Genomic DNA, 922,746 nt, shown 5'->3' with positions numbered 1-922,746 from the left:
CCGCACGCTGCATTCCCATGGCGTCGGGCTTGTGTACTCCGTCATTTCCCCTTGCCGTTCTCGCTAGCCGTTTCCCCCTGGCTTCTCCCTCTGTCGTCACACTCCAGTCGTTTCCCTGTCGGATTCAGCGCCCCCTTTCAGCGCCCCCTTTCAGCGTCCAACCGCTTGCATCGAGGAAACGACATCCTCTCTGTTCTTGTCTGGCTCAACGAGGCCTCAGCCTGTCCTGCAGCGTCGCCAGCGTCAGGCGCGCATCGTCCAGAAGTGCCTGTTGCTCATGACGATCATGATGCGCCTCACCGGCCGCTGCCAGTTGCAGATTCAGATACTCGACACCGCTGGTGAAGCGATAGAACGCCTTGTGCGAGGCCACGGCACGGAATGCCTCGAGCTGATCTCCGGGCACCTCAAGCGGTCTGCCGGCGATGACCTCGGGCTCAGCCTCGCGAAGTGTCGCAAGCAGTGGCCTCACGGCAGCATTCCACTCGTGACGACGCGGTAGATGGCGTGCAAGCAAGAATCCGACGAGGCCGCCAAGCACTATCCCACCAAGGCCCCACAGCAGTTCACTTGTCATGTTGGTGTCTCGGTGCATCCATCAGTGATCCAGCATCCTGGTAATAAAGCATGAGTCCTTCTGATACTAACGCGCTAGTGCGCACGGAGTGTAGCGCCTTGACGGAATCCTCCATTCCCGACATCCGTCATGGGACCTTCGTCCTACAAGATCGGCCTGCTGCAGCGGACGATCACGCCATCAGCGCCAGGCGTTCAGGGACCGGCTCAGCGAGCCTGCCCGCGACTCACTGCGCCCGCCCTCCCCACAGAATCAGCGCACTGCCCAGCAGGCAGACCAGCGAGCCGAGCAGATCCCAGCGACCCGGCACCTGTTGCTCCACCAGCCAGAGCCAGAGCAGCGAGGTGACGATATATACCCCACCATAGATGGCAAAGGCTCGCCCCGCCTGATCGACATCCACCAGCGACAGCAGCCAGGCAAACGCACCGAGGCTCATCATGCCCGGGATCAGCCACAAAGGGCTGCGATCCAGTTTCCACCACGCCCAGAAGGCGAAACAGCCGGCAATTTCCGCCAGTGCCGCCAAGGGATAGATCCATACGATTGCCATGACGATATCCTTGCAGGGAAAGATGACAGCGCCTCATCACCTGTCGTGATCAGACGACTCCCCTGTACGAGAAAAAGCGAATAGGATTGACCTGCGGCTGACAGGAACCTCGGGGCCACCCGGACGCCAACCGCTTCCCACGAAAACAATGCCAGGATTGGCGACGTCTTGCGGCGCAGCATAGCGCGACGCGACGTGATGACAAGGAACCTGCAGATGACTCGGCCACGTCTGATCATCAACCGTCTGGATGCGGATCGCATTCAGCGCCTGATCGATAGCCAGCAGCATGATGACGAGCTGGCAACCCGCCTGGAAAGCCGCCTGATTCAGGCGGAGATCGTGCCACCGGATGACTTCCCGAACAATCACGTCAGCATGCGCAGTCATCTGCGCCTCACCGGCTCTCGCTCTGGCCATCATGAACTGATGCTGCGTTATCCAGACCCCGCAAGCGAGGAGTGCATTCCGTTCGCCTTCGGCTCCACCGCGCCTTCCCTTCAGCCGGCCATAGCCCCGCTATGCATCATGTCCCCCCTGGGGATCGCCCTGCTGGGACTGGCTGTCGGCGAGCAGATCACCCTGCCCTGCGAGGATGGCCTGAGCGACATCATCCGTGTCGATGCCATCCTGCATCAGCCAGAGGCCTGTGGTCAGTTCCACCTCTGAATTCGCCGCCAGCGCTGTCGCCTTCTCGCCCGCGCTGGCGCGGCAGACCCCAGACCGGCCAGGCTGACAGCCGCCCTGTGCCCTGCCGGCCGACACGATACGCTATGATGAAAGTCAGCAGGGTTGCCGGACCTTGCTGCATCACGCCAATGCTCTCTGACCTCCCCACGCCACCTATCCCGCTGCGCACGCGCCAGCCGGGCACTCATCATGTCTGTCAGGAGATCTTCACATGGGCATCTCATCGCACTCGCACATGGGTCTTGGCGCTCAGGCGCGCCTCAAGGAATCGCTGGCCCACTACTCGGCCAGCCATCGGCACCCCGACAATATTCGTCTGCATCTCATCTGTGTACCGCTCATCTTCACCGCGACGCTGATCCTTGTCTGGCGGCTGCTGGGGGGCCAGGGGATGTCCAGCGAACCCGGCGCGGGACTGTGGATGCTGCCCGGCGGCCTGCTGACCCTCGCTGCGCTCGGGTTCTATGCCCGACTCTCGTGGCGCGCATCGCTGGTGATGCTGGTCTGGAGCCTGATCAGTCTTGCCGCGATGTTCGCGATGCTTGGCCTACGCTGGCCAGTGGTCCCGTTGATGGTGGCAATCTTCCTGCTTGCCTGGGTCGGTCAGATCATCGGCCACCGTCTCGAGGGGCGAAAACCCGCATTTCTCGATGACCTGCGCCAGCTTCTCATAGGCCCGCTGTTCGTACTTGTCGAACTGTTTCCCGACCTGCGTGACTGGCTTCTCGCATCCAAATCCTCCTCTGACGACGCCTGAGTCCGCCCTCTGCCATGCAAAGGTCTGCAATGCAAAGGCCTGAAACGCAAACGCCTGAAAGCAACGCCCAGCGATCCGGAAGGATCGCTGGGCGTTTGCGTTTCAGAGTGTCACGAATGAGCCGTAGTCCGAATCATCGCATGGCCCGCCGTACCGGCACGGCTCACTGCGCCGGATCGAAATCCTCGAGACGGAAGGCCATCAGCGGTGCAGCACCTGCCGCGATCTGGGCTTCCAGCGCGACGGCGCGCGGCAAGACCCGCTGGACGAAGTAGTTGCCCATGGCCAGCTTGCGACGGTAGAAATCCTCCCCGCTGGCACCCGATGTCGCCAATCCCTGTACCGCGGCACGCGCCATGCGCAACCACAGATAGCTGTAGACACACAGCCCGGCCAGGTCGAGGAAATCGCAGGCCGCCGCCCCCAACTCCTCGGGATTGTCATCCGCGCGGGCCAGCAACTGCTCGGCGACACGCTCCAGACGCGCCAGTTCCTGCTGGCAGGCCTTGGCGAACGGCCGGGTCCGCTCGTCGTCATCCTGTCCCTCAAGCTCGGCCCTGACCTGCTCGGCAAAGCGTGCCACGTACGCCCCGCGATTGCGGTAGAGCTTGCGTCCGACCAGATCCATCGCCTGGATCCCATTGGTGCCTTCGTAGATCATCGCGATGCGGGCATCGCGCACGTACTGCTCGGCACCCCACTCCACACAATAACCATTGCCGCCATAGAGCTGTTGCGCCATGACGGTGGCATCGAAGCCACGATCCGTCAGCAGCGCCTTGGCGATCGGCGTCAGGAATTGCACCAGTGCATCCGCATCAGCCTTCACCGCTTCATCGGCGTGATACTTGACGCGATCCAGCTGCTGACCGACGAAGACGGCAAAGGCCCGCCCGGACTCATTCCAGACACGGGTTTCCAGCGCCATGCGGCGAACATCAGGGTGAACCAGAATCGGATCAGCCGGCTTGTCTGGTGCCTGTGCGCCCGTCGGTGCGCGGCTCTGCAGACGTTCAGCAGCGAAATCCATCGCACTCTGATAGGCCACTTCCCCCAGTCCCAGCCCTTGCAGGCCGATGGAGAGGCGCTCGTAGTTCATCATGGTGAACATCGCCGCCAGCCCCTGGTGCGGCTCGCCGATCAACACCCCTTCGGCACCATCGAAGTTCATCACGCAGGTCGCGCTGCCCTTGATGCCCATCTTGTGCTCGATGGACCCACAGCTGACCGCATTCGATGCCGCGGGCTGTCCCTCGGCATCGAGCAGTTGCCTGGAGACCAGAAACAGCGAGATGCCGCGGGTGCCGGAAGGCGCATCCGGCAGCTTGGCCAGCACCAGATGCACGATGTTGTCGACCATGTCGTGCTCGCCACCGGTGATCCAGATCTTGGTGCCGGTAATGCGATAACGTGGCAGCCCCAGCAGTGGGTCATCACCCTCGAGGGGCTCGGCACGAGTGCGGATCATGCCCAGGTCCGTCCCGCAGTGAGGCTCGGTCAGACACATGGTGCCCAGCCAGTCGCCGGCATACATGCGCGGCAGAAAGACCCGCTTGACGGATTCAGGGGCATGACTGTCCATCGCCAGACAGGCCCCGGCATTCAGTGCCGGGTAGAGCGCGAAGCTGGTATTGGTGGCGTAGAGCATTTCCTCGAAGGCCACGGTGAGCATCTTTGGCATTCCCTGACCGCCGTATTCAGGGTTGCCACCCAACCCCATCCAGCCACCCTCGGCGAGCACCCGATAGGCTTCCTTGAAGCCCTTGGGCGTGGTGACACGCCCCTCTTCGAAGCGCGCGCCCTCGGCATCACCACTCAGGTTCAGCGGCAGCAGCTCTGCCTGGGTCACGCGCGCGCCTTCCTCGAGTATCGCCTCGGCCAGTTCCGCATTCACCTCGGAAGTGGCCTCCATGGTCGCCCATTCCTGCTCGGCCGCGAATACCTCGTTGAGCACGAAACGTGCATCCTTGAGCGGTGCCTGATACTTGGCCATGTGACTCTCCTTGCAGGTCTCTTCCGACGACGTCTTGCAACGGCGTGGTTCGTGATGGCGTGCTGTCGGCCGCGAGCCTTCCGTCGTGACACTGCGCCGCTGGAGCGCTGACAGGGTCCGACCCGCGATTCAAACGATTGCTTGAAACAATAGGCGCAATCGCTGTCTGCGTCATCTCGACCTTGGCCCAAGGCGTACCGCGCGACGCTCGCTGCGAGCCACGAGACCTCATGACGCAAGACGCCGCCCCGGCAGGAACCGGGGCGGCGTCTTGAGTACTTGATTACTTGAATGCTCGAAGCCTCACCTCTCTCAGGCAGTGTTCACCTGGGCCAGCGGCGTCGGGTGCTTGCCATCTTCCCAGCCAAGGCTGCTGTCGGCCGTCGGCGAGAACCACTTGAGGGAATCATGCAGGCTGACGACATCCCCGACGATGATCAACGTCGGCGGCTTGAGCCCCTGCCCCGCCACCTGTGCCGGCATCTCCGCCAGAGTCGCCACATGCACGCGCTGACGCGCGGTAGTGCCCTGCTCCACCAGAGCGATCGGCGTGCTGGCCGCCAGACCATGGTGGATCAGCTGCTCGCAGATCAGCGCCAGACTGCCCAGCCCCATGTAGAACACCAGGGTCTGGGCGGGGCGTGCCAGCGCCTCCCAGTCCAGGTCACAGCTGCCATCCTTGAGGTGCCCGGTGACGAAACGCACCGACTGGGCATGATCGCGGTGGGTCAGCGGAATCCCGGCGTAGGCGGCGCAACCGGAGGCCGCGGTGATACCTGGCACCACCTCGAAACTGATCGCGGCATCCGCCAGCGTCTCGAGTTCCTCACCACCACGCCCGAAGATGAAGGCATCGCCTCCCTTGAGGCGCACGACGCGATGGCCAGCGCGCGCATAGTCCACCAGTGCCTGATTGATGCCTTCCTGGGGCACGCTGTGGTCACTGCGCGCCTTGCCGACATACAGCCGGCGGGCTTCAGGCCTGGCCAGTGCCAGAATCTCGTGACTCACCAGCCGGTCATGGATGATCACGTCGGCCTGCTGCAGATGACGCAATGCCTTGAGGGTCAGAAGCTCCGGGTCGCCGGGGCCGGCGCTGACCAGCGCCACCTGACCATGCGTGCCGGTGAAGCGATCCTCCTCCTTCACCGGCAACACCGCCTCGCCCGCGACCAGCCGGGGCGGAAGACGCACGCTGGAGTCCGCCGGATGACGCGGCGCAAACACCATGACATGCTGCTCACGCGCGTGGCGCAGGATACCGCGGTCCCGGCCCTCGCTGCCCGTGACGACCAGCCACAGCTGGCCGGGTGCAGGCACCGGCAACAGCGTATCGGCCACTTCCCAACCCTCTTGACCGCACAGTCTCTCCAGCGCCGGCATTCGGGCATCGCCGTAGACACACAGATCCGCCCCCAGGCCGGCAAAGCGCTCGGCCAGCGCCAGCGCCTCCTGGCCACCGCCGATCAGGCACAGCTGGAGTCGTGAAGGATCACAAGAGAGATTGAGAAATTCCATGGGCATATCCACAAACGGGGCGAGGCTGGGTAGCAGCCTTCGATGAACGGCATTTTAGAGCATAAGAAACACTCTCTAAAATAACCAATAAGCATAACGACCCCGAAGGCACGTTGTAGCAGAGCCGCAGACGAAAAACCCCCGCTTCCGGCAGGAAGCGGGGGTTCGGGGCGCGAGCGGAGCTGCGCGGCGGGCCTCAGACGTTGAGGGTGTCCACACCGCCCATGTAGCTGCGCAGCGCCTGCGGCACGCTGATGGAACCATCCGCATTCTGATGGTTCTCGAGCACCGCGACCAGACAACGTCCCACCGCCAGGCCGGAGCCATTCAGTGTGTGTACCAGCTGCGGCTTCTTCTGTCCTTCGACACGGGCGCGTGCCTGCATGCGACGTGCCTGGAAGTCTTCGCAGTTGGAGATGGAGGAAATCTCGCGATAGGTATTCTGGCTCGGCAGCCAGACTTCCAGGTCATAGGTCTTGGCCGCCGCGAAGCCCATGTCGCCGGTGCACAGCGTCACGGCACGGTACGGCAGCTCCAGCGCCTGCAGGATGGCCTCGGCATGGCCGCGCATCTCTTCCAGCGCGTCATAGCTCTTGTCCGCCTCGACCACCTGCACCATCTCGACCTTGTCGAACTGGTGCTGGCGAATCATGCCGCGGGTATCGCGACCATAGGCACCCGCCTCGCTGCGGAAGCACGGCGTATGCGCGGTGAACTTGAGCGGCAGATCGCTGGCGTCGAGAATCTCGTCGCGCACCATGTTGGTCAGCGGCACTTCGGCGGTCGGGATCAGGAAGAATTCGCGATCGTCATTGAGCTTGAACAGGTCTTCCTCGAACTTGGGCAGCTGGCTGGTGCCCATCAAGGAATCACGGTTGACGATGTAGGGCACGTAGAACTCTTCGTAACCGTGCTCGAGGGTCTGCTTGTCGAGCATGAACTGCACCAGCGCACGATGCAGGCGTGCGATGGAGCCGTGCATGATGGCAAAGCGTGAACCGGTGATCTTGGCGGCGAGCTCGAAGTTGAGCTGCCCCTTGAGTTCCCCGAGGTCAACGTGATCACGCACCTCGAAATCGAACTCACGCGGGGTGCCCCAGCGATGCAGCTCGACATTGTCATTCTCGTCGGCGCCTTCCGGCACGTCCGCGTTGGGCAGGTTCGGGATGCTGGCGGCCATGGCCTCCGCCTTGCTCTGCAGCTCGGAGAGCTCTTTCTTGGCGGCGTCGAGGCGCTCGCCCAGATCACTGACTTCCGCCAGCAGCGGTGCGATATCTTCACCGCGAGCCTTGGCATTGCCGATGGACTTGGAGCGAGTGTTGCGCTCGTTCTGCAGCGATTCGGTCTCGATCTGCAGATCACGGCGACGCGCTTCCAGGGCGGCGAAGGCCTCGGTATCCAGCTGATAGCCACGACGTGCGAGGCGCTCGGCGGTCGCGTCAAGATCGGCGCGCAGAAGTTTCGGGTCCAGCATGTGGGAAGGCTCTCTCGTCAGTTCACTCAGGCCGCATCGCGGCACGGTAAGGTCATGCGCACTAGTCTACCTCAGCCACGCCCCGCTTCGCAGCCGCCGCAATGCCGAGGCAGCCACCCGGGGGCAGGCCGTCGCTCACAGCAGGGCGCGGGCGAGCTTCATGCCGAGCGCCACCATGCCCAGACAGGCCACCACGCTCACCGCGACGTAGATCAGCCCTGCCAGCATGCGGCCGCTGATCATCAGATTGAGCGCTTCGAGGGCGAAGGTGGAAAAGGTGGTGAAGGCGCCGGTGAAGCCGGCCACCATGATCGCCTGCCAGACAGGCGCAAGCTTGAGCTCCTGGGTCACCCAGATGAACAGGAAGCCCATCAGGCAGCTGCCGAGGAGATTGACCCCGAGCGTCCCCCAGGGGAACCCTCGACCCGCCGTTCCCGTGATCCAGCCACTGACCAGATAACGTCCAAGAGCGCCGATGGCGCCGCCCGCTGCTACTGCCAACCAGGTTCCCATGTCTCGCATCTGCCTCATGTCATGAGCCGCCAACGGCTCGTCCAGCTGTCGAAATACAAAACCATGCCTCAGGTACGCAGCCGCACCTGAGGCATGTCATTGACTGCCAGTGTAAGAAAATCGCGGAACGCGGGGAACTCGGGTCACGGGAAAGACGGGTTCAGCAAAGCATGACTCGCCGCCCGTGATGACCGACGGACATGGAATCAGTTCAGCTCGCTTCTCAGCCCATCCAGCACTTGCTGCCACCGATGGTGGGCACCGTCCTTGCCGCCCAGTTGCTCAAGCCCGCGTGCCGTCCAGGTGCCGGGCGTGCCGATGCGCGAGGCAAGCTCGCCCGGCGGGGTATCGGGGTGGGCTTCCATCAGGGCAAGGGCATCACGCATCTGGGTCATCAACAACTGGCGGGCCTGCGGCCCGGTGATGCCGGGGACAGTCTGGAACCAGTCAAGCAGCGCCTGCTGCTGGGCCAGCTGCCAGGCATTCACGCAGACTGCCAGCATGCTGGCCTCGAAGGCGGCCTCTTCCTCGAAGGCAATCACCTGCCGGACTGCCGGACTGAGCAGGTCCCGCGTGAGGGGGTCTTCCGGATAGAGCGTGAGCGCGCTCTGCCCCTCGGACACCGCCAGCCCCGTCATCACGCGCACCACCCTGGCCGGCGCGAACCAGCGCTGCAGGTTGGCGAGTGAGACACCGGCCGCCATCACCATCAGATGATGGTCCTTGCTCAGAGCGCGGCTTTCACGCAGTTCCATGGCCAGCGCTTCCAGCTGCTGCGGTCGGACCCCGACCAGCACGCAGAGGCTGGCTTCGCACACCGCGACGTTGCTGGCGTGGCGGACGGCACCGAAACGCCAGCCCAGGCGGTGGCTGCGAACATCATTGCGCGGCGAGAGGTGGAACTCCAGATCATGCCGCGAGCGCCCATCGCGCAGGCAGCCTCGCGCCAGCGCGACCAGAAGAGACTCCGCCAGTTCTCCCACGCCCAGCACCCCCAATCGCGTAGGAGGCTGACGGGATTCGCGATGGCAGGTGGAGGTCGAGGGATAGGATGACGATGCCATGGAACGGCTCCTGCTGAGAGAAAGGAAACGAGCAAACCACAAGGGTGTCGGTCGATGGTGCCTCTGCCGATATCCTGCATCGGTAGCTCCTTCACGGCAGAGGATGCGGCAAGGGGGATTGCCTCGAGAAGCTCCCGCATGAAGGGGCGTGCCACAACGAGACGTGGCGGGAACTTCCCGGCGATCTAGCCCCTTTCTAGCGTAGTCAGTCCTGACTCGGATGACCGGATTATCCTGACGGAACAGCGCAGGATGCCCCTTGAGGCTGGGGCCACGCCTTCAGCTCAGGTAAGCTTAGGCACATCGGCCCACGTGGCCTGCCTGACGCGACTCACTGCCCGAGCGAGATCATGACCGAACGCCTGCTGGATACGCCTGCCCCCGTCGATGCCCTCTACCTGGACTTCCTGGCCGCCCTGCGCGATGCAGGCTTTGCCGGTGACATCAGTCCGGACTACGCCAACCGTACCGTGTTGTCGACTGACAACTCACTGTATCAGGTACTGCCTCAGGCCGTGGTCTATCCACGTCATGCCGAGGACATCCAGTGCATCGCGCGGCTGTCCAACGACCCCCGCTTCGCGGCGGTCACCCTGGCACCACGTGGCGGCGGTACCGGCACCAATGGCCAGTCACTCAATGATGGTGTGCTGGTGGATGTGTCGCGCCACATGAACCGCATTCTCGAGATCGATGTCGAGAAGCGTCGCGTACGGGTCGAGGCCGGGGTGGTGAAGGATCAGCTCAATGCCGCGCTCAAGCCGCATGGTCTGTTCTTCGCCCCGGAACTCTCGACCTCCAATCGTGCCACCATCGGCGGCATGATCAATACCGATGCGTCCGGCCAGGGGAGCTGTGAATACGGCAAGACTCGTGACCACGTGATCAAGCTCGACAGCGTGCTGCTGGATGGCACGCGACTGGCGAGCCATGCCATCGACGATGCCGAGCTCGAGGCACTGTGTGCGCGTGAGGATCGCGTCGGTGAGATCTACCGCACCGCGCGCGCCATCGCCGATGAGCGTGCCGAGGAAATCGCCGACATCTTCCCGCCGCTCAATCGCTGCCTGACCGGCTACGACCTCGCCCACCTGCGCGAGGCCGATGGGCGCTTCAACCTCAACAGTCTGCTATGCGGCGCCGAGGGCACGCTGGGCTTCGTGGTCGAGGCCGAGTTGAATGCCCTGCCCATCGCGCCCTGCTCGACGCTGATCAACCTGCGCTACGCGAGCTTCATGGACGCGCTGCGCGACGCCAAGACGCTGATGGCGGTCGAGGGCAACCGTCCGACTTCCATCGAGACGGTGGATGACACCGTGCTCAACCTGGCCATGCAGGATTTCGTGTGGGACAGCGTCGAGGAATTCTTCCCGGCCAGTGCCGAAGGCACCCCGGCCATCGGCGGCATCAACCTGATTGAATTCAATGCCGACAGCGAAGCGGCACTGGACGCCAAGGTGGCCGCCTTCAGCGAGCATCTGGCCAGTGACACCAGCGTCGAGCGCCTCGGCTTCACCGAGGCGCGTGGGCGTGCGCAGATCAGTCGCGTCTATGGCATGCGCAAGCGCTCGGTGGGCTTGCTGGGCAATGTCGAGGGGGAAGCCCGTCCGCTGCCCTTCGTCGAGGACACGGCCGTTCCGCCGGAGCATCTGGCGGACTACATCGCCGAATTCCGCGCCGCTCTCGATGCCCGCGGCCTGCGTTATGGCATGTTCGGGCATGTCGATGCCGGCGTGCTGCACGTACGCCCGGCACTCGACATGAAGGACCCCGCCCAGCAGGCGATGATTCGCGAGATCTCCGACGAGGTCGCCGCCCTCACCCACAAGTACGGTGGCCTGCTGTGGGGCGAACACGGCAAGGGCGTGCGCTCGGAATATGCCCCCCGCTTCTTCGGCAGCCTCTATGGGGCGCTGCAGGACGTGAAGGCGGCCTTCGATCCACGCAATCAGCTCAACCCGGGCAAGATCACCTCGCCCCGCCTGTCAGTGACGCTGGTCGACGACGCTGGCGCCAGCGAAGGTGAGAGCGACAAGCGTGATCACGCTGACAGCGCCGTCGAGGCCTTCGACCCCCGCTTGATGCGCATCGATGACGTGACCATGCGCGGCGATCTCGATCGTCAGATCGATGAGCGCGTGTGGCAGGAATACGCCAGCGCCGTCTACTGCAACGGCAACGGTGCCTGCTACAACTACGACCCCAACGACGCCATGTGCCCGTCCTGGAAGGCGACGCGTCAGCGCATCCATTCGCCCAAGGGACGCGCCAGCCTGATGCGTGAATGGCTGCGCCTGGAAGGCAATGCCGGACGGGACGTGATCGCCGAGGCGCAGGCCGCCCGGACGCCGGGCCTCAAGGGGGCCGGCCTGTGGCTGGCGCGTCTGCCGGCGCGTATCGGCGCTTCGCTGAAGGCACGTCGTGGTGGACAGACGCAGACTGGCGCTCAGGAGGCCGGCTTCGATCAGCAGGTCTATCAGGCGATGGCCGGCTGTCTGGCGTGCAAGTCCTGCGCGGGCCAGTGTCCGATCAAGGTCAACGTGCCGGATTTCCGCAGCCGCTTCCTCGAGGTCTATCACCATCGCTATCAGCGTCCGCTGCGCGATTACCTGATCGGCAGCCTCGAGTTCGTGCTGCCGTGGGCCGAGCGCGTCACGCCGCTCTACAACGGCCTGCTGTCCAATCGGCTGGTCAGTCGTCTGCTGGAAGGCCCGATCGGCATGGTCGATGCCCCACGCCTGTCGCGCGCCAGTCTGCGCAGACAGCTCAAGAGCTGGGGCGTCTCGGAGGCGACCCCGACCCAGCTCGGCCGCCTGACCGAGTCCCAGAAGGCCAGAAGCGTGATCCTGGTGCAGGACGCCTTCACCAGCCACTTCGAGGCCCAGCTGGTGATGGACATCATCGAGCTGCTGTCACGACTCGACATTCGGGTGTTCGTCGCGCCCTTCGCCCCCAATGGCAAGCCGCTGCAGGTACAGGGCTTCACCGGCGCCTTCCAGCGCACCGCGCGCGCCCAGGCCAAGCGTCTCAAGGCGATCGCCGATTTCGGCGTGCCGCTGGTCGGCATCGACCCGGCGATGACCCTGACCTATCGTCAGGAGTATGTGAAGACCCTCGGCCCGGACGCCGTGCCGGATGTCCTGCTGCTTCAGGAGTGGCTGATCAGCCTGCGCAAGCTGCTGCCGGTGGGTGTCACCAAGACGGTGCTGGGCAAGATGGACCCGGGCCTGACACTCCTGAGCCACTGTACCGAGAGCACCAATGCGCCGGGGTCCGCCAAGGCCTGGCAGCAGGTATATGCCGCCTTTGGTCTCAGCCTCGAGACACTCTCCACCGGCTGCTGCGGCATGTCCGGCACCTATGGTCACGAAGCGCGCAATCTCGAGACCTCACGTGCCATCTATGAGCTGTCGTGGAAGGCGGTGGTCGAGGACGAGGCCAATCAGGGCAAGCTGGTGGCCAGTGGTTATTCCTGTCGCAGCCAGAGCAAACGCTTCTCCGAACGTCAGCTGCCGCATCCCCTCCAGGCGCTGCTGCCACTGGTGCGTCGCGCGCAGTGACAGCCAGGGGGCCCAGTGGCCGTGCAGGAGGAATGACATGAGGGGAGCGCGATAAGGCAACGCGACGTTGCATACCACGGAATCAATCGCTAGTCTGCGCCCTTCCGGCCAGCCGTGATGTTGGCATCTGGCCGAGACAAGACGATTCGATGAGCGGTGACCGCGTCAGTGGCACCGCTCATTTTCGCTGACTCCAAGGAAGCTTCCCGATGACGGAACCCGCACTGGCCCTGACCCTGATCGGTCTGATGGCTCTCGGCTGTCAATGGCTGGCCTGGCGCATGCGTCTGCCCGCCATCCTGCCGCTGCTGATCGTTGGCATCCTTGCCGGCCCCGTCACGGGCTGGCTCAAGCCGGATGAACTGCTGGGAGACCTGCTGTTCCCGCTGGTCTCGCTGGCAGTGGCGGTGATCCTGTTCGAGGGCAGTCTGACGCTGGACTTCAAGGACCTGCGGGGACACGGGCACATCGTCAGACGACTGGTGACCACCGGGGTGGTGATCACCGGCGTGATCGGCACCGTGGCGGCGCATTATCTGCTCGACATGCGCTGGGAGATGGCCGCCGTGCTCGGGGCACTGCTGGTGGTGACAGGCCCGACCGTGGTGATGCCATTGCTGCAGACCCTGCGCGCGCGCGGCAACCTGACCCAGATCCTGCGCTGGGAAGGCATCATGATCGACCCGGTGGGCGCGCTGCTGGCGGTACTTGTCTATGAGTACGTCGCACTGGGCATGACCGGCAATGCGGTGTCACATACCCTGGTGCTGTTCGCCCAGACGGTGGGCCTCGGCCTTGGCATGGGCGCGCTGGGCGGCTGGTGCTGGGGGCTGGTGCTGCGCCACTTCTGGCTGCCCCAGAAGCTGCACAACTTCGGCACCCTGATGGTGATGCTGGGACTCTTCGCCATCTCCAATACCCTGTTCCACGAATCCGGACTCCTGACCGTGACCGTCATGGGGGTATGGCTGGCCAACATGCGCGGCGTGCCTACCCAGCAGATCATCGAGTTCAAGGAGACGCTCACCGTCCTGTTGATCTCCGGGCTGTTTCTACTGCTGGCGGGGCGCCTGACCGTCGAGCAGCTTTCGCTGCTGTCCTGGCCGGCGTGGGTCTTCCTGGCCGTGTTGATGTGGGTCGCGCGCCCGCTGACTGTCTGGCTGTGCACCCTGGGCAGCGAATTGACGCTGCGCGAGAAGGCGCTGCTGGCCTGGCTGTCTCCTCGCGGTATCGTCGCGGCCGCCGTGGCCTCGCTGTTCGCGCTCAAGCTCGAATCCCAGGGCATCGAAGGCGCCGAGATGCTGGTCCCGATGACCTTCCTGGTCATCATCGGCACGGTGGTGATCCAGAGCTTGCTGTCACGCCCCATCGTCAAGGTACTGGGTGTCGGTGAGCCACCGCCCTCGGGCTTCCTGATTCTCGGGGCCAACTCGGTGTCGCGCCTGGTCGCCCGCGAGCTGGTGGATGCCGGCTTCTCGGTACGCCTGACCGATACCAACTGGGACGCGGTACAGGAAGCCCGCATGGCAGGCCTGCCGGTCTATTACGGCAACCCGCTGTCCGAGCATGCCTCACAGCATCTCGAGTTAACGGGCATCGGCCATCTCATGCCCCTGTCGCCCTATCGCGAGCTCAACAGCCTCGCGGCGCTGCATTTCGAGCACATCCTCGGCCACGGCCGGGTCTTCCGGCTCGCCGAGGACAATGGCAAGAATGCCAAGCGCCAGCAGGACCAGGCGCTCGGCCACCTGCCGCTGTTGTTCGATGGCCAGGTCACCTACGCCAAGCTGGCCAGCCTGCTGTCACAGGGGGCGGAGTTCCGGCGTGCCCGCATCAGCGAGAACTTCAGTCTCGAGGACTATCGCCGGATTCATGATGACCGCCTGCTGACCCTGTTCTGCATCAGCAGCCAGGGCCGGATTCGCATCGCCAATTCCGCCGTCGCACTGGAACCCAAGGCCGGTGAGACGCTGATCAGCCTGATCTATGCCGACTCGCCTGAGCTGACCCGACCGGCACAATCGAAGGTGGACAAGGCCGAATCGAGCAAGTCATCCCAGGCCGCAGAAGGGGCAGGCTCTGACGCGAGTTCCTCCACCCGCTCCACCGCGAATCCCGGCACCGCCACGGGCTCCGGCCCCCTACCCGCCAGCCGTCTCCCCGGTGGCCGAGCCTGATGACGGCTTGAATGCATCTCGAAAACGGCATGCGCGCAGACAGCACGGCGCCCGGAGATGATGCCAGCCCCCTGACCACGAGGCCCGCTTCCGGCGGGCCTCGTGGCGAATGGCGCACAGCCGCGAAGCGGGATTCACAAAAAATGCCTAAAACGTTAGTGGCAGACTCCGACAGCCGCCCAAAATGCTGGTAGAGTACGCGCCAGTTTTGGCAGCCCTGTCCGGCAGCCAGCGCTATTGCCTTGTCCTCAACGTAACACCTACGCATTCAGGAGCTGCTTGATGCAGATCGTCATGGGCCTGGTGGGCGTCTTAGCCCTCCTGGGGATCGCCTTCCTATTATCTGAAAACCGACGCGCCATCAGCTTGCGCACCGTACTGGGGGCCTTTGCCATCCAGGCATTGCTGGGGGCATTCGTACTCTACGTTCCCGCCGGCAAGAGCATGCTGCTCGGTCTCAGCGAAGGGGTTCAGGCCGTCATGTCCAGCGCCAACGTGGGCATGGACTTCCTGTTCGGTGGCCTGGTCAGCGACAAGATGTTCGAAGTCTTCGGTGGTGGTGGTTTCGTGTTCGCTCTGCGCGTACTGCCGATCATCGTGTTCTTCTCGTCATTGATCGCGGTGCTCTACCACCTGCGCGTGATGAACGTCGTGATCAGCGTGCTGGGTGGCGGCCTGTCGAAGATTCTCGGCACCAGTCGTCCCGAATCGCTGTCCGCCGCGGCCAACATCTTCGTCGGCCAGACCGAAGCACCGCTGGTCGTGCGTCCGTTCATCGCCGGCATGACCCGCTCGGAACTGTTCGCGGTGATGACCGGTGGCCTGGCCTCCGTGGCCGGTTCCGTGCTGGTGGGCTATGCCTCGCTGGGCATTGACCTCAAGTACCTGCTGGCAGCGTCCTTCATGGCAGCCCCGGGTGGCCTGCTGATGGCCAAGATGCTGATCCCGGAGACCGAATCCAAGACCCAGAGTGTCGAGGAAGCCCTGGGCAAGGACATCGATCGCCCGACCAACGTCATCGATGCTGCCGCGTCCGGCGCAGCATCCGGCGTGCAGCTGGCCATCAATGTCGGCGGCATGCTGCTGGCCTTCATCGCCTTGATCGCGCTGGGCAACATCATCATCGGCTGGGTCAGTGGATTGTTCGGCTATCAGGACATCACGCTGCAGCTGCTGCTGGGCTACGCCTTCGCGCCGGTCGCCTGGGTCATCGGCGTGCCGTGGCATGAAGCCATCCAGGCCGGCAGCTTCATCGGTCAGAAGCTGGTGCTCAACGAGTTCGTCGCCTTCGCCGACCTCGCCAGCCATCAGATCAAGCTGTCCGAGCATTCCGAAGCGATCATCATCTTCGCGCTGTGTGGCTTCGCCAATCTGTCCTCCGTGGCCATCCTGATGGGCGGCCTGGGACTGATGGCACCGAACCGCCGCAGTGACATCGCGCAGATGGGCATGAAGGCGATTCTCGCCGGCACGCTCTCCAACCTGATGTCAGCCAGTCTTGCCGGACTGTTCCTGTCGCTGTGACGCTCATCGCAAGCCTCGCATGCGAGTGAGACACGCCGTCAGGTGACCTCTCGACAACGCCCGCCCAGTGCGGGCGTTGTCGTATCCAGCCCGCGTCACGAGCCAGCGAACGCCAGACCGGCAGACGACGGGGCCTGCCGATTGACTCCCTGTCGCCCTCCCCAGACAATAGCTCGGGTAGAAGCCTGGGTGCTCGGGAATCGGGTGAAAGCCCCGTACTGCCCCCGCAACGGTGATCGCAACGCTCATGCCGGTCGAGATGACCAGCCACTGCCTCCGGGACGTCCTCGTGACGACCCTCAAGGGAAGGAGGTGGGAAGGCGCATGAGGGGGTGAGACGTTCCAACAGGACGTCCGCCAGGCGTCAGTCCGGAGACCGGCCCTCGCTTCCACACTGGTTGATGCGGAGGGCCTCACCAGTGGCAAATTCGTCGGGATGTCCTTTTTCAAAGGGGCACGCCGCGACGATGTGCATCCACGCACCCTGTCACGCCTGTCCTCCTCATTGCGTCTGACGCTTGAGGATCATTCATGAATACTTACAAGACCCGTGGTCGCGCGCACGCGCAGGCCAAGTACACCCTCGTGGGCAGTCTGCTGCTGCTGACACCTCCTGCCCTGGCGGCACAGAAGACCACCGCCCCTTCATCGGATAGCCTGGAGACCGTTCAGGTCACCGCCAATCGCATCCCCCAGCTGCAGAATGATGTGCTGGCCAGCACCGACGTCATCACGCGTGGCGAGATCGAACGCCTGCAGGCCAGCTCGCTGGTGGACCTTCTGCAGTCGCGCAATGGCATCGAAGTCGCGCGCAGCGGTCCGATGGGGAGCCAGACCAGCCTGTTCATGCGCGGCACCGAGTCCGACCACACCTTGATCCTGGTCAACGGCCAGCGCATCGCCAACAGCGCCGATGGCCTGGCGCACTTCGAATTTCTGCCGCTGTCTGCCATCGAACGTGTCGAGATCGTGCGGGGGCCGCGCGCCAGCGTCTACGGCGCCGATGCCATCGGCGGCGTGATCAACCTGATCACGCGTGGCGGCAGCGAAGTCGGCCAGCACGCGGAAGTCACGCTGCGCGCCGGCAGCGACGGCACCTTCCGCCAGAACGCCCAGTTCAGCTCGGTGGAAGATGACACGCGTCTCTCCGCCAATCTCCATCATGATGAAAGCGATGGTTTCTCCGCCCGCGATACCGGCAGTGAAGATGATGGCTACGAGGCCACGGGCGCCGAACTGCGCCTTGGGCACGACTTCGGCCAGCGAGCCACGCTGTCTCTCGGCGTCGCCAAGACCGACACCGACTACGATTACGACGATTGCTACGACAGCAGCTTCAGTGCCTCTGAAGACTGCAGCGGAGAAGGTAGCCAGCTGGTACTGGATGCCAGCCTGCTGACCCACCTGAACCCGAACTGGGACATGACGGTCAGCGTGGCGCGTACGCGCGACGAGTACGAGAACACTGAAGCCGGCAGCGATGCCGGGCGTGTCGCCAGTGCCCGCAACGAGATCGGCCTGCGCCACGACTTCTACACCGACCTCGGCACGCTCAGCCTGGGGGTGGATCACCGCGAGGAAAGTCTGGACGCCGATGGCCCCTACTTCACCGCCGACGGCTATGAAGTGGACAGCCGCTATGCCACGGGGGTCTATGGCAGCTGGCAGCTCCAGCAACAACGCCATCACGTCACCACCAGCCTGCGGTATGACGATGACAATCGTTATGGTCATCAGATGACCGGTGGCTCCAGCTATGCCTATGACCTGACTCAGACACAGCAGCTCGGCGCCAGCTACTCGAGCGCCTTCAAGGCCCCCAACCTGATCGATCTCTACAGCCCTTACGGCTCAGGCAACCCGGATCTGGATGCCGAGACCTCCACCACGGCCGAACTCTTCTGGCGTCTGCAGGAGCAGCGGTGGCATGTGGGCGTCAATGCCTTCCAGACGGATATCGACAATCTGATCAGCTACGAAGGCGCCGACTTCACGCCAATCAATATCGACCGCTCACGCATCCGTGGCATCGAGCTGAGCAGTGGCTGGAAAGGTGACGCGCTCAGCGTCAATCTCGCCATGACCTGGCAGGACCCGGAAGACCGCGAGACAGGAGAGCAGCTGAAACGTCGGGCCAAGCGCTTTGCGCGCCTGGATGCCGATTACGCCCTCGCCGACTGGAGCTTCGGAGCAACGCTGCGTGGCAGTGCCAGCCGCAGCGATACCGATGCCGATACCTACACGGATACTCGCACCGCCGGCTATGGCGTCTTCGACCTGCGCACCAGCTGGCAGGTGATGCAGAACGTCAAGCTGAGCGCCAAGCTGGAGAACGTCTTCGATCGTGATTATCAGCTGGTCAACGGCTACAACACCCAGGGGCGTTACGTCGAAGGCGGCGTGACCTTCTATTTCTGAGCACCTATGACTGACGACGGGCCACACTCCTCACTGCGCCGCCCCGAGAGCGGCGCAGTGACAATGACTGACGGAGCACACGCATGACGGACCGCAATACCCGCCACAAGACGGCAATGGAAAAGCTCAAGTCACATGTCGACGACAAGGTGGCACAGGCCAATGAGGAGCGCGGCCAGCTGCTGGTCTTCACCGGCAACGGCAAGGGCAAGACGACCGCTGCATGGGGCACCATCACCCGGGCACTCGGCTATGGCTACAAGGTCGGTGTCATCCAGTTCATCAAGGGACTGTGGGAGTGCGGGGAGCGTGAGCGCCTTGCAGAGGATGCCAATCTGGAAGTCCACGCCATGACCACCGGCTTCACCTGGGACACCCAGAATCGTGACGCCGATACCGCGGCCTGTCAGGCGGTGTGGCAGGAAGCGAAGCGCCTGATGCGCGATGAAAGCGTCTATCTGGTCGTGCTTGATGAACTGACCTACATGGTCAAGTTCGGCTACCTGCCATTGGAAGAGGTGATGACGGCGCTGGAAGGTCGCCCCGAGGAGCAGACCGTCATCATCACCGGACGCAATGCCAACGGCGAGATCGTTGCCTGTGCCGATACCGTCACCGAGATGACCGAGATACGTCACGGCTTCAATCATGGCCTCAAGGCGCGCCGCGGCATCGACTTCTGAGCAGCTCGACCCACGTCACCGCGCTGCGCGCTGCACCGAGATGGCATGGCAGATCTGCGCCATCGCCTCGACGCTGCGCGGCCCCGGACGGCTGACCGGGTCCGGATCCAGTCCGACAAGCGCCACCGAGGCCAGCGGGCCACCCCTGGCTCGCCAGGCTGCCTTCCAACGCTCACGGGGGGCGCCTGCGGCCACCGGATGCAGAATCAGCCGAGGCCCTGCCAGCCACAGCGCTTCACGGCGTATCTGAGGCACCACGGTGGGGGCGTCAGACAACAACGGCTCTCCCCCGCAGCGGCGAATCAATTCATTGACCAGATGCCCTCCTGCCAGAGTCGTCATCGGGCTCTCGCCCAGCTGGAAGAAGACCGGCAAGGGCGCGTCGCCCTCCATGCCATCGCGTGCCTCCAGATGACTGATGCGCTTCTCGATACGCGCCACGTAGGCCTCTGCCTCGGGCCGGGTGCCCATCAACACCCCCAGGCGCTCGATATTGGAGAGTACCTGCGCCAATGTCCTGGGCTCGCTGAGGAAGGTCGTCAGCCCCAGCGCCGCCAGGCGCGCCTGCATTTCCGCGGACAGCCCGCTGCCCCACGCCACGATCAGCGCGGGTCTGGCCGCCAGCACCGCCTCCAGATTCGGCCCTTGATAGCTCGCGACACGCGGCAGCGTCTTGACCTGTGGCGGGTAATCACTGCCCTGGCTGACGGCGACCAGATGTGCAAGCCCTCCCGCCGCCGCGACCAGCTCCGCGGCATGGGGCGCCAGGGTGACCACACGATGAGCGGGCCGGGAAAGCGTCACCGTCTCGCCACCATCATCCACGACGGAAAGACTCGCCGCCCAGGCGAGCGACGGCATTGCGGTGAGCAGCAACGCTGACAGTCCCCCGAGGAGCGCGCGTCGCCCCTGAGATAGCGTGACGGTATTGATGGTATCGCTCCTGTATGACCGCGACGTCCCTGACGCCATGAGATGCCTGATCGAGGCACACGATCGCTTCAGCGCGTCTCGTGCGAAGTGCTATCGTGATCCACGCGATGTCGGACGTTCACGCCATCATTCTGTGTCAATATCGACATATGAAAATATCACCATATGACAATATCGCCATGTGCCAAAAAGGAGTTTCCATGCCCCGCATCCTGCCATCCGTAACTGCCGACGCGAGTTCAGGCGTCCAGCATTCCTTCTTGCGGCTAGGGCTGGTGCTGGCACTGAGTGCCGTCAGCGCCGTGAGTACGGCACAGGCTGACCAGACACCTGCACCGGCGCTTGTCCATGTCAGTGCCAGTGCCAGCATCGAAGCCGCGCCGGACAAGGCCAGCATCGAGGCGCGTCTCTGGGAGAAGACACCGGCCAGCAAGGTGGACGACAAGGCACCGGACAGTCAGAAGCAGGGAGAAGCCGCGCGCCAGGCCCGCCAGACACTGGAAGGCCGCATGAGCACGCTGATCCAGGCACTGGAAAGCGCCGGTATCGAGAGTCGCCTGATCAAGGCGGGCAGCCTGACCCTGCGACCGGAGCGCTATTACGAGCGCACGGCCAATGATCAGAACCCGCAGCAATGGCAGCGTACCCATCTCGAGCGCCCGATCAGCATTTCGCTGAAGGATCTGGACCAGGTGCCGGAGGTGATCGACCTGCTGTTGGGAGCGGGGGTGAATCAGTTGGCGGGCGTGCAATATCAGCTCAGTGATCGTGCAGCACTCGAGGACAAGGTACTGCAGCAAGCCCTGACCAAGGCACGCCACAAGGCCGAACTGATGGCCGAGACGCTGGGAGCGACACTGGGTGATGTGCAGTCGATCAATGAATCTTCCCAGAGCCCTCGCCCGCCGATGATGACCATGCGCGCCGACATGGCAGAAGCCAAGAGTGGTGGCAACGAGTATCGTCCCGGCGAGCTGTCACTGGAAAGTGATGTGCAGGTCAGCTGGGGACTGACATCAGCCGACTGAGCGTCGACACCCCGAACGCCACTCTCAAGACGCCAGCCGCTTGTCCAGAGCCGCTGGCGTCCACGCGTGACGGAAGCTCGGCCTATCTCGAGAGTGACGCCCCGCGATTCACATCCCCTCGGGCGCTGACTTACGCCCGGCCACCAAGCTCCGTCTCGATGGCGGCAAGCGCTGCCATGGGATTCTCGGCCTGAGTGACCGGACGCCCGATCACCAGGTGGGTGCTACCAGCCGCCATTGCCTCGCCCGGCGTCATGGTGCGTCGCTGATCACCGGCCTGGGCAAAGCTCGGGCGGATACCGGGCGTCACCTTGAGGAAGTCCGGCCCACACAGCGCCTTGAGACTGGGTGTCTCGCGCGCCGAGCACACCACACCGTGCATGCCGCTTTGCTGGGCAAGGCTCGCCAGACGCTCGACCTGGGCCAGTGGCGTGACATCCAGACCGATACCCGCAAGATCACTCTGCTCCATGCTGGTCAGCACGGTCACGGCAATCAGGCGCGTCTCGAGCTGGCGCGTGGCCAGTGCACTGGCGGCGGCTTCCATCATGCGCGCGCCACCACCGGCGTGCACGTTGGTCATCCAGACACCGTGCTCGGCAGCCGCCAGCACGGCCTGCGCGGTGGTATTGGGAATATCGTGGAACTTGAGATCCAGAAAGACCTCGAAGCCGCGCTGATGCAGCGCCTTGAGGATGTCCGGCCCCACTCGCGTGAACAGCTCCTTGCCCACCTTGACGCGGCAGCGCGTCGGATCCAGCTGGTCCGCCATGGCCAGTGCGGCGGCCATATCCGGGTAATCGAGGGCGATGATCAGGGGGGAAGTCGTGGCAGGCATCCGGGCTCCGGGCAATGAGACTAGGCGCGATGACAGGGGGTCATGGGCTCGGGGCAACATTATAGCGCCCACCAACGCACCTGTAAGCTCAGAGAAAGCCGAATCGAATCAGCTCGCTATTCGCGCTAGCACTTTCGCGCGTTGAGCGCTGAAGCGCCCCCAGGGATGAGGAATCGTTTAATTCTTAATGACTACAAAACTCATCCTTCAGCCACAGTGATTCACGTGCTGGGCACAGGGCATCACGGCCTGACCGGACGCCCCGACAATCATCATGAAACAAGGAAAAGCTCATGAAAACTCTGATGGGATCACTCGTCGTCGCAGGCCTGATGGCTTTCACCCCTCTGACGCAGGCTGCCGAGATGAACATCAACACCGCCACCCCTGAGCAACTGACTCAGCTCAAGGGCATCGGTGACAAGAAGGCACAGGCCATCGTCGCCTGGCGCAAGGCCAACGGCCCCTTCACCAGCATCGATCAGCTGGCTGAGGTCAAGGGCATCAGTGCCAACACGCTCGAACGCATGGAGACCACACTGACGCTCGACAAGACCGGCAACAGCGCCATAACGACGGGTCAGCCGGTCAGCGACAAGGTCGCACCGACGGTCAAGACATCCGGTGAGGCGACGCCCAGGGAGATCACCAGCAACCAGAGCTGACCAAGACGGCCGAGGTCAGGTCTCGACTCCCGCCACCCTGCAGGTGGTGAGAATCCACCGGCGAAAGACCAGCCTGGCCAGCGGCAGGGGAGTTCCGACAAAAGCAGCGCCGCAGACTTCCTGCGGCGCTGCTTCATCGTCGGGGTCAACACGACGGTGTCCGAGAAGCACGGCTTACATGAGGCGTTGCTTTCCTGCCACGAAAAAAAGCCGACCCGAAGGCCGGCCAGCGGGGTTTCCCCCTCCCCTGACGGTGAATCGGGCACCTGCATGCCCGATTCTGGCAGTGAAGCCATCCCTGGCTTTCCCCTTCCCCAAGGGGCTTCCTCAAGCGCCTGCCTCTGCCGGCAACCGACGCCTTGCAACTCCTCCCTGACCAGACGGTGGCCTGCGCCGCTTTCCGACACCTCGAAGAGTATCTCCCCCGAAGCATGATGCCCCATGCGGCATCCTCGTACGCCGCCCGTCTCGACATGAGCACTCTATCGCGATCATCGGCAGGCGAAGATGACATGCGTCAATTTCGAGAGCCTGGGTGGCATCACGCCGCTGCCTTCATGATCCACGTCAATTCATGGGCACTCCGCTCCCATGAATCAGTCCCGGAATGACACGCAGCAGACCCGAAACGCAGCAGACCCGAAACGAAGAAGGCGCCTTCGATCATCATCGAAAGCGCCTTCCTGATCAGCGACAGGGAGACCCCTGAAGCGGCATGCGGCATCAGTGCGACTTCATCGACGCACCTTCTTGTCTTCCACTTCGGTATGGCTCACCTCAAGCCCCAGCGGATGGCCTGCTGCCAACTCGGCCCGAGTGGCATCGCGGACCTCCAGTACCTCGACATCCCAGCTGAGCGCCTGGCCTGCCAACGGGTGATTGGCATCGACCTTGACCTGCTGATCACCGACTTCCAGTACGGTCACCGAGCGCTGCCCTTCGGGAGTTCGCGCCTGGAAGCGCATGCCCGGTGCAAGCTCCCCCGGGCCGAAGGCATCACGCCCGAAGTACTGGACCAGCCCCTCATCCCGCTCACCGAAGCCTTCCGCCGGTGTCAGGTTGACGACCTTGCGGTCGCCGACATCACAGCCCTCAAGCGCGCTCTCGAGCGCTGCCAGAATATTGTCATGGCCATGCAGGTAATCCATCGGCTCACGCTCAAGGGAGCTATCCAGCACAGTGCCATCAGCGGTGCGCAGGGTGTAATGCAGGCTGACGACCTGCTGGGAAGTAATCGCCATGGGAACCACTCCAGAAGAAAGGTGCAATACGGTCTCGCGGATCAAGTCGGATGAGACAGGACGACAGCTCAGCTTTCGCTGCGCCGCAGCTGACGACTGGAAAGCTCGACACGCTGTTGCTGATTGATCAGATTGAGCAGCACGATGACGCGCTCATCGCCCTTCGCGCTCTCGAAGACGCCACTGAGCGAACTCAAGGGACCATCGATGATCTCGACCTGCTCGCCGGCCCGGAAATAGACATTTTCCGGCGGTTGTTCCTGGCGTAGCTCGCCGCTGGCGATCAGGGCTTCCACCAGAGGCGTCGGCACCGCCGTCGGCGTGTTGCCGAAGCTGACCAGCTTGAGCACGCCACGGGTCGAGCGAATCGGACGCCAGTTGTCATCCATCTGATCGAGGCGTATGAACAGGTAATAGGGGAAGAGCGGCTCTTCGACCCAACGCAGCTTGCCGCCGCGCTTCTTTTCCACCTCCAGTAGAGGGTGGAAGACGTGAAATCCCTGATTGGTGAGGTTCTCCGCCGCACGGAAGGATTCCCCGCCCTTGCACTGGATCAGATACCAATGCGCCTTGGCAGCTTCTCGGGCTTCACTCATGATGACCTCTCATTGCCTGCCTGCCCCACTCATGCGTGTCTCGACCTGCATCATGCCTGTCGGCTGACCGGCAGGACAATGCATGGCTCTTGCCCTCAGGCAGTGCGACAATCCGGCCATGAATGACGCAAGCGGCAGATAGCCGCTCACCGTGCGTGTGACACGCGCGGCCACACCCTCTGCATGGACAGGCAAGGCTTTGACTTCAAAGGATTTACGCTTACTCGTTGGCCGTCATGGTATCACGTTCCTGATGGGCTTCGCCTCCGGGCTGCCACTGCTGCTGACCGGTAGCGTGCTGCAGGCCTGGATGACGGATGCCGGTGTCTCGCTTGACGCCGTGGGCCTGCTCGCGCTGGTCGGCCTGCCCTATACCCTCAAGTTTCTGTGGGCGCCATTGCTGGACCGCATCATGCCGCCGGTGCTCGGCCGGCGCCGTGGCTGGTTGATGATCGCCCAGCTGGCCCTGACCGCTCTCATCGCGCTGCTGGCCCTGCAGGACCCGCACATGTCGCCGCTGACCATGGGGGCCATCGCCCTGGCGGTCAGCTTCTTCAGCGCCACCCAGGACATCGTGATCGATGCCTATAGGCGCGAGCATCTGCCAGACAACGAGCTGGGGCTGGGCTCCAGCTTCTATGTCTATGGCTACCGCATCGGCATGTTGATGGCCTCAGCCGGTGGTCTGGTGCTGGCCGACATGATCGGCTTCCGCGTGACCTACCTGATCATGGCCGCGACCCTGGGCGCCTGCATGCTGGTGACCCTGCTGGCACCGGAGCCCGAGGCTCAGGCCGCGCCGCGCGCCCATCATCTGCATGAGATCCTGTGGGACCCCATCCGCCACTTCATGAAGCGCGATGGTGCCATCTGGCTGCTGCTGTTCATCCTGCTCTACAAGCTGGGCGATTCCGTGGCCGGCAATCTGACCACGCCCTTCTACAAGGACATCGGCTTCAGCAACTCCCAGATCGGCGCGACCGTGAAGCTGTTCGGCCTGTGGCCGTTGCTGGCCGGCACCTTCTTCGGCGGCCTGATGATCATGCGCATCGGCATCTATCGGGCGCTCTGGTGGTTCGGCATCCTGCAGATGGTGTCGACTGCCGGCTTCGTCTGGCTGCATCACGTCGGTGATTCGCTGGCGTGGCTCGCGGCTGTGGTCGCCTTCGAGAATCTGGCAGCCGGCATGGGCAGCGCCGCCTTCATCGCCTTCATGGGCGCGCTGACCGACAAGCGCTTCACCGCCGGCCAGTACGCGATGCTCTCATCGATCATGGGCCTGCCGCGCGTGGTGATTGCCGCGCCCTCCGGCTATCTGGCCGATGCGGCCGGCTGGGACAGCTTCTTCTGGATCTGCACGCTGGCCGCCATACCGGGCTTGTTGCTGTTGCTGCGCTTCCGCCACTGGGGCGCGATGCTGGCCACGCCACACAAGTCACCCGCCATGTCGGGCGAGTGACAACGTCGCGCAGGCAACCTGGAAAGCCCGAAAACAGCAGGAGAGCCCGAAAACAGCAGGTAGCACCACGAAACCCAGCAAGAAAGAATGAGGCAAGTCAGTCGGCGTCGTTGACACTGTAACAGCAGGTAAACGATGCTTATGCGGCATAGTGCATAAAGATAACAAGCTGCACCGCAGGCCCAGCTGGCGCCAGGCGGTGACATCAAGCACAGGGAGCCCGTCATGCCCATCACCACCCGGATTCACGAAGGCATCATGATCACGCCGCCTGCCCAGCTGACAGGCGAGCTCGCGCGCTATTTCCGCCAGGAGATGCTGGCGATGATTCCTGAGCACACCGGCACGCTGGCGGTGGACCTCAGCCATGTCGAGGCCATCGATGCCGATGGGCTCTCGGTACTGGTCAGTCTGCATGATGCGCTGTCCCCGGCGGCGCTGGTGGTGGTCGAACCCTCGCCGGTCATGCAGGCAGAGCTGGAGCGCGTGCGCCTGTTCGAGCTCTTCGATATCTACTATCAGCGCGACCCGCTGCTGGAGTCGAGCGGTGACACACGGACAGGGCCTTCTCGTGAGGTAGCCTGATGAAACGCGACCTGGCTCGGCCCACCTCCCTTGTCTGCTCTCTTCGATGCCTGCTGGGCGTCGCGATCACGGCCGCCCTGATGAGCGGCTGTACGCCGATCATGCTGGACGACACTCCCGCCGAAGATCACTGGCAACAGGCGACCCACTGGCCGCTGGAGCTGCCTGCTCCTCATGCCGATGATCGCTTCATGCAGCTGCCCGCAGGCGATGACCAGCGGCTGGCAGCGGGCGATCGACTGAGCGTCAGGGTTGCCGGCAGCGAACTCTTCGATGGCAGCTATGAGGTAGATCATGACGGACGCCTGCGCCTGCCGTGGCTCTCACCGGTCGAGGCCTCCAACAAGACCATCGACGCCCTGGCGGATGAGATCACCCGGCGTCTGGTGCAGGAAGAGCTGATTCGCCCGGGGCTGGCGCATGTCAGCATCCGGCTCGAGGAATGGGCGCCGTTGGCCGTTGCGGTATCCGGCGCGGTGTTCTTCCCGGGCGAGGCGGTCATCAATACCCGTCTGCCGGAAGAGCGCATGGTGCGCCGTGACTTCGCCGGCGGCGATGCCAGTCAACAGCGCCGTCTGTCGGCGGCCTTGACCACGGCCGGCGGTATCCGCCCCGATGCGGACCTGAGCCATATCGAGCTGATTCGCGACGGCCAGACACAGATTCTCGACATGCGCGGCCTGATCGACGGCGAGTATGCCGCCAATCCCTGGCTGCGTGTTGGGGACCGGATCCACGTACCCTCCAGCGGTGCCTTCCAGGCCGCGCTGATGCGCCCCTCGCCGCTCACCGCGCCGGGCATCGTCATCTATGCCTCCAACCTGACCACCCCTGCCAACAACAACAACGTCAGCAATTACACGGTGTTGCGCTCGCAGGTGCCCTACGGCGTACGCATGCTGCAGGGCGTGATCAATGCCAACTGCGTCGGCGGCATCCAGGCGACCTCCGGGTCACGCCGCGCGGTGCTGATCAGTACCAACCCGATGACGCATCAGCCGGTCGTGGTCGATCGCGGTATCGATGCCCTGTTGGCCAATCCGGCGGATGTGGGCGTCAATCCCTATCTGATGCCCGAAGATGTGGTCGGCTGCTATGACTCCGGCGTCACCAATATCCGGGATATCGCCAGAACGCTGACTGACCTGCTGACGCCGGCCACTCTGCTATAACGTTTCGCCCGCCCGTTGCCGCGATGCGGCGATTCACTCCCACGTGACAAGGATGTGCATGACAGAGTCCCGCGCCTCGGATACGCCGAAAGCTACAGCGAAGCCCTCACTGGGACGCCGGATACTCGGCGTCCTGCTGGGCTGGGCGGCGCGCGGCTCCAGCATGCGCCCGCGCACCCGCCGCGCGGCCTACCTGTTGCTGGCGACCGCCATCCTGAGTGTCATCTGGGGGTTGACCATCGCCTTCATCGCCGTGGCACCTGTCACCTACACCACCAGCTGGACGATGATTCTGCCGGGCACCGGCTCCGGCCTGTCGGTGAACTTCGAGAGCATCGGCCAGGCCAGCACCAGTGCCAATTCGTCCTATTCGAGTTCCTCGCTGGACCCCAAGGTCAACTACCGCGCCATCGCCGAGAGCCCTGCCGTGCTGGAACGTGCCGCCAGCACGGTCGACATGCATCCTGACGATTACGGCAAGCCGAAGATAAAGTTGACCGACCAGACCGCCCTGATCGCCTTCCAGACCAGCGCACCGAGCGCCAAGGCCGCGCTTGAACGCGCCAATGCGCACATCGATGCCTTCAATGAGGTGATCGAACAGCTGCGCAACGATGAACAGGCGCGACGCGAAGCCGTCATCCGTCGCTCGCTCGAGACCTACGATCGCACGCTCAAGGACACCCAGCGCAAGCTGCTGGACTTCCAGTCCACGTCAGGCCTGGTCTCCATGGAGCAATTCAAGGAGCTGACACTGAGTGTCGAGGAGTTCAAGGACACCCTCGAGATGCGGGATGGCGAGCTGTCGGCGCTGAATGCCCGCCTCGCCACCCTGTCCAGCCGACTGGGGCTCGATGCCAGTCAGGCGGGGGGCGTGATCGCACTGCAGCGTGATGCTCGCTACCAGGCGCTGCTGACGCAGGCAGCGGAGCAGGCGGCCAGTCTCGATGAAGCGCGCGGCAAGTGGGGCGAGCGCAACCCGGAAGTCATCAATCTGGCCGCGGGGCTCGCTTCACTGGAACGCTCGCTGGCCTCACGCATGCGGGAGTTGCTGCCCCGCCAGACCTCACGCAACCAGAATGCGCTGCGGGCCGCCGCCGGCCATGCCAACCAGGACAGTCTGGTCGGTGAGCTGATCACCCTGGACACCCAGCGGCGCGGCGTGATCAGCGAGCTCGAGACCGGACGCGCCAATCTGGCAGCTCGCCAGCAACGACTGGACAACAGTGTCGCCAAGGCAGCCCAGCTGCAGGACCTGCTGCGCGAGCAACAGGTCGCCACGGCGGTCTACACCACGGCACTGGCCAAGATCGACATCGGCCAGATCGACCCCTTCGCCAGCTACCCGATGCTGCAGATCCTCGACCCGCCACCACTGCCCGAGAAGGCTGACTCGCTGGGCATCAAGCTGGCCATCGTCGGTGCGCTGGCCGCGAGCGTCTTCAGCATCATCGGCCTGATCCTCCTGTGGATCAGAAAACCCTACCTGCTGCGCTTGCAGCAAAGCGTGTGAGCCGCCGATGTTTTCCCTGAAGGCCGGGCCAGAGGCGGATGTCCGCCCCGAGACCCCGGAAGAGCGCATCATCTGGTTCTCGATCACCGCGACCTACCTGTTCTACCTGATCGGTGGACTCTACGTACTGGCCCCGGTGCTGGCCTGGTCTCTGGTGATGCGCGCCGCCTGGCTGCACCTCAAGGGCCGTCAACGCTTTCCGCGCCTCCCCTGGCCACTGTGGGTATGGATCATCGGCATGCTGGTGATGGAATTCTCGCTGCTGGCCGGCCATCTGATCGAGAATCTGGGCACCGGCAAGCTGATCAAGTCCTCCATCGGCTGGGCCAAGGGCTGGGCGCTGCTGGCGGTCTTCCCGATCATCGGCTGCCTGGCGATCCGCCCGGCGGTGATCATCCGCGCGGCCATGCACGTCTGCCTGCATACCATGCTGTTGCTGCCGGTGTTCGTCGGCGCCTGGCTGGCAGGGCTGCCCCAGGTGCCCTTCGTCTCGCCACTGCAGGCCATCGGGGGGCCGGGACCGGAATTCTTCGCCGTTTCCCTCTACGAGATCGACCCCGGCAGCGGCATGCCACGCTGGCGACTCTTTACCCCCTGGGCACCGGCGGTGGGCTTCGTCGCCAGCATCTACTTCGCCTGCGCCCTGCTGGAAAAGCACCCCATCTGGAAGGCGATCGGCATCGGTGGCAGCGTGCTGATGATCCTGATGTCCGGCTCGCGCATGGCGCTGGTGTCGCTGGTATTGATCAGCGCCGGGATGTTCCTGCTCAAGCGCCTGCACAAGCCGTGGCTGTGGTTCAGCTTCTCCGGCGTGAGCTTGATCGGCGGCTTTCTCGGCGCGCCGATTCTGGAAGCCATCGACAACTTCATCGCCGCCTTCAAGGGCTCACGGGCGGACTCGACCCGCGTGCGCGCCGCGCTCGGGCGCATCGCGGTGGATCGCTGGCGCAACGAGGCACCGTGGTTCGGTCACGGCATCGTCGAGCGCGGCCCGCACCTGGTGGAGTACATGCCGATAGGCTCGCACCACAGCTGGTATGGACTGCTGTTCGTCAAGGGCATCTTCGGTCTGTTCGCGCTGTTGATTCCGATGCTGGTCAGCCTGCTGCATCTGCTGCGCTTCGTGGTCGGCCGGCCTGTCGTGCAGCTGGGACTGATCATGGTCGGGCTGCTGTTCGTCTACTCCTTCGGCGAGAACCTGGAGATCCTAGCCTATCTGATCTGGCCGGGACTGATCCTGATCGGCAAGGCACACCAGCTGGCGAGCCTGCCCGCCAGTGAGGGGCATATCCACAACAGGGGGCCGGTGGATGTGGAGGCATCTCATCCCGAGCCCGATGCCCACCCCGCCAGCGCAGGCAACGGTGATGCAGCGAAATGACCCGATAGTGGAACAGGACTGCGTCAGATCACGCCAATTCATCAGTACATTGCGCTAGAGTGGCTACACCAGCCGTTCAAAAGCATGACTGACAAGACCAGATGCCTTCAAAGGGCACCACAAGCCAGGGAGCCAGGCGATGGGTGTGATCACGCGACTCAAGACACGCCTGTCAGGTGGCGGAGACGGTGGCAACGGCCGCCTGATCCGCAATCTGGCCTGGATGGGCATGTCGCAAGGGGTGCACCGCATCGCGCGATTGGGCGCGACCCTGGTGGCGGCGCGCATGGTCGCGCCGGAGTCCTTCGGTATCGCCGCCATCGTGCTCACCGCACACGAGATCATGCACGCCATCTCCAATGCCGCCGTGGTACCCGCCCTGGTGCAGGCCGGTCGCGAGGGATATGAACGCCTGTGCCGCGATGCCTACTGGTTTAATTGGGTGGTGTGCCTTGGCCTGATGGCGCTGCAGATGGCACTGGCCCCGCTGCTGGCCTACCTCTATGACGCTCCCGATCTGACCCTGCCGTTGATGGCGCTGGCGCTGATCTTCCCGATGCTGCCCCCCGCCGCCATCAACGCGGCGCGCATCCTGCGCAGCAACCGCCTGCACATCACGGCCCGCATCGAGATGGGCCAGAGCATCGGCGAGGCACTCGGCGTGATGCTGCTGGCCGCCATGGGAGCCGGGTTCTGGGCGCTGATCCTGCCCAAACTGATCGTGACGCCCATCTGGACATTGAGCTACCGCTGGTGCGAGTCATGGCGCATCGATGAGCGCCCCTCCACGCTGTGGTCGCGTCCGCTGATGCGCTTCGCGCGCCCGATGATGGGCGTCGAGGTGGTCTCGGTGCTACGTCAGCAGATGGATTACCTGCTGGTCGGCGCCCTGTTCGCCATGGACGTGCTCGGGGTCTACTTCTTCGCCTTCAATGCCGGACTCGGTATCAGCCTTGGCCTCCTGCGCGCCTACTCCACCGCCATCTTCCCGCAGCTGTGTGGCGACATGACCTCGCGTGAGCGACTGGCGCGCATGCACCACGGCATGCGCCTGTTCGCGCTGGTCGCGGTGCCCGCCATCATCGCCCAGAGCCTGCTGGCGCCCTGGTACGTGCCGATCCTGTTCGGGGAGGCCTGGGTCGAGCGTGGTGCCCTGCCGATCCTGATCCTGATCTGCCTCTCGGCCCTGCCGCGCATTCTGCTCGACAGCTGCGGCCAGCTGCTGCGCGCCCAGGGCATGCCCGGGGCAGACCTCAAACTGCAGATCTTCATGACGCTGATGCTCGGCGCCGGCATGTTCGCTGGCGTGCCCTTCGGCATCAACGGCGTCGCGGCCGGCATTCTGGTCGGCATCAGCCTGGCCGCCCTGCCCGGCTATCTGTGGACACGCCGACTGATCCTCGCTCAGGACGGCTTGATGACACATACATCGACCCAGCCACCAGACTCGCCAGACACACTTCACGCAGCATCCACCGCATCGCTTTCCCCAGACAGGGACGTCCAGGAGGCCAGACCATGACCCCGACCTTTTCGGTCATCATGCCGATCTACAACGTCGAACGTTTCGTCACGGCCGCCATCGACAGCGTGCTGGCGCAGGAGGATGGCGATCTTGAACTGCTCATCATCGATGACTGCTCCCCCGATGGCAGCCGGGCGATCTGCGAAGCCTATGACGACCCGCGCATCACACTGATCTCTCATCCGGTCAATCGCGGTCTGGCCGGGGCCCGCAATACCGGCGTGCGCGCCGCACAGGGCCGTTATCTGGCCTTCCTCGACTCCGATGACATCTGGGAGCCCGCGAAACTTGCGCGCCACCGCGAGCACCTCGAGGCACGCCCCGAGGTAGGCCTGTCCTTCTCGCGCTCGGCCTTCATCGATGCCGACGGCGCACCGCTGGACTACTACCAGATGCCGAGCCTGACCGACATCACGCCGGGGCTGCTGTTCTGTCGCAACCCGGTGGGCAACGGCTCAGCGCCAGTCATCCGCGGCGAGATTCTCGAGGCCATCGCCTTCGACTGCGAGGTCAAGGGAGGTGGCGTGCTGCCCTGCTACTTCGATGAAAGCCTGCGTCAGAGCGAAGACATCGAGTGCTGGACACGCATCGCCCTCAAGACCGGTACCACGGTGGAAGGCATTCCCGAGCCGCTGACCCGCTACCGCCTCAATGAAGGCGGGCTTTCCGCACAGCTGGAGCGCCAGTACCAGAGCTGGCTGGCGATCGTCGAGCTGACACGCGCCTATGCGCCCGACTTCATCGAACAATGGTATCCCCGCGCCCAGGCCTACCAGCTGCGCTATCTGGCACGCCAGGCGATTCGACTGCGTGACGGCAAGGCCGCCTGGGATTATGTCCGCCGCGCCATCAAGGCCTGGCCAGGCATCTGGAAGGCCGAATTCGGCCGCACTGCGGCCACGGCAGGCGCCGCACTGATGCTGCGCGTGATGCCCGAGCGCCTTTATCTGCGCTGTGAAGGGCTCGCCCAAGGCATCATCGGCAAGGCCCAGAAGAAGAAAATCGACAATGATCCACGCCCACGGTCCGTCACGCCAGAACGCCAGCAGGACGCTCACGAAGCGGAGTCGCCATGATGAGTCAATCCATCGATCAGACGCTTTTCACCACTGAGCACGTCAGGACACTGCCTCACGTCAAGGTGCTGGGCGTGCCCTTCGTCAACACCAGTCTCGAGACCTGTCTGCGCCTGCTCAAGAGCTGGATCAGCGACCCGCAGCCGCGCACGGTCAATTTCGTCAATGCGCACTGCCTGAACGTGGCACAGCATGATCGGTATTACCTGCAGGTACTGCATGACAGCGACCTGCTGCTGCCGGATGGCAGTGGCGTGAAGCTGGCCTGCCGCATGCTCGACCAGGAGCTGGAAGCCAACCTCAATGGCACCGACCTGCTGCCGCATCTGTGCGACATGCTGGTCGAGGATGGCAAGCGGCTGTTTTTGCTCGGGGCCGCGCCAGGCGTCGCCGAGCGGATGGCGGAGAAACTCAAGGAGCGCTGGCCAGATCTGGAGATCAGTGGCGTGCACCATGGTTTCATCGGGCCGGAAATCATCGAGGACGTTCTGGCACAGATCAATCAGGGCACTGACCTGCTGCTGGTGGCGATGGGCGTGCCCGCTCAGGAAAAATGGATCGCTGCACACCGAGAGCGCCTCCAGGTGCCAGTGGTGATGGGCGTCGGCGGTCTGTTCGACTTCTATTCCCAACGCATTCCGCGTGCGCCAGGTGTCGTGCGCAAGCTTGGCATGGAGTGGGCCTGGCGTCTGCTGATGGAGCCACGCCGCATGTTCAAGCGCTATGTGCTTGGCAATCCGAGCTTCCTGCTGAGCGTGCGCAAGTATGGCGAGGAGGCCATCCCCGGCCGAGGCCTGTGGATGAAGTCACGCTCCAACTGGCGACATTTTCGATGGCGAGTGAGCAACTGGCTGACCCCACGCGCACGCCGCACGATGGACATCGTCGGCGCCAGCGGTGTGCTGCTGGTGCTGTCACCGTTGCTGCTGGGCACTCTGCTGGCCATTCGCCTGGAATCCCCCGGGGCCATCCTGTTCGGACAGGAGCGCATCGGTCGGCATGGCAAGCCTTTCAAGCTGTGGAAGTTCCGCTCGATGTATATCGACGCGGAAGAGCGCCTGCGTGAACTGCAGGCCGCCAACGAGAGTGAGGGCGGTGTGCTGTTCAAGATGAAGCAGGACCCGCGGATCACGCGGGTGGGACGCGTGATCCGCAAGCTGTCCATCGATGAACTGCCGCAACTGTGGAACGTGCTGCGCGGCGAGATGGCGCTGGTGGGGCCGCGCCCCGCGCTCGCTCGCGAGGTGGCGTTGTATGAGGCTCGCGCCCGCATGCGCCTGGATGCCACCCCGGGGCTGACCGGCCTGTGGCAGGTGTCCGGACGCTCCGATCTGTCCTTCGAGCAACAGATTCATCTGGATCTCTTCTACCTGCACCGTCAGGGCATCAAGGAGGACATCAAGCTGCTGTTGCGCACGATTCCTGCCGTCCTGACCAGTCGCGGAGCCTATTGATGCGTGATACCCACCTCGCCACGCGCCCTGCAGCGCGTCACTCTCACGATGCATGCCAAGGAGGTCTGCGATGCATGTGATCCTGTTGGCAGACCGCCTCGGTCAGGAGATCGCGCCGATTGACCGCCGTTATTCTCCGGCCCTGCTGCCGATTGCCGGCCGCAGCGTGCTGGAACGCAATCTCGATCTGCTGGTCGGGCGCGGCGTGACGCATATCAGTCTGATCATCGCCCGTGACCCCGAATGGTTCCGGGCACGACTCGCCGATGGCTCACGCTGGGGGATCGAGCTCGACATCCTGCCGATGCCCGGGGAGCGCGACCCGCGCGAGCAGCTCAAGCGCCTCGGGGCCATGGCGGCCCTGCCCGCCCCGGTACTGCGCGCCGATGTACTGCTGATGCCGGAGTGGTTCATGCCCGACAGTCTGGACATCAGTGAGCTGGCCATGACGCTTGAGGCACCGCTTTGCCTGCCATCCTCTCTCAAGGACCCGGCCCTTGGCCGACTGCATTGGCGTGACGTGCGCGACAACTCCCGGCTGGGGCCAGCCCTGCTGGGCTCGCTGTCGCATTACCACGCCCTGGTGATGCAGGCTCTGGCGACCGACGACACACGCCTGTCACCCCATGGGGAGCGCGGTGTGCTGCCCGGCGAGCAGGACCTGCACCACGTCTATTATGCCGCCGGCGCGACGCGCCTGGATGAATCGCGCCTCAGCGGAGGCTTTGCCGGCATCACCACCCATGTGGAGCCCGGCGTGCTGCTGCAGGGACGCTGCTGTGTCGAGCAGGGCAGCTATGTGGAAGAAGGCGCCATGCTCGAGGACTGCGTCATCCTGCCCTTCACCCGTGTGCATGGTGGTCAACAGATGACCGCCGGCATCCTGTTTGAAGGGGAGGCACTCGATGAGCGCGCGCCCCACTGGTTCAAGGACCGACGCCAGGCGGGAGCAGCCTCTCAGCGTGGCGTGGCCTATCGCAACCCGGCACGCCCTCAATGGCAGGAACGTCTCCTGGCCGGCTTGATCAGCGTGGCGGTCCGACCTCTGGGAGCGCGCCACAAGGCTCTCGTGCATCGTCTGCGCCAGGTACAGAACGGTCACATGCGCTTGCTGGGCATACTGCCGGAACATGCCCCGCCCCCACTGGACCGAGTCGGCGTCAGCAGCGCCGGGGCTCTCCAGCCTCCTGACTGGCGTGCCACGCCGGACGCCTTCGCCGCGACGCTGGAGGCCATTCAGGTCGGGCAGACCCCGGGCCTGCGCGCAGCCTTGCGGGAAGCCTGGCGGCTGCGCCAGCAAGGCAAGCAGCAGTGATCGTCCCCCTACATGCTTCTCCCTGAGCCCGCCTCACGATACGAGGCGAGGCACAAAAAAACCCCGCAGTGCCTAAGCACTGCGGGGTTTTTCCTTCGGGCCTCGTCATACGGGACCTTGGCACACGAGGCCTTGTCATGTGAGCGCTTGCGATCACTCGCCAGGCAGCATGAGCGCCCCTTGACACCGGCTCAGCGGTGCTTGGCCAACCAGGCAAGTGCGCCTTCGCTGCGCTTCCACTGATCGCGCATCAGGGTGCGATACTGCCAGGCCTCGCCTCGCGTGCCGGGCTCCGGCGCTTCCACCGCCAGACTCACCGGCCGCGGGTGCTCCGCCACCAGCAGGCTGATCAGATGGGAGTTGGCCTCGCGCACGATCACCAGTGCCTCTTCGGCATCCGCCTGACGTCCCAGACGATAGAGTGCCAGCACATGCCCCATCAGAATGCCCAGCAACGGCATTTCATCCTCGAGGGCACGGCGTGAGATATCGTGCTCCGCCAGGGTGACGGCCTCATCATCGCGGCCTTCGCGCAGCAGCTGATCCAGCACCAGCTCGCGCAGACCGAGACTGTCTTCCTCGTCCAGCTTGAGCAGGCGCTCCGCCAGCTGACGTGAGCGCTCGCGCTCACCGCGCTCCATGCCGATCACCAGTCCCAGGCCACAACGCAGCAACTGGGCGTTGTCACCATCCTCCCAGCGCAGCAGGCCGCCGGCCTGTTCGATCTGGTCGAGCCAGCGCTCGAAACGACGCGCCAACGGCACGAAGAAGGTGTCCGACATCCACGGCAGACTGCCGAAACGACTGGCCAGCGCCAGGATCAATCCCTGACAGACCGCAGGAACATCCAGCCATTCGGGACTGGCACACAGCTGTTGCAGCCACTCGTTGGGGTCCTGGGTTTCCCACGGGTCGACATCCAGCGCCAGCGCTGCCTCTTCCTCGATCCGCGCCGGGAATACCGCTTCCCAGAGTCCCAGTGTCACCGCCTGCTCGGCATTCTGACGAAACAGCAGACTGCCGTCGTCCTGAGTCTCCAGCGCCAGACGCGACGGGTGCTCGATCACCTCGAACAACGCCTGCAGCGAGGCCAGTGAATCCGAGAGTGACTCGTCGGAATTGACCATCTGCTCGGCGAGCGTCGCACGCGGGTTCTCGGCCAGATCAGCCAGGAACTCCAGCTGCCCCGGTTCGATATCCTTCTGCTTGGAGAGACGCCGCCACCAGAAGCGTGCACGTTCCTGCGCCTCTTCCGGCTGCCCTTCATGCAGCAGCAGCATGGCTTCGATGTAGGCCAGCGTCGGCGAGTCCGGCAGGGTCTGCTGCGCGCGGACGAAGGCGGCTCGCGCCGAGCCGAGGTCATCACTGTCCAGATGCAGCAGGCACTGATGCTCCAGTGCCACGCCGCGCAGGAAGGCGGGACCACGCTCCAGCACCTCATCCAGCAACAGAGCCTTCTTGCGAGTGAAGCCGCGCTCCTGATAGAGATCCAGCAGCAGCTCGAAGCCAGGCTCGGCCTGCTCCGGAAGGCGCGACCAGTCACTGGTGTCAAACAACGCTTCCATGATCTGCTGGGCACGCCCGCGGCTACCGGCCTCGGCACTGATCAGTCCCGCCTCCAGCAGCGCCTGAGCCGGCGCGAGCCGCGAAGCCAATGCGGCCTTGAGCTGCTCGCCCTTGAACTCGCGCAGCGACAGCATCCACATCAGGTGCTCCGGTATCGGCGGCAACTGGACCTTGTCACAGCACTGCTTGTACTTGCGGCCGGAATCGCACCAGCAGGGCTCGTTGCGACCGGGCGGTGCCAGCGGCTCGCAGGCGAAATCGAGGCGTACCAGCGGCGTCTGGCTCCACAGCACCGGTGCCAGTGCTACCGCCAGCGCCTCATCACCACCGCTGTAATTCACCCCCTCCGAATGCGCCCACTGCATGAAGGCAGGAAAAGATTCATCAGAGCGGATGGCATCAAGTGCCCCACTGGCGTAACTCAAGAGCCGTTCGACCCACTCGGCAAGCATGGCATCTCCCTAGAAAAAACGTTTCACGGCCCCGCGGACATGGCGCCCGACGGGGCCTGCGAAGCAGGAGGCGGAGTCTATCACGATGATGCCTCACGCCTCATCGTTCACTCCCCCAGTCGGGAGACACAGCGATGACCGGCCGCCTTGAGCTGCTCGGACAGGCAGGCGATGTGCGCCGGACCGACCTCGCAGCAGCCGCCGACGATACGCAGTCCCCGCTGCACCCAGCCCAGCGCATGGGCCGCATACTGCTCGGGCCCGAGATCCTCGCGCGCCTTGAGGTCCTTGACGGTACCGCCGGGCTTGAGCGCCGCGATCGACGTGAAGCCGTTGGCATAGGCGCCCGCCGGCAGCGAACTGCCAAGCAGCGTGTCAAGGCTACCCTGTATGGCCTCCGGCGCACTGCAGTTGATCAGAATGGCATCCACGCCGAGCGCTTCCAGCATGGCGACGGTGTCCGCCAGCGGCTCACCGCTGCGCAGGGTCGCATTCAGATCGTCCTTCACGGTCAACGAGACCCACACCGGCAGGCCACTTTCCAGCGCTGCAGTGGCAGCGGCCTGTGCCTCGTCATGCGAGGACAGCGCTTCGCAGAGCAGCACATCGACCAAGGGCGCCTGCAGCGCCACCAGGGTGCGATAACTGGCCAGCGATTCTTCCTGATCCGGTGCGACATCGGGCCGGTAGGTCGCGACCAGAGGCGGCAGACAACCGGCCACGCGGATATCCGTCTCGCCACTCAGGGCGATGGCATCCCGCGCCGCCTTGCCAGCGGCCGCATGCACGGCGCCGATGGTCTCGCCGACTCCCGCCAGCGTCAGGCGTTGGGGCGTGGCCGTATAGGTATTGAGCGTGATGACCCGGGAGCCGGCACGAATGAAATCCAGATGCAGATCACGCACCAGCTCGGGCTGATCCAGCATGACCTGGGAGGACCACAGCGGTGTCGGCTCACGACCGCTGCGACGCACCAGCTCCTGCCCCATGCCGCCGTCCAGCAGCACGACATCCCCGGCGCGCGCCCCTTCCCCTGCTGGCGCCCCCGTTACTGCGACTTGTTCCACACGACCTCCTGAGCGATTCGATGTCTCTGCAGCATCTGAACTGATGAACTGGCGGCCTACGCCTGGCTGTCAGCCGCGGCGAAATTCTAGCATGGTCAGGCGCGTGACGGCGTGCCGCTCACTGGAGCGAAATGGGTCGCCAGTGCTACTGTTAGCAGCGCCTTTCGCCAGCGATCCCTTGCGCTGCCCCTGCCTGCCCCGCAAGCCCATGCCGCGTCTCGCGGACGTGCCCCATTGATTGAAGGAAGTCTGTCTTGTTGCTGCCGAGTCTCTTTCGTCCCCGCGCCAACCCAGCCAATGATGCACCCCAGGTGCGTCTTGAGCGTGAAGGCCGGGACGAGATTCGCCGCATCACCCAGGCCGTCGAGCGCGTGCCATGGTCAGTGAGCCTGATGCAGATCCTGTGGACGGCCGGCCCGGTGACGCTGATCGGTGCCTGGGGGGGCTATCTGCTCGGGTATGGAAAGGAACCCACCTTCGAGAACTACATCTTCTTCATCTCCTACACCGTCATCACCGGTGTCGCGGGGATCGTGGCCAACATCGCCCACAACCTGACCAGTTCTCGCCGCTATGACCGCACCGAGGCCAAGATCGAGCGCGTCATCGATACCGTGCCTGAGCTGATCCTCGCCACGCGCAACCTGATCGTCGAGAGCCTGGAAGGTGATGCCCGTCGCCGCGAAGCCGCTGCCATGCTGCTGCGCAAGCAGGATCTCGCACCGGAAGGCGTGGAACTGGCGGCGCTGGAGCTGCTGGATGATCGTGACGCCGCCCGCATCATCAGTCAGATCGACGTCTATCGTCGCATCGGTCTGCACGCCCGTATCCGCGACATGAACACCCTGAACCGCGAATGGCTCGAGCCCCAGTTCAATGAGCTGGCGGAGCTGGCGCCCGAGGCCATCGGCCTGCTGCGTGAGCGCTTCGAGGGCCGAGCGCCGGATCTGCACAAGGGCGTGCCTCGTGACGAGAACTTCATCGAGCGTGTGCTGGCCGCCATCGAGCAGGACAACGACCTGCTGATGACGATGCAGGACGTGGAGGAGATGCTGATCCTGGCCTTCGAGTTGATCAGCGGACGCAAGATCCCGCTGCTGACCTTCGAATATCGTGGACGCTGGAAGCTGGCTCGCACGCTGGACAATCTCGAGCACGCCCGCTCCCGCTACCGCATCCGCCAGGCGACGGGGCTTTCACGTCTCAAGGCCCTGACGGTCTATCTGGCGGAGCAGTCCGGCACTCTGGTGGAAGATGCCGCTTCCGGGCTCAGGGCCGAGGTACTGCTGGAGCGCTCCACCCAGGCCATGGACGCGCTCGCCGAGCAGGTGACGCACCTGGCGATCGCCGTCAACGAGGGTGACCGTGAACACCGCAGCGCCCTGCGGACGCGCGCCGACATCCTCACCAACGCCATTCGCCTCTACAAGACGGTCACCAGTGCCTATGAGCAGGTCGGTCGCAGCCACGCCGTCTTCCTCAAGATGTCCAAGCGCTGGGAGAATATCTCCTCGCAGATGTCCGACGATGCCACCCGCCTGCGTGTCGGGCCGGGGCGGCGCGGTCTGCGCATCCAGGAAAAGACCATCGCGCTGGATGACGAAGCCAAGGCGGAGGTCTGCAAGCACCTGGCGGATCACCTCAGCAAGAGTCACATCAAGCGCGTCGACAGCGAGATCGCCTCTCAGGCCCGCGAGACGATCCTGCGCGTCGGCGTCGACAAGGCAAAGGCCATGGCGATCGAGATCGCTCTGGCGCTCGAACCGCACATCCACCTCTCACGCCCGGCCGTCCAGCGCGCCATCAATGGCTCGAATGCCGCCTACTTCGGCCAGCTGGAGCCCAACCAGTCCGCCGCCGCCAAGGCGGCACTCGGCAGTGCCATGGTGCGCGAGATCGACGACGACCTGTCACGTACCGCCGAATCGCTGGCCATCGCGCTGGTGCGTCACTATCGCGTTGAACTGGAACCGCTGGCGATCGACTTCCTGCGCGACACCTTCGGGGCGCGGGAGGCGACGCTCAACATGCTCAGCAACTACCAGCCGGCGGATCACCACCCGATCAGCTACCTCTCCAACCGCCCGCCGCTGATCCAGACCGCCAACCGCGACTGGTATCGTGCGCTCGTTCAGGCACGCCGTGCCCTCGACGACGATTGATCCCCGCGCCGTGCCAGCGGCATACTGTATGGATCACCATGCAACGTGCCACTGACCGCCAGGATGACCGATGCGCCTGATCATCGCCGAAAAGCCCAGCCTCGCCCGCGCCATCGCCGAGGCCCTGCCCGGGCGCAGCAGCAAGCGCGACGGCTATATCGATGCCGGAGACACTCGCGTCACCTGGTGTATCGGCCACCTGCTCGAACAGGCGCCGCCGGACGACTATGACGAGCGCTTCAAGCGCTGGTCACTGGATCACCTGCCGATCATTCCAGCACAGTGGAAACTCAAGCCACGCAGTCAGGCACGCGGCCAGCTCAAGACCATTCGAGAACAGCTCAAGCTGGCAGACGAGGTGATACATGCCGGCGACCCGGATCGCGAAGGCCAGTTGCTGGTGCAGGAAGTGCTCGAGCACATGCGCTGGCGTGGGCCGGTCAAACGCCTGTTGATCAGCGACATGAACCGCCCCGCCGTCACGCGTGCCCTCAACAAGCTGGATGACAATCAGCGCTGGCAACCCCTGTACGAAGCCGCGCTGGCCCGCCAGCGCGCCGACTGGCTGTATGGCATGAATCTGACACGCGCCTGGACATTGACGGGCCGTCAGGCCGGCCATGATGGCGTGTTGTCGGTGGGGCGCGTGCAGACACCGCTGCTGGGGCTGGTGGTGCGTCGCGACGAGGAGATCGAAGCCTTCGAGCCGCGTGCCTTCTTCCCGTTGTGGATCGAGGCCGGCGTGGCGACCGGCAGCTTCAAGGCCTGGTGGCATGCCCCCAGTTCCCCGTGGCTGCAACGACTCGCGGCCAAGGGCACTCGACTGCCACTGGATGACAAGGGCCGCCTGCTGGACAGCCGCCCCGCCGAGCGCCTCGCCCGCCATCTGGCAACACTGAAGACCCCGGGCGATGGTCACGTCGAGAGCGTCGAGGCCAGCGACAAGTCCCAGCCCGCGCCGCTGCCCTACTCGCTCTCGGCGCTTCAGGTCGATGCCGCTCGCCGCTATCGCCTGCCTGCCCAGAAGGTGCTCGACACCTGCCAGGCCCTCTACGAGCGACATCAGCTGATCACCTACCCGCGCTCCGATTGCCGCTACCTGCCTCGCGAGCATCATGCCGGCATGGCCAATCTGATGATCAGTGCCTGCAGTGGCGATGAAGAGCTTGAGCGTTTCAGTGGCGGCGCGGATTTCAGCCTGCGCTCACGGGCCTTCAATGACGCCAAGGTCAGCGCCCACCATGCCCTGGCACCGACAGGGCGCGAGCCGGACTACGCACGCCTGTCGCGTGACGAAGCCAACCTCTACCGCATGATCACCCGCAACGTGCTGGCCCAGTTCTATCCGGCCTACCGCTATCGTGAGGTCAAGGTCGAGCTGCGTTTCGCCAAGGAGCCCTTCCGCGCCAGTGGCCGCAGCGTCATCGACGAAGGCTGGAAGGTGCTGTTCCAGCGCGCGGCACAGGCATCCGACGACAAGGCCCCGGCAGACGACAAGGCCCCGCTTCCTCTGCCCGCCTTGCAGGAAGGCGAGCCGGCCTGCGTGCTCGACTGCGGTATCGAGGAGAAGGAGACCCGCCCGCCGGAGCCCTTCAATGATGCCAGTCTCATACAGGCGATGATGAACATCGCCCGCTACGTGGAAGATGACGCGGTACGCCGGACGCTACGTGATGTGGATGGCCTGGGCACCGAGGCGACACGTGCGGGCATGCTGGAGACACTGATCAATCGCGGCTACCTGGTGCGCGATGGCCAGGCCATGCGCTCCACTCGTATCGGTCGCGCCCTGATCCATGCGCTGCCGGACGCCGTCTCCCGCCCCGAACGTACCGCCCTGTGGGAACAGCGCCTGAGCATGATTCACGAGCAGGGCGATCCGGCAGCGCCATTTCTGAGCGAGCTGGTCGATGACCTGCGTGCCCTGCTGGCTGATAGCTCGGCCAGCCGCCTGAGCGCTGCACTGGCCAGTGTGGGTGGCGCGACACCGCGCAAGAATTCCGGGGCACGCAAGGGCAATGGTGCGCGGCGCAAGAGCGGAACCTCTCGACGCAGCAAGACCGGCACGAGCAAGACCAGTACGAGCAAGACCGGCACAAGTAAGGAAGCCGGCTCCGGCAGCACCCGACGCTCGAGCGGCACTCGCAAGCCGGCCGGCTCCCGCCGCAAATCCCCCAGCCAATGAGCCACTTCGCCTCTGTGCCCGCTCACCCATGATGAGAAATCACGCATGACGACTTCCACGCCGGCTGACGACAATCACACACTCTCGACGGCTTTCGATTCACTTTCCCAGCGTCCTGCCGCTGCAGGCGATTGGCTGTGGATCGTCGGCCCCGGGGCCATCGGTCGATTGCTGGCGGCCACGCTCGCTCATGCCCGCCTGCGCGAAATGGCAACGCAGGGAAGGAGCACATTGCCAAACCTTCTGTTGGTGGGTCGCCGGGCATCCGACAGCGAGATGGTGACGATCGATACGACCTCACCAGAAGGCCAATCTGTTAGCTCAGAGATAACTTATACCTCGATTGACCAGCTGAGAACCTTGCCATATCCACCACCTGCCGCGATCTGGCTGGCCACCAAGTCACATGCCATCGAGTCCGCCTGGGCACACGTCGCGCCGCTGATAGACTCACGGACACCAGTTACCTGTTGGCAAAACGGGCTGAGCGCACAACCCTGGCTGGCGGAGCAACATCCCCAACTGCTGTGCGCCAGTACGACCGAGGGTGCCTGGATTCCAGAATCGACCACACCTGCCACGCACACCCTCCCAGAACGCCTGGCCGTGCAACACGCCGGCCATGGCCAGACCTGGCTGGGCGCCTGGTCATCGCAGGCCGACCCGGCCTCCTCCTCCTCTGCCATGGCGGCCGCAGAAAGGCAGGTTGCCTGGCTGCAGGCGGCTGGCCGTGAGTGTCATGTCAGTGCCGACATCGGCACTCGCCTATGGCACAAGCTGGCGATCAATGCCGCCATCAATCCACTCGTGGCACGCTTTCGGATTCGCAATGGACAGCTGCGTGATCGTCCCTTTTCCCTGATGGTGCGCCAGGCCGTCGACGAGATCACTCGGGTGCTGGAAGCCGAGGGTATCGCCCCGCCACCGAATGGCTGGCAGACCCTGGTCGACCAGGTCATCCGTGCCACGGCGAACAACCGTGCCTCGATGCTTCAGGATGTGCTGGCAGGTCGCACCACGGAAGTGGAGGCCATCCTTGGCCCGTTGCGACACGCAGCTCTCCATCACGGGCTGTCACTGACCGATGACCTGCCTTTGCTCGAGCAACTCCACACTCACCTGAGCAGTCAACAACCCTGAGCGGTTAAGCGCTGGATCCACAGCCCCTCCTTAGCCATAGCCTCAGACCTGTGACTGCTGACCCGCCTCGACATCATTCTCTGGCATTTGGCCAAAAAAAGACCCGCCTCGCGAGAGACGGGTCACAAGCAACAGCCAAGCTGTCGAGAGAGAGCAGCAATGTTCGGTCTTGCGCGTCAGGCCACCGATTGCCGTATGGCAACCCGCTGACCTGGCGAAAATCAGTGGTGGAAACGCTCGGACGCTTCGCGCGCCAGCTCACGAATGCCATCCCAGTCGCCTGCATCGATCAATTTCTGCGGCGCCACCCAGCTACCACCGACACACATCACGTTCTTGAGTGCCAGATAGTCACCGGCATTGTTGAGCGTGATGCCGCCGGTCGGGCAGAAGCGTGCTTCGCTGATCGGGCCACCGAAGGACTTGATGGCATTCACGCCACCCGCGGCCTCGGCCGGGAAGAACTTGAAGCGGCGGTAGCCGTACTGCCAGCCGGTCATCAATTCGGACACGGTCGCGACGCCCGGCAGCATCGGCACACTGCTGGTCACGCCATACTGATAGAGCGCTTCGGTGGTACCCGGCGTGACGACGAAATCGACGCCCAGCTCTTCCACCTTGCGATACTGTTCCGGCGTGAGCACGGTGCCGGCACCGATGCTGGCATTGGGCAGCGCTTCACGCATGCGGCGAATCGCCTCGAGAGCGCAGTCAGTCCGCAGGGTGACCTCGAGAACGGTCAAGCCGCCTTCATAGAGCGCCTTGCCCAGCGGCACGGCGTCCTCGATGCGCTCGACGGCGATCACCGGCAGCACGGAGGCCTTCTGGCAGATGCTGTCGATCTCGGTCGTGCGCGTCGAGGGAAGTTGTTTTTCGAAGCTCATGGCGTTCTCCTTGCGCCGCAGCGCTGATGTTGTCTAGTACGCCACGGCGCTGATGTGGTTGATAGCGCCGTGGCCGATAGGATCAGGGGGCCCAGTACAGCGCCAGGGGCGCGGACAGGAAGGCGCGGATCGGCAACTCGCTGACGGCCTCGACATCGCCCAGTGCACGTGACAGCACGGCCTGCTTGTCGGTGCCGGTCAGATGCAGCACGGTACGGCGCGTCTGGCGCAAGCGCTCGAGGCTCAGGGTGATGCGCGCCTGCGGGACGCTGGGGGCACGCATCGGCACACAGCAATCACGGCTGGTCAGCGCTTCCTGCAGGCGATCCCCATCCGGGAACAGCGAAGCCGTGTGACCATCGCCCCCCATGCCGAGAATCACCGCGGAGGCCGGCCAGGAGAGTGCCGCGATGCGAGCACTCACTTCCTCGCAACCCGCCTCTGGCTCTGCTTCGGCGTTGGTCAGCGGATGGAAGGTCGCGGCAGCGGCTGCGCCCTTCAACAGATGCTCACGTACGAAGCGGGCATTGCTGTCGTCGGCGTCTTCACTCACCCAACGCTCATCCGCGAGGGTGATGTCCACACGCGACCAGTCCAGCGGCTTGTCACGCAATGCGGCGAACAACGGCTTGGGCGTCGAGCCCCCGGAGACCACCAGCAGTGCGCGAGCCTCAGGCGCCGCCAGGTCAGCGGTCAGTGCTGCCGCGAGATACTCGGCCAGCGACTCGGCAGTCTGCTGGCGCGGGTCCTGGGTGGTGCTCTGTGTCATGTCGACAGCCATCTCAATACTCCTCATACCAGCTGCGACCATCACGCGTGATCATCGCGATGGAGGAGACCGGCCCCCAGGAGCCCGCCGGGTAACGACGCGGCGTGGCAGCGCGCGATTCCCAGCCATCGATGAGGGTATCGACCCAGCGCCAGGCGTGTTCGATCTCGTCACGACGCACGAACAGATACTGTTGGCCCTTGATGACCTCGAGCAGCAGACGTTCGTAAGCTTCCGGAATCCGGCGCTTGGGGAAGGCGCTGTTGAAGTCGAGATCCAGCGGACCCGGACGCAGGCGCATGCCCTTGTCGAGGCCGGAGTCCTTGGTCAGCACCTGCAGCGAGATGCCTTCGGAGGGCTGGAGACGAATGATCAGCTTGTTGGCCGCCAGCGAACGCTGGTCCGGATCGAAGATGTAGTGCGGCTGCTGACGGAAGTGGATCACGATCTGTGACAGCTTCTCGGGCATGCGCTTGCCGGTACGCAGGTAGAACGGCACGCCTGCCCAGCGCCAGTTGGACACTTCGGTCTTGAAAGCCACGAAGGTCTCGGTGGAGGACTCGGTATTGGCGCCCTCTTCTTCCAGATACCCCGGCACGTGCTGACCATCGACGGCACCCGCGATGTACTGACCACGTACCAGATCAGTGTTCAGACGCTCACCGGTGATCGGGCGCAAGGCCTTGAGCACCTTGACCTTTTCATCGCGAATGGCATCGGCGTCCAGATTGGACGGCGGGTCCATCGCGATCAGGCACAGCAGCTGCAGCAGGTGATTCTGCACCATGTCACGCAGCTGACCCGCCTGATCGAAGTAGCCCCAGCGTCCCTCGATACCGACCTTCTCAGCCACGGTGATCTCGACGTGGGAGATGTGGTTCTGGTTCCACTGATTGCCGAACATCGGGTTGGCGAAGCGCAGTGCAATCAGGTTCTGAACGGTTTCCTTGCCCAGATAGTGATCGATGCGATAGATCTGCGACTCGTGGAATACCGCGCCGATGGCATCGTTGATGACACCGGAGCTTTCCAGGTCGGAGCCGATCGGCTTCTCAACCACGACACGCGAGTTCTCATCCAGACAACCGGCGGCCTGCAGGTTGTTGCTGATGTCACCATAGATGCGTGACGGCACGGAGAGATAGATCATCAGCGGGCGCGGCGAAGGCTTGCCCTTGGCGTCAACCCGCCAGTCGGCGATGGCCGAGTAACCTTCCACCGTGCTGAAATCCAGCGCGGCGTAGCTGATACGGGCGAGGAAGCGCTCGATGGCAGCCTTCTCGAAATGCTCCGGCTTGACGCGCTCCTTGAGCGAGGCCTGCACGGTTTCCTTGAAGGATTCGAGGCTGACGTCCTGACGCGCCAGGCCGATCAGGCGAGTCGCCTTGTCGAGCAGACCATCGCGATCAAGGTGATAGAGGGCTGGATACAGCTTGCGCTTGGCGAGGTCGCCCAAGGCGCCGAACAGGGCAATATCCACGCCCGGAATGGTGTCGGAACTCATGCAGCCGATTTCTCCCGTCGAAACTGCCCTGCATGCCTGGCTGGCCGATACGGTGGTGCCCTCCCTGAATCTCCGATGGCGCGACGCGAGGGGCGCAGCACGCAGGATTTCAAGAGGCATGTGGGACACCGGGACGGCTGTGGCGATACATGGCTGGTTATATTAACAACAAATGTAGCGATAACGTCGCGCTCTCTCAAGACAAATCGCCCAACAAGTAGGTAAACTTACCTAAAAGTGGTAGCCAGCGGACGTTTCACTGAGCTTGGAGCATCGTCCGAGGCAAAGGGATGCTTGGCCTGCCAGACGAGTGAGGCTAGGATGCCCAGATTACGTAGTTATTTCACTACACAATGGCAAGGTAATCGGCGAATGGCAGTACACGACCTCATCAACCGCATCCGCGAACGTCTCGACGACCTCAATCGTTCAGAGCGCAAGGTCGCTGACGTCATTCTGACAGATCCGTCGGCCGCCACGGGAATGAGCATCGCGGCACTCGCTCAGGCCTCGCTGGTCAGCGAGCCGACCGTCAACCGTTTCTGTCGCAATTTCGACGCCAAGGGCTTCCCGGACTTCAAGATCAAGCTGGCCCAGAGTCTGGCCGGTGGCACGCCCTATGTCTCGCGCAGCGTCGAGCAGAATGATGACGCCGAATCCTATGGCGACAAGATACTTGGCGCCACGGTTGCCGCTCTCGATGATGCGCGCCGCGCCCTTGATGCCAAGCGCATCGAACGTGCGGTGGATTATCTGAGCCAGGCCAAGCAGATCTGCTTCTTCGGCCTGGGGGCTTCCGGGCCGGTGGCGGCAGATGCCCAGCACAAGTTCTTCCGTTTCAATCTGCCCGTGATGGCCTATGAAGACGTGCTGATGCAGCGCATGGTCGCGGCCGCCTGCCATACCGGTGACGTGATCGTGATCATCTCCTATACCGGCCGCACGCGGGAACTGGTCGATATCGCCAGGCTGGCGCGCGGCAACGGTGCCGCCGTGCTCGGCATCACCGCGCCGGACTCTCCGCTGGCGCGCGAGTGTACCGAGGTGCTGGAAGTCATGGCACCGGAGGACACCGACATCTACATGCCGATGACTTCGCGCATGATCCATCTGGCTCTGATCGATGTGCTGGCGACCGGCGTGACGCTCAGGCGTGGCGTGGACTTCCAGCATCACCTCAAGAAGATCAAGGATAGCCTCAAGGACACCCGTTTTCCGCCGGAATCCTGACGGTTCAAGCAGCGGTGGACTTGCACCGATGCCGCCAAGGCACAACAATACGCGCCATGAACCTGCATGCGGCCGCTGGCTGCATGATCTCCCATGTCGTGAATGCCGAGGAAGCCCTCATGCGCTGGTTGGCCACTGCTGCTCTGACCCTGTTCTCTGCCCTGCCTTTCAGCATCAGTCTGGCGCAAGCCGAGACCTTCAAGTTCACTGCCATTCCCGATGAAGATGAGTCGCGTCTGGTGGAGCGCTTCGACAAGGTCGCCGACTACCTGGAAGAGAAGCTCGGGGTGGATGTCGAGTACGTGCCGGTCAAGTCCTACAGCGCCGCGGTCAGTGCCTTCCGCAATGATCAGATCCAGATGGCATGGTTCGGCGGCCTCACCGGTGTCCAGGCCCGCCAGCTGGTGCCGGGCTCCCAGGCGATCGCCCAGGGTGTGGAAGATGCCGCCTTCCGCAGCTATTTCATCGCACGACGTGATCTCAAGCTGGCCGGCGATGCACAGACGCCGCTGGAGACGCTGCCCGAATCCGTGGAAGGCCACTCCTTCACCTTCGGTGCCAAGACCTCCACTTCCGGGCGCCTGATGCCGGAATACTATCTGCGCGAACAGTTCGATGACGCCCCCGAGAAGGTCTTCTCGCGCGTCGGCTTCTCCGGTGATCACTCACGCACCATCGCGCTGGTTGCCGCCGGCACCTACGACGTGGGCGCCGTGAACTACGCCGTGTGGGAAGCCGCCGTCAAGGATGGCAAGGTCGATCCCGCCAAGGTCCAGGTACTGTGGGAAACTCCGGCCTACCCCGACTATCAGTGGACAGTGCGCGGCGATGCCGACAGCCACTACGGTGCGGACTTCACGCAGCACCTCACTCAGGCGCTGCTGGACATGAAGGATCCGGACCTGCTGGAAAGCTTCCCGCGCTCCGGCTTCATCCCGGCCAGCAATGATGACTACGCCCCGATCAAGACGGTTGGCGAGCAACTCGGTCTGCTGCGCTGAGTCATGACCCAGGCAACACCCTCTCCCCTGCTGCACCTATCACGACACCACCTCGGCCATGGCGCCGAGGTGGTGTTGCGCGATCTGGACGTTCATCTCGAGCATGGCGAGCGCGTCGCTCTGCTTGGCGCCAGCGGTGCGGGCAAGTCCACGCTGCTGGAAGCCTTGCGCAGCGCCCTGCACGAGCAGGGTACGCCTGCAGCCTGGTGCCCTCAGCGTCAAGGACTGGTGCCTCAGCTCTCCGTGTATCACAACATCTTCATGGGCAGGCTGGATCAGCAATCGTCGCTGACCAACCTGCTCAATCTGCTGCGCCCCAGGCCCGCTCATTGGCAGGCAGTCGCCGCCGTATGTGAACCTCTGGGCATCGCCGGCCTGATGGAGCGATCGGTCGAGGCGTTATCCGGTGGACAGCGTCAGCGGGTGGCCATCGCCAGGGCACTTTATCAGGGACATGATCTGTTTCTCGGGGACGAGCCTGTGGCGAGCGTGGACCCGCATCAGGCCAGCCAGCTGATCCACTGGATTCACTCTCGCCATGCCACCAGCGTGGTAGCGCTTCACCAGAAGGAGTTGGCACTCACTCACTTCACTCGTGTCATCGGTCTGGGCAAGGATGAGAACGGCAACGGCAAGGTGCTGCTCGACGCCAATACCGACGACCTGAAGCCGCAAGACCTCGACTGCCTCTACCCTGCCGCCAGCAGTGAGCCACTTGATGTCGACTGAACCCGGCCTCGCGCTCTCTAGACTGCGCAAGCCGCCACGCTGGTGGCAGGCGCGCAGTGAAGGCTCACACCTGCTGCGGCTCGGTATCGGCCTGCTGGCTGCCATGCTGATACTGGCACCCTTCGGTGATCTCTCCATTACCTCACGGGAGCCATGGCAGGAACTTGGCCGCATGCTGAATGGCCTGGTGATGCCGGCCCCCAGTGCACTGGAATCACCAGTGCATGCCTTGATCCTGACGGTGGCGTTCGCCTTATGGGGGACGCTGCTGGGGGCGCTGCTGGGACTGCCCCTTGCGCTGCTCTACTCCCGCTCACGAGCATTGCGCGCTGTCTGCGCCAGTCTGCGGGCCGTGCATGAGCTGTTCTGGGCACTGCTGCTGCTGCAGGTATTCGGCCTGTCCGCCATCACGGCGCTGGCCGCGATCACCATCCCCTACGCGGCAACCTTCGCCAAGGTCTACGCCGAGATACTGGAACAGGTTCCCCAGGCACCGCGCCGCGCTCTGCCTGCCACCACATCACGCCTGATGTGCTTCGTTTATGCAGAACTCCCACTCGCATGGTCGCGATTGGCGAGCTACACCCGTTACCGTTTCGAGTGCGCGCTACGCGCCAGCGTCCTGCTGGGCTTCGTCGGCTTGCCGACGTTGGGCTTCTATCTGGAAAGTGCTTTCCGCGAAGGTCGCTACCATGAAGCCGGCGCCCTGCTGTGGATCTTCTACCTGCTGATCGCGACGCTGCCATGGTGGGGACATCGTCGCCTGCTGCCCCTTCTGGGAGTCGCCAGTCTCTGGTGGCTGGGGCCATGGCCGGACGTGAATCCGACACTGCTGTGGCGCTTCCTCAGCCACGACATCTGGCCAGCGCCGCTGGTCAATGCCAGCGTCGATTCACTGATCTCCGGCCAGCTACTTGCTGATCTGCTGGATTGGGCGAGCCATCTGCCCCACCTGCTGTCCGCGCTGGGCAACACCCTGCTGCTCGGTCTGCTGGGCACCGCAGGCAGCCTGCTGATCGCCATGCTGCTGTGGCCATTGGCCAGCCGACATGTGGGCAATCGCGCCTCCCGACAGGCCACTCAAGGGCTGATGATCTTCCTGCGCACCACCCCTGAGCTGATGCTGGCCTTCATTCTGCTGCTGCTGCTGGGCCCCTCGCTCCTGCCTGCCTGGCTGGCATTGTCCCTGCACAATGGCGCCATCATCGCCTTTCTGTGTGCACGACATGCCAACCAGATCCAGCTGCCGCCCGGCAAGCCCCGCGGACGACTGGAAAGCTGGCTGTATGAGATCAACCCGAGAGTCGCGCCCGGCATGTTCGCACTGCTCTTCTATCGCGCCGAGACCATCATTCGCGAGACGGCGATTCTCGGCATGCTCGGCGTGGCAACGCTGGGCTTCCACATCGATTCGAGCTTCGAGTATCTGATGTTCGACCAGGCCTTTGCATTGCTGCTGCTGACCGCAATACTCAATATCTTCGTGGACAGCGTCGCGCGCCGTCTGCGTCCGACGCATGAAATCGCCGAAGACAGCTGCGTTCGCTGACCTCACTCCTTGCTGACCTGCATTCGATTCATGTGCAAGCAGTCACTTCCCTCACACCCGGCCTGCCGCGAGCTTCCCATGACGACATCCGCTCAGACGAAGACAGATTCTGCCGCACAGGCCAGACGTGAGGCGCAGCGCATCACCCTGATCGGCGCGGCGCTGGATGGGGTGGTGGGCATCGCCAAGCTGATCGTCGGCAAGCTGGTCGGCTCTCAAGCCTTGATGGCCGATGGCATCCATTCACTGTCAGACCTGGTGACGGATGCCTTAGTGTTGGTGGCCACTCACTTCGGCCGTCAGGCACCGGATCGCTCGCACCCCTGGGGGCATGAACGCATCGAGACGCTGGGCACGCTGGTGCTTGGCAGCTTGCTCATCGCCGTGGCGGGTGCAATCGGCTGGGAAGGCGTGCTGCGCAGCTGGGAGCTGATATTCGGCACGCTGAGCATTCCGCTGCCAGGTGCCCTGGGCATCGGCGTCGCGGTGATTTCCTTGATCGCCAAGGAAGCCATCTTTCGTGCAACGCTCAAGGTGGCTCGCAAACAGAAGTCCAGACTGCTGGAAGCCAATGCCTGGCACTCACGCAGCGATGCGCTCTCGACCGTCGCCGTGCTGGTGGGCTTGATCGGCACTCAGCTCGGAGCGGGCTGGATGGATGGAATAGCTGCCATCATCGTCGCGGTGATGGTCGGCAAGATCGGCGTATCGCTGGCGTGGGAAGCCTCGCGGGAATTGATCGACACCGCTCTACCACGCGAACAACAACGCGCCATGAGTGAATGCCTGCTGTCATTGCCGGAAGTGCGTGGCGCACATGATCTTCGCAGTCGCACGCTCGCCGGTCGTATCGTGCTGGAAGTCCACCTGCTGGTCGCGCCACGCATCAGCGTCTCCGAAGGTCATGCCATCGGCCATCACGCCGTGGCACGCCTCAAGTCAGAATTCCCCCAGCTCAGCGATGTGCTCTACCACATTGACCCCGAAGACGATTCACATATCGGCCAGGCGGGCACGACACATCCCACGCTCATGCAGCCACTGCCGCTGCGCAGCGAGATCATCACTGCACTTGATGCCTGCTGGCAGTCACACCCTGTATGGCAAGAACGCAGCGGGCTGATGCTTCACTATGTCAATCATGTCACCACACCCCCCTCTGCTCCCTTGAGTGCTCCACATGTCGATGTCCAATTGGAGGTTGCCGAACAGGCATTCACTTCGCTCAGCGAATGTAACCTGGCACCTTCCTCACGCAACACGACAGTCGATGGACTGCAACGCCTGGCGAAGGACATCCGCTGGCTGGGAACGGTAAGACTCAGCATCATTTCGCGCGCCCAAGAGGCCGAAACGTGAGTTACACTTTGCGATACACAGCAGTCTGCCCAGCGGTGCAGTGCCTCATCGAACCCACTGGTGACGATGATGTTCGTCACCTTGCCCATCTTCAGTGATCATACAAACACCCAAGGAGCACGCCATGAGCAACGCATCCGGCGAAATGCACAAGACACGCATCATCAATGAACTAAAAGGTTTCATTCGCAAGCTGCTGCAAGACCCGAAGATTCTCGAGCAGTCACTGGTGGTGGCGCGAGCGCGCCTCAAGGAAGGGGCAGAACAAGGAAAAAACGAGCAAGCGGTGCTGGCCATCATCGCCAACGAGATTTCTGACACTACCAGCATCCATATCCCGGAAGATCCCACAGAGCATTCCGATGCAGACAAACTGTTCCTGGAGCTGCTTAAGGATGTAGTGGAGGAAGAAGAAGCGCTTTATTGAGCACAATAAAAAACCGCCCTAAAGGGCGGTTTTTTATTAAACAGATTCATTAACCACCTGTTGCAGTAACGGTACCACCGGTAGGACAACCCTTAGGAGCATAATCAGAGTCAACGTCGGTAGCGCAAGTCCAGCCACCATCAGCAGAACGCTGCAATTCGATGGTGTCACCTTGAATTGAAGGATTGCTGTTGGTAAATTCGAACTGAAGATACGCAGACCCATCATCCTCTTGGTTAACAGTCACAGTACCCAAATTACCTGCCGCATTAGGGGCAATACCAATGTAACCCGCATCAGAAGAGGTGGTAGATATTTCTAAACCGCGCAAAATTACATCTTCCGCAGCAGTTTGAGCACCACGAAGCGTAGCTAAACCAGATGCGGCTTCAGAACGAGCGACATAATCTTGATAACGCGGTATCGCGATGGCCGCCAGAATACCGATAATCGCCACAACGATCATCAGCTCAATCAGTGTAAAACCAGCTTGTTGCTTGCGTGTCATGGTATGACTCCCTTGCCTTTGCGTAGTGAGATCAGGTCGTACGTCCTGAAACCCCGGTTACTGTCCCTGAACATCAAACTGTTACTTAGGGTGACATGCCGTGTCGAGCGTTGCGACTCTGTATCAGCATCCCACCATTGTTAGCATAACATTTTGATATCACGGGGTATCGACCGGACGGGACGATTGATACCACAGCCACAGTTCAGGTGCCATTGCCATGTCGCAAGTCGCTTTCAAGGCGGCGCTGACGGCTGCTTGTGAGTTACAATAGATTACACTCAGTCACATTGCAAGCAACACCATGAAATTCTTTCTGCCCACCAAACCAACGCAGCTCAACGCTCACTGCAACTGCCTGACTACATCAGACTTCCCCTCCTTGATGGCAGTCTGATGACAAGACGGCGTTCAAGGGCCAGTTTTGATCTCTCCTTTTTACCCTCCCTCTTTTGCCCTGCAAGTCAGCCTCTCAAGACACGCCATCAGTGGATCTTCTCCTGGCCACCGCTCGAACATCGCCGAGTCCGACTGAGGCACTGACGGCTGCCTCCAAGCCTCTAGCTCGGGAGTGGGCTGGTAAAGTGAGGGTGCCGGCATATCTGCCAAGTGCCAATCAGGCTACACTGGAGACAACATCAGCACTCTCGCAACTCACCACGCTGGCAAGAGATTGCAACAATATTGTGGGCTGTCAGGTATCGCGGCGCTCATCGACACGAGCCGCAGGACAGACTTCCAGATTCGCCACAGGACATTTCCATGCCCCAGACTGATCAGACGTTGAAGGGATTTGCCGCTCGCCTGGTGGAATCAGGCTTGCTGGAGCCTCAGGCTGCCTTGCTGGCTGAGCAGGAGGCCAATGAGGCTGGCGAGAGTCTGCTGCTGCATATCATTACTCATGGCCTGGCTCCGGCACGTGAGGCCACCTCGGTGGCGGCATGGGAATACGGGCTGCCCTATGTGGATCTCGATGCAATACGTATCGATTCCCTCCCGAGCATTGATGAGCTGCCAGAGAAGGTACTGCGCAAACTGGGGGTACTGCCACTCTATCGACGTGAACATCGTTTGACCGTCGGTGTACCCTCCCCATCGACACTGACTCACCTTGATGAATTGCAGTTTGCCACCGGCCTGTCGATTGAGAGCGTGCTGGTCGCAGCTGATCAGCTGACGCCGGCATTGGAGCAGTACTTGGAAGCCGGTGAAGAAAGCGCCATGGATATGCTTGGCGGTGAAGGTGAAGCCCTCGATGGCTTGGAGTTCGAGGGCGAGGAGGATAACAATAACGATCTTGCCATCACGGCCAACAGCGACGATGCGCCGGTGGTGCGCTTCGTTCACAAGGTACTGCTGGATGCCATCAAGCGTGGCGCCTCGGATATCCACTTCGAACCCTACGAATCCACCTATCGCATTCGTTTTCGTATCGATGGCATGCTGATCGAGAATACTCGCCCGCCCTTCAACATGCGCAACCGTATCTCGGCGCGCTTGAAGGTGATGTCGCGCATGGATATCTCCGAGCGGCGTCTGCCTCAGGATGGCGCCATCAAACTGCGACTTTCCAAGTCACGCTCCATCGATTTTCGTGTCAACACCTTGCCAACCGTTTACGGGGAGAAGTTGGTACTGCGTATCTTGGACCCCAGTTCCGCCAAGATGGGGATCGAGGCGCTGGGCTTCGAGCCCGAACAGCGTGCCATGTTCGAGAAGACACTTGCCGAGCCTCAGGGCATGATTCTGGTCACCGGCCCTACCGGTAGCGGCAAGACCGTCACCCTTTATACCGGCTTGAACATCCTCAACACGCCTGAGCGCAATATCTCGACCGCGGAAGACCCGGTCGAGCTCAAGGTGGAGGGTGTCAATCAGGTCAACGTATTGCCCAAGATTGGACTCGACTTCGCTTCGGCACTGCGTGCCTTCCTGCGCCAGGATCCCGACGTGGTGATGGTCGGGGAGATACGGGACAAGGAAACCGCGGAAATCGCCGTCAAGGCCGCGCAGACAGGCCACCTGGTGCTCTCGACCCTGCATACCAATTCTGCCCCTGAAACGTTGACGCGCCTCAGCAACATGGGGATCGCGCCCTTCAACATCGCAAGCTCGGTTTCCTTGATCATCGCGCAACGTCTAGCGCGGCGTCTGTGTCCCCACTGTCGTCAACCTGCCGAGATCCCCCAGGAAGCCATGGCCTCGATGGGCTTCAGCGCAGAAAATGGCTTCAGTGCGGAAGATCTGGAAAATGCCACCATCTATCGTCCGACGGGTTGCAGCCAATGCACGTTAGGGTACAAGGGACGCGTCGGCATCTATGAAGTGATGCCCATCTCTGATGAGATGAGCCGCTTGATCATGCGGGAAGGGACCGCGATAGAACTGGCAGACCAGGCGCGCAAGGAAGGGTTGTCGGATCTGCGCCGCAGCGGCCTGCGCAAGGTCATGGCGGGCATGACCTCGCTGGAAGAAGTCAACCGTATCACCAAGGATTGATGACAATACGCTGGAGCGTTGACAGCACCGATGTGAACAATCTACACCAGCGCTGACTTTTGCTCAGTCATCAGGCACATTGAACATGGATTACCTCCCACCGCGATGAGCAGGTCACTCATGCACTGCTGCCAACAGTGTAAATCGCAGCAAAGGGAAGGAGCAGCCACTGGCATGCTCACAAGCAACATGAGTCTCGCGAGTCAAGACGGGGACTCTCATTCATCAGGGAATGACAACCGACATGGCGACGATCAAAACTGCCAAGAAAGACAAGAAAAAGGCGGGCATAGAAACCTGGCAATGGACAGGCAAGAATTCGCGTGGTGAAAAGGTCAAGGGCGAATTGATGTCCGCCAATGTCGATCAGGTGAAGAATACGCTGGCTAGCCAGGGCATCGTCGTCAAGCGTTTGCGCAAGAAATCCGCCCTGTTCGGTGGCAGCAAGAGAGTCAGCGGCAAGGATGTCACCATGTTTGCTCGACAGATGGCGACGATGATTCGCGCCGGCGTCCCCGTCCTGCAAGCCTTCGGTATTGTCGCCGAGAGCATGAAAAGCCCTGGCATGCGCCACCTGGTGGAAGATCTGATGAACCAGGTCGGCGCGGGCGCCAGCTTCTCGGAAGCGCTGCGCAAGCACCCACAACATTTCGATAATCTATTTACCAACCTGGTCGCCGCAGGTGAGCAGGCCGGTGCCCTCGACAAGATGCTTGATCGCGTCGCGACCTATAAAGAGAAGATCGATTCACTGATAGCTCGAGTAAAAAAAGCACTCTATTATCCTGCAGCTGTTATTTGTGTCGGCTTTGGCGTCACAGCTATATTGTTGATCAAGGTCGTGCCCCAGTTCGAGACACTTTTCAAAGGGTTTGGAGCAGAACTACCAGCATTCACACAATTAACCCTCACACTTTCAGAATTTGTGCAATCTTATTGGTATGTGATTTTGGGTGCATTTATTGCAATCGCCATATTCATATCACAAGGCATGAAGCGCTCAGATAGGTTTGCTTACGGTATGCATCGCTTCATGCTGAAAGTACCGGTGCTAGGCGACATCCTTGATAAGTCGGCGGTGGCACGCTACTCACGCACTCTCGCCACCACCTTTCAGGCTGGCGTACCCTTGATAGAATCTCTTGATACTGCTGCCGGCGCGACGGGCAGCAAGGTCTATGAGCGCGCCATCGCTCAGATCAAGGAGGATGTCTCCACGGGTCAGCAGCTCAACTTCGCCATGCGTAACACGCAACTGTTTCCCACACTGGCAGTTCAGATGGTGGCTATCGGGGAAGAGTCAGGTGCCTTGGATGCCATGCTCAACAAGGTGGCCGACTTCTATGAAGAGGACGTCGACAACAAGGTCGATGCCCTTACTTCATTGCTAGAACCCTTGATCATCGTGGTGCTGGGCACCTTGGTCGGCGGACTAGTAATTTCTATGTATCTGCCAATATTTGAGATGGGCAACGCTATCTGATACTGCACGGCCAGTTGCTTCATCATGACAGGCGGCCGCGACACCCGAAGGGGCGCGGCCGCCTCATTTCCAGTCCAGCTCTTCTGACAAGGATGTTCCGTGGATTCTCTCACCTCCCTCTCCCCCGCTCTTCAGGCCTGCCTCGCGGGGATTTTCGGCCTGTTGATCGGCAGTTTTCTGAATGTAGTGATCACACGCCTGCCGGTGATGATGATGCGTCAGTGGCGTGCAGAAGCACGTGAAGCGCTGGAACTGGAGCCGGAAGCGTCGCCACGTTTCAATCTGTTGGTGCCTGCCTCACGCTGCCCTGGCTGCGACACCCCAATCAAATGGCATGACAATCTCCCTGTCATCGGCTGGCTGAAACGCCGCGGCCGCTGCGCGAGCTGCAATACCCGTATCAGTGCACAGTATCCACTGGTGGAGCTCGCCGGTGGCGCGCTCGGCGCTTCCATCGCGTTGATCTACGGCCTGGAAGCACAGAGCCTGTGGATCTTCGGCGCCTGTCTGACGCTGCTGGTGTTGTCCGTGATCGATTTCCGCACCCAGCTGTTGCCTGATGCCATCACGCTACCGTTGCTGTGGGCCGGTCTCGCCTACCAACTGCTTTTCCAGCCATTGATGCTGCCCAGTGCCGTGATTGGTGCCATGGCCGGCTATCTGGTGCTGTGGAGCTTCTACTGGCTGTTCAAGCTGGTGACTGGCAAGGAAGGCATGGGCTATGGCGATTTCAAGCTGTTGGCGGCACTGGGCGCCTGGCTGGGCTGGCAGTGGTTGCCACTGCTGTTGATCCTCTCTGCGGGACTCGGCGCAGTACTCGGCATCCTGTTGCAACTGCTGGTACCGCGCCTGCGGGGAGCCCCCATGCCATTCGGCCCTTATCTGGCCGTGGCAGGCTGGATCGCGCTGTTGTTCGGCACCCCGCTGATGAGCCTCTACCTCAGCGTGATAGGTGCCTGATGACGACTGCGCTCAATCAAGGCCCCATCATCGGGTTGACGGGCGGTATCGGAAGCGGAAAATCCAGTGTGGCACGGATGTTCGGAGAGCTCGGCATCCAGTGGGTGGACGCCGATGATGTCGCGCGCGAGATCGTGCGTCCCGGCGAAACCGCACTGGCCGAGATCATCGCCCACTTCGGCGAGTCGATCGTCACGGCGCAGGGCGAGCTTGATCGCGCCGCGCTGCGCGAGCGGATCTTTGCTGCCCCCGAGGAGCGTCAATGGCTGGAGCGCTGCACCCATCCGCGTATCCGGGAGCGCATCGTGCAACACCTGGCGGCCATGACCAGCCCCTACCGTCTACTGGTCTCTCCCCTGCTGTTCGAGTCCGGCCAGGACAGCCTCGTCTCACGCACCCTGGTGGTGGATGTCAGCCAGGATGTTCAGCTGGCGCGCACGCTGAGCCGCGATGGCGTCAGCGAAGCGCAGGTACGCGCCATCCTCGCGGCCCAGCTGCCGCGCGAGACACGACTGGCCAAAGCCGACGATGTCATCGACAATAACGGCAATCAGGCGAGCTTGCGTGAGCAGGTCGCGGCCTTGGATGTCCGCTATCGCTCGCTGGCCGCCTCCAATGCATCATTTCAGGAGCTTCCCGATGTCTGACTCCGCGTCCTCACAGCCCCACAAGGCGCCCTTGTCCGTTGCCTGCCCGCAATGTCGAACCCCCGTGGCCTGGAGCGCCGCCAGCGAATTCCGCCCCTTCTGCAGCAAGCGCTGCCAGCTACTGGACCTCGGCGCCTGGGCTGATGAGTCCCACAGCATCGCCGGCGAGCCGGCCATGGACGAGACCAGCATCGACGAGATGGTGGCACGCATGGAGCGCGACATGAATCAGCAGTAGCGCTCGAGAGAGCCCTGCTGGTTCAGACTGGCTCAAGCTCGACGCTCAAGATGCTCGCCAAAAAAAGACCCTCGAGGCTGGCCTCGAGGGTCTTTTTCATTCAGGCAACTGCCATCAACGCGCGATCGTCACTTCCAAAAGTCACGAATCGACGCAATCCCCTGGGCGCCGACGGCGCGCGCATGGTCACTGTCGTAGCGCGACATGCCCCCAAGGGCATAGACCGGCATGCAGGCCTGCTCGACCAGCTCCTGGAAGTCATGCCACCCCAGTGGTGCACGCTCAGGATGGGAAGGCGTGACACGCAGCGGTGAAAGGCTGACGAAATCACAGGTCACCCGTCCCGCCTGATCCAGCTGTGCCTGGTCATGCGTCGAGGCGGACAACCACTTGTTGGCCGCGATCGGACGCTCGCCCTTCTCTGCCAGCTCCGCCAGACGCACGCTGGTCAGGTGGATACCGTCCGCATCGACCTTGTCGAGCATGGAAGGCTCGGCATTGAGCAACAGACGCGCACCACGTGCATGACAGATCGCCAGCGCCTTCTCGGCCCGTGCAATGTACGCCGCCTCATCGAGTTCCTTGGCACGCAGCTGTACCAGGCGCACGCCATCTTCATCCAATGCACGGATCAAGCGTGTCTCGAAGATTCCCTCATCAGCCTCTTCCGGCGTGATCAGATACTCGCGTGGCAGCGAGACCGCGCGCAGAATCGGCAGATTCGCAGCCGGGAAGGCGTATTTGTAAAGGTCCTCGATCTCGACCCAACGCACTGCCTGCCCTTCGCGGCCAAAGGGCTCGCCATTGAACTGACGCGTTTCCCACACATCCAGCAGGATATGCTTGTCCGGGTATTCGTGATGAATGCGGATCAGCGGCTGAGCACGCGTGATCTCGACCCCCAGCTCTTCGCACAGCTCACGCTTGAGCGCTTCCAGACCGGTTTCGTAGGGCGCCAGCTTGCCACCCGGAAACTCCCATAAGCCGCCCTGATCCACCGTCGAGGGACGGCGTGCAATCAGGACCTGGCCCTGTTCGTTTAAGATGGCGGCAGCCGCCACGTGAACCCTTCGCTTCGGCATGATGCCTGTACCTTTGACTCGCGTTGTACATCCGACTCCACCCTGATGAGGCGAAGCCTGCGGGAGATGTTGCATTACCGTTTCAGCGTAAGCCTCTGCCCTCAGGCATCAGCTACGATAATCGGCATTGATCGAGACGTAATCGTGGGACAGATCCGATGTCCAGATACGCGCCTTCTGCTGGCCACGCCCCAGGCGGATACCGATCACCAGCTCTTCCTCGGCCATGGCAGCACTGCCGGCAGCCTCGGTATAGCTGGCGGCTCGTCCGCCCTGCTCGACGATGCTCACGCCGTTGAGCGTGATCGCAACGCCGTCAACCTCAAGATTTTCCAACGGCGCCCGTCCGACGGCCGCCAGAATTCGTCCCCAGTTGGCATCACTGGCGTAGAGAGCCGTCTTGACCAGTGGCGAGTGAGCCACGGTGAAGCCGACCGCACGCGCCTCTTCCACGGAGCGCGCTTCCTCCACCTCGAGGGTGACGAACTTGGTCGCCCCTTCACCATCACGGATGATGGCCTGCGCCAGCTCGAGCATGACGTCGGCCAGCGCAGCCTCGAAGGCGACCAGATCCTCACCCTCGACCCGAGCGGCCCTGGCCGTGACAGCCAGCATGCACGCATCATTGGTCGAGGTATCGGAATCCACCGTGATGCTGTTGAAGCTTCTGACCACGACCCGGCGCAGCATCTCATCCAGCGCAGACTGATCGATGGCGAGATCCGCGTCAGTGGCCACGAAGCCCAGCATGGTCGCCATGTTGGGGCAGATCATGCCAGAGCCCTTGGAAACCCCGGCAATGGTGACACACTCGCCATTGGCCAGCGTCACGCTACGCCAGCTGCCCTTGGGCCGAGTATCGGTGGTCATGATGCCGTGTGCCGCGTCGGACCAATTCCCCTTGCCCAATGCCGCGAAGGCCGTCGGCAGTGCGCCGGTCAGACGATCCATCGGCAAGGGCTCACCGATCACGCCGGTTGAGAACGGCAGAACGGCCTGTGCATCACAACCCGCGACATCGGCCAGGAACTCACAGGTAGCAAGCGCGTCTGTCATGCCCTGCTCACCTGTCCCCGCGTTGGCGTTGCCGGTGTTGATCACCAGATAGCGCGGCCCATCGATCTCGGCCTTGAGATGTCGACGCGCGACATGCACCGGTGCCGCACAGAAGGCATTGCGCGTGAAGGTTCCCGCGAGACGCGATCCTGCATCGAGCGCCATGATCACCAGATCACGTCGCCCCGGCTTCTTGATACCGGCTTCAGCAACCCCGATCTGCAGGCCGGAAATTTCCGGCATGTCTGCGGGGAAAGTGGAAGGCCCTACCGCCATCGTTCACGTCTCCAGTCGCGTTGTCCTGTCACTACACGGCATCGCGGGACAGACGGTGCTGCTCCGCGATGCATTCGATACTCAGTACTGAAAAGCTATGCTCAACGCTGAAAATCTCAGCTCAGCTTGCCATGGCACTGCTTGTACTTCTTGCCGGAACCGCAGGGGCACGGATCATTGCGGCCAACCTTGGGGACATCACGGCGCATCGGCTCATTGTCGCCCTGCGCCTGCGGTGCCGCACCGTACTGCGCCTCGACGATCTCCTCGGCAGCCTGAACGCTCTCATCGCTGACGGTGTCATCTTCCACGCGACGCGTCTCGGCACTGGCCTGCTCGCGCTCGAGATTGGCACGCCGCTCCTCTTCCAGCGTGTCGACCTCTTCCTGACGACGTACCTGGACGTGACTCAGAATGCGCACCACGTCAGCCTTGATGTTGACCAGCAATGACTGGAACTGTTCGAACGCCTCGCGCTTGTATTCCTGCTTGGGATTCTTCTGAGCGTAGCCACGCAGGTGGATACCGCGCCGCAGGTTGTCCATCGCCTGCAGATGCTCTTTCCAACGCGTATCGAGCACCTGCAGCATGACCTGCTTCTCGAAGCGGCGCATCAGCTCGGGACCGACAGCCTCTACCTTACCGGCATAGAGTTCCTCGTGTGCCGTCTGCAGTCGTTCGCGCAGAGTCTCTTCATGGAAGTGCTCATCCTCTTCCGCCCATTGCACGAGCGGCAGGTCGAGGTTGAAGTCCGTCTTGAGGTCATTCTCGAGCCCCGGAAGATCCCACTGCTCCGGCAGGCTCTGCGGCGGCACGCGCATGGAAATGGCGTCGTCCAGCACTTCACGGCGGATGCCGGCGATGTTCTCGGCGATCTCGTCGGCTTCCAGAATGTCGTTGCGCTGCTCGTAGATCACGCTGCGCTGATCGTTGGCGACATCATCGTACTCAAGCAGCTGCTTGCGCACGTCGAAGTTGCGACCCTCGACCTTCTTCTGCGCGCGCTCGACGGCATTGGAGACCATCTTGTGCTCGATCGCTTCGCCCTTCTCGAGCCCCAGCGCGCCCATGAGGCGCTGCACGCGATCGGAGCCGAACAGGCGCATCAGGCTGTCTTCCAGCGACAGGAAGAAGCGCGTGGAGCCCGGGTCACCCTGGCGACCGGCACGACCGCGCAGCTGGTTGTCGATACGACGCGATTCGTGACGCTCGGAGCCGATCACGTGCAGACCGCCCGCCGCCAGCACGGCTTCGTGACGCTCCTGCCAGCCATGCTTGATCTCGTTGATCTGCTCTTCGGTCGGCGCTTCCAGCTCGGCAAGCTCAGCTTCCCAGTTGCCGCCCAGCATGATATCGGTACCACGACCCGCCATGTTGGTCGCGATGGTCACCGCGCCCGGACGACCCGCCTGGGCGATGATGGCAGCCTCACTGACGTGTTGCTTGGCATTCAGGACGTGATGCTTCACGCCAGCCTTGTGCATCATCTGGGACAGCAGTTCTGACGTCTCGACTGACGCCGTACCGACCAGCACCGGACGGCCTTCGGCGACCTTCTCGCGGGCATCCTCGATGATGGCGTTGAACTTCTCTTCCGCGGTCAGATAGACCAGATCATTCATGTCCTTACGCGCGATGGGCTTGTTGGTGGGGATCACCATCACGTCGAGGTTGTAGATCTGACGGAATTCGAAGGCCTCGGTATCGGCGGTACCGGTCATGCCGGCCAGCTTCTCGTAGAGACGGAAGTAGTTCTGGAAGGTGGTCGAGGCCAGCGTCTGGCTTTCCTTCTGGATCGCCACGCCTTCCTTGGCCTCGACGGCCTGATGCAGGCCCTCGGACCAACGACGACCTACCATGGTGCGGCCGGTATGCTCGTCGACGATCACCACCTCGCCGTTGTGGACGATGTAGTCGACGTCCCGCACGAACAGATTCTGGGCACGCAGCGCGGAGTGCACATGATGCAGCAGACTCAGGTTCTGGGCGGCGTAAAGAGAGTCTTCCTCGCCGAGCAATTCCTGGGCACGCAGCAGTGACTCGACCTTCTGATGGCCCTGCTCGGTCAGCTCGACCTGCTTCTGCTTCTCATCGAGAGTGAAATCGCCACTCTCCGGATCTTCTTCGTCGGTGCATTGCACGAGCTCACGCGCCATGCGATCGATGATCTTGTAGAGGTCGGTATTCTCCTCCACCGGACCGGAAATGATCAGCGGCGTGCGCGCCTCATCGATCAGGATGGAGTCGACCTCATCGATGATGGCGTAGTGCAGCTTGCGCTGGACCTTGTCTTCCAGCGCGAATGCCATGTTGTCGCGCAGGTAATCGAAACCATATTCGTTGTTGGTGCCGTAGGTGATGTCGGCCTGGTAGGCGGCACGCTTGTCCTCGTTGTTCTGGCCGGAGAAGATGACGCCCACGCTCAGCCCGAGGAATTCATACAGCGGACGCATCCAGTTGGCATCACGCGTGGCCAGGTAATCATTGACCGTCACCACGTGAACGCCTTCACCAGCCAGGGCATTCAGGTAAACGGCGAGTGTCCCCACCAGCGTCTTGCCTTCGCCTGTCTTCATCTCGGCGATGCGCCCTTCATGCAGCGCGATGCCGCCTACCATCTGGGTATCGAAGTGACGCATGCCCATGATGCGCTTGCTGGCCTCACGCACGGTGGCGAAGGCCTCCGGCAACAGCTTGTCGAGGTTCTCGCCTTGCGCAAGGCGCTCACGGAATTCAGCCGTCTTGCCCGTCAGCGCCTCATCCGACAGTGATTCAAGACTTTCCTCGAGGGCATTGACGGCATTGACCCGCTTGCGCAGTCGCTTCACCTCACGGTCGTTCTTGGAGCCCACTACCTTGGTCAGAAATTTACCCAGCATCATCTATCCCTGTCCGTGCCCGGTGGGCACGCCTTCTAGAATCTTGAGATATACGCGTGCGCTTCACGCGCCAGAAGCATCCCGCAGATGGCAACTGGCAAACGGCACACGCGAAAAGGAAACGACATCACCATCACCGGCGCCGAGGGCCAGGTGACGGGCAGACTCTCTCAGGACACCAGAGGTGGTGCGCGCGGGGACATGGCATTCGCCAATCCGCGCAGCAGTACGCGAGCACAGGAGACAAAGCGTCGTTGACGCGAAAGATTGGGACTTCTCTGAGCACCGGGACGGATGAGTCGGCGCAGTGAACGCAGGCTCTGGCGGCGGCTCTCGGCGCGAATCACGCCCGGCGCCAGCAATTGGATGCTGGCCAGGGTCAGATTGACGCGCTCGACCTGCGCAGCGCTCAAGCCTGCGGGGAACAGACAGCTGATCAGCAGGCCGGCCAGCAGCCAGCGCGGTGCCGTGCGCACCGACCAGCGACGCGCGCTGCCGCTACCGGAAGCCGGCAACGGTCTCGAGCGTGCTATGGCGTCGTCATGGCTCATGCTGTTGCCGGACTCCTGCTCATGATAGATTGCCGGAAACCACTGAACCGGCATGCAAGCCCATGAGTATAAAGGCTAAGCGTTTCCGCGCCCAGCCCGCGGCGCGCCTCTTGAACGGCAAGGGCCAGCTTGGCAACGTCATGCGCCAGGCGCGAATGCTGGAGCAGGCCCAGTGGCATCTGCGTGAGGCCCTGCCCAAGGACATGCAGGAGCAGGTCTTCGTCGGGGGCTATCACGAAGGAACCCTGACACTGATCACCAATCGTGCCTCCTGGCTGACCTGGCTACGTTATGAGCAGCGCAGGCTGATCAGCGTCCTGCGCGAGATCCCCGAGCTTGCCGCACTCACGCGCCTCAACTTCAAGGTCCGCCCCGTTCGTCCTGTCTTCGTACCGGCTCAACAGCCCAGGCATCTCCCTGCTGCGGCAGCGGAGCATCTGTTGGACTGTGCCTCCCACACCCGGGATGAACACCTGCGCCGCTCGCTTGAGCGTCTGGCAGCACATGCTGATGATCTGCAGGACCCCCCGTCTGGCGACGATTGATGGTGGTGCGACATCCCTCTCTCTTGCGGGCGACCGTCGCGCCGGCGCTATTTCATGAAGACAAACAAGCGCGCCGCCCATGAGGGCGGCGCGCTTGTGATCGTTTCCATGCTTCGGCTGGCAAGGACCGAAGTCTGACATCAGGCTGGACGGGCTAGGTCACAGTCAACTTTCTTCAGGTCGTGCTTGTCACCATCTCGTGATCAGACGGCAAGTGCCGGTGAGGCGTAGGAAATCGGCATCGCTTCGGCATTGTCGAAGGTCACGATCTCGTAGCTGTCTGCATTCTCGAGCAGGGCACGGCACAGCAGGTTGTTCAGGCCGTGGCCTGACTTGTAGCCACGGAATTCCCCGATCAGGCTGTGGCCCAGCTGATACAGGTCGCCGATGGCATCCAGCACCTTGTGCTTGACGAACTCATCGTCATAACGCAGACCTTCGTCGTTGAGGATGCGGTAATCATCCACCACGATGGCGTTGTCGAGGCTGCCGCCCAGCGCGAGGTTCTGGGAGCGCAGGAATTCAAGATCACGCATGAAACCGAAAGTACGAGCGCGAGACACTTCCTTGACGAAGGAGGTCGTGGAGAAGTCGACCGTGGTGGTCTGCTTCTGCTGCTCGAACACCGGGTGATCGAAGTCGATGGTGAAGGACACCTTGAAGCCGTTGTGCGGCAGGAAGGTCGCGACCTTGTCGCCATCACGCACTTCGATCTCGCGCTTGATGCGGATGAACTTCTTGAGCGCGGACTGCTCCTGGATACCCGCGGACTGGATAAGGAAGACGAACGGACCGGCGCTGCCGTCCATGATCGGCACTTCCTGCGCGGAGAGCTCGACGAAGCAGTTGTCGATCCCGAGACCGGCGAAGGCGGACATCAGGTGCTCGACAGTCATCACCTTGTCCTGACCGTTGGAAACGGCAGTACACATGGTGGTGTCACGCACGCCCGTGGCATCGGCACGGATGTGTGCATGCGGCTCGAGGTCGGTACGCACGAAGACGATACCCGTATTGACCGGAGCCGGGCGCAGGGTCAGATAGACCTTGTCACCGGAGTGCAGACCAACGCCTGTTGCGCGGATCGTATTCTGAAGCGTTTTTTGTCGAATCATAGGAGATAGCCAGTCAGCCTGAATTTGGAAACAGTGTTCATGATAACAGCAAAGCAGGTATTCAACAAATTGTCACCTACCGCTGATAGGGAAATTCAACATTGCCACGGGGGCACCATTCAACCCTTCAAGACGCTGACTGGAGCCATGTTGACTATGAACGCGCAAACCCAAAACAGTTCTCACTCTCAGCGACATCAATCGATAATCAATGTGCAAGAACTGCCAGGTTCCTCCCTCTCTTACGCAGGCAACCGCCGTGGCGGATGCCTGCCTTTCCTCTTCAGCCTGACTGTCATGCCGTCCATCTGAATCGCCTGCAATGCCTTTCGCGCCTCCCAGAACGACTTCACCCACCCGGGTCGCCCCGGGTGGGTGAAGAAAGGCAAAGCGCCTCTATCTGACCGCGCTGTCACCAGAAGATGTCATGGACACCCTGTCGACGTGCGCTTACCTCTCAATCCGCCTGACGGCGCAGGAAGGCCGGAATGTCGAGATAGTCATCCATGTCGCGATTCTTGCGCGGTTCTGGCTTCTTGGCTGCGGCCTGCTGCTGCTCTTCCTTGGCCTGACGGGTGACCGTCGGCGTCTGGAGGCTGCGATAATCAGCCGGCTTCTCCACCGTGCGCTTGGCCGGTGCGGTTTCACGCGCAGCCGGCTTCTCGACACGGCCATCGAGACCCGCCGCCACGACGGTGACACGCAGCTCGTCGCTCATGTCCATGTCGATGGAGGTACCCACCACGATGGTCGCGTCCGGAGAAGCGAACTCCTGCACGGTGGCACCGACATCGTTGAACTCACCGATGGAGAGATCCGGGCCTGCCGTGATGTTGACCAGGATGCCGCGCGCGCCGTGAAGATCGATATCCTCAAGCAGCGGGCTGCGAATGGCCTTCTCGGCCGCCTCGCGAGCGCGGTTCTCACCGACGGCATCACCGGTTCCCATCATGGCCATGCCCATCTCGGACATGACGGTGCGCACGTCGGCAAAGTCGACGTTGATGATGCCCGGGCTGGTGATCAGCTCAGCGATGCCCTGGACAGCGCCCAGCAGTACATCGTTGGCCGCACTGAAGGCACTCAGCAGGCTGGCGCTCTTGCCGAGGACCGAGAGCAGCTTCTCGTTGGGGATGGTGATCAGGGAATCGACATGCTCGGACAACTCCTTCATGCCCTGCTCGGCCGCCTTCTGACGACGCGGCCCCTCGAACGGGAAGGGACGCGTCACGACCGCGACCGTCAGGATGCCCAGCTCCTTGGCTACCTGTGCCACGACAGGAGCGCCCCCGGTACCGGTACCACCCCCCATGCCTGCGGTGATGAAGACCATGTCGGCGCCTTGCAGCAGCTCGACGATACGCTCGCGATCTTCCATCGCCGCCTGACGACCCACTTCCGGGTTGGCGCCAGCGCCGAGACCCTTGGTGATCTCGCTGCCGAGCTGAAGGACTGTCTTGGCGGCCACGCGCTTGAGCGCTTGAGCATCGGTATTGGCGCAGATGAATTCGACGCCTTCGATATTGCTCTCGACCATGTGATTGACGGCGTTACCACCGCCGCCACCAACACCGATCACCTTGATGACCGCGCTGCTGGAGGGTGCGTTATCTACCAGTTCGAACATATGCCCTGTCTCCTGGATCACAGTCTTTCTGTAATCCCTGTCAGAAATTTCCCTTGAACCAGCCCTTGATCCGCTCCAGCGTGGAGGTGTCGTGCTCATGGCCGTGAACGCGTCGTGCGGCAGATTCCTCCCTGCGCACCGCGACCGCAGTCGAGGATGGCGTATGCCGCTCCTGTTTCATCCCGTAATGTAGCAAACCCACACCCGTGGAATAAATCGGATTACGGACCACATCTGCCAGTCCACGCACATTCTGCGGGCAGGCAATGCGAACCGGCATGTGGAAGATCTCCTCCGCCAGTTCCACCACACCTTCCATGCGTGATGTACCGCCCGTCAGTACCACACCCGCTGCCACGAGATCTTCATAACCACTGCGACGCAGCTCATCGCGGACCAGGGTGAAGAGTTCCTCATACCTGGGCTCGACCACTTCCGCCAACGCCTGGCGGGACAGATCACGGGCCGGTCGATCACCGACACTGGGCACCTTGATCGTCTCGTCGCTGGACGCCAGCTGTGTCAGAGCACAGGCATACTTGACCTTTATTTCTTCAGCGTACTGGGTCGGCGTACGGAGTGCCATCGCGATATCATTCGTTACCTGATCTCCCGCGATGGGAATCACGGCCGTATGACGAATGGCACCTTCGGTGAACACCGCGATGTCGGTCGTCCCGCCACCGATATCCACCATGCAGACTCCCAGCTCGCGCTCATCCTCGGTCAATACCGCATGACTCGAGGCGAGCTGTTCGAGAATGATATCGTCGACTTCAAGACCACAACGACGAACGCATTTCTCGATATTCTGTACGGCATTCAACGCCGCCGTGACCAGATGCACCCGCGCTTCAAGGCGCACACCGGACATCCCGAGCGGTTCACGAATACCTTCCTGACGATCAATGGCATATTCCTGCGGCAGCACATGTAGAATCCGCTGCCCCTCGGAGATTGCCCGTGCACGCGCCGAATCGATGACTCGTTCGATATCGGACGGTGTCACTTCACGATCCTTGATCGCGACCACACCATCGGAGTTCATCGAGCTGATATGACTGCCGGCAATCCCCACGTATACCGAGTGGATATCGCAGCCCGCCATCAATTCAGCTTCCTCCACCGCGCGCTGGATCGATTGCACGGTCGACTCGATATTGATGACGACACCCTTCTTCATGCCGCGTGAAGGATGTGAACCGATACCCGCAATTTCGATGCCACCATCGTCGGTCGGTTGCCCCACGATCGCGACCACCTTGGAGGTTCCGATGTCCAGCCCGACCACCATATCCTGTGATTTGGAATGTCCTGCCATAGGTCGGGCCAGCTCCTTGATTCTGGTTCGTCATGAAAAAAATAGCGCGATCGGCGGCGGCAAGAATGCCAGAAACCACCCAGTCAGGTTAACGCTCCGTTTAACCCGAAGATGAATTTGCCTTCATAGTATAGAAGTCACCACTAACGGCACACCAGCCTGAAAATACCAGGAGGCGCAAATCCCCGCTAGAATAGGCGGGATTGTCCCGAAATGAAACTGGAGATAACTCCATTTCACTAATATCAGCGCCTCAAGACCTTCGTTCTGAAGTGTCGCCGATTCTCCCTCAACCGTTGCTTTCTTCCAGTGCTGTCGTCTCGCCATGCCACGCCACGGCTACGCCGTTGGGATAGCGGAGGTCAATGTAGCGAATCTGCGACGCCTGACCACCCAATTGACGCTGCCAGGCTGCCATGAAGCGAGCCAGACGGGCCTCCCTGTCATTGCGACCCAGCATGACCCAGACGCTGTCATTGACCTGAAAACGCCAGGCGCCACGTGGCTCGAGACGCAACTGGGAGACATTGAGCCCCAGACCGCCCAACTGGCTCTGCAGCGCGTCCAGCTCGGCCAGCACCTCGGAACCGCTACCCTTGGGGCCTGCCAGATTCGGCAGATTTCCCAGCTGGGTGACAGGGGCTGCCTTGAAGGCCTCGCCTCTCACGTTGATCAACTCACCGTCATTCCAGTAGGCCACCGGCTGCTGCTCGAACAGCTCGAATTCGAGTGTATCCGGCCAGCGACGCGAAATGCTCACCTCACTCAGCCAGTCGATCGCCAGAGCGCGACGCCGAACTTCCCCCAGCGGGACAGAGAGCCAGCTTTGTCCGCGAATCAACGGCGCGATATGGCGCTGGAGATAGGCGGCGCTCACGTGTTCGAAGTCACCCTTGATGGTGACTCGCTCGATGGGGCGGTCCAGCCAGGTCCACAATGCCTGGCCACCCGCCACCATCAGTGCCGCTCCCAGCACCAGGCCGAACAGTGCACCTGCAGAGCTACGCGCCGCCATGGGTCAGTGTTCGCTCTGTGGGCAGGCGGACGCGGCGACGTCATGACGCTCGGTCAGCGTCGTGTCGAGAATCCGCAGTACCAGCGCCGTGAAATCCAGCCCCACATGCGCGGCTGCCTGTGGCACGAGGCTGTGATCGGTCATGCCCGGCGAGGTGTTGACTTCCAGCAGCCAGAAGGCGCCGTCCGCATCTTCCATCACATCGACACGACCCCAGCCCTCGCAGCCCAGCACGTTGAATGCCTTGAGCGAGAGAGTCGCCAGTTCGGCTTCGCGCGCAGCCTCCAGACCGCAGGGCAGCAGGTAGCGAGTGGTATCGGTCAGGTACTTGGCATCGTAATCGTAGAAACCGCTGTCCGCTTCGATGCGAATGGCCGGCAACACCTCGCCGTCCAGCACCGAGACCGTATATTCCGGCCCCTTGATGAACTGCTCGGCCATGACGACACCATCGAAACGACAGGCATCCTGCCAGGCGGCCTTGAGAGCGCCAGCCTCCTCGACGATATGGATGCCCAGCGTCGAGCCTTCGTGCACCGGCTTGACCACTACCGGCGTACCGAGCGTCTCGAGCACATTCTGCCAGTCAGTGTCCGCCGCCAGCCGACAGGAGCGTGGCGTCGGCAAGCCTTCGACATCCCAGAGCTTCTTGGTGCGCAGCTTGTCCATCCCCAGCGCGGAGGCCAGCACGCCACTCCCCGTATAGGGGATGCCCAGAAGCTCAAGCGCCCCCTGCAGAGTGCCATCCTCGCCACCACGTCCATGCATGGCGATGAAGACGCGGTCTGCGCGCAGCGCCTCCAGACCGGCCAGGCCATGGGCCATGTCGTACCCCTGCACATCGAGGCCGGCCCCTTCCAGGGCCGCGAGCACCGCCGCACCACTCTTCAGCGATACCTCACGCTCGGCACTCACGCCACCGAACAGCACCACGACGCGACCATAGCGTGTCGCCATTTCCGGCTTCACCGCGGTCATAGCGCCACCTCGGAAAGCTTGAGATCCGCACCGGCCAGTGACAGGGCGATGCCACCGACATCACCCGCCCCCTGGGTGATCAGAATATCGCCCGGGCGCAGCACATTGTTGAGCAGACTCGGCAACGCACGCTTGTGCTCGACGAACAGCGGATCCACCTGCCCACGCTGACGGATCGAGCCGGCCAGAGAGCGGCCGTCGGCCCCCGGAATCATCGCCTCTCCTGCGCTGTAGACATCCAGCAGCAGCAGGGTGTCGACCTCGGACAGCACTCGCACGAAATCCTCGTAGAGATCATGGGTGCGCGAGTAACGGTGAGGCTGATAGGCCATCACCAACCGACGCTCCGGCCAGCCGGCACGCACGGCACGGATCACCATTTCCACTTCTCGCGGGTGATGGCCATAGTCATCGACCAGCATCACGCTCTGCTCGCCATTGGGTGCCGCAAATTCACCATGCACCTGGAAGCGACGCCCCACACCGGCGAAGCTGGCCAGCGCACGCGCTATCGCGTCATCGCTCACGCCGACATCGGTGGCGATCGCGATGGCCGCCAGAGCGTTGAGCGCGTTGTGCTCACCCGGCATGGCCAGCGTGATCTCCAGTGGCGCATGCCCCTCCGGACGCAGCGCAGTGAAGCTCAGCTGACCGCCGCCCTGGCGGAAGTCGCTGATGCGATAATCGGCATCCTCGCTGAAGCCATAGGTCACGAACTGGCGCTGCACGCGCGGCAGCAGCTCGCGGACATTGGCGTCATCGAGACACAGCACCGCCAGGCCGTAGAACGGCAGGTTGTGCAGGAACTCGATGAAGGTGTCCTTGAGGCGATTGAAGTCACCCTCATAGGTCGCCATGTGGTCGGCATCGATGTTGGTGACCACCGAGATCAGCGGCTGCAGGTGCAGGAAGGAGGCGTCGGACTCATCCGCCTCGGCCACGAGGTATTCCCCTTCCCCCAGGCGTGCATTCGTGCCGGCGCTGGTCAACTTGCCACCGATGACGAAGGTCGGGTCCATGCCGCCCTCCGCGAGCAGCGTAGCCGTCAGGCTGGTCGTGGTGGTCTTGCCATGCGTGCCGGCAATGGCGATCCCCTGACGGAATCGCATCAGCTCCGCCAGCATCTCGGCACGACGTACCACCGGCACCCGATGGTCACGCGCCCAGGCCACTTCCGGGTTGCTGGTATCCACTGCCGTCGAGACCACCACCACATCGCTGCCTTCCGCGTTGACAGCCGCATGACCGATCGCCACGCGCACACCACAATCCCGCAGGTGCGCCGTCACGGTGGACTCCTTGAGGTCACTGCCGCTGACCTCATACCCCATGTTGCTCAGTACTTCAGCGATACCACACATACCCACGCCGCCGATGCCGACGAAGTGGATGCGACGGATGCGGCGCATGCCGACACCACGATCAGAATTCCTAGCGTTCAAGGCGAGTCTCCATGCAGCCTGCCAGCATGGTCGCTACCGCGTCGAGTTCCGCACTTTCGCGGGCGCGAGCGGCCATGCCAGTGAGTATCTTGGGATCCAGCAATTCCCCCAGCGTCTCGGCGAGACGCTGGGCATTCAGCGTATTCTGGGGAATCAGACGCGCCGCGTCGGCCGTGACCATCACCGCCGCATTGACGGTCTGGTGATCATCCACGGCATGCGGGAACGGCACGAAGATGGCGGGTCGTCCGGCGGCGGCAAGCTCAGCGACCGTCAAGGCACCCGAGCGACACACCACCAGATCCGCCCAGGCATAGGCCTCGGCCATGTCGGTGATGAACTCGCTGACCTCGGCCGTGACACTGGCGGTCTGATAGGCGGCAACGGTCGCCTCCTGCTTGTCACGCCCGGCCTGATGGCGCACCAGGGGGCGCGAAGACTCCGGCAACAGTGCCAGCGCCGGCGCCAGCTGCTCGTTGAGTGCCTGGGCGCCCAGCGAGCCCCCCATCACCAGCAGGTGAAGCGGTCGCGCGCGCATGGCCTGCTCCCGGGAAGCGCCCTCGGTGTCTGCCGTCTGACCGACGGCGGCGATCTCGTCGCGCACCGGATTGCCCACCACCTGCGCAGCGATGGCAGCAGGGAAGGCACCGGGAAAGGCGGCGTAGACCCGCGTTGCCATCCGAGCCAGCACCTTGTTGGTCAGTCCGGCGATGGCATTCTGCTCATGGATCACTAGCGGAATGCCCTCCAGGCGTGCTGCCAGTCCGCCAGGACCGCTGGCAAAGCCTCCCAGCCCGACGACCAGCACCGGCTTGAGTTCACGGATGATGCGTCGCGCCTGCAGAACGGCGCGGGTCAGGCGGAACGGGATCGCCGCATAGCCGGCAAGCCCCTTGCCACGCAGTCCAGCCACTTCCACTCGATGCAGCGGATACCCCGCCTCCGGAACCAGTCGGTTCTCGATGCCACGCGGACTGCCCAGCCAGTGGATTTCATGACCCTGGCTGGCGAGAGCACGCGCCAGCGACAACGCCGGTATCACATGCCCCCCCGTCCCTCCTGCCATCATCAGCACGATGCCGGCAGAGGGCGTGTCAGCAGGGGCGTCAGAGGTCTCGGGGCGCGAGGCATCAGCCGCAGGCACTGCAGAAGAAGATGACGTCATGCCTTGGCTCCTTGCGTGGTCTCGGGCGACTTGCCGGTCTTGCGCCGCGCGGGACTCTTGCCGCGCGTCAGCAGACGAACTTCCGTATCGATTCGCATCAGAATGGCGATCTGTATGCAGCTGACGATCAAGCTGGAGCCCCCATAGCTCATCAGCGGCAGCGTCAGCCCCTTCGTCGGCAGCAATCCACTGGCGACCCCGATGTTGATGAAGGCCTGGGCCCCCAGCACGAGGGCGATACCGTAGCCGAGGTAGGCGCTGAACGGCAAGCCGGCAAGCTCGGCACGTCGGGCGATCTTGAAGGCCCGATAGATCAGGAGCGCGAACAGCCCGACGACCGCCGTGGCACCGATCAATCCCAGTTCCTCGGCCAGTACCGCGAACACGAAATCGGTATGCGCTTCGGGCAGATAGAAGAGTTTCTGCACGCTGTTGCCCAGCCCCATGCCGCTCAGGTGTCCTCGCCCGAAGGCGATCAGGGCCTGGGTCAGCTGATAGCCGCTGTCGTACATGTTCGCCCACGGGTCGGTATAGGTGGTCAGGCGCTCCCAGCGATAGGGTTCGGCGATCGCCAGCGACCAACCGCCGCCGATGGCCGCTGCCAGCAGGACGATGAAGCCCCACCAGGCGACCCCCGCCAGCAGCAGCATGCCCATCACCGCACCGCCCATCACCACGATGGACCCGAAGTCAGGCTCCAGTGCCAGCAAGAGAATCATCAGCATCAAGGGCATGCAGGGCAGCACGAGACCATTGACGACACTGGCGCGCACCTTGTCGAGACGCCGATCCAGATACCCCGCCAGCCACATCATCAGGCACAACTTGGCGACCTCGGAGGCCTGCACCCCGCCGATCACCGGCAAGGGAATCCAGCGCTTGGCGCCGTTGATCTCACGCCCGACCACCAGCACGACCACCAACAACACGAACCCCAGCATCAGCATCGCGAAACTGCGTTGCTGCCAGGCCGACATCGGTATGCGCAGCGTGCAATAGGCCGCCACCAGCCCGATCAGAATGAAGATGCCGTGACGCATGCTGTAGTAGAAGGCGTTGCCGTCAAAGCGCTCGCTGGAGATCTCGCTGGAAGCCGAGGTAACCATCACCCAGCCGATACACAGAATCGCCAATGCCGCGAAGACCAGCCAGCCATCCACTGGCTGCTGCTCGGTACTCATCGCCTGACGCACTCGACTGGCCTTGTCACCCATCCGCTTCGCCCTCGTTGCCCGCGTCCATCACATGCTCCGACACCCAGTCACGAAACGCATCGCCGCGCACCATGTAATTGGGGAACTGATCGAGACTGGCGCAGGCAGGTGACAGCAGCACGCAATCTCCCGGCCGAGCGACTCGCTGAGCATGGGCCATGCCTTCCGCCAGCGTCGCGACCCGGCTGACGCGAAGGCTATCCTCCAGCGCCAGCGACAGGCGTTCTGCATCCTGTCCGAAAAGCACCGCCTCACGCGCGAAGCGTGCCAGCGGCGCGGCCAACGGCGTGAAGTCCGCGCCCTTGCCCTGGCCACCGGCCAGCAGAATCAGCTTGCCATCGAGTGTCGGACCGAGACCGGCGATCGCCGCCAGCGTCGCGCCGACGTTGGTGCCTTTGGAATCGTTGATCCAGCGCACGCCTGCCACGTCAGCGATCAGCTCGCCCCGGTGCGGCAGCCCCGCGAAGTGCTCGAGCTCGGCCACCATGGCCTCCTGCGCGAGACCGATCGCCGTGCCCATCGCCAGCGCCGCCAGCGCGTTGGCCTGATTGTGACGCCCGGCCAGACGCACCTGCGCGGCAGGCATCACGCCATGCAGGCCTTCGGATGCCACGTGACACAGCATGAGCGTGCCGTCCTGCTCCACCAGACGCCATTCAGCCCCTTCACTCAACTCCTCGCTGTCATCACCAGAGTCGCCCTCATTCAGGCGTACGCTGAAGCTTGCGCGCGCCACTGCATCCTCCTCGGCCGGCCAGCTCCAGGCATCGTCGGCATTGATGACCGCCAGGCCCGCCCCGCGGAAGATGGCACGCTTGGCGGCCTGATAGCCGCGCATGCCGTCATGGCGATCGAGATGGTCTTCGGAGAGATTCAGGAAGCAGGCGACATCTGCCTTGAGCTCGGGCGTGGTCTCGAGCTGAAAGGATGACAGTTCCAGCACATACAGTTCGGCATCGGGCTGCTCGCGCAGCAGCGTCAGCGCGGCGGTGCCCAGATTGCCACCGACCGCCACGTCACGGCCTGCCCGCTCGGCCATCCTCGCCACCAGCGTGGTGACAGTGGACTTGGCGTTTGAACCGGTGATGGCGATCAGCGTCGGCCGCCTGCCCTGCGCATCCCGGGCCTGGCGTTCATCGAGTGCCCGCACGAACAGCGCGATCTCGCCGATCAGGCGCTCGCGTACCGGGTCAAATACGGCCTGACGCGGGTCGATGCCCGGACTGAGCACCACCTCACCAAAGCGTGACAGATCCAGCGCTTCCAGCGGCCCGAGATGGACCTCGGCCTGCGGTGCATGCTCGCGCAGATTCTCGAGCCCCGGCGGTGCACTGCGGGTATCGGCGACGGCAAAATCGATGCCACGATCACTCAGATGGCGAGCGATCGCCTGTCCGGAGACACCAAGACCGACCACCAGGGTCGGTCCTTCGGCAGGCACCGGCGAGGCCGGTGCGTGGGAGGTGACAGAGAGGGTCATCGCGAAAGCGTCCTCAGCGAACCTTGAGTGTGGCCAGGCCAAGCAGCACCAGCACGACGGTGATGATCCAGAAGCGCACGATGACGCGCGGCTCCGGCCAGCCCTTGAGTTCGAAGTGGTGATGCAGCGGCGCCATGCGGAAGATGCGTCGTCCGGTCAGCTTGTAGGAGCCGACCTGCAGGATGACCGAGACGGTCTCCATCACGAAGACGCCCCCCATGATGAACAGCACGATTTCCTGACGCACGATGACCGCGACCACGCCCAGTGCCGCACCGAGAGCCAAGGCGCCCACATCGCCCATGAAGACCTGGGCGGGATAGGTGTTGAACCACAGAAAGCCCAGGCCGGCGCCCGCGATGGTGGCACAGAACACCGCCAGCTCGCCGGAACCGGCGATGAACGGAATGTGCAGATACTCCGCGAACTTCAGGTTGCCCGAGGCGTAGGCGAAGATCGCAAGCCCCATGGCCACCAGCACGGTCGGCATGATCGCCAGCCCATCGAGGCCATCGGTCAGATTGACGGCATTGGAGCTGCCGACGATCACGAAATAGGTCAGCACCATGTAGAAGATGCCCAGCGGGATGACGACATCCTTGAAGAACGGCACCAGCAGTGCTGTCTCGGCAGGCGTGGAAGCCGTCAGGTACAGCACCACGGCCGCCCCGATGCCCACCACCGACTGCCAGAAATACTTCCAGCGCGCCGGCAGGCCACGGGGATTCTTCTCCACCACCTTGCGGTAGTCATCCACCCAGCCGACCGCACCGAAGCCCAATGTGACCGCCAGCACCACCCAGACATACAGATTGGTCAGGTCGCCCCACAGCAGGGTCGAGACGGCCATCGACAGCAGGATCATCACGCCGCCCATGGTCGGCGTACCGGCCTTGGACAGGTGGGACTGAGGGCCATCATCACGCACGGCCTGGCCGATCTGGCCATCCACCAGCTTGCGGATGACCCAGGGGCCGAGCCATAGGCACAGCAACAAGGCCGTCAGCGTGGCCAGCACCACACGCAGGGTCAGATAATTGAAAACCGTAAAGGCGCCATTGAATTGGGCCAGAAACTCAGCAAGCAGCAGCAGCATGACTCACATTCACCTTGATGCGTCGACCTTGAGCGCGGCAACGACATGTTCCATGCCTGCGCTACGAGACCCCTTGACCAGAACACTGGCCCCGGTGGGTAGATGGGTACGGGCGTAAGCTTCAAGCTCCGCCCGCTCCTTGAAATGCATGCCACCTGCGCCGAAGGCCTCGGCAGTCGCTCTGGCCTTTTCACCACAGGTGGCAACGAAATCGATACCGAGCTTGCGGGCGTAGGCGCCCACCTCGGCGTGCAGCCGCTCGGCGTCCTCGCCCAGCTCGCCCATGGCGCCCATCAGGCACCAGCGCGGAGCAGGAAGGCTCGCCAACAGCTCCAGCGCGGCCAGCATGGCCCCAGGGTTGGCGTTGTAGCTGTCATCGAGCAGACGAGCCCCATTGTGTCCTTCCACGACCCCCAGGCGACCCGGAACGCTCTCGGCGCTCTCGAGCCCCTCGATGACCAGCTGGCTGTCCACGCCCAGCGCCAGACAGGCAGCGGCTGCCGCCAACGCATTGGCGACATTGTGCCGTCCCAGCAGGGCAAGCTGGACCCGCCCCAGCGAGTGGCCGTCAAACGTCAGTTCGAAAGCATAACGCCCGAGCTCATCCGCGCCTAGCTTGCGTGCCTGCAGGCGTGCCGAACTCTCCGCCAGGTCCGCGACGCTGAAGTCGATGATATCCACCGCCTGCCCCGTCACTGCCAGCGCCTGCCAGAGCGTGAAATAGACATCATCACGATTGAGTACCGCCACCGGACGGCGCCCCCCCAGCGGACTGAGTCCGGCAAGAATCTCGCCCTTGGCCTGGGCGATCTGCCCCATGCCACCGAATTCCCCGACGTGAGCACCGGTGACATTGGTGATGACCGCCACCTGTGGCCGTGCCAGCGCGGTGGTCCAGGCGATCTCACCGAGATGATTGGCGCCCAGCTCGACGACGCCATGCTGATGCGCATCGTTCAGGCGCAGCAGCGTCATCGGCAGACCATAGTCATTGTTGAGGTTGCCCTGTGTGGCAAGGCTCTCGGCGTCGAAGCGCGCGGCATCACGCACCAGGATGGCATGCACCAGTCCCTTGACGCTGGTCTTGCCGCTGTTGCCGGTCACGGCGATCAACGGCCGCCCCCAGGCTCGCCGACGTGCCGCCGCCAGCAGACCGAAGGCGAGCCGCGTGTCAGGCACCACGATCTGCGGCAACGGGTCATCCACCGGATGCTCGACCAGCGCCGCGATCGCGCCATTGTCACGAGCCTGAGCCAGGAAGTCATGGGCATCGAAACGCTCGCCCTTCAGCGCCACGAAAAGCGGCGCCCGCTGGCTGGACAGCTTGCGGGTATCCGTCTCGATGGCCCCCAACGACCGGCCGACCAGCGCCGAAGGCAGCCGAGCCGAGAGCAGCTGAGCCACCTCATCGAAGCACTCCAGGCCAGGAGACTGCACTGACGCACTCATGCGTCGCTCTCCAGACCTTCCTGAGTGGAGAGCGCACGACGCTCGAGCGCCGCCACCGCATGTGCGACATCCGAGAACGGCAGACGCTCGCCCGCCACTTCCTGGTAATCCTCGTGGCCCTTGCCGGCGATGAGAATCACGTCATGTTCGCCTGCATCACGGATGACCTGGGCAATGGCCTCGGCGCGCCCGGCGATTTCCCGGGCGCGCTCCCGGGCCTGGATGCCATCCATCATCTGCTGACGAATGACAGCGGCCTCTTCACTGCGCGGGTTGTCATCGGTAATGACGACGCGATCGGCGCCCTGCTCGGCGGCCGTCGCCATCAGCGGGCGCTTGCCGGTGTCGCGATCACCGCCACAGCCGAGCACGCACCACAGGCGCGCATCATCACGCGCCGGCAGATGGGCACGCAGTGCCGTCAGCGCGGTCTCGACCGCCTCCGGGGTGTGGGCATAGTCCACCACCACCACGGGCGCGCCCTCGCGGGTCAGGCGCTGCATGCGTCCCGGCACCGGCGTCAGTCGCGGTGCCGCCGCGAACAGGTCCGCCAGCGAATGGCCGAGACCATGCAGGATCAGCATCGCCAGCAGGGCATTGTCGAGGTTGAAGCGCCCCATCAGATTGAGGCCGAGCTCACGCTCACCGTCAGGTGTCGCGATCACGGCCACCTGCCCCAGCGGCTCGGGGAAGACGTCCAGCACGCGCAGGGTGGCCACCTCGTCACGCCCCATCGCCAACACGCGCACACCGCGCTGCATGCCGGCCAGCATCAGACGCGCCAGCGCATCATCGGCATTGAGCACCGCAAGCTTGAGTTCCGGTCGCTTGAAGAGCTTGGCCTTGGCCGCGGCATATGCCGCCATGCTGCCGTGGTAATCCAGATGATCACGCGACAGATTGGTATAGCCCGCCACCGTGAAGCGGCAGCCGTTGACACGGTCCTGGTCCAGCGCATGGGAAGAGACTTCCATCGCGACCAGTTCCGCACCGGCCATGCTCAGGCCCTTGAGCGCCGCCTGGACGGCGAGTGCATCCGGCGTGGTGCGCTCGCCGGCGACCAGCGCGCCAGGGCGGCCGATCCCCAGCGTGCCGATCATGCCGGAGGGGATGCCGAGCGCCTCGGCAAACTCGGCAATGTAATGGGTCACGGAGGACTTGCCGTTGGTGCCGGTCACGCCGACCAGGGTCAGTGACTCCGGCACGCCAAAGGCCTGTCGTCCCAGCTCGCCGAGCTGCGCGCCGAGCCCCTCGAGCCAGACGACACGCTCGTCTGCGTGAGACTCAGGCGAGACTTCCCCCTCGGAAGACTGCTGTGCCACTACCAGCGCCGCGCCCTTCTCGAGGGCGGAGGCAATGTAATCGCGACCATCGCTGCCGATACCGGGTACCGCGATGAACAGCGACCCCGGCGTCACGTGGCGACTGTCGATCGTCAGATGCCAGTCGTCTTGCGCCATCACGAGTGCGGTCAGGCGACTATCGCTGAACACGCCGGGCCACAGCGCCATGAGCGCGCCAAGCAGCTCGCTGGCTGTCGCCAGTGGCCGTGCCAGAAATTCGCCCAGCGGCTCTGCCGAGGCCTGCTCGGCCAGATCTTGCGATGAAGTCATGCTGGAAGACCTTCCTTGTTGCTGAAGCTGGGACGTATTCGCTACACGAAAGAAATGGATGTCACGCGCCGCGCCCGGCATGCATGGCGGCAGATGTCACCGCTCACTCGCCGACGGCGCTGTCAGGTGGCACATCCAGAAGACGCAGCGCCTTGCCGACCACGCGACCGAACACCGGAGCCGCGACTAGGCCCCCGTAGTATTCCTCGCCCTTGGGATTCTCGATCATCACCACGGTCACGATGCGCGGGTCGGACACCGGCGCAATGCCGGCGAACAAGGAGCGATAGGCCGTCTTCTGATAGCCACCGGAGGTCACCTTACGCACCGTACCCGTCTTGCCCGCGATACGGTAGCCCTCGACCACGGCACGCTTGGCGGGACCATTGGGCTGGACGATCTTCTCCATCATCCCGAGCAGGGCATGGGAATTCTCGGGCGAGATGATCTGATCCCCCACCGGCGGGGTATTCACCTTGAGCAGCGACGGCGCCAGCCGGCGACCATCATTGGCCAGCGCGGTGTAGGCGCTGGCCAGCTGCAAGGCCGAGACACTGATCCCGTACCCGTAGGACATGGAGGCCCGCTTGCTGCGCGACCAGTTGGTCGGGGCCGGCAGAACTCCTGTCGTCTCGCCCGGGAAGCCGGTGCCCGGTGCCTGCCCCAGACCCAGCTCATAATAGCGATTCCATACCGCGTCATCCTCGAGGCTCAGCGCCATGCGGCTCATGCCAATGTTGGAGGAGTGATAGAGAATACCGGCCATGTCGAGCTTGCCGTAATTGCGGAAATCGCGAATCGTGAAGCGGTCGACCCGCATGTAACCCGGCGTGGTGTCGATCACCGAGTCCGGCTGATACTTGCCGGAGGCCAGACCTGCACTCATCGCCAGAGGCTTCATGACCGAGCCCGGCTCGAAGGCATCGGTGATCGCACGGTTGCGCAGACCGGCAGGGTCAAGCCCCGCACGATTGTTGGGGTTGTAGGACTTCTGATTGACCATCGCCAGCACTTCTCCCGTGCGCGCGTCCATCATCACCAGGGTGCCACCGTCGGCACGGTGCTCGGCCACGGCGGCCTTCAGCTCACGGTAGGCCATGTACTGAAGACGCAGGTCGATGGAGAGGGTCAAATCACCACCAGGCTTGGCTTCGCTGATCAGGTGCAGGTCACGCACCAGGCGCCCCTTGCGGTCCTTGAGCACGCGACGCTTGCCCGGCGTACCGGAGAGGTAGGAATTGTAGGCAAGCTCAAGCCCCTCCTGGCCCTTGTCATCGACATTGGTCACGCCGACCAGCTGTGCGGAGACCTCGCCCGAGGGGTAGTAACGCTTGTATTCCTGCTTGTGGTGGACACCCGGAACATCCAGGTCGATGGCGGGTTGCGCCTGAGGAGGGGTCATCTGACGCTTGATGTACATGAAGCCCTTGCCGGCATCACGATATTGGCGCACACGGCGGATCAGGTCGTCAGGCTGCTGGCCGAGCGCGCGTGCCAGCAGTGACAGGCGCACCGGATCATCCGGCACCAGACGCGGGTCCGCCCACAGCGTGATGACCGGCGTCGAGATGGCCAGCGGCTCGCCACTGCGATCGGTGATCATGCCACGGTGCGCGTTGATACTGTCGACGCGCAGAGTGCGCGCATCCCCTTGATCCTGAAGGAACTGCTGATCGAAGAGCTGCAGATAGCCGATACGCCCCACCAGGGCCAGGAGCCCTGCGAACACGATACCCAGCATGATGCGATAGCGGGCGGACCCCATGGGCCCACGCGCACTCTTGCGTGCCCCGGCGGCGGCAGAACCAGCCGTCTTGCCGCGACTGGCCGCGCCGGGTGGCGCAGTGCGTGCGCCGCGGGAGCGAGGGGCCTTGGGGTCCGAGGAAGGAGGTCGACGTGTGGCCATCAGCGAATGACCTCGACATCATGGACATCCGGTACGCGCATCTCGAGACGCTCGGTACTGATGCTCTCGATACGCGCAGGGGCGGACCAGGCACTTTCCTCAAGCAGCAGGCGCCCCCAGCGAGCACGCGCATCATCACGCGCCGCCTCGAGCTTCTGGAGTTGCGCGTATTGGCCGCGCGAGAGATGGGAGCTTACGACGACAGCAGCGGCGGATCCCAGCAGGCAGATCATCAGCACCACGAAGCACAGATGACGCCAACGCATCTGGAACCTGATCGGCCAGTTCCCTCTCCAGCTGCCCTGCTGCTTGCGTCCCGCCATGCTGACTCCCTTATCACTCTGAACGCGGTGATCTGCACCACGATTTATCCCTGCGGGACGACCCGTCGATCCATGCATGCAACACCCGATGGCTGACGGCTTGCCCTGTTCATCGCCGCAACATGCCGGCCACTCATCACTCGTGATGACCAGCGGTACCATCAGGCGACGACCGACGCATTATGTCAGCTTGTGGCGTTGGTCGTTAAGCGTTGCGAGGCACCGACACACATGTCGCACAACGCTACGTCCCCTTGCGAGCGCGCCTGCCAAAAGGCAGGCGCTGGGATGACCACGATACACGCCACGAACCGGGCGTTATTTCAGCTTCTCGGCGATGCGCATCACGGCGCTGCGTGAGCGTACGTTCGCCTGCACCTCGCTTTCGGAGGCCTTCTGAGCCTTGCCGACCAGCTTGAGGCGCTTGTTGAGCTGATCTTCGCGAATGGGCATGCCACGCGGCGCCTGATCGCCACGCGCCTTGTCGCGCATGAAGCGTTTGACGATACGGTCTTCCAGCGAATGGAAGCTGATCACCACCAGCCTTCCCCCCGGTTTCAGGGCTTCCAGGCCAGCATCCAGGGCGCGGGTCAACTCATCCAGCTCGCCGTTGACATGGATGCGGATCGCCTGGAAGACACGCGTCGCCGGGTGCTTGTGCTTCTCCCAGTTGGGATGCGCGTCCTTGATCAGGCTGGCGAAGTCACCGGTCCGCGTGATGGGACGCTCGGCGCGATGCTCGACCACCGCACGTGCAAGACGCTTGGCATAGCGCTCCTCACCGTAGGTCTTGAAGACCCACGCCATGTCCTCGGCACTGGCACGTGACAACCACTCAGCGGCACTCTCGCCACTGGTGGGGTCCATGCGCATGTCCAGCGGACCATCATTCATGAAGCTGAAGCCACGCTCGGCATCGTCCAGCTGCGGCGAGGACACGCCGATATCCAGCAAAATGCCATCGAGCTGACCATGCACGCCTTCCCGCTCGGCATATTCGCCCAGGCGGGCAAATTCACCGGCGTGAATGGAAAAACGGGAATCCTCGATAGTGGCGGCTTCCGCCAATGCCTGGGGGTCGCGATCACAGGCGATCAGACGTCCACCGTCATCGAGACGCGACAGGATCAGGCGTGAGTGACCGCCGCGCCCGAAAGTACCGTCGAAATAGACACCGGAGACGTCCTGAATCAGCCCATCCACCGCGCCATCGAGCATGACACTGACATGCGCGAAGCGATCCGCAGCTTCGGATTCGGCGGCTGACATGGCAGCGGCTGATTCGGGAACGGAGGGAGCGCTGGGCTTGGACATGACGAAATTCGGGACCTTGGCACGCGTTGCGGGCAGTAAAGGCGGACGCCAGTCGTCTGGCGGTAGACCGCAGGAAAGCAGAGACATTCGCATGATTATCGATGGCACAATCGACAACCGGCGCCGGTCACGACTTCATGTCCGCCGCCATTGCAAATGGCCAGCCACGGAGCACGGAGCGGACGGCGCCGGTCATGCGGTGTCACATGTCAGCCCTGAACTGCGCGTTTCGCATCACAGGGCTGACATCTTCAATATTAGGCGGGAGACGGCCGATAAGCCGGGTCTTGTCGTGGACAGTCATTCATCTAGGCCCTGAATCACTTCAGGGCTCAAGCAACCAACCCGCCCCCACTGCGGGCAGCAGCATAGGGGGCCTATTTGGTCTTGCTCCAGGTGGGGTTTACCTCGCCGCGAACTGTTACCAGACGCGCGGTGCGCTCTTACCGCACCCTTTCACCCTTACCGGTCAGCCGAAGCTGACGTAGGCGGTCTTCTCTCTGCTGCACTTGCCGTCGGCTCACGCCGCCCAGACGTTATCTGGCACCTTGCCCTATGGAGCCCGGACTTTCCTCCCCCAGCTCACGCTGGCGGCGACTGTCTGGCCATCTCCCAAGCGCGCAAGACTATCAGTGTCACATCGTTTCCACAAGCTGGCGCTGCAGTGCACCTGGCCCGGAGGAACGCCGAAAAGCCAGATATGCCAAGCACTTGGAAAACACCTCTCGCTTACGCTTCTCGTGGTTCCGCCGCATCCTTCAGGGCTTGTGCCTTGGCATACCAGACCTTCTTGCGCCCGCCGACCAGACGAGTGGCGATCGCCGCCATCTGCTTGACGCCGACCCCCTCTTCCCACAGCACCTTGAGAAGCGCATCACCCTCGACGCTGGCAGCCTCGTCGCCCTCACGTGCCGGAGCCCCTTCGATCATGACCACGAATTCACCGCGCGTCTGATCGCCATCCGCCTCCATCATCGCCAGCAGCTCAGCAGCCGTCCCGTCCAGGAAGGTCTCGAAGGTCTTGGTCAGCTCACGTGCCAACACGACTCGGCGCGCCCCGAGAACGTCGTGGATATCCTTCAACAACGCCTGGATACGGTGAGGCGACTCATAAAGCACATGCGTCGCGCCATCCTCACGCAGTGCCGTGAGGCGCGCCTGACGTGGTCCACCCTTGTGAGCGAGAAACCCCTCGAAGGTGAAGCGATCCGTCGGCAGGCCAGCAGCGCTGAGCGCGGTAATCAACGCGCAGGGGCCGGGAAGCGGGACTACCTTGAAGCCGCGCTCCCGCAGCGCCCGCACCACGATGAAGCCGGGATCGGAGATCAGCGGCGTCCCGGCGTCGGAGACCAGCGCGACACGCCGCCCCGCCTCCAGGGCCTGGCACAGCTGATCGACCCGCCCGCGCTCATTGTGGTCATGCAGTGACATCATGGGGACTTCCAGCCCCAGATGGCGCAGCAGACGGGCACTGTGGCGGGTGTCCTCAGCCGCGATCAGATCCACTTCGCCCAGCACCCGCGCGGCACGTGGGCTGAGGTCATCGAGGTTACCAATCGGCGTGGCGACCACGTACAATACGCCTTCAGAAGACTCAGACATTCAATGCTTCGACTCGTTGAACTCAGTGGTAGATATGGACGTCAGAGACAGCCGAGTGGCCTGACCACCTGCGGCAGACATGCCCGCACGAGCAGCCACTCCGAGACCCGTCTCATTCGTCATTGCAGTATTCATCCGTCATTACAGCAGCGGCGACGCGGGCCACGGCCTCCTCGCCCATCAGCCAAGGGACCGTCGTACATGGGCCAGACATGGAATCGTGCGCCTGACAACGTGCTGCGCACTGCGTCAACCATTCGGCACAAGAGCTTGCGCCTCCCACGCACCAGCCTGCGCGGACTGGCCGGCATGGCCATCGCGGCACTGCTGCTGGCCGGGTGTGCCGGGCAGTCCTCCCGTCCCAGCGGACCGGGGGCGGACGCGCTGCTGGCTCAAGCGGAGCAACAACAGGGCCAACAGGCCGCCGGCACCCGACTGCAGGCCGCCGATATCCTAGCACGCAGCGGCGACAACGCGCAGGCGATCACCATCACCTCGGACATCGACCCCGCGAGTCTGGAACCCCAGCAACGCGTGCAATGGGCCCTGTTGCTGTCGCGCATCGCCCTCGAGCAGCAGGATGGCTGGAACACGATACTCGCCACGTCCGTGCTGGAAGACGACATCACGATGTCCAGCGACGATCAGCGCACGCTGCGCAAGCGTCGCGGCCTGGCGCTCGGCATGGTCGGCGAACCTCTGGCCAGTGCCCAGACGCTGATTGCCCTGCAGGCGGACACTGATGACCTCAGCATCAATGACACCCTGTGGGAACAGCTCACGCGCCTGTCTCCCAGCCAGCTTGGCGAGCTGGCCAGCGCCAACGCCATTGCCAGCGGCTGGACGGACCTGCTGCGTCTGCAGCGGCGCTTCGGCGGCAACATCGACCAGATGTTTTCCGCCATCAACGACTGGGCGGATGCCAATCCGCAGCATCCGGCCGCACGCCAGATGCCGCAGGGCATCCTCGATCTGCGCGAGCTCTCCGGCCAGGAGGTCCGCAAGATCGCGGTCTTCCTTCCGCAGTCCGGCCCATTAAAGCGTATCGCGCAGGCAATTCGTGAGGGCATCGAGGCACGCCATCGCAGCGCCATCGACAATGCCGAAGCCACGCCGCAGCTGAGCTTCTTCGATACCTCAAGCGCCGATCTCAAGACATTGTATGCCCGCGCGACCATGGAGGGAGCTCAGGTCGTGCTAGGCCCGCTGGACAAGCAGCTGGTCAGCCAGCTCGAGACCCAGAGCAGCCTGCCGCTGCCAACCCTGGCCCTCAATTACGGCACCCATGAGCGCAATCAGGCCGACAATCTCTTCCAGTACGGCCTGTCCGCCGAAGACGAAGCGCGCCAGGTCGCACTGCGCGCCTCACTTGACGGTCATCGTGGTGCCGCAGCCATGATTCCCGACAATGCCTGGGGTCAGCGCGTCTACAGCGCCTTCCGTGATCGCTTCGAGCAGGAAGGTGGCGACATCGTTTCCATCGAGCGCTACAACCCCAAGGGCCCGGTCAGTGAAGCGGTCAAGGATCTGCTTTCCGTCTCCAGCCAGGATCAGGCGCGCATGAAATCCGCCAAGAAATCCGGCAGCAAGTATGGCCGCGCCCACTCCGGCAACATCGACATGATCTTCCTGCTGGCGCTGCCAAGCTACGCTCGTCAGGTGCCGCCGATGCTGGACTTCTACTACGCGGGCAACCTGCCGATCTACGGCACCTCACACCTTTATGAAGGCTCCCCCCAGCCCGCTCAGGATGGCGACCTCAATGGCGTCAATTTCGTCGACATCCCCTGGGAAGTGCCGCAGGCCTCCTCCGGCGGCAAGGCCACTCTGCCGGAAGCCGATACCTATCGCGCCCTGTCGGATGCCTCTCCGCGCATGCTCAAGCTCAATGCCATGGGCGTCGATGCCTATCGCCTGGCACAGCGCGTTCCGCTGATGCTGGCCGGTGCCGGCGGGGAACTCTTCGGAGCGACCGGCAGTCTATTCCCGCGTCATGATGGACGCATCGAACGCACGCTGCCGTGGGCGGAGTTCAGAGGCGGCGTACCACGCCCGCCGCTGAAAGGCGCCAGCAGCCGCACCGTCGAAGCCTACACGCCCTGACATGGCGCGCCCTGGAACGGCCGGGCAGGAGCCACCACAGCGTCGCGCGAGAGCGCGCGGTGCCGTGATCGAAGCCGAGGTCGAGAAATGGCTGTCAGCCAGAGGTCTCGTGCCTGTCACGCGCAATTCGCATGCCAAGGGCGGCGAGATCGACTTGATCATGCGTGATGGTGACACCCTGGTGTTCATCGAAGTGCGTTACCGCGCCAGCTCCCGGTTCGGCAGCGCACTGGAAAGCGTGACCGCCACCAAGCAACGCCGGCTGATCAAGGCCGCGCGTTTTTATCTGGCCCATCACGGGCTATCATGTTCCTGCCGCTTCGACGTGGTCGGCGTGGAGGGTCCTCCCCCTCTCGCCATTCACTGGATACGCCACGCATTCGAAGCGTTCTGAAGCCAACGACCAAGAGCCATCATGGATTTCCAATCTCGTATTCTCGGCCACTTCAACGCCAGCATCGACACCAAGACATACGCCAGTGAAGTGCTGCCGCCCTTCATCGAAGCGGCGAGTCAGATGATGGTCCAGAGCCTGGTCAATGACGGCAAGATTCTGGCCTGCGGCAACGGCGGCAGCGCCGGTGACAGCCAGCACTTCTCGTCAGAGCTGCTCAATCGCTTCGAGCGTGAACGCCCGAGCCTGCCGGCCATCGCCCTGACCACCGACACCTCGACGTTGACGTCCATCGCCAACGATTACAGCTACAACGAGGTGTTCTCCAAGCAGATTCGCGCCCTGGGCCAGCCCGGCGACATCCTGCTGGCCATTTCCACCAGCGGCAACTCCGCCAACGTGGTACAGGCCATCCAGGCGGCCCATGACCGCGACATGCGCGTGGTGGCACTGACCGGTCGTGACGGTGGCGACATGGCTTCCCTGCTGGGCAGCGAAGATTGCGAGATCCGCGTACCGGCGACCTCCACCGCGCGCATTCAAGAAGTCCATCTGCTGGCCATTCATTGCCTGTGTGATCTGATCGATCACCAGCTGTTCGGCAGCAACGAATAACGCCTTGCGACACACGGCGCTCACCAGGAGATTACGGCATGACGCCAAAGTACCTGCTTTCCCTCATGGCCACCGCCGGCTTTCTATCCCTTGCGGGCTGTACCACCGTGGCCGACCTGACTCACAGTGGTCCCATTGACGAGGACTACGGTGATCGCACTCTGGGCGCTCAAGTGGAAGACGAGAGCATCGAGACCAAGATCGAAGTCAATCTCGGCAAGATCGATGCGCGCTTCAATGACGCCCATGTCAACGTGAATGCCTACAACGGCATGGTCCTGCTGACCGGGCAAGTGCCCAGCGATGAGCTCAAGCAACGCGCCGCGGAAGTCGCCAAGGATGTCCGTCGCGTACGCCAGGTACACAACGCCCTGGAAGTCAGCGCCAATGCGCCTACCAGCCAGCGCGTCCAGGACACCTGGCTGACCACCCGCGTCAAGGCGACTCTCGCGGCCGATGCCAACATCGATTCCGGGCGCATCATGGTGCTGACCGAGAATGCCAGCGTCTACCTGATGGGCATCGTGACCCGTTCGGAGGCCGACCAGATCGTCAGCAAGGTCTCGGAAGTCGGTGGCATCCAGCGTATCGCCAAGGTCTTCGAGTATCTTGATTGACGTAGACCGCACTCCCTGACGTATGGGTGAAAACGACGACGCCCCACAGGCCTGGCCTGTGGGGCGTCGTCGTTACCAGCCCAAGAGGACTGAAGAGGAGTGTCCGCTTACTTGATGACTCGCAGCGACGGACGCCCCTTGCGGGGAGGCTTCGGCTGATCATCGCCGCCATCCTCATCGGAAGAGGAGATGCTGCCGCCCTCCTGCTCCTCGGCACTCGCGACCTCATCGGCCGCCGCATCACCCCGTGACGCCTCCTCACCCTGCTCATCATCAGCAGCGCTGCTGGCACCACCGACACTGGCCAGAGTCGGACGTGAAGGTGCCTGAGCCTCCTCACCGGAGGTCGCCTCATCCGAGTCTGCCTCACCGAAGGCCAGGTCATCCGCACCCGGCATGACAGGCTCATGCCCGAACACCATGCCAACGCCATTCTCGCGAGAGTACAGCGCCACCAGCGCCGGTGTCGGCACGCTGACGTGCATCGGCTGACCACCGAAACGGGCATTGAAGCTGACACCCTCATTGGCGATGAGCAGATCACGCACGGCACCCGGCGCGATGTTCAGCACGATCTGGCCATTTTGCACGTGTTGACGCGGCACCTGAACGCCATCCTGCTCGGCATCCACCACGATGTACGGCGTATTGTCGTTATCCAGCAGCCACTCGTAGAGCGCACGTGCCAGATAAGGGCGACTGGAAAGCATGAGAGAACCTCTTGAACTGCAATGGATGTCACGATGACCGACGTCCTGCGACGCCGAGCTACAGCTTGCGGGCACTGACACCACGTGACGGTCGAGACACCTGACCTCGGCCCCTCCCCGCCTCATGATCCGAGCCCGGAACCCACCCCGGGGTGGGTTCCAGCGACTCAAGCACCCCTTTCGGGATTGCTCAAGCGAATCAGATACGCATCTCGCGCTCTGCCTCGGAGAGAGACGCCTTGAAGGCATCACGATCGAACAGACGCTCCATGTAGTTCAGCAGCGGCTTGACCTGCTTCTCCGGCAGCTCGATGTTCAATGTCGGCAGACGCCACAGAATCGGGGCGATGCACGTGTCGACCAGAGAGAACTCGTCGCTCATGAAGAACGGCATGTCATCGAAGATCGGCGCGATTCCGATCAGGCTCTCGCGCAATTCCTTGCGCGCCTTGTCGGCTTCCTTCTTGGTGCCGTTCTGGATGGTTTCCATCATCGGCACCCACTCGCGCTCGATGCGGTGCATCCACAGACGGCTCTGGGCGCGCGCCACCGGATACACCGGCAACAGCGGCGGATGCGGGAAGCGCTCGTCCAGGTACTCCATCATCACCTTGGACTCGTAGAGGACCAGGTCACGGTCCAGCAACGTCGGCACACTGTTGTACGGGTTCAGATCAGCCAGCTCGGCCGGACGGTTGTCATCATCTACATCAATGACATCGACTGCTACACCCTTCTCGGCCAGCACGATCCGTACACGGTGGCTGAAGTGGTCGTCACCACCGGAGTAGAAGGTCATCGATGAACGCTTGGCCACAACACCCATGAAACTGTCCTCGCATCTGTTCGAGCCATGCCCGCGTCAGCTTTTGGCCTGACGAACGGGAATAAGTTTCCTCTGGGCGCCTCATCAACTGCGTGACGCGCCCAGAGGGTCAACCTTGCGTCACCCGCAAGCGACGCAAGCGGGCGCACGACCGATCAGCCGTGCGCCCGTCACTGCCTGCACGCCATTATCAATGAGCGCCACTCCGGGAGCCATCAATGAATGTCGCGCCAGTATTCCTTCTTGAGAAGATATGCCAGCAGAGTAAAGATCAGGATGAATATTAACACCTTGGGGGCCATGCTCTCAGCCTTGAGTCGCGATGGTTCGCCCACATAGGCCAGAAAGTTGGTCAGATCCCACACGGCCTGGTCGAATTCCTCTGCTGTCATGCTGCCCGGCGAGGTGATCTCCAGCACGTCGCAGGAGTCATAGTGCCCCGTTGCCGGGTTCAGCTCCGCGCCCGGAGGCACCAGGTCGCTCTGGGCGCAGACCTTTTCCTGAACGCCCTGCAATGTCTCCAGCACATTGGGCATCGCCACCAGCGGATAGACAGCATTGTTGACACCCCAGGGGCGCTCGGGATCGCGATAGAAGCTCTTCAGGTAGGAGTAGATCCAGTCCGTCCCGCGCAGACGCGCCTCGAGAGACAGATCCGGTGGCGGCGTACCGAACCAGCTCGCGGCGTCCTCAGCCTTCATCCCGATGCGCATGGTGTCATTGATCTTGAGTTCTGGCGAGAAAATCAGATATCGCTCGACCAGATCCTCGGGCATCTCCAGGTCCTCTGCGGCACGCGAATAGCGCTGATACTGCAGGCTGTGACAGCCGAGGCAATAATTGGTGTAGAGCTGCATGCCGCGCTGCAACGAGGGCTTGTCATGCAGATCCGGCTGCATCGACTCACGCACTGCCTCGCCCCCTGCCGCGCTGACAGCTCCCGCCCCCAGCAGGCCGGCCACCACCACGCCTGCAGCCAGTACATGCTTCAGCCAGTCCCTTGACCCACCCTTTTGCCCGCTCATCGGCCTGTCACCCTGTCCGGCACCGCTCGCGTCTTCTCGAATCGCGTATACAGCGGCATCAGTATGAAGAAGGCGAAGTACGCCACCGTCGCGATCTGCGCGATGATCGTGCGCTCGAACGTCGGCGGCATCACGCCAAGCACCCCCAAGGTCACGAAGCTGACCACGAACACGAGTATCGCGATACGCGACAGCCAGCCCTTGTAACGGATGGAGCGCACAGGAGAACGATCAAGCCATGGCAACACGAACAGGATGGCGATCGCCAACCCCATCACCACCACGCCCCAGAACTTGGCATCGACCCCGAACAAGGGATAGTTCACGGCCCGCAACATCGCGTAGAACGGCGTAAAGTACCAGACAGGGGCAATATGCTCAGGTGTCTTCAACGAGTTGGCCGGTTCGAAATTGGGCGTCTCGAGGAAGTAGCCGCCCCCTTCCGGGAAGTAGAAGATCACGGCACAGAACACGAACAGGAACACACCGACACCCACCAGATCCTTCACCGTGTAGTAGGGATGGAACGGAATGCCATCCAACGGCTGACCCGCCTCATCCTTCCTGTCCTTGATCTCGATGCCATCCGGATTGTTCGACCCCACCTCATGCAGCGCCACCAGATGCAGCACCACCAGCCCGACGATGACCAGTGGCAAGGCGATCACATGCAGGGCAAAGAAGCGATTCAAGGTAATGCCGGACACCAGATAGTCGCCACGGATCATCTGCGCCAGATCCGCTCCGATGACCGGGATCGCCGTGAACAGCGAGATGATCACCTGCGCCCCCCAGTAGGACATCTGCCCCCAGGGCAGCAGATACCCCATGAAGGCCTCGGCCATCAGCGCCAGATAGATGCACATGCCGAAGATCCACACCAGCTCACGCGGCGCTCGGTAGGAGCCATAGATCAGCCCCCGGAACATGTGCAGATAGATGACGACGAAGAATGCGGACGCCCCCGTGGAATGCATGTAACGGATCAGCCAGCCATATTCCACATCGCGCATGATGTATTCGATCGAGGCAAAGGCCCCTTCGGCGGTCGGGGTATAGCTCATGGTCAACCAGATACCGGTAATGATCTGATTGACCAGCACCAGCAGCGCCAGCGAGCCGAAGAAATAGAAGAAATTGAAGTTTCTGGGCGCGTAGTAGCCTGTCAGATGGTCCTGCAGCATCTGGGTGGCCGGAAAACGATCATCGATCCAGCGCATGATGCCTCGCGACGCCTTGGCACGTTCTGGATTCCCCATCACACAGCCTCCTCATCGACGCCGATCACCAGCACCTGCTCGCTTTCATAATGATGCGGCGGCACCTCGAGATTCGAGGGCGCCGGCACTCCGGTGAACACGCGACCCGCGAGATCGAATTTCGAGCCATGACAGGCACACAGATAGCCACCCGGCCAGTCAGCGCCAAGATCCGCGGCACCCATCTCGGGTCGATAACCCGGCGAGCAGCCCAGATGGGTGCAGATTCCCACCAGTACCACGTACTCGGGCTTGATGGAGCGCAGGACAGCATCCACATAGGCTGGCTGCTGGGGACGGCGTGATTCGGGGTCCTGCAACTCGGCGTGCGGGATGGCCCGGATGTCATCAATCATCTCGGGGGTGCGACGCACCACCCATACCGGCTTGCCGCGCCACTCGATGGTCATCTGCTGACCCGGTGCCAGGCGCGAGATATCCGCCGTGACAGGTGCACCTGCCGCTCTTGCCCGTGCGCTCGGCTGCCAGGAAGCCAGAAAGGGCGTCGCGATGCCAACGGCGCCTATCGCCCCCACGACACTGGTCGCACTGACGAGGAAGCGGCGCCGCCCTCGATTCACACCTCGATTAGCCATATTGTTATTGTCTCCCGAACACCACCGCATGCTGCCAGACCATTCCCTTGCCGGGCACTTGACGCTTGACTGTATTAAAGGGCAAGAACCCACCGCTCACAACTCAAGAAAATCACTTTACCAGAAGCGGCTTTCTTCAATTGCGCTCGCACCACGCGCTTGACGCCCCTATCAAGATCGCAAAAAAAACGCCCAGCACCCTTTCGGGTACTGGACGTTCTTGTGGTCGACGCCTGTTCTCTTAACGCTTGGAGAACTGCGGACGACGACGGGCCTTGCGCAGGCCGACTTTCTTACGCTCGACTTCACGAGCATCACGAGTGACGTAGCCGGCGGCACGCAGTGCCGGACGGAAGTCCTCGTTGTAAGCCATCAGGGCACGAGTGATGCCGTGACGGATGGCGCCAGCTTGAGCGGAACCACCACCACCGGCGACAGTGACGTAGACGTCGAACTGTTCGGTGGTTTCGGTCAGCTCGAGCGGCTGGCGAACAACCATGCGACCTGTCACACGACCGAAGTAGTCGTTCAGGTCACGCTGGTTGACGGTGATTTTGCCGGTGCCCGGCTTCAGGAAGACGCGCGCGGTAGAAGTCTTGCGGCGCCCGGTACCGTAGTGCTGCTGTGTCATGGCGATGCTTCCCTCAGATGTTCAGTTCTTGCGGCTGCTGCGCAGCGTGCGGATGCTCGGCGCCAGCATAGACTTTCAGCTTGGACTGCATGGCACGACCCAGCGGGCCCTTCGGCAGCATGCCCTTCACCGCCAGCTCGATCACGCGCTCAGGCTTGTGCTCGATCATCTGGTTGAAGTTCATGGAGCGCAGGCCGCCCGGGTAACCGGTGTGACGGTAGTAGGTCTTGGCTTCTGCCTTGCGACCAGTCACAGCGACTTTCTCGGCGTTGATGACGACGATGTAGTCGCCAGTGTCAACGTGCGGAGTGTACTCGGCTTTATGCTTGCCGCGCAGGCGACGAGCAATTTCGGTAGCCATACGGCCCAGCGTCTTGCCGGCTGCGTCGACGACGAACCAGTCACGCTGGACGGACTGCGGCTTGGCAGTAAACGTCTTCATGGATGAATCACCTATAGTCGGGTCTTGCACTTGAGTGCGCGACCAATCCCTATTTTTCTTGGTTGTCCGACGCCTGGCAGTCAGTGGCAGGCCGCTTGCGCGGTCACCGCCGACTCGACTCCAGACTGCCCACGCCCATCAAGGGTGATTGACCCAGGACGACTCGTGGACCGGACAACAATTCGAGCGAGCGCGCATTGTACATGCCAGACGCCCGCACCACAAAGGCTATTTCGTCTTCCGACATCGCCTCATGGCTTGTGAGGCAGCGCCAGGTATTCACGCGACTGCATTTCCTGCAGGCGTGACAGGGTGCGCTCGAATTCGAAGTCGAGGTTGCCGCCGGTGTAGAGCTGCTCGACCGGTGTCTCGGCACTCATCAGCAGCTTGACGCCACGGTCATAGAACTCATCGACCATATTGATGAAGCGGCGCACCTGATCATCGCTGTCACGCCCCATCTGCGGCACCTCCGACACCAGCACGGTGTGGAACTCGCGCGCAAGCTCGATGTAGTCATTCTGGCTGCGCGGGCCATCGCACAGCTCATCGAAATGGAACCACACCACATCCTCGTGGCGACGCAAGGCATGCAGCACGCGGTGATTGATGCTCAAGCCTTCATCGGCATGACCTTCGGCTCCGGCAATGGAGCGGAACTCACGCGCCAGTCTGGCACCGCTCTCGTCACCCAGCGGACTGTGGAACAGCTCGGCATGCTCCAGAGCGCGCAGGCGATAATCAATACCCGAATCCACATTGACCACGGTGCAATGGCGCTTGACCAGGTCGATAGCCGGCAGGAAGCGCGCACGCTGCAGGCCATCCTTGTAGAGATCATCCGGCACGATGTTGGAGGTCGCGACCAGTACCACGCCCTGCTTGAACAGCTCCTCGAACAGGGTGGCGAGAATCATGGCATCGGTGATGTCCTTGACGAAGAATTCGTCAAAGCAGATCACGCGCGCTTCCACGGCAAACTTGGCCGCCACCAGCGTCAGCGGGTTCTTCTCGCCCTTGTAATGGCCAAGCTCGTTGTGGACGCGCTGCATGAAGCGGTGGAAGTGCGTCCGCATCTTGTCCGCGAAGGGCAGACTCTCGTAGAAGGTATCGACGAGATAGGTCTTGCCGCGCCCCACGCCACCCCAGAAATACAGCCCCATGATGTCCGGGGTCCTGTCGACGGCGGCCGGCCGCGACGGCTTGCCGAACAATCGACGCACCTTGGAGCCAAGCCCGCCATTGCCCGTGACATCTTCGACCTTGTCAGGCGTCTGGCGCGGAGTACGCACCAGATCGTCATAAAGGCGCTGCAGGTGACGAACGGCATCTTCCTGGGCGGCATCGTAGGCAAAGTCATCACGCTTGAGGTCTGCCTGGTACTTCTCGAGGGGCGTAGGTGCTGGCATGGAGAAACCCGGTGCAGGCCAGATTCAGCACTGGGCTGCATCTGGCGCGAAGTGAAACGAGGTCACGCCTGCGCCAGCATGGCTGACAATCAGGCAAGAACGAAATTGCGCGGCATTATACGCCCTGAGTGCAACTTTACCCACCACACCCGACGGGAAGTCCTGCTTCCCAGGCCCTTCAGTGCCATGACGCGCCTCGATGGCGAATGGCGCCCTTGCTTCGGGGCGACCAAGGTCTCTCTCATGACGAATTGACGTGACGCGCCAACCCATCGATATAATGGAGTGCGTACGCTTTTGAAATACAGGCACTCTTTGCCTCATGGCCAGCGTCGCTGGACACACTGCAAGAGTCTGGACATTGGCAGCACATCATCGTGATGGCCTGCCCCGGCGGTGAAGATCACCGCAGTCGTGACACAAGGAGAGCGACGTGAACGAGAGCAATATTGACTGGATCCTGGCCATCGCCTGTTTTCTGGCTGGCATCGGTATCGGCGCCTTGTGCTACCACCTCCTGAATGCCAACGTGGCCCGCAATCAGAAGACCCGCCAGAAGCTGGCGGAGCGTGAGCTGGAACTGACCCAGTTCCGTGACGCCCTGAATGATCATTTCTCCAAGGCCAGTGATCTGACGGATCAGATCCAACGTGCCGGCAACGAGCTGCGCCAGCACCTGGCCAGCGGTGCCTCTTCACTGTGCGATGACAGCCAGCTCAAGCGCCGCCTGCTGGATACTGACACCACGCTTGAAGAAGACATGGGCGAGAAGGTCGACCTGCCACGTGACTATGCCGACAATCGCGGCACGCTGTCAGAGGATTTCGGTCTCAAGCCACAACCCGCGGAAGGCGAAGCGCAGAGCGCCAACCCGCCGCGCATCTGAGCAACCTCCTTCTGCCGTGAGTTCCCTCACGGCCATTGGACACGACAACGGCCACCTTCCAGGGGTGGCCGTTGTCGTTGGCAAGGATCACTCAGGCCGTCACAGGGCGACCATGAGCTGACTCAAGCAGGGTTGTCGATATCCACGAAGCGATGCTCGACGCCATGCTCGGCCGCCAGCCACTCGCCCAGCGCCCGAACCCCATCGCGCTCGGTCGCATGATGCCCTGCCGCCAGGTAGGTCACCCCCTCTTCGCGCGCACTGTGCGTGGTCCGCTCCGAGATCTCACCGGACAGGAAGGCATCGACTCCCGCCTCGATGGCCAGACCGATATAGTCCTGCGCCCCTCCCGTGCACCAGGCAATGCGCTTGATCGGCCGATCATGCCCGGCGATCACGAGCACCTCTCGCCCCAGACGACGACTGAACTCGACCCCCAACGCGGCACTATCCAGCTCACCGCCTGCCGCAAGCTCATCTGCGAGACGCCCGACATGCACCAGTCCACGCCCGGGGACGCCATCCAGGCATCCTTCACTGACCAACCCCAGGCGCTCGGCCAGCTGGACATTGTTGCCCAGCGTCGGATGGGCATCCAGCGGCAGGTGATAAGCCGCCAGATTGATGTCGTTCGCCAGCAGTGTCTTGAGACGACGGCGCTTCATGCCCGTGATCCGAGCGGGTTCGTTCTTCCAGAAATAGCCGTGATGCACCAGCACCATATCCGCCTGCCATACCACGGCTTCATCCAGCAGCGCCTGATTGGCGGTAACGCCCGTCAGCACTCTGCGGACCTCGCGCCGCCCCTCGACCTGAAGTCCATTGACGGTGTAATCCTTGAAGGCCTGCGCCTCCAGACAGCCATCCAGCGCCTCGACCAGCACGTCACGATCAGCCATTGAGCCTCCAGCAGTCAGATTCATCGAGTGTTACACTGGCTGCCATTGTAACGGCGCAGCCTCACCATGTAAGCGCATGGCAGCTTCGCCGGGTACCGAGACATGGGTGACACGTCTTGAGCACGTCATCAATCTTCCTCTTCACCCTCCGCCTGCCAGCAGCAACCCTGCGGATGGCGACCGCCCCACGGCGGTTGCCCTCTGGAAAGCTGACGGCCCGGCAGGACCACGGATCATTCACCAGGACTCCTGATGCCTCAGACGCGACGCCCCCTTCGCAGTTCATTGCTCCCCCTTCTCTGGCCAGTGGTCACCGGAGTATTGCTTGCCATCGTGGTGCTGGATCGCTTCCCTGAACTTGGACATTCCGAGCCGGCGCCCGAGGTTGGCCAACAGGGCGGCCAACAGGGCGGCGCGATCGTCTCTCGAGATCAGCAGGTGTTGCCATCTCCCGCCTTGACCCTCTCCGCCGAGCAGCGCGAGGAATCCGCCAATCCGGTACTGCGCGAGGCGCCACCACTGCAGCGCAACAGCGGGCCGGCCAGCTACCAGACCGCCGTGGACGCCGCCGCCCCCGCCGTCGTCAACATCTACTCTTCGCGCAAGATCGAGGACGACAGCAAGCACCCGCTGATGTCCGACCCCTTCTTCAACCAGTTCTATGGAGAAAATGCCTTGCGCAGCCAGCGCATGCTGTCGAGCCTGGGCTCCGGCGTCATTCTCTCGAGCGACGGCTATATCCTGACCAACAACCATGTCATTCAAGGCGCGGATCAGATACAGGTCGCCCTGCGTGATGGCCGCGAGACACTGGCCAAGGTGGTCGGGGTCGACCCCGAATCCGATCTCGCGGCGCTGAAGATCGATCTTGAAGATCTGCCGACGGTGGCGATCGCCGACTCGACTCAGGTCCACGTCGGGGATGTCTCGCTGGCCATCGGCAACCCCTTCGGAGTCGGTCAGACCGTCACCATGGGCATCATCTCGGCCACCGGACGCAACCATCTTGGCCTGAATGCCTACGAGGACTTCATACAGACCGATGCCGCGATCAATCCCGGCAACTCCGGTGGAGCGTTGATCAATACCGATGGCTCACTGGTCGGCATCAATACTGCCATCTACTCCCGCTCCGGTGGCTCGCAGGGCATCGGTTTCGCCATCCCCGCCAACCTGGCACGTGACATCCTCGAATCACTGGTCGATCACGGCCGGGTGATTCGCGGCTGGCTGGGCCTGGAAGTGCAGGAGCTGACGCCGTCGCTGGCGCACTCCTTCGGCTTGAGCGCTCCGCAAGGCGTGGTGGTCGCCGCCGTGCTGCGTGATGGCCCCGCGGCGCAGGCCGGCCTGCGTCCCGGTGACATCCTGACGGCAGTCGCCGGCAAGCGCCTGATCGATGCACGCCTTGCCATGGCCGACATCGCCGCGGTCAAGCCGGGCGACACCCTGCAACTCAATCTGTTGCGGGATGGCAAGCCCATGGAGGTCAGCGTCAAGGTCGGTGAGCGGCCGATTCCCGATAGCACGCCCTCTCCTGCCGCCGCAGCTCCGGGCGTCTCATCCCCCGGCTGACAATGGCCGCCGGACTGGCCAACGGCTTTCACGCAAGAACCAGAGCCAGAACCAGAAAAGCCCGCCACGGAAACCGTGGCGGGCTTTTTCATGCTCATGAACTACACCATGCTCATGAACTACGCTCACTCGATGATGCGATTCTCGGCACTACGGGCGTGAGCGGTCAGCGACTCACCCCGCGCCAGCACCGATGCGGTACGCCCGAGGATGGAGGCACCTTCGGCCGAGCACTGGATCAACGAGGAGCGCTTCTGGAAGTCATAGACCCCCAGCGGCGAGGAGAAGCGCGCGGTACCGGACGTCGGCAGCACGTGATTCGGGCCGGCACAGTAATCGCCCAGTGCCTCGGAGGTGTGGGAGCCCATGAAGATGGCGCCCGCATGGCGGACACCTTCGACCCACGCTTCCGGATCCGCCACCGACAGCTCCAGGTGCTCCGGCGCGATACGGTTGGTCAGTTCCAGCGCCTGCTCCGGCCCGCTGACGCGAATCAGGGCGCCACGCTCGCGCAGCGAGGTCTTGATGATCTCGGCACGCTCCATGGTCGGCGCGAGACGTTCGATTGACGCCTCGACCGCAGCGAGGTGCTCATCATCCCAGCTGATCAGGATCGCCTGGGCATCCTCGTCATGCTCGGCCTGCGAGAACAGGTCCATCGCCAGCCAGTCCGGATCGGTCACGCCATCGCTGACCACCAGAATCTCGGACGGTCCGGCGATCATGTCGATGCCGACCTGACCGAACACCGCCCGCTTGGCAGTGGCCACATAGATGTTGCCGGGACCGACGATCTTGTCGACGCGCGGCACCGTCTCGGTGCCATAGGCCAGTGCCGCGACGGCCTGGGCGCCGCCGATGGTGAAGACCCTATCGATACCCGCCAGGTGAGCCGCGGCCAGCACCAGTTCATTGACCACGCCATCGGGGGTCGGCACGACCATGATGATCTCGCGCACACCGGCGACATGCGCGGGGATCGCGTTCATCAGCACGGAAGAGGGATAGGCGGCCTTGCCTCCCGGGACATAGATGCCAGCGCGATCCAGCGGCGTGACCTTCTGCCCCAGCAAGCTGCCATGCTCATCCTTGAAGGACCAGCTTTCCGGCTTCTGATGCTCGTGATAGACGCGCACACGCTCCGCCGCGACCGCCAGCGCCTCGCGCTGATCCGCCGGCAGATCGGCGTAGGCCTTTGCCAGACGTTCGGCGTCGATCACCAGCTCCGACATGCTGGAGACACTCAGACGGTCGAAGCGATTGGAAAACTCCACCAGCGCGGCATCGCCTTCCTGCTTGACGCGCGAAAGGATGTCGGTGACACGATGCTGTACCTCGGCATCGGACACCCCCTCCCAGGCCAGCAATGCATCCAGGCGGGCAGTGAAATCGGTATCGCGGCTATCGAGCCGGTTGATCAGGGTATCCATGCGAACCTCTTGTCATGTCATTGGCAGTGAGGGCTGAGCCGGACGGGCGCTGCTGCCAGATCGTCTCTGCGATCTTGAGTGATGTCGTTGCTGACGAGTCCCGCCGTGTGACACGAGGCCGGGACCTGGTCATTCATGCGTCGCGACGTGCTTCCACCGCCTGACGCAGGCGGTCGATCAACGGCTTGAGGCGATCATGCTTCATGGTCATGGCAGCCTTGTTGACCACCAGACGCGTGCTGATGTCGGTGATCAGCTCACGCGGCTCCATGCCATTGGCACGCAGGGTATTGCCGGTATCGACGATATCGACGATCTCATCGGCCAGATTCATCAACGGGGCCAGCTCCATCGCGCCATACAGCTTGATGACTTCGGCCTGGATGCCCTGCTCCGCGTAGTAGCGACGCGCGACATCGACGAACTTGGTGGCGACGCGACGTCGCGCGCCCTGCTGCTGCTGACCGACGACCCCGGCCGTCATCAGACGGCAGGCCGCGATCTCCAGATCCAGGGGCTCATAGAGACCTTCGGCGCCATGCTCGAGCAGCACGTCCTTGCCGGCGATGCCAAGATCAGCCGCTCCCAGCTGCACATAGGTCGGCACATCGGTGGCGCGAATGATGACCAGCTTGACGTCAGGCAGATTGGTATCGAAGAGCAGCTTGCGACTCTTGTCCAGATCTTCCAGCGGTTCGATGCCGGCATCCGCCAGCAGCGGCAGGGTTTCCTTGAGGATACGCCCCTTGGAAAGGGCGACGACCAGTTGCTTGCTCATGGGGTATTCGCCCGTGCTTGTGCGTAAGAATTCAGCAGACGCTGCCGACCTGCGATGGCCGGCAGCGCATGGAGGCAGGACTCGGCTCAACCGGCGGAGCGGCGGATGATCACGCCCAGCCCTGAGAGCTTCTCCTCGATGCATTCATAACCACGATCGATGTGGTAGATGCGGTCCACCATGGTTTCGCCATCGGCGACGATGGCCGCGATCACCAGCGAGGCCGAGGCACGCAGGTCCGTGGCCATCACCGGAGCGCCCGACAGGCGCTCGGTACCGGTCACCACCGCCGTGTTGCCTTCCAGGGCGATGTGCGCGCCCATGCGGTTGAGCTCCTGCACGTGCATGAAGCGGTTCTCGAAGATGGTCTCGATCACGGTACCGGTGCCTTCGGCCACGGCATTCAGCGCCACGAACTGGGCCTGCATGTCCGTGGGGAATGCCGGATACGGCGCCGTACGGATATTGACCGCCTTCGGACGCTTGCCCTGCATGTCCAGCTCGATCCAGTCATCCCCCGTGGTGATGGTGGCACCGGCTTCTTCCAGCTTGGCAAGCACCGCATCGAGGGTATCGGCGCGCGTGCGGGTGACGCGCACCTTGCCACGCGAGGCCGCTGCCGCGACCAGGAAGGTACCGGTCTCGATGCGATCAGGCATCACGGAGTATTCGCAACCGTGCAGCCTCTCGACCCCTTCGATGACGATGGTATCGGTGCCGTGGCCGGTGATCCTGGCGCCCATGGCGATCAGGCATTCGGCCAGATCGACGACTTCCGGCTCGCGTGCCGCGTTCTCGAGCACGGTGCGCCCATCGGCCAGGGTCGCGGCCATCAGCAGATTCTCGGTACCCGTGACGGTTACCACGTCAAAGACGATGCGAGCGCCCTTGAGGCGGCCACCCGGCGCCTTGGCACGGATGTAACCGTTCTCGACCGAGATCTCCGCGCCCATAGCTTCCAGGCCACGGATGTGCAGATCCACCGGGCGCGAGCCGATGGCGCAACCGCCCGGCAACGAGACTTCGGCACTGCCGAAGTGAGCCAGCAGCGGGCCCAGCACCAAGATCGAGGCGCGCATCTTCTTGACCAGCTCGTAGGGCGCATGACAGTGCTCGACCTTGGAGCCGTCCAGCTGCACGGTCATGTTGTCGCCCATCACCGGCTCGACTCCCATGCGCCCGAGCAGTTCCAGGCTGGTGGTGATGTCTTGCAGGTGCGGCAGATTGCTGATGGTCACGGGACCTTCGGACAGCAGTGTCGCTGCCAGGATGGGCAGGGCCGAATTCTTGGCACCACTGGCCCAGACTTCCCCGTTGACCGGCCCGTTGCCGGTGATAATCAGCTTGTCCATGAAATGTTCCGATCAGCTCTGGGCGTTGCCGACGGCAGCATCGTACTGCGCCGGGGTATAGGTACGAATGCTGATGGCGTGAAGCGCGCCAGAGCGAATCTCGTCATTGAGTGCGGCGTAGACCAACTGCTGGGCCTTGACGCGACTGAGGTCAGCGAAGACCTCGCCCACGGCGACGACCTGGAAGTTGCATCCTTCACCCTGGATATGAAAATCGACGTTCTCGATTCGAGCCTCGAGCAGGGCCTTGACATCATTCGGTTGCATGACGGGCGATGACTCCTTCGCGGTACATGTCCGGGCCAGGCACATTACGCTGCGCTTCGACCTGGGAGATATGACCGCACATGGTAATCAAAAGCGCGCGGGAACGCGATTGGCGGCAGCCTCCTGCCTCCCACGTTCCCGCGCGCAGTGGTGGTGATCGAGCGGCTGGGCAGCCTGGCCGGAGCACGATCAGACAGCATCGACCTCAGGGCGAGGCGCCGAATCCGACGCCTGATCCGTGACCTCCAGTCCCGGCAACAGGACATCGAGGCCAGAGACGGAGGCCAGACGCTTGAGCGCAGGCGATAGACGCAGATGCGTGACATGCCCCGAATGGCGCGCCAGATGACGCTGCCACTCCAGCAGGACACTCAACGTGGCGGTGCTTGCGCCACCGACGCCACAGAGATCGATCTCGATACCCTCTGCATGCTGCCCGAGCCACTTGCAGCCCACTTCAGCGAGCTCGGAGGCGTGATCGAAATCCGGCTGACCACTCAGCGTCAGGCAGCCATCGCCGGCGCTCAGGGTCACGTCATCATCATCGAAGAGTGTTTTCATGGTCATATCGCCAGTGGTCAGGCTCAGCTGTCGCTGTCGCCCGCGCTCTCCCCGCTGTCCTTTTCCAGGTCGACATCCGGCTGCCAGCCCTTGATGACGGCATCGATATCACGGCCATTGTCACGCATGGCCTGGTCGAACTGATTGCGGAAGGTCAGGCCCAGATTGACGCCATTGACGATCACGTTGACCACTTTCCACTCGTCATTGCGCAGACGCATGGAATAGGCCACCGGGTACACCTTGCCCTTGGTGTCGATCACGTCCATGTAGACGGTGTCCTGATCTTCATATCGACGCTCGCCTTCACTGTCCTTCACTTCGAGCTTGGCGTAGTCAAAGCTCACCAGGCCCTTCGCGTAGGTACCGATCAGGGTGTCATGGAAGACCTTGGAGAATTCGGTACGCTGTTCCGGAGAGGCACCCTTGAAGTACTTGCCCATCACGCTTGCCGCGATGTAGCGGTAATCCACGACCGGCTCGAGGGAGTTGTCGACCAGCGCTTCCAGCTCGTCGACGTGATCCTTGTAATAGCTTTCGCGGCTGTCGATCTTGGTGGTCAGGCCTTCGACGGTATCACGCAGCAGCACGTCCGGCTCCTGGGAAGCGGCAGAGGCCAGCGGGCTCATCGCCATCATGGCAGACAGGCTCAATACGCTCAGTGGACGAATCAGCTGCTTGAGGATATGGGTCATCGGATTTGCTCCTTGAAAATGTGCATCGCGCCAACGGCGAGTCAGGCCTGCGTCAGCTCTTCGAGAAATTGGAGACGAACTGCTGAATCAACTCTTCCAGTACCAGTGCCGACTGGGTATCCCGGATGGTGTCGCCATCCTCCAACGTTTCCGGATCCCCCCCGGTGGTCAGGCCGACATATTGCTCGCCCAGCAGACCGGAGGTCAGGATGGCAGCCGTGGTGTCCTTGCTCAACTTGCCCTTGAGGCTGCTGTCCAGCTTCATCGTGACACGGGCGTCAAACCACTTGGGATCCAGCTCGATCTTCTCGACACTGCCGATCGCCACGCCCGCCATGGTCACCTTGGACCGCGGCTTGAGGCTTCCTATCCCTGAAAAGTTGGCATTGAGCACGAAGGTGTCATCCGCCTGCTGGAAGGTGACGCCACTGACGCGCAGCCCGAGGAACACCATGCCCAGAAAACCGGCAAGTACGAACAGGCCCACGCCGAACTCGACCATGCGGGTACGTTTCATCCAATATCTCCAAACATGACGGCTGTGAGGACGAAATCGAGTCCCAGCACCGCCAGCGATGAATAAACCACAGTACGTGTGGTCGCGCGTGAAATGCCTTCCGAGGTCGGGATCAGGTCATAGCCCTGGAAGACAGCGATCCAGCTCACCACCAGCCCGAAGACCAGTGACTTGACGACGCCGTTCATGACATCCCCGACGAAGTCGACATTCGATTGCATGCTGCTCCAGTAGGCCCCTTCGTAGATGCCGAGCCAATCGACACCCACGAGCTTGCCACCCAGAATCCCCACGACGCTGAAGCCGATAGTCAACAGCGGCAGGGACACGAAACCGGCCCACAGCCGCGGAGCGACGATCCGCTTGAGGGGATCCACGCCGATCATTTCCATGCTGGTGAGCTGCTCGGTCGCCTTCATCAGGCCGATCTCGGCCGTCAGGGCAGAGCCGGCGCGCCCGGCGAACAGCAGCGCCGCCACGACCGGGGCCAGCTCGCGCAGCAGCGACAGCGACACCATCTGGCCAAGCGCCTCCTCAGCACCGAACCCGACCAGAATGGTATAGCCCTGCAGGGCCAGCACCATGCCGATGAACAACCCCGACACCAGCACGATCGCCAGTGACAGCACGCCGACGAAGTGCATCTGACGCACCCAGAGGGAGAACCCTTCACGGGATGGCAGGCCGACGCCCGCCTGCGCCAGCAGCATGCCGGCGCGGCCGATGGCAGAGATCACCTCGATGGTGCTGCGCCCCAGCGAGGTGATGGCCCCCAGCGGGCCACGATTCAGACCGCTCATGCTGATTGCCCTCTCTGTGAAGTGCCACTGGCCGCTTCTCTGCCATCGAGAATGTCGCCGGCGAAATCCGGCGCGGGATAGTGGAACGGCACCGGTCCATCCGGCTTGCCGTGGATGAACTGGGCCACGCGCGGGTCCGCCTCGGCGTTCAGGGCTTGTGGCGTGCCCTGCGCCATGACCTTGCCATCGGCGATCACATAGACGTAATCGGCGATGGTCAGCGTCTCCTTGATATCGTGAGAGACCACCACCGCCGTCATGCCCAGCGCATCGTTGAGGCGACGGATCAGATTGACCAGCACGCCCATCGAGATGGGGTCCTGACCGGCGAAGGGCTCGTCGTACATGATCAGGTCCGGATCCAGTGCGATGGCGCGTGCCAGCGCGACACGCCGCGTCATGCCACCGGAGAGCTCGGCGGGCATCAGTTCACGCGCCCCGCGCAGCCCGACGGACTCGAGCTTGATCAGCACGATGTCGCGGATCATCGCCTCGGGGAGATTGGTATGGACTCGCAACGGGAAGGCCACGTTCTCGAACACGCTGAGATCCGAGAACAGCGCACCACTCTGGAACAGCATGCCCATGCGACGACGCATGCGGAACAGTTCGCGCCGCGACAGGGCATGCACATGGTGACCGGCGATATCCACACGCCCGGCGGACGGGGTCAACTGCCCCCCGATCAGCTTGAGCAGCGTCGTCTTGCCGGTACCGGAGGGCCCCATGATGGCGGTGATCTTGCCACGCGGAATCTTCAGGTCTATCCCGGAGAAGATCTCGCGCTCTCCACGGGTGAAGCGCAGGCCTTCGACACGAATCAATGCGTCGTCGAGGTCGATGTCAGCGGAGCCACGGCGAGAGGATGGCGATGCATCAGCGCCGGCCGCAGCGGTCGCTGTAGCAGCCTGACCGGGTAATTCAGTCATAGAAGCATCCGCTGTGAGGGAGTCACGACACTGGCCATGGGCAATCCGTCGCCTGGCACTGTGCCGCGAGTCCGAATCTTGGAGTTCATGGATCACGTCATTCGGGAATCAAGTTAGTTAGCGAACATCGTATCCGAACCCGCCCCCTCACTACCAGTCCGTTGCAGGGTCCATCGCATCCCTCAGATGCGATCCCTTGCCTTGCAATGCCTTGGGGGGATGCGTTTAATGGCGCGGTCACTGGCGACAAGCCGCTGCCCTGCCTCCTGCCCCGAGAGTTCCGATGCTATATCCCATCCTCGCTGTCATCCTTGGCCTGATAGGTCTTGTCTGGAGCGCCGATCGCTTCGTCGAAGGCGCCGCCGCTACCGCATGGCGAGCTGGCATGAGCAAGCTGCTCATCGGGATGACCATCGTCTCCATCGGCACTTCGGCGCCGGAGATCGTGGTCTCGATCATGGCCTCGCTTGACGGCACCCCCGACATCGCCACCGGCAATGCTCTGGGGTCCAACATCGCCAACATCGGTCTGGTGCTGGGCGTCACGGCGCTCATCGCTCCCATCCCGGTGCATTTCGGCCTGGTGCGCCGTGAACTGCCGCTGCTGCTGGCCGCGACGGCACTGGGGGGCTACGCCCTCTCCAACAGCGGGCTCGAGCGTCTGGATGGCATCCTGCTGCTGGCACTGCTGGTGTTCACGCTTGTCTGGCTGTTCAAGGTCGACTCGCCGAGTGACGCCGAGAGTCAGGATGACGTCCCCGAGATGAGCGCCGGACGCGCCATCTTCTGGCTGCTCTTCGGTCTGGCGGTGTTGATCGCCAGCTCACGCGCGCTGGTATGGGGCGCGACCGATATCGCCCAGGCACTCGGCGTCCCCGAACTGATCATCGGCCTGACCGTCATCGCCATCGGCACCAGCCTGCCGGAGCTCGCGGCCAGCGTGGCCAGCGCACTCAAGCGCCATCACGACATCGCCATCGGCAACGTCATCGGCTCCAACCTCTTCAACATCCTGGCCGTCCTGCCGGTACCGGGCCTGCTGGCACCGGGGCCGGTGGATGGCAGCGCCATCAGTCGCGACTACCCGGTGATGCTCGGCCTGACCCTGATGCTGGCCGCCCTGCTCATCTGGCAGCGTCGCGGCCGCATCGGCCGTGGTCCGGGGCTGGTGCTGCTGGCCTGCTACCTCGGCTACACGGCTTGGCTTGCCATCAGCCTGACTCGCTGACGCCTGTGGGCGGACAGGCCGGAACGATTAGGCCATCCGCCCCGTGTCAGCATCACGCCCGAGCCGTTGCAGCGCGTGAGTGACGCCTCTCTCACGTACCTTGAGTCCTGGCCACACACAGGCAACAATCTGAACATGACCAAGTCCTCCAGAATCCAGCCCGCCACCTCCGACATGTCTTCCACTGCCGATGATTCGCCCTCCAGCGGCCGCGATCACGCCGCCATGCAGGCGGATTTCCGCGCCAGCGCCCGACGCACCTTCGCGATCGAGGGCGCCGCCATCGCGGCACTGGAGCACCAGCTGGATGCAGAGTTCGATCGTGCCTGCCAGCTGATGATGGCGACCAAGGGCCGGGTGATCGTCACCGGCATGGGGAAATCCGGCCATATCGCCAGCAAGATCGCGGCGACTCTGGCCAGCACCGGCACGCCGGCGTTCTTCGTGCATCCCGGCGAAGCCAGCCATGGGGATCTCGGCATGATCACCTCGTCGGACACGGTGCTGGCACTGTCCAATTCCGGTGAAACCGCCGAAGTCACCGCCCTGCTGCCACTGCTCAAGCGCATGGGGACGCCGCTGGTCTCGATGACCGGCAAGCCCGGCTCGACGCTCGCGCGTGATGCAGACGCACACCTGGACACCAGCGTCGCCCAGGAGGCCTGTCCGCTGAACCTGGCACCGACGGCCTCCACGACCGCCGCACTGGTGATGGGGGATGCGCTGGCCGTGGCACTGCTGGAAGCCCGCGGCTTCACCGCCGAGGAGTTCGCACTCTCTCATCCCGGTGGCAGCCTTGGGCGGCGACTGCTGCTGCGCGTCCAGGACGTCATGCATCAAGGCGATGCCCTGCCACGCGTGGCGCTGGGCAGCCCGCTGCGCGATGCGCTGCTCGAGATCACCCGCCAGGGCATGGGGTTCACCTGCGTGATCGACGAGGACGAGCATCTGGTCGGCGTCTATACCGACGGGGATCTGCGCCGCACCCTGGATCAGCACGGCGATCTGCGTGCGCTCAAGGTCGATGACGTCATGACGCGCGGTGGCAAGACCATCCGCTCCAGCATGCTGGCCGCCGAAGCGGTGCGCATCATGGAAGAAAACCGCATCAGCGTTCTGGTAGTCTGTGACGAGGATGAGCACCCGATCGGCGCCATCCACATGCACGGCCTGCTGGCCAGCGGCGTGATCTGAACTCCCCCGCGGGATTGCTGTCTCTGCACGACAGTCCCATGAGTCTGGCGAGGGCAGCACGCAGCCGTTGGCGGTCGTCGCCTACAGGAATGCGTCACGCATGCACGGAATGCGAGGAGAAAGACCATGAATGACATCACTTCCCTGGCGGAGGACTACCCCCAGGACATCATCGACCGCTCACGTCGCGTGCGCCTGCTGGCGCTGGATGTGGACGGCGTGCTGACGGACAACCGGCTGCACTACGATGCCAATGGCGTGGAAACCAAGAGCTTCCATGTCCAGGATGGCCACGGCCTCAAGCTGATCCTGCGCAGCGGTATCCGGGTCGCCTTGATCACGGGTCGCAGCTCGCCGATGGTGGAACGTCGCGCCAAGGAGCTGGGTATCCAGGACGTCATTCAGGGCCGCGAGGACAAGCTGGTCGCGCTGACCAACCTGTGTCGCGAGCACGATATCGCGCTGGATGACGTGGCCTACTGCGGAGATGACCTGCCGGATCGCGAAGCCATTCGTCGCGTCGGTCTGGGGGTCAGCGTTCCCAACGCCATGCCCTATGTGATGAGTGAAGCCAATTGGGTGACCACGCGTCAGGGCGGTGATGGTGCCGTGCGCGAGATCTGTGATCTGCTGCTCAAGGCACAGGGCCACTGGGCCTCGGTGCTGGATACCTATCTGCAGGAGTCGCGCGCCTGATGCCACGTCTGCCCCGTCCCTCTCCGCGCCTGTGGCTGATGCTGCTGCTCCTGCTGGTCGGCGGCGTCATGGCCCTGATCGAGCAGCGCAACAGTCTGGAGTCGACAGTGGATGTCGACGCCAGCAGTGATGAGCCGGATTACTATCTCGAGGGGGCTGACATGACGCGCTTCGATGCGCGGGGAGTGTCGATCCAGTCGATGACCTCCCCGCACATCGAACACACGCCAGGCGATGACGTGACGCGTGCGCAGGCACCGAAGATCCGGACCAACGACAGCGAAGACCGTCGCTGGTACGCCACGGGTGACAGTGGCGTGTTGAGCGCCGGCGGCGACACCTTCACCCTCGAGGGCAATGCCAGACTGCGCCAGCCTTCGGACGCCTGGACACTGGACACCGACGTGCTGCATTACAGTCGTGAGCAGAACCGTGCCTGGAGTGACGTGCCGGTGGTGATCACCCAGAATGGTCAACGCGTCGAGAGTGACCGCTTCAGCGCTGACCTCTCTCAGGATTCCGCCCAGCTGGAAGGCCGCGTCCGCAGCACCCTGCAACCCGGCAAGGGCAAGAGCGATGCCGCCCGGGAAGCCGAGACTCTCGACACCGGCAATGACACCACCCGTGACGATGATGGCCGCGTCTCCAGCACCTTCGATGCCGCGCCGGCCCAGGATCAGTGAGCGCGCCCCTGCATGCGCCGAATCCTCTCCCCCCGATTTCCGCTTCACGATGGCCTGAGTGATCGTGAAGCCTTACCAGTTCTGCCAAGGAGCACTCCATGACTTCAACGACTCTCACGCCCTTGACGGTCTGGCGCCAGACACTCAGACCCGGTGTCATGGCCCTTGGCCTGGCACTTGGCATGACGACGCTTTCCCCGACCGCACTAGCGCTGGACAGCGATGCCAACCAGCCGATCAACATTGCCGCCGACTCACTGTCACTGGATGACAAGGCCGGCACGGCCACCTATACCGGTCGCGTGGAAATGCGCCAGGGCAGCATGAAGCTGGATGCCGCGCGCGTGGACATCAGTCGCGCCGACAGCGGCGAGATCTCCCTCGTCAAGGCCACCGGCCAGCGCGCCTACATGGAGCAGAAACCCGATACCGACGAGCGACTGGTCAAGGGCTGGGCGAATACCATTCGCTACCACGCGCTGGAGCGCCGGGTGGAACTGGTCGGCGATGCCCGTCTGGAGAAAGGCGACGATACCTTCGAAGGTGGCTACGTGGAATACTTCCTGGACAAGCGCCAGGTCAATGCCAGCAATGGCACCGATGCCTCATCCTCCGAGGGGTCACGCGTCCACATGACCCTGACGCCACGTGGCGCCAATGCCAGCAAGGATCAATGAGCATGACTGCTGCCAGCCCACGTACCCTCAGCGCTCGTCATCTGGCCAAGGCCTACAAGGGTCGCAAGGTCGTCAAGGACATCTCGCTGGAAATCCGCCAGGGTGACATCGTAGGCCTGCTGGGCCCCAACGGGGCCGGCAAGACGACCTCGTTCTACATGATCGTCGGCCTCGTGCGCTCGGATGCCGGTAGCGTGACCATCGATGACCACGACCTGTCCGGCGCCGCCATGCATCAGCGGGCTCGCGCCGGCATCGGCTATCTGCCCCAGGAAGCCTCGATCTTCCGCAAGCTCTCGGTGTCCGACAACATCATGGCGATCCTCGAGACGCGCAAGGACCTGGATCGCAACGGACGCAAGGCACGCCTGGAGGAGCTGCTCAACGAGTTCAGCATCACGCATATTCGTGACAGTGCCGGCATGAGCCTTTCCGGCGGGGAGCGCCGCCGCGTGGAGATCGCTCGCGCACTGGCCACCGAGCCGGACTTCGTGCTGCTCGATGAGCCGTTTGCCGGCGTGGACCCCATCTCGGTGGGCGAGATCAAGAGCATCGTGCGCCAGCTGCGTGACCGCGGCATCGGGGTGCTCATCACCGACCACAACGTGCGCGAGACACTCGACATCTGCGATACCGCCTACATCGTGGGCGATGGCCAGATCATCGCGCATGGCGACGCCGACACCATCCTCGCCAACCAGCAGGTGCGTGATGTCTACCTGGGCCATGAGTTCAAGCTCTAGCCCGAGAGTGCCGTCAGCCTGACGAGAGCCGTCCGACCTCTTCTGCTCTCACCAGCACCCTCCAGCACCCGCCACTTCCTGCTTCACTGTCGGGGCCTCGTTCCCCGCCCCCTCACGCAAGCGCCTCGACAGGCGCTTGCGTGATCTCCCCGTGAACCCTCCTGCTCTGCCACACCTCACTCGAATGCATGACGTCCATACCACCTTGGTGGCAACATGGCATGCAAGTTGCTTGAATATTCTCGACTGCCCCTTGTCAGTGCCCCGACCCACGGTATAGCGTAGATGCACGTTCCTTTGCCGTGAATGACAGACCCCATGAAACCCACCTTGCAGCTTCGACTCGGCACTTCCCTGACCATGACCCCGCAACTTCAGCAAGCGATCCAGCTGCTGCAGTTGTCGACGCTGGACCTGCGTCAGGAGATACAGCAGGCGCTTGAGTCAAACCCCATGCTGGAGCTTGACGAGGAATACGAGTCGCTGGATGTCGCGGAGACACAGGACAAGAGCGAGATCTCCACCTCCGAGACCAACAGCGAGATTCCTGAAGAATACCCTCTCGACAGTGACTGGTCGGACCTCTACCAGGATCACGCAGGCAGCCTGACCAGTTCCGGCAGCGGAAGCTCGAGCGAGGACGGGCCGGACTTCGATCGCAACACCAGTGTCGAAAGCCTGCAGGACCATCTGCGCTGGCAGCTGGCGATGACGGACCTCGATGCGCGTGAACGCCAGATGGCGGAGAGTCTGATCGATGCGGTGGATGGGGCCGGCTACCTGAGCATGAGCCTGGACGAACTGGTCGATGGCCTGCGAGGTCAGGGACTGCCCGGCCTCAAGGCGTCGGAACTCGAGCAGGTCCTGCTGCGCCTTCAGCAGTTCGATCCCACCGGTGTGTTCGCTCGAGACCTGCGCGAATGCCTGCTGCTTCAGCTGGCCCTGCTGCCGGACGATCTGCCATTGCTGGCCCAGGCCCGCCGTCTGGTGCGGCAATTCCTCGAGGCACTGGGCAATGACGATCGCAAGCTGCTCAAGCGTCGCCTGAGCCTGGATGATGATGAGCTGGATCACGTCATTCGTCTGGTACGGGCGCTCGACCCGCGCCCGGCGTCCGCCTGGGGCGAGCCTGCCAGTGATTACGTCATCCCGGACCTGCTGGTCCGTCATACGCGTCACGGCTGGCAGGTCGAGCTCAACCCGGAAGCGCTGCCCAAGCTGCGTATCCAGCCGGAATATGCCGCCCTCATCAAGCGGGCCGACAAGTCCGCGGACAACACCTTCCTCAAGGACAATCTTCAGGAAGCCCGCTGGCTGATGAAGAGCCTGTCCTCACGCAATGACACCCTGCTCAAGGTGGGCCGCGAGATCATGGCGCGCCAGATCGACTTCCTCGAGCAGGGGGAAGAAGGCATGAAGCCGCTGATCCTCGCCAACATCGCGGAAGTGGTCGAGATGCACGAATCCACCATCTCGCGGGTGACCACCCAGAAATATATCCACACCCCGAGAGGCGTGTTCGAACTCAAGTTCTTCTTCTCGAGTCAGGTGGGTGGCAGTGGCAACGGTGACGCGCATTCCAGCACCGCGATCCGCGCGCGCATTCGCAAGCTGATCTCGGAAGAACCGGCGCGCAAGCCATTGTCCGACTCACGCCTGGTGGATCTGCTGGCCAGTGATGGCATCGAGGTAGCGCGCCGGACGGTCGCCAAGTATCGCGAGGCCATGGGCATCCCCTCCTCCAGCGAGCGCAAGCGCTTGGCGTGAGTCTCGACAACGGATACCCGCAAGCCAGCGGGCTCCACACGTCGGAGCGCTGAAGCTCGCCCCCTTGCACCTGCCATCCTGGCATCATCTGCCAATCGGTCGTCTGAATACCGGTTGGCAATGCCTGTCCTTGCGACTGCGTGAGTGACTTCACGCCCCCAATTGCCTATTTTTCCAGCCACTTTTCTCCAGAGTGCTTTCTTTTTCCCTCACATCCCACGGACAGATAGCCAGGGGTCGCCACCGACTCCTGCCACACGAACGTCGACGTAAATGCTGACATTGGCCACAAACGGCCGGTTTCTCGAGCCCCATTCCGTCCGTGATGCGAGGCGATGCTCATGAAGAACCTGCTGATATCCCTCGCTGGGTTGAAGACAAGCCTTGCCCCACGATGCAGCGCAGCGTTGATCTTTGTTCAAAGCTTGGGCATTGTCGGGGTAGACGCTCGGTACACCGGCACCGCCGCTCTCGCCAGCAGATGATCGCCACGAGACCATGGCCGGAGTCAGAAAGTGGCCGCGCGTTCAATCAGGGTTTGCTCGCAGTCAAAAAGGGTTACAATTCAAAGGCAACCCGCTGGATAAAGGAGCGTGTCCATGCAAGTGAATATCACCGGGCATCATGTGGAACTCACCGATCCTCTCCGCGATTATGTCAACGAGAAGCTCGCTCGCCTCGAACGGCATTACGACAACATCACCAATGTTCAGGTGACACTGTCGATCGAGAAGGAACGCCAACAGGCTGCCTGCACCCTGCACGCCGCTGGCGCCGACCTCCATGCCCTGGCAGAAGACCCCAACATGTACGCTGCCATCGACGCGCTCGCCGACAAGCTGGACCGCCAGCTGGTCAAACACAAGGAAAAGTCCCAGGCTCGCTCTCAGGGCACCGGGACCCGTTGACCTTCTGCCATGACACTTGATCAGATCCTTCCCCCCGAGCGCACGCTCTACGGCGTCCCCGGGGGGAGCAAGAAGCGGGTGCTGGAATTCTTCAGCACCTTCATTGCTCAGAACATTCCCAGCCTGGACAGCCAGGAAGTCTTCTCGCGCCTGATCGGGCGCGAGAGACTGGGTTCGACGGGTATCGGCCACGGCGTGGCCGTGCCACATGCACGCAGTCCACACTGCAAGACCCCCATCGCGGCGTTCATGAAGCTCGGTGACCCCATCGACTTTGACGCCATCGATGGCGAACCCATCGATCTGCTGTTCGTGCTGCTGGTCCCCGAGGAGGCAGATGACACCCATCTCACTCTGCTCGGCCAGGTGGCGGAACTGCTCAACTCGCCCACCAACCGGGCAGCATTGCGCCAGGCAGACAGTCAGCGAGCATTGTTCGATGCCCTGACCTCGGCCATCGCCGAATTGCCGGCGCGCTGAACCTGCAAGCCCGGACTCGCTCCGGGCTTGTCGCTGACTGGCCTCAGGCACCCTCCGCTTTCACCTCATGCTGACCTCGCCCTGGGAGAGCACTCCATGAAGATCGTGATCATCAGTGGTCGCTCCGGTTCCGGCAAATCGATTGCCCTCCAGGCGCTGGAAGACATTGGCTACTATGCCATCGACAATCTGCCCGGCATGCTGCTGGCACCATTGGTCGAGCAGCTGGAAAAGGACAGCCCCACCCGCCGGCGCATCGCGGTCTCCATTGACGCGCGCAACCTCCCCGATGCCCTGAGTCGCTTCCCCGAACTGCTCGACAGCGTTCGTCAGAGCGGCATGGATGTGCAGGTCGTCTACCTGACCACGGACTCCCGTGTCCTGCTCGAACGCTATTCCGCGACCCGCCGCCGTCATCCGCTGACCCGCGACAATGACCGCACGCTGGCCGAGGCCATCGAGATCGAGCAGCAGACACTGGCCCCGATTCGTCAGAAGGCGGATCTGGTCATCGACTCGACCAACCTCAGCGTGCATGACCTGCGCTCGCGCATCACCGAACAGGTCGCACAGCACAGCTCTCGTCATCTGACACTCACCTTCGAGTCCTTCGGCTTCAAGCATGGCGTGCCGACCGATGCCGACATGGTGTTCGATGCCCGCTGCCTGCCCAACCCCTACTGGGACATCAATCTGCGCAGCGATACCGGTCGTGATGACAGCGTGGCGGAATTCCTGCAGCGCTACCCGGACGTCAAGGCAATGCAGGATGACATCGCCGGCTGGCTGGAACGCTGGCTGCCCGCCTATCAGGCCAGCAATCGCAGCTACCTGACCGTTTCGGTGGGCTGTACCGGCGGCCAGCATCGCAGCGTCTATCTCTGCGAGCAGCTGGCCGAACATTTCGCCAAGCAGCTTCCTGAGGTGCGTCTACGCCACCGGGAACTGGGGATCCATACGGCCCTGGCGATCAGCGATACCCGTCAGGAGTCACACGATGCCCAGTCGTGAACTGGTTCTGACCAACAAGCGCGGGCTGCATGCTCGCGCTGCCACCAAGCTGGTCAACTGCTGTGCGCCCTTCGAGGCCACGGTCATGGTCAGTCACGGTGAGCGACGCGCCAACGCGGCCAACGTCATGGCGCTGCTGATGCTGGCAGCCCCGTGTGGCACGGCGCTGATCATCGATGTCGAGGGCGAACAGGCAGATGAGGCCCTGTCTGCGATCGAGTCCCTGTTCGAGGCGCGCTTCGAAGAGGAAGAATGACGCCGCCGCACGCCGTCTGACATCCCCCGCCCGCCGGCTTTCTGACACTTTTTCCGCGCTGATTGCCCTATCGATAAGAAACAGTGTTTTCTTTTGTCGACGCGCCCCCCTGCGCCAATGGTAGAATCAACGCTGTCCTTCATGTCGACAGGGGAAGCCGACAGATGAGCAAGACGTCACGCAAACTCAAGCCAAGACTTGATCGCCTGTCACAGGCACTGGAAAGTGGCGAGCTGGATCAGGCAAGGCGCATGCTGAATCGCGGCCTGGCACCGGTGGACGTGGCCCACTTGCTGGAATCCTCCCCCCCCAAGGAGCGCAACCTGCTCTGGGAGCTGGTCGACGCCGAACTTCAGGGCGATGTGCTCCAATACCTTGGCGAGGATATCCAGAGCGACTTCCTCAAGGACATGGATGCCGAGGACGTCCTGGCCGCCACCGAGAATCTGGAACCGGATGATGTCGCCGACATCCTCCAGCGGCTTCCGAATGCCGTGATTCTCGAAGTCCTCGACTCCATGGAGGCCCAGGAACGCCAGCGGGTCGAGACGGTGCTGTCCTACCCCGAGGACACTGCCGGCGGCTTGATGAACACGGACACCATCACCATCCGTCCAGACATCACCCTGGATGTCGTGTTGCGTTACATCCGCCGTCACGAGCGACTCCCCGATTCCACCGACACCCTGCTGGTCGTCTCGCGCCGCGATGAATTCATCGGCGCCCTGCCCATCAACCGCCTGCTGGTCTCTGACCCCGGCGTCACGGTGCGCGAGGTGATGGATACCGACAGCGTGGTGATTCCGGCATTGATGCCGGAGAGCGAGGTCGCCTCGCTGTTCGAGAAGCATGACCTGATCTCGGCGCCTGTCGTCGGCGGTGATGGCAATCTGCTCGGGCGCATCACCATCGATGACGTGGTCGACGTCATCCGCGGCGATGCCGAGCACCAGGTCATGTCGATGGCGGGGATGGACGAGGATGAAGATACCTTCTCCCCGGTGATGCGCACCTCCTGGCGTCGCGCCATCTGGCTTGGCATCAACCTGCTGACCGCCTTCATGGCGTCCGCCGTGATCGGGATGTTCGAGGGCACCATCCAGAAGATCACCGCGCTGGCGGTACTGATGCCCATCGTCGCCAGCATGGGCGGCATTGCCGGCTCACAGGCACTGACGGTACTGATTCGCGGCATCGCACTGGGACACGTCAAGAGTGGCAACGTGCGCTGGCTTCTCAAGCGCGAAATCATCGTCGCGGGACTCAATGGCCTGCTATGGGCGGTGGTGGTCGCCGGGATCGCCATCGTCTGGTTCGGTGATGTCCAGCTGGGGGCCATCATCGGTGCCGCCATCATGATCAATCTGTTGATCGCGGCCGTGACCGGGACATTGCTGCCGATACTGCTCAAGAAGCTCAATATCGACCCGGCCCTCTCCGGCAGCGTGATCCTGACCACCGTGACCGACGTGATCGGCTTCATGGCCTTCCTGGGCCTGGCGACCTGGCTCTATCTGTAATACGCCTGATGGATTCCAGTGACTGCTCCAGAAAACAACACGGCCGCTCCCAAGGGAGCGGCCGTGTTGTTTTCTGGACTCTCGCGCAGAGACAGAAGTGTCAGCGATCAGCCTTCCACCTCATCGTCTTCACCTTCGGACATGCCGGCAACGGTCATGCCATCGATCAGCCAGCTGCCAGAGTGGATGCTGCCCCGGGTATCGACATCATCACCGACCGCCAGCAGATTGGCGGCCATGTCACGAAGATTGCCGGCGATCGTGAACTCCTCGACCGCGTGCTGGATCTCGCCATTCTCGACCCAGAAGCCCGAAGCGCCACGTGAGTAGTCACCGGTCACGCCGTTGACGCCCTGCCCCATCAGCTCGGTCACCAGCACGCCGGTGCCCATCTGCTTGAGCATCTCGTCACGGGAGGTCAGTGGCGCGGTGATGCGCACGTTGCGCGCGCCGCCCGCGTTGCCGGTGGTCTGCATGCCCAGGCGACGAGCACTGTAGGCGCTCAGCATGTAACTCTGCACCTTGCCGTCGGCAAAGTAGACATTGTCACGCGTGGCGACACCGTCGTTGTCGAAGGCGGCACTCGACATGCCACCCACCTCACGCGGCTTCTCGCCGAGGGTGAACCAGTCAGGGAACAGCGGCTGACCCAGGCTGTCGCACAGGAAGCTGGACTCACGATACAGCGAACCACCCGCGATGGCGGACAGATAGTGCCCTACCAGGCCTGCCGACATCTGCGGGTCGAACATGACCGGCATGCGCCCCGTCGCCACCTTGCGCGCGTTGAGGCGTGCCAGCGTGCGGCGTGCAGCCTCACGCCCCACATCCTCCGGGGAGCGCAGGTCGGCCGGGTTGCGCACGCTGGTGTAGTCATAGTCACGCTGCATGCCCTGTTCATCCCTGGCGATCAACATGCAGGACATCGAGTGTCGGCTGCCGCACTGACTGGCCAGGAAACCGTGGCTGTTGCCGTAGACCTGCACACCTTCCCCACTGGAGAAGCTGGCACCTTCGGATTGCGCGATGCCTTCCACTTCCAGTCCGGCACGCTCACACGCCAGCGCCAGATCCGTCGCGTCATCGACGCTGATCGCCCAGGGGTGATGCGCCTGAAGGTCCGGGAAATCGGTGGCCATCAGTTCGGCCGGCGCCAATCCGGCAAAGCTGTCCTCGCCGGTGTAATGAGCGATGGAGACCGCTTTCTCGACCGCGGCACGAATCGAGTCGCTACCGGCGTCGGAAGAGGTCGCGCTGCCCTTGCGATTGCCCAGATACACGGTCACGCCGATCCCCTGATCACGCGACAGTTCGACGGTTTCGACTTCTCCGTCACGCACCGAGATGCTGACGCCCTGATCGACGCTGGCGCCCACCTCACAGGCATCGGCTCCCAGACTGCGGGCCAGCTCGAGCGCTTCGCTGACGCGGCGCTCCAGCAGTTGTTGCTGAGCAACGGCATCAAAGGCCTGGCTCATGTTGTTCTCCTTCTGAGGAGACGGGGCGCTGGCAGTGCTATACTGCCGCAAATTTCCCCGACTCGTTGGAATTGGCATGCGTAAAGAAAGACCTGAGGAGCTCGTCGAGCGTCCCAGCAAATCCCAGATGAAGCGTGAAATGATCGAGCTTCAGGCCCTCGGCAAGAAGATCATCGACATGCCGGCCGGTCAGCGCGCCAAGTTCCCGCTCTCCGATGACATGCTGGCCGCCATCGATGAGTGCGGACGCATTCGCAGTCATGAAGGCCTGCGCCGTCACATGCAGTACGTCGGCAAGCTGATGCGCAAGGAAGACCTCGAGGCCATCAACGCCGTCTTCCAGAGCATGGAGCAGCAGAGCATCCGTCGGGATGCCTCCTTCCAGCGCCTGGAGCGCTGGCGCGATCGCCTGATCGAGGACGACGAAGCCTTCGTGATCTTCGTCGAGGACTACCCGGAGGTGGACCGCCAGGCACTGCGTCAGCTGATCCGCAATTCACGCGCCGAGCGTGATGCCGGCAAGCAGCCCAACAGCGCCAAGAAGCTCTTCAGGCTGCTGCGTGCCGAGCTCGATCTGTAATTCTGACACCTCACGCTTCATCGACGCCGCCGCGGCCCTGCCACGGCGGCGTCGTCATATCGCTTCTCTGCTGATCAAGCGCACCGGTTCATGACTGGGTGCCACCGACCGTCAGCTCATCGAGCTTCAGCGTCGGCTGGCCGACTCCGACCGGCACCGACTGACCGTCCTTGCCACAGACCCCGACCCCGGTATCCAGCTCGAGATCATTGCCGATCATCGAGACGCGACCCATGGCTTCCGGGCCGTTGCCGATCAGGGTCGCGCCCTTGACCGGTGTGGTCACCTTGCCGTCCTCGATCAGATAGGCTTCGCTTGCGGAGAACACGAAGCGCCCGGAGGTGATGTCCACCTGGCCACCGCCGAAGCTGACCGCATAGAGGCCGCGCTTGACGCTCTTGATGATCTCCTGCGGGTCACGATCCCCACCCAGCATGTAGGTGTTGGTCATGCGGGGCATCGGCAGGTGCGCAAAGGACTCGCGACGCGCATTGCCCGTCGGCGCCATGCCCATCAGGCGGGCATTCAGCTTGTCCTGCATGTAACCGGTGAGGATGCCATCCTCGATCAGCGGCGTGTACTGACCCGGCGTGCCTTCATCGTCCACCGACAACGAGCCACGGCGGTCTGCCAGCGTCGCATCGTCGACCACGGTGACGCCGCGCGCCGCGACCTGTTCGCCCATGCGTCCCGCGAAGGCGGAGCTGCCCTTGCGGTTGAAATCCCCTTCCAGACCATGACCGACCGCTTCGTGCAGCAGCACACCCGGCCAGCCATTGCCCAGCACCACCGGCATCTGCCCGGCGGGCGCATCGACGGCCTCGAGATTGACCAGTGCCTGACGCACGGCTTCCCGCGCGTAGCGCTCGGCGACGTTGTCGTCACGCAGACGGGTCAGCGGGAAGCGCCCGCCGCCACCGGCACTGCCACGCTCACGACGGCCATTGCGCACCGCGATCACGCTGATGTTGAAGCGCACCAGCGGACGCAGGTCCGCGGCCAGGGTGCCATCACTGGCACGCACCATCACCACCTCGTAAAGCGCCGACAGAGAGGCCGAGACCTGACTGATGGAAGGGTCAAGGCCGCGGGCGATGCGGTCCGCTTCCTTGAGCAACGCGACCTTGTCCTCGGCACTCAGGCCATTGAGCGGGTCGATGCCGGAATAGAAGGACGGTGCCTCGGTGATGATCGAACGGGCGACCGTGCCATTGCTGCCACTGCGTGAGATGCCGGCGGCAGTGCGACCGGTGTCGGCAAGCGCGGCGGCATCGATCTGATTGGAATAGGCGAAGCCTGTCTTCTCTCCCGCCAGTGAGCGCACGCCGACGCCACCATCGATGTTGTAGCTGGCGTCCTTGACGACACCATCTTCCAGCACCCAGCTCTCCTGCCAGATACGCTGGAAGTAGAGGTCGGCATAGTCGGTACCCGGACCCATGGCATGTGCCAGGCCGGCATCCAGATCATCCAGGCTGAGTCCGCCCGGGGTCAGCAACAGGGCCGCGGCATCGTCGAGCACGCGACCGGAACTCGCATTTTGCGTCATTCGGCACTTTCCAGAGTAATGTTCGGGTCGCCCCAGGGGCCTGATACCCGATAGTGAATTTGCGTCACCTTGTCGATGAAGCGACCGAAGATCTTGTCGGCCACGAACAGCGCACCGCCCACGGCGGGGGCGCCTGCCAGCACGGCGGCCAACGGCAGGTTCTGACTGACCGGCACCGTGATGGCCATGTGTTGATCAAGGGTACCGCGAAGCAGGTCAACCTGCCCGTTGAGCGTCACGGTGGTGGACGGCGCCTCGATACGCAAGGGGCCATCGCTTTCCAGACGCCCCGCAAAGAGAGTCGCGGCGCCCCGCACCTTGTCGAAGGCCGTGCCCTTGTCGGTCACATCCGAGAAATCCAGCGACAGACGACGCAGCAGATTGTCGACGTTGACCAATCCCAATAGCCGCGCGGACGCCGAGCCGAGATTCAGGAAACGTCCGTCGTCCAGCTTGACCTCGAGCCGCCCGTTGGAGCGCGACAGCGCAAAGTCCTGCGGCGCCCCCGGCCAGGCCAGCTTGGCCTCGGCGCGTGCGCGCTCGGCCTCGATGCCGCGTGGCTGGGACAACCGCTCCAGCAGCCCGCCCAGATCGCTGCCATCCGCGGAAAGACGAGCGCGCGTCAGACTGTTGGCACCGGCATCCTCCCAGGTGATGTTGCCCTGGGCCGTCATGTCGCCCACGGTAATGGCGAGGGGGGACACCACCAGCCGCTGTTGATCCGACTGCCACTCTGCACTGATGGGCCCCAGCTGCTGCTCGCGCCAGATGAGACGTGCCAGGCGCAGGCTGCCTGCCGGCAGCTCGGCCAGCGCCGCTGGGTAGGGAGTCGGCTCGACCCCGGTGGCCACGGCCTCGGTGAAGTTGCTTGGCGCAGGCTCGGGGGTTTCCCGGGTCTGTGGCGGCCACAGCGCGTCGAGATCAAGATGATCGAGATCCAGAATCAACGGCCGCGCGGCCCCGGACTGCCAGACGAGCACCCCACTGGCGAGCCTGCCCTCCAGAGTGGCCGCCAGCCCCAGCGCTTGCTGTTGAGAGCTCTGACGAGGCGCTACCTCAAGCGTCATCGGGCCGGTACACCGATCCTGGATCATCAGACAATCGGTGGCAACGCGCAGCCGCGACAGCTCGCTGAGTGCATCGCCACCGCTGCCACTGGCTCCATCATCGCCACTCGCGCCGGATAGCGCCCCGCCCCATGATGACCAGAGCTCAGGTGCCAGCGTCGGCGTCCGCCAGGCGATATCCCACCCCGTACGGGACGGCCATTGCGGGTCGCTCGGCCAACGTTCCAGCCACAGCTGGCCGGTCATCGGCACCTTGCTGCCATCATCACGCGTATTGCCGCCTTGCCAGCGAGCGCGTGCACGATTGGCGAGCACGACATCGCCACCGCCCTCGGCGAGCCCGACCTCCACCGACAATGCCGCGGTTTCATCACGCGCCTTGCCGAAGGGGGCCGGCAGATTGATGGCCGCGCCCTTGAGATCACTCGACAGCTGCAGGCTGGCTCCCTCCTCGGGCAGCATCAGACGCGCCTGATAATCGAACGTGCCGCCCAGCGCACGCGGGCTATCTCCCTGATTCAGTGCGGCACGGCTATCCTGCGCCGCATCACCGAGCAGCGTCTCGGGAGCCCCCAGCCAGCTCAGCACCGGTGCCAGCGGCGCCTGGCCACTGAAGGTCACCGCCCCCTTGCTGGCCGAATCCGCCTGACCGATATTGAGTGCCGCCTTGACCGCGCCACCGAACAGCTGCCCTGACAGGTCGCCGGTCAATTGCTCGCGCTGTCCTTCAGGACGCGTGGGGTCATGCACGAATGCCAGCGGGCCGCGAATGCCGGCGATCTCGATGCCCGGCCCGGGGAAGGCCAGGCTTGCCGCCTGCCTCTCACCGACCTTGCCCGTCACCTCCACCCGCGCCTGCTCGGCATCTTCAAGCGGTACGCGAATCTTCATGGCCGCCGCCACGGAGCCCTTGCCCTGCCACTCGGCCAGCAGCTCCGCGGTGTCCTCGAGCGGTGCATGCGATAGCAGATCGAACAGCGCCTCGACACTGCCCGTGACATCCCCCTGGATATCCAGGGTGTCATCGTGCATGTCGACCTTGGCCTGATCCACCGACAGACGCTGCGCGCTACCCAGCGCGACCGGCCGTGAGTACGCCGACTCGACACTGGCCGTGAGATCATTGTCATGCAGTTCGAGATTGCCCTTCACGCCGTCAAGCGCGGGCCAGCCCTCGACATAGCCGAGCCGCCCGTTCTCGATGGCAAGCTCGAGATCCATCGCGTCCCCAGGGCCGTAGCCATTCTCGCCATTGTCCTCATCCCAGACCTGCTCCAGATGCAGAGAACCCTCTGGCACGACACCTGCCACATCACGCGTCAGCCATTCACGCAGGGAGGGGTCCAGTACCTTGAGCGGCAACCAGTCCGCCAGCGGGATGCTGCGAGCATCCACATCCTGCATGTCCAGATCCAGCTGGAAGCGGTCCGCATCATCCGTGGGAATCTGCAACCCGAAGCGTCCCGTCACCCTGGCGCCATGACGCGAGATATCCAGACCACGCCCGCTGATCTGGCTGCCGGCATCATCCACCTGCCAGTCCACCACCCCCTGCGCGGACTCCAGTGACCAGCTGTCACCGAAGACTTCCGGGAAATGGAATCGCATGCCGGGGGCTCCCTGGAAGGTGACACTGCCCTGCATGCCCCCTTCATCACGACTCCGCGCCGTGACCCACGCCGCCAGCGGCCCGAGCCCCGGAGCGCCCTCCCAGGGTTCCACCTCGGTATCCGTCAGGCCAAGCGCCAGCGTCATGCTCAGCGGGGCTTCAAGGCCGATATTGGCCAGTGACAGGGACAGTCCGGTGGCGGTGCCACGCGGATCGAGTGACTCAAGTATCTCGCCCAGCTCGCCCAGCTCCAACACATTGCGCCAGCGCGCCACCCGCGCCAGATCGAAGCGGCCGGTCACAAGCGAGACACTGCCATCGGCAAGATCCCCCGACAGGGAGATACGCTCAGGGAGGCTGGCAAGCGCGGCCTGCAATCGAGCAGGCGGCTCCTGTGAAGCGGAATCTGAATCCGATGGAGAATCCGAGCGCTGGGCCACCTGTGCCTCACCGTCACTCACGACGGCGTCATCGAGCTGCGAGGCTCCCACCGAGAGCTGATTGAGCCACGCCTGCCAGCGATCCCCGCCCGACAGATCCCGCAGCCACTGTCCCCGCGCATGGATGTCCTTGAGGGCCAGCATGGCGCCATCGTGATCCAGCGTCAGGCGATTGAGATCGAGACGCAGGCGAGCATCTTCCAGCCGTGCCTCTCGCCAGCGCGCCCACAGCGTGGCGTTGCCATCAGCGTCACGCAGCATCAGGCTGTCGCGCTCACCGATCAGGCGCCCGACACTGGCCAGTGCACCGGCATCCAGCTCCACCTGCAGCTGCGCGGAATAATCGGCGAGCCCCGCGTCGCCGGGCAGTACTTCCAGCACGGCACTCACGCCGGCCTGGGGCGACTCCCCTACGCGCAGCTGCCCCTCCAGATGAGCGCGTTCACCATCACCGGCCAGCAACAATTCGGCCGCGTTCAGATTGAGCGTATCGTTGCGTCCATGCAGCACGAGACGCACATCCTCGAGCCTCACGCGCTGACGCGCCAGCAGTGCCAGGCCCTGCTCGAGCTGTTCCAGGCTCATCTGCCCCTTGGGCTCGAGGGCTTCAGGCGGGCGCGGCGGCCCCGGCCAGCCCCAGCTGCCATCGTCATGCTGATAGAGGTGAACGATGACGCCAGTGGCGGTCGCACGGTCAAACACGGGCGCCAGATGGCGCAGGGAGGACAGCACATCAAGCCGCGATTCGAGATGCTCCACGCTCAACAGCGGGGCCGCCTCCATCTCGTCGGGCCGAAAGAGGTTCAGACCGGAAAGCTTGATGGCCGGGTCGAGATAGTCCATTCGCCCGTCAAGCGATGACATCCCGACATTGGAGTGGGTCTGGGTGGCGATGAAGTCGCTGATCGCGTCACGGCGAGATTCCAGCGTCGTCAGCCACCAGCGCAGGCCACCGATCACGATCGCCAGCACCGCCAGCAGCACCGCCAGCGCCATCAAGAGCCTTCGCCCCCAGCGCCGCCGCCGTGAAGGCGAAGGGACGGGAGACGAGGCTTGATGAGATGACGGAGCATCACCGACCGTGGCGGCCGACTCCGTCGGTCCATCCGCCGCTGTCAGCTTGTCTGACTCAGCGGGTGGCACTTGCGGCTCATCCGAGGAAGAGGTCACACGCGGATCTCCGAGCAAACATGATGACACGCTACCTCACGCCTACGCAGGAGGGAGGCACCCGACCTCGAGGGCCATGCATCGCCCTGCTGTGTCAGCAGGGGGAACGAGTGTATCAATGCACCGATGGCGAGACTCCATCGGCGGGAACACAGATGGCGGGCACCTTACATGAGAACGATGTCATATTGCTCCTGAGTATAATGCGCCTCGACCTGGAAACGGATGGTCTTGCCGATGAAACTCTCGAGGTCCGCCACCGAGGCCGACTCTTCATCCAGCAGACGGTCCACCACGTTCTGGGAGGCCAGCACCATGTAGGTATCCGGACTGTAGGCACGCTCTTCGCGCATGATCTCACGGAAGATCTCGTAGCAGACCGTCTCCGGCGTCTTGAGGGTGCCGCGCCCCTGGCAGGTCGGACAGGCTTCGCACAGCACCTGCTCCAGACTCTCGCGGGTACGCTTGCGGGTCAGCTGCACCAGCCCCAGTTCGGTCACGCCGGTCATCTTGTTCTTGGCGTGGTCCCGCTCCAGCGACTTCTCGAGCACTCTGAGCACCTGACGCTGATGCTCGGCCTCTTCCATGTCGATGAAGTCGATGATGATGATGCCACCCAGGTTGCGCAGACGCAGCTGGCGGGCTATCGCCGTGGCCGCCTCGAGATTGGTCTTGAAGATGGTCTCTTCAAGATTGCGATGCCCGACGAAGCCACCGGTATTGACGTCGATGGTGGTCATCGCCTCGGTCTGGTCGATCACCAGATAGCCGCCGCTCTTGAGCTGGACCTTGCGCCCCATCGCCTTGTGAAGCTCATCCTCGACGCTGAACAGATCGAAGATCGGCCGCTCGCCGGGGTAATATTCGATGCGCCCTTCCATGTCCGGCATGAATTCGCTGGAGAACTCCTTCAAGCGCAGATAGTTCTCGCGGGAATCGATGCGCACACGCTCGATCTCGTCTCGCATCACGTCACGCAGGGTACGCATGAACAGTGGCAGATCGTCATAGATCACGCTGGGCACGGCGGCAGTCAGACGCCGCTCGCTGACCTTGCGCCACAGCCGCAGCAGGAAATGCATGTCCTGCTTGAGCTCCGCCTCGCTGATGCCCTCGGCGGCCGTGCGCAAGATGAAGCCCCCCGGAGCGTCCGGGTCGAGCTCGGTCAGGCAGCGCTCGGTCATCTCCTTGAGCCGCTCACGCTCGACATCGCTCTCGATACGCTGCGACACCCCGGTGTGGGGAGAGTCGGGCATGTAAACCAGATAGCGGGACGGTACCGACAGATGTGTGGTCAGACGCGCGCCCTTGGTGCCGATGGGGTCCTTGGTGACCTGCACCACCAGCGGCTGACCTTCGCTGAGCAGCTCGCGGATCGACAGCTGCTCATCATGCGGGGTATGCGCGGGCATCACCTCCTGCGCATGGATGAAGGCGGCACGTTCGAGACCGATGTCCACGAATGCCGCCTGCATGCCGGGCAACACGCGCACCACCTTGCCGCGATAGATATTGCCGACGATACCGCGCCGACCGCTGCGTTCGATGAACGCTTCCTGCAGAACACCGTTCTCGACGACCGCAACGCGGGTCTCCATCGGTGTCAGGTTGATCAATACCTCGCCACTCATAGCGCAAGTCCTTGTAAAGTCGTTGCTTGCGATTATGACATAGCAAGGCAGCCCCCGGCTGTGGTCTATCGACTAACGATGTCACCGGCGGCTGATTTTCCACAATCCCCTCGGCGGCCCCCTGCCCGCCCGCCCACCGTCACGACTGCCAGCAGGCAATGCCCCTGGCCATGAGCAAGCGGGACGTCTCGTGCAATGGCAGCCCGACCACCGCGCTGTAACTGCCTTCAAGATGGCTGACGAAGATGGCGCCCAGCCCCTGGATCGCGTAGCCGCCGGCCTTGTCCGCGGGTTCTCCCGTGGCCCAGTACCGCGCGGCCTCCTCACGATGGATGGCGCGAAATGTCACGCGGCTCTCGACCAGCTCGCTCTCGCAGCACAGGGATGGTGACGGCTCGTTCGAGGCGGACGCCTGCTGACGATGGCAGAGCGTCACCGCGCTCAGGACCTGATGACGACGACCGGAAAGCGCCATCAGCATCTCGCGGGCATCCGCTTCATCGCGAGGCTTGCCCAGAATCCGGCCATCCAGCGCCAGGGCGGTATCGGCTCCGAGCACCACCGCCTCAGCCTCCCCCTTGTCCAATCGCCTGAATCCGGCCTGTGCCTTCTCACGCGCCATGCGCATGACGTAGTGCTCCGGCGACTCATCGGGACGAGGTGTTTCATCGATGTCGACCGGGGCCACCTCACACTTGACACCGATACTGGCCAGCAGCTCACGCCGACGCGGCGAGCCGGACGCCAGGACGAGACGTGGCGGACGTCCGGGAATCTCGGGCGCTACGGGGGTTGCGACACTGGACGACGACACTGACATGTCTCCCTCCTGGGCGGGTTTCTTGATCATGAGACAGCAGAAAGCCGCCCGAAGGGGCGGCTCTCATGCGTACGACATGCTACAGGCTCACGCCGTCAGTCGACGACGCAGCATCTGCAGCAGGGTGTAGAGCCAGGGCCACAGCGCACCACCGATCACCGCCGACAGCAGGAAGGACAGGCTCACTGGCCCGGCACCGAAGATGCTGCGCAACCACTGGTCCACCAGCTGCGCGATGCCCAGCACCACGATCACCAGCAAGGCCTGCTGCAGCAGTGAGTAAGCGCGGATGCGCTGGTAGAGCAACACGCCCATGAAGGCGGTCAGCGAGAGCACCAGCGCATTGTGCCCCAGCGGTGCCCCCTGCAGGACATCCAGCGCCAGGCCGAACAGGAAGCCATGGAAGACACCGACACTCTGCGGCGAGACGATGCACCAGTAGACCAGCATCAGACCGAGCCACTGTGGACGCCAGATCAACCACACATCCGGCAATGGCATGACCTGAAGACACAGGGCCAGCAGCAACGAGAACCAGCACAGCAAGGTGGTCTGGGGACGAAAGGCCATCAGTTGTTCTCCCCTGGCGCATTGGCGCTCTGCTGCGCCTCGGCATCCGCCGCGTCCTCCTCATCCGCGTCCGAAGCGGGCGCGGCGAGGTTGTCCTTGGGCAGCTCGTCAAGACTGTCATCCACGTAGAGGCTCTCCACGTCGACGGCGGGTGGCATCTGGATCAGGAAGTTGCGCGAACGCTCAAGCTGGGCAATGGGTTCGGCACTGACGCGAGCGAAGGGCTTGCCGGGGTCATGATAGACCTCGGTGACACGTGCCACCGGCAGGCCGCGCGGAAAGCGCAGCGCGAGCCCGGAGGTCACCAGCAGGTCCCCGACACGGATATCCGCGGTATCCGGCACGTGCAGCACATCCACCTGATCGATCTTGCCGCTGCCCTGGGCAATGAAGCGCAGGCCATTGCGATTGACCTCCACCGGCACGGCATGACTGGCATCACTGATCATCAGCACGCGACTGTTGTAGGCCGACGTGGAGATGACCTGACCGACCAGCCCGTAGGCATCCAGAACCGGCAGGCCGATGCGCACGCCATCCTGCTCACCGCGATCCACCACCATGCGATGGGAGAACGGATCAGCATCAAGCGTCAGCAACTGGGACGTGATGTAGGGGATATCGCTGCGCTGACCGGCATTGAGCAATTCGCGCAGACGGGAATTCTCGGCAGACAGGCTCGCCATGCGTTGCACACGGCTGGACAGATTGAGCAGCTGCTCACGCAGTGCCCGGTTTTCATCGGCGAGCTTCTGCTGGTCGGCAAACACCAGTGCGCCCCAGCTGAGGCCCTCTGTAGGCAGACTGACCACCCATTGCACAGGGGAAACCAGTGTCGCCATGCTGGCACGCACGTCGACCATCCAGCTGAAGCGATCTTCGGCAAACATCAGCGCGAAGGACAGCACCGCACACAACAGCATGCGATAGCCGGGCACGGGGCCACGCGTGAACAGGGGTTTGATAGCACTTCCTCCGACAGGCCGGGACCAGCCGTACAGCACACAGCATGCCCGGCCCCGGACGAGGTCAATCGCTCGACAGCAGCTCGAAGGTGTGCTGATCGATCATTTCCAGCGCCTTGCCACCGCCACGCGCCACGCAGGTCAGCGGGTCTTCGGCGATGATCACCGGCAGGCCCGTCTCTTCCGCGATCAACTTGTCGATGTCACGCAGCAGCGCACCACCGCCGGTCAGCACCAGACCGCGCTCGGCGATGTCGGATGCCAGCTCCGGTGGAGACTGCTCGAGCGCGCTCTTGACCACCGAGACGATGGCCGCCAGCGGCTCCTGCAGCGCATCGAGAATCTCGTGGGAGTTGAGCGTGAAGGAGCGTGGAATGCCTTCGGCCAGATTGCGACCGCGCACGTCGATCTCGCGCAGCTCGCCGCCCGGGTAGGCACAACCGATCTCTTCCTTGATGCGCTCGGCCGTCGCTTCACCGATCAGGCTGCCATAATGGCGACGCACGTAGGAGGTGATGGCTTCGTCGAAGCGGTCGCCGCCGATGCGTACCGACTCGGAGTAGACCACGCCGTTGAGCGAGATGATGGCGATCTCGGTAGTACCACCACCGATGTCGACCACCATGGAGCCCATGGCTTCCTCGACGGGAAGACCAGCACCGATCGCGGCCGCCATGGGCTCCTCGATCAGGTAGACCTCACGCGCACCGGCCCCTTCGGCCGATTCCTTGATGGCGCGGCGTTCGACCTGGGTCGACATGCACGGCACGCACACCAGAACGCGAGGACTGGGCGTCAGGAAGGTGCTCTGATGCACCTTGCGGATGAAATGCTGGAGCATCTGTTCGGTGACGGTGAAGTCGGCGATGACGCCGTCCTTCATCGGGCGGATGGCCGTGATATTGCCGGGGGTACGCCCCAGCATGCGCTTGGCATCGGCACCGACAGCCGCGACGCTGCGGGCATTCCCGGATTGGCGAATGGCAACGACGGAGGGCTCGTCGAGCACGATACCGCGACCGCGCACATAAATGAGCGTGTTGGCGGTACCCAGATCGATCGACAGATCGCTCGAGAACAGCCCACGTAAACGTTTAAACATGGAAGTTGATCACCTAGTCCAGACCGGAACCCTGTGCAGACGCGAACGGTACCATTGCCACCCCATGGCGGCAAGCTGACACGCCTGCCAGCGCGCCGCAGATGTGGTACATTTCACGCCGAATCACACTGTGACAGCGCAACGGGCGAGCAGTTGCCTCACCGCTGGCCAACGCCAGGTCACCGAGCAGACTGCACTCGCCGTTACCTCAAGCCTCACGAAGCCAAGACAGGGAAACTTCCATGGCCCTTGAACATTCAGATGTGCTGCGTGCCGCTCACCTCGCACGCCTGGGTCTTGCCTCGCAGGATGCCGAAGCCTATGTCGCGGATCTTGATCGGATTCTCGCCATGGTCGACCAGCTGCAACAGGTCGACACCGACGGCGTCGCTCCCCTGGCGCACCCGCTGGAAGCCACGCAACGCCTACGTGCCGACGAAGTCACCGAGTCAAATCAGCGCGAGCGTTTTCAGCAGGTGGCTCCGGCCACAGAACAGGGGCTGTATCTGGTACCGCGCGTCGTCGAGTGATCACGCCTGGCCGATCCCTCACGTGAGGTGAGAGACCGCCAGACCTGATACCACGCCACGCGGCACGCCCCGTCCGCCCCCGGAATTTCCGCGTGCGATGCCCTTTGCATCGTGTGCACAGATGGAATCGAACATGTCATCGTCCATTGCACTACATGACAAGACGCTCAGTGAGCTGGCGCAAGGCCTCGAGGCCGGCGAGTACACCAGTCGCGAGCTGACGGAAGCCTTCCTGGCCCGTATCGAACGCCTCGACGGCGAGCTCAACAGCTACATCACCCTGTGCCGTGAAGAGGCGCTGCGCGAGGCCGATGCCGCGGACGCCAGGCGTGCCGCCGGCAATGCCGCACCGCTGACCGGCGTGCCGATGGCCATCAAGGACATCTTCTGCACCGAGGGTGTGCGCACCAGCTGCGGCTCGAAGATGCTCGACAACTTCATCTCCCCCTACGACGCCACCGTGATCGAGAAGCTCAAGGCGGAAGGCGTGGTGATGCTGGGCAAGACCAACCTCGATGAGTTCGCGATGGGCTCCTCGAACGAGAACAGTTACTACGGTCCGGTCAAGAACCCGTGGGACCTGTCCGCCGTCCCGGGTGGCAGCTCCGGCGGCAGCGCCGCTGCCGTCGCCGCAGGCCTCGCCCCGGCGGCACTGGGCACCGATACCGGTGGCTCCATCCGCCAGCCGGCCGCCTTCTGTGGCATCACCGGCCTCAAGCCGACCTACGGCCGCGTCTCCCGCTACGGCATGATCGCCTATGCCTCCAGTCTCGATCAGGGTGGCCCGATGGCACGCTCCGCCGAGGACTGCGCGCGCCTGATGAACGTGATCGCCGGCGCCGACCCGCGTGACTCCACCAGCGTGGTACGTGGCGTGCCGGACTACGTCGAAGGCCTGGACTATGACCTCAAGGGCCTGAAGATCGGCCTGCCGAAGGAATATTTCGGCGACGGCCTGTCAGCGGAGGTCGAAGCCTCCGTGCGTGCCGCGATCAAGGTCTTCGAGGATGCCGGTGCCAGCGTGCAGGAAATCTCCCTGCCGCATACCCACCTGGCCATCCCGACCTACTACGTGATCGCACCGGCCGAGGCCTCCTCCAACCTGTCGCGTTACGACGGCGTGCGTTTCGGCCACCGCTGCGCAGACCCGCAGGACCTGGAAGACCTCTACAAGCGCACCCGTGAAGAAGGCTTCGGCGACGAGGTGAAGCGCCGCATCCTGATCGGCACGCACACCCTGTCCGAAGGCTTCTTCGATGCCTACTACATCAAGGCCCAGAAGGTGCGTCGCCTGATCCGCCAGGACTTCCTCGATGCCTTCGACCAGGTCGATGTGCTGATGGGGCCGGCGGCACCGACCCCGGCGTTCGATCTCGGCGCGCACAAGGACCCGCTGTCCATGTACCTGCAGGATCTCTACACCATCGCCATCAACCTGGCGGGCATTCCGGGCATCAGCGTGCCGGCCGGTCTGGCTGGCAAGCGCCCGGTGGGTCTGCAGATTCTCGGCCCGCACTTCGGTGAGCAGACCCTGCTGGGCGTCGCGCACCAGTTCCAGCAAATCACCGACTGGCACCGCCAGCGCCCGGAATTCGGACAGGAGCAAGCCTGATGCAATGGGAAGTCGTAATCGGGCTTGAGGTTCACGCTCAGCTCGCCACCCAGTCAAAGATATTCTCCGGCTCGTCCACCACCTACGGTGCCGAGCCCAACACCCAGGCCAGCGCCGTCGATCTCGGCCTGCCGGGCACCCTGCCGGTGCTCAACGAGCAGGCCGTGGCCATGGCCGTGCGCTTCGGCCTCGCCGTCAATGCCGCCGTGGCCGGCCGTTCGGTGTTCGAGCGCAAGAACTATTTCTACCCGGATCTGCCCAAGGGCTACCAGACCAGCCAGATGGATCAGCCCATCGTCGGGCCGGGTGAACTCGAGATCCTGCTCGAGGATGGCACGCGCAAGTCGATCCGCATCCACCATGCCCACCTCGAGGAAGACGCCGGCAAGTCGCTGCACGAAGACTTCCAGGGCATGACCGGCATCGACCTGAACCGTGCCGGCACACCGCTGCTGGAAATCGTCTCCGAGCCGGACATGCGCTCCGCCAAGGAAGCGGTGGCCTACGTCAAGGCGATCCACGCCATCGTGACGTACCTCGGCATCTCCGATGGCAACATGGCCGAAGGTTCCCTGCGTTGCGACGTCAACGTCTCGGTGCGCCCCAAGGGGCAGGAAGCCTTCGGCACCCGCGCGGAGATCAAGAACGTCAACTCCTTCCGCTTCATCGAGCGCGCCATCCACTTCGAGGTGGAGCGTCAGATCGAGCTGATCGAGGACGGCGGCAAGGTCGTGCAGGAAACCCGCTTGTATGATCCGGATGCCGACGAGACGCGCAGCATGCGCACCAAGGAAGAAGCCAACGACTACCGCTACTTCCCGTGCCCGGACCTGCTGCCGGTGGAAGTCGACGACGCCTACATCGAACACCTGCGCCAGACTCTGCCGGAGCTGCCGGCCGAGAAGCGCGTACGCTTCGAGGGCGAACTGGGGCTGTCCGCCTATGATGCCAGCGTGCTGTCCGCCAGCCGTGAGATGGCCGACTTCTTCGAGGAAGTGAAGGATGTCTGCGGCGACGCCAAGCAAGCCGCCAACTGGGTGCAGGGCGAACTGGCCGGGCGTCTCAACAAGGAAAATCTCGACATCACCGTGAGCCCGGTCTCGGCAGCCCAGCTGGGGGGCCTGATCAAGCGTATCGTCGATGAGACCATCAACGGCAAGGCCGCCAAGCAGGTGTTCGCCGCGCTGTGGGATGGCGAAGGCGAGAGCGCCGACGAGATCATCGAGTCACGTGGCCTCAAGCAGGTCACGGACACCGGTGCCATCGAGGCAGTGGTCGACCAGGTGATCGCCGACAATCCGGCTCAGGTGACCCAGTATCAGGAAGCCGAACCGGACAAGCGTGGCAAGATGATCGGCTTCTTCGTCGGTCAGGTGATGAAGGCCTCACGCGGCACCGCCAACCCGCAACAGGTCAACAAGGTGCTCAAGGAAAAGCTGGACAGCCTCAGCTGATCCTGCGCCTCTGAGTCATCCTGTCGCTGCATGCAACGGCCAGTCACGGGCATCCCGAGGCTGGCCGTTGTCGCTCAAGGACTCAAGGCATTTCCAGTCAATCGTCGCTTCGCGAAGGAAGTTCTGATGGCAGATGATGTCGGTGCGCGCCTGCGGGCGCTGCGTACGCTGCGGGGCATCTCGCAACGCGAGCTGGCCAAGCGCTGTGGGGTGACCCATTCGAGCCTGTCACTGATCGAACAGGGCAAGGTCAGCCCCTCGGTCAGCTCACTGTCCAAGATTCTCGCCGCCATTCCCATGAGCATCGGTGATTTCTTCACCATGGAACTCGAGAACACCGCCAAGGTGTTCTATGGCGAAGAGGAGCTGACGAACGTGGGCAGCGGAGAGGTGGTCTTCAAACTGGTCGGGGCCAAGCGTCAGGATCGCAATCTGTCGTTCATGATCGAGACCTACCCGCCTGTCAGTGACACCGGCCGCGAGATGATCACCCATCAGGGAGAGGAAGCCGGGGTGGTCATCGCAGGCGAGATCGAGATCACCATCGGCAGCGACACCCGGGTATTGAAAGCCGGTGAAGCCTACTACTTCGATACCAATGTGCCGCATCGCTTTCGCAACATCGGCGAAGTCGAGTGCCGTCTGGTCAGCTGTGCGACGCCGGCACGCATGTTCTAGACCTTGCGGCAAACACTTGCGGCAGATGACAACAGAAAAGAGGCCACGCGATCGCGTGGCCTCTTTTCGTGCTGCACGGTGTTTCCGCCAACGCGTGACAGCCCGGTTCGGCCCGGTTTCAGTTCAGCTCAGCGCGATCCAGACACTCTTGAGCTGGGTGTATTCCGCCAGCGAGTGATGGGACTTGTCGCGGCCGTTGCCGGACTGTTTCACGCCGCCGAAGGGCATGCTCTGATCGCCCCCCGCCCAGTTGTTGACGAAGACCTGGCCGGATTCGAGACGATGGGTCATGCGCATGATGCGGCCGATGTCCTGGCTCCAGAGCCCCGCCGCCAGTCCGAAATCACTGTCATTGGCCAGCGCCAGCGCCTCCTCTTCGGTCTCGAAACCGAAGACCGACAGCACCGGCCCGAAGATTTCCTCACGGCCGATCACCATCTCGGGCGTGACGCCATCGAAGACCACCGGACGGATGAACAGCCCCGGCCCGGCAACGTCTTCGCCGCCGGCACGCAGCACCGCCCCCTCCTCGATCCCCTTGCGGATGTAGCCCATCACGCGCTCATGCTGGGTGCTGTCGACCATCGCCCCCATGAAGCTTGTCGGGTCCAGCGGGTCGCCCGGCTGCATGCGCTCGGCAGCCGCCACCACCTTGGCGACGAAGGCGTCGCGGATCGAGTTTTCCACCAGCAGGCGAGAACCGGCGATGCAGACCTCCCCCTGGTTGTAGAAGATGGCGGCAGCGGCACTCTCCGCCACGCGATCCAGATCCGCGCAATCGGCAAACACGATGTTGGGGCTCTTGCCACCGCACTCCAGGAAGACACGCTTCAGGTTCGACTGTCCGGCATACTGCATCAGCTGCTTGCCGACGGCGGTGGAACCGGTGAAGGCCAGACACTCGACGTCCATCGACAGGGCCAGCGCACGCCCGACGGTATGCCCGAAGCCCGGCAACACCTGGAAGACGCCACTCGGGATGCCTGCCTCACGTGCGAGTGCCGCCAGACGCAGCGCTGACAGTGGTGACTTCTCCGACGGCTTGAGGATGACACTGTTGCCCGCGGCCAGCGCCGGCGCGATCTTCCAGGCCGTCATCATCAGCGGGAAGTTCCACGGCACGATGGAGGCCACCACCCCCAGCGGCTCGCGCAGCACCAGCCCCAGCACCTGCTCGCCGGTCGGCGCGACCTCGCCGTACAGCTTGTCGATGGACTCGGCCTGATGGCGGATCGAGCCGATCGCTCCCGCCACATCATCCAGCGCGCTGGTGATCGGCTTGCCCATGTCGAGGGTATCCAGCAGCGCCAGCTCATCCTGGTGTGCCTCCATCAGGTCCGCCAGCCTGAGCAGCACGCCCTTGCGCTCGACAGGCGCCATGCGCGACCAGACACCTCTCTTGAAGGCGGCGCGGGCATGCCGGACGGCGATCTCGGCATCGGCGCCGTCACAGCTGGCCACCTTCGCCAATCGTTTCCCAGTGGCCGGATTGAGGCACTCGAAGGTCTCGCCGCTGACCGCCGGCACGAAGTCATCATTGATGAAGGCATTGCCTTGCAGTTGCGGCGTCATACGGGCGGCGAGCGCCTGCCAATCGGTCAATGTCCGGGGACGGCTCATGATCAGGATTCCGAAGTCAGGTAAGAGGGGGCAGGTCACACGAGAACGCAGGAGAGGCAGCCAGCGCCGTGTCATCCTGCAGCGTCTGCAGGCGCGCGGGACGCGGCTTCGTCGTCATCTTCACGACGGCTGACGAGGTGTCTCCTGAACGGATGATGCTTGCCTGGACCTGTCCCGACAGGCCGCGGCAAATCCTTCCAGAATCGCCTGATACAGCGGATGCTGACGTGGCTTCCATTCGGGATGCCATTGCACCGCCAGCGTGAAGGCTCCCGCTGCGATGATCGAGATCGCCTCCACCAGACCATCCGGAGCGACCGCTTCGACACGCAGCCCTTCGCCCAGCCGCGCGATCCCCTGCTGATGCACGGAATTGACCCGCGCCTCAGGCGCGGCGTACAACTCGGCCAGCCGTCCGCCCGGCAGGATGCTGATGCCGTGGGAGGGGGCGAACTGCACGTCGAGATCGCCCTCGGGCTCACGATGATCCCTCAAGCCGGGCACGTTCTGCACCGCCTGATGCAAGCTGCCACCGAAGGCGACGTTCAGCTCCTGAAAGCCGCGACAGATACCCAGCAACGGCAGTTGCAACTCAAGCGCCAGCGGTACCCAGGCCATGGCTGACGCATCTCGTGCCGTGTCTTCATAGGTATTCTCCGGCGCGATGGCCTCGCCATACCGCGCCGGATGCACGTTGGAATAGCTGCCCGTCAGCAGCAACCCATCCAGTCGCGCCAGCAGCGCTCTGGCCGAGTCAGCCATGACGTCTTCCCATACCGGGATCACCAGTGGCTCCAGCCCGAATTCGCGCAGGGCACTGACGTACTTGTCAGTCACCATGTGCGCCGGATGGCCTTCAATCGTGCGACGGCAGGCGATCACACCCACCAGAGGGCGAGACGTCATGGGTTCTCCTTCAGGGGCCGCTCATGCACCCCGGTCATTTGGTATGTTTTATTCAACATCGATTGAACTGACATCCTTGCCACTCAGGCACGAAGGCAATCTCAAGCAAGGGGAAACCACGGGACAAAGATCGAAAGAAAGCGCCTCAGCTGATGATACTGCCTCGAGGGTACAGCGGGTAAGCGCTGTGAATTATTTGACAACACGGGATGGCGTGGCGATATATGATGTGCCACCACCCGCTCACAGGACCCCCCATGAACAGCCTTCACGTCGATGAGGCCAGAGAGTTTCTGGACCGCCATCCGGAAATCGAGAGCATCGACCTGCTGATCAGTGATATCAGCGGCATCCAGCGCGGCAAGCGTATCCCGCGCGAGAATCTGGAAAAGGCCTACGAGCAGGGCATCAACCTGCCAGGCTCCGTCTTCGCGATCGATATCGCCGGCAACACCATCGAAGAGACCGGTCTGGGCCTGGAGACCGGGGATGGGGATCAGGTCTGCCGCCCGATCCCCGGCACCTTGATGCCAGCCCCCTGGCTGCGCGGCGGCAAGCAAGGCCAGCTGTTGATGAACATGCGCGATGACAGGGACGGTCCCTTCTTCGCGGACCCCCGCAATCAGCTGCAGAAACAGGTCGATATTCTGGCTGGGATGGGGCTGACCGCCGTCGTCGCGCTGGAACTGGAGTTCTATCTCGTGGATCGTGAGCGCGATGACCTGGGCATGGTGCAGCCGCCCTGCTCTCCGCTCACGGGTGAGCGCGCCACGGAAAGCCAGCTCTACTCCATCGGAGAGCTGGATGAATATGCCGACTTTCTGGAAGAGATCCAGGATGCCGCACGCATCCAACAGCTGCCGCTGGATACCGCGCTCAAGGAGTGCGCCCCGGGTCAGTTCGAGATCAACCTGATTCATCTCGACGACGTCATGAAGGCCTGTGACAGCGCCGTCCTGCTCAAACGCCTGATCAAGGGTGTCGCCCTGCGTCATGGCTTCGACGCGACCTTCATGGCCAAGCCGTACGGTGATGAAGCCGGCAATGGCATGCATGCGCACCTGAGCCTGGTGGACCGCGATGGACACAATGTCTTCGCAGACCCCGGCGAGAATCCTCTGGGCACCGAGACCCTGCGTCACGCCATCGGCGGCCTGCTGGAACTCATGCCCGCCTCCATGGCGCTGTTTGCCCCCAACCTGAATTCCTACCGCCGTTTCCAGCAGGGCCTGTACGTACCGATGGCACCCACCTGGGGATTCGACAACCGCTCGGTCGCCATCCGCATTCCCTCCGGCCCCAATGAGGCGCGTCGGCTGGAGCATCGGGTCGCCGGGGCTGACGTCAATCCCTACCTGCTGCTGGCGACGCTGCTGGCCTCCATCATCCATGGCATCACCCATCGGATCTCCCCGGGTGAGCCGGTGACCGGCAATGCCTATGATCAGTTCGAGCCCAGCCTGACCAACAGCTGGCCCGAGGCCCTGACGCTGCTGGAGGAAAGCGCTCCCCTCACGGCCGCTTTCAGCGAGCGCTTCCTGAATGTCTTCATTGCCGGTCGCCGGGCGGAGCGCGAGGCCGCGATGCAGATCATCAGCCGTCTGGAATACGACTGGTACCTGCGCAGCATCTGAGGCGCCTCACCCCGGACACGCTTGCCCAGTGGGCATTCCGGCCGGAGCGCGCCCACTGGCCCTGACCTCCCGCTTCGAGTGCGTCAGAGGCCGAGCCTGTCGCGTGTCTGGTAGTACCAGGCTCCTACGGCTGACAGCGGCACTCGCAACAGTCGTCCCCCGGGGAACGGCAGATGCGGCAGGTTCGCGAAGGCATCGAAGCGACCCTCACGCCCCCTCATCGCCTCGCTGATCAGTCGTCCGGCGAGGTGACTGCAGGTCACGCCATGCCCGGAATACCCCTGGGCGTAATAGACATTGTCATTGAGCACGCCGAACTGCGGCAGTCGATTGAGCGTCATCAGGAAGGTTCCGCTCCAGGCATAGTCGATCCTGACGCTGGCCAGCTGCGGGAAGACCTTGAGCAGCTTGGGCCGAATCAGGGCCTCGATATCGGCGGGGTCTTCACCGCCGTAGTTGACACCGCCCCCGAAGAGAAGACGGTTGTCGCGAGTCAGGCGGTAGTAATCCAGCAGATAGTTGCAGTCCTCCACCGCCATGCCATTGGGCAGCAGCCCGCGCGCCACGTCATCCGCCAACGGCTCGGTGGCGATGATCTGCGTGCCGCAGGGCATCGACTTGCCCTCGAGCTCCGGCAGCACACCGTGAAGATAGGCATTGCCCGCCATCACCACACGCTCGGCCCGGATGGCGCCAGCGGCCGTCCTGAGCACGACCGGACTGCCATGCTCGAGACTCACCAACGGGCTATGTTCGAAGATCACCCCGCCGAGGGACTCGAAGGCCGCGGCCTCGCCCAGCACCAGATTGAGCGGATGGAGATGGCCGCCGGAGTGGTCGACCAGGGCGCCCGTATACCCTTCGGCGCTCACTTCACGCTGGTAGGCATCCCCTTCCAGCAATTCGAGACTGGTATTGCCATAGCGCTCCCAGAGGGCCTTGTGCTCCTTGAGTCCCTTGAGCTGACGCGCGTTGCAGGCGGCAAAGAGGTTGCCGTCGCGCAGATCACAGTCGATGGCATAGTCAGCGATGCGATCCCGAATGATGCGATTGCCCTCAAAGGCCATGTCGCCCAATGCCTGCGCCGTCCGTGCGCCGAAGCGCGCCTCGATCACGTCCATGTCGCGACTGTAACTGTTGACGATCTGCCCGCCATTGCGACCCGAGGCCCCATACCCCACGCAGGCGGCCTCCAGCACCATCACCTTGAGCCCCTGCTCGGCCAGGTGCAGTGCCGCCGAGATTCCCGTGAAGCCAGCGCCGACCACGCAGACATCGCAGCTGACCTCACCGGACAACGGCGGGCGCTCGGGGGCGGCATTGGCGGAAGCGGCATACCAGGAGGCGGCAGGCTCCAGGGGGGTAGTGGCACTCATGACAGCATCCTTGTGGTAGACCAGATCAACCTGCGAACAAGACATCTTGCAGATACACACCATGAGCGCCGGACTGACGCGTCATGCCCCTCACTGACGACAACCCTTCTTCCGCCCGCCTCTTCCCCTGAACCTCGGGAGGCCACGACGGATGTCGTGGCCTCCCGGTATCCGTCGGCGTACCGCAGGGGGTCTAGACACGCAGCAGCAGGTGCTCACGCTCCCAGGAGCTGATGACCTGGAAGTATTCCCCATGCTCGGCACGCTTGACGGCCAGATAACTCTTCACGAAGCGCTCGCCGAGGATGTTGGCCAACGGCGTACAGGCATGCAGAGCATCGAGTGCCGGGCCGATATCGTCCGGCAGGGTATTGCCGCCCTCCCAGGCCGAGCCGACCACCGGAGGGCGCGGCTCGATCCGCTCCATCATTCCCAGATAACCACACGCCAGCGAAGCGGCCATCACCAGATAGGGATTGGCATCGGCGCCCGCCAGACGATTCTCGACCCGCGTACCTGCCGCGTCCGACACCGGCACCCGCAGGCCCACGGTGCGGTTGTCCAGGCCCCACTCGACATTGATGGGTGCGGAGCCGCTGGTGTCATTGCGCATCAGACGCCGATAGGAATTGACGTTGGGGGCGAAGAACGGCATCGCGGCGGGCAGATAGGTCTGCAGGCCCCCGATGAAGTGACGGAACAGCGTGCTCGGCTGACCCGACGCATCGGCAAACAGGTTATTGCCTGACTCGACATCCACCAGGCTCTGGTGAATATGCATCGAACTGCCCGGCTGATAGGCCATCGGCTTGGCCATGAAGGTCCCGTACATGCCATGTCGCAGCGCCGTCTCCCGCAGGGTGCGCTTGAACATCACCACCTGGTCGGCGAGAGAAAGAGCATCCCCATGCTCGAAATTGACCTCCATCTGCCCCGCTCCCTCTTCATGGATCAGGGTGTCGAGATCCAGCCCCATCGCCTCGCAGTAGTCATACATCTCCTCGAACAGCGGATCGAATTCATTGACCGCATCGATGGAGAAGGACTGACGGCTGCTCTCCTGCCGACCGCTGCGGCCGATGGGCGGTTCCAGCGGATAATCGGAGTCGGTGTTGGTCTTGACCAGATAGAACTCGGCCTCCGGCGCCACCACCGGCTGCCAGCCCTGTTCGGCATACAATGCCAGTATCCGTTTGAGCACATAGCGTGGCGACAGCTCAACCGGCTCACCATTCAGGTAATAGCAATCGTGGATGACCTGTGCGGTGGGGTCTTCCGCCCACGGCACCAGATAGAGCGCGTTCACGTCCGGAATCAGCTGCATGTCCTGTTCGGCCGGATTCCAGAAGCGGCTGTCTTCATCATCCGGATAGCCTCCCGTGACGGTCTGGATGAACAGCGAATCCGGCAGGCGTGGCCGCCCGCCATTGAGGTACTTGCGCGCAGGCATGATCTTGCCCTTGAGAATGCCGGTCAGATCCGTGACCAGACATTCCACCTCGGTGATACCGTGAGCGGCGAACCATTCCTGCAGGATCGCGTCATCATCTTCATGACCCGGCTGCTCGTGACCCACGTGATTGACACTCATAACACCTTCCTTGAACACCGCAGGCAGCGCCTGCGGTCAATGACGAGATGCCCGCGATCGACGAGACGCCGACTCAACGGGCCTGCACTTCCGACCATAACTGCTGGAAGATCTGCAACTGCTCACCGGAGAGACTCGGCGAGAAATGCAGACGCGCCATGTCATCCTCAGAGGGCTGGATCGGTGGCTGGGTCAGCACCTCATCCAGATACGGCCTGGCGGCGGCATTGGGGCTGGCGTAGTAGTTGTAGTTGGACAACTGCGCACCGACCTTGGCGTCCAGAAGGAAGTTGATGAAGGCGTGTGCCAGCTCAGGATGCGGCGCCTTGGCGGGAATCATCATCGAATCGACCCACTTCTCGGCACCTTCATCCGGAATCATGTACTTGATATCGGCGAAGGACTCCGGATTCTCGGCCAGATAGAACAGATAGTCGCCGTTGTAGGACAGCGCACCATGCGTGACCTTGCGTGCCAGCTGTTGCAGGGCCGGCGTGCCATCGGAGAAGCCGCTGAAGTTGTCGCGATGCTTGGTCTCGATCAGCAATCTGGCCGCCTCACGCCAGGCATCCATGCCGGTACAGTCATAGCCATGACCGAGATAGGCACAGGCCGCCCCCATGCTGACCTGGCCATCGCCCATCAGGCTGAACGGATATGAGGCATTGACGGCGGGATCAAACAGCAGTGACCAGCTCTTGGGGGCATCCTTGAACGTGCTGGCGTTGTAGACCAGCCCGGTGACTCCCCACTGATACGGGACGGTGTAGTTGGCTCCCGGGTCAAAGCTCGGGTCCTTGAACTGCGCATCGACATTGGCCAGGTTGGGCACTTTCGCCTTGTCGATCTTCTGGACCAGGCCGGTGTTGATCAGGCGCGGCACGTAGTAATTGGACGGCACGATGATGTCGTATTGGGACACCCCGCCGGCATTCAGCTTGGCCAGCATTTCCGGCAGGGAGTTGTAATAATTCTCGACCACCTCGACATCGAAGGCCTCTTCAAAGGCGGTGATGATCTCCGGGTCCATGTACTGGGTCCAGTTGAAGAGATACAGCTTCCTGTCTTCAGCCTGGGCGGCGCCTGCCAGCAGCAGACTGCCGATGGCGACCGCGAGACGCAGCGTGTGAGTTGTCATTGTGATGCTCCGTTCAGTCGATGAGAAAGGTGGTGAATGCCCGCCCCCGATACCGGCATGCCTGCCTGGTCAGGGGCGGGGTACGACGAGTGACCCTCCAGCGAAATCATGAAGCGCTGCGCCGGCGTGCCAGCGCAAGACTCACGATCGCCGCCAGGGCGACCACCGCCATCATCAGGGTGGCGATGGCATTGATCTCCGGTGTCACACCCTTGCGTATCGCGCTCCAGATGTAGATGGGCAAGGTGGCGCTCTCCGGACCTGACGTGAAGAAGCTGATCACGAAGTCATCCAGCGACAGCGTGAAGGACAGCAGGAAGCCCGAGATCAACGCCGGCTTCAGGGTCGGCAACATGAAGAACTGCACGCGCTGGCGCGGCGTGGCATAGAGGTCCTTGGCCGCCTCGAACAATGTCGGATCCAGACCGACGAAGCGTGAATAGACGATCAGCGCCACGAAGGGAATCTGGAAGGTGACATGCGCGATGATCATGGTGCCCAGCCCCGGTGACAGCAGCCCCGTCAGCGCGTGGAGCTCGACGAAGAAGGTCATTTCCGAGATCCCGAACACGATGTCCGGCAACACGATGGGCAGATAGATCAACACGATCAGCCACCCCAGCTTGCGGTGACGATGGCGATACATGCCATAGCCGATCAGCGTGCCGATCATCAGCGCCAGCAGTGACGAGACCACCGCCAGCAGCAGCGAATTGCCCAGCGCCGACAGAATCGCGTCATTGCCCAGCAGGCGCCGATACCAGCGCAGTGACACGCCGGTGAAGCTGGCGGCACTGTTGGAGGCATTGAAGGAGAACAGCATCACCACGATCAGCGGCAGATACAGAAAACCGAGCGTCAGCCACCAGAAGCCCCGCAATCCCTTGTGAAGTCCGCCGCGCGTCATATCACCACCTCTTCACCGCCACCCAGGCGCCTGCCGATGCGACGCATGGCATAGAGTCCGATGAAGGTCGCGATCAACATCAGGATCGCCCCCGCCGCCCCCAGTGGCCAGTTGGCACTGCCGGAGAACTGATTGGCGACCAGATTGCCCAGCATCATGCCCTTGCCACCGCCGAGCAGTTCCGGAATCACGTACATGCCGAACGCCGGGATCGCCACCAGCACCACCCCCGCCAGCAGCCCCGGCAACGTCTGGGGGAATACCGCATGCCAGAAAGCCTTGAGCGGCGAGGCGTAGAGATCCTGCGCCGCTTCCACCAGCGAGAGATTGAGCTTCTCGAAAGCGGCATACAGCGGCAGCACCATGAAGGGCAGGAAGTTGTAGACCAGCCCCAGCGTGACCGCGAAATTGGACGGATAGAGCCCCATGTTGGGCGCGATCATGCCCATGGCCTCGGCCAGCTCCGCCAACGGCGTGCCCGGCGCCAGCAGGTTCATCCAGCCGAAGGTGCGGATGACCTGATTGGTCCAGGACGGCACGACTACCGCCAGCAGCATGATCGGCCGCCAGCGCTGGTCTGCCTGCGAGATGTGATAGGCGATCGGATACGCCACCAGCACCACCAGCACGGTGGAAAGCACGGTCTGCCACAGCGAACGCCCCAGCGTCATGAGATTGCCCGGGCTCCAGCCGAGAAAGCCCTGACCCGCCAGCTGCGTAAACGAGGTCAGCGACAAGGGCATCTCCGGCAAGCCATAGGGGCCATTGCTCATGAAGGCCACGCTCATCAGATAGAGACTGGGCAGCACCAGGAAGATGATGATCCACAGCGCGCCGGGGGCGACCGTCAACAGCAGGTGGCGTGACTCGGCCACCACCGCGCGACTGCGTGCCGTGGGCAAGCTCCCGTGATAGGCCATCGTCATGCCTCCAGCGTGATCAGGTCTTGCGCGGCCACCACCACATCGACGTGGTCTCCCACGTCCGGCAACTGGCCGCCCCGATTGTTGACCACCACCTGCAAGGTGACACCCGCCACCTCCACGCGATATTCGGCATGGCTACCGCGGTACAGTCGCTCCTGTACTCGGCCCGGCAGATGATTTTCCAGCACGTCGTAGCGTTCGAATTCGCTGGCGGGACGCCGCCGCAGATCCAGCGTCTCGGGGCGCAGCAGCAGCAACCCGCCGCTGCCCGGTGCCTGCGCCGTCAGCATGCCCAGCGGCGTGGTCAGCCGGACGGCGTCATCGCGGCTGTCATCGCGAGCCGTGATCTCGAACAGATTGGCATGCCCCATGAAACGCGCCACGAAGGCATTGACCGGGCATTCATAGATCTCGCGCGGCGTCCCCACCTGCTGGATACTGCCGCTGTCGAGCACCGCGATGCGGTCCGACATCACCATCGCTTCCTGCTGATCATGGGTGACGAACACGAAGGTCATGCCAAGGCGCTTCTGCAGACGCAGCAGCTCGATCTGGATCTGACTGCGCAGCCCGGCATCCAGCGCCGACAGCGGTTCATCCAGCAGCAGCACATCCGGCTCGCAGACCAGCGCCCGCGCCAGCGCGATACGTTGGCGCTGACCACCTGAGAGCTGGTCGACCCGGCGATCGACCAGACTCCCCAGCTTGATGAACTCGGCCATCTCGGCGACCTTTGCCTCGCGCTCGCCACTCGGCATGCCCTGCATGCGCAGACCGAAGGCGAGGTTGTCACGCACGCTGAGATGCGGGAACAACGCATAGGACTGGAAGACCGTATTGACGCTGCGCTGATGCGGCGGCACATCGGTGACATCGCGCCCGCCGATCACCACCTGCCCCTCATCCAATGCTTCCAGCCCCGCCAGAATGCGCAGAAGCGTCGTCTTGCCACACCCGGAAGGCCCCAATAGCGTGAAGAACTCGCCGGGCTGAATGGCGAGATCCACACCATCAAGCGCCGCCACCTCGTTGCCGAAGCGCTTGTGCAGTCCCTTGAGCTGAATGGATGACGCGGCACGGCACTGGAACCGGGGCTGGCCAGCCTCCGACGACTCTCTCGTGTCTCGCTCAGGCGCCATACCCTCGTTGCTGTCCACTGCGCTCATCGCGCCTCCCTTGCGATTACTCACCAGTCGTGTCCCGCTCATGGGCTGTCGGGATGATCAACGATGTCAAATGTGCAGCACCTTCATCATGGCTTCGGCCTAGAGCCGATCACGCAGCGTGTAGAAGCTGGTCGCCAGGACCAGCAGAGGAGTTCGCAACCAGTGTCCACCCGGGAAGGCGCGGTGGGGCATGGCGGCAAAGACATCGAAACGTTCCGCCTGGCCGGCAATCGTCTCGGCGATCAATTTGCCCGCCAGCCCTGCAAGCGACATGCCATGCCCCGAGTACCCCTGGGCGTAATAGACATTCGGGGCAAGACGCCCGAAGTCCGGTGCCCGATTCATGGTGATGGCCACGTCACCGCCCCAGCGGTAATCGATCCCCACCCCGTCAAGCGCCGGAAACAGACGGCGAATCTTGCCGTCCATGCGCGTCTTGAGGTGGCGCGGCTCTCGTCCGGTATAGCTCACCTCCCCCCCGTAGAGCAGGCGCCTGTCAGCAGAGAGACGGTAGTAGTCGAGCACGAAGTTGGCATCGGAAAGGGCATCATTGCCCGGCAACACCTGCGCGACCTGTGCTTCGCTGAGCGGTTCGGTGGCCACGATATAATTGGCGACGCGCATGATGCGCTCATCCAGCCGCGGGACCAGGCCATCGAGATAGGCGTTGGTCGCCACCACCACGAACTCGGCACTCACGCTGCCCTGCGCGGTATGCACACGCGCACGCCCTGCCTGCCCACCGGAGCCATTGGCGACGATGCCACTGCCACTTCGGCCATGCTCGAGCTTGAGCACAGGACTCTGTTCACAGATCGTAACGCCTGCCCGCTGGGCAGCACGCGCAAGCCCGAGGGTGTAATTCAGCGGATGCAGATGGCCACCCTCTCCATCATGCAGCGCCCCGGGATAGGCATCGGTAACGACTCGCGCTCGCAGGGCATCCCCCTGCAACCACTGCAATGCATGGTAGTCATGATCGCGTGCCATGCGCGCCTGAAATTCCTGCAATTCGCGCACATGTCGCGGCTTGACGGCAGCATGCAGATAGCCGCGGGTATAATCACAGGGGATCCGGTGCTTCTCGATCAGTGCGGTGGTGAGACGAACCGACTCGCGACTCATCTCCCAGATGGCATGCGCCTGCTCACGGCCGAGAGCCTTCTCGACCGTGGCGATGTCGGTGCCAAGTCCCGGCAGGATCTGGCCGCCACTGCGTCCCGAAGCCCCGAAGCCGATGCCGCGCGCCTCCAGCAGGATGACCGAATAGCCACGCTCAGCGAGATGCAGAGCCGCTGAGCAGCCGGTGATACCGCCGCCGATCACGCAGACATCAGCGCGCCGTTCCCCGGCCAACGGTGGACAGGGTGCAAGCGTCACACGCTGACTGGCCCGGTAGTAGGAGCGGATGTCATCACGCCCACGCTGCGCTTCCTGGCGGTCTCGCCGCGGCTCGTCTGTCGCGCCTGATCTGCAGCCGACCATGCCCCTCCTTACCCGCTACTGTTGAGTTTATTCACCGACCTGGGAAATATTTGCGTTATTTACCACACGTCATCGGCAAATACTGCATATTGATTGCCCCGCGAGGTATAAATTTTCAACACGCACTGTTTTACACCCCTTTTGACGCCCCACAATGGCGCACGCCCCCTGAGGTCATCAACGTCAGACTTCCGAGACCAGAAAAGCAAAAACCCCGCAGCCTGAGAGGCTGCGGGGCTTGGTGACAGACCCTCCACGCATTGGCGTGAAGGGTGCTCGGAGAGTGATCCACTCATGTCATGTCGAGCGACGACATACCGGACAGGCGGGGTCACGCTTGAGCCCCATGCGTCGCCACTCACCGGTCAGGCCATCGAAGGTGGCGAGCCCTCGATGCACATGCCCGGCACCACTGATCAGCTTGAGCGCTTCCAGCGCCTGGAAGGCCCCGATGATGCCGACCAACGGCGCGATGACCCCGCTCTCGGCACAGGTCAGCTCTTCATCGCCCTGCTCTTCCGGCGAATACAGGCAGCCGTAACACGGCGCATCTGCCTCACGGCGATCAAACACCGCCAGCTGACCGGAGAAACGAATCGCGGCACCTGACACCAGCGGCGTGCCTGCCGCCACGCAGGCGGCGTTGATCGGGAAGCGCGAACTGAAACGGTCAGTACAATCGAGCACCACGTCCGCGGCGGCAACCTGCTCGGCCAGCGCCTCGCCCTGAAGGCGTTCGGACAGGGCGATCACCTCGGTGTCGGGATTGATCGCCGACACCGAGCTGGCGAGCGAGCGCGCCTTGGGCTGGTCGATGTCCGCCTCTCCGTGGGCGATCTGACGTTGCAGATTGGAGAGCTCGACATGGTCATCATCGGCCAGCACCAGCGTGCCGATACCGGCTGCCGCCAGATAGAGCGCCGCCGGGCACCCCAGACCGCCAGCCCCGATCACCAGCACCCGCGCGGCCAGCAATCGTTGCTGACCCGCGATATCGACCTGAGGGAGCAATATCTGACGCGAATAGCGCAGCAGTTGCGAATCTTGCATGGAAGGTGAGCCGTCTGTCTGTGAATGAAGTGAGTGCTTTGGCCGGCCGCCGGGACTGAGCTCTAAACCCTGAGCCCTGCCGCTGGCATCAGGGGCTCGTCACTTGGCGTCGAGATCCTCGATGTCCGGCACATGCAGCGAGAACTGCTCCTTGACCTCTTCCATCACCACATAGCTCTTGGATTCCTTGACCCCGGGCAGTGTCAGCACCACATCCCCGAGCAACTGCCGATAGGCGGACATTTCCGGAATCCGGCACTTGAGGATGTAATCGAACTGCCCCGAGACCAGATGACACTCCTGGATCTGCGGCAGCTTGGAGACGGCACGGCGGAATTCATCGAAGACGGAGGGTGACTGGGTCTCGAGGCTGATCTCGACGAAGACCAGCAGATTGGCCTTGAGCGCCTTGGGGTCCAGCACGGCCTTGTAGCCGCGGATGATGCCGGCACGCTCGAGGCGTTTGACTCGCTCCAGACAGGGAGTGGTGGAGAGTCCCACCTCGGAGGCGAGGTCGACATAGGAAATGCGCGCATTTTCTTGCAGGCAGCGCAGGATCTTGAGGTCAATGCGGTCCAGAGAACGTGATTTCGCTTTCATTATAATAGTTTTCCCAGCAGGGTGACTTGCAGCAGGATCATCCTTACTCCTGTCTTTCGTGCAGTCAGGCAACCCGAGAACGCGGGGGTAATCAGGCGACCTTTCCAGTCATGCATCGCTTATTACTACCATACCCGCCCGACAGGAGATACGCCCGCACAGGCAGGCCTGCGACGAGGATTCCACGCAGGCTCCACTGAAAGCAGGGGTTTCCTCTGGCAAGTCCGGGCCGGCCTGCATTCCCGCCCGCCGGGGAGGCGTCAGCCAATGCGCCCCAGCGTGATGCGCTCTCGCCCACCGAGGTCTTCCAGCGTTTCCACTTCCAGAAAACCACCGGCGCGCAGCGCCTCGCGCACTTCCTTGCCCTGGGCCAGGCCATGCTCGAGCATCAGATGACCGCCCGCGGCCAGATGGCGGGGCGCGGCCTCGATCAGATGCAGGAAGTCTGCCAGCCCCTGCTGGCGCGCCACCAGTGCCGAGCGCGGCTCGAAACGCACGTCACCCAGTGCCAGGTGCGGGTCATCATCGGCCAGGTAAGGCGGATTGGCGGTCACCAGCGCAAAGCCGGTCTCGGGAACGGCGGAGAACCAGTCACTGCGCCGGAATTCGACGTTGGGAATCGCGAGATGCTCGGCATTGTCACGCGCAAGCTGCACGGCCTCCTCGATGAGGTCCACCCCCAGCACCTGCCACTGCGGACGATGACGAGCGAAGGCCAGCGCGATGGCGCCGGTGCCGGTGCCGAGATCCAGCAGCGTGCCTTCGGGCGCCTCGGCCAGCTCCAGCGCGCACTCCACCATCACTTCGGTATCCGGGCGCGGAATCAAGGTGGCAGGAGAGCAGCGCAGCATCAGGCCATAGAACTCACGGCGGCCAAGCAGGTGGGCGACGGGGTGTCCTTCGGCTCGGCGTGCCAGCAGCGCCTCGAAGCGAGCTACGCCCTCGGCGCCCGCTTCCGTCTCGAGATCGCGATCCCCCCAGGTATAGAACCAGGTGCGATCGCGCCCCATCACCTCTCCCAGCAGCAGCTCGGCATCCAGACGCGGAGATTCGCTGCCCGACTCACTCAGACGGGCAGCCGCGGCTGCCAACGTGACATCGATTCTCACCTCATTGCTCCTGCAGTGCCGTCAGCTGGTCTGCCTGATATTCGACGACCAGCGGCTCGATCACCTCGTCCAGCTGACCGGCGATCACTTCATTGAGCTTGTAGAGCGTCAGATTGATACGGTGATCGGTCAGACGCCCCTGGGGGAAGTTGTAGGTGCGGATGCGCTCGGAGCGATCACCGGAGCCCACCAGCTTGCGACGGGCATCGGAAGTCGCCTGTGCCTGGCTGTCCACCGCGGCCTGCTTGAGTCGCGCTGCCAGCAACGACATGGCGCGCGCACGGTTCTTGTGCTGACTGCGCTCGTCCTGGCACTCCACGACCACACCGGTGGGCAGGTGGGTGATGCGAATCGCCGAATCGGTGGTGTTGACGTGCTGCCCCCCGGCCCCGGAACTGCGGTAGGTATCCACTCGCAGGTCGGCCGGATTGATGTCGATGTCCCCGACCTCATCGGCCTCAGGCATCACCGCCACGGTACAGGCGGACGTATGGATGCGGCCCTGGGATTCCGTGGCAGGCACGCGCTGCACGCGGTGCGCACCGGATTCGAACTTGAGGCGCGAGTAGACCCCCTCGCCCTTGACGCGGGCGATGACTTCCTTGAAGCCACCATGCTCACCGTGGCTTGCGCTGACGGTCTCGACCTTCCAGCCCTTGAGCTCGGCGTAGCGGGAATACATCTTGAACAGGTCCCCCGCGAACAGCGCCGCCTCATCACCGCCGGTGCCGGCACGCACTTCGAGGAAGACGTTGGCCCCATCATCCGGGTCCCGCGGGATCAACAGCTGGGTGATTTCTGCCTCCAGCACGTCAAGCGCTGCATCGCTCTCGCGGACTTCCTCACGTGCCATCTCGCGCATCTCGGCGTCGCTGTCATCGCACATGCCGAGGGCGGCCTCGCGATCTTCCTTCAAGGCGCGATGGCGCTGCCATGCCTCGATCAATGGCTCAAGCTCGGCATACTCCCGCGACAGGTCACGGAAGCGGGCCTGATCCCCGATCACTTCAGGCTCCGACAGCAAGGCGGAGATCTCCTCGAAGCGGTCATGGAAGGTGTCGAGCTTGGTGATGAGGCTGTCTTTCATGAAGGGTCCTGTGATGAATCAACCGGCGCGAGCAGCAGCTCCTGCGCCGTCTGAAGAATATCCTGTCGATCGTCGCCTGACGCCTGACGCAGCGCCAGGGTCGGGTGATGCATGAAGCGGTTGGCCAACTGACGGGCCAGTTGCGCCACGACTTCCTGCGGGTCACGGCCCTGATCAAGCTCGGCCAGCGCCTGTGCCTCGCACTCTGCACGCAGTTGCTCGCCGTGGCTACGATAACGCTTGATGACTTCTCCGCCACTGCGCACACGCTTGCGGTGCTGCCAGGCACTGACACCCTGCCGGATCAGCTCTTCGGCCTGGGCAGCCGCCAGCTGGCGATGACGACGGTTCTCCTCGATGACTTCCTGCAGATCATCCACGGTATAAAGGAAGACATCATCGAGATCCCCGACCTGCGGTTCGATATCGCGCGGCACGGCGATATCGACCATGAAGACCGGCTTGTAACGGCGTTTCTTGAGCGCACGCTCCACCATGCCCTTGCCGAGGATCGGCAGCTGAGCGGCGGTGGAGGCTATCACGATATCGGCATTCTCGAGGGCATGCGGAATGCCTTCCAAGCCGATGGCGGTCCCGCCCAGCTCATCAGCCAGCGACTGGGCGCGCGACACGGTACGGTTGGCGATGCACAGGTTGGCGATGCCCGCTTCCTTGAGGTGGCGCGCCACCAGCTCGATGGTGTCTCCCGCCCCGATGAGCAGTGCATTGGCTCGCGAGAAGTCATCGAAGATATGGCTCGCCATGCTGACCGCGGCATAGGCCACCGAGACGGGGTTCTCACCGATTCCCGTCTCGGTACGCACCTGCTTGGCGACCTGGAAGATATGCTGGAAGAGCTGCTCCAGTTCCCCCCCGAGACCGACGGTACCGCGGGCGAACTGATAGGCATCCTTGAGCTGACCGAGAATCTGCGGCTCGCCCAGCACCATGGAGTCCAGGCCGACCGCCACGCGAATCAGGTGGCGGACCGCCTCCTCACCGAGATGTTGATAGCTGCAGCGCTCAAGCTCTTCAGCCGGCAGGCCATGGTATCGGCTCAACCATGCGAGAACCGAGCGCGCACCGTCCTCGGTCACACAGTAGAGTTCCGTGCGATTGCAGGTCGAGAGCACCGCCGCCTCGGAAACTTCCGGCAGACGCTTCAGCTCGGCCAGCGCAGCCTCGAGCTGTGTCGGCGTGAAGGCAACGCGCTCGCGGACATCGACGGCGGCGGTGCGATGATTGATGCCAAGGGCAAGAAGGGTCATGGAGTCAGTCAGTCGTCAGGGTCTGGCCGGCAGGGCTCGCATCGAGGACAGGCGGCTGTCGCTTGGAAAACCTCCGCAATGAAGGGGCCGGCACCTGGCCACCTGCTTGCAGATCTCGTTTGTCAAAGCGGCTGAAATCGTAAAATTAGCGTGCTCATTCTATCACAGCGCCTACATCACGCGAGCCTGCAGGGCGCGGCCAGCGATGAGGAATTTCCATGGGCTTGGCAGTCTGATGCTATCACCTCCCGTCCGCCATGTTGATTCAGGAAAACGCCGAGCGAACAGGCGCTGCCCTTGCCTCCATGACAGGCACCGCCGATGCTATCCCCGTCCGCCTTCAGCCGTTATGCTGGAGCGATCAACATCCCCAGGGTGTGCTGCTGAGGCCGAGCGCAGGTCGGGCCGGAATTTCCAGCAGGCACACGCTGCCAGGCCACCTTTTACGGGTTTCATGACGGCGTGGGCGCGACTCCGGCCGGAACGTGCCGACTGGCCGAGATCCTTCCACCGCTGACTGCGAGGTTGCATGCACGTATCGACTGCCGCTGAACACTCCCCTCGCGGGGCGGCCCACGCGAGCCCTTCCGAGCGCCTGACGGGCACGGCACGGCTGGCTGACAGCCGCTGGACACGCTGCCTGCTGGCCAGTGTGCTGCTGGGTCTGGCCGGCTGCCAGTCGCCGGCCACGCAGGCTCCCTTCGCCTCTCAGCCGGACCCGCTGGATACCGCCCCATCCATCACCAGTGGCCTGGATGCCAACAGCCTCAATCAGCTGCTGGGCGCGGAGCTTGCCGGCCAGCGTGGCGACTACCCCAGCGCCGCCGATGGGTATCTGGCCGCCAGCCGCCGCTTCGATGATCCGGAACTGGCCCGGCGCGCCGTGCTGGCCGCTCGCTACGCCGACAATCCTGCCCTGCTGGAGCGTGCCGCCCAGCGCTGGCAACAACTGGATGATTCCGCGACCGAGCCGGGCATCATCCGCGCCCGCCTGGCCGTGGAGCGCGGCGACTGGATGACGGCACTCGAGCAGCGTCTCGCGGTAGAGACCGCCGGCGGTACCGGCAACGTGACCACCTTGGCGGAGCAGTCCATCGATGCCGGCGCGGATCTGGAATCACTGCTGTCACGGCTGCTGGAGCATGTCGCGCAATATCCCGCGCAACCGGGCCCGCGAATTGCCGCCGCGCTCTATGAAGCGGCGCTTGGAAATGAGTCCGACGCTCGCAGGCGCCTGATGGCGATGGAAGGCGAGTTCCCCGAACTGGCCGAAGTGTGGCTGGCTCGCAGCGAGATAGAGCGCGACGCAGGCCGCCTGAGCGCCTCACGTCAGGCGGCCGAGCGTGGCCTGGCCATCGCCCCGAATGACAGTCGCTTGATCCTGAGCGCCGCCCAGACCGAGCTTGCCGGTGGTGACATCGAGGCCGCGCGCCTGCGCATTGATGACCTTGTCAGCCGCCATGCCAACGCACCGCGCCTGCGTCTGGCACTGGCCAGCCTCTATCTGGACGCCGACTCTCCCGAGGACGCTCGTCGTCTGCTGCTGCCGTTGCTTGATGACACGCCGGTCCCGGATGCCGCCTATGCCCTGCTCGGGCTGGCGGCAGAGGCCAGCGGTGAGATCGACAACGCCATCCTCTATTACCGACAGGTACCGGATGGGGAGCGCTACGTCTCAAGTCGCGCGCGCGCCGCGCAGCTGCTGGTGGAGCATGATCGCAGCGAGGAGGCACGCCAGTTCCTTGCCGTCGAGCGCCTGCGTCATCCGCGTCACGCCATGACATTGCTCAGCTTCGAGATCGACCTGCTGGATGCCCAGGAACACTACGCCGCCGCCGACGAGCTGCTCGACGGCAGCATCAAGGCTCGCCAGAAGACACTCACCAGGGCACGCAGCGAAGGTGACGGCGAAAGCGCTGCCGTGACGGAGAACGAACTGGCCAGCCTGCTGTTCCTGCGCGGCATTCGTCGTCTCGATGACGGGCGTCTCGAGGAGATGGAGCAGGACCTGCGTCAGGTCATTGCACTGGAGCCCGAGAATGCCAGCGCCTACAACGCTCTGGGCTACACCCTGCTGGTAGAGGATGCGGACCGCCGCGCCGAAGCGCTCGAACTGGTTCAGCGCGCCCATGCGCTGAAGCCGAATGACCCTGCCATCCTCGACAGCCTCGGCTGGGGGTATTTCCTCACCGGGGATGCCGCCCAGGCATTGCCCCCGCTGGAAGCGGCCTGGGCCCAGCAACAGGATGCCGAGATAGGCGCACACCTCATCGAGGTGCTGTGGTCACTCGAGCAGCAGGATGAAGCACGCAGTCTGGCCATCGAGCTCAGTGAGCGTTTCGAGGAGGCCAGCGAGCTGGAAGCCCTGTTCCAGCGCATCCCGGCTCTGCGGCCGGTCGTGGATGCGCCCTGACAGGACAGCCCGGCACTTTCTGTCCATCGGCGAGTCCATTATTCTGACTCGCCGATGGCGCCATCGGTTGCCCATCGACTCTCATTCCGCCATCCGGAAGGCTTTCGCGTCATGACCTCCTCATCTTTCCCCCTATCGTCACTCTCCTCTCCCCGGACACGCCACCTTACCCTCGCCATATTGCGCCGTCTGGTGGGGCCAGTCCTGCTGGCCATGACATTGGGCCTGAGCGGCTGTGCCAGTCAGATGGCCAGCGACAACGCCGGTGACCTGACCCGCAATGAAGGTGACTGGCAGCAGCAGAGCGACAGGATCGATTCGCTCACGCACTGGCAACTGGCAGGCAAGGTCGGCATTCGCACGCCGGAGGAAGGTCACAGCGCCAATCTTGACTGGCAGCAGGAGGGCGATGACTACCACATGCTGATCACCGGCCCACTGGGTGCTGGCCGCACGACCCTGGTGCGTGATGCCGAGGGCGTGCGCCTCTCCTCGTCCGACGGCGACTTCCAGGCACCGGACGCCGAAAGCCTGATGCTCTCGCAGCTGGGCTGGTCCTTGCCGCTGGGGGCCCTGGATGACTGGGTCCGCGGAGTGGCAGCCAAGGGCGAGCACGACCTGAAGAGTGACGCCCTCGGCTTCCCCGATACCCTTTATCAGGATGGCTGGGAGGTGGACTATCAGGATTGGACCCGCGCCGAAGGACTGTGGCTGCCGCGCAAGATGAAACTCTACTACGGCGATCTGACCGCCACCCTGATCGTCAATCAGTGGCAGGCACTCTAAGCGTGCCCCCGACGCTCTCTTCTTTCTCCACGGCCAGCATTCCGGCCAGCTCATCCATGACGGACACGATGACCGCGACACTTTCTCTGCCGGCACCGGCCAAGCTCAACCGCATGCTGCATATCACCGGTCAGCGCGCCGATGGCTATCATGAACTGCAGACACTGTTCCAGTTTCTGGATCACGGTGACCGACTGGACTTCACGCTGCGTGATGACGCTGCCATTCACCTCGCCCCGGCCATCGAAGGCGTGCCCGCGGAGTCCAACCTGATCATGCGTGCCGCTCGCCTGCTGAGAGAAGCGGCCGTCGCACGCGGCCAGGTCGCGAGCTCGAATGACTTGCCCGGTGTCGATATCCGGCTGAAGAAGGTGCTGCCGATGGGCGGTGGCCTGGGCGGTGGCAGCAGTGATGCGGCCACCACGCTGCTGGCGCTGGACCACCTCTGGAAACTTGAGCTCGACCTGGACACCCTGGCCGAGCTCGGACTGGCTCTGGGGGCCGATGTACCGGTCTTCGTTCGCGGCTTTTCGGCCTGGGCCGAAGGCATCGGTGAGCGACTGGAACCTGCCCCGCTGGACACCCCGTGGTTCGTGGTGATCCACCCGGGCATCGAGGTCGCGACCCCCGCCGTGTTTGGCCACCCGCAATTGACACGTTCCAGTCCCGCGATTAGTATGGCGCGCGCACTGCAGGGGGGCCGCAACGACTGCGAAGTCGTGGTGCGCACTTTGTACCCGGCAGTCGCCGACGCCCTGGACTGGCTGGACCAGTTCGGCACCGCCAGACTGACGGGCACCGGCGCCTGTGTGTTCTGTGCGTTCGATGACGCACGACAGGCCAGCAAGGTGCTGGGCCGACTCGACTCCGAGCGCCCGACGTGGCACGCCTTCATGGCACGTGGTTGCAATCTCTCCCCTCTTCATGCCGCTCTGGCTTCGGCCTGAGCACAGCAACTGGTTGAAGTGAACGTTGCTGGGGTATCGCCAAGTGGTAAGGCACCGGTTTCTGGTACCGACATTCCCAGGTTCGAATCCTGGTACCCCAGCCAATCCTGGCCGTTCCCGGTCAACCCGGAATTCTCCACTCCCGAGATCCCACAAGACTCCAAAGGTGGCTGCGCGTGTCAAAACTGATGGTATTCGCGGGGAATGCCAATCCCGCTCTCGCCCGCAAGGTAGCTGAAGCCCTCGATACCCGCCTGGGCCACGCAACCGTCGGTCAGTTCAGCGATGGCGAGATTGCGGTAGAAATCAACGAAAACGTCCGCGGCAAGGACGTCTTCATCATGCAGTCCACCTGCGCACCGACCAACGACAACCTGATGGAGCTGATCCTGATGGTGGATGCGTTGCGTCGTGCGTCAGCGGCGCGCATCACGGCGGTCGTGCCGTACTTCGGCTATGCCCGTCAGGATCGCCGCGTGCGCTCCGCTCGCGTGCCGATCTCGGCAAAGGTGGTCGCGGACATGATGGTCAAGGCTGGCGTGAATCGCGTCATGACCATGGACCTGCATGCCGACCAGATCCAGGGCTTCTTCGATGTGCCGGTGGACAACGTCTACGGCTCACCGATCCTGCTCGATGACATCGAACGTCAGAACTATGACAACCTGATCGTCGTCTCCCCGGATGTGGGCGGCGTGGTACGTGCCCGTGCCATCGCCAAGCAGCTCAACTGCGAGCTGGCCATCATCGACAAGCGTCGTCCCCAGGCCAACCAGGCCCAGGTGATGAACATCATCGGTGATATCAAGGACCGCACCTGCGTGCTGGTCGATGACATGATCGACACCGCCGGCACCCTGTGCAAGGCGGGCGAGGCACTCAAGGATCATGGCGCCAACCGCGTCGTGGCCTATGCGTCCCACGCGATCCTGTCCGGCCCGGCGGTCGACAACATCACCAACTCCGTCCTCGACGAAGTGGTGGTGGCCGACACCATCCCGCTGTCCGACACCGCACGTCGTTCCGGCAAGATCCGCCAGCTGACAGTCGCTGGCCTGATCGCCGAGGCGATCCGTCGCGTCAGCAATGAAGAATCCGTCAGCGCCATGTTCCACTGAGTCCTGTCGGCGGGCCCTGCTCGCCGCTGCTCGGGGAAGAGGCACTGACACCGGCAGATGATCCGTCATCTGCCGACAAGCGGCCGGCCCGGAAATCTCCGGGCCGGCCTCATGGATCCGGTAGCGCTCTGGTCGCGGGGGCTGCCGGATTCTCATTAGACCCTTGAGGTATCTGCAAAATGAAACTGTTCAAACTGAATGCTGAAGTTCGTGAAGACCTGGGGAAAGGTGCGAGCCGCCGCCTGCGTCGTACGAACGACTTCGTGCCGGGAATCGTCTACGGCGCCGACAAGGCCCCGACTCCGGTCATGGTCGACAAGCCGAGCCTGTACAAGGCGGTTGACGATGAGGCGTTCTACTCCTCCATCATCACCCTGAATGTTGCTGGCAAGGCCGAGAAAGTCGTCATCCGTGACCTGCAGCGTCACCCGTTCAAGCCGCTGCTGACTCACATCGACTTCCTGCGCATCGACCCGACCCACAAACTGACCATGAACGTGCCGCTGCACATCACTGGTCAGGAAGCCTGTGTCGGCGTCAAGGATCAGGACGGCGTCCTGCACATCCTGGCAACTGACGTCGAAATCAGCTGCCTGCCGGAAGCCCTGCCGGAATACCTGGAGCTGGACGTGTCCAAGCTGGAAGTTGGCCACACCCTGCACCTGTCCGACATCGCTCTGCCGGAAGGCGCCGAGTCCGTTGCCCTGTCTCACGGTGCCGATCACGACACCGCTGTGGTCAACGTCACTCGTCCGAACATCTCTGCTGACGCAGAAGATACTGCTGAAGGCGAAGAAGCCGCTGCAGAATAACGCAGCCTTCTGATCAGGGAGCCAGACACGCATGTCACGAGTGAAAGCGATCATCGGCCTCGGTAATCCGGGGAGCGAATACGAAGACACCCGTCACAACGCCGGCGTCTGGCTCCTTGACGCTCTTGCGCGCCACGGTCACACCACGTTGCGTCCGGAACGCAAGTTCCATGGCCAGTACGCGAAGATCATCTTCGCCGGTCAGGATCTGCATCTGCTGTTCCCATCGACGTTCATGAATCGCAGCGGTCAGGCCGTGGCCGCATTGTGCAACTTCTACAAGCTCGCCCCGGATGAACTGCTCGTCGCCCACGACGAACTGGACATCGACCCCGGCACCGCCCGCTACAAGCAGGGTGGCGGCCACGGGGGGCACAACGGGCTTCGCGACATCATCAGCGCACTGGGCAACGACAAGTCGTTCCATCGTGCCCGCATCGGCATCGGCCACCCCGGCAATGCCAAGCTGGTGACCAACTTCGTGCTCGGGCGTCCCGGCAAGGCTGAACGCCTGGCCATCGATGACGCCATCGACGAAGTGGTCATGACCCTCCCGGATGCCCTCAGCGGCGAATGGGCACGGGCCATGAATCGCCTGCACTCCTTCAAGCACTGAACCTCTGCATCACCCGGCATCACTCCTCTCCGAATTTCGGTGATTCGCTCAGCGCATCACCTCGCTTGCGTGCGCGCGTCTCGCCACGCGATCAGCAGCAAAAGGCATCATTTGTCGCGCGACATGCGCCCAATGGATGACCTCGGCGGCATGAGGCCTTACACTTCCCGCCTGACTTCACACCGTGCCTGTCCCCTCGTCTCCTCGCATGGCCCGTGCCCTCGCACTCCGGGCCTGCCGGTCGAGACGGTCATCAGTGCCACGCCCCATTCGACACGTCACACCAGGATCTAGCGCCATGGGTTTCAATTGCGGCATCGTCGGCCTGCCGAACGTCGGCAAGTCCACTCTCTTCAATGCACTGACCAAGTCGGGCATTGACGCCGAGAACTTCCCCTTCTGCACCATCGAGCCGAATACCGGTATCGTGCCGATGCCTGACCCTCGCCTGAATGCGCTGGCCGAGATCGTCAAGCCGGAGAAGGTGATTCCGACCACCATGGAATTCGTCGACATCGCAGGTCTGGTCGCCGGCGCATCCAAGGGCGAAGGCCTGGGCAACAAGTTCCTGGCCAACATCCGCGAGACCGATGCCATTGCCCACGTGGTGCGCTGCTTCGAGGATGACAACGTCATCCACGTCGCCAACCACGTTGACCCGGCCGCCGATATCGAGACCATCAACATCGAGCTGGCCCTGGCCGACCTCGACAGCGTCGAGCGCAGCATCCAGCGCCTGGCCCGTGTCGCCAAGGGCGGCGACAAGGAAGCCATCGCCACCAAGGCGGTGCTGGAGCGTATCCAGCCGCACCTGGCCGAAGGCCAGCCGCTGCGCAGCTTCGGTCTCAGCGATGACGACCTCAAGATCCTGCGTGGCTTCGGCTTCCTGACCCTCAAGCCGACCATGTACATCGCCAACGTCAGCGAGGAAGGCTTCGAGAACAACCCCTACCTCGACATCGTGCGCGACATCGCCGCCAATGAAGGTGCCAGCGTGGTGCCGGTGTGCAACAAGATCGAAGCCGAGATCGCCGAGCTGGAGGAAGAGGAGCGCGAGATGTTCCTCGACGAGCTGGGCATGGAAGAGCCGGGCCTGGATCGCGTGATCCGCGCCGGTTATGAACTGCTGGGCCTGCAGACCTACTTCACCGCTGGCGTGAAGGAAGTGCGTGCCTGGACCGTCAAGATCGGCGCTACCGCTCCGGAAGGCGCTGGCGTCATCCACACCGACTTCCAGAAGGGCTTCATCCGCGCCGAAGTCATCTCCTATGACGACTTCATCGCCTACAAGGGCGAGCAAGGCGCCAAGGATGCCGGCAAGTGGCGCCTGGAAGGCAAGGACTACATCCTCAAGGATGGCGACGTGGTGCACTACCGCTTCAATGTCTGAGGCCTCGGGCGCAGTCAGTACCTGGTGAGCCAGCCTGAAAGCGCCTGATGCTGCAGGGAACGCCCCTGATCTCCCACGAGGTCAGGGGCGTTCTGCATCATGGGTCATGCCCCATCATCAAGAGCACAGCCCTGCAGCCATTGTGCCGCCAGCGTCGCCAACTGGTCCGCCAGTGACTGCGCCAGACGCCCCCTCCCCGCCTCTCGACGCCACACGGCACTCAGCATCAGCTCGCCGGCCTGAGGCAATGTCCGCGCGTCCAGGCCACGCTCCCGACAGGCGGTATGCGCCGTCAAGGCATCGACCACGGCCAGCTCCTCCCCTGCCTGCACCAGTGCCGCTGCCAGCGGATAGGTCTGTACGCGCGTCACGATGCGAGGAGATGACGGTGCTTTCGAGATGCCTGATTCAGACGGTGACGGCACCTCGCTCGCCAGCAGGCCATCGAGACGTCGCGCCAGCGGATCATGCGCCCCCAGCGCGATCAGACGCTGACCGGCAAGCTCCGCCACCGTCATCGGTGCCTGCTGACACTCCTGTGCCCAGTACCCTGCTGGCGCCAATACCTTCAGGGGCATGCGGGCCAGCGCGCGAGTCATCAGTGCCGGATGCGTCGGCGCACTCAAGGTGAAGGCGATATCGACTTCATGCAGCAGCAGGGCATCGATGATCTCGCGGGTGTGCTGGGTGGCCAGCTCGCAATTGACTCGAGCATGTCGCCGGCGCCATTGCCCCAGCGCCTGCGGCAACAGCTGCTGGGCGATCGCCGGCGTCGCCACCACCTTGAGAGACTGCGCCTCACCTGAACGCAGGCCTTCTACCAGCCGCTTGACGTCATCCAGCTGCCCCAGCATCCCCTGGCTTGCCGCCTCCAGCTTGCGCGCCTCCTCCGTGGGCACCAGCTGTCCGGCGCTACGGGTGAACAGCGCGATCCCCCACTGCCGCTCCACCTGCTGCAACGCCTTGCTCGCGGCCGGCTGGGAAACATGCAACAGCCGAGCGGCGCCGGTCACGCTGCCGGCCTGCAATACCGCATGAAAGACCTCCAGATCCCTGAGCCGCATGCAAGATCTCCACATTCTGTCGTGTTGCCTCAACGTCCAGCCGACAGCCTACCCCATAACCGAGGGTTATGACGTGGCGAGGATCTTTCATTCGCCGCTCGGCCCCGGGACAGGCATGCTCATCTGCCTCCCCCATACCGTCAGGAGCCTGCCATGCAACGTCATGTGACCATCATCGGAGGCGGCGTGATCGGCCTGAGCAGCGCTCATGCACTGGTCCGAGCGGGACACTGCGTGACCCTGATCGATGCCCATGCCGAGGTCGCCCGCGAGACCAGCCATGCCAACGGCGGCCAGTTGAGCTACCGCTACGTGGCGCCACTGGCCGATAGCGGCGTGCCCCTCCAGGCCATCAAGTGGTTGCTGGCAGGCAATGAGGCACCGCTGAAACTGCGCCCGAACCTGGACCCCGCACAATGGCGCTGGATGACGCAGTTTCTGGCGGCCTGCAATCAGCGCACGCATCGAGCAAGCGCAGCGCAGATGCTCGCCCTGGCACTGCACAGCCAACAGGTCATGACTCAGTGGCGAGTTCAGGATGCACTCGAGGAGTTCGCCTGGCAGCAACGCGGCAAGCTGGTGATCTATCGCGATTCCGCAGCGCTCGACAGGGCCGCCGCCGCACGCGTCGCACCTCAGGACCAACAGGTGCTCGATGCACGTCAATGCATCGCACTGGAGCCCTCACTTATCCACCAGCAGCCTCATCTGTCGGGCGGAATCTTCAGCGCCTCGGACGAGACGGCGGATTGCCATGCCTTCTGTCAGGCGCTGGAGCGCAAGCTGCAGGCCTCTGGTCGCTATACACGCCTCGCCAGCACCCGCGTTGCTCCATTGAGCGCGCACGACGGACGCATCGCGCACCTCGAACTCACCCGCGCCGATGGCCGCCGCGAACGCCACGCCGTCGATACGCTGATCATCGCGGCCGGCAATCACGCCACCGAACTGGTCCGCCCGCTGGGCATCCGCCTGCCTCTGCAACCGCTCAAGGGCTACAGCCTCACGCTGCCACTGCCAGCTGACACCCCAAAGACAGCGGCCCCGCGCATCAGCGTGACGGATGCCGCGCGCAAGGTGGTCTACGCCGATCTGGACACGCGCAAGTCCCGCCAGCTGCGCGTCGCGGCCATGGTGGATATCGGCCGCCGCGAATCTGACAGCTTTCATCCTGCGCTGGACGAGAAGCGCATTGCCGCCCTGCGTCAGCTGGCCAGTGAGACCTTCCCCGACGCCGGCGATTTCTCGCAAGCCACTCCGTGGGCCGGGTTGCGCCCCAGCACGCCGAAGGGCCCTCCGATCCTGGGACGCCCCCAGCAAGCGGGCAGACCGGACAACCTGTGGCTGAACGTCGGACATGGCAGCCTGGGCTTCACGCTGGCCTGCGCCAGTGGCGACCTCATCGCACGCGCCATCTCGCAAGAGAGCCTTCCCGGCACGCTCCTCGATACCCTCCCCGGCCACCTCGCAGAGCAGCTCAGCTGCTAGCCTGATGAATTCCCTGCCACTTTTTCAGGCTGATGCGTTGACAACATCACGGACAATCCGTAATATTCGCCTCCGTTGGACGGCTACATAGCTCAGCTGGTTAGAGCACATCACTCATAATGATGGGGTCCCCTGTTCAAATCAGGGTGTAGCCACCAACCAAGATTCGAAAGGCCTGACTGCTTGCAGTCAGGCCTTTTTTGTTGCGTCGGATTCACATTCCCTCGCATCGCCTGCGCTCATGCTCGTGACTCCCGCCGACAATCGACACCGGAACCGAAACCGGAGCCGAAACCGAAACCGGAACCGGAACCGGAACCGAAAGAGGCAGCCCGCAGGCCGCCTCTTTCAATGTTTCAATTTTTCAATGTTTCACCGTGCTTGTCAGTTCAACTCTGCTCAGTCCAGACGCTCGCGATTGCAGAATGCCACCAGCACCTTGATCAGCATCGCCACATCGGCACTGCCGGACGTCTCACGAATCGAGTGCATGCCCCACTGCGGCAGCCCGACATCCAAGGTCGGTACCCCCACTTCACTGGCGGTGATCGGCCCGATGGTGCTGCCGCAACCCATGTCGGCACGGCTGACGAACGTCTGAACCGGCACCTCCTGCTCACGGCACAGCTCACGGAACAGACCCGCCGTGGTGCTGTTGGTGGCATAACGCTGATTGGCGTTGACCTTGATCACCGGCCCCGCATTCAGTTTCGGGCCATGACCCGCATCATGCTTGTCCGGGAAGTTGGGGTGGACGGCATGCGCATTGTCACAGGAGATCATCAAGGAGCGCTGCACGAGGCACTGATAACCTTCTTCGTTGTCCAAGCCCACATAGTGATTGATGCGCTTGAGCACATCCGCCAGGAAAGGCCCCTGGGCACCGCAGGCGCTGGCACTGCCGACTTCCTCGTGATCCGTGGCGACGAACAGCGCGCCCTGGCTGCCATCGGCCCCCAGCAACGCTTCCAGGCCGACGAAGCAGGACAGCAGATTGTCCAGGCGTGCACTGGCGACCAGCTCGCCCTTGAGCCCGGCCTGGGCCGCCGGCTGCAGATCATGCAGCCCGAGTTCGAAGTCGATGACCTCCGCGACACGCACGCCGTGCTGCTCTTCCAGAAGCTCGATCAACAGCGCATGGAAGGCCTCAGCCGGAGTGCCAGCCTCCTCGCCCAGCTGCATGACCACGGCGGACATCTGCGTCTGGGCATTGATGGCGCGCCCATTGTTGACGTCACGATCCAGGTGAATCGCCAGGCTCGGAACACAGGCCACCGGCCGCATCACCGTCAGCAGCAGACTCTCGCGACGGCCATCCTGGTGACGCACCTGAACACGGCCTGCAAGCCCGAGATCGCGATCGAACCAGGTATTCAGCAGCACGCCACCGTAGGTTTCGATTCCCAGGGTCAGCCAGCCCTGACTGAGCTGGGCTGGATTGGGCTTCAGGCGCAGGCAAGGAGAATCCGTGTGCGCGCCGATCATCCGTATTGCCTCGAGCTGCGTATTACCCCGAGGAAGCTGAAAGGCGATCAGCGAGGAATCATTGCGCGTCACGAAAGCCCGTTCACCGGGCGACAACTTCCAGCTTTCGGTCTCCTCGAGTCGGCGATAGCCTTCGCGCTCCAGGCGAGCCGCCATGGTCGCCGTGGCATGCCAGGGCGTCGGAGAGACATTCAGGAATTCAAGCAGTGCTGGAACGCGGGAATCCGCAATCGCGTAAGTCATGATAGCGTCAAGTCCTCGAAGATGAATGCAAGGCACTGTATAAGAAGAAACATGATGGATAGAGCGAAACGACTCCTCCCTTGCGGTGGTGATCGACCCGCCAGCTCTCGTCAGCCGCGCAGGTCCCGCAGGACCGATCACGCCAGGCAGCGCTGACACGCCATACCGCAAGCCCCGCCGATCAACGACAGGCAACTGTCGCGGACGCGGGAGGCTGCTACAATGCCCGCTCGACCTCTCCGCGGAGAGGTCGCTCAGGGAGCAGAGTGTACATGAATCGGGAGTGCTTCATTGATGAGCCTGTTTGCAAACGTCCGGCGCACGGCATGCCTTGCCTTGTGTCTCGCCATGGCCGGCCCCGCCAGCGCCGCGGTCACCCCTACTGACGCCGATGCACAGGCTGCTCGCGAAGTTGCCGAATCATTGCGTTACGGGCATTACGAAGATGTCACGCTGGATGACCAATGGGCTACCCAGGCATTCACGCAATATCTCAAGACACTCGACCCCCAGAAAGCCTATCTGCTGGACTCGGATATCACCGAGTTCAGTGATCTTCGCCACGCCTTCGATGACGCCATGCTCGACGGTGATCTCGAGCGCCTCTATGCCCTGCATGCCCGCTACCAGCAGCGCCTCACCTCACGCCTCGAATGGCTGGTGAAGACGCTGGACGGCAAGCCGAGCTTCGATTTCACCCGCGATGATCGACTCGCACTCGATCGTGCGGAAAGCCCCTGGGCCGACAGCGAGCAGGAGCTTGATGAGCTGTGGCGCAAGCGACTCAAGAACGCCTGGCTGTCGATGTCGCTGTCCGACAAGAGCGACGAGGACATCGCCAAGACGCTCAGCGAGCGCTATGCCAACCAGCTCAAGCGCATCGAGCAGACCAACGACGAAGACATCCTGACCCTGATCATGCACGCCGTCACCGGCAGCATCGATCCGCACAGCGAATACTTCTCCCCACGCCAGGGCGAATCCTTCGACATCCAGATGAAGCTGTCACTCGATGGCATCGGCGCCCTGCTTCAATCCGAAGGCGAGTACGTCAAGGTCTCAAGCCTGGTACCGGGCGGCCCGGCCGAGAAGGACGGGGAGCTCAAGCCGGCGGACCGCATCGTGGCCGTTGGTCAGGGGGATGGCGAATGGACCAACGTGGTCGGCATGCGCCTTGACGATGTCGTGGACCTGATCCGTGGCCCCAAGGGCTCCGTCGTGCGCCTTGAAGTCATCCCGGCCCAGTCCCTGGATGTCACCAAGACACGGGAAGTGGACATCACCCGCGACACCGTCAAGCTGGAAGACCAGGCTGCCAACGCCAAGGTCGTCGACGTCAAGCGCAATGATGGCGTGCACAGGATCGGCGTGATTCACGTCCCTGCCTTCTATGTCGACTTCGATGCCTGGCAGGCCGGCGAAGATGACTATCGCAGCACCACACGTGACGTGGCGCGCCTCATCGATGAGCTGAAGGCCAAGCAGGTGGAAGGCATCATTCTGGATCTGCGCAACAATGGCGGCGGCGCCCTGCAGGAGGCCAATTCGATGATCGGCCTGTTCATCGACCGCGGCCCCACCGTGCAGGTACGTGATGCCCGCGGACGCATCAGCCTGTATGGCGATACCGATGCCGGCACCCACTACGATGGTCCGCTGGCCGTCCTGGTCAACCGCCTTTCGGCCTCGGCCTCCGAGATCTTTGCCGGCGCCATCCAGGATTATGGCCGCGGCCCGGTCATCGGCAGCCAGACCTTCGGCAAGGGCACCGTGCAGACGATCTCCTCGCTGACACAAGGTGAAATCAAGCTGACCCGCGCCAAGTTCTATCGCATCTCAGGTGACTCCACCCAGAACAAGGGCGTCAAGCCGGACATCGCCTTCCCCAGCATCATCGACCCGAAGGAAATCGGCGAATCGAGCCTCGACTACGCCCTGCCATGGGACCAGGTTCGCCCGGTGAAGTATCGTCGCTATGGGGAACCGGCTCGCTACCTGGCAGCCCTGCGTGCCCGCCACGAGAGCCGTGTCGAACAGGAGCCCAACTTCGTCTACCTGCAGAGCGAAGTCGCGCTGTCAAAGGCACTGCGCGCCCAGCAGACCAGCATCAGCCTCAATCGTGAGCAGCGCAAGCGCGAGATGGATGCCCAGGAAGCCGAGCAACTGGCACTGGAAAACAAGCGCCGCCGAGCACTGGGCATGGAGCCGCTGTCGAGCTTCGCCGAACTTGATGCCGCCAGCGATCACATCGCATCGGCAGAAAGTGACCTGCAGCAGGAGATCGAGACGCAGGACAGCACCGACGAGCCAGCCGAGGATCCCATCGATCAGGCTCAGCTCCAGGAAAGCGCCGAGATCCTGCTCGATTACGCCCATCTCAATGGCGATCGCTGAACTCTCTCGTCGTCGCTGACGCGCCGGCACATCGCGGTTGCAAGGCCCCTGCCCTCATGTCAGATCCGAGTGCAGGGGCTTTTTCATGCCTGATGCAGGCGTCACCGACACGCACCGGCGAATCGACAGCACCGGCGCTCGGCACGCGAGGGCAAGCTGAAACGAATAGCAGAGAGATCGACCAGCAAGGAAGCGGGCGGACACAGGAAAGCAGGCAGACACAGAAAAGCGGCAGCGAAGACTGCAGGAGTGAGACATCATCAGCGCAGAATCACGTCATTCTGACGAGAGGCAGGCGGGATCTCGAACGATCGACTGGCAAGAGGGGGAGATACGGGATGTGATATTGGCTCCTCGAACAGGACTCGAACCTGTGACCCAATGATTAACAGTCATTTGCTCTACCAACTGAGCTATCGAGGAACAACGAAATATCGATCGATATCAGGGCGATATCGAAGCTGACGATGAGATGCTCATCTACCAGCGTCATTTCCGGCATTGGCAGGAAGCCTGGGATTGGCTCCTCGAACAGGACTCGAACCTGTGACCCAATGATTAACAGTCATTTGCTCTACCAACTGAGCTATCGAGGAACGACCGGAAATCCATCTGTCAGCGACATCATCATGGATGCTGTCAGACTGACATTTCAAGCATGCTGCGTGTGCTATTGGCTCCTCGAACAGGACTCGAACCTGTGACCCAATGATTAACAGTCATTTGCTCTACCAACTGAGCTATCGAGGAACAACCTTGAACACGCGACGAATTATACGGAAATACTCAATGGCGTCAACCACCTTCGGGCATTCAACCTGCCGCAGAACTCGCTCGATTCCTTCTGCCGAATCCACCTCCGAAAGCGCACATGGCGACATCCAGATGTGACAAGGCCCGCACGGATGCAGGCCTTGGAATCACTGGTGGCTACACCCTGATTTGAACAGGGGACCCCATCATTATGAGTGATGTGCTCTAACCAGCTGAGCTATGTAGCCACACGACGAGGCGTATATTGCAGGTCAGGCTGCTGAATTGCAAGCACTTTTTTTGCAATTGCCCGTCAAAGTGAGTCAGCGGGATGCTCAGATGCCCAGCGAGGCCTTGACGGCAGGCAGGCCAGGTTCTCCCTGGGTGGTCTCGACACCTTCAAGCCATGCCTCCAGCACGCTGGGGTTCTGCTTGAGCCAGTCTGCTGCTGCCTCGTCCGGATCGGCACCCTCATCCATGATCTCGCCCATGATCTGATTTTCCATCTCCAGGCTGAACTCGAGATTGGCCAGCAGCGCACCGACATTGGAACACGCCTCACTATATCCCGCGCGGGTATTGGTGTAGACCGTCGCTCCGCCCAGGTTCGGCCCGAAGTAGTCATCCGCGCCTTCCAGATATCCCATCTCGAAGCGAGTGTTCATGGGGTGCGGCTCCCAGCCGAGGAAGACGACCCACGCCTTGGCCGCGATCTTCGACTTCACTTCCGCCAGCATGCCGGCTTCGGAAGAATCGATCATCTCGAAGGCGCCCAGACCGAAGGCATCGTCATCGATCATGTCGGCGATGATCATGTTGCCATCATTGCCTGCCTCGATGCCGTAGATGCGCCCATCGAACTTCTCGAGGTTGTCGGCAAGATCCGCCACCGAGGTCACGCCGGCATCCAGCACGTACTGGGGCACCGCCAGGGTGTACTTGGCCCCTTGCAGATTCGCACGCGGTCGCTCTACCTGCCCCTTGTCGATATAGGGGTCACTGATGGAAGCCATCGACGGCATCCAGTTCCCCAGGAAGACATCGAAGTCATCGTTCTTCATGCCGGCATAGGCGATCGGCACGGAGATCGTGTCGGAGGTCGTCTCGTACCCCAAACCTTCCAGGACACTGCGCGTCAGCGCCGTGGTGGCAGTGATGTCCGTCCATCCCACCTCAGCGAAGCGCACCGTACTGCACTCCTCTGATACCTCGGCGTGCGCCTGGGGTGCCAGCAGCATCCCCATGGCCAGTCCCAGCGGCAATGCGGCAAAACCTGATGATGATTTCATGCTTGTCCCTTCTCTTTGTTATATGAGCAGTACATGTCCGTCAGTCACACGTGTCATTGATCCCCACCCGGCCCGGCGACAAGTGACAGCCCGCGGGAGGCGCCACTCATGACACGCTCTCATCACGACAAGCTCACATGCTGTCGTTGAGAAGCTGCCTGTCTCTGACGAGCTGCCGGGCCAGACGTACGAGGCACCTCGTGAGCACCTTCACAGCCCTTGCTAGGACGCCTTGTGCCCTCTGGCGTTCTCTATAGTTCTACCAAGCCTGGCTTTCAATAACCACGAATTATGCAACTTGACGCATCACCTTTCTGTCTCTACACTTTTTATTAATTGAACGTTCAATAAAACTCGAGTCACGACAAGATCGAGCCGAATCCCGATTGAACGCCGGATTCAGCAATGCGGTGACAACCGCGTATCCTTGGCGTCTACCAGTACCAAGATTACGCGAGTTTCACCGATACGCCACCTGACGGGAGAGCAAGCTGATGCCGAAAGTGGGAATGGAGCCCATTCGTCGCCGCCAATTGATTCTGGCCACCATGCAAGCCATCGATGAGGCAGGACTGGCCGACGCCACCGTTGCACGGATCGCACGGCATGCGGGCGTCTCCGCCGGCATCATCAGTCACTACTTCGGCGGCAAGGATGGCCTGATGGAGGCCACGATGCGCCAGATCCTCACCGACCTGCGCAGAGCCGTCAGTGAGCGACGCGCCGAGATCGCCTCGAACGACGTCCGTAGTCACCTGCATGCCGTGATCGATGGCAACTTCGATCGCAGCCAGGTCAGTCAGAGCGTCTCCAAGACCTGGCTGGCCTTCTGGGCCTCCAGCATGCATCGCACACCGCTGGAGCGCCTGCAGAAGGTCAATGACCGTCGTCTGGTCTCCAATCTGTCGGCCATCTTCCGTCGCGTGATGCCGCTGGTGGAGGCACGCGATGCGGCGGCAGGGCTCGCCGCCTTGATCGACGGCCTGTGGTTGCGTGGCGCGCTGGACCCCGAGGGACTGGACGTCGAGCGAGCCCGGCGTCTGGCCTATGAATATGTGGAATACCAGCTGGCGCAACACGCCGCTGACGTCTCCACGCCAGCAGCAGATGCACAAGCGTCTGACATGACGCACCCGGTGCCTGCCGAGCATGCCTGAGCGCAACAGCCTCTCCCGCTCGGACGCTTGAACCCACCGGTACTCTACGACTCTCCCCCTTTTCTGATCCCTGACAGGAGCGCAAGCATGGCCAACAGCAACGCAAGCTTCCCGACCCAGACCCTGTACATCAATGGTCGTCGCGTTGACGCGACCTCTGGCGAAACCTTCGAGACCGTCAACCCGGCCACCGGCGACGTCATCGCCCAGGTACAGCAGGCCAGCGGCGCGGACGTGGATGCCGCCGTCGAAAGCGCCCTGCAGGGCCAGAAGGTGTGGGCCGCGATGAGCGGCATGGAGCGTTCGCGCATCCTGCGTCGCGCCGTCGACCTTCTGCGCGAGCGCAATGACGAGCTGGCACTGCTCGAGACATTGGACACCGGCAAGCCGCTGTCCGAGACCGAAGTGGTCGACATCGTCACCGGTGCCGATGCACTGGAATACTATGCAGGCCTCGCGCCGGCCATCGAAGGCACCCAGGTGCCGCTGCGCCAGGAAGCCTTCGTCTACACCCGCAAGGAACCGCTGGGTGTCATCGGTGCCATCGGTGCCTGGAACTACCCGATCCAGATCGCCTGCTGGAAGTCTGCCCCGGCACTCGCCGCCGGCAACGCCATGGTCTTCAAGCCCAGCGAAGTCACGCCGCTGAGCGCACTGAAGCTTGCCGAGATCTTCACCGAAGCCGGCCTGCCGGACGGCGTGTTCAACGTCGTGCAGGGCGATGCCCGCGTCGGCGTGATGCTCACAGAGCACCCGGATATCGCCAAGATCTCCTTCACCGGCGAAGCCGGCACCGGCAAGAAGGTCATGTCCGCGTCCGCCTCTTCCAGCCTCAAGGAAGTCACCATGGAGCTGGGCGGCAAGTCCCCGCTGCTGGTGTTTGCGGATTCCGACCTCGACCGTGCTGCCGACGGCGCCATGATGGCCAACTTCTACAGCTCCGGTCAGGTGTGCACCAACGGCACCCGCGTCTTCGTCGAAGCCAGCGTCAAGGACGCCTTCGAGGCCAAGATCGTCGAGCGCGTCGCACGTATCAAGGCCGGTGACCCGCAGGATCACGCCACCACCTTCGGTCCGCTGGTCAGCTTCGAGCACCTGGAAAAGGTCGTCTCCTACCTGGAGATCGCCAAGCAGGACGGCGCACGTCTGCTGGTTGGCGGCGAGCGCATGAGCGAAGGCGACTTCGCCAAGGGCGCCTGGGTCGCGCCGACCGTCTACACCGACTGCAGCGATGACATGCGCATCGTGCAGGAAGAGATCTTCGGTCCGGTGATGTCCATCCTGTCCTTCGACAGCGAAGAGGAAGTCATCCGCCGCGCCAACGACACCACCTATGGCCTGGCGGCTGGCCTGTTCACCGAGAGCCTGAACCGCGCGCACCGCGTGATCCACCAGCTCGAAGCCGGTATCTGCTGGGTCAACACCTGGGGCGAGTCCCCGTCCGAGATGCCGGTCGGCGGCTACAAGCAGTCAGGCATCGGTCGCGAGAATGGTGTCGAGACGCTGTCCCACTACACTCAGACCAAGTCCGTGCTGATCGAGATGGGGCCGTTCGAGTCCGCCTTCTGAGCCACCAGAGGCCATGAGGCCTGAATCGACGACAGCAGCATCGTCTGGCGCAGGATGCGGGATCAGGACACTTGATCCACTGATCCGCTGCAGTGAGTTGATGCACTGAAGATAGCGCCAGATGCCCCACCCGCCGGCATGACGACCCCTCGTCGTGCCGGCCAGCACGCCACGCCACTCATGACTTCGGCGCTGGCAGTGCACGAATCCCGACGAGTCGCTGACAGTGATGGCATACCACTTGCCATGCGCTGCCCCGACGGCTCCTCACAGACACATCACCGTATCCATCCGCCCGGCAGTGGCCACCCCTCGTCGTCGACGGGGCGTCCTGCGCCCGCATGTGGCATCTGATACGAAAGGAGATTTCATGAGCCAATTCGAGCGTGAATACGACTACGTCATCATCGGTGCCGGCAGCGCCGGCAACGTGCTGGCCACTCGCCTCAGTGAAGACGCTGACGTCAGTGTCCTGCTGCTGGAAGCGGGCGGCCGTGACCACCGCTTCGATTTCCGTACCCAGATGCCTGCCGCACTGGCGTATCCCCTGCAGGGCCAGCGCTACAACTGGGACTTCAAGACCGACCCCGAGCCGCACATGAACAATCGCCGCATGGAATGTGGCCGCGGCAAGGGGCTGGGAGGCTCCTCGTTGATCAATGGCATGTGCTACATCCGTGGCAATGCGCTGGATTACGACAACTGGGCCAAGGATCCCATCCTGGCTGACTGGAACTATCGTGAGTGCCTGCCCTACTTCCGCAAGTGCGAGACGCGCGATATCGGCCCGAACGACTACCACGGCGGCGATGGGCCGGTCTCGGTCACGACTCCCAAGGAAGGCAACAACGAGCTCTATCACGCCTTCATCGCGGCAGGCATCGAGGCGGGCTATCCGGCCACCGAAGACGTCAACGGCTATCAGCAGGAAGGCTTCGGCCCGATGGATCGCTTCGTGACCAAGGAAGGCCGTCGCGCCTCCACCGCCCGCGGCTATCTGGATACCGCCAAGAAGCGCGCCAACGTGACCATCGAGACGCGTGCCACCACCGATGTCATCCTGTTCGAGGGCAAGACAGCGGTCGGCGTGAAATATGAGCGCAAGGGGCAGGACCACCGCGTACGTGCACGCAAGGAAGTGCTGCTGTGTGCCGGCGCCATCGCCTCGCCGCAGATCCTTCAGCGCTCCGGCGTAGGCAACCGTGAGCACCTCGAGCCGCTGGGCGTGAAGATGGTGCACCACCTGCCGGGTGTGGGGGAGAACCTGCAGGATCACCTCGAGCTCTACATCCAGTACGAGTGCACCAAGCCGATCTCGCTCTACCCGTCCCTCAAGTGGTACAACCAGCCGCCCATCGGCCTGGAGTGGATGCTCAAGGGGACCGGTGTGGGTGCCAGCAACCAGTTCGAGGCTGCCGGCTTCATTCGCAGCGATGCCAACGAGGCCTGGCCGAACCTGCAGTATCACTTCCTGCCGATCGCGATCAGCTACAACGGCAAGAGTGCGGTGCAGGGCCACGGCTTCCAGGCACATGTCGGTTCCATGCGCTCCCAGAGCAAGGGCCGTGTCCGACTGACCTCACTGGACCCCAAGGCCGCGCCCTCGATCTTCTTCAACTACATGGCCGAGGAGCGTGACTGGGAAGAGTTCCGCGCCGCCATTCGCCTGACTCGCGAGATCATCGCTCAGCCGGCACTGGACGATTACCGTGGCCGCGAACTGGCGCCGGGCGCTGATGTCCAGACGGACGAGCAGCTCGACGAATACGTACGCAATCATGCCGAGACGGCCTACCACCCGTGCGGCAGCTGTCGCATGGGCAGTGACGAGACCTCCGTGGTCGATGGCGCCGGTCGCGTGCATGGTCTCGACAACCTGCGCGTCGTGGACGCCTCGCTGTTCCCGGTCATCCCCACCGGCAACCTGAACGCACCGACGATCATGCTGGCGGAGAAGATGGCCGACAAGATTCGGGGCCGTGCTCCGCTGCCACCGTCCGACGCCGACTACTTCGTGGTCGAGCCGGGCACACCGGCCAAGCAGCCCGCCAAGCGCCAGATCGATTCCGCGCCGATCAACGGCTGATCCCGCGCGATCAACGTAAGCCTCCGTTATGCTGACGGCAGGCATGGAAGCACCATCGATCGTTCGAGGCCCCGCACTGCGGGGCCTTTTTTATGTCTGGCATGTCTCGATTCCAGACCATCACTTCCGTCGTGGCAGCCCACCTCCCCGTTTCTCCCCGCCCGCATCGCATCATCCCGCCCGCATCGCTTCATCCCGCCCGCACCGCCTCATCCCGTCTCATGGCATCAGCAGCTCCGATGACGTCCCGACCGGGGCCAGTGCCTCTCCCTGTATCCAAGGCCCCTTTCGCTGCCCATACGCCTTGCACAGCCACCATTGCTTTCCCCGCGACGCCCCTTCCATCGCTTCACCTTTCATACCTTCGACCTTGGGTGGACTGGCGGAGTGAGTCGAGTTGGGATAGGCTGACAATAATTCAAACAACTGTTCTAAACGCATGGCTGCTATGCTGAAGAGGAAGGCCATTCGCTAGAGCTCCTGCAACGCAACCTGGAGATCCTGCCATGACGCAGCTCATCCTCATCCTCGTCGCCCTTGCCGGTCTACTGACCGTCATGGCACGTGAATCCGGTGCACTGGCCGCCATCGGCGTGCTGGTGGTCACCGGCCTCATCGGCCTGGGCATCGACGCCCCGGTGCTTGGTGTTCTGCTGTTGATCAGCGCGGCACTGGTCGCCGTCTGCGGCCTGCCGGCGCTGCGCACCAAGTGGCTCAGCCCGCGGCTGTTCGCGATGTTCAAGAAGGTGTCGCCCAAGGTCTCGGCGACCGAGAAGGTAGCCCTGGAAGCCGGTACCGTGTTCTGGGACGCCGAATTGTTCTCCGGCAAGCCGCAATGGGACACCCTGACCGCACAGCGCAATGAGGGCATCTCCAGCGAGGAGCAGGCCTTCATCGATACGCAGTGCTCCATCGCCTGTGGCATGACCAACAGCTGGGAAATCGCCCGCGAGCGTGCGGATCTTCCCGAGGAACTGTGGGAATTTCTCAAGCGCGAGAAGTTCTTCGGCATGATCATTCCCAAGCAGTACGGCGGCCTCGGCTTCTCGGCCAAGGCGCAGTCACTGGTACTGCAGAAGCTGGCGGTCAACGAGACGCTGATGGTCACCGTCGGCGTGCCCAACTCCCTCGGCCCGGGTGAGCTGCTGCTCAAGTACGGCAGCGAGGAACAGAAGGATTATTACCTGCCGCGCCTGGCGGATGGCCGCGAGATCCCCTGCTTCGGCCTGACCGGCCCGCGTGCCGGCAGTGACGCGACCTCCATTCCGGACACCGGTATCGTGTGTCGCGGCATGCATGACGGCGAGGAAGTCGTCGGTATCCGCCTCAACTTCGAGAAGCGCTGGATCACCCTGGCGCCGGTCGCCACCGTGGTCGGCCTGGCCTTCCGCATGTTCGACCCCGAGCACCTGCTGGGGGACGTGGAAGACATCGGCATCACCTGCGCCCTGATTCCGCGTGATACCGACGGCATGGACATCGGCCGTCGCCATCACCCGATCGGCGCGCCGTTCATGAATGGTCCGATCTTCGGCAAGGACGTCTTCATCCCGCTCAGCTACCTGATCGGTGGCGAGCAGATGGCCGGCCAGGGCTGGAAGATGCTGGTCGAGTGTCTGTCGGTGGGCCGCTGCATCACCCTGCCGTCCGGCTCCGCGGGCATCTCTCGCTACGCACTGGGCTGGAGCGCCGGTTTCGCGCGCATTCGCCGCCAGTTCAACCTGCCGGTGGCCGAGATGGAAGGCGTGCAGGAGCCGCTGGCTCGCATGGCCGCGATGAACTACATCAGCCAGGCCGCCGTACTGCATACCGCCAACATGATCGACAACGGCCACAAGCCGGCCGTGCCCTCCGCCATCCTCAAGAGTCAGCTGACCGAGATGGCCCGCACGCTGCTGACCGATGGCATGGATATCCACGGCGGACGCGGCGTGACGCTCGGCCCGCGCAACTACATCGGCGTGGCATATGCCGGCACCCCGGTCTCGATCACGGTGGAAGGCGCCAACATCATGACCCGCAACCTGATGATCTTCGGTCAGGGGGCCATCCGCTGCCATCCGTACGTGCTGGAAGAGCTGGCCGCCAAGGATGCCGATGACCTGAACGCCTTCGACAAGGCCTTCTTCCGCCATGCAGGCCTCATCTTCGGCAACGCGGCCCGCGCCTTCAGCCAGAGCTTCGGCATCGGCGGCAAGACCACCGGCTTCGACGCCGTTGCCACGCCCTATGCCAACCACATCAATCGCTTCAGCGCCGCCTTCTCGCTGTCCGCCGATGCGGCCATGGCCAGCCTCGGCTCCAGCCTCAAGGCACGCGAGATGCTGTCGGCTCGTCTGGGTGACGTGCTCTCCAACCTCTACCTGGCGTCCCTGACGCTCAAGCAGTGGCACGAATCGGACGCCTGTGAGCACGAGGAAGCGCTGTTCCACTACAGCATGCAATGGTTGCTGCATCGCACCGAGAAGGCACTCGACGAACTGCTCGCCAACCTGCCCAACCGTGCCCTGGCCACGACATTGCGCGTCGTCACGCTGCCGCGTGGTCGTCAGTTCGCCATGCCCAGGGACAGCCTGACCCGCGAGATCGCACGTGCCGTCTCCACCGACAGTGCACTGCGTACCAAGCTGACCGACAACACCTGGGACGCTCAGGACGAAGGCCAGAAGGACAATGCCCTCGCCCGCTACAACGCGCTGCTCAAGGATTACCCGCGTGCGGAGCCGATCTACAAGACGCTGGCCAAGGCCTATCACAAGGGCGAGATCCCGGCCGACGCCCTGTCACCGGAAGCGCGCATCGAAGCGGCGGTCGAGGCCGGTATCCTGTCCGCTGAGGATGGCGACTTCATGCGCGTCTTCGAAACCGAGGTACTCGACATGCTGACCGTCGACCACTTCGATTTCGATGCCTTCGTGCGCAAGCCGATGGCAAGCGACGGCACAGCCTCCAACCCACAGCAGGACGCCGCCTGATCACCGGCCGACGCCCGCGTGATCGATGCAAGACCTGATTGCTGATCGCAGAACCACAAAGGCCCCGCTCAGTGAGCGGGGCCTTTTTATTGGCAGGAGGCGCCATGCTTCGCGTCATCTCGATCTCAGATATGACGCGCGAAGTGCTCGAGATCACGCACGAAGGCGTTCTTGTAGGTCTCGAAGTCCTTCGGGCGCGCCTTGAAGGTGCGCTTGATGCGCTCGCGATCCAGACGCAGCGGCTCGTCCAGCGCCGCGAGAGTGCCGACACGCGCCGCCGGATTCATGCCGACCAGCTCACGCGGGCGATCGCCTTCGGCCTCCAGCCAGTCGTTGATCCCGGCGCGACGCAGCACGCTGACCAGCGAGCCGTCGGTGAGACGCACCTGCAGACGACCATGATCCGCCAGCTGTGACACCAGCGCGATGCCGTGGTCATGGCCACGATGGACCGGCGGCGTCGCCCACAGGGCAAGATTCAGCCCGCGCGCATTCTCGTCGAGCACCAACAGGGCGGCGGAGTGGATGCGCTCGGCATCGTCCACCAGCGCGAACAGGCGAGCGGTCTCGTTCTCGAACCAGACACCTCGGACACCGGCATAGCTCACCAGCGCATCCAGCCCCCCCTCGCGGCCATGCACTTCGGCACACAGCATCGCCAGACACGCATCGCGCCGGGCACCGGCACTCACTTCCACCACTTTCATCGCATTCTCCGCCACAGGCATTTTCAGCGCGCAAGACTAGCACACTCGCCGGATGATCGCCTGATCCACCGCGCCCCGTGCAGGGCCGACGGTGGTTACCCGCACATGAACATCCAACCGTCATAAAGTTGTAAGGAAAGCCTTCTAGAGTCGTCTACGCTTTTCGGACGATCATCATAAGAACAAAAAGATGTTCGCTTGATCGTTCGCCATCGATCGACAGCAGTCAGCCTGCGCGACTCCCACAAGGCTGACCAGGGACCCTCTCAGGAGCTCGACCATGCGCCGCCCTACCCATCACGCAATGCTCAACACCCGTGGCACCCGTCATCTTGCCAGCCTCGCGCTGGCAGTCGGTTTCGCGACCGCTTCCGCCAGTGCCTTGGCCGCCACCGAAGTCGAGTGGTGGCACGCCATGGGGGGCGGACTTGGCAAGAAGGTCGACGAGATCGCGGCCGACTTCAATGCAAGTCAGGATGAATTCGTCGTCAAGCCGGTCTTCAAGGGCAACTACTCCGAGACCATGACGTCCGCCATTGCCGCCTTCCGGGCCGGCAAGGGCCCGGACATCGTGCAGATCTTCGAGGTCGGCACCGCCACCATGATGAGCGCCAAGGGTGCCATCATGCCGGTCCATCAGCTGATGGCGGACTATGCACCGTCAGAAGGCGCGAGTTTCGATCCGAAGGCCTACCTGTCTTCCGTCACCGGCTACTACACCGACACCGAAGGCAAGATGCTGTCAATGCCGTTCAACTCCTCCACCCCGGTCACCTATTACAACAAGGACATGCTGGCCAAGGCCGGTGTCGAATCCGTGCCGGCCACCTGGCAGGAGCTGGGTGATGCCCTCAAGAAGGTCGTCGATTCCGGCGCGGGCAGCTGTGGCCTGACGACCACCTGGCCGTCCTGGGTGATGCTGGAGAACTTCTCGGCACGCAATGACGTGCCCTTCGCCAGTAAGGCCAATGGCTTCGCCGGCACCGATACCCGCCTTGAATTCAACAAGACCGCCGTGGTCGACCACATCCAGCGCCTCGACGACTGGCAGGCCGACAAGCGCTTCGTGTTCGGCGGTCGCTTCGATGACGCGGCGCCGAAGTTCTACTCCGGTGAGTGCGCGATGATGATGGGCTCCTCCGCCAGCTATGCCGGCGTCAAGGAAAGCGCCAAGGGCTTCGAGTTCGGCGTGGCACCGCTGCCCTACGACAGCGACGCGATCGAGACGCCGCAGAACTCCATCATCGGCGGCGCGTCACTGTGGGTGCTGTCCGGCCACAGCGATGAGGAATACCAGGGCGTCGCCAAGTTCTTCCAGTACCTCTCCAGGCCCGAAGTCCAGGCCGACTGGCACCAGTTCACCGGCTACCTGCCGATCACCACCGCCGCGGCAGAGCTGACACGTGAGCAGGGCTTCTACGCCGAGAATCCGGGCACTGACGTCGCCATCACCCAGATGACCTCCGTGACCCCGACCGAGAACTCCAAGGGCCTGCGTCTGGGCAACATGGTGCAGATACGTGACGTGATCAACGAAGAGCTCGAGAAGATCTTCGCTGGCAAGGAAAGCGTGCAGGACGGTCTCGATCAGGCTGTCGAGCGCGGCAACAAGCTGCTGGAGAAGTTCGAGCGCGCCAACGGCTGAACACCGCCACACCATGGTGGGCCGCTTGGGCGGCCCACCATGCCTGGATGCCAGAGAGCGGAAAGCGCACCCGATACCGGTGCCCTTTCCCTTCTCTCCCGGCTTGATGGCGCATGGTTGGCCGAATCCGCGCCGACCATGCGCACACGACTGACGTGATCAGTCCCTCTTCCTTGCGAGACCTCTGCTGCATGGCCCATTTCAATCGACATCCCTTCACGCCGTGGATCCTGCTGGCCCCCCAGCTGATCATCGTCGGCGTGTTTTTCTTCTGGCCGGCCCTCCAGGCCATCGAACAGGCTTTCTATATCGAGGATGCCTTCGGGCTTTCACGTGAATTTGCCGGACTTGCCAACTTCCTCGCGGTCCTCGGCGAAGCCGAATATCTGGAGACCCTGTGGACGACGGTCTACTTCTCGTTTGCCGTCGCCTTCGGCGCCATGGCACTCGCCCTTGGGCTGGCCGTGCTGGCAGACCGCGTGCTGCGTGGCGCCAGCACCTACAAGACCTTCCTCATCTGGCCCTATGCCGTCGCGCCTGCCGTGGCCGGCGTCCTGTGGCTGTTCCTGTTCGACCCGACGCTCGGCATCCTGCCGGAACTGCTGTCCGCCATCGGCATCGACTGGAATCACAACCTCAACGGCAACCAGGCCATGCTGCTGGTGGTACTGGCCTCGATCTGGAAACAGATGAGCTACAACTTCGTGTTCTTCCTCGCAGGTCTCCAGGCGATCCCCAAGAGCCTGCTGGAAGCGGCCGCCATGGATCGCGCCGGCCCCTGGCGACGTTTCTGGACCATCACCTTCCCGCTGCTCTCCCCGACCAGTTTCTTTCTGCTGGTGATGAACGTGGTCTACGCCTTCTTCGAGACCTTCGGCACCATCGATGCCACCACCTCGGGTGGTCCGGGCGGCTCGACGCGCACCCTGGTCTACAAGGTGTATGAAGACGGTTTCGTCGGTCAGGATCTGGGGTCGAGTGCCGCCCAGTCGGTGTTGTTGATGGTCATCGTCGGTGTGCTGACGCTGATCCAGTTCAAGTATGTCGAGAAGAAGGTGCAGTACTGATGCGCTACAACCGTCCCGGGCTTGATATCGCAAGCCATGCGCTCTTGATCGTCGGCTGCGCGCTGTTCTTCCTGCCGGTGTGGATCGCCTTCAGCGCCAGCACCCACGAGATGGGCGACCTCTACTCCAACGTCGCCCCCGTCTGGATAGGCGAGGCAGGATTCGACAACTACCGCCACCTGCTGGAAGACCCCGTCAGCAGTCTCGGCGCCGACGTGATGACCTTGCTGTTCAATTCGATGCTGATGGCACTGGGCATCGCCATCGGTAAGATCATCATCTCGGTACTGGCGGCCTATGCGATCGTGTTCTTCGAGTTCCGCTTCCGCAAGCTGTGCTTCTGGCTGATCTTCATCACCCTGATGTTGCCGGTGGAGGTGCGCATTCTGCCGACCTTCAAGGTGGTGGCCGACCTCAACATGCTGGACAGCTATGCAGGCCTGATCCTGCCGCTGATCGCCAGCGCCACCGCGACCTTCCTGCTGCGCCAGTTCTATCTGACCATCCCGGCGGAACTGGTCGAGGCGGCACGCATCGATGGCGCCGGGCCGTGGCGCTTCCTCAAGGACATCCTGCTGCCGCTGTCGAAGACCAACATCGCGGCACTGTTCGTGATCATGTTCATCTACGGCTGGAATCAGTACCTGTGGCCGCTGCTGATCACCACGGATGCCGACTACCTGACCATCGTCGTCAGCCTCAAGCGCATGCTGACCACCGGCGACGGCCTGGTGCCGTGGCAGGACGTCACCGCCACCACGCTGCTGGCCATGGGGCCGCCGGTGCTGGTGATCCTGTTCATGCAGCGCTACTTCATCAAGGGGCTGGTGGACAGCGAGAAGTGACCTCCTCTCGCCCCGGCACCTCGTGATTCGCGCCCCTTTTACCTGACGCCTTGCGCCCGGCCACCTGATTCCGTTCCGCCGTGATGGGCCGCTCTCACGCCTGTCACGGCACCGCTTTGGATATTCATCTCATGGCAACACTGACACTCAAGCAGCTCAAGAAGCAGTACCCCAATGGCTACCAGGCCCTGCACGGCATCGACCTGGAGTTCGGTGAGGGCGAGCTGATCGTCATCGTCGGCCCTTCCGGGTGCGGCAAGTCCACCCTGCTGCGCACCCTGGCGGGGCTCGAGGATATCTCCGAAGGCGATCTGGAGATCAACGGCAAGCGCGTCAATGACCTGGAGCCCGCCGAGCGCGATATCGCGATGGTGTTCCAGAACTATGCGCTCTACCCGCACATGAGCGTGTTCGACAACATGGCCTACGGCCTCAGGAACCGTCGCACGCCCAAGGACGAGATCCAGCGTCGCGTCAGCGAGGCCGCCGAACTGCTGGGTCTGACCGAACTGCTCGATCGTCGTCCCAAGCAGCTCTCCGGCGGTCAGCGTCAGCGTGTCGCCATGGGGCGCGCCATCGTGCGCAAGCCGCAGGTATTCCTGTTCGATGAGCCACTCTCGAATCTCGATGCCAAGCTGCGCGTGCAGATGCGCCTCGAGATCCGCCGCCTGCAGAAGCGCCTCAAGGTCACCTCCGTCTATGTCACCCATGACCAGACCGAGGCCATGACCCTGGCAGACCGCCTGGTGGTGATGAATGGCGGCCACGTCGAACAGTTCGGCACGCCGATGGCGCTCTATGACCGACCCGCCAGCCAGTTCGTCGCCGGCTTCATCGGCTCGCCAGCCATGAACTTCCTGAGCGCCACCCGCACGGAGGCAGGCCTCTCGCTGCCCTGCGGCGCGCGCCTGGCATTGCGACCGGCGGCCAGGGACCTCGAGGCGACTCCCATGGACGTCGCACTGACGTTGGGCATCCGCCCGGAACATCTCGAGGTTCTGCAGCCGGACAGCCCGCTGCCACCGGGTGCCGCGGAGCTTGTGGCCCGCATCGAGCTGGTCGAGCCACTGGGCGCGGACACCCTGGCGTACTGCCGACTGGACGGCCAGGCGGAGCCGCTGGTGGTGAGACTGGACGGCGAGCATGCCGTCGCCGAGGAGCAATGCCTGCGCCTGGCCATTCCGCCTGCACGCGCGCATCTGTTCGGTGCGGATGGCAAGCGCCTGACAACTCACGAGTGATGGAGCACCTGGCCTGCGCACGAGCCGCCACAGCGAAACCTGGAGCGGAACCTGTCGCGAAAGGCACATGCACACAAAAGTGATTGCCCCCGTAGCGTCATCATCGGATGGTAACAAGGACACGCCGGGTGCTCGTCCTGACGCGTCGAGCCTGACACCATCCACCAACGAGGTTCATCGATGTCATCATCTTTCTCCCACGGCACATCGCTTGCATTGCCAATGGCCATCGCTCACCGCGGGTTGTCCGCCTATGCGCCGGAAAACACGCTCAGCGCCATCCGCGCCGCCCATGAGGCCGGCCACCAATGGGTGGAGCTGGATGTCCAGCTGCTCAAGGATGGCACTCCTGTCATCTGGCACGATGCCAGCGTCAATCGTTGCTCCGATGGGCGTGGGCGGCTGAGAAACCTGGATCTGGCAGCGGCCCGGGCGCTGGATGTAGGCAGCTGGTTCAGTGCCCGCTTTGCCGGGGAACGCATGGCGACACTCGAGGAAGCCCTGGCATTGATCGCCTCGCTGGGCATGGGGCTCAATCTCGAGCTCAAGCTGAGTCCGGGGCACGACACTCGAGCACTGGTCGAGAAAGTCGTGCCCCTGGCGGTCGAGGCGCTGCCCGTCGGGCGGCTGATTCTCTCGTCATTCGACCCGCAAGCCCTGCGCATGAGCCGGGAACGTGACGGCAAGGTGCTGATCGGGCTGCTCTACGACGCCATTCCCGACGACTGGGAGGCATTGGCCGAGGACGTGCAGGCAGTCACCGTACATGCGGACTGGCGTGCACTGACACGTGTCGCGGCAAGTCGCGTCACGGCCACCCAGCGCAAGCTGCTCTGCTACACGCCCAACGATGCCGCGGCCTTCTCCCCTCGCTGGGCCTGGGGGGTCAGTGCCGTCATCAGCGATGACCCCGGTATCTTCTCCGAGCAGGACCTTGCGCAATCTCCCTGTACCGAACGCACCTTGTCGTGAGATCGCCATGAGCCAGTCACTGGAGACATTGAGCCCGCGCCAGCTGCGCATTCTCGAGCGCCTGGTGCGGGACGGCCAGTTGAGCGTCGAGCCGCTGGCCGTGGACTTCGAGGTCACACCGCAGACCATACGCCGCGATCTCGGCGTGCTGTGTGATCTCGGACTGGCGCGACGACGTCATGGCGGCATCGAACGTCCGCTGGGTGGACACAATCTGGGCCACACCCAGCGCAGCATGCTGGCGAGACCGGCCAAGCAGGCCATGGCGGCCCAGGTCGTCGCCGAGATACCCGATGGCGCCTCGCTGGCACTGGGAATCGGCACCAGCGTGGTGGCTGTCGCCGAGGCACTGATCGCCCGGCGCGGCCTGCGCGTGATCACCAACAACCTGCAGGTGGCACAAGCGCTTTCCAGCCACCCGGATGTCAGCGTGCAGCTTGCCGAGGGCCAGCTTCGCTCTCGGGATCTCGATGTGGTCGGCAGCGCCACCGTGGCCTTCTTCACCCGACATCAGGTGGACATCGCCGTGCTGGGATGTGGCGGGCTGGATGCCGAGGGGCTGCTGGATTTCGACCCTGAAGAGGCCGCCGTCAGCCGCGCCCTGCTCAGGCATGCCAGACGCCGCATCCTGGTCACCGATGCCAGCAAGTGGGGGCGGGCCGCCATGTGCCGGATAGGCCCGCTCACCGATATCGATCTGCTGATCACCGACAGCCCCCCACACGCCAGCGAGCACCAGATGGCGTTGACCGAGGCGGAGGCTCACTCACTGCAGGTGATGTACCGCCAATGAATCATTCAGCTCCCGCCCCTGTGGCCCACCGCTCACGAGGATGATCGGAATCACCATGCAAGCCTTCGCTCACTGCCCAGCCACCACCCTGTCCGGCATTCGCTACCTGCTGACCGACATCGATGACACCCTCACCCGGGAAGGGCGACTCGATGCCTCGACATTGGCGGCACTCGAGCGTCTGGAAGCAGCCGGCATCAAGGTCATTCCGGTCACGGGCGGCTGTGCCGGCTGGTGCGATCATATCGCCAGGGCCTGGCCAGTGGCCGCCGTGATCGGGGAGAACGGCGCCTTCGCCTTTCAGCGCCAGGGGCAGCGGATACTCACGACCTGGTGGGAGGACGAAGCACGTCTGCGCGCGCGTCAACGCCATGTGATGACGGTGGCGCGCCAGCTGCTGCTCAACCACCCCCAGGCCGCACTGGCCCAGGACCAGCCCTTCCGCTACGCGGATGTCGCGGTGGACCACTGTCAGGCCGTCAGCCCGCTGTCGCAGGCACAGATCCACGCCATCATCGCCGGCTTCACGGCCGCCGGCATTCAGGCGCGTGCCAGCTCCATCCATATCAATGCCTGGCAGGGTGACTTCGACAAGGCACGCATGGCCGTGCGTGTCCTGACCGAGACCTTCGGACTGGACCGCATGCAACTGGAACAGGAGGTGATGTACGTCGGCGATGCCCCCAATGACGCGCCGATGTTCGCTACCTTCCGGCATACCGTGGGCGTCGCCAATATCCTCAAGCATCGTGCAGCGCTGGGCTGGGAGCCCGCCTGGCTGACCCGCCACGGTCATGGCGCCGGGGTCGAGGAAATCGCCGATGCCCTGCTCGGGTCACATGCGGCCATCGACAGCGGACACTGAGACTGCCGAGCGGCTGCACTTGTCGTACTGAGCCTGCCAGACCGAGCCCTTCGAGCTGAGCCCGTCGAACTGAGCTCACCAAGCTTGACCTGACGACATGAAAAAGCCCGCCTCGGCATTCCGAGACGGGCTTTTGTTATCTTAAAGATAACAATATCAACAAAGAACAGACTATCTACTGTGGAAAGAACAGCCCACGCAAGCCTTCACCCGGGTCTTCGAAGCGCATGAAGGCCTCGCCCACCAGGAAGCCGTGGACACCACGGTCACGCATCTTCGCCACATCCTCACGGGTATGGATACCTGATTCGGTCACGACGCGCACTCCCGATGGCATGTCGGTCAACAGGTCCAGCGTCGTCTCCAGTGAGGTCTCGAAGCTACGCAGATCACGGTTGTTGATTCCGACCAGCTCGATCCCCAGCGCCAGCGCACGCTTGAGCTCCTCGCCATCATGCACCTCGACCAGCACATCCATGCCCAGCTCTCGCGCCTGATCATGCAGAGCACTCAGGCGTGCATCGTCCAGTGCCGCGACGATCAGCAGAATGCAGTCGGCACCGATGGCACGCGCCTCGAGCACCTGATAGGGATGAATGATGAAGTCCTTGCGGATCACCGGGATCGAGACGGCGTCGCGCGCCTCGATCATGAAGTCCTCATGCCCCTGGAAGAAGTCGGCATCGGTCAGCACCGACAGGCAGGCAGCGCCGGCCTGCTCATATGCCACGGCGATCTCGGCCGGCGCGAAGTCTTCACGGATCACGCCCTTGGAGGGAGAGGCCTTCTTCACCTCGGCGATGATGGCCGGCTCACCGCGATCGATACGAGATGTCAGCGCCTTGATGAAACCACGCGGCGCGCTCTGCTTCTCGATCAGCGTCTGAAGATCCGCCTCGCCCACCGCCGCACTGCGCTCGGCGATCTCCTCTTCCTTGCGCGCCAGAATTCTGGCCAGGATGGTCGGCAGCGCCTTGTCAGTCGTCTGTTGCTCGGTACTCATCAGCGGGTCGCTCCTTCATCATTGACCTGGGCGTAGACACGGGTGAAATCGGCAAGCTCCTTCATCTTCTCGAAGGGCAGCTTGCTGGCCTGCACGTCCTCGGCAATATTGACGCCTTCCTTGAGACTGTCCGCGATACCGGCCACGTACAGGGCCGCACCGGCATTGAGCGCCACGATATCGCTGGCCGGCCCCTCGTCTCCGCGCAGCGCCTGCTGCACCAGCTTCAAGCTGTCGGCAGACGTCGCGACTGCCAGCGAATCCAGCGACTGGCGCGCGATACCAAAGTCTTCCGGCGCGATGCGGTATTCGCGGATCTCGCCATCCTTGAGCTCATTGACCAGGGTCGGCGCCGCCAGCGAGATCTCGTCCAGACCGTCATCGCTGTGCACCACCAGCACATGCTCGGCCCCGAGACGCTTGAGCACCTCGGCCATCAGCGGCACCAGCGCGGGGTCATACACGCCGAGCACCTGACGGGTAGCGCCAGCCGGATTGGTCAGCGGACCCAGGATGTTGAACATGGTGCGCACCCCCATCTCGCGACGCGGTCCGATCACGTGCTTCATGGCAGCATGATGATTGGGCGCGAACATGAAGCCGACCCCGATATCATCGATGCAGCGCGCGACCTGTTCGGCATTCAGCGCCAGATGGATGCCGGCCGATTCGAGCAGATCCGCACTGCCGGACGACGAGGAGACACTGCGGTTGCCATGCTTGGCCACATGCCCACCGGCGGCGGCCACCACGAAGCTGGCCGCAGTGGAGACATTGAACAGATTGGCCCCATCTCCGCCGGTACCCACGATGTCCACCGCATCGGTGGCGCGCACCGTGACTCGCGTCATCAATTCACGCATCACCTGCGCGGCAGCGGCCAGCTCATCGACCGTCTCGCCTTTCATCGACAGGGCCATCAACAGTGCCCCTATCTGCGCCTGGGTTGCCTCGCCGGTCATGATGGCCGTCATGACCGCATGAGTGTCGTCGTAGCTCAGGTGCTGGCGGCGCATCACGGCGCCAATCGCCTCACGCATCTGCATGTTGTGTCTCCGCAGACGCCAGCCTCGGCGGCTGACGCATGAAAATGAAATATGACTCTTGCGATCTGCATCCGCTCAAGCGGCTTTCTCGACCTCGCCGCGACGCAGGAAGTTAGCCAGAAGCTCATGACCCTGCAATGTGAGGATCGACTCGGGGTGGAACTGCACACCCTCGACATCCAGCTCGCGGTGACGCAGTCCCATGATCAGCTGCGGGGTGACATCGTCGTCTCCCGTCCAGCTGGTGACGACAAGACACTCAGGCAGGCTGTCGCGCTCGACGACCAGCGAGTGATAACGCGTGACTTCCAGCGGCTCGGCCAACGCGGCGAAGACGCCACTGTTGTCGTGATGGACGGCGGAGGTCTTGCCATGCATCACCTGAGGGGCACGCACCACCTTGCCACCGTAGACCTGACCGATGGCCTGATGGCCGAGACAGACCCCCAGGATCGGCAGCTTGCCGGCAAAGTGACGGATGACGTCCAGGGTAATCCCGGCCTCATTGGGCGTGCACGGCCCCGGCCCCAGCACCAGATGCGTGGCACCGAGCGCCTCGATCTGCTCGAGCGTGATGGCGTCATTGCGCACGGTCAGCACTTCGGCCCCAAGCTCGCTCAGATACTGGACGATGTTGTAGGTGAAGCTGTCAAAGTTGTCGATCATCAGCACGCGTGGCGCGCTGGCGTCCTGCGAAGTGAATGCCTGCATGGTCAGTGTCCATTCTCGGGAGCGGATCCGTGCCGTGATTCACCGGCCTGCCCGCCCTCCTTTGGTGTCGTTCCCGCCGTCCAGCAACAAAAATGCCGCCCTGGTCGGCGGCATTCTTCTGGTCGTACGTCCTCGAACTTCAGACATGCGAAAGCCGCCCCGTTGTCAGGAGCGCCACCACTGCTGGTTGAGGTCGTGCGGGTTACGTAGCGTCATGGGTCAATAGTGCGTTGAGCCGTTGGGAGTGTCAATCACATGCGACATTGCAGGGAGCGGCCCCGCAAGGCCGCCGGGCCACTCCCTGGCGTGCATGGCGCGGCAATCAGTCCAGGTTGTCCAGGCCACGCTCCGCCATCGCCACGGCACGGAACAGTGCGCGCCCCTTGTTGAGGGTCTCGTCCCACTCGGACTGCGGGACGGAATCCGCGACTACCCCGGCACCGGCCTGGACGTGAAGCACCTGATCCTTGAGCACGGCGGTACGGATCGCGATCGCGGTATCCATGTTGCCGTGCCAGGAGAGATAGCCCACCGCACCCGAGTAGATGCCACGCTTGACCGGCTCCAGCTCGTCGATGATCTCCATGGCGCGAATCTTCGGCGCGCCGGACAGCGTGCCCGCCGGGAAGGTGGCACGCAGCACGTCCATCGGCCCCAGCCCTTCCTTCAGCTTGCCGGTGACGTTGGAGACGATGTGCATGACGTGGGAGTAGCGTTCCACCACCATCTGGTCCGTCACCTTGACGCTACCGGTCTGACTGATGCGCCCGGCATCGTTGCGGCCCAGGTCGATCAGCATCAGATGCTCGGCGATTTCCTTGGGGTCCGAGAGCAGATCCTTCTCGAGCGCCAGATCCTCCTCTTCGTTGGCACCGCGTACGCGCGTCCCGGCAATGGGACGCACCGCGACTTCGCCATCCTCGAGACGCGAGAGAATCTCGGGCGACGAACCGATGACGTGATGGTCATCCAGATTGAAGAAGAACATGTACGGCGAGGGATTCAGACTGCGCAGCGCACGATAGAGATCCAACGGCGCGGCACGGTAGGGAATCGACATGCGCTGGGACGGCACGCACTGCATGACATCACCGGCCAGCACGTATTCCTTGATCTTCTCGACCGCGCCCTTGAAGCCTTCCTCGGTGAAGCCGGAAGTGAAATCGGTCTCCTGGACCGGATCACCGCCGGTGCCGGGGCTGACGGTATTCAGCGTGGCGCTGCGCAGCTGGATCTCGAGGCGCTCGAGACGCTCACAGGCTGCCTCGAAGGCATTGGGTGTCTCGGGGTCGGCATGGGTCAGCAACGTCAGGCGGCCAGAGAGATTGTCGAAGATCACCAGCTCGTCGGCCACCATCAACAGGATATCCGGCACGCCCAGCGGGTCCGGCTTCTCGACGCCCCGCAGGCGCGGTTCGATGTAGCGCACGGTGTCATAGCCGAAGTAGCCGACCAGCCCGCCATTGAAGCGCGGTGCGCCCTCGATGACCGGCACCCGGAAGCGCGTCTGGAACTGCTCGATCCACTCGAGCGGATCTTCCACCTCGGTCATGCCGGTCTGCTCGCCATTGACCAGATGCGCCACGACCTGACCACGCACCTCGATGCGCTCACGGCACGGCAAGCCGATGATCGAATAGCGCCCCCACTTCTCGCCGCCCTGCACGGACTCCAGCAGGAAGGTCCACGGCATGTCAGCCAGCTTGAGATAGGTGGACAGCGGTGTGTCGAGGTCCGCCAGCACGTCACGAGTAACGGGAATGCGGTTGTAGCCTGCCTCGGCCAGTTCAGCGAAGTGTTGTGGGGTCATCATGACCTGCAGTTCCTTCCACGGAGGGGGCGTTGCCGGTACGCGACCGGCTTGTCTGGCGTCAGTCTATCATCGCGTGCCGGTGGCGGCAGCGCTGTCTGGCAGGCTCAGCCTGCGACGACCAGCTCGGCCAGGGACTCGACGATGTGATCCGGATGACTGCGCGCGATCGGCTCACCGTGGTTGTAGCCGTAGGGCACCGCCAGCGTCCGGAAACCGGCGGCGCGACCTGCCGCGATATCGTGACGTGAATCCCCGACCATCAACGCCTCCCGCGGCGCGACCCCCAGGCGCTCGGCCGCGAACAGCAACGGCGCGGGGTCCGGCTTGCGCGTCGGCAGACTGTCGCCGCCCAACGCCAGCGCGAAGTGTTCCGCCAGCGAGAAATGCGAGAGCAGCGGTTCGATGAAGGTTTCCGGCTTGTTGGTGATCAGCACCACGACCACACCGGCCTGATGCAACCCCTCCAGACAGTCACGCGCACCAGGATATAGCCGTGTACGCGAGCTGGGGTCCGCGGCGTAATGCGCCAGGAAGCACTGATGCGCGCGCTCGACCCGCGTCAGATCATCCGTCGCCAGACCATGCGCCTCAAGCGCTCGCTCCACCAGCACCCGCGCGCCATTGCCGACGAAGTCGCGCACGCGGTCTTCCCCGAGTGCCGACAAGCCTTCATCGACCAGCATCCTGTCGATCGCGTTGGCAAGATCCGGCACCGAGTCGATCAAGGTGCCATCCAGATCGAAGGCCACCATCTTGATGCCCCGCAATGCCGGATGCGCCAGCCCGTGATCGAGGCTCTGTACCTGCTCGGGTCGGGGCCCGAGAGCGTCCCCGCCACGCGCGGTATCGCAGGGCGTGGAAGTGGAATGAGACGCGGTCTGGACAGACGCCTCGTCGGAAGTCTGCATTACCGTCTTTTCGCTCACCTGGCCTCCTGAGATCACTCGCTGAATCCGGCTGTCACGGGACGAGAATCGTCCGCCATTCATCCACGCAACGCATGGTTTCATCTGTTTTGTTGGAAAAATCCGTAAAAAAATTACATTCCTTCACCCTGCCACTATTAGCACGCCAGCGGTCACGTTACCATAGCGCCATTCAGTCGACCGTCCCTCCGGGTGTGGCGCCAGTGACAACGAAAAAACGCGCAACCCGACGCTCCGGCGACAGCCAGTTTCTGCTTGTCCTTTTCGATCTTGTCACTCTCAGGAGCTCTCCATGGCTATTCCCCGCATCGTGGTTGTCGGCGGTGGCGCCGGCGGTCTGGAACTTGTCACCAAGCTTGGCCACAAGCTGGGTCGCAAGAAGAAAGCCGAAATCATCCTCATCGATCGCAATTCCACGCATATCTGGAAGCCTCTGCTGCACGAAGTGGCCACCGGCGTGCTGGATTCCGGTCTTGATGAGGTGTCCTACCAGGGCCACTCCAAGGCCCACGGCTACAAGTTCCAACGCGGGACTCTCGAAAGCCTGGAGCGCGAAGAGAAGCAGCTGACACTGGCGGCCATCCACGATGCCAACGGCACCGTACTGCTGCCCTCGCGCACCCTGAGCTATGACTATCTGGTGCTGTCGCTGGGCAGCGTGTCCAACGACTTCGGTACCCAGGGCGTCGCCGAGCACTGTCACTTCCTGGACAGCCCGCAGCAGGCCGAGAAGTTCCGTCGCGACATGCTCGACACCTTCCTGCGCTTCAGCGCCAATGGCGACAAGTGTGAGCGCCAGCAGCTCAACGTCGCCATCATCGGCGCCGGCGCGACCGGGGTCGAACTGTCCGCCGAGCTGTTCGATGCCTCAAAGATGCTGCACAGCTATGGCTTCTCCTCGCTGGAGGATCGTCAGGTCAAGGTGCATCTGATCGAGGCCGCTCCCCGCATCCTGCCGGCCCTGCCGGAGCGCATCGGCAAGCCGGTCGCCAAGGAGCTGACCCGGCTCGGTGTGGACATCCACACTGACACCCGCGTGACCTGTGCCGACGAACGCGGCATCACCACGGCCGATGGCACCCTGATCGAGGCGGATCTGAGCGTATGGGCCGCCGGTATCCGGGCGCCGTCCTTCCTGTCGGAGCTGGGCCTGTCCACCGAGCGCAACCACCAGGTCAAGGTCCACCAGACCATGCAGAGCATCGACGATGACGCCATCTTCGCGCTCGGCGATTGCGCCAGCTGCCCGCAGCCGGATGACAAGCGCGTGCCGCCACGCGCCCAGGCCGCTCACCAGCAGGCCAGTCTGATGGTCAAGAATCTGCGTGCGGCAATGGACAACAAGCCGCTGAAGGAATTCGTGTTCAAGGACCATGGCTCGCTGATCTCGCTGGCGCACTTCGATGCCGTCGGCTCGCTGATGCGCGGCGCCTCCGCGCGCTCGTTGTTCATCGAAGGCCGCCTGGCCAAGTTCTTCTACGCCTCGCTGTATCGCATGCACCAGATGGCGATCCACGGCGTGATCAAGACCGGCATGACCGTCATCGTGGATGGCCTGAATCGCTACCTGCGTCCGAAGATGAAGCTGCACTGATCACCCGCTCAGAACGAAAAACGCCCCCGACGGTCTCCGTCGGGGGCGTTTTTCGTTCAGGCACTTGTGCGTTCAGGCACTTACCCGAGCAGGCTCTCCAGCGTCAGTTCGCCGGCAATCAGGCGCCGCTTGGCGGAGACACTCAGCTGCTTGACGCGGTACTCGAGCTTGAGTGCCCGCGAGCGATCCCCGACCGCCTGTTGATAACACAACGTCAAGGGCCCCTTGCCACGCAGGGCACGCGCGCCCCGCTTGCCGCCGGCATGCTCGCTCAGGCGACGCGTCACATCGGTACTGATGCCGGTATAGAGGCGCCCCTGGGCCGTCTCGAGGACATACAGCCACCACTCGGATGACGTCTCGCCCGTCTGCGCCGCCGCGTCCGCGACACGCGGTTCTCCCGGCACAGTCGCTTCCGGCATGGCCGGATCAGCCACGCACGCTGGCAAGCTCGGCACGCAGTTTCGCCAGCACGCTGTCATAGCGGTTGGCATCGCTGTCGCTGCGCGCATTGAAGATGGCGGAACCCGCGACGAAGGTGTCAGCACCGGCACGCGCGATCTCGGCGATGTTGTCGACCTTCACGCCACCATCGATCTCGAGACGGATGTTGTAGCCGGAGGCATCGATGCGCCGGCGCGCTTCACGCAGCTTGTCCAGCGTTCCGGGGATGAAGGACTGCCCGCCGAAGCCCGGATTGACGCTCATCAGAAGGATCATGTCGACCTTGTCCATCACGTAATCGAGATAGGACAGCGGCGTGGCCGGATTGAAGACCAGGCCGGACTTGCAGCCCGCGTCACGGATCAGTTGCAGCGAGCGATCGACGTGATCGGAGGCTTCCGGATGGAAGGTGATGAAGCTGGCGCCTGCCTCGGCGAAGTCGCCGATCATGCGATCCACCGGGGTGACCATCAGGTGCGCATCGATCTCTGCCGTGATGCCATAGTCACGCAGCGCCTTGCACACCATCGGACCGATGGTGAGGTTGGGCACGTAATGATTGTCCATCACGTCGAAGTGCACGATATCCGCACCGGACGCCAGCACATCCTCGACTTCCTGCCCCAGGCGGGCGAAGTCGGCAGACAGGATCGACGGGGCAATCTTGAAATCATTCGGCAGTAGATCAGACATGTCATCAGGCGCCATCAGCAAGTGGAAGGGGCATTTTACGTCACCCTCTCACAAAAGACAGGCACTGTGTGAAGCGTCATGCCGTTCCGGCACCAGCGCTTGCGTTCCCCTCTGCGCGACGGACGCCGTCATCATCGAGGTTGAAATTGGTGCATTAGCATCTGATAGTAAAACGGTTCGTCTGGGTAGCCACTCCCGATGCGACTCACGACAGCACGTGGCGCGCGCGTCACCGACGCCATGCAGCGACTCCAATAACGATAAAGGGACTACCACTCATGTTCGACACCCCTTGTGCAGCACGCAAGCGTCTGAAGACCTTCGCCGCGGCGGCACTACTGCCTCTGGCAGGTCTACTGCCCACCGCGATGCCGGCCGCCTTCGCGGACAGCAGCGCGATTCTGGAAGGCGAGCGTTTCCATCCGGTGGAAGGCAAGCATGGCATGGTCGCCACCAGCCATTACCTGGCCTCACAGGTCGCACGTGATGTCCTGGCGGAAGGCGGCAATGCCGTCGATGCCGCCGTGGTGGCCGGCTTCGCGCTGGCCGTGACCCAACCCCGCTCCGGCAACATCGGGGGCGGCGGTTTCATGCTGGTGTCCGATGAGAAGACCGGCAAGGTGGTCGCCATCGATTACCGTGAGAAAGCTCCGGCTGCGGCCAGCGAGACGATGTTCCAGGACGAGAATGGCGAAGCCGTGGCCGAGTGGTCTCGCTTCACGCATCGCGCTGCGGGCGTGCCCGGCACCGTGGCCGGTCTTGCCAAGGCACTGGAGGACTACGGCACCCTGACGCTCGAGCAGGCACTGGCTCCGGCCATCAAGCTGGCGGAAGACGGTTTCGTCATCCCGACCCGCTTCGCCAAGGGGCTGAGCGATGCCAAGGACCGCCTCGCCAAGTGGGACAGCACCGCCAAGGTGTTCTACAAGGCAGACGGCAGCAATTACGAGGCGGGTGAGCTGTTCAAGCAGCCGGAGCTGGCCGCGACGCTCAAGCGTATCGCCGCCAATGGGGCACGGGAGTTCTATGAAGGTGAGACGGCCAGGCTGATCGTCGCCGAGATGGATCGCCATGACGGCATCATGACGATGGATGACCTGAAGGCCTACGAGCCGGAAATCCGTGAGCCGGTCCATGGCACCTATCGTGGCTACGACATCTTCTCGATGAGCCCGCCCTCCTCCGGCGGGGCGCACATCGTCCAGATTCTCAACATGCTCGAGGGTGACGACATCCAGGCGATGGGCTTCAATTCCGCCGCCACCATCCACGTGATGGCCGAGGCGATGCGCCGTGCCTACGCCGATCGCTCCGAGTATCTGGGCGACACCGACTTCGTCGATGTGCCGCTGGCCGGCATCACCTCCAAGGACTACGCCAAGGAGCTGCGCGGCCAGTTCGACATGAACCAGGCCACGCCGTCCAGCGAGATCAAGCCCGGCAAGCCGCAGCCCTATGAATCCAACCAGACCACCCACTTCTCGATCGCCGATGGCAATGGCCTGGCCGTCTCCAATACCTACACCATCAACTTCAGCTATGGCTCCGGCATCGTGGTGGATGGCGCAGGTTTCCTGCTCAACAACGAGATGGATGACTTCTCCGCCAAGCCGGGCGTGCCCAATGCCTATGGCCTGATCGGTGGCGTCGCCAACAAGATCGAGCCGGGCAAGCGCATGCTGTCCTCCATGAGCCCGACCATCGTGATGAAGGATGGCAAGAACTTCCTCGTCACCGGCAGCCCCGGCGGCTCGCGCATCATCACCACCACGCTTCAGGTGCTGATGAACGTGATCGACCACGGCATGAACATCCAGTCGGCGGTCAGCGCTCCGCGCATCCACCACCAGTGGCTGCCGGATGAGATCCGCATCGAGGCGGGCATCAGTCAGGACACCATCCGCCTGCTCGAGGCGATGGGCCACAAGGTCGTCACCAAGGACGCCATGGGGGCCATCCAGTCCGTGATGATCCAGGACGGCACCTTCTATGGCGGTGCCGACCCGCGCCGCTCCACCTCCTCGACCATGGGGCTTTGAGCGAGGCCACTCGCGCTGCGTCTGACGCTCTGAGCGATGCGTCATCTGCCTGACTGGTCAGGACCTGCGATACGGGCGACACTCCACGGTGTCGCCCGTTTTCATGTCGCTCGCGCTCAACCAGGTGCTCTCTTGTCCTCCTCAAAGTCTCTTTCCTCGGCCGATGCCCGTTGGCGGCAACTGGCCAGCCGTTACCCCGTCGCCCTCATCGCGCTGGCTCAGCTGTTCGGCACCAGCCTGTGGTTCACGCCCAATGCCGTGCTGACGCCAATGCTGGCGAGCTGGAACTTTGCCGGCGAGAGCGCTGGCGCTCTGGGGCAACTGACCTCCTCGGTACAGGGCGGCTTCATCGTCGGCACCCTGACCCTGGGGCTGGCGGGACTGGCAGACCGCTTCGCGGCACGCCACCTGTTCATGGCTTCGTGCCTGCTGGGGGCGCTGACCAACCTGGCGCTCATCCTCGCGCCGGGGCTGTTGAGTGCCTCGGCGCTGCGCGTGCTGACCGGCCTGGCGCTGGCCGGCATCTATCCCATCGGGCTCAAGCTGATGGTACAGACGGCCCCGGACCGCGCCGGAGCTGCACTGGCCTGGCTGGTCGGCATGCTGGTGCTGGGCACCTCGCTGCCACATGGCCTGGCTGCCCTGCAACTCAGTGGCAGCTTCTCGCTTCCCTGGGGGGCGGCGATCGGCATGGCCTCGCTGCTGGCCGTGGCCGGGGCCGGACTGGTGGCCTTGCTGCCCGCTGTCGTCCCGCCCGCACCAGCGCCTGCCTCGACGCAGACATCCTTGCTTGCCCGCGCGACACGAGGGCTGGCCGCCTGGCGTCATCCCGGTTTCGTGCGCGGCGCGCTGGGCTACTTCGGCCACATGTGGGAGCTCTATACGCTGTGGGCATTGGTGCCGCTATTGCTGACGACCATGGCCAGACTCAACGGCCTCTCGCTCTCGGCCACGCAACTGGCGCTGCACAGCTTCATGGTGATCGCGGTGGGCGGGCCCGGTTGCGTGGTCGGAGGCTGGCTGTCGCGCACCCGCGGGAGTCTGTGGGTCGCGCGCCTGGGATTGGCGGGCTCGGTGATTCTCACCCTGCTGTTCGTCAGTGCCATGCAACTCGAGGCCGGCTATGGCCTGCTGCTGGGTCTGCTGGCGCTCTGGAGCCTGATGGCCGTGATCGATTCCCCGCAATTCTCCGCGCTGGCGGCCGGCGGCACACCCGTCGAGCTGCAGGCCAGTGCGCTGGCCTTGATGAATGCCATCGGTTTCAGCCTGTCACTGGTCTCGATCGCCCTGCTGACCCCGCTGATCGCCGCACAGGGCAGCCTGTTGCTGCTGAGCATTCTGCCCGGCCCCTTGCTGGGGCTGCTGGCATTGACGCGCCGGGTGCCGCCCGGCCAGTGAGCGTCGCCGAACGGGAACAGCCATGAGCCAGAATTTCCACTACTCACCCGGCGCGATCTGACCCTATACTCGCGCCCATCAATCCGGGAGCCTGCCATTCAGCTGGCTCTCGTGATCCTTCCACTGTTGACCGGCCACCGGCCCGGGAGCCCGAACGATGATGCGACACCTGCGTATTACCTGCATGAGCGTGGCCTTGATGGCCACGACCTCGCTACTCAGCGCCTGCGGCACCAGCCCGCAACGCCTGTACGTCAACCCGCAGGTTGGCGAGATGGGGGTGGTCGGCCATGGCCAGCAGGTGGTGGTGGAAGTGCGCGACGAGCGACCCTCTGAGCGCATCGGCACCCGTGATGGTGCCACCAACGCCTCCAGCTATCTGGTGGTCCCGACCGGCGATCTGACGCCCAAGCTGGAGGCACAGGCCATCAGCGCCCTGCGCCGCATGGGCTTCGTGCCGGTGACCGCCGAGCAGGCCAATGCCGGTGCCACCGAACTGACCCTCTCGCTGACCGAGCTGGCCTATGGCGTGAAGCGCGGCGGTCTGCTCACCGACACCGCGGCACTCAACGGAGTGATCCAGGCGGTCGCGGTCTCCGGCAAGCAGCGCTACACCGGCAGCTATACCGCCACGCGTGATCAGGGCTACGCCCTCAAGCCCAGCCAGGAGAAGAATACCGAACTGGTCTCTCTGGTGATCGGGGATGCCCTGACACGCGCCTTCCAGGACACCACCCTGATCCGCCAGCTGGACCAGTAAGTCCACTCGGGAGACGCGTCCAGCAGCCCCGCACCACCTGCTCGTCCAACGAAAACGCCACCGCCGCCCAATGGGCGGCGGTGGCGTTTCACGAGATGAGGCAGACCCGCCAGGTATCGCGGCGAGGTGGATCAGTCAATCACTCTCTGGGCCCCTTGCGCACCAGCGCCCAGACCGTCTCGCGCAGCCCACGATCATCCGGCGCACGGCGCTCCAGCACCTCCAGCGTGAAATTGGCGCCCAACAGCCGCCGGATCTCCGCCTCCGAGACATGAAACGGCGGCCCTTGTTCACGCTCCGTGTCACGCTCGAGACTGATCAACAGGCCGCGAGCGCCGGGCGGCAACAGCTGAGCCAGATGGAAGGCATAACGCTGACGAGTCGCCCCGGGCAGTGCAATCAGCGCCGCACGGTCATAGAAGGCATCGAGATGATCGACATGATCGATGTGGAAGTGGAAGAAGTCTCCGCACCACAGCTCGACCGGCCCCTGACGGAAGCATTCGAAGTGATCCAGTCGATAGCGCGAGACATCCCCGACTCCCTCGGCCACGAAGGCCTCACAGGCCTGACGCGCAAGCTCGATCCCCAGCACCGGATGCCCCTGAGCCGCCAGCCAGCGCATGTCCAGACTCTTGCCACACAGCGGCACCAGCACCTTGGCCTGGGGCGCGACGTCGAGACGCGGCCACCAGCGCTCCAGCGCCGGATGGGGCGCCGGCAGATGAAACCCGATCCAGCCTTCGGCCCAACGCGCAAGCCAGGGGTCACTGGCCGGGGCATTGCCTGACATCAACGCTGACACGGGGTCATCTGCTGACATGGGAGAGCCCTCCTGGAATCTGGAGATGCCCGAGTGCGGCGACACTCGGGCGAGTGGAGACCTTCACGAATTACAGGAAACCGTGACGCTTCTTCTTGCGGCGCGGCAGGTGCGGCACGATCAGGCCGACCAGCAGTCCGGCACCGGCCACACCACCGCCATACATGAAGTAACGCATCAGCAGGTCCTGCTTCTGGGTGTCCAGCAGCGCCTGCATCTTGCGCATCTTGCTGCGGGCCTGCTCAAGCTCCGCGGACTGGCTGTTGCTGGAGGCTTCCAGCTCCTCGATGCGCGCCTGACGCGTCTCGAGGCCAGCCTTCATGTCCGAGACCCGGGTTTCCCACTCGTCATTGATGCCATCGAGCCTGGCCGTAAGCTCCTTGACCTTGCTGCTGAGGGCCGGCACACGCGCATTGACGCTGCGCGTGTCCTGAAGGTCGGCGGAAGGCAGCCAGACCACGTCACCGCTGGCGGTGCGGATCTTGCTGTAGTCATTCTGGACGTCGAGCAGCTCGACCGGCTGCCCGGCCTCCACCGTGCCCACGATACGGTAACCATCGGTGGGGCCGCTGCGCACGAAGGTGGTGAGATTGTCAGAGACCCAACGCTCGCTCGCGGCATTGGCCAGCGGTGCAGACAGTCCCAGCATCAGGCTGCCGGTGACGCCAAGCCCAAGCAAGGCACGGCGCAATGAGCGCAGGCTCACGCTGCCGAGTGAACGAAGGGAAAAGGTGCTGAGAGTGAGTGATCGCATCATGTCGCGTTCTTCATGGGTGTCTGAGGGCGGTGGTCGCCGCTGACGAGCAGGCATCGGAATCGAGGCTTCCGAACGCATCTGCCGAACACCGTCGACCGCTTGTCGGCATGCCGTGACATGCCTTGATCTGCCCATGCGCTGTCTGACAGGTTGCGTGACGCGAGGCTTCCTGCCTGACATCACTATACCGCTGGGACGTAGTAGATATTTCGCTGTCATCAGACATCCACACTTTCTGTGGATAAGTCTTGGGACAACGTGACGATGGAAGGTCCGCGCACGGCGAAATGCCTGCCTCGCCAACAAATCGTTTATTTTTTGACCAGCACCAGTGCCGCCACTGTCGGCATGAAAACCTCAATAAATCAAGCTATTGACAGCTGCCTGTTTGCCCTGCAACACGGGCTTGAGACGGATATCACACGCGGACGTCGCCAATCTGCCCGTGAGGATACCACAGCCACCCTCAGCCTGAAGCCATGCGTGCAAGCCTCTCGCCACTCCCGTCCCGCCCCCGACATTTCCATGAGAAACCCCAGAGCTTGCAGGGGCCGCCACGGTCTGAGGGCTGGCCGCATGCCCGCCAGACTCCTATACTATGCCGTCCTGATTTCGGCTCAGGCACGCAGTGAGCATCACGTCTCAAGGCTGCCACGCCCTCGATTCCCGCCAGGCTCAGGCCTCGGGGCTCATTCATCACAAGTCGCGCCCCTTCTCCTGACCACTTCTCAAGCCCTCCGCCACCCAAGGTGTCGAGAGCCGGGAGTGAACGAAGGTTCGGCGCGCAGCTCAGAGCGTTCACACAAGGCAATGGCGAAGAAACTCTTCATCAAGACCCACGGCTGCCAGATGAACGAGTATGACTCCGCGCGCATGGCGGATCTGCTCGGCGAATCGCACCAGATGGAAGTCACCAGCGACGAATCCGAGGCAGACGTCATCCTGCTCAACACCTGCTCCATCCGCGAGAAGGCGCAGGAGAAGGTGTTCCATCAGCTGGGGCGCTGGAAGAAGCTCAAGGAGAAGAATCCGGACCTGGTGATCGGTGTCGGCGGCTGCGTGGCCAGTCAGGAAGGCGACAACCTGCGCAAGCGCGCGCCACATGTGGACATGGTCTTCGGCCCGCAGACCCTGCACCGCGTGCCGAAGATGCTCAATACGCGTCGCGAGAGCCTCAAGCAGATCTCCGTGGTCGACGTGACCTTCCCGGAGATCGAGAAGTTCGACAACCTGCCCGCGCCCAAGAGCGACGGCGCCAGCGCCTTCGTCTCGGTGATGGAAGGCTGCTCCAAGTACTGCACCTTCTGCGTGGTGCCCTACACCCGTGGTGAGGAAGTCTCACGTCCCTTCGAGAAGGTGATGGATGAAGTCATCCATCTGGCCGACCAGGGTGTGCGCGAGATCAATCTGCTGGGCCAGAACGTCAATGCCTACGCCGGCCTCAACCTGCTGGGCGAGGAGATCGACCTGGCCGAGCTGATCAGCTGCGTGGCGCAGGTCGAGGGGATCGACCGCATCCGCTTCACCACCTCGCATCCGCTGGAGTTCAAGGACTCGCTGATCGAGGCCTTCGGCGAGATCCCCGAGCTGGTCAGCCACCTGCACCTGCCGGTGCAGTCAGGCTCCAACCGCATTCTGGCGGCGATGAAGCGTGGCCACGAGCGTGATCTCTACATCGACAAGCTCGAGCGCATCCGTGCGCTGCGTCCGGACATCAGCTTCTCTTCCGACTTCATCGTCGGCTTCCCGGGCGAGACGGATCAGGACTTCATGGACACCATGGACCTGATCGGCCAGATCGGCTTCGATCACTCCTTCAGCTTCATCTACTCGGCACGCCCCGGCACCCCGGCGGCCAGCCTCGAGGATGATACGCCCGAGGAGGTGAAGAAGGAGCGCCTGATGATCCTGCAGGAGCGCATCAATCAGCAGGCGATGCAGATCGGGCGCAAGATGGTCGGCACCACCCAGCGCATTCTGGTCTCCGGGTTCTCGCCGCGCGATCCGGGCCTGCTGTCCGGGCGTACCGAGAACAATCGCGTGGTCAACTTCCGCGCCGCCAACCCGACCGAGCTGATCGGCTACCTGGTGGATGTCGAGATCACGGAGGCCTATCCCAATTCGCTGCGTGGCGAGCTCGCCTCTCCCTATCGCTATTGATCACTCGTCGCCCCAGGGATTGACGAGGCGCCATCAGCCCCCACTATCAAGCGGATAGCCACGTTGGCCGTACAGGACAATTGCCCTGTACGGCCATCGCGCATTAAGCTCTTCTCAACGACGTGGCAGCCGGGTTTCACTCAGGTGAATTCCTTGCCCACCGCGACTCACGCATTCACCTGCATCAGGACATTCGACGCCTTGAGCCACCAGCCCCAGCAAGCCAATCGCATTCTCAACATGACGCTCGAGCCGGCAGACCCACAGCGTCTGGCCAGCCTGACCGGTCAGCGCGACGAGCACCTCAAGCTGATCGAATCCCGACTCGGTGTCACCCTGCGCAACCGCGGCAACGACTTCCAGATCGCCGGCCCCTCGGCTGCCGTCAAGGCCGCAGCCAACGTGCTGGAGCACCTCTATCGCGAGACCGGTGCCGGGGAAGTCGATGCCGAGACCGTCCATCTCTTCCTGCAGGAATCCGGTGTCGAGGCACTGGTGGAAGCCGCGGAAGACCAGGACGTCAGCTACGGCGACGTGGTGATTCGTACTCCCAAGGTGCTGGTCCGCCCGCGCGGCTTCAACCAGCAGGGTTACGTCACCGAGATGCGCAACCACGACATCAACTTCGGTATCGGCCCGGCCGGTACCGGCAAGACCTATCTGGCCGTCGCCGCTGCGGTGGAAGCGCTCAACAATCAGGAAGTGCGCCGCATCCTGCTGGTGCGTCCTGCGGTCGAGGCCGGCGAGAAGCTCGGCTTCCTGCCCGGCGATCTGGCCCAGAAGATCGACCCCTACCTGCGCCCGCTCTATGACGCCCTCTACGAGATGCTCGGCTTCGAGCACGTCAACAAGATGATCGAGCGCCAGATCATCGAGATCGCCCCGCTGGCCTACATGCGTGGCCGGACGCTCAACAATGCCTACATCATTCTCGATGAGTCCCAGAACACCACGCGCGAACAGATGAAGATGTTCCTGACGCGCATCGGTTTCGGCTCCACCGCCGTCATCACCGGGGATGTCTCGCAGGTCGACCTGCCGCGTGGTACCCAGTCGGGCCTTGCGCACGTGCTGGAAGTGCTCAAGGACACCCCGGGGATCAGCATTACCCGCTTCCTCGCCAAGGACGTGGTGCGTCACCCGCTGGTGCAGCGCATCGTCGAGGCCTACGACAGCTTCGAGGCCGAGGAAGAGAAGCAGGAAGGCGAGCGTCGCGAGAAGCGCCAGGCCGAGCGCGAAGCGCGCATGGCGGCACTCAATGCCCAGGGCAGCACGCCGCCCTTCGAGAACAGCTCGTCCAGTGACAGGCCCTCCGGCAATGGGGGTGCTCAGTGAGCCAGGCACCTGCCGTGGTCGTGGACCTGCAACTCGCTGTCACCGAGAGCGAGATCGATGGCCAGCCGTTGCCGGCGAGCCATCAGCTCGAGGCCTGGGTGGCCGCGGCGCTGGCAGGGGCCATGGCCGATGACGCCCTGCAGAGTGACGGCGAGGCGGATGACACCCCCTACGAGCTGACCGTGCGCCTGGTGGAAGAGGAAGAAAGCCGCGGGCTCAACCGCGACTATCGCGGCAAGGATTCCTCCACCAATGTGCTGTCCTTCCCGCATGAGCCACTGGATCTCGACGACTTCGCCCTGCCGGCCGAACTGGCGGAGCGTTTCGCCGAGGAAGCTCCGGGATTCGATGACGGTGAAGACGCCGGCCTCGACGGCCAGCCTCAGGGCGACGCCGCTGACGACGATGTCATGCTGGAGTCAGGTGGCGTGGGGGATGCTGAGGCGCCGCAGACCCCGGAACTGATGACGGCTGAGGATGAGGCCGCGGATGAGGCGGACGACGCCTCGCGCTTTCTCGGCGACCTCGTCATCAGCGTACACGTCGTGGCGCGGGAAGCGGCCGCTCAGGGCAAGTCCCTCGAGGACCATTTTGCCCATATGCTCGTGCATGGCACCTTGCACTTGCTAGGTTATGACCATATCGAGGACGATGACGCCGAGCATATGGAAGCCCTCGAGCGTGACGTGCTGGCAGGGCTGGGCATTGCCGACCCCTACCGGGAAGAGAATCAATGATGCCGATGCCCTTTCGCATCGGCAGCACCCGCCGTCGGGTGATGCCTGGTTCGTCCAGGCGTCACCCGGCAGCCCCGATACCCCCACGACGATGGGGTATCGCCACCGAGGAAAAGAGAAACTAACGCATGAGCGAAGACCGATCGGGAAGCCATTCGAAATCCTGGCTCGATAAGCTGTTCGGCGCCTTCTCAAGCGACACCGACGAACCCAGCTCCCGCAGTGAGCTGCTTCAGTTCCTGACCGAGGTAGGCCCACGCCTCAATCTCGATCAGGACGCGATTGCCATCATCGAGGGCGCGCTGGAAATCAGTGACCAGCAAGTCCGCGAGGTGATGATCCCCCGCTCCCAGATGCAGGCCATCCAGGTCGATCAGCGTCCTGAGGAGTACCTGCCGCTGATCCTCGAATCGGCGCATTCCCGCTATCCCGTCATCGACGAGAACCTCGACGAGGTGCTCGGCATCCTGCTGGCCAAGGACCTGCTGCCGCTGATCCTGCAGAACGATAGCGAGCGCAAGCGCTTCGATCTACGCGAAGCCATCCGTCCGGCCATGTTCATCCCGGAGTCCAAGCGCCTCAACAGCTTGCTCAAGGAATTCCGCGAGACCCGCAATCACATGGCGGTGGTCATCGATGAATACGGCGGCACCGCGGGCCTGATCACCATCGAGGACATTCTCGAGCAGATCGTCGGCGACATCGAGGATGAGCACGACACCGATGAGGATGAGGATATCCGTGAGCTGGGCGACGGCCAGTTCGCCGTCAGCGCCCTGACCACCATCGAGGACTTCAACGAGCACTTCGCCACCGACTTCCCGGATGAAGAGTTCGATACCATCGGCGGTCTGATGATCCAGCGCTTCGGTCACATGCCACGTCGCCAGGAGTCGACCGACTTCGCCGGCTGGCGCTTCACCGTGCTCAATGCCGACAACCGTCGCATTCGCCAGGTGCAGGTCTGCCGCCTGGAAGATGCCACCGGTGATGCCCCGCCCTCCGCTGAGCATCGCGCGCACATCAGTGGTGAGTGACGCATGGCGCTGATGCCAGGCTGAATCGATAGAGGACAATGCCAGACATGCCCGACGGTGTGTCTGGCATTTTACAAGGAGAGCGGCATGTCCGAATCACCTCACCCGGCGGCCTTCAGGGGCACGTCGTCGTTGAGCAATGCGCTGGGCCACCTGCTGGCTCTGATCGCCGGTGTCTTGATCACCCTGAGTTTCGCCCCCTTCGAGCAATGGTGGCTGGGCCCGGTGGGTGCGGGGCTGCTCTACGGCGCCCTGCGCATGCCGAGCGGTGGCTTCCTGCGCGCCTGGTGGTATGGCGTCGGTCTGTTCGGCAGTGGCGCCAGCTGGGTCTATGTCTCGATCCATGACTACGGCTATACCGGCATGCCGCTGGCCGTGCTGCTGACGATGCTGTTCGTCGCCACCATGGCGCTGTTCCCGATGCTGTGGATGGGGCTGTGGCAACGCTTCTGCTCACGCCAGCTGGACGTGCTGTCGTTCGCTGCCGTCTTCGTCATCAGTGAGCTGTTTCGCACCTGGGCCTTCACCGGCTTCCCGTGGCTGCTGCTGGGCAACAGTGCGGTGGGGTCGCCGCTGGCCAATTGGGTGCCGATACTCGGGGTCTACGGCGTCTCGCTGATCATCGCGCTGTCCGGTGCGTTGCTGTGGAACCTGGCACTCAGGCGGCGCTGGCTGACCCTCGTGCCATTGGTGGTGCTGTGGGGGTCGGGTCTGCTGCTGCCGACCAGCTGGACGCATCCCGGCGGAGAGCCGGCACGCGTCGCGCTGCTGCAGGGCAACCTGCCGCAGCTGATCAAGTGGAGCGCCGAGGGCCAGCGACGCGCGGCCAATACCTATGCCGCGATGACCCGGGCCGTGCAGGACGATGCCGACCTGATCGTGTGGCCGGAAACCGCACTGCCGATGCTGCGCGATCAGGCCGAACCCTTCCTGGAACGCATCCAGGCGACGCTGCCTCCCAAGACCGGGCTGATCACCGGCATCGTCGAGCGCGACGCCGACAACCGCTTCTACAACAGCGTGATTCCCATCGATGACCCTTCGGCCCAGTACCGCAAGGAACATCTGGTGCCCTTCGGAGAATATGTGCCGCTGGAGAGCTGGTTGCGTGGCATCATCGGCTTCTTAGACCTGCCGATGTCGAGCATGCAATCAGGCGACAGTCAGCAGGAACCGCTGTTCGTGAGCGGGCTGCGTATCGGGGTCGCCATCTGCTACGAGATCGTCTATCCGGAGCTGGTTCGCCAGCGGGCGCTGAGCTCGACCGTGCTGCTGACCGTGTCCAATGACACCTGGTTCGGTCACTCCATCGGGCCACTCCAGCACCTGCAGATGGCACAGATTCGCGCACTGGAAAACGGACGTTTCCTGCTGCGCGCGACCAGCAACGGGGTGACGGCGATCATCTCGCCACAGGGGGAGATCATTGCCCGCGCCCCGCAGTTCGAGGAAGCGACCGTCACCGGCGACATCCGCCTGCAGCTGGGCATGACGCCCTGGATGCGCTTCGGACTGCTGCCGATATGGATTCTGGTGGGCCTGCTGCTGGCACCGAGCCTGATACTGGGCATCGGTGAACGTCTGGCGGCACGCCGTGGCATGAAGGCGTCCAGCTGATACGCTGCTCCCCCTATCCGCTGCCGGGAGATGCCCGGCAGCGCCTCTGAACAAGCGAGACCATCATGGGCTTCACCGAGTTTCTCGGCATCATCAAGGACCTGATACTGCCACCCGGCGGCCCGCTACTGCTGCTGATCCTGACCATGCTGATCCTCAAGCGCTGGCCGACTCTGGCGCGGGCGCTGATGGCACTGGCCATTCTGGGCATGTGGCTCCTGGCGTCACCGGTCGTCTCCACACGCCTGATGGCCGGGCTTGAGCGCATTCAGCCCAGTGCACCGGCGGAATGGATTCAGGCTCAGGCGGTGGTCGTGCTGTCCGGTGGCCGTTACTACAATGCGCCGGAGCTGCAGGGACGGGACCGGATCAACGGCGAGACGCTCAGCCGGCTGGACGAAGGCGTGCGGGTCGCGCGCAACGCCGAGCTGCCGATCTTGCTGACCGGCGGCAAGGTCTCGTCATCGGACGATGGCACCCTGGCGGAACTGATGCAGCGCTCGCTGATCGATGAATTCGATTACCCGGCGCGCTGGCTTGAGAACCGCAGCGAGAATACCCAGCAGAATGCGCGCTACACTCGCGAGATGCTCAAGGAAGACGACATCAACAAGATCGTGCTGGTCACCAGTGCCTGGCACATGCCGCGCGCGATGCGCAACTTCCAGAATCAGGGCTTCCGCACCATCATTCCGGCCCCGGTGGGATACACCACCGTCTCCGGGCTGGGAATCGATGCCTGGATTCCCAACAGCTCCGCGCTGACCCAGTCACGCTGGGCACTGCACGAGTGGATCGGCTGGCTGGTGGGTCGCTAGACGCATCGAGGCCACCGACCAGAGACACGACGGGCTGCCCATGGGCAGCCCGTCGTGTCTCTGGTCATCAATGCCACCCTGCCACGCTCACGCTCTCAGGTGACCTCCTGCATCCAGCTGGCCTGCCTGAGCCAGGGCCCCAGCTGGCGACGCTGGAAAGCCGGGTCCCGCGTCCATTCATCGCATCCGACATGGGCATTGCCCGCGGGAAGCTCACCCAGCACATCATCGGGAAACGCCAGGCTGGCGCGCGAGTTCACCTTCAGCGAATAACAGCGGTCATGGCTCATGAGGCTGGTACGCAGATAGCGCCAGACGCGCTCCTTGAGAAACCATTGATCGATGTTCGGGGTTTCCACCTGCCGGGGACTCCAGTCCGCCAGCATCCCCTCCATCGAGGGCAGCACCCCGGCGACACCTCCCCAGAGTCCCGCCAGCACGAGATCGGTATGCGTCCACCAATCGCGCATCACATGGAAGAAGCGCCCGGAAGTCAGCCACATCTGCACGGCTCGTACCTCGCGAAGACTGATGACACTGTCGCAGTCCCGCACCAGGAAATAGCCAACGCCGGGATCATCCGCGACCGCAAATCGCCAGCACAGCCGCTGTCTGAGTGAGTCGGTATTCGGGCGCTCCACCAGCTCGGCGTCCAGCTGCCGGGCGATGTCCAGAAAATCCTCTGGCACACTGTCGTCGTGATACAGCCGCACCTGCCAGCCCGGGTAGAGCACCGGTGCCAGCAACAGGTTATGCAACATGCCATTCAGATAACGCGGCCCCTGGCCCCAGAGACCATAGGACAGCACTCGCCGCTTGCCGGCTGCCACCGCCGATGGGGCTCTGGAGGGCAATGCCCAGTCCTTGGCAAGCGGCTGGTCTCCGTACGCGACATCCTTGAGCTCCAATGCGCGACTGCCGAAGCCACGTGCCTGAGCATGGCGCCCCAGGCGTGCACAGCAGGAGGCCAATGCATCGAACAGTACCGGATTGCGGCTTCCTCCATCGACCAGCCTCTGCCCAGCGGCGATGGCCCCTGACGCATCACCCGCCCGCGACAGGCATACCACCCGATTGAGGGAGATTTCTTCATCCTCGGGGCATTCATCACAACCCTGGCCGAGTATCTGACCGGCAGCGCGATAATCCCCCAGCAGGAACAGGTAGTAGGACACCTGCTTGAAGAGGCCCGCGGCACGCGGGCGAGCCTGTTGATTGAAATGCGCGATCATGCACTGGACGGCTCGGGCGCGATGCCCGGCCGTCCACTCCTGATGCGCTGGCAGGAACCAGTCGTGCGGTGTCGCCATCAGTCCCGGGGGTCCGCATCGGTTGATGGCGCGGGCTGCGGCGCCCCGCGTGCGAAGAAACGGTGCCCACAGGCATGGCAGGGCTCCAGTACGCTGGGGCGCGTCAAGGTCGTGATGGCCTCGCAATGCACGCAGTGCAGCAGCCCCGGCGCGATGACTTCTCCACTGGTGTAGTCGGCGCGAGCGGCCTCGAGGTCTTCCTCGAAGTGCGCGCGGTCCACCACGGTGCGATCCGCGATGGACATCAGCGCGGAACTGACGCTGCGCGACAGCACGTCGAGATCAATCCCCAGCCAGCTGGCGACCCCTTCGCCACCGGCCGCCAGGTGGCGACGGAATTCCTGCATGTCCCGCTCGACCCAGGCACGCAGCAGCGCCAGCTCGTCACGGGTGAACTCCTCGACCTCGGCCTCGAACTTCACCGCTTCATCCAGCTCGGCCTTGAGCCCTTCCCAGGACAACTCGCCGCTGCTGTCTTCCAGACGCGTCAGGATTCGCCCATAGGCATCGCCGAGACGTCCTTCCCCTTCGCCCTGCGGCTGGCGGGAGGGCATCGGGGTATCTTCAAAGCCGCTGTCATGCGAGGACGTGGTGGCACTGGCGGGATCGTGCGGATCACGGGGTTCACGTGGTTGGCTCATGGACTCTCCTTGTATCATCAGCGTCTCCCGGTCTGCGGGAGGCATGGGGCGCTCTCTCAAGCATGGTGGTGTTGGCGTTGCTTCACAAGCCACACCCACTCGTGGCCGCCTGCAGGACGTGACGCAGGTCAGGATATCGCGTCACCCTGTCAAGACCGGTCTCACGGCGGGCCATGGCAGTCGCCTCCCCTACCTGAGGCCTGGCGTCTGGGGTAGACTTGACCCCATCGCTGACAGTGGCGGCCTTGCCAAGCGGACCGCCCATCTCTTCACGCCCTGCCTGCCCGCTTGGACAGGTACAGGCCAACGCCAAGGTAGCAACGGACCCGATGGACTCACAGGATACGTCTCAACAGTACGCTCCCGACCAGATCGAACAGGCTGCCCAGCAGTACTGGGAGAAAAATCAGTGCTTCAAGGCGGTGGAAGATGCCAACCGCGAGAAGTTCTACTGCCTGTCGATGTTCCCCTACCCCAGCGGCAAGCTGCACATGGGGCACGTGCGTAACTACACCATCGGTGACGTGATCTCGCGCTTCCAGCGCATGCAGGGCAAGAACGTGATGCAGCCGATGGGCTGGGATGCCTTCGGTCTGCCGGCGGAAAATGCCGCGATGAAGAACAACGTCGCGCCGGGCAAGTGGACCCACGAGAACATCGCCTACATGCGCGATCAGCTCAAGGCGCTGGGCTTCGCCTACGACTGGAGCCGTGAGTTCGCGACCTGTGATCTCGAATACTACCGCTGGGAACAATGGTTCTTCGCCAAGCTGGTCGAGAAGGGAGTCGTCTACAAGAAGAGCTCCATCGTCAACTGGGACCCGGCGGACCAGACCGTGCTCGCCAATGAGCAGGTCATCGACGGCCGTGGCTGGCGCTCCGGCGCGCTGATCGAGCGCAAGGAAATCCCGCAGTGGTTCCTGCGCATCACCGACTATGCCGAAGAGCTGCTGGCCGACCTCGACAAGGTCGAGTGGCCGGAACAGGTCAAGACCATGCAGCGCAACTGGATCGGCAAGTCGCGGGGTGTCGAGCTCAGCTTCGGCCTCGATGCCAAGGCAAGCCAGGTGCAGGAATCCCTGACCGTCTTCACCACGCGTCCGGATACCCTGATGGGCGTGACCTACGTCGGTGTCGCCGCCGCTCACCCGCTGGCCAAGGCCGCGGCGGAGCACAATGCCGAGCTTGCCGAGTTCAACGCCGAATGCGCGCGTGGCGGCACCAGCGAAGCCGACATGGCGACCATGGAAAAACGCGGCATGGATACGGGCTTCAAGGCCATCCATCCGCTGACGGGCCGTGAAGTGCCGGTCTACGTCGCCAACTTCGTGCTGATGGAATACGGCACCGGTGCCGTGATGGCCGTGCCGGCCCACGACGAGCGCGACCACGAATTCGCCACCAAGTACGGCCTGCCCATCGAAGCCGTGATCGCCGATGCCGACGGCAACGCGCCTGACGTCAGCGACGCCGCCTTCACCGAGCACGGCGTGCTGATCAACTCCGGCGACTTCAATGGGCTCGACTTCGAGAGCGCCTTCGATGCCATCGCCGCACGTCTGGTCGAGCAGGGCCGTGGTGAGGTCAAGACCAACTTCCGCCTGCGCGACTGGGGCGTCTCGCGTCAGCGCTACTGGGGCGCGCCGATTCCGGTCAAGAATGGTCCGAATGGCGAATCCATCCCGCTGACCGACGACGAGCTGCCGGTCGAGCTGCCACTGGAAGTCGAATTCGACGCCTCCGGCGGTTCGCCGATCAAGAAGATGCCGTCCTTCAGTGACCTGGGCGATGGCTGGCAGCGCGAGACCGACACCTTCGACACCTTCATGGAGTCCTCCTGGTACTACGCGCGCTTCTGCTGCGCGGACAATGCCGAGGCCATGCTGGACGAGCGCGCCAACTACTGGCTGCCGGTCGACTACTACATCGGCGGCATCGAGCACGCCATCCTGCACCTGCTCTACTCGCGCTTCTTCCACAAGCTGATGCGGGACTTCGGCCTGGTCGACAGCGATGAGCCGTTCAAGCAGCTGCTGACCCAGGGCATGGTGGTCGCGGATACCTACTACCGCATCAACGAGAAAGGCGGCCGCGACTGGTTCAACCCGCTGGACGTGGACGTCGAGACCGACGACAAGGGCCGTGCCATCAAGGCCGTGCTGAAGTCCGATGGCCTGCCGGTGGAGATCGGTGGCACCGAGAAGATGTCCAAGTCCAAGAACAACGGCGTGGACCCGCAGTCGATGATCGACCGCTTCGGCGCCGACACCGTACGTCTGTTCATGATGTTTGCCGCACCGCCCGAGCAGTCGCTGGAGTGGTCCGATTCCGGTGTCGAGGGCGCGCATCGCTTCGTCAAGCGCGTCTGGCGTCTGGTTCATGAGCACGTCGCTGCCGGCACCCCGGCCGCGTTGGACGTGGCAGGCCTGAACGATGACCAGAAGGCGCTGCGTCGCAAGACGCACGAGACCATCGCCAAGTGCAGCGATGACATCGGCCGCCGTACCACCTTCAACACCGCCATCGCGGCCGTGATGGAGCTGGTCAACGCCATCAGCCGCTTCGAGGACGCCTCCGAGCAGGGCCTGGCCGTCAGCCGTGAAGCCGTCGAGGCCTGCGTGCTGTTGCTGTCACCGATCATCCCGCATGCCAGCCACTCGCTGTGGGCGACACTGGGCCACGAGGAAGCCGTGATCGACGCCAGCTGGCCGGTCGCGGACAGGGATGCGATGAAGAAGGACAGCATCGAGCTGGTCGTGCAGGTCAACGGCAAGCTGCGGGCGCGTCTGTCCTTCGCCGCCGATGCCGACCGTGATGCCATCGAGGCTGCTGCCCTGGCAGATGCCAACGTCACCAAGCACACCGATGGCAAGACGGTGCGCAAGGTCATCGTGGTACCGGGCAAGCTGGTCAACATCGTCGCCAACTGAGGCGATACCGGGGCACGCCCCGCACCCGGCGCCTGAGCGCGTCGGGCTCCTGCCAGCCATCCACATCCTCTTGCGGATGGCTGGCAGCCAAATTTCGTGCGCGGCATGGCTTGCGGGAATCTCCGGAGCATGCAGCGCTCTCGCAGGACATTCATGACACTCGTTCATGACAGGAGGTCACGGTGACGCAGGCGAATTCCAACAGTGCATCAGTGGACGCATCACGCAGCCCCGGCGAGACCGCAGCGTCAGCTGCCCCGCGCCGGTCGGCTCCTCGCCGCCTGATGGCGGCCATTGGCGTCGGCGTCGCGCTGACGTTGAGCGGCTGTGGCTTCCAGCTGCGCGATTACGACGCCACGCCGATGGCCATCACTGAACTCGATGTCCAGGCACCGAACACCGATACCCACGACGCGCTGCGCGAATCGCTCAAGCAGGCCGACATCCGCCTGAGCGATGATGCACCACTGCGCCTGAATCTGGGCAAGCTGAATGAAGACGTCCATCAGATCACCTTTGGTGATGCAGGCAGCATCAAGCGCGAGCTGACCTATCGTGTCGTCTACTCGCTGCAACGCAAGTCGGACGGTGCCTACCTGGCCAACCAGCAGGAGCTGGAAGCCAGCAGCGACTACTACACCAACGACGACAACCTGCTCAACACCGATGACGTGCGTGAACGTGCCGGTGAGCAGAATGATCGTGAGCTGAGTCGTCAGCTGATGGACCGCCTGCGCGCCATCACCCCCTGAACTCTCTGACCTGGCGAGACGCTCACCAGTAGACCGCACCACCATCACGGCTCCGCGCTATCGGGCAACCGACCACCGCGGAGCCGTGTGCGTCTGCCGCCATCCAGCGTCACCGCCCTCTCCCGTGCAGGATCGAAGGACATTCATGAAGGTCTATCCCGACAAGCTGGAAGAGCAACTCAACAAGCGCCTGTCTCCGGTCTATATCGTGGCGGGCGACGAGCCTCTGATCCATCAGGAAAGCTGCGACGCCATCCGGCGCGCGGCGCGTGCGGCCGGCGTCGAGGAGCGGGAAGTCCTTCACGTCGAGAACGGTTTCCAGTGGGGCCGTCTGACCGAATCCGCCGCCAGCATGTCACTGTTCGCCTCGCGCAAGCTGATCGAGCTGCGGCTGGGCACCCAGAGCGCCGGCCAGGAAGGCAGCAAGGTGCTCAAGGCCTATGCCGAGCGCATCGAGAAGGATGGCGACATCCTGCTGATCACCGCCGCACGCCTCGACCGCAAGGTGCAGCAGACGGCGTGGTTCAAGGCGCTCGAGAAGGTGGGAGTGTTCATCGCGGTCTGGCCGGTGGATCATTCCCGCCTCGGATTCTGGATTCGTGATCGCGCCCGCCTGCATGGCCTGGAACTGAATCAGGACGCCGCCCGGCTGCTGGCCGAGCGCATCGAGGGCAATCTGCTGGCCGCGGATCAGGAGCTGCAGAAGCTGGCGCTGCTGCACCCGCCGGGCGCACGCCTGGATGGCAATGCCATCGCCCAGGGGGTCGAGGACAATGCCCGCTATGATGTCTTCACGCTGGCGGATGCCTGCCTGAAGGGCGAGATCGAGCGCAGCGGGCGTATCGTGCTGGGTCTGCGGGGAGAAGGGGTCGAGCCGCCGGTGATCCTGTGGGCCTTGACGCGCGAGCTGCGCACCCTGCTCTCGCTGCGTCAGCACCTCGATCAAGGCCAGAGCTTCGAACATGCCTGCAAGGCGCAGAAACCGATGATCTTCGACAAGCGGCGTCCCTTCTATCAACAGGCGCTCAATCGTCTGCCCCACAAGCGTCTGCACAAGCTGCTGCTGTTCTCGCAGCGACTCGACATGGCGATCAAGGGTGGAATGACGCTGCCTATCTGGGACGGGATGGTGGATCTCGCCCTGACGCTCGCCGGTGGACGCGGCCCGCTGGCCGAACTGCCTCACGCCTACAAGGTGGGGTGATCCTGGCACGGTCCGACGTGCCTCTGACACGAGGGAGATCCCATGCAGATGACACCCCCGTTGCTTGGCGAAGGCGTCAGTGTCGAGACCCTGCGTCGATGGCTCGCCGAAGGCAACACGCTGACCGTGGAGATCCAGACGCTGGATCAGGGGCTGTATCTGGTGCGCCTGCATCATGCCGACGGCATCAGTCGTCTGGTCGATGAAGATGGCCAGTCCCTGCGCTTCACCGGCACGCAGTGGGTCAGTCGCCTGTTGCTGCCGCTGGGGCTGACGCATGGCGTGCAGACCTGGGCGGAAGTTCAGGATGAGATGATCGGCCTACCCACGACTCCGGTCGACAATGCCAGCCTGCTGGCCCATGGCACGCGTGTGGCGTTCAAGACGCTGTAGCCATGCCAGGAAGCCCCCGCCAGTTCACTGACGGGGGCTTCTGTCATTGCGGCACGCCCCTGAGACTCAGGTGGGCGTTCGATCCGCGCTCAGTGCGCCTCCTCGACCTTCGACTTCACGAAGGCGGGATACCCATAGAGCTTGCGTGGATTGTCGCGGAAGATCTTCTCGCGCATCTCGCGCTCCGGCAGCCAGCGCTGCATCAATTCCGCCAGCGTGTCCTCCTCCGGCATCTCGACCCCGATATGCGGATGCGGCCAGTCACTGCCCCACACCACGCGTTCGGGATTGGCGGCGACCAGTGCCCGCGCCAGTGCCGTGACATCGGAATACGGCAGGCGTCCCCGGGTGGTGAGTCGATATGGCGCCGACAGCTTGGCCCAGGTACGTCCCTGCTTGAGCATCCGACACAGCGCGGTGAAACCGGGACATTCCGGCCCCCGTGAAGCCGCAAGGTGGCCCATGTGGTCGATCACCACCGGCACCGGCAGACTGCCGAGCCGTGCCTCCATGTCACGGAAGGTCGAGACATCGATCAGGCATTCCAGATGCCAGTCGAAGCGGGCCAGACGGTCCGCCAGCAGCACGACATCACGCCAGCGCAGCCCGCCGGAGAAGATCAGATTGAGGCGCACCCCGCAGACGCCCAGCCTGGAGAGCCGCTCAAGCTCTGCATCACTGATCTCGGGCGAGACCACGGCGATGCCGCGATAATCCAGCCCGCGCTCACGACAGTTCTCGAGGCTGTCGCACAGCAGGCGATTGTCATAGCCATAGACACTTGGCTGGATCAGGACGCCATGACGGGCGCCAAGCGCGTGGTGCATTTCCAGCGCGTCCTTGAGCCCGAATTCGGCAGGGTTGTAGGTCCTGTCTTCCGCCAGCGGATAACGCACCGGATCGCCGAACACATGAAGATGGCAATCAATGCTGCCCGGAGGCAGCCGGAACGTCAGGGGATGCGGCAGGGGGCGTGGCGGTGCTGCACACGGCAGATCCTGCTCGACATGGTTCCAATCCATCGATGCGACTCCCTCACGTAACCTCGATCATCAAGCCCGGGGCGACGTCACGCTTAATCGCCCACTGCCACGATACTGCGCCGCCCTTCTCGTTTCCAGACAAAAGCCTGCCGACGAAAAAGCGGCATGTCCGAAGACATGCCGCTTGAGGTATCAGCGAGGCCTGATCGCTGACGAAAGGCGCTGACCGAAGCCGCTGACGTTCAGTCGAGTCGCTCGAACACGGTCGCGACGCCCTGGCCCATGCCGATGCACATGGTCGCCAGACCCAGGCGCGTGTTCTGCTGCTTCATGACGTTGAGCAAGGTGGTGCAGATACGCGAGCCGGAACAGCCCAGCGGGTGCCCCAGCGCGATGGCGCCGCCGTTGAGGTTGACCGCCGTGTCGGCGCGTTCCAGCAGGCCGAGGTCCTTGAGCACGGGAATCGACTGCGCCGCGAAGGCCTCATTGAGCTCGACGGTCTGGATATCGTCGATGGTCAGCCCCGCTGCCTTGAGTGCCTGCTTGGAGGCCGGTACCGGGCCGTAGCCCATGATGGAGGCATCGCACCCGGCCACACCGGTGGACAGTACGCGGGCGATGGGCTTGAGACCCAGCGCTTCGGCGCGCTCGGCGCTCATCACCGCCATGCCCGAGGCACCCACGGACAGCGCGGAAGAGGTGCCCGCCGTCACGGTGCCGCCCTTGGGATCGAACACCGGCTTGAGGTTGCCCATCGATTCCATGCTGGCATCGCCCCGGATGACCTCATCACGGGTCACCATCACGCGGCGCCCCTCGGCATCATGGCCCTCGACGCCGATGATCTCGTCATCGAAACGACCTTCATCGGCGGCCGCCTGGGCACGCTGGTGAGAGCGCACGCCGAACTCATCCTGCTGCTCACGACTCACGCCGTGCATCTTGCCGAGCAGTTCTGCGGTCAGGCCCATCATCATCGCGGCCTTGGCCGCGTGCTTGCTGGCCGCCGGGTTGACGTCGACCCCATGCGCCATCGGCACGTGCTCCATGTGCTCGACACCCCCGATGATGTAGAAGTCGCCCATGCCGGCCTTGATGTTGGCGGTGGCGATATGCAGCGCGCTCATCGAGGAGCCACACAGACGGTTGACCGTCTGCGCCGGCACGCTGCGCGGGATGCCGGTCATGATGGCGGCATTGCGCGCGATGTTCATGGCCTGTTCCAGGGTCTGGTTGACGCAGCCCCAGATGACGTCATCGACCTCTGCCGGCACCAGACCGGGATTGCGATCGAACAGCGCCTGCATCACCGCGGCGGACAGGTTCTCGGCGCGCACGTGGCGGAAGGCCCCATTCTTGGCCTTGGCCATGGCAGTGCGCACGCCATCGACGATTACCACATCTCTCGGATTCAGATTCATTGTCTGGCTCCCTCATGGCCCTCGCTGTCGCGAGAGCCGAAAATTCTGGTCGGATAGTGCTGGCCCCACTTGGGTGTGCTCAGCAATCAAAGGCTCAGGCGTAGAAGGCGTCGCCGCGCTTGGCGCGCTCACGCAGTGCCTCGGTCGGGCGATACAGCGGCCCCAGCTCATCGGCCAGGCTGTCGGCCAGCGCGACGAACTCGGCCACGCCCATGGCATCGACGTAGCGCAGTGCGCCACCACGGAACGGCGGAAAACCGATGCCGTAGATCAAGGCCATGTCCGCCTCGGCCGGCGTACCGACGATGTCATCTTCCAGACACCGGATGGTTTCCATGCACAGCGGCACCATCATGCGCGCGATGATGTCATCATCGGAGAATTCGCGCGTCTCGCTGACCACTTCACTGACCAGTGCCTGCGCCGCTTCATCAGGCAGCTTCTTCGGCTTGCCCTTGCGGTCTTCCTCATAGCGATAGAAGCCCAGGTCATTCTTCTGACCCAGTCGCTTGTTGTCGTACATCACCTGAATGGCGGTCTTGCCCTCACGCGCCATGCGATCCGGGAAGCCTTCGGCCATCACCGCATTGGCGTGGACCGCAGTGTCCATGCCGACCACATCCAGCAGGTAGGCCGGGCCCATCGGCCAGCCGAACTTCTCCATCACCTTGTCGACGCGCTGATAGTCGGCGCCCTTCTCGACCAGCAGGCTGAAGCCACCGAAGTAGGGGAACAGCACGCGGTTGACCAGGAACCCCGGGCAGTCGTTGACGACGATCGGTGTCTTGCCCATCTGACGGGCGTAGGCGACGGTCGCGGCGATCGCCGCGTCGCTGGATTTCTCGCCACGGATGACTTCCACCAGCGGCATGCGATGCACCGGGTTGAAGAAGTGCATGCCGCAGAAGTTCTCGGGACGCTTGAGTGATTCCGCCAGACGCGTGATGGAAATGGTCGAGGTGTTGGACGTCAGGATGGTGGTATCCGCCACGTTGTCCTCGAGCTCGGCCAGCACCGACGCCTTGACCTTGGGGTTCTCGACCACGGCCTCGACGACCAGATCCACGTTGCCGAAATCGCCATAGGACAGCGTCGGGCGAATGTTGGACAGCCCCTGCGCCATCTTCTCGGTGGTCAGCTTGCCCCGCTCGACGCCCTTGCCGAACAGCTTGCGCGCTTCCTTCAGGCCAAGCTCGATGGCCTCGCCATTGATGTCCTTCATCAGGATCGGTGTGCCCTTGCTGGCGCTCTGATAGGCGATGCCACCGCCCATGATGCCGGCACCCAGTACGGCAGCCTGCTGGATCTTGCTCGCCTGCTTCTCGTATCCCTTGGCTTTCTTCTTGACCACCTGATCGTTCATGAACAGGCCGACCAGATTGAAGGCCACGTCGGTCAGCGCCATCCGAGCGAAGGTCTTGGCCTCGATGGCCTGGGCACGCTCACGCGATTCGCCCGCGCCCTTCTGGATGACCTTGATGGCCTCCACCGGCGCCGGATAGTGCGGGCCGGCCTTGCCTGCCACGAAGCCCTTGGCGGTCTCGAAGGCCATCATCTGCTCGATGGCATTGAGCTTGAGCGGCGAGGTCTTCTCGAGACGCCGTGCCATGTAGTCCAGCTCACCCGCATTGGCGCGCGCCAGAATGTCGAGTGCCGCCGCGTCCAGCTCGGCCACCGGCAGCACGGCATCGACGGCGCCGACTGCCAGGGCCTTGTCGGCGCGATTCTCGGTGCCACCACAGATCCATTCGATGGCGTTGTCCGCCCCGATCAGGCGCGGCAGACGTACGCAGCCCGCCCAGCCCGGAATGATGCCGAGCTTGGTCTCCGGCAGGCCGATCTTCGCGCTGTCCGCCATGACGCGGAAGTCGGTGGTCAGGGTGATCTCGCAGCCGCCGCCCAGCGCCAGCCCATTGATGGCGGTGACGGTGGGGAACGGCAGGTCCTCGATGGCATTGAAGATGCCATGGACGGTCATGTTCATGTCGATGAGGAAGGCTTCATCCTTCTCGAACATCTGATGGAACTCGGTGATATCGGCACCGACCACGAACGCTTCCTTGGCGGAGCGGATGACCAGCCCCTTCAGGTCGGCCGTCGCCTTGATGGCCTCCACCGCCTCCCCCAGCTCCTTGAGTACGTAGCTGGCCAGCTTGTTGACCGATTCGCCTTCGAGGTCGAGCGTCAACAGGGCGATGGCGTCCTGATTGGCCTCGACGGATAGCGTTTTGCCTGAATAGATCATCCACGGATCTCCACAAGAGAAAGGGGTGAAGGGGCTGTCAGGCGCAGGATGGTCTCTGCCATGGGTGCGCTGGCAACCGGCCTCGCCGGACTCGAAGCTTCCAGAGGCGCCGCAGGAGAGTCATCTCTCGCCACAGCGCTTCATACAAGCGTTTGAATACAGCCAGCTTGGGCCAGAGACGGGCAAAGATCAAGCCTGCGGACATTAGCGAAAGGTCGGGGGTCCGGGGCTGTCTCCATGCCGGTTCCTGTCTCTTGCGCCTGACTTCGACAGCGGGTGTGGGCAAAGATCGACGCTACACCCGGAAAGGCAGTCGCGTTACTCTTGGCGCTTTCCCGACACGCAGGCTGGCAGCGGCATATCCTTGCCCTCCAGCAGGCTCTCAAAGGCCACACCGATATCATGCTTTCATGAGCAGCACTCTCACCGCCCTGTATCTGCGCCTGACCGGCATCGTCGAACGCACCAAGCGCTGGCACTGGCTATGGCCTCCCATCGGCTTCGCTGCGGGCATCTGCAGTTTCTTCCTCGTCAATCGTCAGCAATGGCTGGGTGGCATGCTGGCGCTGGGCATGATGCTGGCCTGGTTGATCCTGATCGCCGAAGGCCTGTGGAGCCGTCTGCGCCGTCATCGCGGCCAGAATGCCCTGCCCCGCAAGCTGGCCACCTTCGTGGCGCAGCTGATCCAGCAGGAGACCCTGTGCTTCACGTTGCCGTTCTTTCTGGCGACGACCGACTGGGCCAGTGGCCAGGCAGGCTTCACCTTGCTGCTGTGCGGCGCGACTCTGCTGTCGATACTCGACCCCTTCTACTACCGACTGGCCGAGCGCCATCGCTGGCTGTACTTCGGCTTCCACGCCCTGTGCGTATTCGTCGTGGTACTGGTCACCCTGCCCCTGCTGCTGGAACTGACCACCGGCGAGAGTCTGTTGGCTGCCTGTGCCGCGATGAGCCTGTTCGCGCTGCCCAGTGTCGCCAACCTGCGGATTGCCCGCGGGCTGGTCGGTGGCCTGGCGATGATCGGCATCAGCGTGATGCTGGGGGTGGGCGCATGGGGGGCACGCGCCTGGATTCCGCCTGCCACGCTCTGGATCAACGCCAGCAGCCTCTCGCCGGACTTCGACACCGCGGCGCGGACACCGCGGGGCGAGATGCATCTGACCCCAGCACAACTTTCCGCCAGAGGCCTCTACGCCTACACGGCCATTCGCGCCCCGCGCGGGTTGTCAGAGAAGGTCTATCACGTCTGGCGACATGACGGAGAAGTGGTGGATCGCATCGCCTTGAACATCAACGGCGGTCGCAAGGAAGGTTATCGGGCATGGACACACAAGACGGCCTTCCCCAAGGGCAGCGAGGGGGAATGGGAAATCGATGTCGAGACCATGAACGGGCAGCGCATCGGCAGCCTGCGCTTCCTCGTCAGTGATGATCCGCAGGTAGCCACCTTCGCGGACAGCAGCCTGGCACGGCCGGCGGGCATCCCCGGCTGGCGGATCACCAACCTGATTCCGGGCCTGTGACGCTTCGCGACGTGAGTGACCCTGAAGCGTGAACCCTCGGTTACTCGACCTTGGGCGTAAAATTCGTTCGCAGGCTTGTAATTATCCAGGCTGCCTAGCATGCTGAGGACAAGGGCGGCACCGAGGGGTGCCAGGATAAAAGCCCACTCATCCTTTGCACTCTGTGGACGACATACCCATGCATGAAGATATCGGGCTAAAGCTTTCCCGCCTGCCGCGCCTATGGCGCGCCATCCTGGACCAGCGACTGTCCCCGCTTGGGCTGACACAAACCCGCTGGATGACGCTGGTACACCTGTGGCGACTCGGAGACGGCCAGCCACAATGTGATCTGGCACGCTCCATCGGCATCGAGGCACCGTCTCTGGTACGCACGCTGGATCAGCTCAGCGAACAGGGGCTGGTGGAACGCCGCGCCTGTGAGGAAGACCGCCGCACCAAGCGCATCTTCCTGACACACAAGGCACTGCCGCTGATCGAGAAGATCGATGCCATCGCCGAGCAGACCCGTATCGAGATGCTCGAGGGGCTCACGCCGGAGCAGGTCGACCAATTTTGCGAATGCCTGCGCGTCATGGAACGCAATGGCCTGGAAATCTCCGAGAAGGTGCCGGAAAGCGCCTGAGCGAGCGTGTCCGGATACGCCAGCGGGAAAGGAAAAAGCCCCCATCGAGTGACTCGACGGGGGCTTTTTTGCAAGACGTTCAAGGCAAGCTCAGGTCACGCGCCGGCCCTGTTCGCGGCCGAGGGCAGCCCGAGATATCACGCTCACCCGCCCGGCATTCTGGGCTCTGTCCCCACCAACGGACGGCGGCGATGGGCAATGGGGGCCTTGGCGATCAACAGGGCATGCAGTGCCTCGAACTCCCGGCGCCACGCCTCGCAGTCTTCCAGTGCCAGGCTCTCCCCCCACCACAGCGTCAAGCCGGACAGTGAGGACTCCAGCATCAGGGCATCCTCCGGCAATGCCCGCGTGAGATGTTCCAGAGCGGCCGCGAAGTCGGGGTCCTCCGCCAGGCGACTCTCTTCACGCCAACGATATCCGGGCACGGCCTCACGCAGTGCATCGCTGGCCCACTCGTCGTGGACGAGGATGAAGGGGGTGACATCGCGCTCGGTGGGCCAGGGACGACGATAGCCGACGATCCCCTTGGGGGCATCCGAAAGCGGTGCGGCCTTCAGGTCAACCCGCATGCCGTCCGCGATCACGGCCTTGCGCACCAGTGACGTGCGTGTCTCACGCTTGCTGGGGCGTAACCATGTCAGCGGCGACAACATCGCCAGCACCACGAAAATGATGATCAGAGCTGTCGTCATGAAATGTCCTGCCAGGAAGTGTCAGTAAGAAATTCGCGTCATCATCGAACGACTGCGGAAAACGCCGCCGTGCGGACAACCAGAAACGTGCCCAGAGCCCGAGCCATCCAACCGCGTACGGGGGTTGCGCCTGGCGCACTGGCAATACGTTGATGCAAGTCATTGTCTTCCGGGGGGCGGCAAGCCTAGCATGGAAGCAGGTGCACGACGCCACTCGAATGGCCCACCTCTACGGGAGGAATTCAGGATGAGCAACGAATACAAGCATGTACTGGTCGCTGTCGATCTGACCAAGGATTCCCACCTGGTACTGGAACGCGCACTGCCCATCGCCAAGCGCAATGGTGCCAAGGTGTCCATCATGCATACCCTCGAGCCACTGGGCTTTGCCTATGGCGGGGACATCCCGATGGATCTGACCAGCATTCAGGATCAGCTGGATTCCCATGCCCGTGAGCGACTGGGGGACATCGCCACGCCACACGGTATCGCGCCTGAAGATCAGCATGTCGTGGTCGGCATGCCGGACAGCGAGATTCATCGCTTTGCCGCAGAACATGACGTGGATCTGATCGTGGTCGGCTCACATGGTCGCCATGGCTTCGCCCTGCTGCTGGGCTCCACTTCCACTGGTGTCCTGCATGGTGCCCAGTGTGATGTGCTGGCCGTCCGGGTGGGGGCAGATGACAGCGAAGAATGACGCCGGCGGTCAGTGAGCCGAGATGACACGAGGGCAGCCAATGGCTGCCCTCGTGTCATTTCGCACCCGGGGAGACGAGAAAAGAGACTCAGCCTTCCTGCATGGCCTCAAGCTCCATCCAGCGTTCCATCGTCTCTTCCAGCACCTGCTGCTTGTGGCTGAGCTTCTCCAGCGTATTCTTCACCGCCTTGGCATCCCCTGTGTAGAACTCCGGCGCCGCGATCTCGGCTTCCAGCGTCGCGATCTCCGCTTCCAGCGTCTCGATGGTCGCCGGAATCAGATCCAGCTCGCGCTGGAACTTGTAGGGCAGCTTGACCTTCTTGGGGGCCTGCTGCGCCTGGGCGGCCTCACGCTTGCGACGCTCATCCTCGGCCTGCGCCTCACGACGGTGCTTTTCCTCGCGCTCACGCTCGACTTCCCACGGTGCCGGCGGCAGATGCCCGCCCTGACGTATCCAATCGCTGTAGCCCCCGACATACGGCTTGACGATCCCGTCGCCCTCAAAGGCCAGGATATTGGTGACCACGTTGTCCATGAAGGCACGGTCGTGGGAGACCAGCAGCACGGTACCGTCGAAGTCGAGCAGCAGCTCCTCGAGCAGCTCCAGCGTCTCGACATCCAGGTCGTTGGTCGGCTCATCCAGCACCAGCACGTTGGCCGGCATGGTGAACAGACGCGCCAGCAGCAGGCGATTGGACTCGCCCCCTGACAGCGAACGCACCGGCTGACGCGCGCGGTCCGGCGTGAACAGGAAGTTCTGCAGGTAGCTCATCACGTGCATGTCACGCCCGCCGACCGTGACACGGTCGCTGCCGCGCGCCACGTTGTCGTAGACGGTGGCTTCCATGTCCAGGCCCTTGCGCAGCTGATCGAAGTAGGCGATCTGCAGCTTGGTGCCTTCGATGCGCTTGCCTTCACTGGCCTCGAGCTGACCCAGCAGGATATGCAGCAGCGTCGTCTTGCCCGCGCCGTTGCGCCCCAGCAGGCCGACCTTGTCGCCGCGCTGGATCTCGACGCTCAGGTCACGGATGACCCACTTGTCCTGCGCCTCGTCGTAGCGATAGCTGACATTTTCCAGTTCCACGACGCGCTTGCCGCTGCGCTCGGCAGAATCGACGGCGATACGCGCACGGCCCTGCACCTCACGACGCTGTCCACGCTCATCACGCATCTTCTCCAGCGCGCGCACGCGACCTTCGTTACGGGTGCGGCGCGCCTTGATGCCCTGGCGGATCCAGGTCTCTTCCTGGGCCAGTTTCTTGTCGAATTCGGCGTTTTCCTTGGCCTCGACATCCATCTCGTGCTGCTTCTGGGCCTGATAGGCCGCGTAATCGCCCGGATAACGGCCGAGGCGGCCACGGTCCAGCTCCAGAATCTGGGTCGCCAGGCGCTTGAGGAAGGCCCTGTCGTGGGTGATGAACAGCACGGCGCCGGAGAAGGCCGCGACCTGCTCTTCCAGCCAGGCGATGGTATCGAGATCCAGATGGTTGGTCGGCTCATCGAGCAGCAGCAGGTCCGGGTCGGATACCAGCGCACGCGCCAGCGCGACACGCCGACGCCAGCCACCGGAGAGATCTTCCATCATGGTGTCTTCCGGCAGGCCCAGGCGGGTCAGCACGGTATCGATACGCTGCTGGAACTGCCAGCCATCGACGCTTTCCAGCGCGACCTGCACGTGCTCGAGACGCTTGAGGTCCGGCTCCGGATCACTGATCAGGTGATGGTATTCCGCCAGCAGCGCACCTGCCTGCGGCAGGCCTTCGGCAACGATATCGAAGATCGTGCGACCTTCCGCCGCCGGCAGGTCCTGAGAGAGCACGCCGATCTTGAGGCCCGGCGCCTTCCACAGCTCACCGGCATCGGCCTGGAACTCGCCGGTGATCAGCTTGAGCAGGGTCGACTTGCCGGTACCATTGCGGCCGACGAGCGCCAGGCGCTCGCCGCGCTCGACGACAAGATCCGCCCCATTGAGCAGAACGTGATGGCCATAGGCCAGCTGTAAGTTTTCCAGTCGTAACAATGCCATGTGCAGCAGCAACTCGTGACGGGTCCGGAGCCGGGAAGGCCGCGGAGGAAGTGGGAGTCAGGCGGACAGGCCGCCGCCAGCGACGCGCGCCGGAGAATGACGCCATTCTACCCGAGGCGCAGCGTACAGGCGATGGAAGACACCGCAAGGGCTGAAAGACATCGGCGGCTTGGGTAGAATGGCCGACCACTTGAAAGCACGTCGTGCGCCTGGCATTGCCAACGAGCCGATCGCCCGGTGCCGGACTCTCGAGTGCCAGGCCAGCAGACGACCTGGTACGCCTTTCACTGCCGTGTTCCTTCTCCCTCCCCCGTGACTCAAGGGTGTTCGATGTCCGCGCTTCCTCCCCATGCTGATCCCTCAGCGCTGCCCTGCTATGACCCGGAGCAACTGAGCGAGACCTCGCTTGCCGACCTGTGCGCCGACCTGTCCCTCGATGATAGCGAGCGCCATACGGCCCTGACACGGCTGGCGCCGGCGCTGCGCTTCGCAAGCCCGACGCCGCTGATCGACATCGGCGTCAACCTGACCCATGAAAGCTATGCTCAGGACATCGAGGGCACCTTGCTGCGAGCTCGCGCGGCGGGCGTCAGCCAGCAGATCCTGACCGGCACCAGCCTGGACGGCTCGCGTGAGGCTCAGGCGCTGGCGGCGCGCTATCGTGGCCTTTCTGCCACCGCCGGTGTGCATCCGCATGATGCCAGCCAGTGGAACGATGGTGTCGAGCGCGGTATCCGGGAGCTGCTGGCCCAGCCGGAAGTGGTCGCGGTGGGCGAATGCGGCCTGGATTTCAATCGCAACTTTTCCACGCCCGCCGAGCAGGCTCGCGCCTTCGAGGCCCAGCTGACCCTTGCCGCCGAGACAGGATTGCCACTGTTTCTGCATGAACGTGACGCCGGCCGACAGATGCTCGAGATGCTCAAGCATTGGCGGGACGACATCAGCCACGCGGTCGTGCACTGCTTCACCGGCGAGCGTGAGACACTATATGGCTATCTGGATCTCGACCTGCATATCGGGCTGACCGGCTGGCTGTGCGATGAACGCCGCGGCGAGCACCTGCGCAGCCTGTGTCGCGAGATTCCGCTGGAACGCCTGATGCTGGAAACCGACTGCCCCTATCTGGTGCCACGCAATCTGCCCGCCAAGCTCAAGGGACGCCGCCACGAACCCTCGCTGCTGGTCTGGATTCTGGCCGAGGTCGCTGCCCTGCGCGGCATGGAGATGGAAGCGCTGGCGCAGGCCACCACGGCGACTGCCACCCGCTTCTTCCGCCTGCCCGCGGCCTGACACGGCACGCCTTCCCTTGCACGCCCTTCTTTGCACGCTTCCCTGCTCTGGACACGACAATGCACGAATACGAACCTGAAACAGGCGACTTCCCCGCCTTCATCGCCGTCGAGACAGGCGAGGACTCAAGCCTGCCCCTGGCCATCGCTTGGGCCCTGCCCGATGGGCAGATGAAGCATGTCCTGATTCAGCCTGACGATGAATGGCTGGATGGGGAAATGCTGGAACTGGGCGACTACAGCCTGGATGACCTGAGAAGCTTCGGCGTCAGCCCTCTCGACGTGCTCAAGGAGCTGGAGCAGGACTACTACCAGACCACGCTCTATACCACCGGCGTCATGGATGACGAACAGGCGCTGGCGCGTCTGTTCGATGCCTACAACATGGATCCCTTCATCGAGTTTGCTCCTGCCGAGGGCCTCTATCCGGAACTATCCCCCGGCGACTGGGCACGCGAACGCAACAACATGCTGTTCGAGCAGGGGCTGCAGCCCTTCCGACCGGACAACGAGGTGATGGTGATGCTGGCCATCCACACCCGCCTGCGCGGTGACGGTGTGCGTGGCGATGAAGACATCCAGGGCACAGGCCCGGACTATGAGATCGACTGGGAAGAAGACGTCTGATTTCCTTCCGCCATCTCTGAAACGCAGAACGCCCCGACAACCGGTAGTTGTCGGGGCGTTCTGGTTCACGACTTCAGTCTGTCCCGCAAGGCTCAGCCGTTGGAGCGGCCACCACCGCCATTGCCACCGCTGGAGCGATTGCGGCCACCACGCGAACGACGACGCGGACGCTCTTCACTGGACGGTGCCTCCGGCGCGCGATTGCCGTTCACTTCCGGGCGCGGCGCGACGCGGTTGCCATCCACCTCACGCGGTGCGGGAGCACGATTGCCGCGATTGTCGTCGTCGTGATTGGCACCGCCACCTTGCGGGCGCTGGCCGCCAGTGCGCTGGCCGTCAGAGCGCTGACCGCCATTGCCACGGCCCTCACCAGCAGGCTTGCCACCAGTGCGCTGACCATCCGAACGAGCGCCGCCAGTGCGCTGACCGCCCGAACGAGCGCCGCCAGTGCGCTGGCCGTCAGAGCGCTGACCGCCATTGCCACGGCCTTCACCGGCAGGCTTGCCACCAGTGCGCTGACCATCCGAACGAGCGCCGCCAGTGCGTTGGCCGCCATTACGCTGGCCGTCAGAGCGCTGACCGCCATTGCCACGACCTTCACCGGCAGGCTTGCCGCCAGGGCGCTGGCCGCCAGTGCGCTGGCCGCCACGCGGCTGACGCGGCTCACGTTCCGGCTCGACGTCGACTTCCGGCACGAAACCTTCCACTTCGACACGCTTGAGCTTGCCCTTGAGCAGACGTTCGATACCGCCGAGCTCCTTGCGCTCATCGCTGGAAACCAGCGAGATGGCACGCCCGCTGGCACCGGCGCGACCGGTACGTCCGATCCGGTGAACGTAGTCTTCCGGGACATTGGGCAGTTCGTAGTTCACGACCTGCGGCAGCTGCTCGATATCCAGGCCACGTGCCGCGATATCGGTGGCAACCAGCACGCGCACTTCGCCGTTCTTGAAACCGGCCAATGCCTTGGTACGGGCATTCTGGCTCTTGTTGCCATGAATCGCCGCGGCGCTGATGCCGGACTTCTCGAGCTTGGTCGCCAGACGGTTGGCCCCATGCTTGGTACGCGTGAAGACCAGCACCTGATGCCAGTTTTCCTTGAGGATCAGATGCTTGAGCAGCGAAGGCTTGTGGCTCTTCTCCACGGTATGGATATGCTGCTCGACCTTCTCGGCCGTGGTGTTGCGCGGGCTGGCTTCCACGGCGACCGGATCATTGAGCAGCTTGTTGGCCATGCCGCGAATCTCGTCCGAGAAGGTCGCGGAGAACAGCAGCGTCTGCCGCTTGGTCGGCAGCAGCTTGAGCAGGCGGCGAATGTCGTGGATGAAGCCCATGTCCAGCATGCGGTCCGCTTCGTCCAGCACCAGCGTCTCGAGATCCGAGAAATCGATGGCCTTCTGGGAGTGCAGGTCCAGCAGGCGACCCGGTGTGGCGGTCAGGATCTCGACGCCGGAAGACAGGCGGCTGATCTGCGGATTGATCTTCACGCCACCGAACACCACGGCATTGCGCAGCTTCAGGTGACGGGAGTAGGCAGTGACGTTTTCGTCGATCTGCGCGGCCAGTTCACGCGTCGGCGTGACGATCAGGGCCTTGATCTTGCGGGCGCCTGCAGGGGCGCCGTTTGAGAGGCGCTCGACCAGCGGCAAGGCGAAACCGGCAGTCTTGCCGGTACCGGTGCGCGCGGCAGCCATCACGTCACGACCTTCCAGCACGGCAGGAATCGCACCCGCCTGCACCGGGGACGGCGTGGAATAGCCCATCTCGGCAATCGCTTTCAGTACAGGAGCGGACAGCCCCAGGGCGGCAAAAGCCGGGATGGAGTTGGCAGTAGTCTCAGTCATCAATATCTCTTCGGCTGACCGGCCACGTGCTGGTCGATCATTAAGGAATGGCGCCTGGCCGGGCACGTGCCGGGAGAGAGAGCGAGGCGTATCAGGCACAGTGAAGAAGGCGTTGGTCTGGGTGACCTCGGCGGACTGCTGCCAGTCGCTCGCGTCAGGCGATGACCCAGTCTATCACCTTCCGCCGGCGACTGCAGAAGCACGCGCCCGGTGGTGGCACCTGATGACTCAATGCCAGTGCAGCGGATAGCGACGATGACGCGCCAGGTTATTGATCAATACCGCCAGCACCAGCATGGCCAGGCACCCCAGACCGACGGGAAGCAAGGCATACCAGTAGCCGAGCGCATGCAGGGGTTCACCGCCGATCACCGCGATCAAGGCCGTGGCGCCGCCCGGCGGATGCAGGGTATGCGTCAGCTGCATCACCAGCAGTGCCACCGAGACTGCCATGGCGGCTGCCAGCCAGCCGTCGCCCAGCCAGTGATAGCAGGCCACGCCGACCAGCGCCGACAACAGGTTGCCGCCCAGTACGTTGCGCGGCTGCGCCAGCGGACTATGCGGCGCACCGTAGAGCAGTACCGAGGTCGCCCCGAAGGAGCCGACCAGCAGCAAGGTGCTGACCGCCAGATAATGTGATGACATCCAGCCGATCAACGCCATGCCGAGAAAGGCCCCCAGCCAGGACCACAGGGCATCGGCAACATGCGGCTTGCCACGCTTGAGCGGGCCTCCGCGCATCTTGGTCAGATAAGGCTTGATCATCGTGCGAATCGTCTCCGGGTGTCCTTGCGTCATCGAGCGCTGCACCCTAGGCGATCTCAAGGGCAGGGACAACTACCGTATGGCAATAAGCTGATGCCCGCTCGGCACCGGTCACTCCCGTCACGCACGCCGGCTCTCGTCTCTCTTGCTCTTGATCTTGCTCGTTCACGCTTCGCTGCGTGAGGCGACGATGGTGCGCGAGATCACGATCACCGGCAGGATACCGACCAGCACGATCACCAGTGCCGGCAGCGCCGCCTGCTCGAGCATTTCATCGGAGGCGTACTGATAGACATGAGTGGCGAGCGTATCGAAGTTGAAGGGGCGCAGCAGCAAGGTGGCCGGCAGCTCCTTCATGGCATCCACGAACACCACCAGCGCCGCGGTCAGAAGCCCCGGACGAATCAGCGGCAGATGCACACGACGCAAGGTCGAGAAGGTGTTCTCGCCCAGCGAGCGTGCCGCCATGTCCATCGAGGGCGTGACCTTGTCGAGGCTCGACTCGATGGAGCCCGCAGCAATCGCCAAGAAGCGCACCACATAGGCGATGATGATCGCGCCCATCGTCCCCGTCAGCAGCAATCCGCTGGAGATGCCGAAATTGGCCCGCAGGAAGCTGTCCAGTGCATTGTCGAAGCCGGATAGCGGTACCAGAACGCCCAACCCCAGCACGGCCCCCGGCATGGCGTAGCCCAGACTCGAAAGCTTGAGTGCCTGCTGTACGCTGGCGGTGCGATCCAGCCGCTTGGCATAGGCCAGCAGCACCCCGATGATCAGGGTCAGTACCGCAGCGCTCACCGCCAGTATCAGGCTGTTCACGGCATATCCCGCGAAGTCCGGTGTCCAGGATTCCTCGAAATACAGGATGGCGTGCCGCGTGAGCAAGCCCACCGGCAGCAGGAAACCGAAGAACAGCGGCAGGAAACAGGCCAGTGACGCCACTGATGCCCGCCATCCCGTCAGGGTCGGACGTTGATAGCGACGGTAGCGATCGCCCTTGCCGAACTGGCGCTGACGACGCCGAGCATGCCGCTCGAGCCAGATCAGCGTGACCACGAAGATCATCAGGCACAGCGCGATCTGCGCCGCACCGCGCAGGCTGCCCATGTTGAGCCAGACATTGAAGATGCCGGCGGTCAGCGAGCGTACCGCGAAGTAGTCCACTGTTCCGAAGTCGTTGAGCGCCTCCATCATCGCCAGTGCAAGGCCGACGGCAATCGCCGGTCGGGCGCTGGGCAGCGCCACGCGCCAGAAGCTTTGCCACCCGTTGCAGCCCAGCGTTCGGCTGGCATCGCGCAGTGAAGGCGACTGATCGAGAAATGCCGAGCGTGCCAGCATGAAGACATAGGGAAACAGCACCAGGGACAGCATCAGGATGGCGCCCCCCAGGCTGCGGATCTCCGGGAAGTAGTAATCCTGGGGCGAATCCCAGCCAAACAGGGCACGCAGCGCGCCCTGGAAGGGGCCGGCATACTCAAAGACGTCGGTATAGATATAGGCGATGACGTTGGCGGGAATCGCGAACGGCAACAGCAGCGACCACTCGAAGGTGCGTCGCAGCGGAAACTGATACATGGTGGTCAACCAGGCCGAGACGACCCCCATGCTGCCACTGAGGACCGCCACTCCCGCCACCAGCGCCAGACTGGTCATGACGTAATCGGGAAGCACGGTGGAGACGAGATGCGGCCAGATGCCCTCCCCTGCCTGATCACTGCCATCGTCACCGAAGACAGCCAGCCAGACGACGGCCAGCACCGGCATGACCACCAGTGCGGCCACGCCCCAGGCGCTGACGAACCAGCCCATGTGGGTTCCGAGACGCCGCTGACGACGCCGGATGGCCGCTGCATCGTAGTGCGCCATTTCCTGGGCGGCCGGCGATCGCCCGGTGCCGCTCATGGCGGCCACCGCCTCTCCTTCAAAGCTCGCACCTTGCTCAGCCAACAGCCGCTTGCCCTGGGTCATCTGACGTCCTCGTTATCCCGCAACTGCAATTGCGTCTATTTTACATGCTTTGCGCAAACGAAGAGGGGCTGTCGCATCGCGACAGCCCCTCTTCGTTCATGACAGCTCGCTCGGTAGCCTCTGGCTCCGGCGAGTGCCCTTACTGGTTGAAGCCGACTTCATTGACCATCTGCGCGGCGCGCTTGCGAAGCTTGGCGACTTCGGTCAGCGGCAGGTCATCCTGCTTGAACTCGCCCCATGAGGTCAGCAGCTCGGAGCTCTCGGCTTCCGGGTTGGCCGGATACTCGAAGTTGACCTCGGCATACATGTGCTGGGCGGTCTTCTCGGTGAGGAAGCGCATCAGCTTGAGGGCATTCTCTTCGTGCGGCGCATACTTGGTCATCGCCATGCCGGAGATGTTCATGTGCGTGCCGACGCCGTTCTGATCCGGGAACTCGATACGTGCCTTCTCGGCCCACGGGCGCTGCTCGTCATTGTCGAGCATCTTGCCGTAGTAATAGCTGTTGCCGATGGCCACATCACAGACGTTGTCGCGGATCGCCTTGATCTGATCACGATCGCCACCCTGAGGCTTGCGCGCCAGATTGGCCTTGAAGCCTTCCAGCCACTCACGCGTGGCCTCTTCACCGTTGTGCGCGATGCGTGAGGCGATCAGCGCGACGTTGTAGGGGTGATCACCGGCGCGTGAGCAGACGCGCCCCTTCAGGCTCGGATCCGCCAGGTCGTCATAGCTTGCCACCTGACCGGCCTCGAGACGCTCGACACTGGTGTAGAGCACCCGTGCGCGCGTGGTGATGCCGAACCACTGATTGTCGGGGCCGTGGTACTGCTCGGGCAGATTGGCCTCGATGACCTCATCATTGACGCTCTTGACCAGCTCCTCGTCGACCAGCTCCTGCAGACGTCCCACATCCACGGTCAGCAGCACGTCAGCCGGGGTGTTGCGCCCTTCCCGCTTGAGACGCTCGGCCAGGCCCTGCTTGGCGAAGACCACATTGACCTTGACGCCGGTCTCCTCGGTGAACTCCTTGAGGAACGGCTCGATCAGATAGGCCTGACGATAGGAATAGACGTTGACCTCTTCCTGGGCTTGAGCCGGCAGCGCCGTGGCGGCGGTAACGCCAGCCAGTGCGCCCAGCAGCAGCTTGCGGACGGAGGATGCAGAAATCGTGGTGGAAGCTGTCATCGAATACCCCTGTTCGAAGGTCCCCGCTTCTGGCCTGCTGGTGCAGGGGAAGCAGAATGATCGTAGCAATGCGAATCATTCTAATCACAAAGGGTTTCCGATCGCAACGCTCGTGCAACGCTGACTTGCAGTTTTCGCAATCCGTGCTAGCAGTTCATGCCTGAAAACCCGGCGATTCCATGGCGGGATATCTCGAGGCGCGCGGAACAGACAATGTCCTGCGCCGGCATGGCGGGCGCATCAGGCCACGCGGCCATCCTCCCTGACGGCAGGCAATAGCGTCATCGCCTCCTGGATGGCTTGCTTGTGTGAAAGCTTGCGCTGCCAGACAGCGTGCAGCGCATGTCGGAAGGCATTGGCGCGTGCTGGCAGGCCGCACCTTTCGTATTCAGCGGCCCGCTCGTCGACACGCTGTGCGAAGGCATCGCGATCCACCTCAAGCTCCAGATTATCGACGCTGACATGAAACGGCTTGGCGACTGCACGGTGGAACAATTGCTCCAGCGCCTGCGGGGCTACCTCGACACTTTCAAAGGCCTTCTGCTGGTGTGCATCACGTCCGTCCGGTGCATACCAGTAACCGTAATCCTCCTTGAGGCGTCGCTCAGGGCCCGCGATGCACCAGTGACTGACTTCGTGCAGAGCGCTGGAGAAGAAGCCGCGCGCCAGATAGAGACGATGAAAGCCGAGCTCATCGCCTGGAGAGTCGCCGCTGGCGACCCCATCCTGCACCTCATCCGTCGTCATGCCGGCGGGCAGATAGAGAGGTTCGTGGGGGGCGCGCCGCAACAAGGTGTTGTAAGACGTGGCAAACAGTCCATCGAAGAGGGAAGTCAACGCCGTCAGCTCAGGGTCCATCGACTCTTGATCCGTCAGGGCCTGCCCCCCCGCCAGGGCATGATCAGGCATGGCATCGCCGTCTGCGCTGCACGCCTCATGACGTGATGACAGGGTGCGAGGCACGCGGGAAAGTTCTGAAGAAAGCAACACAGGCAAGTCTCGACGATCGTGTGAATCAGCAGCGATATCAGTACCCGGAGATAGGGACGGTACTGCATGACGATGTCGAGCATTGTACGTGGCTCGTTCGTATCACGTCATTCCACCTGACAGGTGAGTACCAAGCGCTGATAATTCACTCTCTTGCGCCCCGCAGGCAGGCCTTATCTGCTAGGATGGCGCGCCAAGCAAGAATGATTCTCGATTACCAGCAGGAGCCTGCCGTGCCCCCCGCCGAACCCTCCCATTCATCCGCCTCCACGCCTGCAGCCTCTTCTCAGGCGCCATTCGCCAGCCGGGTACGCGCCGAAACCTCACGTCTGGTCACGCTGGCACTGCCAATCTGCGGTGCTCAGCTGGCTCAGGCAGGCATGAGCGCCGTGGATGTCCTGATGACCGGTCGCTCCAGCGCGACGGACCTGGCAGCCGTCTCGGTGGGGTCCAGCCTCTGGGTGCCTCTGCTGCTGTTGATGGCTGGCACCTTGATGGGGCTGACACCCGTCGTGGCACAGCTGATGGGGGGTAACCGCAGCGGTGAGGTACGTGACAACGTTCACCAGTCACTGTGGATCTCATTGGTGCTCGGCAGTCTGTCAGGATTGGCACTGTGGTTCCTGGCGGCGCCAATCTTCACGCTGATGGAGGTGCCCGGCGCGGTGGCAGAACAGGCCACGCTTTATCTGATGGCCATTGCCTGGGGCATGCCGGGCGCCGCCTTCTATCAAGTGCTACGCGCGTATTCCGATGGCATGAATCATACTCGTCCGGCGCTGATCATCAGCTTGATCGGCCTGTTGTCGAACATTCCGCTCAACTACCTGCTGATCTATGGCTCTGCAGGCGTGGATGACTTGCTGGGGATCACGCTACCGGGACTGCTAGGCGATATCCCGGCCATGGGCGCTGCAGGCTGCGGTATCGCGACAGGGCTTGCCATGTGGATCATGTGTCTGAGCATGTTTCTCTACACCCGTCGCAGCAGCGCCTACCAGGCAGTCGCTCTCTGGTGCCAACCCAGCGCGCCTCAGCTCAAGAAGATCTCGGAACTGCTCAAGGTCGGTCTGCCGATCGGCATCGCCATCTTCTTCGAGGTCACGCTGTTCACCGTCATCGCGCTGTTCGTGGCAAGCTTCGGTGAGATCAAGGTGGCAGCCCACCAGGTCGCGCTCAACTTCACCTCATTGCTGTTCATGCTCCCTCTGTCACTGGCCATGGCACTCACCGTACGAGTGGGGCATACCATCGGCCGTGGTGACATGAACGAGGCGCGCTTCGTGGCGTGGAATGGCGTGGCCTTCTCACTGGTGGTCGCTCTGATCAATGACCTGGTGATCTGGGTACTGGCAGAGCCTGCCGTGGCGCTCTACACCAGCAACCTCAAGGTGCAGGCGCTGGCGCTTTCCCTGATCACGCTGGCGATGCTCTATCAGGTCTCCGACTCCTTGCAGGTTGCCATGGCGGGGGCTCTGCGCGGCTTCAAGGACACTCGCATCATCATGTTGATCACCATGTTCGCCTACTGGATCATCGGTCTTGGTGGCGGACATCTGCTGGGGGTGGGCAGTGAGCAGTTCCCCGTCTGGCCCTGGGCTGTCGAGAGCATGGGTGTCTATGGCTACTGGATTGGCATGGTGGCCGGCCTGACCGTGGCGGCTCTGCTGCTTGGCTGGCGTCTGTGGGTCATTGCGCGCCGCGCCATTCAGGAGGGCAGCCTGCCCGGCTGAGCGAAGCCCCCTGCCAACGCTGGCCGCGAGCTCGTGATACCGACGGCGGCCAGTGTTCCATCCCTTTTCCCACCCGCTCAAGCACTCGCCTCAGACGCCCCGCCACCGGCCTTTTGCCCGGTCGCGGGGCGTTTGCGTTTAATCCTTCATCTGCGCATGGACGGTCATTTCGTCCAAGGAGGGGTTACCGTCAGGGCTCAGGCTGTGCTAATGGTTATTCAAGGCAGTGCATTCATATGCAGTGCGCCATCTTGCAAGCGGCGGCTGTTTGCACACCCGCACACGCCGAGGACGATCGACAAGCTGCTGAGGAGGGTTCGTCATGGGCGTACCAGTTTCTTCCCCCCGCTCCGCCAAGGTCATCGACCTGAATGTCATGCGTGACAGGATGCGTGCACGACGTCGTATTCTCCGGCTTGCGCCGGAACACGATGGGTTGGAAATGCTCTATCAGCTCGAAAGCGACCCGGAGAGCTACTACAGCCTTCCCGTGTTGGCCTGGGGTCTGCGCGAGGATGGTGAAGTGGTCGGCCTGGTGCCATGGATGGAGGGGCTGATGCCCTGCCATGAGCTGGAAGATCCGCAGCAGGGCCACTTCGTCGGCTACCGAGACCCGGAAACCGACGAGGTCTTCATGCTGGCTCCGGACCACAAGGTCTATGAGCTCGAGCATGCCGCGGCCTATTACGACTATGAGGTGTCGGAGAAGACCACCTTGCTGCAGCAGCTACCGGATACGCTCGGGACTCATGCCCTGTGCATGACCAATGGCGAGTCTGCGTGGCAGCTCAAGCAGGTGTTCGGCTGGCGTCTATACAGCGATGGCAACATCGAGGCACTGCTGGTCGATGAGACACGCGTCACCCAGACACCGGTGCTGGCTGGAGATGACTGCCTCTACCCCGGTCGCAGTCGTCATGACGTGGTCTATTTCTTCCAGCGCGCCGTCGCCAACCAGATTCGTGAGCAGGACCCGGCCACCCTGGAAGCTCTCGCGCTGATGATGACCGGCGAGAGTGATCAGGTCAGTGTGGAAGTGCACGACCGCGAAGCCTGAGACGACTGGCGTCAACTGATGCGAATGTCATAAAGGAAGTGATCCGGCGTTTCGTCACTGCGCTCCAGTGTGTGCCCAAGAAATGCACAGAACTTGGGCACATCACGTGTCGTCGCCGGATCGGTCGCCACGACACGCAGCAGGTCTCCGCTCGCGAGCTCACGCACCTTGTTGTGCAGCATCATGATGGGTTCGGGGCAATACAGACCGCTGGTATCCAGCTCTGCATCGGCAACGGGCAAGGGGGTATCGGTCATCAATGACTCCTGAGGTCCTGCCACTGACAAGGCAGAATGTATGAAGACGGGAGGCGGGCATGATCAAGGTAATGATCGAACGGCATATCATGCCGGGACTCGAACAGGATTACGAGCAGGCCTCACGCGAGGTCGTGCGTGAAGCCATGCATGCACAGGGCTTCATCTCGGGCGAGAATCTGGTGGAAAGCGGACGTCCCGGCCACCGAATATTGATCACTTCATGGCGAGACGCAAGAGCCTGGCAGGAGTGGTCGAGCAGTCACGCGCGCGAACGCATGATGGCGCGTCTGGGGCCGATGCTTTCTCAACCGGAACGCATCGTGTTGCTTGAACACACCTGACCTGCGAGAGATTCAAGCCTCGCGAGCGCAGCACCCCTCAGCGAGGCTCCGTCCATCGGTCTGACAGCACCGCACAGACAAGCCCCCACGGACCGCTCGGTCCGTGGGGGCTTGTGGTTGCACCAGAGAACCCGGTGGCTCAGTGCGTGATACGCACATGCACGGTGACTTCTTCGCGGTCATGGTACAGGTGACGACACCGGATCTCGGCACCGACATTGGAACGCTCAAGGCTGGCCGCCAGATAATCGAGACAGCGGGAGACTTCCTTCCAGCGCTGCTTCATCGGCAGCTTGAGATTGAAGACCGCCTCATTGCACCAGCGCTTCTTCAGCCAGCGCTCGACCATCTCCGTCACGCGGATGGGCTTGTCGACGATGTCACAGACCAGCCAGTCCAGTCGCAGCGGTGGCTCCCAGGTAAAACCATCTTCCTTGAGATGCTCTACCTGTCCTGTCGCCATCAGATCCTTGTTCATGGGGCCATTGTCGATGGCGAACACGAACATGCCCTTCTCGACCAGCTGGAAGGTCCAGCCACCCGGCGCTGCCCCAAGATCCGCTGCCTGCATGCCAACCGCGATGCGACGCTCCCACTGGTCGCGCGGCACGAACTCATGCCAGGCCTCTTCCAGCTTGAGTGTGGAGCGACTGGGGGCACGGCTCGGCGAACGCAGATGACGGATGCCGTTGGCATATTCGCTGCGGTTGCCAGGAAAGCTCATGCCCAGCTGCACTTCGTCACCATCCGTCCAGAAGACGTGCAGCGCCCGTCCACCGGCCTTGCGACGCAGTGCACCACGCTTCTTGAGCGCAGACTCCAACGGGCGGCCGACAGCCTTGCCAAGGCCCGACAGCGCCTTGCCATCATTGGTGTCCGGCATCTCGTGGCGGATCTCCTCGAAGCTCCAGCCAGCGTCGACCACCTGCTGCAGAATCGGCGAGACGCGATTTTCCCGCGACATGCCGACCAATGGCTCCAATGCCACCAGTGTCTGGCGAGCGAAGACCAACGCCTGAAGCGGCATGTCACGATGCAGGCTATTGGCGGGCTCATCACCTGTCACCACATAACGCACGAAGCCACTGTCGCGTGCCGCAATCGGATAACCCGGGGCGCCCAGATAAGCGGCCTTTTCACAGACTTCTGCGGCCAGGTCGGCCTCGAAGCCCGGGCGGCAATACAGCAACAGTTCTTGAGGTTGCATCATCATCTCCATAACGGAAGGCTGGGGAGTCTACCGCCTCGCTCCTGTCCACGACAAGCATGGCGACAATGACTGACTCAGCGAGGAAGCCGCTACTCAGGCCCACCGGGCCTGCCAGCTGACGGGTACCGGCTTTCCGGTTTTTGACCCGCAAAGAGAACCGCCCCTGCAGCTGGGCTGCAGGGGCGGTTCAGTATAAGTGCCTGACGATGACCTACTCTCACATGGAGAAACTCCACACTACCATCGGCGCTAAGCGGTTTCACTTCCGAGTTCGGCATGGGATCGGGTGGTTCACGCTCGCTATGGTCGTCAGGCGAAACGGTGGCATCTTGCGATGCCTGAGTCTCGAGGCTTGTGGCCTCGCGACTCGCAATATGAATCATGCTGACCGATATGTCGTCGATCCTGTCGCAATCCCGGCGTTTGCCGAAGCAAACCCCTTGGGTGTTATATGGTCAAGCCTCACGGGCAATTAGTACTGGTTAGCTCAACACATTGCTGTGCTTCCACACCCAGCCTATCAACCTTGTAGTCTTCAAGGGCCCTTCAGGAGGCGCAAGGCCTCAGGGAAGTCTCATCTTGAAGGGGGCTTCCCGCTTAGATGCTTTCAGCGGTTATCCCGTCCGAACGTAGCTACCGGGCAATGCCATTGGCATGACAACCCGAACACCAGAGGTTCGTCCACTCCGGTCCTCTCGTACTAGGAGCAGCTCTTCTCAAACTTCCGACGCCCACGGCAGATAGGGACCGAACTGTCTCACGACGTTCTAAACCCAGCTCGCGTACCACTTTAAATGGCGAACAGCCATACCCTTGGGACCGACTTCAGCCCCAGGATGTGATGAGCCGACATCGAGGTGCCAAACACCGCCGTCGATGTGAACTCTTGGGCGGTATCAGCCTGTTATCCCCGGAGTACCTTTTATCCGTTGAGCGATGGCCCTTCCATACAGAACCACCGGATCACTAGAACCTACTTTCGTACCTGCTCGACGTGTCTGTCTCGCAGTCAAGCACCCTTATGCTCTTGCACTCAATGCACGATTTCCAACCGTGCTGAGGGTACCTTCGTGCTCCTCCGTTACTCTTTAGGAGGAGACCGCCCCAGTCAAACTACCCACCATACACTGTCCTCGATCCGGATAACGGACCTGAGTTAGAACGCCAATGATGTCAGGCTGGTATTTCAAGGTTGGCTCCACCGCATCTGGCGACGCGGTTTCAAAGCCTCCCAGCTATCCTACACAGACAACATCAGCATCCAGTGTAAAGCTATAGTAAAGGTTCACGGGGTCTTTCCGTCTAGCCGCGGGTACACAGCATCTTCACTGCGATTTCAATTTCACTGAGTCTCGGGTGGAGACAGCGTGGCCATCATTACGCCATTCGTGCAGGTCGGAACTTACCCGACAAGGAATTTCGCTACCTTAGGACCGTTATAGTTACGGCCGCCGTTTACCGGGGCTTCGATCAAGAGCTTCGGACGAATCCTAACCCCATCAATTAACCTTCCGGCACCGGGCAGGCGTCACACCCTATACGTCCGCTTGCGCGTTTGCAGAGTGCTGTGTTTTTAATAAACAGTTGCAGCCACCTGGTATCTTCGACCGGTAAGAGCTTACGGAGCAAGTCCTTCACTCGAACCGGTGCACCTTCTCCCGAAGTTACGGTGCCATTTTGCCTAGTTCCTTCACCCGAGTTCTCTCAAGCGCCTTGGTATTCTCTACCTGACCACCTGTGTCGGTTTGGGGTACGGTCGCATGTGATCTGAAGCTTAGAGGCTTTTCCTGGAAGCGTGGCATCGATGACTTCCTGACCGTAGTCAGTTCGTCTCGCATCTCGACCTCAGAGGAACCGGATTTGCCTGATTCCTCGGCCTACATGCTTTCACCAGGACAACCAACGCCTGGCTCACCTAGCCTTCTTCGTCCCCCCATCGCAACCACATCCGGTACGGGAATATTAACCCGTTTCCCATCGACTACGCGTTTCCGCCTCGCCTTAGGGGCCGACTCACTCTGCTCCGATTAACGTAGAACAGAAAACCTTGGTCTTCCGGCGGGGGAGTTTTTCACTCCCCTTATCGTTACTCATGTCAGCATTCGCACTCGTGATACCTCCAGCAGACTTCTCAATCCACCTTCATTGGCTTACACGACGCTCCTCTACCGCTCATCCATAAGGATGAACCCGTAGCTTCGGTACCTGATTTAGCCCCGTTATATCTTCCGCGCAGGCCGACTCGACTAGTGAGCTATTACGCTTTCTTTAAAGGATGGCTGCTTCTAAGCCAACCTCCTAGCTGTCTGAGCCTTCCCACATCGTTTCCCACTTAATCAGGATTTTGGGACCTTAGCTGACGGTCTGGGTTGTTTCCCTTTTCACAACGGACGTTAGCACCCGCTGTGTGTCTCCCACGCTGCACTCACTGGTATTCGGAGTTTGCCTCGGGTTGGTAAGTCGGGATGACCCCCTAGCCGAAACAGTGCTCTACCCCCAGCGGTGATACGTGAGGCGCTACCTAAATAGCTTTCGAGGAGAACCAGCTATCTCCGGGCTTGATTAGCCTTTCACTCCGATCCACAGCTCATCCCAGCATTTTTCAACATACTTGGGTTCGGGCCTCCAATTGATGTTACTCAATCTTCACCCTGGCCATGGATAGATCGCCCGGTTTCGGGTCTATACCCTGCGACTGGTCGCCCAGTTAAGACTCGCTTTCGCTACGCCTCCCCTATACGGTTAAGCTCGCCACAGAATATAAGTCGCTGACCCATTATACAAAAGGTACGCGGTCACACCACGAAGGTGCTCCCACTGCTTGTACGCATACGGTTTCAGGATCTATTTCACTCCCCTCGCCGGGGTTCTTTTCGCCTTTCCCTCACGGTACTGGTTCACTATCGGTCAGCCAGGAGTATTTAGCCTTGGAGGATGGTCCCCCCATGTTCAGTCAAGGTTTCTCGTGCCCCGACCTACTCGATTTCACGATACTCAGACTTCGACTACGGGACTATCACCCTGTATCGTCAAGCTTCCCAGCTTGTTCGTCTGTCAGTTGTATCGCTTAAGGGCTGGTCCCCGTTCGCTCGCCGCTACTTGGGGAATCTCGGTTGATTTCTTTTCCTCCGGGTACTTAGATGTTTCAGTTCCCCGGGTTTGCCTCTATAGGTTATGTATTGGCCTATAGATACTCACCTGATGGTGAGTGGGTTTCCCCATTCGGAAATCGTTGGGTCGCAGGGTATTTGCCACCTCGCCAACGCTTATCGCAGGCTATCACGTCCTTCATCGCCTCTGGCTGCCAAGGCATCCACCGTATGCGCTTAATCGCTTGACCATATAACCCCAAGGGGTCTGTCAAGGATTACGAATCTGTCGGACCTCTCCGACATATCGTTTGATGGAGATGTGCTTGGCGCACATTCCATCGTCAGCATGATTCACATTGTTAAAGAGCGGCTGTTCAGAGAACAGTGAGAAGCGCGCTCTGTCGAGCACGCTTGCCACTGCCGGCTAAGCCAGCAATAAGATCAGGTAATTCGTTGTGAGCACTTGCCGCGAGCAGTAGACAGTGTCGATAAGGAGGTGATCCAGCCCCAGGTTCCCCTAGGGCTACCTTGTTACGACTTCACCCCAGTCATGAACCACACCGTGGTGATCGCCCTCCCGAAGGTTAGGCTAACCACTTCTGGTGCAGTCCACTCCCATGGTGTGACGGGCGGTGTGTACAAGGCCCGGGAACGTATTCACCGTGGCATTCTGATCCACGATTACTAGCGATTCCGACTTCATGGAGTCGAGTTGCAGACTCCAATCCGGACTGAGGCAAGCTTTATGGGATTGGCTCCACGTCGCCGTATTGCAACCCTTTGTACTTGCCATTGTAGCACGTGTGTAGCCCTACCCGTAAGGGCCATGATGACTTGACGTCGTCCCCACCTTCCTCCGGTTTGTCACCGGCAGTCTCCTTAGAGTTCCCGACATTACTCGCTGGCAAATAAGGATAGGGGTTGCGCTCGTTACGGGACTTAACCCAACATTTCACAACACGAGCTGACGACAGCCATGCAGCACCTGTCTCAGAGTTCCCGAAGGCACCAATCCATCTCTGGAAAGTCCTCTGGATGTCAAGGGTAGGTAAGGTTCTTCGCGTTGCATCGAATTAAACCACATGCTCCACCGCTTGTGCGGGCCCCCGTCAATTCATTTGAGTTTTAACCTTGCGGCCGTACTCCCCAGGCGGTCAACTTATTGCGTTAGCTGCGCCACTAAGTCCTCAAGGGACCCAACGGCTAGTTGACATCGTTTACGGCGTGGACTACCAGGGTATCTAATCCTGTTTGCTACCCACGCTTTCGCACCTCAGTGTCAGTGTCAGTCCAGAAGGCCGCCTTCGCCACTGGTATTCCTCCCGATCTCTACGCATTTCACCGCTACACCGGGAATTCTACCTTCCTCTCCTGCACTCTAGCCAAGCAGTTCCAGATGCCGTTCCCAGGTTGAGCCCGGGGCTTTCACACCTGGCTGACTTAGCCACCTACGCGCGCTTTACGCCCAGTAATTCCGATTAACGCTTGCACCCTCCGTATTACCGCGGCTGCTGGCACGGAGTTAGCCGGTGCTTCTTCTGCGAGTGATGTCTTTCCTCGGGAGTATTAATCCCGAAGCGTTCTTCCTCGCTGAAAGTGCTTTACAACCCGAAGGCCTTCTTCACACACGCGGCATGGCTGGATCAGGCTTTCGCCCATTGTCCAATATTCCCCACTGCTGCCTCCCGTAGGAGTCTGGGCCGTGTCTCAGTCCCAGTGTGGCTGATCATCCTCTCAGACCAGCTACGGATCGTCGCCTTGGTGAGCCGTTACCTCACCAACAAGCTAATCCGACATGGGCTCATCCGATAGCGCAAGGTCCGAAGATCCCCTGCTTTCTCCCGTAGGACGTATGCGGTATTAGCCTGAGTTTCCCCAGGTTGTCCCCCACTATCGGGCAGATTCCCATGCATTACTCACCCGTCCGCCGCTCGACGCCTTCTAGCAAGCTAGAATCGTTTCCGCTCGACTTGCATGTGTTAAGCCTGCCGCCAGCGTTCAATCTGAGCCATGATCAAACTCTTCAGTTGAAAGCTTGATAGTCTGTTAAGCAGACCAAACTTGGTTCAGAGTCAAACTTCTCGTGAGAGGCTTGCTCCGATATTTGGTGACCTTGTCACCACTCATCGGCAAGCGCTCACACGAATTACCTGATCAAATTTTTAAAGAGCGTCGCTGTTAAGCGAGGAGGCATATTCTATCCGGAACGCTTGAGAAGTCAAGCACTTGATGATGAGTCAATCGACTGCCTCTAAGCATCATCCAGCGGTGAGGAGCATTGCTCGATCACCTGTTCCGTAAGGAGTGCGGCGTATTCTAGCGAATCGCCCGGGATTGTCAATCGATGATTTGGAAGCGGACTTCAAAAACATCAAACAAAACAATCACCTGCAAACCTCTTTCACCGCTGGTAACGCCATGCGTCCCCGGCAGCGGATGCGTACTTTACGCACGATCCGGGCTGAGCACAAGGGCTTTTTCAAGAGATTGTCATCACGCTGTCACGGACGTGGCCACTCAAGGCGTCATCCTTCCGCCGGCCGGGATACCGGCTGCGCCCGCCATCCGCCACGAGACTGCGACTGCATCTCGAGAGCGGCTTCCAGGCGTGCTTCCGGCAGCTGCATGACGCGCGCCAAGAGTGTCAGCAAGGCCAACTCTTCATCGGCCAGTGTCTGATCGGCATGCACTACCTGAGCAAGCGCCGCGAACCAGCGTTGCTTGTCCATGGGGCGCAGGTGCGCCAGCTGCGTGAGATGACGGCAGCGCAGCGCAGGGTTATCCCCACCCGGCTGCGACTGCGGATACTCCAGCGCCAGACCAAGTTCCGCACTGGCGTCCAGGAAGATGTCCTTGCGCAGTGCTTCATCGTCGATGAGTCCAACCATCAGCACGAGCCAGTGCTGACAGGCCGGCTGGCATTGCTGCAGGGCCAGCGAGTCGCTCTTGCGATCAATCCGCGGGTCCAGTGATTCCAGCAGCAGCTGCCATAGACACCAGACGAACATGTCCTGCGGAGGTGTCTGCGCCTTGAGCATGCGATGCGCGCGCTCATCCGCTTCCCGCCAGCGCGGTATCAACCGGTTGAGCAAGGGGATCCACTCGACCCGCGGCAAGGACTCGAGCCTGCGCCGTGCCTCACGCGCCCGCTTGCCGTCCAGCCAGTCATGCTGACGCTCAAGCTCGGTGAGCCAGACACCACGCGTGGTCAGCTCCAAGGGGGCGATCATCGCCACCACCAGCTGCGGACAGAGAAACCTCGACAGCGTCAGGCTCTCGAGTTCTCCTCGTGAGCGCGAGAGCTCCCCCATGACCGCCGCGCCGGCGATACCCGCCATGACCCCGCCAAGCACGTCTGCCCCGATGGGGCCCTGCTGCTCGAAGGTATGCACCGGCTGCTGGCGCGCACTCAGATACTGCCGGTCCCAGCGAGGTTCCAAGCGCTTGATGCGTTCATCCAGCGGAGGATGCGAGTCGAACCAGCCTGTCAGCCATGGCGGGCGCGCTTCGACGAAGAAGAGATGGTTGTAGGTCATGGCGCGCGGATGCTGGATACGCCCCTGCCAACCCATGCCACCGATACGCTTGAGGGCCGAGGCGATGCCATCCGGGAAGCGGGTCAGGCGCACCGCACTGGCATCGGCGAGATATTCGCGTGAGCGAGCGACCCCGCGCTGCAATAGTCGCCCTCCCAGCCCGCCGAGACTGCCGAGCAACCACAGCGCCACACCCACCAGCATCAGCTGTGGCATGCCGCCTTTCCTGTCGGAACCGGAGGAGCGCGCCCTGCCCAACACGAAGCCGATGCGTCCTGCCCCCATCAGGAAGCGCCCCGCCTCGGAGAGAAACACCAGGCCGTGGACTGCACTCGCCAGACGCAGGTTGAGACGAATATCGCCATTGGCGATATGGGCGAACTCGTGAGCGACCACGCCCTGCAGCTCGTTGCGATCCAGCTGCTCCAACGCCCCGCGACTCAGCGCGATCACCGCATCCTGTGGCCGATAGCCCGCCGCGAAAGCATTGATCATCGCCTCATGCGGCAGCAGGAACAGCTGCGGCGTGGGCAGGTTGGCGGCGATCGCCATCTCTTCCACCACATTCAGTGCCCGCCGCTCGCTCGAGTCCTGCGTCTCGACATCCACCAGCTTGCCACCTAGGCGTGCCGCCACCATCGCACCGCCCTGCTGCAGACGCCGCAGCTCACGCGCCGCGACCAGTGCATTGCACAGGAAGATGATGCTCGCCACCGGCCAGACATATTCAAACGTCGTGGTAGCCGGGCGCCCCAGGAAACTGCTGATCGCGACATGCACCACGGCGCCGGCGGCAAGAGACACCACCAGCGACATGGCCGTGAAGGCCAGCAGCAATAGCCGCGTTCGACGACGCGCGCTGTCCTGCTCGTGATAGAAATTCATTCGCGCTCGCCATCTATCCAGTCAGGATCACAGCTCAAGACCGCTGCGAGAGGAGCATCCGTCGGTCGGCTCATGAGAAGCTGACATCGGGGGCCTGACGAATCTTCACGCTGTCATCGAAGGCCAGCAGGCCTGCATCACTGCGATGACCGAAGGTCGGTGCGAACATCACCTGCGGGAAGCTCTGGCGATAGACGTTGTAGTCGGTGACGGCATCGTTGTAGGCCTGACGCGCGAAGGCGACGCGGTTCTCGGTGGCGGTCAGCTCTTCCATCAGGTCGCTCATGGTCTGGTCGGCCTTGAGCTCCGGATAGGCCTCGACTACCACATCCAGCTTGCCCAGACTCGCCGCCAGTCCCTGCTCGGCGCCGGCCAGACTGGCCAGCTTGTCCATGCTGCCGGGGTGCGCCGCTGCGGCATTCAAGGCGGCCATTGCCTTGTTGCGGGCATTGATCACTTCTTCCAGGGTGCCACGCTCATGGCTCAGATAGCCCTTGGCCGTCTCGACCAGATTGGGAATCAGGTCGTAGCGCCGCTTGAGCTGTACCTCTATCTGCGCGAAGGCATTCTCGAAGCGCGCCTTCAGACTGACCAGCTTGTTGTAGATCGAGATCACGTAGATGACGATCAGCGCGATTCCGCCCAGCAGCAGAAATGTTTTCATGAATGCGTCCCCTTGTAATGAAGCCTCTGCAATGAAGACTCGGCAGGCGTTGCCCCGCTCTTCGGCGAGTCTTTGCAAGCGCCCCAGTCGATCGTCCTGTGCAATCCGCTTCCAGTTTACCCATACCGGATGACGGCACCAGTCAATTGGATGACTGATTGCCAACGGGACATCATGCGGCTGGCAGTCTCACGGCACCCAATGCGCCATGAACTCGTGCACGGGCAGTGCGTCGAGTCGTTCGCGATCGGCCAGCAACGCCATCAGGGTGTCGCAACGCGAGGGCGGGAAGCAGGTGGCCAGATTGGCCCGACACTTGTCCTTGAGCGGAACGAGCGACGCTTCACGCCGCCGGCGATGTCCCAGCGGGTATTCCACCGTCACCTGCTCGGTGGCACTGCCATCGCAAAAGACCACCCGCAGGGCATTGGCGATCGAGCGCTTGTCGGCTTCCAGATACTCGCGGGTGAAGCGCGCCTCTTCCTTGACGACCATCCTGTCACGCAGCCGGTCGATCTCCGGGTGAGCGGCATGGAAGCCATCTTCATAGTGATCCGCGTTCAACTCCCCGAAGATCAGCGGCACCGCGACCATGTATTGCAGGCAGTGATCGCGGTCCGCCGCATTGGCGAGCGCGCCCTGCTTGGAGATGATGCGGATCGCCGATTCGTGGGTGGTGATCTCGATGCGCTCGATCTCCTCGAGCCGGCCGCGCACCTCGGGATGGAGCTGGATGGCGGCCTCTGCGGCGGTCTGGGCATGGAATTCGGCCGGAAAGGAGACCTTGAAGAGCACGTTCTCCATCACATGGCTGCCCAGAGGATGCGCCAGCGTCAGACGTCGCTCGCCTTCAGGCTTGAGGGCGAGATCGCGGTTGCCATGACTGAAGGAGACATCATTGAAGCCCCACTGCGGCGCGCTGAGGGCGCCGGGGACGCCCATCTCGCCACGCAGGGCGATGTCCGCCAGCCGCACGCCGCGTGAGGTGGCGTCTCCCGCCGCCCAGCTCTTGCGCGAGCCCGCGTTGGGCGCATGCCGATAGGTGCGCAGGCTCTGGCCATCGACGAAGGCGTGCGACAGCGCCGACAGCAACTGCTCGCGATTCGCCCCCATCAAGCGCGCCGTCACCGCGGTGGTCGCCACCTTGACCAGCATGACATGGTCGAGACCGACGCGGTTGAAGCTGTTGTCCAGCGCCAGCACACCCTGGATCTCGTGCGCCATCACCATGCTCTCCAGCACATCGCGCATCACCAGGGGCGGCTTGCCCAGCGCAACACGCTGGCGCGAGAGATGGTCCGCCACCGCCAGAATGCCGCCAAGATTGTCCGAGGGATGCCCCCACTCCGCCGCCAGCCAGGTGTCGTTGTAATCCAGCCAGCGGATGGTGCAGCCGATATCCCATGCCGCCTTGACGGGATCGAGACTGAAGGCAGTGCCAGGCACCCGCGCACCATGCGGCACCACGGTCTCGGCCACCAGCGGCCCGAGATGCTTGGTGCATTCCGGGAAGCGCAGCGCCAGGATGCCGCAACCGAGGGTATCCATCAGACACAGACGAGCGGTGTCCATCGCCTCTGCCGAGGGACCTGATCGTTCGTGCTTGCCGGCCCGCTCATCCACATCCGCATCCACATTCGAATCCGCATTAGCGACAAGGAGATCGTCGCAATACCCCAGCACATAGTCGGCAATCTGCTGCAGCTCCGGGTCATAGTCCGGGCGCTGGTTGGCGCTGGCCTGATTGGTACTGGCCTGATTGGTACTGACCTGAGTGGCGCTGAGGCAGCTTTCGCTCTTCTGATCAGAGGATGGCGTGCTCATACATGACCTCCTGTCGTGGATCGTCTTTGCCCGCATGCGACTCCCGTCACACCTGTACTTCCCCCCACTACCTGCACACATACCACAGAGACGCGAAAGCCGGCCCTCTGCACATGCATGCCAGGCCGGCTTTCATCGAGATGCCGCAGGAGGGATATCAAGAGGGATATATTGACAGTAGACCATCGCCTGCCAATGCCGGCGCTAGCGCATCAAGGTCTCCGCCGGCACCCGCACCCAGCCTTCCATCAGGATACGCGCGCTGCGACTCATCACGGCTTCACTGACGGTCCACTCGCCCTCGCCTTGCTGGCCATCACTGACCTGGCCTGCCTCTGTCTGCCGATGGGCACTCGCGCCGACCCTGAGCGTGCCGGAGGGGTGTCCGAAGCACACCGAGTCACGCGCCGCGCCAGCCTGCCCGGCCCCAGACTCAGCCTCGGCTCCGCCACCGGCGGCAAGATTGACCAGCGTGCCGGGTACCGCAGCCGCCGCGGCAATGGCGACAGCCGCGGTGCCCATCATGGCGTGGTGCAGCTTGCCCATCGACACGGCGCGAATCAGCACATCGATCTCGCCTGCCTTGATCTCGCGACCGCTGGAGACGACGTGATCCACCGGCGGCGCCACGAAGGCGACCTTGGGGGTGTGTTGCCGCGTGGCCGCCTCAGCGAGATCATTGATCAGTCCCATGCGCAGTGCGCCGTGGGCGCGCAATGTCTCGAGGCGCGCAAGCGCCTCGCCGTCCGAGTTGATCGCCTCCTGCAGCTCGGTGCCCTGATAGCCGAGGTCGCGGGCATTGACGAAGATGGTCGGGATGCCGGCGTTGATCAGGGTCGCCTGGATCTGCCCGCCAGCGGCCACCGATTCCGGCACCTCCAGCGCATCGACCACATTGCCGGTGGGGAACATGCTGCCCTCACCCGCGGCGGGATCGCGGAAGGCGACCGCCACTTCGGCGGCCGGGAAGGTCACGCCATCCAGGGCGAAGTCGCCGGTTTCCTGGACGCGCCCCTCGCACATCGGCACGCGCGCGATGATGGTCTTGGCGATGTTGGCCTGCCAGATGCGCACCTCGGCGATGCCGTCACGCGGCAGGCGCTCGGCCGGCACCAAGCCCTTCTCGATGGCGAAGGGCCCGACCGCCGCCGAGAGGTTGCCGCAGTTGCCGCTCCAGTCGACGAAGGGCGAGTCGATGGAGACCTGGCCGAACAGGTAGTCGACGTCATGATCTGGCTGTTCGCTGCGACTGATGATCACCGTCTTGCTGGTGCTGGAGGTCGCGCCCCCCATGCCGTCGATCTGCTTGGCGTAGGGGTCGGGGCTGCCGATCACGCGCAGCAACAGGGCGTCACGCATCGGGCCCGGCACCTGCGCCGCTTCCGGCAGTTCATCGCGCAGGAAGAACACGCCCTTGCTGGTGCCGCCACGCAGATAGGTGGCGGGAATCCTGAGCTGTGCCTGCTGGCTCATGCCGATACCTCCGCCGCCGTCTCGCCTGGTGCCTGTGAGCTGAGGAAGTCTTCAGCGAAGCGTTGCAGCACACCGCCAGCGGAGTAGATGGAGACCTCTTCACGGGTATCGAGGCGACAGGTGACCGGTACATGTTCGACCTGCCCTGCCTTGTCACCCGCAGTTCGCTCGATCACCAGCGTGAGCTGGGCACCTGGTGCTGGCTCGCCTTCGACGGCGTAGATCTCGCTGCCATCCAGCGCCAGTGTCTTGCGCGTGGTACCGGCGGCGAACTGCAGCGGCATCACGCCCATCCCCACCAGGTTGGTACGGTGGATGCGCTCGAAGCCTTCCGCGACGATGGCTTCGACCCCCGCCAGCCGCACGCCCTTGGCCGCCCAGTCACGTGACGAGCCCTGGCCGTAATCCGCGCCGGCGACGATGATCAGCGGTTGCTTGCGCTGCATGTAGGTCTCGATGGCCTCCCACATGCGCACCACCTTGCCTTCCGGCTCCAGACGCGTGAGCGAGCCCTGCTTGACCTCGCGCTTGCCGCCTGCCCCTTCCACCACCGCCATCTCATTGATCAGCTTGGGATTGGCGAAGGTGGCCCGCTGTGCAGTGAGGTGGTCCCCACGGTGGGTGGCGTAGGAATTGAAGTCCTCCTCCGGCAGGCCCATCGCGGCCAGATACTCGCCCGCCGCACTGCTGGCCATGATGGCATTGGAGGGCGACAGGTGATCGGTGGTGATGTTGTCCCCCAGCACCGCCAGTGCCCGCATGCCGGTGAGCGTCGGCGCGCTGGCCAGGCCGCCTTCCCAGTACGGCGGACGACGGATGTAGGTGCTCATCTCGCGCCAGTCATACAGGGGACTGGTGGAGGCATCGCGGTCGTCTCTGGCCTCGAACATCGGGATATAGACCTGACGGAAGTGGTCCGGCTTGACGCTGGAGCCGACGATGGCGTCGATCTCCTCGTCGCTCGGCCACAGGTCCTTGAGTATGATCGGCGAGCCGTCCGGCGCATGCCCCAGCACGTCCTTCTCGATATCGAAGCGGATGGTGCCGGCGATGGCGTAGGCGACCACCAGCGGCGGCGAGGCCAGGAAGGCCTGCTTGGCGTAGGGGTGGATACGGCCATCGAAGTTGCGATTGCCGGACAGCACCGCGGTGGAATAGAGATCGCGCTCGATGATTTCCTGCTGGATCGCCGGGTCCAGGGCACCGCTCATGCCGTTGCAGGTGGTGCAGGCGAAGCCGACGATGCCGAAGCCGAGCTGCTCGAGTTCCGGCAGCAGTTCCGCTTCTTCCAGATACAGCTGCACCGCCTTGGAGCCCGGCGCCAGCGAGGTCTTGACCCACGGCTTGCGCGTCAGTCCCAGCGCATTGGCGCGCCGAGCCAGCAGGCCTGCGGCGATGACGTTGCGCGGATTCGAAGTGTTGGTGCAGCTGGTGATGGCGGCGATGATCACCGCGCCATCCGGCATCAGGTCACGCCCGTCCTCGTCCTGCTCATGCTCGACCACGCCGGAGATGCCGCGCGCGGCCAGCTCGCTGGTCGGCACGCGACTGTGCGGATTGGAGGGCCCCGCCAGGGTGCGCACCACCGAGGACAGATCGAAGGTCAGCTCGCGCTCATATTCCACCGCGCCCTCGATATGGCCGGTCTCATCTGCCCACAGGCCAGTCTCGCGTGCGTAACGCTCGACCAGCGCGATGTTCTCCGGCTCGCGGCCGGTCAGGGTCAGGTAATCCAGCGTCTGCTGGTCGATGTAGAACATCGCCGCCGTGGCGCCGTACTCCGGCGTCATGTTGGAGATGGTGGCGCGATCACCCAGCGTCAGGCTGGCCGCGCCTTCGCCGAAGAATTCCAGATAGGAGGAGACGACCTTCTCGGCGCGCAGGAATTCGGTCAACGCCAGCACGATATCGGTGGCGGTGATGCCCGGCTGCGGGCACCCGGTGAGGCGCACGCCGATAATGTCGGGCAGGCGCATGTAGGAGGCACGCCCCAGCATCACGCTCTCGGCCTCCAGCCCACCGACGCCGACGGCGATCACGCCCAGCGCATCGACATGTGGCGTGTGGCTGTCGGTGCCCACCAGGGTATCCGGGAAGGCGACCTGATGGCCCTTTTCATCGGCGCGCGACTCGATCACCGGCGACATCCGCTCCAGATTGATCTGGTGCATGATGCCGTTGCCCGGCGGGATCACGTCGATGTTCTCGAAGGCCTGACGGGTCCAGTCGATGAAGTGGAAGCGGTCCTCGTTGCGACGCTCCTCGATGGCGCGGTTCTTGGCGAAGGCGTCCTTGTCGAAGCCGGCGTGCTCCACCGCCAGCGAGTGGTCGACGATCAACTGGGTCGGCACCACCGGATTGACCTTGGCCGGGTCTCCGCCGCGCTCGGCGATGGCATCACGCAGGCCGGCCAGATCCACCAGCGCGGTCTGACCGAGGATGTCATGACACACGACGCGCGCGGGGTACCACGGGAAATCGAGATCACGCCGACGCTCGATCAATTGCACGAGGCTGTCACGCAGCTGATCCGGCGGGCAGCGGCGCACCAGGTTCTCGGCCAGTACGCGTGAGGTATAGGGCAGACCGGCGTAGGCGCCGGGGGCGATGTCTTCCACGGCGGCACGCGCATCGAAGTAGTCGACCGGGGTACCCGGTGACGCCGTGCCAGGCAGGGGTTTGCGATACTCGGTATTCATGGGCATCCGGACTCATCAGGCGATCAGGAAAACGATCGGCCAGCACGCTGACTGGCCGAGGAAAGGGTCAGTCGCGCTGCTCGATGGGCAGCCAATCGCAGTGCTCCGGGCCAGTGTAATCGGCGCTCGGGCGGATGATGCGATTGTTGGCGCGTTGCTCGAAGACATGTGCCGCCCAGCCGGTCAGGCGTGAACAGACGAAGATCGGCGTGAACAGCTTGGTGGGAATGCCCATGAAGTGATAGGCGCTGGCGTGGAAGAAGTCGGCGTTGCAGAACAGCTTCTTCTCGCGCCACATCACGGCTTCGACGCGCTCGGAGACGGCGTAGAGCTGCGTATCGCCCACATCGTCCGCCAGCTTGCGAGACCACTCCTTGATGATGGCATTGCGCGGGTCACGCTCACGGTAGATGGCGTGGCCGAAGCCCATGATCTTCTCGCGGCGTTCCAGCATGCCGAGAATCTCGCGCTCGGCCTCCTCCGGTGAGCGCCAGTGCTCGATCATCGCCATCGCCGCCTCGTTGGCACCGCCATGCAGCGGTCCGCGCAGCGAGCCGATGGCTGCCGTCACGCAGGAGTGCAGGTCGGAGAGCGTCGAGGCGCAGACACGCGCGGTGAAGGTCGAGGCATTGAATTCGTGCTCGGCATAGAGGATCAGCGAGGTATTCATCACCGCAGCATGCAACTCGCTGGGGGCTTCGCCATGCAATAGGTGCAGGAAGTGCGCGCCGATGGAGTCGTCATCGGTCTCGGTGTCGATGCGCACGCCATCATGGCTGAAGCGATACCAGTAATTGATGATCGACGGGAACACGGCCAGCATGCGGTCGGCCTGATCGGACTGCTCCTCGAAGCTCTCTTCGGTCTCCAGATTGCCGAGCATCGAACACCCGGTACGCATCACGTCCATCGGGTGAGCGCTGGCCGGAATCTGCTCAAGCACCGCCTTCAAGGCGTCCGGCAGACCCCGCAACCCCTTGAGGCGCGCAATGTAGGCATCCAGCTCCGCCTGATTGGGCAACTTGCCCTTGAGAAGCAGATAGGCAACTTCCTCGAAGGCTGCGTGACTGGCGAGGTCTTCCAGGTCGTAACCGCGATAGCGCAGACCGGAACCGGACTTGCCGACGGTGCACAGCGCCGTCTCACCGGCACTCTGGCCGCGTAGACCACTGGGGGCGCTGGTGCTCGAAGTAGCGGTGCTCGGGTTGGCGATGGTATCTGACATGGCGTGATCTCCTTGGCAGTGACGTCATTGAGTTGTTCTTTTTCTTGTAGGGCATAAAGCGTCAAGCCCCTCGCCGGCCAGGCGTCTGCCAGCGAGGGAGAAACGGTCGGGCCGAAAGTGCCGGCCCGTGAAGCCGATGACCTCCAGAGGCAAGACATGGCGTCCGTCTCGAGCGTCTGGCATCAATCCTTGCGGCTTTCGGCCTCGAACAGGGTGTCCAGCTTCTGCTCGAAGGTGTGATAATCGAGGAAGTCGTAGAGCTCCATGCGGGTCTGCATGTCGTCGACGACATCCTTCTGATCACCCTTGTCGTGGATGTTCTGGTAGACCTTGAGGGCGGCGGCGTTCATGGCGCGGAAGGCAGACAGCGGATAGAGCACCATCCGGCAGCCGACATCGCCCAGCTCGCGCTGGTTGAACAGCGGCGTGGCGCCGAATTCGGTGATGTTGGCCAGGATCGGCGCGTCGACGCCCTCACAGAAGGCACGGTAGTCCTCGAGGGTATGCACCGCCTCGGCGAAGATGGCGTCGGCACCGGCTTCGACACAGGCGTTGGCACGTGCGACGGCGGCTTCGAGCCCTTCCTTCTGGAAGGCATCGGTGCGCGCGATCAGATAGAAGCTGTCATCACGACGCGCATCGGCAGCGGCCTTGATGCGATCGACCATCTCCTGGCTGGAGACGATGGCCTTGTTGGGACGGTGTCCACAACGCTTCTGGGCGACCTGGTCCTCCAGGTGCACGGCAGCCACGCCGGCACGCTCCATCTCCTGAATGGTGCGCGCGATGTTGAAGGCGCCACCCCAGCCGGTATCGATGTCCACCAGCAGCGGAAGCTCGCTGGCGGCGGTGATGCGACGCGCATCTTCCAGCACGTCATTCATGCTAGTCATGCCCAGATCCGGCAGACCGTAGGAGGCATTGGCCACGCCACCACCGGACAGGTAGATCGCCTGATGCCCGACGCGCTCGGCCATGATGGCGGTGTAGGCATTGATGGTGCCGACGATGGGCAGCGGACGATTGGCCTCCAGCGCCGCGCGGAAGCGGGCACCGGGGCTTGGCAGGGCGGTGGAACTCAGATGGCGTGACATGACATCTCCCGGGCTGGGCCCATGACGGGGTTGGAATTGTTCGGTCGGTTCAAGTCGTGAGCGGTGCGTCAGCTCACTCTTCGCCCTGCTCCTGCTTGAGCGTGGCGGCATAGCGGCGGGCGACGTTCTCCCGCGAGGCGCTGACATGGCGGCGCATCAGCAACTCCGCCAGTTCCTCATCGCCGGACTCGATGGCATCGACGATGCGATGATGCTCGACGAAGGCCTTCTGCGGGCGTGATCCACTGGCGCTGAACTGGGTGCGGTACATGCGCACAAGGTAATAGAGGTCATCACAGAGAATCGTCATCAGCATGTGGTTGTGGCTGCCGAGCACGATCTGATAGTGGAAATCGAGGTCGCCTTCCTTCTGGAAGTAGGCGGTACCGGTCTTGAGGTCCGACTGCTGTTCGTGGGTCTTGAGCACGCTGCGCAGCCGCGCGACCTCTTCCGGTGTCATGTGGCGTGCGGCCAGACGGGCGGCCATGCTTTCCAGTGCCTCACGCACATCGAACAGCTCCAGCAGCTCGGTCATCGAGAGCTTGACCACCCGCGCCCCGACGTGGGGCACGCGCTCGATCAGACGATGGACCTCGAGGCGGCGCATGGCCTCGCGCAGCGGTCCGCGCGAGATCCCGTAGGCCTGCGCCAGGCCGGGCTCGGTGATCTTGCTGCCCGGTGCCAGCTCGCCACGCACGATGGCGTCCTGCAATTGGTGGAAGACACGCTCGGCCAGGGTACGCACCTCGGGGGTCGCTGCCGTCGCGGAAGCGGTGTGACCTGCCTGCTCGGCAGTCGCGCCGCGCGCAAGGCTTCGAGCGGTGGTGGCATTGTGAAAGGCATCGGTGGTCATGGCGGTCAGGCAATCCGGCTGGCAAGGGACAGAGGCAAGGCAATGGCGGCGAGGGACTTTCAGCACCATTGTCGACAATCATTCACTGAATGCCAGACTAGCCAGCGCGCCTGTGTGGGTCAAGATGCAATCCGCCAAATCCTCTACACCTTTGGCGTTAGACACGGCTACCCTGCTGGAAAAACTGCTGTCAGAACAAGGTTGAACTGCCCTGAACCTCGCCATGCAAGCCAACCCGCCAGCACCGTCGGGCGGCACGGCAAGGCACGATGAACGGCACGAAAAACGCCCCGCCAGCGCAAGCTGACGGGGCGTTCGACTCTCGGGGACTCGCCCTTTCATCGGCAGGCTTGTCGACAATCCTTCAGATTTAGCCGAAGCTGAGCTCCGCGCCGATACGGCGGGGTTTCTGGAAGGGCAGCGAATGATCGGTGCCGGGGATTTCCAGCGATTGCCAGCCTGGATGACGTTCGGCCAGCAGCGCATGATAGTCACGCAGGGTCGTGGGGCTCTTGCCACCGACCATGCTGCGTACCTCGCCGCCTGCCGCCAGCACGTCAGCCAGCAGGGCCTCGCGGTCAATCTCGCGCACGGCATGCGTGACACAGTCCAGGGCATTGGCGAAGCCCAGATGACGATGCGCCAGGCGCGCCACCATCATGCGCTCGGCACGCGGGTTGCGCGTGCGATGCGGGGAAATGAGGTCGAGGAACGCGGTGATCCCCGCCTCGGGGCTTGCCGCCTCGCGCATCGCATGCGCCGCCTCGGCGTAGCCATCGCGCACCTGGATCATGGTGGCGTGGCATTCGCGCTCCAGCAGCGCCGGTTCCAGCAGGCTGATGTCGCCGACCTTCACCTCCGGGCGCTCGGCGCGCAGACGTTGGACGAGACGCATGGCGACCAGCCCGCCAAAGCTGTAGCCGATCAGGTCGAAATGCGTGATGCGCTGCGTCTCGATCAAGGCCATCACATCCTCGACCACCTGCTCGAGGGTGAAGGGAGGTTCACCACCATCGGGTGACACCGTCTGCCCCATGCCGCGCAGGTCAGGAATGATCAGCTCGTCATGGGCCGTGAGATGCCCGACCAGCGGCGCCCAGGTCAGCGTGCCGGCCACACCCGCGCCGTGCAGCATCAGCAAGCGACGCCCACCATTTGATTCACGACGCGTCAGACGCTGCCAGAAGATGTTCTGGTCAGGACGTGACAGCAGATGTTGGCCATGTTCGAACTCGGGATGCATGCAGGGCTCCGGTAGGGTGCCAGGGGCTGGGCAAGCGACTGGGCAAGAGGACTGGGCGAACGTCAGCACACGCGTCGGGGCAGTCGTCGATGACGGCGCAGGGCGTTCAGAGGCAGGCACCTTAATCAGCGCACGGGAGAACGGCAAGCCAACAAGGACAGCCCATCATCGGAATCCGCACGCATGGGCGGACAAAACGCGTCTGGATGCCTAGAATGCCCTGTCCGCCAACGGAAGCTGTCATGACCATCTCGCTCGAAATCACTGCCCTGCCCTACGCCCTCGCCGCCGAGGACGAGGCCTCCACACTGTCGCGCTTCGCACGCCTGCGTACGCGCCCCGACGCCGTGCTGCTCGACAGCGGCCAGCCTTCACTGGCCGGCGGTCGCTTCGACATCATCAGCAGCGACCCGCTGGCCGTGCTGGAGCAAGGCGCGCATGGCGGCAAGCTCACCGGCCCGCTGCCGGAGTCGATGCGTGACCTGAGCCAGTTCAGTGAAGCACTGGAGCGCCTCGCGCGGCTGCCGGTGATCGAGGCCCAGCGCCAGCTGTTGACCCTGCTGCCGCAGACGCTGGCGGGCGAAGAGCTCGCCCAGCATGACCTGAGCGCCGAGGACCTGCCGTTCATCGCCGGCCTGCTGGGCTACTGGAGCTATGACTTCGGGCGCGCACTCGAGACGTTGCCCGCCACGGCCGAGGACGACATCGCCCTGCCCTGGTCGCGGCTCGGTCTCTACGACTGGGCATTGATCAGTGATCATCAGCGTCAGCAGAGCTGGTTGATCGCCTCGCCTCAACGGCGCAGGCAGGTGCTTGAGTGGCTGGAGCAACCGGCGCCGAGCCGCGCCGACTTCGCCCTCGACACCCCCTTCGCGCCGCTGCTGGATCGCGCGGGCTACGGCGAACGCTTCCGTCAGGTGATGGAGTATCTGCACGCTGGTGACTGCTACCAGATCAACCTGACCCAGCGCTTTTCCGCCGACTGCAGTGGTGACAGCTGGGATGCCTACCTGCGCCTGCGTCAGGCCACGCCGACGCCCTATGCGGGTTATCTGAGCTGGCAGGACGCCAAGGGCGAGGAGATGGCGATCGTCTCCGTCTCGCCGGAGCGCTTCGTCGAGGTCAATCACCGCGCGGTCGAGACCAAGCCGATCAAGGGCACCCGCGCACGTGGCGCGACACCGGAAGAGGACGCCCGACTGGCCGCCGAGCTGCTGGCCAGTCCCAAGGACCGCGCCGAGAACGTGATGATCGTCGACCTGCTGCGCAATGATCTGGGGCGTGTCTCCGCGCCCGGCAGCGTCAAGGTGCCATCGCTGTGCGCGTTGGAGAGCTACGCCAACGTGCACCATTCCGTCAGCACCATCACCAGCACGTTGGAGGAAGGGCGCGATGCGCTGGATCTGCTCGGCGCCGCCTTCCCCGGTGGCTCCATCACCGGCGCGCCCAAGATTCGCGCCATGCAGATCATCGAGGAGCTGGAGCCGGTTCGCCGCAGCGCCTATTGCGGCAGCCTTGGCTACCTGGACATCCGCGGGCACATGGATACCTCCATCGCAATCCGCACGGCGGTGATCGCCGAGGGCCAGGTGCACCTGTGGGGCGGCGGCGGCCTGGTCGCCGATTCCGAGGAAGAGGCCGAATACCGCGAAAGCCTGGCCAAGATCCAGCGCCTGATGGAAGCGCTCGGCTGACAGGCGGCGTTATAAGCCGTCATGAGCGCCATAACTCGATGGCATATAACGATCGAACGAATTCGTATTGGGGAAGCAGTGCCCGCCTTTGATAGGGTAGGCGCATTCCTGCACGTCTCCTTGAGCGCTACCCGCCTCTGCTGATGGCCTTTCCTGGCCATTGATCAGCCCTGCGCCCCGCTCCATCGGACGTGCCCTCGTTCTGGAGACTCCTCATGTCCGATACCTTCGATCTCGCCCGCATCAATGCCGAATTCGGCAACGACCCCGAAGCCCTGACTCGCTGGGCCCTGTCGCTGGACAAGCACGCCATCTGCACCACCAACTTCCGCCCCTTCGAGGCGGTGATCCTGCACATGGTGACGCGCTTCCGTCCTGACATCCCCATCGTGTGGATGGACAACGGCTACAACACCGATGCCACCTATCGTTTCGCCGATGAGGTGACGCGCAAGCTGAATCTGAATCGCATCATCTATCTGCCGCAGCGTACCCGCGCGCACCGTGAAGCCGTCGATGGCCTCACGCCGCATATCGATGACCCGCGCCACGAGGCCTTCACCCGTGAAGTGAAGCTCGAGCCCTTCGAGCGTGCCCTGCGTGAGCTGAACCCCGAGATGTGGTTCACCGCCGTGCGCGCCAGTGACACCGCCTTCCGTGCCGGCATGCAGCCGGTCTCGCTGAACGGCGATGGCCTGATTAAGGTCGCACCGGTGCTCCACTGGTCCTCCAAGCAGATGCACGAGTATCTGGTCGCCCACGACCTGCCCAACGAGTTCGACTACGTCGACCCGACCAAGGCGGAAGACAACCGTGAGTGTGGCCTGCACCTGGCGCACTGATACTGTCGGCCACACGCAAAACGCCCGCCTCTCAGGAGGCGGGCGTTTTCATTTGCGCAATGACAGATCAGGTGAGCGGCACTCAGCCCACCGGCACTCAGCGCACCGGCAGCTCGATATCGTGGAAGATCTCGTGCTCATGACGCGGACCGGCGGCCAGTGCCGCCTCGACACGATCGCGTGTCAGATGCGGCGCGAAGCGTTCGACGAATTCGAACATGTAGCTGCGCATGAAGGTGCCGCGACGAATGCCGATCTTGGTCGTCGAGCTGTCGAAGAGATGCGTCGCATCCAGCGCCACCAGGTCCTCGTCCGCCACCTCGTCCACCGCCATGTGCGCGACGATGCCGATGCCCATGCCCAGGCGCACATAGGTCTTGATGACATCGGCATCCGAGGCGGTCAGCACGACATTGGGCGCCAGGCCATGTGACTTGAAGGCATCATCCAGCTGACTGCGCCCGGTGAAGCCATAGGTGTAGGTGACCAGCGCATAGCTGGCCAGTGTCTCGAGGGTCAGCTCCTCGCCATTGGCCAGCGGATGATCCTTCGGCACCAGCACGCAGCGATTCCAGCGGTAGCACGGCAGCAGGATGAGGTCGTTGAACAGCTCCAGCGACTCGGTGCAGATGGCGAAATCGGCCTGCCCCTCACTGACCATGTTGGCGATCTGCTTCGGGGTGCCCTGCTGCATGTGCAACGCGACATCCGGGTACTTGCGCGTGAAATCGGCGATCACCGGCGGCAGGGCATAGCGTGCCTGGGTGTGGGTGGTGGCGATCGCCAGACTGCCACGGCGATCATCGCTGTGTTCCTGCGCGACATGCTTGATGTTCTCCACCGTGCGCAGCACCTGGCTTGCCAGCTCGACGATCGACTCACCCGCCGGCGTCACGCGCGTCAGATGCTTGCCACTGCGCGCGAAGATCTCGACGCCCAGCTCATCCTCCAGCAGACGAATCTGCTTGGAGATCCCCGGCTGTGAGGTATAGAGGCTCTGAGCGGTCGCTGACACGTTCAGATTGTGTCGGGTCACTTCCCAGATGTAACGCAACTGCTGGAGTTTCATGCGACTTCACTCTCCTGAGAAGCCCCGTCGACGCGGGAGAGCGCGACAGTGGCCCGGACATGGCCGTTCACCCTGCTAAGATGATCGGGCGATAAAATCATGAACAATGATTCCTTTCGGGAATATACAGTCAAGAGTAGATTGACGGCAGTAACCTGACAAGGGGTAGACAAGGGATGGATGTCACACAGCTGCTGCTATACGTACTGGCAGGCGCCGGAGTGGGCTTTGCGGTCGGTGTCACCGGCGTGGGCGGTGGCTCACTGATGACACCGCTGCTATTGATGTTCGGCTTTCCGCCGCATGTCGCGGTCGGTACCGATCTGCTTTACGCCGCCATCACCAAGGCCGGCGGTGCCTTCGCGCACCATCGCCAGGGGCATGTGGACTGGACCATCACCCGTCGCCTGGCCCTGGGCTCCATCCCCGCCGCGCTGGTGACCATCGGCGTGCTGCATGCCTTCTTCACGGACCCCACCGCCTACGCAGGCCTGATCAAGGGCATGCTGGGCGTGATGTTGATCCTCACCGCCGGCGTGCTGCTGTTCAAGAAACGCCTGTTGGGCCTGATCAGTCCGGAAAGCTTCATCGTGCGGCATGCGGCACCGCTGACCGTGCTGTCCGGCATCGTGCTGGGCGTTTGCGTCACCCTGTCCTCCGTCGGCGCCGGTGCCTTCGGGGCGGCCGTGCTGATCATGCTGTTCCCGCTTCTGAGTACCGCACGCATCGTCGGCACCGATATCGCCCACGCCGTGCCACTGACACTGGTCGCAGGCCTGGGGCATCTATGGCTGGGCAATGTCGATTTCCTGCTGCTCGGCGCATTGCTGGTCGGCTCCCTGCCTGCCATCAGCCTTGGCGCACGCCTGACGCGCCACATGCCCGGCAGCCTGTTGCAGGGGCTGCTCACCACCCTGCTGCTGGGGCTTGGCATCCGCTACGCCTTCTTCTGACCCCGCCCTTCCTTTGCTGCTGCACGCGTAATCCAGACCAATGTCGCAGCAGGCAATCGTGATTGCCTGCTGCGTGGCTATTCCCTCCAACCAATAAAACAGCTATAAAAATACCAACGATCATAACCCCGTGCTATTGAGTCGATGGACAATGCCCATTTGTCAGTGATGGAAAGTGGCGCTACCATCGGACGCAGCCTGCATGTCCGGCAATGCCGCAGACAGCGAAACGAATCCCCTGGAGAAACAAGATGTCCAATCACGTCGATGTCACCGGCGCCAACTTCGAACAGGAAGTTCTCAACGCTGAAGCCCCGGTACTGCTGAAGTTCTGGGCGCCCTGGTGTGGCCCGTGCAAGATGATGGCGCCGGTCGTCGAGGAAGTCGCCAACGAGAAGGGCGAAGGCCTGAAGATCGTCAACGTCAATGTCGATGACGCACCGGAAATCGCCGCCGAGCAAGGCGTGCGTGGCGTGCCGACCGTGATCCTGTTCAAGTCCGGCGCCAAGGTCGCCTCGCTGGTCGGTGCCCAGTCCAAGGGACAACTGAGCCAGTTCATCGAGCAGAACCTCTAAACCGGTCCGCTCGAAGGTGGCTGCCCCGGCAGTCACCAGGCACGAGATGAACACCAGAAGGCCCCGTCACGCTCAACGTGACGGGGCCTTCTGCATTCCCTTCTGCATTCAGAGGGGCGCGGGCTCATCGAGCCCGCGAAGACACGCCTTGCCGACGCGCTATTCCTCCGCCATGCGTCGGCGACGTCGAATGCGTCTGGCGGAGGGTCCCAGCAGGCGTGCCGCCCAGCGCGTGCCCGGGTGCGAGTCGAAGGCGATCTTGAGCGTCATGGTGATCGGCACCGACAACAGCATCCCCACCGGGCCGAACACCCAGCCCCACACCACCAGTGACAGGAAGGCGGCCAGTGTCGACAGCCCCAGCGTCCGCCCCATCACGCGCGGCTCGATCATGTTGCCGAGAATGAAATTGATCGCCAGGTAGCAGCCGCCCAGCATCAACGCCTTGACCGCCCCACCCTCCGGCATCACCAGCGTCAGCAATACTGCCGGCACCGCGGCCAGCGCCGACCCGATGTTGGGAATGTAGTTGAGGCAGAAGGCCAGCGTGGCCCACAGGAAGGCGAACTCCACATCCAGTGCCAGACAGCTGATGCCGACCAGCGCACCGGTCACCAGACTGATCAACGTCTTGACCGCCAGATAACGTCGCAGCGTCAACGAGAACAGCGTAAAGCGGCGCAGGCTGACATGCGGGCTGCGCAGGGTGGTGATCAGCTTGTCACGCAGCGACAGGGCTTCGTACAACAGGAAGGTGGCCGTCAGCACGATGATGACACTGGAAGACAGCAGACCGCCCAGCCCGGTGAGCAGGTTGGGCACCCATTGCGTCAGCGATGCCGGATCCACCAGCTCACTGAAGCGCGCCGGCGCGATGGAGACGCCGTGGCCTGCCAGCCATTCCAGCATGCTCTGATACTGCTCCCGCAGACTTTCCTCCAGCTTGGGCATCTCATCGCTGAACAGGGTGAAGCGTGAGACCAGCAAGGCCGCCAGCGAGGAAAACAGGATGCAGACCGTCAGGATGACGATGGGCACCCCGAAACGCTGGCCGATGCCGTGTCGGGCCAGCCAGCGCACCGGCGCATCGCAGACCGCCGCGACAAACACCGCCATCAGCAGGGGGACCACCAGGTCTGCCGCCATCTTGAGGCCACCGATGATCACCACCAGCGCGGCCATGCCGACCAGCAGCGGATGGATCTCCAGCGCCTTGCGGACCTTGGGGACATGGCGAGAACGCCCGGAAAGCTCCAGCGCTTCCTGCTGACGCTCGTCTCGCGGCACCTGCATGCGTGCCACGGCCTCCTCGGCGGAAGTGCCTTCGCTGACACCGCTAGGCTCACCCACCATCATGTCATGCGCGTCGTCGCCGCCCTCACTGCTCGGCACTTCGGGCCTCGATGAGGCCTGCTCAGAGCGGGAGGACCGCCCTGACTCCTGCGCGGCCTCTTCAGGGGTATCGTTAGCCTGCATCCTGCGCCACCTATCCTGTCAGTTACTGCAAATTGAGTCCCGCATGTCATCTCCCGCGCACTGGGCGGGACAGGCTGTCACTGCGACTATCTTGGGCGTCTGACCGTCACAAGCCAAGCGCGGGACACAAAGAGAAGAGAATGTTCTGCAGACCGGCGCGACCCCGTGCAGGAATGACCCGCCACAAAAAAGGGGAGACCGAAGTCTCCCCGAGAAATCCGAGTCAGAGCGCACTGACTGGAGGCACATGATTGCCTGACAAACAGACCGAATTCAGCGTGTGGACGTGAGATCAGATCTCGAACCCGCTGCCGAAGCCCTCCACCGCAGGTGCCATCAGCGTCTCGCCGCCGGCACGAATCATCGCGGCATGCCCCTGGGTACGCGGCAGGATGCGCTGGAAGTAGAAGCGTGCGGTATCCAGCTTGGCCTGGTAGAAGGTCGCGTCTCCCGTGCCAGATGCCAGCGCTGCCCTGGCGGTCTCACCGGCACGCGCCCACAGGTAGCCCAGCGTGACGTAACCGGCATACATCAGATAATCGACACTGGCAGCACCGACCGCCTCGCGGTCCTGCATCGCCCCCATGCCGACCGCCATGGTCAGCTCACCCCATTCGCGGTTGAGCTCCGCAAGTGGCGAGGCAAATTCGCTGCCTTCGCTGGCCTGACAGAACTTGTGGATCTCCTTGGTGAAGACCTTGAGCGACTCGCCCTGGCTCATCAGGATCTTGCGTCCCAGCAGGTCCAGCGCCTGGATACCGGTGGTGCCTTCATAGAGCAGCGTGATGCGGGCATCGCGCACGAACTGCTCCATGCCCCACTCCTGGATGAAGCCGTGGCCACCGAACACCTGCACCCCATGGTTGGTCGCCTCGAAGCCGGTCTCGGTCAGGAAGGCCTTGACGATGGGCGTCAGCAGGCCCAACAGCGTGTCGGCACGAGTCTTTTCTGCGCTGTCCGGCGCATTCTCGACAAGATCATTGAGCTGGGCGGCGTACATCACCAGCATGCGTCCGCCCTCGGCGATGGCCTTCTGGGTCAGCAGCATGCGCCGTACGTCCGGGTGCACGATGATCGGGTCGGCTGCCTTCTCCGGTGCCTTGGTCCCCGAGAGAGCTCGCATCTGCAGACGGTCTCGTGCATAGCTCAGCGCATTCTGGAAGCTGGCCTCGGCCAGCGCCACGCCCTGGATACCCACGCCAAGCCGCGCGGCATTCATCATGGTGAACATGCAGGCCAGCCCCTTGTGCGGCGGGCCGACCAAGAAACCTGTGGCGGAGTCGAAGTTCATCACGCAGGTCGCGTTGCCGTGAATGCCCATCTTGTGCTCGATGGAGCCACAGCTGACACCGTTGCGCTCTCCGGCCTCGCCACTGGCATCCGGCAGGAACTTCGGCACCACGAACAGCGAGATGCCGCGTGAGCCTTCCGGCGCGTCCGGCAACTTGGCCAGCACCAGATGCACGATGTTCTCCGAGAGATCGTGTTCGCCGGCGGAGATGAAGATCTTGGTACCGCTGATGGCGTACCCCTTGCTGCCATCGGCGTCATCCAGTGGCACGGCGCGGGTCTTGATCAGCCCCAGATCCGTGCCACAGTGCGGTTCGGTCAGGCACATGGTGCCGGTCCAGCGGCCTTCGACCAGCTTGGTCAGATAGGTCTGCTTGAGCACCTCGCTGCCATGGTGCTCAAGGGCGTTCATCGCGCCATGTGACAACCCCGGATACATGCCCCACGAGAGGTTGGCGGAGGCGACCATTTCCGAGAGCACCATCGCCAGAGACGGCGGCAGGCCCTGGCCACCATGCTCCGGTGAGGCTGCCAGACTCGGCCAACCGCCCTCGACATACTGCTGATAGGCGGCCTTGAAGCCACGCGGCGCCTTCACCTCTCCCCCCTCGAAGGTACAGCCCTCGAGATCGCCCGACTGGTTGAGCGGCGTCAGCACCTCGTTGGCAAAGCGTGCCCCTTCCTCGAGAATCGCGCTGACGATGTCATCACTGGCATCTTCGCCACCCGGCAGGCGGGCGTAATGCGCGGGGTAGTCGAGCAGCTCATTCATCACGAAGCGAATATCGCGCAAGGGCGCCTGATAGTCGGGCATGCTGTACTCCTTGTGCCGTCGCGACGCGGCGGCGATGACCTGACACAGCCACTTCCGAGCATCTGAAAGCGGGAAATGGTGGCTATGCACATGAATGGGGCCGTGGCAGCGGGATCCTTTCGCGGGATCGACCCGACCACTATCAAACATTCGTTTGAAATTAGCGCCACCCCGATCGTCAGTCAAGCGATCGTTTGATCGTGGCCGTGAGACATTGGTGGCACGCGGACACAAAAAAGCCCGACCACTCATGTGGTCGAGCAATATCTCCCCCAGAGATTCCTTGCTTTCAGGTCGTCGTGCGTGATCGCGAGACGGCAGGCTCAGGCCATGCGGATGCTGCCGTCGAGACGGATCACTTCCCCATTGAGCATGCCGTTGGTGATGATGTGTTCGGCCAGGCGAGCGAATTCATCGGGCCGCCCCAGGCGCTTGGGAAACGGAACGGCCTCGCACAGCGCCTCGCGAGCAGGCTCTGGAATGCCTGCCATCATCGGTGTCTCGAACACGCCAGGGGCAATCGCCATCACGCGAATGCCGTGACGCGCCAGTTCGCGTGCCATCGGCAGGGTCATGCCTGCCACCCCGGCCTTGGAAGCACTGTAGGCACATTGCCCTATCTGGCCATCGAAGGCCGCGACCGAAGCGGTGTTGAGAATGATGCCGCGCTCTCCGTCTTCCCCCTCGGCCACATTGCGCGCCATGCGGGCCGCCACGAGACGCGCCACGTTGAAGGTACCGCTCAGATTGATGGCCAGGGTCTTCTCGAACCCTTCCAGCGGCGCCGGTTCCCCCTCGCGATCCACCAGCTTGGCGACGCTCACCACGCCCGCGCAGTGGATCACGCCATGAAGGGCTCCGAAGCTCTGCTCGGCGACATCCAGCGCCGCGCTCACGCTCTCGGAATCGGTGATATCGCAATGGCAGAAGCGTGCCGACGCACCGAGTGCCGCGGCATGCTCGCGTGCGGCCTCGGAGATGTCAGCCAGTACGACGCGTCCACCGGCGGCCACCAGACGGTCCGCTGTGGCAGCCCCCAGGCCGGAGGCGGCACCCGTGATCAGGAAGCAGTGCTCGGCAATCTTCATGCATGACTCTCCAGATGGCACCCGGCGCATCCGCTGCCGGGTCGTTCAATAACGATCATCCTGCGACAGCCCGCAAGGGGCGTAGCGGCAGCTGCGGGTCTTACTCCTCGCGAGCTTCGGCGCGCAGCAGGAATCGCTGGATCTTGCCCGAGGGTGTCTTGGGCAGGTGGTCCACGAAGCTGATCTCGCGGGGATAGCTGTGGCCTGATAGCCGCTGGCGTACTTCGCTGCGTATTGCCTCGGCGAGGGCTTCATCCCCGACATGTCCGTCGCGCAGCACCACGTAGGCCTTGATGATCTCGCCGCGCAGGTCATCCGGCTTGCCGACCGCCGCGGATTCCGCGACGGCGGGATGGGCAAGGATGGCGTTCTCGACATCCGCCGGGCCGACCCGATAACCCGAGGTGGTGATGATGTCGTCGTCACGGCCGGCGAAGGTGAAGCGACCATCAGGCTCCGCGACGACCACATCCCCGGTCAGGTAATAGCCTTCGACACAGGGCTGTTTCTCCTGCCAGGTATAGCCGGAGAAGAAATAGGCAGGGGAATTGGCGATATCCACCGCCAGCACGCCCGGTTCACCGGGCGCAAGCTCCCGATATTCGGCGTCCAGCACGGCCAGGCGATAGCCGGGCAAGGGGAAGCCGACGCTGCCGATGACCACCTCATGCGCCAGAGCATGATGATTGCAGCAGACCATGCCGACTTCGGTCTGACCGTAGTGATCCATCACCGTGCAGCCAAGCTCACGGGCGACCCAGCCCACCACCTCGGTATTGAGCGGCTCGCCGGCCGAGCTCGCCACGCGCAGCGTCAGGCGCTCGAAGGCCCCCTCCCCGAGCCCGGAGGCCTTGAGCATCCGATAGGCCGTGGGCGCCGCCGCGAAGTTGTCGATGGCGTGGCGCTGCAGGAAGTCCAGCCCGCCCTGCGCGCTGAAGGGAGCTTGCATGAAGTAGGTGGTGGCACCCAGCAACAGAGGTGCCGTGATCCCGTAGTAAAGCCCGTAGGCCCAGCCGGGGTCGGCCATGTTCCAGAAGCGCTCGCCGGGGCGCAGATCCACTGCCAGCCGCTGATAGAGCCAGAAGGCCGGCAGCGCATTCAGTGCCACCGCCACCCCCTTGGGCTTGCCGACCGTGCCGGAGGTGAACATCTGCAGGAAGGGTGCATCACTCGGCAATTGTACGGGCGGTTGCGCCAGGGGCTCGCTTTGCATCAGGGCCTGCCAGTCCAGATCCCCCTCATCCAGTGCCTCCCCCTCCCCGCGCACGCAGATGATCGGTGGATGGCTCGCAAGCGCCCTGAACTTGGCACGCTGACCGGACTCGGTGATCACGACACTGGTCTCGGCGCGCGACAGACGGTAGGCGAGCGCATCCGTTCCGAAGGCCGTGAACAGCGGCTGATAGATGGCGCCCAATCGCCAGGTGGCGGCCAGCGCGATCAGAAGCTCAGGCGTACGCGACAGCATGCAGGCCACGCGCTCGCCGGGTCCGACGCCCTGCGCAGCCAGCGCCGTGGCCATGCGAGCACTCTCGAGATCCAGTTCGGCGTAGCTGAGCGTGCGTACCTTGCCATGCTCATCCTCGTGGACCAGAGCGATGCGCTCGCCCTGCCCGGCGCGCAGGTGCCGACCGATGCAGGCGTCAAAGGCATTGCCCATGTGCCCTTGCCCGGAGGACGTCAGGAGTTCATCGCGCAACGCGTCGATGTCGAAATGTTCCAGATACTCGCTCAGCGTCTGGCTGGCAGCGGGTTGCATGGCGGATGAATTCGCAGGTTCGTCAGATGTTGCGGCAGATGTAGCGACATATGCAGCAGAGGCGGCGCGTGACGTGCGGTTTGTTGTTGTATCGCTTGGCGTCATGGCGTGACTGGCTCCTGAGTGGCGCTCCGGGGCGGATCGAGATGGCTGGGCGTCAGTCCATCTACAGTTAACGTAAACGTCAAGTTAGCGACAAGCCTGTCGTGCGGCAAGCATTGTGGCGCTCGACTGGCCGAAAGTTGCAGACGCCGTGTAACGGACGCCGTGTAGCAGACGCTCGCTCAGGGAAGACGACACAGGCTGTCGACCAGCGCCTCGGCCAGCTCATCCGGGGAACGCTCACCCTCGGGACGGTACCAGCGTACGCTCCAGTTGAGCGCCCCCAGCATGAACTGGCGCAGAAGCAGAGCATCTCCCTTGAGCAGTCCCGCGGCGACGGCCGCCTCGATGGCGTCGCGCCACAGGGCTTCATACTCGTCACGCAGATGCACGAGATGCTCCCGCGAGGCTTGCTCGAGGCGACGCCATTCGTAGAGCGCCACGACATGCGCATTGCGGTCCGTCAGCAGGGTTTCCAGATGCGCCCGCGCCAATGCCAGCAAGCGCTCTCGCGCCTGCTGATGCCGTGATGCGGGGGCTGAGCCGGCTTCCAGCCGCGCGAGATGCTCACGCGCGATGGCCAGTGCGCTGAACATGCCCTCCTCGATCACCGCGCACAGGATTTCCTGCTTGTCAGCGAAGTGATGGAACAGGCTGCCGGACTTGATGCCCATTTCCTGGGCCAACATGCGAACGGTGGTGCGATCGAAGCCCTCCTCCACGAACAGACGGGCGGCGATGCGTACCAGCTCCTTGCGACGGGGTGAGGCGGTGGCTACATTCATCGTATAACTAGCGCTTGCTTGGTTTATGGGATTGAATGGATCAAAGCACAGCCACGCAGTGATCACAACGCCGAACGCCACAGGTGATCTTCCAATAACAAGACACTGGAGACCGTCATGACGACCGCTTCCCGCACCACGCCAAGCCCCACCACCGCCGCTGACGACATCGTGATCCTGTCCGGGGCGCGCACGCCGATGGGCGGATTGCAGGGCTCGCTTTCCAGCCTCAGCGCACCGCAGCTCGCCGCCGTGGCCATCAAGGCTGCCATCGAACGCTCAGGCCTGACACCCGCCGATATCGATGAGGGCATCTTCGGCTGCGTACTGCCGGCAGGCGTCAAGCAAGGCCCGGCACGTCAGGCCATGCGCCAGGCCGGAGTCCCGGACAACATCGGCGCGACCACCATCAACAAGCTGTGCGGTTCCGGCATGAAAGCCACCATGCTCGCGCACGACCTGATCCGTGCCGGCACCAACCGCATCATGCTGGCGGGTGGCATGGAATCGATGTCCAATGCCCCACACCTGCTCACCCAGGCACGCGGCGGCTATCGCCTCGGGCATGGAGAACTGAAGGACCACATGTTCTTCGATGGCCTGGAAGACGCCGAGACCGGCAAGCTGATGGGCGTGTTCGCCCAGGAAGTGGCCGATGCGCGTGGCTATGATCGCCAGCGCATGGATGACTTCGCCATCGAATCACTCAAGCGCGCCATGGCCGCCACCGAGGCCGGCGACATCGCCCCGGAAATCGCGCCGGTGACGGTCAAGAGCCGCAAGGGCGAGAGTCTCGTCGAGCAGGATGAACAACCCTTCCAGGCCAACCTCGACAAGATTCCCACGCTGCGTCCGGTATTTGCCAAGGACGGCACCATCACTGCCGCCAATGCCAGCTCCATCTCTGACGGTGCCTCGGCCCTGGTGCTGACCCGACGTGATGAGGCCGAGCGTCGTGGCCTGGCCGTCAAGGCCCGTATCCTCGGTCACAGCACCCACTCCCAGCACCCCAGCGAATTCACGCTGGCCCCCATCGGGGCCATCGATTCGCTGATGAAGCGACTGGAGTGGACCACCGAGGATGTCGATCTGTTCGAGATCAACGAGGCCTTCACCGTGGTGACACTGCTGGCGATGGATGCCCACGACATCCCGCACGACAAGGTCAATGTCTTCGGGGGTGCCTGCGCCCAGGGTCACCCGGTGGGCTCCACCGGATCACGCATCATCGTCACCCTGATCAATGCGCTGGAACGCCGCGGCAAGAAGCGCGGCATCGCGGCACTGTGCATCGGCGGCGGTGAGGCCACCGCGATCGCCGTCGAGCTGGAAGGCTGAGCCGGGAACGGGGGCTGAGCCGACCTCGCGTTCCAGCACGTCTGACATGACAAGCGCCAGACACGACAGAAGGCCCGGATCCATGATCCGGGCCTTCTGCCATCTTCGGGAACCATTCGCGCCGAGATGGCGCCAGTCCTCAGCCGTAGCGACCGGTGATGTAGTCCTCGGCCTTCTTGGTGTGCGGATTGGAGAACATCGTCTTGGTGTCGTTGTACTCGATCAGCTCGCCCATGTGGAAGAAGGCGGTGTAATCGGCGACACGCGCCGCCTGCTGCATGTTGTGGGTCACGGTCACGATGGAGAACTGGGTCTTCAGCTTGTCCATCAGGTCTTCGATGGTCGCGGTGGAAATCGGGTCCAGCGCCGAGGTCGGCTCATCCATCAGGATGACGTCCGGCTTGACCGCGATCGCACGCGCGATGCACAGGCGCTGCTGCTGACCACCGGACAGCGAGGTACCCGGCTGATCCAGAATGTCCTTCACCTCTTCCCACAGGCCGGCATCACGCAGCGCGCTCTCGACCAGATCGTCCTTGTCGGCACGACGGCTGACCAGGTCGTGCATGGTCGGCGCATAGGCGATGTTGTCATAGATGGACTTGGGGAACGGGTTCGGCTTCTGGAACACCATGCCGACACGGCGACGCAGTGCCACTTCATCCATGTTGCGGGCATTGACGTTACGCCCGTCCATCTCGACCAGACCCTCGATGCGCACGCTGCGGATCAGGTCATTCATGCGATTCAGGCAGCGCAGGAAGGTCGACTTGCCGCACCCGGACGGCCCGATCAACGCGGTGACATTCTTCTGGAAGATGTCGATGTTGATGTTCTTCAGCGCCTGCTTCTCGCCGTACCACAGGTTGAGGTCTTCCACACGGATGGCCAGCTCATGATTGGCCTCTTCGTTGGTCACGATCGGTGTGCCGGGGCGTGCCATGGCGACAGGCTTGGCGGGGGTGGCGACGGTGCTGTTCATGTCTCGTATTCCTTGTTCAGTCGTGGGTCTGGTCATGTCGTGCGTCCCGCCTCGGCGGGACGTGATCCACCGACCTACCAGCGACGCTCGAATTTCTTGCGCAGCATGACGGCTGCGGCGTTGAGGAAGATCAGCACTGACAGCAGCACCAGGATGCCCGCCGCAGTCCGCTCGACGTAGGCCTGTTCCGGCTCACCTGCCCAGGTGAAGATCTGGGCCGGCAGCACGGTGGCCGCCTGGGTGATGGAGGTCGGTGCATCCGGAATGAAGGCCACCATGCCGACGATGATCAAGGGAGCGGTTTCCCCCATCGCCTGCGCCAGACCGATGATGGAACCCGTCAGGATACCCGGCAATGACAGCGGCAGAACGTGATCCCGCACGACCTGCCAGCGCGAGCAGCCAACGCCGAAGGCTGCCTGACGAATGGTGTCCGGCACGCTGCGCAACGCGGAGCGGGTGGTGATAATGATCACCGGCAGCGTCATCAGCCCCAGCGTCAGACCACCGACCAGCGGGGACGAGCGCGGCATGCCGAAGAAGTTGATGAAGATCGCCAGGCCCAGCAGACCGAACAGGATCGACGGCACCGCCGCCAGATTGTTGATGTTGATCTCGATCGCCTGGGTGAGGCGATTGTCCGGCGCGAACTCCTCCAGGTAGACCGCGGTCAGCACGCCGACCGGGAAGGCGAAGGCCAGAGTGACCAGCAACGTCAGGATCGTGCCCATCGCCGCCGACCAGATACCGGCATATTCCGGCATCTTGGAATCACCGGTGGTGAAGAAGTTGATGTTGAACTTGAGCTCGGCCGTGCCGTTCTCGACCATGCGATCCAGTACGGCGATCTGCTTGGGCTTGAGATGCGCCTTGTGGCCCTTGAGGTACTGATCCACCCGGTCGTCCGCGATCACCCAGGTCTCGAGGGTCTGGCCCAGCAGCTCCGGGTTGGCCTTCATCTCGCGTGGCAGCTGACGCAGCCAGCCGCGGCTGACCAGCTCACGCACATCCTCTTCCACCGCCGCGAGCGGAATCTCGCGTGACTGCTCGCTGTAGGTGACCGGTACCTTGAGCTCCGCCTGCTGGAAGGCCGGATAGCCGCGCATCAGCATGTCGCCGATGAACACCACCAGGAAGGTTGCCGCCAGGGCCAGCGCCGCCATGGACATGTACTTCAGGCGCTGAGTGCGGCGATGACGGCCCTTGAGCTGGGCCGAGATATCGTCGAAGGAATGGCTCATGTCTTGTCTCGGCCTCACAGATTGTTGGCGCTGTACTTCTCACGGAAGCGGCGGATGAGAACCACCGAGACCATGTTCAGCAGCAAGGTGACGACGAACAGCACCAGACCCAGCGCGAAGGCGGACAATGTCTCGGCACTCGCGAATTCCTGGTCTCCCGTCAGCGCGGCAACGATACGCACCGTCACGGTGGTCATGTCTTCCAGCGGGTTGGCGGTCAGATTCGGACGCATGCCCGCCGCCATCACCACGATCATCGTCTCGCCCAGCGCACGCGACATGGCCAGCAGTGACGCCGAGATGATGCCCGGCAGCGCGGCCGGCAGGATGACATTGCGGATGGTCTCGCCCTGGGTCATGCCCAGCGCCAGAGACCCCTGACGCATGGTGTCCGGCACGGAGGTGATGACGTCATCCGACAGTGAGGAGATGAAGGGAATGATCATGATGCCCATGACCAGTCCCGGCGCCAGAGCATTGTTGTAGGACGCCTCGATACCCAGCGGCGAGAAGATGTCGACGATCAGCGGTGCCACGGTGATGGCGGCGAAGAAGCCATAGACGACGGTCGGGATACCGGCGAGCACTTCCAGCACAGGCTTGGCCACGGTACGCACGCGCTCCGGGGCGAATTCCGACATGTAGACCGCTGCCAGCAGGCCGATGGGAATGGCCACCAGCATGGCGATCAGGGTGATCATGAAGGTACCGGCGAACAGCGGAACCGCCCCGAAGTTGGCGGTGCTCTCGACGCCCTCGCCACGGCCGGCTGCCAGCTGGAAGCTGTTGCCCGGGTCCCAGGTGGTGCCGGTGATGAAGGTCCAGAAGCTTTCCATCTGGAAGAAGCGGATGGCTTCGAAGATGATGGAAGCCAGAATGCCGAACGTCGTGACGATGGAGATCATCGCCGCCCCGATCAGCACATAACGAATCAATGTCTCGATCGCATTGCGCGCGTGAAAATCAGGCTTCACCAGCGCCAGACCGATGAGCATGCCGACACCTGCGACGACGAGGCTGGCAGCCAGCAGCTCGGCGCCCTCGATGGATACCCCGGCCGTGGCGATCGCCAGTACGGCGGCCAGTCCGACCAGCAGTGCCGGGCCGGCACAGGAGATGGCGGTGAACCAACCGTATTGATCCGGCTGGGCGTACATCTCTGCCCCGCTGGCACGCACCTTCTGCGCCTTGCCTCGGCCGACGAAGAAGGCAATCAGGCCAGACAGCGCCACGATGCCAATGAAGAAGAGAAAGATCTGCTGAGTCTGCATCTTTCGAGTCCCGGAGTCGCGTTATCCGCAAAGTGAAGGCAACTTGCCTGTCCGATATCCCTGCGGACCGTCATGCAAACGGGCCGGCTGCCAATGGCAACCGGCCGCGTCGTGGGTCAGCTGCGTCAGTTACTTCTTGAGGTCAGCCAGGGTCAGCTTGGTGCGGTTCTTCACCTGCTCACGCAGGGCTTCACGCTCATCCTTGGGCAAGGGAATCAGGCCGATGCCCTTCAGGTAGCCCAGCTCACCGATCATCTTCTCGCTCATGAACAGGTCGTTGTAGGCCTGCTGCGCCGGCACGTCATCCTTGTGCTGGTTCTTCACGTAGTAGAACAGCGAGCGGGACACCGGGTACTCACCGGAGGAGATGGCATCGGCTTCCGGCAGGACGCCATCGATGGAGGCACCGACGACCTTGTCGGCGTTCTCTTCCAGGAAGGAGTAGCCGAAGATACCGAAGGCATCGGTGTTCTCGACCAGTTTCTGGATGATCAGGTTGTCGTTCTCACCCGCCGCGATGTAGTGGCCGTCCTGACGGATGTTGGTGTAACCCTCACCGCCGTAGCCTTCCATCTCTTCGGTGGAGACTTCCATCACCAGCTCTTCGAAGGCATCACGCGTACCGGACGTGGAAGGCGGACCATAGACGGTGATCTTGCGATCCGGCAGGGAGGAGTCGATCTCGGACCACTTGGTGTAGGGGTTGTCGACCAGCTTGCCATCGACCGGCACCTGAGCGGCGACCGCCAGGGTGATCTGCTCACGCGTCAGGTTGATGTCGCCATCACCGACCGCCTGAGCGAAGGCGATGCCATCGAAGCCGATCATCGCTTCGGTGATGTCGGTCACGCCATTCTCTTCACAGCGCTCGAACTCGGACGTCTTCATGCGGCGGGAAGCGTTGGTGATGTCCGGCGTGCTGTCCCCGACCCCTTCACAGAACAGCTTCATGCCGCCACCGGAACCGGTGGACTCGATGACCGGCGTCGGGAAGTCGCTGGTGGCACCCAGCTCTTCCGCCACATAGCTGGAGAACGGATAGACCGTGGAAGAGCCGACGATGCGCAGCTGTTCACGGGCTTCTGCTGCACCGACGGATGCGGCGAGAACAGCGACTGCGAGACCTGACTTGAGGAACGCCTTCATGCCTGAAACTCCTTGCGAAAAGAATGAGCCTTGAGGTTGGCTTCTTGTCTACGAGGAGCACTTTGCCAAGCATTCATGACAACCGTGTGACAGTCATCGCGAGTCGCCGTGTGATCAATGACCCTCAGTCCGAGGGGGCGGCATGACGCGCCAGGGCGCGACGCCCCGCCAGCACGCGCAGCAGGATATTGCTGACCAGCGCCGTGCCCAGCATGCCGAGGATCATCGGCCACAGGCTGTCCATCGCCAGCCCTGCGATCAGCATGCCGATCAAGGCACCACTGGCGAATTGCAGGCTGCCGATCAGGGCATTGGCGGTGGCGCTGATACGGGGGAAGTACTCGAGCGCGGAAGAAATCGCATTGGGAGCGACCATGCCGTTGGCCCCGACGAAGAGCATCAGCAAGGGTGCCATCAGCGCCAGATGATCCAGCCCCAGCGCCAATGCCAGCACCAGCAGACAGGCCGCGAGCAGCTGGATACCGATCCCGATGCGCAGCAGCCGTGGAGGCGACATGCGTGACAGCAGGCGCACGTTGAGGCGATTGGCGGTGAACATGAACAGGATGTTGGCCCCGAACAGCGCCGGGTACCAGGAGGCGGTGACACCGAAGTGCTCCATGTAGACATACGGGGAGGCGGTGATGAAGGCGAACATGCCACCGAAGCCCATCGCCTGGGTAATGGCATAGCCCATCGCCGGGCCATGGCGCATCACGCTGACATAATCGCGAGCGACCTGCGCGATGCTGGCCGGAGGCTCATCCACTTCGCGATGGCGGCGTGTCTCCGGCAGCCGGAAAGGCAGCACGACCAGCAGGAAGGCGGCATAGGCGGCCAGGAAGGCGAAGATCAGCCACCAGCCCGCCAAGCCCAGCAGCAGACTGCCGATCGCCGGGGCGATCAGCGGTGCCAGCATCATGATCACCGCGACGGTCGAGAGCACCTTGGCCGCCTCGCGCCCGCTGAAGCAGTCACGCACGATCGCCGAGGAATTCACCACCGAGGCCCCGCCGCCCAGCGCCTGCACGAATCGCAACGCATAGAGGCCTTCGAGACTGTCGACCTGGGTGATCGCCAGACTCGCCAGCAGGAAGACGAAGATCCCGGAGAGCAACACCGGCTTGCGGCCGATGCGGTCCGACAGCGGCCCGAAGATCAACTGCCCCAGCGAGAAGCCGAGCAGGAAGATCGACAGCGACAGCTCCGTATGATGGACGCTGGTGTCGAGCGCTTCCGCCATGGCCGGCAATGCCGGCAGATAGGCATCGATGGCCAAGGGGGCCAGTGCGGTGTTGGCAGCGACCAGCAAGGCCAGCTGACGGGTTTGACGCTTGTCCACATCCCCTCCCGAGAGTTTCACGATAACGGCGCGATCATGCGCCTGCTGAAGAATCCTTCACGATGCGGCACGTCATGGACCCAGGTGCCGGCATCGGCCCGCTCACCGGCCCCCTCACCTTCCTTGGGTCCCCGACACCTCGGTGCCAGCCTGTCGCAGGCATGAGCGGACACATCTGCCGGTAGACCGCGACAGTGGGCGCGCCGCCATACAATTGATACAGTTGAGGTAACGAACGTGAAGAAGTTGTCACATCCATGTGATCATGTTCACACCGACAGCGACGACATCCCCGCGGTACGGCCGATGGAGTATCATCGTCGAGGCTCTGGCCATGTCGTTCCCGCTTCGTAGCCCAGACCTTCACGTCTTCCCTTTTCATGAAGGTCGTCATCGGACGACCCGCGCTCAGTACAGGAAACTCTTGCATGGCACAGGACAAGCTCTCCCAACTCAAGGACATGACCACCGTTGTCGCCGACACCGGTGACCTCGAGGCGATTCGTCGCTTCGCGCCCACAGATGCTACCACCAACCCGTCGCTGATCCTGCAGGCCGCCCAGGACCCGTCGCGTCGCGAGCGCCTGACCGAGGTCGCGCGCAAGGCCACCGACATCGACGATGCCGTGGACGCCGTGGCCGTGGATATCGGCACCGAGATCGCCGGTCTGGTACCGGGCTATGTCTCCACCGAAGTCAGCGCCCGCCTGTCCTTCGATGCCGACGAGACCATCCGTCGCGCGCATCGCATCATCGAGCGCTACGCCGCCAATGGCGTCGGTCAGGAGCGCATCCTGATCAAGACCGCCTCCACCTGGGAAGGCATTCGCGCCGCCGAGAAGCTCGAGCGTGAAGGCATCCGTACCAACCTGACGCTGCTGTTCAGCTTCGCCCAGGCCCAGGCCTGCGCCGATGCCGGCGTGACGCTGATCTCGCCCTTCGTCGGCCGTATCCTCGACTGGCACAAGGCCAACCAGCCGGATGCCGATTTCAGCGGCGACAACGACCCGGGCGTGAAGTCCGTCAAGGCCATCTACGAGCACTACAAGGGTCACGGCTACAAGACCATCGTGATGGGCGCCAGCTTCCGCAACACCGGGGAAATCGAAGCCCTGGCCGGTTGCGACCGCCTGACCATCTCTCCGGCGCTGCTGGGTGAGCTGGCCGAAAGCACGGGCCCGCTGGCGCGTCGCCTGCAGACCGCCGATGCCGAGCGCAACGTGCCGGAAGTGCTGACCGAGTCCAACTTCCGCTGGGACATGAACGAAGATGCCATGGCCACCGAGAAGCTGGGCGAAGGCATCCGCAAGTTCATGGCGGATCAGCGCAAGCTCGAGTCACTGCTGGCCGAACTGCGCAGCCACTGAGCATGACGTCGAGAACACGCCCTTGTCGAGCAAGGGCGTGTTTCTGGCGCAGCAACGAAGAGCGCCTGCCGTGAATCACGGCAGGCGCTCTTGCGTTCAGGCGATACCCCGCATCGTCAATGCGGCTGGCGCTGCTCCTCGCTCTCCAGAAGCTCGATCAAGGGCTGGAACTGCAGGCGATTGTGGCCATTGAGACACATCAACAGACGATGCGCCTCGAGAATACGGCCGCGCAGTGCCTGCTCCTGACTCGCCGAGGCCTCTGCCCCACCCTCGACCGGCACCTCCGCCGTGGCGTCATCACAGCCCGAGCTGTCCAGCTCGGCCTGCTCCGCCTCCGCCAGCTGACTGGCATCCACGACACTGGCCACCTCATCGAACCCCATGACCTTGAGCATGGTCATCACATCAGGGTGAGCCGCTACCACCTGGGCCGGCAGGATCAGACGATCCCGCACGGCCAGTGCCAGCTTGGCCAGAAAGCCCAGTGCAGTGGAGTCAATGTTGGTGGCTTCGCGCAGATCGATGATCACGCTTTCCAGACCATCGACCGCTGCCACGCGTTGAACCTGCTGGTCCAGCGTGGCACACAGTGTCAGGCGTACGTCACCCGACAGCTTGAGCACGAACAGGCCGTCATCGAACACGGCCTGGATACGTCCTTCATCCATCATGGAATCCTGTCAGCGTCATCAGGGTAAGGTCATCCGGCAGCTCACCATCCAGTGCCAGACCGCGGCGCAATCCCTGCACATCCTCACTGCTCAGTATCCGTTGATGCAGTGCTTGAGTTCGTTCCTCCAGCGCCTCGCCCGGCAGGCACTCCAGCACACCATCACTGGCCAGCCACAGGCGGAAACGCGCGGGAAGCGCCACACGATACGCCGGATAGCGGGTGCCTGGGAAGAGGCCTACCGGGCGCCCGCTGCCTTCCAGTACCTGAATCCCACCCTCCGGAGTCACCAGGACCGGCATCGGCAGCTGGGCCCCCAGGGTGTAATGCAGTGTGGCCGCTTCACGGTCAATCACGCCGCACAGCACGGTCGCGTGCTTGCCGATGCCACTGTCCAGCAGCTCACGGTTGAGCAACGCCAGCCATTCAGGACCGAAGGTTTCCGGCGTATGTTCCTCCCAGTGGCGAATCGCACGCGCGAACAATAGCTTGAGCAGCACCGTCACGAAGGCCGAAGACGCCCCATGCCCGGAGACATCGGCGAAATAGAACAGACTGAAACGCTCATCGATCGCCTGATACTCGAGAAAATCTCCCGACAGATACAACGAGGGCGACAGGCAGTAGTCATAGCGGATGCCATTGATTCTCTGCCCACTTTCCGGCAACAAGCGTTGCTGGATCTGCCCACCGGCCAGCTGGTCCTGACGCAGCATCGCCAGATGCGTCTCGAGATGCTCATTGAGCTCCTCGAGGCGCGCCCGGGCCTTGGCGTGTTCATGCGCGAGCTGGTGATGCTCCGCCGCCCGCTTGAGCAGACTGCGCAACACCGAGCCATGCTCACGCGGGGCGATCAGATAATCCACCAGCCCCGCCTCCACCGCGGGCAACAGGCATTCATCGCCGCGACTCTCGGCCACGACCACCGTGGGCAGGCACTCGGCGAGACGCGCCCACTCCTGACTGGCCACGGCCTCGACATGCGCCACCACCACCGCGACCCCACTGGGCAGCGTTGCAATGCTGTCACAGGCCGCCACTGCACAACGCTCATCTGTCAACAGCGTCGCCAGCGCATCACGCCGCGAACCGACCAGATCGATCAGACCGATCAACAGACGCTTGCCTTGCTCATCCGCCATGCCAACCTCTCATGCCCGTCCCGTGCCGCAATCCACTGCCAGACCCTGGCGCCTCGCCATCGCACTATCCGCGTGCCTCGACGTGCCGCCAGGACACTCGGCAGCCCTTACTGGCTGTCATCTTCCGGTGCAAAGGCACCATCGAGATCCGCATCATCGAAACTGTCGCTGGCGAAGGGATCATCCCCGAGCTTGCCATCGTTGATCTCGAAGTTGCGACGCTGCAGATAGGCATCGCGGATGAAGCTGTAGCGATCTCCCTGAATCAACTTCTCCTGCTCGAGCAGACCGGCACGGGTATCGACGAGATCCAGTGCTTTCAGGCCATAGCGCACCTTGTCTTCCTCGAGGTAGTTGATCGGATCATTGAAGTAATCCACCGGCATGCCGGCAGTGTCACGCAGCGTGCTCGGACCGAACAGCGGCAACATGAGGTAAGGCCCCTGGCCGGCGCCCCACACGGCAAGTGTCTGACCGAAATCTTCCTCGTCGACCGTCCAGCCAAGCTCGCTGGCCGGATCGAACAGCCCGCCGATACCGACAGTGGAATTGAGCAGCAGGCGCCCCGTGGAAATCCCGGCATTCGCCCACTTCCACTGCAGCACCGAGTTGAACATGGTGCGCACTTCCCCGAGGTTGGAGAAGAAGTTGCCCACGCCATCCTGAACCAGCTCCGGCGTCACGTAATCGTAGCCCTGAGCCACCGGCTTGAGCGCATAGCGATCCAGGGTGTCATTGAAGGTGTAGACGTTGCGGTTGAAGCCCTCCCACGGGTCCTGGGGATTCGGCTCGCTGTCACCTGTACTGGCACAACCGGCCAGCAGAGACATGGCCAGCAGTGCCGGCAGGGAAGTCTTGATCATGTGCATCGCATCACCTGTAAGTCTGTTGGAATCCTGCAGCGGTCCTTGCCACATCCATGGCTGTCAGGTCCGGTCTTCTTTATACGTTCCGCTCACGCCAGGAGCCAGTGCGCCATCCGCTCAAGCACGCCATCAGCGCGTATCATCCACAACGTTTCAGCAGCACGCTTCCCGCACTGTAGCCGGCCCCGAAGGAGCAAAGCACACCCAGGCTGCCAGCGGGCAGATCCGCATGATGCAGATGGAAGGCGATCACCGACCCCGCCGAGCTGGTATTGGCATAGCGGTCGAGAATGATCGGCGCTTCCTCGCTCGACGGATCACGCCCCAGCACGCGACGAGCGATCATGTCGTTCATGTGGCGATTGGCCTGGTGCAGCCACATGCGATCAAGACCACCGCCATCGGCCTCGAGCTCGCCCAGATGCGTGGTGATCAGCTCGGCCACCATCGGGCAGACTTCGCGGAAGACGCGCCGACCTTCCTGGATGAACAGCTTGTCATCGGCCTGTTCACGGTGCGTGGCACTGTCCAGCGTCGTGGCAGATGCCACATTATCCTCAAGCACCGCAGTGCGATTGAGGAAGCCGAAATTGTTGCGTATCGCGTTGGAGAAACGGGTCACCAGTCGCGTACCGAGCACCTCGAAGCCATCGGTGCGCGTGGCGACATCCGCCGCTTCCAGCACCACGGCCGTGCAGGCATCGCCGAAGATGAAGTGACTGTCGCGATCACGGAAATTCAGATGCGCACTGCAGATCTCGGGATTGACCATCAACACCCGCTGCGCGCTGCCACTGCGGATGGCGTTGGCCGCGGTCTCGATCCCGAAGGTGGCGGAGCTGCACGCCACGTTCATGTCAAAGGCATAGCCACCGGCCTCGAGCACCGCCTGCAGCTCCACCGCCACGGCCGGATAGGGGCGCTCGAGATTGGAGCAGGCCACGATGACCAGATCAAGTTCCTCGGCCTTCACGCCCGCCGCGGCCAGCGCCTCACGCGCGGCCGCCACGCCCATCTCGCACTGCACAGAGGGTTGATCATTGTCGCGCGCGGGCAGCCGCGGGCGCATGCGCTCAGGGTCGAGAATACCCTCGGCATCCAGCACGTAGCGGCTGTGGATACCCGAGGCCTTGACGATGAATTCAGCGCTGGACTCGGTACGCGGCTCGCGCTCGCCCCGAGCGATGGCCTCGGCATTGGCGGCGTTGTCCGCCGCCACCCAGGCATTGAAGGAGGCGACCAGCGCCTCGTTGCTGACGGCATGTTCCGGCGTGTAGAGGCCGGTGCCGGTGATCAGCACGCGGTGATTGCCAGTGGCGTCCAGCTGGCGCTCCGCCGTGGTGGCGCGAGGGTCGGCAGCGTGCTGATTGTCGTTGTTGGGCATGCATCCACTCCTGACAGTGGCCTCTCGTCGGAGACCACCGATTGATCGGGTGACGTCGCGGCTGACATCCCATGCGGCGGATGCCGAGCCTCCAGGTCCGCGCCGGCAGCGAGACAGCGTCACCCCCTTGTCTTCAGTGTACGCTGTCTCGCGCCAGGCGGACGCCTGAACCTGGCATCCGTCCCGTGATAACAGCCGTCTCTTAAACAGCTTTCTCTGTATGCAGCTTGAGCCATACGCGAGCATCACGCCTCCACGCAGCAGTCACGCAAGCGGATGGCGGCTCGACTCAGCGCCGCGCCATCAATTCCTGCCAGCGCTTCTCCAGCCGCTTGGGGGAGACGGTCTCCAGCGTGCCGAGCTGCTGGGCGAACAATGAGACGCGCAGCTCCTGCAGCCACCAGCCGAACTCCTCCAGCTCCGCATCGGGCAGGCCCTGCTCGCGGGCCTTGCTCAGGCGGGCATCAAGGCGTGTCTCGAAGCTCTTGACCGCCTCCATGTCACGTTGATCACGCATGCGCTCACGCGGGGCCTTGTCGAGACGGATCAGCATCGCCTCCACATAGCGTGGCAGCTGATGCAGCCAGGCACCCGCCTCCTGGAGGAAGCCCGGGTGCACCAGGCGGGCCTGCTGGGCCTTGAGGTCTGCCACCACCAGCGCCATCGAGAAGTCGATCTTGCCCTTGAGGCGCTTGGAAAGCTCAAGATGCTGCGTGAGCGCGGCCTCCAACGGCTTGATCAGTGCTTCGGCGTGGGGCACCAGCTCGGCCCGCTTGTCATCCAGACGCGCCTGCAACTCACCGCGCGAACGCGGCAGCGGCTCGACGGCCATCACCTGCTCGAAGACGCTGTAGAGGAAGTCATCCGCCAGCTGGCGACGCGTGCCGACCTTGGCGAACAGCAGCGCGCAGCGCTCCAGTGCCTTGAACTCCCGGTCCAGATAGCGCACCTGGTCCGGCAGGCGCGCCATCGCCAGACGCGTGATGCCATCACGATGCGCGGCGGCGGCCTTGGCCGGATGATCGAACAGCTCCACGCTCAGCTGCTGCTCGCTTGAGGCGGCAGCATTCGCGGGCGAGTGACTTGACGGTGCACTGTTTCTGCCGGTCTTGCGTGCCAGCTTGCGTTCCTTGGCACTCATGCCGCCCTCGGCGGGCACCGACGGCTTCACCACCAGCGCCGGATAGGCCTCGACCCGAATGCCTGCCTGGGTGGTGCTGTGGGAGGTCGCGATCGGCGCCTCCGGCAGGTCTTCCAGCACTTCACTGTCGGCATCGCGGCTGCGACTGGCCATGGCGCGTGCCGCGGCGGCCGCCGAGTCCTTGAAACGCGCCTCGAGCACTTCAAGATCACGCCCCTCCCCCAGCACCTTGCCGTCCTGATCGACGATGCGCAGGTTCATGTTCAGGTGCGGCTCCAGCGTCTCCGGCGCCCAGGCATCCGACGGCAGGCGCAGGCCAGTCTTGACGCGCATGAACTCGGCCAGCGCGTCGGTCAGCGGCACGTCGTCCGGGGTCAACGCCTCAAGCGCGGCATCGACCCAGTTGGGAATCGGCACCACCTGCTTGCGATACTGCTTGGGCAGCGATTTCATCAGGCCGATGGCCTTGTCCCGCAGCAGCCCCGGCACCAGCCACTCGATGCGATAGCGCGGCAGCTGGGAGAGCATCGCCGCCGGGACCGTCATGGTCACGCCGTCATCCACCGCGCCGGGCGCGAAGTGATAGCTCAGCGGGTAGGCGACGCCATTGTGATGCAGCTGCTCGGGATAGCGTGCAGCGGTGACTTCCTCGGCATCGCGCGCCATCAGGTCATCGAGATCCAGATGCAGGACATTCGGATTGTCGCGCTCGGCATCCTTGCGCCACTTGTCGAAGCCGCGCCCGTTGTAGATGCCTTCCGGAATCCGCTCGGCATAGAAGGCGAACAGCGTCTCCTCATCGACGAGAATGTCACGCCGGCGCGCACGATCCTCAAGCTCCCCGACTTCCTCCATCAGGCCACGATTGTGGGCGAAGAATGGCGCGCGGGTCTGGAATTCACCCTCGACCAGCGCCCGGCGGATGAACAGCTCGCGGGATTCCTGTGGCGCCAGCGGGCCGTAATGCACCTTGCGCGCGGTGACGATGGGCAGGCCGAACAGCGTGACCTGCTCACTGGCGACCACCTGGGCACGCTTCATCTCCCAGTGCGGCTCGCTGTAGCTGCGCTTGACCAGATGCTCGGCCAGCGGCTCGACCCACTCGGGCTTGATCGCCGCGACCTGTCGCGCGTAGAGCCTGGTGGTCTCGACCATCTCGGCCGCCATCACCCACTTGGGCGACTTCTTGGCCACACCGGAGCCCGGATGCACGAAGAAGCGTCGGTTGCGCGCCCCGAGATACTCGCGATTTTCCTGCTTGAGGCCGAGATTGGAGAGCAGCCCGGTCAACAGCGCACGATGCAGGGCTTCATGATCAATGGCCACCGACGGACGACGGCCCTGGCCCGGAGACGCCAGTACTCGCGCGGTGACCTCGGCCTGTGCCTCGGCGTCACGCGCATGCTGGCTGCTGGTCATCTCCAGCCCGAGATCCCGCGTCAGCTGCTTGAGCTGACGGAAGGTGTCATGCCACTCGCGCAGACGCAGATAGTTGAGGAAGCGCGCCTTGCACCAGCGACGCAGCGGGTTGGCCCCCAAGGCGTCACGCGCCAGCTCGAAGCCTTCCCACAGATTCAGCCAGCTGACGAAATCGGAGCTGTCATCGTCCCACTCGTGGTGAATCTGATCCGCCTGCTGGCGCTTGTCGGCGGGACGCTCGCGCGGGTCCTGGATCGACAGTGCACTGACGATGATCAGCACTTCACGCAGACAGCCGCGCGAGGCGCCTTCCAGCACCATGCGCGCCAGACGCGGGTCGATTGGCAGACGTGCCAGGGTGCGACCATCACGGCTCAGACGGTTGTGCTCATCCACCGCGCCCAGTTCGCGCAGCAGGCGGAAACCATCGGTGACGAAGCGCGAATCCGGCGCATCGACGAAGGGAAACTTCTCGATGTCGCCCAGCTTGAGCGACAGCATCGACAGAATGACCGAGGCCAGATTGGTGCGCTGAATTTCCGGCTCGGTGTATTCCGGGCGCGCGAGGAAATCCTCCTCGCTGTAGAGACGGATGCACAGGCCTTCGGCGATACGCCCGCAGCGGCCCTTGCGCTGATTGGCGCTGGCCTGACTGATCGGTTCCACCGGCAGTCGCTGGATCTTGGAGCGATAGCTGTAACGACTGATGCGCACCAGCCCCGGGTCGATCACGTAGCGGATGCCCGGCACGGTCAGCGAGGTCTCGGCGACATTGGTGGCCAGCACGATGCGACGGCCACGATGCGGCTGGAAGACGCGATTCTGCTCTTCGTTCGAGAGCCGCGCGTACAGCGGCAGCACCTCGGTATCGCGCAGCTGGGCGCGACGCAGAGTATCCGCGGTGGCGCGGATCTCGCGCTCGCCGGGCAGGAAGATCAGCACGTCACGCGGGCCCTGCATCCAGCCCTTCTCGCGTTCGATCAGCGACAGCTCCTCCACCGCGCGCAGGATACCTTCCTGCAGGCTGAGGTCTTCCTCATCCTCGGCATCGCGCACCAGCGGCAGGTACTGGGTCTCGACCGGGAAGTTGCGCCCGCTGACCGAGACGATGGGCGCCGGCGTGCCATCCTGGGCCGCGAAGTGCTGACTGAAGCGCTCCACGTCGATGGTCGCCGAGGTGATGATGATCTTGAGGTCCGGACGGCGCGCGGTGAGGCGCTTGAGATAGCCGAGCAGGAAGTCGATGTTCAGACTGCGCTCGTGGGCCTCATCGATGATGATCGCCTCGTAGCGGCTCAGGTCCGGATCATGCTGGGTTTCCGCCAGCAGGATACCGTCGGTCATCAGCTTGATCAGCGTCGAGGGGCCGGTGGTGTCGTTGAAGCGCACCTGATAGCCGACCGTCTCGCCGAGGGTCGTCTCGAGCTCCTCGGCCAGACGCGCCGCCACCGAGCGTGCCGCCAGACGGCGTGGCTGGGTGTGGCCGATCAGACCATTGCGCCCCAGCCCCATCTCCAGACACAGCTTGGGCAGCTGGGTGGTCTTGCCCGAGCCGGTCTCACCGGCGACCACCACGATCTGATGCTCGGCGAGCGCGGCGAGGATGTCCTCGCGACGTTCCACCACCGGCAGTTCCGGCGGATAGTTGAGTGCGGCCGGTGTCTGCCAGCGCGCCAGCGCCGTCTCGCGCGCGGCACGCTGGGCGATGCTCGCCTCGAGGCGGCTCTCGATATCGTTGATGGCACGATCGACCGGCTTGCCTTCCTTGAGACGCCGACGCAGGCCAGCCAGGCGCTTGCCCAGCTCGCGCTGATCACGGCTCAGGGCGCGTTCGAGGCGAGCCGCAAGGGCTTCAAGACGCGCATGTTCGGACGGTGCGGTAGCGGTGTCGCTCAAGGACTGCCTCTTCTCAACCAGCGACCACACGCCACGCGCGCAGCCGGATACTCTCGGGAACTCAGCCTCTCGCCCGACTGCACAGGGCAGCGAGCCACGAGACCTGAATGACGAAACGGCCCGCCAACGAGTGACGGGCCGTCCATTGTAGCCCCGCGCGTAGCCACGCCCAACCTTGGTGGCCGCCCGCTCATGCCGGCGGCCCGTCTCAACGCCGGGATTCAGGTCTCGCGCACCGGGGTATTGCCTCCATCGTCGTCGCTGTCACGCAGTTCACGGCGCAGCACCTTGCCCACGTTGGTCTTGGGCAGCTCATCGCGGAATTCGACGAAACGCGGCACCTTGTAGCCGGTCAGCTGCTCCTTGCACCAGCTGCGCAGGCTGTCGCGGTCGAGATCCGGGTTGCTGGACACGACGAACAGCTTGATCGCTTCACCGCTCTGCTCGTCCGGCACGCCGACCGCCGCGGCCTCGACGATATCCGGATGCCCGCTGACCACGTCCTCGATCTCGTTGGGGAACACATTGAAGCCGGAGACGATGATCATGTCCTTCTTGCGATCGACGATGCGCACGAAGCCATCCGGCTGGATGACCGCGATATCGCCGGTGCGGATGAAGCCCTCGTCATCCACCGCCTCACGCGTGGCGTCATCACGCTGCCAATAGCCCTTCATCACCTGGGGACCGCGCACGCACAGCTCACCCGGCGCGTCACGCCCCAGCGTCACGCCCTCGGCATCCACCACCTTGAGTTCGGTGCCGGGCACCGGCTTGCCGATGGTCCCCAGCTGCAGCTCACGCGGGGGGTTGAAGCTGACGATGGGCGAAGTCTCGGTCATGCCGTAGCCCTCGGCGATCGGGCAGCCGGTGACGGCTTCCCAGCGTTCAGCCGCGCTGCGCGTCAGGGCCATGCCGCCGGAGATGGTCAGCTTGAGGCTCGAGAAGTCCAGCGCCTTGAAATCATCGCGCTGGCACAGCGCCGAGAACAGCGTATTGAGGCCGACGAAGGCGGTGAACGGTGTCCTGGCCAGCGTCTTGATGAAGCCATCGATGTCACGGGGATTGGTGATCAGCACGCTGTGGTTGCCGCTCTCCATGCTGTAGAGGCAATTCACCGTGAAGGTATAGATGTGATAGACCGGCAGCGGCGCGATCAGCACCTCCTGGCCTTCATTGAGCACATCACTGATCACACCGCGCGCCTGCAGCATGTTGGCCACCAGATTGCGGTGGGTCAGCATGGTGCCCTTGGCGACCCCGGTGGTCCCGCCGGTGTACTGGAGTGCCGCGATGTCGTCGGCCTCTCGCGTGACACGCGTGTGCGAGAGCCCCGCGCCGCGCTTGAGCACGCTGCGTAGCGAGTGGGCGTCGGGCAGATGATACTTCGGCACCATCTTCTTGACGTAGCGTACGGCCAGGTTGATCAACGGGCGCTTGGGGAAATCATGCAGGTCACCGATCTCGGTGATGATGACCTCCTCGATGGACGTGCGCTTGAGCACCTTCTCGAGCTTGTCCGCCATGTTGGCCAGAATCACGATGGCGCGTGCGCCGGAGTCATGGAACTGGTGCTGCATCTCACGCTCGGTGTAGAGCGGGTTGGTGTTGACCACCACCAGACCGGCGCGCAGCGCCCCGAACACGGCCACCGGAAACTGCAGCAGGTTCGGCAGCTGGATGGCGATACGATCCCCGGGTTCAAGGCCGGTCTCATGCTCAAGCCAGGCGGCGAAGTCGCGCGACAGGCGATCCACATCGGCGTAGCTCAGCGTCTTGTCCATGCAGCTGAAGGCCGGACGCTCGGCATAATTGGCGCAGCTGGCCTCGAAGACCTCCAGAATCGAGGGGTACTCCTCGAGACCGGACAACGGCTCACCGCTGAGAATCAGGGAATCGGCGGCCTCTGCCGAGCCTGACTGGTGCGGATCATGGGCTGCCGCAGGGGCGGCAGGATTGGCATCACGCATGGCACTTGGCTCCATGGCATCGTTCGTCTGGTGCATTCCCCGAGAGGCGGTGGAGACCGCTGGCGGCTGCTTGACGACAGCCCTCGCGAGTGATCGCAACACTTGTTGTTATCGGGACGTGGTGTCCGCAGCTGGACGGACACGCAGGAAATGACGGGGGATGCCGAGATGGCACTCCACCCCACCCTCTCATGCTGTCAGGCTACCTTAACCAGCCGCCTCGAGATTGTAAAACGATCGATTGAAACCATCGTTCACATTGCGGGAATCGACTGCTGTCGGCCATGACGGCATGCATCACATGGGGCCCTGACGACGCTGACATGTCGTTATGCTCTCAAGGCCTTTGAATCGCGACGCGCTACCTCTTACTCTGAAGCCCATCCACACAGAACGCCAGTGGCAGCCGCATGCCCGGCGTCTGTTTCTCGTCACTCATGTCACTGTTCATCGATCAGAGAGATTTCCCCATGGCAAAGATCTACCAGGACAACTCACAGGCCATCGGCAATACACCGCTGGTCAAGATCAACCGCCTCAGCCGCCACCCGCGCCTGTACGCCAAGGTGGAAGCCCGCAACCCGGCCTTCTCCGTCAAATGCCGGATCGGTGCCAGCATGGTGTGGGATGCGGAAGCGCGCGGTGAGCTCAAGCCGGGCATGGAGATCGTCGAGCCGACCTCCGGCAATACCGGTATCGCGCTGGCCTTCGTCGGTGCGGCGCGTGGCTACCCCGTCACCCTGACCATGCCGTCCTCCATGAGCATGGAGCGCCGCAAGGTGCTGAAGTCACTGGGTGCCAATCTGGTGCTGACCGACCCCGCCAAGGGCATGCAGGGCGCCATCGACAAGGCCTGCGAACTCAAGAAGGCCGAGCCGGAGCGCTACTTCCTGCCGCAGCAGTTCTCCAATCCGGCCAACCCGCGCATCCATGAGGAAACCACCGGCCCTGAGCTCTGGGATGCGCTGGACGGCGACATGGACGTGCTGGTCGCGGGGGTCGGCACCGGCGGTACCATCAGCGGTATCGCACGCTACTTCAAGACGGTGCGTGGCCAGACGCTGGAAGCCGTGGCGGTAGAGCCGGCGGAATCGGCCATCATTGCCCAGCGCCTCAAGGGCGAGCCCATCACCCCGGCACCGCACAAGATCCAGGGGATCGGTGCCAACTTCATCCCCGATAACCTGGATCTGACGCTGATCGACCGCGTCGAGTCGGTGGTCAGCGAAGACGCCATGGCCATGGCACGTCGCATCATGCAGGAAGAAGGCATCATGTGCGGCATCTCCTGTGGTGCGGCGATGACCGCGGCACTGCGCCTGGCCGAAGACCCGGCCTACGCCGACAAGTCCATCGTCGTCATCCTGCCGGACAGTGGCGAACGCTACCTGTCCTCGCCGATGTTCGCCGGCATGTTCGATGATGTCGAAGGCTGAATCTGATGCCTGCCGCTGACCGCAAACGTCAGTGAAGACCGGGAAGCCAGACACACGAAGGGCCGCGATTGCGGCCCTTCGTGTGTCTGGCGATCGAACGACTTTTCTAGCGCTCAGGCATCAGCAACTCAGGTCCGAGGCCAGCCAGTCCGGCTTGCGACGCGCGGTGGCGGTGCGATCGACCGCCCCGCTCTCGGCCTGCCCCTGCTCTTCCTGACTCAGCGGCAACTCACCGCCAAGACTGGCGACCAGCTCACCTTCCCGAAACACGACCAGCTGCCCGGGCAGCAGCCGCTGCCATTGCTCGTTGTCGGTCAGCGGGTCGGTGGCGATCACCGACACCACATCCGCATCGGTGGTGTGCTGCTGGAAGTCGACGCTCATCTCGAAATCGGTGAGGCTCGCCTGCCCGAAGGGCGCTCGGCGCGTGATGTGCGCAAGCTTGGTGGAGCAGTAGGCGTAGAGATGCACGCCATCGGAGAGCAGCAGATTGAAGACCCCCAGCGCGCGCAGGCGCTCGCACTGGGCATGCAGGTGACGCCACAGGTCCTCACAGCGAGAGGGCGGTTCCGGGAAGGCACGGCGGATCTCGCCGAGCAGGAAACAGGCAGCGTGCTCGCTGTCCGTGCTGCCCACGGGGCGATAGTACGGCAAGGGAAGCGTCTGCCAGTCCGCCAGCTGCCCATTGTGGGCATAGCACCACTGGCGCCCCCATAGCTCCCGCGTGAACGGGTGGGTATTGGCCAACGTCACCTGGCCGACATTGGCCTGGCGGATATGACTGATCACCATCTGTGACTTGATGGGATAGTCGAGAATCATCCGCGCGATGGGCGAATCCACTGAAGGGTGCGGGTCACGGAATTCGCGATAGCCACCCTCTTCATAGAAGGCGATACCCCAGCCATCGCGGTGCGGGCCGGTGCCACCCCCGCGTTGCAGAAAGCCCGCGAAGCTGAAGCAGATATCGGTCGGAACATTGGCACTCATGCCAAGCAGCTCACACATGGGGTTCCTCCCGTCGGGTCGGTTTGCGTGTCATGCGGCGCACCAGCAGGATCAGCATCAGCAGGCCGAATGCGCCGGCCACGGCATAGGCGATCATGCGGCTCCGGACAGAGCCGGCTTCCTGGCGCGCGAAGTCGGAAGCGCCCTCGAACCACTGGCCGATCAACGCCGGTACCTTGTCGATGGGCAGACGGCCCTTCATCAACAGGGCGTTGAGGTCTTCCGGCGCATCTTCCCCGGCCTGATCCAGCCCCTCGATCTCACCGAAGCGCTCCCCCTCGATGGGTGTGCGATCCAGATTGGCCGCCCGACGCGCCGCGTCCGCATTGAGGGTATAGGGCACGAGGTCCAGCACCGGCGGAGCTCCGTCGAGCGCGAGACGCGCGCTGATCTGCACATCCGCCTGGACATCCGAGTCCAGGGGCGGCAGGTCGATGCGCCATTGCCGCTCGCCATCCTCCGCCACGCTCAGGGCCTCCCCATGCAGCGTCGCGACCAGGCGCGTGTTGGCGGTATTGAGCAGCGGATGACGCGCACTGACTTCCAGCGCGTCAGGCGACTTGCCGGTACGCGGGTCAGCGCCGACGGGCTCGACCAGCAGCGGGTCCACCACGCTGGTACGCTGACTGAGCTGGCGCGCGAAGGAGGCATTGTCGCGATAGCCCATCACGGTCAGGGTCAGGCGGGCGCCACCGAGCTGGTCGGGGGCCGGCATGTCGACATGGAAGTCGGCGCCGTCACGCTCAAGGCCTCGCTGCTGCGCGGTGGTGACATCCTCCGCCGCGCCTTCTCCCTCCTGCACGTCCTGCTCCGGCACCAGACGTGCATTGCCATCCAGCGTCGCCAGGAAGTCCTCATCATTGACGGCGCGCGCGCCATCGACCAGCGATGCGGTCAGCGAGTAGTCGAAACCACGATAGAGCGTGGCAGGCAGGGGCCGTGATACCAATGCCAGTTCCGAGACGATCGTGATGCGGCTATCGGCCCCCACCTCACCCTCGAGCTGCCACTTGCCGGTCTGGGGATCCGTCACGGTGATCAGGTCATAACGCGGCTGGTGCTCCCAGCGCACCCCTTCCGGCAGTGACGCCTGGTCGGCGAGACGGTAACGCTGCCCCTGCGGCGAAATCAGCACCGGCGAGCGATCATCGGGGCCGTGGAAGACCAGGGCGGTGAATTCCTGCACGCTGTCATCGATCACGAAGTGCTTGTCGTTCAGCGGTACCTGCTCACCGGGCACGATGCGATCCAGCGCCGCGAGGAAGGCACGCAACAGGTCTTCCGGGCTCTCGGCGACCGTCGCCAGGCCGCCGGTACCGTCCGCGATCTGCTGAAGCAGATCCACATCGGCATTGCGCGACAGCGCCACCGTATGCACCGTGATGTCGTGGGCGGCAAGCTGCGGCGTCAGCTCATCCGTGATGCGCTGACGCGAGGCGCTGTCCGCGGCGGCCTTGCGGGTGCTCGGCTCACGCAGGTCGACCATGCCATCGGAGAGCAGGATGATCTGACGCGGTGCATCACCACCCACGCCGGCATCATTTCCCTGAGCAGCGGCGCGCAGGCCCGCCTCCAGATCCGTGTACTGCTCGTAGTCGTCGAGACGGCTTTCGAGTCCGCGGGCAGACCGCTTCCAGCCGGCATCCACCGCCCCCAGCGCCAGCAGTGACTGCACCTGCTCACCGAAGCCCCATACCCCGGCATGCGAGCGCTCCGGCAACAGCGTCACCAGCAGATCCAGCGCACTGGCGCGCAGATTGGCCGGGTCGTTGTGCTTCATGCTGCCCGAGACATCGATGGCCATGCGCAGATCCGGTGTCTTGCCCGGCGCTGTCGCCTCGCTAGGCGACACTTCGCTGGGTGACACCTCGCTGGGCGACACCTCGCTGGGCGACATCTCTGCGCCTTCCTGTCTCCCGCTCGCTGAAGCCGCGACCTTGGGGGCAGAGGCTGCCTCTTCGGCCCATGCCGCGGTGGCCCCCAGCCCTGAGAAAGCGCTCAGCAGCGAGATGGTCAGACCGGCCAGCCCCCGGCGCCACGCGCGGGGATCTGACGGGCGCCGGCGGGCGCGCCGAACGACGGGACGAGCGAGAGACGACGAGACATTCACATCACGAGCCATTGCAGATCCTTGTTCCACCCATGGGCAAGCCCGGGCAGCGTTGATCAGAGAGAAGGTTCCTGACGATCCCGCGCGGCGCGCGAGCGTGTGGCGCCACCGGCGGACGTGTCACGACGCTCGGCACGCAGGCCCTCCCCGTGCAGGTCGTCGTTCTCTTCTTCGTCGGCACTTGACGCGCGACGCTGACGCGAGCGGGCCATTTCACGCCGACGCTGCTCACGGCCACGTCCCAGCCACCAGATGCCGAGACCGGCCGCGACGCCCGCTCCGATGCCCAGTACCAGCATGGCGAAGGCCGAGGCCATGCCGCTGCCATCCTTCTGGATCAGGCTCACCGCGAAGGCCACGATGGCTGGCGCCGTACCACCATAGGAATCTTCCGGCACGCTGGCCGTCACGTGGAAACCGGTCGGCACCGCGATCATGCCGGCCACCGCTCCCACCACGATCCAGCGTATGAAGCGCGGCAAGGCGCGAACCGCCAGATAACCGGTCACCAAGACCACTGCCGCCAGGCCAAGATAGATCAGCCACATCTGCGGCAGAGAATCCGAAATCAACATGCCCTTCACTCCTGTCAGAACTTCCTGGCGAGACCTGTGTCAGGTCTTCGATATAAGGCCAGCCATCACATCCTCCCCACTCAGGGGGCCGCTCACCGCATGACGTCAGGCGCGGCTCATCGCCAACCAGGGACGCGACATGCCGCTCGCGGCAAGGGCTTGCGAACGCTGTGGGACAGGCTCAATGTTACACTCCAAGCCCGCCCGACACACTCGGGCACACGACATTCAAGAGGTAGCCATGTCCGACAGCCCCGTCCAGCGTCATTATCGTGCCGAAGACCCCCACTGGCACTGGCTTGAAGCGCGCGACACACCAGAGGTAAAGGCCTTTCTCGAGGCCGCCAATGCCGAGAGCGATACCTGGTTCACGCCACTCGAGTCACTGACTGACGCCCTCTACACCGGACATCTGGCCCGTCGCGAACTCGCCGTTTCCAGTCTGCCGGAAGCCCTCGACCATCACGTCTACTGGAGCGAGACCGCCGCTGACGCGGAGTATCCCGTCTGGTGGCGCCATCCGCTGGAGGCGGACCCCACGGATCGCTCGCGCCATGAATGTCTGCTGGACCTGCAGGCCCTGTCGCGCCATCACGATTTCGTCGAACTGGGCGACATGGCCATTTCGCCCGATGAGCAACGACTGGCATGGACTCTGGACACCAGCGGCGACGAGGTGTTCAGCCTGCGGCTTGCAACACTGAGCGCGGCTGACCGCGACGCGCGCACGTCAGTGCGTGGCGAGGCCCGGCCTGCAGGGCAGGACGATGAATGTCTGCTGGAGGATATCGGGCCGGACCTGGTGTGGGCCGAGGACGGTCAGCACCTGCTGTTCACGCGCTATGACAGCACCCAGCGCCCCTTCGAGATCTGGTGTCTGGACATCGAGAGCCGTGCCGAGACGCTGCTCTACCGTGAGGAAGACAGCGAATTCTGGGTCGGCATGGGCAAGACCCGCTCACGGGACTGGCTGGTACTGGAAACCGCGTCCAAGGACACCAGTGAATCCTGGCTGCTGCCGGCAGCGGCACCACTGGGCGAGATGACGCTGGTGCGCGCACGCGAGACCGGCGTCGAATATGGCATCGATCACCGCCCTGGCCACTTCTATGTGCTGCACAACAAGGAGGCGCCGCATTTCCAGCTGGATATCGCCACCGAGCATGCCCCCGGCGACTGGCAGCCGCTGATCACCACTCGCGACGACGTGACGCTGGAAGGCGTGGAGGCGTTTTCCTGGGGCCTGATGGTCGATGAACGCGATCACCGTCAGGCCCAGGCCTGGCTGCGCGTGATCGAATTCGAGGGCACGGCGCCTACGCAAACGATCTGCCGCGACGAACGCCTGGCGATGCCGGAGCAACCGCTGAGCCAGGGGCTGGGCGACTGCCCGCACTTCGACGCTCGCCGCCTGCGCATCCGTGAAGAAAGCTTCACCACGCCGCCGAGCTGGATCGAGCTGGATCTTGACACGGGTGAGCGCACCTTGCTCAAGCGCCAGACCGTGCATGGCAATCTCGCGCCAGAGCAGTTGATCAGCCGTCGTCTGTGGGCCACCTCCGACGATGGCGAGCAGGTGCCCGTCTCGGTGGTGATGCGCCGTGACCTGTGTGATGGCGAGGGTCGCCCCCACGCCCCGCTGCCGGTACTGCTCTATGGCTATGGTGCCTACGGCGAGACACTGGACCCCTGGTTCTCCATCGCGCGGCTGGAGCTTCTCAGCCGTGGCGTCGCCTTTGCCGTCGCCCACGTACGCGGCGGTGGGGATCGTGGCGAGCCCTGGTATCTGGCCGGCAAGCTGGAGCACAAGGAAAACAGCTTCAATGACTTCCTCGCCGCACGGGATGCGCTGGTCGAGCAAGGCGTCGGGGCCTCGGAGCGCATTGCCGCCTACGGTGCCAGCGCCGGTGGTCTGCTGGTCGGGGCCAGCCTCAACAAGCGTCCCGAGGCCTTCTGCGCCGCGGTGCTCGATGTGCCCTTCGTGGACGTGCTGCGCACCATGGAAAATCCGGAGCTGCCGCTGACCACCGCGGAATACACCGAATGGGGCAACCCGCACGAGAGCGAGGCGCGGCGTCGCATCCGCGCCTATTCCCCGCTGGACAACCTGAGCGCCGCACCCTACCCGCCGCTGTTCCTGCAGGGCAGCTGGCACGATACCCGCGTGCCCTATTGGGAACCGGCCAAGCTGTATGCCCGCCTGCGCCAGATGGACTGCACGCCGCATCCGGTGCTGCTGCGCACCGACATGAGTTCCGGTCATGGCGGTGCCTCGGGACGCTTCAAGGCCTGGCGTGACAACGCCCGGCAGGATGCCTTCCTGCTGTGGGCACTGGGCGTGTGCGAGAAAGCAGGCAGCGAAACGGCCGCCCGCAGCAACGGCTGACGCTCGCACGGCGCTCTGCGACTCGCCTACGACAAGGCCCCCGCCGGGTAACCGGCGGGGGCCTTGAGGTTTTCGTCAGTTCAAAGGGTCATGACTGACCTGACGAAGGGTGCAACATGACTGACTCAGCGCGGATCGAGTCTGGCCAGCTTGGTCGCGACACGCTCGCCGTAGTCGGCATCCGCCTGGCGGAAGTGCGCGATCATCTTGTCCTGCACGACGTGGCTGACACCCACCATGGTGCCGGCGATGACGTCCGTGATGCGCGACTTCTGACCTTCATCGAACAGGCGGTAGAGATTGCCGGCCTGGCTGTAGTTATCCTCATCGCTGTTGTCGTGATAGCCCATCCAGGCGTTCTGCTCCAGCGGCATCGGCGGCTCGGCAACAGTGGCGTCCGGCACCGGGGCGCCGTGATCGGCACGCTCGTTGGGGTAGAAGTTGGTGCGCGAGTACTGGCCACCTTCCTTCGTCTCTCCCGGCACGCCCTGGCCGACCTGGCCGCCCAGCGGACCGCCACCGTGACCGGTGACCGGGCACATGCCCGCCATCACGCCATCACGCTGGTAGTGGTTGACCGGGCAGACCGGACGGTTGACCGGCAGCTGCTCGGCGTTGGCACCGACACGGTAGCGGTGTGCATCGGCGTAGGCCCACAGACGTGCCTGCAGCACGCGGTCCGGGGAGGCGCCGATACCCGGCACGAAGTTGGACGGTGAGAAGACGGACTGCTCGACCTCCGCGAAGTAGTTCTCCGGGTTGCGATTGAGTTCCATCTTGCCGACTTCCATCAGCGGGAAGTCACCGTGCGGCCACACCTTGGTCAGATCGAAGGGGTTGATGTGGTAGTCGCGCGCCTGCTGCTCAGTCATCACCTGGAGGTTGACGGTCCAGCTCGGACGCTCGCCACGCTCGAGGCGGGTGAACATGTCGTGCTGGTGGAAATCCGGTGCGACCTGTGCCGCTTCGTCATCGGTCAGTGTCTCGTGGCCCTGGTCGGTCTTGAAGTGCCACTTGACCCAGACACGCTCGCCCTTGTCGTTCCACAGGCTCAGCGTATGCGAGCTGTAGCCGTTCATGGTGGTCAACGACTTCGGGATACCGCGGTCGGACATCAGGATGGTGACCTGATGCAGCGCCTGCGGATGGTTGGCCCAGAACTCCCAGCGGTTCTGCCAGTCGACCATGTTGGTGCGCGGGTCTTTCTTCTGGGTGTGGATGAAGTCAGGGAACTTGGATGGCTCGCGGATGAAGAACACCGGCGTGTTGTTGCCGACCATGTCCCAGTTGCCTTCCTCGGTGTAGAACTTCAGGGAGAAGCCGCGCACGTCACGAGTGTTGTCGCCGCTGTCCTGACCACCGGCCACGGTGGAGAAACGTGCCAGCATCGGGGTCTGCTTGCCGACGCCCTGCAGGAAGCGGGCAATGGTCAGGTCAGACAGGTCACGGGTCAGGGTGAAGGTGCCATAGGCTGCGACGCCGCGGGCGTGGACGACACGCTCCGGAATGCGCTCACGGTTGAAGTGCGCCAGCTTCTCGAAAAGACGCCAGTTGTCGAAGGTCAGGGAGCCATTCGGGCCCGCTGTCTGGCTGATGTCATCGTGAGGCACCGGGGCGCCGTTACCAGTGGTATAGCGTGGAGTCTGGGACATGTTGACGTTCTCCTGTCAGGTAGAAAAAAGCGCTATCAAACTCGACTGGCAAGGCCAGATGCTGCTGATGTCACATTTTCATGCGCTGCTTGATGTGAAAGCCTGCAGCCCATTGTCGAATCGGGTCGGGGCCGATGCCTGCCCGGCATGTGCTGGCTTGTGGCCCCTTGATGCCTGCTTACCTTACGCACCTGGTGCTTCTAGCGATAATCAATTACCAGCATGCCTTCGATAATCAGCCCCTATCACCGAGCCTATCAGCCACTCTCAGCGGCGTGAACCGCAGGACGGTACTCAACCCAACGGCATCACCAACCCTGTTTACACCTTTCACCGCCACCCCATCTTCACGCCCACAAATGACCGCATCATGACCATGAAAAAGCCCCCTGACCTTCAAAGGTCAGGGGGCTTGGTGGCTCACATCATGCCTTTTGGGACGTCAGCGCCTCATGCTGGCATCTGATTGGCACGCGCATCACGCGACCACACACGGTGAGCCAACAGGGCATCACGCAGTGGCAGGCTGGCGGCGAGCACATCATCCACCAGGATGACGCCCTCCTCGACCGGCACGCGCGCGGCGGCCAGCAATTCCTTGCCTTCACTGATCGCCACGATGGGCTTGAGGTGCTTGTAAGCCTCCTGCACGTAGTAGAGACCGAGCCCTGATGCGGCCAGCGCCTTGACGCTGCCCTCGCCACCGGCCACGACCACGCCATCCACCGCCACGGACGGCAGACCATTGAGCATCGCGTCCGGCGCCAGCATGCTGCCATCGCTGGCCTTGATCGGTGCCATGCTCGGCGCGATCAGCAGCCCTTCGGCGCCTTCATCGCTGAGCTGCTTCTGGATGGAGCGCACATCTTCCATCGTCACGCCATCGGCCGCCAGAATCGCCACCTTGCGGGTCGCGATGCTGTCGGGCATGCGCGCCATCAGGCTCAGCGCCGGGTCGCTCTCGACCTGACTGGTGCCCAGCTCCCCTTTCGGCGCCGGCTGGGTGGTGGGCGCCTCGATACCGTGGTTCTCACCGACACGACGCGCCAGCTCCAGATCGATGTTGGGCAGGATCTCGGTGATCACCCGCTCACGGATCCACGGGCGTTCGACCTTGGAGAGCTCGAAGGTGTAGGCCGCGATGATGTGCTCCTTCTCCACCTCGGTCTGGCTGTTCCAGAACAGGGTGGCCTGGGAGTAGTGATCCCCGAAGGAGGCACTGCGCGCACGCACCTTGTGCGCCTCGATGCGCTCATGATGTGGCTCGTAGCCGCCATGTTCATCCGCAGGCGGCGTCTCGGAGGGCCAGCCACCATCGATGGAGTTCGGCTCGTAGGACGCCTGCCCGGTGTTGATGGTCTGACGATGCTGGGCATCGCGCTGGTTGTTGTGGAACGGACACACCGGCTGATTGATGGGGATCTCGTGGAAGTTGGGTCCACCAAGACGCAGCATCTGGGTATCCAGATAGGAGAACAGACGCCCCTGCAGCAGCGGGTCATTGGAGAAGTCGATACCCGGCACGATGTTGGCCGGATTGAAGGCCACCTGCTCGGTCTCGGCGAAGTAGTTGTCCGGATTGCGATCCAGCACCATCTTGCCGATCGGCACCACCGGCACCAGCGATTCGGGGATCAGCTTGGTCGGGTCGAGGATGTCGAAATCGAAGCTGTGTTCATCCTTCTCTTCCACCACCTGGATGCCCAGTTCCCACTCCAGCGGCGCACCGTTCTTGATGTCATCCCACATCATGCGGCGATTGAAGTCCGGGTCACGTCCCCACAGCTTCTGGGCTTCATCCCAGATCAGCGAGCAGGTACCCGCCACCGGCTTCCAGTGGAACTTGACGAAGCGCGACACGCCTTCACGGTCGATCAGACGGAAGGTATGCACGCCGAAGCCTTCCATGTTGCGGTAATGGCGCGGGAAGGCACGATCCGACATGGTCCACAGCACGGTGTGGGTGGTTTCCGGCATCAGCGACACGAAATCCCAGAAGGTGTCGTGAGCCGACTGCCCCTGGGGAATCTCGTTGTGCGGCTCCGGTTTCACCGCGTGCACGAAGTCCGGAAACTTCATGGCATCCTGGATGAAGAACACCGGGATGTCGTTGCCGACCAGATCCCAGTTGCCTTCATCGGTATAGAACTTGGTCGCGAAGCCGCGCACGTCACGGACGGTGTCATTGGAGCCGCGCGAGCCCTGTACGGTGGAAAAACGCACGAACACCGGTGTCTTCTTCGACGGATCACGGAACACGCCGGCCTTGGAGTACCTGGCGGCATTGTCGTACGCCTGAAAATACCCGTGCGCGGCCGCGCCACGCGCGTGGACGATACGCTCCGGAATACGCTCGTTGTCGAAGTGGTTCATCTTCTCGCGGAAGATGAAATCTTCCATCAGGGTCGGACCGCGTTCCCCCGCCTTCAGCGAGTTGTGGTTGTCCGCGATGCGCAATCCCTGGTTGGTACGCAGGTCATGCCCCTCGGCATCCGCGCGATAGGTCTCCAGCGCCTCGTCCTTGGCCTTGCCATCCCCGGCATTGGGCTGGGTGTCATGTGGCCCGTTGCGATTGGGATGGGTATAGGGGTTCTCCGCGTCTGCCGAGCGGTTCTGGCCCTCGTGGTACGGGCACTTGGCGCTGTCGGCATTTGACTGGGGGGAGGATGCTGAATCGTGCTCATTGCTCGCCATGCTCAAACGCTCCTGTTTTCGCTAGATCTGCAACGCGCCATCCGGGATGGCGTCGAAGTTGATTCGGCCTTGCGGTGTCCTGTCAGGCTGCCTTGTCACGGTCACGAGGACCGTCTGGCTGTCAGGGGCAACCGATGACAGGCGACTTCCATGCGGCGGATGTCTCGAATGAATCCCTTAGGACACCCACGTGGGACTTGATGCACCTGCGACCTGAACTGCTGTGGAACGCCTGACGATGTTCGCCGGCGCCGCATCGTCAGGCCTTGGACTTGACCTTCGAGACGATCCACAGCAATACCACCGCCCCCACGATCGAGACGACCAGCGAGCCGATGATGCCGGTGGAGGCCAGCCCCAGCAGCTTGAAGATGACGCTGCCCAGCAGGCCACCGACCACACCGACGACGATGTTGCCGAGAATGCCGAAGCTGCCGCCACGCATGATGTTGCCTGCGATCCAGCCAGCCAGACCACCGATGATCAATCCAAGAATGATACCCATCTGCTGTCTCCTTTCTTGCGGATGAAGTGGCGCTGTGCGCCCGATGAACATGTCTTGGAGACGATCTCGCGAAATTAAAAGGGTCAGATTTCCCGATTGTCAGAACGAGGAGCCGGGCTGGCGAAGAAATGCCTCCTCCTGTGGCGTGGAAACACGGCCGAGAATCGCGTTGCGGTGCGGGTAACGGCCGAATCTACGCACGATGTCCGCATGCCGTCGCTCGAAGCGCAGCGTGTCCTCGAGCCCTTGGCGTGCAAACAGCGCTTCAGCGTGTTCATGGACACGCAACGACTCGCTGTGCATCCACGGCATGATGACGAAGGGTTGCCAGGCCAGCGGGAGGCGTTCGAGATCCCCCAGCGCCACGGCCTGCTGGGAGAGCGCGAGTGCCAGGCTGTCGCCACTGAAGGCGCGCGGGGTATCGCGATGGATATTGCGCGCGAACTGGTCCAGCACCAGGATTTCCGCCAGCCGACCACCGGGAGTGGTGCGCCACTCCCACAGTTCACAGACCAGTGCCTGCTCGAGCAGCTCCGCGAATCGTTCGCGCAGCTGAGCATCGAGGGCCTCGCTCTTGCGAAACCAGTCCTTGGGCGTCAGTCGAGTGAACCAATGTTCGAGCACCGGCCGTGCCTGGGGATGGCTATCCGCGATCAGCCTGTCGGCATCCGATGGCGCGGGGGTGGACGATGAAGGTGTCGGGTTGGAGGGGCGTGAGGGACTCATGAAAGGTGTCCTGATCCGGGAGTGGCATGAAGTGACAGCAAGTCGCAAAGGGAAGAGGTAAACAGAGAAAGAGAGCGAGAAAGAGAGAGCGGCCACAAGGCAAAGAGAATCCGCAACACAGCAACACAGCAACACCGCAAGGGGGCTCTGACGGCCGGACGTCGCGCTGCCGGTTCACGGGACTGCATGGCGATCATGGTTCTGACACCTGATCGTCATCTTGAGCATGGAAAGTAGCCTCTCCCGTGAGCCCTGTCAGCCACCGCGGCACCTTTGCCGCCGCTGCCATCCTGATGCCAGACCGTAACAAGGAAGCCCTTCATGTCCCGCCGTCTGTCTGATCTGCTACCTTCCCGCTCCTCGCGCACGACACCTGCCTCGCCCACCTCGCAGGACGACGCGAACGCGAACCCCGGTGACTCGCATGCCGCACGCGCCGGCGCACCTTCGCGAATGGACCGCCGACGCCTGCTGAGCCGTGGCCTTCAGGGTGCCGGCGTGGGCCTGCTGGCAAGCTCAGGCCTGCTGGGCGCCCCGGCCATCGTGATGGCGGAAGGACGTCGTCCACGCCTGCCGTCAGGGGTGATGAGCGGCGACGTGACCGCCAGCCGCGCCATGCTGTGGAGTCAGACCGACAAGCCGGCCCGCATGCTGATCGAGCTGGCCGACAACATCGAGATGCGTGGCGCCTTCCAGATGCGCGGTCCCGTGGCCTTGCCGGCCGACGGCCTGACCAGCAAGCTGGATCTGACCCGCATCAACACCCGCGCCAATGCCAGCGGTGAAGTCTTCTACCGGGTACGCTATGCGGCACTGGATGACCACCGCGCCATCAGTGAGGCGACCAGCGGGCGTCTGGTATTGCCGCCCGGCGTTCAGACACCACGTGCGCTGCGTTTTGTGTGGTCCGGTGACACCGTCGGCCAGGGCTGGGGGATCAACCCGGATTTCGGTGGCCTGCGCCTCTACGAGACGATGCGTCAGGTCAAGCCGGACTTCTTCCTGCATTCCGGCGACACCATCTACGCCGATGGCCCGCTCGAGGAGAGCGTCACTCAGCACGATGGCAGCCTGTGGCGCAATATCGTCACGCCGGCCAAGTCCAAGGTCGCCGAGACCCTGGACGAGTATCGTGGTCAGTACGCCTACAACCTGATGGATGACAACCTGCGTCGCTTCAATGCCGAGGTGCCGATGTTCGCCCAGTGGGATGACCACGAGACCACCAACAACTGGTATCCGGGCGAGATTCTCGAGGACGATCGCTACACCGAGAAGAATCTCGACGTGCTGTCCGCCAATGCGCGTCGTGCCTTCCTCGAGAACATGCCGCTGCGGACCGGTCCAGCCGCGCCGGAACGCATCCACCGCAACTTCAGCTTCGGCCCGGGGCTCGAGATGTTCATGCTCGACATGCGCAGCTTCCGCGGCCCCAATTCCGCCAATCGCCAGTCCGGGCGTGGCCCCGAGACCGACTTCCTGGGGCGCGATCAGCTGGCATGGCTCAAGCAGTCGCTCAAGGCCAGCACCGCCACCTGGAAGATCATCGCCTCCGACATGCCCATCGGCCTGCTGGTGCGTGACGGCGACAATTTCGAGAACGGTGCCAATGGCGATGGTGAGGCGCTGGGACGCGAACAGGAAGTCGCGGAGCTGCTGAAGTTCGTGCGCGATCACGACATCCAGAACCTGGTGTGGCTGACGGCGGATGTCCATTACACCGCCGCGCACCACTACTCGCCCGAGCGCGCCGTCTTCAAGGAGTTCACGCCGTTCTGGGAATTCGTCAGCGGGCCGATCCATGCCGGTACCTACGGCCCTGGCGAGCTGGACAATACCTTCGGGCCAAGACTGGAATTCGTGAAGGCACCGCCGGAAGGCCGTGCCAACATGTCGCCCAGCGAAGGGTTCCAGTTCTTCGGTCAGGTGGATCTCGATCCCGAAAGCGAAGCACTGACCGTCACGCTCAAGGATATCCACGGCGCCTCGCTCTATCAGAAGGTGCTGATGCCTGAGTCGCGAATGGGCTGATCTTGCCGCGACACACGCGGTTCACGCCCTACCCCGAATGCCCCGTGCACGACAGGATCCCGAGGGCGGATTCTCGAGTGCACGGGGCATTCGCCTGTCTGGGCCGCCTGTCGGGTGCCGCCTTCCCCAGAGCCACTCGAGAAGATCGCTGCGCCGGAAGAGGACATCCGGCCACGCTGCTATGTCTGCACGCTTCAGACAATTGGGGAAAAATGTCAGACAAATTGTCAATGGAGAGGTGAGCGCATTTCTCTGACACTGATCGGCACGCTGGTTGTCGATCACTGACCGCCTGCCTCGAGGTACCGCGCGCCAACGGTGAGGCAGGCCAATCGGGTGATGGCAACTGAGCAGGCAGGCCTCCGAGCCCTGTTGTTCAACAAGGATAACGCCATGAATGCCCTCACCCTGAGCTCCTTCGTGTTCTTCACGGGGCTGGTCGCCGTGATCACCTGGTGGCTGACCCGTCGTGACGACCATCGCCATTCCACCGGCTACTTTCTTGCCGGCCGCAGTCTGACCTTCCCGATCATCGCAGGCTCCCTGCTGATGACCAATCTCTCCACCGAGCAGATGGTGGGCCTGAACGGGGCCGCCTTCACCGATGGCCTCTCCGTGATGGCCTGGGAGGTGGTGGCCGTGGTCTCGCTGGTCGCGATGGCCATGTTCTTTCTGCCACGCTTCCTCAAGAGCGGCATCACTACCCTGCCGGAGCTGCTGGCACTGCGTTTCGATCGCACCACCCAGCTGCTGGCCAACCTGATTTTCATGCTGGCCTACGCCATCATCCTGCTGCCCAGCATTCTCTATTCCGGCGCCCTCGGCCTGATGGGCGTGCTGGATTTGCATGCCCTGACCGGCATCGATTCCCAGATGGTGCTGTTGACCGGCACCGTGATCGCCGTCGGCATCGCAGGGGCCATCTATGCCCTCTTCGGCGGTCTGCGCTCCATCGCCATCTCCGACACCCTGAACGGTATCGGGCTGCTGATCGGCGGCATGATCATCGTCTACTACGGGCTGGATCGGATCAGTGATGGCAACGGCATTCTCGCCGGGTGGGAAACACTCAAGGAGACCCACCCGGAGAAGCTCAATTCGCTGGGCGGTGATGACCAGTCAGTACCGGTCTCGACCCTGTTCACCGGGGTGCTGCTGCTCAACATGTTCTACTGGTGTACCAACCAGCAGATCATCCAGCGTACCTTCGCCGCCAAGACATTGGCCGAAGGCCAGAAGGGGGTGCTGCTGACCGGCGCGCTCAAGCTGCTGGGCCCGCTGTACCTGGTACTGCCGGGCATCATCGCCTTCCAGCTCTACGCCGGTGATGGCATCAAGGCTGACGCCGCCTACGGTCGCCTGGTCTTCGATGTATTGCCTGCCCCGCTGACCGGCTTCTTCGCCGCGGCGATGGTCGGCGCGATCCTGTCGTCCTTCAACTCGGCGCTCAACTCCACCGCCACGCTGTTCAGTCTCGATGTCTACAAGGCACGCCTCAAGCCGGATGCCAGCGATGAAGAGGTGGTCAAGGCGTCCAAATGGGCGGGCTGGATCATGGCAGCCGCCGCGATGACCATCGCGCCGCTGCTGGCGACTCAGGAAAGCCTGTTCGTCTATATCCAGAAGGTGAACTCCATCTATTACATCCCGCTGCTGGCGGTGATCGTGGTCGGACTTCTCTCCAGGCGCGTGCCGGCCATCGCCGCCAATCTGGCGCTGGTGCTGGGCTGTGCGGTCATCGGCCTGTTCTACTTCGTGCCGGTGCTTTCCGAGCTGGTCGACAAGGTGCACAACTTCCACTTCATCGCCATCGTGCTGGTGCTGTTGATCGCCCTGATGCTGGTGATCGGCAAGCTGGCACCGCGTGCCGAGCCCTGGATCCAGCAGGATGTCGGTGCCATCGACATGACGCCCTGGGCTGGCACGCGCATCGCCAGCATCATTCTTCTCATACTGGTGATGATCATCTATCTGGCCTTCGCCGGCTGAGCACTGCATGACCTGACGGTGTCCCCCTGGCCGCCTGCGCCCCGTTCTCCTCGCCGAGACGGGGCGCTTGCGTTGCGCGGCGCGGCGGGTCTCGCGTCACGGGTCTTACAAGGCGGGGCTCACAAGGCGGCCTTACAAGGCGGGCCTGACACACGTTTCCCCTGCCCGCCATCACGCCGACAGGGGCGAGCCAAGCCCCGAAACCAACGTATGTTCTACAAATGGCGGATAGCAGGAACTCGGGAGATACCTACACTGTCGCCAGACTTGCCGCGAATGTTACCGGTGAGTCTCGTCACGGACGATGACACAGCTCGCTGTGTGCATTGCATCGATACTGCTGGACTGATCGCCGAATCGCCGCGCGGACCGAGTGCCCGTGAGCCAGACGTCGCGCCAGCCAGCATCAAGGAACCCTCCTCCCATGCACGCCCTTACCCTTGTTTCTTTCGTGTTCTTTACCGGCCTGGTCGCCGCCTTGACCTGGTGGTGGACACATCGCGATGACACCTCGCATTCCACCGGCTATTTCCTCGCCGGACGTAGTCTGACTTTCCCGCTGATCGCGGGCTCACTGCTGATGACCAACCTGTCCACCGAACAGATGGTCGGTCTGAATGGCGCCGCCTTCACCGATGGTCTGTCGGTGATGGCCTGGGAGGTCATGGCGGTGCTGGCGATGGTGGTGATGGCGTTGTTCTTCCTGCCACGCTTCCTCAAGAGCGGCATCACCACCCTGCCAGAACTGCTGGCGCTGCGTTACGGGCGCAGCACCGAACTGATCACCAACCTCATCTTCCTGTTCGCCTACGCGGTGATCCTGCTGCCGATCATCCTCTACTCCGGTGCCATCGGCCTGCAGGGCATGCTGGATCTGCCCTCTCTTACCGGCATCAGCTCACCCAATGCACTGCTGTGGATGACCATCTGGGTGGTCGGCATCATCGGCGCCATCTATGCGCTGTTCGGTGGCATGCGCTCCATCGCCATCTCCGACACCCTGAACGGCGTGGGACTGTTGATCGGCGGCATGCTGATCGTCTGGTTCGGTCTCGATGCCGTGAGCGACGGCCAGGGCGTGATGGCTGGCTGGGACACGCTGACCGCCGCCAATCCCGAGAAATTCAATTCCATGGGCAGTGAAGACCAGTCGGTGCCCTTCTCGACACTGTTCACCGGCGTGATGATCATCAACTTCTTCTACTGGTGTACCAACCAGCAGATCATCCAGCGCACCTTCGCCGCCAAGACCCTCGCAGAGGGCCAGAAAGGCGTGCTGCTGACCGGCGCGCTCAAGCTGCTGGGCCCGCTGTATCTGGTGATTCCCGGCATCATCGCCTATCACCTCTACGCCTCTTCCGGCGTCAAGGCCGACAGCGCCTACGGCCAGCTGGTGTTCGACGTGCTGCCCGCACCGCTGACCGGCTTCTTCGCCGCCGCGATGGTCGGGGCGATCCTGTCATCCTTCAACTCGGCGCTGAACGCCACCACCACGCTGTTCTCCACCGGCATCTACAAGGCGCACCTGCGCCGTGATGCCAGCGACGAGGAAGTGGTCAAGGTCTCCAAGGGCTTCGGCTGGGTGCTGGCGATCGCTTCCATGACTCTCGCGCCGCTGCTGGCCGGTCAGGAAAGCTTGTTCGGTTACCTGCAGAAGATGAATGCCATCTACTTCATCCCGATCTTCGCCGTGGTACTGATGGGCCTGCTGACGCGTCGCGTGCCGACCATCGCCGCCAACCTGGCGCTGTTGATCGGCTGCAGCGTGATCGGCGTGGTCTACTTCGTGCCGGCCTTCTCCGGCGTGCTGGACGTGATCCACGAGTTCCACTTCGTCGGCCTGGTGTTCGTGCTGCTGATCGCGATGATGCTGATCATCGGCAAGCTGGCACCGCGTGACGAGCCGTGGATCCAGCAGGATGTCGGCGCCATCGACATGACCCCCTGGAAAGGTGCCAAGGTCTGTGCGCTGCTGCTGGTCGTGCTGGTGATCGCCATCTATCTGGCCTTCATCTGACTCGCGCCGTTTGCTGACTCGCCCCGCGAGCAGCACATCCGCCATGACACGAATGCCCCGCCCTGTCTCCCCGGACAGCCGGGGCATTCGTGCATTTGTGCATTTGCTGCACCGCTTTCAGGCATGCTGGACGAGTCGCTCATCACCGAGGTCTCCCATGTCCCGCTGTCGCCTGCGTAGCCGTCTTCCGCGCCTCAAGGTGCTGTCACTGTCGATCTCCCTGCTCGCCTCACTGATGTCGGTGCCTGTCAGCCACGCCGCCGAGCGCTGGCAGCGCGCCGATGTGCTGACGGACAGCTTTCTGGAGGTGGCGCTCAAGCGTGAATACCAGCCCGGCAGCAGCGCCTCGCTCACCCGCTGGCAGGTGCCGATCACGGTCTGGCTCGATTCGCAGTTGGGTGACGCCCGCCTGCAACGCCAATTGAGCCAGGTCCAGTTTCGTCATCTCTCCGCCATCACCGGCCAGCCGCTGAGTTTCGTGTCCTCCGCCAGAGAGGCCAACCTGCGCATCGCCTTCATCGCCCGGGACCACATGACTCACGAGGCCGCCGCCTACGTCGGCAAGCAGCAGGCCAGCACACCGGGCATGCGCAAGGCACTGCGGGAAGGCGTGTGCCTGACACTGTTCAAGACTGGGGCCAATCAGGCCATCGCCAGTGGGCTGATCCTGATTCCGGTCGACTACGCCCGCCAGAAGGGACGTCTGGTGGATTGCATCATCGAGGAAACTGCCCAGCTGATGGGATTGCCCAATGATTCGGACGCGGTGTTCCCCTCCATCTTCAGCGACGTCACGGTGGATCATTGGCTGAGTCCGCTGGATTACGTGCTGCTCAAGATGCTCTATGCCCCTGAGCTCTCCCCCGGCATGTCAGCCGATGAGGTCCGCGCCGCGCTGCCTGCGGTCATCCAGCGACTTGCCGAGCAGGGCGAGCTGTCACACGCTGTCCGTCGGGTGCGCAAGGGTAGCCTGCGGGAATGGGCGGGAGAGTAGGCATGCAAGTCATCACGCGCTCCGCCCCGGACTCCTCGATGCCTGACGGAGGATTGGAACGCCTGAGCGGAGCACAGGCATAATCAGGACAGGCGCACCAGGCGCCGCAATCCGTCGGAGCTGCGTCATCATGTCATCCTCATCCTCCACTGCCGGTCGGGCCCGCCTGCCGCTGGCCGTCACGCTGTTGTCGCTGTGCCAGGCCTTGCTGGTCAGCGGCAACATCCTGTTGATCGCGGTCTCGCCGCTGATCGGTGCCCAGCTTGCCTCGAGCAGCTGGTCGACCGCGCCGGTCGCGACCCAATGGCTGGGCCTGATGTGCGCCACCATCCCTGCCTCGCTGATCACCGCACGCCTCGGACGACGCCGCGGCTTCGTGCTCGGCAATCTGTGCGGGCTGGCAGGCGCGGGGCTGGCCGTGCTGGCGCTGCACCTGCAGCATTTCGGGCTGTTCCTGTTCTCCACCTGGCTGGTGGGCATCGGGATCGGCTTCGGCCAGCTGTATCGCTTCGCCGCCATGGAAGCCGCGCCCCCGGAGCAGCGGGAGCGCGCCATCGGGCTGGTGATGGGTGGCGGCGTGCTGGCAGCCTTCTTCGGCCCCTGGCTTGCCCGCACCAGTCATGCACTGGCCGACACGCCCTTCCTGGGCAGCTTTCTCGGGCTGGGAGCGCTGTATCTGGTGGCGTTGCTACTGTTGGCCTTCATTCGGCTGCCCAGCGAAGGCAGCGCCCAGTCGGACGGCGATGATGAACCCGAACCCGCGCGCCCGTTGGGCGTGATCCTGCGCCAACCGACCTTCCTGCTGGCCGTGCTCAGCGCGATGGTCGGCTATGGGGTGATGAACCTGGCGATGACGGCCACGCCACTGGCGATGGCGCATGCCGGACACGGATTCGATCACGTCGCCACCACCATCCAATGGCACGTGGTGGCGATGTTCCTGCCCTCCTTCTTCACCGGACGCCTGACCGCACGTTTCGGCACCGGCACCATGATCATCACCGGCTGCGCCTTCCTGCTGGCGAGCCTTGGCACCGCGCAGCTGCTGGCCGCCGGCTATCTGACCGGCACCCAGGGCTTCTTCCTCGGCCTCATCCTGCTCGGCATCGGCTGGAACTTCACCTTCCTGCCCGCCACCACGCTGCTGACCCGCTGCCATCGCCCCAACGAGAAGGCCCGCACCCAGGCCGCCAACGAGTTCCTCGTCTTCACCACAGGCGCGGTGACGGCACTGCTGGCCGGGCCACTGGTCAGCACGCTGGGCTGGGCGTTGCTCAACCTGCTGCTGATCCCCGCCTGCCTGCTGCCCGTGGCACTGCTGGCATGGCGACAGCTTGCCTTGCGTACCGATCGCCCGCAGATACAGCACTGACGGCGAGCATCACGGCGCACGACGTCGGCCATTGGCCATTGCCGGATTCGCGTTCACCATCACCTGCCGATCTGCCGTCACGTCGTGTCGCCGCCTCGCCCCCACCGACAGGGAATGCCTGATGTTCAACACCATGACCCGCAACGCTCGCCAGCTTGCCCGCGAGGTGGGCCGCGAAGCCCATGACCTGCTGGAGCGCGGCCTCGATCGGCAGCTGCGGCTCGCCGTCACCGGTCTGTCCGGTGCCGGCAAGACGGCCTTTCTCGTCTCGCTGATCGAGCAGCTGCGCCACGCAGGACTCGGCGCGCGTCTGGAGCTGTTGCCTGCCGCCCGCGATGGCCGTCTGCTCGGGGCAGAGCGTGTCAGTCAGCCGGATCTTTCCATCCCGCGCTTTCCGCTGGAAGCCGGCTTGCGCTCGCTTTCCGGCCAGCATTCGCCCCATGGCCCCGAATGGCCGACGCCGACCCGCAGCATCAGCGAGCTGCGTCTCAAGATCGGCTTTCGCCCCACCTCACGCGCCGCGCGCATGCTCGACAGCCAGCGCGCCACCCTGACACTGGACCTGATCGATTATCCCGGCGAATGGCTGCTGGACCTGCCGATGCTGGAGCAGGACTTCACCGCCTGGAGCAGCGAATGCGAGACGCAGCTGGCCGATGGGCGCGGCGACTGGGCGCATGACTGGATGGGCGCCATCGCGGGCCTGACGCCGGACAGCGAAGTGGATGAAGACCGCCTCGCCGAGATCGCGAGCCTGTATACCGACTATCTGCACGCCGCACGCCGCAAGGGGGGCTTCGTCGACCTGACACCGGGCCGCTTCCTGCTGCCCGGCGAGCTGGATGAAGCGCCGGTGCTGCAGTTCTTCCCGCTGCCGGGGCTCGGCGACTGGACAGCCGACGCCTTGGCCGCCTTGCCGGAAACCAGCCTATACCGCACCCTGGCGCGGCGCTTCGATCACTACCGCCGCCGCGTGGTACGTCCCTTCTATCACGACCACTTCCGGCGCTTTGACCGCCAGATCGTGCTGATCGACGTGCTGGGCGCGCTGAACGCCGGCCCGGCTCCGTTCCGCGATCTGAGCCGCGCGCTGGACAAGCTGTTCGACAGCTTCGCCTATGGCCGCCGTCACCTGCTGGCGCGCCTGATGGACCGCCGCATCGACCGCCTGGCCATCGCCGCCACCAAGGCCGACCACGTCACCCCCGAGCAGCATGGCGCGATGCGCGACCTGCTCGAGCAGCTACTGGCGGGCCCGCTCAAACGCCTGCGCTATCGCGACGTGCCGCTCAAGGCCTTCACCATCGCCGCCATCCGCGCCAGCGAGGCGCGCGAGGTGGTCGAGAACGGTCAGCGTCATCCGGCGCTGGCGGGACACCTGCTCGGCGAGCACGAAGGGTCGAGCGACTCAGGCACGCAGGGTGCTGGCCGCGAGTCCGTGCTGCTGTTCCCGGGCGAGGTGCCCTCACGGTTGCCCGACCCGAATTTCTGGGCCGAAAGCCGCTTCGACTTCCCCCACTTCGCGCCGCCGCAGGTCGACGGCAAGGCACCACCTCACATTCGCATGGACGCCGTGCTCGACTGGCTGCTGGGAGACCACCTGAAATGACTACCGAATCCCGCCACCCGCGCCCGGGCAAACGCTTCACGAGTCCCGATCCTGCCGGCTCGGCGCAGGCCGATGCCACCTCGACGGCTTACGCCGAGCGCCCCACCGAGAGCGCGGCAGAGGCTCTGCGCGGCGCGCGCCACTTCTCGCCGGAGATGGAAAGCCAGCCACTGGCCGCGGCCGAACCAGCACCCGCCACACCGGGACTCGATGCAACGCTGAGCGCCAGGCCACGCCATCGTGGCCTCAAATGGCTGCTGCTCGGCACCCTGACACTCGGTGGTGTCGAGGCCGGCCATGCGCTGTATCAGGCGGCCATGGGCGGTGACCTGATCGCCGGGGCCTGGGGCCTGCTGGGGCTTGGTGCCATCGGGCTCGGCGCCCGCGCGCTGGGCAAGGAGCTCTTCCGACTGCGTCATCTGCGCAAGCACGTCGCGCTGCGTGCCGAGCTGGAAGAACATCAGCAGGATGATTTTGGCCAGGAGAGCTTTGGTCAAGGAGGCTTTGGCCAGAAAAGCTTTGGCCAGCGCGGTGATGCGCCGTCCACGCCTGACGAGGGCTCGAACAAGGCAGGCGGCAAGGCCGACAGCCAGCAGGAAGACCTGCTTGAGCAGCTGCGCCGTCAGATGAAGCTGGGCGAGGATGATGCCGGCGTGCGCGCCTGGCGCGCTGCCTGCGAAGCGCATCACTCCCCGTCGGAGCGCCGCGAGCTGTTCGCCTTCCATGTGCTGGGGCCGCGGGACCGTGAGGCGCGGCGTCTGATCTCGCGCATGAGCGGCGAGACGGCGGTGATGGTGGCGGTCTCGCCATTGACCTGGGTCGACATGAGCCTGGTGGCCTGGCGCGGACTGCGCATGATGGAGCGCCTGTCGCGCCTCTACGGACTGGAGCTGGGCTACGCCAGCCGTCTGCGCCTGTTTAAGGAGGTGCTGGCGTCGATGGCCTTCGCCGGCGCCAGTGAACTGGCCGCCGAGGCCAGCATGGATCTGCTGTCGATGAATCTGGCCGGCCGCCTCTCCACCAAGGCCGGACAGGGGCTGGGCAGTGGCCTGATGAACGCACGCCTGGGCCTGCGTGCCATGCGCCTGCTGCGCCCCATCCCCTTCCATACCGAGGAGGTACCGCGCATCGGCGAGCTGCGCGCGGAGCTGTTCTCGCGCATGCGCAAGGCCGACAAGGGCGAGGACGACGCCAACGCCTGAGCGCATCGCGGCCTGATCCTTGTCACTCTCTTGAAAGCAGAACGCGCGCCCCGAGTCATCGGGGCGCGCGTTTTCGTGAGTCATCTCACCGCCAACAGCCTCAGCCTTCGCTGGCGATCCCCGCTTCCAGCCATTTCATCACGCGCAGTGCCTCGTCGGCGGGCGTCGGGTTGGCACTGCCGGAACGGATGCAGTCGCGCAGCCGCGCATACCAGGCCGGGTAGTCGCCATCGCGGCCCTGGTGGATACCGGCGACCAGAACCTGCTCCCCATCGCCGGCCTCCCTTGCCGTCTCCAGCACCGTGAGCATGCCCGGGCGCGGGTCGCGCCCCCATTGCTGCGCGAGCCGCTCGGCCTCGTCACGGGCCGGGAAGCTGCCGGCCTTGAGACATGCCTCCTGAGGATCGAGACCGAACGTCACGTAACTGCCGCGCGTGCCGTGGACGGCGAAACGTGCCGTCGGTGCGGCCGCCAAGGCACTGGCGTGCAGCTCGACCACCAGCGAGGGATAGATGGCATGTGAGGCATAGCTCAATACGGCATGGAAGAAATCATCGGTGACGGCTCCCTCGCGCTGGGTGCGACGTGTCAGCTGGATACTGGCAGGCTCGCCGAACAGACACAGCGCCTGATCCAGCAGGTGTGGCCCGAGGTCGTACCACAGGCCGCTGCCGGGCAGGGCCTGCTCACGCCAGCGGTCCGGCACGCTGGGGCGGAAGCGGTCGAAATGGGACTCCATGTGGGCGATGCGCCCCAGGGTACCGCCCTCGATCAGCTCGACCAGCGTCAGAAAATCGGCATCGAAGCGACGATTGTGGAACACCGCCAGCACCCGCTCTGCCTGCTCCGCCTCTCGGGCCAGCGCCTCACCCTCGGCCAGCGTGACGGTGAAGGGCTTGTCGACCACCACATGCTTGCCGGCCGCCAGCGCCGCACTCGCCAGGGGGTAGTGGGTCTCGTTGGGCGTGGCGATGATGACGAGATCGATGTCCTGACGCGCCAGCAGTGCCTCGGGAGTGGCTTCCACCTCGAGCTCGGGACGTTCGGCCTTGACCACCTCGGGACGCGAGGTCGAGAGCGCGACCAGCGCCAGGCCTTGCGTCGCCTCGATCAGTGGCGCATGGAAGGTACGTACCGCCATGCCATAACCGATCAGGCCGACGCGAATGGCGTTGCCTTGTGTCTGGGAGGGCGCGGCATCGGAATTCATCGTGGCGCTCATCGGACGTCCTTGTCTTTCATGCTGTCGTGGAGACCGAGAGCCGTGGGCTCTCGGGTGTTGTAGCGCCATCCTAGCAGGCTGCACGTCACGGCATAGCCCCGGCATGCGCCTTTAATACCGTAGTATTTATAAGCTAAGACTCATGTAGGTGTGTCGGCGCTCACATCAGTCATGCGCGGCTTGCGAGTGCCGGCCTCGCGTGCGTGTGATCGGCTCTGTCCACTCCCCCCATCACATCTCTCATGGCCTGACCTCCTGTCAGGCTCCCGACGGCAGGACCACTTGAAGTTCACTCCGGCCGACCGCAGGAAAGACGGTATCCCGCCGAGTCATCGCTTGAGGATCGCTCTCTCGAGATGATGGCTCGGCCTGCTGCATTCGTTCCCCCGAACAAGGAGTCGCCAACATGCGCAAGACGCTCATCATCGGTGCCAATGGCAAGATCGGTCGTCAACTCTGCGAGAAGGCCCAGGCCGCCGGCGAACCCATCGTCGCCATGATCCGCTCAACGGACCAGCAGGGCTGGTTCCATGAACGCGGCATTCCGACCGTCATGGGAGACCTGGAAGGCGAGATGCGCCAGGCGTTCTATGGCTGTGACCAGGCAGTGTTCGTCGCGGGGTCCGGCCCGCATACCGGCCCTGACAAGACATTGACCATCGACCTGCACGGTGCCATGCGCACTGCGGAACTGGCCGCGGAATTCGGCCTCTCGCGGGTGATCCAGGTCAGCTCGATCCGCTCCGAGACCCCGCTGGCAGGCCCGGCGGCCATGCGCCCCTACTTCGCGGCCAAGAAGGCGGCGGATCTCTGCCTGGCCGAGAGCGGACTGCGCCACGTCATCGTCAAACCGGGCCGCCTCACCGAGGAAGCCGGCAACGGCAAGCTGACCCAAGACGCGGAGAAGTCCGACGAGATGCAGGTCTCACGCGCCAACGTGGCGGAATTCCTGCTGGGCGTGATGCAGGCGCGCGAGATCGGAGGTCGCCATCGCAAGGCACCGGTCTTCACGCTGTTCGATGGTGATCAATCGGTCTCCAGCCTGCTGCAGGACGCTGCTGCCACGGTCTGAAGCCGCATCTGGCGCAAGCGACGCACCGCCACCGGCGGCGTCATCGCCACTCGTTCGGCCAGCTGCCGACGCCCGCACGCAGCCCGTGCGGGCGTCGGAGTCTCTGGCCGCTTTCCCCCCATGCGTCATGTCCGTATAGTGAGCCACTGACCCCGCCAACAGAACTTCCGAAATGCTGCAGAACAATTCGCTGCTGGCGCAGCTGAAAGATCAAATCCGCCAGGAAATTCCCCGTGTCACGGGGGTGATCAAAGGCACCGACAAGGGCTTCGGCTTCCTCGAGTGCGAGGATGGCGAGTCGTATTTCGTGCCGCCGCCCGCCATGAAGCAGGTGCTGCACGGTGATACCGTCGAAGCGACCGTCAAGGTCGAAGGCGAGAAGAAATCCGTACAGCCGGAAGTGCTGATCGAGACGGGTGTCGACCGCTTCGTCGCTCGTGTCGGCAAGCGTGACGGTCGCCTCAACGTGATGCCGGATCACCCGTCCATCAACACGCGCATGAAAGCGCGCGTGAAGCGTGGCATCAATGAGGAAAGCCTCAATGATGGCGACTGGGTCGTGGCTCGTCTGCTGCGTCACCCGATGCGCAAGGATGACCGCAGCTTCTTCGCCCAGATCGAGGAAGTCATCGCCGAGGTGGACAACCCGCGCGTGCCGTGGCGTGTCACCCTGGCGCGTCACGCGCTGGAACAGGCCTCTCCGGAGGGCGGCAACGACTGGCCGCTGCTGGAGGAAGGTCTGACCCGCGAAGACATGACTCATGTGCCCTTCTTCACCATCGATGGTGAGAAGACTCGCGACATGGATGACGCCCTGCACATCGTCGAGCGCCCGGAAGGCGGCTGGACCCTGAGCATCGCCATCGCTGACCCGACCGCCTATGTGCCGGAAGGCAGCCGCGTGGACGAAGAGGCGCGCACGCGCTCCTTCACCGTCTACCTGCCGAGCCAGAACGTCACCATGCTGCCGGAAATCCTGGCCGATGACCTGTGCTCGCTGAAGGAAGGTGAAGACCGTCCGACGCTGATGTGCATCGTCGACATCGACACCGACGGCGTGATCGGTGAGCCGAAGTTCTTCGCGGCCACCATGCGCTCGCATCACCGCCTGACCTACGACAACGTCTCTGACTGGATCGAAGGCCAGGAAGGCAGCTGGAAGCCGGAAACCGAGGAGCTGGCCGAAGGCCTGCGTCAGCTGGAAGCCTTCACTCAGGCGCGTATCGCCTGGCGTGCACGCAACTCCCAGATCTTCCGCGAGCGTCCGGACTTCGAATTCGAGCTGGATGAGGAAGGCAACGTGCTCAACGTGCGTGCCGACCATCGCCGCATCAGCAATCGCATGATCGAAGAATCCATGATCACCGCGAACCTGAGCTGCGCCCGTCTGCTCTCCAAGCACATCGGTCACGGCATCTTCAACGTGCACCAGGGCTTTGCACCGGAGAAGTACGACGACACCATCGAATTCCTGGCCACCCAGGAGATCACCGCGACGCCGGAACAGCTGGGCAGCCTGGAAGGCTATCGCCTGCTGCGCCAGGAGCTGGACAGCCGCGAGGATACCTGGCTGGACGTGCGCATGCGTCGCTTCCAGGGCTACACCGTGATGTCTGCCCAGCCGGGCCCGCATTTCGGTCTGGGTCTCGAGGCCTATGCCACCTGGACTTCACCGATCCGCAAGTACGGCGACATGGTCAACCATCGCCTGATCAAGCGCGTGATTCTGGGTCAGGATGCTCCGGCCGAAGCCACCGAGCAGCTGACCGAACACCTCAGTGAACGTCGTCGTCTCAACCGCATGGCTGAGCGCGACGTCAAGGACTGGCTCTACGTGCGTTACCTGACCAAGGCCGCCGAAGAGCAGCAGGTCTTCACTGGCGAGATCATCGACATCCGCCGCGGTGGCATGCGTGTGCGCCTGGAAGAGAATGGCGCCAGCGTCTTCATTCCGGCACCGCTGATCCACACTGATCGCAAGAAGGTCGCGATCGATGACAAGGAAGGCCGTGTGCGCATCGAAGACGAGCTGCGTTACTCATTGGGCGACATCATCAAGGTCTCCTTGACCGAAGCCCGTGAAGAACGTCGTTCACTGGTGGGTCGTCCGGCCGAATAAGCCGCGACCTGCTCACCGCCGTCTGACAGGATGGCGGTACCCCACGCCCCGGAGCGCTCTGCGCCCGGGGCGTTTTCGTCGCTGCAACGTAACGTATTCAAAGCGTGATCGCATCGTGATAAATTGTAATTTTGTGAAACAGAAAATCACGTTACACTCATTTCATCGAGACACGAGGCATCCACACTCCTCGCGCCAACGTTGATTGAGTCAAGTACCGAGTCAGTCATTGCCATCTGTCCATGCTGCCACTTGCCGTGAGAGGACCTCCCATGAAATTCCATCGCTCGCCTGCTGCCTCACAGCGTCATGCTGCAGAACACGCCGCCATCGTGCGCCAGCCGGCCATGGTCCTGGCACGTGTTACCGATCAGCCGTCAGATGGCCACTCGCGTGACGCGGTCACGCCACAGCGACAGCGTGAGATCCAGCAGGAGGCGATGGAGCATGTGGCCATGCTGCTGGAGCGGGACCGCCGCCGGACACGCAATCGCCTGCTGCTCGCAGCCGGCATGCTGCTGAGCCTCGTGTTGCTCGCCAGTCAACGTCCCGCCGAGCCCGAAGCCGCCTTCTCCCAAGAGCTGGGCCAGACGATGTCCTCCCTGTCCGCTCAATCATTCTCATGAGTCCTGAGGCACTCCCAGGCGTAGTCCGCGTCTGAGAAGGCCTCGGGAATCCATCCGCGTATCCCCTGAATTCCTGTAGTGCACGCAACTTTCCCATCCGGCTGCCCGGGTGGGATTTTTTTTGCCATGGCATGGCCAGGTGTCCCGTCGCTTCTCCCTTTTTCACTCTCTCCCTTTTTCACTATCTCCCTTGATCACTTTCTTCCAGTATCACGTCCTTCCCGCATCAGTCCCCTGAGTCCCCTACCCGCATCACTCCCCTGAATCACTCCCCCCGCATCACGTTCTGTCTGCACCGCGGCTCACCAACGCCGCAACCGTGTTGTGTCCGCGAACGCATTCGCTGCTGGAGTGCCAGCATGACGCCTCCTCGGCTGGCATCGCACAAAATCCTCCGACCGCTGTCACATGGGTCACGCCATCCGTGGCGTAGGGTTGGCGTGTCACTCTTGAGTGCAGGGGGTAGCCAGCGACCGGAAAGCAGAGCCAGTTGCGCAACATGACTTCCGCGTTCCCAAAAGCCTACTTGAAGCCCACCCCTCTCCCCCCCAGATCAATAGCAGACTCAGACTGGGCACAAGAATTGACCTTTCGGCGCTGTCTGCCAGAAAACACAACGGAATCAAATAGATGCTCCACGTTGCAGACATGACGATGTTTCATGCGCCGTCCAGCGGCGGCGTGAGAACCTATCTGGAAGCCAAGCGACGACGCCTACGAAGCCGACCAGGCATTCGTCACAGCCTGCTGGTTCCCGGAGAGTCCTCCAGTGTCAGCGATGACCTCTATCACGTCCCGGCACCCCCGATACCCTTCGGCAATGGCTACCGCTTCCCGCTGAGGCGTGGAGGCTGGGTCAGCACCCTGCTGGCACTGCAGCCGGACGTGATCGAGGCGGGTGACCCCTACGTCACCGCCTGGGCGGCATTGGATGCAGGCCGCAAGCTGGATGTCCCGGTGATCGGCTTCTATCACTCGGATCTGCCACGTCTGATCACCAACCGTCTCGGCGAGTGGTCGGGGGCCAATGTCGATCGCTATGTGCAGCGCCTCTATCGCCATTTCGATCGCGTGCTGGCACCCAGTGACGTGATGGCGAGGCGACTGGATCGACTCGGGGTACGCAATGTCCACATCCAGCCACTGGGCGTCGATCTGAACACCTTCCACCCCGATTGCCGGGATCAGGACCTGCGACGTGAACTTGGCCTGGCGGATCACGTGCGACTGCTGGCCTTCGCCGGCCGCGGTTCACGCGAGAAGAATCTCGACGAGCTGCTGGAAGTCGCCCGTCTGCTTGGCCCGAATTACCATCTGCTGTTGATCGGCTCCGGGATGCCTCGCCACCTGCCGGACAATGTCAGTGTCACCGGCCATTTCTGCAGCAGCGCGGAGGTGGCACGACTGGTCGCCTCCGTCGATGTGCTGTTGCATGCCGGCACACAGGAGACCTTCGGTCTGGTCGTGCTGGAAGCCATGGCCTGCGGCACGCCAGTGGTGGCCGCTCGCGCCGGTGCGCTGGCGGAAAATGTTCCGCTGGGCTGTGGCCAACTGTGTGATCCTCATGCACCGCATGCCATGGCGCGTGCCGTTCAGGACATCTTCGCCAATGACCCGGCGGCCCTGGGTCGCCAGGCGCGTCGTCATGTGGAGAAGCACCACGACTGGGACCGCGTGGTGGATGGACTGCTCGATCACTATCGCGCCGTCACCGGCACTCAGCTGCAACCGATACTGGAAGAGGTGACACATGGGTGAGTCTCCAGCCGCCAGAAAGCATTTCCTGCTGGTCCTCCACGACATCGCTCCCGAGACCTGGCAGGACTATCGCGACTTCGTCAATCAGATGGATGAGCTGTGTCAGGAGCGACTTGGCCATCCCTGCCCGATCACCTGGCTGGTGGTGCCGGACTTCCACCATCGCAACCCTCTCGAGAGTGCTCCCGAATTCATTGCCCTGCTGGAGGCCCGCAGACAGCAGGGCGATGAACTGGCGCTGCATGGTTTTCATCATTGCGATGATGCGCCGCCGCCCCGCACGCCACGCGATTACGTGATGCGCCGCGTACTGACCTGGGAAGGCGAGTTCTACCCCCTCGATGAGAGCGAAGCCAGACGGCGTCTTCAGGAAGGCGCTGCCCTGTTCAAGCGGCTCGGCTGGCCGCTGTCGGGCTTCGTGGCACCGGCCTGGTTGATGAGTGACGGCACACGGCGCGCCCTGCAGGCATTGGACTTCCAATACACCAGCGACCCTCAGCACCTCTATCGCCTGCCGGACTTCACCCCCATCGATGCTCCGGGACTGGTGTGGAGCGCGCGCTCCGCGCCGCGGCGCGCCATGTCCCGCTGGGTCACGGAACGCAAGATGGCGCGTGAGCGTGACGCCGATGTCCTGCGCCTCGGACTGCATCCGGTCGACATGCGCCACACGGGCTCGCGAGACTACTGGGCACGACTTGTCACACGGTTGCTGGATGATGGCTACCTGCCGATGACCAAGATCGATTGGCTGACACACAAGGGGCTGCTCACCGCCGATCGACGGAATGCCGACAGTGCTGCCTGAGTTCCCGCAGCATGCCCTGGGCACCATGCCCTGCCACCCATCGCCTGAACACGAGAATCCACCATGAATCGCGCCCTGTGGATGCTGGGAGCCGGCCTGGTGCTGGTCATCGCCGTGCCGCTGGTGCTGGGCGGCAGTGGGCTGGGGAGCCAGCTGCGCCAGTTCCCCCTCGAGACCTTCGCGCTGATGCTGGGCATGATCGTGATGTGCTGGAACCTGAATGCCGGACGCCTGCGCCTGCTGCTGGCCGGGCGTGGCGGCCACCTCGGACAGCGGCGTGCACTGGGCATGGTGATGGCCACCGAGTTCGCCATCAGCGCCACGCCGGGTGGCAGTGGCGGCCCGTTCACTCTCATGGGGCTGCTGGCACGTCAGGGGGTACGCCCGGCACACGCCTCGGCGGTGTTTGCCGTCGACCAGATGACCGACATGCTGTTCTTTCTCTCGGCGCTCGCCAGCATCGGGCTCTACGCACTGTCGCATACCATCGATCTACGCCTGGGCTGGATGCTGGCCGTGCCGGCGCTGCTGCTGATCATCGGCTTCGGCCTGCTGGCGGCGCTCGGCAAGCATCATCGACGATTGATCAAGGCCAGTGGCCGCCTGCTGCGCTGGCTCAAGGTACGCCATCGTTCGCGCCTCAGACTGGCGCGTGCCTTGATCCATTTCCGCCATGCACTGATCGAGACGCTCGCCCTGCCTCGCCTGACGTTGAGCCTGATCTTTCTGCTGTGCTGCGCCCATTGGCTCTTGCGCTATTCCATCCTCTATCTGGCCGTCGCGGGACTTGGGCGCGACATCGACTGGAGCTGGACCTTCATCGTGCAGATGCTCTCGCTCGCCGCCGGGCAACTGACGCTGCTGCCCGGTGGTGCAGGCGGTGCCGAACTCTCGTCCACGGCACTGCTGGGACCTGTCATCGGCGCCTCCACCGCCGCTGCCGCCGTCGTCATCTGGCGCGCCGTCACCTTCTATTTCTACCTGATCGCCGGTGCCCCGGTGTTCTTCGTGATGGCGGGACGCGGCATGCTGGCCCGCCTGCTCAATCGTCGCTCGCCCTCGGCCTGACCCCCAGCGACCCACCTCTGCCGGACAGCTCCAGCGCATCATCATTCATTTCCATTGCTCATCGCCATTTGGATAAGTGTTTGTTATGGTAATGATTCGATGTTGAACGTCCATACAATAACCACATCCAAGGTGATCCTACATGTCCGGCTCCCCTCATTTCCTGACTCACCGCTCACTCACGCGTCTTGGCGTGATGGGCGCATTGCTTGTGACCACGGCCTCCACTGCCCTCGCCGATGACGCGACGCTGCGCAGCATCGACCCCGGCCATGGCACCGACAAGGTCGTCGTGGCTCACCGTGGTGCCTCGGGCTACCTGCCCGAGCACACGCTGGCCGCCAAGTCGATGGCCTATGCCCAGGGTGCCGACTTCCTTGAGCAGGACGTGGTGATGAGCAAGGATGATCAGCTGGTGGTGCTGCATGATCGCTTTCTGGATCGCGTGACCAATGTCGCCGATGTCTTCCCGGACCGCGCTCGTGAGGATGGCCGCTACTATGCCATCGACTTCACCCTGGATGAGCTGCGCAAGCTGGCCTTCAGCGAGGGCTTCACCGTCAAGGATGGCGAGCGTGTCACGGATTACCCCGAGCGCTTCCCGCTGGGCAAGTCCCACTTCGGTCTGCATACGCTGAGCGAGGAGATCGAGATGATTCAGGGCCTGAATCACTCCACGGGCCGTGATGTCGGCCTGTATGTCGAGATCAAGGCCCCCTGGTTCCATCAGTCCGAGGGCAAGGAAATCTCCAGAGCCGTCCTCGAGACGCTCAAGCAGTACGGCTATGTGGACCATGACGACAATGCCATCGTGCAGGTCTTTGATCCCAATGGACTCGAACGCATCCACGACACGCTGCAGCCCGAGCTGGGCATGGACCTGCGACTGGTGCAGCTGATGGGCGAGACCAGCTGGGACATGACCTTCCAGCCGGGCTCGGATGGCAAGCTCGAGCCCTACAGCTATGACTGGATGTACCAGGATGGGGCCATGCAGCGGATTGCCGGCTATGCCGATGGCATCGGCCCGTGGAAGCCGATGGTGATCGAGGACAGCTCGACCCGGGACGACATCAAGGTCACGCCGCTGGTCAAGGAAGCGCATGCGGCAGGCCTGATCGTGATGCCCTATACCTTCCGGCTTGATGAGGGTCGCATCCCTGACTGGGCCAGCGATTATGATGACATGCTGCGCGTGTTCTTCGTCGACGCCGATGTCGATGGCGTCTTCACGGACTACCCGGACCGCGCGGTACAGTGGCTCAAGCACAACGGCGAAGCCCTGTAGGACTCACGCCAGGACGGCTTGCAGAAAAGCGAGCGGTGACACATGAAAAAGCCGGACTCCTCAGGGAGTCCGGCTTTTTTCGTCCTGCGCAATGTCAGAAACGGATGTCAGTGTCTGATATCAGTGCTCGTGTCAGTGTCGTCCAGACTGGGAGGATCAGCGCTGAAACATGGCGTCTTCACGTCTCATTGCCCCGCTGCCTCGGCCGCCAGGCCCTTGAGCAGCCCACCGATCTTGTCCAGCGGCAGCTTGCAGTCATCCAGATCATGACGATTGGCCAGATACTGCGGATCATTCCACTCGATCACGCTGCCCCCTTCCACGGCACGGATCAGCATCTTCTGCGGGAGATCCAGCGCAGCCGAACCATTGCACTGCATCAACAGGGTGCCGACCTTGGGGTTGCCGAAGATGACGGTATGCGTGGCAGGAAGCTCCATCCCCACCTTCTCGGCACCCGCCTCATGCTCGATGACGCTGAACAGCGTCAGCCCCTTGGCCTCGAGCGCCTTCTCCAGACGCGCCTGGACGGTGGCGACATCCTCACGACTGGTCACGGACTCGATGCCCTTGGCAGGCACCTGCATGCTCGCCGAGGCTTCAGGAGCGGACGCTGCCGCCGCGCCGGAATCTGCACTGGCCATCAGCGGAATGCCGGTAACCAACGGCAGAGACAGCAGCGCCAGCAGGCGGGCGGAACGCGTGACAGCGGGGAAGGTCTTGAGCATGGAACATCCTCATCAGTGAGTCGTGTTTCGCCGTGGGGCATCTGCACGTGTCGCTTGGTCAGGTGCCAATGAACCTCATCAGATTAGCAATTGCTTGATCCAAACGCACCTGCCGTCTGGGGTGGCGAAGGCGATGCGATGCGCATTTTCATGAGATATCGCTCCCGACAATGACTCCCTCACCGAATGACAGACATGAAAAAAGGGCAGACCCGGTGGGTCTGCCCTTTCGGTGACATGCGCTCAGCGTTGCCGCCGAGCGCTGTCAGGAGATCACAGGCTTACCAGCCAGTGACTTCCTTGATGGCATCGCCGATCTCTGCGAGTGAACGCACAGTCTTGACGCCAGCTTCTTCCAGAGCCGCGAACTTCTCGTCAGCAGTACCCTTGCCGCCGGAGATGATGGCGCCTGCATGGCCCATGCGCTTGCCCGGAGGCGCAGTCACACCAGCGATGTAGGAGACGACCGGCTTGGTGACGTTCGCCTTGATGTAGGCAGCCGCTTCTTCTTCAGCGGAACCGCCGATCTCGCCGATCATGACGATGGCTTCGGTCTTCGGGTCCTTCTCGAACAGCTCGAGGATGTCGATGAAGTTGGAACCCGGGATCGGGTCGCCACCGATACCGACACAGCTGGACTGACCGAAACCGTGGTCAGTGGTCTGCTTGACGGCTTCATAGGTCAGGGTGCCTGAACGAGACACGATACCGACCTTGCCCGGCTGGTGGATGTGACCCGGCATGATGCCGATCTTGCACTCACCCGGAGTGATGACACCCGGGCAGTTCGGACCGATCAGACGCGCGCCCAGCTCGTCGCACTTGACCTTGACTTCCAGCATGTCGAGAGTCGGCACGCCTTCGGTGATGCAGACGATCAGCTTGATGCCTGCATTGGCCGCTTCAAGGATGGAATCCTTGCAGAACGGTGCCGGCACGTAGATGACGGACGCTTCAGCGCCAGTCTCGGCAACGGCTTCCGCGACGGTGTTGAACACCGGCAGGCCCAGGTGAGTCTGACCACCCTTGCCCGGCGTCACGCCACCGACCATCTTGGTGCCGTAGGCGATGGCTTGTTCAGAGTGGAAGGTACCCTGGCCGCCAGTGAAGCCCTGGCAGATCACCTTGGTGTTCTTGTCGATCAAAATGCTCATTACTTGCCCTCCGCAGCTTTGACAACCTGCTGCGCCGCGTCAGTCAGGCTGGTAGCAGCGATGATGTTCAGACCGCTTTCGGCCAGCTTCTTGGCGCCGAGTTCGGCGTTGTTGCCTTCCAGACGCACCACGACCGGCACGTTGACACCGACCTGCTCGACGGCACCGATGATGCCTTCGGCGATCATGTCGCAACGCACGATGCCGCCGAAGATGTTCACCAGAACAGCCTTGACGTTGTCGTCGGACAGGATGATCTTGAACGCTTCTGCAACGCGTTCCTTGGTAGCACCGCCACCCACGTCGAGGAAGTTGGCCGGCTTGCCGCCAGACAGGTTGACGATGTCCATGGTGCCCATCGCCAGGCCTGCGCCGTTGACCATGCAGCCGATGTTGCCGTCGAGGGCAACGTAGTTCAGTTCGAACTTGGCAGCATGCGCTTCACGCTCGTCTTCCTGAGACGGATCGTGCATCGCCTGCAGGTCCGGGTGACGGTAGACGGCGTTGGCATCGATGTTGATCTTGCCGTCGAGGCAGTGGAGGTTGCCTTCGTCGGTGATGACCAGCGGGTTGATTTCCAGCAGCGCGAAATCCTTGTCGGCGAACATCTTCGCCAGACCCAGGAAGATCTTGGTGAACTGCTTGATCTGGGTCGGGTTCAGACCCAGCTTGAAGGCCAGTTCACGCGCCTGGTACGGCTGAGCGCCGACCAGCGGATCGATCTCGGCTTTCAGGATCTTTTCCGGTGTCTCTTCGGCAACCTTCTCGATTTCCACGCCGCCTTCGGTGGAAGCCATGAAGACGATGCGACGAGTGGTACGGTCGACGACGGCACCCAGGTACAGTTCTTCGGCGATGTCGGTGCAGTTCTCGACGAGAATCTTGGTGACCGGCTGACCATTCGCGTCAGTCTGGTAGGTCACCAGGTTCTTGCCCAGCCACTGGGAAGCGAAGTCGGAAGCGGCTTGTGCGCTCTCGACCAGCTTGACGCCGCCGGCCTTGCCGCGGCCACCTGCGTGGACCTGTGCCTTGACGACCCACTTGTCGCCGCCAATCTTCTTGCACGCTTCAGCAGCGTCTTCCGGGGTGTCAACGGCGAAGCCCTTGGACACCGGCAGGCCATAGTCGGCAAACAGTTGTTTTGCCTGATACTCGTGAAGGTTCATCGTGTCATGCCATTGGTTGCATTAGACTCGAACGGCAGTCGCGAGATGCGGCTGCCACCGTTCGCCCCGGCCTGGCCGGGGCGACGCGCCTCTTGTTCGGAAGGACGCTTACTTGCGCTTCTTGCGGTTTGCGATGTGAATCGCATGCCCGTCAACGGCCAGCGCGGCTTCGTGTACGGCTTCCGACAGTGTCGGGTGAGCCGTGCAGATCAGCGCGAGGTCTTCGGCGCTGGCGCCGAACTCGAGGGCCGTCACGCCTTGAGCGATCAGCTCACCGGCATGCTGGCCGATGATGTGAACACCCAGGACGCGATCAGTCTCAGCGTCGGCAATGATCTTGGCCAGACCTTCAGTGGCATTGTTGGCCATGGCACGACCGCTTGCCGCGAACGGGAAGCTGCCGGTCTTGACTTCAATGCCTTCGGCCTTGGCCTGCTGCTCGGTCTTGCCGACCCAAGCAACTTCCGGGAAGGTGTAGATGATGCTCGGGATGGCGTCGTAGTTCATCTCGGCCTTGTGGCCGGCGATGATGTCGGCAACCATCACGCCCTCTTCGGAGGCCTTGTGGGCCAGCATCGGGCCACGTACCACGTCACCGATGGCGTAGACACCCGGCACGCTGGTCGCGCACTGGTCATCGACGTGGATGAAGCCGCGCTCGTCCAGATTGATGCCGACATCGCTGTCGAGCAAGCTCTGGGTGTACGGACGACGGCCGACCGCGACGATGACCTTGTCGAAGGTCTGTTCCTGCTCGCCGTTGGCGTCGGTGTACTTGACGACGACTTCACTGTCCTTGATGTCGGAACCGGTCACACGGGCGCCGAGCTTGATGTCCAGACCCTGCTTCTTGAGCAGCTTCTGGGCTTCCTTGGCGACAGCGGCATCGACCATCGGCAGGAAGCTGTCGACCGCTTCCAGCACGGTGACTTCAGAACCGCAACGGCTCCACACGCTACCCAGCTCGAGACCGATGACACCGGCACCGATGACGCCCAGACGCTTCGGCGTCTCGGTGAATTCGAGGGCGCCGGTGGAATCGACGATCAGACCTTCGGTCAGCGGCGTCGGCGGAATCTCGACCGGCACGGAACCGGACGCGATGACGATGTTCTCGGCGTCGTAGGTCGCCTTCTCGCCGTCGTGACCGGTGACTTCGACCTGCTTGTTGGGCAGCACCTTGCCGGTACCTTCCAGGGCGGTCACGCCATTGGCCTTGAACAGACCGGAAATGCCGCCGGTCAGGTTCTTCACGATCTGCGCCTTGCGCTCGATCATCTTGGCCACGTCGATCTCGACGCCATCGGCCTTGATGCCCAGCTCGGCGAACTCGTCACGTGCCTCGACGAACTTGTGAGAGGTTTCCAGCAGCGCCTTGGACGGGATGCAGCCGACGTTCAGGCAGGTGCCGCCGTGGACGGTCTTGCCTTCCTTGTTGACCCACTTCTCGACGCAGGCAGTCTTCAGACCCAGCTGAGCCGCGCGGATGGCAGCCACATAGCCACCGGGGCCCGCGCCAATGACGATTACATCAAATTTATCGGCCATGTCTCTTCCTGTTGGTGCAGTTCGATTCGGATTGGCATCCCGATGGGCAACCTGTCACCCATCGGGGCCGCACACGCCCGGGGAAGCCCCGGGCGTGAGGCGTTGCAGTCTCAGACGTCGAGCAGGAAACGAGCCGGATCTTCCAGCAGGTCCTTGATGGCGACGAGGAACTGGACTGCATCCTTGCCGTCGATCATGCGGTGGTCGTAGGACAGCGCCAGATACATCATCGGACGGATGACGACCTGACCGTTCACGGCCATCGGGCGCTCCTGGATCTTGTGCATGCCCAGGATGGCGGTCTGCGGCGGATTCAGGATCGGCGTGGACATCAGGGAACCGAAGATGCCGCCGTTGGTGATGGTGAAGGTGCCGCCCTGCATCTCATCGATGCCCAGCTTGCCGGCGCGCGCGCGCTGACCGAAGTCGACGATGGTCTTTTCGACATCGGCAAGCTTCATGCTGTCGGTATCACGCAGGACCGGCACGACCAGACCACGATCGGACGACACGGCAACGCCGATGTCCTGGTAACCGTGGTAGACGATGTCGGTGCCGTCGATGGAGGCATTGACGTCCGGGAAGCGCTTGAGCGCTTCGGTGGCCGCCTTGACGAAGAAGCCCATGAAGCCGAGCTTGGTGTCGTGCACCTTCTGGAAGGTGTCCTTGTACTGCTTGCGCAGCTCCATCACCGCACTCATGTCCACTTCGTTGTACGTGGTGAGCATGGCGGCGGTCTGCTGGGCATTGACCAGGCGCTTGGCGATGGTCTGACGCATGCGGCTCATCGGCACGCGCTTCTCGGGACGCTCGCCCTCGAAGGCCGGAGCGGCCTTCGGTGCAGCGGCCTTCGGTGCGGCAGCAGGCTTGGCAGCGGACTTGGCTGCGGTGCCTTCCTTGACGGCCTTGGCCACGTCTTCCTTCAGCACGCGACCGCCCTTGCCGGTACCGACCAGCTTGCTGACGTCCAGATCGTGCTCGGCAACCATCTTGCGAGCGGCCGGCGCGAGAATCTTGTCACCGACCTTCTCGTCCTGACCTTCGTCGGACTTGCTGTCGCTTTCCTCAGCGGCCGGAGCAGCGGCACCGGAAGCACCAGCGCTGAACAGTGCCAGCACGGCTTCGGTCTCGCAGGTCTCGCCTTCCTGAACCTTGATCTCGCTCAGGGCGCCATCTGCCGGAGCCACGACTTCCAGCACGACCTTGTCAGTCTCGATCTCGACGATCAGCTCATCGCGCTCACAGGCGTCACCGACCTTCTTGTGCCAGGTGGCAACAGTGCCTTCCGCGACGGATTCCGGGAAGCTCGGCGCCTTGACTTCCAGCGTCTCGCCTTCGCCACCGGCGGCCGGCTTGCTCTCGGCCTTGGCGTCGTCCTTGCCTTCAGCGGGCGCCTGCTTCTTCTCGTCGGAAGATGCGGCGTCTGCGTCACCGATGGTACCCAGTACCTGCTCGGACTCGCAGGTCTCGCCTTCCTGGACCTTGATCTCGCCCAGGGTGCCGTTCTGCGGTGCCACCACTTCCAGCACCACCTTGTCAGTCTCGATCTCGACGATCAGCTCGTCGCGCTCGACGCTGTCACCGGGCTGCTTGTGCCAGGTCGCCACTGTGCCTTCGGCGACGGATTCCGGAAAAGACGGCGCTTTGATATCGATAGCCATTGGAGTTCCTTAACTCGATTCTCTCTCGGTGCCCTTGCGGGTCGCGGGCCTTTACTTGTTGAAGGCGTCGTCGACCAGCTGGCGCTGCTGTTCGTTATGAACGGACATGTAGCCCGCGGCAGGCGCCGCAGAGGCCGGGCGTCCGGCGAAGGCCAGGCTCATGCCGAGGCCCTGACGATGCTGATCAGCGACCTGACGCATGTGGTGCTGACTCTGATACCAGGCACCCTGGTTGAGCGGCTCTTCCTGGCACCACATCACCTGCTCGAGATTCTCGTAGTCGGCGATGGCGGCCTGGAGCTCTTCCTTCGGGAAGGGATAGAGCTGCTCGACACGGATGATGGCAACGTCTTCACGGCCCTGCTCGGCGCGATAGCCTGCCAGGTCGTAATAGACCTTGCCGGCACACAGCACGACGCGCTTGACCTTGGAAGCTTCAAGATTGCCCTTGTCGGCCAGCACCATCTCGAAGCGGCCATCGGCCAGCTCGTCGAGGGTGGAAGTCGCTTCCTTGTGACGCAGCAGTGACTTGGGCGACAACACGACCAGCGGCTTGCGCAGCGAGCGGATGACCTGACGACGCAGCAGATGATAGATCTGCGCCGGCGTGGTCGGCATGCACACCTGCATGTTGTGCTCGGCACACAGCTGGAGATAGCGCTCGAGGCGCGCGGAGCTGTGCTCCGGCCCCTGACCTTCGTAACCGTGCGGCAGCAGCATGGTCAGACCGCACAGGCGGCCCCACTTGCTCTCGCCGGAGGAGATGAACTGGTCCATCACCACTTGGGCACCGTTGGCGAAGTCACCGAACTGGGCTTCCCACACCACCAATGCCGTCGGCATGGTCGTGGCGTAGCCGTATTCAAAGGCCAGCACCGCTTCCTCGGAGAGGTAGGAGTCATGGATGGTGAAGGTCGCCTGACCATCCTTGATGTGCTGCAGCGGCACGTAGGTATTGCCATCATTCTGGTTGTGCACCACCGCGTGACGGTGGGAGAAGGTGCCACGACCCACGTCCTGGCCAGTGATGCGTACCGGATGGTCGGCATCCACCAGGGTGGCGTAGGCCAGCGTCTCGGCGAAGCCCCAGTTCAGCGGCATGCCGCCGGCGGCCATCTTGCGACGGTCTTCGTAGATCTTGTTGACCTGACGCTGGACCGAGACGCCGTCCGGCACTTCGCACATCTTGTTGGCGAGCGCCTGCAGCTGCTTCATGTCCATCGAGGTATCGGCATCGCCGGTCCACTCGTGGCCCAGGTACGGCGTCCAATCGACGAACAGACCGGTATTCGGCTGCTTCACGAGGGCATTGGCGACGTGATTGCCAGCATCGAGATCCGCGCGGTACTGATCCACCAGCTGCCGGGTCTCTTCCTCGCTGAGCACGCCTTCCTCGACCAGACGCTGCGCATACTTCTCGCGAGCGGTCTTCTGGGACTTGATCTTGGCGTACATCAGCGGCTGGGTGCCGGACGGCTCGTCCGCCTCGTTGTGACCGCGCTTGCGGTAGCACACGAGGTCGATCACCACGTCACGCTTGAACTGCTGGCGATAGTCGATGGCGACCTGGGCGGCGTGCAGCACGGCGTCCGGGTCGTCACCATTGACGTGGATGATCGGCGCCTGAACCATCTTGGCGATGTCGGTGCAGTATTCGGTGGAACGCGCGTCATCGGCACGCGAGGTGGTGAAGCCCACCTGGTTGTTGATGACGACGTGAACGGTACCCCCCGTCTTGTAGGCACGGGTCTGCGACATCTGGAAGGTTTCCATCACCACGCCCTGACCGGCGAATGCCGCGTCACCGTGGATGGAAATCGGCAGTACGCTGTCACCCTCGGCGTCTTCACGACGATCCTGACGGGCACGCACCGAGCCCTCGACCACCGGAGAGACGATCTCCAGGTGCGACGGGTTGAACGCCAGTGCCAGGTGGACTTCGCCGCCCGGTGTCATGACATTCGAGCTGAAGCCCTGGTGGTACTTCACGTCACCGGAACCCTTGGCGATCTGCTTCTTGCCGTCGAATTCCTCGATCAGCTCGGACGGGCTCTTGCCCAGCAGATTGACCAGCAGGTTGAGGCGGCCACGGTGAGCCATGCCGATCACGACTTCCTTGGTACCGTACTTGCCACTGCGCTGGATCAGCTCATCCATCATCGGAATGAAGGATTCGCCGCCTTCCAGACCAAAGCGCTTGGTCCCCGGGTACTTGCTGGCGAGGTAGCTCTCGAGACCTTCAGCGGCGGTCAGACGTTCCAGCACGTGATGGCGGACATCGCGTGAGAAGTTCGGCTTGGAACGCACGGACTCGAAACGCTGCTGCAGCCAGCGCTTCTCTTCCGTATTGACGATGTGCATGAACTCGGCGCCGATGCTGCGGCAGTAGGTCTGCTCCAGCGCGGCGTGAATTTCCTTCAGCGGTGCAACGTCCTTGCCGAGGAACAGCGAGCCGGTCTGGAACTCGACGTCCATGTCAGCGGAGGACAGCTGGTGGAAGGAAAGCTCAAGATCAGGAATCGGTGCCGGCTTGCGCAGACCGAGGGGATCGATGTCCGCCTTCTGGTGGCCACGGAAGCGATAGGCGTTGATCAGCTGAAGAACACGAACCTGCTTCTTGTTCTCGCTGCTCTCGCCCGCCGAGACAGCCACCGAGCGGCGACTGTTGCGACCCATCTCGTAGAACTGCTCACGGATCGGGGTCAGCGGAACATCCTGGGAGGGGCTGCCGTCATGACGCGGCAGAGTATCAAAGTAGTTGCGCCACTCGTCGGGAACCTCGTTCGGGTCGACAAGATAACGCTCGTAGAGATCTTCTACGTAGTGGACATTCCCGCCGCTCATATGGGAAGTGCGCCACATCAACTCCATTGTGCCTTCTTGCATCTCTCGGTCACCCTGACTGATGGGGTGGGGTAGGCGCCGGACAAGCGCTGTCGGCGTCACTCGATTATGCCCTGTATGGCGAAACCATGGAGGCCTTCACCATCTGAGTCTTCTTTTATCGTCAAAAGCCGGTGCACAAGGCACCGGCTCCAGCAAGCTGTGCGCTGCGACAAGGTGTGACACCCTGCCGCAGCTGACGTGCAATCATAACAAGCTAGCGCTCGGCTTTTAAGTGGCGTTTGCCAGCAAAAGCTCACGAATCTTGCCGATGGCACGTGTCGGGTTCAGACCTTTCGGGCAAACCGCGACACAATTCATGATTCCGCGACAGCGGAATACGGAGAACGGGTCGTCCAGTTCGCTCAGACGCTCCTTGGTGGCCGTGTCACGCGAGTCGGCCAGGAAGCGATAGGCCTGCAGCAGACCACTCGGACCGACGAACTTGTCCGGGTTCCACCAGAAGGACGGGCAGGCCGTCGAGCAGCAGGCACACAGGATGCATTCATAGAGACCGTCGAGCTTGTCGCGGTCTTCCGGCGACTGCAGACGCTCGATGGCCGGGGCCGGCGTGTCGTTGAGCAGGTACGGCTGGATGCGCTCGTACTGCTTGTAGAACAGGCTCATGTCGACGACCAGGTCACGCACGACCGGCAGGCCCGGCAACGGACGCAGCACCAGCTTGTTGTCCTTGACGACTTCGGACAGCGCGGTGACACAGGTCAGGCCGTTCTTGCCGTTCATGTTCATGCCGTCGGAACCGCAGACACCTTCGCGGCAGCTGCGACGATAGGCCAGCGAGCTGTCCTGTTCCTTGAGCATTTCCATCACGTTCAACACCATCAGGTCACGGCCCTGGGTGTCGACCTGAAACTCCTGCATGTACGGCGCAGTATCGGTTTCAGGGTTGTAGCGGTATATGGATACCTGAAGCATGGTTTCCCCTCCGGGCAAACGGGTCAGGTGCGTGCGATGCCCTGCACGCACCTGGATCACGGCGAACTCAAGCGAGCGTGAACTCGAGCGAGTGCGAACTGGTGCTTGTCAGACTCAGTAGGTACGAATCTTCGGCTCGAAACGCTCGACGGTCTTCGGCGCGAAGTTCACGTCACGCTTGCCGACACGCTTCTCGTTCGGGAAGAACAGAGAGTGCTTGAGCCAGTTCTCGTCATCACGATCCGGGAAGTCGTAACGGGAGTGGGCACCACGGCTTTCCTTGCGGGTCAGGGCCGCAATGGCGGTGGCTTCCGCCACTTCCATCAGGTTGTCCAGCTCAAGGGCTTCGATACGCGCGGTATTGAAGACCTGGGACTTGTCAGCCAGCCCCGCCTTGGCGATACGCTCACGCAGCTCGGACAGCTGCTTGACGCCTTCTTCCATCTTGTCTTCCTGACGGAAGACGCCGAAGGAGTTCTGCATGATCTGCTGCAGTTCGCGCTTGAGTTCCGGCACGGACTCGCCGCTTTCAGACTCGTTCCAGCGATTCAGACGCACCAGGGCAGAATCGATGTCGCTCTGGGTCGGCTCGAGGTACTCGATGCCTTCGTTGAGCGCGCTCTCGATGTACTTGCCTGCCGCGCGGCCGAAGACAACCAGATCCAGCAGCGAGTTGCCGCCCAGACGGTTGGCACCGTGAACGGAGACGCAGGCCACTTCACCCACGGCATAGAGGCCGTTGACGATGCGGTCGGTGCCGTCTTCGTTCTGCGCGATGGCCTGACCGTGCACGTTGGTGGCGATACCGCCCATCATGTAGTGACAGGTCGGCACGACCGGGATCGGCGCGTTGGTCGGATCGACGTGCGCGAAGGTCTTGGACAGCTCGGAGATACCCGGCAGGCGCTTGTTGAGCACTTCCTCACCGAGGTGATCCAGCTTCAGGAAGACGTGATCGCCATTCTCGCCACAACCACGACCTTCGAGGATCTCCATGACCATGGAGCGCGCGACGACGTCACGGCCCGCGAGGTCCTTGGCATTCGGCGCGTAACGCTCCATGAAGCGCTCGCCGTCCTTGTTGACCAGGTAGCCACCTTCACCACGGCAGCCTTCCGTGACCAGCACGCCCGCACCGTGGATACCGGTCGGGTGGAACTGCCACATTTCCATGTCCTGGACCGGCAGGCCGGCACGCAGTGCCATGCCGATACCGTCACCGGTGTTGATCAGGGCATTGGTGGTGGAGGCGTAGATACGGCCCGCACCACCGGTGGCCAGAACGGTGGCCTTGGACTTGACGACGACGGTCTCGCCAGTCTCGATGCACAGGGCAATCACGCCGACGATGTCGCCGTTGGCATTCTTGACCAGATCGATGGCGTACCACTCGTCGAGGAAGACGGTGCCGTTTTTCAGGTTGGCCTGATACAGCGTATGCAGCAGCGCGTGGCCGGTACGGTCAGCCGCGGCGCACGTACGTGCTGCCTGGCCACCCTTGCCGAAGTCCTTGGACTGGCCACCGAACGGACGCTGATAGATGCGGCCATTGTCGAAGCGAGAGAACGGCAGACCCATGTGCTCCAGCTCGAAGACCGCCTTCGGGCCTTCGGTACACATGTATTCAGCCGCGTCCTGGTCAGCGATGTAATCACCGCCCTTGACGGTGTCATACATGTGCCAGCGCCAATCGTCGTTCGGATCAGCAGAGGCGATGGCACAGGTGATACCGCCCTGGGCAGAGACAGTGTGCGAGCGGGTCGGGAAGACCTTGGACAGCACGGCAGTCTTCTTGCCGGACTGGGACAGTTCGAGACCGGCACGCAGGCCAGCGCCGCCGCCGCCGATGATGATCGCGTCGAATGTCAGGCTACGCATGGTGGACATGTATCAGGCTCCCCACAGGACTTGAACGCCCCAGACCAAGAAGATGAACAACGCAAGGATGACGAAGACCTGGAAACCGAAGCGCAGCGCGGTCGGCTTCATGTAATCGGTCGCCACGGTCCACAGACCGATCCAGGCGTGTGCGGCAATCGCGATGAATGCCATCAGAGAGAAGATGCGCATTGCCGTGTTCTCGAACAGACCACTCCAGGTGGCGTAATCGAGGTTCGGGTGCAGCAGGAGATAGCCGACCATGAACACGGAATAGGCTGCCAGAACCACGGCAGACACACGCTGCAGCACCCAGTCAGACAGACCACTGCGACTGAAATTGGTGATGTTGTTTACCATACCCAGACTCCCGCCAGGACCACGAGAACGGCACTGATCACGACAGTGACCTGCGCCTTGCGATTCGCACTTTCAAGTTCGACACCAATATCCATGTCCATCAGCAGGTGCTTGATACCTGCCACGAAATGGAAACCGAGGGCTGACAGCAGGCCCCAGGCCACGATCTTGGCAAGGAAATTGGTTGCCAGGGTGTCACGCACTGCCTCGAACCCTTCCGGGGAGGACAGCGAGGCATCGAGTGCCCACAACGCGAACACCAGGCCCACGAACAGAATCACGCCGGTAATACGGTGAGTGATTGAAGTAAGGGCAGGGAGAGGGAATTTGATCGTCGTCAGATCGAGATTTACGGGTCGTTTGCTATTCACGGCTCTTACACACTCTCTTGGCCCAACACGGACGCAAGCCCGCAGGGGCGGTGGTTTGAGGAAGGGTCTCGGGCGCAGGCCATCCACGGTACCGAGCCGAATTTCCCGCCAGTCGCGCGACGGAGGATTATAGGGGTTGGCCATTGGCATGACAAATGACACGACGTCGCATAGCCGCAACCACGAATTGCACAAAATGCGGCGATCAGGACGCAACCTGAAGGGCATGGAACGACAAACGTCGGGAAACTGACGCACAGCGCAGCATCGCACGTCTCTACGCCGAGTGGCGAATTGACAATCTTTGGCGGGCTTCTATAGTGGGCGGGATTGATGCAAGCCCGGCATGGCAAGCAAGTCAAAGAGTTACGCGAATAATGAGGAGGTCGGCATGACTGACAAGAAAGCGACACTGACGGTAGACGGTATCGACAAGACCATCGAATTTCCGGTCTATTCCGGCACGCTCGGCCAGGACGTCATCGATGTCCGCGGCCTGACCGCCGAAGGCATGTTCACCTACGACCCGGGCTTCGTCTCCACCGCCGCCTGCGAATCTTCCATCACCTTCATCGATGGCCAGAAAGGCGTCCTGCTGCATCGCGGCTACCCCATCGACCAGCTGGCCAAGAGCTCCAACTATATAGAGCTGTGCTACCTGCTGCTGTTCGGAGAGCTGCCGAACAAGGAAGAGTACGACAAGTTCGCGCAACTGATCGGCAACCACACCATGGTGCACGAGCAGATCGTCAACTTCTTCAAGGGCTTCCGTCGTGATGCCCACCCGATGGCGATCCTGTGTGGCGTCGTCGGTGGCCTGGCCGCCTTCTACCACGACAACCTGAACATCAACAACGAGAAGGAACGCTACGTCAGTGCGGTGCGCCTGATCGCCAAGATGCCGACCCTTGCGGCCATGTGCCACAAGTACAACATCGGCCAGCCGTTCATGTACCCGCGCAATGACCTCTCCTACGGCGAGAACTTCCTGTACATGATGTTCGGCAATCCGTGTGAGGAGTACAAGATCAACCCGGTGTTCGCCAAGGCGATGGACACCATCTTCATGCTCCACGCCGACCACGAGCAGAATGCCTCGACCTCCACCGTGCGTCTGGCAGGCTCCACCGGTGCCAATCCGTTCGCCTGCATCAGCGCCGGCATCGCGGCACTCTGGGGCCCGGCACACGGCGGCGCCAACGAGGCCGTGCTCAACATGCTCGATGAGATCGGTGAGGATTCCGAGGAGAACATCCAACGCTTCATCGACAAGGCCAAGGACAAGGATGACCCGTTCAAGCTGATGGGCTTCGGTCACCGCGTCTATCGCAACTTCGATCCGCGCGCCAAGGTCATGAAGGAGACCTGTGACGAGGTGCTGGAGCAGCTGGGCATGGCCGACGATCCGCAACTCAAGATCGCCAAGCGTCTGGAGCAGATCGCACTGGAAGACGAGTACTTCATCGAGCGCAAGCTGTACCCGAATGTCGACTTCTACTCCGGCATCATCCTCAAGGCGATCGGCATCCCGACCAACATGTTCACGGTCATCTTCGCCATGTCACGCACCATCGGCTGGATCTCCCACTGGAACGAGATGATCGCCGGCGGCCATCGTATCGGCCGCCCGCGCCAGCTCTACACCGGCCACCCGCAGCGCGACTACCCGGCCAAGTAAGCCACGTCGCACCCCGGCAGCCGACCGAAACCGCCTCTCAGGAGGCGGTTTTTTCGTTTCTGACGCCCCTGCCCTGCTCGCCTGCCTCACGCCCCTGTCACCCCTCCTGCACAAGCCATCAGTCATATACAGTCCCTCGCCCCACGCCAGACGTGCTAGCGTAATGTCACGCGGTACCGACACCGCCGTCATGCCCAGCAAGTCCGCCTTTCGCTGATAGATGGCCAGGAGCCCTTCGCATGTCAGAGACACACGCAACGCCACGCATTGCCGCCTTCATCGGACTCGGCGTCATGGGTCACCCCATGGCCGGCCACTTGACACGCGCAGGATGGGAAGTGCGCGTCTACAACCGGACCCGCTCGCGCGCCGAACAGTGGTGCGAGGAGTACGGCGGCACCCATCACGCCACGCCGCGAGAAGCCGCGGAAGGCGCCGAGATCGTGCTGATGTGCGTCGGCAATGATGATGACGTGCGCAGCGTCACCTACGGCGCCGATGGCGTACTGGCCGGACTGTCGGAGGGAGGGCTGCTGGTGGATCACACCACGGCCAGCGCTGATCTGGCGCGAGAGCTGTCCGTGGCGGCGCGCGAGCATTCGGTCGGCTTCGTGGACGCCCCCGTGTCTGGCGGCCAGCAGGGGGCCATCAATGGCGCGCTGACCATCATGTGCGGCGGTGACCCGCAAGATTACGAGCGCGCAGCACCGGTACTGGCGCATTACGGGCGCATGGTGAAGCGTATCGGGGAGACCGGCGCCGGCCAGACCACCAAGATGGTCAACCAGATCTGCATCGCCGGACTGGTTCAGGCGCTCTCCGAGGGACTGCACTTCGCCGAGCAGGCGGGACTGGATCGTGAGGCGGTGATCGAGGTGATCTCCAAGGGTGCAGCGGGCTCGTGGCAGATGGAGAACCGACACGCCACCATGATCCGCGATGAGTACGAGCACGGCTTCGCCGTCGACTGGATGCGCAAGGACCTCGACATCTGTCTGGCGGAGGCACGCCGCATCGAGGCAAGCCTGCCGGTGACGGCGCTGGTCGATCAGTTCTATGCCGACGTCCAGAGCATGGGGGGCGGCCGCTGGGACACCTCCTCGCTGCTCAAGCGCCTGGCCAGATGAGGCGAGCCCTCCCCTCTCGAAGCGGCCTCGCCCGCGTCATCGCGCAGCGAATCGGGCACTGAACGAATGACGTCCTGCTAGCCGTGCAAGCCGCCCGATGAAAAGCGCCGATTCCAGCGTCAGCGAGACGTTGGAATCGGCGCTTTCTTGATGCCGCATTGCAACAACCCTGTCACCGTCACGCTGCGCTGCCTTTTTCCACACTATCTGTGGATAACCTCGTTGATAACCCTTAGACAAGCGCTTCCAACCTGCATGACAGCGGGCTTACCAACAGATTGCACAATTTTTAACCAGCTTATAAGCCATTGATATAAAAGAAAATTTTGGCATGCAAGAGCAAGCGCAGACCGGATGGCCGCACTTCGAGGGGGAGTATGAGGAAAGTTCACGTCCTGGCCGCGCAGTGGACAACACAACAGCGATGTCAAGGGCGACTTGGGGATAACATGCGTTTCGGGCGACACACCGGCTGTGCATAAGCCGAAATCAGAGACAAAAAAAACACACCCCGCAAGGTGTGCTTTTTGTTGACTTCCCGAGGCCATCACAGGCGACTCGAGATGTCAGAAGAGTGGCGTCCCATAGGGGGTTCGAACCCCTGTTACCGCCGTGAAAGGGCGGTGTCCTGGACCACTAGACGAATGGGACGCAGTCGCTTGAGAAACTTGGTGGAGCCTAGCGGGATCGAACCGCTGACCTCAACACTGCCAGTGTTGCGCTCTCCCAGCTGAGCTAAGGCCCCGTCTCTCAAGAACGAGGCGTATATTACTGACCCGCCTCGTAGTCGTCAACTTCTTTTTCACACAATTCCGTCGCGCGCCTCATCAGGGCCACCAGGGCAGTCCGACAGCGCCTTGAGAAGGCTCAGCGCCCTGCTGCAGCGCATACCCCCATGACACACGTTCGCCATGGGGGCCCTTCAGGTATCACTGACACCCTTACAGCTCGCGATATTCCTTCTCGAAGCGCTTGGCAGCCTTTTTGGAGACGCCACCCAGCACTGCCACGGCATGACGCAGACGTGCACGGGTCATGTCGGAACCGAGAATGACCATCGCATCCATCACCGAGGTGGAGGTCGCCGAGCCAGTCACCGCCACGAATACCGGCGCCAGGAAGTCCTTCATCTTGAGTTCGAAGTGCTCGGACAGCAGCTTCACTTCCGCCAGCAGGTGCTCCTTGTCCCAGGTGCTCACGGCCTCGAGCTTCCAGGTCAGGAACTGCATCTGACGCACCAGATCTTCGCCCTGAAGCTTGGCCTTGGCGAAGTCGTCCGGCGTGATGGCCGGCAGTCCGGAGAAGAAGTGCCCCGCCAGCGGAATCGCCTCGGACAGCGTCTCGATGCGCGGCTTCACTTCCGGCAGGATCTGCTTGACGTAGGACTCGTTGAAGGCCCATTGACGCAGCTCGCTCAGCAGCTCGTCCTCGGACAGGTCACGGATGTAGAGACCGTTCAGCCAGCTGAGCTTCTCGACATCGAACACCGGGCCGCCAAGGGAGACGCGCTGGATGTCGAAGTGCTCCTGCATCTCGCTCAGCGTGAACTTCTCGCGCTCGTCCGGCATGGACCAGCCGAGACGCCCGAGATAGTTGATCACGGCTGCCGGCAGATAGCCCATGCGGCGGTAATACAGGATGGACGTCGGGTTCTTGCGCTTGGACAGCTTGGTCTTGTCCGGATTGCGCAGCAGCGGCATGTGGCAAAGCTCCGGCATCTGCCAGCCGAAGTACTCATACAGCAGCTGATGCTTGGGCGCCGAGTTGATCCACTCCTCACCGCGCATCACGTGGGTGATCTCCATCAGGTGATCATCCACCACGTTGGCCAGATGGTAGGTCGGCATGCCATCGGACTTGAGCAGGATCTGCGCATCGACCTGGGCCCAGTCGACCTCGATCTCGCCGCGCAGCATGTCCTTGACCACACAGGTACCGCTTTCCGGTACGTTCATGCGGATGACGAAGGGCGCACCCGCCGCTTCACGACGTGCCACTTCCTCGGCCGGCAGGGCGAGATCGGACGGCTTGAGCGCCATGTGCAGACCTTCGGCCTTGCGGGAGTCGCGCAGCTCATCCAGCTCCTCGCTGGTGCGGAAGCACTTGAAGGCGTGGCCGGCATCGATCAGTTGCTGGCAATGCGCGGCATAGATGTCGCCACGCTCGCTCTGGCGATACGGACCATGGGGGCCGCCGACATCCGGACCTTCCGACCATTCGATGCCCAGCCAGCGCAGCGAGTCGAGAATCATCTGCTCGGACTCACCGGTGGAGCGGGTCTGATCGGTATCCTCGATACGCAGAATGAACTCGCCACCGTGCTGACGAGCGAAGCACTGGTTGAACAGGGCGATATAGGCAGTGCCGACGTGGGGATCACCAGTCGGCGACGGTGCGATACGCGTACGAACGGTCATGTGGAGTCCAGTATTTCAGGGGGAGTGTCAAGAAGGGTGTCGAAAAGCGTCTCGAGATGACGGCCGGGCGCGAGGCGCGACAAGATCTCGAACCAGCCTGGCAAGTGGTGCCCGGCCAACACGCTTCAATTCGGCAGCCTGTACTGGGGGCATATTATACGCAAGGTGAAGATGTGCGACAGTGCGTCACCGTGTGCCAACGCCTCCACGGCGGTAAGCTGACGCCCGATGATCGTCCGCCGTGACGCCTGGTGCCCGCGCCTTCTCACCATCCCCTCTGCCACCACCGGCAGGAGCCAGCATGTCCCGAACCACCGCCTCGTCTGATGTTGCCTCCCCCCTTCACGCCGATGCCTCGTCGCCTGAGTTCGTGCCGCGCCGCTGGCTGGAGACCCTGGCTCGAGCTGGCGGCCACTGGCCGAACATCGCCATCGGCTGCGCCCTGCTCTCGACCCTGGTGCTGCTGGCACAGGCGTGGAGCATCGCGCGCCTCGCCCAGGGCGTGGCGATCGAGCGCGAGTCGCTCATGACACTGTGGCCGGCCATCGCGGTACTCGCCGCCAGCCTCTCGCTGCGAGGCGCGCTTGGCGGGCTGCGCAGCTACGCTGGCACCCGTGCCAGTCAGCAGATTCGTCGCCGCCTGCGAGAGCGTCTATTGCAGCGCTTCGCCGAACTCGGCCCGCTGTGGGTGCATCGCCAGCACCGCGCCAGTCTCGCCAACCGTGTCTGGGACCAGGTCGAGTCGCTGCATGGCTATTACGCCGATTTTCGCCCCCAGACTCGCCTGGCCGGGCTCATCCCGTTGCTGCTGCTGGCGGTCGTCTTTCCGCTCAACTGGGCGGCGGGCCTGATTCTGGCGATCACCGCCCCGCTGGTGCCCATCTTCATGATTCTGGTCGGGATCGCGGCGCGCAAGCGCTCCCGCGAGCAATTCCAGGAGATGGACCGCATGGGACGCCACTTCATGGACCTGCTCACCGGCCTGAAGACGCTCAAGCTGTTCGGCAGCGCCAGACGCGGCGCCCAGGTCGAGGCCGTCAGTCACGCCTTTCGCAAGCGCACCATGCGCGTGCTGCGCCTCGCCTTCCTGTCCTCCACGGTGCTGGAATTCTTTACCGCCGTGTCCATCGCGCTGCTGGCGGTCTATCTCGGCTTTCACTTCCTCGGTCATTTGCAGTTCGGCACCTGGGACGAGGCACCGCTGACGCTGCAGACCGCCCTGTTCATTCTGGTGCTGGCGCCCGAGTTCTATCAGCCGCTGCGCGAGCTGGGCGTGCACTATCACGCCAAGGCCGAGGCCGAAGCGGCCGCGCTCGACCTGGCGCCGATCGTCGGTGCCACCCCCTTCTCCCGTCAGCAGACGGCTGACGACGTGAACACCGCGCCGCCTCGCAGCGCGACCCGCCCCATCACCTTCAGCGCCCTGAGATTGCAGGACGTGAGCGTGCGCCATGCCGGCCAGCTCCCGGACACGCCCCCCGCGCTGGGCCCGCTGTCACTGCAGATCGCCGCCGGTGAACGAATCGCCATCACCGGCTCTTCGGGGGCAGGCAAGTCGACACTGCTCAACCTGCTGCTGGGCTTCGTCGAGGTCGCCGACGGCATGCTGTCTCTGAATGGACATCCCTTGACCCAGGGTCTCCCGGCCGGCACGGCCACCTGGGTGGGCCAGGAAACGGTGGTCCTGTCCGGCACGCTGGCCGACAACCTGCGACTGGCAAAGCCTCAGGCCAGCGACGACGAACTCGAGGCCGCGCTGGCCAAGGCCGACCTGTCCACATGGCACGCCAGCCTGCCCCGCGGACTCGCGACACCGCTTGGCGAGGGCGGTCAGCCACTGTCCGGTGGGCAGGCACGCCGCCTGTCGCTGGCACGCGCCTTCCTGCATGATGCGCCGCTGGTGCTGCTGGACGAACCCACCGCCAGTCTGGATGCCGAGAGCGAGGCGCGCGTGATCCGGGCACTGCAACGCCTCGGCGAAGGCCGCACTCTGCTGCTGCTCACGCATCGTCCCGAACTGCTGCCACTCTGCCAGCGGCTGATCCGTCTCGAAGGCGGCCGCCTGGTGGAAGATCGACACCTGCAGGCCTCCAGCCCGCGAGGTGATGCATGATACCCCCTGACGTCCCCCCGACCGCCCGGCCACCATCGCTTGGCGAACTGAGTCCCTATCTGGCGTTGATGCGTGAGCACCGGGGCTGGCTGGGTGTCGGCGCCCTGCTGGCGCTGATCACCCTGCTGGCAGCCACCGGGCTGCTGGCGCTGTCGGGATGGTTTCTTTCCGCGACTGCCGTAGCCGGCGTGAGCGTCGCGGCCACCCAGGCCTTCAACTTCTTCACTCCCGCAGCTGGCGTGCGCGGACTGGCACTGGCGCGCACCGCCGGACGCTATGGCGAGCGCGTCACCACCCACGAAGGCACGCTGCGCCTGCTGGCCAGCCTGCGTCGTCGTCTGTTCGACGCCATCGAACCCCTCTCCCCCGCCGCTCTGCAGCGTGCCGGGCAGGGCGAGCTGATGACGCGTCTGGGCGCGGATGTCGATGCTCTCGACAGCCTCTATGTGCGCGTGCTGATTCCGTCACTGGTGGCGGTGTGTGCCATCCTCGCCGCCGGTACGCTGATCGGCGTCTTCGCGCCGACATTGGCGCTGATCACCGTGCTGGGGCTGGCGCTGACCGGGGGGCTGGTGCCGTGGCTGGCATGGCATCTTGGCAGCCGCGATGCCATGCGCCATCAGGCCTCCGCCAGTCACCTGCGTGCCCGTCTGCTGGAGCGACTGCAGGGCCTGGGCGAGCTGGTCATCTACGGACGCTGGCAGGCAGAACTTGCCAGCCTGGCGGAGCAACAGGCCGAGCGTGATCGCATCGAGCGCTCCCAGGCGCGTCGTCAGGCGCTAGCCACCTGGCTGAGCCATACCCTGCTGGGGCTGACGCTGGCAGGGGTCGCCCTGCTCGGCGTCATGCAGATGGCGCCCCAGACGCAGACGGCTGTCGGTGACGTGACCGCCCATGCCGGCGAGCTGCTCGACGGCCGCCTGCTGGCGCTGTTTCTGCTGGCGATCCTCGGTGCCTTCGAAGCCCTCGCCCCCCTGCCGCTGGCCTGGCAGGGGCTGGGCCGCTGCCTGTCGGCGGCCGCGCGCCTCAACCAGGTACAGGCCGATACCCCGGCGCCACAGTTTCCGGAGGACTCCGCCGCCGCCACGCCTGTCGGGCATGAACTGGTGATCCATGACCTGAATGTCGCGCATGGCGACACTCAGGTGCTCGAGCAGCTGTCGCTGAGCCTGGCAGCGGGCGAGCATCTGGCCTTGCTTGGCCCCTCCGGCAGCGGCAAGAGCACCCTGCTGGAAGTGCTCAGCCGCTTCCATGCCCCGAATTCCGGCAGCATTCATCTGGGCGGTGTGGCGCTTGAGTCTCTCGACGAGGCCACACTGCGCGCAAGCTTCGCCGTCTGTCCGCAGGACACGCATCTGTTCTGCGCAAGCTACGCTGACAATCTGCGCCTGGCCGCGCCTGAGGCCAGTGATGCGACACTCATCCACATGCTGGAAAGCCTGGGGCTTGGCGAGTGGCTGGCCCGACAGCCGCAGGGGTTGGCTGGCTTCCCGGATGAGGGGGGCCGTTCGCTGTCCGGAGGCCAGCTGCGTCGCTTCGGCGTGGCACGGGCGCTGCTCTCGCCCGCCCCGATCGTGCTGCTCGACGAGCCCTGTGAAGGTCTGGATCGCGAGAGTGCCGAGCGGGTGATCAGCGCGATTCTCACGGCCTGCCGGGGACGCAGCCTGATCATGATCACCCATCAGCCGCTGGGGCTTGAGCGCTTTGCGCGTCTGGCACTGCTGGAAGAAGGGAGACTCAAGGAAGATGCCACGCCGACCACACTGCAGGCCGACTCGCGGCTGGCACGCCTGATGGCGCGCACCACGAATCAAACCTGACTTGAACGCTTTCGCGGGAGGGACGATGACGGAATCCACACTCAAGGATCAACCACTGGCCGCTGACACCTTTGCACGCCTCCCACAGGGCTTCACCGCTCTGGTGACGGGTGCAGGGGGCGGTATCGGACGCGCGATGCTCGAAGAGCTGCTCGCCCACGAACGCTGCGGCCGGGTGCTGGCGGTCAGCCGTGACGTCTCGCGTCTGCCGGCACATCCCGCACTTGCCTCACTGCAGGCTGACCTGACCACCGACGAGGGCATGGCGCGGCTGGCAGACTGGCTCCGCGAGCAACTGGATGACACGGGGCAGGAGGAGAACAAGGAGAAGCACGAGGAGAACGAGCCCAGGCCAGGTCAACCACCGGCACTGATCCTCAACACCATGGGGCTGCTGCATGAGGAAGCCTTTGAGCAGCACGCGGCACTGTGGCCCGAGAAACGTCTCGAGGATCTCGACATGGCCGCGCTGACGCGCCTGCATCAGGTCAATGCCTTCGTCCCGGCCCTGTTGCTGGGGATGCTCGCGCCACGCCTACGCCGGCGCACGCCGCTGATCTTCGCCTCGCTCTCGGCGCGGGTCGGCTCGATCAGCGACAACCGCAGTGGCGGCTGGTATGCCTACCGTGCCAGCAAGGCCAGTCACAACATGCTGCTGAAGACCGCCGCCATCGAGATCGCGCGCCGCAATCCCGAGGCTGTGTTGGTCGCGCTGCATCCGGGCACCACCGATACCGGGCTTTCGGCCCCCTTTCAGGCGCGGGTCCCCGAGCACAAGCTGTTCACGCCAGGCTACGTGGCGCGTCGCCTGCTGCGGGTGGCGGGTGAGCTGTCGCCAGAGGACAGCGGCGGCTTCCGTGACTGGGCCGGCGAGCCGATCGACTGGTGACGGAAGCTGCGGGGGCGAGAGAGGCTGCGGGGGCGATCAGAGCTGCAGGTGCTCCTGAAACCATTCGGTGATGAAGTCCAGATAGGCACGCGTCTTGTCGGGCAGGTACTTGCGCGAGCGAAACAGCACCACCATCGAGCCGTGCTCATTCCAGTAGGGCTGCAGCAACGGCACCAGCTCACCGCTTTCCACTGCTGCACGCGCGGAAAAGGTCGGCAGATAGGCGAGACCGAAACCGGCCTTGGCCGCCTCCACCACACCGAGCAGATTGTTGATCACCAGCCGCGACTCCGGCTCCACATCGAAGGGCTGCCCGTTGAGCGTGAAGCGCCAGTGAGCGCCCAGATCGTAATTGCCGTAGAAGATGGTATCGAAGGCGCGGATGTCCTGCGGCTGCACCGGCGGGGCATTGACGCGCGCCAGATAATCCGGTGCCGCATACAGGCCATAGACCACCTTGCACAGTGGCCGCGAGACCATCGAGGAATCCGGCAACGGCCCCATGCGAATCGCCAGATCCACCGACTCATCGATGGGCTCGAAGCGCTGATCCTCCAGCAGGATCTCGACGCTGACATCCGGATAACGGCGCATGAAGGCGGTGGTCGGGGCGGCCAGATACATGAAGCCGAACGACACCTGCGCCGAGACCTTGAGCTGGCCCATCGGCTGGGAGGTGACGGACTGCACCCGCGCCTCGGCGGATTCCAGCTCCTCGCGGATGCGCAGCCCGTGCTCGTAATAGATGCGCCCCGCCTCGGTGAGGTGCAGCTTGCGGGTCGAGCGATTGATCAGACTCACCCCCAGCTGCTCCTCCAGTGCCGCCACGCGCTTGGACGCCAGCGACTTGGAAATTCCCAGGCGTCTCGCGGCGGCCGTGAAGCTCGCCGCTCGTACCACCTCGACGAAGACCCGCAGGGCATCAAGCGTCGCCATTCCATACTCCAGAGTTGATTCAGCTCCAGACGCCCATTGACGAGCGTCCTGCGTGACCACGCGAACATGTTTCCATATTGGAAACCCTAGTTTTCGATTGTACGCGCTTATTCTCCAAAGCGCGTCGCCCTATACTGGGCACCTCGAACATGCGGGAGCAGACGCGTCGCGGCATCGACCGTCTGCTTCCGGACTAGACCGTGAAGCGTCTGGCCTGCGTGGCGCAGTCAGGCGATTCAGGTTCGCGCTCAGGTAGTTGCACTGCTCATCCCACCGGGTCCCGGTGACTGGTCTGCATGGCGACACCCGCACGCGCGGTTTCGCCGTCGGCCCATCCCGGGCCTCGGTGGCGATCTTCAGTGTAGTAATGCAAGCTATTTGCGCGCTTGGCCGTCTCACGACGCCAGGCGCTTTTTTTTGCCTTTGATCAGCGACTTACAACCATTTCTTCCACTTGAAGAACAAGTAGGTCGAGAGAGCCGATGCCCCCATCAGGCACAGCGCGAAGGGATAGCCCCAGTCCTTGTCCAGCTCCGGCATCCAGTGGAAGTTCATGCCGTAGATGCTGGCGATCAGGGTCGGCGGCATGAACACCACTGCCGCGACCGAGAAGATCTTGATGATGCGGCTCTGGTCGAGGTTGGTGAAACCGATCGAGGCATCCAGCAGGAAGTTGACCTTCTCGAAGATGAAGGTGGTGTGCGGATTGAGCGAATCCACATCGCGCAGCATGTCGCGAATTTCCTGACGCCGAGCCTTGTGATGCGGCTCGGCGGGCAGATGGCGCGTCAGCTGACGCAACAGCCGCTGACTGTCCAGCAGGGCCTGGCGCACCTTGTCGTTGTAGCGCTCCTGCAGCAGGATGCCATGCAGGGTGTCCTCCAGCGATTCAGGATGCACCGCCTGCTTGCCCAGCACCTCCAGCGCGCGATAGATGTCCTCGATCTCATCGGCCAGGTAATCGACCTTCATCGCCAGCAATGCCAGCAGCACGTCCCAGCCATCCTGGGGACTCAGGCGCTGGCGACGCAGATGATTGCGGAACAGCCGCAACAGCCCGATCTCCTCGTGACGCATGCTGATCAGCTGCCGCCCGTGCAGATGGAAGGCGACGTTGGCGGTCTGCGGTTCGCGCCCCCTGCGATGGGGAAACAGCGAGACGACATGGATGCCATCGCCGGCCAGATAGAATCGCGAGGACGACTCGATCTCCTCGAGCTCCTCGATCTGCGGCAGCTCCACGCTGAACTGCTCGCTCACCCAGCGCTGCTCGGCCTCATCGGGCTGGCAGAGGTCGATCCACAGCACATCGCCACGCACCAGTACCGGAGGTGCCAGCTCATCACTGGCCAGCCGCTCGGCATGCAGGGCGCTGGCCTGCTCATGGCTGTCGGCGAGCTGCGGCGCCTCGCCGTCGGACATGTCGGGCAGCACGATCTGCTCGCCACGCAGGCGCCCGTCTTCATGAAGGCGATAGAGGGTAATCATGCACGGTCCCGTGTGAATGACCTGAAGGAAGGGCCATTCTAGACGAGATACCGGGAGTGCGGGGCCTGACAGAGGCAGGAGAAAGGCGCGACAGACGCTGACAGCCGTGACACCGCCAAGAAAAAGGGCGACTCGAAGAGTCGCCCGAAGACCGTGACTAGCTTGATGAGGAGAAACCTGAACAGGGGCCTGACTCCGCTGTTCTGGCCATCGCGTTCCATGGCGGGAAGCGATGACCCAAGATTATGCCCTGACAGATCGTCCGTCAATACCAATGAGAATTATTTTCATTAACCATTGAGACAGCGTTTATCTCACCATCACGGCTGGCCTCCATCGATGAGCTGACGTATCATGCCGCCAGAATATCAAGGTCGTGACTGGCCTGATGAGACGCCCGCCTCGGACCTGACATCCACACTCTGGCGGGCACGAAGCACCGCTCGACTCGCAAGCCTTCCTCCCTGTCATTGGCAGAGGGAAAGCGAATGACTCGAGAAGCGCTTCCGGACGCCTCCCTCGTGCAAGCGAAGGAGGCGTCTTTTTTTGCGCATGAAAAAAGCGGCTCACCCGTGAGGGGAGCCGCTGGCAAGGACCGTAAAACGTCTGATGAGAAGCCTCCCGGAAAGGGGCCTGACTCCACTGACCGGGGCACCGCTGCCCATGGCGGGGAAGCGATGGCCCCAGATTAGGTCGCGAGCACGCGTCCGTCAACACTAATGAGAAATATTTTCATTAAGATTGAGTGACGGCGCGCTTCACCCCTCTCGCAGGTCATGCATCATCCGTTCTGCGGCTTCAGCCTTGCTTGTGCCATTCAAACTTCTTGAACGGCTCGTCGATCGGCGTCTCGGCCAGGTGATTGGTGTAGTTGCTCATCACCTTCTGGGACAGGCCAAGAACCACTTCCAGCACGTTGCGCTTGGTGTAGCCGGCATCGAGGAAGGTCTGCACGGTAGCGTCATCGACGAAACCACGCTCACGCACCACGGCCAGCGTGAAGGTGCGCAGGGCTTCCAGGCGCTCGGTCGGCAGCGGCGTCTCGTTGCGCAGCGCCTCGGTGATGGCGTCATCCACCTTCATCGCCTTGGCGATACCGGTGTGTGCCGGCACGCAATAGTGACAGTTGTGCTCGACATTGATGGTCTGCCACACCACGGTGGTCTCTTCATCATTGAAGCTGCTGTCGAGGAACAGCTGGTGCAGTACCTGATAGCCTTCCAGCAGGCCCGGCGCCTCTGCCATCACGGCGTGCAGACCCGGCACCATGCCGAAGGCCTTGACGGACTTGTCGAGCAGCGGCTTGCTGTCCTGCGGGGCGGTATCGGCAGTGTGCAGCGTGAAATCGGTCATGATGACTCCTTCAATATGATGGACGAGATGAGCGCAATGGCAGGGCTGGGGAGGCGTCGTGAACGTCGTCGCTACCCATGATGATGAGCAATTGCTCAAAAAAAGACCTGCTCATGCGCTTCACTACGTTGTCGTGGGACACACTAGCTGGATTTGAGCGATCATTCAAGTTAAAATTGAGTACTCACTCAATACCTTGCTCCTCGGGATCAGCCTCCCCTCCACACTGTGTGGAGTCAGGCGTCACTCGCGAGCCCCATCGTCAGGACAGCCATGCCACGCGCGACCTTGCACAACCGCCAGGACTCCCTCGACCGGGCGCTGAATCTCTTCTGGCAGAAGGGCTTTCATGCCACTTCGCTGAAGGACATCGAGCGCGCGCTCGACATGCGTCCCGGCAGCATCTACGCCACCTTCGGCAGCAAGGATGGCCTCTTCCAGGAAGCGCTGGAGTGCTACTCCGCGCGCAGCCTGCGCGAGATGGAAAGTCTGATGGCCAGCCACGACTCGCCCTTGACCGCCCTCGCCGCCTACATCCGCAAGCTCGGCGGACTGCGTGACAGCGAAGTCCCGTCACGCGCCTGCATGCTGGCCAAGAGCCTGCTGGAACTCGGTGAGCGCGAACAGGCCGCCCGCGACAAGGTCGAGACACTGCTCGCCGGCATGGAAGCCCGCTTCCGCCAGGCCTTCGCGGACGCCCGCGACGCCGGTGAACTCCTCGACCCCGAGCGCCCCGCTCACCAGCCAGAACGCCTCGGTCGCCGCCTCCAGGCCGAAGTCATGGGCCTGCGCGCCTACGCCCAGCGTGAAGGCGAAAGCGACGCCGTCCGCCAGCTCGCCGAAGACATCGCCCAGGATATCGAGGCGCTGAAACTACATTGATCACGTACCGGACACCAAATAAAAGAGAGATGGCAATCGCTATCTCTCTTAACCTAGAGACTCCTCTATAACTGCAGCCACTTCGTTAAACACATCACCATCTCTCTTTTTTAAATTTGTAACAAATGCTTGAATACATTGAGAAACACTGAGCCCTAAGTTTTTAGACAATTCATTAAACTCATTATGCTTGCCAGCTTGCAAACCGTATTCAATATATTCAAAAAGCTGCAACTCATCAACTTCAAGATCTTCAGAAAGACTATTCAAAAAAGGCTTATTAGCTTCTAAAAGCCAGACCTCTGGCCAAGTTTCTCCTGGTAGGTAAGAAATTCTTTTTTTCATCCAATCATCAAATTCTGGACTAGCATTCTCTACTATTTTTCGCGCGTACTTTAAATTATCAGACTCTAACTTACGTTGATCACCATCGTACACGACCATTAAAGAGCTATTTTTATTTCTTAGAAAAGCACTTGACAATTGACTGCTAAGTGCAGTGGCCGATCCTATGACAACGATATTAACCCTTTGTCTAATACTAGTAGGAAGCGCCAAAGACAAAATTTCCTGAGCTACTCCATCCTCTACCAATACATCCATTTCCTTTAATTCTCTCGCCCCCATTTTTGACATAGCATAATCTGGAGATAAGCCGTCGATAATAGACGTAACTCCATTGTTTAGCTCGACAAACTTTCTAGCATCTGCAGGTATACTTGAAAATATCTCTTTAGAGTGGGTAGTGCATATGACCTGAACCTTTCTTTTAGAGCAAATCTTTTTCAATTCATTCATCAACTTTCTTTGAGCATCTATATGGAGACCAAGTTCAATTTCATCCACAACCACTAACGCGCCTTCTTGGCATGAGTACAAAACTCGGAATATTTCAAATAAAGCATTTTCACCTGCCCCCATATTTAGTCCAGAATATTTTATATCTCCACACTGAACAATAGGCAAGCTATATTTAGAATGCTCCAAGTACCTTAAACTATCATAAGTCTTTCCAACAATACGACCTACTGCACTAGATACATCGTCCTCCCATCCGTGTGGGTCAGCATCTAAAAAAGATTTAGAATAAGATCTAGATTGACTCCTTTCACTATGAGGGACGATTCTATCGATACCTAAAAAAACCACATTTGAATTTACTCTAGCTGCATAGTTATTCCACTTGCCGCCTTTACTCTTCCAGCGTTTTTGATAACCCAACCCTTCACCTTGAGGAAAGGCGTCGGTCTTCTTCCATCTGTTATGTGCAATTTTATAATAAATTTCAATGCCTTCAGGCGGCAGCTCTTCAGTATGCTGAACAAAAAAGTCTGAAAATGTATAGTAAGTTGTTCTACGCATTTTCAATCTAAATGCATTTTTATTACTATTATGAAATGCACAGCAAGCCAAAGCCAACATTGTTGACTTTCCTGCTCCATTTCTACCAGCTATTGCCAATATCGGATAATCAATAGGCATTAGAAATCTAGTAAGGCCTCTTAAACTACCTTTTCGTAACTCTATTGATCTTAAAAGGCCTCGCGTTAAATCACCGCAGAACCATTTCCTCAGTGACTTGTCCAAAGTACTCTCTCTGTATCCAGTACTCATTCAATACATCCTTATATTGAGAATACACTACCAAACATAATTACTTATAAAAATTATAACTCACACAAGGTAACGAATAACATGAGATCATATGCAGCATCATAGCCTGTAAACTGCTAGAATGGATGCCCCTCCGTTACCATTAGCTCTGCTCCCACACCAGCCGATATGACTGCCATGCCGATGACACCGATTGACCGCACCTTTTCCGTTGCGCCGATGATGGAATGGACGACCCGTGACTACCGCGCCTTCGCGCGCGTGTTGAGCCGTCGTACGCTGCTGTACACGGAGATGGTGACCACCGGGGCATTGCTGTTCAATCCGGACCGCGAGCGCTTCCTCGGCCACGACGAGACGGAACATCCGCTGGCGTTGCAGCTGGGCGGCAGTGACCCGCAGGCGCTGGCCGAGTGTGCGGCGATCGCCGAGAGCTGGGGCTATGACGAGGTGAACCTGAATGTCGGCTGCCCGAGCGATCGCGTGCAGAACAACATGATCGGTGCCTGCCTGATGGGCCATCCGGAGCTGGTGGCCAAATGCGTGGCGGCGATGCAGGCGCAGGTGAAGATTCCGGTGACGGTGAAGTGCCGCATCGGGATCGATGATCAGGATGAGGACGCCGATCTCGAGCGCTTCATCACCACCGTGGCCGACGCCGGCTGCGAGACCTTCAGCGTGCATGCGCGCAAGGCGTGGCTGCAGGGCCTGTCGCCGAAGGAGAACCGCGATGTGCCGCCGCTGAACTACGGCCGCGTGCACCGTCTCAAGCAGGCGCACCCGTCCTTGCATATCGGCATCAACGGCGGCCTCAAGCAGATGGATGAGCTGCACGCGCAGCTGGAGCATGTCGACAGCGTGATGGTCGGCCGTGAGGCGTACCACAACCCCTGGTTGCTGGCGACGGTGGACAGCGAGCTGTACGGCGAGGCTGAGAATCCGCACACCAGCCGCCACGATGCGCTGCGTGCCTTCCGCCCCTACATCGAGAAGCGTCTCGCCGAGGGCGTGCGCCTCAATCACATCAGCCGCCATCTGCTGGGGCTGTTCCAGGGACAGCCGGGCGGCCGCCAGTTCCGCCGCCATGTCTCCGAGAACGCCCACAAGCCGGGCGCGGGCATCGAGGTGATCGATGACGCCATGGCGCGCGTGCCGGAGCACCGGCCCGAGACACAGGTCGAACAGGCCTGATCCGGCAGCCTCTGCCCCTTTCCTCAGGAACGCAGCATTTCCAGAAGACCGTCCACTGACACCCGGCCCATGTGCCGGGTGTCGTCGTTCTGGCATTCCCATGTTCTCTACGTCCCAAACGATCCGTCGATCCGTCGATCCGTCGATCCGTCGATCCGTCGAGCCGTCGAGCCAGCGACCGGCAGCCCCTATCGCGAAAGGCGCGATGACAGAACATTCACAGATGCCGAAACACGCAACCCTGCGTCGCTGTATAAGCTGATAACTCCTTTAATACCAATGACATACATGACTTTCGTTTGATTGTCTGACAAGGGCGTCTCGCGCAGAATGACTGACCATGCGGACAACAACAGGTCACGTCATCGTCACGTCGTGCTGACGTGTTGACGGCCATACAACGGCTCCGTCACCGGCTTCCCCCACAGACCTGTGGACCGGTCCATGCAGTCCCCCATCACGGACTGCGCTGCTCATGCTGACACATCCTTCGAGGTTCCATGTCCACATCCTCCCCCTCCGGAGCCAACAGCCGTGAGCTGTTCGGGCACCCGGCCGGACTCTATCTGCTGTTCTCCACGGAACTGTGGGAACGCTTCTCCTACTACGCCATGCGCGCCCTGCTGGTGCTCTATCTCACCGATGCCGTCACCAGCGGCGGGCTGGGCTGGAATCAGGGCGATGCCCTGCAGCTGTATGGCATCTTCACGGGGCTGGTATACATCACGCCGATGTTCGGCGGCGCACTGGCGGACAACTGGCTGGGCGCACGCCGCGCGATTCTGATCGGGGGTCTGATCATGGCGGCCGGCCAGTTCGTGCTGGCCGTGCCACCGGACATGAGTGGTCTGGATGCCGAGATGCTGCTGTACGTCGGTCTCGGCCTGCTGATCGTCGGCAACGGCCTGTTCAAGCCCAACATCTCGACGATGGTCGGCGATCTCTATCCACAGGGCGATCACCGTCGTGATGGTGCCTTCACCATCTTCTACATGGGCATCAACCTCGGTGCGCTGCTGTCGGGTATCGTCGCGGGCTCCATGGCGGAAGGCTATGGCTGGAACGCCGGCTTCCTGGTGGCGGGTATCGGCATGCTGCTGGCGGTCGCCATCCAGCTGATCTTCGCGCCTCGCCATCTGGGCGAGCTCGGCGTGGAGCCCAGCGCCAGACGCGAGGCACGCCTGAGCAAGAGGAGCACCACCAGGACACCGCTGAGCCGCGAGGAGCGCGATCGCATCAAGGTCATCCTGGTGCTGGGTCTGTTCACCATCCTGTTCTGGGCCGGTTTCGAGCAGGGCGGCGGCCTGATGGCACTGTACGCGCAGGACTACACCGACCGCATGCTGATGGGCTTTGAAGTCCCGGCGGCCTGGTTCCAGTCGCTCAACCCGCTGTTCATCATCCTGCTCTCGCCACTGCTGGCGGGACTGTGGACACGCATGAATGATCGCGAGCCCAGCTCGCCGGTCAAGTTCGCCTTCGGCCTGATCGCCCTCGGCATCGGCTTCGTGTGCATGATCGGCGCGGTGCTGGAACAGAAAGCCGCGGGCAGCGCCTCGATGATGTGGCTGGTCGGTGCCTTCTTCTTCCACACCCTGGGCGAGCTGTGCCTGTCGCCGGTGGGCCTGTCGATGGTCACCAAGCTGTCGCCGGTTCGCATGGGCGCGCTGATGATGGGCGCCTGGTTCGCCTTCGTGGCACTGGCCAACTACCTGGCCGGGATGATCGGCTCGCTGGTCGGCGAAGCTGGCGCCATGAGCGTGTTCGGTGGCATCGCCATCACGGGCGTGCTCGGCGGCCTGCTGTTGCTGGTGTTCGCCGGCAAGCTGGTCGACTGGATGCACGGCGCGGAAGCGCGTCATGACGGCCCGCTCGAGACCCAGACCAGCCACGGCTGATCTCGCAGTCGTCGTCATCTTCACTGCCGACGACGACACGACAGGCTGCTGCAACAACGCAAACGCCCCGCTCATTGAGCGGGGCGTTTGCGTTGTCACTGCCAGCAACAGGGCCATTAAGTGGCCTGAAGTGAAACAAACCGCCTAGATGGAGTCCGGCACGAACAGCTGCTGGAAGTTGTCGACGGCGCTCTCGGCATCGTCGATCGCATGGAAGCGCGCCACGTGATACAGCGCCTCGCCCTCGTTGGCCAGCGGCAGATTGGCCATGCCGATGATGATGCCATCCGCGGGCGACAGCACCTCGCTTTCGCTGTTGCCGAAGGGGTCGGCGACGATGCCCAGCACCTGATGCTTCTCGACGCGGTCGCCCAGACCCACGCGGCTCTGGACGATGCCATCGATGGAGGCGCGCGCCCAGCTGGAGCCGTTGGACATCTCCACCGCGCGGGAGCTGGGCTTGCGGTCGCGGTCCTTGGCCAGCATGCCGATGGAGCGCATCACGCGCTTCACGCCGCTGACACCCGGACGAATCGCCCACTCATCGAAGCGCAGCGCCTCGCCGGCCTCATAGGTGATGACCGGCACGCCACGGCCACTGGCATAGGCGCGCAGGCTGCCTTCACGCAGCTCGGCGTTCAGCAGTACCGGTGCACCGAAGGCATCCGCCATCTGGCGCGTGGCGTCGCTGCCGCTCATGGTGGCGCGAATCTGCGGCAGGTTGGTGCGGTGGATCGCGCCGGTGTGCAGGTCGATGATGTGGGTGGCCTGATCGGCGATCTGCTCACGGAACAGCGCCGCCACCCGCGAGCCCAGCGAACCGCTCTCGCTGCCCGGGAAGCAGCGGTTGAGGTCACGGCGGTCCGGCAGGTAGCGCGTGTGCTGCACGAAGCCGAAGACGTTGACGATGGGCACCGCGATCAAGGTGCCGCGCAGCCGCGCGAGGCTGGAACTCTTGAGCAGGCGACGCACGATCTCGACACCGTTGATCTCGTCGCCATGGATGGCACCACACACCAGCAGCACCGGGCCGGGCTGACGGCCATGCACCACCTCGACGGGGATATGCAACGGCGCGTGGGTGTAGAGCTTGGCGACAGGCACATCGACCTGGGCCCGCGTTCCCGGCGCGATGCGGGTACCGCTGATTTCAAATGGAGCGCGTGACATCGCCACCTCAGAGATTGTTCGACCAACGAGCGACAGGCGTCGTGACAGCTCCTGCCAGATCAGGCTGCTCGCCCAGTGTCTCGAAAGAAAACACTGTGCGACATGCGCCTTTTAGCGCATTGGTGCGTCAAGGGAAAGACTTCATTGCAGCGTGTCGGGATGAAGACCGGACGGAATTGTTCAACAATGGCATGACGCCGACGGCGTGACGACACCTGACCACGACATGGCGAGCACGATATGACGGGAGCGACATGGCGAGAATGACACGCCTCGGCCTCGTCCTGACTGCCACTGACAAGAGCTGCCCGTGACCGATCTTCTCGACTCTCTGCTGACCCTGCCCGATTACTCCGCCCTGGCCTGGAGCGTGATCGTCTTCTCGACCTACCTGACCGGCATCTCCAAGGGCGGCTTCGCCGGCGGGTTCGGCTCGCTTTCCGTGCCGCTGATGGCGCTCGCCATCGGTCCGCTGGAAGCGGCCGGCATCCTGCTGCCGCTGTTGATCGTGATGGACTTTCTCAGCGCTCGCGCCTGGTGGGGCAAGCAGCTGTGGTCGGAGGTGCGCATCATCCTGCCCAGCGCCGCCATCGGCATCGCGGTGGGCGTGGTGCTGTTCGATGAGCTGAACGAGAACATGATTCGTGGCTTGCTGGGCGTCATCTCGCTGCTGTTCGCCGCCTACATGCTGTTCAAGCCCACCGCGAGGAATCCGCTGCCGCGCTGGCTGGCCATTCCTGCCGGTGCCACGGCCGGCTTCACCAGTTTCTTCGCCCACGCCGGCGCCCCGCCCTACAACCTGTACATGATTCCGCGTCAGCATCCCAAGGAGACCTTCATCGCCACCACGGTGATCATCTTCGCAGGCATGAATCTGATGAAGCTGGGCCCCTACGTGGCGCTGGGCGAGGTCAACCTCACCAGTCTGTCCACCTCGCTGCTGCTGGTGCCGGTGGCCTGGGCAGGTGTCAGGAGCGGCCTGTGGCTGCAATCCCGCGTCAACGAGAGGCTGTTCTTCCGCCTGATCATCCTCGCGATGGCACTGGTCGGCGTACAGCTGATCTACAAGGCCTGGGGCTGATGTCCGCGCGCCATCACGCCTGGCGACCTCTGCCGCCAGCCAGCATGACCTTCTGGGCCACGCTTTCAGACAGACATTCGAGAATGACCGGGGCAACGCCATGACACCGCAGATCCACTACTACCACGCACATCTCTACTACACCGATGAGCAGAGTCTGGCCGCCGCTCACGAGCTGGCGGCCCAGGCCGAGCAGCACTTCCCGCTGCGCGTCGGTCGCTTCCATGAGCAACCGGTAGGCCCGCACCCGCTGTGGAGCTGTCAGCTGTCCTTCGCTCCCGAAGACTTCGGGCGCATCATCCCGTGGCTGGCGCTCAATCGCGGCACGCTGGACATCTTCGTGCATGCCGGCACCGGTGATGATCTCTTCGATCACACCCAGGGCGTGATGTGGCTGGGCAGCTCCCACCCGCTGAATCTGCACGTCTTCGGCGATGAGTGAGGCTCGGACGTCGCCCGACACGCTATCATCGCCTTGCCGACTTCGCCTTACCCACTGACTCAAGGATGACCCCATGACTCGACTGCGCCGCCTATCCCCTCGTGCCGCCCTGCTGGGCGTGATCGCCTCTGGCCTGCTGCTGGTCGGCTGTGACGACAATGAGGTCGGGGATGTCTCGCTGGGCCTGTTCACCACCAAGGACATCAAGATCGAGAGCCTGATCGACCCCAAGGTGCCGGGCGTGACCTGTCACCTGAGCAACATCGAGGCGAATCTCGATTTCTCCGACCCCTCCGACATGAGCATCGCCTGCCGCCAGACCGGCCCGATCACCCCGGCGATGCTCGCCGACATCGACACCTCCAAGAGTGGCGAGGAGGTCTATCGCAAGTCCAAGAGCGTGCTGCTCAAGAGCCTCAAGATCCGGCGTATTCTGGACCGTGACTCACAGAGCCTGCTCTACATCGCCTACAGCACCAAGGAAACCAGCGGCAGCTTCAAGCATGCGCTGAGCAGCGTGCCGCTATGGGGCAGCGAGGCCTGGCAGGCACCGGCAGCGCAGTGAGCCGCCCGGGCGCCTGAATCAAGCCCCGATTGATCAAGCTCTGATTCATCAAGCTCTGATTTATCAAGCTTTTATTCATAAAGTGCTGACTCATCAAGTGAAAGCTTCACCATCATCCCTTGAAGTTATGGGGTGTCGCTCCAAGGTCTTGTTCAACGGCTAGCCAGCCGGATTTTCATTCGCATGAGGCAAAGGAGTGACACACGATGTCGAGCCCGGAGCACAAGCAGAAGATCTGGAAGCTGATCAAGGATGTGAAGGTCGGCATGTTGGTGACGCAGGGTGACGGCATGCCACATGCCCGCCCGATGCATCTGGTGCAGGATGACTACGACGGCACCCTGTGGTTCTTCACGCGAGCCAGTGCCGAGAAGGTGTTTGAAGCAAAGAAGGACAGCGAGGTCTGCCTGAGCTTTTCCGATCAGGATGATGGCGTCTATGTGTCGCTGAGCGGTCATGCCAATCTGCACCGCGATCAGGGCCTGATCGACAAGTTCTGGAATCCGTTCGTGGCCGCCTGGTTCCCGGAAGGCAAGGATGACCCCGATGTCACTCTGCTGGAGGTCAAGGTGCAATCCGGTGAGCACTGGAAGGCCAAGGAGAGCAAGGCGTATCAACTCTATGAGATTGCGCGCGCCAACCTCGACAAGGACCACACCCCGGACATGGGCGAGAACGAGAAATTCGGCACGGTATGAGCAGAAGCCCGAACTCGTCATGGAGAGCTCCTTGAAGTGACCGCGTGAGAGTTGACGCACACGGCCATGCCAGACACGACAACGCCAGCCCGAGGGCTGGCGTTGTCGTGTCTGGTCTCCTGCCACCTGCCGAATCCTGCCGAATCCAGCAGACCTGTCGTCGATGGAGAGAGTTCAAGTTCAGGACAGTGAACGCCTCAAGACTTCATGTCGAGCACGATGCGCCCCTCGATCTTGCCGTCGATCATGCGCCCGAAGATGTCATTGATGTCCTCGAGCCTGCCGGTCTGAACGGTGGCCGCGACCTTGCCTTCCGCGGCGAAGTCCAGCGCCTCCTGCAGGTCCTGACGCGTGCCGACGATGGAGCCACGCACCGTGATGCCGTTGAGCACCGTGGAGAAGATCGGCAGCGGGAAGTCACCCGGCGGCAGGCCGTTGAGCACCAGGGTACCGCCACGGCGCAGCATGTTCTGGGCCTGATCGAAGGCCTTGGGCGACACCGCCGTCACCAGTGCGCCGTGCGCGCCGCCGATCTCGCGCTTGATGACGGCTGCCGGATCTTCCTTCATGGCATTGACGGTCACGGTGGCCCCCAGACGGCGGGCCAGATCCAGCTTGGCATCATCGACATCTACCGCCGCCACGTTCAGGCCCATGGCGCGGGCGTACTGCACCGCCATGTGACCCAACCCGCCGATCCCCGAGATCACCACCCACTGACCGGGACGAGTGTCGGTCATCTTGAGCCCCTTGTAGACCGTGACCCCGGCACACAGTACCGGCGCGATCTCCACGAAGCCCACGCTGTCCGGCAGACGCCCCACGTAGCCGGCATCCGCCAGCGTGTACTGGGCAAAGCCGCCATTCACCGAATAGCCGGTGTTCTGCTGGCTCTCGCACAGCGTCTCCCAACCGCCCAGACAGTGCTCGCAATGGCCACAGGCCGAGTAGAGCCAGGGCACCCCGACCCGGTCGCCTTCCTTGACGTGGGTCACACCCTCGCCCACCGCCGCGATGGTCCCCACTCCCTCATGTCCCGGGATGAACGGTGGGTTGGGCTTCACCGGCCAGTCGCCATGCGCGGCGTGCAGGTCGGTATGACAGACCCCGGAGGCGGCGACCTCGACCAGAATCTCGCCACGCCCCGGTCGCGGTACCGCGACTTCCTCGATCACCAGCGGTGCACCGAATTCACGTACCACGGCGGCTTTCATGCTGTTATCCATGATGGACTCCTCATTCATTGTCGAAAGACGAACCTTGGAAAGGCGAGCCAGAGATCAGGCGGAGAGTGCGATCCCGTCCGGTCGTGAGCGAGGGCCAGTGTTCGCGCACGCCCCGGACCTGCCTCTTCATTGAAACCAGACGCGGTGCTCCCTGCCCTGCGCCAGATCAAGCAAGTCGGATCTGGCGCGGGCATCGAGAGGAATTCCTCGAGGAGGCATCGCGGGAGGTGGATTCAGCGCCACTAGCCTTGGTGGCGCTGACGGTCAGGCCTAGAAGAAGCCGAGTGGATTGATGTCGTAGCTGACCAGCAGGTTCTTGGTCTGCTGGTAGTGTTCCAGTGCCATCTTGTGGGTCTCGCGACCGACACCGGATTTCTTGTAGCCACCGAAGGCGGCATGGGCGGGATACTGGTGATAGCAGTTGGTCCACACGCGACCGGCCTGGATACCGCGCCCCATGCGGAAGGCGACGTTCATGTCGCGACTCCAGACACCGGCGCCGAGACCGAATTCGGTGTCATTGGCGATGGCCAGCGCCTCAGCCTCGTCACGGAAGGTGGTGACGGCCACCACCGGCCCGAAGATCTCCTCCTGGAAGACACGCATCGCGTTGTGGCCCTTCAGCAGGGTCGGCTGGATGTAATAGCCGTTGGCCAGCTCGTTCTCCAGCTGCTCGCTGCTGCCGCCGGTGAGCACCTCGGCACCCTCCTCACGGGCGATATCCATGTAGGACATGATCTTGTCGAACTGCTCGCGGGAGGCCTGGGCGCCGACCTGCACGTCGGTATCCAGCGGATTGCCGCGCTTGATGGTCTTCACGCGCTCCATCACACGGGCCATGAAGTCGTCGTAGATGCTTTCCTGGATCAGAGCGCGTGACGGGCAGGTGCACACCTCGCCCTGATTGAAGAACGCCAGCACCAGCCCTTCGGCAGCCTTGTCGATGAACTCGGGCTCGGCATTCATGATGTCGGCGAAGTAGATGTTGGGGGACTTGCCGCCCAGCTCCACCGTGGAGGGAATGATGGTCTCCGCGGCGCACTTGAGGATGTGCGAGCCCACGGGGGTGGAACCGGTGAAGGCGATCTTGGCGATGCGCTTGCTGGTCGCCAGTGCCTGCCCGGCCTCGGCGCCATAGCCGTTGACGATGTTGAGCACCCCTGCCGGCAGCAGGTCATTGATCAGTTCCGCCAGCACCAGGATCGAGGCCGGGGTCTGTTCCGCCGGCTTGAGCACCACGCAGTTGCCCGCCGCCAGCGCCGGGCCGAGCTTCCAGGCCGCCATCAGGATCGGGAAGTTCCACGGGATGATCTGTCCCACCACCCCCAGCGGCTCGTGGAAGTGATAGGAGACGGTATTGGCATCGATGTCCGCCGCGGTGCCTTCCTGGGAGCGCAGGCAACCGGCGAAGTAGCGGAAGTGATCCGCCGCCAGCGGGATATCGGCGTTCAGCGTCTCGCGCACCGCCTTGCCGTTGTCCCAGGTCTCGGCGACCGCCAGCATCTCGAGATTCTGCTCGATGCGATCCGCGATCCTGAGCAGGATGTTGGAGCGCTCCTGCACCGAGGTCTTGCCCCAGGCGGGGGCTGCCTTGTGGGCGGCGTCCAGCGCGAGATCGATGTCTTCCGCACTCGAGCGCGGGATACGGCAGAACACCTCACCCGTCACCGGACTGACATTGTCGAAATATTCCCCCTTGACCGGCTCGACGAAACGCCCGCCGATGTAATTGCCGTAGGTGTCCTTGAACGTGACCAGCGCGTCGGCGCTGCCCGGGGAGGCGTAGATCATGGCGAACTCCTGTGGGTCGGATTCACGAGTGGCGCTCGTGATCGACGACCTGTTGTTGTAAGTCACGTGGACAGGAGATGGCGCTCCTGTCCCTCGCCTGACCGTCAACGACTGCATCAATGACTGCATCAAGAACTGCTTGATCAGGCGACCCTCACAGTCTTGTTCACTTGTGGCATCCGCGACATGCGCCCATGGGCGGAAACCGTCTCATCCCTTGGGAGGAGAAAAGGGAGAGACCCGGCAGGCAAGAAAGATGGGAAAGGCAGACAGATGAGGAAAGGAAAGACAGGCCATACCGCGAAGGCCGCAAGGCACGACACCACGCCATGACGTTATGCTCAGGGTAGCTATTGTCAGCAAGGTCATGATCAGGAAAGCCATGGCCTGGAACGTCATGACCAGAACATCGCCCGCCAACGACCGGCCAGGAGCCTTCATGTACCGTCTGCTGATCGCGGATGACCATCCGCTGTTCCGTGATGCCATCAGCCGTACCCTGAATCTGGCCGTCGCTGACGGCTCTACGCCAGAATACGAGCTGCTGCAGGCCGCCAGTCTCGAGGAAGCGCTCAGCGTGATCGCTCATCATGCTGACAGCCTCGACCTGCTGCTGCTGGATCTCGACCTGCCCGACAGCCACGGCCTGGAAGGCCTGGCGCGCCTGCGCGAGGAGGCAGACTGGCTGCCGGTGGCGATTCTCTCCGCCCACGAGGCGCGCGAGACGGTACTCGAGGCATTGGCGCTCGGTGCGGTGGGGTATCTGTCCAAGTCGAGTTCGGCGCAGACCCTGCGCGATGCCCTCGCACGCATGCTGGCCGGGGAGGTCTACGTGCCTGCCCAGTTGATGCGCGCTGCGCCGCGTCCAGCGCCGCTCTCAGCATCATCTGCATCATCGGCACCAGCATCATCGGCACCAGTGCCACCGCCAGCGCCCCAACTGGCGCCGAGCCTCAGCGATGCTGAATTCGCGCGGCGCTGGCAGACCCTCACCACCAAGCAGCGCGGCGTGCTGGAGCGCATGGTGCTGGGCGAGTCCAACAAGATGATCGCCTGGCAGCTGGGCGTGGCGGAGACCACCATCAAGTCGCATGTCTCCGCCATCCTGCACAAGCTGGGGGTCGCCAGCCGGGTACAGGCGATCCTGCTGGCCAGCCACGCCCTGCCTGCCGTGTCAGGCCCGAGTGAGACCTCTGCCGCCCCACGACGCGAAACGCCCCGGTCCAACGCTCACGAATGAGGCGCGAACCGGGGCGTTGCCCATCAGGTGTCGGGACAGAGTGACTCGCCCTACATCAGCTCCCCGACCAGCACATAGCCATTGAGCAGGATGATGATCAAGGCGACCAGCATGCCGATGGCCGTCACCCAGTGACGATTGACCAGGTCCCCCATCAGGCGGCGATTGGCGGTGAACATCAGCAGCGGCACCAGCGCGAAGGGAATCCCGAAGCTGAGTACCACCTGGCTTGCGACCAGCACCTGCTGCTCCGGCAGCCCCATCAGGATGATGGCGATGGCCGGTGCCATGGTGATCACCCGGCGCAGCCACAGCGGAATGCGGAAGTTGACGAAGCCCTGCATCACCACCTGCCCGGACAGGGTGCCGACGATGGACGAGGACAGCCCCGCCAGCAGCAGCGTGAAGCCGAAGATCAGGCTCGCGGCATTCTGGCCCATCAGCGGCGACAGCAGCTTGTAGCTCTCGGTGATGGAAGCCACGCCGGTCTCGCCATTGCCATGGAAGACCTTGGCGGCCAGCACCAGCATCGCCATGTTGATCAGCCCCGCCAGCGCCATGCCGATGATCACATCGAGACGGTAGTAGCCCATCACGCGACGGCGCTGACCGCTGTCACGCACCCGGATGCGATTCTGGGACAGCGCGGAATGCAGGTAGATGACGTGGGGCATCACGGTGGCACCCAGGATACCGGCCGCTAGGAAGATGGCATGGCTATCCGGGAAACCTGGTGTCAGCAGGCCGTAGATGATCGGCTCCACCGGCGGACGACTGAGGATGATCTCGAGCAGGAATCCCGCCGACACCGCCAGGATCATCGCCCCGATGATCATCTCCATCATGCGGAAGCCGTAGCGCTGCATCACCAGCACCGCGTAGGTGATGGCACCGGTCAACAGCGCCCCTTCCAGCATGCTGAGCCCGAAGAGCAGATTGAAGGCCAGCGCCGCGCCGAGAAACTCGGCCAGATCGGTGGCGATGGCCACGATCTCCGCCTGCACCCAGAAGGCCCAGACCACCGGGCGCGGGAAGCGTTCACGGATGACTTCCGCCAGATTCTTGCCGGTGGCCAGCCCCAGCCGGGCGGACAGGGTCTGGATCAACATCGCCATCAGGTTGGCCCACAGCACCACCCACAGCAGGGTATAGCCATAGCGGGAGCCGGCCTCGATGTTGGTCGCGAAGTTGCCGGGGTCGATGTAGGCGACGGCGGCGATCATCGCCGGGCCGAGAAACGGCAGCGCGCGACGCAGGCGTCCCGCAAGGGACAGAGGGGATGCAGTGCGCACACCGCCGGCAGCAGAGGCTTCACCTTCACTGCCCAGCGACATGCTGGCGGCATGACGTACGGATTTATCGGACATGATATTCAGCATGGGGGGGAAACCTGCCAGATCAATGGCCCGCGAACAGAGAAAGGGTGTGCGGGATGTCATGACACGAGGATACATGCTAAATACGATCAATTCTCATTAAAATTTACCGCGATGCCTGATAGCCTCCTTCAATTCTGCACATTGCCCCAATGCCCCGATTCCCTTGTTTCCGAATGCCGAGAGCTCAGCGACAGGAACTCAGCGATGGTTGACCAACAGCTGGCGCAGGCGCAGCGGCTTGACCGGCTTGAGCAGGAACCCGAAGCCAAGCGCGCGTGCCCTGGCCTTGAGCGGCGCCGAGTGGTCCGCGCTGATCACCACCACCGGCAAGTCTGGCCAACGCTTGCGCAGGCGTTGTGCCTGCGCCAGACCATCGGGCTGCCCGTCACCCAGCTGATGGTCGACGATCAAGACCTGCGGCGCGGCCAGCGCCTGCTGCAACAGCACCTCGGCGGTATCGGCGCAGTGGACACTCGCGCCCCAGCCCTCGAGCAATGACTGCATGCCGGCACATACCTCCCGATCATCCTCGACCACCCAGATAACGGTATCGAGCAGCGGCTGCGCGAGCCGTGACGCGCAAGGCTGACCGGGAGAAGGCGCGTCAGCCGCCGGGCCCACCACACTGGCAGGCTGTCGAATCGGCACGCGCACCGCGAAGGCGGCACCTCGCCCCGGCGTGCTGGCCAACGACAGGGGGTGCTCCAGCAGGCCGGTGATGCGCTTGACGATCGCCAGTCCCAGCCCCAGGCCGCGCTGCTCGTTGTCCTGGCGCGGTGCGAGACGCCGGAATTCCTGGAAGACCACCTCGCGCTGATGCTCGGCGATGCCGGGGCCGTTGTCGGCCACGGTGATCTCCAGCCAGTCACCGCGCCGGCGACACCCCAGCAGCACGCGTCCTCGCGTCGAGCCATCCGGGACATGGCGCAGCGCATTGCTCAGGAAATTGCGTATCACGCGCGCCAGTAGCTGCAGATCTGACTCGACGCTCAGGTGGCTGGCCACGTAGTGCAGCTCCAGCCCACGGGCAGCGCCCAGTTGACGATATTCCTCGGCGAGCACATCCAGCAGCTCACGCACCGGGAAGGTGGCGACATCGGCCGTCAGCACGCCGGCATCCAGCCGCGAGATGTCCACCAGGGTGCCCAGCAGGCTCTCGACATCGGCCAGCGAGCGCCCCAGCCGCGCCACCAGCTCGCCCGGCGAAGCGTCGCTCGGCGAAGCGTCGCGCGGCGAAGCGTCGCCCGGCGTGGGGTCATCAAGTGCCAGCCTCGCCAGCTGCTCTTCCAGGGCGCTTGCGAACAATCGCGCGGCATTCAGGGGTTGCAGCAGATCATGGCTGATGGCGGCGAGAAAGCGGGTCTTGGAGTGATTGGCCGCCTCGGCGGCGGCCTTGGCGGCGGTCAGGCGTCGATTGAGTGCCCCCAGTTCATCGAGGGTGCGGTGCAGGGTGTCGGTACGCTCGCGCACCTGATCCGCCAGCAGGACGGCGTGCTCGAAGGCGGCGTAGGGCGCGCTCGGTGAAGGGCTGCTGGATTCGACCCGCTCGATCAGGGCGGCGTTGATCTTCTCCAGCTGGCGATTGCGCGCCTTGAGGGCGGCGAGTTCAGCGCTCAGGCCGTCCTTTCGGGAATCTGTCAGCGGCGTATCAGGCGCCATCCTGTCCTCCCGTGCCATCGGCCGCGAGACGGCGCTGGCCGATCACCACGCCGGTGAAGGTCTGGTTGATGTGCATGCCGTGATGCTGCTCACCGTAGGTATTGAAGCCGATCACCCGGTGATGCCTGAGCAGACGCGAAGCCTCTGCCTCCAGCCCCAGCGCCTCGATCTCCATGCGCCGCAGGAAGCAGTCACAGCCGATGGTCAGCGCGGGCGGCCCCAGGCGCGCCTCCACCTCGGCCAGCCGCTGCTCGAGCTGCGCGAGAATCGGCGTGGCCTGCATGGCAGTGAGCACGATGCCGGTCTCCACCGCGCAGTAGAAGCTCAGGCTGGCATCGGCATTCACGCGCTGGATGGAGCGTACGTAATGCGCCTCACCGATGCGCACCGCCAGCGGGCAGCGCGCGAAGACCGCCTCCTCCAGCGCCTCGGGCGCGACACCGGCCAGCCGCGCATACTCCTCGGCGGCGGGCTCGGCATTCAGCTCCAGCACGCGGCGTGAATCGCGGTCCACCGCCGTCACCACCAGCTTGTCCGCCAGCGGCGTAAGATGGTGAGTACTGATGACCTCGAACGGCAGCCGCGTATTGATCACTACCACGACCGCCGCCTGATCATGGAAGACCCCATCGGCGTAGACATAGGTATGCGCCAACCGGTTGTCGTCCCCGGCGGAGCCACCGAAGGCGGGAATGCTGCCCAGCGCCGCATCCAGCGTCGCCAGTACCTGCTCCTCACTGCTCGAGAGGCCATCGAGCAGCGTCAGCGCGAAGCTGTTGCCCATCACCGGCGCCACGGCCTGCTCGCGACAGCGCGCCAGCAGCTCATCACTCAACGTCTGGGCACGCGGAAGGTCGAAGCCGCTCAGATCATCGATCAACACCTGCGCCAACGCGAAGTCGCTGCGCGCCAGGCCGATGGCGGTGATGGAGCCGCGCGCATAGCCCTCGGGCGTGATCTCGCCGGCGGTGGTGCAGCCACTCACCGCTACCTCACCGAAGGCATCGGCCAGCGCCTGACCCAGTGCCGGGAGGGGGTAATCCGCCGAGCAGAAGAACAGCACCCCGCCGAGCCGCTGGCGGCCACCGAGCGAGTCATCAAGCTTTCGGGCCAGCTCGGCCACCGCCGCCTGCGGGTCCTTGAGCTGGCTGGCCGCCGTGGCCAGCGGTACGGCAATCATCTCGCTCTGTGGCAGCGGCCTTCCCTTCACGCGACTGCTGACATCCGTCATGTCCCCTCCTCCTGTCGAGCGCAGCGGGGCCTGACCTGACGATCATCCGTCGGCGTCCCGTCTAGAGCACCAGCCCGCTGGCTCTCACCACGCGTCGTTCAATGGCGCCTTCCAGCGTCTCGCGGCGGGTGCCCGCCAGCGTGACCCGCGACTTGGCCCGCGTGATGCCGGTGTAGACCAGCTCGCGGGTCAGAATCGGGTTGGCTCCCTCAGGCAACACGAATACCACATGGCGGAACTCGGAGCCCTGCGACTTGTGGACCGTCATCGCGAAGACCGTCTCCACCGCCTCGAGGCGAGACGGCAATACCGCGCGCACGCCACGGTGGAAACGCTGGATCTCGGTGTCCTGCCCATCACGCTCGGCGTCTGACGACACCTCCTCCTCGACCGGGAAGAACACACGCAGGCGCCCCCCTGCGGCGGGGTCCGGCAGGGTGATGCCGACATCGCCGTTGTAGAGCCCCAGCGCGCGATCATTGCGCGTCACCATCACCGGACGCCCGGCGTACCAGCCGCGTTCCTCGGCGATCAGGCCACGGCGCATCAGCACCCGCGCCACACGCTGGTTGAGGCCATCGACCCCATAGGGGCCACGGCGCAGCGCGCACAGCAGCTGAAACTCGAGCAGCAGATCGATCACCTCTCGTGCCGGGCGCCGCTCACGCACGGCCTCCAGCGCCGGGCGATAGCCATTGACCACCAGCGTCTCCAGATCGCGGTCCTCCGGGCCGCTGAGCTTCAGCCAGGCGATATCGCTGTAGCCTGTCTTCCAGGCGTCGCGCAGCGCCTGGCGGTCTCCGGCATTGCAGGCACGCGCCAGGGCACCGATACCGCTGTCGGCGGAGAAGCGGTAGCTCTTCTGCAGCACCACCACGTGATCGGCGAGTCGGCCGCGGTCTGCCGTGTCCTGCGTCTCCGAGACATCCGGCGTGGCGATGGCCTCATCCAGCGTTTCACCGGTCAGGCGGGCGAGGTCTGCACATACTGCCGGTGAGTAACGCGGCGGCAGCGCATGCTCGCAGAGATCGCCCAGCACGGCGCCAGCTTCCACCGAGGCCAGCTGGTCCTTGTCGCCGAGCAGAATCAGGCGGGCGTGGGCGGGCAGCGCGCCGAGCAGCGCCGCCATCAGGTCGAGATCGACCATCGAGGCTTCATCCACCACCAGCAGGTCCAGCGCCAGCGGATTGCCGGCGTGATGGCGGAAGTGGCGGGAATCCGGACGTGCGCCCAGCAGGCGGTGCACGGTGCTTGCCTCACGCGGGATGGCCGCGCGCACCGCGTCTGGCACCTCGAGCTTCGCCACCGCGCCACGGATCGACTCCGACAGCCGCGCCGCCGCCTTGCCGGTCGGGGCGACCAGTCGGATATCCAGCGCCCGCCGCTCATGCGGATGGCCTGTCTCATCGCTCCCGACACTGCCTACCACACCGCTCTCCACCTCCACACCGCCAGCTCCACCAGAAAGCGCCTGCGCCTGCAACAGTGCCAAGAGGCGCGTGACGGTGGTGGTCTTGCCGGTACCGGGACCGCCGGAGATCACCGTCAGGCGCTGACGCAGCGCCAGGGCACAGGCCAGCTTCTGCCAGTCCGGCGCGCCGTGGGAGTCCGGCTGATTGCTGGCGAACAGCTCGCGCAGACGCTCGCCCAGCGCATCGCTGACCCGCGTCTCGCCCTCCTCGCTCGGCCCCATCCGCGCACGCAGCCCTGCCGCGACTTCACGCTCGGCCTGCCAGTAACGGCGCAGATAGAGGCGCTCGCCCACCAGCACCAGCGGGCGCAGCGGCAGATGCCCCGCCGGGGAGTCGGCCTGCGCCAGCACGCTGACCAGCCGCGATTCCGCCAGCTGCTCGGCCCAGCGGCCGGCATCGAGATCCGCCAGGAAGGCTTCCGGCAGGGCCACGCTGACCTCGGCAAGATGCGCCTCGGACTGCTCCAGCGGTGGCAGCGACAGGGTCGCGCGTGGCTCGGCCAGCGCCCGCGACAGCGACAGGCACACATGCCCGCGCCCCAGCTGGTGGCTGGCCAGCGCGGCCGCCAGCAGCACGCTGGCCGGGGCCTCCGGCACATGACGCGCCATGAAGCGCACCAGATGGGCATCGACTCGCCTGAGCCAGCCCAGCTCCACCCACAGACCAAGCGTGGCGAGCAGGGTCTCGGCAGTCGGGGCGTCAGGGGCAGCGCTGAGCTGCTGCGTTTCCAAAGGCGTGGCGTCAGACATCGAAGGCCCCCTGCTGGCCGCTTTGCGTGAGTGGCGTGGTGTCGGTGGTGTTGAGGAGCAGGCTATCCAATGCGGAACTGTCACCGCCCAGCCAGAGATCCAGCGCCTCGATCAGCGCCTGTGATGGCCGACGCTGGAACACGCCGGGCGTCGCCACGCCGGGCGTCGCTGTCTCTTCAAAGGGCTGGCCGGGGGTCCCCGTGGCTTCATCCACCGCAAGCGCGGGTGAGTCACCGCCGGCATCCAGGCCGCGCAGGAAGACATACAGCACGCCACCCATGCAGCGTTCGTAATCGTAGTCCTCGCCGAGGCGCGCCTTGAGCAGGCGATGCAGCGCGAGGGTGTAGAGCACGTATTGCAGGTCGTAGCGGTGCTCGACCATCGCGCGGGCCAGCGACTCACCGAGGTAGTCCTCGGGGCGCTCGCCAAGATAGTTGGACTTCCAGTCCAGCACGTACCAGCGCCCGCCGGACTGGAAGGTCAGATCGATGAAGCCCTTGAGCATGCCGTGCATGCGGCGTGGCGCGAGCCTGGGCCGCGAGCGCGGCAACGGCTCCAGCGCGGTAACTACGGCGTCCAGCGGCAGACTGCGCGCGTGTACGGCCGGCAGCCAGAATTCCAGCTCCGGCTGCCAGGCCTCGAGTCGATTGAGCAGGATAGGCTCGCCCTCGAAGCCCTGCAGCGGACGGGTCAGTGCCTGCTCCAGCCAGTCGGTGAGACGTGGCTGCCAGCTGGCATCGAAGCCACCGAAATGCAGCCGCGAGCCCACCAGCCGCTCAAGCTCGCCGCGATAGTCCTCCGCACCGAGACGATCGAGATCCACCGCCTCCAGCAGGCCGTGCAGGAAGGTCCCCGGACGCGGCCCACGCGGGAAATCATGCAGATGGATCTCGCCCACCGTCATCGGCAGGCCGCCAGCCAGCAGCGGGCCGGACTGGCCTGCCACCTCGCGGTCCGGGCGCGTCAGGCCCTGCTCGCCTTCTTCCAATGCGATCTCGGTGGCGTCTTCGGGCACGCGGTCATCCTCGGCATCGCCGGTGTCTTCCAGCGCCGCCGTCACCTGACGGGCATCCGTGAGCAAGGCGGTGTAGGAGGCGATCCACCAGTCATCCTCGATGCCGCCGGCGAAGTGACGCGCGCCGTGGAAGTGCTGATCGCGCTCCGCCGGTGGCTGATAGTCATGACCGGGCAACTCCGGCAGACCGGACACGCGCGCCAGGCCGGCCGACTGCTGTTCACACCAGCGGCGCAAGGCAGCCTCGATGGCGCTGGCCTCGATCTCCTCGTTGTCACTCATGCCGAGCAGATAACCGATGGCGGTGACGGGCAGGCTGAGCTGCTTGCTGAAGCCGCCCTTGCCGATGGGCGCCAGCCCCAGCCAGCAGGCGAACTTGGGACGCGTCAGCGCCACGTAGAGCAGACGCACGTCTTCCATCAGACGTGCATGGTCGGCCGCCGCGATGGCCTCCTTGGAGGGCTTCTTGACCAGGATGCTATCATCCAGCGCGTCATCCTCCTGATCGACTCTCCGAGCAGGCACTTCCTCGTTATCGTCTTCCTCGTCATCGCTTCCCTCTTCAGCCGTGGCCAGCCAGCGCTGCTTGAGGGTCAGCAGGCCGAAATTCCTGTCCGGCTCGGCGGCGCGGAAGCTGGCCATGAACGGCAGCAGCACGATGGGATACTCAAGCCCCTTGGACTTGTGGATGGTGACGACCCGCACCAGCCCCTCATCACTTTCCAGTCGCTGACTGAGGCTGTCGCTGTCCAGCGCTTCATGGCCGGATTCCAGTGCCTGATGCCACCAGCGCAGCAGCGCCTGTTCGCCATCGAGCCGCTGGGCGGCATTCTGGGCCAGCTCCCCCAGGTGCAGCACGTCGGTCAGGGCACGCTCCCCCCCGGCGCGGGCCGCCAGCCGCTCACCGACCCGGAAGTCACGCATCACGCCGCGCAGCATCGGCAGCACGCCGCGCCGCTGCCAGTCACGGTGATAGCCATCGAAGCGCTCGACCTCGCGCTCCCAGGCCAGCTCATCCACCGCAAGCCGCTCGACCAGCGAGAGGTCATCCGCCAGCAGGCGTGTCGCCAGCGCGGCGCGCAGACGACGGTCATCCCGCGGATGGGCGACAGCCTCGAACAGCTGCAGCAGCTCGAAGGCCTCCGGCGTGTCGAACACCGAGCTCTTCTCGCTCAAATAGACGCTGCGGATACCGCCTTCGGCAAGCGCCCCACGCACCGCTGCGGCCTCGCGCCCGTTACGTACCAGCACCGCGATATCGCTGGCGGCCACGCCACGCGGCGGCGCATCTCCCTCGTCCATGAACACCAGCCCCGGCTCGCCCGCCGCCAGGCGTTGTTGGCCCTCGAGCAGTGTCTGGATCTGGGTGCGGCAGGCGCGACTCATGTCGCGGCGATGCGCATCGGCGCTCAGGCGCTCACCGTTGGCCCACCACAGATTCAGTGCACAGGCGGCCTCTTCGCGGCCATCCGGATGCCGCAGCACCAGCCGGGTGCGCGTGCCCTGGGCCTCGACCGGCTGGAAGGGAATGTCCTCACTGCCGAAGGGTGCGGGATGCTGGGCGAACAGCGCATTCACCGCCGCCACCATCGCGGCGCTGGAGCGGAAGTTGCGCGGCAGGGTGAAGCGCGAGGGGGTGACCTGGCGCGCCGCCAGATAGGTGTCGATATCGGCGCCGCGGAAGGCGTAGATGGCCTGCTTGGGGTCACCGATCATCAACAGCGTGCTGGGTGCCTCGTCAGCCTCGTCGCTGTCAGTAGCGTCAACGTGCTGCTCATCGAGCGAGCCATCGCCCGCCGTCTGTGGATAGATGCGCCGGAAGATGCGGTACTGGACCGGGTCGGTATCCTGGAATTCATCGATCATCGCCACCGGCAGTTCCTGACGGATCTGCCGCGCCAGACGCTGGCTGGCCTCGCCATTGAGCGAAGGGTCCAGCGCGTGGTCGAGATCATTGAGCAGGTCCGAGAATTCCCAGAGTCCCAGACGGCGCTTCTCGCAGATCAGGGCGCGGGCGACACTGTCACGCGCGTGCACGGCGACCTGATCCAGCAGCACGGCGTCCGGTGCCGGTACCTCGGCCAGCAGGTCCAGCGCCGCGAAGAAGGGGTGACGCGGCGTCTGGCAGTTCTTCCTGGTGCCCTTCTCGAGCTTGGCCTGACTCAGCCAGCACAGCTTCTTGCTGTCGAGCATGTCGGCGGCGAAATCGTGCTCGCCGCTGGCCAGCCAGGCGGCCGTCGCCGCCAGGCGAGGCTCCAGCTCGGCCTCCTTGTAGCTGTTGCCGTTGAGCGCCTTGCTGGCGAAGGCCTCTCCCATCACCGCGCGGATGGCCGGCTCATCGAAGCTTTCCTCGACGGCGCGACGGGCGGCCTCCTGTTGCTGACGCCACTGTTCGGCATTGCCGAGCAGCTCGCTCAGGTCATCCGGGGCCTCAAGACATTCGCCGTCGCGGTACAGCGGGCGTGGCGTGCCGTCACGCAACAGGCCGCGCAACTCCTCTCCCAATGCTTCCGGGCCGGCCCAGCGGCCACGGATCAAGGCCTGCCACTCGCGAGCCAACGGGTAGAATTCGCAGCGCCAGTAATCCTCGACGCAACGTGTCAGCAGCGACTGACCATCCTGCAGCAGCTCGGCGCCGAAGCGTCCGCCGGCATCGAAGGCATGCCGACTGAGCATGCGCTGACAGAAGCCGTGGATGGTGAAGATGGCGGCGTCATCCATCAGGCGCGCGGCCTGATCGAGGCGCCGCGCCGCCGCGGCCTTGAGGCGCGATGCGTCCTCGGCAGGTGAGGATGTCAGCAGCGGCGCGAGCAATTCAGCCAGGATCGGATCAGGACTGGCACGCCCCAGCAGCGCCTCACGCGCCTGCTTGAGGCGCGCGCGAATGCGGTCACGCAGCTCTGCGGTGGCGGCTTCGGTGAAGGTCACCACCAGAATCTCCGGCGGCGTCAGCGGACGCGGATAGCTCACGCTGGCCGCCTGCCCGGGCAAGGGGCCGAGCACCAGCCGCACGTAGAGCGCGGCGAGGGTGAAGGTCTTGCCGGTGCCGGCACTCGCCTCGATCAGATGCTGACCGAGCAGGGGCAGCGTCGGAATATCGAGGGCTTGGCCCTGCTGGCTCTGATCCATCTCGTCACTCATTGCCGCTTCCTTGTCCTGAGCGATGCCACTCCTCACGCCACTCTCCACACCGCTCATGCCTTCCCCTCTGGTATCGCTCATGACTGCCCCTTCCCGGTGGAGAGCTCCACCGCGCGCTCGCCGAGAATGCCCTGACGCACGCCGATCATGCTCTCGATCAACGGCTGATAGAGCTGCACGCTGTTGAGCACGCCGCCCGCACTGGCGAAGGCGTCAAACTCCGGCCACAGCTCGCCCAGCGCGCCTTCCTGTCGCCTGAGCGCCTGGGGGCCCTTGAAGATGTCTTCCGTGAAGCGGGTTTCCATGGCGCGCGACAGACTGTCGGCAAGCCAGGGCTTGTGGATGGCGGCCAGCGCCGTCTCAAGCGTTGGCGTGCCGTCAGCGGCCTGCGCCTTGAGTGCGCCGAACAAGGCACTGCGATCCTCCTCGCCCACTACCTCCCAGAGGGTGGTCGCCAGTTCCAGCGCGGCGGCCAGCGGCGCCTGCCAGCCCTGGGCATACGCCTTGACGAGATGGCGCAGCGCAGCTTCGGCCTGCTCGATGCGCAGCGCGGGGAACAGCAGCCAGCGGTCCTCGAACACCGCCAGCCACTGATAGCCTTCACGGCGCGTGCCCTGATCACCCGCCACCTCCCCGAGGCCGGGGCGCGCGTTGGCCATCAGCCAGTCGAGATAGCCGGCCAGCAGACGATGCGGCTTGCCGAGCTTCTTGTAGCGGCCCTCCTTGCCGGGCTTGAGGGTGCCGAAGTGGGTCGCCTCCAACGTGGCCAGCAGGCGGCTCTCGCCCTCGGCGTCATCGCGCAGTTGCCGACGGCTGATCAGACGCGTGGTGAGCGTCACCCGCAAGGGCCTGCCGTCCTCATCCTGCATGATCAGCGGTACCTCGAGGGTGCGCGGCGGCAGCGAGGTGGCATCGCTGAGCTGATCGCGCCAGCTGGCCAGCTGCTGATCGAGACGCTTGAGGCGCGGTTCGATCAAGGCATCGGCAAAGCCCAGCGCCGGCAGGCGCCCGGCCCGGCGCAGACGTTCGGCGGCCAGCGGCAAGGATTGTCCGGTGAGCGCGGCGTCCAGCAGCTCGCGGGTCAGGGTGAAGTTCTCCAGCCCGTCGGGGGCGAAGGGTTCGTTGTCCTCATCCGGCACCTCGGCATCGCGGAAGCGCACGCCAACGCGGTCCAGCCCCAGCTGCCAGGGGCGACGCAGGAAGCGCGCCAGCGAGTCCGCGCCGAGACGCAGATGGGACTCCGGCGCCTGCTCCACCAGCTGCTTCAAGGCGGCGGCCCCCGCCGCGCTCGCCTTGCTGGCCTCGCGTTGATTCGCCGGGGATGCCTCTGAGGTTGGAGCATGATCCGCCGCGCGATACAGGCTCGACCAGCTGGCGTCATAGCTGAACAGATCGCCAGCCGTCACCTGGGAGGCATGGAAATAGCGCCGCGAGAACGGCTGCAATGGATGCTCGGTGATCAGACGCTCGCGCAGGGCAGCTTCGCGAGAGACACCCGGTGCCTCGGCATGCGTCTCGGGGGTCCAGCCCAGCTCGATGTAGTCGAGCAGTTCACCGACCAGTACCGAGGGCGGCCGTTCGCCGTTGTCGCGCTGGTCACGCCCGACCCACGAGATCGACAGGCGATCCCGCGCCGCCAGCAGCGCCTCCAGGAACAGGTAGCGATCATCGTCACGCCGTGAGCGGTCTCCCGGTTGAGGGCGGCTGGCCATCAGATCGAAATCCTGCGGCATGCGCACGCGCGGGTAGTCACCATCGTTCATGCCCAGCAGGTGCACTTCGCGGAAGGGAATCGCACGCATCGGCATCAGGGTGGCGAAGTTGACCCGACCGGCAAGGAAGCGCTGGGCGAGACCGCCGCTGTCAAGCTCGCCACGCAGCGCCTCGCGCACCACCTTGAGCGACAGACAGCCATCGAAACCGGCCTGCTGCCAGCCCTTGTCGAGGCGGGAAAGCGCCGCCTGCAGACGCGCCAGAATGTCGAATTCCTCGGCACTGTCCGGGCTGAGGCTCTCCTCCCACAATCGCTGCAGCGTAGTCGCCCAGTCCGCTGGCGTACGCGAGGTGTCCAGCCAGCGGCGCCAGCGATCCAGGCTCTCGATCAGCTCGCCGACCTTGCCTGCCAGTTCGGCCTCGAGACCGGCCACTTCATCGAAGGGCACCACGCCATCGAAGCTCAGGCCGTTCATGTCGACAAGGCCATCCATCAGGCCGTCCATCAGGTCGTCCATCAGGTCGGCGCTCTGCTCACCTTGTACTGGGGAGCCGGCCGCCGGGGCCCCGGTAGCGTAGCCCAGCAGCATGCGCTCGAGGCCGAAGCGCCAGCTGTTCTCGTCGAGGGGCATGAAGCCGAGCTGCTCCCGGTGCTCGCCGGAGAGTCCCCAGCGCACGCCGCTGTCGGCCAGCCAGCGCCGCAGGCGCTCGAGCTCGCCCTCCTCGATGGCGAAACGACGCCGGAAGGCGGCGACATCCAGCGCATCCAGCACCTCGCTGACGCCGAGGCGGCGCTCCGGCAGCTCCAGCAGCATCAAGACCAGTCCGAGCAGCGGATTGGCCTGACTGGCCACCCGGTCGGCGATGGTGAAGGGAATATGGCGCGGATTGCCCGGCGGCAGCTGACCGAACACCGCCTCGATATAGGGGGCATATCGGTCGATGTCCGGCACCATCACCAGGATGTCGCGCGGCCGCAGCGGTTCGCCCTCCCCCTGCCTGGCCGCCTCGTGGGCACGTTCGAAGGCCGCCAGCAGGCGGTCATGCAGAATCTCGACTTCGCGCAGCGCCGAGTGGGCGCTGACCAGACTGATGGAATCATCTTGCGCCTCCAGCCTGCGAGGACTTCCCTCGGCCAGGGCGCGCTCGCCGGGATGCACCAGCTCGAGAATCTCGTCCTGGATCTGATGCAGCAGTGGTGCCTGCCCGGGCGGCGTATCCTCGCTGATGCGCGGCACGAAGACGTCTAGCTCGAGATCGAAACCGCTGTCGCGGCCGGACAGCGCGCTCTCGAATTCATACAGATTGACGATGAAGTCACGCCCCTGGGCACCCAGCCCGGCCAGCAGCGGATTGGCCTTGAGGTGCAGCTCCTCCTCCGCCAGCCCGGTCAGCGACGGTGCCTCGGGGTGACGGGCACGCTGTCGCGCGACGCGCTCGCTGTCCATGCGCAGACTGTCGGCTCTCATACTGCGCCGCACGGCTTCGCGGTCGGAGACGATATCGCCCCAGTAATGACGGCAGGGATTGGTGATCATCAGGTAGATGTCCATCACCCCGGACAGCGCATGCAGCGCATCCAGCGTCTGCCCCGGCAGTGCCGAGATGCCGAACACGAACAGGCGTGGCGGCAACGGGTGGCGGCGTGATGAGGGCAGTGATTCCAGCGCGCGCGCGGCCGCGACGAAGCGACCATGCAGAGCGGCACGGTGATGTTGCCGGCTGCTGGGCGGCGCATCCGCCAGTACCGCGCGCCACAGGGCCGGCTGCCATTTCTGGCTGGCGGGCAGGTTGTCCGGCAGCAGATTGGCGGGCAGCTCGCCTGCGGCCTGCTGACGCGCGAAGGCATCGCGGAAGTTGTCATCCTCCAGCCCGCTCTCCCAGCTGCGCACCCACTCGGGACGGTAGTTGAGGTACTGGTCGAAGAGATCCGCCAGCTGGCAGGCCAGCTGCCACTGCTGACGCTCTGCCTCCGGCCCCTCGGGCAGTGCAGGCAGGGCACCCTCATCGACTGCCTCGATCAGCTGGCCACGCTCATCGCGACACAGGTAATCCCTGAGCGGCGCATAGCATTCCGCCTGGGATTCATCGGCCAGCAGGCCCGGCAAAAGGCGCAGCAGACGCCAGGCAAGCGGGCCCTTGTCGAAGGGTGACAGCTCCGGAATCTCGTCGCCCAGCACGCCACCCAGGACCCCGCGATAGGCACGCCACACGAAGCTTGAGGGCAGTGGAAAATCGACCGAGGCAGCGATGCCATCGGCCTCGGCCAATGACAACCTCAGCCACTGGGCCATGCCGTTGGACTGGACGAGAAAGGTTTCCGGCACCAGCGGAGGCTGGGGAGCGGCCTTGATCACCTTGAGCGCCAGATCGCGCAGATCCTCGAGGTGATTGGCGTGAAGAACGGTAAACATGCGGGCATCCTGCTGGCAAAGCCCCCGAGCCCTCATGGCCGAGGCGAGACGAGTCGAGAGCGAGGCGTGACGAGTGCCTCCATCCTAGCGTCGCCTCGGCGCTGGCCCAAACGAAAACGCGCACCACCCCGGAGGGTGATGCGCGTTTTCAGGCAGATGAATGCCTGACTGGTCGGGAACAGGCGCCCTGGCGCCGAGTCAGTGCTCTGCTCAGCGCGTGATTTCCATCAGCTCGCGGCCGCGCGGACTGAGCGCCAGCCACAGACCCAGCACCACGCCCATCAGCGACAGCGCCGCCACGTACCAGGTGGGCGACAGCGGCGAGACGGTCATCATCAGCGAGACCAGAATCGGCGTGAAGCCACCGAAGATGGCGTAGGCGACATTGTAGGAGAACGACAGCCCGGTGAAGCGCACTGCCGGCGGGAAGCCGCGGATCGCGATGCTCGGCACCGCGCCGACGATGCCGACGCTGAAGCCGGTCAGGCAGTAGAGCGGCACCAGCAGGCTGGGGTCCGAGTGCATGGTGGCCAGGAAGACCCAGTAGGTGATGCCCAGCAGAGCGCTCCACAGCACCAGGGTCACCCCGGCACCGATACCATCGACCATGTAACCGGACACGATGCAGCCGATGCACACCGCCACGATCGCCAGACTGTTGGCGGAGAAGGCGGCGGCACGAGTCAGCCCCTCGAGCTCCGCGATCAGGCTCGGCGTCATCAGGATCACGACCACGATGGCGGCAGTCAGCACCCAGGTGACGGCCATCGCCACGGCAATCGCCGGACGCTGTTCACGCAGGATCATCTTCAAGGGCAGCTCGGCGGCCAGCGCCTTCTTCTGCTGCATCTCGGCGAAGACCGGGGTCTCGTGCAACCAGCGACGCAGGTAGACCGAGAACAGCCCGAACACGCCACCGATGATGAACGGAATCCGCCAGGCGAAATCACTCACCTCTTCGGGGGTATAGACACTGTTGATGGCACTGGCCATCAGCGAGCCGAGCAGGATGCCGCCCACCAGCCCCATCGACAGGGTGCCGCAGGCCAGACCATTGTGACGCGGTGCGACGTGTTCGCTGACGAACACCCAGGCCCCCGGCACCTCACCGCCGACTGCCGCACCCTGGAAGATGCGCAGGATGATCAGCAGCAGCGGCGCCCACATGCCGATGACGGCATAGGTCGGCAGCATGCCCATCAGCAGGGTCGGCAACGACATCATGAAGATGGACAGCGTGAACATCTTCTTGCGGCCCAGCGTATCGCCGAAGTGGGCCATGATGATGCCGCCCAGCGGGCGGGCCAGGTAACCGGCAGCGAAGATACCGAAGGTCTGCACCTGACGTAGCCATTCGGGAATGTCGGGCGGGAAGAACAGCTGGCCGACGACGGTGGCGAAGAACACGAAGATGACGAAGTCATAGAACTCGAGGGCGCCGCCGAGTGCGGACAGGCCAAGTACCTTGATGTCACCACGCTTGAGCGAATTTTCGTTGGGCAAATCGTGGGCAGCGGTGGCTGAGCCCGCTGCGGGGACGGAATCGTTCATGGATCTCTGTGTTAGCGGGGGCTGGTGTCCAGCGATGGTCAAGAGTGATTCACGCGTCGCGCATCTTGTTGTCGTGTCGTCTTTCAGCACAAGCCTCGCAGACGCCACTTACAGGCGTTCTAGCGAGCGCAATGGCAGAAAGCACCGGGGTTGCCCCGGGCGTGGCGATGGTGCGGAATCCTGCCAGCGTACGCTGCATCACTGTATTGCGAAAAACACAATATTGCTCGATGCAGTCATGCGTCTCATGTAACGCACCCAGAGTAGCAAACACGCCCGTAGCTGGGTAGCGCCCGCTCACGGATTACGGGCGGTTTCTGCAGCGAGGGACACGAAATGTCGCAAGCGCGCGAAGGGACATGAAAGCCCGGCCAGGCAGATCAGGCACGAAAGACGCAGACGAAACACCCCGGCGCCTGAACAGGCAGACCGGGGTGATGGGAAGTCGTCGGGAGGCACACAGGTGCATTGGCGAGGTGAAGGTGGCGCATCGACGTGAGCGATGCCCTTCTCGGGGCAGCTTCAGCTGCAGTAACCCCAGCCTTCGAGACGATGACGGATATCCTCGACCCGCTGACGATTCTTGCCGAGGTCGGAATGTCCCATGCGTGACACGCTGCGTACATGACAGACGCCTTCCTGTTCATTGCAGACGATTTCCACGTCATCGACGAAGCCCAGCAGGGGCGTGTGGAATTCCGCATGCAGATAACCGTCATCCGTACTGATGATTTCCGCATGACCCATGGATTCGATGATGCTGTGCATCTTCTCCATCGCGCTCAGGCAACAGTCCGTCGGCATCGGGAGCGGCGCTACGTAATGCTTGCTGTCGGAGGCCTGGGAGCTGACCCCGTTGGGGGTACTCGGGGGTGGTGCCAGCAGCCCATCATGCAGGCCGAGGTTATCGGGGCGAGGTGAGGCAAAAAGACCGTGGCGCATTGCGATTCCTTCCTGTCATCTCTGGGCATCGGCAACGGCTTCCCATGTTGCCGGCCTGATTGTTGTTCATTGGTCGTCCATCGATTCCTGCCTTTCTGAAGCCACCCTGACGCTGCCATCGCCGGGGCATGTCGGATTTCGACACAGGCCTCGACTTTCAGCGTAGCGACTTTTGTCGATTTTGCCCGTGAACGGGATTGATCCAGATCAACTGCCTGAAAATGCGCTCCAGATGCACGACACATGATGCCCTCCCCTTCGCCCGACCAGACGCAATCCGTACACTGAGCACATCCAGACTCGGACGTCAGCTCGACCGGGTTCGTGATTCTCCTTCTGACACCGCAAGGAACGCATCGTGAGCTTCCGCTTTCTGCATACCTCGGACTGGCATCTCGGCCAGAGCTTCCATGGCCAGAGTCGCCATGTCGAACATGCCGCCTTTCTCGACTGGCTGCTGGCACGGCTCAAGTGTCTGACCCCGGACGCCCTGCTGATCGCCGGTGATCTGTTCGATGTGGTCAATCCGAGCCTCGCCGCCCAGGAGCTGCTCTACGACTTCATCGTGCGCGCCCACGAGCAGGACGCGGCGCTCGAGATCGTGATGATCGCCGGCAATCATGACTCCGGCTCACGCATCGAGCTGCCGGCTGCCCTGCTGGCCCGCCTCAAGACCCATGCGTTGGGCCGTGTGCGCTGGGTCGATGATTCTGCCGACAAAGGGGATGCCCACCATCTCGACTGTCAGCATCTGCTGGTGCCGTTGCATGATCGTGACGGCAAGCGCCGCGCCCTGTGTCTGGCGGTGCCCTTTCTGCGCCCGGCCGAGGTCACCGGCTTGGGAGCTGGCGAGGATGAGTCGCAGGACGTGAACAAGCCTGAGCGCACCCGCAGCGAGGCCTATCGCGCGGGAGTGGCCCGTGTGCACGAGCAGCTGGTCAGCGCGGCGCGTGCCGCCCGCCAGCCCGGCGAGGCGCTGATCGCCATGGGCCACGCGCACATGCGAGACGGCGAGGTCTCCGAGAACAGCGAGCGTCCGATCCTGATGGGAGGCGAAGAGGCGCTCTCGACCAGCCTGTTCCCCGACGACATCGCCTATGTGGCGCTCGGCCATCTGCATCGTCCGCAACGCGTGGGCGGCCAGGAGCGTATCCGCTATTGCGGCACGCCGCTGGCGATGGACTTCTCCGAGGTCGATTACGGTCACCGCGTGCTGGAGATCACTCTCGAAGACGAGACACTCGCGGGCGTCGAGGAGCATCGCGTGCCCTGCCATGTCGCGCTCACGCGCATCGGACCGGCACCGCTGACCGAGATCACCGCCCAGCTCACGGCGCTGGTCGCCGAGGCAGACCGTGAACTCGAGTCGGCACGCTGGCCGTGGCTTGAGGTAAGCGTGCAGCTGGAAGCGCCCGTCATCGACCTGCGCGCGCGCATCGAGGCACTGCTGGAAGACGCGCCGCTGCGGCTGATCAAGCTGGTCACCCGCTATCCGGCGCCCAGCGCCGAGAATCGCGCGCCCAAGGGCGTGAAGCTCGATGAGCTGGGACCGATGGGGCTGTTCGAGCGCCACTATCGCGCCACCTATGACAGCGAGCCGGCCCCGTCACTGATCGAGGATTTCGCCCAGCTGCTCGAGGAGGTCGAGATCGCGCGTGAGGCACGCCTGGCAGGGGAACCGAGCAAGGCCACCAAGCCCGGTCGCCAGGCCGACAAGACAGCCTCGGCAGACAAGGCCAAGGGAGGTCAGGCATGAAGATCCTCGCCCTGCGCCTCGACAACCTGGCCTCACTGGCCGGCGCGCATGAAGTCGACTTCGAGAAGGCGCCGCTGTCCGATGCGGGCCTGTTCGCCATCACCGGACCCACCGGGGCCGGCAAGAGCACGCTGCTCGATGCCCTGTGTCTGGCGCTCTACGGCACCACGCCACGCCTGCGCCAGACCCCGAGCGGCGGTCAGCTGGAGGATGTCGGCGAGCATCAGCTGACCCTCAAGGACCCGCGCAGCCTGCTCCGGCGCGGCTGCGGCGAAGGCAAGGCCGAGGTGGACTTCATCGGCCGCGATGGCCTGCGCTATCGCGCCGACTGGACGGTCAGCCGCGCGCGCGGCAAGCCCGGCGGGCGCCTGCAGAACGCCAAGCAACATCTCCAGCTGCTGCCCACGGCCGATGACACCCAGTCAGCTCAGACCCTCAATACCACCAGCAATGACGCCAAGGCGTTGATCATCGACAGACTGGGACTGAACTTCGAGCAGTTCACCCGCGCCGTGCTGCTGGCCCAGAGCGAGTTCAGCGCCTTCCTGCGCGCCAACGACAACGAGCGCTCGGAGCTGCTGGAGAAACTGACCGACACCGGCCACTACTCCGATATCTCGATCGCCGCCCACGAGCGTGAGCGCAGCGCCCGCGAGGCCGTCAACGAGCTCGAACGCCAGCTGAATGGCCAGCTGCCGGCAAGCCCGGACGAGCGCCAGGCACTCGAGGATGAGGTCCGTCTACGCCAGACGACCATGACCCGCCTCAGCGAACACCATGATGCGCTGACGGCCTATCACCTGTGGACCACCACAGCGGGCGAGCTCGAACAGGCCCTGGGTCAGGCGCAGCTCGAACAGAAGGAGGCTCACGCCGCCAGTGCTGCGCTATCCCGTCAGCGCGAGCAACTCAGCGCCCTGGAAGCCCTCGCGCCGATTCGCCCTGCCCTGCTGCGCCTCAAGGCGATCTCGCCGCAGCATGCCCAGCTGGCCACGCAGCTCACCCGGGTACAGCAACAGCTCGGCACTCTGTCACCACGGACCGAGCAGGCCCGGGCCGACAAGCTGGCCGCCGATGAACGCATGCAGCGCTGCGAGACCTGGCGTGGCGAGCAACTGCCCAAGCTGGAAGAGGCCCGTCAGGTGGCCTCGCGTCTGGCGCAACAGCGCGAGACACATGTCAGCCAGCAGAATGAACAGCAACGCCTGCGCGACACGCTCGGCCACCATCAGCAGGAGCTGGAGACACAGGATCGACAGCGCCAGCAGCTGGATCATCAACTCCAGCAGCTGCAGGCGACGCTGGTCGACGAGTCCGGTCAGCCGCTGAGCGATGCCGAAGACCATCGGGACCAGCTGCAGCGTCAGCGCGATGCATTGCTGCAGCTGAAACCTGTGCTCAGCGAGCAGATCAATGGCCTGGCCCGCCGTGATGAGGTCCAGCAGCGCCTTGTCGAGCTGGAGCAGCTGCTGCCTCGGCAGCAACAGGCGTTGCGCGATGTGGCTGCCCGGCAGGCCCAGGCATTGCAGGCCCGTGATCAGGCGCGCCACGAGGAAGACGCCGAGCGCCGCCAGCAGGAGCAGGAGCGTCTGGCACGCAGCGACAACGTGATGGCGCTGCGCCGTGGGCTGGTCCATGGCGAGGAATGTCCGGTATGTGGCAGCCATGAGCACCCCGCCGCCGACCAGGCCGCGCCGGCCGAGGCGCTGATCGCTCAACTGGAACAGCAGGCCCGCGAGCGTCTTGAACAGCGCCGACAGGCCACGGCCACCGCGCAGCACGCCATGGAGGCGGCCAGTCACGAGCACGCACGTCTCGAGCAGCAGCTCGGCTATCTGCAGCAGGAACAGGCGCAGCTGCACACGGAACGACAACGTCTGCAGCAGCAGGCGCAGACCTGTCAGTCGAACCTGACCGACATTCTGGCTCGGCATTCGCTGTCAGAGCAGCCGCTGCTTGAGTCCCTGCCCCAGCTGCCTGCCGCACGAGCACTGGAACTGATCGAGCAGCGCCTTGGCGAACTGGACGCCCGTCAGAACGCGCTGGTGACGACGCTGCGTCAGCTGACGCCGCTGCGGGAGCAACGCCAGGCACTGGCGACACGCCACGCCACGCTGACGACGCAATGCCAGCATGGCGAGGCGCAGCTTCAACAGTGTGAGACGCAGATCACTGCGCTGGCGCGCGAGATCGAACAACTCAGCGCCACGCTTGCCCAGCAGCTGAGCGCAGACCCCAAGCGACAGCATGCCAGCGTGAGCGACTGGTCCGACTGGATCGAGTCGCTGACCACCCGGATGCGCAACGAGCAAGAGGATGCGCGGCAGGCACTGCAGGAGTTGAGCGACCAGCAACAGCAGCTGACGCAGCAGCAGGCCAACCTGCAGCAACGCCAGACGGAGCTGCGCGAGGAGCAAGACTCGCTCGACCGCGAACGCGCGCATTGGCAGGCCGCGAACCCTGGCCTGGATGACGCGCGTATCGAGGAGTTGCTGGCCGTCGAGGATCACGACCTGCAGGCACTGCGCCAGCAACTGCGTAGCGCCCACGAGCGAGTCGCACGCGCGGATGCCCTGTGTGAGGAGCGCAATGCGCGTCAGCTCAAACACTGGCAGGCCGCTCGGACCTCCGACTGGCAGGCAGCACTCGAACAGCTGGCAGCGCCCGCCGAGGACACGACTGGAGACGATACGCAGGCAGACGGTACCGCGGGAGACGGTGCATCAGGAGCTGAAGAGCTCGGCGTCATTCGCGGCCAGGCCAAGCAGGCATTGGCGGTGCATGCTCGTCTGCAGGCCCGCTTGCAGGAGGCCCCGGAAGAAGGAGCCGCTGGCACACTGACGGGTGCGCCGCCAGGGCCCGAGGACGACACCCGCGAGCTTGGCGAGGCGCTGGCCAGTCTGATCACGGCACTCAAGACACCGCTCGATGCCGTGCGCGAGGCCCATCAGACGGCACAGGCGGCGATACTCAATGATGATCAGCGCCGCAGTGGCAGCGCCGCGCTTGCCGAGCGTCTCGCAGCCGCGCGGGCCGAACATCAGCGCTGGGGGGCGCTGTCGGAGCTGATCGGCAGCGCCAGCGGCGCCAGGTTCCGCACCATCGCCCAGGCCTTCAATCTCGAGCGCCTGATCGAGCATGCCAATCTGCACCTGACCAATCTGGCACGTCGCTACCGTCTGGCCCGCGGCGCCAGCCCGCTGGGGCTGGTGGTGATGGATACCGAGATGGGTGATGAACTGCGCAGCGTTCACTCGCTGTCCGGCGGCGAGACCTTCCTTGTCTCGCTGGCACTGGCGCTGGGCCTGGCGGGCATGGCTTCCGGCGAGCTGCGCATCGAATCGCTGTTCATCGATGAGGGCTTCGGCAGTCTCGACCCGGATTCGCTGGCGCTGGCGATGGAGGCATTGGATGGCCTGCAGGCCAGCGGCCGTCGCGTCGGGGTCATCTCGCATGTGGCCGAGATGCATGAACGCATTCCGGTGCGTATCGCGGTGCGCCCCTCGGGCAACGGCCAGAGCCGTCTGGAGATCGAAGGCTAAGCGCCGCCAGGCCTCGCAAAGACAGATAACGCAGAGACAGATAACGCAAAGACAGATAACGCAAAGACAGGTAATGCGACGCTAGGCATCACGGAGCCGCTTGAGACGCCGGCTGGCAAGCTGATCCGCCAGTCGGGTCGGCTCGGGCAGCTTGGTCTTGCCCAGACAGTGCAGGGTCATCGAAAGCGCCGTCTCCAGATTCATGCGCTGGCCCGGCGAGACGAACACCGGCTTGACGTTGAGGCGTGACCGCAGCACGGCGCCCAGCCGGCTGCGCTGTTCGCGTCTGGGCAGCTCGGTGTCCTCGATGATGCCGAGCTCGGCATCCGCCTCGCGTACGCGATCCGTCAACGCGACCCAGTCACCACGCGCATCGCCCGGCTCGCCATGCTTGCCGCACAGACGCTTCTTGGCCACTCCGAAGGACGGCAGGTCACACCACAGGCCAAGATGCGCCGCCACGCCCAGGCGGCGCGGATGGGCGATGCCGTGACCGTCCACCATCAGGCATTCGGGCGGCTGCTCGAGTGCCTCAATGGCGGCGATGGCAGCGGGCAGCTCCCGAAATGACAGCAGGCCCGGAATGTAGGGCATGCGGGTCGGCTGACGGATCAGCTGTTGCTCAAGGGGTTCCAGGGTCGCCAGATCCAGCGTCACCACCGCCGCACGTGTCACCTCGCCTGCATCCTCGAAGCCGATATCGACCCCCGTGATGGTCGCCGGCCAGTCCTCGGGGCTTGCTCCCCAGGGCGGCGTCAGCGTCAGTCGCGTCGCCATTTCGCGTTGCATGGCAACGGCGTCGGCAGGGTCGAGATTCCAATCGTGCAGTGTTGTCGTCCACTCACTCATGCACTTACTCATGCATTCCCTCACGGCGGTTGCGGGTCTCTCCCTCTCAGATGCTATCGATCGCCCTCACCTTCAAGTTGCTTGCCCAGTGAACGCAGCACCTCCGCCGCCTGGTTGCGGAAGCTGTCCAGCCCGTTGCCGACCTCCCCCATGCTGCGTTCCAGCTGACGCGAGAGCCGATTGGAAAGCGGTTGATCCGCGCGTGCCGCCAGCTGCTCCGGCGTCATGTCGAGCACCAGGCGGTAGCGGATGTCGCCAGGGGCCGCGGCGGCGAGCGGATCACTGACGGCTTCACGAGTGAAGCGCGCGAAGTCGATGCTGGCCGCCTTGTCACCGCCTTGCGGGCGGATCAACAGACGATGGATCTGGCCACGCGTATCACTGAGCACATCCTCGACCCGACCCAGCACCTCGCCCTGCGGCGTGACCACCGGTGACTGCCGCAGGGCCTCCAGCGAGACCAGCGGGACGCGAATCTCCGGCGTGGCGCTGCTGGCGGGCATGCCGGACTCGGCGTGGGCCGCGCTGAGCGACAACCAGGGTGTCGCCAGCAGAGCGCACAGCATCAGCTGGCGGGCGGGCGCGGCCTTCAGGCCACGGCGCAGGGCATCGAGTGAAGAGATCATGTGGGCATCCTCGGGAAATGATGGACGGTGGACGCTCCACCGCTATGCCAGAACAGGATACCAGCCCCTGTGGCGCCTTTCGTCCAGGCACAAAAAAACCGGCACCTCGTGAGAGGTACCGGTCTTTTCAGAAGCCGTGGCCAGCACTGTGTTCAGCGCCGGCCAGACTCAGGCCTGATCAGGCGCGACGACGGTCGTCGTTGCCACCTTCACGGCGCTGCGGACGAGCGCCCGCACCGTCTTCTGCCAGTTCCAGCGGACGGCCAGCGACGCGAGCACGCGCCATCTTGGACACGATGCTGGTCGGCAGACCGCTCGGCAGCTCCACGACACTGTGCGTGTTGCGGATGTCGATGCGACCGATGCGCGAACCTTCGATGCCACCTTCGTTGGCGAGAGCGCCAACCAGCTGACCCGGCTTGACGCCGTCACGATGGCCGACGGCCACACGGTAGAGCTTCATGCCTTCACGTGCGACCGGCGCAGAGCTGCGACGCTCACCACGCTCCGGACGCTCGCCGCGCTCAGGACGCTCGTTGCGACGCGCACCCGGCTTCGGCAGGGACTGGATCGGCGTCTCTTCGGCGCGAGCCATCTTGACGAAGACCGCGGCCAGCTCGACCGGATCATGACCTTCCTCGATCAGGCTCTGCACCAGGGCGCGGTGGCCATTGGAGCTGCTGCCCAGGGCTTCGACGACGCGAGCACGGAAGGCCGCGTCACGGTGAGCACGGATCTCTTCTTCGCTCGGCAGCTGGCGTTCGGTGATGCGCTGGCCCAGGGCCTGCTCCATCCAGCGAACCTTGCGCATCTCGCGACCGCTGACGAAGGTGATGGCGCGACCTTCACGACCGGCACGACCGGTACGGCCAGTACGGTGGACGAAGGATTCGCTGTCACCCGGCAGGTCGTAGTTGAAGACGTGGGTGATACGCGCCACGTCCAGACCACGAGCGGCGACGTCGGTCGCGACCAGCACGTCGACCTTGCCACGCTTCAGACGCGTCACGGTACGCTCACGCAGGGACTGGTCCAGATCACCGGACAGTGCCGCAGCGGAGATACCGCGAGCCATCAGCTGCTCGACGACGGTGGTACAGGCGGCACGAGTCCGCACGAAGACGATGGCGGCATCGACGGTCTCGACTTCCAGCAGGCGAGACAGCGCTTCCAGCTTGGCGCCGCCTTCGACACGCACCATCATCTGCTCGATGGTGGAAGCGGTCTTGGATTCGGACTTGATGGCCACCTTGATCGGGTCAACCAGGTAGCGGTTGACGATACGCTCGATCTCGGTCGGAAGCGTCGCGGAGAAGAACACGCGCTGTGCTTCCTTCGGGGTATCGGCGACGACGCGCTTGACGTCATCGATGAAGCCCATGCGCAGCATCTCGTCGGCTTCGTCCAGCACCAGGGCGGACAGGCCGTCGAGCTTCAGGCTCTTGCGATCCAGGTGGTCGATGACACGACCCGGAGTACCGACGACGATCTGGGCGCCGCTCTTCAGGCTGCGCATCTGCTCGCGGTAGTCCTGACCACCACAAAGGGTGGCAACTTCCAGGCCACGCATGAACTGGCCGTAACGAGTGAAGTTGACAGCGACCTGCTGAGCCAGCTCACGGGTCGGAGCCAGCACGAGAACCTGCGGCTCGCGGCGGTCGAGGTCCAGACGGGTCAGCAGCGGCAGAGCGAAGGCCGCAGTCTTGCCGGTACCGGTCTGGGCCTGACCGATCATGTCACGGCCATCGAGCAGGCTCGGGATGGTCTGGGCCTGGATGGGGGACGGTGTTTCGTAGCCCAGCTTCTCGAGAGAGGTCAGGACGGCAGGCAGCAGGGCAAGATCGCTGAAGCGATCGACGACGGAAGTCGTGGTCATGTATATCTCACACCTAAATGGCTACAAGTGAAGCTTGTAGCTGAAGAATGGGTCGGCTTGAACCGACACGAAGCGTAAGGGCTCCGTCTGGCGATGCCGTCAGGCACGAGGCGCTGGCATCATCAGAAAAAACGTACGAGTGCTTGGACGTCTTGGCATGGACGGGCCCGGGTTGCTCTGATGGCAGACGCATTTCCGCTATCAGGCACAACGCTGCGGCGACCGTACAGCAACCAGAGGCTCTCCACTTGAGAGTCTCGGGGCGCTCCATCATGCACACTGTGGACTGGGACGGGTCTTGCGTCGCGGCGGCCGGACATCGAAGGATCGAGGGGTCACGGAGGGCTCGGGGCAAGCTACGCCACTCGGTCCGGGAGGCGCGAAATTACCGTCTGAAGGCCTGTCAAGAAAGGCGATCACCGGCTTCGGCTACTCAGGATGGTGGGTCACTACATGCGAGGAGCTGGCATTCTAGCAGTCCCTCGCGCATTCTGCATCCTTTCTTTTGACCTTGGTCGCAGGCCAGGCGTCTGTCGGCGCAGGCCACACTCGCCAATTCCCTCTGACAGGAGACGGCATGACTGACGTGCAAGACCCCACCACCCCCTCACCCGCCGAGCCCATCACCACGCTGTGGGTCGATGCTGACGCCTGCCCGCGCGCGGCGCGCGACATCCTGGTCCGCGCCGCGGAGCGGACCGCGACCCCCACCTGGTTCGTGGCCAATCATCAGGTGCCGCTGCCACGCTCGGTGCATGTCAAGGCGCTGTCCGTCCCTGCCGGTGCCGATGCGGCGGACCAGTTGATCGTCGAGCGCGCCCGGCCCGGCGACATGGTGATCACGTCCGACCTGCCGCTGGCGCTGGAGGCGATCGAGAAAGGCGCGCTGGTGATGACGAGCCGCGGCGAGACACTGGATGCCAACAACATCCGCGCCAAGGTTCAGATGCGCGATTTCATGGAGAGCATGCGTTCCAGCGGCGAACACACCGGCGGCCCCTCCACCTATGGCCAGCGCGAGCAGCGCGACTTCGGCAATGCGCTGGATCGCTGGCTGGCCAAGGCCAGACGAACCAGGCCGTGAAGCCAAACGCCTCGTCCCGGCCGCGATGGCTTCAGTGGTGGCGGCGAATGCCCTGCCCTGTCAGGCGCTCACGATCATGCGGTGCCTCGAGATCCAGCGTCGGGCCGAGGGGCACGATACCGGTCGGATTCACCGCCAGCTGACTGCCGTAATAGTGGGTCTTGATCTGCGCGAGATCGCAGGTCTCGGCGACGCCCGGCCACTGGTACAGCTCGCGCAGGTAATTCGAGAGATTGGGATAGTCACTGATGCGGCGCTGATTGCACTTGAAGTGGCCGTGATAGACGACATCGAAGCGCAGCAGCGTGGTGAAGAGGCGGATGTCCGCTTCGGTCAACCACTCACCGACCAGATAGCGCGAGTCGGCCAGACGGAGTTCCAGTGAATCCAGGCAGGCGAACAGCGCGGTGAAGTGACGCTCATAGGCCTGCTGACTGGTGGCAAAACCGGTCTTGTAGACGCCATTGTTGACCTTGTCGTAGATCTCGGCATTGAGAGCGTCGATCTCGCCGCGCAGGTCTTCGGGAGAGAAATCCAGGTCATTGCCGGTCAGCGGATCGAAGGCGTCGTTGAAGATGCGCACCAGGTCAGCGGATTCGTTGTTGACGATGCGCCCCGCCCTGCGATCCCACAGCGCCGGTACGGTGACACGACCGGTGTAGTGCGGGTCGGTCATGGTGTAGAGCTGATGGTGGTAGCGCACGCCGTTGATCGGATCGCCACTGGAGCCCTCTTCCTCGAGATAGCTCCAGCCATGTTCCAGCATGTAGGGGCTGGTGAAGGACATGCCCACGACCGACGTCAGTCCCTTGAGAGAACGCATCACCAGCGCACGGTGGGCCCACGGACAGGCCAGCGAGACATAGAGATGATAGCGCCCGACTTCGGCGGGCACGGCGGACTGGCCGTCAGGGCCCTGCTCGGCCGCACCGGGGGGTACGACCCAGTCACGCAGGCTGGCACTCTCGCGCTTGAATTCCCCGCCATTGCTGTCGGTATCGTAACCACGGTTCTGCCAGGTGCCATCGACCAGTAAGCCCATGAGGAAATGTCCTGTCATGCAAGGTGAGGATAGCCATTCAAGGGATCGCAGAGGAGCCATGGTCCCCGCACGCAACGAATGACGCCTCTCCGACAAGTGGTAGCGCCCAGAGGCTTTTCCAATCCCCAGCCGCTTTCTCATGTGGCTCAGGAGTGCTTCACCCCCCTTGAACGCTGTGATGCAGCTGCTCGACCATCGCACGCACGCCAGGGCCGGCGCTGTCGGCATCAGGCAGGTAGAGATGAATGTCGATCTCACGCTCGCCGCCGTTGAGCAAGGGCAAGGGCACGAGTGCCCCCTGGGTCAGCGCCTGCGAGATTCGTGAACGCGGCAGCCAGGCAAAGCCCAGGCCACGCTCGGCGAGATCGACGGACGTCGCCAGATGACTCACCGTCCAGCGCTCCTCTGCCTTCAGCCAGCCGGCATCCATGCCTGTCGAGCGACTGCTGTCGCGCACCACCAGCTGTCGATGCTGTTCGAGGTCACGCAGATCCAGCGGCCGTCCCAGCGCATGCAGGGGATGCCTTGGCGCCGCTACCGCCACGAAGGTTTCCCGCACCAGCAGGCTACCAAGCTGCCCTTCCTGTGGCAGCGCGCTGACCAGCAGATCGACCTGGCCGGCATCCCAGAGCTCACTGCCACCCGTCAGGGTGGTTTCGTGCAGCTGTATCCGTACCTGGGGATAGGCCGCGGAGAACCCCTCCAGCGCACGGGCCAGCAGGTCCGAGGGAAACAGCTGGTCCACGGCCAGGCTTATCTCGCTCTCCATGCCTTGTGACAGCGCCTGGGCCACATCCTCCAGCGCGCTGGCACTCTCGATCAATTGGCGTGCGCGACGCAGGAGCATCTCGCCGGCCTCGGTCAGGCGCACGTTGCGCCCCACCGGCTCCAGCAACGGCACTCCCAGCAACGCCTCCAGGCGATGCACCGCATGATTGAGCGTGGAGGGGCTCTTGTGCACGGCCTCGGCGGCTCGGGCAAAACTGCCATGATCGACCACGGCGGCCAGCATCTGCCATTGGGCCAGAGTCACTCGAGACGACATCGGACATTCTCCACTGATTTCTTGTTGCCACGCGGGCGCACGAAAGGCGAGACAGGGCGACACGAGCGACGCCACCCTGCTGTCCCTCTGGACAATCTTCGCCCCCTTCAGAGATCTCATGTTGCGACGCCAGAGCATCATGTGCCAACACGTTCGCCACTCTGCGTCACAATCCTCTGACAACAGGACGCTATCCTCGTGATGTACGCACTGACTTGCAGAATATTTCGACGAAGTTACAAAATTTAACAGCAAGCAGATATTACTGTGAGAACAGCGTTTCTTAAGCAAAAATGGCGGGATTTTCGACTGTCCTCATAAAACAGACACCGCTAGCACGACCCCTGATGATCAAAACAGGGTTGAATTCCTAATACTGGACATGTGTCCAGCCTATCGAATGCGCAAAAGCTTGGTTAAGGTTCGGATGCGAATCTGTCGTCTTCTGTTCTGTTCACTTCATCACATCATCGGTCAACTATGCTGCGAATCCTTCATTCGCTCCCACGCGTGCACAAGTATCTTCTTTTACCTGTTGCCACAATGGTCACCGTGCTGGGCGCTCACAAGCTTCTTGAAACTCTGGACTCTCAAGAGATCTCACCTGCCTCTCGCCACCTCGCCATCGACCTGGCCAATGCCAGCTCGGAGGTGACGAACGCATTGCCGGTTGCCATCGCGCACGCGCAACAGACGCCTGCTCCGCTGGCCACGGCGAGTCTTGATGCGGGGCATCAGGCACTGAGCGCAGCTGGCGAGGTGCCACTCTCCGCGCTGACGCCGAGTGAGGTCATCGATGTCGACTTCGACATGCCGGTGATGTTGACCGACGCCAACTACCCTGCCGGTGAAGCTGAGCCCGGCCCGATCGTGGCACTGGCACCTTCTGCCGTGAAGACGGCCGAGGCGGTGATCGCCACCGCGACCGATGAGCAGGCCGGCGGGACCTCCTACGATGATCTGTCCGTCGATCCGGTCGAGCTGGGCGAGAGCCCGACGCTGCAGACCGAACTGGCAGCCAAGGAAGTCTATGTCCCGGAATGGCAGACCTACACCGTTCAGGCGGGCGACACCTTTGCCGTGATGGCGGAGCGTTCTCTGGGGCTCGGCTATCGCGAGACCACCCGCATCATCAAGTCGCTGCCGGACAAGCGTGTGCTGACCCACTGGCGTATCGGTGACAGCCTCGACTACAAGCTCGACGAGGACGGCAACCTGCTGGCGCTGCGCATCATGAAGGATGCGCGTCGCGGCTTCATGGTCAAGCGTGACCCTCAGCAGGATTCCTTCAGCGTCGCCAAGATAGAGAAGGCCACTCAAGCGACCCAGCGTCTGTTCGCCGGTACCGTCAGCGGCAGCTTCTCGCTCTCGGCGGAGGCCACCGGTCTTGGCGTGGCGGATGTCACCCAGCTGACTCAGGTACTGGGCAAGAAGATCGATTTCCGTCGCGATACCCGCAAGGGCGACAAGTTCCAGGTGCTGGTCGAGTCCGATATGATCGATGGCACCAGCACCGACTCGCGCATTCTGGCCGCCCGCTACGAGGGTACCCGCAAGTCATTGACCGTGGTGCGCAATGCCGCCGATGGCCGCTACTACACTCCGGACGGCAAGGGTCTCGACCCGGCCTTCAATCGCTACCCGCTGGCCCACAAGGCGCGCATCAGCTCGCCCTTCAACCTGAGCCGTCGCCATCCGGTCACTGGTCGCATCAGCCCGCACAAGGGCACCGACTTTGCCGTTCGCGTCGGTACACCGGTCCTGTCCACGGCTGATGGCGTGGTCGAACTGGTCGGCAACCACCCGCTGGCGGGCCGCTACCTCGTGCTGCGCATGGACAACGGCTACAAGACCCGCTACCTGCACCTCTCCAGACCCCTGGTCAAGAAAGGCGAGCGCGTGAAGATGGGTGAGAAGATCGCCCTGTCCGGCAATACCGGCCGCTCCACCGGCCCGCACCTTCACTATGAGGTGATGGTCAACAATCGTCAGGTCGATGCCATGCGCGTCCAGCTGCCGAACAACAAGTCACTGTCCGGCAAGGCGCTGGCCGCCTTCAAGCGTGAGTCACAGAACATGCTGGCCAAGCTGGAAGCCGCCGACAACACCGGCGCCATCGCCAAGGCATCGACGCCGACAGGCTCTGACGAAAGCTGATTCGCGCCATGCCCTGAAACGCAAGAGGCCCTCACCGAAGTGAGGGCCTCTTGCGTTTCAGGGCGTGGCATCTCCGGATACCCCGGTGATGTCGTTACTTCTTGATACCCTTGTTGGCGGCCTGCTCCAGCAGCTCTTCGGCTTCACTGGACGCCCCCTCCTCGCGCATCCTGGCCACATCCGCATACAGGCAGACGTAAGTGCCGCACGAGGCGCAGAAGACCTTGTCTTCCGGATTGTGCACCTGAGAGACGCGCATCCGCTTGCTACCACAGTCGGGGCACGGCTTGGGGATACGCAGTTCCTCGGATAGATCGGACATGTAACAGCCTCCTGTGCAATCTCTGGAAGGCATGCATCCGCGACGCAAGCCCGGGGAACGGGAAGTGCGCAGGATCCATGCGGTTGTGAAAGACATGGGGGCAGGCATCCTGCTTGCAACCCCATGGCGTGCTTGCCACCGAAGGTCGAGAAGAGCAGCTGTTAGGCGGCTGCCTGTCTCCTGCACACGACTTCCTTCCCGCTCGCGTCGTGTGTCAGGAACGCAAAGCCCCCGGCGTGGGCGGGGGCTTTGCATTGAGCTGGAGACCTCAGGATGCGCGAACTCTCAAGCCGCGCTGATGCGTTCACCGCTGACGATGGCATCCTGACGATTTCTCGCGGAGTGCTCCAGAGGGCGTCGCTGCGCATGGGAGCGGGCACCATCTCGCGTCAGACGAAACTCCTCCTGGAGTGCCATCTCACGTGCTGCCAGTCGGAAGTCCCCCATGGAACACAGGACATGACCATTCGGGCATTTCAACAGGTGCTCATCGGGGAGATCACAGGCTGGCCAATGCAATGATTCATTGCACTCGGGGCAGCGAGGACCATTACTGGTCGGGATTGAAGTAGAAAACATGCGCGAACTCCTTTTCGGCGCAAGAGGTGACGTTGTCATGACCAGGCTCTCGATAAGGGGATCATGCAGACATGGCTCAGCATGCGTGCGCATGATGGAGACACGAGGCCGCAGACTCCATTGCACTTTATGTTAGAAATATCAGATTCCTTGCTGATGTCCCGGATAGCTCGAGGCATCTCCAGCATGTCTCATCCGCGACAGGGCATCAGACGCGCCTCATCCTGACAGGACAATCTTACAAACGAATAACACTCCCACGGATGATGCAGATCAAGGCTGTCTCGAAACACGCTGATTGCCTTGTCGGATGACACACAAAAAAATCCCGGCCAATGGCCGGGAAAACACTCTCAGGCAGAACAGGACCTGAATCGGGAGGCAACGCTCACCGAGGGGGTCGACCAGGACGCTGGACAGTCGCCAGCGGTATCACGAATTCATGTCGCCTCTGACAAGGCACTTGCTCGGGGCTCCGGCAATGGACGATTGACCGAAAGGATGACGATTGCCGAAGCCTGACTCTCACATCTCACTGACCAGCATGCTGGACGACTGATGAATGCCGTATCACCTGCTGGCTGTCAGTGGGTAGAACATCTCAAGCCTGTGCATCAAGCTGCTTGATCACCTGGCTGGCCATCAAGGCAGGGTCGATGGTGGCACGCTTGCGAGCGCTGGCTTCAAGCCGGTCGCGCAGCATGAACCACACCCCGAGAAATTCGTCGCACTCGGCGCAGCTCACGATATCGTCATCTGCCGGGCTTTCTCCCAAATTGACGCGATTGCTGCCACAACGTGAACACTCCATGGGAACCTTGCGCACTGCGTTCATCTCGATGCCCTCCGCTGGATCCTTGATGAAAACTCTCACGGCCTTCCTCAATAGATTCGACCGTGACCTGCCAGATCTCGAGCAAGGAAAGGACGAGGGCTTGAAAAGCACGCTGCGGATCTCCATTCCCTCTCTTGGTGAGGCGTTCATCGTTGGCCTCGCTGCGCTCTGACACCCTCAAAGTTAGACACTTGAAAACTGTTGTACAAGTTTTTCTGAGTATCAAAACGTATCTGTATAGCTAACGTACACCCTGAACCTCCCATCCTGAACTGCGATTACGCAGCGTTGATCCCCCTGCAAATGTCGACCTCACCACTGACAATCGTCACGCCCCGACCGTAACACTTCGCTACAAATTCAGTGATCGTGCAATGAAAACTGCAGGTTGAGTGCGGCATTCTCCTCCGCCAGCACGGATGACAGCGCGGTTGGCCATCGATATTCACTGATGGACACCTCCATGCCTTGCCCTCCTGTTCTGCCGGCAGACCGCCGTAGCCCCGCCAGACGCCGGCATCTCGCTGGCCGAAAAGTGCACCTGATTCGTGACGAGCGCATGAACTACCGTACAAGTTTTTCCACTCCCCCCTTGAAACTTGATCGCGTCATCTGAATCTTAGGAAGCATGGCTGCACGAGATGGCAGCCCGACATCGTCCATGTCCTGATTGGCCCACCACTGCAGCACGCCACGCAGTCGCCGGCGGATTACATCAGGGCAGACGGCAATGAAGAATCGACACGCAAGGAGTACGGCATGAGCAAGATGAACCGCAAACAGATTCTGGGTGCGATCACCGCGACCACTCTGCTGACCACCTCCGGCCTGGCCATGGCCAATCCGCAGGGACTCTACTCCGCTGATGAACTGATGGATGCTGACGTCTATCTGCAGAACGACGACCAGCAAGTCGTGGGTGAAGTGGAAGATGTGCTGCTCGACGACAACATGCAGGTCGCCGCGCTGGTGGTCGAGAGTGATGAAGTGCTGGGCCTTGATGATCAGCAGTACGTGGTCGAGACCGGCAAGTTCACGCTGGAAACCCGTCAGGGTGACGACATCGACAATCTCGAATATCGCATTCATGTGAACATGGATGAGGCTCAGCTCAAGGAACAGCCGCAGTACACCACCGACTGGTGGCAGGACACTCGCAAGAGCGCGGCCGCTGCCTGGGATGAGACCAAGGACACTGCTGCCAGCGCCTGGCAGGACACTCGTCAGGCAACCGCCAATGCCCTGACCTCAGCAGGCAACGCGATCAGCGGTGCCGCCAATGACGCCCAGGATGAGATGGCAGACGAAACTCAGTGATCACCACTGACACCGAAGCGTCTTGCGCCATTCTCGTGGCAGTGACATGAAGGATTCGTCGCCGCCCGCAAGGCAGTGACATCAGAGCAGTCCTTTATGACGTTCGAGCCGACGCCCCGTCGCCACCTGGCACGGGGCGTTCTGGTATCTGGCGGTGCGAAGGCGAGCCGGAACGACTGACGTGCTGATGCAAGCCCATGCAACCGAGATCCCCGCCAGCGAAAGGCGAAGAGCCACGGAGGAGAGCCGAAAGCGGAAAACCATCGATCTGGCGAAACGGGCAGGCACAAAAAAAGCCGCCGATGGCGACCTGGCAGGCGCTACAGAAAAGCGCCTCGGGATGGTGGGCCCAGCAGGACTTGAACCTGCGACCAATCGATTATGAGTCGAGTGCTCTAACCAACTGAGCTATGGGCCCGGACAGCGCCGCTATGATAGCGAAAGCCAAAGCGTCAGGAAAGCCCGAAAACTCAACAACATAGACCTCGCTGGACACGAGCCGCCGTCACCGCCTCCGATCAGCCCCATCCCGCCTGCCACCCTGTCACGAACCCTTGCGCCACTGGCGTGTCCAATGCCTCAATGCGCCGCACAGAACTCACCTTTCGTAGCGCCCAGCCATCAGGAGTCACCATGTCATTTCCCTTTCTTCGCTGGACCTCTTCCTTCCACAAGCGCCTTCGCGCCCCTATCAAGGCCCTCGCCCTGGCCGTTGCCATGAGTGGTATCGGCATCAGCGTGCCCAGCCAGGCAGCCTGGCAGCTGATCCCGGATGCCAGTGGCGCCACCGCCACGCTGACCGAACAGAAGGCGCAGGGCAATGTCGAGCACGTCCACCACCTGCGTGGGTTGAGCGGCACCGTCGGTGATGACGGCAAGATGAGCATTCCGCTCAGCGTCGGTCAGACCGACCTGCTGGACAAGGTCGGCGAGCTGCCGCCGTGGCTGTCAGGCGTCAGTCAGATGCGTCTCGCCACCCTGACGCTGAATCTGGACCCCGTGGCTCTGGCAGCGCTGGAGACAGGCAGGACGACACGCATGCAGGTGCCCTTCACGGCCACCGATGGCAACCGCACTCACCGCGACACCCTGCCTCTGAACGTGACCCGCGAGAGTGCCGACCGCCTGAGCTTCGCCAACGCCGAGCCCATGGCGCTGGACAGCGCGGAAGTCGCCAAGAACCAGGTCGGCAGTACCCTGCTTGGCCTGCTGGGCTATGGCAATCTGGTCGGCGATATCCCCATCACGCTGCAGGGCGAGATGCAGGACCGCTGATCCCCCGCCGGCGCCATCCTCCGTCGAGGCGCCCCTCTGCCAAGGACCGCACTCTGACAAAGCCCGCCCTCTGACAAAGACCGCCCTTCGGGGCGGTCTTTGCATGTCTGAGCGCCACCGGAAGCCCCCGCCAGGCCACGTACACGGCCCACTGACATCAGATAACAAAAATAATTCTCATTCATGGTTCAGAAATGCCAACCCTGTACGTCTTCCCTCAGGAGAGAACGACAAACAAGAAGCATTCGCAAAAACATCATTCAGGATGGAACATCGTCACTCATGAAAGACTCCGCCACGCGACACCCGCATCAATCCCCATTGCTTTCACTGCCACGGCACCCGCTGGCACTGGCGATTGCCCTGAGCCTACCCTTCACCGGGCAGGCCGTGGCGGCCGACCATCGGGATGCTCAGGACGAGCAGCTGGATACCATGACGGTCACCACCACGGCGGCTACCAAGACGCAGACCGGTTACCTGGAAACTCCCCAGGCTGTCTCCACCATCACCCGTGATGACATCGACAAGCGCGCCGCCGAGACGGTGCAGCGTGCCGCGGACTATACGCCGGGCGTGTTCACCAATCAGATCGGTGCTTCCAACCGCTATGACTATCTGGTCCTGCGCGGCTTCTCCGATGGCAGTGTCAGCAACACCTTCCTGGATGGTCTGAAGCTGATGGGTGACTCGGGCTCCTACAGCTCGATGACCATCGACCCCTACTTCCTCGACAGCATCGAAGTCGTCAAGGGGCCGTCCTCCGTCCTCTACGGCCGCTCCTCGCCGGGCGGTCTGGTCGCGATGCAGTCCAAGCGCCCCGAGTTCCAGGACTCCGGCCAGGTGCGCTTCACCGTCGGTGACGACAACGAGCGCAGCGCGGCCTTCGATCTCACCGGCCCGCTGGATGACGAGAAGCGCATCGCCTATCGCCTGACCGGCCTTGCCAGCGCCGAAGACACCCAGGTCGATTCCGTCAGCGAAGAGCGTTATGCCTTCTCGCCGCAGATCACCATGGATGTCACCGACGACACCACCGTCACCCTGATGGGCTACTTCCAGAAGGACCCGGAAGGCGGCTACCACTCAGGCCTCCCCTACGAGGGCACGGTGGTGAGCCACGACGGCATCAAGCTCGGCAACGACTTCTACGAAGGCGACGAGGACTACGAGGAATTCGATCGCACCGAACGCATGCTCGGCTATGACTTCGAGCATCGCTTCAATGACGATGTCACCGCGCGCCAGAAATTCCGCTACCTGCGTTCCGATGTGGATCTCGAGCAGGTCTACGCCTATGGCTGGGCCTCGGATACCGAGCTGACCCGCTACTACTCCGGTGGCGAGGAAAGCCTGCGTGCCTGGACGGTCGACAACCAGCTGGAGACCCGCTTCTCCACCGGCGACATCGATCACACCCTGCTGTTCGGTGCCGATTATCAGACCCGCACCAACGACGTGGACTGGGAATACGGCACCGCCAGCTCGCTGGACGTCACCAGCAGCAGCGATGCCGATGTCTCCATCTATGCCACCGAGAACCAGAAGCGTGAACTGGATCAGACCGGTGTCTACCTGCAGGATCAGCTCAGCTGGGGCCGCTGGAACCTGGCCGCCGGCCTGCGTCAGGACTGGGTCAACATCAAGAATACCGATCGCGACTACAACACCAGCAGTGAGCTGAACGACAACGAGATGAGCGGCCGTATCGGCCTGATCTACGGCTTCGACAACGGCATCTCGCCCTACGTCAGCTACTCCACGTCCTTCTCGCCGAACTCCTACACCGACGAGGATGGCGACCTGCTCGACCCGACCACCGGCAAGCAGGTGGAAGTCGGCATGAAGTACCAGCCCAACGGCACGCGTGATCAGTACAGCGTCTCGCTGTTCCGCATCAATCAGGAAAACGTCGCCTCCAAGGACCCGGAAGACAGCTACTACACGTCCTACGGCGAGATCGAGTCCCAGGGCCTGGAGCTGGAAGCCCGCACCCAGCTGACCCGCGACTTCGCGCTGCAGGCCGGTTACAGCTACACCGACGTGACCTATGCCAAGGCGGAAGATGGCACCGAAGGCAACGATGCCAACCAGGTGCCGAAGCACCAGGTCAGCGTCTGGGGTGACTACGCCTTCAACGAGGGCCCTCTGACCGGCCTGAATGCCGGCCTTGGCGTGCGTTACTACGCCGACATGTGGGCGGATTCCGAGAACACCGAGAAGGTCCCCAACTACGCACTCGTCGATGCCCTGGTCGGCTACGACCTGAGCCAGGTCGGCTGGAGCGGCACCAGCGTGCAACTCAACGTCAGCAACCTGTTCGACAAGGAATACATCGCGTCCTGCTACAGCACCAGCTTCTGCTACTACGGTGCCGAGCGCAGCGTGACCGCGACACTGACCTATGATTTCTGATTCCGACACGTCCGCCGTCCGTCGATTCTGAATCGACCCGCATGACCCGCCGGCGGCAAGGATGTCGCCGGCACCATCGCCCTGAACCACTCATCGTCTGATACCTCTGGCGTGTGCCGCACATGACATCGAGATTGCCCGACACAGGGGCGCTCGGTGACGACTCACTCTCTGCCGATGCCCACGGCAGGCGTGACTGACCGCGCCAACCGCTTTGCCAACAACTTCACCAACAACAACGACCGCATCACGCGGCACTTGATGAATGTCCTGACTGGTCCTCGCACCTGTGCCACCTGCCCTGGCTGGCTGCGAGTCTCTTCCAAGTCTTTATCTGCGAACATTCGCATAAGGTTATGTAATGCACAGCCTTCATGATTCCGCCGCCACCTATGGCGCGGCTGCAGGATCCCCCGCGTCTGCCCCCCAGGCCGCTGCCGCCGCGAGCTCCCTGTCCCGCTCGCCCAGCGCCGCCCTGTTCTCACCTGCCAACATGGATGCCTGGCAGGCCGGCATGCAACGCATCAGCAGTCTGATCGCCGAACAGCTCGAGAACGTTCAGCAACCCTTCAGCGGCATCACCCCGGAAGCCCTGCGCCCGGCCTTTGCCGAGCTGGATCTCGAGACGCCCCTCGAGAATCTGGAAGCGGGCCTGGAGGAGCTCCAGTCGCTCTACCTGAAGGATGCCGTCTATTTCCATCACCCGCGCTACATCGCACACCTCAACTGCCCGGTCGTGCTGCCGGGTGTCTGGGCGGAAAGCCTGCTCGGCGCGATCAATTCCTCCCTCGACACCTGGGATCAGAGCGCCGGCGGCACCCTGATCGAGCAGCGCCTGATCGACTGGACCACCGAACGTCTGGGCCTGGGTCCGACCGCGGACGGCATCTTCACCAGCGGCGGCACCCAATCCAACCTGATGGCGCTGCTGCTGGCGCGTGACGCGGTCTGCGAGAAGCTGCCCAACCATCCCGGCAACCAGACCCACGGCCTGCCGCCGGAAGCCGGGCGCCTGCGCGTCTTCGCCTCCGGCATCAGTCACTTCAGCCTGCAGAAGGCCTGTGCCCTGCTCGGCCTCGGCCACAACGCCGTCATCCCCGTCGCCGTGGATGAGCGTCGCCGCATGGACCCGATAGCCCTGCGTGAGGCGCTGGACAAGGCGCGCGCGGAAGGCCTGATTCCGATGGCCGTGGTCGGGACCGCCGGTACCACCGACTTCGGCAGCATCGACCCGCTGCAGGCCATCGGCCGTGAATGTCATGCACGTGGCATCTGGTTCCACGTCGATGGCGCCTACGGCGGCGGTCTGATCACCTCGCGTCGTCACGGTCACTGGCTCAAGGGCGTCGAGATGGCGGACTCCGTCACCATCGATTACCACAAGACCTTCTTCCAGCCGGTCAGCTGCAGCGCCTGCGTGGTGCGTGATCGCACCCAGCTGCGCCACGTCACCTATCACGCCGACTACCTCAACCCGGAACTGCAGGCCCGCGAGGGCACACCGGATCAGGTCAACAAGAGCCTGCAGACCACGCGCCGCTTCGATGCGCTCAAGCTGTGGCTGACGCTGCGCCTGATGGGCGCCGATGCCCTCGGCGACATGCTCGATTGCGTGATCGACCTCACTCGCGAGGGCCATCAGCTGCTCGCGGCGGCACCGGACATCGATGTCGTCCAGGCCCCGGAGCTCAGCACCCTGGTGTTCCGCTTCCATGACGCCAACGAAGACACCCTCAGCGATGCACAGTGGGACGCCCTGAATCGCGAGATCCGCAAGCGCCTGTCGCGCAGCGGGGAAGCCATCGTCGCCGCCACCAAGGTCTCCGGCCGTCAGTATCTGAAGTTCACGCTGCTCAACCCGGACACCACCCGCGACGACATCGCCGCGGTGGTCGAGCTGATCCGCCAGCATGGTCAGGCGCTGGTCAAGGCGCATCACCTCGCCGTCAGCACCACGGCCCAGGCAAGCCACGCCGCAGCACTGGCCGACATTCCGGCCGCCAGCCGTCGCAGCCACACCACAGAAGCAAAGGAAAGCCGTCATGCATGACACCTCGACTCCTCACGTCACCGACACAGCTGAAACGCGCAATGAGGTGCTCGACTTCGTCGCCATCGGCATCGGCCCCTTCAACCTGAGCCTTGCCTGTCTGAGCGAGCCGCTGGAGGACGTGAACGGCGTCTTCCTGGAGCGCAAGGCCGAATTCGACTGGCACCCGGGCATGCTGCTGGAAGACGCCAGCATGCAGACGCCCTTCATGGCGGACATGGTCTCGCTGGCCGACCCGACCAGCCACTTCAGCTTCCTCAATTACCTGAAGCTGCATGACAAGCTCTACAACTTCTACATCCGCGAAGACTTCTTCCTGCTGCGCCGCGAGTACAACCAGTACTGCCAGTGGGCGGCGCGCGAGCTGACCAGCCTGCGTTTCGATCACGAGGTCCAGGACATCCAGCATGTCGGCGACATCTATGTGGTGCGCGGCACTCGCCCCAGCTCCGGCGAGGCCTTCGTCTATCGTGCACGAAAGCTGGTGCTGGGCACCGGCACCCAGCCGTATCTGCCCGGCGCTGCCGATGCGGTACGCGGCGAGGTGCCGGTGGCGGGCAGCCGCGTGTGCCACAACGCCCACTACCTGGCGCGCAAGGACGAACTGACGTCCCAGCCGGCCATCACCATCATCGGCTCCGGTCAGAGCGCCGCCGAGATCTACCTCGACCTGCTGCGCGAGATCGACCAGCACGCCTACCAGCTCAACTGGATCACGCGCTCGCCGCGCTTCTTCCCGCTGGAATACGGCAAGCTGACGCTGGAGATGACGTCACCGGATTACATCGACTACTTCCATGCCCTGCCGCGCGAACAGCGCAACACCCTGCTGGCGACCCAGAAGGGCCTCTACAAGGGCATCAATCTCGAACTGATCAACGAGATCTACGACACCCTCTACGCCAAGCAGCTGCAGGGCGTGGTGCCCACCACCCTGATGACCAATACCGAGCTGACCTCGCTGACTCGCGAGAGCGCCGATGGCGACTTCAGCCTCGGGCTCTATCAGCGCGAACAGCAGCAGGCATGGCGCCACGAGACCAGTGCCGTGGTACTGGCCACCGGCTATCACTACGTCGCCCCGCCCTTCCTGAAGAGCATCGAGTCACGCATCCGTCGTGACGCCGAAGGCCGCTACGCCGTCGGGCGCTTCTACGCCGTCGACGCGCAGAGCACCGCAGACGCCGAAGGCAATGAAGGTGACCAGTCGCCCTTTGCCGGCGAGATCTTCGTCCAGAACGCCGAGCTGCATACCCACTCGTTGGCCGCCCCGGACCTGGGCATGGCCTGCTATCGCAACAGCTGCATCCTGCGCGCCATCACCGGGCGTGAGGTCTATCCCATCGAGCGGCGCATCGCCTTCCAGAGCTTCGGCGCCCCGGGCGTTGAAAAGGGCAACGGCAACGGCTTCACGCCTCTGCCCGCCGCCCATCTGGCCTACGGCGAGACCGACCTGCATGCCAGTGCGGCCAGCGAAAAGACCGCCTCGTCCAGCACCGCCCCCACCGAGTCCTCACGCGCAGCGCAACACCGGGAGACCACCGCATGAACATGCCCGTCGACATCACCACCACCCGTGCCAACGCCCACAGCGCCGCGACCCCGGCCCAGCAGATCTTCGGCGACACATCACTGGACACCTCCCCGGCACTCGACCTGCTGAGCCCGGTACCCGGCACACGTTTCACGCGCCGCTCGGTGGAACTCGAACAGGCCCAGGCGCGCCTGCGCAAGCCGCAGGATGACAGCACGCCGGAGCGAGCGGAATTCGCGCTGCGACCGCTGGATCTCGCCGCCGACATGGCGCTGGTGGACGAGTGGACCAGTGGCGCGCGCGCCAGCTTCTGGGGCATGAGCGAAGACCTGCTCACCACCAAGCACGATTTCTATCAGGGCCTGGAAGACAGTCGCCACGCCCAGGGCTGGCTCGGTCTCTACAACGACCAGCCGGCGTTTCTGGTCGAGCTCTATGACCCGGCACACGACCCGCTCGGCAAGCATTACGCCGTGCAGCCAGGCGACTTCGGCATGCACTTCCTCATCGCGCCGCGCAGCGATGACCAAGCCCCCATCAGCGGCTTCTCGCGTGCGGTGATCGAATCGATCATGGCGATGATCTTCGCCGGCCAGTTCCGTGACGAGCACGCCGCGGATACCGGTGAGGCAGTCCGCCCGGTCACTCGCGTGGTGGTCGAACCCGACAGCCGCAATACCGCCATTCACCCGCTGAATGCCGCCGTCGGCTTCGTCGATCACGGCCCGCTGGATCTCGACGGCAAGCCCGCGCGTCTGTGCTTCTGCACCCCGCAGGACTTCCGCGCCGCCCTGGCGAGCCGCAGCCCGCGACTGGATACCGCCGTCACCGCCAATCCGGCGGCGGCCGGTCAGCATCTCACCGGGCCGGACTGGCAGCAGGCCAATCGCCTGCTGGTGCGCAAGGCACTGGCCGAATTCAGCCATGAGCGCCTGATCCACCCGCAGTGTGCCGACGAGACCAACGCCCGCATCACGGATAGCTGGCATCATTACCGCCTGTCGCTGTCTGCCCCGGCAAGCGACAAGGCCCCCGTCAGTCGTCGTGCGGTGGAATATCGCTTCGTGGCGCGCCGCTTCCAGCTCGATCACTGGTTGATCGACGCGGCCTCTCTTCAGCGTCTGGATGCCAATGGCGAGGCCCTGCCGCTGGATGCCCGCGAGCTGATTCTGGAGCTCAACGACGTGCTGGAGATTCCGCCGCGCCTGCTGCCGGTCTATCTCGAGGAAGTCAGCGCCACGCTCGCTTCCAGCGCCTGGAAGATGCAGCGCGCCGTGCGCGAGAATCAATCCGCCCGCGTGCTGGCCGGTGCCTCCTTCCAGACCCTGGAATCGGCGATGAGTGAAGGTCACCCGTGCTTTGTCGCCAACAATGGCCGCATGGGCTTCGATGCGCTGGACTACCGCGCCTACGCGCCGGAGGCCGCACAGCCCTTCGCGCTGGTGTGGATCGCCGTGCATCGCGACAACGCGCATTACTCCGGCGTGGATGGTCTCGATCCGCGCCGTCTGCTGGAAGAGGAACTGGGTCACGCCGAACTGGCCCGCCTGGAGCATCAGCTGACGGCCAAGGGCCTCGATGCCGCCGATTACCTGATGATGCCGGTGCACCCGTGGCAGTGGAATCACAAGCTGGCGATCACCTTCGCCGCCGAGATCTCAAGCCAGCGCATCGTGTGCCTGGGCCTTGGCGAGGACCGCTACCAGGCCCAGCAGTCGATCCGCACGCTCTACAACCGCAACCAGCCGGGCCGCCGCTACGTGAAGGTCGCGCTGTCGATCCTCAACATGGGCTTCATGCGCGGTCTGTCGCCCTATTACATGCGCGCCACGCCGGCCATCAACCAGTGGCTGCAGGGGCTGATCGACTCCGACCCGTCCTTCGAGACATGGGGCTTCCGCCTGCTGCGTGAAGTCGCCGCCATCGGCTATCGCGATGACGTGCTGGAAGATGCCGACCCGGCGGCCGTCGGCTATCGCAAGATGCTGGCCAGCCTGTGGCGCGAGAGCCCGGAAGACGTCAAGGACGAGGGCGAGCGCCTGATGACCATGGCCGCGCTGCTGCACGTCGACAACGACGAGAAGGCACTGCTGCCTGCGCTGATCGAGCGCTCCGGCATCGGCGCCGAAGCGTGGATCGACAAGTGGCTGACGGCCTACATGACGCCGCTGCTGCACTGCTACTTCAAGCATGATCTGGTGTTCATGCCCCACGGCGAGAACCTGATCATGCGCCTGCGCGATGGCGTGCCGTGTGGTGCACTGATGAAGGACATCGCCGAAGAGGCCGCGCTGTTCGCCACCGACGAGACCCGTGCCCTGGAATTGCCAGCAGGCGTCGAGCGTCTGGTGGTCGAGGTGCCGGAACCGATCCGCATCCTGTCGCTGCTCACCGATATCTTCGACTGCATCTTCCGCTTCGCGGTACCTCTGCTGGTGCGCGAGCAGGTGATGACGGAAGACGCCTTCTGGTCACGCGTCGCGGCCTGCATCCATGACTACCAGGATGCGCACCCGGAGATGGCCGACAAGTTCGCGCGTCACGACCTGTTCGCGCCACGCTTCACGCTGTCGTGCCTCAACCGACTGCAGCTGCGCAACAACCAGCAGATGGTCGACCTCACCGACCCCTCCGGTGCCTTGCAACTCAAGGGAGAGCTGGACAACCCCATCGCCGCCTTCGCCCGCCACTGACGGCGTCGCGCCTCCCGGATCATCTCGCTGAACGTGATCCGGGAGGCCGGCCCCCTCCGCGCAAGTCCCGCCTTGCGCGTCTGACCGCCTCCGAATGCTTCGCAGGCGGTCAGACGCGTGCCTGCCAGACAGACATTGATAATGATTCGCAACACCAATATGATTGAGCGCCCCATCACGCCAATCCTCATTGCGAGCCGTGGATGTCCTCTTTCTTCTGCGCATTCCAAGCACTGACAGAAGCCCGCTCAGATGAGGGCGCTGACCTGCAGACGCAACGGCCCCCCTGCGATTCGCCGGCACGGGCTGCCTGCCCGGCGGCTGACGCCCGGACGGACACCAGCGCGGTGGCCGAGGATGAGCTGGCGTCGCTGGACGCACTGTTTGCCCGCTATCACCAGGAGCTGATCGGATTCCTGACCCGTCAGCTGGCCTCGCATGATCTGGCGGAAGACATGTGCCATGACGTCTATCTGCGCCTCAGGATGACAGGGGAGCCGCCGCGCAATCCGCGCGCCTGGCTGTATCGGATCGCACGCAATCTGATCATCGATCATCACCGCCACCAGTCGCGCGCCCCGGTCTTCGAGGAAATGGAAGACGACGACGAGCGCCTCTCGGCGACACGCCTGGACCCCGAGCGCTGTCTCGCGCGGCGCCAGAAGCTTCAGGTGATCCAGCAGGCGCTCGCCGAGCAGCCCCACCATCTTCGTCAGTCACTCCTCTGGTATCGACTGGAAGGCGTGACCAAGCGTGAGATCGGCGAGCGTCTGGGGGTCTCGGAGCGCATGGCAGGCCGCTATGTCCAGCAGGCGCAACGCCATTGTGCGGATCGACTGACGGCCGCCGGCTGCTTTCGCGGTGAGCGGGCCGACAACAGGACGCGCGCTGGCGACATCCTCGGGTCTTCATCATGATTTCCACCTTCAAGCACCGCCTCGAATGCGGCTGACGGACGCCTCAATGTTCACTCTCGACCAACTGCGCTTCACCCTCGGTCAGCGCTGTCTGCTGCAAGCCTCCGCGCTGGATTTCGCGCCGGGCAAGGTGCATGGCCTGATCGGTCACAACGGGTCCGGCAAGTCGACGCTGCTCAAGTTGCTGGCACGACAGATACAGCCCACCAGCGGCCGACTGTCGCTGGATGCGCGTGCGCTCTCGGAATTCGGCAACCGTGAATTCGCCCGCGCCGTGGCCTATCTCCCCCAGCACCTGCCGGCCGCCGAAGCGCTGACCGGACGAGAGCTGGTCGCCTTCGGGCGCTATCCGTGGCACGGCCTGCTGGGGCGTCCCGGCGCCGAGGATGAGGCCGCCATCGAGCGCGCCATCGCACTGACCCACACCGAGGCCTTCGCCGACCAGCAGGTCGATACGCTCTCCGGCGGCGAGCGTCAGCGCGTGTGGCTGGCGATGCTGCTGGCCCAGGGCAGCCGCTATCTGCTGCTGGATGAACCGCTGGCGGCGCTGGATATCGCCCACCAGATCGAGGTGATGGAGCTGGTCTCGCATCTCAGCCACACCCTGGGACTGGGCATCATCATCGTGCTGCACGACATCAATCTGGCGGCGCGATATTGCGACCGTCTGGTAGCGCTCCACAGTGGCAAGGTGCTGGCCGAAGGCGCGCCCGACGAGATGATGAATCCCGCCACGCTCAAGGATATCTATGGCGTCGAGATGCAGGTGATCACCCCGGCGCATGGCCAGCAGCAGATCGCGGTGCCGGTATGAAGTGGCTGATGGCACTGATCGGCCTGAGCCTGCTGGTCGCGGGGTCCGCCAGCGCCGCCACGACGGGTGACGCCCATGAGGCACCAGCGGGCTTCGTCGATCGCCCCGTCGTGGCGCTGGACTGGACCCTGGCCGAGACCCTGACCGGACTCGGGGTGCGCGCCATGGGCGTGGGCCAGGTGGAGACCTACGCCAGCTGGGTGGCTCAACCGGCGCTGCCTCAAGGCACGCGGGATCTCGGCCTGCGCACCCAACCGAATCTGGAGCAGCTGGCCGCCCTCGCCCCCGATGACATCCTGATCAGCCCGATGCTGGCCAGCCTCACGCCACGCCTGTCGGCCATCGCGCCGGTCACCAGTGTCGCCATCTATACCCCGGATGCCGACACCTGGCAGACGCTGGTCGCGGCGACCCGCCAGCTGGGCAAGCTGACACAGCGCGAGCCACAGGCCGAGCAACTGATTCGCCAGAGCACGGCCCGACTGGCCGGCTACGCTGCTGCCTTGCGCCAGCAGAGCGCTCGCGAGGGTCAGGCGCTGCGCCCCCTGCTGATGGTGCAGTTCATGGATGACCGCCATGTGCGCATCTTCGGTGACAACAGCCTGTTCCAGGCGGTGATCGAGCGCATGGGCATCGACAATGCCTGGCAAGGCGATACCAATGCCTGGGGCTTCGCCACCGTCAGTCTCGAGAAGCTGGTGACCCTCAAGGGCCGCATGGTGGTGGTGGAACCCCTGCCACCCGGCGGACGCGAGGCTCTGGCGCGCAATGGTCTGTGGCAGGCCATGCCCGGCGTGCGCGAGAACAGCGCTGCCTCGGCGCCACTGTTCCTGCCACCGGTATGGAGCTTCGGCGCCCTGCCCTCGGCCAATCGTTTCGCCGACCTGCTCGCCAGGCACCTGCTTGACGAGGATCTGCTTGACGAGGATCTGCTTGACGATCATCTGTTCAACGACCACACGGACACGGCACTCGACGGCGAGCCGGCACCTGAGGGAGAGATCACCGATGGCCACCCCTGAGCAGGTCATGAGAGAGCGTTCCTCTTCCGCCCCCAGTCCCCTTCGGCTCACTCCCGGCAGAGCCTGCAGTCTGCTCACGCTGGCCCTGCTGGTGCTGGGCAGCCTCGCCCTCAACCGTGACGGCCTGAGCCTGATGCAGGGCCTGACGGCGTTGTGGTCATCCCCCGATGTCACGAATGCGGCCAGTCTCAGCCAGACGGATAGTGCCCTGCTCTCCGCCCAGCTGGTGGCCCATGTCAGCTGGTGGCCACGGCTGATCTGCGCGCTGCTGGCCGGGGCTGCCCTGGGGATGGCGGGGGTGCTGATGCAGCAGGTGCTGCGCAATCCACTGGCCGCGCCCACCACCCTCGGGGTCGCCAGCGGCGCGAGTCTGGCGATGATGCTGGCGACGCTGTTCGCCCCGGCGCTGATGGCCGGCACGGGTCTTGGAGGTGACGGCTTCCAGCTCGGCCGAGAATGGGTCGCGCTGGCCGGTGGCCTGGCCGCCATGGGGCTGGTGTTCGCGCTGGCCTGGGCGCGTGGCATGTCGCCGACCGTGGTGGTGCTGGCAGGGCTGGTGGTCAATCTCTACATCGGCGCGCTGGGTATGGTGCTGTTGCTGTTCCATCAGGAAGCCCTGCACGGCACCCTGGTATGGGGCGCAGGCTCGCTGGCGCAGAACGGCTGGGACGGCGTGACCACGCTGATCACCCGTCTGCTGCCGGGCATGCTGCTGGCACTGGTGCTGATGCGCCCGCTGGCGGTGCTGGATCTCGACGAGGCCAATGCCAGAAGCCTGGGCGTCTCGCTGCGCAAGCTGCGTCTGATGAGCCTGGGGCTGGCGGTATTCCTGAGCGCCTGCGTGGTCAGCGTGCTGGGCATCATCGGCTTCATCGGCCTGGCCGCGCCGGCCTGCGTGCGTCTGATGGGCGCACGCCGCCTGAGTCAGCGCCTGCTGTGGGCACCGCTGTTCGGGGCACTGCTGCTGGCGGTGACGGACCTGGTGGTCGCCAGTCTCGATGGCCTGCTGCCCAACCTGATTCCCACCGGCGCGATGACGGCGGCCCTCGGCGCGCCGCTGCTGCTGTGGCTGATTCCGCGCCTGAAGATGGCGCAGGGAGCAGGCCCCGCCAGTCATCACGGCATGTCACTGACACATCGTCATCCCCGCCCCGATCGCCTGCTGGGCTGGCTGCTGGCAGGCGTCATCATCGCCCTGCTGCTGGCGCTTCTCGTCGGCAATGGCGCCGATGGCTGGACGCTTGGCGGTGACATGCTCCAACAGTTGCTGGCGGGCCAGACCAGCGTGCTGGACTTCCGTCTGCCACGCGTGCTGGCGGCGGCAGGTGCCGGCGTGCTGCTGGCCCTCGCCGGGGCGCTGTTGCAGCGCTTGACCAGCAACCCGATGGCCAGCCCCGAGATTCTCGGCATCAGCGGCGGCACCGCCATCGCGTTGATGCTGACACTGCTGCTGGTGCCGGAACCGGGCCAGCTGACTCTGCTGGGCGCGGGCGTCTGCGGGGCACTGGCCTGTCTGGCGCTGCTGGTGGCGCTCAATCATCGCAGCGGTTTCATTCCCGAACGCGTGCTGCTGTGCGGGGTGGCGATCACGGCGCTCTACGATGCGGTGCGCGGCATCATCCTAGCCGATGGGGACCCGCGCGGTCAGCAGATCCTGGCCTGGCTGTCCGGCTCCACCTACTACGTGGGCCTCTCCGCGGCGGTCGGCGTGCTCGCGCTGGCGATCGTCGCGGTGCTGCTGGTGCGCCCGCTGGCGCGCTGGCTGGATATCCTGCCGCTGGGCACGGCGAGCGCCAGTGCACTGGGCATCGGCGTGACCCGTGCCCGTCTGGTGCTGCTGGGCGCGGTGGCGGTGCTCACCGCGCTGGCGACCCTGATCGTCGGCCCGCTATCCTTCGTCGGCCTGCTGGCCCCGCATCTGGCGCGTCTGCTGGGGCTGAGCCGCGCGCGAGAGCACATGCTCGGCGCGGTGCTGTGCGGGGCGCTGCTGATGGTGCTGGCGGACTGGCTGGGCCGCCAGCTGCTCTCGCCCTACGAGATCCCCGCCGGCCTGATGGCCTCGCTGATCGGCGGCAGCTACTTCCTGTGGAGCCTGCGCAAGTCGGGCTGAGTCGCTCTCGTTGAGAGGCCTCACCGCCAGAAGACATGACGCCAGAAGACACGAAGCCCGCGACCTCCTGATCGCGGGCTTCGTGTTTCAGCGTTTCTCTTTTCGCAATCTGCACTCAGTTGCCGAACACCACCGTGCGCCTGTCATGCAGGAAGACGCGACGCTCGAGGTGATAACGCACGCCACGCGACAGGGTCAGGCACTCGATATCACGGCCCTTGGCGATCAGGTCTTCCGGATAGTGGGCGTGATCCACCGTCTCGACGCCCTGGGTGATGATCGGCCCTTCATCGAGATCATCGTTGATGTAGTGCGCGGTGGCACCGACCAGCTTGACGCCCTTCTCGTAGGCCTGGTGATAGGGGCGCGCGCCCTTGAAGCCCGGCAGCAGCGAGTGGTGGATGTTGATCGCCCGCCCCGAGAGCTTCTCGCACATGTCACTCGACAACACCTGCATGTAGCGCGCCAGAATCACCAGCTCGGCACCGGTGTCCTGCACGATCTGCCACACCTGCGCTTCCTGCTCGGCCTTGGTCTCGGCGGTGATCGGCAGGTGGTGATAGGGCAGGCCATGCCACTCGGCCAGCGGCGCCATGTCCGGGTGGTTGGAGATGACGGCGGTGATGTCCATCGGCAGCTGGCCGATGCGATGCCGATAGAGCAGGTCGTTCAGGCAGTGGTCCGAGCGCGAGACCATGATGACCACCTTCATGCGCTCCTCCGGCGCACTCAGGCTGACGTCCATCTCGAAGTCGGCGGCACGCGTGCCCAGGCCCTGCTCGAAACCGGCGGCGTCAAAGCTGTCGCTGAGTTCGCCGGCCTCGGTCTGCGGCCGGAATTCGGCCCGGATGAAGAAGCGCCCCGACAGGCGGTCATCGAAGGAATTGAGCTCGGTGATATAGCAGCCCTGCTCGCGCAGGTAGCGTGTCACGACGTCCACCGTGCCGATACGGCTGGGACATTGGGCGGTCAGAATCCAGGTATCACGCATACATAGGTGCCTGTCATGTAAGGATTATTCATTGTTGGAAGCTGCAACGTCAGGGTTGCATCCGGGGCCCTGCGCGACAAACCAATATTATTGAGGCGGGCTTCAGTATTTCTGAAGCCCGCCTCCTGGCCCGGGCAAGGCCCCTGGCAGCCGATTCAGGTCATGGCGTGCGCCTGCGACAGAGCTCTCTCCAGACGCAGACCTCTCTCCAGACGCAGATCTCAGGCCTTGATGCAGACCCCGAATTCCTCGCTGGCATCCAGCAGCCAGCGGCCGAGGTAATCGGCGAAGCTTCTGCGCACCACCAGCTCGAATTCGCTCTCGCTGACGCGGCGCAGCACCAGCGTCGCCTTGGCGAACACCGCCGGTACGCCCCGCCCGACCGGGAAGGCTCGCGGGTGCACATCGGTGGGCGTCGACTTCATCAGCACCTGACGCGCCTGGGCGCCACTCAGCGAGATGACGGTCTGGCCACCACTGACGTTGACCACCTGATAGCGCCCCGAAAGCCGCTCATGCAGCGCCTTCTCGACAGTGAAGGCTTCCTCGCCGGGCACCAGGATCAGCCACTCATCCGGTGACAGCCACTGGATCGAGCGCCCGCCCTCATTCTGGTGGAGGCTCGCCGGCGTCAACGGCAGCGCCAGACCCAGCGCCGCCTCGACACTCTCGGCGAAGCCCGGCTGCGCGGGGTCACCGCGCAGCGTCAGATGACCGAGAAACGCCTTCTCCTGCAGCACGACGCCGGCATCGCCGTCATCGCGGGCCGTGAACAGATGCGCCAGCGGCGAACGGGCGCTCTGGGCGTGAACTTCAGGCGTCGGGCGCTGGTCGATCACCGACGTCTGAGAACTTGTCATGTCCTGCGGCTGCGCCTCGACGGCGGCACCCGCTTGCGGGTCGAGTGTGGTGGCATCAGACATGCTGGCGCTCCCCTTTCTTGTCGTAGAACACCGGTGAGGTGATTTCGGCTTCCAGCGTCGTGCCATCGGCCTGCGGCAGGAACACCGTCTCGCCGATGCGCTTGGCACCGCCCTTGACCACCGCCAGCGCGAAGCCATGTCCCAGCGTCGGGCTGTAGTAGCTGGAGGTCACGTGGCCGACCATCGGCATCGGGATGGCGTGCTCGGGGTCGAAGACGATCTGCGAGCCTTCCGGCAGCACGATGCGCTCATCGCCGGCCTTCTTGCGCGTCGGAATCAGGCCGACCATCTGCTTGCGGTCGTCGCGGCGGGTATCCGGACGCGACAGCGCACGCTTGCCGATCCAGGAATACGGCTTGTTGTAGCCGACACACCACTGCATGCCGAGGTCTTCCGGAGTGATCGAGCCATCGGTGTCCTGACCGACGATGATGAAGCCCTTCTCGGCGCGCAGCACGTGCATGGTCTCGGTGCCGTAGGGCGTGAGGCCGTATTTCTTGCCGCACTCGAACAGACGCTTCCAGACATGCAGCCCGTAGTTGGCCGGCACGTTGAGCTCGTAGGACAGCTCGCCGGTGAAGGAGATGCGGAAGATGCGCCCGGGAATGTCGGCGATCAGCCCTTCACGCACTTCCATGAACTTGAAGCTGTCGCGGTCGAGGTCGATATCGGTCAGCTCGCCGACCAGCGCGCGCGCCTCGGGGCCGGTGACGGTCAGGGTCGCCCAGTGATCGGTGACGCTGGTCATCTGCACGTCCAGCTCCGGCCATTCGGTCTGGTGCCACAGTTCCAGCCACTCAAGGATCGAGGCCGCGCCACCGGTGGTGGTGGTCATCAGGAAGTGGTCTTCGGCCAGACAGGTGGTGACACCGTCGTCCATCACCATGCCGTCGTCGTGACACATCAGGCCGTAGCGCGCCTTGCCGACGCCCAGCTTGGCCCAGGCGTTGGTGTAGATGCGGTTGAGGAATTCGCGCGCATCGCGACCGGTGATGTCGATCTTGCCCAGGGTCGAGGCATCCAGCACGCCGACCTTCTCACGCACCGCCAGACACTCGCGCTCGACGGCGGCATGCATGTCCTCACTGCCCTGCGGGTAGTACCAGGGGCGCTTCCACTGGCCGACATCCTCGAACTTCGCCCCCTGCGCCACGTGCCATTCGTGCATCGCGGTGTAGCGGATCGGGTCGAACAGCTCGCCGCAGTGACGGCCGACGATGGCGCCGAAGGTCACCGGTGTGTAGTTGGGGCGGAACACGGTGGTGCCGGTGTCGGGGATGGTCTGCCCCAGACAGCGCGCGGCGACCGCCATGCCGTTGATGTTGCCCAGCTTGCCCTGGTCGGTGCCGAAGCCCATCGCGGTGTAGCGCTTGACGTGCTCGATGGACTCGAAGCCTTCGCGGGTCGCAAGCTCGATCCCGGCGGCAGTGACGTCGTTCTGCAGATCGACGAACTGCTTGGGCGCGCGTGCGGTGGGCTTGTCATGCGGCACCTGATAGAGCGGCAGCATCGGGGATTCCGAAAGCTCGGACACCGCTGGCACCTCGGCCTGGGCGATCTCGAACTCGCAGGCTTCCACCGCGGCGACACCGCTGGCATAGGCCGCGACCAGCGCATCTTCCAGCGCGAAGCTGCCATTGGCGGCGCCGCAGGCATCGAAGCCCTTGAGCATCGGTGCGCCCAGCGCCGGCAGGAAGCCGTGGATCTCATCACTCCATACCGGACGCGCGCCGGTGTGCGCCGCCAGGTGAACCACCGGGCTGTAGCCGCCGGAACTGGCGATGGTGTCGCAGGCGAGCTCTTCCACTTCACCGGTGACAGCGAAGCCATCGATATCGATGGCCGCGATGCGCGCGCCTGTCACGCGGCGCTCGCCCTTGGCCTCGATCACGGCGGAGCCGGCGATGATGCGGATACCCGCGGCACGCGCCGCCTCGACCATCACGCCGGCAGGGGCCGGACGCGCATCGGCGATCGCGACCACCTCACGGCCGGCCGCCTTCCATGCCAGCGCCGCGCGATAGGCATGGTCGTTGTTGACCGACAGTACCAGCCTGTTGCCGGCGGCGACGCCGTAACGGGTCAGATAGGTAGTGACGGCACCGGCCAGCAGGTTGCCCGGCACATCGTTGTGGCTGTAGACCAGTGGCCGCTCGTGAGCGCCGGTGGCCATGATGACGCGGTGGGCGCGCACACGATGCAGGCGTGAACGTGCCTGCTGGGCGCCACGGGCATTGCGCGGTGCGAGATCGGCCTGATGCTCGGTGCGGCGCTCGTGCAGCGTCACGAAGTTGTGATCGTGATAGCCGTTGGCGGTGGTGCGCGGCAGCAACTGCACATCCTCACAGGCCGCAAGCTCCGCCAGCACGGCGTCACGCCATTCGATGGCGGGCTTGCCGTCCAGGGTCTGATCGAGACAGTCCGCCGACATGGAGAGCAGTGAGCCACCCAGCTCTTCCTGCTCGTCACACAGGATGACACGCGCGCCACTGCGGGCCGCGACCAGCGCCGCCATCAGGCCCGCCGGGCCGGAGCCGATCACCAGCACATCGGTGTGCTGATGCAGGTGATCATAGATGTCCGGGTCGTCCTCGAGCGGAGAACGCCCGAGACCGGCGGCCTTGCGGATGTACTTTTCATACGTCATCCACAGCGAGGCCGGCGCCATGAAGGTCTTGTAGTAGAAGCCCGGCGGCATGAACTTGCCGCCCAGCTTGCCGACCTGCGGCAGGAAACGGCTCATCAGGTCCTTCTGGGCCTTGACCCAGCCGCTGACGGCGTGGGCTTCCAGGCCGTCGTAAAGCGCCTGCTGGGTGGCACGCACGTTGGGCACCTGGCCCGCTTCGGTGCTGCCCAGCTGCAGGATGGCGTTGGGCTCTTCGGCACCGGCGGCGACCAGGCCCCGCGGACGCGCATACTTGAAGCTGGCGTTGAGCACATCGAGGCCGTTGGCCATCAGCGCCGAGGCGAGGGTATCGCCTGCCAGGCCCTGATAACGCTTTCCATTGAAGGTGAAGGTCAACGGCGTGGCGCGGTCGATGCGTCCACCCGAGGCGAGACGGCGCGGGGCAGCGGCGGTCTGGTGGTCTTGCTGGCTCATGCGCTCACCCCCTTGGCTTGCGTGGTCGGATCGGCTTTCGCCTCACCGGTGATGGTGGGCTGCTCGCCCATGCGATAGGTCTCGAGAATCTCGTAGGTCACGGTGTGGCGGGTGATGTTGAAATACTTGCGACAGCCCACGGCGTGAATCCACAGCTCGTGATGGACGCCACGCGGGTTGTTGCGGAAGAACAGATAATCCCCCCACTCGGCATCGGAGCAGGCTTCGGGGTCCTTCGGGCGCTCGATATGCGCCTGGCCCTTGACGTGGAATTCCTCTTCCTCGCGCAGCTCGCCGCAGTAGGGACAGAAGATATGCATCATGGTCGGTCGTCTCCTGACGGCAGGTTCAGTGCGCGACGCCGGCGGCGCCATGTTCGTCGATCAGCTTGCCCGTGTTGAAACGGTCATAGGAGAAGGGTTCTGCCAGCGGATGGGTGCGACCCTTGGCCAGTGTCCAGGCAAAGACGTTGCCGGAACCGGGCGTGGCCTTGAAGCCACCGGTGCCCCAACCGCAGTTGAAATAGAGCCCCTTCACGGGCGTCTTGGAAATGATCGGGCAGGCGTCCGGACAGGTGTCGACGATGCCGCCCCACTGACGGTTCATGCGCACCCGCGAGAAGATCGGGAACATCTCGACGATGGCCTGCAGGGTGTGCTCGATGGTCGGGTAGCTGCCACGCTGGCCGTAGCCCACGTAGCCGTCGATGCCGGCCCCGATGACCAGGTCGCCCTTGTCCGACTGGCTGACATAGCCGTGGACGTGGTTGGACATCACCACGGTGTCGAGAATCGGCTTGAGCGGCTCGGAGACCAGCGCCTGCAGCGGGTGGGATTCCAGCGGCAGACGGAAGCCGGCCTTCTCGGCCATCACCCCGGAGTTGCCGGCGGTAACCACGCCGACACGCTTGGCACCGATGAAGCCGCGCGAGGTTTCCACCCCAACGATGGCGCCATCCTGCTTGCGGAACCCGGTGACCTCGGTCTGCTGGATCAGGTCGACGCCAAGGCTGTCGGCACCGCGCGCGAAGCCCCAGGCCACGGCGTCGTGACGCGCCACGCCACCGCGCGGCTGCCAGGAGGCACCGAGAATCGGATAGCGTGCCCGGCTGGAGCAGTCCATCGCCGGTACCAGTTCCTGCACCTGCTGGGTGTCCAGCACCTCACCGTCGATGCCCTGCAGACGGTTGGCGTTCACGCGGCGCTGGATGTCACGCATGTCCTGCAGGGTGTGGCCCAGGTTGAGCACGCCACGCTGGGAGAACATCACGTTGTAGTTCAGGTCCTGGGACAGGCCTTCCCACAGCTTCATGGAGTGCTCGTAGAGCGCCGCCGCCTCGTCCCACAGATAGTTGGAGCGCACCAGGGTGGTGTTGCGCGCGGTATTGCCGCCGCCCAGCCAGCCCTTCTCGATCACCGCGACATTGGTGATGCCGTGTTCCTTGGCCAGGTAGTAGGCCGTGGCCAGTCCATGCCCGCCGCCACCGACGATGATGACGTCGTATTCCTTCTTGGGTTCTGGGCTACGCCAGACCTTCTGCCAGTTCTCATGGTGGCTGAGCGCATGCTTGACCAGCCCGAATCCCGAGTAACGCTGCATTTGCCACCCTCCTCACATCTTTGCCACCGCAAGCGCTGTCCGGTGCTCTCGCCCGAGTGATGTCTGTTGTTGTCACCCGAGTGATGTCTCTGCGCTTGCGGCATGTGTCGTGGTTATCGTTGTCTCTCGCCAGCGCCCTGTTCAGGCAATCTCGGCGGTATCAGTGATGCTGGCGGAGGCGTAGACCGGGAAGCGTGCACAGACTTCCTCGACCTTGCCGCGCACTTCAGCCTCGACCTTGTCGCTCTCGCCGCTGGACAGCGCGTCGAGCAGGTCGCAGATCCAGCCGGCCAGCGCCTCGCATTCCGCCTCGCCGAAGCCGCGCGTGGTGGCGGCCGGTGTGCCGATGCGCAGGCCGGAGGTCACGAAGGGACTCTGCGGATCATTGGGTACGCTGTTCTTGTTGACGGTGATGTGGGCGCGGCCCAGAGAGGCATCCGCGTCCTTGCCGGTCACGCCCTGACGGATCAGCGAGACGAGGAACAGGTGGTCATCGGTGCCACCGGAGACGACGTCATAGCCGCGTTCCATGAAGACGTGAGCCATCACGCGAGCATTGGCGATCACGCGCGCCTGATAGCTGACGAAGTCCTGGCTCATCGCCTCCTTGAAGGCCGCGGCCTTGGCAGCGATGACGTGCATCAGCGGGCCACCCTGCTGGCCCGGGAAGACGGCACCATTGAGCTTCTTGTACAGTGCCTCGTCGCCGGTAGCGGAGAGAATCAGGCCGCCACGCGGGCCGCGCAGGGTCTTGTGCGTGGTGGTGGTGACGACATGGGCGTGGGGGATCGGGCTCGGGTAGTGGCCCGCCGCGACCAGACCGGCCACGTGGGCCATGTCGACCATCAGCCAGGCACCGATCTCGTCGGCGATGTCGCGGAAACGACGCCAGTTGACCACGCGGGAGTAGGCGGAGAAGCCGGCGATGATCATCTTCGGCTTGTGCTCGCGCGCCAGACGCTCCATCTCTTCATAGTCCAGCTCGCCGCTTTCGGTCAGGCCGTACTGGATGGCGTTGTAATGCTTGCCGGAGAAGTTGGGCGCCGCGCCGTGGGTCAGGTGACCACCATGCGCCAGGCTCATGCCGAGAATGGTGTCGCCCGGCGAGACCAGCGCCATGAACACGGCGGCATTGGCCTGGGCACCGGAGTGCGGCTGCACGTTGGCGTAGTCACAGCCGAACAGCGCACAGGCACGTTCGATGGCCAGTGTCTCGACCTTGTCGACGAATTCGCAGCCACCGTAGTAGCGCTTGCCCGGATACCCTTCGGCGTACTTGTTGGTCAGCTGGCTGCCCTGGGCTTCCATCACCAGCGGGCTTGCATAGTTCTCGGAAGCGATCAGCTCGATATGCGCTTCCTGACGCGCTGTCTCTTCGAGGATGGCCTCGGCCAGAGCGGGATCGAGTCTGGCCAGTCGGTCATCACGGGTGTAGCCATGTTGCTGAGACATTGCGCGCCTCCGGTTATCGGATGTTGTCGTTGGAAATGCAGAGGGGTCATGAGGACCCGGCAGGTCAAACCTTGCAGATGTGCTCCGATACTAGCCCCGCCCCTGACGGGCAGGCTGCTTGTCAGCGTCACCGTGCAGTGCGAATGCGACATGCCTGCGCAGTTGCGACTCGGGCTGGCGCCACAAGGCAGGTATGCTAGCGACAGGCATATGCGAAGATACGCAGACAGCAAGGGCTGTCGCGCTCAGGGCGAAACGGGAAGACAAGGAGGAAGGTGGCATGTTGATGGAACTGCTGGCGGTGATGGCTCCGGTGCTGTGTGGCGCCGCCATCGGCTTCTTCTGGGTGCGCCTGGGCAATGAATACCCCATGGCCTTCGTCACCCGGCTGGTGCTCTACATCGGCACACCGGCACTGATTCTCAACGCGCTGGGCAGTGCCGAGATCGACAATTCCAGCTTCCTGCGCACGGGCCTGGCGACCCTCACGGTAATGGCGCTGCTGCTGGCCCTGAGCTGGCCGTTCTCTCGCCTGATCGGCAAGCCGTGGAAGGTCGCGGTAGCCCCGCTGCTGTTCTCCAACGTCGGCAACATGGGCCTGCCCGTGTCCCTGTATGCCTTCGGCCAGGCCGGCTTCGCCTACGCCATCACCATCATGGTCACCATGTCGCTTCTGCAGTTCACGCTCGGTGCCTGGCTTGCCAGCACCAGCGGCAACCCGCTGCGCAGCGTCGTGCGATCCCCGACCATCTGGGCCAGTATCCTCGCCACCACCCTGCTGCTCAGTGACATCCACATGCCGCGCTTCGTGGCCAACAGCCTGGAGCTGATCTCCGGCTTCACCGTGCCGCTTATGCTGATCACCCTTGGCGTCTCGCTGGCCAGTATCCGCGTCAGGAATCTGGCGGCAGGCGTGGGCTTCAGCGCCCTGCGCATCCCTTTCGCCGCCGCCTGCGCCTGGGGAATCGGCACGCTGCTGGAGCTGCCGCCGCTGGCGTTGCACGTGCTGGTGATGCAGATGGCCATGCCGGTGGCGGTCTACAACTACATGTTTGCCCAGAAGGCAGGCCGCGAGCCGGAATACGTGGCCACGCTGGTCTTCTGCTCGACCCTGGCGGCCTTCCTCTACCTGCCGGCGCTGCTCGCCGTGCTGGGGGCCGAGATGGGGCAGTGATGCCTGCCGGGCATGCCCCGGCGCTTGCTCGGCGCATGAAAAAACCACGCAGGCCGAGGCATGCGTGGTCGTGGGTATCTTCCTGCAGAAAGTAGCCGCACCGCGGGAGCCCATCTCCACATGCCCAGGCATGCGTCGTGCTCCCGCAGTGCGAAACTTTCCTGTTCTGCCGGCTGTTCTAGTCGTCCGTCACTGCCTCTCAGCCTGGGGGCAGTGAACCGTTCCCTTGATGAGACATTGCCCTTTCTTCCGATTTTCCCGTGACGGGAGTGGCCATCACGCATCGTTCAGGATGTCTTCCGCTCTCGATCTGCAGCTGGAAGCTGGCAGAGGAAGTGTCGGTCTCTGGTGCACGATACGGGGATCGCGCTTGCGGGCACCCCGCAACGACCTTCCTGACAGCCAGCAGGCTTCCTGTCGGCAACACCTGAAGCGTAGTCTCGAGGCCGGCATTTCCTCCAGATGGTTTGTGCCGTCATCCTGCGCGAGTCGACTTGCTCATGAACCTGAGCATGAAGTCGTAGAACTCTCATGCTTGAGGCGCTCAACCGTGCGCCTGCAGCGGTCGTCCCGCCTGTGCGGTCTGCCGTGTCGTGTCCCGCAGTTGCGCCAGGGAGACCACGGCATGGCCCTTGTCCGCCCATTCGGCGCGCTCGGCATCATCGGCGCGAACGATGAAGCGTCCCGCCAGGGTGTAAAGCAGCCCGATCAGCGGCGATAGCCAGCAGGCGAAGGCCAGCGGAATGTAGAGCAGCCCCTCGAGACTGCCACCACTGGTGATCAGCCCCAGCGAACTGATGACCACGGCGCCACTGGCATTCCAGGGCACCAGCGGCGAGACCAGCGTGCCACCCTCTTCCAGAGAGCGGGACAGATTGAGGGTCGAGTAGCCTTCGCCACGGAAGATCGGTGCGTACATGCGTCCCGGCAAGGCGATCGAGAGGTAGGGGTCGCCCGCGATGACGTTGGTCAGCGCGGCAGTGGAACTGGCCGCGACCTGCAGCCCGAAGATGCCGCGCACCTTGACCAGCACGGCGGCGCACAGCGCTTCGAGACAGCCGATCACCTCCAGCATCCCGCCGAAGGCCAGTGCGATCATCACCAGCAGGATGACCCAGGCCATCGACATGAGGCCGCCACGATTGAGCAGGCTGTCGATCTCGCTGACGCCGGTATTCAGGGTGTAGCCGCTCTGCATGTAACCGAACAGCGCCTTGATGGCCTCGCCCTGGACACCATAGGCCACTACCGCCCCGGCCAGCACCCCGACGAACAGCGCCGGCAACGCCGGCATGCGGGCGATGGCCAGTGTCATCACCAGCAGCGGCGGCACCAGCACCCACAGATTGAATTCGAAGGCCCCGTCCAGGCCCTGGGTAATCGCGGTGATACGCTCGAGATCCAGTGTCTGCCCGGCGGCGAGCAGGTTGCCGGCGACCAGGTAGATCACCAGGGCGATCAGCATCGAGGGGATGGTGGTGGGCATCATGTTGCGGATGTGGGCGAACAGATTCACCCCGGTGACGGCGGGAGCGAGGTTGGTGGTGTCCGACAGGGGAGAGACCTTGTCGCCGAAGAAGGCCCCGGAGACCACGGCACCGGCCGTCCACCACGGTGGGATGCCGAAACCGGCGCCGATGCCCATCAAGGCCAGCCCCACGGTGCCCACGGTGCCCCAGCTGGTGCCGAGCGTGACCGAGACCACCGAGCACAGCAGCATCGCCGTCGCGAGGAAGTATTCCGGCGAGATCAGCTTGAGCCCGTAATAGATGATCATCGGCACGCTGCCCGAGGCGATCCACACCCCGACCGTCATGCCGACAAGAATGAGGATGGCGATGGAGGGCAGGCCGACACGTACGATGCGCATCATGCCCTCTTCCATCGCCGACCAGCCGTGCCCCAGCTTCCAACCGACCAGCGCCGTCATGGCGACACCACAGATCAGCGGCACGTGAGGAGTGAATTCGCCAAAGACGAAGAGTTGCAGGGCCAGCACGGCCAGGGTTGCCAGAATCGGCAGGCTGGCCATGGGCAGAGAGGGGCGTTGCGGTGCATCAACATCACGAGTCATGAGGTATTGCTCCATTAGCCAGTTGTACTTGTTGTACCCCCACGCTAATCGACTGACGCCGCTCCAGATGGCTGACAGCGGCATCTACCTCCCTGAATGCGACATCGTCTACGACTTTCTGCCAATCACTTGCACGAGATTCATTCACCTCTCCTCAAACCTGTCGCCAATGTCATCTTGCCGGCGAGAGAGGGCGAGATCAGTAATCGATCACCACATCCCCATTGGGCACGCTGCAGCAGGACAGGATGAAGCCATCCGCGACGTCTTCATCGGTGATGCCGCCGTTGTGCTCCATCGCGACCTCCCCGGAGACCTTCTGCACGCGGCAGGTGCCGCAGATGCCCATGCCGCAGGCCTTCGGAATATGCAGGCCGAGCTTGGCGGCGGCGGCGTGGACGGTCTCGCCCGGGGCGATCTGCACCGACTTGCCGGTCGTGGCGAACTCGACGCGCGTCAGGTCGGCGCGGTCCAGCTCATCGGCCAGCACTTCCGCCTGCTCGGCCTGCTCGATGGCCTCCTCCTCGACCTCCACCGGCGTGGCCCCGAAGGACTCCTCGTGGTAGCGACTCATGTCGAAGCCATGGCTGCGAAGCAGATGCTTGATCGCATTCATGTAGGGGGTCGGGCCGCAGCAGAAGATCTCGCGCTCCATGAAGTCCGGCGCGATCATCTCGAGCATCGCGTCGGTCAGATAGCCGCGATAGCCCGACCAGGTCTGACCGGTCTCGAAGCGCTCGCAGATGATGTGCATGTTGAATTCCGGCACCCGCGAATCCATGAACTCGAGCTGACGCCAGAAGATGATGTCGCGCGGGCTGCGGGCGCTGTGCAAGAAGGCGATGTCCACGTTGGCATTGGTGTCGAAGTACCAGCGGGCCATCGACATCAGCGGCGTGATGCCAACCCCGCCTGACAGCATCAGGATGCGTTCCGCCGGATAGTCGATGCAGTTGAAGTTGCCCACCGGGCCGTGCACGGCCAGCTCGTCACCTTCGTTCAGATTGTCATGCAGCCAGTTGGAGACCAGTCCGCCCGGCACGCGCTTGACGGTGATCGAGAAGCTGTAGGGCACCGACGGCGAGCTGGAGATGGTGTAGGAGCGCATGATCTGCTGCGCATCGATCTCCAGCTCCAGGGTCACGAACTGCCCCGGCTTGAAGAAGAACATCACCGGCTGTTCGGCCATGAAACAGAAGGTGCGCACATCCCAGGTTTCCTGAATGACCTTCACGCAGCGCACGCTATGTCGACCGTTGGTCCAGGTCTGCGTCGTAACCGGATTGAAGTTGCTGAGTGTGGTGCTCATGAAGGCCTCGCTGGGCATGTTGTTCTTGGAGACATATTCTTGGAGACATGTTCTTGAAGGGGCAGTGTCAGTTCTTGAAGAGACAGTGTCAGTTCTTGAAGAGACAGTGTCAGGCCACCCTGCGCTGCGTGCGCGACCAACGGTGGGACATGCTCTGGATTGTCGAGTCAGCGTCCGGCAAGCATTTATCCGTGCACGACAGAAACATGCCCGATCCCTCCAATCACGACCCCGCAGTGCCCTGCCCCCGCCTCACCGCTGCGCCTGCCTGTGTCTCGAAGGCCCTGCGCAGACGACCGGCGTCGGAAATACATCATTGAGCGTCGCCATCAGACACAAGTCGCGACTTGACCTCAGCCACACTGCGATCCATGCGTGGCAAAGCCACTCGGATATCATGCGGGCTGCCTGAACTTCCACGCTGACTATCCTGTTGAGCGAGCGGCCCCTCTACCTGCGCCGCCCTCGACACCCGAACCGACCAGGACGGGACGACGCACCGCGCGATGCATCGGCACTCACTCATAGGTGCGCTGACTCATAGGTGCGCTGACTCATAGGTGCGCTGACTCACAGGTGCGCTGATGTCTGCCGCGGTGCTGCCCGGCAATGGTCTGTTCACTCGTTTCCTCTGTCCCGGCTTCACAACAACAATGATCAGCACACTCACTCAACCCAAGGCGACCCTGCTCCCGGCGCCTACCGACCGTGCGAGGACATCGCGATGAGCGATCTATTGGAACACGCTCAGGACCAGCAGCGTCAGGCGGTACGCGAGGCCGCCGCGCGGCTTCTACAGGCCCGCAGTTCCGGCTATACCCTGCCCCAGCCCTTCTACAATGATCAGCGCCTGTTCGATCTCGACATGAAGGAGATCTTCGAGCGCGAGTGGCTGTTTGCCGGTCTCGGCAGCGAGATCCCGCTCAAGGGCAACTTCATGACCATGGACGTGGGCAACAGCCCGATCATCATCGTGCGCGGTGACAACGGGGCCATCCATGCCTTCCATAACGTCTGTCGCCATCGCGGGTCTCGCCTGTGCAGCACCGAGCGCGGCAAGGTCGCCAAGCTGGTGTGCGGCTATCACAAGTGGACCTATGAACTGGATGGCCGTCTGCTGTTCGCCGGTTCCGACATGGGCACCACCTTCGATACCAGTGACTACGGCCTGCACCCCGTCCACGTACGTTCAGCCGGCGGCATGCTGTTCATCAACCTCGCCGAGCAGCCCGAGAACTGTGAGCCGTTCTTCAAGACACTGGAGTTCTACCTCAAGCCCTACGACATGGAGAACGTCAAGGTCGCGGCCAGCTCCTCCATCATCGAGGAAGGCAACTGGAAGCTGGTGATCGAGAACAATCGCGAGTGCTATCACTGCGACGGCTCCCACCCGGAGCTGCTCAACACCCTGCAGGAATTCGATGACACCGACGACCCGCGAGCCACCGAAGCCTACAAGGCGCTGGTCGCCAAGAAGCAGGCCGACTGGGATGCCGAGAAGGTGCCCTATCAGCTGGTGCGCTTCGGTCGCCGCAATCGCATGACGCGCACGCCGCTGCTGGAAGGCACCGTCTCGATGACCACGGACGGCACGCCGGCGTGCAAGAAGCTGCTGGGTCGCCTGCAGAGCCCCGACATGGGCTCGCTGCGCATCCTCAACCTGCCCAACTCCTGGAACCACTTCATGGGCGATCACGCCGTGGTCTTCCAGGTCGACCCGATCGGCCCCCTCAAGACCCGCGTGACCACCAAGTGGCTGGTGCACAAGGACGCGGTGGAAGGTGTCGACTACGACCTGGCGAAGCTGCGCAAGGTGTGGGACGCCACCAATGATCAGGACCGTCAGCTGGTGGAAGAGAACCAGCGCGGCGTCAACTCCAGCGCCTATCAGCCCGGCCCCTACTCGGCGACCTTCGAGTTCGGCGTCGTCGACTTCGTCGACTGGTATGCCGAGCGCATGCAGGAAGCGCTCAAGGAACAGCAGGAGCCGCATCTGCAGCTGGCCTGAGGGCTTGAGTCCTGGATTCCTTGAGTCCTCGAAACCTGGACTCCAAAGGACAGGCAAGAAAAAACCCGCCACCGGCAAGCCGGTGGCGGGTTTTTTTGGCTTTCACCCGGGCAACACGCCAAAGGCGGTCACCCGAGAGATACTACGGCTGGATTACAGCTGCGTGTCCAGACTCATCATCAGGCTGAGCGCCATGACGATGATGATGGAGAAGCCGAACAGCTTGCGTGCCCAGGAGGCATCAGGCTGATCCTTGAGGCGCCAGGCGGCCAGATACAGCCACCAGCCACCCGTGACGGTCGCGACTACCAGATACCAGATGCCGGTATATCCCCACAGTGTCAGCAACAGCGACACCGGGATGAAGCCGGCAATGTACCCCGTCACTACACGCTTGGCATGCTCCATGCCTCGCGCTACCGGGAGTACCGGAATATTGGCGGCCCGATAGTCATCGACACGGAACATGGCAATCGCATAGGAATGCGGCATCTGCCACATGCTGAAGATGATCAACAGCAGCAGCGCCCCCATGTCCGCCTGGCCGGTGACAGCCAGGTAACCGACCACTGGCGGCGCGGCGCCGGACAGTGAACCGATGAGGGTGCCATACACCGAGCCACGCTTGAGCCACATGCTGTAGGCCCCGACGTAGATCACGAAGCCCAGACCCACGGCGATCATCGCCATGAGATTGGTCATCGCGGCCAGAAGCCAGAAGCCCGCAAGGCCCAGCACGCTGCCGAAGACGAAGGCCCCCGTCAGCGAGATGTCGCCCTGCACCAGAGCACGGCCCTGGGTACGCGCCATGTGACGATCGATGTCGCGATCGATGCAGTTGTTGAACACACAGCCTGAGGCCACGATCAACGCCACCCCGACCAGGGTGGCGATGAACAGCGCCCAATCCACCTCACCACCGGAAGCGAGAAAGAAGCCGCCGCTGACGGTGATCAGGTTGCCGAAGATAATGCCCGGCTTGGTGGTACGCAGGTAGTCCTTGATCATCAGGCTCACGCTATCAGATGGGCATCATGTTCTGATTCAGCTCGATCATGATCCACATGGAACCACCAACGACGATTGCCACGATCACCAGGGTGAACAGCATGGCCATGACATTCCAGCTCTGCTCCTTGGAGCCGTCCAGGTGCAGGAAGAAGTACAGCTGCACGAAGACCTGAGCGATGGCGAAGCCGTAGATGGCCCAGATCACGCCGACACCCGGATCGTCCATCATCATCACCATCCCGAACGGGATGATGGTCAGGATGATGGAGAGGATCAGACCGGTCACGTACTGCTTGACGCTGCCGTGATTGTCGTTGTGGTCGTTGTTGGAATGGCTCATAGCATCACTCCTGTGAGATAGACGACGGTGAAGACGCAGATCCAGATGACGTCCAGGAAGTGCCAGAACAGGCTGAGCATCATCAGACGACCACGATGCATTTCCGTCAGGCCTTTCTGCTTGACCTGGATGATCAGCAGCGCCATCCAGACCAGACCGACGGTCACGTGCAGACCGTGGGTACCGACCAGCGTGAAGAAGGCTGACAGGAACGCGGACTTGTCCGGGCCATGGCCATTCACGATCAGGTGATGGAACTCATAGATTTCCATCGCGATGAAGCCCGCACCACAGGCGAAGGTGATCATCAGCCACTTGATCACCGCGGAGCTGTCTCCGCGGTTCATGCCCAGCATCGCCAGGCCGTAGGTGAAGCTCGAGGCCAACAGCAGCGCGGTCTCGACCAGCACGAAGTCAAGCTCGAAGATCTCGGCGCCCGTCGGGCCACCGGCATACGCCTGGCTGAGTACCACATAGCCTGCGAACAGCATCGCGAACAGGATGCAGTCGCTCAGCAGATAGAGCCAGAAACCGAAGACCTTCAGGCCATTGGTATCGTGATGCTCGTGATCGTCATGGGCGTCGTGCGCCCCATCATGAGATGTCATTGCATTGTTCGCCATGATTACCCCTGAACCACTGTGTCGTTAGGTGTGCGGGCGCTGGGCAGGGCACGACGCTCGCGACCTTCGCGCTCGACACGCTCCACTTCCTCGACGGACACGTAGTAGTCGATGTCATAGTTGAAGGTGCGCACGATGAAGCTGACGGCCATGCCGACCAGCCCGACCACGGCCATCCACCAGATGTGCCAGATCAGCGCGAAACCGAACACCAGGCTGAAGGCGGAGATGATGACACCGGCCGCTGCGTTGCGCGGCATGTGGATCGGCGCATAAGGCTTCTTGGCCTCCTGCTCGATACCGCGTTCCTTCATTTCCCAGAACTCGTCGAGTTCAGAGACCTGCGGCTCGTGAGCGAAGTTGTAGAACGGTGCCGGTGAAGTGGTGCTCCACTCCAGCGTACGCGCGCCCCAGATATCGCCAGTGGTGTCCTGCAGCTTCTTGCGGTCCTTGATGCTGACCGCGATCTGGATCACGGTGCACGCGATACCGATCATGATCAGGCAGGCACCGATGAAGGCGACGACCAGGTACGGCACCCACAGCGGGTTGTCGACGTGCTGCAGACGACGGGTCATGCCCATGAAGCCGAGGATGTACAGCGGCATGAAGGCGAGGTAGAAGCCAGTGATCCAGAACCAGAAGGAACGCTTGCCCCACTTCTCGCACAGCATGAAGCCGGTCGCTTTCGGGAACCAGTAAGTGATACCGGCCATCGCACCGAAGACCACGCCGCCGATGATGACGTTGTGGAAGTGGGCGATCAGGAACAGCGAGTTGTGCAGGACGTAGTTGGCGCCCGGCACGGCCAGCAGGACACCGGTCATGCCACCGATGGTGAAGGTGACCATGAAGCCGAGGGTCCACAGCACCGGAGAGGTCATCTCGACACGACCGCGGTACATGGTGAACAGCCAGTTGAAGATCTTCACGCCCGTCGGGATCGAGATGATCATCGTCGCGATACCGAAGAAGGCATTCACGTCAGCGCCGGCACCCATGGTGAAGAAGTGGTGCAGCCAGACGACGAACGACAGGATCGTGATGACGATGGTCGCCCACACCAGAGAGGTGTAACCGAACAGCTTCTTCTTGGAGAAGGTGGAGATGACTTCGGAGAACACACCGAAGACCGGCAACACCAGGATGTACACCTCAGGATGGCCCCAGGCCCAGATGAGGTTGACGTACATCATCATGTTTCCACCAAGGTCATTGGTGAAGAAGTGGAAATCAAGATAACGGTCGAGCGTCAGCATCGCGATGGTCGCGGTCAGGATCGGGAAGGCCGCGATGATCAGGACGTTGGCGCACAGTGCGGTCCAGGTGAAGACCGGCATTTTCATCAGGGTCATGCCCGGCGCACGCATCTTGAGGATGGTGGCGACGAAGTTGACACCTGTCAGCAGGGTACCGACACCGGAAATCTGCAATGACCAGATCCAGTAATCCACCCCGACCCCGGGACTGTAATTGGCCCCCGACAACGGCGGATAGGCCAGCCAGCCGGTCTTGGCGAACTCGCCCAGACCCAGCGAGATGTTGACCAGCAGCGCGCCGACCACGAACAGCCAGAAGCTCAGCGAGTTCAGGAACGGGAAGGCCACGTCACGTGCGCCGATCTGCAGCGGCACGACGACGTTGATCAGACCGATGACCAGCGGCATCGCCACGAAGAAGATCATGATCACGCCGTGGGCAGTGAAGATCTGGTCGTAGTGATCCGGGGGCAGATAGCCGTGACCGCCGGTGGACGCCAGCATCTGCTGGGAACGCATCATGATCGCATCGGAGAAACCACGGATCAGCATCACCAGCGCGACGATGATGTACATCATGCCGATCTTCTTGTGATCGACAGAGGTGAACCACTCATTCCACAGGTAGGCCCACTTTTTCTTTACCGTGATGAAGCCGAACAGGGCTGCACCACCGAGGATTACCGCCGCAAGCACGATCATGACGATCGGCTCGTGATACGGAACAGCCTCTATTGTGAGTTTTCCAAGCATTGCTTATTCCTCGGTTGCCATCGCAGATTCAGCGTGACCGGCAGCGTCATGGCCTGACATGTCGTGGGCGGACTCGCCGTGATGCTTGCCCCCCATCTTCATGTCACCCATGCCCAGCTCCATGCCATCCATGTAGGGCGCCATGATCTGTTCGTACAGATTCGGCTTGACCTGACCATAGAAGGTGGGTGCCACGTCTTCGCTCGGCTCCTTGAGTGCCTCGTAGCCGGCGTCATCCAGCACCTTGCTGCTGCCACGCGCTTTCTCGATCCAGGCGTCGAAGTCGCCTTCGCTCATCACATGCGCCTTGAAGTGCATGTCAGCGAAGCCGGCGCCGCTGTAGCTGGCAGAGATACCGTCATAGGTACCCACTTCGTTGCCGATCAGGTGCAGGCGGTTTTCCATGCCTGCCATCGCGTAGATCTGGCTGCCGAGCTGCGGGACGAAGAACGAGTTCATCACGGTCTCGGAGGTGATGTGGAAGCGCACCTGGCGATCCACCGGCATGGCCAGCTCATTGACTGTCGCGATGCCCTGCTCCGGATAGATGAACAGCCACTTCCAGTCCATCGACACGACCTGAACCTCGATCGGCTCGCCGCCATCCTGGATCTCGGCACGCGGGTCCAGCTCATGCGTGCTCTTCCAGGTCAGGATGCCCAGCGCGAGGATGATCAGGCACGGAATGCCCCAGACCACGATCTCGATCTTGGTGGAATGCGCCCAGTTGGGCGTATAGGTCGCCTTGCTCTGCTTGGTATCGCGATAGCGCCAAGCAAACCACAGCGTCATGAAGATGACCGGGACAACGACCACGAGCATCAGGTAGGTAGCAGTCAGAATCAGCGACTTCTCGGATTCACCGATGGGTCCCTTGGGATCGAAGAGCACGGCATCACAGCCGGACAGCATCAACAATCCCGCGAGGATGGGGAGTCCCCGCAGAGCCCCCCGCATTAGGCTTTTTCTCATCTCACGACCTCGTTGGAACACGCCATGACGTCATGACGAGCCCACATGTGGAACACAGCGTTCGAAGAAATGACCAACAGGAAGCCGTCGATCGTTCGAACGAAATCAGAGGATTTCCCGCAGGCGGGGCACAGGATAGAGAAAAATCAGGGGGGCTGACTACGGGGCACACTGACGCAGGTAGTCGCACCTGCCGATCAATTTCCCCTCGCGCGCGCAGCCAATCACCATCGGGAGAGGACGATGCCCTCCCTCACGCGTTCGGGTTATGCCCTGACCACTGAACGAGGAACCTGACGAAGGCGTCAATCATGTTGACAGGCAACACGGCGTCACTTGGGCTACCAGACGCCAATCCGGAATTTCCTCCCTTCGAGGTGCCCTGACTCCTCCCGCCGACAAGGCTCTGGCCACCCCCGCATTGCGCGATGACCATTTCCCGACTCACGTGCCTTCCCAGGTCCACGAGCGCCCGCCGAGGCCCCACGGGAAACGCCAACCCCAAGCAAGAAAAGAGTATAAAATTTCAACAAAACAATAAATACAGCAATATTCATCCAAAGAAGTGCGTGCAATGACACCCGCGCAAGGAGTGCCGCCTGGCAGAAACACCTCGTCACATCGAGACGCCTGACTGCCTGCCTACCGACGGATCGAGATCACCGACGTCTTTTTCACACTCTCAATTGCAAAAAATGCCGCACTTCGTTCCATTATAATTTCCCATCCTGCTCTGGAAATCGTGACGTAATTCTCCTTATATTGATTCACCATGACATTTTTCATTCCCGCACGAATGGATGAAATCGTTGTCACAATCCAGCGACTTCGTCCTCATCATTTGTTCATATTCAGTCTTTTTTCATCAGATGACGCCTCGCGCCATTTCATAAAAAATTTACAAATAAATACCAAATAGACACCAATTGGATACAAAAACACCACACAAGTGCCAGCCAAGTCTCTGAAAAGTCCTGCGGAGCCACCAGGACTGAAGACCGTGATGGCATCTCAGGAACCATGTTTCAGCATCAGGTCAAGGGATGCGACAATTGACCACACCAGAAATGTCACCAATGATCTTTCTGATTTTTCACTTTCCTTTTCCCATACAGACTATCCTCCCGAATCATTGATACGCATGTCGCGGCGCAACGAGACTTGAAGGTTTGTTCCTGCAGGGACACGCGCTATCCTGCTGTTCACCCCCTTGCCGCAAGGGAGCAGGCGGCATGTCGAGACGAGATTCGAGACCCTGATGCAGCGCCGCTGGGCGATCACGAGCCCTGACTTCCGATGCCGCTTCTCGACGCCGCTTCTCGACATCGAACCTCGCTTGCGCATCGCCCTCCCCTGCCAGGGGCACCTGTCTACCCGATGGAGCAGCGCCCGATGACGACTGACCAGCCCCCCTCCGCCAGCAATGCCCTGCTCGACGCCGACCAGCTGCCCGCCAGCATTCTCTATCGGCTGTTCTCGGGCAGCATCGCGCCGCGGCCCATTGCCTGGGTCTCGACGATCGATGCCGCCGGCAATGCCAACCTGGCGCCGTTCTCGTTCTTCACCGTGGCAAGCGTCAATCCACCGGTGCTGGCCTTCAGCCCGCTGCGCAATGGCGAAGGGCGTACCAAGGACACTCTCGACAACCTCGGACAGGTGGCGGAATGTGTCATCCATATCGGGGGCGAGGCCATGAGCGAGGCACTCAATCTCACCAGTGCCAGCCTCGCGGCCAGCGAGGATGAATTCGCCCACGCCGGCTTGAACAAGCTAGCCATGCCGCCGCTGCAGGTCCCCCGCGTGGACGGCGCGCCGATCGCCTTCGGTTGCCGACTCCGCGACATCATCCACCTGGGAGACCAGCCCCTGTCCGGCTCACTGGTGCTCGCCGAGGTCGTGGTGGTCCATGCAGACCCCGAGGTCTGGGATGGCCGCCATGTCGACAACGAGGTGCTGCGCGCCATCGGGCGCATGGCCGGCAGCGATTATGCGCGCACCGACAGTCTCTTCAGCCTTGAGCGACCTGCCTGATCAGCCTTGAGCGACCTGCCTGATCAGCCTTGAGCGGGCCGAAACGCAGAGCGGGCCTGTCTGATGACAGGCCCGCTCAAGATGCTCTCGTGACTCTGGTGACTCACCTATCCCGCAATCGCTGCCCCAGAGGATTGACGGTGGCGGGGAAGCTTCAGCGCAACCCCGGCAGCAGGTACTTGTCGAGTGCCTGACGCACCGAAGGCAGCAGGATATCGGAGTGCATCACCAGCTCGCGCACCAGCTCCTGCAAGCCGGGCACCCCGACTTCCACATGCTTTCTCAACGCCATGCGCGCACAGGTGTCCGCGCAGGCATGTTCGGAAATCTGCACGCCCAGTGCCACCAGCCGCTCACGAAAGTCTTCGTGATCAATCAGCTCCACGATCATCATCGTCATTCTCCTTGCTCGCTGACGGCGGGCATTGTCATTGGTATTGACCCACTCTGTTCTGAGCATGGCCCTTCTGAGGATAGCCGAAACGTGCGGCGAGCCGTCTCCGACATTCTGGTCAGACCGAGGCACGCCCTGCGTATCCGCCAGCGCCACTGCCATAGGCATTTGCGCCAGACGTGCCCTGCCCTTTCCTTTCCCTCCTCTCACCTCCCCTCGCGTTCACATGTCCAGACTGGCCGAAGCAGATTCGGCTCTGGCCAGGCGGCAGGCGGCGTACTTGAACTCGGGGATCTTGCCCACCGGGTCCAGCGCCGGATTGGTCAGCAGGTTGGCGGCGGCCTCGGCGTAGCAGAATGGCACGAAGACCATGCCGGCCGGCGTCAGCGGGTCCGCGCGGGTGGCCAGCGTGATCTGACCGCGCCGCGTGGTGATCGAGAGCGCCTCCCCGGCCGCGATCCCCAGTCGCTCCAGCTCGACGGGGTTGAGCGTGGCCACGGCGGCAGGTTCCAGACTGTCGAGCACGTACGCGCGGCGCGTCATCGAGCCGGTATGCCAGTGCTCCAGCTGACGGCCGGTGGTCAGTACCGTCGGATAGTCGTCATCCAGCGTCTCATCCGGCGGCGTGGGCCAGGTCGGCACGAAGCGGGCCCGACCGCTGGCGCGCGGGAAGCCATCGCCGAACACCACATCCTCACCCTCGCCCCCCGGCGTCAGGCACGGGTAGGTCACCGAGTTCTCCTCGGACAGCCGCGCCCAGTCGATGTTGTCGAGGGAATCCATGCCCTGCTGCATCTCGGCGTAGATCTCCTGCGGCCCGGCGTAATCCCAGGCAAGCCCCATGCGCCGCGCCAGCTGCTGGGTGATCCACCAGTCCGGCTTGGCCTCGCCCGGGGCGCGCAGTGCCGCCCGTCCGCGCTGCACCTGGCGATTGGTGTTGGTGACGCTGCCGTCCTTCTCCGGCCAGGCGTATGAGGGCAGCACCACATCGGCGAACTGTGCCGTCTCGGTGACGAAGATGTCCTGCACCACCAGATGCTCCAGATGCGCCAGCGCGCTGCGCGCGTGATCGAGATCCGGGTCCGACATCGCCGGATTCTCGCCGAGGATGTACATGCCGCGAATCTGATCGGCATGGATGGCGTGCATGATCTCCACCACCGTCAGGCCCGGTGTGGCCGAGAGCGGCGTATTCCACAGCGCTTCCAGTCGCGCGCGCGCCGCCGTGTCACCCACCGGCTGATAATCCGGGAAGACCATCGGAATCATCCCGGCATCCGAGGCGCCCTGGACATTGTTCTGCCCGCGCAGCGGATGCAGGCCGGTGCCCTCCCGCCCGACATGGCCACACACCAGCGCCAGCGCGATCAGACAGCGGGCATTGTCGGTGCCGTGGGTGTGCTGCGAGATCCCCATGCCCCAGAAGATCATCGCGCGCTCGGCCGTCGCGTACTCACGGGCCACGGCACGAATCTCCTCGGCCGCCACGCCGCACAGCGGCGACATCGCCTCCGGCGTCAATGCCGTGACGTGCTCGGCCAGGGCGGCGAAGTCCTCGGTATGCGCCTCGATATAGGCCTGATTGGCCAGCCCTTCGGTGATGATGACGTTGAGCATGGCATTGAACAGCGCCACGTCCGCCCCCGGCGTGAACTGGATCGAGCGATGCGCATGACGCCGCAGCGCCAGCGCGCGCGGGTCGATCACCACGATGCGCGTGCCTCGCCTGGCGGCGCGCTTGAAGAAGGTGGCGGCCACCGGATGATTGACGCCCGGATTGCAGCCGGTCAGCACGATGAGATCAGACTGCTCGGCCTGCATGAAGGAGGCGCTCACGCCGCCCGAGCCGACCCCTTCCATCAGCGCCGCCACTGAACTTGCATGACACAGCCGCGTGCAGTGATCGACATGATTGGAGCCGAAGCCGGTGCGCACCAGCTTCTGGAACAGCCACGCCTCCTCGTTGGTGCACTTGGCGCTGCCGAAGCCCGCCAGACTATCGGGGCCATGCGTTCGCTTGAGGCGCATGAGCCCCTCGGCCGCGACCTCGAGGGCCTCGTCCCAGCTGGCCTCACGGAAGTGGGTCAGCGGGTGGGCGGGGTCAAAGTTCGCATCCAGCCCCTTGGCCACGCCGTCACGGCGGATCAGAGGGCGAATCAGGCGCGCCGGATGACGCGGATAATCGAAGCCGAAGCGTCCCTTCACGCACAGGCGTCCGTGATTGGAGGGGCCATCACGACCACTGACCGCGATGATGTTGTCGAGCCGCGCATCCGCGACCGGCTGACGGTGGCTGGTCGCTTCGCGAGTGATCGCGTCTGAGGGCGCACTGAGCTCTCGGACATCCGCCAGCGTTGCGGCCTGCTGGCCTTCGCCGACCAACGCCTCGCCGCTGCCCCGACTGACCTGATACTCCAGCTGACAGCCCACGCCGCAGTACGGGCAGACGGAGGCGACGCGCGCATCGACGGCGGCGCTGTCGCCATGACCTTGCTCATCCACCTGGGCGGCGGGCATCAGGGCGCCGGTCGGGCAGGCCTGCACGCACTCGCCGCAGGCGACGCAGGTGCTGTCGCCCATCGGGTCCTCGAGATCGAACACGATGCGCGTATTGCTGCCACGCCCCGCCAGCCCGATCACGTCATTGACCTGCACCTCGCGACAGGCGCGTACGCACAGGCCACAGCTGATGCAGGCGTCATGATTGACCGCCATCGCGGCATGGGAGTGATCGAGAGCGCTGGCCGGCGTCGGCAGCCACTCTTCAGCCGTATCCCCCAGCCACTCGCGGACCGTCTCGCGGGCACCGCCCAGCGTCTCGCGAGCACGCCCGACATCCACCGCCAGCAGCTCGGCCATCGCCATGAAGTGGCTGCTGACATCGGGGTTATGAGCCTCGGCTGGCATGTCGGCGGCGAGAAGTTCCACCACCATCGCGCGCGCCGCGCCCGCCCGCTCAGAGCTGGCACTGCGCACCACCATGCCCGCCCGCGCCTCGCGGATGCAGCTGGCGGCGAGGGTGCGCTCGCCGTCGATCTCGACCATGCAGGCGCGACAGTTGCCATCGCCGCGATACTCCGGCGCTTCGCTGTAGCAGAGGTGGGGAATCGTCTCGCCGGCACGCCTGGCGATCGTCCATAGCGTCTCGCCGGGATAGGCCGTCACCTCGGCACCATCCAGGGTGATGGTGAAGCCATCCTCGCGCAGCGGCTGATCATCCGAAGCCGAGTTGCCGAGTCCTGTCAGCGCGTTCATGCCTCACCTCCCGTGGCGTCAGCCGGATGGCTCGCCTGGCTCGTGGCGATCAAGCGCACTCCACTGCTGGCGAGGGTCTCCCGGAAATCCTTGAGCAGGCCGAGTACCGGATTGGGCGCGGCCTGCCCCAGCCCGCAGATCGAGGCATCCATCATCACCTGCGACAAGCGCGTCAGCAGCGTCTCATCCCACTCATCGCCGCTCAGCGCCGCCAGCATCTGGCGCGTGCCGACGCGGCACGGCGTGCACTGGCTGCAGGACTCATCCATGAAGAAGCTCATCAGATTGCGTGCCACCGCCGCCAGGTCATCCTGGTCCGACAGCACCACCACCGCGGCCGAGCCGATGAAGCAGCCATGGGCCTGCAGGGTGTCGAAGTCCAGCGGCAGGTCCGCCTTGCTGGCCGGCAGAATGCCGCCGGAGGCCCCACCGGGCAGATAGGCCCGCAGGCGATGGCCCTCGGCCATGCCACCGCCGTATTCCTCGACCAGCTCATTGAGCGTGATGCCGGCCGGTGCCAGATACATGCCCGGGCGTCTGACGCGCCCGGAGAGCGAGAAGCTGCGCAGCCCCTGACGCCCCTGGCGTCCGGCTGCCACGTATGGCGCGTGCCCTTCGCGATGGAGCCGCGCGATCCAGTAGACCGTCTCGACGTTGTTGACCAGGGTCGGGCGTCCGAACAGCCCGCACTGGGCCACGAAGGGCGGACGCTGGCGCGGCTTGCCGGGCTTGCCTTCCAGCGACTCGATCAGTGCCGATTCCTCGCCGCAGATATAGGCCCCGGCGCCACGCCGCAGATGGATGAAGCCGGACGCGACGAGGCCTGCGGCTTCCAGCTCCGCGATGCACTCGCGCAGCACGTCATTCAGGGTCGGGTACTCGTCGCGCAGGTAAAGGTAGAGCGCCTCGGCCTCGATGGCATGCGCACTGGCCAGCGCGCCCTCGAGGAAGGTGTGCGGCTCACGCTCCAGATAGCAGCGGTCCTTGAAGGTGCCGGGCTCGCCTTCATCGGCATTGATCACGCAATAGCGCGGCCCTGTCTCGGCACGCACGAAGCCCCACTTGCGAAATGTCGGGAAGCCCGCTCCGCCCAGGCCACGCAGACCGGCCTGTTCGATCATCTGCGCCAGGTCATCGATGCTGACCTCACCGCCCTCCAGCGCGGCGAGCAGCCCATAGCCGCCACTGGCGCGATATTCCGCCAGCCGCGGATAGTCGAGACTCGCGGCCGGCGCGGCGTGCACATGGCCCTCGGCGATCGCCGCCGTGACGCCTTCCACGCTGGCGTGGCCGAGATGGCAATGCCCGACCTCCGCCACCGGCGCACTGTCACAGCGCCCCATGCAGGGTGCCCGCAGCACGCGCACCTGTGCGGGGTCCAGACCCGAGGCGAGACCGGCGCGCAGGGCCTCGGAGCCGGCCAGCTGACAGGACAGCGAATCACAGACGCGCACGGTCAGTGCCGCAGGCGGCATCTCGCCATCGCGCACCACGGTGAAATGGGCATAGAAGGTGGCCGTCTCGTAGACCTCGGCCATCGGCAGGCGCATCCACTCGGCCAGCGCACGCAGATGGGGCAGCGTCAGGTAGCCGACCTCATCATTGAGCACGTGAAGATATTCGAGCAGAAGGTCACGCTGCGCCGGGGCATCACCCAGCAGGCGCTGCACCTCGGCCCAGGCCTCGGCATCCAGCGGGCGGCCGCGCAACTGGCTGCGCGAACGGCGACGAGCGACGGGGGTCGGCTCGGTCAGGGTCTCAGGCGTCATGGCGGCACCACATTGTTATCGTTATGAACTGGCGGAGCGTGCGGTCGAGACAACGGCCTGGCTGGACCGTGGACGCGCCTGTGTGAAGGTGGGCGCTGTCCGGCAGGTCCGTCACGCCGGGCAGGTTCCTTCACTGTAGATCGCAATCTACAAAGCGGGCAGAGCCGCGACAACCGCCTCCCCCGCCGAATCGCCTCGCATGTCAGTCACGCACATGTCGGCGTCGTATCCAGCTAACTCACCCTCGCCCAGCCCTCACACAATCACCGAGGCCCGACGGCGACCTGTCCCGCAGTCAGACTCGCCACCGCGCTCCGGCTTGCCACTCCACCCCCTTCCCTCATCGCAGCCACGGGAGACACCCGCGACAACGCCTCGACTCGCCCCACCCGCCCTGCTCGGATGGCGACACCAATAACAACATGAGGTCACCACATGTCATCGAATCCGTATGACACGGACTACGAGATCGGCCAGGACAATGTCCAGGTCATGGGTCTCGATGTGCATAACCCCGTCTTCGCGATCAGCGCCGTGCTGATCGTCAGCTTCATCCTGTTTGCCATCGTCTTCCCCGCGGGCGCGGAAAGTGCCCTGGGCGGCGCCAAGGCCTGGTCCATCGCACATGGCGACTGGCTGTTCATGCTGGCCGGCAACCTCTTCGTGCTGTTCTGCCTGCTGCTGATCATTCACCCGGTGGGCAAGCTGCGCCTGGGCGGCCAGAAGGCGACTCCCGAGTTCTCGACGCATTCGTGGTTCGCGATGCTGTTCGCCGCCGGCATGGGCATCGGTCTGATGTTCTGGAGCGTCGCCGAGCCGGTGGCCTATTACACCGACTGGTACGGCACGCCGCTGAATGCGCCTGCCGGCACGCCGGAGGGCGCTCGCGCCGCGCTGGGTGCCACCATGTATCACTGGGGCCTGCATCCCTGGGCCATCTACGCCGTGGTGGGTCTGTCGCTGGCCTTCTTCACCTACAACAAGGGCCTGCCGCTGACCATCCGCTCGGCGTTCTACCCGATACTCGGTGAGCGCACCTGGGGCTGGATGGGGCATGTCGTCGACATTCTGGCCGTGCTGGCGACCATCTTCGGGCTGGCGACGTCGCTGGGGCTGGGCTCCGCCCAGGCGGCCTCGGGGCTGGATTACCTGTTCGGCATCGGCGATGGCCTGCCGACCCAGATCGCGATCATCATCTTGGTGACCCTGGTCGCCATCTACTCGGTCAGTCGCGGCCTGGACGGCGGGGTGAAGCTGCTCTCCAACATCAACATGATCATCGCCGCCGTACTGATCATCTTCATCCTCATCTTCGGGCCGACGCTGGCCATCCTCACGGGACTTGGCACCACGACACTCAGCTATGTGCAATACCTGCTGCCGCTGTCCAACTGGATCGATCGCCCGGACGAGAGCTGGTTCCACGGCTGGACCGTCTTCTACTGGGCGTGGTGGATTTCCTGGTCGCCGTTCGTCGGCATGTTCATCGCACGCGTCTCGCGCGGCCGCACGGTGCGCGAATTCGTTACCGCCGTGCTGCTGGTACCGACACTCGTCACCATCGTGTGGATGTCCGTCTTCGGGGGCACGGCGCTGGAACAGGCCATCAATGGGGTCGGTGCGCTGGCCAATGGCATCGATTCCGTGTCACTGGCCATGTTCCAGATGCTCGACAACCTGCCGCTGTCCGGCGTGGCGTCCTTCATCGCCATCCTGCTGGTGCTGGTGTTCTTCGTCACGTCCTCGGATTCCGGCTCACTGGTGATCGACTCGATCACTGCCGGTGGCAAGGTGGATGCGCCGGTCAGCCAGCGAGTCTTCTGGGCGGCGATGGAGGGACTGATTGCCGGTGCCCTGCTGTACGGCGGGGGAAGTGCCGCACTCGGCTCATTGCAAGCCGGTGCCATCGCGACAGGCTTGCCGTTCACGCTGGTACTGCTGGTGATGTGCTATTCGCTGTTCCGTGGTCTGATGCAGGAAAGGAAGGCGCAGGACGCGCTCGCCCGACCGGTCACCGGCGCCTGACATGCGGCGCTGACGGATCATGAGCACAAAAAAACGCCGCCCCCGGCAACCGGGGGCGGCGTCTTCATTGGATGACCCGAACGTCATCCAGGCAAGATCAGGAGTTTTCCTGAGCCAGCTTCTGCACCTTCTTCATCAGGTCCGGGTTGTTCTGCACCGCTTGACCGATGGAGTTGAAGGTCGCGACTTCCAGACCGGAGTCCTCGACCGCGCTGACCATCTCGTCATTGGCTTCCTGACGGACGCTCTGCTTTTCGGTCTCGTCGTCAGCTTCCTGCAGCTTGCCGGCGAAATCCTGGGAAATGCGTGCGATCTCCTGAGAGGCAGCAGCGAACTGTTCCAACTGCGCATCGCTGAAGTCACCGGCCTGAGCCTGTGTCGCCTGAGCAGGAGCCTGACCCTGGGCCGGTGCGTCAGCAGCGAACGCCGGCGCAGACATCATGCCCGCAGAGATCAGGGCAGCCGTCATGTATGCAGTCATCCGTTTCATTGCAACCTCCAGTCATTCATTGATCATCAAAAAGTGATTACACCAACTCAGACGGACACCACGGCCGGATGTTCAATCTTTCGTGTAACTGTTTGAAAAACATTCGGATAACTCTGGATACAACTGTCGCAAACGAGCAACGCAAAGACCACCAAGCCCCGCATGGCAGGCCTCCTGCGAGCTGGACACCCATACAAGCACCGAGTTGCCCGAGAAAGATCATGCAGACACTTTCCCTCATCTGGCAGCCATCCTGTCAGACAGCAGGCGTCATGTCCGTGCAGTTACCGCTGATATATCGCCCGTGCAGTACCACACAAACCGCCTGCACAAGGTCGGCAAACTGGTGCAGACTGACATAACCTGACATCAGGCCCCTGCGTTGCGGTCCCATGCCGGACTGTCCTGCATTCTTGCCCCACGCCGCCGGAGGACTGTCATGTCCCGATATACGCCGTCTTCGCCCTCGCGCCGCTCGTTGCCGCGCCACATCGCTGTCCGGGCAGCATTCGCCCGAGAAGTGAGTCTGTGCCTGCTGGCCGGACTGTTCACCAGTCTCCCCGCCCAGGCCCTCAGCCTGCTGGATGAGAATCCGCAGCTGAATGCGCCCGCCGAGACTTCCGCAGGTGCACCGCCACCGCCCTCTCCTCCAGACACGGTAGACACCACCATGACCGCCGCCAACGTCGACCCCGCCGCCAATCCGCTGCTGGGCGAGACCTGGAACCGTCGCTCGCTGGTACTGATCGCGCCGGATGAACAGGACCGTGAGCTGGAGCGCCAGCGCGATGAGCTGCGCGCCACGCGTGGCGAGATGCAGCAGCGCGATGTCACGCTCTATACGCTGATGGGCACGCGCGGCATCCATGATGGCGTACCGATGAGCTTCGAGGAGGTTCGCGCCCTGCGTGATGCCATGCAGCTGCGCGAGGGCGCGCCCTTCACCGTCATCCTGATCGGCAAGGACGGTGGCAAGAAGATGCAGCTGGAGGGGTTCGTCGCACCGGACCAGATCTATCAGGTGATCGACAGCATGCCGATGCGCCAGCGCGAAGCCGGCGAGGCCACCCGTCAGACCTCCTCGGGTAGCGAGGAACATACCTCGCCCGCGCCGTTGGATGACGAGGATTGGCAGTGGGATGAATGACACGCCTGAACGACGAAACGCCCCTGCCAGCCGAGCTGACAGGGGCGTTTTCATGTCTGCGCAGCTTCAGCGCAGCACGCCTTCCTCGCGCAGCAGCTTGAGGATTTCCGCCGCGCCCTCCTCGGCACTCACGCCTTCCAGACGCTTGCCGCTACCCCCTTCGGCCTTGGCGGCCGCGGCCTTGAAGCGGTCCCGCGCGCTGGTCGCCTTGATGCGCTTCAAGCGCTTGGGTCGCTTGCGAGCCGGCGCGATGGCAAAGGTTTCCGCCACCGCGTCATGGGCAAGCTCGCCGCAGGCCACTGCGGCAAGTTCACCCCGCCGCGCCTGCGCGAAGGCCGACTGACGTGCCGCCGGCGCGGCGGCATCGACGCTGACAAGTGCCGGCAGCTTCACCCGCAGTCGCCGCCGCTGACCACGCGGCAAGGCCTGCAAGGCGGTGAGATGCCCGCCATCGCAGCTCTCGATCGCGACGATACCCTCCACCAGCGGCCAGCCGAGGCTCTCCGCCAGCAGATGCGGCAGCAGGCCACTGCCCTCGCCGGTCTCACTCTGGCCACCGCACACCACCAGCTGCGGTGCCGCCTGCTTGAGGCGCGTCACCAGCAGCGGCCAGACATCGATGACCGGTTGATCGGCAGCCGCCGCCTGCGGATCGACAGCCTTGAGCGACGAATCGACAGCCTTGAGCGACGGATCGGCAGCCTTGAGCGGTTCAGCTTGAAGAGAGTCAGGCGTCACCAGCGTCAACGACTCCAGCCCCATGCCCAGATAGCCGCGCAGCGCCTGGTCCTGCTCGCTGCCGGGCGTGATCTTGCTGCCACTGGCGTGCCAGGCGCTGAGGCTGACGGCACCGGGTGCGGACTGGCGCTCCAGTGCCAGACACAGCTCCAGGGCGCGGGCGTCCTGCTCGGCGCGCCGCAGACGCCCCGAGACCGGGTGCTGCCCCAGCGACACCAGACTCACGACCTCAAGCGGCGCCGAGGCCTGCTGCGCAATGGACGAATGATCTGCCTTCATGTCCTTCTCCTTTCTCCTGTCGCAGGCGCGAGTTCAGGCCGCGTCGGCGGCAAGCGTGGCGGATGACGGGCTGGATGACGGGTTGGAGGACATGGCGGGCGCAGTAGACGACTGACCCGCCGCCGAGGCACCACCTGCCGCCTGGGCGTCACCATCGGCACCGCGTTCGGCCTCGAGCTGCTGACAGAGACTGGCGAGGATCGCCCCGGCATCGCCGATCACCGACAGATCCGCGCGCTTGACCATGTCACAGCCGCCATCGAGATTGATCGCCACCACCTTGTCGCAGCGCTGGATGCCCTGCAGATGCTGGATGGCCCCCGAGATGCCCACCGCCACGTACACCCGCGCCGTCACCCAGGTACCGGTGGCACCGACCTGACGGGCACGCGGCATGAAGCCGTCATCCACCGCCACCCGCGAGGCGCCTTCGGTGGCCCCCAGCAGGCTGGCGGCACGGTGGAAGCCATCCCAGTCGCGAATGCCGTTGCCCGCCGAGAGAATGAATTCGGCCTCGCCCAGCGCGATCGCGGAGGGATCGACCGCCACCGGGCCAAGATCCTCGATCACGTCTGGCATGGCGTGCGCGGTGCTGGCCGCCTCCCACTCAAGCGGCAGCGCGGCGTGGCGCACATCTTCCACCGGCTCGGCGCATTCCGCCTCGCACAGCAGGATACGGGTCAGCGGACGGGTCAGGTCCTGCTGACCATTGCCGCTGCGCCCGGTGACGTTCACCTCGGCAAGCTCGCCATGCCCGATGGCGGCAAGCTCGCCCTCGAGTTGATAGACATTGCCGCTGGGCCGCGCCAGCGCATCGCCCGTGCACAGCAGGCGCGCACCGAGACGTCGGCCACGCTCACCGCCGCCAGTGCGGGATTCCGGCAGCAACCACAGCCGTGGTGCCAGGCGTGTATCAATGGCCTCAAGCTCCGCCAGCTGGGCCAGCGGCGCGTAACCATCGTGGACACTGTCGGCAAAGTGCAGCCAGCGATCGGCACCTGCCGCACCGAGTCCGACAGTGTCGGCGGCGTCACCCTCCTCGCGCAAGGTGCCGAAGGTGACGGCCAACACCGCCCCCTGATGGGCGGGGTCGGCATCGGCGATCTGACGCGCCAGCCCCAGCACATCGCGGTCGTGGCTCGAGAGTCGCCCGCCGGTCATGTCCGGCACCACCGCGATCAGGAAGGCGGGTGATGCGATCTCGACCAGCGGCAGCACGCGCGCCTTGGCAACGACCGCGGCCTGACCGGCACCTGCCGCGGCAGGCCCGGAGCGGCCACTGCGATCGATGCGTTTGCGACCATTGGCAGCGATGAAGTGGCCGACATGGGGATTGCGACGCATCACGCCCTTCGGGCCCATCCAGCGTTCCTGAGGAGTGGCCGCGCCTCGGCCCAGCGCCTGCAGCGCGCTGAGATGCTGCGGGTGCAGACGATTGCGTGCCTGCTGCTCCAGGCGCGGGTCACGGCGTGGCAGTGGCTCGCGCTCGGATGCGTGTGGATGCTCGGTTGCTTGTGGATCGACGGGGATCGTCATGCCGCCACCTCCGCGTCAGTGGGCTGCGTGGTCGACGTCGCCAAGCCTTGCGTGGACGCATCCGCTACCAGCGCCCGCGCCATCAGTTCCGCCAGATCCAGCACCTGGGGTTCGGCTTCACCCGCCGGTGCCACCACGCCTTCCAGCATCGCGGTGCACTGCGGGCAGCCCACCGCCACTACCTCGGCGCCGGTCTCGCGCACGTCACCCATGCGCATGTCGGGGATACGCTGCTTGCCGGGAATGTCCGTCACCGGCGCGCCACCGCCGCCACCACAGCAGCGTGAGCGGAAGCCGGAGCGCTGCATCTCGCGCACTTCCAGTCCCAGTGCCGCCAGCAGGGTACGCGGCGCCTCGAATTCCCCGTTGTAGCGGCCCAGATAGCAGGGGTCATGCCAGGTGACCGAGCCGAGCGTGGCCAGTCTGGTGGCATCGAGACTCAGACGACCTGCCGCCAGCAGCTCGTTCATGTAGCTGGTGTGGTGATTGACGAGGTAGTCGCCACCGAAGGCGACATATTCGCGTCCCAGCACATGGAAGCTGTGCGGATCGCAGGTAATGATGCGCGCGAAGCGGTACTTCGACAGGGTGGCGATATTGCGGGTGGCCAGCGACTGGAAGGTCGCCTCGTCACCCAGACGGCGTGCCACGTCGCCACTGTCACGCTCCTCGGCACCGAGGATGGCGAAATCGACCCTGGCCGCGCGCAGCACCTGCACGAAGGCGCGCAGCGTGCGCTGGTTGCGCATGTCGAAGGCACCGTCGCCCAGCCACAGCAGCGCTTCCACAGGACGCGGATCACGCGCCGCTTCCCGAGCGGCCTGAACCTCGGCGATGCGCGGCAGGTCGAGATCCGCCGCCCAGTGCAGGCGCGCCTCGAGCGCGAAGCCGCCCGGGTTGTCGGTGGCGATCAGGTTGTCGAGCACCTCGACGCCCTTGCCCGGGGTCGCGCCCTGCTCCAACGTCATGTGGCGCCGCATGTCGACGATGGCATCGACGTGCTCGATCATCATCGGGCACTCCTCGACGCAGGCGCGACAGGTGGTGCAGGCCCACAGGGTTTCCGGCTCGACCAGTACCGTGAATTCGTGGATCAGCTTGTCGGCGTCTGCCGGCTTGCCCGCAGCGCCCGGCGCCGCCTTGATCTGGATCGGCCCAGAAGTCGCTGCCTGACCTGCCGGGCGAGCATGCGGAGAGGCCCCGACGATGACCTGCTGCGGGCCGCCGCCATGCTGGCCGGGCGCGCGCTTCGGCTCATCGCCCGGATAGGGCGAACCGGCGTAGGCGACATCGCTGCCCCCCGCCATGCCCACCACCATGTCCTGGATCAGCTTCTTGGGATTGAGCGGCTGACCGGCCGCGAACGCCGGACACACCGCTTCACAGCGCCCGCATTGCACGCAGGCATCGAAGCCCAGCAGCTGACGCCAGTTGAAGTCGGCAGGCTTGCCGACGCCCAGCGGTGCCTCGGGATTGGAAAGATCCAGCGGCAGCAGCGCGCTGTCGCGGATGCCGGCACTGTCACGGGTGCTGAAACGTGCCGGACGCCGATGGAAGGCCAGATGCAGCGCGCCCGCGAAGGCATGCTTCATCGGCCCGGTGATGCGCGAGCCGCCACCGGTCATGCCGACGATCATCTCGAGCAGCCCCCAGGCGATCCCCGCCACCAGCACCAGCCCGAGGATGCCGCCGGAGATCATGCCGCCGACGCCTTCCGGCAGCACCAGTGACAGACTCATCACGAACAGGCTGGCAGAGAACACCAGCAGGCTTTTTGGCAGACGCATCCACGGACCACGCGACAGGCGCGCCGGCGGGTCGAGACGACGACGATGCACGAACAGCGCACCAGCGAACATCGCGCCACTGGCCAGCAGCAGCAGCCCCCCCAGCAGCGCGGAGTCGATGCCGAAGCCGTAGACCACCACCATCAGCAGCGCCGCGGCCACGAAGCCACCTCCGGTGGCGACGTGGGTATTGGCCATGTAGCGGTCCCGCGCGACCACGTGGTGCAGGTCCACCCCGTAGCGGCGCGGCACCTTGGCCAGGCTCGCGATCAGCTCTCCCACGCTCATGGACGTGGCATCCGCCCGCCCCTGGCGCCACAGGCCGATGCGCTTGACCGCACCGATGGCGGCCAGCGCCAAGGCGGCGAAGATCAACACCGACAACACTGTTTCGTTCATAGCCAAACCTCCCACCGATGTGTCAGACGCGATCAGAAATCCTTGCACAGGCGCAGGGCGTCATAGATGGCGGCGTGGGTGTTGCGCGGTGCATTGCAGTCGCCGAGACGGAACAGCAGGTAATCATCCCCGTCGGTGGCCTGACTCAGGCACGGCTGCGGCTTGATGGCGTAGAGCGACTCGACGTCGATCTGGCCCTTGTTGAGCGAGCCGTCCTTGAAGGCGTAGTAGAGCGCTTCATCGGGGCGCACGCCGTTCTCGACCACGATCTGGTCGACGACGCGTTCTTCCAGCGTGCCGGTGTATTCATTCTCGAGCACCGCCACCAGCCCCTCGCCTTCGCGGTAGACCTCATGCAGCACCATGTCGGAGGTCATCACGACTTCCTTGGCATACAGGCTGCGGTAATAGGTCGGGAAGGTGGTGCCGCCGACCGCCGCCCCCGGCTTGATGTCATCGGTGACGATCTCGACCCTGGCGCCCTTGGTGGCCAGATAATCGGCCACCGAGACACCGGAGAATTCGCAGATGCTGTCGTAGATCAGCACGTTGCTGCCCGGCGCGACACGCCCGTCCAGCACGTCCCAGGAAGAGACGATCAGACTCTTGGCCGGGTCCTCGTCGTAGCCCCAGGATTCGAACTGCTCCATGAACGGACGGCCGCCCACCGCGAGGATCACCACGTCAGCGCGCAGGTCACGGATGGTCGCTTCATCGGCGCGCGTACCCAGGCGCAGGTCGACCTTCAGACGTGCCAGCTCCAGCTGATACCAGCGGGTGATACCGGCGATCTGGTCACGCTGCGGCGCCTTGGAAGCCGTGGTGATCTGGCCACCCAGCTCTTCCTTCGCCTCGAAGAGCGTCACGGCATGGCCACGCTCGGCACACACGCGGGCCGCTTCCATGCCGGCCGGACCGCCACCGACGATGACGACCTTGCGCATCGGGCCGCTGGTCTTCTCGATCTCGTGCGGCAGGCCCATGTATTCGCGTGACGTCGCGGCATTCTGGATGCACAGCACGTCCAGGCCCTGATACTGGCGGTCGATGCAGTAGTTGGCACCGACGCACTGCTTGATCTGGTCGAGCTGGCCCATCTTGATCTTGGCGATGATGTGCGGGTCGGCGATGTGCGCGCGGGTCATGCCGACCATGTCAACATATCCGCCTTCCAGGATGCGCTCGGCCTGATTGGGGTCCTTGATGTTCTGGGCGTGGATCACCGGAATCTTGACGACTTCCTTGATGCCGGAGGCCAGGTGCAGGAAGGGTTCCGGCGGGTAGGACATGTTGGGAATGACGTTGGCGAGGCTGTTGTGGGTATCACAGCCGGAGCCGATCACGCCGAAGAAATCGAGCAGGCCGGTGGCGTCGTAATAGGCCGCGATCTGCTTCATGTCGTCATGCGACAGGCCATCGGGATGGAATTCATCACCACAGATACGCATGCCGACCACGAAGTCGTCGCCGACCTCGGCGCGCACCGCCTTGAGCACCTCGATACCGAACTTCATGCGGCCCTCGAAGCTGCCGCCCCACTCATCGGTGCGCTTGTTGACCCGCGGGCTCCAGAACTGGTCGATCAGGTGCTGGTGCACGGCGGACAGCTCGACGCCGTCCAGACCGCCTTCCTTGGCACGCCGTGCCGCCTGGGCGAAGTCGGCGATGATGCGCTGGATCTCTTCCACCTCGATGGTCTTGCAGGTAGAGCGGTGCACCGGCTCGCGGATGCCGGAGGGCGACATCAGCGAGGTCCAGTCGAAACCGTCCCAGCGCGAGCGACGGCCCATGTGGGTAATCTGGATCATGATCTTGCCGCCATGCTTGTGCACGGCATCGGCCAGATTCTGGAAATGCGGGATGATGCGGTCGGTCGACAGATTGACGGAGCTCCACCAGCCCTGCGGGCTGTCGATGGAGACCACCGAGGAGCCACCACAGATGCACAGGCCACACCCGCCCTTGGCCTTCTCTTCGTAGTAGCGCACGTAGCGCTCGGTGGTCATGCCGCCATCGGTGGCATACACCTCGGCATGGGCGGTACTGACGACGCGGTTGCGGATGGTCAGCTTGCCGATCTCGATCGGCTGGAAGAGTGCGTCGAATGCCATGGTGAAAGCTCCTCGCCGGGGAGAGCGCCGCCTTGTCACGCCGGCCTGGCCTGCCCGCCGCCTCGAGTCGGGGCTCGTGGCGGCGGGCGGCATCAGGCGTCTTGCATGTCAGGAAAGGCGGCGCTCAGGCGTTGCGTTGTCGTTGTTGTGTGTGTGGTGAGTGTCGTGACAGAGAGAGGATCGGGCAGCCGGCTTTTGGCTTTTGCCTTTTGCCTGGGCCGGGCCTGGGCCTTGACCCGAGCCATGGAATAGAGAGTGGCGGATCTGAAAACGTCACACTGTTCCGGGAGCGACCTCGAAATACCCCACATCACAGCCTTCCTCACCACCGCTCTGGGTCTGGACGGCGACGGTGCGCAGCTCGCTGCCACGCGCGGCCAGAATCTGGTCCATCGCGCCGGCGAACCAGCCGGTGAACATGTACTCAAGCTTTGTGCCGGTCTTGCCCTGCTGATAGACGAAGCAGGAGTGCTCCAGGCGTACCTTGCAGGTGCCGCGCTCCAGATCGATCTCCTCGGTGATGAACAGGCCCCAGCCGCGCTGCGACAGACGCTTCATGTAGTGCTCGAAGACTTCCACGCCGACCAGGCCGTGCAGCTCGGCTTCCTTCTCGCACCAGTGCCAGGCGCTCTTGTAGCCGGCGTGGTAGAGAATCTCGGCGTACTTCTCCACGCCCAGCGCCTCTTCCACCGCGACATGGTTGTTGATGAAGAAGTGACGCGGCACGTACAGCATCGGCAGTGCGTCGGAGGTCCAGACGCCGGTCTCGCTATCCACCTCGATCGGCAGTTCAGGGGCCATCTTGCTCATGTCGGTGTCCTCAAAAGGGGCTGAAAGGGAGATGCAAAAGAGAGTTCAAGAAAGAGATCAGGAGAGAGATCACGAAAGTGCGATCAAGAAAGAGCGAACCAGAAAAGGCCCAGGCAGGCAGACTCAGCCGCCCCAGACGTTTTCCAGCGTGCGCAGCCAGTTCTCGCCCATGATCTTGCGCACCTGATGCTCGCTCATGCCGCGACGCAGCAGCGCCTCGGTCAGATTGGGGAACTCGCCGATGGTGCGGATGCCTTCCGGATTGACGATCTTGCCGAAGTTGGTGAGACGACGGGCGTAGCCCTTGTCGTGGGTCAGCCACTCGAAGAAGTCCTGACCGTGACCCTGGGTGAAATCGGTGCCGATGCCGATGGCATCCTCGCCGACCAGGTTCATCACGTATTCGATGGCCTCAACGTAGTCATCGACGGTGGCGTTGACGCCGGCCCGGAGGAAGGGAGTGAACATGGTGACGCCGACGAAGCCGCCGTGTTCGGCGATGAAGCGCAGCTCGGCATCGGACTTGTTGCGCGGGTGGTCCTTGAGACCGGCCGGCGCGCAGTGGGAGTAGCAGACAGGGACTTTCGATTCGAGGATGACTTCCTCGGAGGTCTTCGAGCCGACGTGGGAGAGATCACACATCACGCCGACGCGGTTCATCTCGGCGACCATCTCGCGCCCGAAGCCGGACAGGCCGCCATCGCGCTCGTAGCAGCCGGTACCGACCAGATTCTGGGTGTTGTAGCACATCTGCACGATGCCCACGCCGAGCTGCTTGAAGACATCGACATAGCCGATCTGGTCTTCATAGGCGTTGGCATTCTGGAAGCCGTAGATGATGCCGGTCTTGCCCGCGGCCTTGGCGGCGCGGATGTCGGCGGCGGTGCGCGCCACGCAGACCAGGTCACTGCTCTCGGCGATCAGCTGGTTGCTCTTGACGATGTTGTTGACGGTCGCCTGGAAGCCTTCCCAGACCGAGACGGTGCAGTTGGCCGCACTCAGACCGCCCTTGCGCATGTCCTCGAACAGCTCGCGCTGCCACTTGGCGATCACCAGACCATCGATGACGATGCTGTCATCGTGCAGGGCGCGGGCCGCATCGGACCCACCGAAGGAGGAGGAGAATTCGGACATCATGTCGCTCCGGCGCTGGGCAGGCGGCTCTGGAAGTCAGGTCACTGCCCGTACCCGGCGGACAGGGTCTGCCGGAACACGATCTCCAGCAGGCTGTGCCAGCATAGTCCTGCCCTCTTCCCCCTCTGACGCCAGATGCGACGCGTGGCTACCGAATCGCGTCAGGACTGTCGTTTCTGAAACGACGACGCCCCGACTCGAGAGAGCCGGGGCGTCGTGGGACAGCCGATGGTGTACCGTCAAGCCGGTCAGTGCGCGGGGGACAGCTCCTTCAGCGAAGGCAGCAGGTCCCAGCTCAACCAGCCACGCGGCTGTTCCAGCCGCTTGAGATAGCCCATGCCGAGATTGTTCATCTGGCGCCGCGTCCAGCTAGCACGCCGCTGGATATAGGCCGAGGGCTTGCCGGCATTGAAGCGGATCGGGTTGGGCAGTACCGCCGCCAGCAGGCTGGCCTGATAGGCGGACAGGCTGGCGGCATCGGTATTGAAGTGATGCTCGGCCGCGGCCTCGACACCGAACACCCCCGGCCCCCACTCGGCGACGTTCAGATAGACCTCGAGAATGCGCTCCTTGGGCCAGATCACCTCGATCAGGATGGTGAACCAGACCTCCAGCCCCTTGCGCACCCAGCTGCGCCCGTTCCACAGGAAGACATTCTTGGCGGTCTGCTGGCTGATGGTACTGGCCCCGCGCAGCCGCTCACCGGCCAGGCGCGCATCGATGGCCTTGACGATCTGATCGACATCGAAGCCGTAGTGATCGGGAAATTTCTGGTCTTCCGAGGCGATCACCGCCAGCCGGGCATTGCGGGAAATCTCCTCCATCGGCACCCAGTCATGCTGGAGCGCCATCGGCGCCCCCGAAACCAGGCTGTAGCCCCACTTCTCCAGCATCACCATCGACACCGGCAATGGCACGAAGCGCAGCAACACCACCAGGCCGACACAGGCGACCATCCAGCAGCCCAGCACCTTGATCGCCCATGTCGCCAGCCAGCGCAGACGCTCCATCGGGCGCATCTTCACGGACGCCGCCGGCCTGCGTGTCGCGCCGCGGCGTGCCGATTGCCCATCGCGGGTCTTCTGCCCCTGTGTTCGTGCCATCCCTCGCCGTCCCCTGTCGCGCGTGTCGTGGCTGATCACGACGGGTCATCCCGTCTCCCAGCCCTTGTTGTCAGCTACTGCCTCATGCAGCGCTCGAGTGTACCAGAGCCCGCCGATGGCTCCTGTGAAAACCAAGATGCCCCGGCCGAAGGGCAGGGGCATCGAGGGGTCATCCCGTCACGCAGGTGTATGGCGATCAGAGCCTGACGCTTGCGTAGGTTGGCTCGCCACGCGCATTGGCCAGCGCCAGGATCGCCGAGGACACCGGCGATTCGGCGGCGGTATGCAGCGGCGAGGAGGCAGTCGTCTGGCTCAGCGACTGATGGATGGCACCATGCAGTACGCCTTCCAGACTGGCCACGCCGTGCAGCTGATGATCGACATCGGCACGACACGGCACGTCCGACACGCCGGGCTGACGCTCACCACCGATACGCTCATCGCGCGGCGGCATGCCGAAGTACTCGCGGTAGCACTTGGAGAAGTGCGGCGTGGAGACGAAGCCACAGGCCGAGGCTACCTCGATGATCGACAGCGCCGTCTGCTTGAGCAGCTGACGCGCCCGCGTCAGGCGCAGCTTGAGGTAGTAGCGCGACGGTGAGCAGTGCAGATAACGCTGGAACAGGCGCTCCAGCTGACGGCGCGAGACATCCACGTAGTGGGCCAGCTCGTCCAGACCGATGGGCTCCTCCAGATTGGCCTCCATCAGCGCGACGATTTCCAGAAGCTTGGGCTGGGTGGTGCCCAGCACGTGCTTGAGCGGGACACGCTGCTGGTCCTGCTCGCCGCGCACGCGGTCACAGATGAACATCTCGGAGATGCCCGCCGCCAGCTCGCGGCCATGCTCGCGGGCGATCATGGTCAATACCATGTCCATCGGCGCGGTGCCGCCCGAGGCGGTGGCACGCTGCTGGTCGATGGAGAACAGTCGCGTGGTCAGCGGTACGCGCGGGAAGGCCTCCTGCATGGCCGCCAGACACTCCCAGTGAATGCTGGTCTCGTGACCTTCCAGCAGTCCGGCCTGCGCCAGCGCCCAGCTGCCGGTACACACGGCGCCCAGCTGACGGCCAGCGCGCGCCTGGGCCTGCAGCCAGCTGACATGCGGGCGCTGCACCGCCCGCTGGATACCGACGCCGCCACAGACGATAGCCATGTCAAGCGCCGGGCAGGTCTCGGCCGACACATCCGGCGTGACCTGCAGACCATCGCTGGCACGCACGGGCATGCCTTCCAGGGTCACGGTGTACCAGCGATACAGCTCACGTCCGGCCAGCTGATTGGCCATGCGCAGCGGTTCGACCGCCGAGGCCAGCGAGATGAGCGTGAAGCTGTCGAGCAACAGGAAGCCGATGGTCTGCGGCTGGCGTGTCTCACCGGCCTGAGGGCCCAGCGAGCGAGCCCCCGCCCGGCGGGAATCGGAGGAAAAGCCGGATGTCATGTGAGAGCGATCGTGCGGGCGATCAATGCGGCCACTGGTCAGTGCCATGGGGAACTCCTTCTTGCTATCTGCCTGAGTTGCAGACCGGAGCATGAATGCCCTCACCCGGATCAGTCGGCGATCAGGGGGTCCGCGATATTGTCGTTGTTGGCACTCAGCAGGGAATCGACCGGAAGGCTGGCGATTCCAGCAGTGATGACAGCCATCATCGTGATCTCTCGCTTGAGCGACTCGGGATGCGACCCGAAGGAGTCCGATAACGTCAGGGGTGTCGTGAATCACTGCTTGGACGTCGTGCGTTGTCCACCTCTCGACAGTAAACCATCGCCCTGATACCGCGCAGCGATTAAATCGCCGCTGCACGGCAAATCATCGTTGCTGTACGGCACAGAATAACGCCGTGATTGGCTGACATCGACGCGATATAACCGCGAGCCACGAAAACCGCCCTTCATAGCGAAAGGTTCTGAAAGGCGGTGTCGCTCATGACGGAAAAACGACAGCCCCGACATCCTGTGATGGATGCCGGGGCTGTCGTTTCTGTCTTTCACGCAGGTTCTCTGCTCGGGGAGCGATCCCCTGTGGCTGGCAATGTCACATCACAGCTCGAGGCTTCAGGCTCACCTCAAGAAAGAAGGTGCTTCGCATGCCTTTTCATCTCTACCGGCCACCACACTCACACCTCAAAGGAGGTGTTTCGCATGCCTTTTTATCTCTACCGGCCACCACACTCACACCTCAAAGGAGGTGTTTCGCATGCCTTTTTATCTTCATTGGCTACCATCCTCACACCTCAAAGGAGGTGTTTCGCATGGTAGGTCAGATGCTCATCGATGAAGCTGGCCATGAAGAAGTAGCTGTGATCATAGCCGGGCTGGCGACGCAGGATCAGCGGGTGGTCCTGCTCGGCGCAGACCGCTTCCAGACGCTCCGGCTTGAGCTGCTCTTCCAGGAACTGGTCATTCTCGCCCTGCTCGACGAACAGCTCCTGACGCGCGGCACCGCTGTTGCCCGCCTGCTTGACCAGCTCGCAGGCATCCCACTGCACCCACTGGGTGCGGTCATCGCCGAGATAGCCGCTGAAGGCCTTCTCGCCCCACGGGCAGGCCATCGGATTGGCGATCGGCGCGAAGGCGGAGACCGAGCGATAGCGCCCCGGATTCTTCAGCGCGCAGATCAGCGCACCATGGCCGCCCATGGAGTGGCCGGAGATGGACTCGCGTTCGCCATCCACCGGGAAGTGACGCTTGACGAGCGCCGGCAGCTCCTCGGTGACGTAGTCGTACATGCGGTAATGGCGCGCCCACGGCTCGCGGGTGGCATTGACGTAGAAGCCGGCACCGCTGCCGAAGTCATAGCTCTCGTCTTCGCCGGGCAGGTCCACGCCACGCGGGCTGGTGTCCGGGCAGATCAGGGCGATGCCCAGCTCGGCTGCCTTGCGCTGCGCGCCGGCCTTCTGCATGAAGTTCTCGTCAGTGCAGGTCAGCCCCGACAGCCACCACAGCATCGGCACCGGGCCCTGTTCGGCCTGCGGCGGCAGATAGATGGCGAACACCATGTCGCAATCCAGACTGCCGCTGCGGTGACGGTAACGCTTGAGCCAGCCACCATGCACCTTGTTGGCGCTGACCAGCTCGAGTTGTTCGGTCGCGGTCATCATGCTCTCCCTTGTGATATCGCCTCATGAAGACGGCGTCGGCAAGCCGACGCCGTTTCACGCTCCGAGCCCGCCCAGGCATCACGCTTGCCTGCCCGGCCCGGAGGCGTTTCAGCCAAAGATCGCTCGCGGATCAGAAGCTCAGCACGGTACGGATCGACTTGCCTTCATGCAGCAGGTCGAAGGCCTCGTTGATCTTCTCGAAGGGCATCTGGTGGGTGACGAAGTCGTCGAGGTTGATCGCGCCATCCATGTAGCGCTCGACGTAGCCCGGAAGCTCGGTACGGCCCTTGACGCCACCGAAGGCGGAGCCTTTCCAGACGCGCCCGGTCACCAGCTGGAAGGGACGGGTGGCGATCTCTTCACCGGCACCGGCGACGCCGATGATGATGGATTCGCCCCAGCCCTTGTGCGCGCACTCGAGCGCGGCACGCATGACCTTGACGTTGCCGATGCACTCGAAGGAGTAATCGACGCCGCCGTCGGTCATGTCGACGATGGCTTCCTGGACCGGCACGGACAGCTTGCTCGGGTTGACGAAGTCGGTGGCGCCGAACTTGCGGGCCAGATCGAACTTGTCCTCATTGATGTCGATGGCGATGATGCGCGACGCCTTGGCCATCACCGCGCCCTGGATGGCGGCCAGACCGATGGCGCCGAGACCGAAGATGGCCACGGTGGCACCCGGCTCGACCTTGGCGGTGTTCATCACCGCGCCGATACCGGTGGTGACGCCACAGCCCAGCAGGCAGATCTTGTCCAGCGGCGCTTCCTTGGACACCTTGGCCAGCGAGACTTCCGGCACCACGGTGTACTCGGAGAAGGTAGACGTGCCCATGTAGTGGTGCAGCATCTTGCCGTCCAGCGAGAAGCGCGAGGTGCCATCCGGCATCAGGCCACGGCCCTGGGTGGCACGCACGGCGCTGCACAGGTTGGTCTTGCCGGAGAGGCAGAACTTGCACTTGCCGCATTCGGCGGTATAGAGCGGGATGACGTGGTCGCCCGGCACCAGACCGGTGACACCCTCGCCCACTTCCTCGACGATACCCGCGCCTTCATGGCCCAGCACGGACGGGAACAGGCCTTCGGGGTCTGCGCCGGACAGGGTGTAGGCATCGGTGTGGCAGACGGCGGTATTGACGATGCGTACCAGCACCTCGCCGGCCTTCGGTCCTTCGACATCGATCTCGACCAGCTCCAGCGGCTTGCCGGCTTCCAGCGCAATCGCAGCACGTGATTTCATTAATATCTCCTCGGAGCAACAATGGCGGTAGACTGATCCGTGGCATTCTCCCGGCGAGCCAGCCGGTGCCCCCATGCTCACAAGGGGTTCACTCAGGGGGACAGGCAAGGAGCAATGCATTGCCGCAACGCGTGCGGTGCCATCAGTATGCAACACAGTCTACGCAGTGACCTTGGCGGGATTAAGCCGTCAGCACTCAGATGATTATTGTCACTCAACAACAATGATGAGGAGCGGGCATGCAGCGTTGGGACCGCATCGAAGCCTTTGTGGAAGTCGTCAGAATCGGCTCGTTTTCCGGTGCCGCCCGTCATCTCGGGGTCTCCAGCTCACATGTCAGTCGCCTGATCAGCCAGTTGGAAGCCCAGCTTGATACCCAGTTGCTCTATCGCACGACCCGTCAGACGCGTCTCACCGATGCCGGACAGGTGTATTACGAGCACTGCCATCACCTCTTCGATGGCTTCCGCGCCGCCGAACAGGCCATCGGCGACTTCCATGCCCGTCCCAGCGGCGTGCTCAAGCTGACCAGCGCTACCACCTTCGGTGAGCGCTACGTCGCGCCACTGGTCAACGACTTCCAGCTGCTGCACCCGCAACTGGAAGTGCAGATGCACTTCACCAATCGTCCGGTGGAATTGATCGACGAGGGCTTCGATGTCGCCATTCGCATGGGCGTGCTCAAGGACTCCTCGCTGATCGCGCGGCGACTGGTGGACCGCCAGGAGTATGTCGTCGCCTCGCACGACTACTTTCAGCGTGCGCCGCGTCCGCACACGCTGGCGGAGCTCTCCAGCCACCGCTGCCTGGCGGGCTCCAAGCGTGAATGGCTGTTCGAGGTCGAGGGCCAGCGACGCGAAGTGCGCATCTCCGGCAGCTGGCAGGCCAATTCCGGGCCGGCACTGCTGGACGCCACGCTCAAGGGCCTCGGGCTTGCCCAGATTCCCGACTATTACGTCGCGCCTCACCTGGCCAGTGGCCAGCTGATCTCGGTGCTGGATGAGTATCAGGTGCGCGATACCGGGGTGTGGATCGTCTATCCCCGCCACCGCCATCTCTCACCCAAGGTGCGCCAGTTCGTCGACTTCATGGTCGAGCGCTTCGAGGACGGCATCCCCGGCCTGGTGGGCTGACACCCAGGGCGCGAAGGCCTCAACCGGCCGTCACTTCCCCTTGTCACGACGACAGACGGGCTGCCGATGGGCAGCCCGTCTGTCGTTGCACGTGACGTTGCGTTGCGAGCTATCCGCCAGCGGCGTCAGGCACGCTGCGCGCTGCCACCCGGTATCGCCTCCGGCAGGTGCACCGGCGGTGCCTTGACCAGCAGCTTGCTGGCCACGAAGTAGACCAGCGCCCCCAGCAGCGAGCCGGTGAACCAGCCGTAGTCGTAGAACCAGGAAAGCCCGGGCTGCGAGAAGCTGATCACCGTCAGCCCCACCGGCACGAAGAAGGCGATGAAGCCCGCTGGATTGAAGGCCGGGTAGGTGCTGCCATCCAGATAGAGCGCCGGCAGATCGAAGGACTGACGACGGATCACGAAGTAGTCGACGATCATGATTCCCGCGATCGGCCCCAGCAGACTTGAATAACCCAGCAGCCAGTTGGAATAGAGGCTTTCGAGACTGACGTCGGAGACGATCCAGCCCATCTTCTTGATCAGCTCGAAGCCCATCAGCAGCACCCCGACCAGCCCGGTGAGCAGCACGCCGCGCGTCTGGTTGATGAATTTCGGCGCGATGTTCTGGAAATCATTGGTCGGCGAGACGATGTTGGCGGCGGTGTTGGTGGAGAGCGTCGCGATGATGATCAGCACCATGGCGATGGCGACCCAGCCGGGGCTGTCGATGCGACCGATCAGGTTGACCGGGTCGGAGATGGTCTCCCCCACCAGCGAGCTGGAAGCGGCCGTCAGCACCACGCCGAGCGCCGCGAAGAAGAACATCGTCAGCGGCAGGCCGATGATCTGACCGACGATCTGGTCCTTCTGGCTCTTCGCGTAACGGCTGAAGTCCGGGATGTTCAGCGACAGCGTCGCCCAGAAGCCGACCATCGCGGTCAGGCCCGCCATGAAGTAGCTGGCCACGCCATCGCCTTCCGGACGATTGGGCGGCTGGGCCAGCAGCTCGCTGATCGAGGTATGCGGCAGCGCCCACACCATCAGGCCGACCCCCACCGCCAGCAGCAAGGGCGCGGAGAGCGTCTCCAGCCACTTGATGGATTCCGCGCCGCGAATCACCACGAACAGGTTGAGCGCCCAGAACAGGAAGAAGCCGATGACCTCGCCTACCCCGCCCAGCGTCTTCCAGTCGGCCGAGAGGCTCGAGAGCAGCAGGTGAATCGCCAGGCCGCCAAACATCGTCTGGATACCGAACCAGCCACAGGCGACCACCGCCCGAATCATGCACGGCACGTTGGAGCCGATGATCCCGAACGATGAACGCAGCACTACCGGAAAGGGAATCCCGAAACGCGTGCCGGGGAAGGCGTTCAGCGTCAGTGGAATCAGTACCACCAGATTGGCGACCAGAATCGTGATCAGCGCCTCGCCGACACTCAATCCGAAGTAGGCAGTGAGCACGCCGCCCAGGGTATAGGTCGGCACGCAGATCGACATGCCGACCCACAGTGCGGCGATGTTCCAGAGCGACCAGGTGCGCTCGGCACTCCTGGTCGGCGCGATATCCTCGTTGTAGCGCGGGCTGCGGGCGACGTCCTGCGCCACCACCAGCTCGATCATTTCCTCATTGCTGCGCACCATGTGCGAGCGAGTCTGTGTCGGGGCCATGAGTCCTCACCTGTTCAGCTGTTGTTATTGTTGAGGGTGATGCACGTCGCTTGTCCTGCCTTTGCGCTCTTTGGCGCGCCTTGCCGTCTTTGAAGATCCGTCCCTTCCTTCACCCTCCTGATTCACTTTTCACCCTGTTTCAGCCAAGGGATGCTCGAATTACCCATCCACATGAAGCGGTACCTTTCATGGGCAAATCGCATGCCGAGGGCGGCATTATTGCCGTCAAATCAAACCTGTCCCGCAAGACAACTTGAGAGGCAATGGCGCGGGTTTGACCGTCTGATGCCCGTCAGGTGACGACACGCCGTGTTCGCGCCAATTGTCAGTATGGTCAGGTTCCAAGCTGGTGCAAGGCGGTCTTGCACAGGGCGCATACAGACGGTCACAAGCCACTGATGTGCATTGAGTTTTCCTTTGAAAATCGCGTGAACCACGCTGATTCTCCTGGCACCACAATGGTGAATTCATGCGAAATCTTGACCGAAAATCCTTTTATAACAACAAGATAAATCTACAAGACTTTATTTGACACTTCGTCTTGCCGAACGCGGGAACACTGTCTAATGTTCATTAAGCTGACTGGTGAGACAGGATTTGCATCGGACCTTCCCTGACCCACGATACCTGCCGCCGGCATGCAGACTTTCCGGACAGGCGGCATGATTTTCCAAGGTCCATTTCGCGCCATCCCGGTTTACCCGCTCTGCCCACCAGCACTCATTGAAGACAACAACAACCGGCGCCAAGCCGCCCGATGAGGATGACATGTCGAACGACTCCCGCATCTCCTATACCGAGGATGCCGGCAAGCTGCGCTGCGCCGTCATCCAGATGGGACTCAACGTCTCCACCGACCTCGAGCCCGCACAGATCCGCGATGCCATGAACGAGGCCCACCTGCCGCTGATCGACCAGGCCGGTGAGGCAGGCGTCAAGATCCTGTGCTTCCAGGAAGTCTTCAATCAGCCCTACTTCTGCCCGAGCCAGGATGCCAAGTGGTATGCCGCCGCCGAGCGCGTGCCCGACGGCCCCACCGTCACCCTGATGCAGCAGTACGCGAAGAAGCATCAGATGGTGATCATCGTGCCCCTCTACGAGGAAGTGCAGCCGGGGGTGTACTACAACACTGCCGCCGTCATCGATGCCGACGGCAGCTATCTGGGCAAGTATCACAAGACCCACATCCCGCAGGTGGCGGGCTTCTGGGAGAAATTCTTCTTCAAGCCCGGCAAGTCCGACTGGCCGGTCTTTGACACCGCCTACGGGCGCATCGGCGTCTACATCTGCTACGACCGCCACTTCCCGGAAGGCTGGCGCGCGCTGGCGCTCAACGGCGCCGAGATCATCTTCAATCCCTCCGCCACCGTCGCCGGCCTCTCCCAGTATCTGTGGGAGCTGGAACAACCCGCCTCCGCCGCCGCCAATGGCTGCTACATCGCCGCCATCAACCGTGTCGGCCATGAACAGCCCTGGGATATCGGCGAGTTCTACGGCTCCTCCTACTTCGTGAATCCACGCGGCCAGATCGAAGCCCAGGCCAGCGCCACCGAGGACGAGCTGTTGATCCACGATCTCGACATGTCGATGGTGCGCGAGGTGCGCAACAACTGGCAGTTCTTCCGTGACCGCCGTCCGGACGCCTATACCCGCCTCACCGATGGTGAATGACGGCCAGCACGATAACGACAACGACAACACGACCTGACACTCAATGCCGGACAAGGCCGCGCGATGCGGCCGGGAGAGATTCATGGCAATCCTGATCAAGGGCGGCAGCATCCAGACCCACGAAGAGCGCTACACCGCCGATGTGCTGTGTGACGGCGAGACCATCACCGCCATCGGCACCGACCTCGAGGTACCGGACGACTGCGAGGTGATCGACGCCAGCGGCTGTCTGGTGATGCCCGGCGGCATCGACCCGCACACCCACATGCAGCTGCCCTTCATGGGCACCGTGGCCAGCGAGGATTTCCAGAGCGGCACCGCCGCGGCACTGGCCGGCGGCACCACCATGATCATCGATTTCGTGATTCCCTCCCCCCAGCAACCGCTGATGGAGGCCTATCACACCTGGCGCGAGTGGGCCGAGAAGTCGTGCTGCGACTACAGCTTCCACGTCGCCGTCACCTGGTGGGACGAGAGCGTCAGCCAAGACATGCAGACGCTGGTCTCCGATTACGGGGTCAACAGCTTCAAGCACTTCATGGCCTACAAGAACGCCATCATGGCGCCGGACGACACCCTCGTCTCGAGCTTCGCGCGCTGTCTGGAGCTGGGCGCGATTCCCACCGTGCATGCCGAGAACGGCGAGCTGGTCTACCACCTGCAGCAGAAGCTGCTGGCCGACGGCATCACCGGCCCGGAGGCGCATCCGCTGTCGCGTCCGCCGCAGGTCGAGGGCGAGGCCGCCAGCCGCGCCATCCGCATCGCCGGCACTCTGGGCACGCCGGTGTATCTGGTGCACGTCTCCACCGCCGATGCGCTGGAGGAAATCCGCTACGCCCGCGAGCACGGCCAGCCAGTCTACGGCGAGGTGCTGGCAGGCCATCTGCTGATCGATGAAGCGGTCTATCAGAACAAGAGCTGGGAATTCGCGGCAGGCCACGTGATGAGCCCGCCGTTCCGCTCGCTGGAGCACCGCCAGGCACTGTGGGGCGGCATCCAGTCCGGTGACCTGCAGACCACCGCCACCGATCACTGCTGCTTCTGCGCCGAGCAGAAGGAGATGGGCAAGGACGACTTCTCGAAGATTCCCAACGGCACCGCCGGGGTCGAGGATCGCATGGCGATGCTGTGGCACGAGGGCGTCAACACCGGGCGCTTCTCCGCCGAGGACTTCGTCGGCCTGACCTCCACCAACGCCGCCAAGATCTTCAATCTGTACCCGCGCAAGGGCGCGATCCGGGTCGGCAGCGACGCCGACATCGTGGTCTGGGACCCCAACGCCGAACGCACCATCTCGGCGAAGACTCACCACCAGAACATCGACTTCAACATCTTCGAAGGCCGCACCGTCAAGGGTATCCCGCGTCACACCATCAGCCGCGGCGACTGGGCATGGCGCGATGGCGAGCTGCATGCCAAGCGCGGTCACGGCCAGTACGTCGAACGCCCGCCCTACCCCAGTGTCTTCGACCAGCTCAAGGCCCGCGCCGAGAGCAATGTCGTCACCGCCGTGGATCGCAGCTGACGGCCGGCGAACGACTCGAACAAGACAATACCGACGCGACTGAACGACACGACTGAACGACGGCCTGGCAGCGCACCTGACGCGCTGCCAGTGCAAAGCGCTGCCAACCAAGCCGCGCTACCTGACTCGCCTGCAAGACCAACAACAACGACCCCGCGCCTGAGCGCGGGCAGGAGCCACACCGTGACGACATCCTCCACTCCTTCCCACTGGGCCCCGTCCGGGCTCGCGGAAGAGGCGCTGAGTGCGCGCTTCACTGATCTGCATCCGGCGCTCACCAAGCGTCAGGCCTTCATCGAGAGTTCGCGTTGCCTGTATTGCTATGACGCGCCCTGCATCAAGGCCTGCCCGACCAGCATCGACATCCCGACCTTCATCCGCCGTATCCACGATGACAATCTCGAAGGCGCCGCCAGCGAGATTCTCGATGCCAATATCCTCGGTGGCAGCTGCGCCCGCGTCTGCCCCACCGAGATCCTCTGTGAGCAGTCCTGCGTGCGCAATCAGGGCGATGAGTGCCAGCCGGTGCTGATCGGTCTGCTGCAGCGCCATGCACTGGACAACGCCCAGTTCGAGGCTCACCCGTTCACGCGGGCAGCCAGCACCGGCCGGCGCATCGCCGTGGTCGGTGCCGGGCCTGCCGGGCTTTCCTGCGCCCACCGCCTGGCGCGTTTCGGCCACGACGTGGTGATCTTCGAGGCCGAGGAGAAAGCCGGTGGCCTGAATGAATACGGCATCGCTCGCTACAAGCTGACCGATGACTTCGCCGCCCGCGAAGTCGAATTCCTGCTCGAGATCGGCGGCATCGAGATCCGCCACGGCCAGCGCCTCGGCGACAACCTGGCGCTGGCCGCCCTGACACGCGAGTTCGACAGCGTCTTCCTGGGCCTGGGCCTTGGCACCAGCCATGCTCTCGGCCTGACCGGCGAGGATGCCAGCGGCCTGATGGCGGCCACCGACTTCATCAAGGTGCTGCGTCAGAGCGGCGAACTGAACGCGCTGGCAGTGCCGAGGCACGCGGTGGTGATCGGCGCCGGCAACACCGCCATCGACATCGCCGTGCAGGCCAAACGCTTGGGCGCGCAGACGGTGGACCTGGTCTATCGGCGTGGCGAGGAGCAGATGTCCGCCACCCATCACGAGCAGGAAATCGCGCGTGCCAATGGCGTGATGATCCACACCTGGGCGCGCCCGCTGGCCATCGATGTGGCAAGCGACAGTGAGGGTAGTGATGCCGCCGCGCTCAATGCGATGCAGTTCGCGCGCACACGGGTCGAGGATGGCCGACTCGTCGATACCGGCGAGACCTTCACGCTGGCCTGCGATGGGGTCTTCACCGCCATCGGCCAGGGCTTCGATGACGCGAGCCTGAGCGATGCGCATGCCGCGGGGCTGGCCCGCGAGGGGGCGAAGATAGAGGTGGACGAGATGCTGCGCACCAGTCTGCCGGGCGTCTATGCCGGCGGTGACTGCATCGCTCGCGGACAGGATCTCACCGTTCAAGCCGTCGCCCACGGCAAGCTGGCCGCCGAGGCCATCCATCACGATCTGATGCTCAAGGTGGAGGCCGCCTGATGACCATTCATACCCCGCTCAATGATGACAACGCGCGTCCGGCAGGCTCTGGTTCAAGTTCTGCAGCGGCTGACGATCACGTCGCCAGCTACAAGGCCGATCTGTCGGTCAACTTCGCTGGCATCCGTGCCCCCAACCCCTTCTGGCTGGCCAGCGCCCCGCCCACCGACAAGGCCTACAACGTGGTACGCGCCTTCGAGGCCGGCTGGGGTGGCGTGGTCTGGAAGACGCTGGGGGAAGACCCGGCGGCAGTGAACGTCTCCTCGCGCTATTCGGCGCACTATGGCCCGAATGGCGAGGTCAGCGGCTTCAACAACATCGAGCTGATCACCGACCGCTCGCTGGAGATCAACCTGCGCGAGATCACCCAGGTCAAGAAGGACTGGCCGGACCGCGCACTGATCGTCTCGCTGATGGTGCCGTGCGAGGAAGAGGCCTGGAAGACCATCCTGCCGCAGGTCGAGGCTACCGGCTGTGACGGCATCGAGCTCAACTTCGGCTGTCCCCACGGCATGCCGGAACGCGGCATGGGCGCGGCGGTGGGCCAGGTGCCGGAGTATGTCGAGCAGGTCACGCGCTGGTGCAAGACCTACAGCTCGCTGCCGGTGATCGTCAAGCTGACCCCCAACATCACCGACGTGCGCGAACCGGCCAAGGCGGCCTGGCGTGGCGGTGCAGATGCCGTCTCGCTGATCAACACCATCAACTCCATCACCCATCTGGACCTCGACCGCATGGTCGCGCATCCCATCGTCGGCGACCGCAGCACCCATGGCGGCTACTGCGGCAGCGCCGTGAAGCCCATCGCGCTGAACATGGTGGCCGAGATCGCGCGCACGCCGGAAACCGCCAACCTGCCGATCTCGGGTATCGGCGGCATCTCCAACTGGGAAGATGCCGCCGAATTCATCGCCCTCGGCGCGGGCAGCGTGCAGGTGTGCACCGCGGCGATGCTGCACGGCTTCCGTATCGTCGAGGAGATGAAGGACGGCCTGGGGCGCTGGATGGACAGCAAGGGCTATCAGCGGATCGAGGAGTTCTCCCGCGCGGCGGTGCCCAACACCACCGACTGGAAGCAGCTGGACATGAACTACCAGGTGATCGCGCGGATCGACCAGGACAAGTGCATCGGCTGCGGACGCTGCTACATCGCCTGCGAGGACACCTCGCACCAGGCCATCCTGCATCTGGCCAGGGACAACGGCACCGCCCGCTATGAGGTGAAGGACGCCGACTGCGTGGGCTGCAACCTGTGCGAGATCACCTGCCCGGTCGAGGACTGCATCACCATGGAAGTGCAGGACACCGGCAAGCCGTACATGAACTGGATGGAGGACCCGCGCAACCCGCATCGCGCGGCGTGACCCTGACGTTGCGGACAAGATCCGGATGATCCGCACAGATTCCAGCGCATGACACCACGTTCAGTGGCGTGAAAACAGAAAGGGGCTGCCAGCAATGGCAGCCCCTTTTCAATGGCTTCATGATCCATCAATGATGATCATTGTTAGCTTCAGGATAATTTTATCATGACATCACCTGCTGACTCAGGCGGACAAGCCAACACCCTTCAGCAGCACCCGCGTGACGTTCTGCACCGCCTGCTCGAATTCGCGATCACTCAGCGCCTTGCCCTGATTGAGTACCGCGATCTGGTGGTCGAAGTCGGCGTAGTGCTGGGTGCTGGCCCAGATCATGTACAGGTAGGCGGAAGCATCGACGTTGTCAATGCGCCCCTCACTGATCCACTGGCGCAGGCGTGACTTCTTCATCTCGGCCCACTCGTCGAGCCACACCGTCAGCTCCTCGCCCAGCACCGGCGCGCCCTGCATGATCTCGCTGGCCCATACCTTGGAGCCATACGGACGCTGGCGCGAGTGCATCATCTTGGCGCGAATGTAGGTGGAGAGCACCAGCTGCGGGTCGTCATAGGCCTCGAAGCACAGCGCATCTTCCTTCCACAGCGCCAGCAGACCATCGAGCACCGCGCGATACAGCGCTTCCTTGGTGCTGAAGTAGTAATGCAGATTGGACTTGGGCAGCTCTACCTCGGCGGCAATATCGACCATGCTGGCGCCGACATAGCCCTTGAGAGCGAAGATCTTTTCGGCGGCGAGCAGGATGCGGCCGACATTATCCTTGCGAATCTGAGACTTGCGAGTGGTCATGCGATCCCCTGACGCGGTGCTGGCAGTGAGATGAGAATATCATAACCGCACTGCCAACATGCCTGAGCCGACAGGTTTCGCGCTCGCGGGCGTCTTTTCTCTACCCCCTCACCCCTCACCTCTCGCCTCTTGACTCGCTTCCCACTGATCACCCCTCGGCTTGTCGCCTCACGCTTCAGCGCGCGCCAGCGGTGTCATTCGAAGACCGCCCCATCGATGAAGCCATCCGCCGGCATCGGCACCTGCCCTGCCTCGCCGCTCAGCCACCAGGGTGCCGGATGCGTGCCTTCGCTGCGCTCATCCGCCACCGGCACCACCATGCCCAGCTTGCGGGCTGCGCTGCGGTAGAGGTCCGGGCGTACGCAGCGTGCCAGGGTTGCTTCGAGGTCATTGTCGCTGACTCCCTCGAGATGCCCCCAGCGCTGCATCTGGGCGGCATACCAGCGGGTCTGCGAGCGCCACGGGAAGTTGGCCGCATAGCGATGGAAGATGGTCCAGCCGGGATTTTCCCGCTGGAACGCCTCCACCGACTGCTCGACATCCACGTCGCGCAGTCCACGCGCCACCACCGAAAGCGGCACTTCCTGCATGCCTTCATCATGCAGCCACTGCGCGGCCTGCTCACGGTTGCCCGGGCGGTCCAGCCAGGCACAGGCCTTGAGCAGCGCACGAATCAGCGCTTGATGCGCCAGCGGGTGCTGCTCCGCCCAGTCCTCGCGCACGCCCAGCACCTTTTCCTGTCCGAAGCGCCAGATATCATGACTGCCCGCCACCACCTGCCCCATGCCCTGCACGGCGGCCAGACTGTTCCAGGGCTCTCCGACACAGAAGCCGTCCAGCGCGCCACTTGCCAGCTGGGCGGCCATCAACGGCGGGGCCACCGCACGCATCTCGATGTCGCGATTCGGGTCGATCCCGCCGGCCGCCAGCCAGTAACGCAGCAGATAGCGGTGCGAGGAGAAGGGATGCACGCTGGCAAGCTTGAGCGCCGCCTCCCCACGCTCGCGGCGCGCCTGCACGTGCGCCGCCAGCGCCCGAGACACCGCCAGCGGAGAGCCCAGGTCATGCCCCTCCTCGGCCAGCGCCGCCATCAGGGCCCGCGACAGGGTGATGGAGTTGCCGCCCAGATTGAGCGTCATCGCGCTGATCACCGGTGTGGCGCGGCCATCCAGCCCCAGGGTCGAGGTCAGCGGCATCAGCGCCAGCATCTGCGCGCCCTGCAACACGCCGGTCTGCAGGTCATCGCGCAGTGCCGCCCACGACGGCTGCCACTTGAGCGTCACGGCCAGCCCCTCCTCACGGAAGAACCCCTGACGCTCCGCCACCACCAGAGGAGCCGCGTCATTGAGCGGCATCAACCCCAGCGTCAACTGATGGCCATTGAGAAGAGAATCACTGAGCATCACATCCACCTTTTGAACGATCGAAAGAGAAGGACATCACGAGACTCGGCTCAGTGCCGACGCGACGCCTTGAGCAGCTCATCGGCCAGCTCGTGCAATGCCAGACGCCGATTCATCGCGGTCTTGCGCAGATATTGGTAGGCCGCATCCTCCCCCAGACCGCGACTCTCCATCACCAGCGCCTTGGCGCGATCCACGCTGCGCCGCTGTATCAGAGTGGTCTGGGTGCGATTGAGTTCGCCCTTGAGGGCACGGTGAGCCTCGAAGCTGGTGATGGCCACCTCGACCATGCTGCGCACCATCGCCGGCATGACGTGATCCACCACGTAGGCGGACACGCCGGCGCCAGCCGCCTGGCGCACCAGGTCCGGCGCGTCCTCACTGGCCAGCATGATCATCGGCTTGGGATAGTGACGCCCCAGCTGGCCGAGGTGCTCGAGGGTGTCACGGCTGGGCAGGTCGGCGTCGATGATCACGGCATCCGGCTGATGGTGCTGCACCAGCGCATGCAGGTCCTCGTGTTCATCGACCCGCAGCGCCACCTCGAAGCCGGCGCTCAACAGCGCCTGCTCCAGAGCGGCGGAACGCTCACTGCGGACATCGACGATCAGCACGGTCACGGGCATGTCAGGTTTCCTTGAGTCGGGCATGAGTCTTGCGGTACACCCAAGCAGGATTCGTGCCGCAATCTGGTGCAACCTTGCGGCCAAGGGCCTTCGCAGCCGTCGAGCCGAAAGCGCCGCTGCACTGCAATGAGGCACGCGCCTTCCCGGCGCTCTCAACGCCACTCGCGTGCGCCAGACTGGTACCTCGCGCCCTGCCGACGCACCGCCAGCGCGCATCGAGTGGGCAGCCATCCCGTGATACCGCCGGCGCAGGCCAAGCCACTGCCATCGCCAAGGCATTGATCTTCTGGGACTTGTCCCGACCATACCCCCGCAACTGGCGCGCTACTTGCTTTGTTCCTGTCACTTGCCGCACAGACGCTCTGCTGCCGGCAACCATGGCATCACCGACTGCTGCCATCGCTATCCATGACGTGGACCAGGCTCTTCGGAGTACGAGTGCGTCGAACCAGGCCCCTCAATGACGAGGCGCCCCGCTGTCGTTCACAGCTGTTCGACCACCCGTCGTGCGCCGAGACCCTGGCGTCCGGCACCGACGCTGTACCAGGAGCCCACTCATGGATATTCGCAACAAGGCCAGCCGTATCCGGCTGTTCAGCTTCAATACCCCGCAGATGCGCGCCTTCCACATGTCGTGGTTCGCCTTCCACGTCTGCTTCTTCGGCTGGTTTGGCATCGCGCCCTTGATGGCCGTGGTGCGCGATGACCTCGGCCTGACCAAGACCCAGATCGGCAACACCATCATCGCCTCCGTCGCCATCACGGTGATCGTGCGACTTGCCATCGGCGTGCTGTGTGATCGCATCGGGCCACGCAAGGCCTACACCTGGCTGCTGTGCCTCGGCTCTCTGCCGGTGATGTGCATCGGCTTCGCCGCCAGCTTCGAATCCTTCTTCCTCGCCCGTCTGGCCATCGGTGCCATCGGCGCGTCCTTCGTCATCACCCAGTACCATACCTCCGTGATGTTCGGCCCCAACGTGGTCGGCACCGCCAATGCCACCACCGCCGGCTGGGGCAACCTGGGCGGCGGCACCACCCAGATGCTGATGCCGCTGGTGATGGCCGGCCTTCTGATGCTGGGCGTCGAGCAGACCCTGGGCTGGCGTCTGGCGATGGTCGTGCCGGGCATCGTGCTGTTCCTCACCGGGATCGCCTACTACTTCTTCACCCAGGATGCCCCGGACGGCAACTTCAGCGAGCTGCGTGAGCGTGGTGAGCTGCCCAAGGCCGAGAAGGAATACAGCATGCGCGCCACCTTCGGCGCGGCGGCACGCGACATCCGTGTCTGGGCCCTGTTCCTCGTCTACGGCGCCTGCTTCGGGGTCGAGCTGACCATCAACAACGTCGCCGCCATCTACTTCTTCGATCACTTCGATCTCGATCTCGCCACCGCCGGCCTCATCGCGGGCCTGTTCGGCCTGATGAACCTGTTCGCGCGCACCCTGGGCGGCGTCTTCTCCGACCTGTTCGCCCGTCAGTCCGGCCTCAAGGGTCGCGTGCGCTGGCTGTTCATCGCGCTGCTGTGTGAAGGCGTGGCGCTGGTCGGCTTCGCCCAGATGGAAACCCTCGCGGTAGCCATCGGTATCATGCTGGTGTTCAGCCTGTTCGTGCAGATGGCGGAAGGCGCCACCTTCGGGATCGTGCCCTTCGTCAATCGCAAGGCACTGGGCGCGGTGGCCGGTATCGTCGGCGCGGGTGGCAACGCGGGGGCTGTCGCCGCGGGCTTCCTGTTCCGCAGTGAAGAACTGACCTACCAGGAAGGCCTGATGTATCTGGGCATGGGCGTGATCGTGATCTCGCTGTTCGCCCTGCTGGTGCGCTTCAGCGCCGCCACCGAGGCCGAGGAAGGCCGCGCCTATGAAGCCGCCGTCGCGGAACGCAAGCAGCAGAGCGACCAGCAGCCCGTGTCTGTCTGAGCCTGTCTCTTCCTGAGACTTTCTCAAACCTCTGACACATGCAGCCCTGATATACGGAGCCCTGATACACGGAGCCCTGACATGCAAAGGCCCCGCCTCTTGAGAGGCGGGGCCTTTGTGCATTCACACCTTGCGGTTCGCCGTGCTCGCGGGCGAGTCACGGCCAGCCATCAGCTGTCGGTGGCGTTCTCGACGCTGTCACCGGCGTCTTCCACGGCGTTGTCCATCTTCTCGCCAGCCTTCTCCATCGGGCCCTCGTCCTCGCAACCGGCGAGTGACAGGCCACCGAGACCCAGCATGGCAATCATCAGCGAACTACCCAGAGTCTTGAGCTTCATGATGTCTCTCCTTGAATCATCGGTCGGGATAACGCCCCGGCCTGCACACCAGTACAGACAACAGCGCGGGGATACACAGGACATGGAGCGGGTGTCGCGCGGTTTCAAGGGTGGCGCAACGCCGAGTTGCAAGGGGATGACCGAGTGACGAGGCACACCCCACAGGACAAGCCCCTTCGAGGAGCCCGGATCAGAGCGCGAATCTGCGCTCGAGCCAGGGGCCCAGGTCAGAGGCCCAGGTCAGAGAAACCATGGTCGAAGAGCACCTCGCCTCCCAGCCCCGCCAGATAGTCCGGCACCAGCTCGATGGCCACGAAGGCGCCCGGCACATCCTCGTGATGGCAATAAAGGCCGTAATGGCGCGCCGGATGAAAGCCCAGATGGGCATAGAATTCGGCATGACCCGCCGCCACCACGGCGCCCGCTCCCAGCAGACGACAACGCTTGACCGCCGAGATCACCAGCCGCTTGCCGATGCCATGACGCTGGTGCTGGGGCAACACCGCCAGAGGCGCCAATGCCATCAGCACGCGCCCCGGACAGCCGGAGAGTTCCACGCGCGAGGCCATCACATGCCCCAGCAGCCCTCCTTCGCCTTCACTGAGGTGACGCCCGCTTTCCGGGTCAGAGAAGCGCTCGGCCACCAGCGAGATCTGCGCCAGATCACTGCGACGCAGTCTGTCGCCCAGGCGGGCCTCCCGGTGGCCGGCAAACACGGATTCATGGATGCGGTAGATGCGCTCATGATCGATGAGACGTTCTTCACGGATGCGAAGATTATCGGCGGGATTGTCAGTCATCACGAGTTACCGGTTCAGCGCCCTGTCGATCAGGGCCGTCACCCCCAAGCTTAGTCACCGCCGTCATGGCCCGCGAGAGTCAATCTACTGCTCAAAAAGCACGATGCCCGCCGAAGTGGCGGGCATCGAATGACGTGATGACAAGGTCGTGATCCAGATGAGAGACGTGGGACCTGCCATGTCACTCCTCTGCTGATTTCCACGCCATCAGGCGTGCGCCCCTGTCAGCTCTTGAGGCGACGCGCGCGGAAGGAGCGGCCCTTGAGCTTGCCGTTCATCAGCTGGGTCAGCGCCGCCTTGGCGACATCGCGCTCCACGGCCACGTAGGTGGTGCGGGCCAGTACCTTGATCTTGCCGATCTGGCTGCCCGGCAGGCCGCCATCGCCCGTCAGGGCACCGAGGATGTCGCCGGGACGCAGCTTGTCCTTCTTGCCGCCATCGATCTGCAGCGTCGCCATGCGCGCGCGGAAGGGTTCACGGGTCAGCATGCTCTTCGCCGGCAGCGGCTCGGCTTCCAGCGTCTGCTCGAGGAAATCTCCCAGCTTGGCCAGGCGATAGTCTTCCTTCTCGGTATACAGCGTACAGGCGATACCGGAGCTGCCCGCGCGACCGGTACGCCCGACACGGTGGACGTGGGCATCGAGGTCCCGGGCGATCTGGTAATTGAAGACCGCATCCAGCGCGTCGATATCCAGCCCGCGTGCCGCGACGTCCGTGGCCACCAGAATCGAGGTGCTCTTGTTGGCGAACATCACCAACGTCTGATCACGCTCGCGCTGCTCCAGATCACCGTGCAGGGCCATGGCACTGAAACCGTGCTCATTGAGGGCATCGCTGACCTCCTGTGCCTCGCGCTTGGTGTTGCAGAACACCACGCTGGTGTCAGGACGATACTTGAGCAGCAGGATACGCAGCGCCTCGAAACGCGCCTCTTCATCCGCTACCCGATGAAACAGCTGACGGATGCTGCTGTCATCGTGGGTGGAGGCGACCTCGATGCTGACCGGCTCCCGCAGGATGCGCTCGGCGATCGGGCGCACGCCATCGGCGAAGGTCGCGCTGAACAGCAGCGTCTGGCGCGCTTCCGGGGTCTCGGCGATGATGGCTTCCAGCACCTCGGCGAAGCCCATGTCGAGCATGCGGTCGGCCTCGTCCAGCACCAGAGTATTGAGCTCGGCAAGGCTCAGGCTGCCCTTGCGCAGGTGCTCGTCCACACGGCCCGGCGTGCCGACGATGATATGCGCGCCGTGTTCCAGCGAGCCCAGCTGCGGGCCGAAGGGTGCACCGCCACACAGCGTCAGCACCTTGACGTTATGCAGGCCGCGCGCCAGACGGCGAATCTCGCCGGCGACCTGATCGGCCAGCTCACGCGTGGGGCACAGCACCAGCGACTGGACACGAAAGCGCGAGACCTTGAGGCGCGACAACAGGCCAAGGCCGAAGGCGGCGGTCTTGCCGGAGCCCGTCTGGCCCTGGGCGATGACATCGCGCCCTTCCAGCATCGGCGGCAGGCTCTGCGCCTGAATCGGCGTCATGGTGTGATAGTCGAGCGTCTCCAGATTGGTGAGCAGCTCGGGCGCCAGCGCCAGAGAGGCAAAGGCAGGGGTGGCGGTGGCGTCAGTCACGAGGACATTCCTTCAGTCGATGAACAGGCACGAGCCGAACAGGCATGCGTGCGGGCGCAGAGCATAGCAGAGCCAGCGCTCGCTCGCCTGCACGCCTCCACCTGCGAATTCACATGTCTGCCGGTTCCTGCCAGCGCGCCGGCCGCGTTCACGTTTGCCATCCTTTCCAACGACACGACAGCTGATCGACTGCTGGTTGTCAGTCCCTTCCTCGCACCAGTCGATAATCCCCTCGCATGAGGCAAACGATATCGCATTAATGGCAATGAATGATTTTCGTCATCAGCCGTTTTCAATCCTGATTCAGGTCATTTATTAATCCTGCCCGATTCACCAGAATACCTGTTGACGTTCCTGTCATTTCCCACGTCTTGCGCCACGCCACGAGTGATCGTGCGCGTGTGAGAATTGATTGTCATCGATACCTATCGCCATGCCTCAAGCGTTGCATCACGGTTGCGGACCTCAACGAAAAAGGCACGCACCGGTATCGAGTCTCGTCACTGATCATCGTCTGCATCATCTGTGCAACATCCATGTCCCGTCATGAGAGCATCACCACATCATCACGCCCATTACTCCGCTATCTTGTTGATTAAATTGATATCAATGAGAAATATCAATGCCTTTTCATGAAGGCATGACAGCCCGAACACGCTCATACCCTCCGCGTGGGCCAGGGCCGACGACGCCAATGACGCCTTCACGAGCCAGCACAGACTGGCGCTGAATGGCCACGATCTTCTTGAGGAACAGGGGCTCCACTGGTCAGGAGAAACACCCCGTCATCAAGACAGTTTCAGGACGCAGCGAACCACAAAGGGAGCAGAACCTGATGAAGGATATTTCACGAATCACCGCCTACGGATGTGTCGTGGCCGGTGTTGGCCCAGCGGGCATGGGGTTTCTATTCAATGCCTTGAAAACCGGAAAACTGGCGCAACTCGCACGCCATGGTCTGCTGATACTGGATGCCGGAGGCATTCATCGGGATGCGCCTCTGGGGGCCGGACGGCTGGGCGAATATCGCATCACGGCCAACTCGGTGGGGGACGTCTTTCTCGATTGCCTGAGAGACCCGGCCCTCGCGGAGGTCTTCGCTCCGCTGGAAGGCGATCCGTGCCTGGAGAACATCCGCGCCCAGGCCTTCACCGCCCCGGCGCTCAGCGAAGTGGGCGCCCTGCTGGAAGCGGCGTCCCGGCTGGTACTGGATCACGCCACCCGCCTTGCCGGCGTGGAGCTGTGGTGCGGCACGAGTCTCGATGAGGTTGAGCGCATCGAGGATGACAATCTGCTGACGCTGACTCACACACCGGAACACGCGTCTCGTCCGACACGGATCCGCACCTCCAACCTGGTGCTCAATCTCGGCGGCTATCAATGCCCGGAACACCTGACCCAGGACCTCTCGCGTCAGGGACTGTCCCTGTCACCGCGTGCGCGCATCTACAGCGGTGATGAACTGCTGCGCATGCCGGAAGGTCAGCTGCGCAGCCTCTTGCTGCCGCGCCTGCGGCGTGGTGGGCGTGTCTGCGTGGTGGGTGGCTCCCACAGCGCCTTCTCGATGCTGGATCTGCTCGCCAGCGCATTCCACAAGACGCGCATCGACGAGATCACCCTGCTCCACCGCTCGCCTGTCCGGCTGTTCTTCGAGAACGCCGAAGAGGCCAAGGCCGCGGGCTATTCCTATGATGCCGAGCGCGATGTCTGCCCCATCAGCGGACGCATCAATCGCTCCGGCGGGCTGCGCTACCGTGCCCTGAGCATCGGCCAGCAAGTGCTTTCCAGCGGTCGGATAGCAGACTGCGACATGCAGGTCAGGCTCATCCAGACCGGCCCCGGCCCTCAGCAACGCCTGCTCGCGGCCAGCGAAGCTCTGGCCGACGCGCCGGTAGTGGTGCAGTGCAACGGCTATCAGCCGATTCTGCCGCGCCTGCTGGATGCGACGCGTCAGCCGCTGCCGCTCAGCCAGGTGAAGGGCGGACTGGATTCCGATGCCACCGGCAATCCCCGAGACCTCTCAGGCAACCTCCTTGAGGGCCTCTACCTGTTCGGACTCGGCGCCGGACTGGCGGCAGACCCCACCCTGGGCAGTGAAGCCGCCTTCGATGGCCGCATCTACGGCGTCTGGCAATTCCACAACAACGCAAGCCTGCCAGCGCTGGAGACCATCCTCGCACGCCTGGAAACGCAGCATGTGGCAGCACCGGTGACGGACCCGCTGTCCGCCGCCACCCAGCTGGCCGAGCAGGCAGCGCCATCCTCTGGCGCACAACGCGTGAAGGAGGCCGAACGCGAGCTGACCACGGCGCTGAACACGCTGAGCGAGACTCTGTCCTCGCCGCTGCGCTCCAGCATCGCCTGACATGCACCGACAAGGCATGAGGGCTCATGCCACGCCTTGCGTCAGATCTTACGTAATGATCTGGCGTCGTTATGAATACGTCAACAAGGCGCTACCAACCTCAACAACGTCATCATGATTATCACAAAGATAACAATAACGAGAAATGACACTCTGATACACTAGGCGAAAGACACACACGACACCCTGCAGCAAGCACATGAAAGGCCCGGCCATGCATCGCATGACCGGGCCTTTTGGCTACTGGCGCTTGCTGTCAGCGCACAGGCAACGGGTGACTCACGAACCCGAGATTCAGCCGGCCTGGGTCTGTGCTTGCGCGAGACGTGCCTGCTTGCCGCCGAGGGTGAAGCAGGTATCGATTTCCCGCAGCAGGAACAACGCCACACAGGCGGCCAGCATCGGCCAGGCGGCGAAGAACAGCAGGTGCTCCCACGGCGCGAGATACTGATTGAAGGCAGACAGCGTGGAGCCGGCATGCAGCACCAGCACCAGCCCATAGGTGAGGGTCTTCTTCACGCCTGCCAGGAACATCAGCAACAGCACCATCTCGATGGCGGCGATCACGATGACGATGCCTTCGCCGACACCGCCGATGGAATAGAACTTCTCGAAGATGGCTGCGGCGTGACCGGGATTGAAGAACTTGTCCAACGTCCACATTGTCATCACGAGGAAGACCCCGAGGCGCAGCAGCAGCAGGGAAATGCGGATTCGATCGGCGTACTTCGTCATGTCAATTCTCTCCAGAGGAAATGGGCCTGTCAGGCAGTCAGCGCCGCCTCGTGCCGGGCACGTCTTCCTGTGTACGCACACCATTGAGGTCTGGTTGCATCCAGATCGACTTTTTTCTCGCGAAATGAACCACTTGGCAGTGCATCACGCGATTGCGCTCTTCAGCGCAAGTCACTGCTGCGTCAGCGGTGATGCCGCCTCATCTCTGCTCTCCTGCCGCGACTGACAACGCTTGAATGCCTGTCCATCCTCAAGACACCTGTAGCACTGGCGCTTGCACACTGGAGTTATCCACATGGCCTCTCAACCAGACACGCCGACATCCGGCGCACCTCTGCGCCGCTGGCAGGCACCGCGCGACGCTTCTGCCCACCCGCCGTGCACATCTCCCTCCCACCTGCCGCCCGCGATTGTCCAGGCACGCTTTCCCGCCCTGAGCGCAAGGCTGCTGGAGCATGCTGCGCGCATACAGGCCGAGCGTGCACGCGGCGAGATACTGGACGCCGCCTGCGCCATGAGCGCCGTGCCGACCGTGATGCAGGAGATCTGGTCTACCAGTGGGGAGCTTGAGACATTCGCATTACATCACGGCATGCAGATCGAGACGCTTACGGAGCTGCTGGGCGAGCACACCAGAGCCCTCAGCCCTGATGATTCGCCAGCGGTAGCCCCGCGTGACACCTTTGACTGGCTGCATCTGGCACTGGAATGCCTGCTGAAAACACATGAGGATAACCAACGTTTACACTCGAACTGATGTAACCCGGGCCCAAAACTCGTATGGTGAAGTGACGGGCCCGGTTGACGACAGTCCATGTCTCGCCGCCGCCCTCGTGGCAGATGCACGCGCACGACGACCAGGAGCACGTCTGGAACGGACTTCCGGTACGAGAAACAACGCAAGACATCAAGCACAGCAAGCGGAGCAGAACATCACGATCGATCATTGAAACGACCAGCCGAGGAGGTTCACATGAAGGTCTACAAACCTGAATGGCGCTGCACGCTCGACGTGACGGAAGGCCCCGACCCCACCGCCCGCTGGAAAACACGGCTTGCCTGGCGCCTGCGCGCCCTCGCCGACCGCTTTGATGGCGGTAGTCGTACGATGAAGATTGACTGCAATGTCACCCCGGCGCTCAGTCGCGAAGAGGTCGACACCTGTCTGGGCAAGGGCTTCGCCCTCAGCCAGAATCTGATGCTGCAACTGGCCAACCACAGCGCCTGCGAAGATGTCCTCCGCGACGCCAAGGCCGAGCTCTACGAAGAAGAGCAACACCCGATGTAGACGATGATCTCAGTAGAAACCCGCAGATCATCCATCGGTGAACGTAGTCCGCAAGACGCATGAAAAAGCCCTCCCGGCGACGCCGGGAGGGCTTTTTTCATTGTCAGTCCTTACCTGCTCTTACCCACAGCTTGGCTCACACTGGCGTGATGCCTGATTGGCAATGCTGCTGGTGGCGCCACACACCGGGGCGGGGGTGACGGCGTCGGGGTCCAGCAGTGCGGCGACGACGGATTTCACCTGGCGGTAGCCGGTGCGCATCAGGAAGGTGGGTGCGCGACCGTAGCTCTTGATGCCGAGGATATAGAGGCCGGGTTCCGCGTGGGTCAGTTCGGCGGCGCCGTGTTCCGGCACGGAGCCACAGCTGTGCTGGTTGGGGTCGATCAGCGGCGCGAGGCGCGCCGGGCTCTGGGTGGCGGGGTCGAGCGAGACACGCAGCTCCGAGAGCAGCGCGAGATCCGGGCGGAAGCCGGTGGCGGCGATGATGCGGTCTACCGCCGGCAGGCGCTGGCTACCGCTTTCCACCACGAGACGAGCACCCTGCTCTCCCTGTGGATGAATCGCCTCGATGGCAAGATTGGTCACGACCTCGAATCTGCCGTCTTCCAACCATTGCTGGATACGCACTTCCAGTGCCCGGCGCTCCTGCAGCTCATCGTCCTTGGGTGAGCGGATGACGTTGTGCAGCGTGGCGGAGCGCACGCCCCACAGGATGCGCGTGTCCGGATTCTGCTCGGCCAGGCTGACCAGATCCTGCAGCGCGTTGAAGGCCGAATGCCCGCCCCCGACCACCAGCACCGTCTTGCCGGCATAGTCTTCCCGCGCCTTGCCGGTGATATCCGGCACGCCGTAGGCGATCCGCTCTGCCGCCGCGAGTTCCCCCAGTGCGGGAATGCCATGCGCCCCGATGCCATTGGGGCACTGGAAGGTACCGGAGGCATCGATCACCGACCGTGCCAGCACGTCGCGCTCGCCATCCGGCCCCGAGACACGCAGCACGAAGGGTGCCTCTTCTCGCCCATTGGAGCGCAGCACATCATGCTGCAGGCGACTGACATGCGTGACCCGTGTCGCGGTATGCAGGCGGGAGGCAATCTCCGGCAGCGCGGCCAGCGGCTGGAGGTAGTCGGCGAGCAGCTCCGCGCCGGTGGGGAAGGCATCCGCTCGTGGCGCCTGCCAGCCGGTGGGCGTGAGCCATTCGGCTGCCACGGGGTCCACGTTGTAGGACCACGGCGAGAACATGCGCACATGCCCCCAGCGAGCCAGATGCTCCCCGACCTGCTCGCCTGATTCGAAGATGATGGGCTCCAGGCCCGCAGCCAGCAGGTTGACCGCAGCGCTCAGCCCTATCGGGCCTGCCCCGATGATGGCAATCGACAGGTGGCTGTTGGCATCTTGCATCGCGTCTTCGCTCCAGTCGTGGGGGGTGGGGATGAAAGCCTCGTCATGCGTGGCTTTCAGCGTAAGACGACAAGGCTTATTTGGCTATTTTCTTCTAAAGATAACCCGCATATCCCCAGCCACAGGCCGCGCTGGTCGCCTCGGCAAGCCTCTCGCCCGCATCGCTCCACTCCCGCGCCAACCTCTCGCAAGGCCATCTGCCCCGACAGCCATGCGTCGCTCGGTTACACTGGGCCATCGCCATGAGGGTGAGGCTTGCTCGCCCCACGCTCGCCCTTTCTTCTCGCCACCGTGATGCCTTCCATGTCCATTTCCGCCCGCCCCTCCAAGCTGAGCCTGCCGCAGATCAATCCCGGCGTGGCGACGGTACTGGAATATCTGCTGCAGAAGTTTCCGGCCATCGATGAGGCCACCTGGCGCGAGCGCATGGCCACCGGCAAGGTGCATCGCGAGGATGGCGCATTGATCACCCCGCAGACGCCCTACCAGCCACATCTGCGCGTCTTCTATTACCGTGAGGTGGTGCGTGAGCCGAGCATCCCCTTCGCGGAGCGGATTCTCCATCAGGATGAGCACATCCTGGTGGCCTACAAGCCGCATTTTCTGCCGGTGACGCCCGGTGGCCTGTACGTGAACGAGTGCCTGCAGCAGCGCCTGCGCGACAGTACCGGAATAGAGGCGCTGCAGGCGGTGCATCGCCTGGACAGGGCCACCGCCGGGCTGGTGCTGTGCTCACTGAATCCCGAATCGCGCCACCGCTATCATGAGCTGTTCAAGTCGCGGAATATCCACAAGGCCTATCAGGCCATTGCCGAAACCCACAGCGAGGAGACTCTGGTGGGCCAGCAGTGGGAGGTGAAGAATCGCCTTGAACAGGCCGAGCAACGCTTTCGCTTTCAGGTCTCCGAAGGCGAGCCCAACAGCCACTCGTTGATCCGCTGTGTCGCGCAACGCGGTAGTCAGGCGCTGTTCGAGCTGCACCCCATCACCGGGCGTCGCCATCAACTGCGGGTACACATGCAGTCGCTGGGCTGGCCGATCCTGAATGACCGCTACTACCCCGAGCTGCAACCGCTCTCGCCGGATGACTACGCGCGCCCCTTGCAGCTGCTCTCCAAGGGATTCGAGTTCATTGATCCCGTCAGCGGCGAGGAAAGGTGCTTCGAATACGACGGTGATCTGACGCTGGCGTGAGGCGCGAGATAGCCAGTGGCTGTCGTCGCCAGCCGACGCGCAGCCCACGGCATGTGCACAAAGAATTCATCTGGCGAAGGCTTCCTGCTCGACGTCAGGCGGGCTAAGGTTTTCTTCCTGTCCCCGGAAAATAGGCCCATCGATGTCCCGACGTCTCGCAGTGACCGGAGGAGCCGCGCTGGCCGCGCTCCTGTCCTTCCCCGTCCTTGCACAACAAGGGCACGACGGGCCGCCGCCCGATCACGATGGCCCGCCGCCGATGTCAGCGGAAGACCAGGCCTTGAGCGAGGCGCTGCGCGCGCGCATGGGCGACACCAGCACCCTGATGCAGAGCGTGCCCATCCCCGAGAGCGCCGCCGAGTGCGGCGACACACCCGGTTATGCGCGCATGCTATGCCTGATTGATCTACTCAAGGCAGATATCTCCGACGATGACATCCTGCAGAACCTGCAGCATGACTACTCCCTCGCTGAGGCCGAGAACTGGAGCAACCTGCCAGCTGGCGCCTTCCCGAAACGCCCCGGCGTGCTGCTGGGCGAGCTGAACATCAAGCAGCGCGGCCTCGTCAAGGCGATCATGCTGGAGGCCACCGGCCACGCGCCGGATGAAGGCTTCGACGAGATGATTCAGACGCTCAATGCCGACGACTACATCAACACCGTCAGCACCGACTACAAGGCCGGTTACTCCTCCTACAACACCAAGTTCGCCTTCCTCGGCACACCGGGTGAGAGCGGCACCTGGGAGCTGTACTACGGCGGCCACCACATGGCCTTCGCCAACACCTACACCGACGGCAAGCTGGCCGGTGCCACGCCCTCCTTCCGTGGCGTGGAACCCTTCCCGTATTTCGAGATGAACGGGCGCGTGAACGAGCCGCTGACCCAGGAACGCGATGCCTTCGCCACCCTGCTCAGCTCGCTCTCCGAGGATCAACAGGCCGAAGCGACACTGGAAGGCACCTACCGTGACATCCTCGCTGGCCCCCAGGCCGACGATGCCATCCCCGAAAGCTATGAAGGCATTCCCGTCTCCAAGCTGGATGACGACCAGCAAGCGCTGCTGCTCACCGCCATCGAGACCTACGTGGACGACATCTCCGCGCCGGAGGCCAAGGCCTACATGGCGAAGTACACCGCAGAGCTTCCGGACACCTACCTCGGCTTCTCCGGCACGCCGCAGGTCAGCGCCGAGAACGATTACGTGCGTATCCACGGCCCCTCGCTGTGGATCGAATTCTCGTTGCAGTCCAACAAGTCCACCGACAAGGTCGGCAACCATCCCCACTCGGTATGGCGGGATCGCACCGACGACTACGGCGGCCAGACCGAATGAGCCGGCGCGCTTCCTGGCGCACCGCCCTGCTCGCCCTTGCCGTGATCTCCCTCGGCCATGGGGCCAGCGGGGCGGGAGGCGGCCTCATCGAGACGGCTCACGCCCACGCCCTGCCCGGCAGCGTGCTGACATTCGAGCAGCAACCGCAGCACACGCTGCACCTCACGCTCCAGTTCCCCCGCGAAGACCTGCTGATCGCCGCGCCGGCACTGGCAGCCCTTGGTGAGCAGACACCAGGCCAGCCTCTGCCGCAGCCACTGGTGGATCAACTCGGCGACTACCTCAGTCACCACCTCGCGCTCTTCGAGGATGGCGACACGCTACCGATGACGCTCACCGAAGCGCATCTCGAATCGACCTATCAGCCACAACTCGGCGACTACGTGCTGGTCATCACCGAATGGAACGTGAAGCCCGAAAAGCCCGAACCGGACTCACTGCTGCTGAAATACGACGCCGTGATGCACGAGGTCCGCAATCACCGCGCCGATGTCTACTGGCAGACGCCTGACGGCGCCACCCGCCCGCTGGCCGGTTTCGGCTTCTTCCACTCCGCCCACGGTGTCCGACTGAATCTGCAGAAAGCCAAGCGGGAGTGAGCCAAGAAGAAGTGAATTGATTACGCGCATAAAAAAGTACGAACAAAAGCCTTGCTGACCTGATGCTTGGAAAGGCTTTTCTAAAAAATACCGATATACAACAATATTTATATATTTAACGTCAAAAACGAAAGCGTTTAGATGTTCTATTAATAAGCTCTAAAGTTTCTATCGCCCTAAAGCCTGCATCATTTACCTCTAATGCTCGAAGAAGATGTGCATATTCCATCCTTAAACTTGTCGCGAAAATACCAGGATCGTCTGACCCAATGACAACAGAGGTCGAACAGAAATTACGCCCAAAACCTAGCCACGATGGTGCATGATGGTCTTCATAAGTTTCATGAATACTGATGCGAACATTACTACTGGGCAAAGACTCGATGGCTATATGACGCTCCTTTAATAGTTCTAGTGTTGCTTCTTGCAGGAACTCGATGATATCGACACTTAAAACATCGGTATCAAGTGTAACAAGCACGGATTCGCTACCTCGCCTCAAGGTTTCACCTGATACATCGACGCCATGGCGACGAAGGTAGTGTGCATGGGCATCAGGGTCCCGGCGTTTCATATCCTGAAACATTTGAATCTCAAGATTACGATCACGATCTACATCGTAGTTCCCGTAAGCACGTACTATTGGATCAAGATGTCTGATCTTCCAAGAACGAAATAGAAGATCTGGCGTCAAGGTTGGATCTTTCCAAATCTGCATTGCCAAACGTCTGATTTCTGATTCAAGCAGAGGTAGTTTATCGAGCATGACTCTCTTATTAATAAGGGTTCCCCATGCAAAGACGATATCATCAAGACGTTCCTCACAAGTCTGAATTACACAACCTTCTACTGATGCCCACCATTTTTTTGGTACTAACCCAGCAGCAGTACCATGCCCAATTCTGCAACCAGCCGATAATTCTAGAAAGTATACTGCTTCGTACATAGCTCTCAGGCCTGAAGTGATGTGTACAAAATCCTCACCAGCGTGATAAGTGAACCGTTGAATTCCAGCACGCCGCATTCGTCGGAAAACTTGGGCAAATACCTCAGGCCCAGCATGGCGTTCGTTACTGGCAGCATCTACACCACGGATCATTTCTGAAAGGCCAGTAGTTTTATTCATCAAGACTACTAATGCTCTTGCAGCCTGATCAGCTTCTCGGCGGGCTTTACTATCCCTACAAACAGGTGCCAGGACCCCACCCTGTCGAAAACGGTCACGCTCCGAAGCATCAGTCCGTTTTATGAAGTGCACCACGAGCCCCAGCCGCAGTCGACGTTGGCTTCGTGGTACAATTTCTTTACTATTAACTGTTGTTCCAGCTTCAAATAAATGCACTAACTCCAACATCTCTCGTAAAGACGAACGGGTTGTCAAAGCATGAGAAAAAATATTGGTTAGTGCACCATACGAATTCCCATCCGAACCTTCATCCAAGAATTGTAAATATCCCCGTAAGATCTGCATTAATCGATGCGCGTTACCATCGGGGGTTGTTTTCGGTGCAAAGCGTCCTTCAAGAAAGTCAATCGGTTTCTGTAGACCGCGCTCAATTTGACGAAAGCGTTCAGCAAAGTCTTTTTCAGTCGTCTCACGTAATTCATTAGAGGTGATATATTGAAACTGGTCGAAACCTGTGCATGAAACTTGCTGGACCAATAGTCTACAGAATTGAGCTCTAATCAATGCATACCAAAGAAAAGCAATCCCGTAAACCTTGCAATTGTTTCCATTTACAAGGTTTGCAATTATGTCGATTAACTGGAGTGCTTCAGAAGAAGTCACGGACCCATTGTATTCATTAGTACGACCACGAATTGCTACAGCATAGCGACTAGCCAAACTGAATTCATCTGACATAGATTTTACGCTCGAGGGATGACAGGCCTCTAGCAGAAAAGACTTTAGTGCAACTGCATGTTCGACTCGCTTTCTAAGTAGCTTAGGTGTCAGCGTAGAATCTTCTTGACGTAATAAACGGTTAACGCCACTCCCGATGGCTGCATGAATCCCATCCTCACTTCTTATAACTCCACTAACGGCATCCACAACTCTAGATGTTTTACGTAAGGCGTCCATCCATACCTTTTCCGCTTCAGTGGTACCGTTAAGATGCATATGAACTTCATCTAAACCCTCTGAATTACATAGCTGATCGAGAATCGGGTTGTCGTCTGTAGGCAACGTGCTATCACAAAGCCATCGCTGGACTTGTTTTTGTAAAGTTATGCGGCTCGAAATTGTTTCATATGGACCATCTAATTGATCTGCCATCCAAGCAGCAGAGATCAGCATTGGCGGTACTACAAGGATAAGGTCTTGCCACTCCGCCAGTAAGTTCGAACGGACGCGCATGGATCCATCACGTGCCTCGCATAAGAAGATTTTTGCAAGGCGGGTAAGCAACGGTACGGTACAATGTGCGGGAGAATCGAGATCGGCCCTTATCAATGCAGCGTGTTCACGGCATGCACTACCCACTGCCCAAGCAATTCTATGCTCAAGAGCTTCATCAGTAAGTGATGGATGTAATTCACGAAGCCGTAGGAACCGACCATTTATGTGAGACCTAGTAATCTCCTTAAAACCCTCAGTATTGAAACAGATTTTTTTTAGGTGAGCATCTGCCATATCATCACTTATCCCACCTTCTAGATGCGCAATTAGATCTAAGTTAGAGAAAATAGCCTTTGCATATGACACTTGCGTGTGAATCAAAAATCTATCTTCTGTAGTTTCTCCAATCATTTTTTTGCACCAGTCTTAGAGTCATACCGAGGGACTACATTCAGCACGTCAAAGAACCCCTTTTGCTTTACTCTACGAGGTGTTGCCTTTGACCGTCCGATTACGATAGATATCACGGGTGGGCTAAGCCAAGTAGACTCAAAAGGTACTTTTTCTGTACTTAGAGACTCCTGATATTTTAAGAGCGCTTTCTCCACTTCATCTTTTAAATTAACTGTACTACTACCACTTACTTCAGAAATTTCTTCTGGATTCAAAAATGCCCAAATCAAGGGACAGCTAAGCACAATGGCAGCTATAGGATGAAACGCATTATCATCTTTTGAATATGTATTCCTTAGAGCCTCAACCAACGGGCGATCCGAATATTTAGGTGATACCAATCGGCCAGAACTACCCGATGTTATAACTAACAAAGCATGCAATATATTAGTGATCTGTCGATGCAATATTTGACCAGTCTTCCAGTTAGGAGGAACTTTCTCATCCAACGAGAGAAGCTGGTCATGGATGCGCTCAGCTAACCGTGCTAATTCCGAAGGAGATATTTCAGCTATTCTATCTCCAATACCCTCATAAGAATACTGCTGAGCATAAATTTTCCAATTTTTTATCTGCTTCATGAAAATCTTAAACTCAGCACTATTTTCATCTTTTTGCAAGTCAGTATCTTTCACTTCGTCGCTATCAGTAAGTTCATCATCATCTTCTATCCGACCGGCCTTTACACCATCAGCCTTAGGGCGGAATACAGGAATTATTGAAGTTAGCACCATTGAATGTAGGTCAGGTTCATTGTCTTCATCTAGAATTTTTGAGATCGCTGCTAACAATGAAATAGCTGATACTGACCTGAATGTTTCACCACGACCGTTGAATCTGTCATAAGTTAACAGGTCAAGCAGCCCACCAAATAATCCACAACGATCTGTCAAATCATCTATCGGAAACCACACAACCCCTTTCTCAGTATTTAAAACCGATATATCTTGATGCTCCGAAAGTAACTTTATCCATCTATAACCAGATGATGCATTGTCTTCTGTATTAATATACTTACTAAGCTCCATTACCGTTTTAACTTTACTTAGATCAAGACTACTACTTAGATTAAAAATACGATGCATTAATTCAGACCGGCTTTCTATTTTCTTCTTTGTGCCAACTGAACCAAAGCAACTAGCCTTCAAATTACCAATGCTATTTGAGCTTTCTTCAACAGTATCGAAGCGGGCGATAGAACCGATGCGCCCAGCTACTTCCATAAGCTCTGGACTTGCATCATTCCATATAAATTCTAGAATCGCTTTACGCACATCTGCTTGTGAAAAAGCTGTACGCTGCATCATAGAAACTGGAAGATTCAATGTAACAAGTGTTTTTAGGCATCTTGCTGGAGAACCTTGCATCCCCTTAGCCATAGCCAATGCAAAACAGTGAAGTATAATAGCTTTTCCTGCGTCGCTAGGCACACCAAATCGAGCAAGTGTTGTTGGTTTATCCTGCTTAACAAACCAATTAAATACGAGTAATAGTGTTTCATTATGAGTAGCATAAGCTAATTTTAATGGGTCCACTCCAGAAAGACGTAACCGTGTTTCGAAAACAGAAAAAACTTCATTACAAACATGGATCGAATCACTGCTACCGATGGCGCGAAGGTATCCGATCACTAATCGGAGATGCTCACGAGATATGAGTTCAAGGAATGGATGGTCTGGAAGCCTTTCTTTATCATTAACCATACCATCCATTATTTTTCTTCTAATATTTAAGCTAGCCCATTTAAGCAGAGGCTCTTGATCGATTTTACCAAACGGTATAACCTTAACATCATCTGTAGTTGATGCCTGGATAATTCCTCCTAACGATATCATAGGAATACGATTTTGCGGAGGCGCTATCTTTAAAAGATATTGTTCCTCTAGCTCTTGCACAGCAGCATTAATATATTTTTTATCTTGTCCTATAACATTTGGATCATTTTCCATGATACTCTTGCCGAATGTATCATATATGTTTCGTCTAACTAACCGCCCATAAAGTTCAAGATCACCAGATATTAGCAAAATAAGTTGTGGTGACGTGAGGTATTTACGTATAGTTTCAAGAATAGTGCGGCCGTGCTCAAAATTAGTATCCACATCATCAAATGACAAAACAAATGCTTTTCTTTCAAGAACTTTTAGAGCTTCATAAATGAAAGATTGAAACTTTATCTCGAATGACCTTCCATTACGCGCTTTTCTCAAGCCTCTACTCATTATCCACTCTGGGTCCTCCCATTCATCCCCATATGGTTGAGACTTTCCTATACCATCAAGGAGGCCAAGGCCTTCTGCCATTTTTCTGCGTGCTTCATTAACCTTAGTGCGATCTGCTTCAGAGTTATTAGAAGGATCATCGAGTGCGGCATCAATTAAAGAAATAATTACAATTATAATATGTTCTTTAGTTTCTATAAGGGTCGGGTCAATCGGAGGTAGTACTTGAAGTTTAGAAGAAACCTCACTAAACCAATTAAAAGTGGAACCTTTAGTTTCACCATGCATATAGTGTAGAGCATTTATCAGAAAAGTTGTCTTACCGCTACCACGCCCTCCTTCAATTAAAATACCATTATGCGACCTAGTATAGCTCAGCTCTTTTCCTGTAGGAGGTACATATGTAGGGGAGTCAAGAGTAGCTATCTGAGATTTTATTAATATATTCAGTTTTTCAAAAGCTTCTTTTTGTAACACCATATCAGGGTTATCAAAATGCTCAGCGCCACTTTTATTCAGATCTATAACTGGCATACGATTTTCGCCTCAGTCAATTAAGAATTAAACCTTAGAAAAATAAGTTTATTTATGCTCTTACTCTCACTCACCAAGCTTGGATTCAATTGATTATTATAAAATTACAAGTACATCTAGAATATAAAAATAAGCTAGTGTGGATATTCCAAAATAGATCACTCTTGTATTTGTTATAATATTACCCGCCAGGCTCTCTACAACATAGCAAAAAATCAGCAACAACTCCTGCTTTCCGAAACAATTTGTTTGATAAAATTAATATTTCCATCCATACCCGTTCTGCACGCCTTACAAACGATGGATTAACCAACCCTGCATAACCGCTACCAAGGGCAGCTATTCTTATCTAATAACTATGCGTGATAATACCAACTGCTGATGCTTAAGAATTAGAATCATATTTATCCCTCCGCGAGTGAACCGAGGTGCTTTAAATGCGGGGGGGGGATGCTGAAATAACGCACTGCGAAATTCTTGGCCATCACCCACAAAAAAAGCCCTTCCGGCCAATGGCCAGAAGGGCTTTTTGCTTGCTGCGTTCTCGTCTCGATCGGTTCAAGAGACCGTTGAGACAGAACGCTGCGTCAGCTCAGCGAGGGGGGATCGTCAGGCGATCATTCCCACTCGATGGTGGCCGGCGGCTTGCTGCTGACGTCATAGGTGACGCGCGAGACGTGCTCCAGCTCGTTGATGATGCGGTTGGAGACCTTCTCCAGCAGCTCATACGGCAGGTGCGCCCAGCGGGCCGTCATGAAGTCGACGGTCTCGACGGCACGGATACCGATGACCCACTCGTAACGACGGCCATCGCCAACGACGCCGACGGACTTGACCGGCAGGAAGACGGCGAACGCCTGGCTGGTCTTGTGATACCAGTCGAAGTTGTGCAGTTCTTCGATGAAGATGGCGTCGGCTTCACGCAGGATGTCCGCGTATTCCTTCTTCACTTCACCGAGGATACGCACGCCCAGACCCGGCCCCGGGAAGGGGTGACGGTAGACCATGTCGTAGGGCAGGCCGAGTTCGAGGCCGACCTTGCGGACTTCGTCCTTGAACAGTTCGCGCAGCGGCTCGACCAGTTCCATCTTCATGTCGTCCGGCAGGCCGCCGACATTGTGGTGGGACTTGATGACGTGGGACTTGCCGGTCTTGCTGGCAGCGGATTCGATCACGTCCGGGTAGATGGTGCCCTGGGCGAGGAAGTCGACGTCCTTGAGCTTGGCGGCTTCGGCATCGAACACTTCGATGAAGGTGTTGCCGATGGCCTTGCGCTTGGCTTCCGGGTCACTGACACCCTTGAGCTTGCCGAGGAAGAGGTCTTCGGCGTCCACACGGATGACCTTGACGCCCATGTGGCGCGAGAAGGTTTCCATGACCTGGTCGCCTTCGTTCTTGCGCAGCAGGCCGTTGTCGACGAAGACACAGGTCAGCTGGTCACCGATGGCCTTGTGCAGCAGCGCCGCGACCACTGAGGAGTCGACGCCGCCAGACAGGCCGAGCAGCACCTTGCGGTCACCGACCTGGGCGCGAACGCGATCGGTCAGGTCTTCGATGATCTTGGCCGGGGTCCACAGGCGCTCGGACTGGCAGATCTCGATCACGAAGTGCTCGAGGATGCGCTGGCCCTGCAGGGTGTGGGTGACTTCCGGGTGGAACTGCACGCCGTAGAACTGCTTCTCTTCCCACGCCATGGCGGCGATCGGGCAGCTCGGGGTGGAGGCGGTGACGGTGAAGGTCTCGGGGACCTTCGCGACCTTGTCACCGTGGCTCATCCAGACGTCGAGCAGCGGACGGCCTTCGTCGTCCAGGTGGTCCTTGATGTCCTTGAACAGCGCGGACTCACCATCGACACGAATCTGGGCATAGCCGAATTCGCGCACGTTGGAGCCTTCGACCTTGCCGCCGAGCTGCTCGGCCATGGTCTGCATGCCGTAGCAGATGCCGAACACCGGCAGACCCATCTCGAACACGCACTGCGGCGCACGCGGCGAGTCCAGCTCGGTCACGGATTCCGGGCCACCGGCCAGGATGATGCCGTTGGGGTTGTACTCGCGGATCTCTTCCTCGGTGATGTCAAAGGCACGCACCTCGGAGAACACGCCCAGCTCACGCACGCGACGTGCGATCAGCTGAGTGTACTGGGAGCCGAAATCGAGGATCAGGATCTTGTGGGAATGGATGTCTTGCATCTTCAGTCTCTCATTGGGGAGTCATGTGACCCGCTTCGGAGCTGCGAGGGAGCGCGGGGTCGACACAATCTGGCGCCGAGAATAGCCGAGACCAGAAGTTTCTTCGACCTAAGCAAAGCGGGAACCCGTGTAGGGCTCCCGCTTTGCATCGCGCTTCGCTATGTCTCAGTCGCGCCGATAGTTGGGCGCTTCCTTGGTGATCTGCACGTCGTGGACGTGGGATTCGGCGAAGCCGGCACCGGTGATCTGCACGAATTGCGGCTTGGTGCGCATTTCTTCGATGGTCTGGCTGCCGGTGTAGCCCATGGAGGCACGCAGGCCGCCCATCAGCTGGTGCACGATGGCGCTCATCATGCCCTTGTAGGGCACGCGGCCTTCGATGCCTTCCGGTACCAGCTTCTCGACGCCGGCGTTCTTGTCCTGGAAGTAACGATCGCTGGAACCCTGGGTCTGGGACATGGCGCCCATGGAACCCATGCCGCGATACGCCTTGTAGGTACGGCCCTGGAACAGCTCGACTTCACCCGGCGCTTCCTCGGTACCGGCGAGCAGACCGCCGATCATGACGATGCTGGCGCCTGCGGCGATGGCCTTGGCGATGTCACCGGAGAAGCGGATACCGCCATCGGCGATGACCGGCACGTCGTACTTGGCCATGGCGGCCGCGACGTTGGCGACGGCGCTCATCTGCGGCACGCCGACACCGGCGACGATGCGCGTGGTGCAGATGGAACCCGGGCCGATGCCGACCTTGACGCCGTCCGCGCCGGCTTCTGCCAGGGCGATGGCGGCTTCAGCGGTCGCGATGTTGCCACCGATGACCTGAATCTTCGGATGATGCTCCTTCACCCAGGCGACGCGGTCGATCACGCCCTTGGAGTGACCGTGAGCGGTGTCGACGACGATGACGTCAACGCCGGCTTCGGCGAGAGCCGCGACGCGGTCCGGGGTTTCCGGGCCGGTGCCGACGGCGGCACCGACCAGCAGGCTGCCGTTGCTGTCCTTCGCCGCGTTCGGGTAGGTCTTGACCTTCTCGATGTCGCGAACGGTGACGAGACCGCGCAGGCGGAATTCGTCATCGACGATCGGCATCTTCTCGATGCGGCTTTCCTGCAGCTTGGCCTTGATCTGTTCCAGCGGCGTGCCTTCCAGCACGGTGACCAGCTTGTCGCGGCCGGTCATGATGCCGGCGACGGTATCGCTGAAATCAGGCTGGAAGCGCATGTCGCGACCGGTCACGATGCCGACCAGGTATTCACCCTCGACCACCGGGAAGCCGGAGTAGCCATGCTCCTCGGACATCGCCAGCAGATCCTGGATCTTGGCCTTCGGGCTGACAGTGACCGGGTCACGCACGATGACGCTCTCGTGCTTCTTGACCTTGCGGACTTCCGCGGCCTGCTGGGCAATGCTCATGCTCTTGTGGATGATGCCGACACCACCTTCCTGCGCCATGGCGATGGCCAGGCGAGCTTCGGTGACGGTATCCATCGCAGAGGAGATGAGCGGGATATTGACGCTGATGTCGCGTGTGAGACGTGATCTCAGGCTGACGTCCTTGGGGAGGACCTCGGAGTAGCCGGGGACGAGAAGAACGTCATCAAACGTCAGAGCTTCTTGCGCTATACGTAGCATGTCGAACGCCCAGTAGCAGTTTATGAGGGATGCGCGAAAGCCGCAGTGCAGGGCCCGATGGACGGGCGCCATGACTACGGTTCTAGCGGTTGCTGCGAGGTAATCACCCATGATAACCCATTCGCCCCACTCGAGACAAACGTCGCAGGCTATCAATCTCGCGATTTCGTACCCCCCTGACACTAACCATCTGGTCAACTAGAGCCACGGATGGCGCGGCCTGCGGCGGGATGCGCCGGCGGATGCGCTTGCGTCAGGGGGTCGGCGTACCGCCGGAGTAGGCATCGAACCAGCGGTCGAGAAAATCATGACGACGCGCCGTGTCCAGCATGCTCAGAATCGAGGCGTCCAGAGGCTGCGGGTAGAGCCGCTGGCCGACCTGATCCCGCAGCGACTGGGCGGTGTAGGGGCCGGTGATATCCGTGCGGATGCTGTAGAGCGGTGTCTCGCCCGCCAGCACATGCTGCCCTTGCCGTCCGATGAGGAAATCCATGAAGGTTCGCGCAGCCTCCGGATGCGGAGCATCGCGGTGGATGAAGGCGGTGCGCATGGAGATCAGCGCATAGTCAGTGGGCATCTGCACGATGACCTCAGGGTGGGACTGTGCCCAGCGGATGGCGTAGGACCCCAGCAGGTTGTACCCCAGCCAGTAGCGGCCATCGCTCAGGCCTTCCAGCATGCGCTGCGTGCTGGTCTCGAGAGTGGTGTCGACCTGTCCGAGCGCCGCGACCAGTTTCCAGAAGCGTCCTGAATAGTAGGAATCCTGAAGATGGAGCGCGTATCCCAGTGCGCTCTTCGAGGGCGAATAGGCCACGACTCGCCCCGTCAGTGTCTCGGCATGCTCCGTCAGCAGGTTCAGTACGTCGGCATGCGAGGATGGCGGCATCATTCTGGTCGCGAGATCCAGCCGGTAGGCCATCACGATGGGCTCGAAGGTGAAGGCGAAGATTTCATCGCGCCACTTGGCCCACTCGGGCCATTGCCTTGCAGCCTCGCTGTCCAGTCGCTGGGCCAGTCCTTGATTGACCAGCGCCACCTGCCAGGGCATCGCCGAGCTGATGATGATATCGGCCCCCGCGTCGTCCTGAACGGCCAGTGCATTGAGCGTCATCGTCGTGCGATCGTGATAGACGATCTCGATGGCGGGATACTGGCGCGAGAAGGCCGCCAGCAAGGGCGCCGCGACCTGGCGATCCATTGCCGCTTCAATGACCAGGCGGTCCTGTGCCGCCATGACTGGCCTGGCAGCCAGGAGGATGGCGAGACCTGCCCACAGGGCCAGCACCAGGCAACTCGTGACTCGGCGGGCCCCTGGGGTGGCGCGCAGCCTGTCAGACATGAGGTTCATGACGGCCACCTCGGAAAGCGGATGCGAATGCACAGCCCTCCCACATCGCGATTGGTGACCTGCAAGTCAGCCTGATGGCGCAGGGCAATCGTCTCGACGATCGCCAGCCCAAGTCCCGAACCGTCGGTGTCCTGACGCCCTGCGCGCTCGAAGGGCTGACAGAGTCGTTCCAGCATCTCCTTCGGCACACCGGGGCCGTTGTCCTCGATGCTGAGCAGCACGCTATCGTCATGGGCGGCAAGGCGCAGGGTGATCTCGCTGCCGGGCGGGGTGTAGCGCAACGCATTCTCGATCAGATTGCCGATCAGTTCGCGCAGCGCCCACGACTCGCCAATCACGCAGACCGGCTGTGCAGGCAGTTCGGCCAGCCCCAGGTCATGCTGGCGCGCGAGATCGTGATCAACCCACTCCAGCACCACGCCGCGAAGCAGTTCACCGAGGTCCAGCGCATCCTGCTCGGTGGGCAATGCCAGATGACGCAGCCGCGTCAGGTTCAACAACTGCCCCGCCAGGCGACTGGTGCGTGCAGCGCTGGCGTGGATATCCCCGAGCGCTGCGCGCCATTCGTCAGGTGATGAGCTCGTCAGCGCGAACTCCGCCAGATTCTGCACTCCCGCCAGCGGCGTGCGCAGCTGGTGGCTGGCATCGGCGGTAAAACGCAGCAACGCATCGCGGGATTCTCCCTGGCGGTGGAAAAGCTGCTCCAGCGTCTCGACCAGCTCGCGCATCTCTTCCGGCATGTTGCCCTCCAGCGGCGTGGCATCCTGCGGCTGACGCCGACGCAACTGATGCCGCAGACGCTTGAGCGGTGTCAGCGCCAGCCTCAGCGTGATCAGGATCATCACCACCGCCAGCACCCCCATGATGAGCATGCGGCCCGTGGCTCGAATCATCAGCTCGCGCGCCAGCTGCCGGCGCCCTTCGGTGGTATGTCCGACCCAGAGCTGCACACGAAATTGCCGCTCCCAGCCTGCGGAACGCACGCTGCGCGCGTGCAGCCGCCACGTGACGCCCTGATAACGGATGTCCTGCCAGACATCCCTTTCTCCAGCCTCGCGCAGCATCTGCGGGGTTAGCGGGATCTCGAGGTTGCTGGCCAGTACCCGCCCCTGATCATCCAGCAGGCGGTAGAAGACACGTTCCTGATGTCGTGTGGAGAGAATCTTGAGGGCAGCCGGCGGCATCATGATGCGCGGCTTGTCATCCTGCCACTGGATGGCTTCTGACATGGCCAGCAGCGCATCCTCGAGCTGATTGTCAAAGGCGCGCTGGGCCGAGCGCTGACTGGTGACCCAGGCATCGATCAACACGAGCCCGCCGACGATGAGCATCATGCTCAGCATCCACCCCAGCAGGCGATTGCGCAGCTTGCCGTGGATGATCATCCGGCGTCTGTCATCTCGAGACGATAGCCCAGCCCACGCAGGGTACGGATCTGTATCTCACTGCCTGCCAGGCGCTTGCGCAGCCGACTGATGTAGACCTCCAACGCATTCGAGCCCACCTCGCCATAGCCGAATACCTTGCCTTCGATCACCTCCCGCGACACCACCTTGCCGGCGTGCAGCATCAGGCTTTCCAGCAGCAGACGCTCCCGTGGTGGCAGATCCAGCGTCGCGCCCACCAGCGTGAAAGTGCCGCTGCGGGTCGACATGGCAAGCGGACCGAAGCGAAGCGTGTTGTCACTGCGTCCCTGACTGCGCCGCAGCAAGGCCCGCACACGGGCTTCCATCTCCACCAGCGAGAACGGCTTGGCCAGGTAATCATCGGCACCAAGATCCAGTCCACGCACCCGGTCGTCCACCCCATCCCGCGCCGTGATGATCAGCACCGGCGTCAGGTCATTGCGCTGACGCAACTCCGACAGCAGGTCCATGCCCTGCCCATCCGGCAGGCCGAGATCAAGCAGGATCAGATCAAAGCCGCCCTGGCGCGCCGCGTCCCGTGCAGGTGCCAGAGTATCGAAGACATCGATGGCATAGCCCAGCGTCGACAGACTGCGCTGCAGGGTGCGGGAAATGAGGGGATCATCCTCGACGACGAGCAGGCGCATGCATCCAAAGTCTCAGTAAGGGGAAGGGAAAGTGACAGGTTGATGAAAGGTCGCGCTCCTACCATGCCGGTATCGCAACTACCGCTGCGATATACCGATCAGACAGCGCCACCCTGTCGCCATGAACATAAAGCAAAAGGCGCTGTGAAGACAAAAACAACAGCCATCAGGAGCACACCATGCGCCAGTCCCGACGCCTGCCCTCTTCCCTTCGCGACATCACGCCGTTGCGCCTCGCCGCCGCCATGGCAGCGCCGCTCGCGCTGGCCGCGGCAAGCCTGGTCGCTATGCCCGTCGCCGCGGCCGACAAGAGCGAATGCATCGCCCCGGCCAAGCCCGGCGGTGGCTACGACCTCACCTGCCGCCTGGCCGCCAATGGCCTGCTGGAAACCGGCATCATCGACTCGCCGATGATGGTCACCTACATGCCGGGTGGCATCGGCGCGGTCGCCTACAACCACGTCATCGGGGTACGCAGTGATGACCCCAATCTGGTCGTGGCCGCCAGCACCGGTGCCGCCGTCAATCTCGCGCTGGGCAAGTTCGGCAAGTTCAGCGCCGATGACGTCCGCTGGGTTGGCGCACTGGGGGTCGACTATGGCGCGGTGGTCGTCAATGCAGACGCCCCGTGGCAGACCCTCGATGAACTGATGCAGGACCTCAAGGCACATCCCAGCGAGATTCCCTTCGGCGCCGGCGGCACCATCGGTAGCCAGGACTGGATGAAGGCCGCGCTGATCGCCAAGTCCATCGATGTCTCGCCGCGCAAGCTGCGTTACGTGTCCTTCGAGGGCGGTGGTGAAGCCCTGGCGGCACTGCTGGGCAATCACATCAAGGTCTATACCGGTGATCTGTCCGAGCTCAAGTCCCAGCTTTCCAGCGGCAAGATTCGCGTACTGGCCGCGCTGTCCGAAGAACGCATGGACGGCGCCTTCGCCGAGATTCCCACGGCTGCCGAACAGGGCTATGACGTGACCTGGCCGATCTGGCGTGGTTACTACATGGGCAAGGACGTCAGCGATGCCGACTACGACGCCTGGGTCGAACGCCTCAAGCAGTTGAGCGAAAAGCCGGAATTCGCCGAGATCCGTGAAGCCCGCGGTCTGTTCCCGATCCAGAAGTTCGGCGCGGATTTTGACGATTACGTGAAAGGCCAGGTCGCCGACTTCAAGACCCTCGCCAAGGAAGTGGGACTGACAAAATGAGACTCGCCGCCGATCGCATCCTGGGCTTCGCCCTGATGGGACTGGCGGCGTTCATCGTCGCCCAGTCCCTGAGTATCGAAGTGCCCTTCGCCTACGACCCGGTAGGCCCCAAGGCCTTTCCCATCGGCCTCTCGATCCTGATGGCCATCTTCTCGCTGGTGCTGATCCTGCGCCCCGGCCCGGAAGGTGACTGGCCATCCGCCAGCGTGATGCTGCAATTGGGGCTGGTGATGGTGATCCTGAGCGCCTTCGCCTTCTTCTTCGTGCGCCTCGGCTACCCCATCACGGCCGTCGCCGCCATCACCGCCATCGCCCGCCTGTTCGGTGCCCGCTGGCGCGCTGCCTGCGTGACCGGGGTGCTGATGGCCGGCGCAAGCTACGTGCTGTTCACCGCCGTGCTGGAAATCTCGCTGCCGACCGGGCTGTGGTTTTCCTGATTCCGAGAGGGCTTTCTCATGTTTGATTTCATCCTCCAGGGCTTTGGCGTCGCACTGACGCCACTCAACCTTGGCCTGGCCTTCAGTGGCGCATTGCTGGGCACCTTGTTCGGTGCCTTGCCGGGCATCGGCCCCATCAACGGCATCGCCATTCTGATGCCGCTGGCCTATACCCTCGGCCTGCCGGCGGAATCGGCACTGATTCTGCTCGCAGGCATCTATACCGGTGCCGAATACGGCGGCCGGATGTCGAGCATTCTGCTCAACGTGCCGGGGGATGCCGGCGCCGTGATGACCACCCTCGACGGCTATCCACTGGCCAAGCAGGGCCTGGCGGGACCGGCACTGGGCATCTCGGCGATCAGCTCCTTCGTCGGTGCCAGCATCGCGATCCTGGGTCTGACCCTGTTCGCCCCGCTGCTGGCCAAGGTGGCCGTGCAGTTCGGTCCGGCGGAACTGTTCACCATGATGGTGTTCGCCTTCGCGTCCATGTCGGTGATGATGGGCAAGGACCCGGTCAAGACGGCGCTGGGCGCCATTCTCGGCGTGCTGATCGGCACCGTCGGCGTCGATTCCGGCACCGGTATCCAGCGCTTCACCTTCGATATCCCCGACCTCTACGACGGCATCGACTTCGTGGTGCTGATCATCGGCATGTTCGCGATCAGTGAAATCCTGCTGATGCTGGAAAGCCGCCTGCAGCATGGCAAGACCGGCGCCCTGCCTGTCATCGGCCGCGTCTTCGTGACGATGAAGGAAATCCTCTACTGCAAGGGCGCCATGCTGCGCTCCGGCCTGCTCGGCTTTTTGATCGGTGTGCTGCCGGGTACCGGCGCCTCGGTGGCGGGGGCCGTCTCCTACACCACCGAGAAACGTGTCAGCGACAAGAACAACACCTTCGGTACCGGCGACATGCGTGGCCTGGCCGCGCCGGAAGCCGCCAACAACGCGTCCGCAGCGGGCTCCTTCGTGCCGATGCTGACCCTGGGCATTCCGGGCTCCGGCACCACCGCCGTGCTGCTGGGCGCGCTGATGCTCTACAACATCACGCCGGGCCCGATGATGTTCAGCGAGCATCCCAAGGTCGCGGGCGGGCTGATCGCCTCGCTGTACATCGGCAACATCGTGCTGTTGCTGCTCAACCTGCCGCTGGCCGGCTTCTTCGCGCGCGTGCTGACCATCCCGCGCTGGGCACTGGTACCGGGCATCGTCATCCTGTCCTTCGTCGGGGTCTATCAGCTGCATTCCGACATGGGGGCCATCTACCTGATGCTGGGCATCGGCGTGCTGGGCTACCTGCTGCGCAAGCTGAACTTCTCGCTGGCCACCATCGTGCTGGGCTTCGTGCTCGGCGGACTGATGGAAGAGAATCTGCGTCGTGCCCTGGCCATCAGCGGTGGCGACAGCAGTATCCTGTGGCAATCGGGCATCTCGCAGGGTCTGTGGCTGGCCTCGCTGTTGCTGCTGCTCGGGCCTTTCCTGCTGTCACGACTCGGCAAGCGCAAGACGCGTACAGCCTGATCAAGGCACCCCGTGTGGCAAACCCCAAGCCCCCGTTCTCCCTCAGGAGTCCGGGGGCTTCTTGGTGGCAGGCTCCCCGCCTGTGGCATCATGGCCCTCTCCATCTACCAGACAAGCTCCGCCACAGATTCCCCCACAAGCCCTCACACAAGGATTGCCGCGTGTTCGAAACATCGTCTGCCGCCGATGCCATCAGCGTCACCCAGCTGAATCGTGAGTCCAAGCGCCTGCTGGAACGAGGCTTGGGGGAGCTCTGGATCGAGGGGGAAATCTCGGGCTTCTCGCAGCCGCGTTCCGGCCATTGCTACTTCACGCTCAAGGATGACAACGCCCAGGTGCGTTGTGCGCTGTTCAAGAGCCGCGCCCAGTTTCTGCGTGAGAAGCCCAAGGATGGTGACCGGGTGCGGGTGCGCGCCAAGGTGTCGCTGTTCGAGGCGCGTGGCGACTATCAGTTGATCGTCGAAGCGCTGCAGCAGGCGGGGCTAGGGGAGTGGCTGGCGCGCCTGGCACGCCTCAAGGAGCAGCTGGCAGCCGAGGGCGTGTTCGCCAATCAGCGCGCTCTGCCCCACCCGCCGCGCCATCTGGGGGTGATCACCTCCGCGACCGGCGCAGCGCTTCAGGACGTGATCGCGGTGACCCGCAAGCGCTGGCCTCAGGCACGCCTGAGCGTGCTGCCGGTGGCGGTGCAGGGGCCACAGGCGGTACCCCAGCTGATTCGTGCGGTGGCGATGGCCAATCGCGACAGCGATTGCGATGCGCTGCTGATCACGCGGGGCGGCGGCAGTCTCGAGGACCTGTGGGCCTTCAATGACCAGCATCTGGCGCGCGCGATCTTCCACTCGCGCCTGCCGGTGGTGGCGGCCATCGGCCACGAGACTGACACCACACTGGCGGAACTGGCCGCCGACCTGCGCGCGCCCACGCCATCCGCCGCCGCCGAGGCGCTGTATCCGGATCAACGTGCCCAGGTGCAGCAGCTGGCTGCCCTCACGCAGCGCCTGTGGCGCGCTCAGCGCGGACGGCTCGATCAGGCGGCACAGCGACTGGATCACGCCCGCTCGCGCCTGCGCCATCCGGCGCGCGAGCTGCAGGCCCAGCGCCAGCAAGCCCGTGAACTGGAGCGCCGCCTGCACGCCGCAGTGCGCATGCGCATGACCCGTGAGCAGCAGAAGGCCGACCAGCTGACCCGCCGCCTGCAGCAGGCCAGCCCTGCACGTGACATCCAGCGCCATCGCCAGCAGCTGGCGATGCTGACACCACGCCTCGACAATGCCCTGCCGCGCCGGCTGGCAGCGGATCGTGAGCGACTGGAAGGCGCGATGCGCGCACTGAACGCGGTCAGCCCGCTCAACGTGCTCAACCGCGGCTATGCCATCGTCGAGCGCGTCGGCGGCAGCCAGACGCCGGCAGCGGACGACAGCAAGGTGATCCGCGCCGCCCATCAGACCCAGCCCGGCGAGATGCTCTCGATCCGCCTCGGCGAGGGCCGTCTGGCCGTCGAGGTCAAGCGCCGCTACAAGCCCAGGCCCTGAGTACCTGATCGGCACTGATGCGCCGCCAGACCGAAAAAAGCCCCGCTACCGAAACCGGTAACGGGGCTTTTTCATGGGCGGTTCACGTCAGATACACCGAACCGCTCTTGATCACTCGCCTTGCGCACCACTCACACTGACACGCGTGAACGGCTACACAGGTCTTGACCCTGGTCTTTCGCGTGACTTCGGGCGCGCTGGATCGCTTTTGACCTTACGCCTTTCGCGCAGCTTCGGGCGCACTGGATCGCTTTTGACCTTACGCCTTTCGCGCAGCTTCGGGCGCGTTGGATCGCTTTTGACCTTACGCCTTTCGCGCAGCTCCGGACGCGCTGGATCGCTTTTGACCTTACGCCTTTCGCGCAGCTTCGGGCGCGCTGGATCAAAAGTCAGGCGGTCCCTGCTCGGCGCCCGGCTTGAAGGCGCCCGGCTCCAGATCATGACGTCCCAGCAGCTTGTAGAAATCGGTGCGGTTGCGCCCGGCGATCCGCGCGGCCTGGGTCACGTTGCCTTCGGTGATCTTCAGCACCTTGATCAGATAGCTGCGCTCGAAACCGGCACGCGCCTCGGAGAAGGACGGCAAGGCGTTCTCTTCCGCGGCCAGCGCCTGGGAGACCAGCGCTTCCGGAATCATCGAGGAGCTGGTGAGCGCGACACACTGCTCGACCACGTTGACCAGCTGACGCACGTTGCCCGGCCAGGCACTGGAGGCCAGCAGATTGAGCGCTTCCGGCGAGAAGCCCTTCACGAACGGCTTGTGGCGGGCAGCCGCCTGGCTGATCAGGTACTTGGCCAGCAGCGGCACATCCTCGGCACGCTCGCGCAGGGCGGGCAGTTTCAGATTGACCACGTTGAGGCGGTAGTAGAGATCTTCGCGGAAGTCGCCGTCATGCATCGCCTTGTCGAGGTTGCGGTGCGTGGCGGAGATGATGCGCACATCGATGGGCACTGACGTCGTGGAGCCCAGCGGGCGGATCTGACGCTCCTGCAGCGCACGCAGCAGCTTGACCTGCAACGCCAGCGGCATGTCGCCGATCTCATCGAGGAACAGGGTACCGCCATCAGCGGCCTGGAACAGGCCCTGGTGCGCGCTGACCGCACCGGTGAAGGAGCCCTTGGCGTGACCGAACAGCTCGCTTTCCAGCAGTTGCTCCGGCAGCGCACCACAGTTGATGGCGACGAAGGGACGCGAGGCACGCGGGCTGGCGTTGTGGATGGCCTTGGCCATCAGCTCCTTGCCGGAGCCGGACGGGCCGGTGACCAGCACGCTGACATCGGAAGCCGCGACCATGCGTGCCTGCTCGAGAATCTGCTCCATCTGCGGGGAACGCGTGATGATGCCGGCACGCCAGGCATCGTCACCCTCCTTTACGGGCGGCGCCTGGGCCAGCGCCTCGTCGATGGCCGCGAACAGCTCATCCTTGTCGACGGGCTTGGTCAGGAAGCTGAACACGCCCTGACGAGTGGCACTGACGGCATCCGGAATCGAGCCATGCGCCGTGAGCAGGATGACCGGCATGCCCGGCTGACGCTTCTGCAGCTCGCCGAACAGCGCCATGCCATCCATCTCGTCCATGCGCAGGTCAGACAGCACCAGGTCAGGACGCGCCGCCTCCAGACGGCTGAGCGCCTCACGGCCGCTACTGGCGGTGGTGACCTTGAAGCCACGGCTTTCGAGACGCATGCCGAGCAGCTTGAGCAGACTTGCATCGTCATCCACGAGCAGAATATGCGCTTGAGCGTATTTCACACTAACTCTCCTTGCGGGCCTGTCGCTCGGAAATCCCTCCGACGTCAGTCCCGCACAGTCTTGCGTCATGCAGCCGGTTGGGCCAATGACAGTTCGTGGCCAGACACGCCCGGCATCGGATTCAGGGCGTGGTCTGACGGCGAGAATTGATGGCTTCCTCGATGGCGGTCAGCGCCTCGAGCTTCTTGCTGAGCTGGGCGTTCTCGGCACTCAGCTTGCGGCGGACGCCTTCGCTCTTGTCGCGATCCGCGATCAGGCCGCGACGTTCCTCCAGCCCGTTGAGCCACTGGCGCAGCAGCGGCTGCAGACGACTCGGTGCGGTGGGCAGGTCCGCCTTGTAGAGGTCAGAGGCCAGTTCCCAATCGGACTCGTCTCCCCAGCTGAGCACGATGGCACGCGCCAGACGACGGTCATGGCGGTTGCCTTCCAGCTGCATCAGGGTGCTGTCGCGCCACTGATCGTTGCCGCGTTGAGCCTGCAGCGCAAAGGCGACCCACTCATCCAGCAGGCAGTTTCCTTCCTTGAAATCGGGCAGATCGCCCGCCCCATGACAGCTGTCCTGAACGCTGGGAGTATCGGCGACGTGTTCGTTGCCCGGCAAGGTGATATTCGACAGGGCGCCACAGGCACTGAGCAAGCTGACCAGCATGCCGGTGGTGATTCCCGTCAACAGTCGTTGACCCTTCATCACTTCTCTTCCTTGCGTGTCTGATGGCACTCTCGGGTGCCATTTCATGTGGTATGGGGTGCACTGTCACCCCCCAGCAGGACCTGCTCACCTTCCTGACCAGAGGAGGGTGAGCGGCTGGGGGTCGGCAAGGTCAGGCGGAAACAGACGTCGGCCTTGGCGTCCTCCACCAGCGCCAGTTGACCAAACTGGGCGCGAGCACTGTCAGCGGCCACCGAAAGACCGATACCGGAGCCCTTGAGCGGCCCCTTGCGCTTCACCGCGCCCTGATAGAAGGGCTGGAACAGGTGATCGCGGTCCTTCGGAGCGATCGGTTCGCCGCTGTTGGCGACCTCGATCACCAGCTGGCGACGCTCCTTGCGCGCCCTCAGCCATAGATCGCCGCCATCTTCCCCATAGGCGATGGCGTTGGAGATCAGGTTGTCGAGAATCCGGCCGGTACGCGGACGATCCGCCTCCCAGCTGAGGCTGGCGGGTGGCAGGTGCACGCGCATGCCCTTCTTCTCCAGTGCCAGGCGGTGCTTTGACAGCACTTCCTTGAAGACTTCGTGCACATCGAAGCGGCTACGTTCGAGCCCCTGATTGTGTTGCAGCAGATTGTAGTCCAGGAGCTGCTCGATCAGCTTCTGCAATTCCTTGCTGGAGTCATCCAGAAGGCCAAGAATTTCCATCTGATGCGGGCTGAGCGGACCGGCGACCTCATCGATCAACAGCCCGGTGCCTTCACGGATGCTGGCCAGCGGTGTCTTGAGCTCATGCGACATGTGTCGCAGGAACTGCTGCTTCTGCTCTTCCAGCTCATCCAGGCGCGCCGCCAGCCAGTCGAGACGCTCACCCAGCTGGACCAGCTCGGCGGGCCCCTTGATGAGCGGACCCTCTCGGTCGGTGCCGCTGCCGAGACCATTGATGCGCCGCTCCAGCTGACGGATGGGACGAATGATCAGCCAGGTGAAGAACAGCATCAGCAACAGGCTGATGGAGACGAGCGCGGCCGTCTGCCACCACAGTTGAGTCTTCACCTGGGAGGCGCGCGCACGAATGCCCTCGATGCGGGCATCGACGAGTTCACGGGTGGAGTTCAGAAGGCCGCTGGCCTGGATGGAGAAGGGACCGAAGTCCTCGAGATGACTGCTGACCTGCGCCACGCTCATCTCGGGCATGCGCTCGAGTTGCGACAGCGAGCCCTTGAGTTCGCTGACGCGCGGGTCTCCCTCGCCCAGCAGGCGCGCCTGCTCGTCCAGCAGCTCGCGGAAGGCACTGGCCTTGTCAGCGTAGATCTTCATCAGATCCGGATTTTCCAGCACCGCGTACTGGCGTGCGCTGCGCTCCATCTCGACGGCGAGATTGGTCAGGGTGCGGGCTCGGCGAGTCTGGTCAACCGCCTGGCGAGCGCTGACATCGGCCAGCTCCGAGAGCTCGGAGAGTGCCTGACCCGCCTGGAACATCAGCACTGCAATCGGCAGCATCACCACCATGAATGCCATCAATACCAATTGAAGCAGAGAGCGGGGGCGCCAGTGCCGTGTCACCTTGGAGGCCATTGAAAGAACTCTATGCAGGAAAGGGGTGGTCATCATCGAATCACGTCTTCCAAGGATACCAGAGTTCGCCAGCGCCCATCGCGGTTGCCAGTTCGTTAATCAATATGATTCTGATTTAATTCATCCCCGCTCGACGACAGAAACCGCGCCCGGGCAGGTGTCGTGGATGATTCACTTGACCCATCCTCGTGAAACGCACAAAAAGAGGGCCGGCAAGAGCCGGCCCAAGTACGCAGGGAACTGAAGGGTCAGTCATCACGACGAATGCCTGTTACCTGGAGAGCAGACCTCCATCGTGATTGCTGGGCCTGACAGGTGGTCTGCCTGTCGCTGGCCCGGGAGTCGCCAGTGCCACCTGGTGGTCGTTCCAGGTCAGTTGACACTCGCCTCGGACAGGGTCCGAGCTCCCTATCGGATACATCACAGGGGGGCGATGCATCGCAATGCTTGCGGCGCTCGCCGGGCACTTCCCGGCGCTCACCTGAATTCCGGGGATGGCGGTGACGGATCAAGCATCACCGCATCCAGTATCGGGCATCCATGCCCGGGCATCCTTGCCCTAAAGATACTTTCCATGCCCTCTGGGGGCCGTACCTGTCTCATCGCAACCTGAAGTCACACATCGCGTGGAGCAGACGCTTGGCCTGTCAGCGATCACGGAGCGCACAGGGTAGTGAGTACCGTCATCGCTGGAAGGCCGGAGAAAATGTCCATTTTCATGGGCACTCCCTCGTGCTCAACATGACTATTGCCAACGCCGTGCCAATAACCGTAAAACACATTCAAAAACAATGACTTGTAAAGATACAAAAACCGGCATCGGCGTGGATTCCCACGCACGAGGCGTGAAACGATGAAATACATGTCCTTTTCGTCGCAAAATGCCAACAGTTATCGTTGGTATCCGATTTTCTCCTTACATATCAATCAATTGAAACGTCTCCTTTGCAAGACATCGCGCCACTCACTGATCCAGAAGTGCGACATCGATCCAGAAGCGCGGCATCGATCAAGAATTGCGACATCGAGCCAGAAGCGCGGCATCTTGCCGGAATTTCCCGCCCATCATGCACAAGACCCCCGTCAGTCACCTGAAAGTTCAGGCGGCTGACGGGGGTCGAGAGTCTTGAGGGTGACGGCAAGCGCCTTGAGCGCCACGTGCTTGGGTCGTGACTAGAGCGCCTTGATCAGCACCTTGGAATTGCGCGCGGAGTTGTAGATCTCTCGTCGCATCGGCGGGAGGTCATCCAGGCCGGCCGACACGAAGCCGTGCTCGATGAACCAGTGCAGGGTATGCGTGGTCAGCGCGAACAGATGCGTGAGGCCACCACGCCGTGCACGCACCTCGATCTCGGCCAGCAGCTGCTCACCCCGCTGGCCACGACGGTAGTCATCATGCACGGCCACGCAGGCCAGCTCGCCCATGGCAGCGTCACGACTGACATGCAGGGCTGCACAGCCGATGATCATGCCGTCACGCTCGAGCACGACATAGTCGTCGATCTCGTGCTCGAGGCGTTCACGCGAGCGAGCGACGAGGATTCCGCGCTGCTCAAGCGGCCCCAGCAATGCCAGCAATCCTCCGACATCCTCCAGGCGTGCCTTGCGCAGCTGTTCGTAGCCCTGGCGGGTGATCATGGTGCCGATCCCGTCGCGGGTGAACAGCTCGCCCAGCAGCGCATCGCGATCCCGCCAGCTGAGCAGGTGAGTGCGACCGACGCCGCGCCGCGCCGCACCGCAGGCCGCGGCCAGATGACGAGACAGTTCGCTGTCATCCTCACGTGGCGGCGCCAGGGCGGCGGCCTGCTCAGGGTTGAGCTGACGCAACAGTACGCCATGCTCATCGAACAGCCCCTCCCCTTCTCCCAGCAGGATCAGCTTGTCGGCGGCCAGCGCCACGGCCGCGTGCTCGGCCACCTCGGCCGCATCGAGGTCGAAGACTTCGCCGGTGCTGGAGAAGCCCAGCGGCGGCAGCACCACGATGGCCTGCTGGGAAAGCAGCCCCTGGATGGCCTCGCTGCGCACCCGACGCACCTCGCCACCGTGCAGGAAGTCGACGCCCTCTCGCACGCCCAGCGGCTTGGCCATCACCAGATTGCCCGACACGGCGGAGAGCTCGACACCATGCAGCGGGGTATTGGGCAGCCCCAGCGACAGGCTGGCCTCCAGGCGCAGGCGCAACGTGGCGACCTGCTGCTCCAGATGCGCGAGGATGTCACGGGTGACGACCCAACGTCCCTGATGACGCTCGGCCTCGATTCCCACTCCCTCCAGTGCTTCCCTGACCTGCGGACGCACGCCGAACACCACCACCAGTCGCACGCCGAGGGTGTGCAGCAACGCCAGATCCTGAATCAACTGCGTTCGTCGTGAGGAAGACAGCGCTTCGCCTTCGATCAGAATGACGAAGGTGCGCCCACGGTGAGCGTTGATGTAGGGAGAGGAGTTGCGAAACCAGTCCGCGAAGGGAAAACGCGTGTTCAAGAGCCAGCTCCGTGCAGGAGGGAGGGAAAATGGCATGTCAGGCATGCCCATGAATCATCATATCAGCGCCGCAGCCTGCACGGCGAGCGACGCCCCTGACATCCATGCGGCCTAAACAAGAAAGGCGACCCGAAGGTCGCCTTTCTTTTTTTTCAAAAACGTTTTTTCAAAAACGTTTTTCAAGTGCGTCTTGCCGATACATCTTGCCGATGCGTCTTGCCAATGCATCTTGCCAATGCATCTTGCCAATGCATCTTGCGTGTTTCTCTCATGCAGCGCCCTGTCGCACACCCCGTCGCAAGCCCGGGCGCTGAGGCAGATGTCGGCTTAGCCGAACATGCCCTTGAACATGAAGAAGAACAGGATCGACAGGATCGCGCCGGCCGGCAGAGTGATCAGCCAGGACATCACGATGGTACCGATCACGCGCAGGTTGAGCGCTGCCATGCCGCGTGCCAGACCTACCCCCAGCACCGCACCGACGAGGGTGTGGGTGGTGGAGATCGGCAGGCCGGTGCCGGAGGCCAGCACCACGGTGGAGGCCGCCGCCAGGGTGGCCGCGAAGCCACGAGACGGGGTCAGCTCGGTGATGCCGGTACCGACGGTGGCGATGACGCGGCGACCATAGGTGACCAGGCCGACGACGATACCGCCGCCACCCAGCACCAGCACCCACCAGGGCATGCTGGCCTTGGCGCCGATCTGACCGGCGGAATCGACGACACTGATGATGGCTGCCAGCGGACCGACCGCGTTGGCCACGTCGTTGGAGCCGTGGGCGAAGGCCATGGCACAGGCGGTGAACATCATCAGCAGGCCGAAGACCTTCTCGACGCCGCTGAAGTCGAAATCATCACCGGTGGCGCGATTCTTCTCCTTGAGGCGAGAACGCGCGACCTTGCGCTCCATCAGCACGCCGATCCCCATCACGATGGCACCGATGACGACGGCCAGCAGCAGGCTGGACTCGAAGCTCAGGTGCAGCCCGACATGCTTGAGGCCCTTGACCATGGTCACCATCGAGATGATGAAGCCGACCAGGAACATGTACATCGGGACATAGCGCTTGGCGGCCGCGAACGGGTCGTCATTGTCGAAGATCAGCGTCTGCACGGACTTGAACAGCACGAAGGCGATGGAGCCCGCCAGCAGCGGCGAGACCAGCCAGGAGGCCGCGATCTGACCGACCTTGGGCCACTCGACCGCATCCACGCCGAGACCCGCCGCCGCGAAGCCGACGATGGCACCGACGATGGAGTGGGTCGTGGAGACCGGCCAGCCCTTCATGGACGCGATCAGCAGCCAGATACCGGCGGCCAGCAGTGATGCCAGCATGCCGTAGACCAGGAACTGCGGATTCTGGATCAGCAGTGACGGGTCGATGATGCCCTTGCGGATGGTATCGGTGACTTCACCACCAGCCAGCCAGGCACCGAGGAATTCGAAGATCACGGCGATGACGATCGCCTGCTTGATGGTAATGGCCTTGGAACCAACCGAGGTACCCATGGCATTGGCGACATCGTTCGCGCCTACACCCCACGCCATGAAGAAACCGAATACGCAGGCAAGGATGACGAGCACATCGCCGTATTGAGCAATGATGGACATTAGGGAACTCTTGAGCAGATGGCAGGACGTCCTGACAGCGCTTAGCGCGCCATCAGGATCTGCAGTCGGGTACCGACCTTTTCAGCTTGATCGGCGACATCGCCGACCCAGTCGATAATCTTGTAGAGGAAGATCACGTCGACCGGTGGCAGAGCGGCTTCCAGCGAGAACAGGGTCTGGCGGATCGCGATCTGCTGTTCGTCGGACTGCTTCTCGAGCTCATGCAGCTCATTGATCAGCTTGTCGACCAGCTCGCTCATGTTGCGCCCGAAGCCGGACTCGACAAGATCTTCCAGCTCGCCCAGCGCACGGCGCGCCTGGCAGACCGATTCGACCGCAGTCTTCAGATACTCACGCATGGCGGGCACCAGCGCGGTGGGTATCTGCATGTGGCGACCCAGCATGATGCCGGCGATATCCTTGGTGACGTTCGCGATGGAATCCTGGACATGGATCAGCTCGAGAAGGTCGGAACGGGATACCGGCAGGAACAGCGAATTGGGCAGATTGAGACGCAGCTGCGTCTTCAGTTCGTCCGCTTCACGCTCCAGCTTGCTGATGGTCTGACGAATGCTGGCCGCCTGATCCCAATCACCCTGTTCGCAGGCGTCGAAGAAGGTCAGCAAGTGCTGGGCACAGTCGTCTGTCTTGATGATGTGGGTGTGCAGCGCCTTGAAAGGCGAGCGCCCGAACATCGAAGAGAAAGGGTTGGTCGTTACCATAGTGGCCGTCGGCGTTAAGGATTGACGCGCGGAGTGTAGCAAAGCCTTTGTGACGATCACATAACTTTCATCGTAACGACACGATACCGCCATGCTGTTGTACTTCACGCAACATCAGCGGCAGTCGGGGGGAACTCGAAGGATTCCAGAGGAGAGATTGTCATGTAGCGACAGGACGCGGGGTCGCTGACTGATTACATTGTTCATAATATAACCAAGGAGTTGGCGGCAGGCAATTCATGTCACACAAATGTCACGATACTGTCATATCACTGTGATTCTGCTGACGGATCACCTGCCGTGGGAAGGCTGGCGACACGCTCCGCGCTTGCCTTGGCAAGGGACAGGCGCGAGCATGAAGCCGCCGGGGGCTGCCTGTCCCGGGATCTCGGACAGGCCGCCAGCGTCCTCGTATCGCTGTCGTCATCCATGCCCGGCCATCTTCATTCTTCATCTTCTCGTACAGGGAGTGCCGTCGTCATGGCGCAGGAAATCGAACTCAAGCTGGCGCTGACCCACAGCGGCCTCGGACGCACGGCGATTCTGGAACGTCTTGCGGACATCGCGGAACTGGCTGGCACCACGCCCCGTCGTCGCTGGCTGGCCAATACCTATTTCGACACGCCTGAGCATGCGCTGGAACGCGCCAAGATGGCATTGCGCCTGCGCCGCAGTGGAGAGGATGCCGACAGTCCGGGCCCCTTGCGCCAGACCCTCAAGACCAGTGGCGAAAGCCATGGCGGCCTGCATTCGCGGGGCGAGTGGGAATGGGCGCTGCCCGACGGCCAGACAGGCCTCGATCTCGATGGCCTGCGCGGCCTTCCCCCTCTGCAGGCGCTTGAGGAAGGTCCGCGTGAGCACCTGCTCGGCGCCCTCGCCCCTACCTTCAGCACGGATTTCGAACGTCATGCCTGGCAGCTGGAACTGACGGTGACGCAGGATGGCCAGACGGCGGGTGTCGGCGTCGAGATGGCGCTGGATCTCGGCCACGTGAAGGCAGCAGGTCGGGAAACGCACATCCGCGAGATCGAACTGGAACTCACTGGCGGTGACGACCTGAGCGCCGAGCAGCGCGAAGGGGTGCTGTGGACGCTGGCGGAATCCCTGGCCAGCCGACTGGCCCTGCGCCCGGCAGATGCCAGCAAGGCACGCCGCGGTGCCGCACTCAGAGATGGCGAATGGCACGAGAAGACGCTGGATACCACCGACACGAATGCCCTGCTCGCCGCGGCCATCGATGCCCTGGATGCACATGCCGACCGCCAGCAGCAAGATGACATGCGCTGGCACGACCACGCCCTGGCCGCCTTCTCGGCCCTGGCCTCGCGCCTGGCCGCCAGTCAGCATCCCGGTCATGTCCATGCGGTGGCGCTGACGGAGGCGTTGAGCGAATCCCGTGAGCAGGGCACGTCAGACAGCTGGATGACAGCGGCCTTCGGTCAGCAAAGCCTGTCGCTGCTGGCGGCATTGCGCAGCCGAGGCCAGTGAGACAGCTCATTAAAAGCTCAGTGAGACAGCTCATTAAAAGCTCAGTGAGACAGCTCATCGAGAAAGCTCGTTGAGAAAGCTCATTGAGAGACCCCGGTGAAATCGCTCGCTGAGCGCCAGGCCATCGCGCCCTCACCTGCCCTGCCCCCACCATCGCGTCGCAGCCCGCCCCGGCGCTGCGACGCCAGTCAAGGAAGCCCGCATGCCTGAACGCCAAGGGCCGGCCAACGAATACGGCAGTACGTCACAATCCGCCACCGCCCCCCCTCGCTCCAGCGATTTCGAGCCGGCCAGCGGCAGGCTGCGCGCCCGGCTGTTCCACTGGATCTTCGAGTCCGACACCAAGGCGGCCAAGGCCTTCGATATCGCGCTGGTCGCGATGATTCTCGCCAGCGTCGCCGTGGTGATGCTCGATAGCGTGCCGTCGCTGAATGCCCGCCATGGGGAGCTGTTCCGCATCCTGGAATGGACCTTCACCCTGCTGTTCACGCTGGAATACGCAGTACGCCTCTATTGCCTCAAACACCCCGGCACCTGGGCGAAGGGCTTCTACGGCGTGCTCGACCTGCTGTCGATCGCCCCGACCTGGCTCTCGCTGCTGATTCCGGGGGCGCAGGCACTGCTGGTGGTGCGCGTGCTGCGTGTGCTGCGGCTGTTCCGCGTGCTGCGCCTGATGGCCTTCGTCGGCGAAGGTCGCATGCTGGTCGAGGCTCTCGCGCGCAGTCGTCGCAAGATCCTGCTGTTCTTCATCACCGTACTCAGCATCATCACGGTATTCGGTGCCCTGATCTATCTGATCGAACCTCCGGAAGCCGGCTTCACCTCCATCCCCAAGGCGCTCTACTGGGCGGTGGTGACGCTGACCACGGTGGGCTACGGCGATATCGCCCCCATCACGCCCTTGGGCCAGTTCATCTCGGCGATGATGATGATACTGGGCTATTCGATTCTCGCCGTGCCCACCGGCGTGTTCTCGGCCGAGGTGCTCAACGGCCTGCGCATGCAGCAGACCAGCGATGAAGCCTGCCCCGGCTGTGGCCGTGAGGGCCATGATCGCAATGCCAAGTACTGCAAGTTCTGCGGCACCTGGCTGGATGAAGACACGCGTGACCCACGCGAGCCAGAGCCTGAACCAGAGCCTGAGACAGACCCAGAACCCGGACCTGAGCCCGACGCCGAGCCGCCAGCGAAGGAGGAAACCGCCTCCCCAGGCGATGACTCCCCCGATCGCGATCGCAGTTGACGAGGCCGAGTGTCACTCGGCACATGACAACGCCTCGGAAATGACAACGCCCCCGAGACCGCAAGGTCCGGGGGCGTTGTCATTCAGCCGGAAGCCGGCAAGGGCTAGCGGTCAGAGAAGGGCTTGTCCCAGGCGGTCAGCGTGGCCTCGCTCCAGCTGCCGTAGGAGGAATTCGGCAACATGATCCAATCCTTGCCGAAATGCTGCGCCTGCTCCGCGACGAGCGCCTTCTGCTGCTCGGGCGTCTTGTCGGAGAAGTCATCCGCGAAATCATGCAGGCTGTCGCCCAGCTGCATCACGATGTCGTGATCCTCCGCGATCGCCTGGCGACGCACCGACTTGCTCGGCCCCAGCAGGCGCACATGGGCATCATCGACACCGGGCAGACCCAGGGCTTTCAGCGTGGTGACCGTGGCGTCCTTGTTCTCCTCGTAGCGATCCGACACGTAGTAGATCGCCACGCCACGCGATGCGGCAAGTTCGAGGAACTCCCTGGCACCCGGAATCAGGGTCGGCTTGCCCTCTCGCTCCCACGCCTTCCAGGTGTCCCAGCCCGTGAAGTCATGACAGGCCTTCAGATCACGCACCAGCAGCGCGGAGTTGTCGATCACGGTTTCATCAAGGTCGGTCATGATCGCGGCAGGTTTCTCGTCATCACGAGATGCCAGCAGTGTCTCCAGCTGACGTGTCGCCAGCGCATAGCTCTGACGCTGCAGGGCCGCGACTTCCGCCGATTGCTGCTGATAGCGCAGTGCCATGGCATATGCTGCCGGCGGACACTGCGCTGCCTCGGGTGTCTCGGCCGCCTGACTGATGGGAGCGACTCCCAGACCCATGATTCCTGCCAGTGTCGCGACCCTGGTGGCTCTCGCCAGCAACGAGACACGCGCTTGAGATGAAGACGTGATCGGCATCGATGATCCTCTGTGCATGATAGGTATGTCGTTGAGTTATCAAGACGGACGAATATTAACACTCAACGTTATTGAATTCCTGTTCAACGACCTCGCCTGCCATGTCACCATCCGCTTCTCGTCGTCATGAGCAACGCATCATGAGCATCTCGCCACGCGCGTCATGCGGCGTGCCTCACTCGACGAAGTTCGAGATGTCGCCTCGTCCTTCACGCACGATGACGGGCGGCAGGTCGCGCAGGTCCACCACGCTGGTGGCCTCCAGGCGGCAGGCCCCACCATCGATGATCAGATCCAGCGCATGCCCGAAGCGCTGGCGGATCTCTTCCGGGTCCGTCATCGGCAGCTCCTCGCCCGGCGGAATCAGCGTCACGCTCATCAGCGGCTCATGATGTGCCTCCAGCAGGGCATGCGTGATGGCATGGTCCGGCACGCGCACGCCGATGGAGCGACGCTTGGGATGCAACAGCAGGCGTGGCACTTCGGTGGTCGCGTGGAGGATGAAGGTGAAGGCTCCGGGCGTGTGGCTCTTGAGCAGCCGGAAGACGGCATTGTCCACCTTGGCGTAGGTGCCGATTTCCGACAGATCCGAGCACATCAGGGTGAAGTTGTGCTTGTCATCGAGTTCACGCAGACGCTTGATGCGCTCGATGGCTTTCTTCTCGCCCAGGTGGCAACCCAGTGCATAGCCGGAATCGGTCGGGTAGGCGATCACGCCCCCCTGCCGAATGATGGCAACCGCTTGATCAATAAGACGTTTCTGCGGGTTTTCAGGGTGTATCTGGAAAAACTGTCCCATGCGGCGCTCCTTGCGTCAGCACAGTGCGCCGGACACTGGCGCACTGATCTCGGCGAACTCTCGGCAAATTCTCGACAAGCTCTCGGCAAATTCTCGGCGAACTCTCGACAAGACCGGCCTGACACGACGCGACACGTCAGTCAGGCCGGCTCTGCCATCTCTATCACATGGTGGCGGTGGCGGCCGCAAAAAAGGGTGCGAGGCGCGGATGACACCAGACGGGCGGCACCCTGGTGCGCGGTGGCGGACTCATGCTGCCGGGTGCCAGCGGCCCCCCGGGGAAGTGGAAATCACTGCCGACGGAAGCATAGAGGCCCAGTTCATCCAGCTGACGCGCCAGGTCGCGTGCACGGTCGATGTTCTGGAAGCCGCTGACCAGCTCGGCGGCCTCACCGCCGGCAGAGATGAAGTCCCGCAGCAGCTCACCGCGCTTGGTGCGGGTCAGCTTGTAGCGCATCGGGTGCGCCATCACCGCGACACCGCCATCGGCACGTATCCACCCCACCGCCTCTTCCATCTCGGGCCAGTGTGCCTTGACGTCGCCCTTCTGGCCGGAGCCCAGGTGACGTTTGAAGGCATCCTGAAGATCACGGGCCAGTCCCGCCTCCACCAGCGCGCGCGCGAAGTCGGGCCGCGACAGGGGGCGGTCTCCCGACCCGCTGAGCGTGGCCTGCTCACGGGCACGCTGCATGGCATCACTCAGTCCCAGCTTCTCCATGCGCGCGGCGATCTCGTGACTGCGCCGCTCACGTGCATCATGTTGCTGCCTGAGGCCGGCGCTCAACGCGTCTCCGGCGCCCTCGGGCATCAGCGCCACCAGGTGGATGGTCTGATTGCGCCAGCGCACGGACAGCTCGCAGCCCGGCAGCAGGGTGACGCCATGGGCAATCGCCGCCTGCTGAGCCTCGAAGATGCCTTCCATGCTGTCGTGATCGGTCAGTGACATGCGCGAGACGCCGCGCCGCGCGACCAGCGCGACCAGCTCTGCCGGCGCCATGCCGCCATCGGAGGCGGTCGAGTGCATGTGCAGGTCGATGTCCGGCACCTCGATATCCGTCTCGAAACGCTGGGGCAGCGCGCGGGGGACCGGACGGGCAGGCGGTGGCGATGATGGCTGGTGAGCGGGCGACTCGGATGTCGGCGGATGGTCGGACAGGACGTCGGACACGGGAAAACCTCTCGGGATGAACGTCCAGAGCCTCGAGTTGCCGATCATGCTGGCAAGCCCTCGGCAAGGACGTCAGGGGCAGTGTTGACTGCCGTGTATGTCTGGAAGCCACATGGGCTTTGTCAGCAGGCAGCAATGGCGGCAGAATGAACGCATGCAGGCAAGGGTGCGCCGCTGGTTGCCAAAGGATACCACTCGCACAAGCCCTTGCCTTCCCGACGGCACCGCCGTCGTGTCCAGGAGTGTGTGTTTCTCATGAAGATGTTGCTCGACTTTCTGCCGATCGTGATCTTCTTCGCCGTCTACAAGACGACTGGCGACATGATCATGGCCACGGCCGTACTGATCCCTGCCACCCTCGCCCAGGTGCTCTATATCTACTGGCGTCACAAGCGTGTCGAGAAGATGCAGCTGGTCACGCTGGCGCTGGTCGTCGTGCTGGGTGGCGCGACCGTGCTGTTCGGCAACAGCGCCTTCATCCAGTGGAAGCCGACCGTGGTCAACTGGCTGTTTGCCGTCGCCTTCCTGCTCTCGCCGCTGTTCGGCGGCAAGCCGCTGGTGGAGCGCATGATGGAGAAGGCGATCCAGCTGCCGCGTGCCATCTGGCACCGCCTCAACCTGGCGTGGGTGGTATTCTTCCTCGCCATGGGCGGCCTCAACATCTATGTCTTCAGCCACTATTCGGAAGACATCTGGGTCGATTTCAAGCTGTTCGGCATGCTTGGCCTGACACTGCTGTTCGTCATCGTTCAGGGCGTCTATCTGTCCCGTCACATGGTGCAGGCCCCTCAGGAAGAGTCTTCCTCTTCCACCTCTTCACATAAGGATGATTCGTGATGCTGTATTCCATTGTCTGTCAGGATGTCGAAGGTAGTCTCGAAGCGCGCATGGCAGCGCGACCACCACATCTGGCACGTCTTGAGGCCCTGAATGCCGCAGGCCGTCTGGTCATCGCCGGCCCCAACCCGGCCATCGACAGCGAAGCACCGGGAGACGCCGGCTTCAGCGGCAGCGTCATCATCGCCGAGTTCGATTCCCTCGAAGAGGCCCAGAAGTGGGCCGATGCCGATCCCTTCGTCATCGCCGGTGTCTATGCAAGCGCCGAAGTGAAGCCGTTCAAGCAGACACTGCCCTAGTCCTGACTGCCGCTCGGCCGCTGACCGGCGGCTTCGCCCCCTGACGACGGACAGCCTGGCTGTCCGTCGTCTGCGTTGGAGACGTTGCCCGGCCACTGCCCTGATGCCCTGCTCTCCCGCTCGACCTCCTGCCAGGAATGCCCGTGAACGATCGTCCCTCCTCCCCCCGCCAGCCCGCTTCCGCCACGCCTGAGCCGTCCACGTCGTCAGTGTCCGACGCGGCGCCGAAGGACAGGCCGGACGCCATGACACGCAAGCCTGCGACGACGCCACCGAGCGCGATCGACCCTGTCACGGCACCCGGCGTGGTGCCGGAGGTCCCGCTGGCACCGCTGGCCGCGCTGGAAGAGGCACGCCTTGAATGGGATGACGCGGCCCCACAGGCCATGGATTACGGGGATGTGTACTTCTCGATCCACGATGGCCGCGCCGAGACCGTGCACGTCTTCCTCGACAGCAATCGTCTGAGCGAGCGCTTCCGTGACTGGCGGGAAGCGCGCCCCTTCGTGATCGGCGAGACCGGCTTCGGCACCGGCCTCAATATCCTGTGCGCCGCCCAGCGCTTTCTGGCCACGGCACCCGCCGAGGCACGCCTGCATGTCGTCTCGGTGGAAAAGCATCCGATGCGCGCCGCGGATCTCGAACGCGCGCTGTCCGCCTGGCCGGATCTCGCCTCACTGGCGAAACCGCTGGTGGCACAATGGCCGGCTGCGGTACTCGGCGTGCATCGTCTGTGGCTGGATGAGCGCATCACGCTGGATCTTCACTTCGGCGATGCCGTCGAGCGCCTGTCACGCCTCGAAGGAGGCGTGGATGCCTGGTTCCTCGATGGCTTCTCGCCGTCGAAGAATCCGGAAATGTGGTCACCGGCGCTGTTCGCGGCCATGGCCGGCATCTCGCATCCCGAGGCGACCTTTGCCACCTTCACCGCCGCGGGCTTCGTGCGGCGCGGCCTGCGGGCGGCAGGCTTCGCCTGGCGCAAGGTGCCCGGCCATGGCATGAAGCGCGAGATGATCTGCGGCGAGCTGGACGCTGCCACCTCGGCGGCGCGCGCCGAGCTGATGGGGCTTGCCGAAAGGCAGGAACAGCATGACCGGCCCCGTCCCCCGCTGCCATCACCCGCACAGCGCGGGGTGCTTCATCCGCTGCGCCGGGAACAGCCCTGGACGCAGCCGCCCCAGCCGGCGCCCATCTCCCGCGAGACACACGTCGCGGTACTTGGCGCTGGCATCGCCGGCACCAGCTGCGCCGAGGCGCTGGCGCGGCGTGGCGTGAAGGTCACGCTGATCGACGCCGAAGCCCCCGGTGCGCGGGCCTCCGGCAATACCCAGGGGGCGCTCTACGTGAAGCTGGCCGCCGAGACCAACCCTGCCAGCCGCTTCCAGCTGGCCGCGTTGCAATACAGCCGGCGCTGGCTGGCAAGCCTCGACCCCGAGCAGACCCTGTGGTCCGCCAGCGGCGTGCTGCAGCTGGCCACCAGCGAGCGTGAGCGCAAGCGCCAACAGCGCTTCGCGGACAATCACCCGCTGCCCGAGGCGCTGCTCAGGCCGGTCACTGCCGGCCAGGCCAGCCAGATCGCCGGCAGCGAAATCACCTTCGATGGCCTCTTCTATCCCGTCGCGGGCTGGGTGCGTCCGAAGGCGCTGTGTCAGCACCTCGCCGCCACACCGGGCGTCAGCTTTCGGCAGGCGCGCATCGTGGCCATTCAGTCGCTGGGGGCCGAGGAAGGCAGAGAGGAAGGCGGAAAGACAGGCAACGGCGCGCCACGCTGGCAGCTGCAAGCCAGCGACGGCAGCTATCTGGAAGTGGATCAGCTGATCGTCGCGCTGGGGGAGCAGACACACCTGCCCGAGCCGCTCGCGCATCTGCCGCTGCAGCCGATTCGTGGTCAGGTCAGCGAGATCACGGTGCCGCCCGACCAGGCAGCAGGGCTGCCCATGCTCGACAGCGTGGTGTGTGCCGGTGGCTATGTCTCGCCCTGTCAGCGTCACGCCGACGGCAGCGTGACGCTCAGCTTCGGCGCGACCTTCGCCCCGCGCGATGAGGATGAGGCGGTCCGCGAGGCGGATCACATCGCCAATGTCGCCGAGCTGCGCAGTGCGCTGCCCGCCTTCGTCGCTGCCTGGGAGCGGGCGCGTGGCGTCAGGCTGGAAGACGATGCCTGGCAGGGGCGTGTCGCCTGGCGCGCCGCCAGCCCCGACAAGAGTCCGCTGGCCGGCCCGGCACCGGACGCCGCGCAATGGCGTGAGGATTACGCCGCCATGGCCTTCGATGCGAAAAAGCGCGTGCCGTCACTGAGCGGCGCCCATTTGCCCGGCCTGTGGCTCTCCACCGCGCATGGCTCACGCGGCTTCACCACCGCACCGCTGTGTGCGGAGCTGATCGCCTCACAGCTGTGCGGCGAGCCGCTGCCGCTGGAGCGCGAACTGGCCGAGCACCTGCACCCGGGACGCCGCCTGATTCGCGATATCGTGCAGCGGCGCTGAGGCATTGGCAGACATGGGTGGGCATTGGCAGAGACACAGGGCTCGCCCTCCGATGACGTCCTTCAGGGGATTCGGCACTGCCTGGCAAGCGCCTGACGATCGATGACCTGATAGGTGAAGGAGGGGCGGCCTATCTGGCCGTAGTGGAAGGCCTCGCTGAGCATGCCGCAGGCCGCCAGATGGCGCAGGTACTTGCGGATGGTCACGCGCGACATGCCCGTGGCGCTCAGCAACGCCTCGCTGGTGAAACTGTCTTCAGCGCGTGGCAGCGCCTGGATGGCACCGGCGACCAGCGCCAGGGACGCTGCCGTCACACCCTTGGGCAGGCGGCCATCAGACACCGTCCCCGCCGCGCCACTGACCGCCATGTGCGAGCCGAACAGCTGGTCCAGCTGCTGCTGACTGACCTCCCCCTCGAGACTCTCCAGCTGCTGGCGACCACGCCGTGCCAGTGCCAGTGCCTGCTGGAAGCGGGCGAAGCTGAAGGGTTTGACCAGGTAATCGCAAACCCCGAGCGCATGCGCGCTGCGCACCGTGTCCGCCTCACTGGCGGCGGTGATCAGGATCACCTGGATGTCAGGGGCGGCATGGCGTCTCAACCAGCGCAATACCTCCAGACCGCTGCGGCTGCGCAGATAGACATCCAGCAGCACCAGGTCCACCGCCTCCTGCGCCAGCACCTCCAGCGCCGCGGCGACATCCTCGCACTGGGCGACCAGGCGCATGCCATCGATACGATTGAGGTATTCGACATTGAGACGCATGACCATGGGGTCGTCTTCGACTATCAGCACACGCATGCGCTCAGGCTCCTTGATCATGCGGGGTCTTGGACGGCAGCCGTCCAACGACGTGAAATGCTCTCAGGGCGCCGCAGTGGGCGACCGCTGGCAGGGCAAGGTCAGCTCGACCAGGGTGCCGCCGCCCGGGGGCGAGTAGAAGTGCCAGTCTCCCGCGCGCGCGGTCACGATCTCCTGTACCAGCGACAGCCCCAGCCCGCGACCTTCACCACGACTGCTTACCCCCGCCGCGCGCGCCGTCTCCATGAGCTCCGCCGGCATGCCGGGGCCGTTGTCTGCCACGCTGATCGACAACTGGGCCTCTGACGCCTCACCCACGGATTCCAGCATCAGGCTCAGAGTGACGGCCGGGGCGTGTGTGGCATCGTCCATGTCCTCCAGCGCTTCGAAGGCATTGTCGAGCAGATTGCCGATCACGCTGACCAGATCATGGCTCAAGCTGCGCTCCAGCACCGGCAGCACGGCCTGAGACAGCTCGGCCAGAGACAACTCGGACTGAGACAGCGCTGCGCCGGGCATCTCCCGGTGCTCGGGCCGTGCATGATGCCATTCGACGTCCAGCTCGACATTGAGCGCGATGCCCCGCTCGCGAGCCTCACTGTGCTTGCCGATCAGCAATCCTGCCAGCAGAGGGTCCGCGATGCGCTCGGCGGCCGCGGCATCCGCTGGCAGCTCCCGCTCCACCAGCAATGCCAGGTAATCTCGCAGGCCGTCGAGGTCCTGCATCTGCGTCAGCCCTGACAACACATGCAACCGATTGCGAAACTCATGGCGCGCGGCGCGCAGTGACTCTGCCTGTCGGCGAACGCCGGTCAGCTCCTCGGCAAGGCGCTGCATGCGGTCGTGCTCACGCAATACCAGCACGCCGCCCATGAGATGCTCGCCATCATGCACCCGCTGGCAACGCACCCACAATCGCCGCCCGTCATGGGTGACCTGACGCAGGCGAGCCGCGTCCTGCTCCGCCACCGGCGAGTGCGCGGCTAGACACTCGTGCATGCCGGTATCGGGCAACCACGCCTCAAGGCATTCTCCCGGTTCGGGGGCCGTCCCCAGCAGCTCGCGCGCCGCGGCATTCACCAGGGTGACATGCCCCTCGGGGTCGACCACGATGATGCCCTCTTCCAGGCTGGCCAGCACCGCCTGATGCTCTTCCACCAGACGCGCGATGGCCGCCGGCTCCAGCCCCTTGAGCTGTCTGCGCAGATAGCGTGCCAGTCCCAGCGCCCCCAGCGTGCCGAACAGCATCAGGATGCCCAACCCGATCAGCAGCTGACGCTTCTCATCGGCCAGCCGCCGCCCCAGCGAATCCAGCGTGATGCCGATGGCAACGGCGCCGATGACGGAACGCGCTTCGCCATCGGATGCAGAGGCCATCACCGGGGCAAAGCTGCGCAGGCTTTCGCCGAGCGTACCGCGGGACTCGGAGAGATAGGCTGCGCCTCCGAGCGCACGTTGCTCGTCTCCCTCCTGAAACGGCTGGCCGATCCGCGCGGGCTCCGGGTGACTGAGTCGCACGCCGTCCGGACGCATCACCACGATGAAGTCGACGGCATTCTCGCGGCGCAGCCGCTCGATGCGTGCCGCCAGGCGGCTATCCGCGGCGGGAGGCGCTGCCTGCGAGGCGTTGGCTTCGCTCAAGGTGGCGCGCACCTCAGGCAGCCGCGCGATGCGTTGCGCGAGGGCGGCGATGCGCTGTCCCTGTATCTCATGCTGGGTCCGCTCCAGCTGCGCACTGAAGAGCCAGGCCGCGACCAGCAGACTGACGATCACCATGCCGGCAGCCAGCAGCGAGGTCAGCGCGCTCAGTCCGGGTTGAGAAGAATGCAACACGCCAGACAGTCCACGTGCCCCCTTGGTGGCATGGCCAATTCGCCCAGCACGTGAGCGAGCCGCGCCATGCGGTTTCATAAGTTTCAAAAGGCTTTCTTTAATTCGCAAAACTTGGCCCTCGAAAGCCACATCGTAAGCTCCCTGTGACGCGCATCCACTGCGCGGACATGATGTCCCACCTTGTCCCAACCGATCCCGCGATGCCACGCCAGCGCATCCGGACATGACAACAGGTCCTGCAACGACAGAGTGCAGGACAAGGAGCCTGCATGACACATTCCTCGCAGACCGCCACGGCCACGCCTGCCGACGAGTCGCCTTACCTGAAGACACGCATCTTCGGCATGTCCCTGCCGATCTTCGCCCTGTCGTTTCTGGTCCTGATCGCCGCCATCGCCACCGATACCCTGCCGGCCGGCATGATCGGCGCCCTGATGGTCATGATGGTCCTCGGTGAGCTGCTGGGCTTTCTAGGTGATCGCCTGCCGATCATCAACAGCTACCTGGGAGGCGGAGCGATTCTCGCCATCTTCGGTGCCGCAGCGCTGGTCTACAGCGGCTGGCTGCCACAGGATGTCACGGCCAGCGTCAGCGAGTTCATGAAGGCCGGCGGCTTTCTGAATTTCTACATCGCGGCACTGATCACCGGCAGCATTCTCGGCATGGACTCCCGCGTGCTGGTCAAGGTCGGGGCACGCTTCGCGCTGCCGCTGCTGTGCTCGGTGCTGTTCGCGGCACTCTTCGCGATGCTGGTCGGCTGGATCATGGGCTTCTCGCCCAAGGATGCCGTCATGGTCATCGCCCTGCCCATCATGGGCGGTGGCATGGGGGCAGGCGCCGTGCCGATGAGCCAGATCTACGAGCAACTGCTGGGACAGCCGGCCAGCTATTACATCTCGATCCTGGTACCGGCGCTGGCGCTGGGCAATGTCTTCGCCATCATCATTGCCGGGCTGCTCAACGGGCTTGGCAAGCGCTTCCCGTCATTGACCGGCGGCGGCCAGATGATGCCGGGTGTCGATGTCCGTGAAGAGAAGAGCGCGCCTGATCTCTCCCAGCTGGGCATCGGCATGGTCATCGCCCTGAGCTTCTTCGTCGCCAGCCAGATTCTCGGCAAGGTCATCCCGCTGCACCCCTACGCGCTGATGATCATCGCGGTTGCCGTACTCAAGTGCGCCAACCTGGTGCCGGAAAGCATCAACCAGGCCGCCGCTCAATGGTTCCGTTTCGTCGCGGGCAACTGGACCTTCGCGCTGCTGTTCGGCATCGGCGTGGCCTACACCGACCTGGGCCAGGTGATCGACGCCATCACCATCACCTACGTGGTGATCGTCTTCGGTGTCGTCGCCGGTGCCGCCTTCGGTGCAGGGCTGGTGGGCAAGCTGGTCGGCTTCTATCCCATCGAGTCCGCCATCACCGCTGGCCTGTGCATGGCCAACATGGGCGGCACGGGTGACGTCGCGGTCCTCTCGGCGGCCAATCGCATGCAGCTGATGCCCTTCGCGCAGATTTCCTCGCGCCTGGGCGGGGCCTTGATCCTGCTGATCTCGAGTCTGGTCGTGCCGATGTGGTTCGCATGATCCGGCCTCGATTCGCATGATCCGGCTTCGATAGGAGCACCGACGCCAGGTGCCACGACAGACGCTGCAGGAACGACGACGCCCCCGGCCTGTGCCGGGGGCGTCGTCGTTTCCAGGGTCAGGAGCAAGGTCAGGGCTTCGCCAACGGATCATGACCGCTGGCCGGGCTCAGTCGCCCTCTTCCTCATCGTCTGCCAGCTGACGCCCGAAGGACTGCCATTGCTCCAGCGTCATCACCTCGGTGGATTCGGTGCCGATGTCATGGACGATCAACAGCTTGCCGCGTGACAACTGGCCTTCCAGCTCCGCGACCCAGCCAGCCATGCCTTCGCCGACATCGGTGGTGTCATAGCCCTGACGGGTGACGAAGGTCTCCAGCAGGGCACGACGCGTGTCGGCGGGCAGCATGGTCTGCGGCACCTCGATGAAGCGATCCTTCGGGTCCATCTGATCAAGCGGCATCTGACTCATGGGTAGCTCCTGTTCATCCGTGGAACGTGACGCAGCCATTGGCGCCTGCGGTGCATCATTCAGCGTGTCCGTACTCATGCATCCTCTCCTGCGCTGTCTTGCGCATCGGCTTTCTGCGCGTCCGAATCTGAATCTGAGCCTGAAACTGAGTCGGTGCCGGCTTCCCACTCGGCCAGACGCGCCACGAAGGCCGCTTCATCCAGCACCGTGAGCCCCAGCTGCATGGCTTTCTCGAGCTTGCTGCCCGCCGCCTCCCCGGCGACGACACCAGCGGTCTTCTTCGAGACACTGCCCGCCACCTTGGCGCCCAGCGCCTGCAGGCGCGCCTTGCCTTCATCACGCGTCATGCTGTCGAGACTCCCCGTCAGCACCCAGGTCTGGCCTGCCAGCGGCTGGGGTCGCTCGCCGATCTCGACCTCTTCCCAGCGCAGACCACAGGCGAGAAGCGCTTCCAGCGTCTCGTTGTTGGTCGCTTGCTGGAAGAAGGTATGGATATGCGCCGCGACGATGGGGCCGACATCTTCCACGGCTTCCAGCGCGGGTTGATCCGCCGCGCGCAGCGCTTCAAGCGTGCCGAAGTGCGTGGCCAGATTCGCCGCGGTGGCTTCGCCGACTTCGCGGATACCGAGGGCATAGATGAAGCGCGCCAGGGTGGTGTGGCGGCTCTTGTCCAGCGAGGCAACCAGATTGGCGGCGGACTTCTCGCCCATGCGCGGCAGCTCGGCCAGCGTGGCAGCGTCGAGATGGAACAGATCCGCCGGTGTCTTGACCAGCTCACGCTCGATCAGCTGCTCGATCAGCTTCTCGCCGAGGCCATCGACATCCAGCGCCTTGCGGCTGGAGAAGTGCTTGAGGGCTTCCTTGCGCTGGGCAGCGCAGATCAGTCCGCCCGCGCAGCGTGCCACCACCTCGCCTTCGAGACGTTCGATCTCGGAGCCGCACACCGGGCAGCCGTCCGGCAGCACGATGGCTTCACGGCTGGCACCTTCGCTGGCGACCCGCACCACCTGCGGGATGACATCGCCGGCCCGCCGGATGATCACGCTGTCGCCGATCTGCACGCCGAGACGTTCCACCTCATCCATGTTGTGCAGCGTGGCATTGGAGACCACCACCCCGGCGACCTGCACCGGTGCCAGCCGGGCGACCGGTGTCAGCGCGCCAGTCCGTCCGACCTGGAAATCGACGCCTTCCAGAGTGGTTTCCTGCTCCTGCGCGGGATACTTGAAGGCGATGGCCCAGCGCGGCGCGCGCGCCACGAAGCCCAGCTCGCGCTGCAGACGCAACGCATCCAGCTTGATGACCGCGCCATCGATGTCGTGATCAAGCCCTTCGCGCTGCTCGCCGAGGCGGCGGGTGTAGTCGATGATGCCTTGGGCACCGCGCACCACCTCAAGCTGCGGGCTGGTGCGAAAGCCATAGTCATTGAGCAGCGCCATCAGGCTGGAATGATTCTGACCGACCTCCGTGGCCAGCAGCGCCTCATCGAGGCGCGCGACCTGATAGGCACAGAACTCCAGCGGGCGCGAGGCAGCGATGCTGGAATCCAGCTGACGCAGACTGCCGGCGGCGGCATTGCGCGGATTGGCGAACACCTTGCCATCCTCGTCGCGGCCGCGCGCGTTCAGCGCCTCGAAGCCGGCGTGACTCATGTAGACCTCGCCGCGCACTTCAAGCAGCGCCGGCAGATCATCCCCCCGCAGCCTGAGCGGGATCGAGCGGATGGTGCGCAGATTGGTGGTGATGCCTTCCCCGGTACGTCCATCGCCGCGCGTCACGCCCTGCACCAGCACGCCATTCTCGTAGATGAGCGACACGGCCAGGCCATCGAGCTTGGGTTCACAGCAGAAGCTCAATGCCTCGCCTGCATCTTCCGCATCGCCCAACTCCAGGGTTTTCGCCGCACGCTGCACGAAGGCACGCAGCTCATCGTCATCGAAGGCATTGTTGAGCGACAGCATCGGTACCGCATGCTGCACTTCCTCGAAACCGCTGGCCGGTGCGGCCCCGACACGCTGGGTGGGGGACTCCGACGTGATCAGCTGGGGGTAGTCGGCTTCCAGTGCCTCGAGACGGCGCAGGCGCGTGTCGTAGTCGGCATCGGTCAGCGTCGGGTCATCCAGCACGTAATAGCGGTGGCTGGCCTCGAGCAGCTCGCGATGCAGCTGTGCGACCTCCTCCATGACCCTGGCAGGCACACCTTCCACCGCAGCCGGGGCAGCGGACTGAGGAACGCTCGAGGCGCTGGAATCATCGGCAGGGGCCGAAAACAGATCATCCTGGGCTGACATGACACTCACTCGAAACGGTGGCCTCATCAGCAGTGCCCAAAGGGCTACGCTGATCGACCGGAAAGCGGGTGGCGACAGGTCCTCCGGCCTGAATCGCAGGGCCGGGGGGTCGCCATGATGCCGTCATTGTACTCAAAGCGCTCGATGGACCCCACTCCCGGCTGAGAGGAAAGACCGCAGATGACAAATGGCGTCAGGCGCTTCAGAACGAGGACGGAGAATCGCGTGAAACACAAACGCCAACGGCGACCCGAAGGTCGCCGTTGGCGTTTGTGGCATGACGGACCCACTCTGAGAATGGCTCGCGAGTCGATCAGTTGGCCTGGTAGCGATGCAGACGATTGCGACGCTCGAACTCGTGCACCTGCTGGCGCTTGAACTCGATGGTCTGGGCCGTCATCACGCTGTGGTTCTCGTCCTTGAGCTCACCGCCCAGGCGACGCACCAGCAGCATGGCGATCTCGACCATGGTCTCGAAGGCGGCAGAAGTGTCGTCCGCGCCCGGCAGCGGCATCAGGAAGGTGACGCCATCCAGCTGACTGTCCACCATCTCGGCCGGCGTGAAGATCCCCGGCTTGACCACGTTGGCCATCGCGAACTGCAAGGGACTGTCGTCATCATCTTCCTCATGGCGCAGGAACAGCCCCATCTCGGAATGGCGCAGACCACAGGCCAGCGAGATGCCCAGCACGTCTTCACCGCTGAAGCCTTCCTCGCCACGCGCCATCACCGAGATGATGATGACTTCACTGGCATCAGCCAGGGTGTCACGGGCGAGCTGGTCATCGACCTGATTGCGCTCGGCACGCAGCACCAGCGGATGGCGATCATCCTCGGAGACTGTCGTGTCGGCTGCAGGCACGGCGGCCGCTTCCAGCGAAGGTTCCTTGCGCTCGGAAGCCGCGTGCTCGTCATCGGCCTGCTGGCCAGCGGAGGACGCTTCGGCCTTCACATCCTGACCTTCCTCGATCTCGGCCATCGGCTCGAGATCATCAGCCTGGGTGGAGGAGACGCTGATGCTGTCGTCCTCGGCGGTGATCACCGGCTTCTCATGGAAGTCCTCTTCGCGCGCCGTCTCTGACTGCTCGCTGGAGGCGGTGCCGAGCACAGGCTCGCGATGCGCCTCGTCATGCTCGTCGTCGCGCCGCGCGCCCAGACTGGCGGTCACGTCGCGCATCGACTGGCTGGCACGCGCCCCGAAGGCCGCCGCACGCTCGCCGAAGCCCTTGCGCTCCGGCGCTTCACGGCGCTCCATGGGCTGTGCCGGACGACTCGGTTGAGTCACCCGTGAAGCCTTGATGCCATGGGCATTGTCGAGCACGGCATCCTGCTCCGCCTCGACCTGCGCTTCGGCATCGCCAACCACCCGGTAGCCGCCATTCGGCAGCTCCCAGTTGTCACGTTCTTCCTCTTCTTCCACCGCGGAAACACCCGCCTCTTCGGTGGAATCTTCCGTACCCGCTCGATCCAGTCGGGGTACTCGACGTTGACGTTGGAGCCTGCGCACACCGTCAACGACGATGATTGCGACCAGCACCAACCCCAACAAGATGAGCCACTCTCTCAATTCCATGGGTCATTAGCCTGTTTGCTTGGGCACCATGCACGTGAACAGCATAGCGCGATTGCAGAAAAAGGGGACATTTTTCGAATGTCAATCCTGTGGTGGTGACCTGCGCAATCGCCCTTCAATTATCCCTGACTGACACTATGACGCAAACTCGTAGTGCTTTCGATCTCTATGTGCAACACGATTTTGCCAACTTGGCCGCAAAGACGGCCGCTGGCTACCGCGCACAAGGATGACCTTGGCCTCCTGCACGGCTTTTCACTCACGCTTCAGCCAGTACCGCCGCTTCTTCGATCCCTACAGAGACAAGACGCGAGACGCCCGGTTCCTGCATGGTGACGCCCATCAACCGATCCGCCGCCTCCATGGCGATCTTGTTATGGGTGATATAGATGAACTGTACGCTTTCCGACATCTCTTTCACCAGCCTTGCATAACGCCCGACGTTGGCATCATCCAGCGGCGCATCCACCTCATCGAGCATGCAGAACGGGGCCGGATTGAGCTGGAAGATGGCGAAGACCAGCGCCAGCGCCGTCAGAGCCTTCTCCCCGCCTGACAGAAGATGAATGGTCGAGTTTTTCTTGCCCGGCGGGCGTGCCATGATCGCCACGCCCGTCTCGAGCAAATCATCGCCTGTCAGTGTCAACCACGCGGTTCCGCCACCGAAGATCTTCGGGAAAAGCGTCTGGATTCCGGCGTTGACCTTGTCGAAGGTGTCCTTGAAACGCACCCGCGTTTCCTGATCTATCTTGCGTATCGCACGCTCAAGGGTCTCCAGCGCCTCGGCCAGCTCCGCATGCTGGGCTTCCAGGTAGTTGCGACGCTCGGCCTGCTGGTCGTACTCCTCGATGGCGGCCAGGTTGATGGCCCCCAGCCGCTTGATGCGCTCACCGACCTGCTCCAGATTGTGGCTCCAGGCCGATTCGGTGGCGTTCGGGTCCAGCTCGTCCTCCAGCAGCGTGATCGCCGCCTCGTCATAGCCCAGCTCCACCAGCTGCTCATCCTGCGCATCCGCTTTCAAGGTCAGGGCCTGCACCTGCATGCGCCCTTCCTCGAGGCGCTGACGAATGCCCTCGAGATTGCGTTCATGGGTCTGGCGCGACTGCTCGGCCTGGCGCATCTGTTCGACCAATTCATGAGTCTTGTCACGACAGGCATTCAGCTTGGTTTCCTGATAGAGGCGTGTCTCGAGCAACATCTCGAGCTGTTCGCGCTCTTCTTCCTGCGGCAGCGAGGCTTCTTCACGGCTGGCCTCGAGCAGCTCGATGCGCTCGGCGAGCTTCTCGCGCTGCTCGACGGCTCGCATGCGCTGGCCCTGCATGCCATCGCGCTCTGTCACCAGGCGCTGACGCTCCATGTCGAGACGGCTGACCTGCTCCCGCGCGGGCGCCAACTGGGCACGCAGCCCGGCCAGCGCCTCCTGATGCTCGCGCCGTGAGCGCTCCAGCGACTCACGCGACTGGGCATTGTTCTCCACTGCCTCCAGCGCCTGCTGCCAGCGCTCGCGCGCCTCCTCAAGCGTCAGGGCATGATTCTCGCGGGTCTCCGCCAGCTGCTCGAGCTCTTCCTCAAGCTCACGGGCACGGCCATCGACGTGCTCGAGTCGGCTGGCGAGCCCCGCCTCCTTGAGGCTCAGCTCACGCTGACGCTCGCCAAGCTCACGCTCTTCGACCCGCAGATGCTCGAGCTGTTGCTCGGCGCCGGCAATCTGTTCATCAGCGGCAGCCAGCCGCGCCTCGATATCGTCGAGTCGCGACTCCAGCGCTTCCAGTTCCAGCACGACCTGCTCGAGACGCGCGCGCTGGCCGATCACGCTGTCGGCACGCTCGCCCGCTATCTGACGCCGGCTCCAGCCACGTCCCAACCACAGGCCGTCCGGTGTCAGCACGCTTTCATGGGCGGCCAGCGTATCGCGCCGGCCCCAGGCGGCGGCCTGTGACTCGACGCAGTGAATGCTGGATAGCCAGCCCGTCAGCGCTGGGGCACCGCTGATCCGCGCCGCCAGCGTGCCTTCAGGAGCCGTGGCATTCGTCTCCCCGGCAGCATCGACCAGCAACAGCTCGCCACCGGGCAACTCACTCATCAGGGCAGCCGTCACATCCGACTCTGCACGGGACATGCGTGCCTTGAGGAAGGGCCCCAGCACCCAGGCACTGACGGACTCCCAGCCCTCGGCGACCTCGAGCCCCTCGGCCAGCGCCGGGGCCTGCGCGAGACCATGTCGGTCCAGATGCGTCGCCAGGCTGTCATCGTCATCCCGCAGCGCGGCATCGATCAGCGCCTGAAGCGAGGCCTGCTCGCCCTGCAGCACGTTGCGACGCTGGCGCAGTTGGTCACGCTCACCGTCCAGCGCCAGACGATCCGTCTGTGCCTGCTCACGGGATTCACTGGCCTGCTCGCGGCGCGACTCCAGCGATTCGCTGCCGAGCGTCAGCTCGTCGAGCTGCTCGCGCAGTTCCTCGCGTGTCTCGCGCAGTTCGGCGACATCCGGCAACTCCGCCAGCTGCTGACGACGGCGCTCGCGCTGAGTCTCGGCGTCACGAATGGCATTCTCGATGCGCTGGATCTCGCTCTGGGCACGCTCGGCCCCGCGCTGGGATTCGTTGTCGGCCTGGCTGAAGCGCTCCCACTCGCTCTGACTGTCCTGGCGGCGCTCCTCGGCCTCTTCCAGCGAAAGCTCAAGGCCTTCCAGCGTCTCACGCGCCAGCTCCAGTTCCGGCGCGATATCTTCCAGACGTGCCTCGATCATCTCGAGACGCTCACCGTCCTCGCCCTCGACGCGCTGGATGTCGCTCAGCTCTCGCCGCGCGATCTCGAGATCCGCCGCCAGCTGCTGCTCACGAGTGCGGGCGTGCTCGAGACTCTGCTCGAGACGGGCGATCTGGGCACCGGTCTCATAGAAGGCGGCCTGATGCGTTTCCAGCTCACCGGCCAGCTCGTCATGCTGATAGCGCTGTTCTTCCAGCTGGCTCTCACACTGACGCTGACCGAGAATCTCGCGCTCGACACCGGTTTCCAGCTCCGCGACACGTGACTGCTGCTCACGCTGCTGCGCGCGCAGGCCACGCCGACGCAGCACGGCCAGCTCGCCCTTGAGGCGGTATTCATCCTGCTTGAGGGTCTGGTAGCGCTTGGCGGCTTCGGCCTGACGCTTGAGGCGCTCGAGCTGCTTGTCGAGTTCCTCGCGCAGATCATCCAGGCGTTCCATGTTCTCCTGGGTGCGCTTCATGCGGTTCTCGGTCTCGCGGCGGCGCTCCTTGTACTTGGAGATGCCGGCGGCTTCCTCGAGGGTGCTGCGCAGATCATCCGGGCGCGCCTCGATCAGCTGCGAGATCATGCCCTGACCGATGATGGAGTAGGAACGCGGGCCGAGCCCGGTGCCGAGGAAGACATCGGAGATGTCACGTCGGCGACATTTCTGGCCATTGAGGAAGTAGCCGGACTGGCCGTCACGCGTTACCAGACGCTTGACGGCGATCTCGGCGTACTCGGACCAGGCGCCACCGAGGCTGCCGTCGGCATTGTCGAAGGTCAGCTCGATGGAGGCCTGCCCCACCGGCTTGCGACCGGTGGAGCCATTGAAGATGACGTCCGTCATCGACTCGCCGCGCAGGTTCTTGGCGCTGGACTCGCCCATGACCCAGCGCACAGCATCGATGACGTTGGATTTCCCGCAGCCGTTGGGGCCGAGAATCGCCGTCATATTGCTGTCGAAGGGCACGGTGACCGGATCGACGAAGGATTTGAAGCCGACCAGCTTGATCGATTTGAGCCGCATTGCGCCTGGCGCGTCCTTGAGTCTGGAGGAAGAAGAGCTGAAGCAGGAAAACCTGAACCGCCGCGGTCTCTCAGGTCTCCCGGTGGAGAGCCCGCGCCGCTGCAGGGTAAACATGTCCTAACGACGAAACAGCCGCTCATCGAGGGCGTTTCGAAAAACCAGCGCGCAGTCTACCCAAAAGCGGCGATGGCCCCAACCGGCGCAATGATGATCCACGTGATCAGATCGTCGAGTCGGGGCACATCGCGACTCACCGTGCGACGCGGTGATCGATACGCAGCATCAGCGGTGCGTCCGCAGCCTCGTGGCTGACATCAGCATCGGCCTCGGTGCTGCGAGTAACGATGACATTCTCGAGCTTGCCTTCAAGGTCCCCCGACTGCGCCACCGGCTGACCGGAAGCGGAGATGCGCGCGACGAGAGTGACGCGCTCCGCCATCGAGAGCCGCGCCATCGGGGCCATGGCATCATCATCCGAGAGCGTGACCGTCAGCGGCAGCGTGTCTGCGGTGGTACGCACCACCGCCAGCGGCGGCAACTTGCCTTCGGCATCACGCGCCACGATGAACAGGGTCGCCTCGTCAGCACTCACCGGCATCGCCGCCAGCTGCGCCTCGAGTGCGGGGTCCAGCGACACCTTGAGCGTCAGACGTGCAGTGCCTGCCTGACTGTCCTGAGCAGCAGCCGTTGCCGGGCTGTCCAGCGCCACCGAGGCGTCGACTTCACCGGCACTCGCCATGCGCTGACGCGCGGCCGCGATGCCTTCACGCAAGGCCTTGGCGGCATCGGGGTTCTCGAAACCGGCAATCGCCTTGCGCCAGTAGTCGATGGCCTCGGGATAGCGGGCTTGCTCGAACGCCTCGATCCCCAACAGGCCGAGCACGGTGGGCTGACGCGGGTCGGCTGCCAGCACCTCGTCGACCAGCCCCTGCACCTCATCGGTCAGCGTGCGCTGCGCGGCGAAGAACTTGAGCTGCGCCAGCTGCGCGACCAGCGCGGGCACCCGACCTTCAAGCGCGATCAACGCCTCGAGAGACTGCATCGCCTCATCGAGGCGTCCGGCATCACGATAGAGCGGAAACAGTGCCATCCACACCTTGGCGTTGTCCGGCTGTGCCTCGGCCTCGGCACGCAGACGCGCGATGCGCGCATTGAAGCTGGCGGCATCATGGATCGGCGTGGCGGCAATCGCCTGCGCCAGCGCCAGATCACCGCTCGCCCCTTCGCGCTGATACCAGTAGAGCGAGCCCGCCACCATCGCCACCAGCAACACGGGCACCAGCACACGACCACTGCCGGCCGCCTTGAGCGGGGAGCGCCTCAAAGCCTCGGCATCTTCCAGCAGACTGCGTTCCAGCTCGACACGCCCTTCCGCCAGCGCCGTGTCATCCAGCTCGCCGCGCGCATGGCCGCGCTCCAGCGAGGCCAGTCGACGTCGATAGACACGCACGTTCTCGGCGCCGAGGCTGTCGTTGTCCTCGAAGGCCTGCTGGGCGGCATGCACACGGCGCGCGCGGCGCAGTGGCAGCAACAGCAGCCAACCGGCGGGAAGCAGCAGCACGGCGATCGCCAGCCATAACAGAATCATGAGCGCTCCTTGGCGTCTTGCGGTGCATTGCCGGCTTCGCGGTGCCTGTCGAGCAGCGCTGACAGGCGTGCCTGCTCATCATCGTCCAGCGCACGCACCCGTGCCCGTCGCCGAGCCCGCACGATCAAGGCCACGATGAGCAGTCCGAGCGCGATCAGGGCCGCCGGGCCGCCCCACAACAGCCAGGTACGCCCATCGAGGCGCGGATTGTAGAGCACGTACTCGCCGAAACGCGCGACCATGAAATTCTGGATCTCGCTGTCACTGCGACCATCATTGAGCAGATCCGCCACGTTCTGGCGCATGTCACCGGCGATGGGGGAATCCGAGTCACCGATCGCCTGGTTCTGACACTTGGGGCAGCGCAGCGCAGCCGTCAGGCTGTCGTAGCGCTTCTGCAGCACAGGATTGTCGAACTGATGCACCTCGATGGCGGCCTGCGCCTTGCCAGCCGCCAGCCACGCGAGAAACAGCAGCACGACCAGTGCCTGCACCAGCGGGATGGCGACACTCTTGAGCACGGACTTCATGAGCTGGCCTCCTCGCCGGCGGCACCAGTCGCAGGTTTCGCGATCCGCTCCAGTGTCGGCAGGATGACATCACGGACATCCTCGGGGCGGATGTAGCCGGTGTGGTGATAGCGGATCACGCCCTCGGCATCGACCAGGAAGGTTTCCGGTGCTCCATAGACGCCGAGATCAAACCCCAGGGTGCCGTCCGGGTCGAAGAGATTGACGCTGAACGGGTCACCGAATTCCTCCAGGAACTGCCGGCCCTTGGCACGCGTGTCCTTGTAGTCGACCCCGACCATGTGCACACCGCGATTCGCGAGATCCAGCAGCTGCGGCATCTCGTGCTTGCAGGTCGGGCACCACTCGCCCCAGACGTTGACGAGGCTGACCTGGCCCTTGAGCAGCGAGGCATCGAGGCTTGCCTGCGGGTCACCCAGGGTGCTGAGCGAGAATTCGGGGAAGGGGCGCGACAGCAGCGCGGAATCCCGTGCGTAAGGGTCATCATCGAGGCGCTGATAGAGAAAAGCGCCCAGCCCCACCACGACCACCAACGGCAAGAACAGCACCAGACGACGAAGATTCATGGGTGAGCCTCCTGCGCGGTGAGTGAGGGATTGTCGGTCACCGTACTGGCCTCGACACGCCGACGATAACGGCGATCCAGCACGGCGATCACGCCGCCCGCGCCCATCAGCAAGGCGCCCAGCCACAGCCAGCGCACGAAGGGTTTGACCTGGATGCGTACTGCCCAGCTATCGTCATCGAGCTTCTCGCCCATGGCGACGTAGAGGTCACGCGTGAAGCCGGCATCCAGCGCGGTTTCGGTCATCGGCATGCCGCTGGCCAGGAACAGGCGCTTCTCGGGATGCAGCGTCGTCACCGCCTCGCCATCACGACTGACCTCCACCGTGGCGCGGTCCGACAGGTAGTTGGGGCCGCGATACTCGCCAAGTTCGGTCATGCGGAACTGATAGCCGCCCACGCTGACTTCCTTGCCCTGCACCATGCGCACGTTCTCGGCGACCTCGGTATTGGAGACCAGCGTCACGCCGACGATGGTCACCGCCAGGCCCAGATGCGCCAGCTGCATGCCCCAGTAGCTGGGCGTGAGGCGCTTGAGACCTGCCCAGCGCCCTGCCCTGGAGGCACTCTTGTCCCACAGGTCGCGCAGCAGCGGCAGCACCACCCACAGCGCGATGACCAGCCCGAGCGCCACCGAGAGACTCCACTCGATATCTAGCAACAGCGGCAGCAGGCTACCGATGATGAGTGCCGCGCCGCCGGAAAGTGCCAGACGACGTGCGAGCTCGCGCCCCGGCATCTGCTTCCAGCGCGAGGCCGGCCCGAGCCCCATGAAGGCACACAGCAGCGTGGTCAGCGGCACGAACAGCGCATTGAAGTACGGCGGGCCCACCGAGATCTTGCCCAGCCCCAGCGAATCCAGCACCAGCGGATAGAGGGTGCCCAGCAGCACGGTGACCATCATCACCAGCAGCACGAGGTTGTTGACCAGCAGGAAGGCATCTCGCGACAGCCAGTGGAAGCCGAGCGTCGAGCGCACGCGCGGTGCGCGCAGCGCGAACAGCAACAGCGAGCCGCCGACGGTGATACCGAGCAGCACGAGGATGAACAGGCCGCGGTCCGGGTCACTGGCGAAGGCGTGCACCGAGGTCAGCACGCCGGAGCGCACCAGGAAGGTGCCCAGCAGTGACAGCGAGAAGGCGAAGATCGACAGCAGCACCGTCCAGCTCTTGAAGGCACCGCGCTTCTCGGTGACCGCCAGCGAGTGGATCAGGGCGGTACCGGCCAGCCACGGCATCAGGGAGGCGTTCTCCACCGGGTCCCAGAACCACCAGCCGCCCCAGCCGAGCTCGTAGTAGGCCCACCAGCTGCCCAGCGCGATGCCGACGGTCAGGAACGCCCAGGCGATGTTGGTCCAGGGGCGCGCCCAGCGTGCCCATGCCGCATCGAGGCGCCCGCCCAACAGGGCCGCCATCGCGAACGAGAATGCCACCGAGAAACCGACATAGCCCATGTAGAGCATCGGCGGATGGATGATCAGCCCGATGTCCTGCAACAGCGGATTGAGATCCGCGCCATCTGCCGGCATGTCCGGCAGCAGACGTGCGAAGGGATTGGAGGTCAGCAGCACGAAGGCCATGAAGCCGGTGGAGATCAATCCCATGATGCCCAGTACCCGCGCCAGCATGTCCCGCGGCAGATCGCGCGCACCCAGCGAGACGGCAAAGCCCCAGCCCGCCAGTATCAGGCTCCACAGCAGCACCGAACCCTCGTGACTGCCCCACACGGCACTGAACTTGAAGTACCACGGCAGCTGGCTGTTGGAGTTGTTGGCGATGTAGGCGACGCTGAAGTCATCCAGCAGGAAGCTCGCGGTCAGACAGGCATAGGCGATCAGCACGAACAGGAACTGCCCCCAGGCCATCGGCTGGGCGAAGCTCATCCACAGCGGGCGACGCGTGGCGGCTCCCGCCAGCGGCACCACCGCCTGCACGCAGGCCAGACAGGCCCCCAGAATCAGCGCGAAATGGCCGATTTCCGGCAACAGTTGCGTCACCATCACTGCGCCTCCTGAGGTGTTTTCTCTGTCATCCCGGTGTCTATCCTGTCATCCGTCCTGTTGCCAGAGACATCACGTCCGGACGCCTTGAGAGCATCAGACACCTCCGGCGGCATGTACTTCTCGTCATGCTTGGCGAGCACTTCGCTGGCCTCGAGATACTCACCATCGAAGGTGCCCATCACCACCACGCCCTGCCCTTCACGAAACAGGTCCGGCAGGATGCCCTGATAATGCACCGTCACGTCATGATCGAAATCGGTGACGGTGAAGATGGCATCCAGCGTCTCGTTGTCACGCCTGACACTGCCATCGCGCACCATGCCGCCTGCGCGAATCTGACGCCCCTGGGGCGCCTCGCCACTGGCGATCTGGGTCGGGGTGTAGAAGGCATTGATGTTGGCGCGCAGGGCATAGAGCGTGAGGCCCACCGCGAGGGCGGCCAGCAGCACGATGGCCGTGACGAGATACAGGCGCTGCTTGCGTTTGGGGGTCATGGTCAGGGCTCGATCAGGGCAAGGGACGATCATGCCTCTCGCGACCAGCGGGACGACTGGCACGGGAGGTCGAGAGTGGATTCAGGAACGGGCGGATTCCCGACGCAGGCGGCGGCGGATATCGGCCTCCACCGCGCGACGGGACAGCCGCGTGGCGATCACCAGCCCCGCGAGGCATGCCGCCGTCAGCCCCCAGGCGGACCACACGTAGAGGGCGTGCCCTCCCATGGCGAAGAACTCGCTGACACTCGAGAAGGCGACATCGGGCAAACTCATCAGTGATCACCTTCTGTGGAAACGGGGCCTGCAGGCGAATTCTGGCCGGGGCGTGAGTCCGAGTGCGGACTCAGCAGGTCACGCACCCATTGCTTGCGACTCTCACGCCTCAGCACCTCGACCCGCGTGCGCATCAGCACCAGCGCACCGAACAGGGCGTAGAAGCCGATGACCATCAGCAGCAGCGGAATCCACATGCTGGCCGGCATCGGCGGTGCTTCACTCAGCGTGAAGGTGGCAGGTTGATGCAGTGTGCTCCACCAATCCACCGAATACTTGATGATCGGGATATTGACCATGCCGACCAGCGCCAGAATCGAGGCGGCACGCGAGCCGCTGTCACGACTGGCGAAGGAACCGCGCAGCACGATCACGCCCAGATACAGGAACAGCTGGATCAGCATCGACGTCAGCCGGGCATCCCAGATCCACCAGGTGCCCCAGGTGGGAATGCCCCATACCGAGCCGGAAAACAGCGCCAGCGCCGTCATCAAGGCGCCGACGGGGGCGGCGGCCGTGGCGACCATGTCCGCCAGCTTGATCTTCCAGACAAGGAAGATGAGTGCGCATGCCGCCAGCAGCATGAAGCAGGACTGGGCGAGAATCGCCGCCGGCACATGCACGTAGATGATGCGGAAGCTGTTGCCCTGCTGGTAATCCGCCGGCGCGAAGGCCAGTCCCCAGGCACTGCCGGCCACCAGCGCGATGATCGCCACGGCCCACAGCCACGGCAGCCAGCGCTGGCTGGCCGCGAAGAAGGTCGCCGGTGTGCCCAAGCGATGCAGCCATGGCCACAGCCCGCCCTTGCGCGGGCGAACCTTGCGAGCAGGCGCTTGATGAGAGTCGGAATCGGCGTTCACACGAGCCTCTTGTCAGGGGCGAAAGGATATCTGGCGAAGTGCTGGCGGCACTCAGGCCACCCTCTGCCAGCCGGCAGGGAGCAGGGACTAGCCATTGATGCTCAACCTCAGGCCGGCGGCGATGGCAAGCGGCGCCAGCAACAGTGCCAGCGCCAGCATCGCACCCAGCATGGCCAGGTGGGCGGCGCTGGGCATGCCGGTGACGGCGCTCTGCACCGCGCCGGCGCCGAAGATCAGCACGGGAATGTACAGCGGCAGGATGATCAGCGAGAGCAGCACGCCGCCGCGCCGCAGCCCGACCGTCAGCGCCGCGCCGATCGCGCCGATCAGCGACAGGCTCAGACTGCCCAGCGCCAGCGAGGCGATCAGCACCCCGAAGGCGCTGCTCGGCAGCCCCAGCATCACGCCCAGCAGCGGTGCCATCAGCGCCAACGGCAGACCGGTCAACAGCCAGTGCCCCGCCACCTTGGCCAGCACCAGCAATGGCAACGGCTGGGGTGTCAGCAGCAGTTGCTCAAGGCTACCGTCGTCGAGGTCCCGCCGGAACAGCCCCTCAAGTGACAGCAACGTGGCCAGCAAGGCCGCCACCCACAGCAGCCCCGGCGCCAATGTCGCCAGCAGCGCCTTGTCCGGCGAGATCCCCAGCGGAAACAGCGTGATCACCAGGGCGAAGAATACCAGCGGGTTGATCAGCTCACTGCGCCGGCGCAACGCCTGACGCAGGTCGCGTCGAAGTGTCGCCTTGAGTGCTCCACCCAACGAGCAGGCAACGGGAGACTCGGACAATGGTGTCAGAGGATCATGTCTCATGCCCAGGCACCCTCCCTCGACTCCGCGCCAGCGCGTTCTCCAAGGCCTATTCGGCGCAATCGCGAGACATCCGAGAAGCGATGGTGGGTCGTCATCACCACGCTGCCACCCCGCTCGGCATGCGCCAGCAGCAGCGCCTCCAGCGCCTGGACGCCATCGATGTCGATGGCAGTGAAGGGCTCGTCGAGCACCCACAGTCGACGCGGTGTCAGATGCAATCGCGCCAGGGCGATGCGCCGCTGCTGACCAGCCGACAGCTGCTGGGCCGGGACATCCTCGAAGCCGGCAAGCCCCACGGCGTCCAGCGCTGCCCAGGCGAGCGAGCGTCGCTCCGCGGCGTTTCGAGAAGATGCGGCGTCACCGAGCGCCTGATACCAGGCAAGATTTTCCAATGCCGTCAGCGTGCCCTTGATGCCGGGCTGGTGACCCAGATAGAGCAGTGATCCCAGAAAATCGTCGCGCACCCGCGAGGCAGGCTGCCCCTGCCAGAGCACTTCGCCTTCGTGATCATGGAACTGCCCGGACAGAATCTTGAGCAGGGTGGTCTTGCCACTGCCATTGGGGCCTTCGATCTGCAGGATCTCGCCCGCCGCGAGGCTGAAGTCGAGCGCCTGGAACAGCCAGCGCTCATCGCGCTCACACCCAAGCGCCCGCACCGCCAGCAAGGGCGGCACGCAACGGGCTTCATCGCTGACTGGCTGGATCGACATCCCGACATCTCGCGGCTGGTCAGTCGCGGAGCGCGACATCAGAGGCTGGTCCCGAGGGATCCAATCGCGTCATTCTACGAGCTGAAGCCGGCACTGACCACCGGTCGCCCGAATGACGCGACCCGCACACGTCGAGCCTTGCGCGGGAGTCAAGTTCTCGTGCGTTCCATCAGCAAGGCATGGTGCACATTCATACGACACACTCATCGCCTGATTGGCATCGACGACCGACTCACCCCTTGCCACCTCGCGCTGGCTTGCTATGATGCAGACACTGTATACAAAAACAGTACTCATACAGTATCGTCATCGCATGCCTGGCATTACCCGGGCAGCAGACCGAACGGGTCGGCTCTCATCGCGTTGTCATCATGTTCGCAGAGCCTATCAGGCCGCAGATGAACTCAGCCTGACGACCTTTCACGCTGCATCGCAGGTCGGCTCCCTCTGCCGACCGCACAGCATCAGGGGATAGCTCATGTCACGTCTTCACGCTCCACACTACCTTCAGCGCCTTCACAATCTGCCGCTCAATGACGAGGCCTGGCAGGAAATCACTGCCAGCGACATGATGGATATCCCGTTGCTCGGCAACATCACCGCCGGCATGCCCATCGAAGCCATCGCCGACTGCGGCACGATCGCCGTGCCGACGCGCATGGTGCGACGCAATACCTACGCCCTGCGCGTTCGCGGCCACTCGATGATCAACTGCAATATCCATGATGGCGACATCATCATCATCGAGCGCAGTGAAAGTGCCGAGAATGGTGAGACCGCCGTGGTGATGATCAACCAGCAGGAAGTGACGCTGAAGAAGCTGTATATCGAGAAGAGCGGTGTACGCCTGCAACCGGCCAACGACAGCATGGCCCCCATCTACCTCAAGAATGCCGATATCGAAGTGCTGGGCATGGTGATGGGTGTCGTACGCGGCAACGCCGTCACTCATTGAGGGCGACGCTTTGCTAAGATGGCACGATGAGCTATCAGATACCTGCACTGGCGCCAGAGGCGCATCACGAGCACAGCATCGAGATCGAGAAGAGCCGCTTCATCGCCTGGCTGGCCCACGCTCCGACACCAGACGCCATGACGCGGCTGCTGGTAAAGGCGCATCTCGCCCATCCCAATGCACGCCATCACTGCACGGCATTCATCGCGGGTGCGCCGAATGAGCAGAATGCCATCGGCTTCTCCGATGACGGAGAGCCGGGCGGTACCGCCGGCAGGCCGATGTATCAGGTACTGGAAGGCAGCGGCGTGGGGCAGATCGCCTGCGTGGTGATCCGCTACTTCGGCGGCATCAAGCTGGGCACCGGTGGTCTGGCTCGTGCATACAGCCGTGCCGTGCTCGACGCCCTCGAGCGACTGCCCACCACCACCTTCACGCCGCGTACACCCAGACGCCTCAAGGTCGGATTCGCTCATGAGGCCGACGTGCGTCACTGGCTGAGCGGCTACGATGTACCGGTGGATGCCAGCGACTATGCCGCCGATGGCGTGGTGTTGACGGCCGGCTGGCCGCAAGGCGGCGCTCAGCCACCGCTGGAAGAACTGCATGCGCGTCTCAAGGGCGCACTGGAAGTGCTCGAAGACCAAGGCTGAGCGTTTCCGGCCACTGGCTCCTCCCCCAGTGACCTCTGCTTCCCGATAGCACAAACGCCACCGCCGCTCCTCTCAGAGCGGCGGTGGCGTTTTCATTCATCATGCTCAACCAATGTGACTCAGCTACGGCAGATACACCGGGTCAGAGAGCATCCACGTAGTTGGCGATGCCTGTCCTGGCCTCTGACAGAGCTCCCACCTTTTGCTCATCGCCCATGTTGAGGCCTTCAGCGTATACGAAGTGCTGATCCGTGATGCCCATCAGCCCAAGCATGGATGTGAGATGCGGCGTCTGGGAATCCAGGTCACTGCCCGCATACATCCCGCCACGTGCTGCCAGCACCAGTGCCTGCTTGCCTTCCAGCAGACCTACCGGCCCCTTCTCGGTATAGCGGAAGGTCTCGCCGGCACGCAGCACCCGGTCGAACCACGCCTTCATCTGGGTCGGCAGGCCCAGATTGTAGAGCGGTGCCGCGATGACCAGCAGATCTGCCGCTCTCAGCTCGGCCAGGAAACCATCGGACAGCTCGGCGAGCTTGCGTTGCTCGGCGCTTCGCTCATCCGCCGGCGTCATCCATGCCTGCATCTCGGCGGCGCCCAGGTGCGGAAGGTCGCGCTCGACCAGATCATGATGCGTCAACTGATGCTCGTGACCGGACGCCTGCAAGGCATCCACGAACGCGGAAGCCAGTTCACGAGAGTTGCCTTTTTCTCCGAACAGGGAAGATGAGACCAGCAGAACATTGAGCGGTGTGGCAGACATGGCAGGTTCTCCGCAGACAGAAAGGACGATTTCCCATCACGAGCCAGGCTTGGCATCCGTTGCCCGTGATGGAGAGCTGCCCGCCATGATAGATGAACTCCGTGGCACGAAAAGCGATAAAGATCGCACCAACCATTCGAAAAAATCGACGAAAAGACGTCGTGTCAGGGGAGGTATGCCTCACCACAGCCACTCAGATCTCGAGACTCTCCCCCTTTTCGCGTCAGAGTCAGCTCGGAGGTCAGCGGATACGGGGTACCTTGCATGGTGTCGAAGCAGGCACCCGGCGTCAGGCTCAGTTTCAGCCACCCCCTGCCGACTGAAGCGCGCGGCAAGCGCGCCGACAGCACCTTGCCATGCTTGCCGTCGTCATTGACCCGATAGGGTAACGTCAGCTGACTGAGCGACGATGACTCCTGCTCCTGCTTGCCGCTCTCGTTCCCGGCAACGCCAGAGCTGCCGTCATCGGCGCCTGTAGCGTCCTGCGACACCCGCGCCTTGCCTTGCACGGCACCCAACAGGTCGGGCGATGCCGTCACCGTCATCCGGTTATGCGCTCGATCCAGACTGATACGCCACTCAGGCTCGTGACCCTGTGCCACCAGCAGCGGCTGGTCATCGGGGATCTGGATGGTGCGCTGATCATCCTGAACGCACTCAAGATTGCCGCGCGCATTGTGCAGCGTGGCTTCCCGCCCCTTGAACCAGACTTCCAGTTCACGGGCTCCCCCCTCCGCCTGTTGACGCTGCCGCTCGGAGACCGGGGCGTCATTGGCCCGATAACGGGCGCCGGAAGCACTCACCACATGCCCCAGGGCGTAGGCATGCTGACGCGACCATAGCCGCAGCCAGCCTTCAGCAGTCGCCTCCTGAGGAGTGTCCTTCGCCACAGAGACGGGAGGCCTACCCCTAGCGTCCTGTCCATCACTGAAGGCCATCAACAGATCCTGCGCCGGCGTACAGCGCCAGACCTGATACTCGCTGGCCCCCCGAGGCGGCAGGAAGGTCGCGGGCAATGTCACCGCCGGCGCCTGACCCAGCGACTCGGCACTGGGTGCCCTGGGCTTGACTGGTTTCGTGGCAGGACGCACTTCAGGGATCTTCAGCGGTGCCGGCATCACCTGCGCACTCGGCGCATCACGCGATTCATCCGACAGCATGGAGCAGCCACTCAGCAGCGCCATCATCGACACGCACAGGAGATTGGCCGAGGCGCCTGTCGAGATACCTGTCGCAGTGCATGTCGTGATAGTGGCCACCTGACGCCCGCCACGACGAGGCGAGACATCTGGCGCCGAACAGGCAGCGGCCCTCGTATGATCCGGGCGCGAGTGAAACGGAAACATGAAAAGCCCTCCTTGGGCATGCCTGACGACAGAAAGTAACGCACCGCACTCCGCTGGAGGCGGCGACACAGCGTGATTTCAAGGCGTAGAGAGCAACGCCATCCTGGCGCATGAAGAAAGTCTATCAAGCGCAGCCAGCCTTGTGGGCCTCGATTCACGGCAATTCCCATGAGGTGCCGTCATCGTGAAGACACTGGCACTGCCTGCATGAGATGCCTCCCTCTGCGATGGCCATGCCGAGATCCATCAGGCTCAGGGGGAATGCCCAACGGAGCTCATTGACGCTTCCTCGCGCAGCAGCGATTGACCTGCGCAGCACTTCGCCCAAGAATTGAATGAAAATGAACTGTTCACTCATCCAAATGAGCAAAACTCATCATGCTCGAACTACGCCATCTCCGCACGCTGCTGGCACTGCGTGATGCCGGCTCGCTGGTCGAGGCTGCCGAGCGCATCCACCTCACCCAGTCCGCCCTCTCACATCAACTGAAGGACCTGGAAGAGCGCCTGGGCACGCCGCTGTTCATTCGCAAGACGCGCCCGGTCGAGTTCACCCGTGCAGGGCAACGCCTGCTGTCACTGGCAGAACAGGTACTGCCGCAATTTCGCATGGCAGAGCGTGACATCGCGCGCATGGCAGGCAGTGAGCAAGGACGGCTGCATATGGCCATCGAATGCCACAGTTGCTTCCAATGGCTGATGCCGACGGTGGATCGCTTCCGGGATCACTGGCCGGAGATCGAGGTCGACATTCCTTCGGGCCATAGCTTCTCTCCCCTCCAGGCGCTGGGTCGCGAGCAGCTGGACCTGGTCATCACGGCCAATCCGGTGGAGATGACCGGTATCCAGTACCTGCCGCTGTTCCGCTACGAAGTCATGCTGGCCGTGGCACGCCAGCATGCACTGGCTCTCAAGGGCCGTGTGGAACCGGAAGACCTGCGGGAAGAAGTGCTGATCATCTACCCTGTCGAGCATGACCGGCTGGACGTGTTCACCCAGTTCCTCGAACCCGCCAACATCAGCCCTCGCGAGATCCGCCATGCCGAGATGACGGTCATGATGATGCAGCTTGTCGCCAGCGGTCGCGGCGTGACGGCACTGCCCAACTGGGCATTGGCCGAATACCTGACCCGCGATTACGTTCGCGGCCTGCCTCTGGGCGACGGAATCTGGGCGACGCTCTATGCCGCGGTGCGAGAGGATCTGCTGGGCACTCCCTGGATGGATGATTTCCTGCGCACTGCCCGCGAGACCTCCTTCGAGGTGCTCAGCGGCGTAAAGCCAGCCTGAGCCAATGCCCCAGGGCATCTCCGGACAACCACTTGAACGACAAGAGCCCCGCCCCACTGCGCTTCTCGTGCAATGGGACGGGGCTCTTGTTCATAGCATGCCCCTGCGGGGCGTACCAGGTCACCGATACTGCGTTTTTCACGCACACAAACAGAAGCGCCCCAGCATGAGCTGGGGCGCTTCTAGACATCTATCATCTCACACGGAACGGATTCCGCAGCGAGTGATGATCAGTCGATAGCCTTGACGTTGGCTGCCTGCAGGCCTTTCTGGCCCTGAGTCACGTCGAAGGAGACCTGCTGGCCGTCCTGCAGGGTCTTGAAGCCTTCTGCCTGGACTTCGGAGAAGTGAACGAACAGATCGTCACCGCCGTCAGCCGGAGCAATGAAACCAAAACCTTTCGCGTCGTTGAACCACTTAACTGTACCAGTTGCCATGAGAAATTCCTCTCTGATTAGCATGTTTGAAATAACGGGCATTACCCGAAGAGCGTGGGCAAAGCAAAACCATGCATCAAATCAGCGAGGCATTTCGGGGCGCTCAAGGCGTTTTACCGAGCAGCACAGGCGACTGAGTGGTGCGTCTTGCTATCCAACAGGGGTTACCTTGCACCTTAAGCCATGATCCCGTCAAGCCTTTTCGGTAATGATGTCATCTATCATGAAGGCGCTGCCAGGCAAGCCAGGTGGTATAGCCCCCTGCAGGCAGCTGAAGATTGGGCGCGTCCGTGCCCAGCAGCAGTGACTCTCCGGTGAGCTGGACTCGCCGCGCCAGCGTCACGCCACTCCAGTCCGCGATGCTCGCGACGTCTACCTGATGACGGACCTCCTGACGCCGCTCATCCCAGCACCAGCGCCCACAATAGGCAAAGCCCTGCCGAAAGGCCGCCATCAATTGATCATCAGTGGGCGCCACCCCTAGAGGTTCACGCTCACGAGCCGCCAGCTGAACGCTCATGAAGCCATTGGGGAGATAGTGCAGCTGACCCGCACACCTCCCCAATGGCTCCCATTCACGCCCATCCGGCCAGGCATACCAGAAGCGTTGCAGCTCCCAGGAGCCGATCAATGCGTCATGCAGAGCCCCGACGTCACGGCTCGCATCTTGCAGATTCATCCACTTGCCCTCCTCGCTGATGACATCGCTTCGCACCACTGCGTATCACGATAGAGTAGCATCGCTCAGGTGCGCTGCCCGTCATCCCCCTCCCCGGGGGTCACGGGCGGCAAGGAAGGAGGCGCCTCACGTCCCAGCTTGCTGCTGGACAAGGGCAGCAGCAGGCTGAAACGTGCCCCTTTCAGGGCGATGCCCCGATCGACCACCACGCTTCCGCCATGAGAGTGCATGATCTTCTGCACGATGGAGAGCCCCAGACCATAGCCACCTGAAGATCGCGTGCGTGAATCATCCAGTCGCGCGAATGGCTTGAAGACCTTCTTGCGGTCCTCCTCGCCCACGCCGGGGCCATCATCCTCGACATCGATGCGCACCACCTGCGGGTCTCTGGAAATGCGCACCAGCACACGTGAATCTGCATGCCGACAGGCATTCGAGACCAGATTCTGCAGCGCACGCTGCAGATAGCGTGCCTCCGCCTCCACATCAAAGGCACCGCCTTCAATGCTCAGCAGCAGCTCAGGATGCAGTGGCGCCAAGGTTTCACAGACCTGCTCCGCCACTTCCCGACAGTCCACCGCCCCCAGATCCAGCTGAACCCCGGCGGCGTCATTGAGGCGTGCATAGGTCAGGATCTCGTCGATCAGCTTGTCGAGCTCCTCGATGTCACCATCGGCGCCCTTGATCTGCCGGAGCACGAAATCATCATCCACCATGTCCTCGATCATCTGCAGCGCGAAGCGGATACGTGCCACCGGGGTACGCAGCTCGTGGGAGACGGCGCGAATCATGTCCTGCTGGGCTCCCAGCAATCCCTGCACGCGTTCGGCCATGCCATTGAAGGCCATGCCGAGACGGCCAAGAAAGTCATTGGTCTCGATCCTGACCCGCGTATCGAGGTAGCCGCCGGCAATCCGGGTCGCCGCCTTCTCCAGTCGAGTCAACCGTGCCTCCAGCGAACGCACGACCAGATAGATGACACCCCCCAACAGGCTGATGACGGCCAGAATCATGGCAACGATCAATGCCGCCGGGGTCGTCTCGAAGACCTGCAGCGGCCCGACCTTGATCAGGTTGTGACCCTCCAGGCGGGTATAGAGCGCCAGCGCCTGTCCATGGCTTGCCATGTTGAGCACCACTCGCTGGTCGTTGATCCGCCCGACCTGTTGCGCATCCAGCCCATTGGGCATGTCAGGCAATTGAGCGAAGGCCAGCCCGGAGGCATCCTGCAGCTCCGACAACAGAGCGACACGCTGCTCCGGTGCCATGGGCAACAAGGTTTCCCGCAGCAACGACATCAATCCCCGCAACTGTCGCTCAGCCAGATGCAGCAGCCTGAGCTCCAGCACCTGCTCCTCACCCGGCACCTGCATCAGTAGCTGCCAGCCGGCATCCTGATGCTCATGCACCAGAGGCCGGCCGGCAGCCAGACGGCGCTTCTCCCACCAGTTGAGGTCGAATACCTCGACAGGCGCCAGCATCAGCCGCGCATCCAGCAGGCGCGAGGAGCGCTCCAGCAGGCTCGACCTTTCGGTAGGAGGCGCCTCGGCCACCTGCCGGGTCAGCAGCAGCATCGGCGCCGCCCCCAGGCGGGTCTGGTAGGCCTCGAGTCGGACAGCGTTGGTCAGCTGATAACCGCCCAACGCCACGCCCAGCGTCAGGAGCAACGCCAGCAGCAGCACCACGTAGACGCGCAGGAAGATACTGTCAGACAGCGCACGCCGCATGAATCAGAGGTCCTTGACGAACAGGTAACCCTTGCTGCGTACCGTCTTTATCCGCTCAGGGTGATTGGGGTCATCACCGATCTTGGGCCGGATGCGCGAGACGCGCACGTCAATGGAGCGATCCTGGCCGTCATACTTGATGCCACGCAGCGCCGAGAAGATCTCTTCACGAGTCAGCACGCGCCCGGCATTGGAAGACAGCAGCCACAGCAGATCGAACTCGGCACTGGTCAGCTCGATACGCTCACGCGCCAGCCAGGCTTCACGGGTAGCGTTGTCGATCTCCAGGTCATTGAAGACGAGACGCGTCTCGCCTGCCGCCTCTTCCGGGCCGTCGGCCCGCCTGAGCAAGGCACGCATGCGCGCCAGCAACACGCGAGGCTGCACAGGCTTGGGCACGTAGTCATCGGCGCCCATCTCGAGGCCCAGCACCTGATCCATGTCATCAGTACGTGCCGTCAGCATCAGAATGGGGCCGGAGAACTGGGGCCGCACGCGACGACAGATGGACAGGCCATCCTCGCCCGGCAGCATCAGATCGAGGATCACGATGTCGGGGCGCAGGCTGATGATCAGGTCCACTGCCCGGCCGCCATCGTGTTCGACGCTGACGCGGAAGTTGTTGGCTTCGAGATACTCACGCGTCAATGTCGCCAGACGCTCGTCATCCTCGACAATCAGTACATGTTCTTGCGCATTGGTATCCAAGGGCATTCCATCCGCATCGTTGGGTCGGCGTGGCCAGCGGCTCACAGGGAGTTACCGTCCTGTGCCACGTCGTAACCTTTTCAGGGTGATTTGTCACGAATGATACGCCAATTTGGGAATTTACGCGCCAGCTGTCCCGCACACATGCGCACTGACGAGGGGCAAAGAAATTAACACGCAATGTCTTGACATCCCCGGGCGGCAGGCACGGATTTTCAACCACACCTTACCCACAAGTTATCCACTTGCACGACCCCAAAAACAACACTATCTTGTGTCCAAATTCAGCTCACACCCCATATGTAGGGTTTTGGCGACGTCCGCACCCATAAGCCGGAAAGGCAATTTTCAAGCCTCAAGTCAAGCCCGAAAGAGATGATTCAGCAGATGGCGCGGCAACGCATGATCTGCCGCGACCAAGCTGTCATCGGTACCGAATTTCCTGTCTGACCGCCTTTCAGTGGCCTGACGGGTCATGCCAGCCGAGACAGCGAACAGACGATATGTCAGCCAGCCGTACGTGATGGCACGCCCCACCGGGTGCCTCGCCGGCAGTGACACACGCTTTGCCCACGGGCCCTCGCCGGGCAACGATTCACCTTCAGACGATTCAGGAAGGCGTCATGGATTCCACTTTCAGCACCGATCAGGCGGCAGTCGACGTGACCGCACCCCAGCGCCTGCGCGTCATCAAGCGCACTGGCGATGTTGCGCCCTTCGATGCCAGCAAGATCTCCGTCGCACTCTCCAAGGCGTTCATCGCCGTGGAAGGCGATCAGGTCGAGTCCAGCTCGCGCATCCGCGATCTGGTCCAGCAGCTGACCAGCCAGATCACCGATGCCTTCCAGCGTCGCATGCCTGATGGTGGCACTCTGCATATCGAAGACATCCAGGACCAGGTCGAACTGGCCCTGATGCGCTCCGGCGAGCACAAGGTGGCCCGCGCCTACGTTCTCTACCGTGACGAGCACGCCCGTGCCCGCAGCGCGCAGAACGACGGCATCGCCAAGCCGCACCCGACCATCAATGTCACGCACCTCGACGGCAGCGTGCGTCCGCTGGATCTGGGCCGTATCGAGACACTCGTGTTCGATGCCTGCGCCGAGCTGTCCAACGTCGACGCCCAGAAGATCGTCGATGACTCGCTGAAGAACCTGTACGACGGCGTGCCGGTCGATGGCGTGTCCACCGCGCTGATGATGACCGCGCGCACGCTGGTCGAGAAGGACCCGAACTACACCTACGTCACCGCCCGCCTGCTGCAGGACAACCTGCGCCGCGAAGCCCTGAGCTTCCTCAAGGTCGCTGACGAGGCCACCTTCGGCGAGATGAAGGACCACTACCCGGTCGCCTTCAAGGCCTACATCGAGAGCGGCATCGCCTTCGAGCAGCTGGATGAGCAACTGGCCACCTTCGATCTGGATCGCCTCGGCGCCGCCATCGATCACACACGTGACAACCAGTTCACCTATCTCGGCCTGCAGACCCTGTACGACCGCTACTTCCTGCACCAGAACGACGTGCGCTATGAGCTGCCGCAGGTCATGTTCATGCGTGTCGCCATGGGTCTGTCCCTGAACGAGGAAGACCGCGAAGGTCGCGCCATCGAGTTCTACGAGCTGCTGTCCAGCTTCGACTACATGGCCTCCACGCCGACCCTGTTCAACGCCGGTACCCGTCGCAGCCAGCTGTCCAGCTGCTACCTGACCACCGTGCCGGATGCCCTAGACGGCATCTACGGTGCCATCCGCGACAACGCCATGCTCTCCAAGTGGGCCGGCGGTCTCGGCAATGACTGGACGCCGGTGCGCGCACTGGGGTCCTACATCAAGGGCACCAACGGCAAGTCCCAGGGCGTCGTGCCCTTCCTGAAGGTCGTCAACGACACCGCCGTTGCCGTCAACCAGGGTGGCAAGCGCAAGGGCGCCGTCTGTGCCTATCTGGAAACCTGGCACATGGACGTCGAGGAATTCCTCGACCTGCGCAAGAACACCGGTGATGACCGTCGTCGTACCCACGACATGAACACCGCCAACTGGGTGCCGGACCTGTTCATGAAGCGTGTCTTCGATGACACCGAGTGGACCTTGTTCTCGCCGTCCGACTGCCCGGACCTCCACGACCTGTACGGCGCGGCCTTCCAGGCGCGTTACGAGCAGTACGAGGAGATGACCCGTCAGGGCCAGCTGAAGCTGTTCAAGCGCGTCAAGGCGCGTGATCTGTGGCGCAAGATGCTCTCCATGCTGTTCGAGACCGGCCACCCGTGGATCACCTTCAAGGACCCGTGCAACCTGCGCAGCCCGCAGCAGCACGCCGGTGTCGTGCACTCGTCCAACCTGTGCACCGAGATCACCCTCAACACCTCCGAGGATGAGATCGCGGTCTGCAACCTGGGCTCGATCAACCTGGCGCAGCACGTCATCGACGGCAAGCTGGATGGCGACAAGCTCAAGAAGTCGGTACGTACCGCCGTGCGCATGCTCGACAACGTCATCGACATCAACTACTACGCCGTTCCGCAGGCGCGTCGCTCCAACATGCGTCACCGTCCGGTCGGCCTCGGCATCATGGGCTTCCAGGACGCGCTCTACGCGCAGTCCATCGCCTATGCCTCCGAAGAAGCCGTGACCTTCGCCGACGAATCCATGGAACTCGTCAGCTATCACGCCATCGAAGCTTCCAGTGATCTGGCGGCCGAGCGTGGCCGTTACGAGAGCTTCGACGGCTCTCTGTGGAGTCAGGGCATCCTGCCGATCGATTCCATCGAGAAGCTCAAGACCGAGCGTGGCGCCGACTACATCGAGATGGACGAAAGCCAGACTCAGGACTGGGACTACATCCGCGAGAAGGTCCGCACCCAGGGCATGCGCAACTCCAACGTGATGGCGATCGCGCCGACCGCGACGATCTCCAACATCTGCGGCGTCTCGCAGTCCATCGAGCCGACCTACCAGAACCTGTTCGTCAAATCGAACCTGTCTGGCGAGTTCACCGTGGTCAACGCCTACATGGTCAACGACCTCAAGGCGCGCGGCCTGTGGGACGAGGTCATGATCAACGACCTCAAGTACTACGACGGCAGCGTCCAGCCGATCGAGCGCATTCCGGAAGACCTCAAGGCGCTGTACGCCAACGCCTTCGAAGTCGAGCCGAAGTGGATCGTCGAAGCCGCCTCGCGTCGCCAGAAGTGGATCGACCAGGCGCAGTCCCTGAACCTGTACATCCAGGGCGTGTCCGGCAAGAAACTGGACGTGACCTACCGCATGGCATGGTTCCGTGGCCTCAAGACCACCTATTATCTCCGTGCTCTGGGTGCGACCGCCGTGGAGAAGTCCACCGTCGATCGCAGCAAGCACAACGCCGTCGGCAACGCACCGACCCCGGCTCCTGCTCCCGCGCCGACCCCGGCACCGGAAGCCAAGCCGGAACCGCGTGGCATCGAAGACTTCCTGCAAGGCAAGAGCGGTCAGCGTGCCCCCTCCGCCAGCAACATCGATGAGCTGGGCTGTGAGGCCTGTCAGTAAGCGATTGCGCAAGACTCGAGTCAGGCCCTGCCTGACTCCCCGCCTGCGATGACATCCCCGGCAGGCGGGCTGCGGCACTTTCTCAAGACCGAGCCTGGCTCGGTCTTGTGCCGACACAACAATCACTGCCTCCTGACATTATCTCGAAACACGGCCCGGGCCTGACCTTCCCTCTCGGCAGATCACGCCTCTCGATGGCGCCAGCGTCGCAGGACGCACCGCCAACGCCTTCTTGTCACGCTGATTGCCCGCGTGACCACTACGAACACGAGGAACGCAACATGTTGAACTGGGACGATTTCCACGAAGACGAAGCCCCCGCTGCCGAGAAGCCGGCCGCTGCCAAACCGGCGCCGCAGGCCGAAGCCCCGGCGGCTGAAGTTGCCGTCGCGAGCGAGAACAGCGAAGGCTACGCGGTCAGCGAAGCGGAACGCATCGCCCGCGCCCAGCAGGCGCTGGACGATCTTGACGTGGCCAAGGGTCTGGAAGAACTGGAAATGGGTGCCCAGCGCATTCAGGTCGATGAGAAGCGCATGATCAATGCCCGCGCCGACGTCAACCAGCTGGTGCCCTTCAAGTACGACTGGGCATGGCAGAAGTACCTCGACGGCTCCGCGAACCACTGGATGCCGCAGGAAGTGAACATGAACGCGGACATCGCGCTCTGGAAGAGCCAGGACGGCCTGACCGAAGACGAGCGTCTGATCGTGATGCGCTCGCTGGGTTACTTCTCCACTGCCGACTCGCTGGTCGCCAACAACCTGGTGCTGGCCGTCTACAAGAACATCACCAACCCGGAGTGCCGCCAGTACCTGCTGCGTCAGGCCTTCGAAGAGGCGATCCACACCCACGCCTACCAGTACTGCATCGAGTCCCTGGGCATGGACGAAGGCGAAGTCTTCAACATGTACCGTGAAGTGGACTCCGTGGCGCGCAAGTCCGCCTGGAGCCTCAAGCACACCCAGGCGCTGGCGCGTGCCGACTTCCATACCGGCACACCGGAAGCGGACCAGGAATTCCTGCGCAACCTGATCGGCTTCTACGCCGTCACCGAAGGCATCTTCTTCTACTGCGGCTTCTCCCAGATCCTGTCCATGGGTCGTCGCAACAAGATGACCGGCGTCGCCGAGCAGTTCCAGTACATCCTGCGTGACGAGTCCATGCACCTGAACTTCGGCATCGACGTGATCAACCAGATCAAGGTCGAGAACCCGCACCTGTGGACCGCCGAATTCCAGGACGAAGTCACCCAGATGATTCTGGAAGGCACCCAGCTCGAGATCGAATACGCGCGTGACACCATGCCGCGCGGCGTACTGGGCATGAACGCGGCCATCATGGAGGAATACCTCCACTTCATCTGCAACCGTCGCCTCGCGCAGCTGGGCCTCAAGGAGCAGTTCCCGGGCGCCAAGAACCCGTTCCCGTGGATGTCCGAGATCATCGACCTGCGCAAGGAGAAGAACTTCTTCGAGACGCGCGTCACCGAATATCAGGTCGGCGGTGCCCTGAGCTGGGATTGATCGCTGATCACTCCCTCTCCCGGAGACAGGCACGCGACTGACGCCTGTCTCCGCTGAGCACCCCAACGGGCCATGTCATTGATATGGCCCGTTTTTGCGTCCAGCGCCCGCACAGGGTAGGCTTCGCGCCGTCCCGACTCTCCCCGGCTTCACGTGAAAGGAACGAACATGCAACTCGGTATCATCGGACTCGGCCGCATGGGCGGCAACATCGCCCGCCGCCTGATGCGCAATGGCCACGAAGTGGTCGCCCATGACCGTGACGAGGCGATTGCCCAGTCACTGGTCGCTGACGGCGCGACCCACGTCGACAATCTCGCGGCGCTGGTCCAGCAGCTGAAGGCACCGCGTGCCGTGTGGGTCATGTTGCCGGCGGGCGAGATCACCGAGCAGACCATCAGCGCACTGGCCGAGCTGATGGAAGCCGGCGACACCATCATCGATGGCGGCAACACCTTCTACAAGGACGACATCCGTCGTGCTGCCACGCTGAAGGACAAGGGTCTGAACTACGTGGACGTGGGCACCTCCGGTGGCGTGTGGGGCCTGGAGCGCGGCTACTGCATGATGATCGGCGCCGAGAAAGCCGTGTTCGATCATCTCGAGCCGCTGTTCGACACCCTCGCCCCCGGCTATGGCAACCTCGAGCGCACCAAGGGTCGCAATGCCCCGGATGAGCGCGCGGAACGTGGCTATATCCACGCAGGCCCGGTCGGTGCCGGTCACTACGTGAAGATGGTGCACAACGGTATCGAGTACGGCCTGATGCAGGCCTACGCCGAAGGCTTCGAGCTGATGCAGAGCAAGGGCTCCGAGGACCTTCCGGAAGACCAGCGCTTCGACCTCAACCTGGCCGATATCGCGGAAGTCTGGCGTCGTGGCAGCGTCGTCTCCTCCTGGCTGCTCGACCTGACCGCCCAGGCGCTCGCCGGCGATGCGCGCCTGGATCACTACAGCGGTGCCGTCTCCGACAGTGGCGAAGGCCGCTGGACCGTCGATGCCGCCGTCGAGCAGGGCGTTGCCGTGCCGGTGCTGGCAAACGCGCTGTTCTCGCGCTTCAGCTCGCGCAAGGAAAACACCTACGCCAACCGTCTGCTGTCCGCGATGCGCTTCGGCTTCGGTGGTCATGTCGAGCCGCCCAAGCAGGACTGATCTTCCGCTGACGCATCAGACGTGAAACGCCCCGCTCATGGTCTCCCATGAGCGGGGCGTTTCGTTGGCGAGGCCATCGTTGGCAAGACAGCATGAGCATCAGAACCTGTCAGTCTGACTATCTGGCCGGCCTCTCCTGCCCGGCAGTCTCGTCAGCCGCCACGCCCCGCAACCGGCGTGAGTGTCATCTGCTGCCCCCGCATGTTGATATCGAACTCCCCCAGAAAGCTCATTCCCAGCAGCACCACCTCATCATGCATGCCCGGCACGATGGCCCCGCGCACCTCGCGCTGGTTGAGCCCCGCCAGACTGACGACATCCAGCGTGGTCAGTGCGCCATGGCTCACCCCATTGGCGGTGGTGAAGCGGGCATCGCGCCCGCGCGGCAACGCCAGACGCTCGGCCAGTGATTCGGACACCGAGACATAGGTGGCGCCGGTATCCAGCAGGAAGGTCACCGGCTCACCATTGATCTCGCCGGGGGCCACGAAGTGCCCTGAGCGGTTGCGCGTCAGGGTCAGCGGCTCCCCCTGGGACAATGCCTGACCGGCCAGCGAGGCATTCGGGCGGGTACGCTCCTCGAGCTGCCCCTGGAACCACCACACCAGCATGCCAAGTATCAGCCCCCAGCACAGCACCAGCATGCCGATACCGTAACGCCGGGTTGTCCCCTGGCCTTCAGAATCCTTCATTCACCCTCACCTCTGACAGCCGGTTGCCAACATGCGTCCCCCTCCATGCCACCGGCCCTCTTAATGCTACCGGCCTTATTCATGCTACCGGCCCTCTCAACAACAGACGCAGCGCCACCAGACACAGCGCGATCCCCAGCGCCAATGGGACGCCGATCAACCAGCCGCGCGTGCCAGGCAGACTGGCCTCGTGAGGCGCACTGCGTCGATAGTTCACGGCCACGGTCTCGCCGACCGCAGGCGTCGGCGTCTGCACCGCCAGCGGTGATACATATTCATGCCAACCGCCACGCCTGTCCTGATAACGCACGATGGGCGCGTACTGGATCGACTCGACATTGAAGCGTCCCCCCGGCGGCAAGCCTGCCATCGCCAGGGCCTCGTCCTCACTCAACTCACCGCCCTTGGGCAAATGGATGCGTCCGCGCCCTTCCACGTTCAGGGCGCGATCATGACTGATCACCTCTCCCATCACCTGGACGCTTTCCCGTGCGAGTGATTGTGCGTACTGCCAGCGAAGCGCACCCAGCAACAGCAGCGCCACGCCGATGATCAACAGCCCCCAGGGTAATACCATGCGCTGCCTCCTGCGTAGGTTGGCCATCATGTCTGGCGGGAACTCGCCGAGCGGGCTGCCTGAAGCGTCTCATCCGACACGACATGCGCCACGCCCTGCTCCCGACCACCAGCCGCTTCCAGCATGTCACTCAAGGTCTCGAACTTGCGCCAGCGTGCGTGCGCCAGAGGTGTCACTCCCTCGGCATCCGCGAGATTGACGTCAGCGCCGTGGTCCAGCAGCTGCTTGACCACCTGTTGATAGGCATCCCCGCCGTCCCCCAGCAATACGGCTTCGATCAGCGCCGTCCAGCCAAGGCGATTCTGATGATCAGGCGGCACGTCCGTCTGCTCCAGCAACACGCGACAGATATCCGCATGGCCGCGCTCGCTGGCGGACATCAGGGCCGTGGAGGAGAAACGATTGAGCACCGTGGCCGAGGCACCGTGCTCAAGCAGGCAGGTCAGGCAATTGCCATATCCCAGCGCCGCGGCAGCCAGCAAAGGCGTGTCATGCAGGGCGTCGGTCTGCTCGCTGTCAGCTCCCGCGGCCAACAGCACCGCCACCGCTTCGGGCTGATTGGCCTGCACGGCCACCATCAACGGCGAGCGTCCGCGATAATCGACATCATTGAGGCGCTCACGCGCCCCGGGCTCGGCAAGCGCTTCCCTGAGCCCTTCCAGATCCCCACGCTGAGCGCACATCGTCATGTCCTTCATGCCCACCTCCTGACGCCTGAGAATTCACACGACTCCTGTCTGACAGCCTATGCGATCCTGAAGACGACCGTTAGCCTCCCTGCGTTCAATCTCCGCCTTGCACACCCGTCAACCCTCTCCCGGGGTCACTGTCACGCGCGCATCCCGCTGCCGGAACAGGGGAGATATCAGGCATAAAAAAAGCGCCCCCGAAGGAGCGCCAGTTCGTCATCACCGCAGGGCGCGACAGACGAGACTCAGAAACGAAGCCCGTCCGACTGCCAGCCGAACCCCCTTAGAATACGGTGCGGCTGGCGTGACGCCCAATCATCTCTCGGGATCGATATGATAGCCAAGCCCTATGAGTTGATATCTTTCAATAGGCTAATATCAAAGGACTGCAGGACACCCCTCTTCCCATCAGGCCGTGGGCTTGGTCCCCACCAGCGGTGAGCTGGGCAGCCAGACATGCGCCGCCAGGCCGCCCAGAGCGGAGCGCTCCAGCCTCAGCTCGCCGCCATACAGCGCCATCAGGTCGTCCACGATCGCAAGCCCGAGTCCTGAACCGGAGCGCCCCTCATCGAGACGTGCACCACGCCCCAGCGCGGCGGCGCTCTGCTCGTCGCTCATGCCCGGGCCATCATCCTCGATGACCAGCAGCACACCGCCATCGCGGGACTCGCTGGTCACACGTACCTGCTGCTGCGCCCATTGCAGCGCGTTCTCGAGCAGATTGCCGACCATCTCCTGCAGGTCCTGCGGGTCGACGCGCACACCGGCATCATCCTCCAGCGCGAGACTGAGGGTGATGGCACGCCGGCTCGCCAGGCGCCCAAGGCCATCGAACACCGGCCCGGCGGCCTCGCGCAGACTGACTCGCCCACTGAGATGCGCACCGCCCGCGGCACTCGCCCGCGCCAGATGGTGACGCACGGCCTCATCGATACGTCGCAATTCGGCATCGATGCGGGCGCGGTCCTCGCCATCAAAGCGCTCGGACTGGGCCTTGAGCACACTGACTGGCGTCTTGAGCGCATGCGCCAGATTGCCCGCCGCGGCACGCCCACGCTCGATCAGGCGTTGATCTCGCTCCAGCACTGCATTGATCGCGCGCGTCAGCTCAGTCAGCTCAGGTGGCAGGCGTGTTTCCTCCAGCCTGTCCGCCTCCCCCTCCGCGACCCGCTTGAGGCGTGCCCGCAACCGCCGCAGCGGTGCCAACCCCCAGCTGATCTGCGCGGCGGAGCCACACACCAGCAACGACGCCAGCGCGACAAGCGCTCCCGCCAGCAACCACTCGAAACGCGCGACCTCGGCGTCCACCTCGCTGCGACTCGCCGCCACCATCACATGCAGTGGCTGGCTGCGGCCCGGCAGGCGAATATCACGCTCGATGGCGCGCAACGACTGATGACGCGGCCCGTCGAGATCCCGGCTCAGGAACCCGTCGGCACTGATCTCATCGCGAATCGGCAGGCGTTGATCCCACAGCGAGCGCGAGGTCAGCACATTGCCGTGGCGATCGGAAATCTGCCAATACCACCCGGAGTAGGCCTGATCGAAACGCGGATCACCCAACGAGCGCGTAAGCCCCGGACGGCCCTTCTCGCGATCGAACTGGATCGCGGCGATCAACACCTTCGACAGCGACAGCAGCCGCTGGTCAAAGGCCGTCGTCACCGCATCCCGAAAGCTCCACGCCAGCCCCAGACCGGTCAACGGCATGACGATCAAGGCGATGACCAGCGAGCCACCCAGCAGTCGCCGGCCGACGGACAATGGCTTCATGCGTCGCGGCCGTCCGCTCCCGCTGCGCCGGCCCCGTCTGCGCCACCCGATTCGGCATCCGGGTCGCGCAGGCGATAACCGCGACCGCGCAGCGTCTCGATACGCTCAGCCCCCAGCTTGCGACGCAGGCGGCTGATCTGGACATCGATGACATTCGAGTCGGGTTCATGGTCGCGGTCATAGACATGCTCGACCAGCTCCGAACGGCTCACCACGCCGGGCACGGCATGCATCAGGTGCATCAGCAACCGCGTCTCCTGTGCCGTCAGTGACACGGGGCGCCCCGCCAGGCTGACGGTGCCGCCATGCGTATCACAGGCCAGATCCCCCAGCTTGAGCACCGGATGGGCATGCCCGCGCGAGCGACGCACCAGCGCGCGCAGGCGGAAGATGACCTCGGCCGTCTCGAAGGGCTTGGTCACGTAATCATCCGCACCGGCAGAGAAGCCGGCCGCCTTGTCCGACCAGCGCTCACGCGCCGTCAGCACCAGCACCGGGACTTCGATGCCGGCCTCACGCCACTGGGCCAGCCAGCGGGTGCCATCACCATCCGGCAGGCCAAGGTCCAGCACCACCGCATCATAGCGCTCGGTCTGCACCAGAAAATCGGCATCGGCACCATTGACGGCATGCTCGACCAGCACATCTGCCTCACTGAGGCGTGCCATCAGCGCTTCGGCCAACGGCATGTCATCTTCCACCAACAATATCTTCATGAATTCTGGGCACTCCTGGGCAGTCGCTATCCGGTGACGGATACCGCGTCACGGCATCACACGAGGACACTGCTGCAAGCATAACGGTCCTCAGGGGTCTTCGGCACCCTCAAGACCGCCCGTTGGCTGACGCTCGCTCAGGGATGGCGACGGGCCTGCCGGGCTCTCGGCAGCATGACGGCGCATCGCGTCCAGATTGACGCCACGCACCTCACGCAGCTCTCCATCCGCGGCCCGTACGGTGAACTTGGCCATCTGGCCCTGCGGCCCGAGCATCTCGACCTCGTAGATCAACTCGCCATGGATGTCTTCAAGCTCCACCTCGACCACCTGCCCCAGCCAGTCACGCTCGAGACTGTCCAGCAGTTCAGACAGTGAAATGACACGGCCGGCAGCCACCTCATCGTGCAGGCTACGCCAGCGCTCACTGTCACACAGCGCATGCGGCGGCATGGCCAGGACACCGATCAGCAAGCCGCCCAGCCCCAGGCACAACCATCCATAGCGTTGCCGCCATTGGCTGACGCGGGATGCGCTGGCGCCTGTCTGGGCCTTGCGGGGAGTCGGCATGACGGAAAACCTCTTGAATTGCGGCGGGTCTGGTGCGCCGCGACGGGCGCTGATGCTCGACAAGCATCCTGGCAATGGAATGTGCAAGCAAACCTGCGTTGGAACAGCGCGGACGCCAGCGGATGCGCACGGATGACCGCATGCCGCAAAGACTGACAGGCAGCAATGAACCTCAGATGAATCCCCCTCTCAGTGTCATGCAAGGTCGCATGTCTCACAGTGAGGCCATGTTCCACTGCCTTGAGGAGGCGTCCATGCCGTCATCTCCTGCCTCTCCCAGTGTGAAGGAGGCTCGCTCTCGGGCCATCAGCATCCGGCTGGCGGGGCGCTACATCGTGAACCTTCGCCAGCGACTGGGAGCGGGCGCTCTCGGCCTGATGCTGGGCTCGGTGCCCGCCTATGCCAATGGCATCGAGGATCTCCCTCCCCAGCATCGACTGAGCGCTTCCACGCTGGGCACGGGGCTGGATGACACTCGTCGCGAGGTGGCCGCGCTCGCCACGGCGAGCGGGCACAGTCCCGATAGCTCTGGCAGTCCTGACAGCTCTGGCAGCCCTGACAGGCGTGCTGCGGGGATGGGCGATGACAATGGCGATGCCACGTCAGGGCAAGCGTCACCGGACTCGCAGCGCGATCACGAAAGCTCTCGCCTTCTGTCCACGGGGCTGGCCCCGGAACTGCTGACCCAGCTGATGATGCGAGCCAGCCACAGTGGGATGCGTCAATTCAGTGGCATGGACATCGTGGCGAATCAGGTCCGTTTCACCGGCTGGGGGCGAGACGGCTGGGAGATGGAACTGTCCATCAATCGCGCGGATGGCGAGCTGATCGATGAGGCACTACGCCGCCAGACCCGCCAGACGGAGGAAGGGGCAATGGGGAGAAACAGCCTGCGTCAGACCTTGAATTTTGCCGCCAGCGACGGCATTGAAAGGATACGCAGTGTCGACGTGGAGGCGCATGCCATCCGAATCGTCGGACTGGACGGGCAAGGCCGACAGCAGACCCTGTCCTTGAGCCTGCCCACCCTCGCCAGCACGATGCCGGGCGGATGACGCTCGGACCTGACGGCCTCCACCGCGCCCCTGCGGACACGACAATCGCCTTGACGACAACGCTGCCAACCTCGATGCTGAGATCATGAGGCAGCCAAAGGCATGACGAATCTCGCAGGGATCTGCAGTACCGCCCTGGCTCAGGTGCTTCAGGCGCTGACAGCCAAAAGAGACACCCCACTTTCCAGACCCGATACCCCCGACCATCCACCTTCACACATCGGGTCTTCCCTGCCCGGCCCATCGGCCCGGCAACCATTGCGGAGAATCAACATGCAAGGCCAACAGCACAACACTCTCTGGAACCAGGCTCGCCAATGGCAGGCCAACGCCGGCAACCAGCGTCCTTCTCAAGGCCTGTCCGGCCTCAAGCTGGTCGCTGCCTGGCTGATCGGCGGTGTCGTCATGATCTTCAGCCTGTTCGCGGCACTGATCATGATGGTACTGGGCATCATCATGCTGCCCTTCATCCGCCGGCGCATGAAGAAGCGCATGAGCGAGATGCAACAGCGCATGCAGGAAGCCCAGGACAAGGCCAACGGCCGCCAGAACTATTCGCGGGATGCGACACGCGAAGACGGCAGCAGTACCGCGACGCTGGATGGTGAGTACCAGGTCAAGGAATAAGCCCCGACACCGATGACCGATGACCGATTCAGGGTCACACGACGCAAGAAGGCCGCCCCACGGGGCGGCCTTCTTCGTTTCAGCGGCCTGACGCTACACAGGCAAGCTCAGGTGCCTGACCCTCACACGCGATAGACGCTGGCGGTCATCACCTTGGACATCAGCCGCATGGCGCTCTTCAGCGGCCCCGGGAAGCGATGTCCTCCGGCCTCCAGCGCCCATTGCTCATGATGCGCTTCATCGATCTCCATCTGCCGCAGCACCGCGCGTGAACGCTGATCGCCCTCGGGCAGTGTCTGCTGGTGCTTCGACAGATGCTCGCCTACCAGCTCCTCGGTCGCGGCCACGAACCCGAGGCTGACCTTGTCGTTGATGGCGCCGGCCGCTGCCCCGAGCGCAAAGCTCGTCATGTAGAACAGTGGATTGAGCAGGCTGGTATTGGCATCCAGCTCGACGAGACGTGCATCGCACCAGGCGAGATGGTCGATCTCCTCCTGAGCGGCAAGCTCCATCTGGCTGCGCGTTTCCGGCAGACGCGCCGTGAACCCCTGGCCCTGGTACAGCGCCTGGGCGCAGACTTCACCGGTGTGATTGATGCGCATCAGACCGGCAGCATGCTGACGCTCCGCATCACTGATCTCGCTGTCCACGATATCGCCTGCCGGGGTAGGTCGTGACGGCTGAGCCGCATGAGGGACCAGCGTGCGCAGAACGGTATCGAACTGATGGATCAACTGGTCGGCGCGACTGTGGTGACGTTGTGCCTGACTGGCGGTGGGGTGCGTCATGTAAGAACTCCTGCACGGCGTGAGCAATGCCACCATCTTACGCAAGGCCCCCACTCACGGTAAGGGGCAGAGTGACGCTGTCGTCGTCGGCACGTCTGAGTCTCGCATCGCTCCGACATCTCCTGCCTGCAGCCTGCAGAACAAGACCGGGCATGACGCTTTCACGTCATGCCCGGTATGCGCCCGTGTGCCGCACGCTTGTATATCGCTAGCCGCTACCTGCCCGCGAACCGCCGGTACAGGCGCCTGCTCTACGCCGGCTCAGCCAGCCGGCCAGGCGAAGCGGCGACCACCCATCAGGTGCATATGAATATGATAGACCGTCTGGCCGCCATCTTCATTGCAGTTCATCACCACACGGTAGCCATCGTCGGCGAAGCCGTATTCCTTCGCCAGTCTGGCGGCGGTGTACTGCAGGCGTCCCACCGTGGCCAGCTGGCTTTCCTCGATATCATTGAGCGTGGCGATGTGCTGCTTGGGAATGATCAGTACATGGGTCGGCGCCTGAGGGTTGATGTCATTGAAGGCCAGCACCTCCTCATCCTCATAGACGATATCGGCGGGAATCTCGCGATTGATGATCTTGCAGAACAGACAGTCCATGACACCTTCTCCCTCGACAATGACGTCGCCGCCAACGGCAGCGCAAGGTGCAAGCGTAGCGTCAGCACCGCAATGGGCCAAGCCCCGAGACAATGATCACCGAGACGTCCCCGATACCGACAGGCGCCTGCGCATGAGACGAGTGTCGCTGGATGGGCAACAGAATGATTCACTCACGACGGTGGGCGGACTCGCTAAATGATAGGATAATCATTGTTACCTCGCTAACAAGAAGCCTGCCGTCATGCGCCTGCAAACCTCCTTGATCCCCTCCCTGCACAAGGCGACTCACGAGCTGGACGCCTCCGGCAGGGCCACCACAGGTACAGTGACACCCAAGGCATCAGTGGCCACGCCTGACGCGGACACTGCCGGGACGCTGTCACGCGAACCGGCGGCAGAGGACTTTCTGCAGCGCGCCAAGGGCTTTCTCAAGGCGGAAGTCTATCTCACGCACCTCGATGGCCAGACGGTGGTATGCAAGGACTACCGTCGTTATGCCGGCACCCCGGCGGCACTGGTCGCGCGCTGGCTGGTCCGTCGAGAACTGAAGATGCTGAGCCGCCTGGCCGGCTGGACGCATGCACCGCGCGCCATTGCACGCGTCTCCCCACTGGCACTGGCCATGGAATACATTCCCGGCCCTCTGCTGAGCGATGCACAGCTGGATCCCGCGGCGCATCCAGGACTCTGCCAGCAGCTGATTCTCGTCGTGCAGCAGCTGCATCAGCGCCGCATGGCGCACAACGACATCCGCGGCTCCAACGTCATACTGCGCGATGGCATACCGGTACTGATCGATTTCACCTCGGCGGTGCGGCTGCCGCGACTGCCGGGCACGGCCGGTGTGATGCGCATGATGCGTCGCTTCGACCTGCGCCACTCCCTCAAGCTCAAGCAACGTACGCTGGGGCTGCCGCTGCGGCCACGCGAGGCTCGCCTGCTGATGCGCAGCGGTCGCCTGAATCAGGTATTGCGCCTGTGGAAGAAACGCATCCTGCCGCGTCTCAAGGGCCGGTGACGCGTCCTGCTCTCGCCGACCTCACGTCTCAGCGGAAGCGGCGCTGGGCCAGAAGACTCCTGACCAACGGCGTGATGATCAACTCGATGGCCAGCGCCATCAGGGCACCCGGCACCACCAGCGTGTGCGGGCGCGACATGAAGGAGCCCTGGATCATCGCCAGCAGATAGGGGAAATCGACGCTGCCGGGATCACGGAAGTGCACGACGACCATCGACTCGGCATCGGTGGGAATGTCCTGCGGCTCGAAGGGGTTGGAGGTATCCACCGTCGGTACGCGCTGGAAGTTGATATGGGTACGCGAGAACTGCGGCTGGATATAGCGGACGTAGTCATCCATGCGGCTCAGGATGGTATCGACCACCGCTTCCTGGGAGTGCCCGCGCAGCTTGGTGTCCCGGTCGATCTTCTGGATCCACTCGAGGTTCATGGTCGGTGCCACGCCGATCAGCAGATCCACATGACGCGCGATGTCATGCTCGGGCGTCACCAGCCCGCCATGCAGGCCCTCGTAGAACAGCAGGTCCGTGCAATCCGGCAGCGACTGCCATTCGGTGAAGGTCCCGACCTTGTAGCCCGCCTCGATCATGCGCTTGTCTTCGGCATGGATATAGTGGCGATGCGTGCCGGAGCCCTGCTCGCCATACTCCAGAAACAGCGCTTCCAGTCGATCAAGCTGGTTGGCCTCGACCGCGAAGTGTGACAGCTCGCGCTTGCGCTCCGGCGCCTCCTGGAACATGCGTACCAGTTCATCGCGGGTATAGCGGTGAAAGGCATCGCCATCCACATAGGCGGCATGGATCGACTCACGCGAGAACATGCGCTCGAAGGTCCGCATGACCGTGGTCGTCCCCGCACCGGAGGAGCCCGTCACGGCGATGATCGGATACTCCCGCGACATCAGCGCGCCACCTCGCAGGCCAGCGCCGCGACCGTACGCTCGATCTCGTCACTGACACGTGCACTCGGCACGGCCAGTCCGTCGGGGCCGGCAAACACCAGCCCGACCCTGACGGTGGCCAGCACACTGCCGTCACCGACCCGCACCAGACGATGATGGACACCCAGTCCCTTGCCGGACACGGGGTCCATGGCGGTCTCCACCACCAGCGCATCGCCCAGCTTGCCTTCCCCCTGATACTGCACGGCCAGATCGGAGACGATGCTCATGAGGCCATCGACATCCCATTCCGGGAAGCCGAGTGCCTGCCAGGCCTGGCCACGTGCCTCGTGCGCCAGGCTGACCACGCTATCGTGACCGAGATGCTGGCCATAATTGATATCGCTGACACGAATCGTCATCGCATGACGATGCACCAGGCGCTGCTCTGGGAACTCGAGCCGAATACGCTCCATGAGGACTCCTCGTCGGCGAGACGGAAATGGACGATGACGGCGGAGTCGCCATGCTTCCCCGATGCCATGCTCAAGGCCGGGGAGACCCATGGGCCGCCGTTCATGCGTGAACAAGTGATGATGAAGGTTATCGCACGGCCGACACCGACATGACCAGACTCTCGACACGATGGTCGTAGAATGGCCGACGCGAGAATCACGGTGCGATAACGACAAGACCCGGCCAGAAGCCGGGTCTTGCAGACAATGCGCTGATGCCGGACAGGCTCAGGCGTCGCCACGCTCACGGGCGATGGCACGCCAGGCGATGTCACGTCGCACCAGCACGTCCTGCCAGTCGATGGCGTCCACACCCTCGTAGGCACGCTCGGTGGCAGCGGCCACGCTGTCGCCCAGCGCGGTGACGCACAGCACGCGACCGCCACTGGTGACCACCTGCCCGTCCTTTTCGGCGGTGCCGGCGTGGAAGACCTTGCAACCGGTCGCCTCGGCAGCATCGAACCCGGTGATGACATCGCCCTTGCGGTAGCTGGCCGGATAGCCGCCTGCCGCCAGCACCACGCCGACCGCCGCGCGGGAATCCCACTCGCAGGTCTGGGTATCGAGGCGCCCGTCTTCGGCGGCCAGACACAGCGCCACCAGGTCGGACTTCAGACGTACCATGATCGGCTGGGTCTCCGGATCACCGAAGCGGCAATTGTATTCGATGATCTTCGGCGCGCCCTGGGCATCGATCATCAGGCCGGCGTACAGGAAGCCGGTGTAGGGATGTCCCTCTGCCGCCATGCCACGCACGGTGGGCAGGATGATCTCGTCCATCACGCGCTGGTGCACATCGGCGGTGACCACCGGTGCCGGAGAATAGGCCCCCATGCCACCGGTGTTGGGGCCGGTATCGCCTTCACCGACCCGCTTGTGGTCCTGACTGGTGGCCATCGGCAGCACGTTCTCGCCATCGACCATCACGATGAAGCTGGCTTCCTCGCCGTCGAGGAACTCCTCGATCACCACGCGTGCACCGGCATCACCGAAGGCGTTGTCCTCGAGCATGTCACGCACGGCGGCGCGAGCTTCCTCGTCGGTCATCGCGACCACCACTCCCTTGCCCGCCGCCAGGCCATCGGCCTTGATGACGATCGGTGCCGGGTGGGCGGCCAGGTACTCAAGCGCCGCATCGACCTCGGCGAAGGTGGCGTAATCGCCGGTCGGGATGGCATGACGCGCCAGGAAGTCCTTGGTGAAGGCCTTGGAGCCTTCCAGCTGGGCAGCGCCGGCCGTCGGACCGAAGCACTTGAGCCCCGCCTCGCGGAAGCGATCGACCACGCCGATCACCAGCGGCGCTTCCGGGCCGACGATGGTCAGCTCGATGGCGTTGTCCCGCGCGAAGGCGACCAGAGCATCGAGATCGTCAGCGGCAATCGCCAGATTGGTCAGCTTGGACTCGCGCGCCGTGCCCGCATTGCCGGGGGCCACGAAGACCTCCTCGACACGGGAGGACTGGGCGGCTTTCCAGGCCAGCGCATGTTCGCGGCCACCGCCGCCGATGATCAGGACCTTCATCTTTTCAACCTTCATGAGCCAGTGAGGATCAAGGCTGCCCGCAAGACACGGGCGACCGAGGAAATGTCAGGCTGCGCATTATGGCAGAAAGGGGCTCCCCTCGGGACGCCCCTTTTCACATCAACGCGATTTCATGTGATTTTCATGCCGGCCGACCAGGCATCACTCAGCGTGTGCCCTCGGGGTCGTGAGCCTCGCCGTCGTCGTTCGTCCCGCCCTCCGGGGCATCATCGGCAGAGCGTGAGCTCGTCCGGCCCCGGTTGATGCCGCCCCCCATGGCCTGCTGCCAGAAGCGCAGATTCTCTTCGGCGACTTCGCGCATCATCTCCATGGGCGAGTGGCGCATGGCCTGGGACCATTGCTCCTGCATGCGCTGCTGTTGCTCCATCATCAGCCGCGTGCCCTGCTCCAGATACCCCGCCAGCGGCAATGGCTTGGCCATCGCATAGATGCGGATGAACTGCTCCAGCAGCTCGTTGGAGAAGACTTCGGCCTCACCATCGCCCTGCTCCTGCTCGATGATGATGGTCAGCAGGATGGTACGCGTGAGGTCCTCGCCGCTCTTGGCGTCCTCGACCTTGAAGACCTCTTCCGCCAGCACCAGGCTGCGCAGGTCCTCGAGGGTCACATAACGGCTCTGCTCGGTATCGTAGAGACGCCGATTGGCGTATTTGCGGATGACTCTCACGGATCAAGCTCCTGTCGATTTTTCTTCATTGTGCACTCAAGGGGGGGCACTGCAAGGAAAGCCGCTTCCACGCGCCTGATCCACTCCCGCCACGCCCCGGGCAATCGCCCCCTTCGCTGTCATTTCGCCGGAGCCGAGCCATCTGGCGTCCATGCTAGAATGCCGCCTCTTTTCCTCCTGTCTGTCTACGGTATCGCCATGAACCTTATCCTGCTCGGCGCTGATGACCTGCTCGCCTCCGACCATGCACGCGTGACGGACCCGCGCAGACTGCGCCATCTGCGCGAGGTGCATCGTGCCGCTGTCGGTGACGAGATGACCCTGGGAATCGAGGGCGGGCTGATCGGTCGTGGACGCCTGGAGCGGCTGGACACCGAGGTGGCCGAATTCAGTCTGCGTCTGGAGCGTCAGCCGCCGGCACCACTCGATGTCCATCTGCTGCTGGCGCTGCCACGCCCGCGCATGCTGGCGCGCTCGCTGGAACACGTCACGGCGCTGGGCGTGAAGCACATCACCCTGCTGCATACACGGCGCGTGGAGAAGAGCTACTGGCAGTCGCCGGAGCTGAAAGAGGAAAAGATTCACCAGCATCTGGTGCTGGGACTGGAGCAGGCGCGCGACACCATCATGCCGATGGTCACGCAGGAGACATTGTTCAAGCCATTCGTGGAGGACAGACTGCCGGGCCTGATGGCCCCGGAGAGCGCCGTGAAGCCGCGCGGCATCATCGCGCACCCGGGCATGCCGCAGGAGTGCCCGCGCGCGGTGAGTGAGCCGGTGATCCTGGCCATCGGCCCGGAGGGTGGATTCGTGGACTATGAGGTGGAGCAGTTCATGAAGGCCGGCTTCGAGGGCGTGCACCTCGGCGAGCGCATCCTGCGCGTCGAGACGGCGGTCACGGCGCTGCTGGCGCGACTGGGCTGAGACCTCACACCGGCTGACCCGCCAGATGCCGCCACTCCCCCCAGTGGACGGCGGCATCGAAATCCAGCAGACAGTGCTCGAACCAGCGCGCCCCGAGTCGCCAGTCTCCCCCGGCGGCAAGCCATGCACGGGCCAGATGCTGGCGCTCATCCCACGGCAGCCAGCCTTCCCGAGTCAGCCTGTGCATGGCCCGGTCCACCCGTACGTCGCCCGTGCGCCCTTCGCGCCAGCGCTGGAATGCCACATCGCAGGCCGCCTCCTTCTCAAGCGCCTCGCCATACCAGCCCATCAGCGATTCCTCGGGCTGCGCTTGCAGGACCCGCTGCCAGTACTCGCGCTGGAGCAGCACGGCCATCAGCTGATGCGCCGCGAGAGACTCCCCCATTTCCCGTCGATGTTCCGCCAGTGCCTGCAGGATGCGCCGCGGACTGATGCAGCCCTGCGCCAACCAGGCGGACAGGCGCCAGGCAGCCTGCACCTCGGCATCCTCTGATTCCGGACGCGACCAGACGAGGGAAGACAGCTGCTCGCGCGCCGGCTCCTCTCCGCCTTGAAGCGTGGCGATCTCCCCCACCGGTTGCCAGGCGCTGGCCGTGGCGCACACTGCCTCCAGCGGCGGGAAACCGCGTGATGCCGATTCCGGCCATGGCGGCAAGGAACACGGCAGCCCCTGCAAGGGATTGCGCGAGGCATGACGCGTCCACCACTGGGCATCATCGAGACGCAGAGACATCGCCCCGCGTGACGCCAGCGCTGGCGAGAGCCGCGAGGAAGCGGGCAATTCCGGGGCGGCGAGAGACATCGCCTTCGCACCATGGGCCGGGCTTTCCATCACCTGCGGAGGCGTCCACAGGGCCGCGGGCTCCTGCGTCGCATCCCGCTCGTCCAGCGGCTCCAGCACGAGCCCTTCACGAGGGTGGCAATGCAGCCGGGTACTGGCAGGAAGTTGCGCGGCAAGACGCTGAAGATTGCCGGCATCATCCGGGGTGCGGGAATGGCTGACTTCCAGGCAGTCCACGTCATGCTGGCGGACCTGGGCCAGCACCTCGCTGACGGGATCCCCCACTCGCACCAGCAGATCACTGCCGCGGCGCAACAACATGCCACGCAGGTTCATCAGGCTCTGCCAGAGGAGGCGAAGGCGGGCAGGTCCCAAGCGAGGCAGACCCTCGACAGGCATCAACCAGCGCTGGTCCAGCACGTACATGACCAGAAGTTGATAGGGGCGACGGACACTGGGCAGCGCGAATACCGGATTGTCTTCCAGACGCAGGTCATGACGCAGCCAGACAAGTGACGTCTCCGGTGGGCCGCCCGAATTCGTGCTGATGGCCTCTCGCATGCGAGCTCCAAAGCGTTATCGGCGTATAATATTTGTACAATAAACAGCCCGCTCTGTACAACACGCTGTCCGATCAGGGACCTCATCCGACCTGCCGCCCGTGCGCTGGCGAGGGGTGCAAGTGCGTGATACATTCGAGAGGTTAGGTCACGATCCACCAATGTTTTCAACAAGATCGCGCAAGTGTCTCTACCCGCAAACACACTTGTCATCCAGGGGCTTCAGGAGGAATACGGCCATGCTCGCAAGACATGACATGACCGCACCAACCCGGCATCTTCGCCGTCTGCCCATCGCGGGCAGCCGGGGGCGCGCTGCGGACCTCATCCCCACCTGGATGCTGGCACCTCGTGCCGTGCGCCTCCCCTTTCTGACCGATCCGCCCGCGGCGGTGACGTCTCATCCCGAGGTACCTGCGTCCTTGCCGGGCGCCTGAACCTCTGAGCCGCCATCGGCTGCCACTGCCACCCATTCCCGCCACTTGATGGCGGCACGCACCTCCCGAGCAGGCGTCGACCTGACACGGAAGCGTGATCCAGAGGTGGCAACCTCGGCAGCCTGCAATGCGCTCGCCTATCCTATCGGCACCCAGTGGCCGAAATCCGCGTCCCGACCTCGAAGCTGGTGGCCTGGCCCTGAGCCCGTGTCCGCTCCGCTGACGACAGAGGGACAACGCCCTACAACGACTGGAGCGAGTCTTCCATGACCCTGCTGTTGATCGTGCTACTGCCATTGCTCGGTGCCCTGGTGCCGTTGATGGCCAGAGACCTGCCCCGCGGCCGCCTTGCCTGGCTGACGGCGGTTGCCCCTGCCCTGGCACTTGGTATCGCCGTCTTCCATCTCGGCGATGTCTTCGCCGGCCAGATAGCCCAGTTCCACCTGCCGTGGATCACCGAACTGGGACTGGATCTGGCGCTACGCTTCGATGGCCTGTCAGCTCTGTTCGTCCTGCTGATTCTCGGTATCGGACTGCTGATCATCCTCTATTCTCGCTACTACCTGTCGAGCGAGGACTCGCTGGCACGCCTCTACAGCTTCCTGATGCTGTTCATGACCGCGATGCTCGGCATCGTCATGGCGGACAATCTGCTGTTGATGTGGGTGTTCTGGGAGCTGACCAGTCTCAGCTCCTTCCTGCTGATCGGTTACTGGTATCAGCTGAGCGAGGCGCGCAAGGGCGCCCGCATGGCGCTGACCGTCACCGGTGCGGGCGGGCTGGCGCTGCTGGCCGGTATCCTGGTCATCGGTCATATCGTCGGCAGCTACCAGTTCGATGACGTCCTCGCGGCGGCAGACCAGATCCGCTCCCACGAGCTGTATCCTGTCGCACTGGTACTGGTGCTGCTGGGCGCCTTCACCAAGTCCGCGCAGTTCCCGTTCCAGTTCTGGCTGCCCCACGCGATGTCGGCGCCGACACCGGTGTCCGCCTTCCTGCACTCCGCCACCATGGTCAAGGCCGGGGTCTTTCTGCTGGCGCGCATGCACCCGGTGCTCTCGGGGACTGATCTCTGGTTCTACATCGTCAGCCTCACGGGCCTTGCCACCCTGCTATATGGCGCCTGGTTCGCCTTGATGAAGCAGGACCTCAAGGGCGTGCTGGCCTTCTCGACCATCAGTCATCTGGGTCTGATCACGCTGCTGTTCGGCTTCAACAGCCAGATGGCCGCCGTCGCGGGCCTGCTGCATATCATCAATCACGCGACCTTCAAGGCCTCGCTGTTCATGGCAGCCGGCATCGTCGACCACGAATGTGGCACGCGTGACATCCGCAAGCTCAACGGCCTGTACCGTTACATGCCGCATACCACGGTGCTGGCGATGGTCGCCTCGGCCTCGATGGCCGGCGTGCCGCTGCTCAACGGCTTCCTGTCAAAGGAAATGTTCTTTGCCGAGAGCCTCGATGCCCAGCTGCTGGGCGGTCTTTCCTGGCTGATTCCGGCGCTGGCGACCCTCGGTGGCATCCTGTCGGTGGCCTACTCGCTGCGCTTCATCCACGACGTCTTCTTCAATGGCGAGCCGAAGGACCTGCCCAAGACCCCGCATGAGCCGCCGCGCTACATGAAGCTGCCCATCGAGGTGCTGGTGCTGATCTGCCTGCTGGTGGGCATCCTGCCGTCACTGGTGATCAAGGACCTGCTGGTGAGCGCCTCCGCCAGCGTACTGGCAGCGCCGGTGCCGGACTTCAGTCTCGCCATCTGGCACGGCTTCAACCTGCCGCTGCTGATGAGCGTCATCGCGCTGGGCGGCGGTGTCGCCGTCTACGCCCTGCGCCATCATCTGTACGCCTTCCAGCGCCAGTTCCGGGCGCGCAACGCCCTGCTGGTCTTCGAGGCCAACGTCCAGCGAGTCGTGAAACTGTCCGAGCGCTTCATGGACAGCTTCGAGAACGGTTCGCTGCAGCGCTACATGCTGTGGCTGCTGCTGACCGCGCTGGTCTTCGTCGGCATCGGCCTGCTGGCCGTGCCGCGCCTGGGCGGAGAGCTTGAGCAGCAGCCCTTCGATGGCATGCTGCTGACGGGTGCCGTGATCACCGGCCTGGCCGGCCTGGGCACCGCGATCACTCACCGCAAGCGCCTGATCTCCCTGCTGATGCTGTCAGTGGTCGGCCTGATGACCTCGCTGGCGTTTGCACGCTTTGCCGCCCCGGACCTGGCGCTGACCCAGCTGGCGGTGGAGGTGGTGACGATGATCCTGCTGATGCTGGCACTGTTCTTCCTGCCACAGCGCACACCCAAGGAATCCAGCGCGCGACGCATCATGCGTGACGTCCTGCTCGCCAGCGCCTTCGGCGTGGTGGTCGCAAGCCTCAACTTCGCCATCCTGACCCGCCCGGTCGAATCGATCTCCGACTTCTTCATGGCCAATGCGGTCTCCGGCGGTGGGGGCCACAACGTGGTCAACGTGATTCTTGTCGACTTCCGTGGCTTCGATACGCTGGGCGAGATCACCGTACTCGGGATTGCCGGACTGGCGATCTTCAAGCTGCTCAACCGCCTGCGCCTGTTCATGCCGTCCACTGACCTGGATGGCCGCAACTGGTCGCCGGACCGCCACCCGATGATTCTGGCCACCGTGTCCCAGACCCTGCTGCCACTGGCGCTGCTGGTCTCGGTCTACATCTTCCTGCGCGGCCACAACGAACCCGGTGGCGGTTTCATCGCCGGTCTGGTGACCGCCGTGGCCATCATCCTGCTCTACATCGCGCGCGGCGTGGACTGGACACAGCGCTGGCTGCGCTTCCCCTACCAGCCGGTCGCGGCGGCCGGGGTGTTGATCGCCGGCCTGACGGGCGCGGGCAGCTGGGTCTTCGGCTATCCGTTCCTGACGTCATCGTTCGGCCACTTCACGATTCCCGTGATCGGTGAGATAGAGCTGGCCACCGCGCTGCTGTTCGACCTCGGGGTCTATCTGACCGTGGTCGGCGCGACCCTGATGATTCTCGCCAACCTCGGCAAGCTGACGACACCGCACCGTCCGACCAAGGAGAAGAGCTGATGGAAGCCCTCTACGCCACTACCACCGGCCTGCTGGCCGCCTGCGGTGTCTACCTGACCCTGCGCGGGCGCACCTTCCCTGTCGTGGTCGGACTGACGCTATTGTCCTACGCGGTCAACCTGTTCCTGTTCTCCATGGGGGGACTTGCCATGCACGGCACCCCCGCCGTGGTCGGCTCAGGCTCGCCCACGGCGGACCCGCTGCCCCAGGCACTGGTGCTGACCGCCATCGTGATCGGCTTCGCCATGACGGCCTTCGTGGTCATCCTCGCCATGCGCGCGCGCGGTGACCTGGGCAGTGACCACGTCAACGGCAACCGTCTGGACGACTCGAAAGAGGATGGCAAGTGATGCTGCAACACCTGATTGTCCTTCCGATCGTCCTGCCGCTGCTGGTGGGCGCCTGCCTGCTGCTGAGTCGCGGCTCATCGCCGGTACTGCGCCGCAGCATCAGCCTGATCACCCAGGCCATCATGGTGGCCATCGCCATCGCGCTGGTCGTTCAGGCCAACGACGACACCATTCGCTACTACGCGCTGGGCGACTGGCAGCCTCCCTTCGGGATCGTGCTGGTGCTGGATCGCCTGTCGGCGACCATGGTGCTGCTCAGCTCGGTACTGGGCCTGCTGGCCTGCCTGTATGCCACGGCGGGCATCGATGAGACAGGCTCCAACTTCCATGGCCTGTTCCTGCTGCAGCTGATGGGGATCAACGGTGCCTTCCTGACCGGTGACCTCTTCAACCTGTTCGTGTTCTTCGAGGTCCTGCTGATCGCCTCCTACGCTCTGCTGCTGCACGGCGGCAGCAAGGCACGCACGCTGTCGGCCCTGCATTACGTGGTGCTGAACCTGATGGGGTCGGCGTTCTTCCTGATCGCGCTGGGCATCCTCTACGGCGTGACCGGTACGCTGAACATGGCCGACATGGCCGTCATCGTCACCACGCTGGACCCGGGGCGTGCCGGCCTGATGGAAGCCGGCGGTCTGCTGCTGCTGGTGGTATTCGGCCTCAAGGCCGCGATGCTGCCGCTGTATTTCTGGCTGCCCCGCGCCTACGCCGCGGCCTCGGCGCCGGTGGCGGCGCTGTTCGCGATCATGACCAAGGTCGGCATCTATTCCATCCTGCGCGTCTACTCGCTGATCTTCACCGACAACGCCGGCACCCTGGCAGACCTCGGTCGCGACTGGCTGTGGTGGGCAGGGCTCGCCACGCTGGTCGTGTCGATGCTCGGCGTGCTCTCGGCACGTGACCTGCGCACTCTGGTGGCCTATCTGGTGATGATCTCGGTCGGTACGCTGCTGACGGCGCTGGGCATGAACAGCATCGCGGCGGACAGCGCCCTGCTGTTCTACCTGATCCACTCCACCCTGGTCACCGGCGGCCTCTTCCTGCTGGTGGATGTGATGGCAGGCCAGCGTGGCAAGGCCGGTGCCCGTATCGTGCGCTCACGGCCACTGCTGCAGGCGGGCCTGCTGGGCGGACTGTTCCTGATCGGCACGGCGGCCGCGGCGGGCCTGCCGCCCTTCTCGGGCGCCATCGGCAAGGCGCTGATCCTGTCATCCGCCTCACTGGAGCAGCAGGTATGGCTGTGGCCAGTGCTGCTGCTGGCCGGGCTGTGCTCGATCGTGGCCTGTTCGCGTGCCGGTTCCAGCGTGTTCTGGCGCACCGGCAACAGTGAACCCAGCGGTGAACGACTCGGTGTCGCGCGCGGCATCGCGACCTGCGGCCTGATCTCCGCCGCACTGGCACTGGTCGTCTTCGCCGGTCCCGTCTCGCAGTGGACCAAGGCCACCGCACAGCAACTGTCGGACCCGGCACCCTATCTCGATGCCCTTCTGGGCAAGGACGCCGCACCGGAAACCGCTCTGCCGCTCAAGGGAGACGATCAATGATCAAGTCTCGTTCTCGCGTTCTGCCCACCCCGATGCTCTCGACCCTGCTGCTGGTCGTGTGGCTGATGCTGCAGAACAGCGTCTCGCCCGGGCAGATATTGCTCGGCGCGGTGCTGGCCATCGCCATCCCGGCACTGACCTATCGTTTCTGGGAGCCGCAGCCGGACCTCCAGAAACCGTGGCGACTGATCGGCTACCTGCTGCGCGTCATCCTGGACATCATCATCGCCAACCTGCAGGTCTCGCGACTCATCCTGAATCCGCGTGCGAAATTCCGCCCGGCCTTCGTGCGCTATCCGCTGGAGCTCGAGCAGAAGTTCCCGATCACCCTGCTGTCGAGCACCATCACGCTGACACCGGGGACGGTCTCTGCCTATCTCACGCTGGATGGTCGCCATCTGATCATCCATGCACTGGATGTCGAGGATGAACAGGCATTGATCGACGAGATCCGCCAGCGCTACGAGCGCCCGCTGAAGGAGATCTACGAATGCTAGACATCGCCCTGTGGATCAGCATCGCGCTGTTCGCGGCGTCCCTGATGCTCAACGTCTTCCGGCTGGCCATCGGCCCGGACCTGCCGGACCGCATCCTTGCCGTGGACACCATGTACGTGAACTCCATCGCGCTGATCGTGCTGTTCAGCATCCAGCTCAACAGCAAGGCCTACTTCGAGGCGGCGCTGCTGATCGCCATGCTGGGCTTCGTCAGCACCGTGGCAGTCTGCAAGTATCTGCTGCGCGGCGACATCATCGAATGACCTGAGCGGAGAGTCTCCATGCCCACCTGGTTCTATCCTGTCCTGGAAGGCGTGATCGCCTTCTTCCTGATCGCCGGCGGCCTGTTCGCCTTCATCGGGTCGCTGGGGCTGACGCACCTCAAGGACTTCTACATGCGTCTGCACGGCCCCAGCAAGACCACCACCCTGGGGGTCGGCTGCGTACTGATGGCGTCGATGATCTATTTCCGCGCCACTACCGGTCACTTCAGCTTCCAGGAGATGCTGATCACCATCTTCCTGTTCATCACCGCCCCGGTGACCGCACACCTGCTGTCCAAGGCCGCGCTGCATCAGAAGCTGGTGGCGGACATCCGTACCCGCAACGTGCCGGAACGTCTGGAGGTATCAGACGAACCGGATGAGGCAAATGCCGAGGCCTCGGAATCGCGCCTGCCCTGAGCGCTCGTGTTCGCCTGACGCTCTGACCTGCCCCCGGTCGGCTCCACTCCTCTCGCGAGGCGAGACGGCAGACCAACGCAAAGCGCCCCCACCAGGAGACTGGTGGGGGCGCTGTCTTTCCAGCGTTTCACTGCGTATCTGTCACTCGGACTGCGGTGCTCAGATCATTCAGGCGGGCCTCATGCCTGCCCTGCTCGTCACCAGCCCTGAGCATGCTGGCGGCACAGTGCCTCTAGCAGATCGATATGCTCATGACGGTCATTGAGCGCCGGAATGTAGCGGAACTCGCCCCCGCCGGACTCGGTGAAGTAGCCGCGGTTTTCCTCTTCCAGCTCCTCCAGCGTCTCGAGACAGTCGGCCGCGAAGGCCGGCGAGATGACGTCGACGCTTTCCAGACCTTCAGCCCCCCAGGCCTTGAGCGTCTCATCGGTATACGGCTTGAGCCACTCGGCCTTGCCGAAGCGTGACTGGTAGGTCATCGCCCACTCATCGTCCCCAAGCCCCAACGCCTCGGCCAGCAGCTGGCTGGTGCGCTCGCACTGGCGTGGGTAGGGGTCGCCCGCCGTCGCATAGCGCTTGGGGATGCCGTGATAGCTCATCAACAGACGCTTGCCGCGATGCCCTGCCTTTTCCCAGTGTTCACGGACACTGGCGGCCAGCGCGGCGATGTAGTCGGGATGATCATGGTAGTCACGCACGAAGCGCAGTTCCGGCAGGTGCGGACACGGCTTGAGCGCGCGCGCAAGGCGATCGAACACTGCGGCAGTCGTGGTCCGCGAGAACTGCGGATAGAGCGGCAGCACCAGGATGCGATCTGCCCCACGACTGGCCAGCTTGCGCCCCACCTCTTCCATGGTCGGCTTGCCGTAGGTCATCGCAAGCTCTACCGGAATCTCCTCGCCCAGCGATTCGGCCAGACGCGCCTCCAGCGCGGCGCGCTGACGCTTGCCGATCGCCATCAGCGGCGAGCCGTCTTCCGTCCACACCGAGGCATAGGCCTCGGCGACCTTCTTGGGGCGAGTCGTCAGCACCAGGCCATGCAGGATCGGCAGCCAGAGCAGACGCGGCAGGTCGATCACGCGTACATCACCGAGAAACTCCGCGAGGTAGCGGCGCACCGCCTTGGGTGTCGGGGCTTCAGGGGTGCCGAGATTGACCAGCATGACGCCGAAACGCGGGGTGCTCATGGGCGATGAACTCCTGACAAGGGGCAAGAAAAGGGGTGAAGCGGCAATCAGCCACCCTCACCGACAGCGCAGCCATGTTACCAGCTCGCCCTGTGCGTGAGGGATGAAGTTATACTATCATCACGATTTGTATAGCTTTACGACAATTATTGTCACAACCTGACGCAAGCCGTGCTTGCGCCCCGCCGCAGGAGTCAGTGTGCCCGAAACCTCCACTCTGCAACTTGCCACCCGTCACGACTTCGCACGCCCGCTGGTGCTGATTCTCGGTGACCAGCTCAGTCACGAGCTTGCGAGCCTCAAGCAGGCACCTGCCGAGAGTCTGATCGCCTTCTGCGAGGTCGAGGAGGAAGGCCGCTACGTGCCACACCATCCGCACAAGATCGCGATGATGCTGGCCGCGATGCGCCATCACGCACAGGAGCTGCGCGACTGCGGCTGGCAGGTGCATGAAAGCCGCCTGGATGACCCGGACAATCGTCAATCGCTGATCCTGGAAGCCGAGCGGCTGGCCGCGCTCCATCAGTGTGACGGCATTCTGGTGACTCGCCCTGGGGAATGGCGACTGCTGGAGGCCTTCCTCGCGCGCCGCGAGGAAGGCGAGATCCCCTGGGTGGTGCTGGAAGATCACCGCTTCTTCACCACACCGGCACAGTTCGCGACCTGGGCCGACGGACGCAAGCAATTGCGCATGGAATACTTCTACCGTGAGCAGCGTCGTGACACGGATCTGTTGATGGAAGGCAGCGAGCCCGCCGGCGGCAAGTTCAATCATGATCATGACAATCGCGAACCGATTCCCGCCGACTTCCAGTCACCGCCACCACCGCAGCATGACCACCGCCAGGATGCGCTGACGCGCGAAGTGCTGACGCTGGTGGACACCCGCTTCGGCAAGGGAGCCGAGGGCGAGCTGCGTCATTTCGGCAATCTGGACAACTTCAACTGGGCCGTGACCCGCGCCCAGGCGCTCGACGATCTCGCTCACTTCCTCGCGCACTGCCTGGCAGACTTCGGCCGCCATCAGGATGCCATCGATGACAGTGACCCCTTCCTGTTCCACTCCCGACTTTCCGCGGCGCTCAATATCGGGCTTCTGAGTCCCCAAGAAGTCTGCGCTGCCGTCGATGATGCCTGGCGACGTGGCGAGGTACCGGTCAACTCCGCCGAGGGCTTCATCCGGCAGATTCTCGGTTGGCGAGAGTATGTGCGTGGGATCTACTGGACACGCATGCCCGGCTACAAGCAGGAGAATCGCCTGAGTGCGACACGGGATCTACCGGAGGTCTTCTGGCGCGGCGACAGCGGCATGCGCTGTGTGGATCAAGCCATCCTCAGTACGCGTGATCATGCCTATGCCCACCATATCCGCCGCCTGATGGTCACCGGCAATTTCGCCCTGCTGTGCGGCGTGAAGCCCGAGGCGCTGTGCGACTGGTATCTGGCGGTCTACGTCGATGCCTGCGAGTGGGTGGAGCTGCCCAATACCCTGGGCATGGTGCTGCACGCCGATGGCGGCCTGATGGGCTCCAAACCCTATTGTGCCTCGGGCAAGTACATCGATCGCATGTCCAATCACTGCGACAGATGCCAGTACTCGCCGAAGAAGGTCACCGGCACGCATGCCTGCCCCTTCAACAGTCTCTATTGGCACTTCATCGAACGCCATCGCGAATCACTGTCACGCAACCCGCGCATGTCGCTGGTCTATGGCAGCTGGCGACGCATGAAGGACGACAAGCGCGAGGCATTGCTGCAACAGGCCGAGGCCTTTCTCGCCCGACTCGACAGCGCCGCTGACTATGGCAGCGGTGCCCATCGCGCGGGTTACCATCCCGCGCCCTCCAGTTCCACGACCGACAAGGAATCCTCATGAGTCGCATCTGGCAGGCCAGTGCACCGGTCACGCTCTATCACGATGGCAAGTGCCCCCTGTGCCAGCGCGAGGTCGCCTGGCTGGCGAGACACCCGAGGCGGGAACGGGTCAGGACGGTCGACATTCGTGCAAAGGACTTTTCCCCGGATGCTCTGGGGCTGAGCTTCGAGACGATGATGGGGCGCCTGCACGTGCAGGATGCGCGCGGGGAGTGGTATGTCGGCATGGACGCCAGCCGAGCCCTCTATGCGGTGCTCGGCTATCGGCGCCTGGTGAGGCTGTCATTGCTGCCGGGGCTGCGTCCGTTGCTGGATGTGGGCTATCGGGTCTTTGCCCGCCACCGTGAGCGTATCGGCCGCTGGGTCCCCCAGAGGAGACGCTGACTCAGAAGCTCAAGGGGATGCGCGAGCTCAACGGTTGATGGTACTGAGGCGGTCGGCCGATCATCTCGTCGTTGGCCACCTGGGATACCAGCCAGGCGCGTGACAGACCGGCGCGCCTGAGCTCGCTGTAGACATCCTCCAGCGAGCGGAACAGCATCGGCTTGCCACGCTTCATCAACAGTTCACTGCGCTCATCGTCTTCATCGGCACCCGCTTCCAGTACCAGCTGGACCTGATAGAAGCGGCTGGCGGCATGACTGATCACGCGCGCCTCCAGTGCCGGATACTCGGCGATCAGCGCATTCAGGTTGCTGACCAGCAGGCCAGCAGGTGTGAAGGCAGCGGCAATTCTGGACATGGTGTCGGCTCCTGGACCTCTGTTGTCTGAGGTATCCATCATCGTGAAGGTGGCGTCAAGGCTTCACGCCAGCTTGCGGGGGGACGATGACGATTGCACGGCACCGCCATGACGATTGGATGACGTCATGTTCAAGGCCGCCGCCCCGGAGAGGCTCACGGACACTGAGCACGAACCGCCAGCTGACGTTCCGCGAGGATACGCAGCAGATCCAGAGGACGCCCAAGGCCGCGATAGCATCCCCCTCGCATGATGATGAAGTCCTCGTCACGATGAATGTCCCGGCGCCCGAGCAGCTTGGCCGACAGACGCTCGAGCGGCTCATCTTCCTCGACACGCAGTGAATGGGTCTGCATGACCTCATGAATCGCCCGTCGTCCATGCAGCTCCGGTCCGAAGCGCTGATTCAGCAATCCCAGCAGTCGATGGCGGATGATCATGCCGATCGGCCGCTGCTGCGCGTCCACCACTGCCAGCGCCATCAATTCCGGCTCGGCATGTAGACGCTCGGCCACCTCCTCGAGACAGGTATCCTGCAGTACCGGCGCCACCTGCCGCAGCAGGCTGCCGGCACCGAGTGCCAGAGGCGCGGCATGCCGGCGGCGAATCAGACGATGCAGGCGCTGCTCGAGGCCGGCACGCTGGCCAGCAGGGTCCACCTCGGCGCTCGCGAACAGCCAGCCTTGCAGATACTCGGCCCCCAGCTGAGACACGCATTCCATCTCGCCTTCCTGCTCGATGCCTTCCGCGATCACCTGACTGCCACTGCCGTGGGCGATGTCGATGATCGAGCGCACGAAACGCCGCTTGAGCGAATCCTGATGAATACCGCTGATGAAGTGTCGGTCGATCTTGACGAAGTCAGGCTGAACCGCCGACCACAGCTTGAGGCTGGCGTACCCTTCACCGAGGTCATCCAGCGCGATGGCGAAGCCCATCGACTGGTAATGGCAGACGGCCTCACGCATCAGTGCCGGGTCAAGCCCCGGGGTCTGCTCAGTCAACTCGATGACGACCTGATGCGGGTACAGCCCATGGCGATGCAGGAGATGACGTGTCAGTCCCCGAGAATGCGCACTGTCCAACAGCACCTCCGGCGACACGTTCAGGAACAGGCGCTCACTCAGGCCCTGCTCGGCCCATTGCTCAAGCGCCAGCTCACGACAGAGGCCGTCCAGCTCGGCGAGGCGCCGATGCTGGCGAGCCGCCTCGAACATCGCCATCGGTGAGCGCAAGCTGCATCCTGCAGCAGCTCGCGCGAGTGCCTCGTAGGCGAAGACCTCACGGCCATCTGCCGCCACGATGGGCTGGAAATGCATCCGCAACTGGCGAAGACGCAGCAACGCCTCCAGCGCCTGGCCGGATTCGGGAGTGGATGCCTCAGCTAAAGCGGGATGCGGGGATGGCAGCATGCCAGAATCAAAGCATGCTGATATGACAGGAAAATGACATGGGGCGGTGATGTGTCAGCGAAGGGTCGGGCACATCACCGCGGTGCTGCCATGCAAGGATGCCTTGCGACGAGCCTGCCCGGTCGCGGCTGGCCAATGCGCTCATGCCACGCCGGAGGTGGACGCCTTACAGCGAGTTGGGGTCGATGGCCTTGCCGAGGGAATTGCGGTCGATCCACTTGCCGGCCTTGGTTTCCTTGTAACGGAAGACCACCATGTCGCCCGCGACGACCGGCACTTCACTGTCTTCGGTCTGATAGCTGTAGCTCTCGCCCTCCACGACCAGCGTGAAGCGATAGAGATCCGGCATGCCCAGCCATTCCTTGAAAGGTCCTTCGCGCTCAAGGCTCTCCAGCGTACCGCGTCCCTGAAGCTTGGGAGTGCGTGCGCGTCCGCGCCCAAATCCACCTGCCATGCTATCTCCTCCCCGTCAGTGCGGGTCTTGCGGGGCGACGTCGCTGCCGCCGCCCGGGTACATGTTTGATGCGCGTGCGCATCACGTCATTCAGCGAAGGCCTGGCCATAACTGTCTGGCGCCAGGTCCTCGAAACGGGTGTACTTGCCGATGAAGGCCATGTGAACGGTGCCGATGGGGCCGTTACGCTGCTTGCCGATGATCAGCTCGGCCAAGCCCTTGTTGTCGGGATTGTCCTTGTTGTAGACCTCATCACGGTAGACGAAGGCGATGACATCAGCGTCCTGCTCGATGGCGCCGGATTCACGCAGATCCGACATCACGGGGCGCTTGTTGGGACGCTGCTCAAGCGAGCGGTTCAGCTGCGAGAGCGCCACCACCGGGCAAGCGAATTCCTTGGCCAGCCCCTTGAGCGAGCGCGAGATCTCGGAGATCTCGGCAGTACGGTTCTCGGACAGCCCCGGCACCTGCATCAATTGCAGGTAATCGATCATGATCAGGCCGATGCCGCCGTGTTCGCGCGCCATGCGGCGACAGCGTGAGCGCATCTCGTTGGGCGACAGGGCCGCCGTGTCATCGACGAACAGCTGCTTGTCCTTGAGCAGGTTGACCGCCGAGGTCAGCCGCGGCCAATCCTCGTCATCCAGCTGACCGGTACGCACCTTGGTCTGATCGATGCGGCCCAGCGAGGAGATCATGCGCAGCATCAGCGATTCGGCCGGCATCTCCATCGAGAACACGGCCACCGGCTTGTCGCCGGAGACCACGGCATGCTCGACCAGGTTCATGGCGAAGGTGGTCTTGCCCATCGAGGGGCGCCCCGCGATGATCACCAGGTCCGATGGCTGCAGACCGGAGGTCATGTCATCCAGGTCCCGGAAGCCGGTCGAGAGGCCGGTCATCTGGCCCTTGAGATTGAACAGCTCATCGATGCGGTCCACCGCGCCGGTCAGCAGCTGACTCATGCCCTTGGGGCCGCCGCTCTTGGGGCGTGATTCGCTGATCTGGAACACCAGACGCTCGGCCTCGTTGACCAGCTCGTCGGCGTCTCGCCCCTGAGGGCTGAAGGAGCTCTCGGCGATCTGGTTGGCCGCCTGGATCAGCTTGCGCAGCGTCGCGCGCTCGCGAACGATGTCGGCATAGGCCTTGATGTTGCTGGCCGAGGGCGTATTGCGCGCAAGCTCGGCGAGGGTCGCAAGCCCGCCGACCGACTCCAGCTGGTCACGGCTTTCCAGCAACTCGGACAACGTGACCACATCCAGCGGCCGGCTGCTGCCCACCAGCTGGGACATGGCGTTGTAGACCAGACGATGCTCGTAGCGATAGAAGTCGTCGGCCACCAGTCGCTCGGACACCGTGTCCCAGGCGCTGTTGTCCAGCATCAAACCGCCGAGGACCGATTGCTCGGCCTCCAGCGAATTGGGGGGCACCTTGAGCGCCGCCGTCTCGCGATCCTGATCCTGCATCTCGCTCATGCCTGGCTGACTCCTGCTGATGACTGACACGCCCGCGGGAACCTCCATTTTCGTGCATCGCCGCGAGCCTGCCAACCATCGCGACCGCACATGATGCTCTACCTCACGGGGGCAGGCATTCTACCGGATTTTGCCTGTCATCGCCCTGCCCGCGTGCAGAGGATTTTCCCTGTCACGCCCGACAAAGAAACGCCAGACACAAAAAAACCGCCCCCGCATCCAGGATGCGAGGGCGGTTCGAGTACCACCTGTGGTGGCAGCGCCGGATCACCGGGCAGCCACCACGGATCAGCGATTACTCGCCGACCACGACCACACGAACAGTGGCAGTCACTTCAGCGTGCAGCTGCAGCACGATGTCGTATTCGCCAGTGTTGCGCAGCGGGCCTTCCGGCATGCGGACTTCGCTCTTGGCGATGTCGATGCCGGACTGGGCGATGGCTTCGGCCAGATCACGCGGACCGATGGAACCGAACAGCTTGCCTTCTTCGCCAGCCTTGGCGACCAGGGACAGTTCGATTTCGTTCAGCTGAGCGGCACGCGCTTCAGCTTCGGCCTTGCGCTCTGCAACCTGTGCTTCCAGCTCAGCGCGCTGAGCTTCGAAAGCCGCCTGGTTTTCGGCAGTGGCCGGAACAGCCAGACCGTACGGCAGCAGATAGTTGCGACCGAAACCAGCCTTGACGGACACCTGGTCACCCAGGTTGCCCAGCTTGCCAATCTTGTCGAGCAGAATGACTTGCATCTCGTAAACCTCTTATCGATGACTGCCAGCAAGACGTGCGCGAAGATCCGCAAAGACGTCAACAAGAGCCAGCAGCAGCAAAATCAGAATCGTGGGCCAGGTCGTCAGCAGCAGAAAGTAGACGCCGACCAACCATAACCCGCTCATCCCCTTTAACCCGATATAGCCATGCACCAGGGCAATGCCGGCCACGAACAACGGTATCCAGATCAGCAGGAGCACTGCAGGCACATCGAGGAAGACCCCGATGATGCCGCAGGCTGCCAGTATCAGGACTTCTCGCGGGCTCAGCCGGAAGGCATGAAACTCGTGACGAAATCCACCCGGATTGTAGAGCCCGGACTGCCAACTGCGCGCCAGGGCCAGACAGGCCGTGGCGGCCAGCAGGACCACCAACCCGGTAATACCGCCGATGACCAACCCTGCGAGCTGTTCAGTCGGCACACCTTGAGCGGCAAAGTCGCTCAAGCGTGCATCAAGCTCAGGGGCATTCTGACGAATGCTCTCAAGCAGTGGACCAGCCCCGCCTGGTGGCAGGAATATCCCGGACTGCACCATCATTGCCGCTGTCAGGCTGGCGCCAATCAGCGCCTCCCCCCATCGCATGCGAGCACGCAGCAGGGTTGCCATCAACGTGACCAGCAACACGGTCGCCAATGGCACCGGGTCGCCTTGTGTCCACCACCAGCCTGCCGGAATGGCAGCGGCGATGAACACGGGTGCGGCTGGCGCAAGGCCACGCCGAAGCGTGACCAGCGCACTGATGGAGGCACTGAACCAGAAGAACCAGGGCAGAAGACCCGTCAGCAGTGCAATCGCGATGCACTGCAACGGTCCGCGCATGGCCCAACGTGCCAATGCCAGCATCATGGTGTCGCCTTACTGGTGGCTGTCGCTGTACGGCAGCAGTGCCAGGTAGCGCGCACGCTTGATGGCAGTCGCCAGCTGACGCTGATAACGCGCCTTGGTGCCGGTGATGCGGCTCGGGACGATCTTGCCGGTCTCGGTGATGTAAGACTTCAGGACTTCGATGTCCTTGTAGTCGATCTGCTTCACGCCTTCAGCGGTGAAGCGGCAGAACTTGCGACGACGGAAAAAACGTGCCATTGCAATGACCTCCTGGGGGTGCGGTATCAGTTAGCGTCTTGAGTTTCGGCTTCGTCACGCTTGTCTTCGCGACGCGGACGCTTCTCTTCAGCCGGCTTCATCATCGGAGACGGCTCGATGGCCGCTTCCTTTGCACGCACAACCAGGTTACGGATGACGGCGTCGTTGAAACGGAAGATGGTCTCGAGTTCCTCGACCACTTCACCGGTAGTTTCGACGTTCATCAGCACGTAGTGGGCCTTGTGGATCTTGTTGATCGGGTAGGCCAGGTGACGGCGACCCCAATCTTCCAGACGATGCACAGTACCGCCGGCTTCGGTCACGATGGAGGTGTAACGCTCGATCATGGCCGGAACCTGTTCGCTCTGGTCCGGGTGGACCATGAACACGATCTCGTAGTGACGCATGGCTTGGCTCCTTTCGGTTTGACAGCCTCCACGGCGCGTCTCGGGCCGGGAAGCAAGGAGTGGAGTGATTACTACGGTTGTGTCATTCGGGCTCGAAAGCCACGTACAACGCGCGCGGGCGAGGACAGGTGCCCCCATGCCGCGCATTCACTGCAGACTGCACTTCACAGAACCGCAGTATTGTAGAGAGGTGTCAAGGGCTTGGCAAGCGACACGTCGCGAGGCACGCCTCATGCCCTGACACCCCCATTCTCGCTGTCAGCCGTTGCGGCGCTGACGAACGGCTTCAAACAGGCAGATACCGGCCGCGACCGAGACATTCAGACTCGAGACACTGCCCGCCATCGGCAGCTTGATCAGGCTGTCGCAGTGCTCGCGCGTCAGCCGACGCATGCCCTTGCCCTCAGCGCCCATCACGATGGCCACCGGCCCGGTGAAATCGGCCTCGAAGGCCATGGCCTCGGCTTCGCCAGCCGTACCCAGCACCCAGACACCGGCTTCCTTCATGGCATCCAGCGTGCGGGCCAGGTTGGTGACCTGATAGACCGGCACCACTTCCGCTGCCCCACAGGCGACCTTGCGCACGGTCGCGTTCAGGGAGGCGGACTTGTCCTTGGGCACGATGACACCATGGGCACCGGCGGCATCGGCGCTGCGCAGACAGGCCCCGAGGTTGTGCGGATCCGTGACCGAATCCAGCACCAGAAACAGCGGCGCTTCCTCATGGGACCAGCCATCGAGGCGCAGCTTGAGACCAGTCTCGTTCTCGGTGGCGAGCGGCGCGCACAGAGCGACCAGCCCCTGATGGGCACCACCGCCGGTGGACAGCGCATCCAGCTCCTCACGCGCCTTCAAGGTGACGCGTGAACCAGCGGCACGCGCCTGCTCGACGATCTCGTTCAGACGCAGCTCGGCCTCGCCTGCCTGCACCCACAGCTCGCTCGGCGCGCGGCCGCGTGCCAGCAAGGCTTCCACGGCGTGCACACCATAGACGGCTTCCAGGCCACCGGGGATCTTCGGTGCGCCAGTGCGAGCGCCATCTCTGCGGGCCCCGCCACGTTCCTGGCGCTGAGCGCCACCACGCTCACCCCTTGAGTGCTCGCCTCGAGAGTGCTCACTTCGAGAATGGCTACCGCGCTCGCCGGCGGGCTTGCCGCGGCCGGGCTTGCGCCCCTTGTCCTGACTCATAGTGCCTTCCTGCCTGATGGCCCTGACAGGGCCCTGTCACTTGGACGGAAACTGAGCTGTCGCCATGGCGACAGCCATGAAATCCTGCGAACTCACGGCCGTGCAACGCATCAGCCCCGACCATGGCCGGGGCTGATGAATGCTGCGCGGTGAATCTTGCCGGCGGTCAGCTGCGGCCGTTGCCGCGACGCCCGCGAGAACGGGAGCCGCGCTTGCGCGACGGATCATCCTTGCCAGCGGCACCCATCGGCGCGACTGCCGCGAACGGACTGTCAGCAGATTCCGGACCGCTCGGCACCGCCGGGCGCGCCGCTGCCGGAGACTCAGGCGCAGACGGACGCTCATTACCGGTGGAGGGCTTGCGCTCGCCGCGACCGGAACGCTCATCACGCTCGCTGCGCGGCTTGCGGGCAGGACTCTCCTGCGCAGGCGTCTCGGACGCTCCGTCCGTACCGCCACCCTGGCCTTCCTGACTGACTTCTTCCGTCAGGGACTTGAGACGCTCGCGCTCACGCTTGCCGGGGCGACCCTTGGGGGCAGACTCCTTGCCGGAGGCTGCACCGCTCTTGCCACTTGCGGGCTTGTCAGCATCACGCTCGCTGCTGCGTGCCTTGCGCGGCTTGCGCTTGGGACGCGGCGTCGGGTCACTGAGCATGAAGTCGATCTTGCGCTCATCCATGTCGACGCGAGCCACCTGGACGGTGACGCCATCGCCGAGACCATAGCTGACGCCGGCACGCTCACCCTTGAGACGATGCTTCTCGGCCTCGTAGTGATAGTAGTCGGACGGCAGCGAGGAGATGTGCAGCAGGCCTTCGACGTAGTAGGCATCCAGACGCACGAACAGGCCGAACTGGGTGACCGCCGCGACGGTACCCTCCAGCACTTCACCGACCTTGTCCTTCATGAACTCGCACTTGAGCCAGTCGTTGACGTCACGCGTCGCCTCATCGGCGCGGCGCTCTGTCATCGAGCAGTGCTCACCCAGCTCGAGCATCTGCTCGAAGGTGTACGGGCACCATTTGGTCGGACGCTCGGTCACGGCATCTTCGGCGCGCAGCACAGTGTCGGTCTTGCGCGGACCACGGATGACGGAACGGATCGCACGGTGCACCAGCAGATCGGGATAACGACGGATCGGCGAGGTGAAGTGGGCGTAGGCATCGTAGGCCAGACCGAAGTGACCTTCGTTCTGCGGCGAGTAGACCGCCTGGGTCATGCTGCGCAGCATCACGGTCTGGATGATGTCGAGGTCCGGGCGCTCGGCGATCGAGGCACGCAGTGCCTGGAAGTCCTTCGGCTGTGGCTCATCGCCACCTTCCAGCGTCAGACCCAGCTCACCCAGGAAGGCGCGCAGGTTGTTGAGACGCTCAGGTGCCGGCTGCTTGTGGACACGATAGAGGGCCGGCAGATCGTGCAGGTCCAGGAAGCGCGCCGTGGCGACGTTGGCCGCCAGCATGCATTCCTCGATGAGCTTGTGCGCGTCATTGCGCGTACGCGGCACGATCTGTTCGATCTTGCGCTCATCGTTGAACAGGATCTGCGTCTCGGTGGTCTCGAAGTCGATGGCACCACGCTTGTCGCGCGCCTTGCGCAACACACCGTACAGCGCGTGCAGGTTGTGCAGCGACGGCAGCAGTTCGTTGTACTGCTGACACAGTGCCTGACCTTCCTCACTTTCCGGGTCCGTCAGCATGGTGCCGACCTTCTCGTAGGTCAGACGCGCATGGGAACGGATCACGGCTTCGAAGAAGCGATAGTCGAGCATCTCGCCATCGGCGGCGGAAATGGTCAGCTCACAGACCAGCGTCAGACGATCGACATGCGGGTTGAGCGAGCACAGACCATTGGAGAGCAGCTCCGGCAGCATCGGCACGACCTGACCCGGGAAATAGACCGAGTTGCCGCGCACGTAGCCTTCCTGATCCAGCGGACTGCCGCCACGCACGTAATGCGATACATCGGCGATGGCGACCAGCAGCTTCCAGTTGCCGTTGTCGTCCTGCCAGGCGAAGACGGCGTCATCGAAGTCCTTCGCGTCTTCGCCATCGATGGTGACCAGTGGCGTCTCGCGCAGGTCGATACGCCCCTTCTTGTCCTCTTCCAGCACTTCGGCGGAGATGGTCGAGATCTGATCCTCGACTTCCGGCGGGAATTCGCTGGGGATGTCATGCGAGCGGATCGCGATGTCGATCTCCATGCCCGGGTCCATGCGCTCACCGAGCACCTCGATCACTTCCCCCACCGGCTGCACGCGTGTCGCGGGCTGCTGGGTAATGCGCACGGACACCACCTGACCGTCCTTGGCACCATTGGCCACACGGTTGGGGATGATCACTTCCTGCGCGATGCGCGAATTCTCCGGAATCAGTACCCCGAAGTCCGGCTCGGATTGGCGATAGATGCCGACGAGCGTCTGGGTATTGTGAGCCAGCACCTCGACGATGGTGACTTCATCACGACCACGGCGATCACGGCCGCTGACGCGCGCCAGCACCTGATCACCATGGAAGACGCGACGCATCTGGCGCGGCGGCACGGCAAGATCCGGCTTGACGCCATCTTCGCGCGCCAGGAAACCGAAACCATCGCGATGGCCGACGATACGGCCACGAATCAGGTCCAGCTTCTCGATCAGTGCATAGGCACCACGACGATTGCGCAGCACCTGGCCATCACGCTCCATGGCATTGAGGCGACGGCGCACGGCTTCCTGCTGCTCGTCGTCCTCGAAACCGAGCATGCGGCTCATGTTCTCGTGGGTAATGGGCTTGCCATACTCTTCCAGCTTGTCGAGAAGATACTCGCGACTGGGGATGGGCTTGTCGTACTTATGGGCTTCGCGTTCCGCGTGCGGGTCGTCGCTGAGCGTCCATTGGGTCATTAATCAGGATTCCTTGACGATGAATTCGAGACGGGCAGCGGGCGCGGCACGGAATGACTGGTTGTCTCTCATGCGCGCATTATAGCCCCTACCATTGGGCCGACCCAACCATTCCCCAACCTTCCGACTCCCGGAAGCTCGTCAGAGTGATGCAGGAGGCCTCATTTCATGGCTTTGCCAAGCGCTTGTTTTTTCATCGGGTCTTCCAAAGCTTGCACCATCTCGAAGTTCCGGCCAGCAAGGCAGACGACCGAGATGCGTCATGCAGCCCCTGACGTCACAAATAAAACAGAAACCTCTTGCATTCCCTCAGAAGATCCGTATTATTCGGCACCACTTGCCCAGATGGCGGAATTGGTAGACGCGCTAGCTTCAGGTGCTAGTGTCCGTATGGACGTGGAGGTTCAAGTCCTCTTCTGGGCACCAATTTCAGGTTTCATGTTGACGTGACACACGTTAGGATGGATACCGGAAAACGGGTAAAGCATTCAAGTTTCAACAACTTGGACTGCTGACCCGGGTCCTTGGACCAAAACGAGTTCTGATGTCTGCCCAGGTGGCGGAATTGGTAGACGCGCTAGCTTCAGGTGCTAGTATCCGTAAGGATGTGGAGGTTCAAGTCCTCTCCTGGGCACCACGGACGTCAGACTCACGATGAACGACCCCTGTATCGCGCTTCGCCCAGATGGCGGAATTGGTAGACGCGCTAGCTTCAGGTGCTAGTATCCGTAAGGATGTGGAGGTTCAAGTCCTCTTCTGGGCACCACGATGCGCACTCGAACAGGGAACATGGTATCCACTACCAAGGATGTCATGATCGTTCCGCTGCAAGGCTCTGCTCTTGAGACTTCAGCACACAACTTGATGCCCAGATGGCGGAATTGGTAGACGCGCTAGCTTCAGGTGCTAGTGTCCGTATGGACGTGGAGGTTCAAGTCCTCTTCTGGGCACCATCAAGTTGTCATCCGATGTACTTTCTCGCAGCGCCCGCTGCTCACATCGCGATACTCTCCCCCTGCTATCAGCTTCATTGCTTTATCCAGACCTGCAGCGCCCTGCGTTGTCTTTCGCGTGCTCCCAGAAACACAGCCCCCCCCTACGCCTGCTGACTTGTCCACACCCGCTTCCACTGCCTGGCCTGTGGATGGATTTCCTGCGACTGCGCGACGAATATACCCGGACGCATCCTTCTGCACGACCCATTGCCCCCCTGCGCCATCAGAGTCATCAGACACTCAATAGCGTGACGGGATGCGGCTGAAACTCTCGACCTGCCATCCATCACGACGTACCGAGGCTTCCAGGCGCTGCTCTATATCGTCCGGCAACTCGTGGAAGAAATCGAAACCGGTGAGAGATTCGATTCTATCGATGCTGACCAGAAAGCGATCCAATGGCTCATCCCCTCTTACCTGCTGAGGAAAGAGAAACGCCAGGGCGCGAGGCGCCTGCCGAGCAGTGCCGGGCGAGACGATGATCTTGTAGAAACCATCCGGAATCTCGATCAGATTCGGCAGACGCTCGATCTCTCCCGTGAAGACCGGACCTGCGGTGATCCACAGCGCCTCTTCCCGCGGCAGAATCCTGTCCATGATGGCCGCCTCGAGTCGCTGCCACAGCTTGCGATTGAGCGCCGGTGTCTGTGGCGAGATATTGGTCATGCGAAACGTCTGATGCTGGGCCTTGACCCCGTAGATCTTGCCGATGGCGTAGTTGGGCGCCAAGTGTCCGCGGTCGTAGCCACTGTTGCGATAGCTGTCCGGCGTGACGGGCCATAGCGAGCGCCAGTCGCGCTCGAACTCGTCAGGACGCTCCCCCAGCCGCGCCCCCTGGGTATTTTCGAGACGCCATGTCACCCATAACGGGTTGGCGCGCAGATCCGACCACCCCACCAGATAGGCATCGCTGCGCAAGCCACGCGCCAGCGTCTTCCAGTCAAGTTCACGTGCCTCAGGCACTCCCTGCCAGGCGTAGAACTGCTGGTAATCACGCTCCTGCCACCACCACAGCCCACCTCCCACCAGCGCGAATGCCACGCTGACGCCAAACCCTCGCCACAGCTTGCGACCGGCCGAGCGAATATCATCCATCACATCCAGCATCCCGCCATTTCCTTCTTGTCGTTGCCATTGCCTCGGCAAGGCATGCGCTCGTCATTCCGTCACGACCCGCAAGCCGCAGCAACTTCATTCACGTTCTACCGTAGCATTCCATCATGCCAGAGTTCCGTTCGCGAGGCTGACGGCCGCCCCAACTCAAGCCACAATAAGCAGGCAGCACTTGCTTCATGCACCATCAGCGAGCAAATATCCACGAGGGGGATCATCCCGACGGCGGATACCGCAGAATCTGACCGCATGATCAGTATCTGGCATGCCACCTGCATCTTCCCGTACCAGGATGCTTGCGACCAGCCGCGCCACACAGAGCGCTCATCAAGACGCCCGTGGCACGAGTGACACTGCAACGATCGACATGAAAGCGCCTCCTGACAGGCGAGCCGTGACCGCAGCACATCCCACCGGCTGTGCTCCAACGATGAGAAGGAATCTGACCATGGCTGATCAAAGCCGTCGTAACTTCATGCGCAACAGCCTGCTGGGGCTTGCCGCCCTGCCACTGGGCGCTGCCGTGCTCTCGCCGCGCGCCCTTGCCGCCGACCTGCCCCCACTGGATACCGACAACCCGCAGGCAAAGGCGCTCCACTATGTGGAAGATGCCAGCGAAGCCAGTGATCACCCCGCCTTCAAGCCCGGCTCCGACTGCACCAACTGCATGTTCTACAAGCCGGAGAACAAGGGCTGTCAGCTATTCCCCAGCAATAGCGTGGCACCCGAAGGCTGGTGCCAGTCCTGGACCAAGCGCCCGGCATGATACCGGCGGCGCCTCGGACCTGATACGAGAAGACCGCCTCGGGAGCCAATCCCGAGGCGGTCTTTTTCATGGCTGTGTTACCGGGACCAGACGTCAGCTCGCAGTGGAGCCGGAAGCATCCTCCGGCAACGGCCATTGGTAGCGGCGCGCGATCTCATCCTGCTCCAATGATTCGAGATGCACCGGGAACCCCCACAACTGATGCAGATAGCGCATCACGGGATAGACGCTGCGTGACAGCGGGCGACGATCATCCTGGACATGGCGCAGCGTCAGCGAGCGATCTCCCCGGATATTCGCGGCCCACACCTGGATGTTCGGCTCGCGATGGCTGAGCGCATATTGCACCGACAGCGCCTCTCGAATGCGCTTGTAGCCTCGACTATCGTGAATGGCTTCGATGAGAAGATGCTCATCACTGTCGTCATCCACCAGCGAGAACAGCTTGAGATCACGGATCACCTTGGGCGACAGGAACTGCTGGATGAAGGACTCGTCCTTGAAGTTGCGCATCGCGAAATGCACCGTCTCCAACCAGTCACTGCCGGCGATGTCGGGGAACCACTCACGGTCCTCGTCGTCAGGATTCTCGCAGATGCGCTTGATGTCCATGAACATCGCGAAGCCCAGCGCATAGGGGTTGATGCCATTGTAATGCGGGTGATCGAAGCCCGGCTGCTGCACCACCGAGGTGTGCGACTGCAGGAACTCGAGAATCACCCCCTCGCCGATCAGCTGCTCATCATAGAGTTGATTCATGATGGTGTAGTGCCAGAAGCAGGCCCAGCCTTCGTTCATCACCTGAGTCTGGCGCTGCGGGTAGAAGTATTGCGCCAGCTTGCGCACGATACGCACCAGTTCCCGCTGCCAGGGCTCCAGCAACGGTGCATTCTTCTCGATGAAGTAGAGCAGGTTCTCCTGCGGCTCCGGTGGGTAGCGACCACGACGATGCAGACCCAGTGGGTCGTTGACCTCATCGATCAACTCATCCTCCTCCTCGGCCTGCGGAATGGTGGTCCACAGCGCATTCACCTGAGCCTGCAGATAGGCCTCACGCTCCTGCTGACGCTGGATCTCCTCTTCCGGCGAGATGGGCGAGGGACGCTTGTAGCGATCGACGCCATAATTCTGGAGCGCATGACAGGCGTCCAGCAGCTGCTCGACCGCATCGACACCATGGCGCTCCTCGCATTCGGACACGTACTTACGGGCGAAGACGAGGTAATCGATGATCGCCGAGGCATCCGTCCAGGCACGAAACAGGTAATTGCCCTTGAAGAAGCTGTTGTGGCCATAACAGGCATGCGCCATGACCAGAATCTGCATCATCAGGGTGTTCTCTTCCATGAGATAGGCGATGCAGGGATCGGAATTGATCACCAGCTCATAGGCCAGTCCCATCTGTCCGCGCCGATAGGCCTGCTCCACCGAGAGAAACTGCTTGCCGAACGACCAATGGTGATAGCCCACCGGCATGCCGATGCTGGCATAGGCATCCATCATCTGTTCGGAAGTGATGACTTCAATCTGATTGGGGTAGATATCCAGCCGATACTGCGCAGCGATACGCGCGATCTCGTGCTCGAAATGCTCCAGAAGCTCGAAGGTCCAATCGGAGCCACTGGCCGGTTGCTGATTTTCCAGTCGATTATCACGTCTCTGGCTCATGGGGCCTCCCGGCCCGGCAGATGGCCGGGCGCGTCACATGATGCGATCAGGCGCTGATGCGGCGCTTGAACAGCTCTCGAAATACCGGGTAGATATCGCCCGCCTCGACAATCTGCTGCATGGCGAAGCGATCCGGAAATTCGGCTTCGACTCGCTCATATTCTTCCCACAATGCCTGGTGCGCATGCGGGGTGATCTCCACGTAGGCGTAATATTGCAGACGCGGCATCAGCTTCTTGATCATCAGCTCGCGACAATTGGTGGAATCGTCATCCCAGTTGTCACCATCGGACGCCTGAGCCACGTAGAGATTCCATTCACCTGCCGGATAGCGGGATTCGATCACTTCATCCAGCAACGTCAGAGCACTGGAGACGATGGTGCCGCCGGTCTCTCGGGAGTAGAAGAACTCTTCCTCATCCACTTCCTTGGCGGCGGTGTGGTGGCGAATGAACACCAGCTCGACCTTCTCGTAGTTGCGCTCCAGAAACAGATAGAGCAACAGGAAGAAGCGCTTGCCGATATCCTTGTGCGCCTGGGTCATCGACCCCGAGACATCCATCACACAGAACATCACTGCCTTGTTGGACGGCATCGGCTGATTGATGAGGTGGTTGTAGCGCAGATCATAGGTATCGAGAAACGGCACCGCCTTGAGGCGCGCTTCAAGACGCTCGATTTCCGCCTTGAGCTCGGCAATGCGCACCTTGTTGCGCAGCACCGGATCCTTGCGCTCCTCAAGCTCCAGCGCGTCAGTGGCCTCCTTCAGCGCCCGCTTGATGGGGGATCGCATGGCGATACGCCGCGCCTGGGCTGAACGCATCGAGCGCACGATATTGATCCTGGCGGGAGTGCCATCGCGAGCGATGCCCGCCCGCACCGGACGTACTTCATCCATGTCCGCGATCTGCTTGCGCTCCAGATGCGGAAGCTCCAGACCATCGAACACGAATTCGAGAAACTCCTCGCGCGACAGGGTGAAGGCAAAATCATCCTCGCCCTCGCCCTGGTTGGAGGCCTGACCTTCTCCGCTGCCGCCGCCACCGCCGCCACCACTCGGGCGGCGCATGCGATCACCTTCCACGAACTCCTTGTTGCCCGGGTTGATGACACGCCGCTTGCCGCCTTGGCCATGCTGGAAGACCGGCTCCGAGATATCGCGAGTCGGAATGGAGACTTCCTCGCCACGCTCCATGTCGGTGATGGAGCGCCGATTGACGGCATCCTCCACCGCCCGTTTGATATGGCTGCGGTAGCGCCGGATGAAGCGCTGGCGATTCACCGCACTCTTGTTGCGCGCATTGCTGCGTCGATCAATGAAGTAACTCATTCGCCCTCCTTGCCGGCCTCGCGTTCAGCGAAAGACCGGATGGCAAGTGCCGGCGGCAATCACGCCCGCCGGCAGGCCTGTCGTCAGTCGGCAGGGCTTACTGCGACTTGCGCACTCGCAGATACCACTCGGACAGCAGACGCACCTGCTTCTCGGTATATCCGCGATCCACCATGCGCGCCACGAAATCCTCATGCTTGCGCTGATCCGATGCCGATGCCTTGGCATTGAAGGAGATGACCGGCAGCAACTCTTCGGTATTGGCGAACATCTTCTTCTCGATCACCGCACGCAGCTTCTCGTAGGACTGCCAGCCCGGATTCATCCCGTTGTTCTGCGCGCGAGCGCGCAGCACGAAGTTGACCACCTCATGACGGAAGTCCTTGGGATTGGAGATGCCTGCCGGCTTCTCGATCTTCTCCAGCTCCTCATTGAGCGACTGCCGATTGAGCAGCTCGCCAGTCTCGGGGTCACGGTATTCCTGGTCCTGAATCCAGAAATCAGCGTAGGTCACGTAACGATCGAAGATGTTCTGGCCATACTCGGAGTAGGACTCGAGATAGGCGGTCTGGATCTCCTTGCCGATGAAATCGACATAACGTGGGGCCAGATACTCCTTGATGAAGCGCAGGTAACGCTCGTGGGTCTCCTTGGGCAGCTGCTCCTGCTCGAGGCGCTGCTCCAGCACATAGAGCAGGTGCACCGGGTTGGCAGCCACCTCGCTGGCATCGAAGTTGAAGACCTTGGAGAGGATCTTGAAGGCAAAGCGCGTGGACAGACCATCCATGCCCTCATCGACCCCCGCACTGTCACGGTACTCCTGGATCGACTTGGCGCGAGGGTCGGTATCCTTGAGGTTCTCGCCATCGTAGATGCGCATCTTGGAATAGATACTGGAGTTCTCAGGTTCCTGCAGGCGCGACAGCACGATGAACTGGGACAGCATGCGCAAGGTGTCTGGCGCACAGGGCGCATGATTGAGCGACGAGTGCTCCAGCAGCTTGGCGTAGATCTTCACCTCCTCCGAGGCCCGCAGGCAGTAGGGCACCTTGACAATGAACACGCGGTCCAGGAAGGCCTCGTTGTTGCGATTGTTGCGGAAGGCCTGCCACTCGCTCTCATTGGAGTGCGCCAGCACCACGCCATCGAAGGGAATCGCCCCCATGCCTTCGGTCGGGTTGTAGTTGCCTTCCTGAGTCGCGGTCAGCAACGGGTGAAGCACCTTGATCGGCGCCTTGAACATCTCGACGAATTCCATCAACCCCTGGTTGGCCTTGCACAGCCCGCCGGAGAAGCTGTAGGCATCCGGATCATCCTGGGCATAGAGCTCAAGCTGACGGATATCGACCTTGCCGACCAGCGCGGAAATATCCTGGTTGTTGTCATCGCCCGGCTCCGTCTTGGAGATGGCGATCTGGTTCAGGCGGGATGGGTAGAGCTTGACGACACGGAACTGACTGAGATCTCCGCCATATTCCTTGAGACGCTTGGCCGCCCAGGGCGACATGGCGCTGCGCATGCAGCGGCGCGGGATGCCATATTCCTTCTCGAGCACCTCGCCATCCTCTTCCAGCGAGAACAGCCCCAGCGGCGACTCGTATACCGGTGACCCCTTGATGGCATAGAAGGGAATCTGCTCCATCAACAGCTTGAGTCGTTCGGCCAGCGATGACTTGCCGCCGCCGACTGGCCCCAGCAGATAGAGAATCTGCTTGCGCTCCTCAAGCCCCTGAGCCGCATGACGGAAGTAGGACACGATCTGCTCGATGGCCTCCTCCATGCCATAGAACTCGGCGAAGCTGGGGTAGCGTCGAATCAGCTTGTTGGAAAAAATCCGGGAAAGACTGGGATCCTTGGCGGTATCGATGACCTCCGGTTCACCGATGGCCGCCAGCATTCTCTCGGCAGCGCTGGCGTAGGCAGAACGATCCTGCCGACATAACTCCAGGTACTCCTGGAGACTCATCTCTTCTTGCTGGACCCGCTCGTAGCGGCTCTGCACGTGATCGAAGATGCTCATGGAAGCCTCCTTGTCGCGACTCGGGGTCGCTGGGACCATCGCCGGGGCCACTCCTGTACGATGACAGTGGTACCAGGTCACTTGATGCCCCGCGCTGCTGGCGCTCAGGTGACTGCCTCGGCGTGTTTATCAGCATAGATCGATATAGGTAGCGAGTGTCCAATACATGGACCCACCGCATTCAACGAACTTTCGCCACCCGAATGGACAACCTCGTCCCTGCATGACAAGCGCGATCTGGAACGAGGCAGGAGTGACGCCTCCTCGAGCGCACCGTTGCGCAAGAATTGCCTCGCCTCGTGGCCGTTGAAGCCCCTCCTCCTGAAAGGCACCATGTCTGCCACGTCGCACTGCAGCACACGTTCAGAATAGGGACAGAGCGGCGAGTCTCGCCAGCCAGTCCTTGCACATATCCGGCCCCACGAGGTGTCGCCAGCGACTCGATGGCGACCCGAAGGCGAATCGATGACATGCGAAACCGCCGACGCGGGCGGCCACGAGGCGACTGCTGACAGAAGCCTTGGCCGTAGCGATCACTGACCTTGTCACACCCCCGCAAGGGCATGGACGCATCGCAACGTCCTGAAAAATCTTCATGAAAAAAAAGCCCATCGGATGGCCGATGGGCTTTTTTTTCACTTTTCAGCACACGCTACGAGAGTGTCACTCTCAGCTCCCTTTCTTACAGGGCACTCTGGATATCAGAAAGCAGAGCATCCAGAAGATCCGTACTGGTATTCCAGGAACATACGAAGCGTGCGCCACCTGCGCCGATGAAGGTGTAGAAGGTCCAGCCACGCTCACGCAGCGCCGTCAGCACATGCTCGGGGAAGCTGGCAAAGACGCTGTTGGCCTCACAGGGAAACAGCAGTTCGATGCCGTCCAATGCCTCGAGTCGCTCGGCCAGATACTGCGCCATGGTGTTGGCATGACGTGCGTTGTCCAGCCAGACGTCATTCTCGAGCAGCCCCATCCACGGCGCGGCGATGAAACGCATCTTGGAGGCAAGCTGACCGGCCTGCTTGCAGCGATAGTCGAAGTCACGGGCCTGCTCGCGATCAAAGAATATCACCGCCTCCCCCATCGCCAGCCCATTCTTGGTACCGGAGAAGCACAGCACGTCCACGCCGGCCTTCCAGGTAAGCTCGGCCGGAGAGACGCCCAGCGAGGCACAAGCATTGGCAAAGCGCGCGCCGTCCATGTGGATCTGAAGATCATGACGGTCGGCCACTTCGCGAATCGCCTGAAGCTCTTCCAGGCTATAGACGGTGCCGACTTCGGTGCACTGGGTCAGCGAGATGACACGCGGACGCGGATAATGGATATCACTGCGCTTGGTGACCAGTCGCTCGATGCCTTCAGGCGTCAGCTTGCCATTCGGACCCGGCGCATTGAGCAGCTTGGAGCCATTGGAGAAGAACTCCGGCCCTCCGCATTCGTCAGTCTCGATATGGGCCAGTTCATGGCAGATGACGCTGTGATAGGACTGACACAGATGCGCCAGCGACAGGGAATTCGCCGCCGTGCCATTGAAGACGAAGAATACCTCGCACTCGGTCTCGAACAGCTGACGGAAGCTGTCCGTCACCTGTTGAGTCCAGCGGTCGTTGCCATAGGCGAGATCATCATCCTGATTGGCTCGCATCATGTATGCCATCGCCTCGGGGCAGATACCGGACGTGTTGTCACTGGCCAGAAAACGTGATGTACAGGTGTCATCGATGTCAGTGGCCGCGGAGCGGGTCGTGGCGAGGGCGTCAGTCGTCATGGGAGTATCCAGAGCAGAGCAAGGGGTCACCTTGCCCGATGAAACGAACGCGGTACCCAGGATGGCAGGCACCACAGTAGAAATCCCATCATAACAGCGCTGCATGCCGCCGCCAGCCATGATCCGACGCGACCATCACGACGGGACGGCCATGCAGGAAAATCCCTCAGGCAGCATCGAGAGCCGGGTACCCTCTGCGCCCCTGCAGACCGCCCGTATGCAGAACCCGTACACGAGTCCCGGGGGCGATCATCCCATTGGCGAGGTGGTGGGCCAGTGAGGCAAACAACTTGCCGGTATACACCGGCTCGACCTGCAACCCGGTCTCGGCCTCGAAGCGTTGGATGAAGTCGATCAACCAGGCGGGTGCCTTGGCGAAGCCGCCCGCCTGCGCTCCCAACCACAGCCCCCACTCCGGTGTCTTCTGCTCACTGCCGCCGCTCCGGGCCAGCAGACGACGCACACGGTGATAGAGCTGATCTCCGTGATTCATGGTCGGGACGCCAATCACCCGCAGACCATCACGCTCCCCCAGCGCGCTCAGAACACCCGCCAGCGTGGTCCCGCTGCCGCAGGCCATCAGTACCAGCTGGGGCGCCGGCTCTCCGTTGCAAGGTGTCACCAGCGCCTGTGCCAACGGCTCGAGCCCCGCCACCCCCTCCACGCTGCCCCCACCTTCCGGCACCCACAGCGCATCACTGAAGCGGGCAGAGAACCCGGGCTGGTCGCGCTGTTTGTATTCCGCCCGTGAGATGAAGTTCAGGTGCATGCCGTTGGCCATGGCATCCTTCAGCGTCGGCGTCAGCGGAGCTTCCGGATGCCCACGCACCAGGCCATGCGTCGCCACCCCCAGACGCGCCCCGGCAGCCGCCAGAGCATGCAGGTGATTCGACCAGCCGCCGCCACAGCTGATGATGCCTCGCCCCTCGCTGAGCGCTCGCGCCAGTGGCAGGCGCAGCTTCCATGCCTTGTTGCCGGATATCTCGGCATCCAGGGTATCGGCCCGCAGGCATTCGACCACCACCCCAGCCTCGCGGGCCACGCGCCAGTCAAGGCGCTCCACCCGTGGCAGGGTGAACAACTCGAGCAGTGCTTCCAGGCCGCCCCCTGCCGATGAGGAGTCGGCATCGAGCGAGGCGATCGGCGAGGCCGTGACAGTCGCTGAAGACGCGACAGCAGCAGGAGAGGAGAGCGCACCTTGAGGCGCGGACAGGACCGTGGCGCCATCCGGCGGCAGAGTCTCGTCGGTGGATTGGCGAGAAGCGGCTGCGTGCGATGACATGAGCGAGTCCCATCGTGGTGATGCGCCGTGAGAACGGCAGAAGGCGGAGAGACGACAAGGCCATCACGGCCGTCATTGTCACGCAGACACGACGGCCGTGATGGCCACTCTCAGTCTAGGCAGAGCTTCGGCTCAACTCAACGCTGAATATCCCCATCTCGCCGACACTCGCTCCGCCACGAAAGGCGCCCCGGCCAGCCGAGACTCCCGGGAGCGGGCTAGAGGGCTGCGGCCGCCATGGTGCCCTGCGCGATGGCGCGCTTGGCATCCAGCTCAGCGGCTTCATCGGCGCCACCGATGATGTGCAGCTCGATCCCTGCCGCCTCCAGGGGCGCCTTGAGCTCCAGCACCGACTCCTGGCCGGCACACAGCACGATACTGTCGAGCGCCAGATGCTGGACCTTGCCATCAATGCTGACGGTCATCCCCTCGGCATCGATGGACTGATAATCGCAGCCCGCCACCATCTTGACTCCGCGCTGCTTGAGGGTGGCCCGGTGCACCCAGCCGGTCGTCTTGCCCAGATGCTTGCCCGGCTTGGAGGTCTTGCGCTGCAGCAGCCATACCTCACGAGGGCTCTCGCCGGGCATCGGTGTCTTGAGACCGCCGGCGGTGCTGACCGAGAGATCCACCCCCCACTCCTCGCACCACAGCTCGCCATCCAGCGAGGGTGACGGCTCACGATGCGTCATCAACTCCGCCACATCGAACCCGATGCCTCCCGCACCGACCAGCGCCACACGTCGCCCCACTCGCTCCGGAGCACGAATCGCCTCGCCATAACTGAGCACCTGGCCACGCGAGATGCCCTCCTCGATACCGGGAATCGCGGGCGTACGCGCACGCACGCCACTGGCCAGGATCACGGCATCGAACGCTGCCAGCATCTCCGCGGTGGCACGCGTATTGAGCCGAACCTCGACACCATTGCGTGCCAGCGCCTCGTTGAAGTAGCGCAGCGTCTCGTCAAACTCCTCCTTGCCCGGAATGCGGCGCGCGAAATTGAACTGCCCGCCGACTTCCGCCTGCGCCTCGAACAGCACCACCTCATGACCACGCTCTGCCGCGGTGACGGCCGCCGACAGACCTGCTGGACCACCTCCGACCACGGCGACACGCCGCACGCGGCGGGCAGGCTCGATCACCATCTCGGTCTCGTGGCAGGCTCGCGGGTTGACCAGACATGAGGTCAGCTTCATCTGGAAGGTGTGATCAAGACACGCCTGGTTGCAGGCGATGCAGGTGTTGATGATCGCGGCATCATCCGCCTGCGCCTTGCTGACCCACGCCGGGTCAGCGAGGAACGGACGCGCCATCGACACCATGTCGGCATGTCCCTCCGCCAGTACCGACTCGGCCACGTCCGGCATGTTGATGCGATTGGTGGTGATCAGCGGCAGACTGAGCTCCGCCTTCATGCGCTGGGTCAGTCCGGTGAAGACGGCACGCGGCACACTGGTGACGATGGTGGGCACTCGTGCCTCATGCCAGCCGATCCCGGTATTGATGAGGCTGGCACCGGCCGCCTCGATGGCCTTGCCCAACGCGACCACCTCGCTCCAGGTGCTGCCCTCATCGACAAGATCCAGCATCGACAACCGATAGATGATCAGGAAATCCTCGCCCAGCGCCGCGCGGATGCCCGCGACGATCTCCACCGCCAGACGGATGCGATTCTCGAAGCTGCCACCGTATTCATCCTCACGCTGGTTGGTCCGTCGACAGATGAACTGGTTGATGAAGTACCCTTCGGACCCCATCACCTCGACACCGTCATAGCCCGCTTCGCGTGCCAGGGTGGCACAGCGTACATAATCCGCGATCTGGCCTTTCACTTCCTCGGTGCTCAGCGCCCTCGGCATGAAGGGGTTGATCGGGGCCTGAATGGCAGATGGCGCGACCTGATCCGGAGAATAGGCATAGCGACCGGCATGCAGGATCTGCAGGCATATCCGCCCGTCCTCGGCATGCACGGCATCGGTCACTTCACGATGACGCTGCGCCTCCTGCGAGGTGGTCAGCTTGGCCGCCCCCTGCATGACCGCGCCCTCCGGGTTCGGGGCGATCCCTCCCGTGACGATCAGGGCGACACCATGACGGGCACGCTCGCGATAGAAGGCCGCCAGGCGCGTGAAGCCATTGGGAGCTTCCTCGAGCCCGGTATGCATCGACCCCATCAGCACGCGATTCTTCAGCGTGATGTGTCCCACCTTCAGCGGACGGAAGATATTCGGATAGGCAGTCATGGCGCTTGCTCCTTGCCGTCGCACTGGCGTGGCCGTCAACCGGACCCTGGGACACCAGTACGCGGAACTCATCAGGTCGTCATTGTCATCTTGTCGCCTTGCGTTGCTCGTGCACGTTGGCGGTAGACACGTCAGGGCGACGCACACCCAAGGCAAACAGTCGTATGAATCTCGATACGCTCAGTGTAGTGCATCGTCGCTTGCACTCAATGCGCCTGTAGGACACATTGATATCCTTGCAGGACATGCCCTGAGCAATATCCGGCCGACGGCAAGCCTCGCGCTTGTCTCCCCGACCTCTCGACACGAGCCAGCCCCATGCAATTAGGAGAAGTCTCGGTCAGCCTGGCGCACCTCGTTGCACGTGCCCTGGACGCGCGCAACGTGCACGCCGAGCCCATCATGCAGCCCTACACGGGCTGGCCGCTGCCGGACGACGGAGATGCCCGGATCGGCATCGCTCGCTACATGCGACTGGGCCATGCCGCCATCACTGCCAGCGGTGATGAACTGTTCGGCCTGGAGATGGCCGCTCAGATTCGCCCGGGAGACTTTCTGCTCCCCGGACTTGCGTGTGCCTGCGCCCCCACTCTGGCGGCAGGACTGACGTTGCTGTGCGAGGCTGAGGCACTTTACAGCGACAACAGTCGTGGGCATGGCCATTTCAAGCGCCAGGCCACCGGCGGCTGGCTGAACTTCTACTCCCTCGCTCCCTACAATGCCTACAACCGCTTCGTGGTCGACAGCGTGCTGGGAGGCTGGTGGCATCTGGCTCGCCAGCTGAGTGGCGATGCCTTGAGCGATGCATCGCTCGAGATCGATTACACGATCCCCCGCTCGCCGGAGGACAGCTCTCCGCTCACCCCCTCACCAGACGATATGCATGAGCAGATGGAGAAGCGCTGGCGCTGGCGATATGCCCGACGCCTGGGCCTGCCTGCGAGCCAGTTGCACTTCGCGACAGGCCGCAATCGGCTGTGGCTGCCAGACAGAGTATTGAACGCCCCTACCGTGCAGGCAGCACCGGTCGCCTTTGCCCAGCTTCGTCAACAGATCACGGAGCGACTGGAGAGCCGTCAGGGCCCTCATGACACGCTGTCACGCACACGACGTGCCATTGCCATGCGGCTTTCGGGGCGCGCACCCGGACGCGACGAGATCGCAGCGGCCCTCAATCTGCACCCGCGTACCCTGGCCAGACGACTCGCCGCCGAAGGCTGGCACTACGAGGGGCTGCTGGATGACACACGCCGCGCACTGGCCGAGCGTTATCTGCGTGACACCCATCTGAGCCTGAAGGAAATCAGCTGGGTACTGGGATTTGCCGGTCCGGAAAGCTTCCAGCACGCCTGCAAGCGCTGGCACGCCAAACCACCGGGTGCATGGCGCAGACAGCACCGCGCATCCAGCCGAACGGATAGCTCACGGACCTGAAACACGAAAAAGGGTCGAACGGGAGACGAGGAGACGTCCAGAAGGAAGGCAACAGCGAGGAAGGCAACAACGAGGAAGGCAACAACGAGCAACTTGCTGGCCAGAAACGCGAAAACCCGAGCACGAGGGCTCGGGTTTCACGAATTCTGTAGATCGAGTGGCGGACTGGACGGGACTCGAACCCGCGACCTCCGGCGTGACAGGCCGGCATTCTAACCAACTGAACTACCAGTCCACATTGGTGGGTGATACTGGATTCGAACCAGTGACCCCAAGCATGTGAAGCTTGTGCTCTAACCAACTGAGCTAATCACCCAACACAGACGATCCTTGCTGCAAGCAGCGGTGACATCGCGTCATTCTGAATGGCGGACTGGACGGGACTCGAACCCGCGACCTCCGGCGTGACAGGCCGGCATTCTAACCAACTGAACTACCAGTCCATTCAGAACAACTCAACATCGGGCGCATGACAAACGGTAGTGGCGGACTGGACGGGACTCGAACCCGCGACCTCCGGCGTGACAGGCCGGCATTCTAACCAACTGAACTACCAGTCCACTGCAACGTTTGCTTCTGCTGACGAACCAGGCCATTTAATCAAGTAACGCTTTGATAAGCAATAACTTTTTTCAAATGGTGGGTGGTACTGGGTTCGAACCAGTGACCCCCAGCTTGTAAGGCTGGTGCTCTACCAACTGAGCTAACCACCCCTGTCTCGTTGGCGCTGCATTCTACGGAATCCGCCCCATGAGTCAATACTTTTTTTACAGGAAGTTTCAGAATACTCCTCGACAGGGTCTTGATAAGACTGGATTTTCCCAGCACCACTCACCTGTAGCCCAGCAACCATCAGCATTGTGTCAACATTCTGACATCAGGATGCCACGAGGGAGAAAATTCGTGTCGCTCATGGATTGACACCCATCAGCGCAATGCAGGGTGTGCAAGGATCGCTGCCACCGCTGAGCGAATCAGTCCCTCACGCGTCTTGCCGCTCGCCTTGCGAGGCTTGAAATCATGCTCGCCATCCTCCAGCCAATGCAGGCTGATAGTGCATGGCAATCCGTAACCTTCGACTTCCTCGCGATGACCAAAGGGATCTCGCGTGCCCTGGCAGATCACGCCCGGGGCATCAATGGCCGCCAGATGCTCGGTTCGCAGCGTGTCCGGCTTGCCGGTCGGGTGAAAGGGATAGCCCAGCGCATACCAGCCCAGGGGCGACATTCGACGTGGGCCTGATGAGGGGGCTGGCATGCCTCGCCCCTCCAGCCCCTGCATCACATGCGAGGCCACGCGACTCCCCATGGACTTGCCACCAAGCAATACCGGGCATGTCGCCAGAGACGCTCTGGCGGCAAGACTGGCAGCCAGCGCCTCATGCCAGCGCGTCATTTCCTCGATCAGCCCGGGCAGCCGCGGCGGCGGACGACGGCGTGCCTCGCAGCGCATCTTGACGAGGTAGGCGAAGTCGAATCCCAGCCATGCCGCCCCCTGGTGTGCACAGGCCTTGCCGAACCGCTGATGGAAATCGGTCTCGCGTCCGGCGCCCGCCCCATGGGCATGCAGCAGAATCACCTGCCGAGGGCTGCCATGAATCTCCAGCGGACCGAACGAGGCCACCCAGCCTCGCCAGGGACCGCGCGCCGCCAACGCCTCCTCTGACAGCTCCAGACGCTTTTCCAGCTCATCGGCGATGGCGTCAAAGGAAGCGACCTTGAAACCTTCCTCGGCGTAGGGGGTGGGAACGGCCGCCACATTGGACGCATCCCGATCTTCGTCCGATGATGAAGTGACAAGAGACACTCAGTGTCCTCCCTGGTAGCTGAAATGAATGCTGAATCGTCTCGTGAGTCGTGCTCTCTTCAGGAGAGCACATCGCTGTTCACTGCATGATGAGGTCATGACATGGGCACAGCACCTGATGGAGCAGGCGCCTCTCACGAGGTGATTCGCCAATTTGGCACGACGGCCATTCTTTCAGGCGCCGTCAGTCTATTGCTGGCGGCATGGCTGACCGCCGTGCAGTTGTGGCCAACCCTGGCCCCGCCCATCGCCTGGCTGAGCCATGGCCGTCTCGCCATTGTGCAACAGCATCTGCTGCTCTTCGGCCTCGGCGGCTCGGCATTGATTGCCAGCCTGTATTCACTGGTCAATCATGACACGCAAGCCCGGCCAGGCCAGCGGCGTCTCCATCGGTTCACGCTGCAGGCCTGGCAGACGATTCTCGTGCTTGGCAGCATATCGATTGCCGCGGGCTTCGCGTCGGGGCATGGCCAATCCGAATATCCTTGGCCACTCAACCTGTTGATGCTGGCAGTGTGGATCGCGGTCGCGTGGCTCTTCCATGTCAACTGGAAGGCAGGACCGACAGCGCGCCTGCCCGTGGCTGGCTGGTGCTTCATTGGCTGTCTGGTGATGATACTGATGCAGCATACCCTGCTGTCACTGGCGGTGCCCCTGGGCCCGCTGACATCGTTACCCATGTTCTCAGGCAGTCTGGACGCGCTGCTGCAGAGCTGGCAGAAGGGAATGCTGCCCGGCGGCATGCTGGCACTGGGCTTCATTGCCATGGCGTATCAGGCACTCTCGGGACTGACCCGCCAGCCCCTTCACTCTCACCGTCTGGCCATCATCAGCTTCTGGCTGCTGGTATTGCTGCTGCCCTGGAGCGGCGCGGCGCTGCTGCATGCCAGCGCCCTGCCCCAGTGGAGCCAGGCGCTGGGAATGGCGATGGGGCTCCTGCTGCTGGCGCCGGGACTGGCCATTCCTCTCAACGGCCTGCTGACCATCAAGGCGGACTGGCCCTCCCTGCGCCATCATCCTCAGACCTGCCTGCTCGGCGCGGCCCTGCTCTTTCTGGCCATCAGCGTGATGGAGCATGTGGCACTGTCCATCGCCCCGCTCAACGACATGACCTTCAGCGCCGCCGGCAGCCTCTCGCCGGCCGGCACACTGGGCGTCATCGGTCTGGTCAGCGTGCTCATGCTCTACCGTCTGCGGCTGCCTGAAGCACCCTCGGCGCTGATCATGACCCACGCCTGGCTGGCCATCGCCGGCACGTTGCTCTGCATCGTTGCCAGCTGGACCACCACCCTGCTGCAGGGCAGCCTGTGGCATGCCGTAGACGCAGAGGGACAACCGCTGCACTCCCTCGCCGACGTCCTGGCGGTGGCTCGCCCGCCGATGCTGATGACGCTGGCGGGGCTGAGTTGCTGGGCACTCGGCCTGCTTCTGATGGCAGCGTATCTCCTGCGCGCCTCCCGCCGACCCATCACGCGCCCCTCTACCCAGCAGGCTCGTCACCACATCGGGCATTCACACGCTCGGGGGAGGACACCGGCATGAGACACGTACTGCTCGAACGGCATCCGGGCCTGATGGCCGCGCTCTGCGTGATGGCGGCAAGTGTCGGCGCGCTGGCCCAGTTGCTGCCTCTGGGGTTTCAGGAGGCAAGGCAAGAAGTGACACCGCTGGATGCGCTGGCGCTGGAGGGACAGCGTCTTTACCTGCGGGAAGGCTGCCAGCAATGCCATACCCGAATGGTGCGGGATCTGCCGGGAGACCAGGCACGCCATGCAAGCCGGGACGCCGCCTCCCGCCACCTCATGGAGCGACCGGCCCTGTGGGGCAACGCTCGTCATGGCCCTGACCTGAGCCGCCTCCCGGCGGAACATGATGAGGCCTGGCAACGCCTGCACCTGTACTCGCCGCGCCACAAGGTGGCGGATTCCAGCATGCCGGCCTACCCCTGGCTGTTCGAGCACGCCCTGAGCGGCGAGGGTGTCGCCGAGCGAATGCGGGCCCTGCAGGCGCTTGGCGTGCCCTACCGAGACGACGAGATCCTCGCGGCACCCGCCCGGGTACGCGGCAAGGCCGAGGCGACCGCTCTGCTGGCCTATCTTCAACAGACGGATCCCCCTCGGCACTCATCCGCGACAATACCCGACCCGACAGGGGAGACACTCGCCACACTGACACTGACGACAGGAGCTGCACCATGAACCTGCTGGCAAACGTCGATCTGCCACTGTTCTGGCAGGCATGGATCAGCATGCTCACGCTGGGCAGCCTGGCCTTCTGCACGCTGTTGCTTGTCGGGCTTCGCTCGCGCAGCACCTCACCCGATGATGACCTGCAGGGAGATGGGCCAGGCGACGAACACCGCATTGACGGCACCCCTCAGCCGGACAGGCCGCTGCCGCTGGTCTGGAGTCTGCTGTTTCTGCTCACACTGCTGGTCAGCATGGGGCAGATCGTCATGTCCTTGAGTGGATGATGTCACCTGGCTCTCCCGAGTCGGATGAGGCAGGGCGTCGCAACCTGCCCCTTCGGGAGGTTCTGCGTCTAGAGTCATGCAGGACATCACGACAAAATCAGAATTATCTAATATAATGCGCGCGATTCACGGAGCACTTCACATCCCGCCCCACAGGACGGGGACCCGTTCTGGGAAGTGCGCCTGACAGGTATCATTGACGGACAGCACCGACAGGCAGCAGCGACTCAGTCCATGAGGATGCTGCCTCTCCGTACAGGACCATGGAATCGCCCTGTACCAGGTGTCGCACCCGGACACCCCCACCCGAAACCCGCTCCCCACGAGTTTCGGCGTAATGCCCCAGGAGAGTCACCATGACGGCCCAGACAACGGCATCCCATCGATTGCGTGCGCATGAAGCACGCTGTCAGACCTGCTCGCTCAGCTCACTGTGTCTGCCGCTGGCACTGAACATGGAAGCCATCGACCAGTTCGACTCCATCATTCGGCGCCGCGCGCCGCTCAGAAAGGGCGAGGTTCTCTTCACCCAGGGCGAGCCCTTCGACTGCGTCTTCACGGTGCGCTCAGGCAGCCTGAAACAGATCAACACCGAGAACAGTGGCACGGAGCAGCTCACCGGTTTCTTCCTGCCCAGCGAGCTGGCTGGACTGGATGCCATCGACAGCAATGCCTACCCCGGCAGCGCCGTGGCACTCGAGACCACGACCGTGTGCGAGATTCCCTTCGATCGCCTCGATGCGCTTTCCGCCCAACTGCCGGAACTGCGCACCCAGCTGTTCAAGAGCCTGAGCAAGGAGCTGCATGAGGATCGTCGGATGATGATGCTGCTGTCGCGCAAGACGGCAGATGAGCGTCTGGCCAGCTTCCTGGTCAACCTCTCTCAGCGCTTCCGTCGCCGCGGCTATTCGCCATACAGTTTCCGTCTTTCCATGTCCCGCGCCGACATCGGCAATTACCTGGGACTGGCCGTGGAAACCATCAGCCGTATCCTGACGCGTTTCCAGGCTCAGGGGCTGGTGGATATCCAGGCCCGCGAGGTCCATATCCTGCACCTGGATGGCCTGATCGAGCTGGCAGAAGGAGAGTGTCAGGGCGGTCGCTGAACGCCCGTGATGCCATCTCTCTCACCACGAAGGCCCGCCACATCCTCATGTGGCGGGCCTTCGTGTTTTCCAGACAGCGCCAGGCGGCTCGGAGACGCTCAGCGATTCTGCAGACGGTTGTAATCCAGCAACCCGGCCTCGACGGGACGATCCGCATAATTGGCACGCAGCACGCTGTCCGAGAACTGCCAGAAGCGTGGGTCGGTGCGCCGCACTCCGATATCGGCCATCAGCTGTCGATAATCCGCCTCATCCTTGAGCACGGCGACCCGCCGTGCCAATCCCTGCAGCGACTCGGGTGTCAGATGCCAGAAGGCGTTCGGATAATCCCCGGCCACGCCGCGCAGCACATCCAGCGTATCGCGCTCAGGACGCCGATTGGCTTCCTCATCGAACAGACTGGTGATGTTGGCATGAGCCGAGTTGCGCAGCACGCTGAACAACTGTGGGTGCTCGCTTCCCTCCCGTTCCAGCGCAATGATGGTGACTTCCGGCAGCAGGCTGGCCGCCAGACCACTCACCTCGCTCAAGGCCTTCAATTCGCGGCGCACGGCATCATCCTCCAGCGTTTCCAGGCTACGCTCGTGGACAAGTTCCGGCGCCAGGCGCTCGCGCAGGCGGCGCATCAACCCAATGCGCGCCTTCTCCGGTGAGGAAAGCTCTCCCGGTGTCCAGACGATATCGCTCGGGGCATCAAACTGGGGCGGCTTCTTGAACAGCAGCTTTTCCAGCCCAGAATCCACATCCTGATACCAGCTGTCATGCACTGCCTGACGCTCGCCGGCAGGCAGAAGCGCCAGCAGGTTGTTCTCGCCTTCCATGCGCAGGAAGTCCATGTACAGGCGCGTGGTCAGCTGGTGGCCGAGGTTGCCATAGACATCGAAGCCGGCCACCAGCAGGTAATGGATGCGCTCAAGCATCGGGTAATCGATCACCCAGGCCGTCTTGGGCACATTGCCGACCAGCCCTTTCATCACGGCGGCATTGTCAAAGTGACGATAGACCGTCAGGGCGGCATTGGGGTTGTGATCGCCACCCTCGCCGCCTTGCCAGCCGCTGCCGTCCCACAACAGCTGCATGTCCAGACGCAGATTGCCGTCCTCGTAGGCCTGCATCATCAGCTTTTGCTTGGCCTGCAGATAGGCCTGCTGCTTGCGCTCGAACTTGATCCACGAGGAGATGGGCAATGCATTGCTGCTCTGCTCGGCAGGCAGGCTGAGATTCTCGCCCTCCCGTGCCAGGGTGCGCTCGACCTGCGGCAGGCTGAACAGTGATGGATCGGTGAAACTGACCCAGAAGTGGTCATTGATGACGTCCACGGCCACCTGGCCACGACAGACCGGCCCCTTGATGAAGCCCATGATGGTGTTCTGCGATTCATCCAGCATGAAGCGGTAACGTGACTCGGCAGGGATCGCCTCGAACGTCAGGAAGGGATTGGACGCCGTCTTGAGGTCATAGCCAGGCAGGTCATCCACCGTATAGTCCGGCGCGAGGAACAGCGACTGCCAGCGCTCCAGGCGCGCGTCACTCAGCGAATAGGGCAGATGATTCTTGGCCAGGATCGTCGAGCGCTCCTGCCATAGACGGTAATAGACGCGAGGGCGCCCGGCCTCGTCATGCGGCATGACGTCACGACCATCTCCGGGATAGGCGGCGTAGGGAGCGTCATAGGGGCGGCGCGAGGAGATGCGCTGGATGGGCTCGCCGGGCGGCGTGCTGGAGCGCACCAGCGAGAAGAAGATCGGCCGGCCATTGGCCCCCTTCGCTTCCGGGAAATACAGGTGGGTCAGGAAGAGGTGCTCGTAGATGTAGCGACTCATCAGCCGCTGCTTGAGGCTGTCACCATTGAGGAAGGCTTCCACCTGCTGAATCCGTGGCACCAGGACCTCAGACACCGGGCGCACCTCGGTCATCGGCGAGCCCTGCGCCAACCAGTTGACCAGCGTACGGTGCTCCTCATCACTGATCTGCGGCAGCGCATACGGCATGCCCCAGTCCGGATGATCTTCCGCGAAGGCATCATAGCGCTCGATGGGCGCGCACACCTGACTGCGATTGAGCGACAGATCGAAGCGGTCTTCCGGCAGCAGGCCTTCCTCCGTCACCGGCAGGGGTTGCTTGCGCTTCTGGCTCAGCGAGCGGAACAGCACACTGCCTTCCAGATTGGCGAGTGCTGAGTCGTTGCGCTCGTTGAGCACCGGCGAGAAGTTCATGTCACGCCATTCAGCGGTGCTGTCGGCATCCTCGAACAGACGCGTCAGATTGGCCGCCAGCAAGCGGGTGCCGTCATAGACAGGAGCGGGATTGATACCGCGGTCGATCCCGGCCGCCGAGGACATCTTGAGCTGGCACGGGGCGTCATAGCAGCCATGGCAGACCACGCAACGCGTCTCGAGGATCGGCTTGACCTCATCTTCCCAATGCCTCCCCGCCAGACTATCGCCGGACACGACGCGATCGCGTGGCTCGGGCGTCCCGAAACGCGCATCCAGCTGATGCACGGTGACGGCGCTACATCCTCCCAGCAACAGGATGACGAGGATGCTCCAGCGCCAGCGCGGGGTATGCCACAGGCGTCGAAGGGAGTTCAGCATGCAAGGCTCCATAAGCAGAGTACGAGACCGATGGACGGATCGGCCATGAGGCAGGCAGGGCCCGCTGCACACTGCTTCGACAGAGCACAGAAGACATGACAGGCACACAGTATGCCACGAGCAGAATAGCGTCTTTCAGAGGGTTTTCGCGCTCCCGGTCAAATTCTCGAGCCGCGGTGCATCCACCTTCACGCCGGCGACGTAAGACTCAATGACCCGGCAACGAGACCTGACTGGCCGGGTGGATATCTGCATCGAACCTTGCTCAACAACCAGAAAAAACGGGCTCGCCCGAAAGGAAACCATCATGACCATGAAGAAGACCGTGACTGCCGCCACCTTTGCCGCTGCTGCCGCTGCACTGTTCTCCACCGCCGCCCTGACCTCCATGTCCGTGCAGGCGGCTGACAACGCCGTGAAGTGCTCCGGCATCAACTCCTGCAAGGGCACCTCCGAGTGCGCCACCGCCACCAGCGCCTGCAAGGGCCACAATGCCTGCAAGGGTCAGGGCTGGTCCTACACCGCAAGTGCCGAATCCTGTGTCGGCGCTGGCGGCGAAGTCATCTCCGGCAAGAGCTGAGCACTCGAGATGAGGGCACCGTCACCCAGGTAACGGTGTCGCCAGGAGTCCCTGGACGCAACGGGAGGACGGCATGCCGTCCTCCCGTTGTTGCATCAGGTCTACACTGCCAATGCAGGCACTGCCTGCCATGCCATGGAAAAGGAGTCACTCATGACGACAGCTTCCCGGAGTCACCAGCCTGCCACTGCCACCTCGGGTGCCGGTCAAGGGCTAGGGCTACGTCCTGAGTACTACCACGAGATTCTGACGACACTGCCGGATATCGATTGGTTCGAGGCCATCAGCGAGAACTACATGGGCCCCGGATTCATCGACTCCGACGGCGTCAGTGCCGGCGGCAAGCCGCTGCACTTTCTTGAGCGAGTCCGCGAGCACTATCCCATCGCCCTGCATGGCGTCTCGCTATCCATCGGTGGCAGCAATCCCATCGACACCCGCTATCTGCGCGAGCTGCGCGCACTGTGTGAGCGCATCGAACCGATGTGGGTCTCCGATCACCTGTGCTGGACCCGCACCGGCGCGCATCAATTCCATGACCTGCTGCCTCTGCCCTATACCGAGGCCACCATCACGCACCTGGCCGAGCGCATCGACCAGGTCCAGAACGCGCTCGGGCGCCAGCTAGTGCTGGAAAACGTCTCCAGCTACCTGACCTGGCAGCCCGACGAGATGAGCGAATGGGAGTTTCTGGCCGAGGTCAGCCGCCGTGCCGATTGCCTGATCCTGCTCGACCTGAACAACGTCATCGTCTCCAGCCACAATCATGACTTCGATCCGCTGGCCTATCTGGATGCCATGCCGGCGGAGCGTGTCTGGCAGCACCATCTCGCCGGGCACATCAGGCAGGACGTGTCTGGCGGTGAGCTGTGCATCGACACCCACGACCAACCCGTCCCGGATGCCGTGTGGTCGCTGTATGACGCCGCACGCGAGCGCTTCGGCGATGTTGCCACCATGATCGAGCGCGATGACAACTTCCCGCCATGGTCGGAACTGATGGAAGAATATGCCGAGCTGCGTCGCCGCAGTGGTCGCCCGCTGGCCGACGATCAACCGACCCGGACTGTCGCGGCGGCAATGAATGGGGGGCTGCACGCATGACGCATGCATCGACCACAGCGACGACAGCATCACAGTTCGATCGCCGCGCCTTGACCCAGCTTCAGGACGCCACCGCCGCCTATCTGGTCGCGCCGTCACCCGACACCCGCAGCATCGCGGCACAGGCTGTCATCAGCGATGAGCTGGCCAGTGCCGAGGAGCGCCTTGGCATCTATGCCACGGCTTACCGCCTGCGCCTGTTCGATGTCTTCGGCGGTGATTTCGAGGCCGTGCACACCTTGATTGGCGATGATGCCTTCGGCTTGCTGTGTCGCGAGTACCTCAATGCCCATCCGCCGAGCCACTACTCGATCCGCTGGGCAGGCCAGCACTTTCCGGCCTTCGTGGCCGCGCGCGAACCCCGGCGTTCGCTGGTCACCGAGATGGCGGCCTTCGAATGGGCACTGGGGCTGGCACTGGATGCCGAGGAGATCGCGCCGCTCAGCGTCGAGACCCTGCAAGGGCTCGCCCCGCAAGACTGGCCGACGCTGAGACTGGCAGCCCATCCGTCACTGCATCACTTCGCCTTTCATTTCGATACGCCGGCCATCTGGAAATCCATCGACAATGACGAGCCGCCACGTGCGCCGGTCGAGAGCGACATCCCCACGCCATGGATCGTCTGGCGTCAGCCCACCGAGGGCGCACCCGAGGTGCACTATCGCTCTCTCGAGCCATTGGAAGCGCTGGTGCTCAACGCCATTCTCTCTGCCGGTGATGACGGCCTGAGCTTCGCCTCACTGGGAGAGTTGCTAGCCCCTGAAGTCGGCGCCGAGGCAGCGCCGGGCGCCGCCATCAACCTGCTGGTGCAATGGATACCGGCCGGCATGCTGATACGTCCCGAAGACACCGGACGAGCCAGCCGCCATACCTCAGACCGTATTGCCTGAGGCGGCGCCCCCTCCTGCAACAGACCGGACATGACAGCCAGCCAGGAAAGCCGGACAATACACGCCGATCACCCCCTTGGTGATCGGCTTTCGTCTTCCTGCTGCCGTGATGCCCATGCCCCCTTCTTCCCATGATCTGCCCTCTTCCCCCGATGGCCTGCCCTGCGACGCGTCAGTGACGTCTCGACCACTCGTGTCGGCGCCCCTCGATGCTGACCCGGCTCACGAGGCCGAGCCCATCTTGCCACTCGACATCCTGTTTCAGGATGACGTGCTGGTGGTGGTGCAGAAGCCTTCTGGCCTGCTGGTGCATCGCAGCCCCATCGACAAGCATGAGACGGAATTTCTGCTGCAGCGCCTGCGTGACCAGATCGGCATGCACGTCTTCCCGGTGCATCGTCTCGATCGCCCGACCTCCGGGCTGATGGTCTTCGGCCTCTCTCCGGAAGCCGCCCGCAAGCTGAGCGCCGCCTTCGAGGAACAGCAGGTCAGCAAACGCTATCTGGCCGTGGTGCGTGGCGTCGCTCCCGAACAGGAGCGCCTGGACTACGGCCTGCGCAAGGAAGAGGGTCGCCTGCCCAAGGCCCAGATGCCGGAGCAGGAAGCCATCACCGACATCCGCCGACTGGCGCAGGTCGAGCTGCCCGTCGCGATCGACCGCTACCCCCAGTCACGCTTCTCGCTGGTGGAGGCACGTCCCTTGACCGGCCGTCGACACCAGATTCGTCGGCACCTGTCGCGCCGTGGCTACCCCATCATCGGAGATGCCAGGCACGGCAAGGGCAACTACAATCGTTACTTCGCCTCGACCCTGGAATGTCCGCGTCTGCTGCTGGCGGCGGTCGGACTGGAACTGCCGCACCCCGAGGGTGGCTGGTTGCGTCTTTCATGCCCACCGGATGGCGCCTACGCTGCCCTGCTGGCGCGCTTTGGCTGGCTGGGGCATCTGCCGGAGCGCCATGCCATCCACCAGGCCGAACGCCCCGAAAGCGACCTGGCTGGCCGGCCCACAGACGACTTGCCCGAATGACGACCGGGCACCCGCGAACACGCTTCGCCATCTGCATTCAACGTCCCTGGAAAGCATGAGCTGCGCATGACCACTACCCCTGACGACATTCCGCTGAATGAGCCAGCGGCCCACACGGCCTCTCTCTCGGACGCCGCGCCCTCTGCCAGCGAACGCATGCTGGCGGATTTCTTCGCCACCGACGCCGAGGCACCGGCGGCGGACGATTACGACTTCCGTTTCGGCGGCATTCGTCGCCTCTACGGCGCCAGCGCCTTCGCCCACTTCCGTCACGCGCATGTCGCGGTGGTCGGTGTCGGCGGGGTCGGCAGCTGGAGCGCCGAGGCGCTGGCACGCTCCGGCATCGGCGAGATGACGCTGATCGACCTCGACGACGTCTGCGTCTCCAACGTCAATCGTCAGCTGCATGCGCTGGATGGCCAGATCGGCCGTCCCAAGGTCGAGGTGCTGGCCGAGCGCTGCCAGCTGATCGCACCGCAGATGAAGATTCACGCCATCTCGGCCTTCGTCACCCCGGACAACCTGGCCGAGCTGATCCACGATGAGCTGGATCACGTCATCGATGCCATCGACAGCGTGCCCGCCAAGACGGCGCTGATCGCCTGGTGCAAGCGTCGCAAGCTGGGGCTGACCGTGACGGGCGGTGCCGGTGGCCAGCTCGACCCGACACGCATCCAGATCGCGGATCTTGCCCGTACCGAGCAGGACCCGCTGCTGGCGCGCGTTCGCTCCCTGCTGCGCCGCGACTACCATTTCAGTCGCAATCTCAAGCGCCGTTTCGATGTCGAGTGCGTCTACTCCGACGAGCAGCTGACCTACCCCGGTGCCGATGGCGAGGTCTGCGCCACCAAACCCGGCGACAGCGCCACGCGTTTGGATTGCGCCGGCGGCTTCGGCGCCGCCACCTTCGTCACCGGAAGCTTCGGCTTCACCGCCAGTGCGCGCGCCCTGGCGCGCATCGCACGCCGCGGTGCCAAGGCCACGCCGGCCAACGCTCTCAAGCCCGCGCCCGACGCCTGATCGCGCCGGGCAACCGCGCCAACTGTCTTGCCCATCAAGGAAATCATCATGTCAGAGCTGCCTCCCATGCCGCCGCTGCCCGAGAATCGTCCCGTGCCGGGGCTCTACCGCCACTACAAGGGCGCGCAATACGAGGTGATCGGCACCAGTCGTCATAGCGAGACGGAAGAGCTGCTGGTGGTCTACCGCGCCCTCTACGGCGAATGTGGCCTGTGGGTGCGCCCACTGAGCATGTTCATGGAGAATGTCGAGATCCAGGGCGAGCCAGTGCCGCGTTTCGCGCTGGTCACGCAATGGTCCTGCTGAGCCTCGCCGGTCGGTGGCGCCCATAAGCTGACCGACCGGACAGGTGCATGCCGCCTCTCAGGCTCGGTGCTATACTGCGCCGCTTGTTTTTCCAGACATACGCATTGAGGTGGGACCGGCCATCACGGCCCGGCCACCTCGACCACGCCCACACAGCGGGCCGTCCAGCATGCGCTGGCGGTGGCTGTGAGCTGGTTCATACCACGTCAAGAGCGGAGGAAGCATGAGCGCACTGGTTGGTGTCATCATGGGATCAAAATCGGATTGGGCGACCATGTGCCATACGGTCGAGACCCTGGAAGCCCTGGGGATCGAACACGAGGTCAAGGTCGTCTCTGCCCATCGCACGCCTGACCTGCTGTTCGATTATGCCGACACCGCCGCGGAGCGTGGTCTCGAGGTCATCATCGCCGGAGCCGGTGGCGCCGCCCACCTGCCGGGCATGTGTGCCGCCAAGACCTGGCTGCCGGTGCTGGGCGTGCCGGTGCAGTCCAGCATGCTGTCTGGCGTCGACTCTCTGCTCTCCATCGTGCAGATGCCCGCCGGCATCCCCACCGGCACCCTGGCCATCGGTCGTGCCGGTGCCGTGAATGCGGCGCTGCTGGCTGCCAGCCAGCTGGCCAACAAGTATCCGGCCATCCGCACGGCGCTCATCAACTTCCGCGCCGAGCAGACCGACCGCGTGCTGGACAATCCGGACCCGCGTCCCGATGCTCCCAGCCTGTCGCATGGAGGCCAGTGAATCATGAGCGAGCCGATCCGCTTCGGTATCGTCGGTGGTGGTCAGCTGGGTCGCATGCTGGCTCAGGCTGGTGCCGCCCTCAATACCCGCTTCACCTTTCTTGATCCCGCCGACTCGCCCTGTGGCCGCGTGCATGGCCATCATCTGCGCGCCGACTGGCAGGATGACGCCGCTCTGACACAGCTGGTGGCGGCCTCCGATGCCATCACCTTCGAGTTCGAGAACGTGCCCGCCGACGCCGTCGAGCGCCTGGCGGCAGAGCGTCCGACCTATCCCCCGGCCGGCGCGCTGGATACCGCACGGGATCGCTGGAACGAGAAGTCGCTGTTCATGCGTCTGGGCATCGAGGTGCCGCCGCTGGCGCTGGTCGACAGCCAGGCCGATCTGGAAAGCGCGGTGGCCACCATCGGCCTGCCTGCCGTCCTCAAGACACGTACGCTGGGCTACGACGGCAAGGGTCAGAAGGTGCTGCGCGAGATGGCGGACGTGGCCGACACCTTCGCCGAACTCGGCAGCGTGCCGCTGATTCTCGAAGGTTTCATCGCCTTCGATCACGAGGTCTCGGTGATCGCGGTACGCGGTCGTGACGGTGAGACACGCGCCTGGCCGCTGTCCCGCAATGAGCACCGCAGCGGCATCCTGCACTGCGCCACACCGCTGGCCGCGCATGACCTGCAGGCCGAGGCCGAAGCGGCTGCCTTCAAGGTGATGCACGAACTCGACTACGTGGGCGTGATGGCCTTCGAGTTCTTCGTGGTCAAGGAAGCGGACGGCAGCGAGCGCCTGCTGGCCAACGAGATCGCCCCGCGCGTGCACAACTCCGGTCACTGGAGCATCGAGGGCGCGGTCACCAGCCAGTTCGAGAACCATCTGCGAGCCGTCGCCGGCCTGCCGCTGGGCGAGACAGCCCTGCTGGCCCCCTGCGCGATGCTCAACATCATCGGGCGCATGCCAGAGCGCGATGCCGTGCTGGCCATTCCCGGTGCTCGCCTGCATGACTACGGCAAGGCACCGCGAGCCGGTCGCAAGATCGGTCACATCACGGTGCTGGCCGCCGACCAGGCCAGTCTCGACGCGCGCATCGCAGCCGTCGAGGCGCTGCTGGTCAATGACCTGGGCAAGTAAGCCGGTTCTGCGCCACTGAAGACAAAACGCCCCCGCTGCCGATGGCAGCGGGGGCGTTTTCGTTCCTGTCACGACCTGGAAAGCCGCGCCTGGAATCAGTCGATCTCGTGATGGATCTGCTTCTGCAGGTAGAGCTCGATACCGACCTTCTCGATCAGACCCAGCTCGGTCTCCAGGTGATCGATATGCTCTTCCTCGTCGTCGAGGATCTTGCGGAACAGATCACGTGAGGTGTAATCGCGAACCTGCTCGGCATAGGCGATCGCTTCTTTCAGATCACCATGTGCCTGGTGCTCCAGCGCCAGATCGCACTCGAGCATTTCCTTGGTGTTCTCGCCGATACGCAGCTTGCCGAGGTCCTGCAGGTTGGGCAGGCCTTCCATGAACAGGATGCGCTCGATCAGGGTGTCCGCATGACGCATCTCTTCGATGGACTCGTCATATTCCCACTTGGCCAGGCGCTTGAGCCCCCAGTCCTTGTACATGCGCGCATGCAGGAAGTACTGATTGATGGCTACCAGCTCGTTGCCCAGTATGGTGTTGAGATGCTCGATGATCTTGGGATCGCCTTTCATGTCGCCATTCCTCTCTTGTCCGGTGCGGTCTCGTTGTTGTCGGCGACCGGCATGCATGCCGGTGTCAGGGGCCGTCGGGGGTGAGGCGTCTCAGGCACTCGCCCCGCTTCGTCAGGTCCGGCAAGTATGGCGCAAAACCATGAATTTTTCGAGACATGACAACAAGTTATCGACTTTTAGGCGCAAATGGGAAAGATTGGTATCCGCGTTGTCATATGCAGACGGACACCGGTGAGCGTACAAGCGATGAAAGCCCGGGAGAGGAAAGCACGAGAAAGGAAAGTACGAGAAAGGAAAGTGCGAGAGAGGATAGCTGGAAAGATGAGCTCTCCCGGCAAGGAGCGGCATGCGAAAACGCCAGAGGCCCGATCATGTGATCGGGCCTCTGGCGTTTGAATGACATGGACTCGTGGCGCTGTGCTGCATCGACAGGGCAATCCAGGCCAGGAGAGGCAAGCCCCCCTGACATCAGACCGCGTAGGCGAGGTCGTCAGCCGGCATCATTTCGCGTGCCACGGCTTCACGGGTGATCGTCTTGGCCATGCAGGCACATTTTCCACATTGGGTCGCACACCCGGTCTGCTCGCGGACCTCACGGAAGCTGCGCGCCCCCTGCTCCACGACTTCACGGATCTTGTGGTCTGATACACCCTTGCACAGACAGACGTACATGGCTCACCTCGCTCACTCCAAGTGAGACAAATGTAAATGATTCGCAGAAAGATGCGCAACACCTGACTGCAAAAAATTCTCATTTGCATGACATATCAACCACTTGCATTACCCCGTCTTCCACCGTCGGCGCCATGAATTGCTGCTGCGGGATGTGAACGTCCGACCAGAGCCGCGTGACGGTTCTCGACCCCGCCGTCCTCCCCGCTTTCCTCAACCCGCTGTTCTCAAACCATTGCTCTCAAATCCACTGCTCTCAAATCCGTTGCATCGATGAAAGCGCCCACCGTATAAAGAAGGGAGTCACCTGCCTAAGGCAGGGGTTGCGATTTGGGACAGGGACGCTAAGATGTATAACGTTTTATTATGCAGACAAGAATCAAGTCGCAACAAAAAATAATGAGCCATCAACATCCAATGGTTCAGGCAGGTCACTCGCCTCCTGCTAGCGTCACTTCGCCAGAACGCTGCCGTTCATGACGATGACCTACACGCAGCAAGGCGACGGCAAATGACTGCCACGACCTGCCAGGCAATCAGGAAAAGCACATGAACAGGACACTGCAAGAGATTCCGTCGACGCCCTCCATCCTGACTCGGCCCATCGGCATGCCGATGATGGGCGACATGATGATGCCGTGACCGGCCCGAATCCGTCTGCTGTCCGTTCGTTTCGCCTACTGCCAAACTGCAAGGAGTCCTGACCCAATGTCCGCATCCATCGCTACCGCCGAACATCACGCCGCCTCCCACCTGCCCCTCAATCTCGACGCCGTTCGCGATGCCGGCAGCTGCTTCGGGGACCATCACCGCCTGCCGCTCAATCCGCTACTGCGCAATCTCTATCGCGAGGCGCGTCGCGAGGGCCTGGTGGACGAGAGCTGCAACGCACGTGAGTTGATGAGTCACATCGCACTGCCGCACGATCACGTCGTCACCCAGGAAATCTCCGATCGTGTCTGGCGCTACAACGTCGGTTACGCCAACAGTGAAAGCAGTGCCGAACAGGGTGACCTGAATGCTGCACTGGACTCGCTCAACGAGCGTACCCTCGATGAGCCACTGCCGGGTGCGCTGCATCGCCTCACCGAGGCCTGGCTGTACCTGCCCGGCGAGCTGGAAAGTCCGCGTCAGGCCAGTGCCGACGTCCTGTGGCTGGACAAGCAGGGCCGTGCCCGCTATCGCCTGGATCAGGCACGTCACTGGTTCGCCACCCTGCGTGACGAAGCCGTCGAAGTGGACGACTGGCTGGCATGGCGCCTGACCCACCTGCCGCTGACCAGCGCACCGGTGCTGGACACGGTCAGTGCCTTCACACGCCTGGCCCGCCTCGACCACGACGGTCAGCGCCCCATCGGCCAGCTGCCCTTCGTGCGCTATCGTGATGGCGTGCGCTTCGAGGGCATGGGCAACGCGGTACTCGACCTGCCACGTGAGCTGCCGGAAACTGCGGCACAGGAAGACAGCCTGGTCGTGTCACGCGCCACGGTCGACCGCATCATCACGCGTCTCGATGGTCTGCTGGGCGTCTGATTCACGTCCTGCACCCCTGACAGACACAACGCCCCGCCAGTCGATGACTGGCGGGGCGTTGTGTTTTCCGGCATTCGGCATGCCTTTCACGGCGATTCCTGCACGCCGCCCTTGCACGACACCCGCAAGGCGGCGCCTACCGGGCCGTCACTCTCGGCTGGGCCTCGGCACCACCACCACGCGCGTGCCTGAGGCGATGTCGTGCCAGCTGCGGTGTTCAGGGTCCCATAGCTGCCAGAGATACCCCAGTCCACCGCATCCCAGCGAGAGACCGGCAACCAGAAAACGCAGCAGACACTGAGGCAGTGTCGGTGCGCAGCCTTCCGGCGTCTGCAGCCTCAGCCGCCAGGCCTGCATGCCCAACGTCATGCCACTTCGACTCCAGAAGTAGGCAAAGAAGGCGAACACCGCCACCAGCAGAAGCGAGCGGAACAATGGCGACTGATTGGCCTCTCCGCCATTCGCGGCCACCCCCACGAACCCCAGCACGATCAACAGCGCCACTACCAGAAAGGTGTCATACACCAATCCACCCAGACGCCGCATCAGCCCGGCAGGGCGCACGCCCTGCTGCGCGAAGCAGCGCCGGGCCACCGGGCACCGTGCCCTAGCCACTGCGACGAATCAGCAGCAGGCCGATCACGTAACAGGCGATCGTGGGGGCCAGTACTGCCCAGATGGGCGCGAACCCGAAGACCACCGAGGCCGGCGCCAACAGGTCCTGCAGGTATTTGAACAGCAGACCGACGATGATCCCGTAGAACACGCGCGTCCCGGCTGCCACGGTGCGCAACGGCCCGAACACGAAGGACGCTGCCACCAGCACCAGCGCTGCCAGCGTCAGCGGTTGCAGGATCTTCTGCCAGAAGTACAGCAATGGCTGGTTGGCGGACAGACCCTGCCCCTTCAGATAGCTGGCGTAGCGCCACAGATCAGAGGCGGATTGCTGCTTGGGTTCGGTGATCACCAGCTTGAGCAGGTCCGGCGTCAATCGGGTATCCCACTGGCGTGAGTCCTGCTGCTCGACACGCGTGGAGGCCACCTCGCCGCCCTCACGCTCGAAGACCGTGGTTTCCACCGCCTCCAGCGTCCAATGGTCGTCCTCCCAGACGGCACGCCTGGCATACATGGCCTGCTTGAGCTCCTGATCATCATCGAATTGATAGCGGGTCACGTTGAGCACCACATCATCACTGCGGATCGAACCGAAGCGATAGAAGCTGTTGCCCTCACGCTGCCAGCCACCGCCTTCGGCATAGACGGCACCCGCCCCCTGCTGCTTCTCGGCGCGCCAGGCATCGGCCTGCATCTCGGTGACAGGCGCCACGTACTCTCCCACGGCCATGGTGATGGCGATCACCAGCCCGAGCGGCTTCATCACGCCCCACAGGATGCGCGTCAAGGAGCGGCCCGCCGCACGCATGATGGTCAGCTCATTGCTGGATGCCATGCTTCCCAGGCCGATCAAGGCCCCCAGCAGCACCCCTACCGGCACGAATTCGTAGAAACGTGACGGTAGCCTCATCAACAGGTAGAGCAAGACCTCAAGGGCACCGTAATCCCCCTCGACATCGCCCAGGTCATTGATATAGGTGATCATCAGGTCAAGCCCGAGGATCAGTACCTGTACCACCAGCATGGCCAGCAGCACGTTGCGCGCGATGTAACGGTCGAGACGATCAAGCAGCATCAGCGGCCACCTCCGCGGTTGTCGCGCCAGCTCAGCCAGAGGCCAAGCGCCAGATAGACGCCGTGAATGGGCCACAGGCCGATCGCGGCCGGATACTTGCCGGACGCGACGGCATTCTGAGCCGCGATCAGCAAGCTGAGGTAGGTGATATGCACGAAGATGGCCGGCAACAGACGCGCGAAGCGGCCCTGGCGCGGATTGACGCGCGCCAGTGGCAGACCGATCAGCATCAGGATCGGCACCATCAACGGCAGAGAGATACGCCATTGCAGCTGGGCCTGGGCTTCGGGCGTCTGCGTGGCCAACAGCTCTCGGGTGGAGACGAGTTCGATGTCATCCTTGAGGCTTGCCTCGCTCTGCCCCTCGCTGACCCGCACCGCATAACGCTCGAAGCCCAGTCGCTGTGAAGCCGACTTGCCCGGCTCCACCGCGTAGCGTGAGCCATCCGCCAGCACCAGATAGCGACTGCCGGTCTCCTCGCTGACGTCCTGGAAGGCGCGCTCGGCGCGCACCACCGACTGACTCGGTTCGCTGTCATCGCGGCGGGTGGCCCCGTCATTGCCACGCTCGGCGATGAAGACGTGCTTCAGTTCGCTGTTGTCGTCACTCATGCTCTCGGCATAGACGGTGCGATCGCCGATTTGCTGAAAACGTCCCGCGCCCAGCACCGAGAAGTCGGTCTTCTGCTTCTGAAGCTCCAGCAACATCTCGTTCTTCAGCGCGCCAGCCGGCGTCAGATAGAGGCTGCAGGCCGCCACCAGCGCCGTGATCAGCAGTGCCGGCAGCAAGGTGACGCGCAGCAGGCGCTCCGGGCCGACACCGCAGGCCACCAGCACGGTGATCTCACTGTTCATGTACAGCTGACCGAAGGCCAGCAGCACGGCCAGGAAGAAGGACAGCGGCAACAGCAGCTCGAAGAACCCCGGCAGGTGATAGAGCATCAGGCTGCCGAGAATCGAGGCCGGGAAGTCCCCCTCTGCCGCGTCACTGAAATAGCGGATGAATCGGCTGCCCATGATGACAAGCATCAACACCCCGGCCACCGCGGCCATGGTGGTGAGAATCTCGCGTGTCAGGTAGCGGAAGATGATCAAATGAAACTCCTGTTTCCCACTCGCAATCGAGCGTGTTGACCAGAACGATGATAGCCAGTGAAGACACGATACGGGACACATGAAGATGCACCATCCCTCATGCATGCCGAACCGCCTTTGCGTACACTGGGCATCCGGCCTGCGCTTGCGCCTCGGCCCGGTGCGATCGAGTGTCGATGACACTGGGCGAGCCGAGCCCCGCAAGGACATGCTCGAGCATTATCCAGAAAGCATGCAGCCTTGTCGCGGCCATGCCTTGCGACAGGCACATGATCTTCCGCATGATGGACGGCACCGGGAGATGCTTGCCATCAGCGGCCAGTGTCCCCATTCAAAGGTCATGCTCGGTCAGACACCGACGGACGGCAGAGCCTCTTCACATCCGCCCCTGCCGGACCTGGATGCCTGACCCCGGATATCGCGACACGCCCGACCCGCTTCGGTATGACGCTATCCTCATTTTCGTATCCCTTACTCGCCCGCGTGGAGTTGTCATGGAATTTCCTGTTGTCACTGTCAATCCGGCCCAGCTAGAGACCGCCTGCCTGGTGGTTCCCGTCATTGAAGGCGAACTCGAAGGCGCCGCGGCACGTCTGGACGACGCCAGCGAGAAGCTGATTTCCCAGCTGATCGAACGCGGCGACTTCAAGGCCGAGCTGGGCAACACCCTGCTGCTGCCTTTCGCCCCGGGGCTCGGCGCACAGCGCCTGCTGCTGGCCGGGTTCGGCAAGGCCGAGAAACTCGACGAGAGCCGCTACAAGCGCGGACTGGACGCCGCCATGGCGGCACTGCTCAAGCTGCCGGTGGAAGACGCCGCCTTCGCGGGAGTCGGCCTCGATATCGAGCTGCGCGACGCCGCATGGAAGGCACGCATGATCGCCGAGAGCGCGCTGCGCAACGCCTACCGTTTCACCGAGATGAAGAGTCAGCCGGGCGAGCCTGCCTCTCTGACCCGTCTGAGCGTGGTAAGTGCCGACAAGAGTCAGCAGGAAGAACTGGAAGCGGGTCTGCGTATTGGCGCGGCCATCGGCGAAGGGGTCAACGAAGCCCGCACCCTGGGCAATCTGCCGGGCAACATCTGCACCCCGACCTATCTGGGCGAGCGTGCCGAGCAACTGGGCAGCACCTCCGAAGGCGCACTGAAGGTGACCGTGCTGGGTGAGGAAGAACTCGAGAAGCTTGGCGCCCTGTCACTGCTCTCGGTCGGCCGTGGCAGTGAAGAGCCGAGCCGTCTGATCGTGATGGAATACCGCGGCGCGGAAGACGAAAACGAGGCACCGCACGTGCTGGTCGGCAAGGGCATCACCTTCGATACCGGTGGCATCTCGCTGAAGCCGGGCGCCGGCATGGACGAGATGAAGTACGACATGGGCGGCGCGGCGAGCGTCTTCGGCACCATGCGCACCGTGCTGGCACTCAAGCCCAAGCTCAACGTGGTCGCCATCGTGGCCAGCGCCGAGAACATGCCGGACGGCCGTGCCACCAAGCCGGGCGACATCATCAAGACCCTGAAGGGCCTGACCGTCGAAGTCCTCAACACCGACGCCGAAGGCCGCCTGGTGCTGTGCGACGCCCTGACGTACGCCGAGCGCTTCGAGCCGGCCAGCGTCGTCGACATCGCCACCCTGACCGGCGCCTGCGTCATCGCGCTGGGCAATCACGCCACCGGCCTGATCTCCAACGATGATGACCTGGCGCTGGATCTGCTGGATGCCGGGGAAGAGGCCTGGGACCGCGCATGGCACATGCCGCTGTGGGACGAGTATCAGGCACAGCTGGATTCCAACTTCGCCGACATCGCCAACATCGGTGGCCGTGAAGCCGGCATGATCACCGCAGGTTGCTTCCTGTCCCGCTTCGCGGACACCTTCCCGTGGGCGCACCTGGACATCGCCGGCACCGCCTGGCAGTCCGGCAAGCAGAAAGGTGCCAGCGGCCGCCCGGTGGGCCTGCTGACCCAGTATCTGCTGGATCGCGAAGCGGAACTCAATGCCGCCCAGGAAGAGACGCTCTGAGGCTTCGCATGCTCTCGATGGCGTGCTAGCGTTGAGACACGCGGGTCGGCACGCCACTCGGCACCGCTGACCCCAGAGGTCCTATAAAAATGATTCGACCCCCGGCGTTTCGCGCCGGGGGTCTCGCTGCTACGGAGACACCCACGTGACCAAAGGCTTCGACGTCCGCGCGTCCACGCAACCGGCGGATGCTGCCATTCGCGACACCATCCTGGCCAATCCCGGCTTCGGCCGTCACTTCAGCGACCACATGGCACACGTCCGCTGGACCGCCGATGGCGGCTGGCACGGCCATGAAGTCCGCCCCTATGGCCCGCTGAGCCTCGACCCCGCCGCCTCGGTACTGCACTACGCCCAGGAAATCTTCGAAGGCATCAAGGCCTATCGTCATGAAGACGGCTCGGTGTGGACCTTCCGCCCCGAGAAGAACGCGGCACGCTTCCGCAACTCCGCCCGCCGCCTGGCACTGCCGGAGCTGTCCGACGAGGACTTCGTCGGCTCGCTCAAGGCCCTGCTCGCCCAGGACAGCGCCTGGGTACCGACCCCCGCCAGCGCCAGCGATGAGTGCAGCCTCTACCTGCGCCCGTTCATGATCGCCAGCGAAGCCTTCCTCGGTGTGCGTCCGTCGCGTGAAGTTGATTACTACGTGATCGCCTCGCCGGTGGCCGCCTACTTCAAGGGTGGCATCAAGCCCGTCTCCATCTGGCTGTCCTCGCATTACAACCGTGCGGCGGCCGGTGGCACCGGTTTTGCCAAGTGTGGCGGCAACTATGCCGGTTCCCTGGCGGCCCAGAGCGAAGCTACCGCCAATGGCTGCGATCAGGTCGTCTTCCTGGATGCCGCCGAGAACAAGTGGGTCGAGGAACTGGGTGGCATGAACCTGTTCTTCGTCTTCAAGGATGGTCGTCTGGTCACGCCGCGTCTGACCGGCACCATTCTGGAAGGTGTCACCCGTGACTCCATCCTGACCATGGCGGGTGATCTCGGCCTGACGCCGGAAGAGCGCCCGGTCAGCATCGACGAGTGGCGCGAAGGTATCGCCTCCGGTGAGATCACCGAGGTGTTCGCCTGCGGTACCGCCGCCGTCATCACCCCGGTGGGCGAGCTGGTCAGCGAAGACGCGCGTCTGGATCTGACCGCCAATGCCGGCGACGTGGCCATGCGTCTGCGTCGCCAGCTGCTGGACCTGCAATACGGTCGCGCCGAAGACACGCGTGGCTGGATGACCCGCCTGGCGTAAGCCCTGTGGCCCATGCCAGACGACAACATGAAGGCCCGCCTCGCAAGAGGCGGGCCTTCATGTTTGCAGACGCGAAGATATCGCGCTTTCCGATGCGTACCGAGTCCCTCCTGCATCGAAGCCACGTGGCGAGTGCGGTATCCTGAGCGCTCGCGAACTCTTGCCACGAGCGGTGCCCATGACCCAGATCGACTTCTACATCCTGCCCGATACCACGCTGGAAGCCCGGCTGGAATTCGCCTGCCGTCTGGCCGAGACCATCCATGCCAAGGGGTTCCGCCTGCACGTGCATGTCGAGGATGAGGCGATGGCGCGTCAGTTCGATGAACACCTGTGGCAGTTCCGCCCCGAGAGCTTCGTACCCCATGCGCTGGATATCGATCTGGATCTCGCGGCGCGCGAGGCAGAACACGCCGATGACGTGCCACGTCCGCCCGTGACCATCGGTTGGCAGGACGCGCCGGCACCGGGCATCGAGGCACTGCTCAATCTGCACCCCGAGATCCCCGAGTGGTTCTCGCGTTTCGAGCGCGTCGCCGAGATCATCAACCAGCATCAGGATGTGCTGGTCACCAAGCGCGAATGCTGGCGTACCTACAAGTCACGCGGCTATGCGGTGCGTTCGCATCAGCTCAAGGGCGTGAGCTGACGCCGCAGGTACCGGTGGCGCTGTCAGCCGACTCAGCGCTCGCGTTCCTCGTCTCGCTCCCGGGCCTCGAGAAACTCGCGAAAACGCACGATCAGCCACTCGATCCAGTACTCGACGTCCTGCATGCCGGGGGGACTCTCCCCCACCGCAAAGAATTCCGGCGGCAGGCCATCGGCTTCCGCACCCGTTCGCTCGCCGATACGCACAGCCCACAACGGCGCCTCACGCGGCAGACGCTGGATCTCGCTGAACAGCGACGCCACGCTCATGTCGGCGACGTCTCCGAAGATCACCATGCAGGGACTGACATCACGCACCAGGCGCAAGGCCTGAGCCGCGCTGCTGGCAGTGATGATGTCCAGATTGGCGACATGGCTGCCGATCACTTCCAGGCGCAGTCTGTCCTCCGCGCGCGTGCTGATCACCAGCCAGCGACACGCCACTGGCAGCGCCTGATCTGCCGACCATGCCGCCTTCACGACCCGTTCATGGGCACTGACATCCGCCAACGGCAGCCATACCCGGAAACAGGCCCCCTCGCCCAGTACGCTCTGCGCGGTGATCTCCCCCTGCATCCGCCGCGCCAGCTCACGCGACAGCGCAAGCCCGAGGCCCGTGCCCTCGATTCCCGAATCCTCGCGACCCAGACGCGAGAAAGGCTGGAACAGCTGAGCCGCCTGATTCGGGTCAAACCCGAAGCCACCATCCTCGACATCCACCCAGGCCATCTCCTGGCCGTGGGAGTCGATACCGCGCCCAAGAGCGAGACGTATCCAGCCGCCCGCGCGGTTGTACTTGATGGCATTCCCCATCAGGTTGCCGAGAATCTGGTCCAGACGACGGCGATCGGCATTCAGCCACAGCGACGCCTCTTCCAGCGCCAGTGACAGCGTCAGTTCCGCCTGGTCCAGCCGCGGCTGGTACTGACTGACGAGGCGAATCAGGTGCTGGCCGATCGACAGAGGCTGGCAATCGAGGGGCAGTTCTCCCGCTTCAAGGCTCGACATCTGCAGCACGTCCTCGATCAGCGCCGAGAGCTGGCTTGCCGCGTGGCCCGCTTCATCCACATAGCGACGCTGTTCGCGCGTCAGGGACGATTCGTCCGCCAGCAGGTCAGTGAAGCCCAGGATGGCATTGAGGGGCGTGCGGATCTCGTGACTGAAGCTCGAGAAGAACCGCGACTTGGACTGACTTGCCTCGGTGGCACTGTCACGTGCCGCTTCCAGCACCTGCAGCGTCTGCTTGTGACGCTGAATGTCCAGCACCACCCCCGTGGCACGCAGCGGTCGCCCGTCACCATCGCGGCGGGTCACCTGACCTCGCACCTGCATCCACACCCAGCTGCCGTCGGCATGGCGGTAACGCACGTCACGCGCCTCGGCCCAGCTGTCGCCATGCAACACGCGCCAGCGGGATTCCAGCATCCCCGCCAGGTCCTCCGGGTGAGTCATGGCATCGAGATCGGCCAGATGCATGCTGGCCTGGATGGGGAGTCCCATCATCAGGAAGAAGTTCTCGTGGAAGTGGAGATCATCACGCTCGAAGTCATACCGCCAGGTCGCATCACCGGAGGCCGCCATCACCATCTCGACATGCCGGGCATCCTCGGCGCGTTCGAGCTCGATCTGATCACGCCGCAATGCGGCTTCCCGCAGGGCTTCCCCCGCCTGATCAAGCTCTTGCAAGGCAAAACGCTGACGCACCACCGGCTGTCCGCGACCGATGCGCAGCGCCATGTCACTCAAGCGTTCCAGGGCTTCGGAAAGCGTGGTGGCCATGGATTCCGCCCGCCAGCGCATCACCACCAGCAGGACCAGGAAGAAGGCGATCAGGCCGACCAGCATCACGTAACCCAACTGATTGAAGCGCGTATTCCAGTGCTGGATGCCGCTTTCCACCTGCTGCGGGTCCACCACGGCCAGCAGCCGCCAGTCCGTCCCCGACACCGGATACCACGCCACCAGCCGCTCACCGGCGAGCAGCGGTATCTTGCGCATGCCATGGGGAGCATCATCGATACCATGCAGCAGGCGCACCATCTCCGGCGACTTGCTCTGATCACGTGCCGTTTCCAGGAAGCGGTCATGCGTCAACGGGGTCGGCTCGATCCGCGGAGTGACATGCACCCCGAAATCCTTCTGACCGGCCTCGGGCATGGCCAGTACGCTGTTGCCACTCACCAGCACCAGATAGGCGTTCCAGGGAAGTCGCGTGCTCTCGAGATGCTTCGCCAGCGCATCGAGCGTGACATCGATACCGACGACCCCCTCAAGGAAGTCCCCACGATGCACCGGCATCAGGGTCGAGATCAGCCAGCCTCCCCCGACGGGGTCCTGATAGGCCGGCGTCACGACCGGCTCACGCGTGGGATTGTTGCGATCATCGGCCAGGTAATAGAAGCCGTAGCTGGTGAGATCCACCCCGGGGGTGAAGATGCCGTGGGTGTCGATCCACGGCTTGATACGGAAATAGCCGTCGTAGCTGGAGAACCACGCCTGACGCAGCTCGGGACGGATCTCGAGCATGTCCTGCATGACCGTATCCAGCCGCGACAGCCGTGCCACCTTGCCGTAGTCCTGCAGATAACTGGGGGCCAGCGACGAATAATAGGAGCCGGCCTCCCCGTCATCCTCGGCCACGTAAAGGGTGCCATCCTCACTGAAGACATGACGCGCCATCTCTCGGACACGCTCGCCCGGCGCGATGGGAGCGTCCATCTCGCGGATTGCCGAGTGTGCCAGCTGCTGCACTTCCCTGCGCCAATCCTCCACCACCATGCCGGCATGCTCCGCCTCATAACGGCTCAGCTGCTCAAGCTGGGTGCGGATCAGGTCTTCACGGGTCGCTTCCTGCTGCTGCGCGACCAGCCAGTGCAAACCCAGATAACCACCCAGCAGCGCCACCTCCATCACCAGCAGTGGCACCAGGGCATGACGCAGCAGTTCATGCCAGACCCAGCGACGGGTCGGACGAGGTGCACCATCCGTGGGGCGAGGCTTGGACATTGCGGCTCCGCGAGCAGGAACAGGAGGGAGACTCCGAGGCGAGGCACCTCGGCGTCAGCAGGTTGCGACAGGATACGGCATCATTGCGTGGATGTTGCCTGCTTTGTGAAACCGTCCCCTTGGCGAGGGCCACAAGAGCCTGCACGCCAAGACCGAATGACGCCTGACATCAGCGGCGCTATAATCGAGCCCATTTTCTGCCTGCGCTGCCCCGCTCACTGAGCCGGCGCGGGACGTCCCGCCCAACCGGATCATTTGCAGACCCATGGACAAGACCTACCAACCGAACGCCATCGAGACGCGCTGGTACGAGCGCTGGGAATCCGAGAATCGCTTTGCGCCGTCAGGCCAGGGCGAGAGCTTCTCACTGGTCATCCCGCCGCCCAACGTCACCGGCTCCCTGCACATGGGCCATGCCTTCCAGGATTCCATCATGGACACCCTGGTGCGCTGGCGTCGCATGCAAGGTCGCAACACCCTGTGGCAGGTAGGCACCGACCACGCCGGCATCGCCACGCAGATGCTGGTGGAGCGCAAGGTCGCCGCCGAAGAAGGCAAGACGCGTCATGATCTGGGTCGCGAAGCCTTCACCGACAAGATCTGGGAGTGGAAGGAAGAGTCCGGCGGCAACATCACGCGTCAGCTGCGTCGCATGGGCACCAGCATCGACTGGAGCCGCGAGCGCTTCACCATGGACGATGGCTTCTACAAGGCCGTGCAGGAAGTCTTCGTGCGTCTGCACAAGGAAGACCTCATCTACCGTGGCAAGCGTCTGGTCAACTGGGACCCGACCCTGCACACCGCGATCTCCGATCTCGAAGTCGAGAACCGTGATCAGCAAGGCAGCTTCTGGCACTTCCGCTATCCGCTCGCCGATGGCGTCAAGACCGCCGATGGCAAGGACTACGTCGTCGTCGCCACCACGCGCCCGGAAACCCTGCTGGGTGACACCGGCGTGGCCGTCAATCCCAAGGATGAGCGCTACGCAAGCCTGGTCGGCAAGTTCATCGAACTGCCGCTGGTCGGCCGTCGCATCCCCATCGTCGCCGATGAACACGCCGATATGGAAAAAGGCTCCGGTTGCGTCAAGATCACTCCGGCACACGACTTCAATGACTACGAAGTCGGCAAGCGTCAGGGCCATCTGCTGATCAACGTGATGAGCCAGGATGCCACCATCCTGGAGCGCGCCGAGATCTACGACCTGCAGGGACGTCCGCAGCCCCAGGAAGACGCCAGCCTGCCGGCCGCCTACGCCGGTCTGGATCGCTTCGTCGCGCGCGAGAAGCTGGTCGCCGACATGGACGCGCTGGGTCTGCTGGAGCAGGTCGAGACCATCAACAACACCCTGCCCCACGGTGACCGCTCCGGCGACGTCATCGAGCCGCTGCTGACGGACCAGTGGTTCGTGGCCGTCGAGGAGCTGGCACGCCCGGCCATCGAGGCGGTCGAGAACGGCGACATCGAGTTCGTGCCCAAGAACTACGAGAACATGTACTTCGCGTGGATGCGTGACCTGCAGGACTGGTGCATCTCGCGTCAGCTGTGGTGGGGCCACCGCATTCCGGCCTGGTATGACAACGACGGCAACGTCTATGTCGGCCGCAACGAGGAAGAAGTCCGCGCCGAGAACCAGCTGGGTGCCGACGTCGAACTGCGTCAGGACGAAGACGTCCTCGACACCTGGTTCAGCTCTGCACTGTGGACCTTCGGCACCCTCGGCTGGCCGGCGGACACCGAAGAACTCAAGACCTTCCACTCCACCGACGTGCTGGTCACCGGCTTCGACATCATCTTCTTCTGGGTGGCGCGGATGATCATGTTCACTCTGAAGTTCAAGGGTGAAGTGCCGTTCCGCAAGGTCTACGTGCATGGTCTGGTGCGTGACAGCCTCGGCCAGAAGATGTCCAAGTCCAAGGGCAACGTGCTCGACCCCATCGACCTGATCGACGGCATCGGCCTGGATGAGCTGGTCGAGAAGCGTACCGGCAACATGATGCAGCCCAAGAAGGCCAAGGCGATCGCCAAGGCCACGCGCAACGAGTTCCCGGAAGGCATCGAGCCGCACGGTACCGATGCGCTGCGCTACACCCTGCTGTCACTGGCTTCCACTGGGCGTGACGTGAAGTTCGACATGGGCCGTCTCGACGGCTATCGCAACTTCTGCAACAAGCTGTGGAACGCGGCGCGCTACGTGCTGATGAATGCCGAAGACCAGGATTGCGGTGTCAACGGCGAAGCCGTCGAGCTGTCACTGGCCGATCGCTGGATCATCGCGCGCCTGCAGCAGACCGAGCAGCAGGTCACCCGCGCACTGGAAGAGTTCCGCTTCGACCACGCCTCCCAGGCGCTCTATGAGTTCATCTGGAACGAGTACTGCGACTGGTATCTGGAGCTCTCCAAGCCGGTGTTGTGGGACGAGAACGCCAGCGCGGAAGCCAAGCGCGGCACGCGTCGCACCCTGGTACGCGCGCTCGAGACCATCCTGCGCCTGATCCACCCGATGATGCCGTTCATCTCCGAGGAGATCTGGCAGCGCATCGCGCCTCACGCCGGCAAGCCGGTGGAAGGCGAGAGCATCATGAGCCAGGCGTGGCCACAGGCCGACGCCGAGCGGATCGATGAGCAGGCCATCCGTGACATCGAGTGGCTCAAGGGCATCATCATCGCGGTGCGCAATATCCGCAACGAGCTGAACCTGTCCCCGGGCAAGCCGCTGGAGGTCTACCTGCAGAACGGGGCCGACGGCGACGCCGAGCGTCTGGAAGCCAATCGTCTGTTCCTGTCCAAGCTGGCCCGTCTGGAAAGCATCACCTTCCTGGCGGCGGGCGATGAAGCGCCGATGTCCGCCATCCAGCGCGTCGGTGAGCTGGAAGTGCTGGTGCCGATGGCAGGCCTGATCGACAAGGATGCCGAGCTCAAGCGCATCGACAAGGAACACGAGAAGCAGCAGAAGGTCATCACCGGTCTCGAGAACAAGCTCGGCAACGAGAAGTTCGTCGGTCGCGCACCGGCCGATGTGGTCGAGAAGGAGCGCGCCAAGCTGGCCGATGCCCAGGCGGAGCTTGCACTGCTGGAAAGTCAGCGCGCCAAGATCGAAGCGCTGTAAGCCACACTCGTCTTGATCGCAGGCAAAAGCCCCCGGCACCGAAAGGTGCCGGGGGCTTTCTTCATTCCGGGCATGTCACGGGAGTCGGCGCAGGCGCTCAATCGTCGCTGGCGCTCAGTCGTCGCTGGCCGCGACGGGCATGAAGGTCGCCAGCAGATAGCCGGTGTCATCCATCACCCGCAGGCGAGCGCTCTCGCCACTGCCGACGATCTGATAGCGAGCCACCTCCTCCAGCATGCGATTGAAGGCATTGGACTGCTCGGGATTGGGGCACATCTTCATGGTCGAGGCCAGCGGACCGATCTCCAGGGTCTGGCGAGACTCATCCAGCACCACCGGCCCCATCAGACGATTGCAGCCATTGCTGCCCACCAGACGCAGGCGGTCATCCTCTTCATCCGCCAGCTGCTCCGGTGTCGGGGCCTGCAACAGGAAATTGGGCGCCTCACCGGTCTCCTCGGTCTTCGAGAAGCTCCAGGGGGTACCGGCCAGCGCAGGGCTCGCACTGCCGGCACCGCTCCCGCCGCCCTGCCCGGCGTCCGTCGCGCCTGAGTGACTGACCGCGCAGCCGGCCAGCAGGGAAGTCGCGATCGCCAGCGAAGTGGCAAGTGATAGACGGCGCAAGATGACGCTCATGAAGAGATCCCCCGTGATGAGCCTGCCTCGATGTCAGGCATTGATGAAACGATCGGGCGCGAGCATGCAGACCCGTCGCACAAACCACAAGCCCCTTGATGCCCTGCGCCATCCCGGTCCCGACAGGCCGACTGGCTCGCGAGACGATAGCCCGCCAGATCGCGTCTGACGCAACGATGCTTCTCTCCTGGAACATTCGAAAACAGTGTTTCTTGAAGAGCCTTTGAAATTACCATACGCCGTGAAGGCAGCGATAGGGATCGCTTGCTGATGCTTGATGATACCTCGCACCATCTGCACCAGGAGGGACGGAGATGCTGACCAGACGACTACTGGCACTCAATGCCACAGGATTCGCCTTGCTGATCAGCTGGTGGGTACCGGCACTGGATTTCTGGCCCGATCTGGACGGCCGGGTATTCTGGGCATTCAATCACCTCATCACGCCACTCAATCCGCACTGGGATACCCTGCTGGGACTTCTCAACACGCGGTTCTTCGATGCGGCGGCCTTCGGCCTGATGGGTCTCCTGTTCTGCTGGGCGATGCTTGAGGATTCGCGCCCCGACCGCTACCGGCGCTGGACCAGCCTCGGCATCACCATGCTGCTGACCGCCGGTATCATCTCGCTGTTCGTGCTGCGCGCCATCAGCTACGGCCATGCCAGTCCGACTCGCGTCTTCCAGCACGCACAGCATCTCGCCGACCTGGTGTCCTTCAAGACCAAGGACTCGGCCTCGAACAGCTTCCCGGGGGATCACGGCTTGATGCTGATGGTCTTCGCCGGTTACATGTGGGCCTTCGCCCCACGACGCATCGCGCTGTGGAGTCTGGCATTCGTGGTGATATTGAGTGCCCCACGCATCATGGTGGGTGCCCATTGGTTCAGTGATGTCTATCTGGGCTCGCTCAGCATTGCACTGATCATTCTGCCCTGGGTGCTGTGTACGCCCCTGGCGCGCCGTCTGGCGAGAGCCATCGAGCGCTGCCTGTCAGGCCTTGGCCGGCGCACGCTCGAGAACTGAAGAGCGACTCGAGAGCGCAAGACAGCCTCGAATCACCCCACGAGTGTCCTGTCGGCAAAGTGCCCATGTTCTGCCGAGGGCTCACCCTGATCCCCCTGGCGCGCCGTCTCAGGGGCAGCCAAGAGGCTGCATGACTCGCCTTCCCTTTCCTGCTGCCGCTCACCCCCCGCTACCACCCGGTCGCGCCCCTGATGCTTGGCGTGGTACAGGCGACGATCCGCCAGCTGCAGCAGGTCATCCAGTGATTCACACTCATGACTGACGGCGACCCCTATCGAGACGGTGACCGGCACGGCGCTTCCCGCAAACTGTGGCGGCGAGCTGGCCAGCAGGGAACGTATCCGTCCCGCCACGGAAATCGCCTCGCCGCGCCCGCTGCGCGGCAACAGCACCAGAAACTCCTCACCACCGATACGCCCTGCTCTATCCCCCTGGCGCAGTGTGGCATTGAGCAGGCGCCCGATCTGTCTCAGGGCCTCATCACCTGCCGCATGCCCCCGCAGATCATTGATCTTCTTGAAGTGATCCACATCCATCATCAATACCGAGCAGGGCACGGCGTCCTGCCACCATTTTTCCGCCTGGCGCAGGGTCTGGCGCCGATTGAACAGCCCGGTCAGCTCATCGCGACTGGCATCCTGGCGGTACTGGCGTTCGAAGTGTTCGGTGAGTGCCAGCATGCGCCACAGGAAGGTGACCATCAGCATGAAGACGGCAAACAGGTTGAATGACTGCATGATCCAGACAGGGATGAAGCCATCGGAAACATGCTGAGAGGCCACCATCAGCGACAGCACTGCAGCGACGAAGAGAGACAGCGTGCTGATGACACGCACCTTGCCTGACAGGGGAGCAAGATGGATACCGGCCATCACGATGAAGAAGTAATACTCGTAGCCGGCGGCATTGCCGAAGCAGTAGGAGGCAAGCCAGGTCATCAACGTCAGACTGCCCAGTACCAGCACCAGAGCCATCAGCATGTGATGCTGACGATGCAACAGCACCCCCAGCAGCCCCACCAGCACCATGATCCCGCTGGCGAACGCCAGGCGTGGTGCCTTGAGCACCATGAAGACAGGCAGCCAGGCCACATAAAGGCCCAGCACCATCAGATAGACCCACAGATAGGCATGATAGAAACGGCGATGCTCGACAGCGAGCAGACGCGGTTCTTGACGCAACCAGGCACGAGCAACACTCAACATCAGGCAGTCCTTGCCATTCGGCAGTCATCACGTGGGCGAAACTCTCATGACACGGACACGGCCAGCGCGCGACAGGGGGAGTGTCATGGAGCCTGCACCTGTCTGGACGGCAGGGGTAGCCCTGCACAACACCAGAAAGCCACCGCATGACGTGTCATGTCTCATGCGGCGAGCATTATCGTTCTGATCACAGCATAAGCCCAAATGCCGGTTCCGCCAGCCCCGCACCGACATTGCGTCACCATTGTGCGACGCTTGCCCGCGCCTGAGCGCCGTCGGGCATCGCGACCCCGGCGTGAGCGTTACCAGCTGCCGGTATTGGCCATCGAGACCCACGGTTCCTGCGGCGCAAGGGGTTTGCCGGCCTGCAGCAACTCCAGCGAGATGCCATCCGGGCTCTTCACGAACGCCATGTGGCCGTCACGCGGTGGGCGATTGAGGGTCACGCCATTGTCCATCAGATGCTGACAGGTGGCGTAGATGTCCTCGACACGATAGGCCAGATGGCCGAAGTTGCGCCCGCCTTCATAGTCTTCCGGGTCCCAGTTATGGGTCAGTTCCAGCATCGGCGCCTGCATCTCACGGGCACGTTCGGCATCCTGCGGGGCTGCCAGGAAGATCAGCGTGAAGCGGCCCTTCTCGGAATCCTTGCGCGAGATCTCGACCATGCCGAGCAGGTCACGGAAGAAATGCAGTGAAGCGTCGACATCACGGATACGCAGCATGGTGTGCAGATATTGCATGGATCACTCTCTTGAACGATGGATGAGCCGGCACTGAAGACGGGAAAGGACGTACGCCGAGCGAAGCGGGCTCGGCGTACGGGAATATTCTAGACACACGACTGCCGCGCGACGAGTCTCCTCGCCACGCGGCAATGTGGTGATGCTTGCATCCTACTGCTGGCGCCTCGCACCGTCAGGCGATGCGTGAACTGCGCTCCAGCCGCACGGGGACCGCCTTGGAGGCAGGTGTGCCGGTATCGCTGCCATGGCTTTCCAATGCGACCAGCACATTGGTTTCCGGATAATAGGCACCGATGCAACCGGCCGGGATATCGTATTCCACCAGCTTGAACTGAGGCGCACGCCGCTCACTGCCATCCGGGCGCGGCTCACCGACCATGTCGACCCAGTCACCATCGGCCAGCCCCAGGCGGGCAAGGTCCTGCGCATTGATGAACACCACTCGACGCTGACCCGACACACCACGATAGCGGTCGTTGTAGCCATAGACGGTGGTGTTGTACTGATCATGGCTACGCATGGTCTGCAGGGTCAACCAGCCTTCCCGACGCGCGAGCTGCTGATGCAGCACGGACCTCGGCAGCGCCGCCGCCGAGAACTCCGCCTGACCACTGGTGGTGGGGAAGCGCAGCTCACGCACCGGGTTGGCGAGATGGAAACCGCGCTTTTGGGCCAGACGGGCATTGAAATCGGCAAAGCCGGGAATCACCGCCGCGATCTCGTCACGGATGAGGTCATAGTTCTCGCTCAGCGCCTCCCAGTTGACCGGGTCACTCACGCCGCGCCGTGGCAGCACCCGGGCAAGCGTGGCGCGCGCGATACCCGCGATGATGCCGGGTTCCGAGCGCAGCTCGTCACTGGCCGGCGCCTTGATGCCAGCGCTTGAGTGCACCATCGACATCGAGTCCTCGACGCTGATGTGCTGGGAGGCCACCTGTGCGGAGCGGTCGATCTCGCTGCGCCCCAGACACGGCAGAATCAGCGCTTGCGTCGTCTTGCCGATCACCAGATGACTGCGGTTGAGCTTGGTGCTGATCTGGACGTTGAGCTTGAGGTTGCGCATGGCCGCCTCGGTGCGCTCGCTGTCCGGCGTGGCGCGCGTGAAGTTGCCGCCCAGCGCGATGAAGGTCTTCGCCCTGCCCTGTTCCAGCGCCGCCAGACTCTCCACGGTGTTGAAGCCCTGGCCACGCGGCATGCTCACGCCATAGCGGGCTTCGAGTGCATCGATCAACGCGGCCGGCGCCTTCTCGTCGATGCCCATGGTGCGGTCACCCTGGACATTGGAATGTCCGCGAACGGGGCAGGCACCGGCACCGGGACGCCCGAAATGGCCCCCGAGCAGCAGCAGATTGACGATCTCCCGGACGCTGTCCACGGCGTGCAGATGTTGCGTGATGCCCATCGCCCAGGTGCAGATGACGTTGTCGGCCCCGGCGAAGATCATCGCGGCCTCCTCGAGCTGCGTACGGGTCAGCCCGGACTGATCCTCGAGCGTGGCCCAGTCCGTCGCCTCGACCACGTCCTGCCAGGCCGTCGCTCCCCGCGTGTGGCGCTCGATGAAGGAAGCAGCGCGCGTGAATTCGCCACGCGCCTCCATGGCGAAGAGTGCCTTGGCCATGCCACGTACCGCCGCCATGTCACCCCCCATCCGCGGCTGGTAATAACGATGGCTGATGGGCTGACTGGAGAGGGTCATCATCTCCAGCGGCGATTGCGGATCGGCAAAGCGCTCCAGCCCCCGCTCACGCAGCGGATTGAAGCTGACGATGCGCGCGCCACGCCGTGAGGCACGCCGCAGATCGCCCAGCATGCGCGGGTGATTGGTGCCGGGGTTCTGACCGAACACGAAGATGGCATCGGCGTGCTCGAAATCCTCCAGCAGTACCGTGCCCTTGCCGACACCGAGGCTCGCCTTCATGCCGACGCCACTGGCCTCATGACACATGTTGGAGCAGTCGGGGAAGTTGTTGGTGCCGAACAGACGCACGAACAGCTGATACAGATAGGCCGCCTCGTTGCTGGCGCGTCCGGAGGTATAGAACAGCGCCTCATCCGGTGACGTCAGCGCATCGAGGTGCTCGGCGATGATAGCGAAGGCCGCCTCCCAGCTGATCGGCATATAGCGATCACTGGCCGCGTCGTAGCGCATCGGCTCGGTCAAGCGGCCCTGATCCTCGAGCATGAAGTCGTCCCAGCCCAGCAGCTCCGTGACGGTGTGCTGAGCGAAGAAGCGCGGCGTGACACGCTTGGCGGTCACTTCCCAGGCCACTGCCTTGGCGCCGTTCTCGCAGAATTCGAAGGAGGAGCCGTGCTCCGGATCGCCCCAGGCGCAGCCGGGGCAGTCAAAGCCCTTGTCCTGATTGGCCTTGAGCAGGGAGCGCACGCTCTTCCATGGCGCCCTGGAGTGGCTGACATGCTGACCGACGCTCTTGAGCGCCCCCCAGCCGCCCGCCGGACCGGAGTAGGCAGCGATGCGGGGATGGCGCGTCATCCTCTCATCCTCACGTGGCAGGCGAGCCGATGCGTGCTCAGGCGTCTCGGGGGTGGAAATATCAGTCATGTCAGGGTCCACAGGCAAAAGGGGAAGGCGGGAAAGGATCAGACAGGCGTGAGTACGCGCCAGCGGCCGTCAGTCGGCCTGACCACTGAGCAACTCGAGTCGACGCCCGCGATGGGCACAGATCAGGTTGAGATCACAGGCACGCGCGGTCTCCACCGCCAGGCGTGAAGGCACGGCAAGGGTGGCAAGCGTCGGAATGCGGGCACGGATGGTCTTCTGGACCAGCTCCAGACTGCAGCGACTGGAGACCAGCAGCGCCTCGGGCCAGACGCCGCTGTCGAGACTCATGCCGATCACGCGGTCCAGCGCATTGTGGCGACCGATATCGGCCCCCTGCGAGATCAGGCCGCCCTCGGCGTCCAGCCCCAGCGCCAGGTGCATGCCGCGCCGTGTTGCGCGCTCCAGGCGCTCCAGCCCACGCATCAACGCCTCAGGTGAGAGCGCTGCCCGTGGCGGCAGGCGTGTCAGGCCAGCCATCAGCTCGGCCTCATCCTGCACGCCGCAGGCGCCACAGCTGGACACGCTGCTCTCGCGCCGCTGATGGTGCTCGGCCTTGCGCGCCAGCGACTCGCTGACATCCAGACGCACCGCCAGCCCATGGCGCAGCCGCGAGAGATGGATGGCGGTGACCTCCTCACGCCGCGTGATCCAGCCTGCGGTGAAGGCGTGCCCCAGCGCCAGTGGCTCCAGCGCCTCGGGGCTCGCCAGCAGCGTGCCCATCGGGATCTCATTGAGCACCAGACTCACGGGTAGCTCGGAGGGCCCATCCAGCTCTCGCAAGGGCCGCTCACGCGCATCCTGATAACGCAGTTTCTCGGTCGCTGCTTGATAGAGTGAATCACTCATTCCGACACCCCGTTGTGCGCGACATCACTGTGCAGATTCGCGAATGTACGCAAGCCGTCATGGCGATACGATAGCGTCATCATCGATCGCTCACCAATTGAACTCGCCCGTACCTTGATAGACACCGTCAATGAAACTGCCAGCATGAGGCGCCCCCTTGATCCCGCGCAGGAAATTCGTGCGCGAGTCACGTAAAATATGCCGCCGAACCACGAGGGCTCACCTGGACGACGCGGCACTCACGCGCTGTCGCACGCCTTCCCTTCTGATCATCCTGCTCCGGATTTACGTTCCGGCCCGCATGAGGACTCCTGCATGACCGATACCCCCACGACCGTCGCACCGACTGCCGACACCGCCCGTCCCAGCCCGCTGGCGCCGCAGCATGTCGTCTGCGCGCTCTACAAGTTCGTCACCCTCGAGGACTTCGAGGCGCTGCGCGAACCGCTGCTGGCAGTGATGGACGAGCATGGCATCCGCGGCACCCTGCTGCTGGCACGCGAGGGCATCAATGGCACCGTCTCCGGCTCTCGCGCCGGCATCGATGCCCTGCTGGCCTGGCTGACGGCAGACCCGCGCCTGGCGGAACTGGATACCAAGCAGTCTCTGGCAGAGCAGTCCCCCTTCCTGCGTGCCAAGGTCAAGCTCAAGCGCGAGATCGTCACCATGGGCGTGGAAGGGATCGACCCGCGCCATACCGTCGGTACCTACGTGGAGCCGAAGGACTGGAACGCGCTGATCTCCGACCCTGACGTGCTGCTGATCGACACCCGCAACGACTATGAAGTGGAAGTGGGGACCTTCAAGGGTGCCGTCAACCCGAACACGGCCGCTTTCCGTGATTTCCCGGACTATGTCTCCCGTGAGCTCGACCCGCAGCAGCACCGCAAGGTGGCGATGTTCTGCACCGGAGGCATTCGCTGCGAGAAATCCACCGCCTATCTGAAGGAGCAGGGGTTTGAGGAGGTCTATCACCTCAAGGGCGGCATTCTGAAGTATCTGGAAGAGGTGCCCCAGGAAGAGACGCTGTGGCAGGGCGAATGTTTCGTGTTCGATGACCGTGTCACCGTCGACCACAAGTTGCGCCCCGGTCAGTTTGACCAATGTCACGCGTGCCGTCTGCCGATCACGCAAGCGGACAAGCAGAGCGACAAGTACCAAAAGGGTGTCAGCTGCCCGCGCTGCTACGACAAGCTCAGCGATGCCCAGAAGGCACGCTTTGCCGAGCGCGAGAATCAGATTCGTCTCGCCGAGCAACGGGGTGAGGCGCACCTGGGCAAGGACGCGCTCGCCCAGATGCAGGCGCGTCGTGACGCCAAGCAGCGTCAGCGCGAAGCGGCTCGTCTGGCCGCGCTCAAGGCGCAGACGCAGGACGCCGACAAGGGCTGACCCCGACCTCGTGCGTGGCTGAAGACTGATCAAGACACCCCGTTTTCACGGGGTGTCTTGCGTTGCCCCCTCCATCATCCGTCCACGTCTGCCGACCGAGGGAGCGAGCGCAACAGCTCCAGCACGGCATTCAGCCGACGGCTATGCTGTTGGCCGCTACGCCACAGCAGCCCCACCGTCTCGCCCTCCCCGGGCAGGCGTCGCGCCACCAGCCCCGTACCGAGACGCGAGTCGGCAAGGTGTTCCGCCAGCACGCTCACCCCCAGGCCCGCCTCCAGCATCACGCCCAGCGCCGCGATGGAGTTGGCTTCCAGCAACGGCGACGGCTGATGGTTCAGCTGAGCCAGTTGCTGATTGAGCCGGCGTCGCTGCTGCATCTCTGGCGTCAGCAGCACCAGCGGATACTCCCGCAGACACTCCCATGCGGGTGTCTCGGGCAGCAGGAAATGCGCCTGACTGGCAATCAGCGCCGAATGCTCCTGATAGAGCGGTCGGCAGGCGAAGCCGCTCATGGCGGGGGCCGCCGGATAGCCGACCGCGAGATCCAGCTCACCATCCTCCAGCCCCTGAGCCAGCGAAGAGGTGGACAGCTCCCGCATGCGCAGGGAGAGCTGGGGAAAGGCCTCACGCAGACGCGGCAGGAATTCCCCCACCGCCGCCAGCGCGGACGGCACGACACCCAGCGTCAGCCGACCGGTCAGCACGGCCTCGGGTGACAGATCTCCCTTGAGCTCATCCAGCTCGGCGATGATGCGCCGCGCATGGGTCAGCACCCGCTCCCCCTCCGGCGTGAAGCCTTCGAAACGATGCCCTCTGAGAATCAGCGCCGTGCCCAGCTCCTCCTCGAGCTGCTTGAGACGCGCCGAGAGCGTCGGCTGGGTGACATGGCAGACTCGCGCCGCCCGTCCGAAATGGCGTTCATTGGCCAGCGCGACCAGAAAGCCCAACTGCCGATGATCCATGACGGGGTCCTTGCGAGGGGGAGAGTAGAGAAAGTGAATGGCACGCAGAGCAGATGCATGCGATGACGGAAGGCCGGACACGACGACGCCCGGCGGAAATCACCGGGCGTCATCATCGGCGCAGGGCCGCTATTGCATCGCGCCTCATGCCTCACGTCTCGTGCTGACAGTGAAGCGGCGTGTCTGGCGACCTGCTTACTGGGCAGCGTCCTGAACGGCTTCACCTGCGTGTTCGACATCCTGGCCGGCACCGTCAACGGTGTTGCAGCCGGAGAGTGCCGCCACAGTGAAGAAAGAGGCGAACAGCAGTGCAATGGTACGGGACATGGTCATGCTCCTTGTGGTGATGGATATCATGGATCCTGCCATTCAACGCGTCATGCCTGCGCTGATACCCATTACCTTGGGCCACCCTGCGGGGTTTCAAGGGAGAAATTCATGTTTCGTTCATTGCCTGAATCCGCTGCCACCTCACTCGCTCAGCTGGCCGACTCCTCGATGGAGCCCCCCAGATGCTCAAGATCTTCCCCGAAGCCTTCCACGGTGTTGCAGCCTCCCAACATCAGGCCGAACAGCAGAGCCGTACCGGTCATCATCATGAAGCGTCGCATGGGTATTCCTCTCTCAAGTGCCTGATCGCACGCAAGGTGTCGATCAGGCCGTCAGGCTCAGCTGGCTGCGTTGTCGATCTTGCCACCCAGGTGTTCAAGATCCTTGCCAAAGCCGGCCACCGTGTTGCAGCCCGTCAGGGCCACGCTGGCCACCAGCAAGGCGGCCATCATCAAGCGAGTCACTCGCATGTCATGCATTCCTGATCAATCGTCTCTGCCACTCTGACCTTCGTGACACTGGAAAGTGCCAATCTTCAGCGATTCACCAGCAGAATCTTGCCCAGTGCCTCGCCGGATTCGATCAATTCATGTGCCTTGGCGATATCGCGGAAGCTGAACTGATGCTCGTCCAGCAGCGGGCGAACCGCCCCGGCCTCCAGCATCTCGCTCAAGGCGTTGAGCAGCTCCGGCTGCTCATCCATGCCGATACCGGTCAGCAGCGGCACCGAGCGGAAGATGACATGCAGCGACAGGTTCTTGGCGTGCAGCTGGGTCAGGTCGTGGGTCGAGCGGGTGTTGATGGAGCACAGCCGTCCGGAGATCGCCGTGGCCTCGATGGAGCGATCCAGATTGTCACCACCGACGGTGTCGAAGACGAGATCGAAGCCACGCCCGGAGGTCAGGCGTGCCACGTAGTCACTGACCGCTTCCTCGCGATAGTTGATGATCTCGTCGGCGCCCAGCTGGCGCGCCAGATCGGCCTTGGCCTCGCTGGACACGGTGGTGGTGACGTGTGCGCCGAGATACTTGGCGATCTGCACCGCGACATGACCGACCCCTCCGGTACCGGCGTGGATCAGCACGTGCTCGCCTTCCTTGATCTGACCGCGCGAGACCAGCGCCGTCCAGGCCGTCAGGAACACCAGCGGCAAGGCCGCGCATTCTTCCAGGGTCAGCGCCGCCAGACTCGGGCGTTTCACGATCACACGGGTGTCAGCGATCATGTAATCCGCCAGTGCGCCCTGCCAGCCCTTCACGCCACCGGCGCAGCCCAGCACTTCATCGCCGACCGAGAAATCCGTCACGCCCTCGCCGACGGCGTCGATCACCCCCGCGACATCGCCATTGAGGATGGCCGGGAAGTCGGGGTGCGACTTGACCAGGCCACTGCGCAGCTTGGTCTCGATGGGATTGACGCTGGAGGCGGATACCTTGATGCGCACCTGACCTCGTGCCGGGGTCGGCGTGTCCAGCTCGCGCTCGACGAACACATCCGGGGCGCCGTATTGCTCGATGACCATGGCCTGCATGTGGGAAGACTCCTGAACAATGAGAAAGAAGCGACGCCCTGCCCGCACGGCGTCGTCATGAAAGTTGGGTGACACCGCGCCACGAAAATGGCGCCATGTCGGCAATGACCCGAGCTTACTCCGTGTCATGCCTCAAATCAGCATCAGGTCAGCACCAGCTTGAGCACGATGAGGAAGATCACCGCCACCGTCAGCCACTTGACCCAACGCGCACCGGCAGGGCTCATGTTGACCCGCGCACCGAGGAAGGCGCCGCTCATGTTGCCGACCGCCAGTACCAGGCCATAGGCCCAGCGCACCTGACCATCGAACACGAAGACCGCCAGCGCCGGCAGGGTATACATCAACACGATGAAGACCTTGAAGACGTTGACCTGGGTCAGATCGATCTTGAGCAACCGGTAGAGCACCACGATGAACAGCACGCCGACGCCCACCTGAATGAAGCCACCATAGAGACCGATGCCGAACATCGCCAGCAGCACGATGGGAGTGATGCGTTCCGGGGTCAGCTCACGCGTGTCGATGCGCGGCGTCGGCAGCAGCATCATGATCGAGCACACCACCATCACCACGATCAGCACGCCCTCGAAGGCCTCGGCACTGATCCGGGTCGCCAGCCAGGCCCCCAGCATCGCGCCCAGCACGGCAGGCACGGCCAGTCGCCAGGCCACCCCCATGTTGTGCGCCCCCGCCTTGAGGAAGGTGCTGGTGGCAGTCGCACTCTGCAACGCGATCGCCACGCGGTTGGTGGCATTGGCCTGTGCGGGGGGCAGGCCGAGAAACATCAACAAGGGCAGCGTCAGCATCGAACCACCCGCCGAGAGCACATTGATGAAGCCGGCCACGCCACCCAGCGCGATCAGCGCCATCACGCTGATCAGATCAAGGCCGCCAGCCAGCCCTGCCACATCACTTGTCATGCCGACATTCCTTGTCTTGCCGTAAAAGGGGGACACGCTGCACCCACTTCGTCATTCAGAGCGCGCGATGCCCGACACACCCTCCTCGCAGGAACCTCGCGAAGGCAGGGATGCCGGGCATCGTGGGTGATGCATTGCGTCACGTCATGCAGGATTCAGGCACATCTGCCGGAACCTGCCGGAACTCAGGAAGCCAGAGCTTCCTGACGGCCACTCTGGCGCACGCTGTAGGTCAGCACGCCCAGGAAGATGGCCAGCCCGGCGATATCATAGGTCAGCTGACCATGCGGCCACAGCATCAGCGCTCCCAGCGGGAACATCGCCAGACGCAGCCACCAGGGCAGTTCGTGCTCCAGATAGCCTTCCATGCCCGCCACGATAGCGTAGATCCCGAACAGCGCGAACACGAAGACCGTCAGCATCTCACCGATGTCGCCGGAGATCAGCGGACTCCAGGCGAACAGCAGCGGCACGATGTAGAGCCCCTTGGCGATCTTCCACGCCATCAGGCCTGTCTTCATCGGCGGTGTCTTGGCGATGGCGGCAGCCGCGAAGGCGGTCAGGCAGACCGGCGGCGTGACGTTGGAGTCCTGGGACAGCCAGAAGATGATCATGTGGGCACTCACCAGTGCCATGGTCAGCACGTGCGGCGACAGCGCCTGCTCATACAGCTGGCTCTGGAAGGTATCCGGCACCAGGGCCAGCAGTTCACGTGCGGCGTCCATGCTCATCGGCGCGCCCAGCAGGTCCAGCTTGTCAGGTGCCGCCAGCATGAAGATGGCCTTGGCCTGCTCCGGCAGGTTGCCCGCCGCCAGCAGATCCACCAGCTGGGAGTGCGCGATCAGGTTGTAGAGCGCCGGGGCGGACAGCGTGCCCAGCACGATATAGGACGCCGTCACCGGCAGCCCCATGCCCAGGATCAAGGACGCAAGCGCAACCAGGATGATGGTGATCAGCAGGCTGCCACCCGCCCAGTCGGTGATCATCAGCGAGAAGGTGTTGCCGATCCCCGTGGTGGAGACGACATTGACGATCAGCCCGACGGTGATCAGCAGGATCGCCGTGGTGGTCATGTTGCGCACCCCGGCCAGCATCGCCTCGATGATGTCGCCGAGCTTCATCGGGTTCTTCGACAGCCACGAGGCCGCGATGACGGACAGGATCGCGATGCCGGCGGCGTAGGTCGGCGTGAAGCCGTAGATCAGTGCACCGACCAGCACGAACAGCGGTGCCAGATAGTGCCAGCCATCCTTGAGCACGTCCTTGAGGCGCGGGCCCTGCGGGTCATCCAGCGCCGTGGCGTCGGAGCGTTTGGCCTCGATGCGCACGAACATGGCGACAGACAGGAAGTAGAGCAGCGCCGGCAAGGCGGCCACGCCGACGATGGTCAGGTACGGCACCTGGGTATAGGACGCCATGATGAAGGCGCCCGCGCCCATCACCGGCGGCATCAGCTGGCCACCGGTGGAGGCGGCGGCCTCCACGCCTGCCGCGAAGCGCGCCGGGAAGCCGGCACGCCGCATCAGCGGGATCGTGATCACGCCGGTGGAGACGGTGTTGGCGACACTGGAGCCGGAGACCGAGCCCATCAGGCCGGAGGCGAACACGGCCACGAAGCCCGGGCCACCCTTGAAGCGACCCGCCGCGCAGCGCGCCAGATCGATGATGAAGTCACCCGCGCCGGACTTGACCAGGAAGGCGCCGAACAGGATGAACATGAACACGTAGGACCAGGAAATGCGCGCGATGGAGCCCAGCATCCCTTCGCCGCCGATGAAGCTTCTGAACAGCACCGTCTCCCAGGTCAGGCCCGGGAAGTTGAACACGCCACCGACATACTTGCCCCACCAGGCCACATAGGTCAGCGCGATCAGACACAGCACCGGGATGAACCAGCCGGTGGTGCGCCGCGCGAACTCGAGAATCAGCCCCACCGCGACGATGGAGACCACCCAGTCCGCGGGGGAGAACACGACCCCACGATCATAGAGCGCATCCTCGAAGCCGATCAGATAGAGGCCGCAACCCAGTGCCGCCAGCCCCAGCATGACATCCACACCCAGCACCCAGCGCTTGGCACCATCACTGGACGGCGTCAGCATCGGGATGGTCAGCGCGCACAGCAGGCCGAACAGCCCGAAGTGCAACGCGCTCACCCACAGCTCCGACAGGGTCGAGATGGTGTTGAAGTACAGATGCGCCAGACAGATGACGATGGAAATCACGAACACGGCCCGCCCTAGCCAGGGCAGTTCCATGCGCCATGGCGCGGCTTCGACGGATTCATCGCGCACACCGGACAGGTCCGGCGCATCCGGCACGGCTTCAGTGGGACGAGAGGGCTCTGGCGAGCGGGAATCATGCATGGCGGTGCCTCAAGACGGGATCAGACAGCGATGGCGCGGCGGCGACGTGTGGCGTCAACCTGCGCCCGGGCTTGCGAGGAAATGCGGACTTGCTTCATCAGTGACGTCGGTGACATCAGTGATGCATGGGCAGGCTTTGGCCTGGCAGAGGCTGGCTTGCGAAACGAAGGCGCAGCATGACGCCGGACCGGCACTGTCTTGTTGGACTGCACAGCCCTCACCGCGGCCATGGGCGCGCGATGAGGGCAGCGATGGAGCGGACTCAGGGGTGGGTCAGTCGGCGATCAGACGCTCAGGGATCTCGATGCCCTGCTCCTTGAAGTAACGCACGGCACCCGGGTGCAGCGGCAGCGGCAGACCAGCGATGGCCTTGTCGAGTGCCATGGCCTTGGTGGCCGGGTGGATGTTGTTCAAGAACGGCAGGTTCTCGTACATGGTCTTGGTGATCTGGTAGACGTCTTCTTCGGAGACGTCATCACGTACCACGAGGATGTTCGGCTGGGCGATGGTGTTGATCGCCTTGTCCTGGCCCGGATAGGTGCCAGCGGCGATTTCATACGGTGTCCACAGCTCGAACTGGGAATTGACCTTGGCCAGCTGCTCTTCGGTGAAGTCCAGCGTGGTGATCTCGTCACCGAGGTTGGCGTAGGCACGCGTCACGGCGGAAGCCGGTGCGCCTGCCGGAATGTTCATGCCGTCGATGTTGCCGTTCTGCATCGCGTCGGCACTCGGGCCATAGCCCATGTAGGCCAGATTCATCTTGTCGGCATCGATGCCCAGCTGCTCGAGAATGAAGCGACCCGAGCCTTCGGTGCCGGAGTTCTTCTTGCCGATGGAGAAGCTCTTGCCATAGAAGTTGGTCATGTCCTCGATGGTGCCGGTCTTGACCTCATCGTTGCGTGCCACGAAGTGCTCGACGTTCTGCCACAGCATCGAGATGCTGCGCAGGTCCTTGTGCGCCTTGTTGACCGGCGGAGTGCCATTCCATGCCCAGGCGCCATAGAGGCCCTGGATGATGCCGAACTGGGCCTGGTTCTCTTCCATCAGCTTGAGGTTCTCGCCTGAGCCGGCGGAGGAGATCGCGGACACCGAGATGCCGGCGGTCGGCTCGAGCTTGACCTTGATCAGCGTGGAAAGCGCCACGCCGACGGGATAGAAGGTACCGCCGGTGGTCGCGGTACCCATGATGTACTTGCCTTCCGCCTGGGCTGCGGCACTGAGGCCCAGAGAGGCAGCGATGGCGAGACCGAGGCCGGCCTTGAGGAACTGGCGCTTTTGCATGGAATGACTCCTTGGCGGGCCTGCCGGAACGCAGGCGAACCCTTATTGTTGGAATAGGCGAGACGTGGCGATAGCGGACGGGACAGCGAAGGTCAGGTCGTACTGCCCAGCCTTGAGTGAAGACTAGCAAGTGTCGAGCAGGGGCGGTATTTGGCGATGGGGGCATTGCGCCAACGGCCGGCCGGCATGGCGCAAACCGAAAAGTGGCAGGATTCTGCCGATCTGGTCACACTGGAGACATTCAGACACCTGGCCTGGGGACACCCGTGACGGCCCCGCCGGCAGACGGACCGGCAGACCAGCCGAGGCCATTCGGGCGCGCCAGCCCCGCGACGACGAGGAACGACAATGAATGATTTCACCCTGCACCCGCAGCTGGAGGCAGACACTCACTTCGTGGCCGACCTGGCATTGTGCAGCGTGCGCCTCATGAACGATGCGCGCTATCCCTGGTTGATGCTGGTGCCACGCCGTGCGGACATTCGCGAAGTCTATGAGCTGGACAGCCATTCCCAGCACCAGCTGTGGCACGAGACCACCCTGCTCGGCGAGCTGTTGATGCAGCTCAGTGACGGCGAAAAGCTCAATATCGGCACCCTGGGCAATGTCGTGTCACAGCTGCATGTACACGTGATCGCCCGCAGCAGCGATGATGCCACCTGGCCCGGGCCGGTCTGGGGAGTGGGACGCCCGAAGGCCTATGACAATGAAGCGCTCACCACGCTGATTGACACGCTACGCATGAAGATCGCCGAGCTGCCGACCTATTCCTTCTAGCGCCCTGTTCAGGCGCCAACGACAACGGGGCCCAGCGGGCCCCGTTGTCGTGATGGGAAGGAAAGCCAGTCAGCATGACATCAGTCGGACGCCGAGTGCCGGACGCTGGATCGCCAGGCACCTGTCATGTGCCTGCTTCTGGTGTCTCGACGGCGGAGCGCGGAGCCACCAGAGACGCGGCGGGAGCGGCACGCAGCGGGGACGGCGCGCCCTGCGCCGCGCGCCCGAACGGCGAGGCACCGCGTCCGGTGGGGGATTCCAGCGCCTTGAGGCTGCTGGCGACCAGCAAGGCCCCGAACACGCTGATGACGATCCCGCCGAGCAGCCCGATCACCGCGGCCCACGGCCACTGACGAAGCACTCCGCCCTCTTCGCGCTTGCCGGTCAGGCGCGCCGTGCCCGCCGCCAGACGCCCGCTGGCCTTCATCAGCAGCGTGGCCATCGCCACGCTGCCCACCGTCAGCGCGGTGCCCAGTGACATCGCCAGCACCGCCAGTACCCCGCTGCCGACCAGATTCAGCGCCAGCGCGGCCAGCAATACCAGAATCGCGCCGGAACACGGCCGCAGGCCGATCGCCAGCACCGCCATGCCCATGGTGCGCCAGTCGCCGCTGGCCTGCTCCGCCGTCACGCCATGCGCATGGCCGCAACCGCAGTCATGCCCGTGTGAATGATCGTGGCCGTGAGAGTGGTCGCGACCATGCGACGGCTCGAACGCCAGCTCCTGCATCGCTGGCGCTTCCTGTGTCGTCACGCTCTCTTCCATGCCAATGGTGGCGGGCGCCCTGAGTGCCCGCCACAACGCACGCGCGGCACGCCACAGCAGCAGCAGGCCCAACGCCAGTACGCCGACATGGCTGAGCAGAGTGACCTTCTCGACCTGCCCGAGCACCTCACGCCCGGCCCAGTCCAGCAGTCCCGCCCCGAGGCCGACCAGCACCAGCGCACTCACGCCCTGCAGCAAGGCCGCCAGCAGCGAGAGCCATAGCGCACGTCGCCGCGCGATGGGCTGGCTGGCCAGCAGCGTACTGATCACCACCTTGCCATGGCCGGGGCCCGCCGCATGCAGCACTCCGTAAGTGAAGGACAGCCCGATCAGCGCCCAGGGGGTGCCGGGGTGCGCGGCAAGCTCGCTCATGGCGCGCCCGAGCGAGCGCTGAAAACGCGACTGTTCAGCGAAGATCCAGCCCAGCGCCTCACCCCAGGCCTGTACCAGACTCGGCCACAGGGCCATGCCCAGCACGATCAATCCGAATCCGAGGGCCAGCCAGCCGGCCAGGCGTCGCCCTCGCGAAGAGGCCGGCTTGAGCAGGCCATCACGCATGCCCTTGAGGCTTTTGATATCCCCAAGCCCGGTGGTGTCCTTGTGCTCATCGCTCATCGAGACGCCTCACAATGGACACTGCCGACATCGGCGAAATACTGGCCAAGATCCATCGGCGCGGTGGCATTGATATCCAGCATCGAGGCCTCGGCGACCTTCTGGGGATCCGGGTCTGCCTTGGCGATCTTCGCCGTACAGTCCATCGGCACCTGCTGCGAGGACAGCCCCTTGATCACCAGCCCTTCCTGGACGGCGATCGCATCCGGGTCATGCAGGATCTCGATGTAATAGGTGGGATCATAGATGCGATAACTGAGCGTATGGCCGGCCATCGGCACGGGTTCGGCCAGTGGCAGTTCCATCTGGAAGGCGACGCGCTCCCCCTTGAGCCAGGTGGTCTGGCGTGTCGCCTCTCCCAGCGCCACCGGCGCTCCGTCACGCTGAACATGGGTGTAATAATCGAACTGGGAAAGATTGGCGAGGATCTCGCTGCCCAGCGCATCCAGGCGCTGCTCCATGCTGGTATCGTCCTGCAGGGCGGCCAGCTCCTGCCGCAGCGTCAGGCTATAGAAGGGGTCCAGCAACCAGTACTGACGCAATGCCACCGCCCGCCCCTGATCATCCAGGCGCAGGGTCACGCGCAGATCCACCCAGCCATGCGGATGGGCAAGCGCCGGTTGACTGACCATCAACGACGCGATGGCCAACATGCCGACCCACGCCCCCGTCAGCAAGCGCAGGCAACGACGCCAGGCGCGCGGAAACGATCGCGCATCATCGCGATGATCAACAGCAAGGGGCATGCAGACACTCCGGAAAGGCGGATACGAAGAAAAGCGAATGCCAAGCGTGGCACATCGTCGTTACCTTATAACATTCGGGGGCACGAACCACCCCTTCGACGCCAGACCGACAATTTGATTCCCGAGCAGGCGCTCATTCCGATGCCCCGTCCGCACCATGGCGAAAGTCATCACGCCGCAGTCCGTACTTGTGCATCTTGAGGTTGAGCGTCCGGCGCGGCAGGGCCAGTTCCTCCAGCACCTGGGCAATGTTGCCTCGGGCACGTGTCAGGGCCGCTCGAATCAGCGTCGCCTCGAACAACGCCACCTGCGCGGCAAGCCCGTCCGGGTCCTCCTCTCCCGCTTCCTGCCCGGTCGCCGGCGGCTCCTGTCCCTGTTCACCCAGCACGGTCCGCTGGCTGGCCAGCTGACGTAGCTGGGCAAGATTTCCGGGCCAGTCGGCCGCCATGAGGGTCGTCAGCTCGCCCCGGACGAAGGGCAGCTCAGGAACCTGATGAACGTCGGCGGCCTGGCGGCTGAAATGCGCCATCAACAACGGGATATCCTCGCGCCGCTCACGCAGTGACGGCGTGACCAGCTCGATCTCCGCCAGCGCGTGCCCCCGCGTCAGCCCCAGCGTGCCGGAGGCCACCAAGGCCTGGACGCTGCACTCGGCGCTGAAGACCACCCGCGGCGCGCGACGTCCGCCCTCGGGCTGAGCGTTCAGCCAGGCGTCCAGCCACTGCCACTGCTCACGGCTCAGGACGTCGACGTCATGCAGCAACAGGGTATTCATCTCGGGAGCGGCCTGAAGAGCCTCATCGATCGCCTCGGACAATGCCGCGCCGCTCGACGCCGCGCCGCTCGATGCCTTGGTGCTCGATGCCTTGGTGCTCGACGCCTTAGTGCTCGACGCCATACCGACCAGGGCACGACATTCGACCTTCGCCAGCAACGCGGAGGCCGGCGATGTGCCGACGCGCTGGGCCTCTCCCTCCGCCGGCGCATGCTCGGCGAGTGCCAGCGCCGTGGTGGTCCGCCCGCTGCCCGACTCCCCCGTGATCCAGACGCGTGCCGGATGCCCCTTGAGCTCCAGTATCTGCTCGCGCAACTGACGTATCTTCGCGCTTTCACCACGTAGCAGACCGGCAAGCCCCCGCACGCTCAGGCGACGACGCAGCCGCTGGTTCTCATCGCTCAGCCGCCGGCCTGCCAGCGCCTGACGCAGCTTGAGCTCGAGCGCTTCCGGGTCAAAGGGTTTCTCGATGAAATCGCGCGCTCCGCCCTGCATGGCCGAGACCGCAGTGGCCACATCGCCATGCCCTGTCATCATCAGCACCGGTAGCTCCGGCGCCTCGAGCGTGAGCCGTGACAGCAGCGTCAGCCCATCCATGCCCGGCATGCGAATGTCACTGATCACCACACTGACCGGCTCGCCGGCGGCCAGCGCTTCCAGCAAGGCCTCGGCCCGCGGGAAGCAGCGCAGGTTGAGGTCCGCAAGTTCCAGCCACTGAGACAGCGATTCCCGCACGGCCGGGTCGTCGTCCACCAGCCAGATGGGCGCCTCGCGGGTCAGCTCATGATCCTGAGTCAGGCGCTCATCGCCCGTCTCGAAGGCAGCATCACTCATGGTCAGGTGCCTCCGGGGTCAGTCGAGTGGGTGTCGGGCTGCCCGCGTCATCAGGGGGCGTGCACAGCCACAGTTCGAAGTTGGCACCGCCCAGCGCACCCGGCGGGGCATCGTCCGAAAGCCGCAGGACACCGCCCAGGTCACGTGCCATGCCATAGCTCAGAAAGAGCCCCATGCCCATGCCGTCACCCACTTCGCGGGTGGTGGTGAAGGGGTCGAACAGGGTGGCCCGCAATGCCGGGTCGATCCCGGGGCCATTGTCCTCGATGCGCAGGCAACCGCCGGGCCGCCCCTCGAGCCAGGCAACCTCAGGCCAGGCCTGCCAGCTCAGCCGGATACGGGCGCGCCCGCCCAGGGTGCCATCGCGCTGCTGACCCTCCAGCGCATCCACGGCATTGCGGATCAGGTTGGTGAGCAGCTGCTCGAGGCGCGCCTGCTCTCCCATCACCCGCACCTCTGGCATCAGTCCCTGCCGCTCGATCACGAGCCCCAGAAGCTCGCACCGCTCATCGAGCAGTTCCAGGGCGTACTCGATGCGAGGCACCAGTGCCAGCGGCGCTGGCGGCTGCTGACTGGCCGGCCGCACGAACACCCGCAACTGGCGGATCATGTCGCCCAGACGCTCGGCCAGTGCCGCGATACGCGTGAAATTGCCGCTCGCCGCTTCGGCGGCACGTGGCAGCAGCTCCGGGCGGGTCGTCGCCTGAGACACGCCACGCGTCAGCAACTTCCCGCCACTGGCGGCATAGGTGCGAATGCCGACCAGCGGCTGATTGAGTTCATGGGCAATGCCGGCAGCCATGGTGCCCAACGCCGCCAGCTTGCCCGCCTGCACCAGCTCGTCACGGGTGGCCTCAAGCTCGCGGGAGCGCTCGGCGACACGCTCCTCGAGACGCTCGTTGATCTCACGCATGACCACTGCCTCACGCCGGATGAGCCGCAGGCGCGCCTGACGCTCGCGCATCCACAGCGCCAGCATGCCCAGCCCCAGCAGTACCGCCAGCCCGGCCAGCATGGTGTTGCGCGCCTGTATATAGAGAGGCCGCAGCGGCATCAGAAAGTGCAGCTGCCAGGCCAGCGGACCACTGAACAGCGACTCATCCAGATAGCGCTGGCCGACGGAAGTCGAGGAGCGGGAAGACGCCTCTCCCGCCCCCAGCACCAGACTGCCGTCTTCCAGCGAGCGCGCCAGCGGGGAGAGCGGCGCCCCGCGGAATTGCTGCTGCGCCCGGATGTCGTCGAGAGCGGCGGGCGCGAGAGGTTCGAGGGTGCGGTATTTCCAGCTCCGCCGTGAGGCCAGCAGCACGACACGATTGGCATCGGCCAGCAGTACCGTTTCGCCGGCCTGGCGCCAGGTATCCTCCAGCGCCTCCAGCGAGACCTTGACCACCAGCACGCCCAGCGGCTGGCCGTCCGCCCCCGCCACGGGCGCGGATACGAAGTAGCCGGGGCGCCCCGTGGTATTGCCCACCGCAAAGAATTCCCCGCGCCCGCCCGCCATCGCATCCAGGAAATAGGGCCGGTAGGCGTAACGATGGCCCACGAAGCTGTCGGATTCATCGAAGTTGCTCGCGGCCAGCGTCACGCCGGAGGCATCCGTCAGGAAGATCGCGGCGGCGCCTGATTCCCGGGCCACACGCTGCAGGTGCCAGTCGAGACGATTGCCGGACTCGGCGATATCGGCCGTGTCATCGAAGGCGGCACGCACGCGCGGTTGTCGCGCCAGCATGGCGGGCAGCCACTGAAAGCGCGACAACTCCGCATTGAGGGTGCTGGCATAGAAGTGCAGCCGAATGGCCGCATGCTGGCGTGCCTCACGCTCGCTGCGGGCGAACTCCCACTGCCAGAGCGCGAACAGCACCAGTACGCCGGCCAACAGGCTGGCGCCCAGTGCCAGCCAGGTCAGGCGCCGTCGTCGGTGCAGACTCAATCCCTCCGGGCGCAAGCGATCGGAAGATGCCCGATCACGCCCCGGGGCATGGCGCGATGTCATGGGGTGCTGGCGATCATGGCGTGCCGATCACCGGCACGGTACGTGCGTTCAGCGCCACTGCCACGTCCACCAGCAGGTTGTCGAGACGCCCCGGCGCGATCTCGGCGCCATTGCTGTCACCCGTCACGCTCAGACGAATCTGGCCGTTCACCTCACTCACCCAGGCGTCGAGGGTCAGCGGTGGTCTGGCGGCGTAGCTGGCATCCAGCCGCTCGAGATCCGGGTCTGCCCGCTCGATGATGAAGCCGCGCTCCGCAAGCGTGGTCATCAGCGTGACGAAGACCTGCCGGGAGGTCAGCGTGCCGCTGTCGGGCGCGATCACCGCGGTACGGGAGTCCGGCGCATGGGTCGGCTGTGTCATGCAGCCGCCCAGCGACAGCAGGGCGAGACAGGCCACCAGACGCAGGCAGCGAGGAAGGGAAGGATTCATCAGCGCACCTCTCGAGGATCACGGCCCGCCAGCGCGGCTTCCAGCTGACGTTCGATCTGTTGACAGCTCTCGCTGAGATTCTGTGGTCGAGCATCGATGACATACCCGCCCTGATTGATGACCTGCTCATCACGGATCACGCGCACTCGCTCGTCCGGTGCCACCAGCGAGATGCGCTCGAAGCTGATCGGGTCGTCCCGATAGACGTCATTGCCCACCCCGACACCGATGCCACGCCCGGCGGCCACGCCGTAGCCCACCGAGAACCCGATGCGAGAGCCGAAGGGCCCCTCGATGGCCCCGAGCCCCGGTTGGTCGACCTTGCGCTCCCCGGTCACCAGGCCCAGCGATAGCTCACTTTCGCGCACCTTGTAGCCACGGGCCTCCACGACCTCGGCGGCGGCGCGCAGCCACTGATCGGCATCGCCCTGACGCGGGAAGATGCAGGCCGCAGGCAGCGCTTCGCTGTCATGGGCAGATAGCGGGTCCTGACTCGTCAGCGTGGAACAGCCGCTCAACAGCAGCAGGCCCGAGATGAGCAGCCCCGTGCGAGACACCGCTCCGGCCTGCGGCGTTCGAGCGCTTGCCTCGATCCGAGAGGGAGCTAAGGGAAGTCGAGAGAACATGCGAACGTCTCCGGTCAGCCATCTGACTTGGCGAGCCATCACGATTTTCATCCGCGAGATGGCGCAAAGCCACTAGACTGACACTTAAGCCTTGTAGGATTTGTGCATAACTATAGTATCAAGCAGTAAAGGGGCCTGAATGCAGACGGTCTCATCTTAGCTCGCCACCACGCCAACGCCTACCTCATGCATGTTCCCGGGCGACGGCCAGTCCCGGCTGGCACGACGCCTGACCCGCGATGCGCCAAGGCATCAGCGTGCCGGAGCGCTTTCGTCCCCATCGCATTTCCATGGCCTCATCATCGGTTACACATGGAAACGATATGGCGCGGACAACTCACGACGCCACAGGTTCAATAAGTTACCATTATCGTCGAACAGGCAATCAGGGAGAGAAATTTATGTCAGAAAATGCCGACCAACCTACGGTCGCGAAGATCAATCCGCCAGTCTTCTTCGGCTCCGCCGTGGTGATACTGGCGTTCGTGATCTTCACCGTATCCATGCCCGAGACGGCGAACGTGGTCTTCGGCCACGTCCAGACCTGGATCATCGATACCGTCGGCTGGTTCTACCTGCTGGCCATGGGGCTGTTCGTGGTCTTCACGCTGGGGCTCGCCTTCTCTAAATCCGGTGACATCAAGCTGGGGCCGGACCACTCCGAGCCGGACTTCAGCTACGGCTCCTGGTTCGCGATGCTGTTTTCCGCGGGCATGGGTATCGGCCTGATGTTCTATGGTGTCGCCGAGCCGGTCTTCCACTTCACCGCACCGCCCGTGGGCGATGCCGGTACCGTGGAAGCCGCTCGCGAGGCCATGAAGACCACCTTCTTCCATTGGGGCATCCACGCCTGGGGCGTCTATGCCGTCGTGGCACTGGCGCTGGCCTACTTCAGCTTCCGCCACAACCTGCCGCTGCGCATCAGCTCCGCGCTGTACCCGCTGATCGGCAAGCGCATCCACGGCCCGATCGGTCATGCCGTCGACATCTTCGCCGTCTTCGGCACCATGTTCGGGGTGGCCACCTCGCTGGGTCTGGGGGTGCTGCAGGTCAGCTCCGGTCTGCATTATCTGTTCGATATCGACAACAGCCTGACCACCCAGGTCATCCTGATCGCCATCATCACCGGCCTGGCGACCATCTCCGTAGTCATGGGGCTGGACGGCGGCATCCGTCGTCTCTCCGAGCTGAACCTCGGTCTTGCGCTGGCATTGATGCTGTTCGTGCTGTGCGTTGGCCCGACCATCTTCCTGCTGCAGACCCTGATCCAGAACATCGGTGGCTACCTCAGCGAAGTGGTCGACAAGACCTTCAACATGTTCGCCTACATCCCGGAAGACGGCCCGTCCGAGTGGCTGGGTGGCTGGACCCTGTTCTACTGGGGCTGGTGGATCGCGTGGTCCCCGTTCGTCGGCATGTTCATCGCACGCGTCTCGCGTGGTCGTACCATCCGTGAATTCGTCTATGGCGTGCTGTTCGTGCCGATGGGCTTCACCTTCATGTGGCTGACCTTCTTCGGCGACAGTGCACTACACCTGTTGATGACCGACGCCGCTGGCAATCTGGCCGAAGCCGTCTCCGCGGATGCCTCCGTGGCACTGTTCAAGTTCCTGGAACTGTTCCCGTTCGGTAGCGTGACCTCCCTGCTGGCCACGGTGCTGGTGGTGACCTTCTTCGTCACCTCCTCCGACTCCGGCTCATTGGTCATCGACATGCTGACCTCGAAGGAAGGCGATGAATCTCCGGTCTGGCAGCGCATCTTCTGGGCCGTGTCCGAAGGTTTCGTGGCCGTGGCGCTGCTGATGGCCGGGGGTCTCGGCGCACTGCAGACCGCCTCGCTGGCCTCTGCTCTGCCCTTCGCCATCATCCTGATGTTCGTCTGCTACGGCCTGCTCAAGGCGCTGCGTCTTGAAGGCGTCAAGCAGCGCTCCATGCAGCATCTCAGCAACACGCCGGGGCATACCGCCGGTGGTGCACGCAGCTGGCAGAAGCGCGTCCAGACCCTGGTCGAGACGCCGCAGCAGAAGAATGTCGAGCAGTATCTGTCGGATGTCGTGACGCCGGCGCTGTCGGATGTCGCCAAGGAGTTCGAGGCGCAGGGACTGGATGTGCGCGTCAACGACGAAGATGACCGCAGCTATCTGCAGGTCAGCCATGGCGACGAGATCGACTTCATCTATGGCGTACGTGTCCGCGAGTATGCGGCACCGGCCTTCGCGCTGCGCAACGTCAAGCGCAAGGGCACCAGTGACGTGGAGCGCCAGTACCGGGCCGAGGTCTTCCTGCGCGAAGGCGGCCAGACCTATGACCTGATGGGCTACACCAAGGAGCAGGTCATCGGTGATGTACTGGATCAGTACGAGAAGCACATGCACTTCCTGCACATGGCGCGCAACTGACGCCTGAGCGTTGCTGAAGTGATGACAGCTGCTGGTCTGGCTGTCGCAAAGGCCCCGCCCCGTGCGGGGCCTTTGCGTTTCTCACGGTCATGCCCCGGCAATGGACCGCGTGCTACCTTGCCGTGCCACCTTGAAAAGCGTCATCCTGAGCCGCATGTACCAGAAAGACGCTTGATCACGGATTCATCGTGAGGCACTGGATGGCTCAGTCATCCGATCATTCGCACCGGAACACGTCATAGCACCAGACGATCACGACGATGCAGCGAATTCGTTACTGCACGGCACCGTCACCCTCTACACTGGTGCCATCGACCCGGTTGCTCGGGCCTGGTGCCATGGACTTGGCTTCATGAACCTGAGGCACTCGAAGGTAAGGGATATCGCCTGCTTGTCCTCAGTGCCCGCGCCCTGCCTCACCACGTATTCCAACCACATTTCACGTCGCCCATTCTCAAGGAGAGTCTTCATGTCCACCGATACCAATGCCATTGGCCTGCATACTTCCAGCGCAACCCAGCTGGCGGAGCACCTCAATGTGCTGCTGGCCAACTACCAGACCTTCTACATGAACGCGCGTGGCTATCACTGGAACGTGAAGGGCAACCAGTTCTTCGAGCTGCACGTGAAGTTCGAGGAAACCTACACCGACCTGCTGACCAAGGTCGACGAGATCGCCGAGCGCATCCTGACCCTGGGTCACGAGCCGATGCACGCCTACAGCGATTACGCTCGCGTGGCGACCATCAAGGAAGACACCCACGTCAGCGATGGCACCGCTTGCGTCAAGGGTCTGCTCACCGGCTATAAGTCCCTGATCGAGCTGCAGCGTGAAATCCTCTCCGTCGCCTCCGATGCCGACGATGAAGGGACTGCCTCGCTGGTCGGCGACTACATCCGCGAGCAGGAAAAGACGGTCTGGATGCTGTCCGCCTACCTGGGCGAGTGATTCTGACCAGGACACCATCGCGTGTCTGACACTGCCGCCAGCGTGATCGGCAGGCCGTGAACGCCGCCTTCTGTCCCGTGCTTGCGCGGTGTCCGGAAGGCGGCGTTTTCGTGGGTCGGACACCATTCGAGGGGCAGACTCGAGAAGAACTTGAGCTCGAGAAGGACTTGAGCCCGAGAAGGACTTGAGCCCGAGAAGCACTTGAGCAAGAGGCGCAGGACCATGCTCGGAAGCGCATCATCACGCGACACGCAGGGTGGCTGCCAATCAGGCAGGTTGATCAGGCGTCATACCAGGAGGGTTGCATGTCACTGCCGCTGACACGTCTGCTACGCAAGTTGCTGCATGTGGCTGCCAAGCCCATGCGCCATGCCCAGGGCAAGGATGGTTGCGTCATCCATGCCTATCGTGGCTATGGCTCACACAATGAAGCCTTTCTGATGGGCCGCATCTTTCAGCAGCCCGGCTCGCGCAGTCAGCTGGCGCCCGGGGCCGGGCGCGACCTGATGGATGTCGGCCGCCGTCTGCTGCGCTGGGGCAAGGGCGGCGTGGAGGTGGAAGTCAGCCTTGGCGGCAACCAGACCACCGTCGTCACCGACCGCGATGGCTACTTCAGCGTCCACCTGCCTCTGCTGTCGCCCTTGGCAGATCAAGGCCAATGGCAGACGGCACGGATCACCGCCCGGCCGCCGAAGCAGGCCGCTGTCGAGGGCGAGGCCCAGGTCTACCTGCCACCGGCCAGCACCCGGCTGGGCGTGATCAGCGATATCGACGACACCGTGATGTACACCGGTGTCGCCAACAAGCTCAAGATGCTCTATCGGCTGTTCATCGAATCCGCCGAGCGACGCACTGCCTTCCCGGGAGTCGCCGCGCTCTATCAGGCGCTCCACGAGGGCAGCGACGGTCAGCAGAGTCGCCCGCTGCTCTACGTCTCACGCGGCCCCTGGAGCATCTATGAGATGCTGGAGGTGTTCTTCCAGCACAACCGCATCCCGGTCGGCCCCATCCTGTTCCTGCGCGAATGGGGGCTGACGCTGCAGCGCCCCCTGCCCAAGCGCTCGGAAGACCACAAGCAGGCGCTGATCGAGAAGATGCTCGACCTGTATGACGAGATGCAGTTCCTGCTCATAGGAGACAGCGGTCAGCATGATCCGGAGGTCTATGCCGATGTCGTGCGCCGTTACCCGGGCCGCATCTGCGCCATCTACATTCGCCAGATCGGTGACTCCGAATCGCGCAAGGCAGAGCTGGCCACGCTGGGCGAGGAGCTCTCCGCACTGGGCTGCGACATGCTGTTGAGCACCGACAGCCTCGACATGGCGCATCATGCACACGCCAATGACTACATCGATGCCGCCAGTGTCGAGATGGTACGTGCCGAGATCGAGCATCAGCGCGCCGAAGAGCCTGTCTGACCCACGACGACCCACGATACGCACAACGCAAGACGGAGACCCTGAGGTCTCCGTCTTGCGTTGTGGCCAGCAGGCAAGATCAGGCGATACGTGAGCGAATCAGGTGATCCAGTGACAGACGCCCCGGGCCCTGCAGCACCAGTACCAGCAGACTGGACAGCCACAGACCGTGGGTTACCCAGGCTTCCGGGTAGACGAACAGCTGAATGGTCAATGTCATGCCGGCCAGACCCAGCGCGGCAAGGCGGGAGCCCAGGCCCAGCCACAGCATCAGCGGGAAGAGATGCTCGGCAATCGTGGCCAGATAGGCGGCCAGTACCGGCGGGACCAGCGGCAACGCGTATTCGTACTCGAACAGGAAGAAGGTGCTTTCCTTGAGCGCGAAGCCGTCGACCTTGGTCTGCGCTGACATGAAGAACACGGCGCCAATGACGATGCGCATCAGGATCAGCACGGCATCCATGCGCAGATTTTCCAGCCAGACGAACACGTTCAGGACTTGCCCCGCCACACCGGTACGGACCGCGGGCGTCGTGGATGACTCAAGGCTCATGATGAGGCCTCCTCAAGGATGCGCCAGTGCGCGAGAAAAAGGGAATGCGCCAGCTCGGCCCGGGTAGGTCGGCAGGAGACTGGCATGGACGAAAGATCATGGGCGACACTAGTCCGGCGCGAGAAACACGCCACTTGCCAGCAGAGGGGCCAGCAGCTGCCCCAGGTCCTGCTCGGGATGGACATCCGCCAGCATGGCGGCCGCATCCGCGAGCGATTCACCCGCCAACAGCAGGTCGAGCAACCAGGCAGCCGCCTCTGACAGCACCGTCACCTGAACCTCCAGGGCCGGACGGGTGATCAGCAGGTTCTCGGGCCGCGCGACATCCAGGCCTGCAAGGCTGGCTCCCTCATGCTGGTGGCGTTGCCAGACCTCGAAGATCGCATGCTCCAGGCGCAGCAGACCTGCCGCGGGATGAGGCAGGAAGGTCAACGCCATCACCGCCTCGGGTGACAGCTGCGCCAGCCTGGCCGGTGCCAGCACTTCAGCGTCGGCGGCGTGATAGGCCGTGAGACGCGCGGCCTCGAACCGCGCCAGATCCACCGCGTAGAACGGCAGCTGAGCGGCCGATGCCTGTCGATGCTCGACCAGCGTCGTCAGAGTCGTGTGCAAGGTCTCGGCAAGCCCCGCCCCGTACTCCATCATCAAGGGCGATTCCGGCAGGTGACGGCGTGAGTGATCATGCGCCAGCGCCGCGAAGAAGCGCTCGCCCACGACCTGACGCGTCACGGGATAGGCGTCCTGCAGCGCGGAGACCAGGCTGGCCCAGACATTGTTGCGATAGACGTCAAGACGCCCCTGATGTGCCGCCTCGATGCCCGGCAGATGACGGTCAGGCTGCTCAAGCGCCGTGATGAAGGCCCGCTGCCAGGTGAGAAGATCGTGGTCAGTCATGGGGGCCGTTGGCGTGCTCATCGCGGACTCTCCACCTGAGGGCCAGAGGTCTGCGGAACCCGAGAGCCCTGCTGCACCAAGGCGCTCTGCAAAATCTGCTCGGCCCGAGCCGTCTGCCCCAGCAACACCTCCAGCGCCGGCACCTGGGTATCCCACTCGATCAGGGTCGGGCGCGGCCCGACTCGCTGGATGAAGTCGGCATACAGGGCCCATACCGCCTCGCAGACCGGCGCACCGTGATTGTCGATCAGCAGGCCTTCGCGCTCATCGACGACATGACCCGCCAGATGGATCTCGCCGACGGCTGCGGCCGGGATCGACTCAAGCCATGCCGCAGGATCGACACCGATGTTGTGCGCCGAGACGAAGACATTGTTGACGTCGATCAACAGTCCACAGCCGCTGCGCTCGACCAGTCGGGTCAGGAAATTCGTCTCGGGAATCAACTCCGCGCCCAGAGCCTGCGCATCAAAGCGCAGATAGTGTGCGGGATTCTCGATCAATACCTGGCGGCCCAGGCAGTCCTGCAGCCGCATCAGGTTATCGCTGACCCGTGCCAGCATCGCGTCGGTCAATGGCACCGGCAGCAGGTCGTTGTAGAAGTGGCCGCTATGGCCGGCCCAGGCCAGATGCTCTGACACACTGGTAGGCGGGTGACGCTCGCAGAGCGCTCGAAGGCGCGCCAGATGCGCGGCCTCCAGCGGACGATCCGATGCCAGCGACAGGCCGACACCATGGATCGACAGCGGATACTCCTGCAGCGCATCCAGCCGCGCATGGGGGGCTCCGCCTGCGCCCATGTAGTTCTCGGCATGAATCTCGAGGAACCCCAGCGCCGGCCGTGATGACATCAGCTCCCTGACATGCTGCGCCTTGAGGCTGATTCCCGTGGCCATGTCATCGAACGACGGCAAGGCCGTACCGAAATCCGGGCTGCGGGAGGTGGGGGATGACTCGTGCATGACGACCTCTCGATTCTGCGAGCGTCCGGCGGAGGGGTGAGACACCCGCCCACCGGACGTCAGGTTCGGGGGAGACCCGAGGCGTGATGCTTACTTGATCTCTTCCAGGCTGCCGGTGCCAGTGGGCGTTTCGATGGAGGTGCAGGTGCCTTCCGGGACCAGCTTCCAGGCATTGCCCTGATAATCGACGGTCGAAGTGCCGGCACAGGAGGTGCCCGGGCCTGCAGCGCAGTCATTCTCACCGGCCAGCGACACGCCATAGCACTTCTCCATGTCTGCGGCATGCGCCGGAATGGAGACCACGGCGGCAGACAGCGCTACGGCGGTACCGAGGGCGGAAGCCAGGGCGAAAGCGGTCTTGGCGGACTTGTTGGACTTGGTAGACATGGGCACATCTCCTGAGAAAACGCTCATTCATGAGCTGAAAGTTGTTCATTTGTCATTTTCGCCCCATTACCGCAGGCTCAAACCAACTTACGGGGAGGTCCGGAGAACGGATGCAGAAGATGTCGAATTTTTTGCATCACTCACGATATTTCCTTCCTCGCCGCGTCAGAACACGATAGTCCGAGCTTGCGTTGACCCTGCATCTCAAGAAAAACGGCCCTGCTGGAGGGCCGTCGAGAAAGAACAGGGAATACGAGAGATGGCATGCCACCGAGTGTCAGCCGGCAATGAGCGAGATGTGCCGGTTCACGGGGTGTCCCCTTGCCACTTGCGCTCCAGATGTTCCCAGCGCGATAGCGTGGCACATTGAGCCTTGTCCGCCGTCGAGCCAGAGGCAGGCTCAGTCTCAGTCTCAGTCTCACTCTCAGTCTCAGTCTCAGTCTCAGTCTCAGTCTCAGGATCAGATTCAATAGCAGCATCGGACTGCGATGTCGGGCCAGAGACCGGCCCCTGGTGATGCAGGGAGTCACGGGATTGACGCACCAGGGTCTCGGGCAACGGCTTCTTCATGCGCGCACCGAGCTCCAGTAGCTCCTCGGCACGGCTGATCAGGTTGCCGCGCCCGCTGGCCAGACGCTTCATGGCGGTATCGTGCGCCTCGCGGGTACGGCCCAGCTGGCTACCAAGCTCCTCGAGGGATTCGGCAAGTCCGCGGAACTTGTCGAGCAGCGCCCCGGCACGCTCACCGATCACGCGCGCATTGTCGTTCTGGCGCTCCAGACTCCACAGACTGGCCACGGTGCGCAGACTGGCCAGCAAGGTGGTCGGCGTCACCATCACCACGCCCTGGGTGAAGGCGTCCTGGAACAGGCTGTCGTCATGCTCGAAGGCCAGCGCGAAGGCGGGCTCCATCGGCAGGAACAGGAACACGAAATCCGGTGACCCCAGCCCCTCGATGGCGGGATAGTTGCGCCGCGCCAGTCCCGTGACGTGGCCGCGCACCGAGGTCAGATGCGCCCTCAGGGCTCGCGCCCGCGCCGTCTCATCCGCGGCATTGACGTAGTCGGTGTAGGCGCTCAACGAGACCTTGGCATCGATGATCAGATGCTTGTTGTCCGGCAGATAGACGATGGCATCCGGGCGCTGGCGCCCGCCTTCACCGCTGAAGGACACCTCACGCTTGAACTCGATCCCCTCTCGCAGGCCGGAGCGCTCAAGCACGGTCTCCAGAATCATCTCGCCCCAGTTGCCCTGCATCTTGCTGTCGCCCTTGAGCGCACGTGACAGATTGGCCGCTTCCTCGGTGATCTGGCGATTGAGTCCCGCCAGCTGGTCGATCTGACTCTTGAGGCTGGTGCGTTCGCGTACCTCCTCGCCATGCAGCTGCTCGAGGCGCTGACGAAAGTCCCCGACCTGCTCGCGAAACGGCTTGAGCAACTGTTCGAGCTGGGCACCACTGGCGGCGGTGAAACGCTGCTGGCGCTCCTCGAACACCTTGCCTGCCAGCTGCTCGAATTCCTGACTCAGGCGTTCGCGGGAGTCGTTGAGCAGTGCCAGCTGCTCGGCGTGATGAGTGGCCTCCTGACGCTGACGCGTGACCAGCGAGGCATGGGTCTCGCGCAGCTCGGCGTAGCGCTCGGTCAATGTCTCGAGACGCTCCTCACGCTCCAGCAGCTGGGCCTCCAGCACTTCCTGCTGGCGGGTCAGGCTGCGCGCCAGGGTCTGCTGTTCACTCAGCGCACGCGACTGTTCATCAAGCCGCCCCTGCAGCGATTCGCGCAGCATGGCGAGCTGTTCCGTCAGCGCATCGCGCGCCTGGCGCGCCTCCTCCAGCGACTGGCTCAGATAGCGTTGCTGCTGCTCCGCCTGCTGCCCATCCAGTGCGGCACGCTGCTCGACCAGGGCCGCCCGCTGCTCGGCCTGTTGCTGTAGATCCCGCGCCTCTTCAAGCGTCTGCTGCAACGCCTGCCGAGTTTCGTCACTGCTCTCTTCGAGAGCGTGAAGCTGCTCGCGGGTTCGCCGCCAGCCCAACCCCAGGATCAACGACAGCATCAACAGCACGCCGACCAGCAACCACATCACGGCGGAGGATTCAGAAAGCAGAGGCATCGGGCACTCCATGGCCGGTGAAAACGCAGTGGGGTCACCCCCTTGAAAGTCAGTATCGCGCATCCATGTCTTGAGTGTCAGGGCACGAAAGGACGGGAATTCGCTGCATCAACGTGGGGCGCTCACCTCAGTGAGTAACGCATGCTGAGAGCAGAATTTTTCCCTTCTCTGCCCAACACGCTCGCAAGAGCCGAAGCACGGAAAGGAGATTTGCATGACACAGCAGACCGATCAGCAGACACGTCAACAACTGCAAGGTAAGCGCGTGGCCATTCTCGCGACCCATGGCTTCGAGGAATCCGAGCTCGCGGTGCCGCGCGCCGCACTGCAGGAGGCGGGCGTCGAGGTACACATCGTCTCGCCGGAGAAAGACGGCATTCGTGCCTGGGCCGAAACCGACTGGGGCGAGACCTACCAGGTCGACACCTCGCTCAGCGATGCCAGCGAACACGACTATCATGGCCTGGTGCTACCGGGCGGCCTGTTCAATCCCGATACCCTGCGCCAAGACGAGACCGCACTGAACTTCGTGCGCAGCTTCTTCCAGGCCCACAAGCCGGTGGCCGCCATCTGTCACGCGCCGTGGATCCTGATCAACGCCGGGGTGGTCGAAGGCCGCAAGATGACCTCCTTCCCCTCCGTCGCCCAGGACCTGCGAAACGCCGGTGCCGAGTGGCAGGACAGCGACGTCGTGTGTGACAGCGCGCTGGTCACCAGCCGCAAGCCGGATGACCTCGATGCCTTCAATGCCAAGCTGCTCGAGGAGCTCGCCGAGGGCAAGCATCAGCATCAACACGCCTGATCTCGTCCCCGACGACAGCACCCGAAAACGCCCCTGCCCCCGCGGCAGGGGCGTTTTTTTTGCGCTCTGCACCGCAGACTGACGCTCATCGAGGGAAAAGCATTTGCGAGCAAGCACTTACCTTGAGCGCCATAGAGCATGAAGGCCAGAAGATCACGACATGGACTCAGGGAGACGTCGACACATCAGAGAACGCTGTTCGTCAAAGTGTCCGCGACACGGTATCGTGTGAACAGGGATCAAGAAGGGTGACTATCCGACAACACGGGAGACCACCCCATGCACACCATCACAATGGCACCAGTCCTGCTGAGCCTGGGACTCATGCTGAGCCTTGCCATCCCCGGTGTCGTTGCCGCGGATGATCGTCATCGCTCACAGGGTCAGCAGCATCACGGCCGACAGACCATCGAGCGTCACAGCACGCCGCAAAGCCGCCATGAGGCGATCAAGCGCCGCCATCTGAGGATGTTCGACGAGCCGCGGGTGGAGCGCCATCACTCTCGCCACGACACGCGTCACCGCATTCCCCAGCGCCGCTACTACCAACATGAGCGCTACGCGCCTCATCAGTATCGACAATACGATTCGCGCCGCCATGACCTGCGCCGCCGTCACGATGGCGTGAGCATCGGCTTCCCGGCGATACGCATCAATATCCACTGAGCTGACGCACGCTCGAAGTGCCCAGCCAGCGCCACCGCAGGAAGTTCAACGAGAGCCTGATGCCCAGATACGACACCGCCCCCGCAGGCTACCTGCGGGGGCGGTGTCGTTGGGAGTCAATCGGCCCGGATCAGGCGTCGCGCGGCTCGGCAAGCGTCGTGATCAGTCCTTTGAGCACCTGCCAGAATTCCCCGACCGAGTCGACCTCGACGCGCTCGCTGGGCGAGTGCGCACCGCGAATCAAGGGGCCGAAGGAAATCATCTCGAGCTGGGGATACTTGGCCCCCAGGATGCCGCATTCCAGTCCGGCATGGATGACCTTGATCTCCGGCGCGCGGCCGGTGACGCTCTCGTGCAGGCGGCAGAATCGCGCCAAAAGCTCCGCCTCAGGCTGCGGCTGCCAACCCGGGTAGGCATTCTCGGCCTGAGTGTGCGCCCCCAACAGGCCGAACAGCCCGCGGATGCGCTGCTCCATCATGGAGACCGCATCATCACGCAGCGAGCGCACCAGGGCGCAGAGATGGAAACTCCCCTCACGCAGCTGGACCACGCCGAGGTTGTTGGAGGTTTCCACCACGCCTTTCACGGCTGCACTCATGCGCTCCACGCCATAGGGCGCGGCATCCAGTACGGCGACAAGCCGCTGGGTATCCTCGACGGACAGGGCACTCTCGGCATTGCCGCGCGTCACGCTGAGGGTGACGTCCGGGTCCGTGTCACGCAGCTCATCGCGAATCTGCGCCTCGAATTCCGCCAGACGCTGGCGGGCTGCCGCGACACGCTCATCGAACAGCACCACGCCGACGGTCGCCTCGCGTGGCAGTGCATTGCGCAACGTACCGCCAGACCAGCTGACCAGACGCGGCGAGAATTCCGCCAGCGCCACCAGTGCCCGTGACATCAGGCGGTTGGCATTGCCGCGCCCACGATGGATGTCGAGCCCGGAATGTCCTCCAACCAGCCCGCCGATGGTGAGTTCAAGCTCCGCCTCGGCATCCTTCAGCGAGGACGTGGCGAATTCGTGCGCGACATTGATGTCCGCACCGCCAGCGCAACCGATATAGACCTGGCCACGGTCCTCCGAGTCCAGATTGAGCAGATAGCGCCCTTCCAGCCAGCCTTCGGCCAGATTCAATGCGCCGCCCATCGAGGTTTCTTCCTCGAGGGTGAACAACGCCTCCAGCGGACCATGCACCAGCGTCTCGTCTTCCAGCACCGCCAGCGCCGCGGCGACGCCGAGGCCATTGTCGGCGCCCAGCGTCGTGCCGCGCGCCTTGAGCCAGCCATCCTCGAGATAGGTCTCGAGCGCATCACGGGTGAAGTCATGGCGGGAGTCGCTGGCCGCCTGGGCCACCATGTCGAGATGCCCCTGCAACACGATCCCCGGCGCGCTCTCATGGCCGGGGGTGGCCGCCTTGCGCAGACACAGGTTGCCGAAATCGTCGCGGTCATGCGCGAGGCCGCGCGACTGCGCCCACTCAATCAGATGCTCAACCAGTGCCGCTTCATGCCCTGAAGGGCGCGGGATATTGCACAGGGTACGAAAATGACGCCAGACAATGGCGGGTTCCAACGTGTCGATATGCTCATTCATGGCGAAGTTTCCTGTTCTTGTCATCCCCGAGCATACGGAACCGTCCACGGCCATGGCTAGTGGTTGTCGGTGCCTGTCGATCAGTGACTGCGAATATGCAAGGATGAGATCTCTCGACACGGCCACGCTGTGCACTTCCAGCCCCTGACAACCGGAGCCCTCATGCCCCGCCGACTTCTGCTGTTATCCGTCCTTTCCGCCACTGCTGGCCTGCTGATGCTGAGCGGCTGCTCGCCGATTCCCGACATGCCGGGACCGATCGGCATCCCCGGCCTCTGATCAATGATCGCCGGCAGGCAGGGCACCGTGCGCCTCGACGAGACGCCCTGCCGCCGCACGACACCAGCGATCACGCGCCTTGCGCCCCACGATGCCCTGACGCTGGGCCCAGTCGATGAAGGCTGATGCATCCTGGCCGGCCAGGGCCAGTGCGAGTCCGTGACGCGCGGCCTCATCCAGTCCGGATGAGCCGACGCACTGCTCATCTGGGGAGCCGTGGGCTTTCAGCGCGGCCTGCAGCCACGGCCGCACCAGGGCAAGACCTCCGCCACCGCGCCGATACCAGTCGAGTCGTTGCAGCCAGCCTTGAGCCGGTTGACAGCCCTGAGCCGGTTGACAGCCCTGAGCCGGTTGACAGCCCTGAGCCGGTTGACCGCCCAGGGCGAGCCGCGATGCCAGCACGTCAGGCAGCCCGGCCAGCTCATGCGCCAGCAGGCTCGGCAGCAGATGCTGAAAGTCCTGATGCAGTGCCTCAAGCAAGGTATCTCTCGGCGAGGCCTCGCCTGCGCCATCGCATGGCTCCCCCGTCGCCTTGCCCATCATCACCGCATGCTCGCCACTGGCCGCATCGCGCTTGAGCCCCATGCGCAGTGGCATGAAGCCCTGGGACAGCCAGAAGTCCACCAGCCCCGCCTCGGCTCCGAAACTGGTGCCGAGACGCGTGACACCCGCCAGCCGAGCCTGCTGCTCCAGCGCATTGAGCAAGCGCGCCCCCTGCCCACGCCGCCACAGTGCGGGATGTATCGCGATGCGCAGAATCCGCCACCAGCGCGTCTCGGCGGCCGCCTGATGACCGGCATGCGCCGCCAGAGACTGCGCCAGCAGATGCCCGCGCGGCCGCCGCTGACCTCGCCAGATATCCTCTGCCAGCGGTGCAGGAAACCCGCCCTCCTCGACGGCCGCCACGACGCCCAGCCATGCCGGCTTGCCACTGGCGGTCTCCTGATGGCGAATCGCCAGCAGCCTGAGCCCCGGGGTATCCAGCAGCTGCCGCAGGTCCGCCGGCGTGGTGCGGTAATGCGCCTGCACCAGCAGGCCGAATAGCGACTCCAGCATCGCTTCATCGCGTGCCAGAGCGTCCCGATCCAGCACGACGACCTCACTGCCGGCCAGCCATTGCTCGACATCGCTGCGACCCTCCATGACCGGCGCCAACGTTGATGGCGGTGCCGAGAGCAACAACAGATCATCGGTCAGCGCCTCCAGCGGATCACCGGACGCCCAGCGGACAGGCGTGGTCATCTCAAGCGCCTGCCAGCCGGGGCATTGACGCTCGAGATGCTGGCGGAAACGCAGCTGGAACCCTCGCCCGGTACCTTCGTAGCCATGGACGGTGGTGGCGAAGGCGATGCGCGGAAAATGCGCCAGAGACGCCTTGAGCAACGGGGTGGGGATGGCGGCCGCTTCATCGACGAACAAGCGCGGCAGCGGCCCCTCCGGGCAGGCAAGGCGGGCGGCGGCGATGGCGTCCGGTGCCAGGAAACGCAGCTCGCTCGCAACCTCCGCTCCATCAGCTGTCCACCCGCCTTGCGCGGGGGGCGCTGCCGGCACGCAAAGCCGAAAGGCATTGCCCTCGCGGCGCCCCCGTGGCAGCAGCGCTGCCAGACGCGCGAAGACCGCGGCCACCGCCGCCGGCCGTGGCGCCGTCAGCCAGACACTTTCCCCCGCTGCCAGACAGCGTGCCGCGGCGATGCCCAGCGCGGCACTCTTGCCGCGGCCACGATCGGCACTGATCACCACCGGCTGGTTCGGGCGGAGCGCCGCCAGCGCGGCCACCACCTCGGCCTGATCTGACGTCAGGCAATCAGGGTCCATGACCTCACCGACGCGGGTCGCTGCCTCCCCGGCGGGTGGCAGCGTCGGTAACGGTTCGCCCTGCGGCCAGTGCAGTACGCTGGCATCCGCCTGGAGACGCCGTGCCAGCCGCGCCAGATAGCGCGCCGCAAGCTGCTCACGCGCGAACGGCCAGTGCGCCAGACGCGCATAGTCGCCATCCGGCGCTGGCGCTGGCTCGGCGTCGGCCCAGGCGGCAGGCGTCACCAGCACCAGCAGTCCTCCCGCCATCAGAGTGCCGGCCACGGCCCCGAAGGCATCGGGATCAAGACCACTCTGCGGATGTGCGGCATCGAAGACGACCAATGCCTGCTCGCCGCCCAGCTGAGTGGCAGCCTTGGCCATCGCCAGCGAGCGCACGTGTGTCCCGCCCGGCGTCGTGATCGCCTCTCCGGCGCCCAGCCAAAGCGGAGCAGGCTCACGCGCTGGCCACAGATCACAGATCGCCAGCGCAGCAGCGCAGGGATCCCCGCCCGTGCCCTCTCCGCCGCTGATCCACAGACAGGCGCGCTGATGCCGCGCGAGCAGGCGCTCATGCAGTGTCCGGCACCAGGCATCGATGGCGGGAGGGTCCAATGGGGCGGGGTAACGTGAAGAAGTCGTCATCATGGCGCGCAGCATGCCGCATGGTGACGTGGCAGACCAGACATGGTGCTGGAATCCTCATGACGGGAGGTTAGAGGCCAGTCACGCCGGGCCCCCTCTCTCTCAACATCCTTTTATTTAAGTAATATCTCATATTTAAAAACACCCCGTTGCAAGATAGGCAACGCAGGCGGCGCAAGAATGAGAATGGTTATATTTATGCCTATCAGGATAATGAAGCTCCACTTCCCATTATTGCGAGCCATCCCCGATGCCACAGCGTCATTTCGTCACCACTACTCTGCCCCGCGCGCTCAAGCCTGCCCTGCTCGCCCTGAGCCTGGCGGCACCGTTCGTGGCGGGCCAGGCCTCGGCACTGGAATACCCGATCGGCACTCCGGTCAAGGAAGGCGGCATGGAAATCGCGGCCGTCTATCTGCAGCCAGTGGTGATGGCCCCGGCAGGCAAGCTGCCGGCCAATCAGGCCGACATCCATCTGGAAGCCGATATCCACGCACTGATGGAAAACGACAATGGCTTCGCGCCGGGCGACTGGATTCCCTATCTGGGCATTCACTACACCCTGACCAAGCAGGGCAGTGATACCCCGATCGAAGGCGATCTGGTGCCGATGATCGCCAACGACGGCACCCACTATGGCAAGAACGTCAAGCTGGATGGCCCGGGCAAGTACCACCTGACCTTCGACATCCAGCACCCGGACATGCCGCGTCACATCGACAAGGAAACCGGTGTCGCCGAGTGGCCGGACACCATCACCACCGATTACGACTTCGTGTATGCCGGTGTCGGCAAGAAAGGCGGCTACTGAGCACCAGCCTCTGCACGTGGCGGACATGCCGGCGCCATCTCGTATCCGCCGGCATGTCCGCCCGCTGTCTCCAATGGCCGCCTGTGCTGAAAAGCGCTCGCGGCCATTGGTCGCTCTGCCGGCAACCCTCCATCCCTGGCACCTGGCGCCCGCGAGTGCCACGTCCGAATGACTCTCCCTCGTGCCTCTGCCGAGTGCCTACCCCACTATCCCGGAGCCCATCATGCGCCTTCCTCGTCGTCGCTCTGCCCGGCAGTCCGTCGCTGCGCTGCTGCCGACCCTCGCTCTGCTGCTGGCGGTACTGCTGCCGCGCGTGACGCTGGCCAGCGACATGCCGTCCTATGACCTGACGCTCACCAACGGCAAGCTCAGTCCCGAGGTGCTCAAGGTCAAGGCCGGCGAGAAATTCGTCATCCAGCTGCACAACGCGGGCAACACGCCCGCCGAATTCGAGAGCAATTCGCTGCGCAAGGAGAAGGTGCTGGCCCCGGGCGTGAAATCCTTCGTGGTGATCCACCCCTTGCGTGCCGGCAGCTACGACTACTTCGATGACTTCCACCTGCCGGATGCCCGCGGCAAGGTCGTCGCAGAAGACTGAGGCACAGGCACATGTCCGCCGTCACTCGTCTCGTCCCCTGCCGCGCCTGCCACCTCTTCCCTGTCAGGGCACGAACGGCATTGCCGATTCCTCACCCTGCCCGCTGTCCCCGAGAGTCCCGCCATGTTTGATCAGGTTCTGTTTATCGTCTGGCGCGAAAGCGTCGAAGCCATTCTCGTCATCGGCATCATGCATGCCTGGCTGGTGCAGTCGGGCACGCGCGCCGGGCTGCGCTACCTGTGGGGTGGGGTCGTTGCCGGTCTGGTGCTGGCCGGGCTGATGGGCGCGGCCCTGATGGGCGCCAACACCTGGCTGACCGGCACCGCCCAGGAAGTCTTCCAGGCGGCGCTGGTACTGATCGCCTGCCTGCTGATCACCCAGATGGTGCTCTGGATGCGGACCAAGGGCCGGACTCTCAAGGCAGAACTCGAGAGCGGCCTGGCCGAGGCCGTCTCCTCCGGCAGCTACTGGGGGGTCGCGGTACTGGTCGCCATCGCCGTGGCACGTGAAGGTGCGGAAACCGTCGTCTTCCTCTACGGCATGGGCGCCGCCAGCCTGCAGTCCGGTGGCATCGGCAGCTTCTCTCTCGCGGCCTTCATCGGTTTCGCGCTGGCAGTGGCGACCTTCATGGCCCTGCAGCTGGGTTCGCGCCTGTTCTCCTGGAAGCTGTTCTTCCGCGTCACGGAAGTCCTGCTGCTGCTGCTGGCCGCGTCATTGTTGATGTCAGGGCTTGAGCAGCTCATCGGCCTGGGCTATCTGCCGGCCGGTCTCGACCCGCTGTGGGATTCCAGCTGGCTGCTCGATGATGGCAGCGGTCTCGGTGGCCTGCTGGCGACCTTCGCCGGCTATCGCGCCTGGCCCGCCACCACCATGGTGCTGGGCTATGCCCTCTACTGGGTCATCGTCATCACTCTGATGAAGCGCCAGCGCAAGGTGGAGCGCAAGGATCAGCGCAAGCAGCTCACCGCCCGCGCGCGCAGCTGATGCCCGTCCCGCGCACTGCCCAGTGAGAGAAGAGGAAGCGTTCATGGCCCATTGCAGTACACACTCCGCACGCCCCGACGCACGGGCGGACATCATCGCCAGTGACGCCGGAGCCGGCGCCTCCCGAGCCACGCGTATCGCGCGTTTCGGCCAGGCGATGCAACAGCGGCGCGGCCTGATCCAGCTGATCCAGTGGCTGGTGGTGGGCATCTACGCCTTCCTGCTGGTGGTGCCGGCATTGCTGCCGCTGCCCGACTATCAGGCGCACATCCTCACCAATCTGACGGTGTTCGCCGAATTCGTGTTCTGGGGGCTGTGGTGGCCCTTCGTGCTGATCAGCATGGTGCTGATGGGCCGGGTGTGGTGCGGGGTCTTCTGCCCCGAGGGCACCCTGACGGAGGCCGCCAGCCGCATCGGGCTCGGCCGGCCGATTCCGGGCTGGATGCGCTGGGGAGGCTGGCCCTTCGTGGCCTTCCTGGGCACCACGCTCTACGGTCAGCTGGCCAGCGTCTATCAGTACCCGCTGGGCGCGCTGGTGGTACTGGGCGGCTCGACGGTGGCGGCGATCGTGGTCGGGCTGATCTACGGCAAGGGCACACGTGTCTGGTGCCGTCAGCTATGCCCGGTGAATGGCGTCTTCAATCTGCTGGCGCGCCTCTCGCCGACCCACTTCCGTACCGACCAGGCGCGCTGGAACGCCCACAACCGCGCCGTGCGCCAGGGCAAGGCCGTGCGTACGCATGCGCCTGACTGCGCGCCATTGATTCCGCTCAAGCAGCTCGACAGTGCCGGTGACTGCCATGTCTGCGGACGCTGCAGTGGCTACAAGGACGCGATGCAGCTGGAATGGCGGTCGCCGGGCGTGGAGCTGGTCGAGCCGCCGCAGCCGGTGCGTTTCACCCACTACTCGGTGCTGGTGTTCGGCTTGCTCGGCATCGCCATCGGCGCCTTCAGCTGGAGCGCCAGCCCGTGGTTCGTCGCGCTCAAGCAGCAGCTGGCCGTCTGGCTGATCGAGCATGACCTGATGTGGCCGCTGACCACCACCCTGCCCACCTGGATCCTGACCAACTACCCCGAGCACAACGATGTCTTCAATCTGCTCGATGGCAGTCTGATCACGCTGTGGATCGTGGTGGGCGGCGGTCTGCTGGGCGCACTCACCAGCCTGCCGCTCTTGCTTGGCAACTGGCTGATGGGGGGCAAGGCGACGCTGTCACGCCTGTGGCATCTCTCGCTGAGCCTGATTCCGCTGGGCGGGCTCGGCGTGTTCCTCGGCCTCTCCGCCACCACCATGACGCTGCTGCGCGGTGACGGCATCAACCTCACCTGGGCCAATGATCTTCGTGCCGTGCTGCTGGCACTGGCCTGCCTGTGGGGCCTGCGACTGGCCTGGCGCATTACTGGCGAGCAGTACAACGGCGAGCAACACAATGGCGAGCAGCGCAACAGCGAGCAGCGCAACGGTGGACGGCTCGCCGGCAACGCCGCACGACTGGTCGGCACGACAAGCGTCGCACTGGCCTGCCTGCCCGCGCTGGGGGTCTGGTACCTGATGTTCTGGGGCTGGTGAGACGCTGTCACCCGAAGGCTGAAACGACAAGACCCGCCATCAAGGCGGGTCTTTTTGTTGACCGGGGCGGCGGTGACGCCACGGGACGCCACGCTAGTGAGCGCCGCCTTCGTCACTGCCCTCGCTCTCCGGGCGACGGAAGGCGATCACCACGACACTGCCCACCACATAGACCGCGCCCAGCCACAGGAAGATATTGTCGAAGGCCAGCACCTCGGCCTGAAGACTGATGCGCTGCGCGATCATCGCGACGCCCGCCTGCCAGGGGTCGGTCAGGCCAGAGAAGGTCACCTGATAGCTGGCCAGCTGGTCGATCACCACCTGGCGGCTCTGGTCGATGGAGCCGATCAGCTGGTTCCAGTGGTAGTCCTCCCGCCAGTCGCGCACGGTATCGATCAGCGCCAGACCCACCGCCCCGCCCAGGTTGCGCATCACGTTGAACAGGCCACTGCCGTTGCCCAGTTCGTGGGGTGCCAGTCGTCCCATCGCCAGGCGTGACACCGACAGCAGCACCAGAATCTGGCCCACGCCACGGATGACCTGCGGCCAGAAGAACTCGTTGTAGCCCGAGCCCGACGTCAGATGGGCATTCATGCCGGTGCCGACACCGGTCAGCACCAGACCGATGAACATCATCAGGCGCAGATCGATGAGATCGGAGAGCTTGCCCGACAGCGGTGCCATCAGGAACATCGCCACGCCCGCCACGAACATCACCTCGCCGATCTGCAGGCTCGAGAAGCCACGCACGCTGCCGAGGAACAGCGGCACCAGATAGACCAGCCCGTAGAGCACCACGCCCAGCCAGAAGCCGACCAGCGCGCCGAGCGCGAAGTTGCGATTCTTGAACACGCGCAGATCCACGATGGGGTTGTCAGCACTCAGCACGCGCCAGAAGAAGCCCACGCAGCTCAGCGCACAGACGATGGCCCACAGCAGGATGGGGGTGCTGGCGAACCAGTCATCTCCCGGCCCCTCCTCCAGCACGTATTCGAGGCTGCCGAGAAACACCGCCATCAACGACAGTCCCAGCGTGTCCAGACGCTTGAGCAGTCCGCGATCACCGCTGTCGATCTCCAGATTGCGCCACACCAGACTGGCCACGAGGATGCCCGGCAGCAGATTGGCCAGAAACAGCCAGTGCCAGCTGAAATACTCGGTCAGATAGCCACCGACGGTGGGACCGATGGACGGCGCCATGGTCGCCACCAGGCCGATCACCGCCTGAATGGTGCCCATCTTGCGTCGCGGGAAGATCGAGAAGCTCACGGCCTGGGTCAGCGGAATCATCGCCCCGCCCATGAAGCCCTGGACCGCACGCAGCACGATCAGCGCCTCAAGCGAGGTGGACAATGCACAGCCCAGACTCGCCAGCGTGAACCCCAGCGCCGAGACGGTCAGTACCACGCGGGTCGAGAAGATGCGCGCCAGCATGCCCGAGAGCGGAATCATCACGATCTCGGCGATCAGATAGCTGGTCTGGATCCAGGAGACCTGCTCGGGACTGGCCGCCAGGCCCGCCTGGATCTCATTGAGCGAGCTGGCGACGATCTGGATATCCAGGATCGCCATGAACATGCCGAACACCGCCGCGATGAAGCCGATCTGCTGACGGCGCGACGGCATGTCACTGGCAGCCCCTGCCGGGGCTGCGGTTGCCTCGGCCATGCTCACTGCGCTCCGTGTTCGGCGGTGGCCGCGACATCGGAGGCGGCCTGCACGCTATCAGGCGCCATGACTGGCGCGGTGACACTGGCCGCATAGGTGCCGGTCTCCGGCAGCTCACGGGTGTCGATGGACGGCACGACCGACAGCCCCGCCCGCAGGCGTGGCAATGCCGCCTCCGGGCCGGTCAGGCGGATACGCACCGGCACGCGCTGGACGATCTTGTTGAAGTTGCCGGTGGCATTGTCCGTCGGCAGCAGGCTGAACTCGGTGCCGGTCGCCGGTGCGAGGCTGTCCACCACCCCCTCGAACTCGATGTCCGGATAGGCATCCACCTCAAGGTGGACCGGCTGCCCGACTCGCATGCGCTCGGTCTGGGTTTCCTTGTAGTTGGCCACCACGTAGGCGCTTTCCACCGGCACCAGCTGCATCAGGGTCAGCGAGGCGCTGGCCATGGTGCCGACCTCGACACTGCGATTGCCGACCACGCCGTTCTGGGGCGCACGAATCGAGGTCTTCTCCAGCTGGTGGCGCGCGTAGGCGAGATCCGCCGCCGCTGACACCACTTCGGCGCGGGCCGAGTCCAGCTGTGCCTTGTAGACCTCGAGTTGCTGGCGCGCGGAGACCAGCGACGCCTGCTGCTGCGCCACGCTGGCCTCGGCGGTGCGCAGGGTCACCTGATCATCTTCAAGGGACTGCCGCGAGGCATAGCTGCGGCTCTCCAGACTTCTTGAGCGCTTGAGATGCAGCGCGGCCTGATCGCGCTCGGCCTTGGCCGAAGCCAGGGCCGCCTTGGCCTCATCGATCTTCGCGCTCTGCAGATCCAGCTGACGCTCGGCCTGGACTTCCCCGGTGCGCGCCTTGTCGAGTGCGGCGCTCGCCTGATCCAGGTTGGCCCTGGCATCCCCATCGTCCAGCTGAACCAGCAACTGCCCTTTCTTCACCGGCTGGTTGTCATGCACCAGCATGCGCGTCACACGCGCGGTGACCTCGGAACGCACCGGCACGCTGTCGGTCCGCACATAGGCATTGTCGGTCTCCTGCATGAAGCGCCCGACCTGCCACCACTCGACTCCCATCACGCCACCCACGATCACGCCCGCCACCACGAGGAGCGCCACTGCGCCCTTGCCTGCCTTGTTCATACGGCGACTCTCTGTTGCTGCCTGTCAGTGACAGGCAGGGAAACCGTCTGACGGTGGCCGGCCTCGATGACGCAACGCCTGCGCTCGGGACTGCCATCTTGCACCGCCACTAAGTGTAATGAATACTACACTTCATTGAGCCACCCCCGACAGCGTCAACCGACAGCGTGCCTCGTTCGCAATATCGCAACCCTGACGGCGTCAGTCGGCCCCTTTCACCAGAGGACACAGACATGACGGACTCCCCTTCCTCGCAGAGTGCTCCGGACACCGCCACATCCCGCACCTCGCCGCGCGGGGAAGCCCGCCGCAGACGCCAGCGGGAAGTCGCCAGAGAACACTTCCTGCAAAATGGCTACGCCGCGACCAGCATCAACGAGATCGCACGGGAGGCCGGCGGATCACTGACGACGCTTTATCGGAATTTCGGCAACAAGGAGGGGCTGTTCCTCGCCGTGATGCAGCAGGAAGCACAGTCGGTATGGTCGGTGATGGATCACGAGGTCAATGAGGCACGTCGCGTCGACGAGGCCCTGGAACACTTCGGGATGGCGATGCTGACACTGGCCCTCGAACCACAGCTGATCCGGCTGTTTCGTGGCCTCGCCTTCGAGAGCGGCCGCAACCCGCAGCTCGGCAAGCTCTTCCTCGACAATGGCCCCAAGCTGACGCGCCAGCGGCTGGCAGGCTACCTGTCACGTCAGGTGGCGGAGGGCCACTTGCCAGGCTCCGGCCTCGGGCAGGAACCGCTGGCCGCCGCCAACCTGCTGACCGGCATGCTGCTCAACCCGCTGCATGTCGATGCCCTGCTGGGCAGCTTCCCCGAACCGGCCGACCCGGAAAGCCTGCGACCACACGTCAGGCGCTGCGTGCGCGTCTTCATCGCGGGTTTCGGGGCCTGAACGCTGGGCCCCTGACAGCAAGACGCCGAGTCGACTGACTCGGCGTCTTCGTATGCAGGAGAAGTGGAGCGCGGGAAGCGATCAATGGCCGTCATCGCGGTAGGGAGGCTACGTCAGTCTTGCAGGCTGGCGTTCACGGCAGCGACGGCATCTTCGCCATCGCGGGTCGTCACGCCGGCAAGAAACTCCGCCAGACGCTCCGGGTGGGCGACGAGCCAGTCGTGCGCCACCTCATCGAGGTCACGCTCCTTCAGGCTGTAGTCGAGGATGAAGGCGCTCTGCTCATCGGAGCTGAAGACCAGCTGATCGAGAAAGCGCGTCAGGTTGGGATTGGCCTCGGCGTAGGCGGTCCGCACGACGGTCTTGACGTCACTGGCGCCGTTGTCAGGGCCGAAGACCGATTCCGGGTCTTCCAGGATATGGGTGTCGAATTCCGGCACCATCCAGTGCGGCGTCCAGCCGTAGAAGGCGATCCAGCGTTGCTCGCGCTCGGCGGCGCGCACTTCACTGAGCATCCCCGGCGTCGAGGATTCCATCGCATCCCAGTCACCCAGCCCATAGACATCGTCGTCGATGGCGCCGTTGAGCATGTCGCTGATGGTGGAGCCGCTTTCGATGGAGTAGATGGTCTCATCGAATTCATCGGCGTGGGCGGCCAGATCCGCCGCGCTGTGGATACCCGCGTCATAGACATAGCCCGGCACCGCGAAGCCCATCCGGGCACCGGTGACGTTGTTGCCGAGATCCGTGATAGCGCCGGCCGCCATGGCCGCGTCGTAGCTGTCCTTCTGGGCCGGCAGCCAGCCGGCGAGGAAGGCATCACTGTCGCCGGTGGTCAGCGTGTTGTAACCGACGGTGGAGCTGACTTCCTGCTGCTCCACGTCATAGCCCATGGGGGCGAGAATCTGGGCGACGATCTCGCTCTTGACGCTGACACCGGGCCAGGGCGGCACGATGAGCGTCAAGACGTCGTCCGTGTCCTGGGCAGAAGCCGCCAGCGGCGCCGTACTGAGCAGCAGTGCACCGAGCGTGAGAAGTCCGCGGCGGGTGCCGCGCAACGGGGAAGAGGTCAGGCAGATCAGGGGTCGCTTCATCTTGTCGTTCCTTGTCAGCACCGGTCGCGCCGGGCCTTGTTATAGGGAGTGTCAAGCGGGGTCTTGCATGCCTTGCGCGACTGCAGCCGATGGCGCTGCCACCAGTTTCGGCAGGCCGCCAAAGGGCTCACGCCCCATCACGCGCGCAAGCATCGGGAGGAAATGCGCAAGCGGCAGGGTGTCGTATTCGGGGTCGAAGCTGGTCTGGTCCCACTCGTCACAGAAGCGCACGGTGCGCTCATAGGCAGGGTGGTGGGCGTAGGCATCACGTGCATGGCGGTCCTGGCCGAAGAATTCCCGGTAGTGATAGCCCTGGAACAGCTCGTGATGGCGAATCATCCAGACATTGAGCGGATCGATGAACGGTTCGAGGATACCCGCGGCGATCTCGGCATGATTGGCCGGTGCGAGATCATCGCCGATGTCGTGCAACAGCGCGCAGACCACCATCTCCTCATCGGCGCCGGCACGCAAGGCGCGGGTCGCCGTCTGCAGGCAGTGCTCGTAGCGATCCACCGGATAGCCATGGTGATCTCCCTGGAGGCAGCCCAGGTGGGCGATCACGCGCCGACAGGCATCGGACTGATACTCCCGGAAGTGCGCATCGATCAGCGCCCATTCGGCATGCGTGCTTTCCGCGAAGCTGCGAAAGCGCGCCTGGGTCATCGGGACGGTATCTTGCTGACTCATGCGGTGGCCTCCTCCCGGTTGTCCGGCTGACCGCTGAGCTGATCGGCAAGCTGGTCGGCCAGCAGCAGGCGGCGGCTGGCCGTGGAGTCGCGATCCACATAGCCCTGACGCATATGGCGGATGCCGCCTTCCAGCTGGAAGGCACTGCGACCATGGAACAGCCGGTAGTTGTCCATGATCAGCATCTGGCCCGGCGCCAGCTTGAGGTGCAGCGTGAAGTCGTCACCGGCAATCAGGCGGTAGAACGCCTGACGGGCCGCGTAGTAACGGCGCAGGGTCGCGCTCGGCAACGCCGGCACCCGCTCGGTACGATTGGAGAAGCGCACACGGGCGACCTGCCCCCGACTGTCCAGCTCGATCAACGGGCCTTCGCTCTCCAGCCGCGTGGTGGCATCGTGATAGCGGAATCCGGGGCTGACCTCGGTTAAGCAGGCAAAGGCCTCGGGGTCTTCACGGCGCAGGTGCTCTGCCGCGCTGTAGCCATCCACCAGCATGCTGTCGCCGCCCTGGGCCGCGTTGCGCAGGCAGTGCAGCCAGATATAGCCCGGAATCGGGTCGCGGTAGGGATTGTCGGTATGCGGCTCCAGCCCGCGCTGGGTCATGGTGAGGTCGTAGGCGTTGGCGACGGATTTCACGTCGGCGATGCCGCCCCAGTTGGTGCGTCGCAGCGGCCCGATGCGATGGATCAGGCTCTGCATGCCATCTTCGTGATCCGGCACGCCACTGACCCGCACGAAGCCGAAGCGCTGCAACTGCTCGAGCATGTCCAGCAAGGCCGCGTCATCGTCCAGTGCTGCCGCGAAGTCAGCCTCGGGCAGCTGGGCGAGATCCCCCTTCCAGAACGTCATGCCCTGGTAGGCCTGTGGCGCGCGACACTCCGCCAGCAGGGCCGACGACGAGACACTCACCGCGTGGCCGTCGCTGAAGGCCAGCGACAGCGTATCGCCGTCGAGCTGCGCCTCGCTCAGGCGCAGATCCAGCGGCAGATCCGCCGCCTCGATCAGGCGCTGACCGGTCAGGGAATCGAGAGTCGCGTCATCAGGACTCCGCTCGCGCAGCCAGAGCGCCTCGAGGGTCAGATCACCCTCGGGGTGGCTCAGCTGCAGTTGTCGTCCGGAGTCTGTCAGGCAGACGGAAAGGGGGGCGCTGGGCACTCGATGTTCTCCACGGCTGGGGAGCGGCACGCTTGTTTTCCCTGGCAGGTGCCTGCTCTCGGGGGCGGGTCCGAATGGAATCTCTTCTACCTTAAGCCCCTACCGTCGAAGTGGTTTGAGGAAATTGGACATAGATTTGATGAAATTGGCCATATGTCGGACCAGCGAACGCGGCGCATCTGCGGAAACGAATCGGCAAGGCTTGGGAAGGAATGGCAGGCAGGCCCGGCAGCCATCGTGCGCCGGGGGTACGACAAGAGAACGAGGGCCGGGAGCCCCCATTCGACATCAGTCGGTCAGGTGCAGGACCTGACCGTTGAGCGCGCGACCGGCACCACCGGCCAGGAAGCGCGCGCACTCCGCCACGGCGTCCGGTCGGCTGCCCTCGGGACACAGCAGATTGGCACGCACCCTGTCGGGGGCACGCAGCGCGAGGCGCTGGATCAACTCACCCAGCGCCGCCTGCGCCATGGCAGTGCCATGATGCTCCTGCGAGGGCAGCGGCGAGGACAGCGGCGGCGCGACGGCCAGCAGGCGTCCACCGTGGCGCAACATGCGTGCACAGGCCGCCTTGAGCAAGGCGCCGGGCCCGGCGACCTGCGCGACCAGACACGCCTCCAGCGACTGCCCTACCACGGCCTGCGGCGGCATGCAGACCAGCACGTCAAGACGGCCGAGACGCGCCACCAGTACCTCAAAACAGCCCTCGCCCACCACCTGACCGAAGCGATCCGACTGCTCGCCGCCCAGCGCGTCCAGCACGCGCTCGAGATCCGTCTGCGCGGTGCTCATCAGGGCGATGATGGCACCATCTTCCAGGAAGGTGCGCGCCATGGCTTCCAGCCATTCCCCCTGCCCCGCAATCAATACCCTGCGTCGTGGCAGCATCTCGTTCTCCCTGATGGATCGCTCTGCCGATCACGGCGGATCTGTGGCACATCACCTCCCTGTGATGCCCCTCGCCCTGCTGACTACCTTCCCCGGCGTGGCGGTGGCACGGCGCCGATGTCACGCCCGCACTCTGCCCGCCCCCTGCCCGCCCCCTGCCCGCACTCAGGGCATCAGCCCCGGCAACCACAGCACCAGCGCGGGGAACAGCATGCACAGGATCAACCCCGCCAGCTGCAGGCCAACGAAGGGCAGAATCGAGCGATAGATGGTGCCGATGGAGACCTGCCCGGCGGTGATGCCCTTGAGATAGAACAATGCGTAGCCGAAGGGGGGCGTCAGGAAACTCGTCTGCAGATTGATGGCGACCAGAATCGCGAACCATACCAGCAGCCCCTGGCCGGAAAGCCCGAGCCCGAAGTCCAGCGCCTCGACCACCGGCGCCACCAGCGGCAGCACCACGAAGCTGATCTCGATCCACTCCAGGAAGAAGCCGAGCACGAAGATCAGGCCCATCAGCAGCAACAGCAGGCCGTAGGGACCCAGGCCGGTGCCGGTGATGACATCCTCGATCAGATAGTCGCCGCCCAGGCGCTTGAAGACCACCGAGAAGCAGGTCGCGCCGATGACGACGAACAGGATCATCGCGCTGGTTCGCGAGGTATCGCGCAGCGTGTTGCGCAGGGTGTCGAAGGACAGCCCGCCCATCACCAGCGCCAGCAGCAGACTGCCGCCCGCGCCGATGGCCGCAGCCTCGGTGGGCGTAGCGATACCGGTCATGATCGAGCCCAGCACCGCGACGATCAGCACCATCGGGCCGAGCAGATCCCGCAGCAGCGCCAGCGGCAGCGGTGTCTTGTCGGTGCCGAGCAGCGACTGGTCCGGCAGCGGAGCCCAGTCCGGACGCAGCTTGGCGGTGATCAGCAGATAGGCCACGTAGAGCGCGCCGAGCATCAGCCCCGGAATCAGCGCCGCCTTGAACAGCGCCCCGACAGATATCTGCAGGATGGAGCCCATCAGCACCAGCATGATCGAGGGCGGAATCAGGATGCCCAGGGTGCCGGAGGCCGCGATCACGCCACAGGCCATCTCGGCCTTGTAGCCCTGCCCCAGCATCACCGGCAGCGCCAGCAGCCCCAGCATGACCACCGAGGCACCGATGATGCCGGTACTGGCGGCCATCACCACGCCCAGCAGCGCCACCGAGACGGCCAGACCGCCATGCACGCGGCCGAACAGGCGCTGCAACGTCATCAGCAGATTGCGCGCCACCCCGGAGCTTTCCAGCATCAGCCCCATGAACACGAACAGCGGAATCGCGATCAGCAGCCAGTTCTCGATCACCCCGCCGAAGATGCGCGAGCCGACGGTGCCGAGAAACGGCAGCGGGATGTCACCGATGAAGGCGAACAGGATACCCAGCCCGCCGAGCAGGAAGGCTACCGGGTAGCCGGAGAAGATACCGATCAGAAGTGCCACCACCATGGTGATGGGCAAGGCGTATTCAGCGAGCATCGTCATGGCTCCCGTCTGCTTGATCCTTGGGTGCCGTCGTGCCGGCCGTCTCGTGTGCAGCGGTGTTCTGCGTCTTGCCTGCCTGAGGTGCAAGGCCGGCAAGACTGGCAATCTCGTGGTCCTTCAGGCGCTCAGGAGTGCGCGCCGGGTCGAACAGGCAGGCCAGATTCTCGAAGATCTGCCCGAGTGCGCCGAGGGCGAGAAACACCAGCCCCGTCGGCAGCATCGCCTTGATCAGATACCGGTCCACCAGCCCGCCATAGTTGGACTTCTCGCCGGACATGTAGGACATGGTGACGAAGTGCTTGGACAGCCAGGCGATCAGCAGGCAGAAGGGAATCAGCATGATGAGGTGGCCGAGGATATCGACCACGGCGCGCCCACGCGGCGAGAGGCGCTGGTAGAACAGATCGACCCGCACATGCGTGTCGCTGTGCAAGGCATAGGTGCCACCGAACAGCGTCAGCAGGCCGAACAGATGCCATTGAAGCTCGGTGACGGAATTGATGGTGATCGCGGTGCCGAACAGCAGCACGTCAGGCGACCCCCAGTTGGCGATTTCATTGATGCCCAGGGCGTTGAGCGTGACGGTGGTGAGCACGGCCAGGATGATCGCCAGACCCAACCAGCTGGTCAGGCGACCCACCCATAGCCCCAGGCCGACCAGCGGTCGGCCCAGGGCGTCACACACCGCCCCGCCCTGTGCCCGCCAGGGCGCAAGGCGGGGGTCGGTCATTGGGCGCTACCCTCCTCAGCGTCACCGGCCTGCTTCATGGCCATCGGCTGCGGCATGGCCTGCAGCTCGTACCATTCGTCGATCAATGCGGCATGCTTCATCAGCGAATCGTAGGCCTTGGCGAAGTCAGGATTGGTCTGCTTCTCTTCTTCCAGCACTTCCCCCCATGCCTTCTGCAGCGCGGTCATCACCGGTTCCGGGAAGCGCTTGACCTCGACACCCTTGGCTTCGAGCTCATGGATCGCACGTACCTGAGCCGGCGGCGCTTCGGCCATCGCCCACTGCAGGGTCGCGCGGCAGGCGGTCTGGAACTGCGCCTTGCGCTGGTCACTGTAGCTGTCCCACACCTGCTGGTTGATCAACAGCGAGAACCAGCTGGCGCTCTGGTGCCAACCCGGGAAGTAGTAGTACTTGGCGACTTCATTGAAGCCCATCGCCTGATCGACCTGCGGCACCGAGAACTCGGTGGCATCGACACGGCCACGCTCCAGCGCGAGGTAGATCTCGCTGCCCGGTACCAGCTGGGTGGAAGCGCCCAGCTTGTTGAGCACCTTGGCGCCGAGGCCCGAGATGCGCATCGACAGGCCCTTGAAGTCATCCGGCGAATTGATTTCCTTGTTGTACCAACCGCCCGTCTCCTGCGGGGAGATGAAGCACGGCAGCACCTTCACGCCGTAGGGGTCATAGGCGGCCTGGATCAGCTCGGTGCCCTCACCGGCCCACATCCATGACATGAAGGCTTCCGGGCTCGGGCCGAACGGCAGCGCACCGTAGAGGTTGGTGATCGGCACCGTGCCGGCCCAGTAGCCCATCCAGTCCCAACCGGCCTGGATCGCGCCGGAAGAGACGGAGTTGAAGACTTCGAAGGCCGGCACCAGATCGCCCGGCTCGTGCACGCGCAGACCGACTTCACCGCCGGTGGCGCTCTTGAGTTCCTCGGACAGACGCACGGCCCCGGCGCCCAGGAAGTTCTTGGTCGAGAAGGTACTGGCGACGTCGAGCTGCTTCGGCCCTTCCGCCTGAGCAGGTGCGGCGGCCATCAAGGTGGTGGTGGCGACGGCCGCCGCGATGGCGGCTCCGAGGCGCAGGCGACGAGTCGGCGTCGTGTGACGCGGCGTGGCGTGATGCAACATGGCACGGCTCCCTGATTTGTTGTTGTACTGGCTGGTCGTACGGCTCGATGCTTTCTGGCGATAAGGCACGCAACAAGCTGACGCTTACGTCAACTTACCCATTGACAACGCAAGCGCCTGACCACGCCACAACAATTCCAATGATTTCAGAGAGCTACGAGAGCCAATCACGCACGAGTAGCCGCACGATGTCCTCGATGCCGCCATCCACGCTCGGCAGCGTCCGGAAAGCCGGACACGCGGGTCGCCAAGGCTGCGACCAAGGTCGCGCGCTGACATGAATTCGGTCTACGACTCCAGTCGAATATGCCGATAGTGGAAGGCAGACCCCATGCGGGCAGGCACGGCGTGGGGTGGCGTGACACGCAAAGCGTCCGGAATTCCGGTCATTGACCGAGTTTCCGGACGCTTTGCCCCCACGTCTGTGGCGGGAAGGTGAAACCACTCTCGATCAGGGCGTTTCGGCCAACAGGCCATGACGGTTGAGCTTCTCGTAGAGCGAGGACTTGGCGATGCCGAGCTGACGGGCGGCGCGGGTGCGATTGCCATTGGCGGCGCGCAGCGCGTCCACGATCAGCTGGCGCTCCGCCTGAGCCATCGCCTCACGCAGCGAGCCAGTTGCCACTGGCGTGTCGGAAGCAGCAAGCTCGGCTGAATCCGAGGGGGGTGTGGATAATTCAGTCCGGCGGGCATCTGCATGCCGCGCATCGCCATGCCGGGCACCGATGGCATCCGGCAGATCGGTCGGCTGGATATGGCTGCCGCCCAGATAGAAGGCGGCTTCGAGGACGTTTTCCAGCTCGCGCACGTTGCCGGGCCAGTGATGGGCACACAGGCGCTCCAACGCGGTCTCGGAGAGCATCGGCGGACGGCGGCCACTGCGACGCGCCAGACGTGACAGCAGATGCGTGGCCAGGGTCGGCAGGTCGTCACGGCGCTCGCGCAGCGGCGGCACCTGCAGTGGCACCACGTTGATGCGATAGAAGAGGTCTTCGCGGAATTCGCCGCTCTCGACCAGCGCCTCCAGCGGGCGGTGCGTGGCGGCGATGACTCGTACATCGACGGTGACCAGCCGTGTCGCGCCGACCGCCTCGACCTCACGGTCCTGCAGCACGCGCAGCAACTTGGCCTGCATCGCCAGCGGCATGTCGCCGACCTCATCGAGAAACAGCGTGCCACCATCCGCGAGCTGGAACTTGCCGGGCTTGCCGCCTCGCCTCGCGCCGGTGAACGCGCCTTCCTCATAGCCGAACAGCTCCGCCTCCAGCAGCGCTTCGGGAATCGCCGCGCAGTTGAGCTTGATGAAGGGCCCCTTGGCACGCGCCGAGCTGCGATGCAGCGCATGAGCATACAGCTCCTTGCCAGTACCGGACTCGCCCCGGATCAATACCGAGGCGCCGCCGGGGGCGATCTTGCGTACCTTGCTGGCCAGCTCCCGCATGGCGGGCGAATCCCCGATGATGTCACTCAACTGCCAGCGCGCGCCGTTGGGGGTTTCCAGCGCCTGACGGTAGTAGTCCACCTCCGCTTCCAGCGCCTGGACCTGAGCATTCACCTGCCGCCATTCCCAGGTGTCGTGATAGAGCACCGAGCCGATGGCGCCGATCAGCTCGCCATCGCGGAAGATGGGGTAACGGTGGGCAATCATGTGGTGGCCACGAATCAACTGCAGCTGGGCCAGCTCCGCGCGTCCGCTGTCCAGCACCTCATGCATGCGGGTGTTCTCGATCACCTCGCTGACATCGCGCCCCAGCACCTCGCTGGCCTCCACCCCGAGAAACTCGGCATAGGGGGCGTTCAGAAACTGGATACCGCCCTGGGCATCCACCACCACCACCCACTCCTCTACCGCATCCATCGCGGCTCGCAGCAACTCGCGACGCGCCCGCTCAACATGAATCGAGGTGGCAGGTGAATCGTTGCGCAGCGGGGCAGCCATCTTCGCTCCACCCACCGCGCCTGACACTGGTATCTGCTGAGCCATCACCGACTCTCCCTTGGCGTGTCCGGTCATCGTGGGGGCCATCATGCTGCCACCACACCCGCCGGATCTGATTGTTGTGTGCCGCGCCATTCCGCGGCCAGCGTCCGGAAAACCGGACACCACCTACAGCATCGGCCTACCACCGCCAAGGATCAACGTAGCCAGTGGTCGTAGGAGTTCCCTAGGTCAGCACATGCGGTGGTTGCTTATACTCGCGATCTAGCTGTGGACCATTCCATGTAGAACTAGAACTTGCCAGATGACACTCGCCCCAAAAACAAGGAAACCCCGCCGGAGCGGGGTTTACTTATCAGCCAACACTATTTACTGGATATATTTATCAATAGTGTTCAACAAGCGTTCCTTGAACAAGAAAATGTCCTTAACGTCTTTGATCTCTACTCGATCGGCGTCATCATCAAAAAACTCGACTCTTTTGATGCTTTTACCATTAAAGCGCAGGCGACAAATCGGCTTGCGGTTATTATCATCAAGCAAAATACCGCAATAGCTTTTAGTATCACGCATGACAACACGCTCAATATCAACCTTGGCGCAAACCAAAGCTCTTACAATATTATAGGCGTCAATTTCTTCTTGCGTGGTTTCAATGCCATCTTCTGGCTCTACCTCTTTTTCAACAGGATCACTTCTCATAACGTCGCTAACTGACAAGTCACTGGAGTTAAGCGCTTTCTTGAGTCGAGTATCCACCTGCTCACGAATAAACTGTTGAATTGCATCATAAACGGTTGGCTTGAACTCACTCACCACACTTTGAGTCATGCGCCCTTCGTAGACACGCGACACAATAAATTTCACAAAGTCTTCAGGCACGTCGGTAATGAGAGAAGCAAACTCTTCTTGTATAAGCGAGATATACTTAAGCTGACTTGCAGAGCCAAGAATATTATCAACTTCAAAATCACTTTTACTGAATTTTTTCAACTCCTCTAAATCACGATCGTTGTGATCTAGCAGATCGAAACGGAAGAAAGGCTGATCGTCAAGCTTATTCCTGTCATCCAAGTCCGAGAAGAAGCGATACTCCACACCATTCGTGAGTACACCAAAGCGCGCAGGCGTCACACTGAAATAACGATAAAGCTGGGTGAAGTGGGCTTGGTCAAGATTCATACCCAAGGGCTTGCACTCAATTAACACGGATATCTCGCCATCTTTCATGATGGCATAATCAACCTTCTCGCCCTTTTTCTTCCCTATATCGGCAATATACTCTGGAATGACCTCGCGAGGATTAAAAACGTCATACCCCAAGATCTGCAACATGGGTAATATTAACGCCGTCTTGGTGGCCTCTTCGGTCGTAATGTGAGAACTTTCATCACGTGCACGACGGACTAATGGCTGGAAACGTTCTATTAAGCGCATTTTTCTTCTTCCCTGTGTAAAAGCTAGCTCCTAGATCTTTGCCCTGATAAGGATAACTGTCAAAGTTAATAACAAAAACCCCGCCGAGGCGGGGTTTTTGTTATTGCTTAAAAAGTCCGTCGCATTAATGCGCTTCTTCCCAGTTGTCGCCTTGCTCGACTTCGACGAGCAGCGGGACGTCGAGGGAGGCGGCGTTCTGCATGCGCTGGGCAACGTCTTTCATGAAGTCTTCGACCTGCGCTTCAGCGACTTCGAAGACGAGTTCATCGTGCACCTGCATGACCATCATGGCGTCATACGCCTTGTCACCGTCATTGCCCGCCAGCCAGGCGTCCACATCGATCATGGCGCGCTTGATGATGTCGGCGGCGCTGCCTTGCATCGGGGCGTTGATGGCGGTGCGTTCGGCAGCACTGCGACGCGCGTGATTGCGCGAGCCGATTTCCGGCAGGTAGAGACGACGGCCGAAGATGGTCTCGACATAGCCCTGCTCGGCGGCGAGGTGGCGAGTGTCTTCCATGTAGGTGGCGACGCCCGGATAACGCTCGAAGTAGCGCTCGATGTAGGTCTTGGCCTGGCCGGGGTCGATATCCAGCTGACGCGAGAGGCCCCAGGCGGACATGCCATAGATCAGCCCGAAGTTGATGGCCTTGGCGCTGCGACGCTGGTCACTGCTGACACGTGATTCCTCGGTACCGAAGACTTCCGCGGCGGTGGCGGCGTGCACGTCACGGTTGTCGGCGAAGGCCGAGAGCAGCCCCTTGTCACCGGAGAGGTGCGCCATGATGCGCAGCTCGATCTGCGAGTAATCCGCCGCGACGATGCGATAGCCGGGGCGTGCGATGAAGGCCTGACGAATGCGACGGCCCTCTTCGCTGCGCACCGGGATGTTCTGCAGGTTCGGATCGGAAGACGACAGACGCCCGGTGGCGGTGACGGCCTGATGGTAGCTGGTGTGCAGGCGGCGCGTGGTCGGGTTGACCAGCTGCGGCAGCTTGTCGGTGTAGGTGCTCTTGAGCTTGGTCATGCCACGGTGACGCATGATCAGCTTGGGCAGCGGGTAGTCCAGCGCCAGCTCCTCAAGCACGGCTTCGGCGGTGGACGGCGCACCCTTGGGGGTCTTCTTCTTGACCGGCAGTTTCTGCTCCTCGAAGAGGATCTCGCCCAGCTGCTTGGGGGAAGAGAGGTTGAACTCGCGGCCCGCCAGCTCGAAGGCCTGCTTCTCGATGTCGTGGATCTGCTCGGTCAGCTCACGCGTCTGGGCGTGCAGGCGCTCGGGGTCGATCGCGACGCCGTTGCGCTCGATGCGCGCCAGCACCGGAATCAGCGGGTATTCGTAATCACGCAGCACCTCGCCCAGACGCCCCAGTTTCTCGATGCGCGGCATCAGCAGCGCGGCGAGGCGCAGGGTGATGTCGACATCCTCGCAGGCGTAGGGCATCGCCTCTTCCAGCGCGATCTGATCAAACGTCAGCTGCTTGGCGCCCTTGCCGGCGATGTCGGTGAAGCTGATGGTGCTCTCGCCCAGGTACTTGAGCGCCAGCGAGTCCATGTCGTGACGGGTCGCGGTGGAGTTGAGCACATAGGACATCAGCATGGTGTCGGCCAGCGGACCGGCCACCGCGATGTCATAGCGCGCCAGCACCTCGATGTCGTACTTGAGGTTCTGGCCGATCTTGGTGATGGCGCCATCGGCCAGAATCGGCGTCAGCGCCTCCAGCACGGCCTGGCGCTCCAGCTGCGCGGGGGCATCCAGATAGCTGTGGGCGACGGGGATGTAGACGGCCTCGCCGACCTCCAGCGCCATGCCGATGCCGACGATTTCGGCTTCCATGTAGTTGAGGCTGGTGGTCTCGAGGTCGAAGCACAGCGAGGTGGCGTTGCGCACGCGCTCCAGCCACGCGTCCAGCTCGGCCTGCTCGGTGATGGCGCGGTAGTTGCGCTCCTCACGCGGCGGCAGCGCCTCGGGCATCTCGTCCTCGTCACCCGCCGCATCCAGCTCAGGCGTCGGTGCAGCGGCGGTCTTGCCCTTGCCGGAGGCCTTCTCCGCGACGGGCGCGATGCTGTCGCCGAACAGATCACCGCCGGCGACACCGCTGTCCTTCTCATCGGCGTGCGGGGTGGCGGCCATGTCACCGCCTTCCAGCAGCTCCTTCAGCCAGGCGCGGAACTCCATCTCCTTGTAGAGCTCGACCAGCGCGGCGGTATCCGGCGCGGCGATCGCGAGGTCCTCCAGGCCATGCTCCAGCTCGCAGTCCAGCTTGATGGTGGCGAGACGATAGGAGAGATAGGCATCCTCGCGGTGCGCTTCCATCTTCTTGGCCAGGGTCTTGGCGCCGCGGAAGCTGAGCGTCTTGATGCGATCGAGGTCACCGTAGATGGTGTCGAGACCGCCGCCCATGCCCTGCAGCAGGCCCAGCGCGGTCTTCTCGCCCACACCCGGCACGCCGGGAATGTTGTCGACCTTGTCGCCCATCAGCGCGAGGAAGTCGATGATCAGATTGGGCGGAATGCCGAACTTCTCGGTGACGCCGTCCACGTCCAGCGTCTCGTTCTTCATGGTGTTGACCAGCGTGATGTGGCTGTTCACCAGCTGGGCCATGTCCTTGTCGCCGGTGGAGATGACGGCGTCACGCCCGGCCTCGGTGGCCAGTCGCGCAAGAGTCCCGATGACGTCATCGGCCTCGACACCTTCCACGCACAATAGCGGCAGACCCAGCGCGCGCACGCAGGCATGCAGCGGCTCGACCTGCAGGCGCAGGTCATCGGGCATCGGCGGACGCTGGGCCTTGTACTCGGGGTACATGTCATCACGGAAGGTCTTGCCCTTGGCGTCGAACACCACCGCCATGGGGCTGTCCGGATACTGGCGGATCAGGCTCTTGAGCATGTTGATCACGCCCTTCACCGCGCCGGTGGGCAGGCCCTTGGAGGTGGTCAGCGGCGGCAGGGCATGAAAGGCACGATAGAGGTAGGAAGATCCATCGACGAGAACGATCGGCGTGGCGGCCATGAGCAGTCGCATCCGTAGGCTGAAGGGTGAGCTTGGGGCAAGCAGAGTCGGGGCCGAAACTCTCTCGGCATCAATGGCTGTCATGATACGCAAGGGCTGCGGCGAGGCACAGTCACGCCGCGGGCATGGACCGGCTTTCGGGCAGCTCCCAGGGACAGTGAAATCGTGCACGCGGCTGACAAGAGTCGTAGACTGCGCCCATCAGGCAAGGTTTCTGGCCATCGCCGATTCGCTTGCCCTCCGCACGCTTGCGCACAGAATCTTTGCGCTCAGGACTTTTGTGTACGGGGCCTTGTCGCCAGTCTCCCTGCGATGAAGGCTCACGTGTTAAAGGAGGAATGCCATGCGCACGACTGCTTCGATTGCTCCGCACCCGACGCTGCGCCTGCCCACGCTGCTGGCGAGTGCTCTGCTGCTGACCATCACCGCGCTGGGCGCCCCGCTGGCCGTGGCCGAGAGTGATGCCCCCAAGCCACAGGTCACCAGCCGTCAGCAGGATGACCGCCAGCTGCGCGAATACCGCGTCAATGGCCATCTGTACGCCATCGAGATCATCCCCAAGGGGGGCACGCCCTTCTTCCTGCTCGACAGTGATGGCAACGGCAACTTCACCCGTTCCAGCGTGTCGCAGGCCAGTCAGCTCAAGGTGCCCGGCTGGGCGCGGAAAAAGTGATAAGCTCGGCATTGCGGGTCACGCGGCATCTGACCCGGCAGTGACGGGCATCATGCCCGGACCGGACGCATCCCTTGCGCTCGGCCCGGGCATGGAGGTCTCCCTCCTGCCTACCGACAACAACTCCTGTCAGCGCATTGCCGCCGCGTCGGTCCAGCGGCGCGCCACTGATGGGGCGGACACATTTCGGCGAGAAGAGTCACCCATGGCAGTCTTTACCCCCCTGAGCGAGGCTCAGGTCGCAGAATTTCTGGCAGAGTACGATGCAGGCACGCTGACATCGCTTGAAGATGTCGCCCACGGCACCGAGAACTCGACCTTCTTCGTCACCACCGACCGCCGCGAGATGGTGCTGACCCTGTTCGAGCAGGGCGAGCATGAGGAACTGCCCTTCTTCGTCGAGCTGCTCGACTTCCTCGCCGGCCACCAGCTGCCGGTGCCCGGCCCGCTGCATGACCGCGAAGGTCAGGCGCTCAAGACGCTGGCAGGCAAGCCGGCGTTGCTGTTTCCGCGCATGCCGGGCAAGTGGCCCGTCTCGCCCAATGTCGCCCAGTGCCGCGAGATCGGTGCGGCGCTGGGGCGCATGCACGCCGTCTCGCAGCACTTCACCGGCCAGCGCCCCAACACCCGTGACCTGCATTGGATCAAGCCGATGCACCACAAGGTGCTGGCCTATCTGAGCCCGGAAGACCAGGCATTGATGGCTGACGAGATCGATGTCTGCGAAGACGTCTTCAGTGGCGTCGACCTGCCACAGGGCGCGCTGCACGGGGATCTGTTCCGCGACAACACGCTGTTTGACGGCGATCGCCTCGGCGGCATCATCGACTTCTACAATGGCTGCACCGGCGACCTGATCTTCGATCTGTCGATTCTGGTCAATGACTGGTGCTCCAATGACGATGGCCGTCTGGATCAGGCGCGTTATGACGCCCTGCTCAGCGCCTATCTGGCCGAGCGCCCGATGAACGCTGACGAACGTCGCCTGTGGCCGAGCATGCTGCGCATGACCGCGCTGCGCTACTGGCTGTCACGCCTGCTGGTGGTCTACGTGGACCCGCCCGCTCACAGCCTGACGCCGAAGGACCCGGCGCAGTATCGCCAGTTGCTGGGCCGGCGCATCGAGGAAGGCGCCCTGCCGCTGCCCGACGCCACCCAGCCGGCCTGAATGCCCACGCAAGTGGCAAAGCGATTGCCTGCGCCTCCCCAGCAGGCATAATGCGCCCCCTGAGCGCCCGCATCCGTGCGGGCGCCATTGTCTTCTCCGACGCTGCCCACACCGCTGAGCACCGCCGGGCTTGCCTTCACGCCGTCCATCTCCGGAGACCGCGATGACCTCCTTTGCAGCCGAAGCACGCCGCACCTACAACATTGACCAGTGGGGCAGCGGCTATTTCGACGTGGGCCAGGATGGCCTGACGCTGGTGCGCCCCCATGGCGAACCGGGTACGCCTGCGCTGCCGCTGATCTCGCTGATCGACAAGGCCCGCGCCCAGGGCCTGCGACTGCCGCTGCTGATCCGCTTCGCCGATATCCTGCATGACCGTGTCGAGCAGCTGTGCGCCGCCTTCGATGCCGCCATCAGCTCACGCGGCTATGGCGCCAGCTACACCGCCGTCTATCCGATCAAGGTCAACCAGCAGCGTCGCGTGGTAGAGGAACTGCTGGCGACCAGCGAACGCTCGCGCGGGCGTGTCGGCCTGGAAGCGGGCAGCAAGCCGGAACTGCTCGCCGTGCTGGCACTGTCGGACAATGGCCCGTCGGTCATCGTCTGCAACGGCTACAAGGACCGCGAGTACGTGCGTCTGGCGCTGATGGGCGAGAAGCTCGGCCACCGCGTGCACCTGGTGGTCGAGAAGGCCAGCGAGCTGGAACTGGTACTGGAAGAAGCTGAACGTCTCGGTGTGCGGCCGCGCATCGGTCTGCGCGCGCGCCTGGCCACCATCGGCAAGGGCAACTGGCAGAACACCGGCGGCGAGAAGTCGAAATTCGGCCTGACGGCGAGCCAGATCGTCGCGCTGGTCGAGCGCCTGCGCGAAGTGGATGCGCTGGACTGCCTCAAGCTGGTCCACTTCCACCTCGGCTCCCAGATCGCGGACATCAGCGACATCCAGCGCGGCCTGGCCGAGTGCGCGCGCTTCTATCAGGGGCTGCATGAAGCCGGTGCCGGCGTGGAAATCGTCGATGTCGGCGGTGGCCTGGGCGTGGACTACGAAGGCACGCGCTCGGAAAGCGCCTGCTCGCTCAACTACTCGATGCGCGAATACGCCGACTATGTGGTCGGGGCGTTCCACGCGGTGTGCGAGGCGCATGATCTGCCGCATCCGCACATCATCTCCGAATCCGGTCGTGCCCTGACCGCTCACCACGCCGTGCTGGTGACGGACGTGATCGGCGAGGAGCGTGTCGACCTGCCGCTGCCCACGCCGCGTGAGGATGATCTGCAGATCGCCGCGCTGTGGACACAGGCCGCGCGTCTGGAAGGTGCGCTCGAGCCACGTGAGCTGGTGGAGATCTACCACGCCGTGGTGCATGCCCAGCATCAGGTGCAGGAGCGCTTCGTGATGGGGCTGGCGAGCATCGCCATCCGTGCCGAGGCCGAGGCCATCTACACCAACGTGTGTCGCAGTCTCGCCGGGCGCCTCGATGCACGCCAGCGTTCGCACCGCGCGGTGCTCGATGAGCTCAACGAGAAGCTGGCCGACAAGCTGTTCGTCAATTTCTCGCTGTTCCAGTCACTGCCGGACATCTGGGGCATCGAGCAGATCTTCCCGATCCTGCCGCTGACCGGTCTCGACCGCGCGCCGACTCGCCGTGGCGTGATCCAGGACATCACCTGCGACAGTGATGGCCGCATCGACACCTATGTGGATGACCAGGGCCTGGACGCCACCCTGCCGCTGCCGGAATGGCATGCCGAGGAAGAGAAGCTGCTCGGCTTCTTCATGGTCGGCGCCTATCAGGAGATCCTCGGCGACCTGCACAACCTGTTCGGCGATACCGATTCCGTGGACGCCAGCCTCGACGACGAGGGCCAGTGGCAGCTTTCCCATGCCATCCAGGGCGATAGCGTGGCGCAGGTGCTGCGTTACGTGAACTTCGACCCGGATCAGCTGGCGGCCCGCCTCGCGCGTCAGCTCAAGTCATCCAATCTGAACGCGCTGGAACAGGCAGACCTGCTCGAGGACCTGAAGGCAGGTCTGGAAGGATATACCTACCTGGAGAGCTGAGCCCTTCCGTCATTGAGCCGATCTCTGCTTCAGAGATTCGAGCCTTGAGCGCAAAAGACCAGAAAGCAGCAGCCCAGACAGCAAAAGCCCCTGCCGGAATCCCGGCAGGGGCTTTTCTTTTTTTAACTCGCTCAGGGCTGCTGTGAACTCGCTCAGGGCTGCTGGCTACTCGCTCAGGGCTGTCTCAGCCCCAGTCAGCCCCAGTCGTCATGCCACGCCGCGCGTGCGTGTCTCGACACGCAACAGCTCGCCGCTGCCATCCGGGGCATCCAGCGTCAGTGCCAGCGCCTGATCCGGATTCAGCTCGCCAACCCCTTCCGGCGTGCCGGTCAGTACCACGTCGCCGGGCAGCAGCGTGAAGCTGTGGCTGATCTCGCTGAGCAGCCGCGCGACAGGGAACAGCATCAGACGGGTATCCGCCTGCTGACGCTGCTCGCCGTCGATGGCGAAACGATACTGCAGTGCCTGGAAATCGACATCATGCAGTGCGCCTTCGCCATCACGCCAGCGCGGGCCTTCCAGCGCGACGAAGGAGGACAGCGGACAGCTGCCGTCAAAGGCCTTGGCCAGTTCCCACGGCTGGCCCTTGGCCTTGAGCTTGCTCTGACGCTCACGCAGGGTGAGATCCAGCGCCAGCCCCATGCCGGCCAATGCCTCCAGCGCCTCGTCTTCACTCGCCTCGCACAGTGGCTTGCCGATCAGCAGCGCAAGCTCGGCCTCGTAATGGTACTGGCCACGTCGCTTCGAGAGCGGCAGCGGCTTGTCCATGGGCACCACGCTGGTGGCGGGCTTGATGAACAGCAACGGCTCGCTGGGCACTTCATTGCCGAGCTCCGCGGCGTGGGCAGCATAATTGCGCCCCACGCACACCACCTTGCCGAGATCATGGGCAAAGACACGACCATCGCTGAAACGTGGGGTAAAACGCTGAGCAAGCGGCATGCAGAACTCCTGTCGGGGCGTGATGGATGATCAATGAGAGATGATCGATGAGAGATGTCTCAATCTTACGCCGCCCCGCCGGCTTGCCACTACCACACCAACGTCCGAGATTTCGCCGCCTGAACGCAACCCCGGGTTGTGCAGTTCAGTCCACTGGCCTGCTCAGCCTTTCGGTCTTTCCTTTCGCTTGCTCACGCTGGCGGTCTGTCACGCGCGGCTCATTTTTCCAGTTCATCCCAGCCACCATCGGCACGGTGGGCCAGAAATTCAGGGCGCGGACGAGAGGCCGCGAACGGCGCCTGCATGGCATTGTCGACGCGGTTGTAGACGAAGAAGGCGTTGCTGCGCGGGTCCGGCGACATGTTGGCGTTGGAGCCATGCAAGGTGTTGCAGTCAAACATCAGCAGACCACCCGCGGCACCGGTGGGCGCCTCGATGCCACGCTCGGCGACCAGCTCTCGCAGCGCTTCGCGCGAGGGCACACCGACTTCCTGTGCCTGCAGCGAAGACTTGTGATTGTCTTCCGGCGTCTCGCCCAGGCAGTGCACGAAGACTTCGTGCGAGCCGGGGATCAGCATCAGCGGGCCGTTGAAGTGGTGATTGTCATTCAGGATGATCGAGGCGCTGACCGCACGCATTTCCGGCATGCCATCCTCGGCGTGCCAGGTCTCGAAGTCCGAATGCCAGTTGAAGCCCTTGCCCTCGAAGCCCGGCTTGTAGTTGATGCGCGACTGGTGGACATAGACATCGCCACCCAGAATCTGGCGCGCGCGATCCATCAGGCGCGGGTCTTCGGCAAGCTGGCGGAAGCGCTCCGACAGGAAGTGCACGGCGAAGATGGAGCGGATCTCGCGGCTCTTGGGCTCGGTGATGGTGAAATCACGACCCTGGAGATCTTCCTGCTCCAGCAGCGCAGCCAGTTCGGCCTTCAGCGTCTCGACTTCTTCCGGGGCCAGGAATTCCGGCTCGAACAGGAAGCCATCGCGCTCGAACCGCTTGAGTTGCTCAGCCCCCAGCGGCCCCTCGTCGGCGCGCGAGTGCACGACGGGCTCGCGGCGCTTCTGCCACAGGTGCTGCGGTGGCTGGCTCAGACGCGTCGGGTAGGCGTCGCGCGAGTGGGAGGAGCCTCGGTCGCTGCCTGACTTGTCCAGATAGGCTTCCGGCGCCTGATCGCGATCGGCATCGACCTGACGAACACCCAGACGCTGATTGGAGGACTCTGCGCCATCGCTGGCGTTGCTGCCGTCCATCTCGTGGTGGTGGCGCTGCTTGGACGAAAGCGCAGCGGTGGCGTTGTACGAGGTCATGTGGCGTGAAGCTGTCATCTTGCTCTCCTTAAGGCATCAATGGCTTGCATTGAGGAAAGAGGAATCCGGCGTTCTATTCCTGCGGCTTGGCCGCACTGTCCCACCTATGGGCCATGACACAGACTTCAACCCCATGAATCATGAATTAATCACAGACGCCTGATCCCCGAGTTCGTTAAAAGACCATTCAATCGCGCACTACCCCCGCCATCACCGTTCTCGCGAAAACATGAGACTTCCTGTGTCTCACGGATGACAAGATTCCTCAGTCACCCCGATAGATCATTTCATCATTCACGCGGTGGCCACGCGCCTCATGCATGAAAGACATCATGTCTCATATATCGCCTCATTCCTTGTCATGGCTTCCTGACAATTCACCCCAATACGCTTCGCCTTTTGCAAATCGCATCGCGAATGATCACCAGACAATAAGCGTAAGTTGTTGTGAACTATTGTGAATTTAGTTGGCACACTTAATGCCCCTGTAAAGTCACGGCATCACAACTGATAGACACATATCAGAGTACAAGAACGGCGCAGGACAATGCGTCACACCAGGGGAACTTCCAGCATGTTCAAGCCACGGATTTGTCTGGCCGCTTGCATGGCCACAGTGCTGGGGGGCTGCGCCGCAGTCGAGCCGAAATTCGATAATGTCGAGCCAGTCGTCGGGCCGCCAGTCACCTCAAACAATACGCCTTACAGTGAATGTCTTGCCTCATTGAGCCGTATTTCAGGCGCGACAAACCTGCCAGTCATCGCCGTCGGGCAGATCACTGACAAGACAGGGCAACGCAGCTATTCGACAGTAACCGAAAGCGCCGCCGTCACTCAGGGTGTCTCGGAAATGTTGATCAGCGCGCTCTACAAGACTCGCAAGGTTCACCTGACAGAGCGTCTTGATGTTCGCGTCCCGCTGGCCGAGCAGCAGCTTTACGAGAACAAGGCCATGGCCTATGCACCACGCAAGCTGGCCGTCCTCCCCTCGCACTTCGTGGTTCTCGGTGCCCTCACTGAGCTCAATTACAACATTTCCAGTGGTGGCACTCGCCTGTTCGTCAGCGGAATCGGGGCCGGATTGCGGACCGCCGTCATCAATGTGGGTCTGGACCTGCGCATGGTCGACATCCGCACCTTCCGCACCGTCTATGTCACCAGCCTGCAGAAGCAGGTGGTGGGTTACGAAGTCGAAGCCGGCATCTATCGCTTCTTCGGCAATCAGCTGGTCGAGTTTGATTCCGGCGCAGTGCGCAATGAACCACTGCAGCTGGGCGTGAGATCAGTCGTGGAGATGGGCGCCTACCAACTCCTGACTGAAGGCCTGGGACTTCCTGTACCTGCGGGGCAGGAATGTGAACTTCACCCGGGACAGCATGTTGCAGCGAAAGACGGCAACACGCAGCAAGTGGCCGCAGCCAATACGGCATCAGGCAGTACCGCAGCAGTCGCAACACCGTTGAGAGAAGCACCCGCAACAGAGGCACCTGCAACAGAAACATCGGCAGCATCCAGCGCAGCACAATAAGTCAACATTCATGAGGAACATGACAATGACTACCTATAATAAGCTCGCAGTCGCCATCGGTCTCGTAAGTGGTGTGATGATGGCAAGCCAAGCGCAAGCCTTCAATAACGTGGATTGGAATTGGGATGGGTATGTCAATACTGATGTCAATATTGATGTCTATATTGACCCGAAAATCAAAGATCCAGGCGGCCTGGTGATGATCGAAAGTCTGCAAAAGCAGATCGGTGACGTCAGCTCCGAAGCCATCGTCAGTGATGTCAGCTACGGTGCAGGTGAAGCAGGTGACCCTTCCATCGAACTAGTTGATAGCCTCAGTGCAGGCAGCAGCGCGTCATCCGCTGCGAATGCACACAGCTGGAATCATCATTCAGCAGCCAATGCGAGTGCAGATGCAGTTGCAAACGCTAACGCTGATGTCGATGTCTATATCAGCTATGCCGGCTCCACGCCTAATCCTGACATTACTCGCCTAGAGTCGCTTGAGAATGCCGCTACTTCGGTGGGCAACAATGTCTCGGTGGATAGTGATGCCATGGTCAACCTACACAATGAGCAGTTCTTGGCGGGTTCTGGTGGCTATTTCTTCTACCCGGGCACTGCTGAAGTCGAATCATTGGCCAAGGTCGACAACATTCTCAACCTGAGCGTGGACAATGCCGCGACCTCCGTAGGCAACAATATGTCGGTCACTCTGGATAGCACTGATATCGATAGCGCCCTGATTGCCGACAATACCCAGATGAGCTTCGCCAACATCAGCTCGACTGCCAAAGTCAGCAACATCACGCTGGATCTGCCGCCGACAGGCAGCTTCGAAGGCCCGGTCATCAATAATGCCGCGACCTCCGTGGGTAACAACATGTCCATCAGCGTCGGCCCCGTGACTCCGTAACCCCTCTGCAGGCAACCAACACACGCGGGGCAACCCGCGTGTGTTTCAGCACCTGCTGACATCAGACGTCTCACGCATCAGACACTGCATCTTTCACAGACCGAAAGGAGCAAGACATGAATGCTTTCACACGTATCAGCCTGGGAGTCGTGGGCGCGGGATTCCTGCTGGCCGGTAGCGCCAGCGCCAACTCGTTGATGGGCCCCTTCCCCTACGACTTCCCGGCGCGCAGTGCAGAAACCGCGCTGATCCTCTACGAGAGCAAGAAGGCCGGCAGCCTGGGGGAAGGGTCCGAGACCAATATCGGCGCATATACGCTCAATACCGGCAGCAGTACCTCGATCGGCAACTGGCAGCAGATTGAACAGACCCTGAGTGACGGCTCTACCGGCACCATCGACAGCACGGCGGACCAGTCCGCCGATGGCAGCTCGCAGACGTCGTCAACGGATTTCACCATCACCCACAACAATGCGGATGATGAAGAGGAAGAAGCCCCATGATGTCCCGCCCGGGCAAGGCGTGACGGCCCAGGCAGGGCACTTGAGAACATCAGACTCACGTGTCAAACGTGAGGAGAGAGTTGGTCATCATGCCAACGGGTGGGATGAGATATCTGACCCTCGCGCGCAGCGGAAAAAACCCACTAAAAGCCGCCATGATCATCTCTCACGTTTGAGTAAGCTTGGAAAAGGACACGCAACAACCCGCATGACGAAGACTCAACGCTTGGGGAGCGTGTGTCCTTCCGAGAGGCTGTCACCAGAAGCAGCCCGACAATTATGCTCCTGCGGCGATGCTCTACGAGCTGCTGACAGGGGTCCAGCAGCAAGGGAACATCACTCATGACCGCACTGAAGGCTCACCATCAGGCTACGCCGATCACCACTGCGTTGAATCTGACTGTCGACTCCCCCGCACGGGTGAAGTCTCTACCGACAGGCCGGCCTAACGGTTTTGAGGGGTTCATCGGAGGCTCATCGTCCATGCAGACCCTCTATCGCACCCTCATACAGGTCGCCCATTCGGACGCCCCCATCTTCATCACCGGCGAAAGCGGCAGCGGCAAGGAGCTATGCGCCACTGCCATCCACCGCCACAGCCCGGTACGCGAAGGCCCTTTCATCGCCGTCAACTGTGCTGCCATCCCGGCGGAGCTATTGGAATCACAGCTGTTCGGGCATGTGCGTGGCGCCTTTACCGGTGCCGTCAGTGCCCAGCAGGGCCTGGCCGTGGCAGCGGATGGCGGGACGCTGTTCCTGGATGAGATCGCCGAACTGCCCTTGCCACTGCAGAGCAAGCTGTTGCGCTTTCTGCAGACCGGCCAGGTGATGCCCGTGGGCGCGACACGCACGGTCGAGGTCAACTGCCGTATCGTCTGCGCCACGCATCAGGACCCGCGTCAGCTGGTGGAGACCCATCGATTCCGCGAAGACCTCTTCTACCGCCTGCACGTCATCCCGCTCAAGGTGCCGCCCCTGCGCGAGCGCGGAAGTGACATTCTCGAGATCGCCAACGGCTTGCTGAGTCGCATGGCCAGCCACGAAGGCAAGCATTTCACCAGCCTGAGCGCCTGCGCGGAACAGGCGCTGCTGGCCCACGATTGGCCGGGCAACGTGCGCGAGCTGGAAAACACCCTGCGCCGCGCCATCATCCTCCACGAGGGCGAGAGTCTCACGGCCGCCATGCTGGACCTGCCAGCACACGGCGGCTCACACGAGAGACTCGAGCACGCACCACCCGGCGCCGAGAACCAGGGCCTCTGGCAGCGCCCGCTGTGGATGGTGGAGCGGGATGCCATCGAGACGGTGATAGCGGCATGCGATGGCAGCATTCCGCGTGCCGCTGCCATTCTGGAAATCGCCCCATCGACCATCTATCGCAAACGCCTCAGCTGGCAGGCCCATCACCCCGGCTCATCCGCCGCGCATTGAGCGCCGAAAGACGAGCAGACGCCAGACGCAAAAAAGCCACCCCGGAGGGTGGCTTTTCTGTTGGCTGCCGAATTCATCCTGCGACTTCATCCGCTAGCCAGAATTGGCTGGGGTACCAGGACTCGAACCTGGGAATGCCGATACCAAAAACCGGTGCCTTACCACTTGGCTATACCCCAATTTGGTGGCCAGAGACGGAATCGAACCGCCGACACGGGGATTTTCAATCCCCTGCTCTACCAACTGAGCTATCTGGCCGACCGGAAGACACAAAAAAAGCCGCCTGGGCGACTTCGATATCCTGCGTTCTTCGTTCATCTACAGAAGCCTGAAGATGGTGCCGGCTAAAGGAGTCGAACCCTCGACCTACTGATTACAAGTCAGTTGCTCTACCAACTGAGCTAAGCCGGCACAAAGAACTCATGATATGAGTCTTCTTACTACGTTACTGCATGTCAGCTGGCTGGGGTACCAGGACTCGAACCTGGGAATGCCGATACCAAAAACCGGTGCCTTACCACTTGGCTATACCCCAACACTTGGTGGCCAGAGACGGAATCGAACCGCCGACACGGGGATTTTCAATCCCCTGCTCTACCAACTGAGCTATCTGGCCCTTGCCAACGAGGACGTATTAAATAGAAAACCTTTCCCGACGTCAACCCTTGCTTATCAAGAATTTGGCGTCGTTATTCGTCTTCCATCGCCCTCGCCGTCTCGTCAGACTTCGTAGCCCTGTCCGCCCTGCGCTTCGCCCTTGGCGGCGGCGTCAGTCGGGACGAAACCTTCGGCCTGATCGGTCTCTTCGTTGCGGAAGAAACGCTCCATCTGCTCCATCAGATAGCGACGGCTGTCGGCATCCATCATGTTGAGGTGCTTCTCGTTGATCAGGCGTGTCTGCAGCGCCTGCCATTCTTCCCATGCCTGCTTCGAGACGTTGGCCCAGATATCCTGGCCCTTCTCGCCCGGCAGCGGCGGAAAGTCGAGACCCGGCAGGTCCTGGTCATACTTGCGGCAATGTACGGTACGCATGGGTAACTCCGTAAGAGAACTGGATGTCAGTGCGGTTGAGCGCCGAGCCTTCGCCAGACGCTCAATCGATTGCCTCATTCTCGCACGCTTGAGCGGGTTTCCCCCAGGCGTCCGAGGCCTGTCGATGAGAGCGACTCGCTCACAGCCCGAACAGATCATCCGTGCAGCGTGCCAGCAGCGCCTTGACCGGTGCCGGCAGGCCCACGGCATCCGGCGCGGCGGGGTCGACGAAACGACGGTCTGCTCCGTGTTCGTTGACGCCATCCTCCGCCGACGGCGTCAGTTCCGCCGCTCCCAGCTGGACCGGCTGCGGCGTGATGGTCAGCCGGAAGTGGCTGAAGACATGCTCGAAACTGTCCAGCGGCGCCTCCAGATGCGCGCCTCGCGCTTCACGGGCGACCCACTCCCGCGCGGCCTCGCGGTCCTCGACCAGCGGCGGCGCCCACAGGCCGCCCCAGATGCCCGTCGGTGGGCGTCGTTCGAGCAGAATCCGGCCCGTCTCGTCACTGACCAGCAGCATCAGCGTCTGACGTGTCGGAATAGCCTTCTTGGGCTTGCTCTCGGGGAAGCGCTTTTCCTCGCCGCGTGCATGCGCCACGCAGACTTCCTCGAAGGGGCAGCGCGTACAATCCGGCTTGCTACCGCGCGTGCACAGGGTGGCCCCGAGATCCATCATCGCCTGGGTCCAGTCCGCCAGCCGCATCTGCGGGGTATAGCGCTCCGCCAGCGTCCACAGCTTGCGCTCCACGGCCGGCCGACCCGGCCAGCCTTCCACGGCATGCAGGCGAGCCAGCACGCGCTTGACGTTGCCATCGAGAATCGGCGCCCGTTGTCCGGTGCTGATGCTGATGATCGCCCCGGCGGTCGAGCGCCCGATACCTGGCAAGGCCGACAGTGCCTCGACACTCTCGACCGGGAAGGTGCCGCCATACTCAGCGACCACCTGTTGAGCGGCCTTGTGCAGATTGCGCGCCCGGGCGTAGTAGCCAAGCCCCGTCCACAGGTGCAGCACCTCATCGATCTCCGCCGCCGCCAGCGCGGCGACATCCGGGAAGCATTCCATGAAGCGCGCGTAATAGGGCAGCACCGTCGTGACCTGGGTCTGCTGGAGCATGATCTCCGAGACCCACACACGATACGGGGTGGTGTTCTCCTGCCAGGGCAGGTGCTTGCGGCCATGCTCATCGAACCAGTCGAACACGCGGGCCTGGAATTCCTCCGGGCTCAGCGCAATGCTTGCCACGCCTGGCGGGGCGTGGGTATCAGACGCCGCCACGTCAGGCGTGGCCGCAGTGTCAGGTACCGCCATCAAGACTTCCTCTACTCGTGACTCGTACCATGGCGCGCCATGGTCTGGGCTCCAACGGCAGCACGCCAGCCCCGAGGGACTGGCGTGCCGGTCTTGCTGTACAAGGAGCGCGTGAATCAGTTGAACAGCCCCTGAATCGCGCCCTTCAGCTTGTCGCTGGCGCCTTCGCCCAGCTTGTCATCGATCTTCTTGCGCGTGTCTTCATCGAGCTTCTCATCCAGCTTCTCGCTGACCTTCTCGCCCGCCTTGCGCTTGGCTTCATCCTTGGCCAGTTCCGCGGCGGCCGTCTGGAAACCCTTCTGGTCGAAGCCGCACCATTCGCCCGGCTCACCGCTCAGGTTGCCCTGACACTGCACCGGGAAGCGCAGCTTGACCAGACGCGGATTGACCTCACAGGCAGCGTCATCCGTTCCTTCGATGAAGCGCGCCGCCACGTTGTAGTCAAAGGCTTCGGTCGGCAGGTTGAGCTGCCCCTTGCCATCTAGCGCGATACCCGGGATCGCCAGTGCCAGATCCTGATTGCTGATCACGCCATTGGTGACCTTGAAGCTGCCCTGTGCGCGTTCCAGCGGGGTATTCGCCGCCCAGTCACGCGAGGACGTCTTGCCACTCAGCGTCGCCACCGTGGTGCACATCTTCTCGGACACGTTGACGTCGAGTATCTCGCCATTGCGGATCTCGAAGTCACCCGAACCATTCAGGTTGCGCTTCATGCTGTCGAGTTGATTGGTGCTGGTGGTGTAGTCGCCATTGAGCGTCAGACGGCCACGCAGGATGTCATCCTGCTCAGGCGCCAGCGCCTTGAGGAATGGCGCGATATCCAGATTGGTCAACTTCTCGCCGAAGCTCATGGTCAGCGGTGTCTTGCGACTGTCGATGCGGGCACTGGCTGCCAGGCTACCGCCGTACAGACTGGCCGTCAGGCTATCGAGCTGCTGCAGTCCCGGCTGGCCGGACAGCTTGGCGGACACCTTGCGCATCTCGAGCCCGGATGCCGTGAGGTTCGCGATGTCCAGCTGGCCCTTGAGCCCGAGAGTTCTGAGCAGCTCCACCGGCAACACCTCTGCATCGCCGTCAGCCGCGTAGGCCGGCGCCACCAGTCCTGCCGTCACCCCCGTACCGAGACTCGCAATCTTCTCGCTGGTCTGCGGCGGGAGGTAGTCATCCAGATTCAGCGCATCGACATCCAGATCAAAGGTGATCTGCGAGGCATCGAAGGAGGAGCCGAGACGTCCGTTGATGGTGGTGTCATCCAGTGCCATCACCAGGTTGGTCAGCTGTACCTGTGACAGATCGCCCTTGAGCGGGCTGGAGAATGCCAGCGAGGTCAGTGCATCGCCGCGTGCCGTCTGCGGTGCCTGCATGCCGACCCGCGTCATCCACGCCTTGGGTGACAGCGGGGCCAGCTTGAACTGCCCGCTGTAGCTCAGCGCCTCGCCCGTGATGTCACTGGCCTTGAGCGCCCCGCTCAGACGCAGGTCACTGCCCGAGGTCAGCAGCAGATCGGAAAGCGTCGCGGTGCCTTCGGCAAGATCCGCTTCCGCCCCGAAGGTCGCCTTCACCGGCAGCGCCTTCTCTCCCAGCGACGGTTCGTTGAGCGAGGCATCCAGCTCCCCACCCTCGATGCGATAGCGCTGCTGCTCGGTATCCAGTGTCAGGGTATCGATCTCCAGCGCCAGCTGCTGGGACTGCTCGCTCAGCGACGGCATGCTGGTGGCGGTGTCCAGGCTGATGCCGGTCAGGACATGGCGACCGTTCTGAAGGTCCAGCGCCACCTTGCCGTCCAGATTGATGGTGCTGCGCAGCTCAGGCTCACGCCCCTCCGCCACGAAGGACAGCTCCACCGGGAACGCCTTGGTCGGGCTGACGTTGCTGGAGCTCAATGCCAGCTCATTGAGCGTCATGTCGAGACCGCTGGCAGCGTCCTGGTAGGTGATCTGCCCATTGGTGACCTGAATCGAGGCGATATCGAGATTGACGGCCATGCCTTCAGCGCCATCGCTGACACCGGCATCTCCCTGCGTCTCATCGGCCATGGCGACACCGGCACTCTTGGCGGGAGGCAGAGCCTTGTCCGCCGCACCGCTCTCGGCGGCATCGGCAGCATGCTGCAACAGACTCTCCCAGTTGCCTCGCCCGTCAGCGTCTCGCTTGAGGTCCAGTTTCAGGCCATCGAGGAACACGCCCTCGACCTCCACCTCACCGCTCAGCAAGGGCGCGAAGGACACCCCGACCTCGGCACGCTTGAAGGAGGCGAAGGGTGTCTGGTCGTGAGCCTGCTCCGGCAGCCAGGTCTGGGCGTCCTCGACACTGACGCCCAGGCGCGGGTAGAACGACCAGTCCAGCGGACCGTTCAGGGCCAGCTCCAGCCCCGCCTGGTCCTTGACCGCCTTGACCAGACGCGGCTTGAGATCATTCGGGTCTAGGAAGGTGGTGACATAGATCACCCCCGCCACCACGACCAGCGCCAGTACTCCGACGATGGCCAGCAAGGCCCTGAACAGTGCTTTCATCTGCGTCCTCCCTTTGACACGATGAGATGTCCGGGCTGCCTTCGCTCCTGAAGGCATTGCCCGGCACGTGTGAATGATCCCGATTGTCGCACCTGAGGGCGCGAACGTGCGCCCGATGCCAGACGCCAGCGTCAACGTTCACCTGCGGTGGACAGGCCCCGGCGTCATCAGTTCCTGTCACGCCGGTCCAGCCGTCAGCTTTCGCTATCTGTCTGGGCCAGCACGAAGCCTTGCTGCTCGGCATCCTTCACGTAACCGAGCCGCGACAGCAGAAGCTCGTCAGCCAGCGTCAATCCTTGATCCGGCACGACCAGCAGGCGCTCACGCGCCGCCGCTTCCAGCGACATCAATGCCATCAGGCGCGTTCCCACCCCGCGTCGACGGGTGCTCTTGCGCACGCAGCAATGACGGATGCGCCATGCCCTTCCATCGTCCTCGCACAGCAGGGCGCCGATATGGCGATCATTGAAGAAGGCGGTGCAGAAGCGATGACCGGTCTCCAGGCTGGCCTGAATGAACTCATCCGGCGCGAGTGGCAGGCGTTCACCGGGGGCTTCGTGATAGATGCGTGACAGGTCGATGCGCACTTGCTCATCGGCCTGCCAGCGTGCGTGATCGATCATCTGAAGAGTGACCGGCATGGTGAGATCCTCGCCCGCGATATGAATGCCCGCCATTGTAGCGGATGCCGTTGTCCTTTCTCTATAATGACGGGCTGGGCAGGCAAGGACGACGCGTCTGCCATCGATCAGTGACCCGCAACCTCGACAACGTCACTGGATCACGCTTTCACTTGCGACATCACATGACAACAACCACATGATGCGCACTTCCCGGCCGGACTGGACATACGCCTCTCACACCCAGGCCCCAGACTGCGCCAGACCTCATCAGCCCCGAAGCCGCGGTGAGGTCACCGACCGCTGGAGAGACATCATGGCAGAGCGTATCGCCGAGGTTCATCGCAACACCTCGGAAACCAAGATTCGGGTTCGCATCAATCTGGACGGCGAAGGCAAGCTGAGCGCCAACACCGGCGTGCCCTTCCTCGAACACATGATGGACCAGATCGCCCGTCACGGCGTGATCGACATCGACGTCGACTGCGACGGTGATCTGCACATCGACGACCACCACACCGTCGAGGACATCGGCATCACTCTCGGCCAGGCCTTCGCGCAGGCGCTCGGCAACAAGGCCGGCATCCGCCGCTACGGCCATGCCTACGTGCCGCTGGACGAAGCCCTGTCACGCGTGGTGATCGACTTCTCCGGTCGCCCGGGCCTGTTCATGCAGTGCGAGTTCACGCGCGGCAACATCGGGCGTTTCGATACGCAGCTGTTCTGGGAATTCTTCCAGGGCTTCGTCAACCATGCCGGCGCCACGCTGCACATCGACAACCTCAAGGGCTTCAATGCCCACCACCAGGCGGAGACCATCTTCAAGGCCTTCGGCCGTGCCGTGCGCATGGCGGTGGAAGAGGACGAGCGCATGGGAGGCCGCATCGCCTCCACCAAGGGCTCGCTGTAAGCGTCGTGACGCGCGGCCAGAGGATGTGTCGCCAGCCATTGCCGCTTGCCGGGCACCGGGTGGCACTTCCTCTGCATGAACATCCAATGCCGGAGTCCCCTCCGGCCTGCGGGAGAAAGACATGACGATTGCCGTCATCGACTATGGCATGGGCAACCTGCACTCCGTCGCCAAGGCACTTGAGCATGTGGCTGACGAGAATGTCGTGATCACCAGTGACCCGCGCGCCATCCGTGGTGCCACCCGCGTGGTGCTGCCCGGTCAGGGCGCCATCCGCGATTGCATGGGCGAGCTTGAGCGCGCCGAACTGCGCGGGCTGGTCGGCGAACTGCTGAGCAACCACAGCAAGCCGCTGCTGGGCGTGTGTGTCGGTCAGCAGATGCTGATGGAGCGCAGTGAAGAGAACGGTGGCATCGATTGCCTCGCCTACTTCAAGGGCGACGTGAAACGCTTTGATGACAAGCAGCTGGACGAGCACGGCCAGCGTCTCAAGGTGCCGCACATGGGCTGGAACCACGTCGCCCACACCCAGGGCCATGCGCTGTGGGAAGGCATCGAGGACAACTCGCGCTTCTACTTCGTGCACAGCTTCTATGTCTCGGCTGCCGAGCGCTCACAGGTCTTCGGCGCCACGCATTACGCCGGTGCCGAGGCGCACGTCGCCATCGGTGAGGGCAGCCTGTTCGCGGTGCAGTTCCACCCGGAGAAGAGTGCGGCCGCCGGCCTCAAGCTGCTCGAGAATTTCGTCCGCTGGCAGCCCTGAGGGCTCACCTGCGTGACCGTCGGTGCCTGCCTTGCGAGTCGGGCACCGATTCATCCGCCTTCGATATACCGACGACAATTCAGGCGTGCCAAGACACGCCGAGAGGACACCCGACATGCTGGTAATCCCCGCGATCGATCTCAAGGACGGTCAGTGCGTACGCCTGAAGCAAGGCCGCATGGAAGACTCCACCAACTACGGCGATGACCCGCTGGCCATGGCCGCGCGCTGGGTCGAGGCCGGTGGTCGCCGCCTGCATCTGGTCGATCTCAACGGTGCCTTCGAGGGCAAGCCGGTCAATGGTGACGCGGTGACACGCATCGCCCGCGCCTACCCGGAGCTGCCGATCCAGATCGGCGGTGGCATCCGGGATGCCGCGACCATCGAGCACTATCTGGAAGCCGGCGTCGGTCAGGTCATCATCGGCACCAAGGCCGTGAAGGAACCGGCCTTCGTCGCCGAGATGTGCCGCGCCTTCCCGGGCCGCATCATCGTCGGTCTCGATGCGCGTGACGGCTTCGTGGCCACCGATGGCTGGGCCGAGGTCTCCACCATCAAGGCGACCGAGCTTGCCAAGCGTTTCGCCAATGACGGCGTGTCCTCCATCGTCTACACCGACATCGCCCGCGACGGCATGATGCAGGGCGTCAACATCGAAGCCACCGTGGCGCTGGCCCGCGAAGGCGGCATCCCGGTGATCGCCTCCGGCGGCGTGACCAATCTGGATGACATCCGTGGCCTGGCTGAAGTGGCCGATCAGGGCATCCTCGGCGCCATCACCGGTCGCGCCATCTATGAAGGCAGCCTGGATATCGCCGAAGCACAGGCGCTGTCCGACGCCATCACCGGCCGCACGGCCTGAGGGGAGCGATCATGGCACTCGCCAAACGCATCATCCCGTGTCTGGACGTCGACGCCGGTCGCGTCGTGAAGGGCGTCAACTTCGTCGATATCCGCGATGCCGGTGATCCGGTCGAGGTCGCCAAGCGCTACAACGAGCAAGGCGCCGACGAGATCACCTTCCTCGACATCACCGCCAGCGTCGACAACCGTGGCACCACGGTCGACATGGTGTCGCGCATCGCCGGTGAGGTGTTCATCCCGCTGACGGTCGGTGGTGGCATCCGCACCTGCGAGGACATCCGCACCATGCTGAATGCCGGCGCGGACAAGGTCTCGATCAATACCGCCGCCGTGTTCAACCCGGACTTCGTGCGTGAAGCGGCGGACCGCTTCGGCAGCCAGTGCATCGTGGTCGCCATCGACGCCAAGCGCGTCAGCGAAGACGGCGAGACACCGCGCTGGGAAATCTTCACCCATGGTGGGCGCAAGCCAACCGGGCTCGACGCTGTCGAGTGGGCGAAGAAGATGGTCGAGCTGGGCGCCGGTGAATTGCTGCTGACCAGCATGGACCGCGATGGCACCAAGGCCGGCTTCGATCTCGGCGTGACACGCGCCATCTCCGACGCCGTCAGCGTGCCGGTGATCGCCTCCGGTGGGGTCGGGACTCTCGACCATCTGGTGGATGGCGTGCTCGAGGGCGGGGCGGATGCGGTGCTGGCCGCCAGCATCTTCCACTTCGCCGAGTACACCATCCCGCAAGCCAAGGCCTACATGGCCGAGCGCGGCATCGAGATGCGCCTCTGAGCGATCTCCTTCGCGTCAGGTAGATACACGAACGCCGCCACTCCTCAGGGAATGGCGGCGTTCGTGTCTTCAGAGACATTACCCGCAGGTCAGGCGACGACAGCGCTCAGGCGTAGCCCAGCTTCGCCAGTGGTGTGAGCGCCTGCTCGAGTCGCTGGTCGGCAAGTCGCAGAATATCACCCACCAGATGCTTCTCGGCGGCGGGCAGCATCACCCGCTCGCCGACCCACAGCGCCAGCTCGGCAAGGTCATGCTGATTGCCCAGACGGGATGCTGCCTTGTCGAGCAATTCCGGCTCACGACGACGCCCACGACTCGGTGACTCGAGTTCACGCCCTGCCGTCTCCCCCAGCGCCGCATGCGCCAGTGTCAGCTGGAACCTGCGGTACTTGATCCACTTGCGCAGCCGGTGGGACGTCTCGATCTCCCGCTTGCTGATCACCCGCGCCGCCAACTTGTGGAGGCGGTGACGACTGAATTCCAGTCCGGCCGTGAGCTCCTCCCCCGTCAGCGGAGCGGCCTGCCAGGCGGCCACCTCGTCGCTCAGCAGCCGTTTCAGAGGTGCGTGATCCAGCTCCGCCACCGACTCGCTCAATGCGGCACTGATCAGCCCCGGACGCAGCGCATCCAGCAGACGCTGGCTACGCTCATCCACCCAGGCATAGGCGCGCGCATGGGTCTTGCGCAGCATGCGCGCCTCACGCGGGCCAGCCAATGCCCTGGCGATGGCGCGCGGACGCGCCTGATGCTCACTCACCGCCGCCTTGCCCAGTGACTCACGTCGCAGTTGCCACCAGCCCCGCAGCTGCTTGCAGTCGACGCGCAGCGCATGGACCTCCTGCGCGGTGAGCGTCGCCTGCGCCAGATGCTGCTGCATTGACTCGAGATGCGCGAGGATCAGGCCATTCAAGGGATCAACGCCTGTGCGGGAAAGCATCTGACTCGTCTTGCCCATCTGTCTCTCCAAGGGAATGGCCTGGCTGCCAGTGTCAGCCGGGCAGGCTCGCTCACCCGGTCTTCCGGGGGCTCATTCCTGCAAGGATAGCCCCAGATTGCTGACATCCTCGTTACGCCCCAGCCGCTTGAGCGCTCGCCAGTCATCACGCTCAAGACGCGGAGCCTCGACACTCTCCAGCACGGCGTCCTGGAAGTCGCGCTCATCGACCATCAGCGGATGCTCGCGAATCATGGCTTCCAGCGCTTCCTGCTCGATGCCCTCACCGGCCTGCAGGTCGATCAGCGCGCGGACGCCATCGGCGGACAGGCGACTGACCTTGAGCGCGGCTTCCGGCTCTTCACTGATCAGCACATCGATGCAGGCGGTCAGCGCCATGACGGCTTCCAGTGCACGGCGCGCACCGAAGCTGTCGTCATGCTCGTCGGGCTCGAAGGCCGTGACCTTCTCGGCCTGCAGCGAGAAATCGATCTTGGCATCGCGGACGCGCAGCTGCTCCCAGACGAGGTCCAGCAGCTTGCGCAACTCGCGCGTGGTCTCCAGCGCGCTGGCGGTGCCATTGGCCTCGGCGTAGAAGCCGGCATTGGGCAGGAGTCGCTCGGTCAGCGTTGCCATGAAGGCGGTACGGCGAACGGGGGCCAGCGCTTCCAGACGCGCGCGGAAACCGGGAACAGGCTGAGTCATGACGGCTCTCTTCTCACTTCACTTTTCAAAGAGGCGGGACACATGTCGGGAGGGAAAAACCCGCCAGCCGACAGCCCGCCACAGATGGCATGGGACATGCGTTAGGGTAGCGCACTCAGGCGGTCTGACGAACGAGACTTTGCCGCGGCGAGATTCACGGCCACAGACATTCTCTGGGCACGCGGCCGACAGCATCGAACAGCACGCCTTCGCTGCGCAGCTTTTCCCGCTGGCGCACTGCCCCGCCGTGCTCGGTGACCTTGAGCGAGGCGTTGATCACGCGATGCCACGGCAACTGATGGCCATCCGGCAGGTGACGCATCGCCGAGCCGACCATGCGCGCGCTGGCGCCATCGGTCATCTTGGCGATACGCCCGTAGGTGGTGATGCGGCCTTCGGGAATCTGCGCCACCACGGTGTAGATCTGTTCGAGCAGTTCGGCCCGCATGCGGTTCTCTCCTTGTCGTGTCGCGGCTGGTTCGCCCGGTGCAGGTACTGATATGCCGGCACCGGGGCCTTTACGCTGACATGGCGCTCACGCATGATGAAGCCATGCATCTTTACTTCATACATCAGGGGCAACTCCCTGACACTGAACCAGATTCAGCCGCCGATACCGCAACGCTAGCGCATGACTGGCAGAGTCCGCTACGCCTCAAGGACTGGCTTTCCGGCATGGGGCACAGCTTCAACACCAGCTTCCCGCTGGCAGGCGAAGCCTTGCCGGGCATCGATGACTTTCATGCGCTGGTGGTGCTGGATGGACCGCAACGCCTGTCGAGCGCCGCACAGCCCGCCTCGCCCGCCGAACAGCAGTCGCTGCGCCTGCAGCGCAAGTTGATTCGGCGCACGCTGAACAGCAATCGCCCGCTGCTGGGGATTGGCCTGGGGGCGCGACTGATCGCCGAGCAGATGGGGGCGATCGTCTCATCCGCCGTGGTGCCGCAGCGTCGCTGGGCCACGCTGACGCGCAGCAACGAGTGCCCGCTGGGGCTACCCGCCGAGTTCGCGGCCTTGATGTGGCACGAGGAGATCTGTGGTCTGCCGGAAGACTGCGAGCTGCTGGCCAGCAGCGAGCATACGCCAGTGGCCGGCTTCAGCTGGGATGAGGGTCGCGTGGTGGCGCTCAACTTCCATCCGCACATGGATGCGGCGGCCACGCAGGACCGCCTGGCCCACCATCCCGCGCCCCTGGAGGGCAATGGCGTGCAGTCACGCGAAACGTTGCTGGAGGACCCGAAGCGCTTTGATCGTCAGGCGGCCCTGCTGGACCGCCTGCTGGTGGACTGGCTGAATGCGTGAGCGCTGACCAGCGCCCGTGAGGAATGTCAGCGCTGCCAGCGGTGATTGGCGCTCCACTCACGCACGAAGGCGAGCGTGTTGTCCCAGTCGCCGACATGCAGGAAGGTACGCTCGTGCTTCTCGAGCTGATAACGGTACATGGGGTCGTAGTATTCGCTGAGCAGCGGGGCCAGCCAGCCCTCATGGGCAGTGGGATTGCCGCGCTTGTGTTCACGGAAGGCGATGTCCTGCATGCGAATCAGGCGCGCCAGACGTGCACTGCCCAACCGCTTGCGCAGACGCAGCAACGCCTGACGCAGCTGACGCTGCAGCAGTGCCCAGCCAAGGAAGTCACCATAGTGCCCGCTGTAGGTGGCCCACAGCCCTTCGATGTAGTCCTTCTGAATCTGCACCAGTCGCCAGTCCAGTGGCATCTCGACTCTCACCAGCGGGGCAGCCTCCATCGCGCGCCATGCCTGCAGCGGAATGTTGACGCTGCCGATGAAGCGCGACTCATCTTCCATGACGGTGGGCGCGTCCGCGGCCAGTGACAGCATCTCGGCGCTGATGCGATGCTCGAAGTCGATCTGGCTCGGTGCCGGGAAGGGGTGACGGCCGAAGGCCGAGCCCTTGTGGCGCGCGCAGCCTTCCAGGTCGATACCATTGTCGAGCGCATGGATCAGCTCGGTCTTGGCGCAGCCGGTCAGGCCACCGATCAGCAGCATCGGGGCCTGCTCGACGCGCTCATCGATATGCTGGCAAAGCTGCTGACGCATGGCCTTCCAGCCCCCGGCGATCCGCGGGCGCTCGATGCCTGCCTCCTTCAACCATTGCTGGCTGAGCTGAGAGCGCATGCCGCCCCGGAAGCAGTACAGAACCGCCTCGGGGTGGCGCTCGACGTGCTCAACCCAGGCACGAATCCTGGCGCGCTTGATCCCGCCACTGACCAGCTGATGACCCAGATGCACCGCCGACTCCGGGCCGACCTGCTTGTACTGCAGACCGACCCGGTGACGTTCCTCGTCATCCATCAGCGGAAGGTTGACGGCCCCCGGCAGGGAGCCGGCCGCAAATTCGATCGGTGCACGCACATCGATCAGCGGGCGGCCATCGCGAATCAGATCGCAGCTGGCCGCCACGGTGGGCAAACTCATGGGCATCTCTCGACTGGAAAACTGAAATGAGGCAATGGCCGGCGACTCGCACCCGGCACATCGATGGCTGGCATTCTATCGCATGCACGACATGGCCCCCAGCCTTGCCGTCTCGCGTGCCGCCAACTCTCGCCCTGTCAGCTGCCGCACGGCCCGCTCAGGCCAGCGGCGGCGTCAGACGAATGCCCTGGCTCGGGCCGATGCTGTCAGGGCCGAACAGCGGGCAGGACGCACATGCGGCCGGCTCACCGTCGTGTGGCCGATGCGCCTCGGACACTGCCTCGCGCAGCGCGGCAATGGCCGCCTCGGCAGTATGAAAGTAGTGCTCATCCCCCATGCGCTCAAGGAAGCCTCCGCACTCCATCACTTCCAGCGCGTAGCGTCGGAAGCCGCACATGCTCAGGCTGCCGCCGGCATCCTGTAGGCGGCGCTGCTCGATCTCGAGCATCTCGGCCCCCGCGATGTCGATGAAATTGCAGCCGGTGCCGAGCAGGATGACGTGCTTGCCGGTATAGCGCGCCAGCTTGCGCTGGACGTGGTCCACCGCGCCGAAGAACAGCGAGCCATCCACTCGCAGGATGACGACCTCACGACATTGGGTCAGCTGGTAGCGCTCGGCATTGCGCACGCCCAGCTCCGGGTGTTCGGGGTCCGGTGCCATTTCCACCAGACGTGGACGCGAGGTGCGATTCAGATACAGCACCAGCGACACCAGCACGCCGGCGAAGATGGCGAACTCAAGCGGCAGCAGCAGCGTGGCGAGGAAGGTGATCACCAGCACCACCGCTTCCTCGCGGCTGACGGTGAGAATCTGACGGATATGACTGAATTCGATCAGGTTGGCGGCGATCACCATGATCAGGCCCGCCATGGCGGGCAATGGCAGCCAGGCCGTGACATTCGGCACCAGCAACAGCACCGCCAGCACGATCAGAGCCGCGATCATCACCGACAGCGGCGTGCGGGCGCCGGCATCGTAGTTGGCCCCTGAACGGGTGAAGGAGCCGGAGCCGGCGAAGCACGAGAAGAAGCTGCCGACCAGATTCGACAGCCCCTGGCCGATGAACTCCTGATTGCCATCGATGCGCTGATGCGAGCGTACCCCGATGGCGCGGGCGATGGAGACCGCCTCGATCAAGCCGAGAACCGCCAGCGCAAAGGCCGCACCGCCCAGCGAGCGCAGGGTGTCAAACCCCAGTGGCGGCAGAGAAAACGGCGGCAGGCTGCCGGAGAGGGCCCCCACCATCGGGATGCCTGCCTCGCTGCCACCCAGCAATGCCGCAACCCCGCAACCGACGGCCATCGCGACCAGCATCCACGGCAGTCTGCGATTCACCCGCCGCACCAGCAAGGCACTGGCGAGCGTACTGAGGCCGGTGATCAGGGTCGCCCACGAGGTGTCTTCCAGATGCCCAAGCAATGCCCACCAGGTGCCGAGGAAGCTCGAGGCATCTCCCAGCGCGATACCGAACAGATGCTTGAGCTGACTAGTGGCGATCAATACGCCGGCACCGGCGGTGAAGCCGATCACCACGGTATGCGAGATCAGATTGACCAGCGCCCCCATGCGCAGCAGCCCGAGTGCGAGCTGGATGATGCCGACCATGCAGGTCAGCGCCAGCACCAGCGGCAGGTATTCCGGACTGCCGGGGGTGGCCAGGGTCGAGACGGTACCGAAGACCACCATCGAGATGGCGGCGGCCGGCCCGCTGACCATGTGACGCGAGCAGCCGAAGAGTCCGGCGATGATCGCGACCACGATGGCGGCATAGAGTCCATGCGCCGGGGGCAACCCCGCGATCAGCGCGTAGGCCACCCCCTGAGGCAGTACCAGCACCGCACCGCTCAGCCCGGCGATCAGGTCCGCGCGCGCATCTCTCGGCGACAGCTGGCGCATCCAGCCCAGAAACGGCAGCAGGCGTGACAGGCGGTATGCCGTGGCACTCGACGTGGCAGAGGCATCATCGGCAGGCTGGCGTGGCGGTGGATTGTCAGCGGGCAAGAAGTGCCTCCATGAAGGTGCGTGGGCTGCGGGAGAGGCCATCGCCTCCGTGAAGAAACGATGCCGGGGCCGGGCGTGGCGACGTCCGGCCCCGGCAAGTCTATCCCTGAATACGCTGATGAAACAGCGTGTCAGCGAACCGTACTCGCCGGCCCGGGGCTCCGTTTGCCGGTAGCGATACCGGCGACAATCGTGGCGCGCTGCCAATCCGGACTGGCCATGGCCGGCATGAGCAGTGACAATGCACCCTCCTGACACCGCTGCGGACCCTGACGCCATGACCACCGACGCTACGCCTGCTGACACCACCTCTTCCACCCCGTCGGCCGGCTATACGCCTGCACTTGAGGTCAGTGAGGCCGAGGCCATCGAGACCACCCGCCAGTGGGTCGAGACGCACATCATCGCGGACAATCTATGCCCGTTCGCGGCACGTGAAGTGGCGCGCAACAGCGTCCAGTACGCCGTCATCCCCGGCGCGGGACTCGAGCGTTGCCTGCAGGCACTCGGCGATGAACTCCTCAACCTCGATGCCAATCGCGATGCCGAAACCACCCTGGTGATCTTCAAGGATGGCTTCCGCGACTTCGATGCCTATCTAGAGCTGCTGGATTACGCTGAGGCACTACTCGAGATGCAGGGCTATGAGGGCATCTATCAGCTGGCCAGCTTCCATCCGGACTATGTCTTCGAGGATACCGAGGAAGACGACGCCGCGAACTACACCAACCGCTCGCCCTTCCCGATGCTGCACCTGCTGCGGGAAAGCTCTGTCGAGGCGGCGATCAATGCCTATTCGGGGGATGTGGAAGAGGTGCCGGCGCGCAACGAGGCGCTGATGCGCGAGCGTGGCGTCGAACAGCTGGTCGCACGCCTAAAGGCCTGCGCTCACGCCGCCCGTCAGGCTGACAGCCAGGACTGACATCACGCCCAGTGGCAATCCCATATGCACAAGGCCAGCCGCGAGGCTGGCCTTGTGCGTTTCAGGCGGAATGTCACCGGAAGGCTTGCGCGTGGCAGCTGCCGGCAGCCATCACAGGGCTTCCAGCGCCTGGGACAACTTGTCGACCGCGACGATCGTCATGCCCTTGGGCGGATTCTTGGGGGCATTGCCCTTGGGCACGATGGCGCGCGTGAAGCCATGCTTGGCGGCCTCGACGATGCGCTCCTGCCCACTGGGCACCGGACGGATCTCGCCGGACAGGCCGACCTCACCGAACACCACCAGTTCACGCGGCAGCGGGCGGTTCTGCAGACTGGATACCACCGCACACAGCACCGCGAGGTCGGCGCTGGTCTCGAGCACCTTGACCCCGCCCACCACGTTCAGGAAGACATCCTGATCGCCGGTGAACAGGCCGCCGTGCTTGTTGAGCACGGCCAGCAACATCGAGAGTCGATTGCCATCCAGACCGACCGCGACGCGCCGGGGATTTCCCAGCGGCGAATCGTCCAGCAACGCCTGGACCTCGATCAGGATCGGCCGAGTCCCTTCCCAGACCACCATCACCAGGCTGCCGGAGGATTGCTCCTCGCTGCGTGACAGGAAGATCGCACTGGGGTTCTTCACCTCCTTCAGGCCAAGCTCGACCATGGCGAACACGCCCAGCTCATTGACCGCGCCGAAGCGGTTCTTCTGTCCGCGCAGGGTGCGAAAGCGCGAATCACCGTCCCCTTCCAGCAACAGGGAGGCATCGATCATGTGCTCCAGTACCTTGGGGCCGGCCAGCGAGCCATCCTTGGTCACGTGCCCGACCAGCAGCAATACGGTGTTGGTCCGCTTGGCGAAACGCGTCAACGCCGCGGCGGACTCACGCACCTGCGAGACGCCCCCCGGCGCGGAGGACAGATCCTCCAGGTGCATGGTCTGGATGGAATCGATGATCAGCACTTCCGGCTTCTCGCGCTCGGCGGTGGCCAGAATCGTCTCGACACTGGTCTCGGCCAGCATCTTGAGTCCCTGGGTCGGGAGCTGCAGTCGATGGGCACGCATCGCCACCTGCGACAGCGACTCTTCACCGGTGACGTAGAGCGAACGCTTGTGCTGCGCCAGCTTGCAGGCGGTCTGCAGCAGCAGCGTCGACTTGCCGGCGCCGGGGTGCCCGCCGAGCAATACGGCGGAGCCAGGCACCAGACCGCCGCCAAGCACGCGATCAAACTCACCGAAGGTCGAGGAGAAGCGCGGCACTTCGGCCAGCGAGACGTTGGACAGATCCGTCACGTTGTCACTCAGCGTGCCGGCATAGCCGCCTCTGGCGCTGGTGGCGCCACGTGACGCCCCGCCAGTGCTGATGCCCCCGGCAGCCGGCGCAGCCCCCGGCAATACCGTGGCACCGACCCGAATCTCCTGCAGGGTATTCCACTCGCGACAGCCGCTGCACTGCCCCTGCCACTTCGAGAATTCGCTACCGCACTCGGTACATACGAAGGCGCTCTTTGCTTTCGCCATCAGACCATCCTGTCAGGGAGTAATGATTTCAGACCACGTCGCCCGGCATGGCACCCATGCCCGCATCGCCCGATGGCACCAGGCAGGGGCGCTCGATGCGAACGTCCGACACGGATGCCAGACACAAGCAAGGCGGCTTGCGCCGCCTTGCTGTCACCTCACGCGTGCATGACACGCGGTGGCATCACTCGCGCTTGAGACGCAGTGTCTCGCCGTTCTGGAAGCGGCGCTTCTGCGGGTCGACCAGTTCCAGTGTCTGGGGGTCCAGACGCAGGAAGTAGTAGGTCTGGCCCTCGCCATTCGGCGTCAGCTCATAGACGGTGGCATTCGGGTCGGTCACCGTACCTGACAGCACATCCCACTGACCCTCGTAGTGCTCCGGCGCGGGCTGCTGCGGATGATCGCGATAGGTGGCATCGAGACTGAAGGTACGCGCTTCCGGGGCAGCATCTTCCGCTCCCTTGAGACGCACATCGAGGTCAATGCCCGTGCAACGACGACACGGCAGGGTGCCCTTGTAGACGGCAACCTGCTCGCTGGCTGTCTCGGTGGCGTCATTGGCAGCGGCACCATCCGTCGTCTGGGCCGTTGATGCGCACCCGGCGAGACCGACCATCAGCGCGGCTCCCACCATCAGAGTCCTGATCTGCATTGAATCCTCCTTAAGGCGATGATTCGATAGCAGCGTCAGCGCTATCGACGGCGAGCGGCCCGACTGCCTCGACAGACGGACCGCTCACGAGCTTCCACGCTCAAGAATAGCGGGTATCAGCCCCGTGAGGCCACCCCCGATGGCGTTTATCGAACGCCATTCGCTAAATCATGTCGGCCTCAGCCACGGCGATCATGCCCGTTGTCGAGGAAGGGATAATCGGTGTAGCCCTCGGCACCGCCACCGTAGAAGGTATCAGGATCCTGCTCGTTGAGCGGCGCATCCAGACGCAGGCGTTCGACCAGGTCCGGATTGGCGATGTAGGGGCGCCCGATGGCGACGGCATCCGCAATGCCCTCGTCGATGATGCGTGCTGCACGCTCCCCATCGTAATGACCGCAGAAGATCAGCGCGCCCTTGACGCGCTCCCGCAGTGCGCGGCGGAAGTCATCGGTGAACTTGACGTCGCCGCCGGCCCAGTCCGGCTCGTTGACGTGCACGTAGGCAATGCCACGTCTGGAGAGCTGGTCTGCCATGTAGAAGGCCATCTCTTCCGGCTCGTCATCGGTGAGACCGAAGATCTCGATGAAGGGCGTCAGACGGATGCCGGTACGCTCCGGCCCGAAGACCTCGGCGACGGCATCGACGACTTCCAGTGTCAGGCGCGCACGATTCTCGACCGAACCACCGTACTGGTCGGTGCGCTGGTTGGTGCCGGTCGCCATGAACTGGTTGAGCAGATAGGCGTTGGCGGCATGCACCTCGATCATGTCGAAGCCGGCACGCTTGGCGCGCACGGCAGCCTGACGATAGTCCTCGACCAGCTGGGGGATTTCCTCCGTCTCCAGCGCACGCGGCGTGCTGGTGGGGTGGCGACCACTGCTGCCATCCTCGAACTCGACGAAGCACTGGGCGCCTTCACCACGCAGGGCGCTGGGCGCGACCGGTGGCTGGCCATCCGGCTGCACCATCTCGTGCGAGACACGCCCGACATGCCACAGCTGAAGCGCCATGCGTCCGCCCTTGGCGTGCACTGCCTCGACGACGCCCTTCCAGCCGGCTTCCTGCTCATCCGTCCAGATACCCGGCGTGTAGACGTAACCACGCGCGGTCGGCGAGATGTTGGTCGCCTCGCTGATGATCAGGCCGGCGCCGGCACGCTGTCCGTAGTAGACCTCCTGAAGCTCACCGGGAATGCTGTCCGGGGTGCGCGCTCGGGTCAGTGGCGCCATCAGGATACGATTGGGCAGGGTCAGGTCACCGAGCGTGACCGGATCAAGCAGGGTGTCGGCGTACGGGGCCTTGGTGTTGGCAGTCATCGGTGCTCCTTGAGTCTCTGTTCTTTCGCCAGCCGCCGCTTCGGGCGAACCGGGCGGGCATATCAGTGACATGCGGTGCGCCAGCCGATGCTTCAAGCGCACGCGGTGCATGAGAATAATGCTGGGATGGCAACAATGCGCCAGGTCGCGCCACGCGGCATCTCGCGACTCATGCGAGAGCCTGCCGATGCTTGTACCGCGACGATCCAGCGGGCAACATGAAACCTATCCATGACACGGGTCATGCACTGTCACCAGCGGCGAGAAATCATGAGCAAGTACTGGAGCCCACAGGTCCACGACCTGACCCCCTACGTCCCCGGCGAACAACCGCGTGAGCAGCTGATCAAGCTGAACACCAATGAAAACCCCTACCCGCCGGCCCCGGCCGTGGAACAGACGCTGCGCGAGTTCAATGCCTCTGACCTGCGTCGCTACCCGGACCCGAGTTCCAGCTCGCTGCGCGCCGCCCTGGCCGAGACCTTCCATGTGGCCGCAGAGGAAGTCTTCGTCGGCAATGGCTCCGACGAGGTGCTGGCGCTGGCCTTCCAGGCCTTCTTCCGTCAGGACAAGCCGCTGCTGCTGCCCTCCATCAGCTACAGCTTCTATCCGGTCTACTGCCGCATGTATGGCATCGAATCACGCAGTATCGCGCTGACCGACAACTGGGAAGTCGATCTCGAAGCCTTCGGCAGTGACAATGGCGGCATCATCTTCGCCAATCCCAATGCCCCGACAGGCCATGGCCATGGCCGCAAGGCGATTGCCGCGCTGCTGGAGCGCAACCCGCAGAGCGTGGTGCTGGTGGATGAGGCTTACGTGGACTTCGGGGGGGAAAGCGCCATCCCGCTGATTCATCAGTATCCGAATCTGGTCGTGTCAGGCACTTTCTCGAAGTCGCGTAGCCTGGCGGGCATTCGCCTTGGCTATGCCGTGGCCTCGCGGGAGCTGATCGAGGGCCTGGAGCGCGTGAAGGACTCCTTCAATTCCTACCCCATCGATCGTCTGGCCGAGCAGGTCGGCGTCGCCGCGCTGAGTGATCCCGCCTATTTCGATGAGTGCCGCACACGCGTCATCACTACCCGTGAGCAGACGCGCGATCGCATGGCCGCATTGGGCTTCGAGATCCTGCCGTCACAGACCAACTTCGTGCTGGCGACTCACCCGACCCATGATGCCGGCAAGCTGTTCATCGGCCTTCGCGAGCAGGGCATCCTGGTGCGCCACTTCAACACCGATGCGCTACGCGACCATCTGCGCATCAGCATCGGTACCGATGCCGAGATGGACAGCCTGATCGAAGCCCTGGAAACCCTGTGCCGTTGAGATAGCGCACAGAATGACCCGTGATGGGTTCAATGAAAGAAGGCGCCCACTGGGCGCCTTCTTTCATCAGGACGTCACTCGGGCATTCGCCACCGAAGACTCTCAGCAGGAGCAACCATATGACAACGGAACGTCCCACCATGGCGTCAAGTGCCACTTCGACAGCGCGCCTGCCTTTGACGCGCGTGCATCACGTGGCACTCATCACCGCTGATTACCCACGCGCCAGGCGCTTCTATCTCGAGGTCATGGATGCGCAGGTGATCCACGAGGCCTATCGTGAAGCCCGCGACAGCTACAAGCTCGACCTGCGCTTGCCGGGCGGTATCCAGCTGGAGTTGTTCTCCTTCCCGTCGCCGCCTGAGCGCCCAAGCTATCCGGAAGCCTGTGGGCTGCGTCACCTGGCGCTGGCAACCGAGGACATCAACACCTGTGTCGAGCTGCTGATCGCCCGTGGCGTCACGCCAGAGCCGATACGTGTCGATGAATACACCGGCGCCCGCTTCACCTTCCTGGCAGACCCTGACGGTACGCCCATCGAGCTCTACGAAGTCTCGCCCTGATGTGATGGCGCGCTGAAACTTCACTGGCTCTGAAGATAAAAGGCCCCTGTCGATATCTCGACAGGGGCCTTCTTGTGGCATATGCACGTTGCTCACGCGGAGCTTTCCTCTCGCTCTTTTCTTTCGCCCACTGCTATTTCGCACGCAGGACTTTCTGCGCAACTTCTCCGAGCACCACTTCTCCGAGCACCACTTCTCCGAGCACCACTTCTCCGAGCACGACCTTTTCACGCACAAAGAGAACCGCCCCTGCAGCTGGGCTACAGGGGCGGTTCGGTATAAGTGCCTGACGATGACCTACTCTCACATGGAGAAACTCCACACTACCATCGGCGCTAAGCGGTTTCACTTCCGAGTTCGGCATGGGATCGGGTGGTTCACGCTCGCTATGGTCGTCAGGCGAAACGGTGGCACCTTGCGGTACCTGAGTCTCGAGGCTTGTGGCCTCGCGACTCGCAATATGAATCATGCTGACCGATATGTTGTCGATCCTGTCGCAATCCCGGCGTTTGCCAAAGCAAACCCCTTGGGTGTTATATGGTCAAGCCTCACGGGCAATTAGTACTGGTTAGCTCAACACATTGCTGTGCTTCCACACCCAGCCTATCAACCTTGTAGTCTTCAAGGGCCCTTCAGGAGGCGCAAGGCCTCAGGGAAGTCTCATCTTGAAGGGGGCTTCCCGCTTAGATGCTTTCAGCGGTTATCCCGTCCGAACGTAGCTACCGGGCAATGCCATTGGCATGACAACCCGAACACCAGAGGTTCGTCCACTCCGGTCCTCTCGTACTAGGAGCAGCTCTTCTCAAACTTCCGACGCCCACGGCAGATAGGGACCGAACTGTCTCACGACGTTCTAAACCCAGCTCGCGTACCACTTTAAATGGCGAACAGCCATACCCTTGGGACCGACTTCAGCCCCAGGATGTGATGAGCCGACATCGAGGTGCCAAACACCGCCGTCGATGTGAACTCTTGGGCGGTATCAGCCTGTTATCCCCGGAGTACCTTTTATCCGTTGAGCGATGGCCCTTCCATACAGAACCACCGGATCACTAGAACCTACTTTCGTACCTGCTCGACGTGTCTGTCTCGCAGTCAAGCACCCTTATGCTCTTGCACTCAATGCACGATTTCCAACCGTGCTGAGGGTACCTTCGTGCTCCTCCGTTACTCTTTAGGAGGAGACCGCCCCAGTCAAACTACCCACCATACACTGTCCTCGATCCGGATGACGGACCTGAGTTAGAACGCCAATGATGTCAGGCTGGTATTTCAAGGTTGGCTCCACCGCATCTGGCGACGTGGTTTCAAAGCCTCCCAGCTATCCTACACAGACAACATCAGCATCCAGTGTAAAGCTATAGTAAAGGTTCACGGGGTCTTTCCGTCTAGCCGCGGGTACACAGCATCTTCACTGCGATTTCAATTTCACTGAGTCTCGGGTGGAGACAGCGTGGCCATCATTACGCCATTCGTGCAGGTCGGAACTTACCCGACAAGGAATTTCGCTACCTTAGGACCGTTATAGTTACGGCCGCCGTTTACCGGGGCTTCGATCAAGAGCTTCGGACGAATCCTAACCCCATCAATTAACCTTCCGGCACCGGGCAGGCGTCACACCCTATACGTCCGCTTGCGCGTTTGCAGAGTGCTGTGTTTTTAATAAACAGTTGCAGCCACCTGGTATCTTCGACCGGTAAGAGCTTACGGAGCAAGTCCTTCACTCGAACCGGTGCACCTTCTCCCGAAGTTACGGTGCCATTTTGCCTAGTTCCTTCACCCGAGTTCTCTCAAGCGCCTTGGTATTCTCTACCTGACCACCTGTGTCGGTTTGGGGTACGGTCGCATGTGATCTGAAGCTTAGAGGCTTTTCCTGGAAGCGTGGCATCGATGACTTCCTGACCGTAGTCAGTTCGTCTCGCATCTCGACCTCAGAGGAACCGGATTTGCCTGATTCCTCGGCCTACATGCTTTCACCAGGACAACCAACGCCTGGCTCACCTAGCCTTCTTCGTCCCCCCATCGCAACCACATCCGGTACGGGAATATTAACCCGTTTCCCATCGACTACGCGTTTCCGCCTCGCCTTAGGGGCCGACTCACTCTGCTCCGATTAACGTAGAACAGAAAACCTTGGTCTTCCGGCGGGGGAGTTTTTCACTCCCCTTATCGTTACTCATGTCAGCATTCGCACTCGTGATACCTCCAGCAGACTTCTCAATCCACCTTCATTGGCTTACACGACGCTCCTCTACCGCTCATCCATAAGGATGAACCCGTAGCTTCGGTACCTGATTTAGCCCCGTTATATCTTCCGCGCAGGCCGACTCGACTAGTGAGCTATTACGCTTTCTTTAAAGGATGGCTGCTTCTAAGCCAACCTCCTAGCTGTCTGAGCCTTCCCACATCGTTTCCCACTTAATCAGGATTTTGGGACCTTAGCTGACGGTCTGGGTTGTTTCCCTTTTCACAACGGACGTTAGCACCCGCTGTGTGTCTCCCACGCTGCACTCACTGGTATTCGGAGTTTGCCTCGGGTTGGTAAGTCGGGATGACCCCCTAGCCGAAACAGTGCTCTACCCCCAGCGGTGATACGTGAGGCGCTACCTAAATAGCTTTCGAGGAGAACCAGCTATCTCCGGGCTTGATTAGCCTTTCACTCCGATCCACAGCTCATCCCAGCATTTTTCAACATACTTGGGTTCGGGCCTCCAATTGATGTTACTCAATCTTCACCCTGGCCATGGATAGATCGCCCGGTTTCGGGTCTATACCCTGCGACTGGTCGCCCAGTTAAGACTCGCTTTCGCTACGCCTCCCCTATACGGTTAAGCTCGCCACAGAATATAAGTCGCTGACCCATTATACAAAAGGTACGCGGTCACACCACGAAGGTGCTCCCACTGCTTGTACGCATACGGTTTCAGGATCTATTTCACTCCCCTCGCCGGGGTTCTTTTCGCCTTTCCCTCACGGTACTGGTTCACTATCGGTCAGCCAGGAGTATTTAGCCTTGGAGGATGGTCCCCCCATGTTCAGTCAAGGTTTCTCGTGCCCCGACCTACTCGATTTCACGATACTCAGACTTCGACTACGGGACTATCACCCTGTATCGTCAAGCTTCCCAGCTTGTTCGTCTGTCAGTTGTATCGCTTAAGGGCTGGTCCCCGTTCGCTCGCCGCTACTTGGGGAATCTCGGTTGATTTCTTTTCCTCCGGGTACTTAGATGTTTCAGTTCCCCGGGTTTGCCTCTATAGGTTATGTATTGGCCTATAGATACTCACCTGATGGTGAGTGGGTTTCCCCATTCGGAAATCGTTGGGTCGCAGGGTATTTGCCACCTCGCCAACGCTTATCGCAGGCTATCACGTCCTTCATCGCCTCTGGCTGCCAAGGCATCCACCGTATGCGCTTAATCGCTTGACCATATAACCCCAAGGGGTCTGTCAAGGATTACGAATCTGTCGGACCTCTCCGACATATCGTTTGATGGAGATGTGCTTGGCGCACATTCCATCGTCAGCATGATTCACATTGTTAAAGAGCGGCTGTTCAGAGAACAGTGAGAAGCGCGCTCTGTCGAGCACGCTTGCCACTGCCGGCTAAGCCAGCAATAAGATCAGGTAATTCGTTGTGAGCACTTGCCGCGAGCGATAGACAGTGTCGATAAGGAGGTGATCCAGCCCCAGGTTCCCCTAGGGCTACCTTGTTACGACTTCACCCCAGTCATGAACCACACCGTGGTGATCGCCCTCCCGAAGGTTAGGCTAACCACTTCTGGTGCAGTCCACTCCCATGGTGTGACGGGCGGTGTGTACAAGGCCCGGGAACGTATTCACCGTGGCATTCTGATCCACGATTACTAGCGATTCCGACTTCATGGAGTCGAGTTGCAGACTCCAATCCGGACTGAGGCAAGCTTTATGGGATTGGCTCCACGTCGCCGTATTGCAACCCTTTGTACTTGCCATTGTAGCACGTGTGTAGCCCTACCCGTAAGGGCCATGATGACTTGACGTCGTCCCCACCTTCCTCCGGTTTGTCACCGGCAGTCTCCTTAGAGTTCCCGACATTACTCGCTGGCAAATAAGGATAGGGGTTGCGCTCGTTACGGGACTTAACCCAACATTTCACAACACGAGCTGACGACAGCCATGCAGCACCTGTCTCAGAGTTCCCGAAGGCACCAATCCATCTCTGGAAAGTCCTCTGGATGTCAAGGGTAGGTAAGGTTCTTCGCGTTGCATCGAATTAAACCACATGCTCCACCGCTTGTGCGGGCCCCCGTCAATTCATTTGAGTTTTAACCTTGCGGCCGTACTCCCCAGGCGGTCAACTTATTGCGTTAGCTGCGCCACTAAGTCCTCAAGGGACCCAACGGCTAGTTGACATCGTTTACGGCGTGGACTACCAGGGTATCTAATCCTGTTTGCTACCCACGCTTTCGCACCTCAGTGTCAGTGTCAGTCCAGAAGGCCGCCTTCGCCACTGGTATTCCTCCCGATCTCTACGCATTTCACCGCTACACCGGGAATTCTACCTTCCTCTCCTGCACTCTAGCCAAGCAGTTCCAGATGCCGTTCCCAGGTTGAGCCCGGGGCTTTCACACCTGGCTGACTTAGCCACCTACGCGCGCTTTACGCCCAGTAATTCCGATTAACGCTTGCACCCTCCGTATTACCGCGGCTGCTGGCACGGAGTTAGCCGGTGCTTCTTCTGCGAGTGATGTCTTTCCTCGGGAGTATTAATCCCGAAGCGTTCTTCCTCGCTGAAAGTGCTTTACAACCCGAAGGCCTTCTTCACACACGCGGCATGGCTGGATCAGGCTTTCGCCCATTGTCCAATATTCCCCACTGCTGCCTCCCGTAGGAGTCTGGGCCGTGTCTCAGTCCCAGTGTGGCTGATCATCCTCTCAGACCAGCTACGGATCGTCGCCTTGGTGAGCCGTTACCTCACCAACAAGCTAATCCGACATGGGCTCATCCGATAGCGCAAGGTCCGAAGATCCCCTGCTTTCTCCCGTAGGACGTATGCGGTATTAGCCTGAGTTTCCCCAGGTTGTCCCCCACTATCGGGCAGATTCCCATGCATTACTCACCCGTCCGCCGCTCGACGCCTTCTAGCAAGCTAGAATCGTTTCCGCTCGACTTGCATGTGTTAAGCCTGCCGCCAGCGTTCAATCTGAGCCATGATCAAACTCTTCAGTTGAAAGCTTGATAGTCTGTTAAGCAGACCAAACTTGGTTCAGAGTCAAACTTCTCGTGAGAGGCTTGCTCCGATATTTGGTGACCTTGTCACCACTCATCGGTAAGCGCTCACACGAATTACCTGATCAAATTTTTAAAGAGCGTCGCTGTTAAGCGAGGAGGCATATTCTATCCGGAACGCTTGAGAAGTCAAGCACTTGATGATGAGTCAATCGACTGCCTCTAAGCATCATCCAGCGGTGAGGAGCGTTGCCCGATCACCTGTTCCGTAAGGAGTGCGGCGTATTCTAGCGAATCGCCCGGGATTGTCAATTGATGATTTGGAAGCGGACTTCAAAAACATCAAACAAAACAATCACCTGCAAACCTCTTTCACCGCTGGTAACGCCATGCGTCCCCGGCAGCGGATGCGTACTTTACGCACGAACCGGGCTGAGGGCAAGGGCTTTTTCCATCGATTGTCATTTCGAGGACATGCGGGCGACACCTATTCTCTCATCACCTCTTCTTGCTCCTTTGACCTCGTCTCGCCGTCGCTTGCTGACACCTTTCTTCCCTGGCCAGAAACACATTCGGCCCCGCCAGAAATGGCGGGGCCGAATGGTCGGTCAGAGATCTCGCGTCGGATCAGCGAGTCACCGTCACACGTGCGTAGCGCTTCTTGCCAGCCTGGATGACGATGGCCGTATCGAAAGGCGCCATGTAGGAAGGCTCGATCACGTCTCCATCGACTTTCACGCGACCATTCTTGAGCATGTCCTTGGCCTGGGCGCTGTTGTTGGCCAGACCTGAACGATTGAGCACGGCGGCGATCGGCGCGACCTCTGCCCCTTCAAGGCTCACGGTGACATCCGGCATGTCCGCCGGCAGCTCACCTTCTGCCAGCTGGTTGCCACTGGAGAGGTGAGCCGTGGCAGCCGCCTCTTCATCGTGGAAACGCGCCACCAGTTCCCGAGCCAGCTCCATCTTGATGTCGCGCGGATTGGCGCCATTCTCGATGCTGGCCATCAGCGCCTTCACTTCCTCCATGGGGCGCAGCGAGAGCAGCTCGAAGTAACGCCACATCAGCGAGTCCGGCATGGAGACGATCTTGTTGAACATCTCGCCCGGACGGTCATTGATACCGATGTAGTTGCCCAGCGACTTGGACATCTTCTGCACGCCATCCAGACCTTCGAGGATCGGCATGGTGATCACGACCTGCGGCTCCTGGCCACGCTGGCGTTGCAGCTCACGGCCCATCAGCAGGTTGAACTTCTGATCGGTACCGCCGAGTTCGATATCCGCCTCCAGCGCCACGGAGTCATAGCCCTGGATCAGGGGATAGAGGAACTCGTGAATGGAGATCGGCTGGTTGCCGGTGTAACGCTTGTCGAAATCATCGCGCTCGAGCATGCGAGCCACCGTGCTGGAAGCCGCCAGTTCGATCATGTCGCTGGCAGAGAGCTTGCTGATCCATTCGGAGTTGAAGGCGATTCGCGTGCGATCCTTGTCGAGAATCTTGAAGACCTGCTCCTGATACGTCAGGGCATTGGCCTTCACGTCCTCTTCGGTCAGCGGCTTGCGCGTCACGCTCTTGCCGGTCGGATCACCGATGCGTCCGGTGAAGTCCCCGATCAAGAAGATGACCTCGTGGCCAAGATCCTGCAGCTGACGCAGCTTGTTGATCAGCACGGTATGCCCGAGGTGCAGGTCCGGCGCCGTCGGATCGAAACCCGCCTTGACCCTGAGCTTGCGTCCGGACTCGAGCTTCTTGATCAGCTCTTCCTCGACCAGCACCTCATCGGTACCGCGCTTGATGATCTCCAGCGCTTCCACTACTGACTTGTCGCTCATCCTGCCCTCTCTGACCGTTGCTGCTCCCCTCGTAACGGGGCATGTTGGCCGAGAATGTTAGCATGACACGCAGACCATGCACCCCTGCTCTGCCTCTGGCCATGAGGATGCCAACCAGACTTCCGCGACTCGGGGGCGCACGGCAGACTCGCTGACCCACGTTTCACTGCCCGGGAGATCTCCATGGCGCTTTACCTCGGCCTGATGACAGGCACCAGCCTCGACGGCCTCGATGTCGCCCTGCTCGATATCGAACCCCATCAGGACTGCACTGCGCTGCGCGAGCACATCCGCTTCATCGACGGTCTGGATCTGCCGCTTCCGGAACCCCTGCGCACTCGCCTCTGGCGCCTGATGCACGAGGACCATGCGCATTTTCGTGATCTTGCCGCAGCCGAGCAGGCGCTGGCCGAACTGGCCGCCGACGCGATCCGCCAGCTGCTGTCTCGCCAGCGACTGGCACCGAAAGACATTCGCGCCATCGGCAGTCATGGACAGACCATCGAGCACCGCCCGCATGGCTTCAGCGATCAGCCCTGTCAGACGCCTTACACCCTGCAGCTCGACAACCCCAGCCTGCTGGCCGAGCTGACCGGCATCCCCGTGGTGGCAGACTTCCGCCGCAGGGATCTGGCGGCCGGTGGGCAGGCAGCGCCTCTGGCGCCGGCATTTCACTCAGCGCTGTTCGCTCAGCCAGACCAGTGGCGGGGACTGCTGAACCTTGGGGGGATCGCGAACCTGACATTGCTCCCGCCGCTGGACTCGCAGGCGTCAGTGATCGGCTTTGATACCGGCCCGGCCAACTGCCTGCTGGATGCCTGGCATGCACGCCATCAGGGGGCCGCGATTGATCCTCAGGGCAGCTGGGCCGCCAGCGGCCATGTCATCGAGGAGCTGCTGGATCGTCTGCTCAGCGCGGATTACTTCACTCGACCGCTGCCGAAGAGTACCGGACGCGAGGACTTCCATCTCGACTGGCTGGAGCAGCACCTGACAGGCAGCGAGGCCCCTGCCGATGTGCAGGCCACCTTGCTGAGCCTGACGGTAGAGAGCATCGCGCGTGCACTTGAGCATACCGGCGTATCACTGGCGGGACTGACACCCTGTGGTGGCGGAGCGCGCAACACCGCCCTGATGGCCGCGCTCGAACAGCGCCTTGCGCATGCAAGCCACCCCACCGGCCTGACCACCTGCGCCTCGCTTGGCTGGAATGCCGATCTCCTCGAAGCCAGCGCCTTCGCGTGGCTGGCCGCCCGCAGAGTGCTGGAGCGCCCCGGCAATCTCGTCAGCGTGACGGGAGCACGCGGCCCCAGAGTCCTAGGGGGCCTCTACGCACGCTGACCCATCGCGCGCAGACATGAAAAAGCCGCGCTCCTGGCAAAACAGAAGCGCGGCTTCGTCGAGTACCTGAGACATCTACCGTCGCAGGCCAGATTCTCCACGGACTTCAGCCATCGTCGTCCTGCAGCGAGAAGCGACTGGCGGCATTCATCACATCCAGTTGCGCTTCCTGAGCACTGTCGGAATCGCCGAACTTGATCATCAGACGCAGGTCATTGGCGGAATCGGCATGCGCCAATGCCACCTCCTCGGTGATCAGGTCCTGCTGATGCAACGCATAGAGCGATTGATCGAAGGTCATCATGCCCTGTTGCTGGGAGCGCTTCATCACGTCCTTTATCTCCACCACCGCCCCCTTGCGGATCAGATCGACGATCAGCGGCGAGCGCAGCATCACCTCGATGGCCGGCACTCGCTGTGCGCCATTGCCACTCTTGTGAGGCAGCAGCTGCTGGGCCACGATGCCCTTGAGATTCAGTGACAGGTCCATCCATACCTGTTCGTGACGCTCTTCCGGGAAGAAGTGGATGATGCGATCCAGCGCCTGGTTGGCGTTGTTGGCGTGCAAGGTCGCCAGACACAGGTGACCGGTTTCCGCAAAGGTCAGCGCATGCTCCATGGTCTCACGCGAACGGATCTCGCCGATCATGATCACGTCCGGCGCCTGGCGCAGCGTGTTGCGCAGCGCCACCTCGAAGGACTCGGTGTCGATCCCCACTTCGCGCTGGGTCACGATGGAGCGCTGATGGGGATGGATGTACTCGATCGGATCCTCGATGCAGATGATATGGCCACTCGAGGTCTGGTTGCGGTGCTGGATCATCGAGGCCAGCGAGGTCGACTTGCCGGCACCCGTGCCCCCGACGAAGATCACCAGACCACGCTTGGTCTCCGAGAGACTCTTGATGATTTCCGGCAGGCGCAGTTCTTCCAGGCTGGGAATCGACAGCTGGATGCGACGGATGACCATGCCCATCTGGCTACGCTGATAGAAGGCGCTGATCCGGAAACGCCCCACCCCCGGCAAACTATGGGCAAAATTGGCCTCACGCTCCTGTTCGAAGCGCTCTCGCTGCATGTCGCTCATCGGCGCAAGCACCAGTTCTCGCACCTGATCGACACCGAGCTTCTTGTCACCCAGCGCCGCCATTCGCCCATTGACCTTCATCTGCGGCGGAGTCCCCGTCGAGATGAAAAGATCCGAGCTGCCCTTGCTGACCATCAACTGCAGGAGTTCCTGCAGCCATTCATGAGGAGTCATGAGCCGTGTCCCGATCCACTCTGTGAAGTCACATTCAAACTACGGTTTTATTATCGTTTATCGCAACGACCATCCGTCCCGACGAAGACAACGCCCGTGATGGTCTTCAGGCGTGCCGTCTCGCCTGTCTCGACCTGGATTCGGCCATGGGCATTGCCCTGTCACTGATGTCGTCTGGCAACACCACTGCACGGCCGTCGCGCACTATCCCAGCAGCCCCTTGGCCTTCGCTTGCGCGTCTTCGCTGGTCACCAGCCCCTCGGCCAACAGTCGCGTCAGCGCCGAATCCAGCGTCTGCATCCCCAACGCACCACCTGTCTGGATGGAGGAATACATCTGCGCCACCTTGTCCTCACGGATCAGGTTGCGGATGGCAGGAGTGGCAAGCATGATCTCGTGCGCTGCCACGCGCCCGCCGCCCACCTTCTTGAGCAGCGTCTGCGCGATGACCCCTTGCAGGGATTCGGACAGCATCGAACGCACCATCGCCTTCTCTTCGCCCGGGAAGACGTCGATGATGCGGTCGACGGTCTTGGTCGCCGAGGTGGTGTGAAGGGTGCCGAAGACCAGGTGCCCGGTCTCGGCGGCCGTCAGTGCCAGACGGATGGTCTCGAGATCTCGCAGCTCGCCGACCAGAATGACGTCCGGGTCCTCACGCAGTGCCGAACGCAGAGCCGGCGCGAAGCCGTGGGTATCACGATGCACTTCACGCTGGTTGACCAGGCAACGCTTGGACTGGTGGACGAACTCGACCGGGTCCTCGATGGTGAGAATGTGGTCGTACTTGTTCTCGTTGATGTAATCGATCATTGCCGCCAGCGTGGTCGACTTGCCCGACCCCGTCGGACCGGTGACCAGAATCAGGCCACGCGGCAGCATGCACATCTTGCGAAACGCCTCGCCGAGACCCAGATCTTCCATCGTCAGCACTTCCGACGGGATGGTACGGAAGACGGCACCCGCCCCCCGCCCCTGATGGAAAGCATTGACACGGAAGCGCGAGACGCCCGGCACCTCGAAGGAGAAATCCGTCTCGAGGAACTCCTCGAAGTCGCGACGCTGCTTGTCGTTCATGATCTCGTAGATCAGCGCACGCACCTGCTTGTCATCCATCGAAGGGACGTTGATGCGTCGTACGTCACCATCGACGCGAATCATCGGTGGCAGGCCGGCGGACAGGTGCAGATCCGATGCGTTCTGTTTTGCCGAAAAAGCCAGCAGTTCGGTAATATCCATGCAGATCCCTCGCGAAGACCGAAGCTCTTGTACCAACGAGTCCCGTGGACTCGGGTGTAAGTGTGATGTGGCTCTTCAGCAGATGGTGCGGTGGATATCATGACGAACGCCCTATCCAGCCCATACTACCGGTGGCGCCCACGACGCCGAGCCATCAACCGTGAAGATATTTCGCAAATTCTGGAGCCGAGCCGCATGACTGCAGTCCCCGACGACGAAGCTTGTGTTACTCAGTGTATCCTAGAGGCCCGTGCGCGGCTGGAAAAGGCACTGCTGGCAAGTAAACGCAACGTAGAGGCAGCCCGGATACTGGCGGTGAGCAAGACCAAGCCCGACCGGATGATTCGTGCTGCCTGGCGCAATGGCCAGCGGGCCTTCGGCGAGAACTATCTGCAGGAAGCGCTGGACAAGCAGCAGGCGCTGTCGGACCTCACCGATATCGAATGGCACTTCATCGGCCCCATCCAGTCCAACAAGACCCGCGCGATTGCCGAACACTTCTCTTGGGTACATGCCGTCGAGCGTGAGAAGGTGGCTCGCAGATTGAGCGAGCAACGCCCCGAGACCCTGCCGCCACTCGACATCTGTCTGCAGGTGAACGTCTCCGGCGAGGCCACCAAGGCAGGCGTCACACCCGAGGAATTGATTGCCCTGGCCGAGACGGTGCTGGCACTGCCCAACCTGCGACTGCGAGGCCTGATGGCGATTCCCGCCCCCGCCTCATCCGAGGCTGACCTGCAGGAAAGGCAGGCGCCCTTCAGGACACTGCGCGTATTGCTGGAGCAGCTGCAGGCTCGCTTCCCCGCGGCCCGCTACCCTCAGGCCAAGCTCGACACCCTGTCCATGGGCATGAGTGGTGATCTCGAGGCCGCCGTCGCCGAAGGCGCGACGCTGGTCCGTCTCGGCACGGCCCTCTTCGGAGCGCGTGACTATTCCAGCGCCCACTGAGACCACTCACTGACGCCGCCCGCACACGATTCACGCACGCCACTGACGCATGCGCAGCCCGCGGACGAGTCACCTCCGGCAGCCTCGGACGCACGGTTCACTGCCACGAACGTCACTCTCGCGAAGCAGCCGCGGTAAAGTGCACAGACTCACCGCTCGCCGGTCCATCCCATCCGAACGATCAGGAGCACCGCATGACGCACCAGACCTCCGCCACTCCCCGCACCATCGCCTTCATCGGTGCCGGCAACATGGCCAGCGCCATCTTCGGCGGCATGATCGAGGCCGGCTATCCGGCAGACCGCATCATCGCGACGGCCCGTTCACGCGATACCCTCGAGGCGCTCGAGCAACGCTACGGCGTGACCACGACCCAGGACAACGCTGACGCCGTCGCACGTGCCGATGTCATCGTGCTGGGCGTCAAGCCCCAGATGATGCATGACGTCTGCCAGGCACTGGCGCCTGCCGTACAGGAGCGCAAGCCGCTGGTCATCTCGGTCGCGGCCGGCATCACCTGCGACAGTCTCGAGCGTTGGCTGGGGGGAGAGCTTGCCATCATCCGCTGCATGCCCAATACCCCCTCGCTGGTGGGCGTCGGTGCCAGCGGCCTCTACGCCACCTCGCGCGTGACCGATGAGCAACGTGCGCTGATGGACGAGATGCTGACCGCGGTCGGTATCGTCGAATGGGTCGAGGAAGAAGGTCTGCTGGAAGCGGTCACCGGGATTTCCGGTTCCGGCCCGGCCTACTTCTTCCTGTTCATCGAAGCGCTTGAAGCCGCCGGTATCGAACTGGGACTGGATGCCGAGACGGCGCGCCGACTGGCGATCCAGACCGGACGCGGCGCCGCGCAGATGGCCTTCACCAGCGAGCACGAGCCGGCAGAGCTGCGTCGCCGTGTCTGCTCGCCCAATGGCACCACCGAACGCGCCATCAACAGCTTCGAGGGAGATGGCCTGCGCGAGATCGTCAGCCGTGCGGCCAAGGCGTCCAGCGCAAGGGCTGCAGAGCTGGCGCGTGAGCTGGACCAGTAACCCCAGTGGCGGGATTGCCACGCCACGAGTGGCAGCGTGCAGAGCGCCTGACTGGCAGCCCACTCGGGAAACCGCCATCATGCTGCGTTCATCTCGGCTTGGCATGCTGATGGCATGACACGCCGACACCAGATTCGCGTCCTCAACTCACCGTCTTAAGGAAGGCCCCATGGGTGCTATGGGTAACATCGGACTTCAGCTGGTCACCATCCTGCTGCAACTGTTCGTCTATATACTGATGCTGCGTTTCCTGCTGCAGTTGTCTCGTGCAGATTTCTACAATCCGGTCACCCAGTCGGTGGTCAAGGCGACCAATCCGCTGGTGGCACCGCTGCAGGGCATCCTGCGCCCGCTGGGGCGCTTCGACATCGCCACGCTGGCGGCCGCCTTCATCATCGTCAGCCTGGTACTGGTCGCCATCGGCGCGCTGTTCGGCGGCATGCTGCCGATCGGCTTCATCGCGCTGACGGCACTGGGCACCATGCTCGACAGCATCATCAACATCTACTTCTTCGCCTTGATCGCGATGATCATCCTGTCGTGGGTCGCCCCCCAGGCCAACCACCCGGGCGCCATCCTGGTCCATCAGCTGGTGGACCCGATCATGAAGCCGGTGCGCAAGGTGATCCCGTCGATCGGCATGCTCGATCTGTCGCCGATCTTCGTGTTCATCGCCCTCAACCTGATCGGCAGTCTGGTCAGTCAGACACTGCCGACCATCGGCATGCTGCGTAGCGTCTTCGGCTGATACGCACGCTCCTCCCTGCCAGACGTGACATCGCCGCTTCGCGGTGTCCCCCCCAGGCGCCCGCAACGGAACCTCCGCTGCGGGCGCCTGTGCTTCCTGCCCGCGCCACTGGCTCACGCGCGCCCGACGCTGTGCTAGAGTGATCCCTCGGCCGAAGCCAGAACCACGGTGCACGAGACGCCCACAAGGCGCATCACCGCGGCTTCGCGCCCCGGACACGGGCTCTGCCCGAACACTCTGCTGGACATGATGCTGGAAACCTTCACCACGATGCCTGATTCCCTTCCCCCGGATTCGGTCGGTCTCGTCACGCCCCGGACTGCCCACTTCGATACACCGCTGGAGCTGGCCTGCGGCAGACGCCTCGAACAGTACTCGCTGGTCTACGAGACCTATGGCGAGCTGAACGCTGACGCCAGCAACGCCCTCCTGATCTGCCACGCCCTGACCGGACACCATCACGCCGCCGGCTACCACGCGATGAGTGATCGCAAGCCCGGCTGGTGGGACGACTACATCGGCCCCGGCAAGCCCATCGATACCTCACGCTTCTTCGTCATCGCGCTGAACAATATCGGCGGCTGTCACGGCAGTACCGGCCCGACCTCGATCAACCCGGAAACGGGCGAACAATGGGGCCCCGATTTCCCGCTGGTGACCGTGCCGGACTGGGTCGAGAGTCAGAAGCGCCTCGCCGAACGTCTCGGCATCACGCGCTTCGCCGCGGTGGTCGGTGGCTCACTGGGCGGCATGCAGGCACTGCAGTGGGCGATGGATCATCCCGAGCGCGTCGGGCACGTCGCCATCATCGCCTGTACCCCCAAGCTCTCGGCGCAGAACATCGCCTTCAACGAAGTCGCGCGCCAGGCCATCCGCTCGGACCCGGAATTCCATGACGGCTGGTACTCACGCGTCGATGCCGTGCCCAAGCGCGGTCTCAAGCTGGCCCGGATGGTCGGTCACATCACCTATCTTTCCGAGCACTCGATGGGGACCAAGTTCGGGCGTGACCTGCGCCAGGACCGCCTCAACTTCGGTTACGACGTCGACTTCCAGGTCGAGAGCTATCTGCGCCATCAGGGCGACACCTTCTCCACCGCCTTCGACGCCAACACCTACCTGCTGATGACCAAGGCACTCGATTACTTCGATCCCGCCGCCACGGCCGGCGATGATCTGGCCGCGGCCATGGCACCGATCAGCTGCCCGGTGCTCGTCGTCAGCTTCACCACCGACTGGCGCTTCGCTCCTTCACGCTCGCGCGAGCTGGTCAACGCCATGATCCATGCCGGCAAGAACGTCAGTTATGCCAACATCGATTCTCCTCACGGCCATGACGCCTTCCTGCTGCCGGGAGAGCGCTATCAGGCAGTGCTGGGCAACTTCCTGACCCGCGCATACGACAAGGCCTGCAACGCAGCCTCTCCCCTGCACACCGCTCCCCAGGAGGCCAGCCATGCGTAACGACCTCGCCCAGATCCACGACTGGATTCCCGAAGGTGGCCGCGTGCTGGATCTCGCCTGTGGGGATGGCACCCTGCTGGCCTCGCTCAAGGAGACCAAGGGGGTATTCGGCTACGGACTGGAGATCGATCCCGACAACATCAGCGCCTGCGTGGCGCGCGGCGTGAACGTCATCGAGCAGAACGTCGATGATGGTCTGGCCAATTTCGCCGATGACACCTTTGATCGCGTGGTGATGTCCCAGGCCCTGCAGGTACTGCGCCGCCCGGACCGTGCGCTGGAAGAGATGATGCGCGTCTCACGTGAAGCCATCATCACCTTCCCCAATTTCGCCTACTGGCGTCACCGCCTGCACCTGGGGCTCAAGGGGCGCATGCCGGTCTCCAAGTCACTGCCGCACGCCTGGTACGACACCCCCAACATCCACCTCTCGACCTTTGCGGATTTCGAGCGGCTGTGTCGTGCCCAGGGCCTCAAGATCATCGACCGCGCAGTCGGCAATGGCGATCACGAGCCACATCCGGCGGCGACCTGGTGGCCGAATCTGTTCGGAGAGGTGGCCATCTTCCGCGTCTGCCGCGACAACTGTCCGCCCGACAAGCGCTGATCACACTCGCCACACCGCCTTTGGAAAGACGGCCGACAGGGAGTCCCTGCCGGCCGTTTCGCGTCATGACGCCGCCAATTCTCCCCGCGCTCTCCCCGCGGCGCGATAGCGTTGCGCTATCCGGGCCATGCACAGACAGTCGCAACTAAAGTCTATATACTTTCGGGGTAAACGCAGCTGAGGATCACGGCTCGCACTTCCGGTGAGGTGCGCCGGCATCCCGAGGAGAGAGTGCATGAACTTCCATACCCGCAAATGGGTCAAGCCCGAAGACCTCAACCCCAACGGCACCCTGTTCGGTGGACGTCTGCTAGCCTGGATCGACGAAGAAGCGGCCATCTACGCCATCGTCCAGCTGGGGACTTCCCGCGTGGTGACGAAGTTCATGTCGGAGATCAACTTCGTCTCCAGTGCGCGCCAGGGCGATATCATCGAGCTGGGCATCACCGCCAGCGCCTTTGGCCGCACGTCCATCTCGCTGTGCGTCGAGATCCGCAACAAGATCACGCGTGAACGCATCCTGACCATCGACCGCATCGTGCTGGTCAGTGTCGATGCCGACTTCAAGCCGGTGCCCCACGGACGCACGCGTATCACGTATATCGAGGATCGCTTCCGCGAGCAGGCCGGCAGCAACGACAGCCAGGCCAATGACGCCGACGGGGATGCCACGCCGCAGAAAGCGGCCCGTCGTCGCGCAGAAGGCCAGGTCGACGTCAAGAGCGGCTGAGCGCAGCCCGACTGACCGCAGCCCGACTGATCGCAGCCCGACTGATCGCAGCCCGACTGATCGCAGTCCGACTGAGCGACGCGATGCAAGAACGCAAAAGGCACCTCACAGGAGGTGCCTTTTTTCATGCCAGCGTTGCTCGCCCGGCCCGCTTTCTCAGCCCGGCAGATCCGGCGTGGCGATATCCGCCGCCTCACGCAGTCCCGCGCAGGCATCCTCCGTCTGAGCGACGGCCGGGGTGAACCACACCAGGTCATACGCCGGGGCCGCCCCCGCACTTTCCGGAAGATAGTCATCGAGCTGGGTCAGCGGCTGACCTTCCTCCCCCCAGGCCACCGGCATCAGTGCGATGGAGAGCGAATCCCGGGTCAGCCAGCGCGGCACGCCGATATCGCGACGCGCATGGCCACTGCCGGCCACCAGCAACGCCGTGGCATCGCGATTGGCCAGCGCCTCGAGACGCTCCGCCATCTGCTGATCACGCGCCAGCTGGGCACGCAGCAGACCATCCAGGCGCTCTGCCCCCAGCAGACCACAGTGGCCTTCATCCAGCGCCTCGCGCTGCAGCCTCAGCACGGCCTCCGGCAGTGCTGGCGCCGTCTGGTCCTGGGCCATCACCGCGCGCACCTGCTCTCTGGTCAGACTGGCGGACGACAGGGGGGCGCCGCTGTCCAGCACACCACGCAACACGCTCGAGTAATCGGTGAATTTCCAGCGTGCATCCCATGCCAGCAGGCGCATCAGCTCCTCATCCGGCAGGCCCGCCACGGCCAGCGAGGTGCGATTGACCAGTGACAGCGCCGCATCCTGACGGGAATCCAGCATTTCCATCGCCACGCCACCCAACTGACGACGTGCCGCCAGTGCATCGATCAGCCAGCGCTCCAGCAGATGATGATCCGGGTTGTCGTGATGCTCTCCCAGCAGCACCAGCGGATGCGCCTGCGCCCAGTCCACCAGTGCCGCCGGTGACAGACGTCGATTGCCCTGCGCCACGAGAATGCTGCCCAGCAACGGATGTGAGGCGTCGGGATCATGCCAGGCAGGCAAGGGCGGAAGCGGCCCCGGCGGCGCCTGAGCCGCCTGCAGCGCCCCGCTCCCCAGCAACGAGAGACCGCCGGCGCCGGCGACCATGCCAGCCAGCAACTGGCGACGCGTGAGGCCTGCCTGCCCAGCTGGGGCAGGACGGAGGAAGGCGGGACGATGAAATAGCGACATGAAGATAACCAGGCGTGAAGAAAGGCGATAATGGCCAACGGCGACACAGTCCATCGCGCACGGAAGGTCGAGCACTGCCAGCGGCAGCCGAGCATTCCCTGCTGGCCGTCATTGCCCCATGATACCCGATGCGAGCCCCCTGATGCCCGAACGCACCGCGTTCTTCACCAACGCCTCTCGCCCACTCAGAGGAGACCCGCATGACACGCCGCCTGCTCCGCCTGCCGCTGCCGGAGCTGCGCATCGGCTGCAGCCTGCCGATCAGGCTCGAGGATGGCCGCCCGGCCATGCTGATCCGGCTGGCCGATGGACTGCACGCCTATCTCGACGCCTGTCCGCACCGCGGCAGCCGCCTGATCGCTGACCTCGCCCACGACGAGCGCGAACACCGCGACCCCTATCTGGACGCCACCGGCGGACTGATCCTGTGTCATCGTCACCAGGCCTGCTTCGAGCCGCAGCAGGGCCTGTGCCTCAGTGGCCCCTGCACGGGGCAGCGACTGACCGCGCTGAACGTGACGATCGAGCGGCCTGACGGCTCGCCAGCGCAGCTGGTGCTGAAGAGTCGGCACTGAAGTGCCCCGCGATGATCAGAGTGAGCTCAGGCGTTACCCGCAGAAGCGCGCCTCGTGCAGCGGCAGCACCTCCTTGAGGGTCAACGACGCCTGCCAGAGCGGCTGCCTCGCGTCATCGTGACAGGGCGCCAGTGCGACCTGCATCCTCAGCGCCAGCACCTCGACACCGGCGGCCTGGGCCGCGGCGAAGGCCTCGGCATAGGCCGGGTCCAGGTGAGCCGCCGGCGCGACATCCTCGATGGCATCGTGCGCGACGCAGAACACCAGCACACAGCGATGACCGGCCGCGACCAGCGCGGCAAGACTGGCAAGGTGACGGCGCGCGCGCGTACTGACCGAGTCCGGAAAATACCCATGCCCATCCGACTCACGCAGGGTGAGCTGCTTGACCTCGACATAGATCGAGGCGGCCTGCTCATCGCGCGGCCATAGCTGGAAATCGAGCCGCGAGCGCTCCGCGACCTCACTGCCTGCTGGCATGACCTCGACCCGCGCCTCCCGCTCGATTCGCGCCAGATTCGTCAGCCCTCTCTCACGCAGCGCAGCATGCAGTGCAGGCGGGCACTCTGACGAGTCACCCTCCCGCAGGACCGCCTCGACATGCGCATTGGCACGTCCGGTATGCACCGCCACCAAGGCCTCACGCCGACCGCCAGCCCCGGGAGGGTCCAGGGGCAGGCGAATCAGCTCCCAGGTCCAGGCAAGCTTGCGCTTCGGGTTGTTGGACGGTGACAGCCATACCTCACAGCCTTCCATGCACACGGCACGCATCGAGCCGGTATTCGGACAATGCGCCGTCACCACCTCGCCTGCCCGTTCACCCTCGAGCAGCTCCACTTCAGCGAAGAAGCGCTTGTAGCGCCGGATCAGCCGACCACGATACAACCCTGTCAACTGCATCAGGCAGATGGTCCCGCCGGGGCAGCACGCCGCTCCAGGAAGCGCTCAAGTCTCGTCAGGGCTTCGCGCAGACGCGCCTCATCGGCCGTGAAGGCGATCCGCACATGGCGACGTCCATCTGCCAGCGCGAAATCGGTCCCCGGCGTGATGGCAACGTTCTCTTCCTCCAGCAAGACACGGCAGAAGGCCTCGCTGTCATGACTCAAGTGCGAGATATCCAGCCAGACGTAGAAGGCGCCCTGCGGGGGAACCGACGGTGCCAGCCCGAGACGCTCGAGTCCGGCCAGCAGCACGCCGCGCCGCGCCTCCAGCACCTGGCGACGGCGTTCGAGCTCGGCCTCGCACTCCGGCGTGAAGGCCGCCAGCGCCGCATGCTGCGCGGGGGTGGAGGCAGCCAGGAAGACATTCTGCGCCAGGCGCGACAACGGCTCGACCGCCGCTTCCGGCGCCACCAGCCAGCCCAGTCGCCAGCCGGTCATGCCGAAATATTTCGAGAAGCTGTTGATCACGAAGGCATCCGGACACTCCGCCAACGCCGTATGTGCAGGCACGCCATAGGTCAGGCCCTGATAGATCTCATCGACCAGCAGGTGAGCGTCTCGGGCTCTGCACAGCTCCCCCAGCGCCTGCAGCTCCTGTGGCGACAACACGTGCCCGGTGGGATTGGAAGGAGATGCCACCATCACCGCACGGGTGTTCTCGCGCCAGACCTCATCGGCAAGCTCCGCGGTCAGCTGCCAGCCGCTCTCGGCGCTGACAGGCACCACGTCGAGCTGGGCATCGACCAGCCCCATGAAATGGCGATTGCACGGGTAGGTCGGATCCGCCATCAGCACGCTGTCACCGCGCTCGGCACACAGCAGGGTGGCCAGCAGCAGAGCGCCAGAGGCGCCGGGCGTGACGATGATGCGCGAGGGCGAGACCGTGACACCGTGACGGCGCTGGTAGTCTGCCGCGATGGCGTCGCGCAGCGCGGGCAGGCCACAGGCGGGCGTGTAGCGAGTCTGGCCGGCGGCCAATGCCGCCTGGCCGGCCGCGATCACCGGCGCAGGGGTCGGGAAGTCGGGTTCGCCCACTTCCAGATGGATGACATCATGCCCGGCAGCCTCTCGCGCCTGGGCGGCTTCCAGCAGCGTCATCACGCGAAAGGCGGCAACGGATTCAAGACGGCGGGCAAACTGCATGATGGCACTCCTCGTGACGGAAGCTTCATTCTAGGCACCTGCCAAGGCCCATTCCCACCCCCTTTTCACAGGAAAATGCATGTTTGCGTGAACAGGCCTGTTCATGAGCCGGCACAAACTATCGTCGGAGTTCGGTTGCAAACTTGTCATTTTTACGCTAAATAAGCTGATCTTCTCGCGAGGGCAGCAGTCAGGACAGCCCCCTCGCCGTGGCCAAGGAGGCAGTGCAACAGACTGTCGACGGCCCAAGTCACCTTGCGGAATGAGGCGGTCCCATGCCAGTAGCTGAAACCAAGCCGGAAGCGCTTAAGAAATTCACCCCGTACGAGCCGGCAGCGGGTGAAGAGTACATGAACGAGAAGCAGCTAGCGCACTTCCGTCAAATCCTGCTGGACTGGAAACAGGAGCTGATGGAAGAGGTTGATCGCACCGTGCGTCACCTGCAGGAAGATGCCAACAACTACGCGGACCCTGCAGACCGTGCCACTCAGGAAGAGGGCTTCAGTCTCGAACTGAGAACGCGTGACCGCGAGCGCAAGCTGTTGAAGAAGATCAACGAGACCATCGAGAACATCGATGAGGACGATTACGGCTTCTGCGAAGCCTGTGGCGTCGAGATCGGTATCCGCCGACTGGAAGCACGCCCGACCGCGACCCAGTGTGTCGACTGCAAGACACTGGCCGAGCTGAAGGAAAAGCAGCTGGGCCGCTAAGCCCCGCTGTCGGTGAACCGACGGCCCGCCGTCGACCTCATCCCCCATACGGGCACCCTCCTTGGAGCGGTGCCCGTATGCGTTGGGGTCCGCACAGCCAGACATTCCCCCAATCACGGACGCTGGAGCCCTGCCGATGCCCACCGCCTACCGTGGCCGTTTTGCCCCGACCCCCTCTGGCCCACTGCACGCCGGTTCGCTGCTGGCGGCCGTGGCCAGCTACCTGGATGCCCGGCATCACGCTGGCCAATGGCTGGTGCGCATCGAGGACATCGACCCGCCACGCTGCCCCGTAGGCAGCGCCGACACCATCCTGCGTCAGCTGGAGGCCTTCGGACTGCACTGGGACGGCGCGGTGCGCTATCAGAGTGATCGCCATGCCGCCTACGACGAGGCGCTCGCGAAGCTCAAGGCCACGGGTATCGCCTATCCCTGTGATTGCTCCCGCAAGCAGTGGCGGGACTTCGCGGTCTACCCGGGCTGGTGTCGCGATCGCGATGAGCCACCCGCTGGCGAGCACGCCTGGCGTCTGGACGTGCGAGCGGCGGAGCGCTTCGGTGGAGCCGGTGCCATCGCCGGCTGGCACGATCGCCTGCAAGGCCCGATCCAGCAGGAACTGGCGGCACTCGGCGACGTGGTGCTCAAGCGTCGCGATGGCCTGTGGGCCTATCAGCTGGCCGTGGTGGTGGATGATGCCGAACAGGGAATCACCGACGTCGTACGCGGCCTGGACCTGCTCGACAACACGCCTTGGCAACGCCTCCTGCAGGCGTCCCTTGGTCTTCCCACACCGCGCCTGACGCACCTGCCACTGATCACCGCCGACAATGGGCAAAAGCTCTCCAAGCAGAACCTGGCCCCGGCCCTGCCGGTCGATGAAGTCGCCATTCGCCAACTGCTGCATCACACGCTGACGCTGCTCGGGCAGGCACCGCCAGCCGAGCTGGCCACTGCCAGCCCCGCGGAACAACTGGCGCACGCCACGCCACGCTGGTCGCTCGCGAACGTTGGCGCGGCCCAGTCACTGCGCATGGCCACGCCATTTCCATGACGACCAGGCCAGCCACGATTGTCGGATTGCCAGCCCACGGGGAACAGGGGAGACTTTGTACGAGATAGCCAAGGCATCAGCGCCATCTCATTTCTTCACGCACTCCATCAGGCGAGCGATAGCATTCCATGGCCCGGATTCTGATCATCGAAAAGGAAGGTGCCACACGCACTGCCCTTCAGCATCTGCTGGAGCGCGACGGGCACGGCGTGGTGCATGCCAATGGACTTGAAGACGCCTGTCGTCAGAAACCCGGCGAGTTTGCACTGGTCATCTGCGATGTCGCGCTCGCCGGAGAACACGCCAAGCCCGTTCTCGAGGCCAGCCACCCTGCCCCGGTGATCCTGCTGGCGGATCCCCCCAGCCTGCATGGCGCCATCGCCTGCCTGAAAGCCGGCGCCGCGGATTATCTGCCCAGACCCTTCGATCAGGAGGCCTTCGCGCGCAGCGTACGTGAGGCGCTGGCCTTGCCGCGCAATGACGATGCGCCGTCCCCCTCATCGCGCCCCTCCTCTCATTCCGGAGCCACCGGCTCGCAGGTCGAGATGATCGGCCACTGCCGTGCGATGCAGCAGGTTTATACCCGCATCCGCAAGGTGGCCCCCGCGGATGTCACCGTACTGGTACTTGGCGAATCCGGTACCGGCAAGGAGCTGGTCGCACGTGCGATCCATCGCCAGAGCGGACGGCATCAGGCACCGCTGATCTGCGTCAACTGTGCCGCCATTCCGGAAACCCTGATCGAATCCGAGCTGTTCGGGCATGAAAAGGGCGCCTTCACCGGCGCGACGAATTCACGCACCGGCCTGATCGAAGCCGCGGATGGCGGCACCCTGTTCCTGGATGAGATCGGGGAACTGCCGCTGGATGCTCAGGCTCGCCTGCTGCGTGTCCTTCAGGAGGGTGAGATACGTCGCGTCGGTGCCATCGAGACGCGCCATGTAGATGTCCGCCTGATCGCGGCCACTCACCGTGACCTGCACCGCCTCTCCGCGACCGGCGAATTCCGCCTGGATCTCTATTATCGCCTCAACGTCATGGAGATTGACCTGCCTGCGCTGCGTGAGCGGGGAGATGACGTGCTGGAGCTGGCCGAACACCTGCTGAAGGGCATCGCGCGCCGGCATGCCCGGGAGGGGATGCGGCTGTCACAGCGTGCGCGCCAGGAAATCCATCAGTACGGCTGGCCCGGCAATGTGCGCGAGCTCGAGAATGCCCTGGAGCGCGGCGTGATCCTGGCAGACCGTCGGATCATCGCCCCGGAAGACCTGGGCCTGCGCGCCGAGCATGTCCTGCGAAGCGATACTGCTGACGGCCGTCCACAGGAGCCCCTCGCCCACCAGCCGCCTCCCGTCACCTCAGCACCGCGTCCGCAGGCTGAAGGTGCCTCTCCGGCACGGGAGACCGCCCCCCCTCGACCCGCGCCTCCCCTCGCCCCCCCGACACCGGAAGAGGAGGACCTGTCTCTCGAGGACTACTTCCAGCATTTCGTTCTCGAACATCAGGACCACATGAGCGAAACGGAGCTAGCCCGTCGACTCGGCATCAGCCGCAAGAATCTGTGGGAGCGCCGTCAGCGGCTGGGTATCCCGCGCAAGAAGGCACGCCGTGGCAGCGCGACGTCCTGAGGCATCATCAGCACATGTCTCCCTCAAGCAGGCGCATGGGCAGGCTGACGATCACCAGCCGACCTGCGGGCTCCCCTTCCGTATTGCACCAAGCGGGTGCTCGCCTCCACGACTCACCTGGCCGTCTTCGAGACATCAACACTCAAACCCTTCAGGACTCGGCAGGCTGCCTGCCGGCCTCGCTAGACTTTAGTGCCGAATCCATGCCGGAAAACACTTCCCAATCATTAGCTTGCGAGTCACTCCGTTAGACCTTCGCACCAATTGTTACCATCGACCCCAAACAGTGCCCCCATCCAGCGCGGTAATGGCCACGTCAGGTAACACCTCAGCCTCACCTACGCCTCACGTCTCAGCGACCTATGTCTAAATGACTGAATTACGTGTTTTTTTTAAGCTGTGGCACATCCGATGCAATAACACGGTCAAGAAAAAGAACAACCGGAAATACGAAGCGCGTCCAACAACAACAAGATTGCGCAAGGCTTCGAAAACCCTCGACACCAACAACAACAAGATTCGTCGAGCGAGTGACATTGATGATGACAGGCAAGCACGGCCGAGATTCATGGCCGGATGCTGGAGCCACAACAAGAACAAGCGGCCGCACGTCATCATCCGCCGAACCAACAACAACAAGATATCGGCAGTCCGGAATCTACTGACCAGGACGCGACGAATCCGGCCTCGAGTGCCAACAACAACAAGATACTCGACCCCGGATCACCCCCGACCCAACAACAACTCGCGGGGGGAGGCTATTCAGCCGTCGGTGAATGGAAGATTGTTTTGAATACGAGATGGTCACTGAACAGACGGTCAGATAACAACAATAGCTTCATCTGTCTGCGTGATTGGCGACTGTGGTGCGTATTCAAGGCGATGCGCCTTCACGAAAAAGAACATCTGCTCAAGGATGCGTGTACTCTACCTGAAAGGGAGACCGAGAAATCGGTCTCCCTTTTTCCTTGCCCGAGAGGCATTTCTTCCCTCATCAGGCACCTTGAAGTGCAGTCTCGGCCCATCAGTGGCAGACCGGCGCTTTGCCAAGGTATCTGCCCTCCGCTACACTGGGCGGCCTGCTACGCACGAGTCGAATCGCTGCATGTTCAAAGGATTTACCCGCTTTCTCCAACGCCCCGGTGACCGCTTGAAGACGCTTTTCAATGCAACTGACGCGCCCGAGGCCACCCTGCCCAGCCTGCGTGTGATACCGCGGGATGAGCATCCCGTGTCCCGCCGCCAGCTCAGCGAAAACGCGCTGAAGGTGCTCTATCGCCTGCAGAGCGGCGGCTATCAGGCCTATCTGGTCGGTGGCTGCATCCGCGATGCCCTGCTCGGCGAGCGCCCGAAGGACTTCGACGTGGCGACCAACGCCACGCCGGAACAGGTCCGCGAGCTGTTCCGCAACGCACGCATCATTGGCCGACGCTTCCGCATCGTGCATGTACGCTTCGGCCGTGAGGTGATCGAGGTCACCACCTTCCGTGGCAAGCCTGCCGACAGCACGCCGAGCCAGCATACCCAGCAGTCGGAAGATGGCATGCTGCTGCGCGACAACGTCTGGGGCTCCATCGAGGAGGACGCGCTGCGCCGCGACTTCACGATCAACGCCCTCTACTACGACGTGTCCGACTTCACGATCCACGACTGGGCGCATGGCGTGCGTGACATCGAAGCGCGCATGATCCGCCTGATCGGTGACCCGGAAACGCGCTATCGCGAAGACCCGGTCCGCATGCTGCGGGCGGTCCGCTTCGCCGGCAAGCTGGACTTCGACATCGAGGAAGCCACCGCCGAACCGATGTACGAGCTGGCACCGCTGCTGCTGCAGATTCCGCCGGCACGCATGTTCGAGGAAGTGCTGAAGCTGTTCATGTCCGGCTACGCTCTGGAAACGTTCCACCTGTTACGTGAGTTCGGTCTATTCCAGATGCTGTTCCCGGAAACGGAAGAGAGCTTCGCGCACTATCACTGGTCCATGCCGCTGATCGAGAAGGCGCTGGCGAGCACGGATGATCGTATCCGTGACGACAAACCGGTCACGCCGGCCTTCCTCTACGCTGCGCTGCTGTGGCCTGGCGTCAAGGCACGCACCGACCAGCTGGTCGCCAGTGGCATGCCGGACATCCCGGCCGCCCACCAGGCGGCTCAGCAGGCGATCGCCCGTCAGCTCAACCACACCTCGATTCCGAAGCGCTTCAGCATCCCGATGCGCGAGATCTGGGACATGCAGGCCAAGCTGCCGCGTCGCCGTGGCAAGCGCGCCTTCCAGACCCGCGAGCATCCACGCTTCCGCGCCGCCTATGACTTCCTGCTGCTGCGGGAATTCGCCGGCGAAGTGAAGCCGGGACTGGGCAAGTGGTGGACCGACTTCCAGGAAGTCGATTCCCGTGCTCAGGTCGCCATGATCGAAGGCGTGTCCGATGAGGGGCCGGCAGGCAGCAAGCCCGCGGGCACCAAACGTCGCGGCAAGCGCCGTCGCAATGGTCGTGGACAAGGCTGAGCACTGACGTGCCGACGCAGGAACCTCGCATGACTTCGACAGCCTTGATCGGCCTCGGTGCCAATCTTGACGATCCGCGCGCTCAACTCGAGCGCGCACTTGAGGCGCTGGACCGCCTGCCGCTGACCCGCTGCACGCGCCACTCGCGCCTGTATGCCAGCAAGCCGGTCGGGCCTCAGGATCAACCTGACTTCGTCAATGCCGTCGCCGAGCTCACCACACGCCTCTCCCCCCTGGCGCTGCTGGATCAACTGCAGGCACTCGAACAGCAGCACCGTCGCGTACGATTGCGCCACTGGGGGCCTCGCACCCTGGATCTGGACCTTCTACTGTTCGATGATCGCTCCATCACTACCTCGCGCCTGTCAGTGCCGCACCCCGAGATGCTCACACGAGGTTTCGTGCTGCGTCCACTGGCGGACCTGCTGGGCCCCGTACGCGTTTCCACCCTGAGCGAAGATGACCTGGAGACGCTGGCACAGCGGGTTGAAGGAGATGACTTGCTCCCCCTCGGGCCTCGGGAGTAGAGTTTCGCCACATTGTTACCGATGCGCCCACTGATCGTGGCTCGGTAACACTTTCTGGTAACACCGGCTCGTCCTGTCAGGTCGCGCACATGGCTCCCCGCCTGCGACGATCCTGGCCACGTCGTCCGTCCGACGCCACGGACACGACAAGGCACACGCGCCGCAACGAGTACGCTTCCTGATGAAAAACGTCACCCTGAGCACCCTGCGCCGCCTCAAGGCCGACGGTGAGACGTTCAGTTGCCTCACTGCCTACGACGCAACCTTCGCCCACCTCGCTGGAGAAGCCGGCATTGAAGTACTGCTGGTCGGCGATTCCCTCGGCATGGTCCTGCAAGGCCACACCAGCACCCTGCCGGTCACCATCGATGACATCTGCTACCACACCGCGGCCGTCGCGCGTGGCAAGCAGGGCAGCCTGGTCATGGCTGATCTTCCCTTCATGAGCAATGCCAGCACCGAGATACTTCTCGACCATGCCGCACGTCTGATGCGTGCCGGTGCCGAGATGGTGAAGGTGGAAGGCGAAGCCTGGCTCGCCGAGGCCGTCACGGCCCTCGTCCAGCGTGGCGTGCCGGTCTGCGTGCACATGGGCCTGACGCCGCAGCATGTCCATGCCTTCGGAGGCTACAAGGTGCAGGGCCGCGAGGAAGCGCGTGCCACGCAGATGATCGCCGACGCCCGCACGCTTGAAGCCGCCGGTGCCGCGATCATTCTGCTCGAGTGCGTGCCTGCCGAGCTCGCCGCACGCATTCGTGATGCGGTCGAGGTGCCGGTGATCGGTATCGGCGCAGGCGTCGAGGTGGACGGCCAGATTCTGGTCATGCATGACATGCTCGACCTGACACCGGGCCGCAAGCCGCGCTTCGTCAAGAACTTCATGGCTGAGGCCAGCAGCGTGCAGGACGCCTTCGCTGCCTATCATCGGGCCGTCAAGGAACGCAGCTTCCCGGCAACGGAGCACACCTTCTGATGGAGACCCTCACTCACATCAGCGCCCTGCGCGAGCGCCTGGCCGAGGTGCGCCGCAAGGGCCTGCGCATCGCGCTGGTGCCCACCATGGGCAATCTGCATGCAGGCCATCTGTCCCTGGTGCGCGCGGCACGCCGACAGGCGGACTTCGTCGTCGCCAGCATCTTCGTCAACCCGCTGCAGTTCGGGCCGGGCGAAGACCTCGACAGCTACCCGCGCACGCTTGTCGATGACCAGAACGCATTGACCGCAGAGGGCTGTGATCTGCTGTTCGCCCCGTCGACAGCGGAGCTGTACCCCGAAGGGCGCACCGGACTGTGCAACGTGCAGGTCCCGGGGGTCTCCGAAGGCCTGTGCGGCGGCAACCGACCGGGACACTTCGATGGCGTGGCCACCGTCGTCAGCATCCTGTTCCATCTGGTGCGTCCCGATGTCGCCTGTTTCGGCGAGAAGGATTTCCAGCAGCTGGCGGTGATCCGCAAGCTCAATCGTGATCTGCACTTCGGGATCGAGATCCTCGGCGTGCCCATCGTGCGTGCCGAGGATGGTCTGGCACTCTCCTCGCGCAACGGCTACCTGAGCGCCGAAGAACGCGCCATCGCCCCTCGCCTTGCGCAATGCCTGAATGCGCTCAAGGACAGCCTCGAAAGTGGCACCGCGCCTGCCGAGGCCCTGCGCGTCGCGCTGGCCGCCATCAGCGAGTGCGGCTTCAAGCCGGACTATCTCGAACTGCGCCGCGCCGAGGACCTGGGCCCGGTGCAGGACGACACCCGTGATGCCGTGATTCTGGTCGCGGCACACCTGGGACGTACCCGTCTGCTCGATAACCTGAAGGTCGCCTTGCCGGTGGCCTGATGCCTGAATAGACTGCGCCGCCCTGCCTTCACGACCGTGTCCCGCGTTCCGGTCATCAAGGCCTCCTGCGCCCGGCGGCGCTCAACCGGAGATATCCCGATGCAAGCCATCATGCTCAAGGCCAAGCTGCACATGGCCCGCGTGACCCATGCCGTTCTCAATTACGAAGGCTCCTGCGCCATCGATGGTGACCTGCTCGACATGGCAGGCATCCGTGAGTACGAACAGATCCAGATCTACAACGTGGACAATGGCAAGCGTTTCACCACCTATGCCATCCGCGGTGAAGAAGGTTCGAAGATCATCTCGGTGAATGGTGCCGCGGCCCACCAGGCCGACGTCGGTGACCGCGTGATCATCTGCGCCTTCGCCAACTATGCCGAGAGCGAGCTGGAGGCCCACAAGCCCTCCATGGTCTATCTAATGGAAGGCAATGAGGTCAGCCACACGGCCAACGCCATTCCGGTGCAGATGGCCTGATCGCCGTCCTCCCACGGCAATGAAACACGCAACGACGACGCCAGCCCCGCGAAAGCGGAGCTGGCGTCGTCGTTGATGGCCACGCAAAGGGGCGCCCCCCGGAGCACGTATGGCAAATGGCTGACAGACCCACGACGCTTTGACGATTGCCGCATTGCACAACACTGCCTTATGCTGGAATCTCGCATCAGCAAGGCTGCAAGCCCTCTACCCGATTCGACAGTGCAGGGCGCAGCGTCTTTGACTCAGACAGTCTCGCGAGAGAACAGGAGCGTTCAGATGCAAGATGTGGTGATCGTAGCAGCTCGTCGTACCGCCGTAGGTGCCTTCGGTGGCAGCCTCGCCGGCATTTCCGCCGCTGACCTCGGGGCACATGTCATCAAGGATATCCTCGCCAGCACAGGGGTGAGCGGTGATCAGGTCGACGAAGTTCTGCTCGGCCAGGTGCTGACGGCAGGCTGCGGCCAGAATCCGGCTCGTCAGACCGTCATCAAGGCAGGCTTGCCGGAAGGCGTGCCAGCGATGACCATCAACAAGGTCTGTGGCTCTGGCCTGAAGGCACTGCATCTGGCCACCCAGGCCATCCGCTGTGGCGATGCCCAGCTGATTCTGGCCGGCGGTCAGGAGAACATGTCACTGTCTCCTCATGTGCTGCCCAACTCCCGCAATGGCAAGCGCATGGGCGACTGGAAGGCGATCGACACCATGGTCCACGACGGACTTTGGGATGCCTTCAATGATATCCACATGGGCATCACCGCCGAGAACCTGGCAGAGAAGTACGAGATCACCCGCGAAGCGCAGGATGCCTTCGCTGCCGCATCCCAGCAGAAGGCCTGCGAGGCCATCGAGGCGGGCCGCTTCAAGAGCCAGATCGTTCCAGTCGAGATTCCGCAGCGCAAGGGCGACCCGGTCGTCTTCGACACCGACGAGAACCCGCGTGCCGGCACCACTGCCGAGAAACTTGCCGGCATGCGTCCAGCCTTCAAGAAGGATGGTACCGTCACCGCAGGCAACGCCTCGGCGCTCAATGATGGTGCCGCCGTGGTCATGCTATGTTCCGCCGACAAGGCCCGCGAACTTGGCCTGACGCCGCTGGCGACCATCAAGGCGTACTCCAACGCCGGTGTCGACCCGAAGATCATGGGCATCGGGCCGGCTCCCGCCACCCGCCTGTGCCTCAAGAAGGCCGGCTGGAGCCTGGAAGATCTCGATCTCGTCGAAGCCAACGAAGCCTTCGCCGCCCAGGCGCTCTCCGTCAACAAGGAGCTGGGCTGGGATGTCGACAAGGTCAACGTCAATGGCGGTGCCATCGCGCTGGGCCACCCGATCGGGGCATCCGGCTGCCGTGTACTGGTCACGCTGGTACACGAGATGATCGCCCGCGATGCCAAGAAGGGTCTGGCGACCCTGTGCATCGGCGGCGGCCAGGGTGTCGCACTGGCCATCGAGCGCAGCTGATCGCTCACGGATGATCTCCCGCTGCCCCCGCGATCACGGGCACCAGGAGACAAGAAAGCCCCCGCCAGTCCTGCTGGCGGGGGCTTTTCATTGGGCTGAGGGCGATGGCGGCCTTACTGGCCGTCTGCCGCCTCAGTGAGCTTCTCGGCTGCCTGGCGTGCCACGAAAGCCGCCTTCTCTTCCTCGCTGATCTCCTTCAGCGACAGCTTGACGCGATTGCGGTTGTCGATGTCGAGCACCTTGACCACGACCTCATCGCCTTCATTGAGATAATCGCGCACGTCATTGACGCGCTCCTCGACGATCTGGGAGATATGCAGCAGGCCATCGGTGCCCGGCATGAAGGTGATGAAGGCCCCGAAATCGGCGATGCGAGCGACCTTGCCGGCGTACAGCTTGCCGATCTCCGCCTCGGCGATGATGCCCTCGACATAGTGAGCGGCCGCCTGGGCCTGGGCCTTGTGCTCGGCATAGATACGCACGCTGCCGTCATCGTCGAGATCGACATTGGCACCGGTCTCTTCACAGATCTTGCGAATGGTCGAGCCACCCTTGCCGATCACGTCACGGACCTTGTTCGGCGCGATCTTCAGCGACAGCATCGCCGGGGCGTTGTCGGACACCTCTTCGCGGCTACCCTTCAAGACAGCGTTCATCTGCTCGAGAATGGTCAGGCGCGCCTCAAGGGCCTGCTCCAGCGCCTGCTCCATGATGGCCTCATCGATCCCCTCGATCTTGATGTCCATCTGCAATGCCGTGACGCCCTCTGCCGTCCCCGCGACCTTGAAGTCCATATCCCCCAGGTGGTCTTCATCCCCGAGAATATCGGTCAGCACGGCCACGCCGTCGGCGTCCTTGACCAGCCCCATGGCAATCCCCGCCACCGGCGCCTTGAGCGGTACCCCGGCATCCATCAATGCCAGCGACGCACCACACACGGACGCCATGGAACTTGAACCATTGGACTCGGTGATCTCGGAGACGACACGGATCGCGTAGGGGAAGTCCTCGACGGTAGGCAACATCGACTCGATCCCACGTCGCGCCAGACGCCCATGACCGATCTCGCGACGCTTGGGAGAACCGATGAAGCCCGTCTCGCCGACACAGTAAGGCGGGAAGTTGTAGTGCAGCATGAAGCGATCATGCTTCTCACCTGACAGTCCCTCCACCAGCTGGGCGTCACGTGTGGTGCCCAATGTTGCCGTCACCATGGCCTGTGTCTCGCCGCGCGTGAACAGCGCAGAGCCGTGGGCCTTGGGCAGGACGCCAACAGCGATGTCCAGCGGACGCACGGTGCGTGCATCACGACCATCGATGCGCGGCTCACCGGCAATCACGCGCTGACGGACGATGCGCTTCTCCAGTGCAGCGAAGGCACTGGCCACCGCACTTGCCTCGAAGCGTGCATCCCCTTCCGTCTCCAGCGCCTGAATCGCCCGAGCCTTGAGTGATGCCAGCGCATCCTGACGCTCCATCTTGTCATGCAGACGGTAGGCCTCACCGATCTCCTCGCCCACCTCACGCGCCAGCGCCTCCATCAACACGCTATCGTGCGTCTGGGCGACCCAGGACCACTGGGGACGATTGACCTTGGCAGCAAACATCTCGATCGCCGTGATCACCTTCTGCATCTCATGATGACCGTAGAGCACCGCGCCCAGCATCTCGTCTTCCAGGAGTTCCTGCGCCTGGGACTCGACCATCAGCACTGCCTGCTCGGTACCTGCCACCACCATGTCCAGCTCGGAGTGGGCAAGCTCGCTGTAGCCGGGATTCAGGAAGTAGCCCCGCTGCTCACTGAAGCCGACACGCGCCGCTCCCACGGGGCCGGCAAAGGGCACACCCGAGATGCTGAGCGCCGCCGAGGTACCGATGAGCGCCGCGATATCCGGATCGACATTGCGCTCTGCCGACATCACCGTGCAGACCACCTGCACCTCATTCATGAAGCCTTTCGGGAACAGCGGTCGGATCGGACGATCAATCAGCCGTGAGATCAGCGTTTCCTTTTCCGTCGGGCGCCCTTCACGCTTGAAGAAACTGCCGGGGATGCGGCCGACCGCGTAGGAGCGCTCCTGATAATGCACCGACAACGGGAAGAAGGACTGTCCAGGCTTGGCGGACTTGCTGGCCACTACCGTGCACAACACCGAGGTATTGCCCATGGTCACCATCACGCTGCCGGTGGCCTGACGCGCGATGCGACCGGTCTCGAGCGTGATGGTGTCATTACCGTACTGGAAGCTGTGCGTAACCGGGTTCACGGCGCATGTCCTTTAGTCTGATGTCGTCGATGTCCGGCGCTCATGGTAATGCGCGGCGCAGACAATGAAAAGCGAGTGAGTCTCACGCAGCATGCGGGCTGCAGCCGGATCGGGAGGCGATTGCCCGCCCGCTTCTCCCCACGGTATCAGGCACAAAAAAACCGACACCGCCCGCAGGCAGTGTCGGTTTTCCTGTGCCCACCGGGGGCCCGCCATGCACCGGAATGCATGGCGGCAACATCGCTGATTAGCGACGCAGACCCAGACGCTGGATCAGAGCGGTGTAACGCTCGAAATCCTTGCGCTTGAGGTAGTCAAGCAGCTTGCGGCGCTGGTTGACCATGCGGATCAGACCACGACGGGAGTGGTGATCCTGCTTGTTGGCCTTGAAGTGGCCCTGCAGGCCATCAATGTTGGCGCTCAGCAGTGCAACCTGAACTTCCGGGGAACCGGTGTCGTTCTCGCCACGGCCGAATTCGCTAACGATCTCAGCCTTCTTCTCAGCGGTAAGTGCCATCTGTCTCTCCAGTAAGCAATATGCTTGGTAGATAAGAAATGTCGAAGACCACGCATATTTGCAGTCTTCATGCGGCTTGCGGCCAGGCCGCAATCAGCTCACCCAGCCGCCGCCTCGACAGCGGAGCTGAGCAGTCGGCGAGGAGCGATGATGCCCTCCGCCGCAATCCGGACCAGCCCGAGCAACTGCTGGTCCTGATACACACGAGCCAGGGAGTCCACTTCCAGCGACCCTGTCGTCGTTTCAGCCTGTTGACCACGCAATATCTTCCGAGCCATCTCGGCAGTGATGTCGAGACGTGGAAGATGATCGAGCAGGATGTCGACAGGCAACAGAACGCCTTCACGTGCCTGCTGATCTGCCAGCGCCTCGAGGCGCTCGAAATCCAGCATGGCATCACCCGTGAACGGGCCTGTCTTGAGACGACGCAGTGCCGTGAGGTGGGCTCCACAGCCCAGCGCCTCGCCGATATCCTCGGCCAGACTGCGTATGTAGGTGCCCTTGCTGACCGCCACTTCGATCTCGATACCATCGGAGTGCCGTGCAAGAAGCGCCATATTGTAGATGGTAACGCGACGGACTGCACGCTCGATTTCAATTCCCTGGCGCGCCAGCTCATAGAGCGGACGTCCCTGGTGCTTGAGCGCGGAGTACATCGGCGGCACCTGATCTATCTCGCCACGGAACCGGTCCAGCACCGCTTCCAGCTCGGACTCCGCAAGCTCGGGAATCTCCCGCTCACGCAGTATCTCGCCTTCCGCATCACCGGTGTCGGTGACCTGGCCAAACTTGATCCGTGCCCGATAGACCTTGTCCGCCTCGAGCAGATGCGAGGAGAACTTGGTGGCCTCACCGAAGCAGACCGGCAGCAAGCCGGTTGCCATCGGATCGAGCGTGCCGGTATGCCCTGCCTTCTGTGCCTGGTAGAGGCGGCGTGCCTTCTGAAGCGCGTAGTTGCTGGACATGCCCTTGGGCTTGTCCAGCAACAGTACGCCGTCAATCGGCAGGCCGCGACGACGACGGCCCATCAGGCGTCCGGCGTGGTGCCCGGGGCACCGTCTTCGCTGTCATCATCACCACGTTCTGCACTGCGCTTGCGGTCATCAGCGACCGCCGTATTGATCAGTGAAGACAGGTGATGGCCACGAACGACGCTCTCATCGTAATGAAAGCGCAGTTCCGGCACGTGACGCAGCTGAATGGTGCGCGCCAGCTGGGAGCGCAGGAAACCTGCCGCGCGCTTGAGCACGGCAAGATTTTCCTTGATGCGTTCCGGACTGTCGTCACCCAGCAGGGTCACGTAGACATCGGAGTAGGACAGGTCGCGGCTGACCTTGGCGGCGCTGACCGTCAGCATGCCAAGGCGCGGGTCCTTGACCTCGCGCTGAATCAACAGCGCGAGCTCCTGCTGGATCTGGTCCGCCACGCGGTCAGTACGGCTGTATTCACGCATCCGTGATCTCTCCTCGCAGGGGCGCTATCAGAGGCTACGCTCGACCTGAATCTGGTCGAACACCTCGATCTTGTCGCCCACCTGCACGTCGTTGTAGTTCTTGACGCCGATACCACATTCCATGCCGTTGCGGACTTCGTTGACGTCATCCTTGAAGCGACGCAGGGATTCCAGCTCGCCTTCGTAGATGACCACGTTGTCACGCAGCACGCGGATGCGCTTGGAGCGGTACATGGTGCCTTCGACGACCATACAACCGGCGATGGCGCCAATCTTCGGTGCCTTGAAGACATCGCGCACTTCGGCCACACCCACGATCTGCTCGCGGAATTCCGGTGCCAGCATGCCGCTCATGGCCAGCTTGACCTCGTCGATCAGCTGGTAGATGACGCTGTAGTAGCGCAGATCCAGGCCTTCACGCTCGACGATCTCACGGGCGGAAGCGTCAGCACGGACGTTGAAGCCGACCAGGATCGCTTCGGAAGCGAGTGCCAGGTTGGCATCGGTGCCGGTGATGCCGCCGACGCCGGAAGAGACCACGGCCACCTTGACTTCGTCGGTGGAGAGCTCTTCCAGAGCGCCACGGATGGCTTCCAGAGACCCCTGCACGTCGGCCTTGAGGACGACGTTGACCTTGGCGACTTCTTCCTGACCCATCTGGGAGAACATGTTCTCCAGCTTGGCCTTCTGCTGACGCGCCAGACGCACCTCGCGGTACTTGCCCTGGCGGAAGTTGGCGACTTCACGCGCCTTCTTCTCGTCCGGGACCACGGTGAACTCTTCACCGGCTTCCGGCGTGCCACCCAGGCCCTGGATCTCGACCGGCATGGCCGGACCCGCGGAATCGACCTGCTTGCCGACTTCGTTGATCAGCGCACGCACGCGGCCGTAGTGCAGGCCAGCGAGGACGATGTCGCCCTTCTTCAGGGTACCGTTCTGGACCAGCACGGTCGCGACCGGGCCACGGCCCTTGTCGAGACGCGACTCGACCACGACGCCTTTACCCGGCGCGGACGGCACGGCCTGAAGCTCGAGCACTTCGGAGACCAGCAGGACGGCTTCCAGCAGCGCGTCGATGTTTTCGCCAGTCTTGGCGGAAACGTGGACGAACTGGGTATCACCACCCCATTCCTCGGAGATGACGCCGTGCTGGGACAGCTCATTCTTCACGCGGTCCGGATCAGCGCCTTCCTTGTCGATCTTGTTCACTGCCACGACCAGCGGGACACCCGCGGCCTTGGAGTGCTCGACAGCCTCGATGGTCTGCGGCATCACGCCGTCATCGGCAGCCACCACCAGGATGACCACGTCAGTCGCCTTGGCACCACGAGCACGCATGGCGGTGAACGCCGCGTGGCCCGGAGTATCCAGGAAGGTCACATCGCCGTTGTCGTGCTCGACGTGGTAGGCACCGATGTGCTGGGTGATACCACCCGCTTCACCTGTGGCCACCTTGGTACGGCGGATGTAATCCAGCAGCGAGGTCTTGCCGTGGTCAACGTGACCCATGACAGTGACGACCGGCGCGCGAGTGATCTGCTCACCCTCGTAGGAGATACCCTCGAGAACGGCTGTCTCGAGCGCGTCATCCTTGATCAGCTTGGGCGTGTGACCCATTTCCTCGACCACGATGGTCGCGGTTTCCTGATCGATCGTCTGGTTGATGGTGACCGCAGCGCCCATGTTGAACATGGCCTTGATCACTTCAGACGCCTTGACGGCCATCTTGTCGGCGAGGTCTGCCACCGAGATGGACTCGGGGATGGAGACTTCACGCACGAAGGTCTGGACCGGCTTCGGCGGCTGGCGATTGGTATCGCGACCACCACGACGACCGCCGCGACGCTCTGCGCGCTTGACCTTCTTGGCCCCGCCACGCTTGCGCTCGCTGCGATCTTCACGGGCCTCACGGCGATCACGTGATTCATCACGCGGCGCAGCCTTGGCGCGACGCGGTGCATCACCACGCGGCTCCTTCGGCGGCGCATTGACTTCCGGCGCAGCATCCGCGACCGGTGCAGCGGCAGCGGCCGGAGCACTCTGACGCGGACGCTCTTCGCGACGGTTGTCGTTGCCACGACGCTCATCACGCTGCGGGGCAGCAGCCGGCTTCTCGGCGGCAGGCGCCTTGGCAGCCTGTGCCTCAGTCGCCGGCGCATCTGCAGCCTGCTCTTCACCATCCTTGACGTAGGTACGCTTCTTGCGGACCTGCACCTCGATGGACTTGCCGCGACCGCCGCCAGTGTTGATGCGTGACTTGGTCTTGCGGGTCAGGGTAATGCGGTTCTTCGGCGCTGCCGGGGCAGCACCACCGCCGTGGCTCTTGGTGAGGTGGTCAAGCAGCTTCTGCTTGTCGACCTCGGACACGGCGTCGTTCTCTGACTTGTGCTTCAAACCAGCTTCGTGCATCTGTTCCAGTAGGCGGGCTGACTCGCGGCCCACCTTCTTGGCGAATTCTTTGACTGTCATTTCTGACATGTACGACCCTCCTGAGCCCGTGACCTAGTTACTGTTCGCTTGCGAACCAGGGCGCGCGGGCGGTCATGATCAACGCCGCTGCTCGCTCTTCGTCGACGCCTTCGATGTCTTTCAGATCATCGATGGCCTGCTCGGCAAGGTCTTCCATGGTGACGATACCCTTGCTGGCCAGGATGTATGCCAGATGACTCTCCATGCCTTCCATGTTAAGCAGATCTTCGGCCGGCTGTGCGCCGTCCAGCTGCTCTTCAGTGGCGATGGCGAGATTCAGCAGTTCATCCTTGGCCCGAGCGCGCAGCTCCTCGACCAGATCCTGGTCAAAGCCCTCGACCTCGAGCATTTCCTCGAGCGGGACATAGGCGATTTCCTCGAGTGAGGTGAAGCCCTCGTCCACCAGGACACGGGCTAGATCCTCTTCAATCTCGAGATGAGTGATGAAATATTCGACAAAGCTGTCGATTTCCTGCTCGCGCTTGCCCTCGGCTTCCGCCTCGGTCATGACATTGAGCGACCAACCTGTCAGCTCACTGGCCAGGCGCACGTTCTGACCGCTACGACCAATGGCCTGTGCCAGATTGTCCGCGGCGACAGCGACATCCATGGAATGGGTGTCTTCGTCGACCAGAATGGAGCCGACATCGGCCGGTGCCATGGCGTTGATGACCAACTGGGCAGGATTGTCATCCCACAGGATGATATCCACGCGTTCATTACGCAGTTCGTTTGACACGGCCTGCACACGCGAGCCGCGCATGCCGACACAGGCACCGATCGGGTCGATGCGCTTGTCATTGCTCTTGACCGCAATCTTGGCCCGCGAGCCCGGATCGCGAGCCGCGCCCTTGATCTCGATCAGCTGCTCGGCGATTTCCGGCACCTCGATCTTGAACAGTTCGATGATCAGCTCCGGACGCGTCCGCGAGAGTATCAACTGGGATCCACGCGCCTCGGTATCAACCTTCCAGAGCAATGCGCGTACTCGCTCGTTCAAGCGGTAACGCTCGCCATGGATCATCTCGCCGCGCGGCAGGAAGCCTTCGGCGTTGTCGCCCAGGTCGATGATCAGGCCGTCACGTGTCGTTTTCTTGACGATCCCCGCGACCAGCTCGCCTTCACGCTCCGCGTACAGGCGAACGACTTCTGCACGCTCGGCTTCGCGCACCTTCTGCACGATGACCTGCTTGGCCGTCTGGGCAGCGATACGACCGAAGGCTTCGGACTCGATCTGCTGCTCGACCACGGCGCCCAGCGCCAGCGGCTCTTCGCGCTGTTCGGCGATGCTGGCCTTGATCTCGTAGTCCGGCGTCTCGAACTCGTCGTCTTCCACGACGGTCCAGCGACGGAAGGTCGCATAATCACCGGTGACACGATCGATCTTGACGCGGATATCCGCCTCTTCCTGATCGAAACGCTTGCGTGAAGCCGAAGCCAGTGCCGCCTCGACGGCCTCGAAAATCACATCCCGCGGGACGCCCTTCTCATTGGAGATGGCGTCAACGACCAGCAGAATCTCTTTGCTCATGACTTTGCCTCGCCAGAAACCTGTCCTTGCGCATCGACTCGAGCTCGCCAAGCGAGCAATGTGCCGACAACGTCAGTTATTTGAACTGCGGCACAATGCGTGCCTGGTCGATGCTTTCGATCGGAAAGCAGTATTCTTCTTCGTCGACCCGGATCACGACATCACCGTCTTCGGTGCCAGTCACCAGCCCCTGGTACTTGCGCTGGCCATCGAAGGCCTGACGCAGTCGCAGTGCCACCACATGACCGATGTAGCGCTCGTACTGATCAAGCGTGAACAGCGGACGATCCATGCCTGGGGATGAAACTTCAAGCTGGAACTGGCCCGTGATGGGGTCCTCGACATCCAGCACGGCACCGACCTGACGACTGACGCTTGCGCAGTCATCCACGGAAATGCCATCGGAATGGTCGATATAGATCACCAGACGGGACTGCTTGCCTTGGGAGAGATAGTCGATACCCCAGAGCTCGAAGCCCAGAGCAGAAACGACGGGATCGATAAGCGCTTTAAGCGTAGCGTCCTTGGTTGACACAGACGAGGCTCCTACAGCAGTTGCATCAGGCACCTGACCGGGAGTAGAGAGGAGAGCTAGGTGGCTGATTGGCACTGGTGCTAACAAAAAGCCCCTTCATAGGAAGGGGCCTTTCAAGAAACTTGGTAGCGGGGACCGGATTTGAACCGATGACCTTCGGGTTATGAGCCCGACGAGCTACCAGACTGCTCCACCCCGCAACAATAGTCGGACGATGGTAATGTCACCGTAAAAGGAGGTCAAGGAATGACGTCTTTCAAAGGTGGCAGAGTTGCGTCCAGACTGCCAATCGATCTAACAGGATGGTGCCGAAGGGGGGACTTGAACCCCCACGACCATAAGGTCACTACCCCCTCAAGATAGCGTGTCTACCAATTCCACCACTTCGGCACGGGGGCGGGTATCGCCTGAGACGTTACCCGGAAGAATTCAAACGATAATGCCTTGAATTCCTTAGAGTACTGGTTGGTCTGCGTTGCCGCTTTCCTCGAGCACTGGCGACGTATTCTCCACACTTTCACTGGAGTCGTCAAGTGATGGCAGTGAATTTTTCTGCTGCTCGATCACAGTGGCATTCGGGATGCCCGCTTCCACGGAGGTCTGGTTGGCATTGGAGGCGAACCAGGCCAGGGTCAGGGACGTCGCGAAGAAGCCTGCTGCCAGCACGCCGGTGAAGCGCGCGAGGAAGTTGCCACTACCGCTGGACCCGAAAACGGTCTGGGAAGCACCACCACCACCGAAGGCAGCGCCAGCTTCGGCACCCTTGCCCTGCTGGAGAAGGACGAGCACGATCAGTGCGACCGCGAGTACCACATGGACCATCAGAACGGCTACTTGCATGAGATTCAACCTGCAGACTGGCAAATGGCTAGGAATTCGTCGACCTGGAGAGAAGCACCTCCCACCAGGCCGCCGTCGATATCCGGCTGCGCGAGCAGCTCGGCGGCATTGGCAGCTTTCATGCTACCGCCGTACAGCAATTGCATGGCATCCGCGAGAGACGCGGACCACTCGCCCAGGCGTGCACGGATAGCGGCGTGCATGGCTTGCGCCTGCTCAGGCGATGCCGTGCGGCCGGTACCGATCGCCCAGACCGGCTCATAGGCCACGACAAGACGGGTACGCGCCTCAGCGGACAGCTCGGAGAACACGGCCTCCAGCTGACCCAGCACGACACGCTCCGACTCACCGGCTTCACGCTCTTCCAGCGTCTCACCGATGCACAGCACCGGCGAGAGGCCTGACGCGAGAGCCGCATTGACTCGTGCAAGCACGGCAGCATCGTCCTCGCCATACAGGCTGCGACGCTCGGAGTGCCCGACCAGCACCAGCGTCATGCCCACATCCTTGAGCATGCTGCCTGCCACCTCACCGGTGAAGGCGCCTGATTCCGCCGGGTTCAACGTCTGGGCGCCCAGCAGGACCGTCGCCGGCAGCCGCTCGCGCGCAGCGCTCAGATAAGGGAAAGGCAATGCCAACGCCACCTGAACCCCCTGGGGCAGCGCTGCGGCCTCCAGTGCGTCGGCGAACTCGTCGATCAGGGCAAGATCGCCATTCATCTTCCAGTTACCGGCAATCAGCGGTGTACGCATGTGCTTCTCCCTTATGAGCAGTGCGAAGATGGTAATGGAGCGGCCCCTGACTGACAACCTCATCGCGAACTGTCAAGCCCTGCAGGCACGCTCGATCGGGCCTTTCATGACGCTCAGAATCGACGACAGGCGCACTGGGCGCCTGTCGTCGATTCTGATGACCGCGGGTGATATCAGCGGGCCTGCATGCTGGCCTCGACCGCCGAGGCGATCTGACGGGCCAGTGCCTGCACATCAAAGTGCGGCCGCCCCTCGACCATGACACGGATCAGTGGCTCGGTACCACTGGGACGCAACAGCACGCGACCTTCGCTGCCCAGCGTCTCTTCCACTTCCGCTACCGCGGCCTGGACGGCATCCGCCGCCATCAGCGCCTGGTTGTCACAGCCCGGAGTCAGACGTACGTTGATCAACGCCTGCGGCGCCTTCTCGAAACCGACCAGCAACTCACTGAGAGAACATTCCTCACGCGCCATGATCGCCAGCACCTGCAGCGCGGAGACAATGCCATCCCCGGTGCTCTGGATATGGCTGCAGACGATGTGACCGGAGGATTCCCCCCCCAACTGCCAGCCATTGGCTTCCAGACGCTCGATGACGTAGCGATCACCGACCTTGGCACGCTCGAAGGGAATTCCCAGACCTTCCAGCGCTGCCGCCAGACCGAAGTTGGACATCAGCGTGCCGACGACACCGCCCCCCAGCACCCCACGCTCGTGACGATCCCGCGCGATCATGTAGAGGATGTCATCGCCATCGATGACCCGGCCATCGGCATCGACCAGGATCAGACGGTCCCCGTCGCCATCGAAGGCCACGCCAAGATCGGCGCCCTGCTCGATCACGGCCGCACGCAGTGCCTGCGGGTTGGTGGAGCCGACATCCTGGTTGATGTTCAGACCATCCGGTTCGCCACCGATGACGCTGACCTTGGCGCCCAGCTCACGGAAGACATTCGGCGCGATGTGGTAGGTCGCGCCATGCGCGCAATCCAGCACCACTTTCATGCCATGCAGGCCCAGACGGCCCGGCAGGGTGGACTTGCAGAATTCAATGTAACGGCCGGCGGCATCCTGGATGCGCGAGGCCTTGCCGAGGCTATCCGGCCCGACGATCTCGATATCGCGATCCAGCTCGGCCTCGATCTCGGCTTCCAGCGCATCATCCAGCTTGGTGCCGGCCGCGGAGAAGAACTTGATGCCATTGTCCGGATAGGCATTGTGCGAGGCCGAGATCACGATACCGGCATCCGCGCGGAAGGTCCGCGTCAGATAGGCGATGCCCGGTGTCGGCATCGGCCCCAGCAGCGAGACATCCACGCCTGCGGCAGAAAGACCGGACTCCAGCGCCGACTCGAACATGTACCCCGAGATGCGCGTGTCCTTGCCGATCAGTACCTTGCCGCGGCCATGGCGTGCAAAGACACGCCCGGCCGCCCAGCCCAGCTTGAGCATGAAGTCTGGCGTGATCGGGAATTCACCGACCGTGCCGCGAATACCATCCGTACCAAAATAACGTCGACTCATCGTATCGTGCCTTCCTGTAGCACGGCCCACGTCATGTCGACAGCATCGACAGTCGGGGCCACGTCGTGAACGCGTAGCAATCGGGCACCTTCACGGACGGCAAGTGCCGTCAGCGCCAGATTGCCAGCCAGTCTATCCTCTACCGCGCGCCCGAGCGCATTGCCGATCATGCTCTTGCGAGAGGTGCCGATCAGCAGCGGGAGGGTGAATTCGTGCAGCTGCGCCATGCGGTGATACAGACGCAGATTGTCTTGCAGGGACTTGCCGAAGCCGAAGCCGGGGTCCAGCAACAGACGCGAACGCTCGATCCCTGCGGCCTCACAGACGGTGATGCGCTCGGCTAGAAAGTCACTGACCTCATCCTCGATCGACTGCGCATAGGCGGTATCCTGCTGCATGGTGTCCGGCTCGCCACGCATGTGCATCAGGCACACCGGCAGGCCGCTGCGTGCGGCCGCCTCAAGGGCGCCCTCACGACGCAATGCACGCACGTCATTGATCATGCCAGCCCCGAGACGCGCCGTTTCCTGCATCACCTCCGGGGTACTGGTATCGACGCTCACCAGCGCCCCCAGCTCGCTCACCAGCCGCTCGACGACCGGACAGACACGTGCCAGCTCCTCATCCGCACTGACAGGGCTCGCCCCCGGGCGGGTCGACTCACCGCCCACGTCGATGATGGCGGCGCCATCGGCCAGCATCCGCTCGGCATGGCGCAGCGCGGCATCCAGAGTCGCGCTGCGCCCACCATCCGAGAAGGAGTCCGGGGTCACATTGAGAATCCCCATGACACGCGGGCGTGACAGGTCAAGCGTGCGTCCACCGCAGTCAAGCGCCATTGAATGGCCCACCACGGGCTCGCGTGGCAGTGAATCAGCGTAAGTCGACATGATCACCCATGCAGAAAACGGGCAGCCAGGACGAACATCATGGCTGCCGGAGAAGGAATCGGGCACCCACTTTAAAGAGGCCTCATCGGCCGCGCAAGGCGTCGAACGGCCGCCACACGGGGCGTCAGCAGATGGCAACGCCATCTGCCCAGGCAAATCATCTGATCAGGGTCAGGAACCTGAGCCACGCCGCGCAGGATAGTGAGTCACACCGCCTCACCCACACTTACCCGGCTCACCCCGACGCCTGATCGCGGATGACATCATCTGCCATCAGCCGCCTCGGGGCATCCAGGGCGCCGCGAATGTCTGCCCCGAAAACGACAACGCCCGAGCGGAAGGTCCGCTCGGGCGTTGTGAGAGTCAGCGCGATGATGGCTGATTCATGGCTCAGTGACCGCTTGGACCACCCAGCGGATCTGACGGACGGCGGCGCGTATCTTCCTCACCGTCGTCAGTGTCTGCGTCATCACCGTCAGACCCGGGGGCCTCAGGCGCCTCAGCTTTCGGCGTGTCGGCCACCGGCGCGACGAGACCACTGTCACCACCACCGGCCGGGCCACCCCAGTCCTTGGGCGGACGCGGAGTGCGCCCTGCCATGATGTCGGCCAGCTGCTCGGCATCGATGGTCTCGTAGGTCATCAGCGCCTCGGTCATCGCATCCAGCTTGTCGCGATTCTCCTCAAGGATCTGCTGCGCCTTGGCGTAGCACTCGTCGATGATACGACGCACTTCCTTGTCGAGACGTGAGGTGGTGTCGCCCGACTTCAGCTTGCCGCCGCCCTGACCCGGACCGCCGAGGAACTGGTGAGACTCGTCCTCATCGTACATGATCGGGCCCATTTCACTGGAGAGACCCCATTTGGCGACCATGTTGTGGGCAAGCTCGGTGGCACGCTTGATGTCGTTGGAAGCCCCGGTGGTGACACCATTCGGCCCCAGCGTCATCTCTTCGGCGATACGACCGCCGAACAGCGAGCAGATCTGACTGATGATCTGCTGGCGAGAATAGCTGTAGCGATCCTCTTCCGGTAGGAACATCGTCACACCCAGCGCACGGCCTCGCGGAATGATCGAGACCTTGTAGACCGGATCATGCTCTGGCATCACCAGACCGATGATGGCGTGACCGGACTCGTGATAGGCCGTGTTGCGCTTCTCCTTCTCGGACATGACCATCGATTTGCGCTCGGCGCCCATCATGATCTTGTCCTTGGCCAGCTCGAGCTCTTCCATGCCGACCAGGCGCTTGTTGCGACGTGCAGCGAACAGGGCCGCCTCATTGACCAGGTTGGCCAGATCCGCGCCAGAGAAGCCCGGCGTACCCCGTGCAATATTGACCGGCACCACGTCGTCGCCCATCGGCACCTTGCGCAGGTGAACGCCGAGGATATGCTCGCGGCCACGAATGTCCGGCAGGCCTACCATGACCTGGCGGTCGAAACGGCCCGGGCGCAGCAGCGCAGGGTCAAGCACGTCTGGACGGTTGGTTGCCGCGATGACGATGATGCCGTCATTCGCTTCGAAGCCATCCATCTCGACCAGCAGCTGGTTCAGAGTCTGCTCGCGCTCATCGTGACCACCGCCCATGCCGGAGCCACGGTGGCGGCCGACGGCGTCGATCTCATCGATGAAGATGATGCACGGCGCCTGCTTCTTGGCCTGCTCGAACATGTCACGCACACGGGAGGCACCGACACCGACGAACATCTCGACGAAGTCAGAACCGGAGATGCTGAAGAACGGCACCTTGGCCTCGCCGGCAATCGCCTTGGCGAGCAGGGTCTTGCCGGTACCCGGCGGCCCCACCATCAGTACGCCACGCGGAATCTGACCGCCAAGACGCTGGAACTTGCTGGGGTCCTTGAGGAAGTCGACCAGTTCCTCGACCTCTTCCTTCGCTTCGTCACAGCCCGCGACGTCGCTGAAGGTGGTCTTGATCTGATCCTGGCTCAGCAGCTTGGCCTTCGACTTGCCGAAGCTCATCGGGCCACCCTTGCCGGCACCACCACCCTGCATCTGGCGCATGAAGAACATGAAGATGGCCAGGATGATCAGAATCGGGAAGCTGGCAATCAACAGACGTGTCCACAGCGACTGCTGCTCAGGCTTCTTGCCGATGACCTCCACCTTGTTGGAGAGCAGGTCATCCATCAGCTTGGGATCGGACGCCGCCGGCCGGATGGTGGTAAAGCTGGAGCCGTCGGCCCGCTCACCCTCGATGGTGTAACCATCGATGGTCACGCTCTTGATCCGGTCGTTCTGCACCTGCTGGACGAACTGTGAATAGTTCATCGCCTGCGGCGAGGTATCGACGCTGAAGTTGTTGAACACCGTCAGCAGCACTGCCGCGATGATCAACCAGAGAATCAGGTTCTTCGCCATGTCGTTCAAGGGGACACCCTCATTGCATGAATCTGTCTTGGCATGCCGTGAATACTCCGACTGCCGTCTTGTGGTGGCCTGCCATGCTATCTGATCGTGCCTGCGGGGTATCAAACGACGCAACACGCCGCCTTGCCTACCGAGTCACTCAAAGCTTGCCTGCGTTGTTCTGCTTGCCGATCGATGATGATGCGACCTTGGCATCTCATCAACCTGTTACCGGCCCTCCGTGCTCAAGGCCCAATGCTATCGACACTACACCAGATGGGGGCCGGCAACCATTGCTTAAAGGCCGGCACCGGACTATTCAGCCGATAGTCGGCCTATATCAGAGATACAACGACTTCGACTGAGGCACAATGATTCCAGCCTGACCAAGTATGCCATCGGCCGCCTTAACCGGTGATGAAGTCGCCGCCCGGGGCAGAAATCGGGATCGCCTGGCATCGAGGGCAACGTCAGCCCTTGAACCCCTGCCCAAGCAGATAGACCTCACGCGAGCGGGCGCGCGACGCTTCCGGCTTGCGCGTGACGACCTTGTTGAAGCTGCCACGCATGTCCTTCAGGTAGGCATCGAAGCCCTCTCCCTGGAAGACCTTGACCAGAAAGTTGCCACCCGGCTTGAGCGTCTGGCGCGCCAGATCCAGCGCCAGCTCGACCAGATACATGCCGGCAGGCTGATCTATCGCGCTCATGCCGCTCATGTTGGGCGCCATGTCGGAGATCACGAGATCCACCGGGCGATCCCCCAAGGTGGCCAGAATCTGGTTCAGCACGGTCTCTTCGGTGAAGTCACCCTGGATGAAATCGACACCGGCCAGGGCGTCCATCTCAAGGATGTCGGAGGCGATGACCACGCCTTCCATGCCGACGCGATCCGCGGCGATCTGGCTCCAGCCACCGGGGGCGGCACCTAGGTCGATGACGGTAGCGCCCGGCTTGAGCAGGCGGTCCTTGTCATCGATTTCAATCAGTTTGTAGCTGGCACGGGAACGATAGCCATCGGCCCAGCTGCGCTGGACATAGGCGTCATCAAAGTGTTCCTTCATCCAGCCAGCGCTGCTCTTGCTGGGGTGAGCCACGTTGTCACCTGGAATGTCGGGGGAAATCGAATACTGGCGGGAGATGGTGCGGGGGGGATAACGACGACACGAAAGGCGTGGCAAGCTTGCGCACGGGTCGTGTCATGAGCGTCGTCATGGAGTAGAATGGCGGGTCCTGCGCGCGGTTCCGCCCGCGGGCACAGACATTGCCTGCGCAACAGACGGGTTCACACCCCTGGATTTCAAGCCCTGGAGTCGACCCTGTCTTTCGCTACGCTCCCCGCTCCCATCGGACGCCAACAGGGAAACTTTACGATACCATGAGCTTGTCACAGTCACAAAAGAAAGCATTTCGCAGCATCGGGCACCATCTTGACCCGATCGTCACCGTCTCGGAAAACGGCCTTTCCGACGGCGTCGTGACCGAACTCGAGCGCGCGCTGCACGATCACGAGCTGATCAAGCTGAAGCTGGCGATCAATGATCGCGAAGCGCGCGGCGAGGTGGCTCGCCACCTGTGCAGCGAAACCGGCGCGACCCTTATCCAGAGCATCGGCAAGATCGCCCTGCTGTATCGCCGCAACCCGCAGGCCAAGCCGAAGCTGTCCAACGTACAGCGCTTCAGCGAGAAGTAAGCCGCCGGGCCCAGGCCTGACGAGGCTCACCTCGCACGCCACGCCTGCCGCAGACAGAAACGCCGCCCTCATCGAGGGCGGCGTTTCTATTTTCCGTGACTGACAATCACGACCTGACGCGCTGATTCAGCTCGAAGGTGATGTCATCCAGCGCCCGCTGGGTGACCTGATGACGCTTGAGTGTCGTCTGCCTGGACTCCCCCTCACCGTTGCCGGCATCACGATACTTGATGACCAGCGTCTTCTTGTCGAAAGTGAAATCCTCGATCAGCTCATACTCGATCTTGCGACACCCAATGAGTGGTGACGGCCGCAGATAAAGCGACTGATCGCCGAAGTGCGCCAGCGGCACCACCAGGTGGAAAACTCCCCTCGCCAACAGGGCACTCCCCAGGACCAATGACGGCGTCAACAGCGCCGAGTCCCCGGTGTACCGATAGGCAAACGACTGGGAGACCACATATGCCACCCCGAACAGCATGAACCCGAGCACCATGAAGATGGCCACCATGGAAGTTGCCATGATGCGCTTTTCCGGCTGACTTCCCTGTACTTCCATTACTCCCTCCCTGAAGGATTCCGTGCCCGCAGGCAAAAAAACAGCCCTGCCGGGATGACCGGCAGGGCTGTCACGACATCAGGATCTGACGAATCAGAGGCGATGCTCTTCAGATGTGACGTGCTTCAGATGTGATGCACTTCGGAGATTTCATACTCCACATCGCCACCCGGGGTACGCACGACCACGACATCCCCTTCTTCCTTGCCGATCAGCGCACGCGCGATCGGTGAGGTAACGGAGATCTTGCCGTCCTTGATGCTGGCCTCATCCTCACCCACGATGCGATAGCGCACTTCGCTGTCGTCATCGAGGTTCATCAGATCAACCGTGGTACCGAAGATCACCTTGCCTGTCTTGGGCAGCTTGGTGACATCGATGACCTGGGACATCGAGAGCTTGGCTTCAATCTCCTGGATACGCCCCTCGATGAAACCCTGTTGCTCACGCGCGGCGTGATACTCGGCGTTCTCCTTGAGATCGCCGTGCTCACGTGCTTCCGCGATGTCAGCGATGACCTTGGGGCGTTCCGTGCCCTTGAGGTGCTCGAGCTCCTTGCGCAGGCGATCTTCGCCCTCGACGGTCATCGGACTTCTACTCATATCATGACTCCTGCATGCAGATCCTGGAGACGACGGACCTTGACATCGTTTCCGTACTCGAGCGCCATGCACACGGCATTGGCACCCGCCAGCGTCGTGGCATAGGGCACCTTGTGCGCCAGCGCAGTGCGGCGAATCACGGACGAGTCATTGATGGCCTGACGTCCCTCAGTGGTGTTGACGATGTAGGCGATCTCGCCGTTCTTGATCATGTCGACGATATGCGGCCGCCCCTCGAACACCTTGTTGACGGGTTCAACCTCGAGCCCGGCAGCGGCAATCACCTCTGCCGTGCCACGGGTAGCACAAAGCGTAAAGCCCAATGTTACCAGAGAGCGGGCCACCTCGATAACGCCCGCCTTGTCGAACTCGCGCACGGACAGGAACGCCTTGCGATCGCCCGTCAATGTCGGGATGGCTTCCCCGGCGCCCAGCTGCGCCTTGTAGAAGGCCTCGGCGAAGGTATCGCCAGAACCCATCACTTCACCGGTGGACTTCATTTCCGGTGACAGGATCGGATCGACACCCGGGAACTTGGCGAACGGCAGCACCGCTTCCTTGACGCTGTAGAAGGTCGGCACGATTTCCTGGGTGAAACCGATCTCTTCCAGGGTCTGGCCGGCCATGCAACGCGCGGCGATCTGCGCCAGTGACTGGCCGATGCACTTGGAGACGAACGGCACGGTACGCGAGGCACGCGGGTTGACCTCGATGACGTAGATCACGCCATCCTGCCAGGCCAGCTGAACGTTCATCAGACCGACGACGTTGAGCTCCAGCGCCATGCGCTTGACCTGCTCACGCATCTCTTCCTGGACGTCTGCCGGCAGCGAGTACGGCGGCAGTGCGCACGCCGAGTCACCGGAGTGGATACCGGCCTGCTCGATGTGCTGCATGATGGCGCCGATCACGACCTGCTTGCCATCGGACACCGCGTCGATGTCGACCTCGATGGCGGCATTCAGGAAGTGATCCAGCAGCACCGGCGAGTCATTGGAGACCTTGACCGCGTGGGTCATGTAGTTCTCGAGCTCGGAGGCGGAGTAGACGATTTCCATCGCGCGGCCGCCCAGCACGTAGCTCGGACGCACCACCAGCGGGTAGCCGATGGTTTCGGCCTTGACGAAGGCCTCCTCGAAGCTGCGTGCGGTGGCGTTTTCCGGCTGGATGAGACCGAGCTTCTCGATCATCTGCTGGAAACGTTCGCGGTCTTCGGCGCGATCGATGGCGTCCGGCGTGGTACCGATGATCGGCACACCGGCGGCCTCGAGCTCACGGGCCAGCTTCAGCGGCGTCTGACCGCCGAACTGGACGATGACACCGACAGGCTGTTCCTTGTCGGCGATCTCCAGCACGTCTTCCAGCGTCACCGGCTCGAAGTAGAGGCGATCGGAGGTGTCGTAGTCGGTGGACACGGTTTCCGGGTTGCAGTTGACCATGATGGTCTCGTAGCCGTCCGCGCGCATGGCGAGGGAGGCGTGGACGCAGCAGTAGTCGAACTCGATACCCTGACCGATGCGGTTCGGACCACCGCCCAGCACCATGATCTTCTTCTTGTCGCTGACCTCGGCCTCACACTCCTCCTCGTAGGTGGAGTACATGTAGGCGGTGTCGGAAGCGAACTCCGCGGCACAGGTATCGACACGCTTGTAGACCGGGCGGATGCCCTGCTGCTGACGATGCTTGCGGAAGGCCTTCTCGGACACGCCCATCAGGCGCGCCAGACGGGCATCACTGAAGCCCTTGCGCTTGAGACGGAACAGACGATTGGCATCCATCTCGCCCAGAGAACTTGCCGCCACTTCGCCTTCCTGAGCGATCAGGTCGGCCAGCTGCACCAGGTACCAGCGGTCGATGTTGGTGAGACGGAAGATCTCTTCGATGCCAAGGCCGGCACGCATGGCGTCGGCGATGTAGAAGATACGCTCAGCACCGGCGGCCTGCAGCTCGCCCTTGATGCGCGCCATGTTCTCGTCGCCATAGTCGGCCACGATGGGATCGAGACCATCGACACCGGTCTCCATGCCACGCAGTGCCTTCTGCAGGGATTCCTGGAAGGTACGACCGATGGCCATGACTTCGCCGACCGACTTCATCTGCGTGGTCAGACGGTCATTGGCCTGCGGGAACTTCTCGAAGGTGAAGCGCGGAATCTTGGTGACGACATAGTCGATGGACGGCTCGAAGGACGCCGGCGTCTTGCCACCGGTGATGTCGTTCTGCAGCTCGTCCAGGGTATACCCGATGGCCAGCTTGGCGGCGATCTTGGCGATCGGGAAACCGGTCGCCTTGGAGGCCAGTGCAGAGGAGCGCGACACGCGCGGGTTCATCTCGATCACGACCATGCGACCGGTGTCCGGGCAGATGCCGAACTGGACGTTGGAGCCACCGGTCTCGACACCGATCTCGCGCAGGACGGCCAGCGATGCATCACGCATCAGCTGGTATTCCTTGTCGGTCAGGGTCTGTGCCGGGGCGACAGTGATGGAGTCACCGGTATGCACGCCCATCGGGTCGAAGTTCTCGATGGCACACACGATGATGCAGTTGTCGTTCTTGTCACGAACGACCTCCATCTCGTATTCCTTCCAGCCCAGCAGCGATTCGTCGATCAACAGCTCACGGGTCGGCGACAGCTCGAAACCGCGATGGCAGATCTCTTCGAATTCTTCACGGTTGTACGCCACGCCGCCGCCGGAACCGCCCATGGTGAAGCTGGGACGGATGATGGACGGGAAGCCCAGCTCGGCCTGGATTTCCCAGGCTTCTTCCATGGAGTGTGCGACCTTGGCCTTCGGGCACGCCAGGCCGATCTTCTTCATCGCCTTGTCGAAGCGATCACGGTCTTCGGCCTTGTCGATGGTATCGGCGTTGGCACCGATCATCTCGACGCCGAATTTCTCGAGCACGCCTTCGCGCTCCAGGGCCAGTGCACAGTTCAGTGCGGTCTGGCCACCCATGGTCGGCAGGATGGCGTCCGGACGCTCCTTCTCGATGATGCGCGCCACGGTCTCCCAGGTGATCGGCTCGATGTAGGTCGCGTCGGCCATCACCGGGTCGGTCATGATGGTGGCCGGGTTGGAGTTGACCAGGATGACCCGGTAACCCTCTTCACGCAGGGCCTTGCAGGCCTGTGCGCCGGAATAGTCGAACTCGCACGCCTGGCCGATGACGATGGGGCCGGCGCCGATGATCAGGATGCTTTTCAGGTCTGTACGTTTCGGCATGTCTCTTCCCGCAATGATCTGGTGACTGAACTCAACGATGGATCAGGCCCTCGGGCCTGCGCTCGGCTCAGCGTCGCGCGCGCATCATCTCGATGAAACGATCGAACAGCGGGGCGACGTCCTGCGGGCCGGGGCTGGCTTCCGGGTGACCCTGGAAGCTGAAGGCCGGACGGTCGGTGCGCTCGATGCCCTGCAGACTGCCATCGAACAGCGACTTGTGGGTCGCGCGCAGATGGCTCGGCATACCGGCTTCATCCACCGCGAAGCCGTGATTCTGACTGGTGATCATCACCACACCACTGTCGAGATCCTGCACCGGGTGGTTGGCACCATGGTGACCGTGGCCCATCTTGACGGTGGTCGCACCGGAGGCCAGGGCCAGCAGCTGGTGACCGAGGCAGATGCCGAAGACCGGCGTCTCGGTCTCGAGCACTTCACGAATCGCGGTGATGGCGTAGTCGCAGGGTTCGGGGTCGCCCGGACCGTTGGACAGGAAGATGCCATCCGGGTTGAGCGCCAGCACCTCGGCGGCAGGCGTCTGCGCCGGCACGACGGTCAGACGGCAGCCACGCGAGGCCAGCATGCGCAGGATGTTGTGCTTGACGCCGTAGTCGTAGGCGACCACGTGGAAGGGGCGCTCTGACTCACGGGTGTCGGCGTAGCCTTCTCCCAGGGTCCATTCGCCTTCGTGCCACTCGAATGACTCGCGGCAGGAGACTTCCTTGGCCAGGTCCATGCCCTTGAGGCCCGGGAAGGCACGAGCGGCTTCCAGCGCACGCTCGACGGCGTCATCTCCCTGAGCATCCTCACCGGCGAGAATGGCGCCGTTCAGCGAGCCCTTCTCGCGCAGGATGCGCGTCAAACGACGCGTGTCGATATCCGCGATGCCGACGACATTCTCGTCACGCAGGTACTGATCGAGAGAGCGAGTGGAGCGGAAGTTGCTGGCCAGCAGCGGGAGGTCGCGGATGACCAGGCCGGCGGCCGCGACATGATCGGACTCGTTGTCCTCGTCGTTGATGCCGGTATTGCCGATGTGCGGATACGTCAGAGTGACGATCTGTCGGGTGTAGGAGGGATCGGTCAGGATTTCCTGGTAGCCGGTCATGGCAGTGTTGAACACCACCTCGCCACTGGTCTGCCCATCAGCGCCGATGGCGCTGCCGTGAAATACACTGCCGTCTTCCAAGGCCAGTATCGCGGGTTTGATCAACGCAACGTCCTCCCCTAAGTGTCCACTTTCCTGCCCGGAATCCGCGGTCGAACACCGGACATGCTGCTTGATTGTCGTACTCGGCTGACGCCGAGTCTGGGTCCCGCCGCCACTCTTCCCACGCGCCTTCCCCATGTGAGGAGCGCTCGCCGGAAGCGGCAAATTCAGGCTGCAAAAAAGCGGGACGAAACCGAAAAATCAGGCTTCATCCCGCTTGTTATCATTCTTCGGAATATTGCTTGTCACAGCGGCCCCAAGAGTGCGGCCAAATTGGGTAGAGATTACCCGAATCCTGCGGTGCTGACCACCCCATGACTGCACCGCGAGCGGGCGGCAGTGCCCACCATACGGTCGTTTCGTCACAGCAGTCAGCTTGCGGGGCATCGGGAGTGATCGCGAGCCGGTCCCCTGAATCACCTGCCAGGAACATTTCCCGCCGCAAGGTGCGACATCCATCACCGCCGACCGACAATATCCTGTCGGCAGTGACAGCTTCCACGATACACCCGGAAGCCACTCGAACGCGGCAAATCGAGTGCCCGGGACGCGATCTCGACCCGAGCCCCCGACGGGACATCACTTGAGACCCAGCACGTCCTGCATGTCATAGCGTCCGACGCCACGCGCTGACAGCCACTCGGCGGCACGCGCCGCGCCCTTGGCGAAGGTCATGCGGCTTGAGGCCTTGTGGGTGATCTCGATGCGCTCGCCTTCGGTGGCGAACATCACGGTATGCTCGCCGACGATGTCACCGGCACGCACGGTGGCGAAGCCGATTTCCTTGTCGGTACGCGGACCACACTGACCTTCGCGTGCAAAGACACCGTGGGTCTCGAGATCACGACCGATGGCATGTGCCACCGCCTCGCCCATCGCCAGTGCCGTGCCGGAGGGGGCATCGACCTTGTGGCGGTGGTGCGCCTCGATGATCTCGATGTCATACCCCGCATCCCCCAGTGCCTGGGCTGCCGTTTCCAGCAGCTTCAGCGTCAGATTGACGCCGGAGCTCATGTTGGCGGCAAACACGAAGGGCACGCTGTCGCGATAGCCATCCAGTTGCTCGAGCTGCTCCGGGCTGAAACCGGTCGTGCCGATGACCATGCGCTTGCCGTGCTCCGAGCACAGCGCCAGATTGGCCAGCGTCACCTGCGGCGCGGTGAAATCGATCACGACATCGACGTCATCCACCACGGCGGCCAGACTGTCACTGGCGACCACACCCAGACGCCCCTGCCCCGCCAGCTCGCCGATGTCGGCACCTGCCAGGGAGCTGCCGGCCTCGACGATGCCCGCTGTCAGCGTCAGGCCTTCCACGGCACCGACGGCCTCGACCAACGTGCGTCCCATGCGTCCGGCGACGCCCATGATTGCGATACGGGTCATGCTGACTCCTGCCTGTTGTGGGTCTTGAGGGCAGCCACCCCACGGCGATGATGAGGGTGTGCCACCTGTGCTGTCCCCGCGAGTATATCAGCCGCCTGCAGCGTTGGCTGACGTCATGTATTTGCCCCCGTTACGCGCTAGAGTAGCGGGAGACTGAGTTCCTGCCCGTCCACGTCACTCCCTCTTCACCGCTCAGTTCCCGGAGTCAGCATGTCGCTACTTCATCGTTATGCCATTCGTCATTGGCGCCTGCTGCGCCTCGCGACCCTTGCCACGGCAGTTGCCGGCCTGCTGAGTGCCTGTGGCGTTCACCCGCGCCCCTACTCGCTGGCCTCGCCGGAGCAGATGAGCCAGCTGCCGGAGATCCAGTGGTGCGGCACCCTCAAGCTGCCAGGCAAGTGGCTGGATGGCACCCCCGTCGGCGGCCTGTCCGATATCGGCTGGGACAAGGATGAATCCCTGCTGTACGCCGTTTCGGACCGGGGCTGGCTGCACCGTCTGCGCCTGGCCTTCCGCCATGGGGAGCTGGTCGGTGCCAAGGCACTCAAGACCTATACGCTGCGCGACGAGACCGACATCTCCCTGCAAGGCGCCCTGAGCGATGCCGAAGGCATGCAGCTGCTGAAGGACCACAACGGCCGGCGCGGCGATACCCGTCTGGTCATCAGCTTCGAGCAGCAACCCCGAGTCGAGCACTTCCTGCCCAGCGGACTGGCGATCAGCGAACCCGCCACCCCCGTGGGCGTACGCGGTGCCGCCCCCAACAACGGCATGGAAGCGCTGACCCTGCACCCCGAGTACGGCCTGCTCGCCGGTCTGGAAGCCACCCCGGAGGGCATGGACGAAGGCACCACGCGCCTGTTCACGCTGGATGGCAAGCAGGAATGGCGCTACCCCCTGGCCAGCGACACGGGCTCGAGCCTGACCGCCATGGAGATGCTGCCGGACGGGGACATCCTGATGCTGGAGCGCGCCTTCTCGCCGCCCTATCCGCTGGTCATCAGCCTGCGTCGCGCACATCTGGGAGAGCCGGGGACGACCGTCGAGGTCCGCACCCTTGCCCGCCTGTCGAGTGGCGAGGGGTGGTCACTGGACAACTTCGAAGGGCTCACGCATCTGGAGGGCAATCGCTTCCTGATGGTCTCGGATGACAACTTCAGCAGCTTCCAGACCACGCTGCTGAGCTGTTTCGCGGTGATCGAGCCCGAGGCCTTCACGCCAGCCTCTCAAGAGTGAAACATCGCCTGCCAGCGCATCGCTGATGACATGTCAGGCGAGCCTTGACAATGAAAAAGCCCCACTCCGAGTCATCGGGGTGGGGCTTTCGCGTTGCGCATCCGCCAGCGCGGAGGAGAACGAAGACGCAGCCTAGGGCTTCATGTCCTCGAAGAACTTCTTCACGCCATCGAAGAAGCTGTTCTCCTTCGGCGAGTGGCTCTTGCCGGTATCGCCAAGGCTCTGCTGGAACTGGCGCAGCAGCTCCTTCTGCTCTTCGTTCAGGCTGACAGGTGTCTCGATGACCACCTTGCACAGCAGATCGCCGGCAGGGCCACCACGCACCGGCTTGACGCCCTTGCCGCGCAGTCGGAACAACTTGCCCGTCTGAGTCTCGGCCGGAATCTTGAGCACGACACGACCATCCAGCGTCGGGACGTTGAGCTCACCACCGAGCGCTGCATCCACGAAGCTGATCGGCACTTCACACTGCAGGTGACGCCCATCACGCTTGAAGATCTCGTGCTCGCGCAGATTGACCTGGACATACAGATCACCTGACGGCCCGCCGTTGACACCGCCCTCGCCTTCGCCGTTCAGGCGGATACGGTCACCGGTGTCGACGCCCGGCGGAATCTTGACCGAGAGGGTCTTGGATTCCTGCACGCGGCCTTCGCCGTGACATTTGCGGCACGGCACGCTGATCTTCTCGCCACGCCCGTGGCAGGTCGGACATGCCTGCTCGACCGCGAAGAAGCCCTGCTGCATGCGCACCTTGCCCATGCCGTTGCAGGTCGGGCAGGTTTCCTTGGTGGAACCCGGCTCGGCGCCGTCACCATCACAGTGACCACAGGCAGCCAGACGCGGCACGCGGATGTCGACCGTGGTACCGGCGACCGCCGATTCCAGATCGAGATCAAGGTTGTAGCGCAGGTCGCTACCACGCTGAGGAGCGTTCGGATTGCGACGACCACCGCCGCCACCGAAGATGTCACCGAAGACATCGCCGAACACGTCGCCGAAGCCACCGGCACCACCACCAAAGCCACCGCCGCCGAAGCCACCGCCGCCCTGGCCGTCGACACCGGCATGACCGAACTGGTCATAGGCCGCGCGCTTGTCCGCATCGGACAGCACTTCATAGGCTTCCGACACTTCGCGGAACTTCTCCGCCGAGGCCTCGTCATCCGGATTGCGGTCAGGGTGATGCTTCTGAGCCAGGCGTCGGTACGCCTTCTTGATGTCCTTGGTGTCGGCGCCACGCTCGACACCAAGCACTTCGTAATAATCACGCTTGGACATGGATCAGGTCCGCCTGGATTGCTGGCAGCCCAAGGCTGCCTGTCTGTTCTGGGATATCGGCTGTCACCGACAGCGTGCGCCCACGCGATACGCTACCGGTGCAAACGACAACGCGGGACACCTTCGCAAGGCTCCCGCGCTGTCATCAGACGTCGTTCAAGAGATCCCTCAGGACTTCTTGTCGTCGTTGACTTCCTCGTACTCGGCGTCAACCACGTCGTCGTCTTGCTTCTTGTCAGCCTGACCGTCGCCAGCCTGCTCACCCTGGGCACCCTGCTCGGCGTACATCTTCTGCGCCAGGTTGCCGGAGGCTTCGGTCAGCGCATCCAGCTTGGCCTGGATCGCGTCCTTGTCGTCGCCTTTCAGGGCTTCTTCCAGCTCGGAGATCGCCGTCTCGATGGCTTCCTTCTCGCTGGCCTCGGCCTTGTCACCGGCTTCGGTCAGGGTCTTTCTGGTCGCGTGGATCATGCCATCGGCCTGATTGCGCAGCTGGACCATTTCCTCGAACTTCTTGTCTTCGTCGGCGTTGGCTTCCGCGTCACGCACCATCTGTTCGATCTCTTCGTCGGACAGGCCGCCGGAAGACTTGATGACGATGGACTGTTCCTTGCCGGTGGCCTTGTCCTTGGCGGACACGTTCAGGATACCGTTGGCATCCAGATCGAAGGCGACTTCGATCTGCGGCACACCACGCGGGGCCGGCGGGATGTCAGCCAGGTCGAAACGACCCAGGGACTTGTTCTGTGCCGCCTGCTTGCGCTCACCCTGCAGGACGTGGATGGTCACCGCGCCCTGGTTGTCGTCAGCGGTGGAGAACACCTGAGACTTCTTGGTCGGGATGGTGGTGTTCTTCTCGATCAGCGGAGTCAGCACGCCACCCATGGTCTCGATGCCCAGCGTCAGCGGCGTCACGTCCAGCAGCAGCACGTCCTTGACGTCGCCACCCAGCACGCCACCCTGGATACCGGCGCCGACGGCGACCGCTTCATCCGGGTTGACGTCCTTGCGCGCTTCCTTGCCGAAGAATTCAGCGACCTTGGACTGCACCAGCGGCATGCGAGTCTGACCACCGACCAGGATGACATCGTCGATCTCGGAAGCGGACAGGCCGGCATCGGCCAGAGCGGTCTGGCACGGCTTCAAGGAGCGAGCGACCAGCTCATCGACCAGCGACTCGAGCTTGGAACGGGTCACCTTGACGTTCAGGTGCTTCGGACCGGTGTTGTCTGCGGTGATGTACGGCAGGTTCACGTCGGTCTGCTGAGCGCTGGACAGCTCGATCTTGGCCTTCTCGGCAGCTTCCTTCAGACGCTGCATGGCGAGATTGTCGCCGGACAGGTCGATGCCGCTGTCGGACTTGAACTGGTCAACGAGGTAGTTGATCAGATGCATGTCGAAATCTTCACCGCCCAGGAAGGTGTCGCCGTTGGTGGCGAGCACTTCGAACTGGGTCTCACCGTCGACGTCCGCGACTTCGATGATGGAGATATCGAAGGTACCGCCACCCAGGTCGTAGACCGCGATGGTCTTGTCACCACGAGACTTGTCCATGCCGTAGGCGAGTGCCGCGGCAGTCGGCTCGTTGATGATGCGCTTGACCTCGAGACCCGCGATGCGGCCGGCGTCCTTGGTCGCCTGACGCTGGGAGTCGTTGAAGTAGGCCGGCACGGTGATGACCGCTTCGGTGACTTCTTCACCGAGGTAGTCTTCCGCGGTCTTCTTCATCTTCTTGAGGATTTCCGCACTGATCTGCGGCGGTGCCATCTTCTTGTCCTTCACCTGGACCCAGGCATCGCCATTGTCAGCTTCGACGATCTTGTACGGCACCATCTTGATGTCTTTCTGGACGACATCATCCTTGAACTTGCGACCGATCAGACGCTTGACCGCGAACAGGGTGTTCTCCGGGTTGGTCACTGCCTGACGCTTGGCCGACTGACCGACAAGGATCTCGTTGTCGTCGGTGTAGGCGATGATGGACGGCGTGGTGCGGCCACCTTCAGCGTTTTCGATGACCTTGGTCTTGTCGCCGTCGAGCACTGCCACACAAGAGTTGGTAGTACCCAAGTCAATACCGATGATGCGTCCCATAATCGTATACCTCGAATCTGTTGCTAGCCTGAAAGATGAGTCTGGTTGTCGGTACCTTGTGTCGGCACCTGAACTTGCTTCAATAAGTGGGGTCGCGCGTCAGGCTTTCAAGGGTGTGCTGGCATTTTTTGCCGCCCTGATCCTCCTTGAAGCCCCGCAGGGCGGGCATGTGCCATCACGACACATGCCCTCATGGCCACTCGACCCCGCAGGGCCTCAGTTGGCCTTGCTGACCGCGACCATCGCCGGACGCACCAGGCGACCATTGAGGGTGTAGCCCTTCTGCATCACGTCGATGACGCTGTTCGGCTCGGCATCCGGAGATGGCACCATGGCGACCGCCTGATGGTATTCCGGGTCGAAGGGCTCGCCGTGGGGGTCCAGCTGCTCGACGCCTGACTTGTTCAGGGCATCCAGCTGCATTTTCAAGGTCATCTCGATACCTTCGACATGTGCCTTGGCTGCCTCGTCGTCGCTCATGGACTCAAGCGCCTTCTCGAGCGAGTCCACCACCGGCAGCATTTCCTTGACGAACTTCTCCAGCGCGAACTTGCGAGCCTTCTCGGCATCCTGTTCGGCGCGACGGCGCGCGTTCTGCGCCTCGGCAGCTGAACGCAGCGCCTGGTCCTTCGCCTCCTTCACCGCCTGCTCGAGTTCCTCGACCTGAGCGGCCAGCATCTCGGCTTCCGGATTGTCGATCAGCTCACCTTCGCTTTCGGCGGCGACATCGGTGGCATCCAGTATGTCTTCAATCACTTCGCCTTCCGGAGTTTCCGGCTGCGGCTCGGCGTCGCGAGCGGCACGCTGAAGTTCTTCATCCATCGGGGTCTGCGGATCCTGAGCCATGCTGTTCTCCTGCGGGCCGACGTCTGTGCGCCATTGCCCTGTTCGTGGCCTGCGGAGCCTGCCTCGAGACGACGAAGCCAAGCCCCTGAAGACAGGCCATGAGTTGCCTGTAGGGCAGCAAGGCCGCGCCATTGCTGCCGACGATGAGTGTCAGGGCCTTTATATGGGGCCGGCACTCGGCTTCTCAAGCCTTCGATGCGGCTTTTCTGCCAGCTGAGTCCGGCATGGATTGAAGGCCGACGGAGCGTGCTGTATAAAAAGCCATATACACTGTATGTACATCCTGTATGGCGACTCCGTAGTCACCCCCGAAACGGGCAATGATCGGCACGGCGTACGCCCCAGCTTCCCTTCGGAGGTAGTCATGCTGCTACAGCTCGCCATTCAAGATTTCGCCATCGTCGAGACACTGGAACTCGATTTTCGCCGCGGGATGACCGCCATCACCGGCGAGACGGGTGCCGGCAAGTCCATCCTGCTCGGTGCGCTCGGCCTGTGCCTGGGCGAACGTGCCGATGCCGGCAGCGTGCGACATGGCGCGGATCGCGCGGATCTCATCGCACGCTTCGATATCACAAGCCTCAGCGATGCGCGTGAGTGGCTGGACGAACGCGAGCTGGGCAGCGACGACTGCCTGCTGCGCCGGGTGATCACCGCCAGCGGACGCTCGAAGGCCTGGATCAACGGCACCCCCTGCACCATCGCGGACCTGCGGGAACTGGGTGAGCACCTGATCGACATCCATTCCCAGCACGCCCACCACTCGCTGCTGAAGGAAGAGACGCACCTGCGTCAGCTCGACGAGTACGCCGGGATCGAGACGCAGGTCACGCAGCTGCGCGAGGACTTCCGCCACTGGCAGGAGGCACATCGCCGCCTCAAGCGCATGAGCAATGATGGCGACGAGGTACGCGCTCGTCGCCAGCTGTTGCGCTATCAGGTCGAGGAGCTTGATGAGCTGGCACTCAGCGAGGGCGAGCTGGAGGCACTGGAGCAGGAGCAGGAAACCCTGGCCAATGCCGAACAGATTCTCAGCGAGGCGCAGGCCGCCGCCGAGTGCTGCGATCATGATGATGAAGGCGCCCTCGCGCGCCTCAATCAGGCCGTGGCGCGACTGACACACTTGCCGGGCAGCGAGCAGGGTTCGCTGGCCAGCGCACTGGGCATGCTGGAAGAGGCACGCATCCAGATAGAAGAAGCGGCACGCGAGCTGAACCGCTTCGTCGAAGTCACCGAACTCGACCCGGAGCGCCTGGCCTTCGTCGATGAGCGCCTTGGGCGCATCCACCAGATCGCCCGCAAGCATCATGTCTTGCCCGAGGAGCTGCATGGCCTGCACCAGCGACTGAGCGAGGAGCTGGAAGGGCTCGGGGGTGACGAGGAGGCCATCGAGGCCCTGCGTCAGGAAGTGGCGGCCCGCCGGGATGCCTGGAAGATCCTGGCTACTGAGGTCGGTACGTCACGAGCCGCTGCCGCCCCTCAGCTGGCCAGCGACATCCAGGATCAACTGGCCTTCCTCGGCATGGGCAAGGCGACGTTCGAGGTTGCCGTCGAGCCACGCGAGCGCCCGCAACCCGAAGGCATGGAGCGCATCCACTTCCGCATCAGTGCCAACCCGGGGCAGCCGCCGCGGGCGCTGGCCAAGGTCGCTTCGGGCGGTGAACTGTCCCGCGTCTCGCTGGCCATTCAGGTGGTGGCCGCCAGTCGCTCGACCATTCCCAGCCTGGTCTTCGATGAAGTGGATGTCGGCATCTCCGGTGCGACCGCCGAGATCGTCGGTCAGCTGCTGCGCCGACTGGGCGACAAGGGTCAGGTGCTGACCGTCACCCACCTGCCTCAGGTCGCGGCCCAGGCGCATCAACATCTGCATATCGAGAAGCAGGCAGAGAAGAACACCACACGTACCCACATGGCACTGCTGGACGAGAGTGGCCGCGTGCGGGAACTGGCACGCATGCTGGGCGGCATTCACCTGTCCGAGCAGACCCTGGCACACGCTCGCGAGATGCTCAGCGCGGCGGACAGCCGTCACTGAGCCCCGACAGGCCGCCTTCCCGACGTCCATTCGTCCAATGAACCTCCTGGCAGTTCGAACGCCAGAAACACCAACGGCCGCCCCTGTGGGGCGGCCGTTGGTGTTTCTGTCCTGCAGCGAACCTTGTCATCCCTGACACAGGCGAGGCCTGAGCATCAGCTGTCGCTCTTGGTGTCCTTGGGACGCACGTAGAGCACCAGCGCATGCTCGACCAGCTCATAGCCATGCTCCTCGACGATCTCGCGCTGGCGGCGCTCGATCTCGGGATCACAGAACTCTATGATCTCGCCGCTGTCCAGACATACCATGTGGTCATGGTGTTCTTCCTGGGACAATTCGAAGACAGCATGGCCGCCATCGAAATTGTGACGCATCACCAGTCCAGCAGTTTCAAACTGGGTGAGCACACGATAAACCGTCGCCAGACCGACATCTTCGCCAGCCTCAAGCAACGCCTTGTACACGTCCTCGGCACTCAGGTGTCGATCCATCGATTTCTCGAGGATCTGCAGGATCTTGACTCGCGGTAGGGTTACCTTGAGTCCCGCCTTGCGCAGTTCATGGTTCTGATCGGCCATGCTGGGGTACTCTTCGCAGTCGCTTGATGTATCAGGTATGATCGGCCAAGGCAAAACGATAGGGAATCTTCAGGGCAAATGCAAAACTTGATCAAAACAGTCGCCTTTTGCAGCGCCCTGTCGCTGCTCACCGGGTGTAGCTACTTCAGCGTCTACAAGCGCGACCTTCCACAGGGCAACCTGATCAAGCCGGAAATGGTCGAGCAATTGAAGCCGGGCATGAGCCGCGAACAGGTCATCTATGTGATGGGTTCACCGCTGCTAACCGCTCCCTTCAGTGAGAATAGCTGGGACTACGTATATCGCCTCAAGAAAGCGGACGGCGAGATCATCAACAAGCGCGTCACGCTGAATTTCGACGGCGATGTGCTTTCCACCATCGACAAGAGCGGCGACATCGACAAGGAAACCGTCATCGTGCCGGACCTCGACATCGACCCGCGTGCCGCACAGCCGAACCGCAACGACAGTGGTGCAGGCGCCGCTGACCTGCCGGACGAGCTGTAAGTCGACCGCCAGCGCTCGGATAGCACGATGGACCGAGTCGTGATGACAGACGGGGCACCCCAGGGTGCCCCGTCTTGCGTACGGTCACCGATGCCCGGTGAGGACACCGCTACTTCTCGGCGCGTGCCTTGTCGGCCCGGCGCTTGCGAGCAAGCTTGGGGTCGTTGATCAAGGCACGATAGACCTCGACCCGGTCACCGGCATCCAGCACGTGCTCATCGGGCTTGCGCAGCGCCTTGCCGAAGATCCCGAGATCCGCCTCGAGAAAGACCTCGGCGCCCAGTGTCGGGAAATGTTGCTCGAGATGTGCCATGCGTACGGCCTCGCGCGCCGTGGTTCCCGGCGCGACGGCCAGTGAGACGATCTTCTGCTTCTCCGGCAGCGCATAGGCCACCTCGACCGTGATTCTGTCGCTCATGCTTGCTCCTGTCGGACTCACCTTTCAGACCACGTCATCAGGCCTTCTCTACGGCCTTGCCTGCGGCGGACATCAATTCGCGCCGTACAGCTGGTCAGCACGCCGCGTGAACGCCTCGACCATCTGACCGGCGACCTGACTGAACAACTTGCCGAAGGCCATGCCCAGCAGGCGATTGCTGAATTCGAAATCCAGCTCCAGCGAGACCTTGCAGGCATCCTCACTCAGCGGCGTGAACAGCCAGCGTCCCTCGAGACGCTTGAAAGGGCCGTCGACCAGACTCAACTCTATGCGCTGGGGGGCGAACAGATCATTGCGGGTCACGAAGCTCTGCTCCATGCCCGCCTTGGACAGAGTCAGCCTGCCCACCAGATGGGCGTCATCCTGCTCAAGCAACTGGGCATCACTGCAGCCCGGCAGGAATTCGGGGTAACGCTCGAAATCATTGACCAGATCGAACATCGCCTGGGCCGAGTGCCGAACCAGGGCAGACCGGTTGACCGTAGGCATCTAGCTCTCCGCTGACTTGGATACGCGCCTTGCGTATCATGAACAATGGGCCGGCGCATGAAGTGCCGTCTGGCCTTGAATGGTAACACGCCTCCCCCCATCCAGAAGGATGCGCCAGCTGTCCGTCGGGCAGTGGCAGGAGCACACGACAAACGAGGCAACATGGGCAAGAAAAAGAAACCCCAACAGGGCGGCAACCTGATCGCCCAGAACAAGAAGGCACGCCACGAATACCACATCGAGGAAGCCTTCGAGGCGGGGCTGGTACTGGCAGGCTGGGAGGTCAAGGCGCTGCGGGCGGGCAAGGGCCAGCTGACGGACACCTACATCGTGATCAAGAACGGTGAGGCCTGGCTGCTCGGCTGTCATATCCATCCGCTGGAGACGGTCAACACCCACGCGGTGGCGGACCCGCAACGCACGCGCAAGCTGTTGCTGCACAAGAAGCAGATCGCGCGCATCTTCTCGCGCACCCAGGACAAGGGTCACACCTGCGTCCCCATCAAGCTGTACTGGAAGAACGCGATCGTGAAATGCGAGATCGCGCTGGTGGAAGGCAAGAAGATGCATGACAAGCGTGCCACCGAGAAGGACCGTGACTGGAACCGCCAGAAGGCACGTATCCTGCGGGATCGCTGAGACTGTCAGCGCCATGATCGCGCGCCGCGCCTGCGCCGTTGCGATATGGGAGGCAAGGGCTTTGAATCACGGCAAATCATTGTCAGACCAGAAAAAATTCCTGAGGCCTTGAACTGGCGTAGCACAGTCTCCACCTGTTATGATGACACCGTAGCAAAGCAGCAAGCAGTAACACTGTTATGGGGGCGTTCTGGCATTCGACGCTGGTGGCAAACCCTGAGGTGCATGCCGAGATCGTAACGTATCTCGTAAATAAAACGTTGCAAATATATAGTCGCAAACGACGACAACTACGCTCTAGCTGCATAAGCTGCTCATGATACCGTTGCGCCTGTTCAAGGTGGATTGAGAACGAGCCCGTATAAACAGGATCGTCTTGGCCGACGTCTCTAAGGTCGAGATTAAAACTCAGAGAATCGCATTGCTGTAGCCTGTTCATTGGCGGCAGTCGTGTTAAATCAAATAATGAAACTAAGCATGTAGAGCCGAAGGCGGAGTGCCGGCGGACACGGGTTCGACTCCCGTCGCCTCCACCATATCCGTGACAAGAAGGCCTCCCCTCGGGGAGGCCTTCTTGTTTTCTGCTGTCTGATATTCCGCGCGCCGAGTCGTGCCAGGCGCTCTCAGGTAGCACTGCCACTCAGGCGCTCGTCCGTGCGCCGCACGCCGATCAACAGCGGGGTACCGGTCTCGGGGTCAGGAATCAGCCGGCATTCGACACCGTAGAGCTTGCGCACCAGCGCCGGTGTCACCACTTCGGAGGGCGGACCTTCCGCGACCACGCTGCCCGCATGCATCGCCACGAGGTGGTCGGCATAGCGACAGGCACTGGCCAGGTCATGCACCACCATCACGATGGTCTTGCCTTCCTCGTGGGCCAGCCGCTGGATCAGTTCGAAGACCTCGATCTGATGGCCGAGATCCAGCGCCGAGGTCGGCTCATCCAGCAACAGCAGCGGCGTCTGCTGCGCCAGCGCCATCGCGATCCAGGCACGCTGACGCTGGCCACCGGACATGGAGGCCAGCTCACGGTCGGCCAGACTCTCGATGTCAGCGGCCGCGATCGCCGCCGAGACCACCACCTGATCCTCCTGCGACCACTGACGGAAGGCTCCCTGATGCGGCTGGCGACCGAAGCGCACCAGCTCATGCACCGTCACGCCTTCCGGCGAGTGCGTCTCCTGGGGCAGCAACGCGATGCGCTGCGCGACATCACGGCGCCCGAGACGTCGTATGTCCTGGCCCTCCAGCAATACCGCGCCGGCATGCGGTGCCTGCAGGCGAGCCAGACCGGCCAGCAGCGTGGACTTGCCACAGCCGTTGGGCCCGACGATGGCCGTCACCTTGCCATCCGGCAGCGCCAGCGTCAGCGCATCGATCACGGCCACATGCCGCTGTCCGCTGCCATACCCCAGCGACAGCTCACTGGCCTTGAGAGTGGCGGCCACGGTGTCCCCGCAGCGTGGATGATGTTCAGCGCTCATGGCGCATTCTCCTGAAACGATGACCCTCGTGACCCGGTTGGTCCGCGAGGGCTGCGGGCGACTCTCATGTCGGTGATGCAGACATGGCAGCCACACGGTGAATGGGGGCATCGGCCGGACAGGACAGCCTGACTAGCGCGGGCTGCGCAGCAGGATCCACAGCAGATAGGGGCTGCCGACCACCGCCATCACGATACCGACCGGAATCTCGAGAGGTGACAGCAACGTGCGTCCCGCGAGGTCCGCCAGCACCATCACCAGCGCCCCTGCCAATGCCGAACCCAGCAAGGGCACTCCCTTGTGACGCGACAGGTAGCGGGCGATCTCGGGACCGACCAGCGCCACCATGCCCACCGGGCCGGCCACGGCCACCGCGGCGGCCGTCAGCAGTACCGAGAGCCACAGCGTCGCCATGCGCACACGGGCGACATGCTGACCAAGTCCGATGGCGACAGAATCGGTAAAGCGCAGCGTATTGAGCCCTCGCCCCAGCCACAACGCCGCCGGCACCGCCAGCAGCAAGGCAATCCCCAGCCATTCGAGCGAGGAGGCATCCCGTGCGTTGAGGCTCCCCACCGTCCACGGATAGGCGCTGTTGGCGACATCGATGGACACCCGCGCCAGCATCAGCTGGGTGCCGGCACCGAACAGCGCCCCGACGCCGATCCCCGCGACCAGGAAGCGATAGCCGCGCGTGCCGATGCCACCGGAAAGCCCGAAGGCCAGCGCCGTGGCGACCACGGCGCCGCTCAGTGCCATCGCCGGTGGCGCCAGCGAGGCGCCGAGCCCGACGACGGAGGCAACCGCAAAGGCGGTCGCGCCATTGTCGATGCCGATGATGCCCGGCGTGGCGAGACGGTTGCTGGCCAGTGTCTGCATCAGACAGCCAGCCAACGAGAAGGCGGCGCCCGTTCCGAGGCCGGCCAGCAGTCTCGGCAGACGCAGCTCCCGGACCACGAAGACATCGGCGAATTCACCATGGCCGAACGCGGCCTTCAGGGCGGCGTAGGGGCCCAGGCCCGCGCTGCCCAGCATCAAGGCGGCCACGCAGGCACTCAGCAGTGCCAGCAGCAGACCGAGGTTGGCCAGCAATGGGGCCCGATGCCACAGCAACGACAAGGGCCCGCAGCGCCACCAGAACGTATCGGCCGGTGCCGTGGCGACAGGGCATGATGCCTGGCGCCGAGGCACCCCGGCATCAGAAGAGGCCGATGAAGAAGGAGCGGAGCGATACATGGGCGTTTCCGGGTTATCTGTCATGAAGAACGGCGCATTGAAGCCTGACTCACAGAATCGGCAGGCGACGAGCGCGCACCACGGCAATCAGTACCGGCGCGCCCAGCAGCGTGGTCAGCACGCCCAGCGGCAACTCGGAAGGACGAACGAGCAGACGCGAGACCACGTCGGCGCTCACCAGCATCACCACGCCCAGCGGCAGGCACAACCACAAGGTGCGGCGGATATCCGCGCCACACAGCGCACGCGCGACATAAGGCACGGCCAGTCCCACGAAGGCGATCGGCCCCGCGAGGGCCGTGGCGGCCCCGACCAGCAACGCGACCACCAGTACCGTCAGCTTGCGCACGCGCCCCGGGTGATGGCCAAGTCCACTGGCCACCGCCTCTCCCAGCGCCAATGCCGCCAGCGGCCTGACCAGCCACAGCGTCAACGCGAGGGCGAGCATGAGGCTCGGCAGGCTGCCACCCAGCGCCTCCAGCGAACGCCCTGCCAGACTGCCGATGACCCAGAAACGGATCTCGTCTGCCGCGCGCTGGTCGATCAGCAATACCAGCGACGTGAGAGCCACCAGCAGGCTGGAAAGCGCTGCACCGGCCAGTACCAGGCGCACGGGGTCCTGGCGTGCACCACTCAGCCGCACCGTGCTCATCACGAACAGGCAGCCCAGCAAGGCGCCAGCCTGAGCCACCAGCACATGCAGGCCTGCGGCCTCCATCCCCAGCAACAGGGCGATGGCGACGGCAAAGGCCGCGCCTGCGCTGACACCCAGCAGCCCCGGCTCCGCCAGGGGATTGCGTGCGACTACCTGCATCAATGCGCCGCCGCAGGCCAGCATCATGCCCACGGCGATGCCGATCACGGTACGCGGTGCACGCAGCTCGGTGACCACGAAGCGGGCCTCCTCGCTACCCTGCCCCATCAATACCGCCCACGCCTGGGCAGGGCCGATATCTCCCGCGCCCCACAACAGACTGGCCAGGCAGGCCAGTACCGCCGCCAGACACGCCACTGGCATGACCTGCCCCAACGACAGACGCCCGGCGACCTTGCGGGTCGCCGGGCGAAGAGCTGTCTGTGGGGAGCCAGGCCGTGAGGACGCTCCTTCAGCCGCCATGCTGCCTCCCGACCTGACGGCATGACGCCTGATGAGTCGAGACGTGCCAGTCCCGCTTACCCATCACTGCGCGCCTGCTCGATGTCCTTGAGCAGCGCCTCGGCCGCCAGCGGACCACTGGCACTGGTCCACAACTGACCATTGACGCCGACCAGACTGTCACGCGATGCGTGCTCGAGACGCTGGAAGGCCGGCTCCTTCGCCAGGGCGTCAGCGGCAGCCTCAGAGGAATCATCCAGGGTCGCCAGGAAGAGTGTGTCGGCATCGATGCGCGCCATGTTCTCATCGCTCAGCGGGTCGGAGTGCGGACGCCCCGGCTTGACCAGATCCCCGCCCACCAGCTGATAGCCGGTCGCGGCGAGCAAGCCGGTCGCGAACAGCTCATCGGACATCGCCATCAGGCCACCCGGCATGCGACGCACCAGGCTGGCAGTCTGCGGTGTGGTCATCTCGGCCTTCAGGCGCGCCGCGTGAGCGTCGATGGCGGCCAGACGCGCCTCGAGCTCCGCTTCGGCCTCTTCCCCGAGCGCCAGGGCATAGACTCGGCTCTGCTGCTTCCAGGCCTCCCGGCTGAGCGCCTCCCCGCCTGGCACGATGGTCGGCGCCAGACGCGACATCAGCTGATATTGCGCCTTGTCCAGCCCCGGGGGAGCCAGAATCATGTCCGGCTTGAGCGCCACGATGGCCTCGAGATTGAACTCTCGCGGTGTACCGACGATCTCGATCTCCGGCACCCGAGACTGGAGATAGCTGGCCACGCCATCACCGCCGCGCGTGGTGACCGCGCCCAGCGGCGTCACCTCGCTGGCGACCGCCACATCCAATGCCCCTTCATAGAGCGTCACCACGCGCTGCGGAGTGCCCTCGAGCTCCAGTTCACCATAGGCGGTCTGGACCTCACGAGCCTCGGCAGACACCGTGGCTCCCATCAACACGACCGCCAGTGACGCCATCAGCCCACGACGCAGGCGGGACAGGGCAGGAACAGCAAACACATGGGAAGAGTGGGTCATTCGTTTCTCCAGGGAGCGAATATCAGGGCGGCGAGATCGGATGGTAATAATAATTGATCGCAACAATACCGCCTGTCCAGCCATCGGGCCACATCAGTTCCTGCAACGCGACATTGCAACAATCCGGTGAGCAAGGCTTGAAGGATGCGCAGCGCTGCCGCAGGCTGTGGCGCTGAAGAATCTCTCGCATACCGTCATCGGGGGTTGGGTTACCTGCAATCGCCCCGATAACACAGGAGAGTGCGTGCGCGGGATGCGCACATCACGCTCCCACATCCAATCGACAGCGCCTGACGTATGACGTGGCCATGCCGATGTCCAAAAGGCGCAGACGCTCAGCTATCCGGGTGCCTCTGAGTCACCTCAGGGAGCCCGCATGACTCGACTCCATCTCCATCCGACATTCACCAGACAGGAGAAGCCATCAGTGGCGACCCCGATCCCCCCCCACTCCCCTCCCGCGCAAACCGCAACGTCATCGATCGCCTCGCGCCTGAGTGCCGGCTGGTTACAGGGCCTGATGGCACTGGCGATCATGCTGTGCCTCAGCGTCAGTGGCCTGGCGCATGCCGCCCCCGCCAGCGATGCTGACGCCGCCAGTTCGTCCTATGAGAGTCTGGCGACGTTGCTCGAGGACCCCGACCAGCGTGAAGCACTGATTGAAGGCTTGCGCCAGCTGGACAGCAAGACGAGCGAACAGGCAGCCGAGGTGGCGGGGACGGAAGTCACGCTGAGCGAGGACTCACCGTCACTGTCCCGCCAGCTGGCCGAGATCAGCCAGGAGCTTGTCGCAGAGCTTTCCGCGACCCTGGACCGCATGATCCAGACGCTCAGCGGCCTCGGCAGTGAAGATGCCAGCAGCATCGACTGGGAGCGCTTCATGACCGAAGCCATCAGTCTGGGGCTGGTGGTCATCTCCACCATCGGGCTGTTCCTGATCCTGCGCCGGCTGGCCCATCCGCTCTTCAGTCGCGTCAGCCAATGGTCGCTGGATGGTCAGCACCGCAGCCCGCTGCTGCGCACCCTGATGGCAGTGATCATCGCGGCGATCGTCGACGTGGCCGTGATCGGTCTGGCGTTCCTGGGGGGCTATCTGCTGGCCATCTTCGCCTATGGCGAACAGGGCGTGATAGGACAGCGCGAGTCGATGTTCCTGAATGCCTATCTGGTGATCGAGCTGGTCAAGGCCTTGATGCGCATGCTGTTCTCCTCCGGCTACCAGGGCCTGCGCCTGATGCCGATGCGAGATGAGGTCGCCCGCTACTGGAATCGCTCACTGGCATTGCTCGCCGGCTTCATCGGCTACGGTATCCTCGTCGTGGTACCGATGATCAACAACAATCTGGCACCGGCCGTGGGCAGCTTCGTCAGCCTGCTGATCATGGGTATCGCGCTGATCTGGGCCATCGTGGTCATCAGCCGCAACCGTGTTCTGCTGCGTGACCGCCTGCTCGATCAGGCCCGCGAGACCCACAATGCCTTCATCGCCGTCTGCCTGCGCATTCTGGCCCGCACCTGGCACCTGATCGCGCTGGCCTACTTCGCGACCCTGTTCATCATCTCGCAGACGACACCGGAAGAGGCGCTGCCCTTCATGATGGCCGCGACGCTCAAGACGCTGCTCGCCATCGGTGGCGGGGCACTGCTGTCTCGCGTGCTGACGCAGCTGATCGGCAAGCGCATCCAGGTGTCCGACAAGCTGCGTGGTCAGCTGCCGATGCTGGAGACGCGCCTCAACTCCTACATCCCGACCGCGCTGCGCATCATGCGCGCCATCATCCTGGTCGTCGTGGTCGGCATGGTGCTGAATGCCTGGAGCATCGTGGCGCTTGGCGACTGGCTGGCAACGGACGCCGGGGCCCTGCTGCTGTCACGCATCTTCCATGTGCTGTTCATCCTCGCCTTCGCGGTCGTGATCTGGGTCGGCATCGCCAGCCTGATCGAGCACAAGCTCAATCCGGATACCGGCAAGGGCAAGCCCTCCTCACGCGTGGAAACCCTGCTGGCACTGTTCCGCAATGCCATCGCCATCGCGATGATCGTCTTCACCGCGATGATCGTGCTGTCGGAGATCGGCATCGACATCGCGCCGCTGCTGGCCGGTGCCGGGGTGCTCGGTCTGGCGATCGGTTTCGGGGCCCAGAAGATGGTGCAGGACATCATCACCGGCGTGTTCATCCAGCTCGAGAATGCCATCAACACCGGTGACGTGGTCACCGCCGGTGGCGTGACCGGGACGGCGGAACGCCTGACCATCCGCTCGGTGGGCATCCGCGATCTGTCCGGCACCTTCCATATCGTGCCGTTCTCCTCGGTGGATACCGTCTCCAACTACATGCGTGACTTCGCCTACCATGTCGGCGAGTACGGCATTTCCTACCGCGAGAACGTCGATCACGCCATCGTGCACCTGCGTGCGGCCTTCGACGAACTCCAGGAAAGCAGCTATGGCGCGGAGATTCTCGAGCCGGTCACCATCGCTGGCGTCTCGTCGCTCGCCGACAGCTCGGTCAACATCCGTGTGATGATCAAGACCAGCCCGGGCAACCAGTGGGCCATCGGCCGCGAGTACAACAAGCTCGTGAAGCAGCACTTCGACGCCGCCGGCATCGAGATCCCGTTCCCGCACATGACCATGTACTTCGGTCAGGACAAGGACGGTGGTGCGCCGCCGGCCAACGTTCGCACCATGCATGAACCGTTCGTGATCGATGGCTCCGCCGCCGGTCAGCCGAAGACTCCCGAGCAGCGTGAGGCCGCCGCCAAGGTGGCTCAGCGTCGCGAGGAGACCCCGCTGACCCGCCATGCCACCAAGGACGGCGAAGTCGTGGATGCCGAGGAACAGCGCATCCGTCAGACCACCCAACCGGATGCCGACGGCGACTGATCGCGCGCCAGGGGTATCCCGACACGGCTGCCTGCGATGGGCGCCGGACTGAAACGAAAACGCCCCCGAGCCAACGGCTCGGGGGCGTTTTCATGTGCGGGCGTAAACCGATGCCTCACACCTCATGCGCGAGGCTGGCTCAGGAGCCGGTGCCCCACAGGCCAGACAGTGAGCTCAGCAGCGTCGAGCTGACACCTTCGCCACCCATGTAGCTGAGCAGCACCGGCGCGAACTGGGACACCATGCTGCTGTCCATGCCCAGCGCGGAGAAGGCGCTGTCCAGAGACGCACTGTCATCGACATTGCCGACGGTGCTGGCCAATGCCGTGGCATTGTCATTGCCGCTCAGGCTGGCAAGGCTGGACAGGGTCGAGAGAGAGCTGCTGCTGGTCAGGCTGGACAGCTGCGGCACTTCACTGGACAGCTCGGAGGTCGCGCTGGAACCCAGCTGGGACTGAGCCAGTGCCAGCATGGCAGCGGAGCCACCCAGCGCCTGGGTGGAAGACACGCCCAGCTGGGAGGTCAGGCTGGACATCAGGTCGGCTGCCGGCAGGGACTGGCCCGTCTGGCTGCTCAGCATGCTGCTGGCCAGGCTCATCATGGAGCTGGAGGAGCTGGAGGAACTGGCGGTGTTGCCGGAAGAGCTGTTGCCGGTAGCGGCACAGCCGGCAAGTGACACGGCCAGTACGGAGGCGCCCATCAGGGCCAGGGACTTTTGCAACATGCAGACTCCATTATGTCTTGGGGATAAGCCGAACAAGGCTCAGGAATGGCCTGCCGTGACGGCAGATCATTCATCACGCGGAATCATCGCACGGAGGAAATGCCGACAGCCAGCGCCATGGGTGCCCAGCGCCCCACGGCGGGTATGGATCGCCGGTTGCAGGGTCTGCAACCCCGAGTCTTGCAGGGCCGCCCGAGACCGCTACCGGCTCAGACCCGCCCCACCACGGAGGGGGAAAAGCGCCATCTGACAGGCAAAAAGAAGGGTATCCCGTCACGCCATGGCATGAACGCGGATACCCGGAGAGTAACCAATGTCCACCGACCAGAGACCTGGCCGGCGGCAGTTTTTCATCTTCTCGCGAAATGAGGAAACAATGTGCAGCGCCGCCCGACGGGCGGCGTCGATCAGGCGTTGTCCTTGCTGGGCTGCGGCAGCGCCGGCAGTGAACGATCCAGCAGCTCGACGCTCTGGCGGTAGTAGAGCTGGCTCTTGTTGTGCTCGCCAAGGTTGGCGAACAGACGTGCCAGCTCGGCACACACCGTGCCGCTCGGACGCTGACGCTGACTGGCCTCGAAATACTCCTGCGCCTTGCCCCAGTTGGCATTGCGCAATGCCAGTCGACCCAGCGACAGCAGCAGGTCCGGGTCATTCGGACGCTCCTGCAGCCACTTCTCGGCATACACCAGCTGACGCGGCGCATCCACGTCCAGCAGGCCATAGCGCAGCACCAGACGTGAATCCCAGCATTCCTTCAGCGAGTGACGCAGCAGGCGCTCTGCCAGCCCTTCCTGCCCACCGGCGATCAATGCCTCGGCATACAGGGCGACCAGATTCACGTCGCTGCGCAGGTGGTCCGGCATGTCGGCCCACAGGTTGCGCACGCGCTCGATGTCTTCCGGATTGCGCGCGGCCTGCTGGATCAGTGCCACGTAGGCGCGCTGTTCCAGCTCCTTCTTCTCTTCCGGTGAGATGAGGTCCTGCTTGTCGAGACGCGGCATCAGGCGACGCAGGCCATCCCAGTCATTCACCGCCAGATACGCCTGCTTGAGCAGTTTGAGGACCTGCGGGTGCTCGCCGAGCTGCTTGTCGAGACGCGTCAGCGTCGCGAGTGCCTGCTCGTGCTGCTGACGATCCAGCATCAGCTGCGCCTGCACCAGCCCCACGGCACTCTCGGAGCCCTGAGTGGACTCATGAGCACGCTTGAGCAGCGTATCCGCCTGCTCGAAACGCCCCTGATAGTGGGCGGCGAGTGCTGCGGACAGATAGTTGACCAGCGGTGTGCTGGAGTCCTCCGCAGAATGGGTCAGCGACTTCTCGGCACGCTTCCAGCGGCCTTCGGCCAGTGCCACCAGGCCACGCACGGTCTTGCGAGTGGCATTGCGATGGCGCGTGCGGCTGTTCCACACCTTGAGGCGCGAGAACGGATGCGCGAAACGCGACAGCAGACGCAGGCCGAAATGCAGTACCACGAAGGCGCCCAGCAGCAGCACCAGCCCGAACCAGAAGGACGTCTGGACCGAGGTATCACCGACACGAATCAGCCAATAGCCGGGGAACGACTGCATCAGCTGACCGAACAGCGCACCGATGGCCAGGCCGATGATGATCAGCAGTATCAGTTTTCTCATGCCTCACCACCCCCGGACTGGGCGCGGCGTTCGATCAGCTCACGCAGCGTGTTGAGAGATGCGGAGATATCCGGAAGCTCCGGGCGGATGGTCTTGCCCTTGAGGTCTTCCAGCTTGGCGACGGCATTCTGCACGCCATCGGTCTTGGTATCGTAGTAGCCGTTGACCAGCGTGATCGCCTTGTCGATGGCCGCCTGATACAGCTTCGGCTCTTCCTTGAGCAGCGCCAGCTGGGCCTGCTCGAGCACCAGACGCACGTTCTGGCGCAGATAGGATTCCTGCTCCGGCGTGATCAGGGCTTCCAGTGCCTCATCATGACGACGCACGGTGACCAGATTCTTCAGCTCATTGCCGAAGCGCGCCAGCTGCTGCTGCCAGCCGCCGGTGGGCGGAGCGTCGTTCTCGACCTTGGCGGCGATCTCGGCCACGTCCTGCTTGAGCGGCAGACGCGCCAGCTGTTCCTGCTCGGCGAGCAGCGCCAGGTAGATGCCACTGCGGTCGACACGCGGCACGCTGTCGAGGCTGGCCAGCTCGGACTGGATCGCCTTGCGAACCGGCAGCAGGGCGGGGTTGTCCGCCTCGGCGATACGCGCATCGGCGTTCTCGAGCAGTGCGTCGGCACCGTTCACGTCACGCTCCAGCTGCAGACGCTGATTGGCGAGACGCAGCAGGTATTCGGCCTCCGCGTAATGCCAGTCGCGGGCATCGGTCTGCTGGGTCTTGCTGAGCTCCTCGAGCACCTTGTTGAGCGCCTGCTCGGTCTGCTGGCTCTCGCCGGACAGACGCTTGTCGAGATCACTGACCTGCGACGCGTTCTTGTCGAGCTTGCCGGACAGGCTGGCGACCTTGCTCTCGACCTGGCCGACCTGCTGGGTCACGGATTCGCTGACCTGCTTGTCGAGGCCCTGGGCATCCGGCAGGGCGTTCAGACGCTGCCAGCCGAACCAGGCCAGTACCGCGACGACGATGGCAAGAAGAATGACCAGCACCAGTGCGATGCCGCCGGCAGCACTCTTCTTGCTGCCCTGCGGCTCGCTCGGCGGCGTGCCTCCTCCCGCGCCACCCATGGCGGCACCGGCACTCTTGCCCGTCACGCCGCTCTTGTCTGAAGCCCCTCCCTTGCCTGAGGCAGCGCCCTTGCCGGACGCCGTCGAGGCAGTGGTCGTCTCGGCGGCAGGCGCGGTATCGGTCTGCTTCGGGAAGGGAGATTTCGCGCCGGAAGGCGTCGAGGCGTTATCGTCGGAAGTCTGGCTCACGGGCGTGGACTCGCTGGCAGTGGAGGATGAAGAGGAGGAGCTGCCCTGTTCCTTTCCCCGTCCGCGACGGTTGCGCCCGCCACGCGAGCGTCGCTCACGTGGGGCGTCAGCCGTGGCGGATGACGAGGAAGAGGAGGACGAACGGGAGGCCTCGGCGCCAGGGCGGCCAGAGGCAGTGTCTTCGGCGTGTTCGCCGGGAGCGGAAGAGGCATCTGATGCGCGAGCGGCAGCATCCTTGTCGCTCGGCTTGCCTGGCGTGGTGCCGGCAGAGCCGTGGTCTTCCTGATCGTGTTCTCGGTTGCTCATCTACGCTTGCCCTTTTCCGGATTCTTGGGAATCGATGGCCTCGCGCGGACCAGGCGCAGTGGCGCCGGTCTCTCTCGCATGGCGAGTCGGGGCGCAGGCATCCAGCACTGCCTGCCTCAGGGCCCCGGGTGAGGCATCCGCGGCGACCGTCACGCGCTCGAACCCATGAGCGTGTGCCAGTGTAGCCAAACGGTTGCTCGACACGATTAGCGGTTGGTTCAAGGTCCGCGTCGTTGCCGAGGTCACTACCGCCTCAAGCAGCGTATTGCTGGTCACTACCATTGCATCATACGCGCCCGCCGCCAGACGGCCAGCCTGTTGAGAGGACAAAGCCAACGGAAGGCGTCGATAAAGCGCCAGACGCGTCACCTGGGCACCGCGTGCCACCAGGGTGTCCTCCAGCAGGGCGCGCCCGCCTTCTCCGGCCGCCAGCAGCCAGCGCTGCCCCTGAAGCTGCTGCAGGGACGGCAGCGAGAGCAGGGCCTCGCTGGTCGTGCCGACCGGGGCATCCACCTCGACATGTGCGCCACGCGTGGCGTGTGGCGGCACTCTCACCCGAACGCCGAGGCGTGAGTGGAGTACCTCTGCCGTCGCGGAGCCCACCGCGTAGAAGGCAAGCCCCTCGGGCAATTGCGGCCACCAGTCTTCCAGCCAGTCCGCCAGGTAGCCGGCGGCCTGAGGCGAGATGACCACCACCCCTCGATAGAGGTCGATGTCGAGAATCGCCTGACGCCCGGCGGGCTCCAGCGGCAGCGGCTCGAGCGCCATCAGCTTCAGGCACTCCACGGCGCAGCCAACGTCTCTCAGCATCGCATCAAGCACGGCACCGCGCGAGCCCGGACGCGTCGTCAGCACTTCAAGAGACGACCGCCCACTCGATGCCGCGCGAGGCATCGCCCGGTCATCCACCTCCGCATGGCGGGCGCCATCAGTCACGCGCATCGCCATAGACCGCCGCCAGAATCTCGCCGGCCCCCTGCTGCAACAGATCTTCCGCCACGGCGATGCCCAGCGCTTCGGGCGTATCGGCCGGACCACGCGCCTCGGCACGCAGGATGACGCTGCCATCGGGATTGCCGACCAGTGCCCGCAACCACAGCTGCCTGCCACCCTCTTCCAGCACGGCATAGCCACCGATCGGTACCTGGCAGCCACCTTCCAGATGCGTATTCATGGCGCGCTCGGCCAGCACGCAACGACTGGAGTCTTCATGAGCCAGCGGCTCGAGCAGCGCAAGAATCTCCTCGTCCTGGAGATTGCATTCGATGCCCAGCGCGCCTTGTCCACAGGCCGGCAGACAGGTCTCGGCGTCCATCTCGGCGGTGATGCGTGCATCCAGTTCGAGGCGCTGCAGGCCGGAGGTGGCGAGGATGATGGCGTCGAACTCACCGGCATCCAGCTTGCCGAGACGCGTCTGGACATTGCCGCGCAGGCTGAGCACCTCGAGATCCGGACGGGCGGCCTTGGCCTGCAGGCCACGACGCAGGCTGGAGGTGCCCAGGCGAGCCTCCTGGGGGAGCGCGTCAAAGTTGGCGTGGTCGTTGGAGACGAACGCATCGGTGGGCGCATGGCGCTCGAGAATCACGGCCAACCCCAGCGATTCCGGGAAATGCATCGGCACGTCCTTCATGGAGTGCACGGCGATGTCGGCGCGGCCATCCAGCATGGCTTCTTCCAGTTCCTTCACGAACAGGCCCTTGCCGCCGATCTTGGCCAACGGCGTGTCGAGAATCTTGTCGCCCCGCGTGGACATCGGCACCAGCTCGACCGTCAAGCCGGGATGCAGGGCTTCCAGACGTGCCTTGACGTGTTCAGCCTGCCACAGGGCAAGCAGGCTCTTGCGGGTCGCGATACGCAGGGTCTCACGGCGGGACACGGCATTCTCCTTGGGACGCGCGACGCTGGCGCGACAGTCGAAACGTTCGTGACGGCCAACATTGGCCGCCACCGGATACCGTCATCATAAAGCCACTGATGGCCAAGGGGAAAATCCCCGGAAGCGTCACGATGACACGCCTCCCTGGCCGCAACGCATCTTGGTGCGCGCCCCCCTCGCCCATCCGACGGAGTCTGGTACACTCCAAGGTCAACGATACCGGCTGCGCGACCGTGCACCGGACGCCGAACTCTGGACATGTCACCACAATTCGAGATCCCGATGAGCGAATCTACCAATCAGTCCTGGGGCGGCCGCTTCAGCGAGCCGACCGATGCCTTCGTGGCCCGCTTCACCGCGTCCGTCGATTTTGATCAGCGCATGGCGCAGCACGACATTCGCGGCTCCATCGCCCACGCCACCATGCTGGCCGGCGTCGGCGTGCTGAGCGAGGAAGAGCGCGACACCATCATCGAAGGACTGAAGGAGATCAGCGAAGAGATCGCTCGCGGCGAATTCGAGTGGTCCGTCGCGCTGGAAGATGTGCACATGAACATCGAGGCACGTCTGACCGCCAAGATCGGCAACACCGGCAAGAAGCTGCACACCGGTCGCTCACGCAATGATCAGGTGGCCACCGACATCCGCCTTTACCTGCGCGACGAGATCGACGTCATCGACGCCGAGCTGACGCGTCTGCGGGAAGGCATGCTGGGCCTGGCCGAGCAGGAAGCCGACACCATCATGCCGGGCTTCACTCACCTGCAGAGCGCTCAGCCGGTCACCTTCGGCCACCATCTGCTGGCGTGGCAGGAAATGGTCGCCCGTGACCAGGACCGCCTGCGTGACTGCCGTGCCCGCATGAACGTGCTGCCGCTGGGCGCCGCGGCGCTGGCCGGTACCACCTTCCCCATCGACCGCCACGTCACCACCGAGCTGCTCGGCTTCGATCGCCCGACCGAGAACAGCCTCGACTCCGTCAGCGACCGTGACTTCGCCATCGAATTCACCAGCTTCGCCAGCCTGCTGATGATGCACCTGTCACGCATGAGCGAAGAGCTGGTGCTGTGGACCAGCGCCCAGTTCGACTTCATCGATCTGCCGGATCGCTTCTGCACCGGTTCCTCCATCATGCCGCAGAAGAAGAACCCGGACGTGCCGGAACTGGTGCGTGGCAAGACCGGCCGTGTCTATGGCCACCTGATGAGCCTGCTGACCCTGATGAAGTCCCAGCCGCTGGCCTACAACAAGGACAATCAGGAAGACAAGGAGCCGCTGTTCGATACCATCGATACCGTGCGCGGTAGCCTGCGCGCCTTCGCCGACATGATTCCGGCGATCCGCGCCAAGTCCGACAACATGTACGCCTCGGCCAGCAAGGGCTTCGCCACCGCGACTGACCTGGCGGATTACCTGGTGCGCAAGGGTGTCGCCTTCCGGGATGCCCACGAGATCGTCGGCAAGTCCGTCGCCTTCGGCATCGAGCAGAAGCGTGACCTGTCCGAGATGACGCTGGATGAACTCAAGCAGTTCTCCGACACCATCGAACAGGACGTCTTCGACGTGCTCACGCTGGAAGGTTCCGTCGCGGCGCGCAATCACATCGGGGGCACCGCGCCGAATCAGGTGCGTGCTGCCGTGCAGCGTGCACGTGAGGCGCTGACCAGCCGCGCCTGAAACCGTCAAGTCGGGGCCTGACCGTGTAATGCGCCGTCAGGCCCTCACCGCTTCATCGTCAGCTGCCAGGAGGCCGCCCGATGCGTCATCTGATGAGCCAGTCCGCCCGTCACGCCCTTCGTACCCTTGCGGGCCTGCTGCTGGGTGCAGGCCTTCTGACCGGCTGCGGTCAGAAGGGCCCGCTGTATCTGCCGGCGGACGCCGATGCCGGCGGTCAACGTGCCGAGGCACCCGCCCCTGCACCGGCTGCCGCCGAGACAGAGCGCACCGCCGCTACCGAGACTTCCGGCAGCGACGCCTGAGCCCCCCTTACATCTCCGGCGGGTGATACCCGCCGGCGCGACATCTTGCAGGCCGGATCATGGATCACTTCGTATATCAGGATGGCGTGCTGCACGCCGAAGACGCCTCTCTCGCCACGCTGGCCGAGCAGTTCGGCACGCCTTGCTACGTCTACAGCCGTGCCACGCTGGAGCGCCACTTCAAGGCCTATCAGGATGCGCTGGGCGACCACCCGCATCTGATCTGTTACGCCGTGAAGGCCAACTCCAACCTGGCGGTGCTCAACGTGCTGGCACGTCTGGGTGCCGGCTTCGACATCGTCTCCGCCGGTGAGCTGGAGCGCGTCCTCAAGGCCGGCGGAGACCCCGCCAAGGTCGTGTTCTCCGGCGTCGCCAAGCAGGCCGCCGAGATGCAGCGCGCACTGGAGCTGGGCATCAAGTGCTTCAACGTCGAATCGCTGCCCGAGCTTGAGCGCCTCAATGCCGTCGCCGGTCGCCTCGGGCGTATCGCACCGGTGTCGCTGCGCATCAACCCGGACGTCGATGCCGGCACCCACCCGTACATCTCCACCGGCCTCAAGGCCAACAAGTTCGGCATTCCGGTCGAGCAGGCGCTGGAGGTCTACGAGACCGCCGCCGCCATGGAGCACGTCAAGGTGGTAGGCGTCGATTGTCATATCGGCTCCCAGCTGACCGAGCTGGCGCCGTTCCTCGACTCCCTCGAGCGCCTGCTGGTGCTGCTGGACCGCCTGCGCGAGCGCGGCATCATCATCGAGCATCTGGATCTCGGCGGCGGCCTCGGCGTGCCCTACCAGAACGAGACGCCGCCGGAGCCCTTCGCCTACGCAAGCGCCCTGCTGGAACGCCTGGCGCGCTACGAGCATGGCAACGAGATGACACTGCTGTTCGAGCCGGGTCGCTCCATCGCCGCCAACGCCGGCGTCCTGCTGACCCGTGTCGAGTACCTCAAGCCCGGCGAAGAGAAGAACTTCGCCATCATCGATGCCGGCATGAATGACCTGATCCGTCCGTCGCTGTATCAGGCGTGGCAGAACATCGTGCCCGTCGACACGCGCGAGTCACGTGCAAGCGCCAGCTACGACGTGGTCGGCCCGGTCTGCGAGACAGGCGACTTCCTGGGCAAGGACCGCGAACTGGCCATCGCCCCGGGCGACCTGCTTGCCGTTCGCTCCTCCGGCGCCTATGGCTTCGTGATGGCCTCCAGCTACAACAGCCGCTGTCGTCCCGCCGAAGTGATGGTGGATGGCGGCCAGATGCACCTGGTGCGTCGCCGCGAACGTCTGGAAGAACTGTGGACCGGTGAGCAACTGCTGCCGGAAGGTGATGACTGATGCTGGTGCACTTCACCAAGATGCACGGTCTGGGCAATGACTTCATGGTCATTGACCTGATCTCCCAGCGTGGCCGCCTGCGCGATGCCGATATCCGACGGCTTTCGCATCGCAATTTCGGTATCGGCTTCGACCAGCTGCTGGTGGTCGAGCCACCCCGTGACCCGGACATGGACTTCCGCTATCGCATCTACAATGCCGATGGCAGCGAAGTCGAGAACTGCGGCAACGGGGCCCGCTGCTTTGCGCGCTTCGTGCTCAATCAGCGCCTGACCACCAAGCGCGAGATCCGCGTCGAGACCGCCGGTGGCCCGCTGACACTGGTAGTGGCCGATGACGGGCGAGTCCGCGTCGACATGGGCGCTCCGCGCTTCGCCCCCGCCGCGCTGCCCTTCGAGGCCGAGACGGATCTGCCGGTGCATGCGCTGGAGGTCGGCGGCGAGTCCCTGGAGATCGGTGTCGTCTCGATGGGCAACCCCCATGCGGTGCTGCTGGTCGACAGCGTCGACGAGGCACCGGTACGAGAGGTCGGTCCGCTGATCGAAGCGCATCCGCGCTTCCCCAGGCGCGTCAATGCCGGCTTCCTGGAAGTCGTCTCGCCCCATGAAGCGCGCCTGCGCGTCTTCGAGCGTGGCGTCGGCGAGACGCTGGCCTGTGGCACCGGTGCCTGTGCGGCCGTCGCTTCCGGCATTCGTCGTGGCCTGCTCGCCAGTCCTGTCGATGTCACGCTGCCTGGCGGCACCCTGAGCATCGAATGGGGCGGCGAAGGTCACCCTGTCTTCATGACCGGCCCTGCCGAGACCGTCTTCGAAGGCCGCATCATCCTGTAAGCCGCCGCTGACAGGGGACGCCTGCGCGAAGCGCCGGCGTCCCGTCGCCAACCCTCGCAAGGAGAGCCATATGGCCGAGCCACCCGCCTCACGTCGCCCGCGCACGCTGGACCCGGACCGGGTCGCCGAGTGGCTGGCCACGCATCCGGATTTCTTCGAGGGTCGGGAAGGGTTGCTCCAGCAGCTGCGCGTGCCACACCCCGAAGCACGCGGTGGCAGCGTCTCGCTGCTGGAGCGGCTGGTGCATGACCTGCGCGGACGTACCGAGCAGGCCGAGGCGCGTCTCGAGGAGCTGCTCAATACCGCCCGCGACAATGAAAGCCGCTATCAGCGACTGCGTCAGATCGTGCTGGATCTGATGGATGCCGAATCGGATGATGCCCTTGCGGAGACTCTGGCAACCCGTCTCAGCGAGCTGTTCGACATCGCCGCCGTCTGCCTGTGGCAACGCGGCGCTGGCCCCGCGACCCAGCCACCGCGTCAGGTGCTCGATGATGCGCGTGCCGAGCAATTCGAGCGCCTGCTCGAAGGCCGCGCCAGCCGTTGCCTGGCGATGCCACGCACGCGCTGGGAAGCCCTGCTGCCGGACCATGGCTGGCCGCTGGGGGCGGAGTGCCACGACCTGGTCGAGGCCAGCCAGGCGGATGCCACGCGCGGCTCCGCCGTCATCGTGCGCCTGACCCGTGGCGAATGCCTGGGCTATCTGGTGGTCGCCAGTGCCGAGGCCGAGCAGTTCCGTGCCGGACTCGACACTCTCTTCCCCGAATATCTCGGCGATGTGCTGGCGCGCTGCCTCGGGCGTCATGCGACGAGTCACACCTCAGACTCCGCTGCCTCGCGTGATGATCAGGCCGCGCGATGAGCGCCTCTGACCTCCCGGATGACTCCCTCGACACTGCGAGGCGCCAGGCGCTGACCCGCCCTTGCCAGCAGTTTCTCGCCCATCTTGCCCAGGACAGCAGCGCGGCGACCGTGAGCGCCTATCAGCGCGATCTCGAGGCACTGATCCACTTCATGTTGCGCCCCTCACCGGCCGAGACCACGGTGGATGCCGACACCAGCGCCACCGCTCGGCCTCCTGCAGACTGGCAGGCCCTGGATGTGCCGACGCTACGCCGCTTCCTGGGCGCTGAGCGCAGTCGTGGGCTCGCCCCCCGTTCACTGGCCCGACGTCGCGCGGCGATCAGTCGTTTCTGTGGCTGGCTGGTCGATCACGGCATTCTGTCGCACAACCCGGCGGGCCTGGTACAGACACCGCGCCTGCCGGACCACCTGCCTCGTCCGGTGGACATCGACAGCCTGTCACGCTTTCTCGACTGCCCGCACGACGGCACGCCGCTGGCGATCCGCGATCAGGCCATGCTGGAGCTGCTCTACGGCTCGGGGCTGCGACTCTCGGAACTGGTCAGTCTCGATCTCGACATGCTGGAGACACGCCGCCTGCGCGTGCGCGGCAAGGGCAACAAGCCTCGCCAGCTGCCCATCGGCTCGCGGGCGCGTCAGGCGCTGGATGCCTGGCTGAAGGTGCGTGGCCAACTCGCGCCTGCTGACGAGACTGCCCTGTTCGTCGGCCAGCGAGGCCAGCGGCTGGGACAACGCGGCGTGCAGCTTCGTCTGGTGACGCAAGCGAAGACACGCGGCCTGCCGGAGCACCTGCACCCCCACCGACTCCGCCATTCCTTCGCCAGCCATCTGCTGGAATCCAGTGGCGATCTGCGCGCCGTGCAGGAGTTGCTGGGCCATGCCCATCTCTCCACGACCCAGGTGTATACCCGACTCGACTGGCAACAGCTGGCCAGCGCCTACGACCAGGCGCACCCCCGTGCACGTCGCCAGCGTGGGCCAGAAGAGGCAACGCCGGCTGACATTGACGCCGCCTCCCCTGCTGATGTTCCGCTCAAGGATGATCCCCTGTGATGCCCGTAACGACGCCTTCGCTGACCGCATTGACCTTCGATCTCGATGACACCCTGTGGGCCAATCGCCCGATCATGGAGCGCGCCGAGACGGAACACTACGCCTGGCTGGACGGTGAGATCGGTCATGCCACTGATTTTCCCCTCGAGGAATATACCCGTCGCCGCATGGCACTCGGGCTGGAACATCCCTTGCGACGTGGTGACTTCACCTGGCTGCGCCGTGAAGCCATGCGCATCATGCTGCGTGATGCCGGCCATGGCGAAAAGGAAGCCCATCACTGGTCACATGCGGCCGTCGAACGCTTCCTGGCATTGCGCCACGAATTGCAGCCCTTTCCGGAAGCCAGCGAGCTGCTCGACTCACTGGCCCGGCATTACCGCCTCGGCGCCATCACCAATGGCAATGTCGACCTGACACGCCTGGCGCTGGACCATCATTTCGAGTTCAGCATCGCCGCCGGCGAATGGCTGGCGCCCAAGCCGGATGCACGCCCCTTCCTCGCCGCCATGGCACGTCTGGGCAGCCGCCCCTCCACCACGCTGCATGTCGGCGACTCATGGAAGGAAGATGCCCTGCCGGCAGTACGTCTCGGCATGCAGGCGGCATGGATCGACGTGAAGGGGCGTGGCGCGCCGGAGCCGGTTCCCGCCGGAGTCCATGTCATCTCGCATGTCCGGGAGCTTCCGGAACTGTTGCGGCACCTGAATGCATCACGATGAAACGACAGCGCTTCTGACCTTCCAGACCTGACCGTCGGTTACCTGCTGTCACCTGTACTGACGTTCCAGAAAAGCGATACACAAATTAAAACTTGTACAACTTTATGGCGGAGACCATATTTGTTGTACAAGTTTCTCGTGCCTGACGACCCAGCCTTCCACGGGCCTGCCAGGGTCATCCGAGAACTCACGTTCGATGTCGTCGCGACTGGAGAGGACAGCATGAGCACTCAATCATCATCTCGGCGTGTCATCTGCCAGACTTGGCAATATTCCCGCGCCATCAGTGACGACGCCGAGTCCCGCGACGCCACCGACATCATCGAGAGATTCCAGCAGGATCCCGGTCCGCTGGCCCTGCCGCATGCCAGTGCCTGGCAGGGAGTGTTGATCGGCACAGGACAGGTCGTGCTCTGCGCCATGCTGATCGTACTGGCGGTCTACAGTGCGCGAACCAGCATGGAAAACGCCACGCGAGGCGTGACCTCGGTACCGGCAGCGATCATCGACATGTCGGGCGGTGATCCACGGGCACGCAGCCTGAATGCCTCTGCCGACAGCTCCCAGGGTGGCCACCTGACACGTTTCGAGGTGCGGGCGAGCCAGGCTGCGATGCCGCAGGTCCCTCAGCGGCTGCTGTCAGAAAACGCCACTCCCAGTCTGTTCATGTGAGCAGTGATGAACGGTGACAGGCGATCGGTCACAGGCGGCCGACCCCGCCAGGGCAGAGGTCTGGACGCCCCATAACTGGATGCCCCATAACTGGACGCCCCACAAAAGAGACGCCGGTCACCCTTGGGTGACCGGCGTCTCTTTTTATGCAGCAGCACATGTCATGACACGGACGACTCAGTCGTCGAACGGGTCCTGGGGGGCTTCATCGGCCTCACCCTCCGTGACACCTTCCATCACCGCCGGGTCCGCCAGCCACTCATCGAGCTTGGCGTGCACCTGCTCGACTCCCGAATACTTGAGCGACGAGAACAGCTGCACGGTGACGAGGTCTTCCCACTCCTTGAGGGCGTGCCGTACCTTCTGGAGGCTCGCCGCTGCCGGTCCACGCTTCAGCTTGTCCGCCTTGGTCAGCAGGATATGCACCGGCATCTGTGCCTCATCGGCCCAGCCCAGCATCATCTGGTCGAATTCGGACAGCGGGTGACGCACATCCATCAGCAGCACCAGGCCGCGCAGCGACTGGCGGTTGCGCAGGTAGTTGGACAGATGGGACTGCCACTCACGCTTCACCTTGTCCGGCACCTTGGCATAGCCATAGCCGGGCAGGTCGACCAGATGGCGGCCCGTTTCACCGATGGTGAAATAGTTGATCAGCTGAGTGCGGCCAGGCGTCTTGGAGGTACGCGCCAACGCCTTCTGGGACGTCAGGGCATTGATGGCGCTCGACTTTCCGGCGTTGGAGCGACCGGCAAAGGCCACCTCGGCACCGACATCCGTCGGGCACTGGGCCAAGGTGGCGGCGCTGATCAAGAAGCGTGCCTGACGATAGTGAAGCTTGGGGGACGGAGTGGCTGACTCGGCCATGAGAATCTGAATACCTGTTGATGGCGGACGTCTCGCCCGCGCGACATCACGTGAGAGCAGAAGAAACGGCCGGTGAAACGGAATAGAGCACCACTGGCGCTGTCAGCTCGACAGGCAGGCGGCAGGCACATTAACGCGCCCTGAAGGGGATTCGCTATACTGCCGAAATGACAAGCATCACGCTCATGATGCGCTAGTGTACCACCCAGCTCTCACGGGCTGCGAGGCGTCTGACGTAGTTCTCCTCGGGTGATGCTTGCCACCAGCGCCGGGATGACTCCACTGCGGGATTTGCGCAAACAGGGACCAGTGACATGAACAAGCTGATGAGATCACCGCAGCACCGTGAAGGGCCGCTGAGCTCGAGCTGGGGCGTACTTGCCACGACGATTTTCGCCACCTTGAGCGCCCTGCTGGCGCTCGGCCTCTCGCCCCGCGCCGGCGCAGACGAGATCACCGCGGATGCCAGCGCCGGCCAGGCCAAGGCAGCCGTCTGTGCTGCCTGCCATGGCGCGCAGGGCGTGTCCCCAGCCTCCGCCTTCCCGCACCTCGCCGGACAGAAGGCCCATTATCTGCGCAAGCAGATCACGGATATCCGCGAGAGTCGTCGCGCGGTTCCCCAGATGGCAGGCCTCACCGACACCCTGAGCGATCAGGACATTGCCGATATCGCGGCCTATTATGCCGAGCAACCCGCCAATCGCGGCCAGGCAGAGCCCGACGCCGCGAAAGCAGGTGAGGTGCTGTACCGGGCCGGCTCGCTTGAGCGAGGTATCGCGGCCTGTACCGCCTGCCACGGCCCTCGCGGCGAGGGGATTGATTCAGCAGGCTATCCTGCGCTGGCTGGGCAATTCCCCGCCTACACCATCACCTCGCTGACGGCCTTTCGTGACGGCACGCGTGACAACGACCCCAATGACATCATGAGCAGCATCGCCGCACGCATGAGCGACAGCGACATGCAGCAGGTCGCCGAGTATCTTCACGGCCTGCGCTGAGGCATCCAGTCAGGCAGATGTCACGTATGACATCTGCGATGGCGACCGGCTCCGGCACGGCGTGGCATGCTCAGCACGGCAACGTGGTCGAACGGCGTTCATCCAGCGGTCAACCTTGTCACGCTAGGCTGGCCAGACAGTGATCCGCCGTGTCCCGCCCGGCAGTCTCGACAGCGGTGGTGGCTGACACGCATACTCGATGCATCACTAATGTTGCCGGGTCTCATGCCCGGGCATGCCTCAACCCGATGGAGATGTTCCATGAAGTGGAAACCCCTACTGACTCTGGTGGCGGGCCTTGGCCTGTCAGCAAGCGTGTTCGCCGCTGAAGCTGGCAAGGACTATCAGGTACTCGACGAACCGGTGAAGACCGATGCACCGGCCGGCAACGTCGAAGTGGTCGAGGCATTCTGGTATGGCTGCCCGCACTGCTACGCACTGGAATCCAGCCTCGAGCCCTGGGTCGATGAGCTGCCCGGTGACGTGACCTTCCATCGTCTGCCGGCCACCATGGGGCAGGACTGGGTCAAGCACGCCTATGCCTTCTATGCCGCCAAGGATCTGGGCATTCTCGATCAGACCCACAAGGCCTTCTTCGATGCCATCCACAAGGACCACCAGCGTCTCACCGACCCGGAAGACATCGCCGCCTTCTACAGCGACTACGGTGTCAGCGAAGAAGACGCCGAGAAGTCCCTGACCTCCTTCGGCGTGAAGAGCCAGGTCAATCAGGCACACGCACAGATGCGCGCCTACAAGATCATGGGTGTCCCCGCACTGATCGTCGACGGTCGCTATGTCGTCTCTCCGAGCACGGCTGGCTCGCTCAAGAACATGCTCAAGATCACCGATGAGCTGGTCGAGCAGGTGCGTGAAGAGAAGGCTGGCGACAAGGACGCCGCCTGATGGCAGAGGCCGCTGACGACTCCCCAGTGGCCGCCGACGCAGCGGATGATGCCGGGCATGGATTGTCGGGTTCGCCGCTGCGTCTGCTGACCTTCAACATGCAGGTCGGTATCCATACCGCGGCGTGGCATCACTATGTCACCCGCGGTTGGCAACATCTGCTGCCACATCCCAAGCGCCACCGCCGCCTGGAACTGATTGCCGGGGCCATCACGCCTTACGACATCGTCGGGCTGCAGGAAGTCGACGGCGGCAGCTTCCGCTCCGGCAACGTCAATCAGGTGGACGCGCTGGCCGAGACGGCTCACTTCCCGCATCGCTATCAGCAGCTCAATCGCAACCTCGGCCGGCTGGCACAGCACAGCAACGGCCTGTTGTCGCGCCTGCCGATCAGCCATCTCGAAGAGCACAGCCTGCCCGGCACCCTGCCGGGGCGAGGCGCCATCCATGCTCGCTTCGGCGAGGGGGAGCATGCGCTGCATGTCTTCGTCACGCATCTGGCACTTGGCGCGCGAATCCAGCGCAAGCAGCTCGATTATCTCGGAGAGCTGATCGCACCGCTCAAGCACGTCATCGTGATGGGCGACCTGAACTGCACCCTGGCTCAACTGCGCCAGCACAAGGGATTCTGCGAGGCGCTCGACTCGCGGCCCAGCAAGGCGATCAACAGCTATCCTGCCTGGCAGCCACGGCGGGGTCTGGACCATATTCTGGCCTCCTCCACCCTGCACATCGAGCACCCCAGCACCCTGTCCCACCTCTTCTCCGACCATCTGCCTCTTGCGGTGGAAGTGCACCTCCCCGTGGCCTGTCAGAAGGCGCTTGGTCTGGCCTGACACGCCCTCACCTCAATTCTCAGTCCTCTCACGGGTGCCTGGATATCACCCTCGATATCCGCCGGGACCCGCCTGTCCGTCACCTTGATTGCCACCTTCCCGTTCCCGTCCTGCATGGATTTTTCAATCCAAGTGACTGAATCGAAAGATATATCTCGCCTGTCAGACCAATGATCCATTTGTCACTGGCCAGCCACTCGCTACTCTTGGCCTGTCCGAGGGCGTGGATTAATCGTGAAAGCAACGCTGATGACTGCCGAGAGCCTGCATGGCCTCACTGGTATCTGCCATCCACCAGCGTGGAATAGCGTTGTCTGAAACGACGATTGCCGGATTGCCGACGTCTCATCAAAGCTACAACATGAGCAAAGCCTGAACTGATGTGACGATCGTCAGCGTGCACACGAGATCGCCCCGACTACGATGACGGCACACGCAACGCCAGACTCGGCAACAACAACGCCAACAAATATCACCTGCTACCCGCAGGCCAAGGGGATTCCATGTCTGCCACTGCCTCTACCCCCGGCTGGCTCACAGGGCTCGACCGCATGACCGAAGGGCTGGGACGCTGCGTGTCCTGGCTGGTCGTCATCATGATGCTGGTCGAATTCGCCATCGTGATGCTGCGCTACGCCTTCAACATCAACAGCATTCCGATGCAGGAATCCGTGATGTACATGCACGCGACCGTCTTCCTGCTCGCCGCCAGCTACACGCTCAAGCATGACAACCATGTCCGCGTGGATATCTTCTACCAGCGCATGTCCCATCGCGGGAAGTCGTGGATCGACCTCGGCGGCACCCTGTTCCTGCTGTTCCCGGTGATGATCTTCATCCTGCTCTCGAGCCTGGGTTATGTCGGCGACTCATGGAGCATCAAGGAAGCCTCCCCCGAATCCGGTGGCCTGCCTGGCGTCTATCTGCTCAAGAGCCTGATCCCCGCGGTCGCCATCCTGATGATGCTGCAAGGTGTCGCTGAAGCTGGTCGCCACCTCCTGTTCCTGTGCGGGCGGCTGCCGTCGCCGCATGCGAGCGATGACACCCCTGATCACGATGAGGAGCTGGTGTAATGCTCGAGATCATGCCGCTGCTGCTGTTCGTGTGTATCTGTGTCGTTCTCATGCTGGGCTATCCGGTGGCGCTGTCGCTTGCCGGTACCGCGCTGGCCTTCGCCGGGCTGGGCATGGGGCTGGACGCGCTGGGCATTACCCAGGGCGTATTCGATGCCAGCTTCCTGTCGGCGATGCCCAATCGCCTCTACGGCACCATGACCAATCAGACGTTGCTGGCCGTGCCATTGTTCGTGTTGATGGGCGTGCTGCTGGAAAAATCGAAGGTCGCCGAGACGCTGCTCGACGCCATGGCATTGATGTTCGGCTCACTGCGTGGCGGCCTGGGCATCTCCGTGACCATCGTCGGCATGTTGCTGGCGGCCTCCACCGGTATCGTCGGCGCGACCGTCGTGACCATGGGCCTGCTGTCACTGCCCACCATGCTCAAGCGTGGCTATGACCCGTCGCTCGCCACTGGCGCCATCTGTGCCACCGGCACCCTGGGACAGATCATTCCGCCGTCCATCGCACTCGTTCTGCTGGGCGACGTACTGTCTTCCGCCTATCAGCAGGCGCAATTGTCGATGGGCATCTGGAGCCCGAAGACCGTCTCGGTGGGCGACCTGTTCATCGGCGCCCTGGTGCCGGGCCTGATCCTGGTGGTCGCCTATATCGTCTACATCGCCATCATCGCCTGGCTCAAGCCCGAGAAGGCGCCGGCCGTGGACCGTGACGCGCTGATGAAGGAGCTGGGCCACACCGGTGGCATCGGCTGGCTGCTTCTCAAGGGACTGGTGCCGCCAATCGTGCTGATCGTCTGCGTGCTGGGCTCGATTCTCGGCGGACTGGCCACGCCGACAGAAGCCTCCGCCGTGGGTGCCTTCGGCGCGCTGATGCTGGCCGTCGCCAACCGCAAGCTGAGCTTCAAGACGCTGACAGAAGTCGTGCGCTCCACCACCAACGTCACCACGATGGTCTTCCTGATCCTGATCGGTGCGGCGCTGTTCTCGCTGGTGTTCCGTGGTTTCGGCGGCGAAGAGGTCGTCACCGAGATCTTCGAGAACATGCCCGGAGGGGTCATCGGTGCCACCCTGGTGGTGATGCTGGTGATCTTCCTGCTCGGCTTCATCCTCGACTTCATCGAGATCACCTTCGTGGTGGTGCCGATCGTCGGCCCGGTGCTGCTGGCCATGGGCCTCGACCCGATCTGGCTGGGCATCATGATCGCCATCAACCTGCAGACCTCCTTCCTGACGCCGCCCTTCGGTTTCGCGCTGTTCTATCTGCGCGGCGTCGCGCCCAAGGAAGTCAGCACCAAGCAGATCTACAAGGGCGTCATTCCGTTCATCCTGATCCAGCTGTGCATGCTGGGGGCACTGGCAGCCTTCCCGGGCCTGGCCACCTGGCTGCCGGCCCAGTTCTAGGCCACGACTGACGAGACAGTACAAGAACAGAACACGGACAGAACAAATACAGAGCAGCAACTGAATTGGCGGGGCTCGCCCCGCCAGCTGATGGGAGAGCCGCCAGACGGCTCATGCAGATGCACGGGAGCCGTTCGCGGCCCACCTCTTGCCCAGCGCCAGTCCCTGACCGGTGCACAACAACAATCGGGCACTTCAAGGAGCATGCCATGCAACTCAACAAACTCGCCTTCGGCATCGCCGTCGGCACCATGACCGCCATGGGCACCCTGCCGGCCATCGCCAATGCCGCGGATACCTACACCTGGAAGATGGTCACCTCGTGGCCGAAGAACTTCCCGGGCGTAGGCCAGGGTCCCGAGCGCCTCGCGCGCCTCGTCGATGAGATGTCTGATGGACGCCTCAAGATCAAGGTCTACGGCGCCGGACAGCTGGTGCCGGGCTTCGAGGTACTGGACACCGTCTCTTCCGGTACGGCGCAGATCGGCCACTCGGCCTCCTACTACTGGAAAGGCAAGGCGCCGGAAGCCCAGTTCTTCGCCGCCGTCCCCTTCGGCATGACCGCACAGGAAATGAACGCCTGGCTGCATTACGGCGGGGGTCTGGAGCTCTGGAACGAGGTCTATGACAAGTTCGGTGTCGAAGTCATGGCCGGTGGTGCCTCGGGCGTGCAGATGGGCGGCTGGTTCAACAAGGAGATCAACTCGGTTGCCGATCTCGACGGCCTGAAGATGCGCATGCCGGGGCTGGGTGGCGATGTCATGCAGCAGATGGGCGTGGCGACCGTCAGCATGCCGGGCGGCGAGATCTTCACCTCGCTGCAGTCCGGCGCCATCGATGCCACCGAATGGATCGGGCCGTACAACGACCTGGCCTTCGGTCTCTATCAGGCCGCCAAGTACTACTACTATCCGGGCTGGCACGAGCCGACCGTCACCTTCGAGGCCATCGTCAATGACGACGCCATGGCCGAGCTGCCCAAGGACCTGCAGGCCATCCTGCGCTCCGCGGTACGTGACGTGAACCAGGACATGCTCGACGAGTACACCGCGCGCAACAACGATGCCCTCGAGACACTGCTCAACGAGCACAAGGTCGAGCTGCGTCGCTATCCGCAGGACGTGCTCGACAAGGCACGCGAACTGTCAGGCGAAGTGGTCAAGAAACTCGGCGACTCCAATGAGCTGGCAGGCCGCATCTACGAGTCCTACACCACCTTCGAAGGCAAGGTCGAGAAGTGGCACGAAGTCTCCGAACAGGCCTTCCTGAACGCCCGTAATCCAGAAGGCATTCAGTAACGAGTCCCAGCTTTACCTGCGCCGCTCTCCCGCGAGAGACGGCGCAGGCCTGTCATCCAATGCTTGCAGCCGCTCCCTCGGGAGCGGCTTTTTTGGGTCTACGCGATCAGCTCTCGAGCAGGAAGGTCACCGGCCCGTCATTGAGCAGCGAGACCTGCATGTTGGCCCCGAAGCGTCCGGTCTCGATTCCCACGCCAAGCTCCTCCCCGCGTTCACGCGCCTTGTCGACCAGATACGCGAACAACCGCTCGCCTTCCGCCGGCGGCGCTGCCGAGGAGAAACTGGGACGCATGCCACTGCCGGTGTCCGCCGCCAGCGTGAACTGCGAGACCAGCAGCAGACTGCCACCCGCCTGCTGGACGTTGAGATTCATCTTGTCGTTCTCGTCGCCAAAGACACGGTAGTGCAGCAGCTTGTGCAGCAGCTTGTCGGCGCGCGCCTCATCATCGCCCTTCTCGACGCCCACCAGCACCAGCAGACCGCCCGCGATGGCGCCGACCGTCTCGTTCTCCACCACGACCTGTGCCTGGGTGACGCGCTGGATCAATGCTCGCATGCTACTTGCTCCTTCAAGAGATGAATGATGATGAGCAGGAGCATACCAGACGCGAACGCCCCGCAGACCGAGTCTGCGGGGCGTTCGTGATGCGCATGTCCAACGAGCCGTATCGGTGGCTAGCTGGCCAGGCCGGGCAGGAAGAGCGCGATCTGCGGGAAAAGCATCAGCAGCACCGTCGCCAGCAACAGCAGGGCAATGAAGGGTGGCGTGCCACGGATGACCTCCATGTAAGGCTTTCGGAACACCGCCACCGCCGTGAAGATGTCACAGCCGAAGGGTGGCGTCGCCGAACCGATCGCCGCCTGCAGGGTGACGAGGGTACCGACCAGCACCGGGTCCAGTCCGGCGGCATCGACGGCCGGGGCAAATACCGGCGCCAGAATCAGGATCACCACGATGGGATCGACGAACATGCAACCGACGAAATAGGCCACCGCGATCACCGCCAGCAGCGCCAGGGCGTGTTCTGACAGGTACGGGATGTACCCGCCGAGAATGGCATCCGGAATCTTGGCGAACGAGATCATCCACGAGAAGCCGGCACCCGCCGCCACCAGAATGAATACCACCGCGGTGATCAGACCGGTGGAGAAGGCCACGCCGGGCAGGTCCTTGAGCGTGACGCCACGGTAGATGAGCATCTCGAGAATCAGCGCATAGATCACCGAGACCGTGGCGGCCTCCGTCGGCGAGAACATCCCCGAGTAGATGCCGCCGATGATGATCACCGGGAAGCCGGCGGGCAGACTGGCGCGCTTCAATGCCTTGAGGCGCGCAGGCCAGTCCGCCTTGGGCTGCGGCGCGATGCCCAGCTTCCATGACTTCCACATGCAGTAGAGCGAGAACAGCACCAGGATCATCAGCCCCGGACCGATACCGGCGATGAACAGATCCCCCACCGAGGTACCGGTCGCGACGCCGTAGATGATCATGCCGATGGACGGCGGAATCAGCAGCGCGATGTCAGAGGCATTGATGATCAACGCGATGGTGAACTTGTCGCTGTAACCGGCTTCCAGCAGCCGCGGGCGCAGCGGGCGCCCCATCGCGACCACCGTGGCCTGGGTGGAGCCGGACACCGCGCCGAACAGGGTACAGCCCAGCGCGGTGGTCACCGGCAGACCGCCACGCCAGTGACCGACGAAACGCTCGACCACATCCAGCAGACGCTGGGCGGTGGAGCCCTTGAGCATGATATCGGCCGCCAGAATGAACATGGGGACCGCCGTCAGTACCACTGGCTGCAGGCCACCAATCATCTGCTGGATCACCAGCTCTGGCTTGAGAAAAGGGAAATCGCTGAACAACAAGAAGAAGGTACCGACACTCAATGGCACCATCATGGGTACCCCAAGCAACAGCAGCCCCACCATCACGAGCAGAATCCACATCGCAGCTTCCGTCCCTGGGTCAATGTAGTGTGATCAATCACGAGCCCTGCAACACGCATCAGCCAAGGCATCTCTTGCCTTCACTCCCGCGCCACAGGCTCGCATCCGAAGTGGAAGAGACGTGCTAGAGCGCACCGCTGCCGTCGACTTCCTCGTTCTCGTCTATCTCCGCCGTACGCCACGACAGCCAGGCACCTTGTGCCAGCAGATTGCGCAGAATCGCCATCAGATACTGGAGGGCGCCCAGCGCCAGCCCCAGCGGGACCACGGCATAGAGTGCCGCCAGCGACCAGCGCAACGACGGCGTGACACGCCCTGACCTGGCCAGGCTCTGCAGATAATCCACCGCCAGCCAGGCCAGGTAGGCCAGCAGCGCACAGGTGATGATCTGGCCGGCGATCAACAGCACCTTGCGCAACCACGGCGGCATGAAGTCCAGCAGTGCCGTCACGCGGATATGGCGTCCGGCGCGCGCGCCGTAGCTGATGCCGAGAAAGGTCAGCCACAGCTGCAGGATCTGCATCAGCTCTTCGGTGAACGGCAGGCTGTAGTTGAAGACGTTGCGCCCGATCACATTGGCGATGCTGGCCGTCGCCATGCCCAGCACGCACAGCGCGATCAGCCAGCGTTCGACGTGAGCCAGGCCCTGATCACCGCGTTCGAATATCGCCGCCAGGCGGCGCAGCGGTGCAGGCAGATGTGCGAGGGGATCCTGAGCGCCTTGCGCCTCGGCTGGGGTGGGCCGGGTCTCATCAGCGGGGGGAGACTTGGAGGGGGGCGAATTCATGAAGCGGCTTCCTGTTGATGTGGCTTCCTGCCAGGCAGGCTTTCTGTCAGGCGACGCACGCACAGCGATTTGCGCCACGCCGTCTGCATTTGCCAGTACGATCCATTGAAATTTTCCGAGACACCGCCGTGATTTTCACTTTGGTGAGTCATGATCTAGCTTTATTGACGGCACCCTTTATTAGCGACACTACGAACCAGCACGCAGCCTACCTCTACCGAGCCATCTGGCAGGGCATGCCACCGACCCGGAGCAGGGGTCATCGAGTACCAGAATCTCATGCGGACAGGCTCAGCCTATTCATAATAAATTCTAATCACACTATCCGATTTGGTAATTTTTTTATTATATTAAGAATGGCAATATTATCTAAATGATGCAAGTTGCACGCCGGGTTCGCCCCATACCACCCGGCGCTGATGGAAATCACACAAGGAGAACAAGATGACGATGCAATGGAACCCGTCACCCGAGCAGAATCGCGAGACGCCCAGAACTCCTGTTCACCTTTCTCGTCTTGCCGCGTTCCTCAAGGGAGGCGCCCTCACGGCCGGCCTCGGCATGGCGGCACTGGCCTCCGCGGGCGTACAGGCTGACACCTGGCGTTTCGCGCTGGAGGAAGTCTCCGGCAGCGTGCAGGATGCCTACGCTCAGGAATTCAAGAAACGCATCGAAGAGGCCTCCGGCGGTGACATCGATGTCGAGATCTACCCCTACGGCGCGCTGGGTACCTCCTCACAGCTCACCGAACTGGTGCAGAGCGACGCCATCCAGCTGACCTTTGCGTCACCGGGTCACCTGGCCTCGGTGATTCCTGAATCAGGCGTCTTCACGCTGCACTTCCTGTTCTCCGACGACAACGCCGTCAATGAAGAGGTGCTCGGCAACTCCAAGGCCATCGACATGCTGTCCGAGGCCTACACCGAGCAGAACCTTCAGCTGCTGGGCGTGATTCCGGAAGGCTGGATGGTGTGGACCGGCAATCGTGACATCGAGACGCCTGAGGACATGAAAGGCTTCAAGATTCGCACCATGACGTCACCGATTCTGGTGGAGAGCTATCGCGCCTATGGCGCCAACCCGACGCCGCTGCCGTATTCGGAAGTCTATTCCGGCCTGCAGCTGGGGCAGATAGACGGCCAGGTGAACCCGGTGTTCGCCATTCAGGAAATGAGCTTCTATGAAGTTCAGGACTACATGATCCAGGCCAAGCAGGCACAGTTCATCACCACGCTGGTGGCCTCCAGCAATTTCTATTCCGGTCTGGATGACGAGCAGCAGCAGATGCTCGACAAGGTCACCAACGAGATGCGCCCGTATATCTTCGAGAAGCAGGAGGAGTACAACGCGGACCGTCTCGAGAAGATCAAGCAGGACAGCGACATCAAGATCATCACGCTGAACGACGAGCAGCGTGATGCCTTCCGTCCGGTCGGCGAGAAAGGCTGGGAGGTCTTCCGGGAGCAGGCCGGCGAGCGCGGCAGCAAGATCCTCGACACGCTGCAGGCCGACATCAAGGCGGCAGAAGCCAAGTAAGCCGCAGCATTGGCCAGCGAGTTGCCACGGGAGACCTTCCTGACGGCAACGATGGCCGTGTCAGATGACAAGACGCCCCTGCCGGGTAACCGGCAGGGGCGTCTTGATGAGGCAGGGCTCGCCATGGGCGCGAGCCGCCCGGAAGTTCAGAGGCTGACGGCTAACGCCCCAGCAGTTGTGAACGAAAGTCGTCGCGCGCGGGGGAGTCGCCAAGCCAGATCGCGAACACCCCGTTGGCCAATGCCAGCGAAGCGCTCTCGAAGAGCAAGGTATCGTTGAGCGCCAGCGTCAGCCGTCCCTTGCCACCCTCCTCTGCCTGCCATTCCAGCGCATAGCGATCTCCCGGCGACACGTCCCGATAGGCTGCATTGAAGCGCGACAGCTCCGCCTCGATCGCCGCGAAATTCGCTTCGGAAAGATTCTGGCGCACGCCCCTGGTGGTCGCCTTGGCGAAGTCAGCCGCCTCGATGGCATGGAAATACTCCAGCACCAGACGTCGCGAGACATCGCTGAGTGGTGCAGGCCGCGGCCGCCGGGCATCCTGATAATAGCCACCGACGTAGGCGTCCCATACCAGATAGGTAAACAGCCCGGTACCGATCAGCTCGAGCGGCTGGCCGCCTTGCGTCTCGGCCTGATCCGCGAAGGTCACTCCCTGTATCTCGGCGGCAAACGCCCAGGAGGGAAGCATGGCAAGCACTCCAGCCATCAGGCTGGTGCGCAACCATCGAGACGAGAAAGCCCTTGGCAAGGGCAGGCGAATCCGGGAGCGGGACATGGCATCGACTCTTCAAGGAAGTGACAGGGAGGCGTTCCTCTCACGCGCGAGGGGTCAGCTCAGGCTCTCGCGACGCACGGTCTCACCAGAGTGCGTGAAAGTGGTGCACGGGGCCACGCCCCTTGCCGACATTCAGCTGATCCGAGGCACGCAGCGCTCCCAGCAGCCATTCCCGCGATTCCTCCACGGCCCTCGTCAGTGACAGCCCCTGCGCCAGGCGCGCCGTGATCGCCGAGGACATCGAGCAACCGGTGCCGTGCAGGTTGTCGGTCTCGATCCGTGGCGCGCACAGCCATTGCTCACCGGCATCACTGACCAGCAGGTCATCGCAGGCCTGGCCCTCCAGTGCGCCCCCCTTGATCAGGACAGCATTGGCACCGCGTGCGCGCAACTCACGCGCGACCTGAGGCATGTCCTCCCGCCCGATCAGACGACGCTCGCCCAGCAGCACCGCCGCTTCATGCAGATTGGGCGTGATGATGTCCGCCAATGGCACCAGATGCTCTGCCACCGCCTGGATGGCCGCGTCATTGACCAGCGCATCGCCGCTCTTGGCCACCAGCACCGGGTCGAGCACGATCCAGCGCGGGCGACGCTGACGGAGCCTGTCCGCCAGCAGCTCCACGACAGCCGGGTCCGCGACCATGCCGATCTTGATGGCGATGATATCGAGATCATCCAGCACGGCATCCAGCTGTGCTCCGATGAAGGCGCACGACACCGGCTCGACGCTGCGCACGCCACAGGTATTCTGGGCGGTCAGTGCCGTGATCACGCTGGCTCCATACGCCCCCAGCGCGGAGAATGTCTTGAGATCCGCCTGAATGCCGGCCCCGCCCGATGGGTCTGAGCCGGCAATCGTCAGGACGCACGGAATATGCATGCACGAGACTCCCGGAAAATGACATGAATTTGCCAACAGCATACCCGAGCGGCGAGGGGAAGAAAGCCACCCAGCTGCCTCACCCTCGGCTCGGCCCCTGCGGTTCAGGAAAATCGCGGCATGGATGACGTGGTCGCCCTGCTGTCGCTGGGCCTGATAGCACTGGCCAGCGCCACGCTGCTGCCGGGCGGGTCGGAAGCCGCATTGGCGGGGCTGTGGTGCGAGGGGGTCGCCCCATGGGCGCTATGGCTTGCCGCAACGCTTGGCAACACGCTGGGCAGCCTGATCAATGTCGCCCTGGGACGCGGCGCACGGCGCCTACGGACTCGTCGCTGGTTCCCGGTCTCGCGGCGAGCGCTGGCGCGCGGCACGCTGTGGTATCGCCGCATCGGTGCCTGGAGCCTGCTGCTCAGCTGGGCACCCGTGATCGGTGACCCCTTGACGGTGCTGGCAGGCGTCTTCCGCCTGCCCTGGTGGAAGAGCGTGCTGTTGATCCTGGTTGCCAAGGGCGGCCGCTACGCCCTGCTGCTGGTGATCGCGGACCACTGGCTGACCCCCTGGTGTACGTGAATCACCCGTCAGGCCACGCGCACAGGCCGCCCATGCACGAGCCACAGGAGCCACAGGAGCGTGCTATGCTGACAGCTGCTATGCTGCACTGCACAATTCGTGTTCGCTTTCATTGCCACAAGCCGATCACCTGCCAATCAGGTAGCCGAGGCCGTGCAGGCCATCAGCGTGGCGCTACCGGAAAGGAGAAGGTTTCATGCGTGATACATCCTGCGACTTCTGCGCTGACGCGCTCAATATTCTGGTCCTGCAAGGCGGCGGTGCCCTTGGCGCCTACCAGATCGGCGTGTTCGAGGCACTGGCAGAGGCCGGCATCCAGCCCGATTGGGTCGTCGGGACCTCCGTCGGTGCCATCAATGGCGCACTGATTGCGGGCAATCCGGATGGCGAGCGCCTCAAGGCCCTCGAAGCGTTCTGGTATGGCATCGCGCAACCGGCCAACAGCCTCGGGCCGGCCTTCCACCCCTGGGAGCGCAGCGTCGCGCGCTCCTCCGCCATGCTGTGGGGTATCCCGGGCTTCTTCCGTCCGCGCCCCCTGTGGACAGTTCCCATCTGGCAGAGCTTCTTCGGCGAACCGCCCAGTCTCTACGACACCGAACCGCTGGGAGACACCCTCAATCGCCTGGTGGACTTCGAGCGCCTCGACGCCCGTCACCCGGAGAACGTGCGGCTATCGGTCGGGGCGGTCAATATCGGCAGCGGCGCATTGCGTTACTTCGATTCGTCACAAGAGGCGCTGGATCACCGCCACATACTGGCCAGTGGTGCCCTGCCGCCGGCATTCCCGCCGGTGTGGATCGACGGTCAGGCCTACTGGGATGGCGGCCTCTACTCCAACACGCCGATCAGCTGGGTGCTGTCGGAGCGCGCGCACAGCGAGACGATCGTCAACTGCTACGTCATCGACCTGTGGAGCGCCTACGGGAAGGTGCCGGAAACCTTGCAGGAAGCCCAGCTACGCGAAAAGGACATCCAGTACTCCAGCCGCGCCGGTGAGCATCTGCATCTGATGGAAGAGAATCAGGCACTGCGCATGGGCCTGGAGCACCTGGCCGACCTGCTGCCGGAAGACCTGCGTCAGTCTCAGGAAATACACGACATCCTGGCCATGACCCAGCAACCGTCCATCAATGTCGTGCGTCTGCTGGCGGCGGCCCGCCCCGACGAGACCTCACTCAAGGATATCGATTTCTCGCGTGCGACCATCGATTCACGTCGTCGCAGCGGCTATGGGGACATGCATGAGGTGCTGAACCGCTGCGAGCAGTTCGACCCCCTGCCGCGCAACATCGGGGTCATCGTCCGCAACTTCACCCGCAACTCGCGGGGTGAGCTGATCAGCCTGTCAGCCCCGGATGTCCCCCCGACGGAGAGCGAAGAGGAGGATGAGGGTCTGCCGAGCCAGGCCAGCGGCCGCTGAGGCAGCGGCCTCACTCATGTGCCAGCGCCGCGCCGAGCCGCAGGCACTCGTCACGCGTCAGCTCCCGCCAGTCCCCCACCGCGAGCCCGGCGACACTCAGCCCCGCCACCGACTCGCGGTGCAGCCACACCACGCGATTGCCCAGAGTGCGCCACAGTCGCTTGACGTGATGGTGGCGCCCTTCGTGCAGCGTCAGGCGCGCCTCGTCCGCGGCCAGAAACTCGAGCCGCGCGGGCAGCGTCGGCCGAGCGTCATTGGCGAGCAGGACGCCCTGCGCCACCCGCGAGATCGCCTCGGCCTGCGCCGCCTCCGACAGCGGTTGCTCCAGCCCCATGCGGTAGCGCTTGGCGGGCCCATCCAGTCCGGCATCGCTGATGCGTGACGAGACATCACCGTCGTTGGTCAGCAGCAAGGCACCGGTCGTGGCGCGATCCAGTCGTCCGACGTGATGGATTTCCTCGAGCCAGCCGTCATCCTCTCCACGTGATTCAAGCGAATCGCGCAGCACATCGATGACGGTGGGATGTTCGGGGTCATGACAGGCCGTCACGACCCCGGCAGGCTTGTTGAGCAGCACATGGCGTGGACGACGTGGCGCCTGCAGGCGTATCTCGCCTGGCGTCGCGTCATTGTCCGCCAGCGTATCGGCTGTCAGCGCGATGGCATCGAAGGGACCGACCTCGTGCAGCGGATCGCGGACCGTCTGGCCATTGATCCGCACACGCCCCGCCGCCAGCGCATGCAACGCCAGGCGGCGATTGAGCTGCGGCTGGCGCGTCAGCCAGCGATCCAGCCGCATGCCTCAGTCCGCCGCCTTGAGCTGGGCTTCCATCTCTTCCAGCGCTTCCTGGGCCTCGAACCATTCGGCTTCGGCGTCCTCGAGACGTCCCTTGATCTCGCCCTGACTGGCCAGCAGCCGGGTCAGTTCGCTCTTGCGGTCCGCCTCATAGAGCGTGGCATCGCCCAGCGCTTCCTCGACCTTGTCCAGCTCCCCCTGCGCCTTGCTCATCTTCTGCTCGGCCTTGTCGCTGAGCTTCTTGAGCGGGCGCAGCTTCTCGCGCAGCTCGGCGGCCTGACGACGCGCTTCCTTGCGGTCCGGCGTGCGCGTGCCGTCGCTGCCAGCCTCGGCATCCTTCTGGGCGCGCGCCTCACGCCGCTCGCCCTCGACCCGCGCCTTGAGCCAGGCACGATAGTCGTCGAGATCGCCATCGAAGGGCGTCACGCGGCCATCGGCGATGCACCAGAATTCATCCACGCAGGCGCGCAGCAGGTGGCGGTCGTGGGAGACCAGAATCACGGTGCCCTCGAAGGTCGCCAGCGCATCGGTGAGCGCCTCGCGCATGTCGAGATCCAGGTGGTTGGTCGGCTCATCCAGCAGCAGCAGATTGGGCTTCTGCCACGCGATCAGCGACAGCGCCAGGCGTGCCTTCTCGCCACCGGAGAACGACTCCACCGAAGCGTACACTTCATCCCCATGGAAGCCGAAGCTGCCGAGGAAGGTGCGGATCTCCAGATCCCCGGCCCCCGGCGAGAGACGCAGCACATGATTGAAGGGAGTCGAGGTCAGGTCGAGCCCATCGACCTGGTGCTGGGCGAAGTAGCCGATGGCCAGATGCTCGCCGGCGGTGCGCTGGCCTTCGACCAGAGCCAGTTCACCGGTGAGCGCCTTGATCAGGGTCGACTTGCCCGCGCCGTTGGGGCCGAGCAGGCCGATGCGCTGGCCCGGCAGCAGCGAGAAGCGCACCCCGGACAGCTGCGGCGGCTGACCGGGATAGCCGATCACCGCCCGGTCCAGTCCCAGCAGCGGATGGGAGATCTTGTCGGAGCAGGGAATCGTGAAGTGGAACGGCGAATCGGCCTTCACCGCTGCCGTCTCCTCCATGCGCTCCAGCATCTTCAGGCGACTCTGGGCCTGGCGTGCCTTGGTGGCCTTGGCCTTGAAGCGACGCACGAAGTCCTCGATCTCGGCGCGACGCGCCATGGTCTTCTCGTGCTCGGCCTGCTCACGCACCAGGCGCTCGGAACGCGTTCGCTCGAAGCGGCTGTAGTTGCCTTTGTAGACCACCAGCTTGCGACGATCGAAGTGGATGATGTGATCACACACCGCATCGAGGAAGTCACGGTCGTGGGAGATCAGCAGCAGCGCGCCGGGGTAGCGTGCCAGCCATTGTTCCAGCCACAGCAGCGCATCGAGATCCAGGTGGTTGGTCGGCTCATCCAGCAGCAGCAGGTCAGACGGCGTGAAGAGGGTGCGCGCCAGATTGGCCCGCATCCGCCAGCCCCCCGAGAAGGCCGCTAGCGGCTGACTGAGCTGGGCCTGGCGGAAACCGAGCCCGACCAGCAGCTGCTCGGCACGCGCACGCGCGGTATAGCCATCGAGGGTGTCGAAGTGAGCGTGCAGCTCGGCCTGACGCTGATGCTCGCCGCTTTCTTCGGCGGCGGCCAGAGCCCGCTCCGTCTCGCGCAGCGCGTGATCCCCGTCCATGACGTAGTCGACGATCGGGCGCTCCAGCGCATCGATTTCCTGTGCCATGTGCGCGACCCGCACGCCACCGGCCAGCGAGACGCTGCCGCTGTCGGGGATCAGCTCACCGAGAATCAGCCCGAACAGGCTGGACTTGCCGGCCCCGTTGGGGCCGACGATGCCCGCCTTGTGACCGGCATGCAACGTCAGGTCCGCTTCGTCGATCAGCGGGGCTCCGCCGCGTTGCAGGGCGAGCTGGCGCAGTGCAATCATGACAACCTCGATCAGAAAATCCGGGGGCGTCGGCTCCCGCGCGCAGCATGCATGACCGCCGTGAACCACAGGCATGACCGCCATGAACCACAGGAAAGCCGACTTGATGGGCGCACATTCTACCGGATTGTGGGACTACGCGCTGTCCCTCTACGCACAGCCTGCTCCTCAGGGCCTGCCCTACGACCAGGAAGAAGGCGCAGGGCCGACTGACGTGATGAGCGCCTGTCTGCTGTTGCAGGACGAGGCCGGTCTCGATGTCTGCGAGCTTCTATGGATTCACTGGCTGGCCGCACGCGGTGTGGCGCTGGGTGCCTCGCCGTGCCTGCTGCTCGGTGAGGTGCGTGACTGGCAACGCGGGATGACCGTGACACTGCGCGAGCGTCGCCGACAGCTCAAGCAGCACCTGACGGAGCCAACCGACACGCGAAGCGCGGCCACCACACGCCGGCTGGAAACGCTGTATCAGCAATTGAAGGCCTGTGAACTGTCGGCGGAGCAGGAAGCGCTGGCACGCCTGGAAGCCCTCAGCCCTCCGGCCCATGCTCCCACGCCACCGTTCATGTCATGCCATGACCCCCGACGCGCCTTCCTGCAGTCGCTGCGACAGCTTACCGGTCAGGCGTCGCTCGACGAGGGCGACGACAGCATCGCACGTGCCCTGCACCTGCTGGCCACGAGCCGCGCCGGGCGAAGCTCGTCTCAACCCTAATGGCAGATGCGGAACTTGTACGCGACTGTTAGAGTCCCAGTAGCACCGGAGCATCAGCATGGTCATGCCACGCTGCGTGCCGCATATGCGTTTCGGGCCCGTCTCAGGCCCATCCCATCCTGAAGGAGTTTTCATGAAACAGCTGGTTAGTGCCGTCGCGCTCGGCGCCCTCCTGGTTACCCCGTTCAGCTTTGCCGCCGACGACAGCCTCTCTGACGACCAGGCACAGCTCAGCTACGGCATCGGTGCGACACTGGGCAAGAGCCTGTCTCAGGACATCACTGATCTTGACCTGGATGCCTTTACGCAAGCCGTGCGTGACGTCTATGCCAAGGGCGACATGAAGATGAGCGATCAGGAAATTGCCGATGCGCTCTCGAAGTTCCAGCAGAAGAAGATGGAAGAGCAGCAGCAGATGGCCGAACAGCAGGCGGCCGACAACAAGGCGGCCGGTGACAAGTTCCTCGCCGAGAACGCCAAGCAGGATGGCGTGAAGACCCTGGATTCCGGCCTGCAGTACAAGGTGCTGAAATCCGGTGACGGCGAGAGCCCGAACGCGGAAGACACCGTCAAGGTGAACTATGAAGGCAAGCTGCTGGACGGCACCGTCTTCGACAGCTCCTACCAGCGTGGCGAGCCGGTCAGCTTCAAGGTCAACCAGGTCATCAAGGGCTGGCAGGAAGCGCTGCAGGAAATGAGCGTCGGGGATACCTGGATGCTCTACATCCCGGCCGACCTCGCCTACGGCAAGGCTGGCACTGGCGGCCCGATCGGCCCGAACGAGACGCTGACCTTCAAGGTCGAGCTGCTCGACGTGACCAAGGCAGATGCCGCGAAGTAATCCCTGACGCGCGAATGCGCGCCGTCAGCCAGAAAAAAGCCGCCCTCAGGGGCGGCTTTTTCATTGTACAGGAGGCATCCCGCGACGGGTCAGGCAGCGTGAAACGGGCCTCCAGGTGAGCGATCTGCCTGTGGATAATTCTGTGGGGAAGCTATTGACCACAGGTTGACAACCGGCCGTGTTACATGGCAACTCAGCGGCCGTCAGGGGTGGCGGCAAAGTGAACACTGACTCCCGAAATCGGCAATGTACGCCTTAACTTGTTGATTTTGTTGAAATACAAAAGTCTACCTTCAAAAACAGCAGGTTGCTGAAAGATGGCGGAATGATTATCCACAATTCTCGTCACAGGCTCTTGCCAACTTGTGGACAATGTGTATTTCCCTCGTGTCCGAGACGCACATGACAGCACGACAAGGAGACGTCAGGGAGTGGTCTCGCTCAGCACGCGAGTCAGGCCGGCCCGAATGCCGGCCGCGCCTGGCGTGAAGGGAATACGATCGTAGATGCGCCCCTGCGCGGAGACGAGATACAGCGCCGCACCATGATCCACGGTATAGCCCAGCGCGGAATCCGGGGCATCGACACGCCGATGACTGACCCCGTAGCGACGCGCGATCTCGGCCAGTTCGGTATCGCTGCCCGTGACCCCGATGAAACGCGGACCAAAGTGCCCGGCATAGGTGGCCAGACGTGCTGGCGTATCACGCTCAGGGTCCAGAGAGACAAGCACCGGTACCACGCGAGCGGCCGCCGACGCCGGCAACTCGGTCAGCACCTGGCGCAGGGCCGCCAGCGTCATCGGGCAGACATCCGGACATTGGGTATAGCCGAAATAGAGTGCCACCACCGGCGTGGCATCCGGTGGTGCGGCCTCCCCCATGCTGACCTCGGCGAGCCGGAAGTCGCCCCGTGCCGATGTCAACTGGATGGGCCCGCCAAGGCTCGCCCACGCCTGCATGCCGGACACCGGCACCGACGGTCGGTGAAGGGCCTGCCATGTCACCCCCGCGCCCACCAGTGCCACGACACCCACCACGCCCAGCATCAGCCAGCGCAGGGTCTGCCTGTTCTCCTCCTGCATGCCTGGACTCCTTGTCAGTGGTGGCCTGCCGGTCAGACGCCTCACGCCTCGCCGCGCGCTAGCTGTCTCGCCGGACGCTTCTTTCGTCAGGGAAGAACAGCTGGTTGACCGAGCTTTCGAGCTGCTCCGCCGTGGAGGCAGGCGGATGGCTGTCAAAGTCGAACCAGCTGCCCAGGCGGCCACGTTCAGTGGTCACGATCACCTGTGCTCGCCATGCCATGGTGGCACTGCTGCAGAAACCGAGCTGTCCTTCCCCCGACCAGTGCTGACGTGCCTGCGTCGGCGCATCCCGGGTGGTCAGCAGACTGCGCTTGACCCCCATGTCCATGTGGCGACCGATGAAATCGACCTCCACGCCCTCGGGTGCCACATCTTCCGTGATCACCCGGATACCCAGCGGCGTCAGCGGGCTGATGTCACCATCGAGTGCGAGCGTGATACGCCCGAAGCGCCCCAGCTCGGCACTGCAGGGCGCATGGCTGAGTTCGCAGGACTGGTTGGGGGCGAACCAGGTGACCTTGCCGTTGCTGCCGTCACGTACAAGGTAGTAGTCGATCAGGTAATAGAGCGATACGACGATGGTGAGCAGCGTCACCATGATCAGCAGGTTGAGCAAGGGCGGGCGGGCATTTTCTTCTTCGGCGCGATACATGGCGGTTCCGATGACAATCCGGCAGCACGCCGGAATAGGAGGAGACAGTCGCGTGGCAAACAGGCCGACAGGCTAAGACACATGAATGAATGCGCAGGTGAGCCACTCATGACAAGCTTATCAGGCCCCCCGGCGGGCGCAGCCGCCGAGACATCGTGTCACGTCGAGGCACGAGACGTTCTTGGCCACGACGCCCCATCCGCACCGTGAGCACGTCCAGGAGACAGAATGGCAAGTGTACAACAGGCGCTCGGTCCTCTCTTCCTGCTCATCGTCGCGGGCGCCTTGCTGGGCTGGAAGCGCTTCCCGGGCGAGGGGTTCTGGAGCGAGCTGGAACGCCTCATCTATTACGTGCTGTTCCCTGCCATGCTGATGTCCACCCTGGCGCGCGCTGACATGGCCAGCGTCCCGGTCATCCCTCTGGCCTGCGTGATGCTGGGCTCGATGCTGCTGTTCGCTGCCGCGCTGTGGCTGGGGTGGCGTCATGCCCCCGACTGGCTGAGCCGCCAGCTGGGCGATGCCGCGTCCTTCACCTCACTCTTCCAGGGCAGCATCCGCTTCAACAGCTACGTCGGCGTGGCCGGCGCGGCAGCGCTGCATGGCAGTGCCGGTGCGACCGTCGCGGCGGTGGCGCTGGCCCTGATGGTGCCAGCGGCCAACCTGCTGTGCGTATTGGCGTTCATCGGTGCCGGCACTCTGGGTGACGGCGGACTACTGCGCTCACTCAAGGCGCTGACCCGCAACCCTCTGGTGCTGGCCTGTCTGGCGGGAACGGCGCTCAATCTCAGCGGCATCGGCCTGCCGGGCTGGAGCGGCGATGCGCTGACATTGCTGGGGCGCGCGGCGTTGCCACTGGGGTTGGTGGCGGTAGGCGTGGCGCTGCGACCACGAGTACTGATGAACAGTGGCAGCGTGGCATGGCTGGCGAGTCTGCTGAAGCTGCTGGCGATGCCGGCATTGGTGGTGGGGCTGTGCGCCGGCGTTGGCCTGACTGGCGTGGCACGCGATGTCGCCATCCTGTTTGCCGCGCTGCCCACTGCTACGTCAGCCTACATTCTGGCGCGCCAGCTGGGTGGCAATGCCGAACTGATGGCGGCGCTGATCACCGCGCAGACGCTGCTGGCGATGCTGACCCTGCCCCTGTGGCTGGCGACCTGACGGAGGCTCCGTCGCGGCTCGCGACCTGAGGGCTCTCGGCATGAACCGCACACAAGAAAAAGGGCATCCCAGATGAGGATGCCCAAGACCGTGACTAGCTTGATGAGGAGAAACTCCGCAGCGGGGGCCTGACTCCGCCGCCGCGGATGGGCTTGCGCCCTGCGATGTCTGCCCGGACACCGCACAGACAAGATAATCATTCTCATTTGCTTTTGCAAGCCAAATGCGAAGAATTTCTATTTACGCCGCGCCTTGTGCCTCCTCGCGCGTGAACACTCTCAGTTCCGCGTGCAGCTCGACCGCCAAGGCCGTCATGGCTTCGGCTCGTGCCAGACCATCACGCTCGGCACGATACAGATGCGGGGTCATGGTCAGCAGATCCCGGATCTGCTCATTGCTGGTCAATGAAAGCCCTGCATGCAGATGCTCGACCTCCCCCTCCACCACGAAACCTGCGGCTTCAGCGGCCATCACCCCGGCCTCGCCACGCGCGGGCTTCAGCTCCCGGTAGAGAATTCTGCGCAACGCCAGCAGGTGCTCGGCTCCCGCCTCCAGCAGCACCACATGGCCCCCGGGCTTGAGGACACGCGCGAACTCCTGCCAGACGGGGAAGCCGAAGGCGCAGATCACCACATCCACACAGGCGTCTTCCAACGGCAGTGCCGCGTTGGTGCCCACCAGCCAGGCGGCATCGCGTGACTGCTTCGCTGCCGCCAGCACCGCGTGCTTGGAGATATCCAGACCCGCCGCCGTCAGCGAGCGCCGCTGCTCATCGGCAGCGTCTGCCAGCTGACGCAGATAGAAGCCTTCCCCACAGCCGGCATCCAGCACGGCCAGCGCACTTGCCTGCCCTGCCAGCGCCAGCACACGTCGTGCCAGCGCCGAGGCGAGAGGCTGATAGCCACCGAGGGCGAACAGCCGCTGGCGAGCGCTGACCATCGCCTTACTGTCGCCGGGGTCCAGACTGCGCTTGCGCTGCACCGGCAGCAGATTGACGTGCCCCTGACGCGCGATATCGAAGCGATGGCCATCGGCGCAGCACCAGCTCTGGCCATCTCGCATCAGCCGCTGGGCATCCAGTGGGCAGGTCAGGGTCGTCAGTGGCGTCATGGTCGGCCGGTCAGCCGGTTCAGGGGTGGGCGTCGTCATGGTCATCAGCTCTCGGGACGAGGTGGGAAGAGAAAGGCAAAAGCGGCGGGTCTCAGACGCAAGCGGCCACCCGAAGGCGGCCGCGATGCAGCATCGTGATGATGCCGCCACTGCGCACGAGGCGCGAATCAGTCCTGCTTGACGAAGATCAGATCCCACACGCCGTGACCGAGACGCTCGCCGCGCTGCTCGAACTTGGTCAGCGGACGGAAATCCGGACGCGGCACATAGGGGGCGCTCTCGGCCGGAGCCGTGTTGACGAAGCCCGGTGCCTCGCCCATCTCTTCGGCCATGGCCTCGGCGTAGTTCTCCCAGTCGGTGGCCATGTGGAAGTGACCGCCCGGCTTGAGCACACGACGCACCAGCTCGACGAAGGCCGGCTGCACGATGCGACGCTTGTGGTGTTTCTTCTTCGGCCACGGGTCCGGGAAGAACAGCTGGAAGGTGTCGGCACACCCTGCCGGCACGCAGTCAGCCAGCACTTCCAATGCATCGTGACGATAGACGCGCAGATTGGTCAGACCCAGCTTGTCGACATCATCCAGCAGCTTGCCGACACCCGGGGCATGCACCTCGATCCCGATGAAGTCGGTGCCCGGATTGGCCTGAGCCTGCTCGCACAGCGACTTGCCCATGCCGAAGCCGACCTCGATCACCAGCGGCGCACGGCGACCGAACAGCGCCTCGAGGTCCAGCTCGCCCTGCTCGTGACGCAGACCAAGGCGCGGGAAGACCTCTTCGAGCCCGCGGGTCTGGGCCTGTGTCATGCGCCCACCGCGGATCACGTAGCTCTTGATGCCACGCTTGCGGGCGACGGCTTCATCCGCCACGGAAGGGGTCGCTTGCGCGCTTTCGTTCTGCACGCTCTCGTTCTGCACGCTCTCTTGCTGCGCATCGTCAGCAGGAGCAGAAGTGGACGTGTCGTCCTGCGGCTTGGAAGTCTCGTCAGTCATGGGGTCGTCTTGGTCTTTGCATGAGCGATGCGCGAGCATCGGATTCGAATGATTCAGGAGGTCAGCCGGTGATCAGGCCGGCCCCCGGCGAGGAAGCGCGCGCCGTCAGGCGAGTCGGCATGCGTCCCGCCAGGAAGGCACCACGGCCGGAGATCACGGCCTGGCGCATGGCGTCCGCCATCAGCAGCGGTTGGCGAGCATGGGCGATGGCGCTGTTCATCAGCACGCCATCACAGCCGAGCTCCATCGCGAAGGCCGCCTCGGACGCCGTGCCCAGCCCGGCATCCACCAGCACCGGCACGTTGGCGCGCTCGATGATCAGCGACAGGGTATGCGGGTTGAGGATGCCAAGGCCGGAGCCGATCAGCGAGCCCAGCGGCATGATGGCGCAGCAGCCGATTTCCTCGAGCTGACGGGCAACGATGGGGTCGTCGGAGGTATACACCATCACGTCGAAGCCATCGGCGACCAGCTCCTCGGCGGCCTTGAGGGTCTCGACGATATTGGGATACAGCGTGTCCTGATCGCCCAGCACTTCCAGCTTGACCAGATTGTGGCCATCCAGCAGTTCACGCGCCAGCTTGCAGGTACGCACCGCGTCACGCGCGTTGTAGCAACCGGCGGTATTGGGCAGGAAGGTATAGCGACTGGGCGACAGCACGTCGAGCAGATTCGGCTCATCGGCATTCTGGCCCAGATTGGTGCGACGCACCGCGAAGGTGACCACTTCCGCGCCGGAGGTCTCGATGGCGGAACGGGTCTCATCCATGTCCTTGTACTTGCCGGTGCCGACCAGCAGGCGCGAGGAGAACTCGCGACCGGCGACGACCAGCGGACTGTCACCGGCGACCTGGGTGACGGGGGCGTTAAGCGTCTGGGCAGAACTGTCTGTCATGATGACCTCATCGAGCTGGACGTGAACGAGCGTGAAGTGAAAGCTATCGACCCTGGCAGCGGGACGTTCAACCACCACCGATGGCGTGGACGATCTCGATGCGATCACCGGCCTGCAGAAGGGTGTCGGCGTGAGCGCTACGTGGCACGATGTCCTCGTTGCGCTCGACTGCCAGGCGGCGGCCCTGAAGTCCGAGACTCTCGACCAGAGCGGCGACTGTCATGGCATCCGCCACCACATGATCTTCACCGTTTAGCTGTATCTGCATGCTGTCCTCCCGCGAAAAGAGGCCGCCATTGTAGCGGCTTTACGTGGACAGGCGTAGGCACAACATCGTCGGTACGATATGCCCTCGCCACCTGCCCTCAAGGAATTTTCTCTCTATGCGTCACAACGACTCCCACTCCCGCCACTGGTGGCTGGCCATGGGCCTGGCCGGCATGTCCACCATCGCGCTGGGCGCCTTCGCCAGTCATGGCCTGCGCGGCACTCTGAGCGCGGACATGCTGCGCGTCTTCGAGACCGGCGTGCGCTATCAGATGTGGCACGTGCTGGCGGCGGTCGGCGTGCTGGCCTGGCGCTCGGTGCAGCCCCTGCGCGGGCAGATGCTGACGCTGGGGCTGTGGGCGGCCGGGATGCTGCTGTTTTCCGGTTCACTGTATGCGCTGGCCACCACGGCGCGCACCCAGCTGGGCATCATCACGCCCATCGGTGGCTTGCTGCTGATCGCAGGCTGGCTGAGCCTGGCCGTCACCGGCTGGCGTCAGCGCGGCAGCGAGGAAAAGGATGCCAACAAGCTGTAGCGGGGCGATCACCCCCACCACCTGCCGCTAGTCATCGCGATCCGGCAAGGCATAGGTTGCGGTCACGAGAGCGACCGGGTCCGTGTCGCCATGGCTGAACAGCTCGATCTCGCCCACGGCGAGACGCCGCCCGAGCTTGCGGAGGCGTGCGGTGGCCATCAGATCCCGGTCACCGCGGGCACGGCGCAGGAAATGGATGTTGAGATCACTGGTCACGGCCATCGGCTCCGGGCCGATCTCCCCCAGGATCGCGACATACAGACAGACATCGGCCAACGCCATCATCGCCGGACCGGAGACGCTGCCTCCGGGACGCAGATGCTCGTCCTCGATGGCCAGTCCCATGGTGGCCCAGCCATCCCCCACGGCTTCTATGGTGCCCAGGCGCTGGGGGAAGACATCATCGAGAAAGTCCTCGATGGCAGCAGCGTGCATGACGGGCATGACGTTCTCCTCGACAGGATGACTACGACAGATTGGTGGCACCGACACGCACAGGCGTGGTGACCAGGGATCGCCACACCATCGCGTTTCAGGCGCTGCAGTGGCTGAGCGGGCGCTGATCGTACGGTTGCGCGCTACTGGGGGCAAGGCTAGCGTCAAATGCCGCCTCGGGAAATATGGCATCGCCAGAAAGCACGACGACGGCTCGAGAGCCGCCGTCGTGCATGTCCAAGATCCGCATCCGCAGTGCCACGCTCATGGCGCAGCGCTGACGCTGCCTCAGTGAGCCTGCTGCTTCTTTTCAAGGCGGCGGCGATGTAGTACCGGCTCGGTATAGCCACTCGGCTGCACTCGTCCCTGGAACACCAGCTCGCAAGCAGCCTGGAAGGCGATGGAGCCCTCGAGATCCGCCGTCATCGCCTGATAGCTGGGATCCGCAGCGTTCTGACGATCCACCACGCCCGCCATGCGCTCCAGCGTGTCCTGCACCTGGGCGTTGTCGACGATGCCATGATGCAGCCAGTTGGCGATGTGCTGGCTGGAGATGCGCAGCGTGGCGCGGTCTTCCATCAGGCCGACATCGTGAATGTCCGGCACCTTGGAGCAACCGGTGCCGTGATCGATCCAGCGCACCACATAGCCGAGAATCCCCTGGGCGTTGTTGTCCAGCTCGGCCTGGATCTCCTCGGCACTCCACTGGGGATCAAGCTCCAGCGGAATGGTCAGCAGGTCATCGAGACTGGCGCGCGGGCGACTGAGCAGGTCATGTTGCACGTCCTTCACCGAGACCTGGTGATAATGCAGCGCATGCAGCACGGCCGCGGTCGGTGACGGGACCCAGGCGGTATTGGCACCGGCGCGGGGATGGCCGATCTTCTGCTCCAGCATCGCCGCCATCAGGTCCGGCATCGCCCACATGCCCTTGCCGATCTGGGCGCGCCCCCGCAGACCGCATTCCAGCCCGATATCCACGTTCCACTTCTCGTAGGCCTGAATCCAGGCCGCCCCCTTCATGTCGCCCTTGCGCAGCATCGGACCAGCTTCCATCGAGGTGTGCATCTCGTCACCGGTGCGATCCAGGAAGCCGGTATTGATGAAGGCCACACGGGAACTGGCCGCGGCGATGCAGGCCTTGAGGTTGACGGTGGTACGACGCTCCTCGTCCATGATGCCCATCTTGAGCGTGGCATTCGGCAGGCCCAGCAGCTGCTCGACACGCGAGAACAGCTCGTCAGCGAAGGCGACCTCGGACGGACCGTGCATCTTGGGCTTGACGATGTAGACGGAGCCGGTGCGCGAGTTGCAGATACCGCCACGGCTGTCCTTGTCACCCTTGAGATCGTGCAGCGCGATCAGACTGGTGAAGATGGCATCCATGATGCCTTCCGGCGCCTCGCTGCCATCTTCCAGCAGGATGGCCGGGTTGGTCATCAGATGGCCCACGTTGCGGATCAGCATCAGCGAGCGACCATGCAGCACGCGGGTGGTGCCATCGGCGCCGGTGTATTCACGGTCCGCGTTCAGCCTGCGCGTCATCTGGCGACCCTTCTTCTCCAGCGTCTCGGTCAGATCGCCCTTCATCAGGCCCAGCCAGTTGCGATAGACGGCCACCTTGTCGTCGGCATCCACCGCGGCCACCGAGTCCTCGCAGTCCATGATGGTGGAGAGCGCAGCCTCCATGATCAGGTCACTGACGTTGGCGGGGTCGGTCTTGCCGATGGGGTGCTCGGCATCGATCACGAGCTCCGCGTGTAGCCCGTTGTGCGCGAAGATGATCGCGCTTGGCGCGCTTTCGTCGCCGCGATAGCCGAGGAAGCGTTCCGGCGACTTGAGGCTCAGGTCACGCCCGCCGACCCGCACCAGCAGGTGGCCGTCACGAATGGAGTACCCCTCGCTGTCATGGTGCGTACCGCCAGCCAGCGGCGCGATGGTATCCAGCACCTGGCGTGCGTAGGCCACCACCTTGGCACCCCGCACCGGGTTGTAGTCCTTGCCGCGCTCGGCGCCATCGTCATCACTGATCGCGTCGGTGCCGTAGAGGGCGTCATAGAGTGAGCCCCAGCGCGCATTGGCGGCGTTCAGGGCGTAACGGGCATTCATCACCGGCACGACCAGCTGCGGTCCTGCCTGTTGGCAGATCTCGCTGTCCACGTTGGCGGTGGTGGCCTCGACACTGGCCGGCTCGTCTTCCAGGTAGCCGATCTCCTTCAGGAAGGCCTTGTAGGCGGGCAGTTCGACCTTGCCGGGATGCTCACGGTGCCACTGGTCGATGCTGGCCTGCAGCTGTTCGCGCGTTTCCAGCAGCTCGCGATTGCGTGGCGCCAGCTCGTGCAGCAACGCATCGACGCCGGACCAGAAGTCGGCCGAGACGATACCGGAACCGGGCAACGCTTCCTCCTCGATGAAGCGGTGCAGTCCGGCATCAATGGCCAGACGTTCAAGTTGAATGCGATCGGTCATGCGTGTGCTCTCCCTGGAAACGAATATCAACTGACGAACCGTACGTGGAATGAATCATCTGCCGGGCGGTTGTGGATCACTTCACCATACCCGATGCCGTGGCTGGCGGAAGCGGGGCTTTGACCAATGAACAAGAGGCTGAAACCGGATTACCGTGTTCTGGAAATGGCATGACGAATGCTGGCAGTTCGCGACACGCAGCCCTTGTATGAAGAAACACTGTTTTTTCCTATGGCTCACGACAGCTCCAGCCGCTAGCATGGCAGCATTATGGAGATCACCATGCCCGACTTCAGCGCACTGCTCGATTATGGCCCTTTCATTCGTCTGCCTGAGTGTCTGCCCGGTCAGACGACCAGCCCGCTGGCCTGTTACCTGAGCCACTATGGCCTGGATGAACTGCGCAGCGCACATGTCACCGTACATGCCGGACACCTCGATGCTGGCGATTTTCGCCTGTGGGCACAGCTGTGGACTCCGCCGAGTCCGCGCGGCACCATCTTCGTGGTGCATGGATATTTCGATCACCTCGCGCTGTATCGTCACCTGCTGGCCCACCTGCTGAAGCAGGGCTGGCAGGTCGCGCTGTGGGACCTGCCGGGGCATGGCCTGTCCTCCGGCGAGCCGGCTTCCATCGATGACTTCGGTGACTATGTCGGCTGCCTGCAGGCGTTTCAGGAGTATCTGGAAGTCCATGATCTGGCGCCGCACCCCTGGTTCGGGATCGGTCAGAGCACCGGCGGCTCCGTGCTGGCCACCGACGCCCTGATGCGTGGCAGTGACTCGCGCTGGCAGGGAATCGCGCTGCTCGCCCCGCTGGTTCGCCCCTGGGGGTGGCCGCAGTCCCGCTGGCTGCATAGCATGGCGCGCCCCTTCATCGACTCCATTCCGCGCAAGTACCGCGCGAATACCAATGACGCGGCGTTCTACGAGTTCCTGAGCACCAACGACCCGCTTCAGGCGGATCGACTCGCCGTGAAGTGGGTCTCGGCCATGCGCGCATGGATTCCACGCCTGCAGGCCCTCCCGCCCTGCTCGCTACCCACCCTGATCCTGCAGGGCGAACAGGACACCACGGTGGACTGGCAGTGGAATCTCGACGTGCTGGCCAGCAAGTTCCCCAACGCGCGGATTCATCGCCACCCCGAGGCGCAGCATCATCTGGTCAATGAGGCCGAGCCGATTCGCACGGCCTTGTTCGCCGAGCTGGATGCCTTCCTCGATGCGCTGTCGCCGCGCCCGGAACTTGAGGCCCCTGATGGCAGGGGAGGCGCCCCGGCATGTCACGAATGAGTCGCGGACTGCGAACACTGGCGAGCCTGATGTTGATCACCGGTCTGACCGGCTGCATGGGACTGGATCAGGTGCCACGCGCGGAGCGCGACCCCATCTATGGCCTGGGCCAGAGTGCTGCCCGCCTGCTGGATGAGCAGAGCTGGACCCCGCCACTGGGCGAGCAGGTCCTGCTGCTGGCACCTCCTGAAGTGGATACCAGTCTCGAGGTGCAGCCCGGCGCACTCAATGAAGCGCTGACACGTGCCCTGCTGGCGCTCAAGGATGGCCCGCAGGTGCTCAACTGGAGCAACGATCGCCCCGGCATCGACAGTCTGCAATGGCGCCTCGTGGCACGCCTGGATACCAGCGGTGGCCCCCTGAGGCTCTCCGACCGCACCCTGCAGCCCTACCAGCTGACACTGGAGCTGGTGCGCCGTCTCAGCGCGGAGCGCCAGCAGACCCGGACATTCACGCTCAGCGGCGCCTTCGATCAGGCGGCGCTTGACGCCCTTGCCAGTGCGCGACCTGCCTCCTGAGCGCCCACTGTCTCCTCGACTCACTCTCTGACGCCGCATGGCCACCTCCTGCCTCCCGGCGTCATCCGTTACCGCCTCTGGAGCCAAGATGACTACCGCCACTCCCCGCCGTTTCCTGGCCCACCTTTATCAGGAGGGACCGCACAACCCGTTCCCCGGCATCAAGGCGCTGGAACGCAGACTGGGGCATGCGCTGCCGCATCAGTACGGCTCCAATGAAGGGCTCGACATGCCCCACGCGGTACTCGGCGGCGAGCTGGGCCATGCCCTGGCAGACCTGAGCCGCAGCTACGCGGACGCCGATGCCTGGCAACTGCGCCATCAACTGGCCGAGCGCCTGGGCGTCGCCTACGAGACGCTGCTGGTCGACGCCGGCGCCGACAGCCTGCTGGCGCTGGTGATGCGCGCCACCATCTGTGCGGGAGAGCGCGTGATCACCAGTGCCGGCACCTACCCCACACTGGCGTACTTTGCGCGCGGTCTCGGTGCTGAGGTCATTGAAGTGCCATATACCGAAGCCCATGCCTCTGACGATGCCCCCCACTCTGCCCAGCTGGCACCGGATCTCGCCGCACTCGCCGCGGCGGCAAGTCAGCATGCGGCCCGTGTCGTCTATCTCGCCAACCCGGACAACCCCAGCGGGCACCTGCACTCGGATGAGGATGTCCGAGCACTGCGTGATGCGCTCCCAGCGGACTGCAGCCTGCTGCTGGACGAGGCCTATCACGACTTCCGCCCCGATGCGGCGCAGGCCGACAATGCCCCGATGGCTCATACCTTCCGGCTGCGCACCTTCTCCAAGGCTTATGGACTGGCGGGCCTGCGTCTCGGCTTCATGATCGCCGAGCGTGAGGATCTCGCCCTTCTGACCAAGGTTCGGATCCACTATGCCGTCAGCGCGCCGGCACTGGCAGCCGGCGAGCTGCTGCTGGAGCATCCCGAAGAAGCCGCGACTCACGTCGCCGCGGTCATCCAGTGTCGTGATCAGCTTGCCGAGCACCTGCGCTCGCTGGGGGCTGACGTCCTCCCCAGTGCCACCAACTTCCTCTGCGTGCGCCTCAAGAGCGCCGAGCGGGCCGCTCAGGTTCAGCAGCAACTGATGGCGCAGGGCGTGCTGATCACCCGCTCCCCTCACCCGGCGCTCGGCCATATCCTGCGCATCTCGACCCTGGAGGACAGCTTGGTACCGGGTCGACTGGCGCGCCTCGAGCAGGCCATCGTCGAAGAGAATCGCGCATGAGTGCCGGCCGATGAGCCTGACCAGCATCGTGCTCCGCAGCGTCACCAGCCTTGCCTTGCTGGGGGCGAGCCTGTGGCTGATGCCTGCCCTGTGGTTCCGCCTGCCGGGACCGGAGGGGCTTCGCACGACACTGGCCGCCCTCGCGGGTGCGCTGAGCCTCATCTGTGTCATTGCGCTGTGGTGGCCGCAACTCCATGCGATTCGCTGGCGACTGGCGGGCAGCTACCTGATGCTGTTGGTCGCCAGCCTCGGCTGGTGGAACAGCATCACCCCGCGTGCGGACCGCGACTGGGCGCCGGAGGTCGAACATCTGGTCGAGGGGAGCCTCAGCCAAGATGACATCCTGCACCTCGAACAGGTGCGCAACTTCGAGTGGCGCACGCCTGAGGATTACACGCCGCGCTGGGAGATGCGGGACTATCCTCTGGATCAACTGACCTCGGTGGATCTGTTGACCAGTCACTGGATGGGGCCGCAGATCGCTCATACGCTGGTCAGCTTCGGTTTCGCCGATGGACGCCATCTGGCCTTCTCGGTGGAAATCCGCAAGGAGCGTGACGAGGCCTTCTCGACACTGGGCGGGATGTTCAAGGAGTACGAACTGGCGGTGATCGCCGCTGACGAGCGCGACATCATCCGCGTGCGCAGCAACGTGCGCGGGGAGCAGGTGCATCTCTATCGGGTGCAGATGCCGCGCGAACTGATCCGCGAATTGCTGCTGGCCTACGTCGACGAAGCCGAGACATTGCGCACTCAGCCACGCTTCTACAACACCGCCACCAGCAACTGCACCACCCTCGTCTACGCGATGATGACGCGCCTCACCGACGGCCTGCCGCTGGACTATCGGCTGCTGCTCTCCGGCTATCTGCCGGAATATGTCGCGGACCAGGATGCCCTCAGTGACGCCGCGCCCTTCGCCGAGCTCAAGGCCAGAAGTCTGATCAACCCTGCCGCCATCGCCGCCGACGAGCACCCGGACGGCGACTTCTCGCGCCTGATCCGTGAGGGCATTCCCGGCGCGGACAGCCCGTCCTTCTGAACGGGCGACGCGGCCCGACAGGCAGTGCTCAGGCGCTGCGCTGTTCCGCTCCCGGGCGGGCCGGATCTCTCCCCATCATTCGGTCCAGCTGACGATAGCCGATGGCTTCCATCAGCTGGGGCCGCTGCACGCCATCCTGCGCAATGAGATCGCTCAACGTCAGCGCGACACGCAATACCCGGTGATAGGCACGCGCCGAGAGATTGAGACGCGACAGCACGCCGGCCAGCCACTGACGCTCGCCGTCCTCCAGCTGGCAGGCGGCTTCCAGGGCATGGGTGTCGAGATGGGCATTGAGCCCGCCGCGGGCCAATTGGCGAGCGCGAGCCGCCAGCACTCGTTCGCGCACTGCGTCCGAGGCCTCACCAGGTGTCGCGGACGTCAGCTCCTCGGCAGGCAGTCCCGGTACCTCGACCTGCAGATCGATACGGTCCAGCAGCGGGCCAGATAGGCGCGCCTGATAGCGCTGGATCTGGGCCGGCGTGCAACTGCAGTTGCGACGGCTGTCACCAAGATAGCCGCACGGGCAGGGGTTCATCGCCGCCACCAGCTGGAAACGTGCCGGAAAGCGCCGCTGATGGCTGGCACGCGAGATGAGGATGCGACCGCTCTCCAGCGGCTCACGCATCACTTCCAGTACACCACGATCAAATTCCGCCAGCTCGTCCAGAAACAGCACGCCATGATGGGCCAGCGACACCTCTCCCGGACGCGGCCTGGAGCCACCCCCGACCAGCGCGACACCACTGGCGGTATGATGCGGCGCCCGGAAGGGCCGCTGGCCCCAGCGCTCCATGATCGGCATCCCGCAGACCGAGCGTACCGCCGCGACTTCCAGGGCCTCGGCCTCCCCCAGCGGCGGCAGAATGCCGGAGAGGCGACTGGCCAGCATCGTCTTGCCCGTACCCGGCGGCCCCGCGAACAGCAGGTTGTGGCCTCCCGCAGCGGCAATCTCCAGCGCACGCCGCGCCTGATGCTGGCCACGCACCTCGCTCAGGTCCGGCTCCGGGAGTCGCGCCTGAGGAGTGACGGAACAGACATGCGGCGTGATCCTCTCACGCCCGAGAAGGTGCGCCACCAACTCCAGCAGATGGCCCACGGACAGCACATCCAGCTGTTCCGCCAGTGCGGCCTCATCGGCATTGCCACGCGGCACCACCAGGGTGCGCCCGGCCTTGCGACAGCAGAGCGCAGCAGGCAGCACGCCAGTGACGGAGCGAATGCTGCCATCGAGTGCCAACTCGCCCAGACACTCGATCTGCGCCACGGCCTCTTCCGGCACCTGACCGGATGCCACCAGGATGCCCAGTCCGATCGGCAGATCAAAGCGCCCACCCTCCTTGGGCAGGTCAGCCGGGGCCAGATTGAGGGTGATTCGGCGCGCTGGAAACTCGAAGCCTGCATTGAGCAATGCGCTGCGCACTCGCTCACGACTTTCCTTCACCGCCGCTTCCGGCAAGCCAACGATGGAGAGCCCCGGCAGCCCGTTGGAGAGGTGTACCTCTACCTGCACCTCCGGAGCTTCAAGACCAAGAGATGCGCGCGTGCGCAACATTGCCAATGACATGAGTCTTCCCTGCGTGATGCCGCCTCTCTGCTGCACGGCGCAATCGGAGCAGGCACCCGCCTGCCATGAGCGCGAGGGCACGATACCGGTGCCATCTCCTCCAGCATGGCAAATCTCATACCTGCCAGCGTGCACACGACTCAACGCTTGGCGATACGGCACTCCTCAAATGTCACTCGCGCTGCCGGACACGGCATGTCCTCACTGCACCGCAACGGTATTATCAGCAATTCCAGCCACCCGTTTCATAATTTTCATTACGCCACCAACCCCTAGAATTACTGGATACGTAAGGAAAATACCGACTGTGGATAACATTACATAACTCCCTCGACAGGGCATTTCCCAGCGCTCAAATATCCATCATCTGGCAACGCCAAACCCTATCGATATGGACACCGAGCCGCACCACCTCATCGAAGCGTGACGCATTACACTCTGAATCAACACTTGAGGGCGACATCAGCCCTCCTCCAGCACCCGGCCAGATCGGCGAAACAGGCGGCAGAGAGGCAATATCGTCACCCAGAACGGGCAAGACACCCGCACGATGAACCAACGGCAGCGTTTCCCGTCGACATCGCGGCATGAATTTCATGAAGAGCTTCACGAAGTAGTTCACGGAGATGTTCATGAAGAAGTGAATGGAGAAACGCCCTGGCATGACTCAGGAGGCTGGGCTCAAGAGAAGAGGCGCGGGGGAAGGGAGTGCCTTTCCCGAGAGTCGCGCAGGCCCCACCCAATGCCAGCCTCCTTCGATGCGCCGGACTGGCTGCCGTGTCTGTTCAGCTCGAGACATTCATGCGGACTGAACGTTGAAAATAGCCCATCAACCGGCTTTTTCCATGAAATAACGCGCGTTCTAGCAGATATTTCACGAAGTTGGCGACATGGAACACCTGGCTGATCACAAGCCCTCGGGCCTGCACCAGAAGAGTGCTCATGGAACATGCAAGGCGGTGCTCCAGGCGCTACAGGAGTGCCTCAAGAGGGGGACTGCTGGTATATTTGATCGGTTGTCTCGGCCCTGCTGATACAACCGCCAAGCTGTCTCAAGGAGGCCACCCAAGGGTGGCAGAGAATCGTCCAACCCACGGAAAGGGCCAGCCATTCAGGACGACTTCGGCTTGTTTCAGGAGTAACACCCCATGCAAGACATGCTTGCCTCGCTGGCACCCATGGCGGACATCATCGGCATGCTCGGCACCTCTCTGGTGGTCGGTGCCTTCTTTCTGCTGCAGATTGGCAGACTCGATGCACGTAGCCTGACCTACAACCTCATGAATCTGAGCGGGGCGATCCTCTTGTTGATCAGCCTGTGCATCAACTTCAATCTCGCCAGCTTCGTGATCGAGGTGTTCTGGATCGTGGCATCTCTGGTGGGCCTAGTTCGCTGGTTGATGGGGTCTCGTCCACAGACGGTCTGACCTGCCCGGCACCCGCCTCATGCGACGGACACAAAAAAACCGCCACACCTCGACGGGTGTGGCGGTTTTTTTAGCAGCATGCCATTCAGGCGTCGCGTTGACGCTCGATCTCCTCGGCGTGGCTGGCGGCTTCCCGCTTTGCCAGCGCGGTCTCTCCCTCATCGTCCACCGCCACGGCAGGCTCGGTGGTCGACGCAGCACCCGCCACCAGTCCCTGCTTCTCCAGCAGCGCCTCAAGTGCGATGACCTGCTTCTCCAGCGACTCCACACGCCCGCGAGTCCGCGTCAGCACATCCATCATGATGTCGAAGTCCTCGCGCGACACCAGTTCCATGCGATCAAAGGCGCTGCGCATCACGCCCTGTACGGACTTCTGCAGCTCTTCCGGGCCGTGCGAGGCGTCCTGGAGGCGCTCACCGATCTGCTGGGCCATACGCCCGATGACGTCGTTCTTGAACATGCTCCACCTCAGCCATTGCAAGCCGACGGGCCCATCATGGGGCTGTCGGTCAGAGAAAAGGATCTCCCCGAAACGTGGGGGACATCATGTCATGTTGCAAGGATACGCAACCCGCTGGCCTGACGCATGTCCCGACCCCGAATCTCTCGCCACTGACGGCAGGCACCGGCCCTTGTGCACCATATTAGCGCTATCTCCTACCTCGAAAGCCGCAATTCAGGCACCAAAGCGGTGCATCGCCATGGCGTTCTTCTTGCCGTCATTTTTGGCCTTGCTGCGGAGCTGCTTTTTCCTTCAGCACAACTAGATGAATTTAAAGATTTTTTAACCTCATGGCATACCTCGTGCGATGCACTTGTCAGGAACAGGCCACCAGCAGTGTCTGATTGGCCGCACTCAACATGACAGATCATTGCGGTAGCAAACGGGGGCAGCACATGAAACTGATCACCGCCATCATCAAACCCTTCAAGCTGGACGACGTGCGTGAAGCGCTGGCCGACAACGGCGTGCAAGGCATCACGGTCACGGAAGTGAAGGGCTTCGGGCGACAGAAGGGCCACACCGAGCTGTATCGCGGCGCCGAGTATGTCGTCGACTTCCTTCCCAAGGTCAAGATTGAAGTAGCTGTTGATGACAGCAGTGTGGAAACGGTGCTGGACGCCATCACCCAGGCAGCCAACAGCGGCAAGATCGGCGACGGCAAGCTGTTCGTCACCCCGCTGGATGACGTGATCCGTATCCGTACCGGTGAACGCGGCGCCGATGCTGTCTGAGCCCCGCGCACAATAATAAAGGAGAATCCCGCATGAACGAGATCATCGAGGTCAAGTACGCACTTGATACCTTCTATTTCCTAGTCTGTGGCGCCCTGGTGCTGTGGATGGCTGCCGGCTTTGCCATGCTGGAAGCTGGCCTGGTACGCGCCAAGAACACTACCGAGATCCTGACCAAGAACGTGGCGCTGTTCGCCATCGCCTGCACCATGTACATGGTGGTCGGTTACCACATCATGTACTCAAGCGCCGAAGGCGGCTTCCTGCCGAGCCTGGGCTTCTTGATCGGCGCCGAGAATACCGCTGAGGAAGCGCTCGCTTCCGGTGGCGACATCTACTACAGCGCGCGTTCCGACTTCTTCTTCCAGGTGGTGTTCGTGGCGACCGCCATGTCCATCGTCTCCGGTGCAGTCGCCGAGCGCATGAAGTTGTGGGCCTTCCTGGCCTTCGCCGTGGTCATGACGGGCGTCATCTACCCGGTCCAGGGTTACTGGACCTGGGGTGGCGGCTTCCTGAGCGAAGCAGGCTTCAGTGACTTCGCCGGCTCCGGCATCGTGCACATGGCAGGCGCTTCCGCCGCACTGGCTGGCGTGCTGCTGCTGGGGGCTCGCAAGGGCAAGTACGGCAAGAACGGTGAGATCAACGCCATCCCGGGCTCCAACCTGCCGCTGGCGACCCTGGGCACCTTCATCCTGTGGCTGGGATGGCTGGGCTTCAACGGCGGCTCCGAGCTGGTGCTGTCCAATATCGATGAAGCCAACGCGGTCGCTCAGGTCTTCGTCAACACCAACGCCGCTGCCTGCGGGGGTGTCATCGCCGCCCTGATCCTCGCCCGCCTGTGGTTCCGCAAGGCTGACCTGACCATGGCCCTCAACGGCGCCCTGGCTGGCCTGGTCGCCATCACCGCTGGTCCGCTGGCACCAAGTGTCGGTGCTGCCACCCTGATCGGCGCCGTCGGTGGCCTGCTGGTGGTGTTCTCCATCGTCGGCCTCGACAAGCTCAAGCTCGACGACCCGGTCGGTGCCATCTCCGTCCACGGTGTGGTCGGTCTCTGGGGCCTGATGGCAGTGCCGCTGACCAATGACGATGCCACCTTCTCCGCACAGCTGCTGGGCGCCGTGTCCATCTTCGCCTGGGTATTCATCGCAAGCTTCGTGGTCTGGCTGGTCATCAAGACCATCATGGGACTGCGCGTCAGCGAAGAGGAAGAGTACGAAGGCGTCGATCTGGCGGAATGTGGCATGGAGGCGTATCCGGAATTCACCTCCAGCCGCAAGTAATCAAGGATCGAGACTCACGCGACACCCAAAGACTCCCGCCACCTGGCGGGAGTCTTTTTTCCTGACCGGATAAGCGGTGTATGCTTGAGCAATAGGGGCTGGCGTGGCGAGCAGCAACGCCACCCGCACCATCACCCAAGGAGAGAGACGATGAAACTGGTCACTGCCATCATCAAGCCATTCAAGCTCGACGACGTACGCGAATCCCTGTCCGAGATTGGCGTCCAGGGTATCACCGTGACCGAGGTCAAGGGTTTTGGCCGCCAGAAGGGCCACACGGAGCTGTATCGGGGTGCCGAGTATGTGGTCGACTTCCTTCCCAAGGTAAAGCTCGAGGTCGCCGTGGATGACGCCATGATCGATTCCGTGATCGAGGCGATCACCAATGTCGCCAACACCGGCAAGATCGGCGACGGCAAGATCTTCGTCTCGCCGCTGGAGCAGGTCATTCGCATCCGTACCGGCGAGACCGGCAAGGACGCCGTCTAAGCCCCTGGTGCAAGCCCTGGCGATGACGTGCTGCCCCGACGGGTGACATGAGCACACAAAAAACCGCAGGCCATTGGCCTGCGGTTTTTTTCGTTTCAGCACGTGCCGTTCATGCGTGATGCTCGTGGTTCATGCTCAGAGCATCACTTCTCGACACGCTCACTTCTCAACATGCTCACTTCTCAACATGCTCACTTCTCAACACGCTCACTTCTCAACAAAGGCACGCTCGATCACATAGTCACCCGGCACACCCATCTTCGGCGAGATGGCGAAGCCACGGGCATCCAGCATGGCGCTGATGTCGTCGAGCATCGCCGGCGAGCCGCAGATCATCGCGCGGTCACGCTTCGGGTCCAGCGGCGGCAGGCCGATGTCCTCGAACAGCTTGCCATTCTCGACCAGATCCGTGATGCGGCCCTGGTTGCGGAACTCCTCGCGGGTCACGGTCGGGTAGTAGATCAGCTTCTCGGCGATCTCTTCCCCAAGATACTCGTGCTTGGGCAGCTCTTCCGCGATCATGTCGGCATAGGCCAGCTCTGAGACATGGCGCACACCGTGCATCAGGATGATCTTGTCATAGCGCTCATAGGTCTCCGGGTCCTGAATCACGCTCAGGAAGGGCGCCAGGCCAGTTCCGGTGGAGAACAGGTAAAGATTCTCGCCCGGCAGCAGATCGTCCAGCACCAGCGTTCCGGTGGGCTTGCGCGAGACCATGATCTGGTCACCCGGCTTGAGGTGCTGAAGGCGTGAGGTCAGCGGGCCGTCCTGCACCTTGATGGAGAAGAACTCCAGATGCTCTTCGTAGTTCGGGCTGGCGATCGAGTAGGCGCGCATCAGCGGCTTGCCTTCGACTTCCAGGCCGATCATCACGAACTGGCCATTCTTGAAGCGCAGGCTGTCTTCCCGCTGGGTGCGGAAGCTGAACAGCGAGTCGTTCCAATGATGGACGTCGATGACTTCGGTAGTGGTCAGACTGCTCACCTGGTGGCCTCCCGGGGTCGCGCCCCTTGAAATCAAGCATTCTATTATGGAATAAGCAAATAACAGCTTATGACCCAATGAACTATGCAGCGATTGTAGTCACTGTTGGGTTATGCGTTAAATGGTTTATCTGGATATAGGTTATCCAGACTATCAATATTGATTGCGAATGAATCGCATTACAAGCCCGGCAATGGCCTGCTTCACATTGCAGCGCGAACCGGGTGTTGCGCTGGCCAGCGAGCTCCTCTCGACACTGCCTGCATGCACAAGGAGGCGGAATGCGTTACAGCCTGCGACAACTGGCGGTCTTCGTTGCCGTGGCACGCCACGACAACGTCTCGCTGGCAGCCGAAAGCCTCGCGATGTCACAGTCCGCCGCCAGCACGGCCTTGGCCGAACTGGAGCGCCAGTTCGACTGTCGCCTGTTCGACCGGCATGGCAAACGCCTGCGCCTCAATGGCCTTGGCCGCGAACTGCTTCCCAAGGCCATCGCCTTGCTGGATCAGGCGGAAGAACTCGAGCAGCTGCTCGGCCAGCAGGATGCCACCGGTTCACTGGAAATCGGCGCCACCCTGACCATCGGCAACTACCTGGCGCCCCAGATCGTCGGCAGCTTCCTCGAGCATCATCCGGCCAGCCGTGTGGAGCTGCATGTCCTCAACACCCACCAGCTGATCGAGAAGCTGGCGCATTTCGAGCTCGATATCGGGCTGGTGGAAGGCGAGGTGGAGCACCCATTGCTGGAAGCCACGCACTGGGTAAGTGATCGCCTGAGCATCTTCTGCGCTCCCTCGCATCCTCTGGCCCGAGGAGAGGTGACGCTCGCACGTCTGCTGGAGGCGCGCTGGATCATGCGTGAACGGGGCTCTGGCACCCGCAGCACCTTCGAACAAGCACTGCGCCCACACCTCGAGAGCCCCTCGGACAGCGTGGCCCAGCGACTCGACATCATGATGGAACTGGAGCACACCGAGGGGATAAAGCGCGCGGTGGAGGCCGGCCTGGGAATCGGCTGCGTTTCACGACTGGCGCTACGAGACGCCTTCCGGCGCGGTAGCCTGGTCGAGCTGCCCACCCCATGGCTGGAGCTGACTCGCGCCTATCGATTCGTCCATCATCGCGACCGCTTCATTACCCAGGCCATGCGCGAGTTCGTGACGAGCTGCCGCACCCTGAGTGGCTCCGCCTCACGCAGCGACGAGATCGAGATGCATCAGGTACCGTGACCATGAAGCAGCATGGCCGCAGGTACGTAAGCACTCACTTACCCTCCATATTGCATAACGCCAACGCACAAGCACCGCCAGCGAGTCCGCTGACGGTGCTTTCAGATTCAGCAGGCCGTGTAACGCCCTGCCGTCATGTCACCGACTTCAGTGATTCAGGCCAGTGAAGCGCTGCTTGATGTCGTCGGCACTCTCATGGGAGAGATCCTTGTCGACGGTCTCGCTGACCAGTTTGGCCACCGGCTTGTCGAGCTTGTCACGCAGCGCACCGAGGAACTTGGGTGCAGCAGCGATGATCAGCTGATCAAACTTGCCGTCGTTGGCCGCCTGCTTGAGATATTGCGCCACTTCCTTGGCGAAGAAGTCCTGATGCTTGTCCGAGGTCGCGCCATCATCTCCCGTCTGATGCAGGCTACCGTGCCCGCCACTGGACTCGCCCTTTCCACCGGTTCTCAAGTCACCGGTATGCTGACGGCTTTCAGGATGTACGAGGCTATCCACTTCAGTGACCTTGCCGGCAGCACGGGCAAAGATACGAGCGCGGGCGGCATCAGCAGCAACGATGTAAGTAACCATTTACACACTCCCTGTCTCTCGTGAGGCGTCGTTGATCAGATATTGACGATCATCTTCTGCGTTCATCAGAGGACATGCTGGCAGCGGAGTGAACATTCAACCCTTGCCGGACTGTGGGGGTAATTTTTCCACACCCAAGCGAGGAGAATTGCCGACATGACGACATAGCCGTCGCCACTCCCGGACATGACGCGGCTGGCGAAGTGCGTGCTAACATCCGCTGCACACAGGGCCCGCTCTGTCCTCTTTCTCGCCCTCTCACTCTTTTGCTCTGTTCCGGAGATGTCTCGATGCGCGATCTGCTCCTGATGCACCGCCCACTGCCCCGCCGTGTGCTGGTCACCGCTCACCTGTCGATTCAGCTGGGCCTTCTGGTCGCGGCTACCGGTTGGACGCTGCAGCACCTGACGCCCATCGGGCCGGACAATTCACTGCTGGCACAATGGCCAGTCCTGTCTCAGGGTGTCGGCGGCTTCCTGCTGGCCTTCGTTCTCACGCGTCTGCTGTTCGAGCTGTTGATGGCACCGCATCACGTGATGAGCGTACGTGGCGCCAACCACTCGTTGGATGCAGCCGCACTTGTCACGCGCTCCATCTCACGTCGCCCTGCCGTGCATGACGATGACGACAGCTGGGTCGGCAAGCCGCGCAGTGTCACCTGGCCGCGCGAGGGCGAGGCATCAGCTGCCACACCGGCGGCAACGACGCCTGCCGAAGCATCGTCCAAGGCCACCGCCAAGCCGCAGGAACCGAGCCTGGGCGGCGACGATGAGCTTCCGGACACCAGCAGCACCGAGGCACGCAGGACGGAACCCAGTCTCTGATGACACGTCACGATGGGTGGCGCTCGGACGAAGCGAGCACTCACTGACACCCTTGTGGAAGACATACGACAACGCCCTGTGTGATTGTCATCACACAGGGCGTTGTCTTTTCTGCGGCTCACATCATCCAATCAGTCCGTGGCCTCAATGCCCCAGTATCTGGCTGAGGAACAGCTGGGTCCGCTCGGACTGCGGATTGTTGAAGAACGGCTCCGGCGCGTTCTCTTCGATGATCTGCCCCTGATCCATGAAGATGACACGATCCGCCACCGTCTTGGCGAAGCCCATCTCATGCGTCACACACAGCATGGTCATGCCTTCATTGGCCAGTTCGACCATGACATCCAGCACTTCCTTGATCATCTCCGGGTCCAGCGCCGACGTCGGCTCATCGAACAGCATCACCTCCGGGCTCAGACACAGCGAGCGTGCGATCGCGACACGCTGCTGCTGGCCACCGGACAGCTGCCCCGGGAACTTGTGGGCCTGATCGGCGATGCGCACCCGCTCCAGGTACTTCATGGCTTCGGCTTCCGCCTCGCGGCGTGGCCGCTTCTGTACCCAGATCGGCGCCAGACAGCAGTTCTCCAGCACCGTCAGATGCGGGAACAGATTGAAGTGCTGGAAGACCATGCCGACGTTGCGACGGATCGCCTCGATCTGCTTGATGTCCTGGGTCAGCGGCATGCCGTTGACCACGATATCGCCTTCCTGATGCTCCTCGAGATGGTTGATGCAGCGGATCATCGTCGACTTGCCGGACCCTGAAGGCCCGCAGATGACGATACGTTCGCCCTTGCGCACGCTCAGATTGATGTCGCGCAGCACGTGGAAGTCGCCGTACCACTTGTTGAGGCCCTTGAGTTCGATCATCGGGCGCTCATCGGCACCGGTGTTGCCCTGCGAGGCAGATGTTGTCGTTGTCATGATGAAGATTCCTTGGCGCCGTGATCAGCGCTTCTTGTGACCGGTATGCAGCAGGCGCTCGAGATACTGGCTGTAGCGCGACATGCTGAAGCAGAAGACCCAGAAGACCAGTGCCACGAAGGCATAGCCCTCGATGGAGTAGCCCAGCCATTTGGGGTCGGCGAGACCGGCCTGCACGATGGCGAGCAGATCGAAGAGCCCGATGATCAGTACCAGCGAGGTGTCCTTGAACAGGGCGATGAAGGTGTTGACGATGCCGGGGATCATCATCTTGAGCGCCTGGGGCAGCACGATCAGCCCCATGTTGCGCCAGTAGCCCAGCCCCAGCGCCATGCCGGCCTCGGTCTGCCCTTTCGGGATCGCCTGCAGGCCACCACGCACCACCTCCGCCATGTAGGCACTCTGGAACAGGGTGATGCCGATCAGCGCACGCACCAGCTTGTCGAGGTTGACCTCGCCAGGCACGAACAGCGGCAGCATCACCGAGGCCATGAACAGCACCGTGATGAGCGGCACGCCGCGCCAGAACTCGATGAACACCACGCAGATGCTCTTCACGATCGGCATCTCGGAACGCCGCCCCAGCGCCAGCAGGATCCCCAGCGGCAGTGCCGCCACGATACCCACCACCGCCAGTACCAGTGTCAGCATCAGACCGCCCCACTCGTGGGTACCGACGATCTCGAGGCCGAAGCTGCCGCCATGCAGCAGGAAGTAGGCAATGAAGGGGAACACCGCCAGGCTGACGATGGCGACCCAGCCCTTGGCCGGCAGCTTCGGAATCGCCAGCCAGGCGATCAGAGCCGCAAAGACGGCGAAGACGATATCGACCCGCCAGGTTTCCTCGCTCGGGTAGAAGCCGTAGATGAACTGATCGAGACGCGCACTGATGAACACCCAGCAGGCGCCCTCCCCCGTGCAGTCCTCACGTGAGGTGCCACTCCAGCTGGCATCGATCAGCGCCCATTGCAGGCTGGGCACCACCAGCAGATAGACCAGATACAGCGCGAACAGCGTGAACAGCGTATTGATCGGTCCGGCGAACAGATTGGCTCGCAGCCAGGCCGCCGCACCGATGCTGTCGCTTGGCGCCGGGCGGGAATCGATCATCTTCTCGGTAACCCGTGACAGGGTCTTTTCAATCGACATGGGCAGACCCTCAGCGCTCGACCAACGCCATGCGGGCGTTGAACCAGTTCATGAACATGGAGACCAGCAGACTGATGGTCAGATACACCAGCATCGTCATGGCGATCACCTCGATGGCCTGACCCGTCTGGTTGAGCGTGGTACCCGCGAAGACCGAGACCAGATCGGGATAGCCGATGGCCGTGGCCAGCGACGAGTTCTTGATCAGGTTCAGGTACTGGCTGGTCAGCGGCGGGATGATGACGCGCAGTGCCTGTGGCACCACCACGAGGCGCAGCGTCATGCCACCGGTCAGCGACAGCGCCCGTGAGGCTTCCGTCTGGCCGTGCGGTACCGCTTCGATGCCGGAACGCACGATCTCGGCAATGAACGCCGCGGTGTACACCGACAGCGCGACCCACAGGGCGAGGAACTCGGGAACGACCGTGATGCCGCCACGGAAGTTGAAGCCCTTGAGTTCCGGCAGCTCCCAGCTCAGCGGCATGCCCATCGCGAAGTAGGCCAGCAGCGGCGCCACGATGATCAGACCGAGCGAGATCCAGCCCGCCGGCAAGCGCTGACCGGTACGGGCCTGACGCTGGCGGTTCCAGTAGCTGAAGATGCCGCTGGCGACGACGGCCAGCACGAACACGGCAATCACCACCGAGAAGCCGCTGGAGGTGATCGGTGCCGGCACGAACAGACCGCGCACGTTGAGGAAGAAGGCCTCGCCCAGCGACAGCGAACCTCGCGGACTCGGCAGAGTGCGAAGAACGGCGAAGTACCAGAAGAAGATCTGCAGCAGCAGGGGAATGTTGCGGAAGACTTCGATGTAGACCGCCGCCAGCCGCGAGATCAGCCAGTTGGGGGAGAGACGGGCGATCCCCATGATGAAGCCGATCACGGTAGCCGCAATGACGCCCAGTGCGGATACCAGCAGGGTGTTGAGCAGACCGACGATGAAGGTATCGCCATAGGTGGACTGCTCGGAATAGTCGATCAGACTTTGCAGAATGCCAAAGCCTGCGGTGTTGTCCAGGAAGGCAAAGCCGGTGGTGATGCCACGGCTTTCGAGGTTGGTCAGGGTATTGCTGACGATGATCGCCAACACGCCGAACACGCCTGCCAGCATCAGAAGTTGGAAGATCAGTGCTCGCTTGGCCGGGTCACGCCAGAATGGCGGCTTGACCGTGGCCGGCGGGCGAGAAGCAGGTTGTGTCATACAGGCAATCTCCGCCGGAAAGCTATGCGACTTCCGCCTGCCGCCCTATCGAACGGCAGATCAGTTATCTCTCGGCACTCGAGGAAAGGATCACGGGGAACAGACCAAGCCCCTCACGACGCTGGCCAGGGGAAATGACCGTATAGCCACTTCTCCCTGGCCAGCGTCCTTGCTCAGCCTGCGTCACGGTTCACCCGGCTCGCGCTGGACCTCCAGGCGAGCCGAGGCATCAGCGAACGGGCGGTGCGTACTGGACGCCGCCGTCGGTCCACAGCGCGTTCAGACCACGCTCGATCCCCAGAGCGGAACCAGTGCCGACATTGCGCTCGAACATCTGCCCGTAGTTGCCCACCTGCTTGATGACCTGATAGGCCCAGTCAGCCGGGAGCCCCATGGCTTCGCCGTAGTTGCCATCGGCACCGACCAGACGCGCGACATTGGGATTGGTATCCGACTTCTTGGCTTCGATGTTGTCGGAGGTCAGACCCATCTCTTCGGCGTTGATCTGAGCGAACAGGGTCCATTTGACGATGTTGAACCACTGGTCATCGCCCTGACGGACGACGGGGCCCAGCGGCTCCTTGGAGATGACTTCCGGCAGTACCATGGCGGACGCCGGATCGGAGAGCTTGATGCGCAGGGCGTAGAGCTGGGACTGGTCGGAGGTCAGGACGTCACAGCGGCCCGCTTCGAAGCCCTTGACGGTCTGGTCGGAGGTGTCGAAGACGACCGGCTCGAAGGACATCTCGTTGAGGCGGAAGTAATCCGCCAGGTTCAGCTCGGTGGTGGTACCGGACTGGATACAGACCGCCGCGCCATCCAACTCCTTGGCACTGGAGACCCCCAGGTCCTTGCTAACCATGAAGCCCTGGCCGTCGTAATAGTTCACGCCGGCGAAGTTGAGGCCCAGAGACGTGTCACGCGTGGCGGTCCAGGTGGTATTGCGCGACAGGACATCGATTTCACCGGACTGCAGCGCGGTGAAGCGTTCCTTGGCCGTCAGCGGGACGTAGCGCACCTTGCTGGCATCACCCAGCACAGCCGCCGCGACACCACGGCAGACATCGACATCCAGGCCCTGCCAGTTGCCGGCGTCATCCGGCGCCGAGAAGCCCGGCAGACCGGTGCTGACACCACACTGGACAAAGCCCTTTTCCTTGACGCTATCCAGAGTCGCGGCACTGGCACCACTGGCTACCGAGGCAGCCAGGAGGGCGGCGCTAGCGATCAGCAGTGGCTTCTTGTTGTTATGCATCTTGAATCCCTCGCGTATGTCTGGAATCCGCTCGGAAACACCCCGAGACGGTGATGGTGCAATGCTGTGCATGGCACCCCTCGACAATAGCAAGCTCCGTTCCAATTTCCGCCTATCGTGTGATCCGCTGCGTTCAACGCTGAAAAAACAGCCGAACGGCAGTGAAAACGGCCAAACCTCCCGATGCCGACCGTCGATCATATGGCGAGACAAGCGTGCAGATAGTGGCGTCTGACGCCTCGTTCGCTTCATATCGGTGCAAAATAAAAACGGCCGTTTCATGACGAAACGGCCGTTCTTGAACTTCCCTGCGCTCCGGTCTGGGGAGTTGCGACCAATGTCGCAGCCACCCTGACTCAACGCTACCGCGCACTGAAACGCATCCTTCACGCCCCGATGCGCTTCTGGATGACTCAGTCTTCCAGCAGACGCTGCATGAAGGGAGGCAGTACCAGGGCGGCACGATGGCCTTCCACGGTATAGAAATCGCGCGCGAAGCTGGCCGCAGCCGCGTCTTCCTCACGGAAGGACTTCACGTCACATCCCTTGCCCGCCAGGGTGCAGCTCCACCAGCCGGACGGGTATACCGGCTGCGGGAACGGCAGGGTCGCGACGCTGTCGAAGCCCGCTTCGCCCATGTCGTTGCGCAGGTCCTTGATGATGGAGTCGGTGTGATACAGCGGCGACTCGCTCTGCTGCACCATCACCCCCCCCTGCTTGAGGATACGGTGGCAGCGCTTGAGGAAGTCGGTCTTGAACAGACCTTCCGCCGGACCGACCGGATCCGTGGAATCGACGATCAGCACGTCGATGCTCTCGTCCGGGCAGTTGTCGACCCACTTGACGCCATCCTCGAACAGCAGCTCGGCACGCGGGTCATCATTGGACTCGACCAGTGCCGGGAAGAACTGCTCGGAAGCCCGCGTGACCGCCGGATCGATGTCGATCTGGGTGACCTTCTCCACGCCCGGGTGCTTGAGCACCTCACGCAGGGTGCCACAGTCGCCCCCCCCGATGATGACGACACGCTTGGGGGCCGCGTGGGTGAACAGCGCCGGATGCGACATCATCTCGTGGTAGAGGAAGTTGTCGCGGTCGGTCAGCATCACGCAGCCGTCCAGCACCATCAGATTGCCGTAGGTCTCGGTGGCATAGACCTCAAGGTGCTGATAAGGCGTCTGCTCGTCATGCAGCTTGTGGCTGACCTTGAGCGAGAAGGCGCTGCCGTGGCGGTCGAAGATTTCGGTGAACCAGGAGCCATCGAGATGTTCGGTCATGAGAACCCTCACAAGGGATATCGGAGTCGGATATCAAGGTATGAATAAGAGGACGGGACATCAGACCCTCAAGGCCTGAATCATCGACACACGCGTCATCGGGCGATGCAGTCCTGATCAATCAACAGGACTCAGGCGCAGCACCATAGCCAAAGACACGCGGAGTGGAAAGAGCTTGTGCACGATCTCGAGGCACTGGGGGTGACGCGCGATGACCAATGACTCACCCGCCAGGCCTCTTCTGGCGGGTAGAGGCCTGGCACACGGCCCGTCACAGGCGGCTCAGGCGCACCATCAGACGTCCGCCCAGGTGGCAGCCAAGCCCGGCAAGAATGCCGAGGAAATCCGCCAGCGCATCCAGCACTTCTGCCCCGCGATAGGGAATCACCAGCTGCAGCCCCTCGATGCCAACGCCCAGCAGCAGCAAGGCGGGCAGGATGACAAGACTGCTCAACCCGGCCAGCCGCGTGGTCAGTGCCAGCAAGGCGAAGGCGGAGAAATGCTGCAGCTTGTCCCAGGGGAAGGTCTGCTCCGGGTGAGGCTCACCCGGCGAGAGCGTGCCGAACAGGATCAGCAGCAGGCAGAACAGTGCCACGCACGCCCAGCCTCGCCTCGGCGCGAGGCGTTGCTCCAGCGGCGTCATGCGTGATACCCCGCCATGAAAGACACGGCGGGGCTGTCAGCCATCAGTGACATGGTTCAATCGCGCGCCAGCGGCGTGGCGTTGGCGGTGTCATCCTGATGATAGGCGGGGCTCAGCTCATGCAGAGCGTCCATCAGAGCATTGACGTTGCCCGGGTCAGTGAACTGGCTGATGCCATGCCCCAGGTTGAAGATGTGGCCAGGCCCTTGACCGTAGCTATCGAGAATGCGGCCGACTTCGGCACGAATCGCGGCGGGAGTGCCGAACAGCGCATTCGGGTCCAGATTGCCCTGCAAGGCCACGCGATGGCCGACGCGCGCGCGCGCATCCGACATCTCGGTGGTCCAGTCCAGGCCGACACCGTCACAACCGCTGGCGGCGATGTGCTCGAGCCACTGGCCGCCATTCTTGGTGAACAGGATCACCGGCACGCGATTGCCTTCGCTGTCAGGCTTGAGGCCAGCGACAATCTGCTCCATGTAACGCAGCGAGAACTCGAGATAGGCCGGTGTGGACAGGGTGCCGCCCCAGGTATCGAAGATCTGCACTGCCTGGGCACCCGCCGCGATCTGGGCGTTCAGGTAATCGGTGACGGCCTGAGCGAGGGTGTCGAGCAACTGATGCATGGCTTCCGGGCTGGAATACATCAGGCCTTTCACGTGGCGGAAGTCCTTGCTGGAACCGCCCTCGACCATATAGGTCGCCAGTGTCCAGGGACTGCCGGAGAAACCGATCAGCGGTACGCGACCGTTCAGCTCGCGGCGGATGGTCGAGACGGCACGCATGACGTAATCGAGATCACGCTCGACGTTCGGAACGCTCAGCGCCTCGATTTCCGCGGCGGTGCGCACCGTCTTGCGGAATTTCGGACCTTCACCTGTCTCGAAGTAAAGCCCGAGGCCCATGGCATCCGGGATGGTCAGGATGTCGGAGAACAGAATGGCGGCATCGAGCGGGAAACGCTCCAGCGGCTGCAGCGTCACCTCGCAGGCACGCGCGGTGTCCATGCACAGGTCCATGAAGCCACCGGCCTGACCGCGGATTTCACGGTATTCCGGCAGATAACGGCCCGCCTGGCGCATCATCCAGACAGGGGTACGGTCAACCGGCTGACGGGCCAGCGCGCGCAGGAAGCGATCATTCTTCAGGGTCATCGGAATCACACATCAGCTCGGGAATGTCCCGGCATTCTATCAGAGCCTGAGCAAAATCCCGCCCATCGCGACGATGCAACAAATGCATTGGCTTTCCCCTCGCTTTCCGCCCAGACACCCGCCCGGCCTCTCCTCCTGAAGTGCTTCTACGGATTGTGGTGGTGTCGGCAACAACGCTTTTCCATCGCAGGCGATGAGTCGCACGCTTCAGACTGGTAAACTCGCCTGATGATTGCATGCTGGCCGCCAATGACGTGAATCACTCATCGAGACATTGCCGAGACCCTGCATGCCCGTGCTTTTTCAGCCCGGCGATTGTTCGGGCGTTCGAGGTGAACAGTGACCATTCGATTCATCGCCGCCTCGCGGCTGCCAACCCCCTGGGCGACCTTCACCATGCACGGTTTCGAGGACGAAACCACCGGCAAGGACCACATCGCTCTGACCCTGGGCGACATCGATGACGGCGCGCCGGTGCTGGGCCGTGTGCACTCGGAGTGCCTGACCGGCGACGCCCTCTTCTCCATGCGCTGTGACTGCGGCTATCAGCTGCAGGAAGCGCTCAAGCGCATTGCCGCCGAAGGGCGTGGCGTGCTGCTCTACCTGCGTCAGGAAGGGCGCGGCATCGGCCTGCTCAACAAGATTCGCGCCTATGAGCTGCAGGATGGCGGTGCCGATACTGTCGAAGCCAATGAGCGCCTGGGCTTCGGCGCTGACATGCGCCGCTACGATATCTGCGTCCCGATGCTGGAGCATCTCGGGGTCAGCACCCTCAAGCTGATGACCAACAACCCGCGCAAGGTCGATGCGCTCACCCGCGATGGCGTCACCATCAGCGAGCGTCAGCCGATCACCACCGGTCTGAACCCGCACAACGAGCAATACCTCTCGACCAAGGCCGGCAAGCTTGGCCACATGATGGCACTCGATGACTTCACCCACGCCAGCGACGTGGATATCGAGCGCAGCGAGTAGAGATCGAGATGCGGGAGGGGGGCACTGATGTGCTCCCGCCCATCGAGAGCCCATGAAGGCGGCGAAAGAGCGTGACATGACGGCGTCATCCTATAGAGAGTAGGCTTGAGAGGAATCCGCGCCGGAGACATCACCATGCGCAAGCCCTCACCCTCACCGACATCGTCACGTCCCGCTCTCTATACCCGGTTTGAAGAATGGCTACATAGTGCCAGCCACGGTCTCGGCGCTGTCATGGGACTCATCGGCACCGTGGTGCTGATCGTGATGGCCTGTCTGGCGGCAGAGGCCGATCCCTGGAAGATCATCAGCATCAGCCTCTATGGCACCACCCTGGTCGCGCTCTACGCTGCCTCGACGCTCTATCATGGCATCCGCCACCCACGCCTCAAGTCCGCTTTCCAGTTGATGGACCACTGCGCCATCTATCTGCTCATCGCTGGCACCTATACCCCCTTTCTGCTGGTCAATCTGCGGGGTCCGACAGGCTGGACACTGTTTGCCATCATCTGGTCCCTCGCGCTGGGCGGCATCTTTCTCAAGCTACGCTGGCCAGCGCGTTTCAGTGCGCTGCGCGTCACCGTCTATCTATTGATGGGCTGGCTGATCGTGTTCGCGTCACCCCTGCTGGTCGAGCAGCTCTCCGAGACGGGGCTCATCCTGCTGGTGGCCGGAGGCATCACCTATACCCTGGGCGTCATCTTCTTCCTGATGACACGCCTGCGCTATCACCACGCCATCTGGCATCTGTTCGTGCTCGGCGGCAGTACCTGCCACTTCTTCGCGATCTACACAGGTGTGCTGCCATATTCCGTGTGAGGTCTGACACGAGGCCGGCTCTCTTGAGCACACTGGCTTGAGAGCACTGACTTGAGAGCACTGGCAAGCCAGATGAAAAAAAGCGGGAAAGGTCGTCATGACCCTTCCTGCTTTTTTTCGCGATATTTTCGCTTTCAAGACGCGCTTTTCAGGGCTCGTTTCTCACGGCGCGGTCTTCCTGCGGCGCGAAGACCGGCAGCCGATAGCGCGTGCCGCGCCCGACACCATAGCTTTCCAGCACCTGCTTGGCGGTCAGATCGGCGAGATCTCGCGCTGCCGTCGGGTCTGAGGTCTCGACAAGCGCGCGATACTCCGCACGCCCGATACCCTCGTCGTCATCACGCTCCAGCAGGGTCAACACCAGTTCGCGCTGACGGGAATTCAGTGGCGTTCTGGCATGTTCCATCCACAGGCGCTCGGCACGCTGCACTCTCAGGTAGTGGGATGCCGTCCGTCGTCCGCCATCTCGCAGCTGTCTCAGCCACCACGCGACCCAGGCGTTCATGTCACCCGGCAGCACCTCATCGGCCGCATCGCCATTCAAGGCCCGGTTGAGCTCAGGCGGAAGCGCTTGCCCACTCGGCGAGGTGCCCGGCGTACCAAGACAATGCTGTTCGAGCTCACGCAGCTCCTCCTGACGCTCCGCCACCACCGTGAACAATGTCTGGCGACGCCAGCAGAGCTGCTCCAACGCCTCTGCTTCCCAGTGTTTCGCCACCTGCCCCGTCCACTCTCCCTGCTGCTGCAATGCCGCCAGCGTATCGACGCGCGTCAACCAGCGAGTCAGCAGCAAGCGTCCGATCAACCCGTTGCCCAGCGCCAGTGGTGAGAGCGCCTGCCAGTGGGCATGCAGCCTGAGGGCGTTGATCACTCCGGGATTGCCAGCCTCCGGCTCCTCCTCTTCCAGACGCTGCCAGAAACGCTCCAGCTCATCCGCAAGTTCATCACCGGTCATGCCAGGCGCTCGGTAGCGCAATCGCTTGAGGCCATAACGTCCGCTGACCGCTTCATGGGGCCCATCACGCCATTCACCGAGACGCTGACCACTGCTGCGCGGCAGGAAGGGGCCCAGCCGGCGATGCCATTCCAGTACCTGCTCACGCGCCAGCGGCTGGAAGGCCGTCCGCACCACTTCGAGCATGACATCCACGAAGACATCAATCCCCGGCACCTGCCCACGGGGCGCCTCCAGCTGTCCGGATTCCAGCCCCAATGCCTGGTAAAGGGCATCGCGCAATGCGGCCCTGCCAAATACCACGCCGGACAGGCGGGCACAGGCCTCCATCTCTTCACTGAGCAAGGTGGCTTCGAGGCGCAGACGTTGGCGAGCCTTCAATTGCTGCCCTTGCGCCACCAACGGTGACATCACCGCCTGCGTTGCGCTCATCTCGCTCAACAGCGGCATGATCGCCAGTCGTCCCTGCGGCCAGTCAGGCTGCTGCCAGATCCACATAAGTCGTTATCCCCATTGAGGTTTCTGTGCAAATCATACCACGAGGATTCGCAATTAACGATATATCGAATCAATAAATGATGCGAAAGAATCATAATTTGCGATATCCGATCAACTTTTACTCAAATCCATGTCTGACAATCGCCACGTCATAGGCAAGCGACTGATTCACATGGCGTTTTAGCGGCTGCACCGGACTCCCTGGCCCTCTCAGACCTCACGACCGATCAACAACCAATCAACTCAATATTATATTGATGATTACGCATCACATTTAGACACGAAAAGCGCTCAAGATCGGATCAACCGCCATTCCGGCAGTGCGGATGACGCCTGACAGGTCTCGGATGCCGCGGCCTCGCCTGCAGCCCCACCCGCGGCACGTGGCCCGCCCCGCTGTCGTGAGGCTTCGCCAGGCCCCCACGATTTCGGACGCGACAGAACGCCCGGAGAGCCCGCCTGAGGCCTGGAAACAAAAAAGGCGCCACCCTGATATCAGGGTGGCGCCTTGGCGCTTGTGCGAGCTTTCAGAGGCCTTGTCTCACGCGCCTCATTTCATGGCTGTGACAGAGCGAGAGGCATCTCTCGATGTGGATGTCTCATATGTATCAGGTGCGATTGGCGGCAGCCTGGGCCTCACGCTCACGCGCCCGTGCGCAGGCCGGGCGCGCAAGAGCTTCCTGCATCCAGCGCGCAAGCGACGAGGGGATCGGCTGCTGCGCCTTGTGGGCCCAGCCCAATACCTGAGCGAGGAAAAGATCAGCGAGGGTGAAGTCGTCGCCCAACAACCAGCCCTGTCCCTCGAAGCGGCGCTGGAGCGCTCCCAATGCACGCTGGAATTCCCACTGCGCGGTCTGCTTCACGTCTTCACAGCGTCGTTCTTCCGGCAATGCGAAGGTGTGCTTGGCCAGCGTCCACAGCGGCTGCTCAAGTTCGGTGGTCACAAAGCTAAGCCACTGGTCTAGCTGCGCCTGACCTTCCAGCGAAGACGGTATCAGGCGGCCTTCACGGGCGGCGAGATAGCGACAGATGGCACTGGATTCAAACAGTACCAACTCCCCCTCGACGATGGCGGGCGCCTTGCCGTCGGGATGAATGGCCAGATACTCGGGGCTGCGTCCTTCTCCCGCCTTGAGATCGAGGCTGTGGATCCGATAGTCGAGTTCCAGCTCTTCCAGCGTCCAGGCGACGCGCAGTGAGCGGGAATTGGGGTAGCTGTAGAGAGTCAGCATCGTGGCGGGCGTTCCTTGGCAACATTGCGAAAAGGGGATCGGCAGTCCGTCCCAGCATGGCGCGCCAGCGTCGATCATGCCAGCAGAGTGCGGCACATCAGGCGCGTTTTTCACGCAAGAAAAAACGCCTGTGGACAACTCGAATGTTCGAATCATCCACAGGCGTTCCTGTGAGCCAGGTGGCAACTTCAGCGTGCGAGACGCCCTTCGATACTGGCGCGAATGCCAGCCGCATCCAGCCCGCAATCACGCAGCAGCTCTGCCGGCTTGCCATGCTCGACGAAGTCATCCGGCAGTCCCAGCAGCAGCATCGGCTGCGCGAGACCGGCATTCAGGTAGAGCTCTGCCACGCCGGCACCCGCACCGCCTGCCACGGCATTCTCTTCCACCGTGACGACCAGATCATGCTCGTCGGCGATCTCCAGCAGGGCCTCGCGATCCAGCGGCTTGATGGAGCGCAGATTGAAGTGGGTCGCGTCCAGTGCCTCGGCGACCTCCGCCACCGGCGTGTTCATGCTGCCTACGGCAACGATGGCAATGCGCACGTCGGGACTGGCACTGATGCGACGACGATATTCGCCCTTGCCGATCGTCAGTGGCGTCAGGTCATGCCCCGTGGCGACGCCGGGTCCGGTGCCACGCGGATAACGCACGGCCGCCGGACCGGGATGTGCCAGCGCCGCACTCAACATGCCACGACACTCGCTCTCGTCCGCCGGCGCCATCACCACCAGCTCCGGCACGCAACGCAGGAAGGACATGTCGAGGCTGCCGTGGTGGGTCGGTCCATCCTCACCCACCAGTCCCGCGCGATCGATGGCAAAGGTGACATCCAGCTTCTGTACCGCGACATCATGGATCAACTGATCATAGCCACGCTGCAGGAAGGTGGAATAGATCGCCACCACCGGCTTCATGCCTTCACAGGCCATGCCGGCCGCCACCGTCACGGCATGCTGCTCCGCGATGGCGACATCGTAGTAGCGATCAGGATATTCCTTCGAGAAACGCACCAGATCCGAGCCTTCCCGCATGGCAGGCGTGACACCGATGACACGAGGGTCAGCCGCGGCGGCATCACAGATCCAGTTGCCGAAGACGCTGCAGTACTTCTGCGGCCTGGGTGCCGGTACATCCGTCACGGAAGGCGCCTGCCGCGCCTGCTCCGACGAGGCCTTCTCCAGCTTGGTGATCGCGTGGTAGCCGATGGGGTCGCGCTCGGCCGGCAGGAAGCCCTTGCCCTTGCGCGTCACCACATGCAGGAACTGCGGACCCTCGAGATCGCGCATGTTGCGCAGTGTCTGGACCAGCGCCGGCAGATCATGCCCATCGATGGGACCGATGTAATTGAAGCCCATCTCCTCGAACAACGTCGCCGGACTGATGAAGCCCTTCATGTGCTCTTCGGTACGCTTGGCAAGCTCCAGCGCCCCCGGGAGCGGCGACAGCAGCTTCTTGCCGTTGGCGCGCATCTGGGTATAGGGCTTGCTGGCCAGGATACGCGCCAGATAGCTCGCCAGACCGCCGACATTTTCCGAGATCGACATCTCGTTGTCGTTGAGCACGACCAGCAGGTTGGCTTTGACGTGCCCGGCATGCGCCAGCGCCTCGAAGGCCATGCCGGCCGTCAGGGCGCCATCACCGATCACCGCACAGGCGCGACGGGATTCTCCCGCGGTACGCGCGCCCAGTGCCATGCCCAGCGCGGCGCTGATCGAGGTGCTGGAATGCCCCACCCCGAAGGTGTCGTAGTCACTCTCGGCGCGCTTGGGGAAGGCAGACAGGCCGTTGTATTGACGCATGCTGTGCATGGCGTCGCGCCGGCCGGTCAGGATCTTGTGGGGATAGGCCTGATGACCGACATCCCACACCAGGCGATCACGCGGGGTTTCCAGCGCATGATGCAGGGCAACCGTCAGCTCGACGACACCGAGGCCGGCACCGAAGTGCCCCCCGGTGCAGCCGACGCTGTAAAGCAGGAAGGCGCGCAATTCATCGGCCAGCTGGCGCAGCTGTGCCGGACTCATGGCCCGCAGTGCGTCTGGTGTCTCGACCGCATCGAGCAATGGCGTCGCGGGGCGCGCCTCAGGTATCTCGTCAAACAGCTTCATAGGCGTCAGGAATCAGTGGTCTCGCTCGATCATGTAGCGCGCCAGCACCGCGAGAGGCTCTGCGGCCTCTCCCAGCGGTGCCAGGGCATCCAGGGCCTCGTCCAATAACTGACCTGCCCGGGTTCGGGCTCCTTCCAGGCCAAGCAATGACGGGTAGGTCGGCTTGTCGCGTGCAGCATCCGCACCGGCGGTCTTGCCCAGCGTGGCGGTATCGCCGGTCACATCCAGGATGTCATCCTGAATCTGGAAAGCCAGGCCGATGGCAGAAGCGTAGCGCTCGAGAGCCTCAAGACGCGAATCCGATTCCTCGACCGCCACCAGCCCGCCAAGACGAACAGCCGAGCGAATCAGCGCGCCAGTCTTGTAGGCGTGCATGCGCGACAGCGCCTCGACCTCTCGGAACTGCCCCACCGCCTCGAGATCCAGCGCCTGCCCCGCCACCATGCCACGTCGACCGGAAGCCTCCGCGAGGGTGCGTATCAGGGCTGGCGTTCTCGCATGTGCGGTATCGGCAATGACCTCGAAGGCCAGGCTCAGCAGGGCATCGCCCGCCAGAATCGCGGTCGCCTCATCGAAGGCGCGATGGACGGTGGGCTGGCCACGGCGCAGGTCGTCGTCGTCCATCGCCGGCAGGTCATCGTGAACCAGTGAATAGGCATGAACAAGCTCCAGAGCGGCCGCAGTGGCATCCAGCGCTGCACGCCCTGCCTCGTCCTCATCGCCTCCCAGCGCACGTCCGGCAGCGTACAGCAGGACAGGCCGCAGTCGCTTGCCACCTCCCAGCACGCTGTAACGCATGGCCTCTTCCAGCCGATCACTGACCGCCCCCGCTGGACTGAGCAATGCCTCGAGCACAGCCTCGCTACGCGCCTGCCCACCACGAATCAATTCGCTTGCCTGCGCGGACGGCATGGCTTGCGTCGTCGATGCACCTGACATCACCAATCGTTCTCCTCATCCCCTGCACCGACGGAACTGCCGGGCATCTCGGGCGCTTCGAATGCAGTGGACACCAGCGTGCCATCAGGCCCTTCGACCAAGGCCTGCAGACGCAGCTCGGCGTCGTCGAGCCGTCGTTGTGCTTCACGCGCCAGACGCACTCCCTCCTCGAAAGCGCCCAATGACGCTTCCAGCGACATGTCGCCGGCTTCCAGTTGCGTCACCAATCCCTCGAGACGCGCAAGGGTGGCGGCGAAATCCTGCGGCGCTTCCTGTTCGGCCATGAGTGCTCTCGCTGATCAGACCGGGCTGAACCCGGGATGTCCATGTGATATGCCAGTATAACCTGATGGGCCCTGTGACGCTGCCCACCCGACACCGGCGTGACCACTCGTTTCAAGCTGTGCATTTTTCATGCTGACCGATTGGACATTTCAACCGGGGCCCGCACCAGCTGTGATATTCTTTGCCCCCCTGTTGACAGCACGCCCCGCTGTTTTTCTGGCATTTTCTAAAGGCGTGACACGCCAGCAGGACATGAAAAAGACCAAACGAACAGAAACGTCGGCATGACCGGCGAGAGGGTTGATTCGACAATGGCCAAGACGTCCCTGGACAAGAGCAAGATCAAGATTCTATTGCTCGAGGGTGTCCACCAATCCGCCGTGGATAACTTCCTCAACGCGGGTTACACCAACATCGAGCTGCTTCAGACCTCGCTCGCCGAGGACGAACTGATCGAGAAGATCCGTGATGTGCACTTCATCGGCATCCGCTCCCGCACCCAGCTCAACGAGCGCGTGATCAGCGCTGCCGAGAAGCTCACCGCCATCGGCTGCTTCTGCATCGGCACCAATCAGGTCGATCTGGAAGCTGCACTCAAGCGCGGCATCCCGGTCTTCAATGCGCCCTACTCCAATACCCGCTCCGTCGCCGAGCTGGTACTGGCAGAAGCGATCATGCTGATGCGTGGCGTGCCGGAAAAGAGCGCCAAGGCGCACCGTGGCCAGTGGATGAAAACTGCCAAGAACAGCCATGAAGTCCGGGGCAAGACACTGGGCATCGTCGGCTACGGCAGCATCGGCTCGCAGCTGTCCGTACTGAGCGAATCTCTCGGTCTGGATGTCATCTACTATGATGCGGTCACCAAGCTGGGCATGGGCAATGCCCGCCAGGTGGCAAGCCTGGAAGAACTGCTGGCGCGCGCTGACATCGTCACCCTGCACGTCCCGGAAATCCCCTCCACCAAGTGGATGATGGGCAAGCAGCAGTTCGCGCTGATGAAGCAGAACAGTGTCTTCATCAACGCCGCTCGCGGTACTACCGTGGTGATCGAGGACCTCGCCGAAGCCCTCTCCAGCGGCAAGCTGCTGGGCGCGGCCATTGACGTCTTCCCGGTCGAACCGAAAGGCAATGGTGAAGAGTTCGTCTCCCCGCTTCGCGAGTTCGACAATGTCATTCTGACGCCGCACGTGGGTGGTTCCACCATGGAAGCTCAGGAAAACATTGGCGTGGAAGTGGCGGAGAAGCTGGTGACCTACTCCGATAACGGCACCACCATCGGCTCCGTCAACTTCCCGGAGGTCGCGCTGCCGGCCCACCCGGAGAAGCACCGTCTGCTGCACATCCACGACAACGTGCCGGGCGTGATGTCCCACATCAACCGCGTACTGTCCGAGGAAGGCATCAACATTTCCGGCCAGTACCTGCAGACCAACAATACCGTCGGTTACGTGGTCATCGATGTCGACAAGGCCTACGGCAAGAAGGCACTCGAGGCCCTCAAGACCGTCGACCATACGCTGCGCATTCGTACTCTCTACTCGGAAGCTGATTTCGAAGGGTGAATCCGACAGTGCACGTCACAGTGACGGAACCATAGCCGTGGGGATGTCGCTGATACAAGAACGCCGCAGCCATCAGGCTGCGGCGTTTTTTTTTCAATACGACTCGGAACAGAGAGGCGATGACGCACTGACTGTTTCACGTGGAACATCTTCGATTTTTTGGTAAAACCAAATATATTCAACCACTTGTGTCACGACACGACGCTTGTGAACAGCAGTGACCATCGCGCCCATTGCACTCAGCGGTCTGACAATGGCGTACCCGCAACCGCCCAGTTTTCCGGCTCGACTTCCTGCAGTACGACCCATACCGACTCCTTGCGCACCTCCAGTACGCGAGCCGTCTCACGGGTCAAGGCTTCGACCAGTTCCCGTTTCTGTGCCTCTGTCTTGCCGCTGATGAATTCCGCACGAATCATGGGCATGCTTTCGACTTCCTATATATTCCAACATTCTCTTTTCCAGCACTCGAGGCTCGCGCAACGACATGCTGGCCATGTGGCGTGATGCCGGGCATCGATGTTCCACGTGAAACATCTGCTGATCGTGGCGGACATGTTGCCCAGGTCGGCACTGGCTTCTCTGCGAAGCAACCAATAGCTCCCCAGCACCACAAGCCATGAAATCGCTGACTTATCAGCAAGTTGTAACCAGCCACCCAGAGACTGACCTCAAGAGACCGGCCTCCTGGTGAAGCATGGATGTTCCACGTGAAACATCTTTCAAGCGTAGCGCGTATCGCCCAACAGCACGCGTTCGACACGCCCGGTCAACTGCATGCCGAGCAGTGGCGTATTATGTCCAGCACTTGCCAGCGTCTCGCTGGAGACACGCCATTTCTGCTCCATATCAATCACCGCGAGATCACAATACTCACCTTCCTTCAGCATGCCCCCCTTGAGCCCGAAGCGCCGGGCGCTGAACGTCAGGGTCTCGATCAGGCGCGGCAGCTTGATCATCTCGGCCTTGACCAGCGCCAGCCCAAGCGGCAGCACGGTTTCCAGACTGGTCATGCCGGGCTCGGAGACCGCGAAAGGCGCACATTTCGCGGCCGCCTCATGTGGCAGGTGGTCACTGACGATCGCATCGATGGTGCCATCGGCGACAGCGGCACGAAGTGCCTCACGATCGTCGGCACTGCGCAGAGGCGGCTGAAGATGGAAGTTGGCATCAAAGCCTTCCAGCTGCTCATCGGTCCAATGCAACTGGGCGATCGAGACATCCGCGGTGATATCCAGCCCTCGGGCCTTGGCATCACGCACCAACTCCACCGCGCGAGCACTGGAAAGCAGCGAGACATGCGCCCTCACGCCGGTCTGCTCGATCAGCAGCAGCCATTGGGTCAGCGCGATGGTCTCTGCCGATTCGGGAATTCCTGCCAATCCGAGGCGTGACGCGATGGCCCCCTCGTGCGCACATCCCTGACCCGCCAAGGTGGCTTCCTGTGCCTGGAAGACCACCGTGATATCGAAGGTGCGCGCATATTCCAGACAACGTCGCAGCACACCAAGATCACGGATCGGCCTGCGCAGGTTGGTCAAGGCGACACAACCGACGGACTTGAGTGCGGCCATGTTGGCGAGCAGCTCCCCTTCCAGCCCCTGGGTCAGCGCTCCCAGGGGGGCCACCCTGACACCTGCCACATCGCGAGCGCGATCGAGCAGGGTGCGCACGTGAGAGGCACTGTCGAGCACCGGACTGGTATCCGGACGAGGCAGGATGACGCTGTATCCCCCTGCCAGTGCCGCGGCCGATTCACTGGCCAGACTGCCCTTGTAGCGCGGTCCGGGATCACGCAGATGGGCCCCCAGGTCAGCGAAGGCCGGCACGACAAGCTTGCCCGAGAGATCCTGCTGCTCATCCGCGACGAAGTCACGCGGAGGCGCACCGATCGCGACCAGACGTCCCTCTTCGAGGTGCAGGTCATACTGGCCATCGCGGCCACTGGAGGGGTCGATGACCCGAGCATTGATGAGGCTGAGTTTCATGCTCCAGCTCCTCGAGAACGTTCATTTCTGCGCTCAGCGCGCGCCTTCATCTGGCCTGATACCGCCATCGACAGCACCGCCATCCGGACGGCGATGCCATTGGTGACCTGATCGAGGATCAGCGAGCGCGGACCATCCGCGACGGCGGATTCGATCTCGACACCTCGATTGATGGGTCCCGGATGCATTACTACCGCCTCAGGATGCGCGTGGGCGAGGCTTTCGCGGGTCAGGCCGTAGCGACGATAGTATTCCGACTCCGAGGGCAGCAGCGCGCCATCCATGCGCTCCTTCTGCAGACGCAACATGATGACGACATCGACATCCTTGAGCCCGGCTTCAAGCTCGGTGAACACCTGGCAGCCCAATGTCTCGACGCCCACGGGCAGCAGTGTCCTGGGGGCCACGACACGCACCTCGGCTGCCCCCAGGGTGTTGAGTGCCAGAATCTGCGAGCGCGCGACTCTCGAATGCAGGATGTCACCGACGATGGCGACGCGCAGGTTGGCAAAATCACCCTTGTGGCGACGAATGGTCAGCATGTCGAGCATCGCCTGGGTCGGGTGGGCATGACGCCCGTCACCGGCGTTGATGATCGCCACATGGGGCGTGATCTGGCTGGCGATGAAGTGCGCCGCGCCCGAGTCACCATGGCGCACCACGAAGGCATCCGCCTGCATGGCCTCGAGATTGACCAGCGTGTCCATCAGTGACTCGCCCTTGGCTGCGGAAGACGTCTTGATGTCCAGGTTGAGCACATCCGCCGACAGGCGCTTGGCGGCGAGCTCGAAGGTGGCCCGGGTACGCGTGGAGTTCTCGAAGAACAGATTGGCCACCGTACGCCCCCGCAGCAGAGGCACCTTCTTGACCTCCGCATCACCGATGCCGCGGAAGTGATCCGCCGTGTCGAGAATCTCGGTCAGGACTGCACGCGGCAAGCCTTCGATATCCAGGAAGTGGCGCAGACGCCCCTGCTCGTCAAGCTGGACCTGGGACGGGGAGGCCGCACGCACCTCTGCGCTGGCCTGGGTGAGATCGAACAGGTTCATGCCGCACTCTCCCCGGTATCCACCAACGTCAGACGCAAGGCATCCGGCCCTTCCAGCTTGATGCGCTTGCCGGGCGCCAGGGCCAGACTGGCGCCCAGCGCATCCGGCTGAACCGGCAGTTCACGCCCCGGCAGCTCCAGCAGACAGGCCAGCAATACGCGTCGTGGACGCCCGTAATCGAACAGTTCATTGAGCGCAGCACGCACGGTGCGACCACTCATCAACACATCGTCGACCAGCAGAAGATCGCGATTCTCGATATCCGGCAGCTGTGAGCCCTTGCCGGCGTCCGGCAACCCCTTGTGCCCGAAATCATCTCGCCAGAAACCGATGTCCAGCGTCGCCAACGCTTCGCTGAGCCCCAGACGCTCACGCAGTGCCCGGGCAATCCATACCCCGCCGGTATGAATGCCGACAGGAATCAGCCGCTCACGCTCGATCTCACGACGCTCGAACAACAACTCGAGCTCTTCGGTCATCGCCTCGAGAAGCGCTTCCACATCGGGCAGCGTCTCGTGGTCGTCGTGTACCTCGGAATGTTGCATGGGTATCGCATCCTCATACTTCCGCCAGCGGCGGCAGACAGACAAAAAAAACCCGCTTCCGTGAAGGAAGCGGGTGGGGTATTCAGTAACCGACAAGGTCGCCCTCGCCTCGCTGGCTTGCAAACCAGCTCTCGAGTATCAGCTGAGCGGCGAGGCCATCCACGCCATCATCACGATAGTTGCCGCGGTGACCGCGTTCACGTGCCAGCCCCTTGGCCGCCTTGGTGGAACCACGCTCATCCCACATCTCCAGCGGCTTGCCATATCGGCCGTACAGACGCTTGCCAAACTTGCGGGCACGGCTGCACATCAGGCTTTCGGTGCCGTCCAGCTCCAGTGGCAATCCCACCACGAACAGATCCGGCTGCCACTCCTCGATCAGACGAGTGACCACATTCCAGTCCGGGATGCCGTCACGCACGTGCAGGGGCACCAGCGGTGAGGCCGTGCCCAGCATCTCGGTGCCCACTGCCACCCCGATACGGCGCGTACCGAAATCGAAGGCCAGTACCGTCCGGCTGACGACCCGCTCAGCCATGCCCGATCTCCCGTGACATCAGGCTCATGTTCACACCCAGCTTGCGGGCCGCTGCATCAAGGCGCGACTCGCTGTCGGCATCAAAGAGAATGCCGCTGTCGCCTTCGACGATCAGCCAACTGTTCTCCTTGAGCTCATTCGTCAGCTGGTCAGGCTCCCAGCCAGCACAGCCGAGGCAGACCATGAAATCTTCCGGCCCCTTGTTGTCGGCGATCGCCTTGAGAATATCCAGCGAGGTCGTAAGGGCCAGCTCATCCGTCACCTGCAGGCTGGAATCCCATTCCGCGGCCTGGCCACGGTGCAGGATGAAGCCGCGGTCCTTGTGCACGGGGCCGCCATAATAGACGACGTCTTCCAGGCACTCGCAGCTGTCCGCCGCGATCTCGAGCTGCTCGAACAGACCACGCATGGTCAGCTTGATGGGCTTGTTGACGATGACACCCAAGGTGCCCTTTTCATCGTGATCACAGAGGTAACTCAGCGAGCCGGAAAAGTTGTCATCATCGAGATGAGGCATCGCCAGCAGGAAATGGTCTCGCAGACTTTGCATGGTCCTCCCGAGGCGTCAGGGCGCGCCAGAATCGTTGCCGGGGCCGAATCGCCAGATGCGGGTGATGGTCAGTTGGCTCATGCCCCTGAGACTCTCATCGAAGGGAGCATAGGGGGCCGCGCCATAGACCGTATCCAGAGCCGCCTGGTCGAGCTCGGCATGTCCCGAGGATTGTAACACTTCCGCGTACTCAAGCTGACCGCTGGGCAACACGACGGCACGAATGCGCAGCTCCCCGCTCAGATCGGCGGGCGCGGGATAGTGGAGATTGCCGAAGGACTGCACCGTGCCGGTCCAGTCATTGATGTAGCGAGCCCGCGCCGAGGCGCGGGCCGCCTTGCGCGAGGCCACATCACCGGCCACCTCGCGAGTCTGGCCCGAGGCCTGGATCGCCCCGACATCCTGCTCGATGGCTTCCTGCTCATTGTCCGGCGTATCCGGCAGGATCTCGGAATGCGAGACCTGCTGTGGCGAATCATTGCGGGTCGCGATGACCTCCGGGATGCGCTCCGGCAACACCAGGGGCACGGCAGCTGCCTCGGGCACCGGGGCCTCGCCGCTGACGGGAGCTCTCTGCTCACCCGCCCGGGGGGGCGTCTGACTGGCTGGCCCGGCTTGCACCGCCGCCTCACGCCCGCTTCCACTGGCCTGCTGATCCTGCTCGGCGACGACATCCGATGTGACGGCACGTGAGCTGGCCTGGCTGACCAGCGTGACGTCGAGCATCACCGGGTCAGGCAATGGCGGCACCTGAGGGGGCACCATCAGGCCACTCCCCAGCAGCCACCAGCCGACTACCGCATGCACCCCCAGTGCCGCGCCCCAGGCCACCACGCGACGATGCATCCGGGTCACCGGCACGTAGGTGATCGGATCGGTCACGCTATGGTTGACTCCCCACCACTCGACGGGTGCTGCCATGCCCCACTCCCTGTCTGCGAAACCGCTGTCGTGTCAGCTTCGGCATCCCTGCCGTTTACTGCGAACTTGCTGGCCGCCATCTGACGCCACCGACGCCATTGACGGCGGCAATCAAGCGGACTGCTGCGCCGTGAGGCGTGCCTCGATGGCATCCATCAGCAGCCCGGCGATGTCCGTACCGCGCTGGTCATCGATTTCACGCACGCAGGTCGGGCTGGTGACGTTGATCTCGGTGATGTAATCCCCGATCACGTCCAGACCGACGAACATCAGTCCCAGCGACTTCACCACCGGCTTGACCTGCTCGACCAGCCAGTAATCGCGATCCGTCAGCTCACGCGACTCACCACGTCCTCCAGCCGCAAGATTGCCACGCGTTTCTCCGGCGCTGGGAATGCGCGCCAGACCGAACGGCACCGGCTCACCATCGACCAGCAGGATGCGGGTATCGCCGGCACTGATCTCCGGCACGTAACGCTGTGCCATGATCTGACGCTGGCCACGCAGGGTCAGCTGCTCGATTACCGATCCCAGATTGCGACCATCTTCGGCGACGTGGAAGATACCGCTGCCGCCCATGCCATCGAGCGGCTTGAAGATGACATTGCCATGCTCCGCGTGGAAGGCGCGCAACACCTTGTCATTGGCCGAGACGGTCGTCGGCGGAATGCACTGGGTGAACTGCTGCGCGAACAGCTTCTCGTTGCAGGTCAACAGCGCGGCCGTCGGATTGACGACCAGCACGCCTTCACGTTCGGCGAAGCCCAGCAGGTGGACCGCGTTCAGGAAGTGCTCGTCGACGGGCGGGTCCTTGCGCATCAGAATCACGTCAAGCTCGGCCAGCGGCGTCGCGACGACCTCGCCCAGCTGATAGAAGTGATCAGGATCCCGATAGACCTCGAGATCCCGCATCCGTCCCATCGCACGGCCATTCTCGAGATAGAGATCTTCCTGCTCCAGGTAATGCAGCGACCAGCCACGCTGGGCGGCGGCCCACAGCATGGCCAGGGTGGTGTCCTTCTTGTAGGTGACGCTGGACATCGGGTCCATCACCACGCCGATCTTGAGCTTGCGAGCAGTCATCGAGGCAACCTTCTGACGACACTGCCGACCCAGCCGGCCGGCAATGAGAAAAGCGGATGTTACCCGGCGCGATACCCCGAAACGGGTTGCGCGGGAAGATGGGACAAGTATGCAGCAGCACCACGCTGCCCACCACTGACATGAGGACGCTCAAGGTCTCACGCAGTGTTGCCGGGGCTTCAACAATGCTGGTGTCATCCTGCCTAGCGCGGCAGATCGCCGAAGCGCTGCTGCAACAGCGTCAGCGCGACCACCGGCGCCGTCTCGGTACGCAGTATCCGTGGGCCCAGCCCCAGGACGTCACACCCCGCGCCAGCCGCCTGGGTGACTTCTTCCGGCGTGAAGCCGCCCTCAGGGCCGATCAGCAGGCTGGCACGCGTCACGCCGCCCTCGCTCTCGGCGGCATTCAACGCCTCGGCACCGCCCGGCTGCAATATCAGGCGAAGTGGCTCATCGCGCTCGTCCAGCCACTGGGCCATGGGAATCGGCGCATGCACCACCGGCACCACGCTGCGACCGCACTGCTCGCAGGCGCTTGCCGCCACGCCCTGCCAATGCGCGAGTTTCTTGTCGGCGCGCTCGCCCTTGAGCTTGACGTCGCCACGCGCGGTGTAAAGCGGGGTGATGGCAGCGACCCCGAGCTCACAGGCCTTCTGGATGGCGTAATCCATGCGATCGCCCTTGGAGATCGCCTGGCCCAGATGCACCGCCAGTGGCGACTCGCTGTCATTGGCGACCGCATCAATCACCCGCACGCTGACCCCCTTGCGGGACACCTCCTCGAGCGACACGCGCACTTCCTGCCCGTGCCCATCGAACAACTGTGCTTCGCTGCCCACCCGGGCCCGCAACACCAGACCGAGATGACGTGCAGGCCCCTCGGGCAGTGCAAAGGTCGCCCCGGCGCTGACATGGAGATCAAGATCGGGACAGTGCAGACGAATGGCCATGGGAAAGTCTCGCGAGCAATGCGCCGCGCGGCAGCGCCGTGAGAGACACTCAGCACGCCGACACGGAGATGAAAGGGAAAGAGAAATAGGTTCAGGAAAGCACGGCCATCATGGTGGCCACCAACGCAGTGACGGGCCACTGGGGCCCGTCACTGTCATTGCCATCTCACGGCCATTGCTGGCCGTCTCACGGATCAGTGAGCGGTGGCTTCACCCGCCTGTTGCGCTTCACGCTGCTTGCGCTGAGCGTACATGGCTTCGAAGTTGACCGGTGCCAGCATCAGCGGAGGGAAGCTGCCACGATTGACCAGATTGTCGACGGCTTCACGCGCGTACGGGAACAGCACGTTCGGGCAGAAGGCCCCCAGGGTGTGATCCAGCTGCTCGGCGGACAGACCGGCGATGCGGAACAGACCGGCCTGCTCGACCTCGGCCAGGAAGGCGGTGGTCTGATCTTCACCGTTGGAGACCTGGGCGGTGACCTTGATGGACACCTCGAAGAGCTCTTCACCGACCTGCTGGTGCTCGGTATCCAGTTCCAGGCTGACCTTCGGCTGGAACGGCTGGGAGAAGACCGCCGGAGAATTCGGCGCTTCGAAGGACACGTCCTTCACATAGATGCGCTGCAGGGCGAACTGGAGCTGATCCTGAGCCTGTTCGGCACCCTGTGCCGCCTGTGCGTTCTGTTCTTCAGCCATGAGACATATCCTTGAATGTACGGAGAATTATTGTTGGGCCATCGGCCTGCTTCCCGCAGGTCGCTCAGCGAGTCACGACCGGCAGACTGTCGGCTTCCCACTGACCCATGCCACCCTTGAGCTTGACCGCCTGCTTGAAGCCGGCCTTCTCCAGGCGCGCCACCAGCGGTCCAGCGGTCTGACCATGCTTGCAGACGATGATCACCGGACGGTCCTTGTACTTGTCCAGCGGCGTGGTCGCGCTGGCAAGCTGACTGCTGGGAACATTGACGGCACCGGCGATGTGGCCGGCCTTGTATTCCTTGCTGTCGCGGATGTCGATGAAGACACCCTCTTCGCGATTGACCAGTCGCGTGGCCTCGCTGACGCTGACCCCGTGGTTGCCACGCATGGTTTCCATGACGATGAGGGCGACCAGCAGGGCGACGAAGGCGCCCACCAGCAAGGGATGATTCTGCGCGAACTGAAGCAGCTGTTCGATCATGAGACGGGCTAACTCCGCTGTGACGTGCATGCCGGTACGTACGCGGCAAAGGAAATAGACCGCTACCCGAGGTAACGGAGCCAGCATTATACATGAGAGCCCCTGCCATGAATGCCCGCGACATGGCATCAAAAAGGCGTAACGCCGCCCTGCCCTCGCCTGCGCCACGGGGACGCACTGAACTTGCCCGCGATAGGGGAATCCAATCTTGCCGATACGCTTCCAGCACTTGCACTCGGCACCTTACCGCCTCTCTAATAGAGGTCAGAATGAGCAGGTAGTTTTATCACTACATCTTGCCTCACCCGTGCAGCAAGCGGTGAACGCACCGGATGAGGAAGACGGCAGAGGATGCCCGCAGGACATGACAGGCACGTGATCGCCTGACAGCCACCCTGCGCGATTGCCCCTGCCGTCCTGCTCCAGAGGATTCATTCGTCATCACAGCGAGGAAGTCATGGCAGCTCAAGCACAAGGTCCGCGTCCCGTCGCCCTCATCATTCTCGATGGCTACGGCCACAGCGAGGAAGAGAAGGACAACGCCATTCTTGCCGCCAACACGCCGGTCATGGATCGCCTGCGCCAGCAGTATCCCAGCGATCTGATCCATACCGACGGTGGCCATGTCGGCCTGCCGGATGGCCAGATGGGCAATTCCGAGGTCGGGCACATGAACCTGGGGGCCGGGCGCATCGTCTACCAGGACTTCACCCGCATCACCAAGGCCGTGCGCGAGAATGCCCTCAAGGACAACACCGTCCTGACCGCGCCTCTCGATGCCGCCATCGCGGCTGGCCGCGCCGTGCACCTGATCGGCCTGCTGTCTCCCGGGGGCGTGCACTCCCATGAAGACCACATCCTCGCCATGGCCGATCTGGCCGCCGAGCGGGGCGCCAAGCGCATCTACCTCCACGCGATTCTCGATGGCCGCGACACCGCGCCCAAGAGCGCCGAGGCATCCATCGCGCGTGCCGATGAACACCTGGCAGGTCTCGGACTCGAGGAAGGCCGTGTCGCCACCCTTGTCGGTCGCTACTTCGCGATGGACCGTGACAACCGCTGGGACCGTGTCGAACAGGCATATCGCGTGATCGCCGAAGGGCAGGGCCTCCACGAAGCCGCCAGCGGCGTGGAAGGACTTGCCGCCGCCTACGAGCGTGACGAGACCGACGAATTCGTCAGCGCCACGCGTATCGGCGACGCCGTCCCCATGCAGGAAGGCGATGCTGCCCTGTTCCTGAACTTCCGTGCCGACCGTGCCCGCGAGCTGACCCGCGCCTTCGTCGAGCCGGACTTCTCCGGCTTCGAGCGCACGCCGCCCAAGCTGGCCCATGACGGTCTGGTGATGCTGACCCAGTACGCCGCCGACATTCCGGCGCCGGCTGCCTTCCCGCCCTCCGACCTGCCCAATACCCTGGGGGAAGTGGTCTCCAATCGTGGCCTCACTCAGCTGCGTATCGCCGAGACGGAGAAGTACGCCCACGTGACCTTCTTCTTCTCCGGCGGCCGCGAAGACGAATTCGAGGGCGAGACCCGCATCCTCGTGCCCTCGCCGCAGGACGTGAAGACCTACGACGAGAAGCCGGAGATGAGCGCCGGGGAGGTCACCGACAAGCTGGTCGAGGCCATCGAATCCGGCCGCTATGATCTGATCGTCTGCAATTACGCCAATGGCGACATGGTCGGACACACCGGCAAGTTCGATGCGGCCGTCAAGGCGATCGAATATCTGGATGGCTGCGTCGGCCGCGTGGTCGAGGCGCTGGAGAAGGTCGGTGGCGAATGCCTGATCACCGCGGACCACGGCAATGCCGAGCAGATGGTGCACCCGGAGACCGGCAACCCGCAGACGGCACACACCACCTTTGAAGTGCCGCTGATCTACGTCACCCAGCGTGACGTCAAGCTGGCCTCCGAAGGACGCCTGTGTGACCTCGCCCCGACCCTGCTGACCATGATGGGGCAGGCGGTCCCCGAGGAAATGGACGGCAACGTGCTGGTCGATTATGCCGGTGCCTGATAGCCCCTTGCAGGGCGCGCCGAGTGGCGTGCCCGGCGCCTCCCCCGGTCCGGATGCCTATCTGGCATCCGGACCGGGCAGGCGCTACCGATTCTTCAAACGCCGGAGCCCTGTCTCCGGCGTTGTGCTGTCTGCCTGCCTGCTGCTCATGACTCCGCTGCTGGCCCCCTCCTCGGCACTGGCCGCGGACAGCAGCGCGACCCTGACCCAGAAGAAGCAAGCCTCCGAAGCCGACCTCAAGCGTCTCAAACACGAGATACAGGCGATGCAGGGCGAGCTGAAGGCCACTGCCGCGCGGCGCAGCGATACGCGCAATGGCCTGGAGAAGATCGAGCGCCAGCTCAACGAGACTCGCCAGCAGACCGGCAGACTCGAGGATGAGCGCGACGACATCACGCAGCAACTGACCAGGCTCACGCGCCAGCGTGAGACCCTCATCCAGCAGCAGACGGCGCAGAAGGCTGCCGTGGCCGAGGAGATGGCCGCCCTGTATCGGCTGGGTCGCCAACCCGAATTGAAGCTGCTGCTCAATCAGGATGATCCGGCGCGTCTCGAACGCCTGCAGGTCTATCTGAATCACTTGAGCGATTCGCGCCGGCAGGCGCTTGAGCGCCTCGCCAGACTGGATGCCTCACTGGCCAGTACCCGCGCCAGTCTGCTGGCACGCCAGACACGACTGGAGGAGGTGCAGCAAGGCCTCAAGCAGCAAGCCAGCAAACTGATGGCCCAGCAGAATGAGCGCGCCGCTCTGCTGCGCACCCTGGATGCCCGCTATGCCAGCCATGAGGCGAAGATCGCCGAGCTGGATCAGGACCGCGCCCATGCCAACCAGATGATCCAGACGCTCGAGAAGCGCCTCAAGGCCATCAAGAGTGCCCCGCCCCCCAGGACACGCATCACGCGTGCGATGGGCAAGATGGACTGGCCGGCCCCCGGGCGGGTCATCTCGGCCTACGGCGGGGGAGAAGGCGTCAATCGTGATGGCGTGCTGATCCAGGCGTCCCAGGGCACGCCTGTGACGGCGCCGCATGCCGGTCGTGTCGTCTTCGCGGACTGGATGCGCGGCTACGGCAACCTGTTGATCATCGACCACGGCGACAACGTGCTGACGCTCTACGCACATCTGGCAAGCTTCAGCGTCGGCCCCGGTGACAGCCTGTCACGCGGCCAGCAGCTGGGGAGTGTCGGCAGCAGTGGTGGCCGTGACGGTGCCGCGCTGTATTTCGAAGTACGCCGCGCCGGCAAGCCCGTCAACCCGCAACGCTGGCTGTCGAGCCGCTGAGCCAGTCAGCCATGGCGCAACATGGCGACAGGCTAGGCGGCAGGTACCCGGGCGGGATATGCTCGCAGTCATCCGTGACTGCGAGCGTCGGGGTCGCCTCTTCCCCTCTGGCTGAACTGCCAGGCGCTTCGGCATCAGTCGAGCCAGTCTCCGTCGAGAAGGAAATCGCATGTCCGCATCGTCGTCATTCCGTCCTGCCCCGCGTCGCCTGCGTCAGCTGGCGGTCAGCGTGCCGCTGAGCCTTGTTCTGCTGGGCGGCGGAGTGCCGGCCCATGCTGAAGATGCGCGGCAGGGAGCCACGCCTGCCTCCTCCAGCGTATCGGCCAATGGCCTGCCGCTGGAGGAACTGCGCACCTTTGCCGAAGTCTTCGAGCGCATCAAGCGCACCTATGTGGATGAAGTGGATGACCGCACGCTGCTCAAGAATGCCATGCGTGGCATGCTGGCAGGGCTGGATCCGCACTCGGCGTATCTGGATCAGGATGACTGGCAGGACCTGCGCGAGAACACCGATGGGGAATTCGGCGGTATCGGCATCGAGGTCGGCATGGAGGAGGATGGCCAGCTGACCATCATCGCCCCCATCGACGACACCCCGGCCTCACGTGCCGGCCTCCAACCACGTGACGTGATCCTCAAGATCGACGATACGCCGATGGAGGGTCTGTCGATGACGGAATCCGTCAAGCTGATGCGTGGCGAGGAAGGATCGACCATTCGCCTGCTGGTACTCTCGGAAGGCGCCGACATGCCCCGCGAGGTCGTGCTCAAGCGGGCCATCATCAAGAGCAGCAGCGTCAGTCAGCGCCTGCTGGAGCCGGGATATGGCTACCTGCGCGTCAGCCAGTTCCAGAGCGCGACGGGCGATGAGGCGAAACGCGCCCTTGCGGAGCTGCGCGAGGAAAGCGGCGATGTCGCGCTGAAGGGTCTGGTGCTGGATCTGCGCAACAACCCCGGGGGGCTGCTGTCAGCGGCCGTCGAGATAAGCGACCTCTTCCTCACGAGCGGCCGCATCGTCTATACCGAGGGGCGCCTGCCGGACAGCGAGCTGTCCTTCTCGGCCAGAGCCGAGACACCGGCCGGTGATACGCCGCTGGTGGTATTGATCAACGGCGGGACGGCCTCTGCCGCGGAAATCGTCTCAGGTGCCCTGCAGGACCAGCGCCGCGCCATCATCATGGGCACCGAGAGCTTCGGCAAGGGCTCGGTACAGAACGTGATGCCACTGGGCAACGGCGACGGCCTCAAGTTGACCACGGCACTCTACTTCACGCCCAACGGGCGCTCGATCCAGGCAGAGGGCATCCGCCCGGATGTCGAGGTGGTGCGCGGACGACTGGAGCGCGACACGCGGCGTGATTTCAGCGTACGCGAGGCGGATCTCGACGGACGTCTCGACAATGCCAATGGCGACTCATCGACGCCTTCCAGCAAGGCACCGGACAGCCCGGTGGTCGCCGAAAGTGATTACCAGCTGGGGGAAGCACTCAACCTGCTCAAGGGCATGAACGTGCTGGGTCGCAGCGCCGCTCTCAAGGCCACGCTTCCCGCCACCTCGGAGCAATAGTCTCTCTTTCGCCGTAAACGACACGACCCCGCCAACTGGCGGGGTCGTGTCGTCTTTCGCGCGCCAATCGGCAGGTCTGCCATCTCCCGCCTGGCCTGTCGTCGTGCTAACTGTCACGCCCAGAGGTGAGCGCTCACTGTCACCGTGGTCGGCAGCTCTCCGGCAACTCCCCACGCTCCCCCATCGCCTGGCGCATCAGCAGGCGCTTGAGCTCGACGCTGCCATCCACCCAGCCAAGTCCCAGGTTACGCACCAGGCGTACCCCCGGCTTCCGGCTGCCGAACAGCAGGCGGAAGCCATCCATCATCTTCAGCATCACGGCATTGTCGCTGCGCCGGCGTCGACGATAGCGCTTCAACCAGCGCTCATCGCCCAGTGCCACGCCGCGGCGGTGCCCATCCAGCAGTTCTTCCGCCAGCACGGCGACATCCATCAGGCCAAGATTGACCCCCTGCCCCGCCAGCGGGTGAATGGCATGCGCGGCATCCCCCACCAGCGCCAGCCCCGGCAGCACATACTCCTGCGCATGACGTTGATGCAACGGGAAGCTGAAGCGCTCGGCACTGTATTCCACCGTGCCGAGCTTTCCCTCGAAGGCTGCTTCGAGCTCATGACAGAAGTCCGTCTCGGGCAATGCCAGCAGGCGCTCGGCTTCCTGCGGAGTGGTGGACCAGACGATGGAGCAATGGCGCTGGGCGCCGGATGTCTCGCCCTCGGGATGTGCCAGGGCGGAATTGACCGCCAGCGGCAGGAAGGCCAGCGGCCCGGTGGGCAGAAAGCGCTGGCGGGCGACGCCCTGATGCGAATGCGCCGTGCGCACCGTGGTGACCAACGCCACCTGGCCGGTATCGTGCTCACGGGTCTCGATGCCCGCCAGCTCGCGCAGACGGGAACGCGCCCCGTCAGCCGCCACCACCAGCCCCGCCGCGACGCTGCTACCGTCGCTCAGTGTCAGGCTTGCTGCCTCGGCCCCCTCAAGTTGGTAAGCACTTACCACTGAAGCTGACCCCGTCCTGGGCAATCCCAGACCGCTGACCCGGACACCATAACGGCGCGTGATCGAGGGACACCGGGAAATCGCTTGCTCAAGCGCGGCCTGAGTGACCCGATTCTCGACGATGTGCCCAAGCTCCGACACGCCGCTTTGCTCGGCACTGAAGCCTATCTCGCCATTGCCTTCGGCATCCCAGACCTGCATGCCGGTATAGGGCATCAGACGACTCTGTGCGATGTCCTTCCAGACCCCCAGGCCGCTGAGCAATTGACGCGAAACCGGCGTCAGCGCACTGACACGCGGCTCCGGTGCCAGCGCCGGCTGCCAGTCGACGATGCCCTCGCGACCCTCGATCAGAAGGACGCGCAGGCCGCCCTGCCCCAACAGCAGCGCCAGCGTGGCGCCGACGATACCGGCGCCCACGATGGCGACATCCACCTCATGCGGTGCATCCAATCTCCGATGCTCGTTCATGCCTGCTCCCTTGTATGACGCCTGTCGCGCGTCGCTCTCCTGGCGAGAGTCTCGTGAATCCGGCGGCGATTTGGTCACTCATCGACACCACCCTGGGGCGCAAGCCTGTGGCGCAAGCCTGTGACGCAACTCACGACATCGCATGGCCCGTTGGCAAGTACTCGCTACGCCTAGCGCTCAATGCCCATCGAGCGCCTTGCCAGCAGGCGCTTGAGCGGTGACACCAGATTCAGGCCGATCAGCCCTGCCGCCCGAGCATGCCCCAGCCAACGACTCTCGACGCCAAACAGGCGGATCAAGCCATCACTGAACAGCACGACATTGTCGCGGTCCGCGCCGCGCCGCGACTCGAAATCACTCAGCACACTGACATCGCCAGCGGTATCACCACGTGCCTGTCCCGCCGCGATGGCGGCCACCAGATCCGTCACGCCGCGCAGCGCCAGATTGAAGCCCTGCCCTGCCACCGGATGCAGCGAGTGAGCGGCATTGCCGAGCACCGCAAGTCCGGGACGTGTCCCCTCGCTGGCACGTATCAACGACAGGGGATAGGCATGGCGCTGCCCGACCCGCCGGAAACGGCCGGCCCGCTCGCCGAAGGCAGCCTGAAGCGCCTTGAGAAACTCGGGCTCCGGCATGTCCATCAGCGCAGCCGTCTCGTGGGGAGAACGCGTCCAGATCAACTCCATTCGGCGGCCACCCAGCGGCAGCAGCGCCATCGGTCCTTCGCTGGTGAAACGCTCATAGGCCACCCCTGCGTGGGGCTGGCTCATCTCGACGGTGGCGATCAGCGCCTGTTGTTCGTAGGCATGCGTCTCGCTATGGATGCCGAGACGCTCCTTGAGCCCCGAGCGCCCGCCATCTGCCAATACGGTCAGTCCCGCCTCGATCAGGCGGCCATCCTCCAGCAGCAGGCGGTGCCCCTGCGCGCTGACGCTGATCTGTGCCACGCGTGCCGGGCAGTACCAGGTCAGCGGCAGTTCCGCCAGACGCCGATGGAGCACGCGCCCCATCCAGGCATTGGGGATCACATGCCCCAGCGCGGGAACCCCCAGTTCCTCGGCCCGCATGCGTGTGGCCCCGAGATGGCCGCGCTCGCTGACATGGATGGTACGAATCGGCGTGGCGTGCTCACGCATCGCCTCCCACAGCCCGAAGGCGATGAAGCGCTGGCGTGAACCGGCAGCGATGGCACTGGCTCGCGCATCGAAACTGGGCTGGAAACGCCCGGTATCCTCCGCGGGAGGCAAGGGATTGGCCTCGACCACCGCCACGCGCAGCCCATCCTCCTGCTGCCCGTTCATCAAGGGTGCAAGGGCACAGGCCAGGCTCGCGCCCACCAGGCCACCACCGATGATGACGACATCGAATCGCTCCGGCGCAGACGTTACCGGGGATGCTGCCGCTGGCTCACTCATGATGTCAGGCTCCTTCGCGCATCAGTGCCTCGATGGCCTCGACGGATTTGGGAACCGTGGCGCTCAGCACTTCGTGCCCGTCCGCGGTGACCACCACATCGTCCTCGATGCGAATCCCGATCCCCCGATACTCGGCTGGAATGTCACTGGCGTCCGGCACATAAAGCCCCGGCTCGACCGTCAGCACCATGCCGGGCAGCAACGGACGCGGCTCACCGTTCTCGCGGTAACTGCCGACATCGTGCACATCCAGTCCCAGCCAGTGCGAGGTGGAGTGCAGATAGAAGCGGCGATAGGCCTCATCGGCGATCAACGCCTCCACTTCACCTTGCAGCAGGCCCAGTTCGACGAGGCCGGCGGTCAGGTCATGCACCACCTGTTGGTGAATGCCCACCAACGTCGCTCCCGGCACCACGGCGGCCACTGCACGTTCCTGGGCCTTGAGCACGATCTCGTAGAGACGCTTCTGGGGCTCGCTGAAGTGGCCATTGACGGGGAAGGTACGGGTGATGTCGCCGGCATAGAGTGCGTACTCCGCGCCAGCATCGATCAGCACCAGCTCGCCATCGATCAGCGGAGCACGGTTCTCGATGTAATGGAGCACGCAGGCATTCACGCCACCACCGACGATGCTGGTATACGCGGGTGCCGGGGCGCCCTGCCACTGGAATTCATGCTCGATCTCGGCCTGCAGATGATACTCGTGCAGCCCGGGGCGGCTGGCCCGCATGGCACGGATGTGGGCGCGAGCGGAAATCTCCGCCGCGTGACGCATCAGCGCCAGCTCACGCTCATCCTTGATCAGGCGCTGCTCATGCAACAGCGGGGCGAGGTCTTCAAAGGCGACCGGCGGGCGGGCACCACGACGCACGGCCGCGGCCAGCTCCTCGCGCAGCGATTGCGCCAGCGCCAGTGCTTCGTCGTCCTCGAACAGCACGAAGAGACGCCCACGGCCATCCAGCAGACCGGCCATGACATCCTCACGCTGATCATTGGTGAAGGCCTGGTCGAATCCCGCCTGCGTCACGGCCCCTTCGGCACCGATACGGATACCGGTCCAGGCTTCCGCCAGCGGATCCTTTTCCTGACAGAACAGTACGCTCTCGCCTTCCGCGCGCCCCGGCAACAGCAACAATGCCGCTTCCGGTTCCGGCCAGCCGGTCAGGTAATGAAAATCACTGTTCTGACGGAAGGTGAACTCACTGTCACGATTGCGCTGCGCCAGGCCGGACGACAACACCAGTACCGCGGCATCACGAGGCAGCTGCGTCATCAGACGCTGGCGACGCGCCGAGAAGTCATCAGCAGTCAGCGCCGCCGGCGCAGGCAGGATTTCAGGGACGATCATGGCGTTCTCCGTCGGGGTCCGTGTCGGGCAGGCATGTCATGGCCTGCCCGACACGAATCAGAATGTGGCGGGAAAGGACGAGGCTCCCGAAGGGACAATCCTTCCCGAAATGGGGTCGGCCGCCGGGTATTGCGAGCGGCAATCTGCCTCACTCAGTGAGTGTCGTTGCGCGAGCTGACCCCGAGACTGCCTTCAAGCCCGCCTTCCGGCAACTGATCGTCACTGGGCTTCTCGACGTCCGGGTTGCCCGGGTGCTGCTCGGTATACAGCAGCAGGGCCGCCATGCGCACGTGGTCGGCCAGCGCGAACAGATCCGCCTCATCCTCGGCATTGTCGTCATCCAGGTCCTCGGCGTTGGCCAGACCGCTCGAGATGGCCTCGACATCGCTCAGCGCATCACGCAATGCCTGGCTCCAGCCCTTGCGGACCTCGCCATCGACGCCTGCCAGCTCTTCCTGGAAGCCCAGCGTCCACTCACGCAGGCTCTGGCCACGCTCGGCCAGGGAGAACATGTCGTCCGGCAACAGCGGCTCGAAGCTCATCTCGCTGGCCGCCAGGCGCTCCTGGTTGCGCGTGCGCCAGCTGAGGAACACCTCGCCCGCTTCACGGGTGGCCGGTTGCTCCACTCCCAATGCGGCACAGACGCGGCTCAACCAGTCTTCCGCGCTGATGTCATCCATCGCCAGGGCAGCGACCAGCTGTCCATCAAGGAAGGAAGGGTTGTTCAGGCTGCCGTGAACCAGGAACTGGTCCGCGACGAGAGAGAAGTCGAAGGTATCGTTGATGATGGCCATGGTGCGGGTCCATTGAGTCGGTGAGAAAGGCATCGGCAATCGACGATTACCGCTCGAACCCTGAGCGCCATGCTGGGTGACAGCCGCACTGCGCAGCGCGTTGACCCTCCAGAAGCGGCTCTCTATAGTGGCTCGAGAATGCCCCCATCTTACCGCACTGGCCCTCCTTCTGGCTTGCCGTCCTCACTGCGAGGTGACGCCCAGTCAAGGACGCCGCCGTCAATCAGGACGACGCCGGACATGGCCCGAGAGGACTGACATGAGCGACTCCACGACTCCCCGCAATACCACCGAGATCAGCCTGCTCGGCCGCAGCTATACCGTCAGCTGCCAACCCGGCGAGGAAGATGGCTTGACCCGTGCGGCGGCCTACCTGGATCTCGCCATGCAAGGCATCCAGCAACGTGGCAATACCATCAGTGCCGACAAGGTCGCCCTGATGGCCGCGCTCAACATCTCTCACGAACTGATCAACAGCCGCGACAGCGAACGCGCCATGCAGCAGGATTTCGAGACACGCCTCACGGCGCTGGATCGCCAGCTGGATGCGGCCCTCAAGCAGGTACCAGCCGAGTCTGTCCAACGTGCGAAGGCGCGTGCTGATGAAGCAAAAAACGCTTGAGAATCAAACAACTGATAAATTTCAGCAACAGTCTGTTCCCGACAGGATTAAGCCTTGGGCCGGCAGACGGGGTTTGGTAGACTGAAGGAGTTCTCTGGGGTGTACGACAGTTGCCGATGTCCCTCGAGCTTATAAGCTATTCCCAGGGAGTCCACTGCGCAGTGCTGTGTGCATGTCCGTGCGTCGGAAAGCCTGATGCGCTGCGCGGGACTACCCACCTTGAACCGCTGGGTTCAAGGGCCCCCGGTAACACCGGCACCTTGGAGAACCCTGTCTGACGGAGAATGTCAGGCATGCTCAAACCCCCTGCGGCTCGCGCCGCCCTCGCGAATCACTATTCGCCTCCCTCGCTTTCACGTGATGTCACGCTCTGGCCATTGTCCAGCGAGCTTGATCACCCCACTGCGGATCGCCGCGCCCTGAGACGCTTGCTACGCCAACGGCGACGCCAGTTGACGGCCCCCGAGCGCCGTAATGCCGAGCAGGCCCTGTTGCGACGACTGAAGCGTCTGCCGGAACTGCTGCGTGCCCGGGACATCGCCCTGTACCTGCCCAATGATGGCGAGATCGACGCCACCCGTCTGTGCCGATGGCTGCAACGTCGGGGAGCACGCGTCTATCTACCGGTCCTGCGACCCTTCGCGGTCAACTCACTCTGGTTCGTCCGCTACGACGACCATACCCCACTGGTGAGCAATCGCTTCGGCATCGCCGAACCTGACACGCGCTTCGGTGCCCACAAGGGCCGACGCCTGCCGGCCTGGGCATTGGATATCGTGCTGATGCCGCTGGTGGGGTTCGATGAGGCTGGCGCACGGATCGGCATGGGGGGCGGTTTCTATGACCGCAGCTTCGCCTTCACCCGTCGCGCCGGGCCAAGACCGAGGTTGATCGGCCTCGCCCATCACTGTCAGAAGGTGCCGGCCTTGCCGGTACAAGCCTGGGACATACCGCTGGATGCCATCGTCAGTGATCGCGAGATCGTGCGCCCAGGCCGCAGGCATGGGAACGCATCGTCATGATGCTCACGCAGGGGCAGTCACGCACGGGCGGTCAACGGCGCCAGCATGTCGCGGGCGTGCTCGGACTTGAGGGGGAGCAGACGTGCCTGGAGATCAAGGAGAAGAGCGGGAGGGAAAAGAGGGCAGAAAGGCAGAGCGCGAGAACGACTCTCCCTCTGAAAACGCCACTGCCGCCCGAAGGCGGCAGTGCACGATTCAGGAACCCATGACGGTCTGGGCGTAGCCGGTGGCGACGACACCAATCCCGAAAATGAATACCAGGGCCATGACCAGATCGGGCTTGCGTTTCATGAGAGCGGGCTTCTTCTTATATCGTCAGTGGCTTTCGCGTGACGGTTGTCGATGACTGTCTTCCTGACAGTGCCCACGATGATAGGCATCTGACCTGCGTATGACAATCACCATGCAGCCGTATGAATGAACGTTTTTCCACGCTTGCATTTCGCGCTGCAGGCGAGGGCTGGCAAGGCCTGGAGGGAAAACAACGTTCGATATCTCTGACGCCCCACCTGAGTACAAGTCATCAGTCATGCCATTCACCATCATGACGAGAAAAGCCCCTGCTCTCAGACGAGAACAGGGGCTTTTTCATACTGCCAATCATGAATGCCATCCGCCTGATGCCCACTTGATTCAGAGCGACCTCATCCAGGCAGGCGAGGCATGGCCGACATCACGACAGGAAGAGGCGATAGGCCGGATTGTCGCTTTCCTTCCAGAAGCGATAGCCGATCTCCGCGAAATACTTCTCGACCTCGGCGCGATCCCCATTGGGCACCTGCATGCCGATCAGGACTCGCCCATGGGACGCGCCGTGATTGCGATAGTGGAACAGCGAGATGTTCCAGTCCGCAGGCAGATGGGTCAGGAAGTTCATCAGGGCACCAGGACGTTCCGGGAACTCGAAGCGATAGACCTCCTCCTCGAGGTCGCTGCTGGTGCGCCCCCCGACCAGATGACGCGTGTGCAGCTTGGCCAGCTCGTTGTCGGTGAGATCCTCCACCGCGTAGCCCGCCTCACGCAGCTTCTCGACCACCGCTGCGCGGTCTTCCCCGCCCGGCTTGACCTGGACACCGACGAAGACGTGCGCCTCCTCCGGATTGGCATAGCGGTAGTTGAACTCGGTGACCATGCGCTTGCCGATCACCTTGCAGAACTGCTTGTAGGCCCCGGGGCGCTCCGGCAAGGTGACCGCCAGAATGGCTTCCCGCTGCTCGCCGAGCTCGGTGCGCTCGGCGATATGCTGCAGGCGATCGAAGTTGGTATTGGCCCCGGAGTTGATGCAGACCAGCGTCTGCCCTTCCGCGCCAGTCTGCTGGATGTACTTCTTGAGGCCCGCCAGCGACAGAGCGCCGCTGGTCTCTGACACGGCGCGCGTGTCCTCGAAGATATCCTTGACCGCCGCGCACATCTCATCGGTATTGACAGTGATCACTTCATCGACGGTATGGCGGATGATCTCGAACGGCGCCTCGCCGATCTGCGCCACGGCCACTCCCTCGGCGAACACGCCGACCTGGTCCAGCACCACACGCTCGCCGGCCTCCATGGCCGCCTTGAGGCAGGCCGCATCCTCAGCCTCGACACCGATGACACGAATGTCCGGGCGCAGATACTTCACGTAGGCCGCGACACCGGCAATCAGGCCACCGCCGCCCACCGGCACGAAGATCGCATCGATCTTGCCCGGGTGCTGACGCAGGATCTCCATGCCCACCGTCCCCTGCCCGGCGATCACGTCCGGGTCATCGAAGGGCGGAATGAAGGTGTAGCCATGCTCTTGCATCAATGCCTGGGCATGCGCGAGCGCCTCGGGAAAGGCATCGCCCTTGAGCACCACGCGTGCGCCGCGTTCACGCACCGCCTGCACCTTGATCTCCGGCGTGATGCGCGGCATGACGATGACGGCCTTCACGCCCATCAGCTTGGCTGCCATCGCCAGCCCCTGGGCATGGTTGCCCGCCGAGGCGGCAATCACGCCACAGGCCTTCTGCTCATCGCTCAGCTGCGCCATCTTGTTGTAGGCGCCGCGAATCTTGAAGGAGTAGACGGGCTGCAGGTCTTCCCGCTTGATGAAGATCTGGTTGCTGAAACGACGTGACAGCATCGGGGCTGACGAGAGCGGGGTTTCATGGGCGGCTTCATAGACACGAGCCGACAGGATTTTCTTGACGTAGTGTTCGAGCATTATAGGAATGTCCTGATGTGTCGCAGCGCGGGCCGCATGGGTGCGACCGAACCCCCATTGTTATCAGACCGCCGGCGAGAGCGTCCAGCGCCATCGCGACGTTTGCCGTTATAATGTGGCGTTTTCTCGCGTTGCGTCGCCCGACTCGCTTCCTGTCTGCGCATCTGGTTGCCGTGCAGCAGCATGAGGCACAGACACATCGGGATACGCGCCAGGCACCCTTGCCGACGCGATGACCGCCACTCTCAACCCCTGCCCCACCGACCCGAGGTATGACATGACCCAGGATGAGCTGAAGCAAGCCGTGGCCCGCGCTGCCCTTGATGAGATCCGCCCGCTGCTGAACCGCGACACCATCATCGGCGTCGGCACCGGCTCCACCGCCAACCTGTTCATCGATGCTCTGGCGGAGGTTCGCCACGACTTTGCCGGCGCCGTCGCCAGCTCCGAAGCCACTGCCCAGCGCCTCAAGGGCCACGGCATCGACGTCTACGAGCTCAACCATGTGGGCACCGTGCCGGTGTACGTGGATGGTGCCGACGAGATCGATCCGCGTCTGGCGATGATCAAGGGCGGTGGTGCGGCGCTGACCCGCGAGAAGATCGTCGCGGCCTGCGCTGAGCGTTTCGTGTGCATCGCCGATGGCTCGAAGCAGGTCGACATCCTCGGTGGCTTCCCGCTGCCGGTGGAAGTCATTCCGATGGCACGTTCCTACGTCGCGCGCGAACTGGTCAAGCTGGGCGCGGACCCGGTCTATCGTGAAGGCGTTCTGACGGACAACGGCAACCGCATCCTCGATTGCTACAACTTCCTGATCGAAGACCCGATCACCATGGAAGCCCGCATCAATGCCATCGTCGGCGTCGTCACCAATGGTCTGTTCGCCGCCCGTGGCGCCGATGTACTGCTGGTCGGTCGCGAGACAGGTGTCGAGCGCATCACTGCCTGAGGAGGCTCGCCTGATGACATGGAAGATCACGCGCCACCTTGGCACCCGAGGCCTGTCGCTTCTGGCCGCTGCCCTGCTCAGCCCGGTACTGATGGCAGACAGCCTGCCGATCAGCTCTCCGACGACCATCACGCTGGATAGTGGCGTCAAGGTGCTGCTCAAGCCGGACCACAGCTGGGAGTATCTGCTGGAAGTCTCCGACGAGCAGAGCCCACGCTCGACGCTCGGCAGCGCGACGATACCCACCTCGTCCGCCCTGCCGGTCGTACCCGCCAATACGCCCGCCGCTGGCGATGCAGGGCAACCAGTGCCGGCCCGCGCCAGCGCCTCTGCCCCGGCTCCGACCCAGGCACGCCTCAATGCCAGCGCACTGGCCAATCCGACGCTGCTGAGCGAGGGACATCGTGATGGGGTCGTCGCACGACTGACCGCCGTGGACATCGACGATGACGACGCTGTGCTGCGCTTCGAGATCCAGAACACCGCCGGGCAGAACGTCATCGCCACCCGGGCAAGACTGCGTCTTTATGGCGACGATGGCCGTCTGCTGGCGACGCGCGAGGCGCCGCTGTGGGTCGGCGAGTATCGGCTGCCCGAGACCTACCTGCGCCCCGGCCAGACCCGTGAGGGACGCAGCGTGCGCATCGCCCTGCCGGACGGCAGCTGGTCCCGCCAGCTGGTGCGCGTAGAAGTCAGCGAGGTCGAGTTCCGCTGATCACCAGGTGTCAGCTTCCAGGTGTCAGACGCCAGAGCAGCCAGACGAAAAACGGGAAGCCCTGAGGGGCTTCCCGTTTCTGTTTGCGCGCCGGTCGCTCATCGAGAGCGAAGCGGTGATCAGAACTTGTAGTTGATGCTGAAGTAGTTGCCGAAGCCGGTGGTGTCCTGACGCACGCCGGTGGCGGTGGAGCCATCGGTGAAGAACGCCATGTTGTTGTAGTACTTCAGGCCGTAACCCACCGCGAAACGCTGGGTGTGGTAGTAGATGCCGTTGAACCACTCCATGCTGTTGATGCTGCGACCGTCCTGGCTGCCCACTTCATCGGCATCGAACTTGTAGTCCAGATAGCCCTGATAGGCGATGAAGCTACCGTCCTCGAAGTTGACGAACGGCTTGAACCAGTTGGTGGACGCCATGTAGCCGTCCCACTTGCTCTCGTCTTCACCGCCGTAGTTCTCACGCACGTAGCGGGCGTAGAGGTTGAAGCCCATCTTGCCGAACCATGGCACCTGCACATCGCTGCCCAGACCGACATAGTGCTCCCACAGACCGCCGAATGCGCCGTTGTCACCGATGTTGGTGACGGTGGCGATGTAAAGCTCGTCCACCGGGCCGAAGGACAGGTCGTGACCGGTCATGGCGTCCAGCGAGAAGCGCGGGGCCAGCTTGGCGAAGAAGTTGTCGCCGCCATTGAGGTCATCCGAGCTGTCATCGAAGATGTCGAAGAAATCGACATAGCCGTAGAGATCGACGATGCCCGAACGGCCTCCGAATTCCATTTCCAGATAGGTATCTTCACTGTTGCGGAACGGCAGACGGTTGTCCTCGCTGCGCATCAGATTGAAGGTCAGCCACTTGTAGTCATTGGCGTGGATGTCGCCATTGAAATCGGTGGCCTGGGCTGGCGCGGCAGCCGTCAGGAGGGTAGTGGCGGCCAGTGCACTGGCCGCGACGGTCTTGAGCATAGTCATCGCGAAATGATCCTGTCTTGAGTAATCAACTGTTCTGAATTGTTGTGGTTATTGCCCGTCATGAACGACGTCTGCCATCAGCGTCGCCCCATGCCGCCCGCTTCGTCGTCGGGCTGCGCCGGATTTGCAAAGGGCGCGATGTTAGCACTTCCTCGCAAAAACGATAGGGCGACGTTTGGCGGATTTCCCTGTCACCAACGGCCGGTTTGTGAACATTTACACACCGAAGGCGACACCTCTTCGAATCGCCCATCCACTGTGAGATGGGCGACATCCCGATCAGGCCGCCAGCGCCAGGAAGAAGCCGGCGATCGCCGCCGACATCAGATTGGAAAGCGTACCGGCCAGTACCGCCTTGAGACCCAGACTGGCGATCTCATGCCGGCGCGTCGGGGCCAGGCTGCCCAACCCGCCGAGCAGAATGGCGATGGACGACAGGTTGGCGAAGCCGCACAGCGCGAAGGACAGCACGGCCATGGTGTAGGGCGTCATCACCGCACCCGTGGCAGCCACGAGACTGTCGCCACTCAGGTAGGGCGCCAGATTGATGTAGGCGACGAACTCGTTCACCACCAGCTTCTGACCGATGAAGGACCCCGCCAGCGTCGCCTCGCTCCATGGCACGCCCAGCAGGAAGGCCAACGGCGCGAAGAGCCAGCCGAGAATCATGTCGAGACTCAGGGTGTCCATGCCGAACCAGCCGCCGACGCCACCGAGAATGCCGTTGATCAGCCCGATCAAGGCGATGAAGGCCAGCAGCATCGCGCCGACATTGGCGGCCAGTTTCAGGCCGGAAGACGCACCGGATGCCGCAGCGTCCAGCACGTTGGACGGTGCGTCGTCATCCTTGAGCGAGGCATCCGCCACGGCGATCGAGTCATCCGGCTTGTCAGTCTCCGGGAACAGAAGCTTGGCAAACAGCAAGCCGCCGGGCGCTGCCATGAAGGACGCCGCCACCAGATACTCCATCGGGATGCCCAGCGCCGCGTAGCCACCCAGTACGGAGCCGGCGACGGATGCCAGACCACCACACATCACGGCGAACAGCTCGGAACGCGTCATGCTCGCCAGATAGGGCTTGACCACCAGCGGTGCCTCCGTCTGTCCGACGAAGATGTTGGCGGTCGCGGAGAGGGATTCCGTGCGCGACGTTCCCAGCACGCGCTGCAGGCCGCCCCCCAGCAGGCGAATCACCCACTGCATGATGCCGAGGTAGTAGAGCACCGCGATCAGCGACGAGAAGAAGATGATGATCGGCAGCACCTTGATGGCGAAGATGAAGCCGACACCGCTGCCCGGATTGGCCAGACTGCCGAACAGGAAGCTGATGCCTTGATCGGCATAATTGACAACCTGACTGACGGCGCCCGAGACACCGGCCAGCACACCCTGGCCGAAGGAGGTGTAGAGCACGAAGGCACCGATGGCCAACTGGATGGCAAAGGCGCCCCCGACGGTGCGCAGGCGGATGGCGCGTCGATTCGATGACAACGCCACGGCGATGAGGATGAGCGATGCCATCCCGACCAGACTCATGAGGGGATTCATTGGGAAGGTCCTGATGTGTTCTTGTGCTTGTTATGGAATGCGCTTGTGCGCGATGTCGCCGCGATTCTCAACGGGACACGGTGTTATGATTTTTTCTCAGCATGTTAAAAGAGTCACAATCTGACCAAGGAGTCAATGCAAACGCTTGAGCGATTCGGGCCTTGCTTTCCTGCAACGCCCGCGCGGATCTCTCACGCGAGAAAAGTTATCCCTGCCAGTCAGTGAGTTATCATCACACCATGACCCGAGGGCATGTTGGCTTCTCCAACGCTTTCTCACCGCCATCGGCAAAAAAGGACCCTGCCGCATGAACAACCAAAGCGCTGCACGCCTTGACCGCTTGCAGGCCATCCTGCGCGAGGGCAGCCCACTGCAGCTCAGCGACGCCGCACAGCTCTGCGGCGTGTCCGAGATGACGATTCGCCGTGATGTCACTCACAGCAACGGGCTGTTGGAGATACTGGGGGGACGCCTGCTGCTGGCGGAATCTTCCGCAAGCAGCGTCTATCGCCTCGACCGCGAGATCGATGCCAGCGCTCCTATCAAGCAAGCGTTGTGCCAGCGACTGGCCAGTCACATCGAGGACGGCGATACCCTGTACGTGGATTGCGGGACGACCCTGGTCCACCTGGCCGCGGCACTGGATCGTCAGATGACACTGACCCTGGTGACCTGCGCCCTGAATGTCGCCAACGCCGTCGGCCACCTGCCCGGCGTGCGACTGGTCATGCTGGGCGGACTGTTTCATCCGGCCACCCAGTCCTTTACCGCCACCGACATGCCGGAAGCCATTCGCCGTCTGGGCATCAACAAGGCATTTCTCTCGGCCGGTGGCGTGCACGCCGAGCGCGGCGTCAGCTGCTTCCACTTTCATGAGGTGGCGGCCAAGCAGGCCGCGCTGGAAAGCGCCATGCAGCGCTTTCTGATCATCGATGCCCGCAAGTTCGAGATGGTACGCCCGGCCTTCATCGCGCCACTGGAAAGCTTCGATGTGGTGATCAGCAATGCCAGCGCCGCAGCGCGCGATTGCCTGGAGGGTCTGGATGCCGACATGGGCGTGACGGCGCAGCTCATCGAGTGCTGAGACAGGGCCTGCGCTTCGGTGAGTGAGCGCTGACCTCGCCCCACGCGAGGTCCATACGCAGAAACGCCGCACGATGGTGCGGCGTTTCTGCGCATGATCTTCCCATTGATGCCCCAGTGGCGTGCATCCCCCACGACCGAAATCGGCATGGCGAGCTCACCTCCGTCTCTCGTCGGCTCAGCTCGGCAACAGGTCTTCCAGCTGCTGCAGTGTCCCTGCCAGCGCCCCGCGATTGCGGGCTACCCGTTCACGCGCCGCCTGCCCTGCCCGTTGGCGCTGCGACTCATCTTCCAGCAGGGTGATGACGGCCTCGGCCAGCGCCTCGGCATCATCGACGACCTGCAGAGCTCCTTCCGCCGTCATCACCTCGGCGATCTCACTGAAGTTCTCAAGCGATGGGCCACTCAACAGTGGCAGCCCAAGCGCGGCCGGTTCGAGCAGATTATGCCCGCCGATGGGCACCAGGCTGCCGCCGATGAAGGCGACATCGCTCGCCGCATACAGGGCGAGCAGCTCGCCCAGGCTATCGCCGACCAGCACCGACAGACGGCTCTTCTCGAGGCGGCTTTCCGCATGCATGTGGCTGCGACGCAGGCAGGTTTCCCCGCGTGACTCACACCAGCTCGCACTCTGTGCGGCGACCGTCTCGAAGCGTTGCGGATGGCGCGGCACCAGCAGCAGCAAGGCATCAGGATGCCGAGCACGCACGGCTGCGTGGGCATCCAGCATCAGGGCATCTTCCCCCTCGTGTGTCGAGGCGGCGATCCACACCCGCCGCCCCTGGAACTGCTCGCGCAGTCCCTTGCCTGCCGCGACGGCCTGTGGCGATATCTCGAGCTCGAACTTGAGTGAACCGACCGTCTTCCCCCGCGCCGCAGGAAGCCCAAGCGCGATGAAACGCTCGAGATCTTCCGGCGCCTTGGCCGTCAGCGCGCTCACCTGCGACAACGTCTCGCGCATCAAGGCCCCGACCTTGCGGTAGCGTGTGAAGGCGCGCGGTGACAGCCGCGCATTGACCACGCTCACGGGTATCCCCTGGCGCGCACAGCTTGCGATCAGATTCGGCCACAGCTCGGTTTCCACCAGCACGACCAGGGCCGGCCGCAGGCGAGACACGAAGCGACGTGCGCTGCAGGGAAAGTCCAGTGGCAGATAATGATGCCGCGCAGGGGCAAGCTCGGGCGTTCCCTCAGGCGTGTGCAACAGGCGAGCCGCCTGGGCAGCCCCCGTCGCGGTCATGGTGGTCACGATCAGCGGGCGAAGGGGATAGCGGCGCCGCAGCGCCTCGATGGCACTGGCCATCATGACCATCTCGCCCAGCGAGGCCGCATGCAGCCAGATGGGGCGCTCGCGGTCCGGCATGGCGGCAGGCGTGGCAGGGAGGATGCCCAGCCGCTCCAGGCGCGAGTGCCGATCATCGTGTTCGCGCCAGACCCGCTGCCAGATGAGGGGAGACAGCAAGGTCAGTGCGGTGCTGTAGAGGCCACGGGCAAGGCTCACGCCTAGTCCTCGCGATCAAGAATGGTGGCGATCATCGCCGTGGTGGAGACGCCATCCTCGAAACCGAGCACACGCACCTCGCCACCGTTGGCGATCACCGCCTCGCCCCCGGCGATCTCTTCAGGACGATAGTCACCGCCCTTGACCAGCACATCCGGCAGCACGGCCTCGATCAGGCGTGCCGGGGTGTCTTCGCTGAAGGGCACGACCCAGGCGACCGCGCCGAGGCCCGCCAGCACCTGCATGCGACGCAGTACCGGGTTGATCGGACGCGTCGGCCCCTTGAGGCGTGCCACCGAGGCATCGTCATTGACCGCCACGATCAGACGGTCGCCCTGACGTGCCGCCTCCTGCAGGTAGGCCACATGACCGGCATGCAGGATGTCGAAGCAGCCATTGGTCATCACCACGCGCTCGCCGCGTGCCTGGGCAGCCTTCACTGCCGGGATGAGCGCGGACTCTTGGATCACGCCGAATTCCGCCAGCTTGTCACCATGCAGCGCGGTGTAGAGCTCTGCCACCGACAGGGTCGCGGTGCCCGGCTTGGCGACGACCAGGCCTGCGGCCAGATTGGCCAGCATCACGGCCTCCGGGAAGGCATGGCCAGCCGCCAGCGCCAGACCCAGCACGCCGATCACCGTATCGCCGGCACCGGTGACGTCATAGACCTCACGCGCATGCGTCGGCAGATGCAGCGGCTGATGGCCCTCGCGGATCAGGGTCATGCCCTTCTCGCTACGCGTCACCAGCAGAGCTTCCAGCTCGAGCTCGGCACGCAGCGCTTCACCCTTCTCGGCCAGTTCCTCATCGCTGCGGCATGGCCCGACGATGGTCTCGAATTCGGTCAGATTGGGGGTGATGATGCTGGCGCCACGATAGCGCGAGAAATCACTGCCCTTGGGGTCGACCAGCACGCGCTTGCCCGCCGCGCGCGCCGCGGCGATCAGCGCCTCGACCTGATTCAGCGAGCCCTTGCCGTAGTCGGAGAGAATCATCACGCCGCTGGCCCCCAGCTCGGCCTCGACATGGCGCACCAGCGCGCTGGTATCCACCTCGTGCAGCGGCTCCTCGAAATCGAGGCGCAGCAGCTGCTGATTGCGGCTCATCACGCGCAGCTTGGTGATGGTCGGCACGCTGTCACTGGCCTGGAAGCGCGTGATGACATTGGCGTTTTCCAGTGCGCGGGTCAGGATGGCGGCGTTGTCATCCTGACCGACCACACCGGCGAGAGTGGCATGCGCACCGAGCGACGCGATGTTGAGCGCGACGTTGGCGGCACCGCCCGGGCGGTCTTCACTCTCGCCGACGCGCACCACCGGCACCGGGGCTTCCGGCGAGATGCGTGAGGTGCCACCGTGCCAGTAGCGGTCGAGCATCACATCACCCACGACCAGCAGGCGAGCCCGTTCAAGCGCAGTCAGATCAAGCTTCATCAGGCGTCTCCGCGTGCAGAGGGAAATTCAGAAGAAGAGGTGTCAGTAGACGAGACAGCCGCGACCGGCAGACGTTCGCAACTCTGGCCGCGAATGACGCCATCGGTGTCCGCCAGCAGCTCAGCGAGGCGCGCGATGACATCCTCGGCGCGGATCAGGCTCATGGCGTCCTGATGGCGTACGCGCTGGCCCCAGTGGATCTCGTCCATCTGCTTGTGCAGATAGGTTTCCACCGCATCCGGATAGCGATTGACCACCAGATGCTGCCAGCAATAGGGCGCCGCACGCTCGGGGTTGGTGGTGGCGTACAGGCCGATCACCGGTGTATTGAGCGCATTGCCCATATGCACGGGGCCGGAGTCCGGCGCGATCACCGCGACGGCGCGATCGATCAGCGCCAGCAGGCCCTTGAGCGAGGTACCACCGATGGCATCGATGACCGCGCCTTCACTGACCAGCGCCTTGATGCGCGCGCCCATCTCGCGTTCCTGCGGGCTGCCGCCGCCGGTCATCACGCTGCGGATGCCGTATTGCTGCCAGGCATGATCGACGACCGCCGCATAGCCCTCGGCCGACCAGTTGCGGAAGTTGCGCAGGCGCGGATTGGCACACGGACTGATGACGAGATAGGGCGCTTCACCGGTCACGCGCGCCGCCTCACCATAGGCCTCGGGCGGCACATCGAGACGCCAGTCGAGCCGGCAGTCCTCGACACCCAGGGCACGTGCGAAGTCCATGAACGACTCCAGCACGTGAGCGCGCTCGCGCGGGGCCAGCTGATGGGAGGTAAAGAGGTACTGCCAGTCCTTGGCGCGCGCACGGTCGTAACCGATGCGCACTCGGGCCTTGAGGCCCAACGACAGGGCGCTGGCGCGCAGCGCCTGCTGCATGTGCAACAGCACATCGAAGTGCGTGTCCTTGAGCTGACGCCAGATGGCGCGCATGCCTGCAAGGCCGGTGGACTTGTCGTAGACCACGAACTCGACCCCGGTCAGGCCGGACAGTAAACTGTGCTCCCCCTTGCCGACGATCCAGGTAATGCGGGCCTCAGGCCACTGACGCTGCAAGGCGCGTACCGTTGGCACAAGATTGCAGACATCGCCGAGAGCGGAGAGCCGGAGCACGCAGATATGTGCGGGCTGGGCAGGGAGAGGATGCTTCATGCGGATGGCAGTTTTCCGAAATGAGAATGCCCACATTCTATATGATGGCGAAACAGCGCCACAAATGACGCCGGACTGGTTCATGCCATCGTTCTGGCGCGAACACGGCGCCGTGACCGGAGAAGCACCGGGGCGTGGGGCGAGTCTGTTCCTCGATGTCTGTCGTTTGCCCGCTGAGCTGCAACCCGTCCATGCCACTGGAACCCCGTCTCAACGCTGGGCGCTGCGCCCCTATCGACGCGGTGGTCTGATCGCGAAGATCGCTCGTCAGCGCTACCTCTACACCAGCCTTGAGCGCACCCGCGCCTTCGCCGAGCTGCGCCTGACGGAAACGCTGCATCGCCAGGGGCTGCCGGTACCAGAGCCGGTCGGCGCCTGCGTATGGCGGCATGGCCTGAGCTACGAGGCCGCCCTGATCACGGTACTGATTCCCGGCGCGCGCGCCTTCGCCGATGATCTGATCGCCCTCGAAGCACAGCGTCTGCCTGCCGGGGCCGAGCTGCCCGAATCCCTGCTGGCAGTGCTGGAGACGACAGGCCGCGCCATTCGCGCCGTACATGACGCCGGGCTCGAGCATGTCGATCTCAACGCACGCAACCTGCTGGTCGATGAAGGCGGACGCGTCTACGTGATCGATCTCGACCGCTGCCAGCTGCATGACGAGGCTCCCGCCGACGCACGCTGGCGCGAGAACAACCTCTCACGCCTGGGGCGCTCGCTGGCGCGCTTCACGCCGAGGCACCATGCCGCGTGCCTGGCCGCCATTCGCAGCGCCTATCACGCCTGACGCTTCAGCGTATCGCCCTGCAGGCATCGGTGCCCATGCAGTGTACGATAGCGACATGAATCGTCGGCAGGCGCATCATCCGATTCCCGCCTGCCACTGCGTCCCATCGGCGCCTGTCACACACGTGAGCCAGGCGCTCTCAAGACAGAGACCGTCATGAATCCGAGCGACGAGGTCCCGGCCGTCACCCCGACCGCCCCTCCTTCCGATGGCAAGCTGCGCACCGCCGTGCCCATCACCGGCTGCGTCATCACTCTCAATGAAGCCCACAACATCGAGGATTGCCTGCGCTCGCTGGCCCAGGTCTGCGATGAGCTGATCGTGGTCGATTCCGGCTCCACGGATGCCACCTGCGAGCTGGCGCGCGCCATGGGCGCCGTGGTGATCGACCAGCCCTATCTGGGCGACGGGCCGCAGAAGAACGTCGGACCGAGCCATGCCAGCCACCGCTGGGTGCTGTCACTGGACGCCGATGAACGCCTGACCGACGGGGCCGTCAGCGCCATCCGTGAACTGGCACTCGACAGCACGCCACATGATGGCTTCGCCCTGCGGCGTCGCAACTTCATCGGCTCGCGCTGGGTGCGACATGCCGGCTGGTACCCCGATTACTGCCTGCGCCTGTATGACCGCGAGAAGCTCGCCTTCCGCGATTCGCGCCAGCACAGCTCCGTTCAGGCCAGCCACCCCTGCGAGCTGGATGCGGACCTTGAGCATTACAGCTTCGCCAATCTGGGTGAGCTGTTCGTCAAGGCCAGTGGTCGCTTCTCGAATCGCGCCGCCAAGATCATGTATCAGAAGGGAAAACGCGCCAACGCCTTCACGCCCTTCCTGCATGCCAGCAATGCCTTCATGCGCAAGTTCGTCTTCCAGGCCGGCTTCCGCGATGGCGTCGATGGCTTCTCGGTGGCGCTGTCCGCCAGCGTCAATGCCTACCTGAAATACGCCAAGCTGCTGGAATTCCAGCGCGACGCCAAGGTGCGTGAGGCGGAAGACTTCAACAAGGTATGGTGACCATGACCTCTGCTTGTGAGCAGGCGGCGTCGCAAGCTCCGTCTCGGCCGCTGCACGTGCGCCACGTCAATCTGGCCCGCGGCTTTCGCGGCGGTGAGCGCCAGACGCTCAACCTGATCGCGGACCTGGCGCGACGCGCCAGCCCGGGAGAGAACGGCGAGCCTGGTACGCCCATCCGTCAGTCGCTGGTGTGCCTGCAAGGCTCGCCATTGATCACCGAACTGGCGGCGCTTGAGCTTGCCGTCACGGTGGACGTGATCGAGATCCACGGGCGCTTCAGGGGCCATCTCGGTCAGCCTCGCGCCGATATCGTGCATGCTCACGAAGCCAAGGCCGTGCACTGGGCGTGGCTGCATCAGCGCCTCACCGGCACGCCTTATCTGCTGACCCGCCGGGTGCCTCAGCCGGTGAAGGACAAGTGGTTCAATCGTCTGACCTATCGCGCCGCCGCCTGCCGGGTGGCGATTTCCTCGGTGATCGAGTCACACCTGCGTGAGCGCCAGTGGGGGGAGACGGCTCTGATTCCCAGCACCCTCGCCCACCTGCCCAGCGATGAGACAGCCGTGGGCAGACTGCGGGAGCGCTTCGGCAATACGCCCGCCGGGGGTCGCTTCGTCGTCGGGCATGTCGGCGCGCTGGTGGACCGCCACAAGGGCCAGCGAGTGCTGATCGAGGCGGCCCGTCAGCTGCGCGACAGTCACCCGCAGCTGCTGTTCGTCTGCCTGGGCGCGGGAGAGGATGAAGCCGCCTTCAAGGCGGAGAGCGCCGATCTGGACAATCTTGTCTGGGAGGGTTTCCACACCAATGTCGGCGACTATCTGGAGGCCTTCGATCTGTTCGCCTTCCCGTCACGCAATGAAGGACTTGGCTCGATCCTGCTCGACGTGATGGATCACGGCGTACCGATCATCGCAAGCGAGGTGGATGGCATCCCCGATATCGTGCATGACGATGCCACCGGCGTGCTGGTGCCCACCGATGATGCACCCGCGCTGGCTGCCGCCATCGTGGCACTCGGCGATGACGCACCACGTCGGGAGCGGCTGGTCGCGGGCGCGCGGGCGCATCTGACTCGCTTCACCCCCAGCGCCATGGGCGAGGCCTATCTGGGGCTTTATCAGCGACTGGCACGCTAGACCGCTTCTCGCCTCAGGCATCTATCGCCCAGGCATCTATCGCCCAGGTACCTGTCGCCCAAGTACCTCCTGTCGCTCGAACAGAGAGAACGAAAAAGCCCTGTTTCATGTGAAACATCACGATGAAACAGGGCTTTTTCGTTTTTATAAACAACAGGTTATCGGCTCAACTGCCGGAATTTGCATCCTCGAGTCCACGCAGATCCGGCCACCCCTCATCCACTCCCATCACGGGATAGGTCTTGGGGTCCAGCGGGCCGGGTTCGCTTTCGGGACGACACTCTTGCAGCGCAGCCTGCAGACGCCGCAGAGCCTCATCACCTTCGGCACCGGCGGTCACCTTGTCCCAGAACTCACGATGTACCGCCTTGATGACGACAGGCACGCGGGGCACTCCCACCTGCTGCGCCATCGCCAGGCGATGCAGGCCACGATTGATCTTGAGCAGACGGCCATCACGCGTCACCGCGACGCCCATCTCATCCTTGGTGATGCCCTGGCGGAAGCCATTGGCGGCCATGTCCTGCAGATAACCGCGATAACAGCGCAGGTAACCGAGAATCTGTTCCTCACTGTCCATCAGCAGGCCATCACGCGGCGATGCCCAGGGCTTGCCCGCCTCCAGCAAGGCCTTGAGCTGCTGATAACGCTCGGTCACCGTCAGATCATCACCATGCTCGATCAGGTCACGCATCAGGCGCGAGCGTGAGCCGAAGCGGAAGGCGCCACGCCGCAGGTCCCAGTCGCCGTCCCAGATGAAGGCGTTGGAGGAAGGCCGCTTGCGCTTGTCACGCCCGAAGTTGACGTCGCGCACCAGTTCACGCGGATTGATCCACAGTGTCAGCGCCTCTGGTCCCATCACGTCTTCCACGGCATGTCGCGGCAAGCCACGCTGCTCAAGCCCCTGATGGCGCGAGCGATGCCGGCACCAGCGCACCAGCCATGCCCGGCTGAACGGCAGTACCAGGTGCTGCTCACACCAGGCACGCCACGCCTCGATACGCTGTGCACGCGTCATGGCCCCGCGCATCCGCGGATGGATCAGATCATCCGTCGTACGATTCTTCGGCAAGCTCACCGCTCATCCTCATCCAGCGCGATCGCCGTCAGCAATCGCTCAGGCGCGATGTGATTCAGGCAGTTGGTATGCCCCAACGGACAGACGCGCTTGAAACACGGTGAGCACTCCAGCGCCAGCCAGTGAATCTCGCGATTGGCCGTCAGCGGGGGCGTGTAATGTGGTGACGAGGAGCCGTAGATGCCCTGGATACGGGCCCCTACCGCGGCCGCCACATGCATCAGGCCGGAATCATTGCTGACCACTTCCCGACACTCGGCGATCAGATCCACCGCATCCGCCAGTCGCGTCTTGCCACACAGGTTGTGGACGCCGGCCAGCCCCTGGGCAATCTCCTCACCGGCCGCCACATCCTTGGGACCGCCAAAGATACGCACCTCAGCCCCGGCCTGCGTCAGTGACTCGGCAAGCTCGCGAAAGTGCGCCAGTGGCCACTGCTTGGCCGGCCCGTATTCCGCGCCCGGCATCATGCCGATGATGGGGGCCGGTGGCGCACTCAGGCCCAGCGCCTCGCGCAGACGCCGCTGATTGGCGCTGTCGGTGACGAGACAGGGTTCGGGGATGCGCTGCGGCGGGTTGGACTCGTCCAGCGGTAGGCCCAGTGAGGTGAAGCGCTTGACGGTCTGATCGAGAATCGACTTGTCGAGCTTGCGGCACTCGGTGAGCAGGCCGTGGCGCTGCTCACCGGTGAAGCCGACCCGCACTGGAATACGCGCGAAGAATGGCACCAGCGCCGACTTCCAGGAGCGCGGCAGCACGATGGCGCGATCGAAACGCCCGCGCAGCGAGCGCCCCAGTCGCCAGCGCGCCTTGAGGGCGAAGTCGCCATGCCCCGCCGGCAGTGCCAGCGCTTCCTCGACCTCGGGCATGCGCTCGATGATCGGTTGCGACCAGGCGGGCGCCAGCACACTGATCCGGCAGCCGGGCGAGCGCTGCTTCAACGTCATGAACAGGCTCTGCGCCATCACCATGTCGCCGACCCAGCTGGGCCCGACCACCAGAATGCGCTCACTCATGCCTTGCTCCTCTTCACGGCCAACCCTCTTTGCGGATGCGCTTGCCCTGCCCCATCGCACTTGCGATGCAGGCGCCCATGCTCATTCCACACGCGCTTACCCTCAGTCCACACGAGCTCAGTCCACACGTGCTCAGACTCAGCGATTCAGCCATTCGAGATAGGCGCGGGTGCCCTGGGCAACGGTCTTGAACTCGACGTTGCAGCCGGCCTTGCGCAGCTTGCCGATGTCGGCACGCGTGAAGCTCTGGTAGCGGCCCTTGAGGTTTTCCGGGAAGTCGATGTACTCGATCTCGCCCTTCTCGTAGTACTCGATGACGGTCTCGGCGATCGCCTTGAACGGCTCGGCACGGCCGGTACCCAGGTTGAAGATGCCGGAGGCTTCCGGGTGATCGAGGAACCACAGATTGACGTCGACCACATCACCGACGTAGACGAAGTCACGGCTCTGCATGCCGGCTTCATAGCCATCGTAGGCGCCGAACAGCTTCGGGTTCTCGCCCGCCTTCACCTGGGTGTGATGGTGGTAGGCGACGCTGGCCATCTTGCCCTTGTGCTGCTCACGCGGGCCATAGACATTGAAATAGCGGAAGCCGACCACCTGGGTGGTCAGGCTGTCCCAACGCTGGCGCACGTGCTGGTCAAACAGCAGCTTGGAGTAGCCGTAGACGTTGAGCGGCCCTTCGAACTCCGGTGTTTCCTTGAAGACCTGGCTGTCGCCGTAGGTCGCCGCGGAGCTCGCGTAGAGGAAGGGAATCTGATTCGCCTCACAGAAGTTGAGCAGCACCTTGGAGTACTCGAAGTTGTTCTCGAGCATGAACTGGCCGTCCCACTCGGTGGTATCGGAGCAGGCGCCCTCGTGGAAGATCGCCTCGATCTTCGGCAGCTCGGCATACTCACCCATCAGGCTCGACTGGACGCGAATCAGGAAATCGTCCTTGTCGAGATAGTCGGCAATGGTCAGATCCGCCAGATTGACGAACTTGGTGCCGTCACTCAGGTCATCCACCACCAGGATATCGGTACGGCCGCGATCATTGAGTGCCTTGACGATATTGGCACCGATGAAGCCGGCGCCTCCGGTAACGACGATCATTTGAGCTCCCAGAGCCTCTCAGAGGCTTGTAGGCAATACGCGCGTGCAGGGGCGCGACGCATCAGAATTTGGAAATGGCACGCACTCGGTTACGTCTGCGGCCTATAACCCGATAAGCGGGGATTGTATACTTGGCAGTTCTCGAATTCATGGGCCAACGGGCTTCACCAATGACACAGCCAGACGTGAAAACCTTCCAGGGCCTGATTCTGGCCCTGCAGCAATACTGGGCCGAACAGGGTTGCATCATCCTGCAGCCATTGGATATGGAGGTTGGCGCGGGGACTTTCCACCCGGCGACCTTCCTGCGCTCCATCGGTCCTGAAACCTGGAACGCTGCCTATGTGCAGCCTTCCCGCCGTCCCACCGACGGCCGCTACGGCGAAAATCCCAATCGCCTGCAGCACTACTACCAGTTCCAGGTGGTGATGAAGCCGTCACCGGCCAACCTGCAGGAGCTCTATCTGGGCTCGCTGGAGCGTCTGGGCATTGACCCGCTGGTCCACGACATCCGCTTCGTCGAGGACAACTGGGAATCCCCGACGCTGGGCGCCTGGGGACTTGGCTGGGAAATGTGGCTCAACGGCATGGAAGTGACCCAGTTCACCTACTTCCAGCAAGCAGGCGGCATCGAGTGCTTCCCGGTCACCGGCGAGCTGACCTACGGTCTCGAGCGCATCGCGATGTACCTGCAGGACGTGGACAGCGTCTACGACCTGATCTGGACCACCGCACCGGACGGCTCCGTGGTCACCTACGGCGATGTCTTCCTGCAGAACGAGAAGGAGCAGTCCGCCTACAACTTCGAGCACGCTGCCGTGCCGGAGCTGTTCGCTGCCTTCGATCACTGCGAGAGCGAATGTCAGAAGCTGCTGGCGGCCAACCTGCCGCTGCCGGCCTATGAGCAGGTGCTGAAGGCCTCCCACACCTTCAACCTGCTGGATGCGCGTCACGCCATCTCCGTCACCGAGCGTCAGCGTTACATCCTGCGCGTGCGCACCCTCGCCCGCGACGTGGCCCACGCCTATTACGACTCGCGCAAGGCCGCTGGCTTCCCGCTGGCACCACAGGCACTGCGTGACGAGCTGCTCGCCGCCGATGACACCACTACCGAGGGAGACGCGTCAGCATGACCTCCGTGAATACCCTGCTGATCGAACTGGGCTGCGAAGAACTGCCGCCGGGTGCCATCGATGCCCTCGCCGACGGCCTGGCCAATGGCCTGGCCGATGGCCTGCGTGAGGCCGAAGTCGCCTTCGGTCAGGTCCGCGCCTACGCCACACCACGTCGTCTGGCAGTGATGATCGAGTCGCTGGCCGAGCGTCAACCGGACCGCGAGATCGAGAAGCGTGGACCGGCCAAGGCTGCGGCCTTCAAGGATGGTGAGCCGACCCGCGCCGTGCAGGGCTTCGCTCGCTCCTGCGGTGTCGAGGTCAGTGATCTGATCGAGCTGGAAACCGACAAGGGCATCTGGCTCGGCTATCGTCATACCCAGCCGGGTGAGCATCTTTCCGCCCTGCTGCCGGCCATGCTGGAACAGGTCGTCGCTCGCCTGCCGGTGCCGAAGAACATGCGCTGGGGTGCCTCACGCATCGAATTCTCTCGTCCAGTGCATTGGCTGGTCGCGCTCTACGGCAGCGAAGTGATCGAGGCCAGCGTGCTGGGCCTCGAGGCAGGCCGCACCACCTTCGGTCATCGCTTCCATGCCCCGCAGGCCATCACGCTGGCGCACGCCGAGGACTACCTCGACGCGCTGGAAGATGCCCGCGTGCTGGCCAACCGTGAAGTACGCCGTGAGCGCATCCGCGAACAGGTCCAGGCCGAGGCGGAAGTCTATGGCGCCAATGCCGTCATCGAGGAAGCCCTCCTCAACGAGGTCAACGGTCTCGTGGAATGGCCGGTCGCACTGACGGGCACCTTCGATGAGCGCTTCTTGGAAGTGCCGGCGGAGTGTCTGATCTCCTCCATGAAGGCCAACCAGAAGTACTTCCACCTGCTGGACAACGACGGCAAGCTCAAGCCGGCCTTCATCACCATCTCCAATATCGAGAGCAAGGACCCGCAACAGGTCATCTCCGGTAACGAGAAGGTGATTCGTCCGCGTCTGGGCGATGCCGCCTTCTTCTACGAGACCGACCTGCGCAGCACGCTGGAATCGCGTCGCGAGAAGCTCGAGAGCGTCGTCTTCCAGCAGAAGCTGGGCAGCATGGCCGACAAGGCCCGTCGCAGCGAAGCCGTGGCCCGCCACATCGCGGAACGCATCGGTGCCGATGTCGAGCACGCCGCACGCGCCGCACAGCTGGCCAAGACCGACCTGGTCACCGAGATGGTGCTGGAGTTCCCGGAACTGCAGGGCATCATGGGCCACTACTACGCCCGTCACGATGGCGAAGATGCCACCGTCGCGCGTGCGCTGGAAGAACAGTATCTGCCGCGCTTCGCCGGCGATGCGATTCCCGCGACCAAGGCCGGCATGGCGATCGCCCTGGCGGACCGTCTCGACACCCTGACCGGCATCTTCGGCATCGGTCAGCGTCCGACCGGCGCCAAGGACCCGTTCGCGCTGCGTCGTGCCACCATCGGGGTGCTCAACATCCTGATCAAGGGCGAACTGGACCTCGACCTGCGCGAGCTGCTGACCGTCAGCGCCGAGCAGCATCGTGACCTGCCCAAGGCCGAAGGACTGGTCGAGGACGTGCTCGAGTACATGCTCGATCGCTTCCGCGCCTGGGCCAATGACGAGGGCATGGGTGCCGAACTGTACCTGGCCGTGCGTACCCTGAAGATCAGCAACCCGCTGGACTTCGCGCGTCGTCTGCGTGCCGTGCACGCCTTCGGCGAACGCCCGGAAGCCGCCGCTCTGGCAGCCGCCAACAAGCGCGTCTCCAACATCCTCGCCAAGGCCGAGCACGATGGCCGCACCGAGGTGGACACGAGCCTGTTGAGTGAGCCGGCCGAGCAGGCACTGGCAGAGGCCCTCAAGGCACGTGGCGCGGAAGTGGCACCGCTGTTCGCGGCGGCACGCTACCAGGAAGCCCTCGATACGCTGGCCAGCCTGCGCGAGCCGGTCGATGCCTTCTTCGATCAGGTCATGGTCAACGCCGACGATGCCGCCGTGCGCGCCAATCGCCTGGCGATGCTGGCCAGTCTGCAAGGCCTGTTTATGGGTGTGGCCGACATCAGCCTGCTGACCCAATAAGGGCTGCCGGCCCACGGTGTCCCCGACATCGGTAAATGGCAGTCTCTGCAAAAGAACCCCGCCACGGCGGGGTTCTTTTGCATCCAGCCTCCTCGAAATGACGTATTGCGTGACAGGATTACACGCAATGTGGCCGCGATGTCACAAATTCTGCCTTGATCCCCTACCTAGGTCGCACTAGAATCCAGTATAGAAACAGTGTTCGAAAAGCGTGACAGCCTGTCGCACCCACGCTCTTCGGTCACTCGGCGCCATTTGCCCAATCCCCGTGCGAGCGTCATCTTGTGACTTGGCTCACAATTTCCCAGGCAAAGCGGCGACCCCCTGACAAGCAGCCCGGCTGACGCCCCTGACTGCCCTGAGGTGAAGAGTTGACCATGCAAAAACTGATCGTGCTCGACCGTGATGGTGTCATCAATGAAGACTCCGATGCCTTCGTCAAGAATGCCGAGGAGTGGATCGAATACCCCACCTCCATTCAGGCCATCGCTCGCCTGACGCGAGCGGGCTATACCGTAGCCGTCGCGACCAATCAGTCCGGCATCGCTCGCGGCCACTTCGGTCACCGGGAACTCGACCAGATGCACGCCAAGATGATGCAGCTGGTGAAGGAAGCCGGTGGCGATATCGCCCACATCGCCTACTGCCCGCATGGCCCGGATGATGGCTGTGATTGCCGCAAACCGGAACCCGGCCTGCTGCACCAGATTCAGGACGCTCTGCAGATTCCGGACTTCGAAGGCGCCTGGATGCTGGGCGACAGTCTGCGCGATCTGGTCGCTGGCCAGAAGGCCGGCTGTCGCGCCGCGCTGGTGATGACCGGCAAGGGCCAGAAGACACTGGCCGATGGCGAGGGCCTCAAGGACGTGCTGGTGGTCGCCAACCTGGCCGACTTCACCAACCGCCTGCTGGATGGCGAGCTCAACCATGCCATGTCGGATGGTGAGCCGGGAAAGTCCCAGCGCCGCTGCGTGAGCTGTGAAGCCGCTGCCGAGAGCTATCTGTGAGACACACATGCCGCGCGCACTCCCTGCGCCGGCATGTGCTTGCCCCTCTATTCAATAGCGGCGATATGCTACCCTTCAGACATGAATCCGGGCAGGCAACGGCCTGCCCATCTCACTCCCTCATGCTGGAGGCCTCGTATGCCACTGCTGGATAGCTTCACAGTCGACCACACCATCATGAAAGCCCCTGCCGTGCGCGTGGCCAAGAAGATGGGAACCCCCAAGGGCGACAACATCACTGTCTTTGATCTGCGTTTCTGCGTGCCGAATGAAGAGATTCTCTCCGAGAAGGGCATTCACACGCTGGAACACCTGTTCGCCGGCTTCATGCGCGAGCACCTCAATGGTGATGGCGTCGAGATCATCGACATCTCGCCGATGGGTTGCCGTACCGGCTTCTACATGAGCCTGATCGGTGAGCCGGACGAAGCCCGGGTTGCCGCTGCCTGGTCTGCCGCCATGCAGGACGTGTTGAACGTCGCACGCCAGGAAGAGATTCCGGAGCTCAACGTCTATCAGTGCGGTACTGCACAGATGCATTCTCTGGAAGAAGCCAAGCAGATCGCCAGCAATATCCTGTCACGCGATATCGGCATCAATCGCAATGATGAGCTGAAGCTGGACGAAGGCTTCCTCAATCAGGCGCATTGAGTCTTGAGACACCAAGTCTTGAAACACCATGCCTTGAGGCACCGGACTTGATCAGCCTGTCGAGTGCGCCGGGTCCTTGAACGAAAAAGCCCGCTATCTGACCTGATCAGATAGCGGGCTTTTTTCATGCCACAACATCCCGAGCGAGTGACGCGAATGCCCGATTCCAACAGCCATGCCTTTGATTTCACGACTTTCCTGGCAGACAAGGAAGCGTGGTCAGCACCGAATGAACTCGTCCCCTACCGCTGTCGCGATGGCAGCAGCCTGGGCTGTCGTCACTACCACCCGACGCGGATTCCAGCGAGCACAACACACCTCATCCTGCTGCATGGTTCCAGTGCTGACAGTCGCTACCTCGCCTCACTGGCAACGCATCTGGCCACTGAGGGGTATCACGTCCACACGCCTGACTTGCGTGGCCATGGCCCGACGCCTGCCCGGCGCGGCGATATCGATCACCCGCTGCAGCTCGAGGAGGATCTTGAAGATCTGATCCGCTCACTGGATCTCCCCGCCGACGCCAGCTTGTGGATCGCCGGGCACTCTGCGGGAGGCGGCCTGGCACTGCGGTTCGCGGCATCCGCTCTGGAAAACGGGCTTGCCGGCATCCCGCTGGCTGGCCTCATTCTGCTGGCTCCCTATCTGGATCACCTCGCCCCCAACATGCGTCGCGATTCCCGCTGGGCACAACCGCGGATAGCACGCATGCTGACATGCTTGCTCTTGAACAAGCTGTCCATCCATCGCCTGGATCATCTCGAGGTACTCACCTTCAACATTCCCGCTGAATATCGCGATGCCAACACCACGAGCGCTTACTCCTGGCGCTTGATGACAGGCCTCAATCCTCGCCATTACCAACGAGACCTCGAGACTCTGTCACGGCATCACGTGCCCTTGCTGGCATTGATCGGTGATCAGGATGAGGCGTTTCACGCCGACCGACTCGAGGAATGCCTGCAGCCGCAACATCCCGCCGCGCACGTCACGATACTCGAGGACGTGGATCATCTGGGGCTGGCGACGGCAACCGTCACGGCAGAGCGTATCGCTGAATGGCTGACAAGCGATCCGGCAGCCTGAGACGGCCCCGTGCCTCATTCTGTCATCCCCCTCTTCCCTTTCTCATTTCTCCTTTGTGCCGCCTTCTGCACGCTCCAGCTCTGGCAGCAAGGCACAAAAAAGCCCTGATCAAGGATCAGGGCTTTTTTTCAGCTGGCGACGATCACGACATCAGACGTCGAGATTGGCCACCAGGGCGAAGCGCTCGATAAAGTCACGACGCGGCTCGACCTCATCTCCCATCAGGGTGTTGAACATCTGATCGGCACCGATCGCGTCTTCGACCGTCACACGCAGCATGCGGCGTGATTCCGGATCCATGGTGGTTTCCCACAGCTGGTCCGGATTCATTTCTCCCAGCCCCTTGTAGCGCTGGATGCTGAAGCCACGCGCCGCTTCCTTCATCAGCCAGTCAAGTGCCTCGTAGAAGGTGACGACCTCCTTCTTGCGCTCACCGCGTGAGACATAGCTGCCCGCCTCCAGCAAGCCTTCCAGCATGGAGCCCAGCTCGCTGATCTCACGGTAGTCCGCGGACTTGAAGAAATCGACGTCCCACAGATAGTCACTGCTGACACCGTGCGCCGTCAGTGTGACTGCCGGCAGATAGAGGTTGCGCTCACTGTCATGGCTGAGGCTGAAGCTGTAGTGAGGGCCGCCCTCATAGGCGATCAGGTCATCCATTTCCTTCTGGAGACCATCGATCCAGCCCTGCACCATGGCTTCATCCTTCAGTGCCGACTCATCCAGATGCGGGGCGTGCACGATCTTGCGCAGCACGGCAGACGGATAGACGCGCGCCAGACGATCGATACGCTTCATCACGCCGCGATACTGATTGACCAGTGCTTCGAGCTGAGCGCCAGCGATACCCGGCGCATCGGCATTGACGTGCAGCTTGCCGCCGTCCAGCGCCGTGGCTGTCAGGTAATCCTGAAGCGCCTGCTCATCCTTCAGATACTGCTCGTGCTTGCCACGCTTGATCTTGTAGAGCGGTGGCTGCGCGATGAAGATATGACCACGCTCGATCAGCTCCGGCATCTGACGGAAGAAGAAGGTCAACAGCAGCGTACGAATGTGCGAACCATCGACGTCAGCATCCGTCATGATGATCACGGAGTGGTAACGCAGCTTGTCAGGATTGAACTCCTCCCGACCAATACCGCAGCCCAGCGCCGTGATCAGCGTGCCGACTTCTGCAGATGACAGCATCTTGTCGAAGCGCGCCTTCTCGACGTTGAGGATCTTGCCCTTCAGCGGCAGGATCGCCTGGGTACGACGATCACGACCCTGCTTGGCGGAACCGCCGGCAGAATCACCCTCGACCAGATACAGTTCGGAAAGACTCGGGTCCTTCTCCTGGCAATCAGCCAGCTTGCCCGGCAGCCCCGCGATATCCAGTGCACCCTTGCGACGCGTCATGTCACGCGCCTTGCGGGCCGCTTCACGCGCACGTGCCGCATCCAGCATCTTGTTGACGATGGCCTTGGCTTCGTTGGGCTTCTCGATCAGGTACTCGGAGAACAGACGGCCCATTTCCTGCTCGACCGCTGTCTTGACCTCGGACGACACCAGCTTGTCCTTGGTCTGCGAGGAGAACTTCGGATCCGGCACCTTGACCGAGATGATCGCGGTCAGGCCTTCACGGGCATCATCCCCGGTGGTGCCGACCTTGGACTTCTTGAGCAGCCCTTCCGCCTCGATGTAGCTGTTGAGGGTACGGGTCAAGGCTGCACGGAAGCCCGCCAGGTGAGTTCCGCCATCCCGCTGAGGGATATTGTTGGTGTAGCAGAAGATGTTCTCGGAGAAAGCATCATTCCACTGCATCGCCACCTCGACACCGATACCGTCCTCGCGCTCCATTTCAAAATGGAACACCGGATTCAAGGCTGCCTTGTTGGTGTTGAGGTGATCCACGAACGCCTTGAGACCCCCCTCATAGTGGAAGAGCTCTTCCTTGCCGCTACGCTCGTCGATCAGACGAATCGCCACACCTGAATTCAGGAAGGAGAGTTCCCGCAGACGCTTGGCCAGAATCTCGTAGTGAAACGCGATGTTGCCGAACGTCAGCGGTGAGGGCTTGAAGCGCACCAGGGTGCCGGACTTCTCGGTGTTGCCGACCACTGCCAACGGGGCCTCTGGCACGCCATGACGATAGATCTGCTCATGGACCTTGCCCTGACGCCAGATGGTCAGCTTCAGCTCTTCGGACAGCGCGTTGACGACGGATACGCCAACGCCATGCAAGCCGCCGGAGACCTTGTAGGAGTTGTCATCGAACTTACCACCAGCATGCAGCACCGTCATGATGACCTCAGCTGCGCTGACGCCCTCTTCCTCATGAATCTCGGTCGGCACGCCACGGCCGTTGTCGCTGACGGAGACCGACTCATCGGCGTGGATGACCACGCGGACTTCGCTACAGTGCCCTGCCAGCGCCTCGTCGATGGAATTATCCACCAGCTCGAACACCATGTGATGCAGCCCCGTGCCATCATCGGTATCGCCGATGTACATCCCGGGGCGCTTGCGTACGGCATCCAGGCCCTTGAGGACCTTGATGCTCGATGAGTCGTAAGCCTGTTCGCTCATTGGCTTCTCCGTCGTGAAGTCATTCCGTGTGCAGTCGCCCGTGTTCCACGTGAAACATTCTGACATCCGTGCCCGGCAGCCAGACCCGATCCAATGCTTCGGGTTCGACACAGGTCACGAAGACCTGACACTCGAGGCTGGCCAGCAACTGGCAGAAGAGTCGGCGATGTTCGCCATCCAGTTCTGCCGGCAGGTCGTCGATCAGATAAACACAGGTACGTCCGTTCATTTCCTCAAGCAACCGCCCCTGGGCCAGCTTGAGTGCGCTGACGACCAATTTCTGCTGGCCACGGGACAGCACCTCTACCGCAGGGCGGCGCCCGAGACGAATGCGTAGATCAGCGCGCTGCGGTCCGGTCTGGGTAAACCCCATGTGGCTATCGCTGTCACGCCCTGCTGCCAGCACCTCTCCTAGAGAGCGCTTCGCATCCCAGCCACGTTGATAACGCAGACTGAGATCCGGCAGCTCGATCAGCTCAGCGAGAGTTGCCTGAAACAGGGGGGCCAACGCTTGCATATATTCCATGCGCAGGGCATCGAGACGCTCACTCCAATGAGCAAACTCACGATCCCAGACGTTCAATGCCTGAACGTCCATCTTACCATGTCTGAGTAACGCGTTCCGATGTTTGAGCGCACGGCGAACCCGCTGCCAGACATCGAAGAAATCATGTTTCACGTGAAACACGCCCCAATCGAGAAACTCGCGGCGTGCCGATGGCGAGCCTTCCAGCAGCCGGAATGCATCCGGATTGATCAGCTGCAAGGGAAGCGCCTGCGCCAGCTGCGCCACACGCTCGACCTTCTCTCCATCCAGTCGCATCTCGAGGCCATCTGCAGCCTGCTCACGGCGCACTCCCAGCGGGCGAGGGGGATCCCCTGCCAACCGACCGAACAGCGTCATGCCGGGCATATCGTGCGCGATGGCATGCTTCAGCTTGTGGGTGCGGAAGGAACGTGCCAGTCCCAGCACATGCACACCTTCCAGCAGGCTCGATTTCCCGCTGCCGTTGGCGCCGCTCACCAGGTTGACCCTCGGACCCGGCGCGATATCGACAGGCGCAAGGTTACGCAGGTTCTGGAATTGCAGACGTTCAAGCGCCATGGCGACCTCAGTCAGGACAAATGAAGAAAACGAAGACGATATGCACGTTCAGCCTGTGATCGACACGATGCTTGCCGTGCCATCATCTCTTGGCCCTGAATGTGACGACACCCGCCACCTCACGGGAGAGGATGGCGGGTGTCGTCGGTCATGTGTTGAAGAAACTCACGAAGACTTTGCGATAATTACGAATCAAGCACATGATTTTTAACGATTTTACACTATTACAGACGCATCGGCATGACTACGTAACGCGCATCACCGCCGCCCGGCTCTTCCAGCAGTGCAGAGCTGTTGGCATCGGAAAGCGTCAACTGGACACGATCCGAATCCAGCACGCCCAGAACGTCGATCAGGTAGCCGACATTGAAGCCGATCTCCAGACCACCGCCTTGATAATCCAGTGCGATGTTCTCTTCGGCTTCTTCCTGCTCCGGGTTGTTGGCCAGCACGCGCAGATTGCCGGCCTCCAGGTACAGGCGGACACCACGATACTTCTCGTTGGAAAGAATCGCGGTACGTGACAGTACCTGCCGCAGCTCGGCACGCTCCGCCACGATGACCTTGTCACCGCCACGCGGCACGACACGCTCGTAATCCGGGAACTTGCCGTCCACCAGCTTGGAAGTGAAGGTGAAGTCGCCGGTCTGCGCCCGGACGTGAGTCCCGCTGACGGTGAGCGTCAGCGGCTCATTGCTGCCGTCCAGCAGACGTGTCAGTTCCAGAATGCCCTTGCGGGGAATGATCAGCTTCTGGGACTCGGCAACACTGATGTCAGCGGCCTGCTCACATACCGCCAGGCGGTGACCATCAGTGGCCACGGTGCGCACCAGATTGCTGGTCAGTTCCAGCAGCATGCCGTTGAGATAATAACGGACATCCTGCTGCGCCATGGCAAAGGAAGTGGCATCGATCAGATGCTTGAGCGTGCCGCGCGGCAGGCTGATGGTGATATCACCCTGACCATCATCGATGTTGGGGAATTCCGCGACCGGCAGCGTCGAGAGCGTGAAGCGCGAACGACCACTGCGCAGGATGGCACGGCCTTCCTCGAGCGCCAGGATGATCTCGCTGCCTTCCGGCAGCGACTTGCAGATATCCATCAACTTGCGCGCTGGTACCGTCGCGGAACCCGGCTCATCGACACGGCTGGGCTCGACACGCCCGATCAGCTCGACCTCCAGGTCGGTTCCCGTCAATGACAGTTGCTGATCAGACACCTCCAGCAACACGTTGGACAGCACCGGCAGGGTTTGACGACGCTCGACCACACCCGCCACCAGGGACAGCGGGCGCAGCAGGGCTTCACGCGAAATGGCAAATTTCATGGAGACTCCACTCTCTGGAAACGGGAGAAGTGCTTGCCGGTGACCAGCACACACTCATCAAATATTCCGGGCCGTCGCACGACAGGGCCCGGTGCACTAAGCGCCGGACAGGTTGACCTCACCCTCTCGGCGCTGCGTGGCAACTGAATCAGCTGGTCAGAAGACGCAGCAGATTCTTGTAGTCTTCGCGAATGTCGGCGTTCTCTTCGCGCAGTGAGGCCACCTTGCGGCAGGCATGCAGCACCGTCGTGTGGTCGCGTCCACCGAAGGCATCGCCGATTTCCGGCAAGCTGTGATTGGTCAGCTCCTTGGCAAGTGCCATGGCGACCTGACGCGGACGTGCCACCGAGCGCGAGCGACGCTTGGAATGCAGATCGGAAATCTTGATCTTGTAATACTCGGCCACGGTGCGCTGGATATTGTCCACACCCACCTGCTTGTCCTGCAATGCCAGCAGATCCTTCAGGGATTCACGGATGAAGTCCTGGTTGATCGCACGCCCCATGAAATGGGAGTCCGCGATGACCTTTTTCAGGGCACCCTCGAGCTCACGCACGTTGGAACGGATCTTCTGGGCAATGAAGAAGGCGGCATCATGAGGCAGGTCGACCTTCGCCTGGTCCGCCTTCTTCATCAGGATCGCGACACGAGTCTCAAGCTCCGGCGGCTCGATGGCCACTGTCAGCCCCCAACCGAAGCGGGACTTCAGGCGCTCTTCGACACCATTGATCTCCTTCGGGTAGCGATCCGAGGTCAGGATCATCTGCTGTCCCCCTTCCAGCAAGGCATTGAAGGTATGGAAGAACTCTTCCTGAGAACGCTCCTTGCCGGCAAAGAACTGGATGTCATCGATCAACAGCGCATCCACCGAGCGGTAGAAACGCTTGAAGTCATTGATGGCATTGAGCTGCAGCGCCTTGACCATGTCAGCCACGAAGCGCTCGGAGTGCAGATAGACCACCTTGGCATTCTCGCCACCCTGCTTGGCCAGATGGTTGCCCACCGCATGCATCAGGTGGGTCTTGCCCAGACCGACGCCACCATAGAGGAACAGCGGGTTGTAGGCGCCACCCGGGTTCTCGGAGACCTGACGGGAGGCGGCACGTGCCAGCTGGTTGGACTTGCCTTCGACGAAGGTTTCGAAGGTGAAATTCGGATTCAAGCCACTGGAATGCTTGAGGCTGCCTTCTACCTGCACCTGCCGCGCATTGCGACGCGGTGCCGCCTCCTGCGCACCGTCACCCGCCATCTCACGCTCTTCTGCGTAATTGCCACGCGGGGGCGTATGCACTGACGGCGCACGCGGGCTCGGCATCTGGCCGGGCGCAGGGGCCTGAGCGGACACCGATGAAGTCGATGCCCCCTCTGGCCGCGGATTGGAGACCGTGCGGCGGCTTCCCACGCTGAGCTCGACCTTGGGCGGTTTGCCCGGAGCAAGCTCACGCAGAAGCTCATGAATCCGCTTGAGGTACTTGTCATTGACCCAGTCGCGTACGAAGCGATTGGGGGCGAGCAGGCACAGCTCTCCGCCGTCACCTTCCTCAGCCTGCAAGGGACGAACCCAGGTGTTGAACTGCTGTGAATTCAGCTCGTCTTGCAGGGCGTCAAGACATTGTTGCCAAAGTGCGAGCGACAC

At 63.2% G+C, this 922,746-nt stretch carries 750 protein-coding genes, 25 tRNA genes, 6 rRNA genes, 3 other RNA genes, 3 pseudogenes and 1 riboswitch; of the genes and pseudogenes, 324 read left to right on the top strand and 463 right to left on the bottom strand.

Translation table 11 applies throughout. The features are described from left to right. Positions 1-205: 205 nt before the first annotated feature. Positions 206-472 carry a hypothetical protein gene (locus AC26AR_RS03935; protein ID WP_136938304.1) on the bottom strand — a complete coding sequence of 89 codons (267 nt, stop codon included), beginning with the start codon at positions 470-472 and terminating at the stop codon, positions 206-208. A gap of 331 nt (positions 473-803) precedes the next feature. Next, positions 804-1,130 (bottom strand): YnfA family protein, encoded by a 327-nt coding sequence (locus AC26AR_RS03930; RefSeq protein WP_077371819.1) that lies wholly within the window; start codon positions 1,128-1,130, stop codon positions 804-806. Between the two features lie 216 nt (positions 1,131-1,346). On the opposite strand from AC26AR_RS03930, the gene AC26AR_RS03925 reads away from it, so the two are divergent. Both AC26AR_RS03925 and AC26AR_RS03920 read left to right on the top strand, forming a co-directional pair. Further along, positions 1,347-1,799 carry a GreA/GreB family elongation factor gene (locus AC26AR_RS03925; protein ID WP_077371816.1) on the top strand — a complete coding sequence of 151 codons (453 nt, stop codon included), beginning with the start codon at positions 1,347-1,349 and terminating at the stop codon, positions 1,797-1,799. A gap of 232 nt (positions 1,800-2,031) precedes the next feature. After that, positions 2,032-2,577, top strand: coding sequence for an Mpo1 family 2-hydroxy fatty acid dioxygenase (locus AC26AR_RS03920; protein ID WP_205632710.1), 546 nt, complete (start codon positions 2,032-2,034; stop codon positions 2,575-2,577). A 163-nt stretch (positions 2,578-2,740) separates the two neighbouring features. Here the strand turns inward: AC26AR_RS03920 and AC26AR_RS03915 are convergent, their stop codons facing one another. From AC26AR_RS03915 to AC26AR_RS03895, 5 genes are all read right to left on the bottom strand, one after another. Beyond that, entirely contained in the window at positions 2,741-4,570 is a 1,830-nt protein-coding gene (locus AC26AR_RS03915) for an acyl-CoA dehydrogenase C-terminal domain-containing protein (RefSeq protein ID WP_176492914.1), read from the bottom strand. Between the two features lie 312 nt (positions 4,571-4,882). Next, positions 4,883-5,680 (bottom strand): uroporphyrinogen-III C-methyltransferase, encoded by a 798-nt coding sequence (cobA, locus tag AC26AR_RS03910; protein ID WP_488107882.1) that lies wholly within the window; start codon positions 5,678-5,680, stop codon positions 4,883-4,885. A 604-nt stretch (positions 5,681-6,284) separates the two neighbouring features. After that, a complete protein-coding gene (serS, locus tag AC26AR_RS03905) occupies positions 6,285-7,562 on the bottom strand; it encodes a serine--tRNA ligase (RefSeq protein WP_077371807.1) in 1,278 nt (425 codons plus the stop codon). Between the two features lie 135 nt (positions 7,563-7,697). Continuing rightward, positions 7,698-8,084: a fluoride efflux transporter CrcB gene (crcB, locus tag AC26AR_RS03900; protein WP_289862823.1), complete on the bottom strand. Its 387-nt coding sequence runs from the start codon at positions 8,082-8,084 to the stop codon at positions 7,698-7,700. Between the two features lie 197 nt (positions 8,085-8,281). Then, a complete protein-coding gene (locus tag AC26AR_RS03895; protein ID WP_077371804.1) occupies positions 8,282-9,139 on the bottom strand; it encodes a pyrroline-5-carboxylate reductase family protein in 858 nt (285 codons plus the stop codon). Positions 9,140-9,489: 350 nt separating this feature from the next. Here AC26AR_RS03895 and AC26AR_RS03890 point away from each other — a divergent pair, with 350 nt between their 5' ends. From AC26AR_RS03890 to cobO, 5 genes are all read left to right on the top strand, one after another. Continuing rightward, the gene (locus AC26AR_RS03890) at positions 9,490-12,699 is read left to right on the top strand and encodes an FAD-binding and (Fe-S)-binding domain-containing protein (RefSeq protein ID WP_488107579.1); all 3,210 of its coding nucleotides are present in this window, start codon (positions 9,490-9,492) and stop codon (positions 12,697-12,699) included. A gap of 209 nt (positions 12,700-12,908) precedes the next feature. Further along, a complete protein-coding gene (locus AC26AR_RS03885) occupies positions 12,909-14,876 on the top strand; it encodes a cation:proton antiporter (RefSeq protein WP_488107578.1) in 1,968 nt (655 codons plus the stop codon). A gap of 282 nt (positions 14,877-15,158) precedes the next feature. Beyond that, a complete protein-coding gene (locus tag AC26AR_RS03880) occupies positions 15,159-16,400 on the top strand; it encodes a NupC/NupG family nucleoside CNT transporter (protein ID WP_077371796.1) in 1,242 nt (413 codons plus the stop codon). Positions 16,401-16,570: 170 nt separating this feature from the next. Next, a riboswitch (cobalamin riboswitch) is annotated at positions 16,571-16,799 on the top strand. A 132-nt stretch (positions 16,800-16,931) separates the two neighbouring features. Then, positions 16,932-18,818 (top strand): TonB-dependent receptor domain-containing protein, encoded by a 1,887-nt coding sequence (locus AC26AR_RS03875; RefSeq protein WP_488107577.1) that lies wholly within the window; start codon positions 16,932-16,934, stop codon positions 18,816-18,818. 83 nt (positions 18,819-18,901) lie between these two features. Continuing rightward, entirely contained in the window at positions 18,902-19,501 is a 600-nt protein-coding gene (gene cobO, locus AC26AR_RS03870; RefSeq protein ID WP_488107576.1) for a cob(I)yrinic acid a,c-diamide adenosyltransferase, read from the top strand. A 15-nt stretch (positions 19,502-19,516) separates the two neighbouring features. Here cobO and AC26AR_RS03865 read toward each other — a convergent pair whose 3' ends face one another. Then, positions 19,517-20,377 (bottom strand): ABC transporter substrate-binding protein, encoded by an 861-nt coding sequence (locus AC26AR_RS03865; RefSeq protein ID WP_488107575.1) that lies wholly within the window; start codon positions 20,375-20,377, stop codon positions 19,517-19,519. A gap of 257 nt (positions 20,378-20,634) precedes the next feature. Between AC26AR_RS03865 and AC26AR_RS03860 the strand changes: the two genes are divergently transcribed. Continuing rightward, positions 20,635-21,462, top strand: coding sequence for an SIMPL domain-containing protein (locus tag AC26AR_RS03860; protein ID WP_488107574.1), 828 nt, complete (start codon positions 20,635-20,637; stop codon positions 21,460-21,462). 130 nt (positions 21,463-21,592) lie between these two features. Here the strand turns inward: AC26AR_RS03860 and pyrF are convergent, their stop codons facing one another. Then, positions 21,593-22,300: an orotidine-5'-phosphate decarboxylase gene (gene pyrF, locus AC26AR_RS03855; RefSeq protein WP_084209187.1), complete on the bottom strand. Its 708-nt coding sequence runs from the start codon at positions 22,298-22,300 to the stop codon at positions 21,593-21,595. Between the two features lie 293 nt (positions 22,301-22,593). Between pyrF and AC26AR_RS03850 the strand changes: the two genes are divergently transcribed. After that, positions 22,594-22,965, top strand: a complete 372-nt coding sequence (locus AC26AR_RS03850; RefSeq protein ID WP_488107573.1) for a ComEA family DNA-binding protein — start codon at positions 22,594-22,596, stop codon at positions 22,963-22,965. A gap of 734 nt (positions 22,966-23,699) precedes the next feature. Here AC26AR_RS03850 and AC26AR_RS03845 read toward each other — a convergent pair. Then, positions 23,700-24,206: an FKBP-type peptidyl-prolyl cis-trans isomerase gene (locus AC26AR_RS03845; protein WP_488107572.1), complete on the bottom strand. Its 507-nt coding sequence runs from the start codon at positions 24,204-24,206 to the stop codon at positions 23,700-23,702. Positions 24,207-24,274: 68 nt separating this feature from the next. Next, positions 24,275-24,802, bottom strand: coding sequence for a transcription/translation regulatory transformer protein RfaH (gene rfaH / locus AC26AR_RS03840; RefSeq protein ID WP_488107571.1), 528 nt, complete (start codon positions 24,800-24,802; stop codon positions 24,275-24,277). 253 nt (positions 24,803-25,055) lie between these two features. On the opposite strand from rfaH, the gene AC26AR_RS03835 reads away from it, so the two are divergent. From AC26AR_RS03835 to AC26AR_RS03795, 9 genes are all read left to right on the top strand, one after another. Next, a complete protein-coding gene (locus tag AC26AR_RS03835) occupies positions 25,056-26,261 on the top strand; it encodes an AmpG family muropeptide MFS transporter (protein WP_082388128.1) in 1,206 nt (401 codons plus the stop codon). A gap of 225 nt (positions 26,262-26,486) precedes the next feature. After that, positions 26,487-26,846, top strand: a complete 360-nt coding sequence (locus AC26AR_RS03830) for an STAS domain-containing protein (RefSeq protein WP_488107570.1) — start codon at positions 26,487-26,489, stop codon at positions 26,844-26,846. Continuing rightward, complete coding sequence (locus tag AC26AR_RS03825) at positions 26,846-28,018, top strand: polysaccharide biosynthesis/export family protein (RefSeq protein ID WP_200019066.1); 1,173 nt, start codon at positions 26,846-26,848, stop codon at positions 28,016-28,018. Before AC26AR_RS03830 ends, AC26AR_RS03825 begins: the two co-directional genes overlap by 1 nt. A gap of 58 nt (positions 28,019-28,076) precedes the next feature. After that, positions 28,077-29,531, top strand: coding sequence for a GumC family protein (locus AC26AR_RS03820; RefSeq protein ID WP_488107569.1), 1,455 nt, complete (start codon positions 28,077-28,079; stop codon positions 29,529-29,531). A 7-nt stretch (positions 29,532-29,538) separates the two neighbouring features. Continuing rightward, positions 29,539-30,912 carry an O-antigen ligase family protein gene (locus AC26AR_RS03815; RefSeq protein WP_488107568.1) on the top strand — a complete coding sequence of 458 codons (1,374 nt, stop codon included), beginning with the start codon at positions 29,539-29,541 and terminating at the stop codon, positions 30,910-30,912. A 139-nt stretch (positions 30,913-31,051) separates the two neighbouring features. Then, on the top strand, positions 31,052-32,434 hold the full coding sequence (locus AC26AR_RS03810) for an oligosaccharide flippase family protein (protein ID WP_488107567.1): 1,383 nt from the start codon (positions 31,052-31,054) through the stop codon (positions 32,432-32,434). Beyond that, on the top strand, positions 32,431-33,513 hold the full coding sequence (locus AC26AR_RS03805; RefSeq protein WP_488107566.1) for a glycosyltransferase family 2 protein: 1,083 nt from the start codon (positions 32,431-32,433) through the stop codon (positions 33,511-33,513). Before AC26AR_RS03810 ends, AC26AR_RS03805 begins: the two co-directional genes overlap by 4 nt. Further along, positions 33,510-34,967, top strand: coding sequence for a WecB/TagA/CpsF family glycosyltransferase (locus AC26AR_RS03800; protein ID WP_488107565.1), 1,458 nt, complete (start codon positions 33,510-33,512; stop codon positions 34,965-34,967). The genes AC26AR_RS03805 and AC26AR_RS03800 overlap by 4 nt, the downstream gene beginning before the upstream one ends. A gap of 70 nt (positions 34,968-35,037) precedes the next feature. Beyond that, on the top strand, positions 35,038-36,282 hold the full coding sequence (locus tag AC26AR_RS03795; RefSeq protein WP_279874240.1) for a glycosyltransferase family protein: 1,245 nt from the start codon (positions 35,038-35,040) through the stop codon (positions 36,280-36,282). Positions 36,283-36,473: 191 nt separating this feature from the next. On the opposite strand, the gene AC26AR_RS03790 is transcribed toward AC26AR_RS03795, so the two are convergent. Then, a complete protein-coding gene (locus tag AC26AR_RS03790) occupies positions 36,474-38,300 on the bottom strand; it encodes an SEC-C domain-containing protein (protein WP_077371759.1) in 1,827 nt (608 codons plus the stop codon). A 107-nt stretch (positions 38,301-38,407) separates the two neighbouring features. Then, entirely contained in the window at positions 38,408-39,367 is a 960-nt protein-coding gene (locus tag AC26AR_RS03785) for a homocysteine S-methyltransferase family protein (protein ID WP_240499581.1), read from the bottom strand. A gap of 254 nt (positions 39,368-39,621) precedes the next feature. Between AC26AR_RS03785 and AC26AR_RS03780 the strand changes: the two genes are divergently transcribed. The 3 genes from AC26AR_RS03780 to AC26AR_RS03770 all read left to right on the top strand — a co-directional run bounded on the left by AC26AR_RS03780 (position 39,622) and on the right by AC26AR_RS03770 (position 44,854). Then, positions 39,622-41,529, top strand: a complete 1,908-nt coding sequence (locus AC26AR_RS03780) for a hypothetical protein (protein WP_077371752.1) — start codon at positions 39,622-39,624, stop codon at positions 41,527-41,529. 70 nt (positions 41,530-41,599) lie between these two features. Next, positions 41,600-43,714: a DNA topoisomerase III gene (locus tag AC26AR_RS03775; protein ID WP_488107564.1), complete on the top strand. Its 2,115-nt coding sequence runs from the start codon at positions 41,600-41,602 to the stop codon at positions 43,712-43,714. A 45-nt stretch (positions 43,715-43,759) separates the two neighbouring features. Continuing rightward, complete coding sequence (locus tag AC26AR_RS03770; protein WP_488107563.1) at positions 43,760-44,854, top strand: ketopantoate reductase family protein; 1,095 nt, start codon at positions 43,760-43,762, stop codon at positions 44,852-44,854. Between the two features lie 221 nt (positions 44,855-45,075). Here AC26AR_RS03770 and AC26AR_RS03765 read toward each other — a convergent pair whose 3' ends face one another. The 3 genes from AC26AR_RS03765 to zwf all read right to left on the bottom strand — a co-directional run bounded on the left by AC26AR_RS03765 (position 45,076) and on the right by zwf (position 48,011). Further along, positions 45,076-45,738, bottom strand: a complete 663-nt coding sequence (locus AC26AR_RS03765) for a bifunctional 4-hydroxy-2-oxoglutarate aldolase/2-dehydro-3-deoxy-phosphogluconate aldolase (RefSeq protein ID WP_077371743.1) — start codon at positions 45,736-45,738, stop codon at positions 45,076-45,078. An 82-nt stretch (positions 45,739-45,820) separates the two neighbouring features. Then, positions 45,821-46,519 (bottom strand): 6-phosphogluconolactonase, encoded by a 699-nt coding sequence (pgl, locus tag AC26AR_RS03760; RefSeq protein ID WP_488107562.1) that lies wholly within the window; start codon positions 46,517-46,519, stop codon positions 45,821-45,823. Between the two features lies 1 nt (position 46,520). Further along, positions 46,521-48,011, bottom strand: coding sequence for a glucose-6-phosphate dehydrogenase (zwf, locus tag AC26AR_RS03755; RefSeq protein WP_077371740.1), 1,491 nt, complete (start codon positions 48,009-48,011; stop codon positions 46,521-46,523). 372 nt (positions 48,012-48,383) lie between these two features. On the opposite strand from zwf, the gene AC26AR_RS03750 reads away from it, so the two are divergent. From AC26AR_RS03750 to AC26AR_RS03725, 6 genes are all read left to right on the top strand, one after another. After that, entirely contained in the window at positions 48,384-49,241 is an 858-nt protein-coding gene (locus AC26AR_RS03750) for a MurR/RpiR family transcriptional regulator (RefSeq protein WP_077371737.1), read from the top strand. Between the two features lie 119 nt (positions 49,242-49,360). Further along, the gene (locus AC26AR_RS03745) at positions 49,361-50,242 is read left to right on the top strand and encodes a putative selenate ABC transporter substrate-binding protein (RefSeq protein WP_084209792.1); all 882 of its coding nucleotides are present in this window, start codon (positions 49,361-49,363) and stop codon (positions 50,240-50,242) included. A 3-nt stretch (positions 50,243-50,245) separates the two neighbouring features. Further along, the gene (locus AC26AR_RS03740; RefSeq protein ID WP_176492897.1) at positions 50,246-50,971 is read left to right on the top strand and encodes an ATP-binding cassette domain-containing protein; all 726 of its coding nucleotides are present in this window, start codon (positions 50,246-50,248) and stop codon (positions 50,969-50,971) included. After that, positions 50,961-52,520, top strand: a complete 1,560-nt coding sequence (locus AC26AR_RS03735; RefSeq protein ID WP_488107561.1) for a PhnE/PtxC family ABC transporter permease — start codon at positions 50,961-50,963, stop codon at positions 52,518-52,520. The genes AC26AR_RS03740 and AC26AR_RS03735 overlap by 11 nt, the downstream gene beginning before the upstream one ends. A 78-nt stretch (positions 52,521-52,598) precedes the next feature. Further along, on the top strand, positions 52,599-53,879 hold the full coding sequence (locus AC26AR_RS03730) for a cation diffusion facilitator family transporter (protein ID WP_488107560.1): 1,281 nt from the start codon (positions 52,599-52,601) through the stop codon (positions 53,877-53,879). A 124-nt stretch (positions 53,880-54,003) separates the two neighbouring features. After that, entirely contained in the window at positions 54,004-54,306 is a 303-nt protein-coding gene (locus tag AC26AR_RS03725) for a hypothetical protein (protein WP_488107559.1), read from the top strand. 49 nt (positions 54,307-54,355) lie between these two features. Here AC26AR_RS03725 and AC26AR_RS03720 read toward each other — a convergent pair whose 3' ends face one another. Then, positions 54,356-54,814, bottom strand: coding sequence for a pilin (locus tag AC26AR_RS03720; RefSeq protein ID WP_488107558.1), 459 nt, complete (start codon positions 54,812-54,814; stop codon positions 54,356-54,358). 762 nt (positions 54,815-55,576) lie between these two features. Here AC26AR_RS03720 and pilB point away from each other — a divergent pair. From pilB to yacG, 5 genes are all read left to right on the top strand, one after another. After that, positions 55,577-57,313, top strand: coding sequence for a type IV-A pilus assembly ATPase PilB (pilB, locus tag AC26AR_RS03715; RefSeq protein WP_488107557.1), 1,737 nt, complete (start codon positions 55,577-55,579; stop codon positions 57,311-57,313). Positions 57,314-57,557: 244 nt separating this feature from the next. Beyond that, positions 57,558-58,796 (top strand): type II secretion system F family protein, encoded by a 1,239-nt coding sequence (locus AC26AR_RS03710; RefSeq protein WP_488107556.1) that lies wholly within the window; start codon positions 57,558-57,560, stop codon positions 58,794-58,796. A 99-nt stretch (positions 58,797-58,895) separates the two neighbouring features. Next, entirely contained in the window at positions 58,896-59,756 is an 861-nt protein-coding gene (locus tag AC26AR_RS03705; protein WP_488107555.1) for a prepilin peptidase, read from the top strand. Continuing rightward, positions 59,756-60,403, top strand: coding sequence for a dephospho-CoA kinase (coaE, locus tag AC26AR_RS03700; RefSeq protein WP_404983614.1), 648 nt, complete (start codon positions 59,756-59,758; stop codon positions 60,401-60,403). The genes AC26AR_RS03705 and coaE overlap by 1 nt, the downstream gene beginning before the upstream one ends. Further along, positions 60,396-60,641: a DNA gyrase inhibitor YacG gene (yacG, locus tag AC26AR_RS03695; RefSeq protein ID WP_141392184.1), complete on the top strand. Its 246-nt coding sequence runs from the start codon at positions 60,396-60,398 to the stop codon at positions 60,639-60,641. The genes coaE and yacG overlap by 8 nt, the downstream gene beginning before the upstream one ends. 128 nt (positions 60,642-60,769) lie before the next feature. On the opposite strand, the gene AC26AR_RS03690 is transcribed toward yacG, so the two are convergent. The 4 genes from AC26AR_RS03690 to AC26AR_RS03675 all read right to left on the bottom strand — a co-directional run bounded on the left by AC26AR_RS03690 (position 60,770) and on the right by AC26AR_RS03675 (position 66,485). Beyond that, entirely contained in the window at positions 60,770-61,723 is a 954-nt protein-coding gene (locus tag AC26AR_RS03690) for a Nudix family hydrolase (RefSeq protein ID WP_077371708.1), read from the bottom strand. A gap of 108 nt (positions 61,724-61,831) precedes the next feature. Next, positions 61,832-63,055 (bottom strand): bifunctional glutamate N-acetyltransferase/amino-acid acetyltransferase ArgJ, encoded by a 1,224-nt coding sequence (argJ, locus tag AC26AR_RS03685; protein WP_084209208.1) that lies wholly within the window; start codon positions 63,053-63,055, stop codon positions 61,832-61,834. Between the two features lie 116 nt (positions 63,056-63,171). Continuing rightward, positions 63,172-65,934, bottom strand: coding sequence for a preprotein translocase subunit SecA (gene secA / locus AC26AR_RS03680; RefSeq protein WP_084209793.1), 2,763 nt, complete (start codon positions 65,932-65,934; stop codon positions 63,172-63,174). Positions 65,935-66,104: 170 nt separating this feature from the next. Further along, positions 66,105-66,485, bottom strand: coding sequence for a hypothetical protein (locus AC26AR_RS03675; RefSeq protein WP_127736140.1), 381 nt, complete (start codon positions 66,483-66,485; stop codon positions 66,105-66,107). A gap of 62 nt (positions 66,486-66,547) precedes the next feature. On the opposite strand from AC26AR_RS03675, the gene AC26AR_RS03670 reads away from it, so the two are divergent. After that, complete coding sequence (locus AC26AR_RS03670; protein WP_488107554.1) at positions 66,548-67,030, top strand: DUF721 domain-containing protein; 483 nt, start codon at positions 66,548-66,550, stop codon at positions 67,028-67,030. Between the two features lie 203 nt (positions 67,031-67,233). Here the strand turns inward: AC26AR_RS03670 and lpxC are convergent, their stop codons facing one another. From lpxC to rsmI, 17 genes are all read right to left on the bottom strand, one after another. Further along, on the bottom strand, positions 67,234-68,145 hold the full coding sequence (gene lpxC, locus AC26AR_RS03665; protein ID WP_065392615.1) for a UDP-3-O-acyl-N-acetylglucosamine deacetylase: 912 nt from the start codon (positions 68,143-68,145) through the stop codon (positions 67,234-67,236). Between the two features lie 457 nt (positions 68,146-68,602). Continuing rightward, positions 68,603-69,772 carry a cell division protein FtsZ gene (gene ftsZ, locus AC26AR_RS03660; RefSeq protein ID WP_077371697.1) on the bottom strand — a complete coding sequence of 390 codons (1,170 nt, stop codon included), beginning with the start codon at positions 69,770-69,772 and terminating at the stop codon, positions 68,603-68,605. 40 nt (positions 69,773-69,812) lie between these two features. Continuing rightward, positions 69,813-71,093, bottom strand: coding sequence for a cell division protein FtsA (gene ftsA, locus AC26AR_RS03655; RefSeq protein ID WP_077371694.1), 1,281 nt, complete (start codon positions 71,091-71,093; stop codon positions 69,813-69,815). A gap of 289 nt (positions 71,094-71,382) precedes the next feature. Further along, positions 71,383-72,108: a cell division protein FtsQ/DivIB gene (locus AC26AR_RS03650; RefSeq protein ID WP_077371691.1), complete on the bottom strand. Its 726-nt coding sequence runs from the start codon at positions 72,106-72,108 to the stop codon at positions 71,383-71,385. A gap of 3 nt (positions 72,109-72,111) precedes the next feature. Then, positions 72,112-73,086 carry a D-alanine--D-alanine ligase gene (locus AC26AR_RS03645; protein WP_240704185.1) on the bottom strand — a complete coding sequence of 325 codons (975 nt, stop codon included), beginning with the start codon at positions 73,084-73,086 and terminating at the stop codon, positions 72,112-72,114. Further along, positions 73,083-74,495: a UDP-N-acetylmuramate--L-alanine ligase gene (murC, locus tag AC26AR_RS03640; protein WP_084209210.1), complete on the bottom strand. Its 1,413-nt coding sequence runs from the start codon at positions 74,493-74,495 to the stop codon at positions 73,083-73,085. Before murC ends, AC26AR_RS03645 begins: the two co-directional genes overlap by 4 nt. Before the next feature lie 22 nt (positions 74,496-74,517). Then, the gene (gene murG, locus AC26AR_RS03635; protein WP_488107881.1) at positions 74,518-75,594 is read right to left on the bottom strand and encodes an undecaprenyldiphospho-muramoylpentapeptide beta-N-acetylglucosaminyltransferase; all 1,077 of its coding nucleotides are present in this window, start codon (positions 75,592-75,594) and stop codon (positions 74,518-74,520) included. Positions 75,595-75,689: 95 nt separating this feature from the next. Beyond that, the gene (gene ftsW / locus AC26AR_RS03630) at positions 75,690-76,907 is read right to left on the bottom strand and encodes a putative lipid II flippase FtsW (RefSeq protein ID WP_077371685.1); all 1,218 of its coding nucleotides are present in this window, start codon (positions 76,905-76,907) and stop codon (positions 75,690-75,692) included. Next, positions 76,900-78,387: a UDP-N-acetylmuramoyl-L-alanine--D-glutamate ligase gene (gene murD, locus AC26AR_RS03625; protein WP_488107553.1), complete on the bottom strand. Its 1,488-nt coding sequence runs from the start codon at positions 78,385-78,387 to the stop codon at positions 76,900-76,902. Before murD ends, ftsW begins: the two co-directional genes overlap by 8 nt. 13 nt (positions 78,388-78,400) lie before the next feature. Then, positions 78,401-79,483, bottom strand: a complete 1,083-nt coding sequence (gene mraY / locus AC26AR_RS03620) for a phospho-N-acetylmuramoyl-pentapeptide-transferase (protein WP_077371680.1) — start codon at positions 79,481-79,483, stop codon at positions 78,401-78,403. A gap of 9 nt (positions 79,484-79,492) precedes the next feature. Then, positions 79,493-80,932 (bottom strand): UDP-N-acetylmuramoyl-tripeptide--D-alanyl-D-alanine ligase, encoded by a 1,440-nt coding sequence (locus AC26AR_RS03615; RefSeq protein WP_191236634.1) that lies wholly within the window; start codon positions 80,930-80,932, stop codon positions 79,493-79,495. Continuing rightward, positions 80,929-82,443, bottom strand: a complete 1,515-nt coding sequence (locus AC26AR_RS03610; RefSeq protein WP_488107880.1) for a UDP-N-acetylmuramoyl-L-alanyl-D-glutamate--2,6-diaminopimelate ligase — start codon at positions 82,441-82,443, stop codon at positions 80,929-80,931. The genes AC26AR_RS03615 and AC26AR_RS03610 overlap by 4 nt, the downstream gene beginning before the upstream one ends. Positions 82,444-82,648: 205 nt before the next feature. Next, positions 82,649-84,310 (bottom strand): peptidoglycan D,D-transpeptidase FtsI family protein, encoded by a 1,662-nt coding sequence (locus AC26AR_RS03605; RefSeq protein ID WP_077371671.1) that lies wholly within the window; start codon positions 84,308-84,310, stop codon positions 82,649-82,651. Positions 84,311-84,450: 140 nt separating this feature from the next. Beyond that, positions 84,451-84,774 carry a cell division protein FtsL gene (gene ftsL, locus AC26AR_RS03600; protein ID WP_077371668.1) on the bottom strand — a complete coding sequence of 108 codons (324 nt, stop codon included), beginning with the start codon at positions 84,772-84,774 and terminating at the stop codon, positions 84,451-84,453. A gap of 318 nt (positions 84,775-85,092) precedes the next feature. Next, positions 85,093-86,043 carry a 16S rRNA (cytosine(1402)-N(4))-methyltransferase RsmH gene (gene rsmH / locus AC26AR_RS03595; RefSeq protein ID WP_488107879.1) on the bottom strand — a complete coding sequence of 317 codons (951 nt, stop codon included), beginning with the start codon at positions 86,041-86,043 and terminating at the stop codon, positions 85,093-85,095. A gap of 305 nt (positions 86,044-86,348) precedes the next feature. Further along, positions 86,349-86,701: RNase P RNA component class A (rnpB, locus tag AC26AR_RS03590), an RNA gene on the bottom strand. Positions 86,702-86,817: 116 nt separating this feature from the next. Continuing rightward, a complete protein-coding gene (gene rsmI, locus AC26AR_RS03585; protein WP_488107552.1) occupies positions 86,818-87,690 on the bottom strand; it encodes a 16S rRNA (cytidine(1402)-2'-O)-methyltransferase in 873 nt (290 codons plus the stop codon). Between the two features lie 201 nt (positions 87,691-87,891). Here rsmI and AC26AR_RS03580 point away from each other — a divergent pair, with 201 nt between their 5' ends. The 4 genes from AC26AR_RS03580 to AC26AR_RS03565 are packed head-to-tail and all read left to right on the top strand — an operon-like array spanning position 87,892 to position 91,419. Beyond that, positions 87,892-89,793, top strand: coding sequence for a penicillin-binding protein activator (locus AC26AR_RS03580; protein WP_077371659.1), 1,902 nt, complete (start codon positions 87,892-87,894; stop codon positions 89,791-89,793). A 1-nt stretch (position 89,794) separates the two neighbouring features. After that, a complete protein-coding gene (locus AC26AR_RS03575) occupies positions 89,795-90,187 on the top strand; it encodes a YraN family protein (RefSeq protein ID WP_279855187.1) in 393 nt (130 codons plus the stop codon). Positions 90,188-90,208: 21 nt separating this feature from the next. Continuing rightward, positions 90,209-90,802, top strand: coding sequence for a phosphoheptose isomerase (locus tag AC26AR_RS03570; RefSeq protein ID WP_043332512.1), 594 nt, complete (start codon positions 90,209-90,211; stop codon positions 90,800-90,802). A gap of 38 nt (positions 90,803-90,840) precedes the next feature. Then, positions 90,841-91,419, top strand: coding sequence for a BON domain-containing protein (locus AC26AR_RS03565; protein WP_077371653.1), 579 nt, complete (start codon positions 90,841-90,843; stop codon positions 91,417-91,419). Between the two features lie 107 nt (positions 91,420-91,526). Here AC26AR_RS03565 and AC26AR_RS03560 read toward each other — a convergent pair whose 3' ends face one another. The 8 genes from AC26AR_RS03560 to zapE all read right to left on the bottom strand — a co-directional run bounded on the left by AC26AR_RS03560 (position 91,527) and on the right by zapE (position 98,317). After that, positions 91,527-92,129 carry a ClpXP protease specificity-enhancing factor gene (locus AC26AR_RS03560; protein ID WP_488107551.1) on the bottom strand — a complete coding sequence of 201 codons (603 nt, stop codon included), beginning with the start codon at positions 92,127-92,129 and terminating at the stop codon, positions 91,527-91,529. 199 nt (positions 92,130-92,328) lie between these two features. Next, the gene (gene sspA, locus AC26AR_RS03555) at positions 92,329-92,955 is read right to left on the bottom strand and encodes a stringent starvation protein SspA (RefSeq protein WP_077371647.1); all 627 of its coding nucleotides are present in this window, start codon (positions 92,953-92,955) and stop codon (positions 92,329-92,331) included. A 215-nt stretch (positions 92,956-93,170) separates the two neighbouring features. Then, positions 93,171-93,980 (bottom strand): cytochrome c1, encoded by an 810-nt coding sequence (locus AC26AR_RS03550; RefSeq protein ID WP_136938333.1) that lies wholly within the window; start codon positions 93,978-93,980, stop codon positions 93,171-93,173. Further along, a complete protein-coding gene (locus AC26AR_RS03545; protein ID WP_077371641.1) occupies positions 93,977-95,239 on the bottom strand; it encodes a cytochrome b in 1,263 nt (420 codons plus the stop codon). Before AC26AR_RS03545 ends, AC26AR_RS03550 begins: the two co-directional genes overlap by 4 nt. Continuing rightward, the gene (gene petA, locus AC26AR_RS03540) at positions 95,239-95,835 is read right to left on the bottom strand and encodes a ubiquinol-cytochrome c reductase iron-sulfur subunit (protein ID WP_077371638.1); all 597 of its coding nucleotides are present in this window, start codon (positions 95,833-95,835) and stop codon (positions 95,239-95,241) included. The genes AC26AR_RS03545 and petA overlap by 1 nt, the downstream gene beginning before the upstream one ends. A gap of 241 nt (positions 95,836-96,076) precedes the next feature. Further along, positions 96,077-96,466, bottom strand: a complete 390-nt coding sequence (rpsI, locus tag AC26AR_RS03535) for a 30S ribosomal protein S9 (protein ID WP_043332522.1) — start codon at positions 96,464-96,466, stop codon at positions 96,077-96,079. Between the two features lie 13 nt (positions 96,467-96,479). Next, on the bottom strand, positions 96,480-96,908 hold the full coding sequence (gene rplM, locus AC26AR_RS03530; RefSeq protein ID WP_065392477.1) for a 50S ribosomal protein L13: 429 nt from the start codon (positions 96,906-96,908) through the stop codon (positions 96,480-96,482). Between the two features lie 251 nt (positions 96,909-97,159). Beyond that, positions 97,160-98,317, bottom strand: coding sequence for a cell division protein ZapE (gene zapE, locus AC26AR_RS03525; RefSeq protein WP_077371635.1), 1,158 nt, complete (start codon positions 98,315-98,317; stop codon positions 97,160-97,162). Between the two features lie 433 nt (positions 98,318-98,750). On the opposite strand from zapE, the gene AC26AR_RS03520 reads away from it, so the two are divergent. Then, positions 98,751-99,203: a Z-ring associated ZapG family protein gene (locus AC26AR_RS03520; protein ID WP_077371632.1), complete on the top strand. Its 453-nt coding sequence runs from the start codon at positions 98,751-98,753 to the stop codon at positions 99,201-99,203. Between the two features lie 122 nt (positions 99,204-99,325). Here AC26AR_RS03520 and AC26AR_RS03515 read toward each other — a convergent pair whose 3' ends face one another. After that, a complete protein-coding gene (locus tag AC26AR_RS03515; protein ID WP_488107550.1) occupies positions 99,326-100,102 on the bottom strand; it encodes a Nif3-like dinuclear metal center hexameric protein in 777 nt (258 codons plus the stop codon). A 252-nt stretch (positions 100,103-100,354) separates the two neighbouring features. On the opposite strand from AC26AR_RS03515, the gene AC26AR_RS03510 reads away from it, so the two are divergent. Further along, the gene (locus AC26AR_RS03510; protein ID WP_084209221.1) at positions 100,355-101,674 is read left to right on the top strand and encodes a S1C family serine protease; all 1,320 of its coding nucleotides are present in this window, start codon (positions 100,355-100,357) and stop codon (positions 101,672-101,674) included. A 125-nt stretch (positions 101,675-101,799) separates the two neighbouring features. Here the strand turns inward: AC26AR_RS03510 and hisD are convergent, their stop codons facing one another. The 9 genes from hisD to AC26AR_RS03465 form a co-directional block, all read right to left on the bottom strand. Continuing rightward, the gene (hisD, locus tag AC26AR_RS03505) at positions 101,800-103,104 is read right to left on the bottom strand and encodes a histidinol dehydrogenase (RefSeq protein ID WP_077371622.1); all 1,305 of its coding nucleotides are present in this window, start codon (positions 103,102-103,104) and stop codon (positions 101,800-101,802) included. Between the two features lie 133 nt (positions 103,105-103,237). Then, entirely contained in the window at positions 103,238-103,882 is a 645-nt protein-coding gene (gene hisG / locus AC26AR_RS03500) for an ATP phosphoribosyltransferase (RefSeq protein WP_077371619.1), read from the bottom strand. A gap of 86 nt (positions 103,883-103,968) precedes the next feature. Beyond that, entirely contained in the window at positions 103,969-105,234 is a 1,266-nt protein-coding gene (gene murA, locus AC26AR_RS03495; protein ID WP_077371616.1) for a UDP-N-acetylglucosamine 1-carboxyvinyltransferase, read from the bottom strand. A 12-nt stretch (positions 105,235-105,246) separates the two neighbouring features. Next, complete coding sequence (locus tag AC26AR_RS03490; RefSeq protein ID WP_077371613.1) at positions 105,247-105,501, bottom strand: BolA family protein; 255 nt, start codon at positions 105,499-105,501, stop codon at positions 105,247-105,249. 189 nt (positions 105,502-105,690) lie between these two features. After that, on the bottom strand, positions 105,691-106,062 hold the full coding sequence (locus AC26AR_RS03485; RefSeq protein ID WP_065392617.1) for an STAS domain-containing protein: 372 nt from the start codon (positions 106,060-106,062) through the stop codon (positions 105,691-105,693). Positions 106,063-106,085: 23 nt separating this feature from the next. Further along, complete coding sequence (locus tag AC26AR_RS03480; protein WP_084209223.1) at positions 106,086-106,757, bottom strand: MlaC/ttg2D family ABC transporter substrate-binding protein; 672 nt, start codon at positions 106,755-106,757, stop codon at positions 106,086-106,088. 52 nt (positions 106,758-106,809) lie between these two features. Beyond that, positions 106,810-107,274 (bottom strand): outer membrane lipid asymmetry maintenance protein MlaD, encoded by a 465-nt coding sequence (gene mlaD / locus AC26AR_RS03475; protein ID WP_077371603.1) that lies wholly within the window; start codon positions 107,272-107,274, stop codon positions 106,810-106,812. Continuing rightward, positions 107,271-108,074: a lipid asymmetry maintenance ABC transporter permease subunit MlaE gene (gene mlaE / locus AC26AR_RS03470; RefSeq protein ID WP_077371600.1), complete on the bottom strand. Its 804-nt coding sequence runs from the start codon at positions 108,072-108,074 to the stop codon at positions 107,271-107,273. Before mlaE ends, mlaD begins: the two co-directional genes overlap by 4 nt. Next, the gene (locus AC26AR_RS03465) at positions 108,071-109,003 is read right to left on the bottom strand and encodes an ABC transporter ATP-binding protein (RefSeq protein WP_077371597.1); all 933 of its coding nucleotides are present in this window, start codon (positions 109,001-109,003) and stop codon (positions 108,071-108,073) included. Before AC26AR_RS03465 ends, mlaE begins: the two co-directional genes overlap by 4 nt. A 283-nt stretch (positions 109,004-109,286) precedes the next feature. Here AC26AR_RS03465 and AC26AR_RS03460 point away from each other — a divergent pair, with 283 nt between their 5' ends. The 12 genes from AC26AR_RS03460 (at position 109,287) to mgtE (ending at position 120,166) form a co-directional block, all read left to right on the top strand. Further along, on the top strand, positions 109,287-110,231 hold the full coding sequence (locus AC26AR_RS03460; RefSeq protein ID WP_084209224.1) for a calcium/sodium antiporter: 945 nt from the start codon (positions 109,287-109,289) through the stop codon (positions 110,229-110,231). Between the two features lie 225 nt (positions 110,232-110,456). After that, a complete protein-coding gene (locus AC26AR_RS03455) occupies positions 110,457-111,425 on the top strand; it encodes a KpsF/GutQ family sugar-phosphate isomerase (RefSeq protein ID WP_218015045.1) in 969 nt (322 codons plus the stop codon). Positions 111,426-111,551: 126 nt separating this feature from the next. Then, positions 111,552-112,121: a KdsC family phosphatase gene (locus tag AC26AR_RS03450; RefSeq protein WP_077371591.1), complete on the top strand. Its 570-nt coding sequence runs from the start codon at positions 111,552-111,554 to the stop codon at positions 112,119-112,121. Then, positions 112,121-112,804, top strand: a complete 684-nt coding sequence (gene lptC / locus AC26AR_RS03445) for an LPS export ABC transporter periplasmic protein LptC (protein WP_279855189.1) — start codon at positions 112,121-112,123, stop codon at positions 112,802-112,804. The genes AC26AR_RS03450 and lptC overlap by 1 nt, the downstream gene beginning before the upstream one ends. Positions 112,805-112,902: 98 nt before the next feature. Then, complete coding sequence (lptA, locus tag AC26AR_RS03440) at positions 112,903-113,481, top strand: lipopolysaccharide transport periplasmic protein LptA (RefSeq protein ID WP_240499585.1); 579 nt, start codon at positions 112,903-112,905, stop codon at positions 113,479-113,481. Positions 113,482-113,483: 2 nt separating this feature from the next. Continuing rightward, positions 113,484-114,224, top strand: coding sequence for an LPS export ABC transporter ATP-binding protein (gene lptB, locus AC26AR_RS03435; RefSeq protein WP_103751363.1), 741 nt, complete (start codon positions 113,484-113,486; stop codon positions 114,222-114,224). 318 nt (positions 114,225-114,542) lie between these two features. Further along, on the top strand, positions 114,543-115,991 hold the full coding sequence (locus tag AC26AR_RS03430) for an RNA polymerase factor sigma-54 (RefSeq protein ID WP_077371583.1): 1,449 nt from the start codon (positions 114,543-114,545) through the stop codon (positions 115,989-115,991). 599 nt (positions 115,992-116,590) lie between these two features. Continuing rightward, on the top strand, positions 116,591-116,899 hold the full coding sequence (hpf, locus tag AC26AR_RS03425) for a ribosome hibernation-promoting factor, HPF/YfiA family (protein WP_043332555.1): 309 nt from the start codon (positions 116,591-116,593) through the stop codon (positions 116,897-116,899). Between the two features lie 9 nt (positions 116,900-116,908). After that, the gene (locus AC26AR_RS03420) at positions 116,909-117,379 is read left to right on the top strand and encodes a PTS sugar transporter subunit IIA (protein WP_084209227.1); all 471 of its coding nucleotides are present in this window, start codon (positions 116,909-116,911) and stop codon (positions 117,377-117,379) included. A gap of 96 nt (positions 117,380-117,475) precedes the next feature. After that, complete coding sequence (gene rapZ, locus AC26AR_RS03415; protein WP_077371578.1) at positions 117,476-118,390, top strand: RNase adapter RapZ; 915 nt, start codon at positions 117,476-117,478, stop codon at positions 118,388-118,390. Beyond that, a complete protein-coding gene (locus tag AC26AR_RS03410) occupies positions 118,377-118,646 on the top strand; it encodes an HPr family phosphocarrier protein (protein WP_077371575.1) in 270 nt (89 codons plus the stop codon). The genes rapZ and AC26AR_RS03410 overlap by 14 nt, the downstream gene beginning before the upstream one ends. A gap of 164 nt (positions 118,647-118,810) precedes the next feature. After that, positions 118,811-120,166 carry a magnesium transporter gene (gene mgtE, locus AC26AR_RS03405; RefSeq protein ID WP_077371573.1) on the top strand — a complete coding sequence of 452 codons (1,356 nt, stop codon included), beginning with the start codon at positions 118,811-118,813 and terminating at the stop codon, positions 120,164-120,166. Between the two features lie 107 nt (positions 120,167-120,273). On the opposite strand, the gene pmbA is transcribed toward mgtE, so the two are convergent. Further along, positions 120,274-121,644 carry a metalloprotease PmbA gene (pmbA, locus tag AC26AR_RS03400; protein WP_176492880.1) on the bottom strand — a complete coding sequence of 457 codons (1,371 nt, stop codon included), beginning with the start codon at positions 121,642-121,644 and terminating at the stop codon, positions 120,274-120,276. A gap of 76 nt (positions 121,645-121,720) precedes the next feature. Here pmbA and yjgA point away from each other — a divergent pair, with 76 nt between their 5' ends. Then, positions 121,721-122,224, top strand: coding sequence for a ribosome biogenesis factor YjgA (gene yjgA, locus AC26AR_RS03395; RefSeq protein WP_077371567.1), 504 nt, complete (start codon positions 121,721-121,723; stop codon positions 122,222-122,224). 88 nt (positions 122,225-122,312) lie between these two features. Here yjgA and tldD read toward each other — a convergent pair whose 3' ends face one another. The 7 genes from tldD to AC26AR_RS03360 form a co-directional block, all read right to left on the bottom strand. Beyond that, positions 122,313-123,773, bottom strand: coding sequence for a metalloprotease TldD (gene tldD / locus AC26AR_RS03390; protein WP_176502835.1), 1,461 nt, complete (start codon positions 123,771-123,773; stop codon positions 122,313-122,315). Further along, complete coding sequence (locus AC26AR_RS03385) at positions 123,770-127,885, bottom strand: YhdP family phospholipid transporter (RefSeq protein WP_488107549.1); 4,116 nt, start codon at positions 127,883-127,885, stop codon at positions 123,770-123,772. Before AC26AR_RS03385 ends, tldD begins: the two co-directional genes overlap by 4 nt. 341 nt (positions 127,886-128,226) lie before the next feature. Further along, the gene (rng, locus tag AC26AR_RS03380) at positions 128,227-129,690 is read right to left on the bottom strand and encodes a ribonuclease G (RefSeq protein ID WP_077371558.1); all 1,464 of its coding nucleotides are present in this window, start codon (positions 129,688-129,690) and stop codon (positions 128,227-128,229) included. A 139-nt stretch (positions 129,691-129,829) separates the two neighbouring features. Further along, a complete protein-coding gene (locus AC26AR_RS03375) occupies positions 129,830-130,510 on the bottom strand; it encodes a Maf family protein (RefSeq protein ID WP_488107548.1) in 681 nt (226 codons plus the stop codon). A gap of 87 nt (positions 130,511-130,597) precedes the next feature. Next, the gene (gene mreD, locus AC26AR_RS03370; RefSeq protein WP_077371553.1) at positions 130,598-131,080 is read right to left on the bottom strand and encodes a rod shape-determining protein MreD; all 483 of its coding nucleotides are present in this window, start codon (positions 131,078-131,080) and stop codon (positions 130,598-130,600) included. After that, entirely contained in the window at positions 131,080-132,045 is a 966-nt protein-coding gene (gene mreC / locus AC26AR_RS03365) for a rod shape-determining protein MreC (RefSeq protein ID WP_255303087.1), read from the bottom strand. The genes mreD and mreC overlap by 1 nt, the downstream gene beginning before the upstream one ends. 64 nt (positions 132,046-132,109) lie before the next feature. Next, entirely contained in the window at positions 132,110-133,147 is a 1,038-nt protein-coding gene (locus AC26AR_RS03360) for a rod shape-determining protein (protein ID WP_043332576.1), read from the bottom strand. Between the two features lie 242 nt (positions 133,148-133,389). Here AC26AR_RS03360 and gatC point away from each other — a divergent pair, with 242 nt between their 5' ends. From gatC to AC26AR_RS03340, 4 genes are all read left to right on the top strand, one after another. Further along, the gene (gene gatC / locus AC26AR_RS03355) at positions 133,390-133,677 is read left to right on the top strand and encodes an Asp-tRNA(Asn)/Glu-tRNA(Gln) amidotransferase subunit GatC (RefSeq protein WP_077371550.1); all 288 of its coding nucleotides are present in this window, start codon (positions 133,390-133,392) and stop codon (positions 133,675-133,677) included. A 133-nt stretch (positions 133,678-133,810) separates the two neighbouring features. Beyond that, positions 133,811-135,289 (top strand): Asp-tRNA(Asn)/Glu-tRNA(Gln) amidotransferase subunit GatA, encoded by a 1,479-nt coding sequence (gene gatA / locus AC26AR_RS03350; protein WP_077371547.1) that lies wholly within the window; start codon positions 133,811-133,813, stop codon positions 135,287-135,289. Continuing rightward, on the top strand, positions 135,289-136,743 hold the full coding sequence (gene gatB, locus AC26AR_RS03345; RefSeq protein WP_488107547.1) for an Asp-tRNA(Asn)/Glu-tRNA(Gln) amidotransferase subunit GatB: 1,455 nt from the start codon (positions 135,289-135,291) through the stop codon (positions 136,741-136,743). The genes gatA and gatB overlap by 1 nt, the downstream gene beginning before the upstream one ends. 126 nt (positions 136,744-136,869) lie before the next feature. Beyond that, a complete protein-coding gene (locus AC26AR_RS03340) occupies positions 136,870-137,421 on the top strand; it encodes a cupin domain-containing protein (protein WP_488107546.1) in 552 nt (183 codons plus the stop codon). A 123-nt stretch (positions 137,422-137,544) separates the two neighbouring features. Here AC26AR_RS03340 and AC26AR_RS03335 read toward each other — a convergent pair whose 3' ends face one another. Both AC26AR_RS03335 and AC26AR_RS03330 read right to left on the bottom strand, forming a co-directional pair. Continuing rightward, positions 137,545-139,041 (bottom strand): aldehyde dehydrogenase, encoded by a 1,497-nt coding sequence (locus AC26AR_RS03335; RefSeq protein WP_488107545.1) that lies wholly within the window; start codon positions 139,039-139,041, stop codon positions 137,545-137,547. A gap of 120 nt (positions 139,042-139,161) precedes the next feature. After that, the gene (locus tag AC26AR_RS03330) at positions 139,162-139,947 is read right to left on the bottom strand and encodes a gamma-glutamyl-gamma-aminobutyrate hydrolase family protein (RefSeq protein WP_084209234.1); all 786 of its coding nucleotides are present in this window, start codon (positions 139,945-139,947) and stop codon (positions 139,162-139,164) included. A 257-nt stretch (positions 139,948-140,204) separates the two neighbouring features. Here AC26AR_RS03330 and AC26AR_RS03325 point away from each other — a divergent pair, with 257 nt between their 5' ends. After that, positions 140,205-141,581, top strand: coding sequence for a glutamine synthetase family protein (locus AC26AR_RS03325; RefSeq protein WP_077371532.1), 1,377 nt, complete (start codon positions 140,205-140,207; stop codon positions 141,579-141,581). An 83-nt stretch (positions 141,582-141,664) separates the two neighbouring features. Here the strand turns inward: AC26AR_RS03325 and AC26AR_RS03320 are convergent, their stop codons facing one another. The 12 genes from AC26AR_RS03320 to hemA form a co-directional block, all read right to left on the bottom strand. Continuing rightward, positions 141,665-142,957 carry an NAD(P)/FAD-dependent oxidoreductase gene (locus AC26AR_RS03320; RefSeq protein ID WP_488107544.1) on the bottom strand — a complete coding sequence of 431 codons (1,293 nt, stop codon included), beginning with the start codon at positions 142,955-142,957 and terminating at the stop codon, positions 141,665-141,667. Between the two features lie 193 nt (positions 142,958-143,150). Further along, complete coding sequence (locus tag AC26AR_RS03315) at positions 143,151-144,548, bottom strand: glutamine synthetase family protein (protein WP_077371526.1); 1,398 nt, start codon at positions 144,546-144,548, stop codon at positions 143,151-143,153. A 73-nt stretch (positions 144,549-144,621) separates the two neighbouring features. Continuing rightward, a complete protein-coding gene (locus AC26AR_RS03310) occupies positions 144,622-145,686 on the bottom strand; it encodes an ABC transporter substrate-binding protein (protein WP_488107543.1) in 1,065 nt (354 codons plus the stop codon). Between the two features lie 106 nt (positions 145,687-145,792). After that, the gene (locus AC26AR_RS03305) at positions 145,793-146,593 is read right to left on the bottom strand and encodes an ABC transporter permease (RefSeq protein ID WP_488107542.1); all 801 of its coding nucleotides are present in this window, start codon (positions 146,591-146,593) and stop codon (positions 145,793-145,795) included. Then, positions 146,590-147,513: an ABC transporter permease gene (locus AC26AR_RS03300; RefSeq protein WP_077371517.1), complete on the bottom strand. Its 924-nt coding sequence runs from the start codon at positions 147,511-147,513 to the stop codon at positions 146,590-146,592. Before AC26AR_RS03300 ends, AC26AR_RS03305 begins: the two co-directional genes overlap by 4 nt. Before the next feature lie 2 nt (positions 147,514-147,515). Continuing rightward, positions 147,516-148,685, bottom strand: coding sequence for an ABC transporter ATP-binding protein (locus tag AC26AR_RS03295; RefSeq protein ID WP_240704187.1), 1,170 nt, complete (start codon positions 148,683-148,685; stop codon positions 147,516-147,518). Between the two features lie 99 nt (positions 148,686-148,784). Continuing rightward, a complete protein-coding gene (locus AC26AR_RS03290; RefSeq protein ID WP_479398585.1) occupies positions 148,785-150,170 on the bottom strand; it encodes an NAD(P)/FAD-dependent oxidoreductase in 1,386 nt (461 codons plus the stop codon). A gap of 297 nt (positions 150,171-150,467) precedes the next feature. Then, entirely contained in the window at positions 150,468-151,220 is a 753-nt protein-coding gene (locus tag AC26AR_RS03285; protein WP_084209242.1) for a HesA/MoeB/ThiF family protein, read from the bottom strand. Between the two features lie 99 nt (positions 151,221-151,319). Beyond that, positions 151,320-151,820 carry an Lrp/AsnC ligand binding domain-containing protein gene (locus AC26AR_RS03280; RefSeq protein ID WP_077371505.1) on the bottom strand — a complete coding sequence of 167 codons (501 nt, stop codon included), beginning with the start codon at positions 151,818-151,820 and terminating at the stop codon, positions 151,320-151,322. Between the two features lie 260 nt (positions 151,821-152,080). Continuing rightward, positions 152,081-152,929: a peptide chain release factor N(5)-glutamine methyltransferase gene (gene prmC / locus AC26AR_RS03275; RefSeq protein WP_084209243.1), complete on the bottom strand. Its 849-nt coding sequence runs from the start codon at positions 152,927-152,929 to the stop codon at positions 152,081-152,083. A gap of 1 nt (position 152,930) precedes the next feature. Then, complete coding sequence (prfA, locus tag AC26AR_RS03270) at positions 152,931-154,016, bottom strand: peptide chain release factor 1 (RefSeq protein WP_077371499.1); 1,086 nt, start codon at positions 154,014-154,016, stop codon at positions 152,931-152,933. Next, the gene (gene hemA, locus AC26AR_RS03265) at positions 154,013-155,284 is read right to left on the bottom strand and encodes a glutamyl-tRNA reductase (protein WP_084209244.1); all 1,272 of its coding nucleotides are present in this window, start codon (positions 155,282-155,284) and stop codon (positions 154,013-154,015) included. Before hemA ends, prfA begins: the two co-directional genes overlap by 4 nt. 529 nt (positions 155,285-155,813) lie before the next feature. Between hemA and AC26AR_RS03260 the strand changes: the two genes are divergently transcribed. The 8 genes from AC26AR_RS03260 (at position 155,814) to ychF (ending at position 163,366) form a co-directional block, all read left to right on the top strand. Beyond that, positions 155,814-157,697, top strand: a complete 1,884-nt coding sequence (locus AC26AR_RS03260) for a tetratricopeptide repeat protein (protein ID WP_488107541.1) — start codon at positions 155,814-155,816, stop codon at positions 157,695-157,697. 111 nt (positions 157,698-157,808) lie between these two features. Next, entirely contained in the window at positions 157,809-158,483 is a 675-nt protein-coding gene (gene lolB, locus AC26AR_RS03255; RefSeq protein WP_488107540.1) for a lipoprotein insertase outer membrane protein LolB, read from the top strand. Between the two features lie 68 nt (positions 158,484-158,551). After that, positions 158,552-159,430, top strand: a complete 879-nt coding sequence (gene ispE, locus AC26AR_RS03250) for a 4-(cytidine 5'-diphospho)-2-C-methyl-D-erythritol kinase (RefSeq protein ID WP_103751362.1) — start codon at positions 158,552-158,554, stop codon at positions 159,428-159,430. 29 nt (positions 159,431-159,459) lie between these two features. Further along, a tRNA-Gln gene (locus tag AC26AR_RS03245) sits at positions 159,460-159,534 on the top strand. Between the two features lie 84 nt (positions 159,535-159,618). Beyond that, on the top strand, positions 159,619-160,548 hold the full coding sequence (locus AC26AR_RS03240) for a ribose-phosphate pyrophosphokinase (protein WP_077371487.1): 930 nt from the start codon (positions 159,619-159,621) through the stop codon (positions 160,546-160,548). Between the two features lie 179 nt (positions 160,549-160,727). After that, positions 160,728-161,360 (top strand): 50S ribosomal protein L25/general stress protein Ctc, encoded by a 633-nt coding sequence (locus AC26AR_RS03235; RefSeq protein WP_077371484.1) that lies wholly within the window; start codon positions 160,728-160,730, stop codon positions 161,358-161,360. A gap of 31 nt (positions 161,361-161,391) precedes the next feature. Next, the gene (gene pth, locus AC26AR_RS03230; RefSeq protein ID WP_084209246.1) at positions 161,392-161,976 is read left to right on the top strand and encodes an aminoacyl-tRNA hydrolase; all 585 of its coding nucleotides are present in this window, start codon (positions 161,392-161,394) and stop codon (positions 161,974-161,976) included. 298 nt (positions 161,977-162,274) lie between these two features. Then, positions 162,275-163,366, top strand: a complete 1,092-nt coding sequence (ychF, locus tag AC26AR_RS03225) for a redox-regulated ATPase YchF (protein ID WP_176502845.1) — start codon at positions 162,275-162,277, stop codon at positions 163,364-163,366. A 104-nt stretch (positions 163,367-163,470) separates the two neighbouring features. Here ychF and AC26AR_RS03220 read toward each other — a convergent pair whose 3' ends face one another. Further along, on the bottom strand, positions 163,471-164,430 hold the full coding sequence (locus AC26AR_RS03220; RefSeq protein WP_488107539.1) for a LysR family transcriptional regulator: 960 nt from the start codon (positions 164,428-164,430) through the stop codon (positions 163,471-163,473). Positions 164,431-164,583: 153 nt separating this feature from the next. On the opposite strand from AC26AR_RS03220, the gene AC26AR_RS03215 reads away from it, so the two are divergent. Further along, on the top strand, positions 164,584-165,918 hold the full coding sequence (locus AC26AR_RS03215) for a D-amino acid dehydrogenase (RefSeq protein WP_488107538.1): 1,335 nt from the start codon (positions 164,584-164,586) through the stop codon (positions 165,916-165,918). A gap of 81 nt (positions 165,919-165,999) precedes the next feature. After that, a tRNA-Met gene (locus AC26AR_RS03210) sits at positions 166,000-166,076 on the top strand. A gap of 241 nt (positions 166,077-166,317) precedes the next feature. On the opposite strand, the gene AC26AR_RS03205 is transcribed toward AC26AR_RS03210, so the two are convergent. After that, positions 166,318-167,646, bottom strand: coding sequence for a M18 family aminopeptidase (locus tag AC26AR_RS03205; RefSeq protein WP_077371469.1), 1,329 nt, complete (start codon positions 167,644-167,646; stop codon positions 166,318-166,320). 294 nt (positions 167,647-167,940) lie between these two features. Here AC26AR_RS03205 and AC26AR_RS03200 point away from each other — a divergent pair, with 294 nt between their 5' ends. Further along, positions 167,941-170,040: a carboxy terminal-processing peptidase gene (locus AC26AR_RS03200; protein ID WP_084209250.1), complete on the top strand. Its 2,100-nt coding sequence runs from the start codon at positions 167,941-167,943 to the stop codon at positions 170,038-170,040. A 347-nt stretch (positions 170,041-170,387) separates the two neighbouring features. On the opposite strand, the gene AC26AR_RS03195 is transcribed toward AC26AR_RS03200, so the two are convergent. The 5 genes from AC26AR_RS03195 to AC26AR_RS03175 all read right to left on the bottom strand — a co-directional run bounded on the left by AC26AR_RS03195 (position 170,388) and on the right by AC26AR_RS03175 (position 172,082). Then, positions 170,388-170,463, bottom strand: a tRNA-Asn gene (locus AC26AR_RS03195). A 97-nt stretch (positions 170,464-170,560) separates the two neighbouring features. Beyond that, positions 170,561-170,636: transfer RNA gene (locus AC26AR_RS03190), tRNA-Asn, on the bottom strand. A gap of 78 nt (positions 170,637-170,714) precedes the next feature. Continuing rightward, positions 170,715-170,790: transfer RNA gene (locus AC26AR_RS03185), tRNA-Asn, on the bottom strand. Positions 170,791-170,964: 174 nt separating this feature from the next. Then, a tRNA-Met gene (locus tag AC26AR_RS03180) sits at positions 170,965-171,041 on the bottom strand. A gap of 87 nt (positions 171,042-171,128) precedes the next feature. Further along, on the bottom strand, positions 171,129-172,082 hold the full coding sequence (locus AC26AR_RS03175) for a choline ABC transporter substrate-binding protein (RefSeq protein WP_488107537.1): 954 nt from the start codon (positions 172,080-172,082) through the stop codon (positions 171,129-171,131). Positions 172,083-172,576: 494 nt separating this feature from the next. Between AC26AR_RS03175 and betI the strand changes: the two genes are divergently transcribed. From betI to betA, 3 genes are all read left to right on the top strand, one after another. Further along, entirely contained in the window at positions 172,577-173,239 is a 663-nt protein-coding gene (gene betI, locus AC26AR_RS03170; protein WP_077371460.1) for a transcriptional regulator BetI, read from the top strand. A gap of 87 nt (positions 173,240-173,326) precedes the next feature. Beyond that, the gene (gene betB / locus AC26AR_RS03165) at positions 173,327-174,808 is read left to right on the top strand and encodes a betaine-aldehyde dehydrogenase (protein ID WP_084209252.1); all 1,482 of its coding nucleotides are present in this window, start codon (positions 173,327-173,329) and stop codon (positions 174,806-174,808) included. Between the two features lie 370 nt (positions 174,809-175,178). After that, positions 175,179-176,894, top strand: coding sequence for a choline dehydrogenase (gene betA / locus AC26AR_RS03160; RefSeq protein WP_136938359.1), 1,716 nt, complete (start codon positions 175,179-175,181; stop codon positions 176,892-176,894). Between the two features lie 219 nt (positions 176,895-177,113). On the opposite strand, the gene AC26AR_RS03155 is transcribed toward betA, so the two are convergent. Continuing rightward, a complete protein-coding gene (locus AC26AR_RS03155) occupies positions 177,114-177,362 on the bottom strand; it encodes a hypothetical protein (protein WP_488107536.1) in 249 nt (82 codons plus the stop codon). Between the two features lie 38 nt (positions 177,363-177,400). Between AC26AR_RS03155 and AC26AR_RS03150 the strand changes: the two genes are divergently transcribed. Next, entirely contained in the window at positions 177,401-179,869 is a 2,469-nt protein-coding gene (locus AC26AR_RS03150) for an acyl-CoA dehydrogenase (RefSeq protein ID WP_488107535.1), read from the top strand. Between the two features lie 125 nt (positions 179,870-179,994). Here AC26AR_RS03150 and AC26AR_RS03145 read toward each other — a convergent pair whose 3' ends face one another. Continuing rightward, on the bottom strand, positions 179,995-180,576 hold the full coding sequence (locus tag AC26AR_RS03145) for a hypothetical protein (RefSeq protein ID WP_488107534.1): 582 nt from the start codon (positions 180,574-180,576) through the stop codon (positions 179,995-179,997). Positions 180,577-180,856: 280 nt separating this feature from the next. On the opposite strand from AC26AR_RS03145, the gene ugpB reads away from it, so the two are divergent. From ugpB to AC26AR_RS03110, 7 genes are all read left to right on the top strand, one after another. Continuing rightward, positions 180,857-182,221: a sn-glycerol-3-phosphate ABC transporter substrate-binding protein UgpB gene (gene ugpB / locus AC26AR_RS03140; protein WP_488107533.1), complete on the top strand. Its 1,365-nt coding sequence runs from the start codon at positions 180,857-180,859 to the stop codon at positions 182,219-182,221. A gap of 191 nt (positions 182,222-182,412) precedes the next feature. Continuing rightward, positions 182,413-183,288: a sn-glycerol-3-phosphate ABC transporter permease UgpA gene (gene ugpA / locus AC26AR_RS03135; RefSeq protein ID WP_077371440.1), complete on the top strand. Its 876-nt coding sequence runs from the start codon at positions 182,413-182,415 to the stop codon at positions 183,286-183,288. Continuing rightward, a complete protein-coding gene (gene ugpE, locus AC26AR_RS03130; RefSeq protein WP_084209256.1) occupies positions 183,288-184,133 on the top strand; it encodes a sn-glycerol-3-phosphate ABC transporter permease UgpE in 846 nt (281 codons plus the stop codon). The genes ugpA and ugpE overlap by 1 nt, the downstream gene beginning before the upstream one ends. Positions 184,134-184,264: 131 nt before the next feature. Beyond that, positions 184,265-185,374 carry a sn-glycerol-3-phosphate import ATP-binding protein UgpC gene (locus AC26AR_RS03125; protein ID WP_488107532.1) on the top strand — a complete coding sequence of 370 codons (1,110 nt, stop codon included), beginning with the start codon at positions 184,265-184,267 and terminating at the stop codon, positions 185,372-185,374. 180 nt (positions 185,375-185,554) lie between these two features. After that, the gene (locus AC26AR_RS03120; RefSeq protein WP_488107531.1) at positions 185,555-186,346 is read left to right on the top strand and encodes a glycerophosphoryl diester phosphodiesterase; all 792 of its coding nucleotides are present in this window, start codon (positions 185,555-185,557) and stop codon (positions 186,344-186,346) included. A gap of 7 nt (positions 186,347-186,353) precedes the next feature. Next, positions 186,354-187,139: a DeoR/GlpR family DNA-binding transcription regulator gene (locus AC26AR_RS03115; RefSeq protein WP_488107530.1), complete on the top strand. Its 786-nt coding sequence runs from the start codon at positions 186,354-186,356 to the stop codon at positions 187,137-187,139. Between the two features lie 55 nt (positions 187,140-187,194). Further along, positions 187,195-188,004 (top strand): HAD-IIB family hydrolase, encoded by an 810-nt coding sequence (locus tag AC26AR_RS03110; RefSeq protein WP_084209799.1) that lies wholly within the window; start codon positions 187,195-187,197, stop codon positions 188,002-188,004. A 175-nt stretch (positions 188,005-188,179) separates the two neighbouring features. On the opposite strand, the gene trpC is transcribed toward AC26AR_RS03110, so the two are convergent. From trpC to AC26AR_RS03085, 5 genes are all read right to left on the bottom strand, one after another. Then, a complete protein-coding gene (gene trpC / locus AC26AR_RS03105; RefSeq protein WP_191236610.1) occupies positions 188,180-189,007 on the bottom strand; it encodes an indole-3-glycerol phosphate synthase TrpC in 828 nt (275 codons plus the stop codon). After that, positions 189,007-190,053, bottom strand: a complete 1,047-nt coding sequence (trpD, locus tag AC26AR_RS03100) for an anthranilate phosphoribosyltransferase (RefSeq protein ID WP_084209260.1) — start codon at positions 190,051-190,053, stop codon at positions 189,007-189,009. The genes trpC and trpD overlap by 1 nt, the downstream gene beginning before the upstream one ends. Positions 190,054-190,128: 75 nt before the next feature. Next, on the bottom strand, positions 190,129-190,764 hold the full coding sequence (locus tag AC26AR_RS03095) for an anthranilate synthase component II (RefSeq protein WP_077371419.1): 636 nt from the start codon (positions 190,762-190,764) through the stop codon (positions 190,129-190,131). 322 nt (positions 190,765-191,086) lie between these two features. After that, positions 191,087-192,574 (bottom strand): anthranilate synthase component I, encoded by a 1,488-nt coding sequence (gene trpE / locus AC26AR_RS03090; RefSeq protein WP_488107878.1) that lies wholly within the window; start codon positions 192,572-192,574, stop codon positions 191,087-191,089. Between the two features lie 107 nt (positions 192,575-192,681). After that, entirely contained in the window at positions 192,682-193,329 is a 648-nt protein-coding gene (locus AC26AR_RS03085; protein WP_077373077.1) for a phosphoglycolate phosphatase, read from the bottom strand. A gap of 466 nt (positions 193,330-193,795) precedes the next feature. On the opposite strand from AC26AR_RS03085, the gene AC26AR_RS03080 reads away from it, so the two are divergent. Beyond that, positions 193,796-195,097, top strand: coding sequence for an NAD(P)/FAD-dependent oxidoreductase (locus AC26AR_RS03080; RefSeq protein ID WP_077371416.1), 1,302 nt, complete (start codon positions 193,796-193,798; stop codon positions 195,095-195,097). Between the two features lie 80 nt (positions 195,098-195,177). Here the strand turns inward: AC26AR_RS03080 and AC26AR_RS03075 are convergent, their stop codons facing one another. Both AC26AR_RS03075 and rpe read right to left on the bottom strand, forming a co-directional pair. Beyond that, a complete protein-coding gene (locus AC26AR_RS03075) occupies positions 195,178-195,519 on the bottom strand; it encodes a GIY-YIG nuclease family protein (RefSeq protein ID WP_176492860.1) in 342 nt (113 codons plus the stop codon). A 7-nt stretch (positions 195,520-195,526) separates the two neighbouring features. Continuing rightward, a complete protein-coding gene (gene rpe, locus AC26AR_RS03070) occupies positions 195,527-196,234 on the bottom strand; it encodes a ribulose-phosphate 3-epimerase (RefSeq protein WP_077373074.1) in 708 nt (235 codons plus the stop codon). A 368-nt stretch (positions 196,235-196,602) separates the two neighbouring features. On the opposite strand from rpe, the gene ggt reads away from it, so the two are divergent. The 3 genes from ggt to AC26AR_RS03055 all read left to right on the top strand — a co-directional run bounded on the left by ggt (position 196,603) and on the right by AC26AR_RS03055 (position 200,431). Continuing rightward, a complete protein-coding gene (gene ggt / locus AC26AR_RS03065; RefSeq protein ID WP_488107877.1) occupies positions 196,603-198,273 on the top strand; it encodes a gamma-glutamyltransferase in 1,671 nt (556 codons plus the stop codon). 132 nt (positions 198,274-198,405) lie between these two features. Then, positions 198,406-199,671 carry an MFS transporter gene (locus AC26AR_RS03060; RefSeq protein ID WP_254696416.1) on the top strand — a complete coding sequence of 422 codons (1,266 nt, stop codon included), beginning with the start codon at positions 198,406-198,408 and terminating at the stop codon, positions 199,669-199,671. Positions 199,672-199,828: 157 nt separating this feature from the next. Continuing rightward, on the top strand, positions 199,829-200,431 hold the full coding sequence (locus AC26AR_RS03055; RefSeq protein ID WP_488107529.1) for a YajG family lipoprotein: 603 nt from the start codon (positions 199,829-199,831) through the stop codon (positions 200,429-200,431). 139 nt (positions 200,432-200,570) lie between these two features. Here the strand turns inward: AC26AR_RS03055 and AC26AR_RS03050 are convergent, their stop codons facing one another. Beyond that, the gene (locus tag AC26AR_RS03050) at positions 200,571-201,254 is read right to left on the bottom strand and encodes a thiopurine S-methyltransferase (protein ID WP_488107528.1); all 684 of its coding nucleotides are present in this window, start codon (positions 201,252-201,254) and stop codon (positions 200,571-200,573) included. Positions 201,255-201,324: 70 nt separating this feature from the next. Continuing rightward, positions 201,325-202,011: a TIGR04211 family SH3 domain-containing protein gene (locus AC26AR_RS03045; protein ID WP_307722825.1), complete on the bottom strand. Its 687-nt coding sequence runs from the start codon at positions 202,009-202,011 to the stop codon at positions 201,325-201,327. A gap of 810 nt (positions 202,012-202,821) precedes the next feature. On the opposite strand from AC26AR_RS03045, the gene miaB reads away from it, so the two are divergent. The 6 genes from miaB (at position 202,822) to AC26AR_RS03015 (ending at position 209,715) form a co-directional block, all read left to right on the top strand. Beyond that, positions 202,822-204,171, top strand: a complete 1,350-nt coding sequence (gene miaB, locus AC26AR_RS03040) for a tRNA (N6-isopentenyl adenosine(37)-C2)-methylthiotransferase MiaB (RefSeq protein ID WP_077373068.1) — start codon at positions 202,822-202,824, stop codon at positions 204,169-204,171. A 201-nt stretch (positions 204,172-204,372) separates the two neighbouring features. After that, positions 204,373-205,506, top strand: coding sequence for a PhoH family protein (locus tag AC26AR_RS03035; RefSeq protein ID WP_373996114.1), 1,134 nt, complete (start codon positions 204,373-204,375; stop codon positions 205,504-205,506). Positions 205,507-205,628: 122 nt separating this feature from the next. Further along, positions 205,629-206,243 carry an rRNA maturation RNase YbeY gene (ybeY, locus tag AC26AR_RS03030; protein WP_176493268.1) on the top strand — a complete coding sequence of 205 codons (615 nt, stop codon included), beginning with the start codon at positions 205,629-205,631 and terminating at the stop codon, positions 206,241-206,243. Between the two features lie 128 nt (positions 206,244-206,371). Beyond that, a complete protein-coding gene (locus AC26AR_RS03025; RefSeq protein WP_077371396.1) occupies positions 206,372-207,280 on the top strand; it encodes a CorC family transporter in 909 nt (302 codons plus the stop codon). Positions 207,281-207,367: 87 nt separating this feature from the next. Next, positions 207,368-208,897 carry an apolipoprotein N-acyltransferase gene (gene lnt, locus AC26AR_RS03020; protein ID WP_488107527.1) on the top strand — a complete coding sequence of 510 codons (1,530 nt, stop codon included), beginning with the start codon at positions 207,368-207,370 and terminating at the stop codon, positions 208,895-208,897. A 65-nt stretch (positions 208,898-208,962) separates the two neighbouring features. Beyond that, the gene (locus AC26AR_RS03015) at positions 208,963-209,715 is read left to right on the top strand and encodes a YdcF family protein (protein WP_077371390.1); all 753 of its coding nucleotides are present in this window, start codon (positions 208,963-208,965) and stop codon (positions 209,713-209,715) included. A gap of 95 nt (positions 209,716-209,810) precedes the next feature. On the opposite strand, the gene AC26AR_RS03010 is transcribed toward AC26AR_RS03015, so the two are convergent. After that, on the bottom strand, positions 209,811-211,025 hold the full coding sequence (locus AC26AR_RS03010; RefSeq protein WP_488107526.1) for a tetratricopeptide repeat protein: 1,215 nt from the start codon (positions 211,023-211,025) through the stop codon (positions 209,811-209,813). Next, positions 211,025-211,579, bottom strand: a complete 555-nt coding sequence (locus AC26AR_RS03005) for a zinc ribbon-containing protein (RefSeq protein ID WP_176493267.1) — start codon at positions 211,577-211,579, stop codon at positions 211,025-211,027. Before AC26AR_RS03005 ends, AC26AR_RS03010 begins: the two co-directional genes overlap by 1 nt. Positions 211,580-211,995: 416 nt before the next feature. Here AC26AR_RS03005 and leuS point away from each other — a divergent pair, with 416 nt between their 5' ends. The 4 genes from leuS to AC26AR_RS02985 all read left to right on the top strand — a co-directional run bounded on the left by leuS (position 211,996) and on the right by AC26AR_RS02985 (position 216,945). Further along, positions 211,996-214,596, top strand: a complete 2,601-nt coding sequence (leuS, locus tag AC26AR_RS03000) for a leucine--tRNA ligase (RefSeq protein WP_077371384.1) — start codon at positions 211,996-211,998, stop codon at positions 214,594-214,596. A 182-nt stretch (positions 214,597-214,778) separates the two neighbouring features. Beyond that, positions 214,779-215,348: an LPS-assembly lipoprotein LptE gene (locus tag AC26AR_RS02995; RefSeq protein ID WP_488107525.1), complete on the top strand. Its 570-nt coding sequence runs from the start codon at positions 214,779-214,781 to the stop codon at positions 215,346-215,348. A 145-nt stretch (positions 215,349-215,493) separates the two neighbouring features. After that, the gene (gene holA, locus AC26AR_RS02990; protein WP_077371377.1) at positions 215,494-216,552 is read left to right on the top strand and encodes a DNA polymerase III subunit delta; all 1,059 of its coding nucleotides are present in this window, start codon (positions 215,494-215,496) and stop codon (positions 216,550-216,552) included. Positions 216,553-216,594: 42 nt separating this feature from the next. Further along, positions 216,595-216,945 carry a DUF6482 family protein gene (locus AC26AR_RS02985; RefSeq protein WP_103751361.1) on the top strand — a complete coding sequence of 117 codons (351 nt, stop codon included), beginning with the start codon at positions 216,595-216,597 and terminating at the stop codon, positions 216,943-216,945. 89 nt (positions 216,946-217,034) lie between these two features. Here AC26AR_RS02985 and AC26AR_RS02980 read toward each other — a convergent pair whose 3' ends face one another. The 3 genes from AC26AR_RS02980 to fadB form a co-directional block, all read right to left on the bottom strand. Beyond that, complete coding sequence (locus tag AC26AR_RS02980) at positions 217,035-217,967, bottom strand: amidohydrolase family protein (protein WP_404624938.1); 933 nt, start codon at positions 217,965-217,967, stop codon at positions 217,035-217,037. 203 nt (positions 217,968-218,170) lie between these two features. Further along, on the bottom strand, positions 218,171-219,349 hold the full coding sequence (fadA, locus tag AC26AR_RS02975; RefSeq protein WP_136938374.1) for an acetyl-CoA C-acyltransferase FadA: 1,179 nt from the start codon (positions 219,347-219,349) through the stop codon (positions 218,171-218,173). Between the two features lie 94 nt (positions 219,350-219,443). Beyond that, entirely contained in the window at positions 219,444-221,594 is a 2,151-nt protein-coding gene (fadB, locus tag AC26AR_RS02970) for a fatty acid oxidation complex subunit alpha FadB (protein ID WP_077371369.1), read from the bottom strand. A gap of 410 nt (positions 221,595-222,004) precedes the next feature. On the opposite strand from fadB, the gene AC26AR_RS02965 reads away from it, so the two are divergent. Both AC26AR_RS02965 and slyA read left to right on the top strand, forming a co-directional pair. After that, positions 222,005-223,117 carry a DUF5924 family protein gene (locus tag AC26AR_RS02965; protein ID WP_077371366.1) on the top strand — a complete coding sequence of 371 codons (1,113 nt, stop codon included), beginning with the start codon at positions 222,005-222,007 and terminating at the stop codon, positions 223,115-223,117. A gap of 178 nt (positions 223,118-223,295) precedes the next feature. Continuing rightward, a complete protein-coding gene (gene slyA / locus AC26AR_RS02960) occupies positions 223,296-223,742 on the top strand; it encodes a transcriptional regulator SlyA (protein ID WP_077371363.1) in 447 nt (148 codons plus the stop codon). A gap of 143 nt (positions 223,743-223,885) precedes the next feature. On the opposite strand, the gene AC26AR_RS02955 is transcribed toward slyA, so the two are convergent. Further along, a complete protein-coding gene (locus tag AC26AR_RS02955; RefSeq protein WP_084209269.1) occupies positions 223,886-224,434 on the bottom strand; it encodes a hypothetical protein in 549 nt (182 codons plus the stop codon). A 247-nt stretch (positions 224,435-224,681) separates the two neighbouring features. Here AC26AR_RS02955 and AC26AR_RS02950 point away from each other — a divergent pair, with 247 nt between their 5' ends. Continuing rightward, positions 224,682-225,134: a universal stress protein gene (locus AC26AR_RS02950; protein WP_077371357.1), complete on the top strand. Its 453-nt coding sequence runs from the start codon at positions 224,682-224,684 to the stop codon at positions 225,132-225,134. An 88-nt stretch (positions 225,135-225,222) separates the two neighbouring features. Here AC26AR_RS02950 and AC26AR_RS02945 read toward each other — a convergent pair whose 3' ends face one another. Next, a complete protein-coding gene (locus tag AC26AR_RS02945) occupies positions 225,223-227,160 on the bottom strand; it encodes an ATP-binding cassette domain-containing protein (protein WP_077371354.1) in 1,938 nt (645 codons plus the stop codon). Positions 227,161-227,490: 330 nt separating this feature from the next. On the opposite strand from AC26AR_RS02945, the gene AC26AR_RS02940 reads away from it, so the two are divergent. Both AC26AR_RS02940 and AC26AR_RS02935 read left to right on the top strand, forming a co-directional pair. Then, the gene (locus AC26AR_RS02940; RefSeq protein WP_404983571.1) at positions 227,491-228,450 is read left to right on the top strand and encodes a TatD family hydrolase; all 960 of its coding nucleotides are present in this window, start codon (positions 227,491-227,493) and stop codon (positions 228,448-228,450) included. A gap of 59 nt (positions 228,451-228,509) precedes the next feature. Further along, entirely contained in the window at positions 228,510-229,076 is a 567-nt protein-coding gene (locus AC26AR_RS02935; protein WP_240499589.1) for a hypothetical protein, read from the top strand. Between the two features lie 92 nt (positions 229,077-229,168). Here AC26AR_RS02935 and AC26AR_RS02930 read toward each other — a convergent pair whose 3' ends face one another. From AC26AR_RS02930 to AC26AR_RS02910, 5 genes are all read right to left on the bottom strand, one after another. After that, positions 229,169-230,920, bottom strand: coding sequence for a DEAD/DEAH box helicase (locus AC26AR_RS02930; RefSeq protein ID WP_488107524.1), 1,752 nt, complete (start codon positions 230,918-230,920; stop codon positions 229,169-229,171). Positions 230,921-231,148: 228 nt separating this feature from the next. After that, positions 231,149-231,718 (bottom strand): HPP family protein, encoded by a 570-nt coding sequence (locus AC26AR_RS02925; protein ID WP_488107523.1) that lies wholly within the window; start codon positions 231,716-231,718, stop codon positions 231,149-231,151. Positions 231,719-231,850: 132 nt separating this feature from the next. Beyond that, positions 231,851-233,653, bottom strand: a complete 1,803-nt coding sequence (locus tag AC26AR_RS02920) for an ABC transporter permease (RefSeq protein WP_240499590.1) — start codon at positions 233,651-233,653, stop codon at positions 231,851-231,853. 139 nt (positions 233,654-233,792) lie between these two features. Beyond that, entirely contained in the window at positions 233,793-234,839 is a 1,047-nt protein-coding gene (locus AC26AR_RS02915; RefSeq protein WP_136938380.1) for a Fe(3+) ABC transporter substrate-binding protein, read from the bottom strand. Positions 234,840-235,079: 240 nt separating this feature from the next. Beyond that, complete coding sequence (locus AC26AR_RS02910) at positions 235,080-235,697, bottom strand: elongation factor P hydroxylase (protein ID WP_488107876.1); 618 nt, start codon at positions 235,695-235,697, stop codon at positions 235,080-235,082. Between the two features lie 461 nt (positions 235,698-236,158). Here AC26AR_RS02910 and AC26AR_RS02905 point away from each other — a divergent pair, with 461 nt between their 5' ends. Both AC26AR_RS02905 and AC26AR_RS02900 read left to right on the top strand, forming a co-directional pair. Next, a complete protein-coding gene (locus AC26AR_RS02905; RefSeq protein ID WP_240499759.1) occupies positions 236,159-237,562 on the top strand; it encodes an MATE family efflux transporter in 1,404 nt (467 codons plus the stop codon). 322 nt (positions 237,563-237,884) lie between these two features. Then, complete coding sequence (locus AC26AR_RS02900; protein ID WP_077371340.1) at positions 237,885-238,619, top strand: hypothetical protein; 735 nt, start codon at positions 237,885-237,887, stop codon at positions 238,617-238,619. Between the two features lie 11 nt (positions 238,620-238,630). Here the strand turns inward: AC26AR_RS02900 and tusA are convergent, their stop codons facing one another. Further along, positions 238,631-238,876: a sulfurtransferase TusA gene (gene tusA, locus AC26AR_RS02895; RefSeq protein WP_077371338.1), complete on the bottom strand. Its 246-nt coding sequence runs from the start codon at positions 238,874-238,876 to the stop codon at positions 238,631-238,633. A gap of 59 nt (positions 238,877-238,935) precedes the next feature. Between tusA and AC26AR_RS02890 the strand changes: the two genes are divergently transcribed. Continuing rightward, a complete protein-coding gene (locus AC26AR_RS02890) occupies positions 238,936-239,220 on the top strand; it encodes an antibiotic biosynthesis monooxygenase family protein (protein ID WP_077371336.1) in 285 nt (94 codons plus the stop codon). 139 nt (positions 239,221-239,359) lie between these two features. Here AC26AR_RS02890 and rlmM read toward each other — a convergent pair whose 3' ends face one another. The 13 genes from rlmM to AC26AR_RS02825 all read right to left on the bottom strand — a co-directional run bounded on the left by rlmM (position 239,360) and on the right by AC26AR_RS02825 (position 259,018). Beyond that, a complete protein-coding gene (gene rlmM, locus AC26AR_RS02885) occupies positions 239,360-240,433 on the bottom strand; it encodes a 23S rRNA (cytidine(2498)-2'-O)-methyltransferase RlmM (RefSeq protein WP_103751373.1) in 1,074 nt (357 codons plus the stop codon). A 195-nt stretch (positions 240,434-240,628) separates the two neighbouring features. Then, positions 240,629-240,744, bottom strand: a 5S ribosomal RNA gene (gene rrf, locus AC26AR_RS02880). Positions 240,745-240,881: 137 nt separating this feature from the next. After that, positions 240,882-243,770 (bottom strand): 23S ribosomal RNA (locus AC26AR_RS02875). A gap of 241 nt (positions 243,771-244,011) precedes the next feature. Beyond that, positions 244,012-245,552 (bottom strand): 16S ribosomal RNA (locus tag AC26AR_RS02870). Together the 16S, 23S and 5S rRNA genes form the textbook arrangement of a ribosomal RNA operon. A 495-nt stretch (positions 245,553-246,047) precedes the next feature. Then, on the bottom strand, positions 246,048-247,943 hold the full coding sequence (locus tag AC26AR_RS02865) for a M48 family metallopeptidase (protein ID WP_488107522.1): 1,896 nt from the start codon (positions 247,941-247,943) through the stop codon (positions 246,048-246,050). Positions 247,944-248,013: 70 nt separating this feature from the next. Next, on the bottom strand, positions 248,014-248,607 hold the full coding sequence (locus AC26AR_RS02860; protein ID WP_077379321.1) for a LemA family protein: 594 nt from the start codon (positions 248,605-248,607) through the stop codon (positions 248,014-248,016). 189 nt (positions 248,608-248,796) lie between these two features. After that, on the bottom strand, positions 248,797-250,431 hold the full coding sequence (locus AC26AR_RS02855; protein ID WP_488107521.1) for a bifunctional 2-methylcitrate dehydratase/aconitate hydratase: 1,635 nt from the start codon (positions 250,429-250,431) through the stop codon (positions 248,797-248,799). A gap of 204 nt (positions 250,432-250,635) precedes the next feature. Continuing rightward, a complete protein-coding gene (gene prpF, locus AC26AR_RS02850; protein ID WP_341541805.1) occupies positions 250,636-251,904 on the bottom strand; it encodes a 2-methylaconitate cis-trans isomerase PrpF in 1,269 nt (422 codons plus the stop codon). Then, entirely contained in the window at positions 251,901-254,603 is a 2,703-nt protein-coding gene (acnD, locus tag AC26AR_RS02845; protein ID WP_488107875.1) for a Fe/S-dependent 2-methylisocitrate dehydratase AcnD, read from the bottom strand. Before acnD ends, prpF begins: the two co-directional genes overlap by 4 nt. 67 nt (positions 254,604-254,670) lie before the next feature. Further along, complete coding sequence (gene prpC / locus AC26AR_RS02840; protein ID WP_488107520.1) at positions 254,671-255,828, bottom strand: bifunctional 2-methylcitrate synthase/citrate synthase; 1,158 nt, start codon at positions 255,826-255,828, stop codon at positions 254,671-254,673. Between the two features lie 182 nt (positions 255,829-256,010). After that, positions 256,011-256,922: a methylisocitrate lyase gene (gene prpB / locus AC26AR_RS02835; RefSeq protein WP_077379313.1), complete on the bottom strand. Its 912-nt coding sequence runs from the start codon at positions 256,920-256,922 to the stop codon at positions 256,011-256,013. 73 nt (positions 256,923-256,995) lie between these two features. Continuing rightward, positions 256,996-257,775: a GntR family transcriptional regulator gene (locus AC26AR_RS02830; protein ID WP_077379311.1), complete on the bottom strand. Its 780-nt coding sequence runs from the start codon at positions 257,773-257,775 to the stop codon at positions 256,996-256,998. Between the two features lie 370 nt (positions 257,776-258,145). Beyond that, positions 258,146-259,018, bottom strand: coding sequence for an alpha/beta fold hydrolase (locus AC26AR_RS02825; protein ID WP_191236597.1), 873 nt, complete (start codon positions 259,016-259,018; stop codon positions 258,146-258,148). 242 nt (positions 259,019-259,260) lie between these two features. Here AC26AR_RS02825 and pabB point away from each other — a divergent pair, with 242 nt between their 5' ends. Next, entirely contained in the window at positions 259,261-260,712 is a 1,452-nt protein-coding gene (gene pabB, locus AC26AR_RS02820; protein WP_488107519.1) for an aminodeoxychorismate synthase component I, read from the top strand. A 215-nt stretch (positions 260,713-260,927) separates the two neighbouring features. Next, positions 260,928-261,554: a phosphoadenosine phosphosulfate reductase domain-containing protein gene (locus AC26AR_RS02815; RefSeq protein WP_077379306.1), complete on the top strand. Its 627-nt coding sequence runs from the start codon at positions 260,928-260,930 to the stop codon at positions 261,552-261,554. A 97-nt stretch (positions 261,555-261,651) separates the two neighbouring features. Here the strand turns inward: AC26AR_RS02815 and cysB are convergent, their stop codons facing one another. Further along, the gene (cysB, locus tag AC26AR_RS02810; RefSeq protein WP_077379304.1) at positions 261,652-262,623 is read right to left on the bottom strand and encodes an HTH-type transcriptional regulator CysB; all 972 of its coding nucleotides are present in this window, start codon (positions 262,621-262,623) and stop codon (positions 261,652-261,654) included. A gap of 176 nt (positions 262,624-262,799) precedes the next feature. Here cysB and AC26AR_RS02805 point away from each other — a divergent pair, with 176 nt between their 5' ends. Next, a complete protein-coding gene (locus AC26AR_RS02805) occupies positions 262,800-263,576 on the top strand; it encodes a sulfite exporter TauE/SafE family protein (protein WP_077379302.1) in 777 nt (258 codons plus the stop codon). A 251-nt stretch (positions 263,577-263,827) separates the two neighbouring features. After that, a complete protein-coding gene (gene trxA / locus AC26AR_RS02800) occupies positions 263,828-264,151 on the top strand; it encodes a thioredoxin (protein ID WP_043333971.1) in 324 nt (107 codons plus the stop codon). Between the two features lie 159 nt (positions 264,152-264,310). Here trxA and AC26AR_RS02795 read toward each other — a convergent pair whose 3' ends face one another. The 5 genes from AC26AR_RS02795 to AC26AR_RS02775 all read right to left on the bottom strand — a co-directional run bounded on the left by AC26AR_RS02795 (position 264,311) and on the right by AC26AR_RS02775 (position 271,465). Beyond that, a complete protein-coding gene (locus tag AC26AR_RS02795) occupies positions 264,311-265,543 on the bottom strand; it encodes an AI-2E family transporter (RefSeq protein WP_254696415.1) in 1,233 nt (410 codons plus the stop codon). Between the two features lie 376 nt (positions 265,544-265,919). After that, positions 265,920-267,731 carry an acyl-CoA dehydrogenase C-terminal domain-containing protein gene (locus AC26AR_RS02790; RefSeq protein WP_488107518.1) on the bottom strand — a complete coding sequence of 604 codons (1,812 nt, stop codon included), beginning with the start codon at positions 267,729-267,731 and terminating at the stop codon, positions 265,920-265,922. Between the two features lie 323 nt (positions 267,732-268,054). Then, complete coding sequence (locus AC26AR_RS02785; protein WP_488107517.1) at positions 268,055-268,819, bottom strand: SDR family NAD(P)-dependent oxidoreductase; 765 nt, start codon at positions 268,817-268,819, stop codon at positions 268,055-268,057. Positions 268,820-268,919: 100 nt separating this feature from the next. Next, entirely contained in the window at positions 268,920-270,578 is a 1,659-nt protein-coding gene (locus AC26AR_RS02780; RefSeq protein ID WP_084209287.1) for an AMP-binding protein, read from the bottom strand. 284 nt (positions 270,579-270,862) lie between these two features. Beyond that, positions 270,863-271,465, bottom strand: a complete 603-nt coding sequence (locus AC26AR_RS02775) for a TetR/AcrR family transcriptional regulator (protein WP_054555392.1) — start codon at positions 271,463-271,465, stop codon at positions 270,863-270,865. A 117-nt stretch (positions 271,466-271,582) separates the two neighbouring features. On the opposite strand from AC26AR_RS02775, the gene AC26AR_RS02770 reads away from it, so the two are divergent. Next, positions 271,583-272,803 carry an acetyl-CoA C-acyltransferase gene (locus AC26AR_RS02770; protein ID WP_488107516.1) on the top strand — a complete coding sequence of 407 codons (1,221 nt, stop codon included), beginning with the start codon at positions 271,583-271,585 and terminating at the stop codon, positions 272,801-272,803. Positions 272,804-272,942: 139 nt separating this feature from the next. On the opposite strand, the gene pstB is transcribed toward AC26AR_RS02770, so the two are convergent. The 5 genes from pstB to AC26AR_RS02745 form a co-directional block, all read right to left on the bottom strand. Then, positions 272,943-273,746, bottom strand: a complete 804-nt coding sequence (pstB, locus tag AC26AR_RS02765; protein ID WP_488107874.1) for a phosphate ABC transporter ATP-binding protein PstB — start codon at positions 273,744-273,746, stop codon at positions 272,943-272,945. A 113-nt stretch (positions 273,747-273,859) separates the two neighbouring features. After that, complete coding sequence (gene pstA, locus AC26AR_RS02760; RefSeq protein ID WP_077379289.1) at positions 273,860-275,026, bottom strand: phosphate ABC transporter permease PstA; 1,167 nt, start codon at positions 275,024-275,026, stop codon at positions 273,860-273,862. Between the two features lie 14 nt (positions 275,027-275,040). Next, complete coding sequence (pstC, locus tag AC26AR_RS02755; RefSeq protein WP_077379287.1) at positions 275,041-276,297, bottom strand: phosphate ABC transporter permease subunit PstC; 1,257 nt, start codon at positions 276,295-276,297, stop codon at positions 275,041-275,043. A 129-nt stretch (positions 276,298-276,426) separates the two neighbouring features. Then, positions 276,427-277,443 (bottom strand): substrate-binding domain-containing protein, encoded by a 1,017-nt coding sequence (locus tag AC26AR_RS02750; protein ID WP_077379285.1) that lies wholly within the window; start codon positions 277,441-277,443, stop codon positions 276,427-276,429. 124 nt (positions 277,444-277,567) lie between these two features. Beyond that, entirely contained in the window at positions 277,568-278,785 is a 1,218-nt protein-coding gene (locus tag AC26AR_RS02745; protein WP_488107515.1) for a Bcr/CflA family multidrug efflux MFS transporter, read from the bottom strand. Positions 278,786-279,213: 428 nt separating this feature from the next. Here AC26AR_RS02745 and tal point away from each other — a divergent pair, with 428 nt between their 5' ends. Continuing rightward, positions 279,214-280,152: a transaldolase gene (tal, locus tag AC26AR_RS02740; protein ID WP_488107514.1), complete on the top strand. Its 939-nt coding sequence runs from the start codon at positions 279,214-279,216 to the stop codon at positions 280,150-280,152. Between the two features lie 116 nt (positions 280,153-280,268). On the opposite strand, the gene AC26AR_RS02735 is transcribed toward tal, so the two are convergent. From AC26AR_RS02735 to AC26AR_RS02710, 6 genes are all read right to left on the bottom strand, one after another. Further along, entirely contained in the window at positions 280,269-280,823 is a 555-nt protein-coding gene (locus AC26AR_RS02735) for an STAS domain-containing protein (RefSeq protein WP_084209290.1), read from the bottom strand. Beyond that, positions 280,816-281,967, bottom strand: coding sequence for a PP2C family protein-serine/threonine phosphatase (locus AC26AR_RS02730; RefSeq protein WP_084209291.1), 1,152 nt, complete (start codon positions 281,965-281,967; stop codon positions 280,816-280,818). The genes AC26AR_RS02735 and AC26AR_RS02730 overlap by 8 nt, the downstream gene beginning before the upstream one ends. A gap of 107 nt (positions 281,968-282,074) precedes the next feature. Then, the gene (locus AC26AR_RS02725) at positions 282,075-282,830 is read right to left on the bottom strand and encodes an MlaA family lipoprotein (RefSeq protein ID WP_240499592.1); all 756 of its coding nucleotides are present in this window, start codon (positions 282,828-282,830) and stop codon (positions 282,075-282,077) included. Positions 282,831-282,972: 142 nt separating this feature from the next. Further along, positions 282,973-284,217, bottom strand: coding sequence for a beta-ketoacyl-ACP synthase III (locus AC26AR_RS02720; protein ID WP_488107513.1), 1,245 nt, complete (start codon positions 284,215-284,217; stop codon positions 282,973-282,975). Between the two features lie 289 nt (positions 284,218-284,506). Further along, complete coding sequence (hrpA, locus tag AC26AR_RS02715) at positions 284,507-288,673, bottom strand: ATP-dependent RNA helicase HrpA (RefSeq protein WP_417286208.1); 4,167 nt, start codon at positions 288,671-288,673, stop codon at positions 284,507-284,509. Between the two features lie 221 nt (positions 288,674-288,894). Beyond that, positions 288,895-290,643 carry an AMP-binding protein gene (locus AC26AR_RS02710; RefSeq protein ID WP_488107512.1) on the bottom strand — a complete coding sequence of 583 codons (1,749 nt, stop codon included), beginning with the start codon at positions 290,641-290,643 and terminating at the stop codon, positions 288,895-288,897. Between the two features lie 470 nt (positions 290,644-291,113). Here AC26AR_RS02710 and cysK point away from each other — a divergent pair, with 470 nt between their 5' ends. Then, positions 291,114-292,079, top strand: coding sequence for a cysteine synthase A (gene cysK, locus AC26AR_RS02705; protein WP_077379423.1), 966 nt, complete (start codon positions 291,114-291,116; stop codon positions 292,077-292,079). Between the two features lie 120 nt (positions 292,080-292,199). Here cysK and AC26AR_RS02700 read toward each other — a convergent pair whose 3' ends face one another. The 3 genes from AC26AR_RS02700 to AC26AR_RS02690 all read right to left on the bottom strand — a co-directional run bounded on the left by AC26AR_RS02700 (position 292,200) and on the right by AC26AR_RS02690 (position 295,772). Continuing rightward, positions 292,200-293,087, bottom strand: a complete 888-nt coding sequence (locus tag AC26AR_RS02700) for a class II glutamine amidotransferase (protein WP_077379264.1) — start codon at positions 293,085-293,087, stop codon at positions 292,200-292,202. After that, positions 293,080-294,984 (bottom strand): VWA domain-containing protein, encoded by a 1,905-nt coding sequence (locus AC26AR_RS02695; protein ID WP_488107511.1) that lies wholly within the window; start codon positions 294,982-294,984, stop codon positions 293,080-293,082. Before AC26AR_RS02695 ends, AC26AR_RS02700 begins: the two co-directional genes overlap by 8 nt. A 269-nt stretch (positions 294,985-295,253) precedes the next feature. Next, positions 295,254-295,772, bottom strand: a complete 519-nt coding sequence (locus AC26AR_RS02690; RefSeq protein ID WP_084209296.1) for a hypothetical protein — start codon at positions 295,770-295,772, stop codon at positions 295,254-295,256. A 241-nt stretch (positions 295,773-296,013) separates the two neighbouring features. Between AC26AR_RS02690 and AC26AR_RS02685 the strand changes: the two genes are divergently transcribed. After that, positions 296,014-298,158: a S9 family peptidase gene (locus AC26AR_RS02685; protein ID WP_488107510.1), complete on the top strand. Its 2,145-nt coding sequence runs from the start codon at positions 296,014-296,016 to the stop codon at positions 298,156-298,158. Between the two features lie 125 nt (positions 298,159-298,283). Here the strand turns inward: AC26AR_RS02685 and AC26AR_RS02680 are convergent, their stop codons facing one another. The 4 genes from AC26AR_RS02680 to AC26AR_RS02665 form a co-directional block, all read right to left on the bottom strand. Beyond that, entirely contained in the window at positions 298,284-299,810 is a 1,527-nt protein-coding gene (locus tag AC26AR_RS02680; RefSeq protein ID WP_084209298.1) for a catalase, read from the bottom strand. A 450-nt stretch (positions 299,811-300,260) separates the two neighbouring features. Next, complete coding sequence (gene katE, locus AC26AR_RS02675) at positions 300,261-302,504, bottom strand: catalase HPII (RefSeq protein WP_084209299.1); 2,244 nt, start codon at positions 302,502-302,504, stop codon at positions 300,261-300,263. Positions 302,505-302,763: 259 nt separating this feature from the next. Continuing rightward, positions 302,764-303,009 carry a GlsB/YeaQ/YmgE family stress response membrane protein gene (locus tag AC26AR_RS02670; RefSeq protein ID WP_084209300.1) on the bottom strand — a complete coding sequence of 82 codons (246 nt, stop codon included), beginning with the start codon at positions 303,007-303,009 and terminating at the stop codon, positions 302,764-302,766. Positions 303,010-303,108: 99 nt separating this feature from the next. Beyond that, positions 303,109-303,735 (bottom strand): DUF924 family protein, encoded by a 627-nt coding sequence (locus AC26AR_RS02665; RefSeq protein ID WP_488107509.1) that lies wholly within the window; start codon positions 303,733-303,735, stop codon positions 303,109-303,111. 321 nt (positions 303,736-304,056) lie between these two features. On the opposite strand from AC26AR_RS02665, the gene AC26AR_RS02660 reads away from it, so the two are divergent. The 7 genes from AC26AR_RS02660 (at position 304,057) to AC26AR_RS02630 (ending at position 314,949) form a co-directional block, all read left to right on the top strand. Further along, positions 304,057-305,766, top strand: a complete 1,710-nt coding sequence (locus tag AC26AR_RS02660; protein WP_488107508.1) for an alkaline phosphatase D family protein — start codon at positions 304,057-304,059, stop codon at positions 305,764-305,766. A gap of 393 nt (positions 305,767-306,159) precedes the next feature. Next, positions 306,160-307,755, top strand: coding sequence for a solute:sodium symporter family transporter (locus tag AC26AR_RS02655; RefSeq protein WP_077379247.1), 1,596 nt, complete (start codon positions 306,160-306,162; stop codon positions 307,753-307,755). A 424-nt stretch (positions 307,756-308,179) separates the two neighbouring features. Continuing rightward, on the top strand, positions 308,180-309,772 hold the full coding sequence (locus AC26AR_RS02650) for a solute:sodium symporter family transporter (protein WP_136938999.1): 1,593 nt from the start codon (positions 308,180-308,182) through the stop codon (positions 309,770-309,772). Between the two features lie 157 nt (positions 309,773-309,929). Then, a complete protein-coding gene (locus AC26AR_RS02645; RefSeq protein ID WP_488107507.1) occupies positions 309,930-310,766 on the top strand; it encodes a DUF2927 domain-containing protein in 837 nt (278 codons plus the stop codon). Between the two features lie 166 nt (positions 310,767-310,932). Further along, positions 310,933-312,138: an MFS transporter gene (locus AC26AR_RS02640; RefSeq protein WP_084209808.1), complete on the top strand. Its 1,206-nt coding sequence runs from the start codon at positions 310,933-310,935 to the stop codon at positions 312,136-312,138. Positions 312,139-312,259: 121 nt separating this feature from the next. Further along, the gene (locus AC26AR_RS02635) at positions 312,260-313,747 is read left to right on the top strand and encodes a YcjX family GTP-binding protein (RefSeq protein WP_240704268.1); all 1,488 of its coding nucleotides are present in this window, start codon (positions 312,260-312,262) and stop codon (positions 313,745-313,747) included. Continuing rightward, positions 313,744-314,949 (top strand): TIGR01620 family protein, encoded by a 1,206-nt coding sequence (locus AC26AR_RS02630; protein WP_488107506.1) that lies wholly within the window; start codon positions 313,744-313,746, stop codon positions 314,947-314,949. The genes AC26AR_RS02635 and AC26AR_RS02630 overlap by 4 nt, the downstream gene beginning before the upstream one ends. Positions 314,950-315,049: 100 nt before the next feature. Here the strand turns inward: AC26AR_RS02630 and AC26AR_RS02625 are convergent, their stop codons facing one another. Next, the gene (locus AC26AR_RS02625; protein ID WP_240499595.1) at positions 315,050-316,171 is read right to left on the bottom strand and encodes an oxidoreductase; all 1,122 of its coding nucleotides are present in this window, start codon (positions 316,169-316,171) and stop codon (positions 315,050-315,052) included. A gap of 406 nt (positions 316,172-316,577) precedes the next feature. Between AC26AR_RS02625 and AC26AR_RS02620 the strand changes: the two genes are divergently transcribed. From AC26AR_RS02620 to glpQ, 7 genes are all read left to right on the top strand, one after another. Continuing rightward, the gene (locus tag AC26AR_RS02620) at positions 316,578-317,243 is read left to right on the top strand and encodes an NAD(P)H-binding protein (RefSeq protein ID WP_077379241.1); all 666 of its coding nucleotides are present in this window, start codon (positions 316,578-316,580) and stop codon (positions 317,241-317,243) included. Positions 317,244-317,415: 172 nt separating this feature from the next. Further along, a complete protein-coding gene (locus tag AC26AR_RS02615) occupies positions 317,416-319,362 on the top strand; it encodes an exoribonuclease II (protein ID WP_136939002.1) in 1,947 nt (648 codons plus the stop codon). Positions 319,363-319,634: 272 nt separating this feature from the next. Then, positions 319,635-319,988, top strand: a complete 354-nt coding sequence (locus AC26AR_RS02610; RefSeq protein ID WP_191236583.1) for a hypothetical protein — start codon at positions 319,635-319,637, stop codon at positions 319,986-319,988. 630 nt (positions 319,989-320,618) lie between these two features. After that, a complete protein-coding gene (gene gpgS / locus AC26AR_RS02605; protein ID WP_205700501.1) occupies positions 320,619-321,746 on the top strand; it encodes an N-acetylglucosaminyl phosphatidylglycerol synthase in 1,128 nt (375 codons plus the stop codon). Beyond that, positions 321,739-322,554, top strand: a complete 816-nt coding sequence (gpgD, locus tag AC26AR_RS02600) for an N-acetylglucosaminyl phosphatidylglycerol deacetylase (protein WP_176503038.1) — start codon at positions 321,739-321,741, stop codon at positions 322,552-322,554. The genes gpgS and gpgD overlap by 8 nt, the downstream gene beginning before the upstream one ends. A 63-nt stretch (positions 322,555-322,617) precedes the next feature. Then, on the top strand, positions 322,618-323,622 hold the full coding sequence (gene gpgF, locus AC26AR_RS02595; RefSeq protein WP_488107505.1) for a glucosaminyl phosphatidylglycerol flippase: 1,005 nt from the start codon (positions 322,618-322,620) through the stop codon (positions 323,620-323,622). A gap of 142 nt (positions 323,623-323,764) precedes the next feature. Beyond that, positions 323,765-324,910: a glycerophosphodiester phosphodiesterase gene (glpQ, locus tag AC26AR_RS02590; protein ID WP_205632712.1), complete on the top strand. Its 1,146-nt coding sequence runs from the start codon at positions 323,765-323,767 to the stop codon at positions 324,908-324,910. A gap of 185 nt (positions 324,911-325,095) precedes the next feature. Here the strand turns inward: glpQ and AC26AR_RS02585 are convergent, their stop codons facing one another. The 10 genes from AC26AR_RS02585 to sdhC form a co-directional block, all read right to left on the bottom strand. Then, positions 325,096-325,638, bottom strand: a complete 543-nt coding sequence (locus AC26AR_RS02585) for a DUF302 domain-containing protein (RefSeq protein ID WP_136939005.1) — start codon at positions 325,636-325,638, stop codon at positions 325,096-325,098. Between the two features lie 281 nt (positions 325,639-325,919). Beyond that, a complete protein-coding gene (gene sucD / locus AC26AR_RS02580; protein WP_065392579.1) occupies positions 325,920-326,792 on the bottom strand; it encodes a succinate--CoA ligase subunit alpha in 873 nt (290 codons plus the stop codon). Then, positions 326,792-327,958, bottom strand: a complete 1,167-nt coding sequence (gene sucC / locus AC26AR_RS02575; RefSeq protein WP_077379231.1) for an ADP-forming succinate--CoA ligase subunit beta — start codon at positions 327,956-327,958, stop codon at positions 326,792-326,794. The genes sucD and sucC overlap by 1 nt, the downstream gene beginning before the upstream one ends. A gap of 108 nt (positions 327,959-328,066) precedes the next feature. Further along, positions 328,067-329,506, bottom strand: coding sequence for a dihydrolipoyl dehydrogenase (gene lpdA, locus AC26AR_RS02570; RefSeq protein ID WP_077379229.1), 1,440 nt, complete (start codon positions 329,504-329,506; stop codon positions 328,067-328,069). A 110-nt stretch (positions 329,507-329,616) separates the two neighbouring features. Further along, complete coding sequence (gene odhB / locus AC26AR_RS02565) at positions 329,617-331,167, bottom strand: 2-oxoglutarate dehydrogenase complex dihydrolipoyllysine-residue succinyltransferase (RefSeq protein WP_077379227.1); 1,551 nt, start codon at positions 331,165-331,167, stop codon at positions 329,617-329,619. 51 nt (positions 331,168-331,218) lie between these two features. Continuing rightward, entirely contained in the window at positions 331,219-334,053 is a 2,835-nt protein-coding gene (locus tag AC26AR_RS02560) for a 2-oxoglutarate dehydrogenase E1 component (RefSeq protein WP_077379225.1), read from the bottom strand. A 228-nt stretch (positions 334,054-334,281) separates the two neighbouring features. Beyond that, positions 334,282-334,986: a succinate dehydrogenase iron-sulfur subunit gene (locus AC26AR_RS02555; RefSeq protein WP_077379223.1), complete on the bottom strand. Its 705-nt coding sequence runs from the start codon at positions 334,984-334,986 to the stop codon at positions 334,282-334,284. Positions 334,987-335,100: 114 nt separating this feature from the next. Next, entirely contained in the window at positions 335,101-336,873 is a 1,773-nt protein-coding gene (sdhA, locus tag AC26AR_RS02550; protein ID WP_077379221.1) for a succinate dehydrogenase flavoprotein subunit, read from the bottom strand. 3 nt (positions 336,874-336,876) lie between these two features. Beyond that, the gene (gene sdhD, locus AC26AR_RS02545) at positions 336,877-337,224 is read right to left on the bottom strand and encodes a succinate dehydrogenase, hydrophobic membrane anchor protein (RefSeq protein ID WP_077379219.1); all 348 of its coding nucleotides are present in this window, start codon (positions 337,222-337,224) and stop codon (positions 336,877-336,879) included. Next, positions 337,218-337,595 (bottom strand): succinate dehydrogenase, cytochrome b556 subunit, encoded by a 378-nt coding sequence (sdhC, locus tag AC26AR_RS02540; RefSeq protein WP_043333108.1) that lies wholly within the window; start codon positions 337,593-337,595, stop codon positions 337,218-337,220. Before sdhC ends, sdhD begins: the two co-directional genes overlap by 7 nt. 391 nt (positions 337,596-337,986) lie before the next feature. Here sdhC and gltA point away from each other — a divergent pair, with 391 nt between their 5' ends. Both gltA and AC26AR_RS02530 read left to right on the top strand, forming a co-directional pair. Further along, the gene (gene gltA, locus AC26AR_RS02535) at positions 337,987-339,273 is read left to right on the top strand and encodes a citrate synthase (protein WP_077379217.1); all 1,287 of its coding nucleotides are present in this window, start codon (positions 337,987-337,989) and stop codon (positions 339,271-339,273) included. Positions 339,274-339,512: 239 nt separating this feature from the next. After that, positions 339,513-340,400: an NAD(P)-dependent oxidoreductase gene (locus AC26AR_RS02530; protein ID WP_077379215.1), complete on the top strand. Its 888-nt coding sequence runs from the start codon at positions 339,513-339,515 to the stop codon at positions 340,398-340,400. Between the two features lie 575 nt (positions 340,401-340,975). Here AC26AR_RS02530 and AC26AR_RS02525 read toward each other — a convergent pair. The 3 genes from AC26AR_RS02525 to gltX all read right to left on the bottom strand — a co-directional run bounded on the left by AC26AR_RS02525 (position 340,976) and on the right by gltX (position 342,817). Next, positions 340,976-341,051 (bottom strand) — tRNA-Glu (locus AC26AR_RS02525). Between the two features lie 18 nt (positions 341,052-341,069). Next, a tRNA-Ala gene (locus AC26AR_RS02520) sits at positions 341,070-341,145 on the bottom strand. Between the two features lie 196 nt (positions 341,146-341,341). Continuing rightward, the gene (gltX, locus tag AC26AR_RS02515; RefSeq protein WP_077379213.1) at positions 341,342-342,817 is read right to left on the bottom strand and encodes a glutamate--tRNA ligase; all 1,476 of its coding nucleotides are present in this window, start codon (positions 342,815-342,817) and stop codon (positions 341,342-341,344) included. Positions 342,818-343,118: 301 nt separating this feature from the next. Between gltX and cydD the strand changes: the two genes are divergently transcribed. Genes cydD through AC26AR_RS02500 form a run of 3 tightly spaced genes read left to right on the top strand, consistent with a single transcriptional unit; the run spans position 343,119 to position 347,639 of the window. Beyond that, positions 343,119-344,930 carry a thiol reductant ABC exporter subunit CydD gene (cydD, locus tag AC26AR_RS02510; RefSeq protein ID WP_488107504.1) on the top strand — a complete coding sequence of 604 codons (1,812 nt, stop codon included), beginning with the start codon at positions 343,119-343,121 and terminating at the stop codon, positions 344,928-344,930. Then, complete coding sequence (gene cydC, locus AC26AR_RS02505) at positions 344,927-346,750, top strand: thiol reductant ABC exporter subunit CydC (protein ID WP_488107503.1); 1,824 nt, start codon at positions 344,927-344,929, stop codon at positions 346,748-346,750. The genes cydD and cydC overlap by 4 nt, the downstream gene beginning before the upstream one ends. Positions 346,751-346,775: 25 nt before the next feature. Then, positions 346,776-347,639 carry a Rossmann-fold NAD(P)-binding domain-containing protein gene (locus tag AC26AR_RS02500; protein ID WP_176503033.1) on the top strand — a complete coding sequence of 288 codons (864 nt, stop codon included), beginning with the start codon at positions 346,776-346,778 and terminating at the stop codon, positions 347,637-347,639. Between the two features lie 36 nt (positions 347,640-347,675). On the opposite strand, the gene AC26AR_RS02495 is transcribed toward AC26AR_RS02500, so the two are convergent. From AC26AR_RS02495 to AC26AR_RS02485, 3 genes are all read right to left on the bottom strand, one after another. Beyond that, positions 347,676-348,575, bottom strand: coding sequence for a LysR family transcriptional regulator (locus tag AC26AR_RS02495; RefSeq protein WP_043333112.1), 900 nt, complete (start codon positions 348,573-348,575; stop codon positions 347,676-347,678). Positions 348,576-349,010: 435 nt separating this feature from the next. After that, positions 349,011-350,063: a magnesium/cobalt transporter CorA gene (gene corA, locus AC26AR_RS02490; RefSeq protein WP_279874661.1), complete on the bottom strand. Its 1,053-nt coding sequence runs from the start codon at positions 350,061-350,063 to the stop codon at positions 349,011-349,013. A gap of 798 nt (positions 350,064-350,861) precedes the next feature. Beyond that, complete coding sequence (locus tag AC26AR_RS02485; RefSeq protein WP_077379203.1) at positions 350,862-351,416, bottom strand: carboxymuconolactone decarboxylase family protein; 555 nt, start codon at positions 351,414-351,416, stop codon at positions 350,862-350,864. Positions 351,417-351,689: 273 nt separating this feature from the next. Between AC26AR_RS02485 and AC26AR_RS02480 the strand changes: the two genes are divergently transcribed. Then, positions 351,690-352,298: a TetR/AcrR family transcriptional regulator gene (locus AC26AR_RS02480; protein ID WP_488107502.1), complete on the top strand. Its 609-nt coding sequence runs from the start codon at positions 351,690-351,692 to the stop codon at positions 352,296-352,298. Between the two features lie 48 nt (positions 352,299-352,346). Here AC26AR_RS02480 and AC26AR_RS02475 read toward each other — a convergent pair whose 3' ends face one another. Continuing rightward, positions 352,347-353,780, bottom strand: coding sequence for an AAA family ATPase (locus tag AC26AR_RS02475; RefSeq protein WP_488107501.1), 1,434 nt, complete (start codon positions 353,778-353,780; stop codon positions 352,347-352,349). Between the two features lie 315 nt (positions 353,781-354,095). Here AC26AR_RS02475 and dusA point away from each other — a divergent pair, with 315 nt between their 5' ends. Beyond that, entirely contained in the window at positions 354,096-355,103 is a 1,008-nt protein-coding gene (gene dusA / locus AC26AR_RS02470) for a tRNA dihydrouridine(20/20a) synthase DusA (protein ID WP_176503032.1), read from the top strand. Positions 355,104-355,603: 500 nt separating this feature from the next. Then, positions 355,604-357,001 (top strand): peptide MFS transporter, encoded by a 1,398-nt coding sequence (locus tag AC26AR_RS02465; RefSeq protein ID WP_077379199.1) that lies wholly within the window; start codon positions 355,604-355,606, stop codon positions 356,999-357,001. Between the two features lie 144 nt (positions 357,002-357,145). On the opposite strand, the gene AC26AR_RS02460 is transcribed toward AC26AR_RS02465, so the two are convergent. Then, complete coding sequence (locus AC26AR_RS02460) at positions 357,146-358,171, bottom strand: succinylglutamate desuccinylase/aspartoacylase family protein (RefSeq protein WP_077379197.1); 1,026 nt, start codon at positions 358,169-358,171, stop codon at positions 357,146-357,148. A 310-nt stretch (positions 358,172-358,481) separates the two neighbouring features. Between AC26AR_RS02460 and AC26AR_RS02455 the strand changes: the two genes are divergently transcribed. The 4 genes from AC26AR_RS02455 (at position 358,482) to AC26AR_RS02440 (ending at position 360,957) form a co-directional block, all read left to right on the top strand. Next, complete coding sequence (locus tag AC26AR_RS02455) at positions 358,482-359,252, top strand: sulfite exporter TauE/SafE family protein (protein WP_254696411.1); 771 nt, start codon at positions 358,482-358,484, stop codon at positions 359,250-359,252. Positions 359,253-359,352: 100 nt separating this feature from the next. Continuing rightward, on the top strand, positions 359,353-359,694 hold the full coding sequence (locus AC26AR_RS02450; protein WP_191236578.1) for a DOPA 4,5-dioxygenase family protein: 342 nt from the start codon (positions 359,353-359,355) through the stop codon (positions 359,692-359,694). Positions 359,695-359,767: 73 nt separating this feature from the next. Beyond that, entirely contained in the window at positions 359,768-360,259 is a 492-nt protein-coding gene (locus AC26AR_RS02445; protein WP_271302418.1) for a CreA family protein, read from the top strand. Between the two features lie 206 nt (positions 360,260-360,465). Then, on the top strand, positions 360,466-360,957 hold the full coding sequence (locus tag AC26AR_RS02440) for a pyridoxamine 5'-phosphate oxidase family protein (RefSeq protein ID WP_084209317.1): 492 nt from the start codon (positions 360,466-360,468) through the stop codon (positions 360,955-360,957). A gap of 197 nt (positions 360,958-361,154) precedes the next feature. On the opposite strand, the gene adhP is transcribed toward AC26AR_RS02440, so the two are convergent. Both adhP and exaC read right to left on the bottom strand, forming a co-directional pair. Continuing rightward, on the bottom strand, positions 361,155-362,183 hold the full coding sequence (gene adhP, locus AC26AR_RS02435) for an alcohol dehydrogenase AdhP (RefSeq protein ID WP_169477233.1): 1,029 nt from the start codon (positions 362,181-362,183) through the stop codon (positions 361,155-361,157). A 270-nt stretch (positions 362,184-362,453) separates the two neighbouring features. Next, entirely contained in the window at positions 362,454-363,974 is a 1,521-nt protein-coding gene (exaC, locus tag AC26AR_RS02430) for an acetaldehyde dehydrogenase ExaC (protein WP_084209318.1), read from the bottom strand. 439 nt (positions 363,975-364,413) lie between these two features. Between exaC and AC26AR_RS02425 the strand changes: the two genes are divergently transcribed. Then, positions 364,414-365,214, top strand: coding sequence for a response regulator (locus tag AC26AR_RS02425; protein WP_488107500.1), 801 nt, complete (start codon positions 364,414-364,416; stop codon positions 365,212-365,214). A 50-nt stretch (positions 365,215-365,264) separates the two neighbouring features. On the opposite strand, the gene AC26AR_RS02420 is transcribed toward AC26AR_RS02425, so the two are convergent. The 8 genes from AC26AR_RS02420 to AC26AR_RS02385 all read right to left on the bottom strand — a co-directional run bounded on the left by AC26AR_RS02420 (position 365,265) and on the right by AC26AR_RS02385 (position 382,480). Continuing rightward, complete coding sequence (locus tag AC26AR_RS02420) at positions 365,265-366,581, bottom strand: Nramp family divalent metal transporter (RefSeq protein WP_240704271.1); 1,317 nt, start codon at positions 366,579-366,581, stop codon at positions 365,265-365,267. A 210-nt stretch (positions 366,582-366,791) separates the two neighbouring features. Continuing rightward, entirely contained in the window at positions 366,792-368,252 is a 1,461-nt protein-coding gene (locus AC26AR_RS02415; RefSeq protein ID WP_488107499.1) for a hybrid sensor histidine kinase/response regulator, read from the bottom strand. After that, the gene (gene nosP / locus AC26AR_RS02410; RefSeq protein WP_077379395.1) at positions 368,242-369,432 is read right to left on the bottom strand and encodes a nitric oxide-sensing protein NosP; all 1,191 of its coding nucleotides are present in this window, start codon (positions 369,430-369,432) and stop codon (positions 368,242-368,244) included. The genes AC26AR_RS02415 and nosP overlap by 11 nt, the downstream gene beginning before the upstream one ends. A gap of 112 nt (positions 369,433-369,544) precedes the next feature. Further along, entirely contained in the window at positions 369,545-371,704 is a 2,160-nt protein-coding gene (recD, locus tag AC26AR_RS02405; RefSeq protein ID WP_488107498.1) for an exodeoxyribonuclease V subunit alpha, read from the bottom strand. Next, the gene (gene recB / locus AC26AR_RS02400) at positions 371,697-375,941 is read right to left on the bottom strand and encodes an exodeoxyribonuclease V subunit beta (RefSeq protein ID WP_488107497.1); all 4,245 of its coding nucleotides are present in this window, start codon (positions 375,939-375,941) and stop codon (positions 371,697-371,699) included. Before recB ends, recD begins: the two co-directional genes overlap by 8 nt. Further along, positions 375,938-379,987, bottom strand: coding sequence for an exodeoxyribonuclease V subunit gamma (gene recC / locus AC26AR_RS02395; protein ID WP_488107496.1), 4,050 nt, complete (start codon positions 379,985-379,987; stop codon positions 375,938-375,940). The genes recB and recC overlap by 4 nt, the downstream gene beginning before the upstream one ends. A gap of 210 nt (positions 379,988-380,197) precedes the next feature. Then, positions 380,198-381,538 carry an MFS transporter gene (locus AC26AR_RS02390; protein ID WP_488107495.1) on the bottom strand — a complete coding sequence of 447 codons (1,341 nt, stop codon included), beginning with the start codon at positions 381,536-381,538 and terminating at the stop codon, positions 380,198-380,200. Positions 381,539-382,060: 522 nt separating this feature from the next. Beyond that, complete coding sequence (locus AC26AR_RS02385) at positions 382,061-382,480, bottom strand: DUF1499 domain-containing protein (RefSeq protein ID WP_279874681.1); 420 nt, start codon at positions 382,478-382,480, stop codon at positions 382,061-382,063. Positions 382,481-382,838: 358 nt separating this feature from the next. On the opposite strand from AC26AR_RS02385, the gene AC26AR_RS02380 reads away from it, so the two are divergent. The 3 genes and pseudogenes from AC26AR_RS02380 to AC26AR_RS02370 all read left to right on the top strand — a co-directional run bounded on the left by AC26AR_RS02380 (position 382,839) and on the right by AC26AR_RS02370 (position 387,778). Further along, entirely contained in the window at positions 382,839-384,236 is a 1,398-nt protein-coding gene (locus AC26AR_RS02380; protein WP_488107494.1) for an exonuclease SbcCD subunit D C-terminal domain-containing protein, read from the top strand. Beyond that, positions 384,233-384,910: pseudogene (locus tag AC26AR_RS02375) on the top strand (AAA family ATPase); the annotation flags it as partial. The gene AC26AR_RS02380 and the pseudogene AC26AR_RS02375, both read left to right, overlap by 4 nt. A gap of 2,541 nt (positions 384,911-387,451) precedes the next feature. Then, complete coding sequence (locus AC26AR_RS02370; protein ID WP_488107873.1) at positions 387,452-387,778, top strand: SbcC/MukB-like Walker B domain-containing protein; 327 nt, start codon at positions 387,452-387,454, stop codon at positions 387,776-387,778. A gap of 81 nt (positions 387,779-387,859) precedes the next feature. Here the strand turns inward: AC26AR_RS02370 and nfi are convergent, their stop codons facing one another. The 3 genes from nfi to AC26AR_RS02355 form a co-directional block, all read right to left on the bottom strand. Continuing rightward, complete coding sequence (nfi, locus tag AC26AR_RS02365; protein ID WP_488107493.1) at positions 387,860-388,627, bottom strand: deoxyribonuclease V; 768 nt, start codon at positions 388,625-388,627, stop codon at positions 387,860-387,862. Between the two features lie 53 nt (positions 388,628-388,680). Continuing rightward, positions 388,681-389,253: a PRC-barrel domain-containing protein gene (locus tag AC26AR_RS02360; RefSeq protein WP_488107492.1), complete on the bottom strand. Its 573-nt coding sequence runs from the start codon at positions 389,251-389,253 to the stop codon at positions 388,681-388,683. Between the two features lie 178 nt (positions 389,254-389,431). Beyond that, positions 389,432-391,129 (bottom strand): DEAD/DEAH box helicase, encoded by a 1,698-nt coding sequence (locus AC26AR_RS02355; RefSeq protein ID WP_065392493.1) that lies wholly within the window; start codon positions 391,127-391,129, stop codon positions 389,432-389,434. A 577-nt stretch (positions 391,130-391,706) separates the two neighbouring features. Here AC26AR_RS02355 and AC26AR_RS02350 point away from each other — a divergent pair. Continuing rightward, positions 391,707-392,213 (top strand): YaiI/YqxD family protein, encoded by a 507-nt coding sequence (locus tag AC26AR_RS02350; protein ID WP_191236568.1) that lies wholly within the window; start codon positions 391,707-391,709, stop codon positions 392,211-392,213. A 31-nt stretch (positions 392,214-392,244) separates the two neighbouring features. On the opposite strand, the gene AC26AR_RS02345 is transcribed toward AC26AR_RS02350, so the two are convergent. After that, positions 392,245-393,255 (bottom strand): glutathione S-transferase family protein, encoded by a 1,011-nt coding sequence (locus AC26AR_RS02345; RefSeq protein WP_488107491.1) that lies wholly within the window; start codon positions 393,253-393,255, stop codon positions 392,245-392,247. 157 nt (positions 393,256-393,412) lie between these two features. Next, positions 393,413-394,300: a LysR family transcriptional regulator gene (locus tag AC26AR_RS02340; RefSeq protein ID WP_077379163.1), complete on the bottom strand. Its 888-nt coding sequence runs from the start codon at positions 394,298-394,300 to the stop codon at positions 393,413-393,415. A 543-nt stretch (positions 394,301-394,843) separates the two neighbouring features. Here AC26AR_RS02340 and AC26AR_RS02335 point away from each other — a divergent pair. Next, the gene (locus AC26AR_RS02335) at positions 394,844-396,457 is read left to right on the top strand and encodes a peptidoglycan DD-metalloendopeptidase family protein (RefSeq protein ID WP_240704272.1); all 1,614 of its coding nucleotides are present in this window, start codon (positions 394,844-394,846) and stop codon (positions 396,455-396,457) included. A 94-nt stretch (positions 396,458-396,551) separates the two neighbouring features. On the opposite strand, the gene AC26AR_RS02330 is transcribed toward AC26AR_RS02335, so the two are convergent. The 3 genes from AC26AR_RS02330 to AC26AR_RS02320 form a co-directional block, all read right to left on the bottom strand. Continuing rightward, positions 396,552-396,779 carry a hypothetical protein gene (locus AC26AR_RS02330; RefSeq protein ID WP_077379159.1) on the bottom strand — a complete coding sequence of 76 codons (228 nt, stop codon included), beginning with the start codon at positions 396,777-396,779 and terminating at the stop codon, positions 396,552-396,554. A 285-nt stretch (positions 396,780-397,064) separates the two neighbouring features. Next, the gene (locus tag AC26AR_RS02325) at positions 397,065-397,358 is read right to left on the bottom strand and encodes a hypothetical protein (protein WP_136939025.1); all 294 of its coding nucleotides are present in this window, start codon (positions 397,356-397,358) and stop codon (positions 397,065-397,067) included. Between the two features lie 601 nt (positions 397,359-397,959). Beyond that, positions 397,960-398,193 carry a hypothetical protein gene (locus tag AC26AR_RS02320; RefSeq protein ID WP_488107490.1) on the bottom strand — a complete coding sequence of 78 codons (234 nt, stop codon included), beginning with the start codon at positions 398,191-398,193 and terminating at the stop codon, positions 397,960-397,962. 25 nt (positions 398,194-398,218) lie between these two features. Here AC26AR_RS02320 and AC26AR_RS02315 point away from each other — a divergent pair, with 25 nt between their 5' ends. Both AC26AR_RS02315 and AC26AR_RS02310 read left to right on the top strand, forming a co-directional pair. Then, positions 398,219-398,365 (top strand): hypothetical protein, encoded by a 147-nt coding sequence (locus AC26AR_RS02315; RefSeq protein WP_157109499.1) that lies wholly within the window; start codon positions 398,219-398,221, stop codon positions 398,363-398,365. Positions 398,366-398,952: 587 nt separating this feature from the next. Further along, positions 398,953-399,510: a PRC-barrel domain-containing protein gene (locus AC26AR_RS02310; RefSeq protein ID WP_065392634.1), complete on the top strand. Its 558-nt coding sequence runs from the start codon at positions 398,953-398,955 to the stop codon at positions 399,508-399,510. A gap of 341 nt (positions 399,511-399,851) precedes the next feature. On the opposite strand, the gene AC26AR_RS02305 is transcribed toward AC26AR_RS02310, so the two are convergent. After that, positions 399,852-399,928: transfer RNA gene (locus AC26AR_RS02305), tRNA-Ile, on the bottom strand. A 215-nt stretch (positions 399,929-400,143) separates the two neighbouring features. Between AC26AR_RS02305 and AC26AR_RS02300 the strand changes: the two genes are divergently transcribed. From AC26AR_RS02300 to fhuB, 9 genes are all read left to right on the top strand, one after another. Beyond that, positions 400,144-400,785, top strand: a complete 642-nt coding sequence (locus AC26AR_RS02300) for a hypothetical protein (RefSeq protein ID WP_136939026.1) — start codon at positions 400,144-400,146, stop codon at positions 400,783-400,785. Positions 400,786-401,067: 282 nt separating this feature from the next. Further along, entirely contained in the window at positions 401,068-403,200 is a 2,133-nt protein-coding gene (locus AC26AR_RS02295; protein ID WP_136939027.1) for a TonB-dependent siderophore receptor, read from the top strand. Positions 403,201-403,561: 361 nt separating this feature from the next. Beyond that, complete coding sequence (locus tag AC26AR_RS02290; RefSeq protein WP_488107489.1) at positions 403,562-405,250, top strand: pyridoxal phosphate-dependent decarboxylase family protein; 1,689 nt, start codon at positions 403,562-403,564, stop codon at positions 405,248-405,250. Continuing rightward, the gene (locus AC26AR_RS02285; RefSeq protein ID WP_488107488.1) at positions 405,243-406,799 is read left to right on the top strand and encodes a lysine N(6)-hydroxylase/L-ornithine N(5)-oxygenase family protein; all 1,557 of its coding nucleotides are present in this window, start codon (positions 405,243-405,245) and stop codon (positions 406,797-406,799) included. Before AC26AR_RS02290 ends, AC26AR_RS02285 begins: the two co-directional genes overlap by 8 nt. After that, positions 406,796-409,477: a GNAT family N-acetyltransferase gene (locus tag AC26AR_RS02280; RefSeq protein ID WP_488107487.1), complete on the top strand. Its 2,682-nt coding sequence runs from the start codon at positions 406,796-406,798 to the stop codon at positions 409,475-409,477. Before AC26AR_RS02285 ends, AC26AR_RS02280 begins: the two co-directional genes overlap by 4 nt. Before the next feature lie 347 nt (positions 409,478-409,824). Continuing rightward, positions 409,825-410,394 carry an RNA polymerase sigma factor gene (locus AC26AR_RS02275; protein WP_488107486.1) on the top strand — a complete coding sequence of 190 codons (570 nt, stop codon included), beginning with the start codon at positions 409,825-409,827 and terminating at the stop codon, positions 410,392-410,394. A gap of 46 nt (positions 410,395-410,440) precedes the next feature. After that, on the top strand, positions 410,441-411,208 hold the full coding sequence (locus AC26AR_RS02270) for an ABC transporter ATP-binding protein (protein WP_488107485.1): 768 nt from the start codon (positions 410,441-410,443) through the stop codon (positions 411,206-411,208). Next, positions 411,205-412,230 carry an ABC transporter substrate-binding protein gene (locus tag AC26AR_RS02265; protein ID WP_488107484.1) on the top strand — a complete coding sequence of 342 codons (1,026 nt, stop codon included), beginning with the start codon at positions 411,205-411,207 and terminating at the stop codon, positions 412,228-412,230. The genes AC26AR_RS02270 and AC26AR_RS02265 overlap by 4 nt, the downstream gene beginning before the upstream one ends. Before the next feature lie 7 nt (positions 412,231-412,237). Next, positions 412,238-414,340, top strand: coding sequence for a Fe(3+)-hydroxamate ABC transporter permease FhuB (fhuB, locus tag AC26AR_RS02260; RefSeq protein WP_488107483.1), 2,103 nt, complete (start codon positions 412,238-412,240; stop codon positions 414,338-414,340). A gap of 115 nt (positions 414,341-414,455) precedes the next feature. Here fhuB and purU read toward each other — a convergent pair whose 3' ends face one another. The 6 genes from purU to glyA all read right to left on the bottom strand — a co-directional run bounded on the left by purU (position 414,456) and on the right by glyA (position 422,405). After that, positions 414,456-415,331 carry a formyltetrahydrofolate deformylase gene (gene purU, locus AC26AR_RS02255; protein WP_136939031.1) on the bottom strand — a complete coding sequence of 292 codons (876 nt, stop codon included), beginning with the start codon at positions 415,329-415,331 and terminating at the stop codon, positions 414,456-414,458. Positions 415,332-415,552: 221 nt separating this feature from the next. Then, on the bottom strand, positions 415,553-416,254 hold the full coding sequence (locus tag AC26AR_RS02250) for a sarcosine oxidase subunit gamma (protein ID WP_488107482.1): 702 nt from the start codon (positions 416,252-416,254) through the stop codon (positions 415,553-415,555). Further along, positions 416,247-419,354, bottom strand: a complete 3,108-nt coding sequence (locus tag AC26AR_RS02245) for a sarcosine oxidase subunit alpha family protein (RefSeq protein WP_488107481.1) — start codon at positions 419,352-419,354, stop codon at positions 416,247-416,249. Before AC26AR_RS02245 ends, AC26AR_RS02250 begins: the two co-directional genes overlap by 8 nt. Then, complete coding sequence (locus AC26AR_RS02240) at positions 419,351-419,677, bottom strand: sarcosine oxidase subunit delta (protein ID WP_488107480.1); 327 nt, start codon at positions 419,675-419,677, stop codon at positions 419,351-419,353. The genes AC26AR_RS02245 and AC26AR_RS02240 overlap by 4 nt, the downstream gene beginning before the upstream one ends. A gap of 25 nt (positions 419,678-419,702) precedes the next feature. After that, positions 419,703-420,953: a sarcosine oxidase subunit beta family protein gene (locus tag AC26AR_RS02235; protein WP_077379137.1), complete on the bottom strand. Its 1,251-nt coding sequence runs from the start codon at positions 420,951-420,953 to the stop codon at positions 419,703-419,705. Positions 420,954-421,094: 141 nt separating this feature from the next. Next, positions 421,095-422,405, bottom strand: a complete 1,311-nt coding sequence (glyA, locus tag AC26AR_RS02230; RefSeq protein ID WP_077379135.1) for a serine hydroxymethyltransferase — start codon at positions 422,403-422,405, stop codon at positions 421,095-421,097. 280 nt (positions 422,406-422,685) lie between these two features. Here glyA and AC26AR_RS02225 point away from each other — a divergent pair, with 280 nt between their 5' ends. Then, complete coding sequence (locus AC26AR_RS02225; protein WP_084209344.1) at positions 422,686-423,579, top strand: AEC family transporter; 894 nt, start codon at positions 422,686-422,688, stop codon at positions 423,577-423,579. 544 nt (positions 423,580-424,123) lie between these two features. On the opposite strand, the gene nhaC is transcribed toward AC26AR_RS02225, so the two are convergent. Both nhaC and AC26AR_RS02215 read right to left on the bottom strand, forming a co-directional pair. After that, positions 424,124-425,653: a Na+/H+ antiporter NhaC gene (nhaC, locus tag AC26AR_RS02220; protein WP_244994954.1), complete on the bottom strand. Its 1,530-nt coding sequence runs from the start codon at positions 425,651-425,653 to the stop codon at positions 424,124-424,126. A gap of 199 nt (positions 425,654-425,852) precedes the next feature. Further along, positions 425,853-426,962 (bottom strand): FAD-binding oxidoreductase, encoded by a 1,110-nt coding sequence (locus tag AC26AR_RS02215; protein WP_077379384.1) that lies wholly within the window; start codon positions 426,960-426,962, stop codon positions 425,853-425,855. Positions 426,963-427,686: 724 nt separating this feature from the next. Here AC26AR_RS02215 and AC26AR_RS02210 point away from each other — a divergent pair. Then, positions 427,687-428,970, top strand: coding sequence for an aromatic ring-hydroxylating oxygenase subunit alpha (locus tag AC26AR_RS02210; protein WP_488107479.1), 1,284 nt, complete (start codon positions 427,687-427,689; stop codon positions 428,968-428,970). Between the two features lie 153 nt (positions 428,971-429,123). On the opposite strand, the gene cyoE is transcribed toward AC26AR_RS02210, so the two are convergent. From cyoE to cyoA, 5 genes are read right to left on the bottom strand one after another with little or no spacing between them, the layout of a single operon-like run. After that, the gene (cyoE, locus tag AC26AR_RS02205) at positions 429,124-429,978 is read right to left on the bottom strand and encodes a heme o synthase (protein WP_084209346.1); all 855 of its coding nucleotides are present in this window, start codon (positions 429,976-429,978) and stop codon (positions 429,124-429,126) included. A 13-nt stretch (positions 429,979-429,991) separates the two neighbouring features. Then, entirely contained in the window at positions 429,992-430,321 is a 330-nt protein-coding gene (gene cyoD, locus AC26AR_RS02200) for a cytochrome o ubiquinol oxidase subunit IV (protein WP_054555337.1), read from the bottom strand. Next, a complete protein-coding gene (gene cyoC, locus AC26AR_RS02195; RefSeq protein WP_389370763.1) occupies positions 430,318-430,929 on the bottom strand; it encodes a cytochrome o ubiquinol oxidase subunit III in 612 nt (203 codons plus the stop codon). The genes cyoD and cyoC overlap by 4 nt, the downstream gene beginning before the upstream one ends. Positions 430,930-430,946: 17 nt before the next feature. Then, positions 430,947-432,956: a cytochrome o ubiquinol oxidase subunit I gene (gene cyoB, locus AC26AR_RS02190; protein WP_136939036.1), complete on the bottom strand. Its 2,010-nt coding sequence runs from the start codon at positions 432,954-432,956 to the stop codon at positions 430,947-430,949. A gap of 3 nt (positions 432,957-432,959) precedes the next feature. Beyond that, on the bottom strand, positions 432,960-433,928 hold the full coding sequence (gene cyoA / locus AC26AR_RS02185) for a ubiquinol oxidase subunit II (protein ID WP_077379075.1): 969 nt from the start codon (positions 433,926-433,928) through the stop codon (positions 432,960-432,962). A gap of 1,392 nt (positions 433,929-435,320) precedes the next feature. On the opposite strand from cyoA, the gene AC26AR_RS02180 reads away from it, so the two are divergent. Continuing rightward, positions 435,321-435,959 (top strand): flavin reductase family protein, encoded by a 639-nt coding sequence (locus AC26AR_RS02180; protein ID WP_271302393.1) that lies wholly within the window; start codon positions 435,321-435,323, stop codon positions 435,957-435,959. Between the two features lie 154 nt (positions 435,960-436,113). Here AC26AR_RS02180 and AC26AR_RS02175 read toward each other — a convergent pair whose 3' ends face one another. The 3 genes from AC26AR_RS02175 to AC26AR_RS02165 form a co-directional block, all read right to left on the bottom strand. Next, positions 436,114-436,353 carry a hypothetical protein gene (locus tag AC26AR_RS02175; RefSeq protein ID WP_077379069.1) on the bottom strand — a complete coding sequence of 80 codons (240 nt, stop codon included), beginning with the start codon at positions 436,351-436,353 and terminating at the stop codon, positions 436,114-436,116. 222 nt (positions 436,354-436,575) lie between these two features. Then, positions 436,576-439,608: a molybdopterin-dependent oxidoreductase gene (locus tag AC26AR_RS02170; RefSeq protein ID WP_488107478.1), complete on the bottom strand. Its 3,033-nt coding sequence runs from the start codon at positions 439,606-439,608 to the stop codon at positions 436,576-436,578. After that, positions 439,605-441,377, bottom strand: coding sequence for an NADH-ubiquinone oxidoreductase-F iron-sulfur binding region domain-containing protein (locus tag AC26AR_RS02165; protein WP_488107477.1), 1,773 nt, complete (start codon positions 441,375-441,377; stop codon positions 439,605-439,607). The genes AC26AR_RS02170 and AC26AR_RS02165 overlap by 4 nt, the downstream gene beginning before the upstream one ends. Positions 441,378-441,812: 435 nt before the next feature. Between AC26AR_RS02165 and AC26AR_RS02160 the strand changes: the two genes are divergently transcribed. Continuing rightward, a complete protein-coding gene (locus tag AC26AR_RS02160) occupies positions 441,813-443,402 on the top strand; it encodes a BCCT family transporter (RefSeq protein WP_084209349.1) in 1,590 nt (529 codons plus the stop codon). 97 nt (positions 443,403-443,499) lie between these two features. Here AC26AR_RS02160 and AC26AR_RS02155 read toward each other — a convergent pair whose 3' ends face one another. Then, a complete protein-coding gene (locus AC26AR_RS02155; protein WP_077379061.1) occupies positions 443,500-443,892 on the bottom strand; it encodes a DUF4168 domain-containing protein in 393 nt (130 codons plus the stop codon). A gap of 439 nt (positions 443,893-444,331) precedes the next feature. On the opposite strand from AC26AR_RS02155, the gene AC26AR_RS02150 reads away from it, so the two are divergent. Then, the gene (locus AC26AR_RS02150; protein WP_488107476.1) at positions 444,332-445,039 is read left to right on the top strand and encodes a DUF4174 domain-containing protein; all 708 of its coding nucleotides are present in this window, start codon (positions 444,332-444,334) and stop codon (positions 445,037-445,039) included. A 66-nt stretch (positions 445,040-445,105) separates the two neighbouring features. On the opposite strand, the gene AC26AR_RS02145 is transcribed toward AC26AR_RS02150, so the two are convergent. From AC26AR_RS02145 to AC26AR_RS02100, 10 genes are all read right to left on the bottom strand, one after another. Continuing rightward, positions 445,106-446,056, bottom strand: coding sequence for an electron transfer flavoprotein subunit beta (locus AC26AR_RS02145; RefSeq protein WP_488107475.1), 951 nt, complete (start codon positions 446,054-446,056; stop codon positions 445,106-445,108). 33 nt (positions 446,057-446,089) lie between these two features. Beyond that, positions 446,090-447,592, bottom strand: a complete 1,503-nt coding sequence (locus tag AC26AR_RS02140; protein ID WP_488107474.1) for an FAD-binding protein — start codon at positions 447,590-447,592, stop codon at positions 446,090-446,092. Continuing rightward, positions 447,589-449,778, bottom strand: a complete 2,190-nt coding sequence (locus AC26AR_RS02135) for a (Fe-S)-binding protein (RefSeq protein WP_488107473.1) — start codon at positions 449,776-449,778, stop codon at positions 447,589-447,591. The genes AC26AR_RS02140 and AC26AR_RS02135 overlap by 4 nt, the downstream gene beginning before the upstream one ends. 32 nt (positions 449,779-449,810) lie before the next feature. After that, complete coding sequence (dgcA, locus tag AC26AR_RS02130) at positions 449,811-451,889, bottom strand: dimethylglycine demethylation protein DgcA (protein ID WP_488107472.1); 2,079 nt, start codon at positions 451,887-451,889, stop codon at positions 449,811-449,813. A gap of 273 nt (positions 451,890-452,162) precedes the next feature. Continuing rightward, a complete protein-coding gene (locus AC26AR_RS02125; protein ID WP_043333737.1) occupies positions 452,163-452,699 on the bottom strand; it encodes a DUF5943 domain-containing protein in 537 nt (178 codons plus the stop codon). Positions 452,700-452,822: 123 nt separating this feature from the next. After that, positions 452,823-453,833, bottom strand: a complete 1,011-nt coding sequence (locus tag AC26AR_RS02120; RefSeq protein ID WP_077379049.1) for a dipeptidase — start codon at positions 453,831-453,833, stop codon at positions 452,823-452,825. 248 nt (positions 453,834-454,081) lie between these two features. After that, positions 454,082-454,843: a monofunctional biosynthetic peptidoglycan transglycosylase gene (gene mtgA / locus AC26AR_RS02115; RefSeq protein ID WP_488107872.1), complete on the bottom strand. Its 762-nt coding sequence runs from the start codon at positions 454,841-454,843 to the stop codon at positions 454,082-454,084. A 289-nt stretch (positions 454,844-455,132) separates the two neighbouring features. After that, entirely contained in the window at positions 455,133-456,422 is a 1,290-nt protein-coding gene (gbdR, locus tag AC26AR_RS02110) for a choline metabolism transcriptional regulator GbdR (protein WP_240499605.1), read from the bottom strand. Between the two features lie 745 nt (positions 456,423-457,167). Then, positions 457,168-458,031 carry an S-formylglutathione hydrolase gene (gene fghA, locus AC26AR_RS02105; protein WP_488107471.1) on the bottom strand — a complete coding sequence of 288 codons (864 nt, stop codon included), beginning with the start codon at positions 458,029-458,031 and terminating at the stop codon, positions 457,168-457,170. Between the two features lie 133 nt (positions 458,032-458,164). Next, positions 458,165-459,274 (bottom strand): S-(hydroxymethyl)glutathione dehydrogenase/class III alcohol dehydrogenase, encoded by a 1,110-nt coding sequence (locus AC26AR_RS02100; protein ID WP_077379043.1) that lies wholly within the window; start codon positions 459,272-459,274, stop codon positions 458,165-458,167. 239 nt (positions 459,275-459,513) lie between these two features. On the opposite strand from AC26AR_RS02100, the gene AC26AR_RS02095 reads away from it, so the two are divergent. Continuing rightward, positions 459,514-460,407: a LysR substrate-binding domain-containing protein gene (locus AC26AR_RS02095; RefSeq protein WP_279874724.1), complete on the top strand. Its 894-nt coding sequence runs from the start codon at positions 459,514-459,516 to the stop codon at positions 460,405-460,407. 125 nt (positions 460,408-460,532) lie between these two features. Here the strand turns inward: AC26AR_RS02095 and AC26AR_RS02090 are convergent, their stop codons facing one another. Continuing rightward, entirely contained in the window at positions 460,533-462,059 is a 1,527-nt protein-coding gene (locus AC26AR_RS02090) for an NCS1 family nucleobase:cation symporter-1 (RefSeq protein WP_488107470.1), read from the bottom strand. A gap of 768 nt (positions 462,060-462,827) precedes the next feature. Here AC26AR_RS02090 and AC26AR_RS02085 point away from each other — a divergent pair. From AC26AR_RS02085 to preA, 4 genes are all read left to right on the top strand, one after another. After that, a complete protein-coding gene (locus AC26AR_RS02085; protein ID WP_136939046.1) occupies positions 462,828-463,730 on the top strand; it encodes a nitrilase-related carbon-nitrogen hydrolase in 903 nt (300 codons plus the stop codon). Positions 463,731-463,812: 82 nt separating this feature from the next. Beyond that, the gene (gene hydA, locus AC26AR_RS02080) at positions 463,813-465,255 is read left to right on the top strand and encodes a dihydropyrimidinase (protein ID WP_077379037.1); all 1,443 of its coding nucleotides are present in this window, start codon (positions 463,813-463,815) and stop codon (positions 465,253-465,255) included. A 183-nt stretch (positions 465,256-465,438) separates the two neighbouring features. Continuing rightward, positions 465,439-466,830 carry an NAD(P)-dependent oxidoreductase gene (locus AC26AR_RS02075; RefSeq protein WP_488107469.1) on the top strand — a complete coding sequence of 464 codons (1,392 nt, stop codon included), beginning with the start codon at positions 465,439-465,441 and terminating at the stop codon, positions 466,828-466,830. Then, entirely contained in the window at positions 466,830-468,194 is a 1,365-nt protein-coding gene (gene preA / locus AC26AR_RS02070) for an NAD-dependent dihydropyrimidine dehydrogenase subunit PreA (protein WP_077379032.1), read from the top strand. Before AC26AR_RS02075 ends, preA begins: the two co-directional genes overlap by 1 nt. 183 nt (positions 468,195-468,377) lie before the next feature. Here the strand turns inward: preA and AC26AR_RS02065 are convergent, their stop codons facing one another. The 3 genes from AC26AR_RS02065 to AC26AR_RS02055 all read right to left on the bottom strand — a co-directional run bounded on the left by AC26AR_RS02065 (position 468,378) and on the right by AC26AR_RS02055 (position 471,027). Continuing rightward, positions 468,378-468,998, bottom strand: a complete 621-nt coding sequence (locus tag AC26AR_RS02065) for a TetR/AcrR family transcriptional regulator (protein WP_077379030.1) — start codon at positions 468,996-468,998, stop codon at positions 468,378-468,380. Positions 468,999-469,192: 194 nt separating this feature from the next. Continuing rightward, positions 469,193-470,401, bottom strand: coding sequence for a CmpA/NrtA family ABC transporter substrate-binding protein (locus tag AC26AR_RS02060; RefSeq protein ID WP_084209361.1), 1,209 nt, complete (start codon positions 470,399-470,401; stop codon positions 469,193-469,195). A gap of 50 nt (positions 470,402-470,451) precedes the next feature. Then, on the bottom strand, positions 470,452-471,027 hold the full coding sequence (locus AC26AR_RS02055) for an ANTAR domain-containing response regulator (protein ID WP_077379026.1): 576 nt from the start codon (positions 471,025-471,027) through the stop codon (positions 470,452-470,454). A gap of 557 nt (positions 471,028-471,584) precedes the next feature. Between AC26AR_RS02055 and AC26AR_RS02050 the strand changes: the two genes are divergently transcribed. Then, a complete protein-coding gene (locus AC26AR_RS02050; protein WP_488107468.1) occupies positions 471,585-472,943 on the top strand; it encodes a NarK family nitrate/nitrite MFS transporter in 1,359 nt (452 codons plus the stop codon). 170 nt (positions 472,944-473,113) lie between these two features. On the opposite strand, the gene AC26AR_RS02045 is transcribed toward AC26AR_RS02050, so the two are convergent. From AC26AR_RS02045 to dbpA, 3 genes are all read right to left on the bottom strand, one after another. Further along, positions 473,114-473,281, bottom strand: coding sequence for a hypothetical protein (locus AC26AR_RS02045; protein WP_164850377.1), 168 nt, complete (start codon positions 473,279-473,281; stop codon positions 473,114-473,116). A gap of 227 nt (positions 473,282-473,508) precedes the next feature. Beyond that, on the bottom strand, positions 473,509-474,081 hold the full coding sequence (locus AC26AR_RS02040) for a GNAT family N-acetyltransferase (protein WP_077379022.1): 573 nt from the start codon (positions 474,079-474,081) through the stop codon (positions 473,509-473,511). 224 nt (positions 474,082-474,305) lie between these two features. Beyond that, positions 474,306-475,706: an ATP-dependent RNA helicase DbpA gene (gene dbpA, locus AC26AR_RS02035; RefSeq protein WP_084209362.1), complete on the bottom strand. Its 1,401-nt coding sequence runs from the start codon at positions 475,704-475,706 to the stop codon at positions 474,306-474,308. Between the two features lie 835 nt (positions 475,707-476,541). Between dbpA and AC26AR_RS02030 the strand changes: the two genes are divergently transcribed. Beyond that, positions 476,542-478,071 (top strand): hypothetical protein, encoded by a 1,530-nt coding sequence (locus AC26AR_RS02030; protein ID WP_488107467.1) that lies wholly within the window; start codon positions 476,542-476,544, stop codon positions 478,069-478,071. Positions 478,072-478,365: 294 nt separating this feature from the next. Here AC26AR_RS02030 and AC26AR_RS02025 read toward each other — a convergent pair whose 3' ends face one another. After that, positions 478,366-478,806 carry a hypothetical protein gene (locus tag AC26AR_RS02025; RefSeq protein ID WP_077379019.1) on the bottom strand — a complete coding sequence of 147 codons (441 nt, stop codon included), beginning with the start codon at positions 478,804-478,806 and terminating at the stop codon, positions 478,366-478,368. 295 nt (positions 478,807-479,101) lie between these two features. On the opposite strand from AC26AR_RS02025, the gene AC26AR_RS02020 reads away from it, so the two are divergent. Both AC26AR_RS02020 and AC26AR_RS02015 read left to right on the top strand, forming a co-directional pair. Then, a complete protein-coding gene (locus tag AC26AR_RS02020; RefSeq protein WP_488107466.1) occupies positions 479,102-479,563 on the top strand; it encodes a hypothetical protein in 462 nt (153 codons plus the stop codon). Between the two features lie 216 nt (positions 479,564-479,779). Next, positions 479,780-480,094 carry a hypothetical protein gene (locus AC26AR_RS02015; protein WP_077379015.1) on the top strand — a complete coding sequence of 105 codons (315 nt, stop codon included), beginning with the start codon at positions 479,780-479,782 and terminating at the stop codon, positions 480,092-480,094. 120 nt (positions 480,095-480,214) lie between these two features. On the opposite strand, the gene AC26AR_RS02010 is transcribed toward AC26AR_RS02015, so the two are convergent. After that, complete coding sequence (locus tag AC26AR_RS02010; protein ID WP_488107465.1) at positions 480,215-481,495, bottom strand: NAD(P)-binding domain-containing protein; 1,281 nt, start codon at positions 481,493-481,495, stop codon at positions 480,215-480,217. A gap of 303 nt (positions 481,496-481,798) precedes the next feature. Here AC26AR_RS02010 and AC26AR_RS02005 point away from each other — a divergent pair, with 303 nt between their 5' ends. From AC26AR_RS02005 to AC26AR_RS01995, 3 genes are all read left to right on the top strand, one after another. Then, on the top strand, positions 481,799-482,689 hold the full coding sequence (locus AC26AR_RS02005; RefSeq protein ID WP_488107464.1) for a pseudouridine synthase: 891 nt from the start codon (positions 481,799-481,801) through the stop codon (positions 482,687-482,689). Positions 482,690-482,831: 142 nt separating this feature from the next. Next, positions 482,832-484,025, top strand: a complete 1,194-nt coding sequence (locus tag AC26AR_RS02000) for a DUF3500 domain-containing protein (RefSeq protein ID WP_488107463.1) — start codon at positions 482,832-482,834, stop codon at positions 484,023-484,025. Continuing rightward, positions 484,022-484,624, top strand: coding sequence for a hypothetical protein (locus tag AC26AR_RS01995; protein ID WP_488107462.1), 603 nt, complete (start codon positions 484,022-484,024; stop codon positions 484,622-484,624). Before AC26AR_RS02000 ends, AC26AR_RS01995 begins: the two co-directional genes overlap by 4 nt. Before the next feature lie 121 nt (positions 484,625-484,745). Here the strand turns inward: AC26AR_RS01995 and AC26AR_RS01990 are convergent, their stop codons facing one another. The 7 genes from AC26AR_RS01990 to AC26AR_RS01960 all read right to left on the bottom strand — a co-directional run bounded on the left by AC26AR_RS01990 (position 484,746) and on the right by AC26AR_RS01960 (position 497,402). Continuing rightward, complete coding sequence (locus tag AC26AR_RS01990) at positions 484,746-487,376, bottom strand: hypothetical protein (RefSeq protein WP_488107461.1); 2,631 nt, start codon at positions 487,374-487,376, stop codon at positions 484,746-484,748. Then, the gene (locus tag AC26AR_RS01985) at positions 487,373-490,174 is read right to left on the bottom strand and encodes a hypothetical protein (RefSeq protein WP_488107460.1); all 2,802 of its coding nucleotides are present in this window, start codon (positions 490,172-490,174) and stop codon (positions 487,373-487,375) included. The genes AC26AR_RS01990 and AC26AR_RS01985 overlap by 4 nt, the downstream gene beginning before the upstream one ends. A 617-nt stretch (positions 490,175-490,791) precedes the next feature. Next, complete coding sequence (gene guaA, locus AC26AR_RS01980) at positions 490,792-492,366, bottom strand: glutamine-hydrolyzing GMP synthase (RefSeq protein ID WP_077379004.1); 1,575 nt, start codon at positions 492,364-492,366, stop codon at positions 490,792-490,794. Positions 492,367-492,531: 165 nt separating this feature from the next. Then, the gene (gene guaB, locus AC26AR_RS01975) at positions 492,532-494,001 is read right to left on the bottom strand and encodes an IMP dehydrogenase (protein ID WP_077379374.1); all 1,470 of its coding nucleotides are present in this window, start codon (positions 493,999-494,001) and stop codon (positions 492,532-492,534) included. 253 nt (positions 494,002-494,254) lie between these two features. Further along, a complete protein-coding gene (locus AC26AR_RS01970) occupies positions 494,255-495,286 on the bottom strand; it encodes an ABC transporter substrate-binding protein (RefSeq protein WP_341541732.1) in 1,032 nt (343 codons plus the stop codon). 59 nt (positions 495,287-495,345) lie between these two features. Then, positions 495,346-496,734 carry a sensor histidine kinase gene (locus tag AC26AR_RS01965; protein WP_488107459.1) on the bottom strand — a complete coding sequence of 463 codons (1,389 nt, stop codon included), beginning with the start codon at positions 496,732-496,734 and terminating at the stop codon, positions 495,346-495,348. After that, positions 496,731-497,402, bottom strand: coding sequence for a response regulator (locus AC26AR_RS01960; protein WP_077378999.1), 672 nt, complete (start codon positions 497,400-497,402; stop codon positions 496,731-496,733). The genes AC26AR_RS01965 and AC26AR_RS01960 overlap by 4 nt, the downstream gene beginning before the upstream one ends. 179 nt (positions 497,403-497,581) lie before the next feature. Here AC26AR_RS01960 and AC26AR_RS01955 point away from each other — a divergent pair, with 179 nt between their 5' ends. The 4 genes from AC26AR_RS01955 to xseA all read left to right on the top strand — a co-directional run bounded on the left by AC26AR_RS01955 (position 497,582) and on the right by xseA (position 502,097). After that, entirely contained in the window at positions 497,582-498,607 is a 1,026-nt protein-coding gene (locus AC26AR_RS01955) for a Bug family tripartite tricarboxylate transporter substrate binding protein (protein WP_488107458.1), read from the top strand. Next, complete coding sequence (locus AC26AR_RS01950) at positions 498,604-499,044, top strand: tripartite tricarboxylate transporter TctB family protein (RefSeq protein ID WP_488107457.1); 441 nt, start codon at positions 498,604-498,606, stop codon at positions 499,042-499,044. The genes AC26AR_RS01955 and AC26AR_RS01950 overlap by 4 nt, the downstream gene beginning before the upstream one ends. Positions 499,045-499,062: 18 nt before the next feature. Further along, positions 499,063-500,565, top strand: a complete 1,503-nt coding sequence (locus tag AC26AR_RS01945; protein WP_084209371.1) for a tripartite tricarboxylate transporter permease — start codon at positions 499,063-499,065, stop codon at positions 500,563-500,565. 161 nt (positions 500,566-500,726) lie between these two features. Beyond that, positions 500,727-502,097 carry an exodeoxyribonuclease VII large subunit gene (gene xseA / locus AC26AR_RS01940; protein WP_084209372.1) on the top strand — a complete coding sequence of 457 codons (1,371 nt, stop codon included), beginning with the start codon at positions 500,727-500,729 and terminating at the stop codon, positions 502,095-502,097. 382 nt (positions 502,098-502,479) lie between these two features. Here xseA and glrR read toward each other — a convergent pair whose 3' ends face one another. From glrR to AC26AR_RS01925, 3 genes are all read right to left on the bottom strand, one after another. Beyond that, complete coding sequence (glrR, locus tag AC26AR_RS01935; protein WP_127736341.1) at positions 502,480-503,847, bottom strand: two-component system response regulator GlrR; 1,368 nt, start codon at positions 503,845-503,847, stop codon at positions 502,480-502,482. 121 nt (positions 503,848-503,968) lie between these two features. Beyond that, positions 503,969-504,535, bottom strand: a complete 567-nt coding sequence (locus tag AC26AR_RS01930) for a hypothetical protein (protein ID WP_077378987.1) — start codon at positions 504,533-504,535, stop codon at positions 503,969-503,971. 44 nt (positions 504,536-504,579) lie between these two features. Further along, on the bottom strand, positions 504,580-506,076 hold the full coding sequence (locus tag AC26AR_RS01925) for a sensor histidine kinase (RefSeq protein ID WP_077378985.1): 1,497 nt from the start codon (positions 506,074-506,076) through the stop codon (positions 504,580-504,582). An 853-nt stretch (positions 506,077-506,929) separates the two neighbouring features. Here AC26AR_RS01925 and AC26AR_RS01920 point away from each other — a divergent pair. Beyond that, positions 506,930-507,187: a hypothetical protein gene (locus tag AC26AR_RS01920; protein WP_488107456.1), complete on the top strand. Its 258-nt coding sequence runs from the start codon at positions 506,930-506,932 to the stop codon at positions 507,185-507,187. 62 nt (positions 507,188-507,249) lie between these two features. Here the strand turns inward: AC26AR_RS01920 and argA are convergent, their stop codons facing one another. From argA to AC26AR_RS01905, 3 genes are all read right to left on the bottom strand, one after another. Beyond that, complete coding sequence (gene argA / locus AC26AR_RS01915; protein WP_136939061.1) at positions 507,250-508,560, bottom strand: amino-acid N-acetyltransferase; 1,311 nt, start codon at positions 508,558-508,560, stop codon at positions 507,250-507,252. 327 nt (positions 508,561-508,887) lie between these two features. Further along, positions 508,888-510,171, bottom strand: coding sequence for an inorganic phosphate transporter (locus AC26AR_RS01910; protein ID WP_084209374.1), 1,284 nt, complete (start codon positions 510,169-510,171; stop codon positions 508,888-508,890). A 41-nt stretch (positions 510,172-510,212) separates the two neighbouring features. Continuing rightward, positions 510,213-510,893 (bottom strand): TIGR00153 family protein, encoded by a 681-nt coding sequence (locus tag AC26AR_RS01905; protein WP_077378976.1) that lies wholly within the window; start codon positions 510,891-510,893, stop codon positions 510,213-510,215. Between the two features lie 480 nt (positions 510,894-511,373). On the opposite strand from AC26AR_RS01905, the gene AC26AR_RS01900 reads away from it, so the two are divergent. Together AC26AR_RS01900 and AC26AR_RS01895 are read left to right on the top strand one after the other, a co-directional pair. After that, positions 511,374-512,381 carry a CYTH domain-containing protein gene (locus AC26AR_RS01900; RefSeq protein WP_488107455.1) on the top strand — a complete coding sequence of 336 codons (1,008 nt, stop codon included), beginning with the start codon at positions 511,374-511,376 and terminating at the stop codon, positions 512,379-512,381. Positions 512,382-512,583: 202 nt separating this feature from the next. Further along, entirely contained in the window at positions 512,584-513,624 is a 1,041-nt protein-coding gene (locus AC26AR_RS01895; RefSeq protein ID WP_084209376.1) for an ion transporter, read from the top strand. Positions 513,625-513,728: 104 nt separating this feature from the next. Here the strand turns inward: AC26AR_RS01895 and AC26AR_RS01890 are convergent, their stop codons facing one another. From AC26AR_RS01890 to AC26AR_RS01880, 3 genes are all read right to left on the bottom strand, one after another. Beyond that, positions 513,729-514,538, bottom strand: coding sequence for a 5'-nucleotidase, lipoprotein e(P4) family (locus tag AC26AR_RS01890; RefSeq protein ID WP_488107454.1), 810 nt, complete (start codon positions 514,536-514,538; stop codon positions 513,729-513,731). 175 nt (positions 514,539-514,713) lie between these two features. Continuing rightward, the gene (locus AC26AR_RS01885) at positions 514,714-515,337 is read right to left on the bottom strand and encodes an L-threonylcarbamoyladenylate synthase (protein WP_077378966.1); all 624 of its coding nucleotides are present in this window, start codon (positions 515,335-515,337) and stop codon (positions 514,714-514,716) included. A 163-nt stretch (positions 515,338-515,500) separates the two neighbouring features. Beyond that, positions 515,501-516,505, bottom strand: coding sequence for a PHP domain-containing protein (locus AC26AR_RS01880; RefSeq protein ID WP_240499608.1), 1,005 nt, complete (start codon positions 516,503-516,505; stop codon positions 515,501-515,503). A 255-nt stretch (positions 516,506-516,760) separates the two neighbouring features. Between AC26AR_RS01880 and AC26AR_RS01875 the strand changes: the two genes are divergently transcribed. The 3 genes from AC26AR_RS01875 to mnmC1 all read left to right on the top strand — a co-directional run bounded on the left by AC26AR_RS01875 (position 516,761) and on the right by mnmC1 (position 520,127). Further along, positions 516,761-517,342 (top strand): septation protein A, encoded by a 582-nt coding sequence (locus AC26AR_RS01875; RefSeq protein WP_077378961.1) that lies wholly within the window; start codon positions 516,761-516,763, stop codon positions 517,340-517,342. Further along, positions 517,342-517,641 (top strand): YciI family protein, encoded by a 300-nt coding sequence (locus AC26AR_RS01870; protein WP_077378958.1) that lies wholly within the window; start codon positions 517,342-517,344, stop codon positions 517,639-517,641. Before AC26AR_RS01875 ends, AC26AR_RS01870 begins: the two co-directional genes overlap by 1 nt. Positions 517,642-517,784: 143 nt before the next feature. After that, entirely contained in the window at positions 517,785-520,127 is a 2,343-nt protein-coding gene (gene mnmC1, locus AC26AR_RS01865; protein ID WP_488107453.1) for an FAD-dependent 5-carboxymethylaminomethyl-2-thiouridine(34) oxidoreductase MnmC1, read from the top strand. A gap of 62 nt (positions 520,128-520,189) precedes the next feature. Here mnmC1 and AC26AR_RS01860 read toward each other — a convergent pair whose 3' ends face one another. Next, the gene (locus tag AC26AR_RS01860; RefSeq protein WP_488107452.1) at positions 520,190-520,927 is read right to left on the bottom strand and encodes a response regulator; all 738 of its coding nucleotides are present in this window, start codon (positions 520,925-520,927) and stop codon (positions 520,190-520,192) included. Positions 520,928-520,990: 63 nt separating this feature from the next. Then, entirely contained in the window at positions 520,991-522,760 is a 1,770-nt protein-coding gene (locus AC26AR_RS01855; protein WP_488107451.1) for an ATP-binding protein, read from the bottom strand. A 269-nt stretch (positions 522,761-523,029) separates the two neighbouring features. Between AC26AR_RS01855 and AC26AR_RS01850 the strand changes: the two genes are divergently transcribed. After that, a complete protein-coding gene (locus AC26AR_RS01850) occupies positions 523,030-524,340 on the top strand; it encodes a 2-hydroxycarboxylate transporter family protein (protein WP_084209380.1) in 1,311 nt (436 codons plus the stop codon). Between the two features lie 168 nt (positions 524,341-524,508). On the opposite strand, the gene AC26AR_RS01845 is transcribed toward AC26AR_RS01850, so the two are convergent. The 13 genes from AC26AR_RS01845 to ccmA all read right to left on the bottom strand — a co-directional run bounded on the left by AC26AR_RS01845 (position 524,509) and on the right by ccmA (position 540,287). Then, positions 524,509-524,811: a YheU family protein gene (locus AC26AR_RS01845; RefSeq protein WP_240499610.1), complete on the bottom strand. Its 303-nt coding sequence runs from the start codon at positions 524,809-524,811 to the stop codon at positions 524,509-524,511. 74 nt (positions 524,812-524,885) lie between these two features. After that, positions 524,886-526,994, bottom strand: a complete 2,109-nt coding sequence (ligA, locus tag AC26AR_RS01840) for an NAD-dependent DNA ligase LigA (RefSeq protein WP_488107871.1) — start codon at positions 526,992-526,994, stop codon at positions 524,886-524,888. 421 nt (positions 526,995-527,415) lie between these two features. Next, positions 527,416-528,675, bottom strand: coding sequence for a cell division protein ZipA (locus AC26AR_RS01835; protein WP_289863356.1), 1,260 nt, complete (start codon positions 528,673-528,675; stop codon positions 527,416-527,418). A gap of 259 nt (positions 528,676-528,934) precedes the next feature. Next, the gene (smc, locus tag AC26AR_RS01830; protein ID WP_488107450.1) at positions 528,935-532,453 is read right to left on the bottom strand and encodes a chromosome segregation protein SMC; all 3,519 of its coding nucleotides are present in this window, start codon (positions 532,451-532,453) and stop codon (positions 528,935-528,937) included. Between the two features lie 250 nt (positions 532,454-532,703). Further along, entirely contained in the window at positions 532,704-534,041 is a 1,338-nt protein-coding gene (gene ccmI / locus AC26AR_RS01825; RefSeq protein ID WP_176502976.1) for a c-type cytochrome biogenesis protein CcmI, read from the bottom strand. Beyond that, positions 534,038-534,571 carry a cytochrome c-type biogenesis protein gene (locus AC26AR_RS01820; protein ID WP_488107449.1) on the bottom strand — a complete coding sequence of 178 codons (534 nt, stop codon included), beginning with the start codon at positions 534,569-534,571 and terminating at the stop codon, positions 534,038-534,040. The genes ccmI and AC26AR_RS01820 overlap by 4 nt, the downstream gene beginning before the upstream one ends. Continuing rightward, positions 534,568-535,137 (bottom strand): DsbE family thiol:disulfide interchange protein, encoded by a 570-nt coding sequence (locus AC26AR_RS01815; protein ID WP_176493675.1) that lies wholly within the window; start codon positions 535,135-535,137, stop codon positions 534,568-534,570. Before AC26AR_RS01815 ends, AC26AR_RS01820 begins: the two co-directional genes overlap by 4 nt. Beyond that, on the bottom strand, positions 535,134-537,134 hold the full coding sequence (locus AC26AR_RS01810; protein WP_303565826.1) for a heme lyase CcmF/NrfE family subunit: 2,001 nt from the start codon (positions 537,132-537,134) through the stop codon (positions 535,134-535,136). The genes AC26AR_RS01815 and AC26AR_RS01810 overlap by 4 nt, the downstream gene beginning before the upstream one ends. Continuing rightward, positions 537,134-537,631, bottom strand: coding sequence for a cytochrome c maturation protein CcmE (ccmE, locus tag AC26AR_RS01805; RefSeq protein WP_488107448.1), 498 nt, complete (start codon positions 537,629-537,631; stop codon positions 537,134-537,136). Before ccmE ends, AC26AR_RS01810 begins: the two co-directional genes overlap by 1 nt. Positions 537,632-537,712: 81 nt before the next feature. Next, positions 537,713-537,907, bottom strand: a complete 195-nt coding sequence (gene ccmD / locus AC26AR_RS01800) for a heme exporter protein CcmD (protein ID WP_077378928.1) — start codon at positions 537,905-537,907, stop codon at positions 537,713-537,715. Further along, positions 537,907-538,704, bottom strand: a complete 798-nt coding sequence (locus tag AC26AR_RS01795; RefSeq protein ID WP_279855937.1) for a heme ABC transporter permease — start codon at positions 538,702-538,704, stop codon at positions 537,907-537,909. Before AC26AR_RS01795 ends, ccmD begins: the two co-directional genes overlap by 1 nt. A gap of 150 nt (positions 538,705-538,854) precedes the next feature. Further along, entirely contained in the window at positions 538,855-539,577 is a 723-nt protein-coding gene (ccmB, locus tag AC26AR_RS01790) for a heme exporter protein CcmB (protein WP_488107447.1), read from the bottom strand. Continuing rightward, complete coding sequence (gene ccmA / locus AC26AR_RS01785) at positions 539,574-540,287, bottom strand: cytochrome c biogenesis heme-transporting ATPase CcmA (protein ID WP_176502975.1); 714 nt, start codon at positions 540,285-540,287, stop codon at positions 539,574-539,576. Before ccmA ends, ccmB begins: the two co-directional genes overlap by 4 nt. A 478-nt stretch (positions 540,288-540,765) precedes the next feature. Here ccmA and AC26AR_RS01780 point away from each other — a divergent pair, with 478 nt between their 5' ends. Both AC26AR_RS01780 and AC26AR_RS01775 read left to right on the top strand, forming a co-directional pair. Further along, the gene (locus AC26AR_RS01780; RefSeq protein WP_077378921.1) at positions 540,766-541,242 is read left to right on the top strand and encodes a LexA family protein; all 477 of its coding nucleotides are present in this window, start codon (positions 540,766-540,768) and stop codon (positions 541,240-541,242) included. Between the two features lie 26 nt (positions 541,243-541,268). Further along, positions 541,269-541,895, top strand: coding sequence for an IMPACT family protein (locus AC26AR_RS01775; RefSeq protein WP_191236528.1), 627 nt, complete (start codon positions 541,269-541,271; stop codon positions 541,893-541,895). A gap of 142 nt (positions 541,896-542,037) precedes the next feature. Here AC26AR_RS01775 and AC26AR_RS01770 read toward each other — a convergent pair whose 3' ends face one another. Together AC26AR_RS01770 and AC26AR_RS01765 are read right to left on the bottom strand one after the other, a co-directional pair. Beyond that, the gene (locus AC26AR_RS01770; protein ID WP_084209388.1) at positions 542,038-542,658 is read right to left on the bottom strand and encodes an FMN-dependent NADH-azoreductase; all 621 of its coding nucleotides are present in this window, start codon (positions 542,656-542,658) and stop codon (positions 542,038-542,040) included. Between the two features lie 164 nt (positions 542,659-542,822). Further along, a complete protein-coding gene (locus tag AC26AR_RS01765) occupies positions 542,823-544,004 on the bottom strand; it encodes an MliC family protein (protein ID WP_488107446.1) in 1,182 nt (393 codons plus the stop codon). 378 nt (positions 544,005-544,382) lie between these two features. On the opposite strand from AC26AR_RS01765, the gene AC26AR_RS01760 reads away from it, so the two are divergent. Next, positions 544,383-545,294: a LysR family transcriptional regulator gene (locus AC26AR_RS01760; protein WP_077378906.1), complete on the top strand. Its 912-nt coding sequence runs from the start codon at positions 544,383-544,385 to the stop codon at positions 545,292-545,294. Between the two features lie 230 nt (positions 545,295-545,524). On the opposite strand, the gene AC26AR_RS01755 is transcribed toward AC26AR_RS01760, so the two are convergent. The 4 genes from AC26AR_RS01755 to AC26AR_RS01740 all read right to left on the bottom strand — a co-directional run bounded on the left by AC26AR_RS01755 (position 545,525) and on the right by AC26AR_RS01740 (position 548,851). Beyond that, positions 545,525-545,731, bottom strand: a complete 207-nt coding sequence (locus AC26AR_RS01755) for a cold-shock protein (RefSeq protein WP_077378903.1) — start codon at positions 545,729-545,731, stop codon at positions 545,525-545,527. A gap of 214 nt (positions 545,732-545,945) precedes the next feature. Further along, positions 545,946-546,410 (bottom strand): lipocalin-like domain-containing protein, encoded by a 465-nt coding sequence (locus tag AC26AR_RS01750; RefSeq protein WP_139345494.1) that lies wholly within the window; start codon positions 546,408-546,410, stop codon positions 545,946-545,948. A gap of 65 nt (positions 546,411-546,475) precedes the next feature. Then, complete coding sequence (locus AC26AR_RS01745; protein ID WP_176502972.1) at positions 546,476-548,137, bottom strand: ATP-binding protein; 1,662 nt, start codon at positions 548,135-548,137, stop codon at positions 546,476-546,478. Positions 548,138-548,140: 3 nt separating this feature from the next. Next, on the bottom strand, positions 548,141-548,851 hold the full coding sequence (locus tag AC26AR_RS01740; RefSeq protein ID WP_077378895.1) for a winged helix-turn-helix domain-containing protein: 711 nt from the start codon (positions 548,849-548,851) through the stop codon (positions 548,141-548,143). 617 nt (positions 548,852-549,468) lie between these two features. Here AC26AR_RS01740 and AC26AR_RS01735 point away from each other — a divergent pair. From AC26AR_RS01735 to gnd, 3 genes are all read left to right on the top strand, one after another. Then, positions 549,469-552,369, top strand: coding sequence for a ribonucleoside-diphosphate reductase subunit alpha (locus tag AC26AR_RS01735; protein WP_084209391.1), 2,901 nt, complete (start codon positions 549,469-549,471; stop codon positions 552,367-552,369). A gap of 281 nt (positions 552,370-552,650) precedes the next feature. Continuing rightward, positions 552,651-553,892, top strand: coding sequence for a ribonucleotide-diphosphate reductase subunit beta (locus tag AC26AR_RS01730; RefSeq protein WP_084209392.1), 1,242 nt, complete (start codon positions 552,651-552,653; stop codon positions 553,890-553,892). A 168-nt stretch (positions 553,893-554,060) separates the two neighbouring features. Then, positions 554,061-555,044 carry a phosphogluconate dehydrogenase (NAD(+)-dependent, decarboxylating) gene (gene gnd / locus AC26AR_RS01725; RefSeq protein ID WP_077378886.1) on the top strand — a complete coding sequence of 328 codons (984 nt, stop codon included), beginning with the start codon at positions 554,061-554,063 and terminating at the stop codon, positions 555,042-555,044. 152 nt (positions 555,045-555,196) lie between these two features. Here gnd and AC26AR_RS01720 read toward each other — a convergent pair whose 3' ends face one another. The 6 genes from AC26AR_RS01720 to AC26AR_RS01695 all read right to left on the bottom strand — a co-directional run bounded on the left by AC26AR_RS01720 (position 555,197) and on the right by AC26AR_RS01695 (position 560,061). Beyond that, entirely contained in the window at positions 555,197-555,736 is a 540-nt protein-coding gene (locus tag AC26AR_RS01720) for a retropepsin-like aspartic protease family protein (RefSeq protein ID WP_077378883.1), read from the bottom strand. A 79-nt stretch (positions 555,737-555,815) separates the two neighbouring features. Beyond that, positions 555,816-556,313: a DUF3592 domain-containing protein gene (locus AC26AR_RS01715; RefSeq protein ID WP_084209394.1), complete on the bottom strand. Its 498-nt coding sequence runs from the start codon at positions 556,311-556,313 to the stop codon at positions 555,816-555,818. A gap of 26 nt (positions 556,314-556,339) precedes the next feature. Beyond that, positions 556,340-557,011 carry an ankyrin repeat domain-containing protein gene (locus AC26AR_RS01710; protein WP_077378878.1) on the bottom strand — a complete coding sequence of 224 codons (672 nt, stop codon included), beginning with the start codon at positions 557,009-557,011 and terminating at the stop codon, positions 556,340-556,342. A gap of 399 nt (positions 557,012-557,410) precedes the next feature. Next, positions 557,411-558,775: a sensor histidine kinase gene (locus AC26AR_RS01705; RefSeq protein ID WP_488107445.1), complete on the bottom strand. Its 1,365-nt coding sequence runs from the start codon at positions 558,773-558,775 to the stop codon at positions 557,411-557,413. Continuing rightward, a complete protein-coding gene (locus AC26AR_RS01700; protein ID WP_077378872.1) occupies positions 558,772-559,491 on the bottom strand; it encodes a response regulator transcription factor in 720 nt (239 codons plus the stop codon). Before AC26AR_RS01700 ends, AC26AR_RS01705 begins: the two co-directional genes overlap by 4 nt. Before the next feature lie 90 nt (positions 559,492-559,581). Further along, complete coding sequence (locus AC26AR_RS01695) at positions 559,582-560,061, bottom strand: PepSY domain-containing protein (RefSeq protein WP_284728545.1); 480 nt, start codon at positions 560,059-560,061, stop codon at positions 559,582-559,584. Between the two features lie 254 nt (positions 560,062-560,315). Between AC26AR_RS01695 and AC26AR_RS01690 the strand changes: the two genes are divergently transcribed. Both AC26AR_RS01690 and AC26AR_RS01685 read left to right on the top strand, forming a co-directional pair. Further along, the gene (locus AC26AR_RS01690) at positions 560,316-561,116 is read left to right on the top strand and encodes a hypothetical protein (protein ID WP_488107444.1); all 801 of its coding nucleotides are present in this window, start codon (positions 560,316-560,318) and stop codon (positions 561,114-561,116) included. 273 nt (positions 561,117-561,389) lie between these two features. Further along, positions 561,390-561,743 carry a hypothetical protein gene (locus tag AC26AR_RS01685; protein WP_077378868.1) on the top strand — a complete coding sequence of 118 codons (354 nt, stop codon included), beginning with the start codon at positions 561,390-561,392 and terminating at the stop codon, positions 561,741-561,743. Between the two features lie 122 nt (positions 561,744-561,865). Here the strand turns inward: AC26AR_RS01685 and coq7 are convergent, their stop codons facing one another. Beyond that, on the bottom strand, positions 561,866-562,531 hold the full coding sequence (gene coq7 / locus AC26AR_RS01680) for a 2-polyprenyl-3-methyl-6-methoxy-1,4-benzoquinone monooxygenase (RefSeq protein ID WP_084209398.1): 666 nt from the start codon (positions 562,529-562,531) through the stop codon (positions 561,866-561,868). Positions 562,532-562,792: 261 nt separating this feature from the next. Further along, the gene (locus AC26AR_RS01675) at positions 562,793-563,134 is read right to left on the bottom strand and encodes a histidine triad nucleotide-binding protein (RefSeq protein ID WP_488107443.1); all 342 of its coding nucleotides are present in this window, start codon (positions 563,132-563,134) and stop codon (positions 562,793-562,795) included. Between the two features lie 244 nt (positions 563,135-563,378). On the opposite strand from AC26AR_RS01675, the gene AC26AR_RS01670 reads away from it, so the two are divergent. After that, complete coding sequence (locus tag AC26AR_RS01670) at positions 563,379-564,155, top strand: RIO1 family regulatory kinase/ATPase domain-containing protein (RefSeq protein WP_077378859.1); 777 nt, start codon at positions 563,379-563,381, stop codon at positions 564,153-564,155. A gap of 28 nt (positions 564,156-564,183) precedes the next feature. Here AC26AR_RS01670 and AC26AR_RS01665 read toward each other — a convergent pair whose 3' ends face one another. From AC26AR_RS01665 to phaR, 4 genes are all read right to left on the bottom strand, one after another. Next, positions 564,184-565,056 (bottom strand): phosphoribulokinase, encoded by an 873-nt coding sequence (locus tag AC26AR_RS01665; RefSeq protein WP_077378856.1) that lies wholly within the window; start codon positions 565,054-565,056, stop codon positions 564,184-564,186. Then, on the bottom strand, positions 565,056-565,511 hold the full coding sequence (locus tag AC26AR_RS01660) for an acyl-CoA thioesterase (RefSeq protein ID WP_077378853.1): 456 nt from the start codon (positions 565,509-565,511) through the stop codon (positions 565,056-565,058). Before AC26AR_RS01660 ends, AC26AR_RS01665 begins: the two co-directional genes overlap by 1 nt. Before the next feature lie 267 nt (positions 565,512-565,778). Next, complete coding sequence (purD, locus tag AC26AR_RS01655) at positions 565,779-567,071, bottom strand: phosphoribosylamine--glycine ligase (protein WP_077378851.1); 1,293 nt, start codon at positions 567,069-567,071, stop codon at positions 565,779-565,781. Positions 567,072-567,237: 166 nt separating this feature from the next. Further along, entirely contained in the window at positions 567,238-567,759 is a 522-nt protein-coding gene (gene phaR / locus AC26AR_RS01650) for a polyhydroxyalkanoate synthesis repressor PhaR (protein WP_084209401.1), read from the bottom strand. A gap of 198 nt (positions 567,760-567,957) precedes the next feature. Between phaR and AC26AR_RS01645 the strand changes: the two genes are divergently transcribed. Continuing rightward, entirely contained in the window at positions 567,958-568,683 is a 726-nt protein-coding gene (locus tag AC26AR_RS01645) for a 16S rRNA (uracil(1498)-N(3))-methyltransferase (RefSeq protein ID WP_488107442.1), read from the top strand. Between the two features lie 4 nt (positions 568,684-568,687). Here the strand turns inward: AC26AR_RS01645 and AC26AR_RS01640 are convergent, their stop codons facing one another. Continuing rightward, on the bottom strand, positions 568,688-570,025 hold the full coding sequence (locus AC26AR_RS01640; RefSeq protein ID WP_488107441.1) for a deoxyribodipyrimidine photo-lyase: 1,338 nt from the start codon (positions 570,023-570,025) through the stop codon (positions 568,688-568,690). Between the two features lie 702 nt (positions 570,026-570,727). Between AC26AR_RS01640 and AC26AR_RS01635 the strand changes: the two genes are divergently transcribed. The 6 genes from AC26AR_RS01635 to AC26AR_RS01610 are packed head-to-tail and all read left to right on the top strand — an operon-like array spanning position 570,728 to position 576,591. Continuing rightward, a complete protein-coding gene (locus AC26AR_RS01635) occupies positions 570,728-573,520 on the top strand; it encodes a monovalent cation/H+ antiporter subunit A (protein ID WP_136939080.1) in 2,793 nt (930 codons plus the stop codon). Further along, a complete protein-coding gene (locus tag AC26AR_RS01630) occupies positions 573,520-573,870 on the top strand; it encodes a Na+/H+ antiporter subunit C (RefSeq protein ID WP_077378839.1) in 351 nt (116 codons plus the stop codon). The genes AC26AR_RS01635 and AC26AR_RS01630 overlap by 1 nt, the downstream gene beginning before the upstream one ends. Further along, the gene (locus tag AC26AR_RS01625) at positions 573,870-575,411 is read left to right on the top strand and encodes a monovalent cation/H+ antiporter subunit D (protein ID WP_141392262.1); all 1,542 of its coding nucleotides are present in this window, start codon (positions 573,870-573,872) and stop codon (positions 575,409-575,411) included. Before AC26AR_RS01630 ends, AC26AR_RS01625 begins: the two co-directional genes overlap by 1 nt. Next, the gene (locus AC26AR_RS01620; RefSeq protein WP_077378833.1) at positions 575,408-575,908 is read left to right on the top strand and encodes a Na+/H+ antiporter subunit E; all 501 of its coding nucleotides are present in this window, start codon (positions 575,408-575,410) and stop codon (positions 575,906-575,908) included. Before AC26AR_RS01625 ends, AC26AR_RS01620 begins: the two co-directional genes overlap by 4 nt. Further along, the gene (locus AC26AR_RS01615; protein ID WP_077378830.1) at positions 575,902-576,171 is read left to right on the top strand and encodes a K+/H+ antiporter subunit F; all 270 of its coding nucleotides are present in this window, start codon (positions 575,902-575,904) and stop codon (positions 576,169-576,171) included. Before AC26AR_RS01620 ends, AC26AR_RS01615 begins: the two co-directional genes overlap by 7 nt. An 18-nt stretch (positions 576,172-576,189) precedes the next feature. Further along, positions 576,190-576,591, top strand: coding sequence for a Na+/H+ antiporter subunit G (locus AC26AR_RS01610; RefSeq protein WP_077378827.1), 402 nt, complete (start codon positions 576,190-576,192; stop codon positions 576,589-576,591). A gap of 197 nt (positions 576,592-576,788) precedes the next feature. Here AC26AR_RS01610 and hemH read toward each other — a convergent pair whose 3' ends face one another. After that, positions 576,789-577,778, bottom strand: coding sequence for a ferrochelatase (gene hemH, locus AC26AR_RS01605; protein WP_191236515.1), 990 nt, complete (start codon positions 577,776-577,778; stop codon positions 576,789-576,791). A 199-nt stretch (positions 577,779-577,977) separates the two neighbouring features. Here hemH and AC26AR_RS01600 point away from each other — a divergent pair, with 199 nt between their 5' ends. Next, positions 577,978-579,654: a cryptochrome/photolyase family protein gene (locus AC26AR_RS01600; RefSeq protein WP_488107440.1), complete on the top strand. Its 1,677-nt coding sequence runs from the start codon at positions 577,978-577,980 to the stop codon at positions 579,652-579,654. Next, on the top strand, positions 579,651-580,037 hold the full coding sequence (locus AC26AR_RS01595) for a thiol-disulfide oxidoreductase DCC family protein (protein ID WP_084209406.1): 387 nt from the start codon (positions 579,651-579,653) through the stop codon (positions 580,035-580,037). Before AC26AR_RS01600 ends, AC26AR_RS01595 begins: the two co-directional genes overlap by 4 nt. Before the next feature lies 1 nt (position 580,038). Here AC26AR_RS01595 and AC26AR_RS01590 read toward each other — a convergent pair whose 3' ends face one another. The 10 genes from AC26AR_RS01590 to rnr all read right to left on the bottom strand — a co-directional run bounded on the left by AC26AR_RS01590 (position 580,039) and on the right by rnr (position 590,064). Next, positions 580,039-580,395: a DUF6482 family protein gene (locus AC26AR_RS01590; protein ID WP_219815849.1), complete on the bottom strand. Its 357-nt coding sequence runs from the start codon at positions 580,393-580,395 to the stop codon at positions 580,039-580,041. A gap of 155 nt (positions 580,396-580,550) precedes the next feature. After that, positions 580,551-581,807: an EAL domain-containing protein gene (locus AC26AR_RS01585; RefSeq protein ID WP_488107439.1), complete on the bottom strand. Its 1,257-nt coding sequence runs from the start codon at positions 581,805-581,807 to the stop codon at positions 580,551-580,553. A 166-nt stretch (positions 581,808-581,973) separates the two neighbouring features. Beyond that, complete coding sequence (locus AC26AR_RS01580) at positions 581,974-582,261, bottom strand: hypothetical protein (protein WP_043334752.1); 288 nt, start codon at positions 582,259-582,261, stop codon at positions 581,974-581,976. Between the two features lie 86 nt (positions 582,262-582,347). After that, a complete protein-coding gene (gene dnaB / locus AC26AR_RS01575) occupies positions 582,348-583,727 on the bottom strand; it encodes a replicative DNA helicase (protein WP_077379359.1) in 1,380 nt (459 codons plus the stop codon). 304 nt (positions 583,728-584,031) lie between these two features. Further along, positions 584,032-584,478, bottom strand: a complete 447-nt coding sequence (rplI, locus tag AC26AR_RS01570) for a 50S ribosomal protein L9 (RefSeq protein ID WP_065392637.1) — start codon at positions 584,476-584,478, stop codon at positions 584,032-584,034. Between the two features lie 12 nt (positions 584,479-584,490). Continuing rightward, positions 584,491-585,345 carry a hypothetical protein gene (locus AC26AR_RS01565; RefSeq protein WP_084209830.1) on the bottom strand — a complete coding sequence of 285 codons (855 nt, stop codon included), beginning with the start codon at positions 585,343-585,345 and terminating at the stop codon, positions 584,491-584,493. 12 nt (positions 585,346-585,357) lie between these two features. Continuing rightward, positions 585,358-585,585, bottom strand: coding sequence for a 30S ribosomal protein S18 (gene rpsR / locus AC26AR_RS01560; protein ID WP_024952281.1), 228 nt, complete (start codon positions 585,583-585,585; stop codon positions 585,358-585,360). Positions 585,586-585,611: 26 nt separating this feature from the next. Beyond that, positions 585,612-585,992, bottom strand: coding sequence for a 30S ribosomal protein S6 (gene rpsF, locus AC26AR_RS01555; protein WP_065392636.1), 381 nt, complete (start codon positions 585,990-585,992; stop codon positions 585,612-585,614). A 258-nt stretch (positions 585,993-586,250) separates the two neighbouring features. Next, positions 586,251-587,006 carry a 23S rRNA (guanosine(2251)-2'-O)-methyltransferase RlmB gene (rlmB, locus tag AC26AR_RS01550; protein WP_240704295.1) on the bottom strand — a complete coding sequence of 252 codons (756 nt, stop codon included), beginning with the start codon at positions 587,004-587,006 and terminating at the stop codon, positions 586,251-586,253. 340 nt (positions 587,007-587,346) lie between these two features. After that, the gene (rnr, locus tag AC26AR_RS01545; RefSeq protein ID WP_488107438.1) at positions 587,347-590,064 is read right to left on the bottom strand and encodes a ribonuclease R; all 2,718 of its coding nucleotides are present in this window, start codon (positions 590,062-590,064) and stop codon (positions 587,347-587,349) included. 339 nt (positions 590,065-590,403) lie between these two features. Here rnr and AC26AR_RS01540 point away from each other — a divergent pair. The 4 genes from AC26AR_RS01540 (at position 590,404) to AC26AR_RS01525 (ending at position 591,017) form a co-directional block, all read left to right on the top strand. Further along, positions 590,404-590,490, top strand: a tRNA-Leu gene (locus tag AC26AR_RS01540). 124 nt (positions 590,491-590,614) lie between these two features. Next, a tRNA-Leu gene (locus AC26AR_RS01535) sits at positions 590,615-590,701 on the top strand. 42 nt (positions 590,702-590,743) lie between these two features. Continuing rightward, a tRNA-Leu gene (locus AC26AR_RS01530) sits at positions 590,744-590,830 on the top strand. 100 nt (positions 590,831-590,930) lie between these two features. Then, positions 590,931-591,017 (top strand) — tRNA-Leu (locus AC26AR_RS01525). A 282-nt stretch (positions 591,018-591,299) separates the two neighbouring features. Here AC26AR_RS01525 and AC26AR_RS01520 read toward each other — a convergent pair. Beyond that, positions 591,300-592,166 carry a DNA/RNA non-specific endonuclease gene (locus tag AC26AR_RS01520; RefSeq protein ID WP_488107437.1) on the bottom strand — a complete coding sequence of 289 codons (867 nt, stop codon included), beginning with the start codon at positions 592,164-592,166 and terminating at the stop codon, positions 591,300-591,302. 454 nt (positions 592,167-592,620) lie between these two features. Between AC26AR_RS01520 and AC26AR_RS01515 the strand changes: the two genes are divergently transcribed. Beyond that, entirely contained in the window at positions 592,621-592,938 is a 318-nt protein-coding gene (locus AC26AR_RS01515) for a high-potential iron-sulfur protein (protein WP_077378804.1), read from the top strand. Positions 592,939-593,031: 93 nt separating this feature from the next. Here AC26AR_RS01515 and AC26AR_RS01510 read toward each other — a convergent pair whose 3' ends face one another. The 6 genes from AC26AR_RS01510 to AC26AR_RS01485 form a co-directional block, all read right to left on the bottom strand. Continuing rightward, a complete protein-coding gene (locus AC26AR_RS01510) occupies positions 593,032-594,606 on the bottom strand; it encodes a SpoVR family protein (RefSeq protein ID WP_488107436.1) in 1,575 nt (524 codons plus the stop codon). Positions 594,607-594,652: 46 nt separating this feature from the next. After that, the gene (locus AC26AR_RS01505; protein ID WP_084209411.1) at positions 594,653-595,936 is read right to left on the bottom strand and encodes a YeaH/YhbH family protein; all 1,284 of its coding nucleotides are present in this window, start codon (positions 595,934-595,936) and stop codon (positions 594,653-594,655) included. Positions 595,937-596,033: 97 nt separating this feature from the next. Then, positions 596,034-597,956, bottom strand: a complete 1,923-nt coding sequence (locus AC26AR_RS01500) for a PrkA family serine protein kinase (RefSeq protein WP_077378796.1) — start codon at positions 597,954-597,956, stop codon at positions 596,034-596,036. A gap of 682 nt (positions 597,957-598,638) precedes the next feature. Next, positions 598,639-599,679 carry a threonine aldolase family protein gene (locus AC26AR_RS01495; protein ID WP_103751481.1) on the bottom strand — a complete coding sequence of 347 codons (1,041 nt, stop codon included), beginning with the start codon at positions 599,677-599,679 and terminating at the stop codon, positions 598,639-598,641. Between the two features lie 211 nt (positions 599,680-599,890). Beyond that, entirely contained in the window at positions 599,891-601,006 is a 1,116-nt protein-coding gene (locus AC26AR_RS01490; protein ID WP_488107435.1) for a 1-aminocyclopropane-1-carboxylate deaminase/D-cysteine desulfhydrase, read from the bottom strand. Positions 601,007-601,224: 218 nt separating this feature from the next. After that, a complete protein-coding gene (locus AC26AR_RS01485; RefSeq protein WP_488107434.1) occupies positions 601,225-603,252 on the bottom strand; it encodes an FAD-dependent oxidoreductase in 2,028 nt (675 codons plus the stop codon). A 318-nt stretch (positions 603,253-603,570) separates the two neighbouring features. On the opposite strand from AC26AR_RS01485, the gene AC26AR_RS01480 reads away from it, so the two are divergent. Next, entirely contained in the window at positions 603,571-604,686 is a 1,116-nt protein-coding gene (locus AC26AR_RS01480) for an AraC family transcriptional regulator (protein ID WP_488107433.1), read from the top strand. A 158-nt stretch (positions 604,687-604,844) separates the two neighbouring features. On the opposite strand, the gene AC26AR_RS01475 is transcribed toward AC26AR_RS01480, so the two are convergent. From AC26AR_RS01475 to AC26AR_RS01450, 6 genes are all read right to left on the bottom strand, one after another. Continuing rightward, a tRNA-Asp gene (locus AC26AR_RS01475) sits at positions 604,845-604,921 on the bottom strand. 4 nt (positions 604,922-604,925) lie between these two features. After that, a tRNA-Val gene (locus AC26AR_RS01470) sits at positions 604,926-605,002 on the bottom strand. A gap of 50 nt (positions 605,003-605,052) precedes the next feature. Continuing rightward, positions 605,053-605,129 (bottom strand) — tRNA-Asp (locus AC26AR_RS01465). Between the two features lie 40 nt (positions 605,130-605,169). Next, positions 605,170-605,246, bottom strand: a tRNA-Asp gene (locus tag AC26AR_RS01460). A 77-nt stretch (positions 605,247-605,323) separates the two neighbouring features. Then, positions 605,324-605,399: transfer RNA gene (locus tag AC26AR_RS01455), tRNA-Val, on the bottom strand. A gap of 214 nt (positions 605,400-605,613) precedes the next feature. Beyond that, complete coding sequence (locus tag AC26AR_RS01450) at positions 605,614-606,444, bottom strand: alpha/beta family hydrolase (RefSeq protein WP_488107432.1); 831 nt, start codon at positions 606,442-606,444, stop codon at positions 605,614-605,616. Positions 606,445-606,594: 150 nt separating this feature from the next. Between AC26AR_RS01450 and AC26AR_RS01445 the strand changes: the two genes are divergently transcribed. From AC26AR_RS01445 to fnr, 4 genes are all read left to right on the top strand, one after another. After that, complete coding sequence (locus AC26AR_RS01445; protein ID WP_488107431.1) at positions 606,595-608,034, top strand: cbb3-type cytochrome c oxidase subunit I; 1,440 nt, start codon at positions 606,595-606,597, stop codon at positions 608,032-608,034. Beyond that, positions 608,031-608,690, top strand: a complete 660-nt coding sequence (locus tag AC26AR_RS01440; RefSeq protein WP_488107430.1) for a cbb3-type cytochrome c oxidase subunit II — start codon at positions 608,031-608,033, stop codon at positions 608,688-608,690. The genes AC26AR_RS01445 and AC26AR_RS01440 overlap by 4 nt, the downstream gene beginning before the upstream one ends. Then, on the top strand, positions 608,687-608,965 hold the full coding sequence (locus AC26AR_RS01435; RefSeq protein ID WP_084209417.1) for a hypothetical protein: 279 nt from the start codon (positions 608,687-608,689) through the stop codon (positions 608,963-608,965). Before AC26AR_RS01440 ends, AC26AR_RS01435 begins: the two co-directional genes overlap by 4 nt. Before the next feature lie 356 nt (positions 608,966-609,321). After that, the gene (fnr, locus tag AC26AR_RS01430) at positions 609,322-610,071 is read left to right on the top strand and encodes a fumarate/nitrate reduction transcriptional regulator Fnr (RefSeq protein ID WP_077378772.1); all 750 of its coding nucleotides are present in this window, start codon (positions 609,322-609,324) and stop codon (positions 610,069-610,071) included. A 98-nt stretch (positions 610,072-610,169) separates the two neighbouring features. Here the strand turns inward: fnr and AC26AR_RS01425 are convergent, their stop codons facing one another. Beyond that, entirely contained in the window at positions 610,170-612,668 is a 2,499-nt protein-coding gene (locus AC26AR_RS01425; protein ID WP_303567432.1) for a fatty acid cis/trans isomerase, read from the bottom strand. A gap of 307 nt (positions 612,669-612,975) precedes the next feature. Between AC26AR_RS01425 and bufA2 the strand changes: the two genes are divergently transcribed. The 8 genes from bufA2 to AC26AR_RS01385 all read left to right on the top strand — a co-directional run bounded on the left by bufA2 (position 612,976) and on the right by AC26AR_RS01385 (position 619,465). Then, a complete protein-coding gene (gene bufA2, locus AC26AR_RS01420; protein WP_240499614.1) occupies positions 612,976-613,248 on the top strand; it encodes a BufA2 family periplasmic bufferin-type metallophore in 273 nt (90 codons plus the stop codon). 153 nt (positions 613,249-613,401) lie between these two features. Beyond that, entirely contained in the window at positions 613,402-614,352 is a 951-nt protein-coding gene (bufB, locus tag AC26AR_RS01415; RefSeq protein ID WP_191236505.1) for an MNIO family bufferin maturase, read from the top strand. Then, a complete protein-coding gene (locus AC26AR_RS01410; RefSeq protein ID WP_284728526.1) occupies positions 614,349-615,242 on the top strand; it encodes a DNA-binding domain-containing protein in 894 nt (297 codons plus the stop codon). Before bufB (AC26AR_RS01415) ends, AC26AR_RS01410 begins: the two co-directional genes overlap by 4 nt. Before the next feature lie 238 nt (positions 615,243-615,480). Beyond that, the gene (locus AC26AR_RS01405; protein WP_077379350.1) at positions 615,481-616,272 is read left to right on the top strand and encodes a pseudouridine synthase; all 792 of its coding nucleotides are present in this window, start codon (positions 615,481-615,483) and stop codon (positions 616,270-616,272) included. A gap of 156 nt (positions 616,273-616,428) precedes the next feature. Then, entirely contained in the window at positions 616,429-617,292 is an 864-nt protein-coding gene (gene tcdA, locus AC26AR_RS01400) for a tRNA cyclic N6-threonylcarbamoyladenosine(37) synthase TcdA (protein ID WP_077379348.1), read from the top strand. Between the two features lie 48 nt (positions 617,293-617,340). Beyond that, the gene (locus AC26AR_RS01395) at positions 617,341-617,598 is read left to right on the top strand and encodes a DUF1653 domain-containing protein (protein ID WP_240499615.1); all 258 of its coding nucleotides are present in this window, start codon (positions 617,341-617,343) and stop codon (positions 617,596-617,598) included. A gap of 223 nt (positions 617,599-617,821) precedes the next feature. After that, complete coding sequence (gene purE / locus AC26AR_RS01390) at positions 617,822-618,340, top strand: 5-(carboxyamino)imidazole ribonucleotide mutase (protein WP_077378762.1); 519 nt, start codon at positions 617,822-617,824, stop codon at positions 618,338-618,340. Positions 618,341-618,343: 3 nt separating this feature from the next. After that, entirely contained in the window at positions 618,344-619,465 is a 1,122-nt protein-coding gene (locus AC26AR_RS01385; protein WP_488107429.1) for a 5-(carboxyamino)imidazole ribonucleotide synthase, read from the top strand. A 95-nt stretch (positions 619,466-619,560) separates the two neighbouring features. Here the strand turns inward: AC26AR_RS01385 and bfr are convergent, their stop codons facing one another. Together bfr and AC26AR_RS01375 are read right to left on the bottom strand one after the other, a co-directional pair. Further along, on the bottom strand, positions 619,561-620,040 hold the full coding sequence (bfr, locus tag AC26AR_RS01380) for a bacterioferritin (RefSeq protein WP_077378759.1): 480 nt from the start codon (positions 620,038-620,040) through the stop codon (positions 619,561-619,563). 468 nt (positions 620,041-620,508) lie between these two features. Continuing rightward, a complete protein-coding gene (locus AC26AR_RS01375) occupies positions 620,509-620,712 on the bottom strand; it encodes a bacterioferritin-associated ferredoxin (protein WP_077378756.1) in 204 nt (67 codons plus the stop codon). Between the two features lie 708 nt (positions 620,713-621,420). On the opposite strand from AC26AR_RS01375, the gene AC26AR_RS01370 reads away from it, so the two are divergent. After that, positions 621,421-622,245, top strand: a complete 825-nt coding sequence (locus tag AC26AR_RS01370; RefSeq protein WP_077378753.1) for a hypothetical protein — start codon at positions 621,421-621,423, stop codon at positions 622,243-622,245. Between the two features lie 147 nt (positions 622,246-622,392). Here AC26AR_RS01370 and AC26AR_RS01365 read toward each other — a convergent pair whose 3' ends face one another. Genes AC26AR_RS01365 through lptF form a run of 3 tightly spaced genes read right to left on the bottom strand, consistent with a single transcriptional unit; the run spans position 622,393 to position 625,029 of the window. Continuing rightward, positions 622,393-622,839, bottom strand: a complete 447-nt coding sequence (locus tag AC26AR_RS01365; protein ID WP_240499617.1) for an RDD family protein — start codon at positions 622,837-622,839, stop codon at positions 622,393-622,395. Between the two features lie 13 nt (positions 622,840-622,852). Next, a complete protein-coding gene (gene lptG / locus AC26AR_RS01360) occupies positions 622,853-623,935 on the bottom strand; it encodes an LPS export ABC transporter permease LptG (protein ID WP_488107428.1) in 1,083 nt (360 codons plus the stop codon). After that, on the bottom strand, positions 623,935-625,029 hold the full coding sequence (gene lptF / locus AC26AR_RS01355; protein ID WP_169477242.1) for an LPS export ABC transporter permease LptF: 1,095 nt from the start codon (positions 625,027-625,029) through the stop codon (positions 623,935-623,937). Before lptF ends, lptG begins: the two co-directional genes overlap by 1 nt. 494 nt (positions 625,030-625,523) lie before the next feature. Here lptF and AC26AR_RS01350 point away from each other — a divergent pair, with 494 nt between their 5' ends. The 3 genes from AC26AR_RS01350 to AC26AR_RS01340 all read left to right on the top strand — a co-directional run bounded on the left by AC26AR_RS01350 (position 625,524) and on the right by AC26AR_RS01340 (position 628,933). Then, positions 625,524-627,044, top strand: a complete 1,521-nt coding sequence (locus AC26AR_RS01350; RefSeq protein WP_141392388.1) for a leucyl aminopeptidase — start codon at positions 625,524-625,526, stop codon at positions 627,042-627,044. Between the two features lie 145 nt (positions 627,045-627,189). Further along, on the top strand, positions 627,190-628,284 hold the full coding sequence (locus AC26AR_RS01345; RefSeq protein ID WP_084209423.1) for a branched-chain amino acid aminotransferase: 1,095 nt from the start codon (positions 627,190-627,192) through the stop codon (positions 628,282-628,284). A gap of 178 nt (positions 628,285-628,462) precedes the next feature. Next, entirely contained in the window at positions 628,463-628,933 is a 471-nt protein-coding gene (locus tag AC26AR_RS01340) for a DNA polymerase III subunit chi (RefSeq protein WP_077378736.1), read from the top strand. 32 nt (positions 628,934-628,965) lie between these two features. On the opposite strand, the gene AC26AR_RS01335 is transcribed toward AC26AR_RS01340, so the two are convergent. Beyond that, entirely contained in the window at positions 628,966-631,938 is a 2,973-nt protein-coding gene (locus AC26AR_RS01335; RefSeq protein WP_488107427.1) for an ATP-binding protein, read from the bottom strand. Between the two features lie 265 nt (positions 631,939-632,203). Here AC26AR_RS01335 and AC26AR_RS01330 point away from each other — a divergent pair, with 265 nt between their 5' ends. After that, on the top strand, positions 632,204-635,047 hold the full coding sequence (locus AC26AR_RS01330; protein WP_191236502.1) for a valine--tRNA ligase: 2,844 nt from the start codon (positions 632,204-632,206) through the stop codon (positions 635,045-635,047). Positions 635,048-635,161: 114 nt separating this feature from the next. Here AC26AR_RS01330 and AC26AR_RS01325 read toward each other — a convergent pair whose 3' ends face one another. Continuing rightward, complete coding sequence (locus AC26AR_RS01325; protein WP_488107426.1) at positions 635,162-635,683, bottom strand: META domain-containing protein; 522 nt, start codon at positions 635,681-635,683, stop codon at positions 635,162-635,164. A 314-nt stretch (positions 635,684-635,997) separates the two neighbouring features. On the opposite strand from AC26AR_RS01325, the gene AC26AR_RS01320 reads away from it, so the two are divergent. Next, positions 635,998-636,708, top strand: a complete 711-nt coding sequence (locus tag AC26AR_RS01320) for a phosphatase PAP2 family protein (protein WP_488107425.1) — start codon at positions 635,998-636,000, stop codon at positions 636,706-636,708. Between the two features lie 32 nt (positions 636,709-636,740). Here the strand turns inward: AC26AR_RS01320 and AC26AR_RS01315 are convergent, their stop codons facing one another. The 4 genes from AC26AR_RS01315 to AC26AR_RS01300 all read right to left on the bottom strand — a co-directional run bounded on the left by AC26AR_RS01315 (position 636,741) and on the right by AC26AR_RS01300 (position 642,065). Next, positions 636,741-637,913, bottom strand: coding sequence for a GGDEF domain-containing protein (locus AC26AR_RS01315; protein ID WP_488107424.1), 1,173 nt, complete (start codon positions 637,911-637,913; stop codon positions 636,741-636,743). A 302-nt stretch (positions 637,914-638,215) separates the two neighbouring features. Next, a complete protein-coding gene (locus AC26AR_RS01310; protein WP_488107423.1) occupies positions 638,216-638,656 on the bottom strand; it encodes a VOC family protein in 441 nt (146 codons plus the stop codon). Between the two features lie 175 nt (positions 638,657-638,831). Continuing rightward, positions 638,832-641,219, bottom strand: coding sequence for an FdhF/YdeP family oxidoreductase (locus tag AC26AR_RS01305; RefSeq protein WP_488107422.1), 2,388 nt, complete (start codon positions 641,217-641,219; stop codon positions 638,832-638,834). Positions 641,220-641,288: 69 nt separating this feature from the next. Further along, positions 641,289-642,065: a formate dehydrogenase accessory sulfurtransferase FdhD gene (locus tag AC26AR_RS01300; RefSeq protein WP_488107421.1), complete on the bottom strand. Its 777-nt coding sequence runs from the start codon at positions 642,063-642,065 to the stop codon at positions 641,289-641,291. A 315-nt stretch (positions 642,066-642,380) separates the two neighbouring features. Between AC26AR_RS01300 and trhO the strand changes: the two genes are divergently transcribed. Continuing rightward, entirely contained in the window at positions 642,381-643,454 is a 1,074-nt protein-coding gene (gene trhO / locus AC26AR_RS01295) for an oxygen-dependent tRNA uridine(34) hydroxylase TrhO (protein ID WP_176502947.1), read from the top strand. A gap of 74 nt (positions 643,455-643,528) precedes the next feature. Here the strand turns inward: trhO and AC26AR_RS01290 are convergent, their stop codons facing one another. From AC26AR_RS01290 to AC26AR_RS01255, 8 genes are all read right to left on the bottom strand, one after another. Beyond that, positions 643,529-644,416 carry a LysR family transcriptional regulator gene (locus AC26AR_RS01290; protein WP_077378700.1) on the bottom strand — a complete coding sequence of 296 codons (888 nt, stop codon included), beginning with the start codon at positions 644,414-644,416 and terminating at the stop codon, positions 643,529-643,531. Between the two features lie 195 nt (positions 644,417-644,611). Further along, a complete protein-coding gene (locus AC26AR_RS01285; protein WP_077378697.1) occupies positions 644,612-644,743 on the bottom strand; it encodes an entericidin A/B family lipoprotein in 132 nt (43 codons plus the stop codon). Positions 644,744-644,895: 152 nt separating this feature from the next. Beyond that, the gene (locus AC26AR_RS01280) at positions 644,896-645,027 is read right to left on the bottom strand and encodes an entericidin A/B family lipoprotein (protein WP_077378694.1); all 132 of its coding nucleotides are present in this window, start codon (positions 645,025-645,027) and stop codon (positions 644,896-644,898) included. 57 nt (positions 645,028-645,084) lie between these two features. Further along, positions 645,085-645,216, bottom strand: coding sequence for an entericidin A/B family lipoprotein (locus AC26AR_RS01275; protein ID WP_077378691.1), 132 nt, complete (start codon positions 645,214-645,216; stop codon positions 645,085-645,087). A 65-nt stretch (positions 645,217-645,281) separates the two neighbouring features. Beyond that, positions 645,282-646,277, bottom strand: a complete 996-nt coding sequence (locus tag AC26AR_RS01270) for a zinc-dependent alcohol dehydrogenase family protein (protein WP_084209433.1) — start codon at positions 646,275-646,277, stop codon at positions 645,282-645,284. Positions 646,278-646,420: 143 nt separating this feature from the next. After that, the gene (locus tag AC26AR_RS01265; protein WP_279874805.1) at positions 646,421-647,200 is read right to left on the bottom strand and encodes a sulfite exporter TauE/SafE family protein; all 780 of its coding nucleotides are present in this window, start codon (positions 647,198-647,200) and stop codon (positions 646,421-646,423) included. A gap of 185 nt (positions 647,201-647,385) precedes the next feature. Beyond that, positions 647,386-649,458: a TRAP transporter permease gene (locus AC26AR_RS01260; protein ID WP_205632796.1), complete on the bottom strand. Its 2,073-nt coding sequence runs from the start codon at positions 649,456-649,458 to the stop codon at positions 647,386-647,388. Positions 649,459-649,839: 381 nt separating this feature from the next. Then, positions 649,840-650,847, bottom strand: coding sequence for a TAXI family TRAP transporter solute-binding subunit (locus AC26AR_RS01255; RefSeq protein WP_077378679.1), 1,008 nt, complete (start codon positions 650,845-650,847; stop codon positions 649,840-649,842). A 348-nt stretch (positions 650,848-651,195) separates the two neighbouring features. On the opposite strand from AC26AR_RS01255, the gene AC26AR_RS01250 reads away from it, so the two are divergent. Next, on the top strand, positions 651,196-651,624 hold the full coding sequence (locus AC26AR_RS01250) for an HIT domain-containing protein (protein ID WP_077378676.1): 429 nt from the start codon (positions 651,196-651,198) through the stop codon (positions 651,622-651,624). Positions 651,625-651,748: 124 nt separating this feature from the next. On the opposite strand, the gene AC26AR_RS01245 is transcribed toward AC26AR_RS01250, so the two are convergent. The 6 genes from AC26AR_RS01245 to AC26AR_RS01220 form a co-directional block, all read right to left on the bottom strand. Further along, complete coding sequence (locus AC26AR_RS01245) at positions 651,749-653,005, bottom strand: nickel/cobalt transporter (RefSeq protein WP_488107420.1); 1,257 nt, start codon at positions 653,003-653,005, stop codon at positions 651,749-651,751. Further along, the gene (locus AC26AR_RS01240) at positions 653,002-653,751 is read right to left on the bottom strand and encodes a DUF1007 family protein (protein ID WP_077378670.1); all 750 of its coding nucleotides are present in this window, start codon (positions 653,749-653,751) and stop codon (positions 653,002-653,004) included. The genes AC26AR_RS01245 and AC26AR_RS01240 overlap by 4 nt, the downstream gene beginning before the upstream one ends. Before the next feature lie 133 nt (positions 653,752-653,884). Then, positions 653,885-655,360, bottom strand: a complete 1,476-nt coding sequence (locus AC26AR_RS01235) for a sigma-54-dependent transcriptional regulator (RefSeq protein WP_488107419.1) — start codon at positions 655,358-655,360, stop codon at positions 653,885-653,887. Continuing rightward, positions 655,353-657,353 (bottom strand): sensor histidine kinase, encoded by a 2,001-nt coding sequence (locus AC26AR_RS01230; protein ID WP_488107418.1) that lies wholly within the window; start codon positions 657,351-657,353, stop codon positions 655,353-655,355. Before AC26AR_RS01230 ends, AC26AR_RS01235 begins: the two co-directional genes overlap by 8 nt. A 13-nt stretch (positions 657,354-657,366) precedes the next feature. Then, a complete protein-coding gene (locus AC26AR_RS01225) occupies positions 657,367-657,783 on the bottom strand; it encodes a hypothetical protein (protein ID WP_084209437.1) in 417 nt (138 codons plus the stop codon). After that, complete coding sequence (locus AC26AR_RS01220) at positions 657,783-658,409, bottom strand: hypothetical protein (RefSeq protein WP_404626036.1); 627 nt, start codon at positions 658,407-658,409, stop codon at positions 657,783-657,785. The genes AC26AR_RS01225 and AC26AR_RS01220 overlap by 1 nt, the downstream gene beginning before the upstream one ends. A 401-nt stretch (positions 658,410-658,810) precedes the next feature. Between AC26AR_RS01220 and betT the strand changes: the two genes are divergently transcribed. The 3 genes from betT to AC26AR_RS01205 all read left to right on the top strand — a co-directional run bounded on the left by betT (position 658,811) and on the right by AC26AR_RS01205 (position 663,175). Then, positions 658,811-660,808 (top strand): choline BCCT transporter BetT, encoded by a 1,998-nt coding sequence (betT, locus tag AC26AR_RS01215; protein WP_077378655.1) that lies wholly within the window; start codon positions 658,811-658,813, stop codon positions 660,806-660,808. Between the two features lie 469 nt (positions 660,809-661,277). Further along, positions 661,278-661,757 carry a Dps family protein gene (locus tag AC26AR_RS01210; RefSeq protein ID WP_065392451.1) on the top strand — a complete coding sequence of 160 codons (480 nt, stop codon included), beginning with the start codon at positions 661,278-661,280 and terminating at the stop codon, positions 661,755-661,757. A gap of 305 nt (positions 661,758-662,062) precedes the next feature. Further along, positions 662,063-663,175 (top strand): App1 family protein phosphatidate phosphatase, encoded by a 1,113-nt coding sequence (locus AC26AR_RS01205; protein WP_488107417.1) that lies wholly within the window; start codon positions 662,063-662,065, stop codon positions 663,173-663,175. A gap of 79 nt (positions 663,176-663,254) precedes the next feature. On the opposite strand, the gene AC26AR_RS01200 is transcribed toward AC26AR_RS01205, so the two are convergent. The 5 genes from AC26AR_RS01200 to AC26AR_RS01180 form a co-directional block, all read right to left on the bottom strand. Continuing rightward, complete coding sequence (locus AC26AR_RS01200) at positions 663,255-663,728, bottom strand: DoxX family protein (protein ID WP_077378649.1); 474 nt, start codon at positions 663,726-663,728, stop codon at positions 663,255-663,257. A gap of 108 nt (positions 663,729-663,836) precedes the next feature. After that, positions 663,837-664,643: an HvfC/BufC family peptide modification chaperone gene (locus tag AC26AR_RS01195; protein ID WP_488107416.1), complete on the bottom strand. Its 807-nt coding sequence runs from the start codon at positions 664,641-664,643 to the stop codon at positions 663,837-663,839. After that, positions 664,640-665,584 carry an MNIO family bufferin maturase gene (gene bufB, locus AC26AR_RS01190; RefSeq protein WP_077378643.1) on the bottom strand — a complete coding sequence of 315 codons (945 nt, stop codon included), beginning with the start codon at positions 665,582-665,584 and terminating at the stop codon, positions 664,640-664,642. The genes AC26AR_RS01195 and bufB (AC26AR_RS01190) overlap by 4 nt, the downstream gene beginning before the upstream one ends. Before the next feature lie 90 nt (positions 665,585-665,674). After that, positions 665,675-665,971, bottom strand: a complete 297-nt coding sequence (locus AC26AR_RS01185; RefSeq protein WP_077378640.1) for a BufA1 family periplasmic bufferin-type metallophore — start codon at positions 665,969-665,971, stop codon at positions 665,675-665,677. Positions 665,972-666,277: 306 nt separating this feature from the next. Continuing rightward, positions 666,278-668,080 carry a DNA recombination protein RmuC gene (locus AC26AR_RS01180; RefSeq protein WP_488107415.1) on the bottom strand — a complete coding sequence of 601 codons (1,803 nt, stop codon included), beginning with the start codon at positions 668,078-668,080 and terminating at the stop codon, positions 666,278-666,280. 214 nt (positions 668,081-668,294) lie between these two features. Here AC26AR_RS01180 and AC26AR_RS01175 point away from each other — a divergent pair, with 214 nt between their 5' ends. Then, positions 668,295-668,882: a type 1 glutamine amidotransferase domain-containing protein gene (locus AC26AR_RS01175; RefSeq protein ID WP_084209441.1), complete on the top strand. Its 588-nt coding sequence runs from the start codon at positions 668,295-668,297 to the stop codon at positions 668,880-668,882. Between the two features lie 279 nt (positions 668,883-669,161). Next, complete coding sequence (locus AC26AR_RS01170; RefSeq protein WP_136939110.1) at positions 669,162-669,548, top strand: hypothetical protein; 387 nt, start codon at positions 669,162-669,164, stop codon at positions 669,546-669,548. A gap of 130 nt (positions 669,549-669,678) precedes the next feature. On the opposite strand, the gene AC26AR_RS01165 is transcribed toward AC26AR_RS01170, so the two are convergent. Beyond that, complete coding sequence (locus AC26AR_RS01165) at positions 669,679-671,142, bottom strand: aminoacyl-histidine dipeptidase (RefSeq protein ID WP_488107414.1); 1,464 nt, start codon at positions 671,140-671,142, stop codon at positions 669,679-669,681. A gap of 279 nt (positions 671,143-671,421) precedes the next feature. Continuing rightward, positions 671,422-673,863 carry a GNAT family N-acetyltransferase gene (locus AC26AR_RS01160; protein ID WP_488107413.1) on the bottom strand — a complete coding sequence of 814 codons (2,442 nt, stop codon included), beginning with the start codon at positions 673,861-673,863 and terminating at the stop codon, positions 671,422-671,424. A 247-nt stretch (positions 673,864-674,110) separates the two neighbouring features. On the opposite strand from AC26AR_RS01160, the gene AC26AR_RS01155 reads away from it, so the two are divergent. From AC26AR_RS01155 to AC26AR_RS01140, 4 genes are all read left to right on the top strand, one after another. Beyond that, positions 674,111-674,671, top strand: coding sequence for an iron transporter (locus AC26AR_RS01155; protein WP_077378625.1), 561 nt, complete (start codon positions 674,111-674,113; stop codon positions 674,669-674,671). Between the two features lie 223 nt (positions 674,672-674,894). Then, positions 674,895-675,269, top strand: coding sequence for a cupredoxin domain-containing protein (locus tag AC26AR_RS01150; RefSeq protein ID WP_077378622.1), 375 nt, complete (start codon positions 674,895-674,897; stop codon positions 675,267-675,269). A gap of 123 nt (positions 675,270-675,392) precedes the next feature. After that, the gene (locus AC26AR_RS01145) at positions 675,393-676,253 is read left to right on the top strand and encodes an FTR1 family iron permease (RefSeq protein WP_077378619.1); all 861 of its coding nucleotides are present in this window, start codon (positions 675,393-675,395) and stop codon (positions 676,251-676,253) included. Between the two features lie 43 nt (positions 676,254-676,296). Next, positions 676,297-677,823, top strand: a complete 1,527-nt coding sequence (locus tag AC26AR_RS01140; protein WP_279855839.1) for a 4Fe-4S binding protein — start codon at positions 676,297-676,299, stop codon at positions 677,821-677,823. 93 nt (positions 677,824-677,916) lie between these two features. Here AC26AR_RS01140 and AC26AR_RS01135 read toward each other — a convergent pair whose 3' ends face one another. Together AC26AR_RS01135 and AC26AR_RS01130 are read right to left on the bottom strand one after the other, a co-directional pair. Next, the gene (locus tag AC26AR_RS01135; protein ID WP_077378613.1) at positions 677,917-679,491 is read right to left on the bottom strand and encodes a DHA2 family efflux MFS transporter permease subunit; all 1,575 of its coding nucleotides are present in this window, start codon (positions 679,489-679,491) and stop codon (positions 677,917-677,919) included. A gap of 2 nt (positions 679,492-679,493) precedes the next feature. Further along, positions 679,494-680,633 carry an HlyD family secretion protein gene (locus AC26AR_RS01130; RefSeq protein ID WP_279855836.1) on the bottom strand — a complete coding sequence of 380 codons (1,140 nt, stop codon included), beginning with the start codon at positions 680,631-680,633 and terminating at the stop codon, positions 679,494-679,496. Between the two features lie 233 nt (positions 680,634-680,866). Here AC26AR_RS01130 and AC26AR_RS01125 point away from each other — a divergent pair, with 233 nt between their 5' ends. Then, positions 680,867-681,535 carry a TetR/AcrR family transcriptional regulator gene (locus AC26AR_RS01125; protein WP_077378608.1) on the top strand — a complete coding sequence of 223 codons (669 nt, stop codon included), beginning with the start codon at positions 680,867-680,869 and terminating at the stop codon, positions 681,533-681,535. Between the two features lie 113 nt (positions 681,536-681,648). Here the strand turns inward: AC26AR_RS01125 and AC26AR_RS01120 are convergent, their stop codons facing one another. The 10 genes from AC26AR_RS01120 to polA all read right to left on the bottom strand — a co-directional run bounded on the left by AC26AR_RS01120 (position 681,649) and on the right by polA (position 695,134). Further along, complete coding sequence (locus AC26AR_RS01120) at positions 681,649-682,629, bottom strand: ABC transporter substrate-binding protein (RefSeq protein WP_488107412.1); 981 nt, start codon at positions 682,627-682,629, stop codon at positions 681,649-681,651. A 51-nt stretch (positions 682,630-682,680) separates the two neighbouring features. Further along, a complete protein-coding gene (locus tag AC26AR_RS01115) occupies positions 682,681-683,295 on the bottom strand; it encodes an HD domain-containing protein (RefSeq protein ID WP_271302433.1) in 615 nt (204 codons plus the stop codon). A gap of 20 nt (positions 683,296-683,315) precedes the next feature. Continuing rightward, a complete protein-coding gene (tmpA, locus tag AC26AR_RS01110) occupies positions 683,316-684,473 on the bottom strand; it encodes a 2-trimethylaminoethylphosphonate dioxygenase (protein ID WP_488107411.1) in 1,158 nt (385 codons plus the stop codon). Positions 684,474-684,761: 288 nt separating this feature from the next. Next, the gene (locus AC26AR_RS01105; RefSeq protein ID WP_341542493.1) at positions 684,762-685,361 is read right to left on the bottom strand and encodes a hypothetical protein; all 600 of its coding nucleotides are present in this window, start codon (positions 685,359-685,361) and stop codon (positions 684,762-684,764) included. A gap of 165 nt (positions 685,362-685,526) precedes the next feature. Continuing rightward, complete coding sequence (locus tag AC26AR_RS01100; protein ID WP_077378596.1) at positions 685,527-686,876, bottom strand: TRAP transporter large permease; 1,350 nt, start codon at positions 686,874-686,876, stop codon at positions 685,527-685,529. Continuing rightward, a complete protein-coding gene (locus AC26AR_RS01095) occupies positions 686,866-687,612 on the bottom strand; it encodes a TRAP transporter small permease subunit (protein ID WP_488107410.1) in 747 nt (248 codons plus the stop codon). The genes AC26AR_RS01100 and AC26AR_RS01095 overlap by 11 nt, the downstream gene beginning before the upstream one ends. Next, a complete protein-coding gene (locus tag AC26AR_RS01090) occupies positions 687,609-688,745 on the bottom strand; it encodes a TRAP transporter substrate-binding protein (RefSeq protein WP_077378590.1) in 1,137 nt (378 codons plus the stop codon). The genes AC26AR_RS01095 and AC26AR_RS01090 overlap by 4 nt, the downstream gene beginning before the upstream one ends. 451 nt (positions 688,746-689,196) lie before the next feature. Next, entirely contained in the window at positions 689,197-690,774 is a 1,578-nt protein-coding gene (locus tag AC26AR_RS01085) for a sigma-54 interaction domain-containing protein (RefSeq protein WP_488107409.1), read from the bottom strand. A gap of 279 nt (positions 690,775-691,053) precedes the next feature. After that, on the bottom strand, positions 691,054-692,121 hold the full coding sequence (locus tag AC26AR_RS01080) for a type I restriction endonuclease (protein WP_488107408.1): 1,068 nt from the start codon (positions 692,119-692,121) through the stop codon (positions 691,054-691,056). A gap of 124 nt (positions 692,122-692,245) precedes the next feature. Further along, positions 692,246-695,134, bottom strand: coding sequence for a DNA polymerase I (gene polA, locus AC26AR_RS01075; RefSeq protein WP_488107407.1), 2,889 nt, complete (start codon positions 695,132-695,134; stop codon positions 692,246-692,248). Between the two features lie 343 nt (positions 695,135-695,477). On the opposite strand from polA, the gene AC26AR_RS01070 reads away from it, so the two are divergent. The 3 genes from AC26AR_RS01070 (at position 695,478) to speA (ending at position 699,037) form a co-directional block, all read left to right on the top strand. Beyond that, a complete protein-coding gene (locus tag AC26AR_RS01070) occupies positions 695,478-695,807 on the top strand; it encodes a DUF2782 domain-containing protein (protein WP_488107406.1) in 330 nt (109 codons plus the stop codon). A 205-nt stretch (positions 695,808-696,012) separates the two neighbouring features. Continuing rightward, on the top strand, positions 696,013-696,975 hold the full coding sequence (locus AC26AR_RS01065; protein ID WP_084209458.1) for a homoserine kinase: 963 nt from the start codon (positions 696,013-696,015) through the stop codon (positions 696,973-696,975). A gap of 163 nt (positions 696,976-697,138) precedes the next feature. Beyond that, positions 697,139-699,037, top strand: coding sequence for a biosynthetic arginine decarboxylase (speA, locus tag AC26AR_RS01060; RefSeq protein WP_077378572.1), 1,899 nt, complete (start codon positions 697,139-697,141; stop codon positions 699,035-699,037). Between the two features lie 207 nt (positions 699,038-699,244). On the opposite strand, the gene AC26AR_RS01055 is transcribed toward speA, so the two are convergent. Next, entirely contained in the window at positions 699,245-699,979 is a 735-nt protein-coding gene (locus AC26AR_RS01055; protein WP_176493727.1) for a fumarylacetoacetate hydrolase family protein, read from the bottom strand. Between the two features lie 218 nt (positions 699,980-700,197). Beyond that, complete coding sequence (gene thpD, locus AC26AR_RS01050; RefSeq protein ID WP_333781927.1) at positions 700,198-701,304, bottom strand: ectoine hydroxylase; 1,107 nt, start codon at positions 701,302-701,304, stop codon at positions 700,198-700,200. A 556-nt stretch (positions 701,305-701,860) separates the two neighbouring features. Here thpD and AC26AR_RS01045 point away from each other — a divergent pair. The 4 genes from AC26AR_RS01045 (at position 701,861) to AC26AR_RS01030 (ending at position 705,643) form a co-directional block, all read left to right on the top strand. Next, positions 701,861-702,814, top strand: a complete 954-nt coding sequence (locus tag AC26AR_RS01045) for a CsgG/HfaB family protein (protein ID WP_077378566.1) — start codon at positions 701,861-701,863, stop codon at positions 702,812-702,814. Between the two features lie 25 nt (positions 702,815-702,839). Beyond that, complete coding sequence (locus AC26AR_RS01040) at positions 702,840-703,709, top strand: hypothetical protein (RefSeq protein WP_488107405.1); 870 nt, start codon at positions 702,840-702,842, stop codon at positions 703,707-703,709. A gap of 116 nt (positions 703,710-703,825) precedes the next feature. Then, positions 703,826-704,212 (top strand): hypothetical protein, encoded by a 387-nt coding sequence (locus tag AC26AR_RS01035; protein WP_136939121.1) that lies wholly within the window; start codon positions 703,826-703,828, stop codon positions 704,210-704,212. 342 nt (positions 704,213-704,554) lie between these two features. Beyond that, on the top strand, positions 704,555-705,643 hold the full coding sequence (locus tag AC26AR_RS01030; protein WP_077378557.1) for a sigma-54 interaction domain-containing protein: 1,089 nt from the start codon (positions 704,555-704,557) through the stop codon (positions 705,641-705,643). A gap of 104 nt (positions 705,644-705,747) precedes the next feature. Here AC26AR_RS01030 and AC26AR_RS01025 read toward each other — a convergent pair. From AC26AR_RS01025 to AC26AR_RS00985, 9 genes are all read right to left on the bottom strand, one after another. Continuing rightward, positions 705,748-705,822: transfer RNA gene (locus AC26AR_RS01025), tRNA-Gln, on the bottom strand. A gap of 3 nt (positions 705,823-705,825) precedes the next feature. Continuing rightward, positions 705,826-705,901 (bottom strand) — tRNA-Phe (locus AC26AR_RS01020). A gap of 77 nt (positions 705,902-705,978) precedes the next feature. Continuing rightward, positions 705,979-706,054, bottom strand: a tRNA-Thr gene (locus AC26AR_RS01015). A gap of 49 nt (positions 706,055-706,103) precedes the next feature. Further along, positions 706,104-706,178, bottom strand: a tRNA-Gln gene (locus tag AC26AR_RS01010). A gap of 5 nt (positions 706,179-706,183) precedes the next feature. Beyond that, a tRNA-Phe gene (locus tag AC26AR_RS01005) sits at positions 706,184-706,259 on the bottom strand. Positions 706,260-706,363: 104 nt separating this feature from the next. Continuing rightward, positions 706,364-706,675: an oxidative damage protection protein gene (locus tag AC26AR_RS01000; RefSeq protein ID WP_077378554.1), complete on the bottom strand. Its 312-nt coding sequence runs from the start codon at positions 706,673-706,675 to the stop codon at positions 706,364-706,366. A gap of 139 nt (positions 706,676-706,814) precedes the next feature. After that, complete coding sequence (gene mutY / locus AC26AR_RS00995) at positions 706,815-707,984, bottom strand: A/G-specific adenine glycosylase (RefSeq protein ID WP_488107404.1); 1,170 nt, start codon at positions 707,982-707,984, stop codon at positions 706,815-706,817. Between the two features lie 116 nt (positions 707,985-708,100). Next, entirely contained in the window at positions 708,101-710,497 is a 2,397-nt protein-coding gene (locus AC26AR_RS00990) for an AsmA family protein (RefSeq protein ID WP_488107403.1), read from the bottom strand. A 194-nt stretch (positions 710,498-710,691) separates the two neighbouring features. Continuing rightward, on the bottom strand, positions 710,692-711,138 hold the full coding sequence (locus tag AC26AR_RS00985) for an acetyl-CoA sensor PanZ family protein (protein WP_077379332.1): 447 nt from the start codon (positions 711,136-711,138) through the stop codon (positions 710,692-710,694). Between the two features lie 295 nt (positions 711,139-711,433). On the opposite strand from AC26AR_RS00985, the gene hisB reads away from it, so the two are divergent. The 4 genes from hisB to hisF all read left to right on the top strand — a co-directional run bounded on the left by hisB (position 711,434) and on the right by hisF (position 714,437). Further along, complete coding sequence (gene hisB, locus AC26AR_RS00980) at positions 711,434-712,027, top strand: imidazoleglycerol-phosphate dehydratase HisB (RefSeq protein ID WP_077378545.1); 594 nt, start codon at positions 711,434-711,436, stop codon at positions 712,025-712,027. A gap of 121 nt (positions 712,028-712,148) precedes the next feature. Continuing rightward, positions 712,149-712,790 (top strand): imidazole glycerol phosphate synthase subunit HisH, encoded by a 642-nt coding sequence (gene hisH / locus AC26AR_RS00975; RefSeq protein WP_077378543.1) that lies wholly within the window; start codon positions 712,149-712,151, stop codon positions 712,788-712,790. A 115-nt stretch (positions 712,791-712,905) separates the two neighbouring features. Further along, the gene (gene hisA / locus AC26AR_RS00970) at positions 712,906-713,652 is read left to right on the top strand and encodes a 1-(5-phosphoribosyl)-5-[(5-phosphoribosylamino)methylideneamino]imidazole-4-carboxamide isomerase (RefSeq protein WP_077378540.1); all 747 of its coding nucleotides are present in this window, start codon (positions 712,906-712,908) and stop codon (positions 713,650-713,652) included. Positions 713,653-713,663: 11 nt separating this feature from the next. Beyond that, entirely contained in the window at positions 713,664-714,437 is a 774-nt protein-coding gene (gene hisF, locus AC26AR_RS00965; RefSeq protein WP_488107402.1) for an imidazole glycerol phosphate synthase subunit HisF, read from the top strand. Positions 714,438-714,543: 106 nt separating this feature from the next. Here hisF and AC26AR_RS00960 read toward each other — a convergent pair whose 3' ends face one another. The 3 genes from AC26AR_RS00960 to AC26AR_RS00950 all read right to left on the bottom strand — a co-directional run bounded on the left by AC26AR_RS00960 (position 714,544) and on the right by AC26AR_RS00950 (position 716,524). Then, positions 714,544-715,374, bottom strand: a complete 831-nt coding sequence (locus AC26AR_RS00960) for a CHAD domain-containing protein (protein WP_488107401.1) — start codon at positions 715,372-715,374, stop codon at positions 714,544-714,546. Between the two features lie 90 nt (positions 715,375-715,464). Continuing rightward, on the bottom strand, positions 715,465-716,076 hold the full coding sequence (locus tag AC26AR_RS00955) for a YjaG family protein (RefSeq protein WP_077378530.1): 612 nt from the start codon (positions 716,074-716,076) through the stop codon (positions 715,465-715,467). 154 nt (positions 716,077-716,230) lie between these two features. After that, positions 716,231-716,524 (bottom strand): MGMT family protein, encoded by a 294-nt coding sequence (locus AC26AR_RS00950; RefSeq protein ID WP_488107400.1) that lies wholly within the window; start codon positions 716,522-716,524, stop codon positions 716,231-716,233. A 104-nt stretch (positions 716,525-716,628) separates the two neighbouring features. Between AC26AR_RS00950 and AC26AR_RS00945 the strand changes: the two genes are divergently transcribed. Next, complete coding sequence (locus tag AC26AR_RS00945) at positions 716,629-717,378, top strand: type 1 glutamine amidotransferase (protein ID WP_488107399.1); 750 nt, start codon at positions 716,629-716,631, stop codon at positions 717,376-717,378. A gap of 26 nt (positions 717,379-717,404) precedes the next feature. On the opposite strand, the gene mnmH is transcribed toward AC26AR_RS00945, so the two are convergent. Continuing rightward, the gene (gene mnmH / locus AC26AR_RS00940; protein WP_488107398.1) at positions 717,405-718,511 is read right to left on the bottom strand and encodes a tRNA 2-selenouridine(34) synthase MnmH; all 1,107 of its coding nucleotides are present in this window, start codon (positions 718,509-718,511) and stop codon (positions 717,405-717,407) included. 157 nt (positions 718,512-718,668) lie between these two features. Continuing rightward, on the bottom strand, positions 718,669-720,513 hold the full coding sequence (locus tag AC26AR_RS00935) for a SulP family inorganic anion transporter (RefSeq protein ID WP_488107397.1): 1,845 nt from the start codon (positions 720,511-720,513) through the stop codon (positions 718,669-718,671). Between the two features lie 277 nt (positions 720,514-720,790). On the opposite strand from AC26AR_RS00935, the gene AC26AR_RS00930 reads away from it, so the two are divergent. After that, on the top strand, positions 720,791-721,435 hold the full coding sequence (locus AC26AR_RS00930; RefSeq protein ID WP_084209466.1) for a DUF1415 domain-containing protein: 645 nt from the start codon (positions 720,791-720,793) through the stop codon (positions 721,433-721,435). 111 nt (positions 721,436-721,546) lie between these two features. Here the strand turns inward: AC26AR_RS00930 and radA are convergent, their stop codons facing one another. From radA to AC26AR_RS00915, 3 genes are all read right to left on the bottom strand, one after another. Continuing rightward, entirely contained in the window at positions 721,547-722,962 is a 1,416-nt protein-coding gene (gene radA, locus AC26AR_RS00925; RefSeq protein WP_077378515.1) for a DNA repair protein RadA, read from the bottom strand. Between the two features lie 184 nt (positions 722,963-723,146). Next, a complete protein-coding gene (locus tag AC26AR_RS00920) occupies positions 723,147-723,614 on the bottom strand; it encodes a copper resistance protein NlpE N-terminal domain-containing protein (protein ID WP_077378513.1) in 468 nt (155 codons plus the stop codon). Positions 723,615-723,793: 179 nt separating this feature from the next. Continuing rightward, a complete protein-coding gene (locus AC26AR_RS00915) occupies positions 723,794-724,933 on the bottom strand; it encodes an alkene reductase (RefSeq protein ID WP_176493736.1) in 1,140 nt (379 codons plus the stop codon). A gap of 270 nt (positions 724,934-725,203) precedes the next feature. On the opposite strand from AC26AR_RS00915, the gene hisC reads away from it, so the two are divergent. Beyond that, positions 725,204-726,259 carry a histidinol-phosphate transaminase gene (gene hisC / locus AC26AR_RS00910; protein ID WP_084209842.1) on the top strand — a complete coding sequence of 352 codons (1,056 nt, stop codon included), beginning with the start codon at positions 725,204-725,206 and terminating at the stop codon, positions 726,257-726,259. Between the two features lie 119 nt (positions 726,260-726,378). Continuing rightward, positions 726,379-726,822: an SMU1112c/YaeR family gloxylase I-like metalloprotein gene (gloA2, locus tag AC26AR_RS00905; protein WP_488107396.1), complete on the top strand. Its 444-nt coding sequence runs from the start codon at positions 726,379-726,381 to the stop codon at positions 726,820-726,822. A gap of 284 nt (positions 726,823-727,106) precedes the next feature. Here the strand turns inward: gloA2 and rrf (AC26AR_RS00900) are convergent. The 4 genes from rrf (AC26AR_RS00900) to tyrS all read right to left on the bottom strand — a co-directional run bounded on the left by rrf (AC26AR_RS00900) (position 727,107) and on the right by tyrS (position 733,865). Further along, positions 727,107-727,222 (bottom strand): 5S ribosomal RNA (gene rrf / locus AC26AR_RS00900). Between the two features lie 137 nt (positions 727,223-727,359). Beyond that, positions 727,360-730,248 (bottom strand): 23S ribosomal RNA (locus tag AC26AR_RS00895). A 241-nt stretch (positions 730,249-730,489) separates the two neighbouring features. After that, positions 730,490-732,030 (bottom strand): 16S ribosomal RNA (locus AC26AR_RS00890). Between the two features lie 626 nt (positions 732,031-732,656). Further along, the gene (tyrS, locus tag AC26AR_RS00885) at positions 732,657-733,865 is read right to left on the bottom strand and encodes a tyrosine--tRNA ligase (RefSeq protein ID WP_084209468.1); all 1,209 of its coding nucleotides are present in this window, start codon (positions 733,863-733,865) and stop codon (positions 732,657-732,659) included. Positions 733,866-734,048: 183 nt separating this feature from the next. On the opposite strand from tyrS, the gene AC26AR_RS00880 reads away from it, so the two are divergent. Then, the gene (locus AC26AR_RS00880) at positions 734,049-735,206 is read left to right on the top strand and encodes an anhydro-N-acetylmuramic acid kinase (RefSeq protein ID WP_289863710.1); all 1,158 of its coding nucleotides are present in this window, start codon (positions 734,049-734,051) and stop codon (positions 735,204-735,206) included. A 106-nt stretch (positions 735,207-735,312) separates the two neighbouring features. Here the strand turns inward: AC26AR_RS00880 and AC26AR_RS00875 are convergent, their stop codons facing one another. Both AC26AR_RS00875 and AC26AR_RS00870 read right to left on the bottom strand, forming a co-directional pair. Then, positions 735,313-736,467, bottom strand: coding sequence for a PilT/PilU family type 4a pilus ATPase (locus AC26AR_RS00875; protein ID WP_077379436.1), 1,155 nt, complete (start codon positions 736,465-736,467; stop codon positions 735,313-735,315). A gap of 204 nt (positions 736,468-736,671) precedes the next feature. Next, positions 736,672-737,703, bottom strand: a complete 1,032-nt coding sequence (locus AC26AR_RS00870) for a type IV pilus twitching motility protein PilT (protein WP_084209471.1) — start codon at positions 737,701-737,703, stop codon at positions 736,672-736,674. A 195-nt stretch (positions 737,704-737,898) separates the two neighbouring features. Between AC26AR_RS00870 and AC26AR_RS00865 the strand changes: the two genes are divergently transcribed. The 6 genes from AC26AR_RS00865 to AC26AR_RS00840 all read left to right on the top strand — a co-directional run bounded on the left by AC26AR_RS00865 (position 737,899) and on the right by AC26AR_RS00840 (position 743,237). Next, positions 737,899-738,651: a YggS family pyridoxal phosphate-dependent enzyme gene (locus AC26AR_RS00865; RefSeq protein WP_077379440.1), complete on the top strand. Its 753-nt coding sequence runs from the start codon at positions 737,899-737,901 to the stop codon at positions 738,649-738,651. A 194-nt stretch (positions 738,652-738,845) separates the two neighbouring features. Continuing rightward, on the top strand, positions 738,846-739,688 hold the full coding sequence (gene proC, locus AC26AR_RS00860) for a pyrroline-5-carboxylate reductase (protein WP_084209472.1): 843 nt from the start codon (positions 738,846-738,848) through the stop codon (positions 739,686-739,688). Positions 739,689-739,857: 169 nt separating this feature from the next. After that, the gene (locus AC26AR_RS00855; protein WP_488107395.1) at positions 739,858-740,436 is read left to right on the top strand and encodes a YggT family protein; all 579 of its coding nucleotides are present in this window, start codon (positions 739,858-739,860) and stop codon (positions 740,434-740,436) included. 270 nt (positions 740,437-740,706) lie between these two features. Continuing rightward, a complete protein-coding gene (metX, locus tag AC26AR_RS00850; protein ID WP_077379977.1) occupies positions 740,707-741,900 on the top strand; it encodes a homoserine O-succinyltransferase MetX in 1,194 nt (397 codons plus the stop codon). Next, on the top strand, positions 741,893-742,507 hold the full coding sequence (metW, locus tag AC26AR_RS00845) for a methionine biosynthesis protein MetW (RefSeq protein WP_077379447.1): 615 nt from the start codon (positions 741,893-741,895) through the stop codon (positions 742,505-742,507). Before metX ends, metW begins: the two co-directional genes overlap by 8 nt. 235 nt (positions 742,508-742,742) lie before the next feature. After that, positions 742,743-743,237 (top strand): acyl-CoA thioesterase, encoded by a 495-nt coding sequence (locus AC26AR_RS00840; protein WP_077379450.1) that lies wholly within the window; start codon positions 742,743-742,745, stop codon positions 743,235-743,237. Between the two features lie 156 nt (positions 743,238-743,393). Here AC26AR_RS00840 and AC26AR_RS00835 read toward each other — a convergent pair whose 3' ends face one another. Next, entirely contained in the window at positions 743,394-744,455 is a 1,062-nt protein-coding gene (locus tag AC26AR_RS00835; protein WP_279875592.1) for a ChaN family lipoprotein, read from the bottom strand. A 200-nt stretch (positions 744,456-744,655) separates the two neighbouring features. Between AC26AR_RS00835 and AC26AR_RS00830 the strand changes: the two genes are divergently transcribed. Further along, positions 744,656-745,030, top strand: a complete 375-nt coding sequence (locus AC26AR_RS00830; protein ID WP_488107394.1) for a Rieske (2Fe-2S) protein — start codon at positions 744,656-744,658, stop codon at positions 745,028-745,030. A 33-nt stretch (positions 745,031-745,063) separates the two neighbouring features. On the opposite strand, the gene AC26AR_RS00825 is transcribed toward AC26AR_RS00830, so the two are convergent. Next, positions 745,064-745,930 (bottom strand): DNA/RNA nuclease SfsA, encoded by an 867-nt coding sequence (locus AC26AR_RS00825; RefSeq protein ID WP_488107393.1) that lies wholly within the window; start codon positions 745,928-745,930, stop codon positions 745,064-745,066. Further along, entirely contained in the window at positions 745,930-747,114 is a 1,185-nt protein-coding gene (locus AC26AR_RS00820) for an aminotransferase class I/II-fold pyridoxal phosphate-dependent enzyme (RefSeq protein WP_488107392.1), read from the bottom strand. Before AC26AR_RS00820 ends, AC26AR_RS00825 begins: the two co-directional genes overlap by 1 nt. 275 nt (positions 747,115-747,389) lie before the next feature. Here AC26AR_RS00820 and dksA point away from each other — a divergent pair, with 275 nt between their 5' ends. The 9 genes from dksA to AC26AR_RS00775 all read left to right on the top strand — a co-directional run bounded on the left by dksA (position 747,390) and on the right by AC26AR_RS00775 (position 757,307). Further along, a complete protein-coding gene (gene dksA / locus AC26AR_RS00815) occupies positions 747,390-747,827 on the top strand; it encodes an RNA polymerase-binding protein DksA (RefSeq protein WP_077379460.1) in 438 nt (145 codons plus the stop codon). A 136-nt stretch (positions 747,828-747,963) separates the two neighbouring features. Further along, positions 747,964-748,878, top strand: coding sequence for a tRNA glutamyl-Q(34) synthetase GluQRS (gene gluQRS / locus AC26AR_RS00810; protein WP_176503566.1), 915 nt, complete (start codon positions 747,964-747,966; stop codon positions 748,876-748,878). Between the two features lie 128 nt (positions 748,879-749,006). Continuing rightward, on the top strand, positions 749,007-750,506 hold the full coding sequence (locus tag AC26AR_RS00805) for a sigma-54-dependent transcriptional regulator (RefSeq protein WP_488107391.1): 1,500 nt from the start codon (positions 749,007-749,009) through the stop codon (positions 750,504-750,506). Between the two features lie 1,105 nt (positions 750,507-751,611). Then, complete coding sequence (pcnB, locus tag AC26AR_RS00800) at positions 751,612-753,012, top strand: polynucleotide adenylyltransferase PcnB (protein ID WP_077379465.1); 1,401 nt, start codon at positions 751,612-751,614, stop codon at positions 753,010-753,012. Between the two features lie 29 nt (positions 753,013-753,041). Then, complete coding sequence (gene folK, locus AC26AR_RS00795) at positions 753,042-753,539, top strand: 2-amino-4-hydroxy-6-hydroxymethyldihydropteridine diphosphokinase (protein ID WP_488107390.1); 498 nt, start codon at positions 753,042-753,044, stop codon at positions 753,537-753,539. Between the two features lie 181 nt (positions 753,540-753,720). Continuing rightward, positions 753,721-754,512 (top strand): 3-methyl-2-oxobutanoate hydroxymethyltransferase, encoded by a 792-nt coding sequence (gene panB, locus AC26AR_RS00790; RefSeq protein ID WP_077379469.1) that lies wholly within the window; start codon positions 753,721-753,723, stop codon positions 754,510-754,512. Next, the gene (gene panC / locus AC26AR_RS00785) at positions 754,512-755,366 is read left to right on the top strand and encodes a pantoate--beta-alanine ligase (RefSeq protein WP_176503562.1); all 855 of its coding nucleotides are present in this window, start codon (positions 754,512-754,514) and stop codon (positions 755,364-755,366) included. Before panB ends, panC begins: the two co-directional genes overlap by 1 nt. Before the next feature lie 99 nt (positions 755,367-755,465). Then, positions 755,466-755,846 (top strand): aspartate 1-decarboxylase, encoded by a 381-nt coding sequence (gene panD / locus AC26AR_RS00780; RefSeq protein WP_077379473.1) that lies wholly within the window; start codon positions 755,466-755,468, stop codon positions 755,844-755,846. Positions 755,847-756,125: 279 nt separating this feature from the next. Then, positions 756,126-757,307 (top strand): acetyl-CoA C-acetyltransferase, encoded by a 1,182-nt coding sequence (locus AC26AR_RS00775; RefSeq protein WP_191236462.1) that lies wholly within the window; start codon positions 756,126-756,128, stop codon positions 757,305-757,307. A gap of 113 nt (positions 757,308-757,420) precedes the next feature. Here the strand turns inward: AC26AR_RS00775 and pnp are convergent, their stop codons facing one another. The 15 genes from pnp to rlmE all read right to left on the bottom strand — a co-directional run bounded on the left by pnp (position 757,421) and on the right by rlmE (position 773,554). Continuing rightward, complete coding sequence (pnp, locus tag AC26AR_RS00770; protein WP_488107389.1) at positions 757,421-759,574, bottom strand: polyribonucleotide nucleotidyltransferase; 2,154 nt, start codon at positions 759,572-759,574, stop codon at positions 757,421-757,423. A gap of 247 nt (positions 759,575-759,821) precedes the next feature. After that, on the bottom strand, positions 759,822-760,091 hold the full coding sequence (gene rpsO, locus AC26AR_RS00765) for a 30S ribosomal protein S15 (protein ID WP_065392421.1): 270 nt from the start codon (positions 760,089-760,091) through the stop codon (positions 759,822-759,824). A gap of 98 nt (positions 760,092-760,189) precedes the next feature. After that, positions 760,190-761,119, bottom strand: coding sequence for a tRNA pseudouridine(55) synthase TruB (gene truB, locus AC26AR_RS00760; protein ID WP_077379479.1), 930 nt, complete (start codon positions 761,117-761,119; stop codon positions 760,190-760,192). Beyond that, positions 761,119-761,544, bottom strand: a complete 426-nt coding sequence (rbfA, locus tag AC26AR_RS00755) for a 30S ribosome-binding factor RbfA (RefSeq protein WP_065392581.1) — start codon at positions 761,542-761,544, stop codon at positions 761,119-761,121. Before rbfA ends, truB begins: the two co-directional genes overlap by 1 nt. A 27-nt stretch (positions 761,545-761,571) precedes the next feature. Further along, positions 761,572-764,022: a translation initiation factor IF-2 gene (infB, locus tag AC26AR_RS00750; RefSeq protein ID WP_077379481.1), complete on the bottom strand. Its 2,451-nt coding sequence runs from the start codon at positions 764,020-764,022 to the stop codon at positions 761,572-761,574. Positions 764,023-764,050: 28 nt separating this feature from the next. Beyond that, positions 764,051-765,544 carry a transcription termination factor NusA gene (gene nusA / locus AC26AR_RS00745; RefSeq protein WP_077379484.1) on the bottom strand — a complete coding sequence of 498 codons (1,494 nt, stop codon included), beginning with the start codon at positions 765,542-765,544 and terminating at the stop codon, positions 764,051-764,053. A 76-nt stretch (positions 765,545-765,620) separates the two neighbouring features. Next, on the bottom strand, positions 765,621-766,079 hold the full coding sequence (gene rimP, locus AC26AR_RS00740; RefSeq protein WP_077379486.1) for a ribosome maturation factor RimP: 459 nt from the start codon (positions 766,077-766,079) through the stop codon (positions 765,621-765,623). A 123-nt stretch (positions 766,080-766,202) separates the two neighbouring features. Further along, positions 766,203-766,279, bottom strand: a tRNA-Met gene (locus tag AC26AR_RS00735). A gap of 103 nt (positions 766,280-766,382) precedes the next feature. Beyond that, positions 766,383-766,469, bottom strand: a tRNA-Leu gene (locus AC26AR_RS00730). A gap of 63 nt (positions 766,470-766,532) precedes the next feature. Further along, positions 766,533-766,919 (bottom strand): preprotein translocase subunit SecG, encoded by a 387-nt coding sequence (secG, locus tag AC26AR_RS00725; protein WP_077379488.1) that lies wholly within the window; start codon positions 766,917-766,919, stop codon positions 766,533-766,535. 5 nt (positions 766,920-766,924) lie between these two features. After that, positions 766,925-767,671 carry a triose-phosphate isomerase gene (gene tpiA / locus AC26AR_RS00720; RefSeq protein WP_488107388.1) on the bottom strand — a complete coding sequence of 249 codons (747 nt, stop codon included), beginning with the start codon at positions 767,669-767,671 and terminating at the stop codon, positions 766,925-766,927. A gap of 173 nt (positions 767,672-767,844) precedes the next feature. Next, a complete protein-coding gene (glmM, locus tag AC26AR_RS00715) occupies positions 767,845-769,197 on the bottom strand; it encodes a phosphoglucosamine mutase (protein WP_077379492.1) in 1,353 nt (450 codons plus the stop codon). Then, entirely contained in the window at positions 769,194-770,087 is an 894-nt protein-coding gene (gene folP / locus AC26AR_RS00710; RefSeq protein ID WP_077379979.1) for a dihydropteroate synthase, read from the bottom strand. Before folP ends, glmM begins: the two co-directional genes overlap by 4 nt. Positions 770,088-770,477: 390 nt before the next feature. Further along, on the bottom strand, positions 770,478-772,481 hold the full coding sequence (gene ftsH / locus AC26AR_RS00705; RefSeq protein WP_065392485.1) for an ATP-dependent zinc metalloprotease FtsH: 2,004 nt from the start codon (positions 772,479-772,481) through the stop codon (positions 770,478-770,480). Positions 772,482-772,930: 449 nt separating this feature from the next. Continuing rightward, complete coding sequence (gene rlmE / locus AC26AR_RS00700; RefSeq protein WP_341542755.1) at positions 772,931-773,554, bottom strand: 23S rRNA (uridine(2552)-2'-O)-methyltransferase RlmE; 624 nt, start codon at positions 773,552-773,554, stop codon at positions 772,931-772,933. 281 nt (positions 773,555-773,835) lie between these two features. Here rlmE and yhbY point away from each other — a divergent pair, with 281 nt between their 5' ends. Further along, positions 773,836-774,150, top strand: a complete 315-nt coding sequence (gene yhbY / locus AC26AR_RS00695) for a ribosome assembly RNA-binding protein YhbY (RefSeq protein WP_077379496.1) — start codon at positions 773,836-773,838, stop codon at positions 774,148-774,150. Between the two features lie 106 nt (positions 774,151-774,256). Here yhbY and AC26AR_RS00690 read toward each other — a convergent pair whose 3' ends face one another. The 5 genes from AC26AR_RS00690 to dapB all read right to left on the bottom strand — a co-directional run bounded on the left by AC26AR_RS00690 (position 774,257) and on the right by dapB (position 781,134). After that, complete coding sequence (locus AC26AR_RS00690; protein ID WP_488107387.1) at positions 774,257-774,709, bottom strand: hypothetical protein; 453 nt, start codon at positions 774,707-774,709, stop codon at positions 774,257-774,259. 125 nt (positions 774,710-774,834) lie between these two features. Further along, the gene (gene greA / locus AC26AR_RS00685; protein WP_077379500.1) at positions 774,835-775,311 is read right to left on the bottom strand and encodes a transcription elongation factor GreA; all 477 of its coding nucleotides are present in this window, start codon (positions 775,309-775,311) and stop codon (positions 774,835-774,837) included. Beyond that, the gene (gene carB / locus AC26AR_RS00680; RefSeq protein ID WP_084209488.1) at positions 775,308-778,538 is read right to left on the bottom strand and encodes a carbamoyl-phosphate synthase large subunit; all 3,231 of its coding nucleotides are present in this window, start codon (positions 778,536-778,538) and stop codon (positions 775,308-775,310) included. The genes greA and carB overlap by 4 nt, the downstream gene beginning before the upstream one ends. 67 nt (positions 778,539-778,605) lie before the next feature. Next, on the bottom strand, positions 778,606-779,751 hold the full coding sequence (carA, locus tag AC26AR_RS00675; protein ID WP_176493787.1) for a glutamine-hydrolyzing carbamoyl-phosphate synthase small subunit: 1,146 nt from the start codon (positions 779,749-779,751) through the stop codon (positions 778,606-778,608). Positions 779,752-780,327: 576 nt separating this feature from the next. After that, positions 780,328-781,134: a 4-hydroxy-tetrahydrodipicolinate reductase gene (gene dapB / locus AC26AR_RS00670; protein WP_084209490.1), complete on the bottom strand. Its 807-nt coding sequence runs from the start codon at positions 781,132-781,134 to the stop codon at positions 780,328-780,330. A gap of 210 nt (positions 781,135-781,344) precedes the next feature. Between dapB and AC26AR_RS00665 the strand changes: the two genes are divergently transcribed. Further along, positions 781,345-782,370 carry an esterase-like activity of phytase family protein gene (locus AC26AR_RS00665; RefSeq protein WP_077379508.1) on the top strand — a complete coding sequence of 342 codons (1,026 nt, stop codon included), beginning with the start codon at positions 781,345-781,347 and terminating at the stop codon, positions 782,368-782,370. A 132-nt stretch (positions 782,371-782,502) separates the two neighbouring features. On the opposite strand, the gene dnaJ is transcribed toward AC26AR_RS00665, so the two are convergent. The 3 genes from dnaJ to grpE form a co-directional block, all read right to left on the bottom strand. Next, complete coding sequence (gene dnaJ / locus AC26AR_RS00660) at positions 782,503-783,651, bottom strand: molecular chaperone DnaJ (protein WP_077379510.1); 1,149 nt, start codon at positions 783,649-783,651, stop codon at positions 782,503-782,505. Positions 783,652-783,819: 168 nt separating this feature from the next. Further along, positions 783,820-785,742, bottom strand: a complete 1,923-nt coding sequence (dnaK, locus tag AC26AR_RS00655; RefSeq protein WP_077379512.1) for a molecular chaperone DnaK — start codon at positions 785,740-785,742, stop codon at positions 783,820-783,822. A 216-nt stretch (positions 785,743-785,958) separates the two neighbouring features. Next, entirely contained in the window at positions 785,959-786,588 is a 630-nt protein-coding gene (grpE, locus tag AC26AR_RS00650; RefSeq protein WP_077379514.1) for a nucleotide exchange factor GrpE, read from the bottom strand. Between the two features lie 364 nt (positions 786,589-786,952). On the opposite strand from grpE, the gene recN reads away from it, so the two are divergent. Further along, positions 786,953-788,623 carry a DNA repair protein RecN gene (gene recN / locus AC26AR_RS00645; RefSeq protein WP_077379980.1) on the top strand — a complete coding sequence of 557 codons (1,671 nt, stop codon included), beginning with the start codon at positions 786,953-786,955 and terminating at the stop codon, positions 788,621-788,623. 155 nt (positions 788,624-788,778) lie between these two features. Here recN and fur read toward each other — a convergent pair whose 3' ends face one another. Continuing rightward, positions 788,779-789,201 (bottom strand): ferric iron uptake transcriptional regulator, encoded by a 423-nt coding sequence (fur, locus tag AC26AR_RS00640; protein WP_077379516.1) that lies wholly within the window; start codon positions 789,199-789,201, stop codon positions 788,779-788,781. A gap of 78 nt (positions 789,202-789,279) precedes the next feature. Here fur and AC26AR_RS00635 point away from each other — a divergent pair, with 78 nt between their 5' ends. Continuing rightward, entirely contained in the window at positions 789,280-789,708 is a 429-nt protein-coding gene (locus AC26AR_RS00635) for an outer membrane protein assembly factor BamE (protein ID WP_077379518.1), read from the top strand. 109 nt (positions 789,709-789,817) lie between these two features. Here AC26AR_RS00635 and AC26AR_RS00630 read toward each other — a convergent pair whose 3' ends face one another. Then, complete coding sequence (locus AC26AR_RS00630; RefSeq protein ID WP_077379521.1) at positions 789,818-790,126, bottom strand: RnfH family protein; 309 nt, start codon at positions 790,124-790,126, stop codon at positions 789,818-789,820. Positions 790,127-790,198: 72 nt separating this feature from the next. After that, positions 790,199-790,636: a type II toxin-antitoxin system RatA family toxin gene (locus AC26AR_RS00625; protein ID WP_077379522.1), complete on the bottom strand. Its 438-nt coding sequence runs from the start codon at positions 790,634-790,636 to the stop codon at positions 790,199-790,201. Between the two features lie 162 nt (positions 790,637-790,798). Between AC26AR_RS00625 and smpB the strand changes: the two genes are divergently transcribed. After that, a complete protein-coding gene (gene smpB / locus AC26AR_RS00620) occupies positions 790,799-791,275 on the top strand; it encodes an SsrA-binding protein SmpB (RefSeq protein ID WP_077379524.1) in 477 nt (158 codons plus the stop codon). A 181-nt stretch (positions 791,276-791,456) separates the two neighbouring features. Beyond that, positions 791,457-791,811: a transfer-messenger RNA gene (gene ssrA, locus AC26AR_RS00615) on the top strand. A gap of 87 nt (positions 791,812-791,898) precedes the next feature. On the opposite strand, the gene AC26AR_RS00610 is transcribed toward ssrA, so the two are convergent. The 4 genes from AC26AR_RS00610 to AC26AR_RS00595 form a co-directional block, all read right to left on the bottom strand. Further along, on the bottom strand, positions 791,899-792,759 hold the full coding sequence (locus AC26AR_RS00610; RefSeq protein WP_488107386.1) for an ABC transporter ATP-binding protein: 861 nt from the start codon (positions 792,757-792,759) through the stop codon (positions 791,899-791,901). 132 nt (positions 792,760-792,891) lie between these two features. Further along, positions 792,892-793,995, bottom strand: coding sequence for a FecCD family ABC transporter permease (locus AC26AR_RS00605; RefSeq protein WP_077379528.1), 1,104 nt, complete (start codon positions 793,993-793,995; stop codon positions 792,892-792,894). Positions 793,996-794,044: 49 nt separating this feature from the next. After that, the gene (locus tag AC26AR_RS00600) at positions 794,045-795,013 is read right to left on the bottom strand and encodes a FecCD family ABC transporter permease (RefSeq protein ID WP_077379982.1); all 969 of its coding nucleotides are present in this window, start codon (positions 795,011-795,013) and stop codon (positions 794,045-794,047) included. Positions 795,014-795,168: 155 nt separating this feature from the next. Then, a complete protein-coding gene (locus tag AC26AR_RS00595) occupies positions 795,169-796,125 on the bottom strand; it encodes an ABC transporter substrate-binding protein (protein ID WP_077379531.1) in 957 nt (318 codons plus the stop codon). A gap of 427 nt (positions 796,126-796,552) precedes the next feature. On the opposite strand from AC26AR_RS00595, the gene ybiO reads away from it, so the two are divergent. After that, complete coding sequence (gene ybiO / locus AC26AR_RS00590) at positions 796,553-799,012, top strand: mechanosensitive channel protein (protein WP_167593067.1); 2,460 nt, start codon at positions 796,553-796,555, stop codon at positions 799,010-799,012. Between the two features lie 139 nt (positions 799,013-799,151). Here the strand turns inward: ybiO and AC26AR_RS00585 are convergent, their stop codons facing one another. The 5 genes from AC26AR_RS00585 to hemC all read right to left on the bottom strand — a co-directional run bounded on the left by AC26AR_RS00585 (position 799,152) and on the right by hemC (position 804,805). Beyond that, a complete protein-coding gene (locus AC26AR_RS00585; protein ID WP_077379535.1) occupies positions 799,152-799,736 on the bottom strand; it encodes a DUF2780 domain-containing protein in 585 nt (194 codons plus the stop codon). 407 nt (positions 799,737-800,143) lie between these two features. After that, complete coding sequence (locus AC26AR_RS00580; protein WP_077379537.1) at positions 800,144-801,367, bottom strand: heme biosynthesis HemY N-terminal domain-containing protein; 1,224 nt, start codon at positions 801,365-801,367, stop codon at positions 800,144-800,146. After that, entirely contained in the window at positions 801,364-802,929 is a 1,566-nt protein-coding gene (locus AC26AR_RS00575; RefSeq protein WP_488107385.1) for a uroporphyrinogen-III C-methyltransferase, read from the bottom strand. The genes AC26AR_RS00580 and AC26AR_RS00575 overlap by 4 nt, the downstream gene beginning before the upstream one ends. Beyond that, positions 802,930-803,865, bottom strand: a complete 936-nt coding sequence (locus tag AC26AR_RS00570; protein WP_488107384.1) for a uroporphyrinogen-III synthase — start codon at positions 803,863-803,865, stop codon at positions 802,930-802,932. It lies immediately after the preceding gene. Next, positions 803,858-804,805, bottom strand: coding sequence for a hydroxymethylbilane synthase (gene hemC, locus AC26AR_RS00565; RefSeq protein WP_488107383.1), 948 nt, complete (start codon positions 804,803-804,805; stop codon positions 803,858-803,860). Before hemC ends, AC26AR_RS00570 begins: the two co-directional genes overlap by 8 nt. 282 nt (positions 804,806-805,087) lie before the next feature. On the opposite strand from hemC, the gene argH reads away from it, so the two are divergent. From argH to AC26AR_RS00525, 8 genes and pseudogenes are all read left to right on the top strand, one after another. Next, positions 805,088-806,482: an argininosuccinate lyase gene (gene argH / locus AC26AR_RS00560; RefSeq protein WP_077379988.1), complete on the top strand. Its 1,395-nt coding sequence runs from the start codon at positions 805,088-805,090 to the stop codon at positions 806,480-806,482. Positions 806,483-806,574: 92 nt separating this feature from the next. Further along, a pseudogene (gene lptM / locus AC26AR_RS00555) lies at positions 806,575-806,709 on the top strand (LPS translocon maturation chaperone LptM); the annotation flags it as partial. Between the two features lie 134 nt (positions 806,710-806,843). Continuing rightward, positions 806,844-808,115 (top strand): diaminopimelate decarboxylase, encoded by a 1,272-nt coding sequence (gene lysA, locus AC26AR_RS00550; protein WP_077379542.1) that lies wholly within the window; start codon positions 806,844-806,846, stop codon positions 808,113-808,115. Beyond that, a complete protein-coding gene (gene dapF, locus AC26AR_RS00545; RefSeq protein WP_077379544.1) occupies positions 808,115-808,945 on the top strand; it encodes a diaminopimelate epimerase in 831 nt (276 codons plus the stop codon). The genes lysA and dapF overlap by 1 nt, the downstream gene beginning before the upstream one ends. Before the next feature lie 70 nt (positions 808,946-809,015). Beyond that, complete coding sequence (locus tag AC26AR_RS00540) at positions 809,016-809,807, top strand: DUF484 family protein (protein ID WP_488107382.1); 792 nt, start codon at positions 809,016-809,018, stop codon at positions 809,805-809,807. Continuing rightward, positions 809,804-810,862: a tyrosine recombinase XerC gene (locus AC26AR_RS00535; RefSeq protein WP_488107381.1), complete on the top strand. Its 1,059-nt coding sequence runs from the start codon at positions 809,804-809,806 to the stop codon at positions 810,860-810,862. Before AC26AR_RS00540 ends, AC26AR_RS00535 begins: the two co-directional genes overlap by 4 nt. Beyond that, a complete protein-coding gene (locus tag AC26AR_RS00530; protein WP_084209499.1) occupies positions 810,862-811,584 on the top strand; it encodes an HAD family hydrolase in 723 nt (240 codons plus the stop codon). The genes AC26AR_RS00535 and AC26AR_RS00530 overlap by 1 nt, the downstream gene beginning before the upstream one ends. 222 nt (positions 811,585-811,806) lie before the next feature. After that, the gene (locus AC26AR_RS00525) at positions 811,807-812,256 is read left to right on the top strand and encodes a hypothetical protein (protein WP_488107380.1); all 450 of its coding nucleotides are present in this window, start codon (positions 811,807-811,809) and stop codon (positions 812,254-812,256) included. 177 nt (positions 812,257-812,433) lie between these two features. Here AC26AR_RS00525 and yihA read toward each other — a convergent pair whose 3' ends face one another. Then, positions 812,434-813,123, bottom strand: coding sequence for a ribosome biogenesis GTP-binding protein YihA/YsxC (gene yihA / locus AC26AR_RS00520; RefSeq protein WP_077379554.1), 690 nt, complete (start codon positions 813,121-813,123; stop codon positions 812,434-812,436). A 314-nt stretch (positions 813,124-813,437) separates the two neighbouring features. Here yihA and AC26AR_RS00515 point away from each other — a divergent pair, with 314 nt between their 5' ends. From AC26AR_RS00515 to AC26AR_RS00490, 6 genes are all read left to right on the top strand, one after another. Then, the gene (locus AC26AR_RS00515) at positions 813,438-814,121 is read left to right on the top strand and encodes a c-type cytochrome (protein WP_404983391.1); all 684 of its coding nucleotides are present in this window, start codon (positions 813,438-813,440) and stop codon (positions 814,119-814,121) included. Positions 814,122-814,382: 261 nt separating this feature from the next. Next, complete coding sequence (locus tag AC26AR_RS00510; protein WP_084209502.1) at positions 814,383-815,027, top strand: thiol:disulfide interchange protein DsbA/DsbL; 645 nt, start codon at positions 814,383-814,385, stop codon at positions 815,025-815,027. Then, positions 815,027-815,863: an endonuclease/exonuclease/phosphatase family protein gene (locus AC26AR_RS00505; protein WP_077379556.1), complete on the top strand. Its 837-nt coding sequence runs from the start codon at positions 815,027-815,029 to the stop codon at positions 815,861-815,863. The genes AC26AR_RS00510 and AC26AR_RS00505 overlap by 1 nt, the downstream gene beginning before the upstream one ends. A 503-nt stretch (positions 815,864-816,366) precedes the next feature. Continuing rightward, on the top strand, positions 816,367-816,936 hold the full coding sequence (locus AC26AR_RS00500; RefSeq protein WP_084209503.1) for a TRAP transporter small permease subunit: 570 nt from the start codon (positions 816,367-816,369) through the stop codon (positions 816,934-816,936). Next, the gene (locus AC26AR_RS00495; RefSeq protein ID WP_077379560.1) at positions 816,936-818,342 is read left to right on the top strand and encodes a TRAP transporter large permease; all 1,407 of its coding nucleotides are present in this window, start codon (positions 816,936-816,938) and stop codon (positions 818,340-818,342) included. The genes AC26AR_RS00500 and AC26AR_RS00495 overlap by 1 nt, the downstream gene beginning before the upstream one ends. 251 nt (positions 818,343-818,593) lie before the next feature. Further along, positions 818,594-819,640: a TRAP transporter substrate-binding protein gene (locus AC26AR_RS00490; RefSeq protein WP_240499768.1), complete on the top strand. Its 1,047-nt coding sequence runs from the start codon at positions 818,594-818,596 to the stop codon at positions 819,638-819,640. A 106-nt stretch (positions 819,641-819,746) separates the two neighbouring features. Here AC26AR_RS00490 and dtd read toward each other — a convergent pair whose 3' ends face one another. The 3 genes from dtd to AC26AR_RS00475 all read right to left on the bottom strand — a co-directional run bounded on the left by dtd (position 819,747) and on the right by AC26AR_RS00475 (position 822,377). Next, positions 819,747-820,196 (bottom strand): D-aminoacyl-tRNA deacylase, encoded by a 450-nt coding sequence (gene dtd / locus AC26AR_RS00485; protein WP_077379564.1) that lies wholly within the window; start codon positions 820,194-820,196, stop codon positions 819,747-819,749. A gap of 119 nt (positions 820,197-820,315) precedes the next feature. After that, positions 820,316-821,590 carry a TRAP transporter large permease gene (locus AC26AR_RS00480; RefSeq protein ID WP_077379566.1) on the bottom strand — a complete coding sequence of 425 codons (1,275 nt, stop codon included), beginning with the start codon at positions 821,588-821,590 and terminating at the stop codon, positions 820,316-820,318. Between the two features lie 124 nt (positions 821,591-821,714). Beyond that, complete coding sequence (locus AC26AR_RS00475) at positions 821,715-822,377, bottom strand: TRAP transporter small permease (RefSeq protein ID WP_303566202.1); 663 nt, start codon at positions 822,375-822,377, stop codon at positions 821,715-821,717. Between the two features lie 444 nt (positions 822,378-822,821). Here AC26AR_RS00475 and AC26AR_RS00470 point away from each other — a divergent pair, with 444 nt between their 5' ends. Continuing rightward, positions 822,822-823,913, top strand: coding sequence for a TRAP transporter substrate-binding protein (locus AC26AR_RS00470; RefSeq protein ID WP_488107379.1), 1,092 nt, complete (start codon positions 822,822-822,824; stop codon positions 823,911-823,913). A gap of 160 nt (positions 823,914-824,073) precedes the next feature. Here AC26AR_RS00470 and AC26AR_RS00465 read toward each other — a convergent pair whose 3' ends face one another. Then, entirely contained in the window at positions 824,074-824,604 is a 531-nt protein-coding gene (locus tag AC26AR_RS00465; RefSeq protein WP_258038368.1) for a chalcone isomerase family protein, read from the bottom strand. Positions 824,605-824,773: 169 nt separating this feature from the next. After that, positions 824,774-825,574 (bottom strand): bifunctional hydroxymethylpyrimidine kinase/phosphomethylpyrimidine kinase, encoded by an 801-nt coding sequence (thiD, locus tag AC26AR_RS00460; RefSeq protein ID WP_077379570.1) that lies wholly within the window; start codon positions 825,572-825,574, stop codon positions 824,774-824,776. 138 nt (positions 825,575-825,712) lie between these two features. Here thiD and AC26AR_RS00455 point away from each other — a divergent pair, with 138 nt between their 5' ends. Then, positions 825,713-826,144, top strand: coding sequence for a YqaA family protein (locus AC26AR_RS00455; protein WP_136939553.1), 432 nt, complete (start codon positions 825,713-825,715; stop codon positions 826,142-826,144). A gap of 196 nt (positions 826,145-826,340) precedes the next feature. Then, positions 826,341-827,564, top strand: coding sequence for a patatin-like phospholipase family protein (locus AC26AR_RS00450; RefSeq protein WP_077379571.1), 1,224 nt, complete (start codon positions 826,341-826,343; stop codon positions 827,562-827,564). 10 nt (positions 827,565-827,574) lie between these two features. Here the strand turns inward: AC26AR_RS00450 and AC26AR_RS00445 are convergent, their stop codons facing one another. Both AC26AR_RS00445 and AC26AR_RS00440 read right to left on the bottom strand, forming a co-directional pair. Next, complete coding sequence (locus tag AC26AR_RS00445; RefSeq protein WP_271302715.1) at positions 827,575-828,363, bottom strand: pseudouridine synthase; 789 nt, start codon at positions 828,361-828,363, stop codon at positions 827,575-827,577. Between the two features lie 3 nt (positions 828,364-828,366). Then, positions 828,367-830,301: an ABC-F family ATP-binding cassette domain-containing protein gene (locus tag AC26AR_RS00440; RefSeq protein WP_077379575.1), complete on the bottom strand. Its 1,935-nt coding sequence runs from the start codon at positions 830,299-830,301 to the stop codon at positions 828,367-828,369. A gap of 106 nt (positions 830,302-830,407) precedes the next feature. On the opposite strand from AC26AR_RS00440, the gene AC26AR_RS00435 reads away from it, so the two are divergent. Then, on the top strand, positions 830,408-831,013 hold the full coding sequence (locus tag AC26AR_RS00435) for a TIGR02444 family protein (protein WP_488107378.1): 606 nt from the start codon (positions 830,408-830,410) through the stop codon (positions 831,011-831,013). A gap of 133 nt (positions 831,014-831,146) precedes the next feature. Continuing rightward, complete coding sequence (gene bamJ, locus AC26AR_RS00430) at positions 831,147-831,854, top strand: BamJ family beta-barrel-assembly machinery protein (protein ID WP_284729107.1); 708 nt, start codon at positions 831,147-831,149, stop codon at positions 831,852-831,854. Between the two features lie 424 nt (positions 831,855-832,278). On the opposite strand, the gene AC26AR_RS00425 is transcribed toward bamJ, so the two are convergent. Next, the gene (locus AC26AR_RS00425; protein ID WP_488107377.1) at positions 832,279-832,938 is read right to left on the bottom strand and encodes an SCO family protein; all 660 of its coding nucleotides are present in this window, start codon (positions 832,936-832,938) and stop codon (positions 832,279-832,281) included. 58 nt (positions 832,939-832,996) lie between these two features. Then, a complete protein-coding gene (locus AC26AR_RS00420; protein ID WP_488107376.1) occupies positions 832,997-833,590 on the bottom strand; it encodes a hypothetical protein in 594 nt (197 codons plus the stop codon). 228 nt (positions 833,591-833,818) lie between these two features. Here AC26AR_RS00420 and AC26AR_RS00415 point away from each other — a divergent pair, with 228 nt between their 5' ends. Continuing rightward, positions 833,819-834,748 (top strand): AEC family transporter, encoded by a 930-nt coding sequence (locus AC26AR_RS00415; RefSeq protein WP_077379585.1) that lies wholly within the window; start codon positions 833,819-833,821, stop codon positions 834,746-834,748. A 240-nt stretch (positions 834,749-834,988) separates the two neighbouring features. On the opposite strand, the gene AC26AR_RS00410 is transcribed toward AC26AR_RS00415, so the two are convergent. The 4 genes from AC26AR_RS00410 to thiS form a co-directional block, all read right to left on the bottom strand. Beyond that, positions 834,989-835,897 carry a putative RNA methyltransferase gene (locus AC26AR_RS00410; RefSeq protein ID WP_488107375.1) on the bottom strand — a complete coding sequence of 303 codons (909 nt, stop codon included), beginning with the start codon at positions 835,895-835,897 and terminating at the stop codon, positions 834,989-834,991. Between the two features lie 128 nt (positions 835,898-836,025). Next, complete coding sequence (trmB, locus tag AC26AR_RS00405; RefSeq protein WP_488107374.1) at positions 836,026-836,850, bottom strand: tRNA (guanosine(46)-N7)-methyltransferase TrmB; 825 nt, start codon at positions 836,848-836,850, stop codon at positions 836,026-836,028. 61 nt (positions 836,851-836,911) lie between these two features. Next, positions 836,912-837,745, bottom strand: a complete 834-nt coding sequence (locus AC26AR_RS00400) for a thiazole synthase (protein WP_077379589.1) — start codon at positions 837,743-837,745, stop codon at positions 836,912-836,914. 67 nt (positions 837,746-837,812) lie between these two features. Beyond that, a complete protein-coding gene (gene thiS / locus AC26AR_RS00395; RefSeq protein WP_077379591.1) occupies positions 837,813-838,013 on the bottom strand; it encodes a sulfur carrier protein ThiS in 201 nt (66 codons plus the stop codon). Positions 838,014-838,128: 115 nt separating this feature from the next. Between thiS and AC26AR_RS00390 the strand changes: the two genes are divergently transcribed. After that, positions 838,129-838,548, top strand: coding sequence for a DUF423 domain-containing protein (locus AC26AR_RS00390; RefSeq protein ID WP_084209510.1), 420 nt, complete (start codon positions 838,129-838,131; stop codon positions 838,546-838,548). Between the two features lie 27 nt (positions 838,549-838,575). Here the strand turns inward: AC26AR_RS00390 and AC26AR_RS00385 are convergent, their stop codons facing one another. Continuing rightward, positions 838,576-838,992: a PaaI family thioesterase gene (locus tag AC26AR_RS00385; RefSeq protein WP_077379595.1), complete on the bottom strand. Its 417-nt coding sequence runs from the start codon at positions 838,990-838,992 to the stop codon at positions 838,576-838,578. Between the two features lie 279 nt (positions 838,993-839,271). Then, positions 839,272-841,452 carry a malate synthase G gene (locus tag AC26AR_RS00380; protein ID WP_488107373.1) on the bottom strand — a complete coding sequence of 727 codons (2,181 nt, stop codon included), beginning with the start codon at positions 841,450-841,452 and terminating at the stop codon, positions 839,272-839,274. 282 nt (positions 841,453-841,734) lie between these two features. Here AC26AR_RS00380 and AC26AR_RS00375 point away from each other — a divergent pair, with 282 nt between their 5' ends. From AC26AR_RS00375 to AC26AR_RS00360, 4 genes are all read left to right on the top strand, one after another. Next, positions 841,735-842,745 (top strand): alpha/beta hydrolase, encoded by a 1,011-nt coding sequence (locus AC26AR_RS00375; protein WP_084209512.1) that lies wholly within the window; start codon positions 841,735-841,737, stop codon positions 842,743-842,745. Further along, on the top strand, positions 842,733-843,263 hold the full coding sequence (locus tag AC26AR_RS00370; RefSeq protein ID WP_157109506.1) for a hypothetical protein: 531 nt from the start codon (positions 842,733-842,735) through the stop codon (positions 843,261-843,263). Before AC26AR_RS00375 ends, AC26AR_RS00370 begins: the two co-directional genes overlap by 13 nt. Positions 843,264-843,351: 88 nt before the next feature. Beyond that, positions 843,352-844,503, top strand: coding sequence for a pyridoxal phosphate-dependent aminotransferase (locus tag AC26AR_RS00365; protein ID WP_341542379.1), 1,152 nt, complete (start codon positions 843,352-843,354; stop codon positions 844,501-844,503). A gap of 10 nt (positions 844,504-844,513) precedes the next feature. After that, positions 844,514-845,545, top strand: a complete 1,032-nt coding sequence (locus tag AC26AR_RS00360) for an Lnb N-terminal periplasmic domain-containing protein (protein WP_488107372.1) — start codon at positions 844,514-844,516, stop codon at positions 845,543-845,545. Between the two features lie 28 nt (positions 845,546-845,573). Here the strand turns inward: AC26AR_RS00360 and AC26AR_RS00355 are convergent, their stop codons facing one another. Both AC26AR_RS00355 and AC26AR_RS00350 read right to left on the bottom strand, forming a co-directional pair. Continuing rightward, positions 845,574-847,112, bottom strand: coding sequence for a YifB family Mg chelatase-like AAA ATPase (locus AC26AR_RS00355; protein WP_488107371.1), 1,539 nt, complete (start codon positions 847,110-847,112; stop codon positions 845,574-845,576). A gap of 352 nt (positions 847,113-847,464) precedes the next feature. Continuing rightward, positions 847,465-847,734 carry a hypothetical protein gene (locus AC26AR_RS00350; protein WP_488107370.1) on the bottom strand — a complete coding sequence of 90 codons (270 nt, stop codon included), beginning with the start codon at positions 847,732-847,734 and terminating at the stop codon, positions 847,465-847,467. Positions 847,735-848,260: 526 nt separating this feature from the next. On the opposite strand from AC26AR_RS00350, the gene AC26AR_RS00345 reads away from it, so the two are divergent. Then, positions 848,261-848,539 (top strand): CBU_0592 family membrane protein, encoded by a 279-nt coding sequence (locus tag AC26AR_RS00345; protein WP_205632716.1) that lies wholly within the window; start codon positions 848,261-848,263, stop codon positions 848,537-848,539. A gap of 85 nt (positions 848,540-848,624) precedes the next feature. Here the strand turns inward: AC26AR_RS00345 and AC26AR_RS00340 are convergent, their stop codons facing one another. Further along, on the bottom strand, positions 848,625-848,999 hold the full coding sequence (locus AC26AR_RS00340; protein ID WP_084209517.1) for an accessory factor UbiK family protein: 375 nt from the start codon (positions 848,997-848,999) through the stop codon (positions 848,625-848,627). A gap of 437 nt (positions 849,000-849,436) precedes the next feature. On the opposite strand from AC26AR_RS00340, the gene AC26AR_RS00335 reads away from it, so the two are divergent. The 3 genes from AC26AR_RS00335 to glnK all read left to right on the top strand — a co-directional run bounded on the left by AC26AR_RS00335 (position 849,437) and on the right by glnK (position 851,544). Next, on the top strand, positions 849,437-849,775 hold the full coding sequence (locus AC26AR_RS00335) for a P-II family nitrogen regulator (RefSeq protein WP_065392452.1): 339 nt from the start codon (positions 849,437-849,439) through the stop codon (positions 849,773-849,775). 32 nt (positions 849,776-849,807) lie between these two features. Beyond that, positions 849,808-851,055, top strand: coding sequence for an ammonium transporter (locus tag AC26AR_RS00330; protein ID WP_077379618.1), 1,248 nt, complete (start codon positions 849,808-849,810; stop codon positions 851,053-851,055). A gap of 150 nt (positions 851,056-851,205) precedes the next feature. Next, entirely contained in the window at positions 851,206-851,544 is a 339-nt protein-coding gene (glnK, locus tag AC26AR_RS00325) for a P-II family nitrogen regulator (RefSeq protein ID WP_024951507.1), read from the top strand. 207 nt (positions 851,545-851,751) lie between these two features. Here the strand turns inward: glnK and AC26AR_RS00320 are convergent, their stop codons facing one another. Next, positions 851,752-852,528 carry a ferredoxin--NADP reductase gene (locus AC26AR_RS00320; RefSeq protein ID WP_077379620.1) on the bottom strand — a complete coding sequence of 259 codons (777 nt, stop codon included), beginning with the start codon at positions 852,526-852,528 and terminating at the stop codon, positions 851,752-851,754. 281 nt (positions 852,529-852,809) lie between these two features. Between AC26AR_RS00320 and AC26AR_RS00315 the strand changes: the two genes are divergently transcribed. Then, complete coding sequence (locus tag AC26AR_RS00315; protein ID WP_077379622.1) at positions 852,810-853,757, top strand: LysR family transcriptional regulator; 948 nt, start codon at positions 852,810-852,812, stop codon at positions 853,755-853,757. Between the two features lie 147 nt (positions 853,758-853,904). Here AC26AR_RS00315 and AC26AR_RS00310 read toward each other — a convergent pair whose 3' ends face one another. Further along, positions 853,905-854,333, bottom strand: coding sequence for a host attachment protein (locus tag AC26AR_RS00310; RefSeq protein WP_077379624.1), 429 nt, complete (start codon positions 854,331-854,333; stop codon positions 853,905-853,907). 290 nt (positions 854,334-854,623) lie between these two features. Here AC26AR_RS00310 and AC26AR_RS00305 point away from each other — a divergent pair, with 290 nt between their 5' ends. Then, positions 854,624-855,157, top strand: coding sequence for a hypothetical protein (locus tag AC26AR_RS00305; RefSeq protein ID WP_488107369.1), 534 nt, complete (start codon positions 854,624-854,626; stop codon positions 855,155-855,157). 144 nt (positions 855,158-855,301) lie between these two features. Here the strand turns inward: AC26AR_RS00305 and AC26AR_RS00300 are convergent, their stop codons facing one another. The 7 genes from AC26AR_RS00300 to hemE all read right to left on the bottom strand — a co-directional run bounded on the left by AC26AR_RS00300 (position 855,302) and on the right by hemE (position 862,763). After that, positions 855,302-856,030, bottom strand: coding sequence for an amino acid ABC transporter ATP-binding protein (locus AC26AR_RS00300; RefSeq protein WP_043331784.1), 729 nt, complete (start codon positions 856,028-856,030; stop codon positions 855,302-855,304). 78 nt (positions 856,031-856,108) lie between these two features. Continuing rightward, entirely contained in the window at positions 856,109-857,233 is a 1,125-nt protein-coding gene (locus tag AC26AR_RS00295) for an amino acid ABC transporter permease (RefSeq protein WP_488107368.1), read from the bottom strand. Positions 857,234-857,243: 10 nt separating this feature from the next. Then, positions 857,244-858,434, bottom strand: coding sequence for an amino acid ABC transporter permease (locus tag AC26AR_RS00290; RefSeq protein ID WP_136939467.1), 1,191 nt, complete (start codon positions 858,432-858,434; stop codon positions 857,244-857,246). A gap of 229 nt (positions 858,435-858,663) precedes the next feature. After that, on the bottom strand, positions 858,664-859,689 hold the full coding sequence (locus AC26AR_RS00285; RefSeq protein ID WP_077379634.1) for an amino acid ABC transporter substrate-binding protein: 1,026 nt from the start codon (positions 859,687-859,689) through the stop codon (positions 858,664-858,666). Between the two features lie 413 nt (positions 859,690-860,102). After that, positions 860,103-860,966, bottom strand: coding sequence for a polyamine aminopropyltransferase (gene speE, locus AC26AR_RS00280; protein ID WP_077379636.1), 864 nt, complete (start codon positions 860,964-860,966; stop codon positions 860,103-860,105). A gap of 271 nt (positions 860,967-861,237) precedes the next feature. After that, positions 861,238-861,609, bottom strand: coding sequence for a VanZ family protein (locus AC26AR_RS00275; protein WP_136939468.1), 372 nt, complete (start codon positions 861,607-861,609; stop codon positions 861,238-861,240). Positions 861,610-861,665: 56 nt separating this feature from the next. Continuing rightward, positions 861,666-862,763: a uroporphyrinogen decarboxylase gene (gene hemE / locus AC26AR_RS00270; RefSeq protein WP_077380000.1), complete on the bottom strand. Its 1,098-nt coding sequence runs from the start codon at positions 862,761-862,763 to the stop codon at positions 861,666-861,668. Between the two features lie 339 nt (positions 862,764-863,102). Between hemE and ribA the strand changes: the two genes are divergently transcribed. Continuing rightward, entirely contained in the window at positions 863,103-863,738 is a 636-nt protein-coding gene (gene ribA, locus AC26AR_RS00265; RefSeq protein WP_077379640.1) for a GTP cyclohydrolase II, read from the top strand. Positions 863,739-863,873: 135 nt separating this feature from the next. Then, positions 863,874-864,557 (top strand): PAQR family membrane homeostasis protein TrhA, encoded by a 684-nt coding sequence (gene trhA, locus AC26AR_RS00260; RefSeq protein ID WP_488107367.1) that lies wholly within the window; start codon positions 863,874-863,876, stop codon positions 864,555-864,557. Positions 864,558-864,705: 148 nt separating this feature from the next. Here trhA and AC26AR_RS00255 read toward each other — a convergent pair whose 3' ends face one another. From AC26AR_RS00255 to xseB, 5 genes are all read right to left on the bottom strand, one after another. Next, positions 864,706-866,010 carry a Fic family protein gene (locus AC26AR_RS00255; protein ID WP_279875546.1) on the bottom strand — a complete coding sequence of 435 codons (1,305 nt, stop codon included), beginning with the start codon at positions 866,008-866,010 and terminating at the stop codon, positions 864,706-864,708. 608 nt (positions 866,011-866,618) lie between these two features. Then, positions 866,619-867,242 (bottom strand): glutathione S-transferase family protein, encoded by a 624-nt coding sequence (locus tag AC26AR_RS00250; RefSeq protein ID WP_488107366.1) that lies wholly within the window; start codon positions 867,240-867,242, stop codon positions 866,619-866,621. A 188-nt stretch (positions 867,243-867,430) separates the two neighbouring features. Continuing rightward, complete coding sequence (gene dxs, locus AC26AR_RS00245; RefSeq protein WP_077379648.1) at positions 867,431-869,353, bottom strand: 1-deoxy-D-xylulose-5-phosphate synthase; 1,923 nt, start codon at positions 869,351-869,353, stop codon at positions 867,431-867,433. Positions 869,354-869,365: 12 nt separating this feature from the next. Further along, positions 869,366-870,265, bottom strand: coding sequence for a polyprenyl synthetase family protein (locus tag AC26AR_RS00240; protein ID WP_084209853.1), 900 nt, complete (start codon positions 870,263-870,265; stop codon positions 869,366-869,368). Between the two features lie 26 nt (positions 870,266-870,291). Next, a complete protein-coding gene (gene xseB, locus AC26AR_RS00235) occupies positions 870,292-870,576 on the bottom strand; it encodes an exodeoxyribonuclease VII small subunit (RefSeq protein ID WP_077379650.1) in 285 nt (94 codons plus the stop codon). Positions 870,577-870,888: 312 nt separating this feature from the next. Between xseB and serA the strand changes: the two genes are divergently transcribed. After that, positions 870,889-872,139 (top strand): phosphoglycerate dehydrogenase, encoded by a 1,251-nt coding sequence (gene serA, locus AC26AR_RS00230; RefSeq protein ID WP_077379652.1) that lies wholly within the window; start codon positions 870,889-870,891, stop codon positions 872,137-872,139. Between the two features lie 239 nt (positions 872,140-872,378). Here the strand turns inward: serA and AC26AR_RS00225 are convergent, their stop codons facing one another. The 11 genes from AC26AR_RS00225 to AC26AR_RS00175 form a co-directional block, all read right to left on the bottom strand. Next, on the bottom strand, positions 872,379-872,564 hold the full coding sequence (locus AC26AR_RS00225; RefSeq protein WP_136939473.1) for a tautomerase family protein: 186 nt from the start codon (positions 872,562-872,564) through the stop codon (positions 872,379-872,381). 297 nt (positions 872,565-872,861) lie between these two features. Next, positions 872,862-874,127, bottom strand: a complete 1,266-nt coding sequence (locus AC26AR_RS00220) for a dihydroorotase (RefSeq protein ID WP_488107365.1) — start codon at positions 874,125-874,127, stop codon at positions 872,862-872,864. Beyond that, complete coding sequence (locus AC26AR_RS00215; protein ID WP_077379658.1) at positions 874,124-875,176, bottom strand: aspartate carbamoyltransferase catalytic subunit; 1,053 nt, start codon at positions 875,174-875,176, stop codon at positions 874,124-874,126. The genes AC26AR_RS00220 and AC26AR_RS00215 overlap by 4 nt, the downstream gene beginning before the upstream one ends. Continuing rightward, positions 875,173-875,721 (bottom strand): bifunctional pyr operon transcriptional regulator/uracil phosphoribosyltransferase PyrR, encoded by a 549-nt coding sequence (gene pyrR / locus AC26AR_RS00210; RefSeq protein WP_488107364.1) that lies wholly within the window; start codon positions 875,719-875,721, stop codon positions 875,173-875,175. Before pyrR ends, AC26AR_RS00215 begins: the two co-directional genes overlap by 4 nt. 82 nt (positions 875,722-875,803) lie before the next feature. Then, on the bottom strand, positions 875,804-876,259 hold the full coding sequence (gene ruvX, locus AC26AR_RS00205; RefSeq protein ID WP_077379660.1) for a Holliday junction resolvase RuvX: 456 nt from the start codon (positions 876,257-876,259) through the stop codon (positions 875,804-875,806). Beyond that, on the bottom strand, positions 876,252-876,809 hold the full coding sequence (locus AC26AR_RS00200; protein ID WP_077379662.1) for a YqgE/AlgH family protein: 558 nt from the start codon (positions 876,807-876,809) through the stop codon (positions 876,252-876,254). Before AC26AR_RS00200 ends, ruvX begins: the two co-directional genes overlap by 8 nt. A 15-nt stretch (positions 876,810-876,824) precedes the next feature. After that, complete coding sequence (locus AC26AR_RS00195) at positions 876,825-877,730, bottom strand: TonB family protein (RefSeq protein WP_284729121.1); 906 nt, start codon at positions 877,728-877,730, stop codon at positions 876,825-876,827. Positions 877,731-877,841: 111 nt separating this feature from the next. Beyond that, positions 877,842-878,813 (bottom strand): glutathione synthase, encoded by a 972-nt coding sequence (gshB, locus tag AC26AR_RS00190; protein WP_077379666.1) that lies wholly within the window; start codon positions 878,811-878,813, stop codon positions 877,842-877,844. Between the two features lie 203 nt (positions 878,814-879,016). Then, positions 879,017-879,763, bottom strand: coding sequence for a 16S rRNA (uracil(1498)-N(3))-methyltransferase (locus AC26AR_RS00185; RefSeq protein WP_488107363.1), 747 nt, complete (start codon positions 879,761-879,763; stop codon positions 879,017-879,019). A 194-nt stretch (positions 879,764-879,957) separates the two neighbouring features. Next, complete coding sequence (secB, locus tag AC26AR_RS00180) at positions 879,958-880,461, bottom strand: protein-export chaperone SecB (protein ID WP_077379671.1); 504 nt, start codon at positions 880,459-880,461, stop codon at positions 879,958-879,960. 64 nt (positions 880,462-880,525) lie between these two features. Further along, entirely contained in the window at positions 880,526-880,945 is a 420-nt protein-coding gene (locus tag AC26AR_RS00175; RefSeq protein WP_077379673.1) for a rhodanese-like domain-containing protein, read from the bottom strand. A 457-nt stretch (positions 880,946-881,402) separates the two neighbouring features. On the opposite strand from AC26AR_RS00175, the gene gpmI reads away from it, so the two are divergent. The 3 genes from gpmI (at position 881,403) to AC26AR_RS00160 (ending at position 885,814) form a co-directional block, all read left to right on the top strand. After that, positions 881,403-882,965, top strand: coding sequence for a 2,3-bisphosphoglycerate-independent phosphoglycerate mutase (gpmI, locus tag AC26AR_RS00170; protein WP_084209532.1), 1,563 nt, complete (start codon positions 881,403-881,405; stop codon positions 882,963-882,965). Beyond that, positions 882,958-884,247: a murein hydrolase activator EnvC family protein gene (locus tag AC26AR_RS00165; protein ID WP_279855760.1), complete on the top strand. Its 1,290-nt coding sequence runs from the start codon at positions 882,958-882,960 to the stop codon at positions 884,245-884,247. The genes gpmI and AC26AR_RS00165 overlap by 8 nt, the downstream gene beginning before the upstream one ends. Before the next feature lie 169 nt (positions 884,248-884,416). Then, positions 884,417-885,814, top strand: coding sequence for a S41 family peptidase (locus AC26AR_RS00160; protein WP_488107362.1), 1,398 nt, complete (start codon positions 884,417-884,419; stop codon positions 885,812-885,814). A gap of 139 nt (positions 885,815-885,953) precedes the next feature. Here the strand turns inward: AC26AR_RS00160 and AC26AR_RS00155 are convergent, their stop codons facing one another. From AC26AR_RS00155 to AC26AR_RS00140, 4 genes are all read right to left on the bottom strand, one after another. Next, positions 885,954-887,282, bottom strand: a complete 1,329-nt coding sequence (locus AC26AR_RS00155; protein ID WP_488107361.1) for a UbiH/UbiF/VisC/COQ6 family ubiquinone biosynthesis hydroxylase — start codon at positions 887,280-887,282, stop codon at positions 885,954-885,956. 170 nt (positions 887,283-887,452) lie between these two features. Next, positions 887,453-888,700: a 2-octaprenyl-6-methoxyphenyl hydroxylase gene (ubiH, locus tag AC26AR_RS00150; protein WP_488107360.1), complete on the bottom strand. Its 1,248-nt coding sequence runs from the start codon at positions 888,698-888,700 to the stop codon at positions 887,453-887,455. A gap of 4 nt (positions 888,701-888,704) precedes the next feature. Continuing rightward, on the bottom strand, positions 888,705-890,048 hold the full coding sequence (pepP, locus tag AC26AR_RS00145) for a Xaa-Pro aminopeptidase (protein WP_371861082.1): 1,344 nt from the start codon (positions 890,046-890,048) through the stop codon (positions 888,705-888,707). Between the two features lie 152 nt (positions 890,049-890,200). Further along, on the bottom strand, positions 890,201-890,842 hold the full coding sequence (locus AC26AR_RS00140) for a UPF0149 family protein (RefSeq protein ID WP_077379685.1): 642 nt from the start codon (positions 890,840-890,842) through the stop codon (positions 890,201-890,203). A gap of 259 nt (positions 890,843-891,101) precedes the next feature. Between AC26AR_RS00140 and AC26AR_RS00135 the strand changes: the two genes are divergently transcribed. From AC26AR_RS00135 to AC26AR_RS00125, 3 genes are all read left to right on the top strand, one after another. After that, positions 891,102-891,464, top strand: a complete 363-nt coding sequence (locus tag AC26AR_RS00135; RefSeq protein WP_077379686.1) for a cell division protein ZapA — start codon at positions 891,102-891,104, stop codon at positions 891,462-891,464. Positions 891,465-891,552: 88 nt separating this feature from the next. Then, positions 891,553-891,735: non-coding RNA, 6S RNA (gene ssrS / locus AC26AR_RS00130), on the top strand. A gap of 22 nt (positions 891,736-891,757) precedes the next feature. After that, positions 891,758-892,486, top strand: coding sequence for a 5-formyltetrahydrofolate cyclo-ligase (locus AC26AR_RS00125; RefSeq protein WP_136939481.1), 729 nt, complete (start codon positions 891,758-891,760; stop codon positions 892,484-892,486). A 673-nt stretch (positions 892,487-893,159) separates the two neighbouring features. Here the strand turns inward: AC26AR_RS00125 and ilvA are convergent. Next, positions 893,160-894,695 (bottom strand): annotated as a pseudogene (ilvA, locus tag AC26AR_RS00120) (threonine ammonia-lyase, biosynthetic); the annotation flags it as partial. Between the two features lie 256 nt (positions 894,696-894,951). Here ilvA and rpiA point away from each other — a divergent pair. Both rpiA and AC26AR_RS00110 read left to right on the top strand, forming a co-directional pair. After that, entirely contained in the window at positions 894,952-895,623 is a 672-nt protein-coding gene (rpiA, locus tag AC26AR_RS00115; protein ID WP_077379692.1) for a ribose-5-phosphate isomerase RpiA, read from the top strand. A 13-nt stretch (positions 895,624-895,636) separates the two neighbouring features. Then, positions 895,637-896,338, top strand: a complete 702-nt coding sequence (locus tag AC26AR_RS00110; protein WP_488107359.1) for a DUF3157 family protein — start codon at positions 895,637-895,639, stop codon at positions 896,336-896,338. Positions 896,339-896,457: 119 nt separating this feature from the next. Here the strand turns inward: AC26AR_RS00110 and AC26AR_RS00105 are convergent, their stop codons facing one another. Together AC26AR_RS00105 and AC26AR_RS00100 are read right to left on the bottom strand one after the other, a co-directional pair. Further along, the gene (locus tag AC26AR_RS00105) at positions 896,458-897,312 is read right to left on the bottom strand and encodes an outer membrane protein OmpK (RefSeq protein ID WP_077379697.1); all 855 of its coding nucleotides are present in this window, start codon (positions 897,310-897,312) and stop codon (positions 896,458-896,460) included. Positions 897,313-897,591: 279 nt separating this feature from the next. Next, the gene (locus AC26AR_RS00100) at positions 897,592-898,860 is read right to left on the bottom strand and encodes a NupC/NupG family nucleoside CNT transporter (RefSeq protein ID WP_077379699.1); all 1,269 of its coding nucleotides are present in this window, start codon (positions 898,858-898,860) and stop codon (positions 897,592-897,594) included. A 307-nt stretch (positions 898,861-899,167) separates the two neighbouring features. On the opposite strand from AC26AR_RS00100, the gene AC26AR_RS00095 reads away from it, so the two are divergent. Then, the gene (locus AC26AR_RS00095; protein WP_077379702.1) at positions 899,168-899,944 is read left to right on the top strand and encodes a DeoR/GlpR family DNA-binding transcription regulator; all 777 of its coding nucleotides are present in this window, start codon (positions 899,168-899,170) and stop codon (positions 899,942-899,944) included. A gap of 177 nt (positions 899,945-900,121) precedes the next feature. Here the strand turns inward: AC26AR_RS00095 and waaA are convergent, their stop codons facing one another. The 3 genes from waaA to AC26AR_RS00080 are packed head-to-tail and all read right to left on the bottom strand — an operon-like array spanning position 900,122 to position 904,040. Further along, positions 900,122-901,444 carry a lipid IV(A) 3-deoxy-D-manno-octulosonic acid transferase gene (gene waaA / locus AC26AR_RS00090; RefSeq protein ID WP_488107358.1) on the bottom strand — a complete coding sequence of 441 codons (1,323 nt, stop codon included), beginning with the start codon at positions 901,442-901,444 and terminating at the stop codon, positions 900,122-900,124. Between the two features lie 2 nt (positions 901,445-901,446). Further along, positions 901,447-902,877, bottom strand: a complete 1,431-nt coding sequence (gene hldE, locus AC26AR_RS00085) for a bifunctional D-glycero-beta-D-manno-heptose-7-phosphate kinase/D-glycero-beta-D-manno-heptose 1-phosphate adenylyltransferase HldE (RefSeq protein ID WP_488107357.1) — start codon at positions 902,875-902,877, stop codon at positions 901,447-901,449. Beyond that, a complete protein-coding gene (locus AC26AR_RS00080) occupies positions 902,877-904,040 on the bottom strand; it encodes a glycosyltransferase family 9 protein (RefSeq protein WP_077379708.1) in 1,164 nt (387 codons plus the stop codon). The genes hldE and AC26AR_RS00080 overlap by 1 nt, the downstream gene beginning before the upstream one ends. Between AC26AR_RS00080 and AC26AR_RS00075 the strand changes: the two genes are divergently transcribed. The 3 genes from AC26AR_RS00075 to AC26AR_RS00065 all read left to right on the top strand — a co-directional run bounded on the left by AC26AR_RS00075 (position 904,039) and on the right by AC26AR_RS00065 (position 906,977). Continuing rightward, complete coding sequence (locus tag AC26AR_RS00075; RefSeq protein ID WP_488107356.1) at positions 904,039-904,827, top strand: 3-deoxy-D-manno-octulosonic acid kinase; 789 nt, start codon at positions 904,039-904,041, stop codon at positions 904,825-904,827. The two genes, AC26AR_RS00080 and AC26AR_RS00075, sit on opposite strands and share 2 nt — an antisense overlap. 156 nt (positions 904,828-904,983) lie before the next feature. Then, the gene (locus tag AC26AR_RS00070) at positions 904,984-905,841 is read left to right on the top strand and encodes a glycosyltransferase family 2 protein (protein ID WP_077379712.1); all 858 of its coding nucleotides are present in this window, start codon (positions 904,984-904,986) and stop codon (positions 905,839-905,841) included. A 2-nt stretch (positions 905,842-905,843) separates the two neighbouring features. Then, positions 905,844-906,977, top strand: a complete 1,134-nt coding sequence (locus tag AC26AR_RS00065) for a glycosyltransferase family 4 protein (protein ID WP_488107355.1) — start codon at positions 905,844-905,846, stop codon at positions 906,975-906,977. 166 nt (positions 906,978-907,143) lie between these two features. Here AC26AR_RS00065 and AC26AR_RS00060 read toward each other — a convergent pair whose 3' ends face one another. The 3 genes from AC26AR_RS00060 to rfaD form a co-directional block, all read right to left on the bottom strand. Further along, positions 907,144-908,049, bottom strand: a complete 906-nt coding sequence (locus AC26AR_RS00060; protein ID WP_271302747.1) for a hypothetical protein — start codon at positions 908,047-908,049, stop codon at positions 907,144-907,146. Positions 908,050-908,051: 2 nt separating this feature from the next. Beyond that, complete coding sequence (gene waaF, locus AC26AR_RS00055) at positions 908,052-909,071, bottom strand: lipopolysaccharide heptosyltransferase II (RefSeq protein WP_271302748.1); 1,020 nt, start codon at positions 909,069-909,071, stop codon at positions 908,052-908,054. Between the two features lie 138 nt (positions 909,072-909,209). Then, entirely contained in the window at positions 909,210-910,166 is a 957-nt protein-coding gene (gene rfaD / locus AC26AR_RS00050; protein ID WP_077379721.1) for an ADP-glyceromanno-heptose 6-epimerase, read from the bottom strand. Between the two features lie 170 nt (positions 910,167-910,336). Between rfaD and glyQ the strand changes: the two genes are divergently transcribed. From glyQ to AC26AR_RS00025, 5 genes are all read left to right on the top strand, one after another. Beyond that, positions 910,337-911,299 carry a glycine--tRNA ligase subunit alpha gene (glyQ, locus tag AC26AR_RS00045; protein ID WP_103751491.1) on the top strand — a complete coding sequence of 321 codons (963 nt, stop codon included), beginning with the start codon at positions 910,337-910,339 and terminating at the stop codon, positions 911,297-911,299. Beyond that, entirely contained in the window at positions 911,296-913,365 is a 2,070-nt protein-coding gene (gene glyS / locus AC26AR_RS00040; RefSeq protein WP_488107354.1) for a glycine--tRNA ligase subunit beta, read from the top strand. The genes glyQ and glyS overlap by 4 nt, the downstream gene beginning before the upstream one ends. Before the next feature lie 377 nt (positions 913,366-913,742). Beyond that, on the top strand, positions 913,743-914,372 hold the full coding sequence (gene gmhB / locus AC26AR_RS00035; RefSeq protein WP_077379725.1) for a D-glycero-beta-D-manno-heptose 1,7-bisphosphate 7-phosphatase: 630 nt from the start codon (positions 913,743-913,745) through the stop codon (positions 914,370-914,372). Positions 914,373-914,510: 138 nt separating this feature from the next. Further along, positions 914,511-915,023: an S-ribosylhomocysteine lyase gene (luxS, locus tag AC26AR_RS00030; protein WP_077379728.1), complete on the top strand. Its 513-nt coding sequence runs from the start codon at positions 914,511-914,513 to the stop codon at positions 915,021-915,023. A 156-nt stretch (positions 915,024-915,179) separates the two neighbouring features. Continuing rightward, the gene (locus AC26AR_RS00025) at positions 915,180-916,109 is read left to right on the top strand and encodes an alpha/beta hydrolase (RefSeq protein ID WP_488107353.1); all 930 of its coding nucleotides are present in this window, start codon (positions 915,180-915,182) and stop codon (positions 916,107-916,109) included. Positions 916,110-916,259: 150 nt separating this feature from the next. On the opposite strand, the gene gyrB is transcribed toward AC26AR_RS00025, so the two are convergent. From gyrB to dnaA, 4 genes are all read right to left on the bottom strand, one after another. After that, positions 916,260-918,677, bottom strand: a complete 2,418-nt coding sequence (gene gyrB / locus AC26AR_RS00020; RefSeq protein WP_084209549.1) for a DNA topoisomerase (ATP-hydrolyzing) subunit B — start codon at positions 918,675-918,677, stop codon at positions 916,260-916,262. Positions 918,678-918,696: 19 nt separating this feature from the next. Then, a complete protein-coding gene (gene recF / locus AC26AR_RS00015; RefSeq protein ID WP_084209550.1) occupies positions 918,697-919,782 on the bottom strand; it encodes a DNA replication/repair protein RecF in 1,086 nt (361 codons plus the stop codon). A gap of 224 nt (positions 919,783-920,006) precedes the next feature. Next, positions 920,007-921,110 carry a DNA polymerase III subunit beta gene (dnaN, locus tag AC26AR_RS00010; RefSeq protein ID WP_077379736.1) on the bottom strand — a complete coding sequence of 368 codons (1,104 nt, stop codon included), beginning with the start codon at positions 921,108-921,110 and terminating at the stop codon, positions 920,007-920,009. Positions 921,111-921,258: 148 nt separating this feature from the next. Then, positions 921,259-922,746 carry a chromosomal replication initiator protein DnaA gene (dnaA, locus tag AC26AR_RS00005; RefSeq protein WP_077379738.1) on the bottom strand — a complete coding sequence of 496 codons (1,488 nt, stop codon included), beginning with the start codon at positions 922,744-922,746 and terminating at the stop codon, positions 921,259-921,261.

Source organism: Cobetia sp. PS-4MA, from assembly GCF_057670765.1.
This window is presented reverse-complemented; position numbering and strand designations above follow the sequence as displayed.

Bases quoted from the DNA above. Each gene is read 5' to 3' on its own strand.
- AC26AR_RS03930 (WP_077371819.1), bottom strand. From the start codon at position 1,130: ATGGCAATCGTATGGATCTATCCCTTGGCGGCACTGGCGGAAATTGCC.
- AC26AR_RS03925 (WP_077371816.1), top strand. From the start codon at position 1,347: ATGACTCGGCCACGTCTGATCATCAACCGTCTGGATGCGGATCGCATT.
- AC26AR_RS03920 (WP_205632710.1), top strand. From the start codon at position 2,032: ATGGGCATCTCATCGCACTCGCACATGGGTCTTGGCGCTCAGGCGCGC.
- AC26AR_RS03915 (WP_176492914.1), bottom strand. From the start codon at position 4,570: ATGGCCAAGTATCAGGCACCGCTCAAGGATGCACGTTTCGTGCTCAAC.
- serS (WP_077371807.1), bottom strand. From the start codon at position 7,562: ATGCTGGACCCGAAACTTCTGCGCGCCGATCTTGACGCGACCGCCGAG.
- crcB (WP_289862823.1), bottom strand. From the start codon at position 8,084: ATGCGAGACATGGGAACCTGGTTGGCAGTAGCAGCGGGCGGCGCCATC.
- AC26AR_RS03895 (WP_077371804.1), bottom strand. From the start codon at position 9,139: ATGGCATCGTCATCCTATCCCTCGACCTCCACCTGCCATCGCGAATCC.
- AC26AR_RS03890 (WP_488107579.1), top strand. From the start codon at position 9,490: ATGACCGAACGCCTGCTGGATACGCCTGCCCCCGTCGATGCCCTCTAC.
- AC26AR_RS03885 (WP_488107578.1), top strand. From the start codon at position 12,909: ATGACGGAACCCGCACTGGCCCTGACCCTGATCGGTCTGATGGCTCTC.
- AC26AR_RS03880 (WP_077371796.1), top strand. From the start codon at position 15,159: ATGCAGATCGTCATGGGCCTGGTGGGCGTCTTAGCCCTCCTGGGGATC.
- AC26AR_RS03875 (WP_488107577.1), top strand. From the start codon at position 16,932: ATGAATACTTACAAGACCCGTGGTCGCGCGCACGCGCAGGCCAAGTAC.
- cobO (WP_488107576.1), top strand. From the start codon at position 18,902: ATGACGGACCGCAATACCCGCCACAAGACGGCAATGGAAAAGCTCAAG.
- AC26AR_RS03860 (WP_488107574.1), top strand. From the start codon at position 20,635: ATGCCCCGCATCCTGCCATCCGTAACTGCCGACGCGAGTTCAGGCGTC.
- pyrF (WP_084209187.1), bottom strand. From the start codon at position 22,300: ATGCCTGCCACGACTTCCCCCCTGATCATCGCCCTCGATTACCCGGAT.
- AC26AR_RS03850 (WP_488107573.1), top strand. From the start codon at position 22,594: ATGAAAACTCTGATGGGATCACTCGTCGTCGCAGGCCTGATGGCTTTC.
- AC26AR_RS03845 (WP_488107572.1), bottom strand. From the start codon at position 24,206: ATGGCGATTACTTCCCAGCAGGTCGTCAGCCTGCATTACACCCTGCGC.
- rfaH (WP_488107571.1), bottom strand. From the start codon at position 24,802: ATGAGTGAAGCCCGAGAAGCTGCCAAGGCGCATTGGTATCTGATCCAG.
- AC26AR_RS03835 (WP_082388128.1), top strand. From the start codon at position 25,056: ATGGGCTTCGCCTCCGGGCTGCCACTGCTGCTGACCGGTAGCGTGCTG.
- AC26AR_RS03830 (WP_488107570.1), top strand. From the start codon at position 26,487: ATGCCCATCACCACCCGGATTCACGAAGGCATCATGATCACGCCGCCT.
- AC26AR_RS03825 (WP_200019066.1), top strand. From the start codon at position 26,846: ATGAAACGCGACCTGGCTCGGCCCACCTCCCTTGTCTGCTCTCTTCGA.
- AC26AR_RS03820 (WP_488107569.1), top strand. From the start codon at position 28,077: ATGACAGAGTCCCGCGCCTCGGATACGCCGAAAGCTACAGCGAAGCCC.
- AC26AR_RS03815 (WP_488107568.1), top strand. From the start codon at position 29,539: ATGTTTTCCCTGAAGGCCGGGCCAGAGGCGGATGTCCGCCCCGAGACC.
- AC26AR_RS03810 (WP_488107567.1), top strand. From the start codon at position 31,052: ATGGGTGTGATCACGCGACTCAAGACACGCCTGTCAGGTGGCGGAGAC.
- AC26AR_RS03805 (WP_488107566.1), top strand. From the start codon at position 32,431: ATGACCCCGACCTTTTCGGTCATCATGCCGATCTACAACGTCGAACGT.
- AC26AR_RS03800 (WP_488107565.1), top strand. From the start codon at position 33,510: ATGATGAGTCAATCCATCGATCAGACGCTTTTCACCACTGAGCACGTC.
- AC26AR_RS03795 (WP_279874240.1), top strand. From the start codon at position 35,038: ATGCATGTGATCCTGTTGGCAGACCGCCTCGGTCAGGAGATCGCGCCG.
- AC26AR_RS03790 (WP_077371759.1), bottom strand. From the start codon at position 38,300: ATGCTTGCCGAGTGGGTCGAACGGCTCTTGAGTTACGCCAGTGGGGCA.
- AC26AR_RS03775 (WP_488107564.1), top strand. From the start codon at position 41,600: ATGCGCCTGATCATCGCCGAAAAGCCCAGCCTCGCCCGCGCCATCGCC.
- AC26AR_RS03770 (WP_488107563.1), top strand. From the start codon at position 43,760: ATGACGACTTCCACGCCGGCTGACGACAATCACACACTCTCGACGGCT.
- AC26AR_RS03765 (WP_077371743.1), bottom strand. From the start codon at position 45,738: ATGAGCTTCGAAAAACAACTTCCCTCGACGCGCACGACCGAGATCGAC.
- pgl (WP_488107562.1), bottom strand. From the start codon at position 46,519: ATGGCTGTCGACATGACACAGAGCACCACCCAGGACCCGCGCCAGCAG.
- zwf (WP_077371740.1), bottom strand. From the start codon at position 48,011: ATGAGTTCCGACACCATTCCGGGCGTGGATATTGCCCTGTTCGGCGCC.
- AC26AR_RS03750 (WP_077371737.1), top strand. From the start codon at position 48,384: ATGGCAGTACACGACCTCATCAACCGCATCCGCGAACGTCTCGACGAC.
- AC26AR_RS03745 (WP_084209792.1), top strand. From the start codon at position 49,361: ATGCGCTGGTTGGCCACTGCTGCTCTGACCCTGTTCTCTGCCCTGCCT.
- AC26AR_RS03740 (WP_176492897.1), top strand. From the start codon at position 50,246: ATGACCCAGGCAACACCCTCTCCCCTGCTGCACCTATCACGACACCAC.
- AC26AR_RS03735 (WP_488107561.1), top strand. From the start codon at position 50,961: ATGTCGACTGAACCCGGCCTCGCGCTCTCTAGACTGCGCAAGCCGCCA.
- AC26AR_RS03730 (WP_488107560.1), top strand. From the start codon at position 52,599: ATGACGACATCCGCTCAGACGAAGACAGATTCTGCCGCACAGGCCAGA.
- AC26AR_RS03725 (WP_488107559.1), top strand. From the start codon at position 54,004: ATGAGCAACGCATCCGGCGAAATGCACAAGACACGCATCATCAATGAA.
- AC26AR_RS03720 (WP_488107558.1), bottom strand. From the start codon at position 54,814: ATGACACGCAAGCAACAAGCTGGTTTTACACTGATTGAGCTGATGATC.
- pilB (WP_488107557.1), top strand. From the start codon at position 55,577: ATGCCCCAGACTGATCAGACGTTGAAGGGATTTGCCGCTCGCCTGGTG.
- AC26AR_RS03710 (WP_488107556.1), top strand. From the start codon at position 57,558: ATGGCGACGATCAAAACTGCCAAGAAAGACAAGAAAAAGGCGGGCATA.
- coaE (WP_404983614.1), top strand. From the start codon at position 59,756: ATGACGACTGCGCTCAATCAAGGCCCCATCATCGGGTTGACGGGCGGT.
- yacG (WP_141392184.1), top strand. From the start codon at position 60,396: ATGTCTGACTCCGCGTCCTCACAGCCCCACAAGGCGCCCTTGTCCGTT.
- AC26AR_RS03690 (WP_077371708.1), bottom strand. From the start codon at position 61,723: ATGCCGAAGCGAAGGGTTCACGTGGCGGCTGCCGCCATCTTAAACGAA.
- argJ (WP_084209208.1), bottom strand. From the start codon at position 63,055: ATGGCGGTAGGGCCTTCCACTTTCCCCGCAGACATGCCGGAAATTTCC.
- secA (WP_084209793.1), bottom strand. From the start codon at position 65,934: ATGCTGGGTAAATTTCTGACCAAGGTAGTGGGCTCCAAGAACGACCGT.
- AC26AR_RS03675 (WP_127736140.1), bottom strand. From the start codon at position 66,485: ATGAGCCATGACGACGCCATAGCACGCTCGAGACCGTTGCCGGCTTCC.
- AC26AR_RS03670 (WP_488107554.1), top strand. From the start codon at position 66,548: ATGAGTATAAAGGCTAAGCGTTTCCGCGCCCAGCCCGCGGCGCGCCTC.
- lpxC (WP_065392615.1), bottom strand. From the start codon at position 68,145: ATGATTCGACAAAAAACGCTTCAGAATACGATCCGCGCAACAGGCGTT.
- ftsZ (WP_077371697.1), bottom strand. From the start codon at position 69,772: ATGTTCGAACTGGTAGATAACGCACCCTCCAGCAGCGCGGTCATCAAG.
- ftsA (WP_077371694.1), bottom strand. From the start codon at position 71,093: ATGGCAGGACATTCCAAATCACAGGATATGGTGGTCGGGCTGGACATC.
- AC26AR_RS03650 (WP_077371691.1), bottom strand. From the start codon at position 72,108: ATGGCGGCGCGTAGCTCTGCAGGTGCACTGTTCGGCCTGGTGCTGGGA.
- AC26AR_RS03645 (WP_240704185.1), bottom strand. From the start codon at position 73,086: ATGACCGCGGTGAAGCCGGAAATGGCGACACGCTATGGTCGCGTCGTG.
- murC (WP_084209210.1), bottom strand. From the start codon at position 74,495: ATGCGCCGCATCCGTCGCATCCACTTCGTCGGCATCGGCGGCGTGGGT.
- murG (WP_488107881.1), bottom strand. From the start codon at position 75,594: ATGGCAGGAGGGACGGGGGGGCATGTGATACCGGCGTTGTCGCTGGCG.
- ftsW (WP_077371685.1), bottom strand. From the start codon at position 76,907: ATGGGTGACAAGGCCAGTCGAGTGCGTCAGGCGATGAGTACCGAGCAG.
- murD (WP_488107553.1), bottom strand. From the start codon at position 78,387: ATGACCCTCTCTGTCACCTCCCACGCACCGGCCTCGCCGGTGCCTGCC.
- mraY (WP_077371680.1), bottom strand. From the start codon at position 79,483: ATGCTGCTGCTGCTTGCTGAGTTTCTGGCCCAATTCAATGGCGCCTTT.
- AC26AR_RS03615 (WP_191236634.1), bottom strand. From the start codon at position 80,932: ATGAGTGCGTCAGTGCAGTCTCCTGGCCTGGAGTGCTTCGATGAGGTG.
- AC26AR_RS03610 (WP_488107880.1), bottom strand. From the start codon at position 82,443: ATGGCGCTGTGGCCCGGCGTGTTCAGCGATAGTCGCCTGACCGCACTC.
- AC26AR_RS03605 (WP_077371671.1), bottom strand. From the start codon at position 84,310: ATGGGGTCCGCCCGCTATCGCATCATGCTGGGTATCGTGTTCGCAGGG.
- ftsL (WP_077371668.1), bottom strand. From the start codon at position 84,774: ATGGCGGGACGCAAGCAGCAGGGCAGCTGGAGAGGGAACTGGCCGATC.
- rsmH (WP_488107879.1), bottom strand. From the start codon at position 86,043: ATGTCAGCCGCCGAATCCGAAGCTGCGGATCGCTTCGCGCATGTCAGT.
- rsmI (WP_488107552.1), bottom strand. From the start codon at position 87,690: ATGTCTGAGTCTTCTGAAGGCGTATTGTACGTGGTCGCCACGCCGATT.
- AC26AR_RS03580 (WP_077371659.1), top strand. From the start codon at position 87,892: ATGGGCCAGACATGGAATCGTGCGCCTGACAACGTGCTGCGCACTGCG.
- AC26AR_RS03575 (WP_279855187.1), top strand. From the start codon at position 89,795: ATGGCGCGCCCTGGAACGGCCGGGCAGGAGCCACCACAGCGTCGCGCG.
- AC26AR_RS03570 (WP_043332512.1), top strand. From the start codon at position 90,209: ATGGATTTCCAATCTCGTATTCTCGGCCACTTCAACGCCAGCATCGAC.
- AC26AR_RS03565 (WP_077371653.1), top strand. From the start codon at position 90,841: ATGACGCCAAAGTACCTGCTTTCCCTCATGGCCACCGCCGGCTTTCTA.
- AC26AR_RS03560 (WP_488107551.1), bottom strand. From the start codon at position 92,129: ATGCTTTCCAGTCGCCCTTATCTGGCACGTGCGCTCTACGAGTGGCTG.
- sspA (WP_077371647.1), bottom strand. From the start codon at position 92,955: ATGGGTGTTGTGGCCAAGCGTTCATCGATGACCTTCTACTCCGGTGGT.
- AC26AR_RS03550 (WP_136938333.1), bottom strand. From the start codon at position 93,980: ATGAGCGGGCAAAAGGGTGGGTCAAGGGACTGGCTGAAGCATGTACTG.
- AC26AR_RS03545 (WP_077371641.1), bottom strand. From the start codon at position 95,239: ATGGGGAATCCAGAACGTGCCAAGGCGTCGCGAGGCATCATGCGCTGG.
- petA (WP_077371638.1), bottom strand. From the start codon at position 95,835: ATGGCTAATCGAGGTGTGAATCGAGGGCGGCGCCGCTTCCTCGTCAGT.
- rpsI (WP_043332522.1), bottom strand. From the start codon at position 96,466: ATGACACAGCAGCACTACGGTACCGGGCGCCGCAAGACTTCTACCGCG.
- rplM (WP_065392477.1), bottom strand. From the start codon at position 96,908: ATGAAGACGTTTACTGCCAAGCCGCAGTCCGTCCAGCGTGACTGGTTC.
- zapE (WP_077371635.1), bottom strand. From the start codon at position 98,317: ATGCCAGCACCTACGCCCCTCGAGAAGTACCAGGCAGACCTCAAGCGT.
- AC26AR_RS03515 (WP_488107550.1), bottom strand. From the start codon at position 100,102: ATGGCTGATCGTGACGTGCTGGTCGAGGCGCTGGATGGCTGTCTGGAG.
- AC26AR_RS03510 (WP_084209221.1), top strand. From the start codon at position 100,355: ATGCCTCAGACGCGACGCCCCCTTCGCAGTTCATTGCTCCCCCTTCTC.
- hisD (WP_077371622.1), bottom strand. From the start codon at position 103,104: ATGGATACCCTGATCAACCGGCTCGATAGCCGCGATACCGATTTCACT.
- hisG (WP_077371619.1), bottom strand. From the start codon at position 103,882: ATGAGCAAGCAACTGGTCGTCGCCCTTTCCAAGGGGCGTATCCTCAAG.
- murA (WP_077371616.1), bottom strand. From the start codon at position 105,234: ATGGACAAGCTGATTATCACCGGCAACGGGCCGGTCAACGGGGAAGTC.
- AC26AR_RS03490 (WP_077371613.1), bottom strand. From the start codon at position 105,501: ATGCAACCGAATGATGTCAAGGCCCTGCTCGAGGCTCGAATCGAGAAC.
- AC26AR_RS03485 (WP_065392617.1), bottom strand. From the start codon at position 106,062: ATGAAAACACTCTTCGATGATGATGACGTGACCCTGAGCGCCGGCGAT.
- AC26AR_RS03480 (WP_084209223.1), bottom strand. From the start codon at position 106,757: ATGACCCATATCCTCAAGCAGCTGATTCGTCCACTGAGCGTATTGAGC.
- mlaD (WP_077371603.1), bottom strand. From the start codon at position 107,274: ATGAAACGTACCCGCATGGTCGAGTTCGGCGTGGGCCTGTTCGTACTT.
- mlaE (WP_077371600.1), bottom strand. From the start codon at position 108,074: ATGAGCGGTCTGAATCGTGGCCCGCTGGGGGCCATCACCTCGCTGGGG.
- AC26AR_RS03465 (WP_077371597.1), bottom strand. From the start codon at position 109,003: ATGACTGAATTACCCGGTCAGGCTGCTACAGCGACCGCTGCGGCCGGC.
- AC26AR_RS03460 (WP_084209224.1), top strand. From the start codon at position 109,287: ATGCTATATCCCATCCTCGCTGTCATCCTTGGCCTGATAGGTCTTGTC.
- AC26AR_RS03455 (WP_218015045.1), top strand. From the start codon at position 110,457: ATGCAGGCGGATTTCCGCGCCAGCGCCCGACGCACCTTCGCGATCGAG.
- AC26AR_RS03450 (WP_077371591.1), top strand. From the start codon at position 111,552: ATGAATGACATCACTTCCCTGGCGGAGGACTACCCCCAGGACATCATC.
- lptC (WP_279855189.1), top strand. From the start codon at position 112,121: ATGCCACGTCTGCCCCGTCCCTCTCCGCGCCTGTGGCTGATGCTGCTG.
- lptA (WP_240499585.1), top strand. From the start codon at position 112,903: ATGACTTCAACGACTCTCACGCCCTTGACGGTCTGGCGCCAGACACTC.
- lptB (WP_103751363.1), top strand. From the start codon at position 113,484: ATGACTGCTGCCAGCCCACGTACCCTCAGCGCTCGTCATCTGGCCAAG.
- AC26AR_RS03430 (WP_077371583.1), top strand. From the start codon at position 114,543: ATGAAACCCACCTTGCAGCTTCGACTCGGCACTTCCCTGACCATGACC.
- hpf (WP_043332555.1), top strand. From the start codon at position 116,591: ATGCAAGTGAATATCACCGGGCATCATGTGGAACTCACCGATCCTCTC.
- AC26AR_RS03420 (WP_084209227.1), top strand. From the start codon at position 116,909: ATGACACTTGATCAGATCCTTCCCCCCGAGCGCACGCTCTACGGCGTC.
- rapZ (WP_077371578.1), top strand. From the start codon at position 117,476: ATGAAGATCGTGATCATCAGTGGTCGCTCCGGTTCCGGCAAATCGATT.
- AC26AR_RS03410 (WP_077371575.1), top strand. From the start codon at position 118,377: ATGCCCAGTCGTGAACTGGTTCTGACCAACAAGCGCGGGCTGCATGCT.
- mgtE (WP_077371573.1), top strand. From the start codon at position 118,811: ATGAGCAAGACGTCACGCAAACTCAAGCCAAGACTTGATCGCCTGTCA.
- pmbA (WP_176492880.1), bottom strand. From the start codon at position 121,644: ATGAGCCAGGCCTTTGATGCCGTTGCTCAGCAACAACTGCTGGAGCGC.
- yjgA (WP_077371567.1), top strand. From the start codon at position 121,721: ATGCGTAAAGAAAGACCTGAGGAGCTCGTCGAGCGTCCCAGCAAATCC.
- tldD (WP_176502835.1), bottom strand. From the start codon at position 123,773: ATGACGCAAAATGCGAGTTCCGGTCGCGTGCTCGACGATGCCGCGGCC.
- AC26AR_RS03385 (WP_488107549.1), bottom strand. From the start codon at position 127,885: ATGGCGCTGGCGGTGCTGCTGGCGGTGCTGGCGATCGTGATCGGTGGC.
- rng (WP_077371558.1), bottom strand. From the start codon at position 129,690: ATGAGTGGCGAGGTATTGATCAACCTGACACCGATGGAGACCCGCGTT.
- AC26AR_RS03375 (WP_488107548.1), bottom strand. From the start codon at position 130,510: ATGTCAGTGTCGTCGTCCAGTGTCGCAACCCCCGTAGCGCCCGAGATT.
- mreD (WP_077371553.1), bottom strand. From the start codon at position 131,080: ATGGCCTTTCGTCCCCAGACCACCTTGCTGTGCTGGTTCTCGTTGCTG.
- AC26AR_RS03360 (WP_043332576.1), bottom strand. From the start codon at position 133,147: ATGTTTAAACGTTTACGTGGGCTGTTCTCGAGCGATCTGTCGATCGAT.
- gatC (WP_077371550.1), top strand. From the start codon at position 133,390: ATGGCCCTTGAACATTCAGATGTGCTGCGTGCCGCTCACCTCGCACGC.
- gatA (WP_077371547.1), top strand. From the start codon at position 133,811: ATGTCATCGTCCATTGCACTACATGACAAGACGCTCAGTGAGCTGGCG.
- gatB (WP_488107547.1), top strand. From the start codon at position 135,289: ATGCAATGGGAAGTCGTAATCGGGCTTGAGGTTCACGCTCAGCTCGCC.
- AC26AR_RS03340 (WP_488107546.1), top strand. From the start codon at position 136,870: ATGGCAGATGATGTCGGTGCGCGCCTGCGGGCGCTGCGTACGCTGCGG.
- AC26AR_RS03335 (WP_488107545.1), bottom strand. From the start codon at position 139,041: ATGAGCCGTCCCCGGACATTGACCGATTGGCAGGCGCTCGCCGCCCGT.
- AC26AR_RS03330 (WP_084209234.1), bottom strand. From the start codon at position 139,947: ATGACGTCTCGCCCTCTGGTGGGTGTGATCGCCTGCCGTCGCACGATT.
- AC26AR_RS03325 (WP_077371532.1), top strand. From the start codon at position 140,205: ATGAACAGCCTTCACGTCGATGAGGCCAGAGAGTTTCTGGACCGCCAT.
- AC26AR_RS03320 (WP_488107544.1), bottom strand. From the start codon at position 142,957: ATGAGTGCCACTACCCCCCTGGAGCCTGCCGCCTCCTGGTATGCCGCT.
- AC26AR_RS03315 (WP_077371526.1), bottom strand. From the start codon at position 144,548: ATGAGTGTCAATCACGTGGGTCACGAGCAGCCGGGTCATGAAGATGAT.
- AC26AR_RS03310 (WP_488107543.1), bottom strand. From the start codon at position 145,686: ATGACAACTCACACGCTGCGTCTCGCGGTCGCCATCGGCAGTCTGCTG.
- AC26AR_RS03305 (WP_488107542.1), bottom strand. From the start codon at position 146,593: ATGACGCGCGGCGGACTTCACAAGGGATTGCGGGGCTTCTGGTGGCTG.
- AC26AR_RS03300 (WP_077371517.1), bottom strand. From the start codon at position 147,513: ATGGCCTATCACGGGAGCTTGCCCACGGCACGCAGTCGCGCGGTGGTG.
- AC26AR_RS03295 (WP_240704187.1), bottom strand. From the start codon at position 148,685: ATGAGCGCAGTGGACAGCAACGAGGGTATGGCGCCTGAGCGAGACACG.
- AC26AR_RS03290 (WP_479398585.1), bottom strand. From the start codon at position 150,170: ATGGTCGGCTGCAGATCAGGCGCGACAGACGAGCCGCGGCGAGACCGC.
- AC26AR_RS03285 (WP_084209242.1), bottom strand. From the start codon at position 151,220: ATGCAAGATTCGCAACTGCTGCGCTATTCGCGTCAGATATTGCTCCCT.
- AC26AR_RS03280 (WP_077371505.1), bottom strand. From the start codon at position 151,820: ATGAAAGCGAAATCACGTTCTCTGGACCGCATTGACCTCAAGATCCTG.
- prfA (WP_077371499.1), bottom strand. From the start codon at position 154,016: ATGAAAGACAGCCTCATCACCAAGCTCGACACCTTCCATGACCGCTTC.
- hemA (WP_084209244.1), bottom strand. From the start codon at position 155,284: ATGACCCTTCTTGCCCTTGGCATCAATCATCGCACCGCCGCCGTCGAT.
- AC26AR_RS03260 (WP_488107541.1), top strand. From the start codon at position 155,814: ATGCACGTATCGACTGCCGCTGAACACTCCCCTCGCGGGGCGGCCCAC.
- lolB (WP_488107540.1), top strand. From the start codon at position 157,809: ATGACCTCCTCATCTTTCCCCCTATCGTCACTCTCCTCTCCCCGGACA.
- ispE (WP_103751362.1), top strand. From the start codon at position 158,552: ATGACCGCGACACTTTCTCTGCCGGCACCGGCCAAGCTCAACCGCATG.
- AC26AR_RS03240 (WP_077371487.1), top strand. From the start codon at position 159,619: ATGGTATTCGCGGGGAATGCCAATCCCGCTCTCGCCCGCAAGGTAGCT.
- AC26AR_RS03235 (WP_077371484.1), top strand. From the start codon at position 160,728: ATGAAACTGTTCAAACTGAATGCTGAAGTTCGTGAAGACCTGGGGAAA.
- pth (WP_084209246.1), top strand. From the start codon at position 161,392: ATGTCACGAGTGAAAGCGATCATCGGCCTCGGTAATCCGGGGAGCGAA.
- ychF (WP_176502845.1), top strand. From the start codon at position 162,275: ATGGGTTTCAATTGCGGCATCGTCGGCCTGCCGAACGTCGGCAAGTCC.
- AC26AR_RS03220 (WP_488107539.1), bottom strand. From the start codon at position 164,430: ATGCGGCTCAGGGATCTGGAGGTCTTTCATGCGGTATTGCAGGCCGGC.
- AC26AR_RS03215 (WP_488107538.1), top strand. From the start codon at position 164,584: ATGCAACGTCATGTGACCATCATCGGAGGCGGCGTGATCGGCCTGAGC.
- AC26AR_RS03205 (WP_077371469.1), bottom strand. From the start codon at position 167,646: ATGACTTACGCGATTGCGGATTCCCGCGTTCCAGCACTGCTTGAATTC.
- AC26AR_RS03200 (WP_084209250.1), top strand. From the start codon at position 167,941: ATGAGCCTGTTTGCAAACGTCCGGCGCACGGCATGCCTTGCCTTGTGT.
- AC26AR_RS03175 (WP_488107537.1), bottom strand. From the start codon at position 172,082: ATGAAATCATCATCAGGTTTTGCCGCATTGCCGCTGGGACTGGCCATG.
- betI (WP_077371460.1), top strand. From the start codon at position 172,577: ATGCCGAAAGTGGGAATGGAGCCCATTCGTCGCCGCCAATTGATTCTG.
- betB (WP_084209252.1), top strand. From the start codon at position 173,327: ATGGCCAACAGCAACGCAAGCTTCCCGACCCAGACCCTGTACATCAAT.
- betA (WP_136938359.1), top strand. From the start codon at position 175,179: ATGAGCCAATTCGAGCGTGAATACGACTACGTCATCATCGGTGCCGGC.
- AC26AR_RS03155 (WP_488107536.1), bottom strand. From the start codon at position 177,362: ATGGCCTTCCTCTTCAGCATAGCAGCCATGCGTTTAGAACAGTTGTTT.
- AC26AR_RS03150 (WP_488107535.1), top strand. From the start codon at position 177,401: ATGACGCAGCTCATCCTCATCCTCGTCGCCCTTGCCGGTCTACTGACC.
- AC26AR_RS03145 (WP_488107534.1), bottom strand. From the start codon at position 180,576: ATGAAAGTGGTGGAAGTGAGTGCCGGTGCCCGGCGCGATGCGTGTCTG.
- ugpB (WP_488107533.1), top strand. From the start codon at position 180,857: ATGCGCCGCCCTACCCATCACGCAATGCTCAACACCCGTGGCACCCGT.
- ugpA (WP_077371440.1), top strand. From the start codon at position 182,413: ATGGCCCATTTCAATCGACATCCCTTCACGCCGTGGATCCTGCTGGCC.
- ugpE (WP_084209256.1), top strand. From the start codon at position 183,288: ATGCGCTACAACCGTCCCGGGCTTGATATCGCAAGCCATGCGCTCTTG.
- AC26AR_RS03125 (WP_488107532.1), top strand. From the start codon at position 184,265: ATGGCAACACTGACACTCAAGCAGCTCAAGAAGCAGTACCCCAATGGC.
- AC26AR_RS03120 (WP_488107531.1), top strand. From the start codon at position 185,555: ATGTCATCATCTTTCTCCCACGGCACATCGCTTGCATTGCCAATGGCC.
- AC26AR_RS03115 (WP_488107530.1), top strand. From the start codon at position 186,354: ATGAGCCAGTCACTGGAGACATTGAGCCCGCGCCAGCTGCGCATTCTC.
- AC26AR_RS03110 (WP_084209799.1), top strand. From the start codon at position 187,195: ATGCAAGCCTTCGCTCACTGCCCAGCCACCACCCTGTCCGGCATTCGC.
- trpC (WP_191236610.1), bottom strand. From the start codon at position 189,007: ATGAGTACCGAGCAACAGACGACTGACAAGGCGCTGCCGACCATCCTG.
- trpD (WP_084209260.1), bottom strand. From the start codon at position 190,053: ATGCAGATGCGTGAGGCGATTGGCGCCGTGATGCGCCGCCAGCACCTG.
- AC26AR_RS03095 (WP_077371419.1), bottom strand. From the start codon at position 190,764: ATGCAGGCATTCACTTCGCAGGACGCCAGCGCGCCACGCGTGCTGATG.
- trpE (WP_488107878.1), bottom strand. From the start codon at position 192,574: ATGACCCCACAACACTTCGCTGAACTGGCCGAGGCAGGCTACAACCGC.
- AC26AR_RS03085 (WP_077373077.1), bottom strand. From the start codon at position 193,329: ATGGTGGCCTTCGATCTGGATGGCACCTTGATCGACTCGGTGCCGGAT.
- AC26AR_RS03080 (WP_077371416.1), top strand. From the start codon at position 193,796: ATGGCTATTCCCCGCATCGTGGTTGTCGGCGGTGGCGCCGGCGGTCTG.
- AC26AR_RS03075 (WP_176492860.1), bottom strand. From the start codon at position 195,519: ATGCCGGAAGCGACTGTGCCGGGAGAACCGCGTGTCGCGGACGCGGCG.
- rpe (WP_077373074.1), bottom strand. From the start codon at position 196,234: ATGTCTGATCTACTGCCGAATGATTTCAAGATTGCCCCGTCGATCCTG.
- ggt (WP_488107877.1), top strand. From the start codon at position 196,603: ATGCCGGCCGCCTTCGCGGACAGCAGCGCGATTCTGGAAGGCGAGCGT.
- AC26AR_RS03055 (WP_488107529.1), top strand. From the start codon at position 199,829: ATGATGCGACACCTGCGTATTACCTGCATGAGCGTGGCCTTGATGGCC.
- AC26AR_RS03050 (WP_488107528.1), bottom strand. From the start codon at position 201,254: ATGTCAGCAGATGACCCCGTGTCAGCGTTGATGTCAGGCAATGCCCCG.
- AC26AR_RS03045 (WP_307722825.1), bottom strand. From the start codon at position 202,011: ATGATGCGATCACTCACTCTCAGCACCTTTTCCCTTCGTTCACTCGGC.
- miaB (WP_077373068.1), top strand. From the start codon at position 202,822: ATGGCGAAGAAACTCTTCATCAAGACCCACGGCTGCCAGATGAACGAG.
- ybeY (WP_176493268.1), top strand. From the start codon at position 205,629: ATGGCCGATGACGCCCTGCAGAGTGACGGCGAGGCGGATGACACCCCC.
- AC26AR_RS03025 (WP_077371396.1), top strand. From the start codon at position 206,372: ATGAGCGAAGACCGATCGGGAAGCCATTCGAAATCCTGGCTCGATAAG.
- lnt (WP_488107527.1), top strand. From the start codon at position 207,368: ATGTCCGAATCACCTCACCCGGCGGCCTTCAGGGGCACGTCGTCGTTG.
- AC26AR_RS03015 (WP_077371390.1), top strand. From the start codon at position 208,963: ATGGGCTTCACCGAGTTTCTCGGCATCATCAAGGACCTGATACTGCCA.
- AC26AR_RS03010 (WP_488107526.1), bottom strand. From the start codon at position 211,025: ATGGCGACACCGCACGACTGGTTCCTGCCAGCGCATCAGGAGTGGACG.
- AC26AR_RS03005 (WP_176493267.1), bottom strand. From the start codon at position 211,579: ATGCCCTCCCGCCAGCCGCAGGGCGAAGGGGAAGGACGTCTCGGCGAT.
- leuS (WP_077371384.1), top strand. From the start codon at position 211,996: ATGGACTCACAGGATACGTCTCAACAGTACGCTCCCGACCAGATCGAA.
- holA (WP_077371377.1), top strand. From the start codon at position 215,494: ATGAAGGTCTATCCCGACAAGCTGGAAGAGCAACTCAACAAGCGCCTG.
- AC26AR_RS02985 (WP_103751361.1), top strand. From the start codon at position 216,595: ATGCAGATGACACCCCCGTTGCTTGGCGAAGGCGTCAGTGTCGAGACC.
- AC26AR_RS02980 (WP_404624938.1), bottom strand. From the start codon at position 217,967: ATGGATTGGAACCATGTCGAGCAGGATCTGCCGTGTGCAGCACCGCCA.
- fadA (WP_136938374.1), bottom strand. From the start codon at position 219,349: ATGAATCTGAATCCGAGAGATGTGGTAATCGTCGATGGCGTGCGCACT.
- fadB (WP_077371369.1), bottom strand. From the start codon at position 221,594: ATGATCTATTCAGGCAAAACGCTATCCGTCGAGGCCAATCAGGACGCC.
- AC26AR_RS02965 (WP_077371366.1), top strand. From the start codon at position 222,005: ATGAGCAGCACTCTCACCGCCCTGTATCTGCGCCTGACCGGCATCGTC.
- slyA (WP_077371363.1), top strand. From the start codon at position 223,296: ATGCATGAAGATATCGGGCTAAAGCTTTCCCGCCTGCCGCGCCTATGG.
- AC26AR_RS02955 (WP_084209269.1), bottom strand. From the start codon at position 224,434: ATGACGACAGCTCTGATCATCATTTTCGTGGTGCTGGCGATGTTGTCG.
- AC26AR_RS02950 (WP_077371357.1), top strand. From the start codon at position 224,682: ATGAGCAACGAATACAAGCATGTACTGGTCGCTGTCGATCTGACCAAG.
- AC26AR_RS02945 (WP_077371354.1), bottom strand. From the start codon at position 227,160: ATGGCATTGTTACGACTGGAAAACTTACAGCTGGCCTATGGCCATCAC.
- AC26AR_RS02940 (WP_404983571.1), top strand. From the start codon at position 227,491: ATGTCCGCGCTTCCTCCCCATGCTGATCCCTCAGCGCTGCCCTGCTAT.
- AC26AR_RS02935 (WP_240499589.1), top strand. From the start codon at position 228,510: ATGCACGAATACGAACCTGAAACAGGCGACTTCCCCGCCTTCATCGCC.
- AC26AR_RS02930 (WP_488107524.1), bottom strand. From the start codon at position 230,920: ATGACTGAGACTACTGCCAACTCCATCCCGGCTTTTGCCGCCCTGGGG.
- AC26AR_RS02925 (WP_488107523.1), bottom strand. From the start codon at position 231,718: ATGACGCAAGGACACCCGGAGACGATTCGCACGATGATCAAGCCTTAT.
- AC26AR_RS02920 (WP_240499590.1), bottom strand. From the start codon at position 233,653: ATGACCCAGGGCAAGCGGCTGTTGGCTGAGCAAGGTGCGAGCTTTGAA.
- AC26AR_RS02915 (WP_136938380.1), bottom strand. From the start codon at position 234,839: ATGACAGCTTCCACCACGATTTCTGCATCCTCCGTCCGCAAGCTGCTG.
- AC26AR_RS02910 (WP_488107876.1), bottom strand. From the start codon at position 235,697: ATGGACCCTGAGCTGACGGCGTTGACTTCCCTCTTCGATGGACTGTTT.
- AC26AR_RS02900 (WP_077371340.1), top strand. From the start codon at position 237,885: ATGGGCGTACCAGTTTCTTCCCCCCGCTCCGCCAAGGTCATCGACCTG.
- tusA (WP_077371338.1), bottom strand. From the start codon at position 238,876: ATGACCGATACCCCCTTGCCCGTTGCCGATGCAGAGCTGGATACCAGC.
- AC26AR_RS02890 (WP_077371336.1), top strand. From the start codon at position 238,936: ATGATCAAGGTAATGATCGAACGGCATATCATGCCGGGACTCGAACAG.
- rlmM (WP_103751373.1), bottom strand. From the start codon at position 240,433: ATGATGATGCAACCTCAAGAACTGTTGCTGTATTGCCGCCCGGGCTTC.
- AC26AR_RS02865 (WP_488107522.1), bottom strand. From the start codon at position 247,943: ATGAATTTCTATCACGAGCAGGACAGCGCGCGTCGTCGAACGCGGCTA.
- AC26AR_RS02860 (WP_077379321.1), bottom strand. From the start codon at position 248,607: ATGAAAACATTTCTGCTGCTGGGCGGAATCGCGCTGATCGTCATCTAC.
- AC26AR_RS02855 (WP_488107521.1), bottom strand. From the start codon at position 250,431: ATGAGCACGCCATCCTCTGATCAGAAGAGCGAAAGCTGCCTCAGCGCC.
- prpF (WP_341541805.1), bottom strand. From the start codon at position 251,904: ATGAGCCAGCAGGCACAGCTCAGGATTCCCGCCACCTATCTGCGTGGC.
- acnD (WP_488107875.1), bottom strand. From the start codon at position 254,603: ATGAATACCGAGTATCGCAAACCCCTGCCTGGCACGGCGTCACCGGGT.
- prpC (WP_488107520.1), bottom strand. From the start codon at position 255,828: ATGTCAGATACCATCGCCAACCCGAGCACCGCTACTTCGAGCACCAGC.
- prpB (WP_077379313.1), bottom strand. From the start codon at position 256,922: ATGTCACGCCATCTGAGTTCCACCGCCCTGCCAAGCCCCGGTGCCCGC.
- AC26AR_RS02830 (WP_077379311.1), bottom strand. From the start codon at position 257,775: ATGACCACCGATGCCTTTCACAATGCCACCACCGCTCGAAGCCTTGCG.
- AC26AR_RS02825 (WP_191236597.1), bottom strand. From the start codon at position 259,018: ATGCATCCCGAGTTCGAACATGGCCAACATCTGCTGTCACGTCCTGAC.
- pabB (WP_488107519.1), top strand. From the start codon at position 259,261: ATGACCATCTCGCTCGAAATCACTGCCCTGCCCTACGCCCTCGCCGCC.
- AC26AR_RS02815 (WP_077379306.1), top strand. From the start codon at position 260,928: ATGTCCGATACCTTCGATCTCGCCCGCATCAATGCCGAATTCGGCAAC.
- cysB (WP_077379304.1), bottom strand. From the start codon at position 262,623: ATGAAACTCCAGCAGTTGCGTTACATCTGGGAAGTGACCCGACACAAT.
- AC26AR_RS02805 (WP_077379302.1), top strand. From the start codon at position 262,800: ATGGATGTCACACAGCTGCTGCTATACGTACTGGCAGGCGCCGGAGTG.
- trxA (WP_043333971.1), top strand. From the start codon at position 263,828: ATGTCCAATCACGTCGATGTCACCGGCGCCAACTTCGAACAGGAAGTT.
- AC26AR_RS02790 (WP_488107518.1), bottom strand. From the start codon at position 267,731: ATGCCCGACTATCAGGCGCCCTTGCGCGATATTCGCTTCGTGATGAAT.
- AC26AR_RS02785 (WP_488107517.1), bottom strand. From the start codon at position 268,819: ATGAAGATTGCCGAGCACTGCTTCCTGATCACGGGTGCCGCCTCCGGC.
- AC26AR_RS02780 (WP_084209287.1), bottom strand. From the start codon at position 270,578: ATGCAACCCGCTGCCAGCCAGACGCTGAGCGAGTATCTGGAACATTTC.
- AC26AR_RS02775 (WP_054555392.1), bottom strand. From the start codon at position 271,465: ATGAATGTAGCCACCGCCTCACCCCGTCGCAAGGAGCTGGTACGCATC.
- AC26AR_RS02770 (WP_488107516.1), top strand. From the start codon at position 271,583: ATGACGACCGCTTCCCGCACCACGCCAAGCCCCACCACCGCCGCTGAC.
- pstB (WP_488107874.1), bottom strand. From the start codon at position 273,746: ATGGCACGCCCCGGCACACCGATCGTGACCAACGAAGAGGCCAATCAT.
- pstA (WP_077379289.1), bottom strand. From the start codon at position 275,026: ATGAGCCATTCCTTCGACGATATCTCGGCCCAGCTCAAGGGCCGTCAT.
- pstC (WP_077379287.1), bottom strand. From the start codon at position 276,297: ATGCAGACTCAGCAGATCTTTCTCTTCTTCATTGGCATCGTGGCGCTG.
- AC26AR_RS02750 (WP_077379285.1), bottom strand. From the start codon at position 277,443: ATGAAGGCGTTCCTCAAGTCAGGTCTCGCAGTCGCTGTTCTCGCCGCA.
- tal (WP_488107514.1), top strand. From the start codon at position 279,214: ATGGCACAGGACAAGCTCTCCCAACTCAAGGACATGACCACCGTTGTC.
- AC26AR_RS02735 (WP_084209290.1), bottom strand. From the start codon at position 280,823: ATGGATGAAGGACGTATCCAGGCCGTGTTCGATGACGGCCTGTTCGTG.
- AC26AR_RS02730 (WP_084209291.1), bottom strand. From the start codon at position 281,967: ATGGCGGATGAGCAAGGCAAGCGTCTGTTGATCGGTCTGATCGATCTG.
- AC26AR_RS02725 (WP_240499592.1), bottom strand. From the start codon at position 282,830: ATGATCAAGACTTCCCTGCCGGCACTGCTGGCCATGTCTCTGCTGGCC.
- AC26AR_RS02720 (WP_488107513.1), bottom strand. From the start codon at position 284,217: ATGCCCAACAACGACAATCAGCACGCTGCCGACCCTCGCGCCACCACG.
- AC26AR_RS02710 (WP_488107512.1), bottom strand. From the start codon at position 290,643: ATGCGTGATGCCAATCCTGCCGCCCCTGCGGCAGCCCATGATCCGCAC.
- cysK (WP_077379423.1), top strand. From the start codon at position 291,114: ATGGCAAAGATCTACCAGGACAACTCACAGGCCATCGGCAATACACCG.
- AC26AR_RS02700 (WP_077379264.1), bottom strand. From the start codon at position 293,087: ATGTGTGAGCTGCTTGGCATGAGTGCCAATGTTCCGACCGATATCTGC.
- AC26AR_RS02695 (WP_488107511.1), bottom strand. From the start codon at position 294,984: ATGTCGCCCAGCGAGGTGTCGCCCAGCGAGGTGTCACCCAGCGAAGTG.
- AC26AR_RS02690 (WP_084209296.1), bottom strand. From the start codon at position 295,772: ATGTTGATTTCGGATTCTCTGCCGCAGATGTGGCTGATCTATCTTGGC.
- AC26AR_RS02685 (WP_488107510.1), top strand. From the start codon at position 296,014: ATGTCCGACAGCCCCGTCCAGCGTCATTATCGTGCCGAAGACCCCCAC.
- AC26AR_RS02680 (WP_084209298.1), bottom strand. From the start codon at position 299,810: ATGTCCCAGACTCCACGCTATACCACTGGTAACGGCGCCCCGGTGCCT.
- katE (WP_084209299.1), bottom strand. From the start codon at position 302,504: ATGGCGAGCAATGAGCACGATTCAGCATCCTCCCCCCAGTCAAATGCC.
- AC26AR_RS02670 (WP_084209300.1), bottom strand. From the start codon at position 303,009: ATGGGTATCATTCTTGGATTGATCATCGGTGGTCTGGCTGGCTGGATC.
- AC26AR_RS02665 (WP_488107509.1), bottom strand. From the start codon at position 303,735: ATGAGTCCCTCACGCCCCTCCAACCCGACACCTTCATCGTCCACCCCC.
- AC26AR_RS02660 (WP_488107508.1), top strand. From the start codon at position 304,057: ATGTCCCGCCGTCTGTCTGATCTGCTACCTTCCCGCTCCTCGCGCACG.
- AC26AR_RS02655 (WP_077379247.1), top strand. From the start codon at position 306,160: ATGAATGCCCTCACCCTGAGCTCCTTCGTGTTCTTCACGGGGCTGGTC.
- AC26AR_RS02650 (WP_136938999.1), top strand. From the start codon at position 308,180: ATGCACGCCCTTACCCTTGTTTCTTTCGTGTTCTTTACCGGCCTGGTC.
- AC26AR_RS02645 (WP_488107507.1), top strand. From the start codon at position 309,930: ATGTCCCGCTGTCGCCTGCGTAGCCGTCTTCCGCGCCTCAAGGTGCTG.
- AC26AR_RS02635 (WP_240704268.1), top strand. From the start codon at position 312,260: ATGTTCAACACCATGACCCGCAACGCTCGCCAGCTTGCCCGCGAGGTG.
- AC26AR_RS02630 (WP_488107506.1), top strand. From the start codon at position 313,744: ATGACTACCGAATCCCGCCACCCGCGCCCGGGCAAACGCTTCACGAGT.
- AC26AR_RS02625 (WP_240499595.1), bottom strand. From the start codon at position 316,171: ATGAGCGCCACGATGAATTCCGATGCCGCGCCCTCCCAGACACAAGGC.
- AC26AR_RS02620 (WP_077379241.1), top strand. From the start codon at position 316,578: ATGCGCAAGACGCTCATCATCGGTGCCAATGGCAAGATCGGTCGTCAA.
- AC26AR_RS02615 (WP_136939002.1), top strand. From the start codon at position 317,416: ATGCTGCAGAACAATTCGCTGCTGGCGCAGCTGAAAGATCAAATCCGC.
- AC26AR_RS02610 (WP_191236583.1), top strand. From the start codon at position 319,635: ATGAAATTCCATCGCTCGCCTGCTGCCTCACAGCGTCATGCTGCAGAA.
- gpgS (WP_205700501.1), top strand. From the start codon at position 320,619: ATGCTCCACGTTGCAGACATGACGATGTTTCATGCGCCGTCCAGCGGC.
- gpgD (WP_176503038.1), top strand. From the start codon at position 321,739: ATGGGTGAGTCTCCAGCCGCCAGAAAGCATTTCCTGCTGGTCCTCCAC.
- gpgF (WP_488107505.1), top strand. From the start codon at position 322,618: ATGAATCGCGCCCTGTGGATGCTGGGAGCCGGCCTGGTGCTGGTCATC.
- glpQ (WP_205632712.1), top strand. From the start codon at position 323,765: ATGTCCGGCTCCCCTCATTTCCTGACTCACCGCTCACTCACGCGTCTT.
- AC26AR_RS02585 (WP_136939005.1), bottom strand. From the start codon at position 325,638: ATGCTCAAGACCTTCCCCGCTGTCACGCGTTCCGCCCGCCTGCTGGCG.
- sucD (WP_065392579.1), bottom strand. From the start codon at position 326,792: ATGAGCATTTTGATCGACAAGAACACCAAGGTGATCTGCCAGGGCTTC.
- sucC (WP_077379231.1), bottom strand. From the start codon at position 327,958: ATGAACCTTCACGAGTATCAGGCAAAACAACTGTTTGCCGACTATGGC.
- lpdA (WP_077379229.1), bottom strand. From the start codon at position 329,506: ATGGCCGATAAATTTGATGTAATCGTCATTGGCGCGGGCCCCGGTGGC.
- odhB (WP_077379227.1), bottom strand. From the start codon at position 331,167: ATGGCTATCGATATCAAAGCGCCGTCTTTTCCGGAATCCGTCGCCGAA.
- AC26AR_RS02560 (WP_077379225.1), bottom strand. From the start codon at position 334,053: ATGCAAGAAGGCACAATGGAGTTGATGTGGCGCACTTCCCATATGAGC.
- AC26AR_RS02555 (WP_077379223.1), bottom strand. From the start codon at position 334,986: ATGCTTCAGGTATCCATATACCGCTACAACCCTGAAACCGATACTGCG.
- sdhA (WP_077379221.1), bottom strand. From the start codon at position 336,873: ATGTCCACCATGCGTAGCCTGACATTCGACGCGATCATCATCGGCGGC.
- sdhD (WP_077379219.1), bottom strand. From the start codon at position 337,224: ATGGTAAACAACATCACCAATTTCAGTCGCAGTGGTCTGTCTGACTGG.
- gltA (WP_077379217.1), top strand. From the start codon at position 337,987: ATGACTGACAAGAAAGCGACACTGACGGTAGACGGTATCGACAAGACC.
- AC26AR_RS02530 (WP_077379215.1), top strand. From the start codon at position 339,513: ATGTCAGAGACACACGCAACGCCACGCATTGCCGCCTTCATCGGACTC.
- gltX (WP_077379213.1), bottom strand. From the start codon at position 342,817: ATGACCGTTCGTACGCGTATCGCACCGTCGCCGACTGGTGATCCCCAC.
- cydD (WP_488107504.1), top strand. From the start codon at position 343,119: ATGTCCCGAACCACCGCCTCGTCTGATGTTGCCTCCCCCCTTCACGCC.
- cydC (WP_488107503.1), top strand. From the start codon at position 344,927: ATGATACCCCCTGACGTCCCCCCGACCGCCCGGCCACCATCGCTTGGC.
- AC26AR_RS02500 (WP_176503033.1), top strand. From the start codon at position 346,776: ATGACGGAATCCACACTCAAGGATCAACCACTGGCCGCTGACACCTTT.
- AC26AR_RS02495 (WP_043333112.1), bottom strand. From the start codon at position 348,575: ATGGCGACGCTTGATGCCCTGCGGGTCTTCGTCGAGGTGGTACGAGCG.
- corA (WP_279874661.1), bottom strand. From the start codon at position 350,063: ATGATTACCCTCTATCGCCTTCATGAAGACGGGCGCCTGCGTGGCGAG.
- AC26AR_RS02485 (WP_077379203.1), bottom strand. From the start codon at position 351,416: ATGACCGATTTCACGCTGCACACTGCCGATACCGCCCCGCAGGACAGC.
- AC26AR_RS02480 (WP_488107502.1), top strand. From the start codon at position 351,690: ATGCCACGCGCGACCTTGCACAACCGCCAGGACTCCCTCGACCGGGCG.
- AC26AR_RS02475 (WP_488107501.1), bottom strand. From the start codon at position 353,780: ATGCCTATTGATTATCCGATATTGGCAATAGCTGGTAGAAATGGAGCA.
- dusA (WP_176503032.1), top strand. From the start codon at position 354,096: ATGACACCGATTGACCGCACCTTTTCCGTTGCGCCGATGATGGAATGG.
- AC26AR_RS02465 (WP_077379199.1), top strand. From the start codon at position 355,604: ATGTCCACATCCTCCCCCTCCGGAGCCAACAGCCGTGAGCTGTTCGGG.
- AC26AR_RS02460 (WP_077379197.1), bottom strand. From the start codon at position 358,171: ATGTCACGCGCTCCATTTGAAATCAGCGGTACCCGCATCGCGCCGGGA.
- AC26AR_RS02450 (WP_191236578.1), top strand. From the start codon at position 359,353: ATGACACCGCAGATCCACTACTACCACGCACATCTCTACTACACCGAT.
- AC26AR_RS02445 (WP_271302418.1), top strand. From the start codon at position 359,768: ATGACTCGACTGCGCCGCCTATCCCCTCGTGCCGCCCTGCTGGGCGTG.
- AC26AR_RS02440 (WP_084209317.1), top strand. From the start codon at position 360,466: ATGTCGAGCCCGGAGCACAAGCAGAAGATCTGGAAGCTGATCAAGGAT.
- adhP (WP_169477233.1), bottom strand. From the start codon at position 362,183: ATGGATAACAGCATGAAAGCCGCCGTGGTACGTGAATTCGGTGCACCG.
- exaC (WP_084209318.1), bottom strand. From the start codon at position 363,974: ATGATCTACGCCTCCCCGGGCAGCGCCGACGCGCTGGTCACGTTCAAG.
- AC26AR_RS02425 (WP_488107500.1), top strand. From the start codon at position 364,414: ATGTACCGTCTGCTGATCGCGGATGACCATCCGCTGTTCCGTGATGCC.
- AC26AR_RS02420 (WP_240704271.1), bottom strand. From the start codon at position 366,581: ATGTCCGATAAATCCGTACGTCATGCCGCCAGCATGTCGCTGGGCAGT.
- AC26AR_RS02415 (WP_488107499.1), bottom strand. From the start codon at position 368,252: ATGGCGCCTGATACGCCGCTGACAGATTCCCGAAAGGACGGCCTGAGC.
- nosP (WP_077379395.1), bottom strand. From the start codon at position 369,432: ATGATTGCCGTACCGCTGGCCACGGCGGCCAGCCAGCTCAAGGACCCG.
- recD (WP_488107498.1), bottom strand. From the start codon at position 371,704: ATGTCTGACGCCACGCCTTTGGAAACGCAGCAGCTCAGCGCTGCCCCT.
- recB (WP_488107497.1), bottom strand. From the start codon at position 375,941: ATGAGCGATACCAGAGGGGAAGGCATGAGCGGTGTGGAGAGTGGCGTG.
- recC (WP_488107496.1), bottom strand. From the start codon at position 379,987: ATGTTTACCGTTCTTCACGCCAATCACCTCGAGGATCTGCGCGATCTG.
- AC26AR_RS02390 (WP_488107495.1), bottom strand. From the start codon at position 381,538: ATGAACGATTCCGTCCCCGCAGCGGGCTCAGCCACCGCTGCCCACGAT.
- AC26AR_RS02385 (WP_279874681.1), bottom strand. From the start codon at position 382,480: ATGCGCCACGGTCTTTTTGCCTCACCTCGCCCCGATAACCTCGGCCTG.
- AC26AR_RS02370 (WP_488107873.1), top strand. From the start codon at position 387,452: ATGGATACCGAGATGGGTGATGAACTGCGCAGCGTTCACTCGCTGTCC.
- nfi (WP_488107493.1), bottom strand. From the start codon at position 388,627: ATGAGTGAGTGGACGACAACACTGCACGATTGGAATCTCGACCCTGCC.
- AC26AR_RS02360 (WP_488107492.1), bottom strand. From the start codon at position 389,253: ATGATCTCTTCACTCGATGCCCTGCGCCGTGGCCTGAAGGCCGCGCCC.
- AC26AR_RS02355 (WP_065392493.1), bottom strand. From the start codon at position 391,129: ATGACCACGACTTCCGTCGTCGATCGCTTCAGCGATCTTGCCCTGCTG.
- AC26AR_RS02350 (WP_191236568.1), top strand. From the start codon at position 391,707: ATGACTGACGTGCAAGACCCCACCACCCCCTCACCCGCCGAGCCCATC.
- AC26AR_RS02345 (WP_488107491.1), bottom strand. From the start codon at position 393,255: ATGGGCTTACTGGTCGATGGCACCTGGCAGAACCGTGGTTACGATACC.
- AC26AR_RS02340 (WP_077379163.1), bottom strand. From the start codon at position 394,300: ATGTCGTCTCGAGTGACTCTGGCCCAATGGCAGATGCTGGCCGCCGTG.
- AC26AR_RS02335 (WP_240704272.1), top strand. From the start codon at position 394,844: ATGGTCACCGTGCTGGGCGCTCACAAGCTTCTTGAAACTCTGGACTCT.
- AC26AR_RS02330 (WP_077379159.1), bottom strand. From the start codon at position 396,779: ATGTCCGATCTATCCGAGGAACTGCGTATCCCCAAGCCGTGCCCCGAC.
- AC26AR_RS02325 (WP_136939025.1), bottom strand. From the start codon at position 397,358: ATGTTTTCTACTTCAATCCCGACCAGTAATGGTCCTCGCTGCCCCGAG.
- AC26AR_RS02320 (WP_488107490.1), bottom strand. From the start codon at position 398,193: ATGAACGCAGTGCGCAAGGTTCCCATGGAGTGTTCACGTTGTGGCAGC.
- AC26AR_RS02315 (WP_157109499.1), top strand. From the start codon at position 398,219: ATGAAAACTCTCACGGCCTTCCTCAATAGATTCGACCGTGACCTGCCA.
- AC26AR_RS02310 (WP_065392634.1), top strand. From the start codon at position 398,953: ATGAGCAAGATGAACCGCAAACAGATTCTGGGTGCGATCACCGCGACC.
- AC26AR_RS02300 (WP_136939026.1), top strand. From the start codon at position 400,144: ATGTCATTTCCCTTTCTTCGCTGGACCTCTTCCTTCCACAAGCGCCTT.
- AC26AR_RS02295 (WP_136939027.1), top strand. From the start codon at position 401,068: ATGAAAGACTCCGCCACGCGACACCCGCATCAATCCCCATTGCTTTCA.
- AC26AR_RS02290 (WP_488107489.1), top strand. From the start codon at position 403,562: ATGCACAGCCTTCATGATTCCGCCGCCACCTATGGCGCGGCTGCAGGA.
- AC26AR_RS02285 (WP_488107488.1), top strand. From the start codon at position 405,243: ATGCATGACACCTCGACTCCTCACGTCACCGACACAGCTGAAACGCGC.
- AC26AR_RS02280 (WP_488107487.1), top strand. From the start codon at position 406,796: ATGAACATGCCCGTCGACATCACCACCACCCGTGCCAACGCCCACAGC.
- AC26AR_RS02270 (WP_488107485.1), top strand. From the start codon at position 410,441: ATGTTCACTCTCGACCAACTGCGCTTCACCCTCGGTCAGCGCTGTCTG.
- AC26AR_RS02265 (WP_488107484.1), top strand. From the start codon at position 411,205: ATGAAGTGGCTGATGGCACTGATCGGCCTGAGCCTGCTGGTCGCGGGG.
- fhuB (WP_488107483.1), top strand. From the start codon at position 412,238: ATGAGAGAGCGTTCCTCTTCCGCCCCCAGTCCCCTTCGGCTCACTCCC.
- purU (WP_136939031.1), bottom strand. From the start codon at position 415,331: ATGCGTGATACCTGGATTCTGACCGCCCAATGTCCCAGCCGTATCGGC.
- AC26AR_RS02250 (WP_488107482.1), bottom strand. From the start codon at position 416,254: ATGTCTGATGCCACCACACTCGACCCGCAAGCGGGTGCCGCCGTCGAG.
- AC26AR_RS02245 (WP_488107481.1), bottom strand. From the start codon at position 419,354: ATGAGCCAGCAAGACCACCAGACCGCCGCTGCCCCGCGCCGTCTCGCC.
- AC26AR_RS02240 (WP_488107480.1), bottom strand. From the start codon at position 419,677: ATGATGCATATCTTCTGTCCCTACTGCGGCGAGCTGCGCGAGGAAGAG.
- AC26AR_RS02235 (WP_077379137.1), bottom strand. From the start codon at position 420,953: ATGCAGCGTTACTCGGGATTCGGGCTGGTCAAGCATGCGCTCAGCCAC.
- glyA (WP_077379135.1), bottom strand. From the start codon at position 422,405: ATGTCTCAGCAACATGGCTACACCCGTGATGACCGACTGGCCAGACTC.
- AC26AR_RS02225 (WP_084209344.1), top strand. From the start codon at position 422,686: ATGTTGATGGAACTGCTGGCGGTGATGGCTCCGGTGCTGTGTGGCGCC.
- nhaC (WP_244994954.1), bottom strand. From the start codon at position 425,653: ATGACTCGTGATGTTGATGCACCGCAACGCCCCTCTCTGCCCATGGCC.
- AC26AR_RS02215 (WP_077379384.1), bottom strand. From the start codon at position 426,962: ATGAGCACCACACTCAGCAACTTCAATCCGGTTACGACGCAGACCTGG.
- AC26AR_RS02210 (WP_488107479.1), top strand. From the start codon at position 427,687: ATGAGCGATCTATTGGAACACGCTCAGGACCAGCAGCGTCAGGCGGTA.
- cyoE (WP_084209346.1), bottom strand. From the start codon at position 429,978: ATGATCAAGGACTACCTGCGTACCACCAAGCCGGGCATTATCTTCGGC.
- cyoD (WP_054555337.1), bottom strand. From the start codon at position 430,321: ATGAGCCATTCCAACAACGACCACAACGACAATCACGGCAGCGTCAAG.
- cyoC (WP_389370763.1), bottom strand. From the start codon at position 430,929: ATGACATCTCATGATGGGGCGCACGACGCCCATGACGATCACGAGCAT.
- cyoB (WP_136939036.1), bottom strand. From the start codon at position 432,956: ATGCTTGGAAAACTCACAATAGAGGCTGTTCCGTATCACGAGCCGATC.
- cyoA (WP_077379075.1), bottom strand. From the start codon at position 433,928: ATGAGAAAAAGCCTAATGCGGGGGGCTCTGCGGGGACTCCCCATCCTC.
- AC26AR_RS02180 (WP_271302393.1), top strand. From the start codon at position 435,321: ATGACGACTGACCAGCCCCCCTCCGCCAGCAATGCCCTGCTCGACGCC.
- AC26AR_RS02175 (WP_077379069.1), bottom strand. From the start codon at position 436,353: ATGATGATCGTGGAGCTGATTGATCACGAAGACTTTCGTGAGCGGCTG.
- AC26AR_RS02170 (WP_488107478.1), bottom strand. From the start codon at position 439,608: ATGAACGCGCTGACAGGACTCGGCAACTCGGCTTCGGATGATCAGCCG.
- AC26AR_RS02165 (WP_488107477.1), bottom strand. From the start codon at position 441,377: ATGACGCCTGAGACCCTGACCGAGCCGACCCCCGTCGCTCGTCGCCGT.
- AC26AR_RS02160 (WP_084209349.1), top strand. From the start codon at position 441,813: ATGTCATCGAATCCGTATGACACGGACTACGAGATCGGCCAGGACAAT.
- AC26AR_RS02155 (WP_077379061.1), bottom strand. From the start codon at position 443,892: ATGAAACGGATGACTGCATACATGACGGCTGCCCTGATCTCTGCGGGC.
- AC26AR_RS02150 (WP_488107476.1), top strand. From the start codon at position 444,332: ATGTCCCGATATACGCCGTCTTCGCCCTCGCGCCGCTCGTTGCCGCGC.
- AC26AR_RS02145 (WP_488107475.1), bottom strand. From the start codon at position 446,056: ATGAAGGCAGATCATTCGTCCATTGCGCAGCAGGCCTCGGCGCCGCTT.
- AC26AR_RS02140 (WP_488107474.1), bottom strand. From the start codon at position 447,592: ATGACGATCCCCGTCGATCCACAAGCAACCGAGCATCCACACGCATCC.
- AC26AR_RS02135 (WP_488107473.1), bottom strand. From the start codon at position 449,778: ATGAACGAAACAGTGTTGTCGGTGTTGATCTTCGCCGCCTTGGCGCTG.
- dgcA (WP_488107472.1), bottom strand. From the start codon at position 451,889: ATGGCATTCGACGCACTCTTCCAGCCGATCGAGATCGGCAAGCTGACC.
- AC26AR_RS02125 (WP_043333737.1), bottom strand. From the start codon at position 452,699: ATGAGCAAGATGGCCCCTGAACTGCCGATCGAGGTGGATAGCGAGACC.
- AC26AR_RS02120 (WP_077379049.1), bottom strand. From the start codon at position 453,833: ATGTCCGAATTCTCCTCCTCCTTCGGTGGGTCCGATGCGGCCCGCGCC.
- mtgA (WP_488107872.1), bottom strand. From the start codon at position 454,843: ATGGAGCGTCTGCGCTGGCTGGCGACATGGGCGATCAAGGTGCTGGGC.
- gbdR (WP_240499605.1), bottom strand. From the start codon at position 456,422: ATGGCACTGACCAGTGGCCGCATTGATCGCCCGCACGATCGCTCTCAC.
- fghA (WP_488107471.1), bottom strand. From the start codon at position 458,031: ATGACCGCGACCGAACAACTCGAGCTGGTCAGCGCCAACAAGGTGCAT.
- AC26AR_RS02100 (WP_077379043.1), bottom strand. From the start codon at position 459,274: ATGAAATCACGTGCTGCGATTGCGCTGGAAGCCGGCAAGCCGCTGGAG.
- AC26AR_RS02095 (WP_279874724.1), top strand. From the start codon at position 459,514: ATGCAGCGTTGGGACCGCATCGAAGCCTTTGTGGAAGTCGTCAGAATC.
- AC26AR_RS02090 (WP_488107470.1), bottom strand. From the start codon at position 462,059: ATGGCCCCGACACAGACTCGCTCGCACATGGTGCGCAGCAATGAGGAA.
- AC26AR_RS02085 (WP_136939046.1), top strand. From the start codon at position 462,828: ATGTCGAACGACTCCCGCATCTCCTATACCGAGGATGCCGGCAAGCTG.
- hydA (WP_077379037.1), top strand. From the start codon at position 463,813: ATGGCAATCCTGATCAAGGGCGGCAGCATCCAGACCCACGAAGAGCGC.
- preA (WP_077379032.1), top strand. From the start codon at position 466,830: ATGACCATTCATACCCCGCTCAATGATGACAACGCGCGTCCGGCAGGC.
- AC26AR_RS02065 (WP_077379030.1), bottom strand. From the start codon at position 468,998: ATGACCACTCGCAAGTCTCAGATTCGCAAGGATAATGTCGGCCGCATC.
- AC26AR_RS02060 (WP_084209361.1), bottom strand. From the start codon at position 470,401: ATGCTCAGTGATTCTCTTCTCAATGGCCATCAGTTGACGCTGGGGTTG.
- AC26AR_RS02055 (WP_077379026.1), bottom strand. From the start codon at position 471,027: ATGCCCGTGACCGTGCTGATCGTCGATGTCCGCAGTGAGCGTTCCGCC.
- AC26AR_RS02050 (WP_488107468.1), top strand. From the start codon at position 471,585: ATGGATATTCGCAACAAGGCCAGCCGTATCCGGCTGTTCAGCTTCAAT.
- AC26AR_RS02045 (WP_164850377.1), bottom strand. From the start codon at position 473,281: ATGAAGCTCAAGACTCTGGGTAGTTCGCTGATGATTGCCATGCTGGGT.
- AC26AR_RS02040 (WP_077379022.1), bottom strand. From the start codon at position 474,081: ATGACTGACAATCCCGCCGATAATCTTCGCATCCGTGAAGAACGTCTC.
- AC26AR_RS02030 (WP_488107467.1), top strand. From the start codon at position 476,542: ATGAAGGATATTTCACGAATCACCGCCTACGGATGTGTCGTGGCCGGT.
- AC26AR_RS02025 (WP_077379019.1), bottom strand. From the start codon at position 478,806: ATGACGAAGTACGCCGATCGAATCCGCATTTCCCTGCTGCTGCTGCGC.
- AC26AR_RS02020 (WP_488107466.1), top strand. From the start codon at position 479,102: ATGGCCTCTCAACCAGACACGCCGACATCCGGCGCACCTCTGCGCCGC.
- AC26AR_RS02015 (WP_077379015.1), top strand. From the start codon at position 479,780: ATGAAGGTCTACAAACCTGAATGGCGCTGCACGCTCGACGTGACGGAA.
- AC26AR_RS02010 (WP_488107465.1), bottom strand. From the start codon at position 481,495: ATGCAAGATGCCAACAGCCACCTGTCGATTGCCATCATCGGGGCAGGC.
- AC26AR_RS02005 (WP_488107464.1), top strand. From the start codon at position 481,799: ATGTCCATTTCCGCCCGCCCCTCCAAGCTGAGCCTGCCGCAGATCAAT.
- AC26AR_RS02000 (WP_488107463.1), top strand. From the start codon at position 482,832: ATGTCCCGACGTCTCGCAGTGACCGGAGGAGCCGCGCTGGCCGCGCTC.
- AC26AR_RS01995 (WP_488107462.1), top strand. From the start codon at position 484,022: ATGAGCCGGCGCGCTTCCTGGCGCACCGCCCTGCTCGCCCTTGCCGTG.
- AC26AR_RS01990 (WP_488107461.1), bottom strand. From the start codon at position 487,376: ATGATTGGAGAAACTACAGAAGATAGATTTTTGATTCACACGCAAGTG.
- AC26AR_RS01985 (WP_488107460.1), bottom strand. From the start codon at position 490,174: ATGCCAGTTATAGATCTGAATAAAAGTGGCGCTGAGCATTTTGATAAC.
- guaA (WP_077379004.1), bottom strand. From the start codon at position 492,366: ATGCAAGACATCCATTCCCACAAGATCCTGATCCTCGATTTCGGCTCC.
- guaB (WP_077379374.1), bottom strand. From the start codon at position 494,001: ATGCTACGTATAGCGCAAGAAGCTCTGACGTTTGATGACGTTCTTCTC.
- AC26AR_RS01965 (WP_488107459.1), bottom strand. From the start codon at position 496,734: ATGATCATCCACGGCAAGCTGCGCAATCGCCTGCTGGGGTGGATGCTG.
- AC26AR_RS01960 (WP_077378999.1), bottom strand. From the start codon at position 497,402: ATGCGCCTGCTCGTCGTCGAGGATGATCCCCTCATTTCCCGCACCCTG.
- AC26AR_RS01955 (WP_488107458.1), top strand. From the start codon at position 497,582: ATGCGCCAGTCCCGACGCCTGCCCTCTTCCCTTCGCGACATCACGCCG.
- AC26AR_RS01950 (WP_488107457.1), top strand. From the start codon at position 498,604: ATGAGACTCGCCGCCGATCGCATCCTGGGCTTCGCCCTGATGGGACTG.
- AC26AR_RS01945 (WP_084209371.1), top strand. From the start codon at position 499,063: ATGTTTGATTTCATCCTCCAGGGCTTTGGCGTCGCACTGACGCCACTC.
- AC26AR_RS01930 (WP_077378987.1), bottom strand. From the start codon at position 504,535: ATGAAGGGTCAACGACTGTTGACGGGAATCACCACCGGCATGCTGGTC.
- AC26AR_RS01925 (WP_077378985.1), bottom strand. From the start codon at position 506,076: ATGGCCTCCAAGGTGACACGGCACTGGCGCCCCCGCTCTCTGCTTCAA.
- AC26AR_RS01920 (WP_488107456.1), top strand. From the start codon at position 506,930: ATGAAATACATGTCCTTTTCGTCGCAAAATGCCAACAGTTATCGTTGG.
- AC26AR_RS01910 (WP_084209374.1), bottom strand. From the start codon at position 510,171: ATGTCCATCATTGCTCAATACGGCGATGTGCTCGTCATCCTTGCCTGC.
- AC26AR_RS01905 (WP_077378976.1), bottom strand. From the start codon at position 510,893: ATGGTAACGACCAACCCTTTCTCTTCGATGTTCGGGCGCTCGCCTTTC.
- AC26AR_RS01900 (WP_488107455.1), top strand. From the start codon at position 511,374: ATGGCGCAGGAAATCGAACTCAAGCTGGCGCTGACCCACAGCGGCCTC.
- AC26AR_RS01895 (WP_084209376.1), top strand. From the start codon at position 512,584: ATGCCTGAACGCCAAGGGCCGGCCAACGAATACGGCAGTACGTCACAA.
- AC26AR_RS01890 (WP_488107454.1), bottom strand. From the start codon at position 514,538: ATGCCGATCACGTCTTCATCTCAAGCGCGTGTCTCGTTGCTGGCGAGA.
- AC26AR_RS01885 (WP_077378966.1), bottom strand. From the start codon at position 515,337: ATGGGACAGTTTTTCCAGATACACCCTGAAAACCCGCAGAAACGTCTT.
- AC26AR_RS01875 (WP_077378961.1), top strand. From the start codon at position 516,761: ATGAAGATGTTGCTCGACTTTCTGCCGATCGTGATCTTCTTCGCCGTC.
- AC26AR_RS01870 (WP_077378958.1), top strand. From the start codon at position 517,342: ATGCTGTATTCCATTGTCTGTCAGGATGTCGAAGGTAGTCTCGAAGCG.
- AC26AR_RS01860 (WP_488107452.1), bottom strand. From the start codon at position 520,927: ATGCGTGTGCTGATAGTCGAAGACGACCCCATGGTCATGCGTCTCAAT.
- AC26AR_RS01850 (WP_084209380.1), top strand. From the start codon at position 523,030: ATGACACATTCCTCGCAGACCGCCACGGCCACGCCTGCCGACGAGTCG.
- AC26AR_RS01845 (WP_240499610.1), bottom strand. From the start codon at position 524,811: ATGAGTCAGATGCCGCTTGATCAGATGGACCCGAAGGATCGCTTCATC.
- ligA (WP_488107871.1), bottom strand. From the start codon at position 526,994: ATGGAGGAGGTCGCACAGCTGCATCGCGAGCTGCTCGAGGCCAGCCAC.
- AC26AR_RS01835 (WP_289863356.1), bottom strand. From the start codon at position 528,675: ATGGAATTGAGAGAGTGGCTCATCTTGTTGGGGTTGGTGCTGGTCGCA.
- smc (WP_488107450.1), bottom strand. From the start codon at position 532,453: ATGCGGCTCAAATCGATCAAGCTGGTCGGCTTCAAATCCTTCGTCGAT.
- ccmI (WP_176502976.1), bottom strand. From the start codon at position 534,041: ATGATTCTGTTATGGCTGGCGATCGCCGTGCTGCTGCTTCCCGCCGGT.
- AC26AR_RS01820 (WP_488107449.1), bottom strand. From the start codon at position 534,571: ATGAAGTCCGTGCTCAAGAGTGTCGCCATCCCGCTGGTGCAGGCACTG.
- AC26AR_RS01815 (WP_176493675.1), bottom strand. From the start codon at position 535,137: ATGAATCTTCGTCGTCTGGTGCTGTTCTTGCCGTTGGTGGTCGTGGTG.
- AC26AR_RS01810 (WP_303565826.1), bottom strand. From the start codon at position 537,134: ATGGTGACGCAACTGTTGCCGGAAATCGGCCATTTCGCGCTGATTCTG.
- ccmE (WP_488107448.1), bottom strand. From the start codon at position 537,631: ATGACCCCCAAACGCAAGCAGCGCCTGTATCTCGTCACGGCCATCGTG.
- ccmD (WP_077378928.1), bottom strand. From the start codon at position 537,907: ATGAGTTTGCCCGATGTCGCCTTCTCGAGTGTCAGCGAGTTCTTCGCC.
- ccmB (WP_488107447.1), bottom strand. From the start codon at position 539,577: ATGAGACATGATCCTCTGACACCATTGTCCGAGTCTCCCGTTGCCTGC.
- ccmA (WP_176502975.1), bottom strand. From the start codon at position 540,287: ATGTCGATCCAGCCAGTCAGCGATGAAGCCCGTTGCGTGCCGCCCTTG.
- AC26AR_RS01780 (WP_077378921.1), top strand. From the start codon at position 540,766: ATGTCACGTCTTCACGCTCCACACTACCTTCAGCGCCTTCACAATCTG.
- AC26AR_RS01775 (WP_191236528.1), top strand. From the start codon at position 541,269: ATGAGCTATCAGATACCTGCACTGGCGCCAGAGGCGCATCACGAGCAC.
- AC26AR_RS01770 (WP_084209388.1), bottom strand. From the start codon at position 542,658: ATGTCTGCCACACCGCTCAATGTTCTGCTGGTCTCATCTTCCCTGTTC.
- AC26AR_RS01765 (WP_488107446.1), bottom strand. From the start codon at position 544,004: ATGTTTCCGTTTCACTCGCGCCCGGATCATACGAGGGCCGCTGCCTGT.
- AC26AR_RS01760 (WP_077378906.1), top strand. From the start codon at position 544,383: ATGCTCGAACTACGCCATCTCCGCACGCTGCTGGCACTGCGTGATGCC.
- AC26AR_RS01755 (WP_077378903.1), bottom strand. From the start codon at position 545,731: ATGGCAACTGGTACAGTTAAGTGGTTCAACGACGCGAAAGGTTTTGGT.
- AC26AR_RS01750 (WP_139345494.1), bottom strand. From the start codon at position 546,410: ATGAATCTGCAAGATGCGAGCCGTGACGTCGGGGCTCTGCATGACGCA.
- AC26AR_RS01745 (WP_176502972.1), bottom strand. From the start codon at position 548,137: ATGCGGCGTGCGCTGTCTGACAGTATCTTCCTGCGCGTCTACGTGGTG.
- AC26AR_RS01740 (WP_077378895.1), bottom strand. From the start codon at position 548,851: ATGCCCTTGGATACCAATGCGCAAGAACATGTACTGATTGTCGAGGAT.
- AC26AR_RS01735 (WP_084209391.1), top strand. From the start codon at position 549,469: ATGGATTCCACTTTCAGCACCGATCAGGCGGCAGTCGACGTGACCGCA.
- AC26AR_RS01730 (WP_084209392.1), top strand. From the start codon at position 552,651: ATGTTGAACTGGGACGATTTCCACGAAGACGAAGCCCCCGCTGCCGAG.
- gnd (WP_077378886.1), top strand. From the start codon at position 554,061: ATGCAACTCGGTATCATCGGACTCGGCCGCATGGGCGGCAACATCGCC.
- AC26AR_RS01720 (WP_077378883.1), bottom strand. From the start codon at position 555,736: ATGAAGGATTCTGAAGGCCAGGGGACAACCCGGCGTTACGGTATCGGC.
- AC26AR_RS01715 (WP_084209394.1), bottom strand. From the start codon at position 556,313: ATGGTATTACCCTGGGGGCTGTTGATCATCGGCGTGGCGCTGCTGTTG.
- AC26AR_RS01710 (WP_077378878.1), bottom strand. From the start codon at position 557,011: ATGAAGGACATGACGATGTGCGCTCAGCGTGGGGATCTGGAAGGGCTC.
- AC26AR_RS01705 (WP_488107445.1), bottom strand. From the start codon at position 558,775: ATGAAGCCATTGTCCGTCGGCCGGCGACTGCTGGGTGGCTCGCTGGTC.
- AC26AR_RS01700 (WP_077378872.1), bottom strand. From the start codon at position 559,491: ATGAAGATATTGTTGGTGGAAGATGACATGCCGTTGGCCGAAGCGCTG.
- AC26AR_RS01695 (WP_284728545.1), bottom strand. From the start codon at position 560,061: ATGCCGACTCCCCGCAAGGCCCAGACAGGCGCCAGCGCATCCCGCGTC.
- AC26AR_RS01690 (WP_488107444.1), top strand. From the start codon at position 560,316: ATGCCGTCATCTCCTGCCTCTCCCAGTGTGAAGGAGGCTCGCTCTCGG.
- AC26AR_RS01685 (WP_077378868.1), top strand. From the start codon at position 561,390: ATGCAAGGCCAACAGCACAACACTCTCTGGAACCAGGCTCGCCAATGG.
- coq7 (WP_084209398.1), bottom strand. From the start codon at position 562,531: ATGACGCACCCCACCGCCAGTCAGGCACAACGTCACCACAGTCGCGCC.
- AC26AR_RS01675 (WP_488107443.1), bottom strand. From the start codon at position 563,134: ATGGACTGTCTGTTCTGCAAGATCATCAATCGCGAGATTCCCGCCGAT.
- AC26AR_RS01670 (WP_077378859.1), top strand. From the start codon at position 563,379: ATGCGCCTGCAAACCTCCTTGATCCCCTCCCTGCACAAGGCGACTCAC.
- AC26AR_RS01665 (WP_077378856.1), bottom strand. From the start codon at position 565,056: ATGTCGCGGGAGTATCCGATCATCGCCGTGACGGGCTCCTCCGGTGCG.
- AC26AR_RS01660 (WP_077378853.1), bottom strand. From the start codon at position 565,511: ATGGAGCGTATTCGGCTCGAGTTCCCAGAGCAGCGCCTGGTGCATCGT.
- purD (WP_077378851.1), bottom strand. From the start codon at position 567,071: ATGAAGGTCCTGATCATCGGCGGCGGTGGCCGCGAACATGCGCTGGCC.
- AC26AR_RS01645 (WP_488107442.1), top strand. From the start codon at position 567,958: ATGAACCTTATCCTGCTCGGCGCTGATGACCTGCTCGCCTCCGACCAT.
- AC26AR_RS01640 (WP_488107441.1), bottom strand. From the start codon at position 570,025: ATGCGAGAGGCCATCAGCACGAATTCGGGCGGCCCACCGGAGACGTCA.
- AC26AR_RS01635 (WP_136939080.1), top strand. From the start codon at position 570,728: ATGACCCTGCTGTTGATCGTGCTACTGCCATTGCTCGGTGCCCTGGTG.
- AC26AR_RS01630 (WP_077378839.1), top strand. From the start codon at position 573,520: ATGGAAGCCCTCTACGCCACTACCACCGGCCTGCTGGCCGCCTGCGGT.
- AC26AR_RS01625 (WP_141392262.1), top strand. From the start codon at position 573,870: ATGCTGCAACACCTGATTGTCCTTCCGATCGTCCTGCCGCTGCTGGTG.
- AC26AR_RS01620 (WP_077378833.1), top strand. From the start codon at position 575,408: ATGATCAAGTCTCGTTCTCGCGTTCTGCCCACCCCGATGCTCTCGACC.
- AC26AR_RS01615 (WP_077378830.1), top strand. From the start codon at position 575,902: ATGCTAGACATCGCCCTGTGGATCAGCATCGCGCTGTTCGCGGCGTCC.
- AC26AR_RS01610 (WP_077378827.1), top strand. From the start codon at position 576,190: ATGCCCACCTGGTTCTATCCTGTCCTGGAAGGCGTGATCGCCTTCTTC.
- hemH (WP_191236515.1), bottom strand. From the start codon at position 577,778: ATGAGCACCCCGCGTTTCGGCGTCATGCTGGTCAATCTCGGCACCCCT.
- AC26AR_RS01595 (WP_084209406.1), top strand. From the start codon at position 579,651: ATGAGTCGCATCTGGCAGGCCAGTGCACCGGTCACGCTCTATCACGAT.
- AC26AR_RS01590 (WP_219815849.1), bottom strand. From the start codon at position 580,395: ATGTCCAGAATTGCCGCTGCCTTCACACCTGCTGGCCTGCTGGTCAGC.
- AC26AR_RS01585 (WP_488107439.1), bottom strand. From the start codon at position 581,807: ATGCTGCCATCCCCGCATCCCGCTTTAGCTGAGGCATCCACTCCCGAA.
- AC26AR_RS01580 (WP_043334752.1), bottom strand. From the start codon at position 582,261: ATGGCAGGTGGATTTGGGCGCGGACGCGCACGCACTCCCAAGCTTCAG.
- dnaB (WP_077379359.1), bottom strand. From the start codon at position 583,727: ATGCAGGATCAGGATCGCGAGACGGCGGCGCTCAAGGTGCCCCCCAAT.
- rplI (WP_065392637.1), bottom strand. From the start codon at position 584,478: ATGCAAGTCATTCTGCTCGACAAGATTGGCAAGCTGGGCAACCTGGGT.
- AC26AR_RS01565 (WP_084209830.1), bottom strand. From the start codon at position 585,345: ATGCTGGCATTGGCACGTTGGGCCATGCGCGGACCGTTGCAGTGCATC.
- rpsR (WP_024952281.1), bottom strand. From the start codon at position 585,585: ATGGCACGTTTTTTCCGTCGTCGCAAGTTCTGCCGCTTCACCGCTGAA.
- rpsF (WP_065392636.1), bottom strand. From the start codon at position 585,992: ATGCGTCACTACGAGATCGTGTTCATGGTCCACCCGGACCAGAGCGAA.
- rnr (WP_488107438.1), bottom strand. From the start codon at position 590,064: ATGACCCAATGGACGCTCAGCGACGACCCGCACGCGGAACGCGAAGCC.
- AC26AR_RS01520 (WP_488107437.1), bottom strand. From the start codon at position 592,166: ATGCTGGATGTGATGGATGATATTCGCTCGGCCGGTCGCAAGCTGTGG.
- AC26AR_RS01515 (WP_077378804.1), top strand. From the start codon at position 592,621: ATGGCTGATCAAAGCCGTCGTAACTTCATGCGCAACAGCCTGCTGGGG.
- AC26AR_RS01510 (WP_488107436.1), bottom strand. From the start codon at position 594,606: ATGAGCCAGAGACGTGATAATCGACTGGAAAATCAGCAACCGGCCAGT.
- AC26AR_RS01505 (WP_084209411.1), bottom strand. From the start codon at position 595,936: ATGAGTTACTTCATTGATCGACGCAGCAATGCGCGCAACAAGAGTGCG.
- AC26AR_RS01500 (WP_077378796.1), bottom strand. From the start codon at position 597,956: ATGAGCATCTTCGATCACGTGCAGAGCCGCTACGAGCGGGTCCAGCAA.
- AC26AR_RS01490 (WP_488107435.1), bottom strand. From the start codon at position 601,006: ATGTCATCGCACGCAGCCGCTTCTCGCCAATCCACCGACGAGACTCTG.
- AC26AR_RS01485 (WP_488107434.1), bottom strand. From the start codon at position 603,252: ATGACTGCCTATCCGAATATCTTCCGTCCGCTGAAGGTGGGACACATC.
- AC26AR_RS01480 (WP_488107433.1), top strand. From the start codon at position 603,571: ATGCAATTAGGAGAAGTCTCGGTCAGCCTGGCGCACCTCGTTGCACGT.
- AC26AR_RS01445 (WP_488107431.1), top strand. From the start codon at position 606,595: ATGGGCACAGCACCTGATGGAGCAGGCGCCTCTCACGAGGTGATTCGC.
- AC26AR_RS01440 (WP_488107430.1), top strand. From the start codon at position 608,031: ATGAGACACGTACTGCTCGAACGGCATCCGGGCCTGATGGCCGCGCTC.
- AC26AR_RS01435 (WP_084209417.1), top strand. From the start codon at position 608,687: ATGAACCTGCTGGCAAACGTCGATCTGCCACTGTTCTGGCAGGCATGG.
- fnr (WP_077378772.1), top strand. From the start codon at position 609,322: ATGACGGCCCAGACAACGGCATCCCATCGATTGCGTGCGCATGAAGCA.
- AC26AR_RS01425 (WP_303567432.1), bottom strand. From the start codon at position 612,668: ATGCTGAACTCCCTTCGACGCCTGTGGCATACCCCGCGCTGGCGCTGG.
- bufA2 (WP_240499614.1), top strand. From the start codon at position 612,976: ATGACCATGAAGAAGACCGTGACTGCCGCCACCTTTGCCGCTGCTGCC.
- bufB (WP_191236505.1), top strand. From the start codon at position 613,402: ATGACGACAGCTTCCCGGAGTCACCAGCCTGCCACTGCCACCTCGGGT.
- AC26AR_RS01410 (WP_284728526.1), top strand. From the start codon at position 614,349: ATGACGCATGCATCGACCACAGCGACGACAGCATCACAGTTCGATCGC.
- tcdA (WP_077379348.1), top strand. From the start codon at position 616,429: ATGCTGGCGGATTTCTTCGCCACCGACGCCGAGGCACCGGCGGCGGAC.
- AC26AR_RS01395 (WP_240499615.1), top strand. From the start codon at position 617,341: ATGTCAGAGCTGCCTCCCATGCCGCCGCTGCCCGAGAATCGTCCCGTG.
- purE (WP_077378762.1), top strand. From the start codon at position 617,822: ATGAGCGCACTGGTTGGTGTCATCATGGGATCAAAATCGGATTGGGCG.
- AC26AR_RS01385 (WP_488107429.1), top strand. From the start codon at position 618,344: ATGAGCGAGCCGATCCGCTTCGGTATCGTCGGTGGTGGTCAGCTGGGT.
- bfr (WP_077378759.1), bottom strand. From the start codon at position 620,040: ATGAAAGGCGATCCCAAGATCATCGAGCATCTCAACACCATACTGGGC.
- AC26AR_RS01375 (WP_077378756.1), bottom strand. From the start codon at position 620,712: ATGTACGTCTGTCTGTGCAAGGGTGTATCAGACCACAAGATCCGTGAA.
- AC26AR_RS01370 (WP_077378753.1), top strand. From the start codon at position 621,421: ATGTCCGCATCCATCGCTACCGCCGAACATCACGCCGCCTCCCACCTG.
- lptG (WP_488107428.1), bottom strand. From the start codon at position 623,935: ATGCTGCTTGATCGTCTCGACCGTTACATCGCGCGCAACGTGCTGCTG.
- AC26AR_RS01350 (WP_141392388.1), top strand. From the start codon at position 625,524: ATGGAATTTCCTGTTGTCACTGTCAATCCGGCCCAGCTAGAGACCGCC.
- AC26AR_RS01340 (WP_077378736.1), top strand. From the start codon at position 628,463: ATGACCCAGATCGACTTCTACATCCTGCCCGATACCACGCTGGAAGCC.
- AC26AR_RS01335 (WP_488107427.1), bottom strand. From the start codon at position 631,938: ATGTCCAAGCCTCGCCCCACGGATGGTGCACCTCGTCCGACCCGTCGC.
- AC26AR_RS01330 (WP_191236502.1), top strand. From the start codon at position 632,204: ATGGACAAGACCTACCAACCGAACGCCATCGAGACGCGCTGGTACGAG.
- AC26AR_RS01325 (WP_488107426.1), bottom strand. From the start codon at position 635,683: ATGAGCGTCATCTTGCGCCGTCTATCACTTGCCACTTCGCTGGCGATC.
- AC26AR_RS01320 (WP_488107425.1), top strand. From the start codon at position 635,998: ATGCTGACCAGACGACTACTGGCACTCAATGCCACAGGATTCGCCTTG.
- AC26AR_RS01315 (WP_488107424.1), bottom strand. From the start codon at position 637,913: ATGTTGAGTGTTGCTCGTGCCTGGTTGCGTCAAGAACCGCGTCTGCTC.
- AC26AR_RS01310 (WP_488107423.1), bottom strand. From the start codon at position 638,656: ATGCAATATCTGCACACCATGCTGCGTATCCGTGATGTCGACGCTTCA.
- AC26AR_RS01305 (WP_488107422.1), bottom strand. From the start codon at position 641,219: ATGACTGATATTTCCACCCCCGAGACGCCTGAGCACGCATCGGCTCGC.
- AC26AR_RS01300 (WP_488107421.1), bottom strand. From the start codon at position 642,065: ATGAGTGATTCACTCTATCAAGCAGCGACCGAGAAACTGCGTTATCAG.
- trhO (WP_176502947.1), top strand. From the start codon at position 642,381: ATGACCGATACCCCCACGACCGTCGCACCGACTGCCGACACCGCCCGT.
- AC26AR_RS01290 (WP_077378700.1), bottom strand. From the start codon at position 644,416: ATGGATCATCGGCAGTTGGGCTTTCTGGTCGCGCTGGCCAATGAACGC.
- AC26AR_RS01285 (WP_077378697.1), bottom strand. From the start codon at position 644,743: ATGTCCCGTACCATTGCACTGCTGTTCGCCTCTTTCTTCACTGTGGCG.
- AC26AR_RS01280 (WP_077378694.1), bottom strand. From the start codon at position 645,027: ATGCGACGCTTCATGATGATGACCGGTACGGCTCTGCTGTTCGGCCTG.
- AC26AR_RS01275 (WP_077378691.1), bottom strand. From the start codon at position 645,216: ATGCGAGTGACTCGCTTGATGATGGCCGCCTTGCTGGTGGCCAGCGTG.
- AC26AR_RS01270 (WP_084209433.1), bottom strand. From the start codon at position 646,277: ATGCAGGCCATGGTCATCGAGCAATACGGCGCCCCGGATGTGTTCGTC.
- AC26AR_RS01265 (WP_279874805.1), bottom strand. From the start codon at position 647,200: ATGACAAGTGATGTGGCAGGGCTGGCTGGCGGCCTTGATCTGATCAGC.
- AC26AR_RS01260 (WP_205632796.1), bottom strand. From the start codon at position 649,458: ATGGAACTGCCCTGGCTAGGGCGGGCCGTGTTCGTGATTTCCATCGTC.
- AC26AR_RS01255 (WP_077378679.1), bottom strand. From the start codon at position 650,847: ATGCAAAAGCGCCAGTTCCTCAAGGCCGGCCTCGGTCTCGCCATCGCT.
- AC26AR_RS01250 (WP_077378676.1), top strand. From the start codon at position 651,196: ATGAATGATTTCACCCTGCACCCGCAGCTGGAGGCAGACACTCACTTC.
- AC26AR_RS01245 (WP_488107420.1), bottom strand. From the start codon at position 653,005: ATGAGCGATGAGCACAAGGACACCACCGGGCTTGGGGATATCAAAAGC.
- AC26AR_RS01240 (WP_077378670.1), bottom strand. From the start codon at position 653,751: ATGCCCCTTGCTGTTGATCATCGCGATGATGCGCGATCGTTTCCGCGC.
- AC26AR_RS01235 (WP_488107419.1), bottom strand. From the start codon at position 655,360: ATGAGTGATGCTGCCTTCGAGACGGGCGATGAGCGCCTGACTCAGGAT.
- AC26AR_RS01230 (WP_488107418.1), bottom strand. From the start codon at position 657,353: ATGACATCGCGCCATGCCCCGGGGCGTGATCGGGCATCTTCCGATCGC.
- AC26AR_RS01225 (WP_084209437.1), bottom strand. From the start codon at position 657,783: ATGAATCCTTCCCTTCCTCGCTGCCTGCGTCTGGTGGCCTGTCTCGCC.
- AC26AR_RS01220 (WP_404626036.1), bottom strand. From the start codon at position 658,409: ATGTTCTCTCGACTTCCCTTAGCTCCCTCTCGGATCGAGGCAAGCGCT.
- betT (WP_077378655.1), top strand. From the start codon at position 658,811: ATGTCAGAAAATGCCGACCAACCTACGGTCGCGAAGATCAATCCGCCA.
- AC26AR_RS01210 (WP_065392451.1), top strand. From the start codon at position 661,278: ATGTCCACCGATACCAATGCCATTGGCCTGCATACTTCCAGCGCAACC.
- AC26AR_RS01205 (WP_488107417.1), top strand. From the start codon at position 662,063: ATGTCACTGCCGCTGACACGTCTGCTACGCAAGTTGCTGCATGTGGCT.
- AC26AR_RS01200 (WP_077378649.1), bottom strand. From the start codon at position 663,728: ATGAGCCTTGAGTCATCCACGACGCCCGCGGTCCGTACCGGTGTGGCG.
- AC26AR_RS01195 (WP_488107416.1), bottom strand. From the start codon at position 664,643: ATGAGCACGCCAACGGCCCCCATGACTGACCACGATCTTCTCACCTGG.
- bufB (WP_077378643.1), bottom strand. From the start codon at position 665,584: ATGCACGAGTCATCCCCCACCTCCCGCAGCCCGGATTTCGGTACGGCC.
- AC26AR_RS01185 (WP_077378640.1), bottom strand. From the start codon at position 665,971: ATGTCTACCAAGTCCAACAAGTCCGCCAAGACCGCTTTCGCCCTGGCT.
- AC26AR_RS01180 (WP_488107415.1), bottom strand. From the start codon at position 668,080: ATGCCTCTGCTTTCTGAATCCTCCGCCGTGATGTGGTTGCTGGTCGGC.
- AC26AR_RS01175 (WP_084209441.1), top strand. From the start codon at position 668,295: ATGACACAGCAGACCGATCAGCAGACACGTCAACAACTGCAAGGTAAG.
- AC26AR_RS01170 (WP_136939110.1), top strand. From the start codon at position 669,162: ATGCACACCATCACAATGGCACCAGTCCTGCTGAGCCTGGGACTCATG.
- AC26AR_RS01165 (WP_488107414.1), bottom strand. From the start codon at position 671,142: ATGAATGAGCATATCGACACGTTGGAACCCGCCATTGTCTGGCGTCAT.
- AC26AR_RS01160 (WP_488107413.1), bottom strand. From the start codon at position 673,863: ATGATGACGACTTCTTCACGTTACCCCGCCCCATTGGACCCTCCCGCC.
- AC26AR_RS01155 (WP_077378625.1), top strand. From the start codon at position 674,111: ATGCCACAGCGTCATTTCGTCACCACTACTCTGCCCCGCGCGCTCAAG.
- AC26AR_RS01150 (WP_077378622.1), top strand. From the start codon at position 674,895: ATGCGCCTTCCTCGTCGTCGCTCTGCCCGGCAGTCCGTCGCTGCGCTG.
- AC26AR_RS01145 (WP_077378619.1), top strand. From the start codon at position 675,393: ATGTTTGATCAGGTTCTGTTTATCGTCTGGCGCGAAAGCGTCGAAGCC.
- AC26AR_RS01140 (WP_279855839.1), top strand. From the start codon at position 676,297: ATGGCCCATTGCAGTACACACTCCGCACGCCCCGACGCACGGGCGGAC.
- AC26AR_RS01135 (WP_077378613.1), bottom strand. From the start codon at position 679,491: ATGGCCGAGGCAACCGCAGCCCCGGCAGGGGCTGCCAGTGACATGCCG.
- AC26AR_RS01130 (WP_279855836.1), bottom strand. From the start codon at position 680,633: ATGAACAAGGCAGGCAAGGGCGCAGTGGCGCTCCTCGTGGTGGCGGGC.
- AC26AR_RS01125 (WP_077378608.1), top strand. From the start codon at position 680,867: ATGACGGACTCCCCTTCCTCGCAGAGTGCTCCGGACACCGCCACATCC.
- AC26AR_RS01120 (WP_488107412.1), bottom strand. From the start codon at position 682,629: ATGAAGCGACCCCTGATCTGCCTGACCTCTTCCCCGTTGCGCGGCACC.
- AC26AR_RS01115 (WP_271302433.1), bottom strand. From the start codon at position 683,295: ATGACCCAGGCGCGCTTTCGCAGCTTCGCGGAAAGCACGCATGCCGAA.
- AC26AR_RS01105 (WP_341542493.1), bottom strand. From the start codon at position 685,361: ATGCTGCCACGACGCAGGGTATTGATTGCGGGGCAGGGGGAATGGCTG.
- AC26AR_RS01100 (WP_077378596.1), bottom strand. From the start codon at position 686,876: ATGCTCGCTGAATACGCCTTGCCCATCACCATGGTGGTGGCACTTCTG.
- AC26AR_RS01095 (WP_488107410.1), bottom strand. From the start codon at position 687,612: ATGACCGACCCCCGCCTTGCGCCCTGGCGGGCACAGGGCGGGGCGGTG.
- AC26AR_RS01090 (WP_077378590.1), bottom strand. From the start codon at position 688,745: ATGTTGCATCACGCCACGCCGCGTCACACGACGCCGACTCGTCGCCTG.
- AC26AR_RS01085 (WP_488107409.1), bottom strand. From the start codon at position 690,774: ATGATGGCCCCCACGATGACCGGACACGCCAAGGGAGAGTCGGTGATG.
- AC26AR_RS01080 (WP_488107408.1), bottom strand. From the start codon at position 692,121: ATGCGCTTAATAGAACGTTTCCAGCCATTAGTCCGTCGTGCACGTGAT.
- polA (WP_488107407.1), bottom strand. From the start codon at position 695,134: ATGGCCGCCACGCCGATCGTTCTCGTCGATGGATCTTCCTACCTCTAT.
- AC26AR_RS01070 (WP_488107406.1), top strand. From the start codon at position 695,478: ATGCGCACGACTGCTTCGATTGCTCCGCACCCGACGCTGCGCCTGCCC.
- AC26AR_RS01065 (WP_084209458.1), top strand. From the start codon at position 696,013: ATGGCAGTCTTTACCCCCCTGAGCGAGGCTCAGGTCGCAGAATTTCTG.
- speA (WP_077378572.1), top strand. From the start codon at position 697,139: ATGACCTCCTTTGCAGCCGAAGCACGCCGCACCTACAACATTGACCAG.
- AC26AR_RS01055 (WP_176493727.1), bottom strand. From the start codon at position 699,979: ATGCCGCTTGCTCAGCGTTTTACCCCACGTTTCAGCGATGGTCGTGTC.
- thpD (WP_333781927.1), bottom strand. From the start codon at position 701,304: ATGACAGCTTCACGCCACATGACCTCGTACAACGCCACCGCTGCGCTT.
- AC26AR_RS01045 (WP_077378566.1), top strand. From the start codon at position 701,861: ATGTTCAAGCCACGGATTTGTCTGGCCGCTTGCATGGCCACAGTGCTG.
- AC26AR_RS01040 (WP_488107405.1), top strand. From the start codon at position 702,840: ATGACTACCTATAATAAGCTCGCAGTCGCCATCGGTCTCGTAAGTGGT.
- AC26AR_RS01035 (WP_136939121.1), top strand. From the start codon at position 703,826: ATGAATGCTTTCACACGTATCAGCCTGGGAGTCGTGGGCGCGGGATTC.
- AC26AR_RS01030 (WP_077378557.1), top strand. From the start codon at position 704,555: ATGACCGCACTGAAGGCTCACCATCAGGCTACGCCGATCACCACTGCG.
- AC26AR_RS01000 (WP_077378554.1), bottom strand. From the start codon at position 706,675: ATGCGTACCGTACATTGCCGCAAGTATGACCAGGACCTGCCGGGTCTC.
- mutY (WP_488107404.1), bottom strand. From the start codon at position 707,984: ATGGCGGTACCTGACACTGCGGCCACGCCTGACGTGGCGGCGTCTGAT.
- AC26AR_RS00990 (WP_488107403.1), bottom strand. From the start codon at position 710,497: ATGAAAGCACTGTTCAGGGCCTTGCTGGCCATCGTCGGAGTACTGGCG.
- AC26AR_RS00985 (WP_077379332.1), bottom strand. From the start codon at position 711,138: ATGCCGGTCACTCTTCAGATGATCGATCACGCACGCTGGCAGGCCGAT.
- hisB (WP_077378545.1), top strand. From the start codon at position 711,434: ATGGCAGAGCGTATCGCCGAGGTTCATCGCAACACCTCGGAAACCAAG.
- hisH (WP_077378543.1), top strand. From the start codon at position 712,149: ATGACGATTGCCGTCATCGACTATGGCATGGGCAACCTGCACTCCGTC.
- hisA (WP_077378540.1), top strand. From the start codon at position 712,906: ATGCTGGTAATCCCCGCGATCGATCTCAAGGACGGTCAGTGCGTACGC.
- hisF (WP_488107402.1), top strand. From the start codon at position 713,664: ATGGCACTCGCCAAACGCATCATCCCGTGTCTGGACGTCGACGCCGGT.
- AC26AR_RS00960 (WP_488107401.1), bottom strand. From the start codon at position 715,374: ATGCTTTCCCGCACAGGCGTTGATCCCTTGAATGGCCTGATCCTCGCG.
- AC26AR_RS00955 (WP_077378530.1), bottom strand. From the start codon at position 716,076: ATGACTCAGCCTGTTCCCGGTTTCCGCGCGCGTCTGGAAGCGCTGGCC.
- AC26AR_RS00950 (WP_488107400.1), bottom strand. From the start codon at position 716,524: ATGCGGGCCGAACTGCTCGAACAGATCTACACCGTGGTGGCGCAGATT.
- AC26AR_RS00945 (WP_488107399.1), top strand. From the start codon at position 716,629: ATGCATCTTTACTTCATACATCAGGGGCAACTCCCTGACACTGAACCA.
- mnmH (WP_488107398.1), bottom strand. From the start codon at position 718,511: ATGAGTTTGCCCACCGTGGCGGCCAGCTGCGATCTGATTCGCGATGGC.
- AC26AR_RS00930 (WP_084209466.1), top strand. From the start codon at position 720,791: ATGACCACCGACGCTACGCCTGCTGACACCACCTCTTCCACCCCGTCG.
- radA (WP_077378515.1), bottom strand. From the start codon at position 722,962: ATGGCGAAAGCAAAGAGCGCCTTCGTATGTACCGAGTGCGGTAGCGAA.
- AC26AR_RS00920 (WP_077378513.1), bottom strand. From the start codon at position 723,614: ATGCAGATCAGGACTCTGATGGTGGGAGCCGCGCTGATGGTCGGTCTC.
- AC26AR_RS00915 (WP_176493736.1), bottom strand. From the start codon at position 724,933: ATGACTGCCAACACCAAGGCCCCGTACGCCGACACCCTGCTTGATCCG.
- hisC (WP_084209842.1), top strand. From the start codon at position 725,204: ATGAGCAAGTACTGGAGCCCACAGGTCCACGACCTGACCCCCTACGTC.
- gloA2 (WP_488107396.1), top strand. From the start codon at position 726,379: ATGACAACGGAACGTCCCACCATGGCGTCAAGTGCCACTTCGACAGCG.
- tyrS (WP_084209468.1), bottom strand. From the start codon at position 733,865: ATGAGCGACAAGTCAGTAGTGGAAGCGCTGGAGATCATCAAGCGCGGT.
- AC26AR_RS00880 (WP_289863710.1), top strand. From the start codon at position 734,049: ATGGCGCTTTACCTCGGCCTGATGACAGGCACCAGCCTCGACGGCCTC.
- AC26AR_RS00875 (WP_077379436.1), bottom strand. From the start codon at position 736,467: ATGACTCCTCATGAATGGCTGCAGGAACTCCTGCAGTTGATGGTCAGC.
- AC26AR_RS00870 (WP_084209471.1), bottom strand. From the start codon at position 737,703: ATGGATATTACCGAACTGCTGGCTTTTTCGGCAAAACAGAACGCATCG.
- AC26AR_RS00865 (WP_077379440.1), top strand. From the start codon at position 737,899: ATGACTGCAGTCCCCGACGACGAAGCTTGTGTTACTCAGTGTATCCTA.
- proC (WP_084209472.1), top strand. From the start codon at position 738,846: ATGACGCACCAGACCTCCGCCACTCCCCGCACCATCGCCTTCATCGGT.
- AC26AR_RS00855 (WP_488107395.1), top strand. From the start codon at position 739,858: ATGGGTGCTATGGGTAACATCGGACTTCAGCTGGTCACCATCCTGCTG.
- metX (WP_077379977.1), top strand. From the start codon at position 740,707: ATGCCTGATTCCCTTCCCCCGGATTCGGTCGGTCTCGTCACGCCCCGG.
- metW (WP_077379447.1), top strand. From the start codon at position 741,893: ATGCGTAACGACCTCGCCCAGATCCACGACTGGATTCCCGAAGGTGGC.
- AC26AR_RS00840 (WP_077379450.1), top strand. From the start codon at position 742,743: ATGAACTTCCATACCCGCAAATGGGTCAAGCCCGAAGACCTCAACCCC.
- AC26AR_RS00835 (WP_279875592.1), bottom strand. From the start codon at position 744,455: ATGTCGCTATTTCATCGTCCCGCCTTCCTCCGTCCTGCCCCAGCTGGG.
- AC26AR_RS00830 (WP_488107394.1), top strand. From the start codon at position 744,656: ATGACACGCCGCCTGCTCCGCCTGCCGCTGCCGGAGCTGCGCATCGGC.
- AC26AR_RS00825 (WP_488107393.1), bottom strand. From the start codon at position 745,930: ATGCAGTTGACAGGGTTGTATCGTGGTCGGCTGATCCGGCGCTACAAG.
- AC26AR_RS00820 (WP_488107392.1), bottom strand. From the start codon at position 747,114: ATGCAGTTTGCCCGCCGTCTTGAATCCGTTGCCGCCTTTCGCGTGATG.
- dksA (WP_077379460.1), top strand. From the start codon at position 747,390: ATGCCAGTAGCTGAAACCAAGCCGGAAGCGCTTAAGAAATTCACCCCG.
- gluQRS (WP_176503566.1), top strand. From the start codon at position 747,964: ATGCCCACCGCCTACCGTGGCCGTTTTGCCCCGACCCCCTCTGGCCCA.
- AC26AR_RS00805 (WP_488107391.1), top strand. From the start codon at position 749,007: ATGGCCCGGATTCTGATCATCGAAAAGGAAGGTGCCACACGCACTGCC.
- pcnB (WP_077379465.1), top strand. From the start codon at position 751,612: ATGTTCAAAGGATTTACCCGCTTTCTCCAACGCCCCGGTGACCGCTTG.
- folK (WP_488107390.1), top strand. From the start codon at position 753,042: ATGACTTCGACAGCCTTGATCGGCCTCGGTGCCAATCTTGACGATCCG.
- panB (WP_077379469.1), top strand. From the start codon at position 753,721: ATGAAAAACGTCACCCTGAGCACCCTGCGCCGCCTCAAGGCCGACGGT.
- panC (WP_176503562.1), top strand. From the start codon at position 754,512: ATGGAGACCCTCACTCACATCAGCGCCCTGCGCGAGCGCCTGGCCGAG.
- panD (WP_077379473.1), top strand. From the start codon at position 755,466: ATGCAAGCCATCATGCTCAAGGCCAAGCTGCACATGGCCCGCGTGACC.
- AC26AR_RS00775 (WP_191236462.1), top strand. From the start codon at position 756,126: ATGCAAGATGTGGTGATCGTAGCAGCTCGTCGTACCGCCGTAGGTGCC.
- rpsO (WP_065392421.1), bottom strand. From the start codon at position 760,091: ATGGCACTTACCGCTGAGAAGAAGGCTGAGATCGTTAGCGAATTCGGC.
- truB (WP_077379479.1), bottom strand. From the start codon at position 761,119: ATGGGCCGTCGTCGTCGCGGCCTGCCGATTGACGGCGTACTGTTGCTG.
- rbfA (WP_065392581.1), bottom strand. From the start codon at position 761,544: ATGCGTGAATACAGCCGTACTGACCGCGTGGCGGACCAGATCCAGCAG.
- infB (WP_077379481.1), bottom strand. From the start codon at position 764,022: ATGTCAGAAATGACAGTCAAAGAATTCGCCAAGAAGGTGGGCCGCGAG.
- nusA (WP_077379484.1), bottom strand. From the start codon at position 765,544: ATGAGCAAAGAGATTCTGCTGGTCGTTGACGCCATCTCCAATGAGAAG.
- secG (WP_077379488.1), bottom strand. From the start codon at position 766,919: ATGCAAGTAGCCGTTCTGATGGTCCATGTGGTACTCGCGGTCGCACTG.
- tpiA (WP_488107388.1), bottom strand. From the start codon at position 767,671: ATGCGTACACCGCTGATTGCCGGTAACTGGAAGATGAATGGCGATCTT.
- glmM (WP_077379492.1), bottom strand. From the start codon at position 769,197: ATGAGTCGACGTTATTTTGGTACGGATGGTATTCGCGGCACGGTCGGT.
- folP (WP_077379979.1), bottom strand. From the start codon at position 770,087: ATGTCGACTTACGCTGATTCACTGCCACGCGAGCCCGTGGTGGGCCAT.
- yhbY (WP_077379496.1), top strand. From the start codon at position 773,836: ATGAGCTTGTCACAGTCACAAAAGAAAGCATTTCGCAGCATCGGGCAC.
- AC26AR_RS00690 (WP_488107387.1), bottom strand. From the start codon at position 774,709: ATGGAAGTACAGGGAAGTCAGCCGGAAAAGCGCATCATGGCAACTTCC.
- greA (WP_077379500.1), bottom strand. From the start codon at position 775,311: ATGAGTAGAAGTCCGATGACCGTCGAGGGCGAAGATCGCCTGCGCAAG.
- carB (WP_084209488.1), bottom strand. From the start codon at position 778,538: ATGCCGAAACGTACAGACCTGAAAAGCATCCTGATCATCGGCGCCGGC.
- dapB (WP_084209490.1), bottom strand. From the start codon at position 781,134: ATGACCCGTATCGCAATCATGGGCGTCGCCGGACGCATGGGACGCACG.
- AC26AR_RS00665 (WP_077379508.1), top strand. From the start codon at position 781,345: ATGTCGCTACTTCATCGTTATGCCATTCGTCATTGGCGCCTGCTGCGC.
- dnaJ (WP_077379510.1), bottom strand. From the start codon at position 783,651: ATGTCCAAGCGTGATTATTACGAAGTGCTTGGTGTCGAGCGTGGCGCC.
- dnaK (WP_077379512.1), bottom strand. From the start codon at position 785,742: ATGGGACGCATCATCGGTATTGACTTGGGTACTACCAACTCTTGTGTG.
- grpE (WP_077379514.1), bottom strand. From the start codon at position 786,588: ATGGCTCAGGATCCGCAGACCCCGATGGATGAAGAACTTCAGCGTGCC.
- recN (WP_077379980.1), top strand. From the start codon at position 786,953: ATGCTGCTACAGCTCGCCATTCAAGATTTCGCCATCGTCGAGACACTG.
- fur (WP_077379516.1), bottom strand. From the start codon at position 789,201: ATGGCCGATCAGAACCATGAACTGCGCAAGGCGGGACTCAAGGTAACC.
- AC26AR_RS00635 (WP_077379518.1), top strand. From the start codon at position 789,280: ATGCAAAACTTGATCAAAACAGTCGCCTTTTGCAGCGCCCTGTCGCTG.
- AC26AR_RS00630 (WP_077379521.1), bottom strand. From the start codon at position 790,126: ATGAGCGACAGAATCACGGTCGAGGTGGCCTATGCGCTGCCGGAGAAG.
- AC26AR_RS00625 (WP_077379522.1), bottom strand. From the start codon at position 790,636: ATGCCTACGGTCAACCGGTCTGCCCTGGTTCGGCACTCGGCCCAGGCG.
- smpB (WP_077379524.1), top strand. From the start codon at position 790,799: ATGGGCAAGAAAAAGAAACCCCAACAGGGCGGCAACCTGATCGCCCAG.
- AC26AR_RS00610 (WP_488107386.1), bottom strand. From the start codon at position 792,759: ATGAGCGCTGAACATCATCCACGCTGCGGGGACACCGTGGCCGCCACT.
- AC26AR_RS00605 (WP_077379528.1), bottom strand. From the start codon at position 793,995: ATGTATCGCTCCGCTCCTTCTTCATCGGCCTCTTCTGATGCCGGGGTG.
- AC26AR_RS00600 (WP_077379982.1), bottom strand. From the start codon at position 795,013: ATGCCAGTGGCGTGTCTGGCGGCGGTACTGGCCTGCCTGGCCAGTCTG.
- AC26AR_RS00595 (WP_077379531.1), bottom strand. From the start codon at position 796,125: ATGACCCACTCTTCCCATGTGTTTGCTGTTCCTGCCCTGTCCCGCCTG.
- AC26AR_RS00585 (WP_077379535.1), bottom strand. From the start codon at position 799,736: ATGTTGCAAAAGTCCCTGGCCCTGATGGGCGCCTCCGTACTGGCCGTG.
- AC26AR_RS00580 (WP_077379537.1), bottom strand. From the start codon at position 801,367: ATGAGAAAACTGATACTGCTGATCATCATCGGCCTGGCCATCGGTGCG.
- AC26AR_RS00575 (WP_488107385.1), bottom strand. From the start codon at position 802,929: ATGAGCAACCGAGAACACGATCAGGAAGACCACGGCTCTGCCGGCACC.
- argH (WP_077379988.1), top strand. From the start codon at position 805,088: ATGAGCGAATCTACCAATCAGTCCTGGGGCGGCCGCTTCAGCGAGCCG.
- lysA (WP_077379542.1), top strand. From the start codon at position 806,844: ATGGATCACTTCGTATATCAGGATGGCGTGCTGCACGCCGAAGACGCC.
- dapF (WP_077379544.1), top strand. From the start codon at position 808,115: ATGCTGGTGCACTTCACCAAGATGCACGGTCTGGGCAATGACTTCATG.
- AC26AR_RS00540 (WP_488107382.1), top strand. From the start codon at position 809,016: ATGGCCGAGCCACCCGCCTCACGTCGCCCGCGCACGCTGGACCCGGAC.
- AC26AR_RS00535 (WP_488107381.1), top strand. From the start codon at position 809,804: ATGAGCGCCTCTGACCTCCCGGATGACTCCCTCGACACTGCGAGGCGC.
- AC26AR_RS00530 (WP_084209499.1), top strand. From the start codon at position 810,862: ATGCCCGTAACGACGCCTTCGCTGACCGCATTGACCTTCGATCTCGAT.
- AC26AR_RS00525 (WP_488107380.1), top strand. From the start codon at position 811,807: ATGAGCACTCAATCATCATCTCGGCGTGTCATCTGCCAGACTTGGCAA.
- yihA (WP_077379554.1), bottom strand. From the start codon at position 813,123: ATGGCCGAGTCAGCCACTCCGTCCCCCAAGCTTCACTATCGTCAGGCA.
- AC26AR_RS00515 (WP_404983391.1), top strand. From the start codon at position 813,438: ATGAACAAGCTGATGAGATCACCGCAGCACCGTGAAGGGCCGCTGAGC.
- AC26AR_RS00510 (WP_084209502.1), top strand. From the start codon at position 814,383: ATGAAGTGGAAACCCCTACTGACTCTGGTGGCGGGCCTTGGCCTGTCA.
- AC26AR_RS00505 (WP_077379556.1), top strand. From the start codon at position 815,027: ATGGCAGAGGCCGCTGACGACTCCCCAGTGGCCGCCGACGCAGCGGAT.
- AC26AR_RS00500 (WP_084209503.1), top strand. From the start codon at position 816,367: ATGTCTGCCACTGCCTCTACCCCCGGCTGGCTCACAGGGCTCGACCGC.
- AC26AR_RS00495 (WP_077379560.1), top strand. From the start codon at position 816,936: ATGCTCGAGATCATGCCGCTGCTGCTGTTCGTGTGTATCTGTGTCGTT.
- AC26AR_RS00490 (WP_240499768.1), top strand. From the start codon at position 818,594: ATGACCGCCATGGGCACCCTGCCGGCCATCGCCAATGCCGCGGATACC.
- dtd (WP_077379564.1), bottom strand. From the start codon at position 820,196: ATGCGAGCATTGATCCAGCGCGTCACCCAGGCACAGGTCGTGGTGGAG.
- AC26AR_RS00480 (WP_077379566.1), bottom strand. From the start codon at position 821,590: ATGTGGATTCTGCTCGTGATGGTGGGGCTGCTGTTGCTTGGGGTACCC.
- AC26AR_RS00475 (WP_303566202.1), bottom strand. From the start codon at position 822,377: ATGAATTCGCCCCCCTCCAAGTCTCCCCCCGCTGATGAGACCCGGCCC.
- AC26AR_RS00470 (WP_488107379.1), top strand. From the start codon at position 822,822: ATGACGATGCAATGGAACCCGTCACCCGAGCAGAATCGCGAGACGCCC.
- AC26AR_RS00465 (WP_258038368.1), bottom strand. From the start codon at position 824,604: ATGCTTCCCTCCTGGGCGTTTGCCGCCGAGATACAGGGAGTGACCTTC.
- thiD (WP_077379570.1), bottom strand. From the start codon at position 825,574: ATGCATATTCCGTGCGTCCTGACGATTGCCGGCTCAGACCCATCGGGC.
- AC26AR_RS00450 (WP_077379571.1), top strand. From the start codon at position 826,341: ATGCGTGATACATCCTGCGACTTCTGCGCTGACGCGCTCAATATTCTG.
- AC26AR_RS00445 (WP_271302715.1), bottom strand. From the start codon at position 828,363: ATGCGGCTGGATCGCTGGCTGACGCGCCAGCCGCAGCTCAATCGCCGC.
- AC26AR_RS00440 (WP_077379575.1), bottom strand. From the start codon at position 830,301: ATGATTGCACTGCGCCAGCTCGCCCTGCAACGCGGCGGAGCCCCGCTG.
- AC26AR_RS00435 (WP_488107378.1), top strand. From the start codon at position 830,408: ATGGGCGCACATTCTACCGGATTGTGGGACTACGCGCTGTCCCTCTAC.
- bamJ (WP_284729107.1), top strand. From the start codon at position 831,147: ATGAAACAGCTGGTTAGTGCCGTCGCGCTCGGCGCCCTCCTGGTTACC.
- AC26AR_RS00425 (WP_488107377.1), bottom strand. From the start codon at position 832,938: ATGCAGGAGGAGAACAGGCAGACCCTGCGCTGGCTGATGCTGGGCGTG.
- AC26AR_RS00420 (WP_488107376.1), bottom strand. From the start codon at position 833,590: ATGTATCGCGCCGAAGAAGAAAATGCCCGCCCGCCCTTGCTCAACCTG.
- AC26AR_RS00415 (WP_077379585.1), top strand. From the start codon at position 833,819: ATGGCAAGTGTACAACAGGCGCTCGGTCCTCTCTTCCTGCTCATCGTC.
- AC26AR_RS00410 (WP_488107375.1), bottom strand. From the start codon at position 835,897: ATGACGACGCCCACCCCTGAACCGGCTGACCGGCCGACCATGACGCCA.
- trmB (WP_488107374.1), bottom strand. From the start codon at position 836,850: ATGACTGACGAGACTTCCAAGCCGCAGGACGACACGTCCACTTCTGCT.
- AC26AR_RS00400 (WP_077379589.1), bottom strand. From the start codon at position 837,745: ATGACAGACAGTTCTGCCCAGACGCTTAACGCCCCCGTCACCCAGGTC.
- thiS (WP_077379591.1), bottom strand. From the start codon at position 838,013: ATGCAGATACAGCTAAACGGTGAAGATCATGTGGTGGCGGATGCCATG.
- AC26AR_RS00390 (WP_084209510.1), top strand. From the start codon at position 838,129: ATGCGTCACAACGACTCCCACTCCCGCCACTGGTGGCTGGCCATGGGC.
- AC26AR_RS00385 (WP_077379595.1), bottom strand. From the start codon at position 838,992: ATGCCCGTCATGCACGCTGCTGCCATCGAGGACTTTCTCGATGATGTC.
- AC26AR_RS00380 (WP_488107373.1), bottom strand. From the start codon at position 841,452: ATGACCGATCGCATTCAACTTGAACGTCTGGCCATTGATGCCGGACTG.
- AC26AR_RS00375 (WP_084209512.1), top strand. From the start codon at position 841,735: ATGCCCGACTTCAGCGCACTGCTCGATTATGGCCCTTTCATTCGTCTG.
- AC26AR_RS00370 (WP_157109506.1), top strand. From the start codon at position 842,733: ATGTCACGAATGAGTCGCGGACTGCGAACACTGGCGAGCCTGATGTTG.
- AC26AR_RS00365 (WP_341542379.1), top strand. From the start codon at position 843,352: ATGACTACCGCCACTCCCCGCCGTTTCCTGGCCCACCTTTATCAGGAG.
- AC26AR_RS00360 (WP_488107372.1), top strand. From the start codon at position 844,514: ATGAGCCTGACCAGCATCGTGCTCCGCAGCGTCACCAGCCTTGCCTTG.
- AC26AR_RS00355 (WP_488107371.1), bottom strand. From the start codon at position 847,112: ATGTCATTGGCAATGTTGCGCACGCGCGCATCTCTTGGTCTTGAAGCT.
- AC26AR_RS00345 (WP_205632716.1), top strand. From the start codon at position 848,261: ATGCAAGACATGCTTGCCTCGCTGGCACCCATGGCGGACATCATCGGC.
- AC26AR_RS00340 (WP_084209517.1), bottom strand. From the start codon at position 848,999: ATGTTCAAGAACGACGTCATCGGGCGTATGGCCCAGCAGATCGGTGAG.
- AC26AR_RS00335 (WP_065392452.1), top strand. From the start codon at position 849,437: ATGAAACTGATCACCGCCATCATCAAACCCTTCAAGCTGGACGACGTG.
- AC26AR_RS00330 (WP_077379618.1), top strand. From the start codon at position 849,808: ATGAACGAGATCATCGAGGTCAAGTACGCACTTGATACCTTCTATTTC.
- glnK (WP_024951507.1), top strand. From the start codon at position 851,206: ATGAAACTGGTCACTGCCATCATCAAGCCATTCAAGCTCGACGACGTA.
- AC26AR_RS00315 (WP_077379622.1), top strand. From the start codon at position 852,810: ATGCGTTACAGCCTGCGACAACTGGCGGTCTTCGTTGCCGTGGCACGC.
- AC26AR_RS00310 (WP_077379624.1), bottom strand. From the start codon at position 854,333: ATGGTTACTTACATCGTTGCTGCTGATGCCGCCCGCGCTCGTATCTTT.
- AC26AR_RS00305 (WP_488107369.1), top strand. From the start codon at position 854,624: ATGCGCGATCTGCTCCTGATGCACCGCCCACTGCCCCGCCGTGTGCTG.
- AC26AR_RS00300 (WP_043331784.1), bottom strand. From the start codon at position 856,030: ATGATCGAACTCAAGGGCCTCAACAAGTGGTACGGCGACTTCCACGTG.
- AC26AR_RS00295 (WP_488107368.1), bottom strand. From the start codon at position 857,233: ATGTCGATTGAAAAGACCCTGTCACGGGTTACCGAGAAGATGATCGAT.
- AC26AR_RS00290 (WP_136939467.1), bottom strand. From the start codon at position 858,434: ATGACACAACCTGCTTCTCGCCCGCCGGCCACGGTCAAGCCGCCATTC.
- AC26AR_RS00285 (WP_077379634.1), bottom strand. From the start codon at position 859,689: ATGCATAACAACAAGAAGCCACTGCTGATCGCTAGCGCCGCCCTCCTG.
- speE (WP_077379636.1), bottom strand. From the start codon at position 860,966: ATGACCGAACATCTCGATGGCTCCTGGTTCACCGAAATCTTCGACCGC.
- AC26AR_RS00275 (WP_136939468.1), bottom strand. From the start codon at position 861,609: ATGACGCCGCTGGAGCAACGCCTCGCGCCGAGGCGAGGCTGGGCGTGC.
- hemE (WP_077380000.1), bottom strand. From the start codon at position 862,763: ATGACCCTGAAGAATGATCGCTTCCTGCGCGCGCTGGCCCGTCAGCCG.
- trhA (WP_488107367.1), top strand. From the start codon at position 863,874: ATGCGCAAGCCCTCACCCTCACCGACATCGTCACGTCCCGCTCTCTAT.
- AC26AR_RS00255 (WP_279875546.1), bottom strand. From the start codon at position 866,010: ATGTGGATCTGGCAGCAGCCTGACTGGCCGCAGGGACGACTGGCGATC.
- AC26AR_RS00250 (WP_488107366.1), bottom strand. From the start codon at position 867,242: ATGCTGACTCTCTACAGCTACCCCAATTCCCGCTCACTGCGCGTCGCC.
- dxs (WP_077379648.1), bottom strand. From the start codon at position 869,353: ATGAAGCTGTTTGACGAGATACCTGAGGCGCGCCCCGCGACGCCATTG.
- AC26AR_RS00240 (WP_084209853.1), bottom strand. From the start codon at position 870,265: ATGCCGTCCGCGCAGGCAAGCGAATTGATTCGTGGTGGGCAGGCGCGT.
- xseB (WP_077379650.1), bottom strand. From the start codon at position 870,576: ATGGCCGAACAGGAAGCGCCGCAGGATTTCGCCGCCACCCTTGCGCGT.
- serA (WP_077379652.1), top strand. From the start codon at position 870,889: ATGGCCAAGACGTCCCTGGACAAGAGCAAGATCAAGATTCTATTGCTC.
- AC26AR_RS00225 (WP_136939473.1), bottom strand. From the start codon at position 872,564: ATGCCCATGATTCGTGCGGAATTCATCAGCGGCAAGACAGAGGCACAG.
- AC26AR_RS00220 (WP_488107365.1), bottom strand. From the start codon at position 874,127: ATGAAACTCAGCCTCATCAATGCTCGGGTCATCGACCCCTCCAGTGGC.
- AC26AR_RS00215 (WP_077379658.1), bottom strand. From the start codon at position 875,176: ATGAACCTGTTCGATCTCACCCAGGCCAGCGCAGAGGTGCGTGCGGCC.
- pyrR (WP_488107364.1), bottom strand. From the start codon at position 875,721: ATGCAACATTCCGAGGTACACGACGACCACGAGACGCTGCCCGATGTG.
- ruvX (WP_077379660.1), bottom strand. From the start codon at position 876,259: ATGGCTGAGCGGGTCGTCAGCCGGACGGTACTGGCCTTCGATTTCGGT.
- AC26AR_RS00200 (WP_077379662.1), bottom strand. From the start codon at position 876,809: ATGCAAAGTCTGCGAGACCATTTCCTGCTGGCGATGCCTCATCTCGAT.
- AC26AR_RS00195 (WP_284729121.1), bottom strand. From the start codon at position 877,730: ATGGCAGCACCCGTCGAGTGGTGGGGAGTCAACCATAGCGTGACCGAT.
- gshB (WP_077379666.1), bottom strand. From the start codon at position 878,813: ATGACTGCTCGCAAGCTCAAGATCGGCGTGGTGATGGACCCGATGTCC.
- AC26AR_RS00185 (WP_488107363.1), bottom strand. From the start codon at position 879,763: ATGGCCATTCGTCTGCACTGTCCCGATCTTGATCTCCATGTCAGCGCC.
- secB (WP_077379671.1), bottom strand. From the start codon at position 880,461: ATGGCTGAAGAACAGAACGCACAGGCGGCACAGGGTGCCGAACAGGCT.
- AC26AR_RS00175 (WP_077379673.1), bottom strand. From the start codon at position 880,945: ATGATCGAACAGCTGCTTCAGTTCGCGCAGAATCATCCCTTGCTGGTG.
- gpmI (WP_084209532.1), top strand. From the start codon at position 881,403: ATGGCAGCTCAAGCACAAGGTCCGCGTCCCGTCGCCCTCATCATTCTC.
- AC26AR_RS00160 (WP_488107362.1), top strand. From the start codon at position 884,417: ATGTCCGCATCGTCGTCATTCCGTCCTGCCCCGCGTCGCCTGCGTCAG.
- AC26AR_RS00155 (WP_488107361.1), bottom strand. From the start codon at position 887,282: ATGAACGAGCATCGGAGATTGGATGCACCGCATGAGGTGGATGTCGCC.
- ubiH (WP_488107360.1), bottom strand. From the start codon at position 888,700: ATGAGTGAGCCAGCGGCAGCATCCCCGGTAACGTCTGCGCCGGAGCGA.
- pepP (WP_371861082.1), bottom strand. From the start codon at position 890,048: ATGATCGTCCCTGAAATCCTGCCTGCGCCGGCGGCGCTGACTGCTGAT.
- AC26AR_RS00140 (WP_077379685.1), bottom strand. From the start codon at position 890,842: ATGGCCATCATCAACGATACCTTCGACTTCTCTCTCGTCGCGGACCAG.
- AC26AR_RS00135 (WP_077379686.1), top strand. From the start codon at position 891,102: ATGAGCGACTCCACGACTCCCCGCAATACCACCGAGATCAGCCTGCTC.
- AC26AR_RS00125 (WP_136939481.1), top strand. From the start codon at position 891,758: ATGCTCAAACCCCCTGCGGCTCGCGCCGCCCTCGCGAATCACTATTCG.
- rpiA (WP_077379692.1), top strand. From the start codon at position 894,952: ATGACCCAGGATGAGCTGAAGCAAGCCGTGGCCCGCGCTGCCCTTGAT.
- AC26AR_RS00110 (WP_488107359.1), top strand. From the start codon at position 895,637: ATGACATGGAAGATCACGCGCCACCTTGGCACCCGAGGCCTGTCGCTT.
- AC26AR_RS00105 (WP_077379697.1), bottom strand. From the start codon at position 897,312: ATGACTATGCTCAAGACCGTCGCGGCCAGTGCACTGGCCGCCACTACC.
- AC26AR_RS00100 (WP_077379699.1), bottom strand. From the start codon at position 898,860: ATGAATCCCCTCATGAGTCTGGTCGGGATGGCATCGCTCATCCTCATC.
- AC26AR_RS00095 (WP_077379702.1), top strand. From the start codon at position 899,168: ATGAACAACCAAAGCGCTGCACGCCTTGACCGCTTGCAGGCCATCCTG.
- hldE (WP_488107357.1), bottom strand. From the start codon at position 902,877: ATGAAGCTTGATCTGACTGCGCTTGAACGGGCTCGCCTGCTGGTCGTG.
- AC26AR_RS00075 (WP_488107356.1), top strand. From the start codon at position 904,039: ATGCGGATGGCAGTTTTCCGAAATGAGAATGCCCACATTCTATATGAT.
- AC26AR_RS00080 (WP_077379708.1), bottom strand. From the start codon at position 904,040: ATGAAGCATCCTCTCCCTGCCCAGCCCGCACATATCTGCGTGCTCCGG.
- AC26AR_RS00070 (WP_077379712.1), top strand. From the start codon at position 904,984: ATGAATCCGAGCGACGAGGTCCCGGCCGTCACCCCGACCGCCCCTCCT.
- AC26AR_RS00065 (WP_488107355.1), top strand. From the start codon at position 905,844: ATGACCTCTGCTTGTGAGCAGGCGGCGTCGCAAGCTCCGTCTCGGCCG.
- waaF (WP_271302748.1), bottom strand. From the start codon at position 909,071: ATGAGTGAGCGCATTCTGGTGGTCGGGCCCAGCTGGGTCGGCGACATG.
- rfaD (WP_077379721.1), bottom strand. From the start codon at position 910,166: ATGATCGTCGTTACCGGAGGCGCCGGCTTCATCGGTGCCAATATCGTC.
- glyQ (WP_103751491.1), top strand. From the start codon at position 910,337: ATGACACAGCCAGACGTGAAAACCTTCCAGGGCCTGATTCTGGCCCTG.
- glyS (WP_488107354.1), top strand. From the start codon at position 911,296: ATGACCTCCGTGAATACCCTGCTGATCGAACTGGGCTGCGAAGAACTG.
- gmhB (WP_077379725.1), top strand. From the start codon at position 913,743: ATGCAAAAACTGATCGTGCTCGACCGTGATGGTGTCATCAATGAAGAC.
- luxS (WP_077379728.1), top strand. From the start codon at position 914,511: ATGCCACTGCTGGATAGCTTCACAGTCGACCACACCATCATGAAAGCC.
- AC26AR_RS00025 (WP_488107353.1), top strand. From the start codon at position 915,180: ATGCCCGATTCCAACAGCCATGCCTTTGATTTCACGACTTTCCTGGCA.
- gyrB (WP_084209549.1), bottom strand. From the start codon at position 918,677: ATGAGCGAACAGGCTTACGACTCATCGAGCATCAAGGTCCTCAAGGGC.
- recF (WP_084209550.1), bottom strand. From the start codon at position 919,782: ATGGCGCTTGAACGTCTGCAATTCCAGAACCTGCGTAACCTTGCGCCT.
- dnaN (WP_077379736.1), bottom strand. From the start codon at position 921,110: ATGAAATTTGCCATTTCGCGTGAAGCCCTGCTGCGCCCGCTGTCCCTG.